Genomic DNA, 902,077 nt, shown 5'->3' with positions numbered 1-902,077 from the left:
GCCCGTACGCCTCCGCCAGGTCCACCTCGTTGCTCAGCCGGGATCCGACCGGCAGTTCACCGCCCTGGATCGCCGCCTCGAGTTGCAGCGCCAACTGCACGTGCAACGGCGTACGGCTGTTCCGATCGACCCGGACCTGGACGGTACTCATGCGCACATCCTGAAGCCTCGGCCCGATTCCGTCGACCCACCACCCGGATTTGATCAGATGGCTTCCTTTGTGAACGCGTCCCGGAAACGGCGCAGCGCGAGATCGGTGCCGGCCGAGGCGAACGCTTCCAGCCCGACCGTGCCGTCATAGCCGAGCTCCCGCAGGGCGGCCGCGATCATGGGGTAGTTGATCTCCCCGGTCCCCGGCTCACAGCGGGTCGGTACGTCGGCCACCTGGATCTCACCGAGGTACGGGAACGCCTTGCGGATCAGCTCGATCAGGTTCCCCTCGCCGATCTGCGCCTGGTACAGATCGAGCATCAGCCGCAGGTGCGGATGCCCGACCGCCTCGACCAGCGCGAGCGTGTCGGCCGCCTTCCCGAACGGCACGCCGGGATGGTTGACCTCGGTGTTGAGGTTCTCCAGCACGAACATCACGCCGTACCGCTCGCCGAGCTTCGCGAGCCGCTCCAGCGTGCGCGCGGCCGTCAGCCACATCGCGCCGGTGACCTCGTACGCCGGTGTCACCGGCAACCCATCGAGCCTGAGCTCGGTGCCATGCAGGTTGAGGCGCGGGCAGCCGAGCTCCAGGGCGACATGGACGGACTGCTCGGCGGTCACCAGCAGCCGATCCTGCTCGTGGGTCAGCGAGCCACCGACGTACCCGGTCATCGACGAGAACACCGCTCCGGTCTTCTTCAGCGCGGCGATGTCCTTGGACATCCAGGTCCAGATCTCGACGTCGAAACCGGCGGCGTCGATCCGCTCCACCCGTTCGGCGAAGGGCAGGTCGACGAACATCAACTCAGCACAGACAGCCAGCCTCATCGGACCTCCTCGATGCGCACCGCACGGCTCTCCTGGTAGGACGTCATCGCCGCCAGCGCGACCCGCAACGCGTTGCGTGCGTCGTGGCCGGTGACGGGCGGTACGGCGTCCCCGCGCACGACGCCGGCGAACTCCGCGAGCTCCCGCACGTAGGCGTCGTGGAACATCTCCTCGTCACTGCGGAACGTCTGCTGCTGCAGGCCGCTCGCGCCGTACCGCACCAGCGGACTGCTCGGCAGGCCCCCGGCGATCACCATGCCCTTGCTCCCGAACACCTCGCCGCGGACGTCGTAGCCATAGAGCGCGGAGAAGTTCGCCTCCGCGGTCGCGATCGCGCCGTTGTCGAAGGTGATCAGCACGACCGCGGTGTCGAGCAGCCCGTCCTCCTTGTACTGCGGGGCAACCAGCGCATCCGCCTTCGTGAAGACCTCGACCGGCCGGGCCCCGGGGTTGAGCCACAGGAGCGTGTCGAAGTCGTGGATGAGCGTCTCGCGGAAGATCGTCCACGGCGGGATGCCGGGCCGCAGACCAGCCGGTCCGCCGGGGTCCCGGGTGATCGAGCGCATCAGCTGCGGCGTACCGATCACGCCGTCCACGACGGCCTGGTGGGCCGCGGCGAAGTCCTTGGCGAACCGCCGGTTGAAGCCGACCTGGAAGGGGACGCCGGCGGCCTCGGTCGCGGCGATCGCCTGGTCGATCTCTTCGAGCGTCAGTGCGGCCGGCTTCTCGCACCAGACCGGCTTCCCGGCCGCGGCCGCGCGGTGGATCAGGTCCGGGTGAGCGGCGGCGATCGAGGTGATCACCACGCCGTCGACGTCCTTCAGCAGGCTGTCCACGTCCTGGGCCTCTGTGCCGTACCGCTCCGCGAGCTGCTGCGCCGCCTCCGGTCTGGCGTCGGCGACCGCGGCCAGCTCGGCGCCGGGGACGTCCCGCGCGATGTTGCCGGCATGCATCGTGCCGATCCGGCCGGCTCCGATCAGCCCGAGCCGTACAACCGGCAGGCCGTGGTCTGTGCGCATCGGCAACCCCTTCGCGAGCAGGGACTAGAGCGCTCTAGTCATCGCTAGGGAACAATGCTTTGATGGTCCCGGTCAAGACCTCGGGAGAATCGGCGAGATGAATCACCGACCGACGATGGAGGATGTCGCGGCCCGTGCCGGCGTCTCCCGCGCCCTGGTCTCGATCGTCTACCGCGACGTGCCGGGGGCGAGCGACGAGACCCGGGCCCGCGTGTTCGCGGCCGGCGACGAGCTCGGGTACCGCCCCGACCATCGGGCCCGGCTGCTCGGGCGGCAGCGCACGCGGCTGATCGGCGTGGCCTTCGACGTTCGCCAGCCCTTCCACGGTGACCTGGTCGAGGCGCTCTACCCGGCGGCCGAGGCGCTCGGCTACGACCTCACGTTGAGCGCGGTGACCGGTTCCCGTCGGGAGGCGGTCGCGATCCAGTCCCTGCTGGACTACCGCTGCGAATCGCTCGTACTGCTCGCTCCCGCCGCGCCGCCGTCCGCGCTGGCCGCACTTGCCGAAGCTCAGCCGGCTGTCGTGATCGCCCGCAAAGTACGGGCCGCCGGCGTTCACGTCGTACGCACTGACGACGCGGCCGGATCTCGCCTGGCCGTGGAGCACCTGCTGTCGCTCGGCCACGCCCGAATCGCTCATGTTGACGGTGCCCGTGCTCCCGGCGCGGCCGAACGTCGGACCGGCTACACCCGGGCGATGCGCCGCGCCGGGCTCGAACCACTCGTCATCCCCGGCGGCCCGACCGAGTCCGCCGGCGCGGCAGCCGCCCGCGAACTGCCGTCCGACATCACGGCCGTTGCCGCCTTCAACGATGCCTGCGGCATCGGCCTCCTGCACGCCCTGCGGGGCCGGGACGTTTCGATCATCGGGTACGACGACTCGACGCCGTCGCGCCTGGAGCACATCCAACTGACGACAATCGCCCAGAACGCCGATCGACTCGCGGCGGCCGCACTCGGCCTCGCCATCTGCGAGGACGGCCCGTCACAAGAGGTCATCACCGATCCGGACCTGGTCGTGCGGGCGACCACCAGGCCGCGCTAGGCCAGATCATCCGGGCAGGTTGTACGGCGTGATCGGCTGCAGGTTGCTGGGCGGCGTACGGATTACGGGGAGCAGGTGGTGGGCCTGCAGGAGGTGCTGGCAGGCGTGGTGAAGGTCGGTCGGGAGATCGTGGTGCAGGACCACGGAGAGCGCGCCGGCTCGGAGGAGTGAGAGGTTGTCGGCGTCGAGGTCGTGGGCGACGAAGCAGCGGTACTCGCGGTCCAGGTCGGCGAACGCCCGGACGATGGCGCGGTTGCCGCCGCCGATGGAGTAGACCGCGTTGATCGCCGGATCGGCGGTGAGCGCGGCCAGGGCCTGTCCGTGGATGGTGGTGTCGAGGCCATCGGTCTCGGCGAGTTCCACCACCGCGCGGCCCGGTGCCAGCCGGCGCAGGGTGGAGCGGAAGCCCATCTCGCGTTCCTCCTCACCACGGAACGAGCCACGGCTCAGCGTGACGAGCACAGTGCCGGGCTCCGCGCCTAGCCATTGCGCGAGGAAGTACGCCGCTGTCGCACCGGCGGACCGGTTGTCGATGCCGACGTACGCGAGGCGCTGACTGCTGGGCAGATCGGTGACCAGGGTGACGACCGGGATGCCGGCGGCGACCAGGCGGTCGACGGCTTCGACGACCTCGGGCTCGTCCGGCGCCTTGAGGATCACGCCCTGCGAACCGCGTTTCCGCAGCTTGTCCAGGGTCGCGACGACGTCGGCGGCGGAGGCGGTTTCACTCAGGTCGAATCGGGCCCGCAGCACCGCCGGGCGCAGTCCGGGCAGTGCCGCTTCGAGGGCGGCACGGACGGATCCGGAGAACCGGGTCGGGGCCTGCATGACCAGGTCGATCACCAGCGTGCGACCACCGAGCCGGATCTGGGCGGCTTGCCGGTCGAGGTCGTGCACGGCCTGGTCGACCTGGCGGCGCGCGCGGGCGCTGACGCCGGCGCGGCCGTTCAGCACCCGGTCGACGGTCGTCTCGCTCAGACCGGCCTGGACCGCGATGTCGCGGACCCGATGCTCGCGTCCCATCGTCGCCCTCCACTCCGAATGACGGGTTTTTGGTGGATCCTGGGGATTCCGAACCCGTCAAGAAGACCCCAGGCTAGAACAATCACCCCGAGAGGAGCCAGCCATGTGGTTGAAACCGTCCGACGTTCAGCTGGAAGACCTGCTGACGGTGCTCAAGCAGCAGACGGACCCCGCGGACTACCCGTACGCCGAGCGGATCGAGCAGCAGGTGCCGCTGTACGACGCGGCGCGGATCCGGCGCGAGGACCCGCGGGCCGTGCAGGCCGAGTTCGTCCGGGCGTTCGCCGACGGACCCGGGATCGTCGTCCTGAAAGGGGCCTTCAGCAACGATGCGGTCGACGCGGCGACGGCTGAGTTCAACCGGCTGATCGCCCAGCAGCACGAGTCCGGGACCGCGGCCGGTGACCACTTCGCCAAGCCAGGTGCGAACGACCGGGTCTGGAACGCGCTCGAGAAGCTCGCGATCGCGGCACCGGACGTGTTCGCGGCCTACTACGCCAACGACCTGCTCGCGCTGGTCGCGTCGGCTTGGCTGGGGCCGGCGTACCAGGTGACGTCGCAGGTGAACGTGGTGAACCCGGGCGGCGAGGGGCAGACGGTGCATCGGGACTACCACCTCGGATTCCAGTCCGATGAGGTCGCAGCGCAGTACCCGGCGCATGTGCATCGGTTGTCGCCGGCGTTGACGCTGCAAGGGGCGGTGGCGCACTGCGACATGCCGGTCGAGTCGGGGCCGACGCTGTATCTGCCGCATTCACAGAAGTACGAGCTGGGGTACCTGGCGTACCGGCAGCCGTCGTTCGCCTCGTATTTCGTGGAGAACCACGTGCAGTTGCCGTTGGAGAAGGGCGACGCGGTGTTCTTCAACCCGGCGCTGTTCCATGCGGCCGGCAGCAACCATTCCGCCGACATCAAGCGGATGGCCAACCTCCTCCAGGTCTCATCCGCCTTCGGGCGCGCGATGGAGAGCATCGACCGGGCCCGGATGATCGAGGCCGTCTATCCCAGCCTGCTCCGCCTGACCGATCCGGTAGCCGTGGACAACGTCATCGCCGCCACGGCCGAGGGCTACGCCTTCCCGACCAACCTCGACCGCGACCAGCCCATCGACGGCCTGGCACCCCAGTCGCAGGCCGGCCTCCTCCGCCAGGCGGTCGCCGAGAGCTGGACCGCGGACCGGTTGACCGGCGCCCTCGCCGACCACAGCACCCGCCGCGAGACCCACTGAGCGCCCACAGCAGGGACATGAACGTTGGGTGAACCCGGTCCGGATCACGGGCAGGTGCTGTCGGGGCCGGGTGCTCGTCAGGCAGGATGGCACGTTCGCCGTCGGTGCCTCGGGCTACGCTTACCGGCGCGCCACCCCGCCGTACGCCGCCCGTACGGCCGACCATCGAGGGAGAAGGCATGGAACCGCTGCGTATCGGGATTCTCGGCGCCGCCCGGATCGCGGACCGGGCGATCGTCGCGCCGGCCCGGTCGACCGGCGCCCGGCTGGTCGCGGTGGCGGCCCGGGACTCCGGCCGGGCCGAGGCGTTCGCGGCGGAACACCAGGTCGAACGGGTGCACGCGTCGTACCAGGACGTGCTGGACGACCCGGACGTGGAGGTCGTCTACAACCCACTCGCCAACGGCCTGCACGGCCCGTGGAACCTGCGGGCGATTGCCGCGGGCAAGCATGTGCTGACCGAGAAGCCGTCGGCCAGCAACGCCGCGGAAGCCGCCCAGGTACGCGACGCCGCCCACGAGCGCGGCGTGGTCTTCATGGAGGCCTTCCACTACGCCTACCACCCGGTGATGCGCCGCCTGCAGGAGCTCGTGGCCAAGGGCGAGCTCGGCGACCTGCAGCATGTCGAGGCAACCATGGTGATGCCTCCGCCGCCGGACCAGGACCCGCGCTGGTCACTCCCGCTCGCCGGCGGCGCCGTCATGGACGTCGGCTGCTACGCCATCCACGCCCAGCGGATGCTGGCGCCATACGCCGGTGGTGCCCCGAAGCTGACCAACGCCCGCGCCGGCGAACGAAAGCGGCTGCCCGGCGTCGACGAGTGGCTCAACGCCGACTTCGAGTTCCCCAGCGGCGCAACCGGCGCAGTCCGCACGAGCATGGCTGCCGAGAACGTCGAGTTCAGCCTGAAGGTCATCGGCACCCGCGGCGAGGCCTTCGCCCCGTTCTTCGTCCTCCCCCACAACGACGACCGGGTCATCGTCACAACCAAGGAGGACACCTGGGTCGAACACCTGGGCACCCGCACCTCCTACACCTACCAGCTAGAGGCCTTCACCGCGGCAGTCCGCAACGGCGCCCCACTCCTCACCGACGCCAACGACGCCCTGGCCACCATGCAACTAATCGACACCTGCTACCAAGCCGCCGGCCTCCAACCCCGCCCCACCTCCCAGATCTAGCTCCGTCCGCCAGTCACGGTCACTTGCCGCCGGCTGCGCGGGCGAATGCTTGGATGAGGGGATGCGGGCGGGTGCCGTCGCCGGCCAGTTCGGGCTGGAAGAGGGTGGCCAGGTAGAACGGGTGGTCGGGGAGCTCCGCGATGCGGGGCTCGCCGGCGTCGTCGTACCCGCTGAAGACCATGCCGTGGTCGCGCAGCAGGTCCATCCGGCCGCTGTCGAGGCCGTAGGAGCAGTGGTACCGCTCCAGCGACCGCTCCACCCCCAGCAACTCCGCGGCGCGGGTCCCCGGTGTCACCTGGACCGCATCCTCGTGACCGACGAGTGAGCACGCCAGCGGGACGATGAGCAGGTCCTCCGCGTCCGGATTGCTCTCGCCGTTCTGCGCATCCGGCCGCCCGCACACGTTGCGAGCGAATTCGAGCATCGCGTGCTGGAACCCAGCACATGTGCCGAGGAACGGGATCCCGTTCTCCCGCGCGATCCGGACCGCGGCGATCGCTCCGGCCTCGTCTCGATACGGGCTCCCCGGAACCAGCCAGATCCCGTCGAACCCCTTCAGATCCTCGTCGACCTCCTCGGTCGGGACCCAGTACACGTCGAGGTCCAGGTTGTCGCGATCCTTCAACCGATCCAGCAGACCGGGCACCCGTCCATGCGAACGGACGTGCGGTGAGCGGTCTCCGACCACGGCGATGCGTCCTGAGTAAGCGTTCATGCCGTCCATCCTGGGTGTCAGGCCGGTATCAGCGCCAACGATGATCTCTGCACTCCACATAAGCGATACTGATCGGCGTGGATCCCCACCTGCTGCGGACGTTCGTGGCTGTCGCCGAGTGCGGCTCGTTCTCCGCGGCCGCGGACCGCCTTGGCTACACCCAGTCCGCCGTCTCCCAGCACATCGCCGCCCTCGAACACGACCTCGGTACGCCGCTCCTTCGCCGGCGTCCCGTGGTCGCGACCCCAGCCGGCGAGCGCCTGCTCGAACACGCCGCGCCCATCCTCCTCCGCCTCGACGCCGCCCGGGCCGATGTCCGCCGTACCATCGCCGACCCGCCGGGCACCCTCACCATCGCCGCCTCCCCCTTGGCCGCAGCCGACGGCCGCCTGGCCATCGCTCTCCGCGAGGTACGACGCTCCCGCCCGGGCACCGAGGTCACCCTGACGGTCTGCGGCCGCGAAGCGGTGGCAGAGGGCGTAGCCGCCGGTGAGTTCGCCCTGGGTCTGGTCGACGGCGTCGCCGCGCCGAGCGATCCCTTGCGGCTGTCTGACGCCGGATCACTACGCACCACCGCCGTGGCCCACCAGCAACTGGTTGTGGGGTTTGCCGCGGACCACCCACTAGCACGCCGCCGCGGCATCAGCCTCCACGACTTGACCAACGCCCGCTGGATCGACGCTCCCGACCTCGCCGCTCCGCTGCTCACCCTCCGGACCGCGACCGGTTCCGACGCCCTCCGCCCAGCCCTCACCTACGCCGGCACCGACCTCCAAACCCTCCTGACCCTCATCGCCGCCGGCCACGGCCTCGCCGTCCTCCCCCACTCCGCCACGCAAATCCCCGCCGACCCGCACAGTTCGACGGCCTTGCCCGGGATCGCGGCCGTTCCGCTCACCGCGCCGCGGCTTGTGCACCGGATCGAGCTCCTGCACGGCCACCTCACGGAACCGGCCGCGTCCGCGTTGGCCGCCGTACTCTCCCACTGACCTCGGACACCTACCCGGGACCTCGGACATCTCACGTCTTGTCCGCGGCCCCGTCAGACGTCGAGTAGTTGCTCGAGGCCCACGGTTTGCCGGCCGCACGAGCTCGATCGCGCAACTCATACCAATCGGCTTCCGGGCGGCGTGAGATCACGTACGGACTGATGGGCGAATCGCTGGGAATGGCCAACGCGTGCAGCGTCCCGAGCGTCGTACCGGCTCGCCGCGCCAACGCCCTCGAGATCGGCAACACCGGCGACGGGCCGACGTCGATCCACTCGTGAACGCGCCAACTCTCGCCCCGGACCCTCTCGACCAGTTGTCCTTGCGGACTCCGTACGGCGACTGGTGCCACCACGCCGGCCGCGACCGCGGCGTCCCGCAGCCGAGCACCGAGCTCGGCCTGCTCCGCCGTAATCCAGTCGAAGACCGTGACCGCGAGCCACCGACCACGGTCGGTCGTGATCCCCCAGCACCGCCCCATCGGCGTGAACGAGACCGGCGTGGCCGCGGCGGTGACCTCGCCCAGGCCGAAGGCGCCGGCCAGCGCCTCCGCCAGCCCGTCCGGCGCGGCCGGCGTGTCCGCGAGCCGTCGCTCGACCTCGGCCTTCAGCGCAGGCCAGTCCCGTTCGCCGTACTCAGCGGCCAGGGCGCGCTGCGCATCGGCGAGCGACGCTCCTGGATCGGATTCGCGCAGGACGCCAAGAAGGTCCTTGGCCTGTTTGCGCAGGTACTCGATACTCGGCCGATCCGGCAGCAGTCTCATCACGCGTCCTCTCGCGCCCGGACTCGCACGGGCCACAAGAGAGCGTCACCCACCGCACTCGGCTGATCGATCGTGAGGTGGCTTCCAGCCTTCCGGCGAGTCTCGGCGCGCCCTCAGCACGCCCGCGTGACGCTACCCAACCTTCCTCCGCCGGTCAACGGCGCCCGCGCCTACTTCCGGCCCTGCTTGGTGGGCGGGATGATCGAGCTGTCGCTCGGGTTGGGTTTCGGCTGTTTGGGTTGCTTGGGTTTGCGGACTTCACGTCCGCCTTTGTTCTTCGACATGACGCACTCCCGGAGCTTGAAGATCGCTGACATCGCACAGGCCGACGGCCGTCGTACGCCGCGGTACTCCTCATGCCCCGGGGGTCGTCTTCGACGCTACACCCAAACCGCGGCCTTGAGTCGTGGATATGTCAGCCGGCGGCCGCGGTCAGGAGGGTCTTGGCGGCGTACTCGAGGCCTTCCAGCTGGCCCAGTTCCTGGTCCTCGTGCTCGATGTTGACGGCCATGTCCGGGTCGATGCGCCTGATCGCGGCGAGGAAGTCGGTCCAGAACGCGACGTCGTGACCACGGCCGACGGCGACGAAGTCCCAGGAGGAGTTCTCCGGCCAGCGGCTGAGCGTGTCCTTGCCACCCAGGCCGATGGCGCCGGGATCCGTCGGAAGCACCCGGCCGAAGCGGTCGTCCAGTACGCCGTTGACCTTGGCCGCCGCGTTGATCCGGGTGTCCTTCGCGGCCGCGTTGTAGACCAGGTCGCCGAGACTGTCCAGGGCGGCGACCGGATCGATCCCCTGCCAGAACAGGTGACTCGGGTCCATCTCGGCCCCGACGTGGGTGGCGCCGATCTCCTCGGCGAGCCGCACCATGGTGGCCGGGTTGTAGACCAGGTTGTGCGGATGCATCTCGATGCACACCTTCACGTCGGCGTCGGCGGCCCGGGCCTGGATGTCCTTCCAGTACGGGATCGCCACCTCGTTCCACTGGTAGTCGCGGGCGTCGAGGTACACGCTGTCCCAGGGCAGCACCGTCCAGGACGGCGCCGTACCACCGGCGTGCGCCTCGGGCAGGCCGGACATGGTGACGACCCGCTTGACGCCGAGCAGGGCGGCGAGCTCGATGGCGTCGACCACGTCCTGGCCGTGCTTGCGCCGTACGTCCGGGTCGGGGTGGAGTGGATTGCCGTTGCAGTTCAAAGCTGTGAGCGCGACGCCGGCGGCGTCGAACTGGGCGAGGTACTCGTCGCGGGCGTCCTTGCTCCCGCGGATCGCGTCGATCGGCAGATGCGGCGCGGGCAGGAAGCCGCCCGAGTTGATCTCCGCGCTGTCGAGGCCGAGTCCGCGCAGCGTCGTCAACGCGTCACCGATGGGTAGGTCGTGCAGGCAGGCCGTGTAGGCACCGAGCTTCATGGTGATGGTCCTTCCGGATCAGTCGATGGTGACGGCCGCGCCGCCGGTCTGGGCCGAGGTGACAACGGCGCCCAGCAGCCGCAGGTTGCGCAGTCCGTCCTCGAAGGTCGGACAGGGTGGGAGCCCCTCAACACCGGCCACCTGGCCCAGGAATGCCCTGGCCTGGAAGGCGAACAGGTCGTTCTGCCCGTGGCCGACGCCCGGGAAGTCCATCGGCAGGCCACCGGTGATGTAGGGGTGTTCCGGGCCGACGAGCACCTGGCGGTATCCCTGGGTCGCGAGTGGTGCCGTGCCGTCGACGAAGCCGAACTCCGACGCCCGGGCGAGCTCGAACGTGGCCGAACCCTTCTCGGCGAAGACCTCGAAACCGAGCCCGTTCGGGTGACCGAACGAGGTCCGGGACGCCGACAGCGTCGCAGTGGCACCGGACGCGAACCGCGCGGTGAAGCTGACCAGGTCCTCGTTCTCGACCGGCTCGGTCTCATCGCTGACCGCCGCCAGGGCATGCCCCACGACCGCACCGACCGGAAGGTGCCGCTCGGTGACGTACGTCGCCAGCACCGCCCCGCCGACCGACTCGATCGGGCCGCCGAGGAACTCGGCCACATCGACCAAGTGAGCGCCGATGTCAGCGAGCGCACCGGAACCGGGGCCGCCCTTGTACCGCCAGCTCATCGGCGCCATCGGGTCACAGCCGTAGTCGCACCAGTAGTGCCCGTCGAGGTGCAGCGGCCGGCCGATCGCCCCGGACTGGAGCTGCGCGCGAACAGCGTTGATCGCCGGCGACCGCCGGAAGGTGAAACCCGTGGCGGTCTGCTGGTCGGAGGCCCGGGCGGCGGACACCATCGCGGCCGCGTCCTCGACACTCGGCGCCAGCGGCTTCTCGCACAGCACATGCTTGCCGGCGGCAAGCAAACCCTCGACGATCTCCCTGTGCAGCGTGTTGGCGACCACTACGCTGACCACGTCGATGTCAGGTGCCTCGGCGATGGTCTGCCAGCTGGTCTCGGCCCGCTGGTACCCGAACCGGTCGGCGGACTCCTTCGCGACGCCGGCGTTGACATCACCGACGGCGACGAACCGCACCTCGGGCAGCCCGGCGCCGTGGATCGCGGTCGCGGCACGATACCCGGCCAGGTGCGCGCGGCCGGCCATCCCCGCACCGATCACCGCCACGCCGATGGACGAAGATGACATGACTGCTCCTCACCTGCACAGATCCGGATTCCCTGCGCCTGTTGAATTTCAAGCGCTTTAAGACTCTGCTACCATGCTTGTCCTGACAAACTGTTGTCAAGGGCTCGCCACCGGGAGATTCCGTGACCACTCGCGATCGACGTTCGGCCGGCGTGACCCGGCGCCCGCGGCTGGAGGATGTGGCGGCCGCGATCGGGATGTCACCGTCGTCGGTCTCGCTCGCGCTCAGCGATCGGCCGGGCCCCAGCGCGGCGACCCGGCGCCGGGTGCGGGAGGCCGCCGACCGGCTCGGCTATCGGCCCGACCGGACCGCGAGTCTGCTGGCGCGCCGTCGTACCCGGTTGCTGGGCGTCATGCTCGACATCCGGAGTCCGTTCCATGCCGAGCTGGTCGAGGACCTGCATCGGGCCAGCGCGGGCCGCGGCTACGAGCTGGTCCTCAGCACCGTGACCGCGGAGCGGGACGAGCGGCGCGCGGTCGAGACTTTGCTGGACTTCCGCTGCGAGGCGCTCGTCCTGCTCGGCGCGGCCGGACCGGTCGCGGACCTGACCGGCGAGCAGCTGCCGGTCGTCGTGATCGGGAAGCACGCCGGCGCCGGCCTCGACGTGGTCCGGGCCGCGGACGACCTCGGGGTGGCGCAGGCGGTCGCGCACCTGGTCGAGTTCGGTCACCGCGACATCGCCTTCGTCGACGGCGGCAAGGGCCCGATCGCGGCCCTTCGTCGTCGCGGCTACCGCGACGCGATGAAGAGCCACGGCGCCCGCGCGTCGGTGCGGATCGTCCCCGGCGGGCACGACGAGCGGGCCGGTGCCCAGGCCGGCCGGGTCCTGCTGGAGTCCGGGCCGCTACCGACCGCGGTGGTCGCGTCGAACGACATGTGTGCCGTCGGCCTGCAGGACACGTTCCTCCGGGCCGGCGTCGACGTACCCGGGGAGGTCTCGCTCGTCGGGTACGACAACAGCACCCTGGCGCGGCTCGCGCACATCGACCTGACGTCGGTAGATCAGAACGCCGCGGAGCTCGCCGCCCACGCGGTCGAGGCGGCGGCGGACCGGCTGGAGAACGGCCGGACCACCGCCGAGGAATTCGTCCTCACGCCCCACCTGGTCATCCGCGGCAGCACGGCAGCCGCGCGCGACCAGGCGGAGCGCCCGTGACGCTCAGTCGTGGGTGGGGAAGCCCAGGTTGATCCCACCGTGGCTCGGGTCGAGCCAGCGGGAGGTGACGACCTTGCCGCGGGTGAAGAAGTGGACGCCTTCCATGCCGTGGGCGTGGGTGTCGCCGAACAGGGAGTTCTTCCAGCCGCCGAAGGAGTAGTAGGCCATCGGGACGGGGATCGGGACGTTGATGCCGACCATGCCGACCTCGACCTCGTTCTGGAACCGGCGGGCGGCGCCACCGTCGTTGGTGAAGATGGCGGTGCCGTTGCCGTACGGGTTCGAGTTCACCAGGTCGAGGGCGGCGTCGTACGAAGGCTCCCGGAGGACCGACAGCACCGGCCCGAAGATCTCGTCGGTGTAGATCGACATCTCCGGCGTCACCTTGTCGAACAGTGTCGGCCCGAGCCAGAACCCATCGGCCCCACCGTCGAACTCACCGTCCCGGCCGTCCACGACCAGCTCCGCGCCTTCCTCCACACCGGCGGCGACGTACCCGGCGACCTTGTCGCGGTGCGGGCCGGTGACCAGCGGGCCCATGTCGCAGCCGCGGGTCCCGTCGCCGGTCTTGAGCTTCGCCATCCGCTCCTTGATCTTGCCGATCAGTTCGTCGGCGATCGGCTCGACCGCGACCAGCGCGGAGATCGCCATGCACCGCTCACCGGCCGAACCGAAGCCGGCGTTCACCGCGGCGTCCGCGGCCAGGTCCAGATCCGCGTCGGGCAGCACGATCATGTGGTTCTTCGCGCCACCGAGCGCCTGCACGCGCTTCCCGTTCTTTGTACCGTTCTCGTAGACATAGCGAGCGATCGGGGTCGAGCCGACGAACGAGACCGACTTGATGTCCGGGTGCTCGAGCAGCCGGTCGACGGCCTCCTTGTCACCGTGGACGACGTTGACCACGCCGTCCGGCAGACCGGCCTCCTTCCAGAGCTCGGCCATCGCGTTCGCCGCCGACGGGTCCTTCTCGGACGGCTTGATCACCACACTGTTGCCACAGGCAACCGCGATCGGGACGAACCACATCGGCACCATGGCCGGGAAGTTGAACGGCGAGATGACCGCGCTGACGCCGAGCGGCTGGCGGATCGAGTACACGTCCACCTTCGTCGACACGCCCTCGCTGAACCCGCCCTTGAGCAGATGCGGGATGCCGCAGGCGAATTCGATCACCTCCAGGCCGCGAGTCACCTCGCCGACGGCGTCGGACAGCACCTTGCCGTGCTCGGCGGTGATCAGCGCGGCGATCTCCTCCTTGCGCTGGTTCACCAGCTCGCGGAACGCGAACAGCACCTGGGTCCGCTTGGTCAGCGAGGTCTGCGCCCAGGTACGGGACGCCTCGTGGGCGACCTTGACGACCTCGTCGACGGTCGCGGCCGAGGCCAGGTCGAGCTCGCCGGTGACCTCACCGGTCGCCGGGTTGTAGACCTTGCTGGTGCGCTCGGAGACCCCGGTCCACGGGCTCCCGCCGATCAGGTGGGTGATTCGCTGAGTACTCACGTCTGGATCCCTTGTTTGGTCAGTAGCTCCGTGATCTTCTCCCGCATGAACGTGCTCGACTCGCGAGCGCGTTCCTCCCAGGCGAAGACACAGGTCGTGATGGTGCCATTGAACCCGGCCGCGGCCAGGCACGCGAACAGTTCGTCGAAGTCGACCTCGCCCTGGCCGATGTCCAGGTGCTGGTGCACCCGGACCGTCGATCCGGGCGGGTTGACGATGTAGCGGAGCCCGGACGAGCCGGTGTGGTCGAACGAGTCCGCGACGTGGATGTTGGTCAGCAGGTCACCTGCGTACTCGATGATCCCCTGCGCGTCATTGCCCATGTGGAAGGTGTGCGGAGCGCAGTACAGGAAGGTCACCAGTGGACTGTTGATCCCCCGGATCAGGTCGACCGCCGCCTTCCCGTCCTCCTCGAAGTCGTCCGGATGCGGCTCCAGCGCGAGTTTGATCCCCTCCCGCTCGAAGACCGGCAGGAGTTCCTCCAGCGAGCGCCAGAACTGCGCCTCGCTGCGGGCCGCCTGCTCCGGCCGGCCGTTGAACTCGGAGTTCATCGTGTCGACGCCGAGCGCGGCGGTGATCTCGATGGCACGCTTCCAGTACCGCACGGCCGCCTGCCGGTCGTCCTCGTCGGGGCCGGACCACTTGAACAGCGGCAGCACCGAGGACACGCCGACTCCGGCCGCGGCCAGCTCCTTCTTGAAGGCGGCCACGGTCCCGTCGTTCACCCGTGGGTGGTTGAAGAACGGGATGAAGTCGTCCCGGGGTGACAGCTCGATCCACTGGTACCCGAGCTCCGCGACCAGCCGCGGCAGCTCGAGCAGCGGCGTACGACGGAACATGTACGGATCGAGGGCGAGTTTCATCCGTCAGCCCTTCGCGTAGAAGTCGGGGCGTTCGTGCGAGGCGACTTCGACTCGCAGACCGGTCCGCAGTGACTCCAGGCAGGTGTCCGAAACCACCGCCGCGAGGTGACCGTCCCAGGCGCTCGGGCCGGTGAACCCGCCGGAGGCCACCGCGTCGATCCAGTCCTGCAGCTCGACGTCGTACGCCCGGATGAATCGCTCCTGCCAGGACGCCGGCACGCGGCCGGCGTACCGCCCGTCGCTCTTGACCACTGCGCCGGCAGTCTCGGCCAGTGCCGCCGTACCGATCTCGCCGACGACCTCGCCACGGATGTCGTACCCGTAGCGGATGTTGAGCGACACCTCGACGTCCACCAGCACCCCGCTGGCCATCTCGAGCAGGATGATCAGCGGATCCTGCAGGTCGTCCCCTGCGTTGCTGTTGCGCCGCGGCTTGAGCACCGTGGTCGCCACGACCTCCTCACCGAACATCCACCGCACCAAGTCGATCTCGTGGATGGCGGAGTCGGTGATGATCATCTCGGTCGTGAAGCCGTACGGCGGCACCGACGGGTTGCGGTGTGCACAGTGCATCAGCAGCGGTGCGCCGATCGAACCGTCGTCGACGGCCGCCTTCACCGCCTGGTACGGCGCGTCGTACCGGCGCATGAAGCCCACCATCACCAGCCGCTTGCCACTCGCGACCTCGGCGTCGACGATCCGGCGGCAGGCCTCCTGCGTGGTGGCCAGCGGCTTCTCGCAGAACACCGGTTTGCTCGCCTCGATGGCCGCCAGCACGAACTCCTCGTGCGTCGGTCCCCACGAGGTCACCAGTACGGCGTCGACCGCATCGTCACCGATGAGCTCCTGCCCGGTCGCGTGCACCGTGCAGCCGGTCAGTCCGTCGGCGATCGACTGGGCCCGCGCCGGGTCCACGTCCGTCACGGCGACCACCTGAGCACCGGACAGCACCTGTGCGAGCCTCCGGATGTGGTCCTGCCCGATCATGCCGACGCCGATGACTCCGACCCGGACCGTCATCACTGGTCACCTCCGATTCCCACACTGCGCAGGTAGTCGTACGTCCGCCGGGCGATCGGCTCGGGTTTGCCGAAGTCGCACGGGTACAGGTCCTGCTCGACGATGACGAAGACCTCGTCCCGGTCGAGCGCCCGCAGCGCCGCGGCGATCGGCTCGATCTTCGGCTCGGCGTTCGGCGGTTCCGCCATCACGCCGCGCTTGACGGCCTCTCCGAACGGCAGGTCCTCCGCGTCGACCACCTTCAGAACCTCCGGATCGACGCCCTTGATGTGCAGGAACCCCAGCCGCTCCGGGTACTTCTCGATGATCGCGACGTTGTCGCCGTGCCGGTAGGCGAAGTGCCCGGTGTCGAGACACAGGGAGACGTAGCGCGGGTCGGTGTCCTGCAGGAATCGCTCCACTTGCGGTTGCGTCTCCACGTGGGAGTCCGCATGCGGGTGGAGCGCGACCGTGAGTCCGTACTCCTCGCCGATGATGCGGCCGAGCTCGTTGTTCTGCCGGATGAATGTGTTCCAGTCGTCGGCGTCGAGCTCACGCACCGCCTTCGACGCGCCGGTCCGCTCGTCGCGGTAGGACGAGGGGAGGACGACCATGAAGCGCCCGCCGACCGCGGTCACGAGCTCCGCAACCCTGCGGGCCTGGTCGAGCGTGGACTGCCATTGCCCGGCGTCGTGCAGGGGCGCGTCGACGGTTTGCCCGGAGACCTTCAGCCCACGCTGCTCGAGCTCGTCGGTCAGCCGGGCGGGGTCGGTCGGCAGGTAGCCGTACGGTCCAAGCTCGACCCAGCGGTAGCCGACGCCGGACAGCTCGTCGAGGAAGCGCTGCCACGGGGTCTGCAGCGGGTCGTCGGCGAACCAGACGCCCCAGGAATCGGGACAGCTGCCCAGCGCCAGGCGAGGGCCGCTGCTTGGACTAGTGCTCATCAAGTGGGGTCCTTCCAGGTGGGTGGGTCTCCGGGCGGTTCCGCCGCCGCCCCGTCCAGGCGGCGGAACCGGCTGGTCAGGAGGCGGTGGGCCGTTCGGTGATGCCGAGTTCCTGGACCTCTTCCGACAGCACCTGCGCCGCCTCGGCGACCGCACCGCCGCCCTGCTCGAGCTCGTGGTGCAGTTCCTCGAGTTCGGCGCCGCCGGCCATCAGCGCGGTGAGTTCGTCCCGGGTGATCTCGTCCTTCTTGTAGTACCCGAGCGTCTTGCCGCGCTTGAGCAGCAGGAACCGGTCGCCGACCGGGTAGGCGTGATGCGGGTTGTGGGTGATGAAGATGACGCCGAGGCCGCGGTCCCGGGCCTGGACGATGTACTTCAGCACCACTCCGGACTGCTTCACCCCGAGCGCGGCGGTGGGCTCGTCCAGGATCAGCACCTTCGCCCCGAAGTACACCGCCCGGGAGATGGCGACACACTGCCGCTCGCCACCGGACAGCTGCCCGATCGGCTGGTCGACGTCGCGAAGGTCGATGCCCATGTCGAGCAACTCCTTCTTGGTCGTCTTCCGCATCAGGTCGATGTCCATCCGGCGGAGCGGCCCGACGCCCTTGCTGACCTCGTTGCCGAGGAAGAAGTTCCGCCAGACCGGCATCAGCGGTACGACGGCCAGGTCCTGGTACACCGTCGCGATCCCCCGCTCGAGCGCCTCCCGGGGCGACCCGAAGGTGACCTCCTCCCCTTCGACCTCGTAGGAGCCGTGGGTCGGCTGGTGCAGACCGGCGATGATCTTGATCAGCGTCGACTTGCCGGCCCCGTTGTCCCCGAGCACGCAGGTCACTTCACCGGCGTCCACTTCGAGCGAGATGCCGCCCAGGGCGATGATGTTGCCGTAGTTCTTGTCACAGGCGCTGAGCCGAACCAGCGGCGCCTTGGCGGGAGCTTCCGTGGTCACAGTCATCGTGATGCCTCCGCACGTCGACGGATATAGGTGTTGAGCAGGATGGCGCCCAGCAGCAGCACGCCCAGGAAGAAGTACTTCCAGTCGGGGTTCCAGCCGGCGTAGACGATGCCGAGCTCGGCCATGCCGTAGATGAAGGCGCCGATCGCGGCGCCGATCGCGGAACCGTACCCACCGGTGAGCAGGCAGCCACCGACCACGGCGGCGACGATGTAGATGAACTCGTTGCCCACCCCGAGGCCCGACTGCACCGTGTTGAAGGCGAACAGCGTGTGCATGCCGATGAACCAGCCCAGGAAGCTGACGCCCATGAACATCCCGATCTTCACCCGCTTGACCGGCACGCCGACCGCGCGGGAGCTCGGGGCCGAACCGCCGACGGCGAAGATCCAGTTGCCGATCTTCGTACGGAGCAGGAGCCACGTCGCCAAGACAATGAAGAGGAGCCACCACAGCAGGGTGATCTTGATCGTCGCGCTGCCGACGGTGAACTGGGACGAGAACACGTTGTGGGCCGAGCCGAAGCCGTCGATGTTCGACACGTCGTTGGTCGCGACGTTCCCGGTGACCTGCTTGGTCAGCGCCAGGTTGAGGCCGCGCAGCATGAAGAACGTGCCCAGCGTCACCAGGAAGCTCGGAATCCCCGTCCTGACGACGAGATAGCCGTTCACGAAGCCGATCCCGAGCGCGACCACCAGGGACACCACGACCCCGAGCCACATGTTCGCGGTGAACTGGTAACTGAACATCGAGGCGACGAGGGCCGAACTGGTGACGGCGACACCCGCCGACAGGTCGAACTCACCGCCGATCATGAGGACCGCGACGGCGATCGCCGGGATGCCGTACACCGAGCTCGAGTAGAGGACGGTGGACAACGACGTGGCGTCCCGGAACGGCGGGGCCACGATGAAGAAGACGGCATAGATGACGATCGCGCCGACCAGCGCCCCGAGCTCGGGACGGGCCAGCAGCCTGGAAACGGCGGACCTGCGGCCGACGCGCTCGTCCTGTGCCGGTGGTGCCGGACTGGCAGCCAGTGTCTGGGTCATGGAGACCTCCTAGTCTCAGTCCCGACTGGGCCACCGCAGGCGGTGGCCCGATCGGACTACCGGGTCCCGCCGGCAGCGAACTTGCCCACGAAGTCGACGTTCTGCTTGTCGACGAGGAACGGCCCGGTCAGCGTTGGCTTGCCACCGCCGATGATGTTGCCGTTGTTCTTGTACAGCCACAGCGAGTCGACCGATTCGTAGCCCTGCAGATAGGGCTGCTGGTCGATCGCGAACTGCAGCTCACCCGACTGGATCTTCGCCGGGATCTGCGGGTTGAAGTCGAAGGTGCCGACCTTGGCCGTGCTGCCCGAGTCCTTCACCGCGTTCATCGCCGCCAGCGCGTCCGACGCGCCCAGGGTGATGATGAAGTCGATGCTCGGGTCCTGCTTCAGCTTCGCGGCGATCGTGGACTGCTCCGACGGCCGGTCCGAACCGTTGACGTAGATCTTGGTCCACTGCCCCTTGAAGGTGTTCTTCACACCGTTGCAGCGATCCTCGAGCTGAACCTGACCCTGGAACTGGATCACGCACAGCAGGTGCTTGTAGCCACCCTCGGTGGCTCGCTGACCGCCGGCCTCTCCGGCCACGGTCTCGTCCGAACCGAAGTACGACAGCGCGCCCGACTGCTCGAACGAACCGATGCCGGCGTTCAGCGCGACCACCGGGATGCCCGCTGCGATGGCCTTCTTCACCGCGGGGATCAGGGCCGGCGGGTCCGGCAGCGTGACCGCGATACCGTCGACCTTGCTGTCGATGGCGCTCTGGATCAGGTTCGCCTGGTTGCCCGACGACGGGTCGGACGAGTACTTCAGGTCGACGTTGTCCTTCGCCGCCGCGGCCTTGGCGCCCTTCTGGATGATGTCCCAGAAGGTGTCACCGGGCGCGCCGTGGGTGATCATCGCGACCGTCATCTTCGGCGTGTCGGCCTGACCGGCCGCCGCGCCGCCGGCGGCCGCCTGCTCCGCCTTCTTCCCCCCGCTGCTGCTGCACGAGGCCGCTGTGACCACCAGACTCACAACGACCGCGGCGGTCAGCAGCCGCCGCCTGCCAGATCTGAACATCTCTCTTCCCCTTCTTCCACGACTTCTCCTACCTGCAGAGCCGAAGCGCCTCCGGCCCGTGGATTCGCGTGTCCCCGAAAAGTGAGTCTGTCCGCCACCGATCAGTCCTCCGTCTCCCGTGTGTACGTCACCGGTGCCACGTAGGCGCGCTGGCCGGCCTTGAACTCCTCGTACGCCGTCCGCGCGGCAGTCGTCGACTCGAGCGTCGACACCTCGCTGACCGGGACGTCCCACCACGACTCGCTGTCCGGGGCACCGATCAACGGATCGGTCCGGACGTGGATCAGCACCGGCCCGGCCGCGGCCTTCGCGATCCCGATCGCCTTCTCCAACTCGGCCCGGCTCTCGACCTCGATCACCTCGACGCCGAGACTGCGGGCGTTCGCGGCCAGGTCGACCGGCAGGTGGTCGCCGTCCAGCCGGCCGTCTCCGGTGCGGTAGCGGTACGACGTACCGAACCGCTGGGAGCCGAGCGACTCCGACAGCGCGCCGATCGAGGCGAACCCGTGGTTCTGGACCAGGACGACGATCACCTTGACGTTCTCCTGCACCGCGGTGACCAACTCGGTCGACATCATCAGGTAGGAGCCGTCCCCGACCATCACGAACACGTCCCGGTCCGGGGCGCCGAGTCGTACGCCGATCCCGCCGGCGATCTCGTAGCCCATGCAGGAGTAGCCGTACTCGACGTGGTAGCCCTTGCCGTCGCGGGTCCGCCAGAGCTTGTGCAGGTCGCCCGGCATCGAGCCGGCCGCACAGACGACGACGTCGCGTGGATCGGACAGCTCGTTCACAGCGCCCAGCACCTCGCCCTGGGTGAGCAGTCCGGCGGCCAGCTTGCCGGTCACCTCGGCCGGCGGGTTGTACGCCTGCTCCACGATCGCGTCCCACTCGCTCGCCAGCCGCGCGGTCTCCGCCCGGTAGTCGTCGTCGACCGACCACCCGTCGAGCGCGGTCGTGAGCGCGGTCAGCGCCTCCCGGGCGTCGGCCACCACCGGCAGACCGGCGTGCTTGCCGCCGTCGAACCTGGCCACGTTGATGTTCACGAACCGTACGTCGGGGTTCTGGAACGCGGTCCTGGACGCGGTCGTGAAGTCGGCGTAGCGGGTGCCGATACCGATCACGAGGTCGGCCGACTCGGCGAGTGCGTTCGCCGCGGTTGTTCCGGTCGAACCGATCGCTCCGACCGATTGCGGGTGGTCGTAGCGCAGCGATCCCTTGCCTGCTTGGGATTCCCCGACCGGGATCCCGGTCGCCTCCGCGAACGTCCGCAGTACGTCGTTCGCCTCGGCGTACGCCACGCCGCCACCGGCGACGATCAACGGACGCCGCGAGTTGCGGATCAGCTTCGCCGCCTGATCGAGGACGCTTGCCTCGGGCAACGGCCGCCCCACATGCCACTCGCGCTCGGCGAACAGCTCCTCCGGCCAGTCGTACGCCTCCGCCTGCACGTCCTGCGGCAACGCCAGGGTGACCGCGCCGGTCTCGACCGGGTCGGTGAGCACGCGCATCGCGTTCAGCAGCGCGGACGGCAGCTGCTCGGGCCGGCTGACGCGGTCGAAGTACCGCGACACCGGTCGGAACGCGTCGTTCACGCTGATGTCGCCGGCGCCGAGGTTCTCCAGCTCCTGCAGTACCGGGGTCGCGACCCGGGAGGCGAACGTGTCCGACGGCAGTAGCAGGACCGGCAGCCGGTTGACCGTCGCGAGCGCGGCACCGGTCAGCATGTTCGTCGAGCCGGGCCCGATGCTCGCCGTACAGGCGTAGGTCCGCAGCCGGTTCGTGGTCCGCGCGTACGCCGCGGCGGTGTGCACCATGGCCTGCTCGTTGCGGGCCAGGATGTAGGGCAGCGCCTCGGGGTCGGCCAGTTCGGACTGCAGCAGCGCCTGGCCGACACCGGCGACGTTGCCGTGCCCGAAGATGCCGAAGCATCCGGCGAACAACTTCTGCCGTTGGCCGTCGCGCTCGGAGTACTGCACGCTCAGGAAGCGCACCAGTGCCTGGGCGACGGTCAGCCGCACGGTCCGGGACAGCCCTGTCGTCATCGCTGCTCTCCAAGGGGAAGTCTGGGGTCGACCTGCTGGGTATTCCACAGCTCGCGGACCCACGCGTGCTGTGGGTCGTCGGTGATCAGCCACTGGCGTTCGGTGCCGGGGCCGGCCATCACGTTCAGGTAGTACATGTCGTAACCGGGCGGCGCCATCGCCGGGCCGTGCCAGCCGTGCGGGACCAGCACCAGATCGCCGCTGCGGACCTCGGCCAGCACGTCGATGGGCCGGTCCTCGGTGCCGTAGACCCGCTGGTAGCCGATCGGATCGTTGCCCTTGACACCTTCCGGTGCATCGTCCGAGAGCTGCAGCTCGAAGTAGTAGATCTCCTCGAGCTCGCTCTCGTGGCCAGGCTTGTGCTCGTCGTGCTTGTGCGGTGGGTACGACGACCAGTTTCCGGCCGGGGTGAGCACCTCGCAGGCGATGATCGAGTCCGCTTCGAGGACACCCGGCGTACCGAAGTTCCGGACCTGCCGGGAGGCGACGCCGGCACCGCGCAGCTCCGTCTCCACCTGCTCGACGCCGATCCGGCGGAACGGGTAGTCCTGGGCTGCCTTCGCGTTCGGAAAGGCGACCCGGGCGCCACCGGCGCTGACGACCGCGAACGTCGTACCGCGGGGCACGTAGGCGAGGTCGGTCGGGCCGGCGAAGACGTCGGCGCGCCCGCCGAGCGGCTCGGTCTCGCCGTCGACGATCACCTCGGCCGAGCCACTCAACGGCAGGACGAGGTACTCGCAGTCGCCGGTGTCGATCTCGACCGACTGGCCGGGAAGCAACGTCCGGATCGAGAGCCCGGTGTGGTGCCAGTCCCGCTCACCGGGCCCGACCATCACCTCGAAGCCGTCGCGCGCCGTCGAACCCCGCGGCCGGAACCACCGACTCATGGACGTCCTCGCTTCGCTCCGGGCGCCCATGAGGCACAAGTCGGACTGTGTCTTCTGATGCCCTCGCTACGCTCGGTCATGCGGCACCTCCGTGGACGAGGGCCGCGGCGTGGTCGACCGCGGCCGCCACGTCACCGTCGGGCGGGAACAGCAGCGCCCGGCCGACGACGAGGCCACGGACCGAGGGCAGGATCAGCGCCTTTCCCCAGGCCGCGTACGTCGCCTCCGGCGCGCCGGTCGGGTCACCACCGAGCAGCAGCGTCGGCAGGGTCGTCGCCTCCATCACCCGTTCGAGGTCGTCGACGACCGGCAGCTTGAGCCAGGTGTACGCGCTGGTCGCGCCGAGACCGGAGGCGATCTGGATCGACTTGATCACCGAGTCCGGGTCGAGCAGATTCGTCACCCGCCCGTCGTCGGTGCGGGTGGACCAGAACGGCTCCACCATCGCCATCAGCTTGTGGTCGGCCAGCCCTGTGACCGCGGCGGCGCTGTGATCCAGCGTGGCCACCGTGCCCGGGTCGGCCAGGTCGATCCTGGTCAGCATCTTGCCGCCGTCGAGCCTGCGGGCGGCGATCTCCTCCGCCGAGCGGTAGGCGGTGAAGCGGTCGTCGAGTTCGAAGGACGCGCCCTGCAGGCCGCCGCGGTTCATCGACCCGATGACGACCTTGCCTTCGAGCGCGCCGAGCAGCAACAGATCCTCGAGTACGTCGGGCGTCGCGAGGACACCGTCGACGCCGGGCCGTTGCAAGGCGGTCAGCAGCCGGTCGATCAGGTCGGGCCGGCTGGCCATCGCCATCCGGTCGCCGCGGACGCCGAGCGCGCCCCGCGCCGGGTGGTCGGCCGCCACGATCAGCAGCCGGCCGTCGTCGCCGACCAGCGCGCGGGTCCGGCGCTGCTGCCAGGCTTCGGCGACTCGCTCCGGATGGCGGACGCGGATCTCGGTCAACTCCGCGAGCCGGCTGCCGAATCCTTGCGCGGCCGGATACCCGGCCTGCGGTACCGGTTGCTCGGTGGGCAGGTCGACGTCCGCGATGACCGTCGTCTGGCCGTCGGGAGAGGTGGGATACGCACCAGGTGCCGGCCGGCTCCGCGTCGGCGCGGACTGCACCGCGACGGTCGGGTCGTCCGGGCCGGGGCGGTGGGCCGCGACGGTCGGGTCGTCCGGGCCGGGGCGGTGGGCCGCGGTCGTCGGGTCGTCCGGGCCGGGGCGGTGGGCCGCGATGGTCGGGTCGCCGGGGCGGGCGATGACGGTCGGCTCGTCGTCGGGTCCGGGGGCGTGGTCCGCCCGGCGGATGGGGATCTGCCGGCGGGCGTCGGGATTCGGGTCAGAGGTCATGCTTCATCACCCATGGAGGAGAGGACTTCGGCGGTGGTGGGCATGGCGGTGGAGCACTCGAGGCGGGAGGCGACGATGGCGCCGGCGGTGTTGGCGAAGCGGATGATCTTCTCCAGCGGCCAGCCGGACAGCAACCCGTGGCAGAGCGCGCCGCCGAACCCGTCGCCGGCACCGAGACCGTTCACGACCTCGACCGGGAACGGCGGTACCTCGACCCGCTCGTCCCGGGTCCGGGCGAGGGTGCCGCGCGGACCCTGCTTGACGACAGCCAGGTCGAGCCCGCGGTCCAGCAGTGCCTGGGCGGCCTTGTCCGGATCGGTCTCGCCGACCGCGACCTCGCACTCCTCACGGTTGCCGACGGCAACGGTGCAGTGGTCGAGTGCGCGGCTGACCTGCTCGTGCGCCTCGCCCGGATCGGCCCAGAACATCGGCCGGTAATCCAGGTCGAGCACCGTGATCGGCCTGCGTCCGCGCGCCTCCCAGGCGGCGAAGTGCGCCGACCGGGACGGCTCCGCCGACAGCCCGGTCACGGTCGACCAGTAGATCCGGGCGTCCCGGATCGCGTCGAGGTCGAGCTCGGACGGGTTGATGACGAGGTCCGGCGCCTTCGGGAATCGGTAGAAATACAAGGGAAAGTTGTCCGGCGGGAAGATCTCGCAGAACGTGATCGGTGTCGGCAGCCCGTCGACCGGGGCGACGAACTGATCGTCCACGCCCAGCTCGCCGAGGGTCCGGTGGATGAAGGTCCCGAAGGGATCGTTGCCGGTCCGGCTGATCACCGCCGACGTGCGCCCGTGCCGTGCCGCGGCGACCGCCACGTTCGTCGCGCTACCGCCGAGGAACTTCCCGAACGACGTCACGTCCTCCAGGTGCGTACCGACCTGCAGCGGGTACAGGTCGACCCCGATCCGCCCGATCGTGAGTACGTCGTGCGCCATCAGACCCCACCCGCGATCGCCTGCAGGTGCTCGATGCTGCCCCGGACGTCGGCCACCGGTCCCTCGTCGGCCGGCGGGCCGGCCAGGATCGTGTCCTGCTCGAGCACGTACCAGCCGTCGTACCCGGCGTGCTCCAGCGTGGACACGATCGTGGCGAGGTCGATGTCACCCGCGCCGAGCGGGCGGTACATGCCTTGGCGGACGGCGTCGGTGTAGCTCACCTCGCCGGCCTGGACCTTCGCGGCCCACTGGGCGTCGACGTCCTTGAGGTGGGTGTGCTTGATCCGTCCCGTGTTCCGCAGCGTCAGCTCGACCGGGTCGACGCCGCCGATCAGGAGATGCCCGGTGTCGAGGGTGAGTCCGATCGACGAACCGCGCAGGACGCGATCGACGTCGTCGGCGTTCTCGACCATAGTGCCGACGTGCGGGTGGATCGTGGCCAGCACGCCGCGATCCGCGGCCAGCGCGGACAGCTCGTCCAGGTTGGCCAGCAAGGTGTTCCAGCCGGCCTCGTTCAGCACCGGGCGATCGTCGTACCCCTCCTGGCCGGTCGCGGCGGCGAGGACCAGGGTGGTCGCGCCGGATGCGACGAAACCTTCGAGGGCCTCGGCCACCTCGGCGGACGGATCGTGCGCCGGGTCGTGCAGGACGACCGGGACGAAGCCGCCGACGGCTCGCAGGCCCAGGTCGGCCAGGGTCTTCGCCTTCTCGGCCGGATCGTCGGGCAGGAACCCGTCCGGGCCGAACTCGGTCGCCGCGATACCGACCTCACGCATCTGGGTGAGTACCGTCCGCGGGTCGTACTGCCAGCCCCACCCCGGGACCTCGCAGACGCCCCAGGAGATCGGGGCTCCGGCGATCCGGAGAGCAAGGTCAGTCATCGGCCGATCTCCTCTGTTGTCGATGCGGGCTTCGAGCGCTCGTAAATCATGCGATCTCGTCGAGAGTGACGACGCGGTTCTCGCGGCGGGAAAGTTCGCAGGCGTCCGCGGTGCGGAACGCCTGGTAGGCGTCGCGGACCGTGCACGGCACCTCGCGGGTGCCTGCCACGACCTCGGTGAAGGCGGTCAGCTCGGCGACGTACGCCGGGCGGAACCGATCCATGAAGGTCGGATGCGGCGCTCCGCCAGGGAAGGTGACACCGGCCTCGGCCGAACGCAACGCGGTGTGCTCGTCCAGACCGACCGCGATCGAGCCGAGGCTGCCGAGGATCTCCATCCGGACGTCGTGGCCGGCGGCGTTGTACCGCGTACCGCTCACGGCGACGAAGGTGTTGTCGTCGAGGGTGAGCAGGGCGGCGGCCGCGTCGACATCGCCGTAGTCGCTGAAGAAGGACTCGCCGCGGTTCGCGCCGGTGGCGAAGACGCTGACGACCTCGCGGCCGGTGACGTACCGGATGATGTCGAAGTCGTGCACGGTGCAGTCGCGGAAGAAGCCGCCACTGGTCGGGATGTACTCCTTCGCCGGCGGGAACGCGTCGTTCGTGTTCGCCCGGATGTGGTGGATGAACCCGAGTTCTCCGGACCGCACCTGCGCGGCGGCCGCCTGGTACCCGGCGTCGAAGCGGCGCTGGAAGCCGATGTGCACCGGTACGTCGGAACCCTCGACCAGCTCGACCACCCGTCGGGTCTCGGCGAGGTCGATGGCGACCGGCTTCTCGCAGAACGTCGGCAGGCCGGCCGCGACACCGGCGGCGATCAGGTCCGCGTGCGCCGTGGTCGCGGCCGCGATCACGAAACCATCCAGCCCGCTCGCCAGCAGCGCCTCGACGTCCGGCGCGAACTCCGCACCCTGGTCCTTGGCCACCAGTTCGGCGCGGCTCGCATCGGCGTCCGCGACCACCAACTGGTCCACCGCCGGCAACGCCTTCAGCGTCGCGGCATGGAACGCCCCGATCCGTCCCACCCCGACCAACCCGATCCGCATCCGTAGACCTCTCTGCTCATGCTGCCGCGGTACGGCCTTGTGCTCGTTGCCCGCAACTTTCCCGGCCGACGGAAGAGGTGTCAATAGTTTGTTAACACATTTTCACGTCGAGACATACATACCTTCCTCATGTAACATCCCCGCCATGGTTGCCCTTCCGGTCAGCATCGATCGGACCAGTCCGGTGCCGCTCTATCACCAACTGGCCGAGCAACTGACGGCTGCCATCACCGGTGGCTCACTCCACCCGGGCGACGCGTTCGAGAACGAGATCGCCATGTCGGACCGCCTCGGCCTGTCCCGGCCGACGGTGCGGCGGGCGATCGCCGAGCTGGTCAACCAGGGCCTGCTGATCCGCCGCCGCGGCATCGGCACCACGGTCGCGAACCAGATGGTGCACCGCAAGGCCGAGCTGACCAGCCTGTACGACGACCTGGAGCGCGAGGGCCGGACGCCGCGGACCGAGGTGCTCTCGCTCGACTGCGAGGCACAGGACGACCGCGCCGCCGCGGTTCTCGAGCTCCCGACCGGAACGCCGCTGGTATCGATCGTCCGGCTCCGGTACGCCGACGACCTCCCGCTCGCGATCATGCGCAACTGGTTGCCTCCGGCACTCAAAGACCTGAGCCTCGAGGAACTCACCAGCACCGGCCTGTACGCCGTACTCCGGGCCCGCGGGATCCGGCCCACGGTCGCCCGCCAGCGGATCGGCGCCCGCAACGCCACCGCCGACGAGCGCCGCACCCTGCACATGTCCAAGGCCGAGCCCCTCGTCACCATGACCCGCTCCGCGTACGCCGCCGACGGCTCCCCGGTCGAATACGGGAACCACTGCTACCGAGCCGACCAATACTCAGTAGACGTCGTCGTCTCCGAACGCTGACCGGGTATCACTCAGGTCAGCACGACATACAGGCGGGACGCCTCCACGGTCGAGTCGGCGTAGGTCTGCACCGGCACCGGATCAGGTGACCTGGACCTCGGTGGTGGCAGCCGACAGCGCGTCCGAGATCTTCAGTACGCGGCTCTTCACCTCGAGCTCACCGGCGAAGATCTGGACGCCGGCGGCGTCGCCTGGCGAGTCGACGACGAGCACGGTCACCTCGCCCTCGCCCTCGCCCGCGTGCCGGACGCGGACGACCAGCGCACTGGCGGCGACCGCGACCGGCTCCTCAGGCGAGTCCCAGGATGGGATCTGCTCCGTCGACTCCGCGTCGGTGATGAGCAGCACGCCATACGGGAACTCGGCCTCCAACTCGGCCTTCAGCACCGGGAACTCCTCCTGATCGTTGTCGAGGTTCACAGTTTGCCCTGCCGGATCAGGTTGATGATCCACAACCCCTGCGCGTTGCTGCAGGCCTGACAGTGCGGATACAGGACCTGCGGAGTACCCGCCGGAACCGTGCGGGAGACCGGCTGGTGATCACCGATCCAGTTGCAACTCTTGGTCCCCGGCGAGCTCGCGCCGCAGGAGTGACAGCCGACTGGTTGCCGGCCGGGTCCAACCTGTAGGTGTCGTCCTGCTCGGCCTGGGTCTACGCGACTGAGCAGTGTCTGAGGCCCTCCGATCAGCGTGGTGAGCATCAGCCGGATCCAGGCCTGCCTGCAAGCCGGTTGCTGTCGGCCGGGCTGCCGGCGGCTGATGCGAGCCCGGCGCAGGGCTCGCGGGCCGGGTGTCCCAGCACAACCTCGCTCCTGGGCCTGCCGCCGGGCTTACGCCGCGGTGGTGGCAGCGCCACGAAGCTCCGCGGAGTCGCCCCATGGGTCGAAGGCGCCACGGGTATCTGTGCGGGGCTTGCTGCCGCGATCAGCGTCCGGGATTGGATCCAGGGCATCGCCCCAGACATCGACGCCTGTACTCACCAGCCGATTGTCGGCCGGCTCGTTCTCGGCCGGCTCAGTAGGTACGCCGCGAATCCTGTCGCCGGATCCTTCGCCCCACGGATCGACGTCGGTGGCGGATGAGCGCGGCCGGGCGCGCACGGGTCGTTCGTCGGGGGTGTCGCCCCAGGGGTTGAGGCGTGCGGTGTCGTCGGCGGTGATCCAGGGTGGGTCGGTGTCGCGTGGCCAGGCGCGGGTGACGGGGCCGCCCGCGGCTCCGCCGGTCGTGGATGCGCGACCGGTGGTGGCGTCGGTTGTGGGTGGGTGACCGGTGGTTGGGTTGGTTGTGGGTGCGCAGCCGGTGGGTGCGCAGCCGGTGGTTGGGTTGGTCGTGGGTGTGCGACCGGTAGTTGGGTCGGTTGTGGGTGCGTGACCGGTAGTTGGGTCGGTCGTGGGTGCGCGGCCGGTGGTGGCGCTGGTTGTGGGTGTGGCCGGGGGTGGGTGGGGTGTGGTGGTTGGTGGCCGGTATCTGTCGCGGGGGACGGGGCCGGGGGTGGCCCAGGCGGGGCGGGCGACCTCGACGATGCCGTTGGTGATCTGGATGGTCCAGTGGCCGGCGTGGAGGTCGCGGTGACAGCGTTTGCACAGGAGCACGAGGTTGGTGATCTTGGTTTCGCCGCCGTCGATCCAGCTGATGACGTGGTGGGCGTCGCAGTAGATGGGTGGGGCGCCGCAGCACACACACCCTTTGTCGCGGGTGATGAGGGCTTTGCGGATCGGGCCGGTGGCGAGCCGCACGGTGGTGCCGACGTCGAGTGGCTGGGAGTCCGAGCCGAGCACGATCGGGAGGATGTGGGCGTCGCAGGCCAGTCGGCGGATGGTGGCCGCCGACAGGGCGTCGCCGTAGATCAGGTGGCCGAGTTTGTCGGCGGTGGCGGCCTTGAGGTCGTTGTAGTCGATGGTGACGGTGATGTGTGGCTTCGAGCCGTGCCCGGCAGCGGCCCCGCGCCCTTGACGGTTGCCCGCGCTGCCCGCGCTGCCCGCGCTGCCCGCGCTGCCCGCGCTGCCCGCGCTGCCGGCGCTGCCCGCGCTGCCGGCGCTGTCCGCGCTGTCGGCGCTGTCGGCGCTGTCGGCGCTGTCGGCGCTGTCGGTGGTGGTGGTCGCTGCGGGCGCGGTGTCGGCGGTGTCCGTGGGCGCACTGGCGCTCGCAGAGGCGGCTGTGGCGGTGTCTGCGGGCGCGGCGGCGCGTGTGGTGGCGGCCGTGGTGGTGGAGGTGGCGACTGTGCCCGCTGTGGGGTTTGTGGTGGTGAGGAGGGTGGTGAGGGCGTCGGCTTGGCGTTTGGTGCGGGGGCGGGGGTCGGGGGCGCCGTCGATGGTTTTGTGGGGTTTGGCGTGGGTGTGGATGAGGGTGCGGAACAGTTCGGCGTTGTCGTTGGCCAGGTAGCCGGTGAACGCGACGCCGTTGGCGGCGTTCTTCAGGGTGAGCGACTCGCGGTCGTAGGCTTTTGTTCGGCGGGTTCGGGGCCGTCGGTGTCGAGGCGGTCGCGGACGAGGCGGCCGGCTTTGCGCAGGTCGAGGGGGCCGTGGGTGCGGCCGAGTTCGACCAGTTGCTGTTCGGCGACCTGCAGGTCGTCGGCCGGAACGGTGGTCGGGATCTTGTCCAGCGCGGCCACGATCGCCTCGGCCTGCGCCGGATGCAACAACACCCCCACCCCCGCACAGGTCCCGCCCGCACCATCCACACCCGCACCATCCGCAGCCGCGCCGTGCTCGCCGTCGCTCCCATTCCTGTCGCTCGTGTCGCTGTCGCTCGCGTCGTCGTCGGTCAGGTCGCTGTCGCTGGCGCCGGTATCGGTCGTTGGGTTGTCTGTCAGGGGGTTGGGGTCGGGGAGGGCGGCGGCGACGGCGGGGTATTTGGGCAGGGTGGTGGCGAGGTGGACGTCGCGGCGGGCCTTGGTGGGGTCGATGCGGTAGCGGAAGGTGAGTAGCCGGGCGGTGGTGCCGGCTCCGAGTTCGTGGGCGTGGCCGGTGGTGTCGAGGCCGGCGATGAGGTGCAGGGCGAGGGTTTCCAGGCGGGCGATCTCGGCGTAGGTGGCGTCGAGAGTGGACAGCATGTCCATGCCGCTCATCGACCACACCGGTCACTGTCCGAGAATCTCCATACACAAACTGTAGGCGGCGCCGCCGACAGTTTTCAAACCCGGATGCCCTTGTTTTCAAGGGATTTCGTTCACATGAGGTTGTCCACAACCGCCCCGGGCTCTGGACAACCGCTGGAGTGACACGAGCTATTGCGTTACCGCTGGTGCCTCGCCAGGAAACGTCGAGGTCGTTACCGCACTCGCCCTCCGGCCGGGTCAATTTCAGGGGAGAACCTCGCAAGTGCACCCTTCTACCCACCGCATACCGGGGGTGAAGGGACCAGATCAGGGGTGAACCCCGCGCCGGGCCGCCAGGACGGGCTTCGAGGCGGTGATCACTCCGGATTACCTCCCAACCTTGCTTCACGCGGCACTAGAACGCACGGCCGACATGACTGTTGTCGTCGGCAACAACTTTGACCAGTGCACCGATGTGGGGTACGTCTCGGTCAACCAGCACACCACGACGGTCAAGCGGCACGTCGTCGCCTTCTCGGTCCTGAGTGGCTTGAGTCCGGCCTTGACCGGCCGCACCGGTCAGCGCTGGATCGCGTCCGCGAAGCTCGGAGCGTCGAGCGGCACTACAAAGAGGGCGACGCGCAGTCCCGGGTCGAGCCGGCCCCAGACGAGATCGGCGACCGACGTCCAGGCGGTGTCGGTGGACACGACTTCCGGGATGCCGGAGGTGATCACGCCGGCGGCGGTTCCGGCGTACGTGCTGATGGTGACGGCCGTGGCAGGTGGCAACTCGGGGATGTACAGCGACGGATGCTGCACCAGGTCCTCCGCGCCGGGTAGGGAGCGGGCCGAACCGATCGTGATGCCGGTCCCGTCGGTCGACGCGGTCGCGAAGATTCGCGGAGTCCGGATCGGCGGATCCGGCTCGTAGGCTTGGTCGCGCAGGGCCAGCTGCAGGTCGCGTCCGGCCGCGCGCGCCTCCGCCAGTTCGCTGACCTGTGTGCCGTTGCCGACGACGATCCAGCCGTCGCCACGGACGGCGGCGGTGTAGTGCCGCAGGTCGTCGGTGGATCCGCCCGAGACGTCCTGTACGACGATCTCGTCGGCGGACACCACCAGCTTCCGCTGCTTCGACGCCGGACTGCGCCCGGTCAGCCAGTACGCGGCGAACCCGGCACCGTCCCGGTCCCGACCCAAGGCGAGACCGCGCCCTGGATACTCAGCCGCGCCAACCAGGTTCTCGAGTCTTCGCACACCCCGCATTATCGCAAGCCGGGCGACGAGGTCGGCGCGGCGACGGTCAGGCCTGATTCGCGATCAGGGTCCGGACCAGGCGGAGGCCGACGGACAGCTGGGCCAGCTCCGGGCCATCGGTGTCGACGATCTCCTCGAGCATCGACGCGGCCCTCGAGAGAGCGATCGCGTTCTGGTCCTGCCAGGTGATGACCCGGTCCTCGGGCTCGGCCGAGGCGTCGGTCGTGGCGTCGGTCGTGGCGTCGGTCGTGGCGTCAGTCGTGGCCAGCACCTGACGGGTCAGCCGGGCGTGCACCGCATGCAGGTCGTCGGCGCAGCGCGGCGCGCAGGTAGGTCATCGCCGTACCCGAAAGCTCGCGAACGTTCCTGCGCTCGTGTTCGAGGTCTAGCGTCGATGCTGAACCGAGCAGTGAGCCAGGAGGGGGAGAACCATGGACCAGACGCAGGAACTACGTCAGTACGATCGCCTGCACGATCCGGCCCGGGTGTTGGCCTTGAGCGATGGGGTCATCGCTATCGTCATCACGCTGCTGGTGCTGGAGATACATGTGCCGGAACTCACCGGGGGTCAGGACCTCGCCGAGGCGTTGCACGAGATCCGACCTTCACTCACAGGGTTTGTCATCAGCTTCATCGTGACCGCGATCGCCTGGGCGGGACACCGCGACCTCTTTGCGCTGATCCGGAGGACGGACCGCACCCTGGTGTGGCTGAACATCCTGTATCTGTTTCCGCTCTGCCTGTTGCCCTTCGGTGCGGCACTCATCTCTCGCTACGACCGAGAGCCCGTAGCGCTCCGGCTGTTCGGGCTCCTGCTCGTGCTGATAGCGATTACGCGGCTGATCATCTGGTCGTACGCAACGAACCGACGGCACCTGCTGTACGAACCCATCAGTCGTCGCACCAAGACGGCGGTGGTACTGATCGTTGGCGTGCAGATAGTGCTGTACGTGCTCGCAGTCCTGATCTCCGAAAGCGCACCAGTGGCCAGCTTGGTGATCTACGCGGGGGTCCCCATCCTCTACTTCATCGCCACGTTCGTCGATCGTTCGACGGCTCCTCCAGGGGCGGTGGAGGACGACTTCACCTGAGTTCGGCCTGATTGGGCTGGTCGAGGGTGATCCACCTGTGGTTGCTGTCAGGCCTGATTCGCGATCAGGGTCCGGACCAGGCGGAGGCCGACGGACAGCTGGGCCAGCTCCGGGCCGTCGGTGTCGACAATCTCCTCGAGCATCGACGCGGCCCTCGAAAGGGCGATCGCGTTCTGGTCCTGCCAGGTGATCACCCGGTCCTCGGGCTCGGCCGAGGCGTCCGTCGTGGCCAGCACCTGACGGGTCAGCCGGGCGTGCACCGCATGCAGGTCGTCGCGCAGCGCGGCGCGCGCCATCGTCTGCCACCGGTCGGTGCGCGGCAGGCCGATGATGCGTTCCAGGAAGCGGCCCAGCTGCAGCCGCTCGCCGAGCGCGAAGTGCACCTTGGCGACCTCGAGGATGTCGATGTCGTCGCGCGACGCGGTCTCGACCACACCAAGCCCCGCGTACGCCGGTGGCAGCACCGCGATCCGGGTCGCGAAGTCGGGCGAGACCCCCTTCTGCACCAGGGCTTCCCGGCGCTGCTCGAACAGCGCCAGCTCGCGGCCGCGCAGCAGCTCGGGCAGTGCCGCGGTGAGCTTGGCGATGCCGGGACCGAAGAACTCGATCAGGTCGTCGATGTCGAGCGGTGGGCGCCGGTTGCTGACCAGCCAGCGGGTCGCGCGCTCGACCAGCGTCCGGGTCTCCAGCCGCATGTGCGTCTGGACCGCCGCGTCGACGACGTTGTCCAGCTCGGCGTTGCGGGACAGCAGCTCGGGCTGCGAGAAGATCCGCGACGCGGCCAGATTGCAGCGCACGACGTCCTCGACCGACCCGCCGGTCTCCAGCGAGAGCCGGTGGAACGCCGTGATACCGGAGGTGTTCACGAACTCGTTCACCACCTGGGTGGTGATGATCTCGCGGCGCAGCTGATGGCCCTGGATCTGCTCGCCGAACCGCTCCTGGATCGCCTTCGGGAAGTAGCTGGCCAGCTTGTGCGCCAGGAACTCGTCGTCCGGCAGCGACGTCCTGAGCAGCTCCGCCTCCATCACGATCTTCGTGTACGCGATCAGCACGGACAGCTCCGGCGAGGTCAACCCGCGACCCTCCGCCTTGCGCTTCTTGAACTCGGCCACGCTCGGCAGGAACTCGAGCTGCCGGTCCAGCAGTCCTTGCCGCTCCAGCCGCCGTACCCAGTCCTGGTGGACGTGCAGCAGGGCCGGCGCCTGCGCGGTCGCATTGGCCAGCGCGATGTTCTGCCGGTAGTTGCTCTTCAGCACCAGCACGCCGACCTCGTCGGTCATCGAAGCGATGATGTCGTTGCGCTGCTTCTCGGTCAGGTCGCCGTCGGCGACCACCTTGTCCAGCAGAATCTTGATGTTCACCTCGTGGTCGGAGGTGTCCACGCCGGCCACGTTGTCGATGAAGTCGGTGTTGATCCGGCCACCACCGGCGGCGTACTCGATCCGGCCGAGCTGGGTGAAGCCCAGGTTGCCGCCCTCACCCACCGCGCGGGCGCGCAGCTCGGCGCCGTTGATCCGGATCGCGTCGTTGGCCTTGTCGCCGACGTCGGCGTGCGACTCGGCGGTCGACTTGACGTAGGTGCCGATGCCGCCGTTCCAGAACAGGTCGACCGGCGCCTTCAGGATCGCGTTCATCAACTCGGCCGGCGTCAGCGTCGCCGGACTGCCCTCGAGACCGAGCACATCGCGAACCTCGGCCGAGATCGGGATCGCCTTGTCGGTCCGCGGGAAGATCCCACCACCGGCGGAGATCAGCGACGCGTCGTAGTCGGCCCACGACGACCGCGGCAGGTCGAACAACCGCCGCCGCTCGACGAACGACGTGGCCGCGACCGGGTCGGGGTCGAGGAAGATGTGCCGGTGGTCGAACGCCGCGACCAGCCGGATGTGCTCGGACAGCAGCATCCCGTTGCCGAACACGTCACCGGACATGTCGCCGACGCCGACGACGGTGAAGTCCTCGGTCTGGCAGTCGTGGCCCAGCTCGCGGAAGTGCCGCTTGACCGACTCCCACGCGCCGCGGGCGGTGATGCCCATCGCCTTGTGGTCGTAGCCGACCGAGCCACCGGAGGCGAACGCGTCACCCAGCCAGAAGCCGTACTCCTTCGCGACCCCGTTCGCGATGTCGGAGAACGTCGCCGTGCCCTTGTCGGCGGCAACCACCAGGTAGGCGTCGTCGCCGTCGTACCGGACCACGTCCTTCGGCGGAACGATGTCCCCGGCAACAATGTTGTCGGTGATGTCGAGCAGCCCGGAGATGAACGTCTTGTACGACGCGATGCCCTCGGCCAGCCACGCGTCCCGGTCGACGGCCGGGTCGGGCAGCTGCTTGGCGTAGAACCCGCCCTTCGCACCGACCGGCACGATCACCGAGTTCTTCACCATCTGGGCCTTCACCAGGCCGAGCACCTCGGTGCGGAAGTCCTCCCGCCGGTCCGACCAGCGCAGCCCGCCGCGCGCGACCGCGCCGAAGCGCAGGTGCACACCTTCGACGTGCGGCGAGTACACGAAGATCTCGTACGCCGGCCGTGGCTCCGGCAGCTCCGGGATCGCCTTCGGCTCCAGCTTCAGCGAGATGTAGGACCGCGGCCGGCCATCCGGGCCGGGCTGGTAGTAGTTGGTCCGCAGCGTCGCCTTCATCACGGTCAGGAAGGACCGCAGGATCCGGTCCTCGTCCAGGCTCTTCACCGTGTCCAGCGCGGCCAGGATCTCCTTCTCGAGCTGATCCGTGCGCATGGTCCGGTCCGGGTCGTCGGCCGCACCGCGGGCCGGGTCGAAGCTGGCCTCGAACAGGTGGACCAGAAGACTCGCGATGTCCACGTGGGTCAGGAACGCGTTCTCGATGTAGCTCTGGCTGAACGGCGTACCACCCTGCCGGATGTACTTGCGGTAGGCGCGCAGGATCGACACCTGGCGCCAGCTCAGGCTGCCACGCAGTACCAGCGCGTTCAGCGCGTCGGACTCGGCCCGGCCCTCCCAGACCGCCTGGAACGTGTCGGAGAACAGCCGGCGCAGCTCCTCGCGCTCCTCGGTGTCCTCCGGCGCCTTCAGCCCGAAGTCGTAGATGTACGCCGCGGTGCCGTCGTCGCAGCGGATCTCGTACGGGCGCTCGTCGATCACCTCGACACCCATGTGGGTCAGATGCGGCAGTACCTGCGACAGGGAGAGCGCCGTACCGGTCCGGAAGACCTTGAAGCGGCGTTCGCCCTCCCACTCCTCGTCGATCGGGCTGTAGAGCGACATGGCCAGGCCGTTCTCGGCCGGGAGGCCCTGCAGCACGTTGACGTCGTTGACCGCGACGCGGGCGTCGAAGTCCTCCTTGTAGGCCTCCGGGAACGCGTTCGCGTACCGCCGGGCCAGCTGGGTGACCGCACCGTCGCCACCCTGCGCGTGCAGAGCCGCGGTGAAGTCGTCCGCCCAGGCGCGGGTCGCTTCGATCACCTTCTGCTCGAGCAGGTCGGCGTCGTACTCACCGACCGTCTCGCCCTGGCTCATCCGGACGACGAAATGCACGCGAGCGAGCACGGACTCGGTCACGTAGGCGGCGTAGGTGACGGTCTCCGCGCCGATGGCGTCCTTGAGGATCTGCTGCATCTTCAGCCGGACCGCGGTCGTATAGCGGTCACGCGGCAGGTACACCAGGCAGGACAGGTACCGGTTGTAGACGTCCCGCCGGACGAACAGCTTGACCGCACGCCGCTCCTGCAGGTGCAGCACGGACTGCACGATCGGGAGCAGGTCCTCGACCGGCGCCTGCAGCAGCTCGTCGCGCGGGTAGGTCTCGAGGACGTCGAGCAGACCCTTGCCGCTGTGGCTGTTGGGGTCGAACCCGGTCATCCGGAACAGCTCCAGCGCCTTGCGCCGCAGCACCGGCACCTGCATGACGCTCTCGGTGTACGCCGTCGACGAGAGCAGACCGATGAACCGGCACTCCCGGACCGGCTCGCCGTTCGCATCGAACTGCTTGATGCCGACGTAGTCCAGGTACGTCGACCGGTGCACGGTGGACCGCGAGTTGGCCTTGGTCAGGATGAGCAGCTTCCGCTCCTGCGCCCGCGCGCTCGCCTCGGGCGGGAGCTTGCCCGACCCCGGCTTGGGGTCCGGCCGGAGGATGCCGAGCCCGGTCCCGGGCCGGCCGCGCAGGATGCCCTGGTCACCCTCCATGGTGAAGTCGTACTCGCGGTAGCCGAGGAAGGTGAAGTGTTCGTCGGCCAGCCACTCGAGCAGCTCGCGCGCCTCCTCCACCTCGTTCTCGCCGACCGGCAGGTCGGCCGCGTTCAGCGACTCGGCGATGGAAACCGCCTTCTCGTGCATCTTCGGCCAGTCCTCGACCGCCTCGCGCACGTCGTGCAGCACCTTCTGCAGCTCCTGCTCGAGGGCGCGGTGCTCGGCGGAGTCCGCGATCCGTTCGACCTCCAGGTGCATCCAGCTCTCCCGGACCAGGTCGTGCCCGTCCGTCGCCTCGGTGTCGTCGAGGACCTCGTGCAGGGTGCCGGCGATGTCGCGGCGGACCACGAACTGGGGATGGATCAGCAGCAGCAGCTCGATGTTGTGTTCGGCGATCGCCATCGCGGCGCTGTCGACCAGGAACGGCATGTCGTCGATGACGATCTCGATCACGGTCCGGCCGTTCGCCGACCAGCCGTACTCCTCGAGGGTCGGCGTGAAGACGTGCACCTTCGCCGTACCCTGCGGGCGGGACATCGCGGTCTTGTAGTGATGCCGTGCCGCGCCCAGACAGTCGTTCGGCTGCCGCTCGGCCACGTCCTCGGCGGCGACGTACCGGTAGTACCGCTCCAGGAAGGTTTTCAGCTTCGCCGGATCCACCGACTTGTCGTGCCCATGTGTCCCCGCGGCCACCGCCTTGGCGAGCACATCCGCCTTCTGGACGTCCAGCTTGCTCTGCATTCCCCACCGTCTCCACACGTGACCTCGGCGCGGCTCGTCGCCGGACCGCACGACGTTGTGCGGTCACTCAGAGACTAGTCCACCTTTGTCACTGGTGTGATGTCGGGACGAGCCTGTCACACCCGCTTGACCGGTCCGTTCAGCCGCAGTGCCAGGGCCGGGCAGGCCAGGACTGCGCGGCGCGCATCCGGCACCTCACCGGCGGTGAGCTCGCGACCTCTCAGGAGCGGGAATCCCCACTCGTCGAGGACGATGTCGTCCGGCAACAGGGTCGCGCAGAGGCCGTGCCCGTCGCAGCGCGTCCAGTCGATCTCCAGCTTGTTCACCACGCACCTCCCGGGACCGGCAGGACTCCCCGGACCGGCCTTCCGCAACCGCCACCGGCGAGGTGCAGCCGCACGTCTTCACCGAACACTTCGAGTGCCGATCCGAGGAACCGCGCCGAGCCGTCCGGGTGCGCACAAGCGCCCCGGCCCGGGATCAGCCCCAGGTGCCGGTGAGCGTCGTACCAAGCGGCCGGATCGCCCTTGACCAATCTGTCGAAGTCGTCGACCAGCGACGCCAGTCCGAACACACACGGACCGCACTGCCCCGCCGACTGACTTGCGAGCCACCGAGCGACCCGATGCACCTCACCGAGCGGGCAGGTGTCCGCGCCGAGCGCCAGGATGATGCCCGCGGACACTTCCGGTCGCTGCAGTGTCAGACCATCGGTCCGCGGCAGCCAGCGGCCGTGGTACCCGCCGAGCAGCACCGGCCCGGGTTCCGCGCCGGCGAACTGCAGCACTGTGTCCAACGGCACACCGGTCGGGGTCTCGATCACACCAGGCCACTGCACAGCCCCGTCGATCGTCAGCAGCTGCGTGCCCGGCTCGCTGATCAGTCCGGTGTCACTGAACCCTCTGGCCCCGAGCCGCGCGAGTACGGCGAGCTGCGCGAACGTCTCCACGTTCGACAGGAAGGTCGGGCGCCGGTGGTAGCCCTTGCGCGTCGGCAGCACCCTCCGACCGGGCGGTACGGCGGGACCGCCTTCCAGCGCACTCAGCACCGCACGGGCCTCGCCCGCGACGAAGCGGCCTGGTGTGTCGGTGACCTCGATCGCCAGACCGTCATCACGCTCCATCAGTGCCTCACGGACGGACATGGCCGCGGCCGCGTCGTGGACGGCGATCAGCACGTGGGGCGCGCCGAGCGCGTGAGCCAGGCTGGTGGCGCCGTCCAGGACGAGGTGTGGCGCGAGGGTGAGGAGCAGGCGGTCCTTGCGGCTGACCGGCTCGCTCTCCGAGCCGTTGACGACGACAGCTTCGACGCCCTTGGCCGGCAGGTCCGCGAGCTTCAGGGCGACCGGAAAGGCCGCGCCGCCGCGTCCTCTGAGCCCGACAGCTTCGGACAGCTTTGTGTAGTCCTCGCGAGTGAGGTCCGGCTGGACTCCGTGGATCCAGAGGTGACGCTGCCGGTCCAGTCGGCCCTGGTCGAGTCCGGCCAGCACTCGGGCCTGACCGATGACTCTTGTGTCTTGCATGGTCATCGTCATTGGGCCCTCCAGGCACGGGCAAGGTTCGGAGACGTGGTGGCGCGGACGCGGTAGGCAGCGGCTGCACCGACCGCGGTCAGGCAGCCGATGGTGATGGCGAGCATCCACGGCGTACCGCGGTCAGTGCCGGCCAGGAGTGCGTGCCCGATGGAGAGCAGCCAGCCGACCGACGCGGCGATGTGGATCGTCCGCCAGTGCTTGGCGAAGGACGCTGACCGAGCCAACCGGCCTCGTGCGGCCCCGACGACAGATGTGAGCACGATCCCGTAGAGGGCGAGCACGCCGACCACCATCGCGAACGGCCGATAGCCGGCACCGAACGGCCAGAGCAGGACCGTCGGACTGATAGCGACGAAGCTGTCGGTGATGACAGCTATGACGTGAGTGGTCAGCAGGACCAGCCCGGTGGCGGCGGCCGAGCGGTGCACGTACTGCAGCCAGAAGCGGCGCTCCGGCCGCCGACTGCCTGACATGACCATGCCGAGGGCGGCCGACAGGGTGAACATGATCATGGCGACGATTCCGGCCGCGCGGGCCAGGTACCACAGGGTCATCAGGCGGCCCTGCTCGCAGCCGGCCAGCCCGACAGCTCGGTGACCTCACCGTCGTCGGCGACCAGCCGGGCCGGGTGACCCGCCAGCGTCAGTCGCCCCACGGCCGACTCGCCAGTGGCGACAAGCGCCGTACTGAAGGTATTCGCGCGTACGGCGGTCGGAGCCCAGACGGATGCGGTTCGCCAGGGGCCGTCCGCGGGGCGTCCGGTGCGCGGGTCGATGACGTGGTGCCCGTAGCCGGTCGGGGTCTGCCAGCGGCGTACTGTCCGGGTCGACGTGGTCAGGCCGCCGTGCGCGAGGCTGACGAGGACTCCGGAGTCTCCGGCGCGCTCGGCGACGGTGATGATCCAAGGCTCGGCCGGCTTGCCCGCGGCTCGCAGGTCACCACCGATCTCGACGAGGACTGCACAGCCGTAGCGCTTGCTGAGTACCAGGGCTGCCCGGTCGGCGGTCCACGCTTTGGCGGTGGCGCCGAGGTCGAGCGCTGAGTCCTTCGGTACGCCGAGCAGGGCGAGCTTGCGGTTGAGCTGGACGCTCTGCCAGCCCGGGACCGGCTTCGCGTCACCGGTCGGCTGCGGGAATCTCCGCCGTACCGCCTCGATGTCTTCGTCGTAGCCGGCGGCGATCAGGGCCGAGCCGACGGTCGGGTCGACCGCGCCGCCGCTCATCGAGCCGGCCACCAGGCTCACGTCGACGAGGTCGACGAGCAGCCGCGAGACCGGCACGAGGGCGCCGGCCCGGTTGTTGACAATCGACAGCTCGGAGTCCGGACGGAACCGGCTGGCCGCCTTGTCGACGCGATCCATCAGGGCCTTCAGCTCACCGCACGCGGCGCCGAGGACGGCGGGGTCGTCAACCGTCAGGCGGACCGTGCAGCTCCAGGCCGACCAGGTCCGGGACGCGGTCATGATCCGTTGCTCCCACCCTGCGACGTGGAGCCCGACCCCGCCGAGCCCAGCCCACTGCCCGAGCTGTTGGAGTCGTCGGAGCTCGAGCCGGAGCTGCTCGAACCCGAACTGCTGCTCGAGCCGGAGTCGTCGGAGCCGGTGGCCGTCGTACCGGTGTTGCCGGAGTTGCCGGAGCCGGAGTGTCGCGCGGACACGACGGCGACGGACAGCCCGGTACCGCCGATGCCGAGGACCGCGGTCGCGATCGCTGCGGCCGACGCCCGGCGCAGCCAGCGCCGGCGGGGTGAGGAGAAGGCATCTGTGGTGACCATGGCCTCAGCCTCGCCGGAGGCGCCTCAGCCGCACTCCAAGAGAAGGTCAAGCGACCATCAAGTCCTGCTGAAAGCTCTCTGAGAGCTCTCCTCAGGATGCGTCGAGACCGCTGACCGCCGGCGGGCAGTCGGTGTGGCAGTGCTTGCCGATCGCCTCGACGATGTCTTCCGACACCTCACCGAGCACCGCCAGCCGGTCCGGGCCGAAGACGTCGACGAAGAACTCCCGGACCCGGGCCGCGTGGGCCGGTGCGCAGGCCTTGATCGCGGCCCTCCCCGCCTCGGTGATGGCGATCTCGGGGTACCGCGAGTCGCAGGACTCCTTGCTGATCAGGCCGCGCTTCTCCATCCGGCTGAGGTGGTGCGACATCCGGCTCTTCTCCCACTGCGTCAGCTGACCCAGCTCGAAGGCGCGCATCCGGCCGGTCTCGGACTCGGACAGGTTGACCAGGATCTCGAAGTCCGACTTGGACAGGCCGAACTCGCGCTGGAGATGCCGCTCGAGGTGCGTCTCCAGCGTTTTGTGCATGAGCAGATAGCTGCGCCACGCCTTCTGCTCGTCGTCGTCGAGCCACGGTTCCTTGCCCACGACCCCCATCCTACCTGGTCGGGTTGACACATCAACCAGACGAGCTACGATCGATCGAGTTGACACATCAACCCGACCTCTGGGAGTTGCTGGATATGAGTGAGAAGAAGCTGATCGCCGTCGTCGGAGCCACCGGAGCGCAGGGCGGTGGACTGGCCCGGGCGATCCTCGACGATCCCTCGCACGAGTTCGCCGTACGGGCGCTGACCCGGAACCCGGACTCCGCCAAGGCCAAGGAACTCGCGGCCGCCGGCGCCGAGGTGGTCGCAGCCGATCTGGACGACGAGGCGAGCGTGCGGGCCGCCTTCGACGGCGCGTACGGCGCTTTCGTGGTGACGAACTACTGGGTCGAGCGGACTCCCGAGCAGGAGGCGGCCCGGTCGCGCGCCGAGATGGAGCTCGCCCAGGCCGAGAGGGCCGCGCAGGCCGCGCGCGACGCAGGCGTCAAGCACCTGATCTGGTCGACGCTCGAGGACACCCGGCCGTTCTTCGCCGGCCGGGACGACGTACCGAGCCTCGACGACGGCCGCTACAAGGTCCCCCACTTCGACGCGAAGGGCGAGGCGGACGCGCTCTTCACGAAGTACGGCGTACCGACGACCTTCCTCCGTACGACGTTCTACTTCGACTCGCTGATCAGCGGGATGGAGCCGGTCCGCAACGCCGACGGCAAACTGATCCTCAACATGCCGATGGCCGACCAGCCCCTCAGCGGAATCGCCTCGGAAGACATCGGCCGCACCGCACTCGGCGTCTTCCGCCGCGGCCCCGAACTGATCGGCCAGACGGTCAGCATCGCCGGCGACCACCTGACCGGCGACCAGTACGCCGCAGCCCTGACCGCGGCCCTCAAGGACACCCTGGGCGAGGACATCACCTATCAGCCCCTCACTTGGGACGAGTTCCGCGCGCTGCAATTCCCCCTGGCAGTAGAAATCGCCAACATGTTCCAGTTCTACGCCGAAGACTCCGCCCGCTTCACCGGCGACCGCGACCTCACCAAGGTCCGCGACCTCAACCCTGGTTTGCAGTCCCTCGAAGACTGGCTCACCAAGCACAAGCACGACTTCAAACTCGAGCCAAGGCTGTAAGTCAACTGGTGCGAGGGCAGCTCGACGAGCTGCCCTCGGACCAGGCGCCCGTGCTCACGAAATCGCGACGCTGACCCTCGTTCAGCAGCAGTCCACGGAGCAGCGACGGAGCCAACGGCAGATGAAACGACCAGGTGGCGGCAACTGGCAGCCCCTGGAACCGTGGAGACTTCCACGCCTGGCTGATAATCAATCAGCCGGCGTTGGAGTCGAGCAGGTATGTCGTCAACCGGTCGTGGCGCCGCTGCCGCAGTCGGCCGGCCACCCACAGTCCGAGCCATCCGACCACGAGCGCCGTCGCGCAGATCATCAGGGCGTCTGCGACGAACTGCGGCTGCGTCAGCTGACGCTCGGGGGCGTCGAAAAGCCACTGTGCCGCGACAATCGACGGGAGGACGACCGTCGCCGCGATCGCCGGCACCACCAGGTACGGAGCGACCAACAGGATCCCCCAGCGTATCGTCGTCCGCCGATCGCTTCGATGCTGCCGGCGCCATCGCAGCGGTCGCGGGTTGTACGGGAACACGAGGCCGAGCCAGGCTGCCACGGGCAGGATCCCGAGCGGCAGGATCACCAGAACTACGCAGGCGGCGACGACCTTGACGGGATGCTGGCCTTGGACGCCGATGACGAGAGCGATCAGAGCGCACGGTAACCCGACGAGCGATGCGAGCACGAGGCAGCGGGCGGTGAGCCACGTCCGGAACGCCGCGCCATCGTTCAGGACCGACACCGCCTTTCTGTGATCGTCGCCCACAACGTTTGTGGACGGCGTATCCGCAAGCATCCAGGTAGCCAGGAGGACCGGAAAGGCCAGCGGCCCGTGCAAGGCAAACAGCCAGTCGTGAATCTGAGGTGGCAGGAGGAACCAGGCCGCCGTCATCAACAGCGCGTTGCCGATCAGCGCGGCCGGCAGCTCCCACGGCGGCCGGAACACACGGCGGTATGTCTCCGTCACGGCACGCCGGAACGACACATGCCCGAGCGCTGAGGGACCTCGCATGGTAGGCATCATGCCGCTGCCGACCTGGATGACGCCATCACGGACGGATAAGCGGCGATCGGCGGTCGAAGTCGAAGCTGATGCACGGCGGACAGTGGGCTCGCCAGCCTATTGCCTGCTATCCGGTCGCGACGCTGAAATATCGCTGTTGCCGAAGTTCGCAGGGGCACTTGCCCAGCGGCCACGGTGCGGACAGCGCTACATGGCCGACGTTGATGAATGCTCCGTCCTGGAACTCTCACGACCATCGGCTGCGTGCGTTGGCCGGCACCCAGGGCCTCGCCGAGCTGCCCTCGAACCGGTTTGTCCATGCCCATCAAGTCGCGACGTAGCCTGGGAAGCTGTGACGACGAGTGTCGAGTTCACCGAGCTCACCGGGACGTACCGCCGCGAGTTGCTCGCGCATTGCTACCGCATGCTCGGTTCGATCGACGAGGCCGAGGACGTGGTGCAGGAGACCTACCTGCGGGCGTGGCGGTCGTACGACGGCTTCGAGGGCCGGTCATCGGCGCGGACGTGGCTGTATCGCATTGCCACGAACGCCTGCCTGACCGCGATCGAGCGTCGTGGCCGCCGACCGTTGCCATCGGGTCTCGGCGCCCCGAGCACCGACCCGGACGTGCCATTGGTGGCCGGACCGGAGGTGGCGTGGCTTCAGCCGTACCCGGACATTCTCCTCGGTGACCTCCCGGACGACCCCGCGGCGGTGGCGATGTCGCGAGCGGGGATCCGGCTCGCGTTCGTCGCCGCGTTGCAACATCTCTCGGCCCGGTCCCGCGCCGTACTGATCCTGCGCGATGTCCTGCAGTGGTCGGCTGCCGAGGTTGCAGAGTTGCTGGGCACAACCCCGACCGCCGTGCACAGCGCGCTGCGGCGGGCTCGGGCCGACGTGGCCCGATCGACGCCGGTCGTCGACGACGTCGCGGAGCCGGGCGAGGCGGAGCGGCGTGGACTCGTCGAGCGGTTCGCGGCAGCGATCGAGCGTGCGGACGCCGCCGCGGTGGCCGAGCTGCTGCGCGCGGACGCCACCCTGGAGATGCCGCCGCTGCTCACTTGGTTCGCCGGCCGCGATCCGGTGGCCCGCTTCCTCGGCGCCAACCTGCTGCTCGAGCCCGGTGGTCTGCGCACCGTCCGGATCCGGGCCAACGATCAGGACGCGCTGGGCGTGTACTCACGCGGTCCCGATGGCGTCCACCGCGCACACGCGGTGATCGTGCTGACCGTCTCTCCCACCGGCATCACGCGCATGGTCGCGTTCCAGGATTCCGCCCTGTTCCCGGCGTTCGGACTGCCGTCCGAATAGAACTTTCGCTGCGCACGACGAATCGGCGGACCGGTGCGGGTCTGTCTGTGTAGGTCGTCCGACGACGGGCGGCCGCACAGCAGACGGAGGACGCAATGCGCAAGCTCATCGCCGCCATGAAGATGTCGCTCGACGCGAAGGTGGAAGGCCCGGACGGTACCGCCGACTGGGTCGAGGCGTGGTCGGACGACTACGGCCTGACGCCGCAGATCGACGCCTGCCTGCTCGGCGGAGGCATGTACCCCGGCTACGAGACGTACTGGACCGGGATCCAGACCAAGCCGGAGACGCCGGCGTGGCTCACCAGCGAGCCGCCGACGCCGGCCGAGCGGGAGTGGGCCGACTTCATCAAGCAGACGCCCCACTACGTGCTCTCCAGCACGCTGAAGACCACGTCGTGGCCGAACACGACCTTCCTGCGTTCGATCGACGACGTAGCCGCACTCAAGCAGCAGCCGGGCAAGGACATCTACCTTGTCGGTGGAGCGCGCATCACGGCGTCCCTGATCGACGCCGGCCTGGTCGACGAGCTGCGGTTGATCACGTACCCGCTCGTCGCCGGTACGGAGAGCACCGCGCTGTTCGCGACCTCACCACGCCGCAGTGCCGAGCTGCTCGACGTACGGCAGCTCGACCGTGGCAAGGTGGCGCTGACCTACGAATTCGCCTCATGACAGCTGCGGACAACAGCCAGGTGGTCGCCGAGTTCCGCGCGAACGGCGGCCGCCTAGGCGGCCCCCTGGCTGGAACGCCCGTACTGCTCCTGCACCACGTGGGGGCGCGAACCGGCGCGCGGCGGGTCACGCCCCTGGTGTACTCCTGCCATGCCGGCGACCGCGTGGTCGTCGTCGCGTCCAACGGAGGCGAGCCGAGCGATCCCGCCTGGCTGCACAATCTCCGAACTCATCCGGACGCCGCAGTCGAGATCGGCACCGACGTCGTTGCGGTGCACGCGGCAGAAGCGGGCGGGGCCGAGCGCGACGAGCTCTGGCAGGAGGTGGTGGCCCGCTACCCGGATGTCGGACGCTTCGGCTCGCGGACAGACCGCCCGATCCCGCTGGTCGTCCTGCGGCGAACCCAGCACCCGCCGCCCGCGTCATCGACGTTGCCTGACGCAACTGATCAGGACGGCCAGTTGTAGTACTTGCAGACAGGCGCGACCGTCGGGGTGACTGTCGTCGTGCCGTCGCGGGAAGTCCTGGTGTACGGAAGCGTGCATTCCCGGGTGTCCGGGGAGTTCGGTGGTCGCGTAGACCTGCCGGTCGTTCGCGTCGTACCCGCGGACAACGTAGTCCTTGCGCGCGGGATCGTCCGCGTCGTAGGGACCCCACTTCGTGCGGCCCTCGGTGGGTGCGAACCAGAACCCGTCCTGGACCGGCAACCCATCCGATCCCCCCAGCACCACCGTCGTCACTCCGCCACCTCCAGATCGTCCCCCACGAGGGGCTCTCACCGGATATGTCGCGACCCCGGAACCGGAGTTCCGGCAACCGTCAGAGGCACGGTCGAGGCGTGCGCTGAGTACGCCGAACGCAACCATCGCGAAGGTCGCCAGGCCAGCCGGAACGAAGACGGCTGGAAAGCCAGAAGGCCGAGGTCGCCCGCACAGAACAGGAAGCCTCGGCCCCTGACTCACAGACCGCGGATGTAGAAGGTGCGGCTGAGTCCTGCCTGGTATCTGTGGCAGGTCGGGAAGTAGACGCGGTACGGGATCAAGCCCTTGTACCCAGGACGCGGTCGCGGACGTCGTACCGGCATGGTCGACGATCCTGCCTGGTGCCGCGTCAAGCTAGGTTGGGGAGGTAATCCGCAGTGACCACCACCCCGAAGCCCGCCCCGGCGGCCAGGTGCGGGTTCACCCTTGATCTTGTCCCTTCACCCCGGGTATGCGGTGGGTAGAAGGGTGCAGCTGCGAGGTTCTCCCCGGAAATTGCCCCGGGCGGAAGGCACGCGCGGTAACGACCTCGACGTTTCCTGGCGCGGCGCTAGTAGCGTGTCGCTGCTTAGTTCTGGGGGTGTGGTTGGGAGGTTTGGGTCCGGCAGATCTTCCTTCCCCTCTGCCAGACAGGACTGTTGTCGTGCCTTCGCTGATGAAGCGTCCGGTGGTGTTGACCGAGGCGGATCGTGACTGGCTGGTTCGGGTGACCACGACGGGGGTGCATCCGGCCGCGGTGATCAGGCGGGCGCGGGTGCTGCTCGCGCTGGATACCTCGGTGGGCGAGGTCGATACCCAGGAGGTGCTCGCGGCCCGGGTCGGTGTCTCGGCCGAGATGCTGCGGCTGGTCGCCAAGCGGTTCGCTGAGACCGGCGGTGATGCGGACGCCACGATCTCGCGCAAGCAACGCGAGCATCCGCCGGTGCCCTCGCCGGTGACCGGCGAGGTCGAGGCGAGGCTGATCGCGCTGGCGTGCTCGCAGCCACCGCAGGGCTATGCCCGGTGGTCGCTGCGGTTGCTGGAAAGGCACGTCGCGCTGGTCGAGGACATTCCGGACCTGGATCACTCCACGATCGGGCGGGTGTTAAAAAAACGAGGCTGCGTCCTCATCTGAAGAAGTGCTGGACCATCCCACCCACGGCGAACGCGCAGTTCGCTGCCGCGATGGAAGACGTTCTCGCGGTCTACGCCCGCCGCTTCGACCCGGCGCGTCCGGTGGTGTGCATGGACGAGAAGCCCTACCAGCTGCTGGGTCACGCCCGCGACCCGATCCCCGCCGCACCGGGACAGGACCTGAAGGAAGACAGCGAGTACGTCCGCCGCGGCACCTGCTCGATCTTCTGCTGGGTCGAGCCGCTGGCCGGCTGGCGGCGCGTCGACGCCCAGCCACAGCGAACCAGGACCGACTGGGCCCACCAGACCGAACGGCTACTCACCCTCGACTACCCCGACGCCGAGAAGGTGGTGCTGGTGATGGACAACCTCAACACCCACACCATCGGATCGCTCTATGAGGCGTTCGATCCGGCCAAGGCGTTCGCGTTGGCGCAGCGCCTCGAGATCCACCACACCCCCAAACACGGCTCCTGGCTCAACATCGCCGAGATCGAACTGTCCGCGCTCACCCGCCAATGTCTCGACCGCCGGCTCGACGACCTCACCCTCCTGAACACCGAACTCGCCGCCTGGCAACAAGCCACCAACACCACCCAGCGTCAGGTCGACTGGCAATTCACCACCCACGACGCACGCACCAAACTCCGCCACCTATACCCAAACAATTAGCTGCGACGATCTACTAGTTCGAGCCACACCTACCGAGGCATCCAAATCGCGACGCCGTCATGGAGGCTCTCGGATGTGAAGCGTGCCCCGTGCCGGCACCGAGGTTGCCTGGAGGCTCAGATACGGAACCGCTCGACGTCACTCCATTCCCAATACAGGTGAGCCGCAGCCTCCTCTCTCTCGAAGTAGTCCATCATTGATTCCGCATCGGCACCGGGTGGTACGTCGATCGCCACATGCCGATCACCACTCCACTCGAACAGCAAGCCTGCTCGCGAGATCCGAGCATCAATTTCTGCCTTGACCATCCGGATCTGCTCTGCATCCGCCTCCGCGAGCAGAGCCCTCAAGGCTCGATGTCCTGAACGTCTGACGAGTTCGATCACAGTGCTTTCGGCCGAGATCCGAACCGTGTCGCGCAATGCGAGGCCGTAGGCACGGAACGGAATACAGCACAGCATGGCCTCACCGTCGTCGCCCGTCCGTTGCAGCCAAACCTGCTCGATCTGACCCTCGAACTCGAAGGGAGCGAGGTCGATCCTTGCAATGTAATTGCTCTCGCCGCGAAGGGCGGGCGCATCATGCACGATGAAGTTCACCACGTCCGGCACCACAGCACCTTAACCACGGAGGAGGCGGTCGGATCAGCATTTCCTTCCCTGCATCGGCTGCTGGACCGTGACCGGCCGGCCAGAGCTCGGGGCCGAACCGACGCTGTCACCCGGTCGAGGGCAGCTCGACAAGCTGCCCTCGAAACAGGTCTTCAGTGCTGGGCGCCGGCACGGGAGATGCCCGTCAGGCGGCGTCGAGGGCTTCTGTGATCTTGCGGATCATTTCGGTCATGGCGGGGCCGGTTCCGCCACGCTCGGCTCGGGCGCCGGCGTCGATCGAGGTGACGACGGTGCTGCGGAAGTTGGCGGCCTCGGCCGGGTCCTGCTGATTGAGCAGGCTCATGGATGCCGTCAGGGCCGGCAGTACCTTGTCGGCCAGCTCGGCTGTGGACTTGCCGTTCAATTTCACGCCCTTCTGCTTCTCGGCGAGCGCGTGCCCGACCGGGCCGGTCGCGGAGGCCAGGGCGAGGGCGCCGGCGACGGCGACCTTGCCGGCCGATTTCACGCCGGCGGCGGCGATGAGTGCGACAGCGCCGTGCGCGGCGGTCGCCAGGGTGAGCTTGTCCTGGTCGGTCAGGGTGATCGAGGGAGTGCTGTTGTTCGTCATGCAGACAACCATCCCGGTCTGCCCTGACACCACTCCGCCGCCAGCCTGACACGACACGGCCACCCTCCCGGTCGGGTGTCAGTGAGACGCTGATGGAACTGGGCAGCAGTCGATCGACGAGGAGGACCTCGATGGATCCGAGCGGTGTGAACAAGTCGGGAACTGTCTCGACACCGGTCCTGGACATCGCCTACGACGCAGCAGGGCCGGCAGACGGTCCAACCGCCGTACTCCTCCATGGCTTCCCCTACGACGTGCGTTGCTACGACGAGGTCGCCTCAGTCCTCGCCGATGCGGGGATGCGCGTTGTGGCCCCGTACCTCCGGGGATTCGGGCCAACCCGGTATCGGAGCGCCGACATCATGCGCTCTGGTCAGCAGGGTGCGCTCGGCCAGGATCTGCTCGACCTGCTCGACGCACTCGAGATCGAACGCGCCGTCGTGGGCGGCTTCGACTGGGGCGGCCGGGCGGCCTGCATCGCGGCGGCGGTGGCGCCCGAACGGGTCACCGGCCTGGTCACAGTGGGCGGGTACAACATCCAGGACATCGCCCGGTCCGCCGAGCCGGCACCGCCGGAAGCCGAGAGCGCTGCCTGGTACACCCACTACTTCCTCACCGATCGCGGACGTGCCGGGCTGGAGCGCTATACCGACGAGCTCTGTGGGCTGTTGTGGCGGCAGTGGTCGCCCACTTGGACAAACTGTGCCGCCACCTTTGCTGCGACCTCGCCCAGCTTGCACAATCCCGACTTCGTCAGCACCGTGATCCACTCCTACCAGCACCGTCGCGGTGCGGCCGCCGGCGACCCCCGCTACGACCACCTCGAGAAACTGCTCGCGACCACGCCCGCCATCACCGTGCCGACCATCGCGCTCGACGCCCTCGCCGACGGCCTCGGCGCCGACGACTCGAGTGTCGACGAGCCGCTGTTCATCGGTGGTTTCGATCGGCGCGAACTGCCAGGCATCGGCCACAACCCGCCGCAGGAGGCTCCGGAAGCGTTCGCCCGCGCAGTCCTGGACGTCGCCGCATTTGAATGAGCAGCTTGGTCAGGCTGGGTCGGGGAGGCCGAGTACGGCGCCGAGGCGGGCTAGCTGGTGATCGAGGTGGCCGGCGAACTGAGTGACGGTGTTGGTGAACTGGCCGAACAGCTCGAGGCTCACCAGACCGCACAGCGAGGAGAACGCCAGTAGACCGCGGGCGAGCACCTCAGGGGCAAGATCGCCGGGCAGGCCTGGGCGCAGCCGGTCCAGTTCGCGGTGGAGTGCCGCAGTCATCGGGGGATCCTCGGGCGTCGGCTTGATCTTTGCGTCGGCGAGCAGACGGAGTATCAGGAGGGGTACGCGGCTCCCGGCGGCTGTGGTCCGCTCCGGGGGCGCGTGATAGCCGGGGACCGGGCTGCCGTAGAGCAAGGCCCATTCGGCTGGGTTCGCGACCGCCCAGCGGCGTACCGAACGGCCGATGGCCAGCCACCGGCGACCCAGGTCGTCGCGGCGGCAGCGGGACTCCGCCGCCTCCACGGCGTCGCCGAACGCGTTGTACGACTCCTCGATCAGCAATGTCAGCAGCTCGTCCCGGCTCGGCACGTAGCGGTAGATCGCCGACGAGACCAGGCCGAGCTCGCGAGCGATCGCCCGCAGGGACAGGGCGGCGGCGCCCTCCCTGGCGAGCTGCTGGTGCGCGATCCGGAGGATGTCGGCCATCGTCTGCCGGTGCTGGCGCTGCCGCGTGGTCTCCGTCATCGCCTCATTGTCGTCACGGCCGAGAGCGGTGGCAACTTTCGAGAGCAGTGCTCTTGCTTTCCGAGCAGGAATCACCCACACTGGACATAAGAGAGAGCACTGCTCTCGGAAATGTGAGGAGCGTACGACGATGCACGAGATCTGGCGCTGGAGCAACCTCGGCGTGGCCTTCGGAATGGAGCTCGCCGGCCTGGGCATCTTCGCCTGGTGGGGCTGGCGCACCGGCGACCACCTCGCGCTGCGGGTGTTGCTGGCGATCGGCCTGCCGGTGACCGCGGCGATCGTGTGGGGCCTGTTCGCCGCACCGACTGCGGACCACGGCAGCCCGGTGGTGACCACCATCGTCAAGATCGCGTTCTTCGGCCTGGCCGGTCTGGCGCTGTGGAGCCTCGACCACCGGGTCGTGGCCGCCGCCTTCGTCCTCACGGTCGCCGCGAACCTCCTGATCATCCACGCCGCGAACCTCAGCCCTGACACCCCAGGGGCGGCGGTGATCACCACCCGCTGACCGCGCGTCAGCCCGCCGATGGAGTTGGTTCTGGCTCAGGGCTTTGGCTCGCTCCGCCGGGTGAAGTAGATGGGGTCCCCGGGGACTGCTCGGGGTCACCGCCGTTGTCGATGGCGTTGCCGCTGATTGTGACGCGCCACGTGACGTCCCCGGGGTTCAGATGGACGACCAGGAAGGCTTCGCGGACTCCAGCGGAGGTCGGCTGGAACGTCAGCCGCACCGAGCAGGCCGAGTGCGGTTTCAAGGTGCCGTTGCACACCTTCGTGAGGGTGAAGTCACCGGCCTGGTCGCCCTCCAGACCCGCTGTGCCGATCTCGACGGTGGTGGCGCCGACGTTCTGCACGCCGATCTGCTTGCACGCCTCTGCTTCGCCGACCTTCGCGTCGGGGCACGTCAGGCTCTTCGGCATCTTCAGCTTCGGTCCGGGCTGCGTGGTCGGGGGCGTCGTTGCCTCGGGTTTCGTTTTGGGTTCGGTCGTCGGTGCCGACGGGAGTGGGGGCGTCGGGGTCCGCCGGGTGTTCACGAAGGTGCCGGAGCCGTCCGCCGTCAGGGTTCCGCGGCCGGCGATCGCCTCCGGCAGGGTGAACCCACCGATGCTGATCACGAGCGCGATGGCGCTCAGTGCTGCGATTCCCACGGTACGGGCGACTCCCGGTCCTCGCGTGGTGATCACCGCCACCAGCAACGGGCTCAGCGCGGCTCCGGCCAGCGTCGCGATCCGGCCCGCGCCCAGCGCAGGAATGATTGCGGACGACACGACGGACGACAGGATGCCGAGGAAGAGAGACTTGTGGCTGAAGGCATTCGTCTCCTTGATCTGCTGGCCCAGGCGCTGGTTCTGCTGCGATTCCATGGTTCTTCACCCGGACCAGGGGTGGGTCGTGGTCATGTCCGTTTCCTCTCGGATGTGGTGATGACCGATGAGAGGTTGAACTTGCTGGGCTGATACGACCCGATGTATCCGGGCGCGGCCTGGTGACTCTTCTTCCGCGGAGGTACCGAACGGAACCGGAGGGATCCAAGTGAGCAGCACAGCACGTCCGGCCGGCAGGCGGCGGAACAAGGCTGCGATGAAGCCGTTCACACGGCGGCTGATTGGCGCGATCAACTTCGCCGAAGCCGTCCTGGCACTGGTCGGTCTCGTCGCCGCCTACGGCATCGCCGAGCGGCTCGTGACCGCCCAGGAGATCGCCGGCCCCCACGTCATCGCGACCCGGACGGTCCGGTGGTGGGGACCGGACTTCACGACCACGTTGAACATGTCACTGCTGATCGTGGGGGCAGCTGCCGGCGCCGTGGGCAGCATCATCCATCAGAGCATGGTGTTCGCGCAGCGCGCCGGCCTCGAGACCCTCGAGCGAGGCTTCGTCTGGTGGTACCTGCTGCGCCCGGCATGGTCCGCCCTCCTCGGCTCGGTCATCGTCATCGCCGTCAACACGGGACTGATCAGCATCGGCGACGAGACGACCTCCACGGCCGGCATGACGGTGCTGGTGATGATGGGCTGCCTGGCCGGCCTTTTCACGGACGAGGCGATGCGGCGCCTGCGCCCGTTGCTCGGCGCCACGCCGCCCGAGGTCTCCCAAGTCCCCGACGACGAGAGGGACCCGATCGAGGACGAGCGCTGACTACTCAGGGAGCAGCACGGCTCCGACACCGGGTTGTGCCGCCCCCTGAGCCTCGGCGATGAGCGCGGCCGCCGCTTCCCGGCCGTTCTCACCGGTCCGTGACATCCGCGCCGCGATCAGCCCCGCGACAACCGGCGTACTGAACGAGGTACCACTCCACTTCGCCATCCCGTAGAACTTCTCCACCCTGGCCGGCCGGCCAGTACCGACGTGAGGTGGCTGGCGGTACTGGTACGTCCCTTTGGGGAACGCGTTGACCAGGTTCTGGCCGGGCGCGTAGACGTCCACCCAACCACCGTGATTGCTGAAGCCGGCCCGCCCGCGCCACTGGGTGCTCAGCGCACCGACGGAAACGGTGAACGGCGCCGCCGCCGGCCAGAACGGTTCCCGGCCACCGTCGTTGCCCGCGGCCACAACCATGACGACTCCCTTGTGATGGCGCAGTCGTCGCTCGTTGAAGACCGTGAAGCTCAGCAGCCGGGTCGCGTCGAACGTATAGGTTCCTGCCGACATGCTGATGATGTCCGGATAGTCGTGCTCGAGGATGTGGTCGAGCTTCTGGACGAGTTCGGCTTCCGTGACTGCGCCGCCGGGACCGAACGCGCGGCATACGTGCACCTCGGCCAGCGGGGCGACGCATCTGATGACTCCCGCGATGAAGGTTCCATGGCCCGCATAGTTGTCGAGGGTCGTGCCATTGATGTCGTCGTCGGGGTCCCCGGTCACCCCCTTCAGCCAACTGCTCCGTTGGGTCGCCTGCTCATCGAGACCGGTGTCGACGACGACCACGCGGACTCCCTCGCCGGCCGCACGGTCCGCGGTATAGCCGGGGTACGGCGCACTCCCGGCCGGCATCGGTTCGGGCTCTTCCGCTGGGCAGCCGGCACCGTTGCCGGCCACAACGAGGACCGTGTTCGGTCCCGATGCACCGGCACCGGCCGCGGTGATCAGGACGTCGTCGGTGCCGCCGTCCGGAAGATTGAGAGATACCAGTCCGCCTTCGCGGATGATTCTCAGCGTTTCGAGCGTGTCCAGGTGCGGATTGGATCCCAGCTTGAGCCGAACCAGCCGGACGCCGGCCAGGACGGGCTCGGAGACGGGCCTCCTGTCCTCGTCGCCGTACAGCAAATGCAATTTGTCGAGGATGCCGCGAACCTGCTCGAAGTGCTCCTCGCGAACGAGAATGGTGTCGGCCTCGAACAGGAAATCCACCTCACAGTCGGAGCCGACAGTTCTCCCCTGCTGAACCTTGAGCGCGTTTCTGGTGCCCGGACCGTAGTAGCTGAGGATGAGATCCCGCTGGGCCTGCTCCGGCGTGTCGGGTACGCCGGCAGCGTCCACGCGCTCGGGTTGCTGGGCCTGAGTCTCCAAGCTTGTGGTCTCTACGTCGTCCGTCCCTGGCTGCTCGCCCGGATCGTCTTGCTGCATCGCCCCTCCCGTTTTGGTCTTGACCTACTTAGACTCCTTGAATGTCAGCCAGCAGAGGTCAGGAAGGTCCGGACCGTCTGCTGCCGTTGGCGGTGTCGCGGCCGGCCGAAGCGTTCGCGGCGGCCAGCGCTCTGCTCGATGGGAAGCCAGATCCGGCGAGCGCGTCGATCGCTCATCAGGCCAGGGCCATCGTGTTGCGCGACTCCGGTCGCCAAGCCGAAGCAGTCGCGGAGCTTCGCCGTGCGTTTAGTCTGGCGAAGAGATCCGGAGAGCCTGGCCGCGCCGTGGACGTCCAGGCGACCTTGGGTCTCACGCTCGGCCTCGGGGGTAGGCCGAAGGAGGGACTTGTTGCGCTGGGTGAGGCGGTCGGCAACAGCAAGGGGGTTGCTGCCGGGAGAGTGCTGACTCGACGTGGTTATCTGCTCCGGGTGCTCGGGCGGTACGACGAAGCGCTCGCGGACCTGCGCCAGGCCATCACGCTGCTGCATCGCGGCCAGGATCAGGTGTGGGAGGCTCGCGCGCGGACCCATCGATTTCTCGTATACGCCGCCCTCGGACAGGCGTCTCACGCCGACCGTGACCTGGTGGTGGCCGAGCGGTTGTCGGCAGCCACCGGGCAGGATCTGGAGTCGGCGATGCTGGTGCACAACCGCGCGGATGTGGCCTTCCAGTCCGGCGATCTGCCCGCGGCGCTCGGCTTCCTCGATGAGGCGGCCGCTCGGTACGCGGCGCTGCAGACGGAATGGCCGAGTCTGGCGATCGACCGCTGCGCCGTACTGCTCGCCGCCGGGCTCGCGACCGAAGCCGTGACGACGACCGAACAGATCCTGCAGCACCATCTGCGTCTCGACAGCACAGGGACCGGGACAGCCGAGCTGCTGTTCTCCGTGGCGCAGGCGGCGTTGGCTGCCGGCCGGCTCGACCTGGCCGAGGAACGCGCTGTGGCCGCCGGTGAACTGTTCCGGCAGCAGGGCAGAAACGGCTGGCTGGCCCGCGCGCTGCACGTCTCGGTCCAATCGCAGTACGACGCCGGCCAGCGTGGCGATCGGCTCAGCGTCAAGGCCGGGCGGCTCGCCGATCAGCTCGACGAGCTGAACTCCCCGGACGCACCGTCGGCGCATCTTCTGGCCGGCCGGCTGGCCGCCGCCCAAGGGCATCCGGTTGACGCCGACCGGCATCTCGCCCGCGCGGCCCGCTTCCGCCATCGTGGTCCCACCTTCGGTCATGCGGCCGGCTGGCTCGCCCACGCGCTGCGGGCCGAGGGTCGCGGCGCCACTGCCGCGACGCTGATCGCCTGCCGGCACGGCCTCGAAGCAGCCACCGACCACCAACGAACTCTGGCCGCACCAGAGTTGCGTGCGCACGCCGCGGTCTACGGCGTCGAACTTGCCGCCCTGGCGCAGCGTCACGCCGTACGACGGAACGACGCGCGCATGCTGTTGCGCTGGAGCGAGCGGTGGCGGGCCAGTGCGCTGACCTTGACGCCCGTCCGGCCTCCGGATGATCCCGAGCTGGCGGCGGACCTCGCGGGGCTGCGCAACGTAGCGCGACGCTTGGACGCCGCTCTGGGAGCGGACGGAGATACCGACCGCCTTCGGCTCGAACGGAACCGGCTCGAAGCGGCAATCCGGGCAAGGACCAGGCGTCTCGCCGGCCGACGCTCTAACACCAAGGCCGCTCCGCATCACCGCGATGACGCGGCCGACGTCGGCGCGCTGATCGACGGCCTGGGAGAGCATCGTCTGGTCGAGATCACTGCCGTCAACGGTCTGCTGTACGCGGTCACCGTCGTCGGGCGGAAGGTACGCATGCATCCGATCGGTCCGGTCGGGGCCGCTATCCGAGAACTCGACCTGGCGCTGTTCCAGCTGCGCAGGCTCGCCCACGGCCGAGCGTCGGCCGGGGCTCTCGAGGGACTCGCTACGGCCGGCCTCCGCTTGCAGCAGGCTCTGCTGGGACCGGCCGCTGCCGATCTCGACGGCGCCCCGGCCCTGATCGTGCCGCCGGCGGCGTTGCACGCGGTGCCCTGGGCGATGCTGCCGGTGTTGAGATCTGTCCCGGTTGTGGTCGCGCCTTCGGCGTCGATGTGGTTGCGGGCCGGCCGCCTCCCGGCACCGCGGCACCGCCGGGTCGCACTGGTCGTCGGACCTGATCTCGAAGGCGGTAAGGACGAGATGCAGCAGATCCGCAGCGGCTACCCAGACGCAGTCGTCCTCACCGACGGTCAAGCGACCGCCGAGAACACCCTTGCCGCAATGGACGGCGCCTGGATCGCACACATCGCTGCCCACGGGCTCTTCCGCCGCGACAACCCGTTGTTCTCCGCGATGGCTCTGGACGACGGCCCGCTGACTCTCTACGACCTCGGCAGGCTTCGCCGGGCGCCGCTGCGACTCGTGCTGTCCAGTTGCGAGTCCGGCGTTGCAGCTCCGATCGGTGCGGACGAGCTCCTCGGTGCGGTGTCCGCCCTCGTCCCGCTCGGTACGGCCAGCCTCCTGGCCAGCGTCGTACCGGTCAACGACATCACCACCGCGTCGCTGATGGTCGACTTCCACCGGCGACTGCGTGATCGAGCCTCGTTCGGCACCGCGCTCCAAGAGGCCCGCGCCGGCGTCGACGACGACCCTGTCGCGGTTGCGACCGCGCTGTCGTTCGTGGCCCTCGGCCGATGAGGGCGTCACAGGTTGACCCATGACGTGATGACCGAACGCCCGCTGACGGACCGGCACCGGATCCGCACCGGGCCACCTTGCCTCCGATCGAGGATGAAGCGCCCCAGCTCATCCAGTTGCACCGTCTCACGGCGGCCGTCGCCGCATTCGACGTCACAGGCCACCGGCGAAGCGCCGACCAACTGGCCGATGACAGTCAGCCCGTCGTCGCCCGGCGCGATCTCCAACTCGACCCGGACGCCACCGCCTTCGAACGACAGCAGGCGATCTGCGGTGATGCCCGCAGTTGCGCGCCGTACCGTTTCGTACTCGAGGTCCGCGGCAGTACTCGCGGAGTCGGCGATCAGCTCAGCCAACTGCCCGTCGAGATCGTGCATCCTGATCGCTTCCCGCGCGGCAGCCGTGACGTCTTCGGGCAAGGGGTCGGCCTCCGCTGCGACCTGGCTCAACATCTCGAGCAGTGCGTCGTCCTCACGGTCGGTGCTCATGCCAGTCCTCCGCCAGGCTCCGTGACCGTGGACTCGAACGGATACGGGCCGGACGACATGATCGCCCGCAGCGCCGCCAGGCAACGCTGGCGGGTCGGTCCGATACTCCCGACCGGCATGTCCAGCGCTGACGCGACCTCCACATAGCTGGGCGGCGGATCTGCCATCAACACTCGCAATAGGGTCTGACAGCGAGGCTTCAAAGACCGGAACGCCCGCCACAACGCCGAATCCTGCTCCCGTTGCAGCAGCGCGTCATCCAGCGGGTCGGCATCGTCCGGGAGGTCGTCCCACGTCTCCGAGACAACCAATTTGGACCGGCGCCGTAACGCGGCCAGACATTCGCGCCGCATGGTCGTGGCCAGCCAGCTTCCGATGCTCTCCGGCTGCCGGACGGTGTCGATGCGTTCCACCAGGCGAAGCCAGGTCGTCTGGATGGCGTCGGCCGCGTCCTGCTGGTTCAGCCGCATCCCGCGGGCGATGAACCACAGCAGGTTCGTGTAGCGATCCGTCAGCGTCCCCCAGGCCGCCGGATCGGCGGATCGCACTTTTTCGACGAGCTCGAGATTGTCGAGATGCTGTTGCTGGTCCATTGCATGTCTCTCCGGACTGTCGCCAGCCTTTCGGGCGAGACTTTGACACCGCCTCGGCGAAAGGTGCGCGACCGTTGTGTCGGAGTCGGCCGACCGCCCTCTTCGGCATTCTCGCCGACAATTTCGGTGCAGTCCACAGCCCGAACTCCGGACGCACTTCGCGCGACCTGGCGAGCCTGAATGGATGGTGAAAGGACGCGGACCGCCAGCGGCGGCGAAGTTCGATCGATCCCCGGTTTTCGCAGCGCATTCGCGCCTCGGCACAGACATCTCGAACCTCCTTCCGATCGACGTGATGCGGATAAGAGTCCTCGGTGCCGGTACTGATACCTGCTCCTCAGCGGACAAACATGCGTTTGAGCGATGCGCCTCTTCTCGACAGCCGTCGAAAGGTATTTCAATCGTGTGTCAGTGCTCTGCCCAGAAGAAAGCGGAAATGCGCTAGGAGGAGCGATGAGCACATCCAACGGAATGCGGCCGGAGACGCCGGAGACCCCGGACCACGAGAGCTGGTGGAGCCGCATCGGCACGCTGGGCCAGGCCCTGACAGCCCTGACCGGGCTGATTGTCACCGTCGTGCCGATCCTCGTCGCAACGGGCCTGCCGGGTCAGGACAGTGGCAATTCGAACTTCTCGCCGACTGTGGTGCCGACCACCAGTCAGCCGTACACATCACCCCCATCGACCACACCGCCTCCGCAGGCCGAGGGGATCAACCTCACGGTCTCCGACCAGCTCACGGACGGTGCGGAGGAAGAGGTCATCGTGATCACTCTCGAAGGGTCGCGAGTCGCCACCTTGCACGCGACCCGCGAGCAGCCCGTGGTGAGTCAGCGGGTCACTGCGACGAGGGCCGGGAACTACAGCTACGTGGTCGATGCCGTGATGCGCTGGTACGACGAGACCGGCACCGAGCAGGTCACAAACGCCACCGGCCGCGGTAGCGTCTCGATCGACGACGGGACGCGCCTCGACGTCTACGTCCACGAGGAAACCGACGGCATCAGCCTCTCCCTCGAGTCCGCCACCCAATGACCGGGCGCTGGGCCAGGTTGCCGGTCTAGGGCCGCCGGCTGGTCGCGGCGGTCGAGGTCAGTACGGCGGTCGGCAGGCCGATAAGCACGGCCCAACCGACCCGCGTCGTCTGCCGCGTGGCGCAGTTTCGCGCCGCGCCCTCGTCGACCAGCCCGCGGACCGGCAGCGTGTTCGTGCCCAGAACCGAATGGCACTCGGTGCGCTCGTACCCGGAGTCAGGCGGAGCCAGCAACAGCCACAGCACCATGGCGAAGCCGACACAGGACAGCACCCACACAAACGCTCGCTTCATGCCCCAGCCATAGGGCGGTCAGGGTTCGCAGCGAATCGCGTTCTCCTTCCAGGCCTATCCAGGCGGCGGACCGCGTCGAAGGACACTCGACGACCGGCGGTCGCCGGTGGTCACCGGACAAGGAGGAGGAGTCATGAGTGACACCACACGCCGCGGGTTCCTGGTGTTCGCAGGCGCCGGAACCGCGGCCGCGGTCGGTGCGGCCGGTGCGATCGCCGCACCCCAGATCTTCGGTGCGCAGTCCACGGATGCCGCGAAGCCGCTGCAGCCGGCCGACCTGGCCAGCGCCGAGTCGTTCGTCGTCCACGTCAAGAACGTGAAGAAAGGGCAGCTGGCGATCCTGGTCGGCCAGCGCGAGGTCCTGATCACAGATCGCGAGCTGGCCGCGCGCCTGGCCGGCAAGACCACAGCCTGAGGAAGGAATCTGTCATGTCTTCGCACCGCGAAGCGCCGGAGATCTCGAAGGATCCGGTCGCCGACAACACCGACGTGTACGCGTTCGTGTCCCCGGACAAACCGGACACGGTCACGATCATCGCCAACTTCATCCCGTTCCAGCTCCCGTACGGCGGCCCGAACTTCTACGAGTTCGGCGACGACGTGCTCTACCAGCTGCACATCTCCAACAGCGGCACCGGCCGCGCCGACATCAGCTACCAGTTCCGCTTCCAGGCCAAGATCCGGAACAAGAAGACGTTCCTGTACAACACCGGCCCGATCACCTCGCTCACGGACCCGAACTGGAACCGTCCGCAGTTCTACTCGGTCACCCGCGTCGAGAACGGCCAGGCCCGGATCCTCGCGCGTGACCTGGCCGCTCCCCCGGTCAACGTCGGAGTCCGCAGTACGCCGAACTACGCCAAGCTGGCGCGGTCGGCGATCCACACCATCGGCCGCAATCGCCAGGTGTTCGCCGGGCAGCGCGCCGACGGGTTCTTCGCCGACCTGGGCAGCATCTTCGACCTCGGCACGCTGCGGCCGTTCCAGATGGCCCACCTGATCCCGTCCGCGGCCGCGATGGGCGTCAACGGGCTGCAGGGATCCAACGTGCACACGATCGCGCTCCAGGTCCCGATCAGCGACCTGACCCGCGACGGCAAGACTCCTAAGGACGTGCTGGATCCGAAGTCCGTCATCGGCGTCTACGCCAGCGCGAGCCGCCAGGAGTCCCGGATCCTCGACGACCTGAGTGGCGCCCCGATCTGGCACGGCCCCTTCAGGCAGGTCTCCCGGTTGGGCAACCCACTGTTCAACGAGGTCATCGTGCCGATGGCGGAGAAGGACCGGTGGAACAGCCGCGCGCCCAAGGACGACAAGGCCTTCGCGCAGTTCGTCACCCAGCCCGAGCTCGCGGGACTGCTGCCGGTCCTCTATCCGGGCGTGTTCCCACGTCTGGCTGCGTACAAGAAGGCCCGGGCCGATCTGGCCGCGATCCTGCTGACCGGTATTCCGAAGGGCGTCGTACCCGGCTTCCAGAACTTCACCGGCACGGTCCAAGCCGACATGCTGCGGCTGAACGTCGCCGTACCGCCGGCGAAGAAGCCGAATCCGCTGGGCCTGGTCGCAGGCGACGCCGCCGGCTTCCCGAACGGGCGTCGGGTCTTCGACGACGTCGTCACCGTCGAACTCCGCGCGATCGCCGGCCTCACGATTCCGCTGGTCGATCCCGCCTTCAAGCCCGACGACGCGGCCGGGGCGATCAAGGACGGTACGTCGAACACGAACTCCGACTACCTCAACTGGTTCCCGTACCTCGGTACTCCGGCCGGCGGCTATTCGTCCAAGCCGGGCCTGCCCGCAGTGTCATGACCAGGCCACTGACGAACGCCGAGGAGAATCCCCACGCCGGCAAGGGTTCCTCGGTCCTGCTCGATATCGGCGACGGCGTCGGCGCGATCGTCGTCACCACCCCTGCCGACCTGGACGACGCCGAGATCGAACGCCGCCCGGCCGGGGATCCACCACCCGCACACGAAGACGAAGAGCGCACCCACGGCCATGGACACGGACACGGGCGCGCGCACGGGGGCCATCGTCTTCCGCACGTGGCGGTGGTTCCCCGGTCATCCCCCGACGGACAACTCGTCCATTCGGCAGTCTTCGCCGACGTCCCCACGGGCCGTTACGACCTCTACGTCCTGCCGGACGGACCCGTCCGCCTCACCGTCGACGTACTCGGCGGCCAGGTCACCGAGGCAACCTGGCCCGTCCGGTAACGAACGCACGCCTCAGATGGTGGGTGTCAGACCGCCGTCGATGATGATGTCGGCGCCGATGAGATTGCCGGCGCGATCGCTGGCCAGGAACACCACCACGTCGGCGACCTCCTCGGGCCGCGTGAACCGACCCGAGGGGGACGCGGCCGCCGCCTGAGCCGCGACGTCGCCCGGCTGGGCACCGACCGCACCGCCGACGGTCTCCGCGACGCCTCCCGTGCCCAGCCACAGATCCGTCGCCACCGGGCCGGGGCTGACCGTGTTCACGCGGACGCCGCGTGGCGCGAGCTCCTTGGACAACGACTTGAAGAAGCTCAGCGAGGCGGCCTTCGCAGCGCTGTAGTCGATCACCAGAGGATCCGGAAGCGTCGCGTTCACCGAGCACACGGTGACGATGGCGCCCGCCCGCTCGACCAGGACGGGTACTGCGGCCCGGGTCGTCCGGACCGCTGACAGCAGGTCGAGAGTCAGCGTCTCTAGCCAGTCCGCATCGGTCACCGAGGTGACTCCGGCCGGCCGTGGCCGAACCGCGCCGACGTTGTTCACCAGGATGTCGAAACCGCCTACCCGCGAGATCGCCTCGTCCACGAGACGTCCCGGGCCCTCCGCCGTACTCAGGTCGACGGCAACGGCCTCGACCGGTAACGCGCCGAGCTCTCCGTCGACGGTCCGGGCAGCCGCGACGACTTTGGCGCCCTCGGCCAGGAGAGCACGTGTCGTCGCCAATCCGATGCCCTTGCTCGCACCGGTGACGAGTGCCGTCTTACCACTCAAGTGAAGATCCATGTCCCCACCATGCGCCATGAGCCGTTCCCCGGACTCCCTAGGGACCTGCTGACGAGCGCGGATAGGGAGGACTTCCGATGTGTGGGCCTACCTCAGACCAGCAGATTCGGGGACATCGGCAGGTAGACCCGTAGCGGAAGGAAGTAGATGGTCAGCACCGGACGGCCTCGCGTTCTGCTTGTTGGCGGCAAGCTCGCACAACTGCGAAAGGCTCGGGAGCTCGGACTGGAGGTGGTTCTCGTCCAGTTCCCGGACGCGTTCGAGCATTCGCCGTACGTCGATCAGGCGCTGCTACTCGATTACGGCGACATCGACCGGCTCCTGCCACTGGTCCGCGCGTTGCACGAGGCGTACCCGTTCCAGGCGGCCGTGTCGTTGTTCGAACTCGGACTGCTGCCGGCGGCGCGGATCAACGAGGCGCTCGGCCTCGGCGGCGAGTCCGTCGCCACCGTGGAACTCCTGCTGGACAAGTGGCGGATGCGCCGGCACCTGGCCGCGAGGGGCATCAGCCCGGTGGCCTCGGCGGTCGGCCGGTCCGGGCGGGACGTTCGGGAGTTCGTCGACGCGCACGGGCTCCCGATCATCGTGAAGCCGATCCGCGAATCGGGCAGCCTCGGAGTGTTTCCCGTCCGCGACCGGGCCGAGGTGGACGTGGTCGCCGAACGGTACCGATCCCTCGACGACGGGCACTGGGTCACCGGGGACCTGTCCGACGCCGAATCCTTCGACGAGTTCCTCATGGAGGAGTTCCTGGACGGCCCGGAGATCAGCGTCGAAACCCTGTCCTTCGACGGCCGGCACGTGGTCGTCGCGGTGACGGACAAGGAGGTCGGCGGCGCTGGTTTCGTCGAGATCGGGCACTCGCAGCCCAGCGCCTGCTCGGCCGAGACGCTGCGCGAGGTCACCCAGTTGGTGACGGAGTTCCTCGACGCCGTGGGACTGCGCAACGGCCCCGGGCACACCGAGGTTAAGCTGACCTCGCGCGGCCCGCGGATCGTCGAGTCACACAACCGCATCGGCGGCGACCGGATCAACGACTTGGCCGAGATCGCCTACGGCGTCGACATGGAGCGCTACGCGCTGGGCGCCGGGTTCGGCCTCGTGGAGCCACTGACCACGTCGCCCGATGCTCGAGGCGGGGCGGCCGTCCGGTTCCTCACGCCGGAGCCCGGACGGGTCGTGGAGGTGACCGGCGTCGACGCCGTACGCGCGGACCCGGCGTTCGTCGACCTGCAGTTGAAGGTGGGGCCGGGTGACGTAGTACCGCCGCTGACCTGGAACGAGGACAAGGTCGGTCACGTCGTCGCCCGCGGTGCAACCGCCACCGAAGCGATCGCCCATGGCAGGCGGCTGGCCGCGGCGATCCACGTGCGCACCGAGCCCATCGCGTGAGCACCGCGCCGCCGGACCGGTCGGACGTCGGCGAGCCGCGATTCCGCGACGCGCTGCGCAGCCTGCCCGGCCGGGTGTGGATCATCAGCCTCGGCATCCTCGTCAACCGGGTCGGCAACTTCCTGCCCGTGTTCATCGTGCTTTACCTGACCGAGCGCGGCTATTCCGCCGGCGCCGCGGGGTTGGTGCTGGGCGTGTCCGGTCTGGGCAACGTGCTCGGCAACGCCGTCGGCGGTTACCTCGCCGACCGGATCGGCCGGCGGTGGACCATCGTGCTGTCCGCCGTACCCACGGCCGGGCTGACGGCGATCGTGCCGTCCCTCGGACCACTATCGGCCATCGTCGCGGTGGTCGGTCTCATCGGCGTGACGTCGCAGATCTACCGGCCGGCCGCGGCCGCGGTGCTGCTCGACTCCGTTTCGACCAACCAGCAACGGCTCGCCGCCTTCGCGGTGTTCCGGTTCGCGATGAACATCGGCGCCGCCCTGGGCGGCGTCATCGGCGGTGTGCTGGCCAGCACCTCCTATGCGGAGCTCTTCCTGGGCAACGCCGCCGCATGCCTGCTGTTCGGCGTGGTCGTGGCGGTGCTGCTCCGGGATGCGCCCCACCCGCTGTCCGACCAGGACGATGCGGAAGAACAGGCGGACCAGACGGTGGGGTACCGGCAGGCGCTCGCCGATCGCGCCCTGGTGCGATTCCTGGTGATGACCCTGGTCGGCGAGTTCGTCTACATCCAGTCCACCGTCGGCCTGCCCCTGCACGTCAGCGACGTCGGTCTGAGCGCGCGCGACTTCGGTCTCCTCATCGGGCTCAACGGTCTGGTGGTGCTGGTGCTGGAGCTGCCCACCACCGGCGTGGTCTCCCGGTACCGGCCGGAGTACGTACTTGCCATCGGCAACCTGCTGATCGGTGCCGGTCTCGCGCTGACCGGGTTCATGAACGGCATGGTCCTGCTGTCGGCGACGGTGCTGATCTGGACGCTCGGCGAGATGATGTCCAGCTCCGTCGCGGCCGCCTACCTGGGAAGTCTGGCTCCGCCTCGGATGGCGGGGCGCTACCAGGGCCTGTACGGCGTCGCGTACACGATCGGCACGGGCGCCGGACCGCTCATCGGCGGCGCCGTGTACGCGATCGGCCCCTGGGCGCTGTGGGTCCTGGTCGGTGCGGCCGGGTTGCTCGCCGCGCAGCTTTGTCTGCCACGCCGTACGGCGACCGAACCGGCATCATGACCTGAACGTGGGTCAATGCTCCGCAGCGAAGTCGGCGAGGATCTCGGCGATGAAGGGCTGGGCATCGCGCACCCTGGCGGGATCGCGGGTCCGGTAGTAAGGGATCGCGATCATGACCAGGGACAGGACCCAGCCGCGGGCTCGGGCCCAGGTGTCGTCGTCGACATCCATCGCGTCCCGGAACGCCTGTTGTGAGTCGCCCTCGAACAAGTACCACGCCGCGAAGAGATCACCCGCTGGGTCGGCAGCCCGCGCCGTACCGAAGTCGATGACCGCGGACAGCTTGCCGTCGGCAACCAGTACGTTGCCCGGCATGAGATCGCCGTGGATCCACCTGGGTGGACCATCGTAGGTGTCCGCGGCCAGCGACGCCTCCCACGCGGAAAGCACGAGTCCGGTATCGAACTCGTCGCGCAACTCCTCCAGTGCCTCGCGGAAGAGCGTGTCCCGCGGCGCCAGCGGCGTACCCCGGCTGAACGGGTCGTCCGGCGGAACCGGAGCCCCGGTCGTGTCGACCGTCTGCAGACAGTGAACGAACTCGGCGAGTTCGCGCGCCGCGCTCATCGGGTCGGGGAGCTGATCCAGCTGGAAGGGCTCGCCCTCCAGCCACCGATACACGCCCCGGCTGAAGGGATAGCCCGCACCAGGCACACCGAGCGCCAGCGGCTCGGGCACCGCCAGGGGAAGGTGCGGGGACAGCCGCGGCATCCAGGTCAGGTCCTTCTCCACCTGACCCTGCGCCGACTCGGTACGAGGCAGCCGGACAGCCAGGTCAGCACCCACCCGGAACGTCACGTTGTCGGTGCCCGACGATGCGACGACCTGAACCGGAGCACCGGCCCACTGCGGGAACTGCTCGGCCAGCAGGCGCGCCACCAACGAAGCGTCGATGTCCACCTCGTCGTCATGCAGCTTCGCGACCTCGGACACGACACGGAGTCTCACACCCACCTGACCGACGGTCAATCAAGTTAAATCGCGAAGCTCAGGGCAGGTCAGGCCTTGGACCGCGGCCGGGTCGTGCGCTTCTCGATGCTCTTGCGCGCGGCCTGTTCCGGAGTGAGCGGTACGACGCGTTGGACGAAGACACCGGGCAGGTGGATCGCGTCCGGGTCGAGTACGCCGACGTCGACGACCTGCTCGGCTTCGACGATCGTCAGCCGGCCGGCCATCGCCGCCACCGGGTTGAAGTTGCGCGCGGCCGCGTGGAACACGCAGTTGCCGGCCCGGTCGGCGACCGCGGCCCGGACCAGCGCGACATCGGTGACGATCGCCTCCTCGAGGACCATCTCGCGACCGTCGATCGTCCGGACCTCCTTGGCCGGCGACGCCACGGCCACGGTCCCGTCGGGGCCGTAGCGCCAGGGCAGTCCACCCTCGGCGACGACCGTGCCGACGCCGGTCGGGGTGAAGAACGCGCCGATGCCCGCCCCGCCGGCCCGCAGCCGCTCGGCCAGGGTGCCCTGCGGTGTCAGCTCGACGTGCAGTTCCCCGGCCAGGTACTGACGGGCGAACTCCTTGTTCTCCCCGACGTACGACGCGATCACGCGGCTGATCCGGCCTCGTTGCAGCAGCAGGCCGAGGCCGGCGCCGTCGACCCCGCAGTTGTTCGACACCACGGTCAGATCACCGGCGCCCTGGTCGAGCAGCGCCTCGATCAGGAACCACGGGATGCCGGCCAGCCCGAAGCCGCCGACCGCCAGGCTGGTCCCATCGGCGATGTCGGCGACCGCGTCGGCGGGCGTCGCGACGACCTTGTCGACACTCATGCGTTCTCCTGACGGTGAGCGATCGCGGTCATCTGACTGCCTCGAAGACTGCGGCGATGCCCTGGCCGCCGCCAATGCAAAGGGTCTCCAGGGCGTAGCGTCCGCCGCGCCGGTGCAGTTCGTGGGCCAGCGTGGCCAGGATGCGCGCGCCGGTCGCGCCGAGTGGATGACCGAGCGAGATGCCGGAACCGTTCGAGTTGAGGCGCTCGTCGTCCGGATCGGCCTTCCACTCGCGCAGGCAGGCGAGGACCTGGGCAGCGAAGGCCTCGTTGAGTTCGATCAGGTCGAGGTCGTCGAGGGTGAGGCCGGCTCGGTCGAGGGCCGCGGCGGTGGCGGGGACGGGTCCGATGCCCATCACCTCGGGGCCGACACCGGCGACCGCCCACGAGCGAAGTGCGAGCAGCGGGCGGAGACCGCGGCGCTCGGCTTCGTCGCGCGTCGTGACCACGCAGACGGCTGCGCCGTCGTTCTGACCGCTCGAGTTGCCGGCCGTGACGGTCGCCTGATCGTCGACGGCCAGGCGGACCGGCCGCAGCGCCGCGAGCCCCTCGAGCGTGGTGTCGGGGCGGGGGTGCTCGTCAACGGCCACAAGTGTGGTGGCGCCACGCCGTCCGGGCACCTCCAGCGGGACGAGTTCGCCGGTGAACCTGCCGTTCGTCTGAGCAGCAACGGCTCGCTGGTGAGATCGCAGGGCGAACTCGTCCTGCTCCGCGCGCGAGATGCCGTACCGGCGCCGGACGTTCTCCGCCGTCTCGACCATCCCGCCCGGGACCGGATGATGCTTCCCACCTGCGGTCTCCCGGGCACGGACCAGGCGGTCCATCAGTTCGACGCCACCGCGAACACCCGTCCGCAGCCCGAGCGCGTAGTGCTCGACCTGCGACATGGATTCGGTGCCTCCGGCAACAATCAGCCTCGCCGCACCGGTCGCGACCGTGCCGGCCGCGTCCAGCACCGCCTGCAGACCGGAGCCGCATCGGCGATCGACCTGGCGACCGGGCACCGAGATCCCCAGTCCCGAGTCGAGCGCGGCGATCCGGCCGATCGCCGGAGCTTCCCCGTTCGGATAGCACTGCCCCAGGACGACGTCGTCGACATCACCTTCGCGCAGACCGGTTCGCCGTACCAGTTCGGTGAGCGCAGCGGTGGCCAGGTCGGCCGCGGACAGCGCGGACAGCGCGCCGCCGAAGCGACCCACCGGAGTACGGATCGGCTCACAGATCACCACGTCGCTCATGCCTTCGACGGTAGGTCGGTATGACCGATATGGAGAAATACTCATTTGCGCTCGATCGAGACTCTGCGAGTATGAATGACGTGGAGCTGCGTCATCTGCGGTACTTCGTCGCCGTCGCCGAGGAGCGGCACTTCGGCCGTGCGGCGGCCCGTCTGCACATGGCCCAGCCGCCGTTGTCCCAGCAGATCCGCCAACTGGAGTCCGAGCTCGGCCTGCAGCTCCTCCGCCGTACGACGCGACGCGTCGAGCTGACCGCCGCCGGTGAGGCCTACCTGGTCCGGGCCCGGCAGATCATCGCGGCGGTCTCGTCGGCCGCGGGCGAGGCGCAGCGGGTGGCGGCCGGACTCCAGGGGCGACTGGTGATCGGGTGCGTCGGCTCGGCGACGTACAGCCTGCTTCCGCAGCTCGTCCGCACGTTGCGCGACGAGTTGCCCGACGTCGAGGTCTCGGTCCAGGGCGAGATGCTCGCGCCCGATCAGGTCGGCGCGCTGCTCGACGGGCGGATCGATCTCGGACTGCTGCGTCCGCCGGTCGACGAGGATTCGTTGCGGCTCGAGGTCCTGCGCGCGGATCGGCTCATCGTCGCACTCCCCGACGGGCATCGGCTGGCCGCGCGGGCACGCCTGCGGTTGAAGCAGCTGGCCGGCGAGGACTTCGTGATCCATGCCGGCGGTGGGCGGTCGGTGATGCACGACACCGTGGTCGCGCGCTGCCGGGAGGCGGGGTTCGAGCCACGGGTGCGGCACGAGGTCGCGGAGACGTCGACGCTGGTCACGTTCGTGGCGGCCGGGCTCGGGATCGCCGTCGTGCCCGCGCCCGTGGCGGAACTGATGGTGCCCGGGGTGACGTATCGCCCGCTCGTCGGTAAGGCCACCGTCGACCTGGCCGCCGCGACCCGGGCCGACGACGAAGCGCCACACCTGCAGCGAGCGCTCGCGGTCGTGACCGCGCAGACACGGCCTTAGGAGACACGCCTTAGGGCGTGGCGAGGGTCAGCACCACCTCGTTGCGGTGGATGGTGAGGTCACCGCCGGCGGCTTCGGCGCAGCGGCGGGCGATGTCGAGGCCGAGGCCGGTGGAGCCGCGGTCGCTGCGGCCGCGCTCCCCCGCGCCGAGCGGGATGCCTGGGCCCTTGTCCGCGACAACGATCCGTACGCCGTTCTGTTCGCGAGTGAGCGTGATCCGGGCCGGGGTGCCGTCGGGCGTGTGGGCGACGACGTTCTCGACCAGCGCGTCGAGTGCGGCGGCGAGATCCTCGGCCGACGAGCGGACCATCGCGGGTGGGGTCGGGAGGTCGAGGGAGAGCTCCCGGCCCTGGTCCTCGAAGAGTGGTTCCCAGAAGGCGGCGCGGCTGCGAGTGACCTCGACGGCGTCGCAGTGCGGGACCCGCCCCTCACGCTGCGGTCGGCGGGCTGCGCTGATCACCGCGGTGAGCGTGCGTTCCAGGCTGGTCACCTGGGTGTTGAGTTCCTCGGCGCTCTCCCGGTCCGGCAAGGCCTCGACCTGCAGCCGGAGCGCGGTCAACGGCGTACGGAGTCGATGGGACAGGTCGGCGACGGCTTCGCGTTCGACCGCGATCACCTCGTCGATGCGGTCGGCGAGACGATTGAGTGCGGCGCCGACCTTCGCCACCTCGGCCGGACCGGTCGTCGGGGCGCGGGCCTCCATGTCCCCCTTGGCCAGGCGTTCCGCCGTACCGGCCGTCTCCTCCAAGGGGCGGGCCAGCCGGCGGGAGACGAGTTCGGCGCCGACGATGCTGAGCAGCAGGACGAGCAGGCTGACACCGATCAGGATCAGCACCCGTGGGACGAGGCCGGCGTACAACTCGTCGGCGGTCAGGAAGAGGCAGACCGACGCCGGGCCGGCCGGGGTGCCGACGGCGACGTCGACCGCCATCCCGCCGCCGACCTCGCGGTAGTCGGCGTCGCCGACCGTCGGCGGTCCCCTCCGGCCGTCGTCATCGCCGTCGTTGTAGCCGGCGGGCAGCGGCTTCGGCGCCGGGACCCCGCCGGGTGGGGGTTTGCCGAGCGTCGTGCCGTCCGGCAGCCGGACCGAGATCGTCCCCGGGCCGTTGTTGGTCAGGCCGTCGATGTACGCCGTGATGTCGTCGGCCGTGTGGTTCGCGTCGCCGACGTAGTACGCGGCAGCCTCAGCCCGGTACCGCGCCTGGTCCTTAGCCTCGTTAGCCGTCGAAGTACGCAACAGGATGATCAGCGGTACGGCGAACGCCAGCACGACCAGCGTGGTCATGCCGACCGAGAGCAACAGGATCCGGCGGCGCATCGTCAGCCACCCTCGGGCGCCGCGAGCTTGATCCCGACTCCGCGGACGCTGTACAGGAACCGCGGCTCGGCCGCCGTCTCCCCGAGCTTCCGCCGCAACCAGGACAGATGGACGTCGACCGTCCGGTCGCCGCCGCCCCACGGCAGACCCCAGACCTCGGCGAGCAGTTCGCGCTTGGTGACCACCGCACCCGGACGGCGGGAGAGCGCGAGCAGGAGGTCGAACTCCTTGCGGGTCAGATCGACCGGGCGCCCGTCGACGGTGACCTCACGGCTGCGTGGGTCGATCCGGAGCGCGCCGAGGTCGACCATCGACTCGCCCTGCTGGTCCGGTCCGAGGCGGCGCAGGACCGCGCGGATCCGGGCGTCGATCTGGGCCGAGCTGAACGGTTTGATCACGTAGTCGTCGGCGCCGGCATCGAGCAGCTTGACCACGCTGGCGTCGTCGTCGCGGGCCGTTGCCACGATCACCGGTACGTCGCTGACCGACCGGACCATGGCCAGCACGTCCCGGCCGTCCAGGTCGGGCAGACCGAGATCGAGCAGCAGCACCTCCGGCCGCTCCCGCGCGACCAGCGCAACGCCGTCGGCACCGGCGGCCACGGCCGTGACGACATGCCCGGCCGCCGTCAGGGACTTGCCCAGCGACGTCCGGATCGCGTCATCGTCCTCGACCAGCAACACCCGTGCCATGTCGTTGAGAGTAGCTTCAGCCTGGTCGCGGGGCCTTCAAACCCGTACTGCGGAGCTCGAGATCGGCGAGCTGCGCGATCACCGCGGTGTCGCCCTCCCGCCAGGCGGCGACGGGGTCGTCGGAGATCTTCGCGAGCTTGTGCATGGGCTGATTGGCCATCGCCCGCAGTGCGAACAGGTCCAGGTCAGCGGCATTGTCGATGAACTTCTGGGCCGCGGTGGCGCGGCGGGAGAAGCGGATCCGGTGCGGCAGCCAGATCAGGAGCGCGAACAGCACCGGCAGCGCGATCGTCACCCCAGCCAGCACATACGCCAACTGTTCCACCGCATGCGCCTCATCGCGCCCGGCCTGCGCCAGCTTCCCCGCAGCCCCGGCAGCTCCGTCGATCGGCGATCGCAGCTGGTCGCCGACCGCCGGGACCTTGCCGATCGGTTCGGACAGCTTCCGCAGGTCTCCGGCCAGGCCGTCCCCTGCCTCGGCCGCCTTCCGCCCCGGCGCGCCCAACGCGTCCGTGATCCGGTACACCAGCAGTCCGAGTTCCACACACACCCAGACCCAGACAACCAGCATCAGGTCGCCCAGGAACTGCCCGAACCGCTGTGTTCCCACGTCGGAGTAGAGCTTCACACCACGTCCCTTCGCCGAGCCACCCGGTGCCCGCGACCGTGCGTCGTGACACTAGCGCCCAGCGTGGCCGGTCACGATCTTTGGGGAAAGAAACTGCCGCCAGGTGCAAGTTTCTTACCCCAAACCGCGCGGGTGCGGCGGTCAGAGGGTGGTGCGGAGGTCCCAGAGGAGGGGGTAGTAGCGGAGGTCGAGGCGGCTACGGAGGTAGCCGGCGCCGGACGAGCCGCCGGTGCCCGGCTTGGTGCCGATCATCCGCTCGACCATGACGACGTGGCGGGCCCGCCAGGCGGCGGCGAGCTCGTCGTGCTGGAGCAGCGCCTCGGCGAGCTCCCAGATGGCGGCGTAATGGCCGCGGTCGCCGGCGACCTTGCGGAGAGCGTCGCGAGTGGCGTCCTCGGTGTCGGTGTCGAAGCCGGCCTTCTGCAGTACGACGAGGAACGCGTCCCAGAGCGTCGGGTCCTCCAGGCGCCGGCCGAGGCGTTCCTTCTCGGTCTCGGTCAGCCCGCGGAACCGCCGTACGAAGGACGGGTCCTTGGCGCCGGAGAGGAACTCGATCTCGCGGAACTGCACCGACTGGAACCCGCTCGCCGGCGACAGCCGGTGCCGGAACTCGCCGAAGTCCTGCGGCGTCATGGTCTCGAGGATGTCGACCTGCTGGGTCAGCACGCGTTCGATCGTGTGCACCCGGCGGAGCAGGTGCTCGGCCAGCCAGAGCTCACCGGACAGCATCGCGTCCCGAGAGGCGGTCAGCTCGTGCAGGACCTGCTTGAACCACAGCTCGTACACCTGGTGAATCGTGATGAACAGCAGTTCGTCGTGGGCCGGCGGATCCGACTCCAGCCGCTGCTGATCGAGCAGCTCGGCCAGCCGCAGATAACTGCCGTACGTCAGCCGCCCGCCGGCCTCACCGAAGTGGACGTCGACCCCGTCCCACCGCCCCGCAACCCCGTCCTCTGTGCTCATGGGCCCGAGAGTAACCGACGCGTTCGTGACCGGTCAGGGATTCGTTCGTTGGACCTGGGGTACGCCGATACAAGGAGTTGCATGTCCGCCACGGTCCGAACCCCGCTTGTCCCGGGACCTGTCCAGGGGCCCACGCGTGAAGAACCGCGGCTCGAGGCACTGCTGCTCGACGACTATTCGTCCCTGGTTCACCTGGCGTATCTCATTCTCCCGCCGTCGGTCAGCCGGCAGCGGCGGGTGACCGCGGCCCACGCCGTCGTGCAGCGCGCGCTGCCGCCGGGCGTGACTCTGCCGACCGGCGATCCGCGGGAGTTCATGCGGCATCGCGTCGTCCAGGAGGCGACGAGGCAAGCGTCACAGCGTAGTGCGTTGGCACGGCTGAGCGGGGTCCTCGCGCGTGCGGACGAGCTGGGAGTCGAGCCGTGCGCCAGGCACGTCGACCACACCGCGATCCGGCGCCGCACCCAGTGCGGCCGGCGGGTGGCGATCGCCTTCACTGTGCTGCTCACCCTCGGGATCCTGCTGGGCTTGCTGACGTCTTGACGCCGCGGTGAGCATCCACCTACCTTCGGTGACACCGCTCTCTTCCTACCGCCCCAGGGAGATCCGTGATGGTCGTTGGAATCGTTTCCAGCCTCAGCCTGCTCGCCTTCCCCCTCGGCGCACCACCTCCGGCCCCGGCCCCTGAGACCCCGGCGGTGAACATGTCCACCCAGGCAACGATCTGCAACAAGTACTGCGACGCCCGCGACCCCGCGCTCTCCCCCGGCGACCGGGCGCCCGTGTCGGCGACGCTGTTCGGCCGGACCGTCTCGCTGCACTTCGACGACGCGGACGCGATGGGCTGGGCCTCGATCGAGAACGGCAATCCCGGCGACGAGGTGTGGCTGGACCGCTCGATGGACGGCGGCCGCACCTGGACCGACGGCAGCCGCCTCGGCAACACCGCGATCCCTGCCGGGCAACGCGGTTGGCGCACACTGATGTACAACGTCGACGACTGGAACAACCTCGGCGTCGGCGCCCTGCGCGCCTGCGGCAAGGCCGGCGACCGACCCGACATCGCCTGTACGCCGTGGGCCCGGACCACGTGGAACGCCTGGGATCGCCGTGCGGCGGCGGCCACCGCGCAGATGCAGTACTACAACCGCTCGACCGGGCTCTTCGACACCACCGGCTGGTGGAACTCGGCCAACGCGTTGAACGCGGTGATCGACAACATCCGGGTCAGCGGGATGGACAGCTACAAGTACGCGATCGCCCGGACCTACGACCTCAACCTCAACGCCGCGGAAGGCCAGTTCCGCAACGACTACCTCGACGACACCGGCTGGTGGGGTCTCGCCTGGGTCGCGGCGTACGACGTGACCGGGGAAGCGCGTTACCTGCAGACTGCTCGGGCCGACGCCGACCACATGGCGGCGTACTGGGACAACACCTGTGGCGGCGGCGTGTGGTGGAGTGAGGCGAAGACGTACAAGAACGCGATCTCCAACTCGCTCTACATCCAGCTCAGCGCGGCGCTGCACAGCCGGATCCCCGGCGACTCGACCTATCTCCAGCGGGCGCAGGCCGGCTGGACCTGGTTCCAGCAGACCGGGATGATCAACGGCTCCCAGCTCGTCAACGGCGGGATCGACCTGTCCACCTGCAAGAACAACGGCGACACCGCATGGACCTACAACCAGGGTGTGTTGATCGGCGCACTTACTGAGTTGGCCAAGGCAACGAACAACACGGCGTACCTGACCAGCGCCCGGCAGCTCGCCGACGCGGCGACCACCGCGCCGTCAATGCACACCGCCGACGGGATCCTGCGCGAGCCGTGCGAGTCGGGTGACTGCGGCGACGACGGCCCGTCCTTCAAGGGCGCCCACGTGCGCGGCCTCGGCAAGCTCAACGCGGCACTGTCCGATCACCCGTACACGGCCTACCTCCAGCGGCAGGCCGACCGCGCCTTCGCCGCCGACCGTACGCCGATGGACCAGTACGGACTGCGGTGGTACGGCCCGGTCGACAAACTCGACGCCGCCCGGCAACAGTCCGCGCTCGACCTGCTCAACGTGGCCCCGTGAGGTCGCGTCAGTCACGAGCACTCGTCACGGTCAGCTCGAAGGAGTTGCGGTCGGGGGTGATGACGAGGCGATGCACGATCGAGCCCCAGACACCTTCCAGGAGCTGGTCTTCCACCGCTCGTCTCTCCAGCCGTGCGGCGCCGGCGTCCCACCTGAGCTGAACGTGCCCGCCGGTGAGGGTCTGGATCCGGAGCCGGCCGGGCTCGTGATCGAGCGGCGTACCGGCGATGACGAAGTGCTGCTCGGCCGAGCCGTCCCACTCGTCGGCGATCCTGATTGCCCCCGCCTCCAAACTGGCCACCCGGCGGTAGCGCAACACCTTCGGATAGGCGTGCGACAGGTCGAGTGCCAGCGAGTTCTCTTGCGCCTCAACCTCGGTGGCGCGGTACTGCGCGCCAGGGAGCTGCTCCTGGCCGTCGATCAACGGGACGTTGTGCCAGTCGCTCCGGACGACCCAGAGCTCGTAGCGGCGGTCGGAGAAGGACAACGCGGTGTACGTCGGCTGGCCGAGGTCGATCAGCACCGGGGTGCCGTCGAGGGCGGCGATGAACGAGCCGACGTCGTTGTGGTTGTGGTTCTCGTTGTTGTGGCCGCCCTTGATCGCCAGGGTCAGGCCGTTCGAGGAGCCGGCCGTTTCGCGGACGACCAGGACCTGCAGCTCGGCGAGATAGGTCGATCGCGGGAGCGGCAGATCGGCCTTGGCACTGGCCCACCAGGCGTCGTCGGTGAACCCGATCAGCGCTCGGCCGAGGCCGGCGACCGGCGCGATCGGCTGGTCGCGATGCGCGGCGGCCTGGGCCATCACGCCGGCGTGATCGTGATGGCGGCCCCAGCGGTGCAGGAGGTGCCAGGGCTGGTTCGGGTCCGGACGGGCGGAGCCGTCGGCGACGTTGACGTACCAGCCGTTGCCCAACGCCATCCGTTGCGGATAGCGGGCCAGTTCGGCGAGCGGCGTACAACTCCACGGTGCGAAGGCGCCGTTGGTGATGGTGTCGAGGAGGTCGAGGGCTTGGGCCAGGCGGGCGGGACCGTTCCACCAGTAGGCGTAGCCCTCGTCGCAACCGCCGTCGGCCGGGAGTGAGTTCAGATATCTGTCGAGGCCGTCGATGACGAGGTCGGCGACCTCGAGCCGAACCTCGGGGTCGTCCTCGAGGAAGAGCGTGGCGGCGAGGACATGGCCGTGGACCCACGGGTTCCAGTTGCTCAGGTGACCGGTCAGGCCGAGCCAGTGCCAGCGGCGATCGGTGCGGAACGGCTGGATGACGCGACGACGGACCTCCGCGCGAAGGCGCCGCCGCAGTCCCGGCACGCGGTCGTCGAGCGCCGGCCCGAGCACGAGGTCGGCCCAGGCCAGGATCTCCGCAGTCTCCGCGGCACCCAGATCCAGGTACGGCTGGTCGGGATCGCCCAGCACCTCGTGTCTCTCGGTCGCGAAGGACTCGTGCGCTGCCCAGCACCAGGTGGTCTGCTCACACAGCAAGAGCAATCCGTCAGCGGCCTGATCGACGTACGCCTGGTCAGCGGTGAGCGCGGCGGCCACCACGGCGGTCGACGTACGACGCCGTAGCTCGCCGGCTGGGGTCTCGTGAGGAGTCCGGGCACCATCACGCCAGAAGCGGGTGTAGTCGGACAGCAAGGTCTGCGGCCAGGCCCGGGAGCGGTCCGCGTCCGCCTCGGCCAGGATCGCCTTCACCGCGGTCGGGTCACGGGTCCCCCACGTCTCGCGGGCCGTCAGGTCCGGTACGCCGGCCCGCTCACGTGCCGACGCGACCGCCTCGGCACGACCCTCCACCCCAACCGCCATCCACCGCTCGGCGAGCCCCATCGGTCCTCACTCCGTCCGGCAATCGCTTGCCCAGGCACCGTAGCAGGGGAGCCCGCACCGGCGAACGAGTGCGGCGGTGGGGTCCGGTGACCGAGCGGCAATGCCATGATGTGCGGCATGGAGCTGAAGCTGTCGGCGTCGTACGACGCCACCCCCGAGGAAGTGTTCGCGATCGTCACGGACGCCACCTTCCGCGAGCAGGCCTGCGAGAAGACCAAGGCGCTGTCGTACGACGTGCAGGTGACCGAGTCCGGCGGCGACACGATCGTCCGGGTCAGCCGGGAGATGCCGGCCAACGACGTCCCGGACATCGCGCGCAAGTTCGTCGGCCAGACGCTGACCATGGTCCAGACCGAGACCTGGCACGCGGCCGCCGCGGACGGATCCCGGCGGGCCGACGTGGTCGGCGAGATCAGCAACACCCCAGTCACCCTGAAGGGCACCGCGAGCATCAGCGGCGACGGCCAGGCGGTCCAGGCGATCGACCTGGACGTGAAGGTCGCGGTCCCGCTGATCGGCAAGAAGATGGAGCCGTTCGTCGTCGACGCGATCCGCTCCGGCCTGCAGAAGGAGCACGAGCTCGCCCGCGACTGGACGCACTGACCCGGCCGGGCCGAGTGTCGCTACCGTGACGGGCCCGGCTCCGGTGGCAACCTGAACGGAAGAGTTGCTCGGGAGGTGAGCCCGTCATGCGGAAGAAGCGCCAGCGCGTGGAGCCCATGGGTGAGGATTCGCAGTACTGCGTGTTCTGTGCGGCGGTGATGCCGTTCGAGCGGATCGAAGCCGGGGATCACCTGGTCGACGAGCCGGATGAATGGATCTGCGTGAAATGCGGATCCGCGCTGCTCGTCGACCCTCCGCTGCAGGAGCTCGACCGCACCGCCTGACTTACAGCGGCGGGCCGAAGGCGCACAGCACGCGGTTCGCGTGCGCCGGGTCGAGCGCGCTGGCGACCAACTGAGCGACGGTCGGGTCGAAGGCGAGACCGACGTGGCCGACCGGGTCGAGTGGGCAGGTGTCCTGGACGTACTGGTTCGTGACGCCGGGCTCGCGGATGAAGGATGTTTCGTGCGGTGTCACCAGGGCGTCGAAGCGGGACGCGATCACCGTGTACTTCACGCCGGGCTGGGCGATCGGGCCGGCGGTCAGCTTCTGTACAGCCGCGCCGCCGACGAGGAGTTCGTCGCAGGCCGGGCAGCCGAACTGCTGCAGGACCTGGTCGACCAGCGGGCCGAGTCCGAGGTAGTCACCCACGCTCACCAGGCCGGCGAACGTCGTACCGTGCGTCGGTGGCGCGAGGGCGATCACCTTGCCCACTTGACCGGCGTACCCGCGGATCTTGGGGCCGTACAGGCTCTGGAAGGCGCCTTCGGAGTGCCCGACGATGTCGACCCTGGCCGCGCCGGTCGCCTGCCGGACGCGCTGGACGAAGGCCTGGATCTCCGCTGACGACTGCGCGATCGAGACCGTGCCGCCGACCGGGATCGCGGGCGTGGCCTGCCCGTAGGTGAGGGTGAAGGCGCAGTAGCCCTTCGCGGCCAGGAACGGGCCGAGGTACGAGTAGTTGCCCGGGCCGTTGCCGCCCAGCCCGTGCAGGAGGACGAGCGGGTCGGGATGCGCGGCTGACGGCTTGCAGGACCAGTCGTCGAAGCCCGATGACGGCGCGGCGACGGCGGTCCCCGCAGTGGTTGCCGAGGCCGTCAGCAGGACAGCGGCGATCAGGCCGGCCGCGGCCCGGCGCAGGCGGATTTTCATGTGCCCCCCCTTTGAAGACACCCGCCGCCGAAGACGGCGCTCTGTCGTTGTATCGTTCAGTGACAGCGAGATCACGGACAGTTGAACATGGATGCCTGGTTACAAACAAGAGCTCGTGTTCGAAACAAGTTGCTCCGGTTATGAATCCGCGACGGGGGTAACGTCCAGCGCATGAGTAGGACCATACGGGGACTGGACGCCGAGCAACGCCGGGCGGAACGACGCGAGCAGCTGCTGGACGCGGCGCTCAAACTGTTCGCCGCCAACGGCTATCTCGGCACGTCGATCGAGCAGATCTGTACCACGGCGTACATCGGGACGAAGAGCTTCTACGAGCTGTTCTCCAGCCGGGAGGAGTGTTACCTCGCCCTGCTGCGGCGGACCTCGGCGCGCCTGGAGGAGCAGGTGGCCGACGCCGCGGCGCAGGCCACCGGCAACGAACGGCAGGAGGCGCCGCGGCTGCTCGCGACCTTCGTGCACGCGCTGGTCGACGACCCGCGCGTCACCAGGGTCACCTTCGGCATGGCCTCTGGGATCTCGGAGACCGTCGAGCGTGAACGCCGGACCAACCGCCGCTGGGCGGCCGGCTTCCTGGTGCAGCTCTGGGACCGGTACGACGGCCCGCCACCCGAGGAGCAGCGAGCCGTCCGGCACAGTGCCGCGATCGGCCTGGTCGGCGGGATGTTCGACCTGATCTCGGACTGGCTGCAGGACGCCGACCTCACCAACCAGAACCAGGTCGAGGCCTTGCTGGACGACCTCACGACCTTCTACATCACCGTCCGCCGGGGCCTGGCGACCTAGGCCGGCGCCGCCTCAAGCCCTGGTCCCCCACCACCGTCTTTCTTTTGCTTCTTTCGTCAGCCCTGGTGCGGGTAGCGGTAGTCGGTCGGCGGGGCGAAGGTCTCCTTCATCGACCGCGGCGAGACCCAGCGGATCAGGTTCCACATCGAGCCGGCCTTGTCGTTGGTGCCGGACGCCCGCGCACCACCGAACGGCTGCTGACCGACGACCGCGCCGGTCGGCTTGTCGTTCACGTAGAAGTTGCCGGCCGCGAAGCGCAGGTAGTCCGAGGCTTCGGCGATCGCGTGCCGGTCCTGCGCGATGACCGCACCGGTCAGCCCGTACGGCGCAGAGTGCTCCATCTCGCGCATCACGGTGTCGTAGTCGGCGTCGTCGTACACGTGCACGCCGAGGATCGGGCCGAAGTACTCGGTGCTGAAGATCTCGTCGGTCGGATCGGCCGAGACCAGCAGCGTCGGCCGGACGAAGTACCCCTCGCTGTCGTCATAGGTGCCACCGGCAACGACCTCGATGGAGTCGGTCGCGCGGGCCCGGTCCAGGGCCGCCTTGTGCTTGGCGAACGCGCGGTCGTCGATCACAGCGCCGATGAAGTTCGACAGGTCGGTGACGTCGCCCATGGTCAGCGAGTCGGTCTCGGCGACCAGGTCGTCGCGGATCCGGTCCCACACCGAGCGGGCGACGTACGCACGCGACGCGGCGGAGCATTTCTGGCCCTGGTACTCGAACGCGCCGCGCACCATCGCGGTCTTCAGCACCGCCGGGTCCGCGGACGGGTGCGCCAGGATGAAGTCCTTGCCGCCGGTCTCGCCGACCAGCCGCGGGTAGGTCTTGTACGACGCGATGTTCGTGCCGACCGTGCCCCACAGCGAGTGGAACGTCCTGGTCGAGCCGGTGAAGTGGATGCCGGCCAGATCCGGGTGGGTCAGCGCGGCCTTGCTGACCTCGAGGCCGTCGCCGGTGACCAGGTTGATCACGCCGGCCGGCAGGCCTGCGGCCTCGAGCAGCCGCATCGTCCAGTGCGCCGCGAGCTGCTGCGTCGGAGACGGCTTCCAGACCACGGTGTTGCCCATCAGCGCCGGCGCGGTCGGCAGGTTGCCGGCGATGGCGGTGAAGTTGAACGGGGTGATCGCGTAGACGAAGCCCTCGAGCGGGCGGTAGTCGACCCGGTTCCACACCCCCGGGGACGAGATCGGCTGGTCGCTGACGAGCTGCCGCGCGAAGGCCACGTTGAAGCGGAGGAAGTCGATCAGCTCACAGGCCGCATCGATCTCGGCCTGCTGGATCGTCTTCGACTGGCCGAGCATGGTGGCCGCGTTCAAGGTGTCGCGCCACGGGCCGGCCAGCAGATCGGCGGCCTTCAGGAAGATCGCGGCGCGGTCGTCGAACGACAGCGACCGCCACGACGGAGCAGCCGCGAGCGCCGCGACCACGGCCGCCCGGCCGTCGGCCTCAGTCGCGTTGCCGAGGGTGCCGAGCACGTGCGCGTGCCTGTGCGGCTGCACCACCTCCACCGGCGTGCCGCCACCCAGCTTCTGCTCGCCGCCGATCGTGCAGGTCAGGTCGATCGCACCCGCCGCGGTGAACTCCTTGAGCTTCGACTCCAGACTCGCGCGCTCGGCCGAACCGGGCGCATACCCCTTGACGGGCTCGTTGGCAGGCGTCGGAACGGTGGTGACGGCATCCATAGTGCGAGGCTCCTCGATCGTGTGGTGGACCGTGCTGCGGGGCGCCGCTGCGGGTGGGCGGCGCGCGCTGCCACTAGGTGACACGAGCATCGTGCCACGCCGAACCCCCGGACCACGAACCCGACTGGTCCGCTCTCACGGCGACCTCATTTGTAGCATACGTTTCACCTGAAGGGGTCCCCGAGCGGGCGTAGGTCAGGGACGCCAGGGCATGTGCTGGAGGGCCCAGGTGTTGCCGTCGGGGTCCTCGAACCAGGCGTAGAAGACGCCCCCGAGGTCTTCGGTCTCGCTGACGTCGACGCCGCGCTTGATCAGCTCCTCGCGAGCGGCCTCGATGTCCTTGACCACGAGGTGCAGGCCGCGCAGGGTGCCGGGTGGCATGTCGAGCTGGGGCAGGCCGGTGACCAGGGTGATCGAGCAGTAGGAGCCCGGCGGGGTGAGCTGGACGATGCGTACGCCGTCCGCCGGGGAGACGTCGACGTCGACGTGGAAGCCGGCCTGCTCGGAGTAGAACCGCTTGGCCCGGTCCACGTCCGTCACCGGGACCGGGACGAGCTCCAGCAGGAAGGCGCCCGGTGTGACCACCGCCGCGGTCGGATCCGCCGGGATCTCCGAGGCGTCCTTCGGGATCTCGGTCTGGGTCGGCGGCGGGGTCGGCAGCTGATCGGTCATGCGGACTTCTTCGCGGCCTTCTTGGCGGTCTTCTTCGCCGGCGCCTTCTTGACCGCCGCGGCTTTCTTCGCGGGAGCCTTCTTGGCGGCGGCCGCCTTCTTCGCCGGGGCCTTCTTGGCCGGCTCGGCGTCCGCGGACCCGCCCGCGCGACGGGCCTTCGCGGCCTCGACCGAGGCGCGGAGCGCGGCGACCAGGTCGACGACCTCGGCGCCCTCCGTCTCCTCCTCCTCGGACTCCGGCAGCGGGACACCCGCCGCCTTCGCCTCGACGACCTTCTCCAGTGCCTGCCGATACTCGTCGTGGTACTGGTCCGGGTCGAACTCGCCCCGCAGCGTGTCGATGTACGACGACGCCATCGCCTTCTCCTGGGACCGGATCTCCACGTCCTCGGGCGGCGCGGCGAAGGACGCGTCCCGGACCTCGTCCGGCCAGAGCATCACCTGCAGCACGAGGATGTCGTCGACCGTCCGCAGCAGCCCGAGGCTCTCGCGCGACCGCAGCGCGACCTTGACCAGCGCGTACAGCTCGGAGCCGTCGAGCGCGTCCCGCAGCAGCACGTACGGCTTGGCACCCGGACCACCGTCTGCCTGCAGGTAGTAGGACTTGCCCAGGTAGAGCGGGTCGACCTGGTCGGCGGGCACGAACTCGAGGACGTCGATGACCTTCTTGCTGGACAGCGGCAGGTCGGCGAAGTCGTCCGGTTCGAGCACGATCATCCGGCCGTCGGGCATCTCGTAGCCCTTGCCGATGTCGGAGTACGGCACTTCCTCGCCGTCGATCGAGCAGATCCGCTTGTACTTGATCCTGCCGCCGTCGGCGACATGCACCTGGCGGAACGAGATGTCCTTCTCCTCGGTCGCCGAGAACACCTTGATCGGGATCGTCACCATCCCGAACGAGATGGCACCCTTCCAGATCGCCTGCATCGCCATCAGCTCCCTGTCAGCTCGATCCGTTCCGCCCGCGCGGCCCCTCCGCCGCGAGCAGATCGGGAATCTCCTGTGTCGCGTACCACAACAGGTCTTCACCCTCGCACGAATCGAGGGCGAAAAGTGCGTCGTCATCACCGTTCTGGGCCGCGTCCCAGAGGTCGGCGGCCTTCCCCACCACCGCCGCCGCGCCGGCCGCGTCCAGGTGGACGGCGGCCACCGTCGTCCACGGGATCACCACCTGCAGCTCCAGCCGGGCGTCCCCCAGCTCGACCGATCCGTCCGCCGGCGGTACGGCGCTCACCTCGGCCGCCACGACCACCCGTCTCCGCGCGGTCCCGGGATCGGCCGCGAGCAGTCCGACCGAGGCACGGGCGGCCTGCGCCATCGCGGCGTACTCGAGCTCCTCGTCGTCACCCTCGGCGTACCACTCCCGCAGCGCCGGTGTGACGGCGTACGCGGTCAGCGGGGCCGGGCCGAGCTCGCCGGCGTGACACGCGGCGTGCAGCAGCCGCAGCGTGAATGGGATGTAGACCCTCATGAACCCGCCTTCTTGGTAGTGCCGCGGGGTTTCTTCCGGCCCCGGGAGGCCCGGTTGTGGCTGCCCGTGGTGGTGTCGAGCAACTCGGCCAGCGCATCCGTCACGCATTGGGCGAAAACAGCCAGGTCCGGCATCGCGGTGCGGTCCGCGTTGAGCCCGTAGAACACCTTCCCGTCGTACGACGTGACGCCGACGGACAGCCCTTGTCCGGGCATCAGCGGAACCACCGGGTACGACGCCAGCATCGGCGCACCCTGGGCGTACAGCGGGAACTGCGGACCGGGCACGTTGGTGATCACCACGTCGTCGATCGGCCGGACGGTCGTGGTCGCGACCCGGGCGGCGAGCGCGTGCAGCGTGGTCGGGGCGAACCCGGCGATGCCGACGAGCGACTGCGCACTGACCGCGCGGCCGGTGTCCTTGTGCACCTTGGTCTGATACGAGATCTGGTGCATCCGCATGACCGGGGAGTTCTCCCCGACCGGGAGGTTCACCGTGGAGGCGATCACCCGGGACCCGAGCGAGGTCGGCTCCTCGTCCTCGTCGTCGCGGATGCTGACCGGGACCACGGCGCGGACGCTCCGGGTCGGTCCGACGCCCTCACCACGTGTCATCATCCAGCCCCGGAACGCGCCCGCGACGACCGCGAGGATCACGTCGTTGACCGTGCCGCCGTGCATCGCCCGGACGGTCCGGTAGTCCTCCAGGTCGGTCTGCACGGTGGTGAACCGGCGCTGACCGGACGTCTTCACGTGCAGCGAGCTCTCCTGCACATGGCGCTGCGCGACCAGCGAGCCGACCACGTCCCCGAGCACCTCGCGGACCGACGTCGCCCCGGTCAGGCTGGCGATCTCGGCCCGGGCCAGCTCCAGCACCGCGGTGGGGTGCCGGGTGGCGTCGGTGAACACGCCGGCGAGCAGCTCCAGCGCGGACGGTGGGTGCTGGGGCTCCCAGGTGTCGGTCGGGGTGTCCCGGGGCTGCGCGGTCGCGTCCAGCACGACCTGGCCGATATCGACCGTGCTGTTGCCGTCGACAAGGGCCTGGTGGGACTTGGCGATGATCGCGAACCGGTCACCTTGCAGGCCCTCGACCAGGTACATCTCCCACAGCGGCCGGGCCCGGTCCAGCCGCCGCGACATGATCCGGGCGACCAGCTCGAGCAGTTGCGCGTGTGTCCCCGGTCGCGGCAGGGCCGAGCGGCGTACGTGGAAGGTGATGTCGAACTCTTCGTCGTCCACCCAGACCGGGCCGGCGAACCGGCCGGGCACCTGCTGGACCCGCTGCCGGTACCGCGGCACGAACGCGATCCGGTCCCGGATCAGCGCGACCAGGCGCTCGTAGTCGAACCCGTCGCCGGAGTGCACCGGCGGCTCGAAGATGTCGACCGTCCCGACGTGCATCGGGGTGGCCGGGGACTCCGCCTTCAGGAAGGTGAGATCCAGCGACGTCAGCCGATCGGGCATCCGGTCACCTTCCTCTCTGGGGATAGCTTGTCTCGTCACCCTAGCGGCCACCGCCGACAGTGGGCTGCGACACTGGCTGTATGGGAACACTGAGTTATCTGTGTTCGTCAGGCAAGAGGGTGTGTCCCGCACCCTGAGAACTTCACAGACCCCTCGAAAGGCTCCTGGACCGATGCGTTCGACGCTCACTCGCGGTGCCGCCGCCGCACTTCTGCCCACCCTCGGCATGCTGGTCCTCGCCGGCTGTGGCGGTGGTGACTCCGACAGCGGCGCGAGTCCGAGCAACACGCCGAGCGCCTCCGCCAGTACGCCGACGGCCCTGCCGACGAACACCCCGACCCCGGGCAAGCCGAACACGAGCTCCCCGTCGAACACCGCGGACCCGTCCGGTGAGCAGGCCGACGTGACCATCAACGTCACCGTTGCCAACGGCAAGGTCACCCCGAGCGGCGCGACCATCAAGGCGAAGGCCGGCCAGACCGTGCTGGTCACCGCGGTCAGCGACGCCGCGGACGAGGTGCACATCCACGGCTACGACAAGGAACTGCCGCTCACCCCGGGCAAGCCGGCCTCGGTCAAGTTCACCGCGGACATGAAGGGCACGTTCGAGATCGAGACCCACGAGAGCGGCAAGCTAGTCGCCAAGCTCGTCGTCTCGTGAATACTGCAGTGGACTGCCGCGCCTCCGGCACGGCGCGGTCGCGGGGCCTTAGCTCCCGGCCTTCCCTCGTCGCTCTGGTCGCTTCGCTCCCTCCGCTCCTCAGTCCAGGCCGGGAGGCCCCGTGACCGGGCTGATCCTTCCCCTGCACGGGATCGGCGGCCGGCAGGACCTGCCGGTTCCGTTCGGTCTAGCGGTCGGGGGCGCCGCGGTCGCCATCGGCGTCTCGTTCGTCATCCTCGCGCTGGCCTGGCGGAGTCCGAAGTACCGGGGCAACGCCTCCGGGAAGCCGTTGCCTGCCGCAATCACCCGGACGGTCGACGCGGTCTGGTTCCGCTGGGCGGTCCGGCTGGTCGGGCTGGCGACCTTCCTCTACGCGATGGTCTCGCTGATGTTCGGCGTGGACCGGCTGACCAACCCGATCTTCGGGTTCATCTACATCCTGGTCTGGGTCGGGCTGGTGCCGATCTCGATCGTGTTCGGCCCGGTCTGGCGGACGCTGAACCCGCTGCGGACCATCCACCTGCTGCTCAGCAAGGCGCTCCGGCAGCCGCCGTCGAAGGGCGTGCTCGAATTGCCCGCGTGGCTCGGTCTGTGGCCGGCCGCGCTGGGCATCTTCGCCTTCACCTGGCTGGAGCTGGTCGCCCCGGACCGCGCCACCATCCCGGTCCTGCAGGCGTGGCTTGCACTGTACTTCGTGATCACGCTGTTCGGCGCGATCCTGTTCGGCGATCGGTGGTTCTCGACCGGCGACCCGTTCGAGGTGTACGCGACCCTGATGTCCCGGTTGTCGCCGTGGGGCCGTCGTACCGACGGAGCCCTGGTGGTCCGCCGCCCGCTGGAGAACCTGGACGGTCTCAAGCCGCTACCCGGTCTCGTCGGCATGGTGTCCGCGCTGCTCGGATCCACGGCGTACGACGGCTTCTCGAACTCGACGGCGTGGATCGGCTGGGCCCAGAACCAGGACGTCTCGATGACCTGGCTGGGCACCGCCGCGCTGATCGGGTTCATCCTGTTCGTCCTGGTCACGTTCACCGGTGCCACGCTGCTGGCCGGGCGGTTGTCGGACAGCTCCCGTACGACGCTGCCACGGTTGTTCGCGCACTCCGTCATACCGATCGCCTTCGGGTACGTCGTCGCGCACTACCTGACGCTGTTCATCCTCGAAGGGCAGCGGACGCTCATCTACTTGAGTGACCCGCTCAGCAACGGCGCCAACATCTTCGGCACCGGTCTGCTCGCGGTGAACACCGGCATCACCAACCACAGCACGACGATCGCGGTCATCCAGGTGCTGGCCGTGGTCTGCGGTCACCTGCTGGGCGTCGTCTCGGCGCACGACCGTGCCGTCGCTCTGTTCCCGCGCAACAAGGCGCTGGCCGGTCAGATCCCGCTGCTGGTCGTCATGGTCGCCTACACCGTCGGTGGTCTGCTCCTACTATTCTCGTCGTGACGTACACGGTTGCGGAGAGGTCCCGCCTGCGCGACTTGCTGGTGGAGGCCGCTCGGTCTGATGTACGTGTCACCGGTGCGGCGCTGACGGGGTCTGCCGCGGTCGGAGGTGAGGACGGGTGGTCCGACATCGATCTGACCCTCGGACTCGCGGCCGACGCCGACCAGGACGCCGTACTGGCTGACTTCACGGCACTGATGTACGCCGAGCACGGCGCTGTCCACCACACCGACGTGTGGTCGCGCCGGACGGTGTATCGGGTGTTCCTGCTGGCTTCGACGTTGCAGGTGGACATCGCCTTCGCACCGGCTGCTGAGTTCGGTGCGCTCGGGCCCACGTTCCGGCTGCTCTTCGGCGAGGCCGTGGAGCAGCCGGCCTGGGGGACGCCGGCACCGGTGGACCTGATCGGGATGGGGTGGCTGTACGCGTTGCATGCGCGGTCGAGCATCGCGCGGGGCAAGGTGTGGCAGGCCGAGTACATGATCAGCGGCGTACGCGATCACGTGCTGATCCTGGCGTGCTTGCGGCACGGTGTGCCGCATTCACAGGGCCGTGGCCTGCATCTGTTGCCAGCGGCCACCACTGCGGCTGTGGAGCCGACGCTGGTGCGATCACTCGACACCGCTGAGCTCTTGCGAGCCTTCCGCGCCAGTGTCGACGTACTGCTGGCCGAAACTTCTCTGGTTGATGCTGACCTGGCGGTCAGGCTTGGTCCGCCGTTACGGGCGTTGACGACGGCTTAGGCAGGCTGCGGCTGGTGACCGCCAGCAGGATGAAGGCGATCATGCCGACGATCAGGTGCGAGTTGCCGGGGATCGATTGCCAGAAGGTCCAACTGAGCTCGCGGTCGTCGCGGTACGGCACCCACCAGATCGAGCGCAGTACGAACAGACCGTAGAAGAGCACTCCGGTCACGACCGCGGGGTTGAGGCCCCAGACCCGGTTGACCGCGCGGATCAGGCTCACGCCGAGCGGGATGATCCAGACCCAGTGGTGACTCCACGAGATCGGCGACGCGTACAGCACTGCCAGCGCCATCACGGAGATCGCGGTGACGCGCTCGTCTGCCAGCCAGTAGCGCCGGGCCAGCCAGAGCACGAGCAGGCCGAACACGGCCGAGAGCACGAACCACGCCGGCTGCACCCAACTCGCGTCGTTGCCGAGCCGGTGCAGGAAGCCGTTGAAGGACTGGTTGCCGGTGTAGGCGATGCCGCCGACCCGGTTCGCGTCGAGGATGACGTCGGTCCAGTACCGCCAGGACTGATGCGGCACGATCGCGAATCCGATCGCCATCGTGGCCAGCAGCCCGAGTACGGCGTTGCGCAGCGCACGCCACTGCTTGGTGACGATGAGCAGCGCCAGGAACGGCAGCGGCGTCAGCTTGACGCCGATGGCGACACCGAGCCAGAACCCGCGCAGCCGCGCGTCGTTCGGCCGGACCAGATCCAGCAGGATCATTGCCGTCAGCAACAGGTTGATCTGGCCGAACTGGATCGTCTGCCAGACCGGTTCGAGCAGCAGCGAGAGCGCGGTCAGCGCGACCAGGACTGCCGTCCGCTTGCGGGGCGTGATGAACGACCAGAAGGTCTTCGGCAGGCTGGTCCGCCACAGGGCGGTGATGGACAGCACCGAGATCGTGGTCCAGACCACCAGCGCGACACCCCAGGGGACCGCGGCCAGCGGCACCATCGCGATCGCCGCGAACGGCGGGTAGGTGAACGGCAACCCCGAGCCCGGCAGCTTGGCGTCGTACAACGCCTGCCCGTGGAGCAGCACCGAGCCGCCCATCCGGTAGACGCGCAGGTCGATCATGCCGCCGAACAGGCTGCCGACCCAGGCGCCGAGAGCGACGAGCAGCGCGCAGCCGACGATCGCGATGACGACGCGACGGGCGGCCGGGCGAGGTGGGGAGGAGGGTGTGGTGGTCACGGTCACGTCAGGTCGGCTCCGAACAGGGTTTCCAGCGCTCGCCGGGTCTCGTCGTACTCGGTGTGGAGGATCGCGGTCATGCCGATCGCGCGGGCGCCGTCGACGTTGAGCTCCAGGTCGTCGATGAAGACGCACTCCGCCGGCTTCAGGTCCAGCCGGCGGGCGGCCAGCAGGAAGATATCCGGCTCGGGCTTGCGCATCCCGACCTCACCGGAGATGACGATGTCGTCGAACATCCCGTCCCAGGTGTCGCGCGGGTAGGTGTTGCCCCAGGAGTTCGACAGCAGGGCGGTGCGGATCCCGTGCGACCGGGCCCGGCGGACCAGTGCGGACATCGCCGGCTGGTGCTCGAAGTGCGCGAACATCCGCTCGATCAGCCCCTCCGCGGGCACCGGCGTACCGTCGTGGCGGACCAGGATCGAGGCGAGCTTGCGCTCGAAGTCGGGGACGGCGATCTGGCCGCGCTCGAGGGCGTGCACCGGGTTCAGCTCGGCCTCCGCGGTGGCGCTTTCGGGCGTCGCGGCGGGCAGCCAGGCGAGCACCGCCTGCAGGTAGGAATCGAAGTCGAACCCGTCGAGTTCGGCCCAGCGCCGGAGCGCGGCCTCCAGGCCCGAGGTGAGCACGCCGCCCCAATCCACCAGCAGGCCGCGCGGCACCACCTTGACCTCTGACATGCCGGCAAGCCTACTCAGAACATGGACCCGACCACGCCGGCGGTCCTACCGGTCACTCGCCGTATCCGCGGCGTCAGTGGTTGTACTCGATAGTGACGTCGCCCGACGAGGTCTTGGCTTTGATGGTGCGGGTCGCGGTCTGGTCGGTCTTCACACTCGCCGACTCGTCGCCGGACGAGGTGTCGGTCTCCACCTTGTACGACTCGGTGCCGGACGGTATCCGGATCGACACGTCACCCGAGCTCGCCTTCGAGTCCACCGACTGCGGTGCGACCGCGAAGTCGAGGTCGACATCGCCGGAACTGCTCTCGGTCGACACGCTGGTCGCCCGCAGATCCTGCCCGTCGAGGTCACCAGAGCTGGACTCCAGCCGCAGCGGACCGGCGACGTCCTGCACCTCGATGGTGCCCGAACTCGACTTCAGGTCCGCACCACCGGTGAGCCCGGACACCTTGACGTGCCCACTGCTGCTCTTCAGCGTCACCGGCAGGTCCTTGGGAACCGTCACGATGTAGGTGGTCTTGCACCCGAAGGACAGGAACCCGCAGCCGGAATCGGTCAGCTCGAGCTTGCCGTTGTCGTACTTCTCCTTCGGATCGGACCCGAACACGTTGCGCTCGAACTGCCGCTCGACCTTGACGTCCGGGCCGTCGCCGGCGCGTACTTCGACCTCCGCGGAGCTGCTGTCGATTCGCAGCGCATCGCCCTGCACCGGGTAGCTGCCCTCGCCCGTCTTGGTGCCCTCGGTCAGGCCGGTCAGCGCCCAGTACAGCCCGCCGAGAATGAGCGCGACCGAGATCGCGATCCCATACCGCCGCTCGGTGCTCATCGTGCTCGGCGGCCGGCCCTCGACGTCGGACATTGCTCCCCCCTGGGGTGCGACAACAGCCCAACCCTGACACATCCCCCGACGCCTGTCGGTGGGGTTTTCCCCCGTATTCCCACCGACTCGACCCTGAGTGGCACGGGTCAGCCGACGAGCTCCTTGGCGATGGTTCCGGCGAGTTGCTGGAGCGACTTGCGGAGCTTGCTGGACTTGGCGGACTCGGCCAGGCTGCGGCCGCGGGACATGGCGGTGTCCACGGCGCTCAGGTCGTACGGAAGCAGGGCGGCCGGCTGGACCCCGGCGTACTGCGTCAGTGCCTCACCGACCGCATCGGCGGGAGAACTGCCGAGGGAGCCGGAGCGGACGCGGTTGACCACCACCCTGAGGTTGACCGACGGCACGATGGCGCGTACTTCGTGGATCGCGCGGATCAGGCGGGTCAGGCCGACCGGGTCCGCCGTACCGACGACGATCACCTCGTCGGCCTCCTCCAGCGTCGCCACGGTCGCGCCGTTGCGGCGCGGCGCCAGCGAGTCGAACGAGATCTCCTCATCCGTCTCGATACAGAAGCTGACGTCGACGACGGTCACCGGCGCCAGCATGCGCGCGGCCGACCAGATCGACTCGATCGCGGCCGGCCGCAACTCCGTCCAGCGGTCGGCGCGGCTGAGGCCGGTCAGCACCAGCAGATGCGGCTCGACCTGACGCGCGTGCTTCGCCAGCGTCACCATGTCGAGCGAACCACTCGACGCCGACCGCGCCGCGGCGGCCAGCCCGGAGGTCTCGTCGAGCATCCCGAGGAGCTGTGCAACGGTCCCGCCGTACACGTCAGCGTCGGCGAGCAGGGTCGGGACGCCTTTGACTGCGAGCTCACAGGCCAGTCCGACGGCGACGGTGGTCCGCCCGGGCGCGCCGGTCGGGCCCCAGACCGCGATCACCCGGCCGCTGCCTTGGGTGTAGACGGGCGGCGGGTTGCCCGCCGTCTCCGGAGTCAGCGGCACGAATCCGCCCCCGAAGTGCGACAGCGAGGCCGGCGGACCCGACTCGACCGCATCGGTCACCGCGCGGCCGAGGTCCTCCGGGCTGACGTCGGCCGGGAGGATGCGCTCGATCCCCATCCGGCTGAGCCTGTCCTCGGCACCGAAGGGGGCGCCGTTCTCGGTCGGGTCCACCAGGGCGAGTACGGCGATCCCGCGCGTGTGCAATGCGGACACGGCATCCGAGGTGAGCCGGGCCAGGTCGTCGGCGAGCAGCACCGCGCGGGCCTGACCGCTCGCGGCCGCCGCCATCACGTCAGCGAGGTCGACACAGCGCCGCACCACCCGGATCCCGGGTGCGCGCTCGGTCCGCCGTACGACGTCTGCCTCCCAGGGGGCGCCGGTCACGGCCAGCAGAACGGGGACGGACATCAGCCGGCCCGCCGCACCAGAGTCGGCTCGCCCGCGCTCATCGCGGTGAGCGCGGCCGGGAGCCGCGACAGGTCGGACGGCGCCAGCCCGATCAGGACCTGTCTGCGGGCCGAACCACCTGCCACGCCTTTGACCGCGTCGATCTGGAGAACGCGAACGCTGCTCCAGAGCAGCTTGGCCGGCTGACTCTGCTCCTTCGGGACGACCCAGATGTCCACTGTGTCGCCTCCCGCGGTGTCCGACGGCAGCCGTCCGGTCGCGACCGACAACGGCAACTCGGTGCGGTTGCGCTCCGACTCGGAGACTGCCGCCTCTCGCGGCACGAACTCACCGGCGTCGACGGCGCGGGCTACGACGAGGCCATTGAGGTCGGCGCCAGCGGCGACGTACCTGCTGGCGTCGTCGCTGCTGGTGAAGCGCACCCGCACGGTGGTGAGGTCGTCCCCGGTCAGCGTGGTGCCAGCCCGGAGGTCGTGCTTGGCCGCCCAGATCGTGGTGGTGTCGTCGGCCGCCGACAGCAGCTTGGCGCCGGCCAGCGCGGTGATGGCGACGAGCAGTACGCCGAGGACGAGCCGGCCGTCCTTCCACCGGGCCCGCCGGTTGCGCTGGGCCGGGACGGACGGTGCCCCGAACCCACTCCGCACTGCTGTGTCGACCACGTCGAACTCCCCAGTCAATCGATCGCTCTCGGAGCCGACATTCTGCCGTGTCCGGGGACCTCGCTGTGAACGGTCATCCACAGGGCGTCACTCCCTGCCCTTGCCTGGGGACAAACGAGATCATCCCATCGTCAACCGTGGCAAACTGACGGAACCAGCCACTATGTGAAGGAGTAGGACGGATGCCGGGTCCCCGATTCCTCCAGCTCGCCGACGTCGCCGAAGTCCTCAACATCTCGGCCAACCAGGTGTACGCCCTGGTCCGGCGCGGCGACATCCCCGCGGTCAAGATCGGCGGTCGTGGCCAGTGGCGGGTCGAGGCCACCGAGCTCGAGAAGTACATCGAACGGCTCTACAGCGAGACCAAGGACTTCATCGACAGTCATCCGTTCGGCGAAGAAGCAGAGCAGACGGAAGAAGCGCACCACTAACCCAGGCGAGCCGGCGCCGGGCCGGTCTGTCTGGGGTTCCGGGGATTCTGCTAGTCACTCCGGGTGTGTAGCGCTCGCCAAAGCCAGCGCCCGCGGGATTCGTGGAGGGTTTCTGGCCCGTCCAGTAGGGAATCCCTCCACTGTCCGACCCAGCCTCGCGAGTGTGGTCGGTTCAGTCGTGGAACCGGTCGGGTGATCGCGGCTCTGCCGGGACTTCGGACCGGAGCGCTGTCGGCCGGATGCGGTTGGCTCAGCGGCGGCGGAGGGCGCGGAGGGCCTGGGTGGGGACCAGGCGCTGGTTGTAGACCTCGCTCCGGCGCCGGGGAGCGTCCAGGGGATGCTCGGCCAGCTCGAGGAAGTCGGCTCCGACCCGGTCGATCGTGCCGGTGACCGGTCCGCCGCCGCTACAGAACAGCGTGACCGGTGAGCGGTCGCGCGCGATCCCCCGCAGCAGGTGCGCCAGCCCGAGCTTCCCCTCGACCGCCCCGCTCGCCGGCTCCGCCCACGGCCCCAGCCTGTGTACGGCGACCAGCGCGGCGACCGGGATCAGCCACTCCTCGTACCGCTCGGTCTCGATCAGCAGGCAGTCCTTCCCGACCCGCGTCAACGTCCCGTGTACCGGGTCCGCGTCGATCAACTCCACCCGGACGACCGTGTCCACGGCCCCGCGCAGCCGGTCGAGCACCGTGATCTTCCCGACCTCGGCCCGGACCCGATCCGCGACCTCGCCGTACAGGTCGCCCTCCTGAAGCGCCTCGAACTGCGACTCCAGGTCCGCGAACAACGCATCCCACCGCATGCCCGCTGAACCTACCGGCCGTTGGCGGTCACCCTCTGTCAGGGAAGTGCACGCTTCGTGCGTTAAGGACTTGCAAAGTGACAGTAGAACCGGTCTATAGTGGTCAAGCCAACGCAAACTCAAGCAAACTCATAAGTCGGGAGCGAAGCGGGATGAACGCGATGATCCGGGCAGTGAAGGGGACGCTCGCGGTGCTGGCGCTCGTCGGCGTCGGCCTGGGCTTGCGCTGGATGACCGCGGGCTCGATCACCGGAGTGAACAGCCACGACCTCGACTCGATGACAGTCCTCGCCGTCGGCACCGTCGCCTGGATGGCCTACGGCTGGCTCGTCCTCGCAGTCGTCATGACCGTCCTGGAGCAACTCCCCGGAGCCATCGGTGCCCTTGCCGGAGCCATCGCCGGCCGGATCACCTCAACCACCGCCCGCACCCTCCTCCGCTCCAGCCTCGGCGTCGCCGCCGTCACCCCGCTCACCGTCGGCGTAGCCCACGCAACCCCAGCCGACGCCACTACCACCCGCCCCTGGACCCAGGTAGAGCCCCACTCCACCGTCCAACTCACCAGCACCCCCACCAAGCCCAGCTCAACCGTCCACCTCGCCGGACAGGCACCCGCCCCCCTGCACGCCGCCTCAGACACGACGAACTGGCGCACCACCGAGCCCGGCTCAACGGTCCACATCACCGGGCACGCACCCACCGCTCACCCGGACGCCGGCGCCACCCAACCCGACCTCACCCGGCCTGGCGTAGACCAGCCCGGCGTGAAGCAGCGCGGCACCACCGAGCCCGGCACTACCCACCCCGGCGTGAACCGGCCCGGCGTGGAGCGGTCTGGGGTGGGACGGATGGAGGACGGGGTGCCGGGTGGGGGGCGGGTTCGGGTGGGGGTGCCGGATCGGCCGGCGGTGGGGGCGGCTACTCGGTATACGGATCTGCGGTCCGGGGTTCCGGTGCGGGTGCCTGGGCGGGTTGTGGTGCGGGCCGGGGACTCGTTGTGGAGCATCGCGGCGCGGGAACTGGGTCCGAACGCCAGTGCCGAGGCGATCGCGGCCCGGTGGCCGGAGTGGTACGCCGCCAACCGTCAGGTGATCGGTTCCGATCCCGACCTCATTCTTCCCGGTCAGGTACTGCGCATCCCGGCAGCCGCGACCGGCCAGCACGTGCCGCCCACCCACCAGGAGAAGTGACATGAGCCAGCCTCAGAACCTCCGTGCGGACGAACTCCAGCACCCGACTCCCCTCACCCCTCTCGCAGCTGTCCCCGAGACCCCGGCGTCCCCGGACGACGTGGCCGGCGAGGTCAGCATCGCGACACCGCGGCTGTGGGCTGTCGATGGTCCTCCGGCGCACACCGTGCCGGCGACGGTGCGCTACGCGGACAGCATGACCGACGGCGCGCTGGCCCTGCGCCTGCAGGCGATCACCCGCCTCGGCGTGGTCTCCGCACCCACCACCCTCACCACTCTCGCCGCCTTCACCACAGCCTCAACCCAGGCCCGCGAAGCCGAGGGTGAAGCCCACCTGAAGGTTCAGGCCGCGGTGGCTGAGGGGCGGAAGCTCGCAGCGGTGCCGGCGGCGGCCAGCGACGGATCGGCTGGGCCAGTGAGGGCTGACGTCGGTGACGGGTCGGCGGCACCGGTGCCGGCTGAGGTCGGTGACGGGTCGGCGGCACTGACGGTGGCCGCAGCCGCTGACGGGTCGGCCGCGCCGGTCAGGGCTGGGGTCGGCGACGGGTCGGCGGCACTGACGGTGGTCGCGACCGGTGGCGGGGCGGCGGCGCTGAAGGTGGCCGAGGACGGGCTTGGGTCGGCGGGGCCGGAGGTGGGTGGAGCTGCTCGTGCAGCGGCGGCCGCGGCGGGGGCGGGGGTTGGGCCAGGGGTGCCGGATGCGCGGGCTTGGGCTGGGCGGTTGGTGCAGGCGGTTTCGGAGGTGCTGGCGGGGGATCGGCCGATTTCGCAGTTGGTTCGGTTTGCGGATGAGTCTGTGTTCGCGGATTTGAATCGGCGGGTTCGGGTGTTGGGGCTGACTACTACGGCTACCAGTCGCGGTGCTCGGGAGCGGAGTGCGGTGCGGTCGGTGCGGGTGTGTACGCCGGCTCGGCACGTGGCTGAGGTTGCTGCGCATGTGCGGCATGGGGATCGGTCGCGGGCGATCGCTTTGCGGATGGAGCTCCGGCGTCACCGATGGATCTGTACTGCGCTCGAGATCGGCTGAGCGGCGACGGCTTGGGCGGAGCGGTCGGAGCCCGGACGGCAGGCCACGCCAGCCCGGCATCGAACTCTCGGTGGAGTTCTGGCGTCGTAGAGGAGCGCAATCCGATCGTGCTTTCGCTGTCATATGGCTGCGGCAGGCGCGGCGTACCGTAACCGGGTCGGTCGCAGGACCGCCCCTCGTCGTTCGGGGGAACGAATGTCAGACACGACCGTCAGCAGGGCACTGGAGTTCAGCGAACCGACAGACACGGAGCGATCGGAGTCCACTGGGGTGACGCCGGACGTGGCGTGGCGGGTCGGTCTGGAGGACTTGACCGACGCGGAGCGAGCCCGAGTGCTCCCCGCGGTACGGCGACGCCGGTGGAGTGAGCGGATGCCGCTGCTCTATCCACTGGCCGTGCGGTACCACCGCGTGCTCAAGCGACTCGAGTGGATGCGGTCCAGTACGCCGTACGCACGGCTCCGGCAGGTGGACGAGTTGCCGGTGCGGGTGAAGCGGCACAAGTCGTTGCTGTTGCGGCAGCTCGGCGAGACCGAGATGTGGATGCAGCACAACAAGGTGACCAACCTGAAGCTCGCATGCGCCCAGGTGGACGGGCTGCTGATCCGGCCGGGTGAGACGTTCTCGTTCAACAAGCTGGTGGGCAATGCCACGCGCCGCAAGGGCTATCGGAAGGGCATGCGGCTCTCGAACGGGCAGGCGCGGCCGGGCATCGGTGGCGGGATCTGCCAGCTCGCCAACCTGCTGCACTGGATGGTGTTGCACTCGCCGTTGACGGTGACGCAGCGATCCACGCACAGCTTCGACCCGTTCCCGGACAACGGGCGGGTGCTGCCGTGGGGCGTGGGCTGCAGCATCGTCTACAACTACGTGGATCTGCAGTTCCGCAACGACAGCGACCAGACGTTCCAGCTGCGCGTCGGAGTGGGCGATCGCTACCTGGAGGGCGAGATCTTCGCCGACGTTCCGGCCGAATCGTCGTACCGGGTGTTCTCGCGGGGTGAGCGGTTCCTCCGGGTCGGCGCAGAGTACTTCCGCCGCAACGAGATCTGGCGGACGGTGATCGACCGGCGCACCGGTACGACGGTCCGCGACGAACTGATCCGCGAGAACGTTGCCCTGGTCAAGTATGTCCCGGTCGACGTGCCGGTGCTGGACGTCGTACCGCCGCAGCAGTACCCCCCGAGCCGGTAGCCGGCGACTACTCGAGCAACGCGCAGCCGTACTTCTCGAAGAGTGCGGCCACGTCGCCGGAGAATCCGCCGTGCAGCTCCCCGAGCATCGCGTGCGTCGTCGCCGACATCACCAGCACGTACCTGGCCGGCTCCTCGCCCGGGTTGCCGAACGTGTGCGGCACCCCACGCGGGCCGACAATCCCCGATCCGGCCGGGACGTCGTAGTCCTCGCCGTCGATCCGGAGCCGCAGCGTCCCGGAGAGGACGTACCACGCCTCGTCGTCCTCGTGATGGACGTGCAGCGGCGCCTGCCAAGCCACCTGGTCCGACGTACGCCCCGCCGCCTCCCACTCCGCGAGCACCAGCCCCGATCCCGCAGGAGCGACGGTCCGTCCGAGCAGCGGCACGCCCGACACATCATCTCGACGCGACATCCAATCAGCTCCCCCAGTCAGCGTGCACACCATCCTCAATCGCGAGAGCCGTGACCACAACCGGCAGAAACTGTCGGTGGCGGGTTGCAGAGTGGTGGCGTGACTCTGGTTGTCGAGCCGTACCGGGAGCGCCCCGCGCTGGTGCCCGGCGCCGCCCTGTGGACGCGGACCGCCGAGGGCGGGGAGTACCGAATCTTGCCTGACGGCTGTATGGACCTGCTGTTCACGGACGACGACCTGATCGTCGCCGGGCCTGACAGCCGCGCGTGGACCGGGACCGCGGACCGCGGGACCAGGTACGCCGGGATCCGGTTCGCGCCCGGAGCCGCGCCGGACTTCCTCGGCGTACCGGCGAAGGAGCTGCTCAATGAGCGCGTCCAGCTGGCCGACCTCTGGTCCCCGGCCCGGAGCAGGCGGATGCTCGACCGCATCCGGTCGGCGCCGGACCCGGCCAGGGCCTTGGACGAGGCCGTGGCGAGCCTGGCCGAGGAGCCGCCGGATCGGCTGATCATTCAAGTACTGCGGAGCATCCGGGCCGGTGTGCTGCGCGGCGGAGCCGGCGTGTGGGGTCTGGCCGGCAGCGTCGGGTTGAGCGAGCGACAGCTGCATCGCCGCTGCCTGAACGCGTTCGGCTACGGCCCGAAGATGCTCGACCGCGTCCTCAGGATGAACGTCGCCCTCGACCAGGCCCGCACCGGCCTCGCGCTCGCCGACGTCGCGGTCCGGACCGGGTACGCCGACCAGGCCCACTTCACCCGCGACGTGAAGGCCCTCACCGGCGTACCGCCGAGAATCCTTCTGGGCTGAGCCCTCTCCGCGTGTCAGCATTGCTGTTCACGGCGAACTGGTGTGCTGAGGCGATCACCCGAGCACGACGGTGAAGCCGCCGGGTTGGACGACCGCGTGACTGGGATTGGTGCGCGAATGGAGTTGGCCGGTGGAGGTGTAGGAGTAGGCCACTCGGCCCGGGACGCTGACACTGCGAGGATGCGAGTCGACGCTGGTCAGCAAGGTCCCGTTGTCCAGGCGCAGCGTGCTGATCATGGGGATCAGGAGTAGCGCGTCCACCTGGGCCGGAGCGGTCGCGGTGGCTTTCAGGTTGGTCGCGTACGGCGGAAGTGGTGTGGCGAGCGTGATCGGTAGCAGAGCACCAGGAGCCGCGGAGATGCCTTGCGGGCCAGTCACATGATCGATGGTGCCCAGGACATGCGAGCCGGTGGTCCACGTGGTGCGAGCGGGCGACGGTGTGTCGACCAGGTTGACGATCGGGAGGACCAGGACCGGCTGGGATGAGGACGGCAGGGTCCAGGTCGCGGACTCGCCGGCTCCCAGCGACAGGTAGGAGCCGTTGCTCCATTGGGATTCGCCGGTCCAGGCGGAGGGTGGCGTGACCACCTGACCGCCGGTTGCCGACTCCGCTTCGACGACCCGGAGACCGTCGTACGTCGGTCGGCCGAGCAGGCGGGCGATCTCCGGTGCGGCGTCGAGGGCGAGCATGGAGAGCTGGCCGTGGATGCTGGACTCGGCGCCGGAGTTCCGGTTGACCACACCGTCACCGGAGATGCCGTCGTACGTGCGGCCGGTGGCCGGGTCGTACATCGCCTCGCCGGCCCGGTTCGCGCCGAAGTACCAGGCGGCGACGAAAGCCGCGACCTGCTTGAGGCCGGGCAGTCCGCCCGCCAAGAGGCCTTGCAGGCGAGCGTCGACGCCGTAGGCGATCTGCGTACGGTCGATCGGAGCGGGGAGCCAGCCGTTGTCCGGCCCACCGGCAGTCATCAGCAACGGCGTGAAGCCGGCGGTGTCGCCGATCGCCGGGTCAAGCAAGCGGCGAGAGCCCAGCGCCGACGAGGCAGCGGCGAGTGCGGACGGCATCTGGGCACCCCACGCGTGCCAGTCGGAGATGGACTCGCCCCACGGCAGCAGGGCGCGGAACGGCCAAACAGTCGTCGATCCAGCACTCATCGCCGCGATGCCTTCGGCGAACTGTGCCAGCGCTCGCCGAGCCCGCGCTGACCCACCGGCTCGGACATAGGCCGCCAGGCCGAGGACAGCCTCGGACGTCGCATCGGCACCGTTGACGATAAGCCAGGCTGGCACACGGCGACCGTCAACGATGTTGTACTGGCCGTAGCGGGTGAGCACTTGACGCTCCAACGCTGACACCGCGAGTTCGAGGCGAGCCTTCAGGAAGTCGGCGAAGGCACGGTCGGTTCGGCGGAAGACGGCGTACCCCTCGCCTAGCGCCCAGACCGTGCGGGCGAGCCAGTACGCCGGTCCGGAGTCGGAGGGGTCGGGGAGTTCGGGGGGATCGGCGCTGGGGTTGAGGGTGCCGTCCGGTTGCATCCAGAGGACGACGTTGCCGTTGGGTGACTGGAGAAACGCCAGGCCGCGCAGTAGACCGCGAGCGGCGGCCAGCGAGGACGCGTCGTGGAAGAGCTCCCCGTGACGGAGGTAGACGACGGCGGCGCGGGAGATGTCGTCGGCGTTGTAGGCGCCCTGCCCGTAGGTGTTGGTGACGGGGTCGTAGGTGCCGCCACCGATGCGCTTGTAAGAGCCGTCGGCTTGACGATCCGCGTAGGTCCACAACACGCCGAGCGGGCCTGAGCCGAAGGTGCTGTGGCCGGACGCTGCCGGTGGAGTGACCGAGGCCCGGAGGAAATCGAGGTGGGCGAGGTTGGACAGCCGCCCACCCTTCGGGGTCGCCGCGGCAACGGTTGCCGTCGGCAACATCGCGGCGGCGGAAGCGGCGACGGCGCCGCCGAGGACGGTACGGCGGGTCGGGTTCATGTCAGTCGGTCCAATCTCGCGACACCGATCGCCGCGTCGGCCATGCCGTAGAAGACGTAGCGCACGCCGTCCACTTCCTCGATCGCGGTCGGGAAGACCACGTTGCCGACGGTCCCGACCTTCTCCTCCTCGGTCTCCGGCACCAGGATCGGCTCCGGCGTCCGCGCGATCACCCGGGTCACGTCGTCCGGATCCAGCAGCAGCGCGCCGGCCGCGTAGCAGACCCGCTGGGTGGTCGGATCGAACCCTTCCGGTTGCTCACCGGTGACGCCGTGATGGATCACCAGCCAGCCCTCCGGCACCCGCAGCGGCGCCGGGCCGGCCCCGATCTTCAGCTCCTCGAACGGGTACTCCGACATCGCCACCAGCCGGTGGTTGCGCAGATGCACGAGATTCCCCAGATCAGCCTCGACGTCGGCCACCGATACGAACGACACCCAGATCCCCGGCCGGTCATCGGTGACCCCGGCCGGGAGGTGCACGCCCTCGCCCTCACGGAACCATCCGAGGTCCCACATCGGCCGATGCAACATCGCGTACGACGGTTCGCCGTCCGGACCGGTCACCGGCTCGGGGAAGAACACCGTGTCCTTGTTGGGGAACAGGTTCAGATCAGTGTCGAGCGAAGGCTGGTACTCGAAGTGCAACGGCCCCAGCCGCGTCCACGAACGCAGATCCGATGACACCGCCAACGCCGGCTTCGGGCCGAGCGGACCATAGGCGACATACGTCATCACGTGCAGGCCGAGCAACGGGACCCAGGTCACCCGCGGGTCCTCGACGCCGGCGTTGTTCAGTCCACGCTCCCAGCCTTCGTCCGGGGCCAGGACGACGCCGTCGCGCCGGACGCCGACCGGCACACCGTCCTTCAGCTCGACCTCGGCCAGCCCGACCCGCGACACGTTGCCGGCAGCAACCAGTCGCGGCAGGAGGTACAGCGTGCCGTCGGGGGTGTGCCCGGTGGCCGGGTTCAGCACCCCCTCGGCCTCGAGTTCGTTGCCCGGCTCGGCCGTCATCAGGACGCCGACGCGGGTCAGGGTGTAAGGAACAGTAACCACGAGAAGCCTTTCAGAAGGAGAGATTTCAGCCCTTGACCCCGGACGAGAGGTTCGAGGAGATGAAGCGGCGCTGGAAGATCACGAACAGCGCCACCGCGGGCGCGGCCAGCACACAGGCCCCTGCGAGCACGGCGCCGAACGGGTTCGCCGCCCGGGACGCGACCGTGGTCAGGTAGTTCGACAACGAGACCGCGAGCGGCTGCAGGTTCTGCTGCTTGGTGATCAGGAACGGCCAGAGGAACTCGTTCCACGGCCCGATGAACGTCAGGAGTACGCCGGTCAGCAGCGCCGGTTTCACCAACGGCACCGCGACCCGCCACAAGATGTTGAGCTCGGACGCACCGTCGATCCGGGCCGCGTCGAAAAGCTCGGCCGGCAACTGCAGGAAGTACTGCCGGAACACGAAGACCGCGGTCGAGTTGATCAGGAACGGCAGGATCATCCCGCCGTACGAGTCCGCCAGCCCGTAACTGCGCACGATCAGCACGTACAGCGGGATCGTCAGCAGCTGGAACGGGACGACCTGGATCAGCAGCATCAGGTTGAACACCAGCCCGCGGCCGCGGAACTGCAACCGCGCCAGCGCATAACCCGCGAGCACACCGAAGACCAGCGTGCCGAGGATGACCCCACCGGTGAAGATGCCGGAGTTGATCAACGACCGGCCGAGGTTGATCGCCTCGTTGATCGCGGTGTAGTTGTGGCCGGTCAGGTTCCCCAGCTGCGGGAACGCCCCGCGCACCGTCGAATCCGGCTCGGTCTGCAGACTGCCGATCAGCATGTAGTAGAAGGGGAAGAGGAACACGAACGCGCCCAGCAGCAGGGCGATGAACCGTAGTCGCATCAGTCCTCCCTCCCTACGAAGCGCCGTTCGATCAGAGCGATGATGAGTACGCCGATCACCAGCAGCACGCCGATCGCAGAGCCGACGTCCGGATTGCCCTGCTCGATGCCCTTCTGGTACATGATCAGAACCGGCGAAGCGGACGCCCCGTCCGGCCCACCGCCGCCGGTCAGCAGATAAGGCTCGGTGAACAGGTTGGCCCCGGTCACCGTGGCCAACAGGACCACCAGCGTGGTGGCCGGCCGGACCCCCGGCACGGTCACGTTCAGGAACGACTTCCAGCGGCCGGCGCCGTCCATCGACGCCGCCTCGTACAGGTCCGCCCCGACGTTCTGCAAGGCGGCCAGGTACAGCAGGATGAAGAACCCGAGCTGCTTCCAGGTCACATAGAACGCGATCGTCGGCATCGCCAGCTTCGAGTTGACCAGCCAGGACGGATCCGGCGCCAGCGGGCCGAGGATGGTGTTGACCAGCCCGTTCGAGTTGAACAGGAACAGCCAGACCCCGACCACGGCGACGCTGGCGGTCACGTACGGCACGTAGTAGCTGACCCGGAAGAACGTCCGCCACCGGATCGCCGAGTTCAGCGCGGTCGACAACCCGAGGGAGAAGATGACTGTCAGCGGCACATTGATGACGAGGAAGATCAGGACGTTGTAGAAGGATCGTTGGACCGCGGGATCCGTCAGCACCGTGACGTAGTTCTCGAACCCGACGAACGGCCGGTCCACGACCGCACCGGGCGCCGCGAAGAAGTAGTCGTGGAACGACATGTACACGGCGAACCCGAGCGGGTAGGCGAATACTGCGAACAGAAAGACGACGTACGGTGTGACGAACGCCGTCCCGACCGGGTGTTCCCCCAGGATCCGCCCGGTCAGGCCGCGACGTCCGGCGATCATGACTGTTTGACGAGCTGATCGATCTTCTGCGCGGCGCCGTCCAGGGCCTCACCCGTGTCCTGCTGGCCGAAGATGACCGACTTGGAGTAGGCGTCCCGGAAGGTCTGCCAGATGGTGATCGAGTTCGGCACGTTCGGCACCTCGACCGTACGGGCTGCCTGGTCCGCGAACACCTTGTAGTCGGGGTTCTTGGTGAAGTAGTCCGCGTACGCCGACGCGACGTCCTTCCGCAGCGGCATCTGGCCGGTCGTCTGCAGGAACTTACCGTCCTGCTCCTGGCTGGTGGCGAACTTCAGCACGTCCCACGCCGTCCCGCGGTTCTTGCAGGACGAGTACATCGCGACGTTCTTCGCGTCGGAGAAGGTGTGGATCTCGCTCGCCGGCTTGGCGGCCGAGGTCGGCACCGGGACGACGCCCCAGTCGACCTTGCCCTTGTACGACGCGATCGCCCACGGACCGACCACGGCCATCGCGGAGGTGCCGTCGACGAACGCGTCACCCGTGTACTTCTCCTGCGACGCCAGCTTGTCGGCGTACATCGTCCGCCAGAAGGTAGCGACCCGCTTGCCTTCGTCGGAGTTGAACGTCGACTTGCCGTCCTCGACCAGTTGTTTGCCTCCGCTCTCGGCCGCATACAGCGGGTAGAAGTCGAACCAGGACTGATAGAACTCGTTGCTCGGCGCCGGGTAGATGGCGACCTTCGCGGCCTTCGCCGCGACCAGCTTGCGCGACGTGGCGAGGAAGTCGTCGTACGTCGTCAGCGGCGGCTTCGCGGTGTCGATACCGGCCTTCGCGAACGCCTTCTTGTTGTAGAAGATCATCACCGGGTTCGACTTCCAGGGCAGCTGGTAGTACTTCCCGTCGGCCGACTTGTACTGCTTGGCGATGTCCCCGGAGCGGTCCTCGATGTACGACGTACCGTCGCTGAACGAGTCGAGCGGCACCAGACCGCCCTGCTTCTGGAACTGCGAGACCGAGGCCGGCGAGGTGTTGAAGATCAGGCACGGCGCGTTGCCGGCGGTGATCGCGGCGCCGATCACCTCCTCGGAGCTCTTCCCGGTCGGGATCTCCTGGGCGGTGACCTTCTGGTCCGCGTGGGCCGTGTTCCAGGCCGCGACCATCTGCTTGCCCCAGGCCACTTCCTCGGCGTTGTTCGAGTACCAGATCGTGATCGGCCCGCGGGCCTTGGCAGCGGTGTCGGCACTACCAGAGCCGCCACTACTGCCGCCACACGCGGCGAGCGAGCCGGCCAGGACAACGGCCAGCAGTCCAGCTTGCAACTTCATGATTCCTCCAGCTGTGGGGGTACAGCGGTCGAGCGGCGTACGACGAGCTGCGCGGGGGGCAGCTCGACATCGGGTACGTCGGCGGCGCCGTCGACGACCTGGTTGAGGGTGTGGGCCGCCGCCTCGCCGAAGCGGAACGGGTCGGCGCGGACAGTGGTCAGGCCGGGGTGGACGTACTCGGCGATCTCGCTGTCGTCGAAGCCGGCGATGCTGAGGTCGTCCGGCACGCTCAGTCCGGCAGCATGGGCCGCGCCGAGGCCGGCGATCGCCATCCGGTCGTTGGCGTAGACGATCGCGGTCGGCGGCTCGGCCAGGGCGAGCAACCGCCGGGTGGCCTCGATCCCGCCGGCGGCGGTGAAGTCGCTGGTCTCCATCGCCACCGGCTCCAGACCGGCCGTGGCGAGGGTCGCGGCGAAAGCCGTGGATCGCGCGGTTGCATGCACGAACGCCGGCGGGCCGCCGACGTGCGCGATCCGGGTGTGACCGAGCCGCAGCAGATGCTCGACCACCGCGGTGGTGCCGGGCCGGTCGTCCAGGGTGACGGCCGGGAACGGTGACGCCCCGTCGGGCCGGTTCAGCGTGACGGCCGGCAGACCGAGCTCGACCAGCAGACCGATCCGGGGATCGTCGTGCCGGAGGTCGGACAGGAACACCCCGTCGACCCGGCCGTCCTGTGCGAGTCGCCGGTAACCGGCCTCCTCGTCCTCGCCGGCCGTGACGACCTGCAGGACCAGAGCCTGCCCGCGGGTCGAGAGCACGCTCTCGACCCCCGCGATGAAGGCTGGGAAGAACGGGTCAGACGACAGCACCGCGGGGTCCCGGGTGATCACCAGGCCGAGGGCGAACGCCTTCGAGACCGAGAGCGACCGGGCCCGGTTGCTGGGCCGCCAGCCCAGTTCGTCGGCGGCCGCGATGATCTTGTCCACGGTCGACTGCGCCAGCCCGGGCCGTCCGTTCAGCGCGAACGACACCGCGCCCTTGGACACCCCAGCCCGGGTCGCGACATCCGCGATCGTCGGCCGCTGTTTGCTCACATGCACCTACCTTGGCGGGTTTGAACCGGTTTAACAGGCATCTAAACCGGTTTAAACCACGACGTCAAGAGGTTAGCGACCGTCACCGTCCGGAGTCGGCCACGGGCGGCTCAGACGGCGAGCGTCGTACCTGCGGCTCCCAGTTCACGCAGCGTGAGCAGTCCATGCGCACGCGCCTGGCGGTCCGGGGCCGTCGCCAGCACGACCGCCTGCTCGTACCGGTCGCCCAGGCGGCCCCACGCCGCCGCCGCCTCCTGCCACTGGCCGGCGAGCGTCGCCGCCCACGGGCCTGGTACGTCGGCGGGAGCCGGTACGTCGATGCCGGCTCGACGCAGATAGGTGCAGAGCTCGCCGTGCATCGACCGATGCCCGGCGGCCTCGGCGAGCCTGAGCGCTCGCTGCGCGTCGTCGGTCAGGGCGCCGAGCGAGCCGTCCAGCCAGCCGAGCTCGATCCGTGCGGCCGCCAGCGGACCCACGACGAAGCTGTCGTCCGCTAGTGCTCGATCGGCGAGCGCGACGGCCAGGACCTCGCCGGCCGTGGAATCGCCACGCCGGGCGAGAAGCCGGGCGAGGACGCTGCGGGCCAGCGCTTCCATCAACCCCGGTTCGCCTGGGCTGTCCAGGAGCGCGCCAAGGTCGGCGATCGCCAGGTCCCAGTGGCCTCGGCTCGCCTGGACCGCGGCGTCGGTGAGCCGCAATCGATACTGACCGGCGAAGAACTCGCCGTCCGCCGCGGCCCGCAACCCGGCAGCGACGTACCTCTCCGCGTCGTCCAGACGGCCGCTGCGATAGGCGCCGCCGGCCGCGTTCACATAGCACCGCACCAGCGTCTCGATCCGGCTGTCCGCCCCGGCCAGGGAGATCGCACGCCGCAAGTCCTCGTCGCCGCGCGCATCGCCCCGGGCCAGCCGGGCGTCGCCCAGATAGCACCCGGCTTGCGCTTCCAGGTCCTGCCGCCCCAACCGCAACCCGATGGCCAGTGCGCGCTCGGCGTACCGCTCGGCCCGTGCGCTCGGCTCGGCGACGATGCCGACCGTCGCCAGGTTGCTGTGAGCGCGGGCCTGCTCGATCAGGGCCGCGGCCAGCCGGGCGTCGTCGCCAGTCGTCTCGAGCAGTTCGACGGCTTGCGCCGCGGCGAGCCGGGCTCGCATCGGTCCGTGCCCGAACATGACGACCCGCGCCAGCACCAGCAAGGCATCGGCCAGCCGAGACGCATCGCCGGCCTCCTCGGCCGCACCAACCGCGGCCGAGGCCGATTCCAGCGCGGCCTCGAAACGATTGACCACGTAGAGGGAGTAGGCACGCCGGGTCAGCAGCTCCGCGGCTTCGGACGAGCCGAGCAGCTCGCGGTGCCGCAGTACGACGTCAAGGACTCCGACCGCTTGGCGGTGCGCACCAAGGCGGGCAGCCTCGAGAGCGGCGGCCGGACCGTACTCGAGGATCACGTCGGTGCGTCCACATCGCTCCGCGTGATGCACCAGCCGGGAAGGCTCGGCGGCCGGATCCTCGAGGAGCCTGTCGACCACGGCCCGGTTGGCGCCGATCCGTTCCCCGGCCGTCAGCGACGACTCGATCGCCCGCCTGGCCAGTTCGTGGCGGAACGCGAGCGTGGCGTCGGTTCCGATCAGCATGCCCGACCGCTCGGCCTCGACCAGCACCGGCTGATCTCCGGCGAGGCTCTCCGCCAGCCGTCGTTCGGCGCGACTCGGGATCACGGACAGCCGTTCCAGCAGCATGCGGGCCGACGGCGACAGCCTGCCCAAGCGGGCCAGGACAGCATCGCGGACGGTCGGCGGTACGTCGGTCTCGCCGGCGGCGAGCACCTCGGTGACGAAGAACGGATTCCCTTGCGTCACCCGGTGGATCTCGACCGCCTCACGAGTGCTCGTCGCACCGAGCCGGCGTACCGCCTCGACGCTCAACGGTGGCAACGTCACTCGGCGTACGGCGGAACCCGCCAGGCTGCCCAGCAACTGCCGCAGTGGGTGACCGGCGTCGACACCGGTCTCCCGGAAGGTCAGCACGAGCACGGCCGGGATGGCCGGGAACCGGCGGGCCAGGAACCGGATCGCGTCGAGCGTCGCGTCGTCGGCCCAGTGGATGTCCTCAACCACCACGACCGACGGGCACGCGGAGAACGCGCGCAGCAGACCCGGCAGTGCGGTGTCGAGCCGATCCCCCGACAGGGCCGCGGCCAGCTCCGCGTCGCTCTCGGCCATGTCGCGGAACGGCCCGAGGCTGCGCGGCGCGAGCAGGTCGTCGCAACCGCCGATCCCAACCTTGATCGCGCGGCTCAGTCCGTCGGCGAACGTACGCACCAGCGCCGACTTGCCCGCTCCCGCCTCGCCCGAGACCAAGACGACGACACCACGGCCTTCGTCGACGGCTGTGCCGACGGCCGCGGTGAGTTCGGCCAGCTCCGCGTCCCGCTCCACCAGGTCCGTGCTGCCCTGCGGTCCGCTCACCACTTCGGCGGATCGAGGCGGCGCAACCGACTCGGCGGCCAGCAGACGGTCGCGAAGTACGACGGCCTCGAGCCCGGGCGAGATGCCGAGCTCGGTGCTCAGCGCGTGCTGCATCCGGGCGTAGCGGCGCAGCCCGGTCGGCCGGTCACCGGAGACGACCGCTTCGCGCAGGAGTTCGACATGCGCCTCCTCGTTGGCGGGATCCATGGCCAGCAGGGATTCCCAGCGACCCGCACCGCGCAGCAGGCGCATGACCTGAAGGCGAAGCCGGTCACGCGGTCCGTCCAGCCACGGCTCGGCCAGGTCGTCGGGGAGCAGTTCGCCCGCGAGCACAAGCGCTTTGGCGCAGAGCTCCGGCGATGCGGGGTCGGCCGCCAGCGCGGCATCCGCGGCCGCCTCGAACGCGCCGGCATCAACCTCGAGCATCGCGCCCGGGAACAGCGCGACGACATCGCCCTTCAGGACCACGGCATCGCGATCGGCAAGCGCCGTACGGGCATAGTGAGCGGCCTTGTGCAGCCGGGGAAGCGCGAGATCCACGCTGAGCTCCGGCCACAAGGCGTCGACCACGCGGTCGCGGTGCAGCCTTCCACCGGGCGACAGCGCCAGCAGTTTGACCAGCGCCGCCGCTTGGCGACGGCTCCACCGGCGCGCAGGAATCGGCGCGCCGTCCACCTGTACGGCGAAACCGTCCAGCATCCGCACGCTGACCTGCACATCTCGGATCGTAGGCGTCAGGAGAATCCCGTTCTACAGCAGGAAGTCCGCGGGATGGGCCGCGGACCCCGGATCCGGCAGCGATCCCACGTGGTCGACCTCGTCGCGCATCGCCGAGCTGACTTCCCGCAGCAGCACCCGCACGTCGTCCAGGCTCCACCGGTACGACGCGACCGTCTCGGTCGCCGCGAACAGCCGGCTCGAGAGTCTGTCCCGGGTCGCCTGATAGGACTCATGCGTCTCCAGAATCGCGCGAGCCAACAGCTCGGCGTCACGCAGCGCATCCGTGATGCCGTGCGTGGTGATCGGGTCCTTGTAATAGCCTGCGTCTCCGACCAGCGCCCACCCTGGCCCCCAGCACTCGCGGACGAACCCCGCCGCACCAGCCCAGCCGTGCATCGCACCCACCGGCTCCGCCGCCGACACTCGATCCGCCAGTGCCGGTGCTGTCTCCGCGAGGAGTGTCGCGAAGGCGCGCTCGGTCCCACAGCGACGCAGCGCACGCATCCTGTCCGGGGTCGTCGCGACGAACACGCAGGTCAACCCGTCGTTGGTGGGAATCAGACCGGCTCCGCCACCGACTCCATAGGCCCATTCGTAGCCGGTAGGTCGTGCATCGGCGTAGTACCGATAGAGGATCGCGCTGAGCGACTGACCCCGCCGTACGACGGGGGCCCCGACTGCGGACGCGACAGTCGAACGGATGCCGTCGGCACCGACCGTGATCCCGGCTCGGAGCTCGCGATCCTGCACGCGAACGCCCGTCACGCGACCACTCTCGTCGCGCAGGACTGCCGTGACGGGGGTCCGGAACCACATCTCCACACCCGCGTCGGCGGCCGCGTCCGCCAGCATCCGGTCGAGCACGTAGCGACGCGGCGCATACAGGGCATCAACACCGCCGCTGGAACGAAGCGCGAGTTGCTCGGACGCACGGTCGGTGTAGTGGAACGTCGTCTGCCGGATCGGTGGCGTCCCCGCCGCGGCCACATCGTCCAGCAGTCCCCATCTCGCCAACTGCATGACGCCCGCGCGCATCAGACCGTGCGTCGAGACGGTGTCGGTGCCGTAGGCGGACCGCTCCACGAGTGCCACGCGGGCACCGGCCCGGGCGAGCAGCATCGCGGTCGATGCTCCGGCAACCCGTCCGCCGACGACCAGCACGTCGTACTCGGTGGTCATGCTGCCGGCTCCGCACTGCAGCCGTCTGCCCGGGCCGCGATCCTGCCGGTCAAGAGATGCTGTACGACGGCCGCCGCGTCGTGCCGGGCACCGCCGATGAAGGCGGAGTCGCGCCGGTATTGGAATCGCTGGCCGACGACGTACACACCAGGTGCTGCGGTGACCCCGCGGTTCTGGCGGATGTGGCCGTCGGGGCCGATGACCGGCAGCCGCAGCCACGGATACTCGGGCCGGTAGCCGGTGGCGACCACGACGGTGGCGATGCCCGCCCGGGACAGATCCACAACGCGTGCTGCCGCCGGTGCCACGAGGGCCGGCGGCCGTACCGCCGGGAGAACCTCGCCGGTCAGTCCGGTACAGGCGATGTAGTCGTCCACCGCGTCGAGCAGCCGATGCATCCGTACGTCGGCGTCGGCAGCAGTCGCGGCCAGGTCCGGCCGGAAGCGTGCCTGCGTTCCTTTCATGCCCTCGAAGCGGCCGAGGAGCCGGACACCGTTGGCCTGCAGAGTGACCAGGTCAAGATTCCGTGCACGTTCGCCGGTACGGCGGCCGACGAGTTGCATCGACGGCTCCCGCCGGGCGGCCACCGGGTCGGGAACCTCCTCGATGGTCCGCGCCAGCCGGCCGGTTCGCTGCAGCCAGCAGAAGATGTCTCTGCCGCGATAACAGCGCGGGATCCGGGTGTGCCGGCCGGCTGCCAGGTACACCTCGCGGCCCGCGCGGTTGAGTTCGTCGGCGATCTGCGCACCGGACGACGAGGCGCCGATCACGAGCACGCCACCGGGCGGCAGTTGACCGGGGTTGCGATAGCTGCTCGCGGTGACGACCTCGGCCGCGTCCAATCCGTCCGGCACGTTGGCCACACCGTGCGGGCCGGTCGCGATCACCACCTGACGAGTCGACCAGGTCCCGCGATCGGTGACGAGTCGATAGCCCCCGGAATGCGCCGTGACCAGGTCGCGCACCGTCGTACCGGTCAGCACGGGTGCGCCGTACGACTGGGCGTACCGCTCCAGGTGCTGGACGAAGCCGGCCGAGCTCATGAATCCGTCGGGCTTGGACCCGTCGTACTCCCAGTGGGGCAGGCGGGTCATCCAGTTCGGCGACAGCAACCGCAGCGAGTCCCAGCGCTCGCTGCGCCAGCGCTCGCCGATCCGGCCCCGGTCGACGACCACATGATCGCGGCCCGCCCCGGTGAGCAGCCGGCTGACGGCGAGACCGGCATGGCCGGCGCCGATCACGACGGTGTCGATGGTCGTCATGGTCAGCCGGTGACCACGTCGACGACGACCGGGGTCGGGTTGGCGAGCGCGTCGAAGACCGCCGAGCGGCGCCGGGACTGCTCGACGATGCCGCGCAGGGTCTCGTCGTCGGCGTCGCCTTCGATCGCGATCGACACCCGGATCTGCTGGTAGCCGTTGCGGACGGAATCGCCCGACAGGCCGAGGATCCCGAGCAGGTCGATGTCACCTTCGACGGTCGAGGTGACCTTGGTGAGATCGACGCCGCGGGCCGCGGCGATGTTGGCGATACCGGCCGTCAGGCAGGCGGCGATCGCGTGCAGGAGGTACTCCGCCGGCGTCGGCCCGTGGTCCGTCCCGACCAGGACTTCGGGGTGGTCGAACTCGAGCACCGTGTCGGCCTTGTGCCGCAGCTCCTGCATGGCTCCGAAGAAGCCCGCTGCGGTGGAACGGCTGTGCGTCCCGGTGACCCAGGTGTTGCTCGCCCGGAACTGGAACTTGGCGATCTCGTGCTGCCCCTTCACCGCGTCGAGGGTGGCGAACAGCGTCGCGGTGTCGACGCCGTTCCGGCGCGGACTCTCGGTTGTCGTGGTCATGGATCCTCCCCTGGTCTGCCTGGCCCGGTCGGCTCAGGCATCTGCCGAAGGACGCTAGGCCGGTTACCTTCCCCCGCCCTTCCCCTCGGCTTCTCTGCGCGGTAACGCGCTCAGGCGAGGAATCCACGCACTCGTTTGCAACTTTGCCTTGACGGGACGACGCCGCAGCGCTTGACTTGGTCGGCAGTGACGCACCCAGCCGGTAGCGGTCCGAGAGGGGTCCGAAGTCCGGTTTCCAGGCGCCAGGGCAGCTCGATCCACCCAGCCCGAGGCGGGGTCGCGTCCCCGGACCGATGGAGCAATCGTGTCCAACCTCGCTCGCCGCTTCCCGCCGCCCACTCTGGCCGCCGCCGGACGACTACGACAGCCGCGCCCGCTCGAAGAAGCTGCTCACCGCGACCCAGGCACGTTGACGATCGTGCAGCGCGACGTCGACTCCGGGCACGTGCGCAAGACCTGCTGATTCCACTCCTTCATCCCTCGGCACCACCTGGAGACCCCTATGTCCCAGCATGCTCTGACCCTTTCCCGTCGTGACGTCCTGCGCGCCGCGGCCGCCGTCGCCGCCGCCGGCACGCTTGGTGCCTGCGGCAAGAACAACGAAGATGCGGGGGCCGGCCCGGACGGCGTAGTCAGCGTCGATCTCTGGCACGGCCAGGTCGACACCGGCAAGGCCGCGATCGATGCCTTGATCAACGAGTTCAACAAGTCGCACCCGAACATCAAGGTGGTCGGCGGCGGTGGCGGGGTCACCGCGGACAGCATGCTGCAGAAGGTCACCGCGGGGCTGGCCGCGGGGTCCTACCCGGATGTCGCGTACATCTTCGGGTCGGACCTCGCCAGCCTGACCAAGAGCCCGAAGGTGGCCGACCTGACCGGTGCGCTGAAGATCGACGACTACTGGCCGGCCGCGAAGGACGCGGTCAGCGTGAAGGGCAAGGTCCGGGCCGCGCCGGCCTTGCTCGACTCACTCTGCGTGGTCTACAACAAGAAGCTGTTCACCGCCGCCGGCGTCCCGGCGCCGCAGGCGGGCTGGACCTGGGACGACTTCGTCACCACGGCCAAAGCCCTCACCAACCCCGGCAAGGGCATCTTCGGCACCGGCTGGCCGGGTGTCGGCGACGAGGACACGGTCTGGCGGATCTGGCCGATGATCTGGGACCTCGGCGGCGACGTGGTCAGCGGCGACGGCAAGAAGGTGGGCTTCGACCAGGTCGGTGAGCAGGCGCTCGGCACTCTCGATCGGCTGCGCAGCGACAAGTCGCTGTACGTCGATCCCAAGCCGGGCAGCGAACAGCTCTACCAGGTGTTCCTCGGTGGCCGGATGGCCATGGTCGCGACCGGCCCCTGGCAGCTCCCGGAGCTCATCGACAATCACCTCGACTACGGCGTGGTGCCGCTGCCGTCGTACTCCGGGAAACCGGTGACGATCTCGGGTCCGGACACCTGGACCGTGTTCGACAACGGCAAGGCGAAGGTGCAGGCGGCCACCGAGTTCGTGAAGTGGATGGCCGACCCGGCGCAGGACATCCAGTGGGACATGGAGGGCGGGAGTCTGCCGATCACCAAGGCCACTGCCGAGCTCCCCCAGTGGAAGAAGCACTCGACCGAGACGAACGGGCTGGACGTGTTCGTCAAGGCGCTCGACTCGGCGAAGGTCCGGCCGACGATCACGACCTACCCGCAGATCTCGCAGAACCTCGGTCAGGCGATCGCCGCCGTCCTGCTTGGGAAACAGAGCCCGGGTGATGCGATCAAGCAGGCCGTCGACCAGTGCAACCAGGTGCTGGCGGTGCCGAACTGATGGCCAGCGTGGTCGGTACGTTCACCGTCGACCCCCGGAGCCGGGCGGCGGCCAAGCGTCGTACCCGGAACGAGAGCGCGACGGGATGGGCGTTCGTCAGCCCGTCGGTACTGATCATCCTGGGACTCAGCGTCGTACCGGTGCTGTGGTCGTTGCTGTTGTCGTTCCAGGTGAATGACCTGGTCTCGCCGAGCGAGTGGGTCGGGCTGGCCAACTACAAGGCCCTGATGAAAGACCCGACCTTCGGTGCGGCGGTCGAGCACACGCTGATCTACACGGTGCTGTACGTGCCGCTGAGCGTGGTCGCCGGGCTGGCGATCGCGATCGCGCTGGATCGGAAGATCGCCTTCATCGGTCTGTATCGGACCTTGGTGTTCGTGCCGTTCGTGGTGTCGGCGGCGGCGCAGGGCGTGCTGTTCTCGTTCGTGCTCGATCCGGAGTTCGGTGTCGCGAACTCGGTGCTGCACAAGGTCGGGTTGCCGGCGCAGGGGTTCTTCAGCGATCCCGGTCAGGCGTTGTATCTGCTGGTCGCGATCTCGCTGTGGAGCGGGACCGGATTCTGCGTGATCGTCTATCTGGCCGGGTTGCAAGGGGTTTCGACAGACCTGGTCGAGGCTGCCCGGATCGACGGTGCGGGACGGTTCGGCGTACTGCGTCATGTCGTGCTGCCGTCGTTGACACCGGTGACGATCTTTCTGCTGCTGTTCCAGGCCATCAACGCGTTGCAGGTGTTCGACCTGGTGTTCGTCACCACCAAGGGCGGGCCGCTCGGCTCCACCACCGTGATCGTGTACTTCATCTGGGAGAAGGCGTTCAAGACGTTCACGGCCGGCTACAGCGCGGCCGCGGCGTACGCGTTGGCGGTCGCCTTGCTCGTGATCGGTGTGGCCTTGCAGCTGTATCGGCGGAGGGCGGCTGCGCGATGAAGAGACTGCCTTTCAGTGCTTGGCATTTCGTGCTCGCGCCACTTGCCTTGCTGTTCGCGTTGCCGTTGGCGTGGTTGCTGGTGAGCTCGGTGATGAGCAACGCCGAGATCAACCGGTTCCCACCGGCGCTGATTCCGCACGGGATCAAGCTCGACGGGTATCGCTACGTGCTGGGGAACGCGTTGTTCCCGCGCTGGTTCCTGAACTCGTTCATCGTGTCGGCGGTGGCGGTGACGGCCAATCTCGTCCTCGGCTCGCTCGGCGGGTACGCGTTCGCGCGGATCCGGTTCGCCGGGTCGAAGCTCGTGCTCGGGCTGATGCTGGCGACGATGGTGATCCCGTTCCAGCTGACGATGATCCCGACGTTCCTGGTGATGAAGGAACTCGGGCTGATCGACACCCTCGGCGCGCTGATCATCCCGTCGCTGGTGACGCCGCTGTCGGTGTTTCTCTTCCGGCAGTTCTTCGTCTCGCTTCCGCGCGAGCTCGAGGAGGCGGCCTGGATCGACGGGTGCGGGCGGCTGCGGATCCTGGTCTCGATCGTGCTGCCGCTGGCCCGGCCGGCCCTGAGTACGGTCGCCGTCCTCACCTTCCTGGCCACCTGGAACGACCTGACCTGGCCGCTGATCGCGATCAACACCGACACCACGTACACCCTCCAGCTCGGCCTGACCACCTTCCAGGGCCAGCACCACACCCAGTGGGCCGCCGTGATGGCCGGCAACGTCATCACCGTGCTGCCGGTCCTGCTGGGCTTCCTCCTCGCCCAGAAGGCCTTCATCCGCTCACTCGCATCCACCGGACTCAAGGGCTGACACATGACTGTGCTTTTGGTCGGGCCTTCGGCGCCGACGCGGTCATGGGGCCTTGGCTCCCGCCCTTCCCTCGTCGCTCCAGTCGCTTCGCTCCCTCCGCTCCTCAGTCCAGGCCGGGAGGCCCCATGACCTACGACCTGCTCGTGATTGGCGACGCGAACCCCGATGTGGTTGTCGGGCCTGTCGACCAACCCGTCCGCTTCGGCCAGCGGGAACGGCTTGTTCCCAACGGTTCTCTGGTGCTCGGCGGCTCGGCCTCGATCATGGCCTGCGGCGCCGCCCGGCTCGGGCTCAGCGTCGCCTTTGCCGGGCGCGTCGGCGACGATCCGGCCGGCGACTTCATCCGTACGGCGCTCTCCGACCGCGGAGTGAATGTCGACGCTCTGATTGTCGACAACACCCTTCCGACTCCGCTGACCACGATCCTCACCTCGGGCGACGACCGGGCGATCCTCACCTCCCCTGGCTGCCTCCCGGCCACCACGGCGGACGACGTACCCGGGTCGTTGCTGCGATCGGTCCGGCACGTGCACGCGGCGTCGTTCTACCTGATGCCGTCACTGGCGGCCGGGCTGGCGGCACTATTCAAGGAGGCGAAGGCCGCGAAGGCGACCACATCGCTCGACCCGAACGACGACCCGGCCGGGCGTTGGGACCGGACGGTCCTCGACCCGGTGCTTCGGGTCACCGACTACTTCCTGCCGAATGCGGCCGAGGCGTTGGCCCTCACCGGTCATCACTCGGTAGAAGATGCCGCGGGCATCCTGGCCCGTCGCGGACCGTTGGTCGTGGTGAAGAACGGTGTGGACGGCGCCCTGGCCCACAACGGTTCCAAGGTCACGACAGCGCCGGCGGTCAAGGTCGACACCGTCGACGCGGTCGGAGCAGGCGACAGCTTCGACGCCGGCTGGGTGGCCGCCGTACTGAACGGATCCCGCACCGAACGAGCCCTGGCGATCGCTGCCGCCTGCGGCTCACTGTCCACCCGCGCCGCCGGCGGGACCGCGGCCCAGCCGGACTGGGATCTAGCCATCGAGAGCGTGATGCAATGAGCAAGATCGCCTTCATCGGCGCGGGCAGTGTGGTCTTCACCCAAGGCCTGCTCGCCGACCTGTTCAGCTTCGACCTCGGACCGCTGCACATCGCGTTGCACGACATCGATCCCGAGCGACTCGACACAGCCGCCGCGGCGGCGGCGTACATCGCCCAGGAGCGTGGTGTGACGCCGCGGATCACCGCGCACCTGGAGCGCCGGGCCGCGCTCGACGGCGCGGGCTTCGTGATCAACATCGTCCAGGTCGGGATGAACGCCGCGACCCGGGTGGACTTCGAGATCCCGGCCCGGTACGGGATCCGGCAGACGATCGGGGACACGCTCGGTGTCGGCGGGGTGTTCCGGGCGCTGCGGACGTTCCCGGTCCTGCGGGGGCTCGCGGAGGACATCGCCGAGGTGTGTCCGGACGCGTGGCTGCTGAACTACACCAACCCGATGGTGATGAACGTCTGGTACCTGGCCGCGCTCGGAGTGCGCAAGGTCGTCGGGCTCTGTCACTCGGTCTACTGGACGATGCACGGTCTGTCCGAACTGGTCGGCGTCCCGTACGACGAGGTCACCTACCGGGCCGCTGGGGTCAACCACCAGTCGTGGGTACTGCGGTTCGAGCGCGGCTCCGAGAATCTGTACGAGCGGCTGGACGCGGCGATCGCGGCGGATCCGGAACTGCGTCGGCGAGTGCGCGTGGACATGTACCGGCGGCTCGGGTTCTATCCCACCGAGACCAGCGAGCACTCGTCGGAGTACGTGCCGTGGTACCTGTCGCATCCGGACGAGGTCGAGCGGCTGCGGCTGCCCGTGGGTGAGTATCTCGGGATCGTCGAGGAGAACCTCGCGTCGTACGAACAGACGCGGAAGGCGTTGAGGGCCGGCGAACCGGTAACGGTCGAACCGACGATGGAGTATGCGCCGCAGGTCATCCACAGCATCGTCACCGGGACGCCGCGAACCATCTACGGCAACGTCCCGAACACCGGCCTGATCAGCAACCTGCAGGCCGGCGGGGTGGTCGAAGTCCCTTGCCTGGTTGACGGTTCGGGAGTCCAGCCGACTTCGGTGGGTGCATTGCCGGCGCAGTGTGCGGCCCTCAACCGGTCCTACCTCAACGTGGCCGAGCTGGTGGTGAAGGCCGCAATGGACGAGGATCCGCGGGCGATCCGGCAGGCCGTGATGGTCGACCCGGCCACCGCGGCCGCGCTACCGGTCGAACGGATCTGGGACCTGTGCGACGAGCTCGTGATTGCTCACGGCAATTACTTGGCGCCGTCGCTGAGGGCGGCCTGCAGGTAGGTGCGGTACATCGCGAAGCCGTCGAGGACCTCGGCGGCAGTCGGCTGACCGGTGAGGGAGCCGACGCCCTGGCCCGCGTAGATCGAGGCGCGGGCCGGGTCGGCGGCGCGGGTGCCTTCGACGTACTCAGTGTGGCCGGCGTCGTCGGTCTTCAGCTCGTCCTCGCGGCCCTGCCAGGTGTCGAAGTACGCGTTGCGCAGCGCCCGGCCACCGAACTCGTCCGGCCACCCGGCCCGCGACGCCGCGTCGAACACCGTGCCGTAGACGGTGTCGGTCTCGTCCGCCGCGATCACACGCCGGCGGACCGGCTCCGACGTGAGCGCCTCCTGGCAGGTGAGAAACGCCGTACCGATCCAGGCACCAGCGGCACCCGCGGCCAGTACGGCGGCCACCCCGCGCGGACCCGAGATCCCACCGCCCGCGAGCACCGGCAGCTCGGTCAGCTCGAGAATCGCCTGCAGCAACGGCAGCGTGGCCACGGCATTGCGGCCATGCCCACCGGCTTCCGCGCCCCGGGCAACGATCACGTCGACACCGGCGTCGATCGCCTCCCGCGCATCGGCAACCGTCCCCGCCTGCGTGGCAACGACAATCCCGGCCTTCTGCAGCGGTTCGACGTACGGCGTGTACTCCCCGAAGCTGAGCGACACCAGCGCCGGCTTCAGTTCGAGCACGGCCTCCAGATGCTCCGGGCGCTGCCGCACCGACCACGCCATCAGCCCGATCCCATACGGCTTCCCACTCGCCGCAGCGATCGATCCCTCGGTCCGCATCCAGTCAGCCGTGACCGCGGATCCGGCGCCGAGCATGCCGAGACCACCCGCCACCGAGATCGCGGCAACCAGCCTGCCACCACTCACGTTCGCCATCGGCGCGCCCACCACCGGAACGCTCAGCCCGAACTTCTCCGTCAGCCACATGAGTCCACAGCATCACACCCGCCCGGTCCACGCCACGTGCCCCCGCCATGTGCCCGAGGGCTGGGACAGGAACTGGTGGGTGGGGACATGGCATTAGCTGTCGCCGCCCACGACAACCTGACCCAGGTCCCCGAACGCGGTCCGGTGCCACGATCCGAAGCCTCCGGAGCTGGCGTTGGTCGGACGCGCGACGGCCGGGCCCGGAGTTACCTCCCGGGCCCGGCGGTGGCTTGATACCTCAGAACTTGTAGACGTCTGAGGCTGGGTCGCCGTGGCAGCGCTTGTACTTCTTGCCGGAGCCGCAGGGGCAGGCCGCGTTGCGCGGGGTGCCGGCGTACAGCAGGCCGCCCTCTTCGACGGCTGCCTCGCGGACGGCCACCTCGTCGTCGCCGTCCATGGTCGGAGCCGAGTAGGACAGGCGCTGCGGACGGCTGTCACCGGTCAGACCCTTGGCGCGCAGGCGCGGCGTGTCCCGCGGCCGCACCTCGTCCTGGACCCGGCCGGGGAACTCCGCCACCGGCGCACCGGGGGTGAGGATGTCCTCGATCCGGCGGCCTTCGAGACCTTCGCCGTCCAGGTCGAGATCCACCGCCGCGTCCGCCTCGGCGGCGAGCTCCATCTCGGCCCGCATCGCCTCGACGTCCACCTCGACGTTGAAGATGAAGGCGACCGACTCCTCCTTGATCGACTCCATCATCGCGGCGAACATGTCGTAGCCCTCGCGCTGGTACTCGACCAGGGGGTCGCGCTGCGCCATCGCGCGCAGGCCGATGCCCTCGCGCAGGTAGTCCATCTCGTACAGGTGCTCGCGCCACTTGCGGTCCAGCACGCTCAGTACGACGCGACGCTCCAGCTCGCGCATCGCGTCCTCACCGAGCAGCTCCTCGCGCCGCTCGTACGCCGCCTGGGCATCCTCGATGAACCGCTCGATCAGGAAGTCCTGGGTCAGGCCGGCCTTCTCGCCGCCAGCCTCCTCGATCAGCTCGTCCTCGGTCAGCTCGGTCGAGTACAGCGTCTTCATCGCGGTGAACAGCGCGTCCAGGTCCCAGTCCTCGGCGAACCCGTCCGCGGTCGCGCCCTGCACGTACCCGGTGACGGTCTCGTCGAGCATGTCCGACACCTGCGAGTGCAGGTCCGCGCCCTCGAGCACCCGGCGGCGCTCGTCGTACACGACGTGCCGCTGCCGGTTCATCACGTCGTCGTACTTGAGGATGTTCTTCCGGGTCTCGAAGTTCTGCGCCTCGACCTGGGCCTGCGCCGACGCGATCGCCTTGGTGACGACCTTGTTCTCCAGCGGCTGGGTGTCGTCGTTGTTCCGCGACATCGCCCAGTCGACCATCTCGCGCTTGAACAGCCGCATCAGGTCGTCCTCCAGCGACAGGTAGAACCGGGACTTGCCCGGGTCGCCCTGACGGCCGGCACGGCCGCGGAGCTGGTTGTCGATCCGGCGGGACTCGTGCCGCTCGGTGCCGAGCACGTACAGGCCGCCGGCCTCGGTGACCTCTTCCTGCTCGTCCTTGACCCGCTTCTCGAACTCCTCGAGGACCTTCGGGTACTCCGCCTCGTACTGCTCGGCGGACTCCACCGGGTCGATCCCGCGGGCGCGCAGGTCCTTGTCGGCCAGGTGCTCGGGGTTGCCGCCGAGGATGATGTCGGTACCACGGCCGGCCATGTTGGTGGCCACCGTGACCGCGCCCTTGCGGCCGGCCTCGGCGACGATCGCCGCCTCCCGCGCGTGCTGCTTCGCGTTCAGCACCTCGTGCGCGATGTTCTCCTTGCGCAGCTGCGCGGACAGCCGCTCGGACTTCTCCACGCTGGTGGTGCCGACCAGGATCGGCTGGCCGGTCTGGTGCACCTCGACGATGTCCTTGACCACCGCGTCGAACTTGGCGTCCTCGGTGCGGAAGATCAGGTCCCGCTCCTCGACTCGGATCATCGGCTTGTTGGTCGGGATCGGGACCACACCGAGGTTGTAGACCTTGGAGAACTCGGCCGCCTCGGTCATCGCCGTACCGGTCATGCCGGCCAGCTTGTCGTAGAGGCGGAAGTAGTTCTGCAGCGTGATGGTCGCCAGCGTCTGGTACTCCTCCTTGATCTCGACCTCTTCCTTGGCCTCGATCGCCTGGTGGAGTCCCTCGTTGTAGCGGCGGCCGTGCAGCGTGCGGCCGGTGTGCTCGTCGACGATCAGCACCTCGTTGTCGACGACCACGTAGTCCTTGTCCCGGCGGAACAGGTCCTTCGCCTTCAGCGCGTTGTTCAGGTAGCTGATCAGCGGGGTGTTGGCCGACTCGTACAGGTTGTCGATGCCGAGCCGGTCCTCGACCTTCTCGATCCCGCGCTCGAGGATCGCGACGGTCCGCTTCTTCTCGTCCACCTCGTAGTCGGCCACGGGGCGCTGCTCCTCGGGCACCTTGTCGTCGGCGATCCGGGGCTTCAGCGTGTTCGCGATCCGCGCCATCTCGACGTACCAGCGCTGCGAGTCCTCGGCCGGGCCGGAGATGATCAGCGGGGTCCGGGCCTCGTCGACCAGGATCGAGTCCACCTCGTCCACGATCGCGAAGTTGTACTCGCGCTGGACGAGGTCGTCGATGCTGCCCGCCATGTTGTCGCGCAGGTAGTCGAAGCCGAACTCGTTGTTGGTGCCGTAGGTGATGTCCTTGCTGTACGCGATCCGCCGCTCGGCCGGGGTCATCTCCGGCAGGATCACGCCGTAGTCGAGGCCGAGGAAGTGGTACACCCGGCCCATCCACTCGGCCTGGAACCTGGCCAGGTAGTCGTTCACCGTGACCACGTGCACGCCCCGGCCGGACAGGGCGTTCAGGTACGCCGCCAGCGTGGCGACCAGCGTCTTGCCCTCACCGGTCTTCATCTCGGCGATGTTGCCGAGGTGCAGCGCCGCGCCACCCATGATCTGGACGTCGTAGTGCCGCTGGTGCAGGGTCCGCTTGGCCGCCTCCCGGACCACCGCGAAGGCCTCCGGCATCAGTTGGTCGAGAGACTCCCCGTTCTCGAACCGCTGCTTGAACTCCGCGGTCTGACCACGAAGTTCCTCGTCGGTCATCCCGACGAAGTCGTCCTCGATCGAGTTGACCATCTTCGCGATGCCCTGGAGCTGACGCAGGATCTTGCCCTCGCCGATCCGCAGGACCTTGTCGATCACCTTCATGGTGGGGAGTTCTCTCCTTGCTGCTGAAGCCTGGCTGCGGCCGAACGCCGACAGGGCACGATCCACCCCTCGGGCAGGCGCGCAGCACCCATGTTACGGGGCACGATGTGCCAAGCCACGCCGGATGCGTGCCGCCGGGCCTATCCGACCCACGCTCAGGCGGCCAGGAAAGTTCCCACTGCCCGATCAGAAACCGCGCAGAGCGTCACTGAGCGCTGGCGAGAGGTCACCACCACCGGCCACCCGCACCTGGTCGAGCCCGAGCCATCCGGCCAGCTGGACGAGCTCCGCGGCCAGCTCGGCGGCCGTTTCCACCGGCGCCTTCGGCTCCGCGTGCGCCGATTGGACCAGCAGCACGCCGGCCGTCCGGTCGGCCTTGAGGTCCACCCGGGCGACCAGCCGGTCCCCGAGCAGGAACGGGAGCACGTAGTACCCGTGGATGCGCTTCTCGGCCGGGACGTAGATCTCGATCCGGTAGCGGAAGTCGAACAGGACCTCGGTCCGGGTCCGCTCGAACACCAGCGAGTCGAAAGGGCTGACCAGGGCCCGGGTGTTCACCCGCCGCGGCAGTCGCGCGTCCCGATGCAGGTACGCCGGCCGCTTCCACCCGTCGATTCCGACCGGGAACAGCTCGCCCTCCTCGACCAGCTCCGCGATCGCCTGCGCGGTCGCCTCCGGCGCGGTCCGGAAGTAGTCCTTCAGACACTGCGCGGTCGCCACTCCGTGCGCCCTCGCCGCGATCGACACCAGCCCGCGATGCGCGGCGGCCACGGACGGCGTCGGGGTCTCCAGTACGGCGCGAGGCAGCACCCGCTCGGGTACGTCGTACATCCGCTCGAACTGCTGGTTGCGCCGGGCGACGGTGATCTCGCCCGCGAAGAAGAGGAACTCGAGGGCACGTTTCACGTCGGACCAGTTCCAGCCCCAGTTGGTGCGGTCGCGCTCGACGTCGTCATCGATCTGGCGGGCGGTCAGCGGGCCGTGGTCGCGGACATCGGCGAGCACCTGCTTGAGCAGCTCCGGTCGCTCGGCGGCGATCGACCGCGGGCCGCCCCACGCCTCGGTCGTCGCGCGGGCCATCCGCCAGCGCATCAGCGGGTGCGTCTCGACCGGGATCAGCGACGCCTCGTGCGCCCAGTACTCCACGAGTCGGCGCGGCGCCTTCCCGGACGCACGGTCGAGCAGGTCCCGCGGGTACGGTCCCAGCCGCGAGTACAGCGGCAGGTACTGCGCCCGGCTCAGGACGTTGACCGAGTCGATCTGGATCAGCCCGATCCGGCCGAGCACGCGCGCCAGCGCCCGCGCATCCGGCGTCCCCTTGGGACGGGGATCCATGAACCCTTGCACGGCCAGCGCCACCCGCCGTGCCTGGGCGGTCGACAACACCTGCGTGGTCATGGGGCCTCCCGGCCTGGACTGAGGAGCGTAGGGAGCGAAGCGACTGGAGCGACGAGGGAAGGCCGGGAGCCAAGGCCCCATGACCCCGCCGGCGCCGGAGGCCCGGCCAAAAGCACTGTCACGGCACGAATTCTGCCGTGTGCCTCCGACAAAAAGATGAGCCCATAACTCGGGAGTTACCGCAAGTGGGAGGTGTGCTACGGAGGGTGTTCAGGGGACGCTGCCAGCAGGCCGCCCGCCCGCGCGGCCCCTATCAACCTGGAGTGAGGCATGACAGGAAGAGTGCAGTTGATCCGTGCCGTCTTGGCGGCCGGTGTGCTGACCGCGGCGTCCCTCGGTGCGGTGGCCGTAGCCGGCTCCGCGTCGGCCGCGCAGTCACCTGACGGACCGAAGACCCGGATCGTCGGCGGCACGATCGCCCATACCGCGGACACCCCGTGGGCGATCGCCCTCAACAACAGCGGCTCCCCCTCACCGAGCGGCCAGTGGTGCGGCTCGACCCTGGTCGCGGCGAACAAGATCGTCACCGCCGCACACTGCGCGCAGGAAGCGGTGAGCACCTACACGGCGATCCAGGGCCGGGACGTACTGGCCAGCGCCGGTGGCACATCGTCCAAGATCAGCAGCATCTGGGTGGACCCGCAGTACGGGCAGCAGCCGGGTCACGACGTCGCCGTGATGACGCTGGCCACGCCGTTCGCCGGCGTACCGACGCTGGCCCTGGAGACCGACAAGGCGGCGGACGCGGCCGGCGCGGCGTCGGTCGTCTACGGCTGGGGGTCGACCGAGGGCACCGGCCCGGAGGACACCTTCCAGAAGGTGGACGTCCCCGTGCTGGGTGACGCGTACTGCGAGCAGGCGTACGCGAGTGAGGGCTACACCGCCGACGGCGAGATCTGCGCCGGCTACGAGGACGGTGGCAAGGACTCCTGTCAGGGCGACTCCGGCGGTCCGCTCGTCCTGAACGGCCGCCTCTTCGGCGTCGTCTCCTGGGGCGTCGGCTGCGCGGACGCGGGCAACCCCGGCGTCTACGCCGAGGTAGCGACCTACGCCGCCGAACTGCAGTCCCAGATCGGCGGGTAAAGCAGTCACGTGGGGCCCGGGCCTGTTCGCCCGGGCTCCACGCATGCTGTCCGTTCAGACAGCGCCGAAGCGTTCGGTGTGGATTCGCCGGAGTGGTACGCCGAGGCCGGACAGGTCCCGGCTGACGGCGCTGACCATCGGCTGCGGGCCGCAGATGAAGTACTCCAGACGCTGCGGGCGGCGCGGCAACTGACGGGACAGGAAGCTCCTGGTGATCCGGCCGGTCTCCCCCGGCCAGCCGGGATGCGGGCGACTGAGCACCTCGACCACCCTGAGGTTGAGCCGGGTGCGCAGCGCGGTGATCTCCGGCCGGAGCATCAGCTCGTCCTCGGTGCGCGCCGCGACGATCAACCGGTGCCGCCGGCGGTCCTCGCGATCGGCCAGGGTCCGGAGCATGCTCAGCAGCGGCGTGATGCCGACGCCTGCCGCGATCAGTACGAACCCCGGTGCGTCCTCATGGCCCTCGATCGTGAACCCGCCGTACGGGCCGTCCAGGAAGACGCGGCGACCCGGCCGGAGCGCGCCGAGCAGCTCGGTGAAATCACCGAGCGCCTTGATGGTGAACTCCATCCGCTCGGGGTGCTCCGCGGTCGACGCGATGCTGAACGGATGCTCCTCGAACACGAACGGCGTCGAGCCGATCTTGAGCCAGACGAACTGACCGGCGTCGAACGGCAGGCCCGCATGACCGTCCGCCTGGATCACCAGCGTCACGCCGTCGCCCGGCACAGCCCGAACCGACACCACGACGTAGGCGTGCTTGCGGGACCGGATCGGCAGCCAGATCCAGCGGCGCGCGGCCAGACCGGCCAGGAGCAGCCCGCTGGCGACGAACCAGGCAGCCACCAGCACGTGCGAAACGAGGTGCCGCAGCCACCAGACATGCAGCCAGGCGGTGACCAGGACGACCGCCACCAGCCCGTTGTGGACCAGCCGCCAGCCCTCGTACCGCGGCTGGCGGCTGGGACGGCGCAACGCGAGGACCACGACCAGGACCAGCGCGACCGTCGAGGTGACCGCCGCCCGGGCCGCCCAGGTGGTGTGCACGAGATCGAGGATGGATAGCCCACGCGGATCGACGAACAGCACCGCGACCAGGTGGACGATGACCAGCAGGACCGCGATCAGCGCGATCAATCGGTGCACCGCCAGCACGGTCTCGATCCCGAAGGACGCGATCAGCCAGGGCAGCCGGGCGGGCAGCACGACCGCGACGACCAGGGCGGAGAAGCCGACCAGTCCGGCGCTGAGGACCAGAGCCGCCCCTGGATTCGCGTCCGGTGGCCCGATCACACCCCACGTGAGGAACAGCGGAACCAGCAGGACAGCGGCGTACCAGAGGAACCAGGCGAGCCGGGACAGCGGGCCATGTACACGTTCTGAGATTCGGTGGCGGGACATGACGGTGGAAAACTACGCCGCCGTGCGGGCGGGGGGAACACACGTGCTCAGGTATGACAAGACTGTCATCGCGCCTCGGACAGACCGAGGGCCGGGCTTGCTGCCCGGCCCTCGTGTTGTGTAGCTCCTCCCTGGATCAGCAGGTCGGCCTCACACGACCAAGGGGGTCAGACCGCCAGACGGATCACGCCGTAGTCGTAACCGCGACGGCGGTAGACGACGCTGGGCTGGTTCTCGTCGGCGTCGACGAACAGGTAGAAGTCGTGTCCGACCAGTTCGAGCTCGTAGAGCGCCTGGTCCAGGGACATCGGCTTGGCGGTGTGGGTCTTCTCGCGCATCACCAGCGGACCGTCGCCGGTGACCGTGAGCGATCCGACTTTGTACGTCGCCACCTTGTCTTCGGCGGCTTTCTCCTCCACAGCGGTGCTGCTGACTGGCTGCTTCGCGTTCACGTGCCGCAGGCCTTCCGGCGAGCGCTCACCGCGGTGCACCCGGCGCCGGTCGGCCGCCTTGCGGACCTGGGCCCGGAGCCGGTCCAGGCAGACGTCGAACGCCGCCTGCTTGGTCTCACCGCACGCTTCGGCGCGGACCACCGGACCCTTGGTGTACATGGTGAGTTCGACACGCATCGCCCGATCGTGCTGTCGCGGGTTCTTCTCCTGGCTGACTTCCACCTCGCACCGCAGTACCCGGTGATCGACCTTCTCGATTCGCTCGAGTTTTTCCTCGACGTACTGCCGGAAGCGGTCACTGACCTCGCAGTGATGACCCTTGACAACGACGTCCACGGAAACCTCCATCGATCGGCGACTTCTTGTTACGTCTCCAGACCCCCGCAGGTGTGCGAATTCGACTCCATTTCACTGTGCCGGTAGCGGTCGGGGTGCCCGAAACGACAACACCCGCGACCACGCCCGTCGGACTCCGCAGTGAGGATTCCGGCTGATCCGGTCCTGCACCACATCCCTGCCCGACAAGCCCGTGCGGGTGTCATGGGCCAACGCTAGTCGGCTTCGGCGAAAACCGGTAGGGAAGTTCTCATGAACCAGACGACCGGTGCCGGCGGGTCGCGGCCAGGACCGCGCAGCCGAGCACCGCGATCCCCCGGGATTCCAAGGCGCGGCACGCCTCCGCGAGCGTGGAACCGGTGGTGATCACGTCGTCGACCAGCAGGACCGGCTGATCCGTCAGCCTTTCAGCCCAGCGCGAACGAGCCGCGAAAGCCCCGTCCAGGTTGACGGTACGGCGTTCCGCGGACAGGCCGGCCTGGTCGTCCGGGCGCCGTACGACGCGCAGCGCGTCGGCCAGCCGGGCGTCGACGCCCTGTCTCCGCAGGGCTTTGATCGCGGCCTTGGCAATCCGCCGCAGCGGGTCGTGCCCGCGCTGCCGGACGGTCGCCCGCGCCGACGGGACCGGGCACAACCAGGCGGCCCGGTGCTCCCCCAGCGCGCTCACCACCGCGGTCGCGAGCACGCCACCGAGCGGCCGTGCAAGGGCGTACCGGGCGTTCTCCTTGTGCGCGATGATCAACTGCCGGAGCTCATCGGCGTACGGCGCACTCGCGGTCGGCGGAGGCAGTCCGGCCGGCCGCGGGTCGGGCCAGGCACGGAACGGAGTCAGGGTGGCCAGCAGCTCCCGGCAACCACCACAGAGAGTGATGCCGGGCCGCTCGCAACCCGCGCAGCGCCCACCCAGGACGAGATCCACGAACGCGTCCCGGGCCGGCACCGCACCCACGATCGACGAACCGGCCCGTCGGACGCAACCGTCCTGGCGCCGGCCTGTGGACAAGCGGTCAGCCCGGGTACACCGGGAAGATGGGCGGGGCCTTGGGGTCGGAGTCCATCGGGGTCCAGAGCAGGTCGCGGCTGAGCCAGTGCACCTTGCCTTCGACGTCCTCGATGACCGGAAGGGTGTCCAGGTTGGGGTTGGACGCGATGGACCGGGCGGAGAAACCGGCCGGCGACCCGGGCAGTAGCTGCAGCTGGGATCCGTCGGAGTTGACCAGCCAGGGCCCCGGGGTCGAGTTGCTGCTCGAGGTGCTCACGCCGACGACCAGGATGCCCTGCTTGGTCCACGCCGCGTCGGTGATGCCGCCGAGCGGGAGCTGGAGCTGGCGGAACTGCCCGAGCACCAGCTGCTTGCCGCTGTTCCCAGGCAGGATGGTCCCGGTCTGCACGTAGTTCTTCCCGGTGGTCTTGGACTTCATCACCAGCAGTGCCCGGACGCCGTCCGGCGCCATCCTGAGGACCACCGGGGTGTCGCCGCGGAAGCTGGTCTTCACCAGGCTGACGTCGCCGCCGCGGTTGCGAACCCGCAGCCGTGGCGCCCCGCTGTCGGCCTTGTCCATGATCCAGAGGTTGTCCTGGTTGTCGTAGCTCGGCCGCAGCACCGGACCGCTCACGGGGATCGACTTGACCGCGTCGCTCTTGTCGGTCGCGTCCAGCCGGGCGTACGCGACCACGTCGTCGCCGTCGGCCGTGGTCACGACCGCGCCGGCGTCGCCGTGGAGGTTCACCGCGAAGGACTGGGCGTTGTACGGGTAGAGCTGGCTGGAGGTCAGTGGCTGGGCGGCGATGTCCGACGCCCCGTCCAGCCCGACGATCCGTTGCACCTTCCCCAGCCTCACGCCGTACAGGTCGGTCAGGGCGCCGCCGGGCACCGCCGGGTCGTACTGGCTGAAGTTCGCGAACGGCAGGATGTCCGGGTCGTCCGGCAGCAGGGGTGCGCCGCCCACGGTGATCTTGACCCGGAGGCTGATCTGGTTGAGCGTCCAGACGATCTGGGCCGCGAGCAGCCGGCGGTCCTGGTCCCGCATCGACGCGGCCGCGTCGTTGAGCGCGACGGTCGCCACGCCGAACTCGACCGGGACCGACACCTGGACCTCGGTGCCCGGTGGCGCCAGCGTGATCACGCCGCTGCCGAGCCGGCCGGTCGGGCCCTTCAGGAGCTCCTGGACCAGCTGGGTCGCAGCCTGCCCGGAGGACAGGTTCACCGGCAGATAGACCGGGTCGGGGACCAACATCTCCCGGCCCGGCGTGAAGTAGTACAGATCGCGCGGGGCGAGCTTCAGATCCACCTGGTTGCTGCCCAGGTACGCCCCGGGCGGCGCCGAGGCGACCCGGTACTGCCCGTTCACCTTGGTCAGCTTGAAGAAGAAGTCGGCCGGCGCGTTCGCCGGCGCGGGGATCCACTCGCCGCGCTGGTTGATCGTCGCGATCTTGCGGGCGGTGAGCTGAATACCGCCGGCCCGTCGCGCCAGCGCGTCCGGGCGCTGGTCGTACACCACGGTCCCCGACTCCGGCTTCCACGCCGCCGCGGCCTCCGGGGTCATGTACTGCCGGGCGATGTCCAACGCGCCCTGCGAGTCCGACATGGCCTCCAGGAAGCCGTTGACGATGTCCATGTCGTTGAAGGTGTCCCGCGGTGGCTTCGCCTCCACACCGACACCGCCGAGGTCCGGCGCCAGTCCTTGGCGGCTCCCGCTGCGGACGGTGCCTTTGGTCGGTACGGTCGCGCAACCGGTGACCAGCAGCAGGACCGCGAGCAGAGCGACGAGCAGGCGCCTTCTCATCGCTCATCACCTCCGGTGAGCTTCTGGTACGGCGCTCCCACGTCGACCAGCGATTTCTCGGTGATGACCCGGCTGGCGTCGACCGGGCGGGCCGGCAGCGGTGAGCCGGTCAGGGTGACGTCGGACCGGCGCGGCAGGGTGAGCCGGAAGTAGGCGCCGTCACCCGGCGAGCCCCAGGCGTCGAGCCGGCCGCCGTGCAGCCGGGCGTCCTCCAGGGCGATGGACAGGCCTAGGCCGGTGCCGCCAGTGGTCCGGGCCCGGGCCGGGTCGGCGCGCCAGAACCGACTGAACACCATCTCCGCCTCCTCGGGCCGGAAACCGATACCGTGGTCCCGGACCGCAACCGCCGCCGCGTCCTCGTCGTGCGCCGTACTGATCCGGATCGGCTGGCCCTCGCTGTGCTCGATGGCGTTGCCGATCAGGTTGCGCAGGATGCGCTCGATCCGGCGCGAGTCCACCTGGGCGCGGCACGGCTCCGGCATGTCCAGCTGGACCTCGCAGCCCTTGCGCTGCAGCAGGGTCTCGTGGTTCTCCAGGACGCGGTTGACGATGTCGCGGAGGTCGACGTCCTCCAGGTCGAGCGCGGCCGCGCCGGCGTCGAACCGGCTGATCTCCAGCAGGTCCGCGAGCAGCTCCTCGAACCGGTTGAGCTCGTTCTGCAAGAGCTCCACCGAGCGGCGGCTGATCGGGTCGAACTGGTCGCGGCTCTCGTGCAACAGGTCGGCGGCCATCCGGACTGTGGTCAGTGGCGTGCGCAGCTCGTGCGAGACGTCGGAGACGAACCGGCGCTGTAGCCGGGACAGCTCCTCCAGCCGGCGGATCTGCCGCTGCAGGTTGCTCGCCATCTTGTTGAACGAGACCGCCAGCCGGGCCAGGTCGTCGGTGCCGCGGACCTGCATCCGCTCCTCGAGCTTGCCCGCCGCCAGCCGCTCCGCGATCCGCCGCGCCATCCGGACCGGGGTGACGACCTGCCGGGTGACCAGCCAGGCCACGGCGCCGAGCAACACGATCAGCAGGAGTCCCGCGGTCAGCAGCGCGCGCTGGACGACGTCGAGCGTCTCCTGCTGCGCGGTGAGCGGGAAGAGGAAGTAGACGGCGTACCGCTCGTTGGTGGAGGTGATCCGCAGCTGCGAGCCGATCACCAGGCCGGGCACGCTGGGCCCGTCGCGGTAGTTGATCTGGGTGTAGGTGTCGTACAGCTTGGACTCGTCGCTCATCACCGAGGACGCCAGTGTCTGCGGGATCGAGTCGCTGTCGACCAGGCCGGTGTAGCGGATCGCGTTGGACTTGGAGCTGTCGGTCGGCACCAGCAGGACGTCGTACAGGCCGGGGCGGTTGGAGCCGAGCACCAGCTCGGACAGCTGCTGGTTGATGGTGTTGCGGTCGGCGGCGTTGATCGTGTTGGACAGCTGGGTGAGCTGGGCGAGCGCCTCCGCCTGCGCGCTGGTACGGCGGGACTCCAGCACCCCATCGGTGACCTGGCTCATCATCACCCAGCCGACCAGGATCAGGACGAGGGTCGACATCAGCAGGGTGCCGGTGACGATCCGGGCCTGGATGGACCGGCGCCAGATGTCCGGCCAGTGCTTGGGGTGCGTCCGCCAGAGCGGCTGCGGGTAGGCAGGCCAGTCCGCCGCGGCGGCGGTCAGCTCCAGCTCCGTCCCACGGGACTCGGCCACCTCCTGCTCGGGTGGGGCCGGTGGCTGCGCCGGGCCTGCTGCCGCGGGGGCGGCAGCCGGCTCGGTGGCAGCCTGCGACTCTGTGTCGCGTCCGTACTCGATCAGTCCGCACCCGCCTTGTAGCCGACGCCGCGGACCGTCACCACGATCTCCGGGTGCTCCGGGTCCTTCTCGATCTTGGAGCGCAGCCGCTGGACGTGCACGTTCACCAGCCGGGTGTCGGCCGCGTGCCGGTAGCCCCAGACCTGCTCCAGCAGGACCTCACGGGTGAACACCTGCCAGGGCTTGGAGGCCAGGCAGACCAGCAGGTCGAACTCCAGCGGTGTCAGCTGGATCGTCTCGCCGGCCCGCTTCACCGAGTGGCCGGCCACGTCGATGGTGAGGTCGCCGATGGTCAGCGACTCCGGCCCGGGCTCGTCCATCCGGCGCAGCCGGGCCCGGATCCGGGCCACCAGCTCCTTCGGCTTGAACGGCTTGACCACGTAGTCGTCGGCGCCGGACTCCAGGCCCAGCACCACGTCCACGGTGTCGCTCTTGGCGGTCAGCATCACGATCGGTACGCCGGACTCGGCCCGGATCGCCCGGCAGACGTCGATCCCGTCCATCCCGGGCAGCATCAGGTCGAGCAGCAGCAGGTCCGGCTTGAACTCCCGGAACGCCGGTACCGCTTTGTCACCCGTCGCGCACAGGTAGGTGTCATAGCCTTCGTTGCGCAGGACGATGCTGAGCATCTCCGACAACGCTGTGTCGTCGTCGACGATGAGGACCCGACCTCTCATCGTCCGGTTACCATCTGCCACGCCCTGCTCCTTGCCGTCCGATCGTTGTGCGCCCAGCGGATGCTGACCGTACGCACTACGGATAGTGTCCCATTCCCCTGGTAGTGCACACGCCGGATCGCCGAGTGACCCCCGGTTGGGCTGTGATCATGGTGCATCGCCGGGGCTCACCACAACTCACGCGGGACTCGAGCCGGCGGTTCAGCCGAGGGGAGGGCAGCTAGTGGCCGACGACATCCGTTTGCACGAGGAGGCGGCGGAGGAGCCGTTGCGGCCCTGGCTGCCCGCGGACCTGCTGGACAACGCCGCCCGGACCATCTCCGACAACAAGACGATCATGCTGGGACTCCCGGTGCTGGCCGCCATCGCCCTGGTCGCGGTGCAGGCCGCTCTGACACAGGTCGCCGTACCGGGTGGGCTCGGTGGGTTCTTCGGTGCCGATGAGCCGTTCCAGCAGGCCGGTGCGGCGCTCCTGCTCACGTACGGCGTGCAGCTCGTGCTGTTCAGCGCGGTGTCGAGCATGCTGGCCGGGATCATCGCGCTGGCCGCCGTACGGAGTCAGCTGGCCCGCCGGGTCGGCCCACGGGAGCTGCTGCGGCTGGTCCGGCCGGCACTGCCCGCACTTGCCGCGGTCGGGCTGGTGCAGTCGCTGTCGTTCGCGCTACTGATCGGCGGCTGGGGTCTGGCGGTGCTCGGGATCGGAGCCGGCGCGGACGCGGCGATCTCCTCCGATGCGGCCGGTGCGGTGGCCGTGGCGATGATGCTCGTCGGCGGAGTGCTCGTGGTGATCTTCGGCATCCGCCTGGTGCTGGCCGGGACCGTCGTACTGATGGAGGGCCGGCACGCTCCGGACCTCGGGCTCCACATCCCTGCCAGAGTGGGCATCTGGGGTGCGCTGAGACGGTCCTGGCAGCTGGTGAGGGGCAAGTTCTGGCGGGTGTTCGGCATCCTGCTGTTCGGGGGGCTCGTGGTGAACATCGTCAGTTACGCCCTGCAGTTCGGGATCTCGGCGCTGGTGATCACGGTCGGTTCGTGGGCGGACAGCAGCGAGGGCAGCGGTGCGACGGCGGTCGCGATCGCGCTCGGTGCGGCCGCCGGGATCGCGACCGTGCTGACGCTGGTCGCCAGCCTGGCGTTCCTGTCCGCCGTCCAGGCCCTGATCTACCTGGATCTCCGGGTACGCCGGGAAGGCCTCGACCTGTGGATGCGCCCGGTGCTCCGGCCCGGAGGTGGGTCGTGATCTTCCTCCAGGAGCCGCCGGTCGACATCGGCCGGGACCAGGCTGCCCAGGAGGCGGCCAAGGAGCTGTCCAAGTCGGCGTACCGGGAGTCCGGGGGCTCGATCGTCGGGAAGGCGATCGCCAAGGTCCTGCAGTGGATCGGCGACCTGCTGGACAGCCTCACCGGCTCCTCCCCGAACGGGCACGCCGGTCTGGCCATGCTGATCGGTCTGCTCGTGCTCGTCGTCATCGTGGTGCTGTGGCGGGCCGGCGTACTGCGCACCAGTCACCGGACGCCGCAGGCGGTGTTCGACACGGCCAAACCCCGGACGGCGGCCGAGTACCGCGCCCAGTCGGAGCGCGAGGCGGCATCCGGCGACTACGCGCTCGCGATCCGCAGTCGCTTCCGGGCCTGCGTCTCCGAGCTGACCGAACGCACCATCCTGGACGAGCGCGCCGGCCGGACGGCGTACGAGGTGGTCGCGGACGCGGGCCGCAGCGCTCCGGCACTGCGGGGGTCTCTGCAGCCGGCGGCGCTCGCATTCACTGAGGTTGTCTACGGCAACCGTCCCGGGACTCCCGAGCGGTACACCGCTGTCGTGGCCGCCGACGACGCGGCGCGGACTGCTCGGGTGGCCGTATGAGTACGCCGGTCGGGCGGAGCGCCGGGGAGAGCTGGCGAGTACTGCGGACACCGCTGCTCGTCACCGGCGCCATCGTGCTGATCGCCATCGTCGTCATGATCGCCACCACCGCACGGACGTCGGGACCGTTCAGCCCGGACTCCACAGAGTCGGACGGCGCACGTGCGCTGGCGACGCTGCTGAAGAACCACAGCGTCGATGTGCACAGCACCGAGGTCCTGGACGACGCGGTGCAACCTGGGGACGGCAAGGCGCTCGTCATCGGCCCGGACGGGTCGCTGGATCGCTCTGACTGGCAACGGATCGCGGATGCGCGGTGGAGTCACCTCATCCTGATCCGCCCTGGTACACGGGCCTTGGAAGTCCTCGCACCGGGTGTCCTGGACACCGGTCAGATCCTGTCGTCGAGCAGTCGCCGGCCGGGCTGCGATCTGCCGGCCGCGGTGAAGGCGGGTACGGCGACTGTCAGCGGGTCGACGTACTCCGCTCCCGACGGTGCACAGAGGTGCTACGGCGACGGCATCAACAACACGGTGATCCGGGTGGAGTCGGATAACCGGATCGTCGATGTCGTGGGCACTCCGCGCACCTTCACCAATGCGGAGCTCGCTGACGACGGCAATGCCGCGCTGGCGCTCGATCTGCTCGGCACGCACCAGGACCTGACCTGGTATCTGCCGCAGTGGGAGTCCAGTGGCTTCGACGACGAGGACTCGGGCGGTCCCCCGCTGGTTCCGCCGGACGTCCGCTACATCGGCTGGGCGCTGGCGTTCGCCGTACTGGTCGTCGCGATCTGGCGCGGGCGTCGGCTCGGTCCGGTCATTGCAGAACGGCTGCCGGTCATCGTGCACGCCGCGGAGACCACTGAAGGCAGGGCGCGGCTCTATCGGCGCTCACGAGCTCGGGACCGTGCCGCGGCGGCACTGCGCGAGTCCGCGCTCGGCAAGCTGCACAAGGCTCATGGCATCCCCCGGCGGGCCGATCCTTCGGCGGTTGTGGCGACCGTGGCTGCTCGCACCGGTCGAGACCCGGCCATGCTGTACGAGCTCCTCTACGGCCTTGCACCACTCAGTGATGCCGCTCTGATGTCTTTGTCCCATGAACTCGACGTTCTGACGCAGGAGGTACGACACCCGTGACGGTGCATATGGCCGCGCCTCCGGCGCGGGGGTCCCGGGGCCTTGGCTCCCGGCGTTCCCTCGTCGCTTCAGTCGCTTCGCTCCTTACGCTCCTCAGTCCACGCCGGGAGGCCCCGTGACCACTACCGAGATCAGCGCTGACCAGGCCAGGCAGGCGCTGGTTGCGCTGCGGACCGAGATCGGCAAGGCGGTGGTCGGTCAGGACACCGCGGTGACCGCACTGGTGCTCGCCCTGCTCTGCCGCGGCCACGTGCTCCTGGAGGGCGTGCCCGGTACGGCGAAGACCCTGATGGTGCGCGCGTTGTCGACGGCCATGCGGCTGAACACCAAGCGCGTGCAGTTCACGCCGGACCTGATGCCGGGTGACGTCACCGGATCGCTCGTGTACGACGCGAAGACCAGCGAGTTCGAGTTCCGGCCGGGCCCTGTGTTCACGAACATCCTGCTGGCCGACGAGATCAACCGGACTCCCCCGAAGACCCAGGCGGCGTTGCTGGAGGCGATGGAGGAGCGACAGGTCACCGTGGACGGCGAACCGCGCAAACTGCCGGTGCCGTTCGTGGTCGCCGCCACCCAGAACCCGATCGAGTACGAAGGCACCTATCCGTTGCCGGAGGCCCAGCTCGACCGCTTCCTGCTGAAGGTGACGCTCGACATCCCGCCGCGCGATGCGGAGATCGCCGTACTGGCTCGGCATGCCCAGGGTTTCGACCCGCGGGACCTGGAGGCGGCCGGGCTGCGGCCGGTGGCCGGGCCGGAGGACCTGCTGGCCGGACAGAACGCCGTACGACGGGTTGCCGTGCGGGAGGACGTGCTGGCGTACGTGGTGGACCTCTGCCGGGCGACGCGGCAGTCTCCGTCGCTGCAGCTCGGGGTGTCGCCGCGCGGCGCGACCGCCTTGCTGGCGGTGTCCCGGGCGTGGGCGTGGTTGTCGGGCCGTGACTACGTGATCCCGGACGATGTGAAGGCGATGGCACGTCCTTGCCTTCGGCATCGAGTGCAGGTGCGGCCCGAGGCCGAACTCGAGGGCGTCAGCGCCGATGCGGTGCTGGAGAGCGTGCTGGCCACGGTGCCGGTACCACGCTGATGGTTCTCACGGGCCGGGCCGGTCTGTTGGCCGCCGCCGGTGTCATCTTCGTCGCTCTGGTGATGCCTAGCTGGAGCGGCGTCGGTGTGGTGGTCGCGGTCGTGCTGGTGGTGTGTGTGGTCGACATTCTGCTGGCCGGGTCGCCGCGACGGCTGCAGTTGAGTCGTGAGGGCGACAACGCCGTACGGCTCGGTGAGCAGGCTGTGGTTCAGTTGCTGGTCGCGAATCCGGGTCGGCGGGTGCGCGGGTTGTTGCGGGACGCGTGGCCGCCGTCGGCCGGCGTACTGGATCCGCCGCACAAGCTGGACCTGCCTGCTGGTGAGCGGCGGCGGCTGGTGACGCATCTGGTGCCGACGCGGCGTGGTGATCGGCGCGCGGAGCGGGTGACGATCCGGGCGATCGGTCCGCTCGGGTTCGCCGGTCGGCAGGGATCGCACCGGGTGCCGTGGACTGTGCGGGCGCTGCCGCCGTTCAAGAGTCGCAAGCACTTGCCGTCGCGGTTGGCGCGGCTGCGGGAGCTGGACGGGCGTACGGCGCTGCTGGTGCGGGGGCAGGGCACGGAGTTCGACTCGTTGCGTGACTATGTGCCGGGTGACGACGTACGCAGCATCGACTGGCGGGCGACGGCCCGGCGCGGCAACGTCGTACTGCGGACGTGGCGGCCGGAGCGCGATCGGCAGGTTGCCATCGTGATCGACTCCGGGCGGATGTCCGCGGGGCGGGTCGGGGATGCGCCGCGGTTGGACCATGCGATGGACGCCGCGTTGTTGCTGGCTGCGTTGGCGACGCGGGCGGGTGACCGGGTTTCCTTACTGGCTTGCGATTCCGCGGTGCGGGCCGACGTACGACGTCCTGCTCCTCAAGACGTCCTGCCGTCGTTCGTGAACGCACTGGCGAACGTCGAGGCCGAGCTCGTCCAGACCGACTTCCGGATCGTCGTCTCCCAGGTCCTCGAGCGCCTCGGCCAACGGTCCCTCATCGTCCTCCTCACCGGCCTCGACCCAGCCGTCATCGAGGAGTCGTTGTTGCCGGTAATCGGCCCGTTGTTGCGTCGCCACGTCGTAGTCCTCGCGTCGGTCGCCGACCCCCGACTCACCGAACTCGAGTCCACCCGCACCGATCTCCCCGAGGTGTACGCCGCCGCCTCAGCCGCCCGCACCCGCCTCGACCGCGAACGCGTCACCGCCATCCTCACCCGAGCCGGCGCCACCGTCGTCGACGAGAACCCCGACCAGATCGCCCCCGCCCTGGCCGACACCTACCTATCCCTCAAGAAGGCCGGCCGCCTCTAACAGGGGGACGCCGGGCTCTTGTGCTGGTGGTGTGCAGCTGGACAGGAGGTGTCTGTCCACCGGCGATGGTCCGCCGGCGTGCTCAGGCGTGAAGCCGGCCGGCAGGACCGGACCCGAGCCGACACCTCCTGTCCAGCTGCACCACTACCCGTCCCCACCTGCACCCCACGGCCGGTGACTGGACTGATGCGGCTGTCCGGTGATCAGGCCGGCGCACGACTCGCAACCTTGGACACCACCTGGAGACCTGGGACACCCGATGTCAGGTCCACGATCCCCAATCCCTGTCCGCGACCCCGGCGGTCCCGCTCGTCAACGCCCAGCAGGCCAGCTCAAACCCAGCACCTCGGTCAGACGAGCCGGACGCCGTCGCGGAAGACGACGTTGGTTGGGCCTGGATCGTGTCTCCGATGCGGACGACGCCCTGGGTGAGTCTGCCGCCGGTCAGCGGGACGGCCTCGTCCACCGGCTCACGCCTTGGGGCGGAAGGTATACGGCGCGGCGGCGGCGAGTGTTGTGCCGGACAGGACTCCGATCAGGACGGCGTACCCGACCCTGCGGTTGCGCTGCAGTTGGCAGTCGGTGTCGATCGGCTTCTCGGGCTTGTCCCAGTGCGCACCGATCCCGGGCTCCGGTGACGGCTCGACTCCCGGGTCGGTGCCGATCACCGCAATGCAGTGCGTCGTCACGTCGGCGGACTCCGCGGTGTGCGCGGGATGGTTGAAGAGCAACCATGTCATCACGACCAGACCGATCACGCCGATCGCCATCGCGATGGGTGGTGCCTTCGTCCTCATCAGCTGCATCTCCCCAGGTCGTTGCCGGGGACAACGTAGCCGACCGGGAGGGCCAGTCAGGTCATCGACGAAAGCCCCGATCGCCCCCGCCTACCCACGCGCGGATCCTCTAATCCAGCGCTCGCTCGAACACCTCCCGGTTGGCCGTCGTGAAGGCGTGCTCACGCCTCGACCAGGTGATGCGGTCGGCTCGGTGCCGGTCTGACACCTCGACGGCCGCCTCGGTCCAGAAGCGGGCGTTGCGGGTCTGCTGTTCCAGCGTGGCGTCGACGACCGCGTGACGCTGCGGTCCGTTGAGACCGTAGGCGTCTACGAGGATTCGGACCTGCTCGGCCTGCCGGTCGGCGTCGTCGTACTTCGAGGCGATGCACCAGGTCCAGGCGGCGTACCCGATGTCTTCCAGGCGGCTCCCGGGCTCGGCGGTGTCGAAGTCGATGAGGGCCGCGGGGACGCCGTCGCGGAAGACGACGTTGGTCGGGCCGGGATCGTGGTGGCAGACCACGTCGTGGTGGGCGGCGAGGGAGGTTCCGTGGGTGGCGTCGTGGAAGGCTCGGAGCAGTACGCCGACCGCTGCCACCTGGTGGTCGGCCCAGCGCTGGAACTTCGCCGGGGCCCACCCGTCGAGGTAGATGAGGATGTCTCGGCTCTCGTCGTCCCGACCCAGGTAACGCGGCGCTGCGTCGAAGCCTCGCCGATCCAGCAGTTGCAGCAGGTCGCGCGTGAAGGCAGATCTCGCGGAGGCTGGGCGGCGCACCGTGTCGCCGACCCGGACGACGCCTTGGGTGATGCGGCCGCCGGTGAGGGAGTGTTCGATCACGCCATCGTGGGCCGGGCTTGGGCGAAGGTCCAGTGGTGGCCTTCGAGGTCTTCGGCTTCGTAGCTGGTATAGCCGTAGTGGTGGATCTCGGTGAGGATCTTGGCGCCGCCCGCCTGGGCTTGGGCGAAGTGGGCGTCGAGGTCGTCGACGTACACCCAGACGTTGTGGTCAGTCGTGGTGGGGCGCGGGTCGGTGCGCTTGACGAGGAGTACGGCGGCTGAGCCGACGTTGAGCTCGATCCACGAAGGGTTGTCGCCCTCGGCGGGGATGCTGTCCCACGAGTCGAGGCCGAAGACGGTGTGCAGCCAGCGGGCCGCGGCGGACGGATCGTCGTACGACAAGGCGATCGTGAGGCGGTCGAGCTCGCGCGGGGTGCGCGGCGCGGTGGAGCGGCGGGCGACCCAGGCCGGGATCCACCGGATGACGCGCGGCCAGAAGTAGAACGCCTTGCCGTCGTCGCGGACCAGGGACTGTACGACGGTGACGCGCGTACCGCCGTCGACGGCGGCGAAGTCGATCCGGGTCTCGGTGTCGTCGACCGAACTGCGGTAGCCGAGCCGGGCGCCGGGCTCCCACTCGGTGATCGTCGCGAGCTCGAGCGCATCGTCGCCGGAGTACACCTCGAGGACCCGGCCACCGACGCCGGGCTCGATCCGCATCGCGGTCACCCGGCCGGAGTCCCAGAAGTTGATCGGGTTCCGCACCCACCACAGGTCGATCTCCTCGGTGAACACCTGGAACGCGGTGGCCGGGTCGGACGCGACCTCGACGGATGCGGTGGCGGATCGTTCGGTCATGACGACTCCTTCTGCTCGACGTGTCGTTTGAACGAGCCCAGCTGCTCGCGCCAGTGCGCCTGCACCTGGTCGAGCCAGGCCTGCACCGCGACCACGGGCTCGGGGTTGAGCCGGAAGACCCGGACCCGGGCGTCGTCGGGGACCCGCTCGTCGGCGACCAGCCCGGCCGCCAGCAGGATCCGCAGATGCCGGCTCATCGCCGGCGACGAGGCTCCGGTCGCGGCCGCCAGCTGCCCGGCCCGCCGCGGCCCCTCCCCCAGCAGCTTCACCACCTGCCGCCGGGTCGGATCAGCCAGCACCTCGAAGAACCGACCCACCTGATCTTCCACCATGCCGCAATAGTTAACCGTACACGGAACTATTGTCAACGGCATGAAGAACCACCCACCCGCCTCGATGGCCGAAGGGAGCGGCGCAACGTCAGGGGTTGCCCCCCGACATGGAGGGTTGCCCTCTCAGATTCCGAGTGGGCAACCCTCCAACTCGGTGGTTATCCCCTCGGTTGGGGTTGGCCCGTGGCGGCTCGGCGGGCAGAGGTCGTACGGCGGTGTGCCGCGGGGTCAGGTGGTGGCGACAGCCGGGACGAGGTGGCAGGCGACCTGGGGATCGCCCGCTGCCAGGAGGATCGGGAGTGATCAGTGATCTTCTGTCCACTTGACTACACGATCGTGTAGTAGTTTGCTCTTGTGTGTAGCGAGAGGAGCTGACGATGGATCGACCGGTCGACGACCTGACCGCGCGGGCCCGGATCCGGGACGCGGCGATCAAGCTGTTCGGTGAGCGGGGCATCGAGGGTGCGTCGATCCGCGACATCGCCGCCGAGGCCGGCGTCTCGTCCGGCCTGGTCCGCCACCACTTCGGTTCCAAGGAAGCCCTGCGGGACGCCTGCGACCAGTACGCGCGGGAGCGGATGACCGAGATCGGTGCGGAGCTCACCGGCCAGGACGGAGTGGCCGGCCTCGACCCGGCGGCGCTGCACCCGCGCGTCTTCCCGCTGCAGCTCTACCTGGTCCGCTCGATGATGGACGGCTCGGAGACCGCGACCGCACTGTTCCTCGACGCCGTCGACGCGGTCGAGCAGTGGAGCACCAGTTACGGCATCGAGCCCAGCGACCGGCGGGCCTACGCGGCCGCGCTGGCCGCGATCAAGCTGAGCGTCTTCGTGTTCCGTGACCAGGTCTCGAAGGCGCTGGGCGAGGACATCACCTCACCGGCGGGGTATGCCCGGATCGGCCAGGGACTGATGGAGGTCTTCACCATCCCGCTGGTCACGCCGGAACAGGCAGAACAACTACGCAAGCGCTCTGAGGAGAAGTGATCATGCCGGCTGCGATCAGCACGGAAGGTCTGGTCAAGACGTTCGGGCGGACGCGCGCCCTGGACGGTCTCGACCTCACGGTGCACACCGGGGAGGTGCACGGATTCCTCGGCCCGAACGGCGCGGGAAAGACCACCACGATCCGGATCCTGCTCGGGATGACCCGGGCGACAGCGGGCACCGCACGCGTGCTGGACGGCGATCCGTGGTCCGATGCGACCGACCTGCACCGGCGACTCGCCTACGTGCCCGGCGACGTGACGCTGTGGCCGAACCTGTCCGGTGGCGAAGCGATCGACCTGCTCGGCCGGATGCGCGGCGGCGTGGACAGGAAGCGCAAGGCCGACCTGCTCGACCGCTTCGATCTCGATCCGCGCAAGAAGGCCCGCGCCTACTCCAAGGGCAACCGTCAGAAGGTGGCGCTGGTCGCCGCGCTGGCCTCCGATGTCGAGCTGCTGCTCCTCGACGAGCCCACCTCGGGGCTGGACCCGTTGATGGAGGAGGTCTTCCGCGAGGTCGTCCAGGAGGTGAGCGAGCGCGACGGCCGGACGGTCCTGCTGTCCAGCCACATCCTGTCCGAGGTCGAGGCGCTCTGCGACCGGGTCACGATCATCCGCGCCGGCCGGGCCGTCGAGAGTGGCACGCTGTCCGAGCTGCGGCACCTGACTCGTACGTCGATCCAGGCGGAGCTGGTCGGAACCATGGACGGTCTGGCTCAGCTGGACGGCGTACACGATCTGCGGGTGGACGACGGGCGGGTGCGGTTCGACGTCGACACGGACGAGCTCAACCCGGTGCTCCGCCGGCTCACCGAGATCGGCGTACGGAGTCTGGTCAGTCAGCCGCCGTCGCTGGAGGAGTTGTTCCTGCGGCTGTACGAGCCGGAGGCGGTTTCGCGATGAAGACTCTTGCAGGGACCGGCGGGCTGATCAGGCTGATCCTGCGCCGCGACCGGATCGTGCTGCCGCTGTGGATCGTGCTGCTGTGCGCGATATCGATCAGCTACGTGCAGACGTACGGCGATCTGTTCCCGACGCCGGAGTCGAGACTGAAGTATGCGAGCAACGCCGGCTTCATCACCTTGTACGGCGAACTGTCCGGGACCAGCCTGGGTGAGTTCGTCACCTGGCGACTGGGCTTCGTCCCGGTCATGATCGGGCTGATCAGCCTGCTTACGGTGATCCGGCACACCCGGGTCGAGGAGGAGACCGGTCGGCGCGAGCTGCTCGGGGCGAGTGTCGTCGGCCGGCACGCGCAGTTGGCCGCGGCGCTGCTGGCGACGTTCGGCGCGAATCTGGTGCTCGGCGTACTGCTTGCCTTCGGCATGCACAGTCAGGATCTTCCCACGGCCGGATCCATTGCCCTCGGCATCGAATTCGCCGGCACCGGGTGGATGTTCGCGGCCGTCGGCGCGGTGGCCGCCCAGCTGACCGCGAGCGCCGGGACCGCGCGGGGTATCGCGATCAGCGTGCTCGGTGCGGCGTACGTCCTGCGGGCCGCCGGTGACACCAGCGCGCACACGGACGGACCGCTGGCCTGGCTGGCCTGGCTCTCCCCGATCGCCTGGGCCCAACGGATCCATCCGTACGGCGCCAACCGGTGGTGGCTCGCCATTCTGGTGCTCGCGGCAACCGTCGTACTCGTTGCCGTTGCCCTCTATCTGTCGGTACGGCGGGATGTCGGCGCGGGACTGTTGCCGGCCAGGCTCGGTCCGGCGGAGGGGCGGCTCGGATCGCCGCTGGCGCTCGCGTGGCGGCTGCATCGCGGGCTGCTGGCGGCGTGGACAGTCGGATTCGCCTTGCTGGGCTTGCTGTTCGGCGGCGTGGCCAAGGGCGTGGGCGACATGATGCGCGACGATCCCTCCGTGCGGGAGGTGTTCCAGCGGCTCGGTGGCGCGGCCGGGCTGATCGATTCGTACTTCGCCGGAGTGATGACGATCGTCGGGCTGATCGCGTCGGCGTACGCTGTCCAGGCGACGCTGCGGTTGCGCACCGAGGAGGCGAGTGGACGGGCCGAGCCGGTACTCGCGACCGCGACGAGCCGGCTGCGGTGGGCCGGGAGCCACCTGGCCTTCAGCCTGCTGGGTCCGGCGCTGGCTCTGCTCGCCGCAGGTGTGGCCGAGGGCATCGCCTACGGCTTGGCGATCGGCGACGTGGGCGGACAACTTCCGCGGCTGATCGGTGCGTCACTGGCGCAACTGCCGGCCGTATGGGTGCTGGCCGCGATCGCCATCGCCCTCTTTGGGCTGTTTCCGCGCCTGTCACCGGTCGCGTGGGCAGGGCCGGCGATCTGCCTGCTGATCGGACTCGTCAGTGGCGGCATGCAGTTGGACGACTGGGTGCGGGGTATCTCGCCGTTCAGCCATCTGCCGCAACTCCCGGGCGGGGCCACGTCAGCGGGTCCGCTGATCGCGCTCCTCGCGATCGCCGCCGTACTGGGAATCGCCGGTCTGGTGGGGCTGCGGCGGCGGGACATACCGGTCGGTTAGCGGCGGGCGTTGCGGGACCAGACGAAGGCGTACACGCCGAAGGCGGCGATACCGAGAGCGAGGATGGTGAGCAGGACGGAACCGAAGGGCTGGTCCTTGATCGTGCGGAGCGCGGTGTCCAGGCCGCCGGCCTTCTTCGGGTCGTAGGCGATCGCCGCCCAGCCGAACAGGGCGCCGACGACGATGAACGCGACCCCCTTCGAGGCGTAGCCGATCCGGCCGAGCAGGATCGTCGTCTCCGAGACCCCACCGGTCAGATCCTCGGTGAACTTCTTCGTGATCGCCTTGTAGATGTCGCGGACACCGACGCCGATGATGACCAGACCGATCACGACGACCAGCACCCGGCCCGGTCCGTTCGCCATCAGCCTTGCGCTGAGTGACTCCTGCTGACTGGTGCTCGAACCAGTGGACCCGAGCGCGACCTTCACTGCGCTGATGCCGAGGACGAGGTAGACCAGTCCGCGCCCGATCGACGACACCTTCTTCTCGAGGTCCAGGTGACCGTAGGCGAGCTCGATGGCCCGCCAGATCACCAGCGCGAACAGCCCGATCGCGACGATCCAGAGCAGGACGTCTCCGAACGGCTTGTCGGCCAGTTCCTGGAGAGCGCCTTGTTGCGATGCCTCCTGCGAGGACTTGCCCCAGGCGAGTTGCAGGGCGATCCAGGCGATCAGCAGGTAGACGACGCCGTACGCGATCAGCCCGACGGTGATCGCGATGCCGTACCAACGACTGTATCTGACCTCATTGGCGGTGTTGCTTTGGCTGCTCACTCCAGATCCGGTGCCCAGAGCCGAAACGCTCTATGCGGAGACCGGGGCCGTGGCTTCCCGGTCGGCCGGGTCGATGTCGCCGTACTCACCGGCGCGGGCGGCGCGGCGGCCGAGGGTCCAGACGTACACGAAGAACGCGACCTCGGCGAGGATGCCGATCGCGATCCGGACCGGACCGGGCAGGAACGGTGTGACAAACGCTTCGATCAGGCCGGTGACCAGGAGTACGGCGGCCAGGCCGATCGCCATACCGACCGTGGCGCGGCCGGTCTGGGCGAGGGCCTGCATCCGGGTGCGCGCGCCGGGCGCGACCCAGGCCCAGCCGAGCCGGAGCCCGGCCGCGGTCGCGACGAACACGGCGGTCAGCTCGAGCAGGCCGTGCGGCGTGATCAGGCTGAAGAACAGGCCGCCCTTGTCGTGACTGATCATCAGTCCGGCGCTGACGCCCAGGTTGAGCGCGTTGTCCCAGAGGATGAAGATCGACGGGATCAGCAGGATGCCGAGCGCGAGTACGGCGGCACTCAGCGTGGCGTTGTTGATCCACACCCGGAGGGCGAAGTCCTGGGCCGGGTTCTCCGAGTAGTAGGACTGGAAGTCGTGGTCGACCAGTTGCTGGATCTGCGCCGGCGTTGCGATCGAGTCCACCACGTCCGGGTGGACGAGGATCCGCCAGGCCGCCCAGGCCGCGACCAGGTAGAACAGCAGTCCGATGGTGAGCCACCAGCGTCTGGACGCGTAGAGGGCGGCTGGGAAGCTCACCAGGAAGTACTTCGAGATGTCACGCCAGACGGGAGCCTGTGCACCGGTCACGGCACCACGCGCGTCGGCGATGAGGCCGGAGAGGCGTCCGATGGAGACCGGGTCCGCACCTGCGGCTCTGAGCGCGGCCAGGTGGGTGCCGACGCGCTGGTAGAGCGTGACGAGTTCCTCCGCCTCGGCACCGGACAGGCGGCGCTGGCGGCGGGTCAGGTAGGCCAGCCGGTCCCACTGCGGCTGGTGCACCGACACAAACGCCTCGACGTCCACAAGCGCACCTCCTCCACTGACTGGCTCTCTGCGCTGGCAGACTAGCCCGACACGGTGTCTGACCTTGAGGGGGGCGACAGAAGTGTCTCAGCTGGTAACCGGAGAAGCAGTTGTCCTCCAGGTGCGGATCGCCCGGATGCCGACGAGGGCGCTGGCGTGCGCGATCGACGTGGTGCTGCAGGGCATCGTGCTGGTCGTCCTGATCTCGCTGCTGGCCGGCTTCCTGATCGGTGGGCAGGCGAGTGAGGCGCTCGCGGCCGCCTTGATCTTCATCGTCGTCCTGCTCGTCGTGATCGGCTACCGCGTGGTGATGGAGACGCTGACCCGCGGCCGCACGCTGGGCAAGATGGTGCTCGGCCTGAAGGTGGTCCGCGACGACGGGAGTTCGATCCGGTTCCGGCAGGCGCTGGTGCGGTCGCTGCTGTGGTTCTTCGTCGACTTCGCGCCCTGGTTCGCGGCCTGCCCGGGGATCGTGGCGAGCCTGATGAACAAGCAGGGCAAGCGCTTCGGCGACATGGTCTCGGGCACAGTCGTGATCCGCGAACGCCACCAGCCGATGGCGTCACCCCCACTCTTCGTCCCCGGCCACCTGGTCCGGTGGGCCCAGTCCCTGGAACTGTCCCGCCTCTCCGACGACCTCGCCAACGCCTCCCGCGACTACCTCGCCCGCTACACCGAACTCCAGCCCGACGCCCGGACGGCCCTGGGCGACGCCCTGGCCTCCCGCATGGCTGTCGTCACCGCGCCCGCCCCACCGGTCCCGCTGATCGCGCCGGCCTACCTCTCCGCCGTACTGGCCGAACGCCGCCGCCGAGAACTCAACCGCCTGGCCACCCGACGCCCGCTCCACGCCCCGTCCTACGCCATCCCTCCAGGCCCCTTCGCCCCACCGACCCCGTACGGCGCTCTCCCGGCGCCCGCCGTCCCGGTCCCGGGACCGTTCACCGCACCACCGCCGTACGTCGACCCGCGCCCCGCCACCCTCAATCCCCAAGGCTGGGCCGCCCCAGGCAGCAACGAGCTGTAAAGCGAAGCGCCCCACCGAGAACGGTGGGGCGCTTGCTGTGGGGGGATCAGTAGCGGTAGTGCTCGGCCTTGTAGGGGCCTTCGACGGGGACGCCGAGGTAGGCGGCCTGTTCCTTGCTGAGCTCGGTTAGCTTCACGCCCAGGGCGTCCAGGTGCAGGCGGGCGACCATCTCGTCGAGGTGCTTGGGCAGAACGTACACGTCGGTCGGGTAGTCGGCCGTCTTCACGAAGAGCTCGATCTGCGCGAGCACCTGGTTGGTGAAGGAGTTCGACATCACGAACGACGGGTGCCCGGTCGCGTTGCCCAGGTTCAGCAGGCGGCCCTCGGACAGGATGATGATCGTGTGCCCGTCGGCGAACCGGAACTCGTCGACCTGCGGCTTGATGTTGACCCGCTCGATGCCCGGGACCTTGTACAGCCCGGCCATGTCGATCTCGTTGTCGAAGTGGCCGATGTTGCCGACGATCGCCTGGTGCTTCATCGCCGCCATGTGGTCGGAGGTGATGACGTCCTTGTTGCCGGTCGTGGTGACGAAGATGTCGGCGATCCCGACCACGTCGTCGAGCGTGGTCACCTGGTAGCCGTCCATCGCGGCCTGCAGCGCGCAGATCGGGTCGATCTCGGTCACGATCACCCGCGCGCCCTGGCCCCGCAGCGACTCCGCGCAGCCCTTGCCGACGTCGCCGTACCCGCAGACGACCGCGACCTTGCCGCCGATCAGTACGTCGGTGGCCCGGTTGATGCCGTCGATCAGCGAGTGCCGGCAGCCGTACTTGTTGTCGAACTTCGACTTGGTCACCGAGTCGTTCACGTTGATCGCCGGGAACAGCAGCGCGCCGGCCTTGTGCATCTCGTACAGCCGGTGCACGCCGGTCGTGGTCTCCTCGGTGACACCCTTGATGCCCTGGCCGATGGTCGTCCACAGCTGCGGGTCCTCCCGCAGCGTGCGGGTCAGCAGCTTCAGGACGACGCCGTACTCCTCGGAGTCCGCGGTCGACGGGTCCGGCACGACACCGGCCTTCTCGAACTCGGTGCCCTTGTGGACGAGCATGGTGGCGTCGCCACCGTCGTCGAGGATCATGTTCGGGCCGTCAGCACCGGGCCACTTGAGCGCCTGCTCGGTGCACCACCAGTACTCGTCCAGCGTCTCGCCCTTCCAGGCGAAGACCGGCACCCCGGCGGGGTTCTCGGCCGACCCGGTCGGGCCGACGACGACCGCGGCGGCGGCGTGGTCCTGGGTGGAGAAGATGTTGCAGGACACCCAGCGCACGTCGGCGCCGAGCGCCACCAGCGTCTCGATCAGCACCGCGGTCTGGATCGTCATGTGCAGCGAGCCCATGATCTTCGCGCCCGCCAGCGGCTTGCTCTCGCCGTACTGGGCCCGCATCGCCATCAGGCCGGGCATCTCGTGCTCGGCCAGCCGGATCTCCTTGCGCCCGAACTCGGCCAGGCCGAGGTCCGCCACCTTGTAGTCGAACGTCATACCGGTTCCCGCTCCCCTGAAGACTGTGATTGCTTCCTGCTTGCCAGAGCCTAGAGGGCCGAGCCAGGCGGTTTGATCGCGGGGGAGGTGATTTTGACACTGAAATGTCAAGATTGCCGTATGCGCATCACCGAGGCCGCGCGCCGACTGGGCACTACCCCGCGCATGCTGCGCTACCGGGAGGCCCTCGGCCTGCTGCCGCGCTCACGCGCCGGGCACACCGCACAACGCCAGTACGACGACCGCGACCTGGCCGCCGTCCAGCTCGCCCTGGATCTCGAACGCCGGTACGACGTGACCCCGGCCGCGCTGGCGTTCGCACTCAGAGCCCTGGCCGAACCGTCCGTCGCCGCCGACGTCCGTAACCTCGGCTACCGCACCGGCCGCCTCACCGCCCCACCCACCCAGTCCGAGATCGACCGCGATCGCGCCCTGCGCTGGCTCGGCCGCTCGGGCGTTCTCCCGCCCAGACCGCGCTGAACCCACGGATCGGCGGTATCGTTCGAACTACGCTCCATTGAATCCAAGGGCGGTGCGGCCCCAGTCCTCGGCGCACCCGACGAAGTACAGCCGGGATGTCGACCATGACTGCAGCGCCAGGTTCCGACAGTTCGCCCCCGGGCGAATTCCAAGCCGTGGGCGGCAAGCTCGAGCGCGGGCTGATCTGGGTGTTCATCGTCGTACCCACGCTCGCGCTACTGCCGGGGATCTTCTTCGCCTGGGGCGGCTGGATCAGCTGGCGCGACATCGTCCTCCTGGTCGTGTTCTACGTGATCACGACCACCGGCATCGGCGCCGGCTACCACCGCGGGTTCACCCACGGTTCCTTCAAGAGCAAGCGTGGCCTCAAGATCGGACTCGCGATCGCCGGCAGCCTGGCGCTCGAAGGACCGGTCGTCCGCTGGGTGGCCGACCACCGCAAACACCACAAGTTCTCCGACCGTGAGGGAGATCCGCACTCGCCCTGGCGCTACGGCACCACCGCCTGGGCGGTGACCAAGGGGTTCGTGTTCGCCCATGCCGGGTGGGTGCTCTGGGGGGAGGATCGCGCCGACCCCAAGCAGTACGCGCCAGACCTGATGAACGACCGCGACATGGCAACGATCTCGCGGCACTTCCGCGGACTGGCGGCGATCTCCCTGCTCGCGCCCGCGCTCATCGGCGGGCTGTGGGACAGGTCGTGGCACGGCGCCGCGACCGCGTTCTTCTGGGCCACCCTGGTCCGCATCGCCCTGATGCACCACGTCACGTTCTCGATCAACTCGATCTGCCATGTCACCGGCAAGAAGCCGTTCGAGGCCCGTGACAGGTCGGGGAACGTCTGGTGGCTCGCCATCCTGAGCCAGGGCGAGTCCTGGCACAACCTCCACCACGCCGACCCCACCTGCGCACGCCACGGCGTCCTCAGGGGCCAGGTCGACATCAACGCCTGGCTGATCAAGTGGTTCGAGCGGTTCGGCTGGGCGTACGACGTCAGGTGGCCGAACCAGGAACGCTTGGCGAAGAAGCTCTCGGGCTGAGGGTCAGTGCGAGGGCGCCTCGGGGACGGCAGGGCGCTCGTCGGCGACGTAGTTCTCGTGGTAGACGTCCGGCTCGAGGTAGATGTGCACCGACATCGGTTCGGCGGCGCGGATGGCGCGCTCGGCCGCATCGATGGTCTCGGCGACGACGGCCGCGTCGGTGGTCGGCGCGACGCCGATCTTGGCCGCGATCAGCACCTCTTCGGGGCCGAGGTGCAGGGTCTTGATGTGGATCAGCCGCTGCACACCGGCAGTGTTCTCGATCGCGTCGACGATCCTCTGCTGGGCCTCCCGGGTCGCGGACTCGCCGAGCAGCAGCGACTTCATCTCGATTGCGAGGAAGATCGCCACACAGACCAGCAGCGCGCCGATCGCCATCGAGCCCAGGCCGTCGAACACACCGTTGCCGGTGACAAGGGTCAGGGTGACACCGATCAGCGCCAGCACCAGACCGGTAAGCGCGGCGAAGTCCTCCAGCAGGATCACCGGCAACTCCGGCGCCCGGGCGTTCCGGACGAACCTGATCCAGGACACGTGGCCGCGCAGCTTGTTCGATTCCGTGATCGCCGTCCGGAACGACACTGACTCCATCACGATCGCGATCAGCAGCACAGCGATCGGGACCCACTTCCAGTTGTCGATCCCGTGCGGATCGTGCACCTTGTGGTAGCCCTCGTACAGCGCGAACAGACCACCGACGCTGAACAGCACGATCGCCACGATGAACGAGTAGACGTACCGCTCCCGGCCGAACCCGAACTGGTGCAGGTCGTCGGCTTCCCGCTGAGCCCGCTTGCTGCCGACCAGCAGCAGCACCTGGTTGCCGGCGTCGGCGAGCGAGTGGATCGCCTCGGCCAGCATCGAGGCCGACTGGGTCAGAGCCCAGGCGGCGAACTTGGTGACGGCGATCCCGGTGTTCGCCAGCAATGCCGCCACCACGGCCTTGTTACCGCCACCAGCCATGTTCTCCAGGTCCTCCGTACGAAATCAGCGCGCGGACACGACGAACGCCGTGCCGGAACCACGCAAGATACAGGGTCCTTCGGGTCCCGTGGCGAACGCGGACTGACCGGCGGACAACGTCACAGCGGAGTCTTTGCCCAGAGCATCGACAGTCCCCGCGACGCAGCAGATCATCCGCGGCCCGACGCCGTCGATCGTCCGCTCGTCATTGTCCAGATCGACCCGGTGGACAGCGAAGTACTCACATCCGGTCTCGTACGCCGACACCCCGTCGGCCACCGGCGTCGCGGTCAGCACCGGATCGGCGAGCGGGTCGAAGTCGACCACCGACACCAACTCCGGTACGTCGACGTGCTTGCTGGTCAGCCCACCCCGCAGGACGTTGTCCGAGTTCGCCATCACTTCGAACCCGAGTCCCCGCAGATACGCGTGCACGTTCCCGGCCGGCAGGTACACCGCCTCGAAACGCTCCAGGCGCACCCGGTTCAGCAGCAGGGCCGCCAGTACGCCGGGATCGTCCGGGAAGTCCTCGCACAGTCGCGTCATCGTCTCCCGCTCCAGCGCGAAGGCCTCGCCCGCATAGCTCGTGCAAGCCTCCGCCAGGGCCGCGACCAGTGGGCGGATGGAATCCCGGTCGCTGCTCATGAACTGCGTGAACGCCTCGCGGAGCTTCCCGTCCCGGAGCAGGTCGGTGAGCTCCTCGAACCCGATCGGCTGCAGCGCGTCCAGCAACGCCACGGTCGCCTCGAGCGGCCGGAACCCGACCAGCGCGTCGAACGGCTCGAGCGCGATCAGGATCTCCGGCTTCGGCCACGCGTCCTTGTAGTTCCGGTCGTCCGCGTCCCGCGGGATCCCGTCCGCCTCGTCCCGCGCGTACCCGTCGATCGCCTGCTCCCGCGACGGGTGTGCCTGGATCGACAACGGCTGCGCGGCCGCCAGCAACTTGGCCAGGAACGGGAACCGGCCCTCGAACCGCTCGGCCGTCTCCTCCCCCAGTACGTCGCTCGGCCCGGCGGACACCACGTCGTACAGGGAGTCGCCGGACGGGAGCACGGACGGCGCGGACTCGTGCGCACCCATCCACAGCTCGGCCTGGGGCTTGCCGTCCGGCTCCACCCCGGTCAGCTCGGGGATCGCGGTCCGCGACCCCCAGGCGTAGTCCCGGATGGTGTTCTGCAGCCGCACTACCACGCTGGGTCCTCCGAGGGATTCCCCGGTTCGACAGGGTCCATGTCGCCGGCGGCGCCGTAGCGGCCGAGGCCGAGACCCAGGTACGCCGCGGCATAGCGGCCGTGCTGGGTCAGAGCGGCGTACCTGGCGATGTCGGTGCCGTCGGCCTGGGTCACGACGTTCACCCGCACGTCGTGAGCCTCCGCCTTGGACTCCAGCTTGCGGCGGTGCTCGGCGACGCCTGGGTCGTCCACACCGTCATCCAGGATGACCAGGGCCGGCCGCAGCTCCGCCGGCTTGTCGAAGGGGTCCGCGAACAGGTCCCGCGGCGGCTGGTTGAGCACCGGCAGCAGGTGACCGGCGTCGGCGGCCAGAGCGGGCCGGCCACTCGCCAGCCGGAAGGCCTCGACCACACGGCGGGCAGCACGCGCGGCCAGGACAGAGCCACCCCACACCAGCGGCAAAGCGTCCGCCAGCACCAACGCCAAGTCCTTGGCCGGGTTGGACGCCACGTCGTTGTTAGGCGAGCACTCGATCGCCACCTCGTCCAGCAGCGCCGCGACCGCCTTGTGGTCCACCTCCGGACCGAGGTCCATTTGATGGAGAGCCTGCAGTACGGCGACAGCCGAGGCCAACTGGTCATCGGACTGGGACGGCAACCGGATGGCGTGCCGCAGACCGGCTGACGCGATCGCGACGGGCGAGTCAGCCGGCGTTGCCACCATCAGGCCACAACCCCGTCGTGCTGCCTCGCCGGCGGCCGACACCGCGTCCGAGTCCTCGGAGACGCCACTCAGGACGATCACCAGGTCCAGCGGACCGGCCCATCCGGGTAGACCGGGACCAGGCCAGGCGAGGAACGGCACCGGGCACACCGGCTCGAGCACGGCCCGGACCAGGCGGGCGTCGCGGCCGGCGGCAACGACGGCCCGCGGGCGGAAGCCGTCGGACTCCAGCTTGGACAGCACGTCCGCGGCCGCTTCCAGCTCGGCCCGGACCCGGGCCCCGGCCATCGCCAGCCGGCGGAGCAGGTGGTCGGCCGCCCGGAGCGAGGCCGGGTCGTCCAGCCGCGTGTCGTCGAAGACGCTCATCAGTTGTCCGTGGTCTCGGACTGCTCTGCCCGGGTGTCCCGCGCCTCGTCGATCAGCAGCACCGGGATGTCGTCGCGGACCGGGTAGGCCAGCGCGCAGGCGGTGTTGGTGCAGACCAGCTCGTTCGCCTCGTCGTCCACGCGGAACTCCGACCGGCACTTCGGGCAGACCAGGATGCTCAGCAGGTCCGGGTCCAGATTGACTGCCATTCAGTTCTCCTCCACCGATGCACCGGTGATCAGGGCCAGTACTTCATCGCGGACGCGTTCCATCGTGGCGCGGTCCGCGGCCTCGACGTTCAGCCGCAGCAGCGGTTCCGTGTTCGACGCACGGACGTTGAACCACCACTGTCCCGCCGACACGGTCAGACCGTCCAGGTGGTCAACGGTCATGCCGTCGACATCAGCATATGTATCTTCAATGGCCGCCACGGTGGCCGCGGCGTCGTCGACCTTGTTGTTCAGCTCGCCGGACGCGACGTACCGCTCGTACTCGGCGAACAGCTCGCTGGCCGGCTTGTCCTGCTCACCGAGCGCGGCCAGCACGTGCAGTGCGGCCAGCATGCCGGTGTCGGCCCGCCAGAAGTCCCGGAAGTAGTAGTGCGCGGAGTGCTCGCCGCCGAACACCGCGTCGGTCTCGGCCATCTTCTGCTTGATGTACGAGTGCCCGACCCGGGACCGGATCGGCGTCCCGCCGTGCTCGGTGATCAACTCCGGCACGGCCTTGGAGGTGATCAGGTTGTGGATGACCGCCGAGCCCGGGTGCTTGGCCAGCTCGCGAACCGCGACCGCGCCGGTGATCGCACTCGGCGAGATCGGGTCGCCCAACTCGTCGATCACGAAGCAGCGGTCCGCGTCGCCGTCGAAGGCCAGGCCGAGGTCGGCGCCGACCTCGCGCACCTTGGCCTGCAGGTCGACCAGGTTCTTCGGGTCCAACGGGTTGGCCTCGTGGTTCGGGAAGTTGCCGTCCAGCTCGAAGTACAGCGGGACGATCGTGACCGGGCCGGTGGCGAACACGGCCGGGACGGTGTGGCCGCCCATGCCGTTGCCGGCGTCGACGACCACGGTGAGCGGGCGGATCCCGCTCAGGTCGACGAGGTCGTGCAGGTGGTCGGCGTACGCGGTGAGCAGGTCCTTCTGCCGGACATGGCCCGGAGTGGCGACGGTCGCCGGGCCTTCGGTCAGGGTCTTGGCGACCAGGTCGGCGATGTCGCGCAGACCCGAGTCCGAGCCGACCGGCGCGGCGCCGGCACGGCACATCTTGATGCCGTTGTACTGCGCCGGGTTGTGGCTGGCGGTGAACATGGCGCCGGGCAGGTCGAGCCGGCCGGAGGCGAAGTACAGCAGGTCGGTCGAGGCCAGGCCGATGTCGATCACGTCCGCGCCGGTGCTGGTCACGCCTTCGGCGAACGCGGCCGCCAGTCCCGGGCTGGACGGCCGCATGTCGTAACCGACCACGACCGCCCCCGGGCCACCGAGAACGTCCAGGACCTCGACGAACGCGGCGCCGGCCGCCCGGGCCACCGACTCGTCCAACTGGTCCGGGACGACGCCTCGCACGTCGTACGCCTTGAAGATCGCCGCAACGTCAGCCATGCGTGGACCCTATCCGGCCCCGCCGCAAAGGTGTATTTCAGGCCTTCTGGAACCAGCCGATGTCCTTGCGGTGGTGCACCTGGGGCAGCTGGCGGGGGCTGCTCGGGGCCGCCCACCTGGCCGCGTTGGCGATGATCTGCTGGACCTCCGGCTGGTGGTAGGTCGGGAACTCCTGGTCACCCGGCCGGAAGTAGAAGACCCGGCCCTGGCCGCGGCGGTAGCAGCAGCCGGAGCGGAACACCTCGCCACCGGTGAAGGAGCTGACGAACACCAGCTCGTCGGGCTGCGGGATGTCGAACAGCTCGCCGTACATCTCCTCCCGCTCGATCACCAGCGGGTGCGGGATGCCCTGCGCGATCGGGTGCCCGGCCGCGACCGTCCAGATCAGCTCGCGGTCGTTCTCGGCCCGCCAGTCCAGCGAGCAGGTGGTGCCCATCAGCCGGATGAAGATCTTGCTGAAGTGCGCCGAGTGCAGCGCGATCAGGCCCATCCCGGACAGCACGTGCCGCTGCACCCGCTCGACGATCGCGTCGTCGACGTCGCCGTGCGCCGCGTGACCCCACCAGGTGAGCACGTCGGTCTCGGCGAGCACCTCCTCGGTGAGACCGTGCTCGGGCTGCTGCAGCCACGCCGTCCGGACGGCCACATCCTCGCCGAGCTTGGCGCGCAGCGCCGCGGCGATCGTCTCGTGCATCGTGTCGGGGTAGATCTTGCGCACGGACTCGTCGCGGCCCTCGTGCACGTTCTCGCCCCAGACGGTGACGCGAATCGGATCAGTCATGCAGCACAACCTCTCGTCCCGCCTTCGCCGAGGCGTAGCAGGCGTCGATGACCTCGGTCCGCAGCAGCGCCTCGGACCCGTTGTGAGCGGCCCAGTCGCCGCTCCGGACGATCTTGACGAACTCCCGCACCACCGCGCGGTGGCCGAGCCCGGGCCCGGTGGCCGGTTTCACCTCGGCCGGTACGCCGGCGACGTCGGTGAAGATCCGCAGCGTGTCGACGGTGGTGTAGTTCTGTACCTCGATCTTGGCGCCGCCCTCGGTGCCGAACAGCTCGATGCCGAAGTTGTCGCCCGGCGCCCGGAAGGTGGCCCAGCTCGTCTCCAGCTGCAGCGCCCCGCCGCCCTGCAGCCGCAGGTACGCCGTGGCGAGGTCCTCGACCTCGAACTTCGAACCGAGCGTGTCGACCGTCGGCCGCTCCGGGCTGCTCACACTGCCCTTGCCGCGCGGACCGAGCTCGGCGAACGTGTTCGCCGAGACCGTGGTCACCTGCGGCTCGCCCAGCAGGTGCAGCGCGAGATCGAGGATGTGCACACCCAGGTCGATCAGCGGGCCGCCGCCGGACAGCTCGCGGTTGGTGAACCAGCCGCCCATGCCCGGGATGCCGTTGCGGCGCATCCAGTGGGCCTTCGCGTAGTAGATCCGGCCCAGCCGGCCCTCGTCGATCTGGTGCTTCAGCGCCGCGACGTCGCCACGCTCGCGGTGGTTGAAGACCACCTTGAGCACCCGGCCGGCCTGCTTCGAGGCCTCGACCATCGCGGCGCCCTCGGCCACCGTCCGGGCCAGCGGCTTCTCGGACAGCACGTGCAGGCCCATCTCCAGTGCCTTCAGCGCGATCGGGGCGTGCAGCTGCGTCGGCGTACCGATGCTGACCGCTTCCAGTCCCTCGGTCTCGAGCAGGTCCTCCCACTTCTCGTAGAGATGCGGTACGCCGTGCTTCTCACCGAGGCTGGTCAGGAGGTCCTTCTCCAGCCCGGCCAGCGCCACCACCTCGACGTCCGGCAACTCGGAGAACGCCTCCAGCGCCGTCCGCCCGGCGAAGCCCAGCCCGACAACCCCGACCCGTAGTTTTTGATCGTTCACACTCACGATCCTCTCGCAATGACAACGAAGGTCACAAACCCCTTCCCACACTACGGAACATCTTCGAACACCAGCGAGTCGACTGGTTCCATCGTGGTCATGGGGCCTCCCGCCCTGGACTGAGGAGCGTAGGGAGCGAAGCGACCGGAGCGACGAGGGAAGGGCGGGAGCCAAGGCCCCATGACCCGCCGGCGCCGAAGGCCCGGCCAAGAGCTCAGTCTTCGTCTACGTCGAAGTCGGGGTCGATCTGCTCGGGGGAGAGCGCGAGTACGTCGGCCAACTCGAGGACCAGCGCGGACCGGACCAGCCAGGCCAGGCCGGTGGCGGAGCGCTCGGCGCGGAGCTCGATCGGGCGGCGGAACACCACGATCCGGTACGGCTCGTGCGAGGTGCCGCCGGTGGAGTGGGTGAGCGGGATCTCGGTCGCGTCGAGCTCCAGGTTCGGCACGTCCTCGATGGCGAACTCGACCCGGGCGACGACCTGCGGCAGCCGTTTCTCCAGCCGGGTCACCTCGATCGCGACCACCTCGTCGAACTGGGCCGCGGCCGATCGCTGCAGCGGCAGACCGCGCGGCGCGAACTTGCTCGGCCGGCTGATCGGCCCGAGCATTCCGCGGCCGTGGCGGTCGATGTGCCTGCGATGACGGCGAGCCTCGGTCACGCGCTCAGCCTAGTGGGGGTAACGTCTGGTCGTGAGCATCGCCAGGATCTGTTCGCGCGCCGCCTGTCATAAGTCGGCGGTGTCGACGCTCACGTATGTGTACGCCGACTCCACCTGTGTGCTCGGCCCGTTGGCGACGTACGCCGAACCGCACTGCTACGACCTGTGTGCCGATCACGCCGACCGGCTGACCGCACCGAACGGCTGGGAAGTGATCCGGCTCGCTCCGGACCCGGCCGCGGCCGGACCGTCGTCGGACGACCTGGAAGCCCTGGCCAACGCGGTCCGCGAGGCAGCTCGCCCGCTGCCCCGCCAGGAGCCCGGCGCCGGTGGTCCGGGCGCACCGGTCGAGATCGCCCGCCGGCGCCACCTGCGCATGCTCCAGGATCCCGGCGCGAACACCTCCGAGGGCTGACTACCTCAGCGCGGCCCGCACATCAGGCTGTGCGCCCAGCTGGGCCTGGAACACCAGCGACGTGCTCAGCGGCCATGCGGCGACCTGAGCCACGTCTTCCTTGTCCGCCTTGGCCGCCGGCATCAACGTGACCCCAGCCACGACCGTGCCCCGCGTCTGCTGGACCATCAGGTACGTCGGCCGCGGCTGCGCCGGCAACGGGATCGCAGTGGTCGCGCCGCCGATGATGTCGAGCGCTCGGGTCTGCAGCGCCCGCCCGGCCAGGTCGCGCAGCTCGAACTTCACACTGCCCGTCTTACCCGGTGCGGTGACCTCCAGGACGGCCGGCTGCTGATGCGCCGGCAGAACCAGGTACGCCGGTCCCGTGAGCGCCTCGGCCGACCCGAGCGAAGCGAAGTCCGTCCCACTCGCGTCCGACATCCGCATCGACGCGGTCACCGGCTGGTCCGAGGTCACGGTGATCGCGCTGGGATCACGATTCAGCACCGGGTCCAGGATGACCGTCTTCACCGAGCCGGCGTCCACCTGCACAGTCTCCAGACCGGCCGGCTTGAACGGGCCGTTCGGCCCGTGCACGGTCAGGCTGGCCGTCGCCTGCAGATCCGATGGGTTCGCGATCGACAGGATCCGCGCTCCGGCACCCGGCGCCACGGCCGGCACGAACACCTTGGTCGCGGGCGGGGCCGACGGGTTCAGCCAGTCCACACCGGCCGGCTTGGTGCCGTTGCTCGCGTTGTCCCGCAGCGCCGGCGAGACCCGGCCACCAGTGGACTCGACGTGCAGCGCGACGTCCCGCAGGTTGGTCGCGACCTGACCGAGGAACAGCTCGGTCGTCTGCCGCGCCCGTACGACGATCCCCCGCGCAGCCGGCAGGTCCTGCGGACCGGTCCGCGCATACATGGTGACGTTCACCTCGGCGTTGACGCTGTCCAGGTTCGTCAGCACCAGCACATCGCGCCGGCCACTCGCTCCGGACGCTCCGACGAACCAGAAGTCCGAACCGGGCGCCTGGCACGTCACGCTCGCCATACCCTGGTTCACGCCCTCGGTGGCGGTCGTCGTACTCGTGCCGACGGTGCCGGCGGCGAGCGGGCCGGTGCCCTGGATCGACAGCGGCTCCGGCTTCGTCGCCGGAGCGGTCGAACCGATCTTGCCGCGCACCAGCAGCGAGCCGACCGGGTCGGCCTTGGCCGCCAGTGGGGTGATCGACAGCGGCGCCTCGGTGCCGGACGCGGTCGGCGTGCCTTCTGGCAGCGTCGGCGACACCGCGTTCACCACGCTCGTCAGCTTCCCGCCGGTCGCGAGCACCGGGCAGGACAACGCCGTACGGTTCACCACCGCGGGCGCGGGGGCGACTGCGGCCTCCGGACTCGTCACCGGCTCCTTGGGGTGCGTCACCACCGCGAGCCCGCCGATCACGGCCATCGCCAGCACCACGGCTCCGAGCCGGACGAGCGGGTTCGCCAGCAACCGGATCACCGGTCCCTCCTCGCGTGGGTGCCGTGCGGGACGGCGACAGTACGGCGAACCGTCGGCAGGCAGAAGACCAGCGCGATGATCCAGCCGATGATGCCGAGCAGCCGCCACAGCGTGTGGGTCTGGTCCTGCAACGGCGACGTGCCTTCGATCTTCGTCCGGTCCACCAGCCAGGACGCGTCTCCGTCCTCGGCACTGGCCCGGGTCAGACCGGGCAGCGAGTCGAGGGTCGACTGCAGCGTCGGATCCAGCGGTGCGGGCAGGTAGACGTAGTCGACCGCCAATCCGGCCAACTGCCGCCCTTCCTCACCGGTGCCACCGCCACCGAGGGTCGCCAGGACGTCGCCGATCGGCTTGGTCTGCTCCGCGGTGGGCGCGGCTTCCAGCGCCCCCATCCGCGGGCCACCGTTCTTCACCAGCGAGAACCGCATCTCGCCACCCGGCGCCTTGCGCACGACCAGGATCGACGCGTTGTCCGGCGGATCCTGCGAGGACACCAGGTACGCCGGCAGGTCCTGCGCGGGTCCGCGCCACAGCGGCCCGTCCATCCCGCGGACCAGCCAGAACCCGGCCGTCACGATCGTCGTCACCAGCACGAACCCGAGCACGCCCTGCACGATGATCGCAGTGGACTTGCCGACCGAGTCCCAGGCGACCGCGACCGCGATGATCCATCCGGCCGTCATCAGGAACATCAGCGGCCCACTGCCACCACCCAGCCGGCTGGCGACCAGCGTCGCGGCCAGACCGGCCAGTGCGGCGAACCATCCGAGCAACTCGTACCGCTGCCGCGACGAACGCAGCAGACTGACCATCGCGACCAGAATCAGCGGTACGGCGAACCACCACGGTGCCGGCGCTCCGATCGGCGTACCGGTCAACAGATGCGGCAGGCTGTCGCCGGGACCGACCGCGGCGGTCGGCGGTCCGCCGGCCTCCTGCCCCAGCCGCGACGGATGCAGCACAAGCTGGATCGTCCACGGCAACACGAGCAACAGACCCAGTACGACGGAGAAGACCAACTGGCGGCTCTGCCGGCGCCAACCAAGTCCGATCACCGCACCGAGGACCAGGAGGACGCTGACCAGCAGTCCGAGCGCCGGGGTGAACGCGAAGAGCACGGCCTGACAGATTCCGGCGAACCACGCGGCCCGCCAACTGCCTTGGATAACCACACGACGCCGCCGGGCGATGGTGTGCACGGCAGCACCGAGCAGCGGCAGCACGATCGCCGCCACACACGTCCCGATCCGGCCCTGCGTGATCGCGCCGTTCGTGAACACAGCGATCCCGTACGCCGCGGCACCCCAGGCTCGTGCGACACGGTCGACGACGAACGAGCGCAGCAACGCCCACGCAGACAGAGCGGCCAGCGGAACAGCGCCGAGCAACAACAGGTTCGCCGCACCGGACGGGCCGAACATGACCGTCGAGAACGCCCAGAACTGCGCCAGCCAGGCCGGCGGCGTCACACCGGGCGGAGCGGAAGCGGCCGCGTGCCAGAGCGCACCGAGGCTCTCGTGCGCCGGCAGCAAGAGGTTGGACCGGAGGACACCGCCACCGATCAGACTGCGGCCCGCGACCAGCGCACCGATCGCCAGGACGACCCACGCCACCAGGAACGGGCGGCGGATCAGCTGACGACGCCAGCGCGGCTGGTCGACGGCGACCCGCGCCGTGGACTTGGCCCGGCGTGCTGTCGTGACGACCTGCTCTTCCGGCTCGTCCGCCCAGGCTTCGCGGATCCGCTCGGAGATCGTGCTGGTCGTCTCTTCCAGGTTGTGCCGCAGCGCGTTCACCGACCGGGAGAAGAGTCCCTTGATGTCGTCGTACGGGACCCGATCGAGGTTGCGGCGGTTCCTGCGGGCCTGGGTCCAGCCGCCGGCCAGCAGCGTGCCGAGCAATGCGGTCCACTCGTCGACCGCACCGGATGGTGTCTTGCCGAGGAGGAACCACACCGATCGCAGCACGGTGCCGAACAGGAAGCGCAGGATCAGTAGCGGCAGCAGCCTGCCGGGCGCGTTCGCGAGAACGGTGTAGTAGGCGTGTGCGCGGTCGAGCTGGTACGCGTGCCGACGGGTGCCGGCCAGCGCGCGCTCGCCGGTCGCCGCGGCTTGCGCGTGGTAGACGACCGCGTCCGGTGCGACGCCGACATGGAACCCGGCGCGGCTCGCCCGCCAGCCGAAGTCGATGTCGTCGCGGAACATCGGCAACCGCGGATCGAAGCCGTGCAAGGCCTCCCAGACGTCGCGGCGGACCAGCATGCCGGCCGAGCTGACCGCGAGGACGTTCCGCGGCTGATCGTGCTGGCCCTGGTCGAGCTCACCGATCTCGATGCCGGTGTCGCGGCGGCCGCCGAGCGAGGTGCTGACGCCGACCTCGAGCAGTTCGCGATCCCGCGGCCAGAGCCGCAGCTTCGGGCCCCAGACGCCGGTGGCCGGCGAGATCGTGGCCTGGAGCAACAATTTCTCCAGGGCCTTCGGGGCCGGGGCGCAGTCGTCGTGCAGCAGCCACAACCACTCGACCACAGGCATGTGGCCGTCGTCGCCGTACGGGCCGACGGCCGAGGGGATCGGGGCGAACCCGACCGCCTCGAGACCGCGGGCCACGGCCACGCCGAAACCGGTGCGTGCGGAGACGCTGACGACGGGTTCGACGCCGGGCATCGCGGCCAGCAGTTCGGCCGTCTCGTCGGTGGATCCGGTGTCGACCGCGATCAGCCGGTCGGGCCGTGGGTTGAGCGCCCACAGCGCCTCGGACAGCCGGGGCAGCCAGGCGGCGCCTTCATGGCCGACCACCACCGCGGTGACGACATGCCGGACCCGCGGGCGACCCATCGGGTCGTCGATGTGATCGGTCGGGAAGTCGACGGAGTCGAAGAATTCCCAGCCGGCCGGAGCTTCTTGTTCCATGCGGAGCTGTGACACCTCGATGGTTACGGACGGTTCTCACCACAACCAGAGTCGCGGCGAGGACTCACCATACAGCCGTCACCCTGAGCCTCAACCCACTCACCCGCACGCGGAGGACGTACTCCGCTCTTCCCCGGGACAGCCGCGGGCCCCGGCGACGTGTTCGTCGGCGGGGCCTCGCGGAAAGTCCTGGATGAAGTTGTGTGCCGGGTTCTGACCGTCAGACGGCCTTTTTCTTCAGCTTGCGGCGTTCCCGCTCCGACAGGCCGCCCCAGATTCCGAAGCGTTCGTCGTTCTGCAGTGCGTACTCGAGGCACTCGCCCCGCACGTCACAACCGAGGCACACCTTCTTCGCCTCGCGGGTGGATCCGCCTTTCTCCGGGAAGAAAGCCTCTGGGTCGGTCTGGGCGCACAGTGCCCGTTCCTGCCAGTTCGGCTCCTCCTCGATCGCTTCACCGTCGACAATCGCCATCAGCTCTGTCACGGTACGACCTCCTCGACCCTGTTCGTTCCCCTGTACATGTGGGTTTGCGGTCCACATGCCTGACCTCGTCCGTCCTGCGCTCTGCAACGGTCCCCGATACCGAGTGTCCAACGAACGACACGGTTGAAATTACATTCCTGCAATCCACGAAAGTCAAGCCGTGGTCTGCTATTGGCACTATCCGCAACACGGCTGCAAAAGAACGAGAGGCCTGCGTGCACAGGCCTCTCGCACCGATCTACTCCCTCCCGAAGCGCCCCGAAACAGTTTCGGGGCGACTTCGGCAAAGGCTTGCTGCCTTGTCAGGAAGGCTGCGACCACCAGCCCTGCTGTTCCTGACCCTGCTGGTTCTGGTCGTTCTTCTCCGGCTCGGTCACGCGCGGATCGACCCGGGTCTCGTCAGCGGCCTCGGTCTCGGGCTGCTCCGGCTGTGCGCTCGGCTGCGGCTCGGCGGCCGGAGTCTCCTCCGCCTGCCAGGCCTGCTCCTGCTGCCACGCCTGCTGAGCCTCGGGCTGCTCGTGTGAGCCTTCCTCGCGGGCGGCGTGCTCGCCCTGGCCGGCCCACTCCTGCTGACCCTGCTGGCCGTACTCCTGGCCGCTCCACTGCTGCTGCTGACCGGCGTCGCCACCGCTCCACTGCTGCTCCTGCGGCCACTGCTGGCCCTGGTCCTGGCCGCCCCACTGCTGCTGGCCTTCGGCGCTCCACGCCTGCGTCGGCTCGACGCCCTGGCCTTCAGCGGACCAGGCCTGCTCGGCCGGCTGCTGCGGCTGCTCGCCGTGCTGCTGAGCCTCGGCATCGCCGGCGGACCAGGCCTGCTGCTCGCCCTGGTTCCAGCTCTGCTCCTGCGGCCACTGCTGCTGCTCGCCCTGAGCCGCCGCGTAACCACCGGCAGCGCCGGCCGCACCGGCCGCGGCGCCATAGCCGCCGTACTGGCCCTGACCCTGGTCGTACTGACCGTATTGACCCTGCTGGCCCTGCGGCTGGCCGTAGCCACCCTGCTGGCCGTACGGCGCCTGCTGGCCGTACTGCTGCTGGCCGTACGGCGCCTGGCCCTGGGGCGCGAACTGACCCGGCTTCGGCGCGCGGACCGGCGCCGGCAGAGCCTGGTAGGTCTTGAGGATGTAGAGACCGGCGGCGCCGTACAGAGCCAGGCCACCGAGCGCGTAGATGAACCCGACGACCTTGATGCCGGCGCTGCTGGTCTCGTTGAAGCCGGCGAACGCCGTGATCAGGCCGATCAGGGCGGCCACACCGGTGATCACCAGCGCGGCCAGGGCCACGGTCCGGGCGTTCGGCGTCCGCTCACCCGCCTCGTTCACCAGCCAGACCGATCCCACCAGCGAGAGCAGGAGCAGCACTGCGCCGAAGGACGGCGGGGTGAGAATGCCTTGCACGCCTCCGGCGGCGGCAGTGAAGCCGGCGCCGCCGACGAACAGCCGGATCAGCGATGCCAGGACGATCAGGCCGGCGAATGCGAGCAGGATGTACGCGACCGGCTCTCTGAGCTTCTTGGTTGCGTCGGTGACCACGAGGGCTCCTCGGATGTTGGGGGCCGTACAACTGAGCTGTGCGGATGGTTCGGACCCACCGCAGCATAGTCGTGCGGTGGTCCGACCGATTGACGACTCGTGCAGACTCTTCCCATGCGATTGACAGTGCTCAGCGGTGGCATCGGCGGATCCACCTTCCTGCGCGGGCTGCTGAAGGCCCGCCCGGACGCCGAGATCACCGTGGTGGGGAACACCGCGGACGACATCACCCTGTTCGGGCTGCGGGTGTGTCCGGACCTCGACACGGTGATGTACACGCTCGGTGGCGGTATCTCGGCCGAACGCGGCTGGGGCCGGGAGGACGAGACCTGGGTGATCAAGGAGGAGCTCGCGGCGTACGGCGTCGAGCCGACCTGGTTCGGCCTCGGCGACCGGGACGTGGCGACCCACCTGGTCCGGACCCAGATGCTCGACGCCGGCTACGGCCTGACCGCGGTCACCGAGGCGCTGTGCGCGCGCTGGAAGCTCCCGGTCCGGCTGCTCCCGATGAGTGACGACCGGGTCGAGACCCACGTAGTGGTGGACGACCCGGAGCAGCCCGGGCGGCGCAAGGCGATCCACTTCCAGGAGTACTGGGTCCGCTGGAAGGCCGAGATCCCCGCGCACCAGATCGTCGCGGTCGGCCAGGAGAAGGCCAAGCCCGCGCCCGGTGTGCTGGAGGCCATCGCGGACTGCGACGTCCTGATCGTGCCGCCGTCCAACCCCGTCGTCTCGGTCGGCACGATCCTCGGCGTACCCGGGATCCGGGACGCGGTCCGGGAGACCGCCGCGCCGGTCATCGGGCTGTCGCCGATCATCGGCACCGGCCCGGTCCGCGGGATGGCCGACAAGGTGCTGGCCACCGTCGGTGTGGCCGCGACCGCCTCGGCCGTGGCCCGGTACTACGGTTCGCGCGCGTCCGGCGGCGTACTGGACGGCTGGCTGATCGACACGTCGGACGCGATCCAGGCTGATTCGATCGCCGGAGCCGGAATTCACGTCCAGGCGGTGCCGTTGTGGATGACGGACGAGTCCACCACCGCCGCGATGGCCGATGCGGCGCTGAACCTCGCGGAGGCCGTACGGCGATGAGGAAGCACCTGGAAGTCTTCCCGGTGACCGGACTGCCCGAGGTGGCGGCCGGGGACGACCTGGCGGCACTGATCGGCGACGGGACGGACCTGCGGGACGGCGATGTCGTGTCCGTCACGTCCAAGATCGTCAGCAAGGCCGAGGGACGCCTGACCCACGGCACCCGGCAGGAGGCGATCGACGCCGAGCTCGTGCGGGTCGTGGCCCAGCGCGGCGAGACCCGGATCGTCCAGACCCGGCACGGCCTGGTCATGGCCGCGGCCGGCACCGATACGTCCAACACCGCCCCCGGCACGGTTCTGCTGCTCCCGGTCGACCCCGACGAGTCGGCCCGGCAGCTGCGAACCGCCCTGAAGCAGCAGTACGACGTCAACGTCGGCATCGTGATCACTGACACGTTGGGCCGCCCGTGGCGCAACGGACAGACCGACCTGGCCATCGGTGCGGCCGGAGTCCGCGTAGTGGAAGACCTTCGCGGTACGACGGACAGCCATGGCAACGTCCTGGCGGTGACGGAGCCGGCTCTGGCCGACGAGATCGCCAGTGCGAGCGAGTTGGTCAAGGGCAAGGCGGACGGCGTCCCTGTCGCGGTGGTGCGCGGGCTGCAGGACGCCGTACTCCCGACTGGGGAGCACGGGCCCGGGGCGCGGGCGCTGGTGCGCGACGCCGACCAGGACATGTTCAGTCTCGGGACTCGTGAGGCGGCGCGGGCCGCCGTACTGGAGCGTCTGGCGCCGACCGGTCCGCGTGAGGTCGACCCGGCGCTGTGGGCCGGGCTGCTGGATGAGGTCGAGGACATTCACCTCGAGCTGCTGGACAACGCCGTCACGGTCTTCGGCGACGAGCCGGTCGCGGTCGGCGTGATCGCCGAGCGGCTCGCCGTACTGCTGCATGCCGAGGGGTACGGCGTCGCCGTCCGGACCGGGCCGGGCAGTGAGGCGACTGTCACGTTCGGCTCACGGTCCAGGTAGTTTTCTAGGCAACCTCTCAGGGTCACCTCGTACACTGCTCCCGCACGGCGGCGCGGTGGCCGCCCTGATCCGGGAAGACCAACACAGTGGGTAAAGCGTCGTCGCAGAAGCAGTCGCGTCGCGAGATGATCGAGAAGATGCACCGGGACCAGGCCCGCGCGGACCGGAACCGGACCATCCTCATCGTGGTCGCGTCGATCGTGGTCGGCCTGGCCATCATCGCCTACCCGGCGGTCCGGCTGATCCAGGACTCCCAGACCAAGAACCAGGCCGCCACCGAGCTCGGGGTGGCCGCGTCCGCGGCGTCCTGTGACACGCCGACCAACGACGAGGCCGGCGGCACCCAGGACCACAAGCCCGACGGCACGGTGATCAACTACTCGGTGTCGCCGCCGTCGTCCGGCTCTCACTACGCGGTCTGGGCGCCGTTCAACAAGAAGTTCTACACCCTCGACGACCGGCCGCCGATCCCGAACCTGGTGCACAACCTGGAGCACGGGTACACGATCCTCTGGTACAAGGAATCGCTGCCGAAGGACCAGATCGACCAGATCGAGAAGATCTCCAAGGCGAAGCTGCCGGACAGCTCGTCGGGCAAGTTCATCGCGGCGCCGTTCCGGGAGACCGACGGCAAGCCGTGGCCGGACGGGAAGAGCATCGCGTTCTCGCACTGGAGCGGCAACGCCCAGGGCCAGGACAAGGCCTTCGGCCACCGCCAGTTCTGCGGCTCCGTGAGCGGCGACGCCCTCAAGCAGTTCATGGACAAGTACCCGTCCACCGACGCCCAGGAGCCCGCCGGCGGCTGAGCTCCCAGCTTGTGTACATCGAACGCCCCCGCGGAACTGCTTCCGCCGGGGCGTTCGTCGTACCCCGACCATTCGACGGATATCCGCCGCTCTTGTCGGTTCCGTGGGTGTTCCCGTGCCGTCGACCGGATCGCCAGGCCATCACAACGAGGCCAGGACGAAGACCTCCCACGGACGACCGCAGCGTCTCGGCGATTGTGATGGCCTGCAGGTCCGCCACACCCCAGGCAACCGACAGAACGAGGCCGACTGCCGGGACCCGAAGGAGGCGAACGAACCAAACAGGGACCTGAGACACGCTGCCGGGGGCCTGGGACAGGTTGTGAGGTGTCCCAGGTCCCGACAGGGTGTCCGCACCCCCGCCAGCGCAACGACCCCCGCCGACCTCCGGGCGGTGTGGGGGGTCAGATGTAGCGCTCGGCGTGGTCGGATTGGACTTGGGCTACCAGGTCTTTGACGCGTTCGCCGTCGGCGAGGGGGCAGACCATGGTGACGTCCTGGGTGTGGACGATGATGTGGCTGCGCAGGCCGACCGCGGCGACCAGGTGGTCGGGGTCGTCGGTGACGACGATGTTGTCGTGGGAGTCGAGCAGGCAGCTGAGCGTCGTCCCGTCCGTACGGTTGCCGTTGGCATCGGCGTCGTACGTGCCGGCCAGTGCGGCCCAGGAGCCGACGTCGAGCCAGTGCACCGGCATCGGTACGACGACCACGTCCGCGTCCACCTTGCCCTGCGAAGCCGGCTCCATCACCGCGTAGTCGACGCTGATCTTGCGCAGGCTCGGGTAGATCTCGGCCAAGGTCGCATCACGCGACGGGGTGTCCCAGACCGACGCGACCTGACGCAGCCGCGCGGCCGACTCGGGCAGCAGTTCGTCCAGCACGCTCAGCACGGTCTCGGCCCGCCAGACGAACATGCCGGAGTTCCACCAGAACCGCCCGGTGGCCAGGTACTCCTCGGCGGTCGCCCGATCCGGCTTCTCCCGGAACCGGTCGACGGCGAAGGCCCTGGTCCCCTCGAGCGGCTCGCCGCGCTCGATGTACCCGAGCCCGGTGTGCGGATGGGTCGGCTCGATCCCGAACGTCACCAGCGACCGGGAACGTTGCTCGACGACGGCGAAACCGTTCTCGATCGCGGTCCGGAACGCGTCCTCCGGACTGATCAGGTGATCCGATCCGACGAACGCCACCACCGCGTCGGGGTCGTTGCGCGCCACCACCGCAGAGGCCAGGCCGACCGCGTTCGCGGTGTCCCGGCGGGCCGGCTCGCCGATGATGTTGTGCTCGCCGAGCTCGGGCAGCTCGGTGCGGACCACCTCGGTGTACGCGCCGACCGTGCACACATAGATGTTCTCCGGCTCGACCAGGCCGCGCAGCCGGTTGTACGCCACCCGGAGCAACGACTGTCCGGCTGCCAGCGGCAGCACCTGCTTCGGCCGGTCGTCTCTGGACAGCGGCCACAACCGTGTCCCCGAACCACCGGCCAGGATCACCACGTTTCGCATGAGGAGAGACCCTACCGGTCGTGACCGGACGGTGGCGGAAGCTTGAGGTGGGCGAGGTCCGGTGGGACAGGTGTGGTGGTCCGCCAGAACAGGTCGGACTCGCCGTCGAGGGCGGTCGCGGGCGCGTCGGTGAGCCGGAAGCGGTCCCGCAGCCGGCCGTAGAAATCGGTGGGAGCCAACCGGACCAGCCGCAGCCGCCGAGTCGAGCCGTAGACGCCGATCCAGTCGCCCGGATCGAGGACGCCGCGGAGCTGCCCGTCGATGCTGACCGCGGCCTGACCGGAGTGCGGGAGGACCCGGAGCGCGACCGGCTCGTCCGGCGCCGTGACAACCGTTCGATTGAAGGTCATGTGCGGTGCGACCGGAGTGAACACGATCGCCTCGGTGCTCGGCGACAGGATCGGCCCACCCGCCGCGAAGCTGTACGCCGTCGACCCGGTCGGCGTCGCCACGATCACCGCATCTGCGGAGTACGACGCCAGCAGCCGGCCGGCCAGATACACACCCAGCGCCACCTGATGGTCGCGCGCCAGCTTCTCGAGGACGACGTCGTTCAGCGCGGTCACGTCCAGCGCCACCCCCCAGCCGTCACCCTCGGCGGTCTCCGGGCGGACCGCCGGCGGCGGAAGGGCAGGGCCATGTCCGTAGCGCAGCAACGACTCGATGCCACTCGGGATCTCCAGTGGACGCGAAGCCCGCATGGTCAGCGTCATCCGCTCCTCGTACGTCGCACCGCCGTGGTGCACCGCCTCCAGAGCGGCCTCCACGTCGCGGCACGCCACCTCGGTCAGGAACCCGACCTTGCCGAGATCGACCCCGAGCACCGCCGCGTCGTTCTTCGCCGCGATCCGGGCACCGCGCAGGAACGTGCCGTCACCGCCCAGCGTGACCACGAGATCCGGGTTCCCGGCGTGGTGCAGCTCGTCCATCCCGCCGCGCCGTTCCTCGTGCGCCTTCCAGACGTCGATGTCGGTGCAGCCGATGTCGTGTCTGGTCGCCCACCGACGCACGGTCTCGGCGGTCTGCACAGCCACCGGACGCCCCTGATGAACGACAAGCCCAAGCCGCCTGATCGGCACGACGGTCCTCCTCCGGACGGTTCCTGCCTCCACCGTAGCCGCCCTAGCGATCCGGTGATTCCGCCTTCGCGGCTTTGACGATCGGGTCGGTCTCGTCGTCGAACTCCCCGATCACCTCCTCGAGCAGATCCTCCAACGCCACCACCCCGACCGGCCGATCCTCGTCCCGTACGACGGCCAGCTGCGAACGCTGATCGCGCATCGTCCGGATCGCGGTCGCCACCGGCGTACTCGCGGCCAGCTCGAGGGGCGCCGTCATCAGGTCCGACGCGCGCACCGTCGTACCGCCGCTCGTGGTCGCGCGCGCCGCCTCACGGACGTGCACGATGCCGCAGATCGTCGTACCCGAACTGACGACCGCGAGGCGGGAGCGGCCCTCGCGGCGGCTGGTCAGCTCGACGTCGCGGGCGGACGCGGCCGCGGGAACCGTCGCCAGCTGGGCGATCGGAGTCATCACCTGGGCGACCGTGGTGTTCTGCAGCGCGAGCATCGCGGTGAGCAGGTTGTGCTCGGGTTCGTCCAGCGTGCCGTGTTCCCGGGAGGACTCGATCAGCAGGCGGAGCTCGTCGGGGCCGTGCGCGTTGGCCAGCTCGTTCTGCGGGGTCACCTTCGCCAGCCGGACGCAGAGGTTCGCGAGCCAGTTCAGCACGATCAGCAGCGGGCGGAAGACGTAGGTGAAGGCGCGGAACGGGAGAGCGAGCGCCAGCGCCGACCGCTCGGGATTGCTGATCGCCCACGACTTCGGCGCCATCTCACCGAGAAGCACGTGCAGCAGGGCGATCACGGCGACGGCGATGATCAACGCGATCACCTGACCGGCGCGCTCGGGGACGTGCGCCAGCTCGAACAACGGGTGCAGCAGACTGGCCACCGCCGGCTCGGCCAGCGAACCGAGTCCCAACGTGCACAGCGTGATGCCGAGCTGCGCACCGGCGAGCATCAGCGACAGCTCACTCACCCCGGCGATCGCGGCCCGGGCCGAGCGGTTGCCGGCCGCGGCCGCCTCCTCGAGCCGATGCCGCTTCGACGCGACCAGCGCGAACTCGGCGGCGACGAAGAAGCCGTTCAGGGCCAGCAGGATCACCGAGATGATCAGGGCGAGCGGCGTACTCATGCCAACCGCTCCATCAGGACGAGACCCGGCACGTGGCGCTCGATGGTCTGGACCGTCAGCCGGACGAACTCGGCCGGGACCGGCCGGCCGTCATGGTCGATGCGGTGCCGCAGTTCCACCATGAGCTCGTCGCCGATCGCGGGGATCCGGCCGAGCCGGGCCATCACGAGGCCGGACAGGGTCTCGTAGTCGTCACCCTCGGGCAGCGCGACGCCGGTGGCCGCCTGGACCTCGTCGAGCCGCCATCGGGCCGACACCACCCACGATCCGTCGCCGCCCGGAACGAGGCCGCTCTCGGGCAGGTCGTCCTCGTCGCGGATCTCGCCGACCAGTTCCTCGGCGATGTCCTCGAGCGACACGATCCCGGCGAATCCGCCGTACTCGTCCACGACGATCGCGAGCTGACGGCGGGCGGTCCGCAGCCGTTCCAGTACGCCGGGCAGCGGCAAGGTCTCGGGTACGACGACCGGCGGCGAAGCCAGTGAGCCGACCGCGATGTGCGCCCGGTCGGCCGGTTCGAGCTCGACCACGTCGCCGATGGCGACCACACCGAGCACCTCGTCGACCGAGTCGGCGATCACCGGGAACCGGCTGTGACCGGTGTCCTGCAGCTCGACCACCCGGGTGAGCGGCTCGTCCCGATGCATGGTGATGACGTCGACGCGGGGGACCATCGCCTCCCCGGCGATCCGGCCGCGGAAATCGAGGCCGCGGTCGAGCAACCGCATCGTGTCCTCGTCCAGCAACCCCTGCTCGTAGGAGGTGACGATGATCCGGTCGAGCTCCTGCGCGGTCGCGCCCTGGGGCAGTTCCTCGACCGGTTCGATGCCGACCCGGCGCAGGATCCGGTTCGAGGCCGAGTCGAACACCCGGATCAGCGGGCCGGCGATGGTCAGGTACAGCAGCGTCGACCGAGCCAGCCGGAGCGCGATCGCCTCGGCCTTCGCGATGGCCAGGTTCTTCGGCGCCAGCTCGCCCAGCACCATCTGGATGATCGTTGCCAACAGCAACGCCAGGATGACCGAGACGGACACGCTCACGGCCTGTGGCACTCCGGCCGAGCCGAGCAGATCCTCCAGGCCCGCACCGAGATAGGGCTCGGCGAAGTACCCGGCCAGCAGCGCGGTGATGGTGATGCCGACCTGCGCGCCGGACAGCACGAACGACAGCCGCGACGTGACCTTCAGCGCCCGCGCCGCCGCCGGGTCACCGTCCTCGGCCAGCGTCCGCAGCCGGCTCCGGTCGACCGCGACGTACGCGAACTCCTGGGACACGAAGTAGCCAGTGGCAACGGTCAGCACCAGGATCAGAGCCAGGCCGCCCAGGATCAACATGTCCTGACCTTATGAGAACTCCGGCTGCTGGAGTACTGCGGGGTGATTTCACCGCGTGGACGGCTTCCACGGGAGGATTTTGCCGTCGCGGACGAGTTCGCCGTACATCGCGGGATCGACGCGATCGGCCAGGATGACGTCGACGATCGGCTTGACCGCCTCGGCCGGGGACTTCGCCTGGCTGAAGTCTTCGAACCACGGCCGGGACGCGCGGGTGTCCACCAGCCCCGGACAGACCGACGCGACCAGCGTCCCGTCCTCGAGATCCCGCGTACGGCGATCCGCGGCGACGGCCCGTACAGCGGCCACCTGAGCCACCTTCGACGGGAAGTTGATCCACTCCGGCCAGCCCTTCTCCTCGGCCGTCCCGTCGTGAATCGCGGCCCGCCACTCCTCGACCGCCTGCTCCACCTCGTCCAGCGTCACCCCGTCGAACCGCCCCCACAGCGCCTCCGGCAACTGCTCCAGCGTCCCCAGCGAACTGGCCACCACGATCAACCGGCCACCCGGCCGCAGAATCGGCCCGAACTCCCGCAACACAGCCTGAGCCCCCAGGTTGGCGACATCGATGAACACATCAGCCTGCTCAGCCTGCGTCCGATCCGGGTGCAGCGGCCCGACGGCGTTGGAGATCACGATGTCAACCGCCCCCAGCTCACGGGCCAGCGCCGCCACGGCCTCCACATCCGTCACATCCAGCACCCGCCCCTCGATCCGAGCCATCCCCGCCTCGGAGTCAGCCAGCTCGGCCACCGCGGTAGCTACCCGATCTGGGTCACGGCCGGTCAGAAGCACCAGGTCCTCTTCGTTCATGCGGATGGCCAGTTCTCGGACGAAGGCGTAGCCGATGCCTTGGTTGGCGCCGGTGACCAGTGCGATGCGTTGTTCTCTCATGTGACCAAACGTAGATGCGGTGCGAGTATGACTCCAACGAATCTTTGGCACAGGTAGTATGCGTAAACGTCATGGACTTCACCGATGTCTCACTGGTGGCGTTGCGAGTGTTCCGGGAGGTTGCGGAGCGCGGCACGTTCACGGCGGCCGCGACCGCGCTCGGCTACACCCAGTCGGCTGTGTCGCGACAGATCGCGTCGCTGGAGCGGGCAGCGGGCGCACCGCTGCTCGAGCGGCGGCGCGAAGGCGTGCTGCTGACGGCAGCGGGTCAAGTCGTACTGCGGAATGCCGCCGGCGTGCTGGATCAGCTCGACGCGACGGCCCGCGAGCTCGCCGGGCTCCCCGCGGCCGGTGGGACTGTCCGGCTGGGCTGGTTCCCGAGCGCGGGCGCCGTTCTGTTGCCGCAGGCAATCAGTGCGCTACGCCGCGGCCATCCGGCGATCACGGTCACGACCCGGGAGGGATCGACCCCCGCCCTGATCCGGGCGCTGCGGGCGGGAACTGTGGACCTGGCGCTGCTGGCGTCGGCACCGCCGTTCCGGCCGCCGGACGCGGAGTCGCCCGCGTTGAAGCTGGAGACGCTGGCCGAGCGGAGTCTGCGGCTGGCGGTGCCGGCCAGTCATCCGCTCGCGGCCCACGACTCGGTGGACGTGGCCGACCTGCGTGGTCAACGGTGGATCGCCGGGCCCGCGGCCGGCGAGGAGTTGCTGATGGGCGTCTGGCCCGGGCTCGACGAGCGGCCGGTGATCGCGCACACGGTGCGCGACTGGCTGGCTAAGTTGCAGCTGGTCGCGGCCGGTGCCGGGCTGACCACGATCTCCGCGTCGATGGCGTCGGCCGCACCGGCGGGTGTCCGCGTGGTCACCGTCCGCGGCGGACCGAAGGAGCTACGGCGCACCATCCTGGCCCGCCTCCCCGGCCGCCTCTCAGAGCCCGCGACGCTCCTCGCCAACGCCCTCCGAGCCGCCGCCCTCGACATCAACCCGCCCGACTGACTCGGCCGGCCCGTCCGACGGCGGCGGCTGAGGTGCGGTGACCTGCGCCGGCTTGTCGTCGTCGTCCTCGGATCTGGCCTTGTTGAACTCGTTGAGCGCGCGCGCCGCATTGCGTGACAGCTCAGGCAGCTTCTTCGCGCCGAACAGCAGAATGACGATGACCAGGATGACGATCCATTCGCCGCCCTGTGGCAGCTCGAGCTGTGGCACCATGACAAGCCTTCTTTCCGCGAATCCCCTCACCACGGTACGTCGGCGCCGGAAACGTAGGGTGGGCCATATGTCACGAGTCCTTCCCGAGCTGTTCGGAACCGCGGTCCGCCGGGACGGCGCCGGTCCCTTCCTCACCTACTACGACGACGCGACCGGTGAACGGATCGAGCTGAGCGCCCTCACCACCGCGAACTGGGTCGCCAAGACCGCCAACCTGCTGGTCGACGAGTACGACCTGGAGCCCGGCGAGACCGTCGCGATCGGCCTGCCGCCGCACTGGCTCGGCGTGGTCTGGGCGCTGTCGACCTGGTCGGTCGGCGCTGCCCTCACCAGCGGCACCGGCACCCTCGCGATCACCGGCCCGGACCTGACCGTCCGCGGCGAGCGGGAGACCATCGCGTCGGCGCTGCTCCCGCTGGGCGGCCGGTTCCGCGAGCCGCTGCCGGACGGCATCCACGACTACGGCGCCGAGGTCTACAACCACCCGGACGTGTTCGTCCCGTTCGACCCGCCGGCTCCGTCGTCACCGGCGTACGACGACCTCACCCACGAAGACCTGATCGGTACGGCGGAACCCATCGGAGAGCGGATCCTCGTCACCCGGGACCTGACCACGCGGGACGGGGTGGCGCTGCTGGTCGGGGTGATCTCCGGAGGTGGTTCGATCGTCCTGTGCCGCAACCTGGATGCCGCCAAGCTGGAGCGCCGGGTCACGGACGAGAAGGTCGACCGAGTGCTGGAGGAATGACGTGCGGCGATTCGAAGGACGGGTGGCTCTGGTCACGGCGGGTGCGCAGGGGATCGGGGCCGCGGTGGCCCGGCGACTGGCGGACGAAGGCGCGTCGGTCGTGGTCACCGATCTGCAGGAGGAGAAGGTCGCCGAGGTCGCGGCCGGGATCGGCGAGCAGGCGCTCGGCCTGCGCCTCGATGTGACCAGCCGGGACGACGTCGACGCGGCGGTGGCGGCCGCGGTCGATCGGTTCGGCCGGCTGGACGTCGTGGTGAACAACGCCGGCGGCTGCATCGTGACGTCCGTGCCGGAGGACGCGACCGCCGAGGAGTGGCACCGGCAACTCGACCTCACGCTGGTCGGCGCGTCCCGGTGCATCCAGGCCGCGCTCCCCCACCTGGTCAGGACTCGCGGCAACGTGGTGACGATCAGCTCGGTGAACGGCCTGGCCGCCTTCGGCAACATCGAGTACTCCGCGGCCAAGGCCGGCCAGATCGCGATGACCGTCAACTACGCGGCCCGGTACGGCGAGCTGGGCGTCCGCTTCAATATCGTTGCCCCCGGCACCATTCGGACGCCGAACTGGGACAACCAGCCGGGCACCCTGGAGCGGTTCTCGAAGATGTGTCCGCTCGGCCGGGTCGGCGAGCCCGAGGACATCGCCGCCGCGGTCGCCTTCCTGGCCTCCGACGACGCCGCCTGGATCACCGGTCACACGCTCCCGGTCGAAGGCGGCGTACTCACCGGCCCCCGCGGCGAGCTGAACCTGACCCCGTCCGGCTCCTTCAGGAAGGAGTACCCGGGGCTCTGAACAGCTGCTCGGCCTGGGCCAGGGCGGCGGGCTCGCCGGTGGTGCGGAACAGACCGCGCAGGGCGTGCGCCTGCTCGAGTTTGTTGCCGAAGGCACCCCAGTCCGCGGCCGCCCGGGCGAACGCGGCGGCCGCGGCCTCGGTGTCGCCGCGGTGTTCGGCGAGCAGCGCCTGGGCGGTCGTCGCCGAGTACTCGCGCATCGGCAGCACCGGCTCCACGAAGTCCGTGAGCACAGCGCCCGCGTCGGCATGACCCGCGGCGAGCGCCGCCCGCACCAATGAGGGCAGCCGGGCGTCGAACTCGAGGCTGCCGCGCAGGTCGGACAATGACGCGAGCAACTGGAGAACTTCCAGTACGCCGTCCTGGTCGCCGTCCCGCGCCCGGGTGGTCACCGCGGGCGATCCCGCGACGACGATCAGGTCCGGCCAGCCCGCATCCACCGCCAGCCGGAACGCCTCCTCGGCCGGATCGCGCGCGCCCGCGAGACCGGACTCGGCTTCCGCCACCGCCAGCGCCGACAGCACCTCGATGCGCCGCAGGGTGGTGAACGCCGGTCCGGGGTGCTCCAGCTTGGCCCGGCAGGCCGCGATCGCCTCGTCCGGCCGGCCCGTCTCGATCATCAGCTGCAGAACCGTACAGCCGATCTGCTGCTCCATCTCGGCCAGCCGCCGCCGGGCGGCGAAGTCGCGAGCGGTGTCCAGCTCGCCCAAGGCGACAACCGGTCCCTCGATCTGCCACAGCACCCAGCCGTAGTTCAGCCAGGCCACCGCCGCGTCGCGCCCCTGCCCGAGCTCGAGCAGCGCGGCCAGCGCCTCCTTCACGTCGACCAGCCCGCCGGTGTCGCCCTGACCGACCCGGGCGAGCCCCCGGGCCTCGAGAGCCCGTTGCGGTACGGCGTACCCGTGCTCGGCGGCCATCCGCAGGGCACGGTCCGCCGAGGCGATCGCATCCTCACTACGGCTCGCGACCAGCCGGATGCTCGCCTGCCCGGACAGCAACTGCACGAGGTCCGCGCTCGGCCCGAGCTCCTCGAGCATCGCGACCGCCCGGTCGACCGTGGCCAGGCTCTCCGCCATGCTGTTCAGCGCGTACGTCGACGCTCGCAAGGTGAGCGCGAGTCCGCGGATGTCGCCGATGGCCTCGAATCCGGCAATCGCCTCGCGGTAGGCGGTCCGCGCGTCGTCGAGCCGGCCGGCCAGAAACGCCGCCCAGCCCCAGCGCGCCAGAACCGCCGGACGTTCAGGATCGCCGGGTGGGGTGAGGCCGAGCGCGCGGTCGAGCAGGGCGATCGCCTCGCGGGTGTCCAGGTTCATCGCCAGCTCGGCGGCCATCAGCTGATAGCGGCGGGCTCGTGGCGCGATCGTCGCGACCGCATCCGTCTCGCCGAGTGCGGCGGCCAGATCGAGTGCGGTGGTGAGGTGATATGCGATCAGGTTCGGGGTCTCGGCCTGGCAGGCCGGGCAGCGCAGCTCGAGCCAGCCGGCAGCGGCAAGGTGCCGCGCCGAGCGGGCCGCCCGCGGCACCTGGCTGTAGGCGACGTCGCGGGTCAGTGCGTGCCAGAAGGTGTACTCGTGCTGGCCCAGCATCGACGACCGCCGGACCGGGCGCACCAGCTCCTTACGAGCCAACTCCTGCAGTGCTTGGACGACCTCCGCCGGGTCCCGGCCTGACAGGGCCGCGACGGCTTCGGCCCAGAACACCCGGCCGATCACGGCCGCATCCGCGAGCAGCGCCTTGCGATCGGACTCCAGCGTGTCCAGCCGAGCCGCGATCAGCGCGGCGATGCCGGCGGGCAGCTCGACGGAGGCGGCCCGGTCCGGGCCGCAGTCGGCGACGATCCGGGCGAGTTCTTCGGCATACAAGGGGTTGCCGTCGGCCCGCCGTACCAGGCGACGGCGGGTCTGGTCCGGGACGTCCTGACCGGCGAACATCTCGATCAGGAGTTGGTCGGTCTCGGCTGCCGTCAGCGGCGAGAGGCCGATGGTCAGCGAGTTCTGTACGCCGCGGGTCCACTGCGGTCCGCGTTCGAGCAACTCCGGGCGGGCGGTCACGACGACCAGCAGCGGCAGGTCGGTCAGCCACTCGGCCAGATGATCGACGAAGGCGAGCATCGAGTCCGTCGCCCAGTGCAGATCCTCGAACACCAGGACCACGGGCGACTGTTCAGCGAACGACTCCAGCAATTGGCGCCAGGCCGCGAACGACTCCTCCTGCGCCACCGACTCCGCCGGCGTGGAGCGCTCGACGCCGACCAGTGGTCCGACCCGGGCCCGCAACCAGGCCCGGTCCGCGCCGTCCGGAAGGATCGCATCGAGCTTCTCCGCCACCTGGGTCGGCGGGTCGGTGTCGAGGATCCCCGCCTGGACCTTGAAGATCTCCGCGATCGGCCCGAACGGCGTCTCGCCGTACGGCACTGATCGGCCCTCGCGCCAGCTGACGAGTTCGTCGTGCCGGTCCAGCCAGGCGCCGAGCTCCGCGACCAGGCGCGACTTGCCGATGCCCGGCTCGCCGAGGAGTGTGACGAACTGCGGCACCCGCTCCGCGACGGCCTTCTCGAACGCCGTGCACAGCAAGGTCAGATCGCGCTGCCGGCCGACCATCGGCGTACTGAGGTCGCGGATCACGTCGGCGCCGAACCGGGCCCGCGGCGGGCCGGCCTGCCAGCGGTCGAGCGGGTGGCTGATTCCCTTCGCCACAACGGGTTCCAGCGCCTCGTAGCCGAACACGCGACTCGTCGCGTCGTAGGTGCCGGGTCCGACCACGACCGCGCCGACCGGCGCCGACGCCTGCAACCGGGCGGCCGTGTTGACGACCATGCCGGTGACGAACGGTTCGCCGAGCTCGGGTCGCGCGGTCAGCTGGACCAGTGCTTCACCGGTCTCGATCCCGATCCGGACCTCCAGCGGCCCGTCCGGCAGTTCGCGCACCGCGTCGAGGATGGCCAAGCCGGCCCGGATCGCCCGCTCGGCGTCGTCCTCCCGGGTTCGCGGTGCACCGAAGACCGCCAGGATGGCGTCCCCGGCGAACTTCTCGACCGTCCCGCCGTACCGCTCGACGGTCTGCCGCAGCGTCGAGTGGTACGGCGCCAGCCACCGGCGGACGTCTTCGGGGTCAGCGGACTCGGACGCGGTGGTGAAGCCGACCAGGTCGCAGAACAGCGCCGAGACAACCTTCCGCTCCTCGGTCATGGGGCCTCCCGGCCTGGACTGAGGAGCGCAGGGAGCGAAGCGACTGGAGTGACGAGGGAAGGCCGGGAGCCAGAGCCCCAGGACCCGCCGCGCCGGAGGCGTGGCATCAACACGGTCATCGCCGTCCCCGCGCGCTCGAGCTGATGGCTCAGCTGTCGGACTCTAGGCGGCGGATGCGGGCGGTCAAGGCCTTGAGCAGGGCCTGGGCGACGTCCGGGTTCTCCCGCACGACCGGCTCGAACGCCAGCGCGGACAGCGCGAACGTGCCCAGCCCGTCCGGCCCGGCGACCACGGTCGCGGACCGCGGCAGGCCGTCGATCAACGAGATCTCACCGAAGTAGTCCCCGATCTTGAGCGGCTCGCGGACGACACCGTTGACCTCGACGTCGGCCGAACCCTCGAGCACCACCTGCAGGCCGGTGTCGTCGGCCCCCTGCTCGATCACGTGCTGGCCGGCCGGGACGGTCAGCCGGGTGCCACGCTCGATCAGATCGGACAGGGTGTCCTCGGACAGCCCCTCGAAGAGATCGATCTTCCCCAGAAAATGCGGCAGGCTCTCGTAACTCATGGATCGCACCCCTCGATCGGTGCCCGCAGCGGGCAGCTCAGTGAACTGCGCCACAGGCTACAACCGGCGGGGACCGCCCACCACGATCAGAGGTCAGCTCTTCGGCCAGGCTTCCCAGGCGGTGGCGAACATTTCGTCGACGGTGTAGGTGTTCTTCCAGCCCAGGTCGCGGGCGGCCAGTGTGCCGTCGGCGACGACGCGGGACGGGTCGCCGGGGCGGCGAGGGCCTTCGGCCGGGGTGAAGTCGATGCCGGTGACGCGGCGGGCGGCGTCCATGATCTGGCGGACCGACGTGCCGGTGCCGCTGCCCAGGTTGTAGACGGGCTCCAGGCTCGTCCCGGCGTCCAGCGCGCGGGCGGCGGCGACGTGCGCACGGGCCAGGTCGGCGACGTGGACGTAGTCCTTGACCGACGTGCCGTCCGGCGTTGGGTGGTCGTTGCCGTAGATCTGCGGCACCTTCCCCTGGGCCAGTTGGCCGCAGACGATCGGGAACAGGTTGTACGGGCTGGCGTCGTACACCTTCTTGTCACCGGACCCGACCACGTTGAAGTAGCGCAGCGACGTGTGGTGCAGCTCGGTCGCGGCGGCCTGGTCCCGGAGCAACCACTCCCCGACCAGCTTCGACTCGCCGTACGGGCTCTGCGGGTCCGGCGGCGTCTGCTCGGTCACCAGCTCGTCCTTCGGCGTGCCGTAGACGCCGGCGCTCGACGAGAACACGAGCTTGCGGATCTCCTTGTCAGCCATCGCGTCCAGCAGTGACACCATCGCGGTCACGTTCTGCGTGTAGGTGTGCAGCGGGCGGTCGACCGAGACCCCGGCGTACTTGAACCCGGCCAGGTGCACGACCCCGCTGACCCCGTCCAGCGCACCGCGGACCGCCGTACCGTCCAGCAGGTTGGCCTGGACGAACGGGACGCCGTCCGGCACGAACTCGGCCTTCCCGCTGGACAGGTCGTCGATCACGACCACGTCGATCCCGTCGGCCAGGAACGCCCGCACCACATGCGCCCCGATATACCCAGCACCACCAGTCACAAGCCATGTCATGGTCACGATCGTGCCATCACATCGCAAGCCAGGGCGCGCAGACGGGCCGAAGCCGTACCATGGGTCATGATCGGACTCGTCCTTGCCGCCGGCGCGGGTCGCCGGTTGCGCCCGTACACGGACATGTTGCCTAAGGCACTCGTTCCGATCGGTCCTGATACGACCGTTCTCGACCTCACGCTGGCCAACTTTGCGGCGGTCGGCATCACCGACGTCGCGATCGTGGTCGGCTTCGCCGCGGCCGCGATCGAAGCGCGCGTCACGGACCTGCAGCTGCGGTACGGCGTGACACTCGAGCTGATCCACAACGACCAGGCCGAGACGCGGAACAACGCGTACTCCTTGTGGTGCGCGCGCGATCACCTCAGCTCCGGGGCGATGCTGGCGAACGGCGACACCGTGCATCCGGCCTCGGTCCAGCAGGCGTTGCTCGACGCCCGCGGCAACAACCGCCGGATCATCCTCGCCCTCGACACCGAGAAGTCCTTGGCGGAGGAGGAGATGAAGGTGATCTCCTCAGAGCACGCCGGCGTCGAGCGCATCACCAAGCTGATGGACCCGGCGGCCGCCACCGGCGAGTACATCGGCGTCACCCTGATCGAGCCCGCCGCCGCGACCGACCTCGCCGCCGCCCTCCGCAAGACCTGGGAGCGCGACCCGCATCTCTACTACGAGGACGCCTACCAACTCCTCGTCGACCAGGGCCTCCGGATCGACGTCGCCCCGATCGGCACGGTCGATTGGGTCGAGATCGACAACCACGCCGACCTGACCCGGGCGCGGGAGATCGTATGCCGCTCTTAGCCCGGATGATCCCGGCACCGCTCGTTGTGGACGTGCGGCGGGGAGCGCTGTGCGAGCTGGCGAAGATCCTGGCCGACCAGCGGATCTCGCCCTCCGGCCGGGTGGCGATCGCGGTCGGGCCGACCCATGGTCCGGTCATCCGGGAGACCTTCCAGCCCGGGCTCGCGGGCGCGGACTGGTTCACCGTGGACGGCTGCACGATCAACGCCGCGATCAGGCTGGTCGAGCAGATCCGCCCCCAGCAGTACGACGCGATCGTCGGGATCGGCGGTGGCACGGTGCTGGACGTGACCAAGTTCGCCGCGGCCCGGCTCGGGTTGCCGATGGTCGCGGTGGCCACGAACCTCGCACACGATGGCATCGCCTCACCGATCAGCACGCTGGACAACGACGCCGGTCGCGGCTCGTACAGCGTGCCTGCGCCGATCGCGGTGCTGGTGGACCTCGACCTGATCGGCCAAGCACCACCTCGATCGGTCCGCAGCGGCATCGGCGACATCGTCTCGAACCTGTCCGCGACCGCTGACTGGGAGGCCGCACACCGGCTGCGCGGGGAGGCGATCGACGGTTTCGCGGTCTCGCTGGCCCGGACCGCCGCACAAGCGGTGATGGATCATCGCGGCGGGGTCGGTGACGACGCGTTCCTCACCACTCTGGCCGAGGGCCTGGTGCTGTCCGGGATGGCGATGGTGGTGGCGGGCAACTCACGGCCGGCCTCCGGGGCCTGCCACGAGATCTCCCACGCCATCGATCTGCACTATCCGGGCCGACGGGCCTTCCACGGTGAGCAAGTCGGACTGGGGGCAGCTTTCGCGTGGTTCCTGCGCGGCGACGCGGACCACTTCAACGCGACCGTCGACTGCCTGCATCGCCATGGGTTGCCGGTACGACCCGCAGACCTCGGGTTCAGCCTGGACGAGTTCGCCGAGATCGTCTGCTACGCGCCGCTGACCCGCCCCGGCCGCTTCACCGTCCTCGAGGAGTCGGTCCTCACCCCCGAACGGACCGCGGCCAAGGTCGCCGAGTTCGACGAACACGTCTGCGCCCGGACCCGGGAGATCGTCCGGGGCTGACCGGTCTGGACCTTTCGACGGAGATCGACAGGCAGGCCGAGTCGAACGCTCTAGGAGATGGTCGCCAACCAGAAGTAGATGAGTTCGGCCCAGCTGACCTCACCCGGCGCCACGTCCGCGGCGAACTGCTCGGCGCTCGGGAAGTTCTTCAGTACCTCGAAGGTGCGTCCGTCGGACAGCCGCCGCGTCTGGTAAGTGTCGCCGTCCGGCATGGTCCGCGTGATCGGATGGTTGCTGCCTTCCACATACCGGTTGTCGGCGAAGATCGCGTCGAACCGGCGCGGTCCCGGTAGTAGTCGGCGAGATCGCTCATCGGTCAGCTCCTCACCACCGCACGGACCTTCGGGGTCAGGAGGAAGGCGCCGGCGTAGAGCAGGGCGGCGACGATCAGGAGGCCGTCGAAGCCGATGATCAGCGCGGCGTACTCGAGGCAGCCGCCGAGCATGGCGCCGAGGAGGTTCGCACCGAACGACGCGGTGCCGTCGGCGGTGTCGGTGAAGCGCTTGGCGAAGATGACGTTCGCGGCGAAGATCGGCAGGAACGCGATCAGTACGGCGACCAACGCCCGCAGGCCGACCGGCATCCCCAGCAACCAGCCGTCCGGGAACACCCAGGCCAACGCGAGCCCACCGAACAGGACGCCGTACATGATCTTCACCGGTGGCGTCTTGAACCGTCTCGTCACTTCGACGGCGGCCAGCACGGCGACCAGCACCCCGGCGAACACGATCGCGTTCACCACCCACGTCGTACCGAAGAGCAAGGCGAACCCGGTGATGCTCTTCGTCTCCAGCAGCATGAAGCCGGCGCCGAGCAGGAACAGGTCGGCGTACGGGCGCATCCGCCGGTACGACGATCCCCCGCCGGCGATCCCGACCCCGATCAGACCGGCGACCAGGATCAGCCCGAGCGTGACCAGGTAGAGCGACGGGATCCGGTCCGTCAACAGATAGAGGAACGGCCGGTTGTCGGTCGCGGGCGGCGGCGTGATCGACGTCGGACCGGCCCACTCACCCTGGCAGGTCTGGTCGGCGGAGGTGAGCCCGACCGTCACCACGGCCTGCTGCAGTTCGTCGCCGACCTTGTCCACACACGGCTTGTGCCCGAACGCCTTCTGTGCGGTCGATGCGAGCCGATCGATCAGCCAGGTCTCGCGGTAGAAGTTGTACATCGCGAACGCGCCACCCGGATTGAGGTGGTCACGGGCGGACTTGAACGCCTGCTCGGTGAACAGGTAGCTCTCCAGTCGCAGCGAGCTCGCGCCGTTCACCAGCGTCAGCGAGTCCGGCAGTGCCAGCAGGATCAGGTCGTACTTCTTGTCCGTCCGGGACAGGAACGCCCGCCCGTCGTCGATGTGCGACGTCACCCGCGGGTCCTGGTACGGCCGGTCCGGGTGCAGCGCCTTCCCGATGTCGCGGATCCGCGGGTCGATCTCGACCGCGTCCACATGCGTCGCGCCCTTCTTCAGCGCGATCGCCACGTCCGACCCGGAACCGGCACCGATGATCAGCACATTCTTCGGCGTCTTGCCGACGTTGGCCCGCTCGTACGGCAGTCCGTACTGCGACTCCCACTGCAGCCGCGCGTCGGCCGGGATCGCCTGCTGGTGCGGTACGCCGTTCACCGTGATCGTCACCAGTGGCACACCCTCATAGCTGGTCTGCTTCGTCTGCACCTTGTAGTACGGCGACCAGCTGTTCTCCGGCCGGGTCGACTCGTGGAAGAGCACGCCGACCATCACCAGCAGCGGCGCGAGCACCATCGCGGCGCTCAGCCCGAGAGCGACGACACTACGACCGGTCGCGGCGACCCCGGATCGTTGCCGCGGGATCATCAGCGCGCCGAACATCACCGTGACGATCAGACCCCACCAGATCGGCGGCGCCCCCAGGAACGACAGCCCGGTGAAACTCGCGATCCCGACCAGGCTCCCGATCAGGTCGTACCGGTACGCCGTCAGTCGCGGCAACTCGGCGAAACACCGGCCGACCAGCTCGGCCGGACCGGCCAGCACCACCGCGGCGGCGACGAAGATGATCGGCAGGATCACCCAGGTCGGCGGGCCGGTGGTGTTCAGGCTGGTGAAGTAGATGACGCTGGACGAGGTGCCGCGGTTGACCGTGACCGGCTTCCAGGCGATCACCAGGACCAGCAGCCCGAGCATGATCGGTGAGTAGTAGGGCAGCCGTTTCGCCCGCCCGGATCGGAGGATGCCGATCCCGATGCCGAGGAACGAGCCGAGCAGCACGAAGTTCGAGAAGTAGCTCAGATGGACCACGTTCGAGCCGGTCCAGCGGATCAGCGCGAGCTCGACGAAGAGCATCAGCGCACTGGACGCGACGAGTCTGGTCCGAACCCCGAGGGGGCTCGGCCACTTCGACGTACTGACCTGATCCGTAGAGGAGTCGACTGCCATGCGGGGCGACGTTACCGGATATCGAAGTGGTGTGCGTCACCCCGCACTCGGCAGTGACAGAGGGTCAGTGGCGGGCGGCGGGCTTCGGTAGCTCGCAGCCGGCCTTGTTCAGGTCGATGGTGCGGGTCGCGGTCAGGCAGGTGTAGAGCCACCAGGTCTGCTGGCCGTACGCCGCACCCTGCTCGACCGTGACGTTGCCGTCGGCGTCGACCTCGCACGGGTTGTTCACTGTGCAGCGCTCGCCGTCCTCGTTACCGGTGTTGTTGATGCCGATCACCTCACCGGTGGACGTGCTGACGACCGGTGATCCCGACGTACCGCCGATCGTCTCGCAACCGGGCTGCTGGTACTTGATCGAGTTCTGCCAGGTCCAGTCACCCTCGCGCAGCTGCGGGATGGTCGCCTGCACCGAGCAGGTGTAGATCCGCTTCCAGTAGCCGGAAACGACCGCCATCCCGGCGCCGTTCGCCAGGCCCTGCTTGGCCAGCGTGAGCGGCGAGACGTTGAGGCGGCTCTTGATCGAGGCGTAGGTCTCGTTCACCTCGTAGACGATCATGTCGGTCTTCGTCATCGTGCCGAACAGGATCCGCGCGGCACGGACAGTGCCGGCCCGGCTGGAGTCCGGCCGGAGCAGCGTGATCGAGCGGGTCGACGCACGGTTCACCAGCACCTGGCCGGGCTGCAGGAACCCACCCTCGTAGCAGTGCCCGTTGGTGAGTACGAGCGCCTTGTCGGTGCTGGCGGATTCGGCGTACCGGACGAGGGAGGCGGAGCAGTTGCTGAGCGCGGCGATCCCGGTGAAGTCGGTACCGGGCGCCTGCACGGCAGGTTCGACTGCCTGCGCAGCACTTGTGCCGAGGAGCGTGGTGGTGACGGCCGCGGTGGCGGCCAGAAGCGTACGGAACAGTTTCATGGGCGGTTTCCTGTCCTCACTGAAGGTGCGTGCAGCACTTCGTAACGCATCCACCCAGCGACCACCATCACAACTGCGTGAAACCGATCGGCGACAGGGTGTGTGCACGGGTTTTCCTGCGCTGAGTGAAAGGGCTGCTACTCTTCGTCTCCGGATCCGCCTCGGCTCGAACCTTCACCGCCCCCGGCACGTCGTACCGGGCGAGGGTGGGAACCACAAGGTACGGTCGACTGCAGTATTGGCCGCCGTGCTGCGTGAATCTGCGAACGGAAGGACGTCATGCCGCAGGAGAAGCCTGACCTGCGCAATCTCGGCGAGCCGGTGCGGTTCAAACGGGCGTTGACGCTGGTGCTGATGACACTGGTGCTGCCGGGATCGGCGCAGATCGCGGTCGGCAGCAAGCGAGCCGGCCGCTGGGCCTGGCGGGTGGTCGCCGGGCTGATCGCGATCGTCGTGTTCCTGGTGCTGCTGGGGCTGGTCTGGCGGTCCGGCACGATCAACCTGATGGCCCGGCCGGGCACGCTGCGGATCGTCCAGGTGCTGCTGATCCTGCTCGCGATCGGGTGGGCCGGGCTGTTCATCGACGCCTACCGGCTCGGCCGGCCGCTGAGCCTGGAGCGCAACCACCGGCTCATCACCAGCGTCCTCGACGGCGTCCTCATCCTGGCCGTGGTCAGCGCGCTGATCTACGGCAGCACGATCGTGAACGCGCAGCGCGACTTCGTGGCGAGCGTGTTCGGCAACGGGCAGAAGTCGAAGGCCGAGAAGGGCCGCTACAACGTGCTGTTGCTCGGGGGCGACTCCGGCGCGGACCGGATCGGCACTCGGCCGGACAGCATCACGCTGGCCAGCATCGACGCGGACACCGGCCGGACCGTCCTCATCGGCCTGCCGCGGAACCTGTCGAAGGTTCCGTTCCCGGCCGGTACGGCGATGGCCAAGCAGTTCCCGGACGGCTTCCATTGGAAGAACTGCGGCGCGGAGTGCCTGATCAACGCCGTCTACACCTACGCCGCCAACCACAAGAACCTGTTCCCCGGCGACCCGCACCCGGGCGTGACCGCGACCAAGCAGGCGGTCGAGGCGGTGACCGGGATGAAGGTCAACTACTACGTGCTGATCGACCTGGCTGGGTTCCGTGACCTGCTCAACGCGGTCGGCGGCATCACCCTGGACATCGGCAAGCGGGTCCCGATCGGCGGCGGCAGCTCACCGATCAAGGGCTACATCGAAGCCGGCCAGAACCAGCACCTGGACGGTTACCACGCCCTCTGGTTCGCCCGGTCCCGGGCCGAGTCGTCGGACTACGAGCGGATGACCCGGCAGAAGTGCGTGATGTCGGCCATGCTGAACCAGTTGTCTCCACAGACCGTGCTGACCAAGTTCCAGGGCATCGCGTCGGCCAGCAAAGAAGTGGTCCAGACCGACATCCCGGCCGGCGAGCTGGGCACCTTCACCGACCTCGCGCTGGACGCGAAGAAGCTGCCGGTGTCAAGCTTCTCGGCGGTCCCACCCTTGATCCACACCGGTGATCCCGACTTCGCACTGATCCGCACCAAGGTCGCGGAGGCCGTCGCGAAGTCGGAAGCGCTGGACAAGGCGGGCTCGGGGGGAGACGGTAAGACTTCGAACACTCCGCGTAGTACGACGAGCAAGCCGACCACCAGTACGACGAAGAAGCCGAGCACGCCGAAACCCGGCAGCTCACCGACCGCACCCGCCACCGGCGTCGACGACGTCGCTTCGATCTGTAAGGCCTGACCTGATATGCCGCTGTCCCACTGGCCGCCCGTGTCCGTCGTGATGCCCGTGCTGAACGAGGAACGTCACCTCGAGGAGGCGGTCGGCCGCGTTCTCGACCAGGACTATCCGGGTGAGCTCGAGGTCGTGCTCGCCATCGGCCCGAGCAAGGACCGGACCCAGGAGATCGCGGACAAGCTGGCCGACCGCGACCCGCGGATCAGCATCGTGCCGAACCCGACCGGCAAGACCCCGGCCGCGCTGAACGTCGGCATCGCGCACGCCAAGCACGGCATCCTGGTCCGGGTCGACGGGCACGGCGCCCTCACCGACGGCTACATCACCCGCGCGGTCGAGGTCCTCGACGAGAGCGGAGCCGACAACGTCGGCGGCGTGATGGCGGCCGAAGGCCGGACACCGACCGAGATGGCTGTGGCGTGTGCGTACCGGTCCCGGCTGGGTCTGGGTGCGTCGACGTTCCACCAGGGCGGCAAGGCCGGGCCGGCCGACACCGTCTATCTGGGCGTCTTCCGGCGGGCCGCGCTCGAGCGGGTCGGCGGCTTCGACGAGACCATGCACCGGGCCCAGGACTGGGAGCTGAACTACCGGATCCGCAAGACCGGTGGCCTGATCTGGTTCAGCCCGGACCTGTCCGTCACCTACCGGCCGCGGTCATCGCTGTCCGCGGTGGCGAAGCAGTTCTTCCACACCGGCCAGTGGCGCCGCGAGGTGATCCGCCGGCACCCCGAGACCGCGAACAAGCGCTACCTGGCGCCGCCGATCGCGGTGATCCTGCTGGCCATCGGCACGATCCTCGGCATCATCGGCCTGATCAGCGGCGTCAGCTGGCTCGACCTGGGTTTCCTGGCCCCGCTCGGCTACGCCGTGCTGCTCGTGGCCGGCTCCGCGGTCGAGGGCCGCTACCTGCCCTGGCGGGCCCAGCTCTGGATGCCGCTGGTCTGCGCGACCATGCACGTCTCCTGGGGCCTGGGTTTCCTGCTGGGCCTCCGCGAGCGGCCGCGGGCCTAGGGCGTGTCCCCTAGCTCCTGGTCTCCTTGATGTAGGCGTCGACCACTTCGTCCACGGGACCGTCGAGACGCAGTACGCCGGCGTCCAGCCACAGGGCGCGATTACACGTGTCGCGGACGACGTCCAGGCTGTGGCTGACCAGGAAGACCGTACCGGCCTGGTCGCGCAGCTCACGGATCTTGCGCTCGGACCGGATCCGGAACTCGGCGTCCCCGGTCGCCAGCGCCTCGTCCACGAGCAGGATGTCGTGCGTCTTCGCCGATGCGATCGCGAACTTCAGCCGCGCCGCCATCCCGGACGAGTACGTCGACATCGGCAGGTCGATGAAGTCGCCGATCCCGGAGAACTCGACGATCTCGTCGTACCGGCGCTGGATCTCGGCCGGTGACATGCCCATCGCCAGACAGCCGAGGACGACGTTCCGGTCGCCGGTGAGGTCGTTCATCATCGCCGCGTTGACGCCGAGCAACGACGGCCGGCCGCCGGTGTAGATCACGCCGTCCGCGGGCGGCAGCAGGCCGGCGACCGCGCGCAGCAGCGTCGACTTGCCGGAACCGTTGCGGCCGATCACGCCGATCGCGTCGCCCTTGTAGGCGGTGAAGCTGACGTTCTTGACCGCGTGCACCTCGCGGATCGTCGGCCGGTCCTGCCGCTTCAGGATCCGCCGGAACGCGGTCGCCGCCGTACCCTTGCCGCCCTGGCCGGAGATCACCTTGTAGACGATGTCGACCTGGTCGGCGATGACGGTCGGCTCAGCCTCGCCCATATCGGTCCTCCGCCCGCCAGAAGTAGACGAACCCGAAGGCCAGCATCACGAACGACCAGACGATCGCGATCGACCACGCGTGCGGCAGTTCGTTCTGCTTGTGCTCCTCCAGCAGGGATCGCCGGACGATGTCGATGTACGCCGAGATCGGGTTGAACGCGAGCACCTGCACGACCCAGCCCGGCGCGTTCGCCTGCTCGAGCTTGGCGGGCAGCGAGAAGAAGATGCCGGACGCATACAGCCAGGTGCGGGTGATGAACGGCAACAACTGGCTGACGTCGGCCACGAACGTGCCGACCCGCGCGAAGACCAGTGTGATCCCGATGTTGAACATGACCTGCAGCAGCAGGGCCGGTACGACGAGCAGCCAGTGCCAGGCGAATCCGTCGGTGAAGCCGACGATCACGAGCAGGATGCCCAGTGAGACGAGCATCTGGTTCAGCTCGTTCAGCACGTAGGCCAGCGGGAGCGTCGCGCGCGGGAAGTGCAGCGTGCGGATCAGCGACAGGTTCAGCGCCAGCGACCGCGAGCCTTCGGTCATGCAGCGCTGGGTGAACGTGAAGACGAAGATCCCGGTCAGCAGGAACGCGACGTAGTTGTCGATCCCGTTCTTGGTACCGAGCAGGACACCGAACGCGAGGTAGTAGACCGCTGCGTTGAGCAGCGGTGTCAGCACCTGCCAGAGCGAGCCGAGGCGGGCTCCGGCGTACATGGCGTAGGTGCGTGCGGTGGCATAGCTGAGGACGAACTGGCGACGGCTCCACAGCTCGCGCAAGTACGAGCCGAGAGGAGGGCGGATCGAGCTCTTGGAGAGTCCGTAGCGTTCGGCCAGTGCCGCCGCCGGGTCGGTCACCCAGGTCGGCCCGGTCATGGGGCCTCCAACACTGCGGCGGTCGGCATTGCGCCAATGTACTGCGCTCCGTGATCCGCTCGTGACGCAGGTCAGCCCACTAAGCGGGTTCTCAGTTTCGCCAGCTCCGCGGTGGTGAGACCACCGTGCCGCAGGTATGCCTCCGGCCCGCCGTACTTTTCGTCGAGATGCCGCAGGATCGCGACCAGCGACTCGGCCCGGGTGTCGCGGAACTCGATCATCTCCGGATGCAACGCGGTGTCCGGCTCGGCGGCGAGTTGCTCCTCCAGCCACGGGGAGAGTCGCTCCTGGGTGCGGAAGTAGTCGGCGACGATCTCGTCCTCGGGTACGCCGGCGATGCTCAGCGCCAGCGCGACGACCATGCCGGTGCGGTCCTTCCCGCCGTGGCAGTGCACCACGACCGCGCCGTCCGGCTCGTCCGCGATCGCCTTGACCGCGGCCGCGAACAACTCCGGCCGCCGGTCGAGCATCCAGGTGCACGCCGCGACGATCGTCGGCTGCCCGTGGTCCGGGTCGGCCGGATCCTGCAGCGGCTGCCGGACCGCCAGCGGCGTCCCGGTGAACGGCGTCGGCGCGTTCGCCACCTCGCCGTCGCCGCGCAGGTCCAGGATCCGGCTCACGCCGGAACGCCGTACCGCGTCGACGCCGTGGGGGGTCAGGTACTGCAGGCTCTCCGAACGGATCAGCACGCCTTCGCGGATAGTGCGACCGTCGGCGGTCGGCAGTCCACCGACGTCGCGGGCGTTGCGGCAACCGGGCCAGTCGAGGTCCATCAGCGATCCTGCGGGCGGTCGGGGTTCGGGCCCGGGTTGTACGGCGGGGGTGCGGGGAAAGTGGTGTTCGGCGGCGGCGGGTAGTTGCCGGGGGCACCTGGTGGTGGCTGCATCGGGAACGTGCCGGACGGGCGGTTGCGGCGGCGGTTCTTGACCAGGCCGATCGTGAGCAGGACGCCACCGAGGATGAAGAAGACCAGGAAGGAGCCGATGGCGCCGAAGATCGACAACACGAACTTGCCGACCGACATCCCCGGCCCGGCCGCGTACGTCGCTGAGGTCTGGTCGTCGGTGCACGAGATGCTGTAGTCGCCCGCCGGGACGGGGTCCACCGAGCGGGCGACGACGTACCAACTGTCGCCGTTGATCGTGATCGTCTCCGACCCGGTCGGCGGCTTGAGCGGCACGTCGGCGCCCGAGGAGTCCTGCGCCTTGCACGGCGGCGTGGGCACCGGCACGGACGCATAGATCGTCAGGCCGTCCTTCTTCAGATGGATCACGCCGCTCTCGATCGGCTGCGGCGACCTCGGTGCCGTCACGACGATCCGCCAGACGAAGAACCCGGTCAGCACGACACCGATCACGAAGCACGCGATCGCGATCCAGATCAGGGTCTTCTTCGCCGCCGGCGGCTGCCCGGGATAGGTGCTCATGCGAGCACGCTATCCGTTCCGGCTACGGTACGCCGAGGAGTCGCAGGCCGGCCGCGGTCGCAGCGGCTGCCACCACGACCAGCACGAACGGGGCCCTGCGCCAGGCCAGGATGCCGCCGACCAGCACGCCGGCCGGCCGAGCCACCCCCGCCGGGCCGTGGCCGTCCATCAGCGCGGAGGTCGCGACGAGTGCGGTGAGCAAGACGATCGCCGCCGCGGCCAGGATCTGCTGGGCCCGGTCGGGGATCTCGAACCGGCTGCGCAGCATCGGCCCGGCGAACCGCAGCGAAAAGGTGCCCACGGCAAGGATCAGGATGGCCGCCAGCACGAGTGGGGTGTTGGTCATCATCGCGAGACCTCCAGTGCGGGCTTGTCTGTGCGGTAGAACAGCAGGCCGACCAGGGCGAGCAGCACCGGCAGACCCGGGGGCAGGAAGGGCGTTGCCGCCAGCGCGACCACGACCCCGATGAGTGCCGCCGTACGGGTCGCACGGTCGCGCAGGGCCGGCAGGACCAGCGCCAGCAGCACCGCCGGGAAGGCCGCGTCCAGGCCGAACACATCGGTGTCGGTGATCACGGAGCCGGCCAGGCCGCCGATGACGACGCCGACGTTCCAGCAGAGGAAGATGCCGATCCCGCCCGCCCAGTACGCGGCCCGCTTCTGCTGTGGATCGTCCTGCCCCATGGCGAAGGCGACGTTCTCGTCGGTCATCACGTGGCTGCCCGGCAGGCGCCGCCAGCCGCCGCCGATCAGGTCGCTGACCGCCAGGCCGAACGCGACGTGCCGCGTGTTCACCAGCAGGCCGGCGATCATCGCGGCGATCGGATTGCCACCAGCCGCCACGATCCCCACGAACAGGAACTGCGACGCGCCCGCGAACACCACGATCGACAGCAGCACCGGCACCCACAACGGCAGGCCGCCGCCGCCGACGCTGATCGCGCCGTAGGAGAGACCGACGACGCCGTCGGCCAGGCAGACCAGGCCGATGTCGCGGGCCAGTCCACGGTCGAGTGTTCGCCAGATCGAACGCATGAGCATTATGATGAACAACCTTCCACCCGTTCGTCAAGCCGAACAACCAGACCGATGGAGCGAACACCGATGGATACCGAGTCTGCCTCCGGGGATCGCGGCACCAAGGCGCCGCTCGACGTGATCGCGGCCTCCCTGCGCCGCCACCGCGCCCGCGCCGGCCTGTCGCTGAGCGAGGTGGCCAAACGCGCCGGCGTCGCCAAGTCGACGCTGTCCCAACTGGAGTCCGGCACCGGCAACCCGAGCGTCGAAACCCTGTGGGCACTGGCCGTCGCTCTGGACACCCCGTTCGCCGCGCTCCTCGATCCACCGCGACCGAAGGTCCAGATCATCCGCGCCGGGGACGGCCCGGTGATCTACTCCGACCAGGCCGACTACAGCGCGACACTCGTGGCCTCGAGCCCGCCCAACGCCCGCCGCGACATCTATCGCATCGCCGCCTCCCCCGGCCCGGGCCGGAAGTCCGAGCCGCACATGCCCGGCGTGGTCGAGCACGTCATCCTCGGCTCCGGCCGAGCCCTGGTCGGCCCGGCCGACGACCCCATCGAACTGAACCCGGGCGACTACGTCGCCTACCCAGGCGACCTCCCCCACATCTTCCAGGCCCTCGAGGAGGGCACGATGGCGACGCTTGTTTCCGAGCACGTGTAACGTTAAGCGCTCGGCTACACCGGCATGCAGACCCACCGCGACGGCGTCGGCATGTTCATCTATTCGCTCTGGAACTCCACGGCCTGGCGGGTCGGCGACGCCGGCACCTACTGCATCCAGTTCCAGGAAGACGGCACCGGTGGCAGTTGCCGTCTCGACCAATCGCCGGTTGCCGGACACACCTACGCCTTCGCGGTCGCCACTGAGGGCAGCGGCTGGTACGGCGTGACCGTCCGCGACCTCACCGCCGGTACGTCGTTCAAGCTCGGCAGCCTGCAGACCGGGGCCGGCAACGCCATCAGTACGTCGGGCATGGTCAGCTGGACCGAGTACTTCGACTGGAACAACGACAAGGCCACCTGCGACGACGAGCCGTACTCGAAGCTGACGATGACCGCGCCGACGAGCGGCCGTCAGACGGCACACTTCACCGGCAGTTCGGAGAGCAGCGGCTGCGCGGCCGACAGTCAGGTGACGATCTCCGGCTCCACCGCCGTCCAGGAGAACGGGATCGGCAACTCGTCATCCGGCGAGATCCGCGGCAGCGGCGGATGCCTGGACGTGTCCGGCAGCGACAGCACGACGGTCCTGCTCTACAGCTGCACCGGCGGGAACAACCAGAACTGGGTGCACGCCGAGAACCACAACCTGCACGCCCTGTTCAGTTGCCTCGACGCCAGCGCCACCCAGGCCGGCGCCGTCATCGTCTACAGCTGCCATGGCGGCGCCAACCAGCAGTGGACCCAGCCCGGTGACGGGACGATCCGTTCGAACGGGCTCTGCCTCACCGCACCAGTTGCCCTGGGCAACGCAGTAACTGTTGCTGCATGCAACAACTCTGCCAGTCAGCGCTGGACCACGCCGGCCTGAACGCGGGGCGCCCGGGACCACAGTGGTCCCGGGCGCCCCGTCGTACCGGACCGGTCAGAGTTTGCGGCCGACTCCGCCGGCGATGCACTCCTCGACCTGGTTGAGCGGCTTGACTCGCGGGCCGTCCGGCCACCAGTCGTCGCACAGCACCAGACCCGGCGGGACCAGCTCCTGGCCGGGGAACAACTCGAGCAGTTGCTTGCGGGTGCGGAAGACGCCGCTCTTCATCGGGCTGTGGACGAACTTCTCCTCCATCATCCGCGCGACCTGCGAGTGCTCCGGCGTCTCCGGGTCGAAGAAGTGCGCGATCACCGTGTACGACCCCGGGACGACCGCGTCGACGTACTTCTGCATGATCTGCGGGCCGTCGTTGCCGATGTAGTGATGCAGCGTGCCGTTCTGGATCACGGCGATCGGCTGGCTGAAGTCGAGGAAGTCGTTCACCTCGGACAGGCTCAGGACGTCGTCGGGGTCGAAGATGTCGGCGCTGACGAACCGGGTGTTCTCGTTCTCCTCGAGCAGCGCGCGGCCGTGCGCGAGCACCACCGGGTCGTTGTCGATGTAGAGAACCTTCGCCTCCGGCAGCAGCCGCTGCACCACCTGGTGGGTGTTCTCCGCCGTCGGCAGGCCGGAACCGCAGTCCAGGTACTGCGTGATGCCCGCCTGGCTGACCAGGAACCGGCAGGCCCGGATCAGGAAGTTCCGATTCGACCAGGCCAGGTCGTTGACCTGGGGCGCGACCGTGGCGACCTGGCGGAGCACTTCGCGGTCGATCTCGAAGTTGTCCTTGCCGTTCAGCGCGGCGTCGTACACCCGGGCGATACTGGCGCGGGTGGTGTCGACGCCCACCGGGATCGAGCTGGGTGCCTTGGTGGCATCGGGCATCAGTGGGGCCTCGCAGATGATCGGGATGTCTGTAGTTCCGACTCTACTGACAGTAGGGTCGCGTGAACACATGGTGTTAGCGCGCCGGGCTGGACGAAATCACAATCTGTTGTGAAATGATCTACTGCTGCACCGGGACACAGGCTGCTGGGAGGCGAGGCGTGACGGAACCGGGCGCGTACGGCGGTCCGACCGCCCTGCGCATCATGCTCGGCGTACACCTGCGCCGCCTGCGCGAGGAAGCCGGGATCACCCGGACCGACGCGGGCTGGGCGATCCGCGGCTCGGAGTCGAAGATCAGCCGGCTCGAGCTCGGCCGGGTCGGGTTCAAGGTCCGCGACGTCGACGACCTGCTCACGCTCTACAAGCTGAAGGACGGCGAGGAGCGCGACCGGCTGCTCAACCTGGCCCGCGAGGCGAACAACCCGGGCTGGTGGCAACGGTACGACGACCTGACGCCGAACTGGTTCCACTCCTACCTCGGCCTGGAGATGGCCGCGGACCTGATCCGAACGTTCGAGCTCCAGTTCATCCCCGGCCTGCTGCAGACCCCCGACTACGCCCGGGCCGTGGTCCAGCTCGGCCGGCAGGACAAGCCGTTGTCGCGGTCCGAGCAGGAGCGCCTCGTCACGTTGCGGATGAGCCGCCAGGAAGTGCTCACCCGGCAACGGCCGGCCCGGCTCTGGGCGGTCGTCGACGAGGCCGTACTCCGCCGGCCGATCGGCAGCAAGGCAGTCCTCAAAGGCCAACTGGAGTACCTGATCGAGGCCTCCCGGCGGCACAACGTCACGCTGCAGATCATCCCGTTCGACAAGGGCGGCTACACCGCGACCGGCGGCGCGTTCACGCTGCTGCGGTACAACGACAGCGACCTGCCGGACATCGTCTACATCGAACACTTGACCAGCGCCGTCTACCTCGACAAGCGCGAGGAACTCGACGCGTACGTCGTCACCATGGACGCGCTGTCCATCACGGCCGCCCAGCCCCGCGAGACCGAACGCATCCTCCGCGAGGCAATCGCCGTCCTGTAGTACAACGGCTGGGGTTGTGCTGGTGGCCTCGGCGGCGACGAGTTGCTGAGGGGTGCTCGCTGACCTGGAGTGGGGGCTGGGTCAGGCGGTGGGGGCCTTGAACACGTTATTTCGTGTTCAAGGCCCCTCTTTGGGGTCCACGGCCTCGCGTTTGTGACCGCTGCGTGGCGTATCGGCGGCGGCGTGATTCCAGTGGGGTTCGCCAGGTCTGACGTGCGGCGCGGACCTCTGCCACTCACCAATCTCCATCGATGACCTCAAGCCGCGCTCGCGTAACCCCACAATCTCGTGGGTCAACCAGCGAGACGCGGCCTTAGCCCGCGAGAGTGCGGGGTCAACCGGCGAGGGCGCGTGGTTGTGCTCCGGGTCCGGGGCGCATGGCGACCTCGCGCGGCGCCGGCTCATGGCCCGCCCCGCAGCGGAGTACGACGCTCACGTGCTCACCGCAGTCGCCGCGGTGGCGGGGCTCGATCGGTGGACCGCCGTCGAGCGGGAGGTACTGATCGCCCCACTGGATCATCGCGACCAGCACCGGGTAGAGGTCCAGTCCGGCCTGGTTGAGGCGGTACTCGTACCGCTCCCGCTGGCCGGGCAGGCGATAGGGCTGGCGGCGGATCAGCCCGCGCTCGATCAGCGCCGCGAGCCGATCGGTCAGCACCTGACGCGGGATCCCGGCCCGGGCCCGGATGTCCTCGAACCGCCGGACTCCGACGAACAACTCGCGGAGCACGTGAAAGGTCCACTTGTCGCCGAGGATCTCCATCGTCCGGGAGATCGTGCAGTTCTCGGTCGACCAGCGCATCGCCTCGGGCACCTGGTCAGTCATGTGACGATGATAAGTCCGCTTGACAGACTCAGCCAAGTCCGGTCAGGCTGAATCCGTGAACCAGACTCAGAGGACCGACCGGACCCGCGATCCGCGGCCGACGGCGACGCGGACGCAGCTCGTCCGCCGGGCCGGTGAACCGGACACGGACGAGCTGGCCCGGATGCTGATCGGAATGACGGACCTCAGCCTCTACTTCCGCTTCCAGACCGCGATCGGCCGGCCACCCCGGCCCGCGCTCCTGCTCCGGATGCTGTGCCCGACCGGCGCCGCGTTCGTCGCCACCCGTGACACCACGATCGTCGGCCACGCGATGTGGGCCTGGGCGCCCGGCGAGGCCACCGCCGAACTGGCCGCGATCATCGCCGAGGCCGACCAGAACCGCGGACTGGGGATCCGGATGCTGTCGATCGCGGCCGCGGACGCCATCGCGGCCGGCGCGCGGCACTTCCTGTTCGTCGTTGGCGCGGCCAACGACCGGACCCTCCGGATGGTCCGCCGCCGCTGGCCCGAGGCAACCGCGGAGCGCGACGGCACGCTGGTCAACTTCGTTGCCCCGGCCCGCCTACCGGACCAGCCGGAAGAACGCGCGGATGTCGTCGACGAGAAGGTCCGGCGCCTCGAGCGCGGCGAAATGCCCGCCCCGGCTGAACTCCGACCAGTGGACGATCCGGTGCCGGCGATCTAGCACCCGGCGGATCGCGGGATCCGTCGGGAACACCGCCACCCCGGTCGGCACACCCGGCCTGAGGTCGTCGGCCGCGGCGCGATTCTCGTAGTACAGGTTGGCCGATGACGCGCTCGTGTTGGTGAACCAGTAGATGGAGACATCCGTCACCAGATGGTCGAGCTCGACCGCGTCCTCGGGCAGCGCGTACGCCGGATCCGTCCACTCCCAGAACTTCTCCACGATCCAGGCCAACTGCCCGACCGGCGAATCACTCAACCCGAACGACACCGTCTGCGGCCGGGTGCCTTGCAACTCCGCGTATCCCGTCCCGACCGCACGCAGCTGCTCGGCCGCCGCCAGCCGCGCGCGCTCGGCGTCGTTCAACTGCTCGACATCACCAGGCTCGAGCGCCGGATAGGCCAGTCCCCCGTTGATATGCACACCGACGACATGCGTTGGATCGACCTGCCCGACCAGCGGTGACACGACTGACCCGGTGTCCCCACCTTGCGCGCCGTACCGCTCGTACCCAAGTCGCGCCATCAGCTCGGCCCACGCCCGCGCGATCCGGTCGTGATTCCAGCCTGTCGACTCGAGTGGTATCGAGAACCCATGCCCGGGCACGGACGGCGCCACGATGTGGAAGGCGTCCCGCGGATCCCCGCCGTACGACGCTGGATCGGTAAGCGGGCCGAGGATCGGCAGAAACTCCGCGATCGAACCCGGCCAACCGTGGGTGAGGATCAACGGGAACGCGTCGGCCTGCGGCGATCGCACGTGCAGGAAGTGAATCGTCTGCCCGTCGATCCGCGTCGTGTGCTGCGGATACGCGTTCAGCCGCGCCTCCCACCGCCGCCAGTCGTACGCCTTCCACCGCTCCACGACCTGGCGGAGATAGTCGACCGGCACCCCGCGATCCCACCCGCCCCCAGGTAGTTGCCCCGGCCAACGAATCCGTCCCAGCCGCTCGGCCAGGTCCACCAGAGCTTCGTCCGGCACCTCGATCCTGAACTCCCGCATGCACCGAACCTATGCGGAATAGCCCGGCCGCACCCGGGGTTGTCCAGAAGATGATCCTCGTGACGGGTGCGACCGGGAACGTCGGCCGAGCTGTGATGACCCAGCTGAACCCGGGTGAAGCCCGAGCACTCCTCCGGAGCACCGGCGCCGACCTCGCCCGGCCGGAGACCCTGACCACAGCACTCGACGGCGTCGACACAGTCTTCCTGGTCTGGCCGTTCCTCACCCCCGACGGCGCGGGCGAGACCCTCGACGTGATCGCCCGGCATGCGCGCCGCGTGATCTACCTGTCCTCGTCGGCCGTGCGATTCGGCCGCGACACCGACCCGATCACGCGACTGCACGCCGACCTCGAAGCAGCCGTCCAGGCGACCGGTCTCGAGTGGACGATCCTGCGGGCCGACACGTTCGCGTCGAACGCACTCGGCTGGGCCGCGCAACTCCATAGTGGTGGCGTCGTCCGCGGCCCGGACAGCGCCGCGACCGCGGTGATCGATCCCGCCGACATCGCGGCAGTCGCCGTACGCGTCCTGCGCGAGGCCCAGCCAGGCGCCACGCACACACTGACCGGCCCGGAGGTCCTCAGCCGCGCCGACCAAGTGCGCATCCTCGGTACGGCGCTGGGCCGCGAACTCACCTTCGCTCCGACCCCGTTCGACGACGCCCGGGCGCAACTGCTCGCGGACGGTCGCCCGCCGGCGCTCGTGGAGGCGCTCATCGACAGCGCCGAGAACCGGCCGCGGTCCGACCTCGTCACGAGTGCGGTGCAGGAGTTGACCGGCCGGCCCGCGCGAACTTTCCGCGAGTGGGCCGACCGGAACCTCAACGCCTACAGTTGATCAGTTCTCCCGGCAACCGGTCCAGACCGGTGAAGCGGTACCGGCGGGGACCGCCGACGCGAGAGTTTCCTGATCGTGAAGATTCCCGGCGGCCAGGTGGCGCATACTGAAGGTGCTATGGATTCCTTCCGCGCGACGACGCGTCGTCACCTGTCCACGAGCCCGTTCAAACCCCGCGTGCCCGACCCGGTCAAGGTTTTCGAGGTCGGCCAGCGAGTGTCCCACGACAAGGAAGGCCTGGGCCGGATCACCTCGGTCGACGGCGGCTACGCGGTAGTCGTCGACTTCGGTGCCGGGAAGCTCATGCGCATCCTCGCCCCGTTCCCCAAACTCCACGCCCTCTGAGGAACCCGGCCGCCCACACCGTCACGGTGTGGGCGGTTGCTGTCTGTCAGGCAGTCGTCAGCGAATCGGGTCGAGGAACGCGAGCGTCCGGCTGGTCAGCAGCCTCGCCGCGGCCTCGTCGTACCCGGGCAGTGACGAGTCGGCGAACAGGTGCTCCTTGCCGGGGTAGAGGAACAGCTCGGCCTCGTCGGTGGACGCGACCAGGGCACGGGCGGCGTCCAGGTCACCGCCTTCTTCGGTGAAGAGCGGATCCTCGTCCATGCCGTGCACCTGGACCGGGACGCCCGCCGGCCACCCACCGAACTCCTCCGCCGGCAGGCACGAGTAGAAGAACAGCGCTCCGGTCGCCCCGGGGCGGGTCTGCGCAAGCTGCTGGGCCGCCATCACGCCGAGCGAGAAGCCGGCGTAGACGAGCCGGTCGCCGAGGTCCTGGGCGGCCTGGACGCCGCGCTCGTTGACGACCCCGAACCCCGTTGTCCTCGCATACTCCAGGCCTTCGTCCAGCGTCGCGTACGTATGCCCTTCGTACATGTCAGGCAGGTGGACGGTGTGACCCGCTTGGCGCAGCTCCTCGGCGAACGACTTCACCCCGTCGGTGAGCCCCTGCGCGTGGTGGTACAGCACGACCTCGGCCATCGTCAGCTCCAATGATCCAAATATCTCGAACAATCCGCGATGCTAGTCTATTCGGATCATGCCGATCAACAGCCCGGTGCCGGATTACGAGCTGGCAGACACCATCGAGCTGACCACCGCGGAGCAGGTGCGGGCGATCAGCGACCCGTTGCGGACGACGATCCTCGGCCTGCTGCACGAGCGGGCCGCGACCGTGACCGAGCTGGCCACCGCGGTCAAACGCCCGAAGAGCACGGTCGCGCACCACGTGAAGGTGCTGACCGACGCCGGCATCCTGCGCGTCGTCCGGACCCGTCGCGTCCGGGCGATCGAGGAGCGGTTCTACGGCCGGGCCGCGCGGATGTTCTACATCGGTCTCGGCCGCCAGGGCGGGGAACTGCCGCACGACTTCAACGACTTCGAGGTCGCGGCCGAGGAGTCCAAACCGGCGTACGACGCGGGCCAGATGTACTCGTTCATCCGGCACGCACGGATCCCGGAGGAGCGGGCGGCCGAGTTCTGGTGCGAGGTCGACCGCCTGATCCACCACTTCGACAAGCTGCCGCGGTCCGGCGACACGACGTACGGCTTCACCGTTGGCCTCTACCCGATCCTCGACTACCCGACCCTGCCCCCGGCCGCGGACGAGGAGCGGTAGCCGGTTGGGGTGACGCCGGCCAGTTGACGAAAGACGCGGGCGAAGTGCTGGCTGGAGCTGAAACCCAGGCTGAGGGCGAGTGCCGTGATGGTCACGTCACTGGTTTCGAGGAGTTGCCGCGCGCGGTCGATCCGGCGCTCGTTGAGGTAACGGTGCGGGGGCTGACCAAGCTGGTCGACGAACAGTTCGGCCAGGTACGACGGCGCGAGGCCGACGCGATCCGCCAACTGCCGCAGTGTCCACCGCTCGTGGAACTCCTGATCCAGTAGCCGTTTGACGGTCCGCACCGCAGGATGCATCGCGAGCTGCGGTACGGCGGTCGGCGTCATCGACCGTGCGACCGCAAGCACGAGCTGGTCGACCGCGAGAGCCAGGCCGGCGTCGGCGTACTCGTAGCGCGTGGTGAGCTCGCGGACCAGTTGCGCGAAGGCATACGCGAGCTCTCCCGCCTCCCGGTGCACCACGGTCTTCGGCCACGACATCGCCAGCGCCGGTTGGCGTCGTACGACGGGTTCGAGGTCGATGGCGGCGAAATAGAAGTGGTGGTTGCCGGAGCGCCCGGCCAGGTGATGCTCGAGGTTGGGCGGTACGGCGAACAGGTGGCCGGGCTGGAGGACATAGCTCTCGGCGCCGGCCACCCAGTGTGTGATGCCGTGCAGTTGCAGGTAGATCTCCCAGACCGGATGGTCGTGCGGCTCGATCAGGAACTGCTCGGGGACCCACTGCTCGCCGGCGTGTACGAGGCCGCTGACCGCGTCCTGCACATCGGCGTGGAATCCGGCGCGCAGGCCGCTCGGCCGGGACAAGGACACCTGAAGATTGTGTCCAGTCGCCTGAACAACGGCAACGCTTCCGGCCGGTCGGCTATCTACGGTTCTCGCATGCTTCCAAGACCCGAAGACATCGCCTTCTACCGTGACCACGGCTACTGGATCTCGCCGGTGATCGTGCCGCCCGAGGTGCTCGACGCGGCCGAGCGCGGGATGGAGCGCTTCTACGCCGGCGACCACGACCACGCCCTTGCGGACCTGCCGGCGACTCGTGGCTGGCAGCCGTCCGACGGCGACGTACTGCGGAAGAACGACTACGCCTCGCTCCGGGTCGACGAGCTGGCGGCGCTGGTCCGGCACCCCGCGATCGGCGCGACCGCGGCCGCGTTGTCCGGTGCGGACGGGATCCGGCTGTGGCACGACCAGCTACTCCGGAAGCCGGTCGGCGGCTCGGCCCGCGTGGGGTGGCATACCGATCGGCAGTACTGGCAGTCCTGTACGTCGGACGACATGCTCACCGCGTGGGTCGGCTTCCATGACGTGGACGAGGTCAACGGCTCCGTTTCGTTCCTGCCCGGCAGCCACCGCTGGGACATCACCGGCCTGGACTTCTTCTCCCAGGACGCGGCCGGGCTCGAGGCCTCGATCGTCGCCCAAGGCTTCGACCCGACTCCCGTCGTACCCCGTATGCGCCGCGGCCAGGTCAGCTTCCACCACTGCCGCACCGTCCACGGCAGCTCCGCCAACCGAGGTACGGCGCCGCGCCGCTCGCTCGCCATCCACCTCCAGCCCACCGACAACCACTGGCGCCCCGGCTCGAGTCACCCGAACGACACCTTCGTCCGCCACAACCCCGACCCCGACTACAGCGACCCCGCCATCCAGCCTGTGCTCTGGCCACGCTGACGGGTCTATCGGCCCGGCTCCGACCAGACCTCCGGCCCTGCCGGTCGCCCGCACCGCCCCGAAGAGTGGAAGCGATGGGCTACGGCAGGCCCTCGGCGGAGGAGGTCAGTCATGGGCAGGCTTGACGATCGAGTGGCACTGGTGACCGGCGCAGCAAGCGGAATCGGGAAGGCGACGGTCTGGCGGCTGGCCGCGGAGGGAGCCGCAGTACTGCTGACGGACATCGCCGTGGAGGCGGGCGAGGCCGTGGCGGAGGCGCTGCGCGACTCCGGAGCACGCGCGGTGTTCGTCCGGCACGACGTCGCGAGCGAGGTCGACTGGGAGAACGCCTGCAACCGGGCCGCGGCGGAGTTCGGCGGGATCGACATCCTCGTCAACAACGCCGGTATCGGCGACCTGGCCACCATCGAGGAGACCACGCTGAAGGACTGGCAGCACACCATCGACATCGACCAGACTGGCGTCTTTCTGGGGATGCGGACGGCTGCGCCGTACCTGAAGGCATCCGGTCACGCGTCGGTGATCAACATCAGTTCGATCTTCGGCGTCAGCGGTGGCTTCGGCACCTCGCCGGCCTACCACGCGGCCAAGGGTGCGGTCCGGACGCTGACCAAGAACGCCGCCCTGCACTGGGCCGCGGACGGAATCCGGGTCAACTCGATCCATCCCGGGTTCATCGACACCCCGATTCTCGACACGGCCCGGAACACGCCGTTCTGGGACACGATGGTCCAGTTGACGCCGATGGGCCGGCTCGGTCGGCCGGACGAGATCGCCGCGGGCGTGGCGTACCTGGCCAGTGACGACGCGTCCTTCGTCACCGGCCTGGAGCTGAGCATCGACGGCGGCTACCTGGCGCGTTGAGGTGACCGCGATCGAGTACCTGGCCGGCCGTGGCATCGCGGACATCACCGGTGAGCCGGCCGGGGCGGGCATGCTCGGGTACGGCAAGTCCTGGCAGCGCAGTGACGGGATCCAGCTGCGACTGCGGTCGCGCGCCTTCGTCATCGTGCATCCGGCGAGCGGCCGCCGGGTGCTGCTCGTCGTCAATGACCTGCCGATGATCTTCGACAGCATCCATCGTGCGGTGCTCCGCCGGCTGTCCGAGCGGTACGGCGATCTCTACACCGAGCACAACACCATGATCACCGCGACTCACACGCACAGCGGACCCGGCGGCTACTCGCATCACCGGCTGTACCACTCGAACACCGGCGGCTTCCGGCCGAAGACCTTCGCCGCGATCGTCGACGGGATCACCGAGGCGGCCGGGCTGGCCCACGACGATCTGGCGCCGGCCACCCTCACCCTCGCGCACGGCGAACTGCGGGACGCCAGCGCCAACCGATCAAAAGTTGCCTTTGACAACAACCCGGCGGCGGAGCGGGCGCTGTTCCCGGACGGGATCGACCCACGGACCACGCTGCTGCGGATGGAGCGCGGCGGCGAGCCGGTCGCGGCGATCAACTGGTTCGGGGTCCACAACACCAGCATGACCAACGCCAACACCCTGATCAGCGGCGACAACAAGGGGTACGCCGCCTACCACTGGGAACGGCTGGTGACCGGTGTCGAGTACACCGACCGCCGGCCGGGCGACTTCGTCGCGGCCTTCGCCCAGACCAACGCCGGCGACCTGACGCCGAACCTCGACCTGCGCCCCGGCCACGGTCCGACCGCGGACGAGGTCGAGAACACCCGGCTGATCGGCCTCCGGCAGTACGAGGCCGCCGCGGCACTGATGACCTGCCCCGGCCGGACCGTGACCGGAGGAATCGACCATCGGCTCACCCATGTCGACCTCGGCACCCTCGTGGTCCGGCCCGAGTTCTCCGGCGACGGGCGCGAGCACCGCACCGGCAACCCGGTCGGCGGCGCGGCCGCACTGGCCGGAAGTCATGAGGACGGCCCGGCGTTCGGCGGCTTCCAGGAAGGCCGGAATCCCTTCTGGGACGGGCTTTCCAAGCTCGTCTACACCTGCGCTCCCCGGCTTCGTGACGTCCAGGCGCCGAAGGGCATGGTGGTCGGCGGCCGTGCCCTCGACCTGCTCGGACCGTACGTCGCCCGGCGCGGGCCGATCCAGTTGCTGCGGATCGGGCCGCTGTACCTGATCGGCATCCCGGCCGAGGTGACGGTGGTCGCCGGCCTGCGCCTGCGTCGTACCGTCGCCGCCATCGTCGGCGCCGATCCCGCCGACGTGCTGGTCGCCGGCTACAGCAACGGCTACCTGCACTACGTGACCACGCCGGAGGAGTACGACACCCAGCAGTACGAGGGCGGCAGCACCTTGTTCGGGCGCTGGACGTTGCCCGGTCTACAACAGGTCGCCGCCGGTCTGGCTACTGCGATGCGGGAAGGTGTCCCAGCGCCGTACGGCGACCCCGAGCCGGATCTGAGCCATCGGCAGCGGGAGGCCCGGCCCCGGATCCCGCCCGACGTGCCCCCGCCGGGTCATCAGTTCGGCGACGTTCTCGTCGAACCACGACGGCGCTACCGCCCGGGCGATCTGGTGACGGCAGCCTTCGCCGCGGCGTACCCGAACAACGACCTGCGCCGCAACGGCACCTACCTCGAAGTGCTACGGCGTGACCGGGCCCGCTGGCGACGGGTCGCCGACGACGGCGACTGGTCGACCACGTTCCGGTGGCGTCGCGACCGGACCGGTCAGGTGGCCGTTGTCACGTGGACGGTGCCCGTTGACGCTCCGGCCGGCGAGTACCGGATCCGCTGCCACGGACAGGCCCTTCGGCCCTACTCGGGCACGTCCCAGGTGTTCAGGATCGAGACCGAGGGAGGACACCATGGAGCTGCGGGCCAGACTGCCGCGCCGGGACGGACGGCTGGTCGCTGACGTCCCCGACGAACGGGCCATCATGCCGTTCATCATGCGCGGCCGGACCGAGTCCACGGTGTACTTCGAGCAGGCCGTCGACTGCACCGCGGCCGAGGAATGGGTCCGGCGCTGGAACGCCGCCGGTGGGCCGCGGCTGAGCGTCTTCCTGCTGGTGCTGCACGCCGTGGCCCGGATGCTGCACGCGCGCCCGCGGATGAACAGGTTCGTCGCCAGGCGACGGCTCTACGATCGCGATGGTGTCTACCTGTCGTTCGGCGCGAAGCGGGCGATGACCGACGACGCTCCGCTGGAGATGCTGAAGCGGCGGTTCGAGCCGGACGAGAGCCTGGCCGCGATGGTGCGCGGACTGACCGACGCGGTCGCCGGCGCGCGGTCGGGCAACGGCTCCGACGTCGACAAGGAACTCAAACTGTTCCTGGCGCTGCCGACTCCGGTGCTGGACGTCGCCGTCAGCCTGTTCCACTGGCTCGATGCCCGCGGCGCCCTGCCGAGCGGGCTGACCCGCTCGGACCCGATGTACTCGTCGGCGGTGGTGTCCAACCTGGGCAGCCTGAAGACCGACGCCGCCTACCACCACCTGTACGAGCACGGGAACTGCCCGCTGTTCCTGGTCGTCGGCCGGATCCGGCCGACCCCGGTGGCCGAGGACGACGGTGCCGTCCGGGTCCGCGATGTGCTGCCATTGCGCTGGACCTTCGACGAGCGGATCGAGGACGGCCTGTACGCCGCCCGGTCCGCGGACTGGCTGCGCTGCGTGCTGGAAGACCCGTTCCACCACTTCGGCGCGCCGGAGGACGCCGTACGACAGGAGTCCGGCCATGCGTCAGGTTGACGACCTGGGTGCGATGTACCTGGCCGCGGAGAACAGCCGGGTGACGACGCACACCGCGGCGCTGGTCACCGTCGATCCCAGCGCGCTGCCCGACGGCCGGCTGACGGTTGGGATGGTGCGTGCCATGGTGCGCGATCGGCTGCACCTGATCGCGCCGTTCCGCTGGCGACTGGTCAGGGTGCCGCTCGGCCTCGACCGTCCCTACTGGGCCGAGACCGGCGTCGACCTCGACTTCCACGTCCGGGAGATCGCACTGCCGCCACCGGGTGACGAGGCACAACTGCGAGAGCAGGTCGCGCGGATCTTCTCGCGCCAGCTGGACCGGTCGCGCCCGCTCTGGGAGATGTACCTGATCCAAGGACTCGCGCACGGCCGTGCGGCCGTGCTGACAAAGGTTCACCACGCCGCTGCCGACGGCCGGACCGGAGCGCAGATCCTCTCCATCCTGACCGATCCGGTCCCGCATCCCGACCTGCCACCGGGTGCGGAGCAGGTCGTCACCTCACCGCCGCCGAACACCACGGCGATGCTGATCCATGGCTTGGTGGACCTCGTCCGCCAGCCGTTGCGGGCCTGGGCGGATCTCCCGGGAGTCCTGACCGGCCTGGAGGAGCAACCGATCTTCGGGGCACCGCGGACGTCGTTCAACCGGCGGGTGTCCCCGCACCGTCGGATCGGCCTCGCCACCATGACGCTGAATGACGTCAAGCGGGTCAAGAACCGCTTCACAGTGAGCGTCAACGACGTCGTCATGGCGATCGCGGCAGGCGCCCTGCGTCGCTGGCTGCTGGAACACGACGAACTACCCGCGGATCCACTGACCGCCGTCGTGCCGGTATCGCTGCGCGGATCCGGCCCGAGCTCGTACGGCAACCAGCTCAGCGCGGTCGTGGTCCGGATCCCCACCGACGAACCCGAGCCGGACGGCCGGGTGAACGCCGCGCATCAGGCCATGCTCACCGCATTGCGTGATCACCGTGCAACCGCCCCGGATACGCTGGCCGACACGATCCGGCTGGTGTCGCCGGTGCTGGTCGGGCTGACCGCGCAACTGCTCACCGGCCTGAACACCTGGGCACCGCTCACGCCGGCGATGAACGTGAACATCTCGAACGTCCCCGGACCACCCGACCAGCTGTACTTCGCCGGCGCCCGGGTGGAGTCGATGGTTCCGCTGGCCGGGATCACCGACGGTCTCGGCCTGAACATCACGGTGATGAGTTACCACGGCGAGCTCACCGCGGGCATCGTCGCCGATCGCGATCAGGTGCCGGACGTCCAACGCATCGCGGACTGGATGGCGGAGGAACTGGCCGTCCTGCTCAAGCAGGTGGACGACTGACCGGCCGCAACTTCGCCAACGTCCCCGCCACGACGTAGTGAACGACGGGATCGGTCCCCATCCCGTTGTGAGTACTGCGAACCTCGACCTGCTCGGCCGCCGGGTCCAGGCACGCCCGCCAGTCCACCACCGCATCCTCGCGGGAGTACACCGACACGAAGGGCAACGACGCGGGCCAGGGCGACGTGAGCAGCGCCGACGTCCGCTCGGCGCACCCGCCGGTCAGGCAGTCGGCCGAGAGGACCCAGGGCCACGCGCAGACGTTGAGCCGGGCGATCAGATCGACCTGCGCGATCAGGGATCGGGTCGTCGGCAACTGATGCAGCAGCGGAGACGCCAAGGTGATCAGGCCGGCCACGAGGTCGGGCCGGCGGACAGCCAGCATCCGGGCGAGGGTGCCGCCCCGGCTCTGTCCGACCAGCGCGACCGGCCGGCCGGACTCGTCGGCCACCTCCTCGAGACGTCGCTCGAGCAGGTCCACCAGCATCTCGGTGCATCCGCAGTTGAGCACGAGCCCGCTGCCGAAGGTGGCGTGTCCGGCCCGGCGCAACTGCCGGGCGAGCGGAATCATCGACCAGTCACCGGCAAGGAATCCGGGCACCGTCAGCACCGGCACCTGCTCGGACTCGTGCGGGTCGACGGCCGGCACCGGCGGCGCGACCACCCGCGCGTACGTGAGCCAGCCCAGCAACTCGCGCCGGCGCCGGCCGGCCGGCGGCGTGAAGGGTTCCCAGCTCGAGACCACAGGCATCGTCGTTCACACTCCTGTCTCGAAGTGTAAATCGGCCTGAGCGGATCGAGGGCAGGCGCGATGTGGCCTTTGGTCACGGGACCTACGGCCCTGGGCCGCGCCGTGCCGCCGGAGCACGATCGTGAGCGGGACCACGGTGAGGAGGGATACGCCGATGACGCAGACGCTGCGGCCATTTCCCGCGTTCGCGACCTACCCGACCCAGCATTGTGTGACCGGGTCGCTGAAGCACATCTACGACCACCATGGCCATCCGATCTCCGAGGAGATGCTGCTCGGGCTCGGCCGTGGGCTCGGTTTCGTCTACTTCCACTTCAAGGACACCGATCCCTTCTACGGCGGCCGCGCCAACCACGCGAGCCCTCGAGAGGAAGGGCTGGAGAAGACCGCCGGCCGGCGCACCGGAGTCCTCGTGGAGTCCCACGCCACGACGAGTCCACGGGTCGCCGAGACCAAGCTGCGGGAGCTTCTCGACGCGGGCGAACCGGTCCTCGTGTACCTGGACATGGGCTTCCTGCCGTACTTCGACCTGCCCGCGGGCTACCACTTCGGCGGACATGTCGTGGTGGTGGCCGGCTACGACCCGGAGACCGGCCAGGTGCTCGTCGCCGACCGCGATCAGGAGTTGCACCCGGTCGACTGGGACGTGCTCGAGAAGGCGCGCGGCTCGGAGTTCAAGCCGTTCCCGCCGCGGCACTCCTGGTACACCTTCGACTTCGCCGGTGCGCGGGACCCGGCGCCGGCCGAGATCGCGGCGGCGATCGACGAGGTCTGCCGCGGGATGCTGTCGCCGCCGATCGCGAACTTCGGCGTGCCCGGGATCCGGAAGGCGATCCGCGAGACCATGCGCTGGCCCGGCGTACTCGCGCCCGACGCACTGCGCCGTACGTGCTTCAGTACCGCGATGTTCATCGACCGACGCGGCGGTACCGGCGGCGGCATCTTCCGCTATCTGTACGCGCGCTTCCTCGCCGAGGCGGCCGCGATCACCAGCGAGCCGCGGCTGGCCGTGCTGGGCACCGAGCTGACCGCAATCGGCGACCGCTGGGAGGAGGTCGCCGCGGCGTTCTCGCTGGCGGCGCAGGCCGGCGACCCCGCGGACCTGCTGACGGCGGCGATCCGCCCGATGAGCGACATCGCCGACCTGGAGCAGGACTTCTGGCAGCGCCTCGGCACGGTGAGGCCCTCGCCTTGATAAAACGGACCACGGTCCGGTAACGTCCTGGGTATGGACATGGATCGAGGGCTCGACCTTGTTTCCGAGCTCGGCCGGCAGGATCACTGGCTGGCCGTGCTCGTCACCCGTCGCCGCTCTGGTGAGCCGGCCACCTCGGTGGTGAACGCCGGGGTGCTGGAGCATCCGCTCACCGGCGAGCGGGTTGTCGCGTTCGTCGCGCGCGGACGGACGGCGAAGCTCGCCAATCTGCGCCGCGACCCGCAAGCCACGTTGGTGTTTCGCGCGGGCTGGGAGTGGGTCGGGGTCACCGGACCGGTCGAGCTCGCCGGACCGGACGACGCGCTGCCGGGCATCGACGCGCAGCAGTTGCGGTTGTTGTTGCGTGACATCTACCACGCCGCCGGCGGCAACCACCCGGATCTCGACGAATACGACCGCGCCATGGCGGCAGATCGCCGTACGGCGGTTCTGCTCAGGCCGGAGCGGTTCACCAGCAACCCGGCGGGAGCCGACCACGAGGAGGACGAATGACCGCGACGACCGCCGCACCGGGGACGATCCAGGTCTGGTCGGACCTGCTCTGCCCGTTCGCCCATGTCGCGATTCATCGGCTTCGGGCGGCGCGGGCGCGGCTCGGGCTCGATGATCAGGTGCGGCTCGACCATCACACGTTCGCGCTGGAGCTGTTCAACGGACCGCATTCGCGGCCGGGCACCGACAGCGAGGCGGTCGGCCTTGGCCAGTTGGAGCCGGAGGCAGGGTTCCGGCTGTGGACGAAGCCGGACTGGACGTATCCTTCGACAGTGTTGCTCGCCGCCGAGGCCGTGCACGCGGCCAGGGAGCAGGGGCTGCGGCAGTCGGAGGATCTCGACCACGCGCTGCGCCGGGCGTTCTGGCTGGAGTCGCGGTCGATCGGGCATCGCCAGGTCATCCTCGACGTCGCCGCCGAGGTGGACGCGGTCGACGGTGTTGCGCTGGGCGCGGCTCTCGACGACGGTCGGGCCCGGTCCGCGGTCATGGCCGACCACGCGGTCGCCGTGACGGACGCCGTACAAGGAAGTCCGCACCTGTTCCTGCCGGACGGGAGCGGTGTCCACAACCCCGGCATCACGGTGCATTGGGTCGGGCCGTGGGCGTCCGGCTATCCCGTTGCCCAGGACAACGATCCCGGCTGGGCCGACCGGTTGCTGAAGCAGGTTGCGTGATCGACGAGGCCAACGAGGTGGAGCTTCGGCGCATCGTGGTGGGCTACCTCGACACCAATTGCTGGGTGGTGAGACCACTCGGCGGCCGCGAGGCGCTGATCGTCGATCCCGGTGACGAACCGCGCCGGATCGCCGCGGCGGTGTCCGATCTCGACGTGACCGGCATCGTGATCACCCATGCCCATGCTGACCACGTCCTCGCCGTCGCCGCGCTGGCCGGGGAGTTCGGCGTACCGATCGTCGGTCACCCGGACGAAGCCCAGGTCTGGGCGGCCGAGCTCGACTACCTCGCCGAGCACGGCCACCTGGACGCCGGCACCGCGACACCCGATTTCGTTGCTAGCGGCAACCTCCCGCGACCGTCCCCGGACCTGCCACTCTGGAGTGGTCAGCTCGATCACTACAGCAGCCGGCTCTCCGTGGGTCCGTTGACGGTCGAACTGCTGCACACTCCCGGCCACACCCCGGGCAGCCTGTGTCTCAGCCTTCCCGGTCACCTACTCAGCGGCGACACCCTCTTCCCCGGCGGCCCCGGCCTGACCGGTCCCCAATGGCCGCTGTCCGACTTCACCGCGATCATCGCCTCGGTCCAGCGTCTGCTCGAGCTGCCGCCCGACACGGCGGTCCATCCCGGCCACGGCTCCGACACCACCGTCGCCGCCGAACGTCCCCACCTCGAAGCCTGGCGGGCCCGCGGCTGGTAGACAGTCCTGGTATCGATCTCACCAGGAGGCAGTAGTGGAGACCGTCGAGTTGACCGGGGCCGGAATGGTCGTGTCGCGGGTTGTGCTGGGGCTGATGCGGATCAAGAAGCTCAGCGACGGCGAGATCCGCGAGCTCGTCGGCGCGGCGCGGGACGCCGGGGTGACGATGTTCGATCACGCGGACATCTACGGCGGCCCGCACGGCTGCGAACAGCGGTACGGCGAGGCCCAGCCGGTCCCGAATTCGGAGCGGGACCAGGTGACCATCCAGTCCAAGGTGGGCATCCGGGCCGGCTTCTTCGACTCGTCCCGCGAGCACATCGTGTCGAGCGTCGAGCAGTCCCTGGCCGCGCTGCGGACCGACTACCTGGACCTGTTGCTGATCCACCGCCCGGACACCCTGGTCGAACCGGACGAGGTCGCCGCCGCGTTCGACGAACTCCACGCCGGCGGCAAGGTCGCGGCGTTCGGCGTCTCGAACCACACGCCCGCGCAGCTGGAGCTGCTGGCCAGGTCGGTCCGGCAACCACTCGTCGTCAACCAGCTGCAGTTCAGCGTGGCGAACGCCGCGCTCGTCGCGCAGGGCCTGGCCGCCAACATCACCGGCCTCGACCAGTCCGCCGACCGCGATCTCGGCGTCCTCGACTACAGCCGGCTGAAGGACATCACCATCCAGACCTGGGGATCCCTCCAGAAGCCGCCGCCCGGTGGGGTGTTCCTCGGCGACCGGGAGAACTACCCCGACCTCAACGACGCCCTCGACCAACTCGCCCACGACCATGGCACCACACCCACCGCGATCGCCGTCGCCTGGATCGCCCGCCACCCGGCCCGCATGCAGATCGTCGTCGGCACCACGAACCCCGCCCGCCTCCGCGAAGCCGCCGCGGGCGCGACCGTCGACCTCACTCGCGAGGAGTGGTACCGCTTGTTCACCGCCGCCGGTCACACGCTCCCGTAACCAATCCGCGCCGCCGGGCATCTGGTCAAGCAGAGGCCAAGGATGGTGCGAGATGTTCAAGGCAATCATCCAGTCGCTCGGCAAGGTCCCCGCCACCTTCGGCGACGACGTCTACTTCCGCGGCAAGGACCCGGGCGCCCCACTCACCGGCGAGTGAACTCCGACTGTCCCCCGCGGACGGCGCGTGTCTCTCAGGTGATCGGAGCGAAGGTGTCGAGCCGGCCGGGGATCTCCCGGCGCTGCTGGTCGCGCTCGGCCGATGTGACGTGGTGGGCCACGATGGCGACCGGGCAGGGCAGCTCCGCGATGGTCCGGCGGGCGACGGGATCGCCGATGGGCAGCGGACCGGCGTGCGCGCCGACGATGATCAGGGCGGCGTGCTCACTCTCCCTGGCCAGCGCGGCCACGACCGGCCGGGTCGTGAGGAGGCGGGTGACCTTCACCTGCGGGAACTCCTCGTCCCATCCGGCCAGCGTCTCGGCGACCGTCAGGCCGGCACGCTCCGTCCAGGCGTCGTCGGGCGGCAGTCGATAGGGCAGGTGGTGGGAGTGGACCACCGTCAGCCCGGCGCGGCGGTCCGCGGCGGTCCGGAAGGCGAACTCGACGGCCGCCAGCGACAACGGTGTGCCGTCGATCCCCACAGCGATGCTGTGCTCGGCCGGATTCGACTTCCAAGGGGTCGGGACCACGATCACCGGGCACCGCAAATGTCCGGCCAGGGCGAGGTTGCCCTGCGCGGAGATCAGTGCGGCCGGTCCGTTGTCGTGGTCTCGCCCGACCACCAGGACCCGGGCCTCGCGAGCGGCCGTTCGCAGGACCTTGAGGCGCGACCCTTCCATCGCAATGTTCTTGATCACCAGGTCTCGGCCGTACCGGCGCCTCACCTGGTCGGCCGCATCCCGCAGCGCCGCCGCCGCGTCCTCCGAAGGCGATGCCTGCTGATGCGGAGGCGTCATCGGCGGGTAGGTGCCGTAGTTGTAGAACGGCGCGACGAGGACCAGGTCGGCGCCGGCATGAAGCGCGTCCTGAGCGGCGTAGTCGACTACGCGCAGCCCATCGCTGCTGCCGTCGACCTCGACCACGACTGGTCCGGTCCGTGTCCAGCTGTTCATCCTGCCTCCTCCCGGCTATCTAGAGCCTGTTCCGTCAGGAGCGCGCAGCGCAGAGTCGTCCGGCCCTCGGCGCAGGGGCCGGACGGCATGTTCGACCGGGCTCCGGCCGCTGCGAGCGACTCGCGGGGATTGACGGTCTACGTAGTGTGGGTACATGACCCACCCGGTGGCCGGCGGTCGGCATACGTGGGACGAAGGCGCCCTGGAGTTCACCGGGTTGTCCCGGGTGCGGCTCGACGCATTGCTCCAGGAACTTCTGGTCCGGGTCGACGAGATCGTGGCCTCCCAGGAGCGCCTGCGCGCGTTGCTCGACGCTGTCGTGGGGATCGGTGCGGATCTGGATCTGAACAGCACGCTGGACCGGATCGTCGCCGCGGCCTGTGAGCTGGTCGGCGCCCGCTACGGTGCGCTCGGCGTCGTGCGGCGTGACGGCGAACGACTCTCGCGGTTCATCACCCGCGGCATCGCCGCGGACCAGATCGCCGAGATCGGCCCCTACCCGGAAGGGCACGGGATTCTCGGACTGCTGATCGAACATCCCGAGGCACTGCGGCTGGACGACCTGTCCGAGCATCCGCAGTCCTATGGATTCCCCGCCAATCATCCGCCGATGAAGAGCTTTCTCGGTGTACCGATCCGGAGCGGGGATCGCATCTTCGGCAACCTCTACCTGACGGAGAAGGCCGAAGGCGCCGACTTCACCGACGACGACGAACACGCGGTGACGGCACTGGCCGCGGCGGCCGGAGTGGTGATCGACAATGCCCGCCTGTACGCCGACACCGAACGCCGACGCCGCTGGCACGAGGTGACCGCCGAGATCACCCAGCTGATGCTGGACGACTTCGACCCCCAGGAGGCGCTGCAGCTGATCGCGAGCCGCGCTCGCGAGGTGTCTCGCTCGCTGGTGGGGGTGATCCTGCTGGTCGATGGCGATGATCTGGTCGTCCAGGCCGTCGATTCTCCACCGGACTTCCAGCGCTACATCGGCCACCGCTTCCCGGCGAACCTGCCGCTGTTGGCCGACGCGCTCCAGGGTGATGAGCAGGTCGTGATCGAAGACGTCGCCGAGCTGGCGAAAGAGGCCGGTCTGCTGACGGAGGTACCGGAGCTCGAACTGGTCGGCCGCACCATCCTCGCGCCCCTCCCACCAGGCAGCCACAGCACCGGTGGTCTCCTCGCCGTCGCAGCCGCCCAGGGCGCGGTGCTGGGGGTGACGCCGGGCACCGACCTGGTGCGGATGTTCGCCAACCAGGTCACTCTGGCCCTCGACCGCAAACAGGCCCAGCGCGATCAGTCGACGCTCGCCGTCCTGGAGGACCGCGACCGCATCGCGCGGGACCTGCACGACCTGGTCATTCAGCGGCTCTTCGCCACCGGTCTGCAACTGCAGGGCATGCACCGGCTGGTCGGTCCCGACGCCCAGCAACGGATCAGCCGCGCGGTCGAGGACATCGACTCCACCATCCATGACCTGCGCGGCGCGATCTTCGAACTTCACCACCAGCCCGACCGGAGCTCGTTGCGCGCCGACGTCTACGCACTGGTCAACGACTACACCCAACCGCTCGGCTTCCGTCCACACCTCACCTGCACCGGCCCGATCGACACCGCCATACCGGACGACGCCCGGCCCCAGATCCTTGCGACGCTGCGGGAATCGCTGTCGAACGTCGTACGCCACGCCCAGGCCTCCGACGTCAGAGTCGACCTGATCGTGACGGGCCAGGGCGTGACACTTCGGGTCGCCGACAATGGCATCGGCATCTCCGCGGCCGGCCGGCGAAGCGGACTCCAGAACCTCGAGGACCGCGCCACTGCCGTCGGCGGATCAATCGAGGTCACACCGAACCACCCGCACGGTACGGTGGTCGAACTTCACGCCCCGCTGTGAACCACCAGTCGTCCCGTAACCCCGGCCAAGGCAAGGACGTCTACTTCGGCTGGGTGGACTGGAAGGCGGGCATCACGTCCCGGGCGAAGAGGCGCATCTGGTCGATCAGTTCGTCGACCGTGGTGCCGACGAACAGGGTCGCGCAGAAATGCTCCAGCCCGGCCTCGCGGTAGGCCTCGACCTTGGCGCACACCTCGTCCGGCGTACCGATCAGGTTCGCGTCGAAGTAGGCGTCCAGGCTCATCCCTTTGGTCATCGTCGTACCGAGCGACCTGCGGAACAGGTCGAACGCGGACCGTTCGAACCGCTCGCGAACTTGATCCCGGGTGTCGCCCAGGCAGACGACCGACTGCAGCGCGGTGACGATCTCCGACGGGTCACGTCCGGCCGCGCGGGCGTACGCCGCGACCTTCTCCCGCCCGGCGCGAATCTTGTCCGGGCCGACCTTCGCCGGAAGCCAGCCATCGCACAGTTCGCCCGCGCGGCGCAGCGAGCCCTCCACGTTGCCGCCGGAGTAGATCGGCAACGGGTTCTGCACCGGCTTCGGATACGACTCCACGTCGTCGAAGCGCCGATACTTGCCGGCGTACGAGAAGCGCCGGTCGTTCCACAAGCCCCGGAGCGCTTCGATGCCCTCCGCGGCCACCACGGCCCGCGAGGCATCGGCGAGGTCGGGGACAACGCCCTCGAACTCGTCGCGATACCCGCCGACCGCGACCCCGAGGATCACCCGGCCGTTGCTGAGCTGGTCGAGCGTGGCGACCTGCTTCGCGAGCAGGACCGGATCACGCATCGGCAGCACCAGGATTCCGGTGGTGAGCCGGATCACCGACGTCCTGGCGGCGATGTTCGACAAGGTGATCAACGGCTCGTAGAAGTCCGGCGGCTCCGTCCATGCCTCCCGGATGAAGCGCATGGTGCTCAGGTGATCGTTGCCGCCGACGTCGTAGTACCCGAGCTGCTCTGCCTCCAACGCCACCCGGATCACGTCTTGAGCAGTCGCGAACGGCGTTGGATACATCATCCCGGCCAGGCAGGTAGGGGTTTCGACGCCGAACTTCAGGGACCGGACTTCTGTCGTCGCCGGCTGTTCTGGGCTTCTCCGCATGGTTGAGACGCTAGGGATCCGGTCGCTCGGAGGCATCTGCCGGATGACTGGTCCTCAGTCGCCCGGCGGCGTGTCGAGAGGCAGGTGGGTGAGTTCGATCCGGGACCGGATCGACAGCTTCCGGTAGACCTTCTGAAGGTGGTAGGCGACCGTGCGAGGGCTCAGGAAGAGCTGCGCGCCGATCTCCCGGTTGTTCGCCCCCTGCCGAGCCAACCGGACGACCTGCACTTCCTGTGGGGTGAGACTGTCGAGCAGCGGAGCTCGCAGCGTACGGCCGGTGACCCCCGCCGCCCTGAGCTCGCTCGCGGCTCGATCGCTCCACGGCATCGCACCGAGCTGGTCGAACGTATTGGCAGCGGCCCGCAACGGGATCCTGGCCTCGGCCGGACGTCGTTGCCGTCGCAGCCATTCGCCGTACAGGAGTTGGGTTCGTGCTCGGTCGAACGGTCTGGGCTGACCCCCGCGGGTCGCTGCGTCGTGCATCTCCAGCGCCTGTTGGTACAGCTTGCCCGTGGTCGTGTCGTCGTCGGCCAGGAGCGCGCGGCAGCGCAGCTCGACCGCACGAGCGGCGCGCCGGCCGCTGTCGGTCGCCCACGCGCTGAGCCGGGCCAGCCGGTCGAGCACGTCCTCACGACGATCGGTGCGCGCCGCTGCCTCGATCAGGTCCGGCGTCTGCCGAACCGAGATCAACGGGTGCTCGGCCGTCCTGGTTTCCTGGAAGATCGGCAACTCCAGCGCTTCCTCGGGCCGGCCGCGACCGAGATCGCACAGGCACAGCGCCCACCGGCCGATCGCCACCACCGGCGCCACCCGGTGCACCTCGGCGTGGCCCAGCGCCTGGGTCGCCAAGTGCCGACAGCGTTCTGCATCGCCGGTCACCGCTTCCAGCCAGGCGAGCAGCGCCTCGAAGTGGCAGGTCCGGTTCTGCTGTCCGAGCACGGTCGACAGCTCGAGGCCTTCGGTCGCGTTCGCCCGGGCATAGCGATAGCGACCGGTCAGCAGCTCGACAGTGGCCAGGATCTGCAGTGACAGGACGAGCAGGCCGAGCTGACCGGTCGTCCGGCAGACTCGCACCGCGGTTTCGGCCGCGACGAGCGCCGCGTCGTCATCGGCCAGCGACAGGTCGGCGGCCGCTTGCAGCACCAACTCCGCCGGTGAGCGGCTCTCGGCAGCTGCGTCGTACGACGCTGGGAGGCCAAGCGGCTCGGCTCCAGTCAGTACCTCGAGTCGATCCGACAACTCGAGCACCACGCGCACGGCCGGCCGCGTCGGGCTGCCGGCCGGAAGGTGCAGGGTATGCAGCTCTCGGATGGCCTCCCGCGACCAGCCGCGGTCGTTGGCGAACCAGGCATTCCGCACCGCGTCGACCAGCAGCAGGGCTGCGAGTTCGGGGTCCGCAGCGGCGATCTCGCCGATATCCGTCAGCAGCAGCGTGTGCGTCGTCAGGGACGAGCCGCTGTCGAAGCTGATGCTCGCGCTGACCCGGCGGTTGCGAGCCCGCAGCAGCGGATCTGTGGACAGCCGGTCCGACTGGACCACGAGTCGTTCGGCGCGGCCGGGCTGCCCGGCGAGGTTCGCGGCCTGTGCCGCCGCGGACAGGCGGCTCGCGCGCTCGCTCGTCGATTCGGTCAACCAGGCTGCCTTCTCGAAGGCAGTGGACGCGGTGCCCGGCCCGCCACGCTGCAAGGCCCGCTGCGCGCAGCGGTCGAGCTCCGCCGCAATCCGCTCATCAGGGCCGGTGACGGTCGCCGCAAGATGCCAGGCCCGCCGATCTGGCTCGAGTTCCGGGTCCAGCACGCCCGCAAGCCTGCGATGCGCATCGATCCGTTCGCTCACCCTGGCTGCGTTGTAGACCGCCGCGCGCAGCAATGGATGGCGGAACACGATCCGCCGGCCGCTGACAGCATCCTCGGTCCGTACCAAACCGGCAGCCTCAGCCGGCTGAAGGGATGCCGGGTCCAGGCCGCACCGGCGGGCCGCTCGCAGTACGACCGCGAGGTTACAACTCTCCTCCGCCGCACTGAGGAGGAGGATTGCCCTGGTCGACTCAGGCAGCTTGTGCAATTGGCCCTGATAGATCGCCTGCAGCCGCTCGGGCAACGGCAGCGGCCCGGCAAGTGGCTCGATCCCAGCTCGCTGTGCTGGAGACAATGCCCCCGGGATCTCCGTCAGCGCCAGCGGGTTCGCCGAGGTCTCCTCGATCACGCGCCGGATCACGTCGCCGGTCAAGTCGGGATGACGCTGCGCCAGCAGTGCGGTCGCGGCGGCGCTGTCGAGACCGGCCAGCCTGACCTCCGGCGCGGCCGGAAACCAGACCGTCTCCTGATCCCGAACGGCGAACAGCAGCCCGATCCGCTCGGCCACCAGCCGACCTGCGACGAACCGCAGCGTGTCGGCCGATGGTTCGTCCAGCCACTGAGCATCGTCGATCAGGCAGAGCAGCGGACGCTCTTCCACGGCCTCGGAGAACAGGGTCAGCGCACCGAGTCCCACCAGCATCCGGTCCACCTCGCCGGAGGGGATCACACCGAAGGCACCACGCAGCGCCAGTGCCTGCGGCTCCGGCAGATCGTCGACGCGATCGAGCAGCGGGCGGAGGAGCTGGTAGAGGCCGGCGAAGGGCAGCTCGGCCTCGCTCTGTACGCCGTACCCGCGAAGCACCTGTACGTCGTCGCCACCGCAGCCGGCGGCGTGGTCCAGCAGCACGGACTTGCCGGAGCCGACCTCGCCACGAATCACCAGGTGGCCCGGAACTCCGTCCACCAGGTCCGCGACCAAGCGGTCGATCCGTTGCAGCTCCCGGCTCCGGCCGAACAACATGATCGAAACCTACTGTGCCGTGGTCCGGGCCGGCTCGCCGCCGAGCGGGAGGGCTGCGGATGAGCTTCGTACGCGCGTGGCGAGGTGCTGCCGGAACGCGCCGAGCGAGAAGAGCGCGAGTCCGCCGACGCACCAGACGCCCAGCACGATCAGCGGCCGCCCGGCGTCAGCGCCGTCGAAGAAGGCCACGGACCGCAGCGCCGAACCCGTCGCGCCGGGCGGCAGGAGCTGACCGAAGGCGCCCCAGCCCGCCGGCAGCAGCTCCGGCGCACTGGCGAGGCCGGACAAGGGATTGCCGACCAGCAGCAGGAACGCCGCTCCGAGGCCGAACGACCGCAGCCCGCCGAGCCGCGCCAGGCCGAGCAACGTGACCACGATCGATCCGATGCCGAGGGCAACTACTCCGGCATTCGCCCAGAACTCGCCTGTCAGCGCTCCGAGCCAGTACTGGTCGACCGTTGTCAGGGCGAGTCCGCCGAGGATGCAGAACGCCGTACCGGCGGCCAGTCGCTTCGCCGGGGACCGCAGCAACCGCGACAGTCCCAGGCTTCCGGCGATTCCACCCAGGAGCAGGGGGAACGCGCCCGCCGACAGGCCCCCGCCCCGAGGGTCGTCGGCCGGAGCGGGTACGACATCGGTGACCTGCGGCGGGCCGCCCCTGGTACCGCCGAGCCGGTCGGCGAGCTGTGAGAGCAGTTGGGCAACCGCGGGGCTGGCCGCGCTGGCGGTGAGCACCTCGGTCCCACTCGGCTCGATGAGGATCGCGCCGTACGCGTCCCGGCCCGCGATCGCCGTCGTCGCTGCCTTGCGGTCGGAGACCACGGTCGGCTCGAACACCCCCGGTACGTCGAGTTGGAGCGTCATGAGAACGAATCTGGTGGCCTCCGGGGATCCGGCCACGACGATCGGCACGTCTCTGGGCTGGGACCGTACGGCGGGCCAGGTGAAGGCGATGAGGACAACGGTCAGGGCGCAGACCAAGAGTGCGACGACCGCTGGGATCTTGGGCTGGCCGGGCAGTGCGGCGTGGCGGCCGTGGACGGTCATGACATACCTCCTGACTCCTGAGCGAGTGAGGGTGCGAGCACCGCCTGGAGACCGCTCTGCAGGGTCTGTGCGGTGACATCCGGCAGCATTACGCGCTGCAGGAAGAAGCCCGGCAGCAGCGCCATCATCGCCGCGCCGACCGCCTCGGCGGGAACGTCGGCTGCCAGCCGTTCCTCGCGGCGGTAACCGCGGGCCAGGCGGGTGAAGGCGTCGCGGATCAACGACAGCTGGGCCTGCACCAGGACCGCGAGCTCGGGCGAGCGGGCCGCCTCACCCCAGACCTGGAGGGCGAGGCGGGCCACGTCCATCGCGTCGTCGTGCTCCTGCAAGACGGTGAAGATCTCGCCGATCACCTGGTCCAGCGGGGGCAGCGGAGTCCGGTGCATCATCAGCTCGATGGTGTCGGCGACCGCGGCGAGGTTCTCCCGGGCGATGGCGGTGACCAGGTCGTTCTTCTTCGGGAAGTAGTGGTACACCGCGCCCGCCGACAGCTCGGCCTCCCGGACCACGTCACGCATGGAGGTGGCGTGGAAACCCTTACGGATGAAGCAGGTGCGCGCCGCCGCGAGGACTTCGCGGCGGCGCTGTTCGAGGTACTCCTCGGATACTCGTGGCATGTCTGGAAAAATATCGGTCGGACGACCGGTTTACTAGGAATCCGGACGAAGACTGGTCACTTGACGGATGCCGGTCGTCCTCACGCGGCCGGCGCGTCCTGCTCCTCGTCGCGAGGGAAGAAGGGCAGCTCGAGGTAGACGCGATCGGCGGCGGCGAGGATCTTCGCGGCGTCGTCGACCGGCGGGTGGATGGCCTGGTTGATGCCCTTCTTGACGGCCCCTCCCTCAGCGCCCGACGCCATCACCCTGCGATCCCAGCCCCGGGTGAAGACCCCACCGGCACCGCCGAGGTCCAGGCAGGTGACATACGGACCTGGGGTGAAGTCGCGCAGCGGCAGGTCGAGCAGGTCGGCCGCCGCGTTGTACCCGGCGACCTTGCCCAGCGGGGTGGCGTGCTGGCAGGCCTGCATGACCGTGTGCTCGGCGTCGAACGTCGCCGCGGCCGTGTCCCCGGCGACGAACACCTCGGGAAGGGCACGCAACCGATGGTCCACCGGCACCCGGCCGAGCTGGTCGAGCTCGGCGGAGATCTGACGGGTCAGCTCGCTGGCCCGCATCCCCACGGACCAGACGACGGCGTCCGCCTCGACCCGGCTGCCGTCGGACAGTACGGCGTACCCGTCGCCGACCTCGGTCACGGTCGTCGCGAGTCGTCGTCCGACGCCCAGTTCGTCGAGCGCGGCCTCGATCACCTCGCGCGGTCCCGGGCCGAGCTGCGCTCCGACGACGTCCGACTGGTCCACCAGCAGCACCCGCCCGCGGGCGGCCAGTTCGGTCGCGGCCTCCAGGCCGACGAACCCGGCGCCGACAACCACGACGGAGTAGTCCTCGCGGTCGCGCAGCCGGCCGGTGAGCCGCCGGGCGCCGTCGAGGGTGTCGATGTCGAAGAGCCGTTCCGCGCCGGGCAGACCCTCGGGCTGAACGAGCTTGCTGCCCGCCGCCAGCACCAGCCGGTCGTAGCCGATCTCGTTGCCGTCGGCCACCACTGCGCGGCGCTCGGTGTCGATCGTGCTGACCGACGCGCGCACGTGCTCGACGCCGATCGGGTCGAGGATCCGGCGGAGTTCCACCGTGGCCAGCTCCGGCTCCGGTTCGTACAGGCGAGGGCGCAGTACCAGCTGCTCGTTCGGCGCGATGAGCGTGATGTGCAGGTCCGCGTCGCCGCGTGCGAGGGCCGCGCCCGCCGCGCTCCACACACCCGCGAAACCGCCCCCGATGATCACAACGTGTGCCACTTTCTCGTCCTCCCAGCCTCGCTCCCCCGCGGATCGGGGGTTCGGCAGGGAGACAACACGGCGGCGTCAGATGTGACCGAGGTGAGCCAGCTTGTCGGGATTGACCAGTCGCCGGAACGCCGTGATCCGCCCGCCGGCGAGCTCCACGGTGTCGAGCCAGACGATCCTGCCGCCGCGGTACGTCGCCAGCGCCGGCTGCCCGTTCACCTCGATGATCCGGGACTCGTCCGGACGCCTGAGCTCGATCTGCCTGGCCGTCAGCAGCGCGATCGTCTCGGCACCGGTGACCAGCTTCCGTGCGGCGGTCACCTTGCCACCGCCGTCGGCGGTGTAGACGGCCTCGGGGTCGAGCAACGCGACCAGCCCGGCCATGTCGCCGGCGTCGGCCGCTGCTTTGAATGCCTGAAGCACCCGTTCGGTCTCGGCCCTGGATGCCCGGGGCCGCTCCTCGACCGCGGCGACCCGCGCCCGCGCGCGGGAGGCGAGCTTGCGGCTGGCGGCAGGCGTCGAGCCGAGCACCTCGGCGATCCGGCCGAACGGGAAGTCGAAGACGTCGTGGAGCACCAGTGCGACGCGTTCGGCGGGGGTCAGCGTCTCCATCACCACGAGCATCGCGGTGCCCACTGACTCGTCCGTGAGCACCTGGTCGGCGGTGTCCGGCCCGGTCAGCAGCGGTTCGGGCAACCAGGGTCCGACGTAGGACTCACGCCGTACGCGCGCCGACTTGAGCACGTTGTACGACGTCCGGGCGGCCAGCGTGACCAGCCAGGCCCGCAGGTCGCGCACCTCGGACAGGTCGGCGTCAGCGGCCCGCAACCAGACGTCCTGCGTCACGTCCTCGGCCTCGGTCACGGTCCCGAGAATCCGGTACGCCGCCCCGAAGACCGCCGGCCGATGCGACACCCAGTCCGCTTCCGCCAACGTGCCGGTCAGGTCCACCCTCGACCTCCTGCCCCCGCTCAGACCAATAGTCAGCCTCCGATTCTAGGCAAGGCCGACCGGTGGGGCCTTGGAGCCTGACAACGGTCTGCCGGGGTGTCGGCTGACACCCCGGCAGCTTTCCGCGTGGTTCAGCTCCGCGCGGACGTGTTCCGGCCGGTCAGCGTGGATGCGATGACGACCAGAATGGCCGCGATCGCGATGGCCACGAGCCAGCGCACCCAGTCGACGCCGGGGCTGCCGTTGCCGCCGAACGCGGTGTAGACGAACCATCCGATGATCACCCCGCCGATCCCGCACAGGATGGTGAGCCAGATCGGGATGTTGTCCTTGTTGCCGGGCGCGACGAACTTTCCGAGCAGGCCGATGATGATGCCCGCGACGATGACTCCGATGATCTCCATGGTTCCGTTCCTCTTGTAGCTCCGGATCGCCGCGGTGATGACCGCAGCGACCACCCTGTGCCCAAGCAACAAACCGGCTCATCACAATGCACAGTGTCTGCGGTGCGGGGCGTCGGCGATGCACTTCAAGCCGTGATGCCCGCGGCCGAGCTGTGTGACCGGCCGGTGACGGTAGAGCAGGTTTGGGCCGACCAGGCCCACTTCGGGCACGAGTTCCGGGCGTTCACCGGGCTCACGCCGACCCGGTACGTCGAAGTCCGGCGGCGGTTTCCTGCGCGAACATCCCGGCCACGCGCTGGACGGCTGTCCGCTGCCGGCCGATTGATTTCCTACAAGAGCGACGGCTCACGAGACGCTAATTTGGGGGCACCCCAGAGCAGAGGAGAGCCCCGTGGGCAAGGTGGTCATGTACAGCTCGGTGTCGGTGGACGGCTTCGTCGCGGACGAGAACGACCAGCCCGGACCGCTGTTCGACTGGTTGTCCAGTGGTGACGTGCCGTTGGACGAGAGCGGCGTGCTGAAGGTGTCGCAGACGTCGTACGACTACACCCGGCCGTACTGGGACCAGATCGGGGTGACAGTCGTCGGCCGCCGCGTCTTCGACATGACGGACGGCTGGGACGGGAAGCCTCCGGGCGGGATGGACCACATGGTCGTCGTGACTCACCGGCCGGCGCCCGAGGGCTGGGACCCCGCGGCGCCGTTTCACTTCGTCGACGGCGTCGAGGCAGCGGTGGCCAAGGCGCAGGAGCTTGCTGGTGACCGCATAGTCGAGGTCGCCGCCGGCGACGTCGGTGGCCAGGTGCTTGCCGCCGGTCTGGTCGACGAGGTGCGCATGGACGTCGTACCCGTCGTGTTCGGGTCCGGCAAGCGCTACTTCGGGTCGGTCTACGCGCAGCACCTGTTGGAGGATCCTGACGTGGTGATTCAGGGCAACCGGGTGCTTCACCTGCGCTATCGGGTGCGCCGTTGACCGATCTGAGTCGACTGTGAAGAGCCAACAAACCGACCTCGCGCCGCCCAGGAAGAGACCGGGACAGAACTGGTTGTCCTCGAATTGTCGAAAACCCTCTGACGGAAATTCTCTGATCCACTTTCCATCGCTCCGGGTTTTTGCTTCCTTGCTCACCGTGACACAGCACGACAAAATTCAATTACCCGCGAAATATGTGCGCACGGCCGTTTCGGCGCTAGCATCCTCCGCACTGTGGAAACTGTGATTGCATACGTCTCCGATCGATCCGACGACAATCAGCGAGCTGCCGCGGGCCTCCGACGGGTCGAGGCCTACTACAGCGGCCTCTGGCGTGAGGAGGCAGTCCATCAGGGACATGATGCGGAGACGGTCGGGCTGCACGTCTGGGATCGCCGCGAACGCGACTGCCTCTGGCCCTCCTGGCAGGACAGCGGCGATCTCCGGGTAGCGAGTCTGCATGCGCCGCTCGGGTACGAGCGGATCGTCGGCGACGTCCCGCTGCACGACGCCCCTGGGCGGTTGGCGCGCGCAGTTCTTCAGGCGCCCGCCCGCTTCCTGGATCTGGCGCCGCCGTTCACGATGGCCGTCCTGGACCCGGCCGACGAACGACTCGAGCTGTTCACCGACTCCATCGGAGTGGGCCGTCTGTTCCAGCTCCGGCTGCCTGACGGCTGGGTCTGGAGCAACCGGCCGGTCGCCGCGCTCTTGTTCGCAGGCGTCGCGGCCAGGGTGGCTGAGCGGGGTTGGCGCTATGCGGCCGCTTGCGGCTGGTTCATGGGCGACACCACGCCGTACGACGGGGTCCTGGCCGTGCCGGGCGCGACCCGGATCGTCGCCGAGGGCAGGCATCGCCGCTGTACCGTCAGCGGTGTCGAGATCAGCAGCGTCTGGTCCGGCAGCGTGGACGCCGCCGACGATACCGCCGAGGCGCTGCGCGATGTGGCGAGGTCGGTCGACCACCTCTGGCCGGGAAGGCCGACTGTGGATCTCAGCGGCGGCCGAGACTCCCGCGTGGTCGCAGCGGCCTTTCTGTCTGCCGGTGTGGACTTACGCCTCAACAGTTACGACGCGGTGCCGGGCGAGCTGCAGGTCGCCGAGGACCTGGTGGGTCTGCTTCCTTTCCAGGTGGAGCACGCCGTGACCCCTCGCACAGAATCAGCCCAACCTCCACAGGCTCGGCCGGCCCCTCCTGCCCTCGTCAGCCGCGCCCTCCGGTGGCACCGCTACGCCGACGGCCTCAGACCCGCCAGTTACCTCTTCCACACCCCACCCAGCAGCCTCTCGATCGTCACACACCTCGCGATCGGCGGCGCGGGTGGCGAGGTCGCGCACGGGCACTTCTACCCGGCCGACGTCCTCCAGCTCGACACCCTGCCGCTCGAGCCGAAGCTCCGGGCATTCGTCAGCCGTCTGCAGAGCCGGCTGGTCGCTGCGGCCGGCCCGTCCGAGGAGGCTCGCGCCGCCGTCTCCGCTCAGATCGAGCAGGTGCTGCGAGATGCGATTCACGGAGGCATCGAGAACGCGACCATGCTCGACTACTTCTATCTGGTCGAAAGGCTCCGCCGCTGGGGGACCACAGGCGAGCGCAGCGGCGTGGTCTCACCGCTGCTCATTCCGTCCTTCGTCCGCGGTGCCTTCGCGCTCGATCCCGCCCAGCGGCTCGAGAACGCTCTGCACCGTGACCTGGTCCGTCGGTTGATCCCCGAGTGGGCGGACATTCCGTTCTTCAAACCGGGCCCGTCCGGGCGGGGAAGGGCCCAGGCCCGGCTGCGGCGCATGGCCGATGCGCCGGATCGCGATCTGATCGGGGAGCTCATCACCGGCTCGGAGCTGGAGGGACTGGAACCGCAGACCGTCCGAACGCTGTGGGCGGACTCGGCGGCCGGCACCAGTTCTGCCCCGGATGAGGCAGCACTCCGGCAGGCACTGTGGAGAGCATCCTTCGAGCAGCACCTGGCCGAGATCAACGGCCACCTCCCGCCCGCCGTACGCACCGAAGCCCGCAGCATCTCCCTTGCCGCTGTTCCTGGTCCGGCGAAGCCACCACGACCTTCGTCGCGCCCGACGGTCCGCGGCGTACGGCGCGTCGCGCAGCGGCGGCTGATCCGCCGTCTGGCCAGGCATCCGCTCTGGTCTGCCTTCCGCCGAACCCGGATCGGCCGTTCCTGGCGAAGCCTCAGCCGCCCGCGCTGACGGGCCCACCGACCAGCTCAGTTGCTCCGCGAGGCCCACGGTGTGCACGTCGAGCGCCGACGCCACCCCAGTCGAGTTGCAAAGGCGCACATGCCAGACTTGTACCGTGTATTCGACTTCCGATCGCCGGGATGCGGTCTTTCCGATCGCTGCGGAAATTGTTGAGGATTTGATCCAACAGGCCCAGGTGTCCGATCGATGGCTACGGCAGAGCGTCTTGCCAAAGATGTCCGTCGGAGGACTTGCCTGCCACCTGGGGCAGCAGCTGGTGCGCGCCGCAGAACTCCTCCAAGTTACAACCGACATCCCACCACTGAACTCGGTCGACGAGCACTATCATCGCGCTGCATGGGTGGTGTCGAGCTCTCCGGATGACGCGGTCAACGACCGCACCACGGACGAGGCCGAGGCTGCGCTTGGCGTAGCCGCGCTCAGGACTCGAGTCGACAACGCACTCGCGACGCTGAGGACGCTGCTCGCGAGCCGTACCGCTGCTGATGTGGTCCTGATTCCCTGGCAAGGTTGGTCCTTGCGCCGGGATGACTTCTTGCTTACCCGCATGCTGGAGATCGTCGTTCACACCGACGACCTTGCGCTGAGTCTCGAAGTCCCGACGCCGGCATTCCCGGCGGAAGTCTTCGCGCCTGTGCGCGACCTGCTGGTGCGCCTGGCCGAGCGCCGCCATGGTCAGTCAGCGTTGATCAGCACTCTCACCCGCCGGGAACGCTCGCAAGTTATCGCCGCTTTCTAGCACCGCAGATTCTCGAATTTCTCGCACCGCAGGTTCTGGAACCGCTGGCGACATTTGCTGACCATTTCCTGGTGTCTCCGCTACCCGACGGGACCTGGGCGACTTCGCGCGCCATGCGGCACGAGCAGACGTCGACCGCCAACGCTCGGCGCCACGGCCGTGTGTCAGAGGTTAGGCAGCACCTGCTCGAAGAACGGGCGATCGGAGCTGAAGGTTGGCTGGAGTTGGGAGAACTCGCGGGCCGTGACCCATCTGGCGTCGCTGACCTCTCCTGGATGGGTGACCAGGTCGCCTTCTTCGGGTTCGGCGGTCCACCAGTGGAGGACGAACGCGCCGTCTTCAGTCTGTGATTCCCAAACCTTGGCGATGGGTGTCACCTTCAGGCCGACTTCCTCGCGTACCTCCCTGACCAGGGCTTCCGCCTGCGTTTCGCCGGGATCGAGCTTGCCGCTGAGTGGTGCCCAGTAGCCCGGTAGCCGGGCGGCTGGGCCGCGCTGAATAACGAGCACCCGCTCGCATCGTCGGACCACAGCGACAATCGCCTCTCGCTGATCCATTACATACCTCCGGTGGCTGCTTCGAGGGTGTCGAAGGTCAGAAAGCTAACAGTCGGATCAAGTACGTCTGGTGCGAATATCTCGGCGGAGCGGGGAGCCGGGAGTAGGGACATCGGGTGTCAGGCGTTCGAGGACGTCGTCAGCTTCTGTAGGCAGTCGGTGATCAGGCGGGTCGTGTATTTGCTGTGGGGTTGTTGCAGGCCGAGGGCCCGGGCGAAGGAGCGGGCTTCGCCGGCGAGCTTGAGGGGTGCGAGGGCGAGGGCCAACTCGATCCAGCGATCCAACGTCCTTTCGTCTCCCCATGCCTGCAGTGAGTCCACGTACGCACGCCGTACCGGACCGGTCAGGTGCACGAGCTCGGCGTCTCGCAGCAGGCGGTGAAGTGAGAAGAACGGGCAGCCGACCATCGCCTCTTCCCAATCGAGGAGGACGATCGAAGCATCGTCGTCGCGGACCAGAGCGTTGGTGTCCTGTACGTCGGGATGGTCGATGCTCACGGGCGCCTGAACGAGTTCCTCGGCCCGCCGGCGCAGCGTGGGCAACGCCTCGACGAGAGCGGTGACAAGGCGTGGATCGACATCGCCCGTTCGGCCGACGTCGTCGGCCAGTGTGTCCGCAACCGACAACAGGTCGTACGTCGGCAACCCGCCGCCATCGCCGCTCCGGGCGAACTCGACCTGGACACGACCAAGGGCAGACGCGATGTCGACCAACGCGGAGCCACCGGCATCCTGAACTGTCTTGCCCGCGACGACAGCGAATGCCGTGCGCTGCCAGCCGTGCTCCTCAGCGAAAGCGAGGAGCGGCGGGATCGCGTCCGGGCAGACCGCTTCGAGCGCGGTGTGAATCGAGCGCGTCTGTGGGTACAGGACCGGCTGGCTGTGCTTGACCACGATCGGCCGGCCATCCACGACGAACTCAGCGGTGACGCCCCAGGATTTGACGCGCAACACCCGCGTTGGCCCGTCCACTGTCCGACCGGCAAAAGCGTGGCGAATCCAGCTGAGAATGTCCGCCAGGTCGGGTCCGTCGGCAGGCCAACTCAGGTGACTCATTCAGTACCCTCCCCGGAGAGAAACGTTGGTACGAATCAGCGCTCGGGAGTGATCCAGGTGGTGACCCCGTTGAACTGTGAGCCCTGTTGAACTTTGCTTCCCCGGTGGACTGAGCCCAGTCGTTCGGCTGGGCTCAGTTCCTGTGGGCGGACCGGCTCGGTGTCCTAGACCTCGAACTGGCCGTGCTCCAGGAAGTACCGCGCCGCTTCCGGTGTGCCCTCGTGGAGGGCCTGCTGGGCCGCCGCACGGACCGCCGCAGTGGTGGTCGGATCGGCGAGCATTCGCAAGATGGCGAACCTGTCGTCTTCGAACTGGGCGATGCGGCAGCCGGTCTCCAGGAAGGCGCGCAGGACAGTCGGTGTGCCGTCGTTGAGAGCCTGCTGCACCGCCGTACTGACGCCGCGGTCGTTGTACACGTTGGCAAAGTAGAGGGTTCTAAGGACGGCGAACCTGTCGTCCTCGGCTCGGGCCGGCCAGCGGTCGGTGGTCAGGAAGTTGCGCTGGTCCTCGACGGTGCCGTTCAAGGCCTCCTGCGCGGCGGCCTCGACCTCGTAGCCCGTGCTCGGGTCGCCGATGATGCGCAAGATCGTGATCCGCACATCGTCGTCGGACATCTCGTCCACCGGCGTGGTCACGACGAAGGTGTCCGTGGGCGCCTGGCAAGCGGTCGGGGCGCCGACCGGCTCGGCGGCGAACGCAGCGGTGGTTGTCAGAAGCACTGGCGTCAACGCGATTGCCGCGACAGCCAGGACAGCTTTGGTTCGTCTCACTTGTGGACCTTCCTTGTAAGCGTCGAGAGCACGAGAACTCTCTTCGTGCCGTCGACAGGTGCGTGGCGTTGGTTCCTGCGTGTGGCGGCCTGGTTTGCGACGGCCGCGGTTGGGCCCCGACCGTGGTCAGCTCGAAGTGGATCGCGAGTACGGCGTGAGGACTGTCGAGGCGACGTACGTGCGATCCCGCAGCGGTGAGCGTCCAGTCGCGGAGGAGTTCAGGCACTCGACAGTTGTGGCATCCGGAGCTTCCCGGCACCAGAGATATAGCGTATTGCTTCATGATCGAGTACGAGCTCGCGGGCAACGACCTCGGCGAAGTACGGTTCGCGATCTCACCGCTGAACGAGTTGGCCCTGTCCCTGCGGACCCTGCGCGACCCCGGCCGATTCCCGCTCCAGCTGCCCTGGCTACGGGCCACCGGGCCGGCCCGGGCCGGCCTCGACCTGCAACTGCTCCGCGCCCTGACCAACGAGTCGCTGTGGACGCCGGACTTCCTCACCCCACGGCCCTACACACCGCTGGGCGGGATCGACGACGAACTGGCGGCGCTCACGGGCACCCCGGCCGGCGTCGTACGCGCGGACCTGGCGCAGATCCATCCGGCCACGCTTCCGCCGGCACTACGGGGCCGGCCGGACAAGGTGCTCGACCGTGTGCTGGCAGCGCTGCGGGACTATTGGGAGGCCTGTTTCGAGCCGCACTGGGCGCGGATGCGGACAGTGCTCGAGGCCGACGTCGTCTACCGCGGCCGGGTCACCGCCCAGGCCGGTCTCGCGGCGATGTTCGCCGGCATCGACCCACATGTACGCCTGGACGGCACCGTCCTGCGGGTACGGCTGCGCAGCGACTACTCCTACCGCACCTCGACCGCCGGCCGCGGCCTGACGCTCACTCCCTCGCTCTTCAGCCGACGCGGATCGGTGCCCATCTCCCCCGACGAGCCGCCGCACCTCATCTACCCGGCACGCGGCCTGGGAACGCTCTGGGAGGCCGAGACGAGTACGCCGCCAGCGGCCCTGGTTGGCCTGGTCGGCCGTGTCCGGGCCCGCCTGTTAGGACTGCTCGAGACGCCGACGTCGTCAACCGAGCTTGCTGTGCGCCTGAAGGTCACAACGACCGCGGTCAACCAGCATCTGCGCGCACTGCGGGCGGCCGGCCTGCTGATCTCGGCGCGGCACGGCCGCTCGGTCCTCTACCGCCGCTCGGACCTCGGTGACCGGCTCGTCCGAGGGATGTAGCTGCAATCGCCTGTGAGTCGGGCGATGACGATCTTCGGCGAACCTGGCCACGACCCGGAGCACCTGGAGCAGAAGGTCGCGATGATCGCGGCAGTGAACCAGGCCGGCGCCGTCGGCATCAAGCTCCGTGGCCCGGTCAGCGAGCACGACCAGCAGGCATTGGCCGAAGGCGTCGCGGCGATGAACACGACCCGCAGCCGGCAGGCTTGGCTCAACCACCTCATCGAGGCGCAGCTGATCATCTGGCTGGCCGATGCCACCGGACAGAGCCGCGCCGACATCATCCAGCGCCTCGCGATTCAACTCGGATCCGTCATCCCACCCGAACCACCGGGTTGAGCGGCGCTGACCGGTGGGGTCCGAAGACCGCCTGACGAACGCCGGCGTAGCGCGTGCAGCCATCGAACGGGCCAGGACGTCCGACCGGCTCGCGCCGCGCGGACGAGACGATGCCGCTCCGCCTGAGCGAGCAGTTCGTCCTGCCGGGCTTCGGCCATCGCCTTACCGATGTAGGGATGCATGAGTTCCTCCGTTCCGAGCGGAGCGACAGCCGCTCCTTGGACGAGCAGGCAGCGGTACGGCGGCGCGAATCGGCGTCCGGCGCCCATCTCGGCGAGTCGTCGCGGTCAGGTGCCATCGCTGCCTCCTCGTCGGTCAATGCGTCTCAGCCGTCGTCGCCCGCCGGCTCGCGGGCCGGTGCGGGCGCGTCGGCCAGCAGCCGCCGCAGCTCCTCCCAGGCCCGTATCCCCTCGCGCAGCCCGCGGACGCGGAAGAACTCGTGCGGCGCGTGCAGCCTCTCCGTGGCTCGGTGCTGGCTATCGGCTGGGGAGCGATCGCGGTAGCCCGAACCACGGCAGCACGCTGGCCTCGAAGCGGGTCATGCCGCAGATCCGGCCGCCGGCAAGGGTGAGCACGTAGAAGGCGGTCGCGTGGCGGATTCCGGCCGGGCCGCGCAGGTATGCCCCGAACGCGGGCTGGCCGTTGGCTCGGGCCGGCACGAGGTCGAACCTGCGGCCCGCGGCGAACTGGCGGGCGCAGTAGCGGGCCACGAGTTCTCGGCCCTCGTATCCGAAGGGCTCCGGAGGCATCGCGATGAAGACGTCGTCGGTCAGCAGGGCCACCAGCGCGTCGAGGTCGGCCGACTCCCACGCGCGGGCGAACATGGCCACGACCGCGTCCTCGGCGGGCGAGCCAGCGGCGGGCGGCGGCTGGTGGCCGGCGGCCGGCTGCTCGCGGCGCTGCAGGCTAGCGCGGGCTCGTTTGAGGGCGCTGTTGACCGATTGGACGGTCACCTCCAGCATGCCGGCTACCTCGCTGGCGTGGAATCCGAGGACGTCGCGCAAGATGACGACGGCAACCTGGCGGGGCGGAAGCATCTGCAGGGCGGCCACGAAGGCCAGCGAGATGGCTTCGCTCTGCTCGTAGCGGGCCTCCGGCCCGAGCGGCTGGTCGACGGCGCCCTCGAGGAACGCGTCAGGAAACGGCTGCAGCCAGGCGGCCTCGTCGCGCGGGGTCGGCACGGGCGGTTGGAACTGCGACATATCCCACTCCCTGGCCGGGCGTCGGCTCGCCGCGCGGCGCGCGTTGAGGCACCGGTTGGTGGCGATCTTGTACAGCCAGGTGCGCAGCGATGCGCGTTCCTCGGTGAACCCGCCGATGCCTTGCCAGGCGGCCAGCATCGTCTCCTGGACGGCGTCCTCGGCGTCGGCGAAGGATCCGAGCATCCGGTAGCAGTGCACCTGTAGCTCCCGCCGGTGGGACTCGGCCAGCTCCCGGAACGCCTCGCCATCCCCGGCCCGCGCCCGTGAGAGCAGATCGGCTGTCACCATCCTGCACTCCTTCCTTCCGCACCTTGTCGTGCCTCTGCCCGGTATATACACCGCCCATGGCGCGAACTGGGCGGCTCGCGGGCGCCCAGTTTCCCGGTGCCGCGGTGTATGCACTAGCGACCGCCCGGACGATCCGCCCACCGGATCGTGCCGCGGCAGCTGGAAACGACCCTGGAGGTTGACGATGGAATCGTCCGCATCGGCCGGGCGCGTGGCGTTCGCCGTTCTCGATCGCCGCCGCCGCGGGCGCTGCTGAACGTGCAAGTCCCAGGCACGCACGGGAAAGCAGCCACCCGCAGGAACCACGTAAGCAGGACGCTCGCTCGTGTGTTCGCCGGCTGGCGGACGGGCCTGCCGCGGCCCGTCATCGTTCTTCAGGCTGGCTCGGACCACCGTAAACAGCCGGCACCGGAATGGCTGGCGCGGCCCGAAAGCTCGGCGTACCGCTCGCCGAGATGGGCGCCGGACGCCGATTCGCGCCGCCGTACCGCTGCCTGCTCGTCCAAGGAGCGGCTGTCGCTCCGCTCGGAACGGAGGAACTCATGCATCCCTACATCGGTAAGGCGATGGCCGAAGCCCGGCAGGACGAACTGCTCGCTCAGGCGGAGCGGCATCGTCTCGTCCGCGCGGCGCGAGCCGGTCGGACGTCCTGGCCGGTTCGATGGCTGCACGCGCTACGCCGGCGTTCGTCAGGCGGTCTTCGGACCCCACCGGTCAGCGCCGCTCAACCCGGTGGTTCGGGTGGGATGACGGATCCGAGTTGAATCGCGAGGCGCTGGATGATGTCGGCGCGGCTCTGTCCGGTGGCATCGGCCAGCCAGATGATCAGCTGCGCCTCGATGAGGTGGTTGAGCCAAGCCTGCCGGCTGCGGGTCGTGTTCATCGCCGCGACGCCTTCGGCCAATGCCTGCTGGTCGTGCTCGCTGACCGGGCCACGGAGCTTGATGCCGACGGCGCCGGCCTGGTTCACTGCCGCGATCATCGCGACCTTCTGCTCCAGGTGCTCCGGGTCGTGGCCAGGTTCGCCGAAGATCGTCATCGCCCCCGATGGCACGGTGCGGGCCGTGGAGCTCATGTTCGCCTGGACGGATGGGAAGCAGATCCGAGCTCGGAACTACGACGAGACGATTTGGAAGCCCGCGCTAGCGACGGTCGGCGTCGTCCCGCCACCTACTCGGGACAACCGCGGTCGTCGCCACTACATCACGGACCGCAAGACCGGCATGCATGCCCTGCGCCACCATTTCGCCAGCGTGGCGCTCCACAACGGTGTCAACATCAAGGAGCTCGCCGAGTACCTGGGTCATCACGATCCCGGCTTCACACTTCGCCGTTACACCCATCTTCTGCCGTCGTCGCATGACCGTGCTCGCTTGGCCGTCGACTGTCGCTTGGCAGGGCTTCTCGTTCGGCTGACGGAGCAGGCACGGAGCAGCGGCGATTCCGCTGCAGCCTGACCTCCGGCGGACCAGGCCGCCCGCGGGAGCTCAATATGAGCCTGACCCGCGGAAACGTCGTCAGCCGAGACCCTTGAGCAACTGCCGCGCCATGACGATTCGTTGGACCTGGTTGGTGCCTTCGTAGATTTGGGTGATCTTGGCGTCGCGCATCATGCGTTCGACCGGGTAGTCGTGGGTGTAGCCGTAGCCGCCTAGGAGCTGGACGGCATCGGTGGTGACGGCCATTGCGACGTCGGAGGCGAAGCACTTGGCGGCGGCGCCGAAGTAGGTCAGATCCTTGTCACCACGCTCCGAGCGGGCGGCCGCGGCGTACGTGAGCTGCCGGGCGGCCTCGATCTTCATGCCCATGTCGGCGAGCATGAACTGCAGGCCCTGGAACTCCGCGATCGCCTTGCCGAACTGCTTGCGCTCCTGCACGTACCCGAGCGCGTAGTCCAGCGCACCCTGGGCGATCCCGAGCGCCTGCGCGGCGATCGTCACGCGGGTGTGGTCGAGCGTCGCCATCGCGGTGCCGAACCCGGTGCCCGGGGCCCCGATCAGCCGCGACGCCGGGATCCGCACGTTGTCGAAGTACACCTCGCGGGTCGGCGAACCCTTGATGCCGAGCTTCTTCTCCGGCGCACCGAAGGAGACACCGTCGTCGGACTTCTCGACCACGAAGGCGGAGATCCCTTTCGACCGCGCGGCCTGATCGGTCACCGCGAACACCGTGTAGAAGTCGCTGACGCCGGCGTTGGTGATCCAGCGCTTCACGCCGTTCAGCACGTACGAGTCGCCGTCGAGCACCGCCCGCGTCTTCATCGAGACGGCGTCCGAGCCGGCCTCGGGCTCCGACAGGCAGTACGAGAACATCGAGTCACCCGCCGCGACCGGCGGCAGGTAGCGCTGCTTGACCTCCTCCGACCCGGACAGCAGCAGCGGCAGTGAGCCGAGCTTGTTCACCGCGGGGATCAGCGAGGTCGAGGCGCACGCCCGGGCGACCTCCTCGATCACGATCACGGTCGCGAGCGCGTCCGCCCCGGCGCCGCCGTACTGCTCGGGGATGTGCGGGGCATGGAAGTCCGAGGCCTTCAGCGCGTCGTACGACGCTTTCGGGAACTCCGCGAGTTCGTCCACGTCACCGGCGTGCGGGGCCACCTTGGCGTCGCAGACGTCGCGGACGGCGTCCCGGATCGCCTGGTGCTCCTCGGACAGCGCGTACAGGTCGAATGAGTTACTCACGAGTCGCACTGTACGACGCGGGCCCGCCGCTCGGCAGCCGTCGGACGCCGAAAGTGACCAACAGCGCACGCCCTGGTGGGCCCTCGGACATGAGCCGGTCACCGGGTGATAACCGTGGTGGGTAGAGTCCCGGACATGAGTGAAGCGACCTCCCGCCCCCTGCGGATCGCCGTGATCGGTACCAACTACCTCGGGGCGAACACCGCCGCGGGGATGGCCGAGTTCGGTTTCGACGTCGTCGGGGTCGAGATCGACGAGCACCGGCTGAAGCTGCTGAACGACGGCAAGGCCCCGCTGTACGAGCCCGGGCTGGACCCGCTGCTGAAGAAGCACGTCGACTCCGGCCGGCTGCGGTTCACCAAGGACTACCGCGAGATCGCGGACTGGGCCGACGTGCACTTCATCAGCGTCGGCACGCCGCAACTCGAGGGCAGCGAGGCGGCCGACCTGACCCAGGTCAACTCGGTCGTCGACATGCTCGCGCCGCTGCTGACCCGGCCGACGCTGGTGGTGGGCCGGTCGACGGTCCCGGTCGGTACGGCGAAGCACATCGAGCAGCGTTTCCACACCGAGGCGCCGGCGGGTACGGCGGTCGAGCTCGCCTGGCAGCCCGAGTTCCTGCGCGAGGCGCACGGCGTGGACGACACGCTGCACCCGGACCGGCTCGTGTTCGGCGTGGAGTCGGCGACCGCAGAGGCCCGGCTGCGTGAGGTCTTCGCCACACCGATCGCGGAGGGTTCGCCGGTGGTCGTGTGCAACCGGCCGACCGCGGAGCTGGTGAAGGGCGGCGCGAACGCCTTCCTGGCCACGAAGATCTCCTTCATCAACGCGCTCGCCGAGCTGGCCGACGCGGCCGGTGCGGATGTCACCCAACTCGCCGACGCGCTCGGGTACGACAGGCGGATCGGCCGCGGCATGCTGAACGCCGGCCCCGGGTACGGCGGCGGCTGCCTGCCGAAGGACCTACGCGCGTTCATGCACCGGGCCGGTGAGCTCGGCGTCGAAGAGGTGATCACGCTGCTGCGTGAGGTCGACGACATCAACCAGCACCGACGCGCCCGGATCGTCGACGTCACCCACGAGGTGCTCGGCGGCGAGTGGGTCGGCAAGAACGTCACCGTCCTCGGCGCCGCGTTCAAGGCTGGTACGGACGACGTCCGCGACTCGCCCGCGCTCGACGTGGCCGGCCGGATCCAGCTGCACGGCGCGAACGTCACCGTCTACGACCCGGAGGCGATGGAGAACGCCCGTAAGGTCCGCCCGACGCTGCGCTACGCCGCCTCCGCCACCGAGGCCTGCGAAGGCGCCCACGCCGTCCTCCACCTCACCGAGTGGCCCGAGTTCCGCGAACTCGACCCCGCCGCCCTCCGCGGCGTCGTCGAACACCCCGTCGTCATCGACGCCCGCCTCCTCCTCGACGCCGCCCAATGGCGCGCCGCCGGCTGGACCTACCGAGCCCCCGGCAAGCCCTAGTGTCCCGTGACAGTTGCGTTGCGCAGGACGGGGCGGGTCAGGACGACGAGACCGGTGAGGGCGGCGGCCACGGAAATGCCGAGGCAGACACCGGTGATGCCTACCCCGCTCACATCCGAGAGACTGCCGAGCACCGGGTTCATCACGACGAGCGCGAGGCTCTGACACAGCACGACGACAGATTGCAGGCGGGACTGGTACTCACGCTCGACGGAGTTCATCAAGAGCGGCAGCACGTGACCGGTGAACGTGCCGACGCCGATCCCACTGAGCACGCCGGCCGCGAAGGCCAACGGCAACGGGTCGAGTACGGACAGACCTAGCAGGCCCGCGGCGGCTACCAGCAGGCCGATGCCTGCGAACACACCCGGCCGTGGAAACGCGCCACGCATGAGGATGCGCACCGCGATCACTCCCACCCCCAGACTCCGGCTCGCGACGAGCAGACCCGCGGTCGCCGCGTCCCAGCCGTGCGACCGGGCGAGCAGCGGGAACAGCAACGCATCCAGCGGTATCAGCAACCCGGCCGCCACCGTCATCGTGATCAGCAGCGCGCGGGTGAGCGGGCGCCCGAAAGCGACCCTGATGCCGGCTGCGATCGACCGCAGCATGCCGGACGGCATCCGTCCGGGCGGGGCGATCGTCCCGCGCAGCAGGATCAGGACGATGATCATGGCGAGGAAGGTGAGGGAGTCGAAGGCGGCGGCGGCCTTGAGGCCGGCCCAGCTGACCAGGACGCCGCCGACGGCGGTGCCGGTGACGGCGAAGACGACGCCGGTGACCTGGAAGCTGGCCAGTGCGCGCGGAACCTGCTCCGGTGGGACGAGCAGGCGCGGCATGGAGCGCGACGACGGCAGGAAGAACGCGTCGATCACGCCGACGACGAGGGCCAGCACGACCAGCAGCCAGACCGGCTCGCCCACGGCCAGCGAGGCCGGGACGAGCGCGGCGGTCACCAGGAACATCGCCGTACAGCTGGCCAGCAGGACGCGGGGGGCGCCGAAGCGGTCGCCGACCGCGCCGCCGACCAGGAGCAGGGCGGCGCGCGGTGCGGCGGCGAGCAGCAGGATCAGACCGGCGACGCGGCCGCCGTGCTGGCTGGCCGACCATCCGATGGCGAACGTCATCGTCAGGTCGCCCAGGAGGGACACGGCAGCACCGAACAGCCAGATCCAGTAACGGACCGGGATGCGCTGCGTGTCCGGTTCAGTGGGCGGAGTCACGATCGACGACCTTAGACGACATCGGGTGGGATCTCATGACTACCCGTCCCCGGCTCTGGAAAACCAGCTACAAGACTAGCCTTTACGCAGCTCTGCCGCGCCGTCACGCACAGTACTGCCCTTCGCCCGGGCCAGGTCGGCCAGGGACTCCTGGAAGGCGATCATCCGGTCCCGCAGCTTCTCGTCGGACGCGGCCAGGATCCGGACCGCGAGCAGGCCGGCGTTGCGCGCGTTGCCGATCGACACCGTCGCCACCGGGACCCCGGCCGGCATCTGCACGATCGACAGCAGCGAGTCCATCCCGTCCAGGTACTTGAGCGGCACGGGTACGCCGATCACCGGCAACGGAGTCACCGACGCGAGCATGCCGGGCAGGTGCGCGGCCCCGCCGGCGCCCGCGATCAGCACCTTCAGTCCCCGCTCGTGTGCTGACCGTCCGTAGTCGATCATCTCCACCGGCATCCGGTGCGCCGAGATGACGTCTGCCTCAAAGGGCACGTCGAATTCGTCACACACCTCGGCCGCGGCCTTCATCGTCGGCCAGTCCGAGTCCGACCCCATCACGATGCCAACACTCATGGTCATTCCTATTCGTCGATGGTGCCGGTCAGATAGGCCGCCGCGTGCCGGGCGCGTTCACGGGTCTGCTCGAGGTCGTCGCCGTACGCCGTCACGTGGCCGATCTTGCGACCCGGCTTCACCGACTTCCCGTAGAAGTGGACCTTCAGCCCGGGGTCGCGGGCCAGGCAGTGCAACAGCCCGCGGTGCATGTCCTGGACGTCGCCGCCGAGCACGTTGACCATCACCGTGTACGGCGCTCGCGCGGCCGGTGATCCGAGTGGCAGATCCAGCACTGCCCGCAGGTGGTTCTCGAACTGGGACGTGATCGCGCCCTCGATCGACCAGTGACCGGTGTTGTGCGGGCGCATCGCGAGCTCGTTGACCAGCAGCCGGCCGTCGCGGGCCTCGAACATCTCGACCGCGAGGATGCCGACGACACCGAGCTCACCGGCGATCTTCAGCGCCGTCTGCTGGGCCTGCGCGGCCCTCTCCGGCGCCAGACCGGGCGCGGGCGCGGTGACCTCGACGCAGATGCCGTCCTTCTGGACCGACTCGACGATCGGGTACGCGACCGCCTGGCCGTGCGGCGAGCGGGCGACGATCGCGGACAGCTCGCGGACGAAGTCGACCTTCTCCTCGGCCAGGATCGGTACGCCGCTGCCGAACGCGACCGCGATCGCGTCGTCGTCCGGACCGTCCACGAACCAGACGCCCTTGCCGTCGTACCCGCCGCGGGTGGTCTTGAGGATGATCGGGAATCCGCCGAGCCGCTTGGCGAAGTCCACGACGTCCGCTCGTGTCTCGACCACCTGGTGTTCCGGTGAGGGCGCGTCGAAAGTGTCGAGCCGGCGCCGCATCACCGCCTTGTCCTGGGCGTGCACCAGCGCGTCCGGACCGGGATGGACCTTGATGCCGTCCGCCTCGAGCGCGTGCAGCAGGTCGGTCGGGACATGCTCGTGGTCGAACGTGACCACATCACACTCCGCGGCGAACCGCCGTACCGTCTCCGGGTCCTTGTAGTCGCCGACGGGCGCGTCCGCGACCGCCTGGGCCGCGGACACAGTCGGGCCCTCGGCCAGCACGCGGAGCTGGATGCCGAGCGCGATGGCGGTCTCCTGCGTCATCCGGGCCAGCTGACCGCCGCCGACCATGCCGACGACCGGCGTACCGACGGGGAGGTCGTTTCGTTCGAACTTCACAGCCTGGAGCCTAATGTCCATACATCACCGCGCGAACGGCGGCCACCGTGACACTCCTGGCACGCGCGGCGGATTTCAGGGTCGGCCCGGTCGGCAGGTACCGTGGGAAGCTGCCCTCCCCGTTGCGGTGTGATCACAGAAGGTTACAGAGACCGTTGAAACTCGTCACCACGATGTATCGCCAGTTCGAACACCTGGTGCACGAAGTGGCCAAGTTCGGTCTGGTCGGTCTGCTGGGTCTGGCCGTCGACCTTCCGATCTACAACTGGCTGGTCTTCGACAACCCGCTGGTGCTCGCCGACTCCGGCGTGGGCATGCTGCACGACAAGCCGCTGACCGCGAAGCTGATCTCGACGACGGTGGCGACCGTCGCGACCTACTTCGGGAACCGGTACTGGACCTGGCGGCACCGTGAGCGCAGCGGACTCCGCCGCGAGTACGTGCTCTTCTTCGTGCTGAACGGCATCGGCCTGCTGATCGCGGCCGGTTGCCTGGCCTTCTCCCGGTACGTGCTCGACCTGCACAGCTGGCTGTCCGACAACATCGCCGCGAACTTCATCGGCCTGGGACTCGGCACCTTGTTCCGGTTCTGGTCCTACCGCAAGTTCGTCTTCCGCGAGGAGATCGCCCTCGACGAGGCCGAGCACACACCGGTCCCCGAGTCCCCCGCCGCCCTCGATGACGAAAACACCGGCGACCTCCCCGTAGTCCGCTAACTGCTGCCCTCGTCACTCTCCGAACGGCGGCGTACTGCCGGCATTGCCATCCGACCAGTGGAAGTAGACCGGGTCGGCGAAGATGCTCGGGACCTTGCCGAGTGACTGGATGACCGTGGTCGCGCCGGTGGCATGGCCGACGGCGTACAGGTTGCCGGTGTGGGTGTCCCGGTCGATGCCGAGCAGCAGGGTGCCGTACTGGCCACACCTCTGCGCGATCAGCGTTTCGAAGCCCTGCCAGGTCTTACTCCGCACCTGCTTCACGATCGGTTTCATCGGCGCGCCGACCGGGATGTGGATCGTGTACAGCGCACCACCCCGGGTGTTCGCGAGGAATGTGTCGTAGGTCTTGGTGGTGCTGATCAGCGTCATCGACTTCACGGCGGCGAAGCCGGCGGCCGAGACCTTGCTCCGCCAGACGCCGTTGCTGTCGACGGACCAGCGGAACAGCGTGCCGTCGTTGCGGAGTCCATACGCGTTGGTTCGCCGAACCACCGTGTCGGCGTACGCGGTCGTGTCGAGGGCGACGAAGGTCCCCCAGCCGCCACCGATCCGCCTCACCCCACCGTCGATGACGGCGTCGTCCCCGGCCGAGTAGCTGGCGACATACAGCGCATCCCCCAGGACGCTGTAGCCCGACACGAAGACGACGCTGATCCCGTCATCGCCCAGCGACATCGAGGAGCTGATCCGGACTGCTCCATCGGGGTACACACCGCGCCCCAGGATGACGCCGGCCGAGGCCGTGGGCGGCGTTGCCGCGAACGCGCCCTGCTCCTTGTGGTCACCCCCGGCCGTCACCGACCCCACCGCCACCGGGCAGCCCCCCGCCGACGCCGCGCTTGGCGATGCAGCTGCGCTCGGCGTGGCGGCGGCCGTCCCGGGGATCAAGCCGGCCGCCACGAGCAAAGCTGCTGTTGTCGTTCCGAGGAGGTTCCTCATCGTGCACCGTCCCTTGTGTCTACCTGACCAGATGCTCGGTGGAGGACGTTGGTTATGCCAACTGGACGTGTGAAGATGCGGGCGTGACCGAGTTCGCCGTTCGTCCGGCCGTGTCCGAGGACTACGAAGAGGTAGCTGCCCTGTTCGGCGGGGCGATGATGTTCGAGCCGTCGCCCGATGACCTGCGCCGGAGACTGTTCGAACCCGACCGGGCGCTGGTGGCGACCGACGGCCCGGAGATCATCGGCACCACGCGTGCGTTGACCCGCGATCTGTCCGTGCCGGGTGCCGTGGTGCCCGCGGCGCACGTGACCGGGGTCGGCGTCCGGGCGACTCATCGGCGGCGCGGTGTCATGTCCGAGTTGATCACCCGGCAGCTGCGTGAGGTTCCGGAGGCGATCGCAGTGCTCTGGGCCAGCGAGCCCGGCATCTACGGGCGATTCGGGTACGGCGCTGCCGCGTGGGGAACGTCGTACGAGATCGACTTGCACCGGGTCGGGCCGCCCGACGTCAGGCTCCGTCCGGGCGAGGTGAGCGAGCTGGCCGCGGACGCCGCGGTGAAGGAGCTCGCCCCACTTCTGCGGAGCATGCAGGAACGGCGACCAGGTGTCTCCGGTCGCTCGGAGCTCGAATGGCAGAAGCACCTCGAGGACAAGAAGGACGCTCGCGACGGACGGACCGCCCGCCAGATCCTCGTACACCGTGACGAGACCGGCGCCGTGGACGGGTACGCGCTGTGGCGCGGCAAGATGAACTGGACCGCGACCGGCCCGGCCAACGAGGTGCTGCTCGAAGAGCTGGTCGCGATCAACCCGGCCGCGTACGGCGCGCTGTGGCACCACCTGCTGACACTGGACCTGGCCGCCACCCTCGGATTCGGGTACGCCGCCATCGACGAGCCGATCCAGCAACTCGTCAGCACCCCGACCGCGCTCAACCGGCGAGTGAACGAGTCCCTCTGGCTCCGGGTGACGGACGTCGTCCGAGCCCTCGAACAGCGTCGGTACGCCGTCGCCGTGGACCTCGTGTTCGACCTGACCGACGACCTGATCCCGGCGAACGCCGGGCGCTTCCGCCTGACCGCCGACGGCGCCGAGGTGCATTGTGAACGCACCGAGGATCCCGCCGACCTGAGTCTCGCCGTGACCGAACTCGGCGCGGCCTACCTCGGCGGCCGCCCCCTCGCCGAATTCGCCGCCACCGGCCGCGTCACCGAACACACCCCAGGCGCCCTGACCACCGCCACGGCGGCCTTCGTCTGGCCGGTCGCCCCGCTCACCATCGAGATCTTCTGACCGACAGGCTCTAGCGGTCGTTGTCGTCTGAGCTGAACAGCGTCTGGCCGTCGTCCGGGCCAGGCTGCGGTTGCTGCTTCGGCTCGGCGCGGCGGCGCATGTGGTCCGGCGGCTCCTCTTCGGCGAGGATGCCGTCACCGGGCCGGCCCTCCGGACCGCCGAAGAGCAGGTCGGACATCTGCAGGTGAACGTGCTCGACATGCGGTACGTCGGGCAGGACGACCTGGCCACGCTCGCCGGCGGACTCGATGTGCAGGGTCCCGCAGCCGAGGATCCGGTCGATCAGGCCGTGCTCGTAGGACACGTCGTTGATCCGCATCAGCGGGATGTCCCGCCCGGTCCGGGTGAGGATGCCGTGCCGGGTGATCAGCCGGCGATTCGTCACCGTGTACGTCGAGAAGAACCAGTTCAGGAACGGCTTCAGCGCAAAGGCCGCCAGGATCACCACGCCGACCGCGAGAATCGCGATCCGGCCCGGCGTCTGCAGGGATCCGGACGGCACGATCGCGGCCAGGAAACCGCCCAGCCCCGCCACCAGCAGCAGCAGGAACACCGGGAAGATCAGCGCCTTCCAGTGCGTCCGGGTGCTGACGACGACGTACTCGTCCTCACCCAACAACTTCGCCGAGATCGCCATGCCCCCAGTGTCACAGTTCCCGGGTTCGGTTGTCCCCCCGCGACACGATGGTTGAAGCCTTCACAAAATGCATACAGTGAGCCAAGATGCGCGAGGGGTTCGTGGCCGCCGGCTTCTGGGCCACCGGATTCCTGGTCGGCGCACTCGGCATCGGCACCAGCCAGCTCTGGCTGGTCTACCTCGGGTACGGCGTGATCGGCGGCATCGGACTCGGGATCGGGTACATCTCGCCGGTGTCCACGCTGATCAAGTGGTTCCCGGACCGCCCGGGCCTGGCCACCGGCCTGGCGATCATGGGCTTCGGTGGCGGCGCGCTGATCGCCAGCCCGTTGTCCCGCCAGCTGCTGAGCCAGTACGACTCCGCGTACGACCCGGACGTCAGCTCCTCGGTGGCGGCGGTGCCCTGGTCGGGCTGTTCCTCACCCTCGGCATCGTCTACTTCGCGATCATGATGTTCGGGGTGTTCAACATCCGGGTGCCCGCCGAGGGCTGGGCGCCGGAGGGGTTCGATCCGGCGACGGTCAAGCAGAAGCCACTGGTGACCACGGCCAATGTCTCGGCCGCGAACGCGATCAAGACCCGGCAGTTCTGGCTGCTGTGGGTGGTCCTGTTCTGCAACGTCACCGCGGGAATCGGCATCCTCGAGCAGGCGAGCCCGATGATCCAGGACTTCTTCCGCGGTCCGGACGGCAAGTCCAGCGTCGCGGTCGCGGCGGCGGCCGGGTTCGTCGGGCTGCTGTCGATCTTCAACATGGCCGGCCGGTTCGGCTGGTCCAGCACGTCGGACGTGATCGGCCGCAAGCCCATGTACACGATCTATCTGGCCATCGGCATCATCGCCTACTTCCTGCTCGCCACGGTCGGGCACAACAACACCGCGATCTTCGTGCTGCTGGCCGCGGTGATCATCTCCTTCTACGGCGGTGGGTTCGCGACGGTTCCGGCGTACCTGCGGGATCTGTTCGGCGGCTTCCAGGTGGGCGCGATCCATGGCCGGCTGCTGACCGCGTGGTCGGCGGCGGGCATCGCCGGGCCGCTGATCGTGAACGGCTTCCTGGACAAGGAGGGCAAGCCCGGCACACTGACGGCCGCGGCGTACCGGCCGGCGCTGTTCACGATGGTCGGCGTCCTGGCCGTCGGCCTCGTCGCCAACCTGCTGATCCGTCAGGTGTCCGACCGGTTCCACGAGAAGTCCGAGTCCACGCTGGAGGCCGCGCAATGAGTCAGTCCGTACGCCTGGTGATCTCCTGGCTCCTCGTCGCCGTCCTCCTCGGGTACGGCGTCATCGAAACCCTCATCACCGCGGCGAAGATCTTCACCAGTTAGGCGAAAACGATCAAGTACGGCGAGCCGGGCGGCGGCACGATGGTCCTATGAGTGACGTGTTCGCCGCCTTCGTCGACGTGCTGGCGGATGCGCTGGACGATCACGAGGCGACCGGGATCGATCTGGCCGCCCGGGTCCAGTTGTCCCGGTCGCAGCTCGACCGGGTGGTGACGGCCGCGGCGGGCGAGCGACCGGGCGCGTTCCGGCGCCGGATCCTGCTGGAGCGGTCCGCGTACCGGCTGCTGACCGCGCCGGGCCACATCCTCGACGTCGCGGTCGAGGCCGGGTACGGATCCCACGAGGCGTTCACGCGCGCCTTCAGCCGGGCGTACGGCGTCGCGCCGGCGGCCTGGCGGGGTCGTCCGGACCGGATCCGGATCGACGCGCCGAGTGGCATCCACTTCCACCCACCGAACGGCCTGCGGGTGCCGGCCAGGGACAAGGTGACCTCCATGGATCTTCTCCGCACGATGGTCGACCACCACGTCTGGCTGCTCGGCCAGATGTGCGACCAGGCGTCGACGCTGACCGACGACCAACTGGACACTCGGATCGAGATCTCCGTCGAGGGCATCGACGCCGACCCGACCCTGCGCTCGCTGCTGTCCCGCCTGATCGGTCAGCTGGGAATGTGGCACGCGGCGCTTGCCGGGCAGGAGTATGACTTCTCTGTGGAGCAAGGCGAAAGTGTCCAGAGCATGCGGCGACGCCTCGACGAGGTCGGCCCGGCGTTCGCGGCCGAGGTCGGTGAGCTCTGCGCCCAGAACCGTCTCGACGAACTCATCGTCTGCCCCGGCGAATCGGTCGAGGTCTACACCGCCGGCGCGATGATCGCGCACGTCATCACGTTCGCGTCGTACCGCCGTACTCTCGTCGCCGGTGCTCTGCACGACGCCGGCTGCGACGACCTCGACAGCGGCGACCCCATCCGCTGGATCACCCGGACAACCTGATGTCCGCCCGGCTGGTCGCGGTCAACGTCGTCCACGAACTCATCCGCGGACCGACCCGCTGGACCGCGATCGACAAGCGCCCGGTGAGCGGCCTGGTCGCCGTCGACGAGCTCGGCCTGACCGGCGACCGGCAGTGCGACACCCGGTTCCACGGCGGGCCGGACAAAGCGCTCTACGCGTACGCCGAGGAGGACGCCGCCTGGTGGTCGACCGAGCTGGACCGCGACATCACACCGGGGCTGTTCGGCGAGAATCTGACCACCCGCGGCCTGGACATCACCAACGCCCTGATCGGCGAACGCTGGCGGATCGGCGGACCGAAGACCGGCATCCTGGTCGAGGTCCGGAGCCCGCGCACGCCGTGCGGGAATCTGGCGGCCCGGATGGGCATCCCGAAGTTCCACCATCGGTTCGTGGCGACGGGCCGGGTCGGGGCCTACCTCAAGGTGCTGTCCGCCGGCTCGGTCCGGGCCGGCAACCGGATCGTCGTCGACTACCGCCCCGACCACGGGCGGACGATCGGTGCGGTGTCAGGACGCGCGTAGGTGGGTCACGTCGCCCGCCGCCAACAGGCGCGGACCGTCGGCGGTGTCGACGATCAGCCGGCCGTCGTCGGCCAGGTCGCGGGCAGTGCCTTCGAGGAAGGTGCCGTCGGGCAGCTCTACCCGAACGGCCCGGCCCAGCGTGGCGGACAGCTCGCGGTACTCCGGGAGGATCGTGGCCGGGTCACCGTCCGCCTCGACCCACGTGAGGTAGCGCGTGGCGAGCTCCCGCAGTACGGCGCTCAGCACAGTGGCCCGATCGGTCGTGGCCGCCTTCTCGAGGGCCAGCGAGGTCGCCGCAGGATGTGGCTTCTCGGCCTCGCGCAGGGTCACGTTGAGGCCGATACCGACCACAGCGGCCGGCCCCTCCACGCGCTCGAGCAGAATGCCCGCCAGCTTCCGGTCCTCGACAAGTACGTCGTTCGGCCACTTCACGAGAGCCGGGATCTCCCCCACCTGCCGTACGGCGGCGGCCACCGCCAACGGGACCAGGAGACCCAGCCACGGCCACCGGGCCGCAGCCACAGTTGTCGGACGCAGCAACGCGGACATCAGCAGGGCAGAGCGCGCCGGAGTGGTCCACGTCCGCCCCAGCCGCCCGCGACCGGATGACTGCAACTCAGCAGCCACCACCAACCCCTCGGCCGCCCCGTCAGCCGCCGCAGCCGCCACGACCGCATTGGTCGACGGTGTCTCCGCGAGTACGTCGATCTGCGTCCACAGCGAGCCGGGACGTACCAGCCGCCCTCGCAGGAACCGTGCGTCGAGTGGCGGCCGGTCCAGGTCGCTGAACATCAGCCGGTGTTCTGCAGGCCGGCGGCGACACCCGAGACGGTCAGCAACAGCAGCCGCCGCTGGCGGACGATCTGCTCCTCGTCCACCGAGTCATCGGTGCGCAGCGTCCGGAGCGCCCGCAACTGCAGGTAGCTGAGAGCGTCGACGTACGGGTTCCGCAGCTCGACGGCTCGGCCCAGCACGCGCCGCCCAGCCAGCAGCCGGTCCTGGTCGAGCACCTTGAGCACCCACTCCGTGGTGAGTGCGTGCTCGTCGAGCATCAACTGCGACAGGTCCGGCCGATCGCCCAACTCCAGATAGCGGCTCAGGATGCGCCGGTCCGTCTTCGCCAGCGACATCTCGGCGTTCTCCAGCATCACCTGGAACAGCGGCCAGTTCTGGTTGGCGTCTCGCAGTACGGCGACATCCCCGACAGCCGAGAGCGCCGAGCCGAGGCCGTACCAGCCGGGGGCGTTCACACGGGCCTGCGACCAGGCGAACACCCACGGGATCGCGCGCAGGTCCTCCAGCGAGGACACCGCCACCCCACGCCGGGCGGGCCGCGACCCGAGCGGCAGCTGACCGAGCTCCTCCAGCGGAGTCACCCGGCCGAACCACTCCGCGAAGCCATCCGCCTTCACCAACCGGTGGTACGCCGTACGCGCGGCCTCGTCGAGGGTCTTCTCCACCACGGAGAACCGATCGGCCGCCGCGGCAGCCCGCTCCTCGACAGCCGGCGTGGACGCCAGCAAGGTCGCCGCGGTCACCTGCTCGATGTGCCGCTGTGCGATCGCCGCGTTGCCATAGCGCGCCGGGATCGCCTCACCCTGCTCGGTGAGCTTGAACCGCCCGGCCACCGACCCAGGAGCCTGAGCCAGTACGGCGCGGTTCGCCGGGCCACCGCCGCGACCCAGGGCGCCACCCCGACCGTGGAACAGGGTCAGCCGGATCGCATTGCGCTGTGCCCACGCAGTGATCCGCGCCTGAGCGTCGTACAGGGCCAGCGTCGCCGACACGGGACCGACGTCCTTGGCGGAGTCGGAGTACCCGAGCATGACCTCGAAGCGCCGGTCGTTGGCGGTGAGCCGGTGCCGGACCCGGGTGAGCTGGATCGCGTTGTCCAGCACCTCCACCGAGTTCTGCAAGTCTTCACCGGTTTCGAACAGCGGTACGACGTCCAGTTCGATCGGACGCCCGTCCAGTGCGGCATCCGCCAACTCGTAGACGGCTGCGAGGTCACCGGCGTTGCGTGTGAACGAAACGACGTACCGACGGCAGGCCTCCGGGCCGAAGCGCTGCTGGATCTGACCGATCACCCGCAGCGTCGCCAGCACCTCCTCGGTCTGGTCCGACAGCTCGCCGCCGCCGAGCACCTCTTCTAGCGCCTTGGTGTGGACCGAGGAGTGCTGACGGACCTCCAGCTCGGCCAGATGGAAGCCGAACGAGTTCACCTGCCAGATGAGCTGCTGGAGCTCGCCGTACGCCTGGCGTAGTGCACCTGCGGTCACCAGGGAGTCCTGGAGGACCTTGAGCTCGTGGAGGAAGTCGGAAGCCCGCGGGTAGCCGAAGTCCGCGTCGCGAGCCCGGGTCGCGGCGAGCCGGCGCGCGGCGAGGAGCAGGAGCTGCCGGTGCGGCTCAGCGGGCGAACGGGCCTCGATGTCCGCGATCAGCTCCGGGTTGACCGCCCGCGCGTCCTCGAGGATGCGGCGGACCGGTGCGGACGGCGGAGTGGTCGCCGCGTCCAGGGTGAGCGCCCGGCCGAGGACTTCCGTGGCCTGTTCGAGAGCGCGCAGGACGTGGTCGGCCTGGATCTGCATGGCCTCGCGGGTGATCGCGGCGGTGACGTTCGGGTTGCCGTCGCGGTCGCCGCCGATCCACGAGCCGAGCCGGACGAACGGCGCCACCACCGGCTGCTTCACCCCGGCGGCGTCGCCGGCCAGCGCGTCGTCCAGCCGCCGGTAGACGTTGCCGACGACATCGAAGAGCGTCTCCTCGAACACAGCCATCGCGGACCGGACCTCGTCCAGCGGCGACGGCCGGCTGGTGCGGAGCTGCGACGTACGCCAGAGGATGTCGACCTGCTCGATCAGGCGGCGGCGGTTCTCCGCCAGCTCGCTGTCGCCGGTCCGCGGGTCGCCGCGCTCGTCCAGCAGCGACGAGATGCGCCGGATCGTCGCCAGCACCGCGCGGCGCCGGGCCTCGGTCGGGTGCGCGGTCAGCACCGGGCGGAACTCGAGCCCGTTGAGCAGCGCGCGGGCCTGCTGCTCGCCGCTGTCGGTGGCGATCTGCTCGACCGCCTGGGCCAGCTCGGACACGGCGGGGGCGTCGCCGGACCGGTCCCGCGCGCGCAGCACCCGGGCGCGGTGCAGCTCCTCGCTGAGGTTGGTCAGGTGGAAGTAGCAGGTGAACGCGCGCGCGACGTCCTCGGCCCGCTCGTGCGGCCAGGAGGCGACGAGCTGCTCGGCCGCCGCCCCGTCGCCGGCGATGGTCAGCTCCCGGAGCTTCTCGACGTCGTCGAGCAGCGGCTGTCCGGCGTACTCGACCAGCACCTTGCCGAGAAGCTCGCCGAGCAGGCGGACGTCGGCCCGAAGTTCTTCGGGCACCTCGAACCGCGCGCGGGTACGGGTCTCACTACCGGTCTCGGTCACGTTCGCCCACCCTATCGGGGCGGACCCGTCATCGCCGCAGAGTCCGCCAGCTGGAAGCCCGATCGTGACCGTGCGCTCAGCTACTGCACAGTACGGCGGGGCTGGGGAGGATCCCTGCCCGAATCGGGTGTGCCCGAATCGGGTGCAGGATTCTCCCCACTCGGCGATCAGACGTTGCCGAAGCCGCCGCCGACGACCTGGGAGACGACCTTGGCCAGTTCAACCGGGGTGCGCTCGGTGCCGTCGACGACGAGCATCCGGGCGCAGGCCTCGGTCATCGAGGCGAGCAACTCGGCCAGGACCGGCAGGTTCGCATCCGGGTCGGTGACGCCGGGCAGGGACTGCAGCAGGGTCAGCCGCAGACCCTCGACCAGGAACGCACGGGCGGCCCGGACGCGCTCGGCCACCGCGGGCGCGGCGCCGTACTGGGCTCCGAAGACGATCCGCCAGGACTGCGGGTTCTTCGCCGCGGTGGTGAGGAAGGCGGTCAGGCCGTCGAGGACGTGCTCCTCGGGGGTGCCCACACTCGGGTCGGCAGGAAGCGCGGAGACGATCGAGGCGACCAGATGCTGCTCTTCCCGGGCGAGCAGGGCCAGCAGCAGCTCGTCGCGGTTCGCGAAGCTGTCGTAGACGACGGGTTTGGTGACGCCGGCCGCGTCCGCCACCGACTGCATCGTCGTACCGGAGTAGCCGTTCGCGGAGAACACCTCGAGGGCGGCGTCCAGGATCATCGGGCGCCGGCGCTCCGGGCCGAGATGCGCCGCCCGGCGGCGCTTCTCGGAGTCCCCGACCACTTGACAAACCTACCAGATCGTAGGAAATTCCTACGGTCTGGTAGGAACTGCCCGGGGGTGGTCGCAATGGCCGAGCGAGGCAGTGCCGGCTGGCTCGAGTCCGAAGGTCTCACCACCCTGGACGCGAGTGAGCTGGCCCGGTTGGTCGACCGGACCTCGGAGCGGGAGCTTCGGCATCGGCTCATCGGGGGTGTGCGAGAGGTCGCGTTGCGCGAGATCTTTCGCCGGATGCCGGAGTACCTCCGACCCGCCCGTGCAGCCGGGTTCGACGCTGTGGTCGCCTGGCAGATCACGGGGGCGGGCGGGGACGGTCGGCCGGACGAGGTGGACGAACTGTGGATCCGGATCCGCGACGGCCGCTGCACGGTGCTCGCCGATCAGCCGGAGGCCGCGGACATCTCCATCCGCACCGACCCCGCCACGCTGCTGCGCGTCGTCACCGGCAACGAGGACCCGGTCCTCGCGGTCCTCAAACAGCGCCTCTCGGTCCGCGGCGACCTGGCCCTGGCCGCCCGCCTCACCAAGCTCTTCGCCGTCGGTCCGGCCTGACCGGTCTCCCCCGGCTTTCCACCGCCTGGGGTCACCTGCTCGGGACGTCGGTGGTGCGGGCGGTCGACTGCTCCGTCGCATGAGCCCCGCCGCGTCGGGCCGCGGTCGCCTGCCCCTGAGGTACTCGCGCGGCCCCGGCAGCAGGCGCCTGATGATCAAGCACAGCCCGCAACGCCGCCACATCCTGATCGGACGCCCGCCCCCCATTCCCCCGCCCAGTCGAACCCGACTGCCCCGCCTGCGGGTACCACGGCTGCTGCTGAGCCTGCTGCGGGTACTGCGGCGACTGCGGCTGCTGCAGGTACTGCGGGTACTGCGGCTGCCCGGCTTGCGGTTGCTGCGGGGACTGCGGTTGCTGCGGGGACTGCGGTTGCTGCCACCACACCTGCTGCGCCTGCGATCGCGGAGCTTGCGCCTGCTGAGGCCGGTACTGCCCAGCCGCATGCTGCTGTCCGTGCGGCTGCGGCGGGTATTGCTGCTGCGGGGACTGCGGCTGCTGAGGCTGCTGGGTCTGCGGCTGTTGCCAAGGCTGCTGCGGTCGCGGAGGCTGCGCCGGCGACTGCTGCTGTGGCTGGTACTGCCCCGGCGTCTGCTGCCACTGCGGCTGTTGCGGGTACTGCTGGGGATGCGGCTGCTGCGGGCTCTGCGGCTGCTGCCAAGCCTGCTGGCTCTGCGGCTGCTGCCAAGCCTGCTGGCTCTGCGGCTGCTGCCAAGACTCATGCGGCCGCGGAGGCTGCGGCGTTGCGGCCTGCTGAGGCTGGTACTGCCCAGGCGGCTGCTGCCACTGCGGCTGCTGCGGATGCCGTTGCACCTGCGGTTGCGGCGGATGCGCTTGCTGCGAGTACTGCTGGGCTTGCGGCTGCGGCGAAGCCTGCATGGGCTGCTGCCAGGCGGACGGCTGTTGCTGTGGCTGATACTGCCCAGGCATCTGCTGCTGTGGCCCGTACTGGCCCGGCGCCTGTTGTTGCGGCTGCCGAGGCGGGTACTGCGGACGCGGCGGAACCTGCGTGGGCTGCTGCCAGGCCGAGGGCTGTTGCTGTGGCTGATACTGCCTAGGCGCCTGCTGCTGTGGCTGGTACTGGCCCGGCGCCTGTTGTTGCGGCTGCCGAGGCGGGTATTGCGGGCGCGGCGGAACCTGCGTGGGCTGCTGCCAGGCGGACGGCTGTTGCTGTGGCTGATACTGCCCAGGCGCCTGCTGCTGTGGCCGGTACTGGCCCGGCGCCGGTTGTTGTGGCTGGTGCTGGGGTGGCTGGGGCTGCTGATGCCTGGGGGCTTGTTGCCACGGCTGCGGCTGGGCCGGCTGGTGCGGCTGGTGCGGTTGCGGTGGTCGCAGCGGTTGGGTTGGCGCCTGCTGCGGTTGCAGTATCGGGAACTGCCGCTGCTGGCCAGGTTGCTGTTGAGGGACCGCCTGCTGGCCGGGGTGCTGGGGGGCGGCTTGTTGGCCTGGCTGTTGTAGGCGGGGCAACTGCAGGGTTGGTTGTTCGCGGGTGGCGGATTGTTGCCGGGCGGTTTGGAGTTGCTGGGTTTGCTGCTGTTCCAGGAGGGCGCGGTAGTGGTTCTCGGTGCTTCGGACGGTGTCTGAGGCGGCGTCGGCGATTTCGAGGCCGCGGGTGCGGGAGATGGATCGGAGGTTGGGGGCGGTGCTCGTATTCATGGACTGCAGGTCCGCGAAACCCCGGTCGATCTGAGTGGCGAGCTGCTGGCGGACCGCCTCCTCCTGATCCGCGGGGACCAGCTTGGGCAGATCCGAGTGGTCGAACAGCACGTCGGCCGCCGCACGCGCCTTCGACCTCGGGGGCTGGCCGGCCATCCGGCTCAGCACCTCGTTGCCGGACAGGTTGGCCTCGGCGCCGACCTGGTCGGCGAACGCGCGCGCTGCCGGTTCGTACGCGGGGTACGAATGCGGCCCGCGGACCGCCTTCACCTGAGCAGCCAGGTCCGGCGGCAGCACGCGGTCGGCGATCTGGTCGAGCTGGCCCTGGCTCCAGGCCTCGGTGACGCCTTCCTCGAGCGGCCTGAACTCCATCGGCCCCAGGTCGGCATTCCAGCGGGCGTGGGTGAAACCCTCCGGGCCGGCCAGATGGTTGAACTCGTGCGCGACCGTCTTCAGCGCGTTCCGGCGCTCGATCCACTGCTGCTCGGTGGCCGGCTGCCCCCTCGTCGCATACATCTGCTGCAGCGGCTCGACCACCAGTTCCCGGTTGAGCTCCACCTTCCCATTGGGGTACGCCGCACCGCGGTAGGTCTCCTCGGTGGTGTAGTTCAGCGTCCCGTTCCAGAGCGACGTACGCGAGCCCGACTCGGCCGAGACCGCGTCCCGGACACGTTCCCAGAGCCCGTTGCCGAGATCAGGGACCTCGCTGTCGGCGCTGCGGACCATCCGCTCCGCCATCTCAGTCCACCCCGGACCCCAGGTCGATCATCGTGATGATCTGAACCAGGGTCTCGTTCATCTCCAGGGCGGCGTCGCGCTCGCCGACGGTCGGAGCGGCGCCCGCGATCCGGGCGATCTCGGCCATCCCGGCCTTCGCACGAGCGCGGCGCTCGGCCGGCGTACCGTCCGGCCGCGATGCCTCCAGCAGTACGTCGGAAGCCCGCCGGACCGCCTCGCTCTCCGGGGTCCGGGCTTCGGTGACCAGGTCGTCGAGCGTCGTCAGGTAGCGGATCGCCTTCGCCCGGTCGGCGTCGTCCGCTACGGTCGCCGCCTGTTCACGCAGCCATTCGACGGCCGCGGCCAGCTCGTCCGGATCCGTGAGCTCGCTTCCCCAGGCGCGAACGATCCGGCGGCGCTCGACGTCGAAGTCCCCGTACTCCATCCGGCTATTCTCTCATCCGTTTGATGAACCATCAGCGAGTGCCGACCTCGATCGGCACGGTCAGCGGTCACGGGCCGACAGGTTCGGCCCGGACGAGCCGGCGGTGCGAGACGCCGGGGTTGTGCTCGGAGCACCGATCCGGCCCGCCGGCGCCATCGCCGGATCAGTGGCGAACCTGGCGTCCGCCGAGGCCACGATCGCGGCCAGCGACTCGTTCATCTCCAGCACCGCGTCACGCTCGGCGGCGGTCGGGGCCGCGGCGGCGATCCGCGTGATCTCGGCCATTGCGGCCTCGGCACGAGCCCGTCGCTCGGCCGGCGTACCCTCCGGCCCGGACGCCTGCAGCAGTACGCCCGAAGCCCGCCGGACCGGCTCGCTCTCCGGCTCCCCGGCCTCGGAGACCAGGTCGTCCAGCGTCGTCAGGTAGCGCATCGCACGGTCGCGGTCCGCGTCACCGGGTACGGTCGCCGCCTGCTCACGCAACCGCTCGACAGCCGCGGCCAGTTGCGCCGGGTCGGTGATCTCACGCCCCCACGCATGGACGATCCGGCGACGTTCGGCGTCGAACTCGGCGTACTCCACCCGCCAATGGTGGCACCCAGCAGGTTCGCTCGGTCAGCTGTCGTAGTCGTACGCCGTCTCCACGACCGGTTCCCGGGGTTCGAGCACACCCGCGCACCCGGCAACCACCTCGGTCAGCGCCGCGCGGATCTCCGGCCGCGGGTCGGGCGCTCCAGGCGCCGGGGCCGGCCGGGCCGGGATGTCGAGGCCGGCTGCGAGCGGGCCGAGCCGCCTCTGATCGGACCACGTGACACGTGCCACGACCCGGTCGCCGGTCGCGAGTGACCTGGTGCCGGTGTCCTCGACGACGAGGTGGTTGATACTGCGAATGAGGTTCACGACATTCGCGTCCGCCACGCCGGAAACCTACCGGTGACCCGGTTCAGCGGGACCGTTGCGGTGGACGTCACAGCCCGCGAACGGCTACCGGACAGTTAGGCTGCCCGCTTATGGGAGAGACCGTGAACATCCACACCACCGCCGGGAAGATCGCGGACCTCGAGCACCGGCTCGACGAGGCCGTCCACGCCGGGTCGGAGCGCGCGGTGGAGAAGCAGCACACCCGCGGGAAGAAGACCGCCCGGGAGCGGATCGCCCTGCTGCTGGACGAGGGCTCCTTCTCCGAGTTGGACGAGTTCGCCAGGCACCGCTCGACGAGCTTCGGCCTGGACGGCAACCGCCCGTACGGCGACGGCGTGGTGACCGGGTTCGGCACCATCGACGGCCGCCAGGTGTGCGTGTTCGCGCAGGACTTCACCGTCTTCGGCGGCAGCCTGGGCGAGGTCTTCGGCGAGAAGATCGTCAAGGTGATGGACCTGGCCACCAAGATCGGCTGCCCGCTGATCGGCATCAACGACTCCGGCGGCGCGCGGATCCAGGAGGGCGTGGTCAGCCTCGGCCTGTACGGCGAGATCTTCCGCCGCAACGTCCGTGCCTCGGGCGTGATCCCGCAGATCTCCCTGATCATGGGCCCGTGTGCCGGCGGCGCGGTCTACTCCCCCGCGGTCACCGACTTCACCGTGATGGTGGACGAGTCGTCGTACATGTTCATCACCGGCCCGGACGTGATCAAGACCGTCACCGGCGAGGACGTCAGCCAGGAGGAGCTCGGCGGCGCCCGGACGCACAACACCAAGTCCGGCAACGCGCACTACCTCGGCAGCGACGAGGAGGACGCGATCGAGTGGGTGAAGGCCCTGGTCGGTCACCTCCCGCAGAACAACCTCGAGGACCCGCCGGTGTACGACGCCCCGGCCGACCTGGAGCTGACCGAGACCGACCTGGCCCTGGACACGCTGATCCCGGACTCGCCGAACCAGCCGTACGACATGCACACCGCGATCGAGGCGGTGATCGACGACGGCGAGTTCCTCGAGGTGCAGACGCTGTTCGCGCCGAACATCATCGTCGGCTTCGGCCGGGTCGAGGGCCGCCCGGTCGGCGTGGTCGCGAACCAGCCGATGCAGTACGCCGGCACCCTGGACATCGACGCGTCCGAGAAGGCGGCCCGGTTCGTCCGCACCTGCGACGCGTTCAACGTGCCGATCCTGACCTTCGTCGACGTACCGGGCTTCCTGCCCGGCACCGACCAGGAGTGGAACGGCATCATCCGCCGCGGCGCCAAGCTGATCTACGCCTACGCCGAGGCGACCGTGCCGATGATCACCGTGATCACCCGCAAGGCTTACGGCGGCGCGTACGACGTGATGGGGTCGAAGCACCTGGGCGCGGACATGAACATCGCCTGGCCGACGGCGCAGATCGCGGTGATGGGCGCACAGGGCGCGGTGAACATCCTGTACCGGCGCGAACTGGCCGGCGCCGAGGACCCGGAGTCCCGCCGGCAACAGCTGATCACGGAGTACGAGGACCACCTGGCGAACCCGTACATCGCGGCCGAGCGCGGCTACATCGACGCCGTCGTCAAGCCGAGCGAGACCCGCGCCGAGATCGTCCGCGGCCTGCGTCTGCTCCGCACCAAGCGCGACACCCTCCCACCCAAGAAGCACGGCAACATCCCCCTCTAGAGCGGCGCTTACGTCCGAAGATCCGAGGCCTTTAGGCCACACTTCTTCGGACGTAACGAGAAAGGAGTGCTCGATGACCGAGCAGGTACTGCGGGTGGTCAAGGGCGATCCGACGCCGGAGGAACTCGCGGCCCTGGTCGCCGTCGTCGCGGCCCGCGCCGCCGCTCCGTCCGCCACCGCAGAGCCCGAGCGCCCAAGCAACTGGGCCACGTACTGGCGCAACGCCCGCCACTCCATTTACCCGGGCCCGAACCGCTGGCGCGCCAGCGCCCACCCGTGACACTGGACGTATGGCCAAGTACGAGGTAAACCCGGCGGCAGTCGAGCTGGCGCAGCGTCTGATCGAGGCGCGGCAGTACGTGCTGGACAGCGACTGGGGTGAGGTGCAGCCCCGGGCGGACGACCAGAACGCGTTCCTGGACAAGCACAGCTGGGCGGAGTACGCCGCCTGGCACCTCGGACTGACCGAGGGCGCCGGCGACGAGACCAAGGCCCGCTACGCCTTCGTGCTCGGCGATTTCCGCCGGATCCACCGCACTGCACTGATCGCCTGCGTCTACCGAGCGGCCGAGTGGCGCCACAAGTCCGTGGAACTGGCCGCGCACGACCTGCTTCAGGCACTGGACGCCCAGGCCGGGCTGACCGCCTAGGGGTACTCGGCCGCAAGTCACGGCCGGATCGAGAGCTCCGGCGCGCGGACAACGCCAGCCGGAACCGCTGAGCACCCCCGAGAGCCGTGGCCACAACCCCCGCTGTGGGGAACATTCCAGTCACCTACAGCACATTTGTTTCCCCACACCCGAAACACAGCCACCCCACAACCGGGCGCAGGCCAGTCACTGGTCAAAGGCGTCAGGTACGGCGGAAGCGGACCAGCGGGTAGAGCGGAATCTGGTCGGTGGTGCGGAGTGGGCCGGGGAACGTGGTCGCGCCGTCGAGGGTCAGGCCGTGGCGGGCGGCCTGGGCGACGAGGTGGGTGAGCGCGTCCTGGGCGCGGGACTCGTCCGGGACGCGGCCGTCGGCGTACCGGCCGGCGTCGGACTTCTCGGTCGTGGTGATGAAGACGCCGCCCGGGCGCAGCACCCGCGCGACCTCGGCGATGACCGGCTCGCTGTCGTCGAGCAGGTGCAGCAGCCAGATCGCGACGACCGCGTCGCAGCGGCGGTCAGCGATCGGGAGCTCCGTCGCGCTCGCGGCCGCGACGTGACCAGGAAGCCGGATCCGCGCCTGGCGCAGCATCGCGGTGGACAGGTCGACACCGTGCACGAGGTTGCCTCGGGCAACGAGTTCGGCGCCGACGATGCCGGTGCCGACGGCGAGCTCGAGGACGCGGCCGCCTTTCGGCAGCAGCGAGTCCACCGCCTCGGCGGCGGCTTGGGCGCGGGTGGCGCCGCCGCGGGTCTCGTCGTACGTCGCCGCCACGGACTCGTCGTACGTGAACGGGGTCGCGGTCTGCCAGAGGGCGGGCCAAGGGATGCCGACCTCGATGAGCATCCGGCGGAGCAGCGGCAGGGAGAGACCGACGACGTTGTGGTAGTCGCCCTCGATGGCCGAGACGAAGGGACCGCCGAGACCGTCCACGGTGAAGGAACCGGCGACCACGAGCGGCTCGCCGGTCGCGACGTACGCGTCGATCTCCTCGTCGGTGAGCTCGGCGAAGTGGACGGTGGTGGACGCGAGCTCGCGGAGTTCCTGCTTCGAGTTCGTGTCGATCAGGCAGTGACCGGTGTGCAGTACGCCGGAGCGCCCGCGCATCGACCGGAGCCGTTCGCCCGCGACCTCCGGCGTACCGGGCTTGCCGTAGGCGACACCGTCGAACTCGAGGACCGAGTCGCAGCCGAGCACGGTCGCGTGGTCGTCCAGGCTCGCGACGACGGCGCGCGCCTTCAGCGTGGCCAGCAGGCGGGCGAGCTCGCCTGGGGTCTCCGCGGTGATGTCGTCCTCGTCGACGCCCGAGACGATCACCTCCGGCTCGACGCCGGCGCCGCGCATCGTCTGCAGCCGCGCCGGCGAGGCCGAGGCGAGGACGAACCGCGGCTTCACAGCTTGGCCAGGGCCCGCCGCAGCGGGTCCAGCCCGATCGACCCCAGGTTCAGCGCGTGCGAGTGGAACGTCCGCAGATCGAACGCGGATCCCTTGCGCTGCTTGGCTTCCTCGCGCGCCTGCAGCCAGATCCGCTCCCCGACCTTGTACGACGGCGCCTGCCCGGGCCAGCCGAGATAGCGGTTCAGCTCGGCCCGCAGGAACTCGGTCTCCATCCGGCAGTGTGCGCGCAGGAACTCGAACCCGAGGTCGGCGTTCCACCGCTCGCCCGGATGCCAGCCGAACGGGTTGTCGCGCGGGATCTCCAGCTCCAGGTGCATGCCGATGTCGACGATCACCCGGGCCGCCCGGAAACCCTGCGCATCGAGCATGCCGAAGCGCGCGCCGGGGTCCTCCAGGTAACCCAGTTCCTCCATCAGGCGTTCGGCGTACAAGGCCCAGCCCTCGCCGTGACCGGAGACCCAGCAGGCGATCCGCTGCCAGCGGTTCAGCAGGTCCGTGCGCAGCATCGTCTGCGCGCACTGGAGGTGATGCCCGGGCACACCCTCGTGGTAGACCGTGGTGACCTCACGCCAGGTGGCGAAGTCCTCGACGCCGTTGGGCACCGCCCACCACATCCGGCCCGGCCGGGTGGTCAGGTCCTCGCTCGGCGGCGTGTAGTAGATCGAGCCGTCCGAGGTCGGCGCGATCATGCACTCGAGCGTGCGGATCTCGGCGGGGATGTCGAAGTGCGTGCCGCCCAGCTCGGCCACGGCCGCGTCGGACATCTGCTGCATCCAGTCCCGGAACGCGTCCTTGCCGTGGATCTTGCGGCCGGGGTCCTCGTCCAGCAGCGCGGCGGCCGCCTCGATGCTGCGGTCGCCGCCGTTCAGGCCGGCCGCGATCGCCCGCATGTCCGTCTCGATCCGGGCCAGTTCCTCCCAGCCCCAGGCGTAGGTCTCCTCGAAGTCGATCGCCGCACCGAGGAAGTCGCGCGAGGCCAGCTCGTACACCTCGCGGCCGCACGCGTCCCGCTGCGGCGCCCGCGGCGCGAGCTCGGCGGTCAGCCAGGCGCCGAACTCCTCGTACGCCTTCCGCGCCGACGCGGCCGCGGCCTCCACGGTCGCCTTGACCGCGTGGTCCGGCGCTTGCGCGGCGAGGCCGGCGAAGAAGTCGTCACCGTCGGCGCCGGTCCAGCTGGCGATCCGGGCGGCCAGGTCGTTCACCTGGCGCAGCGCCGACACCCGGCCCTTGCCGGCCTGCTCGAGCAGGGTGTCGCGGTACCCGTCGAGGGCCGTGCCGACCTGGCTGAGCCGGATCGCGATGGTCTGCCAGTCCTGATCCGTTGCGGTCGGCATCAAGTCGAACACCTGCCGGATCTCGGCCGGAACCGAGGCGATCGCGTTCAGCTGGTGCTGCGGGACGCCGGCCTCGAACCGCTCGAGCTCCAGCCCGAGCCGCTCCAGGAACGCGTCCTTGGCGACCTCCTCGCGCGGACTGCCGGGCTCGATCGCCTGCGCTGCGGCGACGGACCGCCGGGTCAACTCGGCCAGTGCCTCGAACCCGGACGGCGTGTAGTCCGGCAGTTCGTGGTCGTGGCCCGCGATCCCCATGAAGGTGGCGGCGGTCGGCGACAGAGCGACGTACTGCTCGAGGTGCCGGTCGGCGAGCTGGTCGATCGGGCTGTTCGGCGTACTGGCCGGGATGCTGGCTTCGGTCACCTGGCCGACCCTACCCCGCGGGGGGCCGCTGAGCTGACCTGTTTGTTGCCGATACTGTGGGCGGTCGCTGTCCACGTGCAGCGTTGCTTCGAGAAGGGAACGGCGTTGAGCCAGACACCGTTCGGCGGACCGCCCGGCCAGAATCAGCCGTACCCGCCGTACCAGCAGCCGGGTCCGCCGCCTGGTCCACCAGCTGGTCCGCCGCCGGGCCCGCCGCCCGGTCCTTACGGTCCGCCGCCGGGCCAGTACGGCGTACCGCAGTACGGGCACTCGATGGCGCCACAGCAAGGACCCGGATTCAGCTGGGGACCCAACTTCGGGCCGCCGCCCGGTCCGGGTGGACCCGGTGGGCACGGGTTCCAGCCGGGCTGGCAGCCGCAGCGGCCGAAGAAGAAGTCCAAGGGCCCGCTGATCGCGATCCTCAGCCTCGTCGGCGTGGCCGTCGTCGGCGCGTGGGCCTTCGGCGTGATCAAGAAGAACGCCGACAGCACCTACACGCCGCCGGTCAGCTCGCGCCGGTACACACCGGAGCCGACCACCACGTCGGAGCCGACCGGAGAGCCCACCGGTGAGCCGACCACGACGACCTCGACGTCCACGCAGGGTCCGTCCGACTCGACGATCGTCGCCAAGAACGCGCTCTACAAGGTCGGCCAGATGCGCACGGTCAACTGCAAGGAGCCCCGCGTCCGGCCGACCAACGCCCACAACGCGGCGGCGTACTGGGCCGCAATCGAGCCCTGCCTGGACAAGTCCTGGGCGCCGCTGGTTGCGAAGGCGGGCTACACCTTCCGGGCGCCGAAGATGCTCTACTGGTCGGGCACCAGTGTTCACAGCCCGTGCGGCGACGGACCGGTGAACGTCCCCTTCTACTGCTCCGGCAACCACATGATGTACATGAAGGTCGACGTCTTCGTGAAGACCTACAACGAGTACCCGGACGCGGAGTCCAAGGCCTACGCCCGGATGTGGTACTCGCGGTCGATCGCGCACGAGTACGGGCACAGCGTGCAGTACATGACCGGGATCCTGCAGGCGTCCAGCAAGATGCGGTACGAGCAGACCGACTACGCCGGCCAGATGCGGATGACGCGCCGGATGGAGCTGCAGGCGAACTGCTTCGCCGGTGTCTTCCTGGCCGCGAACAAGCGCAGCTACCCGATCAACGGCCTGATGCTCAGCGTGTGGAAGAAGTGGGTCGTCACCGCCGGCGACAAGCCCGAGGAGGGCGACCACGGCAGCGTCGCCAGCCAGGCGCGCTTCATGGGCAAGTCCTTCACCAACGCGAATCCCGCGTCCTGCAACACGTTCGCGGCCTCACCGGCCAACGTCAGTTAGGTCAGCTCCGGCGGCGCGACCTGCCGCCAGGAGTCGAGCAGGATGTCGCGCAGTTCGCCGGCATCCTCGAGCGCGGCGAGGCGGGCTCGAACCCAGTTCGAACCCGCCTCGTGCGGCGGAACCCAGAACTTCTCGGGTTCCGCCGCGATCAGCTCTTCCCGCTCCAGCCGCGGGCACCGCACCGCGAACGACGTCTGATCGTCCGGGACCGTGATGAACATCCGGCCGGCCACGTCGAAGGTCGGATGCCCCCACCGCTGCTTCTCCACCGTCTCCGGGAAGGACAGCGCGATCCGTCGTACGTCGTCAGCGTCCAGCACGCCGACACTTTAAGCGGTGCGGCTGCGGCCGGGTAGCAGGAGTGCGACGACCGCGCCGACGGCGACGATGGCGGCGCCGGTCCAGACCGCGGGGACCAGTCCGTCGGCGTACTGGGCCGGGGACTCGTAGGAGCCGGCCGAGGCGAAGACCGAGGCCAGGACGGCGACACCCATCGCGACACCGACCTCGCGGATGGTGTTGTTCGTGCCGGATGCCACGCCACGGTCGGCGTCGGACGCACTCGCCATCACAACACTCGCCGCCGGCGCGAAGGTCAGCCCCATCCCGACACCGGCCAGGACGAACGGGATGACCATCTCGCCGTACTGTGTCGTGGCTGTCGTGATCAGAGCCAGCCAGCCGAGCCCCACGGCGAGGAGCACCTGTCCGGTCGTGATCAGGAGGCGCGGCCCGACCCGGTCGACGATCAGGCCGGCGATCGGTGCGACCACCATCGGCGCCATCGTCCACGGCAGGGTCCGGACGCCCGACTCCAGCGGGCTGTAGCCCTGCACGACCTGGAAGAACTGCGCCAGCAGGAAGACCGAGCCGAACACGCCCACCGAGAACGTGAACGAAGTGAAGTTCACGACGCTGAACGCCCGGACCGAGAACAACCGCAGCGGCAGCATCGGAGCCGCCGTACGCCGCTCCCAGCCGACGAACGCGGCCAGCAGCGCCACACCGGCGACCAGCGAGCCCAGGACGCTACCCGACGTCCAGCCGTCGCTGGCACCGTGCACGACACCCCAGACGATCGACAGTACGCCGGCCGCTGCCAGGACCAACCCGATCAGATCCAGGCGCTTCGCCGTACCCTTCGACTCGGTCAGAACGCGCGCGGCGAGCAGTACGGCGACCACACCGACCGGCACGTTCAGCCAGAAGATCCACTGCCAGTTCAAGCCGTCGACGACGGCTCCACCGACGACCGGACCGACGGCCACACCGAGTCCGGAGATGCCACCCCAGATCCCGATCGCGGCACTGCGCATCTTGTCCGGTACGGCGCCGGCCAGCAACGTCAGCGACAACGGCATCACGGCCGCCGCGCCGACACCCTGGATCGCCCGCGACCCGATCAGCATCCACGGCTCGGTCGCCATCGCGCAGGCCGCCGAGGCCAGGGTGAACAGAGCGATCCCGGCCAGGAATACCCGCCGCCGGCCGAGCCGGTCGCCGATGGCCGCCATCGTCAGCAGCAAGGCGGCGAAGGACAGCGTGTACGCGTTCACGAACCACTGCAGATCGGACAGCGACGCGCCGAGCTCGGTTTTGATCACGGGCAGCGCGTTCGTCACGACCAGGTTGTCCAGCGTGACCATGAAGGTGGGAATCCCCACCGCGGCGAGAACGGCGCCAAGCCCGTAGCTGCGGGTTCGCCCGGTCCGCAGCGGCTCATCGAGAGCGGTCGGCGACATCTCAATCTCCTAGTTGTAATTGACTGATAACAAGTCGCTGAGACCAAAGTATGCATCCGCTGATAACATGTCAAGCGACGAGAGGAGCTCGCATGGCGACGAAGGTGCGACTGACCGCCAAGGAGCGGGGTGTGGAGGTGCTGGAGGCGGCGGTCCGGGCGTTCGCCGCATCTGGTTACGAGGGCACCAAGACGGACGAGATCGCGCGGATGGCGGGAGTCTCGCAGCCCTACGTGATCCGGTTGTTCGGGACCAAGCAGCAGCTGTTCGTCGCCGCGGTCCAGTCAGTCTGCGAGCGGATCGAACAGATCTTCCGCGAGGCGGCCGCGGAGTCGCCCGACCTGCACCACCTCGGCCGCAACTACAAACGGCTGCTGTCCGAGCCCGAGCTCCTGCTGGTCCTCCTGCACGGATTCTCCGCCAGCCGCGAACCTGCCATCGGCGACTGCGTCCGTGAACGCTTCGGCGGCATCTACCGCCTGGTCCGCGAACTCACCGGCGCATCGCCCGAGGAGGTCCGCGAGTTCCTGGCCACCGGCATGCTCCTCACCGTCATGTCAGCCATGCAGGTCCTCGGCCCCGACGCCATCAACCTCCCCTGGGCCAAAGAACTAACCGAAACCCTCGGCTCCGACTAACCCACGCCTGCTCCCGCGGCCACTCCTTCGTCGCGCCTGCTCCGCGCGCTCCCACCTACCCCAGGTCGCGCGCTATCGCGCTTCACCGACCACACCGTGGTCCCGGGCTCGATGGTTGGCTCAACCCGACCGAGCGAGTGTCACGGTCTGTGGAGGGGAGTCGCGCCGACCCAGCGGTGGTAGGCGTCGAGGTCGACGTTGCTGCCGCACACGATGGTGACGACGTGCCGGCCGGCGAAGCGATCGGGGTCCTCGAGGATCGCCGCGATGCCGAGCGCGGCCGACGGTTCGACGACGAGGCCGGCGTGTTCGAGAAGCAGCCGCATACCGGCGATGATCGACGTCTCCTGGACCAGGACGGCGTCGTCAGCGACCACGAGGAGGTCGTCCAGGACGGCCGGGATAGGATACCGACCCGCGACGCCGTCGGCGATGGTGTCGGTCGAGTCGGTGGTGACCAGACGGCGTTGGTGCCACGAGTGTGTCAACGCCGGTGCGCCCAGCGGCTGCACGCAGATCACCTGGACTTGGGGCGCCAAGGCTTTCATCACATGACCTACGCCGGTGGCCAGCGCACCGCCGCCGAGAGCGATCAGCACGGTGTCGAACGACGGCGCGGCGTCCACCAGTTCCAGGCCGATAGTTGCCGCGCCCTCGCAGGTCTCGAGGTCCAGGCTGTCTTCGAGCAGCCGGATGCCGTCGTACCGCGCGATGGCCGCCGCACGTTCGCGAGCCAGCTCGTGGTCGCCGTCCACCAGCTCCAACTTGGCGCCCAACGCGCGAATGCGATCGAGCTTGGCCGCCGTCGCGAAGCGAGATGCCACGACGGTGACGTCGAGCCCGCGTCCGCGTCCGGACCAGGCGAGAGCTTGACCGAGGTTACCCGCGCTGGCGCACACCACGGCTCGCGAACCACTGTCCGCGAGCTGGGTCGCGACCAGCTCGGTGCCGCGGGCCTTGAAACTGCGGACCGGGTTCGCGGTTTCGAGCTTGATGCTCACTGCGCAGCCGAGGGCGGGCTCCAGAGCCTCGCAGCGGTACAGCGGAGTGTCGAGAAAGACCGGGTCGATCACCCGACGAGCCGCCCGGATCCGACCGGTGTCGAGTCGCGTCTCCTGCACGCGACGGGAGTGTAGCCTGAGCGGCGCTCACGCCAGGCAGGTCCCAGTACGGCGACGATCGTGCGCGAACACATCACCTGGTGGGGCTGAACCAACCACCGAGCCCGGGACCACGGTCTGGCCGGTGAAGCGCGACAGCGCGCAACCTGGGGTGGGTGGGAGCGCGCGGAGCGGACGCGACGAAGGAGTGTGGGCTACCGCCCGCGCAGAGCGGGCGCGACGAAGGAGTGTGGGCCACCGCCCGCGGAGCGGACGCGACGAAGGAGTGTGGGCCACCGCCCGCGCGGAGCGGACGCGACGAAGGAGTGTGGGCCACCGCCCGCGCGGAGCGGACGCGACGAAGGAATGTGGGCTACCACGCGCGCCGTGCGCGCTCCGCGCGCTACCTACGCGGCCGGTCCACAGGACGAGTGTGGTCAGCGCCGTCTCTTCATCACCACCGCCGCCAGCGAGCCGCAGTCGGGGGTGGGGCGCGAGGTGGTGGGCCGGGACGGGATATTTCGGCTCTTCTGCTGGATGTGTGGGTGATGCGAGTGTGGGTCGGTTGGGATGTGCAGGGTCGACAGGAGGTGCCGGTGCAGGGGTGCTGCTCGGGCGAGGCATTCACGCCTGAGATCGGCTGGCCCGGCCAGGGCTGGGGCCGACACCTCCTGTCGACCTTGCACGTCCCAGCCTCCAGTTGCGCCCCATCAGCCTCCGACCGCACCCAATCGACCGCACCGAACCGAACCGACCGGACCGCACTGACCGGACCGACCGGACCGAACTGACCGGACCGAACCGACCGCACTGGGGGGCCGGGCGAGGCGGGAGTCGGGGTGGGTTTCGTGGGGTTGACGGTGGGATCGGTGCGGATCTGCGGGACTGGGGACACCAGCTGGGGTCGTCGGACAGGTTGTGCCGTGTCCGCGGTCCCTGGTACCTGTCCGGGCTCGCAGCGATCCCGCCGTCGGCCGGGGGCCTCACACAGGACATGGTCGGTGGGGACCTGATATTGCAGATCCCCGCCCACCACAAGCTGTCTCAGGTCAACGGATCCGGCCTCCGCCGAGGACGCGGCACGTCGGAGGTGGGATCGGTGCGGATCTGCGAGACCTGGGACACCAACTGGGGTCGTCGGAAAGGTTGTGCCCTGTCCGCGGTCCCCGGTACCTGTCCGAGGTCGCAACGATCCCGCCGTCGGCCCGGGGGCCTCACACAGCACGTGGTGGCCGGGACCTGACATTGCAGATCCCCGCCCACCACAAGCTGTCTCAGGTCAACGGATCCGGCCTCCGACGAGGACGCGGCACGTCGGCCACCACCCACACATTGAGCAGGAGAGCCGTTATTTCTTGTGCCAGCACCCCAGAAGGTGTCCCAACCTCCGGGAGGTGGTGGGGTCGGCGATCAACCGAATCGATGAGATCGCATTCTGCGGCCTTGACTGGTCCAAGATTCTTGACACAGCTCAGTTGCCGCGGGAGCACGCCTGGGCGACCACATCACCCGGTGGGGTTAGGCAGGCCCCGAAAACCACGGTGTGGTTGATGAAGCGCGATAGCGCGCAACCTGGGGTGGGTGGGAGCGCGCGGAGCGGACGCGACGAAGGAGCGGCCGCGGAAGCGCACGTGGCGAGCACAGTCCTCGGCATGACGATCCTGGTGACCGGCGCGACCGGGCCATCCTCGAGAACGGCGGCGCCGATCCAGTCGGCGCTCTGTCAGCGGGTTCCGGCGAGGTGGGAGTGGACTGCGGAGATCACGACTGAGCCTTCTCCGACGGCGGAGGCGACGCGTTTGACGGAGCCGGCGCGGACGTCGCCGACGGCGTACAGGCCGGGTACGGAGGTTTCGAAGGATCCTCGGGTTGCGACGAATCCTTTGTCGTCGAGTTCTACGCCGACGTCGGAGAGCCATGCGGTGCGTGGGACCGCGCCGATCATCAAGAACAATCCGCCTGCCTCGAGCCGGACGTCTTGTTGGCTGCGCTCGTCTCGCCAGGTCAGTTCGGTGACGCGGTCCGCACCGGCAACGGAGGTCAGCTGCGACTGGGGGTGGACGGTGATCCGTTCGTGGTGAGCGATCCGCTGCTCGAGGTAGGTCGACATGGTCTCGGCGAGGCTGTCGCGGCGAATGAGGATGTGTACCTGGTTGGCCTGCTGGGCGAGGAACAGTGCGGCTTGGCCGGCTGAGTTGGCGCCTCCGACCACCACCACGTTTCGTCCGAAGCATGCCCGCGCTTCGAGTTCGGTTGCGGCGTAGTAGACGCCGCGACCCTCGAACTCGGCGACACCTGGGATCCCCAATCGGCGGTACTGGACACCGCTGGCGATGACAACGGCCCGGGCTGCGACATCTTGCTCGTCATCGAGCCGGACCCGGAATCCGTCGGGGGTCTGCGAGAGCTCGGTCACCGAGCGAGGTGAGACCAACCGGGCCCCGAACTTCACCGCCTGCAGCATCGCTGACCGAGCCAGCTCACTGCCGGATATCCCGCGTGGGAAGCCGAGGTAGTTCTCGATCCGCGACGACGTGCCGGCCTGCCCGCCCAAAGCGACGTCTTCGACGATGACAACGTCGAGTCCTTCGGATGCGCCGTACACGGCAGCGGCCAAGCCCGCCGGGCCGGCGCCGACGATCAGCAGATCGCAACGTGCTTGGTCGGAGATCGCACACAGGTCGAGACCGATGGCGGTAGCCAGTTCGCGCGTCGTCGGCTCGGCGAGGATCCGACGTCGGCCGGTCACCACGGCCGTCCCCTTGTCCGGGAGTGCACACGTCGCCGCGACCTCGGCCCAAGCGGCCGGGTTCGAGCGCAGCACAGTCCGATAGGGAACGTGATTGCGCTCGGCGAACTGCTGCAGCCGGTGCAGGTCGCGGTCGTCGTCGCCGGCGAGGACAAGGCCGCCCTCGCCGGTACGGGTCAGCAGGCGTCGTCGCGCATCGAAGGCGGACAGCAGCACGTCACCCAGCTCTACGGAGGTCGCCACGAGCCGTCGCAGATCCTCGATCGGCACCCGTAACACCACACTGGCTGGCATCGCGACGCCCGCGAGGAAGGCCGGCTGTCCCATCAGCATGCCGAGTTCGCCGACGAAGTCGCCGGCTTCCACCACGAACACGACCCGGTCGTCCCGCCGATCCACGAGACCGACTGCACCCGCGAGTACGAGGTACAGGTCGTAGCCGTCGCCGGCATCCCACAACACCTCGCCGGCCTCGGGACGGATCACCTCGCCGACCGACTCCAACAGCCCTCGGACCTGCTCGCCGAACTCAGGCCAAGCCTGATCATCGACAGCATCCGCACGGTGGGAGGAGTATCGCGTCCGCTCGTCGGCCGCTGGAGTGGTGCTCACGTAGCTACCTCCAGTACTAGTCGCGGCCGAGTTTTTGGCCGGCGGCGAACCAGATGGTCACAGTTGCGAGGAGGAGTGCGCCGACGGTGATGAGCAGCGAGCCTGGCACATCCGCGCCCTGCACCAGCGCGGCCGCCACCGCGACCACCGGGACGATGAGCGCAGCGATTGCCCCGGGCAACCACCAGCGACGGAGGGCGTCCCGGTGGACCCGCGCGTACGACGGGACCTGGGCAGCGAACGCGGTCGCCAGATGCACCACCACTAACGCGATCGCGGTGACGGCGAGGCTCCAGCTCAGCTCGCCCGGCGCCCGCATCAACCAGCCGGCCGGGACGACCAGCAGGAAGATCAACCCCGCCGGAGAATCCGGCAACACCACCGTTGCCACCAGCATCGGCACCGCGACCAGCGGGATCAGATCGGCCTGGTCCCACGACTGCACCGCCGGCACCACGATCGCGACGGTCCCCGCGGCCGCGATCACCAACCGCACCAGCAGCACAGCACGCCCCGACGCACGCACCTGCGCCAACCACGAGCTGATTCTTTCCGCGACGGTCATGATCTCATCCTCGGGGCCGAGGCCAGCCTGGACGCGTCCCGCAGTACCTCGTCCAAGGTCCCGGCGCCCCGCCACGGCACCGTCGGTACGCCGAGATCGCTGAGCCGATCGAGGTCGCGGCGGCGCTCCAGCAGACGCAGTCGCCAAGCCAGCGGCCAGGTCCGCGAGTCGTGCTCCTCGAGGTCGATGATCGACGCGATGTCCGGCGGCAACGTGTCCACGGCGATCACTGTGCAGCCCGAGTGGACGAGCGTCACGACGTACCCGAGCATCACCTGGCGGAGCAGCGGGCTGAGCACCAGCACCAGGCTGTCGGACCTGATCCGGTTCCGCCGGGCCAACTGCTGTTCGTCCTGCTGGCGGCCCTTGCGGTCGGCGTGGACGAGCGTGTCGAGGATCCGGCGCAGGTGCCCGCGACCGCTGCCCGAGCGTACGCCGCGAACCAGGTTCCCGGTGTCGATCAGCCGGACCCGATCGCCGTGCCGCAGGTAGTGCTCGGCGATCGACGCGGCCGCGCGGACCGCGGTGTCGAGACTGCTCGACCGCCCGTCGATCCCTTCGCTGATCCCGATCTCGCCGCCGGTGTCGAGCAGGATCACCACCTCGGTGTCGCGGTCCGACCACGTCGAGGTCACATGCAGCTCGCGGGTCCGCGCGGACACGGACCAGTTGATCCGCCGCAACCGGTCGCCGGTGCGGAACGGCCGGACACCGGCCAGCTCGGTCCCTTCCCCCGGTCGCCGGGATCGGTGCAGTCCCACCAGTCCGGCCGGCCGCGGTACGGAGTCGATCGCCTCGAAGCCCTCACGCAACGGCAGCGTGGTCACCGCCAGCGGCTCCGCCGACGTCACCTGGAGCCGGTACGCGCCGAGCGCCGATGTCGCCGCGACCGTTGGTCGCTCCAACGCACGCAGGCCCCACCGCTTCGACCGCAGCCCGACCTCGAGCGTCACCGCGCCGTCCGTCACCGGCTCCGCGATCGCCGCCTGCGGCGGGTCGTACTGGAACCACTCGGACCGGGGCAGCGCCGCCACGATCAGATCGATGTCCGGGTCAACGGTCCCGGACACCCGCAGCCGGTACGTCGTCGCCTGGCCCTCGAACAACACGTCCGCATCGAGTTCGGTGCGCACCTCGGGCTGTTCTCGTGGCCGGAAGTACCGCCCCCACACGGCGACGAATGCCAGCGGCAGCCCGAACACCGCCGCGTCCGGCCGCCGCAGCAGCACCGCGATGGCGAGCAACACCGCGGCCGCGCAGATCGCGCGGACCTGCGCATGGGTCGGTCGCCACCTCATCAGCGGGAAGCGCCGACCACGGTCGGCGGTGTCGCGACCGTGCCGAGCACCGTGCGCACCACGGTCGCGCCGGTGACCTCGTGCAGCCAGAGCTCGGGCCGCACGGTGATCCGGTGCGCCAGGGCAGGTACGGCGACGGCCTTCACATCCTCTGGTACGACGTAGTCCCGGCCGTGGATCACGGCGTACGCACGGGCTGTCAGAAGCAGCGCGAGCGAACCGCGAGGTGATGCACCGACCAGGACCTGCGAGTCCCGACGGGTCGCGGACGCGAGGTCGACGCAGTACTGACCGACGGTGTCGTCGACGGTGACCGACTCGACGGTGCGCTGGGCGGCGAGCAGTCCGGCGGCGTCGGTGACGGCGTCGACCGTCTGGTCCTCCTGCCGGCGGCTCATCCGGCGACGCAGTACCTCCCACTCCTCCGCGGCGCTCGGGTAACCGAAGCCGATCCGCAGCATGAAGCGGTCGAGCTGCGCCTCGGGGAGCGGGTAGGTGCCTTCGTACTCGACCGGGTTCGCGGTCGCGAGCACGTGGAACGGCGTGGGCAGCGGGAAGGTCTGGCCCTCGACCGTGACCTGGTGCTCCTGCATCGACTCGAGCAGCGCGGCCTGGGTCTTCGGTGGGGTCCGGTTGATCTCGTCGGCCAGTAGCAGGCCGGTGAAGATCGGACCGGGCCGGAAGACGAACTCCGAATCCTTCTGGTCGTACACGAACGCGCCGGTCACGTCCGACGGCAACAGGTCCGGCGTGAACTGCACCCGCCGGAACTCCAGCCCGAGCGCCTGCGCGAACGACCGGGCCGCCAGCGTCTTCGCCAGGCCCGGGTAGTCCTCCAGCAGCACGTGCCCACCCGCGAGGATGCCGGCCAGCACCAGCTCCAGCGCCTCGGACTTGCCGACGACAGCCTGGCTCACCCGCTCCAGCACCCGCTGGCTCAGATCGGACACCTCACCGAGCGTCAGCTCGCGGCCAGTTCCCCCGAGCGGCTGCTCGCGATCAGTCACAGTTCCTCACAGGTTCTCGATGGTGTGGATCGCGTACTCGATCTCGTCGAGGGACGCGGTACGTTTCTCGTCGCCGGTGATCAGGCCCCAGAGCCGGTCGCCGGTGATCGCGCGGGCGCGGTCCGGTTCGAGCGTGGGATCGACGCCGTGGCGGTGGACCAGGCGATCGGTGGTGAGCTCGAGCAGCAGCGGACGGACCCGGCGGACGAACGTCTGCGAACCCTCGCCGGCCCGGCGCTCGCGGCTGGACTCCTGCAGCCAGGTGGCGATGAACTGGGTCCGGTTGTCGTTGCTCCGGGCCCGCATCGCCGCCAGCTGCTCGTCGTGGCGGGTCGGCCAGCTGGTCTCGAGTACCTCCGGGGCGATCAGCCGGATCGCCAGCGACCCGAACCCGATCGCCAGGGCGGCGGCCACGAACCACAACGGCCGCGGCGCCATCCCCGCTGCCCCGAACGCGCCGACCAGCAGCAGGCTCGCCAGCACGGTGATCCCGACATGCTGGACAAGCACCTTGTTCAGCCGCATCGACCGGCCCCGGCGCTTCCCGGGCTCCGGCGGCGGACCCTTCTCCTCCAACGGCGACCATCGGTACGACGTCATGACGTCACTTCCACGGTGTGTGCGACAGCCAGCTCGTCCCGCAGCCGCAGAAGGGCAGCCCGGGCCTCGGTGCGGGCCGGTTCGGACGAGCCGTGCGTGGAGTAACGAGCCTCGCGGTACAGCTCACCGAGGCGGTTCAGCTGCGGCTCGGAGATCCCCCCGACACCCAGGACCCGGACGGTGAACTCGGCCGGGGTCTCCGACGGATCGCGGGCCACCCCCGCGGACGCGGCCGCCTCCTCCAGCGCGACCCAGCAAGCGATCACCGCATCGGTCGCCGTCCCGGAGTCGATCCGGGACAACCCCGTGTCGACCGCCTCGGCAAGCCGCTCGGCCTTCACCCGCTCCCACTCGGCGTCGGCCACCTCGGCCTGCGGCAACTCGACCTTGCGGATGACGCGGTAGATCCACCGGCCCAGGAACAGCGCGATCGCGGCGATCACCAGGTAGACCAGCGCCTGCCACAAGGCCTTCAGCCACTCCGGCATCGGCCGTGGCTTCACCTGACGCTGCCGCGGCGGCCCGATCGGTGTCGGCGCCGACACGGACTGGGTCGGCGTGAAGGTCGGCAGTGGACGCGGGCTCGAGCGCAGCGTGCTCTCGCTCAGCGGCCGGACCGGACCGCCCGCCGACGCAAGCACCACGAAACCGGCCGCAGCGACCCCGACGAGCAGGACCGCGGCCAGCGCGAGCGCGCCTCGACGCTGCGTCTGCATCTGGGAAGGCTAACCGATCAGAAGCCCGTGTCGAGGAACGGTAGGCGAGATGTGGAAAACGCTTCCGAGGTCGCGGCCAGTGCTCCGGCCGTGTGCTCCTCGACCAGTCCGGCCCGGCCGAGCCGCGCCAGCGATGGCCGGCCGAGGTAGACGGCCCCGAGCTCGCGGACATCGACGGTCAGATCGGCCGCGCGCGTGCTCGGCTCGCACGTGGCACCGTCCGGCCCTCCGGACAGCTGCCACTTACCCACGTTCCACGGCAGGAAGCCGTCGGTGACGTCGAGAACGACGTCGATGTCCCGCGCGTACGTCCGCGCCGCGAGCGCACGGCCGACGTCGACCGTCCGCACCCACAGGCCGTCCCAGGTGCGCGGCGACGGTGCGCGAGGATCGAGCAGCAGATCGAGCAGCGGGTCGTCCGACGCGACCATCGCGCAGCGGGTCTCACTCAGCAGGTCGGGCTCGAGCAGGTAGCGCCAGAGCGCGGCATGCGACGCGAGGTCCACGGCATGCACGCGGTCGACCTGCACGTACCCCTTCTCGGCGCGCTTCGTCCGGTAGTGCGCGAACCCGGTCACCTCGCCGTCGCGCTCGGCCAGCACACACCGGCGCTTCGACCCGTTCGCCGGATCAATCATCACGTTCTCACTGATGACGTATTCGTTCCACCGATCGTCGTGCTGGAACATCCCCGGCCGCTCTTCCGCGAGCCGATTGCGCAACGCCGCGCAGGTGGCCAGCGTCTCGCGCACGTCGACGTACCTGATCCGTACGTCGTCGATTCCGGCCACCGGCCGCAGTTCGCGCGACACCTTCGGTACGACGATCTCCTGGTGATCGGCCGCCAGTCCGTAGCCGAAGCGGCCGTAGATGACCGCCTCGCTCGCGGTCAGCGCGGCCAGCGGCTCGGTCCCGGCCTCGTGGATCTCGGTCAGTTGCGCGCGCATCAGGTCACGCAGGATGCCGCGCCGCCGATGCGTCGGCCGGACCCCGACCAGGGTCACCCCGCCCACCGGCACCTGCGCGCCCGGCACCGTCATCCGGAACGAGAACGCCCCGGTGTGCCCGACCAGTTGGCCGTCGTCGGTCGCGGCCGTGCTCCGGTCGGCCTCCCAGACGCGCCGCTCCGCCTCCAATTGCGTCTCGGTCCAAGGCGCCGCGAACGCCAAGTCGAGGAGCTCCACGAGCTCGTCCCACCCACCCTTGAACCGCCCGATCTCGATCGCCATAACCCCTTGCCTACCAGACCGCAGATCCCCCGCCCACCGAATTCGCGGCCTGACGACAGGAGGTAGTGCCCCTCCGCCGCCCGTGGACCGGCCCGCTCAGGCTCACGATCCACCGGTCCGCCCGATTACCTCCTGTCGTCAAGGACCACTCAAGTGCGTTGTGTGCCGGCACCGGAAAATTCCTGTGGTGGTGGGAAAGTCGCGGCCGCCGGGTCTGGACTGATGAAAATCGTTTTCATATACTCGGGGAATGACCGCCGCCCAAGGGAAGACTCCGTTGTCCCTGCTCGCCGGGCTCTCCACGACGCTCCGCGAGCCGGTGCTCGACGCCATGACGGACGCGAGCACAGTGACCGTGGTCGTGCAGCAGGACGAGCTGCCTCGGCGAGGTGTGCTGATGCCGGATCGGCGCAACGTCGCGGAGCTGACCGCACGACAGATCGAGTACGCCGACATGTGCGTACTCGCGAACGCTCATCGCGGCGCGGCACCCGAGCGACTGCACAACCTGCTGGCAGGACCTCGACGACCCGTTCGCCGGAATGTTCTAGCTAGCCCAGCAGCGGTAGCCGGTCCGCGTGCGGGCCGAGCATGTCCACGTCGTCCTCGTCGAGCGGCAGCCGGCCGGTTGCCTTCAGGACGTACGTCGTGGTGTCCCAGCCGATCACGTCCCACGCGGCCGAGCCGAACAGGCCGTCCAGCGTCCGGGCCGTCACCTGCAACGCCTCCGGATCCGGCTCGGGCGCGTCCGGCAGGCCGACGATCAGGTCGAGATGGTGAACCGTCGACTCGAGCACCAAAGTCGCGACGAAGTCCTTCGCGTTCAGCACATGGCCCTGCGTCTCGATCCGATGACCCTTCACGGCCAGTCCGACCGCCGCGGCCCGCACCGCCGCCTCGGACACCTCACGCCAGTGCTGGACCAGCAGGCCAGGCTTCCGGTACGCCGCCGCGACGCCACGGACGAACTTCGTATCCGGCTCCGCATCACTCTCGGACCGGGGTGGGAAGTCCTGCCAGTACGTGACGAAATCCCGATCCGGGTCAGCGGTGGCCGGGCTGGCGAACGCGATCAGTGCCCGCTGAGCGTCGTACAGGAGATGGACCAGTAGCGGACCGACCGGCATACCGGCGCATCTGGTCTCCCGCTCGAAGTCCGCGTCGGTCAAACCCTGCACGGTCTCGGTCAGCCGCCCATAGGTCCGCCCCAGCGTCGCCGCCAGCCCCAACGGCAGTGCCCCTCGCTCGGGTGCCTTCATCCAGGCCCTCCTCGGTCTGTCCTTTCCGAACCTAACCCGAGAAGGCGCCTGCATGTTCCTATGAACGAGCCGTGTCCAGGTGGGCGGCAGCGATGCCCTCGAGGTGGTTGAGGTCGGAGGAGACGGTGGCGAAGGAGTAGCCCTGGGCCAGCCGGCGCTTCGCGGAGTCGCCGTCGAAGGTGTGGATGCCGGCCGCGATCCCGGCCGCGGCGGCGGTCCGGGCGATCAGCTCGACCGCCTCCTCGAACGGACCGTCGATCTCCGGGTCACCCGGGAAGCGGGCACCCAGCGCGAGTCCGAGGTCCGACGGCCCGACGTACACGCCGTCCAGGCCGGGCGTCACGCAGATCTCCGCCACGTTCTTCAGGCCGAGCGGCGTCTCGATCATCGCGAGTACGACGGTCGCAGCGTTGGAGTCGGCCGGGACCGGACCGATCCGCAGCGACGCCCGCGTCGGGCCGAACGAGCGCCCGCCGACCGGCGGATACTTGGCCGCCTGGACTGCCCGAGCCACGTCGTCCGAGGTGTCGATCAGCGGCACGATCACGCCGGCCGCACCAGCGTCCAGCGCACGCCCGATCGGAGTCGGGTCGTTCGCCTCGACGCGCACCAGCCCGACGGTCTCACCCGAGCCGATCGCCGCACCGGCGTCGATCGCGAGCAACCCGGTCAGCAGACCTTGGTACCCGATCAGGCCGTGCTGCCCGTCGAGCACGACATAGTCGTACCCCAGCCGCGCGATCCGCTCGGTCGCCGGCGGCGCATCCAGCGTCACCCAGTAACCAACCAGCTTCTCCCGGCCCCGGATCTTCCTCGCGAAATCGTTTGCAGTCACACACTTCACCCTAGCGGGCCACCGCCGGCAAATCCGCTCGCGTGACCGATCGGTGGACGAAAGGATGAGCGCATGCCGACCACCGAGCACTTGGCGCAATGGTCTGGTCGCCGATCTCGCGGGCATCGGCCAACGGCTGAAGGATTTCTAGACCGGCGGGACGCCGTGGCGGCGGTGGGAGAATGTCCGGTCTTTGGACTGGGCGGCGGCGAGGCGGGCGATCAGCTCGTCGCGGAGGTTCTCCGGCTCGACGATGGCGTCGATGACGAGGTCGGCGGCGAGGCGGAGGATGTCGATGTCGGTCTCGTACTCCTCACGCAGCCGGGACACGTACTCGACCCGTTCGCCCTCGTCCGCGATCTCCTGGATCTTGTTGTAGTACACGGCGTTGATCGCCGCCTCCGGACCCATCACGGCGATCTTCGCGGTCGGCAGTGCGATACACGCGTCCGGCGAGAAGCCGGGTCCACACATCGCGTAGAGCCCCGCGCCGTACGCCTTCCGCACGATCACGGACACCGTCGGCACGGTCGCCTCCGACACTGCGGTGATCATCTTCGCGCCGTGCCGGATGATGCCGGCCCGCTCGACCTCGCTGCCGATCATGAAGCCCGGTACGTCGCACAGGTACACGAGCGGCACGTTGAACGCGTCGCACAGCCAGATGAACCGGGCCGCCTTGTCCGCGGAGTCGACGAACAGCACGCCGCCCTTGACGGCCGGCTGGTTCGCGACGATCCCGACCACCTGGCCGGCCAGCAGGCCGAACCCGGTGACGAGCTCCGGCGCGTACGCCGGTTTGACCTCGAAGAACGTATCCGCGTCGAGGAGCGCGTCGATCACGTCGTGGATGTCGAACCCGACGCTCTCCTCGGCCGGCACCAGATCCCGGGTGAAGTCGCGCGCCGGCGGCGACGCGTCGTACGACGGAGGCCGCGACTGCCACGAACCGGGCAGGTAGGAGAAGAACTGCTTAGCGAGGTCGATCGCCTCGGTGTCGTCGGTGGCGAGCAGGTCACCGCAGCCGGACACACTGGTGTGCATCCGCGCGCCGCCCATCTCCTCCAGTGTCACCTTCTCGCCGACCACCATCTCGGCCATCCGGGGCGAGCCCAGGTACATCGAGGCGTTGCCGTCGACCATGATCACGATGTCGCAGAACGCCGGGATGTACGCGCCACCCGCGGCCGACGGGCCGAACAGGCAGCAGATCTGCGGGACCTTGCCGGACAGCGCGACCTGGTTGTGGAAGATCCGGCCGGCGCCGCGACGACCGGGGAACAGGTCGACCTGGTCGGTGATCCGCGCGCCGGCCGAGTCGATCAGCCAGAAGATCGGCAGCTCGTCGCGGAGCGCGACCTCGGTGATGCGGACGATCTTCTCCACCGTCCGGGCGCCCCACGAGCCGGCCTTGACGGTCGGGTCGTTCGCGACCAGCAGCGCCGGGCGGCCGTCGACCAGCGCGCGGCCGGTGACCACGCCGTCGGCCGGCAGGCCGGGGTTCAGCGCGTTCGCCAACTGGGCGTCCTCGACAAAGCTGCCCTCGTCGACGAGCAATGCGATCCGGTCCCGGACGTACAGCTTGTTCTGACTCGCGAGCTTCGCCGCCGCCTTCTCCGGCGGCGCCAGCGTCGCCTCGCGGGCTGCCTTCACCTCGGTCCAGTGGTCCCTCATATCTGCCTTTCTACCTGTTACGTCCGAAGAAGCGAGGGTTATAGGCCACAGTTCTTCGGACGCAAGGGATCATTCGACCGGGAGGCCGAGGCTGCGGGCGATCAGCATTCGCTGGACCTCCGACGTACCCTCGCCGATCTCGAGGATCTTGGCGTCGCGGTAGAACCGGGTGACCGGGTACTCCTCCATGAAGCCGTAGCCGCCGAAGACCTGGGTGGCGATCCGCGTCGCCGTCACCGCGGACTCGGTCGCGTAGAGCTTGGCCACCGACGCGGCCTGCTTGAAGTCGGCCATCGAGGCGCCGGCGTCCTTCAGTGCGGCGGCCCGGTAGACGAGCAGCTCGGCCGCGTCGGCCATCACCTTCAGGTCCGCGATCTGGAAGGCGACGCCCTGCTTGCGCCCGATCGGACCACCGAACGTCTGCCGCTCACCGGCGTACTGGACCGACATCTCCAAGCACGCCCGGATGCATCCGAGCGCGACCGCCGCGATCGCGACCCGCCCGTCGTCCAGCGTCGCGAGGAACTGCGCGAACCCCTTGCCGCGCTGGCCGAGCAGGTTCCCCTCGGGCACCCGGCAGCCGACGAGGGAGAGCGGATGTGTGTCCGAGGCGTGCCAGCCGAGCTTGTCGTACGCCGCCTCGGCCACGAAGCCCGGCGTACCGCTCGGGACGATGATCGTGGAGATCTCCGCCTTGCCGTCCGCCTTCTCGCCGGTCCGCGCGGTCACGGTCACGCAGGAGGTGATGCTGGAGCCGGAGTTGGTGATGAACTGCTTCGAGCCGTCGATCACCCATTCGCCGCCGTCGAGGACCGCGCGCGTCTTGGTCGCGCCCGCGTCCGACCCGGATTCGGGCTCGGTCAGCCCGAACCCGGCCAGCTTCTGGCCTGCGACCAGGTCGGGCAGCCAGGTGGCCTTCTGCTCCTCGGTGCCGAAGGTGAGGATCGGGTTGATCCCCAGCCCGACCGCCGCCTCGAGCGTGATGCCCATCGACTGGTCCACCCGGGAGATCTCCTCGATCGCCACGCACAGACTCGTGAAGTCGCCGCCCGCACCGCCGTACTCCTCCGGGGCGGTCAGGCCGAACAGGCCGAGCTTCCCCATCTTCTGCACGACCTCCACCGGGAAGTAGTGCTTGCGGTCCCACTCGGCGGCGTGCGGCGCGATCTCCGCCTCGGCGAAGTCGCGGACGCTGTGGCGGAACTCGCGGTGTTCCTCGGACAGCTCGAACATGAGGCACTCCTTGTGCTTGACGCTTACGTAAACGTAAAGCAACCTGGGGTGTGTGCACAATATCCGGGTGCCCGCTGAGACCTGGTCGATCGCCGAACTGGCCGCCGAGTACGACGTCACGCTGCGGACGATCCGGTTCTACGAGGACCGCGGCCTGCTCACGCCCGAGCGCCGCGGCACCCTGCGCGTCTACCACCCCCGCGACAAGGTCCGCCTCGGCCTGATCCTGCGCGGCAAACGCCTCGGCTTCTCCCTCGACGAGATCGCCACCATCGTCGACATGTACGACGCCGAACCCGGCGAGGAGGGCCAACTGGAGTACCTCCTCACCCAGATCACCCACCGCCGAGCCGACCTCGAACAACGCCGCCACGACATCGACGAAACCCTCCGCGAACTCGCCGAAGTAGAAGCCCGCTGCCACGCGGACCTGGACTCCCTCCGGTCAGCCGCCGGAACAGGGACAGGCCGGCCGGACGGCGTACCGACCAACGGGTAGTACCCCGCATCGACCGAACACCGAGCGGCGTGGCAGACGGGTGGCAGGGGAAACAGGGCACCACTACCCGTTCGTCGGTACAGGCTCACGCCTGGTTTTCCAGGATCTCCTTTGCGCGGTCGAGGGCGGCGACCTCGGAGTTCATCGACTGCTGGACCGGCTTGGTCATCAGGAGTTTCTTCAGGCCGGACAGGGTGGCGGACAGTTTGAGGGTGACCTCCGTCCCGTCGGCCACCGGCTCGAACCGGTAGTCGCCAACCGGGCGCACCGGCCCGGCCGTGACCTCGAACGCCAGATGACTGTCCGGCTCGTACGCCGTCACCCGGAAGTCCGACGGAATCGGCCTGCCACCCGGCCCGGCGACCCGCTGCCGGTACGTCATCCCTGGACCGATCGGACCGTTCCGGGCAATCTCCTTGACCGCGGGACGCCACTGCGGGTCGTTCTCGCTGTCCGCGAAGTACGCGAACACGGCTGCCGGCGGCCGCTGGATCCGGACCGTGTGCTCAGCCTCAGGCATGACGCCTCCGAAACTAGGTGATCTTCCGCCGCCCGAACTCCAAACAGGCAAGTGGTGCACCCACACCTCCACGATGCTCCCCCTCCACCCGGCACGCAACCAGCCTCCTCACCGTCCGTGACCGGCCTAGGGCGACCTCAAACTCTTCACTCCTGTTGACGACTTCGGCCGACTCAACGAGCGCGACTGGTGCAGGTTCGACAGGAGGTGTCTGCTCTTCACGGCACGACACGCCAGGACTGAGTGCTCGCCCGGGCTGAATTGACCGACACCTCCTGTCGATCTGCACACCCATGGTTCGTGTAGAGGACGAGAACACGGACCAAGGAGGCAGTTATGGGTGAGATCACGGTGGTTTGCAGCTTGACGTTGGATGGCGTGATGCAAGGGCCGGGGCGGGCGGATGAGGATGTGCGTGGGGGCTTCCAGTACGGCGGGTGGGGGACGCCGTACAGCGAGGACTCGATGGGGCGTGTGCTGCAGCGGCGGGCTGGGGTCCAGGGTGGGATGCTGCTCGGGCGGCGGACGTACGAGGACTTCGCGGGATTCTGGCCGAAGCAGGAGGACAACCCCTACACGGACGCGCTGAACAAGCAGCAGAAGTACGTCGTCTCGTCGACGCTGACGGACCCCGATTGGGTCAACACCCACGTGATCGGTCTGGACGACGTCGCGAAGCTGAAGAGCGAGCAGAACCTCATCGTCCTCGGCAGCGGCGAACTGGTCCGATCCATCCCGGAGCTGATCGACGTCTACATCCTGCTGATCCACCCGCTCGTGCTCGGCACCGGCCGCCACCTCTTCGGCAACCTGCACCAGCCCCTCACCCTCACCCACTCCGAAACCACCACCACTGGAGTGGTTATCGCCGAATACAAGCCCGGCACCGTACCGAGCAACGGGTAGTAGTCAGTGGTCAGCGCACCATCACGCCGTGGCCACGCATCCGGCCAGGCCGAATCGCCCACCACTACCCGTTCCTCGGTACCCAACGGCCTCGTAGCGGCGGAGGGCCAAGTCGGCCAGGCGGGGATCGGCACCTAGCGGCGGGGTCACCGGACGTCCGGCGGCCAGCCGGCGGACGCGGTCGGCGAAGAAGCCGGGCGCCAGCAGGTACGTCGCGACCGCCACCTCCCCCGGGGTCCGCGACAGGACCGAGGCGAGGCGTTCACCCGCACCGGAGACGTAGCCGACGGAGACCGGGCGGTCGACGCGAGCGGAGAGCAGATCCGCTGTCTCGGAGCAGTCGGCGAGGGCGCGGGGGTCCGAGGAGCCGGCCGCAGCGAGGACCACGTGGTCGACGCAACCGAGGTTGCCGAGGCGATCGGCGAGGATCTCCGCCAGGACAGGCGATGGTCCGAGGGCCGGCGCCGTGCGGACCCGGCCGGGATACCGATCCGCCTCGGCAGCTACGTCGACGTAGACGTGGTAGCCGCCGGACAGCAACAGTGGCACCACCACGGCTTGGTTGCTATCAGCAACAACACGGGCGACCAGCCCCGGCAGCGCGGGTACGTCGACGTCGACGAAGCCGAGCGAGACCGGTACGTCGGGACGCCGCCGGGCCATCATCCGGATGAGTTCGCGGACCTCGCGTATGCCCCGAGGGTCCGCCGTCCCGTGAGCCGCGGCGATCAGGTCCACGCCAGCCGCCCGCCCGGTCGGGCCGGCGACCAGGTCGACGCCGGGAGCCCGCCTGGTCGAGCCCGCGACCACGTCGACCCCGCGCGTCCGCCTGGTCGCGCCGGCGACCAGGTCGACGCCAGCCGTCCGCTGGGTCGGGCCGGTGATCATGTCGGTACCCCGGCAGGTTCCACGGCGAGCCGATAGCCGCGCCGCACCACTGTCCGCACGAGCTCGGGCCGGCCGACTGCCGTACGCAAACGGTTAACCGTCACCTCAACCGCGTGGACGTCCTCGGCACCAGGGAGGACCGCCAGCAACGCGGGCCGCGACACCACATCGCCGCCTGCTGCGACGAGCGCGGCAAGTACGGCGCGGGGACCCGGACCGAGCGGCAACACCACGCCATCCAGCACCGCCGCACCGCCGCGGATCACCAACTGCCCGAACTCCGTCTCGATCGACCGGGCGTTGTCATCGGTGAGCCGGTCGGTCACGATCCGGATCAGCGCACCCAGTCGGTAGCGGTCCGGCACCAGAGGCTCCAAACCCAACGCCACAAAGGGTCCAGCGGTCACCGGTCCGACGCAGGCGTTCAGAACCCGACCTGCCCGCAGCGACGAAATCAGAGCGTCGTACTGCCCAGTCAGGGCTGCAGCGTCCAGCATGGCCTGGGCACCCGGCGCAGATGTGTGCACCACCGCGTCCACGATCCCTGTGCAGACCTGACCGATCATCCGCCCGACAACGGCCGGGTCAGGCGCCGGACCCCAGCGGTACACCTCCAGCCCGCGGACCGACGCCCCGGCCGACCGCAGTGCGTCCTGCAGCGACGGGTCCGACAACCCATGCAGTTGTACGACGATCTTCCGGCCGTTGACCCCTTGGTCACGAAGCCACTGCACCACCTCGGCGGTGGTCTCCGACCGAGCGGACCAGTGCTCGACCAGTCCGGCGGCCCGGATCGCACCCCGGGCCTTCGGACCACGGGCGAGGAGGCGCGACTGCTCCAGGGTGCCGAGCAGATCCGCGGCCAGCCCGGCGGTGTCCGCGGCCTCGATCCAGCCGCGGAAGCCGACCGCGGTGGTGACGACGACGTCGTCCGGCGGGTTCGCGATCACCCGCCGGGACGCCTCGATCAGCGCGTGGTCGTCGGCGACCGGCACGATCTGCAGCGTCGGTGCGTGCAGCACCTTCGCGCCCCGCCGCTCGAACGAGGCGACCAGGTCCTCCGCCCGCCGATGGGCGGTGATCGCGATCGTGCAGCCACTGAGTGGCCCGGGCCTAGTCATCACCGAGATTCACCGTGACCTGTCCGTCGACCACGTCGACCTGGTACACCGGAAGAGACACCGACGGATCGTCGAGGCACGAGCCGGTGCGCAGATCGAAGACCTGCTTGAACATCGGCGACGCGACCGTCGGCACGTCACCGCGGCTGCCGACGATACCCCGCGACATCACGTTCGCCCCACTGAACGGGTCCTGGTTGCCGATGGCAAACACTTCACCGTCGTGCGTCCGGAACAACGCGATCTGCAGGTCCCCGATCAGGGCCGCGACACCGCGCTCCGGCAGCAGGACGTCGTACCGGCAGACGACCGTATGACTCATCGCAGTGACGCTCATCGGTGTCCTCGCTTCGCTCCGGGCGCCGATGAGGCACGGAGCGCGCTGTGCTTGATTGTGAACTCGCTTCGCTCCTTCACTGGCGTACCTCCAATCGGGGGCCGGCCAGCAGGACCGGCTCCAGCTGTCCGCGTTCGGCCGGGGTGGCGGGCCGCGGCTGGTTGCGCTCGACCACGTACCGCAGGTCGGCGTCGGGCTGGTCCGGCGCGTTCACGAACGAGACGAACCGGGCCAGCTTGTCGGGGTCGTTCAGGGTCGCCTGCCATTCGTCGACATACGAGTCGACGTGCCTGGCCATCGCGGCGTCCAGGTCCGCGGCGATGCCCAGGCTGTCGTTCAGTACGACGTCCCGCACGTGATCCAGGCCGCCTTCGAGCTCACGCATCCACACCGCGGTCCGCTGCAGCCGGTCGCCGGTGCGGATGTAGTACATGAGGAAGCGATCGATCGCTTGGAGCAGCTCCTCATCGGTCAGGTCGGACGCGAGCAGCTCCGCGTGCCGGGGTGTCATCCCGCCGTTCCCACCGACGTACAGGTTCCAGCCCTTCTCGGTCGCGATCACGCCGACGTCCTTGCCGCGCGCCTCGGCGCACTCGCGAGCACAGCCGGACACACCGAGCTTGAGCTTGTGCGGCGACCGCAGACCGCGGTAGCGAAGCTCGAGCGCGATCGCCATCCCCACCGAGTCCTGTACGCCGTACCGGCACCAGGTGGACCCGACACACGACTTCACGGTCCGCAGCGCCTTGCCGTACGCGTGACCGGATTCGAAGCCGGCGTCGACCAGCCGCTTCCAGATCGCCGGCAGCTGCTCGATCCGGGCACCGAACAGGTCGACCCGCTGACCACCGGTGATCTTCGTGTAGAGGCCGAAGTCGCGGGCGACCTCGCCGATCGTGATCAGGCCCGCCGGGGTGATCTCGCCGCCGGGGATCCGCGGGACGACGGAGTACGTGCCGTCCTTCTGCATGTTGGCCATCACGTGGTCGTTGGTGTCCTGCAGCGTCGCCCGCTCGCCGTCGAGGACGTGACCGGCCGGGTCCAGGCTGGCCAGGATCGACGCGACCACCGGCTTGCAGATGTCGCACCCCCGGCCGGTCCCATGCCGCTCGACGATCTCGCTGAACGTACGCAGCTCCGTCACGCGGACCACGTCGAACAACTCGGCCCGCGACAGCGCGAAGTGCTCGCACAACGCCTTGCTGACCTCGACACCGGCCTTGGTGAGCTCGGTGTTGAGCAGGTTCTTCACGATCGGCAGGCAGGAACCGCAGCTGGTCCCGGCGCGGGTCGTGCCACACACCGACTTGATGTCGCTGCAGCCCTCGTCACGTACGGCGCAACGGATCGTCCCAGCGGACACGTTGTTGCACGAACACACCGGCGCGTCGTCCGGCAGCTCGAGCTGGACCGGGCCGGCACCTTCCGGCAACAGGAACGCGGCCGGATCCGCGCCGAGCTCCCGGCCGACCATCGGGCGAAGTCCGGAGTACGCCGACGCGTCGCCGACCAGGATCCCGCCGAGCAGAGTCCGCGCGTCGTCGGACAGCACGAGCTTCTTGTAGACGCCGGCCACCGGGTCGGCGTACACGATGTCCAACGCGCCTTCGGTCGCGCCGAACGCGTCACCGAAGCTCGCCACGTCGACACCAAGGAGCTTCAGCTTGGTCGAGGTGTCCGCACCCGGGAAGCTTGCCTGACCGCCGAGCAGCCGGTCGGCGACGATCTCGGCCATCGTGTAGCCGGGGGCAACCAATCCCCAGACGCGGCCTTCGATACAGGCAACTTCGCCGATCGCCCAGACCCCGGGGACCGACGTCCGACAGGCCTCGTCGACCACGACGCCGCCGCGCTCGCCAATCTGCAGACCGGCCGCGCGGCCGAGTTCGTCGCGCGGGCGGACACCGGTCGCGAAGACGACCACGTCGGCCGGGAGATCGGGGCCTTCGGCAACGGCCATCGCGTGGGCCGCGCCTCGCGAGGTGAGCTTGACCCGGGTCGTCTGCGTCGAGGTCATCACGTCGACGTCCAGGCCGCGAATCAGCCGGGCAAGTGCGCTGCCGCCGCCCTCGTCGACCTGCAACGGCATCAGGCGGGGCGCGAACTCGACCACTTTGGTCGCGGCGCCGAGGGCCCGGAGCGCGCCGGCCGCTTCCAGGCCGAGCAGACCGCCACCGACGACCACACCGTGGACGTCCTTGCCTTCATCCTTGAGCCGCTCGACGTACACGCGCAGTGCGGCGACGTCGTCGACAGTGCGGTAGACGAAGCAACCCTGGGCATCACTGTTCTTCACCGGCGGCACGAAGGCCGACGAACCCGTCGCCAGGACCAGTTCGTCGTACCCGAGCTGCTCGCCCCGCGCGGTCGTCACGGTCTTGGCCACGCTGTCGAACGAGGCGACCTGCACTCCCTTGCGCAAGGTCACGGCCGGGTCGTCCCACAGTTCCGGGTCGCCGAGGGAGAGGTCGTGCGGGTCGCGGCCGGAGAAGTAGCTGGTCAGCGCCACCCGGTCGTACGGGAGCCGCGGCTCCTCGGCCAGCACGGTGATGCGGCACGTGATCTCGCTGTCGCGGGAACGCAAGGCCTCCACGAGCCGGTGCGCGACCATGCCACCGCCTACCACCACAACGTGCCGGGCCTTGTTCAGCTCTGCCATCGTCGCCCTCCTGCTCGGGACTGGTTCGGTCTCGCCGCGACGGAAGCGGTCGAGCAGATCGCCGACGGCGCCGGTGCAACTGCCGCACCCGGTCGTCGCCCGCGTCGTGGCGGCGATGCCGGCGACACTGTCGGCACCCCCACGCCAGGCCGCCTCGATCGCGGCCCGGGTGACGCCGTTGCACCTGCACACGGTCGCCACCTTCTTCTTCGGTACGACGGGTTCGGCCAGCAACCCGTCCGCCACCACCGGCGTCCCCCGATCCGCCAGCAACACCAGCTCCGCGGCCACCACCGGCGCACCCACCGCCACGGCCGACCGGACGATCCCGTCCCGCAGGACGGCCCGCACATATCGCGTGCCGTCCTCCAGTCGCACCACCTCGCCGTCCTCGTCCTTGTTGCCGAGGACAAGCACGTCGAGTCCACCCGCAGTGAGCCGGACGACGTCGAAGGCCGGCACGCTCGGACCGGTGTCGCCGGAGAACCCCGGCGCGCCGCCGTCCCGCTCGCCGCTCAGCCGCGTCGCGAGCACCTCCGCGTGCGACCACGCCGACGCGACGGTGCCGCTCAGTCGCCCGTCGACCTCGGCACAGTCCCCGATCGCGTGCACCCGTGGGTCGTCGGGGCTGGTCAGAGTCCGGTCGACCACGATCCCGGTCCGCACGGTCAGTCCGGTCGCCAGCCCGGTCCGCGGCTTCACCCCGCACGCGACGACCAGCAACTCGCCGAACACCTGCCGTCCGCTCCGCAGGTTGAGCGCCCGGAACCGCCCGTCGCGAACATCTGTCCCGGCGAGGCTCGTGTTGAGCAGCACCTCGACGCCCAACTCCCGCACCGCCCGCGTCAGCCGGCGACCGGCCGAAAGCCGAATGCTCTTGTCCAGCAGGGCTTCGCCGTCATGCACCAACGTGACCGCGACACCCCGCTCCCGCAGCGCACAAGCAGTCTCGATGCCCAGCACACCACCGCCAAGCACCACCGCCCGCCGCGCCCGGCCGGCTGACTCGACCACCGCACGCGCATCTCCCACCGACCGCAACGTGAAGATGCCGGCCGCCTCGACCAGCTCGGGTGGCACCAACGGCGCCGCACCCGTCGCGAAGACCAACCGGTCGTACTCCCACTCGCGACCACCGGAATCCACCACCACCCGCCGGCCTCGATCCACGGCGACCGCAGCCACCGGCACCTCGTCCCCGACCACGGGTTCCGCGCGGCCGGCGACGTACTCGGTCAACCGGGTGCGGTTGTACGACGGTTCATCGCCCAGGACGGTCACGTCGTACGTCGGCAGCAGCTCGGCCAGCCGGCGACCCGACATCCCACCGCCGATGATCACGACCCTTTCGGTCATGGGGCCTCCCGACCTGGACTGAGGAGCGCGGGGAGCCCGGTCATGGGGCCCCGGTCTGGACTGAGGAACGCAGGGAGCGAAGCGACCGGAGAGACGAGGGAAGACCGGGAGCCAAGCCCCATGACCTGCCGCGCCGGAGGCGTGGCATCCGACACAGCGACTGGAGCGACGAGGGAAGGCCGGGAGCCAAGGCCCCATGACCCTGCCGGCGCCGAAGGCCCGGCCAAAAGCACAGCGGTGACTTCTACGGCACACGCCTTGAACTCGGGCATCCGGGAGACCGGGTCGAGCGCATCGTTGGTGAGCTCGTTGACCGCGCCGGCACCACCGAAGTGGAACGGCACGAAGACCGTGTCCGGCCGGACGTCGGCCGTCACCCGCGCCGGGAGCACCATTGACCCGCGGTCCGTCCGCAACTGGACCGGACGCCCGTCCGCGATCCCCAGCTGTGCGGCCACCCGCGGATGGATCTCCGCGAACACCTCCGGCTCCGCCTCGGCCAACTCCGGCACCCGGCGCGTCTGCGCCCCACTCTGGTAGTGCTGCAACAACCGCCCGGTCACCAGGTACATCGGCGCCGTAGCTTTCAGGTCGTCGGCAACCGGCCGGTGATCCACCGGTACGACGTGCGCACGGCCATCCGGTGTGGCGAAGCCGTCCGCGAACAACCGCGGTGTCCCCGGGTGCCCCTCGAACGGGACCGGCCAGAACAGCGCCTCCCCCGCGTCGATCCGCTCCCACGTGATCCCCGAGTAGTCCGCCTTACCACCCTTGCTGGCCAGCCGCAGCTCGTCGAACACCTCACCCGGATCGGTCGAGAACGCCGCACTACAACCAAGCCGCGACGCCAAGCCGGCAAACACAGCGAGGTCGCTCCGCACCTCACCAGGCGGTGCGACGGCCGCCCGTCGCCGCAGCACCCGCCCTTCGAGGGACGTCATCGTCCCCTCTTCCTCAGCCCACTGCGTGACCGGAAAGACGACATCCGCCAGCAAAGCAGTCTCAGACGGTACGACGTCCGCCACCACCAGCAGGTCGAGTGCTGAGAGCCGCTCACGCACGGAGGCCAACCGTGGCGCCGACACCAGCAGGTTGCTCCCGTGGACGAGCAGTGCCTTCGGGCCGCCCGTCGTACCAAGAGCATTGATGAGTTCGACCGCGCTCCTTCCGGGCCCGGGGAGTTCGGAAGGATCCACACCCCACACGCCGGCCACGTGCGCACGAGCCGCCGGATCGGTGATGCTGCGGTATCCGGGAAGTTGATCCGCCTTCTGACCGTGCTCCCGGCCGCCCTGACCATTCCCCTGACCAGTGATGCAGCCGTAGCCACTGCCCAGCCGTCCGGGCAACCCGAGCGCCAGTGCGAGATTGATGCAGGCCGTCACGGTGTCGGTGCCCTTGCTGTGCTGCTCAGCACCACGCCCGGTCAGGATGAACGCCCCAGCACCACCGTGCACCGGTGCGGCCGCCGCAAGCACCCGAGCAGCCCGGCGAATGGTTGCCGCCGGCACTCCGGTCACCCGCTCCGCCCGCTCGGGCCACCAGGACGCGGTCGAGCGGAACAACACCTCCGCGTCGTCGACCCGCTCGTTCAGGTACGCCGTGTCCGCCAGACCCTCCTGCAGTACGACGTGAGTCAGCGCGAGCATGAGCGCGAGATCCGACCCCGGAGTCGCCTGCAGGTGGATCCCGGCACCGTCCTCGGTCAGGCCGCCCGTCGCCGAGCGACGCGGGTCGACGACCAGAAGCCCACCCGCGTCCCTGGCGCCCCGCAGATGCGCGACCGCCGGCGGCATCGTCTCCGCGATGTTGCTGCCGACCAGCAGGACGGCATCAGCACCGCCCAGATCGGCCAGCGGGAACGGCAGCCCACGGTCGATGCCGAAGGCCCGGTTGGTCGCAGCCGCGGCGGACGACATGCAGAACCGGCCGTTGTAGTCCACGTTCGCGGTCTTCAGCGCAACCCGGGCGAACTTGCCCAGCGCGTAGGCCTTCTCGTTGGTTAGACCGCCACCACCGAACACAGCGACCGAGTCATGGCCATGGTCGCGCTGCAGCGATCGGATGCGATCGGCAACGAAGTCCAGCGCCGCGTCCCAGCTCGTCTCCACCAAGTTGCCCGCCGCGTCGCGCACCAGTGGCATGGTGAGCCGGTCCGGCACCGTGAGTACGTCGGGAGCCGTCCAGCCCTTGCGGCACAACCCGCCCCGGTTGGTCGGAAAGTCGCGTGGCCGTACCTCCACTGCACCCGGCCGGTCGACCGGGTGCAGGGTGGTCGCGCACTGCAGAGCGCAGTACGGGCAGTGAGTGGGGACACCCTTCACACGCGCTCCCGGCTGAGCGGGCCACCCTTGCGTAGGTAGCAGAAGTACGTGACAGCCACGCAGAGGACGTAGAAGCCGCAGAAGACGTACAGCGCCGGGACCAGGGAGCCGAAGTGACTCGTCGACATCGCGAACCCACGCGGCACCAGGAAGCCGCCGTACGCGCCGACCGCGGAGGCGATCCCGATGCAGGCCGCCGCCTCCCGCCGAGCTCGGCCCGGATCGCCCGGCGTGGTCAGCCGGAACACCGCGGGGATCATCCGGTACGTCGATCCGTTCCCAGCGCCGCTCGCCACGAACAGGACCAGGAAGCTGATCAGGAACGCGGTGAAGCTGCCCGAGTTCAGCGACACGATCGCGGCCAGGATGCCGAGGCCCATCACCACGAACGCGCACACCGTCACCCGGGCGCCGCCGACCCGGTCCGACAGCTTGCCACCGAACGGCCGTGCGACCGAGCCGACCAGCGCGCCGAGGAACGCGATGTGCGCCACCGTGATCTCGGGGAACGTGGTCTTGATCAGCAGCGGGAACGCCGCCCCGAACCCGATGAACGAGCCGAACGTGCCGATGTAGAGGAACGAGATGATCCAGGTGTGCGGCCGCTTCGCCGCCGCGATCGAGGCGCGGAACGACGAGGTCGCGGCAGACAGGTTGGACATCAGCTTCCAGGCCAGGAACGCCGCCAACAGGATCAGCGGGATCCACATCAGGCCGGCCCGGTTCAGCGACAGCCCGGCGCCGGCGACGATCACGATCGGCACCAGCAACTGGACCACGGCGACGCCGAGGTTGCCGCCGGCCGCGTTGATGCCGAGCGCGAAGCCCTTCTCCTTCTCCGGGTAGAAGAACGAGATGTTCGTCATGCTGCTGGCGAAGTTGCCGCCGCCGACACCGGCGGTGGCCGCGACCAGCGCCATCACCCAGAACGGCGTGTCCGGCCTGGTCATGAAGTAGGCCAGCCCGCTGGTCGGGATCAGCAGCAACAGCGCGGAGACGACGGTCCAGTTCCGCCCACCGAACCTCGGTACGGCGAACGTGTAGGGCAGCCGCAGTGTCGCGCCGACCAGACTGGGTAGCGCGACCAGCCAGAAGAGCTGGTTCGTGTCATAGCCGAAGCCGGCCTTGGGCATCGAGACCACGACGATGCTCCACAGCTGCCAGACCGAGAAGCCGAGGAACTCGGCGAAGATGGACGGCCACAGGTTGCGCCGCGCCACCGCGCGGCCCTTCGCGGCCCAGAATCCGGCGTCCTCCGGGTCCCAGACATCGATCCAGCGCCCGCGCCGCGGCACCTCGACGGTGCCCACCGCACCGGTCCGGTCGCGGGGAGTGACGACCTCCGGCCGTGTCTCGAGCGTCATCGTGCGTCTCCGATCATCCGACCTGTTCGATTAGGCCAGGACGCTATGACCGGGGTGTTTCCAGGTAGTCATCTTGTTGTTACGCCGCCGAAACGGCTCGCGCACACCCGGCGCCGGGTGGTGAGAGAAGAAGGAACCGGCCTGGGTACTGTGCCGGTGACCGACAGGCGGAGGGGACAGCGTGCGACAAGACAAGAGCCGGGCCCGGTGGAAGTGGCGGGCGGCCATCGCCGCCGTGCTGATCGGCTGGCTGGTGCTCGGGGCTCTGGGCGGGCCGACGGTGGGCAAGCTCAGTGAGGTCCAGGAGAACGACAACGCCAACTTCCTGCCGAAGCAGGCCGAGTCGACCTTGGTCGCGAACGAATCTGCCAAGTTCGTGGACTCCAAGGCCCTGCCGTACTTCGTCCTGATCGTGCGCGACTCCGGCATCACGCCGGAAGACCTGGCCAACGCCAACGCGTTCCTCGCCAAGGTCCCGACGATGGAGCTCGGCGGCGGCAAGACCATCGGCGACTACCTCGCCGCGCCGGCCAAGACGGTGATCCCGTCGGAGGACAAGAAGGCGCTGCTGCTCACCGTCGAACTGGACGGCCGGCGCGCCGACGAGGTGGTCAAGCCGGGCGAGACCGTACTGTTCGCGGTCGCCGACACGATGCGCACCAGCATCAAACAAGACCTCACACCCACTGGTCTGACGGTCTACGTCACCGGTCCGGGCGGCGTCTTCGCGGACTTCGTCGTGGCGTTCAGCGGGATCGACGGGATCCTGCTCGGGGTCGCGCTCGCGGTCGTGTTCGTCATCCTGCTGATCGTCTACCGCAGCCCGATCCTGCCCATCGCGGTCCTGCTGACTGCCGTCTTCGGGCTCGCCTTGGCCGCGCTCGTCGTCTATCCACTGGCGAAGCACGGCGTACTGGAACTGAACGGGCAGAGTCAGGGCATCCTGTTCATCCTCGTCGTCGGCGCCGCGACCGACTACTCGCTGCTGCTCGTCTCGCGCTACAAGGAGGAGCTGCACGACTACGAGAGCAAGTACGACGCGATGCGGGTCGCCTGGCGCGCGGCGATCGAGCCGATCGCGGCCAGCGCGGCGACGGTCATCCTCGGTCTGCTCTGCCTGCTGCTGTCCCAGCTCGGCAGCACCAAGGGCCTCGGCCCGGTCGGCGCGATCGGCATCGCCGGCGCGCTGATCGCGGCGATGAGCTTCCTGCCCGCGATCCTGCTCGCCTTCGGCCGGCGAATCTTCTGGCCGTCGATCCCGCGCCTCGACCACGTGCACGCCCGCGACCAGGTCGGCGGCCGCAAGCTGTGGGGCCGCATCTCCGGCCTGGTCGGGCGCCGCGCGCGCCGGGTCTGGGTGATCAGCGCGCTGGGGCTGCTGGCCTGTGCGGCGTTCCTGCCGACCTTCAAGGCGAGCGGCATCTCGCAGGAGGACCTCTTCCTCGACAAGGTCGAATCCGTCACCGGCCAGCAGGTGCTCGCCCAGCACTTCGACGCCGGCGCCGGTACGCCGGTCCAGATCCTGACGCCGGCCGCCCAGGCGGACCAGGTGGTGCAGACCGCGTCGAAGGTCGACGGCGTCGGTACGGCGTCCGCCTCGGCGGCACCCGGCGTACCGCCGAAGGTTGTCGACGGCAAGGTTCTGGTCCAGGCCACGCTGAAGGTGCCGGCCGACTCACCCGCGGCGACCAAGGTGGTCCAGCGTCTGCGCACCGAGCTGGACCACGTCAGCCCCGACATCCTGGTGGGTGGCAACACGGCGATCAACCTCGACGTCCTCGACGCCAGCAAGCGGGACCTGCGGGTGATCATCCCGGCCATCCTGGGGCTCATCTTCGTCGTACTGACACTGTTGCTGCGCTCGCTCGTCGCCGCCGTCCTGCTGGTGGTCGCGAACGTGCTGTCCTTCGGCGCGACCGTCGGGGTGAGCGCGCTGGTGTTCAACCACGTCTTCAAGTTCCCGGGCGCGGATCCGAACATCCCGCTCTACGCGTTCGTCTTCCTGGTAGCCCTGGGCATCGACTACTCGATCTTCCTGATGACCAGGGTGCGGGAGGAATCCAAGGAACAGGGCACCAGACCCGGCATCCTGGTCGGCCTCGCGGTCACCGGCGGCGTGATCACCTCAGCCGGCGTCGTCCTCGCGGCCACCTTCTCCGCCCTCGCCGTCCTCCCCATCCTCTTCCTTGTCCAGATCGCCTTCATGGTCGCCTTCGGCGTCCTCCTGGACACCACCGTCGTCCGCTCCCTCCTCGTCCCGTCCCTCGCCTACGACATCGGCCCACGCGTCTGGTGGCCAAGCACCTTGAAAAACCAAGACTGACCCGCGCTTCGCCAAGGACCGTGGGACGGGCCGGGTGGGGTCTGTCGCACTGGTGCGAGGAGGGTTTTACCCCGGTTCGGGAGGAAAACCCTCCCCAAACCGGCAGAAAACCCTCCATCCGAACAGAACGGAGCGCGTCGGCAGTCCACCCCGTCCCACAGCGGGTGAGGCTGGGACCAGGAGCACCACCCAACGCGCTCCGAAACGACCCACATCCGGCAGAAGAGCCGGAATAGCTTGTGTCAACCTGCCCCAGACCTCTACGTGGGTGACCTCTCCTCGTGATGCTCGCCTTCTCTCGTTCGCTTTGTAGCCTTTGGTTCATGGAGACGTTCGAGGGGACGATTGTGGTGAATGACGGGGGTGGGGTCTGGGTGGAGGTGCCTGGGGAGGTCGTTGCCGCGCTCGGAGGTGGTGGGCGGATTCCGGTGCAGGCGACGTTCGACGGGATCGCCTATCGGGGGTCGATCGCGTCGATGGGTGGGTGTATGGCGCTGGGGATCCTGAAGAGTATTCGGAGTGAGTTGGGGAAGGGGGCTGGTGATCCGGTGACCGTGACGCTGGTGCGAGACGCGGCCGAGCGGACGGTGGAGGTGCCGGCGGATCTCGCCGCGGCGCTGCAGGAGGCCGGGTTGCGGAAGGCATTCGATGCGCTCAGCTACAGCCACCGGCGGGAGCACGTGAACGCGATCAACGACGCCAAGAGGCCGGAGACGCGGGTACGGCGGATCAGCAAGGCACTCGAGATGCTCGAGTCTTCTTGAGCTCAGGTCTTCTTGAGTGATGCGAGTTCGGTGCGGTTGGCGACGCCGAGTTTCGCGTACACATGTGCGAGGTGCGTCTTCACCGTGCCCCGGCTGATGAACAGCCGCTCGCCGATCTCGGGGTTGCTCAGCCCTTCCACCGCGAGCGCGACGACCTGCTCCTCGGTCGGCGTCAGACTCGCCCACCCGCTCGACGGACGGCCCCTCGCTCCCCTGGTACGACGCGCATACGCAACAGCCTCGTCCAGCGACAACGGCGCTTCGTCGACCCTCATTGACTCCGGTCGATCGGCCGGCGTGAGCAGACCGGCCGGCGTGACCAGACCGGCCGGGGCTGTGTAACCGAGGGCGGTGCGTGCGGCGGCGGCCGCGGCCGTCAGCCGAGCTGCGTCGGTGGGGCGGTTGGTGTGGCTCGCCAGCAGGGCGAGGGATTCGAGGCTGTCGACTAGTTGTGCGCGCAGGCCATGGTCGAGTCTCGTGGTCAGCGACTCGTGCATGAGGTCGGCGGCCTTGTCGGGCTGATCGGTGATCAGGCATCGCCCCAGTTGGTCGAGCGCGTCGGCGAGGATCTTCGGCAGGCCGTACTCCCGGGAAAGACTCGCCCCACGGTCCGCGGACTCGATCGCCTCCGCCGTGTGTCCACCCGCCTGCAGCGCGGCGGCGTACGTCGGGAGGAGCATCGCCGGCACATATGTCTGCGCCATCGGGCTGTCCGGATCCACAATGGGCCGCAGCCACTCGACAGCGGCGTCGTGGTCGCCTTTCCACAGTGACAGCACGCCCATCACCTGACCGAGGTTCGGGACCACCGCCGCGTCGACCAGATCGAGGAGCGGCTGCATCAACGCGTACGCCTCGTCAAGCCGCCCGGACCGAGCCAGCAACGTCGCCAACTGACCGCGGGCCGTCCCGACACGATGGAAGTCGGCCAGCGGCTCGGCCGTTGCGAGGGCCTGTCCGGCCACCTCGATCGCCTGTCGCAGCTCGCCGGTCGACGCAAGGCTCTCGGATCGCACCAGCAGCACCGTGGTTGCGATACCGCGCTCCCCGCGGGCGAGCAGGCCCGGCGTGACGACCTCGAGCATCGCACGCAGCTCGTCGTGCCGGTCCCACAGCGCCAGCAACACGCACTGGAGCGCGAGGTTGGCGTCGCGAGCGGCGTCGTCGCCGATCCCCTCGGCCAGGAGACGTCCTTCCTCGGTCAGGTCCCAGGCCTGCTGGAATCCGGTGAAGAACTTGCCGACCGCAACCAGAGCGAGCAGCAACGACCGCAGCCGATCGGCACCGAGCTCGGTGGCCAACTCGAGACCCCGGCCGGCCGCGTCGTACCCGAACGGGTCGACGGTATCGGCGACGGACGCGTATCCGTACAGCAAACGGGCCTGCAGCAACGACCTCTCGTCCGGCGCGGAGTCGATCGCGCGCCGGAGGATGCCGATACCCTCGGAGCCTGTCGCCTGCAGGTTCCACATCCAGGGCAACGCGGCGGCCAGCCGGCGGCCGCGTTCGGTGTCGCTGCGGGACAGTCCGTGGTCCAGTGCCGCGCGGTAGTTCTCTCGATCGGGCTCGATCAGCGCTCGCCACTTGTCCCGATCGCTGTCCAGCAACGGCTCTGCCGTCTCGGCCACGGCGAGGTAATGATCGAGCTGCAGATCGCGGACGGCGTCCTCCTCATTCGCGTCCCGCAGCCGCGCACCGGCGTACTCGCGGATGGTCTCGAGCAGCCGGTACCGTCCGGCCTCGGCGACAACAAGCGATTTGTCGACAAGCCGCCCGAAGATCTCCAGTACGCCGTCCCGTCCGCACACGGCCCGCGCTGCGTCCAAAGTGAACCCGCCGGCGAACACGGCCAACCGGCGGAACACCTGCCGCTCGTCCGGATCGAGCAGTTCGTGACTCCAGTCGATCGACGCGGCCAGCGTCTGCTGCCGGGCCGCGACACCACGGACGTTCTTCGTCAGCAGGCCGAACCGGTCGTCCAAGCCGGACTCGATCTGCTCCGGCGTCAGCGTGCGTACCCAGGCCGCGGCCAGTTCCAGCGCCAGCGGCATCCCGTCCAGGCGGACGCAGATCGACCGGATCGCCTGCTCCGACTCGGGAAACTCGGATCCGGCGCGTTCCACGAAGAGTGTCCGCGCCTCGTCCGGCGCGAGGGCGGGCACGCGCCAGATCGCCTCGCCTGGGATGTCCAGCGGTTCGCGGCTCGTCGCGAGTACGGAGATCTCGGGACACGCGGTCTGCAGCGCGACCACGAACTCCGCGACGGCGTCGATGATCTGCTCGCAGTTGTCCAGGCAGATCAGGGCTTGCTTGATCCGCAACTGGCCGATCAGCAGGCGGGTGCGATCGCCGGCCTCGACCAGTACGCCGACCGCGGTCGCGACCGCCTCCGTGATCTGCTTGCCCTCGGTGACCGCGGCGAGGTCGACCCACCAGACGCCGTCCGGCCAGCGTTCTGCCAACTGCGCCGCGGACTGAGCGGCCAGCCGGGTCTTGCCGCTGCCGCCTGGGCCGGTCAGCGTCACGAGGCGGTTCCCGGACAGCTGCGTCCGCAGTGCGGCCAGTTGGGTCTGCCTGCCGACGAAGCTGGTGAACATCACCGGCAGGTTGTTCGGCACCCGGTCCAGCGAGCGCAGCGGCCCGGTCGTCTCCGTGAGCTCGAAGATCCGCTCCGGCGACCCGAGATCCTTCAGTCGGTGAACGCCGAGATCGGTGACGTCGGGCAGGCCGGCCGCGACGGTTGCGGTCAGCAACGTCTGCCCGGGATTCGCGATCTCCAGCAGTTGCTCGGCATGCCTGACCGCCACACCGGTCGCCGAGCCTGTGTGTACGGCGATCCGCAGCAACTCGGCCGCCGGCGCGCCGGATGCGGCCGCGCGCAACGTCCGCGCTGCGGAGACCGCGGTCGCCGGGTCATCGAAGACCACGATCGGCCCGGCGGCGTCACGCCGTACCAGCTTCTCGCCCTGCAGTTCGTCGACCAGCCCGGCCAGCCGGACGTAAGCAGGCGCACTCGCGGCACCGGCGTACGATGCGAGTACCACCGTCACCCCACTCATGTCCGGCAGTCTGCCATCCACCTGTGTCGGGTCGCCTGTGTCGGCAGTCTTCGTTAACCTCCGCAGAAAGGGGGCCGAGGAGGTGAGGAGCCGATGGCAGACATCACGACCACTGACCACGGAAAGTTCGCACTGCCCACCAAGAACCTGCCCGCACCGCAGGTCCGCGACCTCCCCGAACCGCCCACCAAGACCTGGAAGATCGTCGGCCCCGGTATGGTCGGCGCCGGGGTCGGGCTGGCCTCGGGTGAGTTCATCCTCTGGCCGTACATCTCCAGTCAGGTCGGACTGGTGTTCCTCTGGGGCGCCGTCGTCGGCGTGGTGATCCAGTGGTTCCTGAACATGGAGATCGAGCGGTACACGCTGGCAACTGGTGAGACAGCGTTGACCGGCTTCAACCGGTACGGCAAGCACTGGGGCCTGTTCTTCGCGATCATGACCTACTTCGCGAACATGTGGCCCGGCTGGGCGACCAGCTCGGCGGCGATGCTGACCTATCTGTTCGGCGCCGGCGACCCGCGCTGGATCGCGATCGGCATCCTGCTGGTGATCGGCGTGATCCTGACCTTCGCGCCGGTCGTCTACGTGATGCTCGAGCGGCTGATCGCGGTGAAGATCGCCGCCGTCGCGCTGCTCGTCGTCCTGGCGCTCGTCTTCGCCATCCGCGGCAAGACGTACAGCGCGCTCGGCGACGCGGTCACCCACCCGCAGTTCCCGGTCGACCAGCTCGGGTTCGCGCTGGTGATGGGCGCGATCGCGTATGCCGGTGCCGGTGGCGGCCAGAATCTCGTGCAGAGCAACTGGATCCGGGACAAGGGCTTCGGGATGGGGCAGCACGTGCCCCGGCTGACGTCGCCGGTCACCGGTGAGACCGAGGCCGACCCGACCGCGAACGGTTACACGTTCACCCCCGACGAGGCCAACATGGCCCGCTGGCGGCGCTGGTGGAAGTTCGCCAACATCGAGCAGGCCGCGACCTTCGTGGCGATCACCGTGCTGACGATCGTGTTCACCTCGATGCTCGCGCACGCGACGCTGTTCGGTAACCCCGACGTCAAGAACAACATCAGCTTCCTGAAGATCGAGGGCACGACCCTGCAGTCCCTGGTCGGCGGCTGGTTCGGCTACCTGTTCTGGGCGATCGGCGCGTTCGCGCTGTTCGCGGCCGCGGCCGGGATCGTCGACTACACGTCCCGGCTGGCCTCGGACATGATCAAGTCCCGCTACCTGCGCGAATCGAAGGTCACCGAGTCCAAGCTGTATTTCTGGCTGGTCTGGGGACTGGTTGCCTTCGGCATCCTCGTGCTGCTGGCCGGGCTGGACCAGCCGCTGGTGCTGCTGGTGATCTCCGCGTGCACCGCCGGCACGATGATGTTCGTGTACTCCGGCCTGCTCTGGTGGATGAACTCCCGGGCCCTGCCGAAGGCGATCCGGATCACGACCTGGCGCACCGCCGTGCTGTGGTTCTCGTTCCTGGCCTTCGGCTTCCTGGCCGTCTTCACCGTCATCGACCAACTGAAGAAGCTGTAACCGGTGGGGCCTGGGGTATCGCCGTACCCCAGGCCTGCCGGCTCATCCAGCCAGGAAGTCCGCCACCGCCTGCTCGGCCGCGGTACGCCGCTCCACCGTGACGCCACTGCTGTCCCGGACCTTCCGGTACAGTTCCGCGGACGCGTTCAACGCCCGCAGGCAGTCGTCCCGATCCGCGATCGCCACGGTCGCCCGGAACTCCGGGACCAACTCCGGCGCCAGCGTCTCCAACCGCCGTACGCGGGTAGGCTTCGACGTCCGGCCCAGGGTCGCGAGCGGCGCGATCGCGGCCGAGCGGATCGCGTCCAGCGCCTCCACCGCCTCGAAGAGTTCACCGCGGGCGATCTTCACCGCCGTGTAGTGCACCCACACCCAGAACCGGTCCTCGATCCACTGCGGATCGACCTGCGGCCACCTCGGCTGCGACGTGCTGTAAGCGCGATCGACCGTGCCGTCCCGTTGCCACAGCACGACACCGTCCTCGACCCGGTCCCGCAGGTCGTCCGCCGTGACGAACTTCAGATCGACGTGCACAAGCGGCGGCCCGAAGAGCGCGATCAGCAACCGCGGCTCACCGACGTGCTCCCCGGTGAAGCTCGCCAGCAGCGGCCCCAGCCGCCCGGCGAACTCCGGTGCTTCCGCCAGGCACTCCTGCTGTCCGTCCGCCGTGCACACCAGCACGAGATCCAGATCCGAATACTCGTCACTGGTTCCGGTCGCGATCGACCCACCGGCGATCACCGCCGACATCCGGCTGTCACCAGCGGCCGCAGCCACCACCGCATCGGCGATCTCACGCAGATGCTCAGGGATTCGATGCATGGCTCCTCCTCCTCAGTGGCTGATCAGCAGGATCAGGCGGACGACGAACGACAGCGCGAGTACGGCGACACACGCGATCCGCCACGGCGTCGTACTCCGCCGCAACGGCAGGAACAGCGACAGCACCAACGGCAGCGCCGCGATGCCTTCCCACGTGTTCGAAATGTCGAGCGCATGGTCGATTCGCCGGCCGCACTCAGGGCTGTCGAACAAACAGTCGTCACTCACACCGCCGTAATACTTGAGCTCCACGACACCAAGCACCACATTGGCGACGACGACCGTGAACGCCGTCACCCGCCACACCCGGTCCTTCGTGCGTACGTCGTCCTCCGTCAGCACAGCCGCCCTCCTCATCGGTGGTCAGCAGGCCATCATCGCGTGCCGACCACCGAGTCGGCGACCGAGTTTCCTCAGCGGTGCGGCCCGTACGCCTGCGGCGCTCCGTTCGCGGTGGTGAAGAGGGAGTAGACCGAGGTGGTCGCGGTGAGGAAGAGGCGGTTGCGTTTGGCGCCGCCCCAGGTGAGGTTGGAGACGGTCTCGGGGACGAGGAGCTTGCCGAGCAGCGTGCCGTCGGGGTGGTAGATGTGTACGCCGTCGGCAGCGGAAGCCCAGAGGCGGCCCTCGGTGTCGAGCCGGATGCCGTCGAAGATCCCGTTGCCGCATTCGGCGAACAGCTCGCCGCCGGACAACTTGTCGCCGTTGACAGTGAAGACGCGGAGCGTCCCCTCCTCCGAGTCGGCGATGTAGAGCAACGATTCGTCGAGCGAGAACGCCAGTCCGTTCGGCCGGTTGAAGTCGTCGGCGACCCGGGTCAGCACCCCGTCCGGCGAGATCCGGTAAACGTGGCAACCACCCGTCTCGATCGCGCCCTTGTACCCCTCGTAGTCACTGTCGATCCCGTACGCCGGATCCGTGAACCAGACCGAGCCGTCGCGCTTGACGACCACGTCGTTCGGGCTGTTCAGCCGCTTGCCTTCGTACTCCGAAGCCAGCACGGTGACCGCGCCGTGGTGCTCGGTCCGGCTCACCCGGCGGTTGCCGTGCTCGCAGCTGACCAGGCGGCCCTCGGTGTCGCGGGTGTGCCCGTTCGTGTTCCCGGCCGGCTGCCGGAAGACCGAGACCTGGTACGACGTCTCGTCCCAGCGCAGGATGCGGTCGTTCGGGATGTCGCTCCAGAGCAGATAGCGGCCGGCCGGCGAGTACACGGGACCTTCCACCCACCGGCCGCCGGTCCACAGGCGTTCGAGCAGGCTGTCCCCGCGGATCCCGGCGAACCGGTCGTCCAGCGCCTCCCAGACGGCTGGTGCGGTCCCCGCCAACGGTTCGAGAATGCCCGTCATCACCACTCCTCGCGAACTCGGCTGCAAGTCATCGACGAGCCTATGCGCTTCCGGCGCGAGCCGCCCCCGCCCGCCCGCCGTTTGGACCTCCCGCTGCGCCGATCAGTTGCCTGTTGCGTTGAGCAACCACGACCAGACCGACGTGGTGGCGGTGATGAACAGGCGGTTCTTCTTCGGGCCGCCGAAGGTCAGGTTGGACACGACATCCGGCAGCAGGAGCTTGCCGATCAGCGTGCCGTCCGGGGCGAAGCAGTGCACGCCTTCGTGTGTCGCCGCCCAGACCCGGCCGGCGCTGTCCAGCCTGATGCCGTCGAACATGCCCGCCTCGCACGGCGCGAACACCTCGCCCCCGGTCAGCTTCTCGCCGTCCACGCCGAACCGGCGGATGTGCTTGCCCGGGGTGTCGACGACGTACAACTGGTTGTCGTCAAGGGAGAACGCGAGGCCGTTCGGGCGAATGAAGTCGTCGGCGACCACGGTCAGCGCGCCGTCCGGGGCGATCCGGTAGACGTGGCAACCGTCGATCTCCTGCTCGGCCGCGTGGCCCTCGTAGTTCGAGGTGATGCCGTACGGCGGGTCCGTGAACCAGATTGAGCCGTCGCTGCGCACGACCACATCGTTCGGGCTGTTGAGGCGGCGGCCGTCCAGGTGTGACGCGAGCACCGTGCGGCTCCCGTCGTACTCCGTCCGGATGACGCTGCGGTCGCCTTGGGAGCAGCTGATCAGGCGGCCGGTGCGGTCGATCGTGTTGCCGTTGATGTAGCCGGACGGCTCACGGAACACGCTCACCTGACCGGAGACCTCGTCCCAGCGGAGCAGCCGGTCGTTGGGGATGTCGCTGAAGATCAGGCAGCGCCAGGCCGGTGCGTACGCCGGCCCTTCCAGCCAGCGACCGCCGTCGTACAGGCACTCGACGTACTCGTCGCCGGCCACGGTGAACCGGTCGTCGAGCTTCACCAGCTCGGCCCGGATACGCGGCGGGGTGGGTGTGAGGATGATGGGCATACTCAGAACCATATCCTGTTACACTCGCTCTGAACAGGATGAGATTCGGAGAGAGCTATAGATGACCATAGATGATCTGGATCGCAAGCTCCTCGGCGCCTTGCAGGACGACGCCGGGCAGTCGTACGCCGCCTTGGGCCAGGCGGTCGGCTTGTCGGCGGGCTCAGCGCATGAGCGGGTGCGCAAACTGAAGGCGGCCGGTGTGATCCGGCGGACGACGGTCGAGGTGGACCCGGCCGCTCTCGGTCAGGGCGTGCTGGCCTTTGTACTACTCGACGCGAGCGCCTGGATGGGCGACGAGCCGACGCTGCACGCTCTTCGTGCGATTCCGGCGGTCCAGGAGGCGCACATCATCGCCGGGCCGGCATCCGTCCTGGTGAAGGTCCGGACGGCGACCACCGAGGACCTCCAGGCGACCCTGCGCGCGTTGCACCAGATCGACGGCGTGACCAGCACGCAGACGATCGTCGTCCTCGAGTCGTACTTCGAGCGCCCGCCCGCCGTGATGTGAGGAACGCCCTGTCTCCTTCGAGGGCTGGTTGACCCTAGACTCGGGCCAGCCGAAGGGAGTCAGCTGTGTCCGACAGCAAGCAGATCACCAAGGTGCTGGTCGCCAACCGGGGCGAGATCGCCGTCCGGGTCGTCCGGGCCGCCGCCGACGCGGGCCTGGCCAGTGTCGCCGTGTACGCCGACCAGGACCGGGACGCGCTGTTCGTCCGGCTCGCCGACGAGGCGTACTCCCTCGACGGGTCCACACCGGCCGACTCCTACCTGAACATCGCCAAGATCCTCGACGTCGCGGCCCGCTCGGGTGCGGACGCCGTACATCCCGGCTACGGCTTCCTGGCCGAGAACGCCGACTTCGCCCAGGCCGTCCTCGACGCCGGGCTGATCTGGATCGGGCCGCCGCCTTCGGCGATCGACTCGCTCGGCGACAAGGTGAAGGCGCGGCACATCGCCGACAAGGTCGGCGCGCCGCAGGTCCCCGGTACGCCGGACCCGGTCGCCGACGCCTCGGAGGTGATCGCGTTCGCCGAGGAATACGGCCTGCCGATCGCCATCAAGGCGGCGTACGGCGGTGGCGGCCGCGGGATGAAGGTCGCCCGCACGCTGGAGGAGGTGCCGGAGCTGTTCGAGTCCGCGACGCGTGAGGCCGTCAGCGCGTTCGGACGCGGCGAGTGCTTCGTCGAGCGATACCTGGACAAGCCGCGCCACGTCGAGACCCAGTGCCTGGCCGATGCCCACGGCAACGTTGTGGTGGTGTCGACACGGGACTGCTCGCTGCAGCGCCGGTACCAGAAGCTGGTCGAGGAGGCTCCTGCTCCGTTCTTGTCGTCCGAGCAGGTGGAGACTTTGTACTCGGCGTCGAAGGCGATCCTGCGGGAGGCCGGGTACGTCGGGGCGGGCACGTGTGAGTTCCTGGTCGGGCAGGACGGGCTGATCTCGTTCCTCGAGGTGAACACCCGGCTGCAGGTCGAGCACCCGGTCTCCGAGGAGGTCACCGGACTGGACCTGGTCCGAGAGATGTTCCGGATCGCCAACGGCGAGGAGCTCGGGTACGACGATCCCGTCGTGTCGGGGCACTCGATCGAGTTCCGGATCAACGCGGAGGACGGCGGGCGAGGATTCCTGCCCGCTCCGGGCACGCTGACCCGCTGGCACGCACCCTCCGGTCCCGGCATACGGCTCGACGGCGGCTACGACCAGGGCGAGACCGTCCCCGGCGCCTTCGACTCCTTGGTGGCCAAGCTGATCGTCACCGGTCGCGATCGGACCCAGGCGCTGGAACGGTCCCGCCGGGCCCTGCGCGAGTTCGTCGTCGAAGGCATGCCGACGGTCATCCCGTTCCACGCGGCCGTCGTGTCGCACCCCGCCTTCGTGGGCACCGACGGCTTCAAGGTCCACACGCGCTGGATCGAAACCGAGTACGACAACCAGCTCACGCCGTACGAAGGTCCGACCGCCGAGGTCGAGGAGACCGGCGAACGCGAGCGGGTCACCGTCGAGGTCGGCGGCAAACGCCTCGAGGTCGTCCTCCCCGCCGGCCTCGGCGCCGGTGCCGCACCCGCCGCCGGCAAGAAGAAGCCGGCCCGCCGAGCCGGCAGCACCGGCAAGGGTGCCGCCGCCTCCGGCGACTTCCTCACCTCCCCCATGCAAGGCACCATCGTCAAGATCGCCGTCGAAGAAGGCGCCACCGTCGCCGAAGGTGACCTCGTCGTCGTCCTCGAAGCCATGAAAATGGAACAACCCCTCAACGCCCACAAGTCCGGCACCATCACCGGCCTGACCGCCGAAGTAGGCGCGACGGTCTCCGCCGGCGCCACCCTCTGCGAAATCAAGGACTGACCGCCGGCGGTGCGGCGGGCCTAGAAGCCGTCGAGGACGGTTTGCAGCCGGATTGACAGACAGTTCTCAGGTTGACGCTGTAGGTTCCCTGCAGGCATCTCGGTGAGGAGGGTACTGCATGTCCAAGAAGACCCATCAGCATCAGCTGGCGCAGCGGAAGGCCAAACGGCAGGCCGAGCGGGAAGCTGAGCGGCGACGGCAGCGGCGAAACCTGGGGATCACCATCACGGCGATCGCCGCGGTGGTAGTGGTCGTGGTCGGGGTCTTCGTGGTGATCGGGACCGGCGGCAGCAGCGACACCCCGGCGGCCGCGCCGACCGAGCTGCCCTCGTCGGCCGGGCCGGACAACAAGGCGACGAACATCCCGACCGCGCTCGCGGCGCCGCTGAAGCGGCCGACGCCGTTGCCGGCGCAGGTGAGCTGCGCGTACAAGAAGAGCGCCGAGCCGGCCAGCAAGCCGGTGAACCCGCCGGCCGACGGCAAGACCAAGGCGTCGGGCACCTCGAAGGTCAGCCTGAACACGTCGATCGGCGACCTGCAACTCACGCTGGACAGCGCGCTGGCGCCGTGCACGGTGAAGAACTTCCTCAGCCTGGTCGGGCAGAAGTTCTTCGACAACACCAAGTGCCACCGGCTCACGGTCGGCGAAGGCCTCCAGGTCCTGCAGTGTGGCGACCCGACCGGCACCGGTGGTGGCGGTCCGGGCTACAGCTTCGCGGACGAGGTCTTCCCGACGCTGAAGTACGGCCGCGGTGTGCTCGCGATGGCGAACTCCGGGGCGAACACGAATGGCAGTCAGTTCTTCATCGTGTACGGCGATGCGTCCGGACTCGGCCCGCAGTACACGGCCTTCGGCACCGTCGACGAGGCCGGCCTCAAGCTGATCGACAAGGTCGCGAAGACAGGCGTCACCCCGCAGCAGGGTCCCACCGACGGAACCCCCATCACTCCGGTGGAGATCAAAACAGCAACCGCCGCAGCCTGACCTTCGTTACGTCCGAAGAAGCGAGCGCTATAGGCCTCACTTCTTCGGACGTAACTGCTTGGGGTCAGGCGAGGAGGCCGTAGCGGCTGCGGGGCCAGGCGAGGAGGGCGTGGACTTGGGTGATGCCGGCTTGCTGGAGGAGTTCGACCGAGCCGTCCTTGAAGTGGTACAGGTTGGTGGCCGGGTCGCGGGTGGTGTTCCAGTTGTTGTCGGCGTACGCCTGCATGGCCTGCCGGTAACGCGGGTCCGGCGCCACCGAGTCGAGGATCAGCAGGTTCTTGAACCAGATCGAGTTGAAGGCCGCACCCTGCTTGGCCAGCATCTCCGGCGTGCTGTAGAACGCCAGCGACGCCGTCGCGACGGACTTCGCGTCAGCCAGGTACTGCCGGTTGCCGGTCGCCTTGAAGAGCAGGACGCCCGCACCGAGCATCACGCCCTGGTTGTAGCTCCACTGGGTCTTCTCGACGTTGCCGGCCAGGTCGATGTGGTCCCAGTACAAGCCGTTCGGCGCCAGCACGCAGTCCTGCGCCCACTTGTACATCGTCTGAGCCCACGTCAGGTACGACCGGTCCCGCGTCAGCAGGTACAGATGTGCACCGAGCTCAGCACCCGGCCCGTTCGACACCGTGTTGCGGTCCTGGCTCCACGGGGCCTGGGTCCAGTAGACGCCACCTGCACAGGGGTGTGACGGATCCGTGTCCCAGCCGTGCACGACGAGCGTGAAGATGTCCTTGGCCCGAGCCAGCGCAGCGCGGTCACCAGTCCGCTTGTATCGCTGGATCAGGTTCAGTCCGATCCACTCGTTGTCGTCGTAGAACTTGTCCCCGCCCTGACCCAGCGGCGGGCGGACATACGAGTCGTAGCCCGTCGGCGTCGTACCGGCGTTCCAGTACGGCTCGTACGCCGCGATCCGCCGGTCGGCCTCCTCGGACGCCTTCCGGCCGGCACCCGGCACACCCGCCAGGTCCTCCGCTGCGATCGCCGCCTGCGAGTACGGCCAGACGTACGAGTACGGGTTGGTCTGCGTGTTCGGGTACTCCTCGAGCAACAGTCCGTTGCCCGCGTCGAAGTACTTGTTGATCGCGTCGTACGACGCCTGCGCACGAGCCGCCGGATTCGTCCCGGCGTCGGCCGCGGCCGTGTTCAGCGAGCCGAGGACGGCGACCGCGAGCACCCCGGCCGCGATTCGCGTTGATATACCAATTTGTCGGCGCATCGACTGTGATCCTCCTGGGCGGTGGTGATTGACATCGATGTCACGTTCTAACCGGCCCAGGGATGCGTCGTCAATGGCTCAGCGATCAGCACCGACGACGAGATCAGTTGGCATATCAAGAGGACTGACCGGGAACGCGATCCAGCCCGACCGCAGATGCAGCCGGATCCGCACCTGATCGGCGGTCAGCACCCGCCGCCCCTTCGACCCGACCGCCTCCACGGTGAGGGCCCGGCCGCCCGACGGGCCGACGCCGGTCCGCTTCAGCACCCGCAGGCTCCGGATCGACCCCACGTCGAAGACCGCCTGCACCTCCGCCGCCGTCCGGGTCACTGTCCAGGTCACGTTGGGATTCCCGTTGTTCGGATACGCGTCCCAGCCGTCGGCCTTCATCACCTGGTACGGCACCTCACCGGCCGCCGTCGCCCCGCCGTTCGACGAGGAGAACTCGGCGATGATCGGCTTCCCCTTGTACAGCCTGATCTGCCCCGCGGTCGCCGCGACGGCCGTGTTCGTCGACGCCTTCTCCGAGTCGTACCCGCCGTACACCTGGCACGACGTGGTGTCACACAGGTCGTACGCCTTTCGCGCGTCCCGGCTCCGGTGGAACACCGAATAGGTGCGTGCGGCAACGGCCTGCGCCTGCAGGGCGGCCGGACGCCAACTGGACAAGGCTTCTCGCGGTACGACGCCACGCAGGTAGTAGTCGAGCGACACGACATTCACCGTGTCGAGGTGTGCACCGGAGACGTCGATGGCCCGGAGCGCGCCGCGATACCGGCGTACCGCTCCACTCGGCAGGATCAACCCGGTCACGGCGGCACCCTCGAACTGCGCCATGCCGCTGAACGTCTTCCACAGCTTCCATTTCCGGGTCTTCGCGTCGAACGAGCTGACCTTGGTGCCGTGGTCGCCGGACGGATCGATCGACCACTGGTTCCGGGTCGATGCCTTGGGCAACGTGTAGACCGTGCCGGCGGTCAGATCGCGGACGCGAAGGTGGTTGACCGTGCCGACCCGGACGCCGTCGGTGGTGTCCGCGCTGATCCGGACCCGGATGCTGCCGGTCGCCTTCCCGGTCGTCGTGCCGGGGTAGTAGAAGTCGAGGATCTGCCGGACCGACTTCCCGGCGATGGCCGCGCCCTGGGCGCCGTACTGCGACATCCCGCGGCCGTGCCCGAATCCACGGCCACTGATGGTCGTGCCGGCGGCAGCGGCTTTCGGATCGACCGGGCTCGCCTGCGCGCTCGCGCTGATCAGGGCGGAGGACAGGACGACGGCGGCGATCGCACGCTTCTTCATGACGCTCTCCCGTACTGGACGTAGACCTTGCCCTGAGGTTGGTTGTAGATGAGCCATCCGCGCTGGAACTTCTGCTTCAGGCCGCCCTTGACCGCGTACAGGTCGGTGACCGGCAGCCCGAGGCGCGCGCTGCCGGCGCCGAGCCGCCGGTAGCGCGTCCGGAACACACCGACGGTCGAATGGGTGCCGCTGGCAACGGACGAGAAGACGTCGCGGGTGGCGAAGTACGTCGCCCAGCCGGTCCTCGTCCGGTGCTCACCCCAGAACGGCTGCCCCAGATACCTGAAGCCGATCCCCCGCGCGTACCGGTAGAGCGGGGTCGAGACGCTGCCGCCGATCAACGTGTTGATTCGTTGCTTCAGCCAACCGAGTTTGCTGTAGAGCTGCTGACCCGGGCACGCGGTCGCCTTGGTGTCGCGGTGCCCCGAGACCGTGTGCAGCCGGCTGCCGTCGAGCATGATCGTTGCATGAGGCGACCGATAGTTCGCATCCAGCTTCCAGGCGATCACCCGGGCCGTCGTCTCCAGCATCGCCGGTGGTGGCGCGGCGTTCTCGAAGTTGCCGATCAACGCGACGCCGAACGAGTTCGCGTTGTACGAGCCGGTGTGCGCACCGAGCACCGGCAACTGCGCACCGCCGTACCTGCCCTCGAAGGCGCGGCCGAAACGGTCGACCAGGAAGTTGTAGCCGAGGTCGCACCAGCCGCGGCTCTTCACGTGGTACGTGTACATCGCCCGCACCATCGCCGGGACCTGCGTCCGCGTGTAGTCGTTGCGATCGGCCGTGTGGTGGACGAACGCGGCCTGCACGGTGGTCGTGTACTTCGGTCGCGCGCAGGCCGCGCCGTTGTGACTGCGCAGCCGCTCGTCGGCACCCCACCGCTTCCGGCTCACCATGGATGGCATCGGGTACGGCGCTCTGCTCGCCTCGGGCTGGATCACGCCGGACGCCTGAGGCTCGTCGGCGTCGGTGGCCAGTACGCCGGGCTGGATCAGGATCACCTTGGCGTCGCTGACCGTCGTACCGCTGCTGGTCACGGCACTCGCCTGCACACCGGTCGCATCACCGACCCACAGCGGGTCGGTGCCGGCTCGCTGGATTCCTTCCGGAGTCGATGGATCGGGGCCATGGTCGTCCTCGACCTGGAGTGGCTGCCAGTCGGTCCAGGAGCCGTCGCGCTGGACGCGGACGTTCGCCGATACCGGCTGCGTCCCCTCCGGCCAGGTGATCCCAACCATGGAGAACGGCTTGGTCTCGGCCTGGATGGAGGGCCCGTCGAGCGCGAGTTCCTGGTACGACGGCTGCGCCGGGAGCGACTGTGGTGGCGGGGCGGGAAGCACCAGGCTGAGGCCCGTCGCCGCGAGGGTGAGGAGTCGGGAGGTCTTGCCCATGGAACAGCCTTCCGGCGGGGATACGACGGTTCGCTGGGCGGCGCTCATCGATTATGCGCGCTGGGTGACCGCTTTCCCGGCATTGCGTCACCCTGCGTGGCGAGACAGCCTTTGCGGAGTTGGATAGGCTCTCCGTAAAGCCATTGAGAGAGGCCCGACATGGACTTCATCCTGATCATCGCCATCGTGGTGATCGCGGTGCTGGCGTATCGCTCGTACCGTCGGACCCAGCTGCAGTCCCGCAAGCAGCACGAGATCACCGCCGGCGAACTCGAGTCGGTGAAGCGCACCGCCGACGAAGACATCACCCGGTTCGGCGAGGAGCTGCAGGACCTCGACCTGGAAATGGTCGGCAAGGACCTCGGCGACGGAGCCCGGCAGGACTATCAGCGCGCGCTGGACTCCTACGAGTCCGCGAAGCAGGCGGTCGGTCAGGTCACCCAGGCCGACCAGATCAAACACGTGATCGAGATCCTCGAGGACGGCCGGTACGCCGCGACCTGTGTGCGCGCCCGTGTGGCCGGCGAGCCGCTCCCGCAGCGTCGCCCGTCCTGCTTCTTCAACCCGCAGCACGGCCCGTCCGTGGCCGACGTGATGTGGGCGCCGCCGGGTGGCGCGCCGCGTGAGGTGCCGGCCTGTGCGGCCGACGCCGAGCGGGTCCGCGCCGGCGCCGAGCCGGACGTCCGCAAGGTCATGGTCGGCCCGCAGCGGGTGCCGTACTGGGAGGCCGGCCCGGCCTACTCGCCGTACGCGCAGGGCATGTTCGGCGGCATCGGTGGTATCGCGACCGGCCTGTTCCTCGGTACGGCGCTCGGCGGCATGTTCGCCGGTGGCGGCTATGGCGACTACGCGGCCGGCTACGACGCCGGCATGGCCGACGGCGGCGATGGCGGTGGTGACGGTGGCGACGGCGGTGGCGACTTCAACATGGGCGACAGCGGCGGCGGCGACTCCGGCGGCTGGGACTTCGGCGGCGGGGGCGACTTCGGCGGCGGAGATTTCGGCGGCGGCGACTTCTGACCTGAAACCCCCGAGCCCCGGTGACCCAACGGTCACCGGGGCTCAGTCTTTGATCGGCCACGGCCGACGAGCCGGTCAGCAGTGCAAGGCTTGCAAGGTGACGGGAAGGACGGTGTTCGAGCCCGGGCGCAGGACCACATCGACCGACGCCGGCCGGAAGTCCGGCGCAGCCACCACGACCCGTGCCTTGACTCCCGCACCACGTACCCAGACGGCGTAGCCGCCGTCCATCCCGCTGGTCAACGTCCAGGAATCCGGACCCAGAAGTCCGACCGGCCGTCCGCGAGCCTGACCGCGAGCTTCGGCTCGAGCTTGTCCGGCTGCACGGCGCGGGCGGCCGGGACGACGTTGACCGCTGACACGGCTAGTAGGACCGGCGACATCACCCCGATCAGGATGCTGCGAAGGCGTCGCCGGAGCGGCGGGGAGAAGGGCACGGGTCCTCCAGTGAACTGGGCGTAGGGTGATCCTCGCCAGCCGCCGGCTCCGGCGACAAGGCACTGCACTGGCCTGAATCCGCCATGTCGCCTCCCTGCCATGTTGCTCCCGGCAACCAATTGAGCAACAACTGAGCCGGCTCAGTACCGGCTGCGTGGGCCGGTACCGTTGCCAGGCTCCCCGGCAGCGCGGTGCATCGTGGCCGTGGTTGCGGCTGTGCGGAAATAAATCGTCACTGGGCGCACATTTGTTTCCACAGATCGCCCAGCCCTGACCACCCGAGCCGGTTCGCGTGGCTTGGCGCAACTTTCCGGCCCGTGGCGGTATCGAGGTGATCAGAGACCCTCCCGAAAGGACCCTGCCCGACTATGAGCCTGAAGCGAACTTCCGCGGTGGCGACGTCCGCCCTGCTGCTGGGCGGCCTGGCCGCCGTCCAAGCCGGTACGGCGGAAGCGACGACGTCCGCGGCCTGCACGATGACCGTCGGATCCATCACGAGTGGCGGCGACATCGGCTCCTCGGCCATCACGGCCTCGTCGCCGGTCGCCGCCAAGCAGAGCACCGGGGTACACATGTTCGCCCCCGGTATCGCGAAGATCAGCACCACCTGGACCCGGCGGCCGAAATCGTCGTCCGGTGACCTGACCTCGGGTGAGGTCCTGCTCAACACGACGCTGTACAGCGCGTGGTACGGGACGGACACCAAGGGCAAGCCGATCACCGGGCTGAGCAACGCCGGCAAGAACTACGGCGGCTACATCGTGGACGAGCGAACCTCGTACCTGCCGTCGGGCCCGGAGATGGCGACCTACCGGCTCCGGAGCGACGGAGTCCTGTACCGCTTCGACCACCACTGGACGAACTTCCCCTACGACACCGTCTACCACTACAACGGCTTCGCGGCCGTGAAGACGATGGCGCTGATCAGCGAGACCAAGACGTACGACACGTTCCTCGCGAACACCCGCGCCGGCGCGCTCTACACGATCCACATCCCGAAGAACGCCGCGCTCAAGCCGGTCGTCACGAAGATCCGCACGTCCACCTGGCAGACCTTCGAGTCTCTGGTCACAGAGCGGTGCGGCAACGAGAGCACGCTGCTGACCGCGATCGACAAGGACACCGGTTCCGCCTACCTGTACGCCGTCGGCCACGCCACCGGTGCGTCCACCGTGATCAAGGGCCTCGGCAAGGTCCCCGGCACCTACAAAGACCCCGTCTACTACCGCCACACCACCGAAGGGGTCGCACCGCTGAACGGCGAGTGAGCCGCCGGCCCTGACCCGCGCCGGCCCTGATCAGCATCGGCCCTGATCCGCGCCGGCCCTGATCCGTGCCGTTTGCCGGGCCTCCGCGCCGTACCGGGCCTTGCCGGGCCCGGGCGGCGCGGCCTACCGTCGTGAGCGTGCACGAGCTCGCCATCACGGAGAGCATTGTCGATGCGATCGTCGAGAAGATCGGCGACGGACCGGTCGCCGCCGTCCGGCTCGAGATCGGCCGGCTGTCCGGGGTGGTGACGGACTCGATCCGGTTCTGCTTCGGGATCGTGGCCGACGGCACCGGGCTGGCGGGCGCCCGGCTGGACATCGACGAGCCGCCGGGCCGGGCGTACTGTCGGGACTGCCGGCGGGAGTTCGCGCTCGACGATCCGATCATGCTGTGCGACTGCGGTAGTGCCGATCTCGAGATTCTGGCCGGCCGCGAGCTGCGGATCGTCTCGGTGGAGGTGCAGTGACATGTGCAGCACCTGCGGCTGTTCCGACGAGGCCGCCACCCGGGTATCCCTGGTCGACGGTCCTGAGCCGGTCCACACGCACGACCATCCACACGACCACGACCACCAGCACCCGCACCCGCACCCGCACCAGCACCAGCACGAGCACGGGACCAGGACAGTGCTGCTCGAGCAGGACATCCTGGCGAAGAACGATCTGCTCGCCGCGGCCAACCGGCACCGGCTGACCGAGCACGCGGTCACCGCGATCAACCTGATGAGCTCACCGGGCTCCGGCAAGACGACCCTGCTGGAGCGCACCGTCCGCGACCTCGCCGGTCGTCGCGAGACCCTCGTCATCGAGGGCGACCAGGAGACCTGGCTGGACGCCGAGCGGATCCGCGCGACCGGCAGCAGGGTGGTGCAGATCAACACCGGCGCCGGCTGTCACCTGGACGCGGAGATGCTCGACCGCGGTCTGCTCGAGCTCGCCCCGCCCGACGGTTCGCTGGTCTTCGTCGAGAACGTCGGCAACCTGGTCTGCCCGGCCCTGTTCGACCTCGGCGAGTCGGCCCGGGTCGTGATCATCTCGGTCACCGAGGGTGCGGACAAACCGGCGAAGTACCCGTACATGTTCCGCACCGCCGACCTCGTCCTGCTGAACAAGATCGACCTGCTCCCGTACGTCGACTTCGACGTCGACCTGTGTCTGGGCCTGATCCGGCGGCTGCAGCCGGACGTCGAGCTGCTCCCGATCTCCGCGACCCGCGGCGACGGCCTCGACGCCTGGCACAGCTGGCTGGCAGCCCGCTAACAGATCCTCGGCAGCTGCTCCCCGATCGGTGTGTCGACCACCCGAGTCGCACCGAAGGCCGTCTTCGTCACGACCATCCCCGGATGCGCCTCGACACACTCGCCGATCACCGCCGCGTCCGCACCCAGCGGATCCGCCCGCATCGCCTCGAGTACGGCGTCCGCGTCGTCCCGGGCCACGATCGCGAGCAGCTTGCCCTCGTTCGCGACGTACAGCGGATCCAGCCCGAGGAACGCGCAGGCGTTGGCGACCGTCTCCGGCACCGGCAGCGCGCTCTCGATCAGCTCGATGCCGACCCCGGCCGCCTTGGCGATCTCGTTCAGCGAGGTCGCCACGCCTCCCCGAGTGGGATCGCGCAGGACGTGCAGGTCGGTGCAGACAGCAAGCATCGCCGCCACCAACCCGTTCAGCGGGGCGCAGTCGCTGACCACCTCGGTGCCGAACGAGATCCCCTCGCGCACGCTCATGATCGCGATCCCGTGCACCCCGATCTGGCCACTGACGATGACCACATCCCCTGGAGCCGCTCGCTGCGGCCGGATGTCCACGCCGGCCGGTACCAGCCCGACACCGGCGGTGTTGATGTAGACGCCATCGCCATGACCCGCGTCGACCACCTTGGTGTCGCCGGTCGCGACGGTCACGCCGGCCCGGCGCGCGGCAGCCCCGAGGTCTGTCGCGATCCGGCCGACCACCGTCAACTCGACACCTTCCTCGAGGATGAAGCCGCAGGACAGGTACGCCGCCTGCGCGCCACTCATCGCGAGATCGTTGACCGTGCCGTTGACGGCGAGGTCCCCGATGCTGCCGCCCGGGAAGAACAACGGCTGCACGACGAACGAGTCGGTCGAGAACGCCAACCGGGCCTCGCCGAGCGTGAACACGGCAGAGTCCGTCAGGCCCCCGAGCACCGGATTCGCGAACGCGGGCAGGAAGAGATGCTCGACCAACTCGCCCGACATCTGTCCGCCGCCCCCGTGGCCCATCACGACCGCAGGGTGATCGCGTAACGGCAGCGGACAGGTCCATCCGTCGAAGTCCGGCGGATGGGGCATCGCGGGATCCGGCAACATCACCTGTTCAGCCACCGGTCGTCACCACCTCTGCAGGCGTCTCCAGCCGGCGGTAGAGGTAGTAGGCCGCACACGCGCCCTCACTCGACACCATCGTCGCGCCGAGCGGGTTGCGTGGTGTGCACAGCGTCCCGAACGCCGAGCACTCGTGCGGCTTGATCAGCCCTTGCAAGACTTCACCACTGCGGCACACCGTCGACTCCTGGGTGGTGATGTCGCGCACCTGGAAGCGGTACTCGGCGTCGTACTCGCGGTACCGCTCGGACAACCGCCAGCCGCTCTGCGGGATCATCCCGATCCCCCGCCAGGCCCGGTCGGTGGTCTCGAAAACGTCGGCCAGCATCGCCTTCGCGGCCGGGTTGCCCTCGTCGCGGACCGCCCGCCGGTACGCGTTCTCGACCACGTGCTCGCCCTTCTCGAGCTGGCTGACCGTGCGCAGGATCCCGGCCAGGATGTCCAGCGGCTCGAACCCGGTGACGACGATCGGTACGCCGTACCTGTCCGCGAGCTCGGGGTATTCCGCCGTACCCATCACGCTGCAGACGTGGCCGGCGGCGAGGAAGCCCTGGACCCGGCAGCTGGGTGACTGCATGATCGCCTCGATCGCCGGCGGCACCCGGACGTGCGAGACGAGCAGGCTGAAGTTCGGGATGCCGAGCTTCTTGGCCTGGTAGACGGTCATCGCGTTCGGCGGCGCGGTGGTCTCGAAGCCGATGCCGAAGAAGACCACCTGCTTGTCCGGGTGCTGCTGGGCCAGCCGGAGCGCGTCGAGCGGCGAGTAGACCACCCGGACGTCACCGCCCTGGCTCTTGATCCGGAACAGGTCGCGCCCGCTGCCGGGCACCCGCAGCATGTCGCCGAACGAGCAGAAGATCACGCCCGGCTGGGAGGCGATCTCGAGCGCCTTGTCGATGATCTCCAGCGGGGTGACGCAGACCGGGCAGCCCGGGCCGTGGATCATCTCGACGCCGTCCGGCAGCAACTGGTCGATGCCGTGCCGGACGATCGTGTGCGTCTGGCCGCCGCAGACCTCCATCATCGCCCACGGTTTCGTCGCCGTGGCGTGGATCTGGTCGACCAGCTTCCTGGCCAGGACCGGATCGCTGAACTCGTCGAGGTACTTCATCCCGGCACCTCCCCCATCTCGTCGGCGCGCTGCCACTCGGTCCCGGGCGGGCGGCGCTCGCCGGCCTGCCGCGCCGCCAGTCCCCACTGGTCGCCGAACTCCTCCTCCAGCGCGCCGAGCTTGCGGTACAGCTCGAGCGACTGCATCGCGGACTCCTCGTCCAGGCGCTGCAACGCGAAGCCGACGTGGACGATGGTGTACTCACCCACCTCCAGATCGGGCAGATACTCCAGGCAGACGTCCTTCAGCACACCGCCGAAGTCCACCCGGCCCATCCGGGTACCGTCCTCCTCCCGGATCTCCACGACCTTCCCCGGTACGGCTAGACACATGATGTCCCCTCCCTGCGGGCGCGGGCCGCGACCGCCAGCTGTCCCAGCGCGAGTCCGGCGTCCGTCGGGGGTACCCGGCGGTGGCGCAGGACGGTGAAACCAGCCGCGGTCAGTGCCGCGGTAGTTGCCGATAGCAACACTCGGTTGACGAACACACCGCCGGACAGGGCGACGGTGGACAGACCCCGGGCGGCGCGGGCCCGCTCGGCCAGCGTCACTATCAGCTCGGCCAGCGCTCGGTGGAAGCGGGCGCCCACGACGCCCGGCGCCACCCCGGCCAGCACATCCCGGACGACGCCGGCCAGCACCGGCGCCGGATCGATCTCCTCCCCCGCGATCGCGAACTCGTACGCACCGAGCCCCCGATCGGCCGAGGTCACTCCCTCCAGCTCGATCGCGGCCTGCGCCTCGTACCCGGCCCGGTGACACACCCCGGCCAGCGACGAGACCGCGTCGAACAACCTGCCCATGCTGGACGTCGGCGCACACGCGATGTCCTTGGTCAGCTGGGCGTCGAGCAACTCCAGTTCCGGCCCGCCACAGGCGCGCACCGACGGCAGACGCGGATCCCAGGGCAGCCCGGCGGCGCGCAGATGCGACAACGCCATCCGGCACGGATTGCGAACCCCCGCGTCGCCGCCCGGTAGCGGCACGTACTTGAGGTGTGCGTCCCGGACGAATCCGTCATAGTCGGCCAGCAGTACTTCGCCACCCCAGACCGCACCGTCGTCCCCGAACCCGGTCCCGTCGAAGGCGAACCCGATGACCTTGCCGAAGTGGCGGTGCTCAGCCATCACCGACGCGAGGTGCGCGTGATGGTGCTGGACCCCGATCACCTCGCGACCGGCCGCGTTCAGCTGTGCCCACTGCCGGGACCGGTACGACGGATGCTTGTCGGTCACGAGTAGCTCGGGCCGGACTCCGGTCAGTTGCTCGAGGTGCTGCTCAGCCCGTTCGAAGGCCTCCAGCGTGGCCAGGTCGTCCATGTCCCCGACGTGCGCCGAGAGCCAGGCGTACTGCCCGTCGCCGAGGCAGAACGTGTTCTTCAGATCCCCGCCGACCGCCAGCGCGGGCCGGACCGGGACCGGCAGGTCGATCGGGAACGGCGCATACCCGCGGGACCGCCGGATCGGTAGCTCGGTTCGGTCCACGATCCGTACGACGGAGTCGTCGCACGGCACGTGGATCGGGCGGTCGTGACCGAGCCAGGCGTCGGCCAGGCCGGCCAGCCGGGTCTCGGCCTCGTCGTCGTTCGTGACGATCGGCTCACCGGACAGGTTGCCGCTCGTCATCACCAGCACACACGGGCCAGGCTGGTCGAACAGCAGCTGGTGCAACGGCGTGTACGGCAGCATCACGCCTAGATCGGGGTTGCCGGGGGCAACGGCTTCGGCGACGGCCGCACCGGGCCGGCGCCGCAGCAGCACGATCGGGTGCCGGATGCCGGTGAGCAGTTCCTCGTCCGCGGCGTCGACCAACGCAATCCGCCGGGCCGCGTCGAGATCGGCGGCCATCACGGCGAACGGCTTGTCACCACGGTCCTTACGCTTCCGCAGGGTGGTCACCACCGCCTGGTCGCCGGCGTCGCAGACCAGGTGGTATCCGCCGAGCCCCTTGACCGCCAGGATCGCGCCGTCGATCAGCAGCGCGTGCGCGGCGGCCAGCGCGTCCTCGTCGTACGCCGTCTCGAGGCCGGGCTGGACCAACTGCAACTGGGGACCACAGGCGGGGCAGGCGATCGGCTGGGCGTGGAACCTGCGGTCGGCCGGATCGGCGTACTCGCGGGCACAGTCCGGGCAGAGCGGGAAGCCGGCCATCGTGGTGGCCGGCCGGTCGTAGGGCAGACCGGTGATGATCGTGAACCGCGGACCGCAGTTCGTGCAGCTGATGAACGGATGCCGGTAGCGCCGGTCGGACGGGTCGGCGAACTCGGCCAGGCAGTCCGCGCAGGTCGCGACATCCGGCGAGACCAGCGTCCGCCCCGGGCCGGCGGTGGAGTCGAGGATGACGAACTCGGTCCCCCCGACCGGCGGAAGGGACTCCGCCGCCACGGTCGAGACCACGGCGAGCGGCGGAGCGTCGGTGCGCACGCGCCGGCCGAACGCGGCGACCGGGCCCGCGGGTCCCTCGACCTCGGCGATCACTCCGGCCGCGGTGTTGCCGACCTGGCCGGACAGCCCGAGCTCACGGGCCAGCGAATAGACGAACGGACGGAAGCCGACGCCCTGCACGACGCCGGTGACCAGCACGCGGCTGCGAACACGCTCTGAATCGTTCGTGAGGCTCACCCCGGCGGGCGAAGGAATGACGAATTCCACGATCAGCGGACAATTCGCACACTAAACCCGGACCCGGACGCACGCCAGATCACGGCCCGAAGATCTCGTGCACCCTGCGGAGGTCCCGCAGTCGCGGTTCGGTGTCGCCGCGCAGCCACCGGCTGATGGTCCGCACCGACACCCCGATCCGCTGCGCGGCCGCCTGTTGCGACAGTCCCTGACCGCGCAGGACCCCGTTCAGCCAGTCCGCGAAGGGCTCCGACGCGGGCTGCACCCGGCGGACGCCGGCGCCGTGCAGCACCTCGACCTCCACGCCGTCGGGGAAGATCCGCACGGTCACGTCGAAGACGCCGTCCTTCGGCCCGGCGGCGGCCAGCAGCGCGGTGGTGATCGCGTCGTACAGGGCCCGGTTCTCCTCGGGTTCGAGGGTGACCGGGTCGAGAGCCTCGCGGACGAACTGCTCGGCGTCCGGGATCGAGCCGGGCCGCGCCGGGAACGCGTGCGACACGACGACCACCGGCGAGACGAACACCTCGCGGGCGGCATCGTCCATTGACCAAGAATACCGGCGGAGCACCGCGAGAAAGCGCTCTCAGAATTGTCCTGGAATCCGGGAATCCGGGATTTCCGGACACCGCCATAAATACCTGACACAAGTGTCTGTCGGACCGATCGTGACCGACGTACGGTCGAAAAAGCGGCCGGGCCGTTCCCGGTCAGGGAGGGCGGGGTCGTGTCCACCACACTGGAACCGGATCAGGCGCAGGAGACCGACGAGGGTGTGGTGCACATCCTCTGGATGAACGGCGGACTGAGCTGCGACGGCGACTCGGTGGCCCTGACCGCGGCCACCCAGCCCAGTATCGAGGAGATCGTCCTCGGCGCCCTGCCCGGGCTGCCGAAGATCGCGGTGCACTGGCCGCTGATCGACTTCGAGTGCGGCCCGGAGACCGGCGCCGACAACTTCATCGCCTGGTGGCACAAGGCCGACCGCGGTGAGCTGGAGCCGTTCGTCCTGGTGGTCGAGGGTTCGATCCCGAACGAGGCCATCCACGCGGAGGGCTACTGGGCCGGCTTCGGCAACAACCCGGCCACCGGACAGCCGATGAAAACGTCCGAGTGGCTCGACCGCCTCGCCCCGAAAGCCACCGCGGTGGTCGCCGTCGGCACCTGTGCGACGTACGGCGGGATCCACGCGATGGCCGGTAATCCGACCGGCGCAATGGGCGTGCCCGACTACCTGGGCTGGAGCTGGAAATCCAAGGCCGGCCTGCCGATCGTCTGTGTGCCAGGTTGCCCGATCCACCCCGACAACCTGTCCGAGACGCTCGTCTATCTCCTGTACCAGGTGGCCGGGCAGGCCCCGATGATCCCGCTCGACGCCGAACTGCGACCGCAATGGCTGTTCGGCCGGACCGTGCACGAGGGCTGCGACCGGGCCGGGTACTACGAGCAGGGCGACTTCGCCAAGGAGTACGGCTCGCCCAAGTGTCTGGTGAAGCTGGGCTGCTGGGGCCCGGTGGTCAACTGCAACGTCCCCAAGCGCGGCTGGATCAACGGCGTCGGCGGCTGCCCGAACGTCGGCGGCATCTGCATCGCCTGCACGATGCCCGGCTTCCCGGATAAGTTCATGCCGTTCATGGACGAGCCGCCCGGCAGCAGGGTCTCCACCGCCGCGAGCACGGTCTACGGCACGGTGATCCGCCGGCTGCGCAAGTTCACCCAGAACACCAGCAACAAGGAACCCAAGTGGCGGCGCAAGGGGTCCGACCTCGCCACCGGTTACGAGAAGGTCTGGTAACGCCATGACCACCACCGACCCGAAGATCAAACCTGCCGCGAGTGACTCGAAGAGCTCCGACGTCGTCGAGATGGCGTGGGACCCGATCACCCGGATCGTCGGCAGCCTGGGCATCTACGCATCAGTCGACTTCAAGCAGAAGACCGTCCAGGAGTGCCACAGCACGTCGTCGATCTTCCGTGGCTACAGCATCTTCATGAAGGGCAAGGACCCGCGCGACGCGCACTTCATCACCAGCCGGATCTGCGGGATCTGCGGCGACAACCACGCCACCTGCTCGGTCTACGCACAGAACATGGCGTACGGCGTCGCGCCGCCACACCTCGGCGAGTGGATCATCAACCTCGGCGAGGCCGCGGAGTACATGTTCGACCACAACATCTTCCAGGAGAACCTGGTCGGGGTGGACTACTGCGAGCGGATGGTCAAGGAGACCAACCCGGGCGTGCTGGAACTGGCGAACCGGACCGAGGCGCCGCACGCCGGCGACCACGGCTACCGGACCATCGGCGACATCATGCGCTCGCTGAACCCGCTGGAGGGCGACTTCTACCGCGAGGCGCTGCACGTCAGCCGCTACACGCGCGAGATGTTCTGCCTGATGGAGGGCCGCCACGTCCATCCGTCGACGCTCTACCCCGGCGGGGTCGGCACGGTCGCCACGATCCAGCTCTTCACCGACTACCTGACCCGGCTGATGCGCTACATCGAGTTCATGAAGAAGGTCGTGCCGCTGCACGACGACCTGTTCGACTTCTTCTACGAGGCGTTGCCCGGCTACGAGCACGTCGGCGAGCGCCGGATCCTGCTCGGCTGCTGGGGCAGCCTGAACGACCCGGCGATCTGCGACTTCAAGTACCAGAACATGGAGGCGTGGGGCCGGCGGATGTTCGTCACCCCGGGCGTGGTGGTGGACGGCAAGCTGGTCACCAACAGCCTGGTCGACATCAACCTCGGCCTGCGGATCCTGCTCGGCAGTTCGTACTACGACGACTGGGCCGACGGCAGTCACGAGAAGTTCGTCGACATCGACCCGCTCGGCAACCCGATCGACGTCCGGCACCCGTGGAACCAGCACACGCTGCCGAAGCCGCAGAAGCGCGACTTCTCCAACGCCTACAGCTGGACGATGTCGCCGCGCTGGTTCGACGGCAAGGACCACCTGGCCCTCGACACCGGCGGCGGCCCGATCGCCCGCCTGTGGTCGACTGCCCTGTCCGGCCTGGTCAACACCGACTACATCCAGGCCACCGGGCACAGTGTGAAGATCCAGCTGCCGCGGACGGCACTGAAGCCGGCCACGGAGTACGAGTGGAAGATCCCGCGCTGGAGCAACGCGATCGAGCGGAACCGGGCCCGGACGTACTTCCAGGCCTATGCGGCCGCGCTCGCGCTGCACTTCTGCGAGAAGGCGATGGCCGAGGTCCGGGCCGGCCAGACCGAGACCTGGACACCGTTCAAGGTGCCGGACGAGGCGATCTCCTGCGGCTTCACCGAGGCGGTCCGCGGTGTGCTCTCGCACCACATGGTGATCCGCGACGGCAAGATCGCGAACTACCACCCGTACCCGCCGACCCCGTGGAACGGCAGCGTCCGGGACTCCTACGGCACGCCCGGCCCGTACGAGGACGCGGTCCAGAACACGCCGATCTTCGAGGAGAATCCGCCGGACCGGTTCAAGGGCATCGACATCATGCGTGCGGTCCGCAGCTTCGACCCCTGCCTGCCGTGCGGTGTGCACATGTTCGTCGGCAACGGACGGGAGAAGACCCACCTGCATTCCCCCTCGATCGCGGTCAAGCCTTACTGACCTGGAGCTGCTATGGACCGGCACGACGTCCAGGAGTTGAGTGAACGGATCGACGTCCTGCTGGACGAGGTCCAGCGGCGCGCCGATCCGGCCCTGGCCGCGAAGGTGGAGGAGCTGGTCCGCGCGGTGCTCGCATTGCACGGCGCCGGCCTCGAACAACTGCTGAACCTGCTGGACGAGCCGCAGGTTCGGCAGTTGGTCGGGGACGACCTGGTCGCGGGGCTCCTGTTGCTGCACGACCTCCACCCCGACGACGTCGCGACCCGGATCCAGGGCGCGCTGGACTCGGTCCGGCCGTACCTCGGCTCGCACGCCGGCGGCATCGACTACCTCGGCATCGACGACGACGGTGTCGTCCACCTGAGCCTGCAGGGCAGCTGTGACGGCTGCCCGGGTTCGACCGCGACCGTCCGGCTGACGGTCGAGAACGCCGTCCTGGACGCCGCGCCGGAGGCCGTCGCGGTCGACGTCGCGGGCATGGTCAAGGAGAAGCAGAGCCTTCTGACCATCGAGCCGTTCCGCCCCCACCGGGACGGCTGGCACCAGCTGGACCTGGTCCCACCCCTCGACCAGGTCCAGCACCTGACCGTCGGTGGCCTCGACGTGCTGGTGGCCAACCTGGCCGGCACGTTCTTTGCCTACCGCAACAATTGCCCGATGTGCTCGTCCGCCTTGCACCACGGGCAGTTGGACGGCGACCGGCTCACCTGTCCACGCTGCACCGCGGAGTACGACGTACGCCTGGCCGGGCGGGCGCTCGCACCTGAGGGGGCGCCGCCGCTCGAAGCGCTGCCGCTGCTGCCGGAAGGCGCGGGCTGGAAGGTCGCGATCCCGGGGGTGCAGCCGGCGTGAGGCCGTCGCCGACGCTGCGATCACTCGCGCAGAAGAAGCAGCAGCCGACCGTCGATCCGGTCGCGGTGCTCCGTGAGTTCACCGGTGGCGTGCGCGAACAGGCCGCGCCGGGTGAGCAGTGCGAGATGTGCGCCGTGCCGATCGGACCTGAGCACTCGCACCTGGCCGACGTGCCGGGGCACCGGCTGCTGTGCACCTGCCGGGCCTGCTACTTGTTGTTCACCGAGGGCGGCGCGTCGCACGGGCACTACCGCGCGGTGCCGGATCGCTACCAGTCCAACCCGGACTTCACGCTGTCCCCGGCGCAGTGGGACGCGATGGGGTTCCCGGTGAACCTGGCCTTCCTCTTCTACCAGTCCGATCAGTCCCGGTACGTCGCCTTCTACCCGAGCCCGGGTGGTGCCACCGAGTCGCTGCTCGACCTGGCCGGCTGGGACGAGGTCGTGGCCGGCAATCCCCGGCTGCAGAGTCTCGTCCCTGATGTCGAGGCCGTGCTGTTGCGCCGGCTGGACGACGGGTTCGCGTGCTACCTGGTCCCGATCGACGCCTGCTACGAGCTGGTCGGGCTCGTCCGCCAGTACTGGGAAGGCTTCGCCGGCGGCGAGGACGTCTGGCGGCGGATCGACGACTTCTTCGCGCGGATCCAGGAGCGCATCCGTGGTTGACCTGGACTTCACCTGTACCGACGCGGAGGCCGACCGCTATGCGGCCACGCCGGCCATCCGGATGCGACTGCGGATCGAGGAGACGACCGGTACGCCGGTGCACGCGCTGGCGTTGCGCTGCCAGATCAGGATCGAGCCGATCCGCCGCCGCTACAACGACGAGGAGGCCGAGGGGCTCGCGGATCTGTTCGGCGACCGCGCTCGCTGGGGCGAGACCTTGAAGCCGCTGCAGCTGGCGTTCGTCACCCAGATGGTGCCGGGCTTCACCGGCGCGACCGAGGTCGACCTGAATCTGCCCTGCAGCTACGACTTCGACGTCGCCGCGAACAAGTACCTGTACGCCGTGCGCGAAGGCGGCGTACCGCTGCTGATGTTGTTCAACGGGACGATCTTCACCGGCCGTCCCGGCACTCTCTCCGTGACGCCGGTCGCCTGGCAGAAGGAGGCGACGTACCAGCTGCCGGTGGCGGTGTGGCGGGACGCCATGGACCAGCACTTCCCGGGTGCCGCGTGGCTGCGGTTGCGGCAGGACGTCTTCGACCGCTTGTACCGCTACCGCGCCCGGGAGGCGTTGCCCGGTTGGGACGACGCGATCGAGCGGCTGCTGAAGGAGCAGCTGGAATGAACGGGTTCGACGCGGTCCAGCAGATCGCGGATGCGTTGTTGTTCGAAGGCTATGTGCTGTATCCCTATCGCGCGTCGGACGGGAAGAACCGGGTGCGCTGGCAGTTCGGCGTGCTGATGCCGCCGGACTACTGCGTGGTGGATCCGTCCGAGCGGGGCTGGTCGCAGACCGAGTGCCTGCTCGACGGCGACGCGGCCGTGCTCTCGGTGCGCGTACGGTTCCTGCAGGCACAGCGCCGTACGGTCCTCGATGCCGACGAGGTCGAGGTCGCCTCGCTGCAGACCGACGAGGCGACCTACCTGCCGTGGGACGAGGCCGTGGTGCGGACCGTCGATCTCCGGGCGGACCTGTCGGAGCTGCCGCAGCTGGTGCCGTTCCGGATCCCCGGCGGCACCGAGACCGAGGCCGTCGGGACGGCCGGCTTCCTCCGCCGGACCCGGTTTCCGGTCACCGGGACCGTTGCCTTGACCATCAAACCGCTGCCCGGCCCGTACGGCGCCGCGCGGCTGCGGATCCGGGTCGAGAACAACACGCCGGACAGCAGCTCGGAACGCGTCGGAGCGCTGCGGCAGGCCTTGATCGCCCACCACGTCCTGGTGGCCGCCGAAGGCTGCCGCTTCCTCTCGCTGCTGGAACCACCCGAGTGGGCCACCGCCTACGCGGCCGGTTGCGACAACGTCGGCCTGTACCCGGTCCTGGCCGGCGACTTGCTGCTGTCCTCGCCGATCATCCTGTACGACCACCCGCGGATCGCGCCGGAGAGTCAGGGCGATCTCTTCGACGCCACCGAGATCGACGAGATCCTCAGCCTGCGCGCGATGACGCTGACCGACGACGAGAAGCGCGAGGTCCGCGGCACCGACCAGCGCGCGGCCGACCTGCTGGCCCGGGTCGACTCGATGCCACCGGAGCTGATGGACCGGCTGCACGGCACGATCCGCTACCTGCGCAAGGTGACCGAGCCGGAGCCACCGCCGCCCGACACGCCGTGGTGGGATCCGGGCAACGACAGCACGGTGTCGCCGGAGACGGACACGGTGCTGGTCGGCGGGGTTGCCGTCGGCAACGGTTCACGGGTGCGGCTGCGGCCCGGGATCCGGCGGGCGGACGCCCAGGACATGTTCCTCACCGGCCGCCTCGGCACGGTGGTCGCCGTACTGTCCGACGTCGACGGTGAGACCCACGTCGCGGTCGCACTGGACGGCGAGGAGGGCGAGGTTCAGCGGGCGCACGGCCGCTACCTGTACTTCAGCCCGGACGAACTCGAGCCCTTGGTAGGTGCAGGATGACGATTCTCGTCGCCGGACTGGGCAACGTGTTCTGCGGTGACGACGCCTTCGGTGTCTCGGTCGTCGAAGAGCTCGCCCGGCGCAGCCTGCCGGCCGGGGTCGAGGTGCGGGACTTCGGGATCCGCGGCATCCACCTGGCCTACCAGCTGCTCGAGCCGTACGACCTCGTCGTTCTGATCGACGCGGTCGAGCGGGGCGGCCCGCCGGGGACGCTGTACGTGATCGAGGCCGAGCCGGCCGCCGAGCCCGGGCCGGAGGTGAGCATGGACGCCCACGACCTCGGTCCGGACGCCGTGCTCTCGCTTGTACCGCGACTCGGTGGCACCGTGGGACGTGTGGTCGTGGTCGGGTGCGAGCCGGCGGGTATCGACGCCGGAATCGGGCTGTCACCGTCCGTGCAGGACGCGGTCGGGACCGCGGTGCAGCTGGTGATCGACCTGGTCACCGGGAAGGTCGCCGTACCGGCTGACGGGCCGGTCGGCGTGACGGAGGGGAAGTTGTGATGCGTTGGATGCTGGTGGCAGTCGTGGTCGTCGTCCTCGTCGTCCTGGGGTACTACGGCATCGAGGACATGCGGCGGTACTACCGGCTGAGGGGCATGTAGCCCGATGTGCCTGGGCATCCCGGGCCGGGTGGTGGACTGCCCGGAGGGCGCGGACCTCGGCCGGGTCGAGGTGGCGGGCGTCGTCCGGGATATCAACCTGTCCCTGCTCGACGGCCCGTTCGTCCCCGGTGAGTACGTGCTGATCCACAGCGGCTTCGCGCTCGAGCGGATGTCGCGGGAGCGGGCCGCCGACGCGCTGGCGTTCTTCGGGGCCGAGCTGTGACCGGACCGGCGCTGTTCGTCCGGTACGCGTTCGCCCCCAACCGGCTCGGGTACTGCGGCCCCGCCGACGCCGGTGCCCTGCTCGAGTACGGCGCTCTGGGCCGGGTGGATAATGGCTTCCGCGCACTGGCGCGGCAGTTCGAGGGCGCCTGGCCACAACTGCGCCGGATCGCCGCCGCCACCGGTACGGCGGATCCGCTCGACCGCGAGGTGGTCGAGGCGTACTGGATCGGCAACCGGCTGCTCGACCGGGCCGGCGACGCCGGAGGCGGGCTGCCCCATCACAGCTTCGCGGTGTTCTGCCTCTACCCGTGGGCGGACCTGCTCGACGACGAACGCAGTACGGCGCAAGCCCTGCGCGTGCTCGACCAGTGCCGGATCCGCTGGGGACAGGTGATCGCGGACACCGGCGCGCAAGTTGTGGTCGAGTCGCGTCCACTGGAGTGGGACGGACTGCGGCTCCTCCTCGGTTCACCGCGCCAGGAGACCGCGATCCGCGGCTTCGACGGCGTCGACCTGATCGAGCCGCTGGCCCCGGGCGACTGGGTCTCGCTGCACTGGGGCTGGGTCTGCGACCGGCTGATGCCGGTCCAGTTGGTTGCTCTACGCCACTATTCGGGCCATCACCTGCGGCTGGTGAACGAGCGGTTGGGTCAACGGCGCGGGGGGCGCGCGGGGATATCCGGGCCGAGGATCCAGTGACTGTCCGGCTGGCCGACGACGCCCGCTGAGTTCAGTACGGCGGGCCGGGCCACCGGTCGGTTCGTCGGCAGGCCGGACCGGTCGGGCTCCCAGCGGGCCGGATCTTCGGTCAGGCCGAGCAAATAGGTGACCGTGCAATCGAGTGCGACGGCGAGCTCGGGCAGCCGGACCACGTCGACACCGGCGCCGTGCTCGAAGCTGGACAGGGTCTTGTTGGTGGTGCGGATCCCGCGGCGGGCCAGTCGGCTGACCAGTTGCTTCTGGGTCAGGCCGAGTTGTAGCCGGCGGGCACGGAGCCGATGGCTGACGACCAGGTGCCGGTCGACAGCGACCTCGCTGCGATCCTCGAACATGGGCTACCCCCTGCAGCCACGATCCACCGGCCCCCGCGACCGCGTCAATCGCCCGGGCGGCCGGAATCCATCTCGGCGAGGGCATGCACGGTGTAGCGGGCGAAGTTGAACACCGGCGCCCGGCCGAGCAAGCGCTCGAACTCCTCGTGCGAATCCACCTCGTAGATCCACGCACCACCGTGCGATCCGACCACGTGATACCGCGCCAGCACCTTCCCCTCGCGCTCGAGGCGCTCGCCGTACTCCGGCATCGCGCCGACGGACCGGGCCATCTCCGGGGAGAGCAGGCTCAGCTCCATCTGCCAGAGCACCAGGAACTTCATGAGCGGAGGTGCAGCCTTCGGGCGGCCTCGGCGACCGAGCCGGAGACGGACGGATAGACGGTGAAGGCCTGGGCGACCTGGTCCACGGTGAGGCGGGCGCCGACGGCCAGCGAGATCGGGTGGATGAGTTCGCTGGCGCGTGGGGCGACCACCACGCCGCCGACCACGATGCCGGTGTTGGGCAGGCAGAACAGCTTCACGAAACCGTCCCGGACGCCCTGCATCTTGGCCCGGGCGTTGTCGGCGAGCGGCACCTTCACGACCATCGCCGTACTGCCGCCGGCGTCGACCACCGCCTGGGTCAGGCCGACGGTGGCGATCTCCGGGGCGGTGAAGACGTTCGCCGACACGGTCGACTGGTCCAGCGGGGTCACCGCGTCGCCGAGCGCGTGGGCCATCGCGATCCGGCCCTGCATGGCGGCGACCGAAGCGAGCATGAGTACGCCGGTGCAGTCGCCGGCCGAGTAGACGCCACGGGCCGTGGTCCGAGACACCCGGTCGACCTGGACGAAGCCGCCCTCGGTCAGCGACACGCCCGACTCGACGAGATTCATGTCGTCGGTGTTCGGCAGCGATCCGACCGCGAGCAGCGCATGGGAGCCCTCGACCGTCCGGCCGTCGGTCAGGGTCACCACGACGCCGTCGCCCTGCCGCTTGACCGACTCGGCCCGGGACTTGCTCAGCACGGTCAGGCCGCGCCGCTTGAACACGTCCTCCAGGACCGCCGCCGCGTCGGCGTCCTCACCGGGGAGCACCCGGTCCCGCGACGAGACCAGGACGACGTCACTGCCGAGAGCGTCGTACGCGCTGGCGAACTCTGCGCCGGTGACGCCGGAACCGACCACGATCAGCCGCTCGGGCAGCTCGTCGAGCTCGTAGACCTGCTCCCAGGTCAGGATCCGCTCGCCGTCCGGCTCCGAGCCCTGGAGGATGCGCGGCCTTGCACCGGTGGCGATCAGGATCACGTCCGCGTCCAGCCGCTCGTCGCCGACGACCACGGCCTCCGGCCCGTCCAGCCGGCCGCGACCCCTGACGATCCGGACCTTGTCGCGATCCAGCCGGCGCTCGATGCCCTCCGACTGGGCCGTGGCCAGCGCCTTCACGCGCCCGTTGACGACTGACAGATCGACCCGCACGGAGTTAGCCGGGTCTGCATTGTCACTGGCCCCATCGCCTGTAACTCTGACCCCGAGCTCGCCGGCCGCCTCCACCTCGGTCATCACCTCCGCGGTGGCGATCAGGGTCTTGCTCGGGACGGCGTCGGTGAGCACGGCGGATCCGCCGATCCCGCCGGAATCGACAACCGTCACCTCGCCCCCGAGCTGGGCGGCCGCACTGGCCGCTTCGTACCCGCCGGGACCGCCTCCGATGATCACAACTCGCGCCACGGGAGGTCATTCTTCCGTATCCTGTGTCTCCGTGACCCTGTACGCCGCGTTTGCGTCGAATCTGGACCCGAACCTGATGGCCGAGCGGTGCCCGTACTCGCCCCTGCGCGGGACCGGCTGGCTCCACGGCTGGCGCCTCACCTTCGGCGGCGAGGAGCTCGGCTGGGAAGGTGCGATGGCCACCGTCGTCGAGGACCCGTCCGACCCGGCCAACCAGGTCTTCGTCGCGCTCTACGACGTCCACCCCAAGGACGTCGAGCGGCTGGACGAGTGGGAATGGATCGACCACGACGTCTACAGCAAGATCCAGGTCCGGGTGCAGACCCTGGACGGCGAGCAGCTGGCCTGGATGTACGTCCTGAACGCCTACGAGGGCGGCCTGCCGTCGGCCCGCTACCTCGGCATCCTCGCCGAGGCCGCCGAAGCCGCCGGCGCCCCCGACGACTACGTGGCCGACCTGCGCGCGAGACCCTGCCAGTCGTCCGGGCATTAGCTATCGTGCGGAGGTGACCGTTGACCTCCGTAGTGCGGCCGAAGCCTGGCTGAGCGAAGATCCCGACCCCGACACTCGCGCCGAGCTCCAGCAGTTGCTGGCGGCCGGTGACACCGCCGAGCTGGCCGACCGGTTCGCCGGCACCCTCGAGTTCGGTACGGCGGGACTCCGCGGTGCCGTCGGCGCCGGACCGAATCGGATGAACCGGGTGGTCGTGATCCGCGCCGCCGCCGGCCTCTGCGCCTACCTGAAAGGCAAGGGCCTCACCACCGGCCCGGTCCTGATCGGGTACGACGCCCGGCACAAGTCGGACGTGTTCGCGCAGGACACGGCCGCCGTGGTCCGGGGAGCCGGGCTGGACGCCGTACTGCTGGATCGGCCGACGCCGACCCCGGTGATCGCCTTCGGGATCAGGCATCTGAAGGCTGTCGCCGGAGTGGTCGTGACGGCGTCGCACAACCCGCCGCAGGACAACGGCTACAAGGTCTACCTGGGCGACGGGTCGCAGATCGTCCCGCCCGCGGACGCGGAGATCGCGGCCGCCATCGCGGCGGTCGGCCCGCTGGACACGGTGCCGCGCGGCGACGACTGGCAGACGACCGGCGACGACCTCCTGAACGCCTACCTGGACCGGATCGCCGGGCTGGTGCCGGCGGACGCGCCGCGGGACCTGAGCGTCGCCTACACGCCGCTGCACGGGGTCGGCCGGCTGCTGGTCGAGGGCGCGGTCGCTCGCGCGGGGTTCGCCCTACCGGCGGTGGTGGCATCGCAGGCGGACCCGGATCCAGACTTTCCGACCGTCTCCTTCCCGAACCCGGAGGAGCCGGGCGCGATCGACGCGGCGCTCGAGCTGGCCCGGTCGATGAACGCGGACATCGCCGTCGCGAACGACCCGGACGCCGACCGGTGTGCGGTCGCCATCCCCGACGCCTCGGCCGACGCCGGTTGGCGGATGCTGCGCGGGGACGAGCTGGGCGCGCTGCTCGGTGAGTTCCTGCTGTCCGCACAGCCCGACGGGGTCGCCGCGTGCTCGATCGTCTCGTCGTCCCTGCTCGGCAAGATCGCGGCGTCGTACGGCGTGCGGTACGTCGAGACGCTGACCGGATTCAAGTGGATCGGGCGGGTGCCGGACCTCGTCTTCGGCTATGAGGAGGCGCTCGGGTACTGCGTCGACCCGGTCGCGGTGAAGGACAAGGACGGGATCTCCACACTGGTCCGCGTCCTGCAACTGGCCGCGCGGGCCAAGTCCGAGGGGCGCACGTTGCACGATCTGCTGGACGACCTCGCGATCAAGTACGGCCTGCACGCGACGGACCAGCTGTCCGCGCGGGTCGAGGACCTGTCGCTGATCAAGACCGCGATGGACCGGCTCCGCACCACTGCGCCCGCGTCGCTGGGCGCCTACACGGTCGAGCGGATCGACGATCTCGGCCAGGGCTCGGAGTCACTGCCCCCGACCGACGGGCTGCGCTACACGCTGTCGGACGGCGCCCGGGTCGTCGTCCGGCCGTCGGGCACCGAGCCGAAGCTGAAGTGCTACCTGGAGGTGGTCGTCCCGGTCACCACCGACGTGGGCGCCGCGCGTACCGAGGCGGCCCTCGCCTTGGCCGGCATCAAGGCCGACCTGGCTGCCGCGGCAGGTATCTGAAAACGCGTGAAACGCCAGCCGCTGGCCGTCGTGGTCAGCGGCTGACGTTCGAAGGAACGAGAGCACCTGGCGGGTGGCTCCCGCGGTAGGTCAGCGGGCGGCGGCCGCCGCGGCTTCGGCCTCTTCGGTGCGCAGCGAGCTCTGCAGCGAGGAGTGCAGGATCCGCAGCGTGCTGGTCGACTGCATCAGTGCGTCCCGCTCGTCCGGGTTCCGGTTGGCGAGGTTGGAGATCTCGTTGATGCTCGCCTCGATCCGGGCGATCCGGTCGGCGACCGAACCCTCCTGGCTGCTGGCCTTGCGGATCGCGTCGGACGTGACCGTCCAGACGTCCTCCTTGTCATTGGTCCGCCGGGACATGTCGACCATCTGGGCCAGCGCGGCGAGGTCGTGGTCGACCTGGGTCCGCTCAACCGGCACGATGATCCCGGCAGTCGCCTGGCGCAGGCGGGTGACGTGACCGGACAGCTCCGACCAGCTGCACCGACCGCTCTTGATCTTGTCCAGCACCTTCGCGTACTCGGTGTTGAACTCGTCGTAGTTCACTGTCCTTGACTCCTGCCGTTCGACGCTCGACTCGGAAACTGTACGGCGTGCGATCCCGAAACAAGTAACCACACGATCGCAGATCGTGCAGGTGTCTCCAAAACGCAACAGCCGCCCGGTACGGCAACGCGTACCGGGCGGCTGAGTTACGTTACTGCTCCGACCTCGAGACTGCTCGGACCTCGAGCGTGCTGAAGGTCAGGCGACGTACGCCGAGGTCGCGTTGAAGGTGTTGCAGTTGCCCGCGACGGTGTAGGTGTGCCTCGCGTTGAAGCCGGCAGTCGACCAGAACGCGTGGTTCTTCGGCGAGCCGTGGTCACGGACGCCACCCGGCTGGTCGCCCATGTGGCTGACCAGGTAGTTGAACTGCACCAGCAGGCCACCGCTCATCGGGTAGTACAGCTTGTTCGCGCCGATGTAAGCGGCGCCGAGGCAGGAGGCCTGCAGTTCGCGGCGACGGCTCTCCTCGAGCCGCGCGGCGTTGGTGCTGAAGGCGTTCTGACGCGTCCAGGACGCGTTCAGGATGCCGGTCAGGAACTGGACGTGGTGACCGTACTCGTGCGCCATCATCTGCGTCGCCCACGCCCGCGCGTAGGTCGGGTTCGAATTCCACTGCGCGATGATCTGGGACGCCGGGATGTAGATGACGCCGCCGTTCCCGCTGCAGTAGTACCCGGTCGTGTTGTTCACGACACCGCAGAGGGTGTTGATCTTGGTGGCGGTGGTGACGACCAGCTTCGGCTTCACCTTGTACGCCGCGCCGGCCGCCTTCAGCGGGACGGCCCAGGCCGCGTACATGCAGTTCCACAGCTGGGTGTCGTAGGCCTGGACGCCCGCCAGGGTGCGGAGCGAGACGTTGACCTCCTTGCACTTCGACGGCGTGATCGCCGGCGTCTTGTAGAGCCGGTTGTAGCGGACGGTGTTCGTCGTCGAGGACATGGTCGTCAGGGCGGCACCCGCCGGCGGCCTGCTGACCGCCTGGTTCGGGGTCTCGGCCGGCTGCGGCAGGACCGGGGTGGCTGCAGCCGCAGCCGGGGCGGCCTGCGCGTTCGGAAGTGCCAGGGCTGCGAACCCGGCCAGGGCAGCGACACCGGCCAGGCCACGCAGGGTGGTGCGGGAGAGGTTGAACATAGCTCCGCTCTCGATGATGAAGGGACCTGTCGTGCCCATCCTGGAGTGAACAGGGGTTCATGCCGGGGTGGACACGGGCTCTGACGCCGCGACCCGAGCCAGAGTTCCCCTCAATCGGCGAGTTTCTCCCCCAGAAACCGCAACTGGTCAGGAAGCATGCGCCGCCAGCAACCGGCGGTGTGCGCCCCCGCCTGCTCCCCACCCGCCGCGTGCAACTCCATCCGCAAGTCCTTCGCCGCCCCCGCGAACGGATCGTCCCGCCCACAATCGATGCGCACAGCAACATCCTTGAAGTCGTCCCGGCGACCCAGAACCTGGTTGTCACCGAAGTCACCTGCCCCGTCGAACGCACCCGGAGCAGCGTCGCCGAAGTGACGCCAGAGCGCCGGACTCAGCGCACCGACCGCGACCGCCGTCCGATCAACCGGGACCCCTCGCTGCAGGAAGTCGCGCGCAGCGAACAGCAGGGCGCCGAACCCGCCCATGGACCAGCCGAGCAGGCCGTATTGCTCGGTCCGCAGTCCACGTTTCGCCAGCAGCGGCAGCAACTCCTGGTCGAGCATGACGATCGGGTCGTCCCCGGTGAGCCGCTCATGCCAGTAGTTGTCCTGCCCACCGTCCACGGTCGCGAGCGCGAACGGCGGCGAGCCGGCCTGGACGGCGGAGGTCAGGTAGCGGTCGATGCCGAGGTCGTTGACCGCGGACGTGTGGTCGCCGCCACGACCGTGCAAAACGAGCACGACCGGCAACTCCGCCGACAGACTGACCCCGTGGGGATAGATGACGCTGTACCCAACCGTCGTACGGCGAGCAGCGGACGCGAAGGTGTCCGCCACAACCAGGCCTGCCGGGACGGCGGGGACGACGCCGTCGCGCCCGTTCAGGCCGAGGGTTTCGTGGATGCGCGCTCGGCCTGGGAGGGCTCCTGTTTCCAGGGCGGTGACTGTTGCGACGCTGGTGACGGCAGCGGCGGCTGCCGTGCGGAGGAGCGCACGGCGGGACAGCAGCGGCATCAGCGCAGCAGCGCCGCCACCACGGCGACGACCGCGAGGACTCCGATGGCGATCAGCTCCGGGCGGGCCCAGGTGGTGACCACCTCGCCGCCGGCCTGTTCGCCGTACTGGTTCATGTGGGTCTCGATCCGGTCGACGACGAAGTCGGCGCGGGAGATCGAGCTGTCTTCCGGGAGCCTGGCTCCGCCGACCCGTTGCTTGCGAACGTCACGCATGACGAGTACGACGCCGGGAGCCCGGAACTTGTTGTCGCCGGCGTGCACCCGCAGGATGTCGGCGACGTCGACCCCGGTCACCTTGGACCACGGGATCACGTGGTCGCGCAGATGGTTACGGAGCAGGATGTGCTCGGGGCTGAGGGTGACCGACGGGCGGATCAGGAAGACGTAGGCGAGCACCATCACGATGCCGATCACACAGCCGACCAGCAGACCACTGGCGGTCCGCCACTCCAGCACGATGTCGATCAGCGCGAGGACGCCGATCCCGACCAGCAGGCCTCCGGTGATCCGGTTCGACGTCGACAGGTACCGCTCGGTGTCCGATGACTTCGACTTCACCAGCACAAAGTAACTGGCTGTCCGGAACAGCACTAGACTGCCCAAGGTGACCACTCTCGACAGCGGCGTCGACTCGTTGGCCGACGTGACCTCGTCCGAGGACCGGCTGCGCCGGTTCCTGCTCGGCCTGCCGGGCGTCGACCAGGTCGGCGCCGAGGCTCGGGCCGCGACCCTGAGCACCCGGTCGATCAAGACCACCGCCAAGGCCTACGCGCTGGACCTGGCGATCCGGATGATCGATCTCACCACGCTCGAGGGGCAGGACACCCCGGGCAAGGTGCGGGCCCTGTGCGCGAAGGCGAGACGGCCCGACCCGGCCGACCCGACCGCGCCACCGGTCGCCGCGGTCTGTATATACCCGGATCTGGTGGCCACCGCCAAGCACGAGCTGCGCGGCTCGGGGGTCAGCGTGGCGAGTGTCGCAACCGCCTTCCCCAGTGGGCGTGCCAGCCTCCCGATCAAGATCCAGGACACCAAGGACGCGGTCGCCGCGGGCGCCGACGACGTGGACATGGTGATCGACCGCGGCGCGTTCCTGTCCGGGCGGTACGGCCTGGTCTTCGACGAGATCGCCGCGATTCGTGAGGCGGCCGGCGACGCGCACCTGAAGGTGATCCTGGAGACCGGTGAGCTGGTCACCTACGACAACGTCCGGCGCGCGTCCTGGCTGGCGATGCTGGCCGGTGCGGACTTCCTCAAGACCTCCACCGGGAAGGTGTCCCCCGCGGCCACGTTGCCGGTGACGCTGGTGATGCTGGAGGCGGTCCGCGACTACCACGAGTCCACCGGCCTGCACATCGGCGTCAAGCCGGCCGGCGGGATCCGGACGGCGAAGGACGCGATCAAGTACCTGGTCATGGTCAACGAGACGGCCGGACCGGACTGGCTGGACCCGGAGCTGTTCCGCTTCGGGGCGTCCAGCCTGCTGAACGACCTGCTGATGCAACGCACCAAGCTGGCCACCGGGCACTACCCCGGCCCCGACTACTTCACGCTGGACTGAGGCATGAGCAGATTCGAGTACGCACCGGCCCCGGAATCGCGGGCCATCGTCGACATCAGGTCGTCGTACGGGCTCTTCATCAACGGCCAGTTCGTCGACGCGACGGACGGGAAGCCGTTCAAGTCGATCAGCCCGTCCTCGGAGGAGGTGCTCGCGGAGATCAGCGAGGCCGGTCCGGCCGATGTCGACAAGGCGGTGAAGGCGGCCCGCAAGGCGTTCGAGAAGGTCTGGGGCCCGATGGCCGGGCGGGACCGGGCGAAGTACCTGTTCCGGATCGCGCGGCTGATCCAGGAGCGTGCGCGGGAACTGGCGGTGCTGGAGTCGCTGGACAACGGCAAGCCGATCCGCGAGTCGCGTGACGTCGACATCCCGCTGGTGGCCGCGCACTTCTTCTACTACGCGGGCTGGGCGGACAAGCTCGAGTACGCCGGAGTCGGCGACGACCCGCAGCCGTGGGGTGTCGCGGGCCAGGTGATCCCGTGGAACTTCCCGATGCTGATGCTGGCGTGGAAGATCGCCCCGGCCCTGGCCGCCGGCAACACCGTGGTGCTGAAGCCGGCCGAGACGACGCCGCTGACCGCGCTGGCGTTCGCGGAGATCTGCCAGCAGGCAGACCTGCCGCCGGGCGTGGTGAACATCGTCACCGGCGCCGGCCGGACCGGGCAGGCTCTGGTCGAGCACCCGGACGTCGACAAGGTCGCGTTCACCGGATCGACCGCCGTCGGCCGGGCGATCGCGAAGTCGGTCGCGGGCTCGGACAAGGCGGTCACGCTCGAGCTCGGCGGCAAGGCGGCGAACATCGTCTTCGAGGACGCGCCGATCGACCAGACCATCGAGGGCATCGTCAACGGCATCTTCTTCAACCAGGGCCACGTCTGCTGCGCGGGTTCGCGGCTGCTGGTCCAGGAGAGCGTGTACGACGAGGTCCTGGCCCGGCTGAAGCGCCGGATGGGCACGCTGCGTGTCGGCGACCCACTGGACAAGAACACCGACATCGGCGCGATCAACTCGTCGGCCCAGCTGGCCAAGATCCGCGAGCTGTCCCAGATCGGCGAGGACGAGGGCGCCGAGCGCTGGTCGCCGGAGTGCGAGCTGCCGCCGCAGGGGTACTGGTTCCCGCCGACCGTGTTCACCGGTGTGACCCAGGCGCACCGGATCGCCCGGGAGGAGATCTTCGGCCCGGTGCTGTCGGTGCTCACCTTCCGCACCCCGGCCGAGGCCGTGGAGAAGGCGAACAACACGCCGTTCGGGCTGTCCGCCGGGATCTGGACCGACAAGGGCTCCCGGATCCTGTGGATGGCCAACCAGCTGCGCGCCGGCGTGGTCTGGGCCAACACGTTCAACCGCTTCGACCCGACCTCGCCGTTCGGCGGCTACAAGGAGTCGGGGTACGGCCGCGAGGGCGGTCGCCACGGTCTGGAGGCCTACCTTGCCCACTAAGGACAATCTGAGGCTCGAGGTGCGCAAGACCTACAAGCTCTACATCGGCGGCGCCTTCCCGCGCAGCGAATCCGGCCGGTCGTACGTCGTGAACGATGCCAAGGGCAAGTTCCTGGCGAACGCGTCGCAGGCCTCCCGCAAGGACGCCCGGGACGCGGTCGTCGCGGCCCGCAAGGCATTCGGCGGCTGGTCGGCGCGGACGGCCTACAACCGTGGCCAGGTGCTCTACCGGATCGCCGAGGTGATGGAGGGCCGGCACGAGCAGTTCAGTGCCGAGGTGGCGTCGTCGGAGGGCCTTTCGATCAGCAAGGCGCGCGCGGTCGTGGACGCGGCGATCGACCGCTGGGTCTGGTACGCCGGGTGGGCCGACAAGCTGGCCCAGGTGGTCGGATCCAGCAACCCGGTGGCCGGCCCGTACTTCGACTTCTCGTTGCCCGAGGCAACCGGTGTGGTCGCGGTGCTGGCGCCGCAGGACTCCAGCCTGCTCGGCCTGACCAGCGTGATCGCGCCCGCGATCGTCTCCGGCAACACGGTCGTCGCGGTCTCGTCGTACGCACGTCCGTTGCCGGCCGTGACGCTGGGCGAGGTGATGGCGACGTCCGACGTACCGGGCGGCGTGGTGAACATCCTCACCGGCTCCGCGTCCGAGGTCGGCCCGTGGCTGGCGTCGCACATGGACGTCAACGCCATCGACCTGTGCGGGATCGAGGAGCCGGACGAGGCCCGCGACCTGGAGGCCGCGGCCGCCGACAACCTCAAGCGGGTACGCCGCCCGGCCGAGGAGGACTGGACCGAGTCCCCGGGCCTGTCCCGCCTCACGCAGTACCTGGAACTGAAGACCGTCTGGCATCCGATCGGCGTCTAAATCGATCCCGCCTGGGCCGGAAGCGTCGTACAGTCGCCGCATGGTGCAGCCTGGTGACAAAGTCGCGATCGTCTCACCGTCCCGTGGGCTGCCGGAGATCTTTCCCGGGCCCTACGAGCTCGGCCTGCGGCGGTTGCGCGACGACTTCGGCCTGATCCCGGTCGAGTATCCGACGACCCGTGTGCTCGGGGCCTCCCCGCAGGCGCGGGCCGCCGACCTGCACGCGGCCTGGTCGGATCCGTCGATTCGCGCGGTGATCGCGACCATCGGCGGCGACGACCAGCTCACCGTGCTGAAGCACCTCGATCCCGGGGTCTTCCAGGCGAACCCGAAGCCGTTCTTCGGGTACAGCGACAACACCAACCTGCTCAACTTCCTGTACTCGTTGGGCTTGCCGGCCTTTCACGGCGGGAGCGTGATGGTCCAGTTCGGCCGCGGCGGCGCGATGCACCCCGACTCCGAGCGGTCGCTGCGGGCCGCGCTCTTCACGCCGGGCGAGTTCGAGCTGACGCCGGCCGCGGAGTGGACCGACCACGACCGCGACTGGGCCGATGCGGTCAACCTGGAGACCGAGCCGCCGATGTTCCCGGGCACCGGCTGGATCTGGCAGGGCGCGGAGCCCGTCAGCGGGAAACTCTGGGGCGGCAACCTGGAGATCCTCGACTGGCAACTGTCCGCCAACCGGTGGATGCTGCCCACGGACTCCTACGGCGGCGTGCTGTTCCTGGAGACCAGCGAGGAGATGCCCGGCTCCGAGATGGTCTACCGGATCCTGCGCAACTTCGGCGAACGCGGCCTGCTCGAGCGTTTCGACGCGGTCCTCTGGGGCCGCCCGAAGTCCTGGTCGCTGGAGAACCACTTCACGCCCGAGCAGTCCGTCGCCTACATCACCGGTCAGTACCTCGCGGTCGACCGGGCCCTCGCCGAGTACAACCCGGACGCGCTCGTGGTCAAAGGCCTCGACATCAGCCACACCGACCCGCAACAGGTCCTCCCGTACGGCGGCCAGGTCCGGATCGACCCAGCCGCCGAACGGATCACCGTCACCTACTAACCGCACCTGCAGTCACAGACGACCGCGGGATCCCGGTCCACCGCCACCACCGGTGAGATCGCGTACCGCGGTCAGCGTCGGCGCGGTTGGCGGGGCCGGGGCTGCTGTGGCGGTTGTTCGGCGGCTGCCGACGCGCCGAGTGTGTTTCTGGAGGGTTTTGGGTGGAGGCAGGTGGTTTGGGGAGGGTTTTACCCCCGCAGAGGGACAAAACCCTCCCCAGTCCACGCCGCTCCCGGGACCGCCGGCCTGCACGCCCGTGCCACCCAACGGACACCTGCCCGGATCTGGTCGCATCTCACCGACCGAACAGGAACCAACCACCTACTCCGGCGGCCACGAACACCACCGGCAGCGAGAGCAGGAACCAGGCCTGGTTGCGGCGCCGGCGGCGTACCGGCGGGTCGGTGGCGACGGTCGTCGGGGGGTCGTCGTCGGTGATGCTGGTCCGCTCCTCGGCCCGCAGCGGCGCTTCCTGTTCGAGCCGGTAGGCCTCCGCCTCGAACCGCTCGGCGAGCGTGTCGGCACGCTCCCAGCGGTCGGGGACCCGGTACGCGAGGGCCCGGGTGAGGATGTCGTCGAGCTGACCGACCGCGTCGTGCAGCATCGGCCGCAAGCTCGGCGGCGGCAGGTCCGGATCGCGGTTGAGCACATCCCCGATCGAACCCGCGGAGTACGGCGGATGCCCGGTCAGCAGCGCGTACGTCACCGCGCCGACCGCGTAGATGTCCGCCCGCTCGTCGAATCCACCGTCACCGCGACCCTGCTCAGGAGCCATGTACGACGGTGTGCCGACGGCCTGGGTCAGTCCGGACGCCTCTGCGGCACGCTTGGCCAGGCCGAGATCGGCGAGCACTATGCGGTGCGTACCGCCGCCGGACTCGTCCCCCTGGTTGGGCCGGAGCAGCAGGTTCGCCGGGGTGACATCACGGTGGACAACACCCTCGCTGTGCAACGCGGCGACCGCCCGCGCCAGGTCGGCTCCCCACCACAACGCGTCGACGGCATCCAGCGGCCCATGCTGCAGGACGTCGCCCAGCGTGCCACCGCCGACGTAGTCCATCACGAAGTACGGACGCCCGTCCGGGAGCTTGCCCAGGTCGAAGACCCGGACCACCCGGTCGCTGGCGATCCGGCGCATCAGCCGCGCCTCGGACAGGAAGCGTTCCCGCACGTCGGCGCGCGACGCCCAGTTGTCGGCGAGGATCTTGACCGCCACGTCCACGTCGAGGTCGTCGTCGTACCCACGCCAGACGGTCGCGAACGCGCCCGCGCCGATCTTGTCCTGCAGCCGGTACCTCCCGATGGCATCCATCCCGGCTATTGTCGTGCACAGTCGAGCTAAGCGACGAAACATACACTCTGAGGGAGCATGAACGAGGATCTGGAACACCTGGCGGCGCGCGCCGCCGCGGGGGACCAATCCCTGCTTCCGCAGATCCTGCAGGCGATCCGGCCGCAGGTGCAGCGCCGGGTGGCCAAGTTCCTGCCGTACCGCGAGGACGCCGAAGAGGCGGTCCAGGACACCCTGCTCCAGGTGGCCAACAAGATCCACACCTTCAGAGGCACCGGCAGCTTCGCCGGCTGGGTCACGATCGTGGCCACCAACCAGGCCCGGCAGACCTACCGATCGCTGAAGCGGCGCGCGGTCGAGCAGTCCGCCGAGGTCCTCCCGGAGTCCGTCGACCCGCGGACGACGTCGGTGATCGCGGGCTCCCGCCTGGACCTGCTCGAAGCGCTTGAGTCACTCGAGTCCAGCCATCCCCAGCTGGTCCAGCCGCTGGTCCTGCGCGACCTGGGGGCGCTGTCGTACGCCGAGATCGCCGACGAGCTCGATGTCCCGCTCGGCACGGTCAAGGCCCGCATCCACCAGGCCCGCAAGGCCGTCGCCGAACGCCTCACTGTGCGCTGACTCAGCTCCGGCGGGTCTAGCCGAAGGTACGTCGTACCTCCACCGCCCGCCGGAGATCGTCGAGGAAGTTCGCGGTCTGCCGGCGGATGCCCGGGACCACGCTCTCGTCCGCGATCAGCGCCTCGGCCGGCCCGATCAGCTCGGCGTCGATCGCGAGCCGCGGCGCGATCCGGTGCACGGTCAGCGAGACCACCATGCCGGCCCGGATCTCCCCGGTCCGCGCGATGTCGGTGAAGAACCGCTTGACGTACGGCGCCGTGATCGCGGCCTGACCCGGATGCCAGAAGCCCTCGGCCGCAGCCAGCAGTTCCTTCACCCCGACCGACGAGTCGGTCATGATCCGCGTCCAGGCCGCTTCCTTGCCGTCGGGCAGAGCCGCCCGGCAGCGTGCGGCCTGATTGACACCTTCGGTGGACTTGTCGCGCGCCAGCTCGGCATCGATGTCCTTCGCCCCGAGCGCGTTCAGCCGCACGAGTCGCAGGACCAGCGACCACCGCAGATCCGCGTCGATCTCCAGACCGGCCGGGATGCCGGCACCGTCGAGCCACGACTTCAGCAACTCCGCGTCGTCCGTGGTCACGATGAACCCGCGGGCGGTGACCAGCTGCAGACTGCTGCCCGGTGCAGTGCTCGCGAGCTTGTTGCTCAGAGCATCAGCGACCGGAGCGCGGTACTCGTCGTAGTCCAGGTAGCCGCCGAGGACCCGGTCCTCCAGCCAGCGCACGAGCGAGCCGACGGCGATGTCGCTGTCCTCGTGCTGGATGGTGGCGAGGAACAGGTCGAGCGCCAGCCGCGGATCGAGCTCGGCGTCCGCGGTCGTGTCACGGATCGAGTTCCAGATCACGGCCCGCGTGGTGCCGTCGGCGATCTTCGGGAGCACCGCCGGGAGATTGGCCAGGCTGGTGGCGTCGAGCCGGATCTTGGCCCAGGTGTCGTCGTCGGCATCCGGCACGATCACGGCGCTGTCGTTGCTGAGGGCAACTTCTACGGTGTCCTGGTCGAGCACGACGTCGACCAGGGTCGCCGCGCCGGTTTCGTCGTACCCACCGATGCTCAGCTTGTGCAGGCGGCGGGAAGCGTCCGGGCTCGTGCGGTGCAGGACGACTCCACTCGCCGTCCGTTCGACCGTGATCGTGTCCAGGCCGGACGTGCGCAACCACTGCTGGGACCAGTTGTCCAGGTCGTCGGCGCCGGCCTCGGTGAGCTTCTCGATGAACTCGTGCAGGTCAGCATTGCCGTACTCGTGCGCCTCCAGGTGCGCGTTGACGCCCTTCAGGAACACGTCGTCGCCGAGGTACTTGGCCAGCTGCTTGAGGACCGCGGCACCCTTCGCGTACGAGATCCCGTCGAAGTCGTCGAGCGACTGGCGGGCGTCCTTCAGGCTGTCCGGCGCGACCGGATGCGTCGAGCTGCTCTGGTCGGTCTGCAGGCCCCACCACTTTCGGACGAAGGCGAAATCGGTCCAGTTACCGCCGTAGCTGGTCGCGTCCTCGGACACCCGGTGCGCCATGTACTCGGCGAACGACTCGTTCAGCCACATGTCGTTCCACCACTTCATGGTGACCAGGTCGCCGAACCACATGTGCGCCATCTCGTGCACGATGATCCGCGCCCGCGTGCTGCGTTCCGCCTCGGTGGCCTGGCTGCGGAAGACCAGGTGGTCGGCGAACGTCACGCAGCCCGGGTTCTCCATCGCGCCGAGGTTGAAGTCCGGCACGAACGCCTGCCAGTACTCGCCGAACGGGTACCGCTGCCGGAACATCCGGTGGTACTCGTCGAACGCCTCCCGGGTGGTCCGGAACAGGTCCTCGGCATCGCGCTCCAGGTGCTGCTTCAGCGACTGGCGGCAGGCCAGTCCGAGCGGGATCCCGTCGTGCTCACTCCGGATCAGGTGATACGGGCCCGCGACGATCGTGACGAAGTACGTCGACAGCGGCTTGGTCTCCGCCAACTTCCACTCCCCCGGCGCGACCGGCGTGGCGCCACCGTTGCCCAGCACCACCCAGTCCTCGGGACACTTCACGCTGATCGTGTACGGCGCCTTGAGATCAGGCTGGTCGAAACACGGGAAGTAGCGCGGCGCCGACTCCAGCGACGACATGCCGTAGGTGTAGACCCGCCCGTCGGCCGCATCGACGGACCGCTGCAGACCCTCGCCGTCCGCGGAGTACTTCAGCTCGGCCGTCACCACGAGCTCGTTCTCCGCCTGCAGACCGCTCAGCGGAAACCGGCCGCCGTCCAGCAGACCGACGTCGAGCGAGGTGCCGTTCAGCTCGACCGCGTGCAGCCGTTCGGGTTTCACGTCCACCCAACTGCTGTCACTTGCCGCCCCGAAGCGGATCCGGCTGGTCGTCACGAACGTGTTACCCGATCCGGTCAGGTCGAACTCCACCTGGTACGACCGCACGGTCAGATCCGCCGCCCGTCGCCGGGCCTCTTCAACAGTCAAAGCGCGCATGCGGAGAACGCTATCTCGCCGACCCAATCACTGGTTGCGAACCGCGGCCGCCGCCAGTGTCGCCACTGCCCGGATCTGCTCGTCCTCGGTACTCTCCAGCACCCTGGCGATCAGCTCCGCATCCTCCGGCGCCGCCAGACTCGTCAACACATTCAACGCACTCAGATGATCGAAGCCGGCCCGGATCTCCTCGTCCGCTTCGACCGGTGGCCGGGACAGGATCTCGCGCGCGACCACCCGGACCTCACCACCGAGCGGCTCCAGCGGATTCCCACCACTCAACCGCGTGTACGACGCCGCCACCTGGTACATGTTCAGCGCCCGACACACAGTTGCCACGTTGTCGCTGTGCAACAACGCCGCAAACGCCTGCAGCGGAATATCCGGCCCACTCATGCCTGCACCGTATTCGACCGCTACCCCTGGAAGAACTTCAGCATCTCCTGCGCCGCGTCCGGTCCGCTCATCAGCCGCGCCACGGCAGCCGACCGCTTGGCGACCGCGGCGCAGCGGGTCTGCATGACCGGCTCGTAAACGGCCACCGCCTTGTCCAGGTCGTCAGGGTTCGCGGCGACGGCGCGACCGAGCTCGGCCGCGTCGAGCATTGCCTGGTTCGCCCCCTCTCCCACCGGTGGCATCAGGTGCGCGGCGTCGCCGAGCAGAGTGATCCCGGGCCGCGGCGACCAGGTCATGTCGATCGGCAGCACATGGGTCTGACGGACCACGAACGGCAGCTCACAGGCCTCGACGAGGCGGTGGAAGCGCGGATGCCAGCCGTCGAGCAGCGCGGCGATCGTCGCGGGATCAGCGTCGAGCACCGGCTCCGGGCGATGCACCACCAGGCCGACCCGGATGGTGCCGTCGCCGTTGCGCTGGGCAGCGACGGTCTGGCTCGGACCAATGGCCCAGTAGTTGCCCCTTCCCACCATCGCCGCGAGCTCCGGCTGGGTCCGATCGGCATCGTGGATGGAACCCTCGATCGCCGTCGTACCGGCATACGTGGGACGTACGTCGGTGAGCAGGGCGCGGACGCCGGAGTTTGCGCCGTCGGCGCCGACGAGGAGATCGCACTCGGCGGACGTGCCGTCGGCGAACCGGACGACGTACCCACCGCCGGGTCGCGGGTCGGCGCCGGCGAAGCTTCGGCCCCAGAAGATCGCGCCGGCCGGAAGCGAGTCGAGCAGCAGGTCACGCAAGTCGGTGCGATCGATCTCGGGCCGCGCCATCGGCGCGTCATCCGGAGTGTCCTCCTGCAGCAGCAACGTGCCGGTGTGATCCAGCAGGCGAAAGTCCTGGCCCTCCCGGCGGGCGACGGCGAGGAACTGCTCTTCCAGGCCGGCTTCGCGGAGTGCGAGCTGGCCGGTGTCCGTGTGCAGGTCGAGCATCCCGCCTTGGGTCCGTGCGGCCCGGGAGGCGTCGCGTTCGTACACGACCGCGTCGACGCCGTGGACGTGCAGGATCCGCGCGAGGGTGAGGCCGCCGGGACCGGCCCCGATGATCGCGATCATGCCTACTCCGTTCGATACGCCGCATCTGACCGATACACCGTATCGCACGATGCGATGTATCGTCTCCGGTGTGACGAATGAACCGGTGTGGGAACGGCCCGAGCCGGCCGAGCGACGCGCGCTGAGCCCGTTGAGCCGGGAGCGGATCGTGCGCGCCGCGCTGAGCCTGGCCGACGCCGAGGGCCTGGAAGCGGTGTCGCTACGCAAGGTGGCCGCCGCCCTGGACGCCGGCCCGATGCGCCTCTACCGGTACGCCGGCACCAAGGAGGAGCTGCTCGAGCTGATGGCCGACGCGGTGTACGCCGAGATCCCGGCACCGACCGGTTCGACCTGGCGGGACATCTTCCGCTCCATCGCCCACAGCAGGCGGCAGGCTGCCCTCCAGCACGAGTGGTTCGCGGACCTGCTCGGCGGCCGCCCGCAGCTCGGCCCCGCCGCCCTGGCCGGCCTGGAAGCGTCCCTCGCCGCCCTCCGCGCGACTCGGGCGTTTCCTGATTCGACCGCGGTCATGAATGCCCTCGAAGCCCTGTCCTGCTTCCTGGTCGGCGCCGTCCGGAAGGAGATCACCGCCCTGCGCGACGAACGCGCCACCGGCCTCGACGAACACGGCTGGCGGGTCTCGACCGGCCCCTACCTCACCCGCATGCTTGCCACCGGCAATTACCCCGCGCTGGCCGAGACGATCCGCGAAGCCGGCCACCTCGACGCCGCCGCGGCCTTCGACCTCGGGCTCGAATACCTCCTCGACGGCATCGAGGCCAACCTGCCCTAGGTCGTCGCGGCCGCGTGCAGATGGGTTGCGAGGAGGTGGGCGGGCTCCGAGGTGTTCGCCGCGTAGCAGAGTAGGTGCTGGCGGGTGGACCAAGAGTCCTGGAGTGGACAGATGTCGAGTGCGGCGATCGCCGCGACGGCTCGGCGCGGGACGATGGCCAGGCCGGCGCCGGCCGTGGCCAGCGTGATCAGGGTGTGCAGGTTCGGTACGACGGTGCGGTAGCGGGGTGCCGGGGCGTGCGGGCCGAGGCGTTCGTCCATCCACTGGGTGAGTGGGGAGTTGCGGTCGAGACCGACCAGGGGATGCTCGGCGACTTCGGCGTACGCGATGGAGGTGCGGCCGGACAGGGTGCCGCCGGCCTGGCCGATCACGACCAGGGAGTCGTCGGCGAGCGGTTCGGTGCGGAGGTCGGTGGGTTCGTCGTCGAGGATGACGCCGAGGTCGGCCTCTCCGGCGGCGAGGATACGGACGCTGCGGACTGTGCGGCGTTCGCTGACGTTCACGTCGTACTCCGGATGGTCGCGGAGGAACGTGGCGAGCGCGACCGGGACGAGTTGGTGCATGGCCGAGCCACCTGCGACCAGGCGGATCGGCGCGGACCGCGAGACGGCGTACGACGCGACGGCGCTGTCCAGGCGGGTGGTCTCGGCGAGCACCTCGCGGGCGTGCCGGGCCAGGGTGGCGCCCGCGGGAGTGAGCCGGACGCCACGGCGCTCGCGGACCAGCAGGGGTACGCCGGCCTGCGCTTCGAGCGCTCTGACCCGCGCACTGGCCGAAGGCAGACTGAGGTGCATCACCCGCGCGCCGCCGGTGATCGAGCCCTCTGCTGCGACATGGGTGAAGAGCCGGAGGTCGTCCAAGTCGTACCGCATGGGCTCAGCCTACGTCTCTGCCTTAGGCTGACTACGGGGATCGCGCATTGTGGAGTGCCGGCCGAGCCGTGATGCTCGGAGGGTGCTGCTGATCCTCCTGGCCGGTGTCGCGGCCGGCGCGCTGAATGCCGTCGGCGGCGGCGGGAGCTTCGTGGCGCTGTCCGCCCTGGTCGCGGCCGGGATGCCGCCGGTCACCGCGAACGCGACCACCACCGTCGCGCTGCTGCCCGGGAACGCGACCAGCGCGTGGGTCTACCGGCGCGAGGTGGAGGGCTTCGCGCGGCCGTCCCCGCTCCGGCTGACCCTGGCGAGCGTGCTCGGCGGGGCGATCGGCGCCGGGTTGCTCTTGTTGTTGCCGTCGGCATCTTTCGAGGCGGCGGTGCCGTGGTTGCTGGCGTTCGCGACCGTCGTCCTCGCGTTCGGCAGGCGGCTGACCCAGGCGCTCCGGCTCGGCACGCCTGGGCCGGCGGCGATCCTGGCCGGGCAGTTCGTGCTGTCGATCTACGGCGGGTACTTCGGTGGGGCGGTCGGGCTGATGATGCTCGCGTTCTGGACCGCGACGACGACCCTCGACCCGGCCCGCGGCAACCCGCTCCGCGTCATCCAGGTGGCGGCCGTCTACCTGACCGCGGCCGTCATCTTCTTGTTCGCCGCCGACGTCCTGGCCCAGCCCCTACACCTGGTCGTGCTCCTGGCCGGCGCTGTCCTCGGCGGCTACACCGGAGCTCATCTGGTCCGCAGGCTTCCGTCCGCCGTACTGCGCACGCTCGTCCTCACCACGGCCGTCGCGATGACCGCGCTCTTCTTCGTCCGGGCGTTCCGATGAACCGGGCGCAGCTCGCGATGGCCTACCAGGCCTGCGAAGTGGCTGACCTGGCCCGGGACGCCGTCAGGCTTGACGATCCAACCGAGGCGATCGCCCAGGCGGAGCTTGTCCTCGCGGCCGCACAGCAGTTGTTGAGGGCTGCGACTCGGCTCGCCCAGTCCGGGCGTCCCACCGACGCCTTGCAGCTCTTCGCCTACGAGCACCCCGAGGAGGCGGCCGCCGACATCACCGACTGGCTCCGCCGCTCCCCGGCTCACGACCCGGCAGGCGGTCCCGCTCATGGCGGAGGTAGAGACCCGTCGCCGTCGACACACTCGTGAGCAGCCACACCGCCACGCCCGCGTCGTCGGCCACCCCGATGACGGGCAGCAGGTCCGGCAGGATGTCGATCGGCGATACCAGGTACACCAGGGCCAGCACCCAGAGGAACATCCGGCGCTGCGGCAACTCCCCATAGGTCCCGCGCCGCGCGGCCCGGATCAACCGCGGCAACGCCTTGGCCCGGTCGACCACGTTGCCGACCGGCACCGGCTCGCCGCGGGCGATCTTCCGCCGCCGCACCTGCCGCCGCCGCACGATCCCCAGCGCGCCGACCACCAGGCCCAGCACCAGCAGGCCCACTCCGACCACGACAGCCGGCAGCCCGACGACATCTCCGTCCTCGAACACGAGAGTCAGGACCCCGATCAAGGCCAGCAGTCCACCGAAGTACGCCATCCACCAACTGTAGGGGTCCTCGGCCTTACAGGCCCTTCAGGACGGAGACAGGGGCTTGAACTCAGGGAAGCCGGGAGAACCACAGGAGGGCGGCCAACGACCGGAAAGGAGAGCGAAAGTCCGCCGAAAGAGCAGGCCTGACCTCAAGGATCGCCTCGCTACCGTGGTTGCGTGCGACTACTGGTGGTGGAGGACGAGGAAGGCCTGGTCAGTGCGCTGCGCTCCGGACTCGGCCGGGCCGGGTACGCCGTCGACGCGGCGACGACCGGGGCCGAGGCGATGGAGAAGCTCGCGACCACGGCGTACGACCTGGCGATCCTGGACATCACGCTGCCGGACACCAGCGGCCTGGACCTGTGCCGCGCGGTCCGCCGGGGCGAGATCGAGGTCGCGTCCGGCCGGGACCTGCGGGTGCTGATGCTGACCGCGCGCGCCTCGCTCGCCGACCGGGTCCGCGGGCTCGACGAGGGCGCGGACGACTACCTGACCAAGCCGTTCGCACTGGTCGAGCTGCTCGCCCGGATCCGCGCGCTGCTCCGTCGCGACGTCACCAACGGCAGCACGCAGTTGCACGTCGGCGACCTCGTCCTGGACTCGTCCCGCCACCTCGCGACCCGGGCCGGCCGCGAACTCCCGCTGACGTTGAAGGAGTTCGGCGTACTGCGTTATCTGATGTCGCGGCCCGGACACGTCGTCTCGGCGGAGGAACTGCTCGAGCACGTCTGGGACGAGAACGCGGACCCGTTCACCCAGAGCGTCCGGGTGACCGTCGGCACGCTGCGCCGCAAGCTCACCCAGGACGGCGAGGAACCCGTGCTGGAAACGGTGATCGGCCGGGGCTACCGGCTCAGGGGTGACTCATGAAGCTCAAGCGACCGCCGTGGATCCAGACGATCCGGTTCCGCCTCACGCTGACGTATTCCGCCGTACTGATCGCGTTGTCGGCGTTGCTGCTGGGTGGGGTGTACCTCGCGCTGTCGCAGATCCTCGATCCGAAGCCGCTGAACCAGATCGAGGTCCAGAAGTACTACAAGGATCACCAGGGCAACCTCCATCTCAAGCAGGGTCAGGTGATCCAGGCCGCCGAGATCTCCAGCTTCCAGTCCGCGGTGAACTACCAGACCCTGCAGAGCCTGCGGAACTACTCGGTCGCGGGCATGGCCGGCCTGTTCCTGGTCAGTCTCGGCACCGGCTGGTGGTTGTCGGGCCGAGTGCTCCGGCCGGTACGACGGATCACCACGACGGCCCAGGAGATCTCGGCGACCGACCTGTCCCGCCGGATCGCTTTGGACGGACCGCGGGACGAACTGCGGAACCTGGCCGACACCGTCGACGACATGCTCGGCCGGATAGAGTCGGCGTTCGTGGCGCAACGCCAGCTGGTCGACGACGCGTCGCACGAGTTGCGCAATCCGCTGGCGGTGATCCAAGCGAACGTCGACGCCGTACTCGCGCACGACGACACGCCACCGGAGGATCGCGCGCAGGCGACCGCGATCGTGGGCCGGGCGATCCAGCGGATGACGCGGTTGGTCGAGGACCTGCTCGCGTCGGCGCGGCGGTCGTCGCCGGCGTTCGTCGACGCGGACGTGGACCTCGCCGCGATCGCGGGTGAGGCGGCCGAGGAGTACGAACTGCTCGCGTCCGATCGCGAGCTTCACCTCGTACGTCGGCTCGCACCCGGACCGACCGCGGCCGGGGACGCGTCGGCGCTCCGGCGCGCGGTCGACAACCTGCTCTCGAACGCGGTCCGGCTCGCCCGCGGCGGGAGCGAACTCGTCGTCGCCGTGGGAAGTCGCAACGGCTGGGCCTGGATCGCCGTCCGCGACGAAGGCCCCGGGATCGCCGCGGACGACGCCGATCGCGTCTTCGATCGCTTCTTCCGCGCCGGCCACCGGCAGCACCCGGCCACCGTCCCCTCCAGCGGCGAACGCCGAGCAGGCCTCGGTCTCGCCATCGTCCGCCAGATCGCCGAATCCCACGGCGGCACCGTCGCCCTGCACTCCGACCTTGGCGTCGGCAGCACCTTCGTCCTCTGGCTCCCCGAACGCTCCCTCACCAACATCACCCACCAAGCCCCAACCCCACCCGAAGAAGACCCCCTCGGCCCCCGGTAACGCCGATCCCCACCACCGCGATAACCGGATCACACCGCCCACCGCCCCAGGAGTCGTCATGCCGAAGCTGAAGCTGGGTGCTGTGGTCTACGGGCTCCTGGCGGTCGTCTGGGCTGTGGGTATCGTTCTGGTCCTTCGACACCACGGCCCGTATGCCGAGGTCCACGGCGCACCCCTTGCCGCAACGGTCGTCGTGCTCGCGGCAACGGCCCTGCTCTTGGCGGTCGGCGCGGTGACCCGGCGTGGCCTCGTCGCCGACGACGGACCGTGGATCTGCCGGCACGGCTGGATAGTGCTGTTCGGGTTGACCGCCGCTGGTTGGGTCTCTGCGTTTCTCAGCAACCAGGACGTCCCGATATGGCCGACAGGCCCTGTCGCCTTCCTCCCCCACTTCATACGCAGGCAGCAGGAGTCGTACTACGACGGTGTCGCCGAGGCGGAGCGGGAGATCGCGGCTGTCAGAGCAGAGCCTGACGAAGTGCGTCCCCCTGGGTCTTGAACCAGTGATTGGTTCGGTCGGTGAGGTCGGCTTCGCCGGTCGTCCAGCGTTGATGGAACCACGGATGACCGGTCTCGGCGCCGCGGCGGACGTAGTCCATGCACCAGATGTGGTTGTGCGCGGCCGCGAGGTGCCGGTGGAGATCCTCGAGGCGGCTTCGGTCGACGGCGCCTCGCTGAGCCGCACGCTCCGGTCCGTGGTCGCGCCGGTGGTCACGCCGGGGATCGCGGCGGCCGCCCTGATCTGCTTCATCTTCAGCTGGAACGAGCTGCTGTTCGCCCGGGTGCTGACCGGCACAGTGGCGCAGACGGCTCCGGTGTTCTTGACTGGGTTCGTGACCAGCCAACGATTGTTCCTCGCCAAAGTCTGTGCCGCCTCGATCGTGGTGTCGCTGCCGGTGCTGATCGCCGGGTTCGCCGCCCAGGACAAGCTCGTCCAGGGCCTGTCGCTGGGGGCGGTCAAGTGACTGTGCTGACCATCGACGCTTTAGGTGCTGTCGGCAACGAGGTCGGCGTGCCCGGCTACGACCGTACGGCGGTCAGCCCCGGCATCGTGCACTTCGGGGTCGGCGGCTTCCACCGGGCCCACCAGGCGATGTACCTCGACCGGCTGATGAACGACGGCAAGGCGCTGGACTGGGGCATCGTCGGCGTCGGCGTACTCCCGCAGGACAAGCGGATGTACGACGTTCTGGAGGCCCAAGATCACCTGTACACGCTGGTGATCAAGCACCCGGACGGGACCCTCGAGCCGCGGGTGATCGGGTCGATCGTCGACTACCTGTTCGCGCCGGACGACCCGTCCGCCGTCCTGGATCGTCTCGTCGACCCGGCCACCCGGATCGTGTCGCTGACGATCACCGAGGGCGGGTACAACGTGAACCAGGTGACCGGTGAGCTCGACACCTCCGATCCCGGGCTCACCGCCGATCTCGTACCCGGCGCCGTGCCGGTCAGTGTCTTCGGGTTCATCGTCGAGGCGCTGGCCCGGCGGCGGACGGCCGGGATCCCGCCGTTCACGGTGATGTCCTGCGACAACATCCCCGGCAACGGTCACGTCGCGCGGAAGATGCTCGCCGGCTTCGCCCGGCTGAAGGACCCGGATATCGCCGACTTCCTCGAGACCGAGGTGCGGTTCCCGAACTGCATGGTCGACCGGATCACGCCTGTGACCACGGATGCCGACCGGTCCGCGCTGGCCGAGCGGTTCGGGGTCGAGGACGGCTGGCCGGTGGTGTGCGAGCCGTTCACGCAGTGGGTGCTCGAGGATGACTTCGGCGGCGATCGGCCGCCGTACGAGGATGTCGGCGTGCAGATCGTCGGCGACGTCGAGCCGTACGAGCTGATGAAGCTGCGGCTGCTGAACGCGAGCCACCAGGCGCTGTGCTACCTCGGGTACCTGGCCGGCTACCGGTACGCGCACGAGGTGTGCCAGGACAAGCTCTTCGTCGACTTCCTGCTCGGCTACATGGACGACGAGGGGACGCCGACGCTGCCGCCGGTGCCCGGGGTCGACCTCGACCGCTACAAGCACCAGCTGATCGAGCGGTTCGCGAACCCCGAGGTCCGCGACACCCTGGCGCGGCTGTGCGGCGAGAGCTCGGACCGGATCCCGAAGTGGCTGCTCCCAGTGGTCCGTGAGCAGCTGGCGGCCGGGCGAGAGATCAAGCGCTCGGTCCTGGTGGTCGCGTCCTGGGCCCGGTACGCCGAAGCCGTCGACGAGGACGGGCAGTCGATCGAAGTGGTGGACCGGTTGCGCGACAAGCTGGTCGAGCGGGCTCAGCACAACCGCGAGGACCCGCTGGTGTTCATCTCCGACCCGGATCTCTTCGGTGACCTCGCCTCCGACGATCGGTTCGTCACGCAGTACGAGGCCGCCCTCCAGTCGCTCCACGAGACCGGCGCCCGCGCCACTCTCGAAGCGATCCAGGCACGGCCTTAGTCTGGGAGCCATGACTGAGCAGAGACTGGTGGCCGGTGTGGACTGCTCCACCCAGGCGACCAAGGTCGTCGTATGCGATGCCGAGACCGGAGCCGTACTGCGGGAAGGCCGGGCACCGCACCCGGACGGCACCCAGGTGGACCCGGCCGAGTGGTGGAAGGCGTGGGAGATCGCGTCCGACGGACTGCTCGACGGGGTCGAGGCGATCTCGGTCGGCGGCCAGCAGCACGGCATGGTCCTGCTGGACGAGGCCGGCGAGGTCGTCCACCCGGCGGTGTTGTGGAACGACACCAGCTCGGCGGACGCGACGGTCGAGCTCGTCGACGAGCTCGGTGGCCCGGGCGCGTGGGCCGAGGCGGTCGGCTCGGTGCCGGTGCCGAGCTTCACGGTGACCAAGCTGCGCTGGGTGCGCGACAAGGAGGCCGCTGCCCGTGCGGCGGCCGTCGTCCTGCCGCACGACTGGATGACGCACCGGCTGGCGGCCGATCGGCACGGTATCGAGGGCATCACCACCGACCGCGGCGACGCGTCCGGGACCGGCTGGTGGTCCCCGGCCACGAACAGCTACCGGCCCGACCTGGTCGAGCTTGCCTTCGGCCGGCAGCTCGCCCTACCGCGCGTCGCCGGCCCGGCCGAGATCGTCGGCCGGACCGCTTTCGGTGCGGCCATCGCGGCGGGCACCGGAGACAACGCGGCCGCCGCACTCGGTCTCGATCTGCAGCCTGGTGACGTGGCCGTCTCCCTCGGCACGAGTGGTACGGCGTTCGCCCGGTCAGCCCACCCGACCGCCGACCCGACCGGCCTGGTGGCCGGCTTCGCCGACGCCACCGGCGAGTACCTGCCGCTGGTCTGCACCCTGAACGCCGCCCGGGTGCTGTCCGCCACCGCGGAGCTTCTCGGCCTCGACCTCGATGCCTTCAACGACGCCGCCCTGGCGTCCCCCGGGAGCAACGGTCTGGTCCTGCTGCCCTACCTCGACGGTGAGCGCACCCCCGACCTGCCCCACTCGACCGGCCTGATCTACGGCCTCACCCGCGCCACGATGCAACCCGCGACGATGGCCCGCGCTGCCGTCGAAGGTCTGCTCTGCGGTCTGGCCGACGCCGTCGACGCGCTCCGTGCGCAGGGACTGCCCGTCCAGCGGGTCCTCCTGCTCGGCGGGGCAGCCAAGTCACGTGCCGTCCAGGCGCTCGCTCCGGCGCTGCTCGGGGCCGAGGTCACGCTCCCTGAGCCGGCCGAGTACGTCGCCTTGGGCGCCGCCCGGCAGGCCGCCTGGGCGCTGTCCGGCGCGGACACCCCGCCGACCTGGCAGGTCCCGGTCGGCAAGCCCGAGCCCTCGGTCATGACGGACGCCCAGGCTGCCCAGGTCCGGGCCCTGTACGAACAGGTCCTGACGAACACCCGGCCCTTGCTGTCGGCGCCGTACAACCAGTAGCCGGGGCGAGTGTCAGAATGCTCCGGTGAGTTCACGGGTGGTGTTGCTGGCCGGGCCGTCGGGGGCGGGGAAGTCCCGGCTGGCCGAGCAGGTGGCGCTGCCCGTGGTCCGGCTGGACGACTTCTACCGCGACGGCGACGACGAGGCGATGCCGCGCTCGCCGCTCGGCATCGTGGACTGGGACGACCCGCGGTCGTGGGACGGTGACCGCGCCGTCGCCGCACTCGAGCAACTGTGTACGACGGGCACCGCGGAGCTGCCGATCTACGACATCGCCGCCGACGGCACCGTCGGTCACCGGCCGGTCACCACCGCGGGTTCCCCGCTGATCGTTGCCGAGGGCATCTTCGCCGACCAGATCGCCGGTGCGCTGCGCGAGCGCGGCCTGCTCGCCACCGCCATCTGCGTCCGGCACCACCGCCTGGTCACCTTCGTCCGGAGGTTCCAGCGCGACCTGCGCGAACACCGCAAGCCGCCGCTGACGCTGCTCCGGCGCGGTCTGCTGCTGCTCCGCGACGATCCGCAGGTGGTCCGCCGCTGCGTCGAGGCCGGCTGCGAACCCCTGCATCCCCAGGCCGCCCGCCGCCGGATCGAGACGCTTGTCACGCAAGCTCGATTGGGTTGATTCCGGATCGTTCTCCTGGTGTTCACCTTGCTCTGATGGCATCTGGCTCGCAACCAGCTGTTGTTCTCGGGGCGAGTAGCCGGACGGAGAGGGACCGTGACGCGGACTGCGCCAGGAATCGCCGCTGTAGTGGCCGCGCTCTTGCTCGGCGCGACGGCCTGTGGGAACGACACCGGCGCCACGGGCGGCAGCCTGCAGAATCCTGCCGCGAAGAAGTCGGCCCTGGCCGCGCCGGCGGACAAGAAGCCGAAGAGCGCCCTCGCCGGCCTGGTCGTGCTGCCCCGCGGATACCTCGACGACACCCAGAACTCCACCGGCCCGTTCACCGCGACCGCCTTCCTGGCCAACTGGTCCGCCGATCCCGCGACCGACCGGGCGTTGCTGCTCAACGCCGCCTTCACCGAGGGCTACCGGGCGAGCCGGCTCAGCCCGGACAAGAAGAAGCGGTTCACCCTGCAACTGTTCAAGACCGGCTCCGCGGCCAAGGCGAGAGTCCTGCAGCGGGGCTTCTGGAGCCAGGAGACCCACGAGCGCTCCTTCGACGTACCGGACGCGCTCAGCGACGCCCGCGTCGCCTACGACGGCGGTCTCAACCAGTCCGTGGCCATCGCCGAGGTCAGCTTCGTCGCCGGCGCCCTGGTCGCCGAGCTCAGCGTCCAGCAGACCGGTGCCCTCGGCACCGACCTCCGGCCGGACACCGGACTGCTCGCGAGCCTCGCCAAGGAGCAGCGCGCCCGCCTCACGGCGACCTCGAGCTGAGCTCAGCCGATCCGCTCGATCACCAGCGGCCCGTGCTCGTACGCTGTCGACACCTCGACGGCATCGGTCAACGCTTCCAGGGCTCGCTCGAAGCGGCTCGGGTCATCCGCGTGCAGGGTGAGCAACGGCTGCCCCTCCCGGACCTCGTCGCCCGGCTTGGCGTGCAACTCGACGCCCGCGACGGCGGACACCGGGTCCTCCTTACGAGCCCGGCCGGCGCCGAGGCGCCAGGCCGCGACACCGACCGCGAGCGCGTCCAGCTTCGAGAGCACTCCGGAGGCAGGAGCCGGTACGACGTGCTGCTCGGGGGCGACCGGGAGTTCGGCGGACGGGTCGCCGCCCTGGGCCGCGATCATCGTGCGCCAGACGTCCATCGCCGTACCGTCGCGAAGCTTCTCGGCCGGATCCACGTCGGTGACGCCCGCCGCGGCGAGCATCTCGGTGGCCAGGGCCAGGGTCAGCTCGACCACGTCGGCCGGACCACCGCCGGCCAGGACCTCGACCGACTCGCGGACCTCCAGGGCGTTCCCCGCGGTCAGGCCGAGCGGTACCGACATGTCGGTGAGCAAGGCAACGGTCCTCACGCCCGCGTCGGTGCCCAGGGCAACCATCGTCTCGGCGAGCTCCCGCGCGTCGGCCAGGTCCTTCATGAACGCGCCGGAGCCGACTTTCACGTCCAGCACCAACGCGCCCGTGCCCTCGGCGATCTTCTTGCTCATGATCGAGCTGGCGATCAGCGGGATCGCCTCGACCGTGCCGGTCACGTCCCGGAGCGCGTAGAGCTTCTTGTCGGCGGGCGCGAGGCCGTCTCCGGCCGCGCAGATCACCGCGCCGACCTCGTCCAGCTGGCGCATCAGCTCGTCGTTCGAGAGCGCGGCCCGCCAGCCGGGGATCGACTCGAGCTTGTCCAGCGTGCCGCCGGTGTGACCGAGGCCGCGACCGGACAGCTGCGGCACCGCGACGCCGCACGCGGCCACCAAAGGGGCCAACGGCAACGTGATCTTGTCGCCCACACCGCCGGTCGAGTGCTTGTCTGCGGTCGGCCGGGACAGCTTGCCGAAATCCATCCGCTCGCCGGACGCGATCATCGCCGCGGTCCAGCGGGCGATCTCGCGGCGGTTCATCCCGTTCAGCAGGATCGCCATCGCCAGTGCCGACATCTGCTCGTCCGCGACGTCGCCGCGGGTGTACGCGTCGATCACCCAGTCGATCTGGCCGTCGCTCAGCTCGCCCCGGTCCCGCTTGGTGCGGATCACGTCGACAGCGTCGAAGCTCATCAGTTCTCCAGATCGTCCGGCCCGAACGCGTCGGGCAACAACTCACGCAGCGGCCTGCTCCCGGTCGCCGTCTCGATCAGCAACTCCGGTCCACCGTTCTCGTGGAGCAACTGCCGGCAACGCCCGCACGGCGTCAGTAACTTTTCGTTGTGGTCGACGCAGGTGAACGCAACCAACCGCCCACCGCCGGTCCGGTACAGCTCACTGACCAGCCCGCACTCGGCGCACAACGTCAGCCCGTACGACGCGTTCTCCACGTTGCACCCGGCAACGACCCGGCCGTCGTCCACCAGCGCGGCCGCCCCCACCGCATACCCCGAATACGGCGCATACGCCCGCCGCATCACCTCAACCGCGGTCGCCCGCAGCAGCTCCCAGTCCACATCCACTCCCACAGCATCCCCCATCCCACGACCCCGTGCCGTCCCCACCCTGTCACCACTCTCGTGGGTCAGCCCACGAGATGGTGGGTTGACCCACCGGATTCCGATTGGCCAACCCACCCGCTGGTGGGCTGACCCACCAGACGAGTGCGGACGGCGGACGGCGGTGAGTTACTCGGTGACGTAGGGCTCACCATCCGCCTTCGGGGCTCGGACGCGGCCGACCAGTCCGGCGACCGCGATGATCGTCGCGAGGTACGGCGCCATCAGCAGGAGCTCGCCCGGGATCGGGGTCTGGATGATCTGGAGCTGGGACTGCAACTGGGTCGCGAAGCCGAAGAACAGCGCCGCGACCATCGCGCCGATCGGGTGCCAGCGGCCCATGATCAGAGCGGCCAGCGCGATGAACCCGTTGCCCGCGGTCATCTCCTTGCTGAACGAACCGGCGTACCCGACCGTGAAGAACGCACCGCCGAGCCCGGCCAGCACGCCGCCCCAGAGGACCGCGGAGTACCGGACGCGCTTGACCTTGATGCCGACCGTGTCGGCGGCCTTCGGGTGCTCGCCGACCGCGCGGACCCGCAGGCCCCACCGGGTCTGGAACAGCACGAAGGTGACCACCGCGACCGCGAGGTAGGTCAGGTAGACCAGGATCGTCTGGTTGAACAGGATCGGCCCGATGAACGGGATGTCGCCCAGACCGGGGATCTTGATCGCGGACAGCACGGTCGGCGTGTTCAGCTTCTCCGCGTTCGATTGCAGGAACTGGTCGAACAGATAGCCGGTGATACCGGTCGCGAACACCACCAGGACGACGCCGAGCACGACCTGGTTGACCAGGTACTTGATCGAGAACACCGCGAGCAGCCAGGCCATCACCACGCCGGTCACGGCCGCCGCGATCAACGCCAGCGCGGCGCTGTTCGTCGTACTCGAGACCACCGCGGCCGTGAATGCGCCGACCAGGAACTGGCCCTCGATGGCGATGTTGATGACACCGGACCGCTCACACAGCACACCGCTGAGCGCGCCGAGGATCAACGGGGTCGCGAAGTTCAGAGTGCCCTGGAACTGGTTGGCCAGCGGGAACGTCTTGCCCGCGGCGGCCCAGCACAGGAACGAGCCGATGAAGCAGATCCCGAGCAGGGTGGCCAGGTAGCCGGAGTACGACTGCGGGACGCGGCGCAGGAGGTACGCGCCTGCGGCGATCACACCGAGGATGCCGAGCACCAGTGCGGCGAACTGCGCGGGAATGCCGAGCAGGTTGTGCTGCAGGTCGCCGGAGGTCAGCTGGAACGTCGCCTTGCCGCCCTTGGTGAAGATCGCCAGGCCGAGCCCGATCAGCGCGAACACCACCATCAGGCCCCCGACGCGCAACCGCCGGGTTCGTTCGGCCGGCGCCTCGATGACCTGAGGCTTGGCCGGCGCCGCCGGAACGGCGTCCGGTGTGGTCTCGCTCATCCGTTCCAGCCTTTCGCGAGGACGGGACCTGTTCCGCGCTCCTTCGGCAGGAACCGGAAGATCGAGCGCACCAGCGCCGGAGCCGCGACGAACAGCACGATCACGGCCTGCAGCACCGTGGTCAGGGTCAGCGGGGTCTGCGTGATCAGCTGCATCTGCAGACCGCCCGCGTTCAGCGCACCGAAGAGCAGACCCGCCAGCACGGTGCCGACCGGCGTACCGCGACCGAGCAGCGCGACCGTGATCGCATCGAACCCGATCGACGCCGCGACACCGTCGGTCAGCGGCAGGTCGGTGCCCAGCACCTGCTGGGTGCCGGCCAGACCGGCCAGCGCGCCGGCCACGACCATCGCGACGATGTACGCGCGGCCCACCGACATGCCCGCGGTCCGGGAGGCGTCCGGGTTCGAGCCCACGGCCCGCAGTTCGAAGCCGATGGTGGACCGGTTGAGCAACCACCAGACGAAGATCGCGGCGAGCACCGAGAGGATGAAGCCGCCGTGCAACCGGGTGTCGCCGAACTGCGGGTACTGCGCGTTGTGGTCGACGATCGGCGAGATCGGGTCGGTCCGACCCGGCCGCCGGAAGGCCGTGGTGGTGAGCAGCCAGGCGAGCAGGTAGATCGCGACATAGTTGAGCATGATCGTCACGATCACCTCGTGCGCCCCGGTCCGGGCCTTCAGCAGGCCGACGACACCGCCCCAGAGCGCGCCGCCGAGCAGACCGGCGATGATCGCCACAATGAGGTGCAGGACGGGCGGCAGATGCCAGGCGAAACCGACGTATGCGGCGAGGATCGCGCCCATGATCAGCTGGCCCTGGGCACCGATGTTGAACAGACCGGTGCGGAACGCCAGCGAGACCGCCAGGCCGCCGCAGATCAGAGGTGTTGCCTGGGTCAACGATTCGCTGATCGGGGTGATCCCGCCCAGCGCACCGACGGCGAGGGCCTTGTAGGCCTCGCCGACCGCGGACGCGGCCGCGGTGACCGTGTCCATCGGCGCGGCACCGAAGTACCCGACGGCCGCCTTCACGCCCTCGTCACCGATGATGATCAGCACGGCGCCGACGATCAGCGCCAGGACGATCGCGCTCAGCGAGACCAGCGCCTGGACCGCCCAGTTGGGCAGGCCGGAGAGCCGCTCCTTCGTGGAGGGTGCCGGCGCCGGGGCCGGTTCGGTGGTGGTGTCAGTACTCATCTAGATGGTTCCCAACGTGGTCGGGTTCTCGATCGCGACGTCGTGCGCCTCGGATCTGGAGGCGCCGGCCATCATCAGACCGAGCTCGTCGCGCGGGGTGTCGGCCGGTACGACGCCGACCACCTTGCCGCGGTACATCACCGCGACCCGGTCGGTGAGCGAGGCGATCTCGTCCAGCTCGGTGGACACGATCAGGACGGCGGTCCCGTTGTCGCGTTCCTTCACGATCCGGGCGTGCAGGAACTCGATCGAGCCCACGTCCACCCCTCGGGTCGGCTGGGACGCGACCAGCAGCTTCAGCGGCCGGGACAGCTCGCGGGCCAGCACCACCTTTTGCTGGTTGCCGCCGGACAGCGACGAGACCGGCAGTTCGATGCCCTGGGTGCGGATGTCGAACTCCTCCACCCGGGCCTGCGCGTTGCTGGCGATCTCGTCGGTCCGCAGGGCCAGCCCGTTGCCGAACGGCGCCTTGCGGAACAGATCGAGGACCAGGTTCTCGGCGACCGTGAACGAGCCGACGAAGCCGTCGTGCGCGCGGTCCTCCGGGACGTAGCCGATCCCGGCGTCCAGCCGCTGTCTGGTCGTCCGCCCGGTCAGATCCACGCCGTCCAGCGAGATCTTGCCGGTCGCGATCTCGGTCAGCCCCAGCAGCGCCTCGGCGAGCTCGGTCTGACCGTTGCCCTGGACACCGGCCACGGCGAGGATCTCGCCGGCGCGCACCTCGAGGCTGACGTCGTCGACCGCGGTGAAGCCCCGCTCGTCGATCACGGTCAGGCCCTCGACCCGCAGGACGACGTCCTGCGGCTGGGCCGGCGCCTTGTCGACCACCAGATCGACCGCCCGGCCGACCATCAGCTCGGCGAGTTGCTCCTCGGTCTCGGACGGCTCGGCCTGGCCGACCACCTTGCCGCGGCGGATCACGGTGATCTTGTCCGCGATCGCCTTCACCTCTTTGAGCTTGTGGGTGATGAAGACGATCGACGTACCGTTCTCCTTGAGCTGGCGCATCACGCCGATCAGCTCGTCGATCTCGGCCGGGGTGAGCACCGCGGTCGGCTCGTCCAGGATCAGCACGCTGGCTTCGTTGGCGAGCGCCTTGATGATCTCCACCCGCTGCTGCACGCCGACCGGGATGTCCTCGACCAGCGCCTCGGGGTCGACCTCGAACCCGTACCGGTCGGACAGCTCGGTGACGAGCGCGTGCGCCTTCTTCCGGTCCAGGACGCCGCCGGCGTGGGTGTTCTCCCGGCCGAGCATGATGTTCTCGGCGACGGTGAACACCGGGACCAGCATGAAGTGCTGGTGCACCATGCCGATCCCCTGCTTGATCGCATCGCTCGGCGAGGTGATCCGGACCTTCTCGCCGTCGATCACGATCTCGCCCGAGTCGGGCTGCAGCAGCCCGTAGAGCATGTTCATCAGCGTGCTCTTGCCGGCACCGTTCTCACCGAGCAGACAATGGATCTCGCCCGGTTCGATGACGAGATCGATGTGGTCGTTGGCGACCAGCGAGCCGAAGCTCTTGGTCAGGCCGGACAGCTCCAGGTGCATGCGGGCAGCCTCCCCTTCAGACGGCGAGCCAGGCTCTTCACACCGCGAGCCAGGCTCTTCGAACCGCGAGCCAGGAAGGCGACCGTGGGTCTGCTGCCTTCCTGGCTCGCACCGTACTACGCGAATGCGCCGTGGTTCAGGACGCCTTGGGCTGTACCTTCGACTGAATCATGATCTTGCCGCTGATGATGTCGGCCTTGATCTGGTCCAGTTCGGACTTCACGTCCGCCGGGACCTTGCTGTCGAAGTCGTGGAACGGCGCGATCGCCGTACCGCCGTTCTGCAGCGTTCCGGTGAACTGGGTGTTGTCGAACTTGTTGTCGACGACCGAGAGGACCGCGTCCTTGACCGCGACGTCCATGCCCTTCTCGACGCTGCTCATCAGCACCGGGCAGTACTCTTCCGCGCTCACGCAGCCGTCGGTGTCGACCCAGATCGCGTTCACCTTGCCGTTGCTGGCCTTGGCCGCCTGCAGACCGCCCAGACCGGACGGGCCGGCCACCGGGAAGAGAACGTCCGCGCCCTGGGTGATCAGGTTCTGCGCGTTGTTCTGGCCCTTGGCCTTGTCCTCGAAGTCGCCGGTGAACAGGCCCTTCTGCTTGGCGTCGTCCCAGCCCAGCACCTGGACGTTCTTGCCCTTCTGCTGGTTGTAGTAGCGCACACCCTCGGCGAAGCCGTCCATGAAGATCGTCACGGTCGGGATGTTCAGACCGCCGAACGTGCCGACCTTGCCGGACTTCGTCATCGCGGCGGCCAGGTAGCCGGCCTGGAAGCTGGACTGCGCGGTGTTGAACAGCAGCGGCTTCAGGTTCGCGATCGGTGCCTTCGGTGCCGAGTCGACGATCGCGAACTTGATGTCCGGATTCGCCTTGGCGGCCGCCTCGGTGGCGTCCTCGAGCTTGAAGCCGACGGCGACGATGACGTTGCACTTGGCGTTGACCATCGCGGTCATGTTCGTCGTGTAGTCGTTGTCGGACTTCGACTCGGCCTTGACCTCGGTCAGGCCGCGCTCCTTGACGGCGTCCTGCAGACCCTTGTACGAGGTCTGGTTGAACGACTTGTCGTCGAAGCCACCCGAGTCGGAGACCATGCAGGCCTTGAAGTCCTTGTTGGCGCTGCTGCCGCCAGAGCTGCTCTCGGTCGGCTTGCTGCCACACGCGGCGACGGCGAGCGTCAGTACGCCCACGATCGCCGTACCCCGCACGTACTTCTTCACCGGATGTCTCCTTCGTCAACCAGAGTTGTTCCCGGCACGCCTTCCCCCACGTGCCGCATCCGCAGACTATAGGGTGCGGTCCGACCTTCTTTGAACGTCAAGAGGGCCTCGATACCGGAAAGTGACCGGCACTTCCGTCACATTTCGACAACTCCTCCGGTCTGGTCACCGCCTGCTGAGCACACGTCACGGTGCGCACGCTCCGTGCTTGCGTTCACGGTCCGTGGTCGTCACGATCGGTGACCGGCGTGGACACCTCCCGGAGTACGTCGTCCCTGGATGTCACAATCGCGGGATGAGTCATCAGCTGCTGGTCGCCGACGTCCTCGCCCGCGTCGAGGCCGTGCGCGAGGAGATGGTCGAGGTACGGCGTGATCTGCACGCGCACCCGGAGCTCGGCTGGCGCGAGGTGCGTACGACGGAGATCCTCGAGCGGAGGCTGATCGAGGCGGGGCTGTCGCCGCGGGTGCTACCGACCGGGACCGGACTCATCTGCGACATCGGCTCCGGCGACAGCTGTGTCGCACTGCGGGCCGACATCGACGCGCTGCCGGTGCCGGACGCGGTGGAGGCTCCGTGGCGGTCGACGATCGACGGAGTCGCGCACGCGTGCGGTCACGACGTACACACCTCTGCTCTGCTGGGCGCGGGCCTGGTGCTGGCGGGGATGGCGCGCGACGAGCAGCTGGACCGGCGGGTGCGACTGCTCTTCCAGCCGGCCGAGGAAGTGATGCCGGGCGGAGCACTCGGCGTCATCGCGGCCGGCGGACTCGACGGGGTCCGCCGTATTTATGGCCTGCACTGCGATCCGCGCCTGCAGGTCGGACAGATCGGCCTGCGTGTCGGCGCCCTGACCGCGGCCGCGGACCGGATCCTGGTCCGGCTGACCGGGCCTGGGGGTCATACGTCCCGCCCACATCTGACCGGCGATCTCGTCTACGCGCTCGCGACCCTGGTCACCGAACTTCCGGCCGCCCTCTCCCGGCGTGTCGACCCCCGCGCCGGCATGTCCCTCGTCTGGGGCCGCATCACCTCGGGCTCCGCCGCCAACGCGATCCCCGCCCGCGGCGAGGCCGAAGGCACCCTCCGCTGCCTCGACGTCAACGCCTGGCGCCTCGCGGCCGAGCTCATCCCGTCGCTGGCTTCCCAGCTGGTCGCGCCGTACGGCGTCGAGGTCGACACCGAGGTCACCCACGGCGTCCCCCCGGTGATGAACGACCCGACCGCGATCGACGTACTCCACAACGCCGTCCACCAGACCCTCGGCGCCGGCGCGATCGCCCCCACCGACCAGTCCCTCGGCGGCGAGGACTTCGCCTGGTACCTGGAAGACACCCCCGGCGCGATGGCCCGGCTAGGCGTCCGCCGACCCGCCCAGGAAACGGCCGCCGACCTCCACACCCCCGGCTTCGACCCCTCCGAAGAAGCCATCTCCCTCGGCACGACAATCCTCACCTCGGCCGCCCTGCTGGATTGACTTGTCCACAGGACGAGCTCAGCGCGGTTGCCCGCGCGCATCTGCTCGGGCAGGCTGACGACAGGATCAGCCGTGGTGGATGTTGGTGGGACAAGAGTAGGATGATGGTGTGACAGAGAAGAACAAGCTCTCGGTGACGGTTGACCAAGAGGTCGTGGAGGCCGCCCGGGTTGCTGTGTCTTCGGGGCGGGTTGGCAGTGTGAGCGCCTGGGTGAACGAGGCTTTGCACCGGCAGATGGATCACGAGCAGAGGCTTCGAGGGCTGGACCGATTCCTGGCCGCCTACGAAACCGAGCACGGGGAGATCGAGCCGGCAGAGATGGCAGAGGCTGTCCGCTCGACGCGAGCCGGGGCGACCGTTGTCCGAGGCAAGCATTCGCACGGCGCCGCATGACCCTGATCCTCGACGCGGGCGCGTTCGTGGCCGTTGAACGTCGCGACCGGACCGTCATGGCTCTCCTCAAAGCCGAACTGCTGGCCGGGCGTACGCCGGTGACGCACGGCGGTGTCGTCGGACAGGTCTGGCGTGGAGGTTCCGGCCGACAGGCACCGATAGTCCAACTACTCGACGGCGTCCAGGTCGCGCCGTTGGACGACGGCCTCGGCCGAAGAGCCGGCGTACTCCTGAAGCTCACCGGTGGACGAGACGTGATCGACGCAGCAGTGATCCTCCTGGCACGTGACGGCGACCTCGTCCTCACGTCCGATCCCGGCGACCTCACCGCGCTGGCCGCCGAGGCGGACATCCACCTGGATCTTGCGACTGTCTGACTAGAAAGTGTCGGCAGGGACGTAGCTGCCCCAGACGTCTCGGAGGGTGTTGCAGACTTCGCCTACGGTGGCTCGGGCTCTGAGGGCTTGTTTCATGGGGTAGAGGCAGTTGTCGGTGCCTTGGGCGGCTTTCTTCAGGGCGGCCAGGGCTTCGTCGACGGCGGACTGGTCGCGGTCGGCGCGGAGAGCGGCGAGGCGGTCGACCTGCTGGGCCTCGATGGCGGGGTCGACGCGGAGCGGTTCGTACGGCTCCTCCTCGGCGATCCGGAACTTGTTCATGCCGACGACGACCCGCTCGGCCGAGTCGATCTCCTGGGCGATGCGGTACGCGGACCGCTCGATCTCCTGCTTCTGGAAGCCCTTCTCGATCGCGGCGACGGCACCGCCGTACTCCTCGACCTGGTCCATCAGCTCGACCGCGGCCGCCTCGACCTCGTCGGTCAGCGATTCGACGACGTACGAACCGGCGAAGGGGTCGACGGTCGCGGTGATGTCGGTCTCGTACGCGAGCACCTGCTGGGTGCGCAGTGCGAGCCGGGCCGCCTTCTCGGTCGGCAGCGCGATCGCCTCGTCGTACGAGTTCGTGTGCAGGGACTGCGTGCCCCCGAGTACGGCGGCCAGCCCTTGGATCGCGACCCGGACGAGATTGATCTCGGGCTGCTGCGCGGTCAGCTGCACGCCGGCGGTCTGGGTGTGGAACCGCAGCATCAGTGACTTGGGGTTCTTGGCACCGAAGGAATCCCGCATCACCCGCGCCCAGATCCGCCGCGCGGCCCGGAACTTCGCCACCTCCTCGAGCAGCGTGGTCCGGGCGACGAAGAAGAACGACAACCGCGGCGCGAACTCGTCCACGTCCAGCCCGGACGCGACCGCGGCCCGGACGTACTCGATCCCGTCGGCGAGCGTGAACGCGATCTCCTGCGCGGGCGTCGCCCCGGCCTCGGCCATGTGGTAGCCGGAGATCGAGATCGTGTTCCAGCGCGGCAGTTCGGTCTGGCAGTAGGCGAAGATGTCGCTGATCAGCCGCAGCGACTCCTTCGGCGGATAGATGTAGGTGCCGCGGGCAATGTATTCCTTCAGTACGTCGTTCTGGATCGTGCCGGTGAGCTTGTCACCGGCGACCCCCTGCTCCTCGGCGACCAGTTGGTACAGCAGCAACAGCACCGAGCCGGGCGCGTTGATCGTCATCGAGGTGGACACGTGGTCCAGCGGGATCTTGTCGAACAGCACCCGCATGTCGTCGATCGAGTCGATCGCCACCCCGACCTTGCCGACCTCACCGTGCGCGATCGGCGCGTCGGAGTCGTACCCCATCTGGGTCGGCAGGTCGAACGCGACCGACAGGCCCATGGTCCCGTGGTCGATCAGCTGGTGGTAGCGCTGGTTCGACTCCGCCGCCGTCCCGAAGCCGGCGTACTGGCGCATGGTCCAGGGCCGCTGGGTGTACATCGTCGGGTACACCCCGCGGGTGTACGGGAACTTCCCCGGCTCGCCCAGCTTCTCGTCCGGCGCGAACCCGTCCAGCGCCTCGGGTCCGTACACCGGCGCGATCTCGAACCCCGACTCACTCCGATGACTCATCCTCCCACCGTAGGCCGAACCACGCCTCCACTGGTATGCACCAGCGCACGCGACCGATGTGTGCTCCAGCACAACCGGAAACGTTTTTGCGGCGTGGTGGGATTCCTTCTAAGCTGTGGCGGCTTCGGGGGAAGAGGTTTCCGTCTACCTACCCGGAGTTTCTTGATGCGCGCGCGTGGACTCGCCCTCGGGGGCCTGGCTCTGATCACCCTGGCATCGGTCGGCATTGTGCTCGCCAGGCCGAGTTCGGCCGACGAGCCGCCGCTGGTGAAGAGCGTCGGCACCCAACTGCCGCTGCAGGACCTCCGCGCGATGGAACTCGACGAAGCGCGCGGCCGGCTGTACTTCGCGCAGGGCGCCGGCAGCACTCTCCCGCTCGTGGTCACCGACCTGGACGGCGTGCTGCAGACGAAGCTGACTGCGGTGACCGGCGCCTCCGACGTGGTTCTCAGCAACGACCACCAGCAGCTCCTGGTGACTCAGGACTACGACCGCGTGACCGCTCTGGACGCCGACACATTGGTGCCCTCGGCAACGTACGACGCTCCCAAGGGCGCCTGCGTGTACAGCGCCGAACCCGCCGGGGACAAGATCGTCGCCGCCTTCCTGGACTGCGGCCTCGGCACGTCCGGCCTGCTGATCTGGTCCGCGCCGGGGACCGCTGCGACCGTCTACACCGACGGCCCCAACTACCACCCGATCATCGCCGGCGCGGCCAACGGACTGCTGGTCGCCGGCGACACCGGGTACTCACCGGTCACGACGTACGTCATCGACGTCTCGGGCGCGACACCGACCATCGTCAGCAGGCGCGCGGACACCGGCTCGAACCTGATCGACTACGCCATCAGCCCCGACGGCACCGAGGTCGTCGAGACCGTCGGAAACCCCTACGAGCACCACTCCTACAAGCTCCCCGACCTCTCCGACGCGACCGTGTACCCGAGTGGCGTCTACCCGGCCGACGCTGCCTGGTCCGGCGACAGCTCGACGGTCGCCGTCGGCCGCTCGAGCACCGGCTCCAACGACGCCGACGTGCTGTTCTATGCCAAGGGCACCACGACCCCGACGTACGCCGTCGACTTCCGCGCCGACGACGAACTCTGGAAGGGCACCCTGCTGCTCAACTCGACCGGCACCCGGGCCTGGGCGGTGACGTACGACGACACGTACCAGAATGTCCAGCTCCTCCACTCCTTCGGCCCGGCACATCCACCGAAAGCGCCGGCGACCGACATCCACGTCGCTGCACGCACCGGCTCCGGCAAGGACAAGTCCACGGCGTACGTCACCGTCACGTGGACGTCGCCGTACTCGCGCCCCGGAAGCTCCACCAACCAGCAGTTCATGCAGCTCTACGCCACTCCGGCGGGCTCGACCGCTCGTCTCATCGGCAACCCCGAGCTGACGACCGCCGGCACCTTCACCGCTACGTATGCCCTCCCGCGCGGAACCACCACGTTCACCGCCCACTACAAGGACTTCGAGAACTGGTACCCGGAGGCCACCGTCACCACGACGCTCACCCGCTGACCGCGCTGTTCACGGGGCACTCACCAAATACCGCCTCGTGGTCACTCGCCCGTCACCCGGTGGCCCTGCACGCGTCGACAGGGAATCGACGCGGTGTCACGAAGGTGTCGCCGAGGGTTCATGCGCGCTGGGGAACCTCCGAGGTGTGCGCATCGTGATGGTGGCTGAGACCTTCCTGCCGCAGATCAACGGCGTGGCGAACACGGCTCGCCACGTCGCCGATCGGCTGCGTGCCCGCGGGCACGAACTGCTGATCATTGCCCCCGGCCCCGGACCCGGCAGCTACGCGGACGTGCCCGTGATCCGGGCCCGCAGCTTCCGGACCCCGGGCTACAAGGAGTTCCCGGTCGGTCTGCCCGATCCCTCGATCGAGCGGGCGATGGCCGAGTTCAGGCCGGACCTCGTCCATCTCGCGTCGCCGTTCATCATCGGCGCGTACGGGCTGCGTAGTGCGCGCAAGCTCGGGCTGCCGACGGTCGCGATCTTCCAGACCGACATCGCCGGCTTCGCCCGCCAGTACCCCTGGTTCGCTGCCGCGGATCGCGGGATCTGGCGCTGGGTACGGCGTACGCACTCGCGGGCCGACCGCACACTCGCACCGTCCACCGCGTCGGTCGAGGCGCTGGTCCAGGGCGGCGTACCCCGGGTCCACCTGTGGGGCCGTGGCGTGAACCTGGACCTCTTCGATCCCAAGCACCGCAACGAGAACTGGCGCCGGGAGATCTCCCCTGACGGCAAGCCGATCGTCGGGTACGTCGGCCGGCTGGCCGCGGAGAAGAAGGTCCGCCGCCTCGCCGAACTGACCGGCCTGGGCTGCCGGATCGTCATCGTCGGCGACGGCCCGGACCGCGCCTCCCTGGAGAACTCCTTGCCTGACGCAACCTTCCTGGGAATGCGCCGGGGCGCCGACCTGGCCGCGATCTTCGCCGGACTGGACGTCTTCGTGCACACGGGCGAACACGAGACGTTCTGCCAGACGATCCAGGAGGCGCAGGCGTCCGGTGTCGCGACCGTCGGCCCGGCCGCGGGCGGCCCGCTCGACCTGATCAAACCCGGCGAGAACGGCCTGCTGTTCGAGCCGGGTCGGCCCGGATCGCTGCGGCAGGCGGTCAAAACCCTGCTCGACTACCCGGCGGCCCGCGGCCGGATGGCGGCGAGCGGCCTGGAACGCGTGCAGTCCCGGACCTGGCCGGCGGTGGTCGACGACCTGGTCGACCGGCACTACGCCGAGGTCCTGCGCGAGGCCGCAGCCGTCCGGCGGGTCGCGTGAAGGGGCTCCGGATCGCCCAGCTGGCCAACTTCGTCGGTCCCACGTCCGGCGGGATGCGGACCGCGATCGAGCACGTCGGTCAGGGGTACGTCGAAGCCGGCGCCGAGCGGATCGTGATCACCCCGGGCGAACGGGACGTCGTGATCGAGACCGAGTTCGGCACCGTGGTCCGGATGAAGGCCCCGAAGGTCGGCGGCGGTTACCGCCTGATCACCGACCCCTGGAAGGTGATCGAGACCCTCGAACGCTTCCGGCCGACCACCGTGGAGATCTCGGACAAGTCGACACTCCTGCCGGTGGCCCGCTGGGCCCGCAAGAACGACATCGGCTCGATCCTGTTCAGCCACGAGCGCCTGGACGCGATGCTCTCCCTCCGCACCGGCCGCCAGCTCGGAGTGGCGGCCGGCGTCGGCGCGCTCTACAAACTTCTCAGCCGCACGTACGACGCGGTCGTGGTGACCTCGCGTTACGCCGCGGCCGAGTTCGACGAGGTAACGACGCCATTGGTCCGGATCCCGCTCGGCGTCGACCTCGACACCTTCCACCCGTCACTCGCCCAGCCGGCGGACGACGGCGTACTCAAGCTGGTGCACGCCGGCCGGCTGTCCCGTGAGAAGAGCCCGCACCTCGCGGTCGCCACCGCCGCCGAGCTGTACCGCCGCGGCGTCAACCTGCGCATGGACGTCTACGGCACCGGCCCTCATCTCGACGAGCTCCTCGAGATCGCCGGCTCCGCGCCGGTCACCTTCCACGGGTACGTCGACGGCCGCCGGACGCTGGCCACGCACCTGGCCGAGGCCGACATCGCCCTGTCGGTGTGCCCGGGCGAGACGTTCGGACTGGCCGTACTGGAAGCCCTCGCCGCGGGCACCCCGGTCGTCACCGCGAACACGGGCGGCGCGCGCGAACTCGTCGACGAGACCTGCGGCCGCTGGGCCCCGGCCAACCCGGCCGCCCTGGCCAACGCCGTACTCGCCCTCGCGCAGCTCCCAGGCCGCAGAGCCGCCGCCCGCCGCCGCGCCGAGCGCTACGACTGGAACTCCTGCATCCACCACATGCTCGCCCTCCACACCCGCCTCGCCGAGGGCCGCCTCGCGGCCTGATTGCCCAAAGCTGCAGGCGGGTTGCGGTGAAGACCGCAATCGCGATATCTCTTTCCTTTCTCGTCGGTGTGTCTCGGGGCGCGCCGGAATCCCCTGCCAGGAGATTTGATGCGCCGCGCCCGCATGCCCGCCCTGTCCCGCCCTGCGCTCTTCCGCGCCGCCCGGCAAACTCGTCCAGATCGACGGCCTCGGGGTCGGCCGCACCTGAGGTGCAGCTCGACAGGACGTATACGCCCACTCAGGCCCTTCGGCAGCGCATCCTGAGCGTGCCTGCCGGCCCAGTGGGCGTATACGTCCTGTCCTTGTGCATCGATCAGGTCAGGTGGTCGTAGTCGCCTCGGACCCAGGCGGCGTGGCGGTCGGCTGAGCGGCGTACGACGGCCTTGGCCTCGACCGGGATCACCGAGCCGAAGTTGTTGTAGAGGCGGTCGTAGGCGAAGGGGTCGAGGGAGCGAGCGACCCGGTCGACGACCGCGCCGGACAGTGGGATGCGGTTCGGGTAGCTGCGCATGAAGCTGACCGAGGTGCGGTCCGGGTTGGCGAAGATCGTGTCGCCGGACAGGATCACACCTTTGCCCTCGGCACCGTTCGCCCAGTGCACCACCGCGCTGCCCGGGAAATGCCCGCCGGACTGGATCACGGTCACGCCGGGCAACGGCGTCAGCTGACCCGACCAGGTCTTGATCACCGGGTCCTGCCGGGCCACCCACTCGGCATCCGCCTCGGACACGTAGACCGGCACGTCGCCGAGCCGGTGGCTCCACTCGACCTGAACGCCGTACATGTGCGGGTGGCTGGCGATGATCGCGACCACGTCGCCCAGCTCGCGGACCCGGCGTACGGCTTCGTCGTCGACGTACCCGATCGGGTCCCAGAGCAGGTTGCCCTCGGCGGTCCGCAGCAGCATCGACTGCTGGCCGATCCCGACCGGCGGCTTCGAGCGGACGCCGTACAGGTCCGGCTCGACCTCCTCGATGGTGACCTCGGTGCCGGCCGCGGCCAGGTCCTCGAGCGTGGTCCAGTGCTGGCCGTCGGCCGGCACCCACTGCCGCTCGTCGGCGCAGATCGCGCAGACCTCGACCTGCTCGGAGTGCTCGACCGCACAGGTCGCACAGATCCAGAAACTCACCGTGTTCTCCCCTTCGTCGGACACCGACGCGACCGATCTCACACGGATCGCGATCGATGTCACATCTGTCAGGACATTTCACCTCACGCAGCGGGTCTAGCATCGAGACGATCTGGCGTTCTCGACAAGGAGGATCTGGTGCCCAGCAAACCAGCCGGCACGCTGTATCGCGGCCGGGAGGGCATGTGGTCATGGGTCGCGCACCGGATCACCGGCGTGGGGATCTTCTTCTTCCTGCTCGTGCACGTGCTGGACACCGCGCTGGTCCGGGTCTCCCCGGAGGCCTACAACGAGGTCATCGGCACCTACAAGAACCCGATCGTCGGCCTCCTCGAGGTCGGGCTGGTGGCGGCGGTCCTGTTCCACGCGTTCAACGGCATCCGGCTGATCCTGGTGGACTTCTGGGCCAAGGGCCCGCGCTACCAGCGGCAGCTGATGATCGGTGTCGGGGTGATCTGGGTGGTGCTGTTCGTGCCGTTCGTCATCCGGCATCTGACCCACGTGTTCGGAGGCTGAGATGGCTGAACCTCTTGGCACCTCAGGGATCGCGGCGCCCCGGTCCAGCTCCCGCTCGCGCTCGCTGAAGGGCGGCGGCCGGAACCGGTCCGGCCAGACCAACTTCGAGCTGTACAGCTGGCTGTTCATGCGGCTGTCCGGGCTCGCCCTCGTCATCCTGGTGCTCGGCCACCTGTTCGTGAACCTGATGCTCGGCGGCGGGATCACCGCGCTGGACTTCGGCTTCGTGGCCGGCAAGTGGGCCAACCCGCTCTGGCAGGTCTGGGATCTGCTGATGCTGTGGCTGGCGATGCTGCACGGCAGCAACGGGCTGCGCACGATCATCAACGACTACGCCGAGAAGGACCAGACCCGGTTCTGGCTCAAGGCCCTGCTGATCACCGCGGCGCTCGTGATCGTCGTCCTCGGCACCCTGGTCATCTTCACCTTCGACCCCTGCCTCGACCCGAACAGCACGCTGTCGGTCTGTAAGTAAGGCTGCAATTTCTGGAAGGACTGGCATGCAGCAGCATCAGTACGACGTGATCATCGTCGGCGCAGGTGGTGCCGGGATGCGCGCGGCTCTCGAGTCCAGCAAGCGCACCCGCACCGCCGTCCTCACCAAGCTCTACCCGACCCGCTCGCACACCGGCGCGGCCCAGGGCGGCATGTGCGCCGCGCTGGCCAACGTCGAGGAGGACAACTGGGAGTGGCACACCTTCGACACGGTCAAGGGTGGTGACTTCCTGGTCGACCAGGACGCGGCCGAGGTGATGTGCCGCGAGGCCGTCGACGCGGTCCTCGACCTGGAGAAGATGGGCCTGCCGTTCAACCGGACCGCCGAGGGCAAGATCGACCAGCGGTTCTTCGGCGGCCACACCCGCAACCACGGCGAGGCCGTCGTACGGCGTTCCTGCTTCGCGGCGGACCGCACCGGCCACATGATCCTGCAGACGCTGTACCAGCAGTGCATCAAGCAGAACGTCGAGTTCTTCAACGAGTACTACGTCCTCGACCTGCTGATGACCGACGGCAAGGCGAGCGGCGTGGTCGCCTACGAGCTGGCCACCGGCGAGCTGCACGTGTTCTCGGCCAAGTCGGTCATCTTCGCGTCCGGCGGGTTCGGCAAGGTGTTCCGGACCACGTCCAACGCGCACACACTGACCGGCGACGGCATGGGCATCGTCTGGCGCAAGGGCCTGCCGCTGGAGGACATGGAGTTCTTCCAGTTCCACCCGACCGGCCTGGCGGGTCTCGGCGTACTGCTGTCCGAGGCCGCGCGTGGTGAGGGCGGCATCCTGCGGAACAAGGACAACGAGCGGTTCATGGAGCGGTACGCCCCGACCGTGAAGGACCTGGCGCCGCGGGACATGGTCGCCCGCGCGATGGCGAACGAGGTCCGGGAGGGCCGCGGCTGCGGTCCGGACGGCGCGTACGTGATGCTCGACCTGACCCACCTGGAGCCCGCGCACATCGACGCGAAGCTGCCGGACATCACCGAGTTCGCGCGGACATACCTCGGCGTGGAGCCGTACACCGAGCAGATCCCGGTGTTCCCGACCGCGCACTACGCGATGGGCGGCATCCCGACCAACATCAAGGGCGAGGCGCTGGCCGACAACGACACCGTGATCCCCGGTCTGTACGCCGCGGGCGAGGTCGCCTGCGTGTCCGTGCACGGCGCGAACCGCCTGGGCACGAACTCGCTGCTCGACATCAACGTGTTCGGCCGGCGGTCCGGGATCGCCGCCGCCGAGTACGCCGAGACCGCGGTCTTCGAGGAACTGCCGGACGACCCGTCGGCGTACGTCGTCGGCCTGGTCGAGGGACTGCGCACCTCCACCGGGGGCGAGCGGATCGCGGCGATCCGGGGCGACCTGCAGGCGACGATGGACCTGAACGCCCAGGTGTACCGGACCGAGGGCTCGCTGAAGCAGGCACTGGTCGACATCGAGGCGCTCAAGCTGCGGTTCACCCAGGTCGGCGTCCAGGACAAGGGCAAGCGGTTCAACACCGACCTGCTGGAGGCGGTCGAGCTCGGCTTCCTGCTCGACCTGGCCGAGGTGCTGGTGGTGTCCGCGCTGGCCCGCAAGGAGTCCCGCGGCGGTCACTTCCGGGAGGACTACGCGACCCGCGACGACGTGAACTTCATGCGGCACACGATGGCGTACCGCGAGATCGATGGCGAGGGCAACGAGAACATCCGGCTCGACTACAAACCGGTCATCCAGACCCGTTACAAGCCGATGGAGCGGAAGTACTGATGGACGTCAAGGTCAAGATCCTTCGGTACAACCCCGAGGTCGTCGACGAGGCCGAGTGGAAGACGTACTCGGTCACCCTGCAGCCGACGGACCGGGTGCTGGACGCGCTGCACAAGATCAAGTGGGAGCAGGACGGCACGCTCACCTTCCGGCGGTCCTGCGGGCACGGTGTCTGCGGCTCGGACGCGATGCGGATCAACGGCCGCAACCGGCTGGCCTGCAAGACGCTGATCAAGGACCTGAACCCCGACAAGGAGATCACCGTCGAGCCGATCAAGGGCCTGCCGGTGCTCAAGGACCTGGTCGTCGACATGGAGCCGTTCTTCGACGCGTACCGCGCGGTGATGCCGTTCCTGGTCACCAGCGGCCACGAGCCGACCCGGGAGCGGATCCAGTCGCAGGCCGACCGGGACCGCTTCGACGACACCACCAAGTGCATCCTGTGCGCCGCGTGTACGACGTCCTGCCCGGTGTTCTGGTCCGACGGACAGTACTTCGGCCCGCAGGCGATCGTCGGCGCGCACCGGTTCATCTTCGACAGCCGCGACGAGGGCACCGAGCAGCGGCTGGAGATCCTGAACGACAAGGAGGGCGTCTGGCGCTGCCGGACCACCTTCAACTGCACCGACGCCTGCCCCCGCGGCATCGAGGTCACCAAGGCCATCCAGGAAGTGAAGCGAGCGCTCATTTTCCGACGCGTCTGACGGGACACTAGACTTCACTGCGCAACCGGCCTCTGCCCCACGACGTCGAAAGGGCAGAGGCTGATCGCTACCCCGGGGGTGACATTGCTGCGTCTGCGCGCGTACTTCGACCGCTCCTACCCTCGCTTGATCGAGCGGTTGGAGCGTCTCGGCGTACCTCGGCGCTGGCCGCCGTTGCTCATCGTCGGCGTCGTGGCGGCCACGATGTCCGTCGTTCTCGCGGCCGTCGTCTGGATCACCGGCCGGAGCGGGCCCAGTGATCCACCGATCGCCATCCTGCCCGCGGCCGCGCTGAAGGACGGGAACTCCGTGGTGACCGCGGGGACGGCACAGCTGCGGTCGGTCGCGATGGTGACTCGGAACCGCTGGGCGGCCGGCTGGGCCGAGTGCGCGACGGGTCCGCAGTGCCGGTACTCGGCGGTGATCGACCGGGACGGCGTGAAGGCGACCGCACCGGAGTGGCCGGTGCCGTACGCGACGCTGCGGACCGGGGACGAGGCGATCGCGGTCGCCCCGCCCGCGGAGGGCACCCTGACCGGGGACGCGACCTTGCTGTTCCGGTTGACGTACGACGGCCCGGTGACGTCGAGACTGCAGTACGTCCTGCCCACCCGGACCTTCCGCAGCGGCGAGATCCTCACCGACCGGATCGTGCCGGGCCGGATCGTCGTGGTGAACCTCGAGGACTCGACCGTCCGGATGCTGGAGACCTCGGCGACGAGGTCGCCGGCCTGCGACACCGGCGGACGGTGCTGGGCGCTGACCGGGATCGGCCGGACGGACATCGTCTGGACCGACGACGGCGGCGCGACCTGGGGCTCGGCGCCGCTGGACACGAAGAACCAGGGCGGACGGCTCGCGGTCAGCCCGGACGGCAAGACCCTCGTGGCGACCGCGGTCACCATCGGCAGTCTGTCCGAGACGGTCTCGACGATGCGGATCTCGACCGATCGGGGCGCCCACTGGACGACGGTGCGGAACACTCCGTGGAGCCTGAACGCAGGCCCCGTCGTCTTGAACGACGGCACCGCCCTGGTGCTCGGCGGCCGCTCCGGCGACCCGACACCGCACCTGTACCGGATCAGCGACGGGCAGGCCCGCCCCGACCGCGGATCCCCCGGCGTGCTCGCCCACCTGTCCGGCGACGCCCACCTGCTCTACGGCCCCGAGGTCTCCAAGCGTCACACCACCCGCCTCGCCCTCAGCACGGACGGCGGCACCACCTGGGAGTACGTCGTACCCCGCTAGGGCTTGTCCCTGGTCAAGGGTGTTTGGTGGCGCCCTTGAGGACCTTGTCGACGGCGTTCTTCGGGCCGTAGACGGCGATCCCGACCAGGTCGAGCTCACCCGTGGACACTGCCTTCACGGCGGCGCGATTGTCGCGGTCGTTGCCGGTAGCAAACAAGTCCTGGGTGAACACCGAGTGCTCGATCTCCCGCTGGAGTGCCCGCTGATGCGCCGTCGCCATGAACTCCTTGCTGCCCTCGAACACCATCACCGGCTGCCGGAACATCGGCAGATACCGGGTCCCGTCGGCGTCCTCGTACGGCTCCCCGACCACCTCGGGACGAGTCCCGGCGATACCGCTCACCAGGAACGCGGCGACGTTGAGGCGCTGCCACACCGCCAGGTCGTCACGCAGCATCACAGCGATCTTCGTGTCGAACCGGATCGGCTCAGCTTCGTCAGTCATGACACCAGACTGGCCCGGCACCCCACCGGTCGGCTTGTACGTTCTTGACCAGTTCAGCAGTACGGCGGGTTCGAGGTGACGGCGGTCGCCACGCGGAGGAAGAGGTTGAAGAGGCGGTAGAGGTGGAGCATGTTGCCCTCGACGGCGACCGTGCGGTCGTCGCGGCGGGTGACGCCGGGGATGGCGGTCAGGTGGGAGGCGACGGAGGCGGATTGCCAGCGGACCGCCAGGTGACGGGTCGTGGCCGAGTCGGTGGTGATGCCGGGGAGATTGCGGAGGGCTTCGGTGGTGGAGGTTTCGATCGCAGCACGGGCCTCGGCGACGGGAACCAGCTGGGCGGCGAAGCGGTCCTTGGCGAACTTGACCGGGACGGTGGCGACCGCCGGGTCCCACGCCTTCATCTCGGCGCAGGCGGTGTCGTCGCCGGTGAGGAGCGCGACCGGTACGCCGTACGCGGACGAGGCGGCGTGGAAGAGGCCGATCTCGCCGGTGGGGTCGTCGTCCAGCCAGATGTCCTCGATCTCGTGGCCCATGAAGCTGTGGCTGAGGACGCCGAGGACGCCGGCGCGGGCGTGGAAACCGACGCAGAGGACGGCGTCGTACTCGCCGGTCAGGCCCTCGATCATGCCCATCGGCTTCGGCCGGCCCTTGATCAGCGTGGCGCGCGGGTCGAGCAGGTCCGGGAGGATGTTGCGCATCGGGCCGTGGGCGTCGTTCACCAGGACGGCCGTCGCGCCCGCGTCGTACGCGCCCCGGACGGCGGCGTTCACGTCCTCGGTCATCAGCACGCGGCCGCGTTCGTAGTCCCGGCCGGGCGGCTGGACGTCCTCCGCGTCGACGAGTCCGGTGATGCCTTCCATGTCCGCGCTCAGGTAAACCTTCACGGGACGCAAGCGTATGTTCTTGGGTATGAGCGGCGGCGCTGAGGTCCGGGCGTGGCGGCCCGGGCTGAGCGGGGTCGTCGAGGTCCTGCACGCGCATTTCCGGTCGCATGCGTACCCGAGTCACACCCACGACGCGTGGACCGTGCTGATCGTCGACGAGGGCGTCGTCCGCTACGACCTGGACCACCGCGAGCACGGCTTGGCGCAGGCGCAGGTCTCACTGCTGCCGCCGCACGTGCCGCACGACGGCCGGTCGGTCCGGCCGGAGGGGTTCCGCAAGCGGGTGCTCTACCTGGAGCCCGATCGGCTCGGCGACGGTCTGATCGGCGCGGCCGTCGACCAGCCCGAGTACGTCGATCCGCTGCTCAGGCACCGGATTCACCAGTTGCACGGCGTACTGCTCGACGGCAAGGAGGACCTGGAGGCGCAGAGCCGGCTGACGCTGATCGAGGAACGGCTCACCCAGCACCTCCGCCGGAACGTGCTCGATCCGCCGGATCGGAGCGATCCCACGGTCGCCTCGCGGCTGCGCGACGTACTGGATGCCAACGTGCCGGCCGGGATCACGCTGGACGACGCGGCCAAGTTGGTGCACGCGCATCCGGCCCATCTGGTCCGGGCGTTCAGCCGGGAGTTCGGGATGCCGCCGCATCGGTATCTGACCGGGCGGCGGGTGGACCTGGCGCGACGGTACCTGCTCGACGGCTTTCCGGCCGCCGAGGTCGCCGCGCTGGCCGGCTTCTACGACCAGTCCCACCTGAACCGGCACTTCCGGAAGATGCTCGGGGTCACACCGTCGAGTTTTGTGAAGCGTTGACCCGGGACGCCTTGTAGGCCCGGACACCCCAGGTGCCGAGCAGGGCAGCGATCAGCAGGTTGACGATGATCAGGATCGTGTGGGCGACGTAGTACCCGGTCGGACGGCCTTCGGTGTCGGCCAGCGCCTTGATGAAGCGCAGATAGGTGACCACGTTCCAGACCGCGATGCCGAGCAGGATCAGTGCGTGCTTGCGTTCGAGTTTCACCCACTCATTGTCCCCGAGCGTGAGAACGGGGCGGCCGCGCCTCACTCGGTCGCCCCGCCGGAGCGGAGATCTCACCCCACCGACCCTCGTCCATGGCTCGTCGAGCAGCAAGACATCGCAAGCTACTCACGGGTCACCACAAGGGTTTCCCTGCGGACTCAGGGCTGGGGCGGTCGACCATCCGGAGGAGCTGGGTGCGGTTGGCGACACCGAAGCGGCGGTAGAGGCGGGTGAGCTGGGACTCGACCGCCTTCACCGACAGGTAGAGCGCGGCGGCGATCTCGCGGTTCGTGGAGCCGTCGCGGACCATCGCGACGATCTGCTGCTCGTTGTCGGTCAGCTCCGACGGCTGCCGGCTGCGGCTCGGTACGTCGAGACGGGCGAGCTCGGTCTCGGCGACCTCGCGCCACGCGGGAGCGCCGTACGCCTCGAACTGCTCGATCGCGTCCAGGAACGCCGTCCGCGCGACCGAACGGCGACGGGCCTGCCGGGCGACCCGCCCGCGGGTGAGCTCACAGCGGGCCAGGTCCAGCGGGTAGACGCGGTCGCCCGCCGTACTGATCGTTTCCTCCAGCAGGTCCAGGGCCGCGGCCGGATCGCCCTGCTTGGCGATCAGCAGCGCCTCGGACCGGGCCAGCCCGACCCGCACGACCGCGCGGTCCAGGTTGTCCGCGCGAGTCCGGATGTCGGCGATCAACGCGGCGGCGTCCTCCAGCCGGCCGGCCGCGACGAGCGCCTCCGCGTAGTCCGCGTGCCACGGGATCACCGCCGGGTCGAACGGCATCGCCGCCTCCCCCGACTGCGCGATCGCGTCGAACGACTCCACCGCACGCTGCGGATCCCCGGTCAGTACGGCGATCAGCCCGAGGCTGGCCAGCGCCGGGCCGGTCCATTCGTCGTTCCCGACCAGCCGGACACCCTCGAGCGCCGCCTCCGCCAGCTGCCGACCCATCGCCGCCGCACCACCGGCCCACTCGGCGCGGCTCGCGATGATCATGCCGACCTCGGCCTCTTCGCCGATGTCCTGCATCAGCTGGTAGCACTCGTGCCCGGCGGCCAACGCGTCCGCGCCGCGCCCGCTGCGCTCGTAGATCGCGGTCGCGGAGATCAGTACGGACGCCAGCCACCGCATCGCGCCGTTGTCGCGGACCTCGTCGACCAGTGCGGTGATCGCGGCGATCGCCTCGTCCGTGCGGCCGCGGAACAGTTCCCGCATCGCGGCCATCTGCCGCGCGTTCACCACGGTCTTGGTCAGTGGCAGCCCACCGGCCAGCTCGGCGGCCTGCTGCAGCAACGCGTCCGCGGTCTGCTCGGCGTCGCGCGCGATCTGCACCGAGCTCGCGGCGCTCAGCGCGTCCACCAGCGCCTCGGTGTCACCGGACGCGCGGGCCAGAGCCTCGGCGACGCGCGCGTCCTCCTGCGCCTCGTCGAGCCGGCGATCGAAGTACTCGCTGTGGCTGCGCATGATCCGCACCCGCGCCTCGAGCCGCTGGTCGCCGAGTGACGCCTGGAACGCCTCGTCCAGCAGCTCGACGCGACGGTCCCGGTCGGGCCAGGCCGCGTCCGCCAGCAGCAACAGCGCGAGCACCTTGTTCTCCGGCGTGGTCGCCGCCTGGACGGCGAGCCGCGCCATGTCGGCCGACTCCGCGAGATGACCGGCGGCCGCGGCGTCGTCAGCGGCCCGGGTCAGTCGTCGGGCCCGCTCGTCCGGCAGGGTGATCGGCGTACGCTCCGCCGCCAGGCGCCACAGCGTCGCGGCAGCACCGGGCGCACCCCGGCCGGCTGCGACCGTGGCGGCCTCTTCGATCGTGGCGGCAAGCTCGGGGTCGGCCTCCTGGGTCGCGAGCGCGCGGTGGGTCGCGTTCTCGACCGGTTCGTCGACCACGGCCGCCAGCTGAGCGTGGGCCTGACGACGGGATGCTGACGTGGCTTCGGCGTACACGAACTCCCGGAGCAGCGGGTGAGAGAAGCGCAACCGCTCGGAGGAGACGTCGATCAGTCCGAGCGCCTCCGCCTCTGCGAGCTCGGTGTCGATCGGCCGGTCCAAGGACCGCGCGAGCTGAGTCGTGGTCGGGCGTGGTGACGACGCTGCGTGCAGGAGGAGCTCGTGCGTGGCGCTGCTGAGGTCGGACAGGCGGTCGCCGAGCAGGGTCTTGAGCCGGCTCGACACCGGCAGCGGGTCGTTGGGCGAGACGCCTTCCGGATGACGCAGTACGGCGCGACCGAGCTCGAGCGCCATGAACGGGTTGCCGGCGCTCGCGGTGAAGATGCGCCGCGCCGTACGCACCGGGAGCGGGCTGGACAGGCGCTGCCGGAGCAGGCCGAGCACGTCGGGCTCGGTAAGCGGTGGGACCTCCAACTGGAGGACCGGCTCGGGGCAGGCCTCGGCCATCATCGGGAGGTCGCCGTCAGCCACCTGCTCGGTGGCCAGCATATGCACGCCCTCGGACAGTCGCCGGGCACAGAACGTCAGCACTTCCAGGCTCGACGGATCCACCCACTGGATGTCGTCCACGACGAGCAGGACCGGTCCGCCCGCGGCCAGGCGGCGGAGGACATGCAGTACGGCGAGGCGCACGGCCAGCTCGTCGCGGACGGTGTCGGGCGCGCTGGCCTTCAGCAGGGCGACCTCGAGCGGCTGGCGCAGGTGGTCGGGCAGCACCTGCCAGGCGAGCTCGAGCTGGTTGGAGAGGAGGTCGAGGAGAGTGACGTACGGGAGGCCGGCTTCGGACTGGGACGGTGCGGCGCTGAGAATCCGGCAGCCGGCCCGGGCCCGGTCCGCGACGAGGGCGCGGCCGAGGGCCGACTTGCCGATCCCGGTCGGGCCGTAGAGCAGCACACTGCCGCTGGTCTCGAGCTGCTTGTTCGCACGCTCGACCAGCCCGGCGCGCCCGACCAGCTCGTCGTCAGTCATCGATCCACCACAAACTCCTCGAAGGTTTACCCTCGCCGATTATCACAGTGAACGACCGTCCGACACGGCGAGTGTCACATGAGGAAACCATCCCGTCACCATCCTGTCACCCGTCGCTGCCCAGATCAGAGCAGTCAGGGCGGCACGATCGTGCCGGGGCACTGATGGCCCACGCGGTCGCGACAAAGTTCAACCGCCTGCCACGCAAGACCACGACAAGCGGTTGAAAGTTGCTGGGTCCAGATGTGCTGGGTCCAGATGGATTCGAGCCCGCGAACCTCGCACCCGACTCGCCCCGCTGCCAGCCGCCCTTCGGAGCTGAGCACCTGGCCGAGCCTTGGGGGCTCGGACAGGAAATGGTGGCCTGGGACTGGTTATTTCCTGTCCGAGGCCCCGACGCCCCGGCCCCACCCCCGACACCCGGCCAACCGCAGGCGACCAGCGGTCCGCCCGACCGAGGCCGACCTGGACGGCCTGCGCGGCCGCGCTGGGAGGGGCCGGGCTGGGCCGGGCTGGGAGGGGCCGGGCTGGGCCGGGCTGGGAGGCCGGGCTGGGCGTTGGGGGCTTGGGCGGCCGGGCTGGGAGGGGCCGGGCTGGGCCGGCCTGGGCGTTGGGGGCTTGGACAGGAACTGGTGGCCTGCGACCGGCTATTTCCTGTCCGAGGCCCCGACACCCCCGGCCCCACCCCCGACACCCGGCCAACCGCAGGCGACCAGCGGTCCGCCCGACCGAGGCCGAGCTGGGCGGCCTGCGCGTCCGGGCTGGGCGGGCGGGGCCGGGCAGGGCCCGGCGTTGGGGGCTTGGACAGGAACTGGTGGCCTGCGACTGGTTATTTCCTGTCTCGGGCCCCGTTGTCCTGGCCCAGGTCCCGAGAGCCGGCCGGCGGGAACAGCAAACAGCCGCGCGAGGAAAGTCGGAGGGGTTGTCGAGGAATCAGGCGAGGAAGGCTCTCAGCAGGGCGGCCGTCCCGGACAGGTGCTCCTGCATCGCGCGCCGTGCCACCTCGGGATCGTCGGCGAGGATGGCGTCGACGATTGCCTGATGCTGGTCGTTCGAGTGCTGGATATTCCTTTCCAGCAAGGGGATCGCGTCCAGGAGTTCGTTCAGACGCATGCGGACGTCGGCGGTCGCGGACGTCAGCGACGGAGAGCCGGTCACCTCCGCGATGGCCAGATGCAGCCGGGAGTCGAGCCGGCGGTAGTCGGCCAGTGTCGCGGCCGACGTCTCCGCCAGGCAGCGGCACAAGTGCTCCCGCTCGGCCTCCGACAACGCCCGCGCGGCGGCAGCTTCGGCGGCACCGGTTTCGAGCGCGGAACGCAGTACGAGCGCGTCCTCCAGCCCATCGCCCAGCTCTCGAGCCAGACGTTTCGCCCGGGTACGGCGGGGCTTCGGCAGGTGCTCGTTGACGAAGGTACCGCCGTACCGGCCGCGCCGGGACTCGACGTACCCGGCCTCGGCGAGCGCGTGGATCGCCTCCCGGAGGGTGACCCGGCTGACGTTCAGGCGGGCGGCCAGGTCGCGTTCGGACGGCAGCCGGTCGCCTGGGACGACGACGCCGAGCTTGATTGCCTGCAGCAACCGCTCGACCGCCTCCTCGAACGGGTTCCCGGTCCGCACCGGCCGGAACACCGCGTCGTCTGCCTGGCCAATCATGATCTCAGCCTAGAGCGGAGTCACATAGGCGCCTGAGATTCCACCGTCGACGAGGAACGTGTTGGCGGTGATGAAGGAGGCGTCGTCGCTGGCCAGGAAGGCGACCGCGGCCGCGATCTCCTCCGGCTCGCCGAACCGGCCCATCGGGACGTGCACCAGCCGGCGCTGCGCCCGCTCCGGGTCCTTCGCGAACAGCTCGGTCAGCAGCGGCGTGTTCACCGGTCCCGGGCAGAGCGCGTTGACCCGGATCCCCTGCCGGGCGAACTCGACCCCGAGCTCGCGGCTCATCGCCAGTACGCCGCCCTTGGACGCGGAGTACGAGATCTGCGACGTGGCCGCGCCCATCACCGCGACGAACGACGCGGTGTTGATGATCGAGCCCTTGCCCTGCCGTTGCATGTAAGGGATCGCGGCCTTGCAGCACAGGTACACCGAGGTCAGGTTGACCTCCTGGACCTTCCGCCACGCCTCCAGCCCGGTGTCCAGGATCGAGGCGTCGTCGGGCGGCGAGATGCCCGCGTTGTTGAACGCGATGTCCACGCTGCCATAGGTGTCGAAGGCCTGCTTGAACAAGTTGTCCACCGCGGCCGCGTCGGTGACGTCGGTCGCGACGAACAGCCCGCCGGTCTCGTCCGCAGCGGCCTTGCCGGCGGCCGGGTCGAGGTCGCCGATCACGACCTTCGCTCCCTCGGCGGCGAGCCGCCGTACGGTGGCCAGGCCGATCCCGCTCCCGCCGCCGGTCACCACCGCGACGCGACCCTCGAGCCGGCTCGCCTTCACGTCACTCATTCAGTCCTCCGTGCTGATGAAGATGTTCTTGGTCTCGGTGAACGCGGCCAGCGCGTCCGGACCGAGCTCGCGGCCGAGACCGGACTGCTTGTACCCGCCGAACGGCGTCGAGTACCGGACCGACGAGTTCGAATTGACCGACAGGTTGCCGGCCTCGACGCCGCGGCTCACCCGCAGCGCGCGGCCGACGTCCCGGGTCCAGATCGAGCCGGACAACCCGTACTCGCTGTCGTTCGCGATCCGCACCGCGTCCGCCTCGTCCGTGAACGGGATCACCGCGACCACCGGCCCGAAGATCTCCTCCCTGATCGCCCTGTCGCCGGCAGCTGCGAGGACGGTCGGTGGGAACCAGAACCCAGGGCCAGTCGGCGCCGTCCCTTGGATCGCTGGATTGTCGACAAACGACGCGACCCGCTCGAGCTGACCTCGGGAGATCAACGGCCCCATCTCCGTCAGCGGATCACTCGGGTCCCCGACCTTGAAGCTCTTCACCGCCGGCTCGAGCAACTCCATGAAGCGGTCGTACGCCGACCGCTCGACCAGGATCCGCGATCGCGCACAACAGTCCTGCCCGGCGTTGTCGAACACGCCGTACGGCGCCTGGGCCGCAGCCTTCTCGAGATCCGCGTCGGCGAAGACGATGTTGGCCGATTTCCCCCCGAGCTCCAGCGTCACCCGCTTCACCTGGTCGGCACAGCCCGCCATGATCTGCTTCCCGACCACGGTCGACCCGGTGAAAACCACCTTGCGTACGGCGGGATGCGTGACGAACCGCTGTCCGACGACGGTGCCCTTGCCCGGCACGACCTCGAACACACCCGGCGGCAGCCCTGCCTCCAACGCCAACTCGCCGATTCTCAGAGCGGTCAACGGTGTGAGCTCGGCGGGCTTGAGGACAACAGTGTTGCCGGCGGCAAGGGCCGGGGCGAAACCCCAACCGGCGATGGGCATCGGGAAGTTCCACGGCACGATCACGCCGACCACACCGAGCGGCTCCTGGAAGGTAATATCGATGCCCCCGGCAACAGGTATCTGCCGGCCGAACAGGCGTTCCGGCGCGGCCGAGTAGTACGTGAGCACGTCGCGGACGTTGCCCGCTTCCCACCGGGCGTTGCCGATGGTGTGGCCCGCGTTCTCGACCTCCAGCGCGGCGAGATTCTCCAGGTCGGCGTCGACCGCGTCGGCGAACCGGCGGAGCAGCCGGCCACGATCCGCCGGGGTGACGTCCCGCCAGGTTTCGAAGGCCTTGGCGGCACGGGCGATCGCCTCGTCCGCCTCCTGCTCGGTGGCCAGGGCGATCGTGCGGACCACTTTCTCGGTGGCCGGGTTGATCACGTCGTACGTCATGCTGTGCTCCTGGTTGCGGCGATCAGTGCGGTGAACAGCCGCAGATCATCGGGGTTCTCCTCCGGGTGCCACTGCACTCCGAGGGCGAACGCGTGGCCGTCCACTTCGACCGCCTCGACGGTCCCGTCACCGGCCCGGGCGGTGACGGTCAGGCCCGGCGCGAGTACGTCGATGGCCTGGTGGTGGTAGCAGCGCACGCCGGCGCGGTCGCCGAGGATCCGGCCTGCGAGCGAGTCGGGCTCGAGCTTGACCTCGGTCGTGCCGAAGACCGCGGGCGAAGGGCGGTGCTCGTCGTGCGTGATCACGTCGGGCAGGTGCTGGTGCAACGTCCCGCCGAGCGTGACGTTGAGCATCTGCAGACCGCGGCAGATCGCGAGCAGCGGGAGATCCCGGTCGAGTGCGCCCTGGATCAGCGTGCGTTCATGCTCGTCCCGGCCGGGCCTGGTGTCGACCGTTTCCGGGTGCGGCGTCGCGTCGTACGACGCTGGATCGACGTCGCACCCGCCCGCGATGATCAGGCCGTCCAGGAGATGCAGGACGGTCGGATCGGTCCCGACCGGCGGCAGTAACAGCGGCACCCCTCCGGCCGCGGCCACCGCATCCAGGTAGACGCGCGGCAGCAGCGCGGCGTCACGCTCCCAGATCCCCCAGATCGTCGGCTCCAGGTATGTGGTGATGCCGATCCTCGGATTGCCGACGGTCCTGTTGTCGACGGGTTGATTGTCGACAACAGGACGATCAGAGTCGTTCGAAGCCACGGATCCGCTCCCAGTCGGTGACGGCGGCGTCGTACGCGTCGAGCTCGACCCGCGCGGTGTTGGTGTAGTGGTCGACCATCTCGTCGCCGAACGCCTCCCGGGCGAGCTTCGAGCCGGTGAACAGCGCGGCCGCCTCGCGCAGCGTGGACGGGACATGGTCCTTGTCGGACTCGTACGCGTTGCCCGCCAGCAGCGGCTCGAGGTCCAGCTCGTTCTCGATGCCGTGCAGGCCGGAGGCGATGATCGCGGCGACCGCGAGATACGGGTTCACGTCGCCGCCGGGGACGCGGTTCTCGACCCGGAGCGAGTCACCGTGACCGACCACGCGGAGCGAGCAGGTCCGGTTGTCCAGCCCCCAGGCGACCGCGGTCGGCGCGAAGCTGCCGCGGACGAAGCGCTTGTACGAGTTGATGTTCGGCGCGAGCAGATAGGTGAACTCGGGCAGGCACGCGAGCTGGCCGGCGATGAACCGCTCCATCAGCTCGGAGAACCCGTGGTCCCGGTCGCCCGCGAGTACGGCGTCACCGTCGGTGGAGCGGAAGCTGAGGTGGATGTGACACGAGTTGCCCTCGCGTTCGTCGTACTTCGCCATGAAGGTCAGGCTCTTGCCGTGCTTCGCGGCGATCTCCTTCGCACCGGTCTTGTAGATCGAGTGGTTGTCGCAGGTCACCAGGGCCTCGTCGTACCGGAAGGCGATCTCGTGCTGGCCGAGGTTGCACTCCCCCTTCGCGGACTCGACGTACAGGCCGGCGCCGGTCATGGCTTTGCGGATGTCTCGCAGCAGTGGTTCGATCCGCGCGGTGCCGAGGAGGGAGTAGTCGACGTTGTACTGATTCACCGGGGTGAGGTCGCGGTAGCGCTTGTCCCAGGCCGACTCGAACGTGTCGTCGAAGACGATGAACTCCAGCTCGGTCCCGACGTACGCCCTCAGATTCTTCTCGGCCAGGCGCTCCAGTTGCTTCCGCAGCACCTGCCGGGGCGCGGCCACCACGGGCGTCCCATCCAGCCACTGCACGTCACACAGCACCATCGCCGTACCTTCGAGCCACGGCACCAGCCGGAGGGTGTCGAGATCAGGCGCCATCACCATGTCGCCGTACCCCCGCTCCCAGGACGACATCGCGTAACCGCCCACGGTGTTCATTTCCACGTCCACCGCGAGCAGGTAGTTGCACCCCTCGGTCCCGTGCTTCAGCACCTCCTCCAGGAAGTACCGCCCCCCACACCGCTTCCCCTGCAACCGCCCCTGCATATCCGTGATCGCGACGAGCACAGTGTCGACCTGCCCGCGAGCCACGAGATCCCGCAACTCCTGCACACCCAACCTGCCACCGCTCACGACCACTCCCGGCATTCTATTGGTCTACCGACAGTCCATTGACTCAAGCCGCGGCACAGATGTCAACGCGGCGTGGTGGTGCCGTGGCACTGTGCGGACAGTGAACAGCTAGGCACTGTGCGGGATCGTGGGGAAAATCTCGGGATTCGGCCGCACCGCCCAAGCGGCCCGATCTCGGAGGACGCATCATGCGGTTTTCACTTCCTTCCCCGCCCCACGGCCCCGGTCCTTTCATCACCCGTCCCCGCGCCCTGGCCGTGTTGATCGCCGGTACGGCGCTCGCGTTCAGCCCACTCGGAGGCCAGGCGACCGCGCAGTTGCCGGCCGACCAGGTGGGGAAGCCGTGTCTCGCGCCGGCCGAGGGTCCCTCGGCTCGTGGTGGGTTCGGCGCCGACCACCGGGAGTTGTCGGCAGCCGAGCAGAAGGCGATCGATGCCAGGACGGCGGAGATCCTCAAGGCCAAGGCGGCCCGTGGACTGGCTCCCAAGGCCGGCACGCTGGCTGCGGCGAGCGTTCCGGTCTACGTCCACGTGATGCGGAGCAGCTCCGGCGCCGGTGACGTGACCGCGACCCAGATCAACCAGCAGATCGCCGAGCTGAACCAGGACTACGCCGGCGGCGAGTCGTCGCAGGCCGCGAACACCGGCTTCACGTTCTACCTGGCCGGCACCGACCGGTTCAACAACAACACCTGGCACCGCGACGGCCAGAGCACGACGTACCGGTCACAAACGCGCAAGGGTGGCAAGAACGCCCTGAACATCTGGCTGGTCGACTTCTCCTACCTTGGCATCGCGACGTTCCCGTGGGACTACGCGAGCAACCCGTCGATCGACGGCATCCGGGTGCAGTACAGCTCGCTGCCCGGCGGCTCCGCGACCAACTTCAACCTCGGCAAGACCGCGTCCCACGAGGCCGGTCACTGGTTCGGGCTCTACCACACCTTCCAGGGCGGTTGCACGAGCACGAACGACTCCGTGTCCGACACGCCGGCCCAGAGCAGCGCCAGCAGCGGCTGCCCGACCGGCCGGGACTCCTGCTCGCTGCCGGGTGTCGACCCCATCCACAACTACATGGACTACTCCTACGACTCCTGCTACAACCAGTTCACTCCGGGCCAGAGCACCCGCATCAGCAACATGTGGACTGCCTATCGGGCATGAGACCCGACTGTGACATCTGCCCCACGAGGCAACTAGAGTGCGGCCGATGCGTTTGCTTCTGACGGGCTGCGCGGCCGCCGCACTGGTGGTCACCGGACCTCTGACAGCGACCGCCGCCGACCAGGGCTCACAAGGCCCGGTCGGCGGCGACCTGCTGACCGCGAAGCCGACGGTCGTCGCCGATGGGGCGGCACCGCCGGCCGTCCAGGCATCCGCGTACGTCGTCGCCGACCTCGACACCGGCGCCGTACTGGCCGCCAAGGCACCGCATGCCAAGCTGCGGCCCGCCAGCACCCTCAAGACCCTGACGGCCCTCGTCCTGCTACCACGGCTCAAGAAGACCGACCAAGTAGTCGGTACAGACGCCGACGCCGGGATCATCGGCAGCAAGGTCGGTGTCTACCCGGGACTGACGTACACGGTCGACCTGCTCTTCCAGGGCATGTTCCTGGCCTCCGGGAACGACGCGGTGCACGCACTGTGCGCGCACGACCAGGGCGGCATACCGGCAACCATCCAGCGGATGAACCAGAAGGCCGCCGAGATCGGCGCACTCGACACCCACGTGACCGACCCGACCGGCCTCGACGCCGACGGGCAGTACTCCAGCGCCTACGACCTGGCCCTGTTCGCACAGAACGGCCTGGGCCGCCCGGACTTCGCGAAGTATGCGTCGACGAAGTACACGGCCTTCCCGAACGCAGGCAAGGGCAAGGGCACCTACCAGGTCGCGAACCAGAACAAGCTGCTGTTCAGCTACGACGGCGCACTGGGCGTCAAGACCGGCTACACCACGCTGGCCCGCAACACGTTCGTCGGAGCGGCCCGACGCAACGGGCACACGCTGGTGGTGACCATGATGAACGCGCCGCACGGCATCACCGAGGACGCCAGCAACTTGCTCACCTGGACGTTCGACAACTACGGCAAGCTCACCCCGGTCGGCAGCCTGGTCAAGCCCGCGGTGAAGCCCAAGTCCGCACCCCAGCCCGCTGACGGCAAGAAGACCGAATCCTCCGGTACGACGCACCCGCCGCGCAGCCGCACAGTCCTGAACCCCGGCCAGGCCGTGCAGTCCCTGGCCTTCCGCGTCCCTGCCTGGGCCTACGCCGGCCCGCCCGTACTGCTCCTGAGTCTCTTCCTCCGCCGCCCACGCACCCTGCGCCGGCGCCGTCACTGAGGCCTAACGCCGAAGCGAACGAGCGGCCTTGCCGACCTGCGCGGCCAGAACGGACACGGTGACGCCCAGCACTGCACCGGCGGCGACCGCGACGGTATCGGCCTTCCGCTGCGGCACCGGCACCACTTTGTAGCGCTTTCCAGGCGGCCCGAGCAGCAGCGGCTCTTCCACCGGCTCTGGCTCCAGCGGCTCCGGCTCGGGCTCGACCTCGCCCGGAGCACGGGCGTCCAGGGTCGCCTCCTTGGTCCACGCCGCGATGACCATGATCGCGCGCGTCAGCAGGTAGATCCACACCAACAACGCCAGCGGCAGGGCCAGAGTGCCGTACGCTGCGTTCGTCCCGATGACGTGGGTCACATACAGACTGCCGAGCTTCTGCGCGAGGTAGTACAGGATGCCGCCGGCCAGTGCTGCGATCAGCGCGACCTTCCCCGGCAGGATGATCCCCGGCAGGGCCGTCTGCAGGTAGAGGATCAGGATGGCACCTGTCACGATGCCTAACACGACGCTGCAGACGGTCAGAAAGCTCCCGTCCAGATTCGTCCGGTCGACGATCCGCTGCGTCAGCGCGGACAGAACCGACGAGACACCGGTGGAAATCAAGGCGATCAGGCCCAGACCGACGAGGGCGACGAAGTCCCAGAGCTTCACCATCACGAAGTTGCCGGGCTGGTCGTCCAATTCGTGCATCGACCGGATCGAGGCCCGCATCGAGTCGATCCAGCCGAGCCCGGTGAACAGCAGCGCGACAGCGGAGATCAGTCCGATGGTGCCGGCGTGGGCGATCAGCGAGTCGATGTCGATCTGGTTGTCGATGCCGGGGAGGTTCTGGTGCAGAGTGTCCTTGAGCGTGTCGACCGCTTCGTCGCCGAGCAGCACACCGGTGATCGCAGCGGCCAGCACGATCAGCGGGAACATCGACAGGAACCCGAAGAAGGTCGTTGCCCCGGCCAACCGGTTGCCCCGGCAGTTGCCGTACCGCTGCCAGGCCCGCCACACCTGGGTCTTGCCGAACCACTGCCACGCCGCCTTGATGATCCCCATACCGCTCCTGTACCCGAGAGTGCCGGGCCTAGCCTGCCAGCCGGCTAGGTCGCCAGTGGATTAGGTTGCCAGTGGGAAGGCGCGCTGCGGCCGCCACACGCCGTCGGCGCCGTGCTCGTAGCGGCTGAAGAACTCGACGTCGAACGAGCAGTCGTATTCGGCCAGGGCGTCGTACGCACGGTCCAGCGCATCCTTGTCCAGGTCATGGGCGACCGTGACATGGGGGTGGTACGGGAACCGCAGCTCGACCTCGAGCGGGCCGGACCGGACCTGGGACTGCAGCACCTCGCAGGACGAGATGCCCTCGGCCAGCGGGACGAACACGACCGGCGAGATCGGCCGGAAGGTCGCCGTACCGCGCAGGCGGATCCGGAAGCTCGGGAACCGGGCGGCCACCGCGAGCAGGTGCTCGTCGATCCGGCGCAGGTCGGCGTCGTCGATCTCGGTCGGCGGCAGCAGGGTCACGTGGGTGGGGATCGACGCGGCCATCGGATCGCCGAACTCGGCCCGGTACTTCTGCAGCTCCGAGCCGTAGGGTTCCGCGATCGGGATCGCGACACCGATCGTCGCCATCCGGGGCCTACCGGCCCACTGCCGGACCGGGCACGAAGCCCAGCCGGTCGTAGACCCGTTGCAGGGTCGGCTCGGTGACCGCGCGGGCACGCTCGGCGCCGGCGGCCAGGATCCCGTCCAGCTGCGCCGTGTCGTCGAGATAGCCCAGCGTCTTCTCCCGGAACGGCGTGACGAACTCGACCACGACCTCGGCCAGGTCCTTCTTGAAGTCGCCGTACCCGCGGCCGGCGTACTCGTCCTCGAGCTCGCTGATCTTGCGGCCGGTCAGGGCCGAGTAGATGGTCAGCAGGTTGGCCACGCCGGCCTTGTTCTCCGGGTCGAAGACGACGTCGCGGCCGGAGTCGGTGACGGCGGAGCGGATCTTCTTCGCGCTCACCTTCGGGTCGTCCAGCAGGTCGATGATCCCGGCCGGGGACGAGCTCGACTTGCTCATCTTGGCGCTCGGGTCCTGCAGGTCCCCGATCTTCGCGGTCTCCTTCACGATGTACGGCTCCGGCAGCCGGAACGTCTTGCCGAACCGGTGGTTGAACCGCTGGGCCAGGTCGCGGGTCAGCTCCAGGTGCTGGCGCTGGTCCTCACCGACCGGGACGCGGTCGGCCTGGTAGATCAGGATGTCCGCGGCCTGCAGGATCGGGTACGTGAACAGGCCGACCGTGGCGCGGTCGGTGCCGCCCTTGGCGGACTTGTCCTTGAACTGCGTCATCCGGCTGGCCTCACCGAATCCGGTCAGGCAGCCGAGCACCCAGGCCAGCTGGGCGTGCTCGGGCACATGCGACTGGACGAACAGGGTCGAGCGCTCCGGATCGATGCCGGCCGCGAGCAGCTGCGCGACCGAGCGGCGGGTCCGCTCCCGCAGCGCCTTCGGCTCGTACTCCACCGTGATCGCGTGCAGGTCGACGACGCAGTAGAACGCGTCATGGTCGTCCTGCAGGGCCACCCACTGCCGCAACGCGCCGAGGTAGTTGCCGAAGTGGAAGGAGTCCGCCGTCGGCTGGATCCCGGACAGCACCCGAGGGCGACGCTGGGAACCGGCTGCGGAGGGGTCAGACGCAGCTAGGGACATGCACCCGATTCTGCCAGCGCCTCCAGTCCACGCCACACCGGGGCGGACCCCTCGCCCCATAGAGTCGGCCCTATGACTTCTCGTACGGCCGTTGTCCTCCCCGGCGGGCAGAACGGCCCGGCCGCTCCGCTGCCGATGTTCGCCTCCGACGCGGCCGAACACCGGGGTGCGAGCGTGCAGCCCGTGTGGTGGGACGAGCCCGATCGCCCGCTCAGCCTCACCGAGGCAGAGCGCGGTCCCTGGGTCCTGCCACAGGCTGCGAAGGCCCTGGCAGCCGCCACCGGCGACGTGCTGCTGATCGGCAAGTCGCTCGGCACTCACGCCTCCGTGCTGGCCGCCGAGCGAGGATTGCCGGCGGTCTGGCTCACACCTGTGCTGACGAGCGACTGGGTGGTCGACGGCCTCCGCCGGTCGACCGCGCCGTTCCTGCTGGTCGGCGGTACGGCGGACCCGTTGTGGGACTCGGCTCTCGCTCGTGAGCTCACGCCGTACGTGCTGGAAGTGCCGGAGGCGGACCACGGGATGTATGTGCCGGGCCGGCTCGCGGAGTCGGCTGCCGTGCTGGGCCAGGTGGCCACTGCCGTGGAGGACTTTCTCGACCAGGTCGTCTGGCTCTAGGTCACCAGGACCAGCCGCGGGACGCCAGTTCCTGTTCCTCGAGCCAGCGTTTGGCTTCGCCGCGCTTCAGGTCGCCCTCTTCGGAGACGCCGGCCATCCGGCAGGCCTCGTCGAGGAGGTCGTCGTACGCCGCCTCGAGGGCCATCAGCTTGTGAGCTTTCGCGTACATCCGGGTGGCCTCGACCCGGCGGATCTCCCCGGCGAGATGACCGAGCCTGGTCTGCAGACGCAGGGTGTCGAACGGATCGGGCTCAGGGGCGGGCCGAGGGTGGATCCGCCCCGCGAGACCGTTCACCGACCGCTGCAGACGGCGGCGCCAGCGCGAGGGCGGCGGCTGCGGCAGCAGAAGGTTGAGCAGCACGCAGAGCCCCAGGAACACGAGCAACACCACTACCCACGCCATCGATCTCACCTGCCACCTTCGAGGGTAGTTCGGCGCGCGGCGGACGGCGATAGTGTTTTTGCCCTATCCGGTCGAAGTTAGATTGCCGTAACCCAATCAGTCCCGGTGGTACTTGGTGACTGCTTTGTCTTGTTTGGTTCGGTCGGCGGCGGACTGGATGCGGGCGGTCCATTCGGACAGTTGCAGGCCGCCGGCGAGGAATTGGCCCGTGACCTGGGCGGCGGTTTCGGCGAAGGCGGGGTACCAGCTGTCGAAGTACCACGTGATCACCTGGTCGCCGGCTGCGGTGAGCAGGTCGCGGGCCGAGCGCAGCGCCGTACCGATCTCCAGGCCGTCGGCCGCGCCGCGGACGATCGTGAGCTGGTTGGACTCCGAGGTGACCTGGGCCGCGACGTCCTTCGAGAGCGTGGCCCGCAGGTATTCCAGGCCGCCGGCCTTGTTCTTCGCCTGCTCCGGCACCAGGTACGGCGCGGTCGCCGCGACGTGGAGACCCCGGCCCAGCGCCGCCGACCCGTCCAGGGCTGGTACGCCGATCAGGGTCAGCCCGAAGTTCTGCGGGATCAGCGCCTTCATCTCGTTCTCGAGCCAGTTGCCGCACGGCAGCAGACCGGCCTTCGAGGCCAGGAAGCGCTTCTGCGAGCCGATGTGGTCGAAGCCGGCGCTGCCCGGCGCGATCAGCCCGCGTTTCACGAGCTCGCCGACCGCGGTGATCGCGCGGGTGACGCTCTCGTCCTTCCAGGCGCCGTCGTCGAGGTTGTCGATCCGCTTCACCACGTCGTGGCCGCCGGCCTTGGCGGCGAGGGTGAGCACCATTTCGAGCACGTAGTACGGATGCGCGCCCGCGTAGACGAACGGGCCGAGGCCGGCCGCCTTCATATCGGTGCCGAGGGCAAGCAGTTCCGGCCAGGTGCGGGGCACGTCCCAGCCGTTGCGCTGGAACAGACTGGCCGAGTACCACAGGCCGTACACAGTGGCGACGTAGTTGACGGTCCGCTGGGTCCCGTCGTACTGCCCGGCGTCCAGCATCCCCGGGAGCAGGCTGTCCTCGACCTTCGCGTTCGCGTTGTCCCAGGCCGGTGCGTTGAGCAACGATCGCAGATCCGCCAGCTGGTTCTCCTTCACCAGCCGGCCGAGCTCCAGCGCCTGGTCCCCGGTGCTCAGCACCACATCCGGCGGATTCCCCGCCGCGAACCGCGGCAACAGCGCATTCGCGAGCTGCGCGTTCACCGTCGGCGACACCGTGGCGCTCGCGTACTTCTTCCGGTACGCCGCGGCCGCGAAGCCGCCGTACTCCTCGCCGATCGCGACGTCGACGGGCGCGGATCCGTCGACCATGAACGGGTTGCCGGGCGACGCGGTCGAGCCGGTGCCCGTCGTACCCGACGAGCACCTGCTCAGGACCGCTCCGGCCAGCGCGCTCTGCAACAACGTCCGCCGTGTCAGCATCACGGCACGCTACCTACTTCACGCCGCCGGCGGTGACGGAGACCTGCAGTTGACGCTGGAAGATGATGTAGACCACCAGAACCGGCGCCACTGTGATCACCACGGCCGCGAACAGGGCGCCGAAGTCCACCGCATAACCGGCTTGCGATGCGAACGAGGCCATGCCCTGCGAGAGCACGTAGTTGTTCGAGTCGGTGTTCAGGGCGACGGGGAGCAGGAACTGGTTCCACAACCCCAGGAAGTTGAAGATGGCGACCGACGCCATCCCCGGCCGCGCCATCGGTAACATCACCGAGAAGAACGTGCGCCACTCACCTGCCCCGTCGATCTGCGCCGCCTCGTACACCTCGCCCGGCAGCGCCTTGAAGAAGCTGTGCAGGAAGAAGACGGTGAACGGCAGCGCGAACGCGACGTACGTGATGATCAGCCCTGGGAGGGTGTTGAGCAGCGCGAGGTTCTTCAGCACGAAGAACAGCGGCACGATCGCCAGGAAGACCGGGAACGTCAGCCCAGCCAGCATGGAGTAGTAGATCAGCCGGTTGCCGCGGAACGAGAACCTGGCCAGCACGTACGCGCACATGGCACCCAGGATCATCACCAGCACCAGCGCGGAGCCGACGACGACCACCGTGTTCGCGAAGTAGCGACCGATGCCGGCCGTCGTCCAGGCGCTGGCGTAATTGCTGAATTGCAGTTTGCCCGGCAGTGACAGTGGGTTGCCCAGGATCTCCTGCGTCGTCTTGAACGAGGACAGCAACGTCCACAGCAGCGGCAGGATCACCAACAGCGACCACAGGATCAGCGCGATGTGGGCGGTCGTGGCAACGCGCTTGCCCTCCGGGGCCTGCTTGTCCGGCGCGCGGGACCCGGCGACGAATTCGGCCCGGTCGGCGGTGGTTGTCATCGGCGTGCCTTCACCTTCCGCTCACGTCCGCCGGTCAGGGCGTTCACCACGAAGACCACGAGCGCGAACAGCAGCGTCACGGTGGCCAGGACCACGCCCATCGCCGTCGAGTAACCGAACTGCCCCTTGGTGAAGGCCGTGGTGAACAGTTGCTGGGGCATGACCAGCGTCGAGTTCTGCGGGCCGCCGCCGGGGTTCAGCGCCTGCATGTAGACGAAGGCGTCGAGGGCGGCGATGCCGAGATAGATGTACGCCGTCTGCACGTTGTCGCGGATCAGCGGCACCGTCAGGAACACCGCGGTGCGGAACCGGCCGGCGCCGTCGATCCGGGCAGCCTCGAACACCTCGGGATCGATGCCCCGGATGGCCGCGATGAACAGCACCATGTAGAAGCCGACGAAGCCCCAGATCATCACGAACATCGACACCGGCATCGCGGTCCGCGCGTCACCGAGCCACGCGTAGTTCTCGAACTGGTGCAGCCCGATCTTCGACAGCACCGCGTCCAGCAAGCCCGAGCCCGGCGTGAACACCTGTGCCCAGATAAGGCCGATCACGATCGCGGGGATCACGTACGGGAAGAACGAGACGATCCGGTAGAAGCCGGAGTTGCGCAGTCCGCGGACGGTCCCGGTGCCCGAGCCGCCGATCGTCACCAGCGTGGCAAGGGTCAGCGCCAGCACGATCGTCACGATCGGCACGACGATCGCCAGCTCGATGTTGTTGCGCACGGCCTTCAGGAAGATGTCGTCGTGGAACAGCTTGACGTAGTTGTCGAAGCCGACGAAGTTCATCTTCGAGCTGAACCCGGACCAGTCGGTCAGCGAGTACCACAGCGCCTGCACGAACGGAGAGACCACGAAGATCACGAAGATCGCCAGCGGCAGGCCGAGGAAGACGACCATGAAGCTGACCCGGTCGAAGGTCAGCGGCCGGCGCCGCCGGGGGGCGGACCGCTTGGGTCCGCCCCCCGGCACGACAGTGTGCGACACGGTCACGCCGTGACCGGGATCTTCTTGACGGAGCTGTCGTTGCGCACCTTGTCCGTGATCTCCTGCAGGCCCTTCGTCAGGCCAGCTGCGTCGAGCTGGCCGGACAGGAACGAGTTCCAGACCACGAGGTTGTCGGTGTTCATGCCGTACAGGCTGACGAACTGGTAGTCGAAGATGTTCGTGCCGGCGGCGTCCAGCATCGCGATCTGCGACTGCAGCGCGGTCGAACCGAAACCGTCCGCGGGAACAAGACCCTTGACGATCGTCGGCGCCAGCCGCGTCTTGGCGAAGTTGGTCGCCGCCTCCTTGGACAGCATGGCCCGCAGGATCTCCTTGCCGCCGGCAACGTTCTTGCCCTTGGACGGGACGATGAACGGCTCACCGGCCGCACTGCGCAGCGCCGCGTACGGCAGCTTCGGGCTCTCGGTCAGCGTGGGCTCGGGGATGCCCTTCATCTGGAACCCGCTCTTGGTGGCCTTCTTCATCTCGTTCTCGATCCACGAGCCCGAGGGGTAGAGGATGGCCTGCTGGTCGTTGCTCCACTTCGCCTGGGCGGCGGTGAACTGGGTGCCGGCGCCGCCGGGGACGAAGTAGCCGTTCTTGACCATGGTCTCCAGGGCCTTGAAGACGCTCTGGAGCTGCGGCTGCGACCAGCAGTTCTCCTCCAGGTTCCCCAGCGCCAGCCGGACCTCGTCGCCACCCTCCTTGATCGCGGAGTCGACGGCCAGGGTGTGGTAGTAGGTCGCGGCTTCCTTGCCCCAGACGAACAGGTACTTGCCCTTCGCCTTGGCCTTGGCGCCGAGGTCGAGCAGCGCGTCGTAGGTCTTCGGCAGCTCCCAGCTGTTCTCCTTGAACAGGCTCTCGGAGTACCACAGGCCGTAGAGGGTGAGCACGTAGTTCATGGCGACGAACTTGCCGTCGAAGGTACCGGGGACCTTGGCGCCGGGGTACAGGGTGTCGGCGATCTTCGTGCCCTCGTAGTTGTTGGCCTCGAAGACGTCGTCCAGCGGCGCGAGCTGGTCCAGGATCGTGCCGAAGCCGATCTGGGCCTTGCCGGAGTTGTCGATCAGGTCCGGCGGGTTGCCACCGACGAAGCGCGGCTGCAGCTGCTGGGCGATCTCGGTGGACGGAGCAACCTTGACCGTCGAGCCCGCTTGCTTCTGCTGAACGAGGTTGGCCGCGAACGTCACGTAGTCGTAGCCGTACCCACCATTGAAGATCACCGCCTCAACGGCCGACTTCTCCGCCATGCCGAACGGGTTGTCCGCGGTCTTGTCGGCGCCGCCACCGCTGGAACCGCTGTCGTTGCTGCCGCTACCGGCACAGGCGGCCAGAAGCGTGCTGCCGCCGGTCGCCAGCAAGGTGCCGACCGCTGCGCGCTGCAGGAACAGGCGCCGCGACAGGTTGTTGGGAGTGGTCATAGTCCTGCCTTCCAAGGAGGGTTTCACGCAGTACGCCGGATGCGACCGGCATACCTTGCTTCAAGGGCGTGGTTGTGTTCGTCGCCACCGGGGATGTTCGCGGACAGGTAGACCGGCGGCGTCTCGCCGGCGTCCGTCATCCGGCGCAGTACCTCGGCGACCAGCATCTGGGCGATCAGCGCGGCGGTGATGGACGACACCGCGCAGACCTTGCCACCGCCGTCGGGCAGGTCGAGCACGGAGTCGCCGTACGGCGCGTGGTTGTCCAGTACGACGTCGGCGAAGTCGATCAGCTTCTTGCCGGACGGGTGGCGCGAGTCCACCCCGCCGGTGTGCTGCAGCGAGGTGATCGCGATCAGCGGGTGGCCCTTCTCCTTCACCACCGACGCCAGCTCGACGATCGAACCGTTCACGCCGGAGTTGGAGGCGATCACGAACAGGTCCCCCGGCCGAGCCGCGGACAGCTCATAAAGCTTCCGGGAGTACGACGGGTCACGCTCGAGCTCAGCGCTGCCGAGCAACTCGGCGGGCTCGCCGCCGAGCAGGACAAGATCGCGCAGCGCGATCCGGTTGGTCGCGATCAGGCCGCCGGCGCGGCCGGCGATCTCCATCGCCAGCGCCTCGGAGTGGCCGGAACCGAAGGCCTGGATGACGCCGTCGGCGCGCAGCGCCGTGGTCATCAGGTCCGCGGCCTGCTGGATCGGTCCGTCGATCTGCTCGGTGACCGCGGCCAGGATCGGCGTCAGCGTGTGTACATATGCCTGCGCGCTCAGACCACCGGACTCTGCCGGTCCCCCGTGCTTACTGCTGGCCATCAGCGGCCCCCACCCCTCGATTAACCTGTTCGCTACGACACTCCCGGTGCCGACAAGTGCGCAACTTTGCGGTTTGCTGGACAGAACTTTTCTTACCTGGCAGCTAAAGTCAAGGCCGATCTCACTCTTCTCGCCGGATCGGAACCGTTGCGTAACCTTGTTCTCTTATGCTTGCTGAGAGGCTCTTTTGAGCAGTTTGGAGCATCGCGTATGTCGGTCGAACGCCCGCTGCCGGAACCTGCCGACCCAGTGGTCTCGATACCAGCAGCACTGGTGCTGGGCGGCGACCTCGGCGGCACCTCCACCCGGATCGTGATCGCGGACCCTGACGGCAACGTAGTCGGCCGGGGTGCCGCCGCGGGCGGAAACCCGACCAGTCATCCCGCAAGTGCGGCGGCCAACTTCGGTCAGGCGCTTCACGCGGCACTGGCCGGACTGGACCCGACCGCGGTCAAAGCAGCGGTGGTCGGCGTCGCCGGCGGCTCGGCGCTGGCGCGGCCCGACGTGGCAGCCCAGTTCGACGCCGCCTGGTCCGGCGTCGGCCTGACCATCAAGCCCGACTTCATCGGCGATCTCGAAGTGGCCTTCGCCTCCGGTACGGCGGAACCGGACGGGACCGTGCTGATCGCGGGGACCGGGAGCAACGCCGGACTGATGCGCAACCACCAGCTGGTACGGACCGCGGACGGGCACGGCTGGCTGCTCGGTGACGACGGGTCCGGATTCTGGCTCGGCCGGGAAGCAGTGCGCAGTGTGCTGCTCGCACTGGATCTGGGCGAACCACTCGGCCTGCTCGGGCAATCCGTCGTACAGGCGATCCTGCCCGACCGGGACGAGCATGCGATCGCGTTGCGCGAGGGATACGACGTACTGCGTGACGATTTGATCCGCACGGTGAACAGCCGGCCACCGGTCCTGCTCGCAGAGTTGGCACGGACCGTGGTGGCGGCGTACGAGCAGAACGACGAAACGGCACGCGCTCTGGTGAAACGCGCAGCCGAACTGCTCACAGCGACAGTCGGCCGGCTCCGGACAACGTCGGACAAAGGCCCGATGGTGCTCGCGGGCAGTGTCGCGGGCGAAGCCTCACCGGTCGGCCGCCTGATCAGGGACGCCATCCATCAGCACTTCTCCGGTGAGGTCCTGACCGCGAGGGACGGGGTCGGCGGCGCCACCTGGCTGGCCCTCGGCGCCCTCGACCCCGCCCTCGCGACCGGGGAGAACCACACCCGGCTGGTCAGTTAGTCGAAGACCGAGGCCGGGCGGACCTCCACCGCGACGAACTGAGCCTCCGGGATGGTGGCCGCGATCGCCTCGGCCCGCTCAGGGGTGGCGACATCGATGAGGAAGACGCCGGCGAGTTGCTCCTTGGCCTCGGAGTACGGGCCGTCGGTGGTCGCCCGGACGCCCTTGCGGACACGGACGACCCGAGTGCTGGACGGCGGCTCGAGCGGCACGGCCGTGACCAGCTCACCGGAGGTGTCCAACTCGTCGAGAAGGCTGTTCAGCTGAGCCTCCAGGGCATCGCGGGCCTTCTTCGGCAGCGCTTGGCCCTCGTCGGTGTACAGGAACGACGGGTGTCCCCAGGTGATCGGGTTGCTGTGAATGAGCAGCAGGTACTTCATGACTGGTTCCTTTCGGAGTCTGAGTGGATCTTCGCAGCAGAGGTCGGAGGCGGCCGCCAGGACTCGACATTTCACCTCCGGGCAAAACCTCGCGCCCGGCGGCGCCAGATGACGAACTCGCTCCGCTCGTTCGAATGTCGACTCCGTCCGTGGGCCTCCGACGTACCGCTCGCCAAGACCCCGACGAACCTAAGGTGAGCGATATGGACGAGACGGACCTCCGGCTGGCGGACGGCCGCACCCTGCACGTGTACGACAGCGCGCCCGGCGACACCGCCCGGCTGACGGTCGTCTGGCACCACGGCACGCCGAACCTGGGCGTCCCGCCGGAGCCGCTGTTCGAAGCCGGCGACTGGCTCGGCATCCGCTGGGTCTCGTTCGACCGGCCAGGGTACGGCGGTTCGACGCCGGCACCCGGACGCACGATGGCCTCGGTCGCGGCCGATCTGACCACAGTCGTGGACGCACTCGGGGTCGGCACCTTCGCGCTGATGGGCTACTCCGGCGGCGGCTCGTACGCCCTCGGCTCGGCCGCGGTCCTCGGCAAGCGGGTCGAGGCCGTCGCCACGTTCGCGGCCATCGCGCCGTACGACGCCGAAGGTCTCGACAGGTACGACGGGATGATCCCGTCCGGACTGGCGTCACTCCGGGCCGCGGCCGCGGGGAGGTCGGCGAAGGAGCGCCACGAGGCGTCGGGAGTGGAGTACGACCCGGAGTTCACCGAGGCGGACCTGGCCATGTTCGACGGGCCGTGGGGCTGGCTGGGGTCGGTCGCGGGTGACAAGTCGATGCCGAACGGTCCGGACGGGCTGATCGACGATGACTGTTCCTACGTAGTGCCCTGGGGCTGCGACCCGGCCACGATCACCGCTCCGACCCTCCTCGTCCACGGCACCGACGACGGCATCATCCCCAGCTCCCATGGCCGCTGGCTGGCCGACCACCTCCGCACCGCCGACCTCGACCTGCGTCCCGGCCTCGGCCACATCTCCGTCCTGGCCCACGCCGAGGACGCCCTCGAGTGGATCCGCGAACAGACCGGCTGACCGTACCGACGGACGGGTAGTGGTCGACCCCGGCAAGGCAGCCTGGGCGCGAACCATCGCTCTCGGGCGAGGCGACGCCCACCACTACCCGTTCTTCGGTCCGCGCGACAACATTCCAAGCAACGGCTTGACATCCGATTCAGGCTGTCGCATATTCCAAGCATGTCTTTGGAGAAGGATCCGCGGCGGACGCGGTTGCTGGCCGATCCGCTGGCTATTCGGGCGATGGCCCATCCGGTCCGGCTCGACCTGCAGTCGCTGCTCGGGCGGGAAGGGCCGATGACCGCGGCCGACGCGGCCCGGCGGCTCGGCATCAGCCAGGCGCTGGCGTCGCATCACCTGCGGCAGCTGGCGAAGTACGACTTCGTCGAACCGGCGCCGGGCAAGGACAACCGGGAGCGGCCGTGGCGGCTGGTGTCGACCTCGCAGTCGTGGCGCGACGCCGCCACGACTCCCGAGGGGGCGGCGGCAGCCGACGTCCTCGAGCAACTGCTGGCCGAGCGGGCGCTGGAGCGTCTCAGCCAATGGCAGCAGGAACGCACGACCGAGGACGCGGTCTGGCGGGACAACTCGGGCATCGGGCAGAGCGGGTTCTACCTGACCGCCGAGGAACTGTCCGAGCTCGTTACCCAGATCGACGCGTTGCTGCAGCGGTACGTCGACGAGCGGCCGATCGACGACAAGTCCACCCGCCCGCCGGGCAGCCGCCATGTCTCCATCACGCAGATCGTCACCATCACACCTGAGGAGCAGTGATGAAGGACCTGTGGGGCGTCCTCGCACGGCAGCGCGACTACCGGCTGATGCTGAGCGCCGGGCTGATCTCGCTGATCGGCGACTGGCTGCTGCGGACCGGGCTCGCGTTCCAGGTGTATGTGCTGACCGGATCCACGCTGGCCTCCGGCGGGCTGCTGCTGGCGTCGTTCGTGCCGCCGGTCGTGCTCGGCTCGCTGGCCGGAGTCTTCGTCGATCGCTGGGACCGGCGGAAGACGATGATCGTGACGAACGTACTCAACGCGCTGGTGTTGCTGCCGTTGCTCGCCGTCCGGGACGAGAGCGCGATCTGGATCGTGTACGGCGTCGTCCTCGCGCAGAGCTGTTTGCAGCAGTTCTTCAGCCCGGCCGAGCAGTCGCTGGTGCCGGTGCTGGTCGAGTCCGAGCAACTGGTGACGGCCAACGCCTTGAACGGTCAGATCCGCGACATCGCCCGCTTGGTCGGCGCCGCCCTGGGCGGCGTGTTCGCGGCGCTCGGTGGTCTCACCCTGCTGGGGTTGGCCGATGCCGGCACCTTCTTGATTGCCGTCGTCCTGGTCGCCGGCATGCGGCATCGCCGTACCCCACATGAGCACGACGAAGCGAGCGCGGCCGAGGAGGCTGGCGGGGCGATCCGCCGTCTGCGGGCCGAGTGGACCGAAGGTCTGCGGCTGTGCGTCGCGGGGCAGGCGATGCGGCTGTTGTTCGTCTTCTGCCTCGTCACCGGTGTCGGCGAAGGGATCATGAGCACGCTGTTCGCACCCTTCGTCAGCTCCGAGCTGGGCGGTGACGGTACGGCGTACGGCCTGATCGTCTCGTCGCAGGCGATCGGCGGCATCGTCGGCGGGCTGGTCGCCGCGGCCATCGGGTCACGGTTGCCTGCAGCAACAATGTGGGGCGTCGGTGCCTTCTTCTTCGGCCTGGTCGACCTGACGCTGTTCTGCTACCCGCTGATCTCGGACAGCCTGATCCCGGCCTTCGCCTGCATGATCGTCGTCGGACTCCCTGGCGCCTTCACGGTCGCCGGCATGATGACGGTGTTCCAGAACCTCACCCAGGACGGCACCCGCGGCCGCATCTTCGGCGCGATCACCGCCACCGAGTCCGTCGCCGTCCTGGTCGGCATCACCTCGGCCGGCTTCCTCGGCGACGCCGTCGGCATCATCCCCGTCCTGGTCTTCCAGGGCCTCGGCTACGTCGTCGGCGGCCTGGTCATCCTCAGTCGCCGGCAGGTGCTGGCTCCTCGGCCGGAACCGGCTCCTCCCCTGCCGGTTTGAGGCGGTGGATCCGGACCCGGGCCACCCGGCGGCCGTCCATCTCGATGACGGTGAGCGTGTGACCGTCGACGCGGGCCTCGTCACCGGTGGACGGCACCTTGCCGAGTTGGGCGGCGAGGAAGCCGCCGACGGTTTCGTAGGGGCCGTCGGGCAGCTCGACGCCGGTCTCGTCGGCGAAGTCGTCGAGGTTGAGCAGGCCGTCGACCTCGATGTCGCCGCTGCGCAACCGGGTGGTCTCGCCGGACTCCTCGTCGTACTCGTCCTTGATGTCGCCGATCAGTTCCTCGACCAGGTCCTCCAGCGTGACGATGCCCGCCGTACCGCCGTACTCGTCCAGGACGATGGCCAGATGGGTCGACACCCGGCGCATCTCGGTCAGCGTGGGCAGCAGCTTCGCGGTGTCCGGCAGCATCAGCACCTCGCGGGCCAGGTCGCCGACCCGGACCGAACGAGACGCGACCGCGGGGTCGAACAGGTCCCGGACGTGCACGAAGCCGACGATGTCGTCGGCCGAGCCGTTCATCACCGGGTAGCGCGAGTGCGGCCGCTCGGCGGCGAACTTGACCGCCTTGTACGCCGGCATCTCCGCGTCGACGAAGTCCACCTCGGTGCGCGGCAGCATCAGCTCGCGGAGTTGCCGGCCGCCGGCCTCGAACACATCGTCGACGATCCGGCGCTCCTCCTCACCGAGCGACTCGTGCGCGGAGACCAGGTCGCGCAGCTCCTCGTCGGACATCACCTCGCGGTTCGCGTTCGGGTCACCGCCGAGGGCACGGACCACCAGGTCGGTCGACCTCGACAGCAGCCAGATGACCGGGCGGGCGCCGGAGGCGATCTTGTCGACCAGCGGCGCCAGGCCGAGCGCGAACGTCTCGGCCCGCTGCAGCGCGAGCCGCTTGGCCGCGAGCTCGCCGATCACGATCGATACGTAGGAGATGCAGATCGTGATCAGCACCAGGGCGACTGTGTTGGCCACCGACTCGGGCAGGCCCAGCTTCTGCAGGTGCGGGGACAGGCCGTCGGCGAGCGTCGCGCCACCGAAGGCGGCGGACAGGAACCCCATCAGGGTCACGCCGATCTGGACGGCGGACAGGAACCGGTTCGGGTTGGCGGCCACCTTGGCCACGATCTCGCCACGCCGGCCGCGGTGCGACAGCGACTTGAGCTGGCTCTCGCGCAGCGAGACGAGCGCCATCTCGGCCGCGGCGAAGACCCCGCCGATCAGCACGAAGACCAGGATCAGGGCGATGTTGAGCAGGGTGACTTTCATGGTTCGGAGTTCCTAACGCCCTCTCGTCGTACGTCGAGAGGGCGTGCGTTGGGCGTAGTCGTCCATCCGACAAGCCTAGCGGTGGCCCGTACCATGCTGCATGTTCGAGTTTGTTGGTTTACGATGATTCCTGGCCGTCCACGTCGTACGGCCGGGAGGGTCAACCGATGAAGACACCGCGCGGGGTACGCCGGACCGACACCAGGCTGTCCGACGGACGCGAGCTGATCTACTACGACCCGGCCGACGCGCCGGCCCGGGTGCCGCTCGAGGACACCCGCGGACTGCCCGCCCCGCAACCACAGGTCGAGCTGCGGACCGACCCGCTGACCGGTGATGTGATCACCTACGCGACCCACCGCAACACCCGGACCTATCTGCCGCCGGCCGACCAGTGCCCGCTGTGCGCGAGCAAGCCGGGCAACCCGACCGAGATCCCGGACCACGACTACAACGTGGCCGTGTTCGAGAACCGGTTCCCCTCGTTCGCCGGCCCGGGCCGGACCGAGGTGGTCTGCTTCACCAGCGACCACAACCAGTCGTTCACGCACCTGTCCCAGGGCCAGGCCCGGCTGGTGGTCGACACCTGGGCCGACCGGACCGCCGAGCTGGGCGCCCGCGACGACGTCGAGCTCGTCTTCCCGTTCGAGAACCGCGGCCGTGAGATCGGCGTGACGCTCAGCCACCCGCACGGCCAGATCTACGCCTTCCCGTTCCTGCCGCCGCGGATGCGCACCCTGATGGCGCGGGCCCGGCAGCACCAGGAAGTTGCCGGCAGCAACCTGTTCGCCGACGTCCTGGCCGCCGAGCGGAAGGAGGGCAGCCGGGTGATCGCCGCGAACGGCAACTGGACCGCGTTCGTGCCCGAGGCCGCCCGCTGGCCGGTCGAGGTGCACCTCTACCCGCACCGTCAGGTCTTCGGCATCGACGAGCTGTCGGTCGGCGAGCGCGACGACTTCGCCGAGCTGTACCTCGACGTACTCCAACGACTCGACGGCCTGTACGGCGATCCGCTGCCCTACATCGCGGCCTGGCACCAGGCCCCGGTCCGGATCGATCGCGAGCTCGGCTACCTCCATCTCGAGGTGTTGTCGATCCGCCGGGCCGCGGACAAGATCAAATACCTGGCCGGCTCGGAGTCCGGCATGGGCGCGTTCATCAGCGACACCCGGCCCGAGGACGTGGCCGAGACCCTGCGGAAGGTGGGTTCGTGAGTTTCCAGGACGTTTTCGGTACGGCGCCGGACGGCAGTTGGCGCGCTCCCGGCCGGGTCAACCTGATCGGCGAGCACACCGACTACAACGACGGCCTGGTCCTGCCGATCGCCCTGCCGAACCGGATCGTGGTCACCGCCTCGCAGCGCGACGACGGCCGGATCGCGGTCGCGTCCACCGGGCACAAGGGCATCACCGAGTTCGCCATCGACGAACTGACTCCGGGCTCCGTCAGTGACTGGGCGGCGTACCCGGCCGGTGCGGCCTGGATCCTGCGCGAGTCCGGCTACGCGATCGGCGGCGCCAATCTCCTGGTCGACTCCGACCTGCCCTCCGGCGCCGGCCTCTCGTCGTCCGCGGCACTCCTCTGCGCGACCTCCGTCGCCCTGCTCGGCCTGCGTGGCATCGAGGTCGACCCCGCCGAGGTCGCGCGGCTCGCCCAGCGCGCCGAGAACCAGTACGTCGGCGCCCCGGTCGGCCTGATGGACCAGATGGCGTCGATGTGCTGCACCGCCGGTCATGCCCTGTACTTCGACATCCGCGCGATGTCCACCGACCAGATCCCGTTCGATCCGGCGGCCGACGACCTCGCGCTGCTGGTCGTCGATGTGAAGGCACCCCACCGGCACGTCGACGGCGAGTACGCCGCCCGCCGGAAGAGCTGTGAGCAGGCCGCCGCCGAGCTCGGCGTACCGGCCCTGCGGTCGATCGCGTACGAGGACCTCGACGACGCACTCGCCCGGTTGAGCGACGACGTCGTACGGCGCCGGGTGCGGCACGTGGTCACCGAGATCCGCCGGGTCGAGGAAGCGGTGGCGTTGATGCGGGCCGGTCGGCTGCAGGAGGTCGGGCCGTTGTTCACCGCGTCGCACGCGTCGCTGCGGGACGACTTCGAGATCACCGTGCCCGAGCTGGACGTCGCCGTCGACACCGCGCTCGAGGCCGGTGCGCTCGGCGCCCGGATGACCGGCGGCGGCTTCGGTGGCTGCATCATCGCGCTGGTTGTGGCGGACGCGGCCGAGTCCGTCCTCGCGGCGATCGAGAAAGCCTTTGCGGAGCACGGTTTCACCGCACCCAGCGCCCTCGCGGCGACCCCGTCAGCCGGAGCGTCGCGCCTCAACTAGGAGGCGAGGATCAGCTCGCAGCCGGTGTCCCGCATGGCTTTGCGGGCGGCGGTGGACAGTCCGCTGTCGGTGACGATGACGTCGAGGTCGGCCCAGGTGGCGAAGGTGCTCAACCCGACCGTTCCCCACTTGGTGTGGTCCGCGACCACGACCACCTCGCGGCTCGCGGCGATGAAGGACCGGTTGGTCTCGGCTTCCATCAGGTTCGGCGTACTCAGTCCGTGCTCGGCGTCGACGCCGTGCGCGCCGAGGAACAACAGATCGAGATGCAGCGACGCCAGGGCGGCGGTGGCGATCGGGCCGACCAACGCGTCCGAAGGAGTGCGGATACCGCCGATCAGGACCACCGTGCGATCCGAGCGGCTGTTGCCGTGGAACACATCCGCGATCCGCGCCGAGTTCGTGACAACTGTCAAGTTCTCCACCCGCAGCAACTGACGAGCCAGCGCGTACGTCGTCGTACCGGCACCGATCCCGATCGCGCTGTCCGGCTGGACCCGGCCGGCCGCCTCGGCCGCGATCGCCTGCTTGGCCGCGGACTCCTGCGTCAGCTTGGCGTCGAACCCGGGCTCGTGCGCGCTGCGCAGCCCGACCGACGTGGCGCCGCCGTGCACCTTGTGCAGTAACCCGCTGGAGTCGAGCGCGTCCAGATCGCGCCGGATCGTCATGTCCGACACCCCGAACCGATCGACCAGCTCGGCGACCGTGATCGCGCCGCGACTGTTGACCTCGGCAACGATCGTGGCCTGCCGCTGGGCGGCCAGCTGCCCACCCCGGCCCCGCGACGGCTCCGTTCCGGCTGCGTTCACGTCCACAGCCTAGTGTCGAAACCCGCCGCTGTCAGGGAAATGACGTTGCCTCGCCGGTGGCGCCGCGTCACCCTGAAGCATGCGATTTCCCGAGGACGTTCCGGTCCTGACCGACGGCGTGGTGACCCTGCGTGCGCACACGACGGACGACATCGAGTGCGTGTACGACATGTGCCAGGACCCGGAGATGCAGCGCTGGACCACCATCCCAGTGCCCTACGACCGCCAGAACGCGGTGAACTTCGTGACCGAGATCGTGCCGATGGGCTGGCGGGACGGTGGCTCCTGGGCCTGGGCGATCGAGTACGACGGTCGCTTCAGCGGCACCGTCGACCTGCACGACGGGCAGGGCGGGGTCGGCGAGATCGGGTTCTCGGTCGCGCCCTGGGCCCGGGGCGCCGGGGTGATGACGCGGGCGGTCAAGCTGGTCGTACGGCACGCGTTCGACGTCTTCGGCTGGGACCGGGTGATCTGGCGGGCGTTCACCGGCAACTACGCGTCGCGCCGGGTCGCGTGGAAGTGCGGGTTCCGCGGCGTGGTCGTCGTACCGGGTGGTGGGCTGGCGCGGGACGTCCGGCGGGACGAGTGGATCGCCACGATCGGCCGCGACGACGAGCTCGAGCCGCAGGGCAACTGGTGGTCGGTGCCGGAGCTCGAGGGTGGCGGGATCCGGTTGCGTGCGTTCCAGCCGGCGGACGCACCGCGGATCACGGAGGCGTGCAACGACGAGCGGACGCAGTACTGGCTGGCCGGCCTGCCGTCGCCGTACCAGCTGAGCGACGCCGAAGGGTTCATGCGGAGCCGACAGGACGCCCTCGCGAGTGGCGAAGGAGTGCCGTGGGCGATCGCGGACGCGGCCTCGGATCAGCTGCTCGGCTGCGTGAGTGTCTTCGATCTGAACAACCGGATCGACAAGACGATGGGCGAGATCGGCTACTGGCTGCACCCCGATGCGCGCGGCCGCAAGGTGATGTCGACCGCGGTCGGGCTGGTGATCGAGCATGCCTTCCGGCCGATCGCCGACGGCGGTCTGGGGCGGCGCCGGCTGGTGCTGTTCGCTGCCGAGGGCAACACCGCGTCGGCGCACGTTGCGGAGGTCAACGGCTTCACCGCGGTGAGCACCGAGCGACTGGCCTCGCCACGGCGCGACGGCGAGTTCCTGAACCTGCTCGGCTTCGACCTCCTCGCCACCGACCCCCGCCCCTGACCCCGACCCTTCGACTCGCCACCGACCGGCCCCGCGCGACCCCGGCCATTTGAGGGGAGATCCCCTGAAGTTGCCCCTTCTCCCGTCGCATACCGACAGGCGAAGGGACCAGCTCAGGGGATCTCCCCGGAAGTTGCCCCTTCTCCCCTCGCGTACAGAGGGAGAAGGGACCAGCTGAGGGGATCTCCCCGGAAGTTGCCCCTTCTCCCCTCGCGTACAGAGGGAGAAGGGACCAGCTGAGGGGATCTCCCCTCAAATGGCCGGGAGGTGGAGGGGGTGGGCGGTGGGGTTGCGACGGGGCCGGCGGAAGCGGTAGTGGTGACCCCTTGGAAACGACGGAATACGGCCAGTTGGTGACAGACGACACAAGTTCCCCTCGCCGTGGCGCGATCCGGCTGCTTGAATCGACGGGTGAGAGATCGTGAGGAGCTCGTCCGCCGCTGGCAGGCCGGGTGGTCGGTTTCGAGGGGCTGGACCACCGTGGAGGACGACAACGACGGCATTCTGACCGTCCGTGCGGGTGAGGAGAACCGCCCGACGGAGTATGTCGTTCTGGATGCCGATGACAAACCCGAACGGGTCGAACGTGCCGCCGAGCTGGCGCTGGCCGGCGGCGGTGGTCGTGGGGCCGGCTGGATCACGCTGGCCACCGACGACAAGGAAGCCCGGATCGAGCAGCTCGAGGATCTCGGTCTCGAGGTCCAGCAGGACCAGGACTGGCTGATGACGATCCAGCTGTCGGAGCAGCCGGCCCTGAAACTGCCTGAGCGCTATGCCCTGCACACCGAGCTCGAGTCCGACCTGATCATCACCCGCGCGACGCTGCACGGTGGTGTGGTGTCGAGCGGGCGGATGGCCGTGGTCGGCGAGGACGCGGTCGCGGACCGGATCGAGACCGACCCGGCGCACCGGCGGCGCGGTCTCGGCAGTGCCGTGATGGCCTCGCTGGTCGAGACGGCCGCGGCCCAGGGCGCCAAGCGCGGCATCCTGATCGCGTCGATCGACGGCCTGCGGCTGTATCGCAGTCTGGGCTGGAAGGTCATCGCGGACATCGTCATCGCGCGCTCACGCTGAGACGCAGGCGTTTCAAACGGCTGAGATAGTCAAAGGTTCGTGAAGTGCGGCCCGGCCCGGGAGTGCGCAAGCGCTGACCTGGGCAAGGCTGCTCACCATGACGAACCACAAACGGTCACTCAGTAGTGGAGTGGCCGGACCGCTCATCGCTTCGTTGTCGGCCTTGGTCCTGCTGGCGGGCATCGGATGGTTCGTCCTGCGTGACACCGGCGGGCGTCAGGTCACCAGCCAGGAGAGCCCGGTGACGTCGGTTACCTCGGCGTCCGACGACGCCCCGATGTCGACCCCGGTGACCCCGATCCGTCCGACCACTCCGTCGTACACACCTCGTCGTACGACGCCGACGCCGACACCGACGCGGTCGAGGACGAAGAGCCCGACGCCGGCGGCGACCCGATCGAGTACGGCGCCCAGCCGAGGCGGCACGCGGTCCCCGAAGCCGTCGCCGAAGCCGAGCCACACCGCCACCCCGGCACCGAAGCCGGCCAACCCTTCCGGTGGGTCGGGGACCGCCGAGGCGCAGGTGCTTGCACTGACCAACCAAGAGCGCGCCAAGTCCGGTTGTGGGCCGCTGCGGATGAACAGCGCACTGACGAAGGCAGCCGAGGGGCACGCGGCCGACATGGTCGACGAGCACTTCTTCGCGCACGACAGCCTGGACGGCCGCAGCCCGTTCGACCGGATGAAGGCGGCCGGGTTCAAGGGCGGCGCGATGGCCGAGAATATTGCCGTCGGCTACTCCAGTGCCGGCGCGGTCGTGAAGGGCTGGATGAACAGCCCGGGCCACCGGCAGAACATCCTCAACTGCACCTACACGCTGATCGGCATCGGCTACGACTCCGGCCAGGTCAAGCCCGAGTGGGGCAACGGAAGCTGGGTGCAGGACTTCGGCGGCTGACCCGTTCAGGACCCGTTCGTCAATCGTTTCCCGGAAACCTTCGGGGAACGTTAAGAGCCGTCGCGAACCTGTAACAGTGACCTTACCCATCGGTTAAGGTCACTGTTCGGTGACCAGGGGGGACCTGGCAGCAACCACGGGGAACGACGAAGAAGCACTCGGTACGACGAAAAACGAAGAGGATTCGCCCACCCATGACGGATTCGCCTACCCCCCGGCGACACCGCGGCAGCCGACGTGCTCCCCGACGCAGTCGGCCTGATCGGCCCGACCGTCAGCGCGCTGTCCGTGCTGCTCGCCATCGGCCCGGTGGTCTGGCTGATGTCTCGCGACCACTCGACCGTGGACGACGCAGCCAAGGTGCTGAACGTCTCCGAGGACACGCGCAACGACTCCGCCCCGTCCGGGGTCGACGGCACCACGACTGCCGCCGTACCCGGTGCCACCGTGACCAACACCTTGCCGAACGGCGTGGTCACCTCCGTCCTCGGTACGCCGGCCCTCGGGTCGGCGGCGTCCACGTCCACGTCGGGTACCCCGGCCACCAGCGGCTCCCCGGGCAACACCGCCACGAGTGCCGTCACCACCCCGGTCCCGACCGGTGGCGTGTCGGCTATGACACCGACGGCGCCGCGGACCCCGAACAGCACCAGAACAAATCCGAAGCCGTCGCGCAGTACGCCGACGAAGATGCGGACCACCGAGCCGACGCCGAGGGACACCACGCAGCCGCCGACCAGTGGTGGCGGCACCAACGCGCAGGAGCGCCAGGTGCTCGACTACACGAACCAGATCCGTGAGCAGCAGGGCTGCGGCCCGCTCCGGCTGGACAGCGCACTGGTCAAGGCGGCCGGGATGCAGGCGTCGGACATGGTCCGTCGCCACTACATGGACCACACGAACCCCGACGGGCAGGACCCGGGCGACCGGATGGCGGCCGCCGGGTACCGCGGTTCCAGCTGGGGCGAGAACATCGCCGCCGGCTACGACACCGCACAGAAGGTCGTCGCGGCCTGGATGCAGAGCGACGGCCACCGCAAGAACATCCTGAACTGCCGGTTCACCTCGATCGGCATCGGCTACGACCCCGGCCAGGTCAAGCCGGACTGGGGACCGGGCAGCTGGGTCCAGGACTTCGGGCGCAGTTGAGTGGATGCGCCCGATGAGACTTCGAGATCGTCATTGTGCCGAACACACCGAGGGTGGCGGAGATGTTGTCTCACGGCCACAATGTCCGGCCGGTTCATGGTCGGTCACTGCGGGTAGATCCGTCCTTGTCATGTCGCCGGACCGTCCTGGGGGGCTCCGGTGAGACGACTGGCGAGGCACGTCTTGGGGGCGAGACAGTGAAGGGAACGACGACATAATGTCCGACTCCGGCAGCAGCCGGTACAAGCCACGCAGGAAGGCGACCCGCGCCGCCTCGCGCTCGTCGCGGTCCGGCAACCGGTCCACCCCTGCGGCGGAAACCCCGCCACCGGCCCCGCCCGAACCACCCCGGTACGCACCCCGCGGCAGTGACGAGTCCCCGTTCTGGGCGACCGCACAGTCCGCGGGCGCCGCCAACGAGTCCCCGTTCTGGGCCGATGCCCAGTCCCGCCCGGCCACCCCGCAGTACGCGCCGCGACCGTCCATCCCCAGCTACACCCCACCGGACGCGGACCCCGGCCTGGGTGCCCGCTCCCGCCCCGCCGGCGGTAGCCCCTCGTGGGTCGCTCAATCCATCGCCGGCACCGAGCCCGAGCAGGCCCCCCGCCCCGGCCGCCGAGCCGCCGGCCGCCGAAGCCGGGGATCAGCCGACGCGGACACCCCAGCAGGCCTCGGCGAAACCGCCGGCACCTGGTCCTCGCGCCGCAGCACCACGGACCCCCAGTCCGCAACCCTCGGCGACACCGCCGGCACCTGGTCGGCCCGCCGCGCCAGTACGTCGGAGAACTCCGCGGCCGCCGACGCCCGGACCCCAGGGCTTGGCGAAACCGCCGGCACTTGGTCCTCGCGCGGCGCCGGCACTCCGGACCCGCAAAGCGCCGGCCTTGGTGGCACGGCCGGCACTTGGTCCTCGCGACGTGCTGGTGACGACGCTGACGGTCGGAGCTCGCGACTCGGTGGTGTGAGCGACGACTGGGCATCACTTGGTGGCCCGACTGCTGGTGCTGCATCGGCGAGAGCTGCCGGCACGACCGATGGCCGTACGTCGGACTCGACAGGCGAAGGCGGGACCTCAGGGCTCGGTACGTCGGGTGACGCATGGGCTGCTGGCCTCGGCGCTGCTGCCGGGACCGGAGTTGCCGGTGCTGAGTCGGCCAGCGCTGCGGGCACGGCTGGACAGACGGCTGCTGGTTCGACTGCAAGTCCGGCGGGCGGCTCTAGTGGTCGCGCGAGTGGTCGTGGTGGGTTCGGCGACGGTTCTGGTTCCGGCGGGCGTGGGTCTTCCGGGCCCGGCCGGGGTGGATCGCGCGCGGCGGCGAGGTCGGCGGCGGCCGGGAAGTCGGCGCGGACCCGCCGGACCGTGGTCGCGATCGCGTCCGTGGTGCTGGTGATCACGCCGATCTCGTGGATCCTCCTGCACCAGCCGCAGAACGACCCGGCCGACGCGTCGGTCCCGATCGTCACGCGCACCGACGACACCTACATCACCCCGACCACCAAGCCGGTGGTCGCTCCCCCGACCGCCCGCCCCAGCACCCCACCCACGGCGACCCCGACGGCGACGCCGACCCCAACACCGACGGACACCCCCACCGACACCCCGTCCACCGCCCCGACGGACGACCCGACCGCGACCACCACCAAGGACCGCAAGACCACGGAACCAACCACAGCACCAACGTCCCCGGACCGCACCGTCAGCACAAAGAGGCCGACGACCCCGCCGACGACAACCCCGCCACCACCACCGCCCGTGGCGGACGGCGGGATGAACTCCGACGAGCTGGAGCTGTTCAACCTGATCGACAGCGCCCGCGTGACGAACGGTTGCGCACGTCTCGAGCAGGACCCCGGCCTCACCGACGGTGCGCGCTCCGACGCCAGCAACCGCGCCGACTCCGGTGCGGTCAACTCCGCCGGCGGCTCGAACACGACCGCGGGCGGCGACAGCTGGAGCGCTCAGCAGGCCTTCAACCAAATGATGGCCCAGAGCAAGAGCACGGTCCTGAACTGCGGCCTCACGACCTTGGGAGTCGGCAGAGAGACCGCCAAGTACTGCGCGGGCGGCCTGCTCGGCAGCTGCATCGGCGCCCGCAGGCCGACCCGCGTCGCCTGGGTGGCCGACTTCTCATAGGACCGGCGGACTTTCGCGCAGGGTTGGTGCGACCATGGGTGGACGGCTGATGGTCCACCTACCTGCGGAGGCTGGATGTTCGGGGAACGTGATGATCTGGATCCGGCTCTCCCCGCGCACTTCGGGATTCCGCCGGACGCACTGGCCGACGAGCGGCCGGATCCGCGCCCGGAGGAGGCCCGCAAGATGGGTCTGAGCCGGCACACCGAGGAAGGCGCCGTCCTGTACTTCGCGTCCTCGCTCAGCCGCGACAAGCCTCGGCACCGGATGATCGCCTGGATCCTCCTGATCACCTTCGCGGCCCCGGCCGTCTACATGCTGTTCCTGCTGCTATAGCGCCCCGAACTCCTGCCGATGCCGCTGCGGCGTCGTGCCCAGCAGCGCGTGGAAGTGGTGCCGCAGCGCCGCGCTGCTGCCGAACCCGCTCTCGCCGGCGACCCGCTCGACCGGATGGTCGGTCGTCTCCAGCAACAACCGGGCCCGGTCCAGCCGCTGGCGCAACAACCATGCCTGCCCGGAGATCCCGGTCCGCGCGCGAAACTGCCGAGTGAACGTACGCCGCGACAACGCCACCGCGGTCGCCCATTCGTCCAGCGTCACGGGCTGATCGAGCCGCGCGCGGGCCCACACCATCGCCTTCTCGATCACGTCGTCGCTGGGATCGGGCGGCACCGGAACCGGGATGTACTGCGCCTGCGAACCACTGCGATGCGGCGCGACCACGATGTCCCGGGCCAACCGCTCGGCCACCTCGACCCCGTGATGCGTCCGGACGAGGTGAAGACAGCAGTCGAGCGACGCCGCCGTACCCGCGGACGTGATGAGGTCACCCAGATCCGACCACAGCACGTCCGCCCGGACGGTGAGCTCCGGATGCCGTGCCTGCAACTCATCCGCCCACCGCCAGTGCGTCACCACCTCCCGCCCGTCCGCGATCCCACTCGCCGCGACCAGGAACGCCCCGATACACAGACCGACCACAGTCGCTCCCCGCGCGTGCGCCCGGCGGATCGCGTCGATCAGTACGGAGGACGGCTCGCGACCGGGATGCCAACTCGGCAGCACCACCACATCCGCCTCGTCCATCACGTCGAGCCCGCGATCGACAGTCACCCCGAAGCCGGCGTTCGTCCGCAGCGATCCCGGTTCCTCGGCACAGACGAGTACGTCGTACTGACTCGGCGGACTGTGGCGATCACCGAGGACCAGGCAGGGCACGGACAGGTGGAACGGACTGATCCCGTCGTACGCGAGGACGGCGACTGTGCGCATGGGACCAGTATGGCCCGATCTTCAGGAACTGTGGCTCGCGGGCCAATGGTGGATCGGCGCGCCGGAACCGAAGATCGTGGACATGAAGATCACGCACATCGGCGGCCCGACCGCCGTCATCAGCCTTGGCGGGCTGACGTTCCTGACCGACCCCGCCTTCGACGAGCCCCGGGACTACCAGCTGCCCGGCCGGGTGATGACCAAGCTGACCGGCCCGGCGATCCCGGCCGCGGAGCTCGGTCGGGTCGACGTCGTCCTGCTCTCGCATGACCAGCACAAGGACAACCTCGACGACGCGGGCCGCGCCCTGCTCCCGTCGGTCCCGACGGTGCTGTCGACCCCAGGGGCGGCCACCCGGATTCCCGGCGTACGAGCGTTGGAGAACTGGGAGTCCATCGAGCTGCCGCGTCCGGATGGCCGCGTCGTCACGGTGACCGGCGTACCCGCACTGCATGGTCCGGAGGGCGCCGAGGCGGTGCTCGGTGTCGTCACCGGATTCGTGCTGACCGGTGCGGATCTTCCGACCGTGTACGTGTCCGGCGACAACGCGTCGATCGGCCTGGTCAAGGAGATCGCCGATCGCTTCGCGCCGATCGACGTGGCGGTCCTCTTCGCCGGTGGCGCCCGGACCACGCTGCTCGACGGCGCGGCGCTCACGCTGACCTCGGAGGCCGCGGTCGAGGCCGCACACCTCCTCGGCTCCGCGACCATCGTGCCCGTCCACACCGAGGGCTGGGCGCACTTCACCGAGGGCCCGGACCAGTTCCTCAAGGCCTTCCGCGAAGCCGGCCTGGCCGCCCGCGTCAGGCTGCTCGAGCACGGGGTCGCGACCCCGGTTGGTTGACATCAGCAGCAGGCCAATCAACCTGTCCGGGTTCCGTGTGCTGGACGTTGCGAACCACGTTTTCGTCTTCCCGCGCGGCTACGTTCTCGCCGGCCAGACGACGGCGATCGTCCGCACTGGTAAGAACCGCAACCGCGCGCAGACCCTGTACTGGAACCAGGGCAACTACATCTGGAACAACACCGGCGACACCGCCCGGTTCCAGACGCCGGCCGGCAAGACGTTCGACACCTGCACCTACAAGGCCGTCACCGGCCGCGCCCGCGTCGCCTGCTAGTACCGCGTCAAGCACCATCTCGGACGGGTGGAGGCTGATGGTGGTGCAGTTGGACAGGAGGTATCGGTTCAGGTCTGGCCCGGCCGGCCGGTCTCACGCCTGACCAAGCCACCCGGCCATCAGCCGTGGACCGACACCTCCTGTCCAGCTGCACGCCTCCCGCGCGAACCAGGTCGGACCGTGCGCGTTGCCAGGTAGCTCCACCTGGTACGACGGATGCGCCGAACCCGCGGGGCGTCGACAGTTCGCAGCCGGTGCCGGCAGCGGCGAAAGTACCCGGCGCACAAGTCTGCGGGCTAACGGCGGTTGGGGGCCGGGTCGGGGCCGGCCGGGATCCATTCGTGCACGAGGATCTCGTCGCCGACATGAAGGGTGCCTTCGGCAAGCACCGCGGCCTTCATGCCGAAGCTGACCCCGCCGCCGTAGTCGGGCTGCCGCCGGTACGACGCGAGCGTCCGGGTCGGCTCGGGACCACACTTCTCGCCGGTCGACTGGTCGACGGTCGGGACCGCGCAGCGGATCGAGCGGGCCGAGTAGCCGATCTCGACCGAACCCGCGGACATCCGCAGGACCCTGTCCTCGGTATGCGGTTCCGGCCAGCCGGCCACGACGATGTTCGGGCGGAAGCGGTTCATGGGGATGGCGTCGCCACCTCGCTCGACGATCCGCTCGTTCAGCCGGTCCAGCGATGACAGGGACGTGATCATCAGCGCGTGCGCATCGCCGAAGCCGGTCTGGCCGCGATGCACACCCCAGCCGAGCCGATCGTGCTCGGGCGTCACCCGGACCAGCGCGGCCGGCTTGCCGAGCCGCTCGGTGAACCACTCGTCCGCGGCCGGGTCCTGGACGACACCTAGCCCGAACCATTTCCCGAACAGGCTGACGTCGCGCCGCTTGCCGTCGTACTGGATCGGGATCTCGAGGTCCGGCGCGTCGGGGCCGGACAGCCGGATGACCTCGCCGGCGAGCTCCGCGCGCAATGCTGCCATCGCGGGCAGGCTGCGTTGACTGAGGAAGGTGCCGTCGGGCTCGACGAGCATGAAGTTCCGGTCGTTCCGCAGGCCGGCCGGACCCACCTCGGCCTGCTCCACGGACACCCCGGAGAGCCCCTTGACGGGGTAGTAGGTCAGTGCGGCAACCCTCGCGACGGACATTGGCCAATCGTAACTTGACTCCTGTCACTTGATTTGTTTGTTCATGTTGAATTATGTTTGATCGCGAGGAGGTTACCATGGACCTGGAAGCGTTCGCGGGCGCCCTGCAGCGAGTCCGGCGGCAGGCCGGCCTGACCTATCGAGAGCTCGCCGACCACGCGCACTACTCGCACGCGCACCTGGTCCGCGCGACCAGCGGCCGGCAGCTGCCGTCCTGGGATGTGACGACCGCGTTCCTGACCGGCTGCGGTGTGCCTGCCGAGCTGCTCCCGGTGTGGCGACGGCACTGGGAGGCCGCGAGCCGCGATCCACAGGACGTCGTCGAACTGCTGCAGACCGCCGAGACGCTGGAGGACCTGGGAGCGGCGCTGTCCGCGCTCGCCCGGCCGAGGTCCCTGCGCACCTTGGAGCGGCTCACCGGCATCCCCAGGACCACCATCCAAGGCTGGTTACAGGGCAGCCGGCTGGCCCGCCGGGATCGGCTCGACCACCTCTTGCGCGCGATCGGTGCGACGCCCGGCGAGCGGGCGGCGGTTGCGCAAGCCCTCGACCGGCTCAGCTCCGGAAGACTGCGGGCGGCGCCTGCGGCGTGACGAACCCTTCCGCATCGCTCAGCGGCGCCGCCTTCCCGGCCAGCTCGCTCAGCGGCATCACGTCGTACGGCGGCTGGGCCCGGCCGCCGGCTGTGGTCAGGTCGGGAACGGGCTGGGGCGACGCGACCAGGATGACGTTCCCGAATCCCTTGCCTCGCAGGATCTTCCGCTCGGCGAGCACCACGCCGTCGCCGATCACGGCCCGCACGGTGGCCGCCGTACGACGGATGAACGGCAGGCCGGCGGTTCCGTCGATCAGGTTTGCGACCAGTACGCCGGTGGGCCGCAGGACGCGGGCGCATTCGGTGAAGAACTCGGTGGTGACCAGGTTCGCCGGGACGGCCTCGTGCTCGAACGCGTCCAAAATCAGCAGGTCCATCGAGTCGTCGTACAGCTCGGTGATGCCGGCCCGGCCGGTGACGCCGCGCACCTTGATGCCGGAGCGCTTCGGCAGCGGCAGCGCCTCGCGGACGAACTCGGTCAGGTCCTCGTCGGGTTCGAGGACGATCTGCCGGGAGCGGGGGCGCGTCGTGGCGACGTACCGCGGCAGGCTGAGCGCCGCGCCGCCCACGTGTACGACGGCGACCGGCTGACGCCGGGGTGCGACCGCGTCGACGACGTCGCCGATCCGGCGCATGTACTCGAACGACAGGTGGGCGGGATCAGCAAGGTCCACCTGCGACTGCAGAGATCCGTCGACCCGCAGCACGAACGTCCCGTCGGCCGCTGCCTCAACGCTCGCGATCCCAGAGCCGACCCTGTGTTCCACCCACCCATCCTCTCAACCGCGCACTCCCGCCTGCCGAGCGACCTTGAGAAGCCACCAACCAATTTGCCGGGGCGAAAAAAGGTCGGTGGGTGCTCAAAGTGGAGTTTGAGGGGGTGTGAGGAAGTACTCGGTGCCCCAGCGTTGGGTCGGTGGGCGTGGCTTGCTAGCGTCCGAAGCACCCACAAGCACAGAAGGAGCGTGTCGTGAGCACTACACCGGTGAAGGTGGCCGTTACCGGGGCCGCTGGTCAGATCGGCTACAGCCTGCTGTTCCGGATCGCGAGCGGCGCACTGCTCGGGCCGGACACGCCGGTCGAGCTGCGGCTGCTGGAGATCACCCCGGCGCTGAAGGCGCTCGAGGGGGTCGTGATGGAGCTCGACGACTCCGCGTTCCCGACGCTGGCCGGCGTGGAGATCGGCGACGACCCGAACGTCATCTTCGACGGTGCGAACGTCGCGCTGCTGGTGGGCGCGCGGCCACGGACCAAGGGGATGGAGCGCGGCGACCTGCTCGAGGCGAACGGCGCGATCTTCACCGTCCAGGGCAAGGCGCTGAACGAGCACGCCGCGGACGACATCCGGATCACCGTCACCGGCAACCCGGCCAACACCAACGCGCTGATCGCGAAGAGCAACGCGCCGGACATCCCAGCCGAGCGGTTCGCCGCGCTGACCCGGCTGGACCACAACCGTGCGCTGGCCCAGCTGGCGAAGAAGACCGGTACGCACGTCACCGACCTGAAGAAGATGACGATCTGGGGCAACCACTCCGCGACCCAGTACCCGGACATCTTCCACGCCGAGGTGGCCGGCAAGAACGCGGCCGAGGTCGTGAACGACCAGAACTGGCTGGAGAACGACTTCATCCCGACCGTGCAGAAGCGCGGCGCCGCGATCATCGAGGCCCGCGGCGCGTCGTCGGCCGCCTCCGCCGCGGCCGCCACCATCGACCACACCCGCGACTGGCTGCGCGGCTCGGCCGACGGCGACTGGCTGTCGATGGCGGTCGTCTCCGACGGCTCGTACGGCGTTCCCGAGGGCCTGATCTCCTCCTTCCCGGTCACCACGAAGGACGGCAACTGGGAGATCGTCCAGGGCCTCGAGATCGACGACTTCTCCCGCGGCCGCATCGACGCCAGCACCGCCGAGCTCGGCGAGGAGCGCGACGCGGTCCAGGCCCTCAACCTCCTCGGCTGACCCCAACCCCCGCGAAGACCCCCGCGACCACGTCCCGGGGGTCTTCGCGCGTCCTAGCGGAGTTAAAGCGCCGCGGGCGGCGCCACCGACGCGTCCGCCTGGCCGGAACGGACCAGCGCGTCGGCGACGAAACCGTTGGCCTTGAGCTCCTCGACCACACCGTGCAGGTAGGCAACCGTCTCGGGACTGCGCGTCTTCGTGGTGCCGACGGCCTGCCGGATCTCCATGAATCGTTCGTCGATCAGCCGGACATCGGGGTTCTCGGCAACGAACCGCGCGATCGGCTGGCGGATGCCGGCGGTCGCCTCCAGCCCTTCGGCGCGGAAGATGTCGACCCCTTCGTCACCTCGCACAACAGTTGCCTGCTGCAACGTCCGGGTCAGGTACAGGTCGTACGCCGATCCCTGCTTCACGCCGATCCGGACACCCGGACTGTCCACCTCGTCGACGGTGGTCAGCGGTGAGTCCGCCGGAACGGCGAAGACCCCTTCGATCACGACGTACGGCGCCGTGAACGCGACCTCACCGGCCCGCGCCGGGTCGATCGCGAGGAAGCAGATGTCCGCCTGCCCGGTCGTCATCGCCTCGAACGACTTCCGGGCCGCGTCGAAGCAGACCAGCTCCACCGGCACCTCAAGCCGCCGCGCCAGCTCCCGCGCGATGTCGACCGTCACCCCAGCCGGCTCCTCCGGCGTCCCCTGCGCCAGCACCGGATTCCCCAGATTGATAGACGCCCGCAACACCCCAGTCGGCGCCAAATCCTCACGAACACTCGTCATACCCGCGACCCTATGTGTGGTTCCAGGAGAAGGTGAACCGGTACGACACCTGGTGGCCGTTGTCGCGGGTGTTGCCGTCGGGCTGCCAGCCGGTCGATGCGTAGAAGCGTTGGCCCCGGTCGTAGTCGGCCAGCGTCCAGAGGATGGCTTCCGGGTAGCCGGCGGCCAGTTCGTCGAGGGCTTTGTGCATGAGCGCCGTACCGATGCCGGTCCGCCAGTACGTCGGATCCACGCCGATCGTGTCGAGCTCGCCCAGCTGTGGATCCAGCGGATCCCGGCTCGGGCCGACGCCGACCAGCCCGGCGACGACACCATCGTACTCCGCGACCCACCAGTTGCCCTCCGCCAACTCTCCTGCCCACCGGGCGACCCGGCCCTCGTCGAGAGCGATCGGCGGCATCAGCCCGACGAACCCCGCATTCCATGAGTCGACGTAGACCTCGACGACCCGTAGCGCATCGTCGGCTGACGCTGGACGGATGGTGATCGGCACCAGGCCGATTATGCCGGGCGCGCGAGTCAGTTCGGGACGATGAGGCCGAGGGTGGCGATGGACAGGCCTACCAGGACGAGGAGCGTGGTGTCGAACATGCGGCCGCGGACGCGGAGGAGGCCGGCTGCGTTGTCGCTGAGGAACGCGCGGAGGAAGCCGGCGAGGACGACGCCGGCGGCGAACACCAGCACGCCGTTGCGCCAGTCGTAGAACGTGAGTACGACGAGGCCGGTCAGGCCGACCAGCAGCGACAGCACGAGAGGCCATTCGCTCCGGCGTCGAGCCTCTCCCGCCATCAGCACGTCACGCCCGCTTCGGCCGGCCGGGTCATCAGGCCAGGCTCGCTTCGGCGGCCTCGACGACGTTGCTGAGCAGCATCGCGCGGGTCATCGGGCCGATGCCGCCGGGCATCGGGGCGATCCACGCCGCCTGCTCGCGGGCGGCGGGCTCGATGTCGCCGACGATCTTGCCCTCGGCGCTGCGGCTGGTGCCGACGTCGAGCAGCACGGCGCCCGGCTTCACCATGTCGGCGGTGATCAGGCCGGCCGATCCGGCCGCTGCGATCACGATGTCGCCGGTGCGGACGACCGCGGCGAGGTCGGTGGTGCCGGTATGGCACTGCGTCACGGTCGCGTTCTCGGACTTGCGGGTGAACAGCAGCCCCATCGGCCGGCCCGCGGTCACCCCGCGGCCGACGACGACCACGTGGGCTCCGGCGATCGGTACGTCGTACCGCCGCAGGATCTCAACACAGCCCTTCGGGGTGCACGGCAACGGACCGTCCTGGCCGAGCACGAGCTTGCCGAGGCTGACCGGGTGCAGACCGTCGGCGTCCTTGACCGGGTCGATCAGGCCGAGGATCTCGTTGGTGTCCACGTGCTTCGGCAGCGGCAGCTGGACGATGAAGCCGGTGCACTCCGGGTTCTCGTTGAGCTCGCGGACCTTCGCGGCGATCTCGTCCTGGGTCGCGGTGTCCGGCAGCTCGACCTGGATCGACGAGATCCCGACCGCCGCGCAGTCGCGGTGCTTGCCGGCCACGTAGGCCCGGCTGCCCGGGTCGTCTCCGACCAGGATCGTGCCGAGCCCGGGCACCACACCCTGCTCGGCCAGCTTCGCGACCCGGACCTTCAACTCGTCCTTGATCGCCGCCGCGGTGGCCTTGCCGTCCAGAATCTGCGCCGTCACGCCACCAGAGTCTGCCATGCGGCGGCAGGGTGGGGACCGCCAGGCCATCACAATCGGCGCTCGGCCGGGCGCCCACGCGTGACACCCGACCGAGCTGTGCGGTTGTGATGGGCTGGAGGTCCGTCACATCACCAGTTCGTACGCGGTGGTATTGCCCACCGTGGTCGCCGTGAAGTTGGCGGCGACCCAGGACTGGATCTGGCCGGCGGCGGAGGAGTCGCCGCCGCCGCTTTGGCCGCCGGAGATGTAGTAGGCGATCTTGCCTTCGGCGACCCATTCCTTGAACTGGGCCAGGGTCGGCGCGTCGTCGGTGCCGCCGAAGCCGCCGATGGCGATGACTGACTTCCCGGTGGCGAGCTCGAGCGACGCCGCCGACTGGGACCCGCTGGTCGCGGCGGCCCAGGTGGTGGTCGTCTTCGCCAGCAAGGCGGTCAGCTCGCTGCTCGCAGAGGCATTGCCGCCCATCCCGCCACCACCCTGCTGCTGGGTCGTTGTGGTTGAACCTGAGCGACTCGGTGGGGTTCCGCCAGTTCCGCCGGGGCCACCTCCGTCCCCGCCGCCGGTGCGTGTCCCGCCGCCGCCCATCGCGCTGCTGCTCGGGCCCGACGTTGGGATGGACCCGTTGTGCGTTTGCGAAGCCGTCGACACCGCGTACGCCGTACTCCCGAGACCGAGCGACACCACGAGCGCGAGCACCACGGCCGGGAGCAACCGTCGCACGTGCCGGCCGCCGATCACGAGCGCTGCACCGATCACGCCGACCGCGAGTACAACGTACTTCGCCCACGGCATGAAGACCGCCGTACGGGCGAGCAACACGTAGTCCCACGCGCCCGTCGCCAGCACCATCGCGGCCAGCGTCAGCCGCGCCGACAGCGAGGTCCGTTGCTGCCAAGCGATCCACACTCCCATCGCCACCAGCCCGGCGATCGCCGGTGCCAGCGCGACCGCGTAGTACGGATGCACCGTCCCACTCATGAAGCTGAAGACCGCCGCGGTCACGAGCAACCACCCGCCCCACAGCACGAGCCCGGCCCGCAAGCGATCGGTCCGCGGCGCGCGACGCGTCAGCCACAACCCACCGACCAACGCGATCAATGCCGCAGGCAACAACCACGAGATCTCGGTCCCGAACGCGTCTCCGAACATCCGCGTGATCCCCGCGCTCCCGCCGAAGCCGGTATTCCCGTTGCCACCACCACCGCCGTTGCCCGAACCGCCCAGCAGCCGCCCGAGCCCGTTGTAACCAAGGGCAAGCTCCAGCAGCGAATTGTTGGTCGACCCACCGATATAAGGGCGACTCGACGCGGGCCACAGTTCCACCAGCGCGACGTACCAGCCGGCACTCACGATCACCGCGCCCAACGCACCCAGCAGATGCAGCAACCGGCGGCGCAGCGACGTCGGCGCCGCGATCAAATACACCAGCCCGAGCGCCGGCAGCACCAGGAACGCCTGCATCATCTTGGTCAGGAACGCGAACCCGATCGCCACCCCGGCCAAGGCGAGCCACCGCGCCGAGGCCTTGTCCAGCGACCGTACGACGAAGTACGCCGCCGCCACCGTGAGCAGCACGAGCAGCGCATCGGGGTTGTTGAACCGGAACATCAGTACGGCGACCGGAGTCAACGCGAGCGTGGTCCCGGCGATCAGCCCGGCCGTCGACCCGGCGAGCCGGGTCACCGTCAGATAGAGCAGCCCGACGGCAGCGATCCCCATCAGCGCCTGCGGTGCCAGCACAGTGAAGCTGTTGAACCCGAGGATCCGCGCGAAGGCGGTCGCGACCCACAGCGCAGCCGGTGGCTTGTCGACCGTGATCGCGTTGCCCGCATCGAGCGATCCGAACAGCCACGCCTTCCAGCTCTGCGTCCCGGCGAGCTCGGCCGCGGCGTAGAAGCTGTTGCCGTCACCGGAAGCGGTCAGATTCCAGAGGTAGAGGAAGGCGGTGCCGATCAGGAGCCCGAGTGCGGCCGGCCGGACGTACGCCGCTTGTCCCGCCGGCCCGCGGATGACCCGACGGACGCGACCCGGTGGACGCGCCGGCGGGTCGGGGCTCACGCTGTGGGTGCGGGGTGGGTCGAGCAGGCTCGTCATCGGTCGTCTCCAGTCACGTCGAGGGGTTGCACTGGAACGATGGCAAGCGGGTCTTCGGTCACCCTGCGCGTTCGCTGGGAGGTCGCTGTGAGCCGGGAATGCCCACCGTCTTGCCGCGGTTGGGCCCGATAGTTTATTCTTGAACTACCCGAGCGAGGAGAAGACCATGCCCGCCGTGACCGTCAGCGACATCACTGTGCTGCCCCGCGTCCATCAGCCCGATCCGGCCGTCGCGAACGAGCGGGCGGTGAAGTCGGTGACGTCGGCGCCGAGCGGCTTCGAGGGCGAAGGATTCCCGGTCCGGCGGGCGTTCGCCGGAGTCGATCTGCGAGACCTCGACCCGTTCATCCACATGGACCAGATGGGAGAGGTCGAGTACGCGCCGGGTGAGCCCAAGGGCACACCGTGGCACCCGCACCGGGGCTTCGAGACCGTCACGTACATGCTCGACGGGATCATGGAGCACCAGGACTCCAACGGCGGTGGCGGTGTCATCTCCAACGGGGACACCCAGTGGATGACCGCCGGCAGTGGGCTCCTGCACATCGAGACCCCGCCGGAGCACCTGGTGCTGAGCGGTGGTCTATTCCACGGCATCCAGCTCTGGGTGAACCTGCCGAAGGCACAGAAGTGGGCTCCGCCGCGCTACCAGGACATCCGCGGTGGTGACTCGGCCCTGCTGTCCACCCCCGACGGCGGTGCGCTGATTCGCGTGATCGCGGGCTCGGTCGACGGCCACGACGGCCCCGGCTCGACCCACACCCCGATCACCTTGGTGCACGCGACCGTCAGCCCCGGCGCCGAACTGGTGCTCCCATGGCAGCCGGACTACAACGCGCTCGTCTACGTCCTCGCCGGTCAGGGCACGGTCGGCGCCGAGCGGCGCCCGATCCGCAAGGGCCAGCTGGCCGCCTTCGGCCCCGGCGACACGATCCGCACGGCGGCCGGTACGACGCAACCGCAGGCCGAACCGAATCTCGACGTACTGGTCCTCGGCGGCCGCCCGATCCGCGAGCCGGTCGCGATGGCCGGTCCGTTCGTGATGAACACCCGCGCCGAGGTCATCCAGGCCTTCGAGGACTTCCAGGCCGGCAAGCTCGGCAGCATCCCCGCCGTCCACGGCGCCCCGACGGAACTGCGCAGTACGGACTAACCCTCGGGGTAGAAGAGGAACAGGGTGCAGCCCTGGGTCGTCTGCGGGACGTGGGTCGACCCGGCCGGGCAGTGGATGAAGGAGCCGGCCGGGTAGTCGCGCGTACCGTCGTTGAACACGCCGTCCACGACGAAGACCTCCTCCGGTCCGGGGTCGTGGACGTCGATGCCCTCCCAGCTGGTCCCGGGGTCCATCTGCAAGACGTACGCCGCCGCGACCGGACCGCTCCACAACGGCCGTAACCGGATGCCGGGGAAGAGCTCGCGTACGGGCGCGTCGTGGACGGAAGCCGATTCGAAGGTCTGCATACCTCGATCATGCAGTTGTCCACAGGCTTGTCCCCAGTGTCTGGATAGTCCTGATCGGGTACTTTTCTGCCATGAGTCCGCATCGCGTCGTCGCCCTCGTGACGGCACCCCAGGCGAGCTTCGAGCTGGGGTGCGCGGCCGCGGTGTTCCGCGACGAGCGCTACCGCTTCAGCGTGTGCACCGACCGGCCCGGCCTGATTCGGACCACCGAGGGTTTCGACATGCTGGTCGCGTCCGGCCTGCGCGCTCTCGACCGCGCGGACACGATCATCGTGCCGGGCTGGCTGCCGATCGACCGGGAGCCGTCCACCGCCGTACTCCGTGCACTCGGCCGGGCACATCGACGCGGCGCGCGACTGGTCAGCATCTGCTCGGGGGCGTTCGCGCTGGCCGCGACCGGGTTGCTCGACGGCCGCCGGATCACCACCCATTGGCGGATGGCCGACGACCTGCAGCGCCGGTTCCCCGCCGTCCAGGTCGATCCGGACGTGCTCTACATCGACCACGGCGACATCGCCACCAGCGCCGGATCCGGCACCGGGATCGACCTGTGCCTCCAACTCGTCCGCAACGACCACGGCGCCGCGTACGCCGCGCAGGTCGCGCGGCGGATGGTGATGCCGCCGCATCGCGAGGGTGGCCAGGTCCAGTACCGGACCGAGGCTCCACAGTCCACCCAATCCCTGGGCGTCGTGCTCGACTGGGCAACGGACCACCTCGGCGACCCGATCACCGTCGACGACCTGGCGGCGCGGCTCAACGTCTCACCACGCACTCTGGCCCGCCGCTTCGACGAGCAACTCGGTACGGCGCCGGGCCAATGGCTCCTCGCTCAGCGCATCGCCAGAACCCGTGTCCTGCTGGAGGAAACCGAGCTTGCGGTGGAGACCATCGCAGCCCGCGTCGGGTTGTCGTCGGCAACCAACCTCCGCCGCCGCTTCCGCGCCGCCCTGCGGACGACGCCGAGTGCGTACCGTCGCGCCTTCCAGGAGGCTGGTCAACTCGGCAGACGCTGAACGGGCCGGCTGGTCCGGGGTCCGGTCAAGGTGGCGATCGTTCGGGCCGTGTCGTCGTACAAGGAGCGCGCGTGGTCGGGTGACAGGCCGATCGCGGTCAAGCCGAGGCGGCCGTCGATCGCGAGGCAGGACAACATGTGCAGGACCACGCCTGTTCCGCTGCGCCGGTCGAACTGGAGTCCCGCGTCGGAGACCGCTCGGATCACATCCACCGGCGAGAGACCGAGCCAGTTCGGGTCGATCAGGTTGTCGGTCGCGGTGTAGCACCTGGACGTTCCGTCGACGGCGCGCCAGCTCCCGTGTTCAGGCTGGTACTGCCCGGGTACCAGGTGTCGCAGAGCGCTGTAGGGATGGGTCGTACCGCCTTTGCGGAGATTGATCTCCAGCGCGTACAGGCTCCATCGCCCGGCCTCGTCGGCCGCCGCCATGAAGTCGGCGCCCAGCCTGCCGACCACGCCGTGGTCGGCGAGCGACCGTCCGATCGCGAGCCCGTGCGCCGCGAGGTCCGGCGAGTACGCCGGATTCGCGGGGAACCGGCAGCCGGAGTAGATCTGATGCGTCGCGCCACCCAGCACCTGCTCGTGTGTCGACACCACCACTACGTCGCCGTACGGCGAGATGTCGAGCTGGACACTCGGACTGGCCGCGGCCGCGCCGGTGACGAGCTCCTCCACCACCGCGCCGTGCGCGAGGTCGGCCTGGTACCAGGCCGGGGTCGCCTCGAGCTGGGACCGGATCTCCGCGTCGGTCAACTCGCGGCCGGTGGCGTCGCACAGGTCGACGACGACGTTGCCGTCGCCTGCGCCGCTGTCGTCGTGCTTGACGACGACCCCCAACGCGTCCGGCCGCTGCGCGCGAATGCCTCTGACGGCCGCGCAGACGTCATCGATCGAGCGCACCCCTTCGCAACCGGCCAAGACCGGCACGCCCGCCTCCCGGAACAGCCGGCGCCCCGCACTCTTGAACCCGAGCGGCCACAGCCCCGGCATCGTTCCGTTGATGGGGGTGTCGAGCCGGATCGCGATCTCGATCTCGTGATCGGTCACGTTCCACGGCTCGATGAAGGCCGGCCGGCCACCGATCAGCGCACGGATCCGGCGCAGCAGGTCGGGCCGGTCCAGCAGCTTCTCCGCGACCGAGCGGTGGCTGAGGTCGTCGACCGCGAGGATCCGAAGACGGTCCCGGTAGTCGATTCGACGCGACACCGGCACGAGGCTGACGTAGTACTCGAGCACCTCCCGCGACGGTGCCTCGGAACAGACGAAGACCATCTCGCAACGCTCGACGCGCGGCAACATCAGCGACGCGAGGAGATAGCGATGCTCGAGCGCGGGAAGCCGGGAGGCGTAGTGCGACAGGAACGACTCGCCGAGGCTGAACGACGGAAGGACAACGAGGACGTGTGGTGGTCCGCCCGGGCGGTTCATCGACCAGACCGCCCCGAGCCCACGCTGCAGCTCCCTGATGTCGCTCATCACCGCCCACCCCACGGCCAGCGTACGCCGGGTCGGTGGGCCTAGGAGGCGTTGTCGAGGTCGATGTAGTGGGCGATCCGCGGGTCGTCCGGGTCGGCGCCGTACGTCTCGACGAAACGGCGGGCGGTCGGCGGTCCGCCGTACTGGGGATTGAGTTCACCGCGGAGGCTCTTGAACATCAGCGCGAGGTCGATGTACCGATCACCTGTGCCGAGGCGGCTGAGGTCGAGGATGCCGGTAAAACGCAATGTCGCCGGGTCGATGAAGACGTTGGGCGCCGCGTAGTCGCCATGCGTGACGGCGTCGCCTGCACCCGGGAACGGCGACCTGAACGGGCAGTCCGTCAGCTCGTCCAGCGCGCGCAGCCCGTCAGCGATCGCACTCAACACACCCGGTCGATCGCGCGCCGGCCACGGCTGGGACGCGTCGCGGCCGGTGAGTTCGGTGGTCAGCAGCCAATTGTTGCCACGGTCAACGATCCGGGGGCAGGGGAAGCCGGTCGAGCCGAGCCAGGCCAGCCGGTCGGCCTCGGCGTCGACGCCCGGTCCGGCCTTGTAATACAGGCGTTCCGGGCCGCGATCGAGCCGGACGACGGTCGCCGCGGAGTTACCGAGGTGGATCGGCTCGGCACCGTCAGCACCGAACCGATCCACCAGCGCATCAAGATCCACTCACCGAAGGTTACGGTGCAACGCCGAGATCAGCTCCCCATTTCCGGTGTCGCCGTCGAGCGACCAGATCATCGCGCCGCCGAGATCGCGCTGCGAGATGTACTGCGCCTTGCGCTGCATCTCGACCGGGTCGTCCCAGGTCCAGAACGTCGTACCGTCGAACAGCCAGGCGAACCCGGCCTTGTTGTCCCGGTAGACGCTGTAGTTGGACAGTGTCGCCTTGAGCAGGCGGTAGTCCTCCGTACCGGCTTCGTACGTCGCCGGCGCGGGGCCGGTCGAGGGCTGGAACAGGCCGTGGTTCTGGTCCGTGACGCCGGTCCAGCCGTGCGAGTAGAACGGCACCCCCATCACGAGTTTGCTCCGCGGCGCACCCCGGGACAGATAGGAGTCGATCGTCACCTGCGAGCTGAACTCCGGCCTGGTCGGATCACCCTTGGGCCCGTCGATCGCGGACTGCTGGTTCGTCAGCTGCTCCCACGGACCGTGGTAGTCGTAGCCCTGCGTCGTACCGAAGGTCAGGTCCTTGAACAGCTGGCGGACCTCGAAACCCTTGTCGATCATCGTGGGATTCGCCGGCAGGAACGCGGTCAGGTTGTAGCGACCGGGCCGCGACAAACGGTCCAGTTGCTTGCGGTACTCGTGCACCAGGGCGGTGAAGTTCTGCTTGTCCTCGGGCCGGATCACGTTGCCCGGGTTGCCCTCGCTGGCGGGCCACTCCCAGTCGAGGTCGACGCCGTCGAAGATCCCCTTCGCCGCACCCGCGGGCAGGCCGGGCAGGTTGCCCTTCAACCACATGTCCAGGCAGGACTTCACGTGGGCGGCTCGCGAGGCCGGCGTGAGGGCGGCGTCGGAGAAGTGCGCCGAGCCGGTCCAGCCGCCGAGTGAGATGCTGATCCGCAGCTTCGGGAACTTCTGCTTCAGCTGCTTGAGCTGGTTGAGGTTGCCGTTGAGCACCTGACCGGGCTCGTCGGCCGTGCCGTTCACGCTCTGCTCGGCGCTGAACGGGCGCTGGTAGTCGGCCCACGGATCGCTGCTCACGCAGTTCCCCTGGGCGTCGAGGAATCCGAACGCGTAGTTGATCTGGGTCAGCCGGGCGGCGGACCCGTTCTTGACCAGATCGCTGACCAGGAAGTTCCGGTCGTACCCACTCCAGTTGGTGTAGTACCCAACCACTCGCTTGCTGCTGTGCGCTTCGGCCGGTACGGCGATGGCCCCCGCCATCACGACCGCGGCCGTCACCAGCAGCCCCACACTCCGACGCTTCATCGAACCCCCAGGGACCACCTCAGCGGGACAGATGCGGTCACCCTAGGCCCGTTCCGGCGATTTACACAATGTCTCTGCGAAAACTAGTCTGGCCTGGTGATCAGACCCGCCACCGAGGCCGACGCCGACGTCGTCACAGCCATCGCCCAAGCGGCCTTCGAGCACTACATCCCGCGCATCGGAGTCCCGCCGATCCCGATGCTGCTCGACTACCCGGCCGCGATCCGCGCCGGCAAGGTATGGGTCGCGACCGACGACGCTGTGGTCGTCGGCTTCGTCCTGCTGGAAGACGAGCCGGACGCCTTGCTACTCGACGTACTCGCGGTCTCCCCGGCAGCCCAGGGCCGTGGCATCGGCTCGCACCTGCTCACCTTCGTCGAGACCGAGGCGCGCCGCCGCAGCTACACCCGCATCACCCTCTACACCAACGAGGCCATGACCGAGAACCTCGCCTACTACCCCCGCCACGGCTACGTCGAAACCACCCGCGAAACCGTAGCCGACCGCCACCGCGTGTTCTTCCAGAAGACCCTGTGATGCCTTTGAGTTAGTGGAAGAAGTGGCGGGTGCCGGTGAAGTACATGGTGATGCCGGCCTTCTGGGCGGCTTCGATGGCTGCTTCGTCGCGGATGGAGCCGCCGGGCTGGACTACTGCTTTGACGCCGCCTTCGATGAGGACCTCGAGGCCGTCGGGGAACGGGAAGAAGGCGTCGGAGGCGGCGACGGAGCCGGTGGCGCGGTCGCCGGCGCGGGAGACGGCCAGGCGGCAGGAGTCGACGCGGTTGACCTGGCCCATGCCGACGCCGACCGAGGCGCCGTCGGAGGCCAGCAGAATCGCGTTGGACTTGACCGCACGGCAGGCCTTCCACGCGAAGGCCAGGTCCGCCAGCACCTCGGGTGACGCGGCTTCGCCGGCCGCGAGCGTCCACGCGGACGGGTCGTCGCCGGGAGCCTGGAACCGGTCGGTGTGCTGCAGCAGCAGGCCGCCACTCACCGCGCGCATCTCCACCTGCTCGGCCGAGGACAGAGCCGGCGCGACCAGCAACCGGATGTTCTTCTTGCCCTGCAGGATCTCGACCGCACCGTCCTCGTACGCCGGCGCCACCAGCACCTCGGTGAAGATCTCCGCGACCTGCTTGGCCATCTCCACCGAGACCGGCCGGTTCGTCGCGATCACACCGCCGTACGCCGAGACCGGGTCGCACTCGTGGGCCCGCCGGTGTGCCTCGGCGATGTCCTTGCCGACCGCGATGCCGCACGGGTTCGCGTGCTTGATGATCGCGACCGCCGGCTCGCTGAAGTCGTACGCCGTACGGCGAGCAGCGTCGGCGTCGACGTAGTTGTTGTACGACATCTCCTTGCCGTGCAACTGCTCCGCGGCCGCCAGACCACCCCGGCCGTTCACGTACAGCGCGGCCGGCTGATGCGGGTTCTCGCCGTACCGCAGCACGGCCGCCTTCTCCCAGGTCGCGCCGACCCACTCGGGGAAGCCGGTGCCCTCGGAGGTGTCGGTCAGCGCGCTGCCCATCCAGGACGCAACGGCAACGTCGTACGACGCCGTGTGCACAAAGGCATCCACCGCCAGCCGCTGCCGCTGCTCCAGCGAGAAGCCACCTGCGGCCAACGCCTCCAGAACCTCGCCGTAGCGCGACGGAGACACCACAACCGCAACGTTGGCGTGGTTCTTCGCGGCACCGCGGACCATCGAGGGACCGCCGATGTCGATCTGCTCGATGCACTCGTCCACCGACGCGCCGGATGCGACGGTCTCGGTGAACGGGTACAGGTTGCTCACCAGCAGATCGAACGGCTCGACCCGCATCTCGGCCAACTGCTCGACGTGCTCGGTCTTGCGGACGTCGGCCAGCAGACCGGCGTGCACCTTCGGGTGCAGCGTCTTCACCCGCCCGTCCAGGCACTCCGGGAACCCGGTCAGCTCCTCGACCTTGGTCACCGGTACGCCGGCCGCCGCGATCCGGCCCGCGGTGGAACCGGTCGACACGATCTGGACGCCGGCCTCGGACAGCGCCTTCGCGAGCTCCTCCAGACCCGTCTTGTCGTAGACGCTGATCAGCGCCCGGCGGATCGGCCTGCGGTCGGTGCTCACTTCAGTCGAACCTTTCGTCCAGTGATGGTCCAGCCCTCGCGGACCAGGCGGCCGACCCACTCCACCAGCTGGCGGCGTTCGACCTCCTTGATCCGCTCGGTCAGGGTTTCTTCGGTGTCGTCGTCCTCGACCGGTACGACGACCTGCGCGATGATCGGCCCGGTGTCGACGCCGCCGTCCACGAAGAACAGCGTCGCCCCGGCCACCTTGACGCCGTACTCGAGCGCGTCCCGGGGCCCGTGGATCCCGGGGAACGCGGGCAGCAGGGCGTTGTGGGTGTTGATGTACCGGTCGCCGAAGGCGGCCAGGAAGTCGTCACCGACCAGCTTCAGGAACCCGGCCGACACCACCAGGTCAGGCTTGTGCTCCGCGACCGACGCGGTCAGCGCGCGGTCCCAGTCGGACCGCTCGGCGTACTCCTTGACCTTGTGCACGAAGGTCGGCACCCCGGCGTTCGCGGCCCGGTCCAGCCCGGCGATCCCGTCCCGGTCGGCGCCGACGCCGACGACCTGAGCGCCGTACGCCGGATCGGCGCAGGCGTCGAGCAGGGCCTGCAGGTTCGACCCCGAGCCCGACACGAGCACGACGAGGCGCGCAGGATCGGGAGTGGGCGCAACGGGGTCTGTCACGCGGGAAACCTTATCGCTCGGCGTCGGCCTCGCTGTCGGCCGGTCGGCGGGACGCGACCACCGCGGCTGTGATCGAGGCCCCGATCGCCATCCCCGCGGCCAGTACGCCGGCCGCCGCCAGCGCCCCCGGGATCCCGACAGCAGACATCCGGCCAGGCCCCGCCGAGCCGCCGGACATGGCCATCAGCACGTAGAGCAACACGGCGGCGAGCAGGGCTGCCATACCGCCACGCAGGGCGAACGCATCCCAGCCCAGCGCCTCAGCGTCCTGATCCGCGAGTCCACGCCGCACCACGACCAGTCCGGCGACCGCACCGGCGACCAGCGGCACGGCAGCCGTCAGGACGAGCAGGTACGACGGTGTCGCCCCATCCGCGGGTACGGCGGCCAGCAGCGGAAGCGCAGGCAGGTTCCCGACATCCACTCCGGTCGGGGCGATCGTCGTACCCACTCCCAGCTGGAATCCGGGTCCGGCGAGGAAGGCGACGACGTACAGGATCATGTTCGGCACCAACATCAGGCAGATGGCGAACAGCACCACCGACCCGATCACGCCGGCGTCCAGGAGCTCCAGCATCCCGGTGATCCGGGAGAAGTGGATCGCCAGCAGTACGGCGTACAGGATCGAGGCGATCGCGATCACGGTCAGTACGGCGGCGATCGCGGCCGGCACGGCGTCCCGCAGACCGCTGGGAGTCGCGTCGGCGAGGTCGGCGCCCGCACCGGACTCGACCAGTACGCCGAGGGTCCCGGCCACCAGCGCGATCGACGCGGCACCGAGGAACGCGGACAGCGGACTGACCTTGAGCGGACCGTCCGCCGTGAGCAACGCCACCACGAGCGCACCGAGGCCGTAGACGACGGCGAAGGTCCCGGACAGCAGGATGAGGTCCCGGGTCCGGTCCGCGGCGCTGGTGCGGGCGGCGGACTTGCCACCGCGATACAGACACCAGCCGAAGAACAGGGTCAGGCCGAGCGGCGCGACGGTGAGAGACCCGGTGCCGAGTGTCACTCCGGCCCTGTGAGCGACCAACCAGGCCGATGCGCCCGCGCGGATCGCTCCGGAGGCGCCGCCGAAGGTCGCGGCCAGCCAGCCGATCACAGCGACCGCGGCACAGGTGAGCAGGCCGGTCAGCAGGCAGGCGCCGGCGGAGATCACGGCCGACACGACCACCGGCTTGGTCGGGGCGGCGACCGGATCCGAAGCGGGGGCGGGCCCGGGCGCCTGGTGTGGTCCGCCGTCACGGGCGCCCGGACGGCTCAGCATGTCGGTCATCTGACTCCCATCGTCCCCCCGGCGCTGGACACCACTCGTCCTGACACGCCGGATATGGAAGACTTCAGCCCGCTTGCTCACGCTCGGTTCGCAGGCCCTCGCCTGCGAGTAGCTGACGGTGGGCGGTGTGGGCCCACCGGGTACTGTCGGGTGGAATCAGTCAGGAGGTCGAGCTTTGGCCGGTTCCCACCGCGCACAGCGCGGCGGCGGTCGCGCCGCTGCACGGGAAGCGCGCCGGCAGAAGGCGCGCAAGCGGAACCAGACGATCGCCGCGGGAGCAGCGGTCGTGGTGCTGGTCGGCGGCGGCGGAGTCGCGGCGCTGAACGCGTTCGGCGGCGACAACTCGCCCGCCCAGAAGGTCGGCAGCGGCCCGTCCGACGACAAGTCGTCCGACGCGAACGTGCTCGCCGACGACAAGGTGCTGCTCGACGCCGCCACCGCGAAGCCGCTGGCCGCGACCGGCACCTGGGCGGTCGCGAAGACCTCCGACGGCAGCACCGCGCCGGAGAAGGCGTTCGTCTGCCAGTCCCAGCGGTTCGCCGACCCGGCCGGGCTGCGCACCTGGGTGCGCACCTTCCAGAACGCGACCACCAAGGACACCGCGGTGCAGTACGTCGAGGTGTCCAACGACAAGGCCGCCGCCGGCAAGGCGTACACCTCGGTCGTCGGCTGGCTGAGCCAGTGCTCGGTCCCGAAGACCCGGCTCACGACCAGCTACGTCACAACCGGGGTCGGTGAGCGCGGCGTGATCGCGGTGTTCGGCCAGCCGTCCGGCACCAAGACGCGGTACAAGACGATCGCGGTCACACTGGCCGGTCAGGCCACGATGGTGCTCGAGCACGACACCCTCGCAGCCACGCCGCCCCCGCCAGGTCCGATCCTGGCCACGGCGAACGTCGCGGCGAAGAGGATCTGCGCCCAGTCCGGCGGCTGCGGCGCCGGGGCGCCGGTGGCGAGACCGGGCCTGCTGCCGAGCAGCGAGGCGCCCGGGTTCATGGCGCCGGTCGACCTGCCGGTGCTTGACGAGATCGACAAGCCCTGGGTGAGCGCACCGGCCAAGACCGGCGGCGGCACCGGCTGCGAGCGGATGAACTTCACGAAGGCGAAGGCGACGAAGTTCGGCTCACTCACCTACGTGACGCCGGAGGCGGACGTGCCGACCGTGTTCGGCCTCGACGACACGATCGCGAAGTTCGCCACGCCGACGGCGGCGGGCGCGTTCGTCGCGCAGGTCCGCAAGAACGTGGACGGCTGCGAGAAGGACGTCTCGACCGCGAAGGTGAAGTCGACCGGCACGATCGCGTCCGGCACGATCAAGGGCGAGAGCTGGCTGGCGTCGTACGACACCGGCGGTGGGAACAAGTTCACCTACCGGATCGGCATCGCCGGGTCCGGGGACCGCGCGGTCTACCTGGTGTTCCCGGTGCTCAAGGACCTGGACATCTCGGACACGGCGTTCAACGAGACGCTGACCCGCGCGGCCGAGCGCTCCTCGACGTACAAATGAGAACGGGACCCGCGGCTGCGGGTCCCGTTCTCTGAACGCCTGGGTTACTTGGTCAGGCCCTGCATGATCTCGCGCATCAGGTTGGCGGTCTCGCTCGGCGTCTTGCCGACCTTCACACCGACGGCCTCGAGCGCCTCCTGCTTCGCGGCGGCGGTGCCGGACGAGCCGGACACGATCGCGCCCGCGTGACCCATCGTCTTGCCCTCCGGCGCGGTGAACCCGGCCACGTACCCGACGACCGGCTTGGTCACGTTTTCCTTGATGAACGCGGCCGCCCGCTCCTCGGCGTCACCACCGATCTCACCGATCATCACGATCGCGTCGGTGTCCGGGTCGTCCTGGAACGCCCGCAGCGCGTCGATGTGCGTCGTCCCGATGATCGGGTCACCACCGATGCCGATCGCGGTCGAGAACCCGAAGTCCTGCAGCTCGTACATCATCTGGTAGGTCAGCGTGCCCGACTTCGACACCAGGCCGATCCGGCCCTGGCCGGCGATGCTGGCCGGGATGATGCCCGCGTTCGACTCGCCCGGCGTGATGATGCCGGGGCAGTTCGGCCCGATGATCCGGGTGGTGCCGGACGCCTGCGCGGCGGCGAAGAACGCGGCGGTGTCGTGCACCGGCACGCCCTCGGTGATCACCACGACCAGCGGTACGGCGGCCTCGATCGCCTCCAGCACCGCATCCTTGGTGAACTTCGGCGGCACGAAGACGACCGACACGTTCGCGCCGGTCTCCTTGACGGCGTCCGCGACGGTGCCGAACACCGGCACCGCCTTGCCGTCGAAGTCCTGGCTCTGGCCCGCCTTGCGCGGGTTCACGCCGCCGACGATGTTGGTGCCGGAGGCAAGCATCCGGGTGGTGTGCTTGGTGCCCTCGGAGCCGGTCATGCCCTGGACGATGACCTTGCTGTCCTTGGTCAGGAAGATAGACATTGTTCGGCGATCCCTTACTTCGCAGCCAGCTCGGCGGCGCGCCTGGCGGCGCCGTCCATGGTGTCGACCCGCTCCAGACCGGCCAGGCCGGCCTCGTCGAGGATCCGGCGGCCCTCCTCGGCGTTGTTGCCGTCCAGCCGGACGACCAGCGGCTTGCTGACGTGCTCGTCGCGACTGGCGAGCAGCTCGAACGCCTGCACGATGCCGTTCGCGACCGCGTCGCAGGCGGTGATGCCGCCGAAGACGTTGACGAACACGCTCTCCACCTGCGGGTCGGAGATGATGATCTCCAGGCCGTTCGCCATCACCTCGGCGCTCGCACCGCCGCCGATGTCCAGGAAGTTCGCCGGTTTCACGCCGCCGACCTCCTCACCGGCGTACGCGACGACGTCGAGCGTGGACATGACCAGGCCGGCGCCATTGCCGATGATCCCGACCGAGCCGTCGAGCTTGACGTAGTTCAGGCCCTTGGCCTTGGCCGCGGCCTCCAGCGGGTCGGCCGCCGCGATGTCCTCGAACTCGGCGTGGTCCGGGTGCCGGAAGTCCGCGTTCTCGTCCAGGGTGACCTTGCCGTCCAGCGCCTCGACGTTGCCGTCCTCGAGCTTGACCAGCGGGTTCACCTCGACCAGCGACGCGTCCTCGGCGAGGAAGACGTCGTACAGCTTGACGATCTCCGGTACGACGGCGTCGATCACGTCGGCCGGGTACTTCGCGGCCACGGCGATCTCGCGCGCCAACGCCTCGTCCACCCCGGTGGCCGGGTCGATCGAGATCTGCGCGACCGCGTCCGGGTTGGTGTGCGCGACCTCCTCGATCTCCATGCCGCCGGCGGCCGACGCGATGCAGAGGTAGTTGCGGTTCGCCCGGTCGACCAGGAAGGAGAAGTAGTACTCCTCCGCGATCGCCGCGGCCGGGACGATGTTCAGGATCTTGACGACGTGACCCTTGATGTCCAGGCCGAGGATCTCGCGGGCCTTCTCCTCCGCCTCGTCCGGGCTGCTCGCCAGCTTGACGCCGCCGGCCTTGCCGCGGCCGCCGGTCTTCACCTGGGCCTTCACGACCACCCGGCCACCGATCTTCTCGGCCGCCGCGCGGGCTTCCTCCGGAGTCGTCACGACCTCACCCACGGTCGTCCGCACTCCGTGCTTGGCGAAGACCGTCTTCGCCTGGTATTCCATCAAGTCCACGACTGTGGTCCCTCTCTCGCACCTGTTCGAGTAGGCCGCGGCAGGCGGGCTGTTCCCGGAAGAGGGCACGGTCGCCGGCGCGTTCCGTCGGCCTGAGACTAGCCACCCCGGCGGGCCCGGCAACAGGCGGGGTACACGCTGAGACGACTGTCACAGGTCCTCGTGCCCGCATGTCAGGCTAGTGCGCATGACCGATCCAGCAACCAGACCAGCTGACGAGTGGTGGCGTAGCGCCGTCGTCTACCAGGTGTACCCGCGTTCCTTCGCCGATGCCAGTGGTGACGGGACCGGCGACGTGAACGGGATCCGGGCCCGGCTGCCGTATCTGGCCGACCTCGGCGTCGACGCGATCTGGATCAGCCCCTGGTACCCGTCCCCGCTGCTCGACGGCGGGTACGACGTGTCCGACTACCGGGACATCAACCCCGAGTTCGGCACCCTGGCGGACGCGGACGCCCTGATCACCGAGGCACACGCGCTCGGGCTGCGGATCCTGATCGACCTGGTGCCGAACCACTGCTCCTGGGAGCACCCGTGGTTCAAGGCCGCGCTGGCGGCCCGCAAGGGTTCCGCGGAGCGCGACCTGTTCTGGTTCCGCGACGGCAAGGAGGGCGGGCTGCCGCCGACCAACTGGCCGGCCGCGTTCGGTGGCGGCGCCTGGCAGCAGATCGAGGACGGGCAGTGGTACCTGCACCTGTTCGACATCTCGCAGCCGGACTGGAACTGGGACAACCCGAAGGTGATCGAGGAGTTCGACTCGATCCTGCGGTTCTGGTTCGACCGCGGCGTCGACGGCTTCCGGATCGACGTGGCCGACTCGATGGCGAAGGACCGGGCGCTGCCCGACGTACCGCTGCACAACGGTCAGCCGACGCGGGAGAAGTACGTCGGCAACCCGTTCTACGACCAGCCGGGCGTGCACACCATCCACCAGCGGTGGCGGGCCATCGCCGACGAGTACGCCGACACTCCGCAGGGACCCCGGGTGTTCGTGGCCGAGGCGTGGTTGTCGCCGGCCGAGCGGCTGGCGCGGTACGTGCGGTCGCACGAACTGCATTCCGCCTTCAACTTCGACGTACTGCAGTGTGCCTGGGACGCGAAGGCGTTGCGCGAGGTGATCGACCACACCACCGAGAACCTGTGGGCCGTCGGGGCACCGGCGACCTGGGTGCTGAGCAACCACGACACGATCCGGCACCGCACCCGGTACGGCCGCGACCAGCGGGACGCGTTGGAGGGTGCAGGCGTCGTACCGACCGATCTCGAGCTCGGCCGCCGCCGCGCCCGGGCCGCCGCGCTCCTCGAGCTCGCTCTTCCGGGCGGGGCCTACATCTACCAAGGCGACGAGCTCAGCCTGCCCGAGGTCGAGGACCTGCCCGAAGACGTCCTCGACGACCCCACCTGGGAGCGGTCCGGCCACACGGTCCGCGGTCGCGACGGATGCCGCGTGCCCATCCCGTGGTCAGGTTCGGAGCCGCCGTACGGCTTCGGTCCTGGCACCGCCCAGCCTTGGCTCCCCCAGCCGGCCGACTGGTCCGCTCTGACCGCCGAGGCACAGGCACCCGAACCGGACAGCCACCTCAACCTCTACAAGACGGCCCTGCGCATCCGCCGCGAGCACCCGGCCCTGGGTGAGGGCCGCCTCGCCTGGGACCAGGACGCCGCCCCCGGCGTCCTCTCCTTCACCCGCGACCCAGGCTTCCGCTGCGTGGTCAATCTCGGTGACACCCCCATCGAGCTCCGCGCCCACCAACGGATCCTGCTCAGTAGCGAGCCGGTCCCCGACGGGCAGCTGCCAACCGACGCCGCCGCCTGGCTGGAGCTCTGAAAACGCTCTGAGAAACAAGGAAACGGCCGGAGGGACCCGGCCGTTTTCTTGTAGCTGCTAGCGGAACCGAGCGCGATCCTGACGATCCCATCGGTCCCGGTCCTCCCGGTCGCGGCGGTCCCGCTCCTCGCGGTCCCGCCGATCCCGGTCTTCGCGATCCCGCCGATCCCGGTCCTCCCGGTCCCGGCGGTCCCGCTCCGCCGCCTGCCGGCGGAACCAGCTCACTTCACGCCACCTGCCGTGAGGCCGGCCACGATGCGGCGCTGGAACAGCAGGACGGCGATCACCAGCGGAATCGTCACCACCACACCGGCGGCCATCTGGCTGCCGAACGGTTGGTCACGTCCCGACGCACCGGTGAACTGCGAGATCACCACGTTGGCGGTCTGGAACTCCTTCTTGTTCACCATGCTCAGCGCGATCAGGAACTCGTTCCAGGCCGCGATGAAGGTGATGATCGCGGTGGTGAACACACCCGGTGCGGCCAGCGGCAGGATCACCTTGCGGAACGCCTGGGCCGGCGTACAGCCGTCCACCATCGCGGCCTGCTCGAGCTCTCGCGGCATCTGCCGGAAGAACGCGGTCAGGAGCCACACCGCCAGTGGCAGCGCGAACGACAGGCTGGGCACGATCATCGCCTGGTAGGTGTTGATCCAGTTGATGTTGACGAACAGCTTCTTCAGCGGGATCACCAGCGAGATTCCCGGGAACATCGAGGTGACGATGATGATCGCCAGCACGAAGTTCTTGCCCCGGAACTCCAGGCGGGCCAGCGTGTAGGCCGCCACCATCCCGATGAGCAGCGTCAGGACCGTCACCGAACCGGCCACGATCAGGCTGTTCAGCAGACCACGCTGGAACCCGGTGCCGGACTTGAACACGTCCGAGTAGTTGGTAAACGAAATGGGCGACGGGATGGCCGAGTTGTCGAACTGGTCGGTCGGCCGGCGCAGCGACGACACCACCATCCAGAAGAACGGCAGCAGGCAGTAGAGCACGATCACCGCGACACCGAGCAGCGGCAGCCAGCGCCGGTACCACGGCGCCTCGGCCGCCTTGACGTCGATCACCCTTGGGGCCTTGGCCTTCTCAGCAACAACAGTCATCATTCACCTCCTAAGCCGCCACCGGCGGTCAGTCCGGCCACCGGAGCGCCTGGGTCCGCCTGCCTGGCCCGGCCTCGCCCGTTCCTCGCGTTCTTCTTCGGCTTCCGCTGGATGTTGTCACCGAACACGTCGGCACCGAGCAGCTTCACGAACACGTACGCGACCACGGCGACGTAGATGAACAGCAACGTCGCGTACGCCGCCGCCGGCCCGTACCGGGTCTGGTTGGCTTCGAGGTATGCCAGGATCGACAGCGTCTCGACCGACTCCTTGTTCGGGCCGACCAGCACGAACGGCAGGTCGAAGATCCGCAGCGTGTCGAGGATGCGGAACAGCACTGCCACCAGCAGTGCCGGCTTCACCAGCGGCATGGTGATCCGGCTGAACGTCTGCCAGACGGAGGCGCCGTCCACCTTCGCCGCCTCGTACACGTCGGTCGGAATCGTCTGCAGGCCCGCGAGCACCAGCAGCCCGATGAACGGCGCGGTCTTCCAGGTGTCGGCGACGATGACTGACGCCACCGACTGCCAGCCCTCGGTGGACCACAGGATCTGGGTGCCGAGCACGTTGTTGGCGATACCGTCGGCCTGGAAGATCCACTTCCACAGGATCGCCGAGACGACGGTCGGGATCGCCCACGGGACGAGGATGCTGGCGCGCACGACGCCGCGGCCCCTGAACGCCTTGTGCATCACCAGGGCCATCGCGACACCCAGCACGGTCTCCAGGACCACACACGCGACGGTGAAGAACGTGGTGTTCCAGAAAGCGTTCCAGAATCGGGCGCCGGTCTCGCCGGAGAAGATCGCCGTGTAGTTGTCGAGACCCACGAATTTGGAGCCCTGGACGATGAAGCCCGACGCGTCGATCTGTTGACCGCTCGTGTACAGCGACTCGCGCAACGCCGCGATGATCGGCAGACCGACGACGAGGATCAGCACGATCATGGTCGGCGACAGCAGCAACGCGGCCAGCCGGCCGGTGCCCTCGTTGAACGAGCTCCGCTTGGGCTTCTTGGTGGTCTCCGGTGTCGGTCGCTCTGCGACCGGGACGGATGTACTCACCTCTGCCTCCTTCTCTCCGCCCACCTGCGGCGGGCAGCGACAGGCCGGGGCCGGCACGTAGCTGTGAAGCTGCGCGCCGGCCCCGCCGCTTCGGTCATTGCGTGATGAGCGAGCTCAACTTGGTCTGCAGCTGGGTCAACGCGTCCTTCGGCGTCGTCGTGCCGGTCAGAGCGCCGTACGCCGCCTCCTGGATCGCGGTGGTGACGTCGCCGTACTTGACCACCTTCGGCCGCGACTTCGCGCCCTCGATCGAGGCCTTCAGCGGAGCCAGGTACGGGAACTCCTTGTTCAGCGTGGGGTCGTCGTACAGCGAGGCCCAGGTCGGCGCTTGCGACGTCTTCTCGATGTTCGCCTTCTGCCGGTCCTCGCTGGCCATGAACTTGATGAAGTCCGCCGAGGTCGCCTTGTTCTTGGCGAACTCCGAGATTGCGTAGTTGTGACCACCCAGGGTGGAGACACCCGCACCGGTCAGACCCGGCAGCGGCGCGACCGCGAACTTGCCGGCGACCTTCGACGAGCCGTCGGTCTTGCCGGCCAGCGCGTACACGTACGGCCAGTTGCGGTGGAAGAGCAGGTTGCCCTCCTGGAACGCCCGGCGGCCTTCCTCTTCCTTGTAGGTGATGGCGGCCTTCGGGATGAAGCCCGTCTTGAAGCCCTCGGTCAGCGCGGTCAGACCGGCCAGCGCCTCTGGGGTGTCCACGTTCGGCTTGCCGTCGTCACCGACGACGACTCCGCCGGCACCGTTGACGGCCTCGGAGAAGTTCACGGTCAGGCCTTCGTACTTCTCGAACTGGCCCGAGTAGCAGCCGATGTTCTTGGCCTCCGGCAGTGCCTTCACCTTGGCACAGGCGGTGACCATCTCTTCCCAGGTCTTCGGCGGCTGCAGACCGGCCTTGTCCAGCAGGTCCTTGCGGTAGTACAGCAGACCGCCGTCGGACGTGACCGGGACGCCGTACAGCTTGTCGCGGTACTTCGCGGTGTCGACCGTTGACGGCAGCAACTTCCCCAGGTCCGGGAACTGGTCCGGCTGCAACTCGGTGACCCAGCGGTTGGCCGCGAACTCAGGGGTCCAGACCACATCCAGGTTCAGCACGCTGAACGCGTCGGACTTGTTCTGCGCGTTCGAGATCATCTGCGCGCGCTGCTGGTCCGCGGACTCAGGCAGCTCCGACACAGTGACCTTCTCGTCCGGGTGCTGCGAGTTCCACGCAGCGACCTGGTTCGTCAGGTTTCCGGACGTGTCCTTGCCGGTGGCAAACGTGATCGGGCCGCGACCCTCAAGCGCTCCCCCGGACGAGGTACCTCCGCTGCTCTCATCGTTCCCGCCACCACACGCGGATGCGAGCAGCACCAGGCCGCCGGCGACGGCCAGTGCGACCGCCTTGCGTGTGTGTGATCGTTCAAACCTCATCGTTTACCTGCCCTCTCCCAATTGGGACATCGCTTGGTCCTGCGTCAGCGGGTCACAGTCCCCCACCGCGCTGCGATCCCGCATGTCCGGACAGTAACCGACAACGGGGGTGATGTGTCCTGAGCCACACCCCTGCCGCTGGACAGCCTCTGAAACGGACAGCCGCATGGCTGTATGCGACCGCGATTCGACAGTCCGCACAACCAGGTGGTTCTTAACGATTCGGTATTACCGGGCAGTAACCCACCTGAACGGACAGTATTCGTTCAGATCGACTCCAGGCAGTCGCCATCACGCTCCGGAGCGGATCCGCGCCTCAGGAAGTGGAGGCCGATGCGTCGCCGACGTTGCCGCGGACCCACTCGACGATCTCGGTGGTCGTGGCGCCCGGGGTGAAGATCTTGTGCACGCCGAGCTCGGCCAGCGGCACCAGGTCGGCATCCGGGATGATGCCGCCGCCGAACACCACGATGTCCTCGGCCTCGCGCTCGACCAGCAGCTCGCGGACCCGCTTGAACAGGGTCATGTGCGCACCGGACAGCACCGACAGCCCGATCGCGTCGGCGTCCTCGGCGATCGCGGTCTCGACGATCTGCTCCGGGGTCTGGTGCAGGCCGGTGTAGATGACCTCCATGCCGGCGTCTCGCAGCGCCCGGGCGACCACCTTCGCGCCGCGGTCGTGGCCGTCCAGGCCAGGCTTGGCGACGACGACGCGCAGAGGACTCGTAGCAGGCATGTTGGCAGGCTAACCGGTCCGTACCTCACGGATAAGACACGGAGGCGTGTGTTCCCCGCCACGCGCGAAGGGATCCGGTTACCTTGGAAGAGATCGGACCGTTCGGGGGGTCTGGTTTTGGTGTGAGGAGTCGACCATGACTACCTGGCAGGACGACGTCCGCGGCGCGCTCGACGGACTCGCGTACGGCGCCCGCTCCGCCCTCTCGCCGCGCGTGCTGCACGGCGCGGCCGTGGAGATCGGCTGGCTCACCACCCACCTGGCGATGTATCCGCTCGGTCTGGTCGGCAGCTCCGGCGCCCCGGCCCAGCGACTCACCCTGGCCGGCCTGACTCCGGCCCAGCGCAGCCTGCTGGTCAGCGACGTCCGCGCCGCCGGTACGCCGATCCTGCTGGCGCACGGGATCATCGACAACCACACGATCTTCGCGCTTATGCGCCGGCAGCTCCACCGGCGCGGTTTCAGCAGCATCCACACGTTCTCGTACTCACCTCTGACGCTGGACGTACGCCGTACCGCCGAGCGGATGGGTCAGGAGATCGAGGCGATCTGTGCGGCCTCCGGGTCGGACAAGATCCACGTCATCGGGCACAGCTTGGGCGGACTGATCGCGCGGTACTACGCCCAGCGGCTCGGCGGTGACGAGCGGGTGCACACCTGCGTCACGCTCGGGACGCCGCACCAGGGCACGATGGCGGCCCGGCTGCTGCCGTGGCCGCTGGTCAAGCAGGTCCGGCCGGACAGCGACCTGATGGCCGAGCTGGCCGAGCCGGCGCCGGACTGCCGGACCAGGTTCGTCGCGTTCTACAGCGACGTTGACCAGTTGATCGTGCCGCAGCGGCGGGCCCGGATCCGGCACCCGGATCTGGTCGCGAGTAACGTGCGGGTCCGCGGCGTGGGCCACCTGTCCCTGCCGTTCCACGGCGAGGTCGTGCACCAGATCACCGCGGCGCTGGCCCACCTGGACGAGGCCGAGGCACCTGACCGAACCGCCTGAGACCAACCTGCCTGACCGGGCAGCTAACCAGACGCCCAGAGCCGATGCACGTGCAGGCGCTCATGCAAAAGTTTCGTGAAGGTGGCGGGGAAAAGTGGGTGGCGGGGTTTGTGGCCTCGTGACTGATCCGTTATCGTGCGTGAGTCCCCAGCGGGAATAAACCCCGCCGAGGACGGACGAAGCCCCTCCCCTGTGACCGAAAGGCCACGTTGTGTCCCAGCACGGTGTCGCGGGAGACCGCGTCACGCCCGGCAACGCTGCGCGCAAACCCGGCGCAGGACGTCATAGTGCCAAGCATCGCGTCGCCAGGCGTAACACTCCGAGTAGTACCCAGATCGTCGGTCTGACCGCAGCGCTTGCTGCAGCGGCGGGAGCTGTCGGTTTCAGCCACAGCTCGCTCGCCTCGCCGACCCAGGCGAACTCGGCGGTGAACCTTGCCGCATCGAGCTTGGACAACGGGCAACTGTCCGGCATCACCACCGCGCGGATCCAGGCCCGTCAGCTCGCCACCCGGGACTCCTCCCGGGTCCAGTTGGCCGGCAACGACACGAACAAGAAGCAGGCCGCGGCCGCCCAGCTGGCGAAGGCCCGGGCCGCCAAGCTCACCGCCACCCAGGCCCTCACCACCAAGCGCGCGACCGCGCTGGCCGCCGCGAAGGCCAAGGCCGACGCCGACGCGAAGAAGGCCCGCGAGTCGGCCACCCGCTGCGAGATCATGGTCACCGGCTACCACATCACCGCCACCTTCGGTCAGGGCGGCACCCGCTGGGCGCACAACCACACCGGCCTGGACTTCGCCGCCCCGATGGGCACGCCGATCCACAGCGTGATGAAGGGCGTGGTGATCTTCGCCGACTGGGCCGGGCCGTACGGCCGCCAGGTCCAGGTCCGGCACGAGGACGGCACCGTCACCTGGTACAACCACATGTCGAAGTTCAGCGTGTCGGTCGGCGAGACCGTGTACGCCGGTGACCAGGTCGGCGCGATCGGGATGACCGGCAACACCACCGGCCCGCACCTGCACTTCGAGGTCCACCCGGACGGCGGCGAGGCGATCGACCCCACACCGTGGCTCCGCAACCACTGCGGGCTGGACCCCTACACCGCGGGCTGACCCGGTAAACCTCAGCACCACCACGTCGTACCTGACTAAGCTGCGGCGCATGCGTCCGGCACCTGGCGAGGTCCTGCATTTCTCCGAACACCCGACCATCGAGGTCTTCCGGCCGTACGTCGCGAAGACGGCCGGACAAGTCACTCCCTACGTGTGGGCCGTCGGCCACGACCGGGCCCCTGACTACTGGTTCCCGAGGCAGTGCCCCCGCGCGAAGGCCGGCATTCAGCTGCGCCTGCTGAACCGGCTGCACGACTTCTGGGCCGAGACCGTCGCCAGCACCCTCGAGTGGAGCGGCATCCGGCTCCGCCACGCCCGGCCATGACGTCGTACGCCGGACTCGCCGAAGTCGCGTGGACCTGGGTGCTCGACCAGGTGCAGTGGGACGACGACGGCCCGTGGATCCCGGAGGCGGCCGGTGGCGAGAAGCCGGACGAGTACCGCGACGGCATGCACAGCGGCATCGGCGGGCTCGCCCACACCCTCGCGGAGATCAGACTCACCCGCCCGTGGACCCCCGACGAACAACTCCTGGCCGACGCCATCGCCGACCGCATCCGCACCACCATCCCGGGCGAAACGAGCATCACCTACTTCGACGGTCTGATCAGCGCGAGCGGCGTACTGACCGCGCTGAACGAGCCCGGCTCGGCCGCAGCCGTGGAGCGGGCCGCCGAGATCGCCACTCCCGACGGCTGGCCGGAGAGCTTCCTCCAGAAGGACGCGTACCTCCCGAATGCCGTCGCGAACGACGCGACGCTCGGCACCGCGGCCGCATTGCTCGGCGCTCTCTGGGCGCACCGCCACGGCGAGGACGCACAGCCGCTGGCCGATCGGGCCGCCGACCTCCTGCTGGGTGAGCAGGAGGAGTTGCCGACCGGTCTCAACTGGCAGTTCGTGTCCCGCCGGTTCCTGCAGGATGAACCCCTGCAGATGCCGAACTTCTCACATGGGCTGGCGGGGATTGCGGCTGCTCTGGCGGTGGCTGGTGTGGAGTTCGAGCGGCCGGAGTTGGTGGACGCGGGGCGGCGAGGGGCCGAGCACCTCGTGACTCTGGGGATCCTTGACGACAAGGGGTTCCGGGTGCCGCGGGTGATTCCGTGGGCGGAGCGGCACGGCGACGAGTTCACCTACAACTGGTGCCATGGCGGCGCTGGTACGGCGTTGCTGTTCAGCGCACTCGAGTACGCTGGAGTCGGCCAAGTGGCTGGTGAGTCGCCGCTGACCTGGCGCCGGCGCTGCCTGGACAGCGTCCGGTACTCCGGGATCCCCGAACGCCTCTACCCCGGTTTCTGGGACAACGACGGACGCTGCTGCGGTACGGCGGGAGTCGGCGATGCGTTCCTGGACGCGTGGCACCGCGACGGCGATCCGCAGGACCTCGAGTTCGCCGTGCGGCTCGCGGATGCCGTGGTGGAGCGGGCGATCCACGACGGCCCGTCGGCGTACTGGCGTTTCATCGAGCACCGCGATGACGAGCCGCTGTTGCCGCCGGGCGTCGGGTGGATGCAGGGCGCGGCCGGGATCGCGGCGTTCCTGTTCCGGGTCGAGCGGGTGCTCGACGGCGGCCACGAGGCGGTCGAGCGGATGGACAACTGGTGGGCGCTCAGACGGTGAGGACCACCTTGGCCCGGGCGTGCTCGGCTTCCAGATAGCGGAGTGCGTCGGCCGCGGCCGACAGTGGGTAGGTCCGGTCGATGGCCGGGACGAGCTTCCCGGACTCGGCCAGTTCGGACAGCGCCACGAGGTTGGCCTTGTTGATCGTCGGCTTCAAAAGAACCACGCGCTGGCTGACGAACGGGGCCGAGACCATTCCTCTGACCATCAGGCCGACCGGGCCGAACAGGCTGCCGCCGGTGAACACGCCACCGCCGGACAGCACAAGGGTGCCGTTCCGGACCAGAATCCGACGGAGGGCGGTCAGGGACCGATTGCCGACGAGATCGAGCACCACGTCGTACCGCCGGCCGGTGCGGCTGAAGTCGGCGGTGGTGTAGTCGATGACGTCGTCGGCACCGATCGACCGGATGAGCTCCACGTTCCTGGTACTGCATACGCCGGTCACCTCGGCGCCCAGTGCCTTGGCGATCTGGACCGCGAAGGTGCCGACGCCGCCCGAGGCACCGTTGATCAGGATCTGCTGCCCTGGCTGGAGCTTGGCGACGTCACGCAGGCCGACCAGCGCGGTGGTCGCGGCGAGCGGGATCGACGCCGCCTGCTCGTAGCTGAGGTTGGCCGGCTTCGCCGCGACCGCATCGTCCGGTACGGCGACGTACTCGGCGAAGGCGCCGATGGCATCGCCGTAGACCTCGTCGCCGACGCGGACCCCGGTCACCGACGGGCCGACCGCCTCGACCCGGCCGGCAAAGTCGGTCCCCCGGATGCGGACGTTCGGCCGGCGCCAACCCAGGTCGGCGGACGGGCGGACGATGTACGGGTCGCCCCGCAGGATGTGCCAGTCGCGGGCGTTGAGCGCCGCGGCGTGAACCCGGACCAGCACCTCCCGGTCGCCCGGTACCGGCTGGTCGACGTCGGTGAACTCCAGGACGTCGGGTGATCCGTACTGGTCCTGAACGATGGCCTTCATGTCCGCCCCTTACGTTGTAAGTCTTACGCCGCAAGGCTGACTTACGGCGTAAGAATCGTCAAGGGCTCAAGAGGTGGGAAGTCAGCGGAGCCGGTCGAGACCGTCGAGGATGAGATCGAGGGCGAACTCGAACTCGGCCTGATCGTCACACCAGCCCAGGGTGGAGTCCGGATCGTCGTGGGCGATCTCGCTCAGCATGCCGACCAGGTTCGGGAGCTGATCGGCCAGGTCCACGAGCATCCGGTCGGACTCCGCGCCGGCGCCGGCGGATGGATCGAACAGTTCCTGCGAGAAGCCCAGAGCCCTGCTGCCCAAGGCATGCAGCGCGTGGTGGACGAGGTCGTAGGAGAAGCCGCCGGCGTGCATCAGCCCGACCAGCCGGTCGTGGTAGCGGACGACCTCCGGACTCATCGTCGTCCGCGTCTCGAAGAGCCGTGGAGCCCACGGGTGCCGCAGCATGATCTCGCGCGCGGACAGGATCCGCCGGCGCATGGCCGTCTTCCACTCCGCCGCCGGAAGGTCGATCCGGTCCACGACGTCGTTGATCTCCGTCATCACCAGCTCGACGATGCCGTCCAGCAAGGCTGCCTTGCTGGACACGTGGTAATACAGCGACATCGCCTCGGCGCCGAGCGCGTCACCGATCCGGCGCATCGTGACGGCGTCGAGCCCGTCGGCGTCGGCGATCGCGACCGCGGCCCGGAGCACCCGGTCCCGGCTCAGCGGAGTCCGCGGCTCAGACGCCTGGGTTGCCACCTGTATCCCCTTCCCACGCAGGATTCGTACAGCGTAAGGCAGGGTCAGCGCTGCCAGACCTCGGCGGTGGTCAGGAAGGCCGACGAGCCGGGCTTGTCCGGGGAGCCGTCGACCTGGACGAAGCCGGGGACCGAGGCGCCGCCGATCGACACCGTCGCGGAGCGGACCGGAGCGATGACCAGGCTCAGGCTGTGGTTGCCGTCGGCGAGCGGGAAGTTCTCGGTCGCGAACAGCCGGCGGTCGAGGACACCGCCCATCTCGATCTGGATGTCGGCCGCCTTGGCGCTGAGGCCGTCGGCGAGGTTCATCGAGACCTGGACCAGGTCGCGCTCGACCGCGGGCTCGTGCCAGGGCAGGCCCTGCACCTCGAGGAACGAGCGGACGAAGTACCGCTCCAGCCAGGAGGCCAGGTCGACGTCCTCGGACACCACCCGGACGATCCCGTCGAACCAGAGGACCACCGCCGTACCGGCGCCGCGGATGGACCAGTCGACCATCCAGATCGACGCGTACGCGGTGACCTTGCCGGTCTCGTCGAACAGCCGCAGCCCAGGGTTGGCCCCCGCCAGGATGATCCGGCGGTTGCTACCCGAGGACTTGGACATGAGGGAGGACGCTTCCGGGAGGGGCCGAAGAGCCTTGATTGTCTCAATCTCCGGCCGGGACGCAATGTAAACGTCCAAAACCTTGACGGAGATATGCCCCGGCCGTCAGATCTTCTCTACCGGTGCGTAGCGCAGCAGCAACCTCTTGACACCCTCGGAGCCGAAGTCGATGTCTGCCTGGGCTTGCTGACCGTCGCCGCGAACGACCACGACCGTGCCCATGCCGAAGGTGTCGTGGACCACGCGGTCACCCGGGTTGAGGCTGATCACCGGCTTGTCGGACGCCGTCCGCCGCGGTGGCTCGTAGCGACTCGAGATGCCGCTGCCCCGGGTCGTCCCGGTGCCGGACCAGCGGGTGATCGCGGACTCGTCGCGGCGCCAGTCGAGCAGCTCGGCCGGGATCTCCTCGAGGAACCGGGACGGCGGGTTGTGCTGCGGAGCGCCGTACGCCGAGCGCACAGCGGCTCGCGAGATCGCCAGTCGCTGCCGGGCCCGGGTGATGCCGACGTACGCGAGCCGGCGCTCCTCCTCGAGCTCCTTCAGGTCGGTCAGCGACCGCGAGTGCGGGAAGACGCCGTCCTCCATCCCGGTCAGGAACACGACCGGGAACTCCAGGCCCTTCGCGGTGTGCAGCGTCATCAGCGTGACCACGCCGCCGTCGTCGGCCGCGTCCGGGATCTGGTCCGCGTCGGCGACCAGCGCGACCCGCTCCAGGAACGCCTGCAGGTCGGCGGCCTCGCCGGCCGCGGTCCGCTCCTCGACGAACTCGCGCGCGACCGAGATGAATTCGTCCAGGTTCTCAAGGCGGGTCTCGTCCTGGGGATCCGGTGACTTCTGCAGCTCCTCGTAGTACCCGGAGCGGTGCAGTGCGACGTCCAGGATGTCGTCCGGGGGGGCACCCGAGTCGACCATCGCGGTCAGCTCGTCGACGATGTCGATGAAGGACTGGACGGCGTTCACCGAGCGCGAAGCCATCGCCGGGGCGTCCTGGGCCCGGCGCAGCGCCTGGGCGAACGAGATCCGGTCCCGCGCGGCGAGCGCCTCGACGGCGGCCTCGGCCCGATCGCCGATGCCGCGCTTGGGCACGTTCAGGATCCGGCGCAGCGAGACGGTGTCCTCGGGGTTGGTCAGGATGCGCAGGTACGCGAGCGCGTCGCGGACCTCCTTGCGCTCGTAGAACCGGACGCCGCCGACCACCTTGTACGGATGGCCGGTGCGGATGAAGACCTCTTCGAAGACCCGGGACTGTGCGTTGGTCCGGTAGAAGACCGCGACATCGGACGGCTTGACCCCGTCGGCGTCGGCCAGCCGGTCGATCTCGTCGGCGACGAACTGCGCCTCGTCGTGCTCGTTGTCGGCGACGTACACCGCGATCTGCTCGCCCTGGCCCTGGTCGGACCAGAGGTTCTTCGCCATCCGGCCCTCGTTGCGGCTGATCACCGCGTTCGCCGCGGTCAGGATGTTCTGGGTGGAGCGGTAGTTCTGCTCGAGCAGGATCGTCTCGGCGCCGGTGAAGTCCTCCTCGAAGGCGAGGATGTTGCGGATCGTCGCACCGCGGAACGCGTAGATCGACTGGTCGGAGTCGCCGACCACCATCAGCTCGGCCGGCGGCGCGGTCGGGCCGTTGTAGTTCGGCTCGTCCTCGCCGCAGAGCTCGCGGATCAGCGAGTACTGCGCGTGGTTGGTGTCCTGGTACTCGTCGACGAGCACATGACGGAAGCGGCGGCGATAGTACTCACGGACTTCGGGGAAGGCCTGCAGCAGGTTGACCGTGGTCATCAGCAGGTCGTCGAAGTCCAGCGCGTTCGCCTGGGCCAGCCGCTCCTGGTAGATCCGGTAGCACTCGGCGTACGTCTCCTCGAGGTGGTTCGAGGTCTTCGCCGCGGCCGTCTCGTGGTCGATCAGCTCGTTCTTCTGGGTGCTGATCCAGTTCAGCACGGCCCGCGGATTGTACCGCTTCACGTCCAGGTCGAGCTCGCGGCAGACCAGCGTCATCAGCCGGCGCGAGTCGGTGTCGTCGTAGATCGAGAACGTCGAGCTGATCCCGAACCGCTTGATGTCGCGACGCAGGATCCGGACGCAGGACGAGTGGAAGGTGGAGACCCACATCAGCTTCGCCCGCGGACCGACCAGCTCCACCACGCGCTCGCGCATCTCGGCGGCGGCCTTGTTGGTGAAGGTGATCGCGAGGATCGATCCCGGGTGCGCGTCGCGGGCCGCCAGCAGGTAGGCGATCCGCCGGGTCAGCACCCGGGTCTTGCCGGATCCCGCACCGGCCACCACCAGCAGCGGCTTGCCGGCGTGCACGACGGCGGCCCGTTGCTGCGGATTGAGCCCGTCCAGCAGCGATTCCGGGTCGGTCCGATGCTTGGTGGGCTCCTCCAGCGGCACCGGGAGCTCGTCAGGCGAGAACAGCGTAGTCATCACCCAACACCTTAGGCGCTCGCTCCGACAGTTACCGAACGCCGGTTCGAACCGCGCGTCACACCCTCTATCGTGGGTGGTCATGGCGCACCCGGTTTTCGCTCGGTTGTACGCGCGAGTGCGGCCGACGCTGGACCAGCAGGGCGTGGCCGAGCACCGGCGGCGGCTGCTGCGCGACCTGGCCGGCCGGGTGCTCGAGGTCGGCGCCGGCGACGGCGGCAACTTCGCCCACTACCCGCCGGAGGTGACCGAGGTGGTGGCGGTCGAGCCGGAGGCGTACCTACGCGCCAAGGCCGTGCGGCACGCGACCACCGCGCCGGTCCGGGTGGAAGTCGTCAACAGTACGGCGGAACGGCTGCCGCTCGACGACGGCGCTGTCGATGCCGTCGTCGCGTCGCTGGTGTTGTGCTCGGTCCCGGACCAGGCGGTTGCGCTCGCCGAGGCCTTCCGGGTGCTGCGACCAGGTGGCGAGCTGCGGTTCTACGAGCACGTCGTCGCCACATCCGGCCGGCTACGCGGCGTACAGAAGGTCCTCGACGCGACTATCTATCCACCGCTGTCCGGCGGCTGCCACCTGCACCGCGACACCGCCGCCGCCATCACGACGGCCGGCTTCACCATCACCACACTCGACCGCTTCAACTTCCCACCCACCGGCCCCAACCCAGCCGCCCCTCACATCCTCGGCCGCGCACTCCGCCCGGACAGCTGAGCGGGATCTTCTGTGGGCAGACTTGCCGTCAGCAGAAAAGCTGGGGTCAGGCCGGTCCGCCCGGTCAGGGTTGAGGACATGGCAGAAGACAACAAACCACCGCTGTTCAACGAGGCGGCACGGCAACGCTTGTTCGGGCAGCGGATCGTGGTACTGGACGGAACCCTCGACGACGACAACGGGACCTTGCTGGCGACCCAGATCCTGACCCTGGCCGCCGAGGACCCGGACGCCGACATCGCCTTGTGGATCCACTCGCTCGGCGGTTCGGTGCCGTCGATGCTCGCGATCCGCGACGTGATCCGGCTGGTGCCGTGCGACGTGTCGACGCTGGCGATCGGACTGGCCTGCAGCGCCGGGCAGTTCCTGCTGTCGGCCGGTACGCCGGGCAAACGCTACGCACTGCGGCACGCCAGGGTCCTGATGCACCAGGGATCGGCCGGGATCGGCGGGTCCGCGGTGGAGATCGAGATCCAGGCCAACGACCTGCGGCACATCCGGGACACCGTCCTGGCGCTGATCGCCGAGGACACCGGGCAGCCGTTCGACGTCGTGCACGAGGACTCCCTGCACGACCACTGGTACACCGCCGAACAGGCCCGTCAGTACGGCTTCATCGACCACATCGTCGAGTCGTTCGACCAAGTGATGCCCCAACCGAAGGCGGCCGCGTAATGAACGAACGAAGTGAGTTCACCATCAAGCACAGCGCATCTCGTGTCTCATCCGCGCCCGGAGCGAAGCGAGGACGTGGATGAGCAGCTACACGATTCCCAACGTGATCGCCCAGCACCCGCGGGGCGAGCGGATCATGGACGTCTACTCGCACCTGCTCAGCGAGCGCATCATCTACCTCGGTACGGCGATCGACGCGGGCGTCGCGAACGCGTTGATCGCCCAGCTGTTGCATCTCGAGGTGGACAAGCCGGAGCAGGAGATCAACCTCTACATCAACTGCGAGGGCGGCGACATGACCGCGATGCTCGCGATCTACGACACGATGCAGTACATCCAGTCGCCGGTCGCGACGTTCTGCGTCGGTCAGGCGATCGCGGCCGGTGCGGTCCTGCTGGCCGGGGGTGCCGCCGGGCGTCGCGCCGTACTGCCGCATGCCCGGGTCGTGCTGCACCAGCCGGCCGCGCGTGGGCAGGGCACGATCCCGGACCTGATCCTGCAGGCCGACGAGGTGGTCCGGGTCCGCGGGCAGGTGGAGTCGATCCTGGCGCGCCACACCGGGCAGACGGTCGAGCAGCTGCGGCACGACACGGACCGGGACCACGTGCTGACGGCTGAAGAGGCACGGCAGTACGGCATCATCGACCATGTGATCGTGGAGCGGGCGCCGATCGCGGCGCTCGCGTGATCATCCGGCGGCGGCGAGGACCTTGTCGGCGACGGCGGCGTGGTGGAGGTGGTCGGCCTGCGGCCGGCCGACGCGGTTGGTGAGGTAGGCGTAGGCGATCCGCCGGTCGGGGTCGGCCCAGCCGATGCAGCAGTAGCTGCCGTTGTGACCGAACGTCCGCGGGCCGCTCGTCGTCCCCAGCGGTGTGGTCCCTCCGGGGACCGACCGCGGGCCGCCGAGCTGGAACCCCTGTGACCACCGGACCGGTGCCCGCGCGGTCCGGTCGATCTCACCGTCGCTGCTGGGCTCGACAGCGAGCGCGATCGACTCCGGCCGCAGGATCCGGCCGGCCGGCCCGACTCCGCCGTACAGCAGGGCCTGGTACAGCGCGGCCAGGTCCCGTGCGGTGGTGGAGATGCCGGCCGAGGGTATGACGGCCGCGCGCGTGCTGTAACGGTTCACCACCGACTGGACAAATGGGCCGACGGGTCCGCCGGCCCGCACCGGGACATGCCGGGGCCACTCGTCGGCGGGGAGTCCGAGGAAGGTGTCGGTGACGGCGAGTGGTTCGAGCACTGAGCGCCAGACCAGCTCGTCGATCGGTTGGCGGCTGCAGCGCTGGGCGACTTCGCCGAGGATGAACCCGAAGGCCAGCGGGCTGTACGCGACCGTGTCGATCGGCCACTGCGGGCGAGCCTCCTCGATCCGCCGCAGTGACCGATGCCAGTCGGTCATCGCGCGGGCCTCACCCAGGTACGAGCCCGCGTGGGACACACCGGAGCGGTGCCGCAGCACCTGGCGCACGGTGATCTCCCGCTTGCCGTTGTCCGCGAACTCGGGCCAGTACGCCGCCACCGCGTCGTCCAGGTGGAGCAGACCGGACTCGACGAGCTGGTGGATCACGATCGCGACGTACGGCTTGCTCGCGGAGAAGAGCCAGAACAACGCGTCCGGCGGACAGCCGAAGCTCCGGTCGATCACCACCTGCCCGTCGCGGAGGACACACAGTTGGGCGATCGCGCCACGGGACTCGACCAGCTCGATCGCCTCACCCAGCCGGGCAGCGTCCATCCCGACGTCTTGTGGTTCGCACGCGCCGCCGAGTTCCATCGATCCCTCCCACGACCAGCTTGCCGTGCCAGGCAAGAGGCTAGGGTCGGTGCTGTGAGTGTGCCTGAGGGGAATCCGCGACCGGACCACGAGATCGAGCGGGTGCTGGCGGTGATCGCGCACCCGGACGACATCGACTTCGGAGGGGCCGGCACGGTCGCGTTGTGGACCAAGGCTGGGATCGAGGTGCACTACTGCGTCGTCACCGACGGTCAGGAGGGTGGCTTCGAGCCGGAGCGGGACCGGGCCGAGATCCCCGCGGTCCGCCGGGCCGAGCAGACCACGGCCGCCAGGCACGTCGGCGTCACCGACCTGCACTTCCTCGGGTACGCCGATGGATCGGTCGAGCCGACGCACGACCTGGTCCGCGACATCAGCCGGCTGATCCGCCAGGTCCGGCCGCAGCGGCTGCTGACCCAGTCACCGGAGCGTTGGTGGGCCCGGCTCCCGGTGTCCCACCCCGACCACCTCGCGACCGCGGAGGCGACCGTACGCGCGTTCTACCCGGCAGCCGGGAACCCGTACGCCTTCCCCGAGCTCACCGAGGAGGCCTGGAACGTCGACGAGCTCTGGATGTTCGGGCACCCCGAGCGCAACCACTACGTCGACATCACCGACACCTTCGACCAGAAGCTCGCCGCCCTGATGTCGCACACCAGCCAGCACCGCGACCCCGCCACCCTCCCCGGCCACATGCGCACCTGGTCCGCCCAGATCGCCGCCGGCGCCGGCCTCCCCCCGAACCACTACGCCGAAGCCTTCACCGTCATCCGCCTGCCCTAATCCCATTTGCACACCTACGCCGGACCAGCGAGGGTGCGTGCATGACGATTTCTCATGCGGTGGTTGGTGACGGGCCGGCGGTGTTGCTGGTGCATGCCGGGGTGGCGGATGCGCGGATGTGGGCTCGGCAGGTGGCGGATCTGCAGCAGGACCACCGGGTGATCACGGTCGATCTGCGGGGGTACGGCGAGACCCCGTTGGAGGCCGGCGCCAAGTACTCGGATGCGGGTGATGTGCTCGCGCTGCTCGACGAGTTGGGCGTCGACTCGGTCCAGGCCGTGGGAGCGTCGTTCGGCGGGTACGTCGTGCAGCAGATGGCCAGCCGGGCGCCGGAGCGGTTCAGCCGGCTGGTGCTGATCTGCGCACCGACCGACAACGTCGAGCCGACCGAGGACCTGCGCGCGGTGTGGGCCGAGGAGAACAAGCTGATCGAGGCCGCCGATGTCGACGGCGCGACCGACCTGATGGTGCGGAGCTGGATCGGGCCGGACGCGGATGACGACGCGCGTGAGCTGCTCCGGACGATGCAGAAGCGGGCCTACGAGCTCCAACTGGCCGCGGGCGATGACGTGGAGAACGAGGAGTACGCCGTCGAGCCGGAGAAGATCAGCGCGCCCGTGCGATTGATCACGGGCGCGCATGACTTCCAGTTCTTCGCGAACTGCGCGACGTACCTCGCCGAACGCCTGCCGGACGTCGAGCGGATCGACCTCCCGTGGGCCGGCCATCTGCCGACCCTCGAGCGTCCGGACGAGGCGTTGCGGTTGATCCTCTAGTCGGCCAGCGCGCCCATCGGGTCCCAGGCCGGGAGCACGATCGGCTCGTCGTCGAGTCGCGCCTGCAACTCGGCCGGCAGGGCGGACCGCCGGACGGCGATCTCGAAGACGTGCTCGCCGAACCACGAGTCGTTCATGGTCCAGAAGCCGCTGTCCGCCTTCTCGTCACCCCAGCTGTTCTCCACCCGCCAGCGCCGTGGCTCGCCGTCGACCACGTCGACACCGGTCAACAGCATCGCGTGCGTCATCAGCGTCTCGTGGTGCACCAGCCGCTCGGCCTTGTTCAAGCTGAACTCGGTGTCGTAGACCGAGCCGTAGTCGTACAGCTTGGCGTCCCAGTAGCCGAGGTCGGCGTTCATCTGCTTGCCGACGTCGCATCCGAACCAGACCGGCTCGCCGCCGACGATCGCGTCCTGGGTGAGCCGCTTCATCAGGTCGATGTCGACGTTCAGGTACACCACCGGCGGAGCGTCGATGACGTTGCCGAGGTAGTCGACGGTGAAGGTCCGGCCGACCGGGCTGGTCTCGCGCGGGTCGTGCACCAGGCAGACGTACTCCTCGACCGGGAGCTGCACGTACGCCGCGGCGAACTCGCTCGGCGTGGTCCAGCCGTCGCGGTGGAAGCCCTTGTCGCTGTCCTTCCACTGCCACAGGAACTTCTGCGGCGGCGTGCCGAGGTGGATGCTGAGCACCCGGTGCACGGTGGTCAGGATCTCCTGCTTGCGATCGCGCCGCGCCTCGGCGCCGTCCAGCGCCCGGAGGTCGCGCGCACCCTGCCTCAGCACCTTGCGCAGGATGTCGTTCATCTGCCCGGTCGACGACGAGCTCTCGGTCTCCGGCATCGCCGTCCTCGGCACCAGGCCGTGCTTGCGGACGACCGCGATGAACATGTTCCACTGGCCGCCGTCACCGATCGGGTCGGACAGCAGGTGCGCCACCGTCCGGTCGTCGGCGTCGCGGTCCGCGGTGTCGATGATCGCCTCGAGGAAGAAGTTGGCCCGCTCGAACTTGTCCCAGAACAGCACGTAGTTCTGGGAGAACTCGAAGTCCTTGACCCCGAGCTTCGCGGCCGCGCCGGCGCGCAGCAGGTTCAGCCCGGCGAACAGCCAGCAACGGCCGCTCTTCTTCTGGTTCGTCACCTTCCAGTCATCCAGCAGGTGGGACACCGAGTGGTCGATCGAGGTGACCACCTGTCGGTCCAGGGCGATGGCGTTGACCGGCGTCTGCGTGACGGCGTTCTGCATCACCCGGTACTGCGGGTTCGACGCGAACTCCTTCTCGAAGAGCGCGAGCTGTTCGGCTGTGAGATTCCGCTCCATAGCAGTCGACGGTATAACAGCGACCAAGCCGGTACCGCCTCAGCCGGGGTGGCGAATCCACGCCCTGTCCGGAACCCGCCACCGGCGAGCCCTTGCGTTATGCTAAATGAAAACGACATTCAACAAAGGAGAGGTGCCCCATGCCTCGACGCCCGGCCCCCACCGGCAAGCGCAAGCCGAAGCAGAATCCGCTCGATCGCGACGGCATCACCTACATCGACTACAAGGACACCGCGCTGCTGCGGAAGTTCATCTCCGACCGCGGCAAGATCCGGTCCCGCCGGGTGACCGGGTTGTCGGTGCAGCAGCAGAAGCAGATCGCCCGCGCGATCAAGAACGCGCGCGAGATGGCGCTCCTGCCCTACACCTCGGCGAACCGCTGACCGGTCAGACCAGCCGGCGGTCGGTCGCCCAGCGGGTCAGTTCGTGGCGGTTGGAGAGCTGGAGTTTGCGCAGCACCGAGGAGACGTGGGTCTCGACGGTCTTCACCGAGATGAAGAGCTCGCGGGCGACCTCCTTGTAGGCGTAGCCGCGGGCGATCAGGCGCAGGACCTCGCGCTCGCGCTGGGAGAGGCGGTCGAGGTCCTCGTCGACGGAGGCGATGTCGATCGCGCCGGAGAAGGCGTCGAGGACGAAGCCGGCCAGCCGCGGCGAGAAGACCGCGTCACCGTCGGCCACGCGGTTGATCGCGTCGACGAGCTCGGTGCCGCTGATGTTCTTCGTCACATAGCCACGCGCGCCGGCCCGGATCACGCCGATCACGTCCTCGGCCGCGTCCGACACCGACAGCGCCAGGAACTTGATGTCCGGGTGCCGCTGGTGCACCTGCTTCATCACCTCGATGCCACCGCCGCCGGGCAGGTGGACATCCAGGAGTACGACGTCGGGCTCGGTGCCCACGATCGCCTTCACCGCGGTGTCGACGTCTGATCCCTCCCCGACGATGTCGACCGACGCGCCGATCTCGCTGCGCACCCCGGCCCGGAACATGTCGTGATCGTCGACGACGACAACGCGCCTGCTGCTCATCTGTCCATCTCCAGTCGCACTTCGGTCCCTGTCTCCGGATCGGACCGCACCGTTGCGCGGCCGCCGTGCCGTTCCATCCTGCCCATCACACTGTGCCGCAGTCCGAGTCGATCATCGGGCACCTCGTCGACCTCGAAGCCCTTGCCCCGGTCCCGGACGAACATCTCCGCCCGGTCGCCGTCCACCTCGACGAACACGTCGATCTTCGCCGCACCCGAGTGCTTGGCCGCGTTCACCATCGACTCCCGCGCGGCCCGGACCATCGCCGACAGTCCTTCGGTCAGGTCGCAGTCCCCGACCGTGACCACCTCGACCGGTACGCCGTGCGAGTCCTCGACCTCGGCAGCGGCCCGCTTGGCGGCGCCGGCGAGTGTCTGGTCGGTGTTGTCGTCCTCGTCGTACAGCCAGGATCGCAGTTCACGCTCCTGCGAGCGCGCCAGCCGGGCCACGGCGCGCGGGTCGTCGGCCTGCTTCTGGATCAGCGCCAGCGTCTGCAGCACCGAGTCGTGCAGATGGGCCGCCATGTCGGCGCGCTCCTGCGACCGGACCCGCTCGGCACGCTCCGTGTTCAGGTCGCGGGTCAGCCGGTGCACCCACGGCCCCGCGATGACACCGATCCCGACCACGGCCAGCAGCAACGCGACCAGTACGTCGCCGACCATCGAGAGCCGGCCGTTCTGCACCAGGAACACGGTGATCGCGGTGCCGATCAGGATCAGGCCGACGGCGATCCGGATCAGCGACTTCCAGCCGCCCTTGCCGAGCACGACGCCGAGGATCGGGACGCGGACGTCCCGGGCCCACTGGGCCTTCTGGCTCTCGTCGGCCTGCCGCCAGATCAGTGCCAGACCGGTGCCGGCGAACACCAGCGGCCAGAACAACTTCCCGGCGATCCCGAGCCCGGCGACCTGCAGCAGGAGCAGCAGCCCGATCCCGATGGCCACCAGGGCCGTCACCTGGCCGCGGCTCTTCTCCCGCTTCCGCGCCTTGGCCTCGGTCACCGGCGGCGGCTCGTCGGAGCGCATCCCGCTCCGGGTGTGCGCGGCCAGCCCCGGCGCGGCCGGCACGGTCGCCGGCGCGAGCGGCATCAGGAACCACAACGCCGCATAGATCAGTACGCCGAACCCACCGAACACCGTGGTCGCGATCAGCACCAACCGGACGACGGTGTCGGACACACCCAGGTGATCCGCGACCCCGCCGGCCACACCGGCGATGACCCGTCCCTCCGTACGGCGGTACGCCCGGCGGACCGGCGGCGCCTCGGACGGCTGCCGCGGCTGCCCAGGTTGCCCGGCCGGACCGGAGTACGTCGGCCCAGTCGGCCCGGCGGATCCCTGTCCGGATTGGCCGCCGAAAGCCTGACCGCCGGCGCCTTGTCCCGTCTGAGCGCCGGCTGCGGCCTGGCGGGCGGCGTACGCTGCGTAAGGGCCTTGATACTGCCCGGGTCCCTGCGGACCCCACCCCTTGTACTGCCACGGGCTCGCATCAGACGCGCCCTGCCCAGGCGGCGACGCGGGAGGGCCTCCGTTCGCGGAGGTCCCGCCCGGAGGCGCGGCTGCTGGCTGGCTCATCACAACGATCGTCACACGCCACGAGGGCCGACACCAGCAGGCTTGTCCCCGGCTGTCTCCTCAGCACCCGTCCGGCGCGGTCAGGGTCCCCTCGGGGAGAACCCCGAGCCGAGGGCCTCGTGGCACCCGTCGGGCCCCAGGACTCCGGGGTGCTCAGGGGGCATCCCCGATGTGATCAGGCCGCCGAACGCGCCACTATCGATGACATGGAGCAGAACCAGAATGAACCCGGTGGGTTCGACCGCAGCCGCCTGCAGAACATGCAGAGCTGGCAGCGGAGCCGGTCGGACCGGTGGGTGGCCGGCGTCTGCGGCGGTATCGGCCGCGCGCTGAACATCGACCCGGTCCTGGTCCGCGTGGTGATGGCGGTACTCATCATCAGCGGTCCCGGGGTCATCTTCTACATCGCCGCCTGGGTGCTGATGCCCGACGAGGGCAGCGAGCGCTCAGCGGCGCAGGGTCTGCTCGGCGACCGGGTCCGGCCCGATCACCCTTGGCTGTGGCCGATCGTGATCGGCGTCTGTGTGTTCGTCGCCATCGCGATGATGTCGTCGTTCAACGTCGGCCGGTTCGTCCCCGGCCCGCTGATCGTGCTCGCCGTGATCTGGCTGGCCGCCAAGCATCGCAAGGGCGAGCGCCGCCGCGGCCAGGGGAACGGTCCGGGCACCACCTGGACCGCTCCTGGGACGAACTGGACCGGCCGCCCGCAGGACACCACACCGACGACCGGTGTCTCCCCGGCTGGTCAGCAGCCGGCCGCATCGGCGGACATGCCTCCTCAGACCGGCCCGTCAACTCCCCCGGCGGGCCCGTCGTCCTCGGCCACGCAGAGACCCCAGGACCGCACCGTCGAACCGGTCCAGGCTGTGTGGACCGAGGACGACCCCCTCGGGCTGTACGTCGACGAGCCGCCGACCGCACCGCCGACGCAGGCGAGCACCGCCGAGCCGCCGGCGAAGGGTGTCCGCGGGATCAAGTCGATCATCGTCGTACTGACCGGGATCGCGATCGGGATCGCCGCGCTCGCGGGTGCCCCGACGGCGACCATGCTGGTCATCGGCGTGGCCACGCTCGGCGCGGGCATGCTGATCGGTGGATTCGTCGGCCGCACGCTGGCCCTGCTGCCGCTGGGCATCCTGCTCGCGATCGGTGCCTTGGTGAGCACCGTGTTCCCGAACGTGCCGCGAGACTTCGCCGACGTGAACTTCACCGCGACGAGCACGGACACGGTCACGGCGACCAGCAACAGTTACAACTTCGACGCCGGGCAGGTGACGCTCGACCTGACCAAGGCGACTTTCGCACCGGGTGCCAGGGTCGACGTGAACGGCGGGGTCGGCGAGGTCATCGTCAAGGTCCCGCAGAACGTGGACGTCCAGGGCACGATGTCGACCGAGATGGGCGAGGTCATCGGACTCAACAACGCGAAGCAGGACGGGCATAATGCCCAAATGACGGTCAACGACCTGGGCGCGGACGCCAAGGCCGGTCCGTCGACTCTCACCGTCGACCTGCACCTGAAGCTGGGCAGCATCACAGTGGAGCGCGGATGAAGCAGCCTCGACGCAAGGCGAAGCCGGATGTGCCGGGGGTCGTTGCCGGCACCGTCCTGACCGGCGCCGCGACCATCTGGATGCTGAACGACAGCGGCGTCCTGCAGACCGACGACCTCGGCGTCACCGGCGCCCTCCTGCTGGTCACCGCCGGCGTCATCGGCCTGGCCGCCTCGCACCGCGGCTGAGGCCGGCGCCCGGCGCGTAGTTGCCAGCGGCATCTTGTCGCCGGCAGCCTCCGGACCGGTCGGGCCGGGGCCCTCGGCTAGGCTTGTGGACTGTCTGCCGGCGTCTGCCGGGGGGCGAGTACCCGAGGGGTCCGGGTGAAGCGGGCCCCGTGGTCAAGGAGTTTCGATGGTGCGCGGCACCGTGAAGTGGTTCAACGCCGACAAGGGCTACGGCTTCCTCGCCGTCGACGGCCAGGACGACGTGTTCGTCCACTGGAGCAAGATCGTCTCCGACGGTTACAAGACCCTGGAGGACGGCCAGCAGGTCGACTTCCAGATCGTCGACGGGCCGAAGGGCCGCGAGGCCGACACCGTCACCCCCGTCTGACCGGCCGCCGGACCCGGGTTTCCGGACTGCACCGGGAGTCGCCAACCGGTAGCCTGTCGTCTCACCGTGTGAGGGGTGGAGATGTGACAGAGCCGGTACCCGTGATCCGCAAGCTCGAGCAGGCGCTCGCCGACGACGACTTCGCCTGGTCGCTGCTGCTCGTCGGCGAGGACCAGACCGACAAGCTCGCCACGCTGACCGGCGACCTGCGCGGACCGTTCTCGAAGACCGGCGACGGCAAGCAGATCACCTCCGGCTTCTCCTACTGGGGCATCGGCCCGACGATCGCCTGGGCGAACGCCACCAACGACCCGTTCTACCTGGTCATGAAGGCCGGCGCGGAGTCCTTCCTGCGGCACTGGCGCAAGGTCCGGCCGCACGTCGAGAACGGCGGCTTCCACCTGGTCAGCCTCGGCGTCGGCACCGGGGTCAAGGACCGCACGATCCTCGGCGACATGCGCCGGCAGAACCGGGAGATGTTCTACATCCCGGTCGACATGAGCTCGGAGATGCTGCGGATGGGCACCCTGGAGCCGGTCCGCGGCGCCCGGTTCCCGATGTCCCAGGTGCTGCCGGTGCAGCTCGACTTCTCCATCGCCGACAACATCGACGAGCTCGCCCAGCTGCTGTCCCGGCTGATCGGCGACGACCCGATCCTGTTCACACTGACCGGCAACACGCTGGCCAACTTCGAGAGCGACGAGGAGCTGCTCAGCACGCTCACCCGGGCGCTGCGTCCGCAGGACCGGCTGCTCCTCGAGGTGGCCACCACCAGCAGCCTGGACGCCGACGCCGCGAAGGCGGCCGCCGACGAGTACCACCAGACCAGGGCCTTCGCGGAGTTCGTCACCAGCGCGCTGCGCTACAACACCGACCTGACCATCGACAACGACCGGATCGACTTCCGCGGTGAGGTCGAGACCGACGACGCCCTACGGGTGAAGATCGTCTGGCAGAACAACACCGGCGAACCGATCGTGATGGGCCTTCCCGACCACACCGAGGTGGTGCTCGAGCCGGAGGACACGATCCTGCTCTACACCACCCGCAAGTTCTCCACCGAGCGGCTGAAGAAGCTCACCGCCGCCTGCGACCTGACGCCGATCGAGCACGCCCACTCCGGCTTCCGCCACACCCGCCGCCCGAGCCCGTTCGGCCTCGACCTGCTCCTGCTCGCCCCCGGCACCGCCGAGGTCACCACCGCCACCACCCTCGCCGACGACATCTGGTCGACATGACCTCAGCCGGCGCGCCCGACCCCGGCCTGCCGAGAGAGCGGCGGCGGGTCCTGGCCCGGCTCCGACGGCTGCGGCTGGTGTTGCCGCCGGTGGATTCGCGGTGGGTGGCGAACCGGCGGATGATCGTCACCGCGGTCAGCTACGGCCTGCTCGCCCTGGCGTTCGTGCTGGGCGTGGTCTGGTTCATCTCGCCGGGCAACTCGCGGTGGGAGCCGGCGGTCAACTCGCTCACCCTGGTGGCCGGGCTGACCGGCATCTTCGTCGAGCGGCTGACGGCCGAGGCGGAACGCCGTACCGAGGTGCTGCGCGCGGTTGCGGACGAGCTGCGGGACAAGCCCCCCGGCTGCTCAGCGACGAGCGGTTCTCGCCGAACACGCCGACCACGCGGCAGGTGTACCCACGGCTGGTCGTGTCCGCGGTCGACCTGGCGCTGGTCTCGGGTGCGCTCGGGCTGCATCGCGACGCCGAGCTGGTCGGCCTGCTGCACAGGTGGCGGGACACCGTGCATCTGTTCAACCGGCGGCTCGATCTGACCGAGATCAGCACATTCTCGAACACGATCTCGGCGGCCGAGCTGGCCGCGTTCCACCGGGCCCTCCACCGCGAGAACAGCTACTTCGCGGCCACCCGGGAGATGCTCGAGAACCTGCTCACCCGGCTGCCCACCACGTAACGGCCGACGCCGTAACCTGGGCTCGTCCTGCCAGTACCGGCAAATCCGGCTGAGCGGTTGACTTCGTCGCGCCGGGAGGGATTCACTTTCGGACAGGACCGTAAATACGGCACCCCGGAGGCACTCGCATGCGACCAGTCCGCTCCCTCGTCGCGGTGGCGCTCGCCGCCGTTCTCGTCACCACTCCGACTACTCCTGCCCAGGCTGGGCACAATCCACCGGTGGGCACGCTCGTCTCACTCGGCACCCCGCTGTCCGACGTACTCCTGATCGGTGGCACCGTCGCGCCCGGCCCGAACGGCAAGACCGCGATCTGGAACGTGTCGACCGGCAGCCCGGCGTACCTGAACGCCATCGACCCGGCCACCGGCGCCAGCCTGCTGTCCGCCGCCCTGCCCGGCGCCGACGGCAGCTACGCGGTCGCAGCGACCCCGGACGGCACGATCTACGCCGGCACCTACAACAACGGCCACCTCTACCGCCTGCGACCCGGTGGCACGGTCGAGGACCTCGGCCGGCCGATCGCGAGTGAGACATTCATCTGGCGCATCACGACCGATGACCAGGGCAACGTGTACGGCGGCACGTTTCCGAACGGCAAGGTGTTCCGGTACGACGACAAGACCGGCGCCGTCCGCGACTACGGCACGGTGAAACCCGGCCAGACGTACGTCAAGAGCATCGACTACGCGGACGGCAAGATCTACACGGGTTCGCTGCCGGATGCGCACATCATGGAGGTCGACGCCACGACAGGCGCGATCACCGAGTTGCCCTCGCCACCCGGGCTCGGTGACCCGGCCGACAAGGTCGTCTACGACCTGAACGCCCGCGGCGGCCGGGTCTACGCCCGGATCAGCACCGCGTTCCCCGGCCCGCTGTACGTCTGGGACATCGCGAGCCGGACCTGGGTCGACGAGATCCCGAACGCGCACGGCCTGGACATCTCGCCGATCGGCGCGGACGGCTCGTTGTACCTGATCCAGAACAGCGAACTGAAGAAGTACGACCCGGCCACCAAGACCCTGACCGGCACCGGCCTGACCTTCACCGGCCGGATCCAGAACACCCGCTCGATCGGGTACGCCGACCTCGGTCTGCCCGACTACCCGGGCACGAGCGTGGTCGGCACGCTCTGGCGCGGCGAGGAGTTCCGCTACAACCCGCAGACCGGCAAGTCCGAGATCTTCCAGACCCAGGTACGGCGGGAGCCGATCGAGATCCTGTCCGTGGCCGGAGGCAAGGACAAGATCTACGCCGGCGGCTTCCTCAACGGCGGCGTGTCCGTGGTCGACCCGTCCACCGGCGCGGCCACCTTCAACCGGTTCTCACAGGTCGAGGCGCTGATGGAGGGCTCCAACGGCAAGCTGTGGATCGGCGCCTACCCCGAGGCCCGGCTCTACGCCTACGACCAGACCCAGCCCTGGAGCAGCCCGGAGTACTCCCCCGGACCGCCCGGTACGCCGGACAACCCCACACAGCTGCTCAACCTCAAGCCGGACCTCCTGCAGACCCGGGCCCGCGCCCTGGCCGAGGTGAACGGAAAGATCGCGGTCGGCACCGTCCCCGACGGCGACCGGCTCGGCGGCGCACTGGTCATCTACGACCCGAAGACCAACACTGCACAGAAGTACCGCAACGTGGTGCAGGACGAATGCGTCTTCGGCCTGACCGCCCGCCAGGGCATCGTCTACGGCGGTACGTCGATCGTCGGCGGACTCTCCACCACGCCGCCGACCCGGGACGCGGGCACCGTGTTCGCCTGGGACGTGGCCAAGTCCAGGAAGCTGTGGGAAACCGTCCCCGTGCCCGGCGCGGCCACGGTATCCTCCGTGACGTTCGGCCCGGACGGGCTGCTCTGGGGCGTGGCCGGCAAGACCGTCTTCGCCGTCGATCCACACTCCGGCAAGGTGCTCACATCCTTCGTGCTCGGGAACACCAACTCCAGCGGCGACATCGTCGCGACCCCGGACGCGGTGTACGTGAGCATCGACCTGAACAAGATCTACCGGATCGCACCGGGAAAGAAGCAGACCCCGACGCTGTTCCTCGAGCACGCGCACCGGCGGCTCGGGGTCCGCGGCGATCACCAACTGCTGCTCACCAGCGGCTCCGAGCTGTTCCGAGTTGATATCAGCCGTTGACAGCCCAAATTCGACCCGGCTACTTTCGGTCCTGACCGTTATTCGGTGCAACACTTTCCGGCCCTGACTTCCGGACACCCTGGGGGTGTGATGATTTCGACCGTTCGCCGCATCGCGGCACCACTCATGGCGCTCGTACTCGCCGCCGCGCTCAGTTCCTGCGGCAACGACGACTCGGGCTCCTCGTCGGAGAAGAAGAGCGTCACGCTCTGGATGTACCCGGTGATCGCCGACCAGGCGACGAGCGACGCCTACTGGAAGAAGGTCGAGACCGACTTCGAGGCGGCCAACTCCGGGATCGACCTGAAGATCGAGATGCAGCCGTGGGCGAACCGCGAGGAGAAGCTCACCGCCGCATTCTCGGGCAAGAAGGGTCCGGACGTGCTGTTGATGATCCCGGACCAGATTCCGCAGTACGTGAACAGCGGCTCGCTGGAGCCGATCGACGACGTGGTCGAGCCGGAGAAGGACACCTTCCTGCCGGCCGCGGTCCCAGGTCTGACCGTCGACGGCAAGGCGTACGGCGCACCGATCTACCACACCGTCACGACGACGATGTACAACAAGGCGATCCTGACCAAGGCCGGGATCAGCACGCCGCCGGAGACCTGGGACGAGATCAAGGCGGCGGCTCCCAAGATCAAGGCCGCCGGGTTCTCCACGCTGGACTACTCGGCCTCGCCGGAGGCGACGCTGAACCTCAGCTTCTACCCGCTGCTGTGGCAGGCCGGCGGCAAGGTGTTCGCCGACGACGGCAAGAGCGTGGCGTTCAACCAGGCCCCGGGTCTGGAGGCCCTGACCTTCCTGAAGGGCCTGTGGGACGAGGGCGCGATCTCGAAGACCGCGCTGAGCAGCGTGAACACGATCGCCGACTCGGCGCTCGGCAAGGGGCAGGTCGCGATGGCGTATACCAGCGTCCCGGCGGACGCCGCCACGGTCGGCAAGACGTGGGGTGCGGCCAACGTCGAGATCGGCGCGCCGCTGACCGACAAGTTGCAGGTCGGGTACGGGATCCCGGGCGGTCTCGTGATGAACGCCGCGACCGGCAACCCCGACGCCGCGAAGAAGTTCCTGTCGTTCATGATTCAGCCGGCCCAGCTTGACGCGCTCAGCAAGGCGTCCGGCTACTACTCGCCGCGCAAGGACGGGAAGTACGAGTCGACGGACCTGAACGCCGCGAAGTTCAAGGACGCGTTGCAGTACGCCGTACCGGGTGAGGCGAACCCGTCGGCGCGCCAGGTGATGTCGATGCTGAGCACCGAGATCCAGGCCGTGCTGACCGGCAAGAAGCAGCCGCAGCAGGCGCTGGACGACGCCGCCAAGCAGGCCAACGACCTGCTCTCGAGGCAACGTTGACGAACACTCTGCCGACAGCGTCGGCCGCGGGTCGGGCGGGACCCGCGGCCGGCCGGTCGGCACGGACGTCCCGCTCACGCGGTGGACCCCGGCGCAGGCCGTGGATCGGGTTGCTGTTCGTCGCCCCGATGCTCGTGCTGTTCCTGCTGTTCCGGTTCCTGCCGACGATCGGCGCCCTGCTGCTGTCGCTCACCGACTACCGGATCAGCGGCAAGTGGGATTTCATTGCCTTTGACAACTACACGCGGCTGTTCTCGGACCACGTGTTCCACGAGGCGCTGGTGGTGACGATCACCTACACGGTGATCTTCGTCCCGCTGACCGTGCTGCTGTCGCTCGGGACCGCCGTACTGCTGCACCAGGTGGTGTGGAAGCGCGGCTTCTTCCGGGGCGTCTTCTTCCTTCCGTACGTGACCAGCATCGTGCTCGCCGCGGTGATCTGGAAGTGGATCTACGACGCCCAGGACGGCCTGCTGAACGCCGTCCTCGGGCTGGTCAGCGTCGGGCCGGTCGATTTCCTCGGTCAATCGGGCACGGTGCTGCCGTCGATCGCGGTGACGTCGGCCTGGAAGGGCTTCGGCTACTCGATGCTGATCCTGCTCGCCGGTCTGCAGGCGGTCCCGAAGTCGTACCTCGAGGCCGCGATGATCGACGGCGCCGGCACCTGGCAGCGGTTCCGCTACATCACGCTGCCGCAGCTGCGTCCGGTGCTGTTCTTCGTGCTGGTGATCGAGACGATCGGCGCGTTCCAGGTCTTCGACGCGATGTACGTGATGACCGGCGGCGGCCCGGTCCGCTCCAGCTATTCGCTCGTCTACTTCCTGTACGACAGCGGATTCAAGTACTTCGACTTCGGCTACGCCAGCGCGATCGGCCTGGTCCTGTTCCTGATCGTGCTGATCGTCTCGCTCGTGCAGCGCCGGCTCGTCGGGAGGGACGACTGATGGTGAACGTGCTCGAACGACCGCCGGTGCGCGAGCTGACCGAGGCTCCGACCGCCGCGCGGCGTCAGGTCGCCCGCCTGACGCTGCCGACCTTGCTGGCGCTGACCGCGATCGTCACGATCGTGCCGTTCGCGGCGATGGTCCTGGTCGCGTTCGCGCCCCCGAGCGGCCAGACCTTCCCGGACGCGCTCAACCCGGCCCACTGGACCTTCGAGAACTTCTCCAAGGTCTTGTCCAGCTCCGACATCCCCCGCTGGACGGTCAACTCGCTGCTGTACTCGCTGGTCTCCGTCGTCTGCGTGCTGCTGTTCGCCTCGATGGCCGGCTACGCGTTCGCGAAGAAGAAGTTCCCCGGCCGGGAGATCCTGTTCTGGGCCTTCCTGGCCACGCTGATGGTCCCGTTCCAGGCGACGCTGATCCCGTCGTACATCCTGGTCTCGCGGCTCGACTGGGTGGACAGCTACTGGGGCCTGATCGTGCCCACGCTGGCGAACTCGCAGGCCGTGTTCCTGATGCGGCAGTTCATCAGCCAGTTGCCGGACGAGCTGTTCGAAGCCGCCGAGATCGACGGCGCCGCGGAGTGGCGGATCTTCACGATGATCGTGCTGCCACTGATCCGCCCGGTGCTCGCGACCCTCGGGATCTTCGTGTTCCTGTGGCACTGGAACGACTTCCTCTGGCCGCTGGTGATCGGCCAGTCCGGCACGATGCAGACCCTCACCGTCGGCCTGGCCACGCTGCAGACCCAGGCAGTCCCGATCAACCAGATCATGGCCGGCGCCACCATCACCGTCGTACCAAGCCTGCTGGTGTTCGGCCTGCTACAGCGCTACCTCACCGACAGCATTGCCATGAGCGGCCTCAAAGCCTGAGGCCGCCCACGCATGCGCGCCGACGAATCTCAGTCGAAGAAGTAAGGGTACGGAACAGACTCCGGCTGGCTCGCGACATCGAGGCGTTCCATCTGCTCGGTGGTCAGCGAGAACTCCGCGGCACCAAGGAGATCGTCGAGGTACGCCGGCGTACGCGGACCGATGATCGGTGCGGTGACGCCCGGGCGCTGCATCAGCCAGCGGACCGCGACCTGCGGGAGGGTACGGCCGGCCTCCGCCGCGACCGCGGTCAGTTCGTCGATCACGTGCCAGGTGTGCTCGTTGCCATACCGGTCCCAGGAGTGCGTCCCGGGAGTGGAGACCTTGCTGTCCGCGGGCGGCGCGGTCATGCCGCGCTGGAACGCACCCGACAACCACCCCGAGCGCAGGGGGGACCAGGTGATGACGCCGAGGCCCTCGTTCCGGCAGACCGGGAGCAGTTCCCACTCAGGAGAGCGGTCGAGCAACGTGTAGAGCGGCTGGAGGCTGGCGAGCGGCTCCCAGCCATGCTGGGTGCACAGGTCGACGGCCTTCTGCAGTTGCCAGCCGCGGAAGTTGCTGACCCCGATGTAGCGGACCTTGCCGGACCGCACTAAACCGTCGAGGGTCGACAAGCTCTCGGTGAGCGGAGTGCTGTCGTCCCAAAGATGGAGCTGGTAGAGGTCGATGTAGTCAGTACCCAGTCGCCGCAGGCTCGCGTCAACGGCATCGAGAATGTGCTTGCGGGACAGGCCCCGATCAGTCGGCCGTGGTCCGGCAGGCCCCCAGACCTTGGTCGCGATGACGTAGTCCGCACGCCGCTGCGTCTTCAGCCACCGTCCAAGAACCTCCTCCGACGCGCCGTCGCCGTACACGTTGGCGGTGTCGATGAACGTGCCGCCCGCATCGGTGAACACCTGCAGGATCTTCCGGCTGTCGCTCTCGTCCGTCCGGGAGCCGAACATCATCGCGCCCAGACACAGTTCGCTGACCTTGAGCCCGGTGGCTCCGAGGTTTCTGTAGTCCATTCCCCCGACGCTAGGTGCTGGAGTGCACTCCAGCTCAAGTCGCTATTCCATGGAGGGCGGACGTGGCCGCGATCACCGTGGTGTGCCGCCTGCGGACTTGCGCTCGAGCATGACGCGCATCTCGTCGCCGTGGACGGTGAGGGCCCAGATGACCAGGACGTCGATGGCGATCGTGATCGTCGACCAGATCGGGTACGCCGCGAGGAACGCGATGTTCACCAGGATGCTCAGCACGGCGACCACCACCCCGACGATCCGCCCCCAGAGGCGGCCGTTGAGCAGCGCGATCCCGGACCCGAGCACGAGTAACGCGACGACCAGATGGATCCAGCCCCAGACCGTGTAGTTGAGGTGGATCGCGAGACTTCGTGTCCGCACCAGGAAGTACGTGTCGTCGAACAGCGCGATGAACCCCTGAAACGCGTGGATCATCCCCAGCACGATCATCATCACGCCGGCGAACAGGATCCACCCGACCCAACGACTCGGCCACTCGGGAACCTCGACCTCCCCCGGCCGCCGGTGGGTTCCGAGGTTGTCCTCCGGCTCCGACATCGCGACCTCCTCCGGGTCGAACCATCCACTCCCGATCCCTCAGGCTACGACGATCAGGCCGCCCTGCGCGTCCACGAGACGACTGCGGTCACACTGACTGCGCAAAACAGCATCTCCCGGGCGGCGGCGCCGACCAGCACCCATATCCCGGGGCCGCGGACAGGGCCCGGTGGGCATGAACAAGCTATTTCCTGTCCTCACCCCCGAGTGGATGTCCCAAGCCCCACGAGCCGGCGGCCGCCCGCGGGGGCGACTACAGCAGTTCGCCGAAGGATTCGATTGCTTTGAGGGTGTCTGATTGAGGCATGCCGGGTGGTTGGATGCGGAGGATGATGCCGTCGGCGCCCATCTCCTCGTAGTGCGCCAGCCGCTCACCGCACTCGGCGGGCGAGCCGATCACGCTGCGGGCGGTGATGTCGTCCCAGCCCTGGGTGTAGCGGCTCGCGTCCGCCGACGTACGTTTCCAGCCGGTGTAGGCGTCGTACAGGTCGCGCAGCGGCTCCTCGAGCGCCTGCCGCGCGTCCTGCGACGTCGGCGCGCAGAAGCCCTCCCGGCAGAGGATCACCTCGGCGCCGAGCGTGCCTTCGCCGCGCGGGTACGAGTGGTACTCGGCGATCTTGGCCGGAAGGTCGGAGTCGAGTTCGTTGAACGACGTCGTCCAGCCGTCGCACATCCGAGCGGTGCGCTCGAGCATCGCGGACACTCGGCCGCCGTTCCACAGCTTCGGGCGCGGGCTCTGCAGCGGTCGCGGGGACAGGAACGCTTCCCGGATGCTGGTGAACTTGCCGTCGTACGTGACCTCGTCCTCGGTCCACAACCGCGTCAGGATCGTCAGGCACTCCTCGAACCGTGCGACCCGCTCGGCCTGCGTCACGCCGTACAGGGCGAACTCCTCCGGCCGGTAACCGAGCACGAAGCCCGCGGTCAGCCGGCCGCCCGACAGTACGTCGATGTGCGCAAGCATCTCGGCCAGAACGACGGGGTCGTACAGCGGCGCGACGATGCCGGCGGTGGCGATGCCGATCCGCTCGGTCCGGGCGGCGAGCCAGGTCAGCGACGTGAGGATCTCGTGGTACCCGGGCCGGTGCAGGTGCCGCTCGCCGAGCACGATCCACTCGAAGCCGGCCTGCTCGGCCAGCCGCGCCTGCTCGACCGCGTCCTCGAGCGACTGCCGCTCGTCGGGAGTGCCGTAGAGGTTCAGATAGAGACCCAGCCGCATCGGGGGTGCCGCCTTCCGTTGACAGAGAGCGCTCGCGGTATTTACGGTCTTGACCGTAAATGCTTTCGGATCAGATTGCGACCCTTAGGAGCCGGAATTGAGTGTTGCATCGCATCCGGTCGGGTTGCCGACCGGCCCAGAATCAGCCGCCGGGTCAGCGGCCGGGCGGATCAGCGCGATCGAGACCCGGGTGGTCAGCGCGCGGTACCGCCGGCCGTTCCAGATCAGCAGCGGGATCAGCACCGAACTGGTCAGCCTGGTCGTCGCGATCCATACCGCCGACGGCGCGATCGGGATCGGCGAGACCTCACCGATGACGGCGTACACCGGCGAGACGCTGGCCGGGGTCACCGCCGCCATCGAGGAGTACCTCGCGCCCGCCCTGATCGGTCGTGATCCGCTCGACCGGGCCGGTGCGCATGTGGTGATGGACACCGTCCTGCGTGGCCAGCAGGTGGCCAAGGCCGGCCTCGACATCGCGCTCTACGACCTGGCCGGACGGCTCAGTGGCTGGCCGGTGCACGCGCTGCTCGGTGGCAGCATCAGAGAGCGCGTGCAGACGACCTGGGTGGTCGGGCTCGGCACGCTCGACGAGATGGCCGCCGAGGCAGCGCAGTACGCGGCTAAGGGCTTCCGGCATCTGAAGGTCAAGGGCGGCCATGGGCCGGCCAAGGACCTCGAACTGATCCGTGCGGTCCGTGCGGTCATCCCCGCCGACGCAGAGCTCTGTTTGGACGCCAACGAGGGGTACGACGCGACCACTGCGCTGCCGTATCTCGCCAAGATGACCGACGCCGGCCTGACACTGCTGGAGCAGCCGCTGCCACGCTGGGACCTTGCCGGGCTCGTGCGGCTGCGTGAGCGTCTCGACGTACGCGTCATGGTCGACGAGAGCATGCACTCGCTGCATGACGCTCTGGAGATCGCGCGGCGCGGTGCGGCCGACGTACTGAACATCAAGATCCTCAAGGTCGGCGGACTGCATCGCGCCCTGCAGATCGCGAACGTGGCCGAGGCGGCCGGGCTCGCGGTGAAGGTAGGCTCCATGCCGGAGCTGGGCGTGGCCACACTGGCCGCGGTCCACCTGGCCGCCGCCGTACCGGGCGCCACCGTTGCCGCCGATCTGGTCGGGCCGTTGATGGTCGACGAGGACCCACTGGCTCCGAGCGTGTTCGCCGACTGCGACGGCTGGATCGACGTACCGAAGCGCCCAGGCCTCGGCCACGACGTCTGAGAGGTCCACATGCACCCACTCGTCGAGCAACTCCGCGGCACACTGCTCCCCGCGGTCGTCACCCCGATGGACTCCGACGGCGTCGTCGCGTACGACGCTCTGACCGCGTACGCCGGTGCTCTCACGGCAGAGTCCATCGGTGGGCTCGCGGTGTGGGCCCATACGGGGCGTGGGCTCTACCTGTCTCCGGCTGACCGGTCGAAGGTGTTGGAGACGTGGCGGGAGGCTACTGACGTCCCGATTGTTGCGGGAGTCGGCGTACCGCGGTCTTCTTCGGCACAAAGCCTGCAGGAGGCGGCAGACGCGACTGTGACGATGGCACTGCAGGCCGCTGCGGGTGGGGCCGATGCGGTGATGGTCTATCCGCTGGCTGCACTGGGTTTGTTGCCGGACGGGCATGCACAGGCCGTGGCGCTGCACGAGCGGGTGGCGGCGGAGAGTGGGCTGCCACTGGTCGGCTTCTACCTGCATGGCGAGGCTGGTGGGTATCCGTACCCGCCGGCGCTGATCCGCGATCTGTTGAGCCTGGACTCCATGCTTGGGGTGAAGACTGCAACGCTGGATCGCGCTATCGGGTGTCAGGACGCCATCTGGGCGGGACGCGGGACTAGCAAGCTGCTGATCACCGGTGAGGATCGGATGTACGGGCCTTCGTTCATGTGGGGCGCGGATACGGCACTGGTCGGGATCGCCGCAGCGCAGGTCCCGCTGTCGGCCACTGTGGTGTCGGCTTGGACGTCAGGAGACCATGCTGGCTTCCTGACCGCGTCCGACCGGCTGGACCGGTTCGCGGCCGCGACCTTCTACGCACCCATCGAGGGCTACGTCCAGCGCATGCTCTGGGCGGCAGTCTGGGAGGGGCTGATCCCCGAAGAGGCGTCGTACGACCCCTACGGACCTCCGCTGCCGGCCGGCGAGCGCGACGTGGTGATCCGCTGCCTCGAGGAGCTCAATAGCTAGGTAGTGGGGTGGCGCGCTCCCTCCACGCTCCACCACACCGACGCCGTCGCGACCGCCTCCGGGTGGCGGCAATTGTGGTCTTGACCGAAACTAAGAGAGACCGGCTTGAACGTCAAGTGCCCAGGCTCGGCTGCGCTATTCTGCGAGTTGAGGGCCAGACCAGAAGTCGAAGGAGTGCCGTGCAGATCAGCTCAGCCTCGGGCGCGGTGGCCTGATGGCACTCGTGGTCGGCGTCGTCGGCCCGGAGGACCTGGTGCAGCGCGTGATCGCGGTCGGCCCGCCGAGCGGCGCGACCCTGCTCCCACTTCCCTACCGCCACGAGACCGAGGCCGTCGAGCTGGTCGAGCAGGCGCACGAGCAGGTCGACGCCCTGCTGTTCACCGGCGTCGTGCCGTACACGATCGCCACCGAGGCCGGCGTGATCGACCGACCGGCGATGTACGTGTCGTACGACGGCGCCACGCTGCTCCGGGCCCTGGTCGAGCTGCTGCGGCTCGGTCACAACGTCACCCAGTTCTCGATCGACACGCTGCGCCGGAGTGAGGTGCTGGAGACGCTGATCGAGGCCAAGCTGCCGACCGACCAGATCCACGTGCTGCCGTACCGGCCTGGCCTGACCTCCGACGACATCGTCGCGTTCCACCGGATCGCGCGCGACAAGCACGACACGAAGGTCGCGATCAGCTGCCTGGGCTCGGCTTTCCACCTGCTCGAGAACGAGATGCCCTCGGTCCGGCTGGCCCCGTCGCGGTACTCGATCCGCTCGACCCTGCAAGCCTTGGTCCTGACCACGACCGGGCAACACGTCGGGGACGCGCAGGTCGCGCTCGGCGTGATCGCCCTGCCCGAGCCGGACGACGCCCTGGCCGGCGACCTGATCACGCTCGGCGGCAGCCTGGCCGCGCTCCCGGACGGGCGGCACCTGGTCGTCACCACCCGCGGCCTGCTCGAGCAGGCAACCGAGCAGTTCACGCGGATGCCCTTACTAGACCACCTCGCGGCGCGGCACAGTACGGCGTACGTCGGTTTCGGCGTCGGACGTACGGCGGCGGAGGCGGAAGCGCTCGCCCGTCGCGCAGTCAGCCGGGCCGAGTCGATCGGCGCGGTCGCCGGCGTCGTGTCGATGTCCGACGACGTCGAGATCGTGATCGAACCCACCGGCGACCAGCCCGCCACCACCCGCGGCACCGAAAGCCTCCCGCTCCTGGCCCGCCGCGTCGGCCTCAACACCCAAACCCTGGCCCGCATGCGCGAACTCACCGCCACCCTCCCCGACGGCCTCACCACCCAAGACGTCGCCGACCACCTGGCCGTCCAACTCCGGACGGCGCGACGCGTCCTGAAACGCCTAGAACGAGCCGGCCTGGCCGCCCCCACCGGCACCCAGCAACACGGCCGCACCGGCCGCCCACCCACCGTCTACCTCATCCGCCTCTAATGGTGAGGATTTAGGTGTGGCCCCCAGTTGCCTGCCGGTGCGGGCTGGTCGGGGTGCGGACGGTGCCAGCCCGGAGATGCGGGCCGGTCGGCTACGGACGGCGGCAGCCCGGGGATGCGGACGGTGGCTGGGTGTGCAAGCTCGACAGGAGGTGTCCGCCCTGGCCCGGCCGGGCCAGGCGCGAATGCCTGACCCGAGCAGCGCCCTGGACCGATACCTCCTGTCGAGCTTGCACACCGGCCGACCTCACTCACCTCGCCCACACATCCAGCAGAAGAGCCCACTTCAGGGGCGGACGATAGTGACACCGGCGGGGGTGCCGTCCGACAACGCGGCGAGAGCCGCTGGGGTTTCTTCCAGGGTGATGGTGCGGGTGATCAGGTTTGCGGGGTTGAGGTTGCCCTCGGCAACAAGTTGCAGCAGCTCCGGGTAGGCGTGGGCGGGCATGCCGTGGCTGCCTAGCCATTGGAGTTCCTGGCCGATGAGGCGGCTGACGTCTAGCTGGACGCCGGATGGGAGGAGGCCGACCTGGAGGTGGCGGCCTCGGGGGCGGAGGGCCTGCAGGGATTGTTGGACGATGTCGTTGGAGCCTAGGGCGTCCATCGTCACGTGAGCGCCGCCGGCGGTGAGGTCGCGGATCTCCTGGACGGTGTCCGGTGACGCCACCAGCAGGTCGGTGGCGCCGTACTCGCGGGCCAGCTTCAGCGCCGACGGATTGGTGTCGACTGCAATCACCCGGGCGCCCAGGGACGCGGCGATCATCACGGCGGAGAGGCCGACGCCGCCGCAGCCGAAGATCGCGACGGTTTCGCCGGCGGTGAGCCGGCCGACCTGGCGGATGGCGCGGAACGACGTGGCGAAGCGGCAGCCCAGCCCCGCCGCGGTGGCGAAATCCAGCTCATCGGGCAGGCGGACCAGGTTGACCTGTGCGTACGGCACGGCGACGTACTCGGCGAAGGAGCCCCAATAGGTGAAGCCTGGCTGTTCCTGCCGAACGCAGACCTGCTGGTTGCCCTCGCGGCACTGCTCACAGGACCCGCACGCGCAGATGAACGGCGTCGTCACCCGGTCGCCAACCTGCCACCCCGTGACTCCCGCACCGACGGCGGCGATCGTCCCAGCGAGCTCATGACCAGGCACGTGGGGCAGCACGATGTCCGCGTCGTGGCCCATCCACCCGTGCCAGTCACTTCGGCACAGCCCGGTCGCCTCGACCTTCAGGACGACCGCACCCTCCGCCGGCTCAGGCCGCGGAACCTCGTGTACGACGGGCAGAACGCCGTACTCCTCGATGACGACAGCGCGCACCAAGGTATCGTAGTCAGCCGACGCAGAACTCGTTGCCCTCGGGATCGAGCATCACAATGTGGCCGAGGACGTCGGGACCGTAGAACTCCTCGCGCACCTGCACAGCACCGAGCCCCACCAACTCGACCGCCTTCCTCCGCATCCGGTCGGCGGTCACGTCATCACGGGTCGGACCGGCCACGCGGATGTCGATGTGCAGCCGGTTCTTCGAGGTCTTGGGCTCGGGCACCCGGAGGAACCCGATCGCCGGCCCGACGTCGTCGGGGTCCACGATCGAGGCTCCGTCCGGGTCGTCATACCCGGGCTCGAGGATGTAGCCGAGCGCCGCTGCCCAGAACTCCGCCAGCCGCTGCGGCTCGGCCGCGTCTCCACCAAGGGTCCATTTGGTCGCCATGGCGGGAACGCTAGCGGCTATTCCGGACGATCCACGCCCGGATGAACAGATCAGCCGCCGGCGACCGCCGGGATGATCGAGACCTGCCCGCCGTCCTTGATCGACGTCTGCAGGCCGTCGGCGAAGCGTACGTCGTCGTCGTCGACGTACACGTTCACGAATCGGCGCAGCTCGCCCGACTCGTCGAGGACCCGGCCCTTGATGCCCGGGTAGGAGCCGTCCAGCGAGTCGAGCACCTCGATCAGCGTGGAGCCCTCGGCGGACACCTCGGACACGCCCTGGGTGTAGGGCCGCAGGATGGTCGGGACGCGAACGCTCACACTCACTGCAGGCCTGCCTTCACGAAGGCGTCGTACGACGCGGGGATGGTCACCTTGGGGCCGACCCGGTCGGCCACAGCGTCGAGCGTCTTCAGCCCGTCACCGGAGTTGATGATCACGGTCTCGGCCTCGGGGTCGAGCTGCCCGGTGGCGATCAGCTTCTTCAGCGTCGCGACCGTCACCCCGCCCGCGGTCTCGGCGAAGATGCCCTCGGTCCGGGCCAGCAACTGGATGCCCTCGATGACTTCCTCGTCGCTGACGTCCTCGATCGCACCACCGGTACGGCGGGCGACGTCGAGCACATACGGTCCGTCAGCCGGGTTCCCGATCGCCAGCGACTTGGCGATGGTGTTCGGACGGACAGGCTTGACCACGTCGTGGCCGTCCCGGAACGCCTGCGCCACGGGCGAGCACCCGGTCGCCTGAGCGCCGTACACCTTGTAGTCGGTGGCGTCGACCAGGCCGAGCTTGCCGAGCTCGGTGAAGCCCTTGTCGATCTTGGTCAGCTGCGAGCCGGACGCGACCGGGATCACGATCTGCTGCGGCAACCGCCAGCCGAGCTGCTCGGCGATCTCGAAGGCCAGGGTCTTCGAGCCTTCGGAGTAGTACGGCCGCACGTTCACGTTGACGAACGCCCAGCCCTCCTCCTCACCGGCGATCTCGGAGGCCAACTTGTTCACGTCGTCGTAGTTGCCCTCGACGGCGACCAGGGTCCCGCCGTACACGGCGGTGGTGATCACCTTCGGGCGCTCGAGGTCGTGCGGGATGAACACGACCGAGCGGATGCCGGCGCGGGCGGCGGCCGCCGCGACGGCGTTGGCCAGGTTGCCGGTGGAGGGGCACGCGAAGACCGTCATGCCGAGCTCGCGGGTGGCGCTCAGGGCGGACGCGACCACGCGGTCCTTGAAGGAGTGGGTCGGGTTGCCGGAGTCGTCCTTCACCCAGAGCTTGCGCAGCCCCAGCTCGCGGGCCAGGTTCTGCGCGTCGACGAGCCGGGTGTAGCCGGGCTCGGTGTTCGGGAAGCTGGCCACGTCGACCGGGACGGGCAGCAAGGGCTGGTAGCGCCAGATGTTCTTGGGACCGGCCTCGATCTGCGCCCGCGTGATCGTCGGGTACTCGTACCCGACCTCGAGCGGACCGAAGCACTCCATACAGGCGTAGAACGGACCGAGCGGCGACTTCGCCCCGCAGGCGCGACAGCTCAGGTGCGTACCGTTGCCGAAGGCACCTTCGCGGATCGTGTGGGTGGCGGCGGTCAGGCTCATGAGTGAGGTTCCCCTCTCATCTTCCCCGGAACCGGATCTCGGCACGGGACGGATTTGGCACCGTTCCGCCGCGAGGGCCCCGGACTGGGGCCTCAACGGGGAGGGTTGCCGGGACTTCAACGGGCCGTTTCCCTCAGTCCCTCTGGATGAGCTCCCCCGAGATTACCCAATAGGGTCCATATTGTGTCTTCCGTTCCCACTATCCGAGACGCTCGATCTCAGCCCTGCAGCTCCGGGAAGGCTCGAGCGCTCAGGGAGTCCGGCCCCGACGCTGGTCGAGCATCCGCATCATCGGCGTCGCCGCGACGCCGTGAACGACCACGCTCAGTACGACGGTGAAACCGACCGTCGCCCACAACCAGGGCAGGTCGGTGTGGAACGCGGCGCCGGCGTACGCCAGATAGAACACGGACCCGACACCACGCACTCCGAATGCGGCCGTCACCCATCGTTCGGAGCGGCGCATCGGAGTCCCGGCCAGCGCGACCCACGCGGTCACTGGTCGGATCACCAGCACCAACAGCAGCCCCAGCGCGGCGCCGGCCACGGTCAGCGGGCGGAGCAGTCCAGCCGTGATCGCCGCTCCGAGCAGCAGCAGAATCCCCCAGGTCAGGATGTGCTCGAGCTGCTCGACGAATCCGTGCAGTTCCTCGTGGAAGTCGTGCTGCCGCTCGGCAGCCCGGAGCGCCAGCGCCGCGACGAACACGGCCAGGAAGCCGTAGCCGTGGAGCACCTGGGCGAGGCCGTAGACACCTAGCGTCATCGCGAGGGCCAGCACGGGTTCGCGCGAGTCGGCCAGGCGGAAGGTCCGCGATGGCGCGGAGAAGGCCATCCGGCCGAGCAACCAGCCCACGCCCGCACCGACCGCCACACCGATCGCGATCCGGCCGACCAGGTCCCAGGCGAACCACTCGAGCGCCCAGTTACCCACGGATCCCTTGGTGACCGCGAACACCGCGGCGTACACGAACGGGAAGGCCAGACCGTCGTTCAGACCCGCCTCCGAGGTGAGTGCGAAGCGGACCTCGTCGTCCTCCTCCGGCTCGGCGCCCGCGCCGGTCGACGGCCCCTGCACCTGGACGTCCGAGGCGAGCACTGGATCGGTCGGGGCGAGGACTGCGCCCAGCAGCAGCGCGGTCGCCGGGGCCAGCCCGAGCAGCCAGCCGGCGCCGGCCACGGCGGCGATGCAGGCGGGCATGGCCACCAGCAGGAGGCGCCAGGTCACCATCCACCGGCGCCATCCGATCGGCCGGTCGATCGCCAGTCCGACGCCCATCAACGCGACCAGGATCGTCAGCTCGGCGAGATGCTTGACGATCCCGGTCTCCACGATCGGGCTCAGGTGGGTACGGTCGACGGCCAGGCCCAGCAGTACGCCGGCGCCGAGGAACCCGATCGGCGCCGAGACGGCGTACCGGCGGAGCATGCGGGGCAGGATCGCCCCGAGCAACAGGGCCAGCCCCGCCACCAGGTAGAGCCCGTCCCCGTTGATCGTCATGGTGGCGATCCTGTGCCCCTGGCGGAGTTACCTCAAGCGATGCGTTGCGCCGGGCGTGTGCGTGGGCAGCGCCATGCGCGGGCCGTAGCGGGGATGGCCGATGCCGGTGAGCTCCAACAGGCGCTGGACGCGGAAGCGATGACCGCGGTAGGGCTCGATGAGTTCGGCGCAGCCCTCGTCGTCGAGCTCTTCGCCGATGAGGGCGTAGGAGACATCGCGGGACACGTGATAGTCCGCGAACGAGAACGCGTCGGCGTCGCCGTGGGCGCGCTGCCGCACCTCGGCCGCGGTCCACACCCCGACGCCCGGGAGTGATCGGAGCCGCCGCTCGATCTCGGCCGAGTCGGTCAGCTCGAGCGTCCGCTCCAGCGCCTTTGCTCGCGTCGCCGCTGTCACGACCACGCGGGACCGGCGGTTCTCCACGCCGGCCCGCAGCCACTGCCACGACGGGATCAGCCGCCACTCCTCCGGCGCCGGCGGCACCATCATCACGCGGCCGTCCGGCGCAGTCGGGCCCGGCGCGGGTTCGCCGTACTCACGGAGCAGGACGCGCCAGGCGCGGAAGGCCTCCTTGCCAGTGACGACCTGCTCGATCCCGGCGGCGGCCATCGCCTCGAACACCGCCCGCGTCCGCGGCACCCGGACATGCGGGAACCGCCGCGCCGCGTCCACCAGCGCGCGGTGCTCCGGCAACGGCTCGAACCCGTCCCAGCTGTCCGCGTCGCCCAGCAACTCCGGCACCCCCTCGAGCGCCCACGCAGCCCCCGGCCCCCAGGCCTCGGCCTCCACTTCCCCGGCGTACGGCGTCAGCCGCAACAGCACCGGTCCATCCGGCGTCCGAGTAGCCCGCCACACGGTCCGTCGCCCCGGATCGAACACGTACGCCGGGTCGCCCGGCCCCTTCCGCAGCCCTCCGATCACCGAATGCGGATCCACCACCCGCCCAGCCCGCCAGACCCGCACCACCGAACTCACCCGCCAAGTCTTACTCACCCCACGGACAACTAGCGGATCGGCGTCGCCACCCCGGCCAACCGCTCGCGCATCCACGGGTAGGGATCGACCAACGGCTCGCGGGTGGAGAGTGCGTTCTGCACGAGTTCGGCGAGGCGATCACCCATCACGTAATGCCGCCCTTTGGTCTCACCGACCGAGCGCAGCAGCCCCAGTTCGGTGAGCCTCGCCAGGTCGCGGCTGGCTGTCCGCTCCTCGATGCCCGCTCGGCGGACGTACGTCGAGCGGCGCATACGGAAGCCGAGCGACGCGTCGAACAGCTCGTCAGCGACGCGCTCCGCCAAGCCGAACTGCGAGATCAGCTCATCGAAGGCCAGCCACAGCTTGCCCGCCTCCCGGTACCGCCGCCGTACCGTCTGCGCCTGGATGTGATGCGCGCGCAGGTTGAACTTGACCCAGAGTGCGGCCGACCGATCGGGATGCCACGCGCCCGCGCCGGTCGCGGCCAGCACTCGGTAGTAGTCCTCGGTGTTGCCGCCCAGCCACTCCTCGATGCTGGAGAATGCCGGCTCGCCAATTCCTCCGCGGGACAAGACAAGCGTCTGCAGGGCTCTGGCCATCCGGCCGTTGCCGTCCCGGAACGGATGGATCATCACCAGGTTCAGGTGCGCCATCGCCGCGTCCACGAGGGGATCCACCGCTCCGTCGGCGTCCAGCCCGGCCATCAGCTCGGCCACGAGATCGGGCACCTCGTCCGCGGGCGGACCCTCGTAGACGTTCTCGCCGGTGGTCTCGTCATGCACGTAGACGACACCCTGCCGATAGCTGCCCGGGCTCTTGGCCAGGTCGTGGCTCAGCATCATGAAATGCATGCCACGGACGGCCGACACGTCCAGCCGGAAGTCCGCGTCCTTCGCCATCGCCAGCACGTAGCCGAGCGCCTGCCGGTATCCCCGGATCTCGGCGAACGTAGGTTCGTCAGTGCTCAACGCCTCCTCGTCATCCAACGCGGCCACCGCGTCGTCGAGCTTGACGTCGTAGCCCTCGATGCTGTTGGAGCCCTGGATCGCCCGCGCGAGCATGCTCCGCCGCAGCCCGCCGGCCCAGCGCCGAGGCACGCGGAGGATGTCCGTGAGCTCGGATCGGAACGCGTGGATCTGCTCGAGGACCTGTCGATCCTCGAGATCCGGCTCCGGCGTGCTGAAGATGGTCACTGTCCTCGATGTCCCGATGTCCCGATGTCTCAATGTCTTAATTCTTAGGACATCGTACGCCGAGGTCCTAATGATTGCGACATCGAGACAAAGCGCAGTCACCGAGCCGATACTGAGGCCCATGACCGGGTGGCAGCGGGTGAAGGTGGTGGGGAACTTCGTCAACCTGACGACCTTGGTGGGGCTTGCGGTCGGGGTGATCGGGCGGGCCCGGGTCAGTCGAGGGCCGCGGGGGTTGTACTTCGCGAACGGGTACAAGCTGGGGTTTCCGATCGCGGGGGCGTTCACGATCGGTAACGTCGTCCTGAGCAAGAACGAGCGCACGTACTTCGACGACGCGGCGCTGGTGCGGCACGAGGAGCGGCACTCGTGGCAGTACTTCTGCCTGCTCGGGTTACCGATGTTCCCGCTGTACGTCGTCGGCGTGGTGATCTCGTTCCTGCTCACCGGCGACCCGGCCTCGCGCAACCCGTTCGAGCGACTGGCCAGCCTCAAGGACGGTGGCTATGTCGAACGGCCGATCCAGCCGATCGGCAAGACCGTGACGCAGGCGTTCAGCGTGCTGCGATCGCGTCCGAAAGGGCCGTGAGGACAGTCACCACACCCGTGGGGTCGTCCACCACGATGTCCGCGGCCTGGATCAGCTCGGTCGCGTTGGACGAGCGAGTGGCCAGCAGTACAGCGCGCAGCCCGGTCTTGCGATGCTCTTCGACCGCCCGGAACGCAGCCAGGTCGCCCAGGTCGTCACCGGCGTACAGGATCGACCGGGCACCTGTGGACTCGATCAGCCGTCGGAGCGCGACGCCCTTGTCGATACCCGGTGGCCGGAGCTCCAGGACCAGGTTGCCGGGCTCCAGGCGCAGCTCGGTCGACTCAGCCAGCTCGGTCAGCGGCGTACGCAGTCTGTCCAGCGCACCGGTCGGGTCGGCGAGCCGGCGCGTGTGAACGGCCAGCGAGCTTTCCTTGTCCTCCACGTGGGCGTCCGGCACGCCAGCCTGGCGCAGCAGCTCCGGCAGCCGGGAGCGCGCTTCGGCAACACCGGCCGGGACCGGGTCACTGGTCACCATCCCGGTCGCCGCGTCCCACCGCTCCAGCCCGTAGTGCCCCAGTACGACGAGGCTCCCGAGGCCGGGATGGCCCGTCACACCGGTGAGCTCGGTCGCCACGAGCGCCGGACGGCCGGTGACGATCGCCACCTGCTTCACCGAGCGGGCCAGCCGGGCCAATGCGTCGAGGGAGCCCTCGACCGGCCGGGACATGGCCGGATCCTCGACCAGCGGCGAGAGTACGCCGTCGAAGTCGGCGGAGATGACCGCGGTGGCCGGGTCGGCGACGATCGCCTCCCACCCCTCGCGACCGGCGTCGGTCTGGATGACCGGAGTACTCATCCCGCGTAGTCCGAGGTCAGGATCACGGTGAGGCGGTCCTTCTTCATGTTGTCCAGCGCGCCCTTGGTCCGGCTGACGCCGATGTCACGGGCGAGCTGGTTGGCGGCGTCGAGCATGCCCGGCGGGTAGTAGACGGTGCTCTCGGCGATCTTGCCGTGCCAGTTGTCGGCACCGGCCACGGTCCAGCCCGCCTGCCGGGCGCGGCCCGCGACCGAGTCGGCCAGGCCCTTCCGCGGGGTGTTGTTGTAGATCTCCGCGGCCGGTCGCTCAGCCGGCGGGATGGTCGTCGGCTGGGTTGCCGGAGGTTGGGTCGCCGGCGGCTGGGTCGGCTGCGAGCTCGGCTCGGTGGTCGGCGCGGTGGCCGGCGTGGACGACGGGGCCTGTGTAGGCGTGGTGGCCGGCGCGGTCGGCTTCGACGACGGCCCGGGGATGCTGGCGGCGATCGTCGACGGCCCGGACGTGGGCTTCGTGCTCGGCTTCGGGGTGGTCGCGCCCGCCGGCTCGTCGGCCAAGCTGTCGTGCCCGCGCGTACCGAACAGCACCAGGAGACCGGCCACGATCGCGACGACCGCAGCCACAGCGACGAGCGACGAGAGCACCTGCCCCCGGTCGTCGCCCTTCGGGCGGAACATGGTCAGACCTCGATACCCAAGCGGCGTGCGGAGCGGGCGCGCTGACGGGCCGCGCGGAGGCGGCGCAGGCGCTTGACCAACAGCGGGTCGTGAGCGAGAGCCTCGGGCCGGTCGATCAACGCGTTCAGGACCTGGTAGTAGCGGGTGGCCGACATCTGGAACTGGTCCCGGATCGCCTGCTCCTTGGCGCCGGCGTACTTCCACCAGTGCCGCTCGAACGCGAGGATTGCCCCGTCACGCTCGGAGAGTCCGGCAATGACCGGCGGCGCAGCTTCGGCGGGGCCGGGAGAGCTGGCGTTGGCGCTGTCCATTGGCTGGTAACTCCTGTGCGGTCGGTGATCGTCCGTCCGCACTCCACACTACGGGTTGAACAACAGCGATGTCATTCACCGTCGAACGACACGAAGCGTGTCGTTGAGCGGACAGCCGGGCGCGGTCAACTCTGGCAGGATGAAAGGGGTGAGCTCAACTCTCTCCAGCGTGGCGCTGGTTGAAGAGCTGCAGGCCAAAAGCCGTGAGGTGGACCCGCTGGTCAACGCCATCTGCACGCCCAACCCCGCCGCTCTCACCCATGCCGCCCAACTCGACACGGAGCGTGGCGAAGGCCGGGTCCGTGGCCCGCTGCACGGTGTACCGGTCCTGGTCAAGGACAACATCGACACCGCCGACCTGCCGACCACGGCCGGCTCCCTGGCGCTGGCCGATCAGCCACCGCCACCGGACGACGCCCCACTGGTACGGCGGCTCCGTGAGGCGGGCTGTGTCGTCCTGGGCAAGACCAACCTGAGCGAGTGGGCCAACTTCCGCGGCTCGGCGTCCTCCTCCGGCTGGAGCGCGTACGGCGGTCTGACGCGCAACCCGTACGCCCTGAACCGCTCGGCCGGCGGCTCCTCGAGCGGATCGGGCGCAGCGGTCGCAGCAGGGCTCGCCGACTACGCGATCGGCACCGAGACCAACGGTTCGATCGTCTGCCCGGCCGCACTGAACGGCATCGTCGGCCTGAAGCCCACAGTGGGCCTCATCCCGCAGCAGGGCATCGTCCCGATCTCACACTCGCAGGACACCGCCGGACCGATGACCAGGACCGTCACCCAGGCGGCAGCCCTGCTGTCGGTGATGACCGGTAGCAGGACCGACTACACAGAGCATTGCCGTGGTGCCGACCTCCGCGACATGCGGATCGGCGTACCGCGCGGTCCGCTCTGGGGCTACTCGATCGGCCTCGACCAGCTCACCGAGCAGGCGCTGGAGACGCTCAGCCGCAGTGGAGCCACCCTGGTCGACCAGCTGTCGTTGCCGACGCCTGGTGGCGACGAGGACCAGCTCCAGGTGCTGGCCCACGAGCTCAAGGTCGACATGACGGCGTACCTGGCCACCCGGGCGCCCGGCGGTCCGCGGACACTGGACGACTTGATCGCGTTCAACCGGGAACATGCGGACGTCGAGCTGCAGTGGTTCGGCCAGGAGCTGTTCGAGCGGGCCGCAGCCACGGAGGGGCTGAGTTCCCCGATCTATGTCGCCTCCCGGTTGACGGCTCTCCGGGCCGGCCGGGACGGGATCGACGGCCTGCTCCGGGACAACCAGCTCGACGCGCTGGTCTGCCCGTCGTACTCCCCGGCCTGGACCATCGACCTGGTCAACGGAGACCACGTGCTCGGCAGCTCGTCCTCCCACGCCGCCCTGGCCGGCTATCCGCTGCTCTCGGTGCCGTCCGGGCTGGTCGCCGGATTGCCGGTCGGGATCACGTTCAGTGGCACCGCGCGGAGTGATGCCACGCTCATTCGCTTGGCTCACGCCTTCGAAACAGCGAGAATCGCAGCAGACGGACCGTTCCCGACCCCGGAGTTAACCCAGTGGGTGTAGATCGCGTCAGGTGGGGCATCGTTGCTACGGGCAACATCTCCACGTCGTTCACGAGGGATCTGAAGCTGCTCGCCGACGACGCCGAGGTGACCGCGGTCGCGTCCCGTTCCCAGACCAGCGCGGACCGGTTCGCCGCCGAGTTCGGCATCGAGCAGGGGTACGGCGACTACCGCCGGCTGATCGACTCGGGCACCGTCGACGTGATCTACATCGGTACGCCACACCCACAGCACTACGCGATCGCCCGTGCCGCGTTACAGGCCGGAGTCGCGGTTCTCTGCGAGAAGCCGGTCACGCTGACCGCCGAGCAGGCCCGCGACCTGATCGCGGTCGCCACCGAGCACAAGACGCTGTTCGCCGAGGCGATGTGGATGCGGACCAACCCGGTCATCCAGGCCTTCTTCAAGGATCTCGACAGCGGTGTGATCGGCGACCCACAGCAAGTCGTCGCGGACTTCGCCTTCTACAAGCCGTCGTTGCCCACCCGCCTGCTCGACCCCGCGCTCGGCGGTGGCTCGCTGATGGACGGCGGCATCTATCCCATGACATTCGCCTACATGGCTCTGGGTCGCCCGGCCGAACTGAAGGCCGTCGGCTCGCTCAACGACGACGGCATCGATCTGAATGTGGCGATGGCCTGGCGCTACGACTCCGGCGCGGTCGCCGCGCTGACCTGCGGGCTGCGGTCGCAGAACCCGTGGGTGGCGTCGGTGAGTGGCCCGGAGGGCAGTCTGCAGTTGCCACACCGCTTCCACCACCCCGAGTACTACGTGCGTAGTACGGCGGCCGGGGCGGAGCGGATCGACGTACCGGTGCATGGCCTTGGGTACCACTACGAAGCCACCGCAGTGATGCAGGCGCTGCGCGACGGCCGGACCGAGGTGCCGTCGCTGCCGCATGCCTCGACACTCGAGATCCTCGAACTGCTCGACGAGACCCGGAGCCAGATCGGGGTCCGCTACCCCGGTGACGACGACGACCTGAGTGGATGACGCTGATATGCCGAACGGACGAAGTTCCTTCGTGGTGGTGGCCAACCGGCTACCGGTCGACCGGATCGAGATGCCCGACGGCAGTACGGCGTGGCGCCGCAGCCCTGGTGGACTGGTCACCGCCCTGGCGCCGGTGATGCAGCGGCACCACGGCGCGTGGATCGGCTGGACCGGGAGCGCGGACGAGAAGGTGGACCCGTTCGAGGCCGACGGGATGCACCTGGTGCCGGTGATGCTGTCGGCCGAGGACGTGCAGCTGTACTACGAGGGCTTCTCCAACGCCACGCTCTGGCCGCTGTACCACGACGTGATCGTGGCGCCGGAGTTCCACCGTGAATGGTGGGAGTCGTACGTGGCGGTGAACCGCCGGTTCGCCGAGGCCGCCGCGGACGCCGCCGACGACGGCGCGGACGTCTGGGTGCACGACTACCAGCTGCAGCTGGTTCCGGCGATGCTGCGCCGGCTGCGGCCCGACGTACGGATCGGGTTCTTCCTGCACATCCCGTTCCCGCCGACCGAGCTGTTCGCGCAGATGCCGTGGCGGCGGCAGATCCTGGACGGGCTGATGGGCGCGGACCTGGTCGGCTTCCAGCGACCCGGCGCCGCTTCGAACTTCGCCCGTCTGGCCCGCAACCGGATGGGCCTGCGGACTCGCGGCGACCGCATCCACCTGCCCGACGACCGGATCGTCCGGGCCAAGGCGTTCCCGATCTCCATCGACGTCGGCGAGCTGGAGAACCTCGCCCGCAAGCCGGAGACCGCGGCCCGCGCCGCCGAGATGCGCCAGGAGGTCGGCAACCCCGCGCACATCCTGCTCGGCGTCGACCGGCTCGACTACACCAAGGGCATCCGGCAGCGGCTGCGCGCGTTCGGCGAGCTGCTGGACGAGAAGCGCGTGTCGGTCGACGATGCCGTGTTCATCCAGGTGGCGACGCCGTCGAGGGAGCGCGTGGAGCAGTACCGCGTACTCCGCGACGAGATCGAGCTGCTGGTCGGCCGGATCAACGGCGAACACGGCCGGATCGGCACGCCGGCGATCAACTACCTGCACACGTCGTACTCGCGGACCGAGATGGCCGCACTGTTCCGGGCCGCGGACGTCGCCGTGGTGACCCCGCTCCGCGACGGCATGAACCTGGTCGCCAAGGAGTACGTCGCCACCCGGTACGACGACACGGGCGCACTGGTGCTGAGCGAGTTCGCCGGCGCGGCGGACGAGTTCCGGCAGGCGTTCCTGGTGAACCCGCACGACATCAACGGCATGAAGGACACCATCGTCGACGCGATGAACACCGACGACCGCCAGCTCGGCCGCCGGATGAAGGCGATGCGCAAGCACCTGGCCGCGCACGACGTGAACGTGTGGGCGGCGAGCTTCCTGAAGGCGCTGCATGACGAAGACTGAGCATGACGAAGACTGAAGGCCGGGTGCTCGCGCTCGATCTCGGTACGTCGTCGTCCCGCGCCCTCGTGTTGTCCGCCGACGACGCAGCACCGGTGCCCGGTGCTCTGGCCCGGCACAAGATCTCACCCACCTACGCCACCGGCGGCTCGGCGACCCTGGATCTGCACGAGTACGTCGAGGGCCTGCTGGGCTGCCTGGACGAGCTCCAGCAGAACGGTCACCTGGACGGCATCGGCGCGATCGTGCTGTCCTCGCAGTGGCACTCGATCGTTGCTCTCGACAACAAAGGTGACGCGCTGACGCCGGTGATCACCTGGGCGGACACGCGATCCGTCGACCTCGACCTGGGCTCGTCGTTCGACGAGCATGCCTTCCACGCCCGCACCGGCGCCTGGCTGCACCGGCTCTACTGGACCCGGCGGATCCCCTGGCTGCTGTCATCGTCGTCCCCGGCGACGTTCGCCGGCCTGCCCGACCTGGTGCTGGAGCGGCTGACCGGCGAGCGCGTCACCTCGGTGTCGGTCGCCTCCGGGACCGGCACGCTCGACCTCGCCACGGGCTTGTACGACGACGAGGCGCTCGAGATCGCCCAGGTCAAGGCCGACCGGCTGCCACCGATCGTTCCGACCGGATGGACCGGGACGTTGTCCGCCGAGTACGGACGCCGCTGGCCCGGGCTGGTCGGCGTACCGGTGCATCCGCCGACCGGAGACGGCGCCGCGTCGAACGTCGGGTCCGGTGGGTACGACGAGACCACAGCGGCGGTGACCGTGGGGACGTCGGCCGCCGTACGCGTGGTCCATCCGATCGACGATGCACCGGAGCTGCCGTGGGAGCTGTGGCGCTACCGGGTCGACGACAAGCGGGCGGTGACCGGGATGGCGTTCTCGGCGGCTGGGAACGTGTACGCCTGGCTGACCAGCCTGCTGCGACTGGAGTCCGACGAGCCGGTCGGCGTACCGATCGGAGCGTCCCGGGTGATCGCGATCCCGTTCATGGCCGGGACCAGGCCGCCGGCGACCGTGCCGAGCGGGTCCGGGGTGTTCTTCGGCCTGTCCTTCGACGACGACGCCTCCGGCGTGCTGGCCGGGGCGTTGCAGGGCGCGGCGCTGGAGGTCGACCGCGGCCTGCGGATGCTCGATGCGGTGTTCGGGCGGCAACTGGACGTCGTACTGGGCGGCGGCAGCATCGACGCATCCGCCTGGTTACGCCGCTGCGCGACCGCGACGTTCGGCCGCCCCACGACGGTCTGTGCCGAGGCCGAAGTCGGCGCCCGCGGCGCGGCAGCCGTGGCCCTCGGGTTGTCTCCCGCCCCTGGCGGCGAACACCTCACCCCGGTGGATGCCGAGGTCGAGCGAGTCGCGGCGCTACGGTCGCGGTACGAGCGCCTCCGCGAACTCGCAATCCAGGCCTCACACATCTAATGCCGCGTCTAGTACCGCGTCTGCGTCGACTGGGGAGGGAAATGTGCCCTCACGGGGGTAAAACCCTCCCCGGACTGGCCCGGGGGCCGGGCAGGTGACGGTCGCCACTGACAGGGTCGGGGGCCAGGCTGGATCATGGCGCGCATGCTGCGGGAGATGATGAAGTCGAAGGTGCACCGGGCGACGGTGACGCAGGCCGATCTGGATTACGTCGGGTCGTGCACGCTGGACGCCGAGCTGATGGCGGCGGCCGACCTGCTACCCGGCGAGAAGGTCGACATCGTCGACATCACCAACGGGAACCGGTTGTCGACGTACCTGATCGAGGGGCCGCGGGGGTCCGGGGTGGTCGGGATCAACGGGGCCGCGGCGCACCTGATCCATCCGGGCGATCTGGTCATCCTGATCGCGTACGGGATGTTCGACACCACGGAGGCGAAGGTGTTCGAGCCGAGCGTAGTCTTCGTGGACGAGCACAATGCGATCACCCGCATCGGCTCGGACCCCGCCGAGGCGCTGCCCGACAGCGGCACGCTCCGCGGTGACCATTTGCACACCAAGCGCTGAATGCAGACCGCGCGCCGAGATGAGGACTGGTCGACCATGACCGACACGACTGAGACGACCGCAGCCGAGAACGCCGCGACCGAGAGCGCCGCCCCGAAGACGGCGTCCCACGACAACGAGCCGAGCCCGAAGCTTCGCGCGTTCATGAACTCGGGCTGGGCCGATTCCGAGCGGCAGGACGTGACGCTCAGCGACGTGGGCGTGTGGGCGGCGAAGCGGCGGGACGCGCTGTCGCAGGCGTTCCCCGGGGAGCGGCTCGTCGTCCCGGCGGGCACCTACAAGGTCCGCTCGAACGACACCGACTACGTGTTCCGCCCGCACACCGACTACGTCTGGCTGGCCGGCGACCAGACCTCGGACGCCGTACTGGTGCTGGAGCCGAACGGCACCAGCGGCCACGACTCCGTCCTGTACTTCCGCCCGCGCGCCGACCGTGGCGAGGGCGAGGAGTTCTGGCGCGACCGGATGTACGGCGAACTCTGGGCCGGCCGGCGTCCGTCGCTGACCGAGACCGCCAAGGAGTTCGGCATCGAGACCCGGCACGTCGACCGGCTCGCGGACGCGCTCAAGAGCGATGTGCCGACCCGCGTCCGGCGAGGTGAGGACGCCTCACTCACCTCGATGCTCAGCGGCGCGAAGACCGACGCCGACCGTGACCAGGAACTTGCGGCCACGCTGTCCAAGCTCAGGCTCGTCAAGGACCCGTTCGAGCTCGAGCAGCTCCGCGACGCGGTCGCGATCACGCACCGCGGCTTCTCCGATGTACTCGCGGAGATGGACAAGGTCCGCGAGTACGGCGAACGCTGGATCGAGGGCACGTTCTGGCGCCGGGCCCGGGCCGAGGGCAACGACGTCGGGTACACCTCGATCGCCGCGGCCGGACCGCACGCGACCACGCTGCACTGGATCGAGAACGACGGCGCCGTGGCCGACGGCACGCTGATGCTGCTCGACATGGGTGTGGAGAACCGCCGGCTCTACACCGCGGACATCACCCGCACGCTGCCGGTGAACGGCGAGTTCACCCCGCGCCAGCGAGAGCTGTACCAACTGGTGCTGGACGCGCAGAACGCGGGCATCGCCGCGGTCCGGCCGGGCGCCGCGTTCCGCGCCGCGCACGAGGCTGCGATGGAGGTCATCGTGCACGGCCTCGACGCAATGGACCTGCTGCCGGTCTCGGCGGAGGAGGCGCTGGACCCGGAGAGCAGGCTGTACCAGCGGTACACGCTGCACGGGGTCAGCCACATGCTCGGTCTGGACGTCCACGACTGCGCGGCGGCACGCAGCGAGTTCTTCGGCAAGGGCGAGCTGGAGACCGGCTATGTGCTGACGGTCGAGCCGGGCCTGTACTTCCAGGCCGACGACCTGACCGTGCCGGAGGACCTGCGCGGTATCGGCATCCGGATCGAGGACGACATCCTGGTCACCGACGACGGTGCCGAGAACCTCTCCGAAGCCATGCCCCGCGACATCGAAGGCCTCCAGAACTGGATGGCCTCCTAGCCAAGCATCAGCAACTAGCCGGCAGCTCGCCGCCCGCAGGCGGCGAGCTGCCGTTCGTTTGTCACCAGATGCGGACGCGGTCCTCGGGGGACAGCCACATGCCGTCGGCCTCGGTGATGCCGTAGGTCTGGTGGAACTCGTCGATGTTCTTCACCACCGCGTTGCAGCGGAACTCCGGCGGCGAGTGCGGGTCGATCGCCAGCCGCCGCGCCGCCTCCTCGGGCCGCGTCTTCGTCGACCAGGCGTGCGCCCACGACACGAAGAACCGCTCGCTCCCACGCAGCCCGCCGACCTCCGGCGCCTCGCCACCGTCCAGCGACAACTGGTAGGCGACGTACGCGATCGACAGCCCGCCCAAGTCGCCGATGTTCTCGCCGAGCGTGAGCTTGCCGTTCACGTGCTGCCCGGGTGTCTCGTCCGGCGACAGGACGTCGTACTGCGCGACGAGCTTGTCGGTGCGCTGCTCGAACGCGGCGCGGTCCTCGTCGGTCCACCAGTCGTTCAGGTTGCCGTCGCCGTCGTACCGCGAGCCCTGGTCGTCGAACCCATGGCCGATCTCGTGCCCGATCACGGCGCCGATCGCGCCGTAGTTCACCGCGTCGTCGGCGTCCAGATCGAAGAACGGCGGCTGCAGGATGCCGGCCGGGAAGACGATCTCGTTCATCCGCGGGTTGTAGTACGCGTTGACCGTCTGCGGCGTCATCTTCCACTCGGTCCGGTCCACCGGCTGCCCGAGCTTGGCCAGGTCCCGCGCGGTCTCCACCGCGACCGACCGGCGCACGTTGCCGAACAGGTCGGCCGGGTCGATCTCGAGCGCGTCGTAGTCCTTCCACTGGTCCGGGTAACCGATCTTCGGCACGAACGTCCCGAGCTTGTCGAGCGCCCGCTGCCGGGTGTCCGGGCCCATCCAGTCCAGCGCCTCGATCCGCTGCCGGTACGCCTCGACCAGGTTCTGGACGAGCTCGACCATGCGGGCCTTGGCGGCCGGCGGGAAGTGCTCGGCGACGTACAGCTTGCCGAGCGCCTCGCCCAGCGCGGACTCGACCGCGCCGACGCCGCGCTTCCACCGCTCGCGCAGCTCAGGCGCACCGGTCAGCGTCTTGCCGTAGAAGGCGAAGTTCTCATCGACGAAGGCCGTGCTCAGCAGTGGCGCCGCGCTGTGCACGATGCGCCAGCTCAGCCACTCCTTCCACCGGTCCAGCTCGACCGCCTGCAAGGCCGCGGCGGCCGCGGTGAAGAAGTCGGGCTCGCGAACGACGACCTCCGCGAAGGCGCTCTCCGGTACGCCGGCACCCGTCAGCCACGTCGACCAGTCGAAGCCGGGGGTCAGCTCTTCCAGCCCGGCCCGGTCGACCTTGTTGTAGGTCAGCTGGACGTCGCGGTTCTTGACCCGGTCCCAGTGGGCGCCGGCGACCCGGGTCTCCAGCTCCATGATCCGCTCCGCGGCACCGGCCGGATCGGGCAGCCCGGCGAGCTCGAGCATCCGCGTGACGTGTGCGACGTACGCCGTACGCACCTCGGCGAAGCTGTCCTCGCGATAGTACGACTCGTCCGGCAGGCTGAGACCGCCCTGCGTGAGGTAGACGATGTTCTCGTCGGACTTCTTGGCGTCGGCGTCGACCCAATAATGGAAGACTCCCGGCACGCCCTGCAGCTCGAGCTGTCCGAGCGCCGCGACCAGGCCGGGCAGGTCCTCGACCCCGCGGACCAGGGCGAGCTGCTCGGCGATCGGCTCGGCGCCGAGTCGCTCGATCGCCTCCTCGTCCATGAAGCTGCTGTACAGATCAGCGATCTTCCGCGGCTCGCTGCCCTCGGGATGCCCGGCTGCGACGGACTTCTCCACGATCGCGCGGACGTCCTGCTCGGCGGTGTCCCAGAGCGCGTGGAAGGCGCCGTAGATGGCCTTGTCCGCCGGAATCTCGTGCTCCTCCAGCCACGGCCCGTTCGCATAGCGGTACAGGTCGTCCTGCGGCCGCACCGTGCCGGACAGACTCGAACTGTCGAACCCTGCTGTCATCCCTGCCCCTTGTCGCGTGTGGAGTATCTGCCAGCGAACATACCCGGTTGCCGCCCGGGCTGTTATGAACTTTCCACAGGCCCGGCTCGTTGTCCTGGTAAAGGACCGGATCAGGAGGACCCCGCCATGTCGCACCTCGTCCGCCGCCTCGCCACGCTGGTGAGCGTGCCCGCACTGATGCTGGGCCTGGTGAGCACCTCGGTCGCCACCGCCGCGCCCACAACCGGAGCACCCACCAAGCTCAACCTGCCCGACGGGTTCCAGCCGGAAGGCATCGCGATCGCCCGCGGTACGGCGTACTTCGGCTCCCGCGTCGACGGGGACATCTTCGCCGTCGACCTGATGACCGGCACCGGCAAGGTGATCAGCCAAGGGCCGGGCACCGGCTCGCTCGGAATGAAGGTGGACCACTTCGGCCGGCTGTTCGTCGCCGGTGCCGGCGGTGGCAACGGACGGGTGATCGACACCCGGACGGGGCGCGTTCTGGCCAGCTATACCTTCACCACGTCGGCGGACACGTTCGTGAACGACGTCATCCTGAGCAAGAATGCGGCCTGGTTCACCGACTCGCGGCAGCCGGTGCTCTACAAGCTCCCGCTCGGCCGGCACGGCAAGCTGCCCGCGAAGGCCCAGACCGTCCCACTGAGTGGCGACTACCAGCACACCGCGGGCACCAACGCGAACGGCATCGCCCTCACCCCGGACGGCCGCGCGCTGATCATCGTGCAGTCCTCGACCGGCTTCCTGTTCCGGGTCGACCCACGGACCGGAGTCACCAGGCGGATCGACATCGGCGACGCCGTGATGACGAACGGCGACGGCCTGCTGCTGATCGGCCGGACCCTGTTCGTCGTCCAGAACCTACTGAACAAGGTCGCCGTCCTCACGCTGAACCAGTCCGGCACCAAGGGCACGCTGGTCCGGGAGGTCACCAGCCCGGACTTCGACGTACCGACGACCGCCGCGGCCTTCGGCGACCGGCTCTACCTGCCGAACGCCCGGTTCACCACGCCGCCGACGCCGACCACCGCGTACTGGGCCACAGCGGTCTCAGCGACGACCAAGCCGATCAAGCACGCGGTCGACGAAGGTGAGTGCGACCGCATCCGGTTCCTGGCGCCGGCGCAGTAGCCAGGTCAGGAGACAGTGCGGAGGTCGCCCCGGGCAGCGGCCTTGAGGCGGCTTCCGCACGACAAGCGGACGGAGTAGTTCGCCGGGATCGAGAGGGGCTCACCGGTCTGCGGGTTGCGGCCGGTGCGCGGGGCGCGCAGCACGCGCTCGATGCTCAGCAGGCCGGTCAGCGAGACCTTGTCGCCCTTGTGCACGGCTTCGGTGACGACATCGCCCAGCGCGTCGAGAACCTTCTCGGCCTGGTTCCGTGGAATGCCCGCCTTCTGCGCCACCCCGGCGACCAACTCGTTGCGGTTCACAGCTCTCCTCAGACTCGACCAACCCTTCGATCGGCACCTTAAGCCGAAATGATTGTCGTTAGCGAGAAGCATCCGCATTCCGGTCAAACCCGGAGCCGAGGGAACTTTGCCGCCGGAGTGACCGTCTTCAGAGGCCGTCCTGGTCGTGCCAGTGGTTCTGCCAGCGCCCGTCGATGGCGTCGTCGGCCAACTGGTAGCGGATGTCGGTCGACAGCCGCATCTCGGTCGACACGTTGTCCAGGGCCGCGTGGATCGTGTGGGCGGTGTGGATGACCACGTCACCGGCCGCGTAGTCGGTGACCAGCCAGTTGGCGTCGTACTGCTCGGCCAGGCCAGGTAGGTCCGCAGTCATCGAGGCGGCGGGTCGCTTGAGCGTGCCGGCGGCCTCCCCCGCGAGCACTCGGTGGTGGCTGCCCTCCAGATAGGTCAGTCCGCCTCTACTGACCGGACAGTCGCCGAGCGGGATCCACGCCGACAGCACTTGGTCGCTGCCCCCTCTGAGGTACACCAGGTCATAGTGCGCCTGCGTCGCCGTACCGATGCCGTTCTCGCCCGGCGCGGTCTGCCGGATGATCTTCCGCTTGTGCAGGAACGACTGCCCGCCGAGGAACCACTCGAACCACCCCTTGAGCGCCGGCTGCGCACAGAAGGCGGCGTACTCCGGTCCCGGCACGATCTGGTCGAAGAGCACCTTCCGGTACGACGCTCTGTCGGCGGCAGCACCGGTCAGCCCGAAGTAGTACTCCCGGAAGCCCTGCACCACCTCAGCGTCCAGGAACCCCGTCAGGTACAGGTATCCGTCCCGCCGCAACCGCTCCCGCAACCCGTGCAGCTCACCCCGCTCCCGCTCCGGCACGACGCTCAGTTCCCCGACCTGCCGTTCATCCAGCACGTACCCATTCGAAGTCAGCACGTCAACAATTCCACCCCAGGCGGTCAGCCACCGGAATGGACATCGGCGACCACTTCTTGGACTCTTGTTCCGTGCCGAACTGGTCGATCTACCTGACTCCAGGTGCGACTGAACGCCAACTTGGACTCTGCTGCCTTGGTGCCGGCGAGCAGGACAACCGTCCCGGACCCACGCCGGAACGCGCCCTCGGCTGCCATGCCCTGGTCTGGCTCAAGGAGGGCCGCGGCCAGTTGCTGCACGGCCCCGATCGTGAGCTCTACGAAGTGCGAGCACCTGCGATGCTTTGGCTCTACCCCGGCGTTCTGCACGGCTATCGGCCGACGACTCGCTGGCGACAGGTGTGGACACTCTTCAGCGGTCCCGCGACCGCAGCGCTCACGACCCTCGGCCATCTGGACGTCAGCCAACCAGTCCGCCGGTACGCCGACCCACGGCCGGTCGATCGCGCTTTCACTCGACTCCTACGCGTCAGCACGACGCACAACGCCGTACAGACCGTCTCAGCGTTGTATGACCTCATCGCTCAGGCCGCGCCGTCGTCTGGTGACGGGGTGGCTGCGCAGCTGGCAGAGCTCGCTTGCACCCCGCTGAGCGTTCAGGACTATGCCACCGAGCTCGGATTCAGCGTGAAGGAGTTGCGCGAGGCAGTGCGCCGTACCACTGGCTCAACCCCACAGGAACTGGTCTTGACCACAAGACTCAACACTGCAAAGAGTTTGCTCGCCGAGGAGGACCTGTCGGTCGCCGTGATCGCCCGGCAGGTCGGGTACGACGATCCCGCCTACTTCACCCGCTTGTTCACCGCACGAGTAGGGGTTTCGCCGCGCGCGTTCCGGCGGTTTGGTTCGGTCTCGGGGCGAAAATCCTCCTTCTGAAGGAGGCGGTGCCGACTTTCCGACGTGTAAAACCGTTCAGTGGGGTGACGTGCGCAGGCGCCGGACACCGATACGGTCGTGGGTATGAGTCAACCGCAGCCCATCGACCCGCGATACGCGAACCGGCCGCCGCAGGCCCGCCCGAAGAAGCGGCGCAACTGGTTCCTCCGCACCGTCGGACTGATCGTCCTGCTGTTCATCCTCATGCTGGTCGCGGTCCCGCTGTACGCGTGGAGCCGGATCGACAAGATCGACGCGATGCCGACCGGCAGCAGGCCGGCCGAGACGTCCGGTACGACGTACCTGATGGTCGGATCGGACGCCCGCGAGGACCTCACCCGCGCCGAGCGCGCGCGGCTCCACACCGGCTCGGACGCCGGGCCGCCCCGGACCGACTCCATCATGGTGATGCACGTCCCCGACTCCGGGCCGACGGTCCTGATCAGCATCCCGCGCGACAGCGCGGTCAACATCCCAGGGGTGTCGGGCAAGCAGAAGATCAACGCCGCCTTCAACAAGGGGCCGGCGCTGCTGATCGAGACCATCGAGAACGTGACCGGACTCCGGATCGACCACTACGTCGAGGTCGGCTTCGGCGGCTTCGCCTCGGTGATCGACAGCATCGGCGGCATCAACATGTGCTTGCCCAAGGCAATGAAGGACCCCCAGGCGCACATCAACCTGCCGGCCGGCTGCCAGCAGCTCAACGGCGTGAACGCGCTCGGCTACGTCCGCTCCCGGCACGCCGACGGCAACAACGACTTCGGCCGGGTCGAGCGGCAGCGCGCGATGGTCGGCGCGGTGGCGAAGAAGGCCAGCTCGCCGACGACGTTCCTGAACCCGATCCGCTACTACAGCGTCGCCACCAAGGGTGTGGACGCGCTGACCGTCGACAAGGACATGAGCCTGTTCGACTTCATCCGGTTCGCCCGCGGCATGCGGGCCGTCTCCGGCAGCGGCGGCATCACCCTGACCGTCCCGATCAGCGATGACAACTACCAACTGGGGAACGGCCGGGGCGTCGCGGTGAAGTGGGACACCGCCAAGGCCAAGGCTCTGTTCAACACCCTCAAGTCCGGCAACACGACAGGTCTGAAGAGCAGTTGACCGTCCTCGTCCATGCCGTGGTTGAGCCTGGGCATGCTCGTCGTCGTACCGCTCGGGCTCACCCTCCTGCCGACGCGAACCACCAGCCCCCGCTGGTGGTTCGCGTTCGCTGTCCCCGGGGTGATCTCGCTCTGGCTGCCGCGCGGCGCCGTGTCCATCACACTCGCGGCAATCTATCTCGCGGGTACGCTCGTCCTGATCACCCTCGCTGCTCGTCACTTCCTTCACCACAAGGTGATCCGGCCCCGCGAGATCGCGCTCTACACCGCACTCGCCACTCCGTCCATCGCCGCACTCGCACTGGTTGCCGAGCGATCGTCGTACGAACTGTTCGGCTTCAACCTGACGGTTCTGTCCCTCACCGTCGCCCACTTCCACTTCGCCGGCTTCGCGACCGCGCCTCATCGCCTATCTGGTGGCGGACTCACCGACTCCCGCAACCACTGCGGCAGCAATCAGCGTTCCCCTCGGCACTGGCGTCGTACTGCTCGGCTTCTTCCTCGGTGACCCGGTGGAGCTCGCGGGAGCCGCCGTACTGACGACTGGCATGTGGCTGGTCGGCTGGAACCTCTGGCGACGGTCACAGCAAGCAGACCGAGCCACTGCGGCCCTCCTGATCGTCTCGGCGTCCGTGCTCGTGGTGACGATGCTGCTGGCGCTCAGTTGGGCCTTGGGGCATGTCGTAGACACGCCTTATCTACCGTTGGAGTGGATGGCCGCGACGCACGGGCTGGCGAACGCGATCGGGTTCGCACTCTGCGGACTGCTGGCCTGGCGACGACTTGGGGAGGGTGTTCGATGAAGCTCGACGACTTGGCGGCACTGCGGTTCAACTACGACGTGGTCGGCTCCACCCGGTACGACGAGACGCCGCCGGGCTACCACCGACTCGAGTACCGGACCCGGATCGGCGCGGGGAGTGAGGTGTTCGCCCGCGCCGGAGAGGCGCTGCTGAACTGGCGCATGCACCGAGCTGCCGGCTTGCCGATGACAGCGACCGACACACCCCCGACGATCGGCACCAACAGCCTCGGCCGCCTCGGCGCCGGCATGCTGATCGGCCGCCTCCGCACCATGACCCCGCTCGGCGGGATCGGCCTCCCGGTCCCCTGCCGGGTCGTCTGGACCGTGGACGAGCCCGACCGCATCGGCTTCGCGTACGGCACCCTCGAAGGCCACCCCGAGTCCGGCGAGGAGTCCTTCGTCGTCACCAATGATCCCGACGGCATCCACTTCACGATCCGCGCCTACAGCCGCGCCGCCACCTGGTACACCCGCTTGGCCGGCCCCGCCACCCGCACAGCCCAACAACTGGCCGCCCGCCGCTACGCCCGCGCCCTCCAAACCCTCTCCACCCCATAGCAAAGGCCCCGCAAGCTCATACCTTTGCGGGGCCGGGTCCTTTGTACCAGCCGCTTCAAATGGATCAGATGACCAACACGCCAACAAAACAAGACGATCGGCCACCCTCCCATCGACCATGGACTCGCTGACTGGCTGGCCAAGGGGTCAAGGCGTAGGTAAGGTCGCCGGAGTGTCGACATGGACCACGCCCGAGCGACCCGAGCCGCCGAACAACCCGATCGACGAGCGGGCCGCGCTCGAGGACCGCCTCAAGTTCCAGCGCACGACATTGCTGCTGAAATGTGGCGGGCTGACGCCGGAACAACTGGCGCTGCGGTCGGTGCCGCCGTCGACGCTCTCGCTGCTCGGCCTTGTTCGGCACCTGTCTGCAGTCGAGGCCTGGTTCCATGCGTACGACGGCCAACCCGACCACATGTACTTCTGGGACTACGTGCCGGGATCGAGAGAAGGCTCCGACGCGGTCGACAGCGCGCGTGCCGCCGACGACCTGGCCAGCTACCAAGCGAGTGTCGCCCGGTCGCGTGAGGCCGTGGCCGGCCGCAGTCTCGACGAAGCCATGCCCGGCGAGGACTACACGCTGCGGTGGATCTACCTGCACATGATCGAGGAGTACGCGCGCCACAACGGCCACGCGGACTACCTCCGCGAACGCATCGACGGCGCCACGGGCGAATAGCCTGCCGCGGAGGCTGACCGACACGCGGACGCCAGAGGGCCACCCTGGATGCACCGCGGTGCGGTGTGCTGCGAAACTGTGGCGGGTGAGCCCGAAGACGTTGTCGGATCTGGTTGCCCCGGACTGGGCGGAAGCACTCTCGCCGGTCGAGGACACAGTCACCAAGATGGGTGAGTTCTTGCGTGGCGAGATCGCCGCCGGCCGCCCGTACCTGCCCGCGGGTGAGAACGTCCTCAGGGCGTTCAAGAGACCGTTGGGGCAGGTGAAGGTGCTGATCGTCGGGCAGGATCCGTATCCGACGCCGGGGCACCCGGTCGGGCTCAGCTTCTCGGTGGCGCCTGATGTGCGGCCGATCCCGCGGAGCCTGGCCAACATCTACCGCGAGTTGATGGCGGACGTCGGCGTACCGGCTCCGTCGAACGGCGACCTGACGCCGTGGACCGAGCAGGGCGTGCTGCTGCTGAACAGAGTGCTGACCGTGCAGCCGGGCAAGTCGGGCTCGCACCGCGGCAAGGGCTGGGAGACCGTCACCGAACAGGCCATCCACGCACTGGTGAAGCGCGGCGGCCCACTCGTTGCGATCCTCTGGGGCCGGGACGCCCAGACGCTCAAGCCGATGCTCGGGAGTACGCCGTACGTCGAGAGCGCGCACCCGAGTCCGATGTCCGCCGACCGCGGCTTCTTCGGCTCCCGCCCGTTCAGCCGGGTCAACGCCCTCCTGGTCGAACAAGGCGCCACCCCGATCGACTGGCGCCTCCCGTAGTCAGTGCCATGCTGCGGGCATGGCACGTTACGTGATAGACGCCCCCACTCTTCTGCAACTCGTGGCCGATGGCTCGACCATCGATCCCACTCATCAACTGGTCGCACCCAATGCGATCCGGTCGGACGCTCTGCAACTACTGCTGCGTGAGGTCCAGCAAGGGGCGCGCTCCGTGAAGGAGGCGCTGCAACTGCACGAGCGCATGACGGAGCTCAAGATCCGCACGCTGGGCGACCGGGTGTCCCGGCGGACCGCCTGGGACATCGCCCTCGAGCGTGACTGGGACACCCTCCGGGACGCCGAGTATCTGGCCGTGACCAAACTCCAGGCCGACGCCCTGATCACCGTGGATCCCGAGTTGGCCGCCAAGGCGGACGGCGCGGTCCCGCTCGCCGACCTCCGGGACCTGCTCAGCGCCTGGTAATCGCTCTCCTAAGGAGTCCCCTTGAAGTACGCCGCCGCCTGGGCCGCCATCGCCTGTGAGGTGCTCGAAACCCCGTACCCGTACGGCGCCGCGCACGCGTCCAGTGGTCCGGACGACGTCGACGTGACCCCGCAGCGCCTGCACCCGGCGTTCCACGGGTCGTACGACTGGCACTCCAGCGCACACATGCAGTGGTCGCTGGTCCGGTTGCTCACGCTGGCACCGGACCAGGCCGGCCCGCGCCCGATCGAGGTCCTGGACCAGCGCCTCACCCCCGAGGCGATCGCGACCGAGGTGGCGTACCTGCGCGAGCGTCCGGCGTACGAACGCCCGTACGGCTGGGCCTGGGCGGCGATGCTGGTCGCCGCCGCCCGTAAGTTGCCTGGGGCAAAAAACTGGGCGGCCGCCCTCAGTCCACTCGGCGACGTCATCGCCGACCTCGTCCTCGGCTGGCTGCCACGCCAGGCGTACCCGGTCCGCCACGGCGTCCACCTCAACACCGCATTCGCCCTGGCCCTGCTGCTGGAGGCGTACGACGACCTGCACCGGCCGGACGTGGTCGACGCGATCCGGTCCCGTGCGCTCGAGTGGTTCGGCCAGGACACGGCGTACGACACGCGCTTCGAGCCGTCCGGCACCGACTTCCTGTCGCCGGCGCTGACCGAGGCGGAGTTGATGCGCCGAGTCCTCCCCGCCGACGAGTTCAGTAACTGGCTGTCCGCGTTCCTGCCAGGTCTCGGCGTCGATTCACACCAGCACCTGCTCGAGGTGCCCGTCACCGACAACTCCGGCGATGGTCAACTGGCGCACCTGTCCGGCCTGGCCTTGTCGCGGGCCTGGCAGCTCCGCACCATCGCGCCCGCGCTGCCCGACGTCGCAGAGGTATTGCGCGAGGGCGCCGACCGTCAGATCGAGGCCGTGCTGCCGACGGTGACCGACGGAGACTTCATGTCGACCCATTGGCTGGTGTCGTTCGCCCTGCTCGCCGATCAGGCGTAGCCACTCCGCACCAACTGGTACTGACTCACCCTCGCCGATTGACACCCGCGTCGGTCCGCCGTACGGTCTCGCCTTAATAGGAAACCTTCCTAACAGTTCGGACGGACCGCGAGCCGACGACACGAGGGCGACGGCGGGAGGCAGGGTTAGCTCATGGCAACGACACCCGGAACGCCGCGCCTGCTCCGCGCGATGAACGACCGCGCCGCCCTCGACCTGCTACTCAGCCAGGGCCCGCTCTCCCGCACCACCCTGGGCAACCTCACCGGCCTGTCCAAGCCCACCGCGTCCCAGCTGCTCGCGCGCCTGGAGGCCGCCGGCCTGGTCCGCGCCAGCGGCACCTCCGCCGGCCGTCCGGGCCCGAACGCGCAGCTGTACGAGATCAGCGGCGGTATCGCGTACGTCGGCGGCCTCGACGTCACGCCCGCCCGGATCCGCTCGGCCGTCGCGGACCTCACCGGCAAGGTCGTCGGCACCTACGAGCTGCCCACCCCCGGCCGGAGCGCCAAGGGCACCGTCGACCGCGTGCTCAAGGCGCTCGACGGAGCGGCCGGCGAAGCGGGCCTGAACCGGGAGCGGCTGCACCGCGTCTCGATCGGCACTCCGGGTGGCTTCGACCCGACCACCGGCCGGCTGCGGTACGCGACCCACCTGCCCGGCTGGCACGCCCCGCACCTGCTCGAGGAGCTGGCGGCGGCGATCGCCGTACCGCTGGAGGTCGAGAACGACGTCAACCTGGCCGCCGTCGCCGAGCAGCGGGTGGGCCATGCCCGCGACAGCGACAACTTCGTGCTGTTGTGGGGCGAGGAAGGCATCGGCGCGGCGATCGTGATCAACGGCCGGCTGCACCGCGGCGCGACCGGCGGCGCCGGCGAGGTCGCGTTCCTGCCCTTGCCCGGTACGCCGCTGGTCCGCAACGTCGGCCGCAGCAACGCCGGCGGTTTCCAGGAGCTCGCCGGTGGCGAACCTGTGCTGGAGCTGGCCCGCGCACACGGCTTGAAGGCACGTACGCCGGAGGCCGCGATCGCAGCCGCGTTGCAGACCGAGGGCGCCGGCGATGCGGTGCTGAGCGAGTTCGCACACCGGCTGGCCGTCGGTCTGGCCGCGATCGTCGCGGTCGTCGATCCGGAACTGATCGTGCTGGCGGGCGGCGTGATCACCGCCGGCGGCGAACGCCTGCGCAGTCTCGTCCAGGACGAGCTGGCCGATCTCGCCGTACCGCGGCCGCGGTTGCTGATGACCGCGCTCGGCACCGACCCCGTGGTCTCCGGAGCACTCCAGTCCGCCCTGAGCACCACCCGCGACGAAGTCTTCGACACCGCGGGTCCACCGATCCCCTAGGAGTCAAACGGTGAAACTCACAGTCGTTGGTGGCGGATCCACCTACACGCCGGAACTCGTCGACGGCTTCGCGCGGCTGCGGGACACGCTGCCGGTGTCCGAGCTGGTGCTCGTCGATCCAGCGGCCGATCGGCTCGAGCTGGTCGGTGGCCTGGCCCGCCGGATCCTCGCAAAACAAGGGCATCCCGGCCGGGTGATCACCACGTCCGACCTCGACGCGGGCATCGACGGTGCGGACGCCGTACTGCTGCAACTGCGCGTTGGCGGACAGGCCGCGCGCAACGAGGACGAGACGTGGCCGCTCGAGTGTGGTTGCGTCGGCCAGGAGACGACCGGGGCCGGTGGTCTGGCGAAGGCGCTGCGCACGGTTCCCGTCGTACTGGACATTGCCGAGCGGGTACGGCGTACCAACCCGGACGCGTGGATCATCGACTTCACCAATCCGGTGGGGATCGTGACGCGGGCGCTGCTGTCGCACGGACACAAGGCGGTCGGGTTGTGCAACGTGGCCATCGGGTTCCAGCGGAACTTCGCGCGGATGCTGGGGGTGACACCGGAGGAGGTGTCCCTTGACCACGTCGGACTGAACCATCTGACCTGGGAGCGCGCCGTCCGGGTCAACGGCGAGGACATGCTGCCGAAGCTGCTCGCCGAGCACATGGAAGAGCTTTCTGACGACCTGTACATGCCGGCCGAGTTGCTGCAGCAGCTCGGCGTCGTTCCGTCGTACTACCTGCGCTACTACTACGCACACGACGAGGTTGTGCAGGAGCTGCTGACCAAGCCGTCTCGCGCGGCTGAGGTGGCAGCGCTCGAGAAGCAGTTGCTGGACATGTACGCCGACCCGATGCTCGACGAGAAGCCCGCACTGCTGGAGAAACGAGGCGGTGCGTACTACTCCGAGGCGGCCGTCGCACTCGCGTCGTCACTGCTGAACAACACGGGTGACGTGCAGGTGGTGAACACGCTGAACAACGGCACGTTCCCCTTCCTCCCTGATGATGCCGTCATTGAGGTGCCGGCGACGGTCGGCGCCGAGGGTACGACGCCTGAGCCGGTCAGCGCTCTGGAGCCTTTGTACGCCGGTCTGGTCAGTCATGTGACTGCTTACGAGGACCTGGCGCTGGAGGCTGCCGTGAAGGGTGGATCGGAGCGAGTGTTCAAGGCCCTGCTGGCGCATCCGCTGGTCGGGCAAATCTCCATCGCACGCGAACTCACGGACAAGCTCCTGGCGCACAACCGGGCGTACCTGCCATGGGCGTGACGGTTCCCGGAGGCGTGCTCGCCTTCGACGCGGGGAACAGCAAGACGGACGTGGCCCTGGTGGCGGCGGACGGGACAGTCCTCGGTACGGCGCGTGGTGGTGGGTTCGAGCCGCAGAAAGTTGGACCCGACGCCGCGGTGGCGGGCTTGGAGCCGATGATCCGGGCCGCGGCCGCGGAGGCCGGCCTGCGGCTCGGCTCGGTGCCGCTGGTGCAGCAGATCTCCGCCTGCCTGGCGAACGCGGACATGCCGATCGAGGAGCAGTGGCTGACCGCCGCCTTCGAGGCGCGCGGTTGGGCGGAGTCGGTGTACGTCACCAATGACACGTTTGCTTTGCTGCGCTCGGGTGTGGACGAACCGCGGGGTGTCGCGGTGGTGTGTGGTGCGGGGATCAACTGCTCCGGGATGCTGCCGGACGGGCGGACCGCCCGGTTCCCGGCGTTGGGCAAGCTGACCGGCGATTGGGGCGGTGGAGCCCAGTTGGCCGAGGAGGCGTTCTGGTCGGCATCACGCGCCGACGACGGCCGTGGTCCGGCGACCGCGCTGCTCACCGCGCTGCCGGCGCACTTCGGGCTCCCTTCGCTGGCCGCGCTGATCGAGGCGTTCCACTTCGGTGAGCTGGCGGAATCGCGACAGCTGGAGGCGGCGCCGGTGCTGTTCGAGGTCGCGGCGGCCGGGGATGTTGTTGCCCTTGGCATCATTCAGCAGCAGGCGGAGGAGATCGTCGCGATGGCGCTCAGCGCGTTGCGCCGGCTCGAGCTGCTCGGCGAACCGGTCCATGTGGTCCTCGGTGGCGGCGTGCTCGCCGGCGGACACTCGGTCCTGCTCGATCGCGTCGTACGCCTACTGGCGGAGGCGGCACCGAAGGCGATCCCGCGGGTGGTCGACGTACCGCCCGTCGTCGGGGCGGCTCTGCTGGGACTCGACCGCACCGCCGCCGGATCCGCGGCCCAGGCCCGGCTGCGGGCCACCTTCGTCGTCCGGGTGGCTTGAAAAGGGGCTTGGTCGAGGTGTAATCATGATTACATGAGTACAGAGCATGAGAAAGTGCGGGGCTGGCTGACCGGCCGGCTGCCGAAGGAGTGGTTCGAGGGCGAGCCGGAGCTGAGCGTCGACCGGGACGAGATCCTGATCGTCGGACGGATCCCGGCGCCGGAGCAGGCCGACGGCGTGAGCGACGCCGAGCGGTCGGCGGCCGAGGACGGCCGGATCAAGCAGTTCCGCGAGGACACCCGGGAGCGCCGGATCGAGATCGCCCGCGAACTCGAACACGCCACCCGCCGCAAGGTCGCCTGGGGCGTCCGGTGCGGCGACACCAAGACGGTCTTCACGTCCCTGTCCGCCCCCGTGATGACCCGCCTCCGCCAGCCCGAACGCCAGGTCCTCGACACCCTCGTCGACGCCGGCGTGGCCCGCTCCCGCAGCGACGCCCTCGGCTGGTGCGTCAAACTCGTCGCCCAGCACAGCGAAACCTGGCTCGCCGACCTCCGCGACGCCATGACCAAGGTAGAAACCGTCCGCCAAGCCGGCCCCGACACCGCTAGCTGAGCGCGAAGAGGCGACGGGCGGCAACCCTGGGATTGCCGCCCGCCTGGCTGGTGCACTTGTGGTTACTGACCGCCCGGCCAGTTGCCGTTGGAGGGGGTGCCGTTGGACCAGCCCTGGGAAGCGCCGTGGGTTGCCGGCGGCTGGGGGTCGGCCGGGTAACCCGCCGTACCGTTCGAAGCCATCGTGCCGTTCGAGCCCGGCGACTTGATCATCGTGTTGCGGTCGAAGAGGCTGGTGAGCGCGCGGCCGGCCATCTCCCGGCCCCCGAGGCCGAAAGCGAGGCCGAGGGCGAGCGCGGCGCCGGCGAGCACGATCAGCAGCGTGTTGCCAGTCAGCTGGACGGCGATCCCGAGCTGGGTCAGCGCGGCAAAGGCGGCGTACACCAGGATCGCGTACTTCCCGACCTTGGCCAGCGTCTCGTTGCCGGTGGCACCGCGGATGATCGCGGCCAGGAAGTTCGCGAACAGCGCGGCCAGGCAGATGATCACGATCGCCGCGAAGATCCGCGGGATGTAGCCGAGCATGTCGCTCATGAAGTTCGAGATCTCCGGTACGCCGAGCGCGGAGGCGAACATCGTGAAGCTGATCAGGAACACGAACCAGAACACGACCTTGCCCAGCATCGCCGAAGCGGTCAGCCCCGTGCCGGACCGCTGGAGTACGCCGGACACGCCGGCTCGTTCCATCCACTGGTCGAACCCGACCCGGCCGAGCAGCTTGCCGACGAGCTTCCCGAGTACCTTGGCGACGAAGTAGCCGACCACCAGGATGACGAGACCGCCGAGCAGGTTCGGGATGAACGACAGCAGTTTGCTGAAGGCATCTTCGAACGGTTGGGTGAAGTCGATCGCTAACGCGAACATCGGATCTTCCTTCCGGACTGGGCCCGCATCCGCTGCCGCGCAACACCGCACACGACCCCGGCACGGGCGGATGCAGTGGTGTCCAGTATCACTCGTACCCTTCGTTGCGCACGGCAAACAGTCTCCTCCGGCGCGTATTCCAGCGAAAAGTGTTTGCATAAGGCAAGTACCGTCGAGGTGCTTCGGTAGTTACCCCGGTCGCTGAACCGTTTCAGCCACTTGAGATCCTGGTGTCATGACCGATGTTGTGATCCGCCGCGCCACCGCCGCCGACGTCGCCGGGATCGTCGCGATGATCGCCGACGACCAGCTCGGCGCCGTCCGCGAGTCCGTCGACGACCTGACGCCGTACCTGCATGCGTTCGAACTCATCGACGGCGACCCGAACCAAGTCCTGGTGGTTGCCGAACGCAACGACGAACTGGTCGGCACGCTCCAGCTCACGATCATCCCCGGCCTGTCCCGCCGCGGCTCCTCCCGCGGCCTGATCGAGGCCGTCCGCGTCGCCGCCCCGGCGCGCGGCTCCGGCCTCGGTACGACGCTGATCGAGTGGGCGATCGAAGAATCCCGCACCCGCGGCTGCACCCTGGTCCAACTGACCTCCGACAAAACCCGCACCGCCGCCCACCGCTTCTACGACCGCCTGGGCTTCACCAACTCCCACGAGGGCTTCAAACTCAAACTCAGCTGACCTTCTTCGCCGGCGCCGCCCAGGTGTTGCACGCCCCGGGACCCTCAGCCTTGAAAGCGGCGCGTGCCCACGTCCTGTTGGTCTTCGGAGATCCGTACCCGCGTTCCGTCGCGGGCGCGTCGGCGTCGTCACCACTGAACGCGTGGTATTCGTAGTCTTCGAGTCGTTCGCCGTACACCTGGAGCGTCTTCTGGTTCGCCCCGAAGAACGCTGCCGCGAAGCACGAGGCCTGCAACTCGTTCCGCCGCGACTCCGCGACCCGGGCCGTCTCGGACTTCGCCGCGAAGAAGCGATCGTCGTACGCGGACGACATCCCTGACGTCGCTTGCAGGTGATGTCCGTACTCGTGCGCCATCGTGTACTCGACCGCGACCCGCGACGACTCCTGGCTGCCCGCCGACTTCGCGATGTACTGGGTCCAGTCGAGATAGATTCCCCGGTCGTCGTCGCAATAGAAGGCCACGGTGTCCTTGTCCATCGGCCCACAGGGTGATGGGGTTCCGCGCGGGGCAGCGTGGACGGCATTGACCGGAAAGAGTTTGAACCCTGCTCGCTCCACCGCCGGCGTCCACGACCTGGTCAAGCAGCCGACGATCGACGACGCGTAACGCATCACCGCCTGCTTGGTTGCCAGCCGGGCGCTGGAGCGTGGGCACCGCACCGCAGCCGCCTGACCGCCGCCGTACAGCTGGTTCCGCCGCAGTACTTGCTCGGTCTGCATCGCCAATCCGTCGTCCGTGGGGACGGCCGCCGTGGGAGTTGGTCTGACTGCGGGTCTCGGTGTGCGCGAAGGGATTGGCGTCGGGGTCAGCGTGGTGACGGACGAGGGTGCTGGGTTCGCGGCGGCGGGAGACGTGTGGTGTCCGCAGGCTGTGGTGACGGATGCGGCCAGTACGGCGAGCAGCACGAGTGTGGCTGGTTTGGGCATCAACTGACGCGCTTTGGGAGTGCCGTGAAGGTGTTGCAGGCGGCGGGGGTGGTGGCGGTGAAGGCTTTGAGCGTCCAGTAGGCGTGGCTTTTGCGGCTGCCGTGGTCTCGGATGTGGGCGTCGTTGTACTCGTCGCCTACGTGGCGGACGATGTTCTGCCAGATCGCCAGGCGGCGGCCGGTGAGTTGGAAGGTGGATTTGTTGGCGCCCAAGAAGGCGGCGCCCAGGCAGCTGGCCTGGAGTTCCTTGCGGCGTTGGACTTCCAGTTGGCCGGCTTGGGTCCTGCCGCGGTACAGCTCGTTGTACAGCGTGAGGATGCCGACCGAGTGCTGGACGTGATGTCCGTACTCGTGCGCGAGCAACTGCTCGAAGTCGATCAGGTTCTCGACCGGGTCGTCCGCGCCGAGGAAGGTGTCGTAGTCGAAGCAGATCTGTCCGGTCAGGCCACCCTGGCGGTAGAACGCGTCGACGTTCGCCAAGGGATTCGCACACTCGGGCGTGGCGGACAGGTGGTGCAGGCTGTAGGCGAAGATCTTCGGCGGCACGAGGTACGCGTCGGAGCGCTCGACCACCGGCGCCCAGGCCTTGTCCATGCAGGTGACGAACACCCGGGCGTACGCGAGCATCCCCGCCTTGGTGGTCAGGTTCGGCCGTGGCAACACACACTGCACCGCCGGCACCTTCCCCGCCAGGTACAGCTTGTTCTTCAGCACCCCGTCACTCAGATCCATCGTCCGCGGATCAGAAGGACTCGACACCGAGGCGGTCGGCGTGGGTGAAGGCGTCGGTGTCGGCGTAGAAGCGACCGAGGGCGCAGCGTCCGCCACCACAGGCTTGGTGGCCCGTCCACACCCCCCAGTCACCACCACAGCCAGTACGGCGACAACGGCCAGCCCTGCCCGCTTCGCCGTACCGGACATCAACTCACCTTTTTCGCGGGCGCGCTGAACGTGTTGCAGGAGGCCGGGCTGGCGGACTTGAACGCCGGCTCGGACCACAGCCAGTGGCTCTTACGGGAACCGTGGTCGCGGACCTTCTTCGGGTTGTACTCGTCGCCGGTGTGCTGGCTCTCCCACTCCCACAGGTTCAACTTCTCGCCGCTGAGACCGAGCGACTTCTTGTTCGCACCGAGGAACGCCGCGCCCAGGCAGTCCGCCTGCAACTCCTCGCGACGGCTCCACTCGAGTTTCTCCGCCTTCGTCTTGGCCCACCCTCCGCGGGACCAGGCCGCCGTGAGGATCTCGGTCATGTTCTGGACGTGGTGGCCGTACTCGTGCGCCATCGTGTCCATCATCCAGATTCTGGCGGCCAGCGGACTGTTCTTGTAATACGCGAGATCCTCCTTCCAGCTGATGTTGATGGTCTCGTCGGAGGGGCAGTAGTACGCCACGCTCTCCTCGCCGGTGCAGTCGTTCGCCGCCACCTGGTTGGTTTGCAGAAGCACCTTCGGTGATCGGAACTCGTAGCCGGCCTTCTTCACCACCGGCGCCCAGGCGTTGTTCAAGCAAGGGAGGAGAGCCTTGTAGTAGTTGAGGATCGCGGACTGGGAGTTCGGCTTGATCGCCGGCTCTTTGCACGTCACGGCGGGAAGATTGCCGACGGTGTAGAGCTTGTTCTGGCGGAGGCGGACCAGGTCGGGAACCACCGGGACCGTGACGGTCTTGGTGGGGTCCGGCGGGATCGGCATGGGGAGCTGCGACTTCTTCACCGAGGGTTGCGCCAGGGGGTTGTCGACGGTGTTGCCGTAGGAGTCCATGAGTTTGAAGCCGGCGACGGTGGCGCCGGTGAGGATGATCAGGACGAGGGCGGAGAGGCCGGCGATGACGGCGCGCGAGTAGTGGCGCGGAGGTTTGACCGGCGGGGGTTCGGCGGAGAACTGGGCGGCCGCGCGGGTCGGATTCGAGTGCCAGCCGACCGGGCGGGGGCCCCCGGTACGGCGGGTGCCCTTCAACGGGGTCCAGTGAGCACCCGTGAGCGGTGCCACCGGCGGGCCGCTGTAGTCGCCGGTCGCGTCGGGGTCCGTCGGGAGCGGGCGGGCCTTGTGGCGGAGGGTCGAGTCGGGCGCGGAGATCGAGCGGGCCTTGCCGAGGCCGAGGGGCTGCTGGCGGTTCGCGGCAAGTGGGCGCGCCGCGGCCAGGTCGCTCTCGGTCAGCACGTCACCGGCTCCACCCGGCAGGAAGTGTCCCGGTTTGGGCGAGCCTCCCGCCGTACCCACGCCGGTGTCCGCGTTCTCCTCAGGCATCGGTGGTCCTCATCGTCGTCTCGTCAGCTGACCTGGGCGGGTGCCGCCACGAAAGTGTTGCAGGTCGCGGGATCGGTGCTGGCGAAGCCCCGGTTCATCCACAGGGTGAGGCTCTTGGCGGAGCCGTGGTCCCGGACCTTCTCCTGGGTGTGTTCGTCGCCGCCGTGCTGGATCAGCGAGGTCCATTGCCGCAGCAGTTCGCCGCGCAGCGGGAAGCTCGCCTTGGCCGCGCCGAAGAAGACGGCCGAGAAGCAGTTCGACTGCAGGGCCCTCCGCCGGTCCTGCTCCAACTGCCCGGCCGGGTTGGCCGCGGTGTCGCGGAGGTTGTCGGAGGCATCGAAGATCCCCGTCAGGTTCTGCAGGTGCGCGCCGTACACGAACCCGAGCGACTGAGCCATGTCGGCCCGGGCCAGCGCCTTGTGCGTCGGGTAGTGGTCCATCAGGTCCTGCCACGGCATGGTGACGCTGCCGCCCTGCTCGTCCGGACAGTACGACGAGACCTCCTTCTGTACGCCGCACGCCGTCTCCTGGCCTTCGTCGAAGACGATCAGCCGCGGCGACCGGAACTCGAAGCCGGCCTTGGTGACGATCGGCTCCCACACCTTGTCCATGCAGGCGATCAGGGCCTGGTAGTACGAGCGGACGTTCTCCTTCGAGGTCGGCCGGTACGCGGGCTCCTGGCACCTGACCACCAGCAGCTTGCCGGCCGTGTAGAGCGGGTTCTTCGTGACCACGTCGGCGTCCGGCGTGACCTTGCGCGTCGGCTCGGTGGTGGCCCCGTCGCTCGGGCGGACGGACGGCGAACCCATCGGGTTGGCGACGAAATCGTCGTACGACGTGAGCACCTTGGCGGCGAACGCGACCCCGCCCCCGACGATCAGCAGCGCCGCGACGACGATCGCGGCGACCAGCGCCTTCGACCGCTTCTTCGGGACGAACGGGATCGGCTCGGGGTGGAAGACGGCCCGGTACGCCGCGGCCGCCGGGTCATCGGGTGGCGGCGGACCGAGGCGGGTGCCGGACAGGCGCTTCGAGTCGATCCGCGAGCCGGACAACTGCGGGGGCGTCGGTGGCGCCTCCCCACCCAACCGCGGCGTCGGCGCGGCCAACGGCGCCGCCATTGCCGGCTTGGATTCGGCGCTGTCGGCTCCTTGCTCGCCCTCGCCGCCCGGCAAGAAATGGCCGGGCTTGGGCGCCGGCTTGTCCGCCATCATGTCCCCGCTTCTCCCCAGTACCGGACTCCGCCGGTTCCACCCACATGTCAACCTGGCCGGGGATACCCCCTGTCCCGGACCGACGCAAGATGCTAAGCCCTCAACCGGCGTCCGGCATACCGCATTGCAGCTATTGACATCGTTCCGCTGCCCATCCCGACCGAGAACTTACTCCCAGTAACCACACGCAGGAGCCGCGCATGAACGTCTTGGAAACCTTTGCCCTGACAGGCAAGCGGGCGCTGATCACCGGCGGGAACCGCGGTCTCGGTCGCGCGTTCGCCCTCGCGCTGGCCGAGGCCGGCGCCGACGTCGCGATCGCCGCCCGCGACACCGACCGGAACGCGGCGGTCGCCGCGGAGATCGAGGCGCGCGGCCGGCGTGGTCTCGCGCTCCAGGCCGACATCACCGACCCGGACGACGTACGCCGTCTCGTCGCCGACGTCACCACCGAGTTCGGCGGGATCGACATCCTGGTGAACAACGCCGGGATCGCGATCCATCGCCCGTCGCTCGACGTACCGCCGGAGGAGTGGCAGCAGGTCCTCGACCTCAACCTGACGGCGCTGTGGAACTGCAGTACGGCGGTGGCCCGCGGGATGATCGACGCCGGCGGCGGGGCGATCGTCAACGTCGGCAGCATGTCCGCCCAGATCGTGAACCGTCCGCAGTGGCAGGCGTCGTACAACGCGTCCAAGGCGGCCGTGCATCACCTGACCCGCAGCCTCGCTGCCGAGTGGGCGCCGTACGGGATCCGGGTGAACGCGTTGGCGCCCGGCTATGTGAAGACCGATATGTCGCCGGTCGACGAGCCCGAGTTCCAGCAGCACTGGATCCTCGACGCACCTCAACAGCGCTATGCCACGCCCGAAGAGATCGCACCGTCCGTCGTCTATCTGGCCAGCCCCGCGTCGTCCTTCATGACTGGCTCGGTGCTTCTGGTCGACGGCGGCTACTCGGTCTACTGATGCCGACGGTGCGACTCTTGGAGGGTGGAACCGGCAGAGGCATTGGCATTGTGGGACGACTTTCCGGTTGACTGTCAGCCGCGGCCGATCGTGTTGATGAGTTATGCGATCGGACCGGGCGCGCTCCCGATGGTGGAGGACAAGGTGTCCGTCCTCCGCCATGCGGCGGTCGTGTCGGACGTCGAACTGCCGCCTGGCCTGCTGGAGGCGCTCCAGCCGGACTCCCCGCCGCACTGGCACGTCGATCCTGTCCGGGTGCGCTCGGTTCGGCGGGTCTACCCGGAGTTCCGAACGGACCGCGGGCACCGGCCGCTTCCGGCGTACCGCCTTGAGCTCGAGGGCGTCGCAACCCGGCGCTCGCTGGAGCCGAAGTTCAAAGGATCCGGATTCCGCTCGATGCTCGCACTCGATCCGGACGTCGAGGCAACCACCTGGTGGCCGGCGGTTTTCGATTCGTCCTATCGCGGTGGACTACGCGGCCTTCCGCCCGCCGTCCTGACCGATCGCGGGCGAACGATCAGACTGATCGTCCACGGGTCCCCGCCGGCCTACACCGACGTCCAGGTCTCCGCAGTCCTCGAAACTCCCACCGCCGTACTCCTCCAAATCCAGTCCACCCCCTACGACTGGGTCGAGGTCATACCCGCAGTCGCCGTCGGACGCCTGGTCACCGCCACCCTCACCAGGCCGCTGGGAGCCCGAGTACTCCTCCAAGCAGACGGCATCCCCATCAGCGTCGTCCCCGGGTGACGACAGATGCCGGAGGCAACCATTGGGCGCGCGGAAAATGCCAGGACCATCGGGTTTTGCTGGGTCTAGGGTGTGGCAATGGTGGAGTTGAAGCGGGACGGGTATCCGCGGTCCAACGGGTATGACGCCGAGTGGGTGCTGGCCGGGGACATGGGCCCGCATCCACTGTGGTTGTTGGAGGACCTGGCGCGGGACCTCGAGTTGCGGCCGGGGATGCGGGTACTGGATCTCGGGTCGGGGAAGGGGACGACGTCGGTGTTCCTGGCCCGCGAGTACGGCGTACACGTGTGGGCTGCGGATCTGTGGGTCGACCCGACCGAGGCGGCCGCGCACATCGCGGCGCAGGGCGTCGACGGGGTCGTGACGGTGAAGGCGGAGGCGCACACGCTGCCCTTCGCGCACGGGTTCTTCGACGCGATCGTGTGCATCGACGCCTACGAGTACTTCGGGACCGCGGACGGCTATCTCGCCTACATCACGCAGTTCCTCAAGCCGGGCGGGCAGCTCGGCGTCGCCACCCCGGCACTGCGGAAGGAGATCCGCGAGCTCGGCCACATCCCCGGCCACATCAAGACGCTGGTCGGCTGGGAAGCGCTGGCTTGGCACACGGCTGACTGGTGGCGGTTCCAGTGGGAGATCACCGAGCTCGTCGAGGTCACCGCGGCACGACTGCAGGAGTCGGGGTGGGCGGACTGGCTGGCCTGGTCGCACGCGGTCTCGGAATACCGCGGCACGCGCAAGGGCGCACTCGACATGCTCGAGGCCGACCAGGGCGAGTTCCTGACCTTCGCCATCCTCGCCGCGCGCAAACCGTAGCCGCGTGTCGCCCGTAGGCCCGCAGTGAGGGATGCTGGGGGCATGAGTTGGGCTGTGTACGCGGTGCGAGGGCCAGGAGGCGTACGTCGCCTCGACGACATGCCGATCGACTACGAGCCACCATCGGTCGGTACGGCGACCGACGTGATGGCCGTGGTCCGCGAGCTGGTGCCGGACGTGGACACGAGCAGACCGTCCTGGCTGGCGCTGCGCAGCCCGGAGTACGACGTCGAGATGACCATCGGCAAGGGCGTCCAGGTCCGCGACATCACGTTCTATCTGAACGACGGCCCGCGCTCGATCCCGATCGTGATGGAGATCAGCCGGCGGCTCGGCGTCACGCCGTACGACACCGAGTCCGGCAACTTCCTCACCGAGGAGTCCCGGCCGCCGGTGCCGCCGCCGCTCAGCGACGACGAGATCAAGATGAACAAGCCGAAGTGGTGGAAGTTCGGCCGCAAGTAACGCTCACCTGCGGTTCCCGACGGGCTTTCGCGTTAGCTAGTATCAGGGCGATCGTACAGGGCGATTGCCCGAGAGGATCGGCCGTGACGTCTCCAGCAGCTGCTCGCGGCCAGGAGGTGCGGCAGCGGTTGCTCGCGGCCGCGGCGGAGCTGATCCCGGAGCTCGGCTGGTCCGCGGTGAGCACCCGGATCCTGGCCGACCGCGCCGGCGTCACGCCGAGCGTGGTGCACTATCACTTCCCATCCGTGCAGGCGGTACTCACCGAGTCGGTCATCAGCACGATGCGCCAGATGCTGGCCGACACCGACGAGGTCTTCGGGTCCGCGGAGACTCCGGCCGAAGCTGTCGACGCGATGGTCGCGTCGGTCGAGCAGCACGATGGCACCGACCCGATGTCGCTGCTGTTCGTCGAGGCCTACCTGGCCGCCACCCGCGACGAGCGGCTGCGCGAGCAGCTCGCGGCGATGGTGGCGGACTTCCGGGGCCGGCTAGAGGACTGGCTGCGGATCCGTCAGGTGCCCGAGCCTGCCGCGACCGCCGCGGTACTCGCGGCCGCCGTCGACGGCCTGCTCCTGCATCGGGCCCTCGGCTCGAGAAGCGACGGTACGGCGCTCGTCCTCCGAAGACTGGTAAGTTGATCTGCGCCGCGGGCATCGCTGGCCTCGCTCTCGCCCACCGACTGGCGACCGTCGGCCGGGATGTGACCGTGCTTGACCGCACCACGGGTCCCCGCGCCCGGGCCACCTGATCTTCGGGCCTGGGTACGACGCGATGGGCCTGCTTCTCGCCCTCGAAGAGGTCGCGCACCACATCAGCGAAGCCGTCCTGGTCGACGAGCAGGACCGCCGACGGGCCGGGATCGACATCCTGCACGTCGCCGAGGTGACCTGCTCAGCGTCATCCGCCCAGACCTCGAGCGGGTACTGCGGGAGCTCTTCTCACCCGACCGGCACGAGGAGCACGTTCCGGCCGACCTCGACCTCCGGCACGGCGCGACCCTGACCAGCATGACGAATCGGCCTGACGGCGTACGCATCGGGCTTGCGGAGGGGCGACGCTGGACGCGTACGTGCTGATAGGTGCCGACGGCATCGATTCCGCCGTACGCCGGCTGGTCTTCGGGCCGGAGACGTCGTGCCTGCGGCATCTCGGCTTCCCTACAGCCGCTTAGACCTTCGACGCACCGCACATCCACGCCGAGGTCGCGGGCGGTTCTGCCTGACCCGACACGATCGGCAGCCAGTTCGGCTTCTGCTGCGGGACGGCGGGTCGCGTCCTTCGCCGTACGGCGGACCGTCGCCGCCAGGCGGACTAACGGGCCGCGATCAAGGCGGCGTACCGGCAGCGTGGGCACGCGGCCGAGACCATGTCCACGTCGAGTGCGATGCGTCCAGATGGGCGTCGCGATGCCGACCTGGAAGGGGGTGCCGACGCCGACGTCCACGAAGTCCCGCTCGGATCGGTTGATGACGAGATCAGTACCCAGCCTTGCCCGTTACCGCGAGGCCCTGCGGCTGGGCGCCGACCTCGGCTGGGTCGCGCCGGAGGCGCTGTGTCCGGACGAGGACGAGATCTACTGGAACCAGGTCGCGCGGATCGTGATGCCACGGTGGAGCTCCGGGCGGGTCGGGCAGAAGCGGCGGGCTCAGCAGGAACTGGTGGGGATGCGAGCTACGCGGTCTCGCTGCTCGCCGGGCAGGGCGTGTCGCGGGGGATCGCAGGCGCTTGCGTACTCGCGGACCTGCTGGTGAACACGGAAGCCGATCGAAGCCGGGCCGACCGAGTACGAGCAGACCCGGCGGCCGGTCATCGAGGAGGAGAAACGCGTCGGCCGCTAATCAGCACGCTGGTTCCTGCCGGGCTCGCGGAGCAAACTGCCGGCCCGACGTACGCTCCTGCTGATCCTTCGCCCGCGAGGTCTCCGCACGCTCCTCCCGGCCGCGATCACCGGCAAACCGACCACACTGATCCAGGACCTCCGGCCGCCCCGGTGAACCTCAGCTCGGCTTACCCAACTCCGCAGTCGTTCCGATGTGATGTTTCCCCTTGTGGATAAGGGCTTTCGGGGCCCGTCGGATTTGCGGCAGCCTGATAGCGGTGCGTAGAATCGCACACATGTTCGAAGGAGACCTGGCGACGCTGACGACGGCCGACCTGCTGGCCTCGGCCGCCGACCACGACGCCGAGGCCCGGCGGGTCGACGCGCGACGCCTGGAACATGCCCAGGTCTATGCCGATCGTTTCCATCCTGACGCGTGCCCGGTCCGGCCGGGCCGGCGTGCCTGCGACGGCCGGGAACGGGCGGTGCTGCTGGGTGGTGACGGGTGCCCGGAGATCCTGGAGTTCGCGATCGCCGAATTCGCAGTGATCCTCGGCATCTCCCCGCGAGTCGCCGCCAACTACCTCGGCCAAGCCCTGGCGCTGCGGCACCGGTTCCCCTTCACCTGGGCCAGAGTCCAGGCCGGCGACGCGACACCCTGGAAGGCCTGCCGAATCGTCGCCGACTGCGCGAAACTGACCCAGGACGCCGCCGCCTACGTCGACCAACGCATCGCGCGACTCATCGACTCCATCACCCCGTACCGGTTGAACAAGATCGTCCAGGCCGCGAAGATGCACGCCGACCCTGATTTGGCGCGGGCCGAGGCCGCCGAGAAGACCCGCGAACGCGGCGTGTTCGTCGGCCGCTCCACCGCGCACGGCACCAAGACCATGTACATCAAGGCCGCCGCCGGTGCAGTGATCCGCAACAAGGCGACCCTCGACGCGATCGCCGAGGCGCTGAAGAGCCTCGGCGACACCCGGCCGGTCCAGCACCGCCGCGCGGACGCGGTCGGGATCCTCGCCGACCCCCGCTACACCCAAGAACTCCTCACCCAAGCCCGCCACCACCACCTCCACAGCACCACCGACACAGCGCCGAACGCCACCGCACACGACAACACCGCTCCAGCCACCACCGGCGCCGCGGACACCACCGCGGGCACCACCAAGCCCGGCGCCACCGAGCCGGATGCCACCGAGCCGGACGCGACCGTTCCGAGCACTAGCGCTCCGGGCGCCGCGAGAGGCGCGACCGCTCAGGGCAGCACCGCTCGGGGCAGCACCGCTCCGGACAGCGCCGCTCCCGATACCGTGGACCCCGAGGTAGACCCGCACGACGTCCGGGCGAGCGTCTGCGACGAGCCCCGCCCGGACGACGAGGCCGACCGCGACGCACCCCACCCCAGCACCAGCGACCTGCCCGACCCCCTCGACACCCCCGACACCGTGCCGATCGAACCCTTCGACCCCTCCCTACACCTCGACCCCGACGACGGCGAACCACTGAACGCCGCCGCCCAACGCGCCCTGCACGCCCGCCTGGCCCAGATCAAACACGACGCCTACACCACCCACGCCACCCGAACCGGCGCCGACCGCGCCGATAGTCCCGACCGTACCCGCGGACGGGTACGTCCGGGCCAGACCCAGATCTATGTCCACCTCACCGACCACACGCTGGCCACCGGCACCGGGGTCCTGCGCGCCGAACACATCGGGCCGCTGCTCGCCGACCAGTTGGCCGAACTCATCGGCCACGGCCCGTACACCGTGAAGCCGGTCATCGACCTGAACGACGCCGTCAGCGTGGACGCCTACGAGATCCCCGACCGGATCCGCGAACGCATCAAACTCACCCACCCGGTCGAGCTGTTCCCGTTCGGCACCCAAGAAACCCACCCCGGCATGGACCTGGACCACCTCCAGCCCTACGACCCGCTCGGCCCACCGGGACAGACCAGCACCACCAACCTCGCACCGCTCGGCCGGTACGGCCACCGGGTCAAGACCCACGCCCACGGCTGGACCGTCCGCCGCCTCGACCACCAGACCCTGGAATGGACCACACCCCACGGCTTCACATTCCACGTCGACCCCACCGGCACCCACCGAGTCCAGGTCACAGAGGATGGGTAGCGACGAGGGTGCCGATCTTGTTGATGCGGTGTTCGGGGTTGCCGAGTTCGTCGTGCCAGAAGTTGCCCGCGGCGTGATCCTCGGGCGTCGCACAGGTGGAGATCGTGATCATCGCCCGAGTCGGCGTCACGCCCGGGCGGCCCGGCACGGCGGCGTTCTGCTGGGCCAGCTCGGCCGGCTTGCGGAACGAGATCGTCATCGTCCGGTTCACCACGTAGTCGTACACGGTCCCGCCCGCGGTGATCAGGATGTGATCCCCGTTTACCAGCTCGGTCGCCCGGCCGAGCGGCCGCCCATGACTCGTCCGATGCCCGGTGATGATGAAGTTCCCCACGTCGCCCGGGCCGACGCCACCCCTCGGGCCTCGCGGACTGGCGGCGACGCCGCGATTCTGGATCACAGTCCCAGGCCGGTCATCCGCCGTACCCACGTAGGCAACGACCCGCAGTCCACGGACCCCGATCGCCGGAATCGTCATGGTCGTCACACCTGAAGCCGTGGGCTTCGACGTAGGCGAAGGCTTGGGTGAGGGACTGCTGGGCGCCGCGGTCGGCGTCGAAGACGAGCGGGTGGGCGTGGCAGTAGGCGACGCCCCGCCGGCCGGCGCAACATCACTGCACCCCACCAGCCCGGCCGCCGCGACGAGCAACCCCACCACCAGCCTCACCCTCCGACGGTAAGCCGTCAGACCGAAAGCCGCGCGAAAACCTCAGAGGACCGTGAGCACGGCCGGCCCGAGCCGGAGGGTGCCGGAGGTCAGCGGGGTGGTGCGTACGCCGCCGTGGCCGCGGAGAGCCCGGAACGCGCCGGTAGCGAGGACAACGTCCATCCAGCCGCACGGATTGGCGGGACGGTTGGCCTGGAAGGTGATCGCGCCCGCGCCGGAGTCGAGGGTGAAGCGGCGGCCGTCGACGCGCGCGCCGTCGGGCGTCCGATGGGCGGCGAGGGTGTCGATCGGGAAGCCGCGAACCACGATGTTGCGGCGCATCAGCAAGGGATCAGGCGCCGCCGGCAGTCCCAGGTCGCGAGCCAGCTCGTCCAGCGAGGCGGCGTCCAGGAAGGTGACCGCCGCGTTCCGGTGCACCTTCTGCGCGAAGTAGCGATCCCCCACGATCCCCAGTTCCGCCCGGACCTCGACCTCCGCCCGCCCCACCGGCTCCGGATCCGGCTGCGGACCGCCCTGCGGCCGCCCCTCGAAGGCGTGCACAGGCGACGCCATCAACGCGACGATCTCGACCGGGATGCCCACGCGGTCAACGGTACGGCGGTCAGCCCCAGGTGAGCGGGTCGAGGAGGCGGTAGAAGTACAGACGGCGCTCGTCGGGCTCCGGAAGTCCGTACGCCGCGAGGAACGGCGCGGGATCGGCCGACCACTCGTCGTGCAGTTGGATGGTGGTGAGCGCCAGGTCGGAGTAGCGGTCGGCGATGCCGAGGCGGCCGAGGTCGATCAGGCCGGTGACGTCCAGCGTCACCGGGTCGAAGAAGACGTTCGGGAGGCACGCGTCGCCGTGGCACACGACCGGCTCAGCGACCGAGTCGATATAGGGGCGCTCGGCAACTACTTGCGCCAGGAGCTCGGCCGGCTTCAGCAACCGCCACTCGTCGGTGAGGAAGGCCGGGTTCACCGCGTCCCGCCGTACGACGTCCTCGGCCAGCGCGATCACCGACGACAGCGGGCGCTCGAACGGGCAGTTGGTCAGCGAATGCAGGTCGCGCAGGACGCGACCCAGACTCTCGGCAGCCGCCAGATGAGCGGCCGGCGGGAGTGAATCGCCGGGAACACCAGGCACCGCGGTCGTCACCAGGCGCGCGCCATCCGCCGACTCCACCCAATCCACCACCGTCGCACCGGGCAGAGCCGTGCCGGCGAGCCACTCCGCCCGGTCACGCTCGGCCCGCAACTCGGCCACATCGGCCACCCCGCAGCACTTCGCGAAGACGTCGCCACGCCGGTACACCGACATGGCGGACTCCCCCACCGTCACCGGCTCCCAGCCGATCAAGCGGGGTCGACCCTGGAGGAGTCGCGGACGATGAGTTGCCAGGGGAAGTCGAAGGTTTCGCCGGGGGCGCCTTCGCGGTCGGTGAGGCGGCCGACGATGATCCGGGTCAGCGCCTCGTTGAAGCCGACCGGGCCGACCGTCGACAGCGACGGATCCAGATACTCACCCTCCGGCGTGTTCCCGACGCCGACCACGGCCAGATCCCGGGGTACGTCGATCCGCAGTCGATGGGCTGCCCGGACGGCGGCGATCGCGGCGAAGTCCGTCGTACAGTAGAGCGCCGTCGGGCGATCGGGCCTGCTCAGCAACGCCATCGCGGCCCGGTAGGCGCCCTCCGGGTGCGGTTCGAAGACCTCGATGTCGTCATTGCGGATCGGCTTGCCGGCTGCCCGGAGCGTGTTCAGATACGCGTCGAACCGAGCGGATCCGGACGTCCGCGACGTGAGCGCGCCGACCCGGTCGTGGTGCTCGAGCAGGTGTTCCACAGCAAGGTGACAGCGCGGCTCGGCGCCGGACCGGATCACGTCGAAGCCACGCGGCTCGAGCGTCTCACTGAAGGCGACGATCTGAACACCCTGCGCCGCGAACGCCTCCAGTTCCGCGATCTGCGCCGGATCCGTACTGACGCTGTCGATGAAGATCACGTCGGGCGTCCGGTTCGACAGCACTGTCCGCCAGTCGCCGTCGGCCACGATCAGCGCGGTCTTGCCGAGCGGGCTGACCGCGGCGCTGACGGTCTCCGCGACCGCCTGCGACCAGGGGTCGGCCAGCACGCTCAGTGACAGCAGGACCAGGTCGGACTTGCCGGTCCGGATCGCGCGGGCCGCGTCGTTGCGGCGGTACCCGAGCCGCGACGCCGCCTCGCGGACCCGCTCCGCGGTCGAGTCCTTGATGGTGTGGCTGCGGTGCCGCCCGGACAGCACGTAGGACACGGTCGCGACCGAAACGCCCGCTTCCTTCGCGACCATCCGGAGAGTCGGCCGGTCCTGTGTGTGCCCCATCGACATACTGTCGATTCTCGCAGACGGCATCAGCCCTTGACGGCGCCCGTGATGACGCCCTTAGTGAAGTGTCGCTGCAGGAACGGGTAAACCATCGCGATCGGGACCAGCGCGACCACCACCACGGCCATCTGCAGCGACTGCGGCTGGGGCAGCGGTTCCACCCCGAGCTGATCCGCCGAGAGCGACTTGCCTTGCAGGACGTAGGTCCGCAGGATCACCTGCACCGGCCACTTCGACGTGTCGTTCAGGTAGAGCAGCGCGTTGAAGAAGGCGTTCCAGAACCCGACCGCGTAGAACAGCCCGACGACCGCGATCACCGCCTTCGACAACGGCATCACGATCCGCCGCAGGATGGTGAAGTCGCTCGCGCCGTCGATCCGCGCGCTCTCCAGCAACTCACCCGGCACGTTCATGAAGAAGGTGCGCAGGACAACGAAGTTGAACGCGCCCAACGCGCCCGGCAGGATCAGCGACCACAGACTGTCGAGCAGCCCGAGTTGCTTCACCACCAGGAACATCGGGATGATCCCCGGCGCGAACAGCAACGTGAACAACACCATCAGCAGCACCGGCCGGCCGAACAGCACCGGCCGCGAGGTCGCGTACGCCAACGCGATCGTGACTGCCAGTGCGATCGCCGTACCGACGAGCGTCACGAAGACGCTGACCAGGATCGCCCGGCCCATCAACCCGCCGCTGAACAACGTCTGGTACGCCTTCAGTGTCGGATGCGACGGCCACAACACATAGCCGCCCGCGTCGATAATGTCCTTGTCACTGGCCAGCGAGGTCGAGATCACCACCAGGATCGGGATCACGATCACCAGTGCGAATCCGCCGAGTACGACGCCCTTGATCGACTGGTAGAACGGCGCCGGCTTCTCTTTCCACACGGGTCTCACGAGTCACCACGCTTCTGGAAGATCCCTGGTTCACCGAGCCGGTGCGCGAGCGAGTTCGCACCCCACAACAGCAACGCCCCGACCACGCCCTTGGCCAACCCGGCCGCGGCTCCACTGCTCCAGTCGCCGCCGACGACACCCGCGTAGTACGTGAAGGTGTCCAGTACTTCGGCCGCACCCGGGCCGACCGAGTCACGCTGCAGGATGAACTGCTCGAACCCGACACTCAGGATGTCGCCGATCCGCAGGATCAGCAGCAGCACGATGACGGTGCGCAGCGACGGCAGCGTGATGTGCCACAGCCGCCGCCAGCGGCCGGCGCCGTCCGCCGCGGCCGCCTCGTACAGCGACACGTCCACGGTGGTCAGCGCGGCGAGGAAGATGATCATCGCCCAGCCGGCGTCCTTCCAGACCAGCTGTGCGACCACCAGCAGCGGGAAGGTGTCCGGGTTCGTCATGAACGGGATCGGGTTCAGGCCCGCGTTCCGCAGCAGATTGTTGACGAACCCGGCTCCGCCGAGCGACTGCTGGAAGAGCGTGACGACCAGCACCCAGGACAGGAAGTGCGGCAGGTAGGCGATCGTCTGGAACCACCGCCGGAACCGGTTGCTGACCAGCGAATCGACGATCAGCGCCAGCCCGATCGGCACCGGGAAGAACAGCAGCAGTTGTACGGCGGCCAGCAGCAGCGTGTTCCGCAACGCGTCCCAGAAGTCCGGGTTGCCGTACAGGTTGACGAAGTTCTGCAACCCGTTCCACTCGCTGTGCATGATGCCGAGGTACGGCTGGAAGTCCTGGAACGCGACCACGTTGCCCAGCACCGGCAGGTAGAAGAACACCAGCAGGAACACGACACCCGGGATCATCAGCAGCACCATCTGCCAGTCCCGGCGCCACTTCGCCGCAAAGGGCAGACCGGCCTTGACCGGCCTGGTCGAGACAGCTCGCTTCAGCATCGATCAGGACACCGGCACGCTGGCGGGCAGGACGGCGGCGAACTCGTCGCGCATCTTGTCGCCGCCACCGGACTTCCAGCGCTTGAGGGCGGCGTCGTACGCGTCGATCTTCTGCCGGCCAGTGACGATGTCGACAATCGTGTCGCGGAACGCCGCCGTCAGCTTCGGGCCGAGCTTGCTCGACGTGTCGGAGTACGTGCCGGCGGTCGGGTTGCGCATCGCGTGGTCGAGCAACTTCTGCTCGGTCGCGTAAATCTTCTTGGTGTCTTCCGGGTATGCCGGGTTGAAGATCACGCTCTCCGGTGCGTTCATGATCTGCAGGGCGCTGACCAGACCGGGCGCCTGCTGGGTGCCGGCCTTGGTCAGCACCGGGTTCTGCTGCGCGTCCAGCTGGTACTGCTGGCCCTCGACGCCGAAGTTCTTCTGCAGGTACTCCTTGGTGCCGAACGGCGCGGACAGGTAGTCCATCAGCGCGAGCAGTTCGCGGATCCGGCCCTCGTCGGTCTTCTTGAACGGCGTGAACCCGACCGTCCCGTAGCCCATGTCGTAGACCGGCTTCGCCTTGCCGTCATGGCCGAACGGGATCATCGTGTCGACGAACAGCGTCGGGTCCAGCGCGCGGAAGTCCGACGTCGCCCGCGGGCCGACCGTGACCTGCGCGGCGATTTGACCGTTCACGGTCTTCGGGGTGGCGTCGGCCAGGTTGAGGTCCGGGTAGAACACCTTGGCCGCCCACAGCTTGGCGGCGTACTCGACCGCGGCCCGGTAGTTGTCGGTCTCGTACAGGTGGGTCAGCGAGCGGTCGGAGTTCACCCGCCAGCTGTTCGGGGCGCCGAACCACTCGCCGAACATGTGCAGCATGTTGATGATGGCCGGCTCGAGCGCGTAGTTGGTGCCGTTCGTCAGTTCCTTGCACTTGGCAAAGAACTCGTCGGCGCTGGTGCACTGCAGGCCGCCGACCTTCTCCCAGGTGCGCGGATTGCCCATCATCACCTGACCGAACGGCGTCGACGGGATCGGCGCGCCCCAGATCTTCCCGTTCACCACGGCGGTCCGCCACGAGGCCGGCTTCAGCGCGGCCAGGTTCGGGTACTCCAGGACGGCGTCGCCGGACAGGTACTTGGTCAGGTCCTGGAACTTCGCCTCGAGCATCGGGCCGATGTTCGGAATGCCCTGGTTCGGCGGCAGCCACATCAGGTCCGGCAGCGAGTCGCTGGCCAGCAGCGTGGCGAACTTCTCCGGGTAGCCCGGGTCTGTCCCGATGGTGAGCCGCAACTCGGCGCCGAGCGCCTGGTTCAGCGACTGCCACATCCGGTTGCTGCCCATCGGCGGCGGGGGTGTCGCGAACGTCTCGGTCAGCGCGGTCACCGCGTTCTTCAGCGGCGGCGTCTTCACGCTCGAGATCGCGTCCGCCGGGAACTTCAGGAACCCCGGCTCGAGCCCCGACTCCGCGCCCGGCAGATCGGGCCGCAGCCCTTCGAAGGGCTTGTACGTCGGGAGCTTCAGCTCGCTGGACGCCTTCGCACCGCCGTTCGCCGTACCGCCGTCACCGCAGGCAGCGAGCGTAGGCCCGGCAACCACGGCGGCCCCGGTCACCTGCAGGAATCGCCGACGACTGATCATAGCTGCTCCAAGTCATGAGAAAGTGCTCAGTAACACTCACTTAAACGTTAACCGGGACCGTAAACCTGACCCGCCCCTCGATGCAAGGCGCAGGCACGAACTGTGTTGTTTTTGTCGGCTACGCCAAAGCCGACGGCCGCGGGTCCGAGAACCCGCGGCCGCCGGCCGGTTACTACCTCAGTACGTCGTCAGCAACGCACCAGCAGGCTGGTCAGCGCCGTGCAGGTGTGGCTGTCGCTGTTGTTGCCCGCGACCGGGTCGTTCGGCGAGCTCGCCGAACGCTGAGCCGTCGCGATCAGCCGGCCGACCGTGAGCAGTCTGGCGTCGGCCGTGAACGTCCGGGTGACACTGGCACCACTGGCCAGGGACGGGATGTCACAGTTGACCGACCTCGTCGTCCCGACCCGGGCGCACGTCGTCCCGACGTACACCAGCGGGGACGGGAAGGTCCCGACCACCCGGATGCCGGTCGCATCAGCCGGCCCGTTGTTCTTGATCGTGACCGTGTAGGTGATCCGCGAGACGACGAGCGACTTCACCGATGCGCTCAGCGACACCGCGACATCGGCGTCCTGGTGGGCCGGCTCGATCGTCAGCGACGGTCCGTCGATGATCTCGAACGCGTAGTTCTCCCCGATGAATTGGTGCTGCAGCTGGATGGTCCCGGCCGGAGCGTCGTCCTTCACCCGGAACGTCCAGTTCAGCGTCACGGACTGGCCGGCCTTCACCTCGTGGAAGCCGCCCCGGATGCTGCTGCCCAGGACGTCGCAGGCGTAGGCCTCCGGGCAGGACACGATGTCGATCAGGCTGGGCAGCGACGCCGGCTCCTTGGCGTACAGCCCCGCCTTCGCGCCGATGATGTCGAAGTCGCGGTCGTTGTTCAGTGTCTGCGTGATCGTGAAGGTCTGCCCCGGAGCGACCGAGGTTGTACTGACCGAGATCACACTCGACGGTGGCGCGGCCACCGCCATCTGGGTGCCGGTCACCAGACCGGCCCCCACCAGCGCCGTTACCAGCGCAGCACGAAACGTCCTCAAAGCATGCACAGTAAAGCCCCCCAGTTCGATGAACCCCAGTTAAACTTCTACCCCCACAGACCGCCGATGGCGGTGAGAGCAGTATGGAGTCCCCTCACGGCCTGCACAACCGCTCGGCGGGTCCGATCCTTGCGGGAGGCAAGGATCACGCCTGGCTCAGCCGACCGGGAGGCGGTTGAGGAGATCCTCGACCCGCTCGGAGCGGCCTTCCCGCCGGTGCCGCTCCCACTCCTCGCGGGTCAGCGCGTCGCCGACGAGCTCGAGCGCCTCCGCCAACTCCTCCTCCAGGTAGGGGTTGGCAATCTCCAGGCGCTCACCCATCGCCTCCTCCGCGCCGAACAGGTGCGCGGCTCCGACTGGATCCCCTTTCCGCACGAGGATGCTCATCATGGTGTTGGAGAACGCCATCGTCAGGTTCGGACTGCCCAAAGCCACGACGGTCGTGACCAGCCCACGGGCCAGCTCGCTCGCCTCGTCAACCCGCCCCGCGAGCGCGAGGAGGTAGGCCAGGTTCTGCCCCTGCAAGGCGATCTCGTGAACGTCACCGATCGACTCGTTGATCGCGAGCGACTCCCGGAGCAGCGTCTCCGCCCGATCGAGTCGGCCCAACTCCTCCTCGACCCCGCCGAGGTTGCCCAGTGCGCGAGCCAGCCTGCCTTTGTCATCGAGACCGCGGTGTAGCTCCACAGCCTCCGACAGGGTGCGTTGCGCCGCCTCGAGATCGCCTTGGTGGCGTTGCGCCGTACCGAGGAGGCTCATCGCGAACGCGACCCCGGCTCGGTCGCCCAAGGTCTTGGCCATCTCGAGGCTTCTGGTGGCCAGCTCGTGGGCACGGCTGGTTTCCCCCTGCAGGAGCAGAAGATTGCTCAATCCTCGCAGGCAGGCGGCGAGGTCCGTGGACGGTGTGTCGCCGGCTCGGGCAACGAGTTGTTCGTGCCATTCCCGGCTCTCGGCGATGTACCCGCCGAGGAGCCAGACCCAGCCGAGCGCTGCGCAGAGGCGGAGACCGGTCTCGAGGTCTTGCCGGACTGCCCAGCCGAGTGCGGCACGGCAGTTGTCCAGGTCGGTCTCGGCGAGTTCCAGCGCCGTGTAGTACGTGGATTCCTTCAGGGCTTGGAGATTCTCGGCGAGCTCGGCGTAGTACGACGCGTGGGCCCCGCGCATCGCGTCGGCCTCGTCCGTGGCTGCGAGCTCGTCGGCGGCGTACTGCTGGATCGTCTGCAACAACTCGATCCTGGTGATGCTCTCAGGGCCTTCGGACAGGCTGACCAGATGGGCATCGTGGAGTTCGGCGATCGCGTCGAGCGGGTCGGTGCCGGTGGCAACGGCTTCGACCGCCGCGAGATCGGCGCCACCGGAGAACACGGCCAGCCGGCGGAACAGTTTCCGACGCTCGGGACTGAGCAGGTCGTAGGACCAGGCGATCGTCCCGCGCAGCGTACGCTGCCGCTCCGGCGTCACGCTGCTCGTCGAGGCGATGTCGAGGGTCTGGTCGACGCGGGCCAGCAACTCCTTGACACTCAGCACCCGGATCCGGGGCGCACACAACTCGATCGCGAGCGGGAGCCCGTCCAGCCGGCGGCAGATCGCGACCACGTCGGCCACGTTGCCCGGCGTCAGCGTGAATCCGGGCTGTACGGCCTGCGCGCGCTGGACGAAGAGTTGAACGGCGGCGGATCTCTCGGCGAGCGTCTCGTCGTACGGCACCGTGAGGGGCGCCACGGAGTGCTGATGCTCGCCGACCAGCCCGAGCGGGCGCCGCGACGTCACGACGACCTTCACGTGCGCCGCGCCTTCGATGATCTCGGCAACGATCTTGTCGGCACCCGCGAGTTGCTCGAGGTTGTCGAGAACGAGCAGCAGCGTGCGTTGGGCCAGGTAGGCGACGATCCGCCCACGCTCCCGTGGCGGTATGTCGAGCGCCTCGGCGATCGACGTCCACATCACCTGCTCGGACGTCACGGACGCGAGCGGGACGAAGTACACGCCGCCTGGGAACCGGTGTGTCAGTCCGCCTGCGATTCCCACCGCCAGTCGCGTCTTGCCCGAGCCACCCGGGCCGGTCAGCGTGACCAACCGGACGTCCGGTTGGTCGAGGAGGTCCATGACGCGGGTCAGGTCCGACTCCCGGCCGAGGAGTGGAGTGGCCGGGACCGGAAGGCTGGTCGCCGTACCGAGGCTGCGCGGTGGCGGGAAGTCCGCCTGGAGTCCGGCGCCGGTGACTTGGAGCAGGTGCTCTGGTTCGGGGATGTCCTTCAGGTGGTGGGTGCCGAGATTGCGGAGGGTGACGCCGTCGGGGAGTTGGGTGAGCTGCCCAGTGACCGCGGACACGATCACCTGCCCACCGTGCGCCGCGGCCGCGATCCGGGCCGCGAGGTGGACGTCCATCCCCCAGTAGTCGCCGTCGTGCACCCCGGGCGTACCGGTGTGAATGCCCATCCGCACCCGCAGCCGCTCACCACCTGGCCAACACTGCGCCTCGAGCCCCCGCTGCCCCTCCACCGCCGCCGCGACCGCGTCCCCAGCACGCGGAAACACGACAAAGAAGCTGTCCCCCTCGGTCCCCTGCTCGACCCCGCCGTACGCCGTCCATACAGCACGCAGAATCCGCCGATGACTCTCCAGCGCATCCAGATACCTGTCCCCCAAGCGCCGCAGCAACACGGTCGATCCCTCGATGTCCGAGAACAACATCGCCACCATCGCCCCACCCATGCCGCCCAGTCTCAACGGTCAGACCACCGCCGTCGAGAGTCTGCGCTCTGCGTACGCCGCACAACTTCACGTCACCGCAACAGCCGGGCAATTTATCCCGGTCACGCTGGAGGCATGGAACCGTTGCGTACGGCGCTCACCGGCGGGCTGGCGTGTGATGTGTGCGGGCGACTTCCGCATCCGCGACGACTCCGGTTGACGGTGGCCAAACTGCTGGCGATCTTCCCCGTCGAGTTCGCACTGCACGCGATCGTCCTGGCGCTACACCCGTCGTACCTGATCGCGGTGAGCGCCTTGGTGGTCGTGACGACCGCCCTGGTGATCTGGGTGATCGAGCCGTCCACGATGCGGCTCCTGCGGTCCTGGCTGCACGCGCCGCGCACCCGGCCGTCCGCGGGACTCGGCGCGCTGTGGCGGATCCGCGTCACGCTCGACGACCGAACCGGCGCGCTGGAACGCCTGACGCACCACCTGACCGACCTGGACGCGAACATCCTCGGCCTGCACATCCACCCGCTCGACGACGGCGTCCGCGACGAACTGGTCGTGTCGACCCCGGATCGGATCGACGCAGACTCGTTGCTGACGGCAATCGAAGCCGCCGGTGGCCGGGACCCCGACGCCTGGCCGACCACCACCCTCGCCCTGGTCGACGGCCAGACGAAGGCGCTCAGCCTGTCGGCCCGCGTGGTCGGCGACCCGGGCGAACTCCCGCACGCGGTCGCCGAACTCCTCGGCGCCCGCCTCGTCACCGACCACGTCACGCTGGCCGCACCGCTCCCCGCCGACGGCACCGTCCTCAAGATCCCGTCCCCTTGGACCGGCCTGTTCGCGTTCACCCGCGCGGGCGAGCCGTTCACCCCCGCCGAGTCGGCCCGAGCCCACCGCCTGGCGGAGCTCGCCGAGCTCGCGCTCACTAGGCGCTGAGCGGGTTGGTCGCCTTGCCGTCGAGCCAGAGGACGTTGGTGGGGTCGCCGTGCGGGCCCTTGCTGCCGACGTGCTTCTCGCTGATGCCCGGACCGTTCTTGATCACGTGGACGAGCGCCATCGCGTGCCCGCGGCCGAGGTCGTAGTCCTCCTTGAGCCAGTCGCAGATCACACCGGCCTTCACGCCGGCAGCGTCGTACCCGCGCGCCTTCGCCTTCTCGACCAGCTCCCGTGGCGTCAGGCCGGTCTTCTCCTCGATCTTGTCCAAGTACGCCTGAAACGACATCTCGCTGCCTCTCCCTTGTGGTCGTCGTACACACCTGCGTCGAGCGACCAGCCCGGAAATCGACAGGCCCGGTCAAGAAGTCTGCAGGCCGTACTTCTGCAGCGCCGAGGTCAGCCGTCCCGAGTCCTGCGCCGCCACCAACTCGGTCGACACCTCGCGGAGCTTGACGTTGGCGTCCATCGAGCACCGCTTCAGGACCTCGAACGCCACACTCGACGCGAGCCCGTATCGATGCATCAGGATGCCTTGGGCCTGACCGATCACCGTCCGGGTCGTGATCGCGGACCGCAACTGGTCGACCAGAGTCCGGCTGTCGTTGAACAGCTGCACGTTGTCGAACGCGACCCCGGCGTGCAGGGCGAACAGCAGCACGACGTCGTACGACGTACTCCCGAAGGCATCCGGTGTCGCCGAGAACAGGCTGAAGGCGGCCGCGGCCCCGGTCTGCGCGGGCAGCGGGAGGAACAGGCAACTGCGATAGCCCGCGTTGATCGCGCTCGCGGCGAACTCCGGCCAACGGTGGTCCGACGCCAGGTCACCGATCCGGTGCGGTTCGCCGTACGCCATCGCGTCGTACACCGGACCGTCCGCCGCGATCAGCCGCTCTGCGAGGGCGGCCCGGGCCGGCTCGGAGAGCTCGTCCGCAGTGCTGTGATAGCGCGCGACCATCTCCGCCGTACCGTCGACGAGCACACTGATGCATGCCTCCTCGCAGTCGGGCACGGTCCGTACCACCCGGTTGACGAACCGGCCCAGAGTCGTGGCGACATCGTCGTCCTCGACGAGTCGACTGACCTCGGCCAACTCTTGCGCCAGTTCCAGAATCCCCTCCGCCATGACCCCATCATGGGCCATCCGGGCCGTTCTGGGTCCGACGCCCCAAACGGCGCGTTAGTGTCGATGAATGGCCGACCATCGACTGACTGCGAAGGGGCACGCCACCCGAGCCCGGATCCTCGCGGCCGCGGCGGACCTGGTGCATCGGCGCGGCGTCGCCGGTACCCAGCTCGAGGACATCCGGCGGGTCGCCGGGGTGAGCGGTTCGCAGCTGACGCACTACTTCCGCGACAAGCCGACGCTGATCGACGCCGTCATCGGCTGGCAGGCGGAAACCCTGCTGGATCGAGAGCCCGCGCTCGACTCGATCCAGGCCTGGCATCGCTGGGCCGACCGCGTGGTGGCGCGGCAGACCGCCCGCAAGTTCGAGGGCGGCTGCGACTTCGGCTCACTCGCCGGTCAGCTCGCCGAGTCGCGCCCCGAGACCCGCGCCCGCCTCGCCGCCGGCTATCAGCGCTGGCTCGACCGTTTCCGGACCCATCTGCGGACCATGCGCGACAACGGCATACTCCGGCCGGACGCCGATCCCGATTACCTGGCCAACACGATCCTCGCCGCGATGCAGGGCGGCGCACTGCTGACCCAAACCCTCCGCCGCCCTGAACCGCTCCGCGATTCACTCAACGCGGCGTTGGTGACGCTCGACTCCTTCAGCAGTCAGTACAGCGGCAGCTGAGCGATCGATGTCCGACTCGTCGGTGGTCCAGTTACAGACCGAGATGCGCATCGCGGCCTTGCCCTGCCAGGTGGTGCCTGACATCCAGCACGTGCCTTCCTGCTGCACCGCGCTGACCACTCGCCGAGTGAGCGCGTCGTCGTCGCCGAAGCGGACCAGTACTTGGTTGAGTACGACGTCGTTCAGTACGGCGACCCCGTTCGCGGCCAGCGTGTCGGCGAACCGGCGAGCCATCGCGTGACACCGATCCACGATCTCGGCGATCCCGGATCGGCCTAGCGCGCGGATGGCGGCGTACACAGGGAAACCGCGCGCCCGCCGGGAGAACTCGGGGTTGAAGTCGAGCGAGTCACGCTGCCCGTTCTCATCCTGGATCAGGTACGCCGCTCTGATCGACATCGCCGCGCGGTGCGGCTCCGGATGAGCGCAGAGGACGAGGCCGGAGTCGTACGGGACGTTCAGCCACTTGTGCGCGTCGGTCGCCCAGGAGTCGGCGCGGTCGATGCCGGCGACCAGCGGCCGCAGCTCGGGACTGACCGCGGCCCAGAGACCGAAGGCACCATCGACGTGGACCCACGCGCCGGCCGCGTGCGCCAGGTCGCAGATCTCGGCGATCGGGTCGAAGGCACCGGTGTTCACGTTGCCGGCCTGGGCACAAACGATCTGCGGGCCTTCTGTCTCCAGCGCGGCCGCCAGCGCGTCGGCCCGCATCCTGCCCTGATCGTCGACATCGATCGGCACGATGCAACTGGTCCCCAACCCGAGGAAGCGCAACGCCCGGTCGATCGTGTCGTGCCGCTCGGCACCGGCGAGGACCCGGATAGTTGGTGCACCGATGAGGCCTTGGCTCTCCACGTCCCAGCCCGTGCGCCGCAGTACTTCGTGGCGGGCAGCCGCCAGGCCAGTGAAGTTGGCCATCTGGGCGCCGGTGACGAAGCCGACCGACGTACCTCCGGGCAGGCCGAACAGCTCGACCAGCCAGTTCGCCGCGACTTCCTCGACCACGGCCGCGGCGGGCGCGGCGGCGTACAGGCCCGCGTTCTGGTCCCACACCGTGGTGAGCCAGTCGGCGGCGAGTGCCGCGGGCGTCGCGCCGCCGAACACGAACCCGAAGAAGCGGCCGCTGCCACTCGGTAACAGCCCGTCCTCGACCCCCTTCGCGAGGTGGGCGACCACGTCCCGGGCATCGCTCGGCCCGGTGGGCAGCGGACCGCCGAGCGCGTCGCGCAGCTCGGCCGCCGTCGCCCGCGGGCCGACCCGGCGCTCCGGGAGCCCGGTCAAGTACGTCGTCGCCCGCTCGAACGCTTCCGTGAGCGGCCCTTCCCAATCCACCATGCCTCATTTGTACGCCGGGATCGTGTGATGCAGCGTGTGACGGCATTACAGTTCGCTCAGGCCTTGGGAGGATGCGTATGGCGCGGGTGGTCACGGGGAGTCGCTGGACGGCGATTGCCGGTTATGCGCTGGTCGGCGCGGCGACCCAGCTGGTCTGGCTGAACTTTGCCGGCGTGACCACGGTCGCGGCCGCCCGGTACGGCGTCTCCGAAAGCGCGATCGGCTGGCTCGCCCAGGTGTTCCCACTGCTGTACGTCGTACTCGCGATCCCCTGCGGTCTGATCCTGGATCGCTGGTTCCGGGCCGGCCTGATCGCGGGCGCCGTACTGACCGCGCTCGGTGCCTGCGTACGGCTGATAGGTGACGACTTCGGCTGGCTGCTGGCCGGGCAGATCATCGCCTCGATCGCCCAGCCGCTGGTGCTGAACGCGGTCACCGGTATCACCGGCCACTACCTGGCCGAGAAGGACCGCCCGACCGGCATCGCGGTCGGCACCGCCAGCATCTTCTTCGGCATGGTGATCGCGTTCCTGCTCTCCGCGGTCTTCACCACGGCTTCGTCGCTGTCGACGATGCTGGCCGTGACAGCCGTGTTCTGCGTGGTGGCAGCCCTGCTCCTCATCGTTGCCCTGCGCAAGCAAGGTCCGTTCGAGATGGGCAGGCACCGACCGGATCGCGGCGCGCTGCGAGTCGCCTGGGGTGATCCGCTGATCCGCCGGCTGTGTGTACTGGCGATCTTCCCCTTCGGCGTCTTCGTTGCCATGAGCACCTTCGCGCAGGCGCTGCTGGAGCCGGCCGGGGTGAGCGGCGGTACGGCGAGCACGATCCTGCTGGTCAATGTCATCGCGGGTGTCCTCGGCTGCGCGGTGATCCCGATCCTGGTCGTACGGCGCCGCGCCGAGTCGGCTCTCCTCGTCGTGAGTCTCAGCTGCACCGCGGCCGCCTGCGTCCTGCTCGCGCTGGCACCGGGCGTCGAGACGGGCTTCGCCGCGATCACGCTGATCGGGTTCCTCCTGCTCCCGGCTCTCCCGATCGTGCTCGAGCTCGTGGAACGCCGTACCGGGGAGGCCGAAGGCACCGCGGCCGGCCTGATCTGGATGGCCGGCAACCTGGGCGGCCTGTTGGTCGCGGTCGTGGTCGGGCTGCTCGTCGACCACCCGTCCGCGGCGTTCCTGGTGATGGCGGCGATCGCGCTCATCGCCGTACCCGGGGCTCGCGCTCTCCGCCGGCCGATCGCCGAACTCCGATCGCTGTCGCAGTCGTAGCCAGCAGTCCACCGACGCCTGCGGCTACGAACGTGACGCGTGCATTCGTGTGCTGAAGGAGGAGGCCGCCGAAGACATACGAGATCCCGGCTGCCAGGCCGATCGCGCCGTACAGATTGCCGAAGACACGGCTTCTCAGGTGCGCGGGGACGACTCGTTGCAGGTGGGTGTTGATGCCCACGTCGACGCCAGCGATGCCGAGTCCGCGGATGACTTGCAGCGCCAGCGCGGCCCAGATCGCCCAAGCCAGGCCGGTGAACAAGTTGCCGACGCTGCTCACGGCGAACCCTGTGACCATCAGTGCAGGCATGCTGAATCTAGTCGCGTACTTTGCCAGGAGGGCGAATCCCGTCACGAGCCCGATGCCGACTCCGGCGTACAGGATCGCCGCGGCCGAGTCACTGCCGTGCAACTCGTCCTTGCCCAGGAACACCATGGCGACGTCGTCAACCCCGCTGAACGCGACCACCGCGAAGAACCCGAGCCCGATCACGCGAATCGCCTTCGTCCGCCAGATGTAGCCCAGGCCGTCGCGCGCATCTTTGACAAGGCTGTGGCCCGACAGCTCTGCTTTTGGCATCTTCGGCAATCGGCTCAGCAGCACCGCCGACACGAAGAACGTTGCCGCGTCGATCAGCAGGATCCCGCGCACATCAGTGACCAGGAACAACGCCGCCGCGATCAACGGCCCGACGGCCTCCAGCCCATTGGTCCCCGCCCCCAGCGCCGAGTTGGCCGCCTCCAACTCCTCGTCCTTGACCAACGCCGGCACCGCACTCCGCGAACTCGCCTGGAACACCTGCGCGGTAATGCTCCGTACGGCGACCAGCACCAGCAACACCGGCAACGGCGGCAACACCACCGCCATCACCACAACCAGCGCCCCCTGCACCAGATCGCACGAGACCATCACCCTCTTGAGGTCGAACCGGTCCCCGATGGCTCCCGCGAACGCGCCGAACAACCCCGGCGTGAAGTCCCCCGCCAACAACAACAACGCCACCGCCAGCGCCGCCCCCGTAGCCCCCTCGACGTATAGGAGCAGGGCCACCAGCCCGAGCGAGTCCCCCAAAAAGGACACCGACCGAGCCACCCACAGCACCCGAAACCCCACCGACCCCCGCCACACCCCCCACACGATCCCTTACTATGGTCCGGCACAACACCCGCCGGTGTGGCGCAACTGGCAGCGCACCGCTCTTGTAAAGCGGTGGTTAGGGGTTCGAGTCCCCTCACCGGCTCAAAGAACTGAAGCATCCAACCCGCGCTCCCGCCCGGACGAACTTCCTTGCGGGCTGTCGCCCGCGACCTGTCCACTCCTGCTTCGTGCGCCACTGAGGACCTGTGCCAGCGCCCGTCCACAGCCGAACCGTTCATCTCGCCGACCGCCACATCGGTCACTCAGGCGACAGTCACGAGCTGGATACCCGAGTCCAACTTGAGCGCTGGATCTTCAGGCGATGGCCGCCGGTCATAGGGTGGCTCGCCATGGTCCTGGGCTGCGCCCTCAAAGCGGCGCATCGCTTCGGTTTGGGTGAGACCAGCGTTGTGGCGGGTGCGACCTGCCCGCTGCGCCACGTCGTTAAGAAGTCCTTGTCCGGCCTTACTGCTCGAGCCGGTAGAACAGCTTGCTGCCTGCTGGTTCAACGCCAAAGGTCTTGTAGAACGCCTGAGCGGCGGGATTGTCGCTGTCTGTGGTCCACTCCACGCGACTGCAGTCGTGCTTGCCAGCTACCTCGAACAGGGACTCCATCAGCGCATGGCCGATGCCACGGCGCTGCTGTGCCTGCGAGACGAACAGGTCCTTCAGGTAGAGCGAGCGGGTCAGCCCTTCCGCCGGCCAGAGGAACGCGTATGCGGCGAAGCCGACCGCTGCCGCACCGTCGAACGCCAACAATGAGTGGGCGGCCGGGAGGTCGCTGAACAGCGCCGCCTGGAGCTGCTGGCGCCGCAGCTCGAACGGGTCGATCTCGGTCGCACCGTAGAAGCGGTCCATCTCCTCAGCAAGTGTGAGCAGCTGGTCAACGTCATCGGGGGTGGCTGGGCGCACCACAGTCACAGGAGGCGGTCCTCTCGCGTAGGGCTGACAAGGTCACGCAGTTCACGCACGATTGGGAGCTGACGTTGTCTGTCAGACATTCCTCCGACGACTTCCCGCGCGCGTCCGTCAATGATGCCGCGTCGTTGCTGGCCGTCGAGCCCGAGGAGGGTCCCGGCGATCTCCTGGGCGGCAGCCGTCGAGTCCCCATCAGCAGCAAGGCACGCCGCCCGGTCGAGCTGCGTGAGAGCGCGGTCGGTGTAGTCACCCGGTGGGCAGAGAGCAAGCGCCGCTTCCTGCGCGGCGAAGGCGGCAGGCAAGTCCCCCAGGCGCGTGTAGGCGCTTCCGGCGTGGAAGCGCAGCTGAGCTTCGTTGTAGCCGAACGCAGACGGCACTAGCGCGTCGCCGCTGAGATGCGAAACGAGCTCCTCGGCCCGCCCCAGTGCGGCAGCGGTAGCCGGCCGCTCGCCAATCGCGGCGTAGGCGCGTGCCTCCAGTGCCGCCGCCAGCGGTGCGCCAACTCCACCGGGCGTGCTGGAGACGAGTTGTGCTCGCTCCGCGACAATGACGGCCTCCGACAGGTCGTTGCTGTAGAAGTGACCGTAGGCCTCCTGCGCCAGCATCCAGGAGTGGGTGGATGAATCTCCCGCTTCAGCCGAGGCGATGCGTGCAGTGCGAGCCCAGCGGCGGAATGCGGCGCGGTCGTCGAGCTTGACGAGCGTCAGCAGCATGAGTCCGGACATTCGCGCCACTACTCGCGTCAGCCGACGCCTGCCTGCAGCCGAGCGGCAGTCTGCCAGCGCGGCCTGAAGCTGCCCGATATCGTCGCTGAGGTCGTTAAGCAGCAGCGGAGCTGGTCGGTCACGGGTGGCACGGCCGTAGCGCTCAACGAGTTGTTCCCAGTCGTCAAGGACAACTTCGCTCGACGCAGCGTTGCTCAAGACGCTGTCGAGGTCGCGCCGGACTGCCTCGAGGTCGTGAGTGGCGTCGTGCTGCTGCGGTGTGTCCGTCAAAGCGGTCTGAAAGCCGAGACTCTCGGCTGACTCGCCATAGATCGCAACGAACGCTTGCCGATAGACGGGCACGCTGACAGCCCGCTCGCCATTCTCCCAATAGGCGAACATCCGCTTCAGCGAAGCGCCGGTCGGGCTCTGTTCGCCCAATTCCTGCACGGCTGCCTCGAAGCGCCGCATGGCGGCAGCCTGGGTCCAGCCACGCTGGCGACGGGCGCGCTGGAGTGGTGACTCGTGGCCGATCCCGTCACCTTGACGAGTCACCTGTAGTCACCTCCCGTCACCTTCTGTACGAGTGCTGCTGCGGTCAGCCTAGGTGGTGTGGCAGACAACGTCGTCGAGAAGTCGCAGATCAGCAATGGAAAGGCCGCGAAATGACCGCTCTCTGCATCCTCGCAGCCGTGCTGTATGGGTTCATGCTGCGTGACATCGCACGGGAGGTGCGTGGCGAATGAGCACATTTGTGAAGCACGAGGCCTCTCTCCGACGCGTGTGCGTCTGGTTCGGTACGCACCAGGTCGTTAAGCACATCGTCGAGCCGGCGTACGCAGTCCGCTTCGAGGGTGCCATGCGCCGTCGCTTCGCGAGCCTGCGCGTCACCAACGAGCCCGCGGAGATCTCGGATGCCGATAGGCCGTGAACGGCCGGCGACCGCGACTGTGGTGGGCTCGGCTTTGCGGGCGGCTCAACGACGCCTTCCGCCGCTGGCGGGACGAGGATTGAACGGCTTCGCGGAAGATTTCACCAAGCCGCTGCTGCTCGGCTACCTGCGCCGGGACCTGCTGGTGGTGGATGGCCAGGTCTCCGAGCTGGAACGGCTGATGGCCGACTTCGCTCGAGCCGAAGGTTTCACCATGGGCCACACCTACGTCGAGAAGCCCGACTGTTGGCCCGCAGCGTTCGAGGCGCTCATCGAGTCGGTCAACCGCTACGAAGCAACCGCGGTCGTGCTGCCAAGCCTGCTGCACTTCGCCATGCACGACTCAGCGTGCCACATCAAGGAAACGTTCGAGCGCGTCATCGGCGCGCGCGTACTGATGCTGAACCCACGAACTGGCGGAGCCGGGACCGATCCTCACCTCTCATAAGGGCGGCCTGAGTTCAGCGCCGGGGCGATCAACTCCCCCGACATGTCCCTGCCTGAGTCCGCCGGCCGTGTATGCCCTGACGGCTCGAGCAGGGACCCAACAAGCCGGCTGGCGCGGCGTAGTGGCGAGGCCTGCACTGCGCCAGCTGTTCCAACGACTCACGAGAAGTGAGGCGATATTCCCAAGTCGAGCAACTGGAGATGCAACTGCACGGTCTCGCTGACCAGTCACGCCAGGGCGCTGGCAGCCTGGCCGGGGAGCGGCCGACCTGCTCGGCGCGAGGCTGGCGTGCGAGCTCCGCGGCTTTGACGCTCGCCTCGGCCGGCTCCTCCCCCGCGACCAGGAGCGGGAACATGATGTTCTCGCGGACCGTGCGGTTCGGGTACAGGGCGCCGTTCTCGAAGACCATCGCGACACCGCGGTCCTTGGGCTGCAGCCGATTCGCATGGGTCCGGCCGAACCACAGGTCGCCGGCTCCAGGCCCGCGATCATCCGCAGTACGGTCGACTTGCCGCAACCGGACGGCCCGAGCAGCACCATGAACTCGCCGTCCGCCACCTCGAGAGACAACTCGTCAACTGCGAGATGGTCCCCGTCGTACACCTTGGACACCGAGTCCAGCCGAATCCCCGGCATGCGCCCCCTCCCGAGAGGTCGATGGGCATCGAGTACACCGGTCCGCCCGCGGCTTGTCCAGTACATCCGGCGGTACGGCGTACCGTAGGCGGGTGGAATCGAGGAAGTCGCCGCGGGACAAGTGGATCACGGTGTACGGGCGGAAGCCGGTGCTCGAGGCACTGCATGATCCCGGGTTGTCGGTGGCGAAGGTGGTACTGGCGGACAACGCGACCGGGCAGTCGATGCAGGAGATCCTGCGGGCCGCGGAGAAGTACGGGACGCCGGTTGAGCGCGCAACCGCCAGCCGGGTGAAGTGGCTGGCCGGGAACGGGAAGCACGATCAGGGCGTGGTCGCGGATGTGGACGCGCCGCGCATGACGCCGCTCGAGGAGTTCATCCGGGAGCGCGGCAAGCGGCCGACGAACGTCTTCCTGCTCGACGGCGTCACCAACCCGGGCAACGTCGGCATGATCCTGCGTACGGCGACCGGCGCCGGGTTCGACGGGGTGATCCTGCCCCGAGCCGGTACGCCGCATGTCGGGCCGCTCGTGATCAAGGCATCGGCCGGGGTTGCGTTCCAAGCGCCGATCGTGAACACCTCGACCGCGAAGACGGCCGTCGATCTGCTCCGCACCGCCGCCTTTCACGTCTACGGTCTGTCGGCCCGCTCCCAGGACTCGCTGTTCAAGACCGACCTCGCGCCGCGTGCCGTCTACGTGCTCGGCGGCGAGACCAACGGCATCACCGTCGGCACCGACTCCGACCTGCAGATCCCGCTGCACTCCGGGGTCGAGTCGTTGAACGTCGCCGTTGCCGCAGCGGTCGTCGCCTTCGAGGTCACCAACCGCTGAGTCATCCTGTTAGCCGGTGATCTTGGTGGCCAAGGCTTCGGCGTCTTTCTTGGTGTAGTTCCCGCTGATCTGGACCTTGCCGGCGGTGATGGCGGAGGTGACCGTCGGGGCCGCGGCGACCTGGCCGCCGACCACGATCGCCAACTCGTTCTTCGGTGGTTGCAGGGCGGCCAGCTGGGTGGTCAGCGCGGCGAAGACGCGGGTGCCCTGCTCATCGAGGGTCAGAGTGAGATACCAGCCGGGCTGGTCGGGTGACTGCGCCGCCTTGACCTCGGAGACGTGGCTGCCGTCGAGCTCGACCTTGCCGACGGTGTAGCGCATGCCGTTCGGATCGCAGACGATCCCCTTCGGCAGTGGGCTGGCGCAGGTGCCTTGCGCGGCCGTCAGCACCCGCCGGAACTCAACCGCCTGCGGAGTCGCGGCCGCCACCGGCTTGTCGTCGACAAGGCGCAGTACGACGACCACCCCGGCCACCACCACCGCGACCAGCACGAGCACGAGTACGCCGATCAGCACCACAGGACCACGGCGTTGACTCGTTGGCTGGTACTCCGGAAACGGGGGCTGCGTCATGACAGCTGATGCTATGCACTCATCGAGTCACGCAGCCGGACGGCCAGCTCGGCGTTGCGTTGGGCAAACGACTGCCAGAGGACCGGCGTCGCCGCCACCCGATCGCGAGCCGTCGCCTCCGACACAGCGCGCTGCGTCCAGGTGCACATCCGCCCGCCGCGGACCTGGAAGTGCACAAGTACGCCGTCCGCCCAGCCGTACACGTCCGCGTCGCGAGGTTCGAGCCAAGCGACCTTCTGCTCGGCGACGATCCACTCGAGCGCCGCGAGCTCGTCCTGCACCTTCGCCGCGAACTCGAACCGGAGTTCGCCGGCCGCCCGATCCCGCCGCCGTACCAACTCGTCGCGCAGCGCGGCCACCGCGGCCGGATCCCTTTCGAGTACTGCGATCGCCGTCCGAGCCAGCGCAGCACGGTCCCCCGGCCCGATCCCGAACAGCCGGCCGAACTCCTGCGCCGAGCCGTCGTCTTCGACCGTGTACTGCAACGGCAGCACGCGATGCAGACCGGAGATCGCCTGCCGGATCCGCAGCCCGCCGAGGTACGGCCCGAAGTGCGGCGCGGTCCCGCTCACCGTGTGCTCGAACCGCAGCCCAGGCTTGGATCCGTCGTCGAACCGGATGTAGCCGACCACCTCCGCTCCGCCCTCGGTCCGGTTCCACCGCGGTTTGGACTGCTCGAGCAGGTTGCGTTCGAGCCAGGCGGCCTCGTGCTCGGAGTCGCACCAAACCCCTTCCACGCGGGCGATCCGCCGTACCATCCGCGCGAGCTGCGGCCGGTCGCCGAGGTGGTTCCAATACGACTGCACGCGCCGGCGGAGGTTACGGGCCCGTCCGATATACAGCACTTTCCCGGTCTCGTCACGGAAGCGGTACACCCCTGCTTCGGCCGGTAACTGCCGCACATCACGCCTCATCACCACAGTGTGCATGCACTGACTGACTGCGTGTCGACCAGGGCGATGCAATGTTTGAAACGAATGCATATCCGGTCTTGCGCCGAGTTGGCGCGGCGGTCATGCTGGCGGCCACTTCGAGTGCTCGCAGGGGGTAAGTGAGGCCGAGCGCCGGAGTTGTAGGGCCTGGGGGCTTGATGAGGTTTACCGCTGTGTGGGTGCGTCGCGTCCTGTCCGCGCTCTGTGTTCTCCTGCTGACGCCACTCGTCGCGATCGAACCGGCACGGGCCGCGGTCACGCCGAGCGGCTTCACCGAGCAGACCGTGTTCAGCGGGCTGGTCAATCCGACGAACGTCGCGTTCTCGCCGGACGGCCGGGTGTTCGTCGCCGAGAAGAGCGGCTTGATCAAGGTCTTCGACTCGCTCGACGATCCGACGCCGAGTGTGTACGCCGATCTCCGCACGGAGGTCTACAACTATTGGGATCGTGGACTTCTCGGTCTCGCCTTGCACCCCGACTTCCCTGCGGATCCACGCATTTACGTGCTGTACACGCACGACGGCCTGATCGGTGGGCCGACACCGAAATGGGGTACGCCGGACACGACCGACGACCCGTGTCCGTCGCCGCCCGGCCCGACGAGCGACGGCTGCCAGGCCAGTGCGCGGCTGTCGGTCATCAACGGCACCGGCGCCGAGCAGGTGCTCGTCGAGGACTGGTGTCAGGTCTTCCCGAGCCACTCGATCGGCTCGATCGAGTTCGGGCCCGACGGCATGCTCTACGCCGGCGGTGGCGACGGCGCCAGCTTCGACTACACCGACTACGGCCAGGACGGCTTCCCGGCCTCGGATGTCACCCCTGACAACCCTTGTGGGGATGGGCCGGCGCCCGTTGGTGCGACGCTCACTCCGCCGACCGCCGAGGGCGGCGCGTTGCGGGCCCAGGACGTCCGTACCAGTGGCGATCCAGCCAGTCTCGACGGATCGCTGATCCGCATCGACCCCGACACCGGCCAGGCCGCGCCGGGCAACCCAGCCCTCAGCAGCACGGACCTGAACGCGCGCCGGATCGTGGCGCACGGTCTGCGCAACCCGATGCGGTTCGACTTCCGGCCGGGCACGAACGAGATCTGGATCGGCGACGTCGGTTACAGGACCTGGGAGGAGATCGACCGGATCGTCAGTCCGACCGCAAAGGTCACGAACTTCGGCTGGCCCTGCTACGAGGGATCCGGCCGCCAGGCCGGGTACGACGCGGCCAACCTGAACATCTGCGAGAACCTGTACGCCGCCGGTCCGTCCGCGGTGGCCTCGCCGTACTACACCTACAACCACGCCGATCACATCGCCACGAACGAGACCTGCAGTGTCGGCAGCTCGTCGATCTCCGGGATGTCCTTCTACAAGGGCGGGAACTACCCGCCGGAGTACGACGGTGCCCTGTTCTTCGCCGACTACAGCCGCAAATGTGTATGGGCGATGATGCCGGGCTCCAACGGACTGCCGGACCCGGCGAAGATCGTGCAGTTCGCGTCGGGCTACGGATCCACCAGACTGCAGAGCGGTCCGGGTGGTGACCTGTTCGCGGTCGACTACGACAACGGCCGGATCGTGCGATACGTCTACGACGCCACGAACAACCCACCCACCGCGGTGATCAACGCCGACCCGTCCAGCGGGCCGACTCCGCTGACCGTGACGTTCGACGGGACCGCCTCCAACGACGCCGATGGCGACGCGCTGACCTATGCCTGGGACCTCGACGGCGACGGCCAGTACGACGACTCGACCGCGGCGACCGTGCAGCACACGTACACCACCAGTGGCACCGTGACCGCGCGCCTGAAAGTGTCCGACGGCCACACGACCGGGGCGACGTCGACGCAGATCAACGTCGCCAACACGGCACCGACGGCGCTGATCACCTCCCCCGGTCCGGCGACGACGTGGAAGGTCGGCGACACGATCAGCTTCGCCGGCTCGGCCACTGATCCGGAGCAGGGCACACTGCCTGGCTCGGCGCTGACTTGGACGCTGATCATGCACCACTGCCCGAGCGACTGCCACTCACATCAGATCACCGCGGTGACCGGCTCGAGCGGCACGTTCACCGCACCGGATCACGAGTATCCGTCGTACCTCGAACTCAAGCTGACCGCCACGGATGCGAGTGGGCTGACCGACACCAAGAGCGTGCGGCTGGATCCGAAGACGGTCGGGCTCACGTTCGCGACCCAGCCGGCCGGGCTGCAGCTGACCTACCTCGCCAAGACCGCGAACGCTCCTTGGACCGGTACGACGATCGTCGGGTCGAGCGGATCACTGTCCGCGGAGCAACTGCAGGCGCCCGCGAATCAGCTGTACCGGTTCTCGTCCTGGTCCGACGGCGGCGCACGCACCCACAACTTCGTCGCGCCGGCAGCACCGGCCACCTACACGGCGACGTACGTACCGAAGCGCAATCTCGCCCGCGGTCACCCGGCGCTGGCGTCGAGCGTCTACCTCGCCGGGCGGGAGGCGTCGAAGGCGGTCGACGGTTCGATGGCGACCGCGTGGTCGAGTGCTCGCACCGATCCGCAGTGGTTCCAGGTCGATCTCGGGTCGGTCCAACTGGTCAACCGGGTGCTGCTCAACTGGCTGTCGACGGCATACGGAAAGGCGTACCAGATCCAGGTGTCGGGCAGCGGGCGGACGTGGAAGACCGTGTCGTCGACTACCACGGGAGACGGTGGCACCGACAGCGTCGTGTTCTCGCCAAACTACGCCAGGTACGTGCGGATCAACGCGACGGCTCGTGGTGTGGCCGGAAGCTACTACTCGCTGTGGGAGTTCGGCGTGTTCCAGGACACCGGTCCGGTCACCGGCATCGCCGGGAAGTGCGTCGACATCTACCAAGCCGCAACCGCCGACGGCACGCCGACCACGCTCTACACCTGCAAGGGCGCGGCGAACCAGCAGTGGACACCGTCGTCGGATGACGGCACCCTGCGTTCGCTCGGCAAGTGCCTGGACGCTCGCGGTACGGCGATCAAGACCGCCGCGGTGCTGTGGACGTGTAACGGCGGTCCCGGGCAGAAGTGGACGCCACGGTCGGACGGCTCGCTGCTCAACGCCGCCTCCGGACTGTGTCTCGACGCATCCGGTGCTTCGAGTGCGAACGGCACCAAGCTGATCATCTACACCTGCAACGGCGGGACGAATCAGAAGTGGGTGCTGCCGTAAATCAGTCGTTGGTGACGAACTCCGCGACATACAGTGACTCGGCCTTGGACCGAAGGACGGGAGATCATGGACAGCGGCTGGGTGGACGAGGGATTCGGCGCGGTCGCCGACACCTTCGCGGAGAATTTCGACCTGTTCCCCGAGCTCGGTGCGGCGGTCACGGTGTACGTCGGTGGCCGCAAGGTCGTCGAGTTGTGGGACGGCGAGGCCAGTCCCGGACGACAGTGGGACCGCGAGACCGTCGTACCCGTGTTCTCTTGTGCCAAAGGGCTGGTGAGCCTGGTCGTCCACCTGCTCGCCCAGGAGGGGCGACTCGAGCTCGATGCGCCGATCGGCGAGTACTGGCCCTCGTTTGTTGCTGCTGGCAAGGAGAAGAGCACCGCCCGGATGGTGCTTGGGCATCGGGCCGGGATCCCGGTGCTCGACCAGACGCTGTCCTTCGAGGAGATCGCGTCCTGGACGCCGGTGATCGCGGCGATCGAGGCGCAGAAACCGCTGTGGGAGCCGGGGACGTCGTACGAGTACCACGGTCACGTTTTCGGTTTCGTCCTCGGCGAGGTGGTCCGGCGGATCACCGGGCTGCGGCCGGGCGCGTACTTCCGTTCGGTCGTGGGCGATCCGCTCGGGCTGCGGGCCTGGATCGGCCTGCCCGCTGACGAACTGGGCTCTCTGGCCCGGCTGACCGAGGCCGAAGGACGACCGCCGATGCCGGGTCCGGAGCATCTGCTCACGCGGATCGTGACGATGAACGGCGCGCTGGTCTTCCCGGGCCTCGACGTACCGCACGGCTGGAACGATCCCGCCCTGCTGGGAATGGAGCTTCCCGGGGCCGGCGCGGTGGCGTCGGCGACCGGCCTTGCCGGGCTTTACGCGGCAGCCGTGACGGGTATCGACGGGAGTGCGCGGCTGCTGACAGCAGACACCGTGAAAGACGCGGTCCGGGAGGTGTCGTCGGGACGGGGCTTCCTCGGCTTCGACGCGGGCGCGCGCTGGGGCTCGGGCTACCTGCTCGATTCAGCGACCTTCCGGCCGCTGCTGGGTGCGCGAAGTTTCGGGAACGACGGAGCCGGCGGGCAGTTCGCCTTCGGCGACGACGAGTACGGCGTCGGCTTCGGGTACGTCGCCAACCGCATGGTCGGCCACGGTGATGGCCGGGCCAACCGGCTGATCACCGCCGTACGCGACTGTCTGGGCTGACAGACCGGCTGCGACCCGTGGTTGTGCGGGCCGGAGCCGGTTGCCGGAAGGGGTTTCCCGCTAGCCGGCGAACATCTCCCGCAACGCCGCCTCCTGCTCGGTCGACAGGTTCGACTGGATGAGCTGCGGCTTCTGCAGCCCCGTCGCATCGAAGGTTTCCTTGATCTTGTCCCGGACCGCGTCGCTCGACATCAGGAACAACGCGGAGGTGCCGGGCGTGATCTGATCGCGGGCGGCCTTGATGAAGTCGTCGTCGATCCCGACATCGGCCAGCGATCCCGCGATGGCACCCGATGCGGCCCCGATGGCCGCGCCGGCGAGCGGCATCAGGAAGATCATCCCGAACAGCATCCCCCAGAACATGCCGCCCAGCGCGCCGACTCCGGTGAAGTTGCGCAACTGCCGGGTCTTCGGCCTCCTGGTCTCCGGCTGCCACGACACCGACGCGGCGTCGTGCAGCGTGATCAATCCCTGCTTCGACAACGCCTCCAACGTTCCGATCGCCTGGTTGGCCCCGTCCCAGCTCCCGAACTTCCACGCGGTCAGTGTCGCCATCGTGCGTCTCCCATCGCCTGCACCGGTGCTCGCTGCCAGCCTCCCGCCACGACCTCATGGTCACCTCACCTCAGTCGGGTGATGCCTGCTTGGGTCGGCTGGTTGGGTCTTCTCGCGAGTGCGCTGTATCTGGTCAACCAGGGAGACATCCTCTCCACGGCGGTCTCCGGGTTCCCGGTTTGGGACCTGGGCGGTCTGCTCGGCAGCTATCTGTGGGCGATCTGGCTGCTCGTGCTCGGCGTACTCCTGCTGCTTCGGCGCCCGGCGGTCGGGGTTGGCACGGAGAGGTAGACTTGGTTAATTCCGGAACGATGGCATTCCAGGCGGTCTGTCAGGAACCGGCAGGCCTGTGAGGCGATGCCTGATGTCCGTCCGACCACAAGCCGACCGGCCCGGGATCCAGTACCGCTCGGCAGCCGATCTCGACCTTGCACACCTGCTCGCCGAGGTCCGGTCCGCCCGCGCGGCCGATCGACTGGCCCGTAGCGCGGGACGCCGGGACGACACCTTCCGCAGCGACTCCGGCCGGCTCGCCGCGTCGCTCCTCGCCTACGCCAAAGCCCTGGAAGGCTACCGGCTCCCCGTCCCGCGGGCGATCCGCGACGAACTCCGCCTGCGTCGCAAGCTGTCGTAACGCCGGGCCGCCCGCCGTGCGGCAGGGTTATCGAAGTACGTCTCCGGTATCCGTCGTACCGGCCGGCGTGGGTGCGTCGCCTGAGGCTGGTGGGACGACCAGCGTGGGGTCACTGCCGCCTTGGTCGAGGCGGAAGGGCGGATAGACGTCGGTCATCAGGGACACGTAGCCCGCGACCCGCAAGGCCCACCGGTTCATCCCGAGGATGAAGTCGTACAACGACCGTGGGTAGGCGCCCGTGAACGCGAGAATCACCGCGGAGATGGCCACCAGGACGCCGACCAGACCGCCGCCACCACTGACGGTCCACTGCCAGCTTTCGGTCCGGTTCACGGCCCATGCTCCACCGCCGAGGAAGATACCGACGACGATGTAGTGCGGGATGGCCAGCAGCCACCACTTCACCAGGACCAGGCCGCGGGACAGGTGCGCCGGGTAGTCGACCGCCAGGTGCGCGGGATAGTCCTCGACCTCCTTCAGGGTGAACGGCGGATACCGGTCGGTTCCGAGCGCGCCGTAGGCGTAGTACGTCACTCGCCAGGACCACCGCATCACACCGACGTTGTAGTCGAAGATCGCGCGTGGATAGCGAGCGGTGAAGAGGATTGCGAAGAACGCGATGATCGACGCGATCAGGAAACCGAGCCACAAGAACGCCAGTACGACGTAGTGCGGGATCACCAGGATCCACTTGACCAGCCACAGCCACCTGGACAACTTCGGATCCAGCGTGGCGTTCACGTGCACGGGATACGTCACAGATGTTGCCACAAACAACCATCTCCCAGCGGACTTGCTCAAGGAGAGTGGGAATCCCACCCTCGATAGCTGCTGCTCAGCTGAGCGGCAGCGGTGTCTTTCCTTCGGCCTCGGGGGAGCTGATCGCGGCGATCGCCGACGGCTTGAAGCCCTTCGCGATCATCCAGATGGCCACGCTGACCTCCCACGCGAACACCGGGAGCGCCAGGACCGTGTGAGTGCCCTGCCCATAGACCCCCAACAGCATCGCGGTTGCCGACGCACACACCAGCGCGCCTCCGACCATCCCCAGCACGGTGATGGCCCGCGGTACCAGGTCCATGCGATACATCAGATACGCCAGCAGGAAGCTGTTGATTCCCAGGATCCAGCTCGGCCCGATCAGGAAGGTCCAGTCGTGGATCGCCACCAGGGACCTCTCGACGGCGGCGACACCGGCGCCGCCGCTGTCCGCCGTACCGGCCAGGTCCTGCCTGAGCGTCACGACCGAGAGGACGCTGACCGCGCCGACGACGATGATCGCGGCCTCCAGAAGCCGACCGCAGACGTAACCGAGCGCGATGCTGTGGTTCTGCCGCTTGACGACCGGATAGAGCGTCACCGCGGTGCCGATGACGGTGACGACCAGTAGCAGCTCGAGGAGCCCGCCCAGCAACACGCGGTTGTCGGCATCGCCCCCGACAAGGTAATTGCCGTCACGCAGAACGGGCTGGTAGAGCAGCAACGCCGGGATCGACGTGACCTCGGTGCCCAGGAAGAACACGCCCGCGACCAACGCGGTACGTCTCATTGCACTCATGTTCGCCATGCGAGTAAGGCCCCCTGCAGCAGCCCCCGGGCCACTCATAGGTGTCTGCGACGAACAGGCTTGGGTCCACCACCCGCATACGCACTGTGCCGCTCACCATCCTCGCGTGACCACTCCTTGTCAACGCCTACCCTTCGTGGCCAGGTCAGGTGGTACGGCGGCGCGAGTGGGTTGTCTCGCGGACTACTGACCAAGCGTCCGCGACCGGGCCCATGTGGGCCAGCTTGTCGGGGTTGAGGACGGTGCGGATCGTCTGGATCCGGCCGTCGAGGATGTCGAGGGTCCAGGTGTTGAGGACCTTGCCGTCGCGGTCGCGGAAGATGGCGCCCGGCTGCCCGTTCAGCCGGTGTGGTTCCACGACGCCGCCAATGGTCGCGAACGGCGCGATGAGGGCGGCGACCGTGCGGGACACGTTGGCGGCACCGGAGATGCCGGTACCCCAGTTCGGGGCCTTGCCGCCGCTGTCGCTGACCATCTGTACGTCGGCCGCGAGAAGCTCCCGCAGTCCGTCGACGTCCCCGTCGCGGACCGCGTCGAAGAACCGCTCGGCGAGTTCCTCGCGTTCGGCCTGGTCCGCCGCGAAGCGAGGCCGGCCCTCGTCCATGTGGCGCCGAGCCCGTACGGCGATCTGTCGGCAAGCAGCCGGGGACCGGTCCACGGCCGAAGCGATCTCGGGGTAGTCGAACCCGAACACCTCGCGCAACACGAAGACCGCACGCTCGAGCGGGCTGAGTCGTTCGAGCAGGAGCAAGGCCGCCATCGACAGCGAGTCGGCCAGCTCCGCCGACCGCTCCGGATCCTGGTAGGGATCGGTCAGCAGCGGCTCCGGGAACCACGGCCCGACGTACCGTTCCCGCCGTACGCGGGCCGAGCGGAGTACGTCGATCGAGATCCGGGTCACCACAGCCGCCAGAAACGCCTTCGCTGAGGCCGGTGGCGTCGGCGAGGCGTCCCAGCGCAGCCAGGTGTCCTGTACGGCGTCCTCGGCCTCACTCACGCTGCCCAGGATCCGGTACGCGATCGAGAACAGCAGCGGCCGCAACTGCTCGAACTCCTCGGCGCGAGTCATGCCAGCTCGGCCTTGAAACCCTGCCGCCACGACGGGTAGCGCAGCTCCCAGCCGAGCTCCCGCTTGGCCTTCGCGTTGGAGAACGCGCGACCCTCGGTCATCATCATCACCGCGACCTCCCCGGCCAGCGGACGGGCCAGCCAGGCAGGGACCCGCATCGGGCGCTTGGCGCCCGCGACCGATGCCAGGTAGGGCAGCCACTCGCTGGCCGGCGCCGGGTCGTCGTCGACGATGTTGAACACACCCTTGGCCCCTCGCTCCACAGCCAGCACAGTAGCGCTCGCCGCGTCGTCCAGATGCACCCACGAGCAGTACCCGGCGCCACTCCCGACCACCGGGAACTGGCGTTTGCGAACGGGCTCGACCAGATCGTCCATGGCACCCGGCCCGTAGAACCAGCCGTACCGCAGCACCGCGCCGCCGGCCTTGACGACCGCGTCCTCGACGTGGCCGATCGCCTTCATCCCGGGCTCCGCCGGCGTACCGGTCATCGGGTCCACCGGGTCCTGCTCCGTCTTCACCCAGCCGCCTTCGCGGCGGCCGTTCCAGGCACCGTAGCCCTGCGCAACGAAATGGGTCACGCCGGTCGCCTCCGCGGCGGCGAGCAGATGATCCGTCCCCTCGGTGCGCAGCCGGTTGGTGCCGGCGAACCACCGATCCATGTGTTTCATGTCGGGCTTGCCCGCGTGCGCCACCGAGATCGCGGTCATCTGGTGCACGATCACCTCCGGCTGCGCCTTGGCCACCGCCTCACCGACCGCGACCCCGTCCAGCCCGTCCATCACGACCGCCTCGGCGCCCAGCCGTTTCAGCACCTCCAGCTTGGCCGAACTCGTCGTCGTCGCCGTCACCTGGTGCCCCCCGGCCACCAACTGCGGTACCAGCCGCCGCCCGAGCACTCCGGTCCCGCCAGCCACGAACACCCGCATGACACTCACCTTCCGTTCTCGCAATGGGTCTCTCAGCCCGAGACGAGGCAGCCCCGCGGGCTGTGACGTGTCCTTCGTCACGTCACACCTACCGAGCCGGCGGCGTCTTGTGTTTGTTCGGTACGCCAGCAACAGACGAGGACCATCATGAATTCAGCAGTGGAAACCCTGCGCCGTGAGTTCGGCGGCGACATCATCGAACCGGGTGACGCGGAGTACGCAGCAGCCAGTGGCTCGATCCTGGCCTCGGGCAGTCCGGCGTACGTCGTTCGGCCCGGAAGTGTCGTGGACGTGCAAGCGGCCGTCCGATTCGCGGCCGACACCGGGCTCGAGCTGTCCGTGCGCGGCGGCGGCCATGCCTTCGCGGGCTTCGGTACGAACGACGACGGTGTCGTGATCGACCTCGGCAGACTCGCGACCGTCGAGGTCATCGACAAGGACCGTCACCTCGTCCGGATCGGCGGCGGCGCCACCTGGGGACAGGTCACGGCGGCCCTGGCCCCGCATTCCCTCGCGATCTCCTCCGGCGACACCAGGAGCGTCGGCGTCGGTGGACTGACGCTGAGCGGCGGCCTCGGGTGGAAGGTCCGCAAGTACGGCCTGGCGTTGGACAGCGTGGTCGCCGCCGAGGTGGTCACCGCCGACGGAGACGTCGTCCGCACGGACGCGGAAGAGAACCCGGAGTTGTTCTGGGCGATCCGCGGTGGCGGCGGCAACTTCGGCATCGTGACCGCGTTCGAATTCGCGGCACACGTGACCACCGACGTCTTCCACGGCAAGATCGCGTTCCCGGCGGCGGAGGCGGCCGACGTGCTCCAGGGCTGGGCGGACTACCTCCGTACCGCACCCGAAGAGCTCACGTCGATCGTGAACTTCGCCAACCCGTTCCTCGGCGGGCCTAACGCGCCGGTCGAGGTCGTCGTCGCCTTCGACAGCGACGACGCGGACCGTGCCGCCGAGGCCCTCGACCCGATCCGCCGGCTCGGCACCGTGATCGCCGACGACGTCGTACTGAAGCCGTACGCCGACGTGCTCGAGGACGGCGCGGTCCCGCCGCCCGGCATCCAGCTGGTCACCCGAAGTGCCTTCGCCGACAAGGAATCCGTCCCCGACGTCCTGCGGATCCTGGCCGAGGTCGGGGCGTCGGAGCACCCGCCGGTCATCTCCGTCCGCAGCGTCGGTGGTGCGGTGTCCCGGGTCCCTGACGACGCCACGGCGTACGCACATCGCCAGGCGGAGTTGATGTTCGCGACCACCACGATCGGTCCGGCGCCGGTCATCGAGGCCGGCCGGCCTGCCCTGGAAGCGATCTGGGCGCGACTCGCCCCGCATGCCAACGGCGCGTACGCGAACTTCCTCGCGTCCGCCACCGAGGACGACGTCGCCGCGGTCTACCCGGCGGAGACCTATCAGCGGCTGGCGGCGGTCAAGCGCGAGTACGACCCCGGCAACCTGTTCGCCCGCAACCACAACGTCCGGCCGTGAGAGAAGGAGCGTCATGAGCAAGGTCTGGTTCGTCACCGGTTCGTCGCGCGGCCTGGGCCGCGCCTTCGTCGAGGCCGCCCTGTCCCGTGGTGACAGGGTGGCCGCCACCTCGCGGAAACCCCCCGAGGACCTGGTCACCGCCTACAGCGACGCCGTACTCCCGCTCGCGGTGGACGTGACCGACAAGGCCGCCGTCTTCGAGAGCGTGGAGCAGGCCAAGGAACACTTCGGCCGTCTCGACGTCATCGTGAACAACGCGGGCTACGGCGTGCTCAGTGCGGTCGAGGAGCTCACCGAACAGCAACTGCGCGACGTGCTGGAGACCAACCTGTTCGGCCCGTTGTGGGTCACCCAGGCCGCGCTGCCCATCCTCCGCGCGCAAGGCGGTGGGCACATCATCCAGATCTCGTCCGTCGGCGGACTCACCGCGATGGCGCTCGGCGGCGGGTACCACGCGTCCAAGTGGGCCCTGGAGGGCCTGAGTGAGTCCCTCCAGCAGGAGGTCGCCGCCTTCGGCGTCAAGGTGACCATCGTCGAGCCCGGCTTCTACGCCACCGAAGGCAGTGCCGGCGCCGTTCACGCCGAGGTCAATCCGCTGTACGCCGATCTCCGCGAGAGCTTCGCTTCACTCACGAAGACGCTCGAGGCCGCCGACCCGGCCGCCGCGGGTCGCGCGATCCTCACGCTCGCGGATGCCGCCAACCCGCCGCTGCGCGTGTTCTTCGGCACCCAGGGCTACCCGATGCTCCAGCAGACGTACGCCGACCGCCTCGAGCTGTGGTCCGACTGGCAGGACCTCGCGGCGGAGGGGCAGGGAGTCTGAAGCAGGCTCAGTCGGGGCGGCCCGGGAGGTCCATGGACGCGAGGCGTTCCGGGTCGCGGATCGACAGGAGGTCGACGATCCGGCCGTCGACCACGGTGCACGCCATCACGCCCACCGGCCGGCCGTTCGGATCCCACGCCACCACCCCGGGGTCGCCGTTGACGAGAACCGGGGTGGCGGTCACCGTGGCCCGGGCGCCGCGCTGGGCCATGGCGGCCACCTCGGTCGCTCCCAGCCGGACGGTCACGCCCCGCGAGCTGTAGGTCCGCCACGTCACGTCCGGGTCGAGCACGCGCAGCAGGCCGTCGAAGTCGCCGTCCCGCGCTGCCGCGAGGAAGGCATCGACGACCGCGCGCTGCTGCTGCGGTTCGTCGGTCGGACGGGGCGTCCCCTGGACCTTTCGGCGGGCCCGGCTGGCGAGCATCTTGGACGCGTTCGCGGACTTGCCGAGGATCTGGCCGATCTCCTCGAACGGCACCGCGAACATGTCGTGCAACACGAACGCGAGCCGCTCGGCGGGACCGAGGGAGTCGAGCACCATCAGCAGTGCCAGCCCGACCGACTCGGCGAGCAGCGCGCCTTCCTCGGGCGCACCGCCGTCGTGCTCGGTCACGACGAGTTCAGGCAGCTGGTCGTCGTACGACGCCTCGGGCCGGGCCTTGCGCGAGCGCAGCATGTCGATGCAGACCCGGCCCACCACAGTGGTCAGCCAACCGCCGAGGTTGTCGATCGCGGCCGGGTCCTGGCGGGCGAGCCGTAGCCAGGCCTCCTGCACCGCGTCCTCGGCGTCCGCCCGCGACCCGAGCATCCGGTAGGCGACCGCCACCAGGCGCCCACGCTGCTCCTCGAAGGCTCCCGCCACCGCGTCGTCCGGGTCGGCTCCCGTCATGTCGTTACCTTCCTCCAGCATGCTCCGTCATGAGAGTGACGAGCCCGGAAGGGCCGAGGTAACCGATCGAGGAGCACTCTCATGAACATCGCCCTGTGGATCATTGCCGGTCTCCTGGCCGCAGTCTTCCTGATCGCCGGCGCGAACAAGCTGTTCATCCCGCAGCAGAAGCTGGCCAGGGCGCCTGGCGGCGGATGGGTCCTGGACTTCAGCGGCAGCTTCGTCAAGACCCTCGGAGCGGTCGAGATCGTCGGCGCCGCCGGCCTGATCCTGCCCGCGGCGCTCGACATCGGACCGATCCTGGTCCCGCTGGCGGCCCTCGGCCTGGCCGTGATCATGACCGGCGCGGCCACCGTGGAGTTCCGCCGCCAGGAGTTCAAGCACATGGTGCTGAATCTGATCTACCTGGCCCTGATCATCTTCGTAGCCTGTGGCCGCTTCGGCTTCGCCTCCTTCAGCTGAATCTCAGTGGGCATGGACCGCTCCTGTCGCGGGCTTGAAGGTGGGTACGGCGACCAGCGCGAGGAGGCCCACAACCGCGGCAGTGATCGCGGCGAACGTGAACCCACGGGTGAACCCGGTGCTGACCGTCCCGGCCAGACTGGCGGCCGCGACACTCGACACCACCGCCACCCCGACCGACGCGCCGAACTCGTGGAAGGTGCTGAGCAGCCCAGACGCAAGCCCGGCCTCGCGGTAGTCGATCTGCGCGAACGTCGTCGTCGAGGCCGCGACGAACGCCGCACCGAGCCCGATGGTGCTGACGGTCATCCCGGTCACGATCGCGGCAGCACCCGACCAGATGGCGGGGACGGCCAGCCCCAGCGCCGAGATCGCGAACCCGGCCAACGCGACCATGCGGGCGCCGACGTGCCCCACGAGCGTGCCGGCTACCTGCGCCCCGAGGATCGCAGCGAGCGCGACCGGCAGGAACAACAGTCCGGTGCGGAGTGCGCCGTACTGCTGGAAGTGCTGCAGGTAGAAGGAGCCGAGGAAGAAGGTCGCGATCATCAGGGCGGTCGCGACCAGAATCATGAAGATGCCCGCGACAACCGGTCGGCGGGTGAAGATGCGCAGGTCCATCAGCGGCGACCGGACCGACCGCTGCACCCAGGCGAAGACGCCGTACAGAACGATCGCGCCGGCCAGTGTGCCCAGCGTCGCGGCCGAGAGCCAGCCGCGGTCGCCGGCGTTGATCAGCGCGTAGATCGCCGTACCGGTGCCGGCCGTGACCAGCAGAGCGCCTGGTACGTCGAGCCGGCCGGTACTCGCGGCGGGACGGTCGGCCGGCAGCATCCGGAGCAGGACGGCGAAGACGATCACGCCGATCGGCACGTTCAGGTAGAACACCCACTGCCAGCCCGGGCCGGCGGTCAGCAGACCACCGAGCAGTACGCCGATCGCCGAGCCGCCACCGCCCATCGCGGACCAGATGCCGAGTGCCTTGTTCCGCTCCTCGCCGTCGAAGGTCTTGGTCACCACCGACAGCGCGGCCGGGGACAGCATCGCGGCGCCGATGCCCTGGGCGACGCGGCCGGCGAGCAGGAGCTCGGGACCGTTCGCGAGACCGGTCGCCAGCGAGGCGAGGGTGAAGACGAACAGGCCGGTCAGTACGACGCGGCGGGAGCCGAACAGGTCGGCCGCGCGACCGCCGAGCAGCATCAGGCCGCCGAACATCAGCGTGTACGCGCTGACCACCCACGTCAGCGTCTCGCGCTGCAGCCCGAGGTCGGTCTGGATGTTCGGCAGTGCGATCGCCACCACGGTCACATCCAGGATCAGCATGAACTGCGCGACGGCGAGCAGCCCCAGGAGCCGCCACCGCCGCGGATCGGGTTCTTCCATGATCAGATCCTTAAATCGAACACTGCTGTTCAGGTTAATTCGAGTACTGTAACTCGTACAGCGGTGTTCGACAAGAGGAGTGTGGATGGCGCAGACCACCGGCAAGCGGGCGGACGCGCAGCGGAACATCGCCGCGATCGTGGCAGCGGCGACCGAATGCCTGAGCCGCGATCCGGCCGCGAGTACGAGCGAGATCGCGAAGGCGGCCGGCGTCGGGCGCGTCACGCTCTACGGTCATTTCCCGGCCCGGAGCGACCTGGTCGACGCGGTGTTCGTGCATGCGATCGAGAGCGGCGAGGAGTCGCTCGGGCAGGTCGACCTGAGCGGCGATCCGCGCGCGGCGCTGGCCCGGCTGACCGAGTCCAGCTGGCATCTGGTCGACCGCTACCGCTCACTCCTGATCGCGGCGCAGGACACGCTCCCGCCCGGCCGGGTGCGGGAGTTGCACGCGGACCCGACGGCGCGCGTGGAGCGACTGATCGAGCGCGGCCGCACAGAAGGTGTGTTCCGGACCGACCTGCCCACGTCGTGGCTGGTCAGCGTGATGCACAACGTGATGCACGGCGCCGCCGACGACATCCACGCCGCCCGCATCACCCCCGACCAGGCCGCCCCCTACATCACCGCGACCCTCCTGGCCGCCTTCACCCCACCCGGGGAACGTGTGCCCGGGTGACGAACCACTACTCGAGCCAGATGGTTTCGAAGGTGGGGTTGGCGTGGATGTGGACGGCTTCGTAGCCGCCGGGGCCGGTGCGGAACTTGTGCGGGGTGTCGGCGGGGACGACAAGGATCTGGCCGGCCTTGCCGACGATCTCCTCGGTGTCGACGGTGAACGTCGCCGTACCACGCCGGATGATGAAGGTCTCGGCGTACGGATGCTTGTGCAGCCGGGGGCCGACGCCTTCCTGCGTGGTGGACTCGAGGATCAGCGAGACGTTCGCACCGCCCGGGAGCTCGGTGTAGTTCTCGGTCCAGTCCTCGCCGTCGTCCCGCCCGTCCGCGCGGCTGATCACCGCGGCGCCGGAGTTCGCGATCTCGGTCATGAGTACCCTCCCTCGGTCAGGCTGCCACCGTAACCTCACACCGGGTCCCTTCCCACCGCTTTCTCCCGCTCCCCGACCCGCCCCGCGGCCTAGGAGTCCTTGCGGTCCAGGGGGTTGTGGTTCAGGGGCAGGCGCATCCCCAGGCGCCAGAGGACGGCCGCTCGTGAGTTGGGCCGCTCGGCGGTTTCGCGGCGCATCGAGGTCGCGAAGCAGGCGGGGAATCCGTGCCGGGCCGGTCAACTGGGCCAGGACGGCCTGGCGGGCGAAGTGCAGTTTGGCCCGCCGGTCGAGCTCACCGGGTTTCATCCGACTTCTTCGACCGTGGCGGCGTGACGTTGGGCGAGGTTGTGGTAGACGGCGGCGTTGTGGTCGACGAAGAGCTTGGCGGTGCCTTCGAGCGGGACGATCTTCTTGGCGGGGCTGCCGAGGGCAACGGATTCGGGTGGGATCACCGCGCCAGGCGTCACGGTCGAGCCGGCCGCGATCAGGGATCGTGCGCCGACGACCGCGCCGTCCAGGACGATCGCGCCGTTGCCGACCAGGGCCTGTTCACCGATCGTGCAGTCGTGCACCAGGCACTGGTGGCCGACGGTCACGTTCGGGCCGATCTCACAACCGTTGCTGCCGACATGGATCACGGTGTTGTCCTGGATGTTCGCCCCGGCCCGGATCGTGATCGTGCCCAGGTCGGCCCGGATCACCGCGCCGTACCAGATCGAGACGCCCGCCTCGACGACGACGTCGCCGACCAGCGTCGCGGTCGGCGCGATCCAGGCATCCGGGTGAATGCTCGGGCTTTTTCCCTCAAACGAAAACAGCGGCATACGCGGCACCCTACGCGCGCCAGCGGTACCGGCGTTCGGGCCGCCCGGTAGTGCCGTAGCGCAGGGCCACGTCGGCCTGGCCGCGTGTACAGAAGAACTCGAGATAGCGGCGCGCGCTGACCCGGGAGATGCCGACCTTCTCGGCGCACTCGGCGGCGGACAGGTTGCGCTCGGCGGTCCGGAGCGCCGCGGCCACCAGGTCCGCGGTCTCCTGGCTCAAGCCCTTCGGCAGTCTGCTCACCGAGGACCGGGCCGGAGCGAGCACGCGATCGACATCGGCCTGGCTGGTGACCCGATCCGGCACACTCGCCCGCCGCCGCGCGTACTCCTCCAGCCGCGACCGCAGATCCTCGAAACCGAAGGGTTTCAGCAGATAGTTGACGACACCCTGCCGCACAGCTCCTCGTACGGCGTCAGCCTCGCGCGCCGCCGTGATCACCAGGATGTCGCAATCCGGCTGCGCGGCCCGCATCCGGCCGATCAGGTCAAGCCCGAACACGTCGGGCAGGTAGAGATCCAGCAGCACCAGGTCGGGTCGCAGTTCGCGCAGCGCGTCCAGGGCCTGCTCACCGGAGTTCGCCGTACCGACGACCTCGAAGCCGTCCACCCGCTCCACGAAACCGCGGTGGATCCGGGCGACCATGAAGTCGTCGTCGACGACCAGGACCTTGATCATCGGGCTCCCTCGGGCAGGCGCTGGACGGACATCCGGGCGATGAACGCCGCGCCGCCGTCCTCGGTGTTGGTGACCGCGACCTCGCCGCCGCGGCGGCGGCAGACCAGGCGGGTCATCGCCAGCCCGATCCCGCGTTCGCCCTCGGCCGCGGCCTTGGTGGTGAACCCGTGCGCGAACACCTCCTGCACCAGCTCAGGCGCGATGCCCGGACCGGAGTCGCGGACCACGATCTCGACGCTGCTGGCGTCCTGCCGCAGTTCGACCTCGACCCACGCGGGCGACAGCGGCGTACCCGAGTGGGCGGCGGCGTCGATCGCGTTGTCGACCAGGTTGCCGATCACGGTGGCGACGTCGGCGGACAGCTCCGGATCGAGCCGGAGCAGCGTGGTGCGTTCGGACACCCGGAGCTCGACGCGGCGTTCGGCCGCGACGGAGGACTTCGCCATCAGCAGGGCGGCGACCGCGGTGTCATGGACCCGCCGGGTCACGGTCAGGTCGAGCGACTCACGATAGCGGTTGAGCGCACCGACGTACGTGACGACCTCGTCGTACTCCCCGATCTGGATCAGCCCGGAGATCGTGTGCAACTGGTTCGCGAACTCGTGCGTCTGGGCCCGCAGCAACTCGGCCGAACTCCGGAACGACCCCAGCTCCCGCTCGAGTTGCGCCAACTCGGTCCGGTCCCGCAGCGTGGTCACCGATCCGAGCGACCGCCCGTCCTTCAGCACGTCCATCCGGTTCATCACCAGCACACGACCCCGCCGTACGACGACCGCGTCGCGGGCCTCGTCACCGTTGTGCTCCCCCGCCAGCACCTCCCGCAGCCGGCCCTCGATCCCCAGCTCCCGCAGGCTCCTGCCGACCGCCTTCTCCGGCAGGTCGAGCAGTCGCCGGCCGACGTCGTTCACCAGGGTGACTCGCAGCTGCGGATCCAGCGCCACGACCCCCTCGGCCAGCCCGTAGAGCATGGCCTCGCGGTGCTCGGCCAGCCCGGCGATCTCCCGCGGCTCGAGTCCGAGCGTCTGCCGCTTGATCCGGCGCGCGAGCAGCCACGACCCGAGCAGCCCGAGCAGGCACGCGATCCCGAGATAGATCGCCAGGTACGACGATGCGCCGCGGAGCCGCTGCCAGATCGACGGCGCCCGCTCACCCACCATCACGGTCCCGATGTGATCGCCGAGCGTCCCGTCGTCGACGCCATCGCTGAGCACCGGAACCTGGGAGACCAGCTCCTTCCCGTCGTCGACGCGCAGCTCTCCCGACCATCCGCGGCCTTTCGCGACGGTCGCGTCACCCAGCGTCAGCGCGGTGCCGATCGACGTCGGGTTGGTCGCCGCGATCACGCGGCCCTGGGCGTCGGCGACTGTGATCGACGTGACGCCGGACTGGGTCAGCGTGGTCTGGAGCAGCGGCGCGAGGACCTCGGCCGGCGCCGGGTGCCGGATGCCGAACCGCAGGGTCTGGTTGCCGGACAGCTGCTCGGCCAGCGCGGTCACCCGGCGGCCCTCGACCCGGTTGAAGGTCGCGGCGGACTGGGCGAGCGAGACCGCGGCGACGGCGACCAGCACCACCACCACGATCGCCAGCTGCAGCACCAGCAGCTGGCCGGCCAGGGTCGGCTTCCCTAATCTCACAAGCACAGCCTCAGTTTCAACGCCATGCCGCATGATCACCGGGTTGTGCGCTCGAGGGCCACCCTTCAGCGGGATTCCCGTCGTGACCACAATGAACTCAACCTCCGCTGCTGACAGAAGGCAGACGGCCTGCCCACCAGGAGACCACGATCGTCGCCACCTGAACCACTGCCTGTGAAAGGACTCCGCCGATGAGGTCTAGGCCGATGCTCTTGGCATCCACCGCGCTGCTCGCGCTGCTCAGTATGACTGCTTGCGGCGCGACCGCGGACCAAAAAGATCAGACCGATGCCGGCAAGCCGGCCACGGGTCTTCGGCTGATGGTGCCGAACGCGGCCGGCGGCGGGTACGACACCACCGCCCGGGTCGCCGCGAAGGTGCTGGAGGACGCGAAGATCGCGACCGGCGTGCAGGTCTTCAACCTGCCCGGCGCCGGCGGCACGGTCGGCCTGCAGCGGACCGTGAACGAGAAGGGCAACGGCAAGCTCGCCATGCAGATGGGGCTCGGTGTGGTCGGCGCGACGTACACGTCGAAGTCGAAGGCGACGCTGACCCAGACCACCCCGCTGGCCAAGCTGATCGAGGAGGCCGGGGCGATCGTCGTACCGAAGGACTCGCCGTACAAGACGATCGGCGACCTGGTCACCGCGTGGAAGGCGAACCCGAAGGGGCTCGCGGTCGGCGGCGGCTCGTCGCCCGGCGGGCCAGACCACCTGTTGCCGATGCAGCTCGCGCAGGCCGTCGGCATCAACCCGAAGGACGTCAACTTCGTCTCGTACGACGGCGGCGGTGAGCTCCTCCCCGCCTTGCTGGGAAGCAAGATCGCCTTCGGGGCCAGCGGATTCGGCGAGTTCCTGGACCAGGTGCAGAGTGGTCAGGTGCGGGTTCTCGCGGTGACGAGTGAGCAGCCGGTCGAGGCGCTGAAGGACGTGCCGACGCTGAAGTCGTCCGGGATCGACCTGGTGTTCACCAACTGGCGTGGCATCGTCGCGCCGCCGGAGATCAGCGCCGAGGACAAGGCGGTCTGGATCGACGCGCTGACGAAGATGCACGACTCTTCGGAGTGGAAGGCCGAGCTGACCAAGCACGGCTGGACCGACGCCTTCGTCACCGGTGACGAGTTCGGGAAGTTCCTCACCGACCAGGACAAGGCGGTCGCGGACATCCTGACCAAGCTGGGTCTCGCGGCATGACCACGGCCGAGCCTCACATCGAGACTCGGCGGGATCGGGCGCAGTACGGCGTGTGTGCGTTCCTGGCGGTGGTCGGTGTCCTGGTGATCACCGACGCCGCCCGGATCCGGCACATTGCCAACAGCAACGACCCGATCGGGCCGAAGCCGGTCCCGATCGTGCTCGGCGCGCTCCTGCTGCTGATCGCGATCCTGTACGCCGTCGACGTCGCCCGCGGTGGAACCGGGGAGGCCGAAGGCGGCGAGGACATCGACGTGACCTCACCGGTGGACTGGCGGACGGTGCTGCTCCTGGTCGGCGCGTTCGTGGTCAACTTGGCGCTGATCGAGCCGCTGGGCTGGGTGATCAGCGGTGGCCTGCTGTTCTGGGGCTCGGCGTTCGCACTCGGCAGCCGGCATCACATCCGCAATCTGTTCATCGCGGCGGCGTTGTCGCTGAGCACGTTCTACGCCTTCGCGATCGGCCTCGGCGTCAACCTCCCGGCCGGCGTACTGCAAGGGATCCTCTGATGGACAACCTGGTGAACCTGCTCAACGGGTTCGGCGACGTGCTGACGCCGCTCAACCTCCTGCTCGCACTGCTCGGGGTGACGGTCGGTACGGCGGTCGGCGTACTGCCGGGGATCGGGCCGGCAATGACCGTCGCGCTGCTGCTGCCGATCACGTACGGGCTGGCGCCGGTGCAGGCGTTCATCATGTTCGCCGGCATCTTCTACGGCGGCATGTACGGCGGCTCGACGACGTCGATCCTGCTCAACACCCCGGGCGAGTCGTCGTCGGTGGTGACGGCGATCGAGGGCAACAAGATGGCCCGGGCCGGCCGGGCCGCGCAGGCGCTGGCGACGGCAGCGATCGGGTCCTTCGTGGCCGGCACGATCGGGACCGTCCTGCTCGTCCTGGTGGCGCCGCAGGTGGTGAAGTTCGCGATCAGCCTGGGCGCGCCGGACTACCTGGCGATCATGCTGCTCGCGTTCGCCGGCGCGACGTCGGTGCTCGGCTCGTCGCGGATCCGCGGTTTCGCCGCACTGCTGCTCGGACTGGTGATCGGCCTGGTCGGGATCGACAAGGTGACGGGCCAGGAGCGACTCACCTTCGGCATCCCCCAGCTTGCCGACGGCATCGATGTCGTGGTGGTTGCCGTCGGCATCTTCGCCGTCGGCGAGGCGCTCTGGGTGGCCGCGCACCTGCGCCGTAACCCGGGCACGGTGATCCCGGTCGGCCGGCCGTGGATGGGTCACTCGGACTGGCGCCGCTCGTGGAAGCCGTGGCTGCGCGGGACGGCGTACGGGTTCCCGATCGGGGCGCTGCCGGCCGGTGGTGCGGAGATCCCGACGTTCCTCTCGTACGCGACGGAGAAGAAGCTCTCCAAGCATCCGGAGGAGTTCGGCCACGGCGCGATCGAGGGCGTGGCCGGACCGGAGGCAGCCAACAACGCCTCGGCCGCTGGGACCCTGGTGCCGATGCTGGCCCTCGGGTTGCCGACGAACGCGACTGCCGCGGTGATGCTGGCGGCGTTCACGTCGTACGGGATCCAACCGGGGCCGCTGCTCTTCCAGCGCGAGCCGAAGCTGGTCTGGGCGCTGATCGCCAGTCTGTTCATCGGCAACCTGATGCTGCTCCTGCTCAACCTGCCGCTGGCACCGGCCTGGGCGAAGCTCCTGCAGATCCCCCGTCCGTACCTGTACGCCGGGATCATCTTCTTCGCCTCGATGGGTGCGTACGCCGTGAACGCGCAACCGCTCGACCTACTCCTGCTCCTGCTGCTGGGCCTGCTCGGTTTCGCGATGCGCCGCTTCGGTCTGCCGGTGCTGCCGCTGATCATCGGCGTCATCCTCGGCCCGATCGCCGAACGCCAGGCCCGGATGTCCCTGCAACTGTCCAACGGCGACCCGTCCGGCCTGATCGGCGGGCCGGTCGCCTACCTCATCTACGCCGTCATCCTGGCCATGCTGGCCTGGCCGCTGATCGCCGGAATCCGCCGGAAAATCATGACGAAAGATGTCGTATATACGGGCGGACAGTAGGTGGGTGACTACTACCTCTCAACCTGAACGGGCCTGGCTCGGTGTCGTGTCGGCGGACCATTCCCGGCGCGCCACCGAGGACGGCTTCATCCAGCTCAACCACGGGAAACGGCCAGGCGTAGCCCGACTGAGGCTCGGAGACGGCTTCGTCATCTACTCGCCGACCGATCAGTACGGCGAGAAGACGCCGCTCCGCGCCTTCACCGCGCTCGGGGTCGTCGCCGATACCGAGCCCTACCAGGCGGAGCCGATGTCGATGGGTGCCCACGGCATCGTTCGCCCCTGGCGGCGCCGGGTCGACTTCGACGCCGTCGAGCCGGCCGCCCTCGCCGACATCACTGCCGAGCTCAACCTGACCCAGCAGCCCAACTGGGGCTATCAACTCCGCCGGGGACTGGTGTCACTCACCGTCGAGGACTTCCTGCTGCTGCGGAGTGCGATGGCTCAGCGTTGACGGTAGGTGTCGAGGAAGGTGGCGATGCGGGTCAGGGCGTCCTGGAGCTGATCCTTGTGCGGGAGCGTGACGATCCGGATGTGGTCCGGTTCGGGCCAGTTGAAGCCGGTGCCCTGGACGATCATGATCTTCTCGGCGCGGAGCAGGTCCAGCACGAACTGGCGGTCGTCGGTGATGCCGAACACCTTCGGGTCGAGCCGCGGGAACACATACAGCGCGCCCTTCGGCTTCACACACGTCACCCCAGGGATCTGCGTCAGCAGTTCGTACGCCGTGTCCCGCTGCGCCAGCAGCCGACCGCCGGGCAGGACGAGCTCCCGGATCGACTGCCTGCCACCGAGTGCGGTGGCGATGGCGTGCTGGGCCGGCATGTTCGCGCACAACCGCATGTTCGACAGGATCGTCAGGCCCTCGAGATAGCTGGTCGCCTGGTGCTTGGGACCGCTGACCGCGAGCCAGCCGCAGCGGTAGCCGGCCACCCGGTACGCCTTGGACAGTCCGTTGAAGGTGAGCGTCAGTACGTCGGGAGCCAGTGACGCGACCGGGATGTGCACGGCGTCGTCGTACAGGATCTTCTCGTAGATCTCGTCGGCGTAGATGAGCAGACCGTGCCGGCGGGCGATGTCGACCAGCGTCACCAGCAGGTCGTGGTCGTACACGGCACCGGTCGGGTTGTTGGGGTTGATGATCACCAGCGCCTTGGTGCGGTCGGTGATCTTCGCCTCGATGTCGGCCGGGTCCGGCATCCAGTCGGACTGCTCGTCACAGCGGTAGTGCACCGGCGTACCGCCGGCCAGCGCGACCGCCGCGGTCCACAGCGGGTAGTCCGGCGCGGGGATGAGGACCTCGTCCCCGTCCTCGAGCAGCGCCTGCACGGCCATCTGGATCAGCTCGGAGACGCCGTTGCCGATGTAGATGTCGTCGATGTCCAGGTGAACGCCCGCGGGCTGGTAGTGCTGCACGATCGCGCGCCGGGCGGACGGCAGGCCCTTCGCGTCACCGTAACCATGCGCGTCGGCGAGGTTACGGACGATGTCCTCGAGGATCTCCGGCGGACATTCGAACCCGAACGGCGCCGGATTCCCCGTGTTCAGCTTGAGGATCCGATGCCCCGCCGCCTCCAGCCGCTGCGCCTCCTCCAGCACCGGGCCGCGGATCTCGTAACAAACGTTCGCGAGCTTGGACGACTGCTTCACCGACATATCCGAAACCTTAGCCGCGGCATGTCAGCCTCAGGTACGACGCTCAGCCCGTGCCCGCGTGGTCAGCGGGAGGAACACCTCGTCGACGATCTCGGTCAGGACGCTGCCGGGGACACTGGTCGCGCCGTTCAATGCGTACTCGTTGCGGAGCAGATCGACGGCGACCGTGGCGACGCGGGGTGTGAGTGCGGCCGGGTCGACCTCGCCTCGGCTCGCTGCCCGGGCCAGCACCGTCAGCCACACGCCGATGCCGGCTCGGGCCATCTGGTCGCGCAGCTCACGCAGCCGCTCCGGGTCGGACTGGATGTCGGTCAGCAACTCTCGGAGGATCCGTCCGACCGGGGACGACAACCGGTCGTTGGCACGGGTGAGCAGGGCGAGCGCGTCCCCACGGAGCGAACCGGTGTCGGGTGTTGCCTCCGGGTTGGTCGGCAGCATCTGCCGATAAGCCGCGATACTGAGCGCCGCACGGCTCGGCCAGCGCCGGTAGATGACGTTCTTCGCGGTTCCGGCGCGGGCGGCGACGCTGTCCATGGTCAGGCGGTGGTAGCCGACCTCGTTGAGCTCCTCGACCGCCGCATCGAGGATCGCCTGCTCGAGGGCGGCGCCCCGCCGGCGCGTCACCTGGGTCATCCAACCTCCCGTGAGAGATACCCAGAGTATCCCATGACATCTGACCTAATCACGCTTGTCACACACCTCTTAAGCTACTGGCAGTATCTTATCTGATGGAGAGAGGTTCTGATGGACAAGCGGAAACTCCTGCGGGGGTTGCTCTGGGACGTCGGTCTGCCGGCCGTCGTCTATTACGGCGGACGTGCCCTCGGGTACGACGTCCTCCCGGCCCTGGCCGCGGGCGGTGTCGCGGCGCTGATCCGCGTCGCGTTCGTGGCCGTCGTACACCGTCGGCTGAACGGACTCGGGGCGTTGGTGGGTGCGAGCTTCGCCCTGCTGCTCGTGTTGTCGCTGCTCACCGGCGACCCGCGGATCCTGCTAGCGCGCGAATCGGTCCTGTCCGGCGCGGCCGGGCTGCTGCTCGTGGGCTCATGCCTGACCGGCCGCCCGCTGATCTACACGCTGGCCCGGAAACTCAACGCCGGCAAGCCGGAACTCCTCGCCGAATGGGACGAGCGCTGGCGCACTCAGCCGCAGTTCCGCCGCCGTTTCCTGAAGCTGAGCGCCGTCATTGGCGGTGTGCTCCTCGCCGATGCGATCGTCCGCCTGGTGCTCGTCTACCTGCTGCCCGTCGACGTCATGGCGAACCTGTCACCGGTGCTGCACGTCGGCTCTCTCGCAGTGCTGGTCGGCTGGGGCATTTGGTACCGCAAACGTGCAGTGGAGCAGGTCCATGCGCGCTAAGGGGCCGGTGGACCCGCGGATGGCGGACGTGCGGGCCATCACAACTGGCCGAGTGAGGCCGGCGGCCGCCGGACGGCCGCGGCGTCGGGGCATCGTGATGGCCGGGCGGTCCGCCATCGTCACGTCCACCCGCGTGATGGGCCGGGGCGGGGATAGGTTCGGCTCATGGTGGCGGTTGGTGATGAGATCTCGGTCGAGGTTGCGCGGCGGATCGCCCTGGATGCGCAGGGGTTCGGGGAAGCGCGGCCTGGCGGGCGTGCGGATGTACGGGGGCTGCGGAAGGCGATCGACTGGGCCGGGGTGCTGCAGCTCGATTCGGTGAATGTGCTGTGCCGGTCGCATTACCTGCCGGTGTTCGCCCGGGTCGGGGACTACGCGCGGACGACACTCGACCGGATCAGCTGGGGAGACGGCCGGGAGCTGTTCGAGTACTTCTGGGGACACAAGGCCGCGCTGCTGCCGTTGAGCTACTACCCGTTGCTGCGCTGGCGGATGCGCGCGGCGGAGCGGCAGGTGTGGAACCAGGAGCTGAGCCCCGACGTGACCGCGCCCTGGTCGGTTGTCGCCGGGATGCGGCGGCTGAGCGCCGAGCGACCCGAGTACGTCGACCAGGTGCGCGCCATCGTCACCGAGAAGGGCCCCCTCACGGCCGGCGAGGCGAGTCCGGACGGCGTACGGCGGAAGCGGACCGACGCGGATCCGGATCCGACCACCGGCCGGATGTGGAACTGGCAGGACGCGAAGATCGCCATCGAGTACTTGTTCTGCACGGGTCAAGTGACGATCGCGGGGCGGCGGAACTTCGAGCGCGTCTACGACCTCACCGAGCGCGTGCTGCCGGCCGACGTACTGTCCGCACCGGAGCCGACCGCCGACGAGGCCCGCCGCGAGCTCATCCGGATCGCCGCCCGCGGGCTGGGTGTCGCGACCGCCAAAGACCTCTGCGGCGCCGGCCAGGGCCACTTCACGTTGCCCACAGCAACAGCCCGCCAGGTCATCGGCGAACTGGTCGAGGCCGGCAACCTGATCCCCGTCCGGGTCGAAGGCATCACCCAACAGAGCTACCGCTGGCACGAAGCCAAGGACCGCCTCATCAACGCCCGAGCGCTCCTCTCCCCCTTCGACCCGCTGATCTGGAACCGCGACCGCACCCACCACCTGTTCGACTTCTTCTACCGCATCAGCATTTACACCCCGGCCCCCCAACGCACCCACGGCTACTACGTCCTTCCGTTCCTCCTCGGCGATCGCCTGGTCGCGCGAGTGGACCTGAAGTCCGACCGCCAAACCGCCACCCTCGTGGTCCCCATCCTCACCCCCGAGCCCAACACCCCGGACCCCACCCAACCCCTGGCCGCCGAACTCCACCTGATGGCCGCCTGGCTAGGCCTCAACCACATCAAGGTCACCGCGACCAGCCCCCTCGGCCGCTCCGTCGCCCGAGCAGTCGCCGTCTGACAACTAGACAGGTGGCGTGGCGGCGCGAGTGAGGCTGTCCTCGATGCGCTGAAGGACTACCAGCGCCTCGGCCTGTTCGGCCGGGGTGAGATCGCCGGTTGCACTCTCTTCCAGTTGACGGGAGTTCTCCAGCCGCTCTCGCGACCGGGTACGACCTGGTCTTCGTCGTGGCCGCCGGGCTCGGCGTCGCCATCGCGTTCGTCAGCACGCTGTTGCCGCGAGTACGGCGCTCAATCGACTGAGCGGATCTGGCGGACGAGGACCGCGGCCAGGGCGGTGACGGCGGAGGCTAGGAGGTAGAGGACGGGGTAACCGCCGAGGTGCTTGACGATCGGGGCGGCGATGGCAGGGGCGAGGACCTGGGGAAGAGAGTTGGCGATGTTGATGACGCCGAGGTCCTTGGCGCGGTCCCGGGCGCTGGGAAGGACCTCGGTGAGCAGGGCGAAGTCGACGGAGAGGTAGACGCCGAAGCCGGCGCCGAGGATGATCGCGCCGGTGATGGCGCCGGGCCAGGTCGGCCAGACGGCGAGGACGACGCCCGCCGCGGCCATCACCAGGCCGGAGCCGGTGACGAAGACCTTGCGCCGGGCAACGGAATCCGACCATTTCCCGCACCCGATCGCGGTGCACAGCACGCAGACGCTGTAGATCGCGGTCAGGATCAGTACGCCGGTGTCGGGATCATCGATGCCGACCTCGTCCTGCAGGTAGTAGAAGAGGTACAGCGTCCCCAGCGCGTTCCCCACGTTGAACAGGAAGCGGGTCAGCCACGCCCACCCGAAATCCGGGTACCGGCGCGGGCTGATCCAGAACCCGCGGAGGAAGTCCCGCACCACGAGCGGCGGCCGCTGCGCCAGCCGGGAGTCCCCGCTCCGCCACAGATACGGTACGACGGACAACAGCAGGAAGACCGCACACGCGACGTACCCGAGGCCGATCCCGCCCGCGGCGGTAGCCAGCGCGGTCCCGGCCAGCGCACCGAGCACCTGCGAGATCGCCACCCACCCACCGACCACGCCACGCTGCGAGACCGGGACGCGGTCCGGCACGGTCGCGGTGATGGCCGCCAGTAGCGCGTTCCCGAACAGTTGCATCAGGCACCAACCGAGCAGCATCAGCCCGATCACGTCCGCCCCGGCCAGGACGAACAGCCCGGCAGCGCCTCCCAGCGCACCCGCCGCCACCCACGGCACCCGGCGCCCGTGCCGCGACAGGGTCCGGTCCGAGATCGCCCCGAACGCCGGATTCGCGACCACCGACACCGCCGCGCCGACCCCGGTGACCAGCCCGAACACGAACTCCTTGTTGCCCGGAGCAACTGCCTCCGACTGCTTCGCGAGCAGCACCTGGATCGGCCCGAGCCACGCCGCGAACACCCCCACGTTCGCCAGTACGACGGCCGCCGTCCACCGCGCCCGGACGGGTATGGTCGGTTCCGCGAGAGCCGCCGGCACCACCCCCGGCTCCGGAATCATGGCCGGCTCTGGGCGATCACGTCACGAAACCAGTGGTACGACGCTTTCGGAGTCCGCACCTGCGTCGCGAAGTCGACGTGCACCAGGCCGAACCGCTGCGAGTACCCGGCGGCCCACTCGAAGTTGTCCAGCAACGACCACTGGAAGTATCCGCGGACGTCGATCCCATCGTCCATTGCCGCGCGCAACGATCGCAGATATCCGTCCAGATAGTCAATCCGCCGCTGGTCGGACACGACCCCGTCGACGGGGTGGTCGTTGATCGCGCACCCGTTCTCGGTGATGTATAGAGGTGGCAGCCGATCGCCGTACCGGTCCTTGAAGATCCGCAGGATCTCGCCGAACGCGGCGGGCACCACCGGCCAGCCGAAGTCGGTGGTCGGGTAGCCGGTGAGTTGGCGTGGTTCGAAGGGCAGGCCGGGCGGGAGTTGGATGCCGTCGGTCGCGGCGGTGTCGGCCTGGCCGGTTGCGGCGCCGACGGACACGGGTGCGTAGTGATTGATGCCGAAGAAGTCGATCGGGGTGGAGATGACGGTCAGGTCGTCGGCGACGGGTCCGGGCATCGCGGCCTCGAAGCCCGGCGGATATGTCCCGAGCAGGACCGGATCGGCGAACAGCCAGTTGATCAGGTTGTCGTACAGCCCGGCCGCTTCCTTGTCCTCGACGCTGTCACTGGCCGGCCAGGTCGGCGCATGGTTGGAGGCGATGCCGATCTCGGTCGCCCCAGCCGCGCGCAACGCCTGCACCGCGCGGCCGTGCGCGAGCAACTGATGATGCGCGACCGGGAGCGCGTCGAACAGCAGTTCCTTCCCGGGCGCGTGTGCTCCGAGCGAATAGCCCATCAAGGTGAGCACCATCGGCTCGTTGATCGTGATCCACTGCGGCACCCGGTCCGCGAACCGCGCGGCCAGCAGCGCCGCATAGTCCGCGAAGCGATCACAGATGCCCCGAGACAGCCACCCACCCGCGTCCTCCAGCGGCTGCGGCGTGTCCCAGTGGTACAGCGTCGGCGCCGGCCGGATCCCGGCGCCGAGCAGCGTGTCGATCAGCCGGTCGTAGAAGTCCATACCGGCTGCCGCCGCCGGCCCGCTCCCTGACGGCTGGATCCGCGGCCAGGAGAACGAGAACCGGTACGTGTCCACCCCCAGCTCACGCATCAGCGCGACGTCCTCGGCGTACCGGTGGTAGTGGTCGCACGCGACCGCGCCGGTGTCGCCTCCTCTGATCCGGCCGGGCTCGGCGCAGAACGTGTCCCAGGTGGAGGGACCGCGGCCGCCCTCGGCCACGGCACCCTCGATCTGGTACGCCGACGTCGAGACCCCCCACCGGAATCCGGGCGGAAACGTCAAGTCACCTGTCATTCGCATCATCCTCATCGGGCTTGCTGTCCTGGACCCGCGGCGGCTCGACCTTCCGCACGATCACCGCCGTGCCGTACGCCGCCACCTCACTCATCGTCTGCGCGATCTCGTTGCAGTCGAACCGCATCGCCAGGATCGCGTTGGCGCCCAGCTGCTGTGCCATCTGGCACATCCGCATCACCGCGACGTGCCGCGACTCGGCCAGCATCTGGGTGTACTCCGGCACCTCGCCACCGCCGAGCGACCGGAAGCTCGCGGTGAAGTTCGACCCGAAGTCACGGCTTCGCACGGTCAGCCCGAAGACCTCGCCGAACACCTTGTCCGCGGTGTACCCCGGCAGGTCGTTCATCGTCGAGACCAGCACCGGGTACGGCGAACCCTGCGGAGCCACCTGCGGCGGACCCTGCTGGTACCCCTGCGGCGGCGCATAGCCCGGCGGCGGACCCTGCTGGTAACCCTGCTGCGGCGGGTACGGCTGGTTCGGGTTCGGAGGATAGTTCTGCGTCATACGCTCATCCTGACAGGCCTGTGGTGCTCACTGACGGAAGACCTGAAGCTCATAGAGCGAGTACCCGTACGACGTCGCCCGCTGCGTCCCGGTGACCCGGACATACCGCGCTGGAACGGCGCCGAACCGCAGCACATCCTCGCCTCCGTTCCCCGTGGTCGTCGCGTACACCTGCTGCCAGTTCGTCCCGTCCCGGGACACCTCCACCCGGTACGACTTCGCGTACGCGGCCTCCCAGTTCAGCACCACCCGCCCGACCGGCTGCTCGTTGCCGAGGTCAACCTTCAACCACTGCGGGTCCGACCAGTCGCTGGCCCATCGGGTGTCGAGCTTCCCGTCGACCGCGTGCGCCGGCGGCGAGTTGAACCATCCCGTCTCGTAGCTGCTCGCGGTCGCGGTCTTCCCGGCGGCGAGGTTGCTGACATCGTCACCACGCCGCGCCGGGAACTCGACCACCTGCTGGTACGTCGGCCGGTTGACCCACGCGATGCGGTCCTGGGTGATCCCACCCATCGGCTGGTGCACGATCTGGTCCGCGCAGAACTGATCGCCCGCCGCACAGTCCGCGGTCGCCGGGTACGTCGTCGCCGCCGGCACCTTGGTCGCCGCCAGCAAGGAGTCCGTGAGCACCGACCGGCACGCGGCCGGCGAACCACCGCCGCAGAAGGTGACCGGCTGTGGCGTCTTCACTGGGTCCCCGAGCACCTTGCGCAGGTCGCGCTGAACGAAACCCCACCACCCGCTCTGGAACGCGGAGCCCTGCGCACTCGGCCGCTCGTCGATCTTCAGGTTCGCGACCAGAGCGCCGTACAGGTCGGGCCCGAGGTCTTTGAACTCGGCAGGGACCAGCAACGGCCACCACGCGTCGAGGATCCGGATTGCGTCGGCGTTGTCGTACGTCTTCGAGGACGCGTTCGGCGTCTTGCGGTGACTGCCGGCCTGCTGCCACGCGGTGAGCTTGGCGACCGCGTCGGCGACGGCCGGATCTGTGATCGGGGCCGACTTCAGTACACGAAGTAAGTAAGGCAGCACCTGATCGCCCCGGAGGTCGACGGTGGCAGCGTCCTCCATCGCCTCGACCAACTTGCCGCGGGTGAATTTCTGGCCGCTGTTGATGACCGCCTTGATCCGGTCGTCGAGCGGCTGGCTGCGATAGACCGAGTTGTATCCCCACTGACCGTCGGACGCGGAGAATCCGGGCGCCTGCTTGTTGTTCCAGCTGGTCAGGTAGTCCTGGTTGACGACCTGCGGGTGCTGCGCGGGCGGGGTGTACGTGGCCCGATTGGTCACCGGGTTCTAGCCCTGCCACTCGTAGGAGCTCCAGGTCGGCAGGTTCGGGTCGGCGCCGGCCGCGCGGACCGGGTTGTCACCGGAGTTGAAGTACGCGATCGAGGACTTGTCCGCGTAGAACCAGTTGAACGTGTACCCGATGTTGGCGGCCGCCTGCTGGAAGTCTGCCGCCGAGTGAATGCGGTCTGGGTCGTTGAACTGCATGAAGCCCAGCGCGGACCCGGCCTCGTTCCCGTACGTCGATCGGTTCCTGGTGAACACCACCGGGCGGCCGCCGACCGTGCCGCGATCCGTGACGATCCCGTACTTGGTGCGCAGGGCAACCAGCGTGTAGGACCCGGCCGGCTCCGACGACCCGAGGCTGGAGTACCACGCGTTGTGCCGTTCGAGCCGCTCGATCGGGACACACTGCCCGCGGAACTCGTAGTACTGCGAGTTCTTCGTCGGCGTCCCGCCGTCCGGCTCACACAGCGGTACGGCGAAGGTGTCGGTGATGTCCTGCCCCGCCGACGTCGCGCTCCACGAGTAGTCGGGGCCGCGCCCGATCAGCGTGTAGAAGTTGAGCCCGGCGAACGCGATGCCGCGCGAGCTGACGCCCGGCCCTTGGAGCTCCTGGCGCATCAGCAACTGGGGCGCGAAGTACCCGGTCTGTGGGCCGTAGACCGCGACCGGGTTCCCGCTCTCGGTGTGGGCGCCGGAGACGAGCAACGCGTTCGACATGCCCTTCTTCCCGAAACCTTCGGGGAACAGGCCGCCATCGAAGATCCCCTGAAGCGCTTCCGAGCCCCTCGGCGCGGGCTTCGCCGCGGCCTTGGCGTTGACGGTGTCGATCACCTCGGGCTCGGGAGTGACCGAGCCGCGGTCCGGCATCGCGCGACCGGCCGGGTCCGGACCGGTCGTGCCGTACGGGAACGTCGTACCGGTGTGCACCGTCGTACTCGCTTCCGGGTCGTTCTGCGAGCGGAACGACTCCCACACCTTGGTGCCTTCGGCAACGCCGTACTTCGCCTGTGCCTCGAGCAACGCCAAGGCCGACGTGACTTCCTGGCCGCCGCCGGTGCCGAAGATTCCCGCGACCACAGCGGCCGTGGCGACCACGTCGGTCACCTTCCACGGCTGCGTCGGCCAGTCGAGGCCGAGCGCGACGTACTCACCGGGGTAGGCGATGCCGACCGTGGTGATGTAGTTGTTGACGCCGTCCACCCAGGCCTCGATGTCCTGCTGCATCTTCACGCCGTCGGCGCCGTACAACTCGTCGGCGTCGTCGTACTGCCGCTGCAGATCGGCTTCGGTGTACGGCGCGGTCCGCCAGAACTCCTGCTCGAACGCGCGGTTCGCCGCCGCACCACCCGCGAACGGGGTCAGCTGACCGCGCCCGAGGTGCCGGAACACGTCCATCACGAACAGCCGGTCCTGCGCGCCGGCGTACCCGGCGCCGAACATCACGCCCTGCCGGGTGGTGCCGGTGATGTGCGGGGTGCCGCGGGACTTGTCCCGCACGATCGTCACATCCGCGCGCGGATGGATCGTGCTCGCCACATCGCCCGGTTTCACCCCGAACGACGAGTCGTCGTAGTACGGCGCGAGGCCGTCGTCCGTGATGCCCTGCGAGTTCCAGACCAGGTCCTGGTACGGCTTCACGGTGTCGCTGAAATGGGCCGGTCTGATCCCCAAAGCCTTGAAAGCAAGGAGATCCGTGAAGGTCGCGTTGCCGTTCTGCCCGGGCGGCAGGATGTCGCGGCACTGCCCGGCGCAGTAGTCGGCCGGGGTGGCCGCGGCCGCTTCCGGCGTCGCTTGGGTGGGGGTCGGCAGGGCGGCCAGTACGGCCGTGACGGCCAGCGCGGCGATCGTACGAAGGGCGCGGGTTCTGGGTGCGGGGCGGGGCACGGAATCCTCCCTTGGTCGGGGGAAAATGAGAATGACTCACCAGTAGCTTCGGGTCAAGAGGTCGGATTGGCTCAGGTACTGTCCAAGTACTGACAGTGACCACTACTGTGAGCAGCACCATGAGCATCCATGAGCGTTATCGCTTGAGTGTGGTGATCAACGCCAAGGGGACTTTCACGCCACTGGGGGTGTCGCGGAGTTCCGACGGGGTGGCGACGGCCGTCGCACAGGCACTACCCGAATTCTTCGTGATGGACGAGCTCGGCGACCGCGCCAGCGAGGCCATCGCCCAGGTGACCGGCGCGCAGGCGGGCGCGGTCGTCCACTGCACCGCGGCCGGCATCACGCTCGCGGTCGCGGCCACCATGACCGGCGGAGACGCGCGCCGGATCGCGGCGTTGCCGGACGCAACGGACATGCACCACCGGGTCGTGATGCCGGCCTGCCACGTGGTCGACTACGGGCATTCCAACCTGCAGGGCATCCGGCTGTCCGGCGCGCAGGTGGATCTGGCCGGCGACGAAGCCCGTTGCAGCATTGGGGATCTGGAGGAGGAGCTCGACGGTCCGGACGTCAGTTGCCTGTTCCTGGTCTCGTCCCGGCTGACGCAGGGCGAGCCGCTAGACCTGGTCGCCGCCGTACGGGCCGCACACCGTCGCGGCGTCCCCGCGATCATCGACGGCGCCGCCCAGTTCCCGCGGATCGCGGACCTGCTGGCAACCGGCGCGGACCTGGTGCTGGTCAGCGGACAGAAGTACCTCGGCTCCCCCACCGCCGGCCTGGTCGCCGGCACCTGGCCGCTGGTCCAGGCGGTGCGCGCGCAGGAGAAGGGCATCGGCCGGGTGATGAAGCCGACCAAGGAGGCCATCATCGGCGTCATCGCGGCGCTTGAGGAGTGGCAGGCCTTCGATCGGATGAAGTGGGAAGCCGACGAGCTGGCCAAGGTGCTCGCGTTCTCCGAGGCGGCCGCGCGGATCCCGGAGGTCTCGGCCGAGGTGGTCCCGGATCCGACCGGCTTGCAGGTGTCGCGCGTACTGCTGAAGGTGAAGGACGCCAAGCGGGTCGCGACCGAACTCGAGGCCGGCGTGCCGCCGATCTACGTGATGACCGACCGGGTCGCCGACGACGAGTTGATGCTCGAACTCATCCCGCTCGACGCGGACGAGATCGCGACCGTCCTGGCCAGGCTCTGGGCGATCCTCACCTAGGCAAAAGGCCCGGTTCCCCTTGACTTACAGGAGAACCGGGCCCTTTCAGTTGCCTCAGTGCTGGTAGGACTTCCGCTCGGTACGACGGGGTCCGTTGCTGCCGCGGTTGCCCGGACGGCCGCTGCCGTAGCGCTTGCCGCCCTTGCCGCCGCCCTTGGAGAATCGCTGCGGCTTCGGGGCCGGCAGCTTCACCGGGTACCCGGACGGCTTGGTGCCGCCGGTCAGCTCAGTGACCAGGTCGTCGCCCGGACGGGCCCGAACCGGCTCGGCCTTGACGCCGGCGGTCTCGGCCATCCGCATCATCCCGCGCCGCTGGTGCGGCAGGACGAGCGTGACGACGGCGCCCTTGCCACCGGCGCGCGCCGTCCGGCCGGCACGGTGCAGGTAGTCCTTGTGCTCGGCCGGCGGGTCGGCCTGAACCACCAGGCCGACGTCGTCGACGTGGATACCGCGGGCCGCCACATCCGTTGCCACGAGCACCGGCACCGAACCGTCCTTGAACTGGTCCAGCGTCCGGTTCCGGACACCCTGGGTCAGGCCGCCGTGCAGCGCCGCGGCCATCACGCCACGGTCGCGCAACTGGGTGGCGACGCGGTCGGCGCCCAGCTTGGTGCGGACGAACACGATGGTCCGGCCGTCGCGGCTGGCCAGCTCGGCCGTCAGCGACTGCTTGTGCCCCGGCTCGATCACCAGCAGGTGGTGCTCCATCGTGCTCACCGACGCCTGGCCGGACTCGGTCGAGTGCTGCACCGGGTCCTTCAGGTAGGTCTTCACGATCTTGTCGACGTCGTTGTCCAGCGTCGCCGAGAACAGCAGGCGCTGGCCTTCCGGCGGCGTCATGTCGAGCAGCGTGGTGACCGCCGGCATGAAGCCCATGTCGCACATGTGGTCGGCCTCGTCGAGGACGGCGATCTCCACCGCGCCCAGGTCGGCCGCGCCCTGCTCGCACAGGTCGATCAACCGGCCCGGCGTCGCGATCAGCAGGTCGACACCGCGGCGAAGCGCGTCGATCTGCTTCGGGTACGGCAGACCGCCGGCGATCAGCTTGATCGACACGTTCATCACGTGCGCCAGCGGCTCGAGCGCGTCGTGCACCTGCATGGCGAGCTCACGCGTCGGGACCAGTACGACGCCGCGCGGCCGGCGCGACTCCGTGTGGCCACCGGCCAGGCGCATCAGCGTCGGCAGACCGAAGCCGAGCGTCTTGCCCGAGCCGGTCTGACCGCGGCCGAGGACGTCCCGGCCGGCCAGCGCGTCCGGGATGGTCGCGGTCTGGATCGGGAACGGGGTGGTGATCCCGTCCCGCGCCAGCCGCTGCACCAGCCGCGGCGCCAGGCCGAGCGCGGCGAACTGGTTGTCCGCAGCAACGGTCCCCAGGTCGATCGGCTCGTCCCGCTTGGTCTCGGTGAACGACGGACGCTCCCGCCGCTCGTACTGCTTGTCGTCGCCCCGGTACGGCGCCCGCTCACTCCGCTCGAACTTCGGGCGATCGGCGCGGTCGAACTGCGGCCGGTCGCTCCGCTCGAACTTGGGCCGGTCGGTGCGGTCGTACTGCGGGCGATCGCTCCGCTCGAACTTCGGGCGGTCAGTGCGGTCGTACTGCGGGCGGTCGGCCCGGTTGGTCTGCGGGCGGTCGCCGGACTGCATCCGCTCACCGCGGTCGGTGCGGGTGCGGTCGCCGTACTGCGGACGGTCGTCGCGGTTGTAACGGGCCGGCTGGGTCGCGCGCTCGGCGCGGTAGCCCTTCACCGGGCGACGGTCGTTGTCGGACTGGCTGCCGGTGCGGGCGCCGCGGTCGGAGTACTGCGACGGGCCGCCGCGGCGCTCACCGCGGGCAGCGTCGTTGCGCACCTCGCCGGTCGGCGTGGTGGCGGCGTCCGCGGCCATCCGCTCGCCGTACGACTGGGTCTGGAACTTCTTGTGCCGCGGCTTCTTGATCCGTCCGTCGGCCTGCTCGCCGGCGGTCGGCTGATTGTCCTGGTGGTGCTGGGTCACGCAAACTCTCTCTCAACGTCACGGACGAATGGCCGGATCGCAACCGCACGCGAGCGCCGGTCACGGACGTGACCGGACGGAACGTGCTGAGCAGGAGACGGGCATCGACCTGCGGGCGCATATCGCGTTGCACCCATGTCGCCGGGGACCTTCAGCGGGATGCTGAAACCGACGGGTCGGAGCGCCTGGGGAAAATCTCTGGTGACGCGACGCGCGCACCGACGTCAAAAGTATACCCGACTCCCACCCCTCCCCCGACCACCCCGCCATCCACCAGACCACCCACCCCACTGGTTTTCCACCTCGAGCACCCACCAACCACGAACCCGGTGTCCAGATGGTTGCCCCGCACAAGGTGGCGGCAGTTCAAGTGGGCTTGAGTTTCTGGTGCCTCGTCCTAGGGTGGCCGTATGGGAGAGGTGAACGTCCCCAGCAAGGAGCACTGGCTCTCGATCGGGGAGATCGCACAGCGGTCCGGAGTGGCGGCATCGGCGTTGCGGTTCTACGAGGATCAGGGCCTGATCGACTCACGGCGGACAGCCGGCAACCAGCGGCAGTACCAGCGCAGCACGTTGCGGCGGATCGCGTTCGTCCAGGCGGCCCAGCGGGTCGGCCTCGCGCTCGCCGAGATCAAGGAGGCGCTGGACTCGCTGCCCGACGACCGGACCCCGACCCGGGCGGACTGGAGCCGGTTGTCGAAGGCGTGGCGCAGCCGGCTCGACGAGCGGATCTCCGAGCTCGAGCGGCTCCGCGACGACCTCGACAGCTGCATCGGCTGCGGCTGCCTCAGCCTCCAGCGCTGCAACCTCTACAACAAGGCCGACCGCCTGGCCGACCGCGGCCCCGGCGCCCGGCTCCTCAACGTGGGCATCCCCGGCGAGTGAGCTGACCGGAGGAGTTCGGGTCATACCGATCCGGTTATGACCGGCATAGAACGGACGCCGTGATTCGCGGGTTATCCCCAGGGTTTTCCGCGACCGGGTGCGCAGAACCCGGACTCTTGGCAGCATCCGGGGATAGCGAACGGTAATCCGCCCGTCGCTATCCGCCACCGACCCGGAGTGAGGCCCTCCATGTCGCATCGCCGTATCCTGAGTTCGCTCGCGGGGCTCGCCGCCGCAGCCCTGGCCGTCCCCGCCTTCGCCGCCCCCGCCTTCACCGGCACCGGCCCCACCGCCTCGGCACCGGCCACCGACTCGTCCGTCTCGACCGCCGCCAGCCGGGCCGCGTACGTCGGTTCGCCGCAGGACGAAGCGGCCACCAAGGCGTTCTACGACGCCGTGATGAAGTCCGCCCAGGCCAAGATGGCGCAGCAGGCCAAGGCCGGCCGCAAGGTCACGGCCGTCACCGTCACGTACGCCGTCGACGCGCCGAGCTTCCAGTCCCAGATCAACTCGAGCACGTCGATCTGGAACTCCTCGGTCAGCAACGTCAAGCTGGTCGAGGGCAGCAACTACGACTTCTACTACACCGAGGGCAACGACCCGCGCGGCTCGTACGCGTCCACCGACGGCCACGGCAGCGGGTACGTCTTCCTCGACTACGCCCAGGCGCAGCAGTACGACCCGACCCGGATCACCGCCCACGAGACCGGCCACGTGCTCGGCCTGCCCGACCACTACTCCGGCCCCTGCTCCGAACTGATGTCCGGCGGCGGCCCCGGCCCGTCCTGCACCAACCCCTACCCGGACGCCACCGAGCGCTCCAAGGTGAACGCCCTCTGGGCCAACGGCAAGACCAGCCTCCCCACGGCGGCCTTCCACCTCTCCAAGTGAGAGGTCACATCTCCAAGTAACCACCCCGAGGCCTCCGGCCCGGAACCCGCCCGGCAGGGGACGGGCTTCCGGGCCGGAGCTCTGCGTACGACGCCCCTCCCGCCACCTACCCTGATGCCGTGCGTAGGTGGATGGGGATCTGGGGCGCCGCGGCAGCCTGCTGTGCGGGCCTGACCAGCTGCACGGTTGCGCCGGGCGGAGTCGTCGGCGTGACGGTCGACGCCCAGGGCGCAGCTGTGATCGTCGTCCAGATGTGCGAGGGGCACATCGACGGCGCGACGCTGTACCGGGATGACAAGACGCTCGGCAAGTGGGAGGTCAGCTCTCCGGTGACCGGGTTCTCGCAGTTCACCCTGGACTCCGGCGGGAACGGCTGGGCTGTGGTCGGGGAGCTCGAGGGGCGCGACCCGGAGCAGCAGTACACGATCTACGGGTGGTCGAACGACAACAGCTGGTCCGCGAACCACCTCGACTTCAGTGACCGGGATCTGTCCGGCCTCAAGCCTGGCACCGTGCTCGTGCCGGAGCGCGAGCAGGAAGGACACAGGTCCGAGTCCCTCGAGGACTTCAAGACGAAGACCTGCGAGGACTGGACCTAGCGCGCCGGCCCGGTGGACCCGCGGACGACGAGCTCCGGCCGGAACAGGAACTCCGTGTGCGGCGTGGTGTGGCCGCGGACCTCTTCAAGCAAAGACTGGACGGCGGCCAGGGCCATGGATTGGACTGGTTGGCGGATGGTCGTCATCGGGGGGTCGGTGAACTCCATCATCGGAGCGTCGTCGTAGCCGACGACCGAGATGTCGCCGGGGACGGACAGGCCGCGCTGGCGGGCGGCGCGGATGACGCCGAGCGCCATCATGTCGGAGCCGCAGATGACCGCGCTGACCTGGGCGTCCAGCAACTGCTGGGCCGCCGCGGCGCCGCCCTCGACGCCGAACATGCTCAATGCGACCAACGGATGCAGGTCCTCGTCGGAAACGCCCAGCTGGGCCTTCATCGAGGTGCGGTAGCCGGCCAGCTTGCGCTGCACCACGATGAACCGCTCCGGCCCGGACGCGAACCCGATCCGACGGTGGCCGAGGGCAACCAAATGCGAGACGGCCAGCTCCATCGCGGCATACTCGTCGGACGACACGAACGGCGCCTCCACCCCGGGCAGCCAGCCGTTCACGAACACCACCGGCAGCCGGCGGTCCACCAGCGCCTGGTAGCGGGCGTGGTCGGCGCCGGTGTCCGCGTGCAGGCCGGAGACGAAGATGATCCCGGAGACACCGCGCTCCAGCAGCAGCTCGACGTACTCCTCCTCGGTCGCGCCGGACGGCGACTGCGTGCACAGCACCGGCGTGAAGCCACGCTGCGACAGCGCCGACTCGATCACCTGGGCGAACGCCGGGAAGATCGGGTTGATCAGCTCCGGCATCACCAGCCCGATCAGGCCCGCCGACCGCCGCCGCAACCGGGTCGGCCGCTCGAACCCGAGGACGTCGAGCGCCGTCAGGACCGACTGTTTGGTCTCCTCCGCCACCCCCGGCTTGCCGTTCAGCACCCGGGAGACCGTCGCCTCGCTGACCCCCGCCTTGGCCGCGATGTCCGCCAGCCTCGCTCTACTGCTCACGCGGGGCACTGTACCCATCGGCGGTTGACGTTGCAGCAAGATCCTGCAAGAACTTGCAGACTGAGACTGCGCACAGTTGTCCACTACGTGAACAGAATGGACACGTCACACGCCGTACAGCTTGTCAGGACGAGCGGGGCGGGCGAGGATGAACGCACCCCCGCCCGGGGGCCTTTACTCGGATCGTCCGGCACGTTCCTGCCGGTGAAGGGAAGTAATCGTCATGGCCACTGTGTCTTTCAAGTCGGCAACCCGGATCTACCCGGGTGGTGACACCCCCGCCGTCGACAAGCTGAACCTCGAGATCGAGGACGGCGAGTTCATGGTTCTCGTCGGCCCGTCGGGCTGCGGCAAGTCCACCTCGCTCCGGATGCTCGCCGGCCTCGAAGAGGTCAACGAGGGTTCCATCTACATCGGCGACCGCGACGTCACGCACCGTCCGCCGAAGGAGCGGGACATCGCGATGGTGTTCCAGAACTACGCGCTCTACCCGCACATGTCGGTCGCGGACAACATGGGCTTCGCGCTGAAGATGCAGGGTGTCTCCAAGGAGGACCGCGCCAAGCGGGTCATGGAGGCGGCCAAGCTGCTCGGCCTGGAGGAGTACCTGGAGCGCAAGCCGAAGGCGCTGTCCGGTGGTCAGCGTCAGCGTGTCGCGATGGGTCGCGCGATCGTGCGTAACCCGCAGGTCTTCCTGATGGACGAGCCGCTGTCGAATCTCGACGCCAAGCTGCGCGTGCAGACCCGTACCCAGATCGCCGAGCTGCAGCAGCGGCTCGGGGTCACGACCGTTTACGTCACGCACGACCAGGTCGAGGCCATGACGATGGGCGACCGGGTCGCCGTCCTCAAGGACGGTCTGCTCCAGCAGGTCGACACCCCGCTGAACCTGTACGACGCCCCGAAGAACAAGTTCGTGGCCGGCTTCATCGGTTCGCCGGCGATGAACCTGCTCGAGGCGGACCTGGTCGAGGGTGGCGCCAAGCTCGGCGACTACATCGTGCCGGTCGATCGCGCCATCCTGGCGAGGGCCGGCAACGACAAGACCCTGACCCTGGGTGTCCGGCCGGAGGCCTTCAAGGTCGCCGACCAGGGCCTGCCGGTTCACGTGGCCGTGGTCGAGGAGCTCGGCGCCGACGCGTACCTGTACGGCACTGCGGAGCACAACAACGAGCACCAGCAGATCGTCGCCCGGATCGACGCCCGGATGCCGGTCGAGAAGGGCGCGACCATCCACCTCGCGGCGGTGCCGGACAAGCTGCACCTGTTCTCCACCTCCACCGACGAGCGGCTGACCGCCTGATCGCCGGTACGACGCAACGCAGCGGCCCCGGGTGGTTCGTCCACCCGGGGCCGCTGCACGTTCTGAGGTCACACTGCCTAAGGAAGCTGCCGGCTGCGCGGGGTCTGGGTGGCGGGGCGGTCGATCGGGTCGATGTTGCTCTGCTTGAGCAGGTAGTGCGGCCGATGCTTGGTCTCGTAGTAGATCCGGCCGATGTACTCGCCGATCACGCCGAGCATCACCATCTGCAGCCCGCCGAGCCCGGTGATCGCCGCGATCAGCGTGACGTACCCGGGCATCTGGACCCCGTTCAGGACCGCGTTCACGATCACCCAGACGGCGTACCCGGCGGCGACCGCGGTGAGCAGCAGGCCGACGTAGATCGCCATCCGCAGCGGCCGGTTGTTGAACGACAGCAGCCCGTCCAGCCCGTACTCGAGCAGGCGCCGGAACGTCCACCGGCTCTTCCGGTCCGGCTGCTTCACGTTGTCGTACTCGAACAGGATCGACTCGAACCCGATCCAGGCGAACAACCCCTTGGAGAACCGGTTGTACTCGCCCAGCTCCAGCAGCCCGTCGACCGCGCGCCGCGACAGCAGCCGGAAGTCGCCGACCCCGTCGACCAGCTCGACGTCGGCCCAGCGGTTGATCAGCCAGTAGTACGTCCGCGCGAAAAGGGTCCGGGTCGCCGGGTCGCCGGTCCGGGTCCGGCGCGCGATCACCTGGTCGAAGCCGCGCTCGTACTGCTCGAGCATCCGGCCGATCAGCTCCGGCGGGTGCTGCAGGTCGGCGTCCATGATCACTACGGCGTCGCCTCCTGCGTACCGCAGGCCGGCCAGCATCGCGGCCTCCTTGCCGAAGTTCCGGCTGAAGGACAGGTAGCGCACCGCCTCGTCGGCGGCGGCCAACTTCACCAGCTCGTCGAGCGTCCCATCAGTACTGCCGTCGTCGACGTACACGATCTCGTACGGGCGGCCGGTCGCGACCAGCTCGCGGCTGAGCGCCTCGTGGAACCGCGTGACCACCTCGACCTCGTTGTAACAGGGCACCACTAGGCTCAGACGCATCGTTGTGCTCATATGCACCATCCAGGGCGAGCAGAGGGGCGGCCGGTGGATTCGGACAGCAGAGCGGTACGACGGCGCTCGGCACTGCTCCCCGCGCTCGTCGCCGGCGTGCTGGTGGCGGCGGTCTTCACCGCGTCCGGAATCATCCGCGAAACCTATCCCTTCGGCTCACTGTCCCGCAGTACCAACGATCTTGGCACGCAGTACATCCCTTTCTTCGCTCATCTGTGGGACATCCTGCACGGTCGTGCCCAGGGCGACCTGCTCTTCAACTTCCAGAGCGCGTTCGGCGTCGGCTTCCTGGCCGACTACGGCGTCGATCTCGGCAGCCCGTTGTCCCTGCTGGTGGGTCTGTTCCCGCGCGACCAGATCGACCTGGCGGTCTACGTCATCACCGTCCTCAAACTCAGCCTGGCCGCGGCCGCCATGGCGGTCCTACTCCTGAAGATGCACAAAGGACCCCGTTGGGTTGCGGCGATCTTGGCAGCGTCGTACGGCGTCTGCGGCTGGGCCCTCGACGACGGGTCGTACGTGCCGATGTGGCTGGACGGCCTGATCGCACTGCCGATGTTCTTCCTGGTGGCCGAGTGGTCACTGCGCCGGACCAACCGGCTACTCAGTGTGCTGGTGGTCGCCGTGTTCTGGGTGTCCAACTTCTACACCGCCTACATGGCAACGATCGCGGCTGGGATCTTCCTGCTCGCTCGGGTGCTGACCAGTGACCTCAGCTGGCTGCTGCGGCTGCGGGTGGTGGTGCGGCACGGCATCTCGTTCGTGCTCGGCCTGGCCCTGGCCGCGCCCATCCTGCTACCGGTCCTCACCGCCAACGACGCCGCAACGCCGTCGCCGTCCGGTGTGTTCAAGGCGTCGCGGATCGACCTGTTCCTGTCCCGCCTGCTCCCGCTGTCCGAGGGCGTCGGCCGGACCGCGAGCCTGTACGTCGGAACGGTCGCCCTGCTGCTCGCCCTGACGATGCCGTTCAACCGCTTCGTCCCGCTCCGGACCAAGGTGGTCTGGGTGGTGACGACGGTCCTGCTCACGCTCTCCTTCCGATGGGCGCCGACGCAGGAGATGTGGCACGGCTTCGACACCCCGAACGGCAGCCAGTACCGCGAGGCGTTCGTGCTGTGCGGCGTGATCGTCGTCCTCGGCTGGCTGGCGGTCGCGTACGGCCTGCCCGGCCCGATCGCGGTGCTGTGCGGCGGCGCCCTGCTGGCCGTGATCGCGGTGCTGTCCATCGGCAGTCCGTTGCTGACCCGGCACGCGATGACCGTCCTGATCGCATCCGGAGCCGCGACTTTGGTTGCGTTCGGCACCATTTGGGCTGTCCGGCGTTCGGCCCTGCGCCGGCACAAGTGGCCGGTCATGGTCGCCTTCGCCGTCCTGATGGTCGTCGTCGCCGTGGAGACCACGTGGACCGCGGTGGTGACCGACGAGAAGCGCGCGAAGGTGCTCAGCGCGACGGAGGGCCCGTGGGACGCCGCGCAGACCAAGCGTCACGACACGATCGCAGCGGCTCAGGACTGGCCGCAGTACCGGACCGAACCGGGCACGTCGATCACGCCGAACGATCCGATGCTGCTCGGTGGCCAGGGCGCCGGCCTCTACAGCAGCCTGCTGCCGTACACGCTGAACCAGACGCTGACCGATCTCGGCTTCGGCTGGTCCGGCTACGGCCGCGCTTCGCACACGCTCGACAACCCGGTGACCGATGCGATCTTCGCGGTCGGGGCCAGGCTGCAACTGCGGGCCAGCGGCCCGAGGATCCTCCGGTCGCAGGCACCCCCGCTCGTCACGGTCCGGCGGAATCTCGGCCTGACCGACACCTCGAGCGCCTACGCCGCCCAGGAGCGGCTGCTCGGCACCAAGGTGTACGAGATCCCCGACTACAAGGGCACCAGGTTCGCCACCGGTGAGGTGAAGCTGGTCGCGGCGTGCACGGCCGGGACGACCGCGTTCCTGAACCTTCCGCGGGTGGCCGGCCGGGCGCGGCTGGCCGACGGCGTCTGGCACGAGCTGTCCGCGACCCGCCGGCCCGGTATCAACACGAACAGCGCGATGGTCCGGCTGGGCACCGTACCGAAGTCCGGCGTCGTTCTGATCGAGATCAACTTCGGCGAGGCTCCGCAGGGCATCCCGCCGAAGGGAGCGGTCGGCTGCCTTGATCAGCAAGCCCTGGCGAAGGTGGTCCGGCGGCTGCGGGCGAGCGGGGCGACGGACGTGGAGGCCGGCGGTCACTCGATCCGCGCGACGCTGCCGCCGGGCAGCAAGGGGTACGCCGTGGTGTCCGTGCCGCGGGTGTCCGGCTGGCAGTGCTCGGCCGGGGACGGAGAGGCTCGGAATCCACGGGACTACGGCGGTCTGGTCGCCGTACCCCTGACCGGCACGGCCGACCGGATCGAGTGCACGTTCATCCCGCCGGGCCTGCGGCGCGGCCTGGCCATCGGCGCGGCCTCCGCTGCGCTCACCCTCGGGATCGTGCTGTTCGGGTGGTGGTGGCGACGACGCGTCAGGAGCTGATGTCGCGGCCCAGTCTCTGACCGGGGCCGCCAAGTACCCCCTACCGGTATCCGCGCAGGACTTGCGCCGGATACCCATAGGGGGTACTTTTCTGTGTGTCGACATACCCCCGAGGGGTAGATGAGGAGCTTGTGATGACCACCGACGCCGACGGCCATGTGCACGGATACACCGCCGAGAAGAGCAGCCACCTGAAGCGGCTGCGGCGGATCGAGGGCCAGATCCGCGGTCTGCAGCGGATGGTCGAGGAGGACAAGTACTGCATCGACATCCTCACCCAGGTGTCGGCCGCGACGAAGGCGCTGCAGTCGTTCTCGCTCGAGCTGCTCGACGAGCACCTCTCGCACTGCGTGGTCGAGGCCGCGCAGAAGGGCGGCGCCGAGGCCGAGGAGAAGGTCCGCGAGGCCTCCGACGCGATCGCCCGTCTCGTTCGTAGCTGAAAACTCTCAAGGAGTCCGATATGACCACCACCACCTACTCCGTCACCGGGATGACCTGCGGGCACTGCACTGCCGCCGTCACCGAGGAGCTGACCAAGCTTCCCGGCGTGCGGGAGGTCAGCATCGACCTGAACGCGGGCGGCACATCCGCGGTGCACGTGACGAGCGAGTCCGTTCTCGAGGAGACCGCCGTACGCGAGGCCGTCGACGAGGCGGGCTACGAGCTGGCGGCGTCGTGAGCCGGGCCGCCGCGCTCCGGCTCGGTGCGTTCGCCGGTGCGCTCGCCCTGGCCTTCGGGGCGGCGTTCGCGATCGGCTCTGCGGTCGACCCGGTCGCGGCGGCCGATCCCGCGCCTGCCCAGGCTCACAGCAACGAGGAGATGGGTGGCATGGCGGAAGAAGCAGGGCACGACGCGGGCGGGCAACTGCCCGGGCTCGCGGTGTCCGACGCAGGCTACACGTTGAGCCCGGCGACCACGTCCTTCCGGTCCGGCGCCAAGACCCAACTGCGCTTCACGATCCAGGGCCCCGATGGCAAGCCGGTGACGACGTACACCAAGACGCACGAGAAGGACCTGCACCTGATCGTGGTCCGGCGTGACCTGTCCGGCTTCCACCACGTGCATCCGACCATGGACGCGACGGGCGCCTGGAGCATCCCGTTCACCTTCACCACCGGCGGGACCTGGCGGCTGTACGCCGACTTCCAGCCGGCCGGCCTGGACAAGAAGCTGACCCTGGGCACCGACGTCAGCGTCTCCGGAAGCTTCACCCCGGTCCCACTGCCAAAGCCGGCCGGCACCGACAGCTTCACTGGGTACGACGTGACGCTCGAGGGCAATCCGGTCGCGGGACACGAGTCCGAGCTCACGTTCCGGGCCAGTCGCGGCGGGAAGCCGGTCACGGACCTGCAGCCCTACCTGGGCGCGTTCGGCCACCTGGTGTCGTTGCGCAGCGGCGACCTCGCCTACCTGCACAACCACCCGGCGCAACACGCCGAGCCCGGTATGAAGGGCGGCCCGTCGATCAGCTTCGGCACCACGTTCCCGACCGCGGGGACCTACCGGCTGTACCTCGACTTCCAGCACGCGGGTGCGGTGCACACCGCGGAGTTCACCGTGCGGGTGGGATCATGACCAACACAGAAACCGGCAGATCTGTCGAGCTCATCATCGGCGGCATGACGTGCGCCTCGTGCGCCGCCCGCGTCGAGAAGAAGTTGAACCGGATGGACGGGGTCTCGGCGACCGTCAACTACGCCACCGAGAAGGCGAAGGTGACCTACTCGGACGGCATCAGCACCGACGACCTGGTCGCGACCGTCGAGAAGACCGGCTACACCGCGACGCTGCCGGCGCCGGCAGTTGCCGAGAGCAACGTTGCCGAGCCCGACGAACTGAAGCCGTTGCGCGAGCGGCTGATCGCGAGCATCGTGCTGGCGATTCCGGTGATCGCGTTCGGGATGATCCCGGCGCTGCAGTTCGACTTCTGGCAGTGGGCGTCGCTGACGCTCGCCTTCCCGGTGGTGACCTGGGCGGCCTGGCCGTTCCACAAGGCCGCCTGGACCAACCTGCGGCACGCCGCCACCACGATGGACACGCTGATCTCGCTCGGCGTGCTGAGCTCGTTCCTCTGGTCGCTGTACGCGTTGTTCATCGGCGACGCCGGCCGGCCCGGGATGAAGATGCCGTTCACGCTGATCCCGTCCCGCGGCACCGGGGCCGAGGAGATCTACCTCGAGGTCGCGGTCGCCGTGACCACGTTCATCCTGGCCGGGCGGTACTTCGAGGCCCGCGCCAAGCGCCGGTCGGGCGCCGCTCTGCACGCGCTGCTGGAGCTCGGCGCGAAGGATGTCGCCGTACTGCGGAACGGTGCGGAGACCCGGATCCCGGCCGACCAACTGGTCGTGGGTGACGAGTTCGTCGTCCGGCCGGGCGAGAAGGTGGCGACCGACGGGGTGATCGTGACCGGCAGCAGCGCGGTCGACGCGTCGATGCTGACCGGTGAGTCCGTGCCGGTCGAGGTCAGTGAAGGTGACGCGGTCGTCGGTGCGACCGTCAACGCCGGTGGACGGCTCGTCGTCCGGGCGACCCGGGTCGGAGCGGACACGCAGCTGGCCCAGATGGCCCGGCTGGTCGAGGATGCACAGAACGGGAAGGCCGCGGTGCAGCGGCTGGCGGACCGGGTGTCCGGGTTCTTCGTGCCGATCGTGATCGGGCTGGCGCTGGCCACGCTGGGTTTCTGGCTCGGCAACGGTTCGCCGGTCGAGGTGGCGTTCACCGCGGCGGTCGCCGTACTGATCATCGCCTGCCCTTGTGCACTCGGGCTGGCCACACCGACCGCGTTGATGGTCGGCACCGGGCGGGGTGCGCAGCTGGGCATCCTGATCAAGGGTCCGGAGGTGCTCGAGTCCACGCGCCGGGTCGACACCGTCGTACTGGACAAGACGGGCACCGTGACCACGGGCCGGATGGAGCTGGTCGACGTACTGCTGGCTCCTGGGCAGGAGCGGGCCGACGTACTGCGGCTGGCCGGGGCGCTGGAGCACTCCAGTGAGCACCCGATCGCGCAGGCCATCGCTCGTGGCGCGGCCGCCGAGGTCGGCCGGCTGCCCGAGGCCGAGGACTTCGGGAACGTCGAGGGCCTTGGCGTCCAGGGCATCGTCGACGGTCACGCCGTACTCGTCGGGCGGACGCGGCTGCTGGAGGAGTGGAGTCAGCACCTGCCGGACGACCTCGCGCATGCGAAGGAGCACGCCGAGGCCGAGGGCAGTACGGCGGTCGCCGTCGGCTGGGACGGGACGGCGCGGGCCGTGCTGGTCGTCGCGGACACGGTGAAGCCGACGTCCGTGCAGGCGATCCGGGACCTTCGTGGGCTGGGTCTTCGGCCGGTCCTGTTGACCGGTGACAACGAGGCGGTCGCGACGAAGGTGGCTGCCGAGGTCGGCATCGACGAGGTGATCGCCGAGGTGCTGCCGGCCGACAAGGTCGACGTGGTGAAGAAGCTGCAGAGCGAGGGCCGCGTGGTCGCGATGGTCGGCGACGGCGTGAACGACGCGGCCGCCCTCGCCCAGGCCGACCTCGGCCTGAGCATGGGCACCGGCACCGATGTGGCGATCGAGGCCAGCGACCTGACCCTGGTCCGCGGCGACCTCCGCGCCGCCGCGGACGCCATCCGCCTGTCGCGCAGCACGCTGCGGACCATCAAGGGCAACCTGTTCTGGGCCTTCGCCTACAACGTGGCTGCGCTACCGCTGGCCGCCGCCGGCCTCCTCAACCCGATGCTGGCCGGCGCCGCCATGGCCTTCAGCTCCGTATTCGTCGTCTCCAACAGCCTCCGCCTCCGCCGCTTCCGTCCGCTTGGATGAGGGTGGCGGGGAAACTTCTGGTCGGCTGACGCAAGTTTGTTTCCCCGCATCAGCGGATCCAAGCGGTCGCGTCGCTCGGCAGCCGGCCGTCGTCGAGGGGGGTGCTGGTCAGCAGCACCTCTTCGTGCGGCGGCAGGTCGACAGGCTCGGCGCTCAAGTTGGTCACGCAGGCCAGGTTCTCGCGCCGGAACGTGAGTACACGGGGTGGTGAGTCCACCCAGGTGAGGGTGCCGTCGCCCAGGTAGGCGCGGCGGAGCTTCAGGCCGGTGCGGTAGAGGGTGAGCATCGAGTTCTGGTCGTCGTGCTGGGACTCGACGGTGAGGTTCTTCCAGTCGGCGGGTTGCGGGAGCCAGGTCGAGCCGGCGCCGAAGCCGAACGGCGGCTCCTTGCCGGACCACGGTAGGGGGACGCGGCAACCATCCCGGCCGCGGTCGGTGCCGCCCGAGCGGGTGAAGATGGGGTCCTGGAGGAGCTCGTCGGGCAGGTTCTCGACTTCCGGAAGGCCGAGCTCTTCACCCTGGTAGACGTACAAGCCGCCTGGGAGGGCCATGGCGAGCAGGGCTGCCGCCCGGGCCCGGCGTTCGCCGAGGACGAGGTCCGTGCGCATGCCGTGCTTGCGGTCCTGGTGCGAGAACGACGTGTCCGGGCGCCCGTACTTCGTCACCGGCCGGGTGACGTCGTGGTTGGACAGCACCCAGGTCGGCGGCGCGCCGATCGGGACGTGGGTCGACAGCGTGAGATCGATGGACGCCTTCAGCTCGCCGGCCTCCCACGGGCGGGACAGGAAGTCGAAGTTGAACGCCGTGTGCATCTCGTCCGGCCGCAGGTACAGCGCGAACCGCTCCTGGTCCGGCATCCACATCTCGCCGACCAGGAACCGGGCGTCGTACGAGTCGGTGATCTGCCGCCAGCCGCGGTAGACGTCGTGCGCCTCGTCGTGGTCGGTGTACGACTCCTCGACGCTGTCCAGATCCTTGAACAGTACGGCGGCACTGTCGATCCGGATCCCGTCGACGCCACGATCCAGCCAGAACCTGAGGATGTCGTGGAACTCCTCGACCACCTCGGGGTTGCGCCAGTTGAAGTCCGGCTGCTCGGGGGCGAACAGGTGCAGGTACCACTCGCCGTCCTCGACCTGGGTCCAGGCGGGGCCGTTGAAGATCGACTGCCAGTCGTTCGGCGGCCGGTCACCGTGACCTGGCCGGAAGATGAACCGCTCCCGCTCGGGTGAGCCCGGGCCGCCTCGTAGCGCCTCGACGAACCAGGCCTGCTGGCCGGAGCCGTGGTTGGGCACGATGTCGATGATTGTGCGGATGTTCAGTGCGTGCGCCTCCGCGATGTACGCCTCGGCCTCGGCCAGCGTGCCGAAGGCCGGGTCGATCGCGCGGTAGTCGGCGACGTCGTACCCGCCGTCGGCCATCGGGGACGGGTACCACGGGTTCAGCCAGATCGCGTCCACGCCGAGCTCGGCCAGGTACGGCAACCGCCGGCGCAGCCCGGCCAGATCGCCGATCCCGTCCCCGTTCCCGTCCGCGAAACTCCGCAGATAGACCTGGTAGATCGCAGCTCCACGCCACCATTCGTCGGCCATCGAATCTCCTTAACCTTTCAGGCTTCCGGCGGTGAGCCCGGCCATGATGCTCCGCTGGAAGATGAAGAACACGAGGATGGTTGGAAGGCTGGCGATCACCAGCGAGGCGATCAGCACGTTCTGCGGCATCTGCGCGGACAGCGACGCGATGCCGACACTGATCGACATCTTGTCGGTCTCCGGCAGCACCAGCAGCGGCCAGACGAAGTCCTTCCACACCGTCACCACGGACAGGATCGACACCACCCCGAGGATCGGCCGCGACACCGGCAGCACGATCGACCAGAGGATCCGCAGCGGCGACGCGCCGTCGATCTCCGCGGCCTCCAGCAGCTCGCGCGGGATCGAGTCGAAGAACCGCTTGAGCAGGAAGACGAAGAACCCGTTCGCTGCCGCCGGCAACCAGATCGCCCAGGGTGTGTTCAGCAGGCTGGCGTGGAAGATCGGCAGGTCCTTCGCGACGAGGTACGTCGGCAGCAGCAGGACCATCGGCGGGATCATCAGGGTCGCCAGCATCGCGCCCAGGATCAGCTTGCCGAAGAACGGGCGGAGCTTCGACAACGCGTACGCCGCGGTCACGTCCACCGCGAGCGTGAACAGCCACGCGCCACCGGCGTACAAGGCGGTGTTCTTCAGGAAGATCCCGAGCTGGAGTTGGTCCCAGGCGTCCTTGTAGACACCGAAGTCGACATGCTTCGGGAAGAAGCTCGGCGGGATCTGGGCGATCTCGTCCGGTGACTTCATTGCGCCGGTCACCATCCAGTACAGCGGGAAGACGAAGGCGCCGGTGAATCCGATCACGACGACGACCAGCGTGGTCCAGTAGATCACTCGTCCTCTCGGAGTCCGGAGTGAGAGGGGCGACACCAGAGTCCTCATCGGGCGTCCTCCTCGCGCGAGACCCGCAGGTAGACGGTGGAGAACACCAGCAGCACGATCATCAGCATCAGGCCGAGGGCGCTGCCGCCGCCGAAGTCGCCGAAGTTGAAGGCGTACTGGTACATCAGGTAGGCGACGGTGACGGTCGCGTTCTCCGGGCCGCCGCCGGTCAGCAGGTACGGCTCGATGAACACCTGCATGGTCGCGACGATCTGCAGGAGCAGCATCACCAGCAGGATCAGCTTGGTCTGCGGGACCGTCACGTGCCAGACGCGCCGGAACAGGCCGGCGCCGTCGAGCTCGGCCGACTCGTAGAGATCGCCGGGGATGCTCTGCAGCGCCGCCAGGTAGATCAGCGTGCCGGTGCCGAGGTTCATCCAGGTCGACACGAGCACGAGGCTGACGAGCGCCGTACTCGTGGAGTCCAGCCAGCTCAGCGGCGGGAGGTGGAAGACGTCGAGCACCTGGTTGAACAGGCCGTTGCCGGGGTCGTAGAACCACTTGAACAGCAGTACGGCGACCGCCGGCGGGAGCATCACCGGCAGGTAGACGACGAACCTCAGGTACGCCTTCGCGTGCCTGAGCTCGTTGAGTACGACGGCCAGCACGAAGGGGACCGCATACCCGATGACCAGCGCGAGCGCGCTGAACGCGGCCGTGTTCAGCCACGCCGACCGGAACGCCGGATCCTCGATCACCGTCCTGAAGTTGTCGAACCCGACCCACACCCCCGGATCCACGAAGTTGTTCTGCTGAAGACTCAGAACCACCTCTCGGATCATCGGATACCAGGAAAACAAGGCAAAACAGATCAGTGCACCACAGAGAAACCCGTACGCAGTGAGGTTGCGCCCAACCGCCCGGCGGAGAGCGCCGTGGTCGTCCGGTGATCGCGGGTCCGTCGCCCCCACTGCGTGGGGACGACGGACCTGCTGCTCGGTAACAGCCATCAGGTGTTCTTGGCCAGGATCTTGTTGGCCTTGCTCTCCGAGTCGGACAGCAGCTTGTCGATGTCGGCGTCCTTGCGGGTCAGCACCGCGGACATCGCCACGTCGAGGACGGCGTACAGCTCCTGCGCCTTCGGCGGTTCGAGCTTGTTGGTGATGTTCGGCTGCGCGGCGACGTACGGCGCGAAGTGGTCGACCGGAACAGTCGCGTACTGCTTGCGCAGGTCAACGATCTGCTTGCCCGGCGCGGAATCGCCGTACAGATCCGGGATCGGCAGTCCGACCGGACGGCCCTGCTCCTTGGACCGCGCGTAGTTGAACTGGCCCTGACCCGGCGTCAGCTCGTGGAACTGCAGCCAGAGCAGACCGGCCTTGATCTTCTCCGGCGTCGCCTTCGGGTTGAACATGTAGCCGTCGCCACCGCTCAGCGACGCCTTGCCGTCGGACTCCGGTACGGCGGTGACGCCGTAGTCGTCGAACTTGCCCTGGAAGTCGTTGTTCACCGACTGCACGACGTCCGGCGCGCCGATCATCATGCCGAGCTTGCCGGAACCCATCATCCGCATCAGGTCCTCCCACTGGAGGAGCTGCTTGCTGCCCATCGAGTTGTCGTCCCAGCGCATCTTCTTCAGGTTCTCCAGCACCGCCTTGCCTTCGGCGCTGTTGAACGCGGCGGTCTTGCCGTCGTCGCTGACCATCGAGCCGCCGCGGGCGTAGAGCGAGGCGGCGAAGTGCCAGCCACCGGTGTTACCGGCCGAGTACTCGCCATAGCCGACGTACCCGGGGCCGAGTGCGGCGATCTTCTTCGCGTCCTCCTGCACCTCGGACCAGGTCGTCGGTGGGCTGTCCGGGTTCAGGCCGGCCTGGGTGAACAGCTTGCGGTTGTAGACCAGGCCCATGTTGTAGTTGTTGCGCGGCAGGCCGTAGGTCTTGTCGCCGTCCTTGAACACGCCCATCACGTCGGGACGCAGGTCCTTGACCGCGCCGACGCTGCCGACGTACTGGCTGATGTCCGCGGCCTGCTTGGCTTTGATGATCTTCTGGACGTCGGTGTAGTAGACGTAGAAGACATCCTCCTGGGTGCCGCCGGCCAGCTTCGCCTGGAACGTGTCCGGGTTGATGCAGGGGAACGCGTCCTTGCTCTGGATGGTGATGTTCGGGTGCTGCTTCTGGAAGGCCGCCACATCCGCGTCCCAGGCCGTGCGTTCCTTCGGATTGCTCTTCGGCGGCTGGCAGCCGACCGTGATCGTCACCGGCCCGTCCGCCGATCCCTCGGCGGCCGGCTTCTTCGCCTCCCCCGATCCGCAGGACGCGGCCACCAGCCCGAGTCCCACCACCAACACCAGGCTGAGCCCGCGGCGCGTTGTCCTCATCGATCCACCCTCTCCCTCGATCTTGCGGACACCGTAGGCAACTCGACACCGTCGCGCAATACTTCGATTTGAGATTGCAAAATCATGACTTCAGATGGGAAGGTGTCTCGTACGCACGGCACATAACAGCAAACCGCCGACCGGCAGACCGGTCGGCGGCTGGGGATCGAAGGTGGGTAGTGCGCAGGCGGCGGGACACGCCGTGGCGCTCAGCCGGCGGGACCGGCGTACGGGTGGGTGACCGCTCCGGGCGGCCCGGCGTACTGGGGCTCGTGCTGGCCGACTCTCGGGGGATGGGACACCGTGTGGAGCGTTGGGACAGGAAATAACCTGTTCCACCCGCCCAGTTCCTATCCCAGTCCCGACTCTCTGCACAGCCCATCCACTGAAGCCACCGTGCAGATTCGCCGGCTGCAGCAGTCGAGTGAAGGGACTGTGATGTGGGCAATCGATTGCCGGCGGCACAGCGCTTTCAGTCGATCAGGTGACCTTGGCGAGGGGAACCTTTGTACTGGCGGAGTGCCTGGTCAGGATGCTAGATGCGGGCGCGGGCGGTGGAGGCCCGGACCACCAGCTCGGGCTCGAAGAGCAGTTCGTCGGCGGGTACGGCGGCCCGCTCGATCAGCGCGACCAGCATGTCGACCGCGGCCCGGCCCATCGCATCGATCGGCTGGCGGACGGTGGTCAGGGGCGGGTCGGTGCAGTTCATCATCGCGGAGTCGTCGTACCCGATCACCGAGACCTCGTCGGGGACGGAGAGGCCGGCCCGGCGAACCGCGCGGATCGCGCCGAGGGCGAGGATGTCACTGGCACAGACGATGCCGGTGACGCCGTTGTTGACCAGCCGGGTGGCGGCCGCGTGCCCACCCTCGAGCGAGAACATCGTGTGCTCGACCAGGTCCGGGTCCGCCTCCTCCGAGGCGAGGAACGCGTCCAGCTTCCGCCGCGACGGGATGTGGTCGCGGGGCCCGAGCACCATCCCGATCCGGCGGTGACCGAGCGCGCGCAGGTGCCCGATCGCCATCTCCGCGGCGACGACGTCGTCCGACGACACCTGCGGGAAGCCGAGGTGGTCGACGGCCGCGTTGACCAGCACGGTCGGCAGCTTGCGCTCCTGGATCAGCTCGTAGTGCTGATGCGGCGCGTCGGCCTGCGCGTAGAACCCGCCGGCGAAGACGACCCCGGACACCTGCTGCTGCAGGAGCAGATCCACGTAGTCGGCCTCGGACACCCCGCCGAGCGTCCGGGTGCAGAGCAAGGAGGTGAAACCTTGCTGTGCGAGCGCGCCACCGACGACCTCGGCGAACGCGGGGAAGATCGGGTTCTGCAACTCCGGCAGCACCAACCCGACCAGCCTCGCGCGATCACCGCGCAGCTGCGTGGGACGCTCGTACCCCAGTACGTCCAGCGCGGTGAGCACCGCTTCCCGGGTCGCCTCGGACACTCCGGGCTTCCCGTTCAGGACCCGGCTCACGGTGGCTTCGCTGACGCCGACCTTCTTGGCCACCTCTGCAAGTCGTCGTGTCATGACGCAAACTCTACGCCACATCACGCAAATTCTTGCAACGACTTACGCACCTCGCTGAAGCCTCAGGATTCCTGACAGACTGGGGGTCGTGCCCCGATTCGTCGCCACTCGCCCGGACACCGGTCTGCTGTCGCTCCCGTGGGATGTGCCGCTGGAGGACTGGCCCGAGGACAAACTGGTCGCGCTGCCGCGCGGTATCTCGCGGCATGTGGTCCGGTTCGTCCGGGTCAACGGCACCGTGTACGCAATCAAGGAGGTGCTCGAGCATCTCGCGATGCACGAGTACCGGCTGCTGCGTGACTTGGAGCGACTGGAGGCGCCGTCGGTTGAACCGGTCGGCGTGATCACCGACCGGCTGGACCGCGACGGCGAGCCGATCGACTCGATCCTGATCACCCGGCACCTGCAGTTCTCGCTGCCCTACCGCGCGCTGTTCTCCAGCACGCTGCGGCCGGACACCGTCAACCGGCTGATCGACGCCCTGGTCGCGCTGATCGTGCGGCTGCATCTGCTCGGGTTCTTCTGGGGTGACTGCTCGCTGTCCAACACGTTGTTCCGCCGGGACGCCGGCGCGTTCGCGGCGTACCTGGTGGATGCCGAGACCGGCGAGCTGCACCAGGACATCTCCGACGGGCAGCGCGCGCACGATCTGTACACCGCCGAGATCAACCTGTTCGGCGAGTTCCTCGACCTGCAGGAGGGCGGCCTGCTCGACCCGGACATCGATCCGCAGGAGACGGTCCAGTCGATCAACGACCGGTACGACGCGCTGTGGGCCGAGCTGACCGCACCCGAGGAGTTCGCCACCGACGAGATCCACCGGCTGGACTCGCGGATCCGGCGGCTGAACGACCTCGGCTTCGATGTCGCCGAGATCGACATCATCACCGACTGGGACGGCAGCCAGGTCCGGATCCAGCCGAAGGTCGTGGACGCCGGCCACCACTCGCGCCGGCTGCTCCGGCTGACAGGACTGGACGTCGAGGAGAACCAGGCCCGCCGGCTGCTGAACGACCTGGACTCCTACGCCGCCTCGACCGACCAGCAGAACGAGGACGAGGAGATCGTCGCGCACGAGTGGCTGACCGAGGTCTTCGAACCGGTCGTCCGCCTGGTCCCGCGCGACCTGAAGCGCAAGCTCGAGCCCGCCGAGGTCTTCCACGAGGTGCTCGAACACCGCTGGTTCCTGTCCGAGCAGGCCGGCCACGAGATCGACACGATGGAGGCGGCGCGGTCCTACGTGGACGACGTACTGAGCGCCAAGCCGGACGAGAAGCTCGCGCTGCCGACCCCGGCCATCCCCGAGGCCGACTGAGGTTTGCAACGTCCGGCCGCCCGCCAGCGTGGATAAGGGTGGGAGGTGCCGGATGGAAACGCCCGACTTCGACGAGTGGGTGGCGCAACGGGGTGCCGCGCTGTTGCGGTTCGCGTACCTGCTCACGCGCGACCACGCTCGCGCCGAGGAAGCCGTCCAGGACGCGCTGATCGCCGCGTACTCGCGGTGGACCCGGATCTGTCGTGGTCAGGACCCCGAGGCCTACGTCCGCCGGTCGATCGTGAACGCCGACATCTCCCGGTGGCGCAGGTTCCTCCGTCGGGAGACGCCGACCCCGGACCCGGCGCCGGAGTCCGCCGGCACGGACCTTGCGGACGCACAGGCGGAGCACGACGCGGTCTGGGCTCTGTGTGCGACCTTGCCGACCAAGCAACGCGCTGCGGTCGTCCTGCGGTACTACGAGGACCTGCCCGACGCCGAGATCGCCGAGATCCTCGACTGCTCGCCCGCCACCATCCGCTCGCAGATCCACCGGGCGCTGGCCACTTTGCGCACCACGCTGACCACGGCCGAGGAGGCCACCTGATATGGACGCAACCGAGGACCTGGTCGCGGCGAGCCTGTCGAGGCATGCGACCGACGCACCGTCGGACGACCACCTGCTGTCCGATGTCTACCATCGCCTGCGCCGCCGCCGAACCGGCCGCACCATCGGTGCCACAATCCTGGCCTGCGCCGCGGTCGCCACCGCGATCACCGCGGCCCACTCGCTCACCGACCTCCGGACCGACCCGCCGATCGCCCGCCCCGGCGCGGCTGAGCCCGGCTGGCGCTGGGAGTCGTACAAGTTCGCGCAGGTGCAGGTCCCCGAGTCCTGGACGCAGTACATCTCCGGCGCGGCACCCTGTACGACGTTCTCGTCGTCGAGCCAGCCGGTGATCGGACGGTTCAACGACTGGCTCGGGAAGTCGGGCCACACGTGTGAGGACGCCGTACTCCCGCTGGATCGGCGGGTGCCGTACCTGTGGTTCAACGACGTCCAGGCGCCCGGGATCAAGCAGTACGACGGGGGCTGGACCGAGGAGACACGTTATGTCGGCGGCACGAAGGTCAGCGTGCTGACCAACGACGACGCACTCCGCCGGCGCATCCTCGACACCGCCCGCCCGATCACCGGCACCGACGACTACGGCTGCACACCTGCGGACTTCCGGCCACCCGGCACCAGTACGAGCGATCCGGTCACGTCAGCCGGTATCTGCGAGTACTGGAAGGGCTCCCTGGTCGCCGGATCGAGCGTCCCCGCAGAACAGGCTGCCGAACTCGCCGGCCTCCTGCGCGCCGCGCCCGAGGGCCGGCCACCGGAGTCTCCACCCGGCTGCCAGGACCCGTCTCCCCGCACCTACGTGGTCATCCTCCACACCCGGTCCGCTTCGTGGCCGGTCCGCGTCACCTACTCAAGCTGCAACCTCGCCCGCCAGTTCCCGGCCGACGACGGCACGACCCGACGCCTGATCGGCTACCCGGCCCTGGACCTCATCCGCACCGGCGTCCACAACCCCAACCAGCCCAGCGACCTCTTCGATCCGGCCCGCCCGCTCACCCCATCACCCCGCTGACGGTCGAAGTGGGTCAGCGGGGTGGCATGCGGAGGGCGCCGTCCAGGCGGATGACTTCGCCGTTGAGGAGTTGGTTGTCGAGGATGTGGGCGACCAGCGCGGCGTACTCGGAGGGGTGGCCCAGCCGGGACGGGTGCGGGACCTGCTGCTCGAGGATGGTGCGGGTTTCTTCGGGGAGGCCGGCCAGCATCGGCGTCTCCATGGTGCCGGGGGCGATGGTGACGACGCGGATGCCCTTGTCGGCGAGATCCCTGGCGGCGGTGAGGGTGAGACCGACGATGCCGCCCTTGCTGGCCGCGTACGCCGCCTGGCCGACCTGACCGTCGTACGCCGCGATCGACGCGGTCATCACCACCACACCGCGATCACCGTCCTCGCCGGACTCCTGGGCGATCATCCGCTCGGCGGCCAGTCGGAGCACGTTGAAGGTGCCGACCAGGTTCACCTCGACGACCTGCCGAAACGTTGCCAGCGGCAACGGACCCTTCCGGCCGACGACCCGCCCCGGCGTCGCGATCCCGGCGCAGGTGACGACCACCCGCAGCGTCCCCAGCGCGGCGGCCGCGTCCAGGGCAGCGGTCACAGCGGTCTCGTCGGTGACGTCGGCCGGGGCGAACACGACCCGGTCGCCCAGCTCGTCCGCGACGGCCTTGCCCGCCGAGGACGGCAGGTCGACGATCACGACCCCCAGTCCGTCGGCGGCGAGCCGGCGGACCGTCGCCTCTCCGAGCCCGGAACCACCACCGGTGACCAGCGCGACGTCGGCCGGGCCAAATTTCATCAAACGCTCCTCAGCAGGTCGCGGCTGATCACCAGCCGCTGGATCTGGTTGGTTCCTTCGAAGATCTGGGTCACCTTGGCCTCACGCATGTACCGCTCGGCCGGGAACTCGCGGGTGTAACCGTACCCACCGAGCACCTGCACCGCGTCCGTGGTGACCTTCATCGCCGCGTCCGTGCAGATCAGCTTGGCGATCGCCGCCTGCTGCGTGAACGGCCGGCCGAGGTCGCGCCGCCGAGCGGCCTGCAGGTACGTCGACCGGGCGGACTCGACCGCGGCCGCCATGTCGGCGAGCAGGAACTGGATCCCCTGGAAATCCGCTATCGGCTGCCCGAACTGCTGCCGCTCCTTCGCATACGCCGCGGCCACGTCGAGCGCGGCCTGGGCCAGGCCTGTCGCGCACGCGGCGATCCCGAGCCGGCCGGAGTCCAGCGCGGACAGCGCGATCCGCATGCCGTCACCCTCGGCGCCGATCAGGTTCGCGGCCGGGATGCGGACGCCGTCGTAGTTCACCAGCGTGGTGGTCGACCCGGTCAGGCCCATCTTGCGCTCGGGCGCGCCGAAGCTGAGCCCCGCGGCCGATGCCGGCACGTGGAACGCGGAGATCCCGCGCTTCGGGTCGTCCGAGGTCCGGGCGAAGGTGGTGTAGAAGTCGGCGTGCGAGCCGTGGCTGATCCAGGCCTTCGTCCCGTTCAGGACGTACTGGTCGTCATCGCGGACGGCGCGAGTGGTCATCGCGCTGATGTCGGACCCGGCCTGCGGCTCGGACAGCGCGTAGGCGCCGAGCAGGTCGCCGCCGACCATGTCGGGCAGCAGGCGGGCCCGCTGCTCCTCGGTGCCGAACGTCGCCATGGCGTAGCTGGTCATGGTGTGGACGGAGACCCCGACGCCGACCGACATCCAGGCGGCGGCGATCTCCTCCAGCATCTGCAGGTACACCTCGTACGGCTGCTCGGCGCCGCCGTACTGCTCCGGATAGGGCAGGCTGAGCAGGCCGGCCTTGCCGAGCGTGCGGAACGCATCCCGCGGAAAGGTCTCGCTCTCCTCGGCCCGGGCCGCGTGCGGCGCGAGCTCGTGCTCGCACAGGTCACGGACCAGGCCGAGCAGATCAACGGATTCATCGGTCGGCAGGAGACGATCGACAGCCATCAGGCACCCCTCTCAACGGCTGACGAAATGATACTCGCAATGATACTGAAGCACATAATTCCGTATCGTTCTATGCTGTCTCGATATGACAACAGTCGTTCCGGGGCGCCGTACCCGCCGGCAGTCCGAGCTGCTCGACCGGCTCTTGGTCCTGTTCCTCGAACAAGGCTTCAGCCGGTTCACCCTGGACGACCTGGCCGCCGAGCTGCGCTGCAGCAAGACGACCCTCTACGCGCTCGCGCCGAGCAAGGAACAGCTCGCCGTCGAGGTGGTGAAGCACTACTTCAAGAATGCCACCGCGCAGGTGGAGTCCGCGGTGGCCCGGCAGACCCGGCACGACCGGCGGATCGCGGCGTACCTGAACGCGGTCGCGGACGCGCTCCGGCCGGCCAGCAGGACCTTCCTGGACGACGTGGCCACGTTCGCGCCGGCCCGGTCGGTGTACGAGCGGAACACCCGGATCGCGGCCGAGCGGGTGCGGTCGCTGATCGAGGACGGGATCAACAACAAGATGTTCCGGCAGGTCGACATCGCGTTCGCGGCCGAGATGATCGCGCACACCATGCAGGCGATCCAGCGCGGTGACATCGCCCGCCGTACCGGCCTGAACGACGCCGAGGCCTACCGCGAGCTCGCCTCCTTCGTGCTCCATTCGCTCCGCATGGACTGAGCCTGCGGACGCCTAGACTCCAGCACCGGACATCCGATGTCCTGAAGACGCCGCTCCGCTCATCAGAGCCGCACGCCCCGGAAGGCTGATGGCCATGAAATCGTCCACTCTTCGACGCACCGCGGCGGTGCTCGCCGCCACCGCGCTGACCCTTGTCGCCACGATGCCTGCCAAGGCCGATCCGGTGAAGCCGCCCCGGCTGTCCGCCGCCGCGATCACCTCGGCCCTGAACGAGCAGGTGAACACGCCGGGCACCGCCTGGATGACCAAGCCGGACGGCACCGTCGTCGTCTCCTACGACACCACCGTCACCGACAGCAAGCTCACCGCACTGACCAGCGTGACCAAGCGGCTCGGTCAGGGCATCACGATGGAGAAGCTGCCCGGCAAGCTGACCAAGTACATCAGCGGCGGCATGGCGACGTACGGCGGCGACGTCAGGTGCTCGGTCGGCTTCAACGTGCAGCGGCGTGGGAAGTACTACTTCCTCACCGCCGGTCACTGCGGCAACGAGGCCGCCCGGTGGTACCAGGACGCCAACCACCAGGTCTTCACCGGCGCGGTGCACGCCTCCAGCTACCCGTGGAACGACTACTCGCTGATCGTCTACCGCACTGACATCAAGATGAAGCCGCCGGGCGGCAGTGTGTACCTCTACAACGGGCACTCGCAGGACATCACGACGGCGATGAACCCGGGCATCGGGCAGTACGTGTACCGCAGCGGCTCCACCAGCGGTCTGCACAGCGGCCGCGTTACCGGGCTGAATGCGACGGTCAACTACGGCGACGGCCGGGTGGCCGGACTGATCCGCACCAGCGTCTGCGCGGAGCCGGGCGACTCCGGCGGTCCGCTGTTCTACCGGCAGTGGGCGTTCGGCCTGACCTCGGGCGGCTCCGGCGACTGCACCTCGGGCGGTGTCACCTACTTCCAGCCGGTAGTCGAGGCCCTCAACGTGTACGGCGTCTCCATCTATTGAGCGCAGGATTCCCCTACGCTCCGAACTCAGCTGAATACTCAGGGAGAGAACGGGGTACGAGTGGTCACGGTTTAAGTCAAGGACGCACCCGCCCCGAGCGCGTCCTCATCGTGAGGAGGCTGAAACCGTGACATTTTCGCCTATCCGCCGCACCACCGCGATCCTGGCCGCCGCCGGGCTCGCTGCCGCCGGACTGCTGGCCACCCAGGCCTCGGCCGCGACGATCAACCCGTCAACACTGTCCGCATCCGCGATCACCGCGACGTTGAGCAAGGACGCGTCGATCCCAGGCACCGCCTGGCAAACGAACCCGGACGGCCGGATCATCGTGTCGTACGACGACACGGTCACCGGCGCCAAGATGTCGGCGCTGACCGGTGTCACCAAGCAGTTCGGCAACCGGGTCACGCTGGAGAAGATCCCCGGCAAACTGACGAAGTACATCGCCGGCGGTGACGCCATCTACGGCGGGCAGTACCGCTGCTCGCTCGGCTTCAACGTCCGCAGTGGCAGCACGTACTACTTCCTGACCGCGGGCCACTGCGGCAACATCGCGTCCAGTTGGTACGCGAACTCGAGCAAGACCACGCTGCTCGGGACGACCTTCGGGTCGAGCTTCCCGGGGAACGACTACGCGATCGTGAAGTACAGCACGTCGTACACGAACCACCCCGGCACGGTGGACCTGTACAACGGCTCCTCGCAGGACATCACGTCCGCCGGCAACGCGTCTGTCGGCCAGGCGGTCAAGCGCAGCGGTAGCACCACCGGTGTGCACAGCGGTTCGGTCACGGCCACCAACGCCACGGTGAACTACGCCGAGGGCACGGTCACCGGTCTGATCCGCACCAACGTCTGCGCCGAGGGTGGCGATTCCGGCGGCGCCCTGTTCGCGGGCTCCGTCGCCCTCGGTCTGACCTCCGGTGGCTCCGGCAACTGCTCCTCCGGCGGTACGACGTACTTCCAGCCCGTCACCGAAGCGCTCTCGCGCTACGGCGTCAGCGTCTACTGACGCACTCGTGGACTACAGGCCCGGGATCTCGTCCCGGGCCTGTAGTGCTTCACGCGGGCGCAAGTACAGGAAACCCGAGCTCCTCCGCCGCGATGGTCAGTTCCTTGTCGTAGGTCACGAACTCCGACAGGTCCGCGCGGAACGGATCGGCACTGGCGAGATGGATTGCGTCCAGCGAGCCGAGTCTCGGGGTCTGGGATGCCATCGCCCGGCCTAGCACCGTCGAGGTGAGATCGACCAGGTAGACACCCCGCACTGCTTGCCCCGCGAAGTACGGGACTTGCTGATGGTCGACGCCGGCCCGCAACAGTGTGCGAGTGATTTCGAGCCTTGCCAGTTCACTCGTCACCAGTTCGGTCTCCGTCGGCAGCGACTCGCGCCACGCACGCAGAGCTGCCGACTCGGCTTCCGGCTTGATGAACTTGAGCAGCGCGCAGGCGTCCAGGTAGATCACCTGTTCCGCTCCTTGTCGCGATCAGCGATGAGCAGGTCAGACAGGCTCCCGACCTCTGGCGCCAACTCCAGCACGAGATCCGGCATCCCCAGCTCGGCCGGCGGTGTCACCTCGCCGGAGTCGATCATGTGCTGCAAGGCTCCTGGCCGTTCGTCCACCGGGACGAGACGTAGGACCGGCCGGCCCCGGTCGGTCACCACGATCGTCTCCCCGGCGCGCACCCGGGCCACCGCCTTCGACGGGTTCTGGTTCAGCTCGCGCAGCCCTATGGTCTCCATACTCATCAATGTACCTACATCATGTAGTTACATCAAGCGCGGCGGCGGGAGATTTCGTAGAGGGTGACGCCGGTGGCGATGCCGGCGTTGAGGGACTCCGTCGCGGTGGTCATGGGGATGGAGACGATGAGGTCGCAGTTCTCCCGGACCAGGCGGGCCAGACCCTTGCCTTCGGAGCCGACGACCAGGACCAGCGGCTCGGTGGCGGCGTCGAGGTCGGGGAGCTCGACTGCGCCATCCATGTCGAGGCCGATGACCATCAGGCCGGCGTCCTTGTAGGACTTGAGGGCGCGGTTGAGGTTGGTGGCTCGGGCGACCGGGATCCGGGCCGCCGCGCCGGCCGACGTCTTCCACGCGGACGCGGACATGGACGCCGCACGACGCTCCGGCACGAGTACGCCGTGGGCACCGAAGGCGGCCGCGGACCGGGTGATCGCGCCCAGGTTGCGCGGGTCGGTCACGCCGTCGAGCGCGACGATGAGCGGCACCTCGCCGGCGTCGTACGCCCGGGTGAGCAGGTCGTCGGGATGCGCGTACTCGTACGGCGGGATCTGGATCGCGACGCCCTGGTGGGCCCCACCGGCGGTGACCCGGTCGAGCTCGGTCCGGGGCACCTCGAGCACCGAGATGCCGTGCTCGACCGCGATCAGCAACGCCTCCCGCAGCCGGGCGTCGCGTTCGGTGCCTTCGGCAACATGCAGCGCGGCGGCCGGGACGCCGGCCCGCAGCGCCTCGACCACCGGGTTGCGGCCGTAGACCCACTCGACGCCCGTGTCCATGGACTTGCGGGCCGGCCGGTTGCGGTCGCGCTCGTTGGCGCGCTCCTGGGCCTTCGCCCGCTTGTGCGCGGGGTGCTTGACCCGGTCCACCGCCTTCGGTGTCGGGCCCCTGCCCTCGAGACCGCGGCGGACCCGGCCACCGGATCCGGCCGTCGGGTTCCCCTTCGGCTTCTTCCGGATGGCGCCCTTGCGCTGGCTACTGCCTGGCACGTCAGTTTCCTTCGTCGGTAGTAATCGGTGCCGCCAGCGACCAGCGTGGTCCCTGCGGCGTGTCCTCGACGACGACGCCGAGTGCCTTCAGCCGGTCGCGGATCGCGTCCGACGCGGCATAGTCCTTGCGCTCGCGGGCGGCCTGCCGCTGCTCGAGCAGCGCCTTCACCAGCCCGTCCACCACCTCGGTGAGCTCGTCGCCGACCGCGGCCCGCGAGGCCCACGGCTCCGCCAGCGGGTCCAGCCCGAGCACGCCGAGCATTCCGCGCACGGCGGCCAGCGCCTCCCGCAGCGCGGGCGAGTCGCCGTCGGCGACCAGCTTGTTCCCGTCACGGACGGTGTTGTGCAGTACGGCGACCGCCGCCGGCGTCCCGAGGTCGTCGTCCATCGCGGCGACGAAGTCCGTCGGCAGCTCCACCGCCGGCTCGACCCCACCCGTCACCTCGTCGGCCCGGGTGACGAAACCCTCGATCCGCTGGAAGCTCGTCGCGGCCTCGTCCAGCGCGGCGAACGAGAACTCCACCACGGACCGGTAGTGCGACTGGACCAGGTAGTACCGCAGCTCGATCGGCCGCACCCGCTGGACCACATTGCGCACGCTCGCGCCGTTGCCCAAAGACTTGGACATCTTCTCGCCGGCAGTGGTGACCAGCGCGCTGTGCATCCAGAACCGGGCGAACTTCTGCCCGACCGCGGTCGACTGGGCCAGCTCGTTCTCGTGGTGCGGGAAGCGCAGGTCCAGCCCACCGCCGTGGATGTCGAACTCGTCACCCAGATACTTGCCCGCCATCGCGGAGCACTCCAGATGCCAGCCCGGGCGGCCGCGGCCCCACGGCGTCGGCCAGGAGGCCGTCCGCGGTGTGCCCTCGGTGTAGCCCTTCCAGAGCGCGAAGTCGCGCGGATCCCGCTTGCCGCGTGGATCCGCGTCCTCGGCGGGCTCCATGTCCTCGATCTTCTGGTGGGACAGAGCGCCGTACGACGGCCAGGACCTGACGTCGAAGTAGACGTCGCCGGAGCCGTCCGGAGCGACGTACGCGTGCCCGCGCTCGATCAGCTCGGCGATCATCTCCAGCATCTCCGGGACGTGACCGGTCGCGCGCGGCTCGTACGTCGGCGGGCGGCAGCCGAGCACGTCGTACGCCCAGTGCAGCTCGCGCTCGAACTCGTAGGCGTGCGCCCACCACGGCACGTGCCGCTCGGCCGACTTGGCCAGGATCTTGTCGTCGATGTCGGTCACGTTCGCGATCACGGTGACCTGGTAGCCCGAGCGCTCCAGCCAGCGCCGCAGGACGTCGAAGACGACCTCCTTGTAGATGTGCCCGACGTGCGGGACACCCTGCACCGTCAGCCCACAGTGGTAGATCCCGACCTGGCCCGGATGGACCGGCACGAAATCTCTCACTGCTGCCGTTGCGGTGTCGTACAAGCGAAGTGTCACCGGTCAAGGGTAACGGGAAGTGGCACTCCTCCTTGACAAGATGTCCCCACCCGCGCTCATCCAGGAGGACTCTTGTCGAACCAGGGCCCGTACGGACCGCCACCCGGGCAATACCAGGGGCCGCCGCAGCCGCCGTACGGTCCCCCACCGGGTGGTCCGCCGTACGGCCCGCCGCCGGGTGGCCCGCAGAACTGGGGGCCACCGCCCCCGCAGGGTCCGGGATTCGGCTGGGGCTCGAACGGATTCCCGCCGCCCAAGAAGAAGAGCAAGGCGGGCTGGATCATCCTGCCGATCGCTGTCGTCGGGCTCGCGGTCGTCGGGTTCGCGGTGCTCAGCTCGGTGCTGAAGCACAACGGCGACGGCGACTACACCCAGCCACAGCCGACCTCCACGGCGACCGACGGTCCGACCGAGGAACCGACGTACATCGCGACGACCAAGGCCCCGACGGCGCCGGCCACCCGGACGACGCAGCCGCAGCCGACGAAGACCACGCCGCCCCCGCCCTCGGACACCGACATCGTCGCGAAGAACCGGATCTACAAGAGCGGCGTGCAGAAGACGGTGAACTGCCGGGAGTCCGGCGCCCGCGCGAACAGCGCCACCAACACGCGCAAGTACTACAACACTGTGCTGGCCTGTCTGGTCAAAGCCTGGCCGAAGCAGGTCGCGCTGGCCGGCGGGCGGTTCGTGCCGCCGCACCTGGTCGGCTTCGCCGGGACGGCCCAGTCCCCGTGTGGCGGGAGCTCGCCGAGTTCCTTCTACTGCTCGTCGAACCGGACCATCTATATGGACGTCAACAGCGACCTGAAGTGGTACCAGCTGTATCTGACCTACCCCAACAAGACCCAGGCGATGGCCTGGCTGCGGGCGGAGATGACCGACACGGTCGCGCACGAGTTCGGTCACCACGTGCAGAACATGACCGGGATCCTGGCGGCCACGGACAACCTGCAGTACGAGTTCAGCGGTGACAAGTCGCTGGAGATGAGCCGCCGGCTGGAGATCCAGGCGACCTGCTTCGGCAACGTGTTCATGGGCGCGAACAAGAGCAGCTACGGGATGACCGGGCTGCTGAAGTCGCAACTGGACTACCTGCACTCCCACCAGGGCGACGAGTACATGACCCAGCCGGACCACGGCAGCCGGGCGATCATCCCGCGCTGGGCGAACGCCGGGTTCGTCACCCGCAGCCCGTCCGCCTGCAACACCTACACCGCCTCGCCGAAGTACGTGCGGTAATTACTCACCGTTCGACCCAGATTGAATGGTTGATTCTTACCGATCCCGGGTAAAACCTCCGCCGAGCGCTCTGTCCGCCCCTCATCGCTCTGTGGAGGTCCACCGTGAAGTCCGCCCTTTTCACGGGTGCCGCCGTCACTCTTGGTCTGCTTCTGGCCTCGATCGGCTCCGCCCAAGCCAGCACTCCCAGCACCACCGAGTCCACCGCTTCCCACCAGCCCACCGCTCAGGCGCGCCTGCACGGCATCAACAAGGCCGGCGACGCGTACATGGGCTGGTTGCAGAACACGACGACCACCGCCACCGCACCCACCGACATGGGCACCGCCGCGGTTGTCGAAGGCATCGACGTCTCCAGCCATCAGGGCAACGTCGACTGGGCCGCACATTGGAACGCCGGCAAACGGTTCGCCTACGTGAAAGCGACCGAAGGCAACTACTACACGAACCCGTACTTCGCCCAGCAGTACAACGGCTCGTACAACATCGGGATGATCCGCGGCTCATACCACTTCGCCACCCCGAACGATTCCACCGGCGCCAACCAGGCCAACTACTTCGTCAGCCACGGCGGTGGGTGGTCGCGCGACGGCAAGACGCTGCCTGGTGCGCTCGACATCGAGTACAACCCGTACGGCGACACCTGTTACGGCAAGACCCAATCCGGCATGGTGAGCTGGATCCGCGACTTCCTCAACACTTACAAGTCGCTCACCGGCCGGGATGCGGTCATCTACACCAACTACGATTGGTGGAACCGCTGCACGGGCAACACCACCGCGTTCAACTCGACCAACCCGCTCTGGGTTGCCCGCTACTCCTCGACGGTCGGCACCCTCCCCGGCGCCTGGCCGTTCTACACCATCTGGCAGTGGACCTCGTCACCGCTTGACCAGAACCACTTCAACGGCGACTACAGCCGCCTGCAAGCCCTCGCCAACGGGTGAGCCGGGGGTAATTCGGTTGCGGCGGTCTCATAGTCTCGATCGGTGAGCTTTTCGCTGCCGATCGAGACCGACCGCCTGACCCTGCGCCGCTATCTCGCCACCGATTACGACGACCTGCTCAGGCTGCAGTCCAGCCCGGATGTCACCCGGTTCCTGCTGTACAGCCCGAAGACGCCCGAGCAGGTGAAGGAGTCCCTCGCCGGCCGGCTGACCGACGTACCGATGGACACCGACGGTCAAGCGCTCACCGTCGCTGTGATCCTGCGGGAGACCGGTCAGCACGTCGGCGAGGTCACCTTGTTCGTGCAGAACGTCGAGCAGCGGACCGGGGAGATCGGGTTCGTGTTCCACCCGGACTTCCACGGCCGCGGGTTCGCCGCGGAGGCGTCGATCGAACTGCTCCGGCTCGGCTTCGAGGAGCTCGGCATGCACCGGATCATCGGCCGGCTGGACGCCCGCAACTCCGGCTCGGCGAACCTGCTGCGGCGGCTCGGCCTGCGCCAGGAGGCGCACTTCGTCAAGAACGAGTTCCTGAAGGGCGAATGGACCGACGAACTGGTCTTCGCGATGCTCGCCGAGGAGTGGGACAAACGCTCGTAAGTATTTGACCCGACTTATCCACACCGCGGCACGCGTTCACCGCGACAGTAGCGGTCGGCGGGGTCTACCGTCGAAAACATGACTGTATTGATGCCCCGCCTCCGGCGCGGCGGGTCATGGGGCTGTTACTCCCGGCCTTCCCTCGTCGCTCCGGTCGCTGCGCTCTCTCCGCTCCTCAGTCCAGGCCGGGAGGCCCCATGACCAGCGCCCGTTCCTTCACCGCCCTGATTCTCGGTGTGGTCGTGCTGAGCGCGGGCTCGCTTCCGAGCGAGGCCGTCAAGGTATCCCCGCCGCGTCAGATCGCCTACAGCACGTGGACGTCGACCACCGACTTCCTCGCCGGTGCCCAGTACGGCACCACCGTCGCCGACGATGCCCTGACCTTCGGTACGTCGACCGGCACCACGGCGTACGTCGATCCGTTCGGGGACGGCACCGCCAAGAACTACGACCAGACCAGCTGGATCTCGCCGCAGGTCAGCAGCGGCTTCGGGCTGACCGAGCTGGTCGCGTCCTGGAACGCGACCACGCCGCCCGGCACCTGGATCGAGGTCTCGATGGCAGGTACGACGGATCTCGGCACCACGACCAAGTGGTACGTGCTCGGCCGCTGGTCCGGTGGCGACGACACCGCTGCCGGCGACATCCACCGGACGTCCGTGCCGGCGCAGGGTGACGCCGACGGATCCGTTGCCGTCGACACCTTTACCGCCGCGACCGGCCACTGGCTGGATCGCTGGCAGCTCAAGGTGAGCCTGTACCGGCTCAGCGGTACGACGCAGTCGCCGGTGGTACGGTCCGTGGGTGCGATGGCGTCCCGGCTGCCCACCGACAAGAAAGTTGCCGTGAGCCCCCTTGGCGGTGCGGAGGGCGTCGTACTGGATGTCCCGACGTACTCGCAGGAGACGCATATCGGGCAGTATCCACAGTGGGACGGCGGCGGTGAGGCGTGGTGCTCGGCGACCTCGACCGCGATGGTGCTCGACTACTACGGCGCCGGGCCGACCGCGGCGGAGACGGCGTGGGTCGATCCGTCCTACACCGATCCGCAGGTGGACCACTCGGCGCGCTCGGTGTTCGACTACTCCTACGACGGCGCCGGGAACTGGCCGTTCAACACGGCGTACGCCGGGAGCCGCGGACTGGACGGGTTCATCACCCGGCTGCGGTCGCTGACCGAGGCGGAGCAGTTCATCAGGGCGGGGATCCCGCTGGTCGCGTCGCTGTCCTTCAAGAAGGGCGACCTGCCCGGCGCGGGCTACGGGACCAACGGGCACCTGATGGTGATCGTCGGGTTCGACCAGGCCGGCAACGTGGTCGTCAACGATCCGGCCTCGCATCTGATCGCGAGCAACGACCAGGTGCGGACGACGTACGACCGGACCGCGTTCGAGAACGCGTGGGTGCCGCACTCCGGTGGGCTCGTCTACGTCATCCACCCGGCGGGCATGCCGTTGCCGGCGCCGCCGAATCCGCAGCACAACTGGTAAAACAGCAACGTCCGAAGATCTGTGGGCAATAGGCATCAGATCTTCGGACGTTGTGAGTTGGTCAGCGGGCGAAGAGGGCGCCCGTCAGGTTGGTGGTGAGGTTGCGGAGCGAGTCCGGCAGGTACTGCAGGTGCCAGCCGCGCGGGCCCCGGTACCAGGTGAAGCCTTCGTCTTCCTCGTCCGGAGTGCTGTCGGTGGCGACCAGTGCGTCGATCCAGCGCTCCGATCCGCCGAGGACGACGGCGTACGGGAGGGCGCGCGAGCAGAGCTCGGCGTGCTGGTCGACCGGCAGTTCGCTGACGTCCATCTCGAGCAGCTCACCGCGGATCGCGGCGACCTGGCCGAGCACCCGGCCGGCGGCCGGCGCCTTGGCCGGCATGTAGCGGCCGACCACGATCAGGCCGATGCCCGCCAGAGTGACCGCGAGGCCGACCAGACCCCAGGTCGACAGCAGTGCGAGGACGACTGTGAGTGCGACGCCCAGCACGGTGGTGGCGATGCCGATCGTCGCCCACAGCGAGCGGGTGCGGTCCGGGCGCTCGTTGAACCAGCCGCGCTTGACCACACCGTCGTACAAGGCGTCCTGGACCTGGGCGAGGTTCGCCCGCACCTGGCGGCCGAGCTCGGAGACCAGCACCGAGTCCGAGTCGCCGAAGATCGCGCGGATCAGGACGTTCTCGTACCGCTGCAGTTCCTCGGACGGCGCGTTCGAGACCCGGCGCAGCTCCCAGTCGGGCCGCGCGTACTCGGTCTCGTGCGCCAGCTCGATGATCGTGATGTGACCGCGGACAGCCAGGTCGATGATCGTCGCGGTGACGTCGACCGGGTCGATCCGTTCGTCGATCAGCGTGCCCACCTCGCCGGGCCGCAGGTCGGACGGCGGACTGAAGTCGATCCGGGTGTCGGTACCCAGGCTGAACAGCGACGCCGGTACGACGCGCCGCGGGTCGACCCGGTCGCGTCCGCGCAGCCGGTAGAGCACCAGCAGCGCGATCACACCGAGCAGCAGGATCGCGAGCGCGGTGAGCAACTGCGCGGTGTCGGTGGAGAAGGCCCGCTTGAAGGTCTTGCGGTACTCGACGATCGAGTTCGCGGCGATCTCGCCCTCGGGGAAGCCGATCACCATCCGGACCGTGTTCCCCGGCGGCAGCATCTGCTGCTGGAACGTCGGCCCGGACGTCTCACCGATCTGCGCCAGCGTGCACGGAGTGTTGCTGTCGATCGCGCCGGCGAAACAGGAGACGTGCGAGACCTCAGGTGTGCTGAAGAGGATGTTCGCCTGTGTGACGGGCAGGTTGATGCCGGTCAGCGGGGCGAACCGGACCTCGGTGCCGTTCAGCGTCTTGGCGACCGCGCCCTTCACCGTGTAGGTGAAGTCCAGTTGAGTGGTGCCGCTGACATCCGCGACCGCCACCGAGGTGACGTCGCCGTCGGTCTTCACGTCGGCCTGCTTGTCCTGGCCGCCGGCCTTGACGTTCAGGTCCCCGATCTCCTGGACGTGATCGACGTCGTCGGGCAGGTGGTCGCGGGTGACGATGAACCGGGTGAACGTCCCGCTCACGTTGCTCAGCTTCCAGGTCTCGGAGACCCTGAGCAGGCCGTCGCGTTCGACCCGGACCTGGCTGTCGAAACTGGTCACCGCCGGGTCGGCCGCGGAACCCGAACCGGCCGCACCGGCCGGCGCAGCGGTCAGGCCCATCAGGCCGAGGGCACACAGGGAGAGCCCGAGCACACGTAGACGCATCGCCCAATCACACCGTAAAGAGAGGGTCAGGTTGACACGGGCACGATAGCCCCTGGCGAGTGTCAGGCGACCAGCGGGGACCGGCGTCTGGTCAAGTTCGGTTGAGCCTGGGCTCGGCTAGCGTCTTCGGTGTGTCAGGCAACCAATGGGGTCCACCGCCCGGACAGCAGTACCCGCCGCCACCCCACTGGCAACAGGGTCCCGCGTACGGCGGACCTCCACCGACTGCTCCGCCGCTCCGCTGCCTGAACAAGGCCTGGCCCGCGCTGGTCACGAAGGCGGGTGGGCGGTTCCGGTCGCCGAAGGTGCAGGTGTTCAGCGGGACGATCAGTACGCCGTGCGGGATCTACAGCGACACCGGTCCACCGTTCTACTGCGGCAGTACCGAGACCATCTATATGAACCTCAGCGAGGACATCGGGAACTACAACCGGTACCCGGAGGCCTATCAGAAGGTCTGGGCGCGGATGTGGATGCTGCACCAGTTCGCGCATGAGTACGGCCACCACGTGCAGAACATGACCGGGATCCTGGCGGCCAACGCCCGGATGCGGTACGACGCTCCGACCCAGGCGGCCGAACTGGAGGGCAGCCGGCGGCTGGAGTTGCAGGCGTCCTGCTTCGGCGACATCTTCATCGGGTCGAACAAGCGGACCTACCCGGTCACCGGACAGGCGCTGTTCCAGTGGAAGTGGCTGATCCTGCACTGGACCGACTACAACAACGACCACGGCGACGGAGTGAACCACCAGTACTGGGCCGGCCGGGGGTTCACCAGCCGCAACCCGAACGTCTGCAACACCTTCGCCGCGTCGGCCGCGAAGGTGCAGTAAGGCCCGGAATCCGGTCTGCTGAGAACCGACTGGCCGGGGTGGCTAGCCTGGTGGGTCCGGATCACGCAAAGTATGTCCGGGGGGTGTGCGGTGTCCGGGGGGAAAGAACCGACCTGGCGCGCTTCGGCACCCCGAACAGCGCCGGATGCACCACGTTGACGGCTACACCAGCAAGGTCGTGAGGAGTATCGATGTCGGACAACTGGAACCCACCTCCGGGGAACGAACCGGCTGACGGTGAGCAGCCGGCCGGCCCGCCGGAGCGGGGTCCCGGGGGTGGCCAGCCGCCCAAGTGGTGGACCGGGGACACCGCAGCCAAACGTGAGTTCCAGGACCCGGCGCAGGGTGAACGTCCGCCGAACAAGTGGTTCGGCGAGGGCTGGGCGAACCGCCGCCCGGAGAACCCCGACGAGCCGTCGTCGTGGCAGACCAGCCCCGAACAGTCCCGCCCGACCCCACCCCAGCAGGCTGGTCCACGGCCCGGTTGGGGCCCACAGCCGGGCCCGCCCGAGCAGTCCGGTCCGTCACCCCAGTCCGGCCCGTCATCCCAGTCCGGTCGAGGGCCGCAGCCTGGCCCCGCCCAGCAGTCGGGGCCGCCGCGCTCCGGTCCGACGTCGCAGTCGAGCCCAGCCCAGTCCGGCTCAGCCCAGTTCGGCCCAGCTCAGTCCGGTCCAGCGCAGCAGTCTGGTCCGCAGCAGTCCGGTCAGCAATCAGGTCCAGCTCAGTCCGGATGGACGCAGCAGTCCGGTCCGCCTGCTGGTGGAGCTCAGTCCGGGTGGACGCAGCAGACCGGCCCGCAGCAGGCTGGCCCGCAGCAGTCCGGTCCGGGTCGGCCGGGGCAGTCACGGCCGCCGCAGCAGCCCGGCACGGACCAGTCGCAGTCCAGTGCTTGGCACTCGGCTCCGTCCCAGTTCAATCCCGAGCAGTCCGGACCGTACTCCGAGGGCTCATACCTGTGGGGCTCGCCGCAGTCGGCGCCTCAGCAATCAGCCTCGCCGTGGAGCAACGCCCTGCCGCCACAGCAACCACAGCAGCAGCGCATGCCCCGGCACGCGGCTTCGTCCGGCAACCAGCTCGGCCCGATGGGCCAGCCGGTGCAACAGGCGCCGAACTGGCAGTACCCGCCGATCCCGATCCCCCAGCCGCCCGGCGGGCGCAGGCGCAAACCGACGCGGACTCCGCGCCTTCTCCTGATCGGCCTGGTGGTGCTCGCCGTCCTGGTCGTCGGCACCGGCGTCACACTGCTCGTCCGCAACACCGGCAACGACGCCCCCCAAACGACGGGCACCCCGTCGGCCCCGGCCTCGGAGTCCCCGTCCGAGTCGCCCTCCGAGTCAGCGTCCAGTGCACCGACCCCGACGAGGCCACCCGGCCCGACGGTCGACGAGGTCGTGATGGCCAGCAAGCTCTACAGCATCGGCCCGATCGCGGCCTCGAAGTGCGCGGAGCCGCTGATCGCGCCGACGAACTTCACCGCCGCGAAGAACTACTACAACCGTCTGCTGCCGTGCCTCAACCGCACCTGGTCGCTGGCGATGAAGAAGGGCGGTCTGCCGTTCCGCGCCCCGAAGGCGGTCGTGTACGCCGGCAAGCTGCCCTCCCCGTGTGGCATCCAGCGCAGCGTGCGAGCGGCGTACTGCGGTGCGAACCAGACCATCTACCTGCCGTTCGCGGTGGACCTGCGGTACTACCAGTCGAACCCGATGTACGCGCGCGCGATCATGCTGAACACGTTCGCGCACGAGTACGGCCACCATGTGCAGAACCTGGCCGGCATCCTCGGGGCGTCGGTGACGCGGCAGCAGAAGATGACGCCGAACCAGAAGCTGCAGGAGAGCCGCCGGCGCGAACTGCAGGCGACCTGCCTGGGCGCTGCCTACCTCGGCGCCAACGCGGCTTTCACGCCGATGCGTGACCCGCTGCTGCTGAACTGGAAGTTCCTGATCTCCCACACCGGCGACGACTACGCCCGGCCGCGCATCCACGACCACGGCAACCGGGTCAGCAACTACCAGTGGTCGATCGCCGGCTACAACAACAAGAAGCCCGACGCCTGCAACACGTTCACCGCAGCTGACGTCCGAGTGAACTAGCCCGCGTTCAGAACAGGCGGCGCGCTGTGGTCAGCGTGCCGCCGAACGCGGTGACGAAGTTGCTGAGCGACTCACCGATGTCGGACAGGTGCCAGTTGTCCGGGCCGGAGTACCAGCCGATGCCGGCGTCCGGGTCGTCGTCGTCATCGGTCGCCGCGATCTCCAGCGCCCATTTCTCGGTCAGTCCGAGCACAGCGGCGTACGGAAGGCAGCGGGACGCGAACTCGAGGCGGTGGCTCTGCGGCAGGTCCGCCGACGTCTCGTCGACCAGGTACTGCTGCAGGCCGGCCACTCGACCCAGTACGGCGGCTCCGCGCGCAGTGCGTGCCGGTGCGACCTGACCGATCAGTGCGAGCACCAGACCCGCCGCCATCACCGCGAAGCCGACCAGGCCGAACTTGCTCACGATCGCGAGCACGACGGTCAGTACGACGCCAGCACCGAGCAGCACCACCCCCGCAGTGGTCCAGCGGTTCCGGACGGCGTCCGGACGGGTGGTGAACCAGCCCTGCGTCACCACATCGGCGTACAGCTGCTCGCGGACCAGGTTGAGGCGCGGCCGCAGCGACGGGCCGAGGTTGGACACGACTACCGAGTCGCCTTCCGCGAAGACCGCGTCCAGCAAAGCCTTCTCGTAGGGCAACAACTCGGGGCCGCCTTGGTGGAGCCGGTGCAACTCCCAGTCCAGCTTGCCGAAGTGCGACCCCCGCGGCACCTCGACGATCGTCAGATAGTTGCGGACGGCAAGGTCCAGCAGGGTCGCGGTGATGTCGACGACGTCGGCCGTCTCGTCCACGACCGTGCCGACCTGGCCCGGCCGGATCCCGTCCGGTGCGGCGAACTGCGGACCGTCAGAGCCGTTCAGCACCGGCCGCTCGGGCGTGCCCTCGCCGACCCTGGCGGCATCACGACCGCGGAAGAACCACAGGGCCACAGATCCGAGCAGTCCGATGCCGAACACGATCACCGCCAGGCCGATCGTGCTGGAGTCGGCAGTGAACGCCCGACCGAGCGTCCAGCGGGTCTCGAACTGCGCGTTCGGCTGCACGGTCGCCTGGTCGCTCAGTCCGGTCAGGAACGTCACCCGGCCACCCGCGGGTACGCCGTTCTGCTCGATCTGCAACCCGGCCGACTCGGCCAGTTGCGACGACGTACACGGCATGCTCGAGCCGACCCGGCCGGCGAAACAGGTGACCCAGGTGGCGAACGGGATGTTGACGCTGAGCTCGGCCTTCGGGATCGACACCCCGAAGCCCTGCACGACCGGCCAGCTCACCTCGCGGCCCTCGGTCGAGTCGGCCACCACGTTGTCGACGGTGTAGCTGTAGACGATCTTCGACTGGCCGGACACGTTCACGGTGAGCTTGCGACCGTCGTCGGTGCTCTCGTTGTTCAACCCCTGGGCCGGTTGACCGTTCACGGTCGCCGACACGTCACTCAGGCTGTAGGTGCGGTCCCGCTCGGCGTCGGACCGGACCCGGGTGGCCAGCGTCCGGCTGAACGTCGTACCGCCGGCGGTCAGGTCGACCGTCTCCTTCACCTGCAGCGTGCCGTCCTTGGTCAGCGTCGCGTCGGCCGAGTACGCCGTGATCTGGTCGTCGGCGGCCTGCGCGGGCAACGTGCCCAGGGCAACGAACAGCGCGGACAGCGGGGCGGTCAGGGACATCAGCAGGGCAGCCGGAAGGAGGCGGCGCTTCAGTGACATGGGTCGAGAGTAGTCTCGTGCCGGTTCGCCCAGCGAACCCGACCGAACCCGATCACGGCGCAGGAGGCCAGACCTGTGAGCAGTCCGTACGGCTACGGTGGCCGTCTCCAGGACAGTCCGCCCGGACCGCCTCCCGGTGTGCTGCCGCCGCCACAGTCCGCGCCATGGCCGCCGCAGGGGCCGTACTCCACTGGCCCCGGTCCGATGCAGCAGCGAGCGCCGTACCCGGGCCAGCAGTACCCGGGGCAGTGGGCACAGCCGTACTACGGCGATCCGGGGCAGTTCAACGGGTTCCAGCCACCGCGTCGCCGGCGCGGTCCGGTCCGGCTGATCGTGCTGGCGTTCGTGCTGCTGATGTTCATCGCGGTGTCGGTGGCGGTGCTCGGCAGCCTGCTGGGCAAGAGCGACGACAACACCGCCCAGCCCAAGGTGACCGGTCCGTCGATCGTGCCGACGCCGACCAGCAACCCGCAGAAGGGTACGGCGGAGGACTACCTGCTGAACGCCGACATCTATCGCACCGGTCCGCTGGCCGAGCAGAACTGCCCGGCCGCGAACCTGCGTGACGGCAGCCTGGCGGCGCAGAAGGTTTACTACCAGAAGCTCTTCAAGTGCCTGAACGACGCGTGGCGGCCGATCTTCAAGGAGCTCGGCCAGGACAAGCCGGACCCTGGTCTGGTCGTGTTCGACAAGCCGGTGACGACACCGTGCGGCCGCTTCGAGCCGCTGTCCGGCCGGGTGCTCGCGTTCTACTGCTACGGCAACCAGGTCATGTACACCGACGTCAAGCAGATGAACCGGGCGTTCGGGCCGCAGCAGGATCTGGCCTACCTGATGACGATCGCGCATGAGTACGGCCACCACGTGCAAGGCGTCAGTGGGCTGTTCTATGCCCGTGCCGTCTATCTGCAGGACCATCCGGATCAGGAGCTCGAGAGCTCACGTCGCAACGAGCTGCAGGCGTCCTGCTTCGGTGGTGTGTTCAGCAAGGCGGTCGAGAAGTCGTACCCGCTGACCAACCGGCTGGCCGAGTTCAAGGAGCAGTCGAGCAACAGCTTCGGTGAAACGCCCGACACCCCGGAGGACGAGCGTACGCACGGCTTGGCGACCAGCCAGGGCTTCTGGATCCAGAACGGCTTCAACATCGGCGCCGACAAGGCCTGCAACACCTTCGCGGTATCAGCCGACCTGGTGAAGTAACCGAACGCCTGATCGGGGACATGGGCGAGCACGACCTGCAAACGATCAGCCCGAGCGCATCGTCTCGCGATCAAGAGGCTGGCAGCGGTAGTAGCGAGTGGGTGCGGTTGGCGGCTAGTGCCGCGAGCAAGGCTGGTAGTCCGGCCTGACCACCACCCCTGAGCCGACCCTGGCGGCCAGGTGCGGGGTTCACCGTCTGATGACCTGGGACAGGTCGTGGTGGGCCGAGACAGGCAATTCCTTGTCCCAACCCACCACCACGGGTCCCAGCCCAACGGTCCCGGCCACCGCGACCGATCCCAGCCCACCACGACCCGTCCCAACCCACCACGACCTGTCCCAGCCCACCGGTTCCGGTCCCCGCCCGGCGCTGTGTGTCGGCGCGGATGTGTCCCGAGCGACCCATGTGGTGGGTTGACGTCCGAGATGGTGGGTTGGCGCCCTGGAATCCGGGACGACAACCCACCACATGGGACGTCAACCCATCACATGCGCACGCGGGCCGGCCCTCCCCTGAAACCCATGCGGAAGAACCGGGGTCAGATCGTCTGGCCGATTGCGGCGCCGAGGAACGCGCCGCCGAGTCCAGCGATGATGCTGGCGGCAACGTTTGCGGCGGCGAAGAACTTCGCGTCCTGCTCGATCAGCCGCAATGTCTCGTAGGAGAAGGTGGAGTAGGTGGTCAGCGCACCGCAGAACCCGGTGCCGACCAGCAGTTGCAACGAATGCGGCACACTCGACGTCGTCGCAGTACCGGCGACCACTCCGAGGATCAGCGAGCCGACGATGTTGACCGTGAACGTCCCCCACGGGAAGACGGTGTCGTGACGGGCTTGGACCGCGCGGTCGGTGAGATAGCGCAGCGGCGCCCCGACAACGGCCCCGGCAATCACCAGGAGCAGGTTCACCGCGACTCCCCCTTGGAGTCCGGGGCGGCGTCACGTCCGGCGTACCGGATGACTTCGCAGTCGTCGAGGATCACCAGGCCCTCGGTGACCAGTTCGTCCAGTTGGGGCAGGAAAGCGTGGATGCGGTCGTGGGTGTCGACGATGACGATCACCACGGGCAGATCCTCGGACAGGCTGAGCAGACGCGTGGTGTGGATGCGGTTGGACGCGCCGAAGCCTTCGACGCCGTGCAGCACGGTGGCGCCGGCCAGTCCGGCCTTGTGGGCGCGGTGCACGATCTCGGTCGACAGGGGCTTGTGGTGCCAGCGGTCGGACTCGCCGATCATGATGGTGAGTCGAAGAGCGGTGCCGGTGAGTCTCATCGCTGCCTCCGGTGGATCAGGCTTCGCGTCGCGCTGGCTGTCGCCCAGACCGCGATCAGCGCCGCGGCCGCAGTACTGGCGAGATAGATCAGCGCCGTGCCGGGGTGCCGGTCGGCGATCAGGCGCTGGATGTCGAGGGTGTAGGTGGAGAACGTGGTGAAGCCGCCCAGGATCCCGGTGCCGAGGAACGGGCGCAGGTACCGTTGCCGGGTCCACACATCGGTGACCAGCACCATCAGGACACCGATCAGCGCGCTGCCGGCGATGTTGATCACCAACGTGGCCCAAGGGAAGCCGCCCGCAGGAGTCGGCCAGGCCAGGCCGATCAGGTAGCGCGCGGTCGCACCGATCGCGCCGCCGACGGCGATGACCGCGAGTACGGCGGCGTCGGTCGCCAGATGCCGGGTGGGGCGGGCGAGATGCAGGTCGACGTCGGGATCGATGGGTTCCTGCGGAGCCGGATCGGTCTGCTCGCGTTGCTGCACCGGGTGATGCCTCCTACCTGGACAAGTACCCCGCGACAGGCGCGCCACGGGGTCGGACAGGTAGGGACTGTTGGCCATCCCGCGATCGGGTGACGGTTCGGGGCCGGCGAGCCCCACCGCCGGTCATACACCACCAAGCCTAACCGCTGCCACCGCCGGCACGCCCCGGGGTCGAGTCAGGTCCACGATGAGATCCTCGAAGCGCGCCGCGACAGGGAGGACCTTTGCCATGACACCCGGGCCGAAGCCGGCACGGTACGACGGCCTCGCGGACTGGTACGACGAGCACAACGCGGCCGCCGCTGACGACAACCGTGACCCACTGCTGGAGCTGCTGGGCCCGGGAGGCGGACTGTGTTTGGACCTCGGCTGCGGGACCGGACAGAATCTCCAGACCCTGCGTACCACCGGACGCACCGTCATCGGGCTCGAGTACTCCGCAGACCAGCTGCGGCTCGCCCGGCCACGTACCGCCCGCGGCGAGGCGCTGGTCCAAGCCGACGCCGCCACACTGCCGTTCGCCGACGCAGTCTTCTCCACTGTCGCCGCCCTCTGGCTCTCCACCGACGTCGATGACTTCGCTGCCGTACTACGTGAGGCCGCCCGCGTACTGTGTCCGAGCGGAGTGCTGGCGTACTACGGGGTCCACCCGTGCTTCAACGGTCCACACACCGAAGGCCGCGTCGATGGCGGGCGCGTCGTCCACCCGACGTACCGCGCTGTCGGCTGGCATCCGCCCGCACCCTGGTGGGGCGAGGGCGGTATCCGCCACCGCCTCGGCATGCGACACCTGCCGCTCGCCGACCTACTCAACTCGTTCACCGCGGCGGGCCTGACGATCACCCGAACCGTGGAGCCACGCACCGACCCGGTCCCCTGGGTCCTGGCCCTACGCGCCGAGAAGCGCTAGCCATGGGTCGGGTGGGGCCAGCTGGCGTGGGAGAATCTCCGGGTGCAGATCGGGGTCCTTGGGTCATTTGAGGTACGCGCGGACGACGGCAGCCTGGCCGACGTGCCGGGTGCTCGGTTGCGCGCGCTGTTGATCGCCCTGGCGCTCGAGCCGGGCCGCGTCGTGTCGAAGGCGACGCTTGTCGACTGGATTTGGGGTGAGCGTCCGCCGGCTGATGCCGCGAATGCCCTGCAGCGCTTGGCTTCCCGGCTGCGGAAGGTGCTGCCAGGGGTGATCGAGGGCCAGACGGGCGGCTACCGGTTGGCGGTGAGCGCCGACACTGTCGACGCCCTGCGGTTCGAGCGTCTCTTCGCTCAGGCTCGCCAGGAGGAGGGTTCCGGGCGCCTTCGGCTGTTGCGCGAGGCCCTCGCTTTGTGGCGCGGAGCGGCGATGCAGGATGTCGGGCTGGAGGACAGCGAAGCATTCGAGTCGGCGGTGACGCGGCTCGAGGGGCTGCACCTGACCGCGATGGAGGATCGGTTCGAAGCAGAGGTGAGCCTCGGCCATGGCGCGGAGGTGGTCGGGGAACTGACCGACGCGGTAGCCGCGCATCCGCTGCGCGAACCGCTGGTGGCCGCGCTGATGCGTGCCCTGGTGGCGGCCGGTCGCGATTCCGAGGCCCTGCTCACCTATGAGCGCACGAGGGAGGCTCTCGCGGAGGCCCTTGGCGTTGACCCCTCGCCGGAGTTGTCGGCCTTGCATGTCGCGTTGTTGCGGGGCGAGTTGGGACGCCGGGAGGAGAACCGGAAGACCAACGTGCGGGCCGAGCTGACGAGTTTCGTCGGGCGGGACGCTGACGTCGCCGTGGTCCGCGAGCTGATCGCGGAGCATCGGCTGACCACGCTGGTCGGACCGGGCGGCTCGGGCAAGACCAGGCTGGCCACGGAGACCGCGCGTACGCTGCTCGGCGACCTGCCGGACGGGGTCTGGCTGGTGGAGCTCGCCGCGATCGGCGCCGACGGTGACGTCGCGCAGGCGACGCTCACCGGGCTCGGGCTCCGGGATGCGCTACTCGGCTCGGGACCGGGCACGGACCTGGTGGACGGGCTGATCGCCGCGATCCGCGAGCGGGAGGCGCTGCTGATCCTGGACAACTGTGAGCACGTGATCGAGGCGGCGGCTCAGTTCGCCGATCGAGTCCTCGGAGAGTGCCGACTGCTGCGGATCCTGGCGACGAGCCGGGAACCGCTCGGCATCACCGGCGAGGCGCTCTGGCTGGTCGAGCCGCTGGCCTTGCCCAGCGACGCCGGCGCCGGCGAGATCGCGTCCTCTGCGGCCGTCCGGTTGCTGCGGGACCGGGCGGACGCGGTGCGCAGGGACCTCGCGGCCGACGAGCACACGTTGGCGACGATGGCGCGCATCTGCCGGGCGCTGGACGGGATGCCACTGGCGATCGAGCTGGCTGCGGCCAGGTTGCGCACCATGTCGATCGATCAGCTCGCCAACCGGCTCGACGACCGGTTCCGTCTGCTGACCAGCGGCAGCCGGACCGCACTGCCGCGGCACAGGACGCTGCGCGCGGTGGTCGATTGGAGCTGGGAGTTGCTCACCGATGCCGAGCGGCTGGTGCTACGCCGGCTGTCGGTGTTCTCGGGCGGCGCGAGCTTGGAGGCGGCCGAGCAGGTCTGCGTCGGCGCCGACGTCGAGTCTGACGAGGTGCTGGAGTTGCTCACCTCGCTGGTCGAGAAGTCGCTGCTGGTCACGGATGGCGACGGCGCGCCGCGGTACCGGATGCTCGGCACGATCAAGGAGTACGCCGCGGATCGGCTCGCGGAAGCCGGGGAATCGGACCTGGCCCGGCAGGCGCATCTCTCCTACTTCACCGAGTTCGCCGAGACCGCGGAGCCACATCTGCGTCGCGCCGAGCAACTGGACTGGATCGCCACGCTCGAGGCCGAACACGACAACATCAGTGCCGCGCTGCGGGCGGCGATCGCGGCCGGCGACGCACCGGCGGCGATGCGGCTCGCGGCGGCCACCGGCTGGTACTGGTGGCTCAGCGGGCGCCGGGGCGAAGGCATCGAGCTGATGATCGCGGCCACCGAGGTTCCCGGCGAGGTGACCGATGAGGTTCGGGCCATGACGTACGCGCTGGTGGTGCTCTTCGTGACGTCGGGGCGGGGCGGCGAGCAGCAGGGCGTGGAGTGGATCCACAAGGCGTATCGATTCAGTCAGCAATCCGAGCACCACAACCCGCTGCTGGATCTGGTGATCCCGCTCGAACGCCTGCTGGAGGACCCTGAGTCCGTCGTGCCGGCGTTCGAGTCGTTGCTGGACAGCGTCGACCCGTGGGTACGCGCTCTGGCCCGCTGGCAGGTCGGCAAGATGCGAACTGTGCTCGGCGAGAGCGGTCCGGAGGTCGAGGCCCATATGGAGATGGCGCTCGCGGAGTTCCGGACGCTCGGCGAACGGTTCGGGATGTCGCTGGCCCTCTCCGAGCTGGCGGGCCAACTGGCCATGCGTGGCGAACTCGCCGGTGCCTCCGAGTACTACGAACAGGCGATCACCGTCGTCACCGAGGTCGGCGCGATCGAGGATGTCATCCGGCTGCGGACCCTGCAGGCCCTGCAGTACTGGCGGAACGGCGATCAGGAGGCGAGCGCGGCCGCCATCGCCGAGGCGGAGAAGTGCGCCGAAGGCGTCACTTGGACGTACGTACTGGTCGACCTGGCCCTGACGAAGGCGGAGCTCGCTCGCTGGGGCGGCAACGCCGAGGAGGCCCGCCGCCAACTCGCCGTCGCTACCAACTACCTGGGCGACGACGCGAAGCAGGCGAGCATCCGGGCCGGGATAGAAGACATGCTCGGCTACCTGGCCGACGATGTCCGGGACGCCCGTACCCATCGCGTGGCCGCCTGGCAAGCGGCGTCCGAGGCGGGCCACCCACCCTTGACCGCCCAGGTAGTGGTCGGGATCGCGGATCTCGCCGTTCGCCTCGACCAGTACGAACAGGCGGCGCGGTTGCTCGCGGCCGGCGACGGACTCCGCGGACTGCCGGATCGCTCCAACCCGGATGTGGCCAGGATCGAGCGGGACGCACGAAGTCACCTCGGCGCGGCACGGTTCGCCGAGGTGACGCAGGAGGGTGCGGAGGCGAGCTGGTCCGACCTGGTCGAGGCCGCGCTCGCTTCGTGAGGCTCAGCTCGCCGCGCGCTGAATGATGATGTCGCCGTGCCGCGTACGGGCGTGCACCATGACCTTGTCGTCGGACGGGCCGGCGTCGCCCTGCGACGAGACGAAGTTGTGCACCGCTCCTCGCTCGCTGTCCACGTCGACGGAGGCCGCGGCGCCCTCGCTGATGCCGACCTCGATGTTTCCGGAGGCGTTCATCAGCTTCGCCTGACCGTGGGTCATCCGGCCGATCCGAATGGCACCGCTGGCCGTCTTGGCGGTGACGCTGCCGTCGGCGCGGTCGATGTTGAATCCACCGCTGGCACTGCTCAGCTCGAGGTCGGCCGCGGCGTGGCCGATCCAGGCCCGGCCGCCCGAGCTCGAGATCCCGACGCTGCCCTCGACCTCGCCGATCCGTACCTCGGACGCACCCCCTTCGATCTCGGCGGGCCCGGCGATGTGGCCGACCACCACCTCGCCGGAGGAGATGTTCGCGTGCAGGGCGTCGATGCGATCCAGCTCGACCCGGCCCGATGCCATGTGCAGCTCGCATTCGCCGAACGATCCGTCAGCCTGAACGTTCGAGTACGCCAGGTAGGCGAGCAGGTTGGACCCGGTGGGCAGGTCGATCGTGATGGCGACCGAACCATTCTTGCTGCCGGCGGCGGTCGTCTTCACCGACAGCTGGCCGTCGGTGAACTCGACCTTGGTCTTGCCGGCCACCTTGACGTCCGACCGGCTCGCCGCGTCGATGGGTTCGACCAGCACCACGGTTTCGGTCCGGTCGGTCGCGGTGACCCGCACCCGGGCACCGGCGACCTGAACGGTGGCGGTGATAGGCCCCGGCGTGGCGAATGTAGGCATGACAACTCTCCTCGTACGTCGTCTTGGTGGGCTCGACCGCCCCGGTTGGTCAGGCGCGCTTCTTGAAGGTGGAGAGCGACCACACGAACCCGATCGCGGCGATCCCGACACACCAGACGATGGCCTGGACCGCGCTGCTCGTCGAGGCCGGTTCGCCGGCCAGCAGACCGCGCAGGGTCTCGATGATCGGGGTGAAGGGCTGGTACTCCGCGAACTGCCGGACGCCGGCGCCCATCGTTGCGGCCGGCACGATCGCACTGCTCAGGAACGGCAGCATGATCAGCGGCACGCACGCCATCCCCGCCGATTCCGGGGTCTTGGCGAACAGTCCCAGCGCGACCGTGATCCAGCTGGTCGCGAACGAGACCAGCACGATCAGACCGATCGCACCGAGCCAATCGGCGAAACTCGCGTCCGGCCGGAATCCCACCGCGAACGCGACACCGATGATGGCCGCGACGGCGATCAGGCTGCGCAACAGGGTCTCGGCGACGTGCGCGACCAGTACGGCGCTGCGGGAGATGTCCATCACCTTGAACCGGTTGATGATCCCCTTGGTCATGTCGGTGTTCACGGCCGTCGCGGTCGCGCTCAGTCCGTAGCAGATCGCCAGGATGATCATGCCCGGCGTCGCATAGTCGATGTACTTCTCACCGACGTCGAACGCGCCGCCGATCACGAAGACGAACATCAGCAGGAGCACGATCGGGAGCAGGATCGCGTTGAACACCGCGACCGGGTTCCGGACAGTGTGCTTGAAGTTGCGACCGAGCATGGTCGTCGAGTTACTCATGATGCGTTCACTTTCGGGTTGGTACGGCCGGTCAGGGAGAGGAAGACGTCGTCGAGGTCCGGTGTGTGCACCGAGAACTCCTCGACGTCGATCGAGTGGGCATCGAGCTGGTCCAGCAGCTCCCGGACCGATTTCGCCCGGCCGTCACTGGGGATCCGCAAGGTCAGGTCGTCCTCGGCGTCCCGCGTCGAGTCGGTCAGAACCTGCTGCGCGGCGTCGAGTTCGGCGTCGCCGGCGAACCGGAGCCGGACATGGCTGCCGCCGATCAGGCGCTTGAGCTCGGCGGGCGTGCCCTGGGCGACCAGCTTGCCCTGGTCGAGCACCGCGATCCGGTCCGCGAGCCGATCGGCTTCGTCCAGGTACTGAGTGGTCAGGAAGATGGTGACGCCCTCGGCCACCAGCTGGCGGATGATGTCCCACATCGTCCGCCGGCTGCGCGGGTCCAGTCCCGTCGTCGGCTCGTCCAGGAAGATGATCCGGGGCTTGCCGACCAGGGTCATCGCCAGATCCAGCTTCCGGCGCATACCGCCGGAGTACGTCGCCACCATCTTCTGCGCCGACTCCGTCAGGTCGAACCGCTCGAGCAACTCCGCGACGATGCGCTTGCCCTCGGCGGACTCGATGCGCTTGAGATCCGCCATCAGCTGCAGGTTCTCCTGGCCGGTCAGCAGCTCGTCCACCGCCGCGAACTGGCCGGTGACGCCGATCGCCGCGCGGACGGCCTTGGTCTCGGTGGCCACGTCATGACCGGCGACGCGGACCGTGCCGCCGTCGGCCTTCATCAACGTGGTCAGCACGTTGACCGTCGTCGTCTTGCCCGCGCCGTTCGGGCCGAGCAGGGAGAAGACCGTACCGGCCGCGACCTCCAGGTCGATGCCGTCGAGCACGACCTTGTCCTTATACGCCTTGCGCAGCCCCGAGGCCGCGATCGCTGAACTAGTCATGTGACTACCTTCGGCGCCCCACCAGCCACCGCCCTGACACGCTCCTGACACCGCACCTGACGCGACGGCAGCCGCCTCACCAAGACCGATCCACGCCGCGCGGAAACAAACACCCACAGTCGGCCGACAGTTGGTTACCCGCGATCGCCAGGTTTCGTTGGGGTTTCACCAAGTGTGCGACGGCGTACGAAGGCTTTGCTTGGGGTTATCTATCTGGTAACTGGGCGGCGTAAGATCCGGCCGTGACGTTGCGACGTGGTGACCTGGCGCCACCCGCGCGGACGCTGGTGGATGTGTTGCAGGAGACGGCGACGAAGTACGCCGATGAGCCTGCGCTGGACGACGGTCACGTCAGTCTGACTTATCGCGAACTGCTGAACCAGACGACCAAGTTCGCCGCGCGTCTCACCGAGGCCGGGATCGGGCCGGGCGACCGGGTCGGAGTGCGGATCTCGTCGGGGCACAACGATCTGTACGTCGCGATCCTCGGGACGATGCAGGCCGGGGCGGCGTACGTCCCGGTGGACGCCGACGACCCGGACGAGCGGGCGGAGCTGGTGTTCGGCGAGGCCGATGTCGCGGCTACGGTCGGCGACGACCTCGAGCTCACTCTCACCCGCCCGCAGCCCGCGCCGATCCCCAGCGACGACAACGACAACGCCGACGGCTACTTCGACTACCCGTACAGCGCCCGGATGGACTCCTCCGGTACGACGGACGCACCCAGAGCCCACGGCGGTCCGGAGCCGACCGACGACGCGTGGATCATCTTCACCTCGGGCTCGACCGGCGTACCCAAAGGCGTCGCCGTCACCCACCGGTCGGCCGCGGCGTTCGTGGATGCGGAGGCGCGGCTGTTCCTCCAGCAGGAGCCGATCGGGGCGGATGACCGGGTGCTCGCGGGCCTGTCCGTCGCGTTCGACGCGTCCTGTGAGGAGATGTGGCTCGCCTGGCGGCATGGCGCGTGCCTGGTGCCGGCGCCGCGCTCGCTGGTGCGGACCGGTATGGACCTCGGACCGTGGTTGGTTGCCCAAGGCATCACTATCGTCTCGACCGTGCCGACGCTGGCGGCGCTCTGGCCGGCCGACGCGCTCGACCAGGTCCGGCTGCTGATCTTCGGCGGCGAGGCGTGCCCACCCGAGCTCGCCGAACGGCTCGCGGTCGACGGCCGCGAGGTCTGGAACACGTACGGCCCGACCGAGGCCACAGTCGTCGCCTGCGGCGCCCAGCTGACCGGCGAGGGCCCGGTCCGGATCGGTCTCCCCTTGGACGGCTGGGATCTGGCCGTGGTCGATGCTGCGGGCAACGAAGTGCAGGAGGACGAGATCGGCGAGCTGATCATCGGCGGCGTCGGCCTGGCCCGGTACCTCGACCCGGCCAAGGACGCCGAGAAGTTCGCCCCGATGCCGAGCCTCGGCTGGGAGCGCGCGTACCGCAGCGGCGACCTGGTCCGCAACGACCCCAAGGGCCTCCTGTTCCAGGGCCGCGCCGACGAGCAGGTCAAGCTCGGTGGCCGCCGGATCGAGCTCGGCGAGGTCGACGCCGCACTCCAGGCCCTGCCCCAGATCTCCGGCGCCGCCGCCGCGGTCCGCAACAGCGCCGCCGGTAACCAGTTGCTGGTCGGGTACGTCGTACCCGAAGACCCGGCCGCGTTCGACCAGGCCAAGGCGACCGCGAGACTGCGCGAGGAACTGCCCGCGGCACTCGTCCCCCTGCTGGCCGTCGTCGACACGCTGCCGACCAGGACGTCCGGCAAGGTCGACCGCAACGCGCTGCCCTGGCCGCTGCCCGGGATGGACGGCGACGGCCCCGCGGCCGAGCTCAGTGGGACCGAGGGCTGGCTGGCCGAGCGCTGGACGAAAGTCCTCGGCGCGACGGTCACCGGCCCGGACAACGACTTCTTCCTGCACGGCGGCGGCAGCCTGGCCGCCGCCCAGCTGGTGTCGGTACTGCGCGAGCGGTATCCGGACGTGACCGTCGGCGACATCTACGAGTACCCGCGCCTCGGCGCGCTCGCGGACCGGCTCGACGAGTCACAACCACAGGCGTACGTGCCGGTCGAGATCCGGGAGATCCGGCCGACGCCGAAGAGCACGCAGCTCCTGCAGACAGCGCTCACGCTCGTCCTGCAGACAGTCGTCGGCGTTCGCTGGCTTGTCTACCTGTTCACGCTGAACAACGTGCTCGCCGAGCTGGTCGGCCCGCTGCCGTGGGCCAGGACGGTCTCGTGGTGGTGGATCCTGGCCGGCTGGCTGCTCCTGATCACTCCTGCCGGCCGAATGGGCATCGCCGTCGTCGGCGCGCGCATCCTCCTCCGCAACCTGAAACCCGGCACCTACCCGCGCGGCGGCACGGAGCACGTCCGGCTGTGGGCCGCCGAGAACCTCTCGGATGCCGCCGGTGCCGCCAACCTGGCCGGCGCCCCCTGGATCGCGTACTACGCCCGCGCGCTCGGCGCGAAGGTCGGCCCCGGCGTCGACCTGCACACGCTGCCGCCGGTGACCGGCATGTTCACGATGGGCCGGGGCGCATCGATCGAGCCCGAGGTCGACCTGGCCGGCTACTGGATCGACGGCGACCGGCTGCACGTCGGCCCGGTGACTGTCGGCGCGGAGGCCGTGGTCGGTTCCCGGAGCACGCTGCTGCCCGGCGCCGAGATCGGCCGGAAGGCCGAGATCGCGGCCGGCTCGGCCGTCTCCGGCAAGGTCCCCCCGAACGAGCGCTGGTCCGGCTCGCCCGCGACCCGCGTCGGCCGCGCCCGCCACCCGTGGCCGGACCACCGGCCCGCCCGCGCCCCCTGGTGGGTCCTCGCGTACGGCGTTCAGTCCGCCGTCATGTCGCTGATCCCGGTGGCCGCGGCACTCGTCGCACTCGTCGTACTCGGCGACGCGATCGAAGGCACCGAGACGCTCCAGGCAGCCGCACTCAGGGCGCTGGGCGCGATCCCGCTGATGACCCTCGTCGGGTTCGTGACGGTCGCCGTCCTGACACTGATCGGCGTCCGCCTGCTCGGGATCGGCATCAAACCCGGTCACTACCCGGTCCGCAGCCGGATCGGGTGGCAGGTGTGGGCGACCGAGCGGCTGCTGGACACCGCGCGGACTCTGCTGTTCCCGCTGTACGCGAGCCTGCTCACGCCCTGGTGGCTACGGGCCCTCGGCGCGAAGATCGGCCGCGACGTCGAGGCGTCGACGGTCCTGCTGCTGCCGAAGATGACGACCGTCGGCGAGGGCGCGTTCCTGGCCGACGACACGATGATCGCGTCGTACGAGCTGGGTGGCGGCTGGCTGCACGTGGCCGGCGCGAAGGTCGGCAAGCGCGCCTTCCTCGGTAACTCCGGCATGGCCGCGCCCGGCCGGTCGGTGCCCAAGAACGGCCTGGTCGCGGTGCTGTCGGCGGCCCCGAAGAAGTCCAAGGCCGGTACGTCGTGGCTCGGTTCGCCACCGGTGAAGCTCCGGCGGCAGGCGGTCGAGGGCGACCAGAGCCGGACCTTCAACCCGCCGTTCAAGCTCAAGATCGCCCGGGCGCTGGTCGAGCTGTGCCGGTTCGTCCCGATGATGTGCACGGTCCTGATCGCGCTCGGCGTACTGTTCGGGTTCCAGGCGCTCGACATCTGGATCGGGCCGTGGTGGACCGTGGTGCTGTCGGGTGCCGTGATCCTCGCCGCCGGCACGGTCGCGGGCGGGATGGCGACGGTCGCCAAGTGGCTGATCGTCGGCAAGACCCGCGCGGTCGAGTACCCGCTCTGGAGCTCGTTCGTCTGGCGCAACGAGGTCGTCGACAGCTTCGTCGAACTGGTCGCGGCTCCGTGGTTCGCGAACACCGTTGCCGGGACGCCGTTCCTCAACCTGTGGCTGCGGTCCCTCGGGGCCAAGATCGGCAAGGGTGTCTGGTGCGAGACGTACTGGTTACCCGAGGCCGATCTGGTCACCCTCGGCGATGGCGCCACGGTGAATCGCGGCTGCGTGCTGCAGACGCACCTTTTTCATGATCGAGTTCTCTCCATGAGCACAGTCACCTTCGGACCAGGAGCAACCCTCGGGCCCCATGGCATCGTCCTGCCCGCCGCCAGCGTCGGGGCAGGAGCTACCATCGGCCCGGTGTCTCTCGTGATGCGTGGTGAAGGAGTGCCGGCCGGGACGCGCTGGGCTGGGAACCCGATCGCTCCCTGGCAGGGCTGATGGTTGGCCCGCTCAAACGACAGCTGGGCAACGGGCAGCCGGGAGCGACGACGGCCGGCGACCGCTACGTGCCCACCCACGGCAACGGCGGCTACAAGGTCGAGTCGTACGAGCTGGACCTGGACTACCGGGTCAGCAGCAACCGCCTGAGCGGCAAGGCGACGATCACCGCCTTCGCCACCGAGGCACTCTCCCGGGTCAGCTTCGACCTGACCGGCCTCCGGGTGTCGAAGGTGTCGGTGAACGGCCGGCGGCCGCAGCGGTATGTGCACCGCCAGGGCAAGCTGCACGTCACCCCGGCCGCGACGATCATGGACGGCGCCGAGTTCACCGTCGAGGTCCAGTACGCCGGCAACCCGAAGCCCGAGGACAGTCCGTGGGGCGAGCTCGGCTGGGAGGAACTCACCGAGGGCGTGATCGTCGCCAGTCAGCCGAGTGGCGCGGCCACCTGGTTCCCGTGCAACGACCACCCCGGCGACAAGGCGCACTACCGGATCGCGGTCACCACCGATTCGCCGTACCAGGTGGTGGCGAACGGACGGCTGGTGTCGCGGCGGGTGAAGGCCAGCCGGACCACGTGGGTCTTCGACCAGGCCGCGCCGATGGCGACGTACCTGGCGACAGTCCAGATCGGCCGGTACGACGTGGTCGACCTGGCCGCGTCGCCGGTGCCGACCCGGGCGGTGTTGCCGGGGGCCCAGATCCGCGACTTCAAGACGGACTTCGGCCGGCAGCAGGACATGATGAAGCTGTTCTGCCGGTTGTTCGGGCCGTATCCGTTCGGCGGCTACACGGTCGTGGTGACGGACGACGACCTGGAGATTCCGCTCGAGGCGCAGGGCATCTCGATCTTCGGCAGCAACCATGTGGACGGCCGTCGGAGCTCGGAGCGGCTGGTCGCGCACGAGCTCGCGCATCAGTGGTTCGGCAACAGCCTGACCCCGTCGAGCTGGCAGCACATCTGGCTGAACGAGGGTTTCGCCTGCTACGCCGAGTGGTTGTGGTCGGAGGAGTCCCGCGGCCTGACCGCGGAGCAGCAGGCGGCCAAGGCTCACGCCCGGCTGCGGGGCCTCCCGCGGGACCTGATGCTGTCGGATCCGGGCCCGGAGCTGATGTTCGACGACCGCCTGTACAAGCGCGGTGCGATCACCCTGCACGTCCTCCGCCGCCACCTCGGCGACGAGGCCTTCTTCGATCTCCTCCGCGCCTGGACCAAGACCTACCGCCACGGCTCGGTGACCACCGCCGAATTCATCGCCCTCGCCTCCACCTTCAGCCACGACGAGGAGGCCCTGCGCCACCTCTTCGCCGCCTGGCTGGACACCTACGATCTGCCGCCACTACCCCGGACCCGGCTGCGCTAGCCGTCTGCCGGTGTGCGGGCCACCTCGGCGGCGGCCTTCAGGAAGCGTTCGGTGAGGGGCGTTCTGGTGGCCCAGGCGGCGCCGGTCCACCAGGTGGCGGCGCGGCCGGGCAGCGGGATCAGGCGGATCTCGGGCGGCGCGATGCGCTCGGCGGATTGCGGTACGACGGCGGGCCCGGCACCGGCGGCGGTCAGGGCCAGGACGGTCTGCAGGTCGCCGGCCTCCTGAAGTATTTGCGGGTGGCAACCGAGTTCGGCGTACAGGCTGTTGATCTGCGCGGTCAGGCCGGGCCCGCGAGCCGGGGTGAGGCGGACCAGCGGGCGCGCGTCGATCCAGCTGACCAGGTCGCGCGGGACGTCCGCGCTCGCCGGGACCGCGAGGGTCAACCGGTCTCTTCGTAACCGAAGGTGTTCGAGGCCGGCCGGGACGGGGAGCCGGACGAAGCCGATCTGGAGACTGCCGGCCAGCAGCCGCTCGCACTGGACAACCGACGACATGTCCTCGAGTGAGATCGTGACGCCGGGCCAGCGGCTGCGGAACAGCGCGACCGCCCGCGGCGCGAGCTCGATCCCGGACAACCCGAACCCGATCGCCAGGGAGCCCTCGGCACCCGACGCGACCTGTGCAGCCCGCCGCTCGAACGCCTCGGATCGGTCCAGCAACTCCAGAGCGTCAGGAAGCAGCAGCTCACCGGCCGGGGTCAGCCGGGCACCATGCCGGCCCCGGCTGAACAGCACCGAACCGACCCGACGCTCCAGCACCTGGATCTGCTTGGTCAGGGCCGGCTGACTGGTCGACAACTCGTCGGCCGCGGCACCGAAGTTCCGCAGCCTGGCGACGGTGACGAACGCCCGGAGCAAACGGAGATCCATAACCCCAGGATATGGAATCGTACCGAACGGCTATTGGACGTCATCGATGCCCGGGCGTTTCGATGGTCGTATGACAGCCTTCCGCGCCGCCGTCGTCCAGTTCGAACCGACTCGCGATCAGCCCGCGATCAATCTCGCCACGGTCGAACGGCTGGCCCGGCAGGCGGTCGCCGACGGCGCCCGGCTGGTCGTGTTCCCCGAGCTGTGTCTGCTCGGCTACTGGCACCTGCGCCGGCACACCGCCGAGCGGCTGCACGAGCTGGCCGAGCCGGCCGACGGGCCGCTGGTCAGCCGCGTCCTCGCCCTGGCCAAGGAACTGGACGCCGGGATCGGTGCCGGGTTCCTCGAGGATGCCGACGGCAAGCTCTTCAACGCCTACGCCGTGTGCCTGCCGACCGGCGAGGTCCACGTCCACCGGAAGCTGCACGCGTTCGAGCACGAGGCGATCGCGAGCGGGTCGTCGTACACGGTGTTCGACACGCCGTGGGGGTTCCGGGCCGGGGTGCTGATCTGCTGGGACAACAACCTGGTGGAGAACGTCCGAATCACGACGTTGCTCGGCGCAACCGTCCTGCTCGCGCCGCACCAGACCGGTGGGACGAACTCCCGCAGCCCGCACGGCATGAAGCCGATCCCGCAGGAGGTCTGGGATCGCCGGGGGCAGGATCCGGAGGCCGTCCGGGTGGCCTTCGACGGGCCGAGCGGGCGGGGCTGGCTGATGCGGTGGCTGCCGGCGCGGGCCCACGACAACGGCCTGTTCGTCCTGTTCAGCAACGGCGTCGGCCGGGACGACGACGAGCTCCGCACCGGGAACGCGATGATCCTCGATCCGTACGGCCGGATCGTCGCCGAGACGCCGGTGCCCGACGAGGCCGTGGTGGTCGCCGACCTGGACCTCGAGCTGGTGCCGATGGCAACCGGTCGCCGCTGGCTCCGCGGCCGCAGACCCGAGCTCTACGGCCTCCTCACGCAGGTCATGGGAGACGAGCTGGACCCGAGGGCCGCACGCTTCTCGACGGATCCTGTCAGCTTGCCGGGACCGGAGCGTCAGTAGATCAGGGCGGTCGCGATCGCCGCGATGCCCTCGCCACGGCCGGTGAACCCCAGGCCGTCGGTGGTTGCGGCGCTGACCGACACCTCGGCATCGCAGGCCGCGCTGAGCACCTTCTCCGCCTCCTGCCGGCGGGCACCGATCCGCGGCCGGTTGCAGACGATCTGGACCGAGACGTTGCCGATCTCGAATCCCGCGGCCCGCACCCGCCGAGCCGCCTCCGCCAGGAGCGCGACTCCGGCGGCACCGGCCCACTCAGGCTCCGCGGTGCCGAAGTTCGACCCCAGGTCACCCAACCGCGCCGCACCCAGCAACGCGGTGCAGATCGCGTGCGCTGCCGCATCCCCGTCCGAGTGGCCCGAAAGCCCGGAAGCCTCATCCGGCCAGTGCAGACCGGCCAGCCACATTGGGCGGCCTTCCTCCAGCGGGTGTACGTCGATGCCGTTCCCGACCCGTGGGACCTTCACGCCAGCCGCCTCTCCGCCAGCAACGCCTCGGCCAGCAGCAGGTCCTGCGGTCGCGTCACCTTGAACGCGTCCGGCGACCCCTCGACCGTCATCACGGTGACTCCGAGCCGCTCACACAGCATCGCGTCGTCGGTCGCCCCGACCACGCCGGCGGCATGCGCACGGCGCAGTACGGCGGGATCGAACCCCTGTGGCGTCTGCACGGCGACCAGCGACGACCGGTCGGGTGTGTCGACCACTTCACCCGTCGGCGCGACCCGCTTGATCGTGTCGGTCACCGGCACCACCGGCACGACGGCCTGGGCTCCACCACGGACCGCCGCGACGACCCGCTCGATCACCTCGACCGGGACGAAGGCGCGCGCCGCGTCGTGCACCAGGATGCAGTCGATCCCGTCGACCGGGACCACGTCGAGGGCCGTCCGGACCGAGTCGGCCCGCTCGGCGCCGCCCGGGACCACGAGCAGCCGGGCGTCACCGGCGTACGGCTCGAGTTCCTTGCCGACGGCCTCTTCGGTGCCCGGCGGGACGGCGACCACGAAACAGCTGAGGTCGGCGGCGGTCGCTGCCTTCAGTCCACGGACCGCGTGGACCAGCAGCGATTCGCCACCGACCTCTCGAAACGCTTTGGGTGTCTCACCACCGAGCCGTAACCCGAGCCCGGCCGCCGGAATGATCGCCGCGGTGCTCATGCGAACTCCGGGCAGGACGGCAGGATCACGTGTTCCGACTCGACCTGATCGTGGTGCTGATCAGGAGGCGAGGACCTCGTCGAGGATGGCCTCCGCCTTGTCCTCGTTGGTGTGTTCGGCCAGGGCCAGCTCGGAGACGAGAATCTGGCGAGCCTTCGCCAGCATCCGCTTCTCACCGGCGGACAGACCACGGTCACGCTCACGGCGCCACAGGTCGCGAACGACCTCCGCCACCTTCATCACGTCACCGGAGTGCAGCTTCTCCAGGTTCGCCTTGTAACGACGCGACCAGTTGGTCGGCTCCTCCGTGTGCGGCGCCCGCAGCACGTCGAAGACGCGCTCCAGACCGGCCTGATCCACGACGTCACGCACGCCGACAAGATCGAGGTTGCACGCGGGGACCCGGACGACCAGGTCGTTCTGAGCGACGATCCTCAAGACCAGATAGGTCTTGTCCTCACCTTTGATCTGACGGGTCTCGATGTCCTCGATGACGGCCGCACCATGGTTGGGGTAAACAACCGTCTCGCCGACTGTGAAAGTCATATGTCACGTGCCCCTTTCCGAGTCCTATCCTACCACGCGGTCGGTGGTCCGGTCGGGACGTTTGCGCTGGTCAGAGGCCACTTCTCGGGTTGACAAACGCTCTCAGCCGTGCCTCGTCCGTGCGCGAACTGTTGCCCAGGACACCACTCCGGGACCTCCGTGACACCCGGTGAGACCCCTCCCGCCGTCGGGTCCGGGCGGGGTGCGGGCTACGCTTTGGTGCGCCGGAGGCGGCTGCCTGACGGCGTCGAACAGCTTGTAGGAGAGGGATTCCAGTGCCGATCTCGTTGTCCTCGCGGTCCGTCCGGCGTACCGCGCTGGCGGGTGCCGCCGCCACTCTCAGTATCGCGCTGGCGGCGTGCAGCGCGAGCTTCGGTGCGCAGACCCAGAAGCCGTACCAGGCGGCCGAGGGCAGCAACGCCGACTCCGGCTCGCTGCACGTCCGGAACATGCTGGTGCTGGCGGACGTGGACGGCAAGGGCGAACTGCACACCGTCATCGTCAACGACGGCATCGAGGACGACACCCTGGTCAAGATCGCGCAGGCCCCGGCCGGCACGCCGGACGGCCAGGCCGGCGGCGACCAGCCCGCCGACGTCACGTTCAGCGAGATCAAGACGCCCCTGGACCTGAAGGCCGGGACGTCGACGCTGCTGCCGCCGGCGACCGGTACGGAGACCGACAGCGGCGAGGCGAGCGGCGACCCGATCACGGTCACCGGCGGCAAGCCGGGCCAGGTGGTCAACGTGACCATCACCTTCGGCAAGGCGGCGCCGATCACCACCTACATCCCGGTGCTGAGCGACGACTACTACTCACCGGGCCCCCTGGGCCAGCAGTAGCCGTCCAGCACGCTGTCAGCCCTTGGCCTGGGCTGCCTTGGTCAGGCCCGGCAGCATCTTGTCCAGGACCCACGGGACACTCAGCACGCTGACGGCGCTCATCCCGGAGATGACCTGCTGGTCCTGCAGGGCGTAGGCGCCGCCGCGCTTGACCGCGCCGAGCGACGAGAAGACCGGGTCGGACAGGAACTTCTGCGTCCCGATCCCGTCGACGTACGCGACCAGGACGTCGGCGTCGACATCGGCGATCTTCTCCTTACTGATGGCGAGGGAGAACTCCTTCTTGGTGTTGGTCTTCTCCAGCGCCTCGACGCCCGGCGCGTTCTCGAAGCCCATCTCGTTCAGGATCTGCACCCGCGGGTCACCCGGCAGGTAGACGTAGTTGTCCGGGCCGAACGAGCCGACCGTGATCGTCTTGCCCTTGAACTCCGGGTGCTGGCTCGCGACCTGGGCGATCTTGTCCTGGATGCCGGTGATCAGCTTCTCCGCGTCGGCCTTCTTGCCGAGCGCCTCACCGACCAGCAGCGTCTGGTCCTGCCAGGTGGTCTGCCACGGCGCCCCCGGGTACGCGACCGTCGGCGCGATGCCACTCAGGGTCTTGTACGTCGCCTCGTCGAAGCCCTCGTACGGCGCCAGGATCACGTCCGGCTTCAACGCCGCGATCTTCTCGAACGGGTACTTGTCGCCGGTGTCGAGCAGCGTGGTCTTCGCCGGGTCGAACTCGCCAGCGCCCCAGGCAGTGGTTCCCGCCGCGGTTTGGCCGTACGTGACCTCCGGCATCCCGACCGGGGTCTCACCGAGGGCGTAGACCACGTCCTGCGCGTTCCAGCCGAGCGTGACGATCCGCTCCGGCTTCTCGGTGATGGTGGTCTCGCCGAACGTGTTCTTCAACGTGACCGGGAACCCGGCGGACGCCGTACCGGCCGAACCGCCGGCCGACTTGTCGGCGTCGCTGCCGCACGCGGCCAGCGTCGTCGCGACCAGTACGGCGGTGACAGCCGCACCGATCACGCGGGGACGGGACCAGGACATCGTGACCCTCCTCAGAAAAGCGGTTGCCTCAACTAAGGAGAGCCTAAGCTAACCCCGAAGGTCGTGGCGACCTGCGGGGGATGTGACTCAGGACTCGAACTTGTAGCCCAGGCCACGCACCGTCACCAGGTGCTGCGGGTTCGACGGGTCCTTCTCGAGCTTGGAGCGCAGCCGCTTGACATGCACGTCAAGGGTCTTGGTGTCGCCCACGTAGTCGGCGCCCCAGATCCGGTCGATCAGCTGCCCGCGGGTGAGCACCCGGCCGGTGTTGCGCAGCAGCATCTCGAGCAACTCGAACTCCTTCAGCGGGAGCCGGATCTCGGTCCCCGACACGGTCACCACGTGCCGCTCCACATCCATCCGGACCGGGCCGGCCTCGAGCGTGTCCGGCAGCAGCTCGACATCCTGGCCGCGGCGCAGGACCGCGCGGACCCGGGCCAGCAGTTCCCGCGGGCTGTACGGCTTGGTCACGTAGTCGTCCGCGCCGAGCTCGAGGCCGACGACCTTGTCGACCTCGGTGTCCTTGGCACTGACGATGATCACCGGGACGTTGCCCCGGCTGCGCAGTGCCCGGCACACCTCCGTGCCGGACAGACCCGGCAGCATCAGGTCGAGCAGGACGATGTCCGCACCGGCCCGGTCGTACTCGTCCAGCGCGTCCGGTCCGGTCTCCGCGACGGCGACCTCGAACCCTTCTTTGCGCAGCACGTACGACAACGCGTCGCTGTAGCTCTCTTCGTCTTCGACGACCAGCACTCGGGTCACGAAGCTGCCTCCTTGGTCCTGTCTGACGGGGTGGGCGCCAGGTAGATGGCCGGCTCCTCTTGGCTAGAGGAATCGGTCTGACCCGCGGCGGGTTCCAGCCGCAGCGGGAGTCTCACGGTGAAGGTGGAACCCTGGCCCTCGACGCTCCAGACCCGCACGTCGCCGCCGTGGACGGAGGCGACGTGCTTGACGATCGAGAGGCCGAGGCCGGTGCCACCGGTTTCGCGGCTGCGGGCCCGGTCGACCCGGTAGAACCGCTCGAAGATGCGTTCCAGGTCGCTGCTCGGGATGCCCACGCCCTGGTCGGAGACGGTGATCTCGACCAGGTCGCCGATCGGGTGCGCGGCGACCGCGACCCGGGTGCCGTCGGGGCTGTAGTTGACCGCGTTCTCGACCAGGTTGCCGATCGCGATCGACAACTGGTCCTCGCTGCCCATCACCTCGAGCGCCGGCTCGGTCTTCACCACGATCTTGATGTCGCGACCCTCGGCGTCCACCCGGCAGCGATCCACCGCGCTCTCCACGACCGCGTTGATGTCGACCGGGCCGGGGTTCTCCAGCGGGTCGTCACCCTGCAGCCGGGACAGCTCGATGATCTCCTTGACCAGCCGGCTCAGCCGGGAGGCCTCGACCCGCATCCGGTCGGAGAACCGCTGCACCGCCTCGGGATCGTCGGCCGCCTCGGACACCGCGTCGGCGAGCAGGATCAGCGCGCCGACCGGGGTCTTCAGCTCGTGGCTGACGTTGACGGTGAAGTCCCGCCGGATCGCCTCCAGCCGGCGCTCGCGGGTCCGGTCCTCGACCAGGACCAGCACCAGCTGGCTGCCCAGCGGCGCCACCCGGGCACTCACGAACTGCGTGGCGCCGAGCCGGCCGCGGACGATCTCCAGATCCTGCTGGCGGATCTCGCCGTCGCGGCGGACCGCCCGGACCATGGTCAGGATGTCGTCGACCACCAGCCGCTCACCCCGGACGATGCCGAGCACGTGCGCCGGCGCGCTGGCCTGGAGCACCTGGTCCTCCGGACCCATCACCACCGCGGACGAACGCAGTACCGACAGAACGGTGGCGACGCCGTTGGGCACGATAGGGTCGGGGGACTCCGGGATCTTGCGCTGGGCCCGCTCGGACAGCATCATCGCGCCGAGCGAAAGCAGGGCCAGGGCCGCGCCGATGACGCCGCCCAGCACCGCAGCCAGCGTGGGGTCCACGGCAACGATGCTACGCGGGCAACCAGCAGGGAAAGACCGAATGATCACCGGATGACCGGGACACGACCTAACTGTTCATCGGTCGTTCACCACTCGTCGCCATCCGGCAACCTCGACGGCATACGGTCACCGGTGGGCGGGTACGGGCAAGTGCCTGCCACCCCGCTCACCGTGGCACCGGACACCACAGATCGGAATCGAACACAATGCGTGACAGCTACCACGAGCAGCTCGACGACATCCTCGCCGAGCTCGAACGGATGACGCGGACGGTGTCCACCGCCGTCCGCCGATCGACCGCCGCCCTGCTGGAAGCGGACATCCGCAGGGCCGAAGAGGTCATCGCGGCCGACATCCAGCTGGACGCCGCCGGTGAAGGTGTGGAGGAGAAGGTCTTCGAGCTGATGGCGCGGCAGTCGCCGGTCGCCAACGAGCTGCGGATGCTGGTCGCGGCGCTGCGGATGGTGGCCGACCTGGAGCGGATGGGCGACCTGGCCGCGCACGTGTCGAAGATCGCCCGGATGCGCTACCCGGCCCCGGCGATCCCGGCCGAGCTGCACGACGTGATCGAGGAGATGGGCACCGTCGCGGGCAAGATGGTCGACGCGGCCGGTGACGTGATCTCGTCCCGCGACGTCGAGGCGGCCGGCAAGCTCGAGGCCACCGACGACGAGATGGACAAGCTGCGCACCAACCAGTTCCGGCTGATGATGGACGAGGCCTGGCCGCACGGCGTCGAGGTCGCGGTCGACATGGCCCTGCTCAGCCGGTACTACGAGCGCATCTCCGACCACGCCGTCGCGATGGCCCGCCGGGTCGTCTACCTGGTCACCGGCGAGCTCCCGGTCGCCGTCGGCGGCACCGCCGCCGGCTCCGGCGCCGGCGCCTCCACGCCCAACCCGAACGGCAACTGAGCTCCACCAGCCAGCAGGCGCCTCCGGCAACAGTTGCCGGAGGCGCCTTTTCGTTGCCCGCAGAAGCACATCAACTTGCGACGCGGACCGGTCTGCTTGCCTGCGCCACCGCCATACGAACGGATATCCGGCTCTTCTGCTCGAGCTGGGCGGACGTGGGGCACTCATCAACCCGGTCCATCAACCGCCCACTGCTCGCGGCCGAGCGTGGCATCTCCGGCATCGCACTGCTGTGAGTGGTGCAGGTCCGGGCAGGGGCCCGGCATCGCCAAACCCGCCACCGCCTCGGAGCGGGGTGTGGCGGACCTCCAGGCCATCACAATCAACGAGACGCCGCGACCGCCCGCGGGAAGCCGTCGCACTCGCGGCGTTGTGATGGCCTGGCCATCCGGCCGATGGCCCGCGAAGCACCCACGGAACCGACAACAGAGCCGGCTAGCCCTCGCGTCGCGAAGAGGCGGTGCCGACCAGGTGCACACAGGCTGGTCGCAGAGCAGGATGGCGGCCTGCGGGTTTTCCGATAGCTTTCCGGACGTGGACGAATCTCTCACGGACCGACTGACCAGTACCGACCTGTCATCCATGAACGGTGCCGAGTTGCTCGCACATCTCGACGCTGTGGAACAGCACATGAGAAATCTCCAGAGGGCCAAACTCGCTCTCTTGGAGGACAACCCTCAGATCGTCGCCCAGCGGCCCGAACTGCGTGCCTTGCGCGATCAGCTTCGGAGCATGGACCTTGACGCCGTCACGGGCGCCGACTTGTCCACAGCTCAGCACAACGCCTGAGAGTCGTCGGTGGAAGTGGATAACTTCACCGACATGACTGATTCAGAGATCACGCAGGCGCTCGATGCCGACCTGTCCGCCATGAGTTTGCCGGAACTCATGGCCGGCGCCGCAGCGAGCTATCACGAATTGAAACGGAGCCGAGCGAGGTTACTCGAGCTCCTGGAGGAGAACCCGGAGGCGGTCGCGCAGCATCCCGAGCTTCGGGACGAGCTCGAGCACCTGCGGGCTCTCACGCCAGAACAGATCAGCGGCCCTGGTTCTTGACGGCTTCGATGGCTTCTTTGGCGGCGGTGGGGTCGAGGTACTCGCCGCCGGGGGTGAGGGGGTGGAAGTCCTCGTCGAGCTCGTAGTAGAGCGGGATGCCGGTCGGAATGTTCAGGCCGACGATGGTCTTCTCGTCCAGGTTGTCCAGGTGCTTGACCAGCGCGCGGAGCGAGTTGCCGTGCGCGGCGACCAGGACGGTCTTCCCGGCCCGCAGGTCCGGCACGATCGCGTCGTACCAGTAGGGCAGCATCCGCTCGACGACGTCTTTGAGGCACTCGGTCGCGGGCAGCAGCTCCGACGGCAGCCCGGCGTACCGCGGGTCGCCGGCCTGGTCGTACTCCGAGCCGCGCTCGATCGCCGGCGGCGGCGTGTCGTACGACCGCCGGAACAGCATGAACTGCTCCTCGCCGAGCTCCTCCAGGGTCTGCTTCTTGTCCTTGCCCTGCAGGCCGCCGTAGTGCCGCTCGTTCAGCCGCCAGGACCGCCGTACGTCGATCCACTGGCGGCCGGCCACCTCGAGCGCGATGTTCGCGGTGCGGATCGCCCGGCGCAGCACCGAGGTGTGCAGCACGTCGGGGAGCAGGTCGCGGTCGCGGAGCAGCTCGCCGCCGCGCTGCGCCTCCTCGACACCGCCCGCGTTCAGGTCGACGTCGACCCAGCCGGTGAACAGATTCTTGGCGTTCCAGTCGCTCGTGCCGTGGCGGAGCAGGATCAGGCGATAGGTCATGGTTGCCAGCCTACTGGGGCTCCAGCCAGCCCTTGAACGCGTCCAGGTTTCGAGTGGATTCGCCCCGGGCGACGCGCCAGTCGTACTCCTTGCGGATGGAGGACGCGAACCCGAGCTCCAGGATCGTGTTGAACGACGTGTCGGCGTACTCCAGCACCGCTCCGAGCAGCCGGTCCACCTCGGTCGGCGTGATCGCGTGCAGCGGGACCCGCCCGTCCAGGTGGATGTCGCCCAGATGGTCGACGGCGAACGCGACGCCGTACATCTTCAGGTTCCGCTCCAGCAGCCAGCGATAGACCGCGGCGTGGTTCTCGTCCGGGTGCCGGGCCACGAACGCGTGCACCTGGACCGACTGCGCCCCGACCGTCAGCGTCACCGTGGTCTTCAGCTTGCGCTCCCCCGGCAGGTCGGCGGCGAAGACGCCCGGCTCGCTCTCGGTGAACTCGAGCTCGTTCTCGGTCAGGACCTGGCGGATCACGTCCGCCGCCGACACTCTCACCCAGCCACCTCCGCGGCGATCTCGGCCGCCATCGTCCGCGTGGCGGTCCGGTACGCCGCCAGCGTCTTGCGGGCGGTCAGCTCCCAGCCGAACCCCTGCGCGTGCTTGACCGCCGCCCGGCTCATGCTCTCGCGCGTGAGCGGATCCGTCGCGATCCGGCCCAGCGCGTCGGCGAAGTCGTCGACGCTGTGCCCGCGCACCAGCAGCCCGGTCTGCCCGTCCAGCACCGCCGTACTCAGGCCGCCGACCGCCGCCGCGACCACCGGCGTACCGCAGGCCTGCGCCTCCAGCGCGACCAGCCCGAAGGATTCCGAGTACGACGGAACGCAGACAACTGATGCGGCTCGGTACCAGTCCGCCAGCACCGGCCGCTCCATCGGCTTCACGAACCGGGTCACGTCGTCGACCCCGAGCGCCCGGGCCAGCTCGGCGTGCGCCTCGGGGTGCTCCATGCCGTTGCCCGACGGACCTCCGATGATCGCGACGATCAACCGCTCCCGCAGCGACGGGTCGCGCTTGAGCATCCGCGCGGCCGCCCGGATCAGCAGATCGGGCGCCTTCAACGGCTGGATCCGCCCGACGAAGGCCAGTACGACGGCGTCCGTCGGCACCCCGAGGGTGTGCCGGGCCGAGGCCTGATCACCGGGGCTGAACATGTCCAGATCCACGCCAGGGTTGACCACCTCGACCTTCGCGGGCTGAGCGCCGTACAGCGTGATCAGCTCCTGCGCCTCGTCGTCGGTGTTGGCCAGGAGGCGATCCGCGGACTCGACCACCTGCTCCTCGCCGATCAGGCGCGCCGGCGGTTCGGGTACGTCGTCCTCGGCCAGGCTGGCGTTCTTCACCTTGGCCATCGTGTGCATGGTGTGGACGAGTGGGACGGCCCAGCGGTCGCGGGCGAGCAGACCGACCTGCCCGGACAACCAGTAGTGCGAGTGGATCACGTCGTACCAGCCGGGCTCGTGGATCGCCTCGGCCCGCAGGACCGCCCGGGCGAACGTGCACAGCTGCGCGGGCAGTTCGTGCTTGGTGAGTCCTTCGTACGGCCCGGCCGCGACGTTGCGAACCATCACGCCGGGCATCAGCTCGACCCGGGCGGGCAGCGCGGACGACGTCGCCCGGGTGAAGATGTCGACCTCGATGCCCAGGCCGGCGAGCCGCTTCGACAGCTCCACCACGTAGACGTTCATGCCGCCCGCGTCCCCGGTGCCCGGCTGGTCGAGCGGTGAGGTGTGCAGGCTGATCATCGCGACCCGCCGCGGTGGACGGTCTGCGGACGGTTCGGTCACGTGGTCAGGGTAACTCCGGCGTCTGCGTCGGGAATCGGGACTTCTCCCTATCCGCCGGGCCGCCGGCGTCATGGTCCGCCGCCGCCCAGCTCGCGAGCAGCCGCAGATTCTGCTCGGACGCCGACGCGGGCTCGACGGTGTAGGTGACCAGCAGCTGATCCGGGTCGCCGGGCAGTTGCAGGGTCTCGTACCGCACGCTGATCTCGCCGACCAGGTGGTGGTGCAGGACCTTCGTCCCGAAGCTCTTGTCCTTCACGTCGTGCCGGGCCCAGTGCTCGCGGAACTCGGGGCTGTGGATCGACAGCTCACCGACCAGTTCGGCCAGCTCCGGGTCGTCCGGGTAGCGGCCGGCGTACATCCGCAGGTAGTCGACGCTCTCGGCCGCGACCGCGTCCCAGTCCGGGTAGAAGTCGCGCGAGGCCGGATCCAGGAACACCATCCGCGGCACGTTCCGCTCGTTCGGCGCCAGGCTCGCGAAGTCCGCGATCAGCGCCGCGGCCAGCTGGTTCCACGCCAGCACGTCCATCCGGCGGCCGAGTACGAACGCGGGTACGTCGTCCATCGAGTCCAGCAGCCGCTGCAGTCCGGGCCTGATCCGTTGCGTCGCCGTACGGCGTCTCGTCGCACGACGGACCGGTTTCGCCAGCCGGGCCAGGTGCTTGCGCTCGTCAACGGTCAGGCCGAGCACGTCCGCGACCGCGTCGAGGATCTCCTGCGAGACGTTGTCGGTGCGGCCCTGCTCGAGCCGGACGTAGTAGTCGGCGCTGACCCCGGCCGCCTGGGCGAGCTCCTCACGACGCAACCCCGGCACGCGCCGACGGCCACCGAACACCTTGAGTCCGAGGTCCTCGGGCTGCACCCGGGCCCTCCGCGACTTCAGGAACTCGGTCAGCTCCGCACGACGATCCATGGCTCCAGTATCCAGATCGGCCGGGTCCGGAGCCTGGTCCTGCCAGAACCAGGTTCAGCAGACATCTGGGTAGCGTCCGGCGATCGCCACAGGATCGGTGTCATCAACCTTCGCAACTACTTGGAGAACACGATGACGAACCTTCCGCTGGCCGGCCGCAATGCCGTCGTCACGGGTGCGGCGAGCGGTATCGGCGCCGCGATCGCCGAGCGGCTGGCGGCCGACGGCGCCGCGGTCGCACTGGTGTCGCGGCGGCAGGACCGGCTGGACGACCTGGCCGGCAAGCTCGGCCCGCAGGCGTTCGGAGTCGGGATGGACGTGACCTCACCGGACTCGGTCGATGCCGGGGTGGGCCAGATCCACCAGCGGCTGGGCCAGGTCGACCTGCTGGTGAACGCCGCCGGGGTGATGCTCGCGGCCCCCGTCGAGCAGGTCCGGCTGGACGACTGGACCCGGATGATCGACACCAACCTGACCGGCGCGCTGCGATTGATCGGCGCGTTCACACCGGACCTGATCGCGGCCGGCTCCCAGGGCCGGACCGCCGACCTGGTGAACATCTCGTCGATCGGCGCGCACCTGGTCTTCCCCGGCTACGGCGTCTACAGCGCGACCAAGGCCGCCCTGACCCATCTGTCCACGTCCCTGCGGGCGGACCTCTCGCCGTACGACGTGCGCGTCACCAACATCGAACCCGGGCTGACGGACACGGAGCTGGCCACTCACCTCGACGCCGACGGTCAGGACCTGATCGCCGAGATGAACGACCAGATCGGCGCATTGACCGCCACCGACATCGCCGACGTCGTCACGTTCGCGGTCAGCCGCCGTCGCGAGCTCAACCTCCGCCAGATCATCGCCCTCCCGACCCGCCAGGCCTAAGCCTCACGGCCGCCCAGATAGACGGCGACCGGACTGGCCAGGGCCGTGATGTCGTCGGTCGGATCACCGTCGACGAGCAGGAGGTCCGCGTCGGCCCCGGGCCGGATCCGGCCTTTGCGAGCGCCGAGACCGAGCGCGTCGGCGGCCACGGCCGTGGCGGTGGTGAGTGCTGTCTTCGCCGGAAGACCCGACTGCACGTACTCGGCGAGGGTCGCCGGCAGGAGTCCGTGAGGTTTGGCCGGCCCGATCCCGCCGTCGGACCCGGCGACCAGCCGGACTCCGCCGTCGTACAGGCGGTGAACGACCTGCTGCAGCGCGGCCTCGGTGATTCCGGCCCGGGCGGACGCGGCCAGGATCTCCGGCGGTACGACGACCGACCTATCCGACCCGAGCGTTCCGCAGACCGCGATCCCGGAGGCAGCGAGTCCGGCGAGCAGGTCGCCGTCGATCGTCACGCCGCCGGCCGTCAGACAGGTGCAGTGCTCGATCCCGTCGACACCGGCTGTCGCAGCCTGACGTACGGCGGCCAGCGCGTGCGCGTGTGCGGTGATCGGAAGGCCGACCGCGTGGGCCTCCGACACGGCTGCCGCCAGTTCGGTCGGGGTGAACTGCGGGCTCAGCGCGTCGCTGCCGGGCGTCACCGGACCGCCGCTGCCCATGATCTTGATGACATCGGCACCCTTCTCGGCCCGGCGGCGTACGGCCGCGCGGATCTGCTCCGGGCCGGCCACCTCACCGCCAAGCCACCAGCAATGCCCGCCCACGCTGGTGAGTGGCGCGCCGGCCGCGATGACCGTCGGCAGCCCATTGACGCCGCGGTTCCGCCAGTCCAGGACAGCGTCGTTCGAGTCACCGAGGTCACGGACAGTGGTGACCCCGGCGCCGAGGTGGATCCGCAACGACTGCTCGATGGTGGCGAAGATCGTGTCTTCCGTCGCCTCGCGCAGCCGGTCGAGGGCTCCCGGGCCACTGTCGCCGGTGAGGTGCACGTGCGCGTCGAGCAGCCCGGGCAGGATGGTGCCGCCCGGCAGTTCGCGGATCGGCCAGTCGCGCGGCGCCTCCCGGTCGGTACCGGTGATCCGGCCGTCCTCGACGAGCACGACCCGGTCGTCGAGTACCCGCTCGCCGTCGAAGATCCGGTCTGCCCGCAGCGCGATCCTGGTCATATCGGCAGTTTGTCCTGAGACGCGGTTCAGCGTCAGGGCACGTGAGTGGAAGACTTGGCGCATGACTTCCGACCGACCTCTTGCCGTGGTGACCGGAGCGAGCAGTGGGATCGGGGCCGCGTCGGCGCGGTACCTGGCCCGCGAGGGTTTCGAGGTGATCTGCGCCGCGCGGCGGCTGGATCGGATCGAGGCGCTGGCCAAGGAGATCGACGGGCGCGCGGTGCGGTGCGACGTCACGTCGGCCGACGACGTGGCCGCGCTGGCCGCCGCCGTCGGTGACCGGCTGGCGGTGCTGGTGAACAACGCCGGCGGCGCCTTCGGGTTCGAGCCGGTCGCCGAGGCGGATCTGGACGCCTGGCGGCAGATGTTCGAGGTGAACGTGATCGGCGTCGCGGCCGTCACCAAGTCGTTGCTCCCGGCCCTCATCGCCGGCCACGGCACGATCATCGTGATGGGCTCGACCGCCGGCCAGGTCGCCTACGAGGGCGGCGGCGGGTACGTCGCCGCCAAGCACGGCGCCAAGGCGGTCGTCGACACGCTGCGGCTGGAGCTGTTCGACCAGCCGGTGCGGGTCTGTGAGATCGCGCCCGGCATGGTCCGCAGCGAAGGCTTCGCGCTGACCCGCTTCGACGGCGACCAGGCCAAGGCCGACGCCGTGTACGCCGGAGTCGCCGAGCCCCTCACCGCCGACGACATCGCCGACATCGTCGCCTGGATCGCCACCCGCCCGTCCCACGTCAACATCGACCGCCTGACCGTCCGCCCCCGAGCCCAAGCCGCCCAGCACAAGGTCCACCGCGTTCAGTAGGGCCGCACTCCGACGTAGGTAGAGGTGTCACACAATCGCGGTCGTCGTGCGACGTGTCGATCGAGCCGGACGGAGAGGAGTGCACCGGGGAGCTCCAAGCGGCCGTCGGGAACTGCCGAGCGCGCTCGCCCGCGTCGGCCTCGCGCTCGAAGTTGCGGGGAAACAAATGTGCACCAGGTGACGATTAGTTTCCCCGCTACTACTTCGCACGGAGTCGATCCACCGGCGGGGACAAGACGGGGAGTGGACTGGTGGGCTCCGGCAGGTTGTAGCCGGCGTACAGGCGGCGGCGGATGTCTTCGACGGGGAAGGTCTCGCAGTAGATCGCGAGCTTGACCGTCACGCCCTCCAAGGTTGCTCTGAGCAACATTTCCTCGACGGCGGGATCGGCCGCGCCGCGGGCGGTGAAGATGTCACGGATCGCGTCCTCGACCAGGGCCAGGCGGTCCGACTTCGCGGTCTCGACGCGGGCGAACACGTCGTGCGTGCCAGGCTGCATCATCAGGCTGATCGCGAGCCGCTGGATCGGGAGCGTGGTGGCGGCCGCCATCAAGCCGCCGTCGATGATGCCGGCCAGGCGTTCGTCAGGCGTCCCCGGGATGGTGAGGATAGCAGCGATGCCGTCCAGCCAGCGGTCGAGCAACTCGGCGGCGAGCTCTTCCTTGGTGGCGAAGTAGTACGCGACCAGTCCGCGGGAAACGTCTGCCTGGGCGGTGATCTGCGAGATGGACGCGGCCTCGTAGCCCTTGGCGGCGAAGACCTCCAGCGCGGCGGCCAGGATGCGCTCCCGGGAGCGCTCTCGCAGTTCCTGATTGACGGTGGCCGACCGCGGCACGATCCCTTTCCTTTGTGGTCAAGGCCCTGAAGCGCCGGACAATCCCCGTCCTTCTGCCCGGCGCTCCCGGGCTGACCCCCCGTTATTTCAGGCCCCTCCCCAGGCGCCTTCTATAGACTGGACGTCCAGTCAACAAATGTCAAAGGGGCTTCCGATTCGTGGACACGAACGGTCACCGGTAAGATGAAGAGGCTGCGCCCTGCGTCGAGTGGCCTTCTCGAGCGACACAACACGCCGTAGCCACCGCCTGACACTCAGTCCTATCTGCTTGGAGCGCTTCCCCATGCCTGTCCGTAACGACCTGCGCAATGTCGCGATCGTGGCCCACGTCGACCACGGGAAGACGACTCTCGTCGACGCGATGCTGTGGCAGTCCGGCGCGTTCGGCGCACACCAGCACGTGGACGAGCGAGCGATGGACTCCGGCGACCTGGAACGTGAGAAGGGCATCACGATCCTCGCCAAGAACACCGCCGTACGGCACAAGATGGCCAACGGCGAGCAGATGACGCTGAACATCATCGACACCCCCGGCCACGCCGACTTCGGTGGTGAGGTCGAGCGCGGCCTGTCGATGGTGGACGCGATCGTGCTGCTGGTCGACGCCTCCGAGGGTCCGCTGCCGCAGACCCGGTTCGTGCTGCGCAAGGCGCTGGCGCGGCAGATGCCCGTCATCCTGGTGGTGAACAAGGTGGACCGCCCGGACGCGCGGATCGCCGAGGTCGTCGACGAGACCTACGAACTGTTCCTCGACCTGCTCGACCACGACGCCGACCAGTCCGCGCTCGACTTCCCGATCGTCTACGCCTCGGCCCGGGCCGGCCGCGCCTCGCTGAACCCGCCGGCCGACGGCGGGCTGCCGGACTCCGAGGACCTCGAGCCGCTGTTCGAGGCGATCCTGGCCAACGTGCCGGCCCCGGAGTACACCGAGGGCGCGCCGCTGCAGGCACACGTCACCAACCTGGACGCCTCGCCGTTCCTCGGCCGGCTCGCGCTGGTCCGGGTGCACGAAGGCACCCTCAAGAAGGGCGCCCAGGTCGCCTGGTGCAAGCACGACGGCACGATCCAGAAGGTCAAGATCACCGAACTGCTGATCACCGAGGCGCTCGAGCGGGTGCCCGGCGACTCGGCCGGACCGGGTGACATCGTCGCGATCGCCGGTATCCCGGAGATCATGATCGGCGACACCCTGGCCGACCCCGACGATCCCAAGCCACTGCCGTTCATCACCGTCGACGAGCCGGCCATCTCGATGACCATCGGTACGAACAGCTCGCCGCTGGCCGGACGGATCAAGGGCACCAAGGTCACCGCCCGCCTGGTCAAGGACCGGCTCGACCGCGAGCTCGTCGGCAACGTGTCACTCAAGGTGCTGCCGACCGAGCGTCCTGACACCTGGGAGGTGCAGGGACGTGGTGAGCTGGCGCTGGCCATCCTGGTCGAGCAGATGCGCCGCGAGGGGTACGAGCTGACCGTCGGCAAACCGCAGGTCGTCACCCGCGAGATCGACGGCAAGCGGCACGAGCCGGTCGAGCGGCTGACGATCGACTGCCCCGAGGAGTACCTCGGCACGGTCACCCAGCTCCTCGCGGTCCGCAAGGGCCGGATGGAGCAGATGACCAACCACGGCACCGGCTGGGTCCGGATGGAGTTCCTGGTGCCGGCCCGCGGCCTGATCGGCTTCCGCACCGAGTTCCTCACCGACACCCGCGGTACGGGTATCGCGCACCACGTGTTCGAGGGCTACGAGCCGTGGTTCGGCGAGCTCCGCACCCGGCCGTCCGGCTCGCTGGTGTCGGACCGGTCCGGCGCCGCCACGTCGTACGCGATGATCAACCTGCAGGAGCGCGGCACCATGTTCGTGGAGCCGACCACCGAGGTGTACGAGGGCATGATCGTCGGCGAGAACTCGCGCTCCGACGACATGGACGTCAACATCACCAAGGAAAAGAAGATGACGAACGTCCGCTCCAACGCGGACGAGTTCGAGAAGCTGGTCCCGGCCCGCAAGCTGTCGCTCGAGCAGTCGCTGGAGTTCTGCCGCGAGGACGAGTGCGTCGAGGTCACCCCCGACGCGATCCGGATGCGCAAGGTCGCCCTCACCCAGATCGAGCGGTCGAAGCTCGGCCGCAAGAGCAAGAGCTGAGTTCATCTGACCATGCTGGATCGTGCGGTTGTCGATCGGCTGTTTCCGGCGGATCTTCCCGAGGTGGAGGTCTGGGAGCAGGAGTTTCCCGAGCGAGGGCTTGCGGAAGGGGCGAAGGTCACCCGGTTCGGGCCCTCGCCGACAGGTTTCGTGCATATCGGCGGGATCTACGTCGCGACGATCGATCGGGACATCGCCTCCAACTCCGGCGGGGTGTGCCTGGTTCGGGTCGAGGACACCGATCAGTCGCGGGAGGTCGAAGGGGCGCTGGATCAGTTCGCGCGGGCCTTCGAGTACTTCGGCATCAGCTCGGACGAAGACGTCGACCACGGGACGTACGGGCCTTATGTGCAGTCGCAGCGTGAGCGGATCTACCTGACCTACGTCCGGCACCTGTTGCGGCAGGGCAAGGCCTACCTGTGCTTCGCGACCAAGGACGAGCTTGCCGACATCACCTCGCAACAGCAGGCCACGAAGGTCCCGACGGGGTACTACGGCAGCTGGGCGATCTGGCGGGACGCCGACCCGGCTGATGTTGCGGCCAAGTTGGCCGAGGGGGCGCCGTACGTCGTCCGGTTCCGCACCCCGGACGACGCCGACGGGCAGCGGACCAGCTTCGTCGACGCGATTCGTGGGCGGCTCGAGCACGAGGCGAATCGGAACGACGCGGTGATCCTGAAGTCATCGGACCAGTCGCCGCGACTACCGACGTACCACTTCGCGCACGCGGTCGACGACCACCTGATGCGGGTCAACCTGGTGATCCGTGGCGACGAGTGGATCTCCTCGGTACCGCTGCATCAGCAGCTCTTCGCGGCGCTCGAGTTCGAGCCGATCACGTACGCGCACATCGCGCCGCTGATGAAGCAGATCCCGGGCGGGAAACGGAAGCTGTCGAAGCGGAAGGACCCCGAGGCCGGTGTCGACTTCTACATCGGCGCGGGCTATCCGGCGGACGCGGTGCTCTACTACCTGCGTGGACTCGCCAACGGCCGGCTCGCGGAAATGCCTCTGGCAGAAGCGTTGTCGACGCCCATCGATCTGAGCCAGGCCGGTGCCGCCGGGCCGCTCGTCGACCTGGTGAAGCTCGAGGACATCAGCGCCGACCACATCGCGACCTTGACCGGGCAGCAGATCCTCGCCGCGGTCCGCAGGTGGGCGACGGAGTACGACGCGGAGCTTGTCCCCGTGCTCGACGGTCGGACCGACCTCGCACTGCGGGCGCTCGCGGTCGAGCGGGACGGCGTCGAGAATCCGCGCAAGGATCTGCGTAAGTGGTCCGACTTCCGGTCGGCGTACGGCTTCTTCTTCCCGGAGTTGTTCGTCCCCGTCGACGGGCCGGCCGACGAGCGGCTCGTCCCGCTCGGGGTCGCGCCGGAGGTCGTCACGGCGTTCGCCCAGGACCTGGTGGCCGGCTACGAGCATCGCGACGATCCGCAGGAGTGGTTCGACCAGATCCGCTCCCTCGCCGCGAAGCACGGGTTCGCAGCGAACGCCAAGGAGTACAAGAAGGACCCGGACGCGTATGCCGGCTCGATCCGCGAGGCCTCCCAGCTCGTACGCGTCGCGATCACCGGTGCGACCCGCAGCCCGGACCTGCACGAGACGGCCCAGGCCCTCGGTGAACCGGAAGTGCTGCGTCGGCTGCGAGCGCTGGCGGGTCAGTAACTCCTGGGGCGGGAGTGGCTGTTGTTCCATACTTCAAGCGTCCTGGAGGGTTCCTAGGGCACGAAGTGGAAACGGTCACTCGCGGAGTGCGACCTGAACTACATCGGTGTGATAAATAATTCTTCGGCCGGTCGCGGGGGCTACGGCGGTCGCGGGTGAGGAAGTTCCGGATCGTTACCAACCAGACGTCAGTCGATGACGTCTGTCTTTGTGCAAGCAACTCTGTTGGGGGAAGGACAAGGAAACATGGGCATTCTGCGTAAGCTCGGCGCTACTCTGACGGCCGCCGCGTTCGTGGGCGTCGGCGCACTTTCCGCCACCACGACGGCCGATGCCGTCACGGTCGCACCGAAGGTTGCGCCCCAGGTCGTGGTCGCGCCGCAGAAGGCGGCCACGGCGGCGTCGTCCAGCGCGGTGGTGGGCAAGTACCGCCTGGACAAGCGTTGTCTGACGAAGGGCCGGGTGCTCTGCATCAACAAGAAGACCCGGAAACTGGTGTACGTCGTGAACGGCAAGGCGGTCCAGGTCGCGGACGCCCGCTTCGGCGCCCGCAAGACGCCGACCCGCAACGGCGTCTTCAAGGTCTACCGCAAGTCGAAGAACCACGTGTCGTCCCTGTACCACTCGAAGATGCCGTACGCGATGTTCTTCAGCGGCGGCCAGGCGGTGCACTACTCCTCGGACTTCAAGGCCCGTGGCTACAACGGCGCCTCGCACGGCTGCGTGAACATCCGGGACAAGACGAAGATCGCCTGGATCTTCGCCCGCATCAAGGTCGGCGACAAGGTCGTCGTCTACAGCGGCTGATCAGCAAGCGCTCAGCAGCGGCCGGGGAGTCACTCCCCGGCCGCTGTCGCGTTCTGGAAGGCCTTGTAGAGCCGCGGTTCCACCAGACAGAAGGTCGCGGTGGCGACGCCGGTCGCCGTCCGGCGCAGCGTCTGTACGGCGATGTCCGCGGCGGACCCGGCCGGCCAGCCGTAGATCCCGGCCGACACCGCCGGCAGGGTGAGCGTCTTCACGTCGAGCTCGACCGCGATCCGCAGGGCGTTGCGGTAGCAGGACTCGAGCAGCGCCGGATCCCGTTGGCCCGCGGTGTAGTTCGGCCCGACGACGTGGATCACGTACGAGGCGGGCAGCGAGCCGGCTGTGGTCCAGACCGCCGTACCGGTCGGGGTGCCGTTCGGGTATCGCTCGATCAGCTCCGCGAGGATCTCCGGGCCACCCGCGCGATGGATCGCGCCGTCCACGCCGCCACCGCCGCGCAGGGCGTGATGGGCCGCGTTCACGATCGCATCGGCCGGCACCGTGGTGATGTCGTTGGTGCTGAGAACGATCTCCATACGGAGTTCCTCCGGTACGCTGAGCCAACCGAAAGACCGGTGAGGACGTCCCACAAGTGTAGGGACGGGTCGATCAGAGGGGTGTCCGATGCGTGGGCCGATCATTCGCAACGTACTGACCGGACTGGTCACGGGCGCCATCTTTGCTGCCCTCCTCAGTTCCGGGACGAGTGCGACGGCGACTCCGAACGACCTCAAGACGGTGCCGTTCGAGGTCAGCGGTGAGCTACCGATCTACCCGAAGGCGCTGTGGAAGAACGGCTCCACCGGGACCAACGTGCGCAAGGTCGAGGCGCGGCTGGTGCAGCTCAAGCTGCTGGAGAAGCGCTATCAGGACGACGAGTTCGGGACGATGACCCGGTCCGCGGTGAAGAAGTTCCAGCAGTCCAAGGGCATTCCCCAGCTCGGATACATCGACCAGAACACCTTGACCAAGCTGGCCGCGGTCACCCACGAGCCGACGCAGACCGAGCTCTTCCCGCCGGCGCCGGTGGTGAGCGGCAAGAAGCTCGACCCGCGCTGCGCGACCGGCGCGGTGATGTGCATCGACAAGTCGACCCGCAAGCTGCGGTACGTCGTCGACGGTGTGGTGAAGATGCAGCTGGACGTGCGGTTCGGGGCAGTGAAGACGGCGACCCGCGAGGGCAGCTTCACGGTCGGCTGGAAGAGCCGGAACCACGTCTCCAAGCTGTACGACTCGGCGATGCCGTTCGCCATGTTCTTCAGCGGCGGCCAGGCGGTGCACTACTCGTCCGACTTCGCGGCCCGTGGCTACAACGGCGCCTCGCACGGCTGCGTGAACGTCCGGGACCTGGGCAAGATCAAGGTCCTGTTCAGCGAGATCAAGGTCGGCGACAAGGTGATCGTCTACCGCTCGTGAGCTCCGTCGTACGGCGAACGCCGTACGACGGTCGCCCGTAAGACGAGCCCCGGACGACGGGCGCCGGGGGTAAGGAGTTGCTGCGCCGTCGGACTTTTCGGGGGCTCCTACCCCTACTCGGGGGCTTTGACAGGTAATAGCAGGTGACACCCCACCAGTTCCTGTCCAAGGCCCCGATGCCTGGCGCGGCCGGGGCTCTCCACGCTGGCCGCTACTGCGTTGGCCGAAGCATTACCCGGCCGGAACGTCGTACGGCGGGGTGGGTCAGAGTGGGCGTGGGCCCCGGCGGCGGCGGATGCCCCAGCCGCCTCGGCCGCGGCCGGCGGCGGCACGCAGGGCCGGGCGGGCGTCGACCAGATAGACGGCGGACGCGACGATGCCGATCAGGCCGAAGAAGCTGAGCCAGCCCTGGAAGATCTGACTGAGCGTGAACACGATCAGGATCAGCATCCACCCGGGCTTGGTGAGCTTGTCCGCGGCGACGAACACCGCCCGTGGCCGGAAGCCGGCGTCGATCAGGGCGACCAGCTTGAGGCCGAGCAGCACCCACCAGATGATCTCGAGCGGACCTGCGAACCCGGGAAAGAGGTTCGGGAACGTAGCGAGTGGGAGCATGCCTACGAGCCTAACCGAAAGACCGGGTGGCCCACCTCTGCTCGGTCGCAGATCGGGGCCACCCGGCCGGAGGATTCACCCACGGGTGGGCTGATCGTTACCGTCAGTCGCCGAGCTTGGCGGCGGCGTCGGTGGCGGCCTTGGACGCGGTCTTCGCGGTCTTGCGGGCGCTGGTCGCGGTCGCCTTGACGTTGCGGGTCGCGCTGTCGGCGGTCTTCTTGGCCGTGGTCCGGGTCGCCTTGGCCTTGCTCACCGTGGTCTTGGCCTGGGTGACGAAGTCCTCGGTGGCCTTCTGGCTGCGGATCCGCTCGACCAGGTCCTTGCCGCGGCCGGCCAGGTCCTCGTAGGTCTCCTCGGCCTGGCCGAGCACGGTGGTGAAACCGTGCTGCGCGACGGCCGGCAGCTCACGCAGCTTGGCCGGGGCGGTCCGCGCGTCGGCGACGAGGGTCTCGAAGCGCTTGGCGAACTCGGTCTGAGCCTTGGTCAGCTCGGTCTGCAGGGTCTTCTGGTCCAGCTTGGCGAACCGGGCGGTGACGTCCTCGCTGACCGCGCGGAACTTCTCCACCGCGAGGTCGCCGGCGCCGGCGATCGCGTAGAACGGGGTGACAGGCGTACGGGTAGCCATCAGGCTTCTCCTCGGATTTTCAGCAGGAAACACTTACTTGGTGGTGCGCTTGCTTGCAGGGGTCTTCTTGGCCGTGGTCTTCGCAGCCGGTCTGGCAGGAGCCGGCTCGTCGGGCTCATCAGGGGACGTGTTCTCACGGACGAACGACGCGTAGACGTCCAGCAGGACACGCTTCTGCCGCTCGTTCAGCGCGGGGTCGAGCAGGACGGCGTCGACCACGCCCGCGGCCCGTCGGCCGTCCGAGCTGTCGTCCGGATCGAGGATGCCGGCCCGTATGTACAGGGTCTCCGCGGAGATCCGCAACGCCTTCGCGAGCTGCTGCAGCACATCGGCCGACGGTTTCCGCAGGCCGCGCTCGATCTGGCTCAGATACGGGTTCGACACACCGGCCAGGTCCGACAGCTGCCGCAACGACAACTGCGCATGCCGCCGCTGCTCGGCGAGGTACTCCCCGAGGGAGCCCACTGCCCCAGCCGCACGATCACTCAACTTGGCCATGCGTCCATTGTGCTAGCAATCTGCTTGCAATTGCAAGCAGGTCCACCGTGAGCCCGCTCACGCGGGCCGTCAACTAGCTGAAAGCCGAAGGATGCGGCTGGACGGCGCCGACCTGGACGCCGCCGCCGAGGAGGGGGAAGTGGAGGTGGCGCTCGATGGTGTCGTTGGTGATGCCGAGGCGCTGCAGGGTCGCGGCCATGACAACCTTGCGGGCGCGGGCCTGGCCGTCCTCGAGTTTCAGGGCGATGCCACGGCCGTCCGCGAGGCCGACGGCGTACACACCCTCGGCGCCGGCCTTGCAGAACAGGCCGTCGACGGCGTGCATCAGCTCGGCCTCGTCGCGCGTACTCCCGCTGGCGTACTCGGGGTGTGCGCGGAAGGCTTTGACGACGCGAGCCTCCAGGGTCTCCGGGGCCGCGGCGGCGAACAGGCCGAAGGAGCGGGCCAGGCCGGACAGCGTGAGGGCGAAGATCGGCGCACCGCAGCCGTCGACGGCGATGTACGAGGCCTTCTCACCGGCAGAGTCCTCGATCGCGGTCCGGATCTCCTTCTGCAGTGGGTGATCCGGCGAGCGATAGTCGTCCAGCGGCCAGTCGTTGACGTGACAGGTCAGGATCATCGCGGCGTGCTTGCCCGAGCAGTTCATCGTGATCGGCTCGGGGCCGTGGCCCGCGCGTACCCAGGCGTCCCGGGCCGCGTCGTCCAGCGGGTACTGCACCGGCGTCCGCAACGCCGACTCGTCCAGACCGGCCTTCGCGAGGATCTGGCGTACGCCGTCCAGATGGAACTGCTCGCCGGAGTGCGACGCGCCCGCGAGCGCGAGCAGCTCGCCGTCCAGGTCCAGGCCGTTGCGGAGCATGCCGAGCGCCTGCATCGGCTTGTTCGACGAGCGGGGGAACATCGGCTGGTCGACGATGCCGGCCGACCAGGCCACACTGCCGTCGGGGTTCGTCACCACGACGGAGCCACGATGATGGCCCTCGACGAAGTCGCTGCGGACGACGTCGGCCAGGATCACAGGTTCGGTCACGGCTGAACTGTACAGGTGCAAAACGCGGTGTTGCGAATGATCCGGCTCACAGCCGGGCGCGCACGTGCAGCCCTGCCTCGGGGTCGACCAGGATCTCCTGCGTCGCGGTCACGGTCGGCTGATCCTCGGCCACGACCTCCAGTACGGCGTCCGGGTCCACGTTCCGCTTCACCATCGCCAGTGCGATCGGGCCCAGCTCGTGATGCCGGGCCGCCGACCCCACGAACCCGACCTGCTTCTCCCCCGCGCATACGGCGTACCCGTGCGCGGGCAGGTGGTCGACCGAGCCGTCCAGATGCAGCCGCACCAGGCGCCGCGGCGGACGGCCGAGGTTGTGCACCCGCGCGACCGTCTCCTGACCGCGATAGCAGCCCTTGTTCAGGTGTACGCCGACGCCGAGCCAGCCCACCTCGTTCGGGATGGCGCGCTCGTCGGTGTCGAGGCCGAACCGCGGGTTGCCGGCCTCGATCCGGAGCGCCTCGTACGCCCAGATCCCGGCCGCCGGCCCCTCGAGTCCGGCCAGCTCCGCGCGCGGCAGGAACACCTCGTGGCCGCCGAGCGAATCCGCACCACTGCGGGTCAGATGCTCGTTGGCCGAAGCCGGTCCGGGCCGCCAGACGATCGCATAGTCGTCGGTCACGTCCGCGATCTCGACCCGGGACATGAACACCATCTTCTGCAGCCAGTCGACCATCGCTGCGGCCGCGCCCGGCTCGGTGTGCAGCCAGAACGTCTCGCCGTCGTCGACGCCGTACATCACGTGCTCGATGTGGCCGGTCGGTGACAGCAGCAGCGCGGTCGTCGACGTGCCGGGCTTGAGGCCCTCGAAGTACTGCGTGGTCAGCGCGTGCAGCCAGGTCAGCCGGTCGGGGCCGGTGATCGTGACCACGTCGCGGTGCGACAGGTCGACGAACGCCTCACCAGCGACCAGTGCCCGCTGCTCGCGCAGATCCGACCCGTAGTGGGCGGCGACGCCGGCGTCGAGTCCGGTGGCCTCGACCGCGCCAGGCCGGGCCAGCAGTGGGCTGCGGTTTCGTGACATGTCACCAGAGTACGTCGAGCGGCGTACGGCGATCGCCTCCCGGGGTGGGATGTGGACAACCCCGGGTCGCGGCCACGCTTGAGGTATCAGAACTTGAAGGGAGCAAGGCGATGAGTGACCGGCGATTCCGGTTCGGTGTGGTGGGCAGCCCGACGACCGGCGACGACTGGATCAAGACCGTCCGCCGAGCGGCGGACCTCGGATATTCGACCGTACTGATGCCCGACGGGCTCCAACTGCCGTCGCCGTTCCCCTCGCTGGCGATGGCCGCTGCGGTCGCGGATATCCGGGTCGGCACGTTCGTGGCAGCGGCACCGCTCCGGACACCGCGTGCGGCCGCCTGGGAGGCGCACACGCTGACCGTCCTGACCGACGGGCGGTTCGAGTTCGGCATCGGGACTGGGCGGCCGGCGGTCGAGCAGCAGGTCGAAGAGATCGGTCTGCGCTTCGGCTCGGCCAAGGAACGACGTGACCAGGTCCGCGAGACCCTCGACCACCTGGTGCGGCTCGACGGCGAGCGCCGTACGCCGATCATGCTCGCGGCCGGCGGACCACGGGCGCTCGCACTGGCCGCGTCCCGGGCCGACATCGTCTCGCTGGCGAAGGACGCGATGACACCACGGGCCGAGATCACTCAGCTGGTCCGGGACCTGCGTGGGCTGGCCGGATCGCGCGCGGACGAGATCGAGCTGGCGATGAACCTGTTCGCGGCCGGGACGCGCGAGCTGCCGCCGTGGACGAAGCGGGCGGCCGGCGTCGAACCCGAGGAGCTGGAGGCGAGCGACTCGCTGATGATGCTGCGCGGTACGCCGCAACAGATGGCCGACGAGCTGCAACGGCGGCGGGACGATTTCGGTACGACGTACATCAGCGTCAACTCGACCTACCTCGAGGACCTCGCTCCTGTGGTCGAGATGCTCACCGGCCGCTGACCCGTCCACCACCCGCACCCTCGCGCCACCACCACCGTCAGTCAGGTCACCCTCGGGCGACGTTGCTTTCAGGGTCAGCCCCTGAGGTGGTGGGTTGCCCCCACGGAATTTGAGGGGGCAACCCACTCTGTCAGGGGTTGACCGGGTCTCCTGCTCGATGTGTGGGTGATCGTCGGCCGGGTGTGCTGGTCGGGATAGGGGCGATGTCGGGGTGGGCAGAGGTGGAGGGTATGCCAAGGCTGAACCCGGGCGGTTTCGGCGGGCGTGTTCTCCGCCGATCGGTCCACCTTTGGTGACCTGGGACAGGTCCTGGCGGGATGAGACAGGCAATTCCTTGTCCCAACCCACCACGACCCGTCCTAACCCACCGGCCACAACGCAGCCCCCGACCCACCACGACCTGTCCCAGCCCACCGGCTCCGTCCCCGCCCGGCGCTCGGTGTCGGCGTGGGCATGGTGCTGAGCGACCCCTTTGGTGGGTTGACGTCCGAGATGGTGGGTTGGCGCCCCGGAATTCGGTACGGCAACCCACCACATGGGACGTCAACCCACCAAATGCGTAAGCGGGCCGCCTACCGCCTGGGCGAGGTGCCGAACTGCCGGACCACCGACGCGAGGGCGTGTCCGGTCGCGAGCGCCATCACCTGTTCCTTCTCACAAATTCACCGCGTGCCCGGCAAAGCTGTCTGGTCGGTGGTCTCACCGATGACCTACCGTCCGTCACATCACCCACACATGAAGCAGAAGAGCCGGTTGACCCCTGAAATGGCCATAGCACTGCCCGCCGGTCTGTGGCCCGGCGGGCAGTGCTGGGAGGGGTGGGAAGGTGGCTCAGCGGTCGGACGTGACGTGGGCTGTTGCGGCCGGTAGGTCGCCGGCGTGGGGGTCGCCGGCGGCGAAGGCGGCCTCGTCGAACGGGTCCTCGCCGGCGAAGACCTGCCGGGCCTGGTCCTTGTCGAACTCCCCGACCCAGTGCCCGACCAGGACGGTGGCGACCGCGTTGCCGGCGAAGTTCGTCAGCGCCCGGGCCTCGGACATGAACCGGTCGATGCCGACGATCAGGCCGACGCCGTCGACCAGATCCGGGCGGTGCGACTGCAGACCGCCGGCCAGCGTGGCCAGGCCGGCGCCGGTGACTCCGGCAGCGCCCTTCGAGGCGACGATCATGAACAGCAGCAGGGAGATCTGCTGGCCGATGGAGAACGGCTGGTCCATCGCCTCAGCGATGAACAGCGACGCCATGGTCAGGTAGATCGCCGTACCGTCCAGGTTGAACGAATAGCCGGTCGGGACGGTGATACCGACCACCGACTTGTCCACACCGAGGTGTTCCATCTTCCCGATCAGCCGGGGCAGGGCGGTCTCCGACGACGAGGTGGACACGATCAGCAGGAACTCGCGGCCGAGGTAGCGCAGCAACTGGAAGATCGAGATTCCGGTGACCACGCGGAGCAGGGTGCCGAGGATGACGATCACGAAGAGCAGGCAGGTGACGTAGAACGCGAGCATGATCTTGCCGAGGCTGACCAGCGCGTCCGTGCCGGTGGCGCCGACGACGGCCGCGATCGCGCCGAACGCGCCGATCGGTGCAGCCCACATGATCATCGACAGCACCTTGAACACCAGCCGCTGGATGTACCCGATGGCGTCCAGGATCGGCTGGCCCTTGTTGCCCATCGACTGCAGCGCGAAGCCGATCAGAAGCGCGACGAAAACGGTCTGTAGCACTTCGCCCTCGGTCAGGGCGGACAGCATCGACTTCGGGATGATGCCAAGGAGGAAGTCCGTCGTCCCCTCATGCGCCCCGGCGGCCTGCTTCTGGCCGGTCTCGCGGAGCTTGTCGGTCAGGTTCAGACCGGAACCGGGCTGGACGAGGTTGCCGACAACCAGGCCGATGGCGAGCGCGACCGTCGACATCACCAGGAAGTAGACGAGCGCGAGACCGCCGACCTTGCCGACGCTGGCGGCCTGGCGGACCGAGCCGATACCGAGTACCAGCGTGCAGAAGATGATCGGGCTGATCAGCATCTTGATCAGGTTCACGAACCCGGTGCCGAGCGGTTTCAGCTCGACCGCGAAATCCGGGAACAGGAATCCGACACCGATGCCGAGCAGGACGGCGACGATGACGGCGATGTAGAGGAAATGGGTCCGGTCGTTGCGGACCGGCGTCGGTCGGGGTTCGGGCGGGCTCGACATGTGGGGACTCCCTGGATCGGCCGGGCGGGCTGGTCTGGAGTAACTGTGACGTGACGCACAGGGGATCTGCTCATTTCGTTCATATCGTTCTCAGTGCACACTGTCCGTTGTGAAACACCGGCCGTGGGAACTGCGCCGCCAGGTGCTCTGGCTGCAGACGGTCACGGTCACCGTCCTGATCGCGATGGCCTGGATCACGCTGATCAGCCGGTCGCGGGCCCAGGCCGCGCGGGATGCGGCGGCCGCGGGCATCGCCGCGCCGGGCTGGTGGGAGCTGATCCGGCTCGATGTCCGCTCGATGCTCGGCATCGCCAGTCTGATGCTCGGCGTCGCGATCGCCGGTAACGCCCTCGTCTCCTGGCGGGTACGGCGGGCCACGCGCGGCATGGGCACCCAGTCACTGGCCCGGATGCTCGACTTCTACGAAGGCGTCCTGCACGCAGCCCGGGAGGGCCTGATCCTTTTGGACGCGGACGGTCGCGTCCAGCTCGCCAACGACGAGGCGCTGCAACTCCTCGACCTGACCGAGGTCACCCCGGGGACACCGATCGACGAGCTGCACCTCGGGTCGACTCTTGCGGAGTTGCTCCAGGGCGGGAGAACGGCGTACGACGAACTGCACCTCGGGGCGCACGGGGTCCTGGTGGTGAATCAGCAGCCGGCCCGGTCCGGACGGATCGTGACACTGCGGGACCACACCCAACTGCAGCGGTTGCTCGGCGAACTGGACGCCGTACGCAGTCTGGCCGAGTCGCTGGAGGCGCAGAACCACGAGGCGTCGAATCGTTTGCACACGGTCGTCAGCCTGATCGAGATCGGCAAGCCGGAACGTGCTCGTGAGTTCGCGGTGTCCGAATTGCAGTTCGCGCAGGCAATGACGGACCGGGTGGTCGGGACGGTCGGCGATCCGGTGCTGGCGTCCCTGCTGCTCGCGAAGCTGTCGCAGGCTCAGGAGCGTGGCGTCGTACTGACGCTGGAGCTTGGTTCCGAGGCGTTGAACACGCGGCTCCCGGCCCAAGATGTCGTGACCGTCGTAGGCAACCTGCTCGACAACGCGATCGAGGCCGCGCGCGGCGGACCGGCTCCGCGCCGGGTCGAGCTGCGCGCCGGTACGACGCCGGACGCGATCGACCTGATCGTCACGAACACCGGTGCCGAGCTGGGCGCGGTGGAGCTGGCGCACATGTTCGAGCGCGGCTGGTCGACGAAGGCCGAGCCGGGGCACGGCCTCGGTCTCGTGCTGGTGCGGAGCACGGTCGAGCGGTGGCAGGGCACGCTGATGGTCGACCCGGATTCCGAGCTCGACGACGTACCGGCGCTGACCGTCCGGGTCCGGCTGCCGCGGGCGGTGAGCGCCAGTGCCTGAGCTGCGGGTGCTGGTCGTCGAGGACGACCCGGTCGCCGCCGAGGCGCATCGCACGTACGTCGAACGCCTGCCGGGCTTCACGTGTCTCGGTGTCGCGGGTACGGCGGCTCGCGCGCTGCAGGTGCTCGCCCGTGGTGACGTGGATCTGGTGCTGCTCGACATGCACCTGCCGGACGGGCACGGGCTGGACGTGGTTCGCCGGATGCGGGCCTTGGGCAACCAAACCGATGTGGTCGCGGTGACGTCGGCGCGGGAGGTGGCAGCGGTGCAGGCGGCGGCTCGGATCGGCGTGGTGCAGTACGTCCTGAAACCCTTTGCCTTCGAGACGTTGCGGGACCGGTTGACGGCGTACGCACGGCAACGGCGGGCGGCCTCGCTGGGTGAAGTGGTCGCGGATCAGGACGAGGTCGACCGGTTGTTGCATCCGGCAACCGTCTCGTCGGTGCCGAAGGGGCTGGCCGGATCCGTGCTCGACCGCGTCGTCCAGCTGCTCGGGAACCGCGAGGGCTGGACCGCGGAGGAGGTCGCGGCGTCACTGGGCACGTCCCGCATCACCGCGCGCCGCTACCTCGAGCACCTCGCCGACCAGGGACAGGCCCTCCGCACCCAGCGCTACGACGGCCGCAGCGGCCGCCCCAAAGTCGAGTACTCCTGGGTCGCGGAGAGCTAACGTCCGAAGAACTGTGGCGTATGGCGCACGCTTCTTCGGACGTAACGGATCAGGTGCGGACGAGGGTTGCCCAGAGGTGGGGCTGGAGGGTCTGGCCCTCGGCGGCCATGTCGTAGGCCCAGAGCAGCTCGCCGTTGACCAGGCCGTACAGGCGGTGGCCGGCGGTGACCTCCTTGGCGGTCACGGTGCGGGCGACGACATCGGTTCGCAGCTCGATCTTGGCGCCGTCGATCTCGCCGTACCAGATCTCCGCGATGCCGGTCGGGTGGGCCAGGATGACCTCGACCTTGTTGTCCGGCTTCGGACGCCAGAAGCCGGTCTCGACGGCCAGCGGGCGCTCCTTGGTGCCGTCCTCGCCGACCACGTAGGTCTGGCTGACGTAGTGCAGGTAGGGCTTGCCGTTGTGGCTGAAGTCGACCTGCTGGCCGAACTCGAACTTCTCGATCGTCGGGTAGTCGCCGTGCCCGCGACCTTCCCAGCGGCCCAGCAGCCAGGCCAGTGGCATCAGGTCAGGGTGCAGGTCCTGCGGGATCTCGAACGCCATCGATCCCTCAGCTCGCGTTGCGGCCGCGGTACAGCCGGTAGACGACAAACGCCGAGAACCAGGCCATGAATACACAGACCAGGATCAGCAGCGTGGTGAAGATGACGTGCAGCACGTCGGCCAGTCTAGGGGATGCGCCTGCCGAGGCTTCGGCTACCGTGGCGTGATGTCCCGCACGCTGGTGATCAAGCTGACCGCAGGCGCCGAGGAACCCGAGCGCGCCAACCAGGCCATCACCGTCGCCGCCACCGCGATCGCCGCCGGCGCCGACGTCTCCCTCTGGCTCACCGGCGAAGCCGTCTGGTTCGCCGTCCCCGGCCGGGCCGAGTCCTTCGACCTCCCCCACGCGGCACCGCTGGCCGATCTGCTGGCCGCGGTGCTCGAGGGTGGACGCCTCACGGTCTGCACCCAATGCGCCAAACGCCGCGACCTCTCGGACACCGATCTGTTGCCCGGAACACGTGTCGCCGGCGCCCCTGCCTTCACCGAAGAGATCCTTACCGACAACGCCCAGGCCATCGTGTACTGACAGCCCCTTCCCGCCCGGGGTTGTCGTGTTGTGGGTACCCGGGCGGGGTCGTGCCCGCAGGCGCTGTCAGTGATCAGCCGCCAACAGCGGGGCCGTCGTTGCTCGGGCCGCTGCGGCCGGCGGTCTGCTTGTGCAGTTCGCCAGGAGTCCGTCCACCGCGACCATTGCCTGCAAGCTGAGTCGGGTCGGGCGGACTGGCGGCACCCGCCGCGGGCGGGTTTCCGTCGGTGTACACCGAGTGGTTCTTGGCCATCTCGTCCTGGGACATCGTGCGCTTGCCCGTGCCCTGCCGCTGACCGGGCTGCTGGTTCTGAGCCCGGGTCTCGGCCAGCACCTGGTTTACCGGCCGATCTCGGTCCGCAGCATTCTGCCTGACCTGCTCCCCGTTCTGCCCCGCCTGCTGCCCGTCCTGGCCTGCCTGCAGCCCGTTCTGCCCTACCTGTTGCCCGTTCTGACCTGCTTGCTGTCCGTCCTGGCCGTTCTGTCCGAACTGCGCGCTCTGGTCCACGGCCGGCTGGGCATCCTGGCCAACCCGCTCGGCATTCGCCCCGTTCTGCTGCGCAGCAAGGTTGGCATCCGCCCGATCCTGGGCCGTAGGCAACGCCGGCTGCGCCCCGGCATCGCCTTGCTCCTGCCCCTGCTCAGCCCTCAGACCTTGCTCCTGCCCCTGCTCAGCCTCTAGACCTTGCTGCTGCCTTTGCTCAGGCTCCTGCTCCCCAGGCTGCCCGCCTTCCAGCGAATCCAGATCCCGATCCTGCCGCTCTGGTGACTCTTCACCGGCCGCCCGGATCACACCGTCGTCACCAAGCTCCGGCCCCCGCTCAACCTCCGGCGCATCCTGATCAACCTCCGGCGCACCCTCATCCAGACCCCGCCCAGGCTCCTCACCAGCCGCCCGAACCACACCGTCGTCACCAAGCTCCGGCCCTCGCTCGACCTCCGGTGCATCCTGGTCAACCTCTGGCGCGCCCTGCCCCTCAGCATCCTCGGCCCGCTCGGCTTCTTCGGCCGCGCCCAGCGCCGCACCAGCGGCAGCGCCTTCCACCACACCGGCATCGACGCCGGGATCAGCAGCCTCGCGCTGGTCCGCCCTCGCCCGCTCTTCCCGTCGTGTCTCGGCCTCAGCGTCCTCGCGCTGCTGATCCCGGCGGGCGTCATCCGTCTCCGCCTGCTCTGCACGTTCGTTGGCGTCGTCCACCTCGGCCACTTCGCTGTCGAGCCGCCCGTCGCGGTCGACGTCGCCGGCGAACTCCTGGGCCTCCGGGATGCCGTTGTCGTTGGGGTCGGTGAACCGCTGCTCGGTGCCCTGTTCCTGCTGCGCCTCTCGCAGCTCCACTTCGGCCGCATCGACCTGCTGCTGGAGCTCGTCGCGGAGCCGGCGTTGCTCCTCCACCTGCTGCTCCAGCATGGCCGTCCGTTCGGCCGGGTCCATCCCCCGCACCTGCTCGTCGAAGTCCCGATCGAACCTCTGCCGGTTCAGGAGCTGCTCCATCGCGGCCCGCCGCTCCCTGTTCGCCCCCATCCGTTGCAGGGAGTTGTAGAGCTGACGCAGCCGCGTGTACAGACGCTGGATCTCGGCGACCACCGACTGCACGACCTCATGCGCCGGGTCATCGTGAATCGCCATCACGCCACCTCACTTGCATAGACGGAGTAGGCAAAGCCGGCCGCGGTGTCCTCCGGCCCGGGTTGGGTCGCGTACAAGTGAAACTCGGCGCCCGGCTTCAGCCAGACGGCCAGGTGGCGTCGGCGGCCCCGCCACTCCGGGGGAATGCGCGCATCCGACCCGGGCCCGACGAAGACCGGTGCGCCCCAGTGCTGGCGAGCCAACTGGAGCTGGGCGGGCCAGTGCGCGTCCAGCCCTTCCTCGGCATCAGGCAACTCGGCCGGTCCGATCTCGTACGCCGACCAGCCACTGCGCGGGCTCTCCGGCAGTACGGCGTCCGGCAGCACGAGCATCACGGTCTCGCGCGGGGTGACCAGCCCCCAGGTGTAGCGGTCGGGGTCGATGTTGCCTGGGGCCCACGGGCGCCAGCCGGTGGCGGCGGTGACGCGGGAGACCAGCGCGCGGATCGCGTCCACCCCAGTGCCCTGCGGTCCCCAGATCGATCCCCAGTCGGAGACCTCGGCCAGATCCGCCATGGCGCGCTCGTCATCGCTCGACGACCGCTGCTGCGTCTTCACCCCGCCACACTCCTCTCCTCAGTCCGCCCAGCCTAAGCCTCAGCCGGTGCCACCACCTCCCGAATGACGCGCACCTGTGGACAACGGATCCCTCGCCCTTCGCGTACCTAGGGACGGGTCGACCTCCCCCGGGGACCCACCGCCTGGGAGCGCCCGCCGCCGACCAGCCTTGTGTCAGCACCTCCCGTCCTTGAGTACGTCGTTCGCGAGCAGTAAGCGCAGAGCGCCGTACCGACGGGCCGAACTGGGTTGTAGTGGAACCATGAAACTCCCGGCCCCTCCGACCGAGAAGTCCTTCCCGTCCGCGCTGCACCATCCGCGCACGGCGACGGTGATCGGCCGCTGGCTCGGGCTCGCGGTGGCGATCTGCTTCCTGACCGGCCTGTTCAGCCATTTCCAGCAGGACTCTCCCGCCTGGCTACACATCCCGAGCCGGCCGGCGTCCCTCTATCGCGTCACCCAGGGCCTGCACGTGCTCAGCGGTACCGTCGCCATCCCGTTGCTGCTGGCAAAGTTGTGGACCGTCTATCCCAAGCTGTTCGCCAAGCTCCCTTGGCCGCCGAGCCGCAAGGCCCTCACCACCGCGCTCGAACGCGGCTCGATCCTCGTCCTCGTCTCCGCGATGGCACTCGAGCTGTTCACCGGCTTCCTCAACACCCTGCAGTGGTATCCGTGGCCGTTTCCGTTCAAGCAGACCCACTACGCGCTCGCCTGGATCATCGTCGGCGCATTGCTCGTCCACCTCGCCGTCAAACTCCCGCTCATCTTCACCCACTGGCGCCGTACGCCGGCCGACCGCGCCCCGATCGCGGACTCCTTGCCCCCAGCAATCACCGGCCTGACCCGCCGCGGCCTGTTCCGCACCGTCGCCGGCGCCGCCACCCTCGTCGGCATCACCTCGGTCGGCCAATCCGTCCCGGCCTTGGGCCCGATCGCCGTACTGGCGCCACGCAAACCGAACGTCGGCCCACAAGGTCTGCCCATCAACCGTACGGCGAAGGACGCAGGCGTCGCCGGGATCGACGCGGGCTGGCGCTTGACGATCACGGGCCCACGGCAACTGTCGTACACATACGACGAGCTGATGCAGCTCCCGCAGAGCCGCGCCGACCTGCCGATCGCGTGCGTCGAGGGCTGGAGTCAGGGCGCAAGGTGGGAAGGCATCCGGATCCGCGACCTGCTCCGCCTCAGTGGCGCACCGCCGGGCTCCCGGGTCCGCGTCGTCTCGATGGAGAAGGGCGGCTTCTATGCCAGCAGCGAACTGCCAGCTGAGTTCGCCGACGACCCGCTCACTCTCCTGGCCCTCCGCCTGAACGGCGCCGAACTCGCCCTCGACCACGGCTTCCCCGCTCGCATCATCGCCCCCAACCGCCCCGGCGTCCTCCAAACCAAATGGGTCCACCACCTGGAGGTCACCTCATGAAGGCACGTGCCGCACTCGCAGCCACAGGCGTCGGATTCGGACTCTGGGGCCTGTGGTTGCTGGTTGATGCGGTGGCGCCGGCCGCGCTGATCCGGTTGCCGATCTGGCTGGGTGGTGCGGTCGTCGCCGATGACTTCTTCCTGGTGCCGCTGACGCTGACCGTCGGCTGGCTCGTCACCCGGTGGTCCACCGGGCCTGATCGGCATCGGACCATTGGCGCCGTGCGGACCACCTTGTTGTACGTCGGTCTCACCACGCTGATCGCGATCCCACTGCTCGTGCGGCAGGGCAAAGGCGTCAACCCGACCGTGCTCCCGCGGGACTATCTCCGCGACTGGTTATTGCTTGAGGCAACGATTGTGGTGGCCGGCGCGGTGGTGTTCGTGGTTCAGCGGTCCCGCTTCACATTCAGCAGGTCGCGGGCCTCGTCCGGCGACATCGGCGGGCGCTGAGCCAGCGTGGCGAGTGCGGCGGCCCGCTCGACCAGCTCGGCGTTGTGGTTCACCGGCTGACCCTTCGCCAGCGTGAGCGTGTCCTCCATGCCGACGCGGAGGTTCCCGCCCTTCGACAATGCGGCAAGCGCGACCGGGAGCGCCGTACGCCCGATGCCCGTTGCCGACCACGAGGTCACCGCGGCGGGGAGCGCGTTGACGGCCGCCACCAGGGCGTCCGCCGTACCAGGCATGCCGCCCGGGACGCCCATCACCAGGTCGCAGTGCACGCGTCCGCCGTACGGCAGGCCGAACTTGTCCAGCAACCGGTGCAGCGCTGCCACATGCCCGAGGTCGAACAGCTCGAACTCCGGCACCACCTCGCGCTCCTGCGTGAGCTGGTAGAGCTCGGTGACGAACGGCCACGGGTTCATGAACACGTCGTCGCCGAAGTTGACCGTGCCCATGGTCAGCGAACAGGAGTCGGGTACGGCGTCGAGCACGCGGAGCCGGTGGTCGTACGGATCGGTGACCGCACCGCCCGTGGACAGCTGCACGATCAGCGCCGTGTTCGCCCGGATCGCGGCGACCGTGTCGGTCAGCCGGCCGAGGTCCAGCGTCGGCTTGTGCTCGCCGTCGCGGATGTGGATGTGGATCATCGCCGCCCCCGCGGCCTCGCACCGCTTCGCGGTCTCGACCAGCTCGTCGAGCGTGGTCGGCAGCGCCGGGCAGTCCGCCTTCGCGGTCTCCGCACCGGTGGGAGCAACTGTGATCAGAGTCGACGCCATGGACGAATCCTGCCAGATGTCGGTCGGCAACGAGATATTTACCGGTCAAGGGGTTCGATCACCGGACGATCTCCGGCGCGGCAGGATGTCACTATGAGAGCCGTCGTACAGCGAGTCAGCCAGGCATCGGTCAGCGTCGAGGGCGAGGTGGTCGGCGCGATCGACGGCCCCGGCCTGCTGGTCCTCCTCGGCGTCACCCACGACGACACCCCCGAGAAGGCCGCCGCCCTGGCCGCGAAGATCTGGACCCTCCGCATCCTCCACGACGAACGCTCCGCCGCCGACGAACAGGCCCCGATCCTCGCCATCAGCCAGTTCACCCTGTACGCCGACACCCGCAAAGGCCGCCGCCCGTCCTGGAACGCCGCCGCCCCCGGCCCCGTCTCCGAACCCCTCTACAACGCCTTCTGCACCGCCCTCGAGTCCCTCGGCGCCAAGGTGGAACGAGGCCGCTTCGGAGCCCACATGGACGTCTCCCTGACCAACGACGGCCCAGTAACCCTCATCCTCGACGCCTGATCACAACGAACCGGCCCCCGGATCCATCGGATCCGGGGGCCGGTGTTTGGTTCTGGGTCGGTGAGGTTCGACTCAGAGGGGTGTCGAGCTGGATCAGCTGACGACGCCGGCGGCCGAGTGGCCGACGATGACCTTGGTGTTCAGGCTGTAGACGTCGATCACCAGAGCGTTCACCGAGATGTAGCGGTACTGCTTCAGGACCTGGTTGAAGGTCAGCCGGGCGACACCCGGGATATCCAGGGTCTGGTTCACACCGGTCTTGACCGGGTAGGTCTTGTTGCCGACCTTGATCGAGGCGATGCTCGAGGACGAGCTCACGCCACCCTTGCCGTCCTTGGTCTTCCACGCGGAGGCGGAGGACTCGATGGCGCCGATAGACAGGCTGCCCACCTTCACACCCGCGACGTGCGAGGTGAAGTTGATGTAGGACTTGTTCTCGCCGATGGCGCCGTTCTTGGTGGTGTAGACCCCACCGACGTAGGCGACCTTCGGGATGTTCACCTCGCCGACCGCGACCTTGACCGTCTTGCCCTCGGTACCCTGGCAGGTGGTCTGAAGCGACGTCGGACCGGACACGACCAGCTTGTCGGCGTTGGCCTTGGTGCCGTACGCGTCACCGATCACCAGCGCGGTGGCCGGCTTGGAGATCTCCGCGCGGGTCTTCAGCACCGCGACGTCGACGCCCTCCGGGACGTACTGGTTCTTCACGTTCGCGTGGATCACGACGGCCTGCGCGTACGAGTAGATGCCGGAGCTGGTCTTCACGCCACCGACACGGTTCAGCACGATGTAGCCGAGGCCCGGTACGGCGACCTTGGTGTTCCACTTCGGCGCGAGCAGCGACGGCACCGAAACGGCGCCGATCTTCACACCGGCGAACGTGGTGTTGCCCGTGTAGGACAGCTTGCCCTTGTAGTACCGCGCCGTGGTGGTGGTCTGCACACCCGTCAGCGTCAGCAGGTTGCCGACCTTGATGTCGACCGCGGTGGCGTTGCTGGTCACGCCGGTACCGCTCTTGTCGTTGAACGCGTGCGTGTCGGTGCGCACGCTGCGCGCGATCGCCTGGTTGTTCACGTTCGCCGTGGCGATGTCGTTCTTGTCGGCCTTGGTCGGGTCCGTGGTGCAACCGAACTTGCTGACGACCTGCGGGCCGCTGTTCGCCAGCCCGGATTCAACGTCGGTCCCGTACGAGTAGCCGCTGTATCCGAAAACCGGCGAGGCGGACGCAGAACCCGAAGTCAGCGCGATCGTAGAAGCCACGCCGACAACCGCCGCAACACCGACGGCAGCGAGCTTCTTGTATCCGATGCGGGGTCGCATTGACCCCTCCTCCCTGAGTGATGACGTGACCCGAAGTGCGGGTCAGGACACAGACACAACTCAGCCGGTTGCGGTAGGTGACGAGCGGAGTGCGCTCCGAGACCAAACCGTTACATCTGTGCTCGTTCCGCAAGATTCGACCGACGGCCCGTAACTCCGAAGCGATGACGCAAACCCCAGTCCCGCAGGCGTTTCCGGACATGCCGAAGGGCCCGGACGCGCAAGGTCCGGGCCCTTCGGGGCTACCTTCAGGGTGGGCCACCTTCGGGTGGTGGTGGCACCATCAGTAACGAACGACAGGTCAGACGGTGACGGCCACTTCCGCGACCTCGCCGTACTGCGCGACCACCTGGCGGTCGACCGGGTCCGCCTTCGGCGCCAGCGTGCGCAGCGTCCAGCTGCCCGGCGCCGCGAAGAACCGGAAGTGCCCGGTCGCCGACGTCGGCACCTCGGCGGTGAACTCACCCGTTGCGTCGAGCAACCGCACGTACGCGCCGCCGACCGGCTCCTCGCCGCGCAGCACCTGGCCCTGGATCACGGCTTCCTTGTCGACGTCGACACCCTTGAGGTCGAGGCCGCCCTTCTTCGCTCCGCACATGTCAGGCCTCCCCGGGCTCGTCGCCGAGTGCTACGGGTACGCCGACCAGCGAACCCCACTCGGTCCAGGATCCGTCGTAGTTCTTCACGTTCGGCTGGCCGAGGATCTCGTGCAGCACGAACCAGGTGTGCGCCGAGCGCTCGCCGATCCGGCAGTACGCGATGGTGTCCTTGCCGAAGTCCACGCCGGCGTCGGCGTACAGCGTCTTCAGCTCGTCGTCGGAGCGGAACGTGCCGTCGTCGTTGGCCGCCTTGCTCCACGGGATGCTGGCCGCGGTCGGGATGTGACCCGCGCGCTGCGCCTGCTCCTGCGGCAGGTGGGCCGGGGCGAGCAGCCGGCCGGCGTACTCGTCGGGGCTGCGCACGTCGACCAGGTTCTTCACGCCGATGGCGTCCTTGACCTCGTCGCGGAAGGCGCGGATCTCCAGGTTCTGCGGCTGCGCGGAGTACTCGGTGGCCTCGCGCTTGACCACCTCGTCGGTCAGCTCACGGCTGTCCAGCTCCCAGCGCTTGCGGCCGCCGTCGAGCAGGCGGACGTCGCCGTGGCCGTAGAGCTTGAAGTACCAGTACGCGTACGCCGCGAACCAGTTGTTGTTGCCGCCGTACAGCACGACCGTGTCGTCGGTCTTCACCCCGCGGTCGGACAGCAGCGCCTCGAACTGCTGCTTGTTGACGAAGTCCCGCCGGACCGGGTCCTGCAGATCGTCCTGCCAATCGATCTTGATCGCGCCGGCGATGTGGCCGGCGTCGTACGCCGAGACGTCTTCGTCGACCTCGATCAGGACGACCCCGGCGTCGGTCTTGTGCTCCTCGACCCAGTCGGCCGAGACGAGCGCGGATTCCCTGCTCATGTGTGCTGCCTCTCAGTTGGTAGCGGTGCTGGTGTCACGGGTTGGCGTACGAATGCGGTGGATCAGCAGATAGGCCTCGCAGCCGAGGCAGAGCCCGACGGCGGCGTTCACGAACGCCGCCACCAGGGCGAATCCGGTGGCGACCACGCCCAGCACGGTCGCGCCGGTCAGGTACCCGATCAGACCGGCGACCGCGAAGACGAGGCCAACCAGTTGGGCGAACCGCGGCGGGGCCGCGTCCTCCAGCTCCTTGGGGGGACCCAGCCGGGGGCGAATCAGCCGCTTGAACAACAGCCCGTACGGCGACGCCTGGACGCCGAACGCGACCGAGATCGCGAACACCACGGCTTGCACCGCGAGCGGCCAGGGGTTGTTCAGTACGAGCGTCAACGCCAGGACGACCGTGGTCACGCCGGCCGCGAACCGGAGTCCCCGCGGATCAACCTGGAGGCTTTGTTTCGCCGTCTGTTCGGACATGACGACTCCCGGAGGAGAGAAGATTCGAGCCGGACCCGCCCGGGTCTGCGGGAGGCGACGTACGCGAAACCGTGCTCAGCGACCGGTCTCGCAGCGCTCGGGACGCCGCCTGGTCAGCGGCGACGACACAGCGACGAGCGCATCCGGCAGTTGTCCACTGCCCTGCGCTTGGTCAGCCATGTCGTGTACGCCACGCATCGAGAGTACGGAAACCGGGCGGACTCGCCAGCCGTGGTCCCACTGAGTGAGACAATTGATCAGATTGCGGACAATCAGGTCCGGACCACGTTCGTGTGGGCGACCTTGTCGTGCAGCGCCTGCTTCTTGTCGTCCCAGAGCGGCCAGAGGTAGTTGATCAGAGCAAGAAAGCTGAACAACGTCCCGACCAGCGGGATCGTGGCCAGCAGGCTGAGTCCGATGATGAAGCCGTACCGCTTCGCCACGGCGGATCCGGGCGGATTGCCCGGCACGTCCCGGAGCCGGACGCCGATTCCGAGCGCCCTCTTGCCGGGCGTGGCGCCCTTCTTGGTCAGGAACAGGTACTGGTAGACGAACGACACCAGGAGCCCGAGCAGCACCCCCGGGATGATCCACTTGTACGCGTCGGGCGGCAGCGCGGTGCTGGTCGTCGGGGTGCCGGCCTCCGCTGCATCCAGCGTGTCTTCGAAGTACCTCCAGATCACCTGGGAGTACTGGTAGTAGAAGTAGCCGGTCAGCGGCAGGCCGATGATCGCGACGATGATCGAGTCGATGATGAAGGCGAACACCCGGCGCCACCAGCCCGACAGCGGCTGCCCGTCCGGCGTCGCGGCTACCCGCCGCCCGGGGTAGCCGTAGCCCTGCTGCTGAAAACCCTGCCCGTACTGCGGCTGGCCGTATTGGGGCTGCCCAGGTTGCGGTTGCCCGTACGGCGCTTGACCGGTCTGTTGCGGCTGCGCGCCGTACTGCGCCGGCGCTTGCTGGCCGCCGCCGTACACCTGACCGTGCTGCGCGGGCTGGCCGTACTGCGGTTGGCCGGTGGCCGCGGGCTGGCCGAACTGGCCCTGGAACGGCGGCGGGCCCTCCTGGGCACGGTGCTGGTCCATCCAAGCCTCACCGTCCCAGTAGCGCTGCTGGGTCGGGTCCTGGGGGTCGTCGTACCAACCGGCTGGGAAGCTCACCGCCATAGCATCGCCTAAGTCCGAGGGCATCCGCCATTCAGTTACAGATATCTGTCAATCAGTTGCAGTCAGCGGACGGACTCAGTTGGGCTGGCGCTCGATCGCGGTGGCCAGCGCGGCGATCACGTCAGGCTTGCGCGGCGCGCCACTGGCCCGCTTGACGACCGCTCCGGTGCTGTCGAGCACCAGCGTCGTCGGGGTCCGCAGGATGTCGAGCCGCCGGACCAGCTCCAGATGCGACTCCGCGTCGAGCTCGACGTGCCGCACTCCCTCGACCATGCCCTCGACCTCGGCCAGCATTCGCCGCGTCGCCGGGCACGGCGCACAGAACGCCGACGAAAACTGCAGCAAGGTGGCCCGCTCGCCGAGCTCGCCACCGACCTCGGCCGCCGACACCCGCTCCACGTCCTCGACCTTCCCCCGGAATCGTCCGTCAACCCACGTTTTGAGCGCACTGAGCAGCACACCGGCGCCTACCGCGCCGACCAGCACCCAGATACCCAAGCTCACAACAATCCACAGTACGGCGGTGTGTTTACGATTCAACCGCGCGTTTCACTCCTCGGACTGGACAATGGGGTCCGTGGAGAACGGGTTGACGGTCCGAGGCGGGGTTGTGATTCCCGAGGCCGAGCTGGAGTGGCGGTTCTCGCGGTCCAGCGGGCCGGGTGGGCAGTCCGTCAACACCACGGACAGCCGGGTCGAGCTGAGCTTCGACGTGGCCGGTACGACGGCGTTGAGCGACGTACTGAAGACCCGGGCGCTCGAGCGGCTGGAGTCGCGGCTGGTCGGGGGCGTGGTGACCATCGCGGCGTCGGAGTACAAGTCGCAGTGGCGCAACCGGGAGGCCGCCCGGGAGCGGCTGGCCGTGCTGCTGCGGGAGGCGATCGCGCCACCGCCCCGGCCGCGGCGGCCGACCAAGCCGAGCAAGGCCTCGGTCCGCCGCCGGCTCGACGCCAAGAAGCGCCGGGGCCAGACCAAGCGCCTCCGCGGCCGCCCGGACGACTGACGGGGACGTCGCGTCCAGCTGGAAGTTGCCGAAGGCCCCTAACCTGCTCACGCAGGTCGAATGCGAGGGGTCAGGCGTTGGCGTCGGCGGTCTCGCGGGTTGTGGTCGGCGGGATGACGAAGCGGTACCCGACGTTTCGTACGGTGCCGATCAGCGACTCGTGCTCCGGGCCGAGCTTCGCGCGCAACCGCCGTACGTGAACGTCTACCGTCCGCGTGCCGCCGAAGTAGTCGTAGCCCCAGACCTCCTGCAGCAACTGCTCCCGGGTGAACACCCGCCCCGGATGTTGCGCGAGGAACTTGAACAGCTCGAACTCCTTGTAGGTCAGGTCGAGCGCCCGCCCGTTGAGCTTCGCCGTGTACGACGCCTCGTCGATGACGACATCGCCGCTACGGATCAACGTGGAGTCGGGCTCCTCGTTCCGCACCGCAGCGAGCCGGCCGATGACGAGGCGCAGCCGCGCCTCGATCTCCGCCGGACCGGCCGTGTCGAGCAGTACGTCGTCCGCACCCCAGTCCGCGTTCACCGCGGTCAGACCGCCCTCGGTGACGACCAGGATCAGCGGTACGTCGATGCCCGTCGTACGGATCAGGCGGGACACCCCGCGGACGGCGACCAGGTCACGCCGGGCGTCGAGCAGGACAGCGTCCGCGTCCGGAGCATCGACCAGGGCGGCGACCTCGGCGGGTAGGATCCGGATCTGGTGCGGCAGCAGGGCGAGCGACGGCAGGACCTCTGTGGAGGCCTGCAACGCGTTCGTCAGCAGAAGCAACGTGCTCACGCTGTCTCCTTGCGCTGATCATCGGATCCTCGGTAGGCGACCCGGTCCAAGGGCGGTGTCAAGCCCCAGCGGCGTCATTGCCGGGGGCCCGAGACACACTGGAAAGCAACAGCAAGCTGACATAATAGCGGAAGACTTAACCGATAAGTGAGGCCTGCGACCACATGCCGGAAGTGACCATCAGGTACTTCGCCGCCGCGCGCTCCGCCGCCGGCCGGTCCACCGCGACCGCCGAAGCCACCTCGATCGGCGACCTCGTCACCACTGTCTCGGCCGACCGCCCCGAACTGGCCCGCGTCCTCTCGATCTGCACCTTCCTCCTCAACGGCGAACGCGCAGACCCCACCACCGCTCTCTCCGCCGGCGCCCAAGTAGACGCCCTCCCACCCTTCGCCGGCGGCTGATCCACCCCCGACGGCTGAATCAGAAGAACAACTTCAGCAGTACGAAGGCGAGCGCCACAGCGGTCGTCAACGCCGCCTTCCCCGACCCGAACCCCCGCCGGAACGCGGTCACGAACACAGCCACCGTCAGCGGAACCAGCATCACCAGCAACGTGATGCCTGCCGCGTGAACCCCCACATGCGCCCGCCCGGTCAGCACCAGCCCGACCACGAACGCGAACGTCAACCCGAGCCAGGTAGTGACCTGGATCGGCCCATCCTCACTGCGATGCCCGCGATGCGACGCCCGGGCCGCACGGCGATGCGAAGTCGGAGCAACGTGCGACATCGGTCACCTTCCGAAAAGAACCGAATACGCAAGGTAGCAGCAACCCCGCACGCACGTAAAAGCCACAACCAGTGCTCGTCGCACAACCCGGCTCACAAACCCCAGGAGCCTCAGAAGCCCCACCTGTAACGGAACTCGCGGACCGACGAGCCCCCTGGCGACGCAGCCTTCCCCCGCCGAGGCCGGTACGCCGCGCACAACGGCGTACCGGCCGGGTCACGGCGTACCGACTGATGCGGCGTACCGGCTGGTTGTCAGGAGCCGATGGAGATGCGGTCCGTGGCGACCGGTGTGTAGGGGTCGTGAGCGGTCAGGTAGTTGGCGAAGGCGTCGATGTCGAGGCCGCCGAAGAACTTGTTCGTCGCGGTGGTGAAGGCAGGGAAGCCGTCGCCACCATCAGAGAGGAAGTTGTTCGTGACGATGCGGTACGACGTTCCGTCCACCAGCGGCTGCCCCGCGATCTTGATCGAGTCCGCGACCACCTTCGAGCCCGCCGCGGCCGCCGGGTTCCAGGTGTAGGTGATGCCCGCGACCTGGAGCACCTTGAACTTCGCCGCCTCGGGACCGTTCACCCCGGAGAACTGCTGCTCCAGCAACGCCTTGATCTGCGTCCCGGTCATGTCCATCGACACCAGGAAGTTGTTGAACGGCTGCACGGTGAACGCCTGCCCGAAGGTGACCTGGCCGTTGGTCGACGCCAGGTCGGCACGGATACCGCCCGGGTTCATGAACGCCACCACCGGTGTCTTCCCGCCCGTCACGACCGACGGATCGGCGAGCTGAGCGTCCGCGATCAGGTTCCCCAGTGGCGACTCGAGCGAGTCGTCGGGCGTCCGCACCACCGACGGCGTGGTGATGTGGCCGATCACCTTGTTTGCAATCGGATCGACCAGCGTCTTGTACTTGGCGATCAGCTCGGCCGTCTTGCGGTCCTGCACCACGTCCTGGGTGACGATCTGGTTGTTGGCCAGCGTGTTCACCCGGTCGACGTCACCGGTCGCGTTGTTGATGCTCAACCGGACCTCGGTCACGAGCCGGCCGAACGACGAGGCACTGGTGACGAGCCGCGGCTGCTTGGCGCTGTCCAGCAGGGAGCAGTTGTATGCCTGGTGGGTGTGGCCGGAGATGATCGCGTCGATCTCCGGGTCCAGTCCCGCGTTGATGTCGACCACCGGACCGGAGATGCCCGGGCAGCTGTTGTACGCCTTCGGGTCGGCCGGGAAGCCGCCCTCGTGCAGCAGCACGACGATCGACTTCACACCCTTCTTCTTCAGGATCGGGACCAGCGCGTTCGCCGTCTCGACCTCGTCCTTGAAGGTCAGCCCCTCGACACCGGACTTGGTGACGATGTTCGGTGTGTTCTCCAGCGTCATGCCGATGAACGCGACCTTCTGACCGTCATCGAAGGTCTTGATCGTGTACGGCGCGAACAGCGTCTGCTGCGTGTTCTCGAAGAACACGTTCGCGGACAGGTACTTGAACTTGGCGCCCGTGAACGGGTGCTTCGCGTCCGGGCAGGAGTTCTGGTTGTTCTGCCCGTCGCCGTCCGGCAGGCAGCCACCGGTCTGCATCCGGAGCAGCTCGTGCCAGCCCTCGTCGAACTCGTGGTTGCCGACCGAGGCCGCCTCGAGGCCCATCCCGTTCAGTGCCTCGATCGTCGGCTCGTCGTGGAACGCGGCCGACAGCAGCGGCGAGGCGCCGATCAGGTCACCGGCGGCGACCGTGACGGAGTCCTGCCCCTTGGCCGCCGCGGCCGCGCGCAGGTCCTTCAGGTGGGTCGCGAGGTACGCCGCGCCGCCCGCCGGGATGCCGTTGATGTTGCCGCTCGAGCCCGTCGCCGGCTCCAGGTTGCCGTGGAAGTCGTTGATGGCGAGCAGTTGGATCTGGGTGTGCGTCGGCTTGGGTTTCGCCGGCGCCGCCTGGGTCACGGTTCCCCCCGTGGCCATGGCGAGCACCGCGACCGTCCCGGCGGCGAGCAGGCCAACGACCCGTCGTCCCCCCAACCGCGTCTTGTCTCGTCCTGTCAGGGCCATGTCTACTCCGTCGTCGTGGCGGTCACCGCGGATGGCGGTCCCGCGAAAAGCTCCGCGGTGCCGCGAAATTACCCGGCCCGGCGTGACCCCGCCAAGGACTTGAGCATGAACTGACCAGGACCTTTTACGGTATTCCCGTGACTCTCGAAGCCGTACCCTCACCGTTGCCCTCGGCTACTGCCGCCGCCGTCACGGAACTCGCCCGCTCAGCGGCACAGAGCGACGGCGTCCACCCACTCTCCGAGCGCACCCTGCTCCATCTCGACGGCGAACACCCAGGCGACCTGCACGTGCTCGCGTACGAGGGCGAGCCGGGCACGATCGAGGTCACCGGCCTGCAGAGCGCCCGAAACCTCATCGGGTACGGCGCTCTCGCACCAGACGGTTCGGCCGAGTTGGTGGTCGCCCCAACAGCCAGACGCCATGGCACCGGTACGGCGCTACTCCGCATGCTGCTCGACCACGGCGGCAACCGGATCCGCGTGTGGGCACACGGACGACTGCCTGGCTCCGACGAGTTGGCGAATCGACTCGGTCTGGAGGTCACACGAGAGCTCTACTTCCTTCGCCGTACCAGGGCATCTCTCCCCGACCCGGTGTGGCCGGACGGGATCGCCGTACGGACGTTTGTGCCCGGACGGGACGACGCGGCCTGGCTGAAGGTGAACGGCGCGGCCTTTGCGGACCACCCGGAGCAGGGCAGCTGGACGGCGGCCGACTTGGCGGAACGCCTGCAGCAGCCCTGGTTCGACCCGAACGGCTTCTTCCTGGCCGTGGACTCCGGCACCGGAGCTCTGGCCGGCTTCCACTGGACGAAGGTCGAGGACGGCATCGGCGAGGTCTACGTGGTAGGAGTTTCTCCCGCCCACCAGGGCAGCGGCCTGGGCAAGGCCCTCACCCTCCAAGGCCTCCACCACCTCCAGGAAGACCGCGACCTCGACACCGTCGTCCTGTACGTAGACGGCACCAACACCGCAGCACGCTCCCTTTACAACGCCCTCGGCTTCACCACAGCCGCCCTGGATGTCCAGTACGCCCCCTCCAACGCCCTGTGAACGACATCACAGCGAAACCATCCACTCACTTCACGTCATAATCCGCCGGCCGACCCGTCCCATCACCAACCAGGAGCCGTCCGCGCCTCTAACCCCCCAGCCGGACGGCTCCTGGCCCCCCACCACTTATCCACACCTGCACCTTTTGACATCCCCACCCGCTCCCGCCCCCGACTACGATCAAGTCGACTACGGAGAGGTGACAAAGGTGACTAACCGCAACAGGCCAGCCGCCCCACTGCTGACCTGCCTAGCAACAGCTCTGCTCCTAACCGCCTGCACCTCCAAAAGCCGCGAAGCCGGCCGCCCCGACGCGACGGCGTCGACGTCCTCATCCGGTGCATCGAGCACAGCGCCACCGACCTCGACCGCCACCAGGACACCAACTGCAGTCCCCACACCCTCGGCACCGCCGACGCGGCCTGCAAACGCGGCGGGACTCAGTCTCTCGGCGGCCGAAGCATTCATCGGCTACTGCGTCGCGCTGCAGAACTACGCATACGCAACGGGCGATTCGCAGTACTTCCTGGCTGAGAGTGACGACGGCTGCATCGGCTGCAAGGCAATCAGCGACTTCGTCAAGTTTTCCAACGCATCGAATGGCGGCCTCAGCGGCGACTACTTGGACAAACTCATTTCGGTCAAGGAGATAGTGCGCGGGAGTTCAGGGAAAGTCGGTGGATCTGCGGAACTCCGGAGCGGCGCCTATATGGAGCGGCCGTCACCGTCGGCCAAGCCTGTGGCTCGGCCCGCTAGCTCGGCCGTCATGGAGTTCACCCTGTCGACTCAAGGCAGCAACTGGGTCATGTACGAGCTGGAAATCAAGGAATGAAGCGCACGAGCTGGTTGCTCCCGCCACTTGCGGTGACGATCGTCGCGAGTGTGACCGTCACTGGACCCAGCCACGCTCTCGGCTCGGGCATCATTCATCGAGGGACAACCACGAGTGCTGCCTCACCTCGTCCGCCGGTCGTCGGCGGGAAGCCCGGCAAGCACGGCGTCAAGCTGACAGCCGAGCAACAGCGGCGTCAGCAACAGCGTCGCCGACTCGATCCGTCTCTACCGCCAAGACCGCCACGCCAACCGCGGAAGATCCATCCTCCCGCCGAAAACGTCATTCGAGATCCTCAGGTGACTCCCCAACGGCCATTCCGCCTCAACATCGGGGTCTGTGGGCGGATGCAGCCGGATGGGACTGTGCCTGGGCCGGCTCGGTGTATGCCGGATGTGCCCCACGAGACGACGGCTAGGAGGCGGAGGTTGCCTGTGGTTGTGCGGGCTCGGCCTCAGGATGTGACTTGGGGGCAGGTTTTGGCGGAGTCGAAGGTGGTGTTGTTTCCGGAGTTGGCGGTGAAGGTGCAGCCGCGGGGGCGGACGTTGGTGAATCTGGACACCATCGTTTACACCGACGAGAGCAAGGTGTCGACGACCACCATCACTTTGCTGGGATTCCCCGTCGCGGTTGAAGCCACGCCGATCAGCTATACCTGGAATTTCGGTGACAGTACGCCGGCATTGACGACCAGTACGCCTGGTAAGCCCTACCCGTCGAAGGAGATCACGCACAAGTACATGAAGCGCGGTGCAGTCAGCCTGACCCTGACGACCAACTATGCGGCCCGTTTCAACGTCGCCGATACCGGGTGGCAGTACGTCGACGGCACTGTCCCGGTCACTGGCCCCGCCACTCCACTGCAGGTTCGTGAGGCGGTCCCTGTGTTGGTGGATCCGCCTAACTAATGCAAGGCGGATTTCAGGTGGTTGGTGAGGTGAGTGTGGGCTTGTCGGGTTGCGCCGGGGATGTTCAGGAGGTTGGCGTAGCCGTGGGTCAGGGAGGGGTGGGGGACGTGGGTGAGGTGGTTGCCGGCGGACTCGAGGGCTTGGGCGTAGTCGTTGCCTTCGTCGCGCAGGGGGTCGAAGCCAGCGGTGGTGAGATAGGTCGGGGGTAGGCCGGTGAGGTCCTCGGCCAGCAACGGGGAGACCAAGGGGTTGGGGCGGATCTTGGGGTCCGGCGTGTAGTGGTCGCGGTACCAGATGATGTCGTCCTCGGTGAGGATGAAGCCCTCAGGGAAGAGGTCCCGGCTGGGGCGGCGCCCGACCAGGTCGAGGCCTGGGTAGAGGAGGACCTGCAGCGCGGGCTGCGGGAGGTTGCGGCGCACGGTCTGCTGGGCGACGACCGCGGCCAGGTTGCCGCCGGCGCTGTCGCCGCCGACTGCGACCAGGGACGGATCGACACCGAGGTCCTCCGCATGCTCGACGGCCCAGGTGAAGGCGGCGATCGCGTCCTCTGCGGAGGTCGGCGCCGGCGCCTCGGGGGCGAGGCGGTAGTCGACCGCCAGGACCCTGATGCCGGCATCGGCGGCCAGCGCCCGGCAGAGCGGGTCATGGGTTTCGAGGTCGCCGACGACCCAGCCGCCGCCGTGGAAGAAGACCAGGAGGCCGCGGCCGGCGTCGCGCGGGACGTACAGCCGGGCGCCCAGCTGGCCGTCGGCGCCGCGAACGGTCAGCTCGGTCACGCGCTGTAGTTCGACCGGGCGTCCGGCGACGAGCATGCACAGGTACTTCAGGTGCGCCCGGGCCACGGCCGCGTCGGACTTCGTTGTATCCGGCAACCAGCCCTTCACCCGGAGGAGCAGCTGCAGCTCGGGGTCGAGCGTGTTGCCGTCGATCTGGATCGGCGGGCCGGCCAGCCGGCGCCGGACGGCGGTCGGCAGCGCGAACAGCGGGGTCAGGGCATTCGCCTGTACGGCGGCCACCGCGCCTCGGAGCACCGAGTCCAATCGTTGGTTCACAAGGAGTGACGCTAGCAACAGCGACCACGGACACGGGCGTCGAGGCAACGGGAACGTCACATCCACGGACCCGCGAGACGGCTACCCCTTGTTCACCAAAGGATGGGATGCTGGTCGATGTGGCTGGAGACCTGCTGGCGTCGCATAACCGGGAGTACGACGTCGAGCCGCCGTACGACATCGCGGCGGCCGGCGATCTTCCGGCCGACCGTTTCTCCGATCGCGAGCTGAGCTGGCTCGCGTTCAACCAGCGTGTCCTCGAACTGGCCGAGAACGACCGGATTCCGCTGCTCGAGCGGGCCAAGTTCCTGGCCATCTTCGCCAGCAACCTGGACGAGTTCTACATGGTCCGGATCGCCGGTCTGAAGCGCCGGATCGCGGCCGGCGTCGCGGTGCGGGCGGCCAGTGGGCTGCTGCCGCGCGAGGTGCTCGACCGGAGCCTGAGCCGCAGCCGCGAGCTGATGGACCGGCAGGCGGAGACCTGGCGGAAGGTGGTCCAGCCGGCGCTGACCGAGCAGGGCATCGACATCCTGCGCTGGGACGAGCTCGAGCACGGCGAGCGCGAGGACATGACCCGGTTCTTCCGGGACCGTGTCTTCCCGGTGCTGACGCCGCTGGCGGTCGACCCGTCGCACCCGTTCCCCTACATCTCCGGCCTGAGCCTGAACCTGGCTGTCGTGGTCCGCAACCCCGACAGCGGCGGCGAGCACTTCGCCCGGGTCAAGGTGCCGCCGCTGCTGCCGCGGTTCGTGCGGGTCGCCGAGGGCCGGTTCGTCCCGCTCGAGGACGTCATCGCCACGCACCTGGGCCAGCTGTTCCCGGGCATGGAGGTCACCCAGCACCACACCTTCCGGGTCACCCGCAACGAGGACCTCGAGGTCGAGGAGGACGACGCCGAGAACCTGCTGGCCGCGCTCGAGAAGGAGCTGCTGCGCCGCCGGTTCGGTCCGCCGGTCCGCCTCGAGGTCGAGGAGTCGATCGACCCGCAGGTGCGGGCGCTGCTGCTGTCCGAGCTGGGCGTGACCGAGGCCGAGGTGTTCGAGCTGCCCGGCCCGCTCGACCTCCGTGGCCTCTTCACGATCGCGAGCCTGGACCGGGCCGAGCTGAAGTACCCGGGCTTCGTGCCGTCGACCCATCCGCACCTGTCGGAGGTCGAGACGGCCAACCCGGCGGACATGTTCTACGCCCTGAAGCAGCGCGACGTCCTCGTGCACCACCCGTACGACTCCTTCTCGACGAGTGTGCAGCGGTTCATCGAGCAGGCCGCCGCCGACCCGCATGTGCTCGCAATCAAGCAAACGCTCTACCGGACCTCCGGTGACTCACCGATCGTGGACGCGCTGATCGACGCCGCCGAGGCCGGCAAGCAGGTGCTGGTGCTGGTGGAGATCCAGGCCCGCTTCGACGAGCAGGCGAACATCAAGTGGGCCCGTCAGCTGGAGCACGCCGGCTGCCATGTCGTGTACGGCGTGATCGGCCTCAAGACGCACTGCAAGCTGTCGCTGGTCGTGCGCGACGAGCCGGACGGCCTGCGCCGCTACGCTCACATCGGCACCGGCAACTACCACCCCAAGACCGCCCGGCTGTACGAGGATCTCGGTCTGCTCACCAGCGACAAGGTCGTCACCGAGGACATCGCGCATCTGTTCAATCACCTGTCGGGCTTCGGTCGCAGCGCCGGCTACCGGCGGATCCTGGTCGCACCTCAGTCGGTACGGCGGGGGCTCGTGGAGCGGATCGAGCGAGAGATCCAGCACCACCTGGCCGGCCGCCCGGCGAGGGTCCGGATCAAGGTGAACAGCCTGGTCGACGAGGCCCTGAGTGACGCGCTCTACCGGGCGTCACAGGCCGGCGTACCCGTGGAGCTGTGGATCCGTGGCATCTGCACGATCCGGCCGGACATCCCGGGCCTGTCCGAGAACATCAAGGTCCGCAGCATCCTGGGCCGGTTCCTCGAGCACAGCCGCGTGTTCCTGTTCGAGAACGGCGGTGAGCCGGAGGTGTGGATCGGCTCGGCCGACCTGATGCACCGCAACCTGGACCGCCGGGTCGAGGTGCTCGTGCAACTGAAGGAGCCCGATCACGTCACCGAGCTCGACGAGATGTTCAACCTGGCCATGGACGAGGGCACCGGCTCGTGGTGGCTGCACGCCGACGACACCTGGCAGCCCAGGCTCACCGGGCCGGACGGCGAACCACTGCGCGACCTTCAGGAAAGACTCATCGCCACGCGTGGGCGACGGCGAACAGCAGACCCCATTCCGTAGGGTGAATTCATGAGCAACCCGGCGACTGTCATCGCCGCGGGTGGTGTCGTCTGGCGTGAGAGCCGCGGCACCAGGCAGGTGCTGCTGGTGCACCGGCCGCGGTACGACGACTGGTCCCTCCCGAAAGGCAAGCTGACCACACACGAGCACGTCCTGCTCGCCGCACGACGTGAGATCGAGGAAGAGACCGGCCTGCAAGTCGTACTCGGCCCCCCGCTCGGTGTGCAGCGCTATGTGGTCCGGAAGAACGGCGGCACCGCGCAGAAGCTGGTGCACTACTGGTCTGCCACAGCGGTCGACGACAGCGCCTTCGAGCCGAACGACGAGGTGGACGAGATCACCTGGCTCCCCGAGGACAAGGCCCGCGGCAAACTCAGCTATCCGCGCGACGTCGAGATCCTGGACGCGCTCGACCGGGTGATCCCGGTCGTCGCCACGCTGGTGGTGGTCCGGCACGCCGAGGCCGTGAAACGGAAGGACTGGGACGGCAAGGACAACGCTCGTCCACTGACCCAATCCGGTGCGGCGGTCGCCGAACGGCTCAGCGACGTTCTGGCCGTTATCGGGGCCGACCGGTTGATCAGCAGTGACGCGGATCGGTGTGCCGCGACCCTCGCGCCGTACGCCGTCTCGATCGATCGGCACATCGACTTGTGGCCGGAGATCTCCGAGCGTGGGTATAACGCCGATCCGGACGGCCTACGTGGACTGCGTGAGCGGGCGTGGAAGGCGGGCAGGGTGACGGTGGTGTGCTCACACCGGCCGGTGCTTCCCGCGCTGGCCCGCGAGCTCGGGCTCAAGGTCGGGAAGTTCGCCACCGGGGCCTTTCTGGCGGCGCACCGACTGGCCGACGGCAGCGTGGTTTACGAGCGATTCGGCGCACCGTGACACGGGTCGGTGACGATCCAGGCACAGGAGATGGTGTCTCCGGGTGACACTGGAACTGACGGGTATGTTCCTGTTCGAGGAACCGGCGCCCTACCGGGTGCCGGTCTGAGGAGAGGTCGGGGCGCACCATGGCGATGATGCGAGAACTGACACTGATCGGGATCCGGATGGAATCGCCCAACCGGGCCCCGGTGATGATGCTGCGCGAGACCGAGGGCTACCGCTACCTGCCGATCTCGATCGGCTCGGTCGAGGCGACCGCGATCGCGTACGAGGAGCAGGGCCTGCGTCCGTCGCGGCCGCTCACCCATGACCTGATGCGCGACCTGATCCAGGCGTTCGGCGTACACATCGAGGCGGTCGAGATCGTCGAGCTGCGCGACGCCGTCTTCTACGCCGAACTCGTGCTCGCCAACGGCGTCCGGGTCTCGGCCCGGCCGAGCGATTCGGTCGCCCTGGCGGTCCGTCTCGGTACGCCGATCCGCTGCACCGAACAGGTGCTCAGCGAAGCCGGTGTCGCCACCCCCGAGGAAGAACAGGCCGAACTGGAACGCTTCCGCAAGTTCCTCGACGGCGTAGCCCCGGAGGACTTCTCCAGCTGAGCAGAGGCTGATTGCAGGTGGGCCGCCCCCGAGGCGCCGACCGACGTTCAGGTGGGCTGGACTGCGGACGGCAAGGTGCGGGTGTCCTGGCAGGACAGCGGCACGGCCAACTTCGTGCGCGTCGAATATCCCGACCTCGCCCAGGTGCTCGAACTCACGGATGCGAGCGGACCGAACGAGGTTCTGCCTCCCGGGCTCGCGGAGCGGGACCGAGTGCGGTTGAGGGTGACCAGCCGGGTTGACGGCGTGGAGAGCACCGCGACGCCGCCGTCGGCCTGGTTCGACACGTGGCAACCGGCCGCACCGAAGGTCGAGGACGCCAACCTGCCCGCGAACCTGTCGACGACCGTCAACTGGTCACAGGCCTCCTCGACCTCCGCTCGCTCCTCCAAGACACTGGCCAAGTTCGACGTCGCCGGGTTCAACCTGACCTCCGCGCAGGTTGGGCAGATGGTGAAGTTGACTGTGGGTGTGAGGCCGGCCGGGACGGTGAAAGGCGCGTTGCAGCGGTGGGACGGGAAGTACTGGCGGAGTGTGCTGGCCGTGCCGGTCACCAAGGGCAAGGCAGTGATGTACGTGCGGGGCGTGGGACGAAGACGTACTACCGTGTGGCTGTTCCGAAGATGTCGTACTACGGGTTGCCGATCGAGACCACGGGGAGCCGGTCGTTCACGTTGGCAGTGCGCTGAGCGTTACCGAAACGTGAGCCAACAGGCGTTTGGATCGACGGAGAGTCACGTCACCTAACTCAGTTCACCTGTTGGCCGCCTGGCGGCACGCCAAGCGTCGCACACCCTACGGGAACCGTTCACCACTCGTTCACCGACGACGGACCGGTCGGTCACTTCGTCTCTTTAGCGTCTGTGGAAGTTCAGAAGTCTGATTCCCGCAGAAGGGCAACACTCTCGTGTCCGTCAATCGCCTGCTCCGCGTCGGCTCGGTCGCCGTGGCATCCCTCGGCGTCCTCGCTCTGAGCGCCTGTGGCAGTGACCCGCAACCGGCCGGTTCCTCGAGCCCCGGTGGTTCGTCGTCCTCCGCTGCCGCCGACTGCCCGCAGGGCACCCTGAACGCTGAGGGTTCCTCGGCGCAGAAGAACGCCATCGACGAAATCATCAGCAAGTACAACGAGCAGTGCGCCGACGTCACGGTGAACTACAACCCGACCGGCTCCGGTGCGGGCATCAAGCAGTTCAACGCGGCCCAGGTCGACTTCGCCGGCTCCGACTCGGCGCTCAAGACCGCGGCCACCGATGGCGGCGCGAGCGAAATGGCGCAGGCCACGAAGCGCTGCCAGAACAACCCCGCGCTCGACCTGCCGATGGTGATCGGCCCGGTCGCGATCGCCTACAACGTCGACGGCGTGCAGAAGCTGATCCTCGACGGCCCGACCGCCGCGAAGATCTTCCAGGGCACCATCAAGACCTGGAACGACCCGGCGATCGCCAAGCTGAACCCGGGCGTCACGTTGCCGTCCGCCCCGATCTCGGTGTTCTTCCGGTCCGACGAGTCCGGCACCACCGAGAACTTCACCAAGTACCTGGCCGCCTCCGGTGGTGGCGCCTGGACCGGTACGCCGGCCAAGAAGTGGACCGGCACCGGCGCCGGCAAGGAGAAGTCCGCGGGTGTCGCGGAGGGCGTGAAGAGCACCAAGAACTCGATCACCTACGTCGAGTGGTCGTACGCGGTCGACAACAAGCTCGGCATCGCGCTGATCGACAACGGCTCGGGCACCCCGATCGAGCTGAGCGCCGAGTCCGCCGGAAAGGCGCTGGCCGCGGCGAAGCCGGCGAGCGCCGGCGGCAACGACCTGTCGCTGAAGCTGGACTACGCGACCAAGGAGGCGGGCGCCTACCCGATCATCCTGGTCACCTACGAGGTCGCCTGCAGCAAGGGTCTGCCGGCCGAGAAGACCGCGCTGGTGAAGAGCTTCCTGAGCTACTTCGCGAGCAAGGACGGACAGGCCGCGCTGACCGATCTGAACTACGCGCCGCTCCCGGAGGAGATCCGGACCAAGGTCGACGCAGCGATCCAGTCGATCAGCTGACGACGGAAGCAAACTGATGCGAGCCCCGGCCGATCCGAGTCATCGGAGGACGGCCGGGGCTTCGCCTCGTCGGACCCGGAGCAGTTCGGACGAACCGGGCTGGACCGCAACGGACGAGACCGTGGCGGACGGAACCCGGCCGGCGCAGACCGTGCAGCAGACCTGACCACCCGACCCAGGCGCTTGGAGCACCATCGATGAGTAGTCCAGACGGCACGGCACCGCCCGACCGGCCGGACGGCACAGCCGCCGACCAGGCGGCGGCCGAGACCCCGGAGCACGCGGAGCACGAAGCCGCCGAGACCATGACCGAGACCGGAGTCGAGACAGGGCCGGGGACCGCGACGACCGACGCCGGCGCGAAGGAACCGAAGCTCGACCTCGGCCCGGTCGGTCACCTCGGCGACCGGCTGTTCGCCGGCCTGGCCCGCGGCTCCGGCGGCCTGGTGGTCGCGATCGTCGCGTTCGTCGGCATCTTCCTGCTGGCGCTGGCGATTCCCGCGCTGGCCGACAACAACAGCAGCTTCCTGTTCTCCCGGATCTGGGAGCCCGGCGGCGACGACCCCCGGTTCGGTATCGCCGCGATGTTCTACACGACCGTGATCAGCTCGATCATCGCGATGCTGATCGCGGTCCCGATCGCGATCGGGGTCGCGCTGTTCGTCACCTACTACTCGCCGAAGCGACTGGCCCAGCCGGTCGCGTACGCGGTCGACCTGCTCGCCGCGGTGCCGTCGATCATCTACGGCCTCTGGGGCATCCTGTTCCTCGCTCCGATCCTGCGCCCGGTGATCGACGGCCTGGCCTCGGCGCTCGGCTGGCTCCCGTTGTTCGAGAAGCCGCCGGGCGACAACGTCGGTGTGGTGTTCACCGCGTCCGTCGTGCTGGCGATCATGATCCTGCCGGTGGTGACCGCGATCAGCCGGGAGATCTTCCAGCAGACGCCGATCGCGCATCGCGAGGGCGCCCTCGCGCTCGGCGCGACCAAGTGGGAGATGATCCGGATGGCCGTGCTGCCGTACGGCCGGTCCGGTGTGGTCAGCGCCTCGATGCTCGGCCTGGGCCGGGCGCTCGGTGAGACGGTCGCCGTCCTGATCATCCTGTCGGTGCCGAACGGCAACGACCCGTGGAACTCGTCGATCTTCGCCGGTGGCGAGACGTTCGCGTCGAAGATCGCCAACAACGCCGCCGAGTTCGACTCGCCGGAGAAGACCGGCGCCTACATCGCGGCCGGCCTGGTGCTGTTCGTGGTGACGTTCCTGGTCAACTCCGCGGCCCGGATCATCGTCGCCCGCAGCGGCCCCGGTGGTAAGCGGCCGCGCCGCAACCGCCGCGCCGGTTCGTCCGCCGCGACCGAAGGAGCGACCTCATGACGACCATCGCCGCCAACGAACCGGCGTACGACGGTCAGGAACTGGACCTGACCGGGAAGTCGGGGGCCCGGGCCTTCAAGAACACGCTGGCCACCGTGCTGATCGTGCTGGCCTTCGTGGTCGCGCTCATCCCGCTGGTGTGGATCCTCTTCACCGTGATCAGCAAGGGCTACCACCTGCTGCTGAACGCGGACTGGTGGAGCCAGTCGCAGCGCGGTATCACCGTCCGCCGTCAGGGCGGCGGCGCATACCACGCGATCATGGGCACGCTGATCATGTCGCTGATCACCGCGGTGATCGCGGTGCCGATCGCCGTCTTCGGCGCGATCTACCTGGTCGAGTACGGCAAGGGCACGAAGGCCGCCCGCGCGGTCAGCTTCATAGTCGACATCCTCACCGGCGTTCCGTCGATCGTCGCCGCGCTGTTCATCTACGCGGTCTGGATCACGGTGCTCGGCTTCAACCGGGTCGGGTTCGCCGTCTCGCTGGCGCTGGTGCTGCTGATGCTGCCCGTCGTACTGCGCTCGACCGAGGAGATGCTGAAACTCGTCCCGGACGAGTTGCGGGAGGCGTCGTACGCACTCGGCGTGCCGAAGTGGAAGACGATCCTGAAGGTGGTCGTGCCGACCGCGTTCGGTGGCATCGTCACCGGTGTGATGCTCGGTCTGGCCAGGGTGATGGGTGAGACCGCGCCGCTGCTGATCCTGGTCGGCTACTCCAAGAACATCAACCTCAACCCGTTCAACGGGTTCATGGGCGCGCTGCCGACGATGATCAACCAGGACCGGACCGAGCTGGCACTCCAGCCGGCCGCGGACCGGGTCTGGGCGGCCGCGCTGACGCTGATCCTGCTTGTCCTTGTCCTCAACGTGCTGGCCCGGCTGATCGCCCGGTTCAGCGCGATCAAGTCGAAATAGTCACGAGAGGTACTGAGTCGATATGGCGAAGCGCATCGAGGTCAGCGGCCTCAACGTCTACTACGGCGACTTCAAGGCCGTCGAGGACGTGTCGATGACGATCGAGCCCCGCTCGGTCACGGCGTTCATCGGCCCGTCCGGCTGCGGCAAGTCCACCTTCCTGCGGACCCTGAACCGGATGCACGAGGTGATCCCCGGCGCCCGGGTCGAGGGCAAGGTGATGCTGGACCAGCAGGACCTTTACGCGACCGGGATCGACCCGGTGGCGGTCCGCCGCGTGGTCGGCATGGTGTTCCAGCGGCCGAACCCGTTCCCGACCATGTCGATCTTCGACAACGTCGCGTCCGGCCTGAAGCTCAACGGGGTCAAGGACCGCAAGAAGCTCACCGAGGTGGTCGAGCAGTCCCTGCACGGCGCCAACCTCTGGAACGAGGTCAAGGACCGGCTGGACAAGCCCGGCGCCGGACTGTCCGGTGGTCAGCAGCAGCGCCTCTGCATCGCCCGGGCGATCGCGGTCGAGCCCCAGGTGATCCTGATGGACGAGCCGTGCTCGGCCCTCGACCCGATCTCGACGCTGGCGATCGAGGACCTGATCGAGAAGCTGAAGGACAAGTTCACCGTCGTCATCGTCACCCACAACATGCAGCAGGCGGCCCGGGTGTCGGACCAAACCGGATTCTTCAACCTGGCCGCGACCGGTAAGCCGGGCCGGCTGATCGAGATGGGTTCGACCAAGATGATCTTCTCGAACCCGAACGAGAAGGCGACCGAGGACTACATCACCGGCCGCTTCGGCTGATCCGCCGTACGACGGAAGCCCTCGGGCGGATCGTTCGACCTGGTACGTCTCCGGCCGCCGCGACAGCACGTCGCGGCGGCGCGTGGCCCCGGGCGTTCGGGATCCGGCGAGGGTGCGTGACCGAGAACCTGTGGAAAAGATAGCCTTCGGAGATCCTCGACGTTCTCAGAAGGGACCGCGGTGAGCACTCCGACGCCTCCGGGCGACGACCAGAACGACCCGAACCGGCCGCAGGACACCCCCGAGACCCCGGGGCAGCAACCGCCGAACCCGTACGGCCAGCCGAGCCCGTACGGTCAGCCCGGCCAGGAGCAGCCCGGTCAGTACGGCCAGCCGAACCCGTACGACCAGCCCGGTCAGCAGCAGCCCGGTCAGGAGCAGCCCGGTCAGTACGGTCAGCCGGGTCAGTACGGCCAGCCCGGTCAGCCCGGTCAGCCCGGTCAGCAGCAGTACGGCCAGCCGGGTCAGTACGGCCAGCAGCCCGGCTACGGGCAACAGCAGCAGCCCGGTCAGTACGGCCAGGGTGGGTATCCGGGCCAGCCCGGCCAGTACGGACAGCAGCCGGGGTACGGACAGCAGCAGCCTGATTCCTACGGTCAGTACGGTCAGCAGCCCGGGCAGTACGGTCAGCAGCCCGGCGCCTACGGGCAGTACGGCCAGCCCGGCGGCTACGGATACGGCGCCGCCCCGCAGAGCAGCACTCCGCAGGTGCTCGCCATCATCGGCATCGTCTGCTGGTTCTGTTGTGGCGTTGTTTCGATCGCATTAGGCCTGCTTGCCCAGAGCAAGTTCCGGGAGCAGGGCAGGTCGGACACCCTCGCCAAGGTTGCCTGGATCGGTGGCATCGTTTCGCTGGGCTTGCAGATAGTCGGCGGGTTCGTGAACTACTACAGCACCTGATTCAGTTCAGGTTGCGGGCGACGCCGTACACGACCAGTAGGGCGATCACGCCCTTGATCAGCCAGTCGGCCACCCGCGGGCTCATCGTCAGCCGCGGCAGCCGGACCAGGCGGAGCGATTCGAGCGACCAGGCAAGCAACTGGTAGCCGACGGCAACACCAACGAGCGGGCCGAGGACCAGCACCACCGGGTTGAAGTGCCAGGCTGCGTCCAGATCGCCGCGCAGCAGAGCGGCCGCCATCCTCGTCGACCCACAGAGCGGGCAGTTCAGCCCCGTGGTCGCATGCAGGATGCACGGAATACCGATCTGTCCGCCGGACAGCTGATAGACGGCCGCCAGCCCGAAGCCGCCCACTCCGACCGCGGTCAGGCCCCACACGCGCCGGTCCAGTGGCTGGACCGGACCGGTCGGCCGGAGTACGACGCTCAGCGAAAGGCTCACCGGACAACGGTAGCTCTCATCTCGTGGGATCCGTTGCCCGGTCTGAGCCGTCCGACGACTAGCCTGCAAGTCCCCTCGACAGCAATCACTAGAAAGGACCGTCGTGAGCAATCCGACGCCGCCGCCGGGTTACGGCCCTCAAGACTCACAGCAGCCGGGTCAGTACGGCCAGCCTGGCCAGTACGGACAGCCTGCGCAGCAACCGGGCCAGTACGGGCAGCAGCAGCCGGGCCAGTACGGGCAGCAGCAGCCCGGCTATGGCGCCCAGCAGCAGCCGGGCTATGGGCAGCAGCCCGGTTACGGCCAGCCGCAGCCGGGGCAGTACGGGCAGCAGCCCGCCGGGTATCCGCAGCAGCCGGGTCAGCCTGGTCAGTACGGTCAGCAGCCGGGCTACGGGCAGCCGTACGGCCAGCCAGGCTACCCCCAGGGCTACGGGCAGCCGGGTGGTTTCGGTGGGATCCCGGGCAACCTGGCGGCCTGGCCGAACCGGCTCGGCGGCTACCTCATCGACGGCCTGATCGTCGCCGTCCCGTACGGGATCGCGAGCGCGCTGTCCAACGCCGACAACTCGGCCGTGACCATCCTGGCCCTGGTCTTCTACCTGACCAGCATCGGTCTGGCGATCTGGAACATCGTGATCCGTCAGGGCAGCACCGGACAGACCGTGGGCAAGCAGGTCCTCGGTCTGAAGCTGGTCGGCGCCGACACCGGCCAGCCGATCGGCGCGGGCAAGACGTTCCTGCGCCAGCTCACCCACATCCTGGACAGCCTCGCCTGCTACATCGGCTGGCTGTGGCCGCTGTGGGACGAGAAGCGGCAGACGTTCGCGGACAAGATCAACAACACCTACGTCATCAAGCTCTGACGCCGTACTGCGATCTCCCGGACGCCGTGGCCTCTCGAGGCCGCGGCGTTCGGCATCTCGGCCGCAGAAAGGACCCCGCAGGTGACCACCCCTCCGTACAACCCGCAGTACCCACCGGGACAACCGGGCCAGTACCACCAGCAGGGCTACAACCCTTACGGACAAGGCAGTCACGGGCCGGCGGGCTACGGGTACGGCTACGCGCCGCCCGGACAGCCGGCTGGATGGCCGATCCGTGTCGGCGCCTCGATCCTCGACTCGCTGATCGTCTCGATCCCGGCGATCGCCGGCGCGATCCTGTCCCTGGTCATCGACGGCGACAAGGAGCAGCTCGGCCCCGGCGGCGGCATCGCAATCGGCGCCGGCTTCCTTCTCGCGTTCCTGGTGTGGGTCTGGAACCGGGTCATCCGGCAGGGGCGCACCGGCCAGTCCTTCGGGAAGAAGCTGACCGGCTTGAAGGTCGTGCACTCGCAGACCGGTCAGCTGATCGGCATCGGTCCGAATCTCGGCCGTGAGATCCTCGCCCAGATCTTCAACCAACTCTGCATTCTCAACGTGCTCTGGCCGCTCTGGGACGACAAGCAGCAGACCTGGCACGACAAAGTGGTCAACGACATCGTGATCCGCACTTAGTGGGACAACAGGAACCCAGCGCAGGTCACTGCCCACAGGACGCTGGTGAACGTGCCGATGATGAAGCGCTCGGCGACCGCCTGTGGGGTGACCGAGGCCGGCTGGTCCGGGCTACGCAGCTCGGGGTAGCGGGCCAGTCCCTTGATCGCCAGCACGACCGCAATGCCCTCCGGCCAGCCGGCCACCAGCGACGCGAAGATCGCAGCCCGCTCGAGCGAGCCGATCAGTGCGCCACCACGCAGTACCTCGCCGGCCTTCTGTGTGGACTGGGCTCGGGTGTTCCCCCGGTCCACCAGAGACAGCACTGACGTCGTTAGCGGCCCGCCACCGGCCACCGCGAGTCCCCCGGCCAGCAGGAGCAGCACGTCCCACCAGCGCTCGCGCCACCCCTCCACACCGTTGCCTGCCAGCAGTAGGAGACCGACTGCGACCAGACAGGCCAGCATGACGCCACTGATGACGATCTCGAGGGTAGAGCCGGCTTCGGGCACCCACGCCAGTACGGCGAGGATCAGGGCGGCCCCGGTCAACGACAAGACGAGCGCCGTCACGCAGCGACTCCAGCGTCGAGCAACTCGGCCGCCAGCACCCGTCCACGCTGCTCCTCGGCGAACCCGGCGGCCTGCGCCCGCTGTGTCACCGCCGACTGGCTGATCCCCAGCTTCACGCCGATCTCCCGCCTCGTGAGTCCTTCGGCCAGCAGGTCGGCCACTGCCCAGCCGCGGTCGCTCCGGCGCCGCAGTACGGACGCCATCAGCCACAGCACGGTCTCCACCTGCTCCGCCCGGTGCGGATCCGGACCGACCACGTTGACGTGGTGAGGGCTCGACTTGGCCCGGTTCACCGCTTCCCGCGCGTAGACGAACGCGTCGCCGCTGCCCGCCCTGGTGCTGCGCGGCAGGGGCTGAGTGACCTCGCCGACCCCGAGTCCGACGTACCAGGTGTCGGTGCGGAGCAGCTCGACGATCACGTCGATGGTGGCGCGGGCCTCCGAGAGGATGCCCTGCACTTCGTCGCCGGCGGTCCGCTCGAACTTCCGGAGCAAACCGGTCCGTCGCGGCCGGCGGTTCAGGGAGTTCAGTAGCTCGGGTACGAGATCGCTCATGCTTCGGCTGCCGCGCTGATCTACCGTGAGAACAAAGACCATCGCCCTGCACCTCCTTCCGAACGCATTAAGGTTACAGTCTTATTTACGTAGAGTGAAGGAAGAAACCTGAATCGGTTCACCCGATCACTCCCAGTGATCGCTCTCTCGGTCTACCGATTCCCCCAATTCTCCGCTCGATCCGGCGACCTCGGCATCTCGACTCGCCCCGCACTTCACGCGCAGTCAATGGGGAGACGGACCGCCAGGCCATCACAACCGCGGTTCGCCGGCACCTCTGAGCGCGGCCCGATCGTAGGCCGGCGAATGTGATGGCCTGGCGGTCCGCGACCTCACTCCGCCAGCGGAAGACAGAGCTTCTGGTCGTTCGCCTTGAACGTGCCGGACATCTCGGCGAGGCCGGCCTCGATAGCCTCGGCGGAGGTCAGGCCGTGTTCTTTGGCGTACGCGCGGATGTCGGCGGTGATCCGCATCGAGCAGAACTTCGGGCCGCACATCGAGCAGAAGTGGGCGGTCTTGGCCGGCTCGGCGGGCAGGGTCTCGTCATGGAACGAGCGGGCCGCGTCGGGATCGAGCGAGAGGTTGAACTGGTCCTCCCAGCGGAACTCGAACCTTGCCTTGGACAACGTGTCGTCCCAGGCCTGCGCGCCCGGATGCCCCTTGGCCAGATCGGCCGCATGGGCGGCGATCTTGTAGGTGATCACGGCGGTCTTGACGTCGTCGCGATCCGGCAGCCCGAGGTGTTCCTTCGGCGTGACGTAGCAGAGCATCGCCGTACCCAGCCAGCCGATCTGAGCCGCACCGATCGCCGACGTGATGTGGTCGTAGGCCGGCGCCACATCAGTTGCCAACGGCCCCAATGTGTAGAACGGCGCCTCGCCGCAGAGCTCCTCCTCGAGCCGCACGTTCTCCGCGATCTTGTGCATCGGCACGTGGCCCGGTCCCTCGATCATCACCTGGACGTCGCGCTCCCAGGCGATCCGGGTCAACTCTCCCAGCGTCCGCAGCTCGGCGAACTGCGCCGCGTCGTTGGCGTCCGCGATACACCCCGGCCGCAACCCGTCGCCCAGTGAGAACGTCACGTCATAGGTGCGCAGGATCTCGCACAGCTCCGCGAAATGCGTGTACAGGAAGGACTCCTGATGATGCGCCAGGCACCACGCGGACATGATCGAGCCACCCCGGGACACGATGCCCGTGATCCGTCCAGCGGTCAGCGGCACGTACCGCAGCAGTACGCCGGCATGCACCGTCATGTAGTCGACACCCTGCTCGCACTGCTCGATCACCGTGTCGCGGTACACCTCCCACGACAGCCCGGCCGGATCGCCCTTCACCTTCTCGAGCGCCTGATAGACCGGGACCGTCCCGATCGGCACGGGTGAGTTCCGCAGGATCCACTCCCGCGTCTCGTGGATGTTCTTGCCGGTGGACAGGTCCATCACCGTGTCCGCGCCCCACCGGGTCGCCCAGACGAGCTTCTCGACCTCTTCCTCGACCGAGCTGCTGACGGCCGAGTTGCCGATGTTCGCGTTCACTTTCACCAGGAACTTCTTCCCGATGATCATCGGCTCGCTCTCCGGGTGCCGCCGGTTCGCCGGATCACGGCCCGGCCCCGGGCCACCTCGGACCGGACGAACTCCGGATCGAGGCCCTCCCGGACGGCGACGTACCTCATCTCCTCGGTGATCGTCCCGGCCCGCGCGTGCCCGAGCTGGGTCAGCGGTGCGCGCCCGGCGATCCAGTCCCGCCGGAGTGCGGGCAGTCCGGCCTGTACGTCGATCCGCGCCGACGCGTCGGTGTACGGACCCGACGTGTCGTACAGGTCGAAGTGCTCGCCGTTCGTGAGGTGGACGCGGCGGGCCGGGACGCCCAGCTCACCGCGGTAGATCTTCTCCGACCCCGAGATCGGGCCGGTGGTGACAGTCGGTCGAATCGTGCTGACGTTCACCTTGCTGCTCCCTACGCCGGAATTACCCGGACAGGTTCGGCGGTCGGCGGCGCCGGTCACCCAGCCGCCCTCTCAGCCCACTACGGTGCGAGCTCCCGCGATCTCCAATTGTCACCGTCACCTTAACCCGCCGTCTTGACCGAGCGGGTAGCGTCGGGGGATGCGTGACCTCGTGTACCCACCGGTGATCGGCTTCGCGAAGACGGCGTTCAAGGTGCTGGACCTGAAGTTCCAGCTGAGCGGGACGGAGAACGTGCCGCGGACCGGTGGCGCGGTGATCGCGCTCAACCACATCAGCTACGTCGACTTCGTGCTCGGCGGCTTCGGCGCTGTGCCAAGCAAGCGGCTGGTGCGGTTCATGGCCAAGGAGGTCCTGTTCCGCAACCGGTACTCCGGGCCGCTGATGCGCGGGATGCACCACATCCCGGTGGATCGCGCGGCCGGGATGGCGTCGTACCGCGAAGCGCTCCGGTACCTCGGCCAGGGCGAGGTCGTCGGCGTGTTCCCGGAGGCGACGATCAGCCGGTCGTTCGAGCTCAAGGAGTTCAAAACCGGCACGGTCCGGATGGCCGCCGCGGCCGGCGTACCGATCATTCCGATGATCCTGTGGGGCACGCAGCGGATGCTGACCAAGGACCATCCGCGCGACTTCTCCCGGCACCGCACGATCGCGATCACCGTCGGCGCACCGATCACCGTCACCCGAGGCGACGATGCGGCCGACGCGACCGCGCGCCTGCACTCGACCATGGCCGGGATGCTCGATCAGACCATCCGCGCCTACCCCGAGCAACCGGCCGGTGCCTGGTGGCTGCCGGCGTCGTACGGCGGCGCCGCGCCGACTCCGGCCGAGGCCGAGCGGCTGGATCAGGAGGAGCTCGCCCGCCGGGCCGAGCGGCGGACCAAGGAGGACCGGTAACGCGGACAAGACCTTGACCCTCGGGCGGGAACGAGGGTACGAAGACTTGTCGTTGTTGACAGAACAGGAACCTGGGGGGTCCCTGTGCGGCGGGCCGGGTAGTCGTACGCGCGGCCGCGGTACTCAGGCGGGCGGGGAAGGTTGTGTTCGAATCACCGGAAGAGCTTCATCTGTTCGAACCGGGGCAGATGACTCCAGCGCCGCACGTGGCGGAGCACATCCCGGACGCGGGGACGTTCTTCGTCGACTGGGCGACCCGGGGCCTGTCCGCGGACCGCGCCCGGGAGATCGAATCCGCGGTGAACGGACGACGCTGCCAGAACGGCTGGTTCCCGCTGGAGAGCCTGGACAGCATCGGCAGCCGGGGCTTCTGGCGCGGTCCGCTGACCTATCTGGCCCGGATGACGTCCGACGACGCGGCGATCATGCAACGCTGGGCCACTGAAGGCCTCAGAGGCGAGAACAAGAGCCGGATCGAGGCGACCGTGGACCACCTACTCCACCAGCAGGGCCACGCGGCCGCCGCCACCTGGGCCGTGGCGGTGCGCCCGAGGATCTATCTGGACGCGAGCATCCTCGGCGGCAAGCTGGCCGCCGCGTGGGAGTACAACCTCGGCTCCATCCGCTCCAAGGACGTGGCCAAGTCGGTACGGCGCTGGAACCGCTGACGACCCGTACGACGGACAGCCCTCGAGCGGACCGTCCGTCGTACCCGCGTCAGTGGAACTGCGGAATGATCAGATACAGCCCGTAGAACACCGCTGCCAGGCAGGCCGCGAAGCAGAGCGCGGCCAGGGAGGTGTCCACGATCGACGGCGGCTTCTTCTCCTCGATCGCCACCGCCCGCCGCGACATCGCGGTCACACCGAACGCGAACACGATCGCCAGCCCGACCCCGAAGAGCAGGCTGACCAGGGCCACCTGACCGAGTGCATTCCAGTGGATGTGCATCGCCGTACTCCTCTCAGCTCACCGCGGCCGTGGTGGCCGCCGGGGTGGAGGCCGGGTCGTCGTTGACGTTCTCCGGCGTCACCGGCCGGCGCCGGGAGGCGGCGTAGATGCCGGCGCTGGCCACGACCGCGAGAACCGCGACGATGACGACGCCGAAGTTGCCGGAGCTGGCCACCTGGCCGGCCAGCGCGCCGACGACCGCGGCGGCCGGGAGCGTGAACAGCCAGGCCATCGCCATCCGCCGGGCAACCGTCCAGCGCACCTCCGCGAGCCGCTTGCCGAGGCCGGTGCCGAGGATGCTGCCGGAGCAGACCTGGGTGGTGGACAGCGGGAAGCCGAGGTGGGACGAGGCCAGTAGCACCGCGGTCGAGCTGCTCTCGGCGGTGAACCCCTGCGGCGACTCGATCTCGGTCAGGCCCTTGCCCATCGTCCGGATGATCCGCCAGCCACCGAAATAGGTGCCCAGGGCGATCGCCAAGCCGGCCGAGAAGATCACCCAGGTCGGCGGGGGCGAACCCTTCGCGAGGCTGCCAGAGGTGATCAGCACCAGCGTGATGACGCCCATCGTCTTCTGCGCGTCACCGGTGCCATGGGCGAGCGAGAGCATCGACGCGGACGCGATCTGCCCCTTGTTGTACCCGGCCTCGACCGACTTCTTCCGGGCCCGCCGGGTGATCAGGTAGGCGAGGAAGGTGCCCACCAGCGCGACCGCGCCGGCCACGATCGGCGCGGCGATCGCGGGGAGGATGATCTTCTGCACCACTGTGCCGAAGTTGATCGCGCCGCTGCCGGCCGCGATCCAGGTGGCGCCGATCAGGCCGCCGAACAGGGCGTGCGACGAGGAGCTCGGCAGGCCGAAGTACCAGGTCACCAGGTTCCACAGGATCGCGCCGACCAGGCCGCCGAAGATGATCGGCACGGTCATCTTCGAGTCGTCGACGAGGCCGCTGGAGATCGTCGTGGCCACCGCGGTGGAGATGAACGCGCCGACCAGATTGAGCACGGCGGACACGGTGACCGCGACCTTGGGTCTGAGCGCGCCGGTGGCGATGGACGTCGCCATCGCGTTGGCGGTGTCGTGGAAACCGTTGGTGAAGTCGAACACCAACGCGGTGATGATCACCACGACGACAAGGAAGGACAGGTCCATCGCGATCACTTCCCCCCTGGGCCGGCGATGTACAGCGTGGATCGACGGTAAGGCCGGTTAGTGAATTCGAAGTGAACAAATCGAGGGAACTCACTGCGAGATCAGATAGGCCACCCCGTAAAAGAGGGCCGCGATGATGCCGGCCGCCGGAATGGTCAGCACCCACGCGATGCCGATGCTCCGCGCGACTCCCCAGCGAACCGCCGACAGCCGCTTGGTCGCACCGGCGCCGATCACCGCCGACGTGATCGTCTGTGTCGTGGAGACCGGCGCGTGCAGACCGATCGCCATCACGTACAGCGCGGTCGCGGCGACCGCCTCGGAGGCGAAGCCGCGGGCCGGGTCCAGGTGGATGATGCGGCGACCCAGGGTGCGCATGATCCGCCAGCCGCCGGAGTACGTGCCGAGAGAGATCGCCGTCGCGGCGGAGAGCTTGACCCACAGCGGGATGCCGTCGCCCGCGTCGACGTAACCGGAGGTGAGCAGCGCGAGGAAGATGACGCCCATCGTCTTCTGCGCGTCCTGCAGTCCGTGCCCGAGCGCCACCGCCGCCGCCGACAGCGATTGCGACATCCGGAATCCGCGGGTGGTCTTGGCTGGGTTGCTGCGCCGGAACGCCCACAGGATCGCGATCATCAGCGCGAACGCGCCGAAGAAGCCGATCGCGGGAGACAGCACCATCGGGATGACGACCTTGCCGAGGATGCCCGACCACAGCACGATGCTCGACGAGGCGACCCCGGCGCCGATCAGTCCGCCGATCAGCGCGTGCGACGAGGAGCTGGGCAGGCCGAAGTACCAGGTGATCAGATTCCAGGTGATCGCGCCGAGCAGGGCCGCGATCACGACCACCAGGCCCTGCTCACCACTCGGGGCGCTGATGATGTCCTTGCCGACCGTCTCGGCCACCTCGGTGCCGAGGAACGCGCCGACGAAGTTCATCACCGCCGCCATCGCCAGCGCCACCCGCGGTGTGAGCGCGCGGGTGGAGACCGAGGTCGCGATCGCGTTGGAGGCGTCGTGGAAGCCATTGGTGTAGTCGAATCCGAGGGCGATGACGACGAGGGCGACGACGAGCGCGAGCTCCACGCTCAGCTCTCCTTGACGGCGATCTGCTCGACCGTGTGGGCGACGTGCTCGAACGCGTCGATCGCGGCCTCCAGCAGGTCCACCACGGTCTTGAACTTCATCACGGTCAGGGCTTCGTACTCGCCGCTGAAGAGCTTGGCGATGATCCGGCGGTGCACCGCGTCACCGGTGTTCTCCAGCCGGTTGATCTCGATCCAGTACTCGGCCAGGTCCTTCATCGTCCGCAGCCGGGGCATCGTCTCGGCGGTCAGCTGAGCCATCCGCTGGAGCACCTCGATCTGCTCGGCGATCTCCTCCGGCAACTTGTCCAGGTTGAACAGGTGGACGGCGTCGACCGCCTCCTCCATGAAATCCATCACATCGTCGAGAACGGAGGCCAGTCGGTAGATGTCCTCGCGGTCGAACGGGGTGACGAAGGTGGAGTTGACCCGGCGGATGATCGAGTGGGTGGTCTCGTCGGCCGCGTGCTCGGCGTCCTTCATCTCGGCGGCGATCTGGTGACTCGAGGAGAGGCCGGTTCCCGCCGTACTGCCGAGCAGTTCGGCCAGGATCCGGGCCCCGTCCACGAGGTGGTTGGCGGACTCGGTGAAAAGGTCGTAGAACGTCGGGTCGTTCGGACGCAGACGTAACGGCACTTCAAGCTCCGGGTGAACGAGGGACAAACCGTGAACATGCTAGGGCATGGCTTGCGGGTTCCTGGCGTAGCGAGCAAGTGCTCGGTGGTGTAGCTCGGTGTGCTGGGGCGGAGGTCTCGATGCGGAGCATCGTGGCCTCTGCCACAGTGCAGCGAGGTGCGCCACCGAGTGCTGCGCAGAGGCAGGAACCCGCAAGCCATGCCCTCGGGGGGAACAGGCGGTTGACGCGGCATCCGCCCGATCAACGTATCGCGTCGGAATGAACTCATCCGGGGCGGCACGAACGATAGGTGATCGGTCGGTTTCAGTGGGTGATCACGGCGTACAGGTCGAAGAGGCCGACGACCAGGACCAAACCGGCGGCGACGCGGAGCACTCGGTCGTGGCCGAGGGCATGCACCGCGGACCCGCCGGTACGGCGATACACCGCGCTGACCGCGGCCCAGCAGGACAGCGCGAGCACGAGGACGACGATGCCGAGGCCGGTGCGGACGTCGGAGGAACCGTGGCCGGAGGCAATCAGGAGGATGCCGTTGGCGATCAGGCCCAGCGCGGTCCGGCGCCAGGCGAGCAGAGTGCGCTCGGGCTGCAGACCGGGATCGGGTGTGCTCATCGCCACAGGGAGAGGAGCAGGGCGATCAGGCCGACCGTCGCGATTGTTGCCCCGAGCATCAACGGCAGCCGGGTGACCGGGAGGCTGGCACCGGTGCGCATGGCGGTCAGGTTCAGCTGCCAGCGACGGAAGGCTCCCGCGGTGGTGACGATTCCGGCAGTGACCAGAACCACACCGATGATCCTGGCCGGCCAGCGAGCCGGACCGAGGTCGAGGAACTGCACCGCCGACAGACCGCCCGCGTAGCAGGCCAGCGAGGTCCGCAAGTAGGCCAGATAGGTCCGCTCGTTCGCCAGGGTGAAGCGGTAGTCGGGCTCCTGCTCGTCTGTCATCCGCAGCTCACCAAGCCGTGGTCCTGCTTCAGCGTCAGCACACGCCTCACGCTACTGGTCAGCTTCGCGGCGAATGCCTTGTCCTGCTGGGCCTTGACGACCAGTGCGTTCACCATGGTGGCGGTGAGCCCTGCTTTGGCATTGATGACCACGTCACCGCCCGCCGCGACGAACCGGGTCGCCCGCTGGCCCACCGGCACCGACGCGACCTCGGCGGCGGCCCCGACGTCGTCGGTGATCACGACACCATTCCAGCCCAGATCGCCGCGCACCATGCCTTGGATGACGGTCGGTGAGAACACAGCGCGGTTCTTGGGATCGATCTTGGTGTAGGTGACGGTCGAGATCATCACCATGGCGGCGCCCGCCTTGATCCCATCAGCGTACGGCTGCAGATCGGTGTCACCGCGAACCGTGACGTTGTCGACCACACCGGACGAGAAGTCGGTATTGCCGCGCACTCGGCCGAGTCCTGGGAAGTGCTTGACCGTCGTCATCACATCGGCCTTCTGCATCCCCCTGACGAACGCCTGCACCGGCGGCCCGACTTCCTCCGGCGTGTTTCCGTACTCGCGGTCGAGACTGCCGATGGGCGCGTTCTGGGACTTCAGCGACGTGGGTACGACGTCGGCCACCGGCGCGAGGTCGACGTTCACCCCCGCCTGCTTGAGTTGCCCGCCCCACTGCTGGGCACGCGCGGTGAGCTTGTCGGTGGACCAGCTGCCTTGCACAGTCGCGGCCGGGATCCGGTCGAAGCCGGGGCCCTTCAGGCGCTGGATCTGGCCGCCCTCCTGGTCAGCGGCGATCAGCGGGCGGACGCCCTTCACCGTGGCGGCGGTGTTCGCTGCGGCCATCGCCGTACGCGTGTGGGACAGGCTTCCGCTGTCTCCGAGCAGGAAGACGCTGCCGGGCTTCTCCTTCTGCACGATGGGACGTTGCGCAGAAGTCATGCCGCTGGCGCTGATGCCGGTCATGATCAGCTGGGCCGCTTGCTCCCGGAGGGTCAGGGTTTGGAGCTTCTGCTCGATGCAGCTCGGCGTTGCGGTCGGAGTTGGTGTCGGCGTCGGAGTCTCGGCCGGAGTGCTGGGCTGCGCGGTGGCGGGCTGGGTCGTCGGCAGTGGCACCGACGATGACGGCACTGTGCTCGGGCCTGCGGTCGGTGGGGACTGACTGTCGCTGCAGCCGGCGACGACGAGTGCCGTCATCGCGACCAAGGCGAGCGGACGCCTCATCTCAGCGACGCTCCCAGACGGCGCGGTCGACTGTGTCGCCGGAGTGCCGGGCCAGCGTCGCGCAGACGTCGTACAGATGCTCGACCTGCTCCTCGGTCAGCGCGTCGAAGATCGACTTGCGGACTTCGTCGACGTGGCCGGGCGCAGTCTCCACCAGCTTCTGCCGGCCCAGGTCGGTGAGGATCGCCACCTGGCCGCGACGGTCGGACTCGATGCCCTCCCGCCTGACCCATCCGTGCTGCTCCAGCCGATTCACCGCGTGCGACAACCGGCTGCGGGACCCGAGAGTGGCGACAGCGAGCTCACTCATCCGCAGGCGGCCGTCCGGCGCTTCGGAGAGCCGGACCAGGATTTCGTAGTACGTGTGCGGGATTCCGGCATCGCGCTGCAGCTGCTGCTCGATCCGGCTGTTCACTACTCGCTGGGCCGCGATGAACGCGCGCCAGGCCTGTGCTTCCGTCTGGTCCAGCCACCGGGGTTCCGCCATCCCCGCAGCGTACTGGTTGCCGGACCCTGATCAGGAGTACGGCGATGGCGCATCCGAGCATGCCGATGACTGCCAGCAGGCCGATGGTCTCGCGGAACATCAGATAGGCGAAGACCATTGTCGTCGGGGGAACGAGGTACAGCAGTGAGCTGACACGAGTCGCACCGGAAAGCTTGAGGTTGACCAGGTATAGACCCCAACCGCCACCTGTTGCCAGGAGCACCAGCCAGACGACGGCGCCGTAGAAGCCTGGCTGAGCCGGCACGGTCAGCTGATGGGCCGAAGCGGCCAGTGCGGTGAACAGGATCGCGGACACGAGGCTCTGCACGCAGAGCGCGTCGAGAGAGTTCGTAGCCGGCTTTCGCTGCCGGTCCAGACAGGTGCCGATCACGAGGCCGAGCAGTCCGCCGAGAGGGACCAGGAACAACAGCAACGAGCCATGGCCTGCGTTGAGGTCATCGGCGACGACCAGTCCGACCCCGGCGAGGCCCAGGATCAATCCGATCCACTGACGCCGGCTGACGCGTTCCCCGAGCAGCGGGCCGGCCACGGTGGCGATCAGGAGCGGTTGCAGCGAGCCGATGAGTGCGGTGACGCCCGCGGTGATGCCGTGGTCGATGCCGGTGAAGATCAGGCTCAGGTAGACGAACTGGGTCAGGACCGCCATCCACACCTGGATCATGAGGTCTCTGCGGGAGATCGTCGGTCGTCTGATCAGCAGGACCACTGCGGCAAGCGCACCGGCGAGGAGGAAGCGCCAGGCGAGCAGGTCGAACGCGTTCGTGTACTGCGTGCCCCACCGGGCGCCGATGAATCCGCAGCTCCAGAACACCACGAACCCGGCTCCCGCTCCGGCGGCGGCGAGGCGGTGGCGCGGCGTACGTCGTACCTGGAGAATCGTCATGGAGGACAGTAACCACACCGGTCGGTATACTGTCAGTATGCTCGGTCAGCAGATGAGACTGTTGGTGGATCGGCAGCTGCCTGAGGCGACCACCCTGACACCAGCCGGTGAGCGCATCCTGACGGCTGCGTCGACGCTGTTCTACGAGCAGGGGATCCGGACGGTCGGTGTGGACACGATCGCGTCGGTGGCCGATGTGACCAAGAAGACGCTCTACGACCGGTTCGGCTCGAAGGATCGGCTGATCGCGGCGTACCTGGAGCGGCGGAACCTTGTCTGGCACGCGTTCCTCGACGAACAGCTGGCGACCCGCGCGCCGAGCACTCCGGAAGAGCTGATCCTGGCGCTGTTCGACGCGCTGACGGATTGGCTCGCGGGGTCGCGGAACGGGTGCGGCTTCATCAACGCGAGCGTGGAACTGGCGGCGCCGGACCACCCGGCGATGCCGGTGATCGTCGGGCAGAAGCAGTGGATGCGGTCCGAGTTCGAGGCCCAGGCGAGGCTCGCGGGGATGGCGGATCCCGGTGAGCTCGCCGACCGGTTGCTTCTGCTGCATGAGGGTGCCCTGGTCAGCTATCGCGTGGCCGCGATGGAGCGCGCGCCCCAGGTAGCCGCCCGGGCGGCGGCCGATCTGCTGGCCGGGTGGCCGCGGGTCTAGGTGTTGCTGCTGCGTCTCGCGATGGTGAGTCCGACCAGGCGCGATCGTTGCCTGGGTCAACAGCCGCGGTGACGCTGGCGGGGACCAGCACCTAGACAGGTAGGCGAAACCCCAGGCCACCAAGGTGAAAGTCGCACCAGTGGCGTAGAGCTCGTCAGCGCTGACGACGCGGTCGGAGAGCATGTAGCGGAGGAGACTGTACGCCGCGTAGATGGAGAATGCGGCGTGTAGCACACCGGAGATCGCGATCACGGGCTCGGTCGGGTTGAACGCGGCGGGCGCTCCCGAACAGGCTCACCGGGTGTTCTCCTGAAGGGCTGCTTCCTCGGTTCCCGCACGCTCGGCTTGCTCGCGCGCGGCTTCTTCGCGGGCAGCCTCTTCGCGGGCGGTCTCCTCGCGGGACGCGATGATGGCGGCGCGGCGGGCCAGGCGGTGGGTTCGGCGGATCTCGGCCTCGCGCATCCGCCGGCGTTCCTCATCCGTCTGCGGGACGACCTGCGGCACCTCCCGCGGCTGCCCGTCCGCATCGACCGCGACGAACACCAGGTACGCCGACGCCACGTGGACCTGCGGCCCGACGGAATCCCACCGATCAGCAGTGATCCGTACGCCGACCTCCATCGAACTGCGCCCGGTCCAGTTCACCTGCCCGCTGAAGTGCACGACGTCGCCGACCCGCACCGGTACCAGGAACACCATCTCGTCCATCGACGCCGTGACCGCCGGCCCACCGGAGTGCCGCGCGGCGACCACTCCCGCGACCGAGTCGACCAGCGTCATGATCACGCCCCCGTGCACGGTGCCGAGCAGGTTGGTCTCGTTCTGCGCGGTGATGTGCGACAACGACAGCCGCGTCTCGGAGGTCGGCCGCGACGACGGACTGCTGGACATGCTGACTCCTTCGGACGTACCTGGTGGGATCTGCGCAGACTATCCCGGCGAGTTGTCCACAGGTTCGAAATCGCAGGCTGCGGCGGGTGCCGATCCTCGTACCTTCTCTGGCGAGGAGGTGGCCCCGATGACCATCGACAGCTTCACCGAATATGCCCACAGCAACAACTTCGACTGGGCCGACCCAGTCCTGACCCCCTTGACCCGCAGCCAGGCCACGCACTTGGTGCACCTCGGCCTGGCCGTCGCGACCCGGCTCGGGCTCGACGTCGCCTACGAGGGCGGCGCGGCCCTCGTCCCGGTCGAGCCGTCCGCCGAAGGCCCGGTCCTCGGCCTGAGCAACCTCGCGCGCACCCTGTCGCGCTACGAGGAGCAACGGTGGCCGGCCTTGGTCGAGGAGCACTTCGTCCAACTCCTCGACTGCCTCCGCAACGGGCCGCCACCCCCGCCCGAAGACCCCGAGCGAGAACTACTCCAACGCCTCGTCCCTCGCGAAGCGCTCCCCACCCACTGGAGCGAGGACCGCTCCGACTTCGTGCCCGGTCTGATGTCCGTCCCCGCCACCATCAACGACGGCACGGTCACCATGTACCTCGAACCACCCGACCTCGGCCTCACCTGGCCCGAAGCCGAACGCTTCGGCCTGGCCAACCTGCGCCGCCTCACCGACCACGTCGAGTACCTAGACAACGACGACATCCGCATCGCCTTCGTCACCGGCACCCCCTTTGCCGCGTCCCGAGCTCTGGTCCTGGACACCGTCCTCCGCGATTCCCTCCACCTGGACCACCACCCACCCCACGGCCTCCTAGCCGCCGTCCCCGCCCGAGACCTCCTCCTACTCCACGTCATCAAAGACCTCTCCGTCATCCCCGCCCTAGGCCTCCTCCTCAACCTCGCCGCCCGCTCCCACACCCACGACCCCGGCCCCCTGTCCCCCGAAGTCCATCTGGTCACCCCCACCACCCCCACCCCTGAAGCCGGCCCCGACCCCAGCCACCACCCCTTCACCTGGCACCCAGCCACCACCACCTCCCCCGACAGCACCCCCCTCCGCCTCTCCCCCCACCTCGAATCCCTAACCAAACTCCTAGCCACCCACGAACCCCCACCACCCCCGCACTAACCGGCTCCCCCCATCACCAGTCAACGGCCGCAAACTCCAACGCACACCTCACACACCCCACCCCCTCACCAGGCTGCGTAAAGCCCGGATGCAGGGGCCGCGGCACTCAGCACCTGACCGACCACCTCGACACGGCAGGCACGACCGCACCGCGACACCGCAGCGACAGGACGGGACATCGGATACGACGGCACGACGCATTCGGAAGGACGGACGCCATCTGCCGACCAGGAGCGCTCCCCGAGGACACCACCTCCGAAGGCTCGACACGGACTCGCGCAACCCAACAGACCAGCGGTTGCCGAAAGGTGCCCTTGGCAACCATACGACGCCTGAGCGACGTCGGGAGGGGGCAAAGCCGACGTACTCCCGCACCGGACAGCTGGGCCTGACCCGGCCAGGCCGGTATCCGCGGCAAGTCGCCCAGGCGATGGGCCAACACCACCATCCCCGACCCGGCCGCCGCGCACACCCGGCTACCGCGGCACCGCCGAAAATAGGAGGGACAGAAACAAGATCACGAATGAAGTCTCACCAAGTCATGGAGATGTCCGAGGTCACGCGTGCGGTCGCGGCTGCGACTTCGATCGCCGCGTCGCTCGACCTGCCAGTCAACGACGCAATCGTTCTTCACAACTCGAACAAGCTGGCGCTGCGGCTGGCGCCGTGCGACGTCTTTGCCCGGGTCGCCCCTGTCGGGCAAGAGGTTGCACAGCTCGAAGTCGAGCTCGCTCAACGGCTCGCCGAGGTCGGGTGCCCGGTGGGTGCCTTGGAGCCTCGGGTGGACCCGCTTGTGTACACGCGCGATGGTTTCGCAGTGACGTTGTGGACCTACTACGAGCCCGTGACACCTCACGTCTCACCAGTCGACTACGCCAAGGCGCTGGAGCGGCTGCACGCCGGCATGCGCAAGGTTGATGTGGAGAGCCCGCGGTTCACGGATCGAATCGCAGAGGCGGAAGAAATCGTTGGCAACCCGGATCTCTCGCCGGAGCTCGCCGACGCAGACCGCGTGTTCCTCAGCAGCAGGCTGGGACGCCTGCGACGGGCGATCGACGACCGCGGCGCCGCGCAGCAGCTGCTCCACGGCGAGCCGCATCCAGGCAATCTGCTCAGCACGAAGAACGGCCCGTTGTTCATCGACTTCGAGACGTGCTGCAGTGGACCCGTCGAGTTCGATCTCGCCCACGTTCCCGAGGCAGTCTGCGAGCACTACCCGGGCGTTGACCAAGGACTGCTGGACGAGTGCCGGCAGCTCGTTCTCGCGATGGTCGCAGCGTGGCGTTGGGATGTTGGCGACCAGTTTCCGAACGGGAGGCGATTCGGAGAGGAATTCCTGCGTGCGCTGCGCGAGGGTCCTCCTTGGCCGACACTCGACACGATGTCCAGGCGACTGGATGGTCAGTAGAAATCGCCGAAGGTCACCTGAAAGCAGCACTCTCGGCTACCGCAGCCCCGCCGAATACGAGGAACAGAACAAGATCGCAAAGGTAGCCTGACCAAGTCATCAGCCCTGTCCGTCAGAGCGGGGCAACGCCACAGCCAGAGTCAGCTGGTGGGCGGTGTGAAGTGGCCTGGCCAGTCGGAGTGGCGGATTCGGGTGATGGAGCGGACCTCGCCCAGGGTCGACCACTCGTTCTTGCCGAGGCGGGCCAGTGGGCGGAGCCGCTGGATCTCCGGGTGATCGCCGACCATGACTGACGCGTCGATGGCCAGGTGGCGGACGCGGCCGATGACGAGGGTGCAGTCGCCGAGTTCGAGGGTGGTGTGGAGGGTGCATTCGATCGCCACCGGCGACTCCGCGACCCGTGGTACGGCGACGGTCCGCGACGGCTCGGTGTGTACGCCGACCGCCTCGAACTCAGACACCTCTGGCGGGAAATTCGTCCCCGACGCGTTCACCTGCTCGTACAAGGGTTCCGCGGCGAAGTTCACCACGAACTCGCCGGTTGCCTCGACGTTGTTGAGGCTGTCCTTCCGCCCGACCGACGTGAACTGGACCATCGGCGGCTGTACGCACGACACCGTGAAGAACGAGTGTGGCGCGAGGTTCAGCACCCCGTCGGCGGAGCGGCTCGACACCCACGCGATCGGCCGTGGGACCACCACGGAATTCAGCAGGGCGTAGAACTCCCGCCGGCCCACGACATCCGGATCCACATCGACACGCACGGTCGCAGTACATCAAATCCGGTGGACGCCACTGCACCCCGGCACAAGGATCGAACAGACGGATCGCCGCGAACCACGGAGGCACAGCTTGGACGAACACACCAAACCCCCAGCCGATGAACTCCCGAACCAGACGCCGAAGAACCTCGCCGACCAGGTGGCGGAGGTGGTTCCGGAAGAGGTGGGGAATGTGGTTTCGGAGCAGGTGCGGGCGGAGGTTGCCGGCCGGGCCGCGGGTGCGGGGCGGAACGGAGTGGGGGATGTGGTTCTGGGGCGGGTGGGGGTGGTGGGGCGGCGGTTTGGGGTGGGGGCTGCTGAGGTGGTGGAGGTTGTGGGTGGGGTTGCCAATCGGGGGTTTGTGGTGGGGGAAGGATTGTTCTTGCGGGTGGCGCGGCCGGGATTCGAGGGGGATTTGCGGAAGGAGACCGCGGTGATCCCGGTGGCGCGGGCAGCGGGTGTGTTGACGCCGGCCATCATTGAGTACGACGAGAGCCGGACGGTGATCGACGCGCCGTACGTCGTGATGGAGCGGGTTCACGGCAGCGAGCCGATCGACGTGCCGACCGGGCTGGGGGAGCAACTGGCGCGGTTGCATCGCGCTCAGGGGGTCCAGGTGCCGGGCCTTCCGGAGGATGGGTGGGGTGATCCGTGGCGGACGGTCGACGACCTGGCGGACCGCGGCTACTTGGATGTCGGTACGGCCAAGTGGTTGGCGGGGTGGTTCACGCGGTTGGCGGGTCGGTTCGATCGGGATCGGCCGAAGGTGCTAATTCACGGAGATGTTGCCGCGCACAACCTTCTCGCCACCCCGGACGGGCGGCTGACAGGCCTGATCGACTGGGGTGACGCGGCGCTGGCTCCGGCGGAGGTGGACTTCGCCAAACTGCCGCTCGAGCACGTGGCCGCGATCCTTCCCGACTACGTTCATCACACGGAGTCCGCCGTACCGGAGGAAGAACTGGCGGCGGCAACCGTTTGGTTGCACCTCGAGTGGGCGCTGGGGAAGTTGCCGGCCGACCCCTGGCCCGGGCAACGACACTGGACTGCACCACCCGCGAGTCGCGTCCTCGGGATTCTCCGGTTCTTCGCGTCCGCTCCGCCCGCCCCCTGGTCCACCCTCACTTGAACGGATCAAGAAGATGGGGTTCTGGGTGTCAGCGATGGGATTTCTGCTGTAAAACAAGGGGTTTTGCACTTGTTGGGACATGGGGCAGACTGGGGTTCCGTGACTGATTATGTGGCGGCCGAGGGCCGGTATGACGACCAGATGGCTTATCGGCGAACGGGGCGGAGCGGGTTGGAGCTGCCCGCGATCTCGCTGGGGCTGTGGCACAACTTCGGCGACGACAAGCCGTTCACCACGCAGCGCGACATCCTGCGGCGGGCGTTCGACCTCGGCGTCACGCACTTCGACCTGGCCAACAACTACGGTCCGCCGTACGGCTCGGCGGAGACGAACTTCGGGACGCACTTCGCGCGTGACTTCAAGAAGTACCGCGACGAGCTGATCCTGTCGACCAAGGCCGGATACGACATGTGGCCGGGTCCGTACGGTCAGGGCGGCGGCTCGCGGAAGTACCTGCTCGCTTCGCTGGACCAGTCGCTCAGCCGGATGGGCGTCGAGTACGTCGACATCTTCTACTCGCACCGGTTCGACCCGGACACGCCGCTCGAGGAGACGATGGGCGCGCTCGACACCGCGGTCCGCTCGGGCAAGGCGCTGTACGCCGGAATCTCGTCGTACTCGGCGGATCGGACCCGGGAGGCGGCGCGGATCCTTGGCGAGATGGGCACGCCGCTGCTGATCCACCAGCCGTCGTACTCGATGCTGAACCGCTGGATCGAGGAGGACCTGCTCGACGCCGTCGGTGAGCTCGGCGTCGGCGTGATCGCGTTCTCGCCGCTGGCCCAGGGTGTGCTGACCGACCGATACCTCGACGGCGTCCCGGCGGACTCCCGCGCCGCGCAGGGCAAGTCGCTGAACCCGGACTCGCTGACCGAGGACACGCTGAAGCACGTCCGCGCGCTGAACGAGATCGCCAAGGAGCGCGGCCAGTCCGTCGCTCAGCTCGCACTCGCCTGGACTCTGCGCGACGACCGCGTCACCAGCGCTCTGATCGGCGCCTCCAGCGTTGCGCAGCTCGAGGACAACCTCGCCGCGGTCCGCAACCTGAAGTTCTCCGCCGACGAGCTCGAAGCCATCGACGCCGACGCCGTCGAGGCCGGCATCAACCTCTGGAAGAAGAGCTCCGACTCCTGACCCCTCAGCCCCGCCCGGCCTGCTCGCGCAGGCTGGGCGGGTCGCAGGTGATCAGCGGGCCGCGGCTCGCCAGCGAGTGAGGATGTCGTCCGAGGCGACCAGCCGGTCGGGCTGGTTGTACCGGAGGAAGTCGCGTACGGCGCGATTGTCGGTCTCGTCCCCGAAGTCCTGACCGGACACCAGGTCGGGCGGCACGACATAGTCGTACCCGCGCTCCTGGGCGCCGAGAATCGCGTACAGCACGCAACACACCAACTCGACTCCGCAGATCACCAGCCCGTCGATGTCCGCGACGGTCAGCCATTCGACGAACGGCTCGCTCTGCCAACTGTCGAACCGGTCCTTCACGATCACCTCGGCGCCGGCCACCGGCGGGATGAACAGCTCGGCACCCCAGGTGCCCGCGGCACACAGCCCGTCCGCCTTCTCCCAGCGGCGCTGGCGCTCCGTCAAGCGATCCAGGTCGAGAACCTGACGCGTGTACACCACCCGAGCCCCGAGCTCGGCCGCTTCCCTGGCGAAGGCGTTCGCCCGCAGGGCCGCGGCGGCGTTGTTCGTGTTCGTCACCGGTCCGTCGCCCGCGGCTTCGGGGCTACAGAAGTCGTTCTGGAAGTCGATCAGGACCACGGCGACGCGATGGAGATCGAGTCAAAAGAAGGATTCAGCCATGCCCGGCAGCCTACGACGGCACCGGGCGCACCCGCTCGACATGTTCCGGACCGTCGCCGCGTGCGAGACGTCGGCCGAACCCGTCGGTCACGGAGTGGGTACGGGTGGTTGCGGTTCTTCAGGGACGGGCACAGGCTGGGATGAGACCCTCCTGGAGGTGGTTGCCATGACCGCTTCGACGCTCGAAATGGCCCTGACTTACGAACATGCCCGGATTCGCGAGCTGGCCGGGCCGGCTCACCACCCGGAGGCCGCGCGCCCCGAGCGCAGGCATCAGACCGACTGGTTCTACGCGATCGCGGCCCAGCATCTGGCCGCCGCCGAAGACGTCCTCCTCCCCCACGTACGGCGCCTGCCCGACGGCGAGGATCTGGTCACCAGGTACGTCGGCAACGCGAAGAGACTGGAGCGCTCACTGCGTTTCCTGAAGGGACGTCAGTACGGCGACAGCCGGTTCATGGACCTGCATCCCGACGAGCTCTGGCAGCAGATCGACCAGCTCCTGCTGCGGCACGAGACGATGGAGACGGAGTACAGCCAGCGGATCTCCGAGCACCTCGACGACTCGGACGTGAACACGCTGACCGAGGAGCTCCTCGAGGCCGAGGAGGTCGCACCGACCCGAGCGCATCCGTTCTCCCCGCACACCGGGATGGCCGGCCGGATGGCGCACCGCATGTGGCGGATGGCCGACAACGCGTGGGACAGCGCCGAGGGACGCGTCGTACCGATCAAGTACCACGTCCACCCGAAGCGCGACTCCGCGCTCTCGCACTACCTGTACGGCACTCCCCTGTCCCCGGAGGACGACCACAAGTAGGTGACCGGGCCCGGCCCTCGGATGCCTCCGAAGGGCCGGGCCCGGTCTGCCGGCACTCACTGCGCCTGGTTGTGGGGCCGGCATGGTCCCACCTCCGCTGCGCCTGGTGTGCGAAGGTGGGTCCCTTTGCGTCCTCCCCCGCTGCGCCTGGTGTGCGGAGGAGGACGGTCCGTGGGTCTACTTCAGTCCGTCGATCGCCTTCTTCGCGCCGGGGTGCAACGGCACGGGGTCGGTCTGGTCGGCGTTCTCCAGTGTGATGCCCTTGGCCGCCACGTTCACCGCGACCAGCGCGTCCTTGTTGTCGTTGATGAAGGCACCTTCCAACCGCGGTAACACAGCAGCGTGATCGGCAGGACCGCTGCGAGAAAGATCACCAGGTAAAACTGCGTGCCTTGTGGTAATGGGAAGAACACCTGCGCGAGCACGCCGACGCTGACGATCGTGCACCAGACCGCGATGGCCAGGTCGAGGGCAGGCCGAAGCCGCCGAGCAGGCCGTTCTTGCTCGTACTCGGCGAGCTCTTCCTCGGAGGGCGTGGTCAAGCCACCCCCCGTGCCGATACCGACAGTCATCGATCGGTTCCCTCCTGTGTCCGGAAGGCTAGTGTCGGCGAACACGGGGTGGAGTCACGTGATTACGTCTTTACCAAGATCTGACACACATGAGCGTCTCCTGGCCTACGATCACCGCATGAGTGGCGCGGTACGGATTCTGTTGGTCGAGGACGATCTCGATATCGCCAATGCCCTGATACCTGCGCTGCGGCGCTACGGCCTGATGGTGACGCATGTCCGAACGGCCGCGGACGCCCTCGCGGCGGACCCCGGCGACCTGGTTCTGCTGGACCTCGGGCTGCCGGACGGGGACGGTATCAACGTGTGCCGGCAGATCCGGACGGTCTCCGACGTCCCGGTGATCGCGGTGACCGCGCGGGGCGAGGCGGCCGACCGGGTCCGCGGGTTGCGCAGCGGCGCCGACGACTATGTGGTGAAACCGTTCGCGATTTCCGAGCTGCTGGCCCGCATCGATGCTGTACTTCGTCGTACCGGCCTCCTGCAGCCCCGCCCCCGGGTGACCGTCGGAGACCTGACCGTGGACATCGAGGCCCGGACGGTACAGGTGGCGGACAAGCCCATCAGTCTGACCCGCAAGGAGTTCGACGTGCTCGCTGTGCTGGCCGCTCACCACGGCCGGGTGGTCCCCCGGGAACAGGTGGCGCTGTACGCCTGGCAGTCCGTGTTCGAGGCGTCGTCGCGGACCATGGACGTGCACGTGGCCAGCCTGCGTGCCAAGCTCGGCCGGCCCGAGCTGGTGCAGACGATCCGCGGTGTCGGTTACCGCCTGGGTTCGGACTGACCGTTGCGCCGTCGCCTGCTGCAGTCCCTCGTTCCGATGGTGATCGCACTCGCCATCGTTGCCGTCGTACCGCTGGCCAACTACATCGCCACGAGCACTTCGCGCACCCTGTTCCTGTCCCGCAGTAACGACGCGGACTGGTTCGCCACGATGGCGGAGTCCCCGCTGCAGACCGGTGACATCGCCAACCTGCGTGAGCTGGCGGTCCGCTACCACGAGCTCTACAACACCCCGGTGTTCGTTGTCGACGTCGACTCGCGGGTGGTCGCCACCTCGGTGTCCGGTGTGAACGTGAAGGAACCAGACATCGAAGCCGCACTGCACAGCACCCTGGCGGGCCGGCTGCCGGCCGAGCCGCCGCCGCTGTGGCCGTGGCGCTCCGGCGAGATGGTGGTGGCCCGCCCGGTCGTCAACAACGGCAGCGTGCTCGGTGCTGCCGTACTGCGGGTGCCGACCGAGAAGGCCCGTGACCAGGTGCAGCGCGGCCTGCTGCTGCTCCTCGGCGGCCTGCTGATCAGCATCGGCGCGATCATCATCGGCATCGTCCGGCCGATCACCCGCTGGGTGCTGCGGCCGCTGAAGGACCTCGACAACGCGACCCACCAGATCACCCGCGGCGCGCTCGACACCCGGGTGTCGACCGACGGACGCGCCCCCGAGCTGCGCCGGCTCGGCGACAGCTTCAACTCGATGGCGCTGAGCCTGCATCAGGCCCGGCAGCGCGAGCGCGAGTTCGTCGCGGACGCGTCGCACCAGCTGCGGACGCCGCTGACCTCGGCCCGGATCCACATCGAGGGTCTGTCCCGGCTGTCGCCGACCGCGCGGTTCGCGCTCAGCGACATCGACCGGCTCGGCCGAATCGTCCAGCGGCTGTCCCGGCTGGCCGGCTCGGACCGCCCGGGAGCGGATGCCGAGGGCAACGAAGAGCCGCTGGACCTGGCCCAGGCGGTGAAGGAGCGCCTGGTCGGCTGGAAGGCCGTGTACGCCGCCGACGACCTGGAGCTGATCATCGGCGAGATGGTGCCGGGCGGGGTCGCGCCGGAACTCGAGGTGGACGACATCCTCGACGTACTGCTCGACAACGCCTCCAAGTACGGCGCTCCGCCGGTGGAGGTCTCGGTCACCCGGGACGGCACCGAAGTGGTGATGTCGGTGCGCGACCACGGGCTCGGGCTCGGGTCGCGCGACCTGAAGAAGGTCGGCGAGCGGTTCTGGCGCAGCGCGCACCACCGGGAGATGCCGGGCACCGGTCTGGGGCTGGCGATCGTCCGCTCCGAGGCGGCCCGGGTCGGCGGCCGCGTGGTCGCCCGTCCGCCGATCGGAGGCGGCCTGGTGATCGAGGTCCGCGTCCCCCTGATCGACGACTACGAGGTCTGAGCGTGCCGCTCCAGGCAACAGTCCGGCCCCATGACCCCCGCGCCGGAGGCGCGCAAGGCGTACAGCTCAGATGTGGTTGTTGCGGTACCAGCGCTCGGCGGCGGGGTGCAGCGGGATCGGCATCGTCGCGATCGCAGAGCGCGGGTCCAGCGATCCGGCCTCGGGGTGGTTGCTGTTGACCAGGTCGTTCTGCCGGCGGAACAGCGTGTTGACCGTCCACCAGGCCCACGAGTCGGACAGGGTCGAGTTGGCCACCAGGTAGTTCGGGATCGCCAGTGTCGGCACCGAACTGGCCAGCCCGTACTGCGACGGCGGGATGGACGACACCACATAGCCACCGAACCGCCTGAGCGCGATGTCCTCGGCCACTGCGCCGATGTCGAGCAGCCGGAACCCGACGGAGGTCTGCAGCGCCTTGATCGGATCGGTCGGCACGCCACCGCTCCAGATCATCGCGTCGATCCCGTTGGGGTTCTTACCCTCGGCCTTCTCCTTCAGTTGCTTGACCGACTCCTCCAGCGTCAGGTACCGCTTCGTCACCGTGATGCCGGCGGTGGCCAGGATCAGGTCCGCGACGACCCTGGTGCCGGAGGTGGACGGACCGACGCTGACCACCAAGGGCTTCTTTCTCGGCTTGTTCGGGTCCGGCTTCAGATCGTCGAGCTTCGACGCCGACGAGGCCATCGGGACGACGAAGTGGACGTAGTTGTCGTACATGCGGGCCAGCGCAGTGAACCTCAGCCGGCCGCTGTCGAACATCCCGGTGCCCTCGTAGGCGGCCAGCGCGGAGTCCGACGTGCTGAAGCCCAGGTCCGCCTTGCCGCTGTCCACCTTCATCAGGTTGTCGACCGACCCGTTGGTGATGATCGGCTTGAGCTCCATGCCGGTGACCTCGCTGACCAGCCCGCTCAGGGCGGCGCCGAACGTCGCGTAGACACCGCCCTCGTTGCCGGTCGCGAACGTCGCCGACCCAGCCGGGGCCGGCTCGTCCGCACGGCCGCGGGAGCATCCGGGCAGCAGCAGGGACGACGCGGCGGCGGCACCGAGACCGAGCACGCTGCGCCGGGTCATCCCAGTCGGCCGGGCAGGGGTCAGCAGGCGGGGGCGATCCATGCAGGACAACCTAGACAACAAGAGGTGCTCCGGGGTAGCCGAGCCGCGGCCTGCAACCGAACCGCTACCCGCAGGTACGGCGCCGGGCCGGTGGCGACCCGACCGGACGGTGGGGTGGGGACGGTGGTTGACCCGACCGGGCGGCGGGGTGGGGACGGTAGTCGACCCGACCGGGCGGTGGGGCGGGGAAGGGAGGTGGACTGCGTCTGGACGGGCCAGGGGTGGGTGTGACAGCGTTGTCATGCAGCGGCCGCGTGGGTCGCGCGACAAGGCACGGCCCAACCCCCCGGAGGATGATTTCGTGCACGACGACCGTCAACTCATCGAGGAGCGGCTCCAGCGCGCCCTGCGGGAGCGGATCCGCCCTGCGATCTACGGCGCGGCGGTCCCGCTGGACATCGAGGTGTGGCACGCCCCCGGTGAGCCGGTGTCCCCCGCCGAGGCCCTCGCCCAGACCTTCGAGCCGGCCGCGATCGGCCTGCCGTGGGGTCCGGCCTGGGGAACCGCGTGGTTCAGGTTCAGCGGCCAGGTGCCGGCCGAGTGGGCCGGTAGCGAGATCGAGGCCGTCGTCGATCTCGGCTTCAGCGGCGGCCCCGGGTTCTCCGCGGAGGGCCTCGTTCACAGCACGTCCGGCGTACCGCTGAAGGGTCTGCACCCGCGGCAGACCTACGCCCCGCTGTCGATCCTCGGCCCCGACGGTACGGCGGCCTCGCCCGGCGACACCATCGAGTTCTACGTCGAGGCGGCCGCCAACCCGGAGATCCCGCTCGACAACGCCTACGCGAAGACCGACATCGGCGCCAAGCTCGGCGAGACGCCGATCTATGCGCTGACTCGCGCCGACCTGGCCGTGTTCAACGCCGAGGTGTGGGACCTGATCCTCGACCTCGAGGCGCTGGACAGCCTGCAGAAGGAGCTGTCCCTGCAGGAGCCGCGCCGCCGGGAGATCCTGCGGGCATTGAGCCGCGCCCTGGACGCCCTGGACTACGAGAACGTCGCCGGCACCGCGGCGGACGCCCGCGCGCAGCTGACCGACGTACTGAGCCGGCCGGCGCACGCCAGCGCGCACCAGCTGTCCGCGGTCGGGCACGCGCACATCGACTCGGCCTGGCTCTGGCCGCTGCGGGAGACCCGGCGCAAGGTGGCCCGCACGGTCTCGAACGTCGCCACCCTGGCGCAGGAGTACCCGGAGCTCGTCTTCGCGTTCTCGCAGGCCCAGCAGCACGCCTGGGTTAAGGACAACTACCCGCAGGTGTGGGAGCGGCTGAAGAAGGCCGTTGCCGACGGCACCATCGTTCCGGTGGGCGGCATGTGGGTCGAGTCCGACACCAACCTGCCCGGCGGCGAAGCGCTGGCCCGGCAGTTCGTGCACGGCAAGCGGTTCTTCCTGGACGAGTACGGCATCGACACCCAGGAGGTCTGGCTGCCGGACTCGTTCGGCTACACCGCGGCGCTGCCGCAGCTGGTGAAGCTGTCCGGGTCGAAGTGGTTCCTGACCCAGAAGATCTCCTGGAACAAGGAGAACAAGTTCCCGCACCACACCTTCTGGTGGGAGGGCCTGGACGGGACCCAGGTGTTCACCCACTTCCCGCCGATCGACACCTACAACTCCGACCTGTCCGGTCGCGAACTGGCGCACGCGCAGCGGAACTTCGCCGAGAACGGCGCGGCGACCCGGTCGCTGGTCCCGTTCGGGTACGGCGACGGCGGTGGCGGCCCGACCCGCGAGTTCGTCGCGACCGCGCGCCGGGTGGCGAACCTGGAGTCCTCGCCGAAGGTGACCATCGAGTCCCCGACCGAGTTCTTCGCGGCCGCCGAAGAGGAGTACGCCGGGCACGCGCCGGTCTGGTCGGGTGAGCTCTACCTGGAGATCCACCGGGCGACGTACACCTCGCAGGCCAAGACCAAGCAGGGCAACCGGCGCAGCGAGCACCTGCTCCGCGAGGCCGAGCTGTGGTCCGCGGCGGCCGTGGTGGCCGGCAAGCTGGACGCGTACCCGTACGAGGACCTGGACCGGATCTGGAAGGCCGTGCTGCTGAACCAGTTCCACGACATCCTCCCGGGCTCGTCCATCTCCTGGGTGCACCGCGAGGCCGAGGCGACGTACGCGAAGCTGGCCGCCGAGTTGGAGGCGATCATCGCGACCGCCCAGCAGGCGCTGGCCGGCTCCGGCGACGCGCAGATCGTCTTCAACGCGGCACCGCACTCCCGCAGTGGCGTCGCCGGTCTGGGCGCGGGCATCGCCGTCGGCCAGGGCCAGGCGGTGTCGGTCGAGAACGGGGTCCTGGACAACGGGGTCATCCGGGTCACCATCGACGAGCGAGGGCTGATCACCTCGCTGTACGACGTCGAGGCCCAGCGCGAGGTGATCGCGCCAGGTGCCGCGGGCAACCTTCTGCAGCTGCACGTGGACACTCCGAACCACTGGGACGCCTGGGACGTCGACTCGTTCTACAAGAACAACGTCCGCGACGTGACCGAGGTCGACAGCGTCGACTTCAGCACCGTCGAGGGTGTCGCGACCGTCGTGGTGACCCGGTCGTTCGGCCGGTCCAGCGTGACCCAGACGCTGCGGCTGCGGCCGGGCGCGAAGCGGGTCGACATCGAGACCACGGTCGACTGGCACGAGGCCGAGAAGTTCCTCAAGGCGGCGTACCCGGTCGACGTGCACGCCGACCGGTCGGCGTCGGAGACCCAGTTCGGGCACATCTTCCGGCCGACCCACCAGAACACCTCGTGGGACGCGGCGAAGTTCGAGATCGCGGCGCACCGCTGGGTGCACGTCGGCGAGCCCGGGTACGGCGTTGCCGTGGTCAACGACTCGACGTACGGCCACGACATCAACCGGACCGCCCGCGAGGACGGTGGGACGACGACCACGATCCGGACCTCGCTGATCCGGGCGCCGCGGTTCCCCGACCCGAAGACCGACCAGGGCGTGCACACCGTGAACCACGCGCTGGTGGCCGGCGCCGGGATCCCCGAGGCGATCGAGGAGGGCTACCGGATCAACCTGCCCGAGCGGGTCGTCACCGGGGCCGGCGGGGTTGAGCCACTCGTTGCCGTTGACAACGACAACGTGATCGTCGAGGCGATCAAGCTGGCCGACGACCGGTCCGGCGACGTCGTGGTCCGCCTGTACGAGTCTTCCGGCGGCCGCTCGCGCGCCACCGTCACGCCGTCCTTCGGCGCGGCGTCGGTGACCGAGGTCGACCTGCTCGAGCGCCACCTGGCGGACCGGGACCTGCGGGACAACGGAGTCTCCTTCGAGCTCCGCCCGTTCCAGATCCTGACGCTGCGCTTCACCCGCTCCTGACCCACCGGCACGAGCCGGGGGCTTGAACACCCCATGGGGGCCTGAGACAGGCAATAACCTGTCTCAGGCCCCTAGCTCCTGTCCCGGCCCCCGCGAGCCGGCCGCCGGGGTCGCCGCGGCGCTTGGCGCATTCGACGCCCGGCGTTCACCCGGCTGACGTAGCGTGAAGCCATGGCTCCGACACCTTTGCTCGGTTCCCGGACGCTCGACCGGCAGACGGCGCGCACGCTGCCGCCCGGTCCGCGATGGCCCACGCTGGCTCAGACCGTATTGTTCGCGAGTCATCGCCGGACGTTCTTCCCCCGGATGCGGGCCAAGTACGGCGATGTGTTCACGATCCGCCTGGTCCCGTCCAGCCGCGTGTGCGTCGTACTGAGCCGGCCGGACCACATCCGCGAGGTGTTCGGCAGTCCGCCGGCGGTGATGCACGCGGGCGAGGGCAACATGGTCCTCGAACCGATCATGGGCTCGCACTCGCTCCTGCTCCTGGACGACGAGGACCACGTCCGGATGCGGCGGCAACTGATGCCGGCCTTCTCCGGCCAGGCACTGCGCGGGTACGCCGGGATGGTGCACGAGTTGGCTCGCGCGGACGTCGCGAAGTGGCCGGTCGGCACGCCGTTCAAGGTGCACGAGCGGATGCGGAACCTGACCCTGGAGATCATCCTCCAGGTCATCTTCGGCGTGACGGACACCGACCGGCTGAACATGCTCCGGCCGCTGCTGGACAAGATCGTCTCGGTGTCGCCGGTGATCATGCTGGGTGGGTTCTACCCGGCGCTGCTCCGGATCCGGCCGTGGCGGACCTACCTGACCACCCAGCGGCAGGTCGACGAGATCCTGTACGACGAGATCGCCAGGCGCCGCGGGAACTTGGGCGGACGCAACGACGTACTGTCCCGGCTGCTTGCCGCGGGCAACTGGACCGACGAGGAACTGCGGGACCAGCTGGTCACGCTGCTGCTGGCCGGGCACGAGACGACCGCGACCGCGCTGGCCTGGACGTTCCACGAGCTGGCCCGCCGCCCGGAGGAGCTGGCCTTCGGCCAGCGGGCCGCGGACGCCGATGCCGACGACGAGCTGGAGGCGATCGTCAAGGAGGCGATGCGGCTGCACCCGGTCGTCTACCAGGTCGGTCGCCGGCTGACCGAGACCGCGGACGTCGCCGGCTACCGGTTGCCGCGCGGTACGACGATCATGGCTGCGATCGGACTTGTGCACCGCGACGGGGAACACTTCCCGATGCCGATGGACTTCCGGCCGCAGCGTTTCCTGTCCGACGATCCGCCGGCGCCGGGGACGTGGATCCCGTTCGGCGGCGGAGCGCGGCGATGCATCGGAGCCGGCTTCTCCCTGATGGAAGGCACCGAGATCCTTCGCGCCGCGCTCGCCGCCTACAACTTCCAGGCTCCCGACCCGAAGCCCGAGCCGGCCCAGGCCAAGAACGTCACTCTGGTCCCGCGCCGCGGGTCCGTCGTGCGGGTCACGCCCAGGTAGGGCTCAGTCCTCGGGGTCGCCGACGTCGCCCAGGTCGACGTTCTCGTAGGACTCGAGGTCCTCCTCGTCGTCGTCCTCGAGCTCGAAGGAGTCCTCGTCGTCGACGACGTGGACGGCCGCCTCCTCGGCGGAGGCGGCGGCACCGTCGAGGCCGACGTCCTCGGCGACCAGTTCGTCGTCGGCGTCGTCGTGCGCGCCCTCGTCCGGGGCGACCAGGCGGCCGGAGCGCTGCACCCCGACCTCGGGACCGCCGACGTCCTCACCGTCCTCGGCGTACGGGTCGACGTCCGGCTCCTCCTGGGCGATCCGCTGGTCCAGCGTCTCCCCCTCCAGCGCCTCGTCGGCCGTCGTACCGAATCCTTCGCCCGCGGACCACTTCTCCGGCGGCGAGTAGCCCTCGTCGAGCAGATCGTCCACACCCCGGTCGTTCAGGGTGTCCTCCGCCTGCAGCTGGTCCTCGTCATCGACGCTGTAGCTGCCGTAGTCCTCACGGTTGTTCTCGGTCATGCAGCAACCTTGACCGTCGGGCGCGGCCGAAGCAAGCCGGAGGGCTCGTGCCGCAGAATGGGGCGCGTGGATCCGGTCAGGTTGACGTTGGACCAGTTGCGGGAACTGCGTGACGACATCGCGCCGTACGCCGCGCGCCGTTCGCGCGACTCGATCCGCCGCCGGGTGGACCGCCTGCGGAGCCGGTCCTTCTTCATCGGCCAGTGCGCCCTCGCCGCCGGCGTGGCGTGGGCCATCGCCCGGTACGTCGTCGGCCACCCGCAACCGTTCTTCGCGCCGGTCGCGGCGATGGTCTGCCTCGGGTTCAGCTTCGGTCAGCGACTGAGCCGGGTCGCCGAGTTGATGGTCGGGGTGGCGGTCGGAGTCGGCGTCGGGGACGGGTTCGTCCGCATCTTCGGCACCGGGGTCCCCCAGATCGTGTTCGTTGTCGCGCTGGCCATGAGCCTCGCCCTCCTGCTGGGCGCGGGCACGCTGATGAGCACCCAGGCCGGCGTTCAGGCCGCGCTCGTCACCACCCTGCTGCCGAACCCGAGCGCCGGCTTCAGCCGCTGGATCGACGCGGTCGTTGGCGGGCTGGTCGCACTGGCCGCCGCCACGATCGCCCCGGCCGCGGCGATCAGCCGTCCGCGGCAGCAAGCCTCCGCGGTGCTGAGCGAGCTGTCCGAGATCTTGGTCGAGACCGCCAACGGCCTCCGGTCCCGGGCGGAGGACGCGGCCGGCGACGCGCTGCGCCGGGCCCGCGCCAGTGAGTCACTCCTGGACGACCTGCGCAGCGCCGCGGACGAGGGCGTCGCGGTGGTCCGGCTGTCGCCGTTCCGTCGCCGGCACCGTGGCCGGGTCCAGGAGATCGCCGACCTCGTCGTACCGCTGGATCGCGCGATCCGGAACATCCGGGTCCTGGTCCGGCGCTGTGCGGTGGCGGTCTGGCGCGACGAGGCGATGCCGCCCGAGTTCCCGAACCTGCTCGAGCGCCTCGCCGACGGCACTCGGCTGATCGGCGAGTCGCTGTTCGAACCGCACGCCGACGTCGCCGCCCACCGCGTGCTCGGCGAGCTCGGCCGCCGTACGGCGGAGATGCCGCTGCCGACCGGACTGTCGGCGGTCGTGGTGCTCGCCCAGATCCGGTCCACCGTGGTCGACCTGCTCGAGCTGACCGGGACGACGTACGACGAAGCCCGCAAACTCGTCCCCCTCCGCCCCGACGGGCTGGATGAGAAGTAGCTCACACCAAAAGATCTGCCGGATTCCCGTCATAGCCGGGGTCGGGGTGCGTCTCACCGGCATGACGATCCACCGACTGATGACCACGATGGCCACCGAGCAGGGCCGCCTGCACGGTGACGAGCAGGTCGTCGAGACGACCACCCGGACCACGGACGACCGGAGCGACGCCGCCGCCGAGCAGTAACTGGCGCGAACCGGACGAACGGATCCCGGCAGCGCACCCGGACGGTCTTGCCCACCGAGCTAGACCGCACGGATGTCGCACACCAACGCAGAGGCGCCCCGTGCGAGGCGCCGCCGGATCCGTCTGGTGCACCACCACAGGGGTGCACCCAAACCACCCGCCGGCTGTCCTGACGCCGCTTGCGCGAGGCTCAGGCCGGACCGGCGGGTGGCTTTTTGCTTGCAGGGAAGGAGTGGAGAGGTTAGTTGCCGTAGGCCACGGTGATCTCGGTGGTGACCGAGTTGGCGATGAAGCACTCCTGGTGGGCCAGGTGGTGCATCCGCTCCAGCACCTCCGCGTCCGGCTCCGGGCCGGCCCAGACGATCTTCGGGTTCAGCGTCACCTGGGTGATCGCCAGCCGGCCGGCGTCGTTCTTCGCCATCACGCCGACCGCGTGGTCGTCGTACGCGTCGACGACCAGGCGCTTGCGCGCCGCGATCGCGAGGAAGGTGAGCATGTGGCAGGACGACAGGGACGCCACGAACGCCTCCTCGGGATCGACCGGGCCCGGGTTGCCGAGGTATTTCGGGTTGGCCGAGCCGGGCACGGTGATCCCGCCGTCGAAGCGCCACTCGTGGTCGCGGTTGTAGACGTCGTAGGTGAACTCGTGCTCACCGCGGCTCCAACTGATGTCGACCACGTGCTCCGACATGCTCAGCTCATCCTTCCGATAGGGCCGCCTTGGCGGTTGCCGTGACGGGATTGCATCGTACGGGAGTGTGCCCGGGCAGCTTGGCGACGAAGTCGCTGTCGTAGCGGGCGGCCATCCCGGCGACCGGGAAGTCCGTGGTCACCCACTGCGCGCCGCTGGCCAGCCCGATCCCGAGCCGGGTGTAGTCCTTGTCACGGATCGTCGCCATCGGCTCGTCCGACCGGGTCCGGACCAGATAGCCCTTCGTCACCAGCCGCTGGATCTCGGCCTGGTTCGCGCCCCGCGGGTCGTTCACCTCGGTGACCGCGGCGTCCGGCGCGCCTTCCGGACCGCGGGTGAAGACCGCCCGGCCCTCCAGGTTCGGCTTGCCGGCGGTGTAGATGTCGCGGATCTCACCGGGACCGCCGTTGTCGAAGTAGAACATCACCTGGCCGCGGACGCTGCTCAGCGTCGGCCAGCCCTTGGTCAGCACCGACTGCTCGAGCGTCAGGCCCGGCTTGCGGACGTCGTCCGGCGAGAGCAACTCGTCCGCGGAGAACACCGAGTGGATCTCGGTGTCGACGCTGTCCAGGTTCGCCGCGTCCCACGGCGGTGCCTTCACGCCACCGGCCGCGACCACGTTCGGGTCGGACTGCTTGAGTTCGAGGTTGATCGCGATCGGCACGTGGTTCGGGTGCTGGTCGGACCAGGTCTTCACCTGCCGCAGGCAGAGCACGAACGTGTCGCAGTTGGTGTTGTAGTCGAAGTCCGGAATGTGCATGACCTTGATCCCGGGCTGCGCCATCGCCGGGTCGGTCAGCGGACCCTGGCCGGTCAGCTTCCGGATCAGCGGGTAGGTGTAGAGCCCGCCCTGCGGGTCTGGGAAGAGGTCGAGTTCGAGCGACCGGACGTTCTGGTCCTCCAGTTGCTGGCTGATCGGGGCGTGCGAGTACCAGAGATCGACCGAGCCCGGGTTCTGCTGCTGCTGGACCTTCTGCTCGTTCGGGCTGAGCTCACGGTGGTAGGAGTTGTGCGAGCCCACCACCTGCATCTGGTTGAGACGCAGGCTGCTCCCGGCGGCGTGCGGTTCGTTCCGGGTGATCGCCGTACCCGCGAGTCCGGACGCCGCGATCGCGGTGGACGCGAGGCCTGCGACCACTGTTCTGCTCAAACGCATGTCGTTCCCCTCCTGTGGATGACACCGATTGACGGCAATCTGTCACAGGAAGGTGGCAACATTGTCCCCCCGAAGCATGGACAATGAGCAACATGGTGACATCGGGGGCGTATCCCTTGCGCCGGACACCGACCCAGGACCGGGCCAGCCGGCAGGTCGAGCGGATCCTGGACGCGGCCTGCGCCGAGGTGGTCGAGCGCGGGTACGACGCCGCGTCCACGAGCGGGATCGCGAAGCGGGCCGAGATCGCGGTCGGCAGCGTGTACCGGTACTTCCCGGACAAGCGGAGCCTGATCCAGGCGATCGAGCGGCGCAACCAGGCCCGCTACACCGAGGCGGTCCGCGACCGGCTGGCGTCGGTGACCAGCTGGCGTGCGGCGATCGACGTCACTCTCGACACCTTCCGCGAGATGCACCGGACCGACCCTGGCTTCCGCGCCGTCGCGCTCAGCGGCCTCGGCGACCCGGACCTCGAAACCAAGCCCGGCGAGTTCGACGACCAGCACGCCGGCGAGTTCGCCGAACTCCTCACCGCCCGCTTCGGCGCCCGCAACAGCCTCGAGTTCCGCCTGGCGGTCACCCTCAGCATCACCATGGGCGAATCGCTAGCCCACCTGGCCGACCGACTGCCCCTGGACGAGGCGGAGTACGTCCTGTCCCAAGGCCGTCCGGTCCTCTACAACCTGCTGTCCCCGCACCTGCCGTCGTGACGGCAGGTGCGGTGGGAAACTGAAAGGCCCCCGCCACTCGGGCGAGGGATGGAGGATCAATGCTGACCGCGGTCGCGGTCTAGGCCCTAGGGCTGTGAAACCGGGTCCGCGCTGCGCGGGCCGAGGGTTGGCCAGTGGCTGACTCGGCCGGCGATCCGGGCCCGGCGGGGCGTGCGAACGTCGTAGCTGACGATGACGCGGTCGCCCTTGGTGTAAGTAATGCGGCTCCCGGCGGGAAGTTTGCGAGTGACCTCGAACGGTCCCTCGCCCCGGCGGGTGTAGTACTCGACGGTGACCTCGGTGTATTCCGCCGGGGCCCCGCTGTCCAGCTGACCGCGGACCGGGCCACGAACCCGGATCACCCGTCCAGCCGTCTTCTCCTCCGTGCCCGACGGGGTCTCGTTCCGCCGGAGACCGGCGATCACGTCCGCCGCGATGCATGCCGTGACCAGCAGCACCAGGCCGAACCCACCGAGCACAACGATCGTCAACATGGCACTCACCCCCGACGCGCCGCCCGCGAGCGACGCGGTCGTCGTAGTCGAACTGCCTGCGCGGCCCTTGCCGCACACTGGTGAGACGCCACCCGGACCCCATCGGTTCCAGGTCAGGACAAAGAATTCGCGAAGTCAGTTTCCGCCCATGCCGAACTGGTACTGCGGGGGCACCGGCCGGTTGGTTCCAAGGGCCTCCTCGGCCTCGCGCCAGTAGTCCGTGAGCGGGTTGGCACCCTCGCGAACGGTGGCGAGCTGGATTCCTTCGGCCAGCAAGTCGTGGGCACTCTGCGGGTCGCCGGTCTGCACTGCGTGCCGGACGCGCAGCAGCCGGATCCGCGGGTCGTCGGGAGCACTCTCGAGCATGCGCTCAGCGCGCGCGACGTCCGTGTCCAGCGCCGCGGCCACAGCCTCCGCGACGAGCGGCACCAGGTCGGGCCGCAACGCAACCGCGTGCTCGTAGTACGACAGGTCGCCGGTCACCAACCCCAGATTGCGCAGCGCCCACGGGTTGTCCCCGGACTGCAGCCACGCCGCGACCGCGCCGTCCACATCACCGTCGTAGTGCCGCGCAACACCCCGGTGATACCAGACCAGCCAGTTGTCCGCGGCCTTCTCCAGCAACTCCCGCCACCCAACCAACGTCCCATCCGGTACGCCGTCAACCGCAGCCAATCGCCCGTCCAGCAAGGGCAACCACGCCCGCTCCCGCGACGTCATCGTGTCCTCGGCGAACGGCGTACCCGCCGACACCGACCACCCCGTGCGGGCCAGCTCCAGCGCACCCCACCCCGACCCGACCGCGAGCCGCTCGACCGGCGCAGCATCCACAACCGCCAGCCACTCCCGCTCCCGCACGGGCAGCTCGTCGAGCACCGGACGCAACGCCTCAGCCCCGGCACCACGCGCCGTCCGCCAGTCGTCCGAGTGCGCGGCCACCGGATCAACCGACATCCGCCCGTAGGCTTCCATCCAGTGCCAAGAAGTTGCTGCGGGCAACTTCAGGTGCTCCATCTGTGTCCGCGCCAGCCCCGCCTGGATCTCGGCGTACCCCGAACCCGCAAGCCCCGGCGCCAACCACTCCTGCCACCGACGTCCGCCGGCGCCTTCACCCCACACGAACAACTTCCGTCCCCGCAACCGCTCCGTCGACACCTGCGCCAGCCCATGGCCGGAAGCGTCGACAGACGCGATCCACGGCCGCTCGCCGGCCAGCGGCTCGAAGAAGAAGTCGACCGCCCGCCCGTGCCGCATCGGATACGTCAGATCCGAGTCCTCATAACGGGGTACGTCGATCAGGTCGAGCCGGCGGCTGTACCCGTACCGCCACGCCTGATCCGCCGGCACCAGCACCCGCGTCTCCGGCGCCTGCTCGACCGCGATGTTCGACCACCAGTACGCCGGGACCTCGCTGGCGGACGGGTTCTGCAGCCGGACCCCGACGTACAGGAACTCCGATGACTCCGGTAGCCAGAAGTCGAGCTGCGTGACGAGGTTCCGGGTCCGTTCCAGCTCCCAGAGGCGCAACACCGGCGTACCGTCCGCCCCCTCGACCCGGGCCGCGTGCATCGAGGCGCAGGTGCCGGTCCAGTGGCCGGTGCTGCCGACGTTCCACTCGACACCGCCGGCGAACCAGGCATTGCGCAGCGCAAGGTTCGCGGGCTGGAAGACGGGGTTGCGGTAGAGCAACTCCTGCCCGCTGGCCTTGTGGACGAGCGAGTAGAGCCGGCCACCAAGGCTCGGTAGGAGGGTCGCGCGGAGGTGGTCGTTCTCCAGCACCAGGGCCGGGAACGTGGTGTCGACCAGCGATCGGTCGTATCCGTCCTGGTTCAGGCACGGCAGCGTGCTGTGCAGGCGCCCGTACTGGATGTTCTCGCGCAGCTCGTCCGGCAGTCCGGCGAGGTTCTCGACCTGGTGGAGTTCCTGCTGGGTGCGCAGCGGGGCGAGCGGGTTCTCCGGTCCGAGGGAGGCGGCGGGCAGGACAAGCGCAGTTGCGGAAAGGATCGTCACATCCCTCATCCTTTCAATTGCGCTATACATGGACACCATGGACGCCGATGTGATCGTTGTCGGGGCGGGACTGGCCGGGCTGGCCGCGACGGCCGAGCTGGCCGACGCGGGCCGGAAGGTGCTGCTGCTGGACCAGGAGCCGGAGGCGTCCCTCGGCGGCCAGGCGTTCTGGTCGTTCGGCGGGCTGATGTTCGTCAACTCCCCCGAGCAACGCCGGATGGGGATCAAGGACTCGCGCGACCTCGCGCTGCAGGACTGGCTCGGCTCGGCCGGGTTCGACCGGCTCGACGACGAGGACAAGTGGGCCCGGCAGTGGGCCGAGGCGTACGTCGACTTCGCGGCCGGTGAGAAGCGCCCGTGGCTGCATGCCCAGGGCGTGCGGTTCTTCCCCGTGGTCGGCTGGGCCGAACGCGGTGGCTACAACGCCGACGGTCACGGGAACTCGGTCCCTCGCTTCCACATCACCTGGGGCACCGGGCCGGGGCTGGTCGCGCCGTTCGAACGGCGGGTCCGGGAGGCGGTCGCGAAGGGTCTGGTCGAGTTCCGGTTCCGGCATCGGGTCGACGAGCTGACGGTCACCGGCGGTGTCGTCGACGGCGTCGCGGGCAAGGTGCTGGAGCCGAGCGACGTCGAGCGCGGGGTCTCGAGTTCGCGCGTCGAGGTCGGCGACTTCAGCCTCACCGCCCAGGCGGTGATCGTCACGTCCGGCGGCATCGGCGGCAACCACGATCTGGTCCGCGCGCAGTGGCCGAAGCGGATGGGTGAGCCGCCGAAGCGGATGATCTCCGGCGTCCCCGCGCACGTCGACGGGCGGATGCTCGCGATCACCGAGAACGCCGGCGGCCGGTACGTGAACCGCGACCGGATGTGGCACTACACCGAAGGCATCCAGAACTGGGACCCGATCTGGCCGATGCACGGGATCCGGATCCTGCCCGGTCCGTCCTCGCTCTGGTTCGATGCCACCGGCAAGCGACTGCCGGTGCCACTGTTCCCCGGCTTCGACACCTTGGGGACGCTCGAGCACATCATGACGACCGGGTACGACTACACCTGGTTCGTGCTCACCCAGAAGATCATCGAGAAGGAGTTCGCCCTCTCCGGCCAGGAACAGAACCCGGACCTGACCGGCAAGGACATCAAGGGTGTGCTCGGCCGGGCGCGCGGCGGTGCTACCGCGCCGGTGCAGGCGTTCATGGACAAGGGTGCCGACTTCGTCGTCCGCGGCAACCTTCCGGACCTGGTCCGCGGGATGAACGACCTGACCGGCGACAACCTGATCAACCTGGACGACCTGGAGCGGCAGATCGTCGCCCGTGACCGCGAGCTGACGAACACGTTCACCAAGGACCTGCAGATCACCGCGCTGCGCGGTGCCCGGAACTATCGCGGCGACAAGCTGATCCGGGTCGCGTCACCGCATCGCATCCTCGATCCCAAGGCCGGCCCGCTGATCGCCGTACGGCTGAACATCCTCACCCGCAAGTCGCTCGGCGGCCTGCAGACCGACCTGGACTCCCGCGTGCTGCGCGCCGACGGTACGCCGCTGCCCGGTGTCTACGCGGCCGGCGAGGTGGCCGGCTTCGGCGGCGGCGGCATCCACGGCTACCGCTCGCTCGAAGGCACCTTCGTCGGCGGCTGCCTCTTCACCGGACGTACGGCGGGACGCGCGGCAGCGAAGGCCATCTCTTGACTCGCGTCCCGGGCGCCGAGCACCAGGAGCTCGCCGAGCTGGACGACCTGACCACGACCGGCACCGTCGCGTCCGGCCACACGAACCCGGCGGACTATGTGGGCACCACCCACGCCGGTCTGCCCACGCACTCGGGTGTGCCCGGCATCCAGCTCGACGGCTACTTCCCGTCCGGCACGCACACGAATACCAACCACGGCTGGAACCACGACGCCCAGTTCGTCATCCGACTGCCGGAGACGTGGAACGGCAGCCTGGTCGTCTCCGGTGCACCCGGCGTGCGAGCGCAGTACGCGAACGACACGGCGATCTCCGACTACGTCCTCTCGCTGGGTTATGCGTACGCCGCCACCGACAAGGGCAACACCGGCGCCGAGTTCTTCGCCGGCAGCCGCGAACCGGGCGACGCCATCGTCGAGTGGAACGCCCGGATGACCGAGCTCACCCTGGCCGCCAGGGAGACCGTCACGCAGCACTACGGCCGGCCGGCCGACGAAGTGATCGCGGCCGGTGTCTCGAACGGCGGATACCTGGTCCGTTGGCAACTCGAGAATCATCCGGAGCTCTACACCCGCGGCGTCGACCTGGAAGGGACGTTGTGGACGGTGGACGGGCCCAACCCGTTCAGATCTCTGCCGTTGGCAATCAGGGGCTATGAGCAACAATCCCCGGAGCTGATCACGGCGGCCGGATTCGATCCGCGGTCGGACTTCCTCTGGGAGTACCACTACACGGTCTACTGGCCATTGACCCAACGGATCTACACCGCCGAACTCGATCCGTCGTACTCGGGCAGCGAAGCCGACTACGACTACCTGCAACGGCCCGAGGCGCACCGGGCGATCGAGCGCTTCGCGCTGACCGGGAAGATCGGCAAGCCACTGCACACGATCCACGGGACGTACGACTGCCTGCTCCCGATCACGCAGAACTCCGATGCCTACGCGGAGCTGGCAGCCCCGACCGGCCTGCACACGTACCAGCGGGTCGAGGCGGGCAACCATCTCGACGGTCTCGTCGACGTCTACCCCGACCAGCTGGTACCGCTCGTCCCCCTGCTGCAGCAGGCGATCAGAACACCATGCTGAGCAGATCGGCGAACAGCTCCTGTTCGTCGATCTCCAACCCGCGGTTGGTGAACCAGGTCGCCATGTTGTGGCAGTCCCGGAGCAGGAAGTCCATGCCCTTCGGATTGCCGACGATGTCGACGACCTGAGGCAGGTCGATCATCACGATCCGATCCCCCTGGGCGAGGACGTTGTACGGCGACAGGTCGCCATGAGCCAACCCCGCCCTGGCCAACTCGCGCATCCCGTGCCGGACCTGCTCGAAGTACTGACCGAGCAGTTCCTTCGACGGCCGGACCTGGGCGAGCCGCGGCGCGGCACCGCCCTCACCGTCGTCGATGAACTCCATCAGCAACTCGGTGCCGTCGACCTGCACCGGGTACGGCACCGGGACGCCGGCCTTCCACAGCTGGCACAGCGCACCCCACTCGGCACCCGCCCATTGCCCTGCGGCGACGCTGCGGCCGTGCGAGGTCTTCTTCGCCATCGCGCGGGTGTCCCGGCTGTTGCGGGTACGGCGCCCTTCGACGTACGACGTACTGCGATGAAAGGACCGGTGTTCCTCGGTGCGGTACCGCTTGGCGGCGAGCAACGAGGAACGGGCCGGGTTGCCGCCGATGGCTTCGACGGCGCGCTCGACCAGGAAGACGTCGGCTTCCTTGCCGGTTTTGAGGACGCCGAGCTCGGTGTCGATCGCGGCCTGTTCCGTCACGACCCAGTCGGGTCGTGGATCCGGGCCGCGAGAACCGCGCTCGACGTCCAGCCAGGTGGACCACCGCTGATCCGATCCCAGCGTCTCTTCCACTTCCTGGAAGTGAAAGACGAACGCGTCGGCGGGATCGGGTTCGGACTCGTCGCGGGTCAGATCGGCCCAGCGGGAGTCGAAGTCGGGGAAGTTGTCAGAAAGGTCGTGCTCGGTACGAAAGACGTCGGAAGACATCTGGTGTGCTCCTGAACCTTGAGGTGAGACTGACGCGGACATGCCGCAGCACAGTGATGGCCATCCGTCAGCCCTCCTTAGGTCCAGGCAGCGCTCGTCGCCGCTCGGCTGAACCAGCATGCACGCCCGCTCCCGGGCGCGCAACGTATTTATCGCAGCTGTGAACGTGCGGTCGGCCGGAGGCGGAGCTCCTGGGCTGGTGAGGCCGACCGGCAGACCAGTTCCGGCAGCACCTGCCGCTGCCACACCTCCGACACCGCGAGCCGCCGGCGATGCTCGTCGTACGCCGCCTCGTCGTCGAACCGGGCGAACCACGCGAGCACGACCTCGTCCCGCAGCGGCAGCGCCGGAAAGTTGTTCTCGGCAACCAAAGTCTCGAAGGCCGCGACCGGCTCGGCACCGGTGGCGGTCAGCGCCGGTACGACGTGATCGGTGAAGAACTCGGCGAAGCCGTCGTCGGGCGAACCACGGTGGTACACGGCTCCGGCGACGATCGAGCCGGGGACCTCCGTCGTACCTCTTGGTGGGCGGGGTGAATCCAGGCGCGGGTAGGCCGGGCCGAGGTGCAGCGGTTCGAGGAGGAGCGCGTTGTCGGAGTCGATCATCGTCTTGTTCGCGGTCGCGGCGTGCTCACGCCAGATCGGGCCGTAGTAGAACGCGTTCAGCGCCTCGGCCCGGGTGGGCAGGTCGGCGAAGCCGCGGATCCAGACGAACCGGTCGGGATCGTCGAGATCGCGGAACTGACCGACGATGTGCATCCCGGCCGCTTCCTGCCCTTCGACGAAGTGGTCGTCGAAGACCTCGATCAAAGTGTCACGCTGCCCGGGATGCAGCGTGTACTGACGCAGGTCGACCACGGCGCAGCACTCGTCCATAGGCTTGAGTCAATCAGGGAAACCTGACAGAAGCTGTCAGGCTTCAGCGCAACTTCCGCACCGCCTGGTCGAGTCGTTCGACGCCGCGGACGATCTCGTCGGCGGACGCCGCGGCCGCATAGCTGAATCGCAGATGCCGGGTCGGACCGCCGGGCAGGTAAAAGTTCCGCCCCGGGCTGACCGAGACGCCTTGGCGAACTGCTTCGGGGACGACCTGATCGTCGACCATTCCGTCGGGCAGTGTGGTCCAGAGGTGATAGCCGCCGGGCCGGACCGCGTCGATCGTCAGGTGCGGACTCCGCTCCGCCAGGCTCTGCGTCAACGCCTGCCGTCGCTCCCGCAATGCCGCCGCCAGTCGGCGGAGGTGCGTCGCGTAGGACGGTGACGTCATCAACTCCAGTGCGGTCTCCTGCATCGGCCTGGGTACGAAGAAGCTGTTGATCACGTGGGTGTCGCGGAGCCGCGCGTACGCCGCTCCGCGCGCGGTGAGACCGGAGATGCGCAGGCTCGGCGAGGTCGGTTTGGTCAGCGATCGGATGTGGACGACGTGACCGTCGAGGTCGTCCGCGGCCAGCGGTTGGGGCAGGTCGGGCGCGTCATCGTGGACCAGGCGGCGGGTGAAGTCGTCCTCGATGACGAAGGCGCCGGCTGCGCGGACCGCTTCCATCAAGCGCGCTCTGCGCGGCGGCGCGAGTACGGCACCGGTCGGGTTCTGGAACAGTGGTTGGCAGACCAGCACGCGGGCGCCTGAGGTTGCGAACGCCTCTTCGAGGAGCTCGACCCGGAGGCCGTCCGCGTCGACCGGGACGGGGACGGTCCGCAGGCCGGCCGCGGCGGCAGCCGCGAGCGTTCCCGGGTACGTCGGGGCTTCGACCAGCACTGCTTGACCAGGATCGGTCAAGGCTCGCAACGCGGTCACCAGCGCGGTCTGGCCGCCTGAACTGATCAGCACGTCGTTCGCACCGATAGAGCCCTCTCGTCCACCGATGTCGGCCGCAAACCAGGCCCGCAGTTCGGGGAGCCCATCAGCCGGCGCACGCGTCCAGGTCCCGGGCCGGCGTCCCGCCCGTCCGATCGCGTCCGCCAGCGCCCTGCTCGGCTGAAGCGACTCGTGCAGGTAACCGGTCGACAGATCGACGACCCCTTCGGCGGGAGCCGCCAGCATCAGCATCATCGGCGCGATGTCGGGCCGACTCGTCCTGAGCGCCTCCTCCTGCCACGACAGGTCAGCCGACGTCGCCGGTCGGCGCCGCGCACGCTCGCTGACGAACACGCCCGCCCCGGGCCGCGAGCTGACAACCCCTTCAGCCATCAACACTGTGACCGCCCGCGACAACGTGACCGGACTGATCCCCCACCGCCGCACCAACGCACGGCTGGACGGCAACCGCCCACCCGGCCCGGCGGACGTCACCTCCGCCCGCAACCGGCCGACCACCACACCCAGACTGCTATCGTGGTCCATGACAAGTCACGATAGCGCTACTGTCGCCCAACGGAAAGCGATACCGCCCATCGGGGCCGGGACGGTCGCGGCGTTGGCCGGGGTGGCTGCTTTCTCGCTCAGCTTTCCGGCGACTGTCTGGGCGACTCGAGGGATGGGGCCGTGGACCGCGACCGGGGCGCGGGGGCTGTTGGCGGGGGTGCTCGCGGCTGGGCTGCTGGGTGTGCTTCGGGTCAGGTGGCCGGAGCGGCGGGATCTGGCCGGGCTGCTGGTTGTTGCGGGTGGGTGTGTGATCGGGTTTCCGCTGCTGACCACGTTGGCGTTGCAGACGTCGACGACCGCGCACTCGGCGGTAGTGGTCGGGCTGCTGCCGATCGCGACAGCCTCCGCCTCGGCCGTGATGACGGGGAAGCGGCTGCCCGGGATGTTCTGGGGTGCGGCCGGGGTGGGCGCGGCGGCGGTCGTCGTGTTCACGCTGACCCAGCACCACGGCAGCGTGTCGATCGCCGACCTGTATCTCGTCGCGGCGCTGCTGGTCTGCGCGCTCGGATACGCCGAGGGCGGCCGGCTCGCCGGGCATCTGCCGGGATGGCATGTGATCGCCTGGGCCGTGGTGCTCGCCCTGCCGATCAGCCTCGCCATCACGCTGATCGCCGTACCGCACGAACGCTTCGCTCCGACACTGTCGAGTCTCGTCGGCCTTGCTTACATCGCTGGGATTTCGCAACTCGGCGGGTTCGTCGTCTGGTATCGCGGCATGGGGATCATCGGCGTCGCGAAGGCCAGTCAGCTGCAGCTCGCCCAGCCCCTGCTCACCTTGGTGTGGTCGGTGCTGCTGATGAACGAGCACCTCCCGCTGACCGCTCCGATCACCGCGGTCGTCGTACTTCTTTGCATCGTCGTCACACAACGCACTCGTTTCAAACACGTGTAAGAGCTGAGTACTTGAAAGCGGCGGCCGAGTTTGATCTGGTGGAGGTAGTGGCTCAGCCGTGATGCCACCGACCTGCACGACGACACGACGAGGTTTCTCCCGTGACGACCGCAGCTCCCAGCACTGAGGACTCCAAACAGCGCATCGCCGACACCACCCATGAACTCCTGCTCGAAGCCGACAGCACACCGGATCCGCGCCACCAGCAACTCCTGGACGAGGTCGTGATCCTGAACGCCCCGGTGGCCCGCTCGATCGCGTCGCGGTATCGCAGCAAGGGCGTGGACTCCGACGACCTCGAGCAGGTCGCCTACCTCGGCCTGGTCAAGGCCGCCAACGGCTACAAGATCGACGCGTCCACAGCCTTCCTGTCGTACGCCGTACCGACGATCAGAGGCGAGCTGAAACGGTACTTCCGCGACTGCGCGTGGACCGTCCGGCCGCCGCGGCGGGTCCAGGAGATGCAGGGCAGCATCGCAGCCGCCGAGCCCGAACTCATCCAGCGCCTCGGGCATGTCCCCACCGACGAGGAGACCGCCGCGGCACTCGGCACTGATCCGGCCGAGATCGCCGAGGCCAGCTCGGTCCGCGGCTGCTTCAGCACGCTGTCGCTGGACGCGCCCGGTGCGCCCGAGGGCGGCACCAGCCTGCTCGACACGGTGGCCGACGCCGAGGACGGGTACGACCTGGTCGAGAACGTGCACACCCTGACGCCGGCCGTCGCCGGTCTCGGCGACCGGGACAAGCGCATCCTCGAGCTGCGGTTCCGCAACGGCTTCACCCAGGAAGAGATCGGCCACGAGCTCGGCGTCAGCCAGATGCAGGTGTCCCGCCTGCTGCGCGGCATCCTCGACCGGCTCCGCACCGACCTGGCCGCACCGGACGGCGTACCGAAGAACGGGTAGTGGCCTGCGAGCCCACGCGGGGAGACGACTCACGCGGCGGGCTGACGGCGACCACTACCCGCTCATCGGTACGGTAGCGTCGGCAGCGTGGACTTCGAGGAGGCGGCGGATGCGCTCTACGCGGCGCCGGCTGCCGACTTCATTGCTACTCGCAACGAGCTGGCCAAGCAGCTGAAGGCTGATGGCGATCAGCTCGGGTCGACCCGGCTGAAGGCGATGCGCAAGCCGACGGTCGCCGCCTGGGTGGCGAACCTGGTCGCCCGGAGTCTGCCGGACGAGCTCGACGATCTGCTCGCGCTCGGCGACGAGTTCCGCGAGGCGACCGCCGATCTCGACGGCGACCGGCTCCGGGACCTGACGCCGAAACGCCACCAGCTGCTGGACAAGCTGTCCAAGGAGGCTGTCCGGCTGGCCTCGGACGAAGGCCAGAAGGTCAGCCCCGATGTCGGTCAGAAGCTGCGCGAGACACTCGACGCCGCCTTGATCGATCCGGCCGCGGGTGACGCGCTGCGGGAAGGCCGGTTGAGCAGCGCGCTGCGGCACGTCGGTTTCGGCGTCGTCGACGAGAACGGCGAACCCTCCAACGTCACCCCGCTCACCGACGAACGCCGGCAGGCCGCCCGCGATCGCCGGAAGGCGCAGCAGGCCGAGGCCGACAAGGAGTCGGCCGCCACGCGCGGCAAGCGGGAGGCCGCGGAGCGCGAAGCGGAAGAACGCGAGGCCGCCGAGAAGGCGAAGGCCAAGCAGGCGTTCGAGGACGCGGTCACCGCGGCCCAGAAAGCCGAGGCGACGGTCGAGGACCTCGACAACCAGCTCGACGACGCCCGCGAAGCGCTGGCCGTGGCCCAGGAGCAGGTCAAACGACTCGGCGCCGAGCTGGACGAAGCCCGGCGAGCCGCCCGCGACGCCCAGAAACACAGCCGCGAGGCACGGAAGCGATACAACCGGCTCTGACTGACCTGGGTACCGGCCTGACGCGTCGGTCAGAGGGTTGTGGGGCCGTCTCCCGGCGTAGGCAGCAGGTAGCTGCTCGGGTTGGCGGGGGCGCCGGCGTCGAGCCAGCGGTGGAAGCCGTCGGGGTTGCGGCGCTCGAATTCGTCCAGGCAGATCCGGCGTACTTCGGCGACCGCCTGGCGATCCCGTGGTCCCGCGCCCTGCGCGAGCTGGGTGGCGGTCTCGGCCCAGACCCCGCAGAGCTCCTCGATGCTGAGCGGGCACTTGAGCGACGCGATCAGCGCCTCGTCCTCGAAGAAGTGGGTCTCACTCATCCGCGTGAGTGTCCGCTGCTGCCGTGACAGCCGCGGCCGCCGCTCCGGTACGACGAGGTCGATCAGCACGAACACCGCCGCGAGGACCAGCGCCGCCGCCAGCCCGAGCGCACCCCACGCCAGCATTCGCACCAGCCCCGGCAGGCACAGCACGGCGGCCGCGGATGCGGCCGCGACTATCACCGGTGATTGGAACGGCGCATCGTCGTTCACCTGCCGGATCACCGCGGCAAGCGGCCACACCACCGCGAACACCACGGCCAGCAGGATCGATGAGGCGAGCGGACCCAGCAGCAGAATGCCGGACAGCACCCCGGTGGTCCCCACCCCCAGACCAGCCGCGATCGCTATCCGCCGCACCACCGGGGAAAGACGCATCACCACTACTCACTCACCGCCGACACGTTCACCTCACAGACACCTGCTACCCCGGAGAACGAACCACCCCCCGTCACGGTTCCCTGAGCCCGCCCCACCGATCCACTCCTGATAGACCCGGACTGGGTCGAGCATGGGTGCTCAGTCCGTGGGCCAAGCTGTGGTCCGGGCGTTCTTCGCCGATCATGGAACTGATGAGGAGCTTGGAGTGGTGCGCGTGAACGCCGTCGACGAGCGGTTCGCCGAGCGGGTGCGTGGGCTCATGCCGGCCCCGTGGGACCAACCCGCCGAACTGCTGCGGAGCCTGTACGACGCCCAGCTCGGGAGTCGTCATGCCGACCTGGCGGCGCGCTGGATGCAGTCGCAGGGCAGCGGGTTCTACACGATCGGCTCGGCCGGCCACGAGGGAAACGCGGCCGTCGCCGCCGCTCTCCGACCGACGGATCCGGCGCTCCTGCACTACCGGTCCGGCGCCTTCTACCTCACCCGCGCCGACCAGTGCGGCTCGAAGGAAGGCCTCCGCGACATCCTCCTCGGCGTCGCGGCGGCGACCACAGAGCCGATCGCCGGCGGCCGGCACAAGGTGTTCGGCCGGCACGACCTGGCGATCATTCCGCAGACCTCGACGATCGCGTCCCACCTGCCACGGGCGATGGGCGTCGCGTTCTCACTGAACCGGTCAGGGAAGCTCGGCGTACCGTCGCCGTGGCCGGCCGACGCGATCGTGGTGACCAGCTTCGGCGACGCCTCCGCGAACCACTCCACCGCGACCGGCGCGATCAACGCCGCCCTGCACGCGTCGTACCAGGGTCTGCCGATGCCGCTGCTGCTGGTCTGTGAGGACAACGGCATCGGCATCAGCGTGCGCACCCCGGACGGCTGGATCCGGCAGGCGTACGGGCAGCGACCCGGCCTGCGGTACTTCGACGCCGACGGCACGGACCTCGCCGCGACGCTGACCATCGCGACAGAGGCGGCCACCTTCGTCCGGCGCAATCGGCGACCGGCCTTCCTGCGGCTGCGCACCGTCCGCCTGCTCGGCCACGCCGGCTCCGATGTGGAAGCGGCGTACCGGAGTCCCGCCGAGCTGGCCGCGGACGAGGAGCTCGACCCACTCCTCGGTACGGCGCGCCTGCTCCTCGGCACTGGGCTGACAGCGGACGACATCATCGAGATTTACGAGGACAAGCGGTCCGAGGCGATGGGGATCGCCGCCGAGGTCGCGGGCCTGCCGCAGCTGTCGTCGGCCGAGGCTGTCGCCGCGCCCCTGCGCTTCCCCGACCCGGAGGCCGTCGCGACCTCGTTGCCTCAGCGGTCGAAGACGACGGAGCGACTGACCCTGAGCCAGTCGATCAACCAGGCCCTGAGCGACGTACTCGCGTCCTACCCGGAGGCGATGGTCTTCGGCGAGGATGTCGGCCGCAAGGGCGGGGTGTACGGCGTCACGCGCGGGCTGCAGAAGTCATTTGGCCCGGCCCGGGTGTTCGACACCTTGCTGGACGAGCAGTCCATTCTCGGCCTGGGGTTGGGCGCAGGCGTCTCGGGACTGCTGCCGATCCCGGAGATCCAGTACCTCGCCTACCTGCACAACGCCGAGGACCAGCTCCGCGGCGAGGCGGCGTCGCTGAAGTTCTTCTCCCAGGAGCAGTACGCGAACCCGATGGTCCTGCGGGTCGCCGGCTACGGCTACCAGAAGGGGTTCGGCGGCCACTTCCACAACGACGACGCGATCGGCGTCCTCCGAGACATCCCCGGGATCGTGATCGCGTCACCGTCCCGGCCGGACGACGCGGCCGCGATGCTGCATGCCTGCGCGGCGGCCGCGCGATCGTCGGGCACGGTCAGCGTGTTCCTCGAGCCGATCGCGCTCTACCACCGGCGCGATCTGTACGACGACGGGGACGACCAGTGGGTGGCGTCGTACCCGGACGTGCCGGTGCCGATCGGGCGCGGCCGGACGTACGGCGACGGGACGGAGCTGACCGTCGTGACGTTCGGCAACGGCGTGCCGATGAGTCTGCGGGTGGCGGCCCGGGTGCCGGGCATCCGGGTCCTCGACCTGCGCTGGCTGGCGCCGCTGCCGGTGGACGATCTGTTGCGCGAGGCAACCACAACTGGCCGAGTCCTGGTCGTCGACGAGACCCGGCGGTCCGGTGGTGTCTCCGAAGGCGTCCTGGCCACGCTGATCGACCACGGCTACACCGGTCGGCTGGCCCGGGTGACGAGCCACGACTCCTACGTCCCGCTGGGCGCGGCCGCCCACCACGTCCTGCTCAGCGAACAGACCATCGAGACCGCGGCCCGCGAACTGCTCTGCTGAACAGCCGCTGCCAGAACGACTTCTTGGCCGACCGTTCAGGCTCGGCGACCGACTGTGGGCGGGCCGGCTCCGGGCGCTCGGCCTTCCAGTGCGCCAGGACCGCTTCCTCGTTGACCGTGCCGACCGGAGCGACCGGGCCGGTGGTGTCGCGGATGCTGATCAGGATGCGCTTGTTCAGATCCGCGAGGTAGTCCCGCACCTCTGACTCGCGCCGCATCCGCGCGACGGTCTCCTGCACCTTCTGCTTCTCCTTGCGGAGCAGCACCGCCGGCGGCAGCAGCGCGTCGGTCTCGATCTGCTCGCGGCGGATGAAGTCCTTCACCCACCAGTCCGGGTCGTGCGGAGCGGCCAACTTGGTCAGCGGCTTGCCCGCCAACGCCAGGTTGTCGAACTCGCCCGCATTCGCGGCCTGCTGGACCTGGGCCCGGACCCAATCCTGGGTACTCATGCCCGGTGGCTTGCGCTCGGTCATACCCACACTCCATCTGTCCTCATCGACAGTTGCTTCGCGCGGCTCAGTTTATCGGCTTGTGAATGCAATCACAAGACATACTGGGGAGGTGGACCTGACCGACGAAGAGATCGCAGCGATGACGCCGGCCGAGCGACGGGACCTGATCCTGCGGCTGGCGCCCCGCCCGCCCGGGATGCCGTCGCGGCGCACGATCGACCGGATCCGCAAGTTCCGGACCGCGCTGATGCTGGTCTGCGTGGCCGCCCTGATCCCGTGGACCGTCTACCTGGCTATCACCCTGCCCAGCCACTACGTCGCGCGGAACTGGGTCGCTACCTGGGTCGGGTTCGACATCCTGCTGGTCGCCATGCTGACCCTGACCGCGCTCGCGGGCTGGAAGCGCAAGCAGTTCGTCTTCCCGGCCGCGTTCGCCTCCGGAGTGCTGCTGATCTGCGACGCCTGGTTCGACGTGATGACGAGTCAGCGCGGCGGCGACCTCACCCAGGCGCTGCTGAGTGCTTGCCTGGTCGAGCTCCCGCTGGCGTTCCTCCTGATTGCCGGCCCGCTCCGCCTGCTCCGGTACGTCGCTGTCCGCCACGGCATGATCCACCCCGAGTCCCGGCTCTGGCGGATGCCCATCCCGATCCCGGATCTCTACCCCGACCAGAAGGTGCCGCCCCGCACATAAGGTGGAAGCTCCTACCAGGAAGGGGACGCCGCATGGCCGTCGAGGTGCTGTCCGTTGTCGGTGGCGAGCGAGTGGCGGAAGCGGTACGGCGTACTCCGTCGACCAACCCGGCTCAGCTCAGCGATGTCGTGGGAACGGTCGGCAGTGCGGGGCCTGAGGTGTTCGTGCGCGCGGCCGAGGCGGCCCGGGCGGCGCAGGGTGCGTGGGCGGCGACGCCGGCGCCGCAGCGTGGGCAGGTGATCGCAGCAGTCGGCCGGCTGATGACCGCCAACAAGGAGCGGCTCGCGGCACTCGTCACGCGCGAGATCGGGAAGCCGATCGCGGAGGCGCGCGGCGAGGTCCAGGAGATCATCGACACCTGCGACTTCTTCATCGGCGAGGGTCGCCGGCTGTACGGGCAGACCGTCCCGTCCGAGATGCCCGACAAGCAGCTGTTCACGTTCCGCCGCCCGGTCGGCACGGTCGCGGTGATCACGGCCGGCAACTTCCCGGTCGCCGTACCGTCCTGGTACATCGTCCCCGCGCTGCTCTGCGGCAACACGGTCGTCTGGAAGCCGGCGGAGTACTCCGCGGTGGTCTCCGACGCGTTCTACGAGATCTTCGCGCACTCAGGCGTACCCGCGGGCGTCTTCAACGTCGTGTACGCCGACGGGCCGGACACGTTCACCGGACTCGAGCAGGCCTTGCGGGCCGGACTGATCAACAAGGTCGGCTTCACCGGGTCGAGCGCGGTCGGCAGCCGGATCGGCGAGCTCTGCGGCCGGCACCTGCAGACACCTTGCCTCGAGCTCGGCGGCAAGAACCCGATGGTGATCACCGAGGACGCCGACCTCGACCTGGCCGTCGAGGGCGCCCTGTTCTCCGGCTTCGGTACGGCGGGTCAGCGGTGCACCTCACTCGGTACGGCGATCGTCCACCGGTCGGTGCACGACGAGTTCGTCGACCGGTTCGGCCGGGCCGTTGCGAGTGCGGCGATGGGCGATCCGACGCAGGACGTGCTGTTCGGTCCGTTGCTGGACGAGAAGTTCGCGGCCGGGTTCGAGAAGTCGCTGGGCTGGATCGCGGCCCACCACCGGGTGATCGGCGCGACCGGACGGGTCACCGCGGAGCACCCGCGGGCCGGTTTCGTCGGCGATCCGTCGGCCGGGTTGTTCTATCACCCGGTGATCGTGGCCGGCGTGCGGCCGGACGACGAGTTGTTCCTGAATGAGACCTTCGGTCCCGTCGTAGGGGTCGCGACGTACACGACACTCGACGAGGCAATTGCCCTTGGCAACAAGTCTGGCTACGGCCTGTCCAGCTCGATCTACACCACCGACCCGAACAAGGCGTTCCGGTTCGCGCAGGGGATCTCGGCCGGGATGGTGAGTGTGAACAACTCGACCTCCGGCGCCGAGGCGCATCTGCCGTTCGGCGGCAACGGCAAGTCCGGCAACGGCTCTCGGCAGAGCGGGATCTGGGTGCTCGACCAGTTCACCCGCTGGCAGTCGATGAACTGGGACTACTCCGGCAAACTGCAGAAGGCGCAGATGGACGTCGAGACGGTCGAGGCTGATCTCGACTACCGGCTGCCGTGACGAGACCGCATTTGGGGGGCTGGGACATGCACTCGGGTCCTCGGACACGAAATAACCTGTCCTGGCCCACCAGAACCTGTTCAAGCCCCCGGCAGTTGGCACCGGGGCTCGGCGGTGTCAGCTGATGGCGACGCGGCTCGGCGGGCGCTGATGGCGGCGCACTTGCCGGGAGCCGCCGACGTAGTGATCGTCGGCGGTGGCGTGATGGGCACGAGCATCGCGTTCCACCTCGCCGAAGCCGGCGTGGCGAACGTGCTGCTGCTGGAACGCAACGAACTCGGCTCGGGCTCGACCTCGAAGGCGGCCGGTGGAGTGCGGGCCAACTTCTCCGACGAGCTGAACATCGCGCTGGGCGCCCGCAGTCTGGAGGCGTTCGCGCGGTTCGGCGAGCGACCCGGCCAGGAGATCGACCTGCAACGTGTCGGCTACCTGTTCCTGCTCGAGACGGCCGGCCAGCTCGAACTGTTCCGCGAGAGCACCCGTCTGCAGAACGCGGCCGGCCAGCCGACCCGGATGATCGACGTCGACGAAGCGGTCGGTCTGGCACCGATCCTCGCGCCGGACGGCCTGGCCGGCGCCTGCTTCTCCCCGGCGGACGGGCACTGTACGCCGGAGTCCGTCGTACTCGGCTATGCGACCGCGGCCCGCCGGCTCGGCGCCACCTTGGCCACCGGGTGCGAGGTCCTCGGTATCGATGCCCTCGGCAACCACATCACCGCGGTCCGGACCAGCCGTGGCGACGTACGCACCGGCACGGTCATCTGCGTGGCCGGCGCCTGGTCGGCGCCGCTCGCCGAGTTGGTCGGGGTCGAGTTGCCGGTCACGCCGTTGCGGCGGCAGATCGTCGTCACCGAGGCGATCCCGGACCTTCCGGCCGGCCTCCCGATGACGATCGACTTCAGCAGCACGTTCTACTTCCACCGCGAGGGTCCCGGCCTGCTGGTCGGGATGTCGGACCCCGACGAGCAACCCGGCTTCCACCTGAACCGGACCGACACCTGGCTCCCCCGGCTGACCGAGGCGATGACCAGGCGCGCACCCTCGTTGCTCGACGTCGGCCTGACCGGCGGCTGGGCCGGCCTCTACGAGGTGACTCCGGATCACAACGCGCTCATCGGCGAGGCCGACGGAGTGTCCAGATTCCTTTACGCCACAGGGTTTTCCGGCCACGGCTTCCTGCAGGGACCGGCCGTCGGCGAGATCATCCGCGACCTCTACCTCGGCCGCGAGCCGTTCGTCGACATCAGCCCACTCGACGCCCGCCGCTTTCACACATCTGCTGCACGCGCCGAACGAAACATCGTCTGACACCTCGCAACGTCCGAAGAAGTGTGGCCCATAGCGCTCATTTCTTCGGACGTAACGAGCCTCAGTCGACGACTGCGCCGGCGGTGAGGTTGAGGGCGGTGGCTGTCATGGAGCGGGCTAGGTCGGAGGCGGCGAAGGTCGCCAGCGCGCCGACATCGGCGAGCGTTGCGGCCCGCTGGAGCATCGTGCGTGCGGCCGTGTCCTTGGCCAGGCTCTGTTTGGCCTTCTCGCCGTAGCTGTCCGGAATCGCCTCGGGGATGCCGCCGGTCTGCAGCGTGAGCACCCTGATGCCGTGTGGTCCCAGCTCGCAGGCGAGACTGCGACGGAGCGCTTCGACCGCGCCGAAGCCGACCTGGAACGCGCCGAGGTTCGCCGTCGGAGGGCCGTATCCGCCGAAGGTCAGGATGACACCCGAGCCGCGCTGGGTCATGTGCCGGGCGGCCGCGCGCGACGTGAGATAGAAGGTGCGGACCATCGTCGACACCGGCAGCTCGACGTCCGCGAGGGACATCTCGATCAGCGGCGTCCCGAAGAACTGCCGGTTGCCGATCAGGTTGAACGAGATGTCGATGCCGCCGGCCGCGGCCGCCACGGCGTTCGCGTGCTCGTCGACCGACCGCTCGTCGAGCGCGTCGACCACGCCAGTCTCCGCGGTCCCGCCCGCGGCGCGGATCTCGTCCGCGACCAGGTCGAGCTTCGTCGCCGTACGCCCGGCGAGATACACCGTCGCGCCTTCGGCTGCGAAGGCCTTGGCGACCGCGGTGCCGATCGGGCCGGCCGCGCCGTACACGATCGCGTTCTTTCCGGTGAGCATCATGAGTGGCTCTCCTTGGCCAGTTCGGTGACGAGGTCGTCGAGTTGTTGCATCGACGCCCGGATGCCGCGTTCCATGCCGCCGGCGACGTACAGGTCGCGGTCCTCGACGGCGAAGAACACGGTGTTCTGCCGCAGCGTGGTGATGCCGCCGGCCTCGTCGAAGGTGATCAGATTCAGATAGACGGTCCCGGGCTGCTGGTCGAACTCGTACGTCTGCACGATCCGCTCCGGCGTCGGCGTCCCGTGGTACAGCCCGTGGAAGACATACCCCTTGCCATCGGCGTCGTAGTGCGTCCAGCGCCACCTGCCGCCGTGCTGTGGATCCAGTTGGTTCACGATCAGCTCGAGACCGGCCGGGCCGAGCCAGCGCGCCACCAGGTCCGGCTCGGTGTACGCGCGGAACAGCAGCTCTCGCGGTGCTCTGAACTCTCTGGTGATGATGACCTGCGGTACGCCGGGCTTCGCGATCACCCGCATCTCGCTCATGACTCGTCCTTCAGTTCGTCGAGCAGTCTGTCCAGACGGTCGAAGCTCTCCGCCCAGTAGGCGCGGTAGTCCATCAGCCAGCCGACGGCCGCCCGCAGCGGTTCGGCCTCGAGATGGCTCAACCGGGCGGTCGCCCGCTGCGTGCGGCTGATCAGGCCGGCCTGCTCGAGCACCTTGAGGTGCTTGGAGACGGCCGGCTGCGACATCGTGAACGGCTTGGCGAGCTCGGCGACGGTCGCGTCACCGTCGCGGAGCTGCCGCAGGATCGCCCGCCGGGTCGGATCCGCCAGCGCCGCGAACACCCCGCTCAGTCGATCATAACCATCTGGTTGTAAAACCATGTGGTTAAGAATGCAGGCGGAGTCCTCCGGTTGTCAACCGGCAGGAGGGAACTCAGGGACCGTGGCGCGGAGTGCCGGCCGGGTCTTGGGGCCAGTTGTTCGGGTCGCACCACTTGGGATCCCAGCCCCGCTGGAGGCAGTACTGCCTTAAGATCTCTTCCCGCGTCGGCGGCGTGCTCGTGCGCGGCGGCTTGGGGGTCTTCTTCGCCGTGGTCGCGGTCTTGGTCGGCGTCGGGTCGGTCTGCTCCTCGGTGGGGCGCACGGTGGTCCGGGTCTTGGTCGGCTGGGTCGGCCGCTGCGTGGGCTTCTGGGTCGGCGTCACGGTCGCCTTCGGCACCGGTGGCGGCGTGGTGGGCTGCGGCACGACGGGCGACGGGCTCGCGGACGGTGTCGGCGTACTGTCGTCGACGACCTGGACAGCCTGCGGGTCACCGGAGTCGCCACCGAACAGGCCGAGCGCGGACACCGCCCAGATGTTGACTGCGAGGAAGAGGACCAGCGCGCCGGCTCCGGCGTACATCACCCGGCGGGACGGACCGCCGTACCGGCCGATCGGGCCGCGGACCGGTTTGCCCTTGCCGTCGACCCAGAACTGCCAGCCCTCGGGAGCCGGCGCCCAGGACGGATCGGGACGCCAGGTTTTCGGTGGGACCCAACTGCGGCGGGGCGGCGACGGCCAGGTCGGCGGGACCACGAACCGCTTCAAGAAACTCCCCCATCTCCGCCTCGGACCCTGGTCAGGCTAGTGGATCGACTGAACACCCAGGCCAACGACACAGGCCCCACGCAAGCTACTTACGGCTTCTCACCACCGGCGTGTCGCGCTGGCTTTTCGATCAACCCATGGATGGGACAGCCATCGAGTCAGGTCGGCCGTACCGGATGGCCGAGGGCTAGAGCACCTCGTCCAGCAGTCTGGTCAGGTCTTCGCCGAACGGGCGATCCGCTTCGATCGGAGGTACGACGGCATCGACCGCGCCCATGAGGTTGCGGAGGCCGGCCGGGATCGGGCGGTTCGACAGGGCGAACGCCTGCCGGACGGCCAGGAGTTCGCAGGCGGTCGTCTCGCGGGTGCGGCGGATCGCCTCGGCGAGGACGCCGACGGCCTCCCAGGAGAACGACTGGACGTCCTCCTGACCGTTCGAGGTCTCCGCCGTACTGATTGCCGTGGGCAACGTGAGGCGGCGGAGATAGTGGGTGGTGGCGACGGCTCGCTTGTGGACGGCGACGAGCCCGGCCTGCGGGCCGGGCTCGCGGGCCAGCTGGGCAGGCAGGCCGGTCACTCGCGGGTCGAACAAGCGGTGCAGCCGGGCGGTCGAGACCTCGGCGGCGTGGGCGAGTGAAGCGGTCAGGTGATCGCAGTGCGCGGCCAGGTCGATGCCGTGGAACCCGGCCGTCCCGACGAACTCACCGTCCAGGTACGCCGGTGAGTCCGTCACACCGTTGAACGCGCGCTCGACCGCCTCGTCCAAGGCCCGCAGGGTCCGCCGGACCTGCGCGATCACGTGACCCGCAACGCGAAACGACACAGGTGCTTGAAGGGCTTGCGGCTCGGGCTCGGCCCCGGCCAACTCGCGGATCCGGATGAATTCAGCGGCCAGGAGGTCGTCACCCCGGGCAGCCGCCGGCTGGTACGGCGCGCGGTTGGCGCCGACCACAGCGATCGCCCCGGCAGCAACCGCACTCAGGTTGTCGGCGAGACGGCGTACCCGCGTGGAGTGGAGAGCAGCTCGTCCGGTGGCCCCGGGGATCCCGGCGAGCAAGGCGATGCCCTCCTTCGGGCCGAGCTCGAACGAGTCCGGCCCGGTCACCAACGGAGCGAAGGCGTGGGCGAGGGGGATGATCTCGCCGGCTGAGCCTGCTCCTTCGACGGGGATCTTCGGCACCTGTCCGCTGTTGATGTAGTCGACCAACTGTCCGATGAGCTCGACCGAGACCCCCGCGTCGCCGGTGAGGAAGGTCTTCAGGCGGCCGATCAGGACGGCTCGGGCTTCGTCGGCCGGGAGCCAGGGCGGGCCGCCGACCGCGCGGCCGAGCAGCAGGTTGCGTTGGTGGATGCGCTGCTCGTGCTCGGACAGCCGGATCTTGCTGAGGTTGCCCATTCCGGTGTTGACGCCGTAGACGGCATCGCCGGTCGAGAGAGCCTGCAGGACGCTGGAGCGAATCGCGGCCAGGCGATCCAGGAGGGGCTGGGCGATGGTGATCGGCTCGGTGGAGGCCGGATCGAGGTCTGCGGGTTCGTTGATCATCAGTGGAAGCGCAGCATCGTGCCGACGTTCGCCGTCTCGGCCTTGCGCAGGATGAGGTGAGCGATCGCGACGTCGAGCAGTGACAGCCCGCGGTGCCAGAAAAGGTTGCGCTCGGCATCGTTCTCCCGGCCCGGCTTGCGGCCGGCCACGATCTCACCGAGCTCGGCGTACAAGGTCGCCGGCGACAGCCGCCCGGTGTCCACATGCCGCCGCAACGACCCGAACCGCCCCGACTGCGCCTCCCGCCAATCGTCGACGACCACCTTGTCCATCACGTCCAGCAGATCGAGCTCGACCGCGCTGATCGTCCCGTACGGCACGACGAACGCACCCGGCTTCACCGCCGCCGTCCGCACCAGCGGCTCCGGCTCGGTCAACCGCGTCGCCTCGACCAGTACGTCGGCCCCGTCGAACGCCTCCTCCGCCGTCGCCATCGCTCGCACCGGTGTGGACAACTCGACGGACAGTTCGGCCGCGAACTTCTCCCGGGACTCTGCCCGCTTCGAGGTCACCCGGATCTCGTCCAGGTCGAAGAGGTCGTCGAGCATCGTCACGTTCCAGCACGCCGTACCGCGAGCACCCGCGTGGGCGAGGATCTTGCTGTCCGGCCGGGCCAGGTAGCGGGCGCCGACCGTGGTCATCGCGCCGGTCCGGGCCGCGGTGATCATGGTCGCGTCCAGCACCGCGAGCGGTACGCCGGTGGTCGGGTCGAACAGGGTCGCCATCGCCAGCTCGCTCGGCAGGCCCTTCTGGTAGTTCGGGACGAAGTCGCCGACCACCTTGACCCCGCTGATGCCGTGCTCGCCGAGCCCGTCGAGGTGACCACGCAGGACGTTGAAATGGCCGATGCCGCCGTTGTGCGGCATCAGGTGCACCCGCGGTTCGAAGCTGGTTCGCCCGTCGCCGTGCTCACGCACCGCATCCTCGACCGCGTCCACGATCTCCAGCCGGGTCAGCCCCAGCGAGTCGATCTCCGGCCCACTCAGAAACCGCAACCAGATCCCGTCCGTCACCTTCACGACGGTACATACGGACAGGAGGTAGTCCACCTACCGGCCACAAGGTGGGACCGCCTGAGCGTGCCGAGGCGACATACGTAGAGATGTACGTCCTGTTCATCTGCACGCCGACGGCGCTGCTGCTTCTTCCTGCCACACCTTTCGAGGGGCAGCATGGCCGTGTGGACCTGACAGCTGTTCCAGTCACCAAGCCCGACGACCTCAATGTGATCATCGGGCAGTCTCACTTCATCAAGACCGTCGAGGATCTGCACGAGGCCCTGATCGGGGTCAGCCCGCACCTGCGCTTCGGGCTGGCGTTCTGCGAGGCGTCCGGGCTGCGGCTGATCCGCCACTCCGGCAACGATCCCGACCTCGTCGAACTCGCGGTCGAGAACGCGCAGGCCATCGCTGCCGGCCACTCGTTCATCGTGTTCCTACGCGAGGGTTATCCGGTCAACGTCCTCCCCGCCATGCGGCAGGTGCCGGAGATTTGCGGGATCTTCTGCGCTACCGCCAACGCGGTCGAAGTCCTGGTGGCCGAGACCGACCTCGGCCGCGGGATCATCGGTGTGATCGACGGGCAGCCGCCACTCGGCGTCGAGAGCGAGTCAGATCAGACCGACCGCAAGCTGCTGCTCCGGCAGATCGGCTACAAGCTGTAGGGACCCTGTCACGCACCCAGGAGGTGGATGACGGCCTTGGCGTAGGCCTGTTCGGCGTCGTCGGCGGTGTGGGTGGAGTCGGTGAGGTCTACCCGGAAGCCGCCGGGCACGGCCTCGAGGGTGTGGAAGTGGTTGCCGAGGAGGGCGCGGAGTTGCTCCTCGCGGGGGAGCCAGATGACCTCGCGCTGCTCGATGCTGTCCAGGGCCCACTCGGTGGTGCCGTTGAAGCCGATCACCTTGCTGCCCTGGTAGTCGTGCACCTCGACGGTCATGTCGCTCACCACGAACACGTCCTCGTCCATGTCCCGGTCCGGTACGACGAAACGATCCCCTGCCGCGGGCGCCCACAGCACCCCGGCCTTGCGCAGTCGCCCGGCCTGCTCGATCGTGATCACCCCTCCATCCTCCCCGCGCCGTTCAACCCCCGCAGGTCCGGGCGAGCCGCGGGGGTGGTGGTGCGGCCGCGCGCCTCAGTGACGGAGGGCGGCCCGGAGCTCCTCGGCGCGGTGGGCGATCCGGTCCCGGCAGTCGTCGGTCAGCGGCAGGTCGACGAGTGCGGACGCCTGCAGCTGACTCAGCCCGAGCCGCAAGCGCAGCCCGCTGACCGCGGCCTGCCGGTCGGCAGCGGCGGCCACAACCGCGGCGACCTCGTCCCGCCGCTCGAACGCGGCCAGGATGCCGTCGTAGATGTCCAACTGGGTGTGCGCCGAGCGATCCGGCTCCGGCACGATCGTCTCGCCTCCCGTCTCACCGCCACGAATCACCTGTCGCCACAAGGCGGGGACAGCGAGGCGCGCACGCGTGTAGCGCCGGGGCAGCGGTTGGGCGTATGTCATCGTCATCGTCAGCTCCCGTTGGGTGTCGGATCAGTCGGACTTCGCCACCGCGTGGGGTTCACGCGGTGGGCACTTCGTGCCGGGCGCGGTCAGCGCCTCGAAGTGCCAGGGTTCGTTGTCGTAGCGGCGGCAGACGCCGTACCGCCAGCCGTTCTTGTTCAGCCAGGTCATGGCGGCCGCCGGACCGACGTCCACGGCCTTGCCCAGCACGTGGGCGGAGTACTTCGGCGGCAGCACCCACCGGGTCGCCAGCTTGTACGAGCCGTACTTCTTGATCGCCTCGTTCAGCAGCCGCTGCTGCTTGGTCGCGCTCCGCCGGGCCGAGGTGATCCGGATCGTGACGCCGTCGGCCTTCGCGGCTGCCATCGCCCGCTTCAGTCGCGCCTTCAGCTTCGGCGACAACCCGTCGATGCTCTCCTCGGCCGACACCTTCGTCGTCCTGACCGGCTTCTTCGGCGGCTTCGGCGTCCTGGTCGTCTTCGGCGGAGTGGACGGTGAGTGGGTCGGAGTGTGCGTCGGCTTCGTCGCGGGCGGCGCGCCGACTGCCGGTGCGCTCACGCTCGACACCACCGGCTCCTTGTCCGCGGCCAGACCGAGCATGTCCCCCAGTTGCGCATGCCAGAGCAGCAGCGAACCGACCACCCCCACGGCGACCACACCACCGGTCACGGACAGCAACCGCGTCCGCACCGCGCCGGTTCGGCGCGGGCGCAGGTCGTTCCTCATGGGGTACAGCCTCTCGGATCGGGCGGGGTCGGCACATCGGTCCCAGGGACCGTCCTGACGTCCCATCCGTAGCCCCTGAGTATCAATTCGGACGCCGAGCCTCCTCCAAAAGTTGGAGAGCCTGCCCCTCCGGGCAGATGAAGCCTCGGCGAACGGCGGCTGACTACGCTGGGCGACGTGATGAGTATCTGGCGCCGGTTGGCGCAGCCGCAGCAGGATCTGCTGCTCGCTGCGCTCATCGGGCTGGTCTGGTTCGCGGCGCTGAACCTCATCAACGGCAGCGGCCTGCGGCCGCAGAATCCGGCCGTCTCGGTGGTGACCGGCGTCTTCCTGGTCGCCACGGTCGCCTTCGGCCGACGGATCCCGCGCACGATGCTGGTGATCGTCTCGGTGCTCTACCCCTTCCTGTACGCCGCGGTCGGCACCGGCCTGGCCGCCCAGGTCGGGATCACGGTCTTCGGCCAGCCCGAGATCAGCGACGCCGCGCTGCAGTCCGAGATCCACCTGGTCCCGCTCCTCGTCGTCGGGTATCTGGCGGCATCGAGCGGCGTACGGCGCTTCACCTGTCTGTTCTTCACCATGGGCAGCCTGGCCGCGCTGATGATCGGCCTGCCGACCGTGGTCGCGATCGTCCTCAGCCACGCGAACCGCGCGATCCTGTACGGCGATCGGTACCAGAAGCTGCCCAGGGATCTGTCGAGCCTCTACAGCTACATCGACGTGTCGCTGTTCGTGTTCGCCGAGGCGCTGATCTGCGGCATGGTGCTGCTCGGTGCGGACGCCCGGCGGCGGCGGAAGTCGGTCGCCTTGCTGGAGCAGCGGAACGCCGAACTGGTCCGGCTACGCGCGGTCGAGGCCGAGCGGGCCGCCGTCGCGGAACGCACCCGGATCGCCCGCGACCTGCACGACGTCATCTCCCACCACGTCAGCGCGGTGGTGATCCGGGCCCAGGCCGCCGACCGGGTGGCCGACCAGCGGCCCGAGGTGCTGCGGGAGGCGATCCGCTGGATCATTGCCAGCGGCAAGGAAGCGCTGACCGCGATGCGGGAGACGGTCCGGGTCCTCAACACCGCCTCGCCGGGCGTCGACGGAGCGTCGCCGGGCTCCGGCGGCGGGACCACGCCGGTCCCGGACCTGTCCGACGTCGCGCGGATGGGCGACCGGCTGAAGGCCGTCGGCATCGACGTGAGCATGAACCTGCCGTCGCGGCAGCGGCAGCTGACCTCGGCCACCGATCTGACCGCGGTCCGGATCATCCAGGAGGCGCTGACCAACGTGATGGTCCACGCCAAGGCGACCGCCGCCCGGGTCACCTGGCAGAGTGGGCCGGAGGGCGAGCTGCTGACCATCGACGACAACGGCAGCGGCGGCCCGCCGCCGGTGAACGTGCTGGAGACCGCCCGGCGCAGCGAGAGCGGCCGCGGCAACGGACTGATCGGGATGCGGGAACGGGCGACGGCGGTCGGCGGCACACTGGCCGTCGCGGCCGGCCCCTTGGGTGGATGGAGGGTGCAGGCATGGCTGCCGCCGCAGAACTGAACGAGCCGGAGTCCGGGCAGATCCGGATCCTGGTCGCCGACGACCAGGGCGTGATCCGGATGGGTCTGGCGATGATCCTCGACCACGAACCGGACCTGACCACGGTCGCCCAGGCCGGGGACGGCGAGGAGGCGCTCCGGCTGATCGAGCAGTACGACCCGGACGTGGTCCTGATGGACATCCGGATGCCGGTGATGGACGGGCTGGTCGCGACCGAGCGGATCACGTCCGCCAACAAGGCGGCCGGCCGTTCGCGTCCCGCCGTACTGGTGCTGACGACGTTCGACGACGAGGCGTACGTCCTGAGCGCGGTCCGGGCCGGGGCGTCCGGGTTCCTGCTCAAGGACACTGATCCGGACCTGCTGGTGTCAGCGGTACGCGCGGTGTACCGGGGCGACTCGCTGGTCGACCCGGCGTCGACGCGGGTGCTGCTGGAGCGGTGCATGGAGCTCGAGCGCCAGGTCGGCGGTACGGCGGAACCCGTGCCGGCGCAACCGGATCCGCGGTGGGTCGGGCTGCTGGGACATCTGAGCGAGCGGGAGCGGGAGATCCTGGTCTGGATGGCCCGCGGCCTGTCGAACCGGGACCTGGCCACCAAGCTGTTCGTCAGCGAGACGACGGTGAAGACCCACGTCAGCAGCGTGCTGTCGAAGCTGGGCCTGTCCAGCCGGGTGCAGGCGGTCGTGGTCGCCTACGAGGCCGGCGTGGTCCGCCCGGGCGAGGCCGACGTCCGCTGGGACTCCTAGTGTCCGCTTACGGGACACTAGGAGAACAGATACACAGCCAGGCCCACGACGGCGAGCACAATCACGATGGTCAGGGCTTGGCTGAGGATCGACGCCTGCCGGCGCCGCGGGAGGAAGTCTCCGGTCATACCTTCAAGAGTGCTTCGCGAACCGCCGCCGCCCATCGGCCATCAGAATGGTTCTGTCCTACTACCAGGGGATGAGATGGTTGCCCTGGGCCCAGACTTACGACTCGCCGAAGTACTCGCGCCGGACCTTCTTCGGGACGCACATCGCCCAGGCGTCCAGGATCAGCTCGCGGAGTTCGTCGAACTCGAGCGCGGCCAGCCGCACCTCGATCCACCGGAACCGTTCGTCCGAGGGCCGCGGTGGCAGGAACTTGTCCGGCTCGGCGGCCAACGCCGCGGCTCGCTCCTCCCGCGGGAACCCGATCCCGATCGTCTTCTCGTCCGGTGCGACCGCCAGGTACACGATCTGCCCGACGCGGAACTTGATCCGGTCGCGCACCAGCGCCTCGTAGCTACGCGGCAGGTCCGCCGTGACTGCCCTGATGTCCGTGAGATCGACCACGATCCAACGATAGACCGCTATCACTGACACCTGTTGTCAGTGATTCCGGTTGTACCTTGGTCGGATGCCTGCTGTGCTGAGTGCGGTCGAAGGGGCCGAGGTGGTGTTCCGCCTCGGCGACCCTTCGCATGCCTTTACCAGCGTCCGGCTCTGGCAGGAGCTGGGACTCGCGGCCGAACTACTCGAGTTCAAGCCGGTCGACTACGGGTGGGAGCTGCGCCTGCCGCGGCCGTCCGTGCACCGGATGGAGTACCTGTTCGACATCGCCGACCTCGGGATGCGGACCGATCCGACCAACTCACGGCTTGTCGGCGGCGCCTTCGGCGAGCACTCCTGGCTGCCGCTCCCCGGGTACGCCGAGCCCGCCTGGATCACGGCTGAGTCGATCGCGTCGACGCTGACCCCGCTCACCGTGGAGTCCCCGCTCGGGCCGGTCGACGCGCAGGTCTGGGCACCGGAAGGCATCGCGCCGACCTTCGAGCTCCCCCTCCTGCTCGCCCACGACGGTCCCGAGTTCGCCGCGTACGCCGGTCTGACCCACTACGCCGGCGCGATGGTCGCCTCTGGAAGGCTGTCGCCTTTCCGGCTCGTCCTGATGCACCCCACCGCCCGCAATCTCTGGTACGCCGCCAACCCGCAGTACGCCGAGGCCCTGACGCAGCACGTGCTCCCTGCCGTCCAGGCGCAGTACCGGAGCCGGAAGCCGGTGATGATGGGCGCGAGCCTGGGAGCGCTCGCGGCGCTGCACGCGGAATGGCACTATCCCGGCACCTTCGACGGGCTGTTCCTGCAGTCCGGATCGTTCTTCACACCGGAGACGGACCCGCAGGAGTCGAAGTTCGAGTTCTACGCCCGGGTCACCGGTTTCGTGAAGCAGGTGCTGACGGCAACCACGGCGCCGAGTACGCCGCTGGTCGGGATGACCGCCGGGACAACCGAGGAGAACGTGCACAACAACCGGGTGATGGCGGCGAAGCTGGCCGATCTCGGGCTCACCGTGGCGTTCGGCGAAACGCCGGACATGCACAACTTCACAGCCTGGCGTGATGTGCTGGATCCTGATCTCACGGATCTACTGCGACAGACCTGGGGTGGGGCTGATGGAGCGGGAGCAGGTCGAGTTGGAGGCACCGGGGCTTGACCGCCGCGGGACGGTGATCCGCTACGGGCATTTCGGCCGCCCGGTGCTGGTCTTCCCGAGCGAACAGGGCCGGGCCTGGGACTACGAGAACAACGGCATGGTCGACGCGGTCGCGGACCTGATCGAGGCCGGCCGGGTGAAGCTGTACTGCGTGGACTCCTTCGACCACGTCAGCTGGTCGGACCGGAGCATCCAGCTCGAGGACCGCGCCCGCCGGCACGGGCTGTACGAGTCGTGGATCGTCGATCGGGTGGTCCCGACGATCGGCTCGGACTCCCCGGGCGTGAGTGACATCATCACCACCGGCTGTAGCCTCGGCGCCTTCCACGCGCTCAACTTCGCGTTCAAGCGGGCGGATCTGTTCCCGATCGCGATCTGCCAGTCCGGCAACTACGACGCGGCCAGCTGGTACGCGTGGGGTGAGCGCGGCGAGGCGACGTACTTCAACAACCCGGCCGACTACCTGCCCAACCTCGAGGGCGACCACCTGCAATGGCTGCGCGAGCGGATCTTCATCGTGCTCACGGTCGGTCAGGGCGACTGGGAGACCAACCCCACCGGCTCGCTGCCGTCGGCTCGCGCGACCGCCGCCGTACTGGAGGCGAAGGGCATCCCCCACGACTTCGATCTCTGGGGGTACGACGTGGCGCACGACTGGCCCTGGTGGCGCCGGCAGATCGCCCATCACCTGCCGCGGTTCTGCTAGGAGAAGGAGATTCGCCATGAGCGACTGGAACACGAAGACCGTCGAGGAGTTCCGGGCGAACGAGGGCAGGGTCGGCGGGAACTTCGAGGGCGCTCCGATGACCCTGCTGCATACCCGCGGTCGCACGAGCGGCCGGGAGTATGTCACCCCGACGATGTACCTCCCGGACGAGACCGAGCCGGACACGATCTACGTCTTCGCCACCAAGCGCGGGGCACCGACCAACCCGGACTGGTACCGCAACCTGACGGCCGCCGGCGACGGCACCGTCGAACGCGGAACCGAGACCTACCAGGTGAGCGTCCGCGAGTTGACCGGCGCCGAGCGGGACCGCATCTACGCCGAACAAGCGCGACGCTATCCAGGATTCGCCGAGTACGAACGCCGGACTGCCGGGGTCCGCACCATTCCCGTGCTCGAGCTCAAGCGGGCGTAGCGCGTCGCTGGGGCCGGTGCGGTCGACGGGCGGGCGGAACGTCCCTACCCTCGAAGCACGCCGACGTACGGAGGATGACTGTGGCTGATCGCTCGCGGCATTTGATCGGGTTGTTGCTTGGAGCCGAGGAGGACTGGCCGCAGGCGTTCGAGGCGCTGCTGCAGCGGGTCGGGCCGGTCAGTCTCGACGGGCACGAGCACGAGTTCGGGTCCCGGCGGCTGACCATCGAGCCGTTCGACCTGAACGACCCGGTCCGGGTCGGGCTGGTGATCGACCGGCTCGCGTACTGGTACTACCACCCGCGCGAGTGGCTGAAGAAGGCCGCGCTGATGAACGGCACGTACCTGCTGAACTCGCCGTTCACGTTCCAGTCGATGGAGAAGCACTCGGCGTACTGCGCGATGCTCCGGCTCGGGCTGAAGATCCCGCGGACCGTGCTGGTGCCGTACAAGAACCCGCTCGACAACGTCCGCTGGGCCTACACGTCGGCGAAGTACAACAAGTCGTTCGACCTGGACGCGATCGCCGCCGACCTCGGGTACCCGCTGTACATGAAGCCGTTCGACGGCGGCGGCTGGCGGGGCGTGTCCCGGATCAACAACCAGGACGACCTGCACACGGCGTACGACGAGTCCGGCGAGATGCTGATGCACCTGCAGGCGACCGTCGAGTACGACAAGTTCGCCCGGGCGCTGTCGATCGGCGCCGAGACGATGGTGATGGACTTCCGCCCGGATGAGCCGATGCACAACCGGTACGCCGTCTCGCACGACTTCCTCAGCCCGTCCGCCGGGCACCAGGCGGTGGCGATCAGCCGGATCGTGAACGCGTTCTTCGGCTGGGAGTTCAACTCCTGCGAGATGCTGGTCAAGGGTGACGACGTCTACCCGATCGACTACGCCAACGCCTGCCCGGATGTCGCGGTGACCTCGCTGCACTACTACTTCCCGTGGGCGATCAGCGCGCTGGTGAAGTGGTCGGTCTTCTCACTCGCGACCGGCCGGCGCAGCAGGATCGACCTGCACACCGGGCGGTACTTCGCGATCGCGGACGACGAGTCGCTCGACTACGACGCCAAGCTCGACGCCTATCTGGCCCTCGCCGACGAGCACTTCGAGACCGCGAAGTACCACGAGTGGTGCGCCGAGCACCTGCCCGACTTCGACGCCCGCGTCCGCGAGTGGGTCGCCGGCGCCGACTTCGACCGCCTGCTCCGGAAGACCGTCGCAGGCACCTATCCCGTCCACGAGCAGGAGGAGTTCCTGTCCCATTTCAAGGGGCTCACCAACCTGTGGCTGTCCGATCAGGCCTCGGGGAGCCGCGAGACCTGATAGTGCGCGATCAGCCAGGAGTCACCCACCTGGCGCAGGATCACGCTCAGGTAGAGCGGCAACGTCGGCCGGTCGGTGAACGAGAAGTCGACCGCGGCGTACCCGAGGATCAGGTCGTCGGCCAGCCGCCGGTGCTCGACGATCCGGTACGACGCGCTCATCCCGAGCGGCTGTGAGTCGTAGTACTCGGCCACGTCGTCCGGGCCTACGCCGTACGGGTGCAGGCCCTGGAAGATCGCGTCGTCGGTGAAGGTCGACGCCACCCGCTTCGGCTCGTGGGCGTCGACGCCGGTCTTCCACTCGTCGAGGACGGTGTGCAGGATGTCGAGTTCGGTCATGAGAGTTCTCCTGAGTCGGGTTGGGGGCGAACGAGGGAAGCGGCCGTCAGTGACCGGCCAACTGGCCGCCGTCCACGTGCAGGATCTCGCCGGTCACGAAGGCGGCGCCCTCCAGGTAGATGACGGCGTCGACGATGTCGTCGATCTCACCGAGCCGGCCGACCGGGTGCAGAGCGGCCAGGAACTCATGCGTCTCGGCCGGGTGCATCGGCGTACGGACGACACCGGGGGCAACGGCGTTGACCCGGATGCCCCGGGAGGCGTACTCGGTGGCGAGCGACTTCGTGACTGCATTCAGCCCGCCCTTGGTCAGCGATGCCAACGCGGACGGCACGGTGCTGAGGGCGTGATCGGCCAGGGTGGTCGTGATGTTGACGATGTGACCGCCGCCCTGCTCCAGCATCGCCTCGGCGGCGCTTTGGCTGAGCTCGAAGAACCCACGCAGGTTGACCCCGAGGACCAGGTCGTAGTCGGCGGCCGTGTACTCGGTGAACGGCTTGGCGAGGAAGACGCCGGCGTTGTTGACCAGCGTGTCGATCCGGCCGAACTCGTGCAGCCCGGCCTCGATGATTCGCGCGCCCAGGCCGGGCTCGGCGACATCGCCCGGCACGGTCAGCACCAGCGGGTCGTCGGACGGTGCGATCGTGCGGGAGTTGGCGACGACGGCATAGCCGAGCTTGCGGTACGCCGCGACGAGGGCCGCGCCGATGCCCTGGGACGCACCGGTCACGACGGCGACTTTCTGGGAACTCATGGTTCTCACTTTCTCGAAGGTTTGTACTTCGATAGTTGTCGAACCATGTGAGGTTTTCCACGACCGGTTTTCTCTCAGCTGGGAGGCCCGGCCTACTACGATCAGTGGGTGGAACTGCGGCAGTTGCGGTACTTCGTGGCCGTGGCGGAGGAGCTGAACTTCGGTCGCGCCGCCGCCCGGCTGCACATCGCCGGGCCATCGCTCTCGCAGCAGATCAAATCGCTGGAGCGCGACCTCGGTGTCCGGTTGTTCGAGCGCGACCGCCGTACTGTGACCCTGACGGCCATCGGTGAGACGCTGCTCCCGCAGACGCGCGCCATGCTCGAGCAGGCCGACGCGTTGCGTCGTACGGCGGCCGGCTTCGCGGCGAGTGAGCCGGTGCGGCTCGGATACGTCAGTTGGCGTCCGGCCGATCTGGCCGAGCGCACCTCTGGGGTCGCGCAGCTGCGGGTCGATGCGTGGGTGATGCCCTCGCACACACAGGCGGGCCGGGTCGCCGATGGCAGCATCGACCTGGCCATCTGCTGGGTCCGAGCCACCGATCTGGCCGAGCAGGATCTCGACGGCCGGCTGATCGGCGCGGACCGGTTGTCCGCCGTGTCGTTGGGTCCGGACGAGTCCGCCGTACGCGCGAAGGACACAGCGGTCCTGCTGGACACCGACACCGCGACGTGGGCGTCGTGGAACATCTACGCGGTGGAGTTCGCCCGGGCGACCGGCGCCGAGCTGGTCCGGATCGACGATCACGGGATCACCGGGCCGGCGTTCTTCGATCACGTACGGCGTCTGCGCCGACCGGTCGTGAGTTCGCCCAAGCGAGACGCGACGCCGCTGCCCCGGGATATGGTCCGTCGGCCGGTGGCCGATCCGGTGCCGGTCTGGACTTGGGCGCTCGTGTCCCGCCGCGACGAGCCGCGGGCCGCCGTACGAGCCGCTCTGTCGGCGCTGACCGACGACGTGGCGATCGACCTGACCGAGCCAGGCATCTGGCTCCCCGCCGACGACCCGTTCCGTCAGCGCTGACCTAGAATCGCCATCCGTGGGAAGGGTCCGCACACTCGCTCAGGTGTATCGGCACTTTGGTGAGGTCGACGCCGCCGGCACATCGCCGCTGTACGAGCGCGTCGCCCTGGCCCTGAGCGAGTCCGAGGAGGCACTGCGCGCCATCGAGGCGGCGCCGGCGCGCAAGCGGCACCCCACGGTGATACTCGCCGCACTGCACGACCTCGCCCTCGCCGGACGCGCCCCGGCGCTCAGCGCGGCCTACGCCGCCGCGGACAGCGACGCTGCCGCCGGCGCGGCGATCGACACATTGCTGCGCATGACCGACTCGGTCGTGGCCATCGCCGTACGCCGGAAGCCGTGGACCAATGAGACCGGGCGCGGCGCCGTGCTGTACCCGGCCATCGCCGAGGCGGCGCGACGGGTCGGCGCGAACGCGGTCGGGCTGATCGATGTGGGCTGTTCGGCTGGGTTCAATCTCACCGTCGATCGGGTTGGCATCGCGTACAGCAACGGACAATCGCTGGGCGATCCGTCTTCTCCCGTGCAGCTGTCGGCTTCGATCGTGCGCGACCGGCCAGTTCCGGCGCGCAAGCTGCCAGAGGTCGTCGCCCGCGTCGGCGTCGACCTCGATCCGGTCGACGTGACCGACGCGGAGGAGTCCCGATGGTTGCGCGCCTGCGTGTGGCCAGATCAGGCAGAGCGCCTCGCAAGACTCGAGGTGGAGTTGGCGTTGGCGGCGAGTGCGCCTCCGCTGCTGATGCGAGGTGACGCCGTCGAGGTGCTGCCTGACGCCTTCGCAAGCGTGCCCGCGGACGCCCTGCCTGTCGTCACCACGACGTGGACGCTGTCGAAATTCTCGCTCGAGAGCCGTCTGCGCTTCCTGCACCGCCTCGACGAAGCGGCCACCAACCGGCCGGTGGCGTGGGTGTCCGTGGAGGGGGTCGGCGTCGCGCCGGCGATCCCAACCTTCGGCGACCGCCCCGCCTCCGGCCACAGCATCCTCGGCCTGGCCGTCTTCGACCACTCAACCCTCCACGCCGAGTCCCTGGGCCGCTCCTGGTCCCAGGGCCGCCTACTCTCCTGGCTCGCAGACTCCTGACTTTCTCGACCTGGTCAGCCGAGCAGCAGCCGCAGCCCGGCGGCCAGGGCGATGCCCGCGGCGACCGCCGGCAACAGCGGAAGTCTCAGGACAGAAAGGATGCCGGCGGCACCGACTCCGGCGAGTTGTGTCCAGTCCAGTCGCTTGCCGCCGAGTTCTGTCACGATGAGACCCGCCAGCAGCACGGGAGCTATCAGACCTACCACCCGGATCGCCGCCGGCGGCAGCCTGCGTTCGCCGATCGACAGCGGGCCACCGGCCTTCATGAGCCAGTTGACGACGGTCACGGCCAGGGCGGCCAGCCAGAGCCTCACGACGCCTCCTCAGTGAGCTTGGCCGGCTCGGAGGCGTGCTCCGGAATCAGGCCGATCAGTGCGGCGGCCGTGGCGCCGAGCAGGGCGTAGCCCGGATCGGTCACCAGCAACAAGGCCGCGGCGATACCGGCACCCAGCAGCGACGCGGCGAACGCTCGACGAGACCGCCTCAGTTCGTCCAGCGCGAGCACCAGGAAGAACGCCGGGAACACGACGTCCAGCCCGAGCCGGTGCATCAGCTCAGACGACGGAGCGGTCAGTGCGCCGACCGCGGTCCCGAGCACCCAGGCGATCCATTGCGGCAGGCTGACGCCGATCAAGCGGGACACGTCGTACCGTCCATCGTCGCGGTGAGCGAGGACGAACGAGGCGTCCACGAGGGCCTGGGCTTGGAGGGCCCGGGACAGCCGGCTGCCGTGCAGGCTGTCGTTCAGGGCGACGCTCATGACGAGATAGCGCCCGTTGATCAGGGCAGCCGAGGCGATGGCGGCCGCCACAGTCCCTCCGGACAATGCCGTCAGCAACGTGAACTGGGCGGATCCGGAGAATGCCAGCGCCGAGAACAGGACAGGCAGCCCGAGTCCCCAGCCCCGAGCCTCGGCTTCGGCGCCGAAGCTGAGCGCCAGGACGAACCCCGCACCGGCCGGCCCGAGGCCGAGCCGGACTCCAGCGGCGAAGGCGGTCCGGTCGATCGCGATCATGCCGGCGCTCCGGAGTGACGCTGGTAATGCCTGCGCGCCCGGGCCCGATTGCCGCAGTCCGCCGAACTGCACCACCGCCGCGAACCGTTCTTGCTGCGGTCCAGGAACAACCAGCCGCAATCGTTGTCGGCGCACTGCCGCAACCGGTGCAGGTCCTCCTCCTCGAAGAACCGCCAGACGGCCAACCGCACCTGCCCGGCGACGGTCCCGGCGCGCCAGGTCAACGGCCGTGCGCTGACCAGGGTGGCGTTGCGTACGGCGTCCTCGGCCACCTCCCGCAGTACGGCGAGATCGGCGGCGCGAGGCTCGTCGCCGGCCGTAAGGGGACGCAGGACGGCATAAGCAGTCTCACGGCATCGCACCAGCGCGCGGCGCAGGTCACCTGGATCTTCCCCGGCCGGATCATGGCCCGTGGCCGTCAACCACCTCCGGAGGCCGACCGGATCCGCGATCCGGTCGATCCGGCGCCGATCGTCCAACCGCCATGCCACGGTGTTGACCAGATCGAGCGCGAGATGTCCGCCGATCAACTCTGGCCGATACTCCATGGCTCCGCCTCTCCTTTCTAACGCCCAAAGTCCACTATGGGTCGTTAGGTGATCTTCGCGCAACCGCACCGCGCGTCTAGGCTGGGCCAGTGCGCGACGAGGACGTTCCGGGCTGGTGGCGGCGGTTGGGACTGGACGGGCTGGTGGATGTGCATGTGCACTTCCTGCCGGACCAGGTGATGAACGCGGTCTGGGCGTACTTCGACCAGGCCGAGGAACATTATGGGACCGCGTGGCCGATCAACTACCGCACGTCGGTCGAGGAGCGGCTGAAAACCCTTCAGACGTTGGGGATTCGCGCGTTCCCGGCGCTGGTGTATCCGCACAAGCCCGACATGGCCGCGTGGCTCAACACCTGGGCGCGGGACTTCGCCGCGTCGACGCCCGGCTGTGTGCCCAGCGGGACGTTCTACCCGGAGCCGGGCGCGGCTGCGTACGTGCGCGAGGCTTTGGAGCTGGGCACCCGGATCTTCAAGGTCCACCTCCAGGTGGGTGACTACGATCCGCGGACCGACGAGCTCGATGACGTGTGGGGTCAGCTGGCGGAGGCCGGCGTGCCAGTGGTGGTGCACTGCGGCTCCGGCCCGATCCGCGGCCGGCACACGGGCCCGGGCCCCTTCGGCGACGTACTACGCAAGCACCCTCAGCTGACCGCAGTCATCGCCCACCTGGGCATGCCCGAATACGCCGAGCACCTGGCCCTCACGTCGTACCCCAACGTCCACCTGGACACGACGATGGCGTTGACTCCCTTCACCGAAGCCCTGATGCCCTTCCCCCGCGACCTGATCCCGCGCCTCGCCGACCTCCAGGACCGCATCGTCCTGGGCTCCGACTTCCCCAACATCCCCTACCCGTACGCCGTCCAACTCTCCGCTCTGGAATCCCTCGACCTAGGCGATGCCTGGCTACGCGCAGTCTGCCGGGACAACGGCGCGAGCCTCCTAGGCCTGTGACACGATCATCACGAGCGAGCCTTCGAAGTGGGTGTCAGCCGAAAGTTCTGGTCATCTCAAGGCTCGGCGGGTGCGGGTGAGGACGTAGGCGGTCGGGGTGGCACCGTTGTACTTGAGCAGGCGTTGGCGGATGACCTTGAGCGCCTTCTGACGGTCGATCGACTCGCGCAGCAGGCGTTTGTCCTCGGTGAGGAGGACGGCTCTTCCATCGATCGCCAGTACCCGATCGATCTCGGACAGGACGGCCGGGTAGAGCATCCGGTTGGCGCGGTGGCTGCCCACCTGTTTGCCGAACGGAAGGTTCGTGACGATCCGATCCACGCTGCCGGGCGGCAGTGGGAGGGCTTCCGCCTTGCCCTGGGTCAGGTGGGCCGAACGTCCGGTGTTGCGCTTGGCGATCGCGATCGCCCTCGGGTCGTGATCGGCGCCGACAATCCAGCCAGTCGGCTCACGACGGCGTACGGCGAGGAGGATCGTGCCCGTCCCACAGAACGGATCGAGGACTCGGTGATCCTTCTGGACTTTCGCCAACCGGACAAGGACTTCGGCGACGAGCGGAGTGGTTGACCACGGCAACCGTTCCAGCCGCCCGAACCGTCGCATCCAGGACAGCGGCCCGACCTGGGCGACCCAGCCATCGGCCGTCCGCGTGAGGTTGACGTCCCAGTCACCGGGCCGATTCACCCAGCCGAGACTCTGCTCGACGGCGACGATCAGCTCGCGCCGATCCTCGTGATGATCAACGCCGACCCGGAAACCGATCCGCGGGCCGAGGGTCGCGAGTACGCCGTACTCCGCCGATTGCTCGAGTCCTCGCAACAAGCCGTTTGTGCTGGCCGGCAAGACGATTGCGGCGGTCGAGTAGAGCGGACAGGCCGTGAGCTCGTCGAGGCTCCCGGCCACCGCACACTCCACGGTGATGGCAGACGTCTGACGGATCGAGTGAAGAGAAGGTAGTGATCGAAGGTCCTGCAGGAGCAGGTCTACCGCCCCGTCCAGCGTGCGCAGGACGAGGCGATCGGAGGTTCCGGACACGATGATCCTCTGAAGGTCGCGATCGACAGATGGCCGAGATCGCGGCGCACGCGAAGCACGCCAGGCTCATCACCCGGCGTCTTGCGCGCACCTTCAGAAACGCATCATCGCGAAGACCTTAACCGATCGATCCGCCACCGATCACCTTGTTTTCCGGTAGAATTCGTTGGTGAGCGACGACGTACGCATTCATACGGTCGAGCAGTTGCTCGACACCATCGACGCGGTCGTGGCGACGAGCGCCCGCGGTGATCGATCCCAGGCATCGGCCGCTGAGTTCTGGACCGAGCTGTTGAGCAGGCCGGGTCACCCATTGGCCACGCAACTGCCGGACGAGCCGTTGGTCGACTGGCATGAGCGCGGCCTGCTCGACCTGGCCGGCGCCCGCGTACTCGACATCGGCTGCGGATCCGGTCGGAACAGCAGGTGGTTCGCCGAGCAGGGCGCGACGGTCGAGGGCATCGACCTGGCCGCGCCGTTGCTGGACAGCGTCCGGCCGACGATGCCCGCCTCAGTGAATCTCACGGCGTCGGACATCTTGCGCGACCCGCTGCCGGCCGGGCAGTTCGATCTCGTCTACGACTCCGGGTGCTTCCACCACCTGGCCCCGCACCGGCGGATCACGTACCTCGCACGGGTGGTGCCGGCCGTGCGCGACGGAGGACGCTTCGGGATCGTCACGTTCGCCGCCGGCCGCGTGCAGACCCCCACCGATCTCGAGGTCGTGACGACCGGCGACACCGGCGGCGGCATGGCCTTCTCGCTCGAAGACCTGCGAACCATCTTCGCGCCCCTCGATCCCCTCGAAGTCCGACCTGTCCACTCCGACCGCGAAGGCACCTTCGGAGCCGACTTCCTCAACGCCGCCCTGTTCAGCACGACCACGTAGCTCCACCACGTGGTTGAGCGCGCGGCGGCGCGTGGAAAGCAAGGGTGGGTCGGGCGAGCGGTGGCGAGCGGAGCCGGGTGCGAGGGGGCGACAGCAGTTGGTGCGCGAGGCGTTGCCGGGGTTTTTCCAACGTTGTACTGTGCTTGTCGACCGCTGCACTTCAGCTTCCCGGGAGTACGAATGAGCCAGCCTCGTGCCGAGTATCCGCGTCCGCAGTTCGTTCGGGCGGAGTGGGTGAATCTGAACGGTGAGTGGCAGTTCGAGGTCGACCGGTCCGACTCCGGGCTGGAGCGCGGGGTGCGCGAGCGCGACCTGGCACAGCGGATCACCGTCCCGTTCGCGCCGGAGACGCAGCTGTCAGGGATCGAGAACGTCGACTTCCTCGAAGCCGTTTGGTACCGGACGACCGTGACGATCCCGGCCGAGTGGTCCGGCAAGGACGCCGTACTCCACTTCCAAGCGGTCGACCACGACGCGACCGTGTGGGTGAACGGCGTCGAGGTGGTCCGGCACCGCGGCGGCTTCACGCCGTTCAGCGCCAACCTGAGCAAGGTCGCCCAGCCGGGCGAGGAGGCCACGATCGTGGTCCGCGCCCGCGACACCCACAAGGGCCCGCAGGCGCGTGGCAAGCAAAGTCAGCTCTACTTCAACCACAGCTGCCTCTACACCCGGACCACCGGCATCTGGCAGACCGTCTGGCTCGAGGCCGTCCCGGCCGTGCACCTGGGCCGCCCCCGGATCACCCCGGACGTGGCCGGCTCCAGCTTCCACCTCGAAGTACCGGTGTCGGCGAACAAGCCGGACTGGAAGATCCGCGCGACGCTGAAGGACAGCGACGGCGAGGTCACGCGGGCGGAGGTCCGCGCCGACCTCGACCTCGCGCCCCGGCTCACGCTGCAGATCCCGGCCGACCGGGTCCGCCACTGGGACACGACCGACCCGCATCTGTACGACGTTCTCCTCGAGCTGATCGATGCCAACGGCAACGTTGTGGACACCGCGGACAGCTACGCCGGACTGCGCTCGGTGTCGATCAACGGCAAGGCGATCCTGATCAACGGCAGGCACGTGTTCCAGCGGCTCGTACTGGACCAGGGGTACTGGCCGGAGAGCCTGATGACGGCGCCGTCCGACGAGGCGCTGGTCCGCGACATCGAGTTGAGCATCGCGGCCGGGTTCAACGGCGCGCGACTGCACCAGAAGGTGTTCGAGGAGCGGTTCCTGTACCACGCGGACCGGCTCGGGTACCTGGTCTGGGGCGAGTTCGGCGACTGGGGCTCGGGAGTCGGTGACACAGGCAACGACAATCAGCAGCCGACGGCATCGTACGTCGCGCAGTGGCTGGAAGCGGTCGAGCGCGACTACAGCCACCCGTCGATCATCGGGTGGTGCCCGCTGAACGAGACACACCAACTTCTGCATGACCGGATCACCCAGCTGGACGACGTCACCCGCGCGATGTTCCTCGCCACGAAGGCCGCCGACACGACCCGGCCGGTGCTGGACGCGTCCGGCTACTCGCACCGCGTGCCGGAAACCGATGTGTGGGACTCGCACAACTACGAGCAGGACCCGACCGAGTTCGCGAAGCAGATGGCCGACCTGGTCGACGACAAGCCGTACGGGAACGTCGGCGGGCACGACGGGCGACCGATCTCCCAGCCGTACGCCGGCCAGCCGTACTTCTGCAGCGAGTTCGGCGGCATCTGGTGGAACGCGGAGGCGGCGGCTGCGGGCAAGAGCGGGCGCAGCGAGGACTCCTGGGGCTACGGACAGCGGGTCGCGGACGAGGAGGAGTTCTACACCCGCTTCGCCGGCCTGGTCGACGCGTTGCTCGACAACCCGCTGATGTTCGGCTACTGCTACACGCAGCTGACCGATGTGTTCCAGGAAGAGAACGGCATCTACCGCTTCGACCGCAGCAGCAAGCTCGACGTACCGCGGATCCAGAAGATCCAGGTCCGCCAGGCCGCCTACGAGAGAGACTGAAGTCCGAGGCTGCCGACCGCGACCAGGACCCAGAGGATCGCTCCGAGCAGGAGCGGCCTGAGTCCTGCGTCGCGCAGTTCCTTCGGCCGGAGTGACAGGCCGATCGCGACCAGCGCGGACGTGATCAGGAAGGTGCCGATCAGGCTCAGCGTCGGCAACCAGGTCTCGGGTACGGCGCCTGCACTTCGGAGACCCGCGGCCGCGATGAAGCCGATCAGGAACAGCGGGACCAGCTTGCGCCAGGGCAGCTTCGTCTTGGCGCCGGCCACCCGGGACTCGCGGCGCGACTTGAGGAAGACCAGCACCAAAACGATTGGCACCAGCGTCAACGAGCGCGTCAGCTTGACGACGAGGGCCTGGTCGCCGGCGCTCTGGCTGTAGGCGTACCCGGCCGCGACCACGGATGATGTGTCGTTGATCGCCGTACCGGCCCACAATCCGAAGGCTTCCGGACTGAGCCCGAACAGGTGGCCGAGCGGCGGGAACGTGAGTACGGCGACCGCGTTGAAGGTGAAGATCGTCGCGAGTGCGTAGGCGACGGACGAGCGTTTCGCTCCGATCGCGGCTGTTGCCGCCGCGATCGCGGATCCACCGCAGATCGCCGTACCGACTCCGATCAACGTCTGCGTATCACCGCGGACGCCGAGCAGCCGGCCGAAGAGCCAGGCGCCGCCGAGCGCGATCGCCAGCGTGCCGAGCATCACCGGCAGCGATGAAGCGCCGACGCGAGCCACCTGCTGAAGAGACAGGCCCGTGCCGAGGATGACGATCGACAGTTGGAGCAGGTTCCTCGAGGCGAAGTCGTAGCCCGGCCGGCACCGCTCGGCACGCAGCGCCGGGATCAGCAAGCCGCCCAGCACCCCGAGCACGATCCCGAACACGGGCCCGCCGACGACCGGAACGAGTCGACCGAGCGGGAGCGCGATCGCGGCGAGGGCCAGCACGACGAGCAGACCGAGGGCGCGCTGGGTCACTCCGGACCAGACAGCGTGCAGGCGCGGGTGGTGAAGAGCAGCGACCGGGGTGACGGGTGGCCTAACCTCGACCTGCACCATCGAGCCGGCTCCTTTCGCAGAAATGTACGCACATTTAAGCTAGGAGATGACCGGACATTTGGCAAGCCCACTGGGAGGACGCCCCGAGATGACCGTGCGCAGGCTCGACCGCTCCGGCGGCCAGCCGCTCTGGAAGCAGTTGCAGCAGGATCTGGTCCGGCGGCTGCGGTCCGGGGAGTTCGACGCGGCCTTCCCCGGTGAGCTTGCGCTGGTCGAGGACTACGAGGTGAGCCGGCACACGGTCCGGCAGGCACTCAGCCAACTGCGCTCGGACGGTCTGATCGTGGCCGAACGCGGCCGCCAGCCCCGAGTCGCGGCCGCGCCGGAGATCCGGCAGCCGATGGGCGCGCTCTACAGCCTGTTCTCGTCCGTCGAGGCATCCGGTCTGTCACAGCACAGCGTCGTACGGGCGCTCGACATCAGAGCCGACGGCGTCATCGCAGCCCGGCTCGACCTGGAGGCGTCGAGCCCACTGCTGTACCTCGAGCGTCTCCGGTACGCCGGTAACGAACCGCTGGCCTTGGACCGGGTCTGGCTCCCCGCATCACTCGCGGAACCCCTACTCGACGCCGACTTCACCCACACCAGCCTCTACAACGAGCTGTCCGTCCGGACCGGTCTCAGCCTCGACCACGGCCGCGAGGACATCCGCGCCATCAACCCGACACCGGCCGAGCGGGTGTTGCTGCACTGCCCGGCCAACGCTGCCGTCTTCTCCATCATTCGCCAGGGCACCACGCAGAACCGCCCGGTCGAGTGGCGCCACACCGTGGTCCGCGGGGACCGGTTCGCCCTGTCGGCCGAGTTCTCGGCGAACACCGGCTACCAGCTCACCCCGGCACCGCGGACCACTGCCCTGGCCCAGGGGTGGTAGCCCTATCAGGGCCCGATACTGAAGCCATGACGGTCAAGGAACTGCGGTTGGTCGTGACAGCGGACGACTACGACGAGGCGGTGGCGTTCTACCGGGACGTGCTCGGGCTGCCGGAGCGGGCGTCGTACTCATCGGAGAACGGACGGGTGACGATCCTCGAGGTCGAACGGGCCACGCTCGAGATCGCCGACCCGGGCCAGGCCGACTTCATCGACGCGGTCGAGGTCGGCCGCCGGGTGGCCGGCAAGTACCGCGTCGCCTTCGAGGTCGACGACTCCGCGGAGGCGACGCGCAAGCTGGCCGCCGCCGGCGCCTCGGTGATCGCCGAGCCGACCCGCACCCCGTGGAACTCGCTGAACGCCCGCCTGGAAACCCCCGGCGGCATCCAGCTGACGTTGTTCACCGAGCTTGACCTCAAGTGAGCTCGAAGTGTTGAGGTAGGCGTCATGTGGCAGCTCGAAGACCTGGACCTGGACGCCTACCTCCGGCTGCTCTAGGTGCGCCGGCCGGGCCGGCGGGGAACAAAACTGTCACCGGGTGCACATTTGTTTCCCCACAGATCGACCGCTACCCAGCTCAGGACCGACTGCGCCTAGGCGTCTCGGTCCGGAAGGATTCGCCGAGCTCCGAGCCGAGACCGAAGTAGTGCCGGAAGTTGTAGATCAACGGCGACCACGCGTCCGGATCGACGTACGACGTGCCCGGTACGACGATCCGGTCGTCGGCGTGCACCCGCAGTACCTTCGCCTGGATGATCAAGAAGGTGCCTCCGGCATCGAATTCGACCTGGACCGCGGTGGCCTCGAACTGCAGTGGACACTCGGCAACGCGCGGCGGCCCGACCCGCTCGGACGCCACCGGAGTCAGCCCGGCCGCCTTGAACTTCTCCCGCTCGAAGCGGAACCGGGCCTTCTTGGCGTCCGGCACCGGATGGCGGCCGGTGAGACCGGCGATCCGCTCGACCGCCTCCCACTGCGCCGGCGACGGGTAGTTGATGACCAGCTCGGGCCGAAGTTGCAGGTTGTGGGCGGTCTGACCGGATCCACCCACGCCGAGTACGACGACGTCGCCGAGCGCCCAGGCGGACGACATCGGGGCGAGGTTGCTCGTGCCGTCGTCGTTCACGGTGGACAGCAGTGCGACCGGCGTACCGACGTACAGGATGGACGGTTCGATCGTCAGGTGAGTCATGATTCCGACGCTAGGCGGCGGTCGCTTCGGCGGTGACCGAACTGTCGGAGCGGCATGATGAGGTCATGAACGAGCGGAGCGAGTTCATCATCAAACACAGCGCACCTTGTGTCTCATCCGCGCCCGGAGCGAAGCGAGGACGTGGATGAGCATGCAGGCTGAGGGACAGGAGTTGGCTGCTTGGGCTCGCATGCTGGCTGATGGCACGCGGGCGACGGTGTGCTTGGCGTTGCTCGACGGGCGGGCCTGGACGGCTACCGAGCTGGCGCGAGTGGCGCAGGTGTCGCGGCCGACGATCAGCGAGCATCTCAACCTGCTCGTCGAGGGCGGGCTGCTGACCGAAGTTCGGCAGGGCCGGCATCGCTACGTGAAACTCGCCGGTCCGGACACGGCCGAGCTGATCGAGGGACTCGCCGCGCTCGCACCCCGGCGTGCTGAGGTTGCGAACAGCCTGTCCGCGGTCAGCAAACGAGACGCGTTCGCGCGAGCCCGGACCTGCTACGACCACCTGGCCGGCAAGCTCGGCGTGGCGCTCGCGGATGCGATGACCGAGCGCGGCCTGCTCGACTGGTCGGAAGGGATCGCTCTGACACCGGCGGGACTGGCCTGGTTGGCGGATCTCGGCATCGAGGTCGGGCCGAGGCGCGGACGGGCTGTACTGCGGTCGTGCCTCGACGTGACCGAGCGGCGGCCGCACATTGCCGGCGCGGTCGGCGCGGCCTTGTGTGCACATGCCTTGCAGCACGGGTGGGTGAGCCACATCCCCGGCGGGCGAGCGCTGAAAGTAACCGGCTCGGTCCGTGAATTGGGGCTGCCGGTCGGCGTCGTACGAGAACTACTGCCCAGAGTCTGAGAAGTGCGTGACGGAACACGCTTCCAAGAGGCGCGAAGCGCCGAAACCACCTAGCCTTCGGCCATGACTGAGTTCGAGCCCGGCACCGATCTGGTGTCCCGCCTCCCGTTGCCCAGCCATGTGATCGTCCATGCGGACGGTCAGTGGCGTCGCGGCTGGCTGATCGGCCGCGAGCACGAGGAGACGGGATGGACCGGTCTGGTGCAGTACGAGGGCGACGACGGGACGGAGCGGACGGAACGCCTGCCGGCGGACCGGATCGCGCTGCCCGCGTCGGACGGCCCAAGCGAACGAGCGTCGTAGCGCACCGGAAGAGTGCGTTGAGCTGAGGAGGGGATAACGCACGAAGGCCCCCGGGGTAGGTCGACCGGGGGCCTTCGTGCGTAACGCTGCCGGGGCGCCTCGCGTCGAACGAGAACCCCGTCCCAGGCCCTTCGGGCGGTTGACCTGGGACGGGATCCTCAGTGGCGTTACACAGGGTGTATCGCTGGTGACGGGCCGGGTGTTACAGAATCGACGGAAATTCTTTGGGTACGGCGGCCGCCCGGGACAGCGGCTCCCGGGGCAAGCGGCGACCCCGGTGCACGTCCCTGAACACCGGGGCCTGGATCGGGGGCCTCTCGAGCGACCGCCGCTCTTGAGTGTCAGGTGCCCTTCTGTGCCGCGGGCAATCATGCCGACGGTGATCAGAAATGCACGGCGAGCAGGACCCGTCCAGATTCCGAACTACGGATGTCCAGCGCCTGGATCTCGCTGCGCTGCAACTTCGTGGTGGCGGCCGGTTTCACCGTCGTACCAGGCGATGACGTCCAGCTCGCGATCAGCTGTGACTTGCCGGACGTGTCTGTGACGTACAACTCGTATCCCCGGGCTCGTTCGCTCGGCGTCGCCAGGTCGTCGTACCGGCAGCTGATCTCGATCGTCGTACCCCAGCGCTCCGGCACCAGCCGCGCGTCCGCGGACAGCTTGCTGGACACGGTCTGCGCGAGGACGACGTAGTCCCCCTGCGGTTGCTCGTGGGTGAGTGGGATCGCGATCACCGCGCCGATCGCGGCAGCCACCAGCGCGACTCCGGCCATCAGTGCGCCGAGCCGCACCCGCTGCCGGCGCCGTTCCCGCTGCACGTTGCGGACCAGGCCGGGCAGCAGGTTCGGAGGGTCGGCGGTGATGGTCGCGAGCGCTCGGTCGTCCGGCAGCGCGGCCAGCGTCCCGGGTACGCCGGCCAACGACGCCATCTCCGCCGAGCACTCGTCACACGTCCGCAGATGCTCCTCGTACGCGCGCCGATCCTTCGCCGACAACGCGCCGAGCAGGTACGCCGCGTCCCAGTCCCGGTACGGATCACTCACTGACTCGTCACCCCCTTCTCCTGCAGCGCGAGCTTCAACGCCCGCAGCCCGTAGTGCAGCCGCGACTTCACGGTGCCGGACGGGATGTCCAACTCTTCGGCGATGTCGGTGACCGTCCGGCGTCCGTAGTACGCACGAACGATGACCTGCCGATGTTCCTCGGACAGCTGGGCCAGTGATTCGGCCACCAGCCAGGCGTCCAGTACGGCGTTCGCATGGTCGGCGCTCGGGTTCTCCGGCAGGTCGTCGCTGGCCACCTCGCGGCTGACCCGGGCACTGCGCCGGTCGTCGATGACGAGATTGCGCGCCACTGTGAACAGCCAGGCCCGGGCCCCCGCTTCGTCCTCGGTCAGGATCTGCGGCCGGCGCCACGCCCGGAGCAGGGTCTCTTGTACGACGTCCTCCGCCAGCCGGTCGTCACCGGTCAGCCGCACGACGAACCGCCACAGCGACGGCCCATGGACGTCATGCAGCTCACGCAGCAGGGCCGCCCGGTCATCGGCCATCGGCGCTCCTGCTCAATTGGCTGCTGTTCTCGCCACCATTCTGTACCGGATCAAATCACAATCCACAGCCCTTGCAGGGTTTGCGGGTGCGGCGGTGGTAGCCGTAGGCGGCCAGCGTCAGGCCGACGCCCCAGAGAAGGTAGGCCGGGACCGCGACCCAGAAGAAGGCCTCCGGCAGACCGACATCGTCGTACGCGGGCTTGCCCTGGATCACGTTGCCGATCATCTGGAGAAGCCCGACACCGAAGTACGCCGTGATCCCTGCACCCAGGCCGAATCCCGGGAGAAGCAGCATCCAACGGGGGAAGAACCGGCCAGGCCGATACACGAGCAGCAGGGGCAGCGCGACGCCCGCCAGCACGAAGCCGCTTTCGAAGATGATGCGCGAGAGGTTGCCGTCGTACGGCGTACTGCCGAATCCGACCGCAGCCTGGGCGGCCAGCCGGGTCAGGCAGCCGACGACGGCCAGCCAGGCTGGCCATGTCGGTATCGAGGTGGGACGCGGCCGACCCGTGCAGCGAAGGCAGGTCGGGTCGAGCCTTCGCTGGTAGGCCAGCGCTGTCGCCCCCAGCAGCGCGGCGCCTCCCAGCGCAGTGAACCTACTGAGCATCCCCAGCAAATCGAAGGGAATCCCGAGTCCGGGCAGCAGACCGGCCACCAGATCGAGCAGAGCGAAGGCAGCCGCGGCAACCCAGCCGGCGGCAAGCACCCACAGCAACCGGATCAGGGCTCGGGAGCGCGGCTGTCGACCGAGCGCGATCACCCCCGCAGCACTGACGAGGCACCCGGCGACTGCAATCCAGTCAGGAACAAGGAGATCGCGCCCGGGAAGCTTCCAGACCGGCGCATTCCCGGTGGCGAACCACACCCGCAGACAGCCGTACGCCGCCGCCCACACGAGTGCGGCCGTCGACACCCAACTGCGTGCGACTCGAACCGGTGCCCCCACAATCGATGCCATGCCGCCAGTCTCTGCGGCGTCACCCGCCGGACGGATCACTCCCGCGAGTGAAAGCCCTCCATCGCAGGACTGACGTCACCGCGCTCCACCACCACCTCCGGCGGCGCCTTCCGGCACTGTCGTCCGTCAGCGCGTTGCGTCGCGGGCCTCGTGTAGGGCGCGGAGCACGCGGAGGAACGCTTCGCGATCGGCTCGGGGAAGCTTGGCGAGGAGGCGCTCCTCGCGGGCGCGGATGTCTTTGCGGACGGAACGTCGTACGCGACGGCCCTGGGTGGTGATCGAGAGCAGGCGGACGCGGCGGTCGTCCGGATCCGGGGTGCGCTCGATCAGGCCGGCGTCCTGGAGCTCATCTAGGGTGCCGATGATCCGCGACTTGTCGGCGCCGATCGCCTCGGCCAGCGCGGCCTGCGTGCGCACCGGAGTCTCGTCCAGCACGGTGAGCACCGAATATCCCCACATCGAGACCTCGTGCGCGGCGAGCACCGGCAGCTCGGCCGCGATGAGTGCCCGCACCAACGGACCCAGCATCGCGGCGAGGTCGGGACGCTCGCCTGGGTCCTCGCTCGGCATAGCCGGAAGATAACACTGGCGCGATCATAAGCTGGCGCATACGATATGCTCATGCCTACAGTTGACTACGTATCTCTGGACGCCGCCGCGGTGCGGACCAGCATCGACGTCGTATCCCGCGCCACCTCCGCCGACCTGGCCAAGCCGACCCCCTGCCGCGCCTGGACCCTCTATGGCCTGCTCGCCCACATGGCCACCCAGCACTACGGTTTCGCGGCCGCGTCCCGCGGTGAGAGCGACCCGGAGCTCTGGAAACTCCGCGACCTCGGCGACGACCCGGTGAAGGCGTACATCACCTCCGCCGAACACGTCCTGACCGCCTTCGCCGAAGACGGCGTCACCGAGCGCCAGTTCGCCCTCCCCGAGTTCGGCCCCGGCCTGTCGTTCCCCGGCCACCAGGCCGTCAGCTTCCACTTCATCGACTACGTCGTCCACAGCTGGGACGTCGCCAAGTCCCTGGGCACTGGGGTCACGTTCACCCCTGACGTCCTGGCAGCCGCCCAGACCGTCGCCCAGATCGTCCCCACCGGCGACGTCCGCCTCGTCCCCGGCGCCGCGTTCACTGTGGACCTCCCCTGGTCGGGCGACGACCCCCTCGACCAGATCGTCGCCCACCTCGGCCGCTCGCCGCGCTGGCCTGCCTAGCGCCGGACCACGCAGACGGCCAGACGCTTGTTGTGGTACAGGCCTGACACTCGGCGGGGGTGTCTCGTCGTACTGGCATGACAATGACGACGAAGCTCAGCGAGCTGACCGGGGACTACGTTCTCGATGCCGAGCGGACGCGGATCGGGTTCGTTGCTCGGCATCGGATGGCGACCAGGGTGCGGGGGCGGTTCGCCGGGTTCGAGGGAGTCGTGCGCCTGGATGGTGACGACCCGAGCGCCTCGAGTGCTCGGCTCACGATCCAGGCGGACACCGTTGATACCGGCAACAAGCAGCGGGATGACCAACTCAGCAAGACTTTCCTCGTGGCCGCGACGTACCCGACTGTCTCCTTCGTGTCGACGAAGGTCGAGCAGGCCGGCGCGACCACGTTCGACGTCACGGGAGACCTGACCATGCGGGGTGTCACGCATCCGGTCACCGTCCCGTTCGAGCTGATCGAGGCGGACGGAGACGTCACGTTCAAGGCGACCCGGACGCTCAATCGCATGCACTGGCAGGTGAACTGGAACGCCCTGACCACCGTCATGGTCAGCCCGGACGTGATCCTTGAGCTCCAGCTCACCGCCACGCGGCGTTGACTGGTCTCAGTCCTCGCAGCCGATGCCGTCACCGTCGCGGTCGAGGCCGTAGATGTCATCGCCGATCACAGTGACCGGACCTTGGACGTACGCCGGACCGTTGCCACTGCCACCTGAGCAGTCGACATCGCTGGCGATCGGGACGCAGCCGCTGTAGTTCGGATCGCAACCCGACGACCCGCTCTCCTCCTCGACCTTGGTGCCGACGACGGTCACTTGTGTCCGCGGTTGCTTGGAGACCTCCTGCCGCAGCAGCTCCTTGGCCGTCTGTACGCCGTTCACGTACGTGACCTCGTAGGTCAGTTTGCGTGTCCCGTTGCTGCCCGTGGTCCGGATGGTCTTCTCGCCCTTCGGAAGCGAGCCGTCCGTCACCGTCTTCTTCTTGAACGGGATGGTCTTGAACTCGATGACCTGCCTCCTGGTCGTCACCCGCGCCGGCGTCGGCGCGGTCGGCTTGGCCTTCGTCGTCGGCTCCGCGGTCGTTGTGGGCTCGGTCGTCGGTGGCGCCGTGGTCGAAGCCGGAGTGGACGTCGGCGTGGCGGCGGTCCGGATGCTCGCGATCGCGGCCGGTTCACCGGCATCCGTCGTACCCGATGATGATCCGCAACCGGTGGCGAGTGCGCCGACAGCCAGCAGCGCGATGGGCGCCAGCGCAGCACGAATGAGATGCACGATTCCCCCCAACCCGCCGTCGGTTCCCCCCGCGGCGGGATTGTCAGCGCCCGGACTTCCCGGGCAAGTTCCGATCCGTACCACCGGGCCGCCGCGTCAGGCGAGGGGTTGGCGCGGATCCGTCGCGAACCGCAGCGGTTTCGTGACCTACTGTCGAGTCAGCCGTGGGATCCGGTCAGGATGTGGGTCCCGATCGGGCTGATGGTGTGGCGTTCGGCGCACCCGAATTGGATCCGGAAAACCATCGCCATTCCTCCCCGAGGAAGCGGCACGCCAGTCGACACCCCCAGCGTCACCGCCTTGACCTGTGTGCAACACACAGCGCAGGCGACCTCCGGGTCAACCTCAGCTTGTGCCGGCGCCGACCCCGACCATCATCGCGAAGACAATCCCGGCGATCAGCCCGCCGACCCCCAGCACGATCAACGGTCCTGCGCTGATCGGTGGCTCCGGGACCCGCTGCTGGAAGACGGCGAACAACCGCTCCTCGGCCGGCCGCACCTCCCGCAGCATGACCACGGACGGATGCTCGTTGACGCCGAAGATCTCCCGCGCCTGCAGCCCGGAGTGAGCAGCGATCACCGCGGCCCGGACGACCCCGATGATCACGGCACCCGCCGCCACCGTCAGCACGCCGATCAAGGCCACGGTCGTCTGCGCCATCCCCGCCGTACCCACGTCCGCGGTGAACGCCCCCTTCAGCGCCTCGAACGACCACCACCCGAAGAACCCCAGCCCCCCGGCAGCCACTCCGACACCGCAGAACCCGGCAGTCAGTGGATTCTGTGTCTTCACCGCCGCCGCGAACGCTCGCGCATCGCCGGCCAGGTCCCCCGCGTCCCGGACCAGCCCTTCGTACGTCGCCAGCGCATCAGCCCGCGCCTTGAGCTTGACCCCGATCACGATCCGATCGGCCAGCCCCAGCGTGCTCGCCAGCCCGACGATCTCCCGCCAGGCATCCACCACCTCACGATGCACCCCGATGATCGCCGCCCGCTCCACAACCACCATGTTCGTGCCCCCTTGCTCCCCCTGAGCCTGAGAGTACGCCGACCACTCCACTCCGAACAGTGATCACTTCGCGATCCCGATCCCGCCCCCACCGAGCAAACCCCTCGACAAACCTGACACACTGTTCCCCTCACCCCTCGTGAGAGGGCCTCTAGCTCAACTGGCAGAGCAGCGGACTTTTAATCCGCGGGTTGTGGGTTCGAGTCCCACGGGGCCTACCATCAGAAAATGGCCTCTGACCTGCAGGAACAAGTCAGGGGCCACTCGTCTGAGGGGGTCAGCTAGCCTCTGGGATTCGCGTCGTGACACGGTTCGTGACGCAAGGTGGGTCTAGACTTGCCCGCATGGCCAGGGCGAATGGTCGCAAGATGCGCGATCGCGGCGGCATCGATGCGCTGCCGAGCGGCGCCATCAGAGTGCGCGTGTATGCCGGCATCGACCCGGTCTCGAAGCGGCGTCACGACCTGACCGAGGTCATCCCGGCCGGCCCGGACGCCGAGAGGCTGGCCGAGGAAACCCGCGTCCGGCTGCTCAACCAGGTGTACGAGCGCCGCAACCCGCGCACCAAGGCCACGGTCAACCAGCTGCTCGACAAGTACCTGTCCGAAGCCGATCTCGAGTTCAACACCCTCGACGTCTACAAGGGCTACGCCGACAAGCACATCCGCCCACTCCTCGGCGACTTGAAGGTCGGCTCCCTCGACGCGGGCATCATGGACTCGTTGTACGCCGAGCTCCGCCGGTGCCGCGACCACTGCAGGAACACCAAGGGCCAGATCGACCACAGAACCACTCGCAAACACGAGTGCGACGAGCGCTGCCGCCCCCACACGTGCAAGCCCCTTGCGGCCTCGACGATCCGCCAGATCCACTTCATCCTGTACGGCGCTCTGCGTCGCGCGGTCCGCTGGAAGTGGGTCACAACCAACCCGATCGCAGACGCCGAACCGCCGGCGGCCCCGAAGGGCAACCCACGGCCGCCAACTCCCGAGCAAGCCGCCCGCATCATCAACGAGGCCTGCAAAGACCCCGACTGGGGAGCTCTCATCTGGCTGATGATGATCACCGGTCAACGCCGCGGCGAACTCTGCGCGATCCGCTGGCACCACGTCGACTTGGACAACGCCGTACTCCACCTGGAGAAGGCCATCGGCCAACGCAGCGGGAAGAAGTGGGAGAAAGACACCAAAGCCCACCAGGACCGCCGCATCACCCTCGACCCCGATACCATCGAGCTCCTCCACGAACACAAGGCACGCGCTCTCGCCCGAACCGAGGCACTCCAACTCGAGCTCGCTGACGACTCCTTCGTCTTCTCGCTAGCTCCCGACGGATCCACGCACCTGATCCCGGACTCCGTCACCCAGCGATACAGCAAGCTGGCCAGCCGCCTGGGAATCAAGACCACTCTCCACAAGCTCCGCCACTACTCCGCCACCGAACTGATCGCCGCAGGCGTCGACGTCCGAACCGTCGCCGGCCGCCTCGGCCACGGTGGCGGCGGAACCACTACCCTCCGCGCCTACACCGCCTGGGTCTCTGAATCCGACCAACGCGCAGCCGGCAGCCTTGCCTCCCGCATGCCCACCCGCCCCGGAATCGCCGCCGCACCAGCCATCGGTATCACCGAGCTGAACCCGACAAGCCCCTACGAGAAGATCGCCGTAGACCTCCGAGCCCAGATCCTCCAGGGCACCCTGCGCCAGGGCCTTCCCATCCCGTCCATCAAGGAGCTCGCCGCTACCCACGGCGCCTCAGTCTCAACAGCTCAACGAGCGGTCAAACTCCTCGACGAGTGGGGGCTCGTGGAGCTCAACTCCGGACGCCGCACCCTCGTCAAGCACGTCGCTCCAGCCGCAGCCCCGACCATCCTTGAGCCAACTATCGGTCGCACCGACAAAGCTCCCTTGTCCGACGGACAGGCTCGGCCGCTCGACCTCGAGGTCCGTTTCCTTGGCGACCCGATCGCCAAGTTCCGCGCCGAGGCCGATCCCGAAGACACGTCAGATCTCCGCCAGCTGCTTGTCGGCGCAATCCGTCGCAGCGGTGGAAACCTGACCGAGATCGGCGACTACGAGCTCGTTGTCAGCCTGGCTGGCTCTGCAGACGCGACGACAACCTTCGTGGCGACTAGGTAGCCGACTCGAGGCAACCGACGGACCGCTGAAGGGGGAGTCTCGCGCCAGTCCATCGATCACTTCGGTGAGTCAACAGCGCTCGCCGACGCGCTTGCGACGTTGGAACTGACGACCTTCTCATTACGAGGAAGAACGACACCGTCGCATCCGCTCTCTACCAGCGCTTCTAGCAACACGGCCGCCCCCAACGAGCGCGAGAATCCCCATGCGTATCCGTCATTTCGTGCCACGAGTCATGCCAGGTATCTCCACCACCCCACGACACTGCTCACGCCTGGTCAGGCCCGACCAGGCGACGCCGCCGGCGCCGGCACCTTCTGGTCCGGTAGGAGCCTGCAGCGGCCAGCAACCCACCTGCCTCAGCCCGGCTAGCCATAGGTCGATAGGGGGCCTTGTGCCCGCAGTTTGGGGCCGTTGGGGTCACTCAGCACTGCCTTGAAAAGGCGGTTGCGGCACTCCCGCTCCCTGAACGCCAGATTGCGAAGCGTGCGCTCCCCCGGTTCCACCCCCTGAGTGACCGGTCCGCCCGTGGGCATCATCCGCTGGGCACGCGGAGGGCCGACCTTCCGCTCAGTTGACGTGCTGGATGATTGCTGCATGTGGAGAAGAGACCGTCGCGGCGAGGAACTGGCCACGCGGGCGAACGTGGTCCTCATCCAAGGTGCGCTGGCCTGCATTCGCACGATTGCGTATCTTCGACGAGATCCCGGATTCGAGTCGGGCGAAGTCGTCGACGACTACCACGAGCTGATCCGGTTGCTAGCGGACACCGCCGCGAGTCTCCCCGGATCTCTCCGCGCGGACACAAGGCAGACACCCGCTGAAGGCCTGCAGTACGCATGGGACATCTCGAACGAGCTGATACGGCGCTGGATGCGGGAAACCCTCGCGAACGAAGGCATCGTGATCGACGAGCTCGTCTCCTAACACCGCGCCGCCACTCCTTCGCCGTCCCCCCAATGGCTGCCAGACGACGCCACATCACCAGTTTGGAAGGGCTGCTGATCACCCGCGTGGATGGGTTCCTCACGCTTGAAAGCCACCCCGCAATACCCTTTGAGTGACGCCCAGCGACCACCGCTTAGGGCACGCGGAGGGCACGAGGACGCCTGGCCTTAGCTCAGCTAGCAGGAGACGCTGAATACCAAGGCTTCGCGGTCATCGGCCACCCAGCGATGGGCCATGAGTCCCCAGCCAATTCCTGCATCAGCCTCACCATCATCCGTCAGGTAGAGGCGGGACAGCCGCCGCGTCCAGGACTTCATCTTGTCGCCCCGGACCCTGTAGATCCCGGGCGGATAGGCTGCGGAGTGGTCGACCAACAAAATTTCGAGATCCTCAGAGTGCTGGATCAGATCCTCGATCTCGCCGTGGCTGAGCCACTCGCCCGACGAGTCTGCTCGGTAAATCGTGCCGCTGGCTGCCTCGATCTCGTCGCCATATAGCTTGTTGGGCGCGTATCGCAGGTCGGTCGCATGCTCCCCCAGTTCTTCCGGGTTGAACTGCATCGTCGCGCCTCTCAGGTGTGGCATCGGGCTCAAGGTAGTCGCCATTCTGGCCCCGTCCCGCTGATAGCTGGCAGATCAAGGTCAGCGCGGCGCATGTCAAGAGTCGGCTTGCCGATCCCGTAGGGACGCCTTGGCGCTCTTGACGTGTGTCGTGGTGACCGGACAATCGAGCGGCCAGGGGGACGGGGCTAACCGGGCGGTCAGTCGCCAGGACAGTCGCTCGTGGCACTTGGGATTCGCGTGGACGGGGAAGCGTCCTGCTCCTGGCTCCGGCGAGGACGGCGCGCCAGTGGCGTCCGGCAGTCCGGGGCCGCGCACCGAAGGCGCGCCCTTGATCAATAAGGGCTCAAATCGGCAGAAGCCGGGGTGGTGGGGAGCCGATCTTGTGCCGGGTGCGTTGGCGGCGGCCGGCGAAAGGCCGTCCTAAGTCGTCCAGCCGCAGTCCAATCATCGGCATGGGCGTACTTTCACTGTCGGCGGCAGATGAGTGCGTTTCTCAGGTTCGTGGGAACCGTGGCAGCGGCACGCCGTCAAGTGTGTCGCGGACGCAGTTCAGCCAGTCAGCCCACGAGGCAGGGTCGTTGGTCCGGTACTGGTCGGCAGTGGGCTCAAGGGCCACGACCATCTCTTGCAGAGAGACGGCGTCGGGATCGGGTTCCCGATCCATGTATTGCCAGACAAACCGATAGGCCGCCTCATACGCCTGGGCTTGCGTCAGTTGCACCTCGTCGTCGGTCACCGACGCAGGTTAGTCGTTCCATTCGTCAGGGACCGCATATCGGCATGGTCGTGTTTCAATCTCGGCGGCAAATCAGTGCGTTTCATGGTTGCTACCCACGGCTCGGCGCTGGGGTCCATGTGGGTTGGGTGGCGAGCATCCCGGTTAGCCGCTGGTCGGCGTTCCGTGTGCTGCTTACGGCGTGATGGTGATCTCCAGCGGCGCCGCCACCATGTTGCCGTTGTCGGTCTGTAGCGCGATGACCAGCCGCCACCTTCCGGGCGGGACGGCGTACCCCACGTCGGGAACTACCGAGGCTGTGCCGATCAAGACGGGCACGGGGCGGCTCTGGTGAGGTTCGATCGCGAACCCCACCCGGGCGAGGGTGTGCGGGCCGACGTACAGACCGACGACGGTGCCGGAGTTGTCGGTCACTGCCGATGTCAGGGCACCGTTGGTGAGGAGCACTTGCTCGTGCGCGGCTCGATTCGTTACCAGCACCTCCTCGTGCGTGAACCGACCGGTCCGGACCGACAACGGAGACAGGGGTTCCACCTCGAGCCCGGCGGAGTCAGCAGGTGCTCCGTGTAGCTGGCGTGCGTGCTCGCTCACCAATAGCTGTCCGGCCGGAAAGGTCATCGCCCCGACGCGCAGATCCACGAGGCTCCCGTACTTTCCGTTCAGCGCGGCCGCGATGTCGGTTGCCCAGGCGGCGAGCTCGATGCGGATCCGCTGCTCACGCCGCTCGTAATCGGGGTCGGGCCCTACCACGAGCGCACCCGGTGACTCCTCAAGTAACAGGCGCAGGTCCACACGCAGACTCTCCCAACCGGCCACAGCCTGACGGTATCGGAACCGAGCACTCTTCTGGCCGCAGGCGGGACATCGAGTCCACTGCGCAACTTCCTGAATTCGGCATGAGCGCGCGGATCGCGGCAGATGAGTGCGTTTCCCGAGTCAGCGTTTAGTAGCGCAACAGCAGCGGCAGGGTAGGCCCGGGCGTAGATCGGGGTGATCCCCTATGTTGATTGCGGCTACACAAGCGCATGCTGTGGCCGTGAACAAGGTTCCGCTGACGGCGCCCGAAGGAGTAAGAGATGAGATCGCCGCACAAAAGGGGGCCGATCCCGACCCCTGCGTTCGGGGAGCGGGTCGTGGGCGCGGCGGCGATCGCATTGGTAGCGTCGTTGGTCATCCAGAATGCGGTGCTGGTCTGGGCCGGAGCGCCCGGCTTCGGCGACCCGATCGAGAAGGTGCTCGCCTTCCACGCGGAGAACCGGGGCGCGGTCGCGATCGCGGTCGGCTCAGAGGCGCTGAACCTGCCGCTGCTGCTCGTGTTCGTGACCGGTCTCCACGGGCTGGTCGGGCGTCGCGGGGGTGCGGGCGCCGACTGGTCGCGCCTCGCGGTGGCCGCGGGCGCGACTCTCGCGGCGGTCCTCGCGCTCTACGCCGTTCTGTGGAACGGAGTCGTATTGTCCGCCGGCGGTCTCGCCGAGCCGAGCCCGCTGTTCGAGCTGGTCTGGCAGCTGCATGCAGGAGCATTCGCTCTGGCGCTGCCAGCGCTCGGCACCACCTTCATCGGCGCGGCGCTGGCGGCGCATGCGAGTCGGCTGGCGGCGCCGTGGCAGCGTGTGCTCGGCGTGGCCGGGGGAGGCCTGCTGATCGCCGCCGGGGTGGCCAACCTCGCGATCGCTGACGGGTCGCCGATCCTGTTCGTGGGGCTGCTCGGCTACGCCGCCTGGCTCGTGTGGCTGCTGGTGACCGGGGTACGGCTGGTTCTGACGCCCAGGAAGGTCGGCGCTGCCTAGGAACCGTTCCCGCCACGCGGCAGCCCCGATACAAAGATTGCGTCCATCTGGGCGAGCCGAAGTGACACGACCGCTCATCGGCAGATCCGTGCGTTGGCCGGTGGCCGGTGGCCAGGGCCGGCAGGCTTCCACCAGGTCGCGAATCAGTCGGCGGACATGTGTCGCAACTGTTGGCGGATCACACTGTGCTGGGAGGGCTGCCCGGTAAGCCAAGCAATGCGACGGCCGACCTTCTCATTACGAGGAGGAAGGTCACCGTCACATCTGCCGTCTTCAGGCGTGATGCGTTGCAAGGAACCTATCTCCGGTGCCCGTATTCTTCATCCGTATCGGGCAGTTCGCTCCATGAATGGCTCCACGCCGCCGCTACAACGCCCCCGTCCGCTGGTCCACTCCGACCCACGAGCAGGGGCGGTCTGCACCGCCGTCGGCGTCAACCCCGACCACTACCGCGTCTGGGCGTACGAGGGACCGGAGGCGACGGCGCCGGCCACCTCATGCGCGGCCTCCTTGCGAGACGTTTGGCCTGGGGCACCTGGGACAGGTCAGCTGGCTCCTTTCTCGAGCGGGATCCAGCTCGCGCTGGTGGGAGGGGGCCAGCGTCGGGCCGCAGATCCTTCCGGCCGGCCAAGTAGTTCTGGGGCCTACGGGGGAGTTGGCCGGGAGGATTTGCGGTTGACGCTTTCGTGTCAGGCAGTGATTGTGAGGTCCGGTGGCGTTGGATGGAGCTGGTTGCGTGTCCACCCCGGGCGCAAGCCAGTCAGACTGACCCCGCCATCCCCCGGCCGGGGTCTGTCGTGACGAACGGCCAGACGGTGGGTGTGGGGCGGGTTCGAGTTCGGGCGTGCCGAACGGGTGGTAGCCACAGCCGATGCAGGAGCAGCCGACCACCCGGTCGTTGTCGTAGTTGCCCGTCGGATCCAGGAGCAGAACGAGGGTGTACTCGTCGCCGGGGTCGACAGCGGTGGGACACCAGTCGTGACCGCCGAGGTGATCGGCGGCGACCCAGTCACACAAGACCTCGTGATCAGCACGCTGGTGGTGGCGTGTCCGTGGAGGTCATGAGGGTCTGGAGCGAGTGGCGAGACGGTGCAGTGCCGACTTCGGAGGAAGCTACGCAGGCGGTCATCTTCTATGGGGAGCACGACTCGTATCAACCTCACGCGTAGGTCATTAGTAGCATCCGCACATCGCCATGAGCGCGCGGATCGCGGCTAGATGAGTGCGTTCGTCCCTACGCTTGCGCCATCGACCAGACCGTACTTCTGCGAGCGCTGGTAGGCAGTTCAGGGCGATGCCGTCTGGGTGCCCGGGATCTAGGCGCCGACTGGACGGTGCGGCGAGGCGTGTTGGCCATCCTGATTCCCGGGAGCGGCTTCGGCATTCAATGGCCGGGCTGTCGTGCCGGGGAGTCTGCGTGTGTCGATGAGTTGCTGGGCGACGTCACGGAGTTTGGTGTTGGTGTCTTGGGAGTAGCGTCTCAGGACGGTGAAGGCCCGGTCGCTGTCGAGGTCGAAGCGTTCCATCAAAATCCCCATCGCCTGTCCGACCAGTTTGCGGGCGTCGACGGCCTGCGCGAGGTTCGCCTCGTGGCGGGCGCTCGCGAGCGCGACCGAGGCGTGCCGCGCCAGGATCTGCGCGACGGCAATGTCATCGGGGCCGAACGCCTCCGGTGTGGTGCTGTACAGGCCGAGCATCCCGACGGTGCCGGTGGCGATGGTGAGCGGCACATCCAAGACGGCGCGGACGCCGAGTTCACGGACCTCGACAGCCCATTCGGGCCAGCGACCGTCGGTGGCGATGTCTCGGACCAAGACGTCCTGGCCGGTTCGCATCGCCTCGACCAGCGGCGCGTGCCCCGATGCCATGGCGTGATGGAAGATCTCGCAGACCAGCGGGTCGGTTGCGGCCGGCACCTGCGGCCGTCCACGGCTGTAAAGGGCAATGCCGGCATGGGAACAGTCCAGGGCCTGGAGCGCGAACTGCACGACCGCATCGACGGTCTCCTCGAGCCCGCCCGCGCCATGCAACTCGATCGCCAACCGGGCAAACGCCTCCGCGGCGCCTGCACCGGCAGGGTCAATCGTCGCCATCTCGGCCTCCCGGGGGTGAGCGCCGAGCGGCGGGCGATCTGGTAGGTGTGTTCGGCGGCCGTGGCCGCGGGACCCGTGTTGGGCGGGACCGCGGCACCGGCCGCCGAACGGCCGGTCTACGCACAGCTGGCTACATGCCGGTCCGGTAGGTGTCGTCGTAGTAGCCGCCGAGCCGGGTGCGGTAATCGTCATCGACGCGGGTGTCCGGGTCGTACTCGGGGGCGGCCTTGATCTGGTCCTTGGTTCGGTCGACGTAGACCTTCTCGTCGTCGTGGTCGACCCGCTCGACCACGCCGGCCGGTAGCAGCACCTTGCGGCCGAAGATCCACGGTCCGGTGTCGACCACCAGCCCGGCGCTGCCGGTCTGGTCGGTGGCTTCGTCGACCTTGCCGATGTCGCCGTCGGTGGCGGCGATCTTGTATCCGGTCAGGTCGTTGCCCTCGGTGTAGCCGGAAGTCGCTCGGTAGGTCCAGGGGTCGAATGCATGCATCGACATCTTGGTCTGCCTTTCGGGTGCGGGTGGGCCGTGGCCCAGCAGGGAGCCCGTGACAACGCGTGCGGGCTCGAGGCCCGCACCCGGTGTCTCGAGCATTTGGTAGAGCGCCGGTACCCACCGCTCACGCGGATCAAGCAATACTCCGCAGGTCGAGTCCACCAACCGCGGAGGGACAACGGCCGCGGCAACCGGTCAAGGCTGGGTGGTGTCGGCTAGGGAACTGCTAGGGACGCGGTTGCGGCGGCGGCGCGTTGCGCCGGTGTCAGCCGGCGTGTGGCGGCGATGAGGTTGCGTGCCTGTGTGGGCGAGAACAGGTAGGTCTGTTCGCCGCCGCATTCCCCGTCGGATTCACGTGGGGCTTTGATCCAGAGGAACGCGGCGAGGTGTGGCTGATGGGTGGTTTGCGGCGCGGCGCCGAGTGCCTGCCGGGCCGGGTTGCACCATTCGTCGTCACGCTTCGGGTCGTCGGGTGGCGGTCCGGTGCCGTTGCGGGAGGTGCCGATGACGAAGTCGCGGTCGCCGGTCAGGTCGGACAGTTCCAGGCCCCATCGGCATCTTCGTAGTCGGCTTCGACCTCCCGCAGCCGGCGCTCAAGTTGCGTTCTCCCGCCTGAGGACCTGCGGCTCGGCACTCGCGCGAGTGAACTCGTGCACGTCGCCGATTGTCGCAAGACCCGCTGCTCGACGCAGTTCGGCTTCACGGTCATCGGCCGAGCGCGATTCGCTATCAGCGGCAGAGGGGCGATGTCGATCTGCACGGGGCGTGACAGAACGTTCGGCAGGGCACAATGCTCGCGCGATCCTGTGCAAGGACGGCCTGCCTGACGCCGATGGCGACCGCTTCACGGACACTGCGGCGGCTCAGGGCTTCGAGCCGATGCGGCGCTCGAGGGCTTGGATGACGGTCGGGCAGACGTCGATCTCGTAGAGCCTTTCGACGCTCTGCATCCCGCCGGGGCTCTCCGCGTTGATCTCCACCACTTTGTCGCCGATCACGTCGATGCCGACGAAGTACATGCCGTCGGCCACGAGTTTCTCGCTCATTGCTTCGACGATGCCGCGTTCCACGGCACCGATCTCGAGAGGGACCGAGCGTCCACCCTTGCTGATGTTGGCCCGTGGGTCGTTACCTGTGGGCACCCGCCGGAAGGCGGCCGGCTTCCCGTCGCGCTCGAGGATCTGTCCCTCGAGCAGGAAGATCCGGGCATCGCCGTCCTCGCCGCCGTCGACGAACTCTTGGACGATCGCGTAGCCGTCCTGGAGTACCGCTTCCGTCATTTGGGCGAGGTTCGCTTCGTCCGCGTCCTCGATCATGAACACGTTTCGGCCTTTGGCTCCGTACAGCGGCTTGACGACGCAGTGGCCGACCTTGCCGGCGAACCGTTCGATTGCTTCCGGGTCGCGCGTCACCAGCGATCGGGGGCGGATCTTCTCGGGGAACTCTTCCAGGTAGAGCTTGCTCGTTGCACGTGTCAGGGACATCGGGTCGTTCACCACCGTGACGCCTCGTGCCTGGAGCATCTGGCCGAAAACCACACCCAGTGGACTTGCCCACGGTCGCTCGTGCAGATCGTCGATCGATTCGTTGCGTAGGAACAAGGCGTCGAGGTCGTCCATGACGATCCGTTCGGCATCGCGCTCCTTGATGCGCTCCATGAAGACCTCGAGCGTGTCGTCTTTCTCGGACTCTGCGGGATGAGCCTGGGCGACCAACTGCCCATCGCTTTCCCCGAGGTCGACGTCTCCGACGCCGACGTACCAGACCTCATGCCCACTCTGAGCGGCGGCCCTCGCCAGCCGCGTCGTGGTGTACTCGTCTACCTCGGTGGCGACGTCGTTGACGAAGAAGGCAAGCCTCATGCGGATACATCTCCTTCATACAGGTCCGTGACCGACGCACCCGCGCGCAGCCTGTCAAGGCGCTCCTGAGCGCCGGGCACGTCCAGCCAGCGTGGACGCACCCATGGCGCCTTGAGCACCTTGCGGTCGAGCAGATCCTGGATCAACGGGATCTGATCCAACGCGAGCTTGCCGACGAAGAGGGCATCGAGGCTGCTGCCCTCGGCGAGGGCCTCGAGGATGCGCGTGATCCCACGCAGGTAGATCGCGTCCTTCACAGAACCGCCCCCCACGACAACCCGGATGGCGATGGACCAGGCGGTCCTCGTCGGTATCCGATGTTCTGCCCGTAACGATTCGAAGATCTCCAGGAATCCGGCGCCGTCGAGCATCTGGCCGATCGCAACAACCCTCGCCGCGAGCACGCGCAGACGCCGCGGATCCAACCCGCCGGTCAGGTACTCGGCGAGCACGGCAAGGCCCTCCTGGGTCTCGTCGTAGCCCGGCAGCCCGATCGTCAGCAGCGTCAGGGGCTGCCTGGCACCGTTCTGGTAGGTGACGACATGGGTGCCGACCTCGTGATGCAGCAACGGCTCGACGCGATCCGCCCTGATAGTGGCGGCCTCGGGGATGAGCAGCCAACCGAACGACACCATCAGTTCGGAGATATCGTCGCGCACCTCGATGTGCACCGGGAAGTCCGGATACACCGCACGGTACCGATCGAACTCCGCATGAGCCGCCTCCGCGAACGCGCCGGCCGTGACGCTTCGGGTGCTGGGAGCCTGGGCTGGGATGTTCTCGAGCAGCCTATCCGCGGCGGACGCGAGAGGCTGGGCAATCCCTCCATACAGCTGCAGCGACCCGTACACGAACCGTGACGTGTCGCGATCCTCCAAGACCGTGATCTGTCGTGCTATCTCGTCGCGCTTCGCCCCGAAGAGTGCGTGCAGCGCAGGGTCGGTGACGTTCTCGATCTCGAGGCTGTAGAGATCACGTCGTACCACGTCCGGCTCGAACTCCAGCGGTCTGAGCCGCAGAGTCGGAGCCGTCCCGAAGTCAGACCGCTCGAAGTCCGCCCATGCCTCCGCCGCATTGACCGGCGTGATGTTGAGCAGCAGATTCAAGCTGCGCTCGATCTCGGTGAGGCGGGCGTCGATATCGCGCGCAGGCGCAAGCTGCTGGATCGGAGAGCTCATCTACACGAGGTACCCACCAACCACTACAACCCAAGCGCGGGTTCAGATCTCCACAAAGGTGCGGCATGTGCGCGTGCTTCTCGCAGCGCCTCCTACCTCGCCCGGTACGGGCGGCGGCTCGCCTCCGAGTGGTCTCTGGCCGCGGCCGGCGACCACAGCCCATAGCGCAGCCCGAGGGGCGAGAACGAGGAACCTGCGGCACTGATCCCAGACGAACGTGCGAGGGACTAGCCCGGGACCGAGCTCCAGGAGACGACGCACGCAGTACGTCGGCATCGCGATGAGCTGAGGGAGTGGCGTACTGGTCCCACGTCCGACTGGGCGTGGGACCAGTGTCGCCTCTACTCAGGGCGTGCGCCCGATCAGTGGTGCGAGTGCTTGCAGATCGAGGCCGGGTTGCTGGTCTTGCAGGAGTTCTCACGGAATACGATGTTCTTGCCAGTCCCGTCCCAGAGGATGTCCAGGTCGTTCTTCTTGAAGAAGTTGCGTACGACCGCGACGTTCTCCGGGGCGTCCGAGCCGGCCAGCGAACCGTTGAGGACCGCGACGCCCGCTGACGGGATGTCACCGGGCTTGGACGCGTTGTTGCCGATGATCTTGTTGTCCTTCACCAGCACGTGGTCGGCACCGAGCACGACGACGCCGTTGCCGGACAGAGCCGGTACCTCGGGCGGCTCGGCCGGGCAGAACCGGTCGTTGTCGGTGAGCAGGTTGCCGACGAGGGACCATGCGCCGCCCGGACGGTTGACCCCGTCCGGAGTGGTGCCGTTAGGACCGGTGTCGAGAACCAGGGCACCGATGCAGTTGGCCCGCATCACGTTGTGGGTCACCAGGCCATGCCGTGAGTCGCGCATGAACATGCCGAACGCCCAGCCCTTCAGCAGGTTGTGCGCCACGTACGCCTTGGCGTTGTCGGTGTCGCCGACGTACAGGCCCGCCTCGCCGCCGTTGCCGAGCTCGGTGTTGTGGGTGAAGACGATGCCCGTGGACTCGAACGCTGCCGCGCCGTACTCACCGTGCCTCAGCCCGGTGTGATGCGACACCTCGATCCCGCGCTTGGCTTCGAACGCCACCACGCCGATGCCCGGGTGGCCGTCCGTGGTGAGGTTGCTGACCTTGGACTTGCGGTCCGGGCCCGCGAAGGCGAAGCCCGAGACCTCGTCTGGTGTCTCCCAGCAGGCGGTCTTCGTGAACTTCTTCTTGGGTGGTTTGACGACCGTACGACCCTGGCCGGCACCGATGATCGTGAGTCCCTTGCCGACGACGCAGACCGCGTCGTAGTACACGCCCTTCTTCAACTTGATGGTGTCGCCTGAGCGGGCCTTGTCGACCACCTTCTGGATCGAGTGGCCCGGTTTCACAACCCAGGTGCGCGAGTGGTACTTCCCGGTGGCTGACGCCGTCCCCGCGCTCGCGACGATCAGCCCGAGGATGGCGACCAACGTGACGACCAGGCGCCGACCTGCTCGTCCCGCTCGGACGCTACCGCGCGAGCTGCGACCTGTTCCTGCTGAAGCTTTCGACCAATGCTGAATGCGCATGGTCCCTCCCTGTGCCTCGATGGGCATGGTGGCCGACCAGGCCCGAGCCCGGTGACCGCAGACGGACAGCCGCTTGCGAACAGGTGGCGACCCCCGCCATCGCCCGGCCATCGAGGCCGGGCGGAAGGGCCGGCACGGCCTACGCGTAGAAAGGCTGCGCTGTGCAGCCGAACAGTCCGACCCCAACACCGCGCAACAGCAACCCGCCCCACCGCGCACACTACGCAGGGAGGGCGCAAAGTCAACCCCTGAAGGGATTCCGGCCCCGATGCGGTCGATGCGCAATGGATGTGAGTGACTCTGTGCTGACGCTGGTCCGGCAGGCAGTCACCCGGCTCGGAGACGGATCAGCGCGTGGCCAGGCGGGTGATCGTGTCGTCCATATGGGCCATCAGCAAGGAATCGGTGAGCACGACGTCGCCAGCCGACCGAGCTCAAGCGGTCTGCACAAACAGCAAGGCGAGCCACCATCCACGACGATCCGGCGTCGCTCGCAGCCATGTCGAACCCAGCTCATCCTTCAGGCTGTCGAGGCGACGTCCGCAGCGCCGCCGTAGCAAGCGACCCCACCGTTCCGCCCTCCTGCGCCGACAGCACCCGTAGCGGCGCCGAGGCCGTCTTCACCTGAGTTCGGTGGGCAGCTATGGCTCATTCACGCCGACTGGGGCAGTATCGGACGCTGGCCAAGGCAGCGAAGGGTTGCAGTCGCCAACGCCCAAGCGGCGCGGCCCGCAGCGAAGCGAGGAAACGCGCCCCAGCCGGGCGAAGCTCGGCCGTTGAACCACAAGAGCCGGATCGGGCAGGCCGTCCGCGCAGAGCAATCGCGCTTGCGCCGTAAAGCACACCGGCCGGCTCGGCCGCAGATCATCTGCCCGGGATGGTGTGGATCACTTTGTGGAACGAGGGCCGGCTCCTGAGGTTCATGACATGCCCTGTCAACACGATGTGGCGCGTGGGTTGTCGGCTTGGCCGAGGCCGGCCTGGCGGCGCGTTCGATCGCCTCGTTGCGGTCGCGGACCTGGAGCTTGGTGAAGACGTTGCTCAGGTGGTTGCGTACGGTTTTGGGGGCGATGACGAGCGTACGGGCGATCTGGCTGTTCGACATCCCTCGGGCCAGCAGCTCGAGCACTTCGCGCTCACGGTCGGACAGTTCGGGGAACAGGATGGGGTCGCGTGCCGACCTGTCACATGACGCTCCCGGCAACTGGCGTCTGCGACTTCTGCGACTGACGCTCACAACTGGTCACCCACGCCCGAACACGCCCCGACTTGCACCACCGGCGAGGACGCGACTCAGGAGTAGCACGATGACTTCGCCTCCGAGGTTCAGGGCGTCGCCCCGACGGAGAGCTGCTGGCCGGCGACCTGGAAGACGAGCGTGCCGAAAGTATCGCGCCCAGGGAGCTCGAGAAGTACGGCATCAGACCGCTCATCGAGGCGCGCCCGATCCGGAGGCAGTTTCGCCGGGGAGAGATTTGTGAGGTCGCCGCGCGTCAAAACACCCGCCAACCGAGTCAACGGGCCGCAATCAGGAAGGCCCAAACGCCTTGCCCACAATGGATCGAGCCGTGCGAGCGTCCAACCACGGCGCGGTCCGTGCCCATGGCATAGAAGAGGTCAGGGCGTCGAAGTTCCCCTGGCTCGAGCGCAGGGCGTAGGCCGGTTTCCACTCGGAGACCCCGACCGCCACGAAGGTGCCGGCACCCACAAGTCAGCTCGCAGCGCCGGTGTCGTCTTGCTGTCGTATCTTCTTCGCGCGCCCACCGCCAGCGCCCGGCGCGGGAGCTGGCGGGGTGAGTTCCCCGGAACGCCTAGTGGCAGTGGAAGAACTCGTTGACCGTGCCGTCGGGTCGGACGTTGAAGTGATCGACTTGGTTGGTGCGGATCGTCGATCCGTCCGAGCCGGTGGCGTGGAGGTTGAACGTGAACGTTCCGTTCACGGTCGCCCCGTTGGCGTTGAAGCCTCCCCAGATCGTGACCTTTCCGGTGTAGCTCGGCAGAGTCGGGTCCTCCAGCGGCACCGCGACGAAGGTGCCGGTCTGGGTGAAGGTGTCGTGCTCCCGGCCGTCAGCGAAGATGGTCGAGTGCATGACGAGGTTGGTGGTCGTGGTGATGGTGTAAAGCGGTCCTTCCTCCGAGCAGACGGGATCGGGAATCACATCGACGAAGGTCTCGACGAGGTTCTTCTGGGTAGTGGTCTCGGTGACCGGTGGCGCGCCGCCGAACGCGGGCGCTCCAGTGAACAACAAGCCCGCGATCAGCAGGCCGACCATCAGTAGCAGGCGACGAAGCATTCCATGCCCCCTCTTGCGAGATGGAGCTCTGTGCGCCGGGCGGTTGAGACGTTACTCGCGCCAGGCCGAGGGAACCAGGGCTGATCCGGGCGACGCCGGCGACTCCTGACGAGTTGACCGACGCCCATGGGGCTGAGGTAGTCAGCCCGTGGTCGTAGTTGCACCGGTAGTTGCAGTTCGCCCAGATCCGCGCACGTCCCCAGGGATACAACAACCAGGTGACGAGCGCGGTGCGGACCGTGATCGGTCCGGTCGGCGTAACAGGCGAGCTTCTCATTACGAGGAGGACGCTCAGCGTCGCATACGCTCTCTAGAAGCGGTTTCGCTAACACGGTCGTCCGCACCACGCCTGGATTTCCCCAGTGGTATCCGTCATTTCGCACCACGATCGGCACCACGGGCGGGCCGTGAGATTCAAAGTTGCTGATCGACCGGCCATCCGGGTCTCCACACCGGTACGGTCGGTTTAAGCAATAGCCGCAGCCTGCGCTGCCGGGAGCTGTGTCGACATTCCGCTGGACGTTGACAGCGGTCAACTCTGGAGCCGCGCCCTTGACGTACGGCAGGATCGGATGCACGCGGAGCCCACCGTCACCTGAAGCTTTGCGCGTGAGCGCATCGCAGGGAACGGCTAGGTTCTCATCCGCGGAAAGGGGCGAGCCTGATCGTCACGTCACTGAGCGCGAAGCGGTGCAGGTACCAGGCGCGCCCATGCGGGACCTGCTTGGCTTCGGCTCGTAACAGCCCGGTGAACTCCCGCTTGAAGCCGACGCGAGGGTAGTCCTGCACGACTGTCTTGCGGACTGCATCGGGTACGTGATTGCTGCGTAGCCCGAACACATCAACTGCTGCACCGGCGGAAAGCAGGAAGGCTTCGGCACCGGATTCAACACCGACGCCTGGGGTGTGGTGCAGGGCAATCGCATTCGTCACGAGCTCGCGTTGTACCTCTGGTACGTAGTGGCGGTCAGTGAAGTCGCGCGCCACTGCCGCGCTGCGAACCGTGAAGTCGACGTCGGGGACCCGGCTCGGCAGGCCGGTGTCGTGAAACATCGCCGCAACGTACAGCAATTCGTGATCGAACTCGACTTCGTCGAGTGCAGCGATGGCTGCACCCCAGGCGTACGCACGGCGCGAGTGGTTGAGCAATGCCGGTGTGAGGAGGTCCTGAGCAGCAGCTTCGGCATCTCGTGCCAGCAACGAGTCCGGCGGGACCAGCGCGGCTGGTTCAACCGAGTTCCGGCGGCCCGAATGTGTTCGAGTGGCCATCGCGAGGCTGCCGACGACGATGCGGAGGTGGCTGCGCAGTAGTGGCCGGGCGAGCGAGATGCGTTCGCGGACCGTCAACACACCACCGGTGCGCTCGGTCCAACCGATGGATCCGATTGGGGCGTGGGTCGCTGGTTGGTTCATGCCAATCTCACCGTTCCTCGATGGTGTCAGAGTAGGGCGTTGGCAGTCAGGGGCGTAGGCCGGTGGGTGATCAGGGGCCGCCGACTCGGCGTTCGGGCCCGACGCACCATCCGGCAACGATGAGTCCAGTGCGGTCGCGCTCGTCCCTCGCAACGGGCCTCCTGAAGTCAACCCCGGCCACCCGCTGCACGCCTTACGCCGACGTCTCGACACCACCCACCTGTAGGGCGGAGACTGCCAGCATGGCCGAGACACGGCTCATCCCGAAGGGCGCGGGTGCTAGAGCTCTGCCCGTGCCTTCCCGTGGGCATGTCGGTCTGGTGGTGCTTGGCAGGATCGCCTCGGGCCTCGTGGCCTGGTTGGTCGTAGCCCTGCGTCCGCCCGAAGGTTAGAAGTTGTACCGCCATGACCTCAGCGGCGGCCGGCGAGATGTCTGCGCAAGGCGGCAGCAGCCACCGTCGAGGACCTTCATGGGTTGGTGATCGACAGGCGCCGGGGGTGTCCAGACGTGAACGGTGGGGGAACTGACGAGCGGCCGGAACCGTCTGCTCGGGCAGAGGGAGCTGCCTGGCGGGGGGTTGGTGATGATGACCGCGTGGAGGTCATCGTGGTGGGGGCGGGGCAGGCTGGGTTGGCGATCGGGTTCTTTCTTGCACGTGATGGTCGCCGGTTCATGATCCTCGAGGCCGCCGACACGGTGGGTGCGGCGTGGCGGGACCGGTGGGATTCGCTTGCCCTGTTCACGCCGCGCCGGTATGACGCACTCCCCGGAGCGGGCTTCCCGGGGGATCTCGACGGTTATCCGACTCGTGACGAGGTGGTCTCATATCTGAACGCGTATGCGGAGACCTACAAGCTCCCGGTGGTTTTGAACAGTGCCGTCAGATCACTGACCCAGATCGACGATGGGTTTCAGCTCGAGTGCAGCGACAGGAGCGTGAGGGCCGACCAGGTCGTGGTGGCGACCGGTCCGTTCCAGCTGCCGTTAACGCCGGCGCTGGCCGGTCAGCTCGGTCCTGAGGTCTTCCAGATGCACAGCACGGGGTACCGGCAACCGCGGGACGTTCCGGCAGGGACCGTGCTGGTTGTCGGTGGCGGCAACACGGGTTTCCAGATCGCGACGGAGCTCACCGGAACCCACGCGGTCCACCTCTCGGTCGGCTCACGGCAAACGCCACTGCCGCAGAAAGTCTGGCGCCGCGACTTGTTCTGGTGGCTCACCAAGACAGGGTTGCTCAACCTGACTGTTGATTCACGTTTCGGGCGCCGGCTGAGCGAGCGGGAGACACTCATCGGCTCGAGCCCAAGGCAGCTCAGGCGTCTCGGTGTCGATCTGCATCCGAGAACGGTCAGCGCGTCGAACAACACCGTGAACTTCGCTGACGGAACCCAACTCCGCGTCGACGCAGTCGTATGGGCAACCGGATACCAGCCCGACTACTCCTGGATCGAGGCCCCGGTACTGGACGCCGGAGGACGGGTCCGCCACCACAGAGGGGTGACCGACCTGCCGGGACTCTACTTTCTCGGCTTGTACTGGCAACACACCCGCGGCTCAGCCTTGCTCGGCTGGGTGAAGGACGACGCCGAGTACATCGCCACACAGATCCAGGTCCTGGCCGACAGCCGCAAACTGCCGCCAGATGCAGCCCATCGTGAACACCCCGGCGCGGGAGACAGCCAGGAAGAGGCCAATCATGTCGAGCCACAGTGACCACAACGAAAGTGAGAATCGCGGAAACTTCCCCACCGACATCCGTGACCTTCCAGAATCCCAACCATCCGAGATCGTCTCTCTCGCAAACGGGGAAGAGTTTGACCTGGGTATCGCTCCGATGGTCAAACGGCTGGGCGATGCGACTGTGCGCATGCTTGCCTACAACGGGTCGGTGCCCGGGCCCACCATGCGGGTCCAGCAGGGTTCGGAAGTGGTCATCAACGTGACCAACGAGGCCGACACCGAGGCCACCGTGCACTGGCACGGACTGCGGTTACAGAACGCCTATGACGGGACCCACGAAACCCAGACACCGATGCAGGTGGGACAGAGCTTCACCTATCGACTGCAGTTCCACGACCCCGGCCTCTACTGGTACCACCCCCACATCCGCGAGGACTACGGCCAGGAGATGGGCCTGTACGGCAACATCGTGGTCGTCCCGTCGGACCCCGACTATTGGCCCCCGGTGAACCGCGAGGAGCTGATCACCCTCGACGATGTGCTGCTCGAGAACGGTCAGATCGCGTCGTTCAGCCGCACCGAGACGACCTACGTGGCGATGGGCCGCTTCGGCAACACCATGCTCATCAGCGGTGACGTCACCCATGAACTGTCGGCCGACCTCGGGGAGGTGGTCCGCTTCTACTTCACCAACACGGCCAACACGCGGGTCTTCAATGTCGGCTTCGACATGGCCCGGATGAAACTGGTGGGTGGAGACAGCGGCAGGGTCGAACACGAAGCCTTCGTGACTGAGGTGATGCTTGCGCCCTCGGAGCGGATCGTCGTCGACGTCCTCTTCGACCAGCCTGGGATGGTGACCCTCGAGCACCGGCATCCAGAGCGCACCTATCCCCTGGCGACAGTCACTGTAAGCGAGACCCCGGCCGAGCCGGAGCTGAGCAAGCAGTTCGAGGTGCTTCGCACCAACGCCGACATGACAGCAGAACGGGATCGGCTGAACCGGTACCGCGACGTGGCTCCGGACAAGACCCTCGCGTTCGTGGCTGAAATGGACATGGGTGTACCCGACGGCCCCATCGTCTACTCCTGCCCCATGCACCCCGAGGTGATAAGCGCCGATGAGGGAACCTGCCCCGACTGCGGAATGAAGCTGTTAGCCATCTCCGTCGCCCTCACCTACACCTGCCCGATGCACTCCGAAGTCATCACCGCCGACCAAGGCCGATGCCCGCACTGCGGCATGAAACTGGTTGCCGTTGCCGCCACCTACACCTGCCCGATGCATCCTGACGTAGTCAGCGACTCACCCGACCGCTGCCCTCAGTGCGGGATGAAGCTCATGCCGGCGCAACTCGTCAACCAGGCCCAAGAACACCACGGCGACGAACCCACCCATGCCCAGCACCACGCGACCGACCAGCAGCACGGCCATGCGGGCGGTCACAACCATGAGGCGACTGGTGGCATCGAGTGGGAAGACGACATGGTCGACGTCAACCGGATCACCACACCGGCCAACATGCGCTGGAAGCTCGTCGACCGCAGCACCGGTGGGGAGAACCATGCGATCGACTGGCACTTCACGGTCGGCGATCAGGTGAAGATCAGGCTGGTCAACGAAATGGACTCCGACCACCCAATGCACCACCCCTTCCACATCCACGGCGCGGGCCGCTTCCTTGTCATGAGCCGCGACGACACCGTCGAACCCAATCTCGTCTGGAAAGACACCGTTCTCGTGCGCACAGGCGAAACCGTCGACATCCTCCTCGACGTGACCAACCCCGGTCTCTGGATGGCGCACTGCCACATCGCCGAACACCACGAGAGCGGAATGATGTTCAGCTTCAGCGTCGACCCCTAGCCCGTACCGACCGACTCCCCACACCCACGTTTGCACCTCGGCCAGAATCGTCGCGACCCTGTTACCGCTAACTGGCCTCGAACGAGGGTGACTTGCCTGCTCACCATGCGTCCAATCGCGCACCCACGGGCGGACACAGGCTCCCGGGGCCACGTGTGCCACTGGTCGCTGAGGTGATTATCGGCGTGGCTCAGGCTCGACGCCGTTCGCCTTCTGGTGGTGAGCTCCGGCCCCGGTCTACGCCCTCGGACTGGTATTCATCGCTGCCGTCTACATCGGGTTCTGGCGGGTCAGCGCCGATCTGGGTGGGCTTGGATGCTGCTGCCTGAGACGGCCGCTCCAGCGCTGCAGGTCGTCGGCCTCGGGGCCTTCAGCCTGCGGACGATCTTGACGAGGTCGTCGACGGTGTCACCGATGCCGGCGATCTCTTCGCGCAGCTCGTTGCGTTCATCGGGGCGCTGTCCACGGCCTTCGGCCACGTAGTCGGCCATCTTCACCGACGCCGGTCTGGAGCCGCCGGATAGTTGGCGCCGACGGCATCATCGGCATGAGCCGCTCGGATCGCGGCTCCGGGCGGACCGGGCTGGGGGCGCCAGTTGCGTGCCGAATGGCACTGCGAGGGCACGGTCGGGCTATTCCGTCGCCCGGGCGACTTAGCGCATGCTTAAAGACGAGGGCGGGGTGGCCCTCATCAAGGGGGAGGTGGTTGTCATGACCGAGCGACGTTCGACTGACACCACTCGCGCCGACCAGGTTGCTGCTCCAGCACCAGAGTCAGCGCGTACGGGCATTGGCATAGTAGTGGCCGGATCGCTGGCCGCTGGGTTCGCAGCGGCGGTCATCCTCGCGTTCCTGCCAGTCGACACCGTGGATATGAACTTCTCCACCGCGATGGTGCTGTTCGGCTTCGCGCTCGGGTGGGCGCTCTTGGCGGTGCTGTCCATGCGGTACACCGACCAACCTCAACGCTGGGCCGTAGCGCCCGCGATCTTTATGGCCGCGTCTGGTGCGTTGGTGCTCCTGGCCCCGGACTCTGTGGTGGGCACGCTGGGGTGGGTCTGGCCGCCGGCCGTGTTGGTCTTGGTCGTCTGGGTGTGGGTCCGCTCCAGGCGTGAGCTGCATAGCCGCACCAGGGCGTGGCTGCTGTGCCCTGTGTTGGTCATCCTGGCGCTTCTCGCCGTGGGCGGGGGGTACGAGAGGATCAGTCAGTCCACCGCACCGGCGGTTGCCATGCGCGGCCAGCTCGTCGACGTGGGACCGTACCGACTCCACCTGGAGTGCACTGGCTCACGCGGCCCGACTGTGATCCTTGAGCCCGGCGCGGGCGGCTCGGCGGCGTCGATGGGGTTGATCGCTCCGGCTGTGGCCCGCGACAGCCGAGTATGCGTCTACGACCGGGCGGGGCGCGGCTGGAGTGATCCGGCTGCGAGTCCACCCGACGGTGCGCAGATCGCCACAGATCTCCACACGCTCCTTGACCGTGCACAGGTTCCGGGTCCGTATGTCCTGGCCGGACATTCATTTGGCGGCCTGTACGTGAGGACGTACGCCGCGAAGTATCCCGAGGAGGTCGCCGGCCTCGTCCTGGTCGACTCCACCGCCGCCAACAACAAACCCGTCTCCCCGCAGAAGGCGGGTTCCTACAGCGTCTTGAAGCACCTGTCCTCGTTGGTCGCGGCGACCTCTCGGCTGGGGCTCGGGCGGCTTCTCGCCGACACCAGTTTCTCGGAGCTACCGCCGAAGTACCGCGACGATGCCCGCGCCACCGCCGCCACCGCGAAGGAAATGAGCGGGGTCCTCGATGAGTACGGCGTCGCGAATCGGTCCGTGCCCGAGGCGGGCACACTCCGCAGCGTTGGTGCGAAGCCACTGATCGTTCTCACCGCCGAACGCGAAAACTCCAAGGGCTGGATGGCCAACCAGAACAAGACAGTCACGCTGTCCACCAACAGCCTTCATCGCGTCGTGTCAGGGGCAACCCACGCTTCCCTCGTGGAGAACCCGGATCACGCCGCAGCCGTCACCCGCGCAATCCACGACGTCGTCGTCTCAGTACGTACCGGAGCACCGCTTACTCACCCCTGACGCCAAGATCTGCATCCGCACACCGGCAGATCCGTGCGTTGTCGGCAGATCAGGTGGTCGGCACAGCAGCCTGTCGCACATCAGTTAGCCGACAAGTGTTGCGGGATTAGTTTGCGGTCACAGCCGGCGGTGGCCGGCCACACCGAGGCGAGAAGATTGAAGCCGGCGAACGTCCGCGGCCGGGTGGTGCCTCCGCGCCACGCGCTCCCGGCCGGGACGTCGGACTGACAACCTTCTCATTACGAGTAGGAACTACGGCAGCGCATCTGCTCTCTACCGGCCATTTTGTCAACACGGCCGCACTCAGTATGCGCGAGATTCCCCATGAGTATCCGCCAATTCGTGCCACGAGTGATGCCACACGGAGGTCGGCCCCGAGGGCCACTCAGTCGACGCGGCGACCGATCTGCAGCTGCGCGGTGAGCTGGCGCCCGCCACCGGTGGGTAGCCGCTTACCGCACAGCGTCGAGGCACGAGGCTCGCCGCCGATAGGCAGGCCCGGGTCCGCAGCAGTTCTACTTCAGGCCTTCGCGCTCGAGAACGTCGAGCGGCTGTAGTGCCAAGTCCACCTGCTGCCGCGCTTCAGGCAGTGCCGGGCAGCGCTGTCCGCGCTTTCCTGGAGCAGAACCACCGCTGGTCGGTCCGCGCCGTATGCGGCGTTGGCTTCGGCCAACTTGGCGAGGGCCAGAGCCTGTTCGGAGGTCACCCGCAGAGCGGAGTGGATCTGGTCGAGCATGGAGGCGATGTCGTTGAGATGATCGACGAGCTGCGCGTCGGTCAGCTTGCTGGTTAGGGCGCGGAGACCCGGCATATGCCGTGTTTTCGATGAAGACCTCGCCAGCTACATGCGTGATGGTCAGGTCGAGCTTTGGGCGCAGGTCGTCCAGGAGGTCCCGGGTGTCGTCGAGTAGCTTGTAATGCCGGGGCCGCGGCGCCGTTGGGGTTTGGGGCCTTTGTGGGCAACGTGATGGGCGGCTGCGGTATCGCGGTCGACGCCTTGAAGGCCTGTCGTCGGGAAGCCCAGGATCCACCCGGTGTCAAACCACCACCCCAGCCGCCCCGGCGTCGTAGGTCGCCTCGGCGACTCGGCCGATGTCGCCGTCCGCGGCGGTGACCTGCTACCCAACCAGGTCAAGGCCGGCCACATAGCCCGCCGCTGGCCGATAGCTCCACGGAATGAACGCGCTCACCATTGCTGGCCTCCCCCCGGTCGCGAGGATCACGACACCGCCACCTACAGCCCTCCACGAAGGATCCTTCCCTGGTACCCGCCGGCGGGGGCGACCATGCCCTCCGCCCGACACGTCGGGCTACCAGCATCTCCGGCCGGGCAGCTGAACGTTGCCGACGGCATGCAGGCAGGACGAAGGCCTGCAGCGCCATGAGATCAAAAGGCGATCCCGGCGCTAGCTGTCTCAACGCCGGGATCTGGGCAGTTCTGGGCACTCGAGCGACCAGACGCCTTGTAGTGCCAGGTTCCCAGCACACCCCAGTCTGAACGTCGCCGTTTCACCCCGAAACTCGACCGGCTCGCCCGGTCGGTGCCCGACGCCCGCGAGATCGGTGACTCCCTCGCCGCCCGCGACATCAGGCTGCAGCTCGGCACGATGATCTACGACCCCACCGACCCGATGGGCAAGATGTTCTTCAACATCTTGGCCACCTTCGCCGAGTTCGAGGTCGACCTGCTCCGGATGCGCACCCGCGAAGGTATGGCGATCGCCAAAGCGAAGGGGCAAGCTCAAAGGCCGGGCGCCGAAGTTGTCCCCTGCGCGGCAGGCGCACCTCCTCAAACTCCATGCCGCCGAGGAACACACCATCGCCGAACTGGCCGAACTGTTCGAGGTGTCCCGGCCCACCGTGTACCGAGTCCTAGATCGTCACCGGACGAGCGCCGATGCGTAACTGGGTGACCGGTCTCGCTATCGCCGCCGCATGCCTGCTCACCAGCTGGGCTCTGCTGGTCCTGCTAGTCCGGCGGCTGCCACCCGGCCTGCCGCGCGCGCTGGCCGCGTTCATCCCCGACTGCGTGACCACAGTTCGCCTGCTACGCAAGGACCCCCGCGTGCCGCGCCGAGCAAAGATCGCCATCGTGATCGCCGGCCTCTGGGTGGCCAGCCCCATCGACCTGATCCCCGAGTTCCTCCCTGTCATCGGCCCACTCGACGACGTCGTCGTCGTGGCCCTCGCACTGCGCTACGCCGGTCGGCAGGTACCGCGCGAGGTCATCCTCGCCGCTCGGCCAGGCGAAACCCGCTACTCGAACGGATCCTCGGCCCAGCCAACCCTTCAGCCCCGACCGCCGACTAACCCATCGGCCCCAATCCACGCTCGTCTGCGACGGCGTGGCTGCTGAGACGTCGTGGCGGGGTCGGTGCCCGGCAGTGCGCGGAGTGAGGGATGACTCGCCGGACTTCTGCTGGTGCGGGGATGGCGCCCGGGGAAGCAGGGTCGATCCGCATCGCCGCATCACACGATTGGTTCTGCATCGTGGTCGCGGGGAGTGTTAGCGGGAAGGCCGCGGGCGGGCCGGTCGGCGATGCCCCTCAACCCCGCGAACAGCCCGCCCTTCGTGCCGGAGGGAGCGCGGGCGCTGAGGCTGCACCCTGGCCGCCGCCCCTCACGGTGACCGTTCCCTCACTGTGGTTAACCGTGCCCGACGCGGAACAATCCCAACCCTGGTCGTTCGATAATCGGCCTCCGCGGCGTTCAAGGAACAGGCCTGCGGGTACGGGTGAGGGTGGCGGCAGTGACTTGTAAGGCTGCCACCGGCAGCGATTCCCGGCCCCGACCCCTCCCCAACACGGGGCTAGGAACCGCACGTGCGGTTCTTCAGTTCGCCTCGGGGCCGGTCACGCCCCGAGCGTAGTGATGAGGGAGGTGGCAGGCGTGAGTCTGACGATCAGCAGTGTGGCGCGCGCCGGCCGAGTGGTGTTCACGTTGGCCGGGACGGCCACAGAGGCAACCCTGGAAGAATTGCGGGGCCTGGCGGATGAGTTCCACAGCGCCGGCCACCGAGACCTTGTGGTTGATCTGAACCAGGTCGACTTCATCGACTGCGGCGCGATCGGCGTACTGGTCCGCTCCCAGACCCGTGCCCGCCGGGCGGGCGGGTCCCTGGTGGTGGTCTGTGCCCTGCCCCACATGCTGAGGCTGTTCGACCTGACCGGCCTGACACGCGTCTTCGAGATCCACCCCGACCTCGAGGATGCTTTCCGCGGCGTCAAACCAACCGCCGAGTGACACCAGCCACGGCCCTGAACCGCTGAGCTTCTCCTGGAAGATCCGGCTGCAGCCAGCTCCGGTCAGGGCGTCGAGCTGGCGGCCGAGGTGCTGCTCCCTGGTGGACACCCGGGCGTACACGATGAGCATTCCGCCACCGATGACGCCGAGCGGGTCGGGGTCGAGCAGCAGCGCTCGGCGATGGTCGAGATCGGTTGCCGTCACGCCACGACTGTCCGGAAACGGGTGCATGCGGAGTTGTTGGACACTCCGTCTCTTTACAACACGAGCTGCCCGCGGCTGCGGCTGCCGACCGTACGACGATCACGCCGCAACCGATGCCCGTACCGCCCCGGTCGACGGCCTGCCCGACGTGCGGCCACCGCCCGGCGAACAAGCACGAGCTGCAACTGCACCGCGAAGGCCTCGAACCCGTCTTGCTCTCCCCGGACCCAGCCAGCCTGGCCAGTTGATCGAGCGCTGGCACTGCGAACGGTGCCAGCCACACCGAGCCGAGCCCGTCATGCCCTTGCGGCGGCGACAGCTTGCCACCGCCCGGCGAACCGGCCGTCCCACTGATGGGCGACCCGAAAGTAGCGGTGGTGTCCTGAGAGGGCTGCCGGGACCCCGGGGCAAGGTCCCGGCCGCGTTCGGTCTCAGCTCGTCTGCCGCTGGTGACACGTTTCTTACCGACACCCTGAATACCGGTGCCGCTGGTGCCAGGAGTTCAGCGCGGTTCGAAGCTCTCCCACCCCACACGCAATATCTGTGCTGGCGGGATTAGACATTGCCGGGCCTCGTGTGTAGTGTTCCTCGTGTTGACAGAGAAGAACAGCGAAGCTGACGTGGACAGCTAACGTTCTGTCCAAGAGTGTGATTGTGCAGTAGGTACGACGGCGGACTCCGCCGGGCCGATCAGTGAAGGGGCTCGGGTTTCACGCCAGGATCCGGTCAGAGTCACTGGAGCCAGTGGTCGGAAAGGGTTCCAGGCTTGACGGATGGCAGTAGCTGTTGCAGTTCGCAGGTGTAGTCAGCGGTTGAAGTCGCAGTTTTCGTAGTCGCAGTAGGTAGTGCGCAGTTCCGTACCGGCAGTAGCAGTTGCTGTTTGTAGTTGAGGTAGCGGTCGGTAGTTGTTGTTCGAGAGAGAAGGGAAGGGATTACACCGTCGGATCGCCCGCCAGTGCCAGTACTTCGCCGGACGGGTGCCGTAGTTCCATCGGATGGGAAGGTGGTCTTCGGTTACGCATTCAGCGATCCCCGCAGTGACAGCCTTCACGTGGCGTGCTGCGGACATGCAAGGCCGGTCTCACGGCCGGTAGATGGTGACAATCCACAACCCCTGGGCCCCGGTGCTTCGGCACCGGGGCCCTTCGGCATGGAGGTTCGATGACCCCAGACCTGCACACGGAGACCGCGATGAGTTCAACCCCGCCGACCGGGCCGGCCAGTTTCGACGATGAGGACTACCCCGCCTACACGATGGGCCGGGCCGCGGAGATGCTCGGCACCACGCCGGGGTTCCTGCGGAGCCTGGACGAGGCGAAACTCATCACCCCGCAACGCTCCGAGGGCGGCCACCGCCGCTACTCCCGCTACCAACTGCGCCTGGCCGCGCGCGCCCGTGAACTCGTCGACCAGGGCACCGCGCTCGACGCGGCCTGCCGGATCATCATCTTGGAAGACCAACTCGCCGAAGCCCTGCGCATCAACGAACAGCGGCGGGAACAGGACTAGCGACCGACGACGAGGGTCCGCTGGGCTTCAAACGCCCGACACGAGGCTCTGCGGAACCAGAACCGCCCCTCCCGCCGGGGGTAGTGAGGCCGCACCTATGGAACTCGAACAACACACGACGACGATCGCCATCGCCGAAGGCATCCTGATCGAGCGGTACCGAATGACCCCGGCCGAGGCCACCCAGCTGATAGCCGACCTAGCTCGGGCCGATGGCCTGTCCCTGATCGAGTCCGCTGAGTGGGTCATTCTCCTGCGCTGGCCGCTGGCGTAAGCGCCTGGCGCGAGATTACGGCTGCCCGGTGTGACGTGTGCTGCCACCGCCGCAGCTCGAGTCGCAACGGTACCTGGAACCTCGAGTCGCGGCGGTACCTGGAACCTCGAGTCGTTGGTCGGTCCGCGTGCGTGGAAAGAACGGTTGCGGCTCCGATCGCTTCCACGTCGTGGGCTATGGCGTTGTGCTGCCCCGGCTGTTGGTCGTCTTTGTGGGCTTCGGCTTGGCCAGGACGAGGAGTCCGATCATGGAGACGGCGGCGCCGGCGGTGATGAGGGCGGCCATGGGTAGGGCGGTGTGTTCGCCGCCGAGTCCGGCGATCGGTGCGATGGTTCCGGCGGCGACCCATTGGACGAATCCCTGCACGGCGGATCCGGTGCCGGGGTGTTCGGGGACGGCGGCCGAGGCGAGGGCGCCGCCGTTGGGGATCATGAGGCCTTGGGCGGTCATCAGGACGAAGAAGCACACGAGCGCGAGGATCAGTGGTGTGCCGAGCCACAGGGCGCCGGCCAGCATGGCGATTCCTGCGGCCAGAGCGGCGATCTGGCCGCCCAGGATGAGCTTGCGGGTGGAGACCCGTCCAGCGAGCCGGGCCGCGATCAGCGCAGCGATCGTCATCCCGGTGGCGTTGGCGGCGAAGTCGATGGAGTACGCGATCGGTGAGAGCCCGTTCATGGATTGCAGGACGAACGCGGACGTGGCGACGTAGGCGAACAGCGCGCCCATCGCGGCGCCGGCGACCACCAGGTAGCCGACGTACTCTCGGTTGGCCAAGACGATGCGCCCGGCGGCGAGAAAGTTGCCCAACCCACCGGCGCGACGGCGCTCGGGCGGGAGTGATTCGGGCACGGCGACCAGGGCCGCCACTGTCATCGCAAGGCCGAGCACCGCGACGAGCCAGAACGAGACCCGCCAGTGGGATAGTTGCAGGATGAGTCCGCCGAGGAGCGGGCCGACGATGGGGGCGATGCCGCCGACCGCGGCGATGACGTTCAGTACCCGGACCAGCCGTGCGCCAGTGGCCAAGTCGACGATGATCGCCCGGCCGATCACCATCGCCCAGCCGCCGGCGAATCCTTGGGCGAGCCGGGCCACCGTCATTACCGCGATGGTCGGCGCGAGCGCGCAGACGATCGAGGCCGCGGTCATGGCCAGCAGTGCCGCGAGCAGCGGGATCCGCCGGCCGCGTTGGTCCGAGACCGGTCCGCCGATCAGCTGGCCGAGCGCCATGCCGACGAAGAACGTTGTCAAGGTCAACTGGACTTGCGTCGCGGTGCTGGACAGGTCGCCGGCGACCTGCGGGAAGGCTGGGACGTACATGTCGGTGGCCAGTGGTGCGATCGCGGTCAAGAACACCACGGTCGCGACCAGCCCGGTGGTCAGTTGAGCCTGGCGGCGTGCTTTCAGCAGCGGTGGCGTCGGCCTGGTGATGTCCGGGGGCGACGGGGCCTGTTGCATCATGCCTCTTCAGGTTGCCGGTGGTGTCAGCGCTGGAGCTGGACGGTGATGGAGCCGTCCATGGCCGCGATGCGCTCGGCGGCGTCGTCGTGCATGCGGCCCAGGACGACAATGCCGTTGTAGTAGGACTGGTCGCCGTAGTAGAGGACGAGATCGTTGCCGGGGGCGTAGTAGCCGACGTCGCCGATATCGGGGTCGGCGCCGGCCGGTTGACCGTCCAGGGACAGTGGCGCCGGAAGAGGACCTGTCTTCTCCACGCCGCCGTGGTCGCTCATGTCGAGCGTGAGCGGCAGGTGCGCGGCCAGATCGCGGCTGCCGGCGCTGTCGTCGAGTGTGGCCTGGAAGTGCTGCTCACCGATCGTGATCTGAACTCTCATACCGTCTCCCTCGGTGCTGCGCGTACCGGGCTGGCTGGATCGCTGACCCTCGGACGGCGATTCGGCCGGCGGGTCGACCGGAGCGCTGCTGGTCGGTGTCGCGGGCCGATCGGCGTCGCCGGTGGTTGCGTCGGTTCCGCAGGCAGCCACCGTTAACACGACGGCCGAGGCCAGCACCGCGACGGCTGTAGAGCGAAAGCCACTCATCGATCCCTCTTGTGGCAGGCATGGTCGGCTGGATCAGACGGTGAGTAAGACCTTGGTAGCGGTCCGCTGGTCCATGGCTCGGTAACCCTCGGCGGCCCGGTCCAGGGGCAGGGTCAGGTCGAAGACCTTGCCAGGGTTGATCTTGCGGTCCCAGATGAGCTGGATCAGGTCGGGCAGGTACTGCCGGACCGGGGCGGGACCGCCGTGGAGGTGGACTCCGGCCATGAACAGGTCGTCACCGGGGATGGCGACGTCGTGGGAGACGCCGACGAATCCGACGTGGCCGCCCGGCCTGGTGGAGTGGATGGCCTGCATCATCGCCTCCTGCGTGCCGACCGCCTCGATCACCGAGTGGGCTCCCAGCCCGCCGGTGAGCTCCTTGACCCGGGCAACGCCCTCGTCTCCGCGTTCCTCGACGATGTCGGTGGCGCCGAACTCCTTGGCCAGGGCCTGTCGATCTGCGTGCCGGCTGAACGCGATGATCCGCTCGGCGCCAAGCTGCTGGGCGGCCAGGATGCCCAACAGGCCCACAGCACCGTCACCGACAACCGCGACCGTCTTACCCGGTTCGGCCTCGGCAGCGACAGCCGCGAACCAGCCCGTGCCGAGCACGTCGGAGGCCGCCATCAGCGACGGGATCAGGTCGGGCCCGGGCATGCCCGGGGTGGCGACGAGAGTGCCGTCGGCCAGCGGGATGCGGGCCCGTTCGGACTGGGTGCCGATGGTGCCCATCAGGACGCGGTGCACGCAGTACGCCTGGTAGCCGGCCCGGCAGATCTCGCAGGTGTTGTCGGAGGCCCAGAACGAGCCGACGACGAAGTCGCCGACCTTGACGGTGCGTACAGCCGACCCCACTTCCTCGACGACGCCGACGTACTCATGGCCCATCACCTGGTGGTCGACGGGCTCGGCGCCGCGGTAGGGCCACAGGTCGCTCCCGCAGATGCAGGTCGCCGACAAGCGGATGATCGCGTCGGTCGGCACGAGGATCTTCGGGTCCTCGCGGTCCTCGACCTGGACGTTCCCGGGGCCGTGCATCACTACCTGGCGCATCGCGCGCTCCTCCTCGAAACTTCGCTGCCGAACCCCGGTTCCGGGGCTCTCGCCTTCGAGTCAACCCGCGGGGGTCGGCCCGGAGAAGTCCCTGTCGATGGGTGTACCCACAGGGCACCCTTCACCGCTCCGCCGCCGGTTTCGGCCTACTACTGTCGTAGTCGTGGACAACCGACAGGAGGTGCGCGAGTTCCTCACCACTCGCCGCGCCCGCATCACACCGGAACAGGCAGGCCTGCCGACCACCGGCGCGCGGCGTGTCCCCGGACTGCGGCGCAGTGAGGTCGCGACGATCGCCGGGCTCAGCGTCGAGTACTACGCGAAACTTGAGCGCGGCCAGATCGCCGGCGCCTCCAGCGGCGTGCTCGACGCCCTCGCGCGCGCTCTGCAGCTCGACGAAACCGAGCAGGCTCACCTCTTCGACCTTGCCCGGGCCGCCGACGGGATCCCGACCTCGGGCCGCACCCGCCGCCGATCGTCGGGCAAAGCGGCAGCCTCGCGGCTCAGCCTGCAATGGGCGCTGGACGCGATCAAAGACGGCGTCGCGTTCGTCCGCGACCCGCACCAGAACCTGCTCGCCACAAACGCCCTGGGCCGCGCCTTCTACTCGCCGGTCATCGGCGACAGCGGACGCACACCGAACCTCGCCCGGTTCCAGTTCCTCGACCCCGCCTCACGCGACTTCTACCCCGACTGGGACCTGTTCGCCCAGATGTGCGTCGGCATCATGCGCGCCGAAGCCGGCCGCGACCCGCACGACCGCGGCCTCCAAGACCTCGTCGGCGAGCTCTCCACCCGCAGCGAGACCTTCCGCCGCCTCTGGGCCGACCACAACGTCCGCACCCACGGCACCGGCACCAAACGCTTCAACCACCCCGACGTCGGCGAACTCACCCTCGTCTACGAAGAACTCGCCGTCACGGCCGAGCCGGGGCTAGTGCTCCTGGTCTACACCGCCGAACCCGGCTCACCATCCGCAGAACGACTCCAACTGCTCGCCTCATGGGCAGCACCAGCACAAACCCCAACAGCGAACAGCTAGAGGAATCATGCAGATCACCCGCAGCTCCATCGACACCGTCAAGGGACCCGCCGACTGGTTCACCGGCGACGTCTACATCGACCCTGTCGCCGCCGCCCCGCCACCCTCACGGGTCGCCGCGAACCTGGTGCACTTCATGCCCGGGGCCCGGACCCACTGGCACCGCCACCCGCTGAGCCAGACCGTCTTCGTCACCGAAGGCATCGGACTGTGCCAACGCCGAGGCGGTCCCATCGAGATCATCCGCCCCGGCGACCGAGTCCTCTTCGAGGCCAACGAGGAACACTGGCACGGCGCCGCCCCCAACCGCCTCATGGTCCACCTCGCCATCAACGAGGCCGACACCGACCACGACGTCGTCCACTGGCTCGACTCCGTCACCGACGAGCAGTACGCGGCCGCACCACCCGTCGCCTGACAGATCCGGACCATCGACTGAGCGGAAGGTTTGGCTGATGAAATACTCACTACTCGGCCCGACTGGTGTCGAGGTGTCCCAGATCTGCCTGGGCACGGCCACATTCGGTGTGGCGCCGGCCGCTCAGGACGCCGAACGGGTGGTCCGCGCGGCGCTCGACGTCGGTATCAACTTCTTCGACACCGCCAATGTGTACGGGACGTTGCCGGTCTTCGACCAGCCCGGCGCGTCGGCCGACCGCGACCCAGCCGAACAGATCCTCGGCCGAGCACTGTCCGGCCGCCGCGACGACGTGGTGATCGCGACCAAGTCCGGAGAACGGCGCCTCGGTCCCGGCGCCGGGTTGTCCCGCAGACACATCATCCAACAGGTCGAAAACAGCCTGCGCAGGCTGCAAACCGACTACATCGACCTGTACTACGCCCACTTTCCGGACCCGAACACCCCACTGGAACAAACGCTTCAGACCTACGACGACCTGATCCGCCAGGGCAAGCTGCGCTACGTGGCGCTGTCGAACTACCCGGGCTGGCAACTCACCCACGCGCTGTGGATTGCGGACGACCGGCGGCTGTACGCCCCCGTCTGTGCCCAAGTCCGCTACAGCCTCATCGACCGGTCGGCCGAACGAGAGCTGACCCCGGCGGCCCGGCAGTTCGGGTTATCCACTGTTGCGTACTCGCCGCTGCACGGCGGCTTGCTGGCCGGTACTCGAGTCCTGGAGCGCGACATCCACGGCTGGCAGCGGTTTTCCGGGTCCGGGTTCTCCGAGCGGGAGCTGGAGTTGGGCCGTATGGTCGAGCGCCTGAGCCAGGATTGGGGACTGCCGCCGCACGAGATCTCACTTGCCTGGTTGCTGTCCCGACCGACGGTCGCGTCGGCAATCGTCGGCGCAGAGACCGTGCAGGAGATCACCGCCAACGCCCTGGCGGCCGACGCCCTGCTGGAACCGGCGCAACTGGACGCCCTGACGAAACTGCAGGACGAAGACAACCTCGATCTGTCGTGAGTTCGCGAACGCTCCGGAGAAGACCAGCGAGCTATGACGACCAGCTGAGATCGGCGAATACTCCGAGCTTGGAGGCCGCACGCCGAACGGCACGGCACCAGGCCCGACGGCTCCGCCCAATCGATCCCAGCGAGCCCGCACCAGCTTGACGAGTTCAGTGAAGGTAGCCATCCCACTTCACCTCGTAACGTGACCCGCCCGGCAGGGCATTCGGGGCCGGGATCTGGTCGACCGAGCGGGCCAGGGCGACCTCCACGGGTCCGGCTAACTCAGCCGGGATCCGCACCCCGGCCGGCTCGCTGGCCCGCGGCTCCGGCGTCACGCGGGGCCTCTGCGCCGCACCCGGCCGAACGGCGGCCACACCACGACCCGCACCCACTGCACGGTCAGCGACTTGTCGCGGTGCAGGCAGAACCGGTGGACTGGGAACCGGTGCACATTCAAAGTGTGCGGTATTCCGGTCCGCCTTAGGCAAACGTGGATTAGATCACTGGCTCTAGGTTCATCAGCAGTGCTGGTCATGAGGGTGACGGCGGCATGCTCGTCGACAAGGGCCAACGCTCAAACGCGTGTGAGCTCGGATGCCTGGAATACCCGCTCCTGGCCTGTGCACGAGACGACGCCGATCCGGGCTATGTCTACGAAGCCTCCCCCGACTGTTATCTCGTCGCCGAGCCGGCAGGCCAGCTGTCCTGTTGCATCAATCAGGGCGGGTGTGCCGTCACGGAGTGCGACACTCCAGCCTGGAGGCCAGGCCACATCGATGTCGACGAGGCGGTTGGTGCCGGCGCCAGTGCCCATGGGGCTACGGACTGCCAGGCAGTTTGTTGAAGTGTCGCCCTCGAGGGTTCCGTTCAACCCGGCCTGTAAGGCCACGGTAGGGGCTTTACGTGAACAGTCAGACCAGGCATCGGAGCATCGGGGCTCTGCTTCACGTCGCGATCCATCACACCATCTCCAGGCTGTTGCATTAGATGCATCAATGTTGCTCTGAACCCGTCTGCCCAGGTCAGTGGCCGGCGACGGTCAAACCCGCACTCTCGTTGCACCTCCCCGACCAGCGCGACTAGCCGATCCGGACCAACGAGCAATGTTGCATCAAGTGCAATTCATCCCGTTCATGCTCAGGGACGTCGGCCCCATCACACTTCCCGCGGCGCCACACCCTGGCCACGCCACCAGCATCCGCCGGTGGTCAGCTCATGTCGCCGTTCGGATGTCGAGGCGCTGCAGCCGTCGAACCAGTCGAAGGGCACAGCGTCTGAACTCCTTGATGACCAGCCCGGGGAGCTCGCGAGGTGGAGCCGCCGGTCGGATTCGAACCGACGACCTTCTCATTACGAGGAAGAACGACAGCGTCGCATCCGCTCTCTACCAGCGCTTCTAGCAACACGGCCGCCCCCAGCGAGCGCGAGACCACGAGTATCCGCAATTTTGTGCCACGAGTAATGCCACGCGGCGCGGTTTGCCGCCATCCGGCATCACGACCAGGGCGTCCAGGTCTCTCGGAGCCGCTCGATGTCGGTCGACCTGGTCCAGCTGAGGTAACTGTCACAGCATCCGTGCAGCAGGTACAGCGCCGGCCATCGTCGGGCCGGGGCGCTGGTGAATCTGCGCGGCAGCAGCAGCCGCACGTGGATGTCCGTACCGACCGCCGGCGACCGCACCGTGAGATCCCAGGTGCGGCCCTTCACCAGGTGGGTGCTGACGATCCGCGCGGTGCCTGTTGCCGGTGGTGGCGCGCTCGGCTGCGGCTGTGACCCTGAGGCGGATGACGTGGGCTCAGCGGCAGAACCTGCCCGGGAGGGTGCCGTGCCTCGGCATCCGACCGCGGACAACGTCATCAGAACGATCAGCCCGGCGACCAACCCCTGGCGATACCCGAACACCCGGGCTTGAGCGCTGGTTTCCTAAACCGTGCGTCGCGGATTCGAATCCCGCCGTGGGGACCAATCTGATCTGTTCAGCCCGCCTTGAGTGCGTCGGCACCGCAGCTAGCCCTGCGCAGCGGGCAGGGCTAGCCCCAATACCGTTCAGTTAGGCGCGAGGATGGTGTAGGTCGCGGCGTGACCGGGTTGGGGCCATGCCGCGTGGTGGGAGCGTTTGACGTGCCATTTGGGCATCTTGCGCTTGATGACGCGCGGTGCGGTGCGCAGGCGGCGGTTGGGGTTGAGTCGTCGGAGAAGGCGGCGGAGGAACTCGGGCCACCCGGGGCTGTCGCGGCCGCGCTGGTCAGGGGGAAAATGCGCCCGGGTGGGCGATGGTTTGCCTGGTGATCCGCGGCGCGGCGACGAAGCTGACCCGGTCCGGGTCGTGCCCGAAGTGGTGCGCCGCCTCGGCCATGAGCGTGCGGATCGCGTAGTGGCAGCACAGGTGTCCCCAGATTTCTTGGAGGACCAGGTCGGGGGACTTCGATCGCAGCACCGTGCGAGGGCCGCGTTGGTGGGTCTTGAGCTCATCGAAGACCAGTTCGATCTCCCACCGCTGGGTGTAGGCCGCGGCCAGGTCGACCGCGCTGACCTCGGCCGGATCCAGCACGGTGCTGAACAGCCGGTAGGTGGTGGGATTCTCGCGCCCGTCGTCGATGCTGTAGTCGATGACCCGGACCAGCATCGGCTCCTCGCGGCGGGCTGCAGCCGGTGTGGACCGGCGCAGGTGAGCCAGCCAAGAGCCATCCTCGAGGTCTTGCACGTGGGTCGGCTGGGGGCCGGCCTTGTCGGTGCGGACTCGCCACAACAGGTCCGCGCCGGTCGCGATCGCCTTGCGCCACAGGGCATAGGAGAAGAACCCACGGTCGGCCAAGAGCAGCATCCCCGGCTCCAGCCGGTCCAGTAACGAGCCGATCAAGGTCGCCTCGGACTGGGTGTAGGCGCCGACCTGTGCGGCGAACACCGCGTGGGTGCCGCACTCGGCCAACGCCACGACCCGGGCCTGCGGGAAGGCCGCCTGCTCGCCCTTGTTGACACCGGGCCTGCCGAAGAACTCCGCGTTCCCCGTCGTATCGGCCACATCGAGGCAGGTCCCATCGACCGCGACCAGCCGGCGTCCGGCCAACCACACACCCGGGGTCGCCTCACCACCGATCGGCCTGGCCACCCGTTCGAACAACGCGGCCAACGGCTCCGAACCCAACCGCACCCGAGCCTGGAAGATCGCCGACTTACTCGGCGGCGAGTACGCCTCCTGCCACCCCGAAGCCCACGACAGCCCGTCGGTCAACTGGACCAACACATCCTCATACGAGCCCTCGGAGTACAACGCCATCCCGATCGAGAAGTACGCCATCACCCGCGCCGGCAACGAACGATGCCGCCGCTCGGTCCGACCAACCTGCGCGATCACCTCATCGACCAGCACCGGCGGGAACACCCGCGTCAACACCCCAACCGACACCAAGTCCGACAACCGACGATCCGACTCCGGCTTCTTCCAACCCGCACGCGGCATGCCCCACAAACTACACCACTGTCATCTTAACTGAACGGTATTGGGGCTAGCCCAGCCCTGTCCCAAAGGCTAGGTGGCGCAGACCGGGGCGGCTGCGGATCGCATGGTGAGCAGGAACTGGTCTGTCGCGTCTCGCGCGCAGTCCGAGGTGTAGTACGAGGTGTGGCCGTCACCGATGCGGGACAGCACGCTGCTGCCGCGGATCTGCTCGGCCAGGCCGAAGGCCCACTGGTATGAGACGGACGGGTCGTGCGTCGAATGGACGATCAGTGTGGGCACGCCCTTCACATCCAGGCTGCGCTGCGGATTGGCGACCTTGAAGGGCCAGCCGATGCACAATCCCGCCAGCCAAAACTCCGAACCACCCTGCAGGTGAGGCGCCAGCTGCCGGGCCATCTCGATCCGCTGTTGCATCTCGGCGAAGGTGTGGATGTCGGCCACATAGTCACCGCAGTGATTCGCTATCCGGGCGAAGAGGTTGTCGGTGGGACCCTGAGGTGGTGGGAAAGCGAAGAACTCGGCCTGCCCGGCTATGGCTCGACGGAGCACCTCGGAGAACACGGGCCAGGACAGCTCGCCCACGAGGACGTTGGGCGTCTTCGCGAGGAGCCAGGTCGGGGTGGTCATCCGGATGTCGGCGCCGGTCACCGGGCGCAGGGCGCCCTCGACGGGGATCGGATTCTGGTCGGCGCTCTTGACGAGTTGGTCGTAGAGGGCAGCGACATCCTGGCCCCGCAGTACGCAGTCGTCGGCGGTCTCACACCATTCGACGAACCGGTTGAACGCCTCCTCCACGGTCTTGGTCGCATCGGCGGTCAGCTGCACTTCCGGGCTGCTGTGGTCGAGGGCCGCGTCCAGGACCATGGCTCGCGTGCGGTTCGGGTACAGCTGGGCATACTGCGCGCCGACCTGGGTGCCGTAGGACAGGCCCAGCCAGTTCACCTTCGAGACGCCGAGGGCGATGCGGACCGCCTCGTGGTCGCGGGCGACGCTCACGGTGTCTGCGTGCAGGAACAGTGGTCCGGTCTGCTGCAGGCAGCTCTTCGCGAGCGCGCGATTGTGGGCGACCATCGCGTCGAACTCCCGCTGCGTTCGGGGGAAGAACGTGTAGTCGGGGGTCAATGCCGGCACGCCGCATCTGATCGGGGTGCTTGCGCCGACGCCTCTCGGATCGAGGCCGACGATGTCGAAGCGAGCTCGCAGCGTGGCGGAGAAGAAGGTATCGGCTTCAATGACGTAGCGGACGGCACCGTCTCCCGGGCCGCCGGGGTTGTAGAACAGCGTGCCGATCCGGTGCGCGGGGTCGTCGGCGGGGCGGCGAGCCACGGCCACGTTGATCTTCGGACCCTTCGGATGTGACCAGTCCGCTGGCACGCGCAGGGTGCCGCATTGGGCCACTGTCGATCCCGGACACAGAGCGAAGTCGATGCTGTACCGCGGTGACTCAGCGGTCGCGGACTGCGCGGCTGGCACGAAGGCCGTCGAAGCGAGCATCCCGGCACCGAGGACGGCCACGAGCAGCAAACCACGAACGCGTCGAATCTTCATCGAGACTCCCCACCGCGCGATCCAACCTTCGACCGGAGTCCGGAGCGGACCCTCACTCTGCATGGGTGGAGAGTCAGCCCCATCGCCAAGTTGGCGCGCACTCAAGTTTCACCGTCCTCGCCACATCAGCGAGTGTCAAGACAAGCGTGCAGAGGCGCCCATTGGGGACTTCGTGCGTCCAAACACCGCGGCCACGCCGGGGTCGAGGACCGAATCCGCTGCGGCTCGCCCTGAGCACGGCGTGCGTAGCTAACTTCTTACAGGCAGGTTCGGGGGATCAGCTGAGGGCCGCCGCGGTCGACCGTGAGGCGTGTGACGACGCCGCTGCGGATGCATCGATCGACGACCCAGAGGGCCCAATCGCGGACGGTTTCGCAGTGTCGCTTGCGGCTGGTGACAGCGCTCTTACCGACACCCGAATAGTCGGGACGGCGGTGTCAGTGTGTCCCGTTCCTAAGCCGTGGTTCTTCACTCCGATGCTCGAGGCGAACGTGGTGAAGAACCGAGCCCTACCGTGACTGGGATGAACGCGGCTACGCTGTCGCCGTTGCCCCGGCCCCGGGCGACACCCTCCTGCTCGCCGGAGAGGCCGCGGTGAGTCCGGCAGCCGTCGTGCTCGGACTAGCCTGATCGAGTGGACGAAGAGATGACCCGGCAGCAGGTGCGGAGAATCGTGGACGCTCGGCAGACGGCTGAGGGTCGGCTACGCGGGGCCGACATTGACAACCTGACCTACCGGAAGGTGTTCTGCGCACTCGGACACCCCGGAAGCTGTTGCGGGAACTGAACCCCGGGCAAGCCGCGGAGTAGGTGCAGCAGCGCCTAGGGCTGGGCTGAGGCTGGTTACGTCTTCACAACATGTCCCGGAGGCTCACACGGTGAAGAACGAGGACATGCGCCGGATCTCATCCTGGGTAGCGATCCCCGCAGTGCCGACGTGATCGACCCAGCTGGCGGTAGATCTTCTGGATCAACTACCCAGCTGGTACAGGATCGACAGCTCGCAGACGAGCCCTCAGCCCTCAGCGGGGAGCGGCTCCAGCAGCTCAGGGCCGTTGTTCTTCACGCTGTCCACGGCCTTCGACACCGCGTACAAATCGAGACTGCCGTCGACCGGCGGCGCCATCAGCGCTCTGAGCTGGTCGACGTCGTGGTTGCGGGGATCCAGCCACTCGGCCCACGCGTCCGGCACGATCGCCATCGGCATCCGGTCGTGGATCCGGCCGCATGGGAACCCTGTTACTTGACCAGGCTGTCGACACGGACTACGGCCACGCTCAGCGTGTGGGGCGACTACATGTGGGACGGCGATGCGGATCGGTTCTTCAAAGGCCAGCAGAACGCGGTTGTCGGCGCATCGGGCAGCGACGACGTTGTGATCCTGCTTGCGCGTCGATCCGGCGGCTCGGCGGTACGCCTGCTCGTCTGCGTCTGCGTCAGGTGCGGAGAACGACCGACACCGAGCTGCTTCCAGTGTTGGCCACCTAGACAGTGTTGGTCAGAGGGTTGGTCGCGACCCTAGTGGGAACTGCTCTACGGGAACCGTGGCCGTAACCGTGTTCGTCTGTCCGCTGATCACCGACAAGGTACCGCTGAGGTCGCTGTTGGTGTGAGCGACGTAGATGGTATTGGTCATCGGGTTCGTCGCGACCGGGACACCACCCCGAATGGGTTGTCGGCCAAGGAAACCGTGGCTGTCACCGTATTCGTCTGCCCGTCGATCACCCACAACGTGCCCAGGCCGCCACTGGGCCGTGGTGCCCGTGAGGGGCACTGGTAGAACGCCGGGTTCGGCTCGCGGCGCTGGATGCTGTCGGACGGCAGGCTGGGCGCGGCGTTTCTGACACCTAGTGAGTGGCGTGCAAGTCGTCGCCTTGCAGGTGTCAAGGATCGTGCAAGCCCCCACCTGCAGGGTCTATTTCATGTTCAAGACCGCCCACGCTGATCGGCCCATCCCGGTGATGTGTCCGAGCAATCCTCTCCAATCCAGAATCCCACGCGACTTGGGAAGCCTGACATGACGACAAATGACACCTCCGTTCGGACACTCCAGATCCCTACGTGGACGCGCAGCACGGTGATGAAGGTATGGGCGGCTGCGGCGATCCCCATGGGGATACTCGCCTGGGTCGTCGCCCCCTTGCTGGCTCGGACCTTCTCCGGACCCGCCGCGCTGCCTCGAGCATTGATCCTGACCCTCGGGGCCGGGCTGATCTGGCAGTTCACCTTGGTGCTCATCGTGGTACGGCGCGAACAAGGATCGCTGCGCTGGCCGGTGCTCAAGAAGGCCCTGTGGCTCAACGCTCCCATCAGCCCCCGCACCGGAAAGCGCAGCAACCGGCTGTGGTGGATGATCATCCCGTTGATGGTGCTGCTGGCCCTCGAAGAGGTGTTGCCGGCACTCCCAACACCGGCCACTCGGGACTCCGGGCTCTTCTTCGGCTCTGACAGCGGGCAAGCGTTCATGTCCGGCAACTGGGTCTGGTTCGTCATCCTGGTCGTCCAGTTCGTCTTCAACACCGCTCTCGGCGAAGAGCTGTTCTTCCGGGGTCTCCTGCTGCCCCGCATGGGCACGTTCGGTCGAGCCGACTGGCTGGTCAACGGCTTGCTCTTCGCCTGCTACCACCTGCACGAGCCGTGGGTGATCCCGCAAACCTTCCTGGTCGACACGTTTGCCGAGGCACTGCCCTCACGCCGCTGGCGCAGCTCGCTCATCGGAATCGCGGTCCACAGCGGGCAGACGGTCTTCTTCATCGTCATCGCACTCGCGCTCGTGCTCCGTTGACCAACGCCGGACCAAGGAGAACCAGCATGTCGACCGTCACCCCTCCGTACCTGAAGCAGGTCGCCGTCGACCGACCGATCACCACGCTGTGCGTGCTGACGATCGGGCCCACCCTGGCACTGCAGACGGTGCTGCTGCTTGCGGGCGTCGACCTGTTCCCCGGCAAGCTCGCCGAGCTGCTGCTGCTGACCGCCGCCGCCACGTTGATCACGACCTAGATCGGCGGGCGCGGCGCCGTACGACGGCTCTTCGGCGGCCTGACGAAGTGGCGGATCGGCGCCGGACGCTGGGCACTCGTGTTGGTCGCCATGCCGATCCTTACCATCGGCGTGGCCGCCGCGACCGGGACCCTGCACTCCCCCGAGCACGGCTGGGCCGGCGAAGTCCTGACCTACCTGGTCCTGTTCGCGCTGATCGCTCTCACCGCGAGCCTGTGGGAGGAGACCACCTGGTCCGGTTTCGTCCAGCTACGCCTCATGGACCGGCACGGCCTGCTCGTGGGCTCGATGCTCACCGTCATCCCCTTCGGGCTGATCCACCTGCCGCTCGCGTTCGAGGCGGACGGGTGGACCGGCACGACCTGGTCGGAAGCGTTCGTCAACTGGGCGTTCCTGCTGGGGGCGCTGCCGTTCTTCCGCTACGTCATCGGTCTCCTGCTGGTCGACACGCATGGCAGCGTGCTCGCAGCAGCGATGCTGCACGCATCCTTCAACGCCTCGGGCGCCTTGTCCGTGGTGCCCGACGGCTGGCAGTACGTGCCGGCGCTCGTCATTCTCGCGGGCCTGGTGACGGTCCACCGGCGACTGTCCGGCAGGTCCCTCGTCAACGCTGACGTCGACCCCGCCACAGAGCTCCGACGCCAAAGAGCGTCTTGATTCGAAAGGAACACACGCCATGACGAACACGACACCGCAGCCGATGTCGGACCGAGGTCTCGATGAAACGACCGACCGCCTCAAGATGCCGCAGTACTCCCTCGGCCAGATCCTCGGCGTGTGGGTCGCGGTCACCGTCCCGATGGGCCTCCTCGCCTGGGTCATCACCCCCTGGCTGGGTCACCGGCTCGGCGGTCGGGACCCGTTCATCGAGGCACTCCTGCTCTGTTTCAGCGTCGGGTTGCTCTGGATGATCACCCTGGTCCTCATTCTTGTACGCCGCGAGCAGGGGTCGCTCGCCTGGCCACGTGTGCGTGACGCCCTGTGGTTGCGCGCACCCAAAGACCCGAAGACCGGGCGAGTAGGTGACAAGGTCTGGTGGTGGGTGCTCCCGTTCGTCGTACTCTCGGCCGCCGTGAATGCGTTGCCCATCGACCCGATCGGCCCCCTGCCCAGGGACCTCCCCAAAGCACTCGGAACCGACCGGTTGGACCACTACTTCAGCGGCAACTGGCTCGGCTACGGACTCGTCGTCGCGGTCGTCTTCCTCGCCCCCGTGGCCGAGGAGCTGCTCTTCCGCGGGCTGCTGCTGCCACGCAGCCGAAGGGTCTTCGGACGCGGCGACGTCGTCGCCAACGGTGTCCTGTTCACGCTCTACCACCTGCACCAGCCCTGGAGCATGCCGGCCACGCTGATCGACGGCATCGTCAACCAGGCCTATCCCACGCGTCGCTTCCAGAGCACGTGGATGGGACTCATCACCCACACGGCACCGAGCTTCCTCCTCGCCGGCGCGCTCGTGTTCGCCGTGGTGTAACGCGCGTCATCGACACCGATCCAGGTGTTTCACCTCGAAGGAGAAGGACATGCAACACGTCGAGCTATACCGGATTGCCGAGGCAGCACACCGCGACGATCACGAGACGGTGCCGCAGGGCACCGATGCCGAGCCAAGGCAGGGGCGGATCAAAGCGTGGACGAGGGCGGCTCTGCGTGACGTCCTCTACTGCGGTGCCGTGTTCGCGTGGAGCATCGCTTGCTTCACCATCCTGGTCACCGGCGCTGCCGTGACCGCCTCTCTGCTGTTCCTCATCGTCGGGGTGTTCGTCTGGCTCGGCTTCGTCCACGTCCTGCGCTGGACCACATGGGTCGACCGCAGGCTCGCGGGATGGCAGCGCCACGAACGCGTCCCGGCGGCCTACCGCCGACCAACCGATCGGGGGTTCATCCCGTACTTGCAAACGCTCAGCTCGGACCCGCAGACCTGGAAGGACATGGCCTGGCTGGGAGTGACGTCGATCGTCGGCTTCGCCGGGGGTCTCGCCGTCATCACCGCGGCGGGACTGGCCGCGACATACATGTCGATGCCGCTGTGGTACTGGGCGGCCTCGCATCCGCACCGGAAATACGGCATCACCAACCTCGGCTTCCTCACAGTCGACACCCTGGGCAAAGCCGGTATCGCCGCCGCGATCGGACTCCTGCTCATCCCCGTCGTCCTGCTGCTGGCGCGCTGGTGCGCGGCAACGCACGCCGGACTCGCCGTCCGCCTGCTGGCCAGAGACGCGACCCCATGAAACGCAGATGGACTCCCGGGCTCGATGGTCCATGCCTGCCGGGCTCGTTCCTTCGCCGTCCGGCCGTCGTCGCTTCGCGATCTCGTGGAGGTGACGCATGCCTGCCTTCCTGACCGAGCCAGGGGACCAGCAGGCCCGGCGTTTGGTGTTGCGCCCGATCCAGCCAGTCGGACTCGACGGAAGGGCTCACCGGTCGGTGACCGGGGAGGGATTGGGTCAGCGCGACCAGGAGTGGGAGTTCGCCGACCCTTGGGCAACCGACGAGGGGTCGGCCGCGGCGCTGGCGGTGACCCGTCGGGTGGGCGACTGGGTGATGTTGCTGCGGATCTGGGTTAGCGACGGTGCGCCGGCCGAGACGATCAGACTGCTTGTGGACCAGCTCGTCGCCGTTCTCCGTCGTACCGATGCGTCCATGGTTTGCTCCCTGGTCGAAGACGCGGCCGTGCGTGAGGAACTCCTGGCCGTCGGCTTCAGGCCCCTGCCGTACGAACTCGAGGCCGCGCACCCGAGAATCCCCGCCGACCGCGGGCGGATCGTCCTGCAGCTGTGAGCGCACGGAACGTCGGGTCAGTCCGAACGGTCTTGGGCGTCGTGGAGGATCTGACGAGCGACTTGCTCGAGCCGGTGGTTGACGGTCCTCTCGCCGGTGAGCTGGGTCATTGACCTCGACTCCAGGACCAGGGCTCGCGCGTGCTCGAGCTGACCGTGATGCGCACAGGCTTCTGCGCACAAGAGAAGATGCACCACGGCCAGGAAGCGGAGGCTGAGCGCCTTGCACTCGGCGTACGCCGCCCGCGCCGTGTCCGCACCCCTTTCGTCACCTTCCATGGCGGTGGCCCACCCGACGACGATCCGAGACAATGGCAGGTAGGGCGTGTCGCCCAGTTGCTGGCCGAGCTCCAGGGCCGCTGAGGCATGGTGCATCGCGCTGCGGGCGTCGCCGCGCACCGCAGCTTCCCAGCCAGCGAAATGCTCAACGACCACCAGCTCGTTGGGATCGGAGCTGGCTCGATCTCGGGCCCGGTTCAGGTGAGCTTCGGCCCCGGCCCAATCCTCGACCAGAACCGCGTTCATGGATCGCATCGTCGGTGTAGAGACGCGTAGCGGGACGAGCCAGGGATCAGGGGTGTCGAGGGTTCGCTGTCGTACCTGCTCCGCCAACTCCTCGGAGCGGCCGAACTGCTGGTCGGCCGATTCGAACCTTCCGGTCGCGAAGTGACAGATCGCGGCCACGTGCAGCACCATCGCCTTGATGCTGTCGGGCAGCTCCCGGGCTAACGCCTGCTCGGCCAGTTCCAAGGCCTGACCGGATCTGCCCTCGACGAAGCGAACGACCTGGGCACCCCACCAGGCGAGGGGGTCGGTCTCCGCCAACGAGATCGCTCCCTGGTCCGTCGGCTCGTCATCCTGACCGAAGATGCGGGAGCCCGGCGGGCCCGAGATGACGTTGCTCTGCAGCACGAGGCGGGTCCTGAGCTCGAACTGCAGGACCGTGCGGCGAGCGGGGTCGGCTACGCGGGCGGCGAGCTCCAGCGCGGTGCGCAGAGCCTGCTCGACGAGGTGGAATGATGCACGGCTCCGGGCGTCGTTGGCGACGGCGATCAGATAGGGGATCGCGGCATTGGCTCCCACGATCGACTCGGCGAGGACGAGGTGGCGGGCGATCTCCACGACGACTTCGGGGAGCATGGTCGGCGATTGCTGCTCTTCGGCCTGCATGACCTCGGCGATGCGTGCATGCATTCGTGCCAGCCTGTTGGCAGACAGCATCTCCTCGAGGGTCTGCCGCACCAGGTCGTGGCTGAGGAGGAAGCCGCCGGATGCCGGGTCCTCGATCAGCAGGCTGCTGGCCACTGCCGCCTCGGCGTCGTCGAGGGCGGCCTCGTCGCTCAGTCCGGTGACGCCGGTCAACAGAGCGATCTCCGCGGGACGGTTGAGCAGCGCAACCACGTTGAGGAGCGACTGGGTGCGGTCGGGCAACCGGTCGATGCGTCGGCGGAGTACGTCACGCACCTGATGGGGAAGCACCGTATTGACCGACGCTGCGTCCAGGCTCCGTTCACTGGTCAGCAGCCGCAGGAGCTCGGTGACGAAGAAGGGGTTCCCCCCGGTCCTGGCGACCAGCGCCGGCGCGAGCTGCGCGTGAGCCGCTTCGGGGTTCGTCTGACGGATGAGCTCCTCGACGTCCGAGGTCGTGAGTCCGGTCAAGGAGAGCCTCACGGCGCGAGCGTGGTGCCGCGCAGCGACCGCATCGATCTCGGCCGACACCTCGGGTACCACCACTCCCCCACTGGCGATCGCCGCGGTGGCCATGTCGTCCAGTGCCTGACTCGGAATGAACAACCTGCGACCGACCTTCACCGCCGGGAATGAGTTCGCCTGGATCACCCGGTACAGCGTCATCTCGGACAACCCGAGCACCTCGGCGGCTGCGGCCACGCTGAGGAACTTCCGTACGGCATCACTGGGCTTCGTCTCTTCACTCACCGTCGCTCTCCTTAACTAAAATTAACTAGGTTGACCTAGGCTAACCTAGGTCACTCTGACGTACAAGTCTTCGCGCCTGAAACTGATCTAGTTATCTAGGTCGACTACCGTGGGGTTATGACGGTGGACACCAACGACCCCAGACCGCCCTATGTGCAGGTCGCCGACGGGCTCCGGGCAGCGATCCGCACAGGCGAACTAGCCCCTGGCGTCAGACTCGCGTCGGGCCGCGAGCTGGCCAGCCAGTGGGGTGTGGCGCTGATGACCCTGCAGAAGGCCATAGACCTACTGCGGGACGAGGGCCTCGTGTATTCGCAGCAGGGCCGGGGCGTCTTCGTCGCCGCCGACGGGAAAGTACCGCCGACAGACGAGCTGACCGCCCTTCGCGAGACCGTGGAGAACCTCGAACGTCGGCTCTCGGTTGTCGAGGAACGTCTGCAGGCCAGCGACAACCGCCGCAGGTGACGACAACCACGGCTCCTCTTGTTGCTCCCTGCTTCCATGGGAACTAGTGAATACTGGTAGTGACCAGCAAGGAACTGACTGCTAGTGCGGGTTGAACCGTCCGCCAGCACAATCGGGGAGGCAGCTGCCGCGGTGGCGAGAGCACAAACCCCTACTGGCATGCAGGGTTTCCCAGAAGGTCCGGAGATCGGGGCGGTCGCAGGCTTTCTACTGAAGCTGCTCCGGGGCTCGCTTGGACTAACTCAGGTCGAGCTGGCTGAGGAACTGGCTGTCGACGACAGCACCATTCAAGGTTGGGAGAGCGGGCGCCGGCCGCTCTGCGCATTGAAGGGCTCCGAGCTGGTTCGCCTTGGACGCGCCCTCGCGGGGCTTGGCGCACCCGTGAGGGCTGTCTCGCAGCTGCCGCTGGCGGTCGAGGCTGACGAATTCCTCACCACCTGCATCAACGCGGGTGGTACGCCGATGACTGTACGAGACAACCCACTCGGCCACGCCGTCCACCGACGAGACTTTGTCGCCTTCGCAACTTGGCCCTTCACCGCCGTAGTGCCATCGATTGTCCGCGACCTTCCCTTGCCGAAGTCCCGCGGACCTGTCGCGGACCGGCCTCAGCTAACTTCGATCCAACAACAGTCGTTCTTTGACCAGATGTTGGTTGCTGCCGAGGCAGCCGATGACCGCGCCCAGCTGATCCGCCGGCAAGCCACCTACATGCTGGGCTTCGACACCCGGCCCGCTTCGGCCACATGGCTGGCGGACCAGCATCGGCGCATCGCGGTCCGAGCAGTAGACCTGCGCGACGTCCCAGGCGGAATCGCGACACGATCCGCTAGCTTGGCCCTCGCCCGACAGGGAGACGTGGAACCAGTCCGCCACTTCATCCAGGGGACGCTCATGGAGAACAAGCAACTGCTTGGCACGCTCACGTACTGGGCGTACTGGCTGGGTGAGATTCCCGAGACATACCCCGACGACGAGGCGATGCTGACCTCTGGGTCTGACCTCTGGGTCTGACCTCTGGTCAGGCCGCGGATTGATCGAACATTTAATAGGGCACCTCACTGATCCGAAGAACGCCGAGATGAACATCCACAGCCTGCTGGGCCTCGTCATGGCTCGCCGCGAGCTCCTTGAGTCGAGCGCAACCCTCCGCGATCGCATGTTCGAGGTCATCGAGCAGGCCGACACCCCGGCCCTCAGCCGCCACGCTCGGACGGAACTGGCAAACTTACGATTCGCGGCACAGTTGGCCGGCCGCTAAGCAACGAAGGGCGATCACATGACCGAGTCGTACGACCAGGACGCCACAGGCACCGCAGCGTTCGCCTACGAAATGGGCGTCCTCAAGCGGCTCCGGCGCTCAGGTTGGTGGCACGCCGGCATCCGCGACCCGGAGTCAGTCGCCGAACACAGCCTCCGCGTAGCCCAGCTCGCCGCGCTGATCGCGGCTGAGGAAGGAGGCGATCCCGCCCGCGCGGCATACCTCGGGCTGTGGCACGACTCCCAGGAGACCCGCATCGGCGACATCCCCCACAGCGCGAAGCCATACGTGAGTGCCCAGCCGAACGAGGCCATTACGGCCGATCAAGTCGCGGGACTGCCAAGCCGCGCAGCCCAGTCCATCGTTGACGCCGTCGCCGAATACGAAGCCCAAGGAACGATCGAGGCGATCTGCGCGAAAGACGCCGACAAGCTGGAGTGTCTCATTCAGGCGGTGGAGTACGCCGAGATCGGCGCAAAGAAGATTCAGGACTGGATCGACTCCTCCCGGGCTGCACTGAAGACTGAGTTCGCGATGCGCGTTGCCGATGCAGCCTTGCGGACCTCGACGCTCGCCTGGCGCGAATAGCAGTCAGGAGCGGTTTCAACTCCCGGGATTGCCAAGTCCGCAGGTCACCACCAGCACTAGGTCAGCGTGACTAGAGGTACTCGGCGGATAAGCTGCGGCAGTGATCGACATCGATTTGGACGGCAGCGGTATCTGGGAGTGGCTGTCGTGCTCAGTTGCCAGCTATCCAGCCCTGCTGCGGCGGCTTCGGCATCCAGCAGCGCGTTGACGAAGGGCACGAAGCTGGTGTCGAGCGCCTCCACCTGGTGAGTCGCGAGGGAAAATGGTCCACCGAAGTCGCGTTCAGCCACCGTTGTCCTCCCGTTCAGCACCGCATGCGCGGCCCTCAGGACGAACCGCGTCCCAGCGTAACTCTGGTGTGATCGCTGCGCCGGACGCGCATCATCGGCGCGTTCCACGTCCGCAACGGCTTCGGCTCGAAAGACTTCGGCGGCGCAGCCCCGCCTCCCGGCGACCAGGTGCACCGCTACTACTTCGTCGTACACGCCATCGACGTCGAAGCCCTGGACGTCGACTCCGACGCCAGCCCCAGCAGTAGTCGGCTTCAACCCCTGCTTCCACACCCTGGCCCGAGCAACCCTCACCCCGACGTACAGCATCGCGGAGTAACTGCCGGGGTCGTCACCTACACTGAACGCCCAACCGGGATGTTGCCTCGGCAGACCGTCGGCTGCGACATCCCGGTTGAGCCCACTTGCAGCTCGTTCGGCCGTAACGACGCCCGCTGATCTGGCGATGTAGCCAGTAGAGATGCGGCATAGCGAGAAGCGCCGTTGTCGCCGGCGCGCGGAACTTCGTGAGACCTGCCGTCCAACCAAGCGACGGTGGCCAATCCGCCGTTCACGCGGAGTCAGAGCTTCTCACCTAGCCGCCCGTTGTTGGGGGTAGGCAGATTGAACGTTCCCGCGACCCGAGGAGTGAAGCGACACTTCAGCCGGCAGATGCTCGGGCGGTCCGTGATCCTGTTGCTCGGCGCTCTCTTGACGATTCTGGCGATGGATCTGCTGGCGGCCGCAATTGTCGACAACAGCACGCCACCCGGCCTCGGCCAGAGTCATCTGGACACTGATCCCACCTCGTGGCCAAGCCGGATCAGCCAGGAGGCGAAGGGAAACGAATGCCGCGAGTTGGTACTGCAGATCCGCGGTGCGACACTCACCGGCCGCTACGATCTATATCTGCCATCCGATCACCCGATTCATCAGGCGATTCGAGATGGGGCAGCACAAGCCAGGCCGATGTGGTTCGCGCACGACGTGCTCGGCGACGTTAACCTCCTTGGCTCGAAGATACTGTTCGCCGACGACGACGAGCGCGACCGCTACATGGTCGACGTCCAGCCGCCGGTCATCCTGCCTGCGACGAAAAGCAAATGCGGGCCGGCGGACCCGAACCGGGTGCTCATCCGAACCACCTTCTGGCAAACCGTCCTGGACCAGCGTGAGCAACTCATCGCGGTAGAGGCCGGCGGCCAGCGGGTCAGCAAGGACATCATCACAATCGTCGGCGGTGACGTCAGAGTCGATGCCGGCGCGAACCAGCACGCGCGCCAACTGCTGGAAGACCGCGTGGAACTCACCCGTCAATCCGACGGGACCACCACAGTTACGGTTCACACAAAGGAACACCTACCGGAGGCGTGGGGCAGGGTGTGGTTTCAGACTCCGGTCGCAGAACGGATCCTGCCCTACTTACTTGCCAGCATCCCGTTCATCTTGCTCCTGACCTTACTCGCCGACCTCCGGAAGGAAAGAAAGTGGCAAGACTACGGTCTCCTGGTACGTCTGTCCGGCAGCTTCCTAGCACTTTCTGTCGGCGTCGGTTGCGCGGGTGCGCTGCTGGACGCCACACAACGATTCGAATATTGGCACGCCGATCTGCTCGCGCGCCGGTTCTTCGACCTAGAGCGGTATCCGCGCGACGGCGTAGGCGTCACGGCCTTACTCTTCGCGCTCGCATGCATTTGCTGGCCGGCGGCAGTCCTCTTCGGCCGTCATCGAAACGCGGCACGGTCGGGTTCTGGAGCCAAGCCTGACTCTGGCGGCCTCGGCAATTCAGCACGTCAACTCTTGCTCGGCCTACTGGCTGCAGAGTCTGTCACGTTTGTCGGCGCACTCCTGACGGAATCGTGGTGGGGCGGGCCGTCACGTTCTCAGCTCTTCACGTATGCGGCCATCGCGATTGCAACTGCCTGCGGATACGTCGGTCTTCGGCTAGTGGTTGCCGTCTGGCTGTCGGGGCTGCGCGCGGCCTTGGTGGCAGCCGCCGCCTCAACCGCTGCGGTCTGGTACACCGTCGCCGATCAACTGATCTTCGATGATGAGAGCCTCACAGTTATTGGGGTTCTGGTGTTCGCTTTGGCCGGGACACTCCTCGTCCTGGCAACAGCTGCCGCCGCAGCGAAACTGGCCATCAGGTTAACGAGTGCAAACTCTCGGCCCGGTCAAGGATCGGGCGGCACGCAACAGGCCAGGCTGGTGCTACCGGCCGTCGCAGCGATCGCGGCGACAGTCGCGATCTCGGCCCCAGTTCTGTGGATCCTCGCTCGTCGTCCCCCACCGACCTGGCAGTTCGACGCCTACGGACTGGTAGCCGTCGCCGGTCATGTCCTGAGCATCGTGAGCTACTTGGCGCTCGCCGCGCTTCTCGTTGTTCTCGCCGATCTGTGCGCTCCCCACGGCCCAGCGCCATCACACGGGTTGCTACGCCGAGCAGGCGTTGTCTATGTGGCACTGACCTTCTATTGGTCTTTCGATCAGCTTGTGTACCTACCGGTCAGTCTGATGCTGGGAATTGCGCTGACGTACATATTTACACTCCCCGCAGAAAGGGACTTCAGGGACACATTCACTCCTCGCGTTGCCGTACTCGCAAAGCGCCTCATGCGGGAACGCGACAGCATCGAGGCGAGGCAGCGCGATCTTAGGCCGCCTCGGTCAGGAAAAGGATATGCGGCCTATGCTGAGGAGCAACGCTCACTCGACAATGAGCGTCGGCTCATCCGACTCAAAGATGACGCCTCACCAACCCGTACGACGCGCCGACAGGACGAGAGATGGGCGCATGGCCTGGCCGCCGCAGCAGTTGGGGCACTCCTCGGCCTCCCGTGGGCTGTCGCCCAGATCATCCACATCACGGAATGGACCGGCGATGGCCTGTTCACAGCTTTTGGTCTGGTGGACAGCGTCGGCTGGGAGCTGCTGCAGTGGCCGATCTTCGGGTTCTTCTTCGGCTATTTCTACACAGAAATACGTGGCGGAAGTGGGCTACCGAAAGGCCTCGTCCTGTTCCTTACGGTGACACTGCCTCCGCTTGTCTTGCAGGCTCTTGCTGACATACCAGGGAGTTGGTCCGCCTACGTCGCCTGGACACTGCAGGTCTTGATATTCGCCGTGTTGTTGGGCTTGGTCGCGGGCGACGCCTGGATTCTAGATCGCGCCGGTGTCCGATGGCCGCACCTGCTCGACGTGCATCGGAAACGGTACATCGTTGGTGTCGTCGCAGCTGTGCTAGTTCAGGCTGGAATCGTCGCTGCCTTGGTCAGCGGCCTACTCCCCGTGCTGTTGGTGCACATCGGCGTCATGCCTAGTCCATCGAGTCAATAGGTCGGGAGTCGCAACTCAAAGCGGGCGACGTACACCCAGTTGCCGTTTTCGCGGGTGAAGGTGCTGGTTAGGTGTTCGGCTCGGGGGTGGTGGTCTAGGACGAAGTGGTCGACGGCATGCGCGACGTGCGGCGGGTTGGTTCGCAGGTTTGGCTGACTCGTCGCGGGGTCGGTTGCCGTGGGCGTAGTCGCGATGGAGACGCCGAGCAGCTCAGACGGTGGCGAGCCGCATCCGGCGGAGCAGTTCAGCGTGGGAACACCTTGGGAACGAACGGGCGGCAAGCCGAGTCGACTGGAGTCGAAACGGCCGAACTGGTGATGGCCGCCTAGCACGTCTCCTCGACCACGAGCAGGGACCTGCGCTGGTCGTCCTTAAACTCCCCTGCCAGGAAGTCGGTCTAGCCGTCCATCGCAGCGCCCCGCTTGCCCTCCAGGTAGGGGCGGATCGATTGCGCGCGGACCCTGTCGTTCGGGCCCGTGCCCGCCATCGCCGACTCGCCCGCCCGGGCACGATCGGTCAGTCGCGCCGAACTGCTGGCCCCGCTGGTCGGCAGCTGGGCCGTGCGGGTCGCGGCGCCGTACTCCGGGTCGCCGAGCATCTGGACGGACGCAGGAAGTCGGTTCTCGAATCGATACTGCGAGCGGTGTTGATCGAAGCCGAGCTCGACGGATTCGTTCCGCAGGTGCGGATCGGCGACGATCGTTTCCATGCCCGGGTCGACCTGGCGGACACCGGCCGGCGGCTCGTCATCGAGGTGGACAGAATGGCCGCCGCTTCGCCGTCCGCCAGCGGACCCGCCGCGCACGAAGGATTCGTCCCGGCTCGCTCATCGCTGGCATTCCTCACACGGTCGGTCGGGCGTGGAGCCCGGACCGTGCGCTTCGTCGATGGAACGAACGAGACGGATCCCTGGTCGTGCGTCAGTTGGGCTGGGTGCCCGTCACCGTGACCTCGGCCAGGCTGATCACACCGGCGCTGGTGGCCGGCGACTGCACCTTGACGTAGCGGGCCACGGTGTTGGTCGGCAGACTGGTGACCGCCCCCGGCGTCGCCCCGAGGTTCAGCTTGGTCACCGTGGAGTCGGCCATCAGCTGGGCGTAGGTCCGGCCCGACATGCTGGCGGTGGAGAGGAACACCACCGCGTTGTTCAGCTTGTCGGCCGAGGCGTCGGTCCGGTTGTGCACCGTGACGTTGCCGACCCGGGAATTGGTCAGCAGGTCGACCTGCCACCACGGCTGCGAGCTGGACGCCGTCCGGCTCACCGACCCGGCGGCGAAGACGCCGTTGGTGTTCCCGTCCACGGCCCGGGCGGCGGTGCCGACGTCGGTCGACGACTGCGTGGCCGGCCGGTTGGTGGACAGGTTCACGGCGCCGGTGGTGCCGCCGACCTGCACCTCGGCCAGGTTCAGGGTGGTGAAGATGCTCGACAGCTGCACCCGCACGTACCGGCCGGTGGCGTTGCCCGCGTTCAGGGTCAGGCTGTTGGTGGTGGACGAGAACGCCGAGAACGACATCTCCTTCACCGAGTCGTCGGCCTGCAGCGAGGACATCGACCGGCCGTTCATGTCGGTCGAGGAGATGAACACCGAGCCGCTGCCCATCCGGTTCGAGTCGGTCCGGCTCCACACCGTGACCGTGGAGACGGCCGCCGCGGAACCGAGGTCGACCTGCCACCACGGCTGGGTGGAGGTGTTGGTCTGGGTCACCGAGCCGCTCGCGAACACGCCGTTGGTGTTACCGTCCACCGCCCGGGCCGCCACCGCGGTACCGCTGGTGCTCGACTGGGTGGCGGTCTTGCCCCGGGCCAGGTTCGGACCGGTGACGGTCACCGTGGTGGTCGACACCGCGCTGTCCACCTTGCCGTCCCGCACGACCAGGCTGAAGGTCAGCGTGGCCGGTGTGGCCGGGGCGGTGAAGGTCGGCTTCTGCACCGTCCGGCTGGACAGCGTCACCGCCGGCCCACCGGTCTGGGTCCAGGTGTAGGTCAGCGGGTCGTTGTCGGCGTCGCGGCTGCCGGAGCCGTCCAGCGTCACGGTGACGCCGGGCTCGGCCGACTGCGCCGCCCCCGCGCTCGCCACCGGCACCGTGTTAGTGGTGACCGTGGTGGTGACGGCGGCGCTGTTGGCCTTGCCGTCCCGCACAACCAGGCTGAACGTCAGCGTGGTCTTGGTGGACGGGGCGGTGAACGTCGGCTTCTGCACCGTCCGGCTGGACAGCGTCACCGCCGGCCCACCGGTCTGGGTCCACGTGTAGGTGAGCGGGTCGTCGTCGGCGTCGCGGCTGCCGGAGCCGTCCAGCGTCACCGTGGTACCCGTGTTGACCGTCTGCGCCGTACCGGCGTTCGCCACCGGCACCTGGTTGACCGGGGTGGTGGTCACCGTGGTGGTCGCCGCCGCGCTGTTGGCCCGGCCGTCCCGCACCACCAGGCTGAAGGTCAGCGTGGACGCCGAGGACGGGGCGGTGAAGGTCGGCTTCGCCGCCGTCGTACTGGACAGCGTCACCGCAGGTCCACCGGTCTGGGTCCACGCGTAGGTGAGGTCGTCGCCGTCGGCGTCGGTGCCGGACCCGTTCAGGGTCACGGTCGTACCAGCCACGACCGACTGCGGCGCACCGGCGTTCGCCACCGGGAGGCGGTTGTTCGACTCCGAGAGCGGCCGCGGGGTGCAGTTGCTCACCGAGACCGTGAAGGGCTCGACGTCGTTGTCCGTCTCGATCATGGCGCCGTCCTCGGAGCCGCTGAGCGAGATGGTGTACGCCTGGCCGGCGATCACGCGGGTCTCCCGCCACTCGTCCGTACCGCGCTCCCACTCGACGATCAGGACCCGGCCGGTGACCACGCGGACGGTGCACCCGTCGGCCCAGGCACCCATGTACGGGTAGAGCGGAACGCCCGACTCCGAGTAGACGGTGCGCGCGTTGTCGCCGGAGCGGCCGTTGCCCTGGTAGGCCGTGCCGACCGGCCAGGCGATCACGCCGCCGTACCAGTCACCGGGGTTCTCGCCGGTGCCGGCGTAGCGCCAGCGGGCGTTGACCCAGGAGACCGGGTCGCAGGTGGTGGGGTCGGTACAGGCGAGCGGCGTCGGCGGGACCGGCGGGCCGGACACGAAGGCGTACTCGAACGGCGAACCGCTCTGCACGCTGACGATGCTGGCGCCGCTCAGAGTGGTCGGCACGGTGTAGCTCTGGCCGGCCGACAGGTTGGCCAGCGACGCGTGCGAGTCCCCGACCGGGCCGGAGAACACGGTGGCGCTGCCCGAGGTGACGGTGATCTTCCAGTTCGCCACCTGCGGGGCCGGCGCGTAGACGTCGTGCGAGGCGGTGTAGCCGTAGCGGGCCCGGCTGGGGTCGGTCTCGGCCGGCCAGACGGCGGCGTACCCGCTGTCCGACGGACCCCACGGGCACGGGCTGCTGGTGCAGGTCCAGGTCACCCGGGCCGACTCGCCGTCGCCGGCCGGCGGGGGCGTGACCGGCCCACCCGGCGTGAACGTGTACTCGAACGCGGAGCCGCCCTGCACGCTGACGATGCTGCTGCTGCTCAGGGTGCTCGACACGGTGTAGCTCTCGCCGGCCGACAGCGCGGCCAGCGACGAGTGCGAGTCCCCGACCGGGCCCGCGTACACGGCGGCGCTGCCGGAGGTGACGGTGATCTTCCAGCCGGCCACCTTCGCCGCCGGGGCGTACACGTCGTGGGAGACGGTGTAGCCGTAGCGGGCCCGGGTGGGCTCGGCCGTCGCGGGCCAGACCGCCGCGTTGCTGGTGTAGCTCGCACCCGACGGGCAGGGCGTGCCGGTGCAGTTCCAGGTGGCCAGCACCGAACCGTCGCCGGACGCCGGCGGCGGCGTGGTCGGCTCGCCCGGAGTGAAGGTGACCCGGAACGCGCCACCGTCCTGCACGCTCACGATGCTGCTGTTGCTGAGCGTGCTCGACACGGTGTAGCTCTCGCCGGCCGACAGCGCGGTCAGCGACGAGTGCGAGTCGTCGGCCGGGCCCGCGTAAACCGTGGCGCTGCCGGAGGTGACGGTGATCTTCCAGCCCGCCACCTTGGACACCGGAGCGTAGACGTCGGCGGAGACGGTATAGCCGTAGCGGGCCCGGACCGGCTGGGCCGCGGCCGGCCAGACGCCCGCGTTGCTGGTGTAGCTCTGGCCCGACGGGCAGGGGCTGCTGGTGCAGTTCCAGGTGGCCAGCACCGAGCCGTCACCGGAGGCCGGCGGCGGCGGGTCGGTCGGGGTGCCGGGGGTGATCGTGTACTCGAACGACCCACCGTCCTGCACGCTGACGAGGCTGCTGTTACTCAGCGTGCTGGACACGGTGTAGCTCTCGCCGGCCGACAGCGCGGCCAGCGACGAGTGCGAGTCGTCGGCCGGGCCCGCGTAAACCGTGGCGCTGCCGGACGTGACGGTGATCTTCCAACCCGCCACCTTGGACACCGGGGCGTACACGTCGTGGGAGACGGTATAGCCGTAGCGGGCCCGGACCGGCTCGGCCGCGGCCGGCCAGACCGCCGTGTTGCTGGTGTCCGACGGGCCCCACGGGCACGGGCTGCTGGTGCAGGACCACGTCGCCACAACGGAGGACGCAGGATCACCCTCGGCTGCCCGCGCGGGCGAGGCGGTGAGGCCTAGCACCATCACGACCGCAGTAGTGAGAACGAAAAATGCGGTCGCAAAACGTTTCGGCATGCCGGCCCCCCGGATTGTGACTCTCTGGTTGCGGCAAACCGTAGCCCAAAGTCGCTCTCTGTCAACCGAAAAAGAAGCGAGAAAATGCAACCAGGAACCATTTGTTATGGACTTCATCACGCTACGGAAAAACCCCACTACTCATTGATGAGACCCATTACTCATTGATGGAAAATGGGAAGATCGCGGGACTGAAGGGCTCGCGGCGGGTGCAGAGCGTAGTGGTCATCAGAGGGGGCGGCCGGCTAGTACGACAGCCGGAGTTCGTGATCTGGCGGTGTGGCGGTCCCGGACGTGAGGCGGCCACCGGTCGATGATCTCGGGTTGTGTGGACTCAAGAAGATCTCGCGGTGGCCGCGGGCCAAAGCATAGACCCTGGTCGTTGGCGGGTGGAGTTCGATGGGTTGATGGCGCGGATCGCGTCTCGGTTCGCCCGATTGGAGTCGCGGCGGCTGGCGCGGGATGCGGTTGCGGGGTTGATGTCGGGGTTGGCGGTGAAGAACTGCTGGACGCTGGCCGAGCACGCCGGTCACGACTCGCCTGACGGCCTGCAGCACCTGCTGCGGAAGGCGAAATGGGATACCGACGGCGTGCGTGACGACCTGCGCCGGTATGTCGTGGAGCGGCTCGGCACGGTGGATGCCGTGCTGGTGGTGGACGAGACGGGCGACCTCAAGAAGGGCGCTCACACCGTTGGGGTGCAGCGCCAATACACCGGGACCGCCGGGCGGATCGAGAACGCCCAGGTCGCGGTCTACCTGACCTATGCCGGCACTGCCGGGCACGCGTTGATCGACCGGGAGCTGTATCTGCCGCGGGTCTGGGCCGACGACACCGACCGGCGCGAGCAGGCCGGTGTCCCGGCGACGGTGAAGTTCGCGACCAAACCAGCACTGGCCACCGAGATGATCACCCGCGCCCTGGACGCCGGCGTCAGCGCGCGCTGGGTCGCCGGTGACGAGGTCTACGGCGCCGACCCGAAACTACGCAAGACCCTGGAGGACCGCGGTGTCGGCTACGTGCTCGCGGTCGCCTGCAGCCACGCAGTCCGCACCGGCGTCGGCAAGATCCGCGCCGACGAACTCGCCGCCCGCCTGCCCCGCAACGCATGGCAGCGGCTGTCGGCCGGTAACGGCTCCAAGGGGCCACGGTTCTACGACTGGGCCTGGATCAGCATCGAACCCGAACCGGGGGCACTGCCCAGTGGCACTCTGGGGCAGCGGTGGCTGCTGATTCGCCGCAACAACGCCACCGGCGAGCTCGCCTACTACCGCTGCTGGTCACCGGCACCGGTCCCGCTGCGCGAACTGGTCCGCGTCGCCGGCCGCCGCTGGACGATCGAGGAGTCCTTGTGCGCCACGAGGCGCCTTGTCATATTCCCCATCCAGTGGGGAGGAACTCGGAGGGAGGTTCTTGGGTCTGATGACTTACCTGGCGCCGAAAGGTTAAGGGGACAACAGCATGTCAGCGAACCAGTGGCCGGGTCCAGGCGTATGGGACGGTGCGCTGGGAAGACCCGCGCGATATGGCGAAAGCTGGATTGCCTGAAGCCTAATCTCCAGACGATGAAACTTCACATCCACCGGAAAGACGTCTGAAACCGGTGTTACGCCCTGCCTCGGCGTTGAACGATAGCCGAGGCAACCTCCGGGGCGGGAAGCGATGTCCAATGAGGACATTCAAGGAGATGAGTGGGCCGCCTACGTCGCGCTGCACCGTATGACAGGGACGAACGTGGGATCGCCTACGGGGCGCGAGTCCTACGGCGACGCAGTTCCCGTAGTAGTCGCAGGAGTCACGACCTGCCAAGGAGGACGGGAAAGCCGTCTGCATGGGCGAAGGGGAACAGGTGATCGGGCACCATCAGATCGGGAGGTATGCGAAATGCAGAGCGCCGAAGCGGTGCTGGGTGTCCTCCGTGAACGCGGCAGGCGTGGCCTGCCATGTGATGAGCTGTATCGGCAATTGTTCAACCCGCAGTTGTATCTGTTGGCCTACGGACGTATCTACTCCAACCACGGGGCGATGACGGCCGGGGCCACGAAGGAAACCGTGGACGGCATGTCGCTGGGCAAGATCGGCCGCATCATCGATGCGATGCGCAACGAGCGCTACCGATTCAAGCCCGTGAAGCGGGTCTACATCCCGAAACGCAACGGGAAGTTACGCCCGCTGGGGATGCCAACCTGGTCGGACAAGCTGGTCGGCGAGGTAGTGCGCCTGCTGCTGGAGGCCTACTACGAGCCGCAGTTCTCCGACCGTTCCCACGGGTTCCGTCCCGGCCGGGGCTGCCATACCGCGCTCCGCGAGGTGGCCAACACCTGGACCGGGACGAACTGGTTCATCGAGGGAGACATCTCCGACTGCTTCGGATCTCTTGACCACGAGGTCATGGTCACGACGCTGGCGGACAAGATCCACGACAACCGTTTCCTGCGGCTGGTGCGCAACATGCTGACAGCCGGATACCTGGAGGACTGGGTCTACAACGCCACACTGTCCGGAGCGCCGCAAGGCGGCGTGGCGTCTCCGGTCCTGTCCAACATCTACCTGCACCGATTGGACGCCTTCGTCGAGACAGTCCTCATCCCGGAATACACCCGAAAGGCACGCAGGGCCCGCAACCCTGCCTACCTGGAGGTCGCGGCCGCGCTCGCACGCGCCCGCAGGCGCGGCGACCGTGTCGAAGCCCGAAGGCTGCGCAATCGCATGCGAAGCCTGCCAAGTCAGGACCCTCACGATCCCGACTACCGACGGCTGCGATACATCCGCTACGCCGATGACCACCTGCTCGGGTTCACCGGACCCAAGGCTGAGGCCGAGGAGATCAAACAGCGCCTGGCGGCGTTCCTGCGCGATGATCTCGCGCTGGAACTTGCCCAGGACAAGACGCTGATCACGCACGCCAGAAGCGGCGCGGCACGATTCCTCGGCTACGACATCACCGTCGGACACGACGATCGGCAGTTCACCCGCGGCAAACGCGCGGTCAACGGCCAGATCCAGTTACGCGTGCCCCCGGCGGTGATCAAAGCCAAGAGCGCCCCGTATCTCATGCGCGGCAATCCCGCGCGGCGGCCCCGCCTGATCAGCCGTGGCGACTACGACATCGTCAGGATCTATGGGGCGGAGTATCGGGGCATCGTCCAATACTTCTTGTTAGCCGGCAACGTTCGCCTACTGCACCGGCTGCGCTGGGTCATGCTGACCTCGATGCTGAAGACGCTGGCCTCCAAGCACCGCTCGACGGTGTCGAAGATCGCGGCCAAACACACGGCCAAGATCCAGACCCCACACGGGCCACGCACGTGCTTCGAGGCCATCGTCGGACGCGGCAAAGACAAGAAGCCACTGGTCGCACGGTTCGGTGGTATTCCACTCACACGGCAGAAGACGGCCGTCCTCGACGACCGTCTTCCGGAACGGGTCATCTACCCCCGCAAAGAGCTGGTCACCCGGCTCCTACGGGGCAGATGCGAGCTCTGCGACCAACCCGGCGAGATGCAAGTCCATCACGTCCGCACCCTCGCCGAGCTCGCCCCACCCAGACCAGCCCAACCCGGATGGAACAACCTCATGGCCAAACGGCGACGCAAAACCCTCGTGGTCTGCGCCGCCTGCCATGACTACATCCACACCGGGACCCCAGTCGCAACACTCACGGAATAGTCACTGGAGAGCCGGATGCCCGGAAACAGGCACGTCCGGTTCGGCGGGAGGCCGCGCGGAAAAGGACCTGCACACCACAGGCACCTCGCCGCGCGGCCCACCCAACCCAAGCGAGCAAGACCCTCACCGGGCTCGACCAGCACCAGGTCCGCCGCTGGACCAGCTGGCACCGCTGGACCATCCTCGCGATGCTCGCCCACGCCCTCCTGGCCGTCCTCACCGCGACCGAACGAGCCGAAACCCCAACCCCACCAGGCCTGATCGCGTTGACCTGCAACGAGATCCACCGCCTCTTCAACACCCTCATCGTCGAACCGATACAAGACCTGCGACACCGGCTGCACTGGTCGACCTGGAGACGCCGACACCAACACCGCGCCCGAACCAGCCACTACCAGCGCCGACAAGCCATCCCGACCAGAGATCACGAACTACGGCTGCCGTACTAGCCTCTATTCAAACGATTGTACGAGCTCGCGAACGGCGTAGTTGCTCAACCCACTCACCTCGGCCAGGTCGACCAACAGCCGTGACCCAGCATGCAAGGCGACACCCGGCCCATCGGTCGTCACCACGACCCTGCGACGCGTCGTTGTAGTATGCACCTACGAAGTGCCTTCCTCTTGCGAACTTCCGGACCCGCAGCAAGTCCAGAATCTCAAGCAGGCAAGGCACTTAGCCACATCTACCCCAAGTGTCGCCCCGGACATCAACCACTGCAAACTCGGGGCTAGGGTGGTTGACGTTGGTCAAGGGGGGCTGAATACGAAGTTCTGTCGCCTGAAGTGCGCTGGTGTGGCAAGTGGCGTGCCTCCAAATCCCGAGGCGCAGTCGCCGCTCGAGATCTGGAAAGCCAACGGTTCGATCACGACCCGGGGCTCACGCTTCCCTTGCTAGCTGCCCGGCAACTAGCCCAGGCGATAGAGCCCGCCTTCCAGAGCTGGCGCCGCGAGCTCGTTGCGTGCCGCGTTTATGAAGCCCGACTCAGCGAGGCGAACAGCCTCGTGGATCGTCAGTGGCATACGGCGGCCAGGGTTGCCGGCGCGGGAGACTGCCATCTCTATGACAGCTCGCCGCAGATCTCGTGCGCGATCGATCGTCTCTGAGTTGCGCACGGTGAGCAGGACCGCAGCTGAGGCCTCCTCGAGCGCCAAACTGAAGGCCTTATCGTCCGCCGCGGCTATCGTGTTGCCGTCCGCAGGATCCATGTAGATGCGAACGACAGTGTCCATGTCCTTGAGGTAAGTCGCGAATCGCCGAACCGCCGCTACATAGTCGGCGCATACCTTCCGGATCGCCTCGCGCTCACGATGCGATTGTTCTCGTTCCCAAGCCTTCCGTTGGGCTCGGACTGTCACAGCACCTCCGAGCCCAACGCCGAGTAGGGCCGCAGCCGGGCCAAGAATCAGAGCTGCGATCTCCACGCACGTCCCCCTCCACAGAATCAAATTGTGACACCCGTCGCCGAGTCACTGATACCAGTCCGGCCCGAGGATCAGGTCAGGGTCACCGTCTGCCCGTCGCTGCGGCTCTTCCGTTCCGACCCGCCGCCACCGACGGCCGGCAGAGTCCTGGTAGGTGATGATCGGAACCCAGCCAAGGCGCAGTGCCATCTCATCATCCGTTAGCGGCGGCTCGAAGTAGACCTCGTTGATGGGGACCAGGGACGAAGCCATGGAAGCGATCCACCCTGGCACGGTCCAGTCATCAACGTTGCTGTCGAACTCCCATCGGCCGGTGCCACCGCCAGGGTGGACGAAGGCCTCTAGGCGAGGGTGCATCACCGGTTCCGGTCCGTAGTTGGTGATTTCGACAAAGGCCTCGAAAGTGCTCGACCGGGAGTTCCAGACCCTCTCAGCCTTGACGAGCACGAGCCGTGCGTACTGCTGAGCGAGCCGCTCAGCAGCGCGATGTTCGCGGTCTTCCCGGTCGAGCAGCTCCGTTCGCCAACGTTCTTCCGCCGCCTCGGCGTCCGTCTTCGCCCGTGCCTCGGCCGCGAGGGCGTCCGCCTTCCACCGCTTCTCGGCCGCCCTGGCGTCGTGCCGGGCGAGGAACAGTGTCGACACGATGGCCGCGGCAGCCGCGAGACCACCTACCCATTGACCCACCACTCCGAAACCGATCCCCACTCGCTCTTGTCGACCGAGGCGTTGAGGCTCACCACCCCACCTCCAATTCCGACTCCGAGGACGAGCAGGCAAGCAACGGCGAGACTGGCGTTCCAGATCCGGCGGCGTCTTTTCGTCACCGCAGAACCATCCCACCCCTGGACGGCCGTAGGGCGACGGCCGCGCCGACGTCAGGGCCCCGCCGCTGAGAGCTGGCACTGCCGGACAAGGCCGGCCAGTCGCGCGACCTCGTCCACCTCGTCGGCATGATGGAGATGCTCTGGCAGGGCCAGAGGTCTCGCCATGGCGGCGGGCCACGTTCCCGGTGGCAAATGGACGAGGAAGCCAGGGCCTTTTGTCCGCTGGCTGCAGTGCCCCGCGGAGGGACTCCTCACGGGCTTCGCCGCTCGCCTCCTTGCCGCCGATCGGCCAACCCACGTATAGAGCCGAGCGAGCGCCGCGCCGGGCGTATCGTCTGTCGCGTGCCATGGTCCGTGCCATGAAATCGCGTCAAACAGAGTGGGTTTAGTCAGCCAGAGGGGCCGGAGTCCGAACTCCGCGAGCCTGAAGTTGGCCAGTGTGGCAAGCGGCGGGGCACTCATAATCCCTTGCCGACAGCTTGTGTGCCGCCTTGAGTACCGCCCCTGCGATCGATCTGAGTGGGCAGCGATCAAGGCGTATCGGCCCGGTTGGGGACGACGGCCGAGACGTTGCGCCGCTGGGTCCGGCAGGCGCAGATCGACGTCGGTCAGACCGATGGGGTGACGTCGGAGTCGGTGCGGGAGATCCGGGAGTTGAAGCGGAAGAACGCCGAGTTGGAACGCACGGTCGAGATCTTGAAGGCCGCGACGAGTTTCTTCGCGCGGGAGAGCGACCCGCGACAGCGGTGGCGGGTCGCAATATACATCGGTGCACTTCACCGAGACCGTGCACCTCCAGGGGATAGACCCCTCGATCGGGACCGTCGGCGACGCCTACGACACTCAAGGCATCATCATGGCTGTGGACGTCGGATCACCGGTTTGATTCCCGCGCAAGGACTGGCGGACCGGCAGGGCCTGACCCGGCTTACGACTGGCGGCATCGCCTGCCAACGCGTTGATCAGTCGGCCCGTGTTCCGGCGTCCACGTCTCGAGTGCGGGCTGGAGCCGTGACCCAATAGGGGCCTTGCCCCCGGCACCCTGAGTGTCCTGTCCGACCCCGACCCGCCCTCGTCCGTGTGCGATGACGAGAGGCACCACATGCCCACGCATGGCCAAACCGTTCTGGGGATCGACACCCATAAACACTTCCACGTCGCCGTCGTCCTTAACGGGCTCGGCCAGCACCAAGGCAGCTTGATGTTTGCCGCCACTGAAGCCGGTTCGCGCGAGCTCCTGGTCTGGAGCGTCGAGCACGGCGACGCGCTCACCGCAGGCGTCGAAGGCACTGGCAGCTACGGTTATCAACTCACCCGTGCCCTCCAGGCCGCCGGCATCACGGTCTTCGAGGTCAACCGGCCCGATCGAGCCAACCGGCGCCGCAAAGGCAAGAGCGACCCGATCGACGCAGAAGCCGCCGCCCGCGCGGTGCTGTCTGGACAGGCAACCGCAGTTCCGAAGAACCGTGAAGGGGCCGTGGAAGCCCTGCGAGCGTTGACGATCGCACGCAACAGCGCCATCAAGGCCACGACCACCGCAAGCAACCAGGTCAAGGCCCTACTCGTCGGAACCGACCAGGCCCTGCGCGACCACCTGCGCGTCAAGAGCCTGCTGCAGCTCGCCACCTTGTGCAGCCAGCTCGCCCCGGCCAGTGGCATGCACGCAGCGCTCGCCAGCCTCGGTCACCGCTGGCTCCAAGTCCACCGAGAAATCATCGAGCTCGACCGGCTCATCCGCGACCTCGTCCGCCGCACCGTGCCGAAGCTCATCGAGCGACCCGGCATCGGAATCCACAGCGCCGCGCAGCTGCTCATCACCGCCGGCGGCAACCCAGACCGTCTCCACAGCGACGCCGCCTTCGCAGCTCTGTGCGGCGCCAGCCCAGTCCAAGCCAGCAGCGGACAACGACAGCGCCACCGCCTCAACCGCGGCGGCGACCGCTCCGCGAACAACACCCTGTGGACCATCGCGAACAACCGCATGATCCATGACCCTCGCGAATTCGCCGACAAGCGACACCAGCAAGGCGACAGCCGCAAGGACACACTCCGGGTCCTCAAGCGCTACATCGCCCGCGAGACCTTCTCCATCATCCGAACCGCACTGACCACTGAACACGCTCTCACCAAGGCCGCTTGACATAGGGGCCTCAACGCCCTGGCCGAGACCACTATCGGGCTCTACAAGACCGAATGCATCCGCGACGACTCACCCTTCCGGCGCGGACCACTGACCGGCCTCGGCTGCCTCGAGGCCATCACCGCAGCCTGGATCCACTGGTACAACACCGCCCGCCTCATGCACCGCCTCGACCGACGCCCACCCGCCGAAGCCGAGGCCGACTACTATGCACAAACCCGTGACGACCGACCGGTCGTTCACATATAACCGAGGGTGCATCAACCCCGGGACGGTTCAGATCATGCTTGCGGGCGCCATGGCGTCCGCGGGATCCGTCCGCGACCGATTAGCAGAGGCTTCGATATGCAGGGCCTGGTGGTACATAGGTCCGCCACTCTTCGGGGGTGAAGGATCGTCCGATCACGGCGCACAGATGGGGAACAATGTTCACGAGGTAGCCGACGTCCCAGAGCCGGAGCGTGTGATCGGCGCCGCCGCTGACTACCGTCTTGCCGTCAGGGCTGAACGCCACGGAGGTGACGTTCCTGGTGTGTCCGGTGAGTGGGTTTCCGATGGGTTGGTGGGTGGCCACGTCCCACAGCCCTACCGTGTGATCGGCGCTGCCGCTGACCAACGTCTTGCCGTCCGGGCTAAACGCCACGGAGATCACAGCATAGGTGTGTCCGGTCAGGGGGCTTCCGATTTGTTGACGGGTGGCCACGTCCCATCGCCGGAGTGTCTGGTCGAAGCTGCCACTGACCACTGTCTTGCCATCTGGGCTGAACGCCACCGAATAAACCACATTGGTGTGGCCGGTGAGGGAGTCTCCGATCTGTTGGAGGGTGGCGACATCCCACAGCCGTATCGTGAAATCGCCGCCGCCGCTGACCACCGTCTTGCCATCCGGGCTGAACGCCACCGAATACACGGCGTCGGTGTGGCCCGTGAGTGGGCTTCCGATCTGCCGGCGGGTGGCGACATCCCACAGCCGCACGGTGTGATCGGCGCTGCCGCTGACTATCGTCTTGCCATCCGGGCTGAACGCCACAGACTGAACAGTGTCGGTGTGGCCGGTGAGTGGACTGCCGATCTGTTGGTGGGCGGCGACATCCCACAGCCGCACGGTGTGATCGGCGCTGCCGCTGACTATCGTCTTGCCATCCGGGCTGAACGCCACGGAATAGACGAAGTTGGTGTGGCCCGTGAGTGGGCTTCCGATCTGCCGGCGGGTGGCCACGTCCCACAGCCGCACGGTGCGATCGGCGCTGCCGCTGACTATCGTCTTGCCATCCGGGCTGAACGCCACAGAGATGACGACGTCGGTGTGGCCGGTGAATGGGTTCTCGATCCGTTGGTAGCTGGTCACATCCCACAGCCGTACCGTGTGATCGGCGCCAGCGCTGACCACGGTCGTGCCGTCAGGGCTGTAAGCGACCGATGAGACGCCATCCGTGTCGCCGGTGAGTGAGCTTCCTATTTGGCGGCGGTTGGCGACATCCCACAGCCGCACGGTGTGATCGGCGCTGCCGCTGACGATGGTCTTGCCGTCCGGGCTGAACGCCACCGAATAGACGAAGTTGCTGTGGCCGGTGAGCGGGCTTCCGATCTGCCGGCGGGTGGCCACGTCCCACAGCCGGAGTTTGTCGTCGGCGCTGCCGCTGACCACCGTCTTGCCGTCCGGGCTGAACGTAGCCGAGTAGATGATGTTCGAGAAGTACTTGAATTGGGTGTGCCCGGTGGGAAAGGTTCCGATTTGTCGGTGGCTACCCACGTCCCATAGCCGCAGCGTGTCATCGGCGCCGCCGCTGACCACCGTCTTGCCGTCCGAGCTGAACGCCACCGTGTTGACACTATCGGTGTGGCCGGTTAGCGAGCTTCCGGTCTGCCGGCGGGTAGCGAGGTCCCACAGCCGCACGGTGTGATCGGCGCTGCCGCTGACTATCGTCTTGCCGTCCGGGCTGAACGCCACCGAATAGACGGCGTCGGTGTGGCCCGTGAGTGGGCTTCCGATCTGCTGGTGGGTGGCGAGGTCCCACAGCCGCACGGTGTGATCGCTGCTGCCGCTGACTATCGTCTTGCCGTCCGGGCTGAACGCCACAGACCGAACAGTGTCGGTGTGGCCGGTGAGTGGGCTTCCGATCTGCCGGCGAGTGCCGAGGTCCCACAGCCGCACCGTGTGATCGCTGCTGCCGCTGACTATCGTCTTGCCGTCCGGACTGAAGGCTACCGAAACCACATAGTCGGTGTGGCCGTTGAGGGTGGCGATGCCAGGGAGCGCGGCAGCGGCCAACATGGCGTATCGGGCGTCGGCGGATGGATGGATGCCCCACGCCGCGATGCTCTCGAGCCTGGCGATCGCGGGGTCGGTATCGCCGAGGCTTTCGCTCTCATTGATCAGCTGACGGGAGACCGCACCGTCGCGTTGCTGGATAGCATCCTGGCTTGCGCGGTAGGCCCAGGTCGCGACGAAGGCGAGCGCGACGACGGTCGCCGCCAGGAATGCGGTGAAGGTCCTCCGACGGAGCGCTCTTCGGCGGCGAGCTCGTTCGCTAGCTCGGAGAAAGTCACGTTCGTTGCCGCTGAGCGGCCTTTGGCGAGCGGACGCGAGGTCGGTCCGGGCGACGGCTTCCGCTGCGGCTTCGAGCAGAGTGCCACTGTAGAGATATGACGGGTCGCGGTCGGCACGTTTCCACTCCGAAGCGACACTGTGAAGCCTGGAGCGGATAATACGGTCGGCATGGGTCGTCGCCAGCCAGGTGTCACGCAGCAATGGCCACGACGTGAGCAGCACCTCATGGCTTATCTCAACGGTGCCGGCTCCCAGGGTGAGCAGCCGCTCGGCGGCGAAAGCCTCCAGGACAGCCTCGACGTCGGCGGCTTCGGCAGGGTTCTCGCGGTTGATCAACTCTGTTCGCGCCACACGATCTGCTGTGTCCACACCGTCCTGGCTCGTCGTGACCAACTGGGTGAATACCTGCCGGGCGACCGTTTGCTGGGCCGGGGTGAGTCGGTCGTAGGCGCGTTGCGCGCTGTCAGCCACAGCTCCTTCGATGCCTCTGGTCCGCTCGTAGTCGGCGAGCGAAAGCGTCGCTCCGGCACGGTTTCGCCAGGCCTGGTCCAATGCATGTGAGAGCAAGGGCAGCACCCCTGCTTGGGAGACTGGTCCCCGCTCCGCTGAAGACGACACTGAGCGGTGTGTGCTGATCTCGTCCAGCAACGCTTCGACTAGTTCCTCGTCAACACGAGAACCTGCCTGCTTCGCCGGTTCGGTGATGGCCATCCGTAACTGCCTGGCTGTCATGGACGTGACCAGATAGCGGTCCTGGACCGCGTCGGCCAGCTGCGGATAGTCCGTACAGCGGGCTTCGAAGTCGGCGCGGACGCCGAGCATGACGAGCGCACCGTGGTTCTCCCTCCGCGCGCTGGTGGCCGCGGCGTGCAAAGCCGTCACGAACGCCTGTCGCTGGAGCTCGTCTGTGCATTGTGTAAACAACTGCTCAAACTGATCGACCAGCAAGATAAGACGCTTGGGGTTCGAACCAGGATCACTGATCTGGCCGTTGGCCTGGGTGAGCGCTACCTGACGCGTGGTCAACGCGAAGCTTGCAGGATCGATTTCCAGTCCACGGCGCATCGCGGCGGCGTCCATCCTCGCCAGCGCAGCCACGCGCACGGCCAGTTCGTCCAGTGGCGCATGGCCGGGGGTGAATACCAGGCAAGGCCACGTCGCCGCCGCCGGTGCGGCCGCGAGTCCACCACCGCGCAGCTGCGGCAATACGCCCGCCTTCAGCAGCGACGACTTGCCCGCACCGGACACACCTGACACCACCAGCGGTCCCGAACCGTTCAGCTGCCGCGATAAGCGGTCCAGCAGCGACGCCGTAGCCGCCTCGCGGCCGAAGAAGAACGCGGCGTCCTGTTCCTCGAAGGCGCGTAATCCTCGATAGGGAGACTCAATTCTTCCGGAGACGGCAATGAGCGGAGGGGGAGAAACCCCATCGGTCCAGGTCAATCTGTTGTAGCTGTAGATGATCTGGGTGTTGCCGTCACCGATCTGCACACCCGTCGCCCCGCGAGCGTTAACGGCATGGGTGCCGCTCTCGCCGGCACGTCCTCCGGAAGGAGCACTCGGATCCTCGTCAGATACCACCGCACTTGCACCTCGGTTTGGTTCGTGCGTACTTATCTCCGTGCCGAGGCGAGTTGAGGTTGGCGATCACGGGACTTCACTCGTCGTGTGGGATTCAGTCGACGGGTTCGGACCCCGACAAACGTCGAGCGGTGGTCTCGCCGAAGCTGACGTTCATTTGTCCGTGGTCGCCGACCTGCACACCTTGGGCGCCGCGCAGGTCAACCTGGTACTTGCCGGCTGCGGCTCCCTGCGGGTCGGCATGCGCAAGCAGGGCCCTTGCCGCGGCAAGAATCCTAGGGTCCTGGTCGGCCCCAGTCCGCTTCACAGCTTCTTCAAGCGGGGCCTTCCAGGTATCTGGATTGGCTTCGTGCGCCTCGAGGACGGTCATCGGCTCCACGGGCGCCTGCCCGGCACTGTTCGACTGGTCAGCGGCGAACGTCCGAAACCGTTTGATGAGCAGCGCCTTCAGACTGCTATACGCATCCATAATCGAGGTGCTGACCACATCCTTCCCCCCCGTTGCTGCGCCTGCCACCAACGCCGCCACGATCAAAGTCACAGGATCCATGACACCCGCCCAAGCTCTTCCCGTACAACCCAGCCGATCTTGCCGTCCGCGTCCTTCCCGCCTGCAACCTGGATCGACAATTCGATCGGCTCCAGCGAAAACCGCATGCGCTGCTGTTCGCTCCGCTCGACGGCGCTGGTCAGCTCCGCCCGCAGCGCCTCAATCGCATCCGCCGGCCCCACGACCGCCTTATCCACGACAAACCCTTCCTCATCGAGTCAACCTCGATAACCCATTCCACCACCCTATGGCCCAGAGCCGATACTCCCGACAGTGCCGAAACGACAGTTTGAGGACGGCCGTGCCGGCCAAATCGTCATCCGGGACCGGCACCTGGCTCATCTGGGGCCCCGGTAGAGCTGCCCGTCGCCGCCAATCACGTACAGGACGAGTTCGTGAGAGTCGTCGGCCCCCGCTGCGATGCCGGCGTGCAGGTCACGCCCGCCGAGGTTGACCCACTGCGACCAGGCATCCGGCTGTGCCGCGTCGATCTGCCAGCGGTTGTAGAGGTGGCGGTCGCCGCCGACCACGAAGATCTCGAGGCGGCCGTCGGGATTGAGCCCGACGGCGCAGGGCCAAAGGAGGCTTTGCCCGAAGAGGTGCACGGGCGGAGCCCAGCCGCCGTTGGGCGCTACCTGAGCGCGATAGGAGACAGCGCCGTCTGACCGCATCATGAATGCGTACAGCCGTCCGTCGCCGCCCGGAACAGCGATGAGGTTGGAGATGGCGGGTAGCGAGGGATCGGCCAGGCTGGCCCAGCCGCTCCAACCGCCCTGACCGTTGGGGCGTTGCTGCCAGATGTGATAGACGACGCCGTCGCCGCCGACGGCGAAGGCCTCCAGCCGGCCGTCGGCATTGCGGGCCAGCGACACGTTGCCCTGCAAGCCATGTCCTTGCAGGCTGTCCCAGTTCCCCCATCCGCCGTTGGCAGTGACCTGGGCAACGTGGTACATGACCCCGTCACCCAAGACCGCGGCGATCTCGAGCCTCCCGTCGGCGTTCTGCGCGACGGCGAAGTCCTTGACCTGGTCGCCGCCGAGTCCTGTCCAGTCCGCCCAGCCGCCGTTGGGCGTGATCTGCCTACGGTGGTAGAGGCGCCCGTCACCGCCCAGCACGAACGCGGCCAGGGATCCATCCGCCTCGCTCGCGACCTCGCAGAGATCCTGCAGGTCGTGTCCCTGCAGCGAGGACCAGCCGCTCCAGGCACCACCAGGAGTGGTCTGCCAGATGTGATACAAAGCGTGATCGCCGCCCAGGACGAAGACCTCTTGCCGACCGTCGGCGTTGCGGATCACCACGGGGAACGAGCGGAGTTGCTGCCCGGCCAGGCTGGTCCAGCTGATGAAGGTGGCGGTCGGGCCGGTCGACGGGAGCTGCACAAGTTGCTGGCGCAGGTTCTCCCAGTCCCACGAGTTAAGGCTGTGGTCAGGGTCGGGATACTCCGGGTCAGGCCCCGTCGGGTACATGACGTCATAGATCGGGGCCGGCCACGGCGCGCTGAACTGGGTATTGAAACCCATCTCAGCATCCGCCGGGTCGATCGCTACGTCTTTGGAGTGGTGCTGATCGAAACTCGGGTCAAGGTGAGGGCTTTGCGGCGCTTCGAGCCCGAACGCGTGAGCAGTCTCCTGGCAGAACACGTTGGCCAGCGGAGCCCCCCACACGATGACTGAGTACAGGACGCTCTGGCCGGGACATCGGTGACCGGAATTCCCGCCGGACCCCTCGCCCGCGTTCGGGAACCGGTAGGTGATCGCCGTGTCGATGGAGTCACCGGCCGGGCGATTCGCCCACTGGGCGAAAAGCGGGCACAGGTGGCCATCCTGATTTGGTGGGCCTATCGGGTTGTCATAAAGGTCATAGCGCAGTCCCGCGTCCGGCTGCCCGTCAAGCGAGCTGACTCCGTCACGTACCGGGTAGATCCACGACAGCCGCTGCATCGCCGTATCCGCAGCCCCCAGCTCGCCCGGCTTGGGTGGAGTGCCCGACCATAGTCGCGCCACCATGACACGCAGATCCTTGGTCGGAAGGAGTTCAGCGGCAAGCGCACCCGTCAGTACAGGTAGCTGATTGACGTCGGTCACGAGTAGTCGGAAGTAGTAAGTTCCTGTCCACGGCATAATCCGCCCCGGAATGACCACCACAATGCTCGGGCCAGCGCTACTGTCCGGGATTACGGTGAAAGAACCGCTGGCCCACGACAGTGTGCGCCGGGAGCCGTCGGGCCGCAGCACTGTCGCCTCCGCGTTCACGGTACTGGCGATAGAACCTGCACCTGCGAACATTCGCAAAGCCGTGGTCTTGCCAGCAACCAGCGTGTTCTTTGCCAGGCCCTGAAGTGCCGCCACGTCACCAGGCCGCAGGTCCGGGACGGCAGGAAGCGCTGGCTGAACGATCGGCGGCTTCTCTCCTTGACGTTTCATCGTCCGATCCTCCCTAACCACCAGACAGTGGCCACACAATGTCGGAGGGCACGTGATCGTCCGTTGATACCCACGGCCGGCCAGCGACACGACAAACGATCGCGTGCGGGGACCAACCCAGGACGCTCGGGAAGCGAGGCCGTCAACTGGCCTCCCGGCCTTCCCTCGTCGCACCGCGGTTTGCTGAGAATTCTCAGCAAGATTCCGACGGGTATGCTAAAATCTTTCCCAATGCTCTTTCGATCGTTTGCGCATCAGGGTGATATGTCAAGTGTCCGCCGTTAGCAATCATTCATTTTAATCGAACACTTGCGCACATTCATGTTTTAATCGAATGCTGGAGGAATTGCGAGCCGATTCGCAAGTCCCGCAGCTGCCCCACCCGGTGATAACGGGCAACCCGAGGTCCGGATCGTTGCGGGTGTCGCCGCCTCCAGAAGAGAGAGACCGCGGCCGCCACACTCAACGGCTCAGACTCATCGCAGTTGCCACCAACTGCGCGAGGCGGCTAACGCTGAGCAGTTCAGCAGGCACTACGAGCTCTGCGCGGGCTAGTCCCGCCGGCGGTCGAGCCCCAGGGCTCTCAGATCGTCCTCATCGATGCCGTGCAGCAGCTCGTGCAGGTCCACTTCGAGCGCCCGACACAGCTTGATCATGTCGGCCACCGTCACTCGCCGGCGGCCGTTCTCCAGGTCGCCAACCACCGGAGGGGACCACCCAAGGTCGGCCGCGAGGTCGGCCTGGCGTTCCTTTCGGCGCGCTCGGATGGCGCGCACGTTGCCCGCGATCAGCGCATCGACTGGTTCGGGCTTGGCGGGCACAGCGTCATCGTTCACCGTCCTACTCCCGTCTGCGACTCGCTAACACCGCTATCCGGCTGCCCACAGCATGCTGGGAAAGCTTGTAGTTAGCTAGAAAAGATATTAGCGTTTCAAGCATGGGAAATCCGTCATCATCGGAGGGTGAATCCATCCGCGGAGTGGAGTGGTGAGCGAGCCGCATCTCTACTACCCGGACGCGGCTGAGCGGCTGGCTAGGTGGCACGCCATCGAATGGGCGGACGGGTGGCAGTACGCCAAGACGTACCGCCTCGTGCGTGGCCTGAACGATGAGGCGGCGCGCAAGGCTGCGACGGCCGATCCGCCGGCGGAACTGCTGGTGCCGCCGGACGGCCAGGGCTGGGAATGGAACGTCGACTGCGCCGATGGCGGCTGGGACGTTGTAGTGCCGGCCTGGTGCAAGGACGACACCGCGGTTCTCCAGCGCGTCTACTGGCGCCGGCCCGGATGGGGCCGGCCCACGTGGGACATCAAGACCCACCTATCGATTCCTCGCAAGGACGTTCAGCTCTAGAGAACCGGGAGTGGCGGTTCGTGTCGCGGTGATCGTCGCCTCTAGCTTGACGGCATGAGACTGCTGGCCCGGATTTCAATCTGCGGGAGTCGGTCGCTGGACTGAGGCTCGGTGGCTGAGTGGGTCAGCGGCATCAGTACCGTCGGAGCTCTGCTCCTCGGCCTCAGCATCCTCAAGCGTAACCACGCCAACGCAGAGAAGAGCCAGATCGATCAGGTCGGATGGGTATGCGTCGCTCGGGACCCGCTGGGGGTGGACCATGACAAACTCCAGCACGGTGCCGGTGCACGTGTTGATCGAACCAGCCGACGCTGATCTCCCCCATCGTCGAGCTGGATTTGTCCAAATGGAGTGGCGAGATCCGAGCTGGAGACACGTTGGATGACCCCGGAGGGGCTGATCGTCCCCCTCGAGCGAGACCGCCACACTCCCATGCGGCCTGGGAATCCCCCTGGGAATCCAGCACCGGCTACTGGAGTGAGCCGGAGTCGACGACAAGCGAACTGAAGTAGGCCAGAGTTTCGCTAGTTCAGGCCTGACAACGCGGTCCGTCCACCTCTAATCCGTCGGTCAGCGGTGCGATTCGGTCTCCAACGCTCAGCCTTGGGCTCTGCAGACAAAGGTCGGTCCCGCCATTGCAAGACTGGTACAGAGGTCGACAAGCTCCAGCCGCACCGCGATCGTCGACGGGCGAGACCGCGACCAAGCGTCGCCTGCCCGTTGGTCGGCTATTCCAGTCCGGCGGTGCTCATCCTCGTCACGGCCGCGGTGCGACTGGTGACACCAAGGCGCTCGTAGATGTGGTTCAGATGCGTCCGTACGGTTCCCTCCGACAACACCATCCGCCGGGCGATCTGCGTGTTGGTGTAGCCCTGAGCGACATATTGCAGGAGTTCGAGCTGTCGTGTGGTCAGCGCCGCGGGTGCCTGGCGGCGGCGCTCGGCGGCGCGGAACGCGGCAATCAGGTGCGGCCGCAGCAGCGTGAGCAGCAGCCGGTCGCGCTCATCGAAGTCCCGGCCTGAGCAGCGCCACAGATACAGCCGCGTTCTGTGGCCGGGTTCGTCGGGTAAGTAGGCCATCAACGCACGCATACGCCCGGAGGCGTAGTCGACGCTCATCGGGCTGGCCCGCCACTGGCGGTCGGACACAAAGTCGCTCAGCTTGGCCACGCTGGCAATGTCGCCGGTGCGGTCGGCGTAGCTACAGGCGTCTGTCGACCGGTACAGCTCCCAGTAGCGCGGGTCCGGAGGGTACGGTCCGACTTGGACCTCCTGGGTCTCGGCCAGAGCTTGTTCGAGTACGAACGCTTCCAGACCAGGCTGAAATCGGGAGAGCTCCACGCGGTCACTGTGGAACAGGTCCCGCATGCACTCCATCAGCTCCCACGGAAGCACCGGGCCGGGATCGTCCATGTTCAGGGCGAGCAGACCGCGCAGCGCGTCCAGGTCCCGTCCGCTGATGCCGTCGGCCATGAGCGCCTCCGCTTGCGACGCTACGCCGTCGCCGCGTCCCGAGCCATACGCGACACCGCGTATACCGGCCGGCGGCCGGCAAACCTAGCGTCGAAAGCGTCCGGACCCGAACCGGACCTTCGTCAGGAGGCTAGTCATGAACCACGCACGCACAACCATCGCCGTATCCGCACTCGCACTGAGCGCTGCCGCGCTCGGCGCGACCCAAGCGTCGGCACGACCAGGCCCGGAGCCGGGATCCGGATACACAACAACGCCGGATTGCCACTGGGCCTACCACCCTGCGTGCCACGAGGTCCCCGTGCCCGGGCCCGGAAACGCACCGACGGCCTCTGAGACGGCCATGTATGACGGGCCGGACGAAGGCTCCGGCTATCCAGGCTCCGAGGCGAAGAGTCCCGACTACAACCACCCGAACTACGACCCGAGGTACGAGGTGCCCCGCGTCGAGGCTGCAACGGTCAGCAGCGCATCGGACGACATCGGAGCGGAGACCATGCAAACAGGCGCATCTGCACTCGGTGGCGCCGGCATCGCGCTCGGTGCAGTCTGGATCTACCGACGTCGCCAAGCAATGAACGGCTAGGCGCACTCGGATGCACTGAGCGGACATCCGACAGTTGCCTCATCGCCTGGGCTGACTCTCGCGCGGCCAGCGCGCTGGGCTAGTCGATCACCTAGGGATGTTGCCGAGCTGCCGGCGGCCCGGCATCCCGTGACACGGTTCATGACGCGAACTGGAGTCAACTCGTGCTGGCAGAGGCGTCCAGAAGCGTCGGCTGCGGTACTCCCGACGCCTAGAGATGGCAGAGTTCATGCCATCGCGCAGCCTTTTAATCCGCGGGTTGTGGGTTCGAGTCCCACGGGGCCTACCAAAACCGTGTATGCGCTGACCTTTGATGCTACGCACGGCTTGGGTGGTGGTGCGGCGCATGACGAGGTCGTCGTTGCCGGGCAGCTCGATGGCCAGGGTTGTCTCGGACTGGAGCACGGTGCGAGAGCGGGCGCCTGCACCCCGGTCTTGCCTTTTGCAGGCTCGCATCCGGCGGCGCCCATGGTTCAAACACTTGTCGGAACAGATGCAGGTGTGGGCCGAGTACCCTGATATGCATCGGACTAGCTGGCATCTCACTCTCTGGAGAACCACATGCCCGGCAGCAGTTTTGGCGCGTGCCCGCTCCGTGCCCGTGTCGATCCGCGCCTCTTGCGATTCAGCGCCGGGGCCACAGCGAGTGTGCTCGCCGTGGTGCTGCTCATCGTTGACGTTGCTCGACCGTTGGGTCTCGGCCTGCTCGCCTCCCAGGTCGCCGTGTTTGCGTTCACCGCGTTCGTGAGTTTTCAGTGGTCGTTGTGGGCGCAGATCTTCGCCCGTGTCATCTGGCCGCGGATCGGAGTGCCAGCCGAGTTGGAGGATGCTCGGCCGCCGAGATTCGCCCAATTCGTCGGCTTCGTGTTCACCGCTCTGGCGCTGACCACCTTTGCACTCGGTGTCGATGTCGCTGGCTACGGCCTCACCGCTCTCGCCTTCGGCGTGGCAGCCCTCAACGCATCCATCGGGCTGTGTTTGGGCTGCAAGGCCTACCAACTGATCCGCCGACCGAAACCGGCCTGAGTCTGGTCGACCGCGAACCCACCACACGTCCAGGCGCTGCTCGCTCTCCCAGACGTAACTGTCGTGGTCGGAGGACCGCAGGTCACCTGCGACCACCGGATCGAGGAGAACTCTGGGACTGAGCCGGCGGCCGTCAACACCCCCGAGCCACAAGGCAGCATTGAGCGCGCTGGTCAGTGGTGGGTCCCGGCCGGGGATCTGCGGGGCATGCGCGTGACGAGCGGGATGCTGAGGGCGACCAGGGCAAGGACGACGATCAGGCTGATCTTCATGGCGTGGTCCAGGCCTGACGTTGCGCCCTGGAAGAAGATCGAGGTGACTGCGGCCGATCCTATTCCGGCGGCGAGTTGTTGGATCGAGCTGAGCGAGCCGCTGGCACTGCCGGCCTCGTCGGGGTTGATGTCGCCGAGGGCGACGTCGAAGATCGTGCTGTAGCAGGAGCCCAGCCCGAGACCGATCACGAAGAACGCCGGGGTGAGCGTCCACAGCCCGAGGCCGGTGCCCGAGGCAATGACCAGGGCGAGCACCCAGCCGCAACCGGCCAGGACGATTGCCAACCCTATGAAGATCAGGGTGCGGCCGAGCTTGGCGACCAGGCCACCCATGGCGGCGAACGCGGAGCCGATGGTGCCCAGGGTCAGCGGCAGCATAGCCAACGCCGCGGCGCGCGGTGAGGCGTGCAGGCCCTCCTGCAGGAACAGCGACAGCACGTAGACCAGCCCAATCGTGGCGGCGAAGACGGCGAGCCCGACGAGCAGGCCGGAGGTGAACCCTCGGTTTCGCAGCAGCGACGGCTTGAGCAGCGGGTCGGCGGCGGTCGACTGGCGGTGCGCGAAGGCGGCGAAGAACGCCAGGCCGACGACGATCGAGGTGATCGGGATCCTGGTCCAGCCGTTGGTGGAGCCCTCGATCAGGCCGTACAGCAGGCCGAACATCGCGCCGGCGAGGAGGCCCGAGCCCCAGCCGTCAACGACCGTGGAGTGGTCGCCGTCGTCGTACGGGAGGATCCTGACCGCCACCGCCAAACCGGCCACGCCCAGGACCAGGTTGATCAGGAAGATCGGGCGCCAGGACAGCCCGAACAGGTCGGCGCTGATGATGAAGCCGGCCAGTACCGGGCCGCCGATGGTGGCCACCCCTAGCAGCGGGCCGAACAGGGCGAGCGCCTTGGTGAGCATCTCCCGCGAGAACGTCTTCGTCATGATCGCCATGCCCTGCGGGATCAGCAGAGCGCCGAAGGCACCCTGCGCCACCCGGGCCACGACGAGCAACGCCGGGTCAGGAGACAAACCCGCCACCGCCGAGGCGACCGTGAAGCCGGCCATCCCGATCAGGAAAAGCCTGCGCTGCCCGTACTTGTCGCCCAACCGGCCGCCCACTACGAGCAGCACGCCCATGGCGAGCATGTACGCCGTGCCCAACCATTTGATCAGGCCCTGGCCGCCATGCAGCTCCTCGGCGATGGTGGGCGCGGCGATGTTTGTGACGGTCGAGTCGATCACGTCCAGGGCCTCGGCGAGCAGCACCAGCGCCAGGATCGCCCACATCAACCGGGAGGACGTCGGACGGGTCGTCGTCGTGGTCGTCAGTTTCATGATCGCGGTTCCTGCTCTTCGGGGCCGACCCCTCGTGGGCAGCCTCACCCCTGCAACGAGCACCACCGCCCCGATCCGACACCGCCTCCCGGATCAATGAGTTGTCTAGAGCCGGCAGCAAGCTCGGCGTTCTCGGCCAGTACAGCCAGCCCGGCGTCCGTCGCCTCGCAGGTCGGGCTGTCGGGCTGTCGGGCTGTGGGGGCAGAATCGCCGTGTGAAGAAACCCGAGATCGATCCCGTGGTCGCGCGCAACCGCAAGGCTGCCCACGACTACCATCTCGGCGAGTCCTGGGAGGCGGGGATCGTGCTGCAGGGCTTGGAGGTGAAGGCCCTGCGTGCCGGGCGGGCGTCTCTGGTCGGCGGCTTCGCCACTGTCGAGAACCGGGAGATCTGGTTGTACGGCGTGCACATCCCGCAGTACTCCCGGGCCCGCTGGTTCAACGACGGTTCACGCCGCAAGCGGAAGCTGCTGCTGCATCGTGCCCAGATCAACAAGATCGAGCGCAAGGTCAATGAGAGCGGGCTGACGATCGTCCCGGTGACCCTCTACTTCAAGGACGGTCGCGCGAAGGTGGAGATCGCCCTGGCCCGCGGCAAGAAGACCTGGGACAAGCGGCACACGCTCGCCGAGCGCGAGGCCAGCCGGGAGGCCGAGCGCGCGGTCAGCCGCCGACTGAAGGGTCGCCCGGACTGATCAGCGGTACGCAGGGCTGCCCATGAACGACGGACGCAAGCTGGCCCTGGTGACCGGCTCCCGAGACAGCTCGGCCGCTACTGCTATCCCCGGGGGGACACGGTGGCCGCGCTCGACCCGCGCAACAGCGTCCACGCCCGCATGGTAGTTGCTGCAGGCAACGGCATGATGGCCCCGGTGATCCAGACATGCACGGTGCGCTCAGGACGCAGCGAACATGGTCGTCCAGCCAGCTGATGATCTCCACATCGGCCCCGGGAAGGCAGTCGGGCCGGGTGAGGCGCTGGAGGATGAACGACCCGGCGCTTGACGACCTCCCTCCGGGGAGGCTGCCATCGATCGGTCGGCGCTCAGCTCACGCCGACTCGTTCTCGCCACCCCTGGGGGAACCGTCGCCGACTCGTTCTCGCCAGGCCCTGGCGAACCCGTCGCCGGCCCCTGCCTTACCCTGCGGACGACGCCCACCGTCAGGAGGACAAGCGCAGCCACGCCTCCGCGACGCCGACAGCCCAATAGGTCTAAGCGTGGCGTCCGTCCGGCGTTCCGCCGACCGAGGTTGATTCAGCCCACGCGGGCTGATCTGCGGTTGGGCGGCATCCACTCGCCTGGCCCGTACTCGTTCTTGGTGGCGTTCGCCGGTCCGTCGACAGTCGGCAGGTTCGCGGTCTCGTCGTCGGCGAAGTCGACGCGTGGCTGCAGGGGCTTGGGGTTTGGCTTACGTGGGTTCGGAGGCGAAGAGGTTGAGGCCGAGGCGCTCGGCAAGGTACTTCGTGACGAGTTGGCCGCGGACGCTGTTTCCGGCGGCGTCGAGCGGAGGTGAGAAGGTCGCCAGGCCGCCCTTGCCGGGCGACACGGTCACAATGCCGCCACTGACGCCGCTCTTGCCCGGCATCCCGATCTCGTACAGCCAGTCCCCGGACAGCTCGTACAGGCCTGCAGTGGCCATCACGGCCAGCACCCGCCGGCACACCCCCGCGACAATGACTCGCTCGCCTGTCATCGGATTCACCCCGCCGTTGGCCAGCGTGGCAGCCATCACCGCGAGGTCGTGGGCGGTCACGTCGAGGGAGCACTGCCGGGTATAGACGTCGGTGGCCTCGTCGGGGTCGAAGTAGAGCCGCTCGTAGCTGTCCAGGAGATGGGCGATGCCCTGGTTGCGCATGTTGGTGGCCGACTCAGATTCGTAAACATCGTTACTCAAGGTGAGCTCGCGGCCGGCGAAGCGGGAAAGCCCGTCGCGGATCCTCTCCCACTTCTCCTCCGCCGTGTCGCCAGGAACGAGGCTGGTGGTCGCGATCGCACCCGCGTTGACCAACGGGTTCATCGTCCGCTCGTCATTCAACTCGACGGCCATCAGCGAGTTGAATGGGAATCCCGTGCTGTTGACGCCCAACCGACGTCGTGCCGCCTCATACCCGATCGCCTCGCAGACCAGCGCGAAGACGAAGGGCTTGGACACGCTCTGGATCGAGAAGGCCGTCTCCACGTCACCGATCTCGAAGGACCGGCCCCTGGCCCCGACCACGGAGATCCCGAATAGTCCAGGTGATGCGCTCGCCAGCGCGGGGATGTAGTTCGCGACGGCACCGTCGCCGTTCGACCGATAGCGCTCGTACGCCTCGGTGACGGCATCCCTGACCTGGTCTGCCTGTGGAAGCTCGCCGGTAGACACGAGTGAGGGCGCCGTCGCCTCGTCGAACGGGAGGCTCTCGTGCATGGAAAGCTTGGTCATGAGATCCCCACTCATCGTCGACTCCAGGCAGCCTACGACAGGGCGATTCCGTGGCGCTCACGCTGCGGACAGCCACCTGCGGCGAGGTACGGCTGGAGCTGGACAGCACGTTCGACCCGGACTTTGTGTGGAACTACTCGTGGTGCTGCGTTCCAGGTAGCGACGCCGTTGAGCCGTCCCCGGCCGCTGCGTCGGCACGTAGGGTCCTGATCCACGGGGACTTCCACCGGTGCAACGTACTGCTCTCGCGACGAGGCTGGCCTACAGCCGGGGTGCGTCGACCCTGCTGTGAGTACGAACAGCGACGGTTGAGCACCGTCTGCGACATGGTGCGATCCGGGCAGTGGTTCAGCCGATCCTTTACCCCACAAGGGCTGTCGATTCTGAGGTGCGGTGATCGTCAGGTAAGCACCACGGGTCACGAAGAGACCCAGAACCTGAGGAGATCTGATGTCCCATCCAGTTGTTCACACCGAGATCCGGTCCGAGGACCCCGACGTCACACGCAAGTTCTTCGCGGACCTCTTCGGCTGGAAGGTCGCGTCCGAAGGCGGCTTCCCCGGCTACACGTTCATCGACACCGGCAGCGAAGCCGGCCCCTATGTGGCGATCGGCCCACGGCAAGGCGCCGAGGACGAAGTTCTGTTCTTCGTCGCGGTCGACGACGTGACCGCGACCCTGCAGAAGGCCGAAGAGCTCGGTGGCAAGATCATCCAGCCGACCCAGCAGGTGCCGGGCACCAGCTTCGGCGTCTTCGCCGACGTCCACGGCCACAAGGTCGGAGTCGCCGCGAACGGCTAGGAGCAGACCAGCTTGGCGTCGGCCCAGTCGGCGTGGTCGTGGGCGTTGGTGTCGCCGGCGTCGTCGATCGCGAGGGTCAGGTACTGCGCACCGGTGACGTCGACGTCGACGGGCTGGGGTGCGGAGGCGTTGGACGTACGGCGTCCTGAAGGGCTTCGACTCGTCCTCGGCCATCGCGACGTACGATTCGATCGCGTGATGATGCCGGAGGCAACCACTCCGGCGACCACGCTGACGGCGATGAACATCATTGATCGAAGCAACTACAGCGGCATCACCATCCTCCCGAGCAGGATCCCGAGCCGGAGTCGATGCCGAACCTCGCGCTGAACAAGCCCGCGACCGCCTCGACCGGGTTCGAGATCGCCGGCCAGGCGGTGGACGGGAACCTGTCCCGGTGTGGCTCCGACCGCACCGACGATCACTGGCTCCAGGTCGGTCTGGGGACGCCGACGAGCGTCAAGGGCGCGACCATGTACTGGGAGGCGGCGTACGCCAGGACCTATGCCATCCAGGTCTCCGATGACAGCAATGCCTGGCGCGACGTCTACTCCAACAACGCCGGATCGGGTGGGGTCGAGACAGCTAGTACCGCGTCAAGCAAGGTGGGGAGGTAATCCGGAGTGACCACCCGAAGCCGGCCCCGGCGGCCAGGTACGGGGTTCACCCCTGATGTAGTCCCTTCACCCCGGGTATGCGGTGGGTAGAAGGGTGCAGCTGCGCGGTTGTCCCCTGAAATTGACCCGGGCGGAAGGCAAGTGCGGTAACGACCTCGACGTTTCCTGGCGCGGCAGTAGCTTCGCTCCGACGACAGCCCGGTACGTCCGGCTGCACTGCATCCAGCGAGCCACCCAGTACGGATTCTCCCTCTGGGAGTTCCAGATCCACTGACACATCCGAGTCGATTTAGGATCGAGCTACATCGACGAAGGGGACCGGCGTGCTGACCTATCAGCTGAGCTCGCGAGACCTGGAGGAGGTGCGATTCGCGATCTCGCCCGCAGCGGAGATGGTTTTGTCGTTGCGGGCGTTGCGGGATCCGGGGCGGTTTCCGTTGCAGCTGGGGTGGGTTCGGGGTGTGCAGCCGGTGGTCGAGCAGGTGGATTGGTCGGTGTTGCGGTGGCTGGTCAATGACACGATGGGGAGTCCGGATTTCCTGACGCCGCGGCCTACCTCGCCGTTGACGCAAATCCAGGATGAGCTCGAGATCATCGGGGCGGTGGATCGGCGGACGTTCGAGCGGCAGTTCGTCGCGGTCAACAAGGAGGTACCCGACGAGCTTGCCGGTGCTGATGGTCCCGCCAGGGTTGTCGACGCGCTGCGTGCGTACTGGCAGTTGGCGATGGCGCCGTACTGGGATCGGATGCGGACGATTCTGTCGGCCGACATCAGCTACCGCGGCCATGTGCTCACGCAGCACGGGACCGGGGCGATGCTGAACGGACTCGGGCCGGCCATCAGTTATCAGAACGGACAACTGAAAGTCGATCGGGTCAGCGATCCGAGTCGGACCGAGCGGGTGGACGGGCGGGGGCTGGTGTTACAGCCGACGTTGTTCGGGCCGCATGCGGTGATTCCGTTCGACGTCGGGGCCGAGCCGCTGCTGGGGTATCCGCCGCGGGGGCAGGCCAATCTGTGGTCCGTCGTCGAACCGCCGTCACGGCAAGACCTTGCACAGTTGATCGGTACGCCGCGAGCCCACATCCTCGCGTTGCTCACGCATCCCCGGACAACGACCGACCTGGCCGGCGAGCTGAAGGTGACGCCCTCGGCCGTGAGCCAGCACCTGCAACTGCTGCGTCGTACGGGGCTGGTCGAAGCGCAACGAACCGGCAAGCAGGTGCTCTACCGACCGACCGAACTCGCCGCCCTGCTCACCGGATCGGACCTCGACTGACCGGGGAAGAGCAGTACTCACGGATTCGGCTTGTTCCCGTTGGCGGCGGCCGTCGGCTTCCCGTTGGCGGTGGACTTTCCGTCGGCGGCGGCCGTCGGCGCGGAGACCTCCGGAGCGTCGGCCGCCGTACCGCTGTCCTCGCCTCCCGCCTCCTCTTCCGCCTTCCGGCGTACCCACCACACGCGTGCCAGCTTGGCGGATCCCAGGATCGCGGCGATGACGATCGCGGTCACCACGCCGGCGACATCGAGCAACCCCCACGCCCGCTCGTACCACGGCGGCTGCTGCTCGACGGCGACCGCGATCGCCTGCTCGAAGGTACGGCTGCTGAGGGGCAGGTCGTTCAGCTCCACAACCAGGGTGAGACGGAGCGTCCGCACACCATCGGTCTGCGGTGTCACGCGCCAGGCCCACCCGGTCACCCCGTCGATGAGCTGGAACTTGTCGCTGAGCGGCTGTACGTCGAGCCCCCGAACCCCGGAGCTCGGCTCGGACGTCACGGGACGGCACCCGGCGGATCGGCCCCGCCGAATCCGATCCTCAGCGCCACGACAACTGCTGCCAGCACCACAGCCGCGGCTATCAGCAGGCCAAGTTTTGTTCCCCCGTGAGCCCGATCGATCGTCCCCATCTCTGCTCACCTTCCCCCAATACACACGGTAGCGGTTTCCGGCCATGGCGTACTGCCTTCGAGACGCGTTGGCGGTCATGGGAAGACGTGAGCTAGAGTCGAAAGCGCCGCGGGAGCTTGCAGGAGTGGGCTGAGAGGGTGACTGGGCCGTCGCCGACCGCTGAACCTGAATCGGGTAATTCCGGCGTAGGGAGGAAGCGATGCAGGAAGCTGTCTGGGTCAACGGTGCGGCGACCGACGTCGCCCCGGGGAAGTCCGTGGCCGAGCTGATCGGCGAGTACTCCGACCGGACCACCGGGATCGCGGTCGCGATCAATCAGAACGTGCTCACCAGGGCCGAATGGGCGTCCACCGCCCTGCGAGCCGGCGATCGGGTCGAGATCGTCAGCGCGGTGCAAGGAGGCTGACATGGACGATCCACTGGAGCTCGGCGGGCGGACGTACACCTCGCGCCTGATCATGGGCACGGGCGGTGCGGCCAACCTGGAAGTGATGGAGGAGGCATTGATTGCCTCCGGCACCCAACTGACCACGGTCGCGATGCGCCGGCTCGGCACCGGCCACGAGGGCTCGGTGCTCGACGTACTCAAGAAGCACGGCATCGACGTCCTGCCGAACACGGCCGGTTGCCACACCGCCGCCGAGGCGGTGCTGACCGCGAAGCTCGCGCGGGAGGCGTTGCAGACCGACCTGATCAAGGTCGAGGTCGTCGCCGATGACCACCTGCTGCTGCCCGATCCGATCGAGTTGCTCGACGCCGTGGACGCCCTGGTGGCCGACGGGTTCACGGTGCTGCCCTACACCAACGACGACCCGATTCTCGCGCGCCGGCTCGAGCAGGCCGGCTGTGCCGCAGTGATGCCGTTGGCGGCGCCGATCGGGTCCGCGCTCGGCATCCGCAATCCGCACAACATCGCCCTCATCGCCGAGGCCGCGAACGTTCCGGTGATCGTCGACGCGGGCATCGGTACGGCGAGCGACGCCGCGCTGGCGATGGAGCTCGGCTGTGCCGCCGTCATGCTCGCCACCCCGGTCACCCGCGCCGAGAAGCCTGCCCTGATGGCCGCGGCCATGCGCGACGCCGTCTCCGCCGGCCGAGCTGCCCGCCTGGCCGGCCGCGTCCCCCGCCGCTGGCAGTCGGCCCTGGCCTCCTCGCCGACGACCGGTCTGCCTACGTTCTAGCCGCCAGTTCGGCAGCTTCGGCGAGGTCGATCGGGCGGTCCAGCAGCAATGCGGTGAGGGACAGGTCGAGGTCTTGGTTGGGCTGGAGGGTCAGTGGGCTGTCCCACGCCAGTGCTGGACCGGCACCGACGTACCCCGTGGAGCGAAGGAACCACGGGCGTACGTCGCTGGGCTGGACCAGGAGCAACGTGGTGATGATGTCGGCGCGATGCTGGACGAAGGCGAGCCACGGACTCAGCGAGCCGAAGACAGCATCGGTCCCTTCGCCGGCTGAGCTGAGGACAGTCGTGGTCTCGGCGGACGGCAGTCGCCAGAAGATGCCGCCGTACCCGGCGTCCGGACGGCCCGTGGTGGCGGGGCTGTCGATGCGGATCGATCCGTAGCGAGCAGTGAGAACGCTCTGCCAGTCCAGCCGCCAGCCGCCGTCGGCCAGCGAGCCCGTCAGTCGTCGGCGTTCGACCAGTTGCGGCCGGCCTTGTTCGTCGTACCAGGTGAGTTCGTCGCGCAGCGTGTGATCGTCGTCGACGGCGACGCTGCGGCTGCGTTGCTGGCCGTGGTTCGTGAGCAGGGTCGGGCCCTGGCCCCGGACGAACGTCCGGCCGCCCCAATGGGAGGTGCCGTTGACCCCGGCGACCGCGAGCGAGACGCCGTAGTGATGCCGGTGGTCGACCGGGCTGACCTCCGTGAGCGGTTGACCGCCGAGCGTCCGGACCGGATGCAGATAGGGCCGCGGCGAGTGGACCTCCGGCGTCCGCCGCCCGAACTCGTACCGCGCGAGCATGCCGGAATCGCTGCTGAGCTCGAAGATGTCGCCCTGCCGCTGCCAACTCACGCGCCCGGCCGGCGCATCCCCATGCAGCCGCGGCGCCTGCGGCACCGGCCCAGTGCTCGCCCGCACCGCCAGCCGCAGCTCGGGTACGCCGTCCACCTCGACATCGGATCCCGCGATCGTGGCGTACATCCGCCGCCACGCCAGCTCCCCAAGGCCCTTCTGCGGCACCCGCACAGTCGTCAGCGACGGTACGGCGAACCGCGCCAAGCCGATGTCGTCCATCCCGGTCACCGACAGGTCCGCGGGTACGGCGACGCCGACCTCGTTGAGTCGCGCGAGCAAACCGAAGGCCACCAGGTCGTTGAACGCGACCACGGCCGTCACGTGTGATTCCAGTACGCGCTCGACAGCGGCGTACCCGTCCTCGATCGACCAGCCGCAGTCGAGCCGGACGATCTCCAGCCCGGGGATCTCCCGCTCGGCCACCTCGAGCGATCGCAGCCGGGCCGTGTTGGACGCGCTCGCCGACGGCCCGGCCAGGAAGGCCAGCCGCCGGTGGCCCAGGCCGACGAGGTGATCCGCCAGGATCCGCACCGCGCGGCCGTAGTCCACGACCACTGACGAGACCTCCGGAGGGCCCTGCCGGTTGACCAGGATCACCGGCTGCACCTGCGGCAGCAGTTCGAGCAGGCTCTCCTCCGGCAACCGCGGCGACACCATGATCAGCGCGTCGCACCGCCGCCGGGCCTCCACGGCGATGGCCGCCTCGGCGCTGGGGTCCTCATCGGTCTCGGCGACCAGGACGCGGTAGCCGGCCGCGGCCGAGGCGTTGGTGATGCCGCGCAGGATCTGCTGGAACAGCGGGTTGCCGAGATCCGGCACCACCAGCGCGACCATGTCCGTCCGGCCGAGGGACAGGCTGCGGGCCAGGTCGCTGGGCCGGTAGTTCAGCCGGTCGATGGCGGCCCGCACCCGCTCGGCGATGTCGGGCGCGACGGAGAGACGCCCGTTCATCACCCGTGACACGGTTGCCCGCGACACCTCCGCCGCCCGCGCGACATCGGCGATCGTGATCGAGTCCTTCGGTGTCCGGCCCACGACGGTATCTTCTCCCGACGGAAACCGGTTTCTCAACCCCGTCCGCGATTTGACCGGCCAACCGGGAGAAGATGAGGTGACGACTCTCTGGGAGGAACTCTTGACCAAGCTCTCGTTCCCGCGGCCCGATGGTGTTACCCCAGGCAACGGTTACAGCCATGTCGTGACCGGACCGGGGCAGTGGGTGGCGATCGCCGGGCAGGTGGCACTGGATGCCGACGGGAAGTTCGTCGGGGTGGGTGATCCGGCCGCGCAGGCGCGCCAGGTGTTCGCCAACCTGGACGCGTGCCTGAAGGCAGCCGGCGCCACCTTCGCCGACGTCGTGAAAATGACCTACTTCGTCACCGACATCGCCTACATGCCCGCGATCCGCGCGGCCCGCGACGCGTACGTCGACACCGCCAACCCACCCGCCGGCACGGCCGTCCAGGTCGTAGCCCTCTTCAGCCCTGACGCCCTCCTGGAAGTCGAGGCCTACGCGGTCGTCAACTGACCCACTCCCGTCCTCGCCTTCCTCCCCGCCCAGCAACTTCAGGTGATAACCGGCTCTTCTGTTGGATGTGTGGGTCGCTCCGGAGGGCGTTGCGTGGTGCTCCTGGTCGGTTCCCGCTCCGTCCCCGCCTCACCCGGTGTGGGGCGGGGCGGACTGTCGACGGTCGGCCGCTGTTGGTCGGCGGGGGTTTGTCTGGGGGGAGCGATACCCCCTGGATCGGCAGGCCAGACTCCCCCAACCCGGTCGGAGCGTGGGAGAGGGCTGGGCACGGGTCCGTGGTGCTGGAGGGTGTGGGCACGGAGATACCGGCCCGGGATGCGCCCCGTTCTGTTCGGGTGGAGGGTTTTCTGCCAGGGAGGGTTTTCCTCCCTCACCGGGCTAAAACCCTCCTCGCACCAGACACAGACCCCATCGAACCCCACCGACCAGGTGATGGACGATTGCGTGAGCCTAGGTCGGCCAGCCGAACGCGAACACATCCTGTCGAAAGTCCGCTGTACCGCGACCGCACCACCTGCAGTACCACCATCCCCACCCACACATCAGTCAGAAGAGCCGGATAGCCCTTGAGGTGGATGGTCGCGCGGATCGCGGCTGTCGGCTTCACCAGCGTGTCCACTCAGAATCGCAGCGGGCAACCATCCAGGTCGGGGGCGGGCACGGGACCCGGGTGGAGCGAGGTTGGGGAGGGTTAGCGCAGGAGGTCTACCGCGACGCGGGCGGCTTCGCCGATGGCGGCGTCGACGCGTGGCTGGCGGAAATCGCCGCGCGCGGCCAGGGTGAAGATCGCGAGTGCGAAGGCGGCACCGTCGGGCAGGGTGACCACCCCGACCTCGTGGCGGAGGGCTCCGAACGTCCCGGTCTTCCCGGCGACGCGAATGGCGTCGTGCGGGAAGCCAGAGGCCAAACGGTGGCCGAACACCTGCCGATGCATGGTCGCCTGCACGAACGCGGTCTGCTCCGGTGACAGCAACTCCCCCGCCCACAATCGCCGCAACAGCGACGTCAGATCCCGCGGAGTGCTCGCCGACGCATTCGCCGCCTCGTAGATCCCGGCCGGATCGGTCCGGTCGTTGTCAGCGAGTACGGCGAGTGCCGCATCCGGATCGTCCAGCCCCGTCCGACGTTGTAGGTCACGCAGGTTCCCCGCGGTCCCTCGTCGTACCCAGGTCCGTTGCAGGCCGAAGGATTCCAGCAAGCCGGCCAGCCGCCGCAACCCGACCACATCGAGCAACGCATCGGCCGACGCGTTGTCCGACACCGTCATCATCGACACCGCCAGGTCGCGCAGCGACACCGTCACCGGGTCCGCGAACAACGACAGCCCAGTAGGCCCGGCGGTCCGCGTCGACGGATCCAGCGTCACCCGCTCGCGCGGATCGACCTCGCTCAGATCCACCAACCGGCAGAACCCGGCGAGCAGCGGCAACTTGTACACAGACGCCATCGGTACGACGCGATCCGCATCCACCTCGACGGTCGACTCCGGCGCATCGAGTGCGACCGCATGCAACCAGCCGCGAACGCCGGCGTCTTCGAAGACCGCGCGGATCCGGGCGCTCACGACGCCACCAACGCATCCGTGAGCTGCGCCATCACGTCCGCCGGGCGGAGGAACGGCGTACGCGTCCTGGACCAGACGAGCCGGAGCCGCAACGGCAGCGGATCATCGACGAGCCGGTGCCGGCCGATCCCCGGAGCGGCGAGCGCCGGATCTGCCGTCACCACCGCGACCTGACCCGCGGCCGCCATCGCCAGTCCGGCCCGTTCGTCCGTGACCACGACGGTCCCGCCGTCGGGCCGGTGCAACGCGAGCGTGTCCAGGAACAGATCCCGCGCCGCCGGCGCCTCGGCCCGCGGCCGGACGGCGATCTGCAGCCGCTCCAGCTGCCGCAACTTCAGCTCCGAGCCGTCATCGGCCATTGCCGACGTCGGCACCAGTGCCCAGGTCGGCAGCAGCGTGACCGGTCCGGCCTCCAACCCGTCGAGCACGGCGGGATGCAGTACGGCGGCCAGCGTCAGCCTGCCCGCGGACACCTGAGCTACGAGCGAGCTGGTCGGCGCGGACAGCACCGTCACCCGGCTGCCCGGGATCACCTCACCACAAGCCGCCGCTACCGCGGCGCCGGCCGACGGCGGGACCTCCGGCGCGAGGCCGAGCCGGATCTCCGGCCCCTCCGGATCGCGCCCGACCGCGGCCTGATGCAGCTCCTCGATCGAGCTCAGTGCCCGCCGCGCGTACGGCAGCAATGCGGCGCCGGCCGAGGTCAGCTCGACCCGGCCCTGGCCGCGCTCGAACAGCTTGGCCCCGACCAGCGCCTCGAGCCGGCGCAGTCCTTGCGACAACGGTGGCTGGGTGATGCCGACCACCCGGGCCGCGTCGCCGAAGTGCTGCTCCTCGGCCAGCGCGATGAAGATCTGCAGATGCCGCTCAGTCAGCATGACCCGGCTGACCTGCGCTGATATCTCCAGCCAATCGGTTCATGCGTAAGAGCATATTCGACAGGCACCAACGGACTCACCTTGACTGAAGCTCCGGTACGGCGAGAGGAGACACGGTGAAGGTGAGTCGCAGAGGCATGCTGACGGGCGCGGCGGCGGTCGGAGCGGCCGGCGTGATCGGCGCGGCGACCCGCGAGGACGCCGCCACGGCGGAGACACAAGCCGGCCAGACCCAGACGGCCCAGACGTCGCAGACCCAGGCGGCCGAGACACAGGGCGGGTCAGGGCAGCGGGCCCCGGTGGAGGTGACCTGGTTCGGGACCCACGCGTGGCAGTTGCGCTGCGGCAAGAGTGTCGTACTGACTGATCCGTGGCTCACCCGCTTCAAGACCGGAACGTTCACGCCGGAGGGTGCGGACCCCAAGACCAAGCTGGTGATCAAGCCTGAGGTGATCGATCGCCACCTCGGGACGGCCGACGCGATCCTCGTCCACCACGCGCATTACGACCACATGGCCGACGTACCGTACGTCGCGAAGAAGACGCAGGCGACGGTCCTGGGCACGCAGACCCACGTCAACCTGCTCCGCGCGATGCGGACCCAGGAGGACCTGCTGTCACCGGTGCGCGGCGGCGAATACCTGCCCTTCGACGGCTTCGCCATCGAGGTGTTCCCGTCCCTCCACTCCTGCGGCGGGAAGCGGCACACCTACGCGTACCCGGGCTACCACCTGGAGTCCGTGCCACCGCGCCCGCGGGTGATCGAGGACCTGGTGGAGGGCGGCACGCTCGCGTACGTGATCACGATCGGTGGCCTGCGCATCCTCAGCCTCAGTACGGCGAACTTCGACCAGAACGCACTGCGCGACCTGCAGGTGGACGTCGTGTTCGCGGCGCCTGGCGGCGAACCGGGCATCACCGACCGGCTGTTCGACACCATCAAGCCGGTGCAGAAGGTCATCGCGACCCATTGGGACGACTTCGACAAGCCGCTCGACGAGCCGGGCGTTCCGTGGACCGATCTCGGCCCGCTCCGCGCCTCGGTCGAGAAGGCAGGCGCGGAGTTCATCCTGCTGGATCACCTGGAGAAGATCACGCTTTGACCCGGTAGTGATACGAGGCGACGGTCTGGAAACCGAGGCGGTCGTAGAGGGCGCGGGCCGGCGCGTTGGCCTCGACCACTGCCAGCCAGATGCGGCCGATCCCCTGGGCCGTTGCCGCCTGCAACAAGCCGTGGATGACTGCCTGGGCCAGTCCCTGCCGGCGCAGGTGGTCGTCGACGGCGAGGCAGTACAACCCCGACCAGTCGTCGACGAGCGCGAGCCGCCCGATCGCCGTGATGTGGTCGCCGGACCGGACGGTTGCGTACAGGGCCCGGCCGCGGTGGAGGATCTGCCGGGCGGTCGCCTGCTCGGCCGGCGAGCCGTGTCCGTCGACCCGCCACCAGAAGTCCGTCCAGTTGTCGTCCGGCGCCGAGGAAATATTCACCTCGACCGTCGGCTCGGGAAGCTTGGCGAGGATGTCCGCGACCTCGGCGCACTGCACGAGCGTCGGTGTCCGGATCTCATAGCCACGCGCCTCGAGGTGCGCGTCGAGGTCGGCGGGCTGCGCCGCCGAGCTGATCTGGAAGGACGGCGTGATGCCGTGCGCCTGGTACAGGTTTTCCACGTAGTCCAAGGCTTTTCCGAGGTCGAACGGCGCGTTCGCGGGCAGCACCGAGTTCGCTCGGAGGGTCACGCCGGCGTTGCGGCGGACCAGCCAGCCGTCGAGTTCGGTGCTGTCCGCGGCGGGCCAGCCTTGGTTCATCAGACCATTCATGCGAGCTGTAGTGATCACTCGCCCAAGAGTAGGAGCAGGCGGATTAATTTGCAACCGATTGCATAATCATTCATGCATCCCGGAGTGTTCCGATCACGTCCGCCAGCAGATCGATGCCCTCGACAACTTCCTTCGGGGTGAGCGAGCCGTAGCCGAAGACCAGCCCGGCCGGCCCTGGGGCCGACACCCAGTACGGCGCCAGTCCGTAAACCCCCAGACCGCGTTCGAGCGCAGCCGCCTGGAGTGGTTCCTCGGCCAGATCCGGCGGCAGCAACGCCATCACGTGCAGCCCCGCGGACACCCCGACCGGCTCGAACTCCGGCAACCGCGCCGCCAGCCGATGGACCAGCGTGTCGCGCAGCAGCCGGTAGCGCGGCCGCATCCGGCGCAGATGCCGGTCGAACTCACCCCGGGCCACGAAGTCCGCGAACGCCAGCTGATCGAACACCGGCGATCCCCGATCGTCCATCAGTTTCGCCTGCGACATCGGCTCGACCAGCCGGGCCGGCAGGATCAACCACCCCAGCCGCAGCCCCGGTGCGAGGGTCTTGCTCGCGGTCCCGGCGTACGCGACCCGATCCGGCGCGAGGCCCTGCATCGCCCCGATCGGCTCCCGGTCGTACCGATACTCCGCGTCGTAGTCGTCCTCGAAGACGAGCCGATCGCCGCGGGCCGCCCAGGCCACCAGCGCCGCCCGGGTCTCCGCCGACGCCACCGCACCGGTGGGGAACTGGTGCGCCGCCGTCACCAGTACGACGTCAGCTCCTGACCGTTCGAGCGCGTCGACATCGATCCCCGACTGCAGCACCGGTACGCCGACGGCCTCGAGACCGGCCGCCGCCGCGACGTCACGCAGGTCGTTGTCCGACGGGTCCTCGACCGCGAGCCGCCGATAACCCTGCGCGGCCAGGACTTGCAGGAGCAAGCGCGATCCCTGGGCGAACCCGTTGCAGATCAGCATGTTCTCCGGGCGGGCCGCCGTACCGCGGACGCGGTTCAGGTAGTCGGCGAGCGCGGTCCGCAGCTCGATGGTGCCGCGACCATCCAGGTAAGCCAGGCTGCGGTACGGCGTCTCGTTCAGCACCCGGCGGATCGACCGGAGCCACGCCGCGCGCGGGAACTGCGAGACGTCCGGCCGGCTGTAACGGAAGTCGATCCGCGGCGGACCGCTCGGCGACGGCTTCACCGCGGAAGGCTCGACCACGGCGATGTCGGCGACCTGCGTGTAGCCGCCGCCCCGGCTGACCAGGTACCCCTCCGCGACCAGCTGTTGATAGGCCTCGACCACGACGCCACGGGACAGCCCGAGGTCCTGCGCGAGCGTCCGGGTCGACGGCATCACCGTGTCGGCGCGCAGCAAACCGGCCCGGATCCGCGTCCGGATCCCACTCTCCAGCTGCTGGTGCAGCGGTACGCCGGTGTCCCGCCGGAGCTCGACCAACAGCTCGCCCGGCCCCGAACTGGTACTGATTCGGCTCACACAACTGGACCTTATCGGAGTACCGCAGCGCTGTCAGTGTTGAAGCAAGCCGATCAGAGAAGAGAGAACGATGACCACACTGCTGCGCTCCGGAGACCAGGGGTACGACGAGGCCCGGACTGTTTGGAACGCGATGATCGACCGCCGCCCCGCCGTGATCGCCCGGTGCGAGAGCACCGAGGACGTGGTCGCCGCGGTCCGGTTCGCCCGGACCAACGGCCTCGAGATCGGGGTCCGCTGCGGCGGGCACAACATCGCGGGTCTCGCCGTACCGGAGGGCGGCCTGATGATCGACCTCACCCCGATGAACGCGGTCCGGGTCGATCCCGAGCGGCAGCTGGCGTGGGTCCAGGGCGGCGCGCTGCTGGGTGAGCTGGACAAGGCCGCGCAGCAGTACGGTCTGGCGACGACCGCGGGCAACGTCTCGCACACCGGCGTCGGCGGGCTCACGCTCGGCGGTGGGATGGGGTGGCTGGCCCGGCGATTCGGTCTGGCCTGCGACAACGTCGCGTCGTACGAACTGGTGACGGCGGACGGCTCCGTCGTACGGGCGAGTGCCGACGAGAACCCGGAGCTGTTCTGGGGGCTGCGCGGTGGCGGCGGGAACTTCGGGATCGTCACGTCCTTCGAGTTCCGGCTGCACCAGGTGGGGACGCGGGCGCTCAGCGTCGAGTTCACCTACCCGGCGTCGGCGGGGTTCGAGGTACTGCGCGGGTGGCGTGAGCTGAACGCGAATGCACCGCGGGAGGCGACGTTCACCGCAAGCATCAAGCCGGACTCTGTCACGGTCGGGTACGTATGGGTCGGCGAGGGCGGCTACGCCTTGCTGCCCGCGTTTCGTGCCCTGGGTCCGGTCAGCGATGAGATTGTCGAGCAGACGTCGTACCTCGAGCTGCAGACCCGGGACGACAACGTGCAAGGTCACCGGTACCGCCGCTACTGGAAGGGCCACTACTTCAAGGCGCTGCCCGACGACGCGATCCGAGCGTTGCTCCGGACGCCGGCTGTGTCCGCCAGCCTGCAGGGGTACGGCGGCGCGATCGCCGACGTCGCCGAGGACGACGCGGCCTTCAGCCACCGGGACACGCTGTTCGAGTTCGTCACCGCGACGCGCTGGGACGACCCGGCCGAGGACGAGAGCCGGATCGCACAACTCCGCGAGTACGCCGCGTCGCTGGCGCCGTACGCGAACGGGGCCTACGTGAACACGCTCAACGGCGACTCGATCAGCCGCGCGTTCCCGCCGGCCAAGCTGGCCCGGCTGACCGCGCTCAAAACGGCGTACGACCCGGCCAACGTCTTCCACCTCAACCAGAACATCCGCCCCGGCGAGGCGAGTGCGGAGACCGCCGCCTGACTGGTACCTGTTGACGGTGGACTTCGAGTCGGTGTTCGCCGGTGTGGCACGGGTGATCGAGGGCACCGGCGTGGTCATCATGGCCATCGGGCTCGCCGTTGTCCTGGTCCGCTACCTGTACGACGTCGTCCGCACGGGCACGGGCAGCTACCAGCAACTCCGGGTCAACCTCGGCCGGGTGATCCTGCTCGGCCTGGAGATCCTGATCGTCGGCGACATCATCCGCACGATCATCGTCGACACGTCGCTCCAGAACGTGCTGGTGCTCGGTCTGATCGTGCTGATCCGGGTCGTCCTCAGCTTCGCCCTCGAGGTGGAGATCTCCGGCGCCTGGCCGTGGCAGCAACGCCGGTCCGAGCCGGCCCCGCCTGACGCGGCATGATGGTGTCGTGACCGAACTGACTCCGGAGTTGGCCGCGACGATCGAGGCGGCTTTCGCGCGCCGGGATCGGGACAACATGCAGCCGACCATCGACTTCTTCGAGAAGCTGCTGACCGAGCACCCGGACAACCCGTACGTGCTCTACGAGGTCGGCGGCTCGTACGACACCGACGGCCAGGAGGAGAAGGCAATCGGGTACTACGAGCGTGCGCTACCCCATCTGAGCGGGGAGATACGCCGGAAGTGCCTGCTGCAGTACGGCAGCACCCTGCGCAACCTCGACCGGTTCGACGAGTCGCTGGACGTGTTCAAGAAGGCGTGCGCCGAGTTCCCGGAGTCGGACTCGCTGCGGGTGTTCAAGTCGCTCACCCTGCACGCGGCCGGTCACAAGGACAAGGCGCTGGCCACGCTGCTGCTGGTCATCGCCGACCGGGTGGACAGCCCGGAGATCAAGCGGTACGAGGCCGCCATCCGCGGTAACGCCGACTACCTCGCCAACCTCTGACGGACGGCCGGCTCACGCTTTGCGGGCGACGCCGCCGTAGATGACGTCGCGGGCATCGGCCAGCTGCTCGTCCTCGGCCGGCGCCTCCGCTCCAGGCGCGTGCCACTCGGCCAGCCGGACCACGCCCGGATCCAGGAGCTCCAGCCCGGCGAACAGCGAGCCGATCTCCTCGACGGTCCGGAACGTCAGGGTCGGGAAGGCGGACTTGACCTTCTCCGTCAGCTCCGTCGCCATCTGGTCGATCACGCCGCCGTCGCGCGGATTGCACGCGTGGCTGATCGCCAGGTACGACCCCGGGGGCAGGGCGTCGACGTACTGCCGCAGGATCGCGCGGGCCTCGTCGAGGTCCTCGACGTAGTGCAGCATCAGCGCCATCACCAGCGCGACCGGCCGGCCCTCCGACAGGATGGCCGTCACGGCCGGGTCGGCCAGCACGTGGTCGGGCCGGGTCAGATCGGCGGCGGCGAAGTACGTGCGGTCGTTGTCCAGCAGCAGGGCCCGCCCGTGCGCGGCCACCGACGGGTCACGGTCGATGTACACCACCGAGGCGGCGCTGTTCTGCGCCTGGGCGATCTGGTGGGTGTTCTGCGCCGTCGGGAGCCCGGAGCCGGCGTCCACGAACCGATCCACGCCGGCCGCACCGGCCAGCCAGCCGATCATCCGCCCGAGCCAGCTCCGGTTCACCCGGGCCCACTCCGGCGCCTCCGGTGCGATCTTCATGATCTGCCGGTACAGCTCGCGGTCGGACTCGTAGTTGTCCTTCCCGCCGAGGAAGTAGTCGTACACCCGGGCGACACTGGGCTTGGTCGTGTCGATCCCCTGGGCGATCAGCCCGCCGTCATCGATCGGCTGATCCGTCACACTGTCTCCTCGCCGTCGGCGTCGCGTACTCCGACGAGGTTATCGCACGGACAGTGAACCGATCAGCACGATGAGTTCACGGTGTGTAAAACCTCAAGAGCTACAGGTGTTTCAGCAGCGCACGCCCCCACCGCGCGCGGTTGCCCGAGCGCGTGGGGGCAGTGATCCCGGCGAACGGGCCGCCGGTGATCCGTTACCTGCGGCGGGAGGTCCGCCGCGCGGTCCGTCGCCCGGTACGGCGTGCGACCCTGCGTGATCCGAACATGTGGTTCCTCCTGGTAGTGGAAAGGATCGGTAGTCGTGAACACCGGCCGCATGGTCAGCCGGCGGCGCCCGCCTTCTCCATGTCGTGCACTTCCTTGGCTTCCTCGGCCGACATCAGCCCGAGTCCGACCAGATCCAGCGGGCTGATGAAGCCGTCACTGATGCGGAAGCCGCCCGCGCGGGCAATCGCGTCCCGCAACGGCACAGCCCAGTTGTGCTCCAGCAGGATGAGCGCCGCCGCGGAGTCGTTCGGGATCTCGTCGAGCACATCCCAGGCGTCCTCCTCGTCGAACACGTTCACGCCGCCCTCCTCGGCCACTGCCTCGGCGCCGGCTTCCGCCCCGGCCTCCATGCCCTCTTCACCCTCGAAGCCCAAGCCGATCAGCGCGCCGATCTTGCTACCGAGCTCGATCGCCTCCGCCTCGGTCAGGTTGCTGAGATGCTCTGCCTCGATCTCTCCGTCCGCGCTCTTGTAGACCGCCAGCGAGTCGATCACCCGAACGGTGTCGCTCTCCCGCAGCCGCTCCAGCTCAGCGATGATCTCACCGTGGAACTCAGGGTGTGAGAACCCCAGCACGATGAGCTGCACTGGTCCGATTGCCATCTTCAAACCTCTTCCGTCTGGCCCGTTCCGGCGCACCCCGAGGGCGTCCGTCTCTTACCTCCCACCCTGGACGGCACGTCGGGACTGCGCCTCATCCGGCGCGGGTGAACGCGGGCCGATTCACCCCGGTGAGGTGGCGCGCCGACGGACGCCGGCGCGCATCCTGGTGGAGTGAGCGGCCACCGCCCCGCTCCGGTCCGTACCGACGGCCGGGCGACTGCAGTAAGACGACAAGGAGTGACGGACATGGGCAAGCCGTTCAAGGGCACCATCAACATCGACATCCAGGACTCGACCCCGGACTGGACGCCGTACGCGCAGCCGCTGCCCGCCGACGGGGCGCCGAGCGTGCTGTACGTCATCCTGGACGACGTCGGCTTCTCAGCGCTCGAGTCGTTCGGCGGGACGATCGAAACACCGAATATCAAGCGAATCGCCGACAACGGCCTGATCTACACGAACTTCCACACGACCGCGCTCTGTTCGCCGACCCGGTCGTGCCTGCTCACCGGCCGTAACCACACGACGAACGGCATGGCCTGCATCAGCGAGGCGTCGTCGGGTTTCCCGAACGCGAACGGGCACATCCCGATGGAGTGCGCGACGGCCGCGGAGGTGCTGGGCGAGCGGGGCTGGAACACGTTCATGGTCGGCAAGTGGCACCTGTGCGCCGAGGACGAGGAGAACCTGGCCTCGATCCGGCAGCAGTGGCCGGTCGGCCGCGGTTTCGAACGCTTCTACGGGTTCCTGGGCGCGGAGACGAACCAGTGGTATCCCGACCTCGTCTACGACAACCACCCGGTGGACCAGCCGAAGACGCCGGAAGAGGGGTACCACTTCTCGATCGACATCACCGACAAGGCGATCGGGTTCGTCCGCGACGCCAAGGCGATCGCTCCGGACAAGCCGTTCTTCCTCTACTACGCCTTCGGCGCCGGTCACGCGCCGCATCACGTGCCGAAGGAGTGGGCGGACAAGTACAAGGGCAAGTTCGACATGGGCTACGAGGCCTACCGCGAACTGGTCTTCGCCAACCAGAAGAAGCTCGGGATCATCCCCGAGCACGCCGAGCTGTCGCCGATCAACCCCTACACGGACCTGAAAGGCCCGCAGGGACAGGAGTGGCCGGCGCTCGACGTCGTACGCCCGTGGGAAACGCTGGCCGACGACGAGAAGAAGCTGTTCGCCCGGATGGCGGAGGTCTACGCGGGCTTCGTCAGCCACGCCGACCACCAGCTCGGGCGGATGCTCGACTACCTCGAGGAATCGGGGCAGCTAGACAACACCCTCATCGTCCTCGTGTCCGACAACGGCGCCTCCGGCGAGGGCGGCCCGAACGGCTCGGTCAACGAGAACAAGTTCTTCAACGGCATCGCCGACACGATGAAGGAGAACCTCAAGTACGCCGACGTGCTCGGCAGCCCGCTGACCTACAACCACTACCCGACCGGATGGGCGTGGGCCTTCAACACACCGAACAAGATGTGGAAGCGCTACGCCAACTACCAAGGCGGCACCGCCGACCCGATGATCATCTCCTGGCCGGCCCAGATCACGACCGCGGGGATCCGTACCCAGTACACGCACGCGATCGACATCGTGCCGACGATCTACGACTGCCTCGGGGTCGAGATGCCCGAGGTCTACCGTGGGGCCACCCAGATCCCGCTCGAGGGCGAGAGCTTCAAGGCGAGCCTGCACGACCCGAAGGCGAAGGGCCGGCAGACGCAGTTCTATTCGATGCTCAGCACTCGCGCCATCTACCACGAGGGCTGGAAGGCATCGTCGGTGACGCCGGCCTCACCCGACGGCTGGGCGGAGTTCGCGACGCAGCGGTGGGAACTGTTCAACACCGAGACCGACCCGAGCGAATGCCACGACCTCGCCGAGCAACACCCGGCCAAGCTGGCGGAGCTGATCGCGCTGTGGTGGTCGGAGGCGGGCAAGTACAACGCTCTCCCGCTCGAGTCCCGGGGCGCGCTGGCCATCCTCACCGCGGAGCGGCCACAGCTCTCCAAGCCGCGCGACGAGTACGTGTACTACCCGGACTGTGAGGAGGTGCCCGAGTCGGTCGCGGTGAATGTCCGCAACCGCTCGTACGCGATCGCGGCCGAGGTCACCATCGACACGACCGACGCGGCGGGGGTCCTGTTCGCACACGGGGCCCGGTTCGGCGGCCATGCCCTCTACATCAAGGACGGCAAGCTCAAGTACGCCTACAACTATGTCGGCGAGTTCGAGCAGATCGTCGACTCGAGCAAGCCTGTTCCAACGGGTAACTGTGTCCTGTCGGCCTCCTTCGAGAAGGCCGGTACCGGGATGCCGACCGAGGGCCTGCTCAGCCTCTACATCGACGAGGAGAAGGTCGGCGAGGCCAAGATCAGGACCCAGCCGGGCAAGTTCTCCCTCGCCGGGGAGGGTCTCAACGTCGGACGGGACCGTGCCGCGCCCGTCACCGACGACTACCCCGGAACGTCGCCCTGGGCCTTCACCGGCGGAACGATCCGCCGGGTCGTCGTGAACGTGGCCGGGGATCCCTGGGTCGACCTCGACAAGGAGGTACGGGCGGCGTTCGCCCGCGATTGACATCCCAGTCCGTCAGCAGGCACACGCGACACCGCGTGGCGCGGTGAGGGGGTCGGGGAGGCGCCGGTCGATTCCGTCGGCGGTCTCCACCGGCAGACCTTCGCGGGCCCAGTACTCGAACCCTCCGATCATCTCCTTGACCGGGTAGCCCAGCTTGGCGAACTCCAGCGCGGCCTTCGTGGCGCCGTTGCAGCCCGGCCCCCAGCAGTACGTCACCACCGTGACGCCGGCCGGCACGGCGGACGCCGCCCGGGCCGCGATCTCCCGGGTCGGCAGGTGGATCGCGCCCGGTACGTGACCCTGGTCCCAGCTCTCCTGGCTGCGGCTGTCGACCAGGACCCACCCGGTCACGCCGGCGCCGATGTCGGCGGCCACGTCCGAGACATCCGCCTCGAACGACAGCCGGCCGGCGAAGTGTGCGACGGCGGCCTCCGATGCGGCGGCGGAGGTCTGCAGGACGGCCGAGGTCTGAACGGTCATGGCTGGCTCCTTCGTGATCAGGGAGCCACCAGCGTCAGGCATCACCGGCAGTGCGCAACAGTGGCGGAAATGCCCTACTACTACAAGATTCAGCCACGCCGCGCACTGATCTTGGCCCGGGCCCGGGCGGTCTTGATCGCCGCCTTCAGCGTCTCGACGTCGTACGCGCCGTAGTGCCGTTGGCCGTTGACGAAGAAGGTCGGTGTGCCGGACACGCCGCTGGTGTCCGCGGACTCCACGTCCTGCGCGACCCGCGCCGCCGCCACGTGCCGCTTCACGTCGTCATGCAGCTTCGCGGTGTCCAGGCCGAGTTGCTCGGCGTACCCGATCAGATCCGTCGGCTGCAGATTGTCCTGGTTCGCGAGCAGCAGGTCGTGCATCTCCCAGAACGCACCCTGCTTGGCGGCCGCCTCGGACACCTCGGCGGCGATCTGCGCGCGGGGATGGACGTCGCTGAGCGGCAGGTGCCGCCAGACGAACCGCAGATCGTCGTCCTGCAGCACGTCCCGGACGATGGGCTCCGCCATCCCGCAGTACGGGCATTCGAAGTCGCCGTACTCCACCAGGGTCACCGAGGCGGTCTCCGGGCCACGGATGTGGTCCCGCTCGGGATCGACCGGGTCGGTCAGGTCGAGCAACTGCTCCGCGTCGCCGAGCAGAGCCAGCGCCTTCTTCGGCGGCGAGAGCAGCTTGGCCCCGTGGAACACCAGCCAGGTCAGCCCCGAGGCGACGATCACCGCCGACAGCAGGCCGACCTTCGCCTCCGCCAACTGCGGTCCCTCGAACGCGATCGTTGCTATCAGCAAAGAAACCGTGAAGCCGATCCCGGCGATGGTGCCGCTGCCGACGACCGCGGCCCAGCCGACCGTCGGCCGGAACCGGCCCCGGCTGAGGCGATCCAGCAGCCAGGACACCGTCGTCACCGCGACCGGCTTGCCGACCACGTAGCCGACCAGGATGCCGAGCGTGATCGGCGCGGTGTACGCGCGGCCGAGGAAGGCGGCGTCGATCGTCACCCCGGCGTTGGCCAGGCCGAACAGCGGGACGATCAGGTAGCTGGTCCACGGGTGGTAGAGGTACTGCAGCCGCTCGTTCGGCGAGATCGTCGCGGTCAGTCCGATCGTCGCGGAGCGCGCCAGCTCGGGCGTCGGCTGCTCCCGGAACAGCCGGAACAATCCGGACGCCTCCTCCAGTTCCTCCCGGCCAGGTGAGTACGCCGAGGCCGTCAGCCCGATCGCCAGTCCCGCGACCACGGGATCCACACCACTCTTGAGCAACGCGGCCCACATGATCACGCCGAGCACGACATACATCCAGGCCTTGCGGACGTGGAACAGGGCCAGGCCCAGGACGACGCCGAACGCGACGATGGCCGCCACCAGCGGCATCACCTGGATGTTCTCGCTGTAGACGACGGCGATCACGACGAGCGCGAGCAGGTCGTCGACCACGAATACCGTCAGCAGGAACACCCGGACGCGGTCCGGGACCCCACGACCCACCAGCGCGAGCAGGCCGAGCGCCAGCGCGGTGTCGGTGGACATCGCGACACCCCAGCCGTGCGAGCCCTCGCCGCCGGCGTTGAAGGCCAGGTAGATGAGCACCGGCGCGACCATCCCGCCGATGCCGGCCAGCACCGGCAGCACGAACCGGCTGCGGTCACGCAGGTCACCGAGGTCGAACTCGCGACGCGCTTCCAGGCCGACCACCAGGAAGAACAGCGTCATCAGGCCGCTGTTGATCCACTCCCGCAGGTCCATGCTCAGGACGTTGTGGCCGAGTCCGATCGACAGGTCGGTCCGCCAGAAATCGTCGTACATCCCGGGCAGGACATTGGCCCACAGGATTGCGACCACGATCGCCGCGGCGAGGACGCCGGAGCTGCCCGCCTCGGTCCGGAGGAACGCCCGGAGCGGTGCTGCGAACTCCCGCCGCCAGTTGGTCCGGCCGCTCAGCAGCGCGGGGAAGTCCGTCATGGCATCACTCTAACGTTCTGGGTTGAAGGACCCAGAAAAATCCGTGCTGATCCGGCTAACAGTTCGGGGCTTGCGGGCTGCATGATGTGTCCTGAGGATCACTCCAGCCACGGGGTGCCCGATGGCTTGAGCACGACTGGAGTCCCCTGTGTCCGAGCAATACCTCGCCATGAGCGCGTCCGCGGACTCGTTCGCGCGACTGGCGATCGAGATGCATGAAGCACCCGGGGTGGAGGAGACGATCGAAGCGGTCGTCCAGTTCGCCCTGCAGGCACTGAGTTGTACGTATGCCGGCGTCGCGCTGTATGCCCGCGGCTCACGCCCGGAGGTCGCGGCGGTCACGGACCCGGTCGTCGCCGACGTCTACGACCTGCAGCTCAGCAGCCAGACCGGACCACTGGTCACCGCACTGCAGGAGAAGACAACCGTCCTGATCCGCGACACGACCACCGACGACCGCTGGCCGGAGTGGGCCGCCAAGGTCGCCGCGCTCGGAGTCCGCAGCGTTCTCGACGTACCGCTCGTCACCGGCGGCGGGGCCCACCAGACGGTCGGTGTGCTCGGCCTGTACAGCCCGGCCGCGGACGCCTTCGACGCCGACGACGAGGCGATCGCGCACATCCTCGCCCGGCACGCCTCGGTCGCGGTCGCCTCCGCACGGCACGAGGAGACGATGGCCCAGGCCGTCGACGCCCGCAAGCTCGTCGGCCAGGCGATGGGCATCCTGATGGAACGCTTCGACGTCGACGGCGACCGTGCCTTCGCCATCCTCAAGCGCTACTCCCAGGACAACAACACCAAACTCCGCGACGTCGCCCAGCACCTGATCGACACCCGCAAACTCCCGCACTAGTCCGGTACGCCGGCCGACGTACCGGGCCGGTGACACACGCTCGTGCCGTCCGGCCTGAGAGCACGAGGCCGAATCTGACACCGTTGTCCAGGGAACATTTGCCGAAATCGGGTGCATACTTCGAGAAGAATTGGGTACGGCGCCCGCGGATGGTTCATCTGTGCAAGGGGTGTGGACACCTAGGCGCCCTTGGGTTGAGCATGACGCCGGGACTTGTGCGGCCAGAACGGCGGACCGGGTCACGTCCCGGCGTCCCCAGCCCGATCGCGCGGTTACCCTGTCGGGATGGGTGAGTGGCGGCCGCTCTCAGGGCCTTCCCGGCAGGTGGCGCTGGAGATCCTGCTGGACGGGCCACTGTCGCGTGCCGAGTTGTCGCGTCGGGTGGGCCTGTCGCCGGGCAGCCTGACCCGCCTGACGAAGCCGATGGTCGAGTCCGGACTGCTGGTCGAGGTGGCCGGTGGACCGACGGACGCGCGGGTGGGCCGGCCGTCGCAGCCACTCGACCTCGACGCGGCCGCCCACCATTTCGTCGGCATCAAACTCACCGGCGACTCGGCGATCGGCGTACTGACGACGCTGCGTGCCGAGGTGATTGCGAGCGCCGAGCGTCCGCTGACCGATCCGACCCCGTCCGTGGTGGCCGAGCTCGTCCTCGAGCTCACCGACGACCTCGCCATCCAGGTGCCGGGGGGGACCCCGATCACCGGGCTCGGGGTGGCCCTCGGCGGCCGGGTGGCGAACAACACCGAGGTCCGCTGGGGGCCGTACCTGAACTGGGTCGACGTACCGTTCGGCGAGATCGTGGCCGCCCACACCAGCATCCCGGTCGTGATCGCGAACGACCTCACCGCGCTGACCGAGGCGACCCACTGGTTCGGCGCCGGCCGGAGCGCCGATCGCTTCGTGCTGCTGACGATCGGGGCGGGGGTCGGGTACGGACTGGTCGTCCACAACCTGACCGTCGACAGTCCCGACACGGACATCGGCACCATCGGTCACTACCCTCTGCTGCCGGACGGCCCTCGCTGCGAGCGCGGCCACCGCGGCTGTGCGCTCAGCCTCCTGACCGTCAGCGCGATCACCGAACAGGTCGGCACGGCGGTCGGCCGGACAGTCGGCTACGAGGAGGCTCTTGATCTCGCGGCCAAGGGCGATCCCGCGGCGAGCGCGGTGATCGGCCGCGCGGGCCGCGCGCTGGGCAAGCTGATCGCGGCGGCCGCGAACTTCACCATGCCCGAGCTCGTCGTCCTCGGTGGCGAGGGTGTCCGGCTCGCCGAAGTCGCGCACGCCGACCTGCTCGCCGCCCTGCACGCGGACCGCCATCCGTCCTCCGCGGAACTGCCGATGGTGCTGCAGCCCGCCGACTTCACCGAGTGGGCTCGCGGCGCCGCGGTGGTCGCGATCCAGACCTTCGTCCTCGGAATCGAGTAACTGACTATCAGGCTATAAACAGTTACACTCCAGGTCATGGACTCAGTGAGGCGATGGCTCGAGGGCTGGCGGCTCTGCCGCGGACTGGAACCAGTGATCGAGTACGACGACGCGCTGGCCGCCGTACTGCGGTTGCCCGGACGCGAGCGGGAGTTGTTCGCGCTCGGCGACGATCCGGCCACCGTGGATCGGCTTGCGGCACAGGTGTCCGGGGACACCTGGTTGACCGTGACCACGCAGCATGGCGACGAGATCGCCCGACGGCTCGCGGCCGCGGGGGTGGAGCCGTTCGCGGAGCAGAAGACGCTGATGTCGATCGATTTGCGTGAACACTCGCAACCGGCAACAGCGGCGTACCGACTTGAGGTGAGCTCCGACGGGGCGCTGGAGTATGTACGCATGCTCGCGGCGGATGGCACGGTCGCGGCGCGGGGTATGGCGGCGACCGTCGGGAGCGACGCGGTGATGCATGACATCCAGACCGATCCGGCGCATCGGCGGCGTGGGCTGGGCAGCGTCGTGATGGGCGCGCTCAGCCGGCGGGCCTTGGAGCGCGGTGCGCGGACGGGGTTGCTGATGGCGACCACCGACGGGTTCCAGCTCTACCGGAAGCTCGGCTGGTTGCCCGAGGCAACCATGGTGACAGGGTCAGGCAGTTCGCGCGCGGTGGGCGGCGACCTTGGTGCGGTTCTGGCAGGCCGTTGAGCAGAACCGCTGCGTGCGGCTCCGGGTCGCGTCGAGGAACAGGTCGTCACAGCGGGTCGCCTCGCACCGGCGGAGACGCTCGACCTCATCGCTGCCGAGCAGCATCGCAGCCGCGGTCGCGAACTCGGCGATCCATCCAGTCGCCCCGGGCCCGCCGAAGTGCAGATGCCACGGCGCCCCGTCATCCCGCACCAGCTGCGGCGCCGCCTTGGTATCCCTGAGCAAGTCGTTCACCAGGTCGACGGCCCCATCCACATCCGGCAGGCGGCTGAGAGCGTCGTACAACTGCTTGCCACCGGAGGCGTACGCCGCTGCGTCCACCTCGCCGACGCGGTTGGTGGTCAGTCGCAGGACAGCGCGGATGTCGTCCGCCTCGGGCGGGACCGCGGGCCGCCCTTGGCGGGTGGCGGAACCGAAGGCGTTCGCCAGCGCGATCGCTGCGACCAGCGACGCCTTCAGGTGATCCGTAGCCTCCACTCCGCCATTATCGCGTGACGGTGGAAATCGTTCATCCGGAGGAGGTGGGTCAGACCAGGGCACTGCGGCGTGTGCTACCAGGGTCGTACGCTCGGACGAGGGAACATCCGTCCGGACTCCGATGCCGCAGATCGTTGCCGGGACCAACAATGACGGACATGAACCTGGTTGAGTCCCGCCACCGCCCTGCAGTCCGTGGGATCGCCGGCCTGTCCGAGGCCGTCGTCGACCTCGCGGCCGTTCGCGACAACGTCCGGACCTTCCGGCGGCTGGTGCCGCAGGACATCCTCGCGGTGGTGAAGGCCGACGCTTTCGGCCATGGCGCCGTACCGGTGGCCCGGGCCGCAGTCGAGGCCGGCGCGACCTGGCTCGGCGTGGCCCACGCCGACGAGGCGCTGCAGCTACGCGCCGGGGGCTTGACCGTTCCGATCCTGACTTGGTTGTACGACGCAACCGAACTGCTGCTGCTCGGCGACCTCGAGGTGGATGTCAGCGTCTCGACCGTCGCCGAACTCCAGCGCGTCGTCTCCATCCCCTCTGTGCATTTCGTACACCTCAAGCTGGACACCGGACTCCACCGCGCGGGCAGTGCACCTGACCAGTGGATCGAGCTCACCCGGGTGGCGGCACTCTACGAGGCGCTCGGCGCCGTCACGGTCCGCGGGATCTGGTCTCACCTCTCGCACGGCGACTCTCCCGATGCCCCGCAGAGCCGGAGGCAACGACAGCTCCTGCGGACCGGGGTGAGCCTCGCCCGCCGGGCCGGGCTGCGGCCGGACGTCGTACATCTGGCCAACTCGGCCGGCGCGATCACGTTGGATGCACCGGACGGCGATCTGGTCCGGATCGGCGCCGGTCTGTACGGCATCGACGAGGTCGGCGTCGGATTGCGGCCGGCGATGCGGCTGACGAGCAAGCTGGCCCAGGTACGCCGGATCCGCGCCGGCGAAGGGGTTTCGTACGGGCACGACTACGTCGCGGACCGGGACACCACGATCGGCCTGGTCCCGCTCGGGTACGCCGACGGGATCCCGCGGGTCGCCGTACGTCGGGCCGGTGTGCAGTGCCGGGGTGTGCGGATGCCGGTGATCGGCCGGATCGCGATGGACCAGTTCGTCGTCGACGCCGGTGATCTGGCGGTTGAGCCCGGTGAGCCGGTGAGCGTGTTCGGAGATGGCTTGGGTGGCGAGCCGACCGCCGCTGATTGGGCCGACTGGGCCGGGACCATCCCGCACGAGATCTACTGCGGCATCGGATCCCGGGTCCCCCGTCGCTACGAGGAAGGCATCCGATGAAGGTCGCGGTGGTGCTGGGTGGGGCGAGTCCTGAGCGCCGGGTCTCGCTGGCCAGCGGCAAGGGCGTCGTGAAGGCGGTCGAGCTCCTCGGCCACACGGCGATCCCGTTGGTGATCGATGCCGCGGGCAACTGGTTGGACGGGCAGCACGAGGCGATCGAGATCCTGCAGGCGTGCGACGTCACCATCCCCGCCTTGCATGGTGAGGGCGGTGAGGATGGCACACTGCAGGGCTTCTTCCAGCAACTGAAGATCCCGTACGTCGGCAGCGGCGTAGCAGCCAGCGCGGTTGGGCTGGACAAGCGACTCACCAAGGCGGTCCTCATGGCGCACGGCATCGCGGTCACTCCGGGCGTGACGCTGCGCGGTCCGGACCTGACCGACATCGAGGCCGCGCTGCAGAAGATCAAAGTGGCCGGCCTCGAGTTCCCGGTGTTCGTCAAGCCCGGCAACGGCGGCTCGAGCTTCGGCGTGACCCGGGCGACCGATCTGCGGACGCTGTCGGCCGCGATCGCGGATGCCGCCGTACTGGATCCGGTCGTGCTGGTGGAGCGGGAGATGGTCGGCCGGGAGATCGACCTGGCCGTGCTGGAGTTCCCGGACGGGCGCATCGACACGGCGCCGGCGCTGGAGATCCACGCTGATCCGGCCGAGCCGTTCTTCAACGCGACTGCCAAGTACGACAGCGGCGCCACGCGGTTCGTCGTACCCGCGCCGCTCGAACCCGGGCTGGCCGAGCGGCTGCGGCGTACGGCGATCGATGTCTTCGATGTGCTCGGGTGCAAAGGGCTGGCCCGGGTGGACTTCTTCGTACCGGCCGATGGAGAGCCGGTGGTCAACGAGATCAACACGTTCCCGGGGTTCACGCCGGCGTCGCAGTTCCCCCGGATGTGGGCGGCGGCCGGGATGTCGTACGCCGAGGTCGTCGACACGCTGATCCGGACGGCGGTGGCTCAGCAGTGACTGTTCTGGCGAGCGACGAACGGATCACCCGGATCCCAGTATGACCAGGCTGTGGGGAGCTTGTTCTCCCGAGCTGAGCAGGTCATTCCAGGAGGGCGGCGGTGAACCTCTCGCGGTGATCTACCAGCCACTCCTGGATGCGGTCCCAGCGTTCCCATCCCCCGCGCTCGGCCAGTGCTTGGAGATAGATGGTGTCGCCGTCGGCCACGCGGCGCGCGACGAAGGCCCGGCATACTGCGGTGGCCTGCTCGATGGTGCCCGGCAGTTCGGCGCGTTCCCGCAGCGAGAGGCCGTAGCCGTCGGCAAGGATCCGAAGTCGCGTCGGGGCATCCAATCCGGCAGGGTAATAGCCGGCCGCTGATGCCGGGTCGACCATGGGGGCCCAGTAGCGGGCGGTCATGGCGACGTCCCAGAGCGGCCGCCCAGGGGCCGCCATGTCGAAATCGATCAGCCCGGCGGCACGGCCGTCGTGGAAGACGACGTTCTCCGGGCATACGTCGTTGTGACAGAGCAACGTCCCTCCCTCCGGATCAGCCAGATCTCGGGGCCATGCGACGTGGATGTCGAGGGGGATGTCCGCGCCGGCCTCGTGGAGGCGCCGCAGCAGGCTCCCCACCGACGTCAGTGCACTCCGGGTCATGGCCCAAGGCGGGAACGGCGGCAGGGCAACGTCGCCGGGAAGAAAGGTCAGCTGCTCGCGGCCGTCCTCGGTGAGGTGGACGGGGGTCGGTGCCGCGTCGAAGCCGTGATCTCTCAGTGCGAGGAGGTGGGCATGGATGGCACGCGCGGTGCTCGGCGCCGGGCGATCCACAAGCGCCCCGTGACGGAAGACCGCGCCCGTGTTCACCATGCCGCCTGTCAGCACCTCGCGGTTCGTCGCGTCGTCTTCAGCCGTCATGCCGATCACGCTAGCGTCAAACCGGCTCTGTGAGTGCCTACCTCGGGGACGGCCCGGCCGCGCTCTACACCGCGGTGTCCAGCCTCTCGACCTTGGTGTAGACACTAAATGTCGAGCCCGGTCGTACGCCTCCGACGTCGCGGACATGAACGACTACGGAGTGACCGGTGCGACCACCGGAGCAGAGGTGTTGCTGAAGCTGCCCGTCGACGCGGTCTGGGCGGGGATCACGGCCATCGACCGGTACGGCGAGTGGAGCCCGGAGTGCTGCTACGGCGCCTGGCTCGACGACGCGGACCGGCCTGTCCCCGGTGCCCGCTTCGAAGCGCGGAATCGCTTCGCGGACGGGTACGAGACCTACGTGACCTGCACAGTCACGATCGCCGACGAACCGCTGCGCTTCGGCTGGGACGTTTACGGCGGTGAGGATGTGCCCTTCGCACACTGGGAGTACGAGCTGCAGCCGGAGGGGCGGGTGACGCTGGTCCGGCAGTCCTTCACCCATGGACCTGGTGACAGCGGCCTGCGTTCCGGCGTGCGGCAGCAGCCCGAGCGGGCCGCCGAGGTGATCCAAGGACGCCTGGACCAGCTGTCCGCGAACATGCGCAAAACCCTGCTGTCAATGCAAGAAACGCTGTCCTGATAACGGGGGGGTTCAGGAGGCTTCGCTGGCCTTGGTGGTCGAGGGCGCCACCCACAGGCACTCGGCCGTACCTTCGGCCAGGTGCTGTTCGTAAACGCCGACCTTGTGGGTGATCACCCGCAGGCACTCGGTGAGCTCCTGGATCTGGGCGGTGACGTGGTCCTGATGGCTGCGGAGCAGGGCGAGGCGGTCCTGTTCGTTGCCGGAGCCCTGGCGGACCAGCTCGGTGTACTTGCGGATCGTGTCCAGCGGCATCCCGGACGAGCGGAACTTGATGCACATGTCCAGCCAGTCGACATCGTCCTCGGTGTAAACGCGCCGGCCGTTCGACTCCCGCCGTACGGCGTCCGCGAGCAACCCCTCGCGCTCGTAGAACCGGAGTGCGTGCACGCTCAGCCCGGTCCGTTCCGCAACCTGTCCGATACTCAGTCCAGCGTCCATACGCGGCACCATAACCCCGGTCGCCGCTCTTACAGCAGTGGTTTCAGGGCCGTCAGCGCCTGATGGACGTCGGCCGAGGTCGTGTAGATGTGGAAGGACGCGCGCAACTTCCCGTCGCGGACGGCCGCACGGATGCCGGCCGAGGCGAAGGCCTCCTGGGCGCCGGGGAGGGGCGTGCTCACGATCGCGGAGTCGCCCGGTGGCAGCCCGAGACCGGCGCGGAACTCGTTGGCCAGCTCCAGGTTGTGCTGGTGGATCGTCTCGACGCCGATCTGCTCGACCAGCTCGAGCGCGGGCGCGGCCCCGACGAAGGAGAACCACGCCGGCGACTGATCGAACTTCCGCGCGCCATCGGCGAGCACCATCCGCGTCCCGTAGTACGAGTCGTGCACCTCGGCACCGGCGTACCACCCGGCGGCCGACGGCCGGCAACGCTCCTGCAACCGTGGCGAGAGATACCCGATCGTCGCGCCACGTGGCGACATCAACCATTTGTACGTGTGTGTGACCAGCGCATCGACACCGTCCACTCGCAACGGCAACCAGCCGAGCGCCTGGCTCGCGTCGATCACCACCAGCGCGCCAATTTCCTTGCTAGCAGCAACAACCGCGGGCAGATCGAGGACCGCGCCGGTCGACGACTGGACCGCACTCACCGCGACCAGGTCGATCCCCGGCCGGATCGCCGCGACCAACTCATCCCCTGGTACAGCGACCACCTCGACGCCACGGTCCGCGTGGACCTGCCACGGAAACACGTCCGACGTGAACTCGACGTCGTCGGTCAGCACCTTCGCCCCGTCCGGCAACACCGCCGCGATCGGCGCCAACGCCGCGGAGACCGTGCTGCCCACGAACACATCGCCGGCGTCCGCACCGACCAGCCGCGCGAACGACTCCCGGACCCGGGTCGTCGACTTGTCCCATGGTTCCCAGGAGGTCGCGCCCACCCGCCAGTCGGCGAGCGCAGCCTGCAACGCGTCCCAGGCCGGCTTCGGCGGCAATCCGTACGACGCCGTGTTCAGCCAGCCCGGCTCCGGATCCCACAGGCCGGCGAAGTCCCCAAGAGTTCCCATTGCTCCAGCCTACGCAGCCGCGCGGATCGGCCGCGGGAGTTGTCCACAACCGTCAGTCACGCAGGTGCGCAAGCAGCGTCGCCAGCCGCCGACGACGGCGGCTCGTGCTCAAGAACGGTTCTGGAGCCGTTGGAACTGCGGACCTCGCAAGGCTCGGCCGCACGCTGTCCGAACCTCTCCCCCCGGGCCCGCCCGCCTGCCCCGATGCTGCACTCCACCTGCGGATTGACCTTGAGAACCCACCAACCACTTTCGGGCGCCGAAAGTGGTTGGTGGGTTCTCAAGGTGGAGCCGCGGCCGGATCAGTGGAGTAGGCCGGCCGACGTCAGGCGGTCGGTGATGGGGTCGTGGGGGACGGCTCGGGCGGTGTTGCCGCGGTGACCGGTGGTGGTGCGGGATGCGGTGCCGTTGACCTAGACAGCGCTCTAGCTTCTAGCGTTGCGCCGGTCAGGACCGGCAAGACTGGGAGCTGTTTCATGCGCTATCGCACGCTGGGTGGGACCGGGATCGAGGTCAGTTCGCACTGCCTCGGCGCGATGATGTTCGGCGCGGTCGGGAACCCCGACCACGAGGACTGTGTCCGCATCATCCACGCCGCCCTCGACCAGGGCATCAACTTCGTCGACACCGCGGACATGTACTCGACGGGCGAGTCCGAGGAGATCGTCGGCAAGGCGCTGAAGGGCCTCCGGGACGACGTCGTACTCGCGACCAAGGTGCACTTCCCGTTGCACGACGACAGCCGGAACCGCAGTGGGAACTCCCGGCGCTGGATCACTCGCGCGGTCGAGGACAGCCTGCGCCGGCTCGGCACCGAATGGATCGACCTCTACCAGGTGCACCGGCCGGATCACTCGACGGATATCGAGGAGACACTCTGGGTGCTCAGCGATCTCGTCAGCGCGGGGAAGATCCGGGCGTTCGGATGCTCGACGTTCCCGGCCGAGGACATCGTGGAGGCGTATCACGTGGCGGAGCGGCGCGGGTACGGGCGTTTCCGTACGGAGCAACCGCCGTACTCGATGATCGGCCGGGGAATCGAGCGCTCGCTGCTGCCGACGTGTCAACGGCTCGGGATGGGCGTGCTCACATGGAGCCCGCTCGCGTTCGGCTTCCTGTCCGGCAAGATCCGCAAGAACCAGCCGATCGACCTCACGTCGGGCCGGGCTGCCATCGCTCCGCACCGCTTCGATCCGTCGCTGCCCGCGAACGCGGCGAAGTACAACGCCGTCGAGCGCCTGATCGAAGTCGCCGAGGGCATCGGAGTGTTACTCCCGGAGCTGGCGATCGCCTTCGTCACCACGCATCCGGCGGTCACGTCGGTGATCAGCGGACCCCGCACGATGGAGCAACTCGACGGCCTGCTGAAGGCCGCCGACCTCACCCTGGACGACGCGACCCTCGACCGGATCGACGAGATCGTCCCGCCAGGCACCGACCTCTGGGACACCGACGCCGCCTGGCGCCCCCAATCCCTCACCAACCCCACCACCCGCCGCCGCCCACCCACCGACCGCTGAGCCCGCCCCCATCGCACGACCAGCAAGCCGACCCACCCACCCACCCAAACCGCGACTTTGTGCACCATTGCCGCACCCAGAGACCGCAAAAACACGGATCCGATGCACAAAAACGGCCGGGGGCCGGATGCCGCGTCGGCTTGAGGTGGCCGGGGGTCGGGTGCAACGTCGGCGCGACGTGGCCGGGGGCCGGTCGGCCGGCTCGAGGTCGGCCGGGTGCCGACCCCACTCGCACCGCGACCTTGTTCACCGTTGCCGCATCCACAGGCCGCAAAAACACGGATCCGGTGCACAAAGTCGGCTCGACGCGGGCCGGGTGTCGCGACGACTCGACGTGGCCGGGGCCGGCCGGCCCGAGGGAGTCGGCGCGACGTGGCCGGGGGCCGGGGCCGGCTCGAGGTCGGCCGGGTGCCGACCCACCCGCACCGCGACTTTGTGCACCGTTGCCGCGTCCACAGGCCGCGAAAACACGGATCTGGTGCACAAAGTCGGGTCGGCTTGGGTCTGGGCCGCGTCGGCTCGGGGTGGGTCGAGTGGCTCGGATCGGGGGTGGGCGGGGTGGGTTAGTTGCCGGTTTGGAGGGTGGTCCAGGTGGCTGGGCCTGCGATGCCGTCGACTGTCAGCTGTCTCGTGCGCTGGTAGTCCTCTACGGCCGCAAATCGCCCCAGGCGGACGGAAGATGAAGGTTTTCAGTCAGGGGCGTGGCGACGACGGTTTGTTTTTGGCGGGGCGAGATGGGCACTGGAAGATCGTCAGCCAAGAGAAAGAGTCAGATCGATGAACCCCCTGCCGCAGTCCACCCGTAACGCCGCGGAACCGTGGACGGCGAAGGAAGTCCGGCAGTTCGAGAAACTCGCGGCGGAGAACCTGCCACCCTCGGTGATCAGCCTCCGCCTCGGCCGCCCGGTCGCGGCCATCCTGACCAAGGCCGTCGAGGCGGGTATCAAGCTCACCCCGCTCAACCGCCCGCCGTACGGCGTTTGACGCCGACACCCTGACGCCGGGACGGCGCCGACGTACCGTGGGTGCAAACACGTCCCAGGGAGGGTGTCATGACTGTCCGCAGACCCGGTAGGTGGGATCCCGGTGAAGAGCCGTCCCCGGTGATCGACGAGACGCTGCAGGAGGAAGGCCTCGAGCTGACCAACTACGACGGCGTGCTCCCCGACCACCCCGGTGGCAAATCTCTCGGCCCGCAGCCCAACCCACCCCGGCGCCCGCCCCACAAGGCACCCCCGGAGGAACCGGCGGACGACCCGGCGGAGGAACCGGCGGACAGCTGACCGGAGCGCCCTCCAGCGGCGACGGAGCACGCGGGCGACGGCAACATCCCGCCCGCGTGCATTACCGTGTGTGCCCATGACCGGATGGTTGGGGGTGATGCCGTGGCGGTGACGATGCGGGACGTCGCGCGGCAGGCCGGGGTGTCGCCGAAGACGGTCTCCAACGTGATGAACGGGTATCCGTACATCCGCGAGGAGACCCGGACCAGGGTGCTCGCCGCGATCGATGCCCTCGGCTACCAGATGAACATCTCCGCCCGGAACCTGAAGTCCGGCCGGACCGGCATCATCGCGCTCGCCGTCCCCGAGCTGAGCAACCCGTACTTCGCCGAGCTCGCCGACGCGGCGATCGCGGCCGCCGGTGAGCACGGCCTGACCGTGATGATCGAGACCACCGGCGCCGACCGCGACCGCGAGCTGACCGCACTCGCCCGGCCGCGCGGACACTTGGTCGACGGTCTGCTCTACAGCCCGCTCGGCCTCGGCCCTGAGGACGTCGACCAACTGCGGACACCGACGCCGATGGTGCTGCTCGGCGAGCGGATCTTCCACGGCCCGGTCGACCACGTGATGATCGACAATGTCGAGGGCACCAAAGCGGTCGTCCGGCACCTGCTCGACCAGGGCCGGCGACGGATCGCGGTGATCGGCATCCGCCCCGGCGAGAAGGTCGGCACGGCCGCCATCCGGTACGGCGCGTACACCGACACGCTCGCGGAGTACGGCCTACCCGTACCGAAGGACCTGGCCGTGTCCGGCGGGAAGTGGCACAGGTCGAGTGGCGCGGACGCGATGGAGGAGCTGCTCGCGGCCGGGGAGAAGTTCGACGCCGTCCTCGGCCTGAACGACACGCTCGCACTCGGCGCGGTCCGGGCGCTCACCGCGCACGGCATTCGGATCCCGGACGACGTCGCGGTGGCGGGCTTCGACAACATCGACGAGGCCAGCTACAGCAGTCCGACCCTGACCACGGTCGATCCCAACCGCATCTACATCGCCCGCACCGCGGTCGACCTGTTGGTCCAGCGAATGGCCGGCGACGACTCCGAGCACGCCGAGATCGTCGCGCCGTACGAGCTGCACACGCGCGAATCCACGCTCGGCGCCAGCTGAGGTCTTGACGGTCCCGGAGCACCCGGGCATTATCCCTACACCGATGTAGTACACCGATGTAGAACGCCCTGTCCCCGCCCCCGCCTGGAGGACACGCAGATGCTTGACGACTCCCCTCCGCCCCTCCGCCCACGACGTCGAGCAGTACTTGGTGGCCTGCTCGGCAGCGCCCTCGCCCTCACCGGCTGCGGCAGCCTCGGCAGCAAACCCAGAGTCCGGGAATGGAACCTCTTCGGCGGCGGCGACGGCGCCCGCCTGCTGCAGATCCACCAGCAATACGTCGCCGAACACCCCGACGTGCGGTTCGAGGCGACCACCCTCGCCTGGGGCCCGCCGTTCTACACCAAACTCGCGATGTCGGCGGCCGGCGGCCGGGCGCCCGAGGTCGCGACCATGCACATGTCCCGGCTGAAGGGATTCAGCCCGACGACGATGCTCGACCCGATCCCGGTCGATCTGCTGTCCGCTGCCGGCGTGCACCAGTCCGACTTCCTGCCGGCGACCTGGGACCGCTGCGTCATCGACGGCAAGCTGTACGCCGTTCCGCTGGACCAGCACCCGTTCGTCCTCTACTACAACCTCGAGATCTGCAAGAAGGCAGGTCTGCTCGGCCCGGACAACAAGATCAGGACCGTCAAGGGCGTGACCGAGTTCCTCGACATGCTCCGGGCGGTCAAGGAGACCACCGGCAAGTACGCCGTCTCCGTCGACACCACCAGCCCGTGGCGGCTGTGGTGGACGCTGTACGGCCAACTCGAGGGCGAGTTCTTCAGTCCGGACGGCAAAGAGCTGGTGATCGACGACGCCAAGGCGCTCGAGGCCCTGGACCTGATCGCGAAGCTCGCGAGCGAAGGACTCACGCCGCGGTCGGCGAACTACGCCGCCCTGGTCGCCCAGTTCAGCAACGGCGAGGCCGGGTTGAGCTTCAACGGTGAGTGGGAGGTCACGACGTATCAGACCGCCAAGCTGCCGTTCAGCATGGCGCCGTTCCCGGTCGTGTACGACGTACCGAAGTTCCAGGGCGACTCGCACACCTTCGTGCTGCCGCACCAGGCCCACCGCAACGCCGACGACACGAAGGCGACGATCGAGTACATCGCCTGGATGCTGAAGCACAGCGTCGAGTGGGCGGCCGGCGGCCACATCCCGGCGTACCAGCCGGTGGTGACGAGCCAGGAGTACCTGGACCTCAAGCCGCAGGCGGAGTACCGCAGCGTCGCTCCGAACGTGCTGTACGACCCGGATGCGTGGTTCAGCGGTTCGGGAGCCCAGCTGGAGAACGAGTCCGCCGCGGCCTTCAACGGGATCGCGACCGGACAGGCCACTCCGAAGGCTGCGCTCGCCCAGTTCAAGGCAGCCACCCAGAAGCTGCTCGACACCCCGTCCCCGGTCTGAAAGGAGGCCATCATGGCTGTGCAGACACCACCTCGTGCCCTCAGTACCACCCGACCGGCCGCACCGAAGCCGGGCACTGGCCGCCCGTGGACGGAGCGTTGGGGCGGACTGTTCTTCGTGGCGCCGTTCCTGCTGCTGTTCGCGGTCTTCCTGCTCTGGCCGATCGTGTCCGGGCTGTGGAACAGCTTCTTCAACACCAGCCTGGCCGGGGTCAAGCACCAGTTCCTCGGCCTGGAGAACTGGCGGGAGATGTTCGGCGACCCGGCTGTCTGGTCGTCGCTGAAGAACACCTTGATCTTCACCGCGATGAGTACGCCGCCGCTGGTGATCATCGCGCTCCTGATGGCTCTGCTCGCCAACCGCAAAGGCCTGCTGGGCTGGCTGTTGCGGTTCTCGTACTTCGCTCCGTTCGTCCTGCCGGCCACCGTCGTGACGCTGATCTGGGTGTGGATCTACCAGCCCGGCTTCGGCCTGGTGAACGGGTTGCTGACGGCCGGTGGGTTCGCCGAGATCGACTGGCTGAACACCGAGAACCGGGCCATGCTCGCGATCGTGATCACCACCGTCTGGTGGACCGTGGGGTTCAACTTCCTGCTCTATCTGGCCGCGCTGCAAGGGATTTCGGCCCAGGTGTACGAGGCGGCCTCGATCGACGGCGCCAACGGGCGGCAGCAGCTGTTCCGGATCACGCTGCCGTTGCTGAGCCGGACCACCGGGCTGATCGTCGTCCTGCAGCTGGTGGCGTCGCTGAAGATCTTCGACCAGGTGTACCTGATGACCGACGGCGGGCCGAACTTCGCGACCCGGCCGATCATCCAGTACATCTACGAGAACGGCTTCACCAACTACCGGATCGGCTACGCGTCGGCGATCTCGTACATGTTCTTCGCGGTCATCGTGGTGGTCGCGCTGCTGCAGTTCAAACTGTTCTCCGGCCGGAAGGAGGCCGGCGAATGAGGACGTCGTGGACCTTTCCGAAGGTGGCGAGCATCGTCGGGGCCGTCATCCTGGCGGTCGTGTGGCTGGTCCCGCTCCTGTGGGCCTTGGACACTTCTCTCAAACCGGAGCCGGAAACGACCCGGTCGCCCATCACCTGGTTGCCCAACGCACCGACCCTGGGTGCCTACCAAAGCGTCATCGATCAGGGCGATCTGATCCGCTGGTTCCTGAACAGCAGCGTCGTGTCCGTCCTGGTGACCGGCCTGACGCTCGTGGTGTCAGTGCTGGCCGCCTTCGGCTTCTCGCGGACCAGGTTCCCCGGCCGGCGGGTGCTGTTCGGGCTGATCATCGCCGGCATCCTGGTCCCGCCGCAGGTGCTGATCGTGCCGTTGTTCCAGGAGATGACCGGGCTCGGCCTGGTCGACACCTATTGGGGCATCGTGCTGCCGCAGGCGGTCGCGCCGGTGATGGTGTTCGTGCTGAAGAAGTTCTTCGACGGCATCTCCCGTGACTACGAGGACGCCGCCCGGGTCGACGGCGCGTCCCGGTGGCGGATCGTCTGGAGCGTGATGGTGCCGATGTCGCGGCCGATCCTCGTTGCCGTCGGCATCTTCACGTTCATCGGCGCCTGGAACAACTTTCTCTGGCCCTTCATCGTGACCACCGACCCGTCGATGATGACGATCCCGGTCGGCCTGGCCAACGTGCAGGGCTCGTACGGCCTGCGCTACGCCCAGATCATGGCCTCCGCGGTCCTGGGCGGACTTCCCTTGCTGATCGTCTACGCCCTGTTCCAGCGCCATGTGGTCCGCGGCGTCGGCGACGCAGGCATCAAGGGTTGACACCACTCACCACGACAGGAGCAACCTGGTGCCCGCTGCCAACCTCACCATCGACCCCGCGTTCACGATCGCGCCCGTGAACCGCCGTACCTTCGGGACCTTCGTCGAACACATGGGCCGGTGCGTCTACACCGGTATCTACGAACCGGGCCACGCGACCGCCGACGAGGACGGGTTCCGCAAGGACGTCCTCGAGCTCACCCGCGAGCTCGGCGTCTCGGTGGTCCGCTATCCCGGCGGCAACTTCGTCTCCGGCTACCGCTGGGAGGACGGCGTCGGCCCGCGCGAAGGACGGCCGCGCCGGCTCGACCTCGCCTGGCACAGCATCGAGACGAACGAGTTCGGCCTGGACGAGTTCATCCGCTGGTGCGCCAAGGCCGGGGTCGAGCCGATGATGGCGCTCAACCTCGGTACGCGCGGAGTCCAGGAGGCGCTCGACCTCCAGGAGTACTCGAACCACCTGGGCGGGACCGCCTTGTCCGATCTGCGGGAGCAGCACGGCGCATCGCCGTACGGCGTCAAGCTGTGGTGCCTCGGCAACGAACTGGACGGCCCGTGGCAGGTCGGCCACAAGACGCCGACGGAGTACGGACGGCTCGCGGCAGAGACGGCACGGGCGATGCGGATGATCGAGCCCGATCTGGAGCTGGTCGCGTGTGGCTCGTCCTCGTCGCGGATGCCGCTGTTCGGCACCTGGGAGCGGGAGGTCCTGCGGGAGACGTACGACTTCGTCGACTACATCTCCTGCCACGCGTACTACAGCAACGACGACGGCGACACGGCGTCCTTCCTGGCCTCGGCGGTGAACATGGACCGCTTCATCGAGGCCGTGGTCGCGACGGCGGACCACGTCGGCGCCGAGCTCAAGAGCAGCAAGAAGATCGGCATCTCCTTCGACGAGTGGAACGTCTGGTACGGCGAACGGTCCCGCCGGACCGACGGCCCGCACGACCGGTGGGAGGTGGCGCCGCGACGGATCGAGGACGAGTACAACGTCACCGATGCCGTTGTCGTGGGCAACCTGCTGATCTCGCTGCTGCGGCACAGTGACCGGGTTGCGGTCGCGTGCCTGGCGCAACTGGCGAACGTGATCGCGCCGATCATGACCGAGCCCGGCGGGCCGGCCTGGCGGCAGCCCACGTTCCACCCGTTCGCGATCACCTCCCGGCTCGCCGCCGGCCAGGTGCTCCAGGTGCGGGCCGACTCGCCGACCGTCAGCACCGCCAAGTACGGCGACATCCCGGCCGTCGACGCGGTCGCGACGTACGACGAGGGCCGGCTCGCGGTCTTCGCCGTGAACCGGTCCACCGAGGGCCCGGTCGAGATCACCGTGGACGTCAGCCGGACCGGCGTCACCGCGATCGAGGAGGCCGTGATCGTCCACGACGAGGACCCACTCGCCACCAACTCGGCCGCGCACCCGGACCGGGTGACCGCCCAGCCACACGAGTCGGTGAGCCTCGCCGACGGCAAGCTGACCATTACGCTCCCAGCGATCAGCTGGACAGCGCTTTCTCTGTCGACGGACTGATGGTGCTAGGTCAGACTGGGTGGCCGTGAGCACCCAGTCTGACCTTGCCGAGACCAACCGCCTGGAAGCCTTCAGCGATGGCGTCTTCGCGATCGCGATCACCCTGCTGGTCCTCGAGCTGCACAGCCCCGAACTCGAGGAGGGGCAACGGCTGTGGCCGGCACTGGTGCACGAGTGGCCACAGTTCGCGGCGTACCTGACCAGCTTCGCGATCCTCGGGGTGATGTGGGTCAACCACCACTCGCTGTTCCGCCAGATCGAGCGCGCCGACCGTGGGCTGCTGTTCCTCAACCTGCAGCTGTTGCTGTGGGCCACGTTGCTGCCGTTCCCGACCAGTCTGTTCGCCGAGCACCTCAGAGACGACTCGATCAACGCCAGCGTCGCCGCAGCCGTCTACAGCACCAACCTGACCCTGGCCGCGATCGCGTTCAGCCTGATCTGGTGGCACGTCCTGCACAAGCATCTGGTCGAGCACAACATGACGAACGCCCAGGTCCGGAGGTCGCTGCTCAGGTACTCGATCGGCACCTTGATCTACGCGGCCTGCATCGGGCTGTCCTTCATCTCCGCGCAGGCAACACTGCTGGTCGTCTTCCTGCTGGCGGTGTACTACGGCTTCGAGCAGCTCAGGACACGCGCCTCAACTGCGTGACGTACACCCCCGGAGCGACTTCGACCTGGTCGGTCTCCGTGTAGCCGCGGGCCTTGTAGAGAGTGATCGCCGGCGTGTTCGCGCTGCCGGTGGATACCAGGCTGACCGGTCGCGGCTCCAGCTGGTCGAGGTGGTCGAGCAGGGCACGACCATGGCCGCGGCGGGCGTAGGCCGGGTCGACGATCAGTCGGCTGATGTCCACCGAGTCGTCGGTCAGCTCGTAGGCGACCGCGCCGACCAGCACGGCACCGTCGTACCGGCCGAGCCAGTGCTCGGTCGACGCCATCAGACCGGCTAGATCCTCCTGCAGTGGCGGGATGCCGT

At 68.6% G+C, this 902,077-nt stretch carries 895 protein-coding genes, 2 tRNA genes, 8 pseudogenes and 3 riboswitches (2 of these 908 running past the window's edge); of the genes and pseudogenes, 423 read left to right on the top strand and 482 right to left on the bottom strand.

The window, feature by feature from the left end; all coding sequences use genetic code 11:
* The 3 genes in view from OG558_RS19710 to OG558_RS19700 are tightly spaced (at most 53 nt apart) and all read right to left on the bottom strand, a layout consistent with a single transcriptional unit that may run on beyond the window.
* Positions 1–151, bottom strand: partial view of a GntR family transcriptional regulator gene (locus tag OG558_RS19710; protein WP_405071560.1) — the start only. 593 nt of this gene lie to the left of the window's left edge; 151 of the gene's 744 nt are visible here — the first part of the coding sequence; it begins with the start codon at positions 149–151; its stop codon lies beyond the left edge, outside the window.
* Positions 152–204: 53 nt separating this feature from the next.
* On the bottom strand, positions 205–978 hold the full coding sequence (locus OG558_RS19705) for a TIM barrel protein (RefSeq protein WP_405071559.1): 774 nt from the start codon (positions 976–978) through the stop codon (positions 205–207).
* Entirely contained in the window at positions 975–1,997 is a 1,023-nt protein-coding gene (locus OG558_RS19700; protein WP_405071558.1) for a Gfo/Idh/MocA family oxidoreductase, read from the bottom strand. Before OG558_RS19700 ends, OG558_RS19705 begins: the two co-directional genes overlap by 4 nt.
* 97 nt (positions 1,998–2,094) lie before the next feature.
* Between OG558_RS19700 and OG558_RS19695 the strand changes: the two genes are divergently transcribed.
* Positions 2,095–3,042: a LacI family DNA-binding transcriptional regulator gene (locus OG558_RS19695; protein WP_405071557.1), complete on the top strand. Its 948-nt coding sequence runs from the start codon at positions 2,095–2,097 to the stop codon at positions 3,040–3,042.
* Positions 3,043–3,048: 6 nt separating this feature from the next.
* Here OG558_RS19695 and OG558_RS19690 read toward each other — a convergent pair whose 3' ends face one another.
* Positions 3,049–4,065, bottom strand: coding sequence for a LacI family DNA-binding transcriptional regulator (locus OG558_RS19690; protein WP_405071556.1), 1,017 nt, complete (start codon positions 4,063–4,065; stop codon positions 3,049–3,051).
* A gap of 103 nt (positions 4,066–4,168) precedes the next feature.
* Here OG558_RS19690 and OG558_RS19685 point away from each other — a divergent pair, with 103 nt between their 5' ends.
* Together OG558_RS19685 and OG558_RS19680 are read left to right on the top strand one after the other, a co-directional pair.
* Positions 4,169–5,293 carry a phytanoyl-CoA dioxygenase family protein gene (locus tag OG558_RS19685; RefSeq protein ID WP_405071555.1) on the top strand — a complete coding sequence of 375 codons (1,125 nt, stop codon included), beginning with the start codon at positions 4,169–4,171 and terminating at the stop codon, positions 5,291–5,293.
* Between the two features lie 179 nt (positions 5,294–5,472).
* Positions 5,473–6,474 carry a Gfo/Idh/MocA family protein gene (locus tag OG558_RS19680; RefSeq protein ID WP_405071554.1) on the top strand — a complete coding sequence of 334 codons (1,002 nt, stop codon included), beginning with the start codon at positions 5,473–5,475 and terminating at the stop codon, positions 6,472–6,474.
* A gap of 19 nt (positions 6,475–6,493) precedes the next feature.
* Here OG558_RS19680 and OG558_RS19675 read toward each other — a convergent pair whose 3' ends face one another.
* Positions 6,494–7,189, bottom strand: coding sequence for a glutamine amidotransferase-related protein (locus OG558_RS19675; protein WP_405071553.1), 696 nt, complete (start codon positions 7,187–7,189; stop codon positions 6,494–6,496).
* A 77-nt stretch (positions 7,190–7,266) separates the two neighbouring features.
* Between OG558_RS19675 and OG558_RS19670 the strand changes: the two genes are divergently transcribed.
* The gene (locus OG558_RS19670) at positions 7,267–8,178 is read left to right on the top strand and encodes a LysR family transcriptional regulator (RefSeq protein ID WP_405071552.1); all 912 of its coding nucleotides are present in this window, start codon (positions 7,267–7,269) and stop codon (positions 8,176–8,178) included.
* Positions 8,179–8,209: 31 nt separating this feature from the next.
* On the opposite strand, the gene OG558_RS19665 is transcribed toward OG558_RS19670, so the two are convergent.
* From OG558_RS19665 to OG558_RS19655, 3 genes are all read right to left on the bottom strand, one after another.
* Complete coding sequence (locus tag OG558_RS19665; RefSeq protein ID WP_405071551.1) at positions 8,210–8,941, bottom strand: hypothetical protein; 732 nt, start codon at positions 8,939–8,941, stop codon at positions 8,210–8,212.
* Between the two features lie 415 nt (positions 8,942–9,356).
* The gene (locus OG558_RS19660; protein ID WP_405071550.1) at positions 9,357–10,349 is read right to left on the bottom strand and encodes a sugar phosphate isomerase/epimerase family protein; all 993 of its coding nucleotides are present in this window, start codon (positions 10,347–10,349) and stop codon (positions 9,357–9,359) included.
* 18 nt (positions 10,350–10,367) lie between these two features.
* Positions 10,368–11,546: a Gfo/Idh/MocA family protein gene (locus tag OG558_RS19655; protein ID WP_405071549.1), complete on the bottom strand. Its 1,179-nt coding sequence runs from the start codon at positions 11,544–11,546 to the stop codon at positions 10,368–10,370.
* Between the two features lie 122 nt (positions 11,547–11,668).
* Here OG558_RS19655 and OG558_RS19650 point away from each other — a divergent pair, with 122 nt between their 5' ends.
* The gene (locus OG558_RS19650; RefSeq protein ID WP_405071548.1) at positions 11,669–12,703 is read left to right on the top strand and encodes a LacI family DNA-binding transcriptional regulator; all 1,035 of its coding nucleotides are present in this window, start codon (positions 11,669–11,671) and stop codon (positions 12,701–12,703) included.
* A 3-nt stretch (positions 12,704–12,706) separates the two neighbouring features.
* Here OG558_RS19650 and OG558_RS19645 read toward each other — a convergent pair whose 3' ends face one another.
* The 13 genes from OG558_RS19645 to OG558_RS19585 form a co-directional block, all read right to left on the bottom strand.
* The gene (locus OG558_RS19645; protein ID WP_405071547.1) at positions 12,707–14,203 is read right to left on the bottom strand and encodes a CoA-acylating methylmalonate-semialdehyde dehydrogenase; all 1,497 of its coding nucleotides are present in this window, start codon (positions 14,201–14,203) and stop codon (positions 12,707–12,709) included.
* The gene (locus tag OG558_RS19640) at positions 14,200–15,066 is read right to left on the bottom strand and encodes a sugar phosphate isomerase/epimerase family protein (RefSeq protein WP_405071546.1); all 867 of its coding nucleotides are present in this window, start codon (positions 15,064–15,066) and stop codon (positions 14,200–14,202) included. The genes OG558_RS19645 and OG558_RS19640 overlap by 4 nt, the downstream gene beginning before the upstream one ends.
* Before the next feature lie 3 nt (positions 15,067–15,069).
* On the bottom strand, positions 15,070–16,086 hold the full coding sequence (locus OG558_RS19635; protein WP_405071545.1) for a Gfo/Idh/MocA family oxidoreductase: 1,017 nt from the start codon (positions 16,084–16,086) through the stop codon (positions 15,070–15,072).
* Positions 16,086–17,009: a sugar phosphate isomerase/epimerase family protein gene (locus OG558_RS19630; protein ID WP_405071544.1), complete on the bottom strand. Its 924-nt coding sequence runs from the start codon at positions 17,007–17,009 to the stop codon at positions 16,086–16,088. Before OG558_RS19630 ends, OG558_RS19635 begins: the two co-directional genes overlap by 1 nt.
* Before the next feature lie 76 nt (positions 17,010–17,085).
* On the bottom strand, positions 17,086–17,967 hold the full coding sequence (locus OG558_RS19625; protein WP_328523522.1) for an ATP-binding cassette domain-containing protein: 882 nt from the start codon (positions 17,965–17,967) through the stop codon (positions 17,086–17,088).
* Entirely contained in the window at positions 17,964–19,019 is a 1,056-nt protein-coding gene (locus OG558_RS19620) for an ABC transporter permease (RefSeq protein ID WP_405071543.1), read from the bottom strand. Before OG558_RS19620 ends, OG558_RS19625 begins: the two co-directional genes overlap by 4 nt.
* 56 nt (positions 19,020–19,075) lie before the next feature.
* Positions 19,076–20,080, bottom strand: a complete 1,005-nt coding sequence (locus OG558_RS19615; RefSeq protein WP_329474381.1) for a sugar ABC transporter substrate-binding protein — start codon at positions 20,078–20,080, stop codon at positions 19,076–19,078.
* Positions 20,081–20,181: 101 nt separating this feature from the next.
* The gene (gene iolD, locus OG558_RS19610) at positions 20,182–22,125 is read right to left on the bottom strand and encodes a 3D-(3,5/4)-trihydroxycyclohexane-1,2-dione acylhydrolase (decyclizing) (RefSeq protein WP_405071542.1); all 1,944 of its coding nucleotides are present in this window, start codon (positions 22,123–22,125) and stop codon (positions 20,182–20,184) included.
* Positions 22,122–23,012 (bottom strand): 5-deoxy-glucuronate isomerase, encoded by an 891-nt coding sequence (gene iolB / locus OG558_RS19605; protein WP_405071541.1) that lies wholly within the window; start codon positions 23,010–23,012, stop codon positions 22,122–22,124. The genes iolD and iolB overlap by 4 nt, the downstream gene beginning before the upstream one ends.
* 76 nt (positions 23,013–23,088) lie before the next feature.
* Complete coding sequence (locus OG558_RS19600) at positions 23,089–23,958, bottom strand: deoxyribose-phosphate aldolase (protein ID WP_405072183.1); 870 nt, start codon at positions 23,956–23,958, stop codon at positions 23,089–23,091.
* Positions 23,959–24,344: 386 nt separating this feature from the next.
* Positions 24,345–25,286, bottom strand: a complete 942-nt coding sequence (iolC, locus tag OG558_RS19595; protein ID WP_329474377.1) for a 5-dehydro-2-deoxygluconokinase — start codon at positions 25,284–25,286, stop codon at positions 24,345–24,347.
* Positions 25,286–26,167: a sugar phosphate isomerase/epimerase family protein gene (locus OG558_RS19590; protein ID WP_405071540.1), complete on the bottom strand. Its 882-nt coding sequence runs from the start codon at positions 26,165–26,167 to the stop codon at positions 25,286–25,288. The genes iolC and OG558_RS19590 overlap by 1 nt, the downstream gene beginning before the upstream one ends.
* 46 nt (positions 26,168–26,213) lie before the next feature.
* Positions 26,214–27,212: a Gfo/Idh/MocA family oxidoreductase gene (locus tag OG558_RS19585; protein WP_405071539.1), complete on the bottom strand. Its 999-nt coding sequence runs from the start codon at positions 27,210–27,212 to the stop codon at positions 26,214–26,216.
* A 145-nt stretch (positions 27,213–27,357) separates the two neighbouring features.
* Here OG558_RS19585 and OG558_RS19580 point away from each other — a divergent pair, with 145 nt between their 5' ends.
* Entirely contained in the window at positions 27,358–28,095 is a 738-nt protein-coding gene (locus OG558_RS19580; RefSeq protein WP_329474374.1) for a GntR family transcriptional regulator, read from the top strand.
* A gap of 81 nt (positions 28,096–28,176) precedes the next feature.
* Here the strand turns inward: OG558_RS19580 and OG558_RS19575 are convergent, their stop codons facing one another.
* Positions 28,177–28,515, bottom strand: coding sequence for a hypothetical protein (locus tag OG558_RS19575; protein WP_405071538.1), 339 nt, complete (start codon positions 28,513–28,515; stop codon positions 28,177–28,179).
* A gap of 410 nt (positions 28,516–28,925) precedes the next feature.
* On the bottom strand, positions 28,926–29,873 hold the full coding sequence (locus tag OG558_RS19570; protein WP_405071537.1) for an HNH endonuclease: 948 nt from the start codon (positions 29,871–29,873) through the stop codon (positions 28,926–28,928).
* Between the two features lie 178 nt (positions 29,874–30,051).
* On the opposite strand from OG558_RS19570, the gene OG558_RS19565 reads away from it, so the two are divergent.
* Positions 30,052–30,477, top strand: a complete 426-nt coding sequence (locus OG558_RS19565; protein ID WP_405071536.1) for a hypothetical protein — start codon at positions 30,052–30,054, stop codon at positions 30,475–30,477.
* Between the two features lie 31 nt (positions 30,478–30,508).
* Here the strand turns inward: OG558_RS19565 and OG558_RS19560 are convergent, their stop codons facing one another.
* The 3 genes from OG558_RS19560 to OG558_RS19550 all read right to left on the bottom strand — a co-directional run bounded on the left by OG558_RS19560 (position 30,509) and on the right by OG558_RS19550 (position 32,681).
* Positions 30,509–31,162: a hypothetical protein gene (locus OG558_RS19560; protein WP_405071535.1), complete on the bottom strand. Its 654-nt coding sequence runs from the start codon at positions 31,160–31,162 to the stop codon at positions 30,509–30,511.
* A 549-nt stretch (positions 31,163–31,711) separates the two neighbouring features.
* Positions 31,712–32,386, bottom strand: coding sequence for an IMP cyclohydrolase (locus tag OG558_RS19555; RefSeq protein WP_405071534.1), 675 nt, complete (start codon positions 32,384–32,386; stop codon positions 31,712–31,714).
* Positions 32,387–32,432: 46 nt separating this feature from the next.
* Positions 32,433–32,681 (bottom strand): hypothetical protein, encoded by a 249-nt coding sequence (locus tag OG558_RS19550; RefSeq protein WP_405071533.1) that lies wholly within the window; start codon positions 32,679–32,681, stop codon positions 32,433–32,435.
* 136 nt (positions 32,682–32,817) lie between these two features.
* Here OG558_RS19550 and OG558_RS19545 point away from each other — a divergent pair, with 136 nt between their 5' ends.
* On the top strand, positions 32,818–33,477 hold the full coding sequence (locus OG558_RS19545) for a TMEM175 family protein (protein WP_405071532.1): 660 nt from the start codon (positions 32,818–32,820) through the stop codon (positions 33,475–33,477).
* Positions 33,478–33,524: 47 nt separating this feature from the next.
* Here OG558_RS19545 and OG558_RS19540 read toward each other — a convergent pair whose 3' ends face one another.
* The 7 genes from OG558_RS19540 to OG558_RS19510 form a co-directional block, all read right to left on the bottom strand.
* Complete coding sequence (locus tag OG558_RS19540; protein ID WP_405071531.1) at positions 33,525–38,387, bottom strand: NAD-glutamate dehydrogenase; 4,863 nt, start codon at positions 38,385–38,387, stop codon at positions 33,525–33,527.
* Between the two features lie 116 nt (positions 38,388–38,503).
* On the bottom strand, positions 38,504–38,713 hold the full coding sequence (locus tag OG558_RS19535; RefSeq protein ID WP_329474366.1) for a ferredoxin: 210 nt from the start codon (positions 38,711–38,713) through the stop codon (positions 38,504–38,506).
* A complete protein-coding gene (locus tag OG558_RS19530; RefSeq protein ID WP_405071530.1) occupies positions 38,710–39,909 on the bottom strand; it encodes an NADH-ubiquinone oxidoreductase-F iron-sulfur binding region domain-containing protein in 1,200 nt (399 codons plus the stop codon). The genes OG558_RS19535 and OG558_RS19530 overlap by 4 nt, the downstream gene beginning before the upstream one ends.
* Positions 39,910–39,917: 8 nt before the next feature.
* A complete protein-coding gene (locus OG558_RS19525) occupies positions 39,918–40,475 on the bottom strand; it encodes a hypothetical protein (protein ID WP_405071529.1) in 558 nt (185 codons plus the stop codon).
* Positions 40,475–41,383, bottom strand: coding sequence for an FAD:protein FMN transferase (locus OG558_RS19520; RefSeq protein WP_405071528.1), 909 nt, complete (start codon positions 41,381–41,383; stop codon positions 40,475–40,477). The genes OG558_RS19525 and OG558_RS19520 overlap by 1 nt, the downstream gene beginning before the upstream one ends.
* On the bottom strand, positions 41,380–41,694 hold the full coding sequence (locus OG558_RS19515; RefSeq protein ID WP_405071527.1) for a hypothetical protein: 315 nt from the start codon (positions 41,692–41,694) through the stop codon (positions 41,380–41,382). Before OG558_RS19515 ends, OG558_RS19520 begins: the two co-directional genes overlap by 4 nt.
* Positions 41,695–41,785: 91 nt before the next feature.
* Entirely contained in the window at positions 41,786–42,283 is a 498-nt protein-coding gene (locus OG558_RS19510; RefSeq protein ID WP_329474361.1) for a MarR family winged helix-turn-helix transcriptional regulator, read from the bottom strand.
* A gap of 95 nt (positions 42,284–42,378) precedes the next feature.
* Between OG558_RS19510 and OG558_RS19505 the strand changes: the two genes are divergently transcribed.
* Entirely contained in the window at positions 42,379–43,374 is a 996-nt protein-coding gene (locus tag OG558_RS19505; RefSeq protein ID WP_405071526.1) for an NmrA/HSCARG family protein, read from the top strand.
* Between the two features lie 193 nt (positions 43,375–43,567).
* Here the strand turns inward: OG558_RS19505 and OG558_RS19500 are convergent, their stop codons facing one another.
* On the bottom strand, positions 43,568–44,377 hold the full coding sequence (locus OG558_RS19500) for a hypothetical protein (RefSeq protein WP_405071525.1): 810 nt from the start codon (positions 44,375–44,377) through the stop codon (positions 43,568–43,570).
* Between the two features lie 343 nt (positions 44,378–44,720).
* On the opposite strand from OG558_RS19500, the gene OG558_RS19495 reads away from it, so the two are divergent.
* From OG558_RS19495 to OG558_RS19485, 3 genes are all read left to right on the top strand, one after another.
* Positions 44,721–45,680, top strand: coding sequence for a sigma-70 family RNA polymerase sigma factor (locus OG558_RS19495; protein WP_405071524.1), 960 nt, complete (start codon positions 44,721–44,723; stop codon positions 45,678–45,680).
* A gap of 95 nt (positions 45,681–45,775) precedes the next feature.
* Positions 45,776–46,354 carry a dihydrofolate reductase family protein gene (locus tag OG558_RS19490; RefSeq protein WP_405071523.1) on the top strand — a complete coding sequence of 193 codons (579 nt, stop codon included), beginning with the start codon at positions 45,776–45,778 and terminating at the stop codon, positions 46,352–46,354.
* Positions 46,351–46,821, top strand: coding sequence for a nitroreductase family deazaflavin-dependent oxidoreductase (locus OG558_RS19485; protein WP_405071522.1), 471 nt, complete (start codon positions 46,351–46,353; stop codon positions 46,819–46,821). The genes OG558_RS19490 and OG558_RS19485 overlap by 4 nt, the downstream gene beginning before the upstream one ends.
* Here OG558_RS19485 and OG558_RS19480 read toward each other — a convergent pair.
* Complete coding sequence (locus OG558_RS19480; protein ID WP_405071521.1) at positions 46,777–47,094, bottom strand: hypothetical protein; 318 nt, start codon at positions 47,092–47,094, stop codon at positions 46,777–46,779. The genes OG558_RS19485 and OG558_RS19480 overlap by 45 nt on opposite strands.
* A 676-nt stretch (positions 47,095–47,770) precedes the next feature.
* On the opposite strand from OG558_RS19480, the gene OG558_RS19475 reads away from it, so the two are divergent.
* Complete coding sequence (locus OG558_RS19475; protein ID WP_405064962.1) at positions 47,771–48,229, top strand: helix-turn-helix domain-containing protein; 459 nt, start codon at positions 47,771–47,773, stop codon at positions 48,227–48,229.
* Entirely contained in the window at positions 48,118–48,900 is a 783-nt protein-coding gene (locus tag OG558_RS19470) for an IS630 family transposase (RefSeq protein WP_405064960.1), read from the top strand. The genes OG558_RS19475 and OG558_RS19470 overlap by 112 nt, the downstream gene beginning before the upstream one ends.
* Positions 48,901–49,016: 116 nt before the next feature.
* Here the strand turns inward: OG558_RS19470 and OG558_RS19465 are convergent, their stop codons facing one another.
* Together OG558_RS19465 and OG558_RS19460 are read right to left on the bottom strand one after the other, a co-directional pair.
* On the bottom strand, positions 49,017–49,511 hold the full coding sequence (locus tag OG558_RS19465) for a DUF4265 domain-containing protein (RefSeq protein WP_405071520.1): 495 nt from the start codon (positions 49,509–49,511) through the stop codon (positions 49,017–49,019).
* Positions 49,512–49,695: 184 nt separating this feature from the next.
* Complete coding sequence (locus OG558_RS19460) at positions 49,696–50,118, bottom strand: hypothetical protein (RefSeq protein ID WP_405071519.1); 423 nt, start codon at positions 50,116–50,118, stop codon at positions 49,696–49,698.
* 131 nt (positions 50,119–50,249) lie between these two features.
* Here OG558_RS19460 and OG558_RS19455 point away from each other — a divergent pair, with 131 nt between their 5' ends.
* Positions 50,250–51,158 (top strand): alpha/beta fold hydrolase, encoded by a 909-nt coding sequence (locus OG558_RS19455; protein ID WP_405071518.1) that lies wholly within the window; start codon positions 50,250–50,252, stop codon positions 51,156–51,158.
* A gap of 9 nt (positions 51,159–51,167) precedes the next feature.
* Here OG558_RS19455 and OG558_RS19450 read toward each other — a convergent pair whose 3' ends face one another.
* Positions 51,168–51,860: a TetR/AcrR family transcriptional regulator gene (locus OG558_RS19450; RefSeq protein WP_405071517.1), complete on the bottom strand. Its 693-nt coding sequence runs from the start codon at positions 51,858–51,860 to the stop codon at positions 51,168–51,170.
* Between the two features lie 130 nt (positions 51,861–51,990).
* Between OG558_RS19450 and OG558_RS19445 the strand changes: the two genes are divergently transcribed.
* Positions 51,991–52,368, top strand: coding sequence for a YrdB family protein (locus OG558_RS19445; RefSeq protein ID WP_405071516.1), 378 nt, complete (start codon positions 51,991–51,993; stop codon positions 52,366–52,368).
* 7 nt (positions 52,369–52,375) lie between these two features.
* Here OG558_RS19445 and OG558_RS19440 read toward each other — a convergent pair whose 3' ends face one another.
* Positions 52,376–53,221: a choice-of-anchor D domain-containing protein gene (locus OG558_RS19440; RefSeq protein WP_405071515.1), complete on the bottom strand. Its 846-nt coding sequence runs from the start codon at positions 53,219–53,221 to the stop codon at positions 52,376–52,378.
* Positions 53,222–53,438: 217 nt separating this feature from the next.
* Here OG558_RS19440 and OG558_RS19435 point away from each other — a divergent pair, with 217 nt between their 5' ends.
* Entirely contained in the window at positions 53,439–53,996 is a 558-nt protein-coding gene (locus OG558_RS19435) for a hypothetical protein (protein ID WP_405071514.1), read from the top strand.
* Here the strand turns inward: OG558_RS19435 and OG558_RS19430 are convergent, their stop codons facing one another.
* Positions 53,997–55,424, bottom strand: coding sequence for a S8 family peptidase (locus OG558_RS19430; RefSeq protein WP_405071513.1), 1,428 nt, complete (start codon positions 55,422–55,424; stop codon positions 53,997–53,999).
* 41 nt (positions 55,425–55,465) lie between these two features.
* Between OG558_RS19430 and OG558_RS19425 the strand changes: the two genes are divergently transcribed.
* The gene (locus OG558_RS19425) at positions 55,466–58,096 is read left to right on the top strand and encodes a CHAT domain-containing protein (RefSeq protein WP_405071512.1); all 2,631 of its coding nucleotides are present in this window, start codon (positions 55,466–55,468) and stop codon (positions 58,094–58,096) included.
* A 5-nt stretch (positions 58,097–58,101) separates the two neighbouring features.
* Here OG558_RS19425 and OG558_RS19420 read toward each other — a convergent pair whose 3' ends face one another.
* On the bottom strand, positions 58,102–58,584 hold the full coding sequence (locus OG558_RS19420) for a hypothetical protein (protein ID WP_405071511.1): 483 nt from the start codon (positions 58,582–58,584) through the stop codon (positions 58,102–58,104).
* A complete protein-coding gene (locus OG558_RS19415; protein ID WP_405071510.1) occupies positions 58,581–59,177 on the bottom strand; it encodes an RNA polymerase sigma factor in 597 nt (198 codons plus the stop codon). The genes OG558_RS19420 and OG558_RS19415 overlap by 4 nt, the downstream gene beginning before the upstream one ends.
* Before the next feature lie 453 nt (positions 59,178–59,630).
* Between OG558_RS19415 and OG558_RS19410 the strand changes: the two genes are divergently transcribed.
* Positions 59,631–60,212, top strand: a complete 582-nt coding sequence (locus OG558_RS19410) for a hypothetical protein (protein ID WP_405071509.1) — start codon at positions 59,631–59,633, stop codon at positions 60,210–60,212.
* A gap of 25 nt (positions 60,213–60,237) precedes the next feature.
* Here the strand turns inward: OG558_RS19410 and OG558_RS19405 are convergent, their stop codons facing one another.
* A complete protein-coding gene (locus tag OG558_RS19405; RefSeq protein WP_405071508.1) occupies positions 60,238–60,504 on the bottom strand; it encodes a hypothetical protein in 267 nt (88 codons plus the stop codon).
* A 133-nt stretch (positions 60,505–60,637) separates the two neighbouring features.
* On the opposite strand from OG558_RS19405, the gene OG558_RS19400 reads away from it, so the two are divergent.
* From OG558_RS19400 to OG558_RS19390, 3 genes are read left to right on the top strand one after another with little or no spacing between them, the layout of a single operon-like run.
* A complete protein-coding gene (locus tag OG558_RS19400; protein WP_405071507.1) occupies positions 60,638–60,919 on the top strand; it encodes a hypothetical protein in 282 nt (93 codons plus the stop codon).
* A 14-nt stretch (positions 60,920–60,933) separates the two neighbouring features.
* The gene (locus OG558_RS19395) at positions 60,934–62,313 is read left to right on the top strand and encodes a DUF4331 domain-containing protein (protein WP_405071506.1); all 1,380 of its coding nucleotides are present in this window, start codon (positions 60,934–60,936) and stop codon (positions 62,311–62,313) included.
* A complete protein-coding gene (locus OG558_RS19390; RefSeq protein WP_405071505.1) occupies positions 62,310–62,720 on the top strand; it encodes a hypothetical protein in 411 nt (136 codons plus the stop codon). Before OG558_RS19395 ends, OG558_RS19390 begins: the two co-directional genes overlap by 4 nt.
* A 12-nt stretch (positions 62,721–62,732) precedes the next feature.
* Here the strand turns inward: OG558_RS19390 and OG558_RS19385 are convergent, their stop codons facing one another.
* Positions 62,733–63,506 carry an SDR family oxidoreductase gene (locus OG558_RS19385; protein ID WP_405071504.1) on the bottom strand — a complete coding sequence of 258 codons (774 nt, stop codon included), beginning with the start codon at positions 63,504–63,506 and terminating at the stop codon, positions 62,733–62,735.
* 147 nt (positions 63,507–63,653) lie between these two features.
* Between OG558_RS19385 and OG558_RS19380 the strand changes: the two genes are divergently transcribed.
* Together OG558_RS19380 and OG558_RS19375 are read left to right on the top strand one after the other, a co-directional pair.
* A complete protein-coding gene (locus OG558_RS19380) occupies positions 63,654–64,898 on the top strand; it encodes an ATP-grasp domain-containing protein (RefSeq protein ID WP_405071503.1) in 1,245 nt (414 codons plus the stop codon).
* Entirely contained in the window at positions 64,895–66,127 is a 1,233-nt protein-coding gene (locus OG558_RS19375; RefSeq protein ID WP_405071502.1) for an MDR family MFS transporter, read from the top strand. Before OG558_RS19380 ends, OG558_RS19375 begins: the two co-directional genes overlap by 4 nt.
* 12 nt (positions 66,128–66,139) lie before the next feature.
* Here OG558_RS19375 and OG558_RS19370 read toward each other — a convergent pair whose 3' ends face one another.
* From OG558_RS19370 to OG558_RS19360, 3 genes are all read right to left on the bottom strand, one after another.
* Positions 66,140–67,057 (bottom strand): aminoglycoside phosphotransferase family protein, encoded by a 918-nt coding sequence (locus OG558_RS19370; RefSeq protein ID WP_405071501.1) that lies wholly within the window; start codon positions 67,055–67,057, stop codon positions 66,140–66,142.
* Between the two features lie 65 nt (positions 67,058–67,122).
* Complete coding sequence (locus OG558_RS19365; protein ID WP_405071500.1) at positions 67,123–67,896, bottom strand: CoA transferase subunit A; 774 nt, start codon at positions 67,894–67,896, stop codon at positions 67,123–67,125.
* A 28-nt stretch (positions 67,897–67,924) separates the two neighbouring features.
* Positions 67,925–69,133 (bottom strand): acetyl-CoA C-acetyltransferase, encoded by a 1,209-nt coding sequence (locus OG558_RS19360; RefSeq protein ID WP_405071499.1) that lies wholly within the window; start codon positions 69,131–69,133, stop codon positions 67,925–67,927.
* Between the two features lie 71 nt (positions 69,134–69,204).
* On the opposite strand from OG558_RS19360, the gene OG558_RS19355 reads away from it, so the two are divergent.
* Complete coding sequence (locus OG558_RS19355) at positions 69,205–70,098, top strand: LysR substrate-binding domain-containing protein (RefSeq protein WP_405071498.1); 894 nt, start codon at positions 69,205–69,207, stop codon at positions 70,096–70,098.
* A gap of 10 nt (positions 70,099–70,108) precedes the next feature.
* Here OG558_RS19355 and OG558_RS19350 read toward each other — a convergent pair whose 3' ends face one another.
* The 4 genes from OG558_RS19350 to OG558_RS19335 form a co-directional block, all read right to left on the bottom strand.
* Complete coding sequence (locus OG558_RS19350) at positions 70,109–71,416, bottom strand: HAMP domain-containing sensor histidine kinase (protein ID WP_329484756.1); 1,308 nt, start codon at positions 71,414–71,416, stop codon at positions 70,109–70,111.
* A gap of 2 nt (positions 71,417–71,418) precedes the next feature.
* Positions 71,419–72,108, bottom strand: a complete 690-nt coding sequence (locus tag OG558_RS19345; protein ID WP_329484755.1) for a response regulator transcription factor — start codon at positions 72,106–72,108, stop codon at positions 71,419–71,421.
* A 16-nt stretch (positions 72,109–72,124) separates the two neighbouring features.
* Complete coding sequence (locus OG558_RS19340) at positions 72,125–72,736, bottom strand: hypothetical protein (RefSeq protein WP_405071497.1); 612 nt, start codon at positions 72,734–72,736, stop codon at positions 72,125–72,127.
* A 141-nt stretch (positions 72,737–72,877) separates the two neighbouring features.
* Complete coding sequence (locus tag OG558_RS19335) at positions 72,878–73,699, bottom strand: tryptophan 2,3-dioxygenase family protein (protein WP_329484753.1); 822 nt, start codon at positions 73,697–73,699, stop codon at positions 72,878–72,880.
* Positions 73,700–73,780: 81 nt separating this feature from the next.
* Here OG558_RS19335 and OG558_RS19330 point away from each other — a divergent pair, with 81 nt between their 5' ends.
* Together OG558_RS19330 and OG558_RS19325 are read left to right on the top strand one after the other, a co-directional pair.
* Positions 73,781–74,242, top strand: a complete 462-nt coding sequence (locus OG558_RS19330) for a hypothetical protein (protein ID WP_405071496.1) — start codon at positions 73,781–73,783, stop codon at positions 74,240–74,242.
* Between the two features lie 68 nt (positions 74,243–74,310).
* Positions 74,311–75,774, top strand: coding sequence for a glycoside hydrolase family 76 protein (locus OG558_RS19325; protein ID WP_405071495.1), 1,464 nt, complete (start codon positions 74,311–74,313; stop codon positions 75,772–75,774).
* Positions 75,775–75,781: 7 nt separating this feature from the next.
* On the opposite strand, the gene OG558_RS19320 is transcribed toward OG558_RS19325, so the two are convergent.
* Complete coding sequence (locus tag OG558_RS19320; RefSeq protein ID WP_405071494.1) at positions 75,782–77,599, bottom strand: heparinase; 1,818 nt, start codon at positions 77,597–77,599, stop codon at positions 75,782–75,784.
* Between the two features lie 117 nt (positions 77,600–77,716).
* On the opposite strand from OG558_RS19320, the gene OG558_RS19315 reads away from it, so the two are divergent.
* Positions 77,717–78,202 (top strand): DUF2505 domain-containing protein, encoded by a 486-nt coding sequence (locus OG558_RS19315; RefSeq protein ID WP_329484749.1) that lies wholly within the window; start codon positions 77,717–77,719, stop codon positions 78,200–78,202.
* A gap of 86 nt (positions 78,203–78,288) precedes the next feature.
* Positions 78,289–78,486: a hypothetical protein gene (locus OG558_RS19310; RefSeq protein ID WP_329484748.1), complete on the top strand. Its 198-nt coding sequence runs from the start codon at positions 78,289–78,291 to the stop codon at positions 78,484–78,486.
* 1 nt (position 78,487) lies between these two features.
* On the opposite strand, the gene OG558_RS19305 is transcribed toward OG558_RS19310, so the two are convergent.
* Positions 78,488–79,354: an alpha/beta fold hydrolase gene (locus OG558_RS19305; protein ID WP_329484747.1), complete on the bottom strand. Its 867-nt coding sequence runs from the start codon at positions 79,352–79,354 to the stop codon at positions 78,488–78,490.
* A 171-nt stretch (positions 79,355–79,525) separates the two neighbouring features.
* Here OG558_RS19305 and OG558_RS19300 point away from each other — a divergent pair, with 171 nt between their 5' ends.
* Positions 79,526–80,158: a TetR/AcrR family transcriptional regulator gene (locus OG558_RS19300; protein ID WP_329484746.1), complete on the top strand. Its 633-nt coding sequence runs from the start codon at positions 79,526–79,528 to the stop codon at positions 80,156–80,158.
* A 56-nt stretch (positions 80,159–80,214) separates the two neighbouring features.
* Here the strand turns inward: OG558_RS19300 and pruA are convergent, their stop codons facing one another.
* The 5 genes from pruA to OG558_RS19275 form a co-directional block, all read right to left on the bottom strand.
* Positions 80,215–81,843, bottom strand: a complete 1,629-nt coding sequence (pruA, locus tag OG558_RS19295; protein WP_405071493.1) for an L-glutamate gamma-semialdehyde dehydrogenase — start codon at positions 81,841–81,843, stop codon at positions 80,215–80,217.
* Between the two features lie 195 nt (positions 81,844–82,038).
* The gene (locus OG558_RS19290; RefSeq protein ID WP_328523577.1) at positions 82,039–82,515 is read right to left on the bottom strand and encodes a VOC family protein; all 477 of its coding nucleotides are present in this window, start codon (positions 82,513–82,515) and stop codon (positions 82,039–82,041) included.
* Complete coding sequence (locus tag OG558_RS19285; protein WP_329484743.1) at positions 82,512–83,441, bottom strand: Ku protein; 930 nt, start codon at positions 83,439–83,441, stop codon at positions 82,512–82,514. Before OG558_RS19285 ends, OG558_RS19290 begins: the two co-directional genes overlap by 4 nt.
* Positions 83,442–83,457: 16 nt before the next feature.
* Positions 83,458–83,985 (bottom strand): DUF6912 family protein, encoded by a 528-nt coding sequence (locus OG558_RS19280; RefSeq protein ID WP_405071492.1) that lies wholly within the window; start codon positions 83,983–83,985, stop codon positions 83,458–83,460.
* A complete protein-coding gene (locus OG558_RS19275) occupies positions 83,982–85,448 on the bottom strand; it encodes a wax ester/triacylglycerol synthase family O-acyltransferase (RefSeq protein WP_329484741.1) in 1,467 nt (488 codons plus the stop codon). Before OG558_RS19275 ends, OG558_RS19280 begins: the two co-directional genes overlap by 4 nt.
* A 172-nt stretch (positions 85,449–85,620) precedes the next feature.
* On the opposite strand from OG558_RS19275, the gene OG558_RS19270 reads away from it, so the two are divergent.
* The 3 genes from OG558_RS19270 (at position 85,621) to OG558_RS19260 (ending at position 88,302) form a co-directional block, all read left to right on the top strand.
* Positions 85,621–86,109 (top strand): cupredoxin domain-containing protein, encoded by a 489-nt coding sequence (locus OG558_RS19270; protein ID WP_405071491.1) that lies wholly within the window; start codon positions 85,621–85,623, stop codon positions 86,107–86,109.
* A gap of 121 nt (positions 86,110–86,230) precedes the next feature.
* Positions 86,231–87,559: a hypothetical protein gene (locus OG558_RS19265; protein WP_329484739.1), complete on the top strand. Its 1,329-nt coding sequence runs from the start codon at positions 86,231–86,233 to the stop codon at positions 87,557–87,559.
* Positions 87,556–88,302 carry a nucleotidyltransferase domain-containing protein gene (locus OG558_RS19260; protein ID WP_405071490.1) on the top strand — a complete coding sequence of 249 codons (747 nt, stop codon included), beginning with the start codon at positions 87,556–87,558 and terminating at the stop codon, positions 88,300–88,302. The genes OG558_RS19265 and OG558_RS19260 overlap by 4 nt, the downstream gene beginning before the upstream one ends.
* Here the strand turns inward: OG558_RS19260 and OG558_RS19255 are convergent.
* The 5 genes from OG558_RS19255 to OG558_RS19235 form a co-directional block, all read right to left on the bottom strand.
* Entirely contained in the window at positions 88,262–89,488 is a 1,227-nt protein-coding gene (locus tag OG558_RS19255) for a glycosyltransferase 87 family protein (protein ID WP_405071489.1), read from the bottom strand. The genes OG558_RS19260 and OG558_RS19255 overlap by 41 nt on opposite strands.
* Positions 89,489–89,490: 2 nt before the next feature.
* On the bottom strand, positions 89,491–90,162 hold the full coding sequence (locus OG558_RS19250; RefSeq protein WP_405071488.1) for an HAD family hydrolase: 672 nt from the start codon (positions 90,160–90,162) through the stop codon (positions 89,491–89,493).
* A 73-nt stretch (positions 90,163–90,235) separates the two neighbouring features.
* On the bottom strand, positions 90,236–91,024 hold the full coding sequence (locus OG558_RS19245; protein ID WP_405071487.1) for a DUF4097 family beta strand repeat-containing protein: 789 nt from the start codon (positions 91,022–91,024) through the stop codon (positions 90,236–90,238).
* Between the two features lie 107 nt (positions 91,025–91,131).
* Positions 91,132–92,397 carry a CpaE family protein gene (locus OG558_RS19240; protein WP_405071486.1) on the bottom strand — a complete coding sequence of 422 codons (1,266 nt, stop codon included), beginning with the start codon at positions 92,395–92,397 and terminating at the stop codon, positions 91,132–91,134.
* Positions 92,397–93,056, bottom strand: a complete 660-nt coding sequence (locus tag OG558_RS19235; protein ID WP_405071485.1) for an SAF domain-containing protein — start codon at positions 93,054–93,056, stop codon at positions 92,397–92,399. Before OG558_RS19235 ends, OG558_RS19240 begins: the two co-directional genes overlap by 1 nt.
* 182 nt (positions 93,057–93,238) lie before the next feature.
* Between OG558_RS19235 and OG558_RS19230 the strand changes: the two genes are divergently transcribed.
* Entirely contained in the window at positions 93,239–93,487 is a 249-nt protein-coding gene (locus OG558_RS19230; RefSeq protein WP_329484732.1) for a helix-turn-helix domain-containing protein, read from the top strand.
* 250 nt (positions 93,488–93,737) lie between these two features.
* Here the strand turns inward: OG558_RS19230 and OG558_RS19225 are convergent, their stop codons facing one another.
* Positions 93,738–94,286 (bottom strand): hypothetical protein, encoded by a 549-nt coding sequence (locus tag OG558_RS19225; RefSeq protein WP_329484731.1) that lies wholly within the window; start codon positions 94,284–94,286, stop codon positions 93,738–93,740.
* 161 nt (positions 94,287–94,447) lie between these two features.
* On the opposite strand from OG558_RS19225, the gene OG558_RS19220 reads away from it, so the two are divergent.
* From OG558_RS19220 to OG558_RS19210, 3 genes are all read left to right on the top strand, one after another.
* Complete coding sequence (locus OG558_RS19220; RefSeq protein WP_405071484.1) at positions 94,448–95,476, top strand: LysM peptidoglycan-binding domain-containing protein; 1,029 nt, start codon at positions 94,448–94,450, stop codon at positions 95,474–95,476.
* A gap of 1 nt (position 95,477) precedes the next feature.
* Positions 95,478–96,503, top strand: a complete 1,026-nt coding sequence (locus OG558_RS19215) for an Rv3235 family protein (protein ID WP_405071483.1) — start codon at positions 95,478–95,480, stop codon at positions 96,501–96,503.
* Positions 96,504–96,698: 195 nt separating this feature from the next.
* Positions 96,699–97,697 carry a VanW family protein gene (locus OG558_RS19210; RefSeq protein ID WP_405071482.1) on the top strand — a complete coding sequence of 333 codons (999 nt, stop codon included), beginning with the start codon at positions 96,699–96,701 and terminating at the stop codon, positions 97,695–97,697.
* A 7-nt stretch (positions 97,698–97,704) separates the two neighbouring features.
* Here the strand turns inward: OG558_RS19210 and OG558_RS19205 are convergent, their stop codons facing one another.
* Positions 97,705–98,112 carry a cupin domain-containing protein gene (locus tag OG558_RS19205; RefSeq protein WP_405071481.1) on the bottom strand — a complete coding sequence of 136 codons (408 nt, stop codon included), beginning with the start codon at positions 98,110–98,112 and terminating at the stop codon, positions 97,705–97,707.
* 99 nt (positions 98,113–98,211) lie between these two features.
* On the opposite strand from OG558_RS19205, the gene OG558_RS19200 reads away from it, so the two are divergent.
* On the top strand, positions 98,212–98,919 hold the full coding sequence (locus tag OG558_RS19200; protein ID WP_405071480.1) for a helix-turn-helix domain-containing protein: 708 nt from the start codon (positions 98,212–98,214) through the stop codon (positions 98,917–98,919).
* Between the two features lie 54 nt (positions 98,920–98,973).
* Here OG558_RS19200 and OG558_RS19195 read toward each other — a convergent pair whose 3' ends face one another.
* From OG558_RS19195 to OG558_RS19150, 10 genes are all read right to left on the bottom strand, one after another.
* Positions 98,974–100,899 carry a hypothetical protein gene (locus tag OG558_RS19195; RefSeq protein ID WP_405071479.1) on the bottom strand — a complete coding sequence of 642 codons (1,926 nt, stop codon included), beginning with the start codon at positions 100,897–100,899 and terminating at the stop codon, positions 98,974–98,976.
* The gene (locus OG558_RS19190; protein WP_405071478.1) at positions 100,896–101,957 is read right to left on the bottom strand and encodes a glycosidase; all 1,062 of its coding nucleotides are present in this window, start codon (positions 101,955–101,957) and stop codon (positions 100,896–100,898) included. The genes OG558_RS19195 and OG558_RS19190 overlap by 4 nt, the downstream gene beginning before the upstream one ends.
* A 25-nt stretch (positions 101,958–101,982) precedes the next feature.
* Positions 101,983–102,801, bottom strand: coding sequence for a carbohydrate ABC transporter permease (locus tag OG558_RS19185; protein WP_405071477.1), 819 nt, complete (start codon positions 102,799–102,801; stop codon positions 101,983–101,985).
* Positions 102,801–103,703, bottom strand: a complete 903-nt coding sequence (locus OG558_RS19180; RefSeq protein ID WP_329484721.1) for a sugar ABC transporter permease — start codon at positions 103,701–103,703, stop codon at positions 102,801–102,803. Before OG558_RS19180 ends, OG558_RS19185 begins: the two co-directional genes overlap by 1 nt.
* Positions 103,700–104,989 (bottom strand): extracellular solute-binding protein, encoded by a 1,290-nt coding sequence (locus tag OG558_RS19175; protein WP_329484720.1) that lies wholly within the window; start codon positions 104,987–104,989, stop codon positions 103,700–103,702. Before OG558_RS19175 ends, OG558_RS19180 begins: the two co-directional genes overlap by 4 nt.
* On the bottom strand, positions 104,986–106,023 hold the full coding sequence (locus OG558_RS19170; protein WP_405071476.1) for a LacI family DNA-binding transcriptional regulator: 1,038 nt from the start codon (positions 106,021–106,023) through the stop codon (positions 104,986–104,988). The genes OG558_RS19175 and OG558_RS19170 overlap by 4 nt, the downstream gene beginning before the upstream one ends.
* A 110-nt stretch (positions 106,024–106,133) precedes the next feature.
* Positions 106,134–109,205 (bottom strand): ATP-binding protein, encoded by a 3,072-nt coding sequence (locus OG558_RS19165; protein ID WP_405071475.1) that lies wholly within the window; start codon positions 109,203–109,205, stop codon positions 106,134–106,136.
* 33 nt (positions 109,206–109,238) lie between these two features.
* A complete protein-coding gene (locus OG558_RS19160) occupies positions 109,239–110,387 on the bottom strand; it encodes an NAD(P)/FAD-dependent oxidoreductase (RefSeq protein WP_405071474.1) in 1,149 nt (382 codons plus the stop codon).
* Positions 110,384–111,649, bottom strand: coding sequence for an NAD(P)-binding domain-containing protein (locus tag OG558_RS19155; protein ID WP_405071473.1), 1,266 nt, complete (start codon positions 111,647–111,649; stop codon positions 110,384–110,386). The genes OG558_RS19160 and OG558_RS19155 overlap by 4 nt, the downstream gene beginning before the upstream one ends.
* Before the next feature lie 2 nt (positions 111,650–111,651).
* A complete protein-coding gene (locus OG558_RS19150) occupies positions 111,652–112,224 on the bottom strand; it encodes an OsmC family protein (protein ID WP_328523606.1) in 573 nt (190 codons plus the stop codon).
* Positions 112,225–112,528: 304 nt separating this feature from the next.
* Between OG558_RS19150 and OG558_RS19145 the strand changes: the two genes are divergently transcribed.
* The 6 genes from OG558_RS19145 (at position 112,529) to OG558_RS19120 (ending at position 118,113) form a co-directional block, all read left to right on the top strand.
* A complete protein-coding gene (locus tag OG558_RS19145) occupies positions 112,529–112,687 on the top strand; it encodes a hypothetical protein (RefSeq protein ID WP_405071472.1) in 159 nt (52 codons plus the stop codon).
* 39 nt (positions 112,688–112,726) lie between these two features.
* Positions 112,727–114,028, top strand: a complete 1,302-nt coding sequence (locus tag OG558_RS19140) for an ABC transporter substrate-binding protein (protein ID WP_405071471.1) — start codon at positions 112,727–112,729, stop codon at positions 114,026–114,028.
* The gene (locus tag OG558_RS19135; RefSeq protein WP_328523609.1) at positions 114,028–114,954 is read left to right on the top strand and encodes a sugar ABC transporter permease; all 927 of its coding nucleotides are present in this window, start codon (positions 114,028–114,030) and stop codon (positions 114,952–114,954) included. Before OG558_RS19140 ends, OG558_RS19135 begins: the two co-directional genes overlap by 1 nt.
* Positions 114,951–115,769: a carbohydrate ABC transporter permease gene (locus OG558_RS19130; RefSeq protein WP_329484711.1), complete on the top strand. Its 819-nt coding sequence runs from the start codon at positions 114,951–114,953 to the stop codon at positions 115,767–115,769. The genes OG558_RS19135 and OG558_RS19130 overlap by 4 nt, the downstream gene beginning before the upstream one ends.
* A 125-nt stretch (positions 115,770–115,894) precedes the next feature.
* On the top strand, positions 115,895–116,821 hold the full coding sequence (locus OG558_RS19125; protein ID WP_405071470.1) for a carbohydrate kinase family protein: 927 nt from the start codon (positions 115,895–115,897) through the stop codon (positions 116,819–116,821).
* The gene (locus tag OG558_RS19120; protein WP_405071469.1) at positions 116,818–118,113 is read left to right on the top strand and encodes an alpha-glucosidase/alpha-galactosidase; all 1,296 of its coding nucleotides are present in this window, start codon (positions 116,818–116,820) and stop codon (positions 118,111–118,113) included. Before OG558_RS19125 ends, OG558_RS19120 begins: the two co-directional genes overlap by 4 nt.
* On the opposite strand, the gene OG558_RS19115 is transcribed toward OG558_RS19120, so the two are convergent.
* The 3 genes from OG558_RS19115 to OG558_RS19105 form a co-directional block, all read right to left on the bottom strand.
* Positions 118,077–119,033: an NAD(P)H-dependent flavin oxidoreductase gene (locus tag OG558_RS19115; RefSeq protein WP_405071468.1), complete on the bottom strand. Its 957-nt coding sequence runs from the start codon at positions 119,031–119,033 to the stop codon at positions 118,077–118,079. The genes OG558_RS19120 and OG558_RS19115 overlap by 37 nt on opposite strands.
* A 238-nt stretch (positions 119,034–119,271) precedes the next feature.
* Positions 119,272–122,199, bottom strand: a complete 2,928-nt coding sequence (gene secA, locus OG558_RS19110) for a preprotein translocase subunit SecA (protein WP_405071467.1) — start codon at positions 122,197–122,199, stop codon at positions 119,272–119,274.
* 186 nt (positions 122,200–122,385) lie between these two features.
* Positions 122,386–123,597 carry a winged helix-turn-helix domain-containing protein gene (locus OG558_RS19105; protein ID WP_405071466.1) on the bottom strand — a complete coding sequence of 404 codons (1,212 nt, stop codon included), beginning with the start codon at positions 123,595–123,597 and terminating at the stop codon, positions 122,386–122,388.
* 270 nt (positions 123,598–123,867) lie between these two features.
* Here OG558_RS19105 and OG558_RS19100 point away from each other — a divergent pair, with 270 nt between their 5' ends.
* Positions 123,868–124,680: a S1 family peptidase gene (locus tag OG558_RS19100; RefSeq protein WP_405071465.1), complete on the top strand. Its 813-nt coding sequence runs from the start codon at positions 123,868–123,870 to the stop codon at positions 124,678–124,680.
* A 54-nt stretch (positions 124,681–124,734) separates the two neighbouring features.
* On the opposite strand, the gene OG558_RS19095 is transcribed toward OG558_RS19100, so the two are convergent.
* The 6 genes from OG558_RS19095 to mtrA form a co-directional block, all read right to left on the bottom strand.
* Positions 124,735–126,081, bottom strand: a complete 1,347-nt coding sequence (locus OG558_RS19095) for a ferric reductase-like transmembrane domain-containing protein (protein WP_405071464.1) — start codon at positions 126,079–126,081, stop codon at positions 124,735–124,737.
* A gap of 167 nt (positions 126,082–126,248) precedes the next feature.
* A complete protein-coding gene (hpf, locus tag OG558_RS19090; RefSeq protein ID WP_329484704.1) occupies positions 126,249–126,869 on the bottom strand; it encodes a ribosome hibernation-promoting factor, HPF/YfiA family in 621 nt (206 codons plus the stop codon).
* Between the two features lie 250 nt (positions 126,870–127,119).
* The gene (locus OG558_RS19085) at positions 127,120–127,809 is read right to left on the bottom strand and encodes a ComF family protein (RefSeq protein ID WP_405071463.1); all 690 of its coding nucleotides are present in this window, start codon (positions 127,807–127,809) and stop codon (positions 127,120–127,122) included.
* A 67-nt stretch (positions 127,810–127,876) separates the two neighbouring features.
* Positions 127,877–129,655, bottom strand: a complete 1,779-nt coding sequence (locus OG558_RS19080; protein WP_405071462.1) for an LpqB family beta-propeller domain-containing protein — start codon at positions 129,653–129,655, stop codon at positions 127,877–127,879.
* A complete protein-coding gene (gene mtrB, locus OG558_RS19075; RefSeq protein WP_405071461.1) occupies positions 129,652–131,334 on the bottom strand; it encodes an MtrAB system histidine kinase MtrB in 1,683 nt (560 codons plus the stop codon). Before mtrB ends, OG558_RS19080 begins: the two co-directional genes overlap by 4 nt.
* A gap of 101 nt (positions 131,335–131,435) precedes the next feature.
* Positions 131,436–132,113: an MtrAB system response regulator MtrA gene (gene mtrA / locus OG558_RS19070; protein WP_131345780.1), complete on the bottom strand. Its 678-nt coding sequence runs from the start codon at positions 132,111–132,113 to the stop codon at positions 131,436–131,438.
* A 223-nt stretch (positions 132,114–132,336) separates the two neighbouring features.
* Here mtrA and OG558_RS19065 point away from each other — a divergent pair, with 223 nt between their 5' ends.
* From OG558_RS19065 to OG558_RS19045, 5 genes are all read left to right on the top strand, one after another.
* Positions 132,337–133,353 (top strand): hypothetical protein, encoded by a 1,017-nt coding sequence (locus OG558_RS19065; protein WP_405071460.1) that lies wholly within the window; start codon positions 132,337–132,339, stop codon positions 133,351–133,353.
* Entirely contained in the window at positions 133,350–133,976 is a 627-nt protein-coding gene (locus OG558_RS19060; protein ID WP_405071459.1) for a DUF4129 domain-containing protein, read from the top strand. Before OG558_RS19065 ends, OG558_RS19060 begins: the two co-directional genes overlap by 4 nt.
* Positions 133,973–135,115 carry a DUF4350 domain-containing protein gene (locus OG558_RS19055; protein ID WP_405071458.1) on the top strand — a complete coding sequence of 381 codons (1,143 nt, stop codon included), beginning with the start codon at positions 133,973–133,975 and terminating at the stop codon, positions 135,113–135,115. The genes OG558_RS19060 and OG558_RS19055 overlap by 4 nt, the downstream gene beginning before the upstream one ends.
* 115 nt (positions 135,116–135,230) lie before the next feature.
* A complete protein-coding gene (locus OG558_RS19050; RefSeq protein ID WP_329484697.1) occupies positions 135,231–136,202 on the top strand; it encodes a MoxR family ATPase in 972 nt (323 codons plus the stop codon).
* Positions 136,202–137,494, top strand: a complete 1,293-nt coding sequence (locus OG558_RS19045) for a DUF58 domain-containing protein (RefSeq protein WP_405071457.1) — start codon at positions 136,202–136,204, stop codon at positions 137,492–137,494. The genes OG558_RS19050 and OG558_RS19045 overlap by 1 nt, the downstream gene beginning before the upstream one ends.
* A gap of 470 nt (positions 137,495–137,964) precedes the next feature.
* Here OG558_RS19045 and OG558_RS19040 read toward each other — a convergent pair whose 3' ends face one another.
* The 4 genes from OG558_RS19040 to OG558_RS19025 form a co-directional block, all read right to left on the bottom strand.
* Positions 137,965–138,291: a hypothetical protein gene (locus OG558_RS19040; protein ID WP_405071456.1), complete on the bottom strand. Its 327-nt coding sequence runs from the start codon at positions 138,289–138,291 to the stop codon at positions 137,965–137,967.
* A 109-nt stretch (positions 138,292–138,400) separates the two neighbouring features.
* Complete coding sequence (locus OG558_RS19035; RefSeq protein WP_405071455.1) at positions 138,401–139,108, bottom strand: phosphotransferase; 708 nt, start codon at positions 139,106–139,108, stop codon at positions 138,401–138,403.
* Positions 139,105–139,905: a VOC family protein gene (locus OG558_RS19030; protein WP_405071454.1), complete on the bottom strand. Its 801-nt coding sequence runs from the start codon at positions 139,903–139,905 to the stop codon at positions 139,105–139,107. The genes OG558_RS19035 and OG558_RS19030 overlap by 4 nt, the downstream gene beginning before the upstream one ends.
* The gene (locus tag OG558_RS19025) at positions 139,902–140,237 is read right to left on the bottom strand and encodes an ArsR/SmtB family transcription factor (protein WP_405071453.1); all 336 of its coding nucleotides are present in this window, start codon (positions 140,235–140,237) and stop codon (positions 139,902–139,904) included. The genes OG558_RS19030 and OG558_RS19025 overlap by 4 nt, the downstream gene beginning before the upstream one ends.
* Before the next feature lie 377 nt (positions 140,238–140,614).
* On the opposite strand from OG558_RS19025, the gene OG558_RS19020 reads away from it, so the two are divergent.
* The 3 genes from OG558_RS19020 to OG558_RS19010 are packed head-to-tail and all read left to right on the top strand — an operon-like array spanning position 140,615 to position 143,711.
* Positions 140,615–141,223 carry a TetR/AcrR family transcriptional regulator gene (locus tag OG558_RS19020; RefSeq protein ID WP_405071452.1) on the top strand — a complete coding sequence of 203 codons (609 nt, stop codon included), beginning with the start codon at positions 140,615–140,617 and terminating at the stop codon, positions 141,221–141,223.
* 2 nt (positions 141,224–141,225) lie between these two features.
* Complete coding sequence (locus tag OG558_RS19015) at positions 141,226–142,125, top strand: ATP-binding cassette domain-containing protein (RefSeq protein ID WP_405071451.1); 900 nt, start codon at positions 141,226–141,228, stop codon at positions 142,123–142,125.
* Positions 142,122–143,711, top strand: coding sequence for an ABC transporter permease (locus OG558_RS19010; protein ID WP_405071450.1), 1,590 nt, complete (start codon positions 142,122–142,124; stop codon positions 143,709–143,711). Before OG558_RS19015 ends, OG558_RS19010 begins: the two co-directional genes overlap by 4 nt.
* On the opposite strand, the gene OG558_RS19005 is transcribed toward OG558_RS19010, so the two are convergent.
* Together OG558_RS19005 and OG558_RS19000 are read right to left on the bottom strand one after the other, a co-directional pair.
* Positions 143,708–144,487, bottom strand: a complete 780-nt coding sequence (locus tag OG558_RS19005; protein WP_329484688.1) for a DUF1206 domain-containing protein — start codon at positions 144,485–144,487, stop codon at positions 143,708–143,710. The two genes, OG558_RS19010 and OG558_RS19005, sit on opposite strands and share 4 nt — an antisense overlap.
* Positions 144,488–144,517: 30 nt before the next feature.
* Entirely contained in the window at positions 144,518–145,513 is a 996-nt protein-coding gene (locus OG558_RS19000) for a stage II sporulation protein M (RefSeq protein ID WP_405071449.1), read from the bottom strand.
* A gap of 82 nt (positions 145,514–145,595) precedes the next feature.
* Between OG558_RS19000 and OG558_RS18995 the strand changes: the two genes are divergently transcribed.
* Positions 145,596–146,540 (top strand): RDD family protein, encoded by a 945-nt coding sequence (locus OG558_RS18995; RefSeq protein ID WP_405071448.1) that lies wholly within the window; start codon positions 145,596–145,598, stop codon positions 146,538–146,540.
* A gap of 46 nt (positions 146,541–146,586) precedes the next feature.
* On the opposite strand, the gene ahcY is transcribed toward OG558_RS18995, so the two are convergent.
* Positions 146,587–148,023 carry an adenosylhomocysteinase gene (ahcY, locus tag OG558_RS18990; protein WP_329484685.1) on the bottom strand — a complete coding sequence of 479 codons (1,437 nt, stop codon included), beginning with the start codon at positions 148,021–148,023 and terminating at the stop codon, positions 146,587–146,589.
* 120 nt (positions 148,024–148,143) lie between these two features.
* Between ahcY and OG558_RS18985 the strand changes: the two genes are divergently transcribed.
* Positions 148,144–148,503 (top strand): MerR family transcriptional regulator, encoded by a 360-nt coding sequence (locus OG558_RS18985; protein WP_405071447.1) that lies wholly within the window; start codon positions 148,144–148,146, stop codon positions 148,501–148,503.
* 104 nt (positions 148,504–148,607) lie between these two features.
* On the top strand, positions 148,608–149,543 hold the full coding sequence (locus OG558_RS18980) for an acyl-CoA desaturase (RefSeq protein WP_405071446.1): 936 nt from the start codon (positions 148,608–148,610) through the stop codon (positions 149,541–149,543).
* 3 nt (positions 149,544–149,546) lie between these two features.
* On the opposite strand, the gene OG558_RS18975 is transcribed toward OG558_RS18980, so the two are convergent.
* From OG558_RS18975 to OG558_RS18940, 8 genes are all read right to left on the bottom strand, one after another.
* Positions 149,547–150,506: a cation diffusion facilitator family transporter gene (locus tag OG558_RS18975; RefSeq protein ID WP_405071445.1), complete on the bottom strand. Its 960-nt coding sequence runs from the start codon at positions 150,504–150,506 to the stop codon at positions 149,547–149,549.
* A 24-nt stretch (positions 150,507–150,530) separates the two neighbouring features.
* Complete coding sequence (gene manA / locus OG558_RS18970; RefSeq protein ID WP_405071444.1) at positions 150,531–151,697, bottom strand: mannose-6-phosphate isomerase, class I; 1,167 nt, start codon at positions 151,695–151,697, stop codon at positions 150,531–150,533.
* The gene (locus tag OG558_RS18965) at positions 151,691–152,767 is read right to left on the bottom strand and encodes an SIS domain-containing protein (RefSeq protein WP_329484681.1); all 1,077 of its coding nucleotides are present in this window, start codon (positions 152,765–152,767) and stop codon (positions 151,691–151,693) included. The genes manA and OG558_RS18965 overlap by 7 nt, the downstream gene beginning before the upstream one ends.
* Positions 152,767–152,976, bottom strand: a complete 210-nt coding sequence (locus OG558_RS18960) for a Trm112 family protein (protein ID WP_405071443.1) — start codon at positions 152,974–152,976, stop codon at positions 152,767–152,769. Before OG558_RS18960 ends, OG558_RS18965 begins: the two co-directional genes overlap by 1 nt.
* Positions 152,977–154,362 (bottom strand): phosphomannomutase/phosphoglucomutase, encoded by a 1,386-nt coding sequence (locus OG558_RS18955; protein ID WP_405071442.1) that lies wholly within the window; start codon positions 154,360–154,362, stop codon positions 152,977–152,979.
* A 37-nt stretch (positions 154,363–154,399) separates the two neighbouring features.
* Complete coding sequence (locus OG558_RS18950; protein WP_405071441.1) at positions 154,400–155,143, bottom strand: ThuA domain-containing protein; 744 nt, start codon at positions 155,141–155,143, stop codon at positions 154,400–154,402.
* Entirely contained in the window at positions 155,136–156,230 is a 1,095-nt protein-coding gene (locus tag OG558_RS18945) for a Gfo/Idh/MocA family protein (protein WP_405071440.1), read from the bottom strand. Before OG558_RS18945 ends, OG558_RS18950 begins: the two co-directional genes overlap by 8 nt.
* A 208-nt stretch (positions 156,231–156,438) precedes the next feature.
* On the bottom strand, positions 156,439–156,885 hold the full coding sequence (locus OG558_RS18940) for a metallopeptidase family protein (RefSeq protein ID WP_405071439.1): 447 nt from the start codon (positions 156,883–156,885) through the stop codon (positions 156,439–156,441).
* Positions 156,886–156,916: 31 nt separating this feature from the next.
* Between OG558_RS18940 and OG558_RS18935 the strand changes: the two genes are divergently transcribed.
* The gene (locus OG558_RS18935) at positions 156,917–157,300 is read left to right on the top strand and encodes a DUF3499 domain-containing protein (RefSeq protein ID WP_405071438.1); all 384 of its coding nucleotides are present in this window, start codon (positions 156,917–156,919) and stop codon (positions 157,298–157,300) included.
* Here the strand turns inward: OG558_RS18935 and OG558_RS18930 are convergent, their stop codons facing one another.
* From OG558_RS18930 to OG558_RS18915, 4 genes are all read right to left on the bottom strand, one after another.
* Positions 157,301–158,779 carry a DUF5719 family protein gene (locus tag OG558_RS18930; protein WP_405071437.1) on the bottom strand — a complete coding sequence of 493 codons (1,479 nt, stop codon included), beginning with the start codon at positions 158,777–158,779 and terminating at the stop codon, positions 157,301–157,303. It lies immediately after the preceding gene.
* On the bottom strand, positions 158,776–161,688 hold the full coding sequence (locus OG558_RS18925; protein ID WP_405071436.1) for a glycosyltransferase: 2,913 nt from the start codon (positions 161,686–161,688) through the stop codon (positions 158,776–158,778). The genes OG558_RS18930 and OG558_RS18925 overlap by 4 nt, the downstream gene beginning before the upstream one ends.
* 220 nt (positions 161,689–161,908) lie before the next feature.
* Positions 161,909–162,160 carry a WhiB family transcriptional regulator gene (locus OG558_RS18920; protein WP_020389877.1) on the bottom strand — a complete coding sequence of 84 codons (252 nt, stop codon included), beginning with the start codon at positions 162,158–162,160 and terminating at the stop codon, positions 161,909–161,911.
* Positions 162,161–162,474: 314 nt separating this feature from the next.
* Positions 162,475–163,701, bottom strand: coding sequence for a hypothetical protein (locus OG558_RS18915; protein WP_405071435.1), 1,227 nt, complete (start codon positions 163,699–163,701; stop codon positions 162,475–162,477).
* Positions 163,702–163,815: 114 nt separating this feature from the next.
* Here OG558_RS18915 and cofD point away from each other — a divergent pair, with 114 nt between their 5' ends.
* The 3 genes from cofD (at position 163,816) to OG558_RS18900 (ending at position 166,570) form a co-directional block, all read left to right on the top strand.
* On the top strand, positions 163,816–164,793 hold the full coding sequence (gene cofD, locus OG558_RS18910) for a 2-phospho-L-lactate transferase (protein WP_405071434.1): 978 nt from the start codon (positions 163,816–163,818) through the stop codon (positions 164,791–164,793).
* A complete protein-coding gene (locus OG558_RS18905) occupies positions 164,790–165,764 on the top strand; it encodes a coenzyme F420-0:L-glutamate ligase (protein ID WP_405071433.1) in 975 nt (324 codons plus the stop codon). The genes cofD and OG558_RS18905 overlap by 4 nt, the downstream gene beginning before the upstream one ends.
* 125 nt (positions 165,765–165,889) lie before the next feature.
* Positions 165,890–166,570 carry a DUF3105 domain-containing protein gene (locus tag OG558_RS18900; protein ID WP_405071432.1) on the top strand — a complete coding sequence of 227 codons (681 nt, stop codon included), beginning with the start codon at positions 165,890–165,892 and terminating at the stop codon, positions 166,568–166,570.
* A 404-nt stretch (positions 166,571–166,974) separates the two neighbouring features.
* Here the strand turns inward: OG558_RS18900 and OG558_RS18895 are convergent, their stop codons facing one another.
* The 5 genes from OG558_RS18895 to OG558_RS18875 form a co-directional block, all read right to left on the bottom strand.
* Entirely contained in the window at positions 166,975–168,072 is a 1,098-nt protein-coding gene (locus tag OG558_RS18895) for a mannose-1-phosphate guanylyltransferase (protein ID WP_405071431.1), read from the bottom strand.
* 11 nt (positions 168,073–168,083) lie between these two features.
* Positions 168,084–169,106 carry an NAD(+)/NADH kinase gene (locus tag OG558_RS18890; protein ID WP_405071430.1) on the bottom strand — a complete coding sequence of 341 codons (1,023 nt, stop codon included), beginning with the start codon at positions 169,104–169,106 and terminating at the stop codon, positions 168,084–168,086.
* Positions 169,107–169,194: 88 nt separating this feature from the next.
* Positions 169,195–170,265 (bottom strand): hemolysin family protein, encoded by a 1,071-nt coding sequence (locus OG558_RS18885; RefSeq protein ID WP_405071429.1) that lies wholly within the window; start codon positions 170,263–170,265, stop codon positions 169,195–169,197.
* Positions 170,262–171,599: a hemolysin family protein gene (locus OG558_RS18880; protein WP_405071428.1), complete on the bottom strand. Its 1,338-nt coding sequence runs from the start codon at positions 171,597–171,599 to the stop codon at positions 170,262–170,264. The genes OG558_RS18885 and OG558_RS18880 overlap by 4 nt, the downstream gene beginning before the upstream one ends.
* A 48-nt stretch (positions 171,600–171,647) precedes the next feature.
* A complete protein-coding gene (locus tag OG558_RS18875) occupies positions 171,648–172,493 on the bottom strand; it encodes an SDR family NAD(P)-dependent oxidoreductase (protein WP_405071427.1) in 846 nt (281 codons plus the stop codon).
* A gap of 71 nt (positions 172,494–172,564) precedes the next feature.
* Between OG558_RS18875 and OG558_RS18870 the strand changes: the two genes are divergently transcribed.
* Complete coding sequence (locus OG558_RS18870; RefSeq protein WP_405071426.1) at positions 172,565–173,488, top strand: LysR family transcriptional regulator; 924 nt, start codon at positions 172,565–172,567, stop codon at positions 173,486–173,488.
* Here the strand turns inward: OG558_RS18870 and OG558_RS18865 are convergent.
* On the bottom strand, positions 173,420–173,701 hold the full coding sequence (locus OG558_RS18865; protein ID WP_329484661.1) for a twin-arginine translocase TatA/TatE family subunit: 282 nt from the start codon (positions 173,699–173,701) through the stop codon (positions 173,420–173,422). The genes OG558_RS18870 and OG558_RS18865 overlap by 69 nt on opposite strands.
* Positions 173,702–173,768: 67 nt before the next feature.
* Between OG558_RS18865 and OG558_RS18860 the strand changes: the two genes are divergently transcribed.
* Together OG558_RS18860 and OG558_RS18855 are read left to right on the top strand one after the other, a co-directional pair.
* Positions 173,769–174,449, top strand: coding sequence for a TIGR03089 family protein (locus tag OG558_RS18860; protein ID WP_405071425.1), 681 nt, complete (start codon positions 173,769–173,771; stop codon positions 174,447–174,449).
* Position 174,450: 1 nt separating this feature from the next.
* Positions 174,451–175,242 (top strand): SDR family NAD(P)-dependent oxidoreductase, encoded by a 792-nt coding sequence (locus OG558_RS18855; protein WP_405071424.1) that lies wholly within the window; start codon positions 174,451–174,453, stop codon positions 175,240–175,242.
* On the opposite strand, the gene OG558_RS18850 is transcribed toward OG558_RS18855, so the two are convergent.
* The 3 genes from OG558_RS18850 to galE form a co-directional block, all read right to left on the bottom strand.
* Positions 175,217–178,429 carry an ATP-binding protein gene (locus OG558_RS18850; protein ID WP_405071423.1) on the bottom strand — a complete coding sequence of 1,071 codons (3,213 nt, stop codon included), beginning with the start codon at positions 178,427–178,429 and terminating at the stop codon, positions 175,217–175,219. The two genes, OG558_RS18855 and OG558_RS18850, sit on opposite strands and share 26 nt — an antisense overlap.
* 148 nt (positions 178,430–178,577) lie before the next feature.
* On the bottom strand, positions 178,578–178,997 hold the full coding sequence (locus OG558_RS18845) for a cyclic nucleotide-binding domain-containing protein (protein ID WP_405071422.1): 420 nt from the start codon (positions 178,995–178,997) through the stop codon (positions 178,578–178,580).
* A 93-nt stretch (positions 178,998–179,090) separates the two neighbouring features.
* Positions 179,091–180,044, bottom strand: coding sequence for a UDP-glucose 4-epimerase GalE (gene galE / locus OG558_RS18840; RefSeq protein WP_405071421.1), 954 nt, complete (start codon positions 180,042–180,044; stop codon positions 179,091–179,093).
* Positions 180,045–180,110: 66 nt separating this feature from the next.
* Between galE and OG558_RS18835 the strand changes: the two genes are divergently transcribed.
* Entirely contained in the window at positions 180,111–180,848 is a 738-nt protein-coding gene (locus OG558_RS18835; RefSeq protein WP_405071420.1) for a sugar phosphate nucleotidyltransferase, read from the top strand.
* Positions 180,836–181,921: an iron-containing alcohol dehydrogenase family protein gene (locus tag OG558_RS18830; protein WP_329484653.1), complete on the top strand. Its 1,086-nt coding sequence runs from the start codon at positions 180,836–180,838 to the stop codon at positions 181,919–181,921. Before OG558_RS18835 ends, OG558_RS18830 begins: the two co-directional genes overlap by 13 nt.
* Before the next feature lie 50 nt (positions 181,922–181,971).
* On the opposite strand, the gene OG558_RS18825 is transcribed toward OG558_RS18830, so the two are convergent.
* The 3 genes from OG558_RS18825 to OG558_RS18815 form a co-directional block, all read right to left on the bottom strand.
* A complete protein-coding gene (locus OG558_RS18825; RefSeq protein ID WP_405071419.1) occupies positions 181,972–182,166 on the bottom strand; it encodes a hypothetical protein in 195 nt (64 codons plus the stop codon).
* 71 nt (positions 182,167–182,237) lie between these two features.
* On the bottom strand, positions 182,238–184,337 hold the full coding sequence (locus OG558_RS18820; RefSeq protein WP_405071418.1) for a spermidine synthase: 2,100 nt from the start codon (positions 184,335–184,337) through the stop codon (positions 182,238–182,240).
* Positions 184,338–184,401: 64 nt separating this feature from the next.
* On the bottom strand, positions 184,402–185,250 hold the full coding sequence (locus tag OG558_RS18815) for a serine protease (RefSeq protein ID WP_405071417.1): 849 nt from the start codon (positions 185,248–185,250) through the stop codon (positions 184,402–184,404).
* Positions 185,251–185,529: 279 nt separating this feature from the next.
* Here OG558_RS18815 and OG558_RS18810 point away from each other — a divergent pair, with 279 nt between their 5' ends.
* Positions 185,530–187,011 carry an LCP family protein gene (locus OG558_RS18810; protein ID WP_405071416.1) on the top strand — a complete coding sequence of 494 codons (1,482 nt, stop codon included), beginning with the start codon at positions 185,530–185,532 and terminating at the stop codon, positions 187,009–187,011.
* 6 nt (positions 187,012–187,017) lie between these two features.
* Entirely contained in the window at positions 187,018–188,019 is a 1,002-nt protein-coding gene (locus OG558_RS18805; protein WP_405071415.1) for a glycosyltransferase family 2 protein, read from the top strand.
* Positions 188,020–188,029: 10 nt separating this feature from the next.
* On the opposite strand, the gene OG558_RS18800 is transcribed toward OG558_RS18805, so the two are convergent.
* The 6 genes from OG558_RS18800 to OG558_RS18775 form a co-directional block, all read right to left on the bottom strand.
* Positions 188,030–188,785: an ABC transporter ATP-binding protein gene (locus tag OG558_RS18800; protein WP_329484647.1), complete on the bottom strand. Its 756-nt coding sequence runs from the start codon at positions 188,783–188,785 to the stop codon at positions 188,030–188,032.
* The gene (locus tag OG558_RS18795; RefSeq protein WP_405071414.1) at positions 188,772–189,656 is read right to left on the bottom strand and encodes an ABC transporter permease; all 885 of its coding nucleotides are present in this window, start codon (positions 189,654–189,656) and stop codon (positions 188,772–188,774) included. Before OG558_RS18795 ends, OG558_RS18800 begins: the two co-directional genes overlap by 14 nt.
* A 71-nt stretch (positions 189,657–189,727) precedes the next feature.
* On the bottom strand, positions 189,728–190,429 hold the full coding sequence (locus OG558_RS18790) for a tyrosine-protein phosphatase (RefSeq protein WP_405071413.1): 702 nt from the start codon (positions 190,427–190,429) through the stop codon (positions 189,728–189,730).
* Positions 190,429–191,082 carry a hypothetical protein gene (locus OG558_RS18785; protein WP_405071412.1) on the bottom strand — a complete coding sequence of 218 codons (654 nt, stop codon included), beginning with the start codon at positions 191,080–191,082 and terminating at the stop codon, positions 190,429–190,431. The genes OG558_RS18790 and OG558_RS18785 overlap by 1 nt, the downstream gene beginning before the upstream one ends.
* 22 nt (positions 191,083–191,104) lie before the next feature.
* The gene (locus OG558_RS18780; RefSeq protein ID WP_405071411.1) at positions 191,105–191,431 is read right to left on the bottom strand and encodes an AzlD domain-containing protein; all 327 of its coding nucleotides are present in this window, start codon (positions 191,429–191,431) and stop codon (positions 191,105–191,107) included.
* Positions 191,428–192,117 (bottom strand): AzlC family ABC transporter permease, encoded by a 690-nt coding sequence (locus tag OG558_RS18775; RefSeq protein ID WP_405071410.1) that lies wholly within the window; start codon positions 192,115–192,117, stop codon positions 191,428–191,430. Before OG558_RS18775 ends, OG558_RS18780 begins: the two co-directional genes overlap by 4 nt.
* Positions 192,118–192,186: 69 nt before the next feature.
* Between OG558_RS18775 and OG558_RS18770 the strand changes: the two genes are divergently transcribed.
* Positions 192,187–192,768 carry a helix-turn-helix domain-containing protein gene (locus OG558_RS18770; protein WP_405071409.1) on the top strand — a complete coding sequence of 194 codons (582 nt, stop codon included), beginning with the start codon at positions 192,187–192,189 and terminating at the stop codon, positions 192,766–192,768.
* Positions 192,769–192,792: 24 nt separating this feature from the next.
* On the top strand, positions 192,793–193,638 hold the full coding sequence (locus tag OG558_RS18765) for a ricin-type beta-trefoil lectin domain protein (protein ID WP_405071408.1): 846 nt from the start codon (positions 192,793–192,795) through the stop codon (positions 193,636–193,638).
* A gap of 54 nt (positions 193,639–193,692) precedes the next feature.
* Here OG558_RS18765 and OG558_RS18760 read toward each other — a convergent pair whose 3' ends face one another.
* Positions 193,693–194,523 carry an SAM-dependent methyltransferase gene (locus OG558_RS18760; protein ID WP_405071407.1) on the bottom strand — a complete coding sequence of 277 codons (831 nt, stop codon included), beginning with the start codon at positions 194,521–194,523 and terminating at the stop codon, positions 193,693–193,695.
* A 161-nt stretch (positions 194,524–194,684) separates the two neighbouring features.
* Between OG558_RS18760 and OG558_RS18755 the strand changes: the two genes are divergently transcribed.
* Positions 194,685–195,557, top strand: coding sequence for a helix-turn-helix domain-containing protein (locus OG558_RS18755; RefSeq protein ID WP_405071406.1), 873 nt, complete (start codon positions 194,685–194,687; stop codon positions 195,555–195,557).
* A gap of 334 nt (positions 195,558–195,891) precedes the next feature.
* Here the strand turns inward: OG558_RS18755 and OG558_RS18750 are convergent, their stop codons facing one another.
* Entirely contained in the window at positions 195,892–196,383 is a 492-nt protein-coding gene (locus OG558_RS18750; protein ID WP_405071405.1) for a winged helix-turn-helix transcriptional regulator, read from the bottom strand.
* 163 nt (positions 196,384–196,546) lie between these two features.
* Here OG558_RS18750 and OG558_RS18745 point away from each other — a divergent pair.
* A pseudogene (locus OG558_RS18745) lies at positions 196,547–196,867 on the top strand (GNAT family N-acetyltransferase); the annotation flags it as partial.
* 81 nt (positions 196,868–196,948) lie between these two features.
* On the opposite strand, the gene OG558_RS18740 reads toward OG558_RS18745, so the two are convergent.
* A complete protein-coding gene (locus tag OG558_RS18740) occupies positions 196,949–198,073 on the bottom strand; it encodes an epoxide hydrolase family protein (RefSeq protein WP_405071404.1) in 1,125 nt (374 codons plus the stop codon).
* Between the two features lie 50 nt (positions 198,074–198,123).
* On the opposite strand from OG558_RS18740, the gene OG558_RS18735 reads away from it, so the two are divergent.
* Positions 198,124–198,912, top strand: coding sequence for an NAD(P)H-binding protein (locus tag OG558_RS18735; protein ID WP_405071403.1), 789 nt, complete (start codon positions 198,124–198,126; stop codon positions 198,910–198,912).
* 117 nt (positions 198,913–199,029) lie between these two features.
* Positions 199,030–199,257, top strand: coding sequence for a hypothetical protein (locus OG558_RS18730; RefSeq protein ID WP_328523693.1), 228 nt, complete (start codon positions 199,030–199,032; stop codon positions 199,255–199,257).
* A gap of 57 nt (positions 199,258–199,314) precedes the next feature.
* On the opposite strand, the gene OG558_RS18725 is transcribed toward OG558_RS18730, so the two are convergent.
* Positions 199,315–199,926 (bottom strand): dienelactone hydrolase family protein, encoded by a 612-nt coding sequence (locus tag OG558_RS18725; RefSeq protein ID WP_405071402.1) that lies wholly within the window; start codon positions 199,924–199,926, stop codon positions 199,315–199,317.
* Between the two features lie 25 nt (positions 199,927–199,951).
* On the opposite strand from OG558_RS18725, the gene OG558_RS18720 reads away from it, so the two are divergent.
* Positions 199,952–200,530, top strand: coding sequence for an ArsR/SmtB family transcription factor (locus OG558_RS18720; protein ID WP_405071401.1), 579 nt, complete (start codon positions 199,952–199,954; stop codon positions 200,528–200,530).
* Here the strand turns inward: OG558_RS18720 and OG558_RS18715 are convergent.
* The gene (locus OG558_RS18715; RefSeq protein WP_405071400.1) at positions 200,491–201,342 is read right to left on the bottom strand and encodes a helix-turn-helix domain-containing protein; all 852 of its coding nucleotides are present in this window, start codon (positions 201,340–201,342) and stop codon (positions 200,491–200,493) included. The genes OG558_RS18720 and OG558_RS18715 overlap by 40 nt on opposite strands.
* 69 nt (positions 201,343–201,411) lie before the next feature.
* On the opposite strand from OG558_RS18715, the gene OG558_RS18710 reads away from it, so the two are divergent.
* From OG558_RS18710 to OG558_RS18690, 5 genes are all read left to right on the top strand, one after another.
* Complete coding sequence (locus OG558_RS18710) at positions 201,412–202,206, top strand: phytanoyl-CoA dioxygenase family protein (protein WP_405071399.1); 795 nt, start codon at positions 201,412–201,414, stop codon at positions 202,204–202,206.
* 111 nt (positions 202,207–202,317) lie between these two features.
* The gene (locus OG558_RS18705; RefSeq protein WP_405071398.1) at positions 202,318–203,070 is read left to right on the top strand and encodes an SDR family NAD(P)-dependent oxidoreductase; all 753 of its coding nucleotides are present in this window, start codon (positions 202,318–202,320) and stop codon (positions 203,068–203,070) included.
* Between the two features lies 1 nt (position 203,071).
* Positions 203,072–205,057, top strand: a complete 1,986-nt coding sequence (locus OG558_RS18700) for a neutral/alkaline non-lysosomal ceramidase N-terminal domain-containing protein (RefSeq protein WP_405071397.1) — start codon at positions 203,072–203,074, stop codon at positions 205,055–205,057.
* Positions 205,008–205,892, top strand: a complete 885-nt coding sequence (locus OG558_RS18695) for a 2-oxo acid dehydrogenase subunit E2 (RefSeq protein ID WP_405071396.1) — start codon at positions 205,008–205,010, stop codon at positions 205,890–205,892. Before OG558_RS18700 ends, OG558_RS18695 begins: the two co-directional genes overlap by 50 nt.
* Complete coding sequence (locus OG558_RS18690; RefSeq protein ID WP_405071395.1) at positions 205,879–207,234, top strand: WS/DGAT/MGAT family O-acyltransferase; 1,356 nt, start codon at positions 205,879–205,881, stop codon at positions 207,232–207,234. Before OG558_RS18695 ends, OG558_RS18690 begins: the two co-directional genes overlap by 14 nt.
* Here the strand turns inward: OG558_RS18690 and OG558_RS18685 are convergent.
* The gene (locus OG558_RS18685) at positions 207,215–207,985 is read right to left on the bottom strand and encodes an esterase/lipase family protein (protein ID WP_405071394.1); all 771 of its coding nucleotides are present in this window, start codon (positions 207,983–207,985) and stop codon (positions 207,215–207,217) included. The two genes, OG558_RS18690 and OG558_RS18685, sit on opposite strands and share 20 nt — an antisense overlap.
* A gap of 154 nt (positions 207,986–208,139) precedes the next feature.
* On the opposite strand from OG558_RS18685, the gene OG558_RS18680 reads away from it, so the two are divergent.
* Genes OG558_RS18680 through OG558_RS18660 form a run of 5 tightly spaced genes read left to right on the top strand, consistent with a single transcriptional unit; the run spans position 208,140 to position 212,032 of the window.
* On the top strand, positions 208,140–209,180 hold the full coding sequence (locus OG558_RS18680) for a BtrH N-terminal domain-containing protein (RefSeq protein ID WP_405071393.1): 1,041 nt from the start codon (positions 208,140–208,142) through the stop codon (positions 209,178–209,180).
* Positions 209,181–209,213: 33 nt separating this feature from the next.
* Positions 209,214–209,693, top strand: a complete 480-nt coding sequence (locus OG558_RS18675) for a TIGR03618 family F420-dependent PPOX class oxidoreductase (protein ID WP_405071392.1) — start codon at positions 209,214–209,216, stop codon at positions 209,691–209,693.
* Entirely contained in the window at positions 209,690–210,367 is a 678-nt protein-coding gene (locus OG558_RS18670; protein WP_405071391.1) for a DsbA family protein, read from the top strand. Before OG558_RS18675 ends, OG558_RS18670 begins: the two co-directional genes overlap by 4 nt.
* The gene (locus tag OG558_RS18665; protein ID WP_405071390.1) at positions 210,364–211,071 is read left to right on the top strand and encodes an MBL fold metallo-hydrolase; all 708 of its coding nucleotides are present in this window, start codon (positions 210,364–210,366) and stop codon (positions 211,069–211,071) included. Before OG558_RS18670 ends, OG558_RS18665 begins: the two co-directional genes overlap by 4 nt.
* A 34-nt stretch (positions 211,072–211,105) precedes the next feature.
* Entirely contained in the window at positions 211,106–212,032 is a 927-nt protein-coding gene (locus OG558_RS18660; protein ID WP_405071389.1) for an aldo/keto reductase family oxidoreductase, read from the top strand.
* Between the two features lie 191 nt (positions 212,033–212,223).
* Here the strand turns inward: OG558_RS18660 and OG558_RS18655 are convergent, their stop codons facing one another.
* Positions 212,224–213,144, bottom strand: a complete 921-nt coding sequence (locus OG558_RS18655) for a universal stress protein (protein ID WP_405071388.1) — start codon at positions 213,142–213,144, stop codon at positions 212,224–212,226.
* 154 nt (positions 213,145–213,298) lie between these two features.
* Here OG558_RS18655 and OG558_RS18650 point away from each other — a divergent pair, with 154 nt between their 5' ends.
* On the top strand, positions 213,299–215,038 hold the full coding sequence (locus OG558_RS18650; RefSeq protein WP_405071387.1) for a GAF domain-containing protein: 1,740 nt from the start codon (positions 213,299–213,301) through the stop codon (positions 215,036–215,038).
* A gap of 40 nt (positions 215,039–215,078) precedes the next feature.
* Here the strand turns inward: OG558_RS18650 and OG558_RS18645 are convergent, their stop codons facing one another.
* The 7 genes from OG558_RS18645 to OG558_RS18615 all read right to left on the bottom strand — a co-directional run bounded on the left by OG558_RS18645 (position 215,079) and on the right by OG558_RS18615 (position 223,208).
* The gene (locus OG558_RS18645) at positions 215,079–216,146 is read right to left on the bottom strand and encodes an LLM class flavin-dependent oxidoreductase (RefSeq protein WP_405071386.1); all 1,068 of its coding nucleotides are present in this window, start codon (positions 216,144–216,146) and stop codon (positions 215,079–215,081) included.
* A gap of 54 nt (positions 216,147–216,200) precedes the next feature.
* The gene (locus OG558_RS18640) at positions 216,201–218,966 is read right to left on the bottom strand and encodes an AAA family ATPase (protein WP_405071385.1); all 2,766 of its coding nucleotides are present in this window, start codon (positions 218,964–218,966) and stop codon (positions 216,201–216,203) included.
* Positions 218,967–218,975: 9 nt separating this feature from the next.
* Positions 218,976–220,013 (bottom strand): hypothetical protein, encoded by a 1,038-nt coding sequence (locus OG558_RS18635; RefSeq protein ID WP_405071384.1) that lies wholly within the window; start codon positions 220,011–220,013, stop codon positions 218,976–218,978.
* Positions 220,010–220,630 carry a TetR/AcrR family transcriptional regulator gene (locus OG558_RS18630; RefSeq protein ID WP_405071383.1) on the bottom strand — a complete coding sequence of 207 codons (621 nt, stop codon included), beginning with the start codon at positions 220,628–220,630 and terminating at the stop codon, positions 220,010–220,012. The genes OG558_RS18635 and OG558_RS18630 overlap by 4 nt, the downstream gene beginning before the upstream one ends.
* Before the next feature lie 80 nt (positions 220,631–220,710).
* Positions 220,711–221,865, bottom strand: a complete 1,155-nt coding sequence (locus tag OG558_RS18625) for an NAD(P)/FAD-dependent oxidoreductase (protein ID WP_405071382.1) — start codon at positions 221,863–221,865, stop codon at positions 220,711–220,713.
* 66 nt (positions 221,866–221,931) lie between these two features.
* A complete protein-coding gene (gene sigJ, locus OG558_RS18620) occupies positions 221,932–222,804 on the bottom strand; it encodes an RNA polymerase sigma factor SigJ (protein WP_405071381.1) in 873 nt (290 codons plus the stop codon).
* Between the two features lie 131 nt (positions 222,805–222,935).
* Positions 222,936–223,208: a GlsB/YeaQ/YmgE family stress response membrane protein gene (locus tag OG558_RS18615; protein ID WP_328523705.1), complete on the bottom strand. Its 273-nt coding sequence runs from the start codon at positions 223,206–223,208 to the stop codon at positions 222,936–222,938.
* 391 nt (positions 223,209–223,599) lie between these two features.
* On the opposite strand from OG558_RS18615, the gene OG558_RS18610 reads away from it, so the two are divergent.
* From OG558_RS18610 to OG558_RS18600, 3 genes are all read left to right on the top strand, one after another.
* Positions 223,600–224,181 carry a dihydrofolate reductase family protein gene (locus tag OG558_RS18610; protein ID WP_405071380.1) on the top strand — a complete coding sequence of 194 codons (582 nt, stop codon included), beginning with the start codon at positions 223,600–223,602 and terminating at the stop codon, positions 224,179–224,181.
* A 234-nt stretch (positions 224,182–224,415) separates the two neighbouring features.
* A complete protein-coding gene (locus tag OG558_RS18605) occupies positions 224,416–226,377 on the top strand; it encodes a hypothetical protein (protein WP_405071379.1) in 1,962 nt (653 codons plus the stop codon).
* Positions 226,378–226,483: 106 nt separating this feature from the next.
* Entirely contained in the window at positions 226,484–227,128 is a 645-nt protein-coding gene (locus OG558_RS18600; protein ID WP_405071378.1) for a maleylpyruvate isomerase N-terminal domain-containing protein, read from the top strand.
* A gap of 164 nt (positions 227,129–227,292) precedes the next feature.
* On the opposite strand, the gene OG558_RS18595 is transcribed toward OG558_RS18600, so the two are convergent.
* The 3 genes from OG558_RS18595 to OG558_RS18585 form a co-directional block, all read right to left on the bottom strand.
* Positions 227,293–227,685, bottom strand: a complete 393-nt coding sequence (locus OG558_RS18595) for an NUDIX domain-containing protein (protein ID WP_405071377.1) — start codon at positions 227,683–227,685, stop codon at positions 227,293–227,295.
* Positions 227,686–227,804: 119 nt separating this feature from the next.
* Positions 227,805–228,656: a phosphotransferase gene (locus tag OG558_RS18590; RefSeq protein WP_405071376.1), complete on the bottom strand. Its 852-nt coding sequence runs from the start codon at positions 228,654–228,656 to the stop codon at positions 227,805–227,807.
* Positions 228,657–228,904: 248 nt separating this feature from the next.
* Positions 228,905–229,510 carry an ALF repeat-containing protein gene (locus OG558_RS18585; RefSeq protein WP_405071375.1) on the bottom strand — a complete coding sequence of 202 codons (606 nt, stop codon included), beginning with the start codon at positions 229,508–229,510 and terminating at the stop codon, positions 228,905–228,907.
* Positions 229,511–229,791: 281 nt separating this feature from the next.
* Between OG558_RS18585 and OG558_RS18580 the strand changes: the two genes are divergently transcribed.
* Positions 229,792–230,751: a DUF5937 family protein gene (locus OG558_RS18580; RefSeq protein WP_405071374.1), complete on the top strand. Its 960-nt coding sequence runs from the start codon at positions 229,792–229,794 to the stop codon at positions 230,749–230,751.
* 24 nt (positions 230,752–230,775) lie between these two features.
* Positions 230,776–231,090: a hypothetical protein gene (locus OG558_RS18575; protein ID WP_405071373.1), complete on the top strand. Its 315-nt coding sequence runs from the start codon at positions 230,776–230,778 to the stop codon at positions 231,088–231,090.
* A gap of 476 nt (positions 231,091–231,566) precedes the next feature.
* On the opposite strand, the gene OG558_RS18570 is transcribed toward OG558_RS18575, so the two are convergent.
* Complete coding sequence (locus tag OG558_RS18570; protein WP_329484600.1) at positions 231,567–232,580, bottom strand: RNA polymerase subunit sigma-70; 1,014 nt, start codon at positions 232,578–232,580, stop codon at positions 231,567–231,569.
* A gap of 413 nt (positions 232,581–232,993) precedes the next feature.
* On the opposite strand from OG558_RS18570, the gene OG558_RS18565 reads away from it, so the two are divergent.
* Positions 232,994–233,344: a hypothetical protein gene (locus OG558_RS18565; protein WP_405071372.1), complete on the top strand. Its 351-nt coding sequence runs from the start codon at positions 232,994–232,996 to the stop codon at positions 233,342–233,344.
* On the opposite strand, the gene OG558_RS18560 is transcribed toward OG558_RS18565, so the two are convergent.
* Positions 233,305–233,655: a hypothetical protein gene (locus tag OG558_RS18560; RefSeq protein WP_405071371.1), complete on the bottom strand. Its 351-nt coding sequence runs from the start codon at positions 233,653–233,655 to the stop codon at positions 233,305–233,307. The genes OG558_RS18565 and OG558_RS18560 overlap by 40 nt on opposite strands.
* Here OG558_RS18560 and OG558_RS18555 point away from each other — a divergent pair.
* Positions 233,654–234,037 (top strand): tyrosine-type recombinase/integrase, encoded by a 384-nt coding sequence (locus OG558_RS18555; protein ID WP_405071370.1) that lies wholly within the window; start codon positions 233,654–233,656, stop codon positions 234,035–234,037. The genes OG558_RS18560 and OG558_RS18555 overlap by 2 nt on opposite strands.
* 60 nt (positions 234,038–234,097) lie before the next feature.
* Here OG558_RS18555 and OG558_RS18550 read toward each other — a convergent pair whose 3' ends face one another.
* Positions 234,098–235,261, bottom strand: coding sequence for an acyl-CoA dehydrogenase family protein (locus OG558_RS18550; protein ID WP_405071369.1), 1,164 nt, complete (start codon positions 235,259–235,261; stop codon positions 234,098–234,100).
* A 135-nt stretch (positions 235,262–235,396) separates the two neighbouring features.
* Between OG558_RS18550 and OG558_RS18545 the strand changes: the two genes are divergently transcribed.
* Entirely contained in the window at positions 235,397–236,734 is a 1,338-nt protein-coding gene (locus tag OG558_RS18545; RefSeq protein ID WP_405071368.1) for a UDP-glucose dehydrogenase family protein, read from the top strand.
* Here the strand turns inward: OG558_RS18545 and OG558_RS18540 are convergent.
* The 3 genes from OG558_RS18540 to OG558_RS18530 form a co-directional block, all read right to left on the bottom strand.
* Complete coding sequence (locus tag OG558_RS18540; protein ID WP_329484591.1) at positions 236,731–237,957, bottom strand: MFS transporter; 1,227 nt, start codon at positions 237,955–237,957, stop codon at positions 236,731–236,733. The genes OG558_RS18545 and OG558_RS18540 overlap by 4 nt on opposite strands.
* A gap of 75 nt (positions 237,958–238,032) precedes the next feature.
* Positions 238,033–238,536, bottom strand: coding sequence for a 5-(carboxyamino)imidazole ribonucleotide mutase (gene purE, locus OG558_RS18535; RefSeq protein ID WP_329484590.1), 504 nt, complete (start codon positions 238,534–238,536; stop codon positions 238,033–238,035).
* A gap of 8 nt (positions 238,537–238,544) precedes the next feature.
* Positions 238,545–239,717 (bottom strand): 5-(carboxyamino)imidazole ribonucleotide synthase, encoded by a 1,173-nt coding sequence (locus OG558_RS18530; protein ID WP_405071367.1) that lies wholly within the window; start codon positions 239,715–239,717, stop codon positions 238,545–238,547.
* Between the two features lie 155 nt (positions 239,718–239,872).
* On the opposite strand from OG558_RS18530, the gene OG558_RS18525 reads away from it, so the two are divergent.
* A complete protein-coding gene (locus OG558_RS18525; protein ID WP_329484588.1) occupies positions 239,873–240,433 on the top strand; it encodes a GtrA family protein in 561 nt (186 codons plus the stop codon).
* A 12-nt stretch (positions 240,434–240,445) separates the two neighbouring features.
* Here OG558_RS18525 and OG558_RS18520 read toward each other — a convergent pair whose 3' ends face one another.
* Entirely contained in the window at positions 240,446–241,234 is a 789-nt protein-coding gene (locus OG558_RS18520; protein WP_405071366.1) for a hypothetical protein, read from the bottom strand.
* A 224-nt stretch (positions 241,235–241,458) separates the two neighbouring features.
* On the opposite strand from OG558_RS18520, the gene OG558_RS18515 reads away from it, so the two are divergent.
* Complete coding sequence (locus OG558_RS18515; RefSeq protein WP_405071365.1) at positions 241,459–242,670, top strand: GNAT family N-acetyltransferase; 1,212 nt, start codon at positions 241,459–241,461, stop codon at positions 242,668–242,670.
* Positions 242,671–242,680: 10 nt separating this feature from the next.
* Here OG558_RS18515 and OG558_RS18510 read toward each other — a convergent pair whose 3' ends face one another.
* Positions 242,681–243,307 (bottom strand): PH domain-containing protein, encoded by a 627-nt coding sequence (locus OG558_RS18510; RefSeq protein WP_329484585.1) that lies wholly within the window; start codon positions 243,305–243,307, stop codon positions 242,681–242,683.
* Positions 243,308–243,393: 86 nt separating this feature from the next.
* Between OG558_RS18510 and OG558_RS18505 the strand changes: the two genes are divergently transcribed.
* From OG558_RS18505 to OG558_RS18490, 4 genes are all read left to right on the top strand, one after another.
* Positions 243,394–243,759, top strand: a complete 366-nt coding sequence (locus OG558_RS18505; RefSeq protein WP_405071364.1) for a hypothetical protein — start codon at positions 243,394–243,396, stop codon at positions 243,757–243,759.
* Complete coding sequence (locus OG558_RS18500; RefSeq protein ID WP_405071363.1) at positions 243,756–244,529, top strand: MFS transporter; 774 nt, start codon at positions 243,756–243,758, stop codon at positions 244,527–244,529. The genes OG558_RS18505 and OG558_RS18500 overlap by 4 nt, the downstream gene beginning before the upstream one ends.
* A gap of 151 nt (positions 244,530–244,680) precedes the next feature.
* Complete coding sequence (locus tag OG558_RS18495; protein WP_405071362.1) at positions 244,681–245,586, top strand: helix-turn-helix domain-containing protein; 906 nt, start codon at positions 244,681–244,683, stop codon at positions 245,584–245,586.
* Positions 245,586–246,131, top strand: a complete 546-nt coding sequence (locus tag OG558_RS18490) for an MOSC domain-containing protein (RefSeq protein WP_405071361.1) — start codon at positions 245,586–245,588, stop codon at positions 246,129–246,131. The genes OG558_RS18495 and OG558_RS18490 overlap by 1 nt, the downstream gene beginning before the upstream one ends.
* Here OG558_RS18490 and OG558_RS18485 read toward each other — a convergent pair.
* The 3 genes from OG558_RS18485 to OG558_RS18475 form a co-directional block, all read right to left on the bottom strand.
* Positions 246,117–246,923: a biotin--[acetyl-CoA-carboxylase] ligase gene (locus OG558_RS18485; RefSeq protein ID WP_405071360.1), complete on the bottom strand. Its 807-nt coding sequence runs from the start codon at positions 246,921–246,923 to the stop codon at positions 246,117–246,119. The genes OG558_RS18490 and OG558_RS18485 overlap by 15 nt on opposite strands.
* Positions 246,923–249,550, bottom strand: coding sequence for a phosphoenolpyruvate carboxylase (locus tag OG558_RS18480; RefSeq protein WP_329484580.1), 2,628 nt, complete (start codon positions 249,548–249,550; stop codon positions 246,923–246,925). The genes OG558_RS18485 and OG558_RS18480 overlap by 1 nt, the downstream gene beginning before the upstream one ends.
* A gap of 167 nt (positions 249,551–249,717) precedes the next feature.
* Entirely contained in the window at positions 249,718–250,344 is a 627-nt protein-coding gene (locus OG558_RS18475) for a TetR/AcrR family transcriptional regulator (protein WP_405071359.1), read from the bottom strand.
* 66 nt (positions 250,345–250,410) lie between these two features.
* Between OG558_RS18475 and OG558_RS18470 the strand changes: the two genes are divergently transcribed.
* Positions 250,411–250,893 carry an SCP2 sterol-binding domain-containing protein gene (locus OG558_RS18470; protein WP_405071358.1) on the top strand — a complete coding sequence of 161 codons (483 nt, stop codon included), beginning with the start codon at positions 250,411–250,413 and terminating at the stop codon, positions 250,891–250,893.
* Positions 250,894–250,924: 31 nt separating this feature from the next.
* On the opposite strand, the gene OG558_RS18465 is transcribed toward OG558_RS18470, so the two are convergent.
* Genes OG558_RS18465 through OG558_RS18450 form a run of 4 tightly spaced genes read right to left on the bottom strand, consistent with a single transcriptional unit; the run spans position 250,925 to position 254,627 of the window.
* Entirely contained in the window at positions 250,925–253,285 is a 2,361-nt protein-coding gene (locus OG558_RS18465) for a hypothetical protein (protein ID WP_405071357.1), read from the bottom strand.
* 1 nt (position 253,286) lies between these two features.
* On the bottom strand, positions 253,287–253,709 hold the full coding sequence (locus OG558_RS18460; RefSeq protein ID WP_405071356.1) for a hypothetical protein: 423 nt from the start codon (positions 253,707–253,709) through the stop codon (positions 253,287–253,289).
* A 60-nt stretch (positions 253,710–253,769) separates the two neighbouring features.
* Positions 253,770–254,291 carry a hypothetical protein gene (locus tag OG558_RS18455; RefSeq protein WP_405071355.1) on the bottom strand — a complete coding sequence of 174 codons (522 nt, stop codon included), beginning with the start codon at positions 254,289–254,291 and terminating at the stop codon, positions 253,770–253,772.
* A 33-nt stretch (positions 254,292–254,324) separates the two neighbouring features.
* A complete protein-coding gene (locus tag OG558_RS18450; RefSeq protein WP_405071354.1) occupies positions 254,325–254,627 on the bottom strand; it encodes a hypothetical protein in 303 nt (100 codons plus the stop codon).
* A 92-nt stretch (positions 254,628–254,719) separates the two neighbouring features.
* Here OG558_RS18450 and OG558_RS18445 point away from each other — a divergent pair, with 92 nt between their 5' ends.
* From OG558_RS18445 to OG558_RS18435, 3 genes are all read left to right on the top strand, one after another.
* Entirely contained in the window at positions 254,720–256,297 is a 1,578-nt protein-coding gene (locus OG558_RS18445; RefSeq protein ID WP_329484572.1) for an acyl-CoA carboxylase subunit beta, read from the top strand.
* Positions 256,298–256,370: 73 nt separating this feature from the next.
* Complete coding sequence (locus OG558_RS18440; protein WP_405071353.1) at positions 256,371–256,577, top strand: acyl-CoA carboxylase subunit epsilon; 207 nt, start codon at positions 256,371–256,373, stop codon at positions 256,575–256,577.
* Between the two features lie 10 nt (positions 256,578–256,587).
* Complete coding sequence (locus tag OG558_RS18435) at positions 256,588–256,947, top strand: hypothetical protein (RefSeq protein ID WP_405071352.1); 360 nt, start codon at positions 256,588–256,590, stop codon at positions 256,945–256,947.
* 202 nt (positions 256,948–257,149) lie between these two features.
* Here the strand turns inward: OG558_RS18435 and OG558_RS18430 are convergent, their stop codons facing one another.
* Both OG558_RS18430 and OG558_RS18425 read right to left on the bottom strand, forming a co-directional pair.
* A complete protein-coding gene (locus tag OG558_RS18430; protein WP_405071351.1) occupies positions 257,150–258,340 on the bottom strand; it encodes a Maf family nucleotide pyrophosphatase in 1,191 nt (396 codons plus the stop codon).
* On the bottom strand, positions 258,337–260,040 hold the full coding sequence (locus tag OG558_RS18425; protein WP_405071350.1) for a DUF885 domain-containing protein: 1,704 nt from the start codon (positions 260,038–260,040) through the stop codon (positions 258,337–258,339). The genes OG558_RS18430 and OG558_RS18425 overlap by 4 nt, the downstream gene beginning before the upstream one ends.
* A gap of 105 nt (positions 260,041–260,145) precedes the next feature.
* On the opposite strand from OG558_RS18425, the gene OG558_RS18420 reads away from it, so the two are divergent.
* Positions 260,146–261,378, top strand: coding sequence for a neutral zinc metallopeptidase (locus OG558_RS18420; RefSeq protein WP_405071349.1), 1,233 nt, complete (start codon positions 260,146–260,148; stop codon positions 261,376–261,378).
* Here OG558_RS18420 and OG558_RS18415 read toward each other — a convergent pair.
* Complete coding sequence (locus tag OG558_RS18415; RefSeq protein WP_328523738.1) at positions 261,375–261,698, bottom strand: MmcQ/YjbR family DNA-binding protein; 324 nt, start codon at positions 261,696–261,698, stop codon at positions 261,375–261,377. The genes OG558_RS18420 and OG558_RS18415 overlap by 4 nt on opposite strands.
* A 9-nt stretch (positions 261,699–261,707) precedes the next feature.
* A complete protein-coding gene (locus OG558_RS18410) occupies positions 261,708–263,120 on the bottom strand; it encodes an MFS transporter (protein WP_405071348.1) in 1,413 nt (470 codons plus the stop codon).
* Positions 263,121–263,212: 92 nt separating this feature from the next.
* Here OG558_RS18410 and OG558_RS18405 point away from each other — a divergent pair, with 92 nt between their 5' ends.
* Positions 263,213–263,758, top strand: coding sequence for a TetR/AcrR family transcriptional regulator (locus OG558_RS18405; protein WP_329484564.1), 546 nt, complete (start codon positions 263,213–263,215; stop codon positions 263,756–263,758).
* A 140-nt stretch (positions 263,759–263,898) separates the two neighbouring features.
* On the opposite strand, the gene OG558_RS18400 is transcribed toward OG558_RS18405, so the two are convergent.
* From OG558_RS18400 to OG558_RS18345, 12 genes are all read right to left on the bottom strand, one after another.
* Positions 263,899–264,879, bottom strand: coding sequence for a threonine/serine dehydratase (locus tag OG558_RS18400; protein WP_405071347.1), 981 nt, complete (start codon positions 264,877–264,879; stop codon positions 263,899–263,901).
* Positions 264,880–266,581: 1,702 nt separating this feature from the next.
* Positions 266,582–268,219: an FAD-dependent oxidoreductase gene (locus OG558_RS18395; RefSeq protein ID WP_405071346.1), complete on the bottom strand. Its 1,638-nt coding sequence runs from the start codon at positions 268,217–268,219 to the stop codon at positions 266,582–266,584.
* A gap of 16 nt (positions 268,220–268,235) precedes the next feature.
* Positions 268,236–268,784, bottom strand: coding sequence for a hypothetical protein (locus OG558_RS18390; RefSeq protein WP_405071345.1), 549 nt, complete (start codon positions 268,782–268,784; stop codon positions 268,236–268,238).
* Complete coding sequence (locus OG558_RS18385) at positions 268,781–270,082, bottom strand: DUF58 domain-containing protein (RefSeq protein ID WP_329484559.1); 1,302 nt, start codon at positions 270,080–270,082, stop codon at positions 268,781–268,783. The genes OG558_RS18390 and OG558_RS18385 overlap by 4 nt, the downstream gene beginning before the upstream one ends.
* A complete protein-coding gene (locus tag OG558_RS18380) occupies positions 270,082–271,089 on the bottom strand; it encodes a MoxR family ATPase (RefSeq protein WP_329484558.1) in 1,008 nt (335 codons plus the stop codon). The genes OG558_RS18385 and OG558_RS18380 overlap by 1 nt, the downstream gene beginning before the upstream one ends.
* A 6-nt stretch (positions 271,090–271,095) precedes the next feature.
* Entirely contained in the window at positions 271,096–271,689 is a 594-nt protein-coding gene (locus OG558_RS18375; RefSeq protein ID WP_405071344.1) for a hypothetical protein, read from the bottom strand.
* Positions 271,686–272,405 carry a DUF4129 domain-containing protein gene (locus tag OG558_RS18370; protein ID WP_329484556.1) on the bottom strand — a complete coding sequence of 240 codons (720 nt, stop codon included), beginning with the start codon at positions 272,403–272,405 and terminating at the stop codon, positions 271,686–271,688. Before OG558_RS18370 ends, OG558_RS18375 begins: the two co-directional genes overlap by 4 nt.
* 17 nt (positions 272,406–272,422) lie before the next feature.
* Entirely contained in the window at positions 272,423–273,634 is a 1,212-nt protein-coding gene (locus OG558_RS18365; protein ID WP_405071343.1) for a GNAT family N-acetyltransferase, read from the bottom strand.
* Positions 273,635–274,185: 551 nt separating this feature from the next.
* Complete coding sequence (locus OG558_RS18360) at positions 274,186–274,893, bottom strand: maleylpyruvate isomerase N-terminal domain-containing protein (RefSeq protein WP_405071342.1); 708 nt, start codon at positions 274,891–274,893, stop codon at positions 274,186–274,188.
* Positions 274,894–274,951: 58 nt separating this feature from the next.
* Complete coding sequence (locus tag OG558_RS18355; RefSeq protein ID WP_405071341.1) at positions 274,952–275,728, bottom strand: HpcH/HpaI aldolase/citrate lyase family protein; 777 nt, start codon at positions 275,726–275,728, stop codon at positions 274,952–274,954.
* Between the two features lie 147 nt (positions 275,729–275,875).
* Positions 275,876–277,402, bottom strand: coding sequence for an acyl-CoA carboxylase subunit beta (locus OG558_RS18350; protein ID WP_329484551.1), 1,527 nt, complete (start codon positions 277,400–277,402; stop codon positions 275,876–275,878).
* A gap of 69 nt (positions 277,403–277,471) precedes the next feature.
* Positions 277,472–278,635, bottom strand: coding sequence for an acyl-CoA dehydrogenase family protein (locus OG558_RS18345; protein WP_329484550.1), 1,164 nt, complete (start codon positions 278,633–278,635; stop codon positions 277,472–277,474).
* A 67-nt stretch (positions 278,636–278,702) separates the two neighbouring features.
* Here OG558_RS18345 and OG558_RS18340 point away from each other — a divergent pair, with 67 nt between their 5' ends.
* Positions 278,703–279,134 carry a MerR family DNA-binding transcriptional regulator gene (locus OG558_RS18340; protein ID WP_405071340.1) on the top strand — a complete coding sequence of 144 codons (432 nt, stop codon included), beginning with the start codon at positions 278,703–278,705 and terminating at the stop codon, positions 279,132–279,134.
* Between the two features lie 85 nt (positions 279,135–279,219).
* On the opposite strand, the gene OG558_RS18335 is transcribed toward OG558_RS18340, so the two are convergent.
* Complete coding sequence (locus OG558_RS18335) at positions 279,220–279,654, bottom strand: SRPBCC family protein (RefSeq protein WP_405071339.1); 435 nt, start codon at positions 279,652–279,654, stop codon at positions 279,220–279,222.
* Between the two features lie 336 nt (positions 279,655–279,990).
* Here OG558_RS18335 and OG558_RS18330 point away from each other — a divergent pair, with 336 nt between their 5' ends.
* On the top strand, positions 279,991–280,560 hold the full coding sequence (locus OG558_RS18330) for a dihydrofolate reductase family protein (protein ID WP_405071338.1): 570 nt from the start codon (positions 279,991–279,993) through the stop codon (positions 280,558–280,560).
* A 21-nt stretch (positions 280,561–280,581) separates the two neighbouring features.
* Here the strand turns inward: OG558_RS18330 and OG558_RS18325 are convergent, their stop codons facing one another.
* From OG558_RS18325 to OG558_RS18300, 6 genes are all read right to left on the bottom strand, one after another.
* Positions 280,582–281,448, bottom strand: coding sequence for a sirohydrochlorin chelatase (locus tag OG558_RS18325; protein WP_405071337.1), 867 nt, complete (start codon positions 281,446–281,448; stop codon positions 280,582–280,584).
* Positions 281,445–282,569 carry a uroporphyrinogen-III synthase gene (locus OG558_RS18320; RefSeq protein WP_405071336.1) on the bottom strand — a complete coding sequence of 375 codons (1,125 nt, stop codon included), beginning with the start codon at positions 282,567–282,569 and terminating at the stop codon, positions 281,445–281,447. The genes OG558_RS18325 and OG558_RS18320 overlap by 4 nt, the downstream gene beginning before the upstream one ends.
* Entirely contained in the window at positions 282,562–282,891 is a 330-nt protein-coding gene (nirD, locus tag OG558_RS18315) for a nitrite reductase small subunit NirD (protein WP_329484544.1), read from the bottom strand. Before nirD ends, OG558_RS18320 begins: the two co-directional genes overlap by 8 nt.
* Before the next feature lie 91 nt (positions 282,892–282,982).
* Positions 282,983–286,921: a nitrite reductase large subunit NirB gene (gene nirB, locus OG558_RS18310; protein WP_405071335.1), complete on the bottom strand. Its 3,939-nt coding sequence runs from the start codon at positions 286,919–286,921 to the stop codon at positions 282,983–282,985.
* Positions 286,918–289,245, bottom strand: coding sequence for a molybdopterin oxidoreductase family protein (locus tag OG558_RS18305; protein WP_405071334.1), 2,328 nt, complete (start codon positions 289,243–289,245; stop codon positions 286,918–286,920). The genes nirB and OG558_RS18305 overlap by 4 nt, the downstream gene beginning before the upstream one ends.
* Positions 289,242–290,609 (bottom strand): MFS transporter, encoded by a 1,368-nt coding sequence (locus OG558_RS18300; RefSeq protein WP_329484540.1) that lies wholly within the window; start codon positions 290,607–290,609, stop codon positions 289,242–289,244. Before OG558_RS18300 ends, OG558_RS18305 begins: the two co-directional genes overlap by 4 nt.
* A gap of 181 nt (positions 290,610–290,790) precedes the next feature.
* Between OG558_RS18300 and OG558_RS18295 the strand changes: the two genes are divergently transcribed.
* The gene (locus tag OG558_RS18295) at positions 290,791–292,932 is read left to right on the top strand and encodes an MMPL family transporter (RefSeq protein WP_405071333.1); all 2,142 of its coding nucleotides are present in this window, start codon (positions 290,791–290,793) and stop codon (positions 292,930–292,932) included.
* Positions 292,933–293,255: 323 nt separating this feature from the next.
* The gene (locus OG558_RS18290) at positions 293,256–293,696 is read left to right on the top strand and encodes a YdeI/OmpD-associated family protein (protein ID WP_405071332.1); all 441 of its coding nucleotides are present in this window, start codon (positions 293,256–293,258) and stop codon (positions 293,694–293,696) included.
* 2 nt (positions 293,697–293,698) lie between these two features.
* Here the strand turns inward: OG558_RS18290 and OG558_RS18285 are convergent, their stop codons facing one another.
* A complete protein-coding gene (locus tag OG558_RS18285) occupies positions 293,699–296,755 on the bottom strand; it encodes a LuxR C-terminal-related transcriptional regulator (protein ID WP_405071331.1) in 3,057 nt (1,018 codons plus the stop codon).
* 93 nt (positions 296,756–296,848) lie between these two features.
* Between OG558_RS18285 and OG558_RS18280 the strand changes: the two genes are divergently transcribed.
* Entirely contained in the window at positions 296,849–298,285 is a 1,437-nt protein-coding gene (locus OG558_RS18280; RefSeq protein ID WP_329484536.1) for an Nramp family divalent metal transporter, read from the top strand.
* 42 nt (positions 298,286–298,327) lie between these two features.
* On the opposite strand, the gene OG558_RS18275 is transcribed toward OG558_RS18280, so the two are convergent.
* The 4 genes from OG558_RS18275 to OG558_RS18260 all read right to left on the bottom strand — a co-directional run bounded on the left by OG558_RS18275 (position 298,328) and on the right by OG558_RS18260 (position 301,455).
* Positions 298,328–299,107 (bottom strand): aminoglycoside 6-adenylyltransferase, encoded by a 780-nt coding sequence (locus tag OG558_RS18275; protein WP_405071330.1) that lies wholly within the window; start codon positions 299,105–299,107, stop codon positions 298,328–298,330.
* Positions 299,108–299,119: 12 nt separating this feature from the next.
* On the bottom strand, positions 299,120–299,449 hold the full coding sequence (locus OG558_RS18270; RefSeq protein ID WP_405071329.1) for a hypothetical protein: 330 nt from the start codon (positions 299,447–299,449) through the stop codon (positions 299,120–299,122).
* Positions 299,450–299,520: 71 nt separating this feature from the next.
* Positions 299,521–300,450: an SMP-30/gluconolactonase/LRE family protein gene (locus OG558_RS18265; RefSeq protein ID WP_405071328.1), complete on the bottom strand. Its 930-nt coding sequence runs from the start codon at positions 300,448–300,450 to the stop codon at positions 299,521–299,523.
* Positions 300,451–300,552: 102 nt separating this feature from the next.
* Positions 300,553–301,455, bottom strand: a complete 903-nt coding sequence (locus OG558_RS18260) for an SMP-30/gluconolactonase/LRE family protein (RefSeq protein WP_405071327.1) — start codon at positions 301,453–301,455, stop codon at positions 300,553–300,555.
* A 61-nt stretch (positions 301,456–301,516) separates the two neighbouring features.
* Between OG558_RS18260 and OG558_RS18255 the strand changes: the two genes are divergently transcribed.
* From OG558_RS18255 to OG558_RS18245, 3 genes are all read left to right on the top strand, one after another.
* Complete coding sequence (locus OG558_RS18255) at positions 301,517–301,966, top strand: Lrp/AsnC family transcriptional regulator (RefSeq protein ID WP_405071326.1); 450 nt, start codon at positions 301,517–301,519, stop codon at positions 301,964–301,966.
* 83 nt (positions 301,967–302,049) lie between these two features.
* The gene (locus OG558_RS18250) at positions 302,050–303,801 is read left to right on the top strand and encodes an acetyl/propionyl/methylcrotonyl-CoA carboxylase subunit alpha (protein ID WP_405072182.1); all 1,752 of its coding nucleotides are present in this window, start codon (positions 302,050–302,052) and stop codon (positions 303,799–303,801) included.
* Positions 303,802–303,919: 118 nt separating this feature from the next.
* Positions 303,920–304,786, top strand: coding sequence for a peptidylprolyl isomerase (locus OG558_RS18245; RefSeq protein ID WP_329484529.1), 867 nt, complete (start codon positions 303,920–303,922; stop codon positions 304,784–304,786).
* Between the two features lie 64 nt (positions 304,787–304,850).
* Here the strand turns inward: OG558_RS18245 and OG558_RS18240 are convergent, their stop codons facing one another.
* The 3 genes from OG558_RS18240 to OG558_RS18230 form a co-directional block, all read right to left on the bottom strand.
* Positions 304,851–306,002, bottom strand: a complete 1,152-nt coding sequence (locus tag OG558_RS18240) for a glycoside hydrolase family 76 protein (RefSeq protein WP_405071325.1) — start codon at positions 306,000–306,002, stop codon at positions 304,851–304,853.
* Between the two features lie 78 nt (positions 306,003–306,080).
* Complete coding sequence (locus OG558_RS18235; RefSeq protein WP_405071324.1) at positions 306,081–307,304, bottom strand: SpoIID/LytB domain-containing protein; 1,224 nt, start codon at positions 307,302–307,304, stop codon at positions 306,081–306,083.
* Positions 307,301–308,695 (bottom strand): N-acetylmuramoyl-L-alanine amidase, encoded by a 1,395-nt coding sequence (locus OG558_RS18230; RefSeq protein ID WP_405071323.1) that lies wholly within the window; start codon positions 308,693–308,695, stop codon positions 307,301–307,303. The genes OG558_RS18235 and OG558_RS18230 overlap by 4 nt, the downstream gene beginning before the upstream one ends.
* A 159-nt stretch (positions 308,696–308,854) precedes the next feature.
* On the opposite strand from OG558_RS18230, the gene OG558_RS18225 reads away from it, so the two are divergent.
* The gene (locus OG558_RS18225) at positions 308,855–309,715 is read left to right on the top strand and encodes a hypothetical protein (RefSeq protein WP_405071322.1); all 861 of its coding nucleotides are present in this window, start codon (positions 308,855–308,857) and stop codon (positions 309,713–309,715) included.
* 75 nt (positions 309,716–309,790) lie between these two features.
* On the opposite strand, the gene OG558_RS18220 is transcribed toward OG558_RS18225, so the two are convergent.
* Together OG558_RS18220 and OG558_RS18215 are read right to left on the bottom strand one after the other, a co-directional pair.
* Positions 309,791–309,958, bottom strand: a complete 168-nt coding sequence (locus tag OG558_RS18220) for a hypothetical protein (RefSeq protein ID WP_405071321.1) — start codon at positions 309,956–309,958, stop codon at positions 309,791–309,793.
* Positions 309,955–310,152 (bottom strand): hypothetical protein, encoded by a 198-nt coding sequence (locus OG558_RS18215; protein WP_405071320.1) that lies wholly within the window; start codon positions 310,150–310,152, stop codon positions 309,955–309,957. The genes OG558_RS18220 and OG558_RS18215 overlap by 4 nt, the downstream gene beginning before the upstream one ends.
* Positions 310,153–310,521: 369 nt before the next feature.
* On the opposite strand from OG558_RS18215, the gene OG558_RS18210 reads away from it, so the two are divergent.
* The 3 genes from OG558_RS18210 (at position 310,522) to hypB (ending at position 312,681) form a co-directional block, all read left to right on the top strand.
* A complete protein-coding gene (locus OG558_RS18210) occupies positions 310,522–311,421 on the top strand; it encodes a hypothetical protein (RefSeq protein WP_405071319.1) in 900 nt (299 codons plus the stop codon).
* 137 nt (positions 311,422–311,558) lie between these two features.
* Positions 311,559–311,888, top strand: a complete 330-nt coding sequence (locus OG558_RS18205; protein ID WP_328523785.1) for a hydrogenase maturation nickel metallochaperone HypA — start codon at positions 311,559–311,561, stop codon at positions 311,886–311,888.
* A gap of 1 nt (position 311,889) precedes the next feature.
* Positions 311,890–312,681, top strand: a complete 792-nt coding sequence (gene hypB, locus OG558_RS18200) for a hydrogenase nickel incorporation protein HypB (protein WP_405071318.1) — start codon at positions 311,890–311,892, stop codon at positions 312,679–312,681.
* On the opposite strand, the gene hypE is transcribed toward hypB, so the two are convergent.
* The 5 genes from hypE to OG558_RS18175 all read right to left on the bottom strand — a co-directional run bounded on the left by hypE (position 312,678) and on the right by OG558_RS18175 (position 318,044).
* The gene (gene hypE, locus OG558_RS18195; RefSeq protein ID WP_405071317.1) at positions 312,678–313,769 is read right to left on the bottom strand and encodes a hydrogenase expression/formation protein HypE; all 1,092 of its coding nucleotides are present in this window, start codon (positions 313,767–313,769) and stop codon (positions 312,678–312,680) included. The two genes, hypB and hypE, sit on opposite strands and share 4 nt — an antisense overlap.
* Positions 313,762–314,880: a hydrogenase formation protein HypD gene (gene hypD / locus OG558_RS18190; RefSeq protein WP_405071316.1), complete on the bottom strand. Its 1,119-nt coding sequence runs from the start codon at positions 314,878–314,880 to the stop codon at positions 313,762–313,764. Before hypD ends, hypE begins: the two co-directional genes overlap by 8 nt.
* Entirely contained in the window at positions 314,877–315,212 is a 336-nt protein-coding gene (locus OG558_RS18185; protein ID WP_405071315.1) for a HypC/HybG/HupF family hydrogenase formation chaperone, read from the bottom strand. The genes hypD and OG558_RS18185 overlap by 4 nt, the downstream gene beginning before the upstream one ends.
* Positions 315,203–317,500 (bottom strand): carbamoyltransferase HypF, encoded by a 2,298-nt coding sequence (hypF, locus tag OG558_RS18180; RefSeq protein WP_405071314.1) that lies wholly within the window; start codon positions 317,498–317,500, stop codon positions 315,203–315,205. Before hypF ends, OG558_RS18185 begins: the two co-directional genes overlap by 10 nt.
* 79 nt (positions 317,501–317,579) lie before the next feature.
* Positions 317,580–318,044, bottom strand: a complete 465-nt coding sequence (locus OG558_RS18175) for a helix-turn-helix transcriptional regulator (protein WP_329484516.1) — start codon at positions 318,042–318,044, stop codon at positions 317,580–317,582.
* 180 nt (positions 318,045–318,224) lie between these two features.
* Between OG558_RS18175 and OG558_RS18170 the strand changes: the two genes are divergently transcribed.
* The 9 genes from OG558_RS18170 to OG558_RS18130 all read left to right on the top strand — a co-directional run bounded on the left by OG558_RS18170 (position 318,225) and on the right by OG558_RS18130 (position 326,061).
* Positions 318,225–319,292 (top strand): hypothetical protein, encoded by a 1,068-nt coding sequence (locus OG558_RS18170; RefSeq protein ID WP_329484515.1) that lies wholly within the window; start codon positions 318,225–318,227, stop codon positions 319,290–319,292.
* 4 nt (positions 319,293–319,296) lie between these two features.
* Positions 319,297–321,102, top strand: a complete 1,806-nt coding sequence (locus OG558_RS18165) for a nickel-dependent hydrogenase large subunit (RefSeq protein ID WP_405071313.1) — start codon at positions 319,297–319,299, stop codon at positions 321,100–321,102.
* Positions 321,103–321,114: 12 nt separating this feature from the next.
* A complete protein-coding gene (locus OG558_RS18160; protein WP_329484513.1) occupies positions 321,115–321,954 on the top strand; it encodes a NifU family protein in 840 nt (279 codons plus the stop codon).
* Entirely contained in the window at positions 321,951–322,619 is a 669-nt protein-coding gene (locus tag OG558_RS18155) for a DUF5947 family protein (RefSeq protein WP_405071312.1), read from the top strand. The genes OG558_RS18160 and OG558_RS18155 overlap by 4 nt, the downstream gene beginning before the upstream one ends.
* Entirely contained in the window at positions 322,612–323,244 is a 633-nt protein-coding gene (locus OG558_RS18150; RefSeq protein WP_329484511.1) for a DUF6084 family protein, read from the top strand. The genes OG558_RS18155 and OG558_RS18150 overlap by 8 nt, the downstream gene beginning before the upstream one ends.
* On the top strand, positions 323,241–324,533 hold the full coding sequence (locus OG558_RS18145; RefSeq protein ID WP_405071311.1) for a hypothetical protein: 1,293 nt from the start codon (positions 323,241–323,243) through the stop codon (positions 324,531–324,533). The genes OG558_RS18150 and OG558_RS18145 overlap by 4 nt, the downstream gene beginning before the upstream one ends.
* The gene (locus OG558_RS18140; protein WP_405071310.1) at positions 324,530–325,036 is read left to right on the top strand and encodes a hydrogenase maturation protease; all 507 of its coding nucleotides are present in this window, start codon (positions 324,530–324,532) and stop codon (positions 325,034–325,036) included. Before OG558_RS18145 ends, OG558_RS18140 begins: the two co-directional genes overlap by 4 nt.
* Positions 325,037–325,141: 105 nt before the next feature.
* Positions 325,142–325,360 (top strand): HypC/HybG/HupF family hydrogenase formation chaperone, encoded by a 219-nt coding sequence (locus OG558_RS18135; protein ID WP_405071309.1) that lies wholly within the window; start codon positions 325,142–325,144, stop codon positions 325,358–325,360.
* The gene (locus OG558_RS18130; protein WP_405071308.1) at positions 325,357–326,061 is read left to right on the top strand and encodes a DUF6390 family protein; all 705 of its coding nucleotides are present in this window, start codon (positions 325,357–325,359) and stop codon (positions 326,059–326,061) included. Before OG558_RS18135 ends, OG558_RS18130 begins: the two co-directional genes overlap by 4 nt.
* On the opposite strand, the gene OG558_RS18125 is transcribed toward OG558_RS18130, so the two are convergent.
* The 3 genes from OG558_RS18125 to OG558_RS18115 are packed head-to-tail and all read right to left on the bottom strand — an operon-like array spanning position 326,013 to position 328,125.
* On the bottom strand, positions 326,013–326,414 hold the full coding sequence (locus tag OG558_RS18125; protein WP_329484506.1) for a hypothetical protein: 402 nt from the start codon (positions 326,412–326,414) through the stop codon (positions 326,013–326,015). The genes OG558_RS18130 and OG558_RS18125 overlap by 49 nt on opposite strands.
* 44 nt (positions 326,415–326,458) lie before the next feature.
* Positions 326,459–326,737, bottom strand: a complete 279-nt coding sequence (locus OG558_RS18120) for a muconolactone Delta-isomerase family protein (protein WP_329484505.1) — start codon at positions 326,735–326,737, stop codon at positions 326,459–326,461.
* Entirely contained in the window at positions 326,734–328,125 is a 1,392-nt protein-coding gene (locus OG558_RS18115; RefSeq protein WP_405071307.1) for an NAD(P)H-quinone dehydrogenase, read from the bottom strand. The genes OG558_RS18120 and OG558_RS18115 overlap by 4 nt, the downstream gene beginning before the upstream one ends.
* A gap of 31 nt (positions 328,126–328,156) precedes the next feature.
* Here OG558_RS18115 and OG558_RS18110 point away from each other — a divergent pair, with 31 nt between their 5' ends.
* Positions 328,157–328,618 carry a gamma-glutamylcyclotransferase gene (locus OG558_RS18110; RefSeq protein WP_329484503.1) on the top strand — a complete coding sequence of 154 codons (462 nt, stop codon included), beginning with the start codon at positions 328,157–328,159 and terminating at the stop codon, positions 328,616–328,618.
* A gap of 13 nt (positions 328,619–328,631) precedes the next feature.
* On the top strand, positions 328,632–330,266 hold the full coding sequence (locus OG558_RS18105) for a phospho-sugar mutase (RefSeq protein WP_405071306.1): 1,635 nt from the start codon (positions 328,632–328,634) through the stop codon (positions 330,264–330,266).
* Positions 330,267–330,356: 90 nt separating this feature from the next.
* On the opposite strand, the gene OG558_RS18100 is transcribed toward OG558_RS18105, so the two are convergent.
* The 4 genes from OG558_RS18100 to OG558_RS18085 all read right to left on the bottom strand — a co-directional run bounded on the left by OG558_RS18100 (position 330,357) and on the right by OG558_RS18085 (position 333,513).
* Positions 330,357–330,809, bottom strand: a complete 453-nt coding sequence (locus OG558_RS18100) for a hypothetical protein (protein WP_405071305.1) — start codon at positions 330,807–330,809, stop codon at positions 330,357–330,359.
* Positions 330,810–331,007: 198 nt separating this feature from the next.
* On the bottom strand, positions 331,008–331,979 hold the full coding sequence (locus OG558_RS18095; protein WP_405071304.1) for a neutral zinc metallopeptidase: 972 nt from the start codon (positions 331,977–331,979) through the stop codon (positions 331,008–331,010).
* A 71-nt stretch (positions 331,980–332,050) separates the two neighbouring features.
* Positions 332,051–332,953, bottom strand: coding sequence for an alpha/beta hydrolase (locus OG558_RS18090; protein ID WP_405071303.1), 903 nt, complete (start codon positions 332,951–332,953; stop codon positions 332,051–332,053).
* Positions 332,953–333,513 (bottom strand): PH domain-containing protein, encoded by a 561-nt coding sequence (locus OG558_RS18085; RefSeq protein ID WP_405071302.1) that lies wholly within the window; start codon positions 333,511–333,513, stop codon positions 332,953–332,955. Before OG558_RS18085 ends, OG558_RS18090 begins: the two co-directional genes overlap by 1 nt.
* Before the next feature lie 46 nt (positions 333,514–333,559).
* Here OG558_RS18085 and deoC point away from each other — a divergent pair, with 46 nt between their 5' ends.
* The 4 genes from deoC to OG558_RS18065 are packed head-to-tail and all read left to right on the top strand — an operon-like array spanning position 333,560 to position 337,875.
* Positions 333,560–334,516, top strand: a complete 957-nt coding sequence (gene deoC, locus OG558_RS18080; RefSeq protein ID WP_405071301.1) for a deoxyribose-phosphate aldolase — start codon at positions 333,560–333,562, stop codon at positions 334,514–334,516.
* Between the two features lie 3 nt (positions 334,517–334,519).
* Positions 334,520–335,956 carry an aldehyde dehydrogenase family protein gene (locus OG558_RS18075; RefSeq protein WP_405071300.1) on the top strand — a complete coding sequence of 479 codons (1,437 nt, stop codon included), beginning with the start codon at positions 334,520–334,522 and terminating at the stop codon, positions 335,954–335,956.
* Positions 335,946–336,821, top strand: coding sequence for an aldehyde dehydrogenase family protein (locus OG558_RS18070; protein ID WP_405071299.1), 876 nt, complete (start codon positions 335,946–335,948; stop codon positions 336,819–336,821). Before OG558_RS18075 ends, OG558_RS18070 begins: the two co-directional genes overlap by 11 nt.
* Positions 336,822–336,861: 40 nt before the next feature.
* Positions 336,862–337,875: a S66 peptidase family protein gene (locus OG558_RS18065; RefSeq protein ID WP_405071298.1), complete on the top strand. Its 1,014-nt coding sequence runs from the start codon at positions 336,862–336,864 to the stop codon at positions 337,873–337,875.
* Between the two features lie 295 nt (positions 337,876–338,170).
* Here OG558_RS18065 and OG558_RS18060 read toward each other — a convergent pair whose 3' ends face one another.
* A complete protein-coding gene (locus OG558_RS18060) occupies positions 338,171–339,187 on the bottom strand; it encodes a serine/threonine-protein kinase (RefSeq protein ID WP_405071297.1) in 1,017 nt (338 codons plus the stop codon).
* Positions 339,188–339,244: 57 nt separating this feature from the next.
* Here OG558_RS18060 and OG558_RS18055 point away from each other — a divergent pair, with 57 nt between their 5' ends.
* On the top strand, positions 339,245–339,784 hold the full coding sequence (locus tag OG558_RS18055) for an RNA polymerase sigma factor (protein ID WP_329484492.1): 540 nt from the start codon (positions 339,245–339,247) through the stop codon (positions 339,782–339,784).
* A 16-nt stretch (positions 339,785–339,800) separates the two neighbouring features.
* Here the strand turns inward: OG558_RS18055 and pepN are convergent, their stop codons facing one another.
* The 3 genes from pepN to OG558_RS18040 are packed head-to-tail and all read right to left on the bottom strand — an operon-like array spanning position 339,801 to position 343,750.
* Positions 339,801–342,242 carry an aminopeptidase N gene (pepN, locus tag OG558_RS18050; RefSeq protein WP_405071296.1) on the bottom strand — a complete coding sequence of 814 codons (2,442 nt, stop codon included), beginning with the start codon at positions 342,240–342,242 and terminating at the stop codon, positions 339,801–339,803.
* Positions 342,243–342,269: 27 nt separating this feature from the next.
* On the bottom strand, positions 342,270–342,638 hold the full coding sequence (locus OG558_RS18045; RefSeq protein ID WP_405071295.1) for a hypothetical protein: 369 nt from the start codon (positions 342,636–342,638) through the stop codon (positions 342,270–342,272).
* A gap of 20 nt (positions 342,639–342,658) precedes the next feature.
* A complete protein-coding gene (locus tag OG558_RS18040; RefSeq protein ID WP_405071294.1) occupies positions 342,659–343,750 on the bottom strand; it encodes an FAD-dependent oxidoreductase in 1,092 nt (363 codons plus the stop codon).
* 70 nt (positions 343,751–343,820) lie between these two features.
* Here OG558_RS18040 and OG558_RS18035 point away from each other — a divergent pair, with 70 nt between their 5' ends.
* Positions 343,821–344,522 (top strand): TetR/AcrR family transcriptional regulator, encoded by a 702-nt coding sequence (locus OG558_RS18035; RefSeq protein WP_405071293.1) that lies wholly within the window; start codon positions 343,821–343,823, stop codon positions 344,520–344,522.
* Here the strand turns inward: OG558_RS18035 and OG558_RS18030 are convergent.
* Positions 344,519–345,394 carry a LysR family transcriptional regulator gene (locus OG558_RS18030; RefSeq protein ID WP_405071292.1) on the bottom strand — a complete coding sequence of 292 codons (876 nt, stop codon included), beginning with the start codon at positions 345,392–345,394 and terminating at the stop codon, positions 344,519–344,521. The two genes, OG558_RS18035 and OG558_RS18030, sit on opposite strands and share 4 nt — an antisense overlap.
* 82 nt (positions 345,395–345,476) lie before the next feature.
* Here OG558_RS18030 and OG558_RS18025 point away from each other — a divergent pair, with 82 nt between their 5' ends.
* The gene (locus OG558_RS18025) at positions 345,477–346,220 is read left to right on the top strand and encodes a sulfite exporter TauE/SafE family protein (RefSeq protein WP_405071291.1); all 744 of its coding nucleotides are present in this window, start codon (positions 345,477–345,479) and stop codon (positions 346,218–346,220) included.
* Positions 346,221–346,445: 225 nt separating this feature from the next.
* Here the strand turns inward: OG558_RS18025 and OG558_RS18020 are convergent, their stop codons facing one another.
* A complete protein-coding gene (locus OG558_RS18020) occupies positions 346,446–346,937 on the bottom strand; it encodes a YkvA family protein (protein ID WP_405071290.1) in 492 nt (163 codons plus the stop codon).
* A gap of 171 nt (positions 346,938–347,108) precedes the next feature.
* Between OG558_RS18020 and OG558_RS18015 the strand changes: the two genes are divergently transcribed.
* The 8 genes from OG558_RS18015 (at position 347,109) to OG558_RS17980 (ending at position 354,313) form a co-directional block, all read left to right on the top strand.
* Positions 347,109–347,801, top strand: coding sequence for a response regulator transcription factor (locus tag OG558_RS18015; RefSeq protein ID WP_405071289.1), 693 nt, complete (start codon positions 347,109–347,111; stop codon positions 347,799–347,801).
* On the top strand, positions 347,798–349,054 hold the full coding sequence (locus OG558_RS18010) for a sensor histidine kinase (protein ID WP_405071288.1): 1,257 nt from the start codon (positions 347,798–347,800) through the stop codon (positions 349,052–349,054). The genes OG558_RS18015 and OG558_RS18010 overlap by 4 nt, the downstream gene beginning before the upstream one ends.
* A gap of 58 nt (positions 349,055–349,112) precedes the next feature.
* Positions 349,113–349,553 (top strand): hypothetical protein, encoded by a 441-nt coding sequence (locus tag OG558_RS18005; protein ID WP_405071287.1) that lies wholly within the window; start codon positions 349,113–349,115, stop codon positions 349,551–349,553.
* 64 nt (positions 349,554–349,617) lie between these two features.
* A complete protein-coding gene (locus OG558_RS18000; RefSeq protein WP_405071286.1) occupies positions 349,618–350,019 on the top strand; it encodes an ABC transporter permease subunit in 402 nt (133 codons plus the stop codon).
* The gene (locus OG558_RS17995; RefSeq protein WP_405071285.1) at positions 350,016–351,494 is read left to right on the top strand and encodes a mannitol dehydrogenase family protein; all 1,479 of its coding nucleotides are present in this window, start codon (positions 350,016–350,018) and stop codon (positions 351,492–351,494) included. Before OG558_RS18000 ends, OG558_RS17995 begins: the two co-directional genes overlap by 4 nt.
* A gap of 10 nt (positions 351,495–351,504) precedes the next feature.
* Positions 351,505–352,929 (top strand): xylulokinase, encoded by a 1,425-nt coding sequence (xylB, locus tag OG558_RS17990; RefSeq protein WP_405071284.1) that lies wholly within the window; start codon positions 351,505–351,507, stop codon positions 352,927–352,929.
* A gap of 25 nt (positions 352,930–352,954) precedes the next feature.
* Entirely contained in the window at positions 352,955–353,554 is a 600-nt protein-coding gene (locus tag OG558_RS17985; protein ID WP_405071283.1) for a uridine kinase, read from the top strand.
* 96 nt (positions 353,555–353,650) lie between these two features.
* Positions 353,651–354,313, top strand: a complete 663-nt coding sequence (locus OG558_RS17980; protein ID WP_405071282.1) for a hypothetical protein — start codon at positions 353,651–353,653, stop codon at positions 354,311–354,313.
* A gap of 2 nt (positions 354,314–354,315) precedes the next feature.
* Here OG558_RS17980 and OG558_RS17975 read toward each other — a convergent pair whose 3' ends face one another.
* The 6 genes from OG558_RS17975 to OG558_RS17950 form a co-directional block, all read right to left on the bottom strand.
* The gene (locus OG558_RS17975) at positions 354,316–355,590 is read right to left on the bottom strand and encodes a thymidine phosphorylase (RefSeq protein ID WP_405071281.1); all 1,275 of its coding nucleotides are present in this window, start codon (positions 355,588–355,590) and stop codon (positions 354,316–354,318) included.
* Positions 355,590–355,979, bottom strand: a complete 390-nt coding sequence (locus OG558_RS17970) for a cytidine deaminase (protein ID WP_405072181.1) — start codon at positions 355,977–355,979, stop codon at positions 355,590–355,592. The genes OG558_RS17975 and OG558_RS17970 overlap by 1 nt, the downstream gene beginning before the upstream one ends.
* A gap of 165 nt (positions 355,980–356,144) precedes the next feature.
* On the bottom strand, positions 356,145–357,434 hold the full coding sequence (locus OG558_RS17965) for an ABC transporter permease (RefSeq protein WP_329484475.1): 1,290 nt from the start codon (positions 357,432–357,434) through the stop codon (positions 356,145–356,147).
* A complete protein-coding gene (locus OG558_RS17960; RefSeq protein ID WP_329484474.1) occupies positions 357,431–358,633 on the bottom strand; it encodes an ABC transporter permease in 1,203 nt (400 codons plus the stop codon). Before OG558_RS17960 ends, OG558_RS17965 begins: the two co-directional genes overlap by 4 nt.
* Complete coding sequence (locus OG558_RS17955; RefSeq protein ID WP_329484473.1) at positions 358,634–360,184, bottom strand: ABC transporter ATP-binding protein; 1,551 nt, start codon at positions 360,182–360,184, stop codon at positions 358,634–358,636.
* Positions 360,185–360,320: 136 nt separating this feature from the next.
* The gene (locus OG558_RS17950; RefSeq protein ID WP_328523843.1) at positions 360,321–361,400 is read right to left on the bottom strand and encodes a BMP family ABC transporter substrate-binding protein; all 1,080 of its coding nucleotides are present in this window, start codon (positions 361,398–361,400) and stop codon (positions 360,321–360,323) included.
* A 295-nt stretch (positions 361,401–361,695) separates the two neighbouring features.
* Between OG558_RS17950 and OG558_RS17945 the strand changes: the two genes are divergently transcribed.
* The 3 genes from OG558_RS17945 to OG558_RS17935 all read left to right on the top strand — a co-directional run bounded on the left by OG558_RS17945 (position 361,696) and on the right by OG558_RS17935 (position 363,648).
* A complete protein-coding gene (locus tag OG558_RS17945) occupies positions 361,696–362,877 on the top strand; it encodes an amidohydrolase (RefSeq protein WP_405071280.1) in 1,182 nt (393 codons plus the stop codon).
* Between the two features lie 109 nt (positions 362,878–362,986).
* The gene (locus tag OG558_RS17940) at positions 362,987–363,271 is read left to right on the top strand and encodes a hypothetical protein (RefSeq protein ID WP_405071279.1); all 285 of its coding nucleotides are present in this window, start codon (positions 362,987–362,989) and stop codon (positions 363,269–363,271) included.
* Positions 363,268–363,648: a hypothetical protein gene (locus OG558_RS17935; RefSeq protein WP_405071278.1), complete on the top strand. Its 381-nt coding sequence runs from the start codon at positions 363,268–363,270 to the stop codon at positions 363,646–363,648. Before OG558_RS17940 ends, OG558_RS17935 begins: the two co-directional genes overlap by 4 nt.
* On the opposite strand, the gene OG558_RS17930 is transcribed toward OG558_RS17935, so the two are convergent.
* Positions 363,649–365,229, bottom strand: coding sequence for a methylmalonyl-CoA mutase (locus OG558_RS17930; protein ID WP_405071277.1), 1,581 nt, complete (start codon positions 365,227–365,229; stop codon positions 363,649–363,651).
* 165 nt (positions 365,230–365,394) lie between these two features.
* On the opposite strand from OG558_RS17930, the gene OG558_RS17925 reads away from it, so the two are divergent.
* From OG558_RS17925 to OG558_RS17915, 3 genes are all read left to right on the top strand, one after another.
* Positions 365,395–366,762 carry a hypothetical protein gene (locus OG558_RS17925; protein ID WP_405071276.1) on the top strand — a complete coding sequence of 456 codons (1,368 nt, stop codon included), beginning with the start codon at positions 365,395–365,397 and terminating at the stop codon, positions 366,760–366,762.
* 157 nt (positions 366,763–366,919) lie between these two features.
* Positions 366,920–368,032 carry a glycosyltransferase family 4 protein gene (locus tag OG558_RS17920; RefSeq protein WP_405071275.1) on the top strand — a complete coding sequence of 371 codons (1,113 nt, stop codon included), beginning with the start codon at positions 366,920–366,922 and terminating at the stop codon, positions 368,030–368,032.
* Positions 368,029–369,135, top strand: coding sequence for a glycosyltransferase (locus OG558_RS17915; RefSeq protein ID WP_405071274.1), 1,107 nt, complete (start codon positions 368,029–368,031; stop codon positions 369,133–369,135). Before OG558_RS17920 ends, OG558_RS17915 begins: the two co-directional genes overlap by 4 nt.
* A 313-nt stretch (positions 369,136–369,448) precedes the next feature.
* Here the strand turns inward: OG558_RS17915 and OG558_RS17910 are convergent, their stop codons facing one another.
* Complete coding sequence (locus OG558_RS17910; protein ID WP_405071273.1) at positions 369,449–370,264, bottom strand: MBL fold metallo-hydrolase; 816 nt, start codon at positions 370,262–370,264, stop codon at positions 369,449–369,451.
* A gap of 183 nt (positions 370,265–370,447) precedes the next feature.
* On the opposite strand from OG558_RS17910, the gene sdhC reads away from it, so the two are divergent.
* From sdhC to OG558_RS17885, 5 genes are all read left to right on the top strand, one after another.
* The gene (gene sdhC / locus OG558_RS17905; protein WP_329484850.1) at positions 370,448–370,780 is read left to right on the top strand and encodes a succinate dehydrogenase, cytochrome b556 subunit; all 333 of its coding nucleotides are present in this window, start codon (positions 370,448–370,450) and stop codon (positions 370,778–370,780) included.
* Position 370,781: 1 nt separating this feature from the next.
* On the top strand, positions 370,782–371,255 hold the full coding sequence (locus OG558_RS17900; protein ID WP_329484463.1) for a succinate dehydrogenase hydrophobic membrane anchor subunit: 474 nt from the start codon (positions 370,782–370,784) through the stop codon (positions 371,253–371,255).
* Between the two features lie 25 nt (positions 371,256–371,280).
* The gene (sdhA, locus tag OG558_RS17895; protein ID WP_405071272.1) at positions 371,281–373,023 is read left to right on the top strand and encodes a succinate dehydrogenase flavoprotein subunit; all 1,743 of its coding nucleotides are present in this window, start codon (positions 371,281–371,283) and stop codon (positions 373,021–373,023) included.
* On the top strand, positions 373,023–373,727 hold the full coding sequence (locus OG558_RS17890; RefSeq protein ID WP_405071271.1) for a succinate dehydrogenase iron-sulfur subunit: 705 nt from the start codon (positions 373,023–373,025) through the stop codon (positions 373,725–373,727). Before sdhA ends, OG558_RS17890 begins: the two co-directional genes overlap by 1 nt.
* Before the next feature lie 78 nt (positions 373,728–373,805).
* The gene (locus tag OG558_RS17885) at positions 373,806–374,975 is read left to right on the top strand and encodes a sialidase family protein (RefSeq protein WP_405071270.1); all 1,170 of its coding nucleotides are present in this window, start codon (positions 373,806–373,808) and stop codon (positions 374,973–374,975) included.
* A gap of 13 nt (positions 374,976–374,988) precedes the next feature.
* Here OG558_RS17885 and OG558_RS17880 read toward each other — a convergent pair whose 3' ends face one another.
* Positions 374,989–375,420, bottom strand: coding sequence for a DUF2000 family protein (locus OG558_RS17880; RefSeq protein ID WP_405071269.1), 432 nt, complete (start codon positions 375,418–375,420; stop codon positions 374,989–374,991).
* Between the two features lie 53 nt (positions 375,421–375,473).
* Entirely contained in the window at positions 375,474–376,304 is an 831-nt protein-coding gene (locus OG558_RS17875; protein ID WP_405071268.1) for a M55 family metallopeptidase, read from the bottom strand.
* Positions 376,305–376,329: 25 nt separating this feature from the next.
* On the opposite strand from OG558_RS17875, the gene OG558_RS17870 reads away from it, so the two are divergent.
* Positions 376,330–377,121 (top strand): AraC family transcriptional regulator, encoded by a 792-nt coding sequence (locus OG558_RS17870; RefSeq protein WP_405071267.1) that lies wholly within the window; start codon positions 376,330–376,332, stop codon positions 377,119–377,121.
* Here the strand turns inward: OG558_RS17870 and OG558_RS17865 are convergent.
* The 7 genes from OG558_RS17865 to OG558_RS17835 all read right to left on the bottom strand — a co-directional run bounded on the left by OG558_RS17865 (position 377,093) and on the right by OG558_RS17835 (position 386,129).
* Positions 377,093–377,329: an SCO4848 family membrane protein gene (locus OG558_RS17865; protein WP_329484457.1), complete on the bottom strand. Its 237-nt coding sequence runs from the start codon at positions 377,327–377,329 to the stop codon at positions 377,093–377,095. The genes OG558_RS17870 and OG558_RS17865 overlap by 29 nt on opposite strands.
* Before the next feature lie 133 nt (positions 377,330–377,462).
* Entirely contained in the window at positions 377,463–380,243 is a 2,781-nt protein-coding gene (locus tag OG558_RS17860) for an AAA family ATPase (RefSeq protein WP_405071266.1), read from the bottom strand.
* A gap of 933 nt (positions 380,244–381,176) precedes the next feature.
* Entirely contained in the window at positions 381,177–381,896 is a 720-nt protein-coding gene (locus tag OG558_RS17855) for a FadR/GntR family transcriptional regulator (protein WP_405071265.1), read from the bottom strand.
* A gap of 9 nt (positions 381,897–381,905) precedes the next feature.
* Positions 381,906–382,685 carry a 3-oxoacyl-ACP reductase gene (locus OG558_RS17850; protein WP_405071264.1) on the bottom strand — a complete coding sequence of 260 codons (780 nt, stop codon included), beginning with the start codon at positions 382,683–382,685 and terminating at the stop codon, positions 381,906–381,908.
* Entirely contained in the window at positions 382,686–384,032 is a 1,347-nt protein-coding gene (locus OG558_RS17845; protein ID WP_329484453.1) for an aldehyde dehydrogenase family protein, read from the bottom strand. It lies immediately after the preceding gene.
* Positions 384,029–384,790: a gamma-glutamyl-gamma-aminobutyrate hydrolase family protein gene (locus tag OG558_RS17840; RefSeq protein WP_405071263.1), complete on the bottom strand. Its 762-nt coding sequence runs from the start codon at positions 384,788–384,790 to the stop codon at positions 384,029–384,031. The genes OG558_RS17845 and OG558_RS17840 overlap by 4 nt, the downstream gene beginning before the upstream one ends.
* Positions 384,771–386,129 carry a glutamine synthetase family protein gene (locus tag OG558_RS17835; RefSeq protein WP_405071262.1) on the bottom strand — a complete coding sequence of 453 codons (1,359 nt, stop codon included), beginning with the start codon at positions 386,127–386,129 and terminating at the stop codon, positions 384,771–384,773. The genes OG558_RS17840 and OG558_RS17835 overlap by 20 nt, the downstream gene beginning before the upstream one ends.
* A gap of 188 nt (positions 386,130–386,317) precedes the next feature.
* On the opposite strand from OG558_RS17835, the gene OG558_RS17830 reads away from it, so the two are divergent.
* Together OG558_RS17830 and OG558_RS17825 are read left to right on the top strand one after the other, a co-directional pair.
* Entirely contained in the window at positions 386,318–387,292 is a 975-nt protein-coding gene (locus tag OG558_RS17830; RefSeq protein WP_405071261.1) for a zinc metalloprotease, read from the top strand.
* A gap of 46 nt (positions 387,293–387,338) precedes the next feature.
* Positions 387,339–388,472: a D-alanyl-D-alanine carboxypeptidase family protein gene (locus OG558_RS17825; protein WP_405071260.1), complete on the top strand. Its 1,134-nt coding sequence runs from the start codon at positions 387,339–387,341 to the stop codon at positions 388,470–388,472.
* Between the two features lie 3 nt (positions 388,473–388,475).
* On the opposite strand, the gene OG558_RS17820 is transcribed toward OG558_RS17825, so the two are convergent.
* The 3 genes from OG558_RS17820 to trpS are packed head-to-tail and all read right to left on the bottom strand — an operon-like array spanning position 388,476 to position 391,152.
* Positions 388,476–389,516: a YihY/virulence factor BrkB family protein gene (locus OG558_RS17820; RefSeq protein ID WP_405071259.1), complete on the bottom strand. Its 1,041-nt coding sequence runs from the start codon at positions 389,514–389,516 to the stop codon at positions 388,476–388,478.
* A 60-nt stretch (positions 389,517–389,576) separates the two neighbouring features.
* Positions 389,577–390,089 (bottom strand): 2'-5' RNA ligase family protein, encoded by a 513-nt coding sequence (locus OG558_RS17815; protein WP_329484447.1) that lies wholly within the window; start codon positions 390,087–390,089, stop codon positions 389,577–389,579.
* A gap of 7 nt (positions 390,090–390,096) precedes the next feature.
* On the bottom strand, positions 390,097–391,152 hold the full coding sequence (trpS, locus tag OG558_RS17810) for a tryptophan--tRNA ligase (protein WP_405071258.1): 1,056 nt from the start codon (positions 391,150–391,152) through the stop codon (positions 390,097–390,099).
* 72 nt (positions 391,153–391,224) lie between these two features.
* Here trpS and OG558_RS17805 point away from each other — a divergent pair, with 72 nt between their 5' ends.
* A complete protein-coding gene (locus tag OG558_RS17805) occupies positions 391,225–391,770 on the top strand; it encodes an alpha/beta hydrolase (protein ID WP_405071257.1) in 546 nt (181 codons plus the stop codon).
* Between the two features lies 1 nt (position 391,771).
* Here the strand turns inward: OG558_RS17805 and OG558_RS17800 are convergent, their stop codons facing one another.
* The 6 genes from OG558_RS17800 to OG558_RS17775 all read right to left on the bottom strand — a co-directional run bounded on the left by OG558_RS17800 (position 391,772) and on the right by OG558_RS17775 (position 397,751).
* Positions 391,772–392,173, bottom strand: a complete 402-nt coding sequence (locus OG558_RS17800; protein WP_329484444.1) for a hypothetical protein — start codon at positions 392,171–392,173, stop codon at positions 391,772–391,774.
* A 96-nt stretch (positions 392,174–392,269) separates the two neighbouring features.
* Positions 392,270–393,619, bottom strand: a complete 1,350-nt coding sequence (gene ngcE / locus OG558_RS17795; RefSeq protein WP_405071256.1) for an N-acetylglucosamine/diacetylchitobiose ABC transporter substrate-binding protein — start codon at positions 393,617–393,619, stop codon at positions 392,270–392,272.
* Positions 393,620–393,632: 13 nt separating this feature from the next.
* The gene (locus tag OG558_RS17790) at positions 393,633–394,523 is read right to left on the bottom strand and encodes a carbohydrate ABC transporter permease (protein WP_405071255.1); all 891 of its coding nucleotides are present in this window, start codon (positions 394,521–394,523) and stop codon (positions 393,633–393,635) included.
* Entirely contained in the window at positions 394,520–395,521 is a 1,002-nt protein-coding gene (locus OG558_RS17785; protein WP_405071254.1) for a carbohydrate ABC transporter permease, read from the bottom strand. The genes OG558_RS17790 and OG558_RS17785 overlap by 4 nt, the downstream gene beginning before the upstream one ends.
* A complete protein-coding gene (gene ngcE, locus OG558_RS17780) occupies positions 395,518–396,936 on the bottom strand; it encodes an N-acetylglucosamine/diacetylchitobiose ABC transporter substrate-binding protein (RefSeq protein WP_329484440.1) in 1,419 nt (472 codons plus the stop codon). Before ngcE (OG558_RS17780) ends, OG558_RS17785 begins: the two co-directional genes overlap by 4 nt.
* Positions 396,937–396,959: 23 nt before the next feature.
* A complete protein-coding gene (locus OG558_RS17775; protein WP_329484439.1) occupies positions 396,960–397,751 on the bottom strand; it encodes an SIS domain-containing protein in 792 nt (263 codons plus the stop codon).
* 210 nt (positions 397,752–397,961) lie between these two features.
* Between OG558_RS17775 and OG558_RS17770 the strand changes: the two genes are divergently transcribed.
* Entirely contained in the window at positions 397,962–398,996 is a 1,035-nt protein-coding gene (locus OG558_RS17770) for an N-acetylglucosamine kinase (protein ID WP_405071253.1), read from the top strand.
* Here the strand turns inward: OG558_RS17770 and OG558_RS17765 are convergent.
* Positions 398,993–399,376 carry a YciI family protein gene (locus OG558_RS17765; protein ID WP_405071252.1) on the bottom strand — a complete coding sequence of 128 codons (384 nt, stop codon included), beginning with the start codon at positions 399,374–399,376 and terminating at the stop codon, positions 398,993–398,995. The genes OG558_RS17770 and OG558_RS17765 overlap by 4 nt on opposite strands.
* A 203-nt stretch (positions 399,377–399,579) precedes the next feature.
* Between OG558_RS17765 and OG558_RS17760 the strand changes: the two genes are divergently transcribed.
* The 3 genes from OG558_RS17760 to OG558_RS17750 all read left to right on the top strand — a co-directional run bounded on the left by OG558_RS17760 (position 399,580) and on the right by OG558_RS17750 (position 402,452).
* On the top strand, positions 399,580–400,422 hold the full coding sequence (locus OG558_RS17760) for an alpha/beta fold hydrolase (protein ID WP_405071251.1): 843 nt from the start codon (positions 399,580–399,582) through the stop codon (positions 400,420–400,422).
* A 162-nt stretch (positions 400,423–400,584) separates the two neighbouring features.
* Entirely contained in the window at positions 400,585–401,178 is a 594-nt protein-coding gene (locus OG558_RS17755) for a helix-turn-helix domain-containing protein (RefSeq protein ID WP_328523884.1), read from the top strand.
* Complete coding sequence (locus OG558_RS17750; RefSeq protein WP_405071250.1) at positions 401,178–402,452, top strand: MFS transporter; 1,275 nt, start codon at positions 401,178–401,180, stop codon at positions 402,450–402,452. Before OG558_RS17755 ends, OG558_RS17750 begins: the two co-directional genes overlap by 1 nt.
* Here the strand turns inward: OG558_RS17750 and OG558_RS17745 are convergent.
* Positions 402,394–403,722: a hemolysin family protein gene (locus tag OG558_RS17745; RefSeq protein ID WP_405071249.1), complete on the bottom strand. Its 1,329-nt coding sequence runs from the start codon at positions 403,720–403,722 to the stop codon at positions 402,394–402,396. The two genes, OG558_RS17750 and OG558_RS17745, sit on opposite strands and share 59 nt — an antisense overlap.
* A 167-nt stretch (positions 403,723–403,889) precedes the next feature.
* On the opposite strand from OG558_RS17745, the gene galT reads away from it, so the two are divergent.
* A complete protein-coding gene (gene galT, locus OG558_RS17740; protein ID WP_405071248.1) occupies positions 403,890–404,936 on the top strand; it encodes a galactose-1-phosphate uridylyltransferase in 1,047 nt (348 codons plus the stop codon).
* Positions 404,933–406,060, top strand: a complete 1,128-nt coding sequence (gene galK, locus OG558_RS17735; RefSeq protein WP_405071247.1) for a galactokinase — start codon at positions 404,933–404,935, stop codon at positions 406,058–406,060. Before galT ends, galK begins: the two co-directional genes overlap by 4 nt.
* Here the strand turns inward: galK and OG558_RS17730 are convergent.
* Positions 406,057–406,869: a DeoR/GlpR family DNA-binding transcription regulator gene (locus tag OG558_RS17730; RefSeq protein ID WP_329484430.1), complete on the bottom strand. Its 813-nt coding sequence runs from the start codon at positions 406,867–406,869 to the stop codon at positions 406,057–406,059. The genes galK and OG558_RS17730 overlap by 4 nt on opposite strands.
* Positions 406,870–406,948: 79 nt before the next feature.
* Between OG558_RS17730 and OG558_RS17725 the strand changes: the two genes are divergently transcribed.
* Positions 406,949–408,076 (top strand): GNAT family N-acetyltransferase, encoded by a 1,128-nt coding sequence (locus OG558_RS17725; protein WP_405071246.1) that lies wholly within the window; start codon positions 406,949–406,951, stop codon positions 408,074–408,076.
* A 411-nt stretch (positions 408,077–408,487) separates the two neighbouring features.
* Positions 408,488–409,150 (top strand): GNAT family N-acetyltransferase, encoded by a 663-nt coding sequence (locus tag OG558_RS17720; protein ID WP_405071245.1) that lies wholly within the window; start codon positions 408,488–408,490, stop codon positions 409,148–409,150.
* A 216-nt stretch (positions 409,151–409,366) separates the two neighbouring features.
* Here the strand turns inward: OG558_RS17720 and OG558_RS17715 are convergent, their stop codons facing one another.
* On the bottom strand, positions 409,367–409,618 hold the full coding sequence (locus OG558_RS17715) for a hypothetical protein (RefSeq protein WP_405071244.1): 252 nt from the start codon (positions 409,616–409,618) through the stop codon (positions 409,367–409,369).
* A gap of 55 nt (positions 409,619–409,673) precedes the next feature.
* Here OG558_RS17715 and OG558_RS17710 point away from each other — a divergent pair, with 55 nt between their 5' ends.
* The 4 genes from OG558_RS17710 (at position 409,674) to OG558_RS17695 (ending at position 413,667) form a co-directional block, all read left to right on the top strand.
* Positions 409,674–410,048 (top strand): CAP domain-containing protein, encoded by a 375-nt coding sequence (locus tag OG558_RS17710; protein WP_405071243.1) that lies wholly within the window; start codon positions 409,674–409,676, stop codon positions 410,046–410,048.
* Positions 410,049–410,285: 237 nt separating this feature from the next.
* Positions 410,286–411,197 carry a CAP domain-containing protein gene (locus OG558_RS17705; RefSeq protein ID WP_405071242.1) on the top strand — a complete coding sequence of 304 codons (912 nt, stop codon included), beginning with the start codon at positions 410,286–410,288 and terminating at the stop codon, positions 411,195–411,197.
* 217 nt (positions 411,198–411,414) lie between these two features.
* A complete protein-coding gene (locus tag OG558_RS17700; RefSeq protein ID WP_405071241.1) occupies positions 411,415–413,331 on the top strand; it encodes a hypothetical protein in 1,917 nt (638 codons plus the stop codon).
* A gap of 75 nt (positions 413,332–413,406) precedes the next feature.
* Complete coding sequence (locus OG558_RS17695; RefSeq protein WP_329484423.1) at positions 413,407–413,667, top strand: hypothetical protein; 261 nt, start codon at positions 413,407–413,409, stop codon at positions 413,665–413,667.
* Here OG558_RS17695 and OG558_RS17690 read toward each other — a convergent pair.
* Positions 413,662–414,603, bottom strand: a complete 942-nt coding sequence (locus OG558_RS17690) for a GlxA family transcriptional regulator (protein ID WP_405071240.1) — start codon at positions 414,601–414,603, stop codon at positions 413,662–413,664. The two genes, OG558_RS17695 and OG558_RS17690, sit on opposite strands and share 6 nt — an antisense overlap.
* Positions 414,604–414,685: 82 nt before the next feature.
* On the opposite strand from OG558_RS17690, the gene OG558_RS17685 reads away from it, so the two are divergent.
* Both OG558_RS17685 and OG558_RS17680 read left to right on the top strand, forming a co-directional pair.
* Positions 414,686–415,447, top strand: a complete 762-nt coding sequence (locus OG558_RS17685; protein ID WP_405071239.1) for an MBL fold metallo-hydrolase — start codon at positions 414,686–414,688, stop codon at positions 415,445–415,447.
* On the top strand, positions 415,440–415,724 hold the full coding sequence (locus OG558_RS17680; protein ID WP_405071238.1) for a lamin tail domain-containing protein: 285 nt from the start codon (positions 415,440–415,442) through the stop codon (positions 415,722–415,724). Before OG558_RS17685 ends, OG558_RS17680 begins: the two co-directional genes overlap by 8 nt.
* Before the next feature lie 296 nt (positions 415,725–416,020).
* Here OG558_RS17680 and OG558_RS17675 read toward each other — a convergent pair whose 3' ends face one another.
* Entirely contained in the window at positions 416,021–416,878 is an 858-nt protein-coding gene (locus OG558_RS17675; protein WP_405071237.1) for an MOSC domain-containing protein, read from the bottom strand.
* A gap of 77 nt (positions 416,879–416,955) precedes the next feature.
* Between OG558_RS17675 and OG558_RS17670 the strand changes: the two genes are divergently transcribed.
* Positions 416,956–417,471, top strand: a complete 516-nt coding sequence (locus OG558_RS17670; protein ID WP_405071236.1) for a helix-turn-helix domain-containing protein — start codon at positions 416,956–416,958, stop codon at positions 417,469–417,471.
* On the opposite strand, the gene OG558_RS17665 is transcribed toward OG558_RS17670, so the two are convergent.
* Positions 417,434–418,240 (bottom strand): spermidine synthase, encoded by an 807-nt coding sequence (locus OG558_RS17665; protein ID WP_405071235.1) that lies wholly within the window; start codon positions 418,238–418,240, stop codon positions 417,434–417,436. The genes OG558_RS17670 and OG558_RS17665 overlap by 38 nt on opposite strands.
* A 203-nt stretch (positions 418,241–418,443) precedes the next feature.
* Here OG558_RS17665 and OG558_RS17660 point away from each other — a divergent pair, with 203 nt between their 5' ends.
* Positions 418,444–419,436: a malate dehydrogenase gene (locus OG558_RS17660; protein ID WP_405071234.1), complete on the top strand. Its 993-nt coding sequence runs from the start codon at positions 418,444–418,446 to the stop codon at positions 419,434–419,436.
* Between the two features lie 62 nt (positions 419,437–419,498).
* Here the strand turns inward: OG558_RS17660 and OG558_RS17655 are convergent, their stop codons facing one another.
* The 5 genes from OG558_RS17655 to OG558_RS17635 form a co-directional block, all read right to left on the bottom strand.
* On the bottom strand, positions 419,499–420,215 hold the full coding sequence (locus tag OG558_RS17655) for a transporter substrate-binding domain-containing protein (RefSeq protein WP_405071233.1): 717 nt from the start codon (positions 420,213–420,215) through the stop codon (positions 419,499–419,501).
* A gap of 10 nt (positions 420,216–420,225) precedes the next feature.
* Positions 420,226–420,708, bottom strand: a complete 483-nt coding sequence (locus OG558_RS17650) for a GNAT family N-acetyltransferase (protein ID WP_405071232.1) — start codon at positions 420,706–420,708, stop codon at positions 420,226–420,228.
* 26 nt (positions 420,709–420,734) lie between these two features.
* Positions 420,735–421,004: a DUF3017 domain-containing protein gene (locus OG558_RS17645; protein ID WP_405071231.1), complete on the bottom strand. Its 270-nt coding sequence runs from the start codon at positions 421,002–421,004 to the stop codon at positions 420,735–420,737.
* A 34-nt stretch (positions 421,005–421,038) separates the two neighbouring features.
* Entirely contained in the window at positions 421,039–421,893 is an 855-nt protein-coding gene (locus OG558_RS17640; RefSeq protein ID WP_405071230.1) for a bifunctional methylenetetrahydrofolate dehydrogenase/methenyltetrahydrofolate cyclohydrolase, read from the bottom strand.
* A 123-nt stretch (positions 421,894–422,016) separates the two neighbouring features.
* A complete protein-coding gene (locus tag OG558_RS17635) occupies positions 422,017–423,987 on the bottom strand; it encodes a glycosyltransferase family 39 protein (RefSeq protein ID WP_405071229.1) in 1,971 nt (656 codons plus the stop codon).
* 139 nt (positions 423,988–424,126) lie between these two features.
* Between OG558_RS17635 and OG558_RS17630 the strand changes: the two genes are divergently transcribed.
* Positions 424,127–425,140, top strand: a complete 1,014-nt coding sequence (locus OG558_RS17630; protein ID WP_405071228.1) for a pirin family protein — start codon at positions 424,127–424,129, stop codon at positions 425,138–425,140.
* Here the strand turns inward: OG558_RS17630 and OG558_RS17625 are convergent.
* Positions 425,137–425,448, bottom strand: a complete 312-nt coding sequence (locus OG558_RS17625) for a cupin domain-containing protein (RefSeq protein WP_405071227.1) — start codon at positions 425,446–425,448, stop codon at positions 425,137–425,139. The two genes, OG558_RS17630 and OG558_RS17625, sit on opposite strands and share 4 nt — an antisense overlap.
* A 71-nt stretch (positions 425,449–425,519) precedes the next feature.
* Here OG558_RS17625 and OG558_RS17620 point away from each other — a divergent pair, with 71 nt between their 5' ends.
* Positions 425,520–426,464, top strand: coding sequence for a helix-turn-helix domain-containing protein (locus tag OG558_RS17620; RefSeq protein ID WP_405071226.1), 945 nt, complete (start codon positions 425,520–425,522; stop codon positions 426,462–426,464).
* On the opposite strand, the gene OG558_RS17615 is transcribed toward OG558_RS17620, so the two are convergent.
* The 3 genes from OG558_RS17615 to OG558_RS17605 are packed head-to-tail and all read right to left on the bottom strand — an operon-like array spanning position 426,446 to position 429,876.
* Entirely contained in the window at positions 426,446–427,939 is a 1,494-nt protein-coding gene (locus OG558_RS17615; protein WP_405071225.1) for a peptide ligase PGM1-related protein, read from the bottom strand. The two genes, OG558_RS17620 and OG558_RS17615, sit on opposite strands and share 19 nt — an antisense overlap.
* A 41-nt stretch (positions 427,940–427,980) precedes the next feature.
* Positions 427,981–428,610 carry a phosphotransferase gene (locus OG558_RS17610; protein WP_405071224.1) on the bottom strand — a complete coding sequence of 210 codons (630 nt, stop codon included), beginning with the start codon at positions 428,608–428,610 and terminating at the stop codon, positions 427,981–427,983.
* On the bottom strand, positions 428,611–429,876 hold the full coding sequence (locus OG558_RS17605; protein WP_405071223.1) for a glycoside hydrolase family 18 protein: 1,266 nt from the start codon (positions 429,874–429,876) through the stop codon (positions 428,611–428,613). It lies immediately after the preceding gene.
* A 96-nt stretch (positions 429,877–429,972) separates the two neighbouring features.
* Here OG558_RS17605 and OG558_RS17600 point away from each other — a divergent pair, with 96 nt between their 5' ends.
* Complete coding sequence (locus tag OG558_RS17600) at positions 429,973–430,413, top strand: GNAT family N-acetyltransferase (RefSeq protein ID WP_405071222.1); 441 nt, start codon at positions 429,973–429,975, stop codon at positions 430,411–430,413.
* Positions 430,414–430,423: 10 nt separating this feature from the next.
* Here the strand turns inward: OG558_RS17600 and purH are convergent, their stop codons facing one another.
* Genes purH through OG558_RS17585 form a run of 3 tightly spaced genes read right to left on the bottom strand, consistent with a single transcriptional unit; the run spans position 430,424 to position 433,888 of the window.
* Positions 430,424–431,983, bottom strand: coding sequence for a bifunctional phosphoribosylaminoimidazolecarboxamide formyltransferase/IMP cyclohydrolase (purH, locus tag OG558_RS17595; protein WP_329484404.1), 1,560 nt, complete (start codon positions 431,981–431,983; stop codon positions 430,424–430,426).
* Complete coding sequence (gene purN, locus OG558_RS17590; RefSeq protein ID WP_329484403.1) at positions 431,980–432,612, bottom strand: phosphoribosylglycinamide formyltransferase; 633 nt, start codon at positions 432,610–432,612, stop codon at positions 431,980–431,982. The genes purH and purN overlap by 4 nt, the downstream gene beginning before the upstream one ends.
* A gap of 10 nt (positions 432,613–432,622) precedes the next feature.
* Positions 432,623–433,888 carry a DUF6350 family protein gene (locus OG558_RS17585; protein WP_405071221.1) on the bottom strand — a complete coding sequence of 422 codons (1,266 nt, stop codon included), beginning with the start codon at positions 433,886–433,888 and terminating at the stop codon, positions 432,623–432,625.
* 175 nt (positions 433,889–434,063) lie between these two features.
* Between OG558_RS17585 and OG558_RS17580 the strand changes: the two genes are divergently transcribed.
* A complete protein-coding gene (locus OG558_RS17580) occupies positions 434,064–435,395 on the top strand; it encodes a hypothetical protein (protein ID WP_405071220.1) in 1,332 nt (443 codons plus the stop codon).
* Between the two features lie 44 nt (positions 435,396–435,439).
* On the opposite strand, the gene sucD is transcribed toward OG558_RS17580, so the two are convergent.
* Together sucD and sucC are read right to left on the bottom strand one after the other, a co-directional pair.
* The gene (gene sucD / locus OG558_RS17575) at positions 435,440–436,330 is read right to left on the bottom strand and encodes a succinate--CoA ligase subunit alpha (protein ID WP_405071219.1); all 891 of its coding nucleotides are present in this window, start codon (positions 436,328–436,330) and stop codon (positions 435,440–435,442) included.
* A gap of 14 nt (positions 436,331–436,344) precedes the next feature.
* Positions 436,345–437,517, bottom strand: coding sequence for an ADP-forming succinate--CoA ligase subunit beta (gene sucC / locus OG558_RS17570; protein ID WP_329484400.1), 1,173 nt, complete (start codon positions 437,515–437,517; stop codon positions 436,345–436,347).
* 187 nt (positions 437,518–437,704) lie between these two features.
* Here sucC and OG558_RS17565 point away from each other — a divergent pair, with 187 nt between their 5' ends.
* A complete protein-coding gene (locus tag OG558_RS17565; RefSeq protein ID WP_405071218.1) occupies positions 437,705–439,345 on the top strand; it encodes a glycoside hydrolase family 13 protein in 1,641 nt (546 codons plus the stop codon).
* A 57-nt stretch (positions 439,346–439,402) separates the two neighbouring features.
* On the opposite strand, the gene OG558_RS17560 is transcribed toward OG558_RS17565, so the two are convergent.
* The 5 genes from OG558_RS17560 to OG558_RS17540 all read right to left on the bottom strand — a co-directional run bounded on the left by OG558_RS17560 (position 439,403) and on the right by OG558_RS17540 (position 443,662).
* On the bottom strand, positions 439,403–439,570 hold the full coding sequence (locus OG558_RS17560; RefSeq protein WP_329484398.1) for a hypothetical protein: 168 nt from the start codon (positions 439,568–439,570) through the stop codon (positions 439,403–439,405).
* The gene (locus OG558_RS17555) at positions 439,567–440,313 is read right to left on the bottom strand and encodes a carbohydrate ABC transporter permease (protein WP_405072179.1); all 747 of its coding nucleotides are present in this window, start codon (positions 440,311–440,313) and stop codon (positions 439,567–439,569) included. The genes OG558_RS17560 and OG558_RS17555 overlap by 4 nt, the downstream gene beginning before the upstream one ends.
* Positions 440,314–440,450: 137 nt before the next feature.
* Positions 440,451–441,515, bottom strand: coding sequence for a sugar ABC transporter permease (locus tag OG558_RS17550; RefSeq protein ID WP_329484396.1), 1,065 nt, complete (start codon positions 441,513–441,515; stop codon positions 440,451–440,453).
* Between the two features lie 94 nt (positions 441,516–441,609).
* Positions 441,610–442,926: an ABC transporter substrate-binding protein gene (locus OG558_RS17545; protein WP_405071217.1), complete on the bottom strand. Its 1,317-nt coding sequence runs from the start codon at positions 442,924–442,926 to the stop codon at positions 441,610–441,612.
* A 316-nt stretch (positions 442,927–443,242) separates the two neighbouring features.
* A complete protein-coding gene (locus OG558_RS17540; RefSeq protein WP_329484394.1) occupies positions 443,243–443,662 on the bottom strand; it encodes a cobalamin B12-binding domain-containing protein in 420 nt (139 codons plus the stop codon).
* A gap of 136 nt (positions 443,663–443,798) precedes the next feature.
* Between OG558_RS17540 and OG558_RS17535 the strand changes: the two genes are divergently transcribed.
* The 4 genes from OG558_RS17535 (at position 443,799) to OG558_RS17520 (ending at position 447,390) form a co-directional block, all read left to right on the top strand.
* Complete coding sequence (locus OG558_RS17535) at positions 443,799–444,659, top strand: esterase/lipase family protein (protein WP_405071216.1); 861 nt, start codon at positions 443,799–443,801, stop codon at positions 444,657–444,659.
* Positions 444,660–444,870: 211 nt separating this feature from the next.
* Entirely contained in the window at positions 444,871–445,773 is a 903-nt protein-coding gene (locus OG558_RS17530; protein ID WP_405071215.1) for a M23 family metallopeptidase, read from the top strand.
* Positions 445,774–445,822: 49 nt separating this feature from the next.
* Positions 445,823–446,098 carry a DUF6886 family protein gene (locus OG558_RS17525; RefSeq protein WP_405071214.1) on the top strand — a complete coding sequence of 92 codons (276 nt, stop codon included), beginning with the start codon at positions 445,823–445,825 and terminating at the stop codon, positions 446,096–446,098.
* Positions 446,062–447,390: a lanthionine synthetase LanC family protein gene (locus OG558_RS17520; protein WP_405071213.1), complete on the top strand. Its 1,329-nt coding sequence runs from the start codon at positions 446,062–446,064 to the stop codon at positions 447,388–447,390. Before OG558_RS17525 ends, OG558_RS17520 begins: the two co-directional genes overlap by 37 nt.
* Here the strand turns inward: OG558_RS17520 and OG558_RS17515 are convergent.
* The 4 genes from OG558_RS17515 to pcrA all read right to left on the bottom strand — a co-directional run bounded on the left by OG558_RS17515 (position 447,380) and on the right by pcrA (position 452,145).
* Positions 447,380–448,360 (bottom strand): NAD(P)-dependent alcohol dehydrogenase, encoded by a 981-nt coding sequence (locus tag OG558_RS17515; protein WP_405071212.1) that lies wholly within the window; start codon positions 448,358–448,360, stop codon positions 447,380–447,382. The genes OG558_RS17520 and OG558_RS17515 overlap by 11 nt on opposite strands.
* 81 nt (positions 448,361–448,441) lie before the next feature.
* Positions 448,442–449,116 (bottom strand): TetR/AcrR family transcriptional regulator, encoded by a 675-nt coding sequence (locus OG558_RS17510; protein WP_405071211.1) that lies wholly within the window; start codon positions 449,114–449,116, stop codon positions 448,442–448,444.
* Positions 449,117–449,160: 44 nt separating this feature from the next.
* Positions 449,161–449,721 (bottom strand): hypothetical protein, encoded by a 561-nt coding sequence (locus OG558_RS17505; protein ID WP_405071210.1) that lies wholly within the window; start codon positions 449,719–449,721, stop codon positions 449,161–449,163.
* 105 nt (positions 449,722–449,826) lie between these two features.
* Positions 449,827–452,145 (bottom strand): DNA helicase PcrA, encoded by a 2,319-nt coding sequence (gene pcrA / locus OG558_RS17500; protein WP_405071209.1) that lies wholly within the window; start codon positions 452,143–452,145, stop codon positions 449,827–449,829.
* A gap of 82 nt (positions 452,146–452,227) precedes the next feature.
* Between pcrA and OG558_RS17495 the strand changes: the two genes are divergently transcribed.
* The 3 genes from OG558_RS17495 (at position 452,228) to OG558_RS17485 (ending at position 454,220) form a co-directional block, all read left to right on the top strand.
* A complete protein-coding gene (locus OG558_RS17495; protein WP_329484385.1) occupies positions 452,228–452,857 on the top strand; it encodes a class I SAM-dependent methyltransferase in 630 nt (209 codons plus the stop codon).
* Between the two features lie 78 nt (positions 452,858–452,935).
* Positions 452,936–453,532 (top strand): ATP-dependent Clp protease proteolytic subunit, encoded by a 597-nt coding sequence (locus tag OG558_RS17490; protein ID WP_329484384.1) that lies wholly within the window; start codon positions 452,936–452,938, stop codon positions 453,530–453,532.
* 79 nt (positions 453,533–453,611) lie between these two features.
* Complete coding sequence (locus OG558_RS17485) at positions 453,612–454,220, top strand: ClpP family protease (RefSeq protein WP_405071208.1); 609 nt, start codon at positions 453,612–453,614, stop codon at positions 454,218–454,220.
* Here OG558_RS17485 and OG558_RS17480 read toward each other — a convergent pair whose 3' ends face one another.
* Positions 454,221–455,309 carry a serine hydrolase domain-containing protein gene (locus OG558_RS17480; RefSeq protein WP_405071207.1) on the bottom strand — a complete coding sequence of 363 codons (1,089 nt, stop codon included), beginning with the start codon at positions 455,307–455,309 and terminating at the stop codon, positions 454,221–454,223.
* 54 nt (positions 455,310–455,363) lie between these two features.
* Between OG558_RS17480 and OG558_RS17475 the strand changes: the two genes are divergently transcribed.
* Positions 455,364–456,092, top strand: coding sequence for a PIG-L deacetylase family protein (locus tag OG558_RS17475; RefSeq protein ID WP_405071206.1), 729 nt, complete (start codon positions 455,364–455,366; stop codon positions 456,090–456,092).
* A 41-nt stretch (positions 456,093–456,133) separates the two neighbouring features.
* Positions 456,134–456,868 carry an alpha/beta fold hydrolase gene (locus OG558_RS17470; protein ID WP_405071205.1) on the top strand — a complete coding sequence of 245 codons (735 nt, stop codon included), beginning with the start codon at positions 456,134–456,136 and terminating at the stop codon, positions 456,866–456,868.
* Here OG558_RS17470 and OG558_RS17465 read toward each other — a convergent pair.
* Positions 456,865–458,187 (bottom strand): aminopeptidase C, encoded by a 1,323-nt coding sequence (locus tag OG558_RS17465; protein WP_405071204.1) that lies wholly within the window; start codon positions 458,185–458,187, stop codon positions 456,865–456,867. The genes OG558_RS17470 and OG558_RS17465 overlap by 4 nt on opposite strands.
* A gap of 140 nt (positions 458,188–458,327) precedes the next feature.
* Here OG558_RS17465 and rpsR point away from each other — a divergent pair, with 140 nt between their 5' ends.
* Positions 458,328–458,570: a 30S ribosomal protein S18 gene (rpsR, locus tag OG558_RS17460; RefSeq protein WP_328523942.1), complete on the top strand. Its 243-nt coding sequence runs from the start codon at positions 458,328–458,330 to the stop codon at positions 458,568–458,570.
* A 4-nt stretch (positions 458,571–458,574) separates the two neighbouring features.
* On the opposite strand, the gene OG558_RS17455 is transcribed toward rpsR, so the two are convergent.
* Both OG558_RS17455 and OG558_RS17450 read right to left on the bottom strand, forming a co-directional pair.
* The gene (locus OG558_RS17455) at positions 458,575–459,216 is read right to left on the bottom strand and encodes a response regulator transcription factor (protein ID WP_328523943.1); all 642 of its coding nucleotides are present in this window, start codon (positions 459,214–459,216) and stop codon (positions 458,575–458,577) included.
* Positions 459,213–460,790: a PspC domain-containing protein gene (locus OG558_RS17450; protein ID WP_405071203.1), complete on the bottom strand. Its 1,578-nt coding sequence runs from the start codon at positions 460,788–460,790 to the stop codon at positions 459,213–459,215. The genes OG558_RS17455 and OG558_RS17450 overlap by 4 nt, the downstream gene beginning before the upstream one ends.
* Before the next feature lie 206 nt (positions 460,791–460,996).
* Here OG558_RS17450 and OG558_RS17445 point away from each other — a divergent pair, with 206 nt between their 5' ends.
* From OG558_RS17445 to OG558_RS17400, 10 genes are all read left to right on the top strand, one after another.
* Positions 460,997–462,343, top strand: coding sequence for a PspC domain-containing protein (locus tag OG558_RS17445; protein WP_405071202.1), 1,347 nt, complete (start codon positions 460,997–460,999; stop codon positions 462,341–462,343).
* A complete protein-coding gene (locus OG558_RS17440; RefSeq protein ID WP_329484374.1) occupies positions 462,340–462,531 on the top strand; it encodes a hypothetical protein in 192 nt (63 codons plus the stop codon). Before OG558_RS17445 ends, OG558_RS17440 begins: the two co-directional genes overlap by 4 nt.
* 166 nt (positions 462,532–462,697) lie before the next feature.
* Positions 462,698–462,898 carry a cold-shock protein gene (locus tag OG558_RS17435; RefSeq protein WP_131352941.1) on the top strand — a complete coding sequence of 67 codons (201 nt, stop codon included), beginning with the start codon at positions 462,698–462,700 and terminating at the stop codon, positions 462,896–462,898.
* An 83-nt stretch (positions 462,899–462,981) separates the two neighbouring features.
* A complete protein-coding gene (locus tag OG558_RS17430; RefSeq protein ID WP_329484373.1) occupies positions 462,982–464,136 on the top strand; it encodes an L-histidine N(alpha)-methyltransferase in 1,155 nt (384 codons plus the stop codon).
* A complete protein-coding gene (locus OG558_RS17425) occupies positions 464,133–464,669 on the top strand; it encodes a hypothetical protein (RefSeq protein ID WP_405071201.1) in 537 nt (178 codons plus the stop codon). The genes OG558_RS17430 and OG558_RS17425 overlap by 4 nt, the downstream gene beginning before the upstream one ends.
* Positions 464,639–464,809 (top strand): hypothetical protein, encoded by a 171-nt coding sequence (locus OG558_RS17420; RefSeq protein ID WP_405071200.1) that lies wholly within the window; start codon positions 464,639–464,641, stop codon positions 464,807–464,809. The genes OG558_RS17425 and OG558_RS17420 overlap by 31 nt, the downstream gene beginning before the upstream one ends.
* A 221-nt stretch (positions 464,810–465,030) precedes the next feature.
* Positions 465,031–466,953: a hypothetical protein gene (locus OG558_RS17415; protein WP_405071199.1), complete on the top strand. Its 1,923-nt coding sequence runs from the start codon at positions 465,031–465,033 to the stop codon at positions 466,951–466,953.
* A 90-nt stretch (positions 466,954–467,043) separates the two neighbouring features.
* Complete coding sequence (locus OG558_RS17410) at positions 467,044–468,309, top strand: extracellular solute-binding protein (RefSeq protein ID WP_405072178.1); 1,266 nt, start codon at positions 467,044–467,046, stop codon at positions 468,307–468,309.
* Between the two features lie 110 nt (positions 468,310–468,419).
* The gene (locus tag OG558_RS17405) at positions 468,420–469,253 is read left to right on the top strand and encodes a carbohydrate ABC transporter permease (RefSeq protein WP_405071198.1); all 834 of its coding nucleotides are present in this window, start codon (positions 468,420–468,422) and stop codon (positions 469,251–469,253) included.
* Positions 469,253–470,125 carry a carbohydrate ABC transporter permease gene (locus tag OG558_RS17400; RefSeq protein ID WP_329484369.1) on the top strand — a complete coding sequence of 291 codons (873 nt, stop codon included), beginning with the start codon at positions 469,253–469,255 and terminating at the stop codon, positions 470,123–470,125. Before OG558_RS17405 ends, OG558_RS17400 begins: the two co-directional genes overlap by 1 nt.
* A 29-nt stretch (positions 470,126–470,154) precedes the next feature.
* Here OG558_RS17400 and OG558_RS17395 read toward each other — a convergent pair whose 3' ends face one another.
* From OG558_RS17395 to OG558_RS17385, 3 genes are all read right to left on the bottom strand, one after another.
* Positions 470,155–471,132: an aldo/keto reductase gene (locus OG558_RS17395; RefSeq protein WP_405071197.1), complete on the bottom strand. Its 978-nt coding sequence runs from the start codon at positions 471,130–471,132 to the stop codon at positions 470,155–470,157.
* Positions 471,133–471,204: 72 nt separating this feature from the next.
* Positions 471,205–471,687: a hypothetical protein gene (locus OG558_RS17390; protein WP_405071196.1), complete on the bottom strand. Its 483-nt coding sequence runs from the start codon at positions 471,685–471,687 to the stop codon at positions 471,205–471,207.
* Positions 471,688–471,940: 253 nt separating this feature from the next.
* The gene (locus OG558_RS17385) at positions 471,941–472,906 is read right to left on the bottom strand and encodes an LLM class flavin-dependent oxidoreductase (protein WP_405071195.1); all 966 of its coding nucleotides are present in this window, start codon (positions 472,904–472,906) and stop codon (positions 471,941–471,943) included.
* A 97-nt stretch (positions 472,907–473,003) separates the two neighbouring features.
* Between OG558_RS17385 and OG558_RS17380 the strand changes: the two genes are divergently transcribed.
* From OG558_RS17380 to OG558_RS17370, 3 genes are all read left to right on the top strand, one after another.
* A complete protein-coding gene (locus tag OG558_RS17380; RefSeq protein ID WP_405071194.1) occupies positions 473,004–474,140 on the top strand; it encodes a mandelate racemase/muconate lactonizing enzyme family protein in 1,137 nt (378 codons plus the stop codon).
* Between the two features lie 9 nt (positions 474,141–474,149).
* A complete protein-coding gene (locus OG558_RS17375) occupies positions 474,150–475,100 on the top strand; it encodes a dihydrodipicolinate synthase family protein (protein ID WP_405071193.1) in 951 nt (316 codons plus the stop codon).
* A 214-nt stretch (positions 475,101–475,314) separates the two neighbouring features.
* Positions 475,315–476,538: a hypothetical protein gene (locus tag OG558_RS17370; RefSeq protein WP_405071192.1), complete on the top strand. Its 1,224-nt coding sequence runs from the start codon at positions 475,315–475,317 to the stop codon at positions 476,536–476,538.
* Positions 476,539–476,823: 285 nt separating this feature from the next.
* Here the strand turns inward: OG558_RS17370 and OG558_RS17365 are convergent, their stop codons facing one another.
* The 7 genes from OG558_RS17365 to OG558_RS17335 all read right to left on the bottom strand — a co-directional run bounded on the left by OG558_RS17365 (position 476,824) and on the right by OG558_RS17335 (position 483,491).
* Complete coding sequence (locus OG558_RS17365; RefSeq protein WP_405071191.1) at positions 476,824–477,846, bottom strand: zinc-dependent alcohol dehydrogenase family protein; 1,023 nt, start codon at positions 477,844–477,846, stop codon at positions 476,824–476,826.
* 13 nt (positions 477,847–477,859) lie between these two features.
* Positions 477,860–478,240 carry a VOC family protein gene (locus OG558_RS17360; RefSeq protein ID WP_405071190.1) on the bottom strand — a complete coding sequence of 127 codons (381 nt, stop codon included), beginning with the start codon at positions 478,238–478,240 and terminating at the stop codon, positions 477,860–477,862.
* A 50-nt stretch (positions 478,241–478,290) separates the two neighbouring features.
* Complete coding sequence (locus OG558_RS17355; protein ID WP_328523962.1) at positions 478,291–478,566, bottom strand: ubiquitin-like small modifier protein 1; 276 nt, start codon at positions 478,564–478,566, stop codon at positions 478,291–478,293.
* Positions 478,563–479,825 carry a threonine synthase gene (thrC, locus tag OG558_RS17350; protein ID WP_405071189.1) on the bottom strand — a complete coding sequence of 421 codons (1,263 nt, stop codon included), beginning with the start codon at positions 479,823–479,825 and terminating at the stop codon, positions 478,563–478,565. Before thrC ends, OG558_RS17355 begins: the two co-directional genes overlap by 4 nt.
* 13 nt (positions 479,826–479,838) lie before the next feature.
* A riboswitch (SAM riboswitch) is annotated at positions 479,839–479,978 on the bottom strand.
* Positions 479,979–480,075: 97 nt separating this feature from the next.
* Positions 480,076–481,323, bottom strand: coding sequence for a cation:proton antiporter (locus OG558_RS17345; protein ID WP_405071188.1), 1,248 nt, complete (start codon positions 481,321–481,323; stop codon positions 480,076–480,078).
* Positions 481,324–481,350: 27 nt separating this feature from the next.
* Entirely contained in the window at positions 481,351–482,298 is a 948-nt protein-coding gene (locus tag OG558_RS17340; RefSeq protein WP_329484358.1) for a DNA-3-methyladenine glycosylase 2 family protein, read from the bottom strand.
* A gap of 29 nt (positions 482,299–482,327) precedes the next feature.
* On the bottom strand, positions 482,328–483,491 hold the full coding sequence (locus OG558_RS17335) for a Fic family protein (protein ID WP_405071187.1): 1,164 nt from the start codon (positions 483,489–483,491) through the stop codon (positions 482,328–482,330).
* A 121-nt stretch (positions 483,492–483,612) separates the two neighbouring features.
* On the opposite strand from OG558_RS17335, the gene OG558_RS17330 reads away from it, so the two are divergent.
* Positions 483,613–484,080 carry a hypothetical protein gene (locus OG558_RS17330; RefSeq protein WP_329484356.1) on the top strand — a complete coding sequence of 156 codons (468 nt, stop codon included), beginning with the start codon at positions 483,613–483,615 and terminating at the stop codon, positions 484,078–484,080.
* Here OG558_RS17330 and otsB read toward each other — a convergent pair.
* The 3 genes from otsB to OG558_RS17315 are packed head-to-tail and all read right to left on the bottom strand — an operon-like array spanning position 484,046 to position 485,822.
* Entirely contained in the window at positions 484,046–484,879 is an 834-nt protein-coding gene (otsB, locus tag OG558_RS17325) for a trehalose-phosphatase (RefSeq protein ID WP_405071186.1), read from the bottom strand. The genes OG558_RS17330 and otsB overlap by 35 nt on opposite strands.
* Positions 484,876–485,511 carry a LytR C-terminal domain-containing protein gene (locus tag OG558_RS17320; protein WP_405071185.1) on the bottom strand — a complete coding sequence of 212 codons (636 nt, stop codon included), beginning with the start codon at positions 485,509–485,511 and terminating at the stop codon, positions 484,876–484,878. The genes otsB and OG558_RS17320 overlap by 4 nt, the downstream gene beginning before the upstream one ends.
* Before the next feature lie 2 nt (positions 485,512–485,513).
* Positions 485,514–485,822 (bottom strand): DUF3263 domain-containing protein, encoded by a 309-nt coding sequence (locus OG558_RS17315; RefSeq protein ID WP_329484353.1) that lies wholly within the window; start codon positions 485,820–485,822, stop codon positions 485,514–485,516.
* 139 nt (positions 485,823–485,961) lie between these two features.
* Between OG558_RS17315 and OG558_RS17310 the strand changes: the two genes are divergently transcribed.
* The 6 genes from OG558_RS17310 (at position 485,962) to OG558_RS17285 (ending at position 493,265) form a co-directional block, all read left to right on the top strand.
* Positions 485,962–487,374 carry an amidase gene (locus OG558_RS17310; protein ID WP_405071184.1) on the top strand — a complete coding sequence of 471 codons (1,413 nt, stop codon included), beginning with the start codon at positions 485,962–485,964 and terminating at the stop codon, positions 487,372–487,374.
* On the top strand, positions 487,365–488,366 hold the full coding sequence (locus tag OG558_RS17305) for a Gfo/Idh/MocA family protein (protein ID WP_405071183.1): 1,002 nt from the start codon (positions 487,365–487,367) through the stop codon (positions 488,364–488,366). Before OG558_RS17310 ends, OG558_RS17305 begins: the two co-directional genes overlap by 10 nt.
* A gap of 7 nt (positions 488,367–488,373) precedes the next feature.
* Positions 488,374–489,771: a trehalose-6-phosphate synthase gene (locus tag OG558_RS17300; RefSeq protein ID WP_329484350.1), complete on the top strand. Its 1,398-nt coding sequence runs from the start codon at positions 488,374–488,376 to the stop codon at positions 489,769–489,771.
* Between the two features lie 2 nt (positions 489,772–489,773).
* Positions 489,774–491,195 carry an FGGY family carbohydrate kinase gene (locus tag OG558_RS17295; protein ID WP_405071182.1) on the top strand — a complete coding sequence of 474 codons (1,422 nt, stop codon included), beginning with the start codon at positions 489,774–489,776 and terminating at the stop codon, positions 491,193–491,195.
* 144 nt (positions 491,196–491,339) lie between these two features.
* On the top strand, positions 491,340–491,762 hold the full coding sequence (gene panD / locus OG558_RS17290) for an aspartate 1-decarboxylase (RefSeq protein WP_328523975.1): 423 nt from the start codon (positions 491,340–491,342) through the stop codon (positions 491,760–491,762).
* A 36-nt stretch (positions 491,763–491,798) separates the two neighbouring features.
* Entirely contained in the window at positions 491,799–493,265 is a 1,467-nt protein-coding gene (locus OG558_RS17285; RefSeq protein WP_405071181.1) for an aminopeptidase P family protein, read from the top strand.
* Between the two features lie 61 nt (positions 493,266–493,326).
* On the opposite strand, the gene OG558_RS17280 is transcribed toward OG558_RS17285, so the two are convergent.
* On the bottom strand, positions 493,327–495,282 hold the full coding sequence (locus tag OG558_RS17280; protein WP_405071180.1) for a M13 family metallopeptidase: 1,956 nt from the start codon (positions 495,280–495,282) through the stop codon (positions 493,327–493,329).
* A gap of 126 nt (positions 495,283–495,408) precedes the next feature.
* Between OG558_RS17280 and OG558_RS17275 the strand changes: the two genes are divergently transcribed.
* Positions 495,409–496,413, top strand: coding sequence for an SMP-30/gluconolactonase/LRE family protein (locus OG558_RS17275; protein ID WP_405071179.1), 1,005 nt, complete (start codon positions 495,409–495,411; stop codon positions 496,411–496,413).
* 5 nt (positions 496,414–496,418) lie between these two features.
* Here OG558_RS17275 and OG558_RS17270 read toward each other — a convergent pair whose 3' ends face one another.
* Both OG558_RS17270 and OG558_RS17265 read right to left on the bottom strand, forming a co-directional pair.
* The gene (locus OG558_RS17270) at positions 496,419–496,712 is read right to left on the bottom strand and encodes an HU family DNA-binding protein (protein ID WP_328523980.1); all 294 of its coding nucleotides are present in this window, start codon (positions 496,710–496,712) and stop codon (positions 496,419–496,421) included.
* Between the two features lie 127 nt (positions 496,713–496,839).
* Positions 496,840–497,625 (bottom strand): phytanoyl-CoA dioxygenase family protein, encoded by a 786-nt coding sequence (locus tag OG558_RS17265; RefSeq protein ID WP_405071178.1) that lies wholly within the window; start codon positions 497,623–497,625, stop codon positions 496,840–496,842.
* Between the two features lie 71 nt (positions 497,626–497,696).
* Here OG558_RS17265 and OG558_RS17260 point away from each other — a divergent pair, with 71 nt between their 5' ends.
* The 13 genes from OG558_RS17260 (at position 497,697) to OG558_RS17200 (ending at position 507,986) form a co-directional block, all read left to right on the top strand.
* Positions 497,697–498,500, top strand: a complete 804-nt coding sequence (locus tag OG558_RS17260) for a helix-turn-helix domain-containing protein (protein ID WP_405071177.1) — start codon at positions 497,697–497,699, stop codon at positions 498,498–498,500.
* 84 nt (positions 498,501–498,584) lie between these two features.
* Complete coding sequence (locus tag OG558_RS17255; RefSeq protein WP_405071176.1) at positions 498,585–499,607, top strand: LCP family protein; 1,023 nt, start codon at positions 498,585–498,587, stop codon at positions 499,605–499,607.
* 12 nt (positions 499,608–499,619) lie between these two features.
* Complete coding sequence (locus tag OG558_RS17250; protein WP_405071175.1) at positions 499,620–500,114, top strand: YndJ family transporter; 495 nt, start codon at positions 499,620–499,622, stop codon at positions 500,112–500,114.
* Positions 500,023–500,409 (top strand): YndJ family transporter, encoded by a 387-nt coding sequence (locus OG558_RS17245; RefSeq protein WP_405071174.1) that lies wholly within the window; start codon positions 500,023–500,025, stop codon positions 500,407–500,409. Before OG558_RS17250 ends, OG558_RS17245 begins: the two co-directional genes overlap by 92 nt.
* A complete protein-coding gene (locus OG558_RS17240) occupies positions 500,406–500,969 on the top strand; it encodes a DUF1990 family protein (RefSeq protein WP_405071173.1) in 564 nt (187 codons plus the stop codon). Before OG558_RS17245 ends, OG558_RS17240 begins: the two co-directional genes overlap by 4 nt.
* A 172-nt stretch (positions 500,970–501,141) precedes the next feature.
* Complete coding sequence (locus tag OG558_RS17235) at positions 501,142–501,648, top strand: DinB family protein (RefSeq protein WP_405071172.1); 507 nt, start codon at positions 501,142–501,144, stop codon at positions 501,646–501,648.
* 85 nt (positions 501,649–501,733) lie between these two features.
* Positions 501,734–502,411 (top strand): uracil-DNA glycosylase, encoded by a 678-nt coding sequence (locus OG558_RS17230; protein ID WP_405071171.1) that lies wholly within the window; start codon positions 501,734–501,736, stop codon positions 502,409–502,411.
* A gap of 19 nt (positions 502,412–502,430) precedes the next feature.
* A complete protein-coding gene (locus tag OG558_RS17225) occupies positions 502,431–502,835 on the top strand; it encodes a hypothetical protein (protein ID WP_405071170.1) in 405 nt (134 codons plus the stop codon).
* 21 nt (positions 502,836–502,856) lie between these two features.
* Positions 502,857–503,834: a DUF2891 family protein gene (locus OG558_RS17220; protein ID WP_405071169.1), complete on the top strand. Its 978-nt coding sequence runs from the start codon at positions 502,857–502,859 to the stop codon at positions 503,832–503,834.
* Between the two features lie 153 nt (positions 503,835–503,987).
* On the top strand, positions 503,988–505,175 hold the full coding sequence (locus tag OG558_RS17215; protein WP_405071168.1) for an ROK family protein: 1,188 nt from the start codon (positions 503,988–503,990) through the stop codon (positions 505,173–505,175).
* A gap of 10 nt (positions 505,176–505,185) precedes the next feature.
* Positions 505,186–506,439, top strand: a complete 1,254-nt coding sequence (locus OG558_RS17210) for a 6-phospho-beta-glucosidase (RefSeq protein WP_405071167.1) — start codon at positions 505,186–505,188, stop codon at positions 506,437–506,439.
* Entirely contained in the window at positions 506,436–507,431 is a 996-nt protein-coding gene (locus OG558_RS17205) for an N-acetylglucosamine kinase (protein ID WP_405071166.1), read from the top strand. The genes OG558_RS17210 and OG558_RS17205 overlap by 4 nt, the downstream gene beginning before the upstream one ends.
* A 33-nt stretch (positions 507,432–507,464) precedes the next feature.
* On the top strand, positions 507,465–507,986 hold the full coding sequence (locus OG558_RS17200; RefSeq protein WP_405071165.1) for a hypothetical protein: 522 nt from the start codon (positions 507,465–507,467) through the stop codon (positions 507,984–507,986).
* Between the two features lie 62 nt (positions 507,987–508,048).
* Here OG558_RS17200 and OG558_RS17195 read toward each other — a convergent pair whose 3' ends face one another.
* Positions 508,049–508,849, bottom strand: coding sequence for a mechanosensitive ion channel family protein (locus tag OG558_RS17195; protein ID WP_405071164.1), 801 nt, complete (start codon positions 508,847–508,849; stop codon positions 508,049–508,051).
* A gap of 235 nt (positions 508,850–509,084) precedes the next feature.
* On the opposite strand from OG558_RS17195, the gene OG558_RS17190 reads away from it, so the two are divergent.
* Entirely contained in the window at positions 509,085–509,540 is a 456-nt protein-coding gene (locus tag OG558_RS17190) for a GNAT family N-acetyltransferase (protein WP_405071163.1), read from the top strand.
* Here the strand turns inward: OG558_RS17190 and OG558_RS17185 are convergent.
* Positions 509,533–510,261: a neutral zinc metallopeptidase gene (locus OG558_RS17185; protein WP_405071162.1), complete on the bottom strand. Its 729-nt coding sequence runs from the start codon at positions 510,259–510,261 to the stop codon at positions 509,533–509,535. The two genes, OG558_RS17190 and OG558_RS17185, sit on opposite strands and share 8 nt — an antisense overlap.
* Before the next feature lie 61 nt (positions 510,262–510,322).
* On the opposite strand from OG558_RS17185, the gene OG558_RS17180 reads away from it, so the two are divergent.
* On the top strand, positions 510,323–510,475 hold the full coding sequence (locus OG558_RS17180; RefSeq protein ID WP_405071161.1) for a hypothetical protein: 153 nt from the start codon (positions 510,323–510,325) through the stop codon (positions 510,473–510,475).
* On the opposite strand, the gene OG558_RS17175 is transcribed toward OG558_RS17180, so the two are convergent.
* Genes OG558_RS17175 through OG558_RS17165 form a run of 3 tightly spaced genes read right to left on the bottom strand, consistent with a single transcriptional unit; the run spans position 510,468 to position 513,924 of the window.
* Positions 510,468–511,388, bottom strand: a complete 921-nt coding sequence (locus OG558_RS17175) for a neutral zinc metallopeptidase (protein WP_405071160.1) — start codon at positions 511,386–511,388, stop codon at positions 510,468–510,470. The two genes, OG558_RS17180 and OG558_RS17175, sit on opposite strands and share 8 nt — an antisense overlap.
* Complete coding sequence (locus tag OG558_RS17170; protein ID WP_405071159.1) at positions 511,388–512,710, bottom strand: neutral zinc metallopeptidase; 1,323 nt, start codon at positions 512,708–512,710, stop codon at positions 511,388–511,390. Before OG558_RS17170 ends, OG558_RS17175 begins: the two co-directional genes overlap by 1 nt.
* A gap of 23 nt (positions 512,711–512,733) precedes the next feature.
* A complete protein-coding gene (locus OG558_RS17165) occupies positions 512,734–513,924 on the bottom strand; it encodes a neutral zinc metallopeptidase (protein ID WP_405071158.1) in 1,191 nt (396 codons plus the stop codon).
* Positions 513,925–514,124: 200 nt separating this feature from the next.
* On the opposite strand from OG558_RS17165, the gene OG558_RS17160 reads away from it, so the two are divergent.
* The 8 genes from OG558_RS17160 to OG558_RS17125 all read left to right on the top strand — a co-directional run bounded on the left by OG558_RS17160 (position 514,125) and on the right by OG558_RS17125 (position 520,883).
* Positions 514,125–514,892: an SDR family NAD(P)-dependent oxidoreductase gene (locus OG558_RS17160; RefSeq protein ID WP_405071157.1), complete on the top strand. Its 768-nt coding sequence runs from the start codon at positions 514,125–514,127 to the stop codon at positions 514,890–514,892.
* Positions 514,893–514,988: 96 nt separating this feature from the next.
* Complete coding sequence (locus tag OG558_RS17155; RefSeq protein ID WP_405071156.1) at positions 514,989–515,642, top strand: hypothetical protein; 654 nt, start codon at positions 514,989–514,991, stop codon at positions 515,640–515,642.
* Between the two features lie 78 nt (positions 515,643–515,720).
* The gene (locus tag OG558_RS17150) at positions 515,721–516,458 is read left to right on the top strand and encodes an SAM-dependent methyltransferase (RefSeq protein ID WP_405071155.1); all 738 of its coding nucleotides are present in this window, start codon (positions 515,721–515,723) and stop codon (positions 516,456–516,458) included.
* Positions 516,459–516,500: 42 nt separating this feature from the next.
* Positions 516,501–516,923, top strand: a complete 423-nt coding sequence (locus OG558_RS17145) for a hypothetical protein (protein ID WP_405071154.1) — start codon at positions 516,501–516,503, stop codon at positions 516,921–516,923.
* A gap of 83 nt (positions 516,924–517,006) precedes the next feature.
* Positions 517,007–517,561 (top strand): TetR/AcrR family transcriptional regulator, encoded by a 555-nt coding sequence (locus OG558_RS17140; protein WP_405071153.1) that lies wholly within the window; start codon positions 517,007–517,009, stop codon positions 517,559–517,561.
* A 133-nt stretch (positions 517,562–517,694) separates the two neighbouring features.
* Complete coding sequence (locus OG558_RS17135) at positions 517,695–517,925, top strand: hypothetical protein (protein WP_405071152.1); 231 nt, start codon at positions 517,695–517,697, stop codon at positions 517,923–517,925.
* A gap of 464 nt (positions 517,926–518,389) precedes the next feature.
* The gene (locus tag OG558_RS17130) at positions 518,390–518,674 is read left to right on the top strand and encodes a hypothetical protein (RefSeq protein WP_405071151.1); all 285 of its coding nucleotides are present in this window, start codon (positions 518,390–518,392) and stop codon (positions 518,672–518,674) included.
* Positions 518,675–519,038: 364 nt separating this feature from the next.
* Positions 519,039–520,883, top strand: a complete 1,845-nt coding sequence (locus tag OG558_RS17125) for a hypothetical protein (protein WP_405071150.1) — start codon at positions 519,039–519,041, stop codon at positions 520,881–520,883.
* Here the strand turns inward: OG558_RS17125 and OG558_RS17120 are convergent.
* Complete coding sequence (locus tag OG558_RS17120) at positions 520,867–521,361, bottom strand: class E sortase (RefSeq protein WP_405071149.1); 495 nt, start codon at positions 521,359–521,361, stop codon at positions 520,867–520,869. The two genes, OG558_RS17125 and OG558_RS17120, sit on opposite strands and share 17 nt — an antisense overlap.
* Between OG558_RS17120 and OG558_RS17115 the strand changes: the two genes are divergently transcribed.
* Positions 521,360–521,563 (top strand): hypothetical protein, encoded by a 204-nt coding sequence (locus tag OG558_RS17115; RefSeq protein ID WP_405071148.1) that lies wholly within the window; start codon positions 521,360–521,362, stop codon positions 521,561–521,563. The two genes, OG558_RS17120 and OG558_RS17115, sit on opposite strands and share 2 nt — an antisense overlap.
* Positions 521,564–521,592: 29 nt before the next feature.
* On the opposite strand, the gene OG558_RS17110 is transcribed toward OG558_RS17115, so the two are convergent.
* From OG558_RS17110 to OG558_RS17075, 8 genes are all read right to left on the bottom strand, one after another.
* Positions 521,593–522,132: an MOSC domain-containing protein gene (locus tag OG558_RS17110; protein WP_405071147.1), complete on the bottom strand. Its 540-nt coding sequence runs from the start codon at positions 522,130–522,132 to the stop codon at positions 521,593–521,595.
* Between the two features lie 19 nt (positions 522,133–522,151).
* Complete coding sequence (locus tag OG558_RS17105) at positions 522,152–522,847, bottom strand: phosphotransferase (protein ID WP_405071146.1); 696 nt, start codon at positions 522,845–522,847, stop codon at positions 522,152–522,154.
* 35 nt (positions 522,848–522,882) lie between these two features.
* The gene (locus OG558_RS17100; protein WP_405071145.1) at positions 522,883–523,887 is read right to left on the bottom strand and encodes a LacI family DNA-binding transcriptional regulator; all 1,005 of its coding nucleotides are present in this window, start codon (positions 523,885–523,887) and stop codon (positions 522,883–522,885) included.
* Between the two features lie 29 nt (positions 523,888–523,916).
* The gene (locus tag OG558_RS17095; protein WP_328524013.1) at positions 523,917–524,792 is read right to left on the bottom strand and encodes a carbohydrate ABC transporter permease; all 876 of its coding nucleotides are present in this window, start codon (positions 524,790–524,792) and stop codon (positions 523,917–523,919) included.
* The gene (locus OG558_RS17090) at positions 524,789–525,748 is read right to left on the bottom strand and encodes an ABC transporter permease (RefSeq protein ID WP_405071144.1); all 960 of its coding nucleotides are present in this window, start codon (positions 525,746–525,748) and stop codon (positions 524,789–524,791) included. Before OG558_RS17090 ends, OG558_RS17095 begins: the two co-directional genes overlap by 4 nt.
* A gap of 3 nt (positions 525,749–525,751) precedes the next feature.
* Positions 525,752–527,371 carry a sugar ABC transporter substrate-binding protein gene (locus OG558_RS17085; RefSeq protein WP_405071143.1) on the bottom strand — a complete coding sequence of 540 codons (1,620 nt, stop codon included), beginning with the start codon at positions 527,369–527,371 and terminating at the stop codon, positions 525,752–525,754.
* A gap of 188 nt (positions 527,372–527,559) precedes the next feature.
* A complete protein-coding gene (locus tag OG558_RS17080; protein WP_405071142.1) occupies positions 527,560–528,408 on the bottom strand; it encodes a DUF11 domain-containing protein in 849 nt (282 codons plus the stop codon).
* Between the two features lie 156 nt (positions 528,409–528,564).
* The gene (locus OG558_RS17075) at positions 528,565–531,123 is read right to left on the bottom strand and encodes an ATP-binding protein (protein WP_405071141.1); all 2,559 of its coding nucleotides are present in this window, start codon (positions 531,121–531,123) and stop codon (positions 528,565–528,567) included.
* A 114-nt stretch (positions 531,124–531,237) separates the two neighbouring features.
* On the opposite strand from OG558_RS17075, the gene OG558_RS17070 reads away from it, so the two are divergent.
* Positions 531,238–532,050, top strand: a complete 813-nt coding sequence (locus OG558_RS17070; RefSeq protein WP_405071140.1) for an ACT domain-containing protein — start codon at positions 531,238–531,240, stop codon at positions 532,048–532,050.
* Here the strand turns inward: OG558_RS17070 and OG558_RS17065 are convergent.
* Positions 532,040–532,336 carry a DUF4287 domain-containing protein gene (locus OG558_RS17065; RefSeq protein WP_405071139.1) on the bottom strand — a complete coding sequence of 99 codons (297 nt, stop codon included), beginning with the start codon at positions 532,334–532,336 and terminating at the stop codon, positions 532,040–532,042. The two genes, OG558_RS17070 and OG558_RS17065, sit on opposite strands and share 11 nt — an antisense overlap.
* Before the next feature lie 72 nt (positions 532,337–532,408).
* Positions 532,409–533,173, bottom strand: a complete 765-nt coding sequence (locus OG558_RS17060) for an ANTAR domain-containing protein (protein ID WP_405071138.1) — start codon at positions 533,171–533,173, stop codon at positions 532,409–532,411.
* Between the two features lie 67 nt (positions 533,174–533,240).
* Here OG558_RS17060 and OG558_RS17055 point away from each other — a divergent pair, with 67 nt between their 5' ends.
* Entirely contained in the window at positions 533,241–533,849 is a 609-nt protein-coding gene (locus tag OG558_RS17055) for a TetR/AcrR family transcriptional regulator (protein ID WP_405071137.1), read from the top strand.
* Here the strand turns inward: OG558_RS17055 and OG558_RS17050 are convergent.
* Positions 533,790–535,184 carry a pyridoxal phosphate-dependent decarboxylase family protein gene (locus OG558_RS17050; RefSeq protein ID WP_405071136.1) on the bottom strand — a complete coding sequence of 465 codons (1,395 nt, stop codon included), beginning with the start codon at positions 535,182–535,184 and terminating at the stop codon, positions 533,790–533,792. The two genes, OG558_RS17055 and OG558_RS17050, sit on opposite strands and share 60 nt — an antisense overlap.
* Positions 535,185–535,261: 77 nt before the next feature.
* Between OG558_RS17050 and OG558_RS17045 the strand changes: the two genes are divergently transcribed.
* Positions 535,262–536,449, top strand: a complete 1,188-nt coding sequence (locus OG558_RS17045; protein ID WP_405071135.1) for an MFS transporter — start codon at positions 535,262–535,264, stop codon at positions 536,447–536,449.
* Here the strand turns inward: OG558_RS17045 and OG558_RS17040 are convergent.
* On the bottom strand, positions 536,379–537,542 hold the full coding sequence (locus OG558_RS17040) for an MFS transporter (RefSeq protein WP_405071134.1): 1,164 nt from the start codon (positions 537,540–537,542) through the stop codon (positions 536,379–536,381). The genes OG558_RS17045 and OG558_RS17040 overlap by 71 nt on opposite strands.
* A 75-nt stretch (positions 537,543–537,617) precedes the next feature.
* On the opposite strand from OG558_RS17040, the gene OG558_RS17035 reads away from it, so the two are divergent.
* A tRNA-Thr gene (locus OG558_RS17035) sits at positions 537,618–537,690 on the top strand.
* Positions 537,691–538,052: 362 nt separating this feature from the next.
* Here the strand turns inward: OG558_RS17035 and OG558_RS17030 are convergent.
* Entirely contained in the window at positions 538,053–538,508 is a 456-nt protein-coding gene (locus OG558_RS17030) for a GNAT family N-acetyltransferase (protein WP_405071133.1), read from the bottom strand.
* Entirely contained in the window at positions 538,505–539,680 is a 1,176-nt protein-coding gene (locus tag OG558_RS17025) for a hypothetical protein (RefSeq protein ID WP_405071132.1), read from the bottom strand. Before OG558_RS17025 ends, OG558_RS17030 begins: the two co-directional genes overlap by 4 nt.
* 271 nt (positions 539,681–539,951) lie before the next feature.
* On the opposite strand from OG558_RS17025, the gene OG558_RS17020 reads away from it, so the two are divergent.
* Positions 539,952–540,140: a hypothetical protein gene (locus OG558_RS17020; RefSeq protein ID WP_405071131.1), complete on the top strand. Its 189-nt coding sequence runs from the start codon at positions 539,952–539,954 to the stop codon at positions 540,138–540,140.
* 79 nt (positions 540,141–540,219) lie between these two features.
* Positions 540,220–540,588, top strand: a complete 369-nt coding sequence (locus OG558_RS17015) for a hypothetical protein (RefSeq protein ID WP_405071130.1) — start codon at positions 540,220–540,222, stop codon at positions 540,586–540,588.
* Here the strand turns inward: OG558_RS17015 and OG558_RS17010 are convergent.
* The gene (locus tag OG558_RS17010; RefSeq protein ID WP_405072177.1) at positions 540,583–541,128 is read right to left on the bottom strand and encodes an ATP-binding cassette domain-containing protein; all 546 of its coding nucleotides are present in this window, start codon (positions 541,126–541,128) and stop codon (positions 540,583–540,585) included. The genes OG558_RS17015 and OG558_RS17010 overlap by 6 nt on opposite strands.
* A 188-nt stretch (positions 541,129–541,316) precedes the next feature.
* Here OG558_RS17010 and OG558_RS17005 point away from each other — a divergent pair, with 188 nt between their 5' ends.
* Positions 541,317–542,057: a TrmH family RNA methyltransferase gene (locus OG558_RS17005; protein ID WP_405071129.1), complete on the top strand. Its 741-nt coding sequence runs from the start codon at positions 541,317–541,319 to the stop codon at positions 542,055–542,057.
* 9 nt (positions 542,058–542,066) lie between these two features.
* Here the strand turns inward: OG558_RS17005 and OG558_RS17000 are convergent, their stop codons facing one another.
* On the bottom strand, positions 542,067–542,630 hold the full coding sequence (locus OG558_RS17000; RefSeq protein ID WP_405071128.1) for a SecDF P1 head subdomain-containing protein: 564 nt from the start codon (positions 542,628–542,630) through the stop codon (positions 542,067–542,069).
* A gap of 11 nt (positions 542,631–542,641) precedes the next feature.
* Positions 542,642–543,544 (bottom strand): GIY-YIG nuclease family protein, encoded by a 903-nt coding sequence (locus OG558_RS16995; RefSeq protein ID WP_405071127.1) that lies wholly within the window; start codon positions 543,542–543,544, stop codon positions 542,642–542,644.
* A gap of 197 nt (positions 543,545–543,741) precedes the next feature.
* On the opposite strand from OG558_RS16995, the gene OG558_RS16990 reads away from it, so the two are divergent.
* Both OG558_RS16990 and OG558_RS16985 read left to right on the top strand, forming a co-directional pair.
* Positions 543,742–546,744 (top strand): ricin-type beta-trefoil lectin domain protein, encoded by a 3,003-nt coding sequence (locus OG558_RS16990; RefSeq protein ID WP_405071126.1) that lies wholly within the window; start codon positions 543,742–543,744, stop codon positions 546,742–546,744.
* Positions 546,745–546,810: 66 nt separating this feature from the next.
* Complete coding sequence (locus tag OG558_RS16985) at positions 546,811–547,941, top strand: serine hydrolase domain-containing protein (protein WP_405071125.1); 1,131 nt, start codon at positions 546,811–546,813, stop codon at positions 547,939–547,941.
* 60 nt (positions 547,942–548,001) lie between these two features.
* On the opposite strand, the gene OG558_RS16980 is transcribed toward OG558_RS16985, so the two are convergent.
* Positions 548,002–548,496: a DUF1269 domain-containing protein gene (locus tag OG558_RS16980; RefSeq protein ID WP_329484151.1), complete on the bottom strand. Its 495-nt coding sequence runs from the start codon at positions 548,494–548,496 to the stop codon at positions 548,002–548,004.
* Positions 548,497–548,577: 81 nt separating this feature from the next.
* Between OG558_RS16980 and OG558_RS16975 the strand changes: the two genes are divergently transcribed.
* Both OG558_RS16975 and OG558_RS16970 read left to right on the top strand, forming a co-directional pair.
* Positions 548,578–548,787, top strand: coding sequence for a hypothetical protein (locus OG558_RS16975; RefSeq protein WP_405071124.1), 210 nt, complete (start codon positions 548,578–548,580; stop codon positions 548,785–548,787).
* Between the two features lie 73 nt (positions 548,788–548,860).
* Positions 548,861–549,130, top strand: coding sequence for a hypothetical protein (locus OG558_RS16970; RefSeq protein WP_328524082.1), 270 nt, complete (start codon positions 548,861–548,863; stop codon positions 549,128–549,130).
* A 27-nt stretch (positions 549,131–549,157) separates the two neighbouring features.
* Here the strand turns inward: OG558_RS16970 and OG558_RS16965 are convergent, their stop codons facing one another.
* The 4 genes from OG558_RS16965 to OG558_RS16950 all read right to left on the bottom strand — a co-directional run bounded on the left by OG558_RS16965 (position 549,158) and on the right by OG558_RS16950 (position 552,695).
* The gene (locus OG558_RS16965; protein ID WP_329484149.1) at positions 549,158–549,901 is read right to left on the bottom strand and encodes a DUF4389 domain-containing protein; all 744 of its coding nucleotides are present in this window, start codon (positions 549,899–549,901) and stop codon (positions 549,158–549,160) included.
* A gap of 64 nt (positions 549,902–549,965) precedes the next feature.
* Positions 549,966–550,679 carry a DUF4386 domain-containing protein gene (locus OG558_RS16960; RefSeq protein WP_405071123.1) on the bottom strand — a complete coding sequence of 238 codons (714 nt, stop codon included), beginning with the start codon at positions 550,677–550,679 and terminating at the stop codon, positions 549,966–549,968.
* A 163-nt stretch (positions 550,680–550,842) separates the two neighbouring features.
* Positions 550,843–551,766, bottom strand: a complete 924-nt coding sequence (locus OG558_RS16955; protein WP_405071122.1) for an RNA polymerase sigma-70 factor — start codon at positions 551,764–551,766, stop codon at positions 550,843–550,845.
* Entirely contained in the window at positions 551,763–552,695 is a 933-nt protein-coding gene (locus OG558_RS16950) for an NAD-dependent epimerase/dehydratase family protein (RefSeq protein WP_405071121.1), read from the bottom strand. The genes OG558_RS16955 and OG558_RS16950 overlap by 4 nt, the downstream gene beginning before the upstream one ends.
* Before the next feature lie 147 nt (positions 552,696–552,842).
* Here OG558_RS16950 and OG558_RS16945 point away from each other — a divergent pair, with 147 nt between their 5' ends.
* The gene (locus OG558_RS16945) at positions 552,843–554,180 is read left to right on the top strand and encodes an FAD-binding oxidoreductase (protein WP_405071120.1); all 1,338 of its coding nucleotides are present in this window, start codon (positions 552,843–552,845) and stop codon (positions 554,178–554,180) included.
* Positions 554,181–554,193: 13 nt separating this feature from the next.
* Entirely contained in the window at positions 554,194–555,003 is an 810-nt protein-coding gene (locus OG558_RS16940) for an SDR family NAD(P)-dependent oxidoreductase (RefSeq protein WP_405071119.1), read from the top strand.
* 7 nt (positions 555,004–555,010) lie between these two features.
* Here the strand turns inward: OG558_RS16940 and OG558_RS16935 are convergent, their stop codons facing one another.
* Positions 555,011–555,892, bottom strand: a complete 882-nt coding sequence (locus OG558_RS16935) for a sigma-70 family RNA polymerase sigma factor (RefSeq protein WP_405071118.1) — start codon at positions 555,890–555,892, stop codon at positions 555,011–555,013.
* 81 nt (positions 555,893–555,973) lie between these two features.
* On the opposite strand from OG558_RS16935, the gene OG558_RS16930 reads away from it, so the two are divergent.
* Positions 555,974–556,354: a DoxX family protein gene (locus OG558_RS16930; protein ID WP_405071117.1), complete on the top strand. Its 381-nt coding sequence runs from the start codon at positions 555,974–555,976 to the stop codon at positions 556,352–556,354.
* Positions 556,355–556,357: 3 nt separating this feature from the next.
* Here the strand turns inward: OG558_RS16930 and OG558_RS16925 are convergent, their stop codons facing one another.
* On the bottom strand, positions 556,358–557,737 hold the full coding sequence (locus OG558_RS16925; RefSeq protein WP_405071116.1) for an MFS transporter: 1,380 nt from the start codon (positions 557,735–557,737) through the stop codon (positions 556,358–556,360).
* An 85-nt stretch (positions 557,738–557,822) separates the two neighbouring features.
* Between OG558_RS16925 and OG558_RS16920 the strand changes: the two genes are divergently transcribed.
* Positions 557,823–558,413, top strand: coding sequence for a TetR/AcrR family transcriptional regulator (locus OG558_RS16920; protein WP_405071115.1), 591 nt, complete (start codon positions 557,823–557,825; stop codon positions 558,411–558,413).
* A gap of 7 nt (positions 558,414–558,420) precedes the next feature.
* Here the strand turns inward: OG558_RS16920 and OG558_RS16915 are convergent, their stop codons facing one another.
* The 4 genes from OG558_RS16915 to OG558_RS16900 form a co-directional block, all read right to left on the bottom strand.
* On the bottom strand, positions 558,421–558,783 hold the full coding sequence (locus OG558_RS16915; protein WP_328524093.1) for a cupin domain-containing protein: 363 nt from the start codon (positions 558,781–558,783) through the stop codon (positions 558,421–558,423).
* Between the two features lie 302 nt (positions 558,784–559,085).
* On the bottom strand, positions 559,086–559,607 hold the full coding sequence (locus OG558_RS16910; protein WP_405071114.1) for a gamma carbonic anhydrase family protein: 522 nt from the start codon (positions 559,605–559,607) through the stop codon (positions 559,086–559,088).
* 10 nt (positions 559,608–559,617) lie between these two features.
* A complete protein-coding gene (locus OG558_RS16905; protein WP_405071113.1) occupies positions 559,618–560,283 on the bottom strand; it encodes a response regulator in 666 nt (221 codons plus the stop codon).
* Positions 560,280–561,923, bottom strand: coding sequence for an ATP-binding protein (locus OG558_RS16900; RefSeq protein WP_405071112.1), 1,644 nt, complete (start codon positions 561,921–561,923; stop codon positions 560,280–560,282). The genes OG558_RS16905 and OG558_RS16900 overlap by 4 nt, the downstream gene beginning before the upstream one ends.
* 200 nt (positions 561,924–562,123) lie before the next feature.
* Here OG558_RS16900 and OG558_RS16895 point away from each other — a divergent pair, with 200 nt between their 5' ends.
* The 4 genes from OG558_RS16895 to OG558_RS16880 are packed head-to-tail and all read left to right on the top strand — an operon-like array spanning position 562,124 to position 565,587.
* Positions 562,124–563,110, top strand: coding sequence for a Bug family tripartite tricarboxylate transporter substrate binding protein (locus OG558_RS16895; RefSeq protein WP_405071111.1), 987 nt, complete (start codon positions 562,124–562,126; stop codon positions 563,108–563,110).
* Positions 563,107–563,619, top strand: coding sequence for a tripartite tricarboxylate transporter TctB family protein (locus OG558_RS16890; RefSeq protein ID WP_405071110.1), 513 nt, complete (start codon positions 563,107–563,109; stop codon positions 563,617–563,619). The genes OG558_RS16895 and OG558_RS16890 overlap by 4 nt, the downstream gene beginning before the upstream one ends.
* Positions 563,619–565,133 (top strand): tripartite tricarboxylate transporter permease, encoded by a 1,515-nt coding sequence (locus tag OG558_RS16885; protein ID WP_405071109.1) that lies wholly within the window; start codon positions 563,619–563,621, stop codon positions 565,131–565,133. Before OG558_RS16890 ends, OG558_RS16885 begins: the two co-directional genes overlap by 1 nt.
* 4 nt (positions 565,134–565,137) lie before the next feature.
* Entirely contained in the window at positions 565,138–565,587 is a 450-nt protein-coding gene (locus OG558_RS16880) for an EVE domain-containing protein (protein ID WP_405071108.1), read from the top strand.
* Here OG558_RS16880 and OG558_RS16875 read toward each other — a convergent pair.
* Positions 565,578–566,789, bottom strand: a complete 1,212-nt coding sequence (locus OG558_RS16875) for a pyridoxal phosphate-dependent aminotransferase (RefSeq protein ID WP_405071107.1) — start codon at positions 566,787–566,789, stop codon at positions 565,578–565,580. The genes OG558_RS16880 and OG558_RS16875 overlap by 10 nt on opposite strands.
* 30 nt (positions 566,790–566,819) lie before the next feature.
* Positions 566,820–567,422, bottom strand: coding sequence for a TetR/AcrR family transcriptional regulator (locus tag OG558_RS16870; RefSeq protein WP_405071106.1), 603 nt, complete (start codon positions 567,420–567,422; stop codon positions 566,820–566,822).
* Between the two features lie 111 nt (positions 567,423–567,533).
* On the opposite strand from OG558_RS16870, the gene OG558_RS16865 reads away from it, so the two are divergent.
* The 3 genes from OG558_RS16865 to OG558_RS16855 all read left to right on the top strand — a co-directional run bounded on the left by OG558_RS16865 (position 567,534) and on the right by OG558_RS16855 (position 569,848).
* On the top strand, positions 567,534–568,148 hold the full coding sequence (locus tag OG558_RS16865; protein WP_405071105.1) for a VC0807 family protein: 615 nt from the start codon (positions 567,534–567,536) through the stop codon (positions 568,146–568,148).
* Between the two features lie 165 nt (positions 568,149–568,313).
* Positions 568,314–569,606, top strand: coding sequence for a winged helix-turn-helix domain-containing protein (locus tag OG558_RS16860; RefSeq protein WP_405071104.1), 1,293 nt, complete (start codon positions 568,314–568,316; stop codon positions 569,604–569,606).
* A gap of 98 nt (positions 569,607–569,704) precedes the next feature.
* A complete protein-coding gene (locus tag OG558_RS16855; RefSeq protein ID WP_405071103.1) occupies positions 569,705–569,848 on the top strand; it encodes a hypothetical protein in 144 nt (47 codons plus the stop codon).
* Here the strand turns inward: OG558_RS16855 and OG558_RS16850 are convergent.
* The 5 genes and pseudogenes from OG558_RS16850 to OG558_RS16830 all read right to left on the bottom strand — a co-directional run.
* The gene (locus tag OG558_RS16850) at positions 569,837–571,081 is read right to left on the bottom strand and encodes an MFS transporter (protein ID WP_405071102.1); all 1,245 of its coding nucleotides are present in this window, start codon (positions 571,079–571,081) and stop codon (positions 569,837–569,839) included. The genes OG558_RS16855 and OG558_RS16850 overlap by 12 nt on opposite strands.
* Positions 571,078–572,442, bottom strand: a complete 1,365-nt coding sequence (locus OG558_RS16845) for a GH1 family beta-glucosidase (protein ID WP_405071101.1) — start codon at positions 572,440–572,442, stop codon at positions 571,078–571,080. The genes OG558_RS16850 and OG558_RS16845 overlap by 4 nt, the downstream gene beginning before the upstream one ends.
* Positions 572,432–572,950 (bottom strand): YbjQ family protein, encoded by a 519-nt coding sequence (locus OG558_RS16840; protein WP_405071100.1) that lies wholly within the window; start codon positions 572,948–572,950, stop codon positions 572,432–572,434. Before OG558_RS16840 ends, OG558_RS16845 begins: the two co-directional genes overlap by 11 nt.
* Before the next feature lie 27 nt (positions 572,951–572,977).
* On the bottom strand, positions 572,978–573,463 hold the full coding sequence (locus OG558_RS16835) for a discoidin domain-containing protein (protein WP_405072176.1): 486 nt from the start codon (positions 573,461–573,463) through the stop codon (positions 572,978–572,980).
* Positions 573,437–575,740 (bottom strand): annotated as a pseudogene (locus OG558_RS16830) (penicillin acylase family protein); the annotation flags it as partial. The gene OG558_RS16835 and the pseudogene OG558_RS16830, both read right to left, overlap by 27 nt.
* Positions 575,741–576,246: 506 nt before the next feature.
* Between OG558_RS16830 and OG558_RS16825 the strand changes: the two are divergent.
* Positions 576,247–577,335 carry an aminotransferase class V-fold PLP-dependent enzyme gene (locus tag OG558_RS16825; RefSeq protein WP_405071099.1) on the top strand — a complete coding sequence of 363 codons (1,089 nt, stop codon included), beginning with the start codon at positions 576,247–576,249 and terminating at the stop codon, positions 577,333–577,335.
* A gap of 54 nt (positions 577,336–577,389) precedes the next feature.
* Here OG558_RS16825 and OG558_RS16820 read toward each other — a convergent pair whose 3' ends face one another.
* Positions 577,390–579,330, bottom strand: a complete 1,941-nt coding sequence (locus OG558_RS16820) for a DEAD/DEAH box helicase (protein ID WP_405071098.1) — start codon at positions 579,328–579,330, stop codon at positions 577,390–577,392.
* 410 nt (positions 579,331–579,740) lie between these two features.
* Between OG558_RS16820 and soxR the strand changes: the two genes are divergently transcribed.
* From soxR to OG558_RS16805, 3 genes are all read left to right on the top strand, one after another.
* Positions 579,741–580,214: a redox-sensitive transcriptional activator SoxR gene (gene soxR / locus OG558_RS16815; protein ID WP_329484121.1), complete on the top strand. Its 474-nt coding sequence runs from the start codon at positions 579,741–579,743 to the stop codon at positions 580,212–580,214.
* Between the two features lie 189 nt (positions 580,215–580,403).
* Complete coding sequence (gene snpA / locus OG558_RS16810) at positions 580,404–581,105, top strand: snapalysin (RefSeq protein WP_405071097.1); 702 nt, start codon at positions 580,404–580,406, stop codon at positions 581,103–581,105.
* Between the two features lie 119 nt (positions 581,106–581,224).
* Positions 581,225–581,704 carry a hypothetical protein gene (locus tag OG558_RS16805; RefSeq protein ID WP_405071096.1) on the top strand — a complete coding sequence of 160 codons (480 nt, stop codon included), beginning with the start codon at positions 581,225–581,227 and terminating at the stop codon, positions 581,702–581,704.
* Here the strand turns inward: OG558_RS16805 and OG558_RS16800 are convergent.
* Positions 581,701–582,738, bottom strand: coding sequence for a LacI family DNA-binding transcriptional regulator (locus tag OG558_RS16800; protein ID WP_329484118.1), 1,038 nt, complete (start codon positions 582,736–582,738; stop codon positions 581,701–581,703). The two genes, OG558_RS16805 and OG558_RS16800, sit on opposite strands and share 4 nt — an antisense overlap.
* Before the next feature lie 205 nt (positions 582,739–582,943).
* Between OG558_RS16800 and OG558_RS16795 the strand changes: the two genes are divergently transcribed.
* Complete coding sequence (locus tag OG558_RS16795; RefSeq protein WP_405071095.1) at positions 582,944–584,023, top strand: ABC transporter ATP-binding protein; 1,080 nt, start codon at positions 582,944–582,946, stop codon at positions 584,021–584,023.
* A 77-nt stretch (positions 584,024–584,100) separates the two neighbouring features.
* Here OG558_RS16795 and OG558_RS16790 read toward each other — a convergent pair whose 3' ends face one another.
* Positions 584,101–585,069 carry a glycosyltransferase family 2 protein gene (locus OG558_RS16790; RefSeq protein WP_405071094.1) on the bottom strand — a complete coding sequence of 323 codons (969 nt, stop codon included), beginning with the start codon at positions 585,067–585,069 and terminating at the stop codon, positions 584,101–584,103.
* 45 nt (positions 585,070–585,114) lie between these two features.
* Here OG558_RS16790 and OG558_RS16785 point away from each other — a divergent pair, with 45 nt between their 5' ends.
* The 5 genes from OG558_RS16785 (at position 585,115) to OG558_RS16765 (ending at position 591,395) form a co-directional block, all read left to right on the top strand.
* Positions 585,115–587,589 carry a YfhO family protein gene (locus OG558_RS16785; RefSeq protein ID WP_405071093.1) on the top strand — a complete coding sequence of 825 codons (2,475 nt, stop codon included), beginning with the start codon at positions 585,115–585,117 and terminating at the stop codon, positions 587,587–587,589.
* 134 nt (positions 587,590–587,723) lie between these two features.
* Positions 587,724–588,029, top strand: a complete 306-nt coding sequence (locus tag OG558_RS16780) for a metal-sensitive transcriptional regulator (protein ID WP_405071092.1) — start codon at positions 587,724–587,726, stop codon at positions 588,027–588,029.
* 20 nt (positions 588,030–588,049) lie between these two features.
* Entirely contained in the window at positions 588,050–588,268 is a 219-nt protein-coding gene (locus tag OG558_RS16775) for a heavy-metal-associated domain-containing protein (protein WP_328524121.1), read from the top strand.
* Positions 588,265–589,164, top strand: a complete 900-nt coding sequence (locus OG558_RS16770) for a hypothetical protein (RefSeq protein WP_405071091.1) — start codon at positions 588,265–588,267, stop codon at positions 589,162–589,164. The genes OG558_RS16775 and OG558_RS16770 overlap by 4 nt, the downstream gene beginning before the upstream one ends.
* Entirely contained in the window at positions 589,161–591,395 is a 2,235-nt protein-coding gene (locus tag OG558_RS16765) for a heavy metal translocating P-type ATPase (RefSeq protein WP_405071090.1), read from the top strand. Before OG558_RS16770 ends, OG558_RS16765 begins: the two co-directional genes overlap by 4 nt.
* Positions 591,396–591,444: 49 nt before the next feature.
* On the opposite strand, the gene OG558_RS16760 is transcribed toward OG558_RS16765, so the two are convergent.
* The 5 genes from OG558_RS16760 to OG558_RS16740 form a co-directional block, all read right to left on the bottom strand.
* Complete coding sequence (locus tag OG558_RS16760) at positions 591,445–592,986, bottom strand: glycoside hydrolase family 13 protein (RefSeq protein WP_405071089.1); 1,542 nt, start codon at positions 592,984–592,986, stop codon at positions 591,445–591,447.
* A 9-nt stretch (positions 592,987–592,995) separates the two neighbouring features.
* A complete protein-coding gene (locus tag OG558_RS16755) occupies positions 592,996–593,865 on the bottom strand; it encodes a carbohydrate ABC transporter permease (RefSeq protein WP_405071088.1) in 870 nt (289 codons plus the stop codon).
* Complete coding sequence (locus OG558_RS16750) at positions 593,862–594,635, bottom strand: carbohydrate ABC transporter permease (protein ID WP_405071087.1); 774 nt, start codon at positions 594,633–594,635, stop codon at positions 593,862–593,864. The genes OG558_RS16755 and OG558_RS16750 overlap by 4 nt, the downstream gene beginning before the upstream one ends.
* 179 nt (positions 594,636–594,814) lie before the next feature.
* The gene (locus OG558_RS16745) at positions 594,815–596,185 is read right to left on the bottom strand and encodes an ABC transporter substrate-binding protein (protein WP_405071086.1); all 1,371 of its coding nucleotides are present in this window, start codon (positions 596,183–596,185) and stop codon (positions 594,815–594,817) included.
* A gap of 535 nt (positions 596,186–596,720) precedes the next feature.
* Positions 596,721–597,713 (bottom strand): LacI family DNA-binding transcriptional regulator, encoded by a 993-nt coding sequence (locus tag OG558_RS16740; protein WP_328524130.1) that lies wholly within the window; start codon positions 597,711–597,713, stop codon positions 596,721–596,723.
* Between the two features lie 67 nt (positions 597,714–597,780).
* On the opposite strand from OG558_RS16740, the gene OG558_RS16735 reads away from it, so the two are divergent.
* Genes OG558_RS16735 through OG558_RS16725 form a run of 3 tightly spaced genes read left to right on the top strand, consistent with a single transcriptional unit; the run spans position 597,781 to position 600,608 of the window.
* The gene (locus OG558_RS16735; protein WP_329484841.1) at positions 597,781–599,028 is read left to right on the top strand and encodes a DUF4032 domain-containing protein; all 1,248 of its coding nucleotides are present in this window, start codon (positions 597,781–597,783) and stop codon (positions 599,026–599,028) included.
* Between the two features lie 52 nt (positions 599,029–599,080).
* Entirely contained in the window at positions 599,081–599,575 is a 495-nt protein-coding gene (locus OG558_RS16730) for a SigE family RNA polymerase sigma factor (protein ID WP_405071085.1), read from the top strand.
* A 1-nt stretch (position 599,576) separates the two neighbouring features.
* Positions 599,577–600,608 carry a hypothetical protein gene (locus tag OG558_RS16725; protein ID WP_405071084.1) on the top strand — a complete coding sequence of 344 codons (1,032 nt, stop codon included), beginning with the start codon at positions 599,577–599,579 and terminating at the stop codon, positions 600,606–600,608.
* A 13-nt stretch (positions 600,609–600,621) separates the two neighbouring features.
* Here OG558_RS16725 and OG558_RS16720 read toward each other — a convergent pair whose 3' ends face one another.
* Both OG558_RS16720 and OG558_RS16715 read right to left on the bottom strand, forming a co-directional pair.
* Positions 600,622–601,389: an SDR family NAD(P)-dependent oxidoreductase gene (locus OG558_RS16720; RefSeq protein ID WP_405071083.1), complete on the bottom strand. Its 768-nt coding sequence runs from the start codon at positions 601,387–601,389 to the stop codon at positions 600,622–600,624.
* Entirely contained in the window at positions 601,389–602,537 is a 1,149-nt protein-coding gene (locus tag OG558_RS16715) for an acyl-CoA dehydrogenase family protein (RefSeq protein WP_405071082.1), read from the bottom strand. Before OG558_RS16715 ends, OG558_RS16720 begins: the two co-directional genes overlap by 1 nt.
* An 85-nt stretch (positions 602,538–602,622) precedes the next feature.
* Between OG558_RS16715 and OG558_RS16710 the strand changes: the two genes are divergently transcribed.
* The 3 genes from OG558_RS16710 (at position 602,623) to OG558_RS16700 (ending at position 605,198) form a co-directional block, all read left to right on the top strand.
* The gene (locus OG558_RS16710) at positions 602,623–603,207 is read left to right on the top strand and encodes a TetR/AcrR family transcriptional regulator (protein WP_329484103.1); all 585 of its coding nucleotides are present in this window, start codon (positions 602,623–602,625) and stop codon (positions 603,205–603,207) included.
* A 94-nt stretch (positions 603,208–603,301) separates the two neighbouring features.
* Positions 603,302–604,186, top strand: coding sequence for a S1 family peptidase (locus OG558_RS16705; protein ID WP_405071081.1), 885 nt, complete (start codon positions 603,302–603,304; stop codon positions 604,184–604,186).
* A 127-nt stretch (positions 604,187–604,313) separates the two neighbouring features.
* Complete coding sequence (locus OG558_RS16700; protein WP_328524144.1) at positions 604,314–605,198, top strand: S1 family peptidase; 885 nt, start codon at positions 604,314–604,316, stop codon at positions 605,196–605,198.
* Positions 605,199–605,247: 49 nt separating this feature from the next.
* Here OG558_RS16700 and OG558_RS16695 read toward each other — a convergent pair whose 3' ends face one another.
* From OG558_RS16695 to cysS, 4 genes are read right to left on the bottom strand one after another with little or no spacing between them, the layout of a single operon-like run.
* Positions 605,248–605,652, bottom strand: a complete 405-nt coding sequence (locus tag OG558_RS16695; RefSeq protein ID WP_405071080.1) for a type II toxin-antitoxin system VapC family toxin — start codon at positions 605,650–605,652, stop codon at positions 605,248–605,250.
* On the bottom strand, positions 605,649–605,930 hold the full coding sequence (locus tag OG558_RS16690; RefSeq protein WP_329484099.1) for a type II toxin-antitoxin system prevent-host-death family antitoxin: 282 nt from the start codon (positions 605,928–605,930) through the stop codon (positions 605,649–605,651). Before OG558_RS16690 ends, OG558_RS16695 begins: the two co-directional genes overlap by 4 nt.
* 32 nt (positions 605,931–605,962) lie before the next feature.
* Entirely contained in the window at positions 605,963–606,919 is a 957-nt protein-coding gene (gene rlmB, locus OG558_RS16685; protein WP_405071079.1) for a 23S rRNA (guanosine(2251)-2'-O)-methyltransferase RlmB, read from the bottom strand.
* Position 606,920: 1 nt separating this feature from the next.
* Complete coding sequence (gene cysS, locus OG558_RS16680) at positions 606,921–608,357, bottom strand: cysteine--tRNA ligase (RefSeq protein ID WP_405071078.1); 1,437 nt, start codon at positions 608,355–608,357, stop codon at positions 606,921–606,923.
* 72 nt (positions 608,358–608,429) lie between these two features.
* Between cysS and OG558_RS16675 the strand changes: the two genes are divergently transcribed.
* The 4 genes from OG558_RS16675 to OG558_RS16660 all read left to right on the top strand — a co-directional run bounded on the left by OG558_RS16675 (position 608,430) and on the right by OG558_RS16660 (position 612,636).
* Positions 608,430–609,599 (top strand): neutral zinc metallopeptidase, encoded by a 1,170-nt coding sequence (locus OG558_RS16675; protein ID WP_405071077.1) that lies wholly within the window; start codon positions 608,430–608,432, stop codon positions 609,597–609,599.
* Between the two features lie 104 nt (positions 609,600–609,703).
* Positions 609,704–610,546, top strand: a complete 843-nt coding sequence (locus OG558_RS16670) for a lysozyme (protein WP_405071076.1) — start codon at positions 609,704–609,706, stop codon at positions 610,544–610,546.
* Between the two features lie 42 nt (positions 610,547–610,588).
* Positions 610,589–611,146 (top strand): GNAT family N-acetyltransferase, encoded by a 558-nt coding sequence (locus OG558_RS16665; RefSeq protein WP_405071075.1) that lies wholly within the window; start codon positions 610,589–610,591, stop codon positions 611,144–611,146.
* 197 nt (positions 611,147–611,343) lie between these two features.
* The gene (locus tag OG558_RS16660) at positions 611,344–612,636 is read left to right on the top strand and encodes a peptidase C39 family protein (protein WP_405071074.1); all 1,293 of its coding nucleotides are present in this window, start codon (positions 611,344–611,346) and stop codon (positions 612,634–612,636) included.
* Between the two features lie 61 nt (positions 612,637–612,697).
* Here OG558_RS16660 and OG558_RS16655 read toward each other — a convergent pair whose 3' ends face one another.
* The gene (locus tag OG558_RS16655) at positions 612,698–614,380 is read right to left on the bottom strand and encodes a DUF2207 domain-containing protein (RefSeq protein WP_405071073.1); all 1,683 of its coding nucleotides are present in this window, start codon (positions 614,378–614,380) and stop codon (positions 612,698–612,700) included.
* A gap of 131 nt (positions 614,381–614,511) precedes the next feature.
* Between OG558_RS16655 and OG558_RS16650 the strand changes: the two genes are divergently transcribed.
* The gene (locus OG558_RS16650) at positions 614,512–615,213 is read left to right on the top strand and encodes a neutral zinc metallopeptidase (RefSeq protein WP_405071072.1); all 702 of its coding nucleotides are present in this window, start codon (positions 614,512–614,514) and stop codon (positions 615,211–615,213) included.
* Between the two features lie 1,040 nt (positions 615,214–616,253).
* Positions 616,254–617,306, top strand: coding sequence for a neutral zinc metallopeptidase (locus OG558_RS16645; protein ID WP_405071071.1), 1,053 nt, complete (start codon positions 616,254–616,256; stop codon positions 617,304–617,306).
* Positions 617,307–617,313: 7 nt separating this feature from the next.
* On the opposite strand, the gene OG558_RS16640 is transcribed toward OG558_RS16645, so the two are convergent.
* On the bottom strand, positions 617,314–619,011 hold the full coding sequence (locus OG558_RS16640) for a DUF2207 domain-containing protein (RefSeq protein ID WP_405071070.1): 1,698 nt from the start codon (positions 619,009–619,011) through the stop codon (positions 617,314–617,316).
* Positions 619,012–619,086: 75 nt separating this feature from the next.
* On the opposite strand from OG558_RS16640, the gene OG558_RS16635 reads away from it, so the two are divergent.
* The gene (locus OG558_RS16635) at positions 619,087–620,211 is read left to right on the top strand and encodes a neutral zinc metallopeptidase (RefSeq protein ID WP_405071069.1); all 1,125 of its coding nucleotides are present in this window, start codon (positions 619,087–619,089) and stop codon (positions 620,209–620,211) included.
* 539 nt (positions 620,212–620,750) lie between these two features.
* Here the strand turns inward: OG558_RS16635 and crcB are convergent.
* The 3 genes from crcB to OG558_RS16620 are packed head-to-tail and all read right to left on the bottom strand — an operon-like array spanning position 620,751 to position 621,966.
* Positions 620,751–621,119: a fluoride efflux transporter CrcB gene (crcB, locus tag OG558_RS16630; RefSeq protein ID WP_405071068.1), complete on the bottom strand. Its 369-nt coding sequence runs from the start codon at positions 621,117–621,119 to the stop codon at positions 620,751–620,753.
* On the bottom strand, positions 621,116–621,481 hold the full coding sequence (locus OG558_RS16625) for a DUF190 domain-containing protein (RefSeq protein ID WP_329484086.1): 366 nt from the start codon (positions 621,479–621,481) through the stop codon (positions 621,116–621,118). Before OG558_RS16625 ends, crcB begins: the two co-directional genes overlap by 4 nt.
* Entirely contained in the window at positions 621,478–621,966 is a 489-nt protein-coding gene (locus tag OG558_RS16620; protein WP_329484085.1) for a CrcB family protein, read from the bottom strand. Before OG558_RS16620 ends, OG558_RS16625 begins: the two co-directional genes overlap by 4 nt.
* Positions 621,967–622,195: 229 nt before the next feature.
* Between OG558_RS16620 and OG558_RS16615 the strand changes: the two genes are divergently transcribed.
* Positions 622,196–622,876 carry a class I SAM-dependent methyltransferase gene (locus OG558_RS16615; protein ID WP_405071067.1) on the top strand — a complete coding sequence of 227 codons (681 nt, stop codon included), beginning with the start codon at positions 622,196–622,198 and terminating at the stop codon, positions 622,874–622,876.
* Between the two features lie 42 nt (positions 622,877–622,918).
* Entirely contained in the window at positions 622,919–626,050 is a 3,132-nt protein-coding gene (locus OG558_RS16610) for a BTAD domain-containing putative transcriptional regulator (protein WP_405071066.1), read from the top strand.
* A 3-nt stretch (positions 626,051–626,053) separates the two neighbouring features.
* On the opposite strand, the gene OG558_RS16605 is transcribed toward OG558_RS16610, so the two are convergent.
* The 3 genes from OG558_RS16605 to OG558_RS16595 are packed head-to-tail and all read right to left on the bottom strand — an operon-like array spanning position 626,054 to position 628,627.
* A complete protein-coding gene (locus OG558_RS16605) occupies positions 626,054–626,890 on the bottom strand; it encodes a DUF4097 family beta strand repeat-containing protein (RefSeq protein ID WP_405071065.1) in 837 nt (278 codons plus the stop codon).
* Positions 626,891–626,939: 49 nt separating this feature from the next.
* Positions 626,940–627,683, bottom strand: coding sequence for an ABC transporter permease (locus OG558_RS16600; protein ID WP_405071064.1), 744 nt, complete (start codon positions 627,681–627,683; stop codon positions 626,940–626,942).
* Positions 627,680–628,627, bottom strand: a complete 948-nt coding sequence (locus tag OG558_RS16595; protein ID WP_405071063.1) for an ATP-binding cassette domain-containing protein — start codon at positions 628,625–628,627, stop codon at positions 627,680–627,682. The genes OG558_RS16600 and OG558_RS16595 overlap by 4 nt, the downstream gene beginning before the upstream one ends.
* Positions 628,628–628,869: 242 nt before the next feature.
* On the opposite strand from OG558_RS16595, the gene OG558_RS16590 reads away from it, so the two are divergent.
* Together OG558_RS16590 and OG558_RS16585 are read left to right on the top strand one after the other, a co-directional pair.
* Positions 628,870–632,808, top strand: a complete 3,939-nt coding sequence (locus OG558_RS16590; RefSeq protein WP_405071062.1) for a Pls/PosA family non-ribosomal peptide synthetase — start codon at positions 628,870–628,872, stop codon at positions 632,806–632,808.
* A complete protein-coding gene (locus tag OG558_RS16585) occupies positions 632,808–634,172 on the top strand; it encodes a M1 family metallopeptidase (protein WP_405071061.1) in 1,365 nt (454 codons plus the stop codon). Before OG558_RS16590 ends, OG558_RS16585 begins: the two co-directional genes overlap by 1 nt.
* Here OG558_RS16585 and OG558_RS16580 read toward each other — a convergent pair.
* Positions 634,169–635,044, bottom strand: coding sequence for a LysR family transcriptional regulator (locus tag OG558_RS16580; protein ID WP_405071060.1), 876 nt, complete (start codon positions 635,042–635,044; stop codon positions 634,169–634,171). The genes OG558_RS16585 and OG558_RS16580 overlap by 4 nt on opposite strands.
* A 70-nt stretch (positions 635,045–635,114) precedes the next feature.
* On the opposite strand from OG558_RS16580, the gene OG558_RS16575 reads away from it, so the two are divergent.
* Entirely contained in the window at positions 635,115–636,098 is a 984-nt protein-coding gene (locus tag OG558_RS16575) for a nitrilase family protein (RefSeq protein WP_405071059.1), read from the top strand.
* On the opposite strand, the gene ispF is transcribed toward OG558_RS16575, so the two are convergent.
* From ispF to OG558_RS16560, 3 genes are read right to left on the bottom strand one after another with little or no spacing between them, the layout of a single operon-like run.
* The gene (ispF, locus tag OG558_RS16570; RefSeq protein ID WP_405071058.1) at positions 636,092–636,562 is read right to left on the bottom strand and encodes a 2-C-methyl-D-erythritol 2,4-cyclodiphosphate synthase; all 471 of its coding nucleotides are present in this window, start codon (positions 636,560–636,562) and stop codon (positions 636,092–636,094) included. The two genes, OG558_RS16575 and ispF, sit on opposite strands and share 7 nt — an antisense overlap.
* Entirely contained in the window at positions 636,559–637,254 is a 696-nt protein-coding gene (gene ispD, locus OG558_RS16565; protein WP_405071057.1) for a 2-C-methyl-D-erythritol 4-phosphate cytidylyltransferase, read from the bottom strand. Before ispD ends, ispF begins: the two co-directional genes overlap by 4 nt.
* A gap of 60 nt (positions 637,255–637,314) precedes the next feature.
* Positions 637,315–637,800 carry a CarD family transcriptional regulator gene (locus OG558_RS16560; RefSeq protein ID WP_012918679.1) on the bottom strand — a complete coding sequence of 162 codons (486 nt, stop codon included), beginning with the start codon at positions 637,798–637,800 and terminating at the stop codon, positions 637,315–637,317.
* Positions 637,801–638,075: 275 nt separating this feature from the next.
* Between OG558_RS16560 and OG558_RS16555 the strand changes: the two genes are divergently transcribed.
* The gene (locus OG558_RS16555; protein WP_329484074.1) at positions 638,076–638,642 is read left to right on the top strand and encodes a hypothetical protein; all 567 of its coding nucleotides are present in this window, start codon (positions 638,076–638,078) and stop codon (positions 638,640–638,642) included.
* A 15-nt stretch (positions 638,643–638,657) separates the two neighbouring features.
* Here the strand turns inward: OG558_RS16555 and OG558_RS16550 are convergent, their stop codons facing one another.
* The 3 genes from OG558_RS16550 to OG558_RS16540 form a co-directional block, all read right to left on the bottom strand.
* Complete coding sequence (locus OG558_RS16550; RefSeq protein ID WP_329484073.1) at positions 638,658–639,674, bottom strand: iron-siderophore ABC transporter substrate-binding protein; 1,017 nt, start codon at positions 639,672–639,674, stop codon at positions 638,658–638,660.
* Between the two features lie 87 nt (positions 639,675–639,761).
* On the bottom strand, positions 639,762–640,439 hold the full coding sequence (locus OG558_RS16545; protein ID WP_133787236.1) for a response regulator transcription factor: 678 nt from the start codon (positions 640,437–640,439) through the stop codon (positions 639,762–639,764).
* On the bottom strand, positions 640,436–641,650 hold the full coding sequence (locus tag OG558_RS16540; RefSeq protein WP_329484072.1) for an ATP-binding protein: 1,215 nt from the start codon (positions 641,648–641,650) through the stop codon (positions 640,436–640,438). The genes OG558_RS16545 and OG558_RS16540 overlap by 4 nt, the downstream gene beginning before the upstream one ends.
* A gap of 206 nt (positions 641,651–641,856) precedes the next feature.
* On the opposite strand from OG558_RS16540, the gene phoU reads away from it, so the two are divergent.
* The 3 genes from phoU (at position 641,857) to OG558_RS16525 (ending at position 643,620) form a co-directional block, all read left to right on the top strand.
* Complete coding sequence (gene phoU / locus OG558_RS16535) at positions 641,857–642,564, top strand: phosphate signaling complex protein PhoU (protein WP_329484071.1); 708 nt, start codon at positions 641,857–641,859, stop codon at positions 642,562–642,564.
* Between the two features lie 534 nt (positions 642,565–643,098).
* Entirely contained in the window at positions 643,099–643,353 is a 255-nt protein-coding gene (locus OG558_RS16530) for a hypothetical protein (protein WP_405071056.1), read from the top strand.
* A gap of 33 nt (positions 643,354–643,386) precedes the next feature.
* The gene (locus tag OG558_RS16525; RefSeq protein WP_329484069.1) at positions 643,387–643,620 is read left to right on the top strand and encodes a hypothetical protein; all 234 of its coding nucleotides are present in this window, start codon (positions 643,387–643,389) and stop codon (positions 643,618–643,620) included.
* On the opposite strand, the gene OG558_RS16520 is transcribed toward OG558_RS16525, so the two are convergent.
* From OG558_RS16520 to OG558_RS16505, 4 genes are read right to left on the bottom strand one after another with little or no spacing between them, the layout of a single operon-like run.
* A complete protein-coding gene (locus OG558_RS16520) occupies positions 643,601–644,347 on the bottom strand; it encodes a phosphoglyceromutase (protein ID WP_329484068.1) in 747 nt (248 codons plus the stop codon). The genes OG558_RS16525 and OG558_RS16520 overlap by 20 nt on opposite strands.
* Before the next feature lie 10 nt (positions 644,348–644,357).
* Positions 644,358–644,846, bottom strand: coding sequence for a YbjN domain-containing protein (locus OG558_RS16515; RefSeq protein WP_405071055.1), 489 nt, complete (start codon positions 644,844–644,846; stop codon positions 644,358–644,360).
* Positions 644,843–646,135, bottom strand: coding sequence for a D-inositol-3-phosphate glycosyltransferase (gene mshA / locus OG558_RS16510; protein ID WP_405071054.1), 1,293 nt, complete (start codon positions 646,133–646,135; stop codon positions 644,843–644,845). Before mshA ends, OG558_RS16515 begins: the two co-directional genes overlap by 4 nt.
* A gap of 4 nt (positions 646,136–646,139) precedes the next feature.
* Positions 646,140–647,045 carry a helix-turn-helix domain-containing protein gene (locus OG558_RS16505; RefSeq protein ID WP_405071053.1) on the bottom strand — a complete coding sequence of 302 codons (906 nt, stop codon included), beginning with the start codon at positions 647,043–647,045 and terminating at the stop codon, positions 646,140–646,142.
* Between the two features lie 132 nt (positions 647,046–647,177).
* Between OG558_RS16505 and OG558_RS16500 the strand changes: the two genes are divergently transcribed.
* The gene (locus OG558_RS16500) at positions 647,178–647,927 is read left to right on the top strand and encodes an SDR family oxidoreductase (RefSeq protein ID WP_405071052.1); all 750 of its coding nucleotides are present in this window, start codon (positions 647,178–647,180) and stop codon (positions 647,925–647,927) included.
* Here OG558_RS16500 and OG558_RS16495 read toward each other — a convergent pair.
* Positions 647,924–649,093 carry an amidohydrolase family protein gene (locus OG558_RS16495; protein WP_405071051.1) on the bottom strand — a complete coding sequence of 390 codons (1,170 nt, stop codon included), beginning with the start codon at positions 649,091–649,093 and terminating at the stop codon, positions 647,924–647,926. The genes OG558_RS16500 and OG558_RS16495 overlap by 4 nt on opposite strands.
* Positions 649,094–649,154: 61 nt before the next feature.
* On the opposite strand from OG558_RS16495, the gene OG558_RS16490 reads away from it, so the two are divergent.
* Positions 649,155–649,901: an SDR family NAD(P)-dependent oxidoreductase gene (locus tag OG558_RS16490; protein ID WP_328524184.1), complete on the top strand. Its 747-nt coding sequence runs from the start codon at positions 649,155–649,157 to the stop codon at positions 649,899–649,901.
* 199 nt (positions 649,902–650,100) lie between these two features.
* On the opposite strand, the gene OG558_RS16485 is transcribed toward OG558_RS16490, so the two are convergent.
* Entirely contained in the window at positions 650,101–650,736 is a 636-nt protein-coding gene (locus OG558_RS16485) for a TetR/AcrR family transcriptional regulator (protein WP_405071050.1), read from the bottom strand.
* Positions 650,737–651,019: 283 nt separating this feature from the next.
* Between OG558_RS16485 and typA the strand changes: the two genes are divergently transcribed.
* The 3 genes from typA (at position 651,020) to OG558_RS16470 (ending at position 655,357) form a co-directional block, all read left to right on the top strand.
* On the top strand, positions 651,020–652,882 hold the full coding sequence (gene typA, locus OG558_RS16480; protein ID WP_405071049.1) for a translational GTPase TypA: 1,863 nt from the start codon (positions 651,020–651,022) through the stop codon (positions 652,880–652,882).
* A 12-nt stretch (positions 652,883–652,894) separates the two neighbouring features.
* The gene (locus OG558_RS16475; protein ID WP_405071048.1) at positions 652,895–654,550 is read left to right on the top strand and encodes a glutamate--tRNA ligase; all 1,656 of its coding nucleotides are present in this window, start codon (positions 652,895–652,897) and stop codon (positions 654,548–654,550) included.
* A 246-nt stretch (positions 654,551–654,796) separates the two neighbouring features.
* Positions 654,797–655,357 (top strand): L,D-transpeptidase, encoded by a 561-nt coding sequence (locus tag OG558_RS16470; protein ID WP_405071047.1) that lies wholly within the window; start codon positions 654,797–654,799, stop codon positions 655,355–655,357.
* A 29-nt stretch (positions 655,358–655,386) separates the two neighbouring features.
* Here the strand turns inward: OG558_RS16470 and OG558_RS16465 are convergent, their stop codons facing one another.
* Positions 655,387–655,890, bottom strand: a complete 504-nt coding sequence (locus OG558_RS16465) for a macro domain-containing protein (protein WP_405071046.1) — start codon at positions 655,888–655,890, stop codon at positions 655,387–655,389.
* An 88-nt stretch (positions 655,891–655,978) separates the two neighbouring features.
* On the opposite strand from OG558_RS16465, the gene OG558_RS16460 reads away from it, so the two are divergent.
* Positions 655,979–656,770: a L,D-transpeptidase family protein gene (locus tag OG558_RS16460; protein WP_329484056.1), complete on the top strand. Its 792-nt coding sequence runs from the start codon at positions 655,979–655,981 to the stop codon at positions 656,768–656,770.
* A 264-nt stretch (positions 656,771–657,034) separates the two neighbouring features.
* Here OG558_RS16460 and OG558_RS16455 read toward each other — a convergent pair whose 3' ends face one another.
* From OG558_RS16455 to OG558_RS16435, 5 genes are all read right to left on the bottom strand, one after another.
* Positions 657,035–657,385: a DUF2516 family protein gene (locus OG558_RS16455; protein ID WP_405071045.1), complete on the bottom strand. Its 351-nt coding sequence runs from the start codon at positions 657,383–657,385 to the stop codon at positions 657,035–657,037.
* Positions 657,386–657,488: 103 nt separating this feature from the next.
* Positions 657,489–658,010: a hypothetical protein gene (locus tag OG558_RS16450; protein ID WP_405071044.1), complete on the bottom strand. Its 522-nt coding sequence runs from the start codon at positions 658,008–658,010 to the stop codon at positions 657,489–657,491.
* A gap of 33 nt (positions 658,011–658,043) precedes the next feature.
* A complete protein-coding gene (locus tag OG558_RS16445) occupies positions 658,044–658,508 on the bottom strand; it encodes a helix-turn-helix transcriptional regulator (RefSeq protein ID WP_329484054.1) in 465 nt (154 codons plus the stop codon).
* A gap of 73 nt (positions 658,509–658,581) precedes the next feature.
* On the bottom strand, positions 658,582–659,538 hold the full coding sequence (locus tag OG558_RS16440) for an asparaginase (RefSeq protein ID WP_405071043.1): 957 nt from the start codon (positions 659,536–659,538) through the stop codon (positions 658,582–658,584).
* A gap of 46 nt (positions 659,539–659,584) precedes the next feature.
* Positions 659,585–660,580: a YgfZ/GcvT domain-containing protein gene (locus OG558_RS16435; protein ID WP_405071042.1), complete on the bottom strand. Its 996-nt coding sequence runs from the start codon at positions 660,578–660,580 to the stop codon at positions 659,585–659,587.
* Between the two features lie 110 nt (positions 660,581–660,690).
* On the opposite strand from OG558_RS16435, the gene OG558_RS16430 reads away from it, so the two are divergent.
* On the top strand, positions 660,691–661,512 hold the full coding sequence (locus tag OG558_RS16430) for an LLM class flavin-dependent oxidoreductase (RefSeq protein ID WP_405071041.1): 822 nt from the start codon (positions 660,691–660,693) through the stop codon (positions 661,510–661,512).
* 831 nt (positions 661,513–662,343) lie between these two features.
* On the opposite strand, the gene OG558_RS16425 is transcribed toward OG558_RS16430, so the two are convergent.
* Complete coding sequence (locus tag OG558_RS16425; RefSeq protein ID WP_405071040.1) at positions 662,344–663,711, bottom strand: cation:dicarboxylate symporter family transporter; 1,368 nt, start codon at positions 663,709–663,711, stop codon at positions 662,344–662,346.
* 109 nt (positions 663,712–663,820) lie between these two features.
* Between OG558_RS16425 and OG558_RS16420 the strand changes: the two genes are divergently transcribed.
* On the top strand, positions 663,821–665,077 hold the full coding sequence (locus OG558_RS16420; protein ID WP_405071039.1) for a sensor histidine kinase: 1,257 nt from the start codon (positions 663,821–663,823) through the stop codon (positions 665,075–665,077).
* A complete protein-coding gene (locus OG558_RS16415; RefSeq protein ID WP_405071038.1) occupies positions 665,070–665,747 on the top strand; it encodes a response regulator in 678 nt (225 codons plus the stop codon). Before OG558_RS16420 ends, OG558_RS16415 begins: the two co-directional genes overlap by 8 nt.
* Positions 665,748–665,796: 49 nt before the next feature.
* Here OG558_RS16415 and OG558_RS16410 read toward each other — a convergent pair whose 3' ends face one another.
* Positions 665,797–666,291: an FABP family protein gene (locus tag OG558_RS16410; RefSeq protein ID WP_405071037.1), complete on the bottom strand. Its 495-nt coding sequence runs from the start codon at positions 666,289–666,291 to the stop codon at positions 665,797–665,799.
* A 166-nt stretch (positions 666,292–666,457) separates the two neighbouring features.
* Here OG558_RS16410 and OG558_RS16405 point away from each other — a divergent pair, with 166 nt between their 5' ends.
* The gene (locus tag OG558_RS16405) at positions 666,458–666,820 is read left to right on the top strand and encodes a DsrE family protein (RefSeq protein ID WP_405071036.1); all 363 of its coding nucleotides are present in this window, start codon (positions 666,458–666,460) and stop codon (positions 666,818–666,820) included.
* Between the two features lie 73 nt (positions 666,821–666,893).
* Here the strand turns inward: OG558_RS16405 and OG558_RS16400 are convergent, their stop codons facing one another.
* Both OG558_RS16400 and OG558_RS16395 read right to left on the bottom strand, forming a co-directional pair.
* On the bottom strand, positions 666,894–668,405 hold the full coding sequence (locus OG558_RS16400; RefSeq protein ID WP_405071035.1) for a hypothetical protein: 1,512 nt from the start codon (positions 668,403–668,405) through the stop codon (positions 666,894–666,896).
* Between the two features lie 41 nt (positions 668,406–668,446).
* On the bottom strand, positions 668,447–669,004 hold the full coding sequence (locus tag OG558_RS16395) for a hypothetical protein (RefSeq protein ID WP_405071034.1): 558 nt from the start codon (positions 669,002–669,004) through the stop codon (positions 668,447–668,449).
* Between the two features lie 262 nt (positions 669,005–669,266).
* Here OG558_RS16395 and OG558_RS16390 point away from each other — a divergent pair, with 262 nt between their 5' ends.
* The gene (locus OG558_RS16390) at positions 669,267–670,427 is read left to right on the top strand and encodes a molybdopterin-dependent oxidoreductase (RefSeq protein ID WP_405071033.1); all 1,161 of its coding nucleotides are present in this window, start codon (positions 669,267–669,269) and stop codon (positions 670,425–670,427) included.
* Entirely contained in the window at positions 670,424–670,879 is a 456-nt protein-coding gene (locus OG558_RS16385; RefSeq protein ID WP_405071032.1) for a hypothetical protein, read from the top strand. Before OG558_RS16390 ends, OG558_RS16385 begins: the two co-directional genes overlap by 4 nt.
* Here the strand turns inward: OG558_RS16385 and OG558_RS16380 are convergent.
* Positions 670,816–671,646, bottom strand: coding sequence for a 3-keto-5-aminohexanoate cleavage protein (locus tag OG558_RS16380; RefSeq protein ID WP_405071031.1), 831 nt, complete (start codon positions 671,644–671,646; stop codon positions 670,816–670,818). The genes OG558_RS16385 and OG558_RS16380 overlap by 64 nt on opposite strands.
* 93 nt (positions 671,647–671,739) lie before the next feature.
* Here OG558_RS16380 and dtd point away from each other — a divergent pair, with 93 nt between their 5' ends.
* Positions 671,740–672,165, top strand: a complete 426-nt coding sequence (dtd, locus tag OG558_RS16375; RefSeq protein ID WP_329484040.1) for a D-aminoacyl-tRNA deacylase — start codon at positions 671,740–671,742, stop codon at positions 672,163–672,165.
* A gap of 93 nt (positions 672,166–672,258) precedes the next feature.
* On the opposite strand, the gene OG558_RS16370 is transcribed toward dtd, so the two are convergent.
* The 6 genes from OG558_RS16370 to OG558_RS16345 all read right to left on the bottom strand — a co-directional run bounded on the left by OG558_RS16370 (position 672,259) and on the right by OG558_RS16345 (position 677,080).
* Complete coding sequence (locus tag OG558_RS16370; RefSeq protein ID WP_405071030.1) at positions 672,259–673,485, bottom strand: choice-of-anchor P family protein; 1,227 nt, start codon at positions 673,483–673,485, stop codon at positions 672,259–672,261.
* Between the two features lie 301 nt (positions 673,486–673,786).
* Positions 673,787–674,083, bottom strand: a complete 297-nt coding sequence (locus OG558_RS16365; protein WP_329484038.1) for a DUF1416 domain-containing protein — start codon at positions 674,081–674,083, stop codon at positions 673,787–673,789.
* 1 nt (position 674,084) lies between these two features.
* Positions 674,085–674,933 (bottom strand): sulfurtransferase, encoded by an 849-nt coding sequence (locus OG558_RS16360; RefSeq protein WP_329484037.1) that lies wholly within the window; start codon positions 674,931–674,933, stop codon positions 674,085–674,087.
* A gap of 12 nt (positions 674,934–674,945) precedes the next feature.
* Positions 674,946–675,410 (bottom strand): DUF4395 domain-containing protein, encoded by a 465-nt coding sequence (locus OG558_RS16355; protein WP_405071029.1) that lies wholly within the window; start codon positions 675,408–675,410, stop codon positions 674,946–674,948.
* 272 nt (positions 675,411–675,682) lie between these two features.
* The gene (locus OG558_RS16350; RefSeq protein WP_405071028.1) at positions 675,683–676,570 is read right to left on the bottom strand and encodes an RDD family protein; all 888 of its coding nucleotides are present in this window, start codon (positions 676,568–676,570) and stop codon (positions 675,683–675,685) included.
* Positions 676,571–676,651: 81 nt separating this feature from the next.
* A complete protein-coding gene (locus OG558_RS16345) occupies positions 676,652–677,080 on the bottom strand; it encodes a TlpA family protein disulfide reductase (protein ID WP_405071027.1) in 429 nt (142 codons plus the stop codon).
* Positions 677,081–677,144: 64 nt separating this feature from the next.
* Between OG558_RS16345 and arfB the strand changes: the two genes are divergently transcribed.
* On the top strand, positions 677,145–677,579 hold the full coding sequence (gene arfB / locus OG558_RS16340; protein ID WP_405071026.1) for an alternative ribosome rescue aminoacyl-tRNA hydrolase ArfB: 435 nt from the start codon (positions 677,145–677,147) through the stop codon (positions 677,577–677,579).
* Positions 677,580–677,649: 70 nt separating this feature from the next.
* On the opposite strand, the gene OG558_RS16335 is transcribed toward arfB, so the two are convergent.
* A complete protein-coding gene (locus tag OG558_RS16335) occupies positions 677,650–678,360 on the bottom strand; it encodes a response regulator transcription factor (protein WP_328524215.1) in 711 nt (236 codons plus the stop codon).
* A 164-nt stretch (positions 678,361–678,524) separates the two neighbouring features.
* On the opposite strand from OG558_RS16335, the gene OG558_RS16330 reads away from it, so the two are divergent.
* Positions 678,525–678,764 carry a MoaD/ThiS family protein gene (locus OG558_RS16330; RefSeq protein ID WP_405071025.1) on the top strand — a complete coding sequence of 80 codons (240 nt, stop codon included), beginning with the start codon at positions 678,525–678,527 and terminating at the stop codon, positions 678,762–678,764.
* 19 nt (positions 678,765–678,783) lie between these two features.
* On the opposite strand, the gene OG558_RS16325 is transcribed toward OG558_RS16330, so the two are convergent.
* Together OG558_RS16325 and OG558_RS16320 are read right to left on the bottom strand one after the other, a co-directional pair.
* Positions 678,784–679,092 carry a hypothetical protein gene (locus OG558_RS16325; RefSeq protein ID WP_329484031.1) on the bottom strand — a complete coding sequence of 103 codons (309 nt, stop codon included), beginning with the start codon at positions 679,090–679,092 and terminating at the stop codon, positions 678,784–678,786.
* Between the two features lie 254 nt (positions 679,093–679,346).
* The gene (locus OG558_RS16320; protein ID WP_405071024.1) at positions 679,347–681,125 is read right to left on the bottom strand and encodes a bifunctional metallophosphatase/5'-nucleotidase; all 1,779 of its coding nucleotides are present in this window, start codon (positions 681,123–681,125) and stop codon (positions 679,347–679,349) included.
* 137 nt (positions 681,126–681,262) lie between these two features.
* Between OG558_RS16320 and mshD the strand changes: the two genes are divergently transcribed.
* From mshD to OG558_RS16305, 3 genes are all read left to right on the top strand, one after another.
* Entirely contained in the window at positions 681,263–682,180 is a 918-nt protein-coding gene (gene mshD, locus OG558_RS16315; RefSeq protein WP_405071023.1) for a mycothiol synthase, read from the top strand.
* A gap of 208 nt (positions 682,181–682,388) precedes the next feature.
* A complete protein-coding gene (locus OG558_RS16310) occupies positions 682,389–683,012 on the top strand; it encodes a DUF6318 family protein (RefSeq protein WP_405071022.1) in 624 nt (207 codons plus the stop codon).
* A gap of 494 nt (positions 683,013–683,506) precedes the next feature.
* Positions 683,507–683,920: a PKD domain-containing protein gene (locus tag OG558_RS16305; RefSeq protein ID WP_405071021.1), complete on the top strand. Its 414-nt coding sequence runs from the start codon at positions 683,507–683,509 to the stop codon at positions 683,918–683,920.
* On the opposite strand, the gene OG558_RS16300 is transcribed toward OG558_RS16305, so the two are convergent.
* A complete protein-coding gene (locus tag OG558_RS16300; RefSeq protein WP_405071020.1) occupies positions 683,917–684,972 on the bottom strand; it encodes an alpha/beta hydrolase in 1,056 nt (351 codons plus the stop codon). The two genes, OG558_RS16305 and OG558_RS16300, sit on opposite strands and share 4 nt — an antisense overlap.
* Before the next feature lie 107 nt (positions 684,973–685,079).
* On the opposite strand from OG558_RS16300, the gene OG558_RS16295 reads away from it, so the two are divergent.
* The 9 genes from OG558_RS16295 (at position 685,080) to OG558_RS16255 (ending at position 694,762) form a co-directional block, all read left to right on the top strand.
* A complete protein-coding gene (locus OG558_RS16295) occupies positions 685,080–687,239 on the top strand; it encodes an RNA degradosome polyphosphate kinase (protein ID WP_329484025.1) in 2,160 nt (719 codons plus the stop codon).
* A gap of 9 nt (positions 687,240–687,248) precedes the next feature.
* Complete coding sequence (locus OG558_RS16290) at positions 687,249–688,127, top strand: NUDIX domain-containing protein (protein WP_405071019.1); 879 nt, start codon at positions 687,249–687,251, stop codon at positions 688,125–688,127.
* 137 nt (positions 688,128–688,264) lie between these two features.
* Positions 688,265–688,729, top strand: a complete 465-nt coding sequence (locus tag OG558_RS16285; protein ID WP_405071018.1) for a bifunctional nuclease family protein — start codon at positions 688,265–688,267, stop codon at positions 688,727–688,729.
* A gap of 81 nt (positions 688,730–688,810) precedes the next feature.
* Positions 688,811–689,476: a hypothetical protein gene (locus tag OG558_RS16280; RefSeq protein ID WP_405071017.1), complete on the top strand. Its 666-nt coding sequence runs from the start codon at positions 688,811–688,813 to the stop codon at positions 689,474–689,476.
* Positions 689,477–689,636: 160 nt separating this feature from the next.
* Entirely contained in the window at positions 689,637–690,773 is a 1,137-nt protein-coding gene (pstS, locus tag OG558_RS16275; RefSeq protein ID WP_329484021.1) for a phosphate ABC transporter substrate-binding protein PstS, read from the top strand.
* A gap of 197 nt (positions 690,774–690,970) precedes the next feature.
* Positions 690,971–692,146 (top strand): phosphate ABC transporter permease subunit PstC, encoded by a 1,176-nt coding sequence (gene pstC / locus OG558_RS16270; protein ID WP_405071016.1) that lies wholly within the window; start codon positions 690,971–690,973, stop codon positions 692,144–692,146.
* Positions 692,143–693,063, top strand: a complete 921-nt coding sequence (gene pstA / locus OG558_RS16265) for a phosphate ABC transporter permease PstA (protein ID WP_405071015.1) — start codon at positions 692,143–692,145, stop codon at positions 693,061–693,063. The genes pstC and pstA overlap by 4 nt, the downstream gene beginning before the upstream one ends.
* A 22-nt stretch (positions 693,064–693,085) precedes the next feature.
* Positions 693,086–693,862, top strand: a complete 777-nt coding sequence (gene pstB / locus OG558_RS16260) for a phosphate ABC transporter ATP-binding protein PstB (protein WP_328524229.1) — start codon at positions 693,086–693,088, stop codon at positions 693,860–693,862.
* A 180-nt stretch (positions 693,863–694,042) separates the two neighbouring features.
* Entirely contained in the window at positions 694,043–694,762 is a 720-nt protein-coding gene (locus OG558_RS16255; protein WP_405071014.1) for a DUF4190 domain-containing protein, read from the top strand.
* 1 nt (position 694,763) lies between these two features.
* On the opposite strand, the gene OG558_RS16250 is transcribed toward OG558_RS16255, so the two are convergent.
* On the bottom strand, positions 694,764–695,204 hold the full coding sequence (locus OG558_RS16250) for a DUF2752 domain-containing protein (protein ID WP_405071013.1): 441 nt from the start codon (positions 695,202–695,204) through the stop codon (positions 694,764–694,766).
* Between the two features lie 103 nt (positions 695,205–695,307).
* On the opposite strand from OG558_RS16250, the gene OG558_RS16245 reads away from it, so the two are divergent.
* Both OG558_RS16245 and OG558_RS16240 read left to right on the top strand, forming a co-directional pair.
* Positions 695,308–696,069 carry an RDD family protein gene (locus tag OG558_RS16245; protein WP_405071012.1) on the top strand — a complete coding sequence of 254 codons (762 nt, stop codon included), beginning with the start codon at positions 695,308–695,310 and terminating at the stop codon, positions 696,067–696,069.
* 81 nt (positions 696,070–696,150) lie between these two features.
* Positions 696,151–696,702 (top strand): RDD family protein, encoded by a 552-nt coding sequence (locus OG558_RS16240; protein WP_405071011.1) that lies wholly within the window; start codon positions 696,151–696,153, stop codon positions 696,700–696,702.
* Here the strand turns inward: OG558_RS16240 and OG558_RS16235 are convergent.
* From OG558_RS16235 to thiC, 3 genes and pseudogenes are all read right to left on the bottom strand, one after another.
* On the bottom strand, positions 696,699–697,253 hold the full coding sequence (locus OG558_RS16235) for a hypothetical protein (protein ID WP_405071010.1): 555 nt from the start codon (positions 697,251–697,253) through the stop codon (positions 696,699–696,701). The genes OG558_RS16240 and OG558_RS16235 overlap by 4 nt on opposite strands.
* Complete coding sequence (locus OG558_RS16230; RefSeq protein ID WP_329484013.1) at positions 697,250–697,807, bottom strand: transposase; 558 nt, start codon at positions 697,805–697,807, stop codon at positions 697,250–697,252. Before OG558_RS16230 ends, OG558_RS16235 begins: the two co-directional genes overlap by 4 nt.
* A 332-nt stretch (positions 697,808–698,139) precedes the next feature.
* Positions 698,140–699,758: pseudogene (thiC, locus tag OG558_RS16225) on the bottom strand (phosphomethylpyrimidine synthase ThiC).
* Positions 699,749–699,867: riboswitch (TPP riboswitch) on the bottom strand. Its footprint overlaps the pseudogene before it by 10 nt.
* Before the next feature lie 51 nt (positions 699,868–699,918).
* On the opposite strand from thiC, the gene OG558_RS16220 reads away from it, so the two are divergent.
* Positions 699,919–700,677, top strand: a complete 759-nt coding sequence (locus OG558_RS16220; RefSeq protein WP_405071009.1) for a lysophospholipid acyltransferase family protein — start codon at positions 699,919–699,921, stop codon at positions 700,675–700,677.
* A gap of 188 nt (positions 700,678–700,865) precedes the next feature.
* Complete coding sequence (locus OG558_RS16215) at positions 700,866–701,345, top strand: hypothetical protein (RefSeq protein WP_329484010.1); 480 nt, start codon at positions 700,866–700,868, stop codon at positions 701,343–701,345.
* A gap of 49 nt (positions 701,346–701,394) precedes the next feature.
* Here OG558_RS16215 and OG558_RS16210 read toward each other — a convergent pair whose 3' ends face one another.
* The 9 genes from OG558_RS16210 to OG558_RS16170 form a co-directional block, all read right to left on the bottom strand.
* Entirely contained in the window at positions 701,395–701,628 is a 234-nt protein-coding gene (locus OG558_RS16210) for a hypothetical protein (RefSeq protein WP_329484009.1), read from the bottom strand.
* Positions 701,629–701,641: 13 nt separating this feature from the next.
* Positions 701,642–702,778, bottom strand: coding sequence for an anion permease (locus OG558_RS16205; RefSeq protein ID WP_405071008.1), 1,137 nt, complete (start codon positions 702,776–702,778; stop codon positions 701,642–701,644).
* A gap of 90 nt (positions 702,779–702,868) precedes the next feature.
* On the bottom strand, positions 702,869–703,867 hold the full coding sequence (locus OG558_RS16200; protein WP_405071007.1) for an anion permease: 999 nt from the start codon (positions 703,865–703,867) through the stop codon (positions 702,869–702,871).
* A gap of 2 nt (positions 703,868–703,869) precedes the next feature.
* The gene (locus tag OG558_RS16195; protein ID WP_329484006.1) at positions 703,870–704,502 is read right to left on the bottom strand and encodes a DUF47 family protein; all 633 of its coding nucleotides are present in this window, start codon (positions 704,500–704,502) and stop codon (positions 703,870–703,872) included.
* A gap of 304 nt (positions 704,503–704,806) precedes the next feature.
* Positions 704,807–705,115 carry a DUF202 domain-containing protein gene (locus tag OG558_RS16190; RefSeq protein ID WP_329484005.1) on the bottom strand — a complete coding sequence of 103 codons (309 nt, stop codon included), beginning with the start codon at positions 705,113–705,115 and terminating at the stop codon, positions 704,807–704,809.
* Positions 705,112–705,447, bottom strand: coding sequence for a YidH family protein (locus tag OG558_RS16185; RefSeq protein WP_405071006.1), 336 nt, complete (start codon positions 705,445–705,447; stop codon positions 705,112–705,114). Before OG558_RS16185 ends, OG558_RS16190 begins: the two co-directional genes overlap by 4 nt.
* Positions 705,444–706,679, bottom strand: a complete 1,236-nt coding sequence (locus OG558_RS16180) for a glycoside hydrolase family 3 N-terminal domain-containing protein (RefSeq protein WP_405071005.1) — start codon at positions 706,677–706,679, stop codon at positions 705,444–705,446. The genes OG558_RS16185 and OG558_RS16180 overlap by 4 nt, the downstream gene beginning before the upstream one ends.
* 1 nt (position 706,680) lies before the next feature.
* A complete protein-coding gene (locus OG558_RS16175) occupies positions 706,681–707,094 on the bottom strand; it encodes a MarR family winged helix-turn-helix transcriptional regulator (RefSeq protein ID WP_405071004.1) in 414 nt (137 codons plus the stop codon).
* A complete protein-coding gene (locus OG558_RS16170) occupies positions 706,982–708,070 on the bottom strand; it encodes a DMT family transporter (protein WP_405071003.1) in 1,089 nt (362 codons plus the stop codon). Before OG558_RS16170 ends, OG558_RS16175 begins: the two co-directional genes overlap by 113 nt.
* Before the next feature lie 52 nt (positions 708,071–708,122).
* On the opposite strand from OG558_RS16170, the gene OG558_RS16165 reads away from it, so the two are divergent.
* A complete protein-coding gene (locus OG558_RS16165; protein WP_405071002.1) occupies positions 708,123–708,728 on the top strand; it encodes a TetR/AcrR family transcriptional regulator in 606 nt (201 codons plus the stop codon).
* 294 nt (positions 708,729–709,022) lie between these two features.
* Here OG558_RS16165 and OG558_RS16160 read toward each other — a convergent pair whose 3' ends face one another.
* Positions 709,023–709,619, bottom strand: coding sequence for an acyl-CoA thioesterase (locus tag OG558_RS16160; RefSeq protein WP_405071001.1), 597 nt, complete (start codon positions 709,617–709,619; stop codon positions 709,023–709,025).
* A 127-nt stretch (positions 709,620–709,746) separates the two neighbouring features.
* On the opposite strand from OG558_RS16160, the gene OG558_RS16155 reads away from it, so the two are divergent.
* Together OG558_RS16155 and OG558_RS16150 are read left to right on the top strand one after the other, a co-directional pair.
* Positions 709,747–710,745, top strand: a complete 999-nt coding sequence (locus tag OG558_RS16155) for a hypothetical protein (protein ID WP_405071000.1) — start codon at positions 709,747–709,749, stop codon at positions 710,743–710,745.
* A gap of 523 nt (positions 710,746–711,268) precedes the next feature.
* Positions 711,269–712,153 carry a phosphotransferase family protein gene (locus tag OG558_RS16150; protein ID WP_405070999.1) on the top strand — a complete coding sequence of 295 codons (885 nt, stop codon included), beginning with the start codon at positions 711,269–711,271 and terminating at the stop codon, positions 712,151–712,153.
* 140 nt (positions 712,154–712,293) lie between these two features.
* Here the strand turns inward: OG558_RS16150 and OG558_RS16145 are convergent, their stop codons facing one another.
* The gene (locus OG558_RS16145; RefSeq protein WP_329483997.1) at positions 712,294–712,917 is read right to left on the bottom strand and encodes a flavin reductase family protein; all 624 of its coding nucleotides are present in this window, start codon (positions 712,915–712,917) and stop codon (positions 712,294–712,296) included.
* A gap of 88 nt (positions 712,918–713,005) precedes the next feature.
* Between OG558_RS16145 and OG558_RS16140 the strand changes: the two genes are divergently transcribed.
* A complete protein-coding gene (locus tag OG558_RS16140) occupies positions 713,006–714,043 on the top strand; it encodes a phosphotransferase family protein (protein WP_405070998.1) in 1,038 nt (345 codons plus the stop codon).
* Positions 714,044–714,142: 99 nt separating this feature from the next.
* Entirely contained in the window at positions 714,143–715,177 is a 1,035-nt protein-coding gene (mgrA, locus tag OG558_RS16135; RefSeq protein ID WP_405070997.1) for an L-glyceraldehyde 3-phosphate reductase, read from the top strand.
* Between the two features lie 51 nt (positions 715,178–715,228).
* Here mgrA and OG558_RS16130 read toward each other — a convergent pair whose 3' ends face one another.
* Positions 715,229–715,804: a cysteine hydrolase family protein gene (locus OG558_RS16130; protein WP_405070996.1), complete on the bottom strand. Its 576-nt coding sequence runs from the start codon at positions 715,802–715,804 to the stop codon at positions 715,229–715,231.
* A gap of 208 nt (positions 715,805–716,012) precedes the next feature.
* Here OG558_RS16130 and OG558_RS16125 point away from each other — a divergent pair, with 208 nt between their 5' ends.
* A complete protein-coding gene (locus OG558_RS16125; protein WP_405070995.1) occupies positions 716,013–716,666 on the top strand; it encodes a hypothetical protein in 654 nt (217 codons plus the stop codon).
* A gap of 275 nt (positions 716,667–716,941) precedes the next feature.
* Here OG558_RS16125 and OG558_RS16120 read toward each other — a convergent pair whose 3' ends face one another.
* Positions 716,942–717,238, bottom strand: coding sequence for a hypothetical protein (locus OG558_RS16120; protein WP_405070994.1), 297 nt, complete (start codon positions 717,236–717,238; stop codon positions 716,942–716,944).
* A gap of 118 nt (positions 717,239–717,356) precedes the next feature.
* On the opposite strand from OG558_RS16120, the gene OG558_RS16115 reads away from it, so the two are divergent.
* Both OG558_RS16115 and OG558_RS16110 read left to right on the top strand, forming a co-directional pair.
* Positions 717,357–718,022: a response regulator transcription factor gene (locus OG558_RS16115; protein ID WP_012918592.1), complete on the top strand. Its 666-nt coding sequence runs from the start codon at positions 717,357–717,359 to the stop codon at positions 718,020–718,022.
* A 36-nt stretch (positions 718,023–718,058) separates the two neighbouring features.
* Complete coding sequence (locus OG558_RS16110) at positions 718,059–719,399, top strand: HAMP domain-containing sensor histidine kinase (RefSeq protein WP_329483991.1); 1,341 nt, start codon at positions 718,059–718,061, stop codon at positions 719,397–719,399.
* Between the two features lie 66 nt (positions 719,400–719,465).
* Here OG558_RS16110 and OG558_RS16105 read toward each other — a convergent pair whose 3' ends face one another.
* Positions 719,466–720,512 carry a TAXI family TRAP transporter solute-binding subunit gene (locus OG558_RS16105; RefSeq protein WP_405070993.1) on the bottom strand — a complete coding sequence of 349 codons (1,047 nt, stop codon included), beginning with the start codon at positions 720,510–720,512 and terminating at the stop codon, positions 719,466–719,468.
* A 301-nt stretch (positions 720,513–720,813) separates the two neighbouring features.
* Here OG558_RS16105 and OG558_RS16100 point away from each other — a divergent pair, with 301 nt between their 5' ends.
* Together OG558_RS16100 and OG558_RS16095 are read left to right on the top strand one after the other, a co-directional pair.
* A complete protein-coding gene (locus OG558_RS16100) occupies positions 720,814–723,828 on the top strand; it encodes an alpha-mannosidase (RefSeq protein WP_405070992.1) in 3,015 nt (1,004 codons plus the stop codon).
* Positions 723,829–723,999: 171 nt separating this feature from the next.
* Positions 724,000–725,325 (top strand): cytochrome P450, encoded by a 1,326-nt coding sequence (locus OG558_RS16095; protein WP_405070991.1) that lies wholly within the window; start codon positions 724,000–724,002, stop codon positions 725,323–725,325.
* Positions 725,326–725,328: 3 nt separating this feature from the next.
* On the opposite strand, the gene OG558_RS16090 is transcribed toward OG558_RS16095, so the two are convergent.
* A complete protein-coding gene (locus tag OG558_RS16090; protein WP_405070990.1) occupies positions 725,329–725,832 on the bottom strand; it encodes a DUF5709 domain-containing protein in 504 nt (167 codons plus the stop codon).
* Positions 725,833–725,898: 66 nt separating this feature from the next.
* On the opposite strand from OG558_RS16090, the gene OG558_RS16085 reads away from it, so the two are divergent.
* Together OG558_RS16085 and OG558_RS16080 are read left to right on the top strand one after the other, a co-directional pair.
* Positions 725,899–727,053, top strand: a complete 1,155-nt coding sequence (locus OG558_RS16085; RefSeq protein WP_405070989.1) for an FUSC family protein — start codon at positions 725,899–725,901, stop codon at positions 727,051–727,053.
* A 61-nt stretch (positions 727,054–727,114) separates the two neighbouring features.
* Complete coding sequence (locus OG558_RS16080; RefSeq protein WP_329483986.1) at positions 727,115–727,240, top strand: hypothetical protein; 126 nt, start codon at positions 727,115–727,117, stop codon at positions 727,238–727,240.
* Between the two features lie 241 nt (positions 727,241–727,481).
* On the opposite strand, the gene OG558_RS16075 is transcribed toward OG558_RS16080, so the two are convergent.
* Together OG558_RS16075 and OG558_RS16070 are read right to left on the bottom strand one after the other, a co-directional pair.
* Positions 727,482–727,931, bottom strand: coding sequence for an OsmC family protein (locus OG558_RS16075; protein WP_405070988.1), 450 nt, complete (start codon positions 727,929–727,931; stop codon positions 727,482–727,484).
* A gap of 7 nt (positions 727,932–727,938) precedes the next feature.
* Positions 727,939–729,087 (bottom strand): phosphatidylinositol-specific phospholipase C1-like protein, encoded by a 1,149-nt coding sequence (locus OG558_RS16070; RefSeq protein WP_405070987.1) that lies wholly within the window; start codon positions 729,085–729,087, stop codon positions 727,939–727,941.
* Between the two features lie 92 nt (positions 729,088–729,179).
* Here OG558_RS16070 and OG558_RS16065 point away from each other — a divergent pair, with 92 nt between their 5' ends.
* Positions 729,180–729,797: a TetR/AcrR family transcriptional regulator gene (locus OG558_RS16065; protein WP_405070986.1), complete on the top strand. Its 618-nt coding sequence runs from the start codon at positions 729,180–729,182 to the stop codon at positions 729,795–729,797.
* Between the two features lie 86 nt (positions 729,798–729,883).
* On the opposite strand, the gene OG558_RS16060 is transcribed toward OG558_RS16065, so the two are convergent.
* A complete protein-coding gene (locus OG558_RS16060) occupies positions 729,884–730,291 on the bottom strand; it encodes a DUF3592 domain-containing protein (RefSeq protein WP_405070985.1) in 408 nt (135 codons plus the stop codon).
* 135 nt (positions 730,292–730,426) lie between these two features.
* On the bottom strand, positions 730,427–732,301 hold the full coding sequence (locus OG558_RS16055; protein WP_405070984.1) for a DUF5107 domain-containing protein: 1,875 nt from the start codon (positions 732,299–732,301) through the stop codon (positions 730,427–730,429).
* Positions 732,302–732,329: 28 nt separating this feature from the next.
* Here OG558_RS16055 and OG558_RS16050 point away from each other — a divergent pair, with 28 nt between their 5' ends.
* The gene (locus tag OG558_RS16050; protein WP_405070983.1) at positions 732,330–733,994 is read left to right on the top strand and encodes an FAD-binding dehydrogenase; all 1,665 of its coding nucleotides are present in this window, start codon (positions 732,330–732,332) and stop codon (positions 733,992–733,994) included.
* A complete protein-coding gene (locus OG558_RS16045) occupies positions 733,991–735,082 on the top strand; it encodes a tannase/feruloyl esterase family alpha/beta hydrolase (protein WP_405070982.1) in 1,092 nt (363 codons plus the stop codon). The genes OG558_RS16050 and OG558_RS16045 overlap by 4 nt, the downstream gene beginning before the upstream one ends.
* On the opposite strand, the gene OG558_RS16040 is transcribed toward OG558_RS16045, so the two are convergent.
* The 3 genes from OG558_RS16040 to OG558_RS16030 all read right to left on the bottom strand — a co-directional run bounded on the left by OG558_RS16040 (position 735,066) and on the right by OG558_RS16030 (position 738,341).
* Positions 735,066–736,001 carry an RIO1 family regulatory kinase/ATPase gene (locus OG558_RS16040; RefSeq protein ID WP_329483978.1) on the bottom strand — a complete coding sequence of 312 codons (936 nt, stop codon included), beginning with the start codon at positions 735,999–736,001 and terminating at the stop codon, positions 735,066–735,068. The two genes, OG558_RS16045 and OG558_RS16040, sit on opposite strands and share 17 nt — an antisense overlap.
* Before the next feature lie 149 nt (positions 736,002–736,150).
* Positions 736,151–736,876 carry an NIPSNAP family protein gene (locus OG558_RS16035; protein WP_405070981.1) on the bottom strand — a complete coding sequence of 242 codons (726 nt, stop codon included), beginning with the start codon at positions 736,874–736,876 and terminating at the stop codon, positions 736,151–736,153.
* Between the two features lie 43 nt (positions 736,877–736,919).
* Complete coding sequence (locus tag OG558_RS16030; protein ID WP_405070980.1) at positions 736,920–738,341, bottom strand: PLP-dependent aminotransferase family protein; 1,422 nt, start codon at positions 738,339–738,341, stop codon at positions 736,920–736,922.
* Here OG558_RS16030 and OG558_RS16025 point away from each other — a divergent pair.
* The 3 genes from OG558_RS16025 (at position 738,340) to OG558_RS16015 (ending at position 741,113) form a co-directional block, all read left to right on the top strand.
* On the top strand, positions 738,340–739,254 hold the full coding sequence (locus OG558_RS16025; protein ID WP_405070979.1) for a DMT family transporter: 915 nt from the start codon (positions 738,340–738,342) through the stop codon (positions 739,252–739,254). The two genes, OG558_RS16030 and OG558_RS16025, sit on opposite strands and share 2 nt — an antisense overlap.
* Before the next feature lie 101 nt (positions 739,255–739,355).
* Positions 739,356–740,159: a sigma-70 family RNA polymerase sigma factor gene (locus OG558_RS16020; protein ID WP_405070978.1), complete on the top strand. Its 804-nt coding sequence runs from the start codon at positions 739,356–739,358 to the stop codon at positions 740,157–740,159.
* A gap of 87 nt (positions 740,160–740,246) precedes the next feature.
* Complete coding sequence (locus OG558_RS16015; protein WP_405070977.1) at positions 740,247–741,113, top strand: hypothetical protein; 867 nt, start codon at positions 740,247–740,249, stop codon at positions 741,111–741,113.
* A 29-nt stretch (positions 741,114–741,142) separates the two neighbouring features.
* Here the strand turns inward: OG558_RS16015 and OG558_RS16010 are convergent, their stop codons facing one another.
* Positions 741,143–741,805, bottom strand: coding sequence for a hypothetical protein (locus OG558_RS16010; RefSeq protein WP_405070976.1), 663 nt, complete (start codon positions 741,803–741,805; stop codon positions 741,143–741,145).
* Positions 741,806–741,953: 148 nt separating this feature from the next.
* Here OG558_RS16010 and OG558_RS16005 point away from each other — a divergent pair, with 148 nt between their 5' ends.
* Complete coding sequence (locus OG558_RS16005) at positions 741,954–744,125, top strand: thiamine pyrophosphate-dependent enzyme (RefSeq protein WP_405070975.1); 2,172 nt, start codon at positions 741,954–741,956, stop codon at positions 744,123–744,125.
* On the opposite strand, the gene OG558_RS16000 is transcribed toward OG558_RS16005, so the two are convergent.
* On the bottom strand, positions 744,079–744,597 hold the full coding sequence (locus OG558_RS16000; protein WP_405070974.1) for a DUF1992 domain-containing protein: 519 nt from the start codon (positions 744,595–744,597) through the stop codon (positions 744,079–744,081). The two genes, OG558_RS16005 and OG558_RS16000, sit on opposite strands and share 47 nt — an antisense overlap.
* Before the next feature lie 88 nt (positions 744,598–744,685).
* On the opposite strand from OG558_RS16000, the gene OG558_RS15995 reads away from it, so the two are divergent.
* From OG558_RS15995 to OG558_RS15985, 3 genes are all read left to right on the top strand, one after another.
* Positions 744,686–745,267, top strand: coding sequence for a hypothetical protein (locus tag OG558_RS15995; protein WP_405070973.1), 582 nt, complete (start codon positions 744,686–744,688; stop codon positions 745,265–745,267).
* A 32-nt stretch (positions 745,268–745,299) separates the two neighbouring features.
* Entirely contained in the window at positions 745,300–746,844 is a 1,545-nt protein-coding gene (locus OG558_RS15990) for an aldehyde dehydrogenase family protein (protein WP_405070972.1), read from the top strand.
* Between the two features lie 114 nt (positions 746,845–746,958).
* Positions 746,959–748,152 (top strand): NAD(P)/FAD-dependent oxidoreductase, encoded by a 1,194-nt coding sequence (locus OG558_RS15985; RefSeq protein ID WP_405070971.1) that lies wholly within the window; start codon positions 746,959–746,961, stop codon positions 748,150–748,152.
* A gap of 61 nt (positions 748,153–748,213) precedes the next feature.
* Here OG558_RS15985 and OG558_RS15980 read toward each other — a convergent pair whose 3' ends face one another.
* The 6 genes from OG558_RS15980 to OG558_RS15955 form a co-directional block, all read right to left on the bottom strand.
* Entirely contained in the window at positions 748,214–748,969 is a 756-nt protein-coding gene (locus OG558_RS15980) for an SDR family NAD(P)-dependent oxidoreductase (RefSeq protein WP_405070970.1), read from the bottom strand.
* Positions 748,966–749,454: an SRPBCC domain-containing protein gene (locus OG558_RS15975; protein ID WP_405070969.1), complete on the bottom strand. Its 489-nt coding sequence runs from the start codon at positions 749,452–749,454 to the stop codon at positions 748,966–748,968. Before OG558_RS15975 ends, OG558_RS15980 begins: the two co-directional genes overlap by 4 nt.
* Positions 749,451–749,756 carry an ArsR/SmtB family transcription factor gene (locus OG558_RS15970; RefSeq protein WP_405070968.1) on the bottom strand — a complete coding sequence of 102 codons (306 nt, stop codon included), beginning with the start codon at positions 749,754–749,756 and terminating at the stop codon, positions 749,451–749,453. The genes OG558_RS15975 and OG558_RS15970 overlap by 4 nt, the downstream gene beginning before the upstream one ends.
* A gap of 91 nt (positions 749,757–749,847) precedes the next feature.
* On the bottom strand, positions 749,848–750,501 hold the full coding sequence (locus OG558_RS15965; protein WP_405070967.1) for a hypothetical protein: 654 nt from the start codon (positions 750,499–750,501) through the stop codon (positions 749,848–749,850).
* 187 nt (positions 750,502–750,688) lie between these two features.
* Positions 750,689–752,044: an aromatic amino acid lyase gene (locus OG558_RS15960; RefSeq protein WP_405070966.1), complete on the bottom strand. Its 1,356-nt coding sequence runs from the start codon at positions 752,042–752,044 to the stop codon at positions 750,689–750,691.
* Complete coding sequence (locus tag OG558_RS15955) at positions 752,044–753,057, bottom strand: ornithine cyclodeaminase family protein (RefSeq protein WP_405070965.1); 1,014 nt, start codon at positions 753,055–753,057, stop codon at positions 752,044–752,046. The genes OG558_RS15960 and OG558_RS15955 overlap by 1 nt, the downstream gene beginning before the upstream one ends.
* Before the next feature lie 167 nt (positions 753,058–753,224).
* Here OG558_RS15955 and OG558_RS15950 point away from each other — a divergent pair, with 167 nt between their 5' ends.
* Positions 753,225–753,707 carry an adenosine-specific kinase gene (locus OG558_RS15950; RefSeq protein WP_405070964.1) on the top strand — a complete coding sequence of 161 codons (483 nt, stop codon included), beginning with the start codon at positions 753,225–753,227 and terminating at the stop codon, positions 753,705–753,707.
* An 8-nt stretch (positions 753,708–753,715) separates the two neighbouring features.
* Here OG558_RS15950 and OG558_RS15945 read toward each other — a convergent pair whose 3' ends face one another.
* The 3 genes from OG558_RS15945 to OG558_RS15935 all read right to left on the bottom strand — a co-directional run bounded on the left by OG558_RS15945 (position 753,716) and on the right by OG558_RS15935 (position 755,269).
* On the bottom strand, positions 753,716–754,102 hold the full coding sequence (locus OG558_RS15945; protein WP_405070963.1) for a pilus assembly protein CpaE: 387 nt from the start codon (positions 754,100–754,102) through the stop codon (positions 753,716–753,718).
* A 75-nt stretch (positions 754,103–754,177) separates the two neighbouring features.
* Positions 754,178–754,549, bottom strand: coding sequence for a hypothetical protein (locus OG558_RS15940; protein ID WP_329483958.1), 372 nt, complete (start codon positions 754,547–754,549; stop codon positions 754,178–754,180).
* 24 nt (positions 754,550–754,573) lie between these two features.
* Complete coding sequence (locus OG558_RS15935) at positions 754,574–755,269, bottom strand: D-alanyl-D-alanine carboxypeptidase family protein (protein ID WP_405070962.1); 696 nt, start codon at positions 755,267–755,269, stop codon at positions 754,574–754,576.
* A gap of 180 nt (positions 755,270–755,449) precedes the next feature.
* On the opposite strand from OG558_RS15935, the gene OG558_RS15930 reads away from it, so the two are divergent.
* On the top strand, positions 755,450–756,808 hold the full coding sequence (locus tag OG558_RS15930) for a sensor histidine kinase (RefSeq protein ID WP_405072174.1): 1,359 nt from the start codon (positions 755,450–755,452) through the stop codon (positions 756,806–756,808).
* Positions 756,787–757,554: a response regulator transcription factor gene (locus tag OG558_RS15925; RefSeq protein ID WP_329483956.1), complete on the top strand. Its 768-nt coding sequence runs from the start codon at positions 756,787–756,789 to the stop codon at positions 757,552–757,554. Before OG558_RS15930 ends, OG558_RS15925 begins: the two co-directional genes overlap by 22 nt.
* Positions 757,555–757,779: 225 nt before the next feature.
* Here OG558_RS15925 and OG558_RS15920 read toward each other — a convergent pair whose 3' ends face one another.
* Entirely contained in the window at positions 757,780–758,124 is a 345-nt protein-coding gene (locus OG558_RS15920) for an MmcQ/YjbR family DNA-binding protein (RefSeq protein ID WP_405070961.1), read from the bottom strand.
* Positions 758,125–758,188: 64 nt separating this feature from the next.
* Between OG558_RS15920 and OG558_RS15915 the strand changes: the two genes are divergently transcribed.
* The 4 genes from OG558_RS15915 to OG558_RS15900 all read left to right on the top strand — a co-directional run bounded on the left by OG558_RS15915 (position 758,189) and on the right by OG558_RS15900 (position 761,738).
* A complete protein-coding gene (locus tag OG558_RS15915) occupies positions 758,189–759,265 on the top strand; it encodes an alpha/beta hydrolase (RefSeq protein WP_405070960.1) in 1,077 nt (358 codons plus the stop codon).
* Complete coding sequence (locus tag OG558_RS15910; protein ID WP_405070959.1) at positions 759,225–759,971, top strand: esterase family protein; 747 nt, start codon at positions 759,225–759,227, stop codon at positions 759,969–759,971. Before OG558_RS15915 ends, OG558_RS15910 begins: the two co-directional genes overlap by 41 nt.
* A gap of 16 nt (positions 759,972–759,987) precedes the next feature.
* Entirely contained in the window at positions 759,988–760,407 is a 420-nt protein-coding gene (locus OG558_RS15905) for a nitroreductase family deazaflavin-dependent oxidoreductase (protein WP_405070958.1), read from the top strand.
* An 80-nt stretch (positions 760,408–760,487) separates the two neighbouring features.
* Positions 760,488–761,738, top strand: coding sequence for a RimK family alpha-L-glutamate ligase (locus tag OG558_RS15900; protein WP_405070957.1), 1,251 nt, complete (start codon positions 760,488–760,490; stop codon positions 761,736–761,738).
* On the opposite strand, the gene OG558_RS15895 is transcribed toward OG558_RS15900, so the two are convergent.
* Positions 761,711–762,076, bottom strand: a complete 366-nt coding sequence (locus tag OG558_RS15895) for a YybH family protein (RefSeq protein WP_405070956.1) — start codon at positions 762,074–762,076, stop codon at positions 761,711–761,713. The genes OG558_RS15900 and OG558_RS15895 overlap by 28 nt on opposite strands.
* A gap of 46 nt (positions 762,077–762,122) precedes the next feature.
* Positions 762,123–762,830 carry an SDR family NAD(P)-dependent oxidoreductase gene (locus OG558_RS15890; RefSeq protein WP_405070955.1) on the bottom strand — a complete coding sequence of 236 codons (708 nt, stop codon included), beginning with the start codon at positions 762,828–762,830 and terminating at the stop codon, positions 762,123–762,125.
* A gap of 108 nt (positions 762,831–762,938) precedes the next feature.
* On the opposite strand from OG558_RS15890, the gene OG558_RS15885 reads away from it, so the two are divergent.
* Complete coding sequence (locus tag OG558_RS15885; RefSeq protein WP_405070954.1) at positions 762,939–763,853, top strand: LysR family transcriptional regulator; 915 nt, start codon at positions 762,939–762,941, stop codon at positions 763,851–763,853.
* Positions 763,854–763,896: 43 nt separating this feature from the next.
* The gene (locus tag OG558_RS15880) at positions 763,897–764,934 is read left to right on the top strand and encodes a DUF2332 domain-containing protein (RefSeq protein ID WP_405070953.1); all 1,038 of its coding nucleotides are present in this window, start codon (positions 763,897–763,899) and stop codon (positions 764,932–764,934) included.
* A gap of 14 nt (positions 764,935–764,948) precedes the next feature.
* Here OG558_RS15880 and OG558_RS15875 read toward each other — a convergent pair whose 3' ends face one another.
* From OG558_RS15875 to OG558_RS15865, 3 genes are read right to left on the bottom strand one after another with little or no spacing between them, the layout of a single operon-like run.
* Positions 764,949–765,248 carry an AzlD domain-containing protein gene (locus OG558_RS15875; protein WP_329483946.1) on the bottom strand — a complete coding sequence of 100 codons (300 nt, stop codon included), beginning with the start codon at positions 765,246–765,248 and terminating at the stop codon, positions 764,949–764,951.
* A complete protein-coding gene (locus OG558_RS15870; protein WP_329483945.1) occupies positions 765,245–765,949 on the bottom strand; it encodes an AzlC family ABC transporter permease in 705 nt (234 codons plus the stop codon). The genes OG558_RS15875 and OG558_RS15870 overlap by 4 nt, the downstream gene beginning before the upstream one ends.
* The gene (locus OG558_RS15865; RefSeq protein ID WP_405070952.1) at positions 765,946–766,497 is read right to left on the bottom strand and encodes a CGNR zinc finger domain-containing protein; all 552 of its coding nucleotides are present in this window, start codon (positions 766,495–766,497) and stop codon (positions 765,946–765,948) included. The genes OG558_RS15870 and OG558_RS15865 overlap by 4 nt, the downstream gene beginning before the upstream one ends.
* Positions 766,498–766,586: 89 nt before the next feature.
* Between OG558_RS15865 and OG558_RS15860 the strand changes: the two genes are divergently transcribed.
* Positions 766,587–767,453: an amidohydrolase family protein gene (locus OG558_RS15860; RefSeq protein WP_405070951.1), complete on the top strand. Its 867-nt coding sequence runs from the start codon at positions 766,587–766,589 to the stop codon at positions 767,451–767,453.
* Between the two features lie 51 nt (positions 767,454–767,504).
* Here OG558_RS15860 and OG558_RS15855 read toward each other — a convergent pair whose 3' ends face one another.
* Complete coding sequence (locus tag OG558_RS15855) at positions 767,505–768,488, bottom strand: TRM11 family SAM-dependent methyltransferase (RefSeq protein WP_405070950.1); 984 nt, start codon at positions 768,486–768,488, stop codon at positions 767,505–767,507.
* A 169-nt stretch (positions 768,489–768,657) separates the two neighbouring features.
* Here OG558_RS15855 and OG558_RS15850 point away from each other — a divergent pair, with 169 nt between their 5' ends.
* On the top strand, positions 768,658–769,377 hold the full coding sequence (locus OG558_RS15850) for a class I SAM-dependent methyltransferase (RefSeq protein WP_405070949.1): 720 nt from the start codon (positions 768,658–768,660) through the stop codon (positions 769,375–769,377).
* 180 nt (positions 769,378–769,557) lie between these two features.
* Positions 769,558–771,366 carry a glycoside hydrolase family 2 protein gene (locus tag OG558_RS15845; RefSeq protein WP_405070948.1) on the top strand — a complete coding sequence of 603 codons (1,809 nt, stop codon included), beginning with the start codon at positions 769,558–769,560 and terminating at the stop codon, positions 771,364–771,366.
* Here the strand turns inward: OG558_RS15845 and OG558_RS15840 are convergent.
* Entirely contained in the window at positions 771,351–772,421 is a 1,071-nt protein-coding gene (locus tag OG558_RS15840) for a YeiH family protein (RefSeq protein ID WP_405070947.1), read from the bottom strand. The two genes, OG558_RS15845 and OG558_RS15840, sit on opposite strands and share 16 nt — an antisense overlap.
* Positions 772,422–772,509: 88 nt before the next feature.
* Here OG558_RS15840 and OG558_RS15835 point away from each other — a divergent pair, with 88 nt between their 5' ends.
* Together OG558_RS15835 and OG558_RS15830 are read left to right on the top strand one after the other, a co-directional pair.
* The gene (locus tag OG558_RS15835; protein ID WP_405070946.1) at positions 772,510–773,295 is read left to right on the top strand and encodes a GntR family transcriptional regulator; all 786 of its coding nucleotides are present in this window, start codon (positions 772,510–772,512) and stop codon (positions 773,293–773,295) included.
* A gap of 26 nt (positions 773,296–773,321) precedes the next feature.
* A complete protein-coding gene (locus OG558_RS15830) occupies positions 773,322–773,717 on the top strand; it encodes a VOC family protein (protein ID WP_405070945.1) in 396 nt (131 codons plus the stop codon).
* A gap of 154 nt (positions 773,718–773,871) precedes the next feature.
* Here the strand turns inward: OG558_RS15830 and OG558_RS15825 are convergent, their stop codons facing one another.
* Positions 773,872–774,486 (bottom strand): flavin reductase family protein, encoded by a 615-nt coding sequence (locus OG558_RS15825; RefSeq protein WP_329483936.1) that lies wholly within the window; start codon positions 774,484–774,486, stop codon positions 773,872–773,874.
* A 145-nt stretch (positions 774,487–774,631) separates the two neighbouring features.
* Here OG558_RS15825 and OG558_RS15820 point away from each other — a divergent pair, with 145 nt between their 5' ends.
* Positions 774,632–775,339 (top strand): ArsR/SmtB family transcription factor, encoded by a 708-nt coding sequence (locus tag OG558_RS15820; RefSeq protein ID WP_405070944.1) that lies wholly within the window; start codon positions 774,632–774,634, stop codon positions 775,337–775,339.
* Between the two features lie 63 nt (positions 775,340–775,402).
* Positions 775,403–775,642, top strand: a complete 240-nt coding sequence (locus OG558_RS15815; protein ID WP_329483934.1) for a hypothetical protein — start codon at positions 775,403–775,405, stop codon at positions 775,640–775,642.
* 383 nt (positions 775,643–776,025) lie between these two features.
* Here OG558_RS15815 and OG558_RS15810 read toward each other — a convergent pair whose 3' ends face one another.
* The 4 genes from OG558_RS15810 to OG558_RS15795 form a co-directional block, all read right to left on the bottom strand.
* Entirely contained in the window at positions 776,026–776,688 is a 663-nt protein-coding gene (locus OG558_RS15810; RefSeq protein WP_405070943.1) for an anti-sigma factor family protein, read from the bottom strand.
* Positions 776,685–777,194 carry a sigma-70 family RNA polymerase sigma factor gene (locus OG558_RS15805; protein WP_405070942.1) on the bottom strand — a complete coding sequence of 170 codons (510 nt, stop codon included), beginning with the start codon at positions 777,192–777,194 and terminating at the stop codon, positions 776,685–776,687. The genes OG558_RS15810 and OG558_RS15805 overlap by 4 nt, the downstream gene beginning before the upstream one ends.
* A 55-nt stretch (positions 777,195–777,249) precedes the next feature.
* Positions 777,250–778,155 carry a hypothetical protein gene (locus OG558_RS15800; protein WP_405070941.1) on the bottom strand — a complete coding sequence of 302 codons (906 nt, stop codon included), beginning with the start codon at positions 778,153–778,155 and terminating at the stop codon, positions 777,250–777,252.
* A 126-nt stretch (positions 778,156–778,281) separates the two neighbouring features.
* Entirely contained in the window at positions 778,282–778,725 is a 444-nt protein-coding gene (locus tag OG558_RS15795) for a MarR family winged helix-turn-helix transcriptional regulator (RefSeq protein WP_405070940.1), read from the bottom strand.
* Positions 778,726–778,776: 51 nt separating this feature from the next.
* Between OG558_RS15795 and OG558_RS15790 the strand changes: the two genes are divergently transcribed.
* Both OG558_RS15790 and OG558_RS15785 read left to right on the top strand, forming a co-directional pair.
* Entirely contained in the window at positions 778,777–779,370 is a 594-nt protein-coding gene (locus tag OG558_RS15790) for a TIGR03086 family metal-binding protein (RefSeq protein WP_405070939.1), read from the top strand.
* Between the two features lie 83 nt (positions 779,371–779,453).
* Positions 779,454–779,972, top strand: coding sequence for a YceI family protein (locus tag OG558_RS15785; RefSeq protein ID WP_405070938.1), 519 nt, complete (start codon positions 779,454–779,456; stop codon positions 779,970–779,972).
* A 6-nt stretch (positions 779,973–779,978) separates the two neighbouring features.
* Here the strand turns inward: OG558_RS15785 and OG558_RS15780 are convergent, their stop codons facing one another.
* Positions 779,979–780,644, bottom strand: a complete 666-nt coding sequence (locus OG558_RS15780; protein WP_405070937.1) for a G5 domain-containing protein — start codon at positions 780,642–780,644, stop codon at positions 779,979–779,981.
* A gap of 345 nt (positions 780,645–780,989) precedes the next feature.
* Positions 780,990–781,655, bottom strand: a complete 666-nt coding sequence (locus tag OG558_RS15775; protein WP_405070936.1) for a hypothetical protein — start codon at positions 781,653–781,655, stop codon at positions 780,990–780,992.
* 145 nt (positions 781,656–781,800) lie between these two features.
* Between OG558_RS15775 and OG558_RS15770 the strand changes: the two genes are divergently transcribed.
* The 3 genes from OG558_RS15770 (at position 781,801) to OG558_RS15760 (ending at position 784,720) form a co-directional block, all read left to right on the top strand.
* Positions 781,801–781,876: transfer RNA gene (locus OG558_RS15770), tRNA-Lys, on the top strand.
* 81 nt (positions 781,877–781,957) lie between these two features.
* Positions 781,958–783,793, top strand: coding sequence for a tyrosine-type recombinase/integrase (locus OG558_RS15765; protein WP_405070935.1), 1,836 nt, complete (start codon positions 781,958–781,960; stop codon positions 783,791–783,793).
* Between the two features lie 597 nt (positions 783,794–784,390).
* Positions 784,391–784,720, top strand: a complete 330-nt coding sequence (locus OG558_RS15760) for a hypothetical protein (protein WP_405070934.1) — start codon at positions 784,391–784,393, stop codon at positions 784,718–784,720.
* Between the two features lie 197 nt (positions 784,721–784,917).
* On the opposite strand, the gene OG558_RS15755 is transcribed toward OG558_RS15760, so the two are convergent.
* The 3 genes from OG558_RS15755 to OG558_RS15745 all read right to left on the bottom strand — a co-directional run bounded on the left by OG558_RS15755 (position 784,918) and on the right by OG558_RS15745 (position 786,832).
* Positions 784,918–785,301 carry a hypothetical protein gene (locus tag OG558_RS15755; RefSeq protein WP_405070933.1) on the bottom strand — a complete coding sequence of 128 codons (384 nt, stop codon included), beginning with the start codon at positions 785,299–785,301 and terminating at the stop codon, positions 784,918–784,920.
* Positions 785,302–785,797: 496 nt separating this feature from the next.
* Positions 785,798–786,040 carry a hypothetical protein gene (locus OG558_RS15750; RefSeq protein WP_405070932.1) on the bottom strand — a complete coding sequence of 81 codons (243 nt, stop codon included), beginning with the start codon at positions 786,038–786,040 and terminating at the stop codon, positions 785,798–785,800.
* A 174-nt stretch (positions 786,041–786,214) separates the two neighbouring features.
* Positions 786,215–786,832, bottom strand: coding sequence for a hypothetical protein (locus OG558_RS15745; RefSeq protein WP_405070931.1), 618 nt, complete (start codon positions 786,830–786,832; stop codon positions 786,215–786,217).
* 284 nt (positions 786,833–787,116) lie between these two features.
* Here OG558_RS15745 and OG558_RS15740 point away from each other — a divergent pair, with 284 nt between their 5' ends.
* The gene (locus OG558_RS15740; RefSeq protein ID WP_405070930.1) at positions 787,117–787,827 is read left to right on the top strand and encodes a hypothetical protein; all 711 of its coding nucleotides are present in this window, start codon (positions 787,117–787,119) and stop codon (positions 787,825–787,827) included.
* A 1,316-nt stretch (positions 787,828–789,143) separates the two neighbouring features.
* On the opposite strand, the gene OG558_RS15735 is transcribed toward OG558_RS15740, so the two are convergent.
* The 9 genes from OG558_RS15735 to OG558_RS15695 form a co-directional block, all read right to left on the bottom strand.
* Complete coding sequence (locus tag OG558_RS15735; protein WP_405070929.1) at positions 789,144–789,920, bottom strand: GAF and ANTAR domain-containing protein; 777 nt, start codon at positions 789,918–789,920, stop codon at positions 789,144–789,146.
* A gap of 130 nt (positions 789,921–790,050) precedes the next feature.
* Positions 790,051–790,416: a PRC-barrel domain-containing protein gene (locus OG558_RS15730; RefSeq protein WP_405070928.1), complete on the bottom strand. Its 366-nt coding sequence runs from the start codon at positions 790,414–790,416 to the stop codon at positions 790,051–790,053.
* Positions 790,417–790,628: 212 nt separating this feature from the next.
* The gene (locus tag OG558_RS15725) at positions 790,629–790,943 is read right to left on the bottom strand and encodes a glycoside hydrolase family 6 protein (protein WP_405072173.1); all 315 of its coding nucleotides are present in this window, start codon (positions 790,941–790,943) and stop codon (positions 790,629–790,631) included.
* Between the two features lie 333 nt (positions 790,944–791,276).
* The gene (locus OG558_RS15720; RefSeq protein WP_405070927.1) at positions 791,277–792,275 is read right to left on the bottom strand and encodes a glutathione synthase; all 999 of its coding nucleotides are present in this window, start codon (positions 792,273–792,275) and stop codon (positions 791,277–791,279) included.
* Positions 792,272–793,453: a flavohemoglobin expression-modulating QEGLA motif protein gene (locus tag OG558_RS15715; RefSeq protein WP_405070926.1), complete on the bottom strand. Its 1,182-nt coding sequence runs from the start codon at positions 793,451–793,453 to the stop codon at positions 792,272–792,274. Before OG558_RS15715 ends, OG558_RS15720 begins: the two co-directional genes overlap by 4 nt.
* Positions 793,454–793,815: 362 nt before the next feature.
* The gene (locus OG558_RS15710) at positions 793,816–794,895 is read right to left on the bottom strand and encodes a hypothetical protein (RefSeq protein WP_405070925.1); all 1,080 of its coding nucleotides are present in this window, start codon (positions 794,893–794,895) and stop codon (positions 793,816–793,818) included.
* 751 nt (positions 794,896–795,646) lie between these two features.
* Positions 795,647–796,099: a response regulator transcription factor gene (locus tag OG558_RS15705; protein ID WP_405072172.1), complete on the bottom strand. Its 453-nt coding sequence runs from the start codon at positions 796,097–796,099 to the stop codon at positions 795,647–795,649.
* 706 nt (positions 796,100–796,805) lie between these two features.
* Complete coding sequence (locus OG558_RS15700; RefSeq protein WP_405070924.1) at positions 796,806–797,288, bottom strand: hypothetical protein; 483 nt, start codon at positions 797,286–797,288, stop codon at positions 796,806–796,808.
* A gap of 639 nt (positions 797,289–797,927) precedes the next feature.
* Complete coding sequence (locus OG558_RS15695; protein ID WP_405070923.1) at positions 797,928–798,635, bottom strand: HD domain-containing protein; 708 nt, start codon at positions 798,633–798,635, stop codon at positions 797,928–797,930.
* A 661-nt stretch (positions 798,636–799,296) separates the two neighbouring features.
* Here OG558_RS15695 and OG558_RS15690 point away from each other — a divergent pair.
* Both OG558_RS15690 and OG558_RS15685 read left to right on the top strand, forming a co-directional pair.
* Complete coding sequence (locus OG558_RS15690; RefSeq protein WP_405070922.1) at positions 799,297–800,415, top strand: flavin-containing monooxygenase; 1,119 nt, start codon at positions 799,297–799,299, stop codon at positions 800,413–800,415.
* Positions 800,345–802,249 carry a heavy metal-binding domain-containing protein gene (locus OG558_RS15685; protein ID WP_405070921.1) on the top strand — a complete coding sequence of 635 codons (1,905 nt, stop codon included), beginning with the start codon at positions 800,345–800,347 and terminating at the stop codon, positions 802,247–802,249. The genes OG558_RS15690 and OG558_RS15685 overlap by 71 nt, the downstream gene beginning before the upstream one ends.
* A 290-nt stretch (positions 802,250–802,539) precedes the next feature.
* Here the strand turns inward: OG558_RS15685 and OG558_RS15680 are convergent, their stop codons facing one another.
* Positions 802,540–802,746 (bottom strand): hypothetical protein, encoded by a 207-nt coding sequence (locus OG558_RS15680; protein ID WP_405070920.1) that lies wholly within the window; start codon positions 802,744–802,746, stop codon positions 802,540–802,542.
* A gap of 214 nt (positions 802,747–802,960) precedes the next feature.
* Here OG558_RS15680 and OG558_RS15675 point away from each other — a divergent pair, with 214 nt between their 5' ends.
* Positions 802,961–804,334 carry an alpha/beta hydrolase gene (locus tag OG558_RS15675; RefSeq protein WP_405070919.1) on the top strand — a complete coding sequence of 458 codons (1,374 nt, stop codon included), beginning with the start codon at positions 802,961–802,963 and terminating at the stop codon, positions 804,332–804,334.
* A gap of 520 nt (positions 804,335–804,854) precedes the next feature.
* Here the strand turns inward: OG558_RS15675 and OG558_RS15670 are convergent.
* A complete protein-coding gene (locus tag OG558_RS15670) occupies positions 804,855–805,145 on the bottom strand; it encodes a hypothetical protein (protein WP_405070918.1) in 291 nt (96 codons plus the stop codon).
* Positions 805,146–805,875: 730 nt separating this feature from the next.
* On the opposite strand from OG558_RS15670, the pseudogene OG558_RS15665 reads away from it, so the two are divergent.
* The 4 genes and pseudogenes from OG558_RS15665 to OG558_RS15650 form a co-directional block, all read left to right on the top strand.
* Positions 805,876–806,013, top strand: a pseudogene (locus OG558_RS15665) (recombinase family protein); the annotation flags it as partial.
* Between the two features lie 82 nt (positions 806,014–806,095).
* The gene (locus tag OG558_RS15660) at positions 806,096–806,239 is read left to right on the top strand and encodes a helix-turn-helix domain-containing protein (protein ID WP_405070917.1); all 144 of its coding nucleotides are present in this window, start codon (positions 806,096–806,098) and stop codon (positions 806,237–806,239) included.
* On the top strand, positions 806,232–806,690 hold the full coding sequence (locus OG558_RS15655; protein ID WP_405070916.1) for a YkvA family protein: 459 nt from the start codon (positions 806,232–806,234) through the stop codon (positions 806,688–806,690). The genes OG558_RS15660 and OG558_RS15655 overlap by 8 nt, the downstream gene beginning before the upstream one ends.
* Positions 806,691–807,223: 533 nt before the next feature.
* On the top strand, positions 807,224–807,577 hold the full coding sequence (locus OG558_RS15650) for an STAS domain-containing protein (RefSeq protein WP_405070915.1): 354 nt from the start codon (positions 807,224–807,226) through the stop codon (positions 807,575–807,577).
* A 27-nt stretch (positions 807,578–807,604) separates the two neighbouring features.
* Here the strand turns inward: OG558_RS15650 and OG558_RS15645 are convergent.
* Positions 807,605–807,706: pseudogene (locus OG558_RS15645) on the bottom strand (recombinase family protein); the annotation flags it as partial.
* A gap of 1,266 nt (positions 807,707–808,972) precedes the next feature.
* On the opposite strand from OG558_RS15645, the gene OG558_RS15640 reads away from it, so the two are divergent.
* Positions 808,973–809,290, top strand: coding sequence for a MerR family transcriptional regulator (locus OG558_RS15640; RefSeq protein WP_405070914.1), 318 nt, complete (start codon positions 808,973–808,975; stop codon positions 809,288–809,290).
* A 97-nt stretch (positions 809,291–809,387) separates the two neighbouring features.
* Positions 809,388–809,564 carry an ANTAR domain-containing protein gene (locus OG558_RS15635; protein ID WP_405070913.1) on the top strand — a complete coding sequence of 59 codons (177 nt, stop codon included), beginning with the start codon at positions 809,388–809,390 and terminating at the stop codon, positions 809,562–809,564.
* Between the two features lie 174 nt (positions 809,565–809,738).
* Here the strand turns inward: OG558_RS15635 and OG558_RS15630 are convergent, their stop codons facing one another.
* The 3 genes from OG558_RS15630 to OG558_RS15620 form a co-directional block, all read right to left on the bottom strand.
* Positions 809,739–811,025, bottom strand: coding sequence for a multidrug effflux MFS transporter (locus OG558_RS15630; protein ID WP_405070912.1), 1,287 nt, complete (start codon positions 811,023–811,025; stop codon positions 809,739–809,741).
* Between the two features lie 23 nt (positions 811,026–811,048).
* Positions 811,049–811,399, bottom strand: coding sequence for a cyclophilin-like fold protein (locus OG558_RS15625; RefSeq protein WP_405070911.1), 351 nt, complete (start codon positions 811,397–811,399; stop codon positions 811,049–811,051).
* Positions 811,400–811,639: 240 nt separating this feature from the next.
* The gene (locus tag OG558_RS15620; protein ID WP_405070910.1) at positions 811,640–812,659 is read right to left on the bottom strand and encodes a zinc-dependent alcohol dehydrogenase family protein; all 1,020 of its coding nucleotides are present in this window, start codon (positions 812,657–812,659) and stop codon (positions 811,640–811,642) included.
* Positions 812,660–812,822: 163 nt separating this feature from the next.
* Here OG558_RS15620 and OG558_RS15615 point away from each other — a divergent pair, with 163 nt between their 5' ends.
* The 3 genes from OG558_RS15615 to OG558_RS15605 are packed head-to-tail and all read left to right on the top strand — an operon-like array spanning position 812,823 to position 815,128.
* Positions 812,823–813,701, top strand: coding sequence for a helix-turn-helix domain-containing protein (locus OG558_RS15615; RefSeq protein ID WP_405070909.1), 879 nt, complete (start codon positions 812,823–812,825; stop codon positions 813,699–813,701).
* Positions 813,702–813,708: 7 nt separating this feature from the next.
* Positions 813,709–814,119: a cupin domain-containing protein gene (locus tag OG558_RS15610; RefSeq protein WP_405070908.1), complete on the top strand. Its 411-nt coding sequence runs from the start codon at positions 813,709–813,711 to the stop codon at positions 814,117–814,119.
* 37 nt (positions 814,120–814,156) lie between these two features.
* The gene (locus tag OG558_RS15605) at positions 814,157–815,128 is read left to right on the top strand and encodes an aldo/keto reductase (protein ID WP_405070907.1); all 972 of its coding nucleotides are present in this window, start codon (positions 814,157–814,159) and stop codon (positions 815,126–815,128) included.
* A gap of 1,481 nt (positions 815,129–816,609) precedes the next feature.
* Here the strand turns inward: OG558_RS15605 and OG558_RS15600 are convergent.
* From OG558_RS15600 to OG558_RS15585, 4 genes are all read right to left on the bottom strand, one after another.
* The gene (locus OG558_RS15600; protein WP_405070906.1) at positions 816,610–816,822 is read right to left on the bottom strand and encodes an alpha/beta hydrolase-fold protein; all 213 of its coding nucleotides are present in this window, start codon (positions 816,820–816,822) and stop codon (positions 816,610–816,612) included.
* 538 nt (positions 816,823–817,360) lie between these two features.
* The gene (locus OG558_RS15595; protein WP_405070905.1) at positions 817,361–818,575 is read right to left on the bottom strand and encodes an IS4 family transposase; all 1,215 of its coding nucleotides are present in this window, start codon (positions 818,573–818,575) and stop codon (positions 817,361–817,363) included.
* Positions 818,576–818,644: 69 nt separating this feature from the next.
* The gene (locus tag OG558_RS15590; RefSeq protein WP_405070904.1) at positions 818,645–820,123 is read right to left on the bottom strand and encodes an alpha/beta fold hydrolase; all 1,479 of its coding nucleotides are present in this window, start codon (positions 820,121–820,123) and stop codon (positions 818,645–818,647) included.
* Between the two features lie 1,015 nt (positions 820,124–821,138).
* On the bottom strand, positions 821,139–821,342 hold the full coding sequence (locus OG558_RS15585) for an SOS response-associated peptidase family protein (RefSeq protein ID WP_405072171.1): 204 nt from the start codon (positions 821,340–821,342) through the stop codon (positions 821,139–821,141).
* A 798-nt stretch (positions 821,343–822,140) separates the two neighbouring features.
* Between OG558_RS15585 and OG558_RS15580 the strand changes: the two genes are divergently transcribed.
* From OG558_RS15580 to OG558_RS15555, 6 genes are all read left to right on the top strand, one after another.
* Positions 822,141–822,908 carry a CPBP family intramembrane glutamic endopeptidase gene (locus OG558_RS15580; RefSeq protein ID WP_405070903.1) on the top strand — a complete coding sequence of 256 codons (768 nt, stop codon included), beginning with the start codon at positions 822,141–822,143 and terminating at the stop codon, positions 822,906–822,908.
* Positions 822,909–822,934: 26 nt separating this feature from the next.
* The gene (locus tag OG558_RS15575) at positions 822,935–823,126 is read left to right on the top strand and encodes a hypothetical protein (protein ID WP_405070902.1); all 192 of its coding nucleotides are present in this window, start codon (positions 822,935–822,937) and stop codon (positions 823,124–823,126) included.
* A 90-nt stretch (positions 823,127–823,216) separates the two neighbouring features.
* The gene (locus OG558_RS15570) at positions 823,217–823,783 is read left to right on the top strand and encodes a type II CAAX prenyl endopeptidase Rce1 family protein (RefSeq protein ID WP_405070901.1); all 567 of its coding nucleotides are present in this window, start codon (positions 823,217–823,219) and stop codon (positions 823,781–823,783) included.
* 19 nt (positions 823,784–823,802) lie between these two features.
* On the top strand, positions 823,803–824,600 hold the full coding sequence (locus OG558_RS15565) for a CPBP family intramembrane glutamic endopeptidase (protein ID WP_405070900.1): 798 nt from the start codon (positions 823,803–823,805) through the stop codon (positions 824,598–824,600).
* A gap of 49 nt (positions 824,601–824,649) precedes the next feature.
* On the top strand, positions 824,650–825,360 hold the full coding sequence (locus OG558_RS15560) for a sensor domain-containing protein (RefSeq protein WP_405070899.1): 711 nt from the start codon (positions 824,650–824,652) through the stop codon (positions 825,358–825,360).
* A gap of 97 nt (positions 825,361–825,457) precedes the next feature.
* On the top strand, positions 825,458–825,910 hold the full coding sequence (locus OG558_RS15555) for a hypothetical protein (RefSeq protein ID WP_405070898.1): 453 nt from the start codon (positions 825,458–825,460) through the stop codon (positions 825,908–825,910).
* Positions 825,911–825,927: 17 nt separating this feature from the next.
* On the opposite strand, the gene OG558_RS15550 is transcribed toward OG558_RS15555, so the two are convergent.
* On the bottom strand, positions 825,928–827,847 hold the full coding sequence (locus OG558_RS15550) for a helix-turn-helix domain-containing protein (RefSeq protein WP_405070897.1): 1,920 nt from the start codon (positions 827,845–827,847) through the stop codon (positions 825,928–825,930).
* 117 nt (positions 827,848–827,964) lie between these two features.
* Here OG558_RS15550 and OG558_RS15545 point away from each other — a divergent pair, with 117 nt between their 5' ends.
* The 4 genes from OG558_RS15545 (at position 827,965) to OG558_RS15530 (ending at position 830,161) form a co-directional block, all read left to right on the top strand.
* The gene (locus tag OG558_RS15545) at positions 827,965–828,312 is read left to right on the top strand and encodes a GntR family transcriptional regulator (protein WP_405070896.1); all 348 of its coding nucleotides are present in this window, start codon (positions 827,965–827,967) and stop codon (positions 828,310–828,312) included.
* 159 nt (positions 828,313–828,471) lie between these two features.
* Positions 828,472–829,326, top strand: a complete 855-nt coding sequence (locus OG558_RS15540; RefSeq protein WP_405070895.1) for a helix-turn-helix domain-containing protein — start codon at positions 828,472–828,474, stop codon at positions 829,324–829,326.
* Between the two features lie 67 nt (positions 829,327–829,393).
* Entirely contained in the window at positions 829,394–829,573 is a 180-nt protein-coding gene (locus OG558_RS15535; RefSeq protein WP_405070894.1) for a hypothetical protein, read from the top strand.
* Positions 829,574–829,591: 18 nt separating this feature from the next.
* Positions 829,592–830,161, top strand: coding sequence for an HD family hydrolase (locus tag OG558_RS15530; protein WP_405070893.1), 570 nt, complete (start codon positions 829,592–829,594; stop codon positions 830,159–830,161).
* A 56-nt stretch (positions 830,162–830,217) separates the two neighbouring features.
* Here OG558_RS15530 and OG558_RS15525 read toward each other — a convergent pair whose 3' ends face one another.
* A complete protein-coding gene (locus tag OG558_RS15525; protein WP_405070892.1) occupies positions 830,218–830,646 on the bottom strand; it encodes a hypothetical protein in 429 nt (142 codons plus the stop codon).
* Between OG558_RS15525 and OG558_RS15520 the strand changes: the two genes are divergently transcribed.
* A complete protein-coding gene (locus tag OG558_RS15520; protein ID WP_405072170.1) occupies positions 830,527–830,889 on the top strand; it encodes a hypothetical protein in 363 nt (120 codons plus the stop codon). The two genes, OG558_RS15525 and OG558_RS15520, sit on opposite strands and share 120 nt — an antisense overlap.
* Positions 830,890–831,117: 228 nt before the next feature.
* A complete protein-coding gene (locus OG558_RS15515; RefSeq protein WP_405070891.1) occupies positions 831,118–833,766 on the top strand; it encodes a hypothetical protein in 2,649 nt (882 codons plus the stop codon).
* Positions 833,767–834,163: 397 nt separating this feature from the next.
* Here the strand turns inward: OG558_RS15515 and OG558_RS15510 are convergent, their stop codons facing one another.
* On the bottom strand, positions 834,164–834,475 hold the full coding sequence (locus OG558_RS15510; RefSeq protein WP_405070890.1) for a hypothetical protein: 312 nt from the start codon (positions 834,473–834,475) through the stop codon (positions 834,164–834,166).
* Between the two features lie 211 nt (positions 834,476–834,686).
* On the bottom strand, positions 834,687–838,448 hold the full coding sequence (locus OG558_RS15505) for a PKD domain-containing protein (RefSeq protein WP_405070889.1): 3,762 nt from the start codon (positions 838,446–838,448) through the stop codon (positions 834,687–834,689).
* 407 nt (positions 838,449–838,855) lie between these two features.
* Between OG558_RS15505 and OG558_RS15500 the strand changes: the two are divergent.
* The 3 genes and pseudogenes from OG558_RS15500 to OG558_RS15490 all read left to right on the top strand — a co-directional run.
* Positions 838,856–839,794 (top strand): annotated as a pseudogene (locus tag OG558_RS15500) (IS701 family transposase); the annotation flags it as partial.
* 316 nt (positions 839,795–840,110) lie between these two features.
* Positions 840,111–842,117 carry a reverse transcriptase domain-containing protein gene (locus tag OG558_RS15495; RefSeq protein ID WP_405065004.1) on the top strand — a complete coding sequence of 669 codons (2,007 nt, stop codon included), beginning with the start codon at positions 840,111–840,113 and terminating at the stop codon, positions 842,115–842,117.
* Between the two features lie 188 nt (positions 842,118–842,305).
* Positions 842,306–842,566 carry a hypothetical protein gene (locus tag OG558_RS15490; RefSeq protein WP_405070888.1) on the top strand — a complete coding sequence of 87 codons (261 nt, stop codon included), beginning with the start codon at positions 842,306–842,308 and terminating at the stop codon, positions 842,564–842,566.
* A gap of 459 nt (positions 842,567–843,025) precedes the next feature.
* Here the strand turns inward: OG558_RS15490 and OG558_RS15485 are convergent, their stop codons facing one another.
* Positions 843,026–843,349, bottom strand: a complete 324-nt coding sequence (locus OG558_RS15485; protein WP_405070887.1) for a hypothetical protein — start codon at positions 843,347–843,349, stop codon at positions 843,026–843,028.
* Positions 843,350–843,586: 237 nt separating this feature from the next.
* Complete coding sequence (locus tag OG558_RS15480) at positions 843,587–844,246, bottom strand: hypothetical protein (protein WP_405070886.1); 660 nt, start codon at positions 844,244–844,246, stop codon at positions 843,587–843,589.
* Between the two features lie 627 nt (positions 844,247–844,873).
* Here OG558_RS15480 and OG558_RS15475 point away from each other — a divergent pair.
* The 3 genes and pseudogenes from OG558_RS15475 to OG558_RS15465 form a co-directional block, all read left to right on the top strand.
* A pseudogene (locus tag OG558_RS15475) lies at positions 844,874–845,105 on the top strand (transposase); the annotation flags it as partial.
* A 362-nt stretch (positions 845,106–845,467) separates the two neighbouring features.
* Positions 845,468–846,505: an IS110 family transposase gene (locus tag OG558_RS15470; RefSeq protein ID WP_405070885.1), complete on the top strand. Its 1,038-nt coding sequence runs from the start codon at positions 845,468–845,470 to the stop codon at positions 846,503–846,505.
* Between the two features lie 12 nt (positions 846,506–846,517).
* Positions 846,518–846,754, top strand: a pseudogene (locus OG558_RS15465) (IS3 family transposase); the annotation flags it as partial.
* A gap of 79 nt (positions 846,755–846,833) precedes the next feature.
* On the opposite strand, the gene OG558_RS15460 reads toward OG558_RS15465, so the two are convergent.
* The 5 genes from OG558_RS15460 to OG558_RS15440 all read right to left on the bottom strand — a co-directional run bounded on the left by OG558_RS15460 (position 846,834) and on the right by OG558_RS15440 (position 854,431).
* On the bottom strand, positions 846,834–850,547 hold the full coding sequence (locus OG558_RS15460; protein ID WP_405070884.1) for a hypothetical protein: 3,714 nt from the start codon (positions 850,545–850,547) through the stop codon (positions 846,834–846,836).
* 184 nt (positions 850,548–850,731) lie between these two features.
* Positions 850,732–851,178 carry a hypothetical protein gene (locus OG558_RS15455; RefSeq protein WP_405070883.1) on the bottom strand — a complete coding sequence of 149 codons (447 nt, stop codon included), beginning with the start codon at positions 851,176–851,178 and terminating at the stop codon, positions 850,732–850,734.
* Positions 851,175–851,384, bottom strand: coding sequence for a trypco2 family protein (locus OG558_RS15450; protein ID WP_405070882.1), 210 nt, complete (start codon positions 851,382–851,384; stop codon positions 851,175–851,177). Before OG558_RS15450 ends, OG558_RS15455 begins: the two co-directional genes overlap by 4 nt.
* A gap of 141 nt (positions 851,385–851,525) precedes the next feature.
* Complete coding sequence (locus tag OG558_RS15445) at positions 851,526–853,610, bottom strand: hypothetical protein (RefSeq protein WP_405070881.1); 2,085 nt, start codon at positions 853,608–853,610, stop codon at positions 851,526–851,528.
* Positions 853,611–854,161: 551 nt separating this feature from the next.
* Positions 854,162–854,431, bottom strand: a complete 270-nt coding sequence (locus OG558_RS15440) for a helix-turn-helix domain-containing protein (RefSeq protein ID WP_405070880.1) — start codon at positions 854,429–854,431, stop codon at positions 854,162–854,164.
* Positions 854,432–854,597: 166 nt separating this feature from the next.
* Between OG558_RS15440 and OG558_RS15435 the strand changes: the two genes are divergently transcribed.
* Positions 854,598–854,963 carry a hypothetical protein gene (locus OG558_RS15435; RefSeq protein WP_405070879.1) on the top strand — a complete coding sequence of 122 codons (366 nt, stop codon included), beginning with the start codon at positions 854,598–854,600 and terminating at the stop codon, positions 854,961–854,963.
* Positions 854,964–855,691: 728 nt separating this feature from the next.
* On the opposite strand, the gene OG558_RS15430 is transcribed toward OG558_RS15435, so the two are convergent.
* Positions 855,692–856,435 carry a response regulator transcription factor gene (locus OG558_RS15430; protein ID WP_405070878.1) on the bottom strand — a complete coding sequence of 248 codons (744 nt, stop codon included), beginning with the start codon at positions 856,433–856,435 and terminating at the stop codon, positions 855,692–855,694.
* Positions 856,436–856,778: 343 nt separating this feature from the next.
* On the opposite strand from OG558_RS15430, the gene OG558_RS15425 reads away from it, so the two are divergent.
* Together OG558_RS15425 and OG558_RS15420 are read left to right on the top strand one after the other, a co-directional pair.
* On the top strand, positions 856,779–857,021 hold the full coding sequence (locus OG558_RS15425) for a hypothetical protein (protein ID WP_405070877.1): 243 nt from the start codon (positions 856,779–856,781) through the stop codon (positions 857,019–857,021).
* A gap of 561 nt (positions 857,022–857,582) precedes the next feature.
* Positions 857,583–858,047, top strand: coding sequence for a DUF4395 domain-containing protein (locus OG558_RS15420; RefSeq protein WP_329483917.1), 465 nt, complete (start codon positions 857,583–857,585; stop codon positions 858,045–858,047).
* A gap of 173 nt (positions 858,048–858,220) precedes the next feature.
* Here the strand turns inward: OG558_RS15420 and OG558_RS15415 are convergent, their stop codons facing one another.
* The gene (locus OG558_RS15415; protein ID WP_405070876.1) at positions 858,221–859,642 is read right to left on the bottom strand and encodes an MFS transporter; all 1,422 of its coding nucleotides are present in this window, start codon (positions 859,640–859,642) and stop codon (positions 858,221–858,223) included.
* 214 nt (positions 859,643–859,856) lie between these two features.
* Between OG558_RS15415 and smpB the strand changes: the two genes are divergently transcribed.
* Positions 859,857–860,336: an SsrA-binding protein SmpB gene (gene smpB, locus OG558_RS15410; RefSeq protein ID WP_405070875.1), complete on the top strand. Its 480-nt coding sequence runs from the start codon at positions 859,857–859,859 to the stop codon at positions 860,334–860,336.
* Positions 860,337–861,051: 715 nt separating this feature from the next.
* On the opposite strand, the gene glsA is transcribed toward smpB, so the two are convergent.
* Entirely contained in the window at positions 861,052–862,083 is a 1,032-nt protein-coding gene (glsA, locus tag OG558_RS15405; RefSeq protein WP_405070874.1) for a glutaminase A, read from the bottom strand.
* A 435-nt stretch (positions 862,084–862,518) separates the two neighbouring features.
* Between glsA and OG558_RS15400 the strand changes: the two genes are divergently transcribed.
* Entirely contained in the window at positions 862,519–862,869 is a 351-nt protein-coding gene (locus tag OG558_RS15400; RefSeq protein WP_329483912.1) for a VOC family protein, read from the top strand.
* Here OG558_RS15400 and OG558_RS15395 read toward each other — a convergent pair.
* Entirely contained in the window at positions 862,866–863,120 is a 255-nt protein-coding gene (locus OG558_RS15395; protein ID WP_405070873.1) for an NPCBM/NEW2 domain-containing protein, read from the bottom strand. The genes OG558_RS15400 and OG558_RS15395 overlap by 4 nt on opposite strands.
* 60 nt (positions 863,121–863,180) lie before the next feature.
* On the opposite strand from OG558_RS15395, the gene OG558_RS15390 reads away from it, so the two are divergent.
* Positions 863,181–863,486: a discoidin domain-containing protein gene (locus OG558_RS15390; protein WP_405070872.1), complete on the top strand. Its 306-nt coding sequence runs from the start codon at positions 863,181–863,183 to the stop codon at positions 863,484–863,486.
* 323 nt (positions 863,487–863,809) lie between these two features.
* The gene (locus OG558_RS15385) at positions 863,810–864,766 is read left to right on the top strand and encodes a DUF5937 family protein (protein ID WP_405070871.1); all 957 of its coding nucleotides are present in this window, start codon (positions 863,810–863,812) and stop codon (positions 864,764–864,766) included.
* A gap of 17 nt (positions 864,767–864,783) precedes the next feature.
* Here OG558_RS15385 and OG558_RS15380 read toward each other — a convergent pair whose 3' ends face one another.
* On the bottom strand, positions 864,784–865,266 hold the full coding sequence (locus OG558_RS15380; protein WP_405070870.1) for a hypothetical protein: 483 nt from the start codon (positions 865,264–865,266) through the stop codon (positions 864,784–864,786).
* A gap of 230 nt (positions 865,267–865,496) precedes the next feature.
* Positions 865,497–865,607: riboswitch (TPP riboswitch) on the top strand.
* Here OG558_RS15380 and thiS point away from each other — a divergent pair.
* Both thiS and OG558_RS15370 read left to right on the top strand, forming a co-directional pair.
* The gene (thiS, locus tag OG558_RS15375) at positions 865,598–865,804 is read left to right on the top strand and encodes a sulfur carrier protein ThiS (protein ID WP_405070869.1); all 207 of its coding nucleotides are present in this window, start codon (positions 865,598–865,600) and stop codon (positions 865,802–865,804) included. (Overlaps the previous riboswitch by 10 nt.)
* 1 nt (position 865,805) lies before the next feature.
* Positions 865,806–866,579, top strand: coding sequence for a thiazole synthase (locus OG558_RS15370; protein ID WP_329483907.1), 774 nt, complete (start codon positions 865,806–865,808; stop codon positions 866,577–866,579).
* Here OG558_RS15370 and OG558_RS15365 read toward each other — a convergent pair.
* Positions 866,569–868,449: a DUF6807 family protein gene (locus OG558_RS15365; protein ID WP_405070868.1), complete on the bottom strand. Its 1,881-nt coding sequence runs from the start codon at positions 868,447–868,449 to the stop codon at positions 866,569–866,571. The two genes, OG558_RS15370 and OG558_RS15365, sit on opposite strands and share 11 nt — an antisense overlap.
* 76 nt (positions 868,450–868,525) lie before the next feature.
* Here OG558_RS15365 and OG558_RS15360 point away from each other — a divergent pair, with 76 nt between their 5' ends.
* Positions 868,526–868,942 carry a RidA family protein gene (locus OG558_RS15360; RefSeq protein ID WP_405070867.1) on the top strand — a complete coding sequence of 139 codons (417 nt, stop codon included), beginning with the start codon at positions 868,526–868,528 and terminating at the stop codon, positions 868,940–868,942.
* Positions 868,943–869,633: 691 nt separating this feature from the next.
* Here the strand turns inward: OG558_RS15360 and OG558_RS15355 are convergent.
* Both OG558_RS15355 and OG558_RS15350 read right to left on the bottom strand, forming a co-directional pair.
* Positions 869,634–870,506, bottom strand: coding sequence for a serine hydrolase (locus OG558_RS15355; RefSeq protein WP_405070866.1), 873 nt, complete (start codon positions 870,504–870,506; stop codon positions 869,634–869,636).
* Entirely contained in the window at positions 870,503–871,384 is an 882-nt protein-coding gene (locus OG558_RS15350) for a LysR family transcriptional regulator (protein ID WP_329483903.1), read from the bottom strand. The genes OG558_RS15355 and OG558_RS15350 overlap by 4 nt, the downstream gene beginning before the upstream one ends.
* A 116-nt stretch (positions 871,385–871,500) precedes the next feature.
* On the opposite strand from OG558_RS15350, the gene OG558_RS15345 reads away from it, so the two are divergent.
* Positions 871,501–872,487: an MBL fold metallo-hydrolase gene (locus tag OG558_RS15345; protein WP_405070865.1), complete on the top strand. Its 987-nt coding sequence runs from the start codon at positions 871,501–871,503 to the stop codon at positions 872,485–872,487.
* On the opposite strand, the gene OG558_RS15340 is transcribed toward OG558_RS15345, so the two are convergent.
* Positions 872,477–873,220, bottom strand: coding sequence for a GNAT family N-acetyltransferase (locus OG558_RS15340; RefSeq protein ID WP_405070864.1), 744 nt, complete (start codon positions 873,218–873,220; stop codon positions 872,477–872,479). The two genes, OG558_RS15345 and OG558_RS15340, sit on opposite strands and share 11 nt — an antisense overlap.
* A gap of 52 nt (positions 873,221–873,272) precedes the next feature.
* Entirely contained in the window at positions 873,273–874,682 is a 1,410-nt protein-coding gene (locus OG558_RS15335; RefSeq protein ID WP_405070863.1) for a PLP-dependent aminotransferase family protein, read from the bottom strand.
* Between the two features lie 70 nt (positions 874,683–874,752).
* On the opposite strand from OG558_RS15335, the gene OG558_RS15330 reads away from it, so the two are divergent.
* From OG558_RS15330 to OG558_RS15320, 3 genes are read left to right on the top strand one after another with little or no spacing between them, the layout of a single operon-like run.
* Positions 874,753–876,039, top strand: coding sequence for an FAD-binding oxidoreductase (locus OG558_RS15330; RefSeq protein ID WP_405070862.1), 1,287 nt, complete (start codon positions 874,753–874,755; stop codon positions 876,037–876,039).
* A gap of 16 nt (positions 876,040–876,055) precedes the next feature.
* Entirely contained in the window at positions 876,056–876,421 is a 366-nt protein-coding gene (locus tag OG558_RS15325; protein WP_329483898.1) for a DUF1622 domain-containing protein, read from the top strand.
* 7 nt (positions 876,422–876,428) lie between these two features.
* Complete coding sequence (locus tag OG558_RS15320) at positions 876,429–876,926, top strand: tetratricopeptide repeat protein (protein ID WP_405070861.1); 498 nt, start codon at positions 876,429–876,431, stop codon at positions 876,924–876,926.
* Between the two features lie 12 nt (positions 876,927–876,938).
* On the opposite strand, the gene OG558_RS15315 is transcribed toward OG558_RS15320, so the two are convergent.
* Both OG558_RS15315 and OG558_RS15310 read right to left on the bottom strand, forming a co-directional pair.
* The gene (locus OG558_RS15315) at positions 876,939–877,787 is read right to left on the bottom strand and encodes an SAM-dependent methyltransferase (RefSeq protein WP_405070860.1); all 849 of its coding nucleotides are present in this window, start codon (positions 877,785–877,787) and stop codon (positions 876,939–876,941) included.
* A gap of 319 nt (positions 877,788–878,106) precedes the next feature.
* Complete coding sequence (locus OG558_RS15310; protein WP_329483895.1) at positions 878,107–878,655, bottom strand: hypothetical protein; 549 nt, start codon at positions 878,653–878,655, stop codon at positions 878,107–878,109.
* 246 nt (positions 878,656–878,901) lie between these two features.
* On the opposite strand from OG558_RS15310, the gene OG558_RS15305 reads away from it, so the two are divergent.
* On the top strand, positions 878,902–881,241 hold the full coding sequence (locus OG558_RS15305; protein WP_405070859.1) for an arylsulfatase: 2,340 nt from the start codon (positions 878,902–878,904) through the stop codon (positions 881,239–881,241).
* A 12-nt stretch (positions 881,242–881,253) separates the two neighbouring features.
* On the opposite strand, the gene OG558_RS15300 is transcribed toward OG558_RS15305, so the two are convergent.
* Positions 881,254–881,721 (bottom strand): rhodanese-like domain-containing protein, encoded by a 468-nt coding sequence (locus tag OG558_RS15300; protein ID WP_405070858.1) that lies wholly within the window; start codon positions 881,719–881,721, stop codon positions 881,254–881,256.
* Positions 881,722–881,810: 89 nt separating this feature from the next.
* A complete protein-coding gene (gene nhaA / locus OG558_RS15295; protein ID WP_405070857.1) occupies positions 881,811–883,697 on the bottom strand; it encodes a Na+/H+ antiporter NhaA in 1,887 nt (628 codons plus the stop codon).
* 169 nt (positions 883,698–883,866) lie between these two features.
* On the opposite strand from nhaA, the gene OG558_RS15290 reads away from it, so the two are divergent.
* The 3 genes from OG558_RS15290 to OG558_RS15280 all read left to right on the top strand — a co-directional run bounded on the left by OG558_RS15290 (position 883,867) and on the right by OG558_RS15280 (position 886,686).
* On the top strand, positions 883,867–884,550 hold the full coding sequence (locus tag OG558_RS15290) for a GAF and ANTAR domain-containing protein (protein ID WP_329484837.1): 684 nt from the start codon (positions 883,867–883,869) through the stop codon (positions 884,548–884,550).
* A gap of 285 nt (positions 884,551–884,835) precedes the next feature.
* Positions 884,836–885,981, top strand: a complete 1,146-nt coding sequence (locus OG558_RS15285; protein WP_405070856.1) for an ROK family protein — start codon at positions 884,836–884,838, stop codon at positions 885,979–885,981.
* Between the two features lie 36 nt (positions 885,982–886,017).
* Positions 886,018–886,686, top strand: coding sequence for a GNAT family N-acetyltransferase (locus OG558_RS15280; protein ID WP_405070855.1), 669 nt, complete (start codon positions 886,018–886,020; stop codon positions 886,684–886,686).
* On the opposite strand, the gene OG558_RS15275 is transcribed toward OG558_RS15280, so the two are convergent.
* Positions 886,630–887,163 (bottom strand): CGNR zinc finger domain-containing protein, encoded by a 534-nt coding sequence (locus OG558_RS15275; protein ID WP_405070854.1) that lies wholly within the window; start codon positions 887,161–887,163, stop codon positions 886,630–886,632. The two genes, OG558_RS15280 and OG558_RS15275, sit on opposite strands and share 57 nt — an antisense overlap.
* A gap of 158 nt (positions 887,164–887,321) precedes the next feature.
* Between OG558_RS15275 and alr the strand changes: the two genes are divergently transcribed.
* Together alr and OG558_RS15265 are read left to right on the top strand one after the other, a co-directional pair.
* Positions 887,322–888,458: an alanine racemase gene (alr, locus tag OG558_RS15270; protein WP_405070853.1), complete on the top strand. Its 1,137-nt coding sequence runs from the start codon at positions 887,322–887,324 to the stop codon at positions 888,456–888,458.
* Positions 888,455–889,420 carry a D-alanine--D-alanine ligase gene (locus OG558_RS15265; RefSeq protein WP_405070852.1) on the top strand — a complete coding sequence of 322 codons (966 nt, stop codon included), beginning with the start codon at positions 888,455–888,457 and terminating at the stop codon, positions 889,418–889,420. Before alr ends, OG558_RS15265 begins: the two co-directional genes overlap by 4 nt.
* Positions 889,421–889,502: 82 nt before the next feature.
* On the opposite strand, the gene OG558_RS15260 is transcribed toward OG558_RS15265, so the two are convergent.
* Positions 889,503–890,318 (bottom strand): phosphotransferase, encoded by an 816-nt coding sequence (locus OG558_RS15260; protein ID WP_405070851.1) that lies wholly within the window; start codon positions 890,316–890,318, stop codon positions 889,503–889,505.
* Between the two features lie 145 nt (positions 890,319–890,463).
* Here OG558_RS15260 and OG558_RS15255 point away from each other — a divergent pair, with 145 nt between their 5' ends.
* On the top strand, positions 890,464–890,961 hold the full coding sequence (locus OG558_RS15255; protein ID WP_405070850.1) for an SRPBCC family protein: 498 nt from the start codon (positions 890,464–890,466) through the stop codon (positions 890,959–890,961).
* Positions 890,962–890,973: 12 nt separating this feature from the next.
* Here the strand turns inward: OG558_RS15255 and OG558_RS15250 are convergent, their stop codons facing one another.
* Both OG558_RS15250 and OG558_RS15245 read right to left on the bottom strand, forming a co-directional pair.
* Positions 890,974–891,402: a MerR family transcriptional regulator gene (locus OG558_RS15250; RefSeq protein ID WP_328525589.1), complete on the bottom strand. Its 429-nt coding sequence runs from the start codon at positions 891,400–891,402 to the stop codon at positions 890,974–890,976.
* A 29-nt stretch (positions 891,403–891,431) separates the two neighbouring features.
* Positions 891,432–892,478 (bottom strand): aminotransferase class V-fold PLP-dependent enzyme, encoded by a 1,047-nt coding sequence (locus OG558_RS15245; protein WP_405070849.1) that lies wholly within the window; start codon positions 892,476–892,478, stop codon positions 891,432–891,434.
* Between the two features lie 476 nt (positions 892,479–892,954).
* On the opposite strand from OG558_RS15245, the gene OG558_RS15240 reads away from it, so the two are divergent.
* Positions 892,955–893,998: an aldo/keto reductase gene (locus OG558_RS15240; RefSeq protein WP_405070848.1), complete on the top strand. Its 1,044-nt coding sequence runs from the start codon at positions 892,955–892,957 to the stop codon at positions 893,996–893,998.
* Between the two features lie 563 nt (positions 893,999–894,561).
* Here the strand turns inward: OG558_RS15240 and OG558_RS15235 are convergent.
* Positions 894,562–894,666 (bottom strand): peptidoglycan-binding protein, encoded by a 105-nt coding sequence (locus tag OG558_RS15235; RefSeq protein WP_405072169.1) that lies wholly within the window; start codon positions 894,664–894,666, stop codon positions 894,562–894,564.
* A 109-nt stretch (positions 894,667–894,775) separates the two neighbouring features.
* Between OG558_RS15235 and OG558_RS15230 the strand changes: the two genes are divergently transcribed.
* The 8 genes from OG558_RS15230 to OG558_RS15195 all read left to right on the top strand — a co-directional run bounded on the left by OG558_RS15230 (position 894,776) and on the right by OG558_RS15195 (position 901,753).
* Positions 894,776–894,982, top strand: coding sequence for a hypothetical protein (locus OG558_RS15230; protein ID WP_329483881.1), 207 nt, complete (start codon positions 894,776–894,778; stop codon positions 894,980–894,982).
* 68 nt (positions 894,983–895,050) lie between these two features.
* Positions 895,051–895,281, top strand: coding sequence for a hypothetical protein (locus tag OG558_RS15225; RefSeq protein ID WP_329483880.1), 231 nt, complete (start codon positions 895,051–895,053; stop codon positions 895,279–895,281).
* Positions 895,282–895,383: 102 nt separating this feature from the next.
* The gene (locus OG558_RS15220; RefSeq protein WP_405070847.1) at positions 895,384–896,394 is read left to right on the top strand and encodes a LacI family DNA-binding transcriptional regulator; all 1,011 of its coding nucleotides are present in this window, start codon (positions 895,384–895,386) and stop codon (positions 896,392–896,394) included.
* Positions 896,395–896,493: 99 nt separating this feature from the next.
* Positions 896,494–897,789: an extracellular solute-binding protein gene (locus OG558_RS15215; RefSeq protein ID WP_405070846.1), complete on the top strand. Its 1,296-nt coding sequence runs from the start codon at positions 896,494–896,496 to the stop codon at positions 897,787–897,789.
* 12 nt (positions 897,790–897,801) lie between these two features.
* Complete coding sequence (locus tag OG558_RS15210) at positions 897,802–898,746, top strand: carbohydrate ABC transporter permease (protein ID WP_405070845.1); 945 nt, start codon at positions 897,802–897,804, stop codon at positions 898,744–898,746.
* Positions 898,743–899,570 carry a carbohydrate ABC transporter permease gene (locus tag OG558_RS15205; protein WP_405070844.1) on the top strand — a complete coding sequence of 276 codons (828 nt, stop codon included), beginning with the start codon at positions 898,743–898,745 and terminating at the stop codon, positions 899,568–899,570. The genes OG558_RS15210 and OG558_RS15205 overlap by 4 nt, the downstream gene beginning before the upstream one ends.
* 28 nt (positions 899,571–899,598) lie before the next feature.
* Positions 899,599–901,101 (top strand): alpha-N-arabinofuranosidase, encoded by a 1,503-nt coding sequence (locus OG558_RS15200; RefSeq protein WP_329483875.1) that lies wholly within the window; start codon positions 899,599–899,601, stop codon positions 901,099–901,101.
* A 25-nt stretch (positions 901,102–901,126) separates the two neighbouring features.
* On the top strand, positions 901,127–901,753 hold the full coding sequence (locus OG558_RS15195; RefSeq protein WP_405070843.1) for a TMEM175 family protein: 627 nt from the start codon (positions 901,127–901,129) through the stop codon (positions 901,751–901,753).
* Here OG558_RS15195 and OG558_RS15190 read toward each other — a convergent pair.
* Positions 901,728–902,077, bottom strand: partial view of a GNAT family N-acetyltransferase gene (locus tag OG558_RS15190; protein WP_405070842.1) — the 3' portion only. Its footprint extends 100 nt past the window's final position; 350 of the gene's 450 nt are visible here — the last part of the coding sequence; its start codon lies beyond the right edge, outside the window — the gene reads right to left on this strand; it ends in the stop codon at positions 901,728–901,730. The two genes, OG558_RS15195 and OG558_RS15190, sit on opposite strands and share 26 nt — an antisense overlap.

The organism is Kribbella sp. NBC_01510, from assembly GCF_045040325.1.
In the GTDB taxonomy this organism is placed as follows: Bacteria; Actinomycetota; Actinomycetes; order Propionibacteriales; family Kribbellaceae; genus Kribbella.
This window is presented reverse-complemented; position numbering and strand designations above follow the sequence as displayed.

What these genes read in the sequence shown, in the direction of transcription:
- OG558_RS19490 (WP_405071523.1), top strand. Translation starts at nt 45,776, where the DNA reads ATGCGCAAGCTCATCGCCGCCATGAAGATGTCGCTCGACGCGAAGGTG.
- OG558_RS16715 (WP_405071082.1), bottom strand. Translation starts at nt 602,537, where the DNA reads ATGGCTGTCGATCGTCTCCTGCCGACCGATGAATCCGTTGATCTGCTC.
- OG558_RS17360 (WP_405071190.1), bottom strand. Translation starts at nt 478,240, where the DNA reads ATGGCGACCAAATGGACCCTTGGTGGAGACGCGGCCGAGCCGCAGCGG.
- OG558_RS18120 (WP_329484505.1), bottom strand. Translation starts at nt 326,737, where the DNA reads ATGAAGTTCCTGGTGCTCTGGCAGATGGAGCTGAGCCTGCTCTCCCCG.
- OG558_RS19450 (WP_405071517.1), bottom strand. Translation starts at nt 51,860, where the DNA reads ATGACGGAGACCACGCGGCAGCGCCAGCACCGGCAGACGATGGCCGAC.
- OG558_RS17855 (WP_405071265.1), bottom strand. Translation starts at nt 381,896, where the DNA reads ATGATTGGCCAGGCAGACGACGCGGTGTTCCGGCCGGTGCGGACCGGG.
- OG558_RS16210 (WP_329484009.1), bottom strand. Translation starts at nt 701,628, where the DNA reads ATGCACATCCACTGGAATGCACTCGGTCAGGTGGCCCTGGTCAGCCTG.
- OG558_RS19460 (WP_405071519.1), bottom strand. Translation starts at nt 50,118, where the DNA reads ATGACGAACAACAGCACTCCCTCGATCACCCTGACCGACCAGGACAAG.
- OG558_RS15430 (WP_405070878.1), bottom strand. Translation starts at nt 856,435, where the DNA reads ATGGCCGACGGCATCAGCGGACGGGACCTGGACGCGCTGCGCGGTCTG.
- OG558_RS18385 (WP_329484559.1), bottom strand. Translation starts at nt 270,082, where the DNA reads ATGAGGTGGCGACCGACCCATGCGCAGGTCCGCGCGATCTGCGCGGCC.
- OG558_RS17315 (WP_329484353.1), bottom strand. Translation starts at nt 485,822, where the DNA reads ATGGACAGCGCCAACGCCAGCTCTCCCGGCCCCGCCGAAGCTGCGCCG.
- pstA (WP_405071015.1), top strand. Translation starts at nt 692,143, where the DNA reads ATGACGACCATCGCCGCCAACGAACCGGCGTACGACGGTCAGGAACTG.
- OG558_RS19505 (WP_405071526.1), top strand. Translation starts at nt 42,379, where the DNA reads ATGAGTGAGAAGAAGCTGATCGCCGTCGTCGGAGCCACCGGAGCGCAG.
- OG558_RS17170 (WP_405071159.1), bottom strand. Translation starts at nt 512,710, where the DNA reads ATGCCTGAGGAGAACGCGGACACCGGCGTGGGTACGGCGGGAGGCTCG.
- OG558_RS17805 (WP_405071257.1), top strand. Translation starts at nt 391,225, where the DNA reads ATGACTTCTCGTACGGCCGTTGTCCTCCCCGGCGGGCAGAACGGCCCG.
- OG558_RS15605 (WP_405070907.1), top strand. Translation starts at nt 814,157, where the DNA reads ATGAAATACTCACTACTCGGCCCGACTGGTGTCGAGGTGTCCCAGATC.
- OG558_RS18230 (WP_405071323.1), bottom strand. Translation starts at nt 308,695, where the DNA reads ATGGGCAAGACCTCCCGACTCCTCACCCTCGCGGCGACGGGCCTCAGC.
- OG558_RS16060 (WP_405070985.1), bottom strand. Translation starts at nt 730,291, where the DNA reads ATGTTGACGATCGTTGTGCTCGGTGGGTTCGGCCTGGTGCTGCTGGTC.
- OG558_RS18795 (WP_405071414.1), bottom strand. Translation starts at nt 189,656, where the DNA reads ATGACCGGGCCGACCTGGGTGACCGACCCGGCGGCGGCACTGGCCGAA.
- OG558_RS16370 (WP_405071030.1), bottom strand. Translation starts at nt 673,485, where the DNA reads ATGCGACCCCGCATCGGATACAAGAAGCTCGCTGCCGTCGGTGTTGCG.
- OG558_RS18895 (WP_405071431.1), bottom strand. Translation starts at nt 168,072, where the DNA reads ATGCGAAACGTGGTGATCCTGGCCGGTGGTTCGGGGACACGGTTGTGG.
- OG558_RS15230 (WP_329483881.1), top strand. Translation starts at nt 894,776, where the DNA reads ATGAACCCCCTGCCGCAGTCCACCCGTAACGCCGCGGAACCGTGGACG.
- OG558_RS18005 (WP_405071287.1), top strand. Translation starts at nt 349,113, where the DNA reads ATGCCGAAGCTGAAGCTGGGTGCTGTGGTCTACGGGCTCCTGGCGGTC.
- OG558_RS15540 (WP_405070895.1), top strand. Translation starts at nt 828,472, where the DNA reads ATGCAGGGTTTCCCAGAAGGTCCGGAGATCGGGGCGGTCGCAGGCTTT.
- OG558_RS17825 (WP_405071260.1), top strand. Translation starts at nt 387,339, where the DNA reads ATGCGTTTGCTTCTGACGGGCTGCGCGGCCGCCGCACTGGTGGTCACC.
- OG558_RS16325 (WP_329484031.1), bottom strand. Translation starts at nt 679,092, where the DNA reads ATGTCGCACGTTGCTCCGACTTCGCATCGCCGTGCGGCCCGGGCGTCG.
- trpS (WP_405071258.1), bottom strand. Translation starts at nt 391,152, where the DNA reads ATGTCCCTAGCTGCGTCTGACCCCTCCGCAGCCGGTTCCCAGCGTCGC.
- OG558_RS16320 (WP_405071024.1), bottom strand. Translation starts at nt 681,125, where the DNA reads ATGGCCCTGACAGGACGAGACAAGACGCGGTTGGGGGGACGACGGGTC.
- OG558_RS15915 (WP_405070960.1), top strand. Translation starts at nt 758,189, where the DNA reads ATGCCTGCTGTGCTGAGTGCGGTCGAAGGGGCCGAGGTGGTGTTCCGC.
- OG558_RS16495 (WP_405071051.1), bottom strand. Translation starts at nt 649,093, where the DNA reads ATGACCAGGATCGCGCTGCGGGCAGACCGGATCTTCGACGGCGAGCGG.
- OG558_RS16890 (WP_405071110.1), top strand. Translation starts at nt 563,107, where the DNA reads ATGACCACGGCCGAGCCTCACATCGAGACTCGGCGGGATCGGGCGCAG.
- OG558_RS17320 (WP_405071185.1), bottom strand. Translation starts at nt 485,511, where the DNA reads ATGTTCCGCCCGAAGGGCGACGACCGGGGGCAGGTGCTCTCGTCGCTC.
- OG558_RS15975 (WP_405070969.1), bottom strand. Translation starts at nt 749,454, where the DNA reads ATGAGCGAGATGCGGGTGATCGCGAAGCCCGGCGTACCGCAGGTCATC.
- OG558_RS16405 (WP_405071036.1), top strand. Translation starts at nt 666,458, where the DNA reads ATGTCCCGCACGCTGGTGATCAAGCTGACCGCAGGCGCCGAGGAACCC.
- nirD (WP_329484544.1), bottom strand. Translation starts at nt 282,891, where the DNA reads ATGAGTCATACGGTCGTCTGCCGGTACGACGTCCTGCTGCCGGAGCGC.
- OG558_RS19640 (WP_405071546.1), bottom strand. Translation starts at nt 15,066, where the DNA reads ATGAAACTCGCCCTCGATCCGTACATGTTCCGTCGTACGCCGCTGCTC.
- OG558_RS19140 (WP_405071471.1), top strand. Translation starts at nt 112,727, where the DNA reads ATGTCCCAGCATGCTCTGACCCTTTCCCGTCGTGACGTCCTGCGCGCC.
- OG558_RS19350 (WP_329484756.1), bottom strand. Translation starts at nt 71,416, where the DNA reads ATGCGCCGCCGGATCCTGTTGCTCTCGGTCGGCATGACCACGCTGGTC.
- OG558_RS16795 (WP_405071095.1), top strand. Translation starts at nt 582,944, where the DNA reads ATGGCCACTGTGTCTTTCAAGTCGGCAACCCGGATCTACCCGGGTGGT.
- OG558_RS18575 (WP_405071373.1), top strand. Translation starts at nt 230,776, where the DNA reads ATGACGATCTTCGGCGAACCTGGCCACGACCCGGAGCACCTGGAGCAG.
- OG558_RS17070 (WP_405071140.1), top strand. Translation starts at nt 531,238, where the DNA reads ATGGAACCGTTGCGTACGGCGCTCACCGGCGGGCTGGCGTGTGATGTG.
- OG558_RS18730 (WP_328523693.1), top strand. Translation starts at nt 199,030, where the DNA reads ATGGATTCCTTCCGCGCGACGACGCGTCGTCACCTGTCCACGAGCCCG.
- OG558_RS17540 (WP_329484394.1), bottom strand. Translation starts at nt 443,662, where the DNA reads ATGCCTGCTACGAGTCCTCTGCGCGTCGTCGTCGCCAAGCCTGGCCTG.
- OG558_RS17690 (WP_405071240.1), bottom strand. Translation starts at nt 414,603, where the DNA reads ATGCGCACAGTCGCCGTCCTCGCGTACGACGGGATCAGTCCGTTCCAC.
- OG558_RS18690 (WP_405071395.1), top strand. Translation starts at nt 205,879, where the DNA reads ATGCGTCAGGTTGACGACCTGGGTGCGATGTACCTGGCCGCGGAGAAC.
- OG558_RS16995 (WP_405071127.1), bottom strand. Translation starts at nt 543,544, where the DNA reads ATGAGGCGTGATGTGCGGCAGTTACCGGCCGAAGCAGGGGTGTACCGC.
- OG558_RS15890 (WP_405070955.1), bottom strand. Translation starts at nt 762,830, where the DNA reads ATGAGTTCCCAGAAAGTCGCCGTCGTGACCGGTGCGTCCCAGGGCATC.
- OG558_RS17900 (WP_329484463.1), top strand. Translation starts at nt 370,782, where the DNA reads ATGGCTGAACCTCTTGGCACCTCAGGGATCGCGGCGCCCCGGTCCAGC.
- OG558_RS16745 (WP_405071086.1), bottom strand. Translation starts at nt 596,185, where the DNA reads ATGAGGACAACGCGCCGCGGGCTCAGCCTGGTGTTGGTGGTGGGACTC.
- OG558_RS16190 (WP_329484005.1), bottom strand. Translation starts at nt 705,115, where the DNA reads ATGAGCACACCCGATCCCGGTCTGCAGCCCGAGCGCACTCTGCTCGCC.
- OG558_RS17225 (WP_405071170.1), top strand. Translation starts at nt 502,431, where the DNA reads ATGGCACGTTACGTGATAGACGCCCCCACTCTTCTGCAACTCGTGGCC.
- OG558_RS16860 (WP_405071104.1), top strand. Translation starts at nt 568,314, where the DNA reads ATGGTGGCGGTTGGTGATGAGATCTCGGTCGAGGTTGCGCGGCGGATC.
- OG558_RS19395 (WP_405071506.1), top strand. Translation starts at nt 60,934, where the DNA reads ATGTCTTCGCACCGCGAAGCGCCGGAGATCTCGAAGGATCCGGTCGCC.
- OG558_RS18265 (WP_405071328.1), bottom strand. Translation starts at nt 300,450, where the DNA reads ATGACGGGCATTCTCGAACCGTTGGCGGGGACCGCACCAGCCGTCTGG.
- nirB (WP_405071335.1), bottom strand. Translation starts at nt 286,921, where the DNA reads ATGACCGAAAGGGTCGTGATCATCGGCGGTGGGATGTCGGGTCGCCGG.
- OG558_RS16760 (WP_405071089.1), bottom strand. Translation starts at nt 592,986, where the DNA reads ATGGCCGACGAATGGTGGCGTGGAGCTGCGATCTACCAGGTCTATCTG.
- OG558_RS18545 (WP_405071368.1), top strand. Translation starts at nt 235,397, where the DNA reads ATGAGTGAAGCGACCTCCCGCCCCCTGCGGATCGCCGTGATCGGTACC.
- OG558_RS18650 (WP_405071387.1), top strand. Translation starts at nt 213,299, where the DNA reads ATGACCCACCCGGTGGCCGGCGGTCGGCATACGTGGGACGAAGGCGCC.
- OG558_RS15245 (WP_405070849.1), bottom strand. Translation starts at nt 892,478, where the DNA reads ATGGGAACTCTTGGGGACTTCGCCGGCCTGTGGGATCCGGAGCCGGGC.
- OG558_RS19630 (WP_405071544.1), bottom strand. Translation starts at nt 17,009, where the DNA reads ATGAGCACTAGTCCAAGCAGCGGCCCTCGCCTGGCGCTGGGCAGCTGT.
- OG558_RS17195 (WP_405071164.1), bottom strand. Translation starts at nt 508,849, where the DNA reads ATGTTCGCGTTAGCGATCGACTTCACCCAACCGTTCGAAGATGCCTTC.
- OG558_RS17470 (WP_405071205.1), top strand. Translation starts at nt 456,134, where the DNA reads ATGACGATTTCTCATGCGGTGGTTGGTGACGGGCCGGCGGTGTTGCTG.
- OG558_RS18055 (WP_329484492.1), top strand. Translation starts at nt 339,245, where the DNA reads ATGAACGAGGATCTGGAACACCTGGCGGCGCGCGCCGCCGCGGGGGAC.
- pcrA (WP_405071209.1), bottom strand. Translation starts at nt 452,145, where the DNA reads ATGACTACGCTGTTCTCGCCTGACGAGCTCCCGGTGCCGCTGGAGGAG.
- OG558_RS19365 (WP_405071500.1), bottom strand. Translation starts at nt 67,896, where the DNA reads ATGAGTGTCGACAAGGTCGTCGCGACGCCCGCCGACGCGGTCGCCGAC.
- OG558_RS19320 (WP_405071494.1), bottom strand. Translation starts at nt 77,599, where the DNA reads ATGGGGCTCGCCGAGCGGTGGATGGCGGTTGGGGTGGAGGGTCGTGCC.
- OG558_RS17135 (WP_405071152.1), top strand. Translation starts at nt 517,695, where the DNA reads ATGGGCCTGCTTCTCGCCCTCGAAGAGGTCGCGCACCACATCAGCGAA.
- OG558_RS15735 (WP_405070929.1), bottom strand. Translation starts at nt 789,920, where the DNA reads ATGGCGACGATTGACCCTGCCGGTGCAGGCGCCGCGGAGGCGTTTGCC.
- OG558_RS18570 (WP_329484600.1), bottom strand. Translation starts at nt 232,580, where the DNA reads ATGGTGACAGCCGATCTGCTCTCACGGGCGCGGGCCGGGGATGGCGAG.
- OG558_RS17020 (WP_405071131.1), top strand. Translation starts at nt 539,952, where the DNA reads ATGAGCACATTTGTGAAGCACGAGGCCTCTCTCCGACGCGTGTGCGTC.
- OG558_RS19425 (WP_405071512.1), top strand. Translation starts at nt 55,466, where the DNA reads ATGTCAGCCAGCAGAGGTCAGGAAGGTCCGGACCGTCTGCTGCCGTTG.
- OG558_RS15565 (WP_405070900.1), top strand. Translation starts at nt 823,803, where the DNA reads ATGACGAACACGACACCGCAGCCGATGTCGGACCGAGGTCTCGATGAA.
- OG558_RS19135 (WP_328523609.1), top strand. Translation starts at nt 114,028, where the DNA reads ATGGCCAGCGTGGTCGGTACGTTCACCGTCGACCCCCGGAGCCGGGCG.
- OG558_RS16380 (WP_405071031.1), bottom strand. Translation starts at nt 671,646, where the DNA reads ATGGCGTCGACTCTGATCACAGTTGCTCCCACCGGTGCGGAGACCGCG.
- OG558_RS17535 (WP_405071216.1), top strand. Translation starts at nt 443,799, where the DNA reads ATGACTACCTGGCAGGACGACGTCCGCGGCGCGCTCGACGGACTCGCG.
- OG558_RS17285 (WP_405071181.1), top strand. Translation starts at nt 491,799, where the DNA reads ATGACCGACACGACTGAGACGACCGCAGCCGAGAACGCCGCGACCGAG.
- iolD (WP_405071542.1), bottom strand. Translation starts at nt 22,125, where the DNA reads ATGACGACAGGGCTGTCCCGGACCGTGCGGCTGACCGTCGCCCAGGCA.
- OG558_RS17150 (WP_405071155.1), top strand. Translation starts at nt 515,721, where the DNA reads ATGGTGGAGTTGAAGCGGGACGGGTATCCGCGGTCCAACGGGTATGAC.
- OG558_RS15210 (WP_405070845.1), top strand. Translation starts at nt 897,802, where the DNA reads ATGGCTGTGCAGACACCACCTCGTGCCCTCAGTACCACCCGACCGGCC.
- OG558_RS18350 (WP_329484551.1), bottom strand. Translation starts at nt 277,402, where the DNA reads ATGAGGGACCACTGGACCGAGGTGAAGGCAGCCCGCGAGGCGACGCTG.
- OG558_RS18695 (WP_405071396.1), top strand. Translation starts at nt 205,008, where the DNA reads ATGGAGCTGCGGGCCAGACTGCCGCGCCGGGACGGACGGCTGGTCGCT.
- OG558_RS17515 (WP_405071212.1), bottom strand. Translation starts at nt 448,360, where the DNA reads ATGAAGGCCATCGTTCAGGACCAGTACGGATCACCCGACGTCCTGGAG.
- pruA (WP_405071493.1), bottom strand. Translation starts at nt 81,843, where the DNA reads ATGGATGCCGTCACCACCGTTCCGACGCCTGCCAACGAGCCCGTCAAG.
- OG558_RS18045 (WP_405071295.1), bottom strand. Translation starts at nt 342,638, where the DNA reads ATGAGTGGGCCGGATATTCCGCTGCAGGCGTTTGCGGCGTTGTTGCAC.
- snpA (WP_405071097.1), top strand. Translation starts at nt 580,404, where the DNA reads ATGTCGCATCGCCGTATCCTGAGTTCGCTCGCGGGGCTCGCCGCCGCA.
- OG558_RS17490 (WP_329484384.1), top strand. Translation starts at nt 452,936, where the DNA reads ATGGCAGAAGACAACAAACCACCGCTGTTCAACGAGGCGGCACGGCAA.
- OG558_RS19045 (WP_405071457.1), top strand. Translation starts at nt 136,202, where the DNA reads ATGGTTCTCACGGGCCGGGCCGGTCTGTTGGCCGCCGCCGGTGTCATC.
- OG558_RS15530 (WP_405070893.1), top strand. Translation starts at nt 829,592, where the DNA reads ATGACCGAGTCGTACGACCAGGACGCCACAGGCACCGCAGCGTTCGCC.
- OG558_RS16050 (WP_405070983.1), top strand. Translation starts at nt 732,330, where the DNA reads ATGGACACCATGGACGCCGATGTGATCGTTGTCGGGGCGGGACTGGCC.
- OG558_RS19345 (WP_329484755.1), bottom strand. Translation starts at nt 72,108, where the DNA reads ATGGCACGGGTGTTGCTGGTCGAGGACGATGACGCGATCCGGACGTCG.
- cofD (WP_405071434.1), top strand. Translation starts at nt 163,816, where the DNA reads ATGCGATTGACAGTGCTCAGCGGTGGCATCGGCGGATCCACCTTCCTG.
- OG558_RS17175 (WP_405071160.1), bottom strand. Translation starts at nt 511,388, where the DNA reads ATGTCCGGTACGGCGAAGCGGGCAGGGCTGGCCGTTGTCGCCGTACTG.
- OG558_RS18255 (WP_405071326.1), top strand. Translation starts at nt 301,517, where the DNA reads ATGACCATAGATGATCTGGATCGCAAGCTCCTCGGCGCCTTGCAGGAC.
- OG558_RS18965 (WP_329484681.1), bottom strand. Translation starts at nt 152,767, where the DNA reads ATGAGCGTCTTCGACGACACGCGGCTGGACGACCCGGCCTCGCTCCGG.
- OG558_RS17800 (WP_329484444.1), bottom strand. Translation starts at nt 392,173, where the DNA reads ATGGCGTGGGTAGTGGTGTTGCTCGTGTTCCTGGGGCTCTGCGTGCTG.
- OG558_RS18685 (WP_405071394.1), bottom strand. Translation starts at nt 207,985, where the DNA reads ATGCCTGTGGTCTCGAGCTGGGAACCCTTCACGCCGCCGGCCGGCCGG.
- OG558_RS17920 (WP_405071275.1), top strand. Translation starts at nt 366,920, where the DNA reads ATGGTGGCTGAGACCTTCCTGCCGCAGATCAACGGCGTGGCGAACACG.
- OG558_RS17555 (WP_405072179.1), bottom strand. Translation starts at nt 440,313, where the DNA reads ATGGTGGTGTCGTCGCTGCGCCGGCCGACCGACCAGTTCGACAACTCG.
- OG558_RS16955 (WP_405071122.1), bottom strand. Translation starts at nt 551,766, where the DNA reads ATGACTCGCGCCGAGGAGTTCGAGCAGTTGCGGCCGCTGCTGTTCTCG.
- OG558_RS16755 (WP_405071088.1), bottom strand. Translation starts at nt 593,865, where the DNA reads ATGAGGACTCTGGTGTCGCCCCTCTCACTCCGGACTCCGAGAGGACGA.
- OG558_RS18460 (WP_405071356.1), bottom strand. Translation starts at nt 253,709, where the DNA reads ATGGAGTACGGGGACTTCGACGTCGAGCGCCGCCGGATCGTTCGCGCC.
- OG558_RS15570 (WP_405070901.1), top strand. Translation starts at nt 823,217, where the DNA reads ATGCCGATCCTTACCATCGGCGTGGCCGCCGCGACCGGGACCCTGCAC.
- OG558_RS19525 (WP_405071529.1), bottom strand. Translation starts at nt 40,475, where the DNA reads ATGACCCTGTGGTACCTGGCCCGCGCGGCCGGAATCGTCGCCATGATC.
- OG558_RS17280 (WP_405071180.1), bottom strand. Translation starts at nt 495,282, where the DNA reads ATGACAGCAGGGTTCGACAGTTCGAGTCTGTCCGGCACGGTGCGGCCG.
- OG558_RS17010 (WP_405072177.1), bottom strand. Translation starts at nt 541,128, where the DNA reads ATGGTGCTGCTCGGGCCGTCCGGTTGCGGCAAGTCGACCGTACTGCGG.
- secA (WP_405071467.1), bottom strand. Translation starts at nt 122,199, where the DNA reads ATGAAGGTGATCGACAAGGTCCTGCGGATCGGCGAGGGCAAGATCCTG.
- OG558_RS16355 (WP_405071029.1), bottom strand. Translation starts at nt 675,410, where the DNA reads ATGTCCGAACAGACGGCGAAACAAAGCCTCCAGGTTGATCCGCGGGGA.
- OG558_RS16870 (WP_405071106.1), bottom strand. Translation starts at nt 567,422, where the DNA reads ATGACCCAGGTGACGCGCCGGCGGGGCGCCGCCCTCGAGCAGGCGATC.
- OG558_RS17250 (WP_405071175.1), top strand. Translation starts at nt 499,620, where the DNA reads ATGCCGTGGTTGAGCCTGGGCATGCTCGTCGTCGTACCGCTCGGGCTC.
- OG558_RS19210 (WP_405071482.1), top strand. Translation starts at nt 96,699, where the DNA reads ATGTCAGACACGACCGTCAGCAGGGCACTGGAGTTCAGCGAACCGACA.
- OG558_RS18565 (WP_405071372.1), top strand. Translation starts at nt 232,994, where the DNA reads ATGGCTGGCGCGGCCCGAAAGCTCGGCGTACCGCTCGCCGAGATGGGC.
- OG558_RS16845 (WP_405071101.1), bottom strand. Translation starts at nt 572,442, where the DNA reads ATGACAGGTGACTTGACGTTTCCGCCCGGATTCCGGTGGGGGGTCTCG.
- OG558_RS16455 (WP_405071045.1), bottom strand. Translation starts at nt 657,385, where the DNA reads ATGCTCCCACTCGCTACGTTCCCGAACCTCTTTCCCGGGTTCGCAGGT.
- OG558_RS19280 (WP_405071492.1), bottom strand. Translation starts at nt 83,985, where the DNA reads ATGAGGGTCTACATCCCATTCACGCTGCGGCTGCTGCACGCCGCGTGT.
- OG558_RS16030 (WP_405070980.1), bottom strand. Translation starts at nt 738,341, where the DNA reads ATGGACCACGATAGCAGTCTGGGTGTGGTGGTCGGCCGGTTGCGGGCG.
- OG558_RS17160 (WP_405071157.1), top strand. Translation starts at nt 514,125, where the DNA reads ATGAACGTCTTGGAAACCTTTGCCCTGACAGGCAAGCGGGCGCTGATC.
- OG558_RS18775 (WP_405071410.1), bottom strand. Translation starts at nt 192,117, where the DNA reads ATGCGTTCGATCTGGCGAACACTCGACCGTGGACTGGCCCGCGACATC.
- OG558_RS18325 (WP_405071337.1), bottom strand. Translation starts at nt 281,448, where the DNA reads ATGATCACCGGCCCGACCCAGCGGACGGCTGGCGTCGACCTGGTCGCC.
- OG558_RS18655 (WP_405071388.1), bottom strand. Translation starts at nt 213,144, where the DNA reads ATGAACAGCTGGACACGGACCGGACCAGTCGTGGTCGAGGTCGACGGC.
- OG558_RS18925 (WP_405071436.1), bottom strand. Translation starts at nt 161,688, where the DNA reads ATGGAACAAGAAGCTCCGGCCGGCTGGGAATTCTTCGACTCCGTCGAC.
- OG558_RS16150 (WP_405070999.1), top strand. Translation starts at nt 711,269, where the DNA reads ATGAAGTCTCACCAAGTCATGGAGATGTCCGAGGTCACGCGTGCGGTC.
- OG558_RS18750 (WP_405071405.1), bottom strand. Translation starts at nt 196,383, where the DNA reads ATGACTGACCAGGTGCCCGAGGCGATGCGCTGGTCGACCGAGAACTGC.
- OG558_RS17745 (WP_405071249.1), bottom strand. Translation starts at nt 403,722, where the DNA reads ATGAAAGTCACCCTGCTCAACATCGCCCTGATCCTGGTCTTCGTGCTG.
- OG558_RS15510 (WP_405070890.1), bottom strand. Translation starts at nt 834,475, where the DNA reads ATGGAAACGATCGTCGCCGATCCGCACCTGCGGAACGAATCCGTCGAG.
- hypD (WP_405071316.1), bottom strand. Translation starts at nt 314,880, where the DNA reads ATGAAGTACCTCGACGAGTTCAGCGATCCGGTCCTGGCCAGGAAGCTG.
- OG558_RS16790 (WP_405071094.1), bottom strand. Translation starts at nt 585,069, where the DNA reads ATGCGTCTGAGCCTAGTGGTGCCCTGTTACAACGAGGTCGAGGTGGTC.
- OG558_RS18090 (WP_405071303.1), bottom strand. Translation starts at nt 332,953, where the DNA reads ATGCCGCTGCTGTCCCGCCGTGCGCTCCTCCGCACGGCAGCCGCCGCT.
- OG558_RS17965 (WP_329484475.1), bottom strand. Translation starts at nt 357,434, where the DNA reads ATGAGCGAGACCACACCGGACGCCGTTCCGGCGGCGCCGGCCAAGCCT.
- OG558_RS19540 (WP_405071531.1), bottom strand. Translation starts at nt 38,387, where the DNA reads ATGCAGAGCAAGCTGGACGTCCAGAAGGCGGATGTGCTCGCCAAGGCG.
- OG558_RS19665 (WP_405071551.1), bottom strand. Translation starts at nt 8,941, where the DNA reads ATGAGACTGCTGCCGGATCGGCCGAGTATCGAGTACCTGCGCAAACAG.
- OG558_RS18445 (WP_329484572.1), top strand. Translation starts at nt 254,720, where the DNA reads ATGGGAGAGACCGTGAACATCCACACCACCGCCGGGAAGATCGCGGAC.
- OG558_RS18980 (WP_405071446.1), top strand. Translation starts at nt 148,608, where the DNA reads ATGACTGCAGCGCCAGGTTCCGACAGTTCGCCCCCGGGCGAATTCCAA.
- OG558_RS19675 (WP_405071553.1), bottom strand. Translation starts at nt 7,189, where the DNA reads ATGAACGCTTACTCAGGACGCATCGCCGTGGTCGGAGACCGCTCACCG.
- OG558_RS16550 (WP_329484073.1), bottom strand. Translation starts at nt 639,674, where the DNA reads ATGTCCTGGTCCCGTCCCCGCGTGATCGGTGCGGCTGTCACCGCCGTA.
- OG558_RS18950 (WP_405071441.1), bottom strand. Translation starts at nt 155,143, where the DNA reads ATGACTGATCCGATTCGCGTCACCGTCTGGGGCGAGAACGTGCACGAG.
- OG558_RS15700 (WP_405070924.1), bottom strand. Translation starts at nt 797,288, where the DNA reads ATGCTTCGTCGCCTGCTACTGATGGTCGGCCTGCTGATCGCGGGCTTG.
- OG558_RS16080 (WP_329483986.1), top strand. Translation starts at nt 727,115, where the DNA reads ATGACGATCCACCGACTGATGACCACGATGGCCACCGAGCAGGGCCGC.
- OG558_RS19115 (WP_405071468.1), bottom strand. Translation starts at nt 119,033, where the DNA reads ATGTGGCTGACGGAGAAGTTCGGGCTGAGCGTTCCGGTGGTGGGCGCG.
- OG558_RS17330 (WP_329484356.1), top strand. Translation starts at nt 483,613, where the DNA reads ATGACCGGGTGGCAGCGGGTGAAGGTGGTGGGGAACTTCGTCAACCTG.
- OG558_RS17945 (WP_405071280.1), top strand. Translation starts at nt 361,696, where the DNA reads ATGAGTCATCAGCTGCTGGTCGCCGACGTCCTCGCCCGCGTCGAGGCC.
- OG558_RS17145 (WP_405071154.1), top strand. Translation starts at nt 516,501, where the DNA reads ATGAGTTGGGCTGTGTACGCGGTGCGAGGGCCAGGAGGCGTACGTCGC.
- OG558_RS19300 (WP_329484746.1), top strand. Translation starts at nt 79,526, where the DNA reads ATGAGTAGGACCATACGGGGACTGGACGCCGAGCAACGCCGGGCGGAA.
- OG558_RS18175 (WP_329484516.1), bottom strand. Translation starts at nt 318,044, where the DNA reads ATGGACGATGCCGCCCGCGAGGTGTTCGTCTCGCCGGTGGTCGTCGTG.
- OG558_RS15305 (WP_405070859.1), top strand. Translation starts at nt 878,902, where the DNA reads ATGGGCAAGCCGTTCAAGGGCACCATCAACATCGACATCCAGGACTCG.
- OG558_RS16835 (WP_405072176.1), bottom strand. Translation starts at nt 573,463, where the DNA reads ATGGGTGGGATCACCCAGGACCGCATCGCGTGGGTCAACCGGCCGACG.
- OG558_RS16390 (WP_405071033.1), top strand. Translation starts at nt 669,267, where the DNA reads ATGAAACTCCCGGCCCCTCCGACCGAGAAGTCCTTCCCGTCCGCGCTG.
- rpsR (WP_328523942.1), top strand. Translation starts at nt 458,328, where the DNA reads ATGCCTCGACGCCCGGCCCCCACCGGCAAGCGCAAGCCGAAGCAGAAT.
- OG558_RS18760 (WP_405071407.1), bottom strand. Translation starts at nt 194,523, where the DNA reads ATGCCCGATGCCACCAAGGCACCCAGCTCGATCCCGGTGGGCGTCGAC.
- xylB (WP_405071284.1), top strand. Translation starts at nt 351,505, where the DNA reads ATGACTGAGCAGAGACTGGTGGCCGGTGTGGACTGCTCCACCCAGGCG.
- OG558_RS18345 (WP_329484550.1), bottom strand. Translation starts at nt 278,635, where the DNA reads ATGTTCGAGCTGTCCGAGGAACACCGCGAGTTCCGCCACAGCGTCCGC.
- OG558_RS18495 (WP_405071362.1), top strand. Translation starts at nt 244,681, where the DNA reads ATGAGTGACGTGTTCGCCGCCTTCGTCGACGTGCTGGCGGATGCGCTG.
- OG558_RS19225 (WP_329484731.1), bottom strand. Translation starts at nt 94,286, where the DNA reads ATGCGGTGGGATGCGTTGTTCGCGGACCTGGAGTCGCAGTTCGAGGCG.
- OG558_RS17450 (WP_405071203.1), bottom strand. Translation starts at nt 460,790, where the DNA reads ATGAGCCAGCCAGCAGCCGCGCCTCCGGGCGGGACCTCCGCGAACGGA.
- OG558_RS16025 (WP_405070979.1), top strand. Translation starts at nt 738,340, where the DNA reads ATGACAAGTCACGATAGCGCTACTGTCGCCCAACGGAAAGCGATACCG.
- OG558_RS15635 (WP_405070913.1), top strand. Translation starts at nt 809,388, where the DNA reads ATGGAACTCGAACAACACACGACGACGATCGCCATCGCCGAAGGCATC.
- OG558_RS17100 (WP_405071145.1), bottom strand. Translation starts at nt 523,887, where the DNA reads ATGGGGCACACACAGGACCGGCCGACTCTCCGGATGGTCGCGAAGGAA.
- OG558_RS18630 (WP_405071383.1), bottom strand. Translation starts at nt 220,630, where the DNA reads ATGCCACGAGTATCCGAGGAGTACCTCGAACAGCGCCGCCGCGAAGTC.
- OG558_RS16490 (WP_328524184.1), top strand. Translation starts at nt 649,155, where the DNA reads ATGACTTCCGACCGACCTCTTGCCGTGGTGACCGGAGCGAGCAGTGGG.
- OG558_RS19560 (WP_405071535.1), bottom strand. Translation starts at nt 31,162, where the DNA reads ATGAGCGGCATGGACATGCTGTCCACTCTCGACGCCACCTACGCCGAG.
- OG558_RS18865 (WP_329484661.1), bottom strand. Translation starts at nt 173,701, where the DNA reads ATGGTGCCACAGCTCGAGCTGCCACAGGGCGGCGAATGGATCGTCATC.
- OG558_RS19635 (WP_405071545.1), bottom strand. Translation starts at nt 16,086, where the DNA reads ATGACGGTCCGGGTCGGAGTCATCGGCGTCGGCATGATCGGGCAGGAC.
- OG558_RS19160 (WP_405071474.1), bottom strand. Translation starts at nt 110,387, where the DNA reads ATGACCACCGAGTACGACGTGCTGGTCGTCGGCGGACGGGTTGCCGGA.
- OG558_RS15675 (WP_405070919.1), top strand. Translation starts at nt 802,961, where the DNA reads ATGACCGAGCGACGTTCGACTGACACCACTCGCGCCGACCAGGTTGCT.
- OG558_RS18905 (WP_405071433.1), top strand. Translation starts at nt 164,790, where the DNA reads ATGAGGAAGCACCTGGAAGTCTTCCCGGTGACCGGACTGCCCGAGGTG.
- OG558_RS18815 (WP_405071417.1), bottom strand. Translation starts at nt 185,250, where the DNA reads ATGAAACTGTTCCGTACGCTTCTGGCCGCCACCGCGGCCGTCACCACC.
- OG558_RS16230 (WP_329484013.1), bottom strand. Translation starts at nt 697,807, where the DNA reads ATGAGCGATCTCGTACCCGAGCTACTGAACTCCCTGAACCGCCGGCCG.
- OG558_RS18020 (WP_405071290.1), bottom strand. Translation starts at nt 346,937, where the DNA reads ATGGCGTACTTCGGTGGACTGCTGGCCTTGATCGGGGTCCTGACTCTC.
- OG558_RS19080 (WP_405071462.1), bottom strand. Translation starts at nt 129,655, where the DNA reads ATGAGAAGGCGCCTGCTCGTCGCTCTGCTCGCGGTCCTGCTGCTGGTC.
- OG558_RS15310 (WP_329483895.1), bottom strand. Translation starts at nt 878,655, where the DNA reads ATGGCAATCGGACCAGTGCAGCTCATCGTGCTGGGGTTCTCACACCCT.
- OG558_RS15685 (WP_405070921.1), top strand. Translation starts at nt 800,345, where the DNA reads ATGCAGCCCATCGTGAACACCCCGGCGCGGGAGACAGCCAGGAAGAGG.
- OG558_RS17370 (WP_405071192.1), top strand. Translation starts at nt 475,315, where the DNA reads ATGGCACTCGTGGTCGGCGTCGTCGGCCCGGAGGACCTGGTGCAGCGC.
- OG558_RS17385 (WP_405071195.1), bottom strand. Translation starts at nt 472,906, where the DNA reads ATGCGGCTGGGTCTCTATCTGAACCTCTACGGCACTCCCGACGAGCGG.
- OG558_RS18490 (WP_405071361.1), top strand. Translation starts at nt 245,586, where the DNA reads ATGTCCGCCCGGCTGGTCGCGGTCAACGTCGTCCACGAACTCATCCGC.
- OG558_RS15905 (WP_405070958.1), top strand. Translation starts at nt 759,988, where the DNA reads ATGAGCGACTGGAACACGAAGACCGTCGAGGAGTTCCGGGCGAACGAG.
- OG558_RS18740 (WP_405071404.1), bottom strand. Translation starts at nt 198,073, where the DNA reads ATGCGGGAGTTCAGGATCGAGGTGCCGGACGAAGCTCTGGTGGACCTG.
- OG558_RS16365 (WP_329484038.1), bottom strand. Translation starts at nt 674,083, where the DNA reads ATGTGCGGAGCGAAGAAGGGCGGCCTCGACCTCAAGGGTGTCGACGTC.
- OG558_RS19685 (WP_405071555.1), top strand. Translation starts at nt 4,169, where the DNA reads ATGTGGTTGAAACCGTCCGACGTTCAGCTGGAAGACCTGCTGACGGTG.
- OG558_RS15205 (WP_405070844.1), top strand. Translation starts at nt 898,743, where the DNA reads ATGAGGACGTCGTGGACCTTTCCGAAGGTGGCGAGCATCGTCGGGGCC.
- OG558_RS15285 (WP_405070856.1), top strand. Translation starts at nt 884,836, where the DNA reads ATGGGTGAGTGGCGGCCGCTCTCAGGGCCTTCCCGGCAGGTGGCGCTG.
- OG558_RS15590 (WP_405070904.1), bottom strand. Translation starts at nt 820,123, where the DNA reads ATGAAGATTCGACGCGTTCGTGGTTTGCTGCTCGTGGCCGTCCTCGGT.
- OG558_RS15840 (WP_405070947.1), bottom strand. Translation starts at nt 772,421, where the DNA reads ATGGTGCAGGTCGAGGTTAGGCCACCCGTCACCCCGGTCGCTGCTCTT.
- OG558_RS18225 (WP_405071322.1), top strand. Translation starts at nt 308,855, where the DNA reads ATGGACTTCATCCTGATCATCGCCATCGTGGTGATCGCGGTGCTGGCG.
- OG558_RS18920 (WP_020389877.1), bottom strand. Translation starts at nt 162,160, where the DNA reads ATGGCGATTGTCGACGGTGAAGCGATCGAGGAGGAGCCGAACTGGCAG.
- OG558_RS17440 (WP_329484374.1), top strand. Translation starts at nt 462,340, where the DNA reads ATGAAGCAGCCTCGACGCAAGGCGAAGCCGGATGTGCCGGGGGTCGTT.
- OG558_RS17295 (WP_405071182.1), top strand. Translation starts at nt 489,774, where the DNA reads ATGACGAAGACTGAAGGCCGGGTGCTCGCGCTCGATCTCGGTACGTCG.
- OG558_RS19330 (WP_405071496.1), top strand. Translation starts at nt 73,781, where the DNA reads ATGTCCGCCACGGTCCGAACCCCGCTTGTCCCGGGACCTGTCCAGGGG.
- sucD (WP_405071219.1), bottom strand. Translation starts at nt 436,330, where the DNA reads ATGTCTATCTTCCTGACCAAGGACAGCAAGGTCATCGTCCAGGGCATG.
- OG558_RS16435 (WP_405071042.1), bottom strand. Translation starts at nt 660,580, where the DNA reads ATGTCACGAAACCGCAGCCCACTGCTGGCCCGGCCTGGCGCGGTCGAG.
- OG558_RS16575 (WP_405071059.1), top strand. Translation starts at nt 635,115, where the DNA reads ATGACAGCCTTCCGCGCCGCCGTCGTCCAGTTCGAACCGACTCGCGAT.
- OG558_RS19250 (WP_405071488.1), bottom strand. Translation starts at nt 90,162, where the DNA reads ATGTCAGAGGTCAAGGTGGTGCCGCGCGGCCTGCTGGTGGATTGGGGC.
- OG558_RS18335 (WP_405071339.1), bottom strand. Translation starts at nt 279,654, where the DNA reads ATGCCTGAGGCTGAGCACACGGTCCGGATCCAGCGGCCGCCGGCAGCC.
- OG558_RS16460 (WP_329484056.1), top strand. Translation starts at nt 655,979, where the DNA reads ATGCGTGGGCCGATCATTCGCAACGTACTGACCGGACTGGTCACGGGC.
- OG558_RS16905 (WP_405071113.1), bottom strand. Translation starts at nt 560,283, where the DNA reads ATGATCAAGGTCCTGGTCGTCGACGACGACTTCATGGTCGCCCGGATC.
- OG558_RS15870 (WP_329483945.1), bottom strand. Translation starts at nt 765,949, where the DNA reads ATGATCGCGATCGACCGGACCGCCTTCGCCGCTGGAGTCCGGCTCGGC.
- OG558_RS19125 (WP_405071470.1), top strand. Translation starts at nt 115,895, where the DNA reads ATGACCTACGACCTGCTCGTGATTGGCGACGCGAACCCCGATGTGGTT.
- OG558_RS19585 (WP_405071539.1), bottom strand. Translation starts at nt 27,212, where the DNA reads ATGCGGATCGGGTTGGTCGGGGTGGGACGGATCGGGGCGTTCCATGCC.
- OG558_RS17850 (WP_405071264.1), bottom strand. Translation starts at nt 382,685, where the DNA reads ATGAGTGACGTGAAGGCGAGCCGGCTCGAGGGTCGCGTCGCGGTGGTG.
- OG558_RS17545 (WP_405071217.1), bottom strand. Translation starts at nt 442,926, where the DNA reads ATGAGGTTTGAACGATCACACACACGCAAGGCGGTCGCACTGGCCGTC.
- OG558_RS19660 (WP_405071550.1), bottom strand. Translation starts at nt 10,349, where the DNA reads ATGAAGCTCGGTGCCTACACGGCCTGCCTGCACGACCTACCCATCGGT.
- OG558_RS16840 (WP_405071100.1), bottom strand. Translation starts at nt 572,950, where the DNA reads ATGACGCAGAACTATCCTCCGAACCCGAACCAGCCGTACCCGCCGCAG.
- OG558_RS19315 (WP_329484749.1), top strand. Translation starts at nt 77,717, where the DNA reads ATGGAGCTGAAGCTGTCGGCGTCGTACGACGCCACCCCCGAGGAAGTG.
- OG558_RS15260 (WP_405070851.1), bottom strand. Translation starts at nt 890,318, where the DNA reads ATGACGGCTGAAGACGACGCGACGAACCGCGAGGTGCTGACAGGCGGC.
- OG558_RS16430 (WP_405071041.1), top strand. Translation starts at nt 660,691, where the DNA reads ATGAGTGACCGGCGATTCCGGTTCGGTGTGGTGGGCAGCCCGACGACC.
- OG558_RS15350 (WP_329483903.1), bottom strand. Translation starts at nt 871,384, where the DNA reads ATGCTGACTGAGCGGCATCTGCAGATCTTCATCGCGCTGGCCGAGGAG.
- OG558_RS16960 (WP_405071123.1), bottom strand. Translation starts at nt 550,679, where the DNA reads ATGAGACGTACCGCGTTGGTCGCGGGCGTGTTCTTCCTGGGCACCGAG.
- OG558_RS18370 (WP_329484556.1), bottom strand. Translation starts at nt 272,405, where the DNA reads ATGCAGACGCAGCGTCGAGGCGCGCTCGCGCTGGCCGCGGTCCTGCTC.
- OG558_RS15935 (WP_405070962.1), bottom strand. Translation starts at nt 755,269, where the DNA reads ATGAGGAACGACCTGCGCCCGCGCCGAACCGGCGCGGTGCGGACGCGG.
- OG558_RS18390 (WP_405071345.1), bottom strand. Translation starts at nt 268,784, where the DNA reads ATGACCGTCGCGGAAAGAATCAGCTCGTGGTTGGCGCAGGTGCGTGCG.
- OG558_RS17435 (WP_131352941.1), top strand. Translation starts at nt 462,698, where the DNA reads ATGGTGCGCGGCACCGTGAAGTGGTTCAACGCCGACAAGGGCTACGGC.
- OG558_RS18680 (WP_405071393.1), top strand. Translation starts at nt 208,140, where the DNA reads ATGACGCAGACGCTGCGGCCATTTCCCGCGTTCGCGACCTACCCGACC.
- OG558_RS16705 (WP_405071081.1), top strand. Translation starts at nt 603,302, where the DNA reads ATGAAATCGTCCACTCTTCGACGCACCGCGGCGGTGCTCGCCGCCACC.
- ngcE (WP_405071256.1), bottom strand. Translation starts at nt 393,619, where the DNA reads ATGCTGACACGGCGGACGTTGTTGCAGAGCGCGCTGGCCGGAGCGGTC.
- OG558_RS18560 (WP_405071371.1), bottom strand. Translation starts at nt 233,655, where the DNA reads ATGAGCTCCACGGCCCGCACCGTGCCATCGGGGGCGATGACGATCTTC.
- OG558_RS16950 (WP_405071121.1), bottom strand. Translation starts at nt 552,695, where the DNA reads ATGCGGGTGTTCGTGGCTGGCGGGACCGGAGTGCTCGGGCGGCGGCTG.
- OG558_RS18000 (WP_405071286.1), top strand. Translation starts at nt 349,618, where the DNA reads ATGACCGGTCTCGGCGCCGCGGCGGACGTAGTCCATGCACCAGATGTG.
- OG558_RS17505 (WP_405071210.1), bottom strand. Translation starts at nt 449,721, where the DNA reads ATGTCCAAGTCCTCGGGTAGCAACCGCCGGATCATCCTGGCGGGGGCC.
- OG558_RS16945 (WP_405071120.1), top strand. Translation starts at nt 552,843, where the DNA reads ATGAATTCAGCAGTGGAAACCCTGCGCCGTGAGTTCGGCGGCGACATC.
- OG558_RS15545 (WP_405070896.1), top strand. Translation starts at nt 827,965, where the DNA reads ATGACGGTGGACACCAACGACCCCAGACCGCCCTATGTGCAGGTCGCC.
- OG558_RS15400 (WP_329483912.1), top strand. Translation starts at nt 862,519, where the DNA reads ATGTCCCATCCAGTTGTTCACACCGAGATCCGGTCCGAGGACCCCGAC.
- OG558_RS19195 (WP_405071479.1), bottom strand. Translation starts at nt 100,899, where the DNA reads ATGAACCCGACCCGCCGTACCGTCCTCGGCGGCGCCGTCGCCGCTTCC.
- OG558_RS17955 (WP_329484473.1), bottom strand. Translation starts at nt 360,184, where the DNA reads ATGCACCTGGAGCTGTCCGGCCTGACCAAGAGCTTCGGCTCGCTGGTC.
- OG558_RS16920 (WP_405071115.1), top strand. Translation starts at nt 557,823, where the DNA reads ATGGCGCAGACCACCGGCAAGCGGGCGGACGCGCAGCGGAACATCGCC.
- OG558_RS15415 (WP_405070876.1), bottom strand. Translation starts at nt 859,642, where the DNA reads ATGAAACTGACGACCACGACGACGACCCGTCCGACGTCCTCCCGGTTG.
- OG558_RS17060 (WP_405071138.1), bottom strand. Translation starts at nt 533,173, where the DNA reads ATGGCGGAGGGGATTCTGGAACTGGCGCAAGAGTTGGCCGAGGTCAGT.
- OG558_RS19700 (WP_405071558.1), bottom strand. Translation starts at nt 1,997, where the DNA reads ATGCGCACAGACCACGGCCTGCCGGTTGTACGGCTCGGGCTGATCGGA.
- OG558_RS19185 (WP_405071477.1), bottom strand. Translation starts at nt 102,801, where the DNA reads ATGCGACTACGGTTCATCGCCCTGCTGCTGGGCGCGTTCGTGTTCCTC.
- OG558_RS19290 (WP_328523577.1), bottom strand. Translation starts at nt 82,515, where the DNA reads ATGACCGATCAGCTGCCGACCCCGCCGCCGACCCAGACCGAGATCCCG.
- OG558_RS19275 (WP_329484741.1), bottom strand. Translation starts at nt 85,448, where the DNA reads ATGCCCGATCGGCTGACGTCGCTGGATCTCACCTTCCTGAAGGCGGAG.
- OG558_RS18235 (WP_405071324.1), bottom strand. Translation starts at nt 307,304, where the DNA reads ATGAAGAAGCGTGCGATCGCCGCCGTCGTCCTGTCCTCCGCCCTGATC.
- OG558_RS19055 (WP_405071458.1), top strand. Translation starts at nt 133,973, where the DNA reads ATGAGTACGCCGGTCGGGCGGAGCGCCGGGGAGAGCTGGCGAGTACTG.
- OG558_RS18320 (WP_405071336.1), bottom strand. Translation starts at nt 282,569, where the DNA reads ATGACTAGGCCCGGGCCACTCAGTGGCTGCACGATCGCGATCACCGCC.
- phoU (WP_329484071.1), top strand. Translation starts at nt 641,857, where the DNA reads ATGCGTGACAGCTACCACGAGCAGCTCGACGACATCCTCGCCGAGCTC.
- OG558_RS17790 (WP_405071255.1), bottom strand. Translation starts at nt 394,523, where the DNA reads ATGACAACCACCGCCGACCGGGCCGAATTCGTCGCCGGGTCCCGCGCG.
- OG558_RS15990 (WP_405070972.1), top strand. Translation starts at nt 745,300, where the DNA reads ATGGCCGTCGAGGTGCTGTCCGTTGTCGGTGGCGAGCGAGTGGCGGAA.
- OG558_RS17400 (WP_329484369.1), top strand. Translation starts at nt 469,253, where the DNA reads ATGGTGAACGTGCTCGAACGACCGCCGGTGCGCGAGCTGACCGAGGCT.
- OG558_RS19485 (WP_405071522.1), top strand. Translation starts at nt 46,351, where the DNA reads ATGACAGCTGCGGACAACAGCCAGGTGGTCGCCGAGTTCCGCGCGAAC.
- OG558_RS17695 (WP_329484423.1), top strand. Translation starts at nt 413,407, where the DNA reads ATGTTCGGGGAACGTGATGATCTGGATCCGGCTCTCCCCGCGCACTTC.
- OG558_RS16850 (WP_405071102.1), bottom strand. Translation starts at nt 571,081, where the DNA reads ATGATTCCGGAGCCGGGGGTGGTGCCGGCGGCTCTCGCGGAACCGACC.
- OG558_RS18240 (WP_405071325.1), bottom strand. Translation starts at nt 306,002, where the DNA reads ATGCGCCGACAAATTGGTATATCAACGCGAATCGCGGCCGGGGTGCTC.
- OG558_RS16940 (WP_405071119.1), top strand. Translation starts at nt 554,194, where the DNA reads ATGAGCAAGGTCTGGTTCGTCACCGGTTCGTCGCGCGGCCTGGGCCGC.
- OG558_RS15730 (WP_405070928.1), bottom strand. Translation starts at nt 790,416, where the DNA reads ATGTCGATGCATGCATTCGACCCCTGGACCTACCGAGCGACTTCCGGC.
- OG558_RS15580 (WP_405070903.1), top strand. Translation starts at nt 822,141, where the DNA reads ATGACGACAAATGACACCTCCGTTCGGACACTCCAGATCCCTACGTGG.
- OG558_RS16465 (WP_405071046.1), bottom strand. Translation starts at nt 655,890, where the DNA reads ATGGAGATCGTTCTCAGCACCAACGACATCACCACGGTGCCGGCCGAT.
- OG558_RS16105 (WP_405070993.1), bottom strand. Translation starts at nt 720,512, where the DNA reads ATGGATCGCCCCCGCCTGCTGACCCCTGCCCGGCCGACTGGGATGACC.
- OG558_RS15930 (WP_405072174.1), top strand. Translation starts at nt 755,450, where the DNA reads ATGAGTATCTGGCGCCGGTTGGCGCAGCCGCAGCAGGATCTGCTGCTC.
- OG558_RS19420 (WP_405071511.1), bottom strand. Translation starts at nt 58,584, where the DNA reads ATGAGCACCGACCGTGAGGACGACGCACTGCTCGAGATGTTGAGCCAG.
- OG558_RS17625 (WP_405071227.1), bottom strand. Translation starts at nt 425,448, where the DNA reads ATGCAGACCTTCGAATCGGCTTCCGTCCACGACGCGCCCGTACGCGAG.
- OG558_RS19220 (WP_405071484.1), top strand. Translation starts at nt 94,448, where the DNA reads ATGATCCGGGCAGTGAAGGGGACGCTCGCGGTGCTGGCGCTCGTCGGC.
- OG558_RS19095 (WP_405071464.1), bottom strand. Translation starts at nt 126,081, where the DNA reads ATGTCCCGCCACCGAATCTCAGAACGTGTACATGGCCCGCTGTCCCGG.
- OG558_RS15895 (WP_405070956.1), bottom strand. Translation starts at nt 762,076, where the DNA reads ATGACCGAACTCGACATCCTGCACACCGTCCTCGACGAGTGGAAGACC.
- OG558_RS17045 (WP_405071135.1), top strand. Translation starts at nt 535,262, where the DNA reads ATGGCGCGGGTGGTCACGGGGAGTCGCTGGACGGCGATTGCCGGTTAT.
- OG558_RS18410 (WP_405071348.1), bottom strand. Translation starts at nt 263,120, where the DNA reads ATGTCGCCGACCGCTCTCGATGAGCCGCTGCGGACCGGGCGAACCCGC.
- OG558_RS17055 (WP_405071137.1), top strand. Translation starts at nt 533,241, where the DNA reads ATGGCCGACCATCGACTGACTGCGAAGGGGCACGCCACCCGAGCCCGG.
- OG558_RS19205 (WP_405071481.1), bottom strand. Translation starts at nt 98,112, where the DNA reads ATGTCGCGTCGAGATGATGTGTCGGGCGTGCCGCTGCTCGGACGGACC.
- nhaA (WP_405070857.1), bottom strand. Translation starts at nt 883,697, where the DNA reads ATGACGGACTTCCCCGCGCTGCTGAGCGGCCGGACCAACTGGCGGCGG.
- OG558_RS15670 (WP_405070918.1), bottom strand. Translation starts at nt 805,145, where the DNA reads ATGCCGGGTCTCCGCGCCCTAACCAGCAAGCTGACCGACGCGCAGCTC.
- OG558_RS15425 (WP_405070877.1), top strand. Translation starts at nt 856,779, where the DNA reads ATGTATGACGGGCCGGACGAAGGCTCCGGCTATCCAGGCTCCGAGGCG.
- OG558_RS18260 (WP_405071327.1), bottom strand. Translation starts at nt 301,455, where the DNA reads ATGCCCATCATCCTCACACCCACCCCGCCGCGTATCCGGGCCGAGCTG.
- OG558_RS16585 (WP_405071061.1), top strand. Translation starts at nt 632,808, where the DNA reads ATGGTTGGCCCGCTCAAACGACAGCTGGGCAACGGGCAGCCGGGAGCG.
- OG558_RS17255 (WP_405071176.1), top strand. Translation starts at nt 498,585, where the DNA reads ATGAGTCAACCGCAGCCCATCGACCCGCGATACGCGAACCGGCCGCCG.
- OG558_RS18300 (WP_329484540.1), bottom strand. Translation starts at nt 290,609, where the DNA reads ATGACGCTCGAGACACGGCCGGAGGTCGTCACTCCCCGCGACCGGACC.
- OG558_RS17655 (WP_405071233.1), bottom strand. Translation starts at nt 420,215, where the DNA reads ATGACGAGTGTTCGTGAGGATTTGGCGCCGACTGGGGTGTTGCGGGCG.
- OG558_RS15445 (WP_405070881.1), bottom strand. Translation starts at nt 853,610, where the DNA reads ATGAAACGTCAAGGAGAGAAGCCGCCGATCGTTCAGCCAGCGCTTCCT.
- OG558_RS17645 (WP_405071231.1), bottom strand. Translation starts at nt 421,004, where the DNA reads ATGGCGGGAGAGGCTCGACGCCGGAGCGAATGGCCTCTCGTGCTGTCG.
- OG558_RS16710 (WP_329484103.1), top strand. Translation starts at nt 602,623, where the DNA reads ATGACAACAGTCGTTCCGGGGCGCCGTACCCGCCGGCAGTCCGAGCTG.
- OG558_RS15775 (WP_405070936.1), bottom strand. Translation starts at nt 781,655, where the DNA reads ATGGTGGTTGTGGAGCGGGCGGCGATCATCGGGGTGCATCGTGAGGTG.
- OG558_RS18485 (WP_405071360.1), bottom strand. Translation starts at nt 246,923, where the DNA reads ATGTTCAGCGACCTGGACCGGCCGCCACTCGACGCACGGTTCCTGCGA.
- OG558_RS15505 (WP_405070889.1), bottom strand. Translation starts at nt 838,448, where the DNA reads ATGCCGAAACGTTTTGCGACCGCATTTTTCGTTCTCACTACTGCGGTC.
- OG558_RS17770 (WP_405071253.1), top strand. Translation starts at nt 397,962, where the DNA reads ATGTCGGTCGAACGCCCGCTGCCGGAACCTGCCGACCCAGTGGTCTCG.
- OG558_RS18845 (WP_405071422.1), bottom strand. Translation starts at nt 178,997, where the DNA reads ATGAGTTACGAGAGCCTGCCGCATTTTCTGGGGAAGATCGATCTCTTC.
- galE (WP_405071421.1), bottom strand. Translation starts at nt 180,044, where the DNA reads ATGACATGGCTTGTGACTGGTGGTGCTGGGTATATCGGGGCGCATGTG.
- OG558_RS16720 (WP_405071083.1), bottom strand. Translation starts at nt 601,389, where the DNA reads ATGAAATTTGGCCCGGCCGACGTCGCGCTGGTCACCGGTGGTGGTTCC.
- OG558_RS19445 (WP_405071516.1), top strand. Translation starts at nt 51,991, where the DNA reads ATGCACGAGATCTGGCGCTGGAGCAACCTCGGCGTGGCCTTCGGAATG.
- OG558_RS18810 (WP_405071416.1), top strand. Translation starts at nt 185,530, where the DNA reads ATGCCGCAGGAGAAGCCTGACCTGCGCAATCTCGGCGAGCCGGTGCGG.
- OG558_RS15240 (WP_405070848.1), top strand. Translation starts at nt 892,955, where the DNA reads ATGCGCTATCGCACGCTGGGTGGGACCGGGATCGAGGTCAGTTCGCAC.
- OG558_RS15925 (WP_329483956.1), top strand. Translation starts at nt 756,787, where the DNA reads ATGGCTGCCGCCGCAGAACTGAACGAGCCGGAGTCCGGGCAGATCCGG.
- OG558_RS19180 (WP_329484721.1), bottom strand. Translation starts at nt 103,703, where the DNA reads ATGATCGCCGGACGTCGCGGCCTGACCGGGCGGATCCTGGGGGAACAC.
- OG558_RS18635 (WP_405071384.1), bottom strand. Translation starts at nt 220,013, where the DNA reads ATGACCGTCCACGGCCGCCACGCCGCACTGCCCGGCCAGCCCAAGATC.
- OG558_RS15395 (WP_405070873.1), bottom strand. Translation starts at nt 863,120, where the DNA reads ATGATGTTCATCGCCGTCAGCGTGGTCGCCGGAGTGGTTGCCTCCGGC.
- OG558_RS18030 (WP_405071292.1), bottom strand. Translation starts at nt 345,394, where the DNA reads ATGCGGTACGACTTGGACGACCTCCGGCTCTTCACCCATGTCGCAGCA.
- OG558_RS18210 (WP_405071319.1), top strand. Translation starts at nt 310,522, where the DNA reads ATGAGCCTGAAGCGAACTTCCGCGGTGGCGACGTCCGCCCTGCTGCTG.
- OG558_RS18720 (WP_405071401.1), top strand. Translation starts at nt 199,952, where the DNA reads ATGCCGATCAACAGCCCGGTGCCGGATTACGAGCTGGCAGACACCATC.
- OG558_RS18290 (WP_405071332.1), top strand. Translation starts at nt 293,256, where the DNA reads ATGGAGACGTTCGAGGGGACGATTGTGGTGAATGACGGGGGTGGGGTC.
- OG558_RS17605 (WP_405071223.1), bottom strand. Translation starts at nt 429,876, where the DNA reads ATGAAGCGTCGGAGTGTGGGGCTGCTGGTGACGGCCGCGGTCGTGATG.
- OG558_RS19230 (WP_329484732.1), top strand. Translation starts at nt 93,239, where the DNA reads ATGCCGGGTCCCCGATTCCTCCAGCTCGCCGACGTCGCCGAAGTCCTC.
- OG558_RS16450 (WP_405071044.1), bottom strand. Translation starts at nt 658,010, where the DNA reads ATGGCTACCCGTACGCCTGTCACCCCGTTCTACGCGATCGCCGGCGCC.
- OG558_RS17410 (WP_405072178.1), top strand. Translation starts at nt 467,044, where the DNA reads ATGATTTCGACCGTTCGCCGCATCGCGGCACCACTCATGGCGCTCGTA.
- OG558_RS17240 (WP_405071173.1), top strand. Translation starts at nt 500,406, where the DNA reads ATGAAGCTCGACGACTTGGCGGCACTGCGGTTCAACTACGACGTGGTC.
- OG558_RS16640 (WP_405071070.1), bottom strand. Translation starts at nt 619,011, where the DNA reads ATGTCACTGAAGCGCCGCCTCCTTCCGGCTGCCCTGCTGATGTCCCTG.
- OG558_RS18675 (WP_405071392.1), top strand. Translation starts at nt 209,214, where the DNA reads ATGGACATGGATCGAGGGCTCGACCTTGTTTCCGAGCTCGGCCGGCAG.
- OG558_RS15595 (WP_405070905.1), bottom strand. Translation starts at nt 818,575, where the DNA reads ATGCCGCGTGCGGGTTGGAAGAAGCCGGAGTCGGATCGTCGGTTGTCG.
- OG558_RS16660 (WP_405071074.1), top strand. Translation starts at nt 611,344, where the DNA reads ATGACCAGCGCCCGTTCCTTCACCGCCCTGATTCTCGGTGTGGTCGTG.
- OG558_RS15865 (WP_405070952.1), bottom strand. Translation starts at nt 766,497, where the DNA reads ATGGAGTATCGGCCAGAGTTGATCGGCGGACATCTCGCGCTCGATCTG.
- OG558_RS17565 (WP_405071218.1), top strand. Translation starts at nt 437,705, where the DNA reads ATGACCGATCCAGCAACCAGACCAGCTGACGAGTGGTGGCGTAGCGCC.
- OG558_RS19545 (WP_405071532.1), top strand. Translation starts at nt 32,818, where the DNA reads ATGGACCAGACGCAGGAACTACGTCAGTACGATCGCCTGCACGATCCG.
- OG558_RS15575 (WP_405070902.1), top strand. Translation starts at nt 822,935, where the DNA reads ATGTCGACCGTCACCCCTCCGTACCTGAAGCAGGTCGCCGTCGACCGA.
- OG558_RS15830 (WP_405070945.1), top strand. Translation starts at nt 773,322, where the DNA reads ATGACGGTCAAGGAACTGCGGTTGGTCGTGACAGCGGACGACTACGAC.
- OG558_RS17925 (WP_405071276.1), top strand. Translation starts at nt 365,395, where the DNA reads ATGCGCGCGCGTGGACTCGCCCTCGGGGGCCTGGCTCTGATCACCCTG.
- OG558_RS16205 (WP_405071008.1), bottom strand. Translation starts at nt 702,778, where the DNA reads ATGGACCTGTCCTTCCTTGTCGTCGTGGTGATCATCACCGCGTTGGTG.
- OG558_RS17085 (WP_405071143.1), bottom strand. Translation starts at nt 527,371, where the DNA reads ATGATCAGTCGTCGGCGATTCCTGCAGGTGACCGGGGCCGCCGTGGTT.
- OG558_RS17465 (WP_405071204.1), bottom strand. Translation starts at nt 458,187, where the DNA reads ATGGAGCGGAATCTCACAGCCGAACAGCTCGCGCTCTTCGAGAAGGAG.
- OG558_RS19580 (WP_329474374.1), top strand. Translation starts at nt 27,358, where the DNA reads ATGGTTGCCCTTCCGGTCAGCATCGATCGGACCAGTCCGGTGCCGCTC.
- OG558_RS18645 (WP_405071386.1), bottom strand. Translation starts at nt 216,146, where the DNA reads ATGCGGAGAAGCCCAGAACAGCCGGCGACGACAGAAGTCCGGTCCCTG.
- OG558_RS18330 (WP_405071338.1), top strand. Translation starts at nt 279,991, where the DNA reads ATGGGTGAGATCACGGTGGTTTGCAGCTTGACGTTGGATGGCGTGATG.
- OG558_RS15805 (WP_405070942.1), bottom strand. Translation starts at nt 777,194, where the DNA reads ATGGCCGATGACCGGGCGGCCCTGCTGCGTGAGCTGCATGACGTCCAT.
- OG558_RS17750 (WP_405071250.1), top strand. Translation starts at nt 401,178, where the DNA reads ATGAAGGACCTGTGGGGCGTCCTCGCACGGCAGCGCGACTACCGGCTG.
- OG558_RS19440 (WP_405071515.1), bottom strand. Translation starts at nt 53,221, where the DNA reads ATGGAATCGCAGCAGAACCAGCGCCTGGGCCAGCAGATCAAGGAGACG.
- OG558_RS16470 (WP_405071047.1), top strand. Translation starts at nt 654,797, where the DNA reads ATGGGCATTCTGCGTAAGCTCGGCGCTACTCTGACGGCCGCCGCGTTC.
- OG558_RS16775 (WP_328524121.1), top strand. Translation starts at nt 588,050, where the DNA reads ATGACCACCACCACCTACTCCGTCACCGGGATGACCTGCGGGCACTGC.
- OG558_RS19515 (WP_405071527.1), bottom strand. Translation starts at nt 41,694, where the DNA reads ATGGTCACCACAGATGCCTTCTCCTCACCCCGCCGGCGCTGGCTGCGC.
- OG558_RS19390 (WP_405071505.1), top strand. Translation starts at nt 62,310, where the DNA reads ATGACCAGGCCACTGACGAACGCCGAGGAGAATCCCCACGCCGGCAAG.
- OG558_RS17765 (WP_405071252.1), bottom strand. Translation starts at nt 399,376, where the DNA reads ATGAAGTACCTGCTGCTCATTCACAGCAACCCGATCACCTGGGGACAC.
- OG558_RS17975 (WP_405071281.1), bottom strand. Translation starts at nt 355,590, where the DNA reads ATGAGCTTCGACGCTGTCGACGTGATCCGCACCAAGCGGGACCGGGGC.
- OG558_RS17065 (WP_405071139.1), bottom strand. Translation starts at nt 532,336, where the DNA reads ATGTCGTTTCAGGCGTACTTGGACAAGATCGAGGAGAAGACCGGCCTG.
- OG558_RS16885 (WP_405071109.1), top strand. Translation starts at nt 563,619, where the DNA reads ATGGACAACCTGGTGAACCTGCTCAACGGGTTCGGCGACGTGCTGACG.
- OG558_RS17165 (WP_405071158.1), bottom strand. Translation starts at nt 513,924, where the DNA reads ATGATGGCGGACAAGCCGGCGCCCAAGCCCGGCCATTTCTTGCCGGGC.
- OG558_RS18850 (WP_405071423.1), bottom strand. Translation starts at nt 178,429, where the DNA reads ATGACCGAGGAGCGGAAGGTTGTCTCGGCGCTGTTCTGCGACCTGGTC.
- OG558_RS15370 (WP_329483907.1), top strand. Translation starts at nt 865,806, where the DNA reads ATGGACGATCCACTGGAGCTCGGCGGGCGGACGTACACCTCGCGCCTG.
- OG558_RS17860 (WP_405071266.1), bottom strand. Translation starts at nt 380,243, where the DNA reads ATGACTGACGACGAGCTGGTCGGGCGCGCCGGGCTGGTCGAGCGTGCG.
- OG558_RS16580 (WP_405071060.1), bottom strand. Translation starts at nt 635,044, where the DNA reads ATGGATCTCCGTTTGCTCCGGGCGTTCGTCACCGTCGCCAGGCTGCGG.
- OG558_RS16740 (WP_328524130.1), bottom strand. Translation starts at nt 597,713, where the DNA reads ATGACACGACGACTTGCAGAGGTGGCCAAGAAGGTCGGCGTCAGCGAA.
- OG558_RS19360 (WP_405071499.1), bottom strand. Translation starts at nt 69,133, where the DNA reads ATGAGCGACGTGGTGATCTGTGAGCCGATCCGTACTCCGGTGGGTCGC.
- OG558_RS17815 (WP_329484447.1), bottom strand. Translation starts at nt 390,089, where the DNA reads ATGGCGACGATCGGTGTCGCGATCCCGATCGCGGAACCCTACGGCTCG.
- OG558_RS16980 (WP_329484151.1), bottom strand. Translation starts at nt 548,496, where the DNA reads ATGGCGACACTGACCGCGTGGAAGTTCGGGAGCTGGGACGGGGCCAAC.
- OG558_RS16600 (WP_405071064.1), bottom strand. Translation starts at nt 627,683, where the DNA reads ATGAGTAACTCGACGACCATGCTCGGTCGCAACTTCAAGCACACTGTC.
- OG558_RS18975 (WP_405071445.1), bottom strand. Translation starts at nt 150,506, where the DNA reads ATGGCTGGTGGCGGTAACAAGGCCGTGGTGGCGGCATTGCTGGCGAAC.
- OG558_RS15940 (WP_329483958.1), bottom strand. Translation starts at nt 754,549, where the DNA reads ATGACGATGACATACGCCCAACCGCTGCCCCGGCGCTACACGCGTGCG.
- OG558_RS19130 (WP_329484711.1), top strand. Translation starts at nt 114,951, where the DNA reads ATGAAGAGACTGCCTTTCAGTGCTTGGCATTTCGTGCTCGCGCCACTT.
- OG558_RS16725 (WP_405071084.1), top strand. Translation starts at nt 599,577, where the DNA reads ATGGACGCAACCGAGGACCTGGTCGCGGCGAGCCTGTCGAGGCATGCG.
- soxR (WP_329484121.1), top strand. Translation starts at nt 579,741, where the DNA reads ATGGGAGAGGTGAACGTCCCCAGCAAGGAGCACTGGCTCTCGATCGGG.
- OG558_RS17635 (WP_405071229.1), bottom strand. Translation starts at nt 423,987, where the DNA reads ATGACGAGCCTGCTCGACCCACCCCGCACCCACAGCGTGAGCCCCGAC.
- alr (WP_405070853.1), top strand. Translation starts at nt 887,322, where the DNA reads ATGAACCTGGTTGAGTCCCGCCACCGCCCTGCAGTCCGTGGGATCGCC.
- OG558_RS19030 (WP_405071454.1), bottom strand. Translation starts at nt 139,905, where the DNA reads ATGACCGAACGATCCGCCACCGCATCCGTCGAGGTCGCGTCCGACCCG.
- iolB (WP_405071541.1), bottom strand. Translation starts at nt 23,012, where the DNA reads ATGAGTCGGTGGTTCCGGCCGCGGGGTTCGACGGCGCGCGACGGCTTC.
- OG558_RS15820 (WP_405070944.1), top strand. Translation starts at nt 774,632, where the DNA reads ATGAGCATGCAGGCTGAGGGACAGGAGTTGGCTGCTTGGGCTCGCATG.
- OG558_RS17075 (WP_405071141.1), bottom strand. Translation starts at nt 531,123, where the DNA reads ATGGGTGGGGCGATGGTGGCGATGTTGTTCTCGGACATCGAGGGATCG.
- OG558_RS17495 (WP_329484385.1), top strand. Translation starts at nt 452,228, where the DNA reads ATGGCGCACCCGGTTTTCGCTCGGTTGTACGCGCGAGTGCGGCCGACG.
- OG558_RS15265 (WP_405070852.1), top strand. Translation starts at nt 888,455, where the DNA reads ATGAAGGTCGCGGTGGTGCTGGGTGGGGCGAGTCCTGAGCGCCGGGTC.
- dtd (WP_329484040.1), top strand. Translation starts at nt 671,740, where the DNA reads ATGAGAGCCGTCGTACAGCGAGTCAGCCAGGCATCGGTCAGCGTCGAG.
- OG558_RS15215 (WP_405070846.1), top strand. Translation starts at nt 896,494, where the DNA reads ATGCTTGACGACTCCCCTCCGCCCCTCCGCCCACGACGTCGAGCAGTA.
- OG558_RS16425 (WP_405071040.1), bottom strand. Translation starts at nt 663,711, where the DNA reads ATGTCGAGCCCGCCCGAACCCCGACCGACGCCGGTCCGCAACGACCGG.
- ahcY (WP_329484685.1), bottom strand. Translation starts at nt 148,023, where the DNA reads ATGACGTTCGACTACAAGGTGGCGGACCTCGGCCTGGCCGAGTTCGGG.
- OG558_RS16615 (WP_405071067.1), top strand. Translation starts at nt 622,196, where the DNA reads ATGACACCCGGGCCGAAGCCGGCACGGTACGACGGCCTCGCGGACTGG.
- OG558_RS19325 (WP_405071495.1), top strand. Translation starts at nt 74,311, where the DNA reads ATGGTCGTTGGAATCGTTTCCAGCCTCAGCCTGCTCGCCTTCCCCCTC.
- OG558_RS17935 (WP_405071278.1), top strand. Translation starts at nt 363,268, where the DNA reads ATGACCCTGATCCTCGACGCGGGCGCGTTCGTGGCCGTTGAACGTCGC.
- OG558_RS17310 (WP_405071184.1), top strand. Translation starts at nt 485,962, where the DNA reads ATGAAAGGGGTGAGCTCAACTCTCTCCAGCGTGGCGCTGGTTGAAGAG.
- OG558_RS16975 (WP_405071124.1), top strand. Translation starts at nt 548,578, where the DNA reads ATGCCTGCTTGGGTCGGCTGGTTGGGTCTTCTCGCGAGTGCGCTGTAT.
- OG558_RS17820 (WP_405071259.1), bottom strand. Translation starts at nt 389,516, where the DNA reads ATGGGGATCATCAAGGCGGCGTGGCAGTGGTTCGGCAAGACCCAGGTG.
- OG558_RS17395 (WP_405071197.1), bottom strand. Translation starts at nt 471,132, where the DNA reads ATGGACTACAGAAACCTCGGAGCCACCGGGCTCAAGGTCAGCGAACTG.
- ngcE (WP_329484440.1), bottom strand. Translation starts at nt 396,936, where the DNA reads ATGACCACTCCCAACAACCTGTCGCGGCGCCTGTTCCTGCAGCGCGCA.
- OG558_RS16690 (WP_329484099.1), bottom strand. Translation starts at nt 605,930, where the DNA reads ATGGAGACCATAGGGCTGCGCGAGCTGAACCAGAACCCGTCGAAGGCG.
- OG558_RS19455 (WP_405071518.1), top strand. Translation starts at nt 50,250, where the DNA reads ATGGATCCGAGCGGTGTGAACAAGTCGGGAACTGTCTCGACACCGGTC.
- OG558_RS16215 (WP_329484010.1), top strand. Translation starts at nt 700,866, where the DNA reads ATGACTCCAGCGCCGCACGTGGCGGAGCACATCCCGGACGCGGGGACG.
- OG558_RS16120 (WP_405070994.1), bottom strand. Translation starts at nt 717,238, where the DNA reads ATGACTGTCGGTATCGGCACGGGGGGTGGCTTGACCACGCCCTCCGAG.
- OG558_RS16110 (WP_329483991.1), top strand. Translation starts at nt 718,059, where the DNA reads ATGGTGATCGCACTCGCCATCGTTGCCGTCGTACCGCTGGCCAACTAC.
- OG558_RS15835 (WP_405070946.1), top strand. Translation starts at nt 772,510, where the DNA reads ATGACCGTGCGCAGGCTCGACCGCTCCGGCGGCCAGCCGCTCTGGAAG.
- OG558_RS18360 (WP_405071342.1), bottom strand. Translation starts at nt 274,893, where the DNA reads ATGAAGGCACCCGAGCGAGGGGCACTGCCGTTGGGGCTGGCGGCGACG.
- OG558_RS16520 (WP_329484068.1), bottom strand. Translation starts at nt 644,347, where the DNA reads ATGACCTATCGCCTGATCCTGCTCCGCCACGGCACGAGCGACTGGAAC.
- OG558_RS18440 (WP_405071353.1), top strand. Translation starts at nt 256,371, where the DNA reads ATGACCGAGCAGGTACTGCGGGTGGTCAAGGGCGATCCGACGCCGGAG.
- OG558_RS18160 (WP_329484513.1), top strand. Translation starts at nt 321,115, where the DNA reads ATGGACCGGCACGACGTCCAGGAGTTGAGTGAACGGATCGACGTCCTG.
- OG558_RS16825 (WP_405071099.1), top strand. Translation starts at nt 576,247, where the DNA reads ATGAGCATCCATGAGCGTTATCGCTTGAGTGTGGTGATCAACGCCAAG.
- mtrA (WP_131345780.1), bottom strand. Translation starts at nt 132,113, where the DNA reads ATGAGAGGTCGGGTCCTCATCGTCGACGACGACACAGCGTTGTCGGAG.
- OG558_RS15255 (WP_405070850.1), top strand. Translation starts at nt 890,464, where the DNA reads ATGAACGACTACGGAGTGACCGGTGCGACCACCGGAGCAGAGGTGTTG.
- OG558_RS16220 (WP_405071009.1), top strand. Translation starts at nt 699,919, where the DNA reads ATGCGTGACCTCGTGTACCCACCGGTGATCGGCTTCGCGAAGACGGCG.
- OG558_RS16915 (WP_328524093.1), bottom strand. Translation starts at nt 558,783, where the DNA reads ATGACCGAGATCGCGAACTCCGGCGCCGCGGTGATCAGCCGCGCGGAC.
- OG558_RS19410 (WP_405071509.1), top strand. Translation starts at nt 59,631, where the DNA reads ATGAGCACATCCAACGGAATGCGGCCGGAGACGCCGGAGACCCCGGAC.
- OG558_RS18770 (WP_405071409.1), top strand. Translation starts at nt 192,187, where the DNA reads ATGGATACCGAGTCTGCCTCCGGGGATCGCGGCACCAAGGCGCCGCTC.
- OG558_RS16930 (WP_405071117.1), top strand. Translation starts at nt 555,974, where the DNA reads ATGAACATCGCCCTGTGGATCATTGCCGGTCTCCTGGCCGCAGTCTTC.
- OG558_RS17050 (WP_405071136.1), bottom strand. Translation starts at nt 535,184, where the DNA reads ATGGTGGATTGGGAAGGGCCGCTCACGGAAGCGTTCGAGCGGGCGACG.
- OG558_RS18140 (WP_405071310.1), top strand. Translation starts at nt 324,530, where the DNA reads ATGACGATTCTCGTCGCCGGACTGGGCAACGTGTTCTGCGGTGACGAC.
- OG558_RS19285 (WP_329484743.1), bottom strand. Translation starts at nt 83,441, where the DNA reads ATGCAGGCGATCTGGAAGGGTGCCATCTCGTTCGGGATGGTGACGATC.
- OG558_RS18830 (WP_329484653.1), top strand. Translation starts at nt 180,836, where the DNA reads ATGCCGCTCTTAGCCCGGATGATCCCGGCACCGCTCGTTGTGGACGTG.
- OG558_RS18805 (WP_405071415.1), top strand. Translation starts at nt 187,018, where the DNA reads ATGCCGCTGTCCCACTGGCCGCCCGTGTCCGTCGTGATGCCCGTGCTG.
- OG558_RS19690 (WP_405071556.1), bottom strand. Translation starts at nt 4,065, where the DNA reads ATGGGACGCGAGCATCGGGTCCGCGACATCGCGGTCCAGGCCGGTCTG.
- OG558_RS19520 (WP_405071528.1), bottom strand. Translation starts at nt 41,383, where the DNA reads ATGACCGCGTCCCGGACCTGGTCGGCCTGGAGCTGCACGGTCCGCCTG.
- OG558_RS16895 (WP_405071111.1), top strand. Translation starts at nt 562,124, where the DNA reads ATGCTCTTGGCATCCACCGCGCTGCTCGCGCTGCTCAGTATGACTGCT.
- OG558_RS19625 (WP_328523522.1), bottom strand. Translation starts at nt 17,967, where the DNA reads ATGACTGTGACCACGGAAGCTCCCGCCAAGGCGCCGCTGGTTCGGCTC.
- OG558_RS19590 (WP_405071540.1), bottom strand. Translation starts at nt 26,167, where the DNA reads ATGACTGACCTTGCTCTCCGGATCGCCGGAGCCCCGATCTCCTGGGGC.
- OG558_RS17485 (WP_405071208.1), top strand. Translation starts at nt 453,612, where the DNA reads ATGAGCAGCTACACGATTCCCAACGTGATCGCCCAGCACCCGCGGGGC.
- OG558_RS18405 (WP_329484564.1), top strand. Translation starts at nt 263,213, where the DNA reads ATGGCGACGAAGGTGCGACTGACCGCCAAGGAGCGGGGTGTGGAGGTG.
- OG558_RS19040 (WP_405071456.1), bottom strand. Translation starts at nt 138,291, where the DNA reads ATGAGGACGAAGGCACCACCCATCGCGATGGCGATCGGCGTGATCGGT.
- OG558_RS18285 (WP_405071331.1), bottom strand. Translation starts at nt 296,755, where the DNA reads ATGAGTGGGGTGACGGTGGTACTCGCATCGTACGCCGGTGCCGCGAGT.
- OG558_RS17125 (WP_405071150.1), top strand. Translation starts at nt 519,039, where the DNA reads ATGTTCGAAGGAGACCTGGCGACGCTGACGACGGCCGACCTGCTGGCC.
- OG558_RS18860 (WP_405071425.1), top strand. Translation starts at nt 173,769, where the DNA reads ATGTCACGAGTCCTTCCCGAGCTGTTCGGAACCGCGGTCCGCCGGGAC.
- OG558_RS17775 (WP_329484439.1), bottom strand. Translation starts at nt 397,751, where the DNA reads ATGGCCAGCAGTAAGCACGGGGGACCGGCAGAGTCCGGTGGTCTGAGC.
- OG558_RS15825 (WP_329483936.1), bottom strand. Translation starts at nt 774,486, where the DNA reads ATGACTCACCTGACGATCGAACCGTCCATCCTGTACGTCGGTACGCCG.
- OG558_RS16360 (WP_329484037.1), bottom strand. Translation starts at nt 674,933, where the DNA reads ATGAGCAGGGAATCCGCGCTCGTCTCGGCCGACTGGGTCGAGGAGCAC.
- OG558_RS18580 (WP_405071374.1), top strand. Translation starts at nt 229,792, where the DNA reads ATGATCGAGTACGAGCTCGCGGGCAACGACCTCGGCGAAGTACGGTTC.
- OG558_RS18880 (WP_405071428.1), bottom strand. Translation starts at nt 171,599, where the DNA reads ATGTTGATCCTGGGCGGCCTGGCTCTGATCCTGGTGCTGACCGTTGCC.
- OG558_RS19215 (WP_405071483.1), top strand. Translation starts at nt 95,478, where the DNA reads ATGAGCCAGCCTCAGAACCTCCGTGCGGACGAACTCCAGCACCCGACT.
- OG558_RS15815 (WP_329483934.1), top strand. Translation starts at nt 775,403, where the DNA reads ATGACTGAGTTCGAGCCCGGCACCGATCTGGTGTCCCGCCTCCCGTTG.
- OG558_RS18145 (WP_405071311.1), top strand. Translation starts at nt 323,241, where the DNA reads ATGAACGGGTTCGACGCGGTCCAGCAGATCGCGGATGCGTTGTTGTTC.
- OG558_RS18125 (WP_329484506.1), bottom strand. Translation starts at nt 326,414, where the DNA reads ATGTTCGAGGATCGCAGCGAGGTCGCTGTCGACCGGCACCTGGTCGTC.
- OG558_RS18060 (WP_405071297.1), bottom strand. Translation starts at nt 339,187, where the DNA reads ATGGATGCCATCGGGAGGTACCGGCTGCAGGACAAGATCGGCGCGGGC.
- OG558_RS16525 (WP_329484069.1), top strand. Translation starts at nt 643,387, where the DNA reads ATGACTGATTCAGAGATCACGCAGGCGCTCGATGCCGACCTGTCCGCC.
- OG558_RS19010 (WP_405071450.1), top strand. Translation starts at nt 142,122, where the DNA reads ATGAAGACTCTTGCAGGGACCGGCGGGCTGATCAGGCTGATCCTGCGC.
- OG558_RS18065 (WP_405071298.1), top strand. Translation starts at nt 336,862, where the DNA reads ATGGTGCAGCCTGGTGACAAAGTCGCGATCGTCTCACCGTCCCGTGGG.
- OG558_RS17845 (WP_329484453.1), bottom strand. Translation starts at nt 384,032, where the DNA reads ATGACGTACGACGTGATCAACCCGGCCACCGAGAAAGTGGTCCGCACG.
- OG558_RS19430 (WP_405071513.1), bottom strand. Translation starts at nt 55,424, where the DNA reads ATGCAGCAAGACGATCCGGGCGAGCAGCCAGGGACGGACGACGTAGAG.
- OG558_RS18735 (WP_405071403.1), top strand. Translation starts at nt 198,124, where the DNA reads ATGATCCTCGTGACGGGTGCGACCGGGAACGTCGGCCGAGCTGTGATG.
- OG558_RS19620 (WP_405071543.1), bottom strand. Translation starts at nt 19,019, where the DNA reads ATGACCCAGACACTGGCTGCCAGTCCGGCACCACCGGCACAGGACGAG.
- OG558_RS15790 (WP_405070939.1), top strand. Translation starts at nt 778,777, where the DNA reads ATGCCTACAGTTGACTACGTATCTCTGGACGCCGCCGCGGTGCGGACC.
- OG558_RS15655 (WP_405070916.1), top strand. Translation starts at nt 806,232, where the DNA reads ATGCGTAACTGGGTGACCGGTCTCGCTATCGCCGCCGCATGCCTGCTC.
- OG558_RS15800 (WP_405070941.1), bottom strand. Translation starts at nt 778,155, where the DNA reads ATGGCATCGATTGTGGGGGCACCGGTTCGAGTCGCACGCAGTTGGGTG.
- OG558_RS19015 (WP_405071451.1), top strand. Translation starts at nt 141,226, where the DNA reads ATGCCGGCTGCGATCAGCACGGAAGGTCTGGTCAAGACGTTCGGGCGG.
- OG558_RS16385 (WP_405071032.1), top strand. Translation starts at nt 670,424, where the DNA reads ATGAAGGCACGTGCCGCACTCGCAGCCACAGGCGTCGGATTCGGACTC.
- OG558_RS15795 (WP_405070940.1), bottom strand. Translation starts at nt 778,725, where the DNA reads ATGCCGAGCGAGGACCCAGGCGAGCGTCCCGACCTCGCCGCGATGCTG.
- iolC (WP_329474377.1), bottom strand. Translation starts at nt 25,286, where the DNA reads ATGGCGCACGACGTACTCACGATCGGGCGGATCGGGGTCGACCTGTAC.
- sdhC (WP_329484850.1), top strand. Translation starts at nt 370,448, where the DNA reads ATGTGGTCATGGGTCGCGCACCGGATCACCGGCGTGGGGATCTTCTTC.
- OG558_RS19150 (WP_328523606.1), bottom strand. Translation starts at nt 112,224, where the DNA reads ATGACCACGACAACCGAGAGTCCGCGCCGGAACGGCGTCGACACCGCG.
- OG558_RS17185 (WP_405071162.1), bottom strand. Translation starts at nt 510,261, where the DNA reads ATGCAGACCGAGCAAGTACTGCGGCGGAACCAGCTGTACGGCGGCGGT.
- OG558_RS19100 (WP_405071465.1), top strand. Translation starts at nt 123,868, where the DNA reads ATGACAGGAAGAGTGCAGTTGATCCGTGCCGTCTTGGCGGCCGGTGTG.
- OG558_RS17275 (WP_405071179.1), top strand. Translation starts at nt 495,409, where the DNA reads ATGTCGCACCTCGTCCGCCGCCTCGCCACGCTGGTGAGCGTGCCCGCA.
- OG558_RS17525 (WP_405071214.1), top strand. Translation starts at nt 445,823, where the DNA reads ATGCGTCCGGCACCTGGCGAGGTCCTGCATTTCTCCGAACACCCGACC.
- OG558_RS19400 (WP_405071507.1), top strand. Translation starts at nt 60,638, where the DNA reads ATGAGTGACACCACACGCCGCGGGTTCCTGGTGTTCGCAGGCGCCGGA.
- OG558_RS19475 (WP_405064962.1), top strand. Translation starts at nt 47,771, where the DNA reads ATGAAGCGTCCGGTGGTGTTGACCGAGGCGGATCGTGACTGGCTGGTT.
- OG558_RS19500 (WP_405071525.1), bottom strand. Translation starts at nt 44,377, where the DNA reads ATGCGAGGTCCCTCAGCGCTCGGGCATGTGTCGTTCCGGCGTGCCGTG.
- OG558_RS16330 (WP_405071025.1), top strand. Translation starts at nt 678,525, where the DNA reads ATGCCGGAAGTGACCATCAGGTACTTCGCCGCCGCGCGCTCCGCCGCC.
- OG558_RS19680 (WP_405071554.1), top strand. Translation starts at nt 5,473, where the DNA reads ATGGAACCGCTGCGTATCGGGATTCTCGGCGCCGCCCGGATCGCGGAC.
- OG558_RS16865 (WP_405071105.1), top strand. Translation starts at nt 567,534, where the DNA reads ATGGACAAGCGGAAACTCCTGCGGGGGTTGCTCTGGGACGTCGGTCTG.
- OG558_RS17725 (WP_405071246.1), top strand. Translation starts at nt 406,949, where the DNA reads ATGCGATTTCCCGAGGACGTTCCGGTCCTGACCGACGGCGTGGTGACC.
- OG558_RS16115 (WP_012918592.1), top strand. Translation starts at nt 717,357, where the DNA reads ATGAGTGGCGCGGTACGGATTCTGTTGGTCGAGGACGATCTCGATATC.
- OG558_RS15470 (WP_405070885.1), top strand. Translation starts at nt 845,468, where the DNA reads ATGCCCACGCATGGCCAAACCGTTCTGGGGATCGACACCCATAAACAC.
- OG558_RS19355 (WP_405071498.1), top strand. Translation starts at nt 69,205, where the DNA reads ATGAATGACGTGGAGCTGCGTCATCTGCGGTACTTCGTCGCCGTCGCC.
- OG558_RS15300 (WP_405070858.1), bottom strand. Translation starts at nt 881,721, where the DNA reads ATGACCGTTCAGACCTCGGCCGTCCTGCAGACCTCCGCCGCCGCATCG.
- OG558_RS18640 (WP_405071385.1), bottom strand. Translation starts at nt 218,966, where the DNA reads ATGTTGTTCGGCCGGAGCCGGGAGCTGCAACGGATCGACCGCTTGGTC.
- OG558_RS15910 (WP_405070959.1), top strand. Translation starts at nt 759,225, where the DNA reads ATGGAGCGGGAGCAGGTCGAGTTGGAGGCACCGGGGCTTGACCGCCGC.
- OG558_RS16170 (WP_405071003.1), bottom strand. Translation starts at nt 708,070, where the DNA reads ATGACGATTCTCCAGGTACGACGTACGCCGCGCCACCGCCTCGCCGCC.
- OG558_RS19175 (WP_329484720.1), bottom strand. Translation starts at nt 104,989, where the DNA reads ATGAAGTTGCAAGCTGGACTGCTGGCCGTTGTCCTGGCCGGCTCGCTC.
- OG558_RS17115 (WP_405071148.1), top strand. Translation starts at nt 521,360, where the DNA reads ATGGTCGTCACACCTGAAGCCGTGGGCTTCGACGTAGGCGAAGGCTTG.
- OG558_RS17000 (WP_405071128.1), bottom strand. Translation starts at nt 542,630, where the DNA reads ATGACGCAGCCCCCGTTTCCGGAGTACCAGCCAACGAGTCAACGCCGT.
- OG558_RS16000 (WP_405070974.1), bottom strand. Translation starts at nt 744,597, where the DNA reads ATGACCGAGCGCAAGCCACCGGGCATGAGTACCCAGGATTGGGTCCGG.
- OG558_RS17675 (WP_405071237.1), bottom strand. Translation starts at nt 416,878, where the DNA reads ATGTCCGTCGCGAGGGTTGCCGCACTGACCTACTACCCCGTCAAGGGG.
- OG558_RS19415 (WP_405071510.1), bottom strand. Translation starts at nt 59,177, where the DNA reads ATGGACCAGCAACAGCATCTCGACAATCTCGAGCTCGTCGAAAAAGTG.
- OG558_RS16925 (WP_405071116.1), bottom strand. Translation starts at nt 557,737, where the DNA reads ATGGAAGAACCCGATCCGCGGCGGTGGCGGCTCCTGGGGCTGCTCGCC.
- OG558_RS17480 (WP_405071207.1), bottom strand. Translation starts at nt 455,309, where the DNA reads ATGGAACTCGGCGGCGCGTGCGAACCACAAGACGTCGGGATGGACGCT.
- OG558_RS15225 (WP_329483880.1), top strand. Translation starts at nt 895,051, where the DNA reads ATGACTGTCCGCAGACCCGGTAGGTGGGATCCCGGTGAAGAGCCGTCC.
- OG558_RS19435 (WP_405071514.1), top strand. Translation starts at nt 53,439, where the DNA reads ATGAAGCCGTTCACACGGCGGCTGATTGGCGCGATCAACTTCGCCGAA.
- galT (WP_405071248.1), top strand. Translation starts at nt 403,890, where the DNA reads ATGAAGACACCGCGCGGGGTACGCCGGACCGACACCAGGCTGTCCGAC.
- OG558_RS17870 (WP_405071267.1), top strand. Translation starts at nt 376,330, where the DNA reads ATGAGCGGCGGCGCTGAGGTCCGGGCGTGGCGGCCCGGGCTGAGCGGG.
- OG558_RS18900 (WP_405071432.1), top strand. Translation starts at nt 165,890, where the DNA reads ATGATCGAGAAGATGCACCGGGACCAGGCCCGCGCGGACCGGAACCGG.
- OG558_RS16075 (WP_405070988.1), bottom strand. Translation starts at nt 727,931, where the DNA reads ATGTCGGAGCACGTGGTCGACATCAGTTGGAGCCGCGGTGAGCACGAG.
- OG558_RS19270 (WP_405071491.1), top strand. Translation starts at nt 85,621, where the DNA reads ATGCGTTCGACGCTCACTCGCGGTGCCGCCGCCGCACTTCTGCCCACC.
- OG558_RS15535 (WP_405070894.1), top strand. Translation starts at nt 829,394, where the DNA reads ATGAACATCCACAGCCTGCTGGGCCTCGTCATGGCTCGCCGCGAGCTC.
- OG558_RS15740 (WP_405070930.1), top strand. Translation starts at nt 787,117, where the DNA reads ATGAGATCGCCGCACAAAAGGGGGCCGATCCCGACCCCTGCGTTCGGG.
- thiS (WP_405070869.1), top strand. Translation starts at nt 865,598, where the DNA reads ATGCAGGAAGCTGTCTGGGTCAACGGTGCGGCGACCGACGTCGCCCCG.
- OG558_RS17760 (WP_405071251.1), top strand. Translation starts at nt 399,580, where the DNA reads ATGGACGAGACGGACCTCCGGCTGGCGGACGGCCGCACCCTGCACGTG.
- typA (WP_405071049.1), top strand. Translation starts at nt 651,020, where the DNA reads ATGCCTGTCCGTAACGACCTGCGCAATGTCGCGATCGTGGCCCACGTC.
- OG558_RS18435 (WP_405071352.1), top strand. Translation starts at nt 256,588, where the DNA reads ATGGCCAAGTACGAGGTAAACCCGGCGGCAGTCGAGCTGGCGCAGCGT.
- OG558_RS18245 (WP_329484529.1), top strand. Translation starts at nt 303,920, where the DNA reads ATGTCCAAGAAGACCCATCAGCATCAGCTGGCGCAGCGGAAGGCCAAA.
- OG558_RS18470 (WP_405071358.1), top strand. Translation starts at nt 250,411, where the DNA reads ATGGCCGAGCGAGGCAGTGCCGGCTGGCTCGAGTCCGAAGGTCTCACC.
- OG558_RS19530 (WP_405071530.1), bottom strand. Translation starts at nt 39,909, where the DNA reads ATGCAAGACACAAGAGTCATCGGTCAGGCCCGAGTGCTGGCCGGACTC.
- OG558_RS16090 (WP_405070990.1), bottom strand. Translation starts at nt 725,832, where the DNA reads ATGACCGAGAACAACCGTGAGGACTACGGCAGCTACAGCGTCGATGAC.
- OG558_RS16285 (WP_405071018.1), top strand. Translation starts at nt 688,265, where the DNA reads ATGCGAGAACTGACACTGATCGGGATCCGGATGGAATCGCCCAACCGG.
- OG558_RS19105 (WP_405071466.1), bottom strand. Translation starts at nt 123,597, where the DNA reads ATGACCACGCAGGTGTTGTCGACCGCCCAGGCACGGCGGGTGGCGCTG.
- OG558_RS18875 (WP_405071427.1), bottom strand. Translation starts at nt 172,493, where the DNA reads ATGAGAGAACAACGCATCGCACTGGTCACCGGCGCCAACCAAGGCATC.
- OG558_RS18790 (WP_405071413.1), bottom strand. Translation starts at nt 190,429, where the DNA reads ATGGACCTCGACTGGCCCGGTTGCCGCAACGCCCGCGACGTCGGTGGA.
- OG558_RS17300 (WP_329484350.1), top strand. Translation starts at nt 488,374, where the DNA reads ATGCCGAACGGACGAAGTTCCTTCGTGGTGGTGGCCAACCGGCTACCG.
- arfB (WP_405071026.1), top strand. Translation starts at nt 677,145, where the DNA reads ATGGGGTCCGTGGAGAACGGGTTGACGGTCCGAGGCGGGGTTGTGATT.
- OG558_RS16070 (WP_405070987.1), bottom strand. Translation starts at nt 729,087, where the DNA reads ATGCGTTTGAGCAGAACAGTGGTCGCAGGCCTCGCGTCCACCGCGATC.
- OG558_RS18510 (WP_329484585.1), bottom strand. Translation starts at nt 243,307, where the DNA reads ATGGCGATCTCGGCGAAGTTGTTGGGTGAGGACGAGTACGTCGTCGTC.
- OG558_RS16010 (WP_405070976.1), bottom strand. Translation starts at nt 741,805, where the DNA reads ATGCGTCTTTCCCCGGTGGTGCGGCGGATAGCGATCGCGGCTGGTCTG.
- OG558_RS15250 (WP_328525589.1), bottom strand. Translation starts at nt 891,402, where the DNA reads ATGGACGCTGGACTGAGTATCGGACAGGTTGCGGAACGGACCGGGCTG.
- pepN (WP_405071296.1), bottom strand. Translation starts at nt 342,242, where the DNA reads ATGCGCGCTTTGACTGTTGAAGAGGCCCGGCGACGGGCGGCGGATCTG.
- OG558_RS16560 (WP_012918679.1), bottom strand. Translation starts at nt 637,800, where the DNA reads ATGACTTTCACAGTCGGCGAGACGGTTGTTTACCCCAACCATGGTGCG.
- OG558_RS18710 (WP_405071399.1), top strand. Translation starts at nt 201,412, where the DNA reads ATGCTTCCAAGACCCGAAGACATCGCCTTCTACCGTGACCACGGCTAC.
- OG558_RS15495 (WP_405065004.1), top strand. Translation starts at nt 840,111, where the DNA reads ATGTCCAATGAGGACATTCAAGGAGATGAGTGGGCCGCCTACGTCGCG.
- OG558_RS18500 (WP_405071363.1), top strand. Translation starts at nt 243,756, where the DNA reads ATGATGTTCGGGGTGTTCAACATCCGGGTGCCCGCCGAGGGCTGGGCG.
- OG558_RS18555 (WP_405071370.1), top strand. Translation starts at nt 233,654, where the DNA reads ATGTTCGCCTGGACGGATGGGAAGCAGATCCGAGCTCGGAACTACGAC.
- OG558_RS18765 (WP_405071408.1), top strand. Translation starts at nt 192,793, where the DNA reads ATGCAGACCCACCGCGACGGCGTCGGCATGTTCATCTATTCGCTCTGG.
- OG558_RS17685 (WP_405071239.1), top strand. Translation starts at nt 414,686, where the DNA reads ATGAAGATCACGCACATCGGCGGCCCGACCGCCGTCATCAGCCTTGGC.
- OG558_RS19245 (WP_405071487.1), bottom strand. Translation starts at nt 91,024, where the DNA reads ATGTCCGACGTCGAGGGCCGGCCGCCGAGCACGATGAGCACCGAGCGG.
- OG558_RS17890 (WP_405071271.1), top strand. Translation starts at nt 373,023, where the DNA reads ATGGACGTCAAGGTCAAGATCCTTCGGTACAACCCCGAGGTCGTCGAC.
- OG558_RS19335 (WP_329484753.1), bottom strand. Translation starts at nt 73,699, where the DNA reads ATGAGCACAGAGGACGGGGTTGCGGGGCGGTGGGACGGGGTCGACGTC.
- OG558_RS18670 (WP_405071391.1), top strand. Translation starts at nt 209,690, where the DNA reads ATGACCGCGACGACCGCCGCACCGGGGACGATCCAGGTCTGGTCGGAC.
- OG558_RS19695 (WP_405071557.1), top strand. Translation starts at nt 2,095, where the DNA reads ATGAATCACCGACCGACGATGGAGGATGTCGCGGCCCGTGCCGGCGTC.
- OG558_RS18780 (WP_405071411.1), bottom strand. Translation starts at nt 191,431, where the DNA reads ATGATGACCAACACCCCACTCGTGCTGGCGGCCATCCTGATCCTTGCC.
- OG558_RS16160 (WP_405071001.1), bottom strand. Translation starts at nt 709,619, where the DNA reads ATGTCCAGCAGTCCGTCGTCGCGGCCGACCTCCGAGACGCGGCTGTCG.
- OG558_RS16500 (WP_405071052.1), top strand. Translation starts at nt 647,178, where the DNA reads ATGACGAACCTTCCGCTGGCCGGCCGCAATGCCGTCGTCACGGGTGCG.
- OG558_RS19020 (WP_405071452.1), top strand. Translation starts at nt 140,615, where the DNA reads ATGGATCGACCGGTCGACGACCTGACCGCGCGGGCCCGGATCCGGGAC.
- OG558_RS15390 (WP_405070872.1), top strand. Translation starts at nt 863,181, where the DNA reads ATGCCGAACCTCGCGCTGAACAAGCCCGCGACCGCCTCGACCGGGTTC.
- OG558_RS18135 (WP_405071309.1), top strand. Translation starts at nt 325,142, where the DNA reads ATGTGCCTGGGCATCCCGGGCCGGGTGGTGGACTGCCCGGAGGGCGCG.
- OG558_RS18275 (WP_405071330.1), bottom strand. Translation starts at nt 299,107, where the DNA reads ATGCATCGAATCCCTGAGCATCTGCGTGAGATCGCCGATGCGGTGGTG.
- OG558_RS16410 (WP_405071037.1), bottom strand. Translation starts at nt 666,291, where the DNA reads ATGGCGTTCGAGATCCCGCAGGACCTGCACCCTGACCTGATGCCACTG.
- OG558_RS15705 (WP_405072172.1), bottom strand. Translation starts at nt 796,099, where the DNA reads ATGTCGAACAGCCAGATCGCCCGTACGCTCGTCATCGCCCCCAAAACC.
- OG558_RS19615 (WP_329474381.1), bottom strand. Translation starts at nt 20,080, where the DNA reads ATGTTCAGATCTGGCAGGCGGCGGCTGCTGACCGCCGCGGTCGTTGTG.
- OG558_RS18010 (WP_405071288.1), top strand. Translation starts at nt 347,798, where the DNA reads ATGAAGCTCAAGCGACCGCCGTGGATCCAGACGATCCGGTTCCGCCTC.
- OG558_RS18615 (WP_328523705.1), bottom strand. Translation starts at nt 223,208, where the DNA reads ATGGAGATCATCGGAGTCATCGTCGCGGGCATCATCATCGGCCTGCTC.
- OG558_RS18985 (WP_405071447.1), top strand. Translation starts at nt 148,144, where the DNA reads ATGCGCATCACCGAGGCCGCGCGCCGACTGGGCACTACCCCGCGCATG.
- OG558_RS16655 (WP_405071073.1), bottom strand. Translation starts at nt 614,380, where the DNA reads ATGCGTCTACGTGTGCTCGGGCTCTCCCTGTGTGCCCTCGGCCTGATG.
- OG558_RS16625 (WP_329484086.1), bottom strand. Translation starts at nt 621,481, where the DNA reads ATGAGACTCACCGGCACCGCTCTTCGACTCACCATCATGATCGGCGAG.
- OG558_RS17620 (WP_405071226.1), top strand. Translation starts at nt 425,520, where the DNA reads ATGAGTCCGCATCGCGTCGTCGCCCTCGTGACGGCACCCCAGGCGAGC.
- OG558_RS17105 (WP_405071146.1), bottom strand. Translation starts at nt 522,847, where the DNA reads ATGTCGGTGTACCGGCGTGGCGACGTCTTCGCGAAGTGCTGCGGGGTG.
- OG558_RS15490 (WP_405070888.1), top strand. Translation starts at nt 842,306, where the DNA reads ATGCTCGCCCACGCCCTCCTGGCCGTCCTCACCGCGACCGAACGAGCC.
- panD (WP_328523975.1), top strand. Translation starts at nt 491,340, where the DNA reads ATGCTGCGGGAGATGATGAAGTCGAAGGTGCACCGGGCGACGGTGACG.
- pstC (WP_405071016.1), top strand. Translation starts at nt 690,971, where the DNA reads ATGAGTAGTCCAGACGGCACGGCACCGCCCGACCGGCCGGACGGCACA.
- OG558_RS16595 (WP_405071063.1), bottom strand. Translation starts at nt 628,627, where the DNA reads ATGACTAGTTCAGCGATCGCGGCCTCGGGGCTGCGCAAGGCGTATAAG.
- OG558_RS19385 (WP_405071504.1), bottom strand. Translation starts at nt 63,506, where the DNA reads ATGGATCTTCACTTGAGTGGTAAGACGGCACTCGTCACCGGTGCGAGC.
- OG558_RS19655 (WP_405071549.1), bottom strand. Translation starts at nt 11,546, where the DNA reads ATGTCATCTTCGTCCATCGGCGTGGCGGTGATCGGTGCGGGGATGGCC.
- OG558_RS18595 (WP_405071377.1), bottom strand. Translation starts at nt 227,685, where the DNA reads ATGGATCAGCGAGAGGCGATTGTCGCTGTGGTCCGACGATGCGAGCGG.
- OG558_RS16970 (WP_328524082.1), top strand. Translation starts at nt 548,861, where the DNA reads ATGTCCGTCCGACCACAAGCCGACCGGCCCGGGATCCAGTACCGCTCG.
- OG558_RS16910 (WP_405071114.1), bottom strand. Translation starts at nt 559,607, where the DNA reads ATGCCGCTGTTTTCGTTTGAGGGAAAAAGCCCGAGCATTCACCCGGAT.
- OG558_RS16730 (WP_405071085.1), top strand. Translation starts at nt 599,081, where the DNA reads ATGGAAACGCCCGACTTCGACGAGTGGGTGGCGCAACGGGGTGCCGCG.
- OG558_RS15755 (WP_405070933.1), bottom strand. Translation starts at nt 785,301, where the DNA reads ATGCAGTTCAACCCGGAAGAACTGGGGGAGCATGCGACCGACCTGCGA.
- OG558_RS19240 (WP_405071486.1), bottom strand. Translation starts at nt 92,397, where the DNA reads ATGTCCGTCCCCGTTCTGCTGGCCGTGACCGGCGCCCCCTGGGAGGCA.
- OG558_RS15640 (WP_405070914.1), top strand. Translation starts at nt 808,973, where the DNA reads ATGAGTTCAACCCCGCCGACCGGGCCGGCCAGTTTCGACGATGAGGAC.
- OG558_RS18095 (WP_405071304.1), bottom strand. Translation starts at nt 331,979, where the DNA reads ATGGGCACGACAGGTCCCTTCATCATCGAGAGCGGAGCTATGTTCAAC.
- OG558_RS19405 (WP_405071508.1), bottom strand. Translation starts at nt 60,504, where the DNA reads ATGAAGCGAGCGTTTGTGTGGGTGCTGTCCTGTGTCGGCTTCGCCATG.
- OG558_RS17700 (WP_405071241.1), top strand. Translation starts at nt 411,415, where the DNA reads ATGTCCGACTCCGGCAGCAGCCGGTACAAGCCACGCAGGAAGGCGACC.
- OG558_RS18705 (WP_405071398.1), top strand. Translation starts at nt 202,318, where the DNA reads ATGGGCAGGCTTGACGATCGAGTGGCACTGGTGACCGGCGCAGCAAGC.
- sdhA (WP_405071272.1), top strand. Translation starts at nt 371,281, where the DNA reads ATGCAGCAGCATCAGTACGACGTGATCATCGTCGGCGCAGGTGGTGCC.
- OG558_RS17425 (WP_405071201.1), top strand. Translation starts at nt 464,133, where the DNA reads ATGACCTCAGCCGGCGCGCCCGACCCCGGCCTGCCGAGAGAGCGGCGG.
- OG558_RS16505 (WP_405071053.1), bottom strand. Translation starts at nt 647,045, where the DNA reads ATGGATCGTCGTGCGGAGCTGACCGAGTTCCTGAAGTCGCGGAGGGCC.
- otsB (WP_405071186.1), bottom strand. Translation starts at nt 484,879, where the DNA reads ATGAGTACTCCGGTCATCCAGACCGACGCCGGTCGCGAGGGGTGGGAG.
- OG558_RS16645 (WP_405071071.1), top strand. Translation starts at nt 616,254, where the DNA reads ATGCCCCGGCACGCGGCTTCGTCCGGCAACCAGCTCGGCCCGATGGGC.
- OG558_RS16935 (WP_405071118.1), bottom strand. Translation starts at nt 555,892, where the DNA reads ATGACGGGAGCCGACCCGGACGACGCGGTGGCGGGAGCCTTCGAGGAG.
- OG558_RS15290 (WP_329484837.1), top strand. Translation starts at nt 883,867, where the DNA reads ATGAGCGCGTCCGCGGACTCGTTCGCGCGACTGGCGATCGAGATGCAT.
- OG558_RS17830 (WP_405071261.1), top strand. Translation starts at nt 386,318, where the DNA reads ATGCGGTTTTCACTTCCTTCCCCGCCCCACGGCCCCGGTCCTTTCATC.
- OG558_RS15280 (WP_405070855.1), top strand. Translation starts at nt 886,018, where the DNA reads ATGGACTCAGTGAGGCGATGGCTCGAGGGCTGGCGGCTCTGCCGCGGA.
- OG558_RS16125 (WP_405070995.1), top strand. Translation starts at nt 716,013, where the DNA reads ATGACCGCTTCGACGCTCGAAATGGCCCTGACTTACGAACATGCCCGG.
- OG558_RS15560 (WP_405070899.1), top strand. Translation starts at nt 824,650, where the DNA reads ATGCAACACGTCGAGCTATACCGGATTGCCGAGGCAGCACACCGCGAC.
- OG558_RS15555 (WP_405070898.1), top strand. Translation starts at nt 825,458, where the DNA reads ATGCCTGCCTTCCTGACCGAGCCAGGGGACCAGCAGGCCCGGCGTTTG.
- OG558_RS16155 (WP_405071000.1), top strand. Translation starts at nt 709,747, where the DNA reads ATGACCATCGACAGCTTCACCGAATATGCCCACAGCAACAACTTCGAC.
- OG558_RS17445 (WP_405071202.1), top strand. Translation starts at nt 460,997, where the DNA reads ATGGAGCAGAACCAGAATGAACCCGGTGGGTTCGACCGCAGCCGCCTG.
- OG558_RS17375 (WP_405071193.1), top strand. Translation starts at nt 474,150, where the DNA reads ATGCACCCACTCGTCGAGCAACTCCGCGGCACACTGCTCCCCGCGGTC.
- OG558_RS16065 (WP_405070986.1), top strand. Translation starts at nt 729,180, where the DNA reads ATGGTGACATCGGGGGCGTATCCCTTGCGCCGGACACCGACCCAGGAC.
- OG558_RS19120 (WP_405071469.1), top strand. Translation starts at nt 116,818, where the DNA reads ATGAGCAAGATCGCCTTCATCGGCGCGGGCAGTGTGGTCTTCACCCAA.
- OG558_RS17930 (WP_405071277.1), bottom strand. Translation starts at nt 365,229, where the DNA reads ATGAGTCATCGGAGTGAGTCGGGGTTCGAGATCGCGCCGGTGTACGGA.
- hypB (WP_405071318.1), top strand. Translation starts at nt 311,890, where the DNA reads ATGTGCAGCACCTGCGGCTGTTCCGACGAGGCCGCCACCCGGGTATCC.
- OG558_RS16095 (WP_405070991.1), top strand. Translation starts at nt 724,000, where the DNA reads ATGGCTCCGACACCTTTGCTCGGTTCCCGGACGCTCGACCGGCAGACG.
- OG558_RS19705 (WP_405071559.1), bottom strand. Translation starts at nt 978, where the DNA reads ATGAGGCTGGCTGTCTGTGCTGAGTTGATGTTCGTCGACCTGCCCTTC.
- OG558_RS15845 (WP_405070948.1), top strand. Translation starts at nt 769,558, where the DNA reads ATGAGCCAGCCTCGTGCCGAGTATCCGCGTCCGCAGTTCGTTCGGGCG.
- OG558_RS16985 (WP_405071125.1), top strand. Translation starts at nt 546,811, where the DNA reads ATGGACAGCGGCTGGGTGGACGAGGGATTCGGCGCGGTCGCCGACACC.
- OG558_RS18280 (WP_329484536.1), top strand. Translation starts at nt 296,849, where the DNA reads ATGGCAGACATCACGACCACTGACCACGGAAAGTTCGCACTGCCCACC.
- OG558_RS18075 (WP_405071300.1), top strand. Translation starts at nt 334,520, where the DNA reads ATGAGCAGATTCGAGTACGCACCGGCCCCGGAATCGCGGGCCATCGTC.
- OG558_RS17155 (WP_405071156.1), top strand. Translation starts at nt 514,989, where the DNA reads ATGAGTTATGCGATCGGACCGGGCGCGCTCCCGATGGTGGAGGACAAG.
- OG558_RS16445 (WP_329484054.1), bottom strand. Translation starts at nt 658,508, where the DNA reads ATGGCCAAGTTGAGTGATCGTGCGGCTGGGGCAGTGGGCTCCCTCGGG.
- OG558_RS16605 (WP_405071065.1), bottom strand. Translation starts at nt 626,890, where the DNA reads ATGCCTACATTCGCCACGCCGGGGCCTATCACCGCCACCGTTCAGGTC.
- OG558_RS17215 (WP_405071168.1), top strand. Translation starts at nt 503,988, where the DNA reads ATGGCAACGACACCCGGAACGCCGCGCCTGCTCCGCGCGATGAACGAC.
- OG558_RS17200 (WP_405071165.1), top strand. Translation starts at nt 507,465, where the DNA reads ATGAGTACAGAGCATGAGAAAGTGCGGGGCTGGCTGACCGGCCGGCTG.
- OG558_RS17615 (WP_405071225.1), bottom strand. Translation starts at nt 427,939, where the DNA reads ATGAGCGACATCAGGGAGCTGCAGCGTGGGCTCGGGGCGGTCTGGTCG.
- OG558_RS18800 (WP_329484647.1), bottom strand. Translation starts at nt 188,785, where the DNA reads ATGGGCGAGGCTGAGCCGACCGTCATCGCCGACCAGGTCGACATCGTC.
- thrC (WP_405071189.1), bottom strand. Translation starts at nt 479,825, where the DNA reads ATGAGCCTGACCGCCGCCACCCACACGATCCGCGAAGGTGCCTTCGGC.
- pstB (WP_328524229.1), top strand. Translation starts at nt 693,086, where the DNA reads ATGGCGAAGCGCATCGAGGTCAGCGGCCTCAACGTCTACTACGGCGAC.
- OG558_RS15960 (WP_405070966.1), bottom strand. Translation starts at nt 752,044, where the DNA reads ATGATCAACGAACCCGCAGACCTCGATCCGGCCTCCACCGAGCCGATC.
- OG558_RS16475 (WP_405071048.1), top strand. Translation starts at nt 652,895, where the DNA reads ATGCTGGATCGTGCGGTTGTCGATCGGCTGTTTCCGGCGGATCTTCCC.
- OG558_RS17120 (WP_405071149.1), bottom strand. Translation starts at nt 521,361, where the DNA reads ATGACGATTCCGGCGATCGGGGTCCGTGGACTGCGGGTCGTTGCCTAC.
- OG558_RS18960 (WP_405071443.1), bottom strand. Translation starts at nt 152,976, where the DNA reads ATGGCAGTCAATCTGGACCCGGACCTGCTGAGCATCCTGGTCTGCCCG.
- OG558_RS15330 (WP_405070862.1), top strand. Translation starts at nt 874,753, where the DNA reads ATGACCACACTGCTGCGCTCCGGAGACCAGGGGTACGACGAGGCCCGG.
- OG558_RS15715 (WP_405070926.1), bottom strand. Translation starts at nt 793,453, where the DNA reads ATGAGCTCTCCGATCCAGCAGCTTGCGCCTGCGCGCGATATCGACGCC.
- OG558_RS16800 (WP_329484118.1), bottom strand. Translation starts at nt 582,738, where the DNA reads ATGGGTACAGTGCCCCGCGTGAGCAGTAGAGCGAGGCTGGCGGACATC.
- OG558_RS16165 (WP_405071002.1), top strand. Translation starts at nt 708,123, where the DNA reads ATGAGACTGTTGGTGGATCGGCAGCTGCCTGAGGCGACCACCCTGACA.
- OG558_RS16185 (WP_405071006.1), bottom strand. Translation starts at nt 705,447, where the DNA reads ATGACAGACGAGCAGGAGCCCGACTACCGCTTCACCCTGGCGAACGAG.
- OG558_RS15420 (WP_329483917.1), top strand. Translation starts at nt 857,583, where the DNA reads ATGCCCGGCAGCAGTTTTGGCGCGTGCCCGCTCCGTGCCCGTGTCGAT.
- OG558_RS19380 (WP_405071503.1), top strand. Translation starts at nt 63,654, where the DNA reads ATGGTCAGCACCGGACGGCCTCGCGTTCTGCTTGTTGGCGGCAAGCTC.
- OG558_RS18505 (WP_405071364.1), top strand. Translation starts at nt 243,394, where the DNA reads ATGCGCGAGGGGTTCGTGGCCGCCGGCTTCTGGGCCACCGGATTCCTG.
- OG558_RS17190 (WP_405071163.1), top strand. Translation starts at nt 509,085, where the DNA reads ATGACCGATGTTGTGATCCGCCGCGCCACCGCCGCCGACGTCGCCGGG.
- OG558_RS18870 (WP_405071426.1), top strand. Translation starts at nt 172,565, where the DNA reads ATGGACTTCACCGATGTCTCACTGGTGGCGTTGCGAGTGTTCCGGGAG.
- OG558_RS19310 (WP_329484748.1), top strand. Translation starts at nt 78,289, where the DNA reads ATGCGGAAGAAGCGCCAGCGCGTGGAGCCCATGGGTGAGGATTCGCAG.
- OG558_RS15625 (WP_405070911.1), bottom strand. Translation starts at nt 811,399, where the DNA reads ATGAGAGTTCAGATCACGATCGGTGAGCAGCACTTCCAGGCCACACTC.
- OG558_RS16765 (WP_405071090.1), top strand. Translation starts at nt 589,161, where the DNA reads ATGACCAACACAGAAACCGGCAGATCTGTCGAGCTCATCATCGGCGGC.
- OG558_RS17670 (WP_405071236.1), top strand. Translation starts at nt 416,956, where the DNA reads ATGGACCTGGAAGCGTTCGCGGGCGCCCTGCAGCGAGTCCGGCGGCAG.
- purE (WP_329484590.1), bottom strand. Translation starts at nt 238,536, where the DNA reads ATGAGTGTTGGCATCGTGATGGGGTCGGACTCGGACTGGCCGACGATG.
- OG558_RS17455 (WP_328523943.1), bottom strand. Translation starts at nt 459,216, where the DNA reads ATGAGCAGCAGGCGCGTTGTCGTCGTCGACGATCACGACATGTTCCGG.
- OG558_RS16875 (WP_405071107.1), bottom strand. Translation starts at nt 566,789, where the DNA reads ATGTCGGTGAAGCAGTCGTCCAAGCTCGCGAACGTTTGTTACGAGATC.
- OG558_RS15980 (WP_405070970.1), bottom strand. Translation starts at nt 748,969, where the DNA reads ATGATGCTCACCGGAAAGAACGCGATCGTGTACGGCGCGGCCGGCCCG.
- OG558_RS18185 (WP_405071315.1), bottom strand. Translation starts at nt 315,212, where the DNA reads ATGTGTCTAGCCGTACCGGGGAAGGTCGTGGAGATCCGGGAGGAGGAC.
- OG558_RS17585 (WP_405071221.1), bottom strand. Translation starts at nt 433,888, where the DNA reads ATGACCGACATGCTGAGCCGTCCGGGCGCCCGTGACGGCGGACCACAC.
- OG558_RS17090 (WP_405071144.1), bottom strand. Translation starts at nt 525,748, where the DNA reads ATGCTGAAGCGAGCTGTCTCGACCAGGCCGGTCAAGGCCGGTCTGCCC.
- OG558_RS18365 (WP_405071343.1), bottom strand. Translation starts at nt 273,634, where the DNA reads ATGGCGATCGAGATCGGGCGGTTCAAGGGTGGGTGGGACGAGCTCGTG.
- OG558_RS18835 (WP_405071420.1), top strand. Translation starts at nt 180,111, where the DNA reads ATGATCGGACTCGTCCTTGCCGCCGGCGCGGGTCGCCGGTTGCGCCCG.
- OG558_RS19155 (WP_405071473.1), bottom strand. Translation starts at nt 111,649, where the DNA reads ATGACGACCATCGACACCGTCGTGATCGGCGCCGGCCATGCCGGTCTC.
- OG558_RS19305 (WP_329484747.1), bottom strand. Translation starts at nt 79,354, where the DNA reads ATGAAAATCCGCCTGCGCCGGGCCGCGGCCGGCCTGATCGCCGCTGTC.
- OG558_RS17345 (WP_405071188.1), bottom strand. Translation starts at nt 481,323, where the DNA reads ATGACGATCAACGGGGACGGGCTCTACCTGGTGGCGGGGCTGGCCCTG.
- OG558_RS16040 (WP_329483978.1), bottom strand. Translation starts at nt 736,001, where the DNA reads ATGTCTTCCGACGTCTTTCGTACCGAGCACGACCTTTCTGACAACTTC.
- OG558_RS18955 (WP_405071442.1), bottom strand. Translation starts at nt 154,362, where the DNA reads ATGGCTGACGTTGCGGCGATCTTCAAGGCGTACGACGTGCGAGGCGTC.
- OG558_RS16290 (WP_405071019.1), top strand. Translation starts at nt 687,249, where the DNA reads ATGAGCAACCCGGCGACTGTCATCGCCGCGGGTGGTGTCGTCTGGCGT.
- OG558_RS15610 (WP_405070908.1), top strand. Translation starts at nt 813,709, where the DNA reads ATGCAGATCACCCGCAGCTCCATCGACACCGTCAAGGGACCCGCCGAC.
- OG558_RS16295 (WP_329484025.1), top strand. Translation starts at nt 685,080, where the DNA reads ATGCTGGTCGATGTGGCTGGAGACCTGCTGGCGTCGCATAACCGGGAG.
- OG558_RS15760 (WP_405070934.1), top strand. Translation starts at nt 784,391, where the DNA reads ATGTGGAGAAGAGACCGTCGCGGCGAGGAACTGGCCACGCGGGCGAAC.
- OG558_RS18820 (WP_405071418.1), bottom strand. Translation starts at nt 184,337, where the DNA reads ATGGCAGTCGACTCCTCTACGGATCAGGTCAGTACGTCGAAGTGGCCG.
- OG558_RS17130 (WP_405071151.1), top strand. Translation starts at nt 518,390, where the DNA reads ATGACGAGATCAGTACCCAGCCTTGCCCGTTACCGCGAGGCCCTGCGG.
- OG558_RS18375 (WP_405071344.1), bottom strand. Translation starts at nt 271,689, where the DNA reads ATGACGTCGTACCGATGGTCGCCGTTGGAGGAGAAGGGTCCGCCGCCG.
- OG558_RS15630 (WP_405070912.1), bottom strand. Translation starts at nt 811,025, where the DNA reads ATGATGCAACAGGCCCCGTCGCCCCCGGACATCACCAGGCCGACGCCA.
- OG558_RS17025 (WP_405071132.1), bottom strand. Translation starts at nt 539,680, where the DNA reads ATGCGGCGCTTCGAGGCAGCCGTGCAGGAATTGGGCGAACAGAGCCCG.
- OG558_RS19025 (WP_405071453.1), bottom strand. Translation starts at nt 140,237, where the DNA reads ATGGTGGAAGATCAGGTGGGTCGGTTCTTCGAGGTGCTGGCTGATCCG.
- OG558_RS18885 (WP_405071429.1), bottom strand. Translation starts at nt 170,265, where the DNA reads ATGAGTACGCCGCTCGCCCTGATCATCTCGGTGATCCTGCTGGCCCTG.
- OG558_RS18165 (WP_405071313.1), top strand. Translation starts at nt 319,297, where the DNA reads ATGACCACCACCGACCCGAAGATCAAACCTGCCGCGAGTGACTCGAAG.
- OG558_RS16780 (WP_405071092.1), top strand. Translation starts at nt 587,724, where the DNA reads ATGACCACCGACGCCGACGGCCATGTGCACGGATACACCGCCGAGAAG.
- OG558_RS17880 (WP_405071269.1), bottom strand. Translation starts at nt 375,420, where the DNA reads ATGACTGACGAAGCTGAGCCGATCCGGTTCGACACGAAGATCGCTGTG.
- OG558_RS15785 (WP_405070938.1), top strand. Translation starts at nt 779,454, where the DNA reads ATGACGACGAAGCTCAGCGAGCTGACCGGGGACTACGTTCTCGATGCC.
- OG558_RS16180 (WP_405071005.1), bottom strand. Translation starts at nt 706,679, where the DNA reads ATGAGGCGTCCGCTCGCCTTGGTCGCGATGACGGCACTCGTCGTCGCC.
- OG558_RS15485 (WP_405070887.1), bottom strand. Translation starts at nt 843,349, where the DNA reads ATGGACACTGTCGTTCGCATCTACATGGATCCTGCGGACGGCAACACG.
- OG558_RS18785 (WP_405071412.1), bottom strand. Translation starts at nt 191,082, where the DNA reads ATGAGCACCTATCCCGGGCAGCCGCCGGCGGCGAAGAAGACCCTGATC.
- OG558_RS15720 (WP_405070927.1), bottom strand. Translation starts at nt 792,275, where the DNA reads ATGAGGCTTGCCTTCTTCGTCAACGACGTCGCCACCGAGGTAGACGAG.
- OG558_RS18465 (WP_405071357.1), bottom strand. Translation starts at nt 253,285, where the DNA reads ATGGCGGAGCGGATGGTCCGCAGCGCCGACAGCGAGGTCCCTGATCTC.
- OG558_RS17755 (WP_328523884.1), top strand. Translation starts at nt 400,585, where the DNA reads ATGTCTTTGGAGAAGGATCCGCGGCGGACGCGGTTGCTGGCCGATCCG.
- OG558_RS17960 (WP_329484474.1), bottom strand. Translation starts at nt 358,633, where the DNA reads ATGAGTACTGACACCACCACCGAACCGGCCCCGGCGCCGGCACCCTCC.
- glsA (WP_405070874.1), bottom strand. Translation starts at nt 862,083, where the DNA reads ATGAGTGGGGATCTCATGACCAAGCTTTCCATGCACGAGAGCCTCCCG.
- ispD (WP_405071057.1), bottom strand. Translation starts at nt 637,254, where the DNA reads ATGAGCACCGCGGCGATCATTCCGGCGGCCGGGCTCGGGTTACGGCTC.
- OG558_RS17390 (WP_405071196.1), bottom strand. Translation starts at nt 471,687, where the DNA reads ATGTCGGAGCCGGAGGACAACCTCGGAACCCACCGGCGGCCGGGGGAG.
- OG558_RS16035 (WP_405070981.1), bottom strand. Translation starts at nt 736,876, where the DNA reads ATGGACGAGTGCTGCGCCGTGGTCGACCTGCGTCAGTACACGCTGCAT.
- OG558_RS15620 (WP_405070910.1), bottom strand. Translation starts at nt 812,659, where the DNA reads ATGCGCCAGGTAGTGATGCACGGCCCCGGGAACGTCCAGGTCGAGGAC.
- OG558_RS18040 (WP_405071294.1), bottom strand. Translation starts at nt 343,750, where the DNA reads ATGATCGCGATCATCGGGGCCGGTCCCGGCGGCCTCACCCTCGCGCGG.